This window comes from Microbacterium sp. PAMC22086 (assembly GCF_019443525.1).
GTDB lineage: Bacteria > Actinomycetota > Actinomycetes > Actinomycetales > Microbacteriaceae > Microbacterium > Microbacterium maritypicum.
In genome coordinates, this window is the sequence record NZ_CP080380.1 from 2,208,011 (window position 1) to 3,122,937 (window position 914,927).

874 protein-coding genes, 18 tRNA genes, 3 rRNA genes, 1 other RNA gene, 28 pseudogenes and 1 riboswitch (2 of these 925 running past the window's edge) are annotated in these 914,927 nt (G+C 67.6%); of the genes and pseudogenes, 384 read left to right on the forward strand and 540 right to left on the reverse strand.

Annotation, left to right across the window (positions count from 1 at the left end; genetic code table 11):
• From KY497_RS10980 to mutM, 6 genes are all read left to right on the forward strand, one after another.
• A protein-coding gene (locus KY497_RS10980) for an ATP-dependent DNA helicase RecG (RefSeq protein ID WP_141385974.1) crosses the window boundary here: on the forward strand, positions 1-1,671 show its 3' portion. The gene continues 504 nt to the left of window position 1, outside the view; 1,671 of the gene's 2,175 nt are visible here — the last part of the coding sequence; its start codon lies beyond the left edge, outside the window; its stop codon occupies positions 1,669-1,671.
• A 30-nt stretch (positions 1,672-1,701) separates the two neighbouring features.
• Positions 1,702-2,199 carry a pantetheine-phosphate adenylyltransferase gene (coaD, locus tag KY497_RS10985; protein ID WP_017830756.1) on the forward strand — a complete coding sequence of 166 codons (498 nt, stop codon included), beginning with the start codon at positions 1,702-1,704 and terminating at the stop codon, positions 2,197-2,199.
• Between the two features lie 71 nt (positions 2,200-2,270).
• Complete coding sequence (locus tag KY497_RS10990) at positions 2,271-2,819, forward strand: DUF177 domain-containing protein (RefSeq protein ID WP_219870338.1); 549 nt, start codon at positions 2,271-2,273, stop codon at positions 2,817-2,819.
• A 2-nt stretch (positions 2,820-2,821) separates the two neighbouring features.
• A complete protein-coding gene (gene rpmF / locus KY497_RS10995) occupies positions 2,822-3,031 on the forward strand; it encodes a 50S ribosomal protein L32 (RefSeq protein WP_017830754.1) in 210 nt (69 codons plus the stop codon).
• A 31-nt stretch (positions 3,032-3,062) separates the two neighbouring features.
• Complete coding sequence (rnc, locus tag KY497_RS11000; protein WP_017830753.1) at positions 3,063-3,734, forward strand: ribonuclease III; 672 nt, start codon at positions 3,063-3,065, stop codon at positions 3,732-3,734.
• On the forward strand, positions 3,727-4,590 hold the full coding sequence (gene mutM, locus KY497_RS11005; protein ID WP_219869039.1) for a bifunctional DNA-formamidopyrimidine glycosylase/DNA-(apurinic or apyrimidinic site) lyase: 864 nt from the start codon (positions 3,727-3,729) through the stop codon (positions 4,588-4,590). The genes rnc and mutM overlap by 8 nt, the downstream gene beginning before the upstream one ends.
• Before the next feature lie 14 nt (positions 4,591-4,604).
• Here the strand turns inward: mutM and KY497_RS11010 are convergent, their stop codons facing one another.
• The gene (locus tag KY497_RS11010; protein WP_218682694.1) at positions 4,605-4,991 is read right to left on the reverse strand and encodes a hypothetical protein; all 387 of its coding nucleotides are present in this window, start codon (positions 4,989-4,991) and stop codon (positions 4,605-4,607) included.
• Between the two features lie 231 nt (positions 4,992-5,222).
• Between KY497_RS11010 and KY497_RS11015 the strand changes: the two are divergent.
• Positions 5,223-6,085: pseudogene (locus KY497_RS11015) on the forward strand (IS3 family transposase).
• 335 nt (positions 6,086-6,420) lie between these two features.
• On the opposite strand, the gene KY497_RS11020 reads toward KY497_RS11015, so the two are convergent.
• The gene (locus tag KY497_RS11020) at positions 6,421-6,963 is read right to left on the reverse strand and encodes a hypothetical protein (RefSeq protein ID WP_219869040.1); all 543 of its coding nucleotides are present in this window, start codon (positions 6,961-6,963) and stop codon (positions 6,421-6,423) included.
• 419 nt (positions 6,964-7,382) lie between these two features.
• On the opposite strand from KY497_RS11020, the gene KY497_RS11025 reads away from it, so the two are divergent.
• The 3 genes and pseudogenes from KY497_RS11025 to KY497_RS11035 form a co-directional block, all read left to right on the forward strand.
• The gene (locus KY497_RS11025; protein ID WP_035964342.1) at positions 7,383-8,327 is read left to right on the forward strand and encodes an alpha/beta fold hydrolase; all 945 of its coding nucleotides are present in this window, start codon (positions 7,383-7,385) and stop codon (positions 8,325-8,327) included.
• Positions 8,328-8,557: 230 nt separating this feature from the next.
• Positions 8,558-8,770 (forward strand): annotated as a pseudogene (locus tag KY497_RS11030) (integrase core domain-containing protein); the annotation flags it as partial.
• An 8-nt stretch (positions 8,771-8,778) separates the two neighbouring features.
• Positions 8,779-8,922, forward strand: a pseudogene (locus KY497_RS11035) (zinc finger domain-containing protein); the annotation flags it as partial.
• A 5-nt stretch (positions 8,923-8,927) separates the two neighbouring features.
• On the opposite strand, the gene KY497_RS11040 reads toward KY497_RS11035, so the two are convergent.
• From KY497_RS11040 to KY497_RS11065, 6 genes are all read right to left on the reverse strand, one after another.
• On the reverse strand, positions 8,928-9,788 hold the full coding sequence (locus KY497_RS11040; protein WP_219869041.1) for a M23 family metallopeptidase: 861 nt from the start codon (positions 9,786-9,788) through the stop codon (positions 8,928-8,930).
• Positions 9,785-10,309 (reverse strand): helix-turn-helix transcriptional regulator, encoded by a 525-nt coding sequence (locus KY497_RS11045; RefSeq protein WP_258185678.1) that lies wholly within the window; start codon positions 10,307-10,309, stop codon positions 9,785-9,787. The genes KY497_RS11040 and KY497_RS11045 overlap by 4 nt, the downstream gene beginning before the upstream one ends.
• 45 nt (positions 10,310-10,354) lie before the next feature.
• Positions 10,355-11,677: an FtsX-like permease family protein gene (locus KY497_RS11050; protein WP_219869043.1), complete on the reverse strand. Its 1,323-nt coding sequence runs from the start codon at positions 11,675-11,677 to the stop codon at positions 10,355-10,357.
• A complete protein-coding gene (locus tag KY497_RS11055) occupies positions 11,674-12,369 on the reverse strand; it encodes an ABC transporter ATP-binding protein (protein ID WP_055868556.1) in 696 nt (231 codons plus the stop codon). Before KY497_RS11055 ends, KY497_RS11050 begins: the two co-directional genes overlap by 4 nt.
• Positions 12,370-12,470: 101 nt before the next feature.
• A complete protein-coding gene (locus KY497_RS11060; protein ID WP_219869044.1) occupies positions 12,471-13,550 on the reverse strand; it encodes a GNAT family N-acetyltransferase in 1,080 nt (359 codons plus the stop codon).
• 168 nt (positions 13,551-13,718) lie between these two features.
• Complete coding sequence (locus KY497_RS11065; protein ID WP_055868552.1) at positions 13,719-14,003, reverse strand: hypothetical protein; 285 nt, start codon at positions 14,001-14,003, stop codon at positions 13,719-13,721.
• Between the two features lie 528 nt (positions 14,004-14,531).
• On the opposite strand from KY497_RS11065, the gene smc reads away from it, so the two are divergent.
• The 3 genes from smc to KY497_RS11080 are packed head-to-tail and all read left to right on the forward strand — an operon-like array spanning position 14,532 to position 19,553.
• On the forward strand, positions 14,532-18,080 hold the full coding sequence (gene smc / locus KY497_RS11070) for a chromosome segregation protein SMC (RefSeq protein WP_219869045.1): 3,549 nt from the start codon (positions 14,532-14,534) through the stop codon (positions 18,078-18,080).
• Between the two features lie 55 nt (positions 18,081-18,135).
• Positions 18,136-19,008: a signal recognition particle-docking protein FtsY gene (ftsY, locus tag KY497_RS11075; RefSeq protein WP_141385979.1), complete on the forward strand. Its 873-nt coding sequence runs from the start codon at positions 18,136-18,138 to the stop codon at positions 19,006-19,008.
• A 44-nt stretch (positions 19,009-19,052) separates the two neighbouring features.
• Positions 19,053-19,553, forward strand: coding sequence for a DUF2004 domain-containing protein (locus tag KY497_RS11080; RefSeq protein ID WP_017830742.1), 501 nt, complete (start codon positions 19,053-19,055; stop codon positions 19,551-19,553).
• A 24-nt stretch (positions 19,554-19,577) separates the two neighbouring features.
• Here the strand turns inward: KY497_RS11080 and lipA are convergent, their stop codons facing one another.
• Positions 19,578-20,567: a lipoyl synthase gene (gene lipA / locus KY497_RS11085; RefSeq protein ID WP_219869046.1), complete on the reverse strand. Its 990-nt coding sequence runs from the start codon at positions 20,565-20,567 to the stop codon at positions 19,578-19,580.
• Complete coding sequence (lipB, locus tag KY497_RS11090) at positions 20,564-21,217, reverse strand: lipoyl(octanoyl) transferase LipB (protein WP_219869047.1); 654 nt, start codon at positions 21,215-21,217, stop codon at positions 20,564-20,566. Before lipB ends, lipA begins: the two co-directional genes overlap by 4 nt.
• A gap of 99 nt (positions 21,218-21,316) precedes the next feature.
• On the opposite strand from lipB, the gene KY497_RS11095 reads away from it, so the two are divergent.
• Complete coding sequence (locus KY497_RS11095) at positions 21,317-21,901, forward strand: TetR/AcrR family transcriptional regulator (protein WP_017830739.1); 585 nt, start codon at positions 21,317-21,319, stop codon at positions 21,899-21,901.
• A gap of 51 nt (positions 21,902-21,952) precedes the next feature.
• Positions 21,953-23,512, forward strand: coding sequence for a signal recognition particle protein (ffh, locus tag KY497_RS11100; RefSeq protein ID WP_055868542.1), 1,560 nt, complete (start codon positions 21,953-21,955; stop codon positions 23,510-23,512).
• A gap of 6 nt (positions 23,513-23,518) precedes the next feature.
• On the opposite strand, the gene KY497_RS11105 is transcribed toward ffh, so the two are convergent.
• Positions 23,519-24,433, reverse strand: coding sequence for an EamA family transporter (locus tag KY497_RS11105; protein WP_219869048.1), 915 nt, complete (start codon positions 24,431-24,433; stop codon positions 23,519-23,521).
• A gap of 78 nt (positions 24,434-24,511) precedes the next feature.
• Here KY497_RS11105 and KY497_RS11110 point away from each other — a divergent pair, with 78 nt between their 5' ends.
• Entirely contained in the window at positions 24,512-25,444 is a 933-nt protein-coding gene (locus KY497_RS11110) for a LysR family transcriptional regulator (RefSeq protein WP_055868538.1), read from the forward strand.
• A 6-nt stretch (positions 25,445-25,450) separates the two neighbouring features.
• Here the strand turns inward: KY497_RS11110 and glpK are convergent, their stop codons facing one another.
• The 3 genes from glpK to KY497_RS11125 form a co-directional block, all read right to left on the reverse strand.
• Positions 25,451-26,965 carry a glycerol kinase GlpK gene (gene glpK, locus KY497_RS11115; protein ID WP_141385983.1) on the reverse strand — a complete coding sequence of 505 codons (1,515 nt, stop codon included), beginning with the start codon at positions 26,963-26,965 and terminating at the stop codon, positions 25,451-25,453.
• Positions 26,966-26,991: 26 nt separating this feature from the next.
• Complete coding sequence (locus tag KY497_RS11120; RefSeq protein WP_141385984.1) at positions 26,992-27,744, reverse strand: MIP/aquaporin family protein; 753 nt, start codon at positions 27,742-27,744, stop codon at positions 26,992-26,994.
• Between the two features lie 92 nt (positions 27,745-27,836).
• On the reverse strand, positions 27,837-29,546 hold the full coding sequence (locus KY497_RS11125) for a glycerol-3-phosphate dehydrogenase/oxidase (RefSeq protein ID WP_219869049.1): 1,710 nt from the start codon (positions 29,544-29,546) through the stop codon (positions 27,837-27,839).
• A gap of 103 nt (positions 29,547-29,649) precedes the next feature.
• Between KY497_RS11125 and KY497_RS11130 the strand changes: the two genes are divergently transcribed.
• A complete protein-coding gene (locus KY497_RS11130) occupies positions 29,650-30,621 on the forward strand; it encodes a sugar-binding transcriptional regulator (RefSeq protein WP_219869050.1) in 972 nt (323 codons plus the stop codon).
• 12 nt (positions 30,622-30,633) lie between these two features.
• Here KY497_RS11130 and KY497_RS11135 read toward each other — a convergent pair whose 3' ends face one another.
• A complete protein-coding gene (locus KY497_RS11135; protein ID WP_375140929.1) occupies positions 30,634-31,728 on the reverse strand; it encodes a glutamate--cysteine ligase in 1,095 nt (364 codons plus the stop codon).
• Between the two features lie 267 nt (positions 31,729-31,995).
• Here KY497_RS11135 and rpsP point away from each other — a divergent pair, with 267 nt between their 5' ends.
• Genes rpsP through trmD form a run of 4 tightly spaced genes read left to right on the forward strand, consistent with a single transcriptional unit; the run spans position 31,996 to position 34,001 of the window.
• The gene (gene rpsP, locus KY497_RS11140; protein ID WP_017830730.1) at positions 31,996-32,424 is read left to right on the forward strand and encodes a 30S ribosomal protein S16; all 429 of its coding nucleotides are present in this window, start codon (positions 31,996-31,998) and stop codon (positions 32,422-32,424) included.
• A gap of 6 nt (positions 32,425-32,430) precedes the next feature.
• Positions 32,431-32,661 (forward strand): RNA-binding protein, encoded by a 231-nt coding sequence (locus tag KY497_RS11145; RefSeq protein WP_017830729.1) that lies wholly within the window; start codon positions 32,431-32,433, stop codon positions 32,659-32,661.
• Positions 32,645-33,262, forward strand: a complete 618-nt coding sequence (gene rimM, locus KY497_RS11150; RefSeq protein WP_141385988.1) for a ribosome maturation factor RimM — start codon at positions 32,645-32,647, stop codon at positions 33,260-33,262. Before KY497_RS11145 ends, rimM begins: the two co-directional genes overlap by 17 nt.
• A 19-nt stretch (positions 33,263-33,281) precedes the next feature.
• Positions 33,282-34,001 (forward strand): tRNA (guanosine(37)-N1)-methyltransferase TrmD, encoded by a 720-nt coding sequence (trmD, locus tag KY497_RS11155; RefSeq protein WP_055868531.1) that lies wholly within the window; start codon positions 33,282-33,284, stop codon positions 33,999-34,001.
• Between the two features lie 36 nt (positions 34,002-34,037).
• Here the strand turns inward: trmD and KY497_RS11160 are convergent, their stop codons facing one another.
• Positions 34,038-34,631 (reverse strand): histidine phosphatase family protein, encoded by a 594-nt coding sequence (locus tag KY497_RS11160; RefSeq protein WP_219869051.1) that lies wholly within the window; start codon positions 34,629-34,631, stop codon positions 34,038-34,040.
• A gap of 71 nt (positions 34,632-34,702) precedes the next feature.
• Between KY497_RS11160 and KY497_RS11165 the strand changes: the two genes are divergently transcribed.
• Positions 34,703-35,434 carry a class I SAM-dependent methyltransferase gene (locus KY497_RS11165; protein WP_219869052.1) on the forward strand — a complete coding sequence of 244 codons (732 nt, stop codon included), beginning with the start codon at positions 34,703-34,705 and terminating at the stop codon, positions 35,432-35,434.
• A gap of 27 nt (positions 35,435-35,461) precedes the next feature.
• On the opposite strand, the gene map is transcribed toward KY497_RS11165, so the two are convergent.
• A complete protein-coding gene (gene map / locus KY497_RS11170) occupies positions 35,462-36,244 on the reverse strand; it encodes a type I methionyl aminopeptidase (RefSeq protein WP_055868518.1) in 783 nt (260 codons plus the stop codon).
• 109 nt (positions 36,245-36,353) lie between these two features.
• Here map and KY497_RS11175 point away from each other — a divergent pair, with 109 nt between their 5' ends.
• The 12 genes and pseudogenes from KY497_RS11175 to KY497_RS11230 all read left to right on the forward strand — a co-directional run bounded on the left by KY497_RS11175 (position 36,354) and on the right by KY497_RS11230 (position 49,341).
• On the forward strand, positions 36,354-36,842 hold the full coding sequence (locus KY497_RS11175) for a hypothetical protein (RefSeq protein WP_055868516.1): 489 nt from the start codon (positions 36,354-36,356) through the stop codon (positions 36,840-36,842).
• A 169-nt stretch (positions 36,843-37,011) separates the two neighbouring features.
• Positions 37,012-37,359 carry a 50S ribosomal protein L19 gene (gene rplS / locus KY497_RS11180; protein ID WP_017830722.1) on the forward strand — a complete coding sequence of 116 codons (348 nt, stop codon included), beginning with the start codon at positions 37,012-37,014 and terminating at the stop codon, positions 37,357-37,359.
• A 117-nt stretch (positions 37,360-37,476) separates the two neighbouring features.
• On the forward strand, positions 37,477-38,202 hold the full coding sequence (gene lepB / locus KY497_RS11185) for a signal peptidase I (RefSeq protein ID WP_055868513.1): 726 nt from the start codon (positions 37,477-37,479) through the stop codon (positions 38,200-38,202).
• Positions 38,199-38,858, forward strand: coding sequence for a ribonuclease HII (locus tag KY497_RS11190; protein WP_141385991.1), 660 nt, complete (start codon positions 38,199-38,201; stop codon positions 38,856-38,858). The genes lepB and KY497_RS11190 overlap by 4 nt, the downstream gene beginning before the upstream one ends.
• A 72-nt stretch (positions 38,859-38,930) precedes the next feature.
• Positions 38,931-39,257 (forward strand): DUF2469 family protein, encoded by a 327-nt coding sequence (locus KY497_RS11195; protein ID WP_017830719.1) that lies wholly within the window; start codon positions 38,931-38,933, stop codon positions 39,255-39,257.
• A gap of 128 nt (positions 39,258-39,385) precedes the next feature.
• Positions 39,386-39,748: a YraN family protein gene (locus KY497_RS11200; RefSeq protein WP_017830718.1), complete on the forward strand. Its 363-nt coding sequence runs from the start codon at positions 39,386-39,388 to the stop codon at positions 39,746-39,748.
• Positions 39,745-40,782, forward strand: a pseudogene (locus tag KY497_RS11205) (YifB family Mg chelatase-like AAA ATPase); the annotation flags it as partial. The gene KY497_RS11200 and the pseudogene KY497_RS11205, both read left to right, overlap by 4 nt.
• 207 nt (positions 40,783-40,989) lie before the next feature.
• Complete coding sequence (locus KY497_RS11210) at positions 40,990-42,108, forward strand: SAVED domain-containing protein (protein WP_219869053.1); 1,119 nt, start codon at positions 40,990-40,992, stop codon at positions 42,106-42,108.
• Entirely contained in the window at positions 42,105-43,454 is a 1,350-nt protein-coding gene (locus tag KY497_RS11215; protein ID WP_219869054.1) for a cyclic GMP-AMP synthase DncV-like nucleotidyltransferase, read from the forward strand. The genes KY497_RS11210 and KY497_RS11215 overlap by 4 nt, the downstream gene beginning before the upstream one ends.
• Before the next feature lie 142 nt (positions 43,455-43,596).
• Positions 43,597-45,123, forward strand: a complete 1,527-nt coding sequence (locus tag KY497_RS11220; protein ID WP_219869055.1) for a class I SAM-dependent DNA methyltransferase — start codon at positions 43,597-43,599, stop codon at positions 45,121-45,123.
• The gene (locus KY497_RS11225) at positions 45,116-46,357 is read left to right on the forward strand and encodes a hypothetical protein (RefSeq protein WP_219869056.1); all 1,242 of its coding nucleotides are present in this window, start codon (positions 45,116-45,118) and stop codon (positions 46,355-46,357) included. Before KY497_RS11220 ends, KY497_RS11225 begins: the two co-directional genes overlap by 8 nt.
• On the forward strand, positions 46,354-49,341 hold the full coding sequence (locus KY497_RS11230; RefSeq protein ID WP_219869057.1) for a type I restriction endonuclease subunit R: 2,988 nt from the start codon (positions 46,354-46,356) through the stop codon (positions 49,339-49,341). The genes KY497_RS11225 and KY497_RS11230 overlap by 4 nt, the downstream gene beginning before the upstream one ends.
• A gap of 112 nt (positions 49,342-49,453) precedes the next feature.
• Here KY497_RS11230 and KY497_RS11235 read toward each other — a convergent pair.
• Positions 49,454-50,631 (reverse strand): annotated as a pseudogene (locus KY497_RS11235) (IS3 family transposase).
• A 477-nt stretch (positions 50,632-51,108) separates the two neighbouring features.
• Between KY497_RS11235 and KY497_RS11240 the strand changes: the two are divergent.
• Entirely contained in the window at positions 51,109-51,474 is a 366-nt protein-coding gene (locus KY497_RS11240; protein ID WP_219869058.1) for a hypothetical protein, read from the forward strand.
• A gap of 50 nt (positions 51,475-51,524) precedes the next feature.
• On the opposite strand, the gene KY497_RS11245 is transcribed toward KY497_RS11240, so the two are convergent.
• The 4 genes from KY497_RS11245 to KY497_RS11260 form a co-directional block, all read right to left on the reverse strand.
• Complete coding sequence (locus tag KY497_RS11245; protein ID WP_219869059.1) at positions 51,525-51,929, reverse strand: hypothetical protein; 405 nt, start codon at positions 51,927-51,929, stop codon at positions 51,525-51,527.
• Complete coding sequence (locus KY497_RS11250) at positions 51,901-53,994, reverse strand: hypothetical protein (protein WP_219869060.1); 2,094 nt, start codon at positions 53,992-53,994, stop codon at positions 51,901-51,903. Before KY497_RS11250 ends, KY497_RS11245 begins: the two co-directional genes overlap by 29 nt.
• Positions 53,994-55,472 carry a hypothetical protein gene (locus tag KY497_RS11255; RefSeq protein WP_219869061.1) on the reverse strand — a complete coding sequence of 493 codons (1,479 nt, stop codon included), beginning with the start codon at positions 55,470-55,472 and terminating at the stop codon, positions 53,994-53,996. The genes KY497_RS11250 and KY497_RS11255 overlap by 1 nt, the downstream gene beginning before the upstream one ends.
• Positions 55,473-55,804: 332 nt before the next feature.
• Complete coding sequence (locus KY497_RS11260; RefSeq protein ID WP_219869062.1) at positions 55,805-57,277, reverse strand: site-specific integrase; 1,473 nt, start codon at positions 57,275-57,277, stop codon at positions 55,805-55,807.
• A gap of 70 nt (positions 57,278-57,347) precedes the next feature.
• Between KY497_RS11260 and KY497_RS16735 the strand changes: the two are divergent.
• The 4 genes and pseudogenes from KY497_RS16735 to KY497_RS11275 all read left to right on the forward strand — a co-directional run.
• Positions 57,348-57,434 (forward strand): annotated as a pseudogene (locus tag KY497_RS16735) (ATP-binding protein); the annotation flags it as partial.
• On the forward strand, positions 57,435-57,833 hold the full coding sequence (locus KY497_RS11265) for a hypothetical protein (protein ID WP_258185970.1): 399 nt from the start codon (positions 57,435-57,437) through the stop codon (positions 57,831-57,833). It begins immediately after the preceding pseudogene.
• Positions 57,830-59,026, forward strand: a complete 1,197-nt coding sequence (gene dprA / locus KY497_RS11270) for a DNA-processing protein DprA (protein WP_219869063.1) — start codon at positions 57,830-57,832, stop codon at positions 59,024-59,026. The genes KY497_RS11265 and dprA overlap by 4 nt, the downstream gene beginning before the upstream one ends.
• A gap of 62 nt (positions 59,027-59,088) precedes the next feature.
• Positions 59,089-59,991 carry a tyrosine recombinase XerC gene (locus KY497_RS11275; RefSeq protein WP_141385994.1) on the forward strand — a complete coding sequence of 301 codons (903 nt, stop codon included), beginning with the start codon at positions 59,089-59,091 and terminating at the stop codon, positions 59,989-59,991.
• A gap of 25 nt (positions 59,992-60,016) precedes the next feature.
• Here the strand turns inward: KY497_RS11275 and KY497_RS11280 are convergent, their stop codons facing one another.
• Positions 60,017-60,550, reverse strand: coding sequence for a murein hydrolase activator EnvC (locus tag KY497_RS11280; RefSeq protein ID WP_219869064.1), 534 nt, complete (start codon positions 60,548-60,550; stop codon positions 60,017-60,019).
• A gap of 304 nt (positions 60,551-60,854) precedes the next feature.
• On the opposite strand from KY497_RS11280, the gene rpsB reads away from it, so the two are divergent.
• From rpsB to KY497_RS11320, 9 genes are all read left to right on the forward strand, one after another.
• Positions 60,855-61,805, forward strand: coding sequence for a 30S ribosomal protein S2 (gene rpsB, locus KY497_RS11285; protein ID WP_017830713.1), 951 nt, complete (start codon positions 60,855-60,857; stop codon positions 61,803-61,805).
• A gap of 42 nt (positions 61,806-61,847) precedes the next feature.
• Positions 61,848-62,675: a translation elongation factor Ts gene (tsf, locus tag KY497_RS11290; protein WP_055868491.1), complete on the forward strand. Its 828-nt coding sequence runs from the start codon at positions 61,848-61,850 to the stop codon at positions 62,673-62,675.
• Between the two features lie 94 nt (positions 62,676-62,769).
• Positions 62,770-63,486: a UMP kinase gene (pyrH, locus tag KY497_RS11295; RefSeq protein ID WP_017830711.1), complete on the forward strand. Its 717-nt coding sequence runs from the start codon at positions 62,770-62,772 to the stop codon at positions 63,484-63,486.
• Between the two features lie 68 nt (positions 63,487-63,554).
• Entirely contained in the window at positions 63,555-64,109 is a 555-nt protein-coding gene (gene frr, locus KY497_RS11300; protein ID WP_141385996.1) for a ribosome recycling factor, read from the forward strand.
• A 5-nt stretch (positions 64,110-64,114) separates the two neighbouring features.
• Entirely contained in the window at positions 64,115-65,260 is a 1,146-nt protein-coding gene (locus KY497_RS11305; RefSeq protein WP_219869065.1) for a phosphatidate cytidylyltransferase, read from the forward strand.
• The gene (locus tag KY497_RS11310) at positions 65,260-65,838 is read left to right on the forward strand and encodes a DivIVA domain-containing protein (RefSeq protein WP_055868485.1); all 579 of its coding nucleotides are present in this window, start codon (positions 65,260-65,262) and stop codon (positions 65,836-65,838) included. Before KY497_RS11305 ends, KY497_RS11310 begins: the two co-directional genes overlap by 1 nt.
• Before the next feature lie 66 nt (positions 65,839-65,904).
• On the forward strand, positions 65,905-66,579 hold the full coding sequence (locus tag KY497_RS11315) for a transglycosylase SLT domain-containing protein (RefSeq protein ID WP_235562512.1): 675 nt from the start codon (positions 65,905-65,907) through the stop codon (positions 66,577-66,579).
• A gap of 9 nt (positions 66,580-66,588) precedes the next feature.
• A complete protein-coding gene (locus KY497_RS16740) occupies positions 66,589-66,876 on the forward strand; it encodes a hypothetical protein (protein ID WP_081603926.1) in 288 nt (95 codons plus the stop codon).
• On the forward strand, positions 66,873-67,595 hold the full coding sequence (locus tag KY497_RS11320; RefSeq protein WP_164743668.1) for an alpha/beta hydrolase: 723 nt from the start codon (positions 66,873-66,875) through the stop codon (positions 67,593-67,595). The genes KY497_RS16740 and KY497_RS11320 overlap by 4 nt, the downstream gene beginning before the upstream one ends.
• Positions 67,596-67,863: 268 nt before the next feature.
• Here the strand turns inward: KY497_RS11320 and KY497_RS11325 are convergent, their stop codons facing one another.
• The gene (locus KY497_RS11325) at positions 67,864-68,925 is read right to left on the reverse strand and encodes an AI-2E family transporter (protein ID WP_055868471.1); all 1,062 of its coding nucleotides are present in this window, start codon (positions 68,923-68,925) and stop codon (positions 67,864-67,866) included.
• Between the two features lie 180 nt (positions 68,926-69,105).
• Here KY497_RS11325 and KY497_RS11330 point away from each other — a divergent pair, with 180 nt between their 5' ends.
• Both KY497_RS11330 and KY497_RS11335 read left to right on the forward strand, forming a co-directional pair.
• Positions 69,106-71,043, forward strand: a complete 1,938-nt coding sequence (locus KY497_RS11330; RefSeq protein ID WP_219869066.1) for a glycosyl transferase — start codon at positions 69,106-69,108, stop codon at positions 71,041-71,043.
• Entirely contained in the window at positions 71,040-71,963 is a 924-nt protein-coding gene (locus KY497_RS11335; protein ID WP_218682342.1) for a tetratricopeptide repeat protein, read from the forward strand. Before KY497_RS11330 ends, KY497_RS11335 begins: the two co-directional genes overlap by 4 nt.
• 30 nt (positions 71,964-71,993) lie before the next feature.
• Here KY497_RS11335 and glgB read toward each other — a convergent pair whose 3' ends face one another.
• The 3 genes from glgB to glgX all read right to left on the reverse strand — a co-directional run bounded on the left by glgB (position 71,994) and on the right by glgX (position 78,405).
• Positions 71,994-74,198 (reverse strand): 1,4-alpha-glucan branching protein GlgB, encoded by a 2,205-nt coding sequence (gene glgB / locus KY497_RS11340; protein WP_151486318.1) that lies wholly within the window; start codon positions 74,196-74,198, stop codon positions 71,994-71,996.
• Positions 74,195-76,267: an alpha-1,4-glucan--maltose-1-phosphate maltosyltransferase gene (locus KY497_RS11345; protein WP_258185679.1), complete on the reverse strand. Its 2,073-nt coding sequence runs from the start codon at positions 76,265-76,267 to the stop codon at positions 74,195-74,197. Before KY497_RS11345 ends, glgB begins: the two co-directional genes overlap by 4 nt.
• Before the next feature lie 65 nt (positions 76,268-76,332).
• Positions 76,333-78,405: a glycogen debranching protein GlgX gene (glgX, locus tag KY497_RS11350; RefSeq protein ID WP_219869067.1), complete on the reverse strand. Its 2,073-nt coding sequence runs from the start codon at positions 78,403-78,405 to the stop codon at positions 76,333-76,335.
• Positions 78,406-78,505: 100 nt separating this feature from the next.
• On the opposite strand from glgX, the gene KY497_RS11355 reads away from it, so the two are divergent.
• Genes KY497_RS11355 through KY497_RS11370 form a run of 4 tightly spaced genes read left to right on the forward strand, consistent with a single transcriptional unit; the run spans position 78,506 to position 83,624 of the window.
• Positions 78,506-79,681, forward strand: coding sequence for a cysteine desulfurase family protein (locus tag KY497_RS11355; protein WP_219869068.1), 1,176 nt, complete (start codon positions 78,506-78,508; stop codon positions 79,679-79,681).
• 9 nt (positions 79,682-79,690) lie between these two features.
• A complete protein-coding gene (gene mnmA / locus KY497_RS11360) occupies positions 79,691-80,788 on the forward strand; it encodes a tRNA 2-thiouridine(34) synthase MnmA (RefSeq protein ID WP_141386003.1) in 1,098 nt (365 codons plus the stop codon).
• Between the two features lie 38 nt (positions 80,789-80,826).
• Positions 80,827-83,160: an NAD-dependent DNA ligase LigA gene (ligA, locus tag KY497_RS11365; protein WP_219869069.1), complete on the forward strand. Its 2,334-nt coding sequence runs from the start codon at positions 80,827-80,829 to the stop codon at positions 83,158-83,160.
• Positions 83,157-83,624 carry a hypothetical protein gene (locus tag KY497_RS11370; RefSeq protein WP_127482396.1) on the forward strand — a complete coding sequence of 156 codons (468 nt, stop codon included), beginning with the start codon at positions 83,157-83,159 and terminating at the stop codon, positions 83,622-83,624. The genes ligA and KY497_RS11370 overlap by 4 nt, the downstream gene beginning before the upstream one ends.
• On the opposite strand, the gene KY497_RS11375 is transcribed toward KY497_RS11370, so the two are convergent.
• From KY497_RS11375 to KY497_RS11385, 3 genes are all read right to left on the reverse strand, one after another.
• The gene (locus KY497_RS11375) at positions 83,621-84,619 is read right to left on the reverse strand and encodes an IS481 family transposase (protein WP_219869070.1); all 999 of its coding nucleotides are present in this window, start codon (positions 84,617-84,619) and stop codon (positions 83,621-83,623) included. The two genes, KY497_RS11370 and KY497_RS11375, sit on opposite strands and share 4 nt — an antisense overlap.
• A 143-nt stretch (positions 84,620-84,762) precedes the next feature.
• Positions 84,763-86,607 carry a DEAD/DEAH box helicase gene (locus tag KY497_RS11380; protein ID WP_373695276.1) on the reverse strand — a complete coding sequence of 615 codons (1,845 nt, stop codon included), beginning with the start codon at positions 86,605-86,607 and terminating at the stop codon, positions 84,763-84,765.
• A 47-nt stretch (positions 86,608-86,654) separates the two neighbouring features.
• Complete coding sequence (locus KY497_RS11385; RefSeq protein ID WP_219869071.1) at positions 86,655-88,355, reverse strand: long-chain-fatty-acid--CoA ligase; 1,701 nt, start codon at positions 88,353-88,355, stop codon at positions 86,655-86,657.
• 67 nt (positions 88,356-88,422) lie between these two features.
• On the opposite strand from KY497_RS11385, the gene gatC reads away from it, so the two are divergent.
• The 6 genes from gatC to KY497_RS11415 are packed head-to-tail and all read left to right on the forward strand — an operon-like array spanning position 88,423 to position 93,973.
• A complete protein-coding gene (gene gatC / locus KY497_RS11390) occupies positions 88,423-88,722 on the forward strand; it encodes an Asp-tRNA(Asn)/Glu-tRNA(Gln) amidotransferase subunit GatC (RefSeq protein ID WP_031206170.1) in 300 nt (99 codons plus the stop codon).
• Complete coding sequence (gene gatA, locus KY497_RS11395) at positions 88,719-90,236, forward strand: Asp-tRNA(Asn)/Glu-tRNA(Gln) amidotransferase subunit GatA (RefSeq protein WP_127482393.1); 1,518 nt, start codon at positions 88,719-88,721, stop codon at positions 90,234-90,236. The genes gatC and gatA overlap by 4 nt, the downstream gene beginning before the upstream one ends.
• Positions 90,236-91,750 carry an Asp-tRNA(Asn)/Glu-tRNA(Gln) amidotransferase subunit GatB gene (gatB, locus tag KY497_RS11400; RefSeq protein WP_219869072.1) on the forward strand — a complete coding sequence of 505 codons (1,515 nt, stop codon included), beginning with the start codon at positions 90,236-90,238 and terminating at the stop codon, positions 91,748-91,750. The genes gatA and gatB overlap by 1 nt, the downstream gene beginning before the upstream one ends.
• Positions 91,751-91,797: 47 nt before the next feature.
• Positions 91,798-93,054, forward strand: coding sequence for a DNA polymerase IV (dinB, locus tag KY497_RS11405; RefSeq protein ID WP_141386006.1), 1,257 nt, complete (start codon positions 91,798-91,800; stop codon positions 93,052-93,054).
• A gap of 36 nt (positions 93,055-93,090) precedes the next feature.
• Complete coding sequence (locus KY497_RS11410) at positions 93,091-93,408, forward strand: hypothetical protein (RefSeq protein WP_031206169.1); 318 nt, start codon at positions 93,091-93,093, stop codon at positions 93,406-93,408.
• Positions 93,392-93,973 carry a hypothetical protein gene (locus tag KY497_RS11415; RefSeq protein ID WP_082524207.1) on the forward strand — a complete coding sequence of 194 codons (582 nt, stop codon included), beginning with the start codon at positions 93,392-93,394 and terminating at the stop codon, positions 93,971-93,973. The genes KY497_RS11410 and KY497_RS11415 overlap by 17 nt, the downstream gene beginning before the upstream one ends.
• On the opposite strand, the gene KY497_RS11420 is transcribed toward KY497_RS11415, so the two are convergent.
• From KY497_RS11420 to orn, 6 genes are all read right to left on the reverse strand, one after another.
• Positions 93,970-94,467, reverse strand: coding sequence for a DUF2017 family protein (locus tag KY497_RS11420; protein WP_055868417.1), 498 nt, complete (start codon positions 94,465-94,467; stop codon positions 93,970-93,972). The genes KY497_RS11415 and KY497_RS11420 overlap by 4 nt on opposite strands.
• On the reverse strand, positions 94,464-94,760 hold the full coding sequence (gene clpS / locus KY497_RS11425) for an ATP-dependent Clp protease adapter ClpS (RefSeq protein ID WP_219869073.1): 297 nt from the start codon (positions 94,758-94,760) through the stop codon (positions 94,464-94,466). Before clpS ends, KY497_RS11420 begins: the two co-directional genes overlap by 4 nt.
• Positions 94,757-95,104, reverse strand: coding sequence for a metallopeptidase family protein (locus KY497_RS11430; protein WP_081603925.1), 348 nt, complete (start codon positions 95,102-95,104; stop codon positions 94,757-94,759). The genes clpS and KY497_RS11430 overlap by 4 nt, the downstream gene beginning before the upstream one ends.
• Positions 95,105-95,131: 27 nt before the next feature.
• The gene (locus KY497_RS11435; protein WP_055868411.1) at positions 95,132-95,761 is read right to left on the reverse strand and encodes a LysE family translocator; all 630 of its coding nucleotides are present in this window, start codon (positions 95,759-95,761) and stop codon (positions 95,132-95,134) included.
• Positions 95,762-95,852: 91 nt separating this feature from the next.
• Positions 95,853-95,925 (reverse strand) — tRNA-His (locus tag KY497_RS11440).
• Positions 95,926-95,961: 36 nt separating this feature from the next.
• Complete coding sequence (gene orn / locus KY497_RS11445) at positions 95,962-96,588, reverse strand: oligoribonuclease (protein ID WP_219869074.1); 627 nt, start codon at positions 96,586-96,588, stop codon at positions 95,962-95,964.
• An 87-nt stretch (positions 96,589-96,675) separates the two neighbouring features.
• On the opposite strand from orn, the gene KY497_RS11450 reads away from it, so the two are divergent.
• A tRNA-Arg gene (locus KY497_RS11450) sits at positions 96,676-96,751 on the forward strand.
• An 85-nt stretch (positions 96,752-96,836) separates the two neighbouring features.
• On the opposite strand, the gene KY497_RS11455 is transcribed toward KY497_RS11450, so the two are convergent.
• A complete protein-coding gene (locus KY497_RS11455; RefSeq protein ID WP_017830680.1) occupies positions 96,837-97,106 on the reverse strand; it encodes a hypothetical protein in 270 nt (89 codons plus the stop codon).
• A gap of 206 nt (positions 97,107-97,312) precedes the next feature.
• On the opposite strand from KY497_RS11455, the gene KY497_RS11460 reads away from it, so the two are divergent.
• The 4 genes from KY497_RS11460 to KY497_RS11475 all read left to right on the forward strand — a co-directional run bounded on the left by KY497_RS11460 (position 97,313) and on the right by KY497_RS11475 (position 100,631).
• Positions 97,313-97,819, forward strand: a complete 507-nt coding sequence (locus KY497_RS11460; protein ID WP_219869075.1) for a single-stranded DNA-binding protein — start codon at positions 97,313-97,315, stop codon at positions 97,817-97,819.
• A 78-nt stretch (positions 97,820-97,897) separates the two neighbouring features.
• On the forward strand, positions 97,898-98,395 hold the full coding sequence (locus KY497_RS11465) for a DUF6993 domain-containing protein (RefSeq protein ID WP_219869076.1): 498 nt from the start codon (positions 97,898-97,900) through the stop codon (positions 98,393-98,395).
• Positions 98,396-98,458: 63 nt separating this feature from the next.
• Positions 98,459-100,138 carry an energy-dependent translational throttle protein EttA gene (gene ettA / locus KY497_RS11470; protein ID WP_219869077.1) on the forward strand — a complete coding sequence of 560 codons (1,680 nt, stop codon included), beginning with the start codon at positions 98,459-98,461 and terminating at the stop codon, positions 100,136-100,138.
• Between the two features lie 7 nt (positions 100,139-100,145).
• Complete coding sequence (locus KY497_RS11475) at positions 100,146-100,631, forward strand: thioesterase family protein (RefSeq protein WP_055868397.1); 486 nt, start codon at positions 100,146-100,148, stop codon at positions 100,629-100,631.
• Positions 100,632-100,715: 84 nt separating this feature from the next.
• On the opposite strand, the gene KY497_RS11480 is transcribed toward KY497_RS11475, so the two are convergent.
• A complete protein-coding gene (locus KY497_RS11480) occupies positions 100,716-101,606 on the reverse strand; it encodes an acyl-CoA thioesterase II (protein WP_219869078.1) in 891 nt (296 codons plus the stop codon).
• A gap of 50 nt (positions 101,607-101,656) precedes the next feature.
• Between KY497_RS11480 and KY497_RS11485 the strand changes: the two genes are divergently transcribed.
• Positions 101,657-102,322, forward strand: coding sequence for a hypothetical protein (locus KY497_RS11485; protein WP_219869079.1), 666 nt, complete (start codon positions 101,657-101,659; stop codon positions 102,320-102,322).
• Here KY497_RS11485 and KY497_RS11490 read toward each other — a convergent pair.
• From KY497_RS11490 to pepN, 5 genes are all read right to left on the reverse strand, one after another.
• Positions 102,301-103,773 carry a serine hydrolase gene (locus tag KY497_RS11490; RefSeq protein WP_219869080.1) on the reverse strand — a complete coding sequence of 491 codons (1,473 nt, stop codon included), beginning with the start codon at positions 103,771-103,773 and terminating at the stop codon, positions 102,301-102,303. The two genes, KY497_RS11485 and KY497_RS11490, sit on opposite strands and share 22 nt — an antisense overlap.
• 138 nt (positions 103,774-103,911) lie before the next feature.
• Entirely contained in the window at positions 103,912-105,576 is a 1,665-nt protein-coding gene (locus KY497_RS11495) for an FAD-binding dehydrogenase (RefSeq protein ID WP_219869081.1), read from the reverse strand.
• Positions 105,573-106,022, reverse strand: coding sequence for a globin (locus KY497_RS11500; protein WP_017830670.1), 450 nt, complete (start codon positions 106,020-106,022; stop codon positions 105,573-105,575). The genes KY497_RS11495 and KY497_RS11500 overlap by 4 nt, the downstream gene beginning before the upstream one ends.
• Positions 106,019-107,092 carry a mechanosensitive ion channel family protein gene (locus tag KY497_RS11505; RefSeq protein ID WP_219869082.1) on the reverse strand — a complete coding sequence of 358 codons (1,074 nt, stop codon included), beginning with the start codon at positions 107,090-107,092 and terminating at the stop codon, positions 106,019-106,021. Before KY497_RS11505 ends, KY497_RS11500 begins: the two co-directional genes overlap by 4 nt.
• Positions 107,093-107,239: 147 nt before the next feature.
• Positions 107,240-109,792: an aminopeptidase N gene (pepN, locus tag KY497_RS11510; protein ID WP_219869083.1), complete on the reverse strand. Its 2,553-nt coding sequence runs from the start codon at positions 109,790-109,792 to the stop codon at positions 107,240-107,242.
• 179 nt (positions 109,793-109,971) lie between these two features.
• On the opposite strand from pepN, the gene KY497_RS11515 reads away from it, so the two are divergent.
• From KY497_RS11515 to KY497_RS11535, 5 genes are read left to right on the forward strand one after another with little or no spacing between them, the layout of a single operon-like run.
• Positions 109,972-111,156, forward strand: a complete 1,185-nt coding sequence (locus KY497_RS11515) for a ferrochelatase (RefSeq protein ID WP_055868375.1) — start codon at positions 109,972-109,974, stop codon at positions 111,154-111,156.
• Between the two features lie 38 nt (positions 111,157-111,194).
• The gene (locus KY497_RS11520) at positions 111,195-111,680 is read left to right on the forward strand and encodes a ribose-5-phosphate isomerase (RefSeq protein ID WP_017830666.1); all 486 of its coding nucleotides are present in this window, start codon (positions 111,195-111,197) and stop codon (positions 111,678-111,680) included.
• Between the two features lies 1 nt (position 111,681).
• Positions 111,682-112,680, forward strand: a complete 999-nt coding sequence (locus tag KY497_RS11525; protein WP_141386033.1) for an Fpg/Nei family DNA glycosylase — start codon at positions 111,682-111,684, stop codon at positions 112,678-112,680.
• A 38-nt stretch (positions 112,681-112,718) separates the two neighbouring features.
• Positions 112,719-113,363 (forward strand): FMN-binding negative transcriptional regulator, encoded by a 645-nt coding sequence (locus tag KY497_RS11530; RefSeq protein ID WP_219869084.1) that lies wholly within the window; start codon positions 112,719-112,721, stop codon positions 113,361-113,363.
• Positions 113,360-114,856: an amidohydrolase gene (locus KY497_RS11535; RefSeq protein ID WP_219869085.1), complete on the forward strand. Its 1,497-nt coding sequence runs from the start codon at positions 113,360-113,362 to the stop codon at positions 114,854-114,856. The genes KY497_RS11530 and KY497_RS11535 overlap by 4 nt, the downstream gene beginning before the upstream one ends.
• Positions 114,857-114,932: 76 nt before the next feature.
• Here the strand turns inward: KY497_RS11535 and KY497_RS11540 are convergent, their stop codons facing one another.
• Positions 114,933-115,418, reverse strand: coding sequence for a Dps family protein (locus KY497_RS11540; protein ID WP_017830662.1), 486 nt, complete (start codon positions 115,416-115,418; stop codon positions 114,933-114,935).
• Between the two features lie 130 nt (positions 115,419-115,548).
• Between KY497_RS11540 and KY497_RS11545 the strand changes: the two genes are divergently transcribed.
• The 3 genes from KY497_RS11545 (at position 115,549) to KY497_RS11555 (ending at position 117,177) form a co-directional block, all read left to right on the forward strand.
• Entirely contained in the window at positions 115,549-116,085 is a 537-nt protein-coding gene (locus KY497_RS11545; protein ID WP_218681988.1) for a gamma carbonic anhydrase family protein, read from the forward strand.
• Between the two features lie 28 nt (positions 116,086-116,113).
• Positions 116,114-116,187 (forward strand) — tRNA-Ile (locus KY497_RS11550).
• 81 nt (positions 116,188-116,268) lie between these two features.
• Positions 116,269-117,177, forward strand: a complete 909-nt coding sequence (locus tag KY497_RS11555) for a DUF6301 family protein (RefSeq protein WP_219869086.1) — start codon at positions 116,269-116,271, stop codon at positions 117,175-117,177.
• A 269-nt stretch (positions 117,178-117,446) separates the two neighbouring features.
• On the opposite strand, the gene KY497_RS11560 is transcribed toward KY497_RS11555, so the two are convergent.
• Positions 117,447-117,911 (reverse strand): hypothetical protein, encoded by a 465-nt coding sequence (locus KY497_RS11560; protein WP_258185680.1) that lies wholly within the window; start codon positions 117,909-117,911, stop codon positions 117,447-117,449.
• A 217-nt stretch (positions 117,912-118,128) separates the two neighbouring features.
• Between KY497_RS11560 and KY497_RS11565 the strand changes: the two genes are divergently transcribed.
• Positions 118,129-118,389, forward strand: a complete 261-nt coding sequence (locus KY497_RS11565; RefSeq protein WP_141386039.1) for a DUF6458 family protein — start codon at positions 118,129-118,131, stop codon at positions 118,387-118,389.
• Positions 118,390-118,433: 44 nt separating this feature from the next.
• Here the strand turns inward: KY497_RS11565 and KY497_RS11570 are convergent, their stop codons facing one another.
• From KY497_RS11570 to KY497_RS11580, 3 genes are all read right to left on the reverse strand, one after another.
• Positions 118,434-118,751, reverse strand: a complete 318-nt coding sequence (locus tag KY497_RS11570) for a hypothetical protein (protein ID WP_141386040.1) — start codon at positions 118,749-118,751, stop codon at positions 118,434-118,436.
• A 174-nt stretch (positions 118,752-118,925) separates the two neighbouring features.
• On the reverse strand, positions 118,926-119,840 hold the full coding sequence (locus tag KY497_RS11575; RefSeq protein WP_141386041.1) for a helix-turn-helix transcriptional regulator: 915 nt from the start codon (positions 119,838-119,840) through the stop codon (positions 118,926-118,928).
• 112 nt (positions 119,841-119,952) lie between these two features.
• Positions 119,953-120,693: a 3'-5' exonuclease gene (locus tag KY497_RS11580; protein ID WP_218681994.1), complete on the reverse strand. Its 741-nt coding sequence runs from the start codon at positions 120,691-120,693 to the stop codon at positions 119,953-119,955.
• 66 nt (positions 120,694-120,759) lie between these two features.
• Here KY497_RS11580 and KY497_RS11585 point away from each other — a divergent pair, with 66 nt between their 5' ends.
• The gene (locus KY497_RS11585; RefSeq protein ID WP_219869087.1) at positions 120,760-121,659 is read left to right on the forward strand and encodes an alpha/beta fold hydrolase; all 900 of its coding nucleotides are present in this window, start codon (positions 120,760-120,762) and stop codon (positions 121,657-121,659) included.
• Here KY497_RS11585 and KY497_RS11590 read toward each other — a convergent pair.
• The gene (locus KY497_RS11590; protein ID WP_017830653.1) at positions 121,631-122,104 is read right to left on the reverse strand and encodes an Lrp/AsnC family transcriptional regulator; all 474 of its coding nucleotides are present in this window, start codon (positions 122,102-122,104) and stop codon (positions 121,631-121,633) included. The genes KY497_RS11585 and KY497_RS11590 overlap by 29 nt on opposite strands.
• 171 nt (positions 122,105-122,275) lie before the next feature.
• Here KY497_RS11590 and pdhA point away from each other — a divergent pair, with 171 nt between their 5' ends.
• Genes pdhA through KY497_RS11605 form a run of 3 tightly spaced genes read left to right on the forward strand, consistent with a single transcriptional unit; the run spans position 122,276 to position 125,762 of the window.
• Positions 122,276-123,397: a pyruvate dehydrogenase (acetyl-transferring) E1 component subunit alpha gene (gene pdhA, locus KY497_RS11595; protein WP_219869088.1), complete on the forward strand. Its 1,122-nt coding sequence runs from the start codon at positions 122,276-122,278 to the stop codon at positions 123,395-123,397.
• Complete coding sequence (locus KY497_RS11600; RefSeq protein WP_219869089.1) at positions 123,394-124,404, forward strand: alpha-ketoacid dehydrogenase subunit beta; 1,011 nt, start codon at positions 123,394-123,396, stop codon at positions 124,402-124,404. Before pdhA ends, KY497_RS11600 begins: the two co-directional genes overlap by 4 nt.
• Positions 124,401-125,762, forward strand: a complete 1,362-nt coding sequence (locus KY497_RS11605) for a dihydrolipoamide acetyltransferase family protein (protein WP_219869090.1) — start codon at positions 124,401-124,403, stop codon at positions 125,760-125,762. The genes KY497_RS11600 and KY497_RS11605 overlap by 4 nt, the downstream gene beginning before the upstream one ends.
• Here the strand turns inward: KY497_RS11605 and KY497_RS11610 are convergent.
• Positions 125,755-126,357: a TetR/AcrR family transcriptional regulator gene (locus tag KY497_RS11610; protein WP_219869091.1), complete on the reverse strand. Its 603-nt coding sequence runs from the start codon at positions 126,355-126,357 to the stop codon at positions 125,755-125,757. The genes KY497_RS11605 and KY497_RS11610 overlap by 8 nt on opposite strands.
• 110 nt (positions 126,358-126,467) lie before the next feature.
• Here KY497_RS11610 and KY497_RS11615 point away from each other — a divergent pair, with 110 nt between their 5' ends.
• Genes KY497_RS11615 through KY497_RS11635 form a run of 5 tightly spaced genes read left to right on the forward strand, consistent with a single transcriptional unit; the run spans position 126,468 to position 132,416 of the window.
• On the forward strand, positions 126,468-128,021 hold the full coding sequence (locus KY497_RS11615) for a carboxyl transferase domain-containing protein (RefSeq protein WP_141386047.1): 1,554 nt from the start codon (positions 126,468-126,470) through the stop codon (positions 128,019-128,021).
• 5 nt (positions 128,022-128,026) lie between these two features.
• Positions 128,027-129,964 (forward strand): biotin carboxylase N-terminal domain-containing protein, encoded by a 1,938-nt coding sequence (locus KY497_RS11620; protein ID WP_219869092.1) that lies wholly within the window; start codon positions 128,027-128,029, stop codon positions 129,962-129,964.
• A 2-nt stretch (positions 129,965-129,966) separates the two neighbouring features.
• Positions 129,967-131,115 carry an acyl-CoA dehydrogenase family protein gene (locus KY497_RS11625; protein WP_219869093.1) on the forward strand — a complete coding sequence of 383 codons (1,149 nt, stop codon included), beginning with the start codon at positions 129,967-129,969 and terminating at the stop codon, positions 131,113-131,115.
• A 9-nt stretch (positions 131,116-131,124) separates the two neighbouring features.
• Positions 131,125-131,613, forward strand: coding sequence for a MaoC family dehydratase (locus KY497_RS11630; RefSeq protein WP_218682960.1), 489 nt, complete (start codon positions 131,125-131,127; stop codon positions 131,611-131,613).
• Positions 131,610-132,416, forward strand: a complete 807-nt coding sequence (locus tag KY497_RS11635) for a CoA ester lyase (RefSeq protein ID WP_219869094.1) — start codon at positions 131,610-131,612, stop codon at positions 132,414-132,416. Before KY497_RS11630 ends, KY497_RS11635 begins: the two co-directional genes overlap by 4 nt.
• On the opposite strand, the gene KY497_RS11640 is transcribed toward KY497_RS11635, so the two are convergent.
• The gene (locus tag KY497_RS11640) at positions 132,417-133,004 is read right to left on the reverse strand and encodes a histidine phosphatase family protein (protein WP_055868302.1); all 588 of its coding nucleotides are present in this window, start codon (positions 133,002-133,004) and stop codon (positions 132,417-132,419) included. It lies immediately after the preceding gene.
• On the reverse strand, positions 133,001-133,840 hold the full coding sequence (locus KY497_RS11645; RefSeq protein WP_219869095.1) for a Sir2 family NAD-dependent protein deacetylase: 840 nt from the start codon (positions 133,838-133,840) through the stop codon (positions 133,001-133,003). Before KY497_RS11645 ends, KY497_RS11640 begins: the two co-directional genes overlap by 4 nt.
• Positions 133,841-133,954: 114 nt before the next feature.
• Between KY497_RS11645 and KY497_RS11650 the strand changes: the two genes are divergently transcribed.
• The 4 genes from KY497_RS11650 to KY497_RS11665 all read left to right on the forward strand — a co-directional run bounded on the left by KY497_RS11650 (position 133,955) and on the right by KY497_RS11665 (position 139,077).
• Positions 133,955-134,842 carry an RNA methyltransferase gene (locus KY497_RS11650; RefSeq protein ID WP_219869096.1) on the forward strand — a complete coding sequence of 296 codons (888 nt, stop codon included), beginning with the start codon at positions 133,955-133,957 and terminating at the stop codon, positions 134,840-134,842.
• A gap of 197 nt (positions 134,843-135,039) precedes the next feature.
• The gene (locus KY497_RS11655) at positions 135,040-136,380 is read left to right on the forward strand and encodes an SIR2 family protein (RefSeq protein WP_219869097.1); all 1,341 of its coding nucleotides are present in this window, start codon (positions 135,040-135,042) and stop codon (positions 136,378-136,380) included.
• Positions 136,377-136,943 carry a hypothetical protein gene (locus KY497_RS11660; protein ID WP_219869098.1) on the forward strand — a complete coding sequence of 189 codons (567 nt, stop codon included), beginning with the start codon at positions 136,377-136,379 and terminating at the stop codon, positions 136,941-136,943. Before KY497_RS11655 ends, KY497_RS11660 begins: the two co-directional genes overlap by 4 nt.
• Entirely contained in the window at positions 136,930-139,077 is a 2,148-nt protein-coding gene (locus KY497_RS11665) for an AAA family ATPase (RefSeq protein WP_219869099.1), read from the forward strand. The genes KY497_RS11660 and KY497_RS11665 overlap by 14 nt, the downstream gene beginning before the upstream one ends.
• A gap of 195 nt (positions 139,078-139,272) precedes the next feature.
• Here KY497_RS11665 and KY497_RS11670 read toward each other — a convergent pair whose 3' ends face one another.
• From KY497_RS11670 to KY497_RS11690, 5 genes are read right to left on the reverse strand one after another with little or no spacing between them, the layout of a single operon-like run.
• The gene (locus KY497_RS11670) at positions 139,273-140,349 is read right to left on the reverse strand and encodes an endonuclease/exonuclease/phosphatase family protein (RefSeq protein ID WP_219869100.1); all 1,077 of its coding nucleotides are present in this window, start codon (positions 140,347-140,349) and stop codon (positions 139,273-139,275) included.
• Positions 140,337-140,735, reverse strand: a complete 399-nt coding sequence (locus KY497_RS11675) for a hypothetical protein (RefSeq protein ID WP_219869101.1) — start codon at positions 140,733-140,735, stop codon at positions 140,337-140,339. Before KY497_RS11675 ends, KY497_RS11670 begins: the two co-directional genes overlap by 13 nt.
• A gap of 49 nt (positions 140,736-140,784) precedes the next feature.
• The gene (locus KY497_RS11680; protein WP_219869102.1) at positions 140,785-141,165 is read right to left on the reverse strand and encodes a hypothetical protein; all 381 of its coding nucleotides are present in this window, start codon (positions 141,163-141,165) and stop codon (positions 140,785-140,787) included.
• The gene (locus KY497_RS11685) at positions 141,162-141,371 is read right to left on the reverse strand and encodes a hypothetical protein (protein WP_219869103.1); all 210 of its coding nucleotides are present in this window, start codon (positions 141,369-141,371) and stop codon (positions 141,162-141,164) included. The genes KY497_RS11680 and KY497_RS11685 overlap by 4 nt, the downstream gene beginning before the upstream one ends.
• A gap of 4 nt (positions 141,372-141,375) precedes the next feature.
• Positions 141,376-142,164, reverse strand: a complete 789-nt coding sequence (locus tag KY497_RS11690) for a TIGR02391 family protein (protein ID WP_219869104.1) — start codon at positions 142,162-142,164, stop codon at positions 141,376-141,378.
• A 314-nt stretch (positions 142,165-142,478) separates the two neighbouring features.
• On the opposite strand from KY497_RS11690, the gene KY497_RS11695 reads away from it, so the two are divergent.
• From KY497_RS11695 to KY497_RS11705, 3 genes are all read left to right on the forward strand, one after another.
• A complete protein-coding gene (locus KY497_RS11695) occupies positions 142,479-143,042 on the forward strand; it encodes a helix-turn-helix domain-containing protein (RefSeq protein ID WP_219869105.1) in 564 nt (187 codons plus the stop codon).
• Entirely contained in the window at positions 143,042-143,767 is a 726-nt protein-coding gene (locus tag KY497_RS11700) for a Fic family protein (protein WP_219869106.1), read from the forward strand. Before KY497_RS11695 ends, KY497_RS11700 begins: the two co-directional genes overlap by 1 nt.
• A 281-nt stretch (positions 143,768-144,048) precedes the next feature.
• Complete coding sequence (locus KY497_RS11705; protein ID WP_219869107.1) at positions 144,049-144,261, forward strand: SOS response-associated peptidase; 213 nt, start codon at positions 144,049-144,051, stop codon at positions 144,259-144,261.
• A 24-nt stretch (positions 144,262-144,285) separates the two neighbouring features.
• Here KY497_RS11705 and KY497_RS11710 read toward each other — a convergent pair whose 3' ends face one another.
• Both KY497_RS11710 and KY497_RS11715 read right to left on the reverse strand, forming a co-directional pair.
• Positions 144,286-144,762, reverse strand: coding sequence for a hypothetical protein (locus KY497_RS11710; protein WP_219869108.1), 477 nt, complete (start codon positions 144,760-144,762; stop codon positions 144,286-144,288).
• On the reverse strand, positions 144,762-145,199 hold the full coding sequence (locus KY497_RS11715; RefSeq protein ID WP_219869109.1) for a hypothetical protein: 438 nt from the start codon (positions 145,197-145,199) through the stop codon (positions 144,762-144,764). Before KY497_RS11715 ends, KY497_RS11710 begins: the two co-directional genes overlap by 1 nt.
• Positions 145,200-145,625: 426 nt before the next feature.
• Here KY497_RS11715 and KY497_RS11720 point away from each other — a divergent pair.
• Positions 145,626-146,042, forward strand: a pseudogene (locus KY497_RS11720) (TrmH family RNA methyltransferase); the annotation flags it as partial.
• Between the two features lie 5 nt (positions 146,043-146,047).
• Here KY497_RS11720 and KY497_RS11725 read toward each other — a convergent pair.
• Positions 146,048-146,875, reverse strand: a complete 828-nt coding sequence (locus tag KY497_RS11725) for an SGNH/GDSL hydrolase family protein (RefSeq protein ID WP_055868293.1) — start codon at positions 146,873-146,875, stop codon at positions 146,048-146,050.
• 147 nt (positions 146,876-147,022) lie between these two features.
• Between KY497_RS11725 and KY497_RS11730 the strand changes: the two genes are divergently transcribed.
• Together KY497_RS11730 and KY497_RS11735 are read left to right on the forward strand one after the other, a co-directional pair.
• A complete protein-coding gene (locus KY497_RS11730; protein ID WP_219869110.1) occupies positions 147,023-148,765 on the forward strand; it encodes a DEAD/DEAH box helicase in 1,743 nt (580 codons plus the stop codon).
• A 151-nt stretch (positions 148,766-148,916) separates the two neighbouring features.
• The gene (locus tag KY497_RS11735; RefSeq protein ID WP_141386055.1) at positions 148,917-150,014 is read left to right on the forward strand and encodes a VIT1/CCC1 family protein; all 1,098 of its coding nucleotides are present in this window, start codon (positions 148,917-148,919) and stop codon (positions 150,012-150,014) included.
• Between the two features lie 15 nt (positions 150,015-150,029).
• Here the strand turns inward: KY497_RS11735 and KY497_RS11740 are convergent, their stop codons facing one another.
• Together KY497_RS11740 and KY497_RS11745 are read right to left on the reverse strand one after the other, a co-directional pair.
• Positions 150,030-151,370 (reverse strand): DUF1254 domain-containing protein, encoded by a 1,341-nt coding sequence (locus tag KY497_RS11740; RefSeq protein WP_219869111.1) that lies wholly within the window; start codon positions 151,368-151,370, stop codon positions 150,030-150,032.
• Positions 151,371-151,509: 139 nt separating this feature from the next.
• Positions 151,510-151,592: transfer RNA gene (locus tag KY497_RS11745), tRNA-Leu, on the reverse strand.
• A 111-nt stretch (positions 151,593-151,703) separates the two neighbouring features.
• Between KY497_RS11745 and KY497_RS11750 the strand changes: the two genes are divergently transcribed.
• Positions 151,704-152,999 carry a M20/M25/M40 family metallo-hydrolase gene (locus KY497_RS11750; RefSeq protein ID WP_219869112.1) on the forward strand — a complete coding sequence of 432 codons (1,296 nt, stop codon included), beginning with the start codon at positions 151,704-151,706 and terminating at the stop codon, positions 152,997-152,999.
• Positions 153,000-153,040: 41 nt separating this feature from the next.
• A complete protein-coding gene (locus KY497_RS11755) occupies positions 153,041-153,865 on the forward strand; it encodes an undecaprenyl-diphosphate phosphatase (protein WP_055868284.1) in 825 nt (274 codons plus the stop codon).
• A 7-nt stretch (positions 153,866-153,872) separates the two neighbouring features.
• Here the strand turns inward: KY497_RS11755 and KY497_RS11760 are convergent, their stop codons facing one another.
• On the reverse strand, positions 153,873-154,721 hold the full coding sequence (locus KY497_RS11760; RefSeq protein WP_219869113.1) for a PAC2 family protein: 849 nt from the start codon (positions 154,719-154,721) through the stop codon (positions 153,873-153,875).
• A gap of 123 nt (positions 154,722-154,844) precedes the next feature.
• On the opposite strand from KY497_RS11760, the gene KY497_RS11765 reads away from it, so the two are divergent.
• The 9 genes from KY497_RS11765 to lnt are packed head-to-tail and all read left to right on the forward strand — an operon-like array spanning position 154,845 to position 164,507.
• Positions 154,845-155,495 carry an HAD family phosphatase gene (locus tag KY497_RS11765; protein WP_218682756.1) on the forward strand — a complete coding sequence of 217 codons (651 nt, stop codon included), beginning with the start codon at positions 154,845-154,847 and terminating at the stop codon, positions 155,493-155,495.
• On the forward strand, positions 155,492-156,511 hold the full coding sequence (locus tag KY497_RS11770) for a tRNA (adenine-N1)-methyltransferase (RefSeq protein WP_055872540.1): 1,020 nt from the start codon (positions 155,492-155,494) through the stop codon (positions 156,509-156,511). Before KY497_RS11765 ends, KY497_RS11770 begins: the two co-directional genes overlap by 4 nt.
• A 10-nt stretch (positions 156,512-156,521) precedes the next feature.
• Positions 156,522-157,433 (forward strand): hypothetical protein, encoded by a 912-nt coding sequence (locus tag KY497_RS11775; RefSeq protein WP_017830631.1) that lies wholly within the window; start codon positions 156,522-156,524, stop codon positions 157,431-157,433.
• Positions 157,433-158,425, forward strand: a complete 993-nt coding sequence (locus KY497_RS11780; protein WP_141386067.1) for a YafY family protein — start codon at positions 157,433-157,435, stop codon at positions 158,423-158,425. Before KY497_RS11775 ends, KY497_RS11780 begins: the two co-directional genes overlap by 1 nt.
• A complete protein-coding gene (locus KY497_RS11785; protein WP_219869114.1) occupies positions 158,422-159,405 on the forward strand; it encodes a YafY family protein in 984 nt (327 codons plus the stop codon). Before KY497_RS11780 ends, KY497_RS11785 begins: the two co-directional genes overlap by 4 nt.
• A gap of 44 nt (positions 159,406-159,449) precedes the next feature.
• Positions 159,450-159,686: a Sec-independent protein translocase subunit TatA gene (gene tatA, locus KY497_RS11790; protein ID WP_017830628.1), complete on the forward strand. Its 237-nt coding sequence runs from the start codon at positions 159,450-159,452 to the stop codon at positions 159,684-159,686.
• Between the two features lie 57 nt (positions 159,687-159,743).
• A complete protein-coding gene (gene tatC, locus KY497_RS11795; RefSeq protein ID WP_031206159.1) occupies positions 159,744-160,502 on the forward strand; it encodes a twin-arginine translocase subunit TatC in 759 nt (252 codons plus the stop codon).
• Positions 160,499-162,973, forward strand: a complete 2,475-nt coding sequence (locus KY497_RS11800; RefSeq protein WP_219869115.1) for an RNA helicase — start codon at positions 160,499-160,501, stop codon at positions 162,971-162,973. The genes tatC and KY497_RS11800 overlap by 4 nt, the downstream gene beginning before the upstream one ends.
• Before the next feature lies 1 nt (position 162,974).
• Positions 162,975-164,507, forward strand: coding sequence for an apolipoprotein N-acyltransferase (lnt, locus tag KY497_RS11805; RefSeq protein WP_219869116.1), 1,533 nt, complete (start codon positions 162,975-162,977; stop codon positions 164,505-164,507).
• On the opposite strand, the gene KY497_RS11810 is transcribed toward lnt, so the two are convergent.
• The 4 genes from KY497_RS11810 to KY497_RS11825 form a co-directional block, all read right to left on the reverse strand.
• Positions 164,504-164,887: an RNA polymerase-binding protein RbpA gene (locus KY497_RS11810; RefSeq protein WP_017830624.1), complete on the reverse strand. Its 384-nt coding sequence runs from the start codon at positions 164,885-164,887 to the stop codon at positions 164,504-164,506. The genes lnt and KY497_RS11810 overlap by 4 nt on opposite strands.
• 124 nt (positions 164,888-165,011) lie before the next feature.
• A complete protein-coding gene (locus KY497_RS11815) occupies positions 165,012-165,788 on the reverse strand; it encodes a glycerophosphodiester phosphodiesterase family protein (RefSeq protein WP_141386071.1) in 777 nt (258 codons plus the stop codon).
• Positions 165,785-166,714 (reverse strand): SPFH domain-containing protein, encoded by a 930-nt coding sequence (locus tag KY497_RS11820; protein WP_055868247.1) that lies wholly within the window; start codon positions 166,712-166,714, stop codon positions 165,785-165,787. The genes KY497_RS11815 and KY497_RS11820 overlap by 4 nt, the downstream gene beginning before the upstream one ends.
• A 9-nt stretch (positions 166,715-166,723) precedes the next feature.
• Positions 166,724-167,197, reverse strand: coding sequence for an NfeD family protein (locus KY497_RS11825; RefSeq protein WP_017830621.1), 474 nt, complete (start codon positions 167,195-167,197; stop codon positions 166,724-166,726).
• A 122-nt stretch (positions 167,198-167,319) separates the two neighbouring features.
• Between KY497_RS11825 and KY497_RS11830 the strand changes: the two genes are divergently transcribed.
• Complete coding sequence (locus tag KY497_RS11830; protein WP_055872535.1) at positions 167,320-168,084, forward strand: SDR family oxidoreductase; 765 nt, start codon at positions 167,320-167,322, stop codon at positions 168,082-168,084.
• Between the two features lie 70 nt (positions 168,085-168,154).
• On the opposite strand, the gene KY497_RS11835 is transcribed toward KY497_RS11830, so the two are convergent.
• Positions 168,155-168,751 (reverse strand): HdeD family acid-resistance protein, encoded by a 597-nt coding sequence (locus KY497_RS11835; RefSeq protein ID WP_017830619.1) that lies wholly within the window; start codon positions 168,749-168,751, stop codon positions 168,155-168,157.
• Between the two features lie 182 nt (positions 168,752-168,933).
• Here KY497_RS11835 and KY497_RS11840 point away from each other — a divergent pair, with 182 nt between their 5' ends.
• The 3 genes from KY497_RS11840 to KY497_RS11850 are packed head-to-tail and all read left to right on the forward strand — an operon-like array spanning position 168,934 to position 172,087.
• Positions 168,934-169,332, forward strand: coding sequence for a helix-turn-helix transcriptional regulator (locus KY497_RS11840; RefSeq protein ID WP_258185971.1), 399 nt, complete (start codon positions 168,934-168,936; stop codon positions 169,330-169,332).
• A 5-nt stretch (positions 169,333-169,337) separates the two neighbouring features.
• Positions 169,338-169,748 carry a VOC family protein gene (locus tag KY497_RS11845; RefSeq protein ID WP_055869160.1) on the forward strand — a complete coding sequence of 137 codons (411 nt, stop codon included), beginning with the start codon at positions 169,338-169,340 and terminating at the stop codon, positions 169,746-169,748.
• A gap of 29 nt (positions 169,749-169,777) precedes the next feature.
• Complete coding sequence (locus KY497_RS11850; RefSeq protein WP_219869118.1) at positions 169,778-172,087, forward strand: excinuclease ABC subunit UvrA; 2,310 nt, start codon at positions 169,778-169,780, stop codon at positions 172,085-172,087.
• Positions 172,088-172,196: 109 nt separating this feature from the next.
• Here KY497_RS11850 and KY497_RS16745 read toward each other — a convergent pair whose 3' ends face one another.
• Both KY497_RS16745 and KY497_RS16750 read right to left on the reverse strand, forming a co-directional pair.
• Positions 172,197-172,445, reverse strand: coding sequence for a hypothetical protein (locus KY497_RS16745; RefSeq protein ID WP_258185986.1), 249 nt, complete (start codon positions 172,443-172,445; stop codon positions 172,197-172,199).
• Positions 172,446-172,575: 130 nt separating this feature from the next.
• Positions 172,576-173,040 (reverse strand): annotated as a pseudogene (locus KY497_RS16750) (class I SAM-dependent methyltransferase); the annotation flags it as partial.
• Between the two features lie 930 nt (positions 173,041-173,970).
• Between KY497_RS16750 and KY497_RS11860 the strand changes: the two are divergent.
• From KY497_RS11860 to KY497_RS11870, 3 genes and pseudogenes are all read left to right on the forward strand, one after another.
• A complete protein-coding gene (locus tag KY497_RS11860; RefSeq protein WP_219869119.1) occupies positions 173,971-174,576 on the forward strand; it encodes a hypothetical protein in 606 nt (201 codons plus the stop codon).
• Between the two features lie 378 nt (positions 174,577-174,954).
• Positions 174,955-175,427: pseudogene (locus KY497_RS11865) on the forward strand (transposase); the annotation flags it as partial.
• Between the two features lie 628 nt (positions 175,428-176,055).
• On the forward strand, positions 176,056-177,375 hold the full coding sequence (locus KY497_RS11870) for an ISL3 family transposase (RefSeq protein WP_219869120.1): 1,320 nt from the start codon (positions 176,056-176,058) through the stop codon (positions 177,373-177,375).
• A gap of 371 nt (positions 177,376-177,746) precedes the next feature.
• Here the strand turns inward: KY497_RS11870 and KY497_RS11875 are convergent, their stop codons facing one another.
• The gene (locus KY497_RS11875) at positions 177,747-178,805 is read right to left on the reverse strand and encodes an IS30 family transposase (RefSeq protein ID WP_218026634.1); all 1,059 of its coding nucleotides are present in this window, start codon (positions 178,803-178,805) and stop codon (positions 177,747-177,749) included.
• Positions 178,806-179,477: 672 nt separating this feature from the next.
• Here KY497_RS11875 and KY497_RS11880 point away from each other — a divergent pair.
• From KY497_RS11880 to KY497_RS11895, 4 genes are all read left to right on the forward strand, one after another.
• Positions 179,478-179,837, forward strand: a complete 360-nt coding sequence (locus KY497_RS11880) for a helix-turn-helix transcriptional regulator (RefSeq protein WP_006590980.1) — start codon at positions 179,478-179,480, stop codon at positions 179,835-179,837.
• Positions 179,834-180,427 carry a cadmium resistance transporter gene (locus tag KY497_RS11885; RefSeq protein ID WP_219869121.1) on the forward strand — a complete coding sequence of 198 codons (594 nt, stop codon included), beginning with the start codon at positions 179,834-179,836 and terminating at the stop codon, positions 180,425-180,427. Before KY497_RS11880 ends, KY497_RS11885 begins: the two co-directional genes overlap by 4 nt.
• A gap of 222 nt (positions 180,428-180,649) precedes the next feature.
• Positions 180,650-180,988: an SOS response-associated peptidase family protein gene (locus KY497_RS11890; RefSeq protein WP_218682922.1), complete on the forward strand. Its 339-nt coding sequence runs from the start codon at positions 180,650-180,652 to the stop codon at positions 180,986-180,988.
• 192 nt (positions 180,989-181,180) lie between these two features.
• Entirely contained in the window at positions 181,181-183,838 is a 2,658-nt protein-coding gene (locus tag KY497_RS11895; protein WP_219869122.1) for an excinuclease ABC subunit UvrA, read from the forward strand.
• A 63-nt stretch (positions 183,839-183,901) separates the two neighbouring features.
• On the opposite strand, the gene KY497_RS11900 is transcribed toward KY497_RS11895, so the two are convergent.
• The 6 genes and pseudogenes from KY497_RS11900 to KY497_RS11920 all read right to left on the reverse strand — a co-directional run bounded on the left by KY497_RS11900 (position 183,902) and on the right by KY497_RS11920 (position 187,790).
• Positions 183,902-184,204: a putative quinol monooxygenase gene (locus KY497_RS11900; protein WP_218683404.1), complete on the reverse strand. Its 303-nt coding sequence runs from the start codon at positions 184,202-184,204 to the stop codon at positions 183,902-183,904.
• A gap of 42 nt (positions 184,205-184,246) precedes the next feature.
• A pseudogene (locus KY497_RS16755) lies at positions 184,247-184,434 on the reverse strand (transposase); the annotation flags it as partial.
• A gap of 46 nt (positions 184,435-184,480) precedes the next feature.
• Positions 184,481-185,611, reverse strand: coding sequence for an FAD-binding oxidoreductase (locus KY497_RS11905; RefSeq protein ID WP_219869123.1), 1,131 nt, complete (start codon positions 185,609-185,611; stop codon positions 184,481-184,483).
• 142 nt (positions 185,612-185,753) lie between these two features.
• Positions 185,754-186,056, reverse strand: coding sequence for a putative quinol monooxygenase (locus tag KY497_RS11910; protein WP_218682395.1), 303 nt, complete (start codon positions 186,054-186,056; stop codon positions 185,754-185,756).
• A complete protein-coding gene (locus tag KY497_RS11915) occupies positions 186,053-186,622 on the reverse strand; it encodes a type 1 glutamine amidotransferase domain-containing protein (protein WP_218682396.1) in 570 nt (189 codons plus the stop codon). The genes KY497_RS11910 and KY497_RS11915 overlap by 4 nt, the downstream gene beginning before the upstream one ends.
• Before the next feature lies 1 nt (position 186,623).
• Entirely contained in the window at positions 186,624-187,790 is a 1,167-nt protein-coding gene (locus KY497_RS11920; RefSeq protein WP_218682397.1) for a glutathione-independent formaldehyde dehydrogenase, read from the reverse strand.
• A gap of 546 nt (positions 187,791-188,336) precedes the next feature.
• Between KY497_RS11920 and KY497_RS11925 the strand changes: the two genes are divergently transcribed.
• Both KY497_RS11925 and KY497_RS11930 read left to right on the forward strand, forming a co-directional pair.
• Positions 188,337-188,870 carry an AAA family ATPase gene (locus tag KY497_RS11925; RefSeq protein WP_219869124.1) on the forward strand — a complete coding sequence of 178 codons (534 nt, stop codon included), beginning with the start codon at positions 188,337-188,339 and terminating at the stop codon, positions 188,868-188,870.
• Positions 188,871-189,023: 153 nt separating this feature from the next.
• The gene (locus tag KY497_RS11930; protein ID WP_219869125.1) at positions 189,024-190,349 is read left to right on the forward strand and encodes a nitrate/nitrite transporter; all 1,326 of its coding nucleotides are present in this window, start codon (positions 189,024-189,026) and stop codon (positions 190,347-190,349) included.
• 89 nt (positions 190,350-190,438) lie between these two features.
• Here the strand turns inward: KY497_RS11930 and KY497_RS11935 are convergent, their stop codons facing one another.
• From KY497_RS11935 to polA, 6 genes and pseudogenes are all read right to left on the reverse strand, one after another.
• A complete protein-coding gene (locus tag KY497_RS11935) occupies positions 190,439-191,185 on the reverse strand; it encodes an SUMF1/EgtB/PvdO family nonheme iron enzyme (protein WP_219869126.1) in 747 nt (248 codons plus the stop codon).
• Positions 191,186-191,216: 31 nt separating this feature from the next.
• Entirely contained in the window at positions 191,217-191,972 is a 756-nt protein-coding gene (locus KY497_RS11940) for an SGNH/GDSL hydrolase family protein (RefSeq protein WP_218682438.1), read from the reverse strand.
• Positions 191,973-192,006: 34 nt separating this feature from the next.
• Positions 192,007-193,359: an MFS transporter gene (locus tag KY497_RS11945; protein ID WP_141386730.1), complete on the reverse strand. Its 1,353-nt coding sequence runs from the start codon at positions 193,357-193,359 to the stop codon at positions 192,007-192,009.
• A 47-nt stretch (positions 193,360-193,406) separates the two neighbouring features.
• Positions 193,407-194,441, reverse strand: coding sequence for an LLM class flavin-dependent oxidoreductase (locus KY497_RS11950; RefSeq protein ID WP_219869127.1), 1,035 nt, complete (start codon positions 194,439-194,441; stop codon positions 193,407-193,409).
• 54 nt (positions 194,442-194,495) lie between these two features.
• A pseudogene (locus tag KY497_RS11955) lies at positions 194,496-196,170 on the reverse strand (DUF885 domain-containing protein).
• A 41-nt stretch (positions 196,171-196,211) separates the two neighbouring features.
• Positions 196,212-198,845 (reverse strand): DNA polymerase I, encoded by a 2,634-nt coding sequence (polA, locus tag KY497_RS11960; protein ID WP_219869128.1) that lies wholly within the window; start codon positions 198,843-198,845, stop codon positions 196,212-196,214.
• A 45-nt stretch (positions 198,846-198,890) separates the two neighbouring features.
• Between polA and KY497_RS11965 the strand changes: the two genes are divergently transcribed.
• A complete protein-coding gene (locus KY497_RS11965) occupies positions 198,891-199,319 on the forward strand; it encodes a hotdog fold thioesterase (protein WP_017830604.1) in 429 nt (142 codons plus the stop codon).
• On the opposite strand, the gene KY497_RS16910 is transcribed toward KY497_RS11965, so the two are convergent.
• From KY497_RS16910 to KY497_RS11975, 3 genes are read right to left on the reverse strand one after another with little or no spacing between them, the layout of a single operon-like run.
• The gene (locus KY497_RS16910) at positions 199,294-199,653 is read right to left on the reverse strand and encodes a GNAT family N-acetyltransferase (protein ID WP_308813116.1); all 360 of its coding nucleotides are present in this window, start codon (positions 199,651-199,653) and stop codon (positions 199,294-199,296) included. The genes KY497_RS11965 and KY497_RS16910 overlap by 26 nt on opposite strands.
• Before the next feature lie 42 nt (positions 199,654-199,695).
• A complete protein-coding gene (locus KY497_RS16915; protein WP_308813117.1) occupies positions 199,696-199,869 on the reverse strand; it encodes a hypothetical protein in 174 nt (57 codons plus the stop codon).
• A 2-nt stretch (positions 199,870-199,871) separates the two neighbouring features.
• Positions 199,872-200,492: an ANTAR domain-containing response regulator gene (locus KY497_RS11975; RefSeq protein WP_017830602.1), complete on the reverse strand. Its 621-nt coding sequence runs from the start codon at positions 200,490-200,492 to the stop codon at positions 199,872-199,874.
• A 101-nt stretch (positions 200,493-200,593) separates the two neighbouring features.
• Here KY497_RS11975 and KY497_RS11980 point away from each other — a divergent pair.
• Positions 200,594-200,676, forward strand: a tRNA-Leu gene (locus tag KY497_RS11980).
• Positions 200,677-200,732: 56 nt separating this feature from the next.
• Here the strand turns inward: KY497_RS11980 and adhP are convergent.
• The 4 genes from adhP to KY497_RS12000 form a co-directional block, all read right to left on the reverse strand.
• On the reverse strand, positions 200,733-201,791 hold the full coding sequence (gene adhP, locus KY497_RS11985) for an alcohol dehydrogenase AdhP (protein ID WP_219869129.1): 1,059 nt from the start codon (positions 201,789-201,791) through the stop codon (positions 200,733-200,735).
• A gap of 30 nt (positions 201,792-201,821) precedes the next feature.
• Positions 201,822-201,980 (reverse strand): hypothetical protein, encoded by a 159-nt coding sequence (locus tag KY497_RS11990; RefSeq protein ID WP_219869130.1) that lies wholly within the window; start codon positions 201,978-201,980, stop codon positions 201,822-201,824.
• A gap of 89 nt (positions 201,981-202,069) precedes the next feature.
• Positions 202,070-202,738, reverse strand: coding sequence for a response regulator transcription factor (locus tag KY497_RS11995; protein WP_219869131.1), 669 nt, complete (start codon positions 202,736-202,738; stop codon positions 202,070-202,072).
• Positions 202,735-204,309 carry a GAF domain-containing protein gene (locus KY497_RS12000; protein ID WP_219869132.1) on the reverse strand — a complete coding sequence of 525 codons (1,575 nt, stop codon included), beginning with the start codon at positions 204,307-204,309 and terminating at the stop codon, positions 202,735-202,737. The genes KY497_RS11995 and KY497_RS12000 overlap by 4 nt, the downstream gene beginning before the upstream one ends.
• 250 nt (positions 204,310-204,559) lie before the next feature.
• Between KY497_RS12000 and KY497_RS12005 the strand changes: the two genes are divergently transcribed.
• The 3 genes from KY497_RS12005 to KY497_RS12015 all read left to right on the forward strand — a co-directional run bounded on the left by KY497_RS12005 (position 204,560) and on the right by KY497_RS12015 (position 206,812).
• Complete coding sequence (locus KY497_RS12005; RefSeq protein WP_219869133.1) at positions 204,560-205,318, forward strand: universal stress protein; 759 nt, start codon at positions 204,560-204,562, stop codon at positions 205,316-205,318.
• A 64-nt stretch (positions 205,319-205,382) separates the two neighbouring features.
• The gene (locus KY497_RS12010; protein WP_219869134.1) at positions 205,383-205,874 is read left to right on the forward strand and encodes a universal stress protein; all 492 of its coding nucleotides are present in this window, start codon (positions 205,383-205,385) and stop codon (positions 205,872-205,874) included.
• Positions 205,875-206,140: 266 nt separating this feature from the next.
• Positions 206,141-206,812, forward strand: coding sequence for a response regulator transcription factor (locus KY497_RS12015; protein WP_219869135.1), 672 nt, complete (start codon positions 206,141-206,143; stop codon positions 206,810-206,812).
• Here KY497_RS12015 and KY497_RS12020 read toward each other — a convergent pair.
• Positions 206,806-207,330: a BON domain-containing protein gene (locus tag KY497_RS12020; RefSeq protein WP_258185682.1), complete on the reverse strand. Its 525-nt coding sequence runs from the start codon at positions 207,328-207,330 to the stop codon at positions 206,806-206,808. The two genes, KY497_RS12015 and KY497_RS12020, sit on opposite strands and share 7 nt — an antisense overlap.
• A gap of 117 nt (positions 207,331-207,447) precedes the next feature.
• Between KY497_RS12020 and istA (KY497_RS12025) the strand changes: the two genes are divergently transcribed.
• Genes istA (KY497_RS12025) through KY497_RS16760 form a run of 3 tightly spaced genes read left to right on the forward strand, consistent with a single transcriptional unit; the run spans position 207,448 to position 210,058 of the window.
• Positions 207,448-209,124: an IS21 family transposase gene (gene istA / locus KY497_RS12025; RefSeq protein WP_219869136.1), complete on the forward strand. Its 1,677-nt coding sequence runs from the start codon at positions 207,448-207,450 to the stop codon at positions 209,122-209,124.
• Entirely contained in the window at positions 209,121-209,930 is an 810-nt protein-coding gene (gene istB, locus KY497_RS12030) for an IS21-like element helper ATPase IstB (RefSeq protein WP_219869137.1), read from the forward strand. The genes istA (KY497_RS12025) and istB (KY497_RS12030) overlap by 4 nt, the downstream gene beginning before the upstream one ends.
• Positions 209,927-210,058, forward strand: a complete 132-nt coding sequence (locus KY497_RS16760; RefSeq protein WP_258185987.1) for a hypothetical protein — start codon at positions 209,927-209,929, stop codon at positions 210,056-210,058. The genes istB (KY497_RS12030) and KY497_RS16760 overlap by 4 nt, the downstream gene beginning before the upstream one ends.
• Before the next feature lie 246 nt (positions 210,059-210,304).
• Here KY497_RS16760 and KY497_RS12035 read toward each other — a convergent pair whose 3' ends face one another.
• Positions 210,305-210,769, reverse strand: a complete 465-nt coding sequence (locus KY497_RS12035) for a hypothetical protein (protein WP_219869138.1) — start codon at positions 210,767-210,769, stop codon at positions 210,305-210,307.
• A 172-nt stretch (positions 210,770-210,941) separates the two neighbouring features.
• Here KY497_RS12035 and KY497_RS12040 point away from each other — a divergent pair, with 172 nt between their 5' ends.
• Complete coding sequence (locus tag KY497_RS12040) at positions 210,942-211,166, forward strand: hypothetical protein (protein WP_219869139.1); 225 nt, start codon at positions 210,942-210,944, stop codon at positions 211,164-211,166.
• Between the two features lie 61 nt (positions 211,167-211,227).
• Here KY497_RS12040 and KY497_RS16965 read toward each other — a convergent pair whose 3' ends face one another.
• Together KY497_RS16965 and KY497_RS12050 are read right to left on the reverse strand one after the other, a co-directional pair.
• Complete coding sequence (locus KY497_RS16965; RefSeq protein ID WP_375140913.1) at positions 211,228-211,332, reverse strand: hypothetical protein; 105 nt, start codon at positions 211,330-211,332, stop codon at positions 211,228-211,230.
• A 210-nt stretch (positions 211,333-211,542) separates the two neighbouring features.
• Positions 211,543-211,860: pseudogene (locus KY497_RS12050) on the reverse strand (phosphoketolase); the annotation flags it as partial.
• Between KY497_RS12050 and KY497_RS16765 the strand changes: the two are divergent.
• Positions 211,853-211,975, forward strand: coding sequence for a hypothetical protein (locus tag KY497_RS16765; protein WP_258185988.1), 123 nt, complete (start codon positions 211,853-211,855; stop codon positions 211,973-211,975). The pseudogene KY497_RS12050 and the gene KY497_RS16765 sit on opposite strands and share 8 nt — an antisense overlap.
• A gap of 24 nt (positions 211,976-211,999) precedes the next feature.
• Entirely contained in the window at positions 212,000-212,239 is a 240-nt protein-coding gene (locus tag KY497_RS12055) for a S9 family peptidase (protein ID WP_219869140.1), read from the forward strand.
• A 3-nt stretch (positions 212,240-212,242) separates the two neighbouring features.
• On the opposite strand, the gene KY497_RS12060 is transcribed toward KY497_RS12055, so the two are convergent.
• The 43 genes from KY497_RS12060 to KY497_RS12270 form a co-directional block, all read right to left on the reverse strand.
• Entirely contained in the window at positions 212,243-212,929 is a 687-nt protein-coding gene (locus tag KY497_RS12060) for a triacylglycerol lipase (RefSeq protein WP_174799572.1), read from the reverse strand.
• 79 nt (positions 212,930-213,008) lie between these two features.
• On the reverse strand, positions 213,009-214,457 hold the full coding sequence (gene pyk, locus KY497_RS12065; protein WP_141386735.1) for a pyruvate kinase: 1,449 nt from the start codon (positions 214,455-214,457) through the stop codon (positions 213,009-213,011).
• 58 nt (positions 214,458-214,515) lie between these two features.
• Complete coding sequence (locus KY497_RS12070; protein ID WP_219869141.1) at positions 214,516-215,982, reverse strand: glutamate synthase subunit beta; 1,467 nt, start codon at positions 215,980-215,982, stop codon at positions 214,516-214,518.
• The gene (gene gltB, locus KY497_RS12075) at positions 215,975-220,498 is read right to left on the reverse strand and encodes a glutamate synthase large subunit (RefSeq protein WP_141386812.1); all 4,524 of its coding nucleotides are present in this window, start codon (positions 220,496-220,498) and stop codon (positions 215,975-215,977) included. The genes KY497_RS12070 and gltB overlap by 8 nt, the downstream gene beginning before the upstream one ends.
• 143 nt (positions 220,499-220,641) lie before the next feature.
• Positions 220,642-221,667, reverse strand: coding sequence for a prolipoprotein diacylglyceryl transferase (gene lgt / locus KY497_RS12080; RefSeq protein WP_218682100.1), 1,026 nt, complete (start codon positions 221,665-221,667; stop codon positions 220,642-220,644).
• 10 nt (positions 221,668-221,677) lie between these two features.
• Positions 221,678-222,481: a tryptophan synthase subunit alpha gene (gene trpA, locus KY497_RS12085; protein ID WP_055872505.1), complete on the reverse strand. Its 804-nt coding sequence runs from the start codon at positions 222,479-222,481 to the stop codon at positions 221,678-221,680.
• A complete protein-coding gene (gene trpB / locus KY497_RS12090) occupies positions 222,478-223,746 on the reverse strand; it encodes a tryptophan synthase subunit beta (protein WP_055868152.1) in 1,269 nt (422 codons plus the stop codon). Before trpB ends, trpA begins: the two co-directional genes overlap by 4 nt.
• A complete protein-coding gene (gene trpC / locus KY497_RS12095) occupies positions 223,746-224,516 on the reverse strand; it encodes an indole-3-glycerol phosphate synthase TrpC (protein WP_219870341.1) in 771 nt (256 codons plus the stop codon). Before trpC ends, trpB begins: the two co-directional genes overlap by 1 nt.
• 2 nt (positions 224,517-224,518) lie before the next feature.
• Positions 224,519-224,749, reverse strand: coding sequence for an HGxxPAAW family protein (locus tag KY497_RS12100; RefSeq protein ID WP_017830578.1), 231 nt, complete (start codon positions 224,747-224,749; stop codon positions 224,519-224,521).
• Positions 224,750-224,796: 47 nt separating this feature from the next.
• Complete coding sequence (locus tag KY497_RS12105; RefSeq protein ID WP_219869142.1) at positions 224,797-225,384, reverse strand: Trp biosynthesis-associated membrane protein; 588 nt, start codon at positions 225,382-225,384, stop codon at positions 224,797-224,799.
• Positions 225,381-225,761, reverse strand: a complete 381-nt coding sequence (hisI, locus tag KY497_RS12110) for a phosphoribosyl-AMP cyclohydrolase (protein WP_218682301.1) — start codon at positions 225,759-225,761, stop codon at positions 225,381-225,383. Before hisI ends, KY497_RS12105 begins: the two co-directional genes overlap by 4 nt.
• On the reverse strand, positions 225,758-226,519 hold the full coding sequence (hisF, locus tag KY497_RS12115; RefSeq protein ID WP_055868143.1) for an imidazole glycerol phosphate synthase subunit HisF: 762 nt from the start codon (positions 226,517-226,519) through the stop codon (positions 225,758-225,760). Before hisF ends, hisI begins: the two co-directional genes overlap by 4 nt.
• Positions 226,519-227,361 carry an ATP phosphoribosyltransferase gene (hisG, locus tag KY497_RS12120; RefSeq protein WP_055872502.1) on the reverse strand — a complete coding sequence of 281 codons (843 nt, stop codon included), beginning with the start codon at positions 227,359-227,361 and terminating at the stop codon, positions 226,519-226,521. The genes hisF and hisG overlap by 1 nt, the downstream gene beginning before the upstream one ends.
• A gap of 38 nt (positions 227,362-227,399) precedes the next feature.
• Positions 227,400-227,663 (reverse strand): phosphoribosyl-ATP diphosphatase, encoded by a 264-nt coding sequence (locus KY497_RS12125; RefSeq protein WP_017830573.1) that lies wholly within the window; start codon positions 227,661-227,663, stop codon positions 227,400-227,402.
• The gene (gene rpe / locus KY497_RS12130) at positions 227,660-228,280 is read right to left on the reverse strand and encodes a ribulose-phosphate 3-epimerase (RefSeq protein ID WP_229778910.1); all 621 of its coding nucleotides are present in this window, start codon (positions 228,278-228,280) and stop codon (positions 227,660-227,662) included. Before rpe ends, KY497_RS12125 begins: the two co-directional genes overlap by 4 nt.
• A gap of 64 nt (positions 228,281-228,344) precedes the next feature.
• Positions 228,345-229,844 (reverse strand): RsmB/NOP family class I SAM-dependent RNA methyltransferase, encoded by a 1,500-nt coding sequence (locus KY497_RS12135; RefSeq protein ID WP_375140914.1) that lies wholly within the window; start codon positions 229,842-229,844, stop codon positions 228,345-228,347.
• The gene (fmt, locus tag KY497_RS12140) at positions 229,841-230,761 is read right to left on the reverse strand and encodes a methionyl-tRNA formyltransferase (RefSeq protein ID WP_141386741.1); all 921 of its coding nucleotides are present in this window, start codon (positions 230,759-230,761) and stop codon (positions 229,841-229,843) included. The genes KY497_RS12135 and fmt overlap by 4 nt, the downstream gene beginning before the upstream one ends.
• An 18-nt stretch (positions 230,762-230,779) precedes the next feature.
• The gene (locus KY497_RS12145; RefSeq protein WP_219869143.1) at positions 230,780-232,738 is read right to left on the reverse strand and encodes a primosomal protein N'; all 1,959 of its coding nucleotides are present in this window, start codon (positions 232,736-232,738) and stop codon (positions 230,780-230,782) included.
• Between the two features lie 16 nt (positions 232,739-232,754).
• Entirely contained in the window at positions 232,755-233,948 is a 1,194-nt protein-coding gene (metK, locus tag KY497_RS12150) for a methionine adenosyltransferase (RefSeq protein ID WP_141386743.1), read from the reverse strand.
• Between the two features lie 88 nt (positions 233,949-234,036).
• On the reverse strand, positions 234,037-234,291 hold the full coding sequence (rpoZ, locus tag KY497_RS12155; protein WP_017204385.1) for a DNA-directed RNA polymerase subunit omega: 255 nt from the start codon (positions 234,289-234,291) through the stop codon (positions 234,037-234,039).
• Positions 234,292-234,356: 65 nt separating this feature from the next.
• Positions 234,357-235,268, reverse strand: coding sequence for a guanylate kinase (gmk, locus tag KY497_RS12160; protein WP_219869144.1), 912 nt, complete (start codon positions 235,266-235,268; stop codon positions 234,357-234,359).
• Positions 235,261-236,106 (reverse strand): orotidine-5'-phosphate decarboxylase, encoded by an 846-nt coding sequence (gene pyrF, locus KY497_RS12165; protein ID WP_219869145.1) that lies wholly within the window; start codon positions 236,104-236,106, stop codon positions 235,261-235,263. The genes gmk and pyrF overlap by 8 nt, the downstream gene beginning before the upstream one ends.
• Positions 236,103-239,390, reverse strand: a complete 3,288-nt coding sequence (gene carB / locus KY497_RS12170; protein WP_219869146.1) for a carbamoyl-phosphate synthase large subunit — start codon at positions 239,388-239,390, stop codon at positions 236,103-236,105. Before carB ends, pyrF begins: the two co-directional genes overlap by 4 nt.
• Entirely contained in the window at positions 239,390-240,568 is a 1,179-nt protein-coding gene (carA, locus tag KY497_RS12175) for a glutamine-hydrolyzing carbamoyl-phosphate synthase small subunit (protein WP_055868118.1), read from the reverse strand. Before carA ends, carB begins: the two co-directional genes overlap by 1 nt.
• Positions 240,565-241,077: a hypothetical protein gene (locus tag KY497_RS12180; RefSeq protein WP_219869147.1), complete on the reverse strand. Its 513-nt coding sequence runs from the start codon at positions 241,075-241,077 to the stop codon at positions 240,565-240,567. Before KY497_RS12180 ends, carA begins: the two co-directional genes overlap by 4 nt.
• On the reverse strand, positions 241,074-242,318 hold the full coding sequence (locus tag KY497_RS12185; RefSeq protein WP_375140930.1) for a dihydroorotase: 1,245 nt from the start codon (positions 242,316-242,318) through the stop codon (positions 241,074-241,076). The genes KY497_RS12180 and KY497_RS12185 overlap by 4 nt, the downstream gene beginning before the upstream one ends.
• Before the next feature lie 56 nt (positions 242,319-242,374).
• Positions 242,375-243,340 (reverse strand): aspartate carbamoyltransferase catalytic subunit, encoded by a 966-nt coding sequence (locus KY497_RS12190; protein ID WP_017830561.1) that lies wholly within the window; start codon positions 243,338-243,340, stop codon positions 242,375-242,377.
• On the reverse strand, positions 243,337-243,867 hold the full coding sequence (gene pyrR, locus KY497_RS12195; RefSeq protein ID WP_017830560.1) for a bifunctional pyr operon transcriptional regulator/uracil phosphoribosyltransferase PyrR: 531 nt from the start codon (positions 243,865-243,867) through the stop codon (positions 243,337-243,339). The genes KY497_RS12190 and pyrR overlap by 4 nt, the downstream gene beginning before the upstream one ends.
• Before the next feature lie 82 nt (positions 243,868-243,949).
• A complete protein-coding gene (locus KY497_RS12200; protein WP_218682462.1) occupies positions 243,950-245,527 on the reverse strand; it encodes a Rieske 2Fe-2S domain-containing protein in 1,578 nt (525 codons plus the stop codon).
• An 81-nt stretch (positions 245,528-245,608) separates the two neighbouring features.
• On the reverse strand, positions 245,609-248,566 hold the full coding sequence (locus KY497_RS12205; RefSeq protein ID WP_219869149.1) for a DEAD/DEAH box helicase: 2,958 nt from the start codon (positions 248,564-248,566) through the stop codon (positions 245,609-245,611).
• A gap of 62 nt (positions 248,567-248,628) precedes the next feature.
• Complete coding sequence (gene nusB / locus KY497_RS12210; protein ID WP_055868103.1) at positions 248,629-249,039, reverse strand: transcription antitermination factor NusB; 411 nt, start codon at positions 249,037-249,039, stop codon at positions 248,629-248,631.
• 3 nt (positions 249,040-249,042) lie between these two features.
• Positions 249,043-249,603, reverse strand: coding sequence for an elongation factor P (gene efp, locus KY497_RS12215; RefSeq protein ID WP_017830556.1), 561 nt, complete (start codon positions 249,601-249,603; stop codon positions 249,043-249,045).
• A gap of 55 nt (positions 249,604-249,658) precedes the next feature.
• Positions 249,659-250,096 (reverse strand): type II 3-dehydroquinate dehydratase, encoded by a 438-nt coding sequence (aroQ, locus tag KY497_RS12220; protein WP_055872490.1) that lies wholly within the window; start codon positions 250,094-250,096, stop codon positions 249,659-249,661.
• A complete protein-coding gene (gene aroB / locus KY497_RS12225; protein ID WP_141386751.1) occupies positions 250,093-251,181 on the reverse strand; it encodes a 3-dehydroquinate synthase in 1,089 nt (362 codons plus the stop codon). The genes aroQ and aroB overlap by 4 nt, the downstream gene beginning before the upstream one ends.
• Positions 251,178-251,696, reverse strand: a complete 519-nt coding sequence (locus KY497_RS12230) for a shikimate kinase (RefSeq protein ID WP_219869150.1) — start codon at positions 251,694-251,696, stop codon at positions 251,178-251,180. The genes aroB and KY497_RS12230 overlap by 4 nt, the downstream gene beginning before the upstream one ends.
• Complete coding sequence (aroC, locus tag KY497_RS12235) at positions 251,680-252,909, reverse strand: chorismate synthase (RefSeq protein WP_219869151.1); 1,230 nt, start codon at positions 252,907-252,909, stop codon at positions 251,680-251,682. Before aroC ends, KY497_RS12230 begins: the two co-directional genes overlap by 17 nt.
• Positions 252,910-252,973: 64 nt before the next feature.
• Positions 252,974-253,804: a shikimate dehydrogenase gene (locus KY497_RS12240; protein WP_141386753.1), complete on the reverse strand. Its 831-nt coding sequence runs from the start codon at positions 253,802-253,804 to the stop codon at positions 252,974-252,976.
• On the reverse strand, positions 253,791-255,308 hold the full coding sequence (gene mltG / locus KY497_RS12245; protein ID WP_141386754.1) for an endolytic transglycosylase MltG: 1,518 nt from the start codon (positions 255,306-255,308) through the stop codon (positions 253,791-253,793). The genes KY497_RS12240 and mltG overlap by 14 nt, the downstream gene beginning before the upstream one ends.
• A gap of 2 nt (positions 255,309-255,310) precedes the next feature.
• Positions 255,311-255,784, reverse strand: coding sequence for a Holliday junction resolvase RuvX (gene ruvX / locus KY497_RS12250; RefSeq protein WP_141386755.1), 474 nt, complete (start codon positions 255,782-255,784; stop codon positions 255,311-255,313).
• The gene (gene alaS / locus KY497_RS12255; RefSeq protein WP_141386756.1) at positions 255,781-258,441 is read right to left on the reverse strand and encodes an alanine--tRNA ligase; all 2,661 of its coding nucleotides are present in this window, start codon (positions 258,439-258,441) and stop codon (positions 255,781-255,783) included. Before alaS ends, ruvX begins: the two co-directional genes overlap by 4 nt.
• A 52-nt stretch (positions 258,442-258,493) precedes the next feature.
• On the reverse strand, positions 258,494-258,682 hold the full coding sequence (locus tag KY497_RS12260) for a hypothetical protein (protein ID WP_017830547.1): 189 nt from the start codon (positions 258,680-258,682) through the stop codon (positions 258,494-258,496).
• A 111-nt stretch (positions 258,683-258,793) separates the two neighbouring features.
• A complete protein-coding gene (gene rpsD, locus KY497_RS12265; RefSeq protein WP_017830546.1) occupies positions 258,794-259,423 on the reverse strand; it encodes a 30S ribosomal protein S4 in 630 nt (209 codons plus the stop codon).
• A gap of 182 nt (positions 259,424-259,605) precedes the next feature.
• A complete protein-coding gene (locus tag KY497_RS12270; RefSeq protein WP_373695248.1) occupies positions 259,606-260,973 on the reverse strand; it encodes a replication-associated recombination protein A in 1,368 nt (455 codons plus the stop codon).
• Between the two features lie 100 nt (positions 260,974-261,073).
• Here KY497_RS12270 and KY497_RS12275 point away from each other — a divergent pair, with 100 nt between their 5' ends.
• A complete protein-coding gene (locus tag KY497_RS12275; protein WP_229778900.1) occupies positions 261,074-261,376 on the forward strand; it encodes a hypothetical protein in 303 nt (100 codons plus the stop codon).
• Positions 261,377-261,418: 42 nt separating this feature from the next.
• Here the strand turns inward: KY497_RS12275 and KY497_RS12280 are convergent, their stop codons facing one another.
• A complete protein-coding gene (locus KY497_RS12280; protein WP_219869152.1) occupies positions 261,419-262,180 on the reverse strand; it encodes a winged helix-turn-helix domain-containing protein in 762 nt (253 codons plus the stop codon).
• Positions 262,177-264,060: an NAD(P)/FAD-dependent oxidoreductase gene (locus tag KY497_RS12285; protein ID WP_219869153.1), complete on the reverse strand. Its 1,884-nt coding sequence runs from the start codon at positions 264,058-264,060 to the stop codon at positions 262,177-262,179. The genes KY497_RS12280 and KY497_RS12285 overlap by 4 nt, the downstream gene beginning before the upstream one ends.
• 214 nt (positions 264,061-264,274) lie before the next feature.
• On the opposite strand from KY497_RS12285, the gene KY497_RS12290 reads away from it, so the two are divergent.
• Entirely contained in the window at positions 264,275-265,627 is a 1,353-nt protein-coding gene (locus KY497_RS12290) for a DUF349 domain-containing protein (RefSeq protein WP_219869154.1), read from the forward strand.
• A 64-nt stretch (positions 265,628-265,691) separates the two neighbouring features.
• Positions 265,692-266,243: a type IV toxin-antitoxin system AbiEi family antitoxin gene (locus KY497_RS12295; protein ID WP_055872481.1), complete on the forward strand. Its 552-nt coding sequence runs from the start codon at positions 265,692-265,694 to the stop codon at positions 266,241-266,243.
• Here KY497_RS12295 and KY497_RS12300 read toward each other — a convergent pair.
• The 8 genes from KY497_RS12300 to KY497_RS12335 all read right to left on the reverse strand — a co-directional run bounded on the left by KY497_RS12300 (position 266,230) and on the right by KY497_RS12335 (position 274,872).
• Complete coding sequence (locus KY497_RS12300; protein WP_219869155.1) at positions 266,230-268,482, reverse strand: bifunctional (p)ppGpp synthetase/guanosine-3',5'-bis(diphosphate) 3'-pyrophosphohydrolase; 2,253 nt, start codon at positions 268,480-268,482, stop codon at positions 266,230-266,232. The genes KY497_RS12295 and KY497_RS12300 overlap by 14 nt on opposite strands.
• A gap of 65 nt (positions 268,483-268,547) precedes the next feature.
• A complete protein-coding gene (gene secF, locus KY497_RS12305; protein WP_046747157.1) occupies positions 268,548-269,537 on the reverse strand; it encodes a protein translocase subunit SecF in 990 nt (329 codons plus the stop codon).
• Entirely contained in the window at positions 269,537-271,285 is a 1,749-nt protein-coding gene (secD, locus tag KY497_RS12310) for a protein translocase subunit SecD (RefSeq protein WP_046747158.1), read from the reverse strand. Before secD ends, secF begins: the two co-directional genes overlap by 1 nt.
• A gap of 55 nt (positions 271,286-271,340) precedes the next feature.
• The gene (gene yajC / locus KY497_RS12315; RefSeq protein WP_375140915.1) at positions 271,341-271,760 is read right to left on the reverse strand and encodes a preprotein translocase subunit YajC; all 420 of its coding nucleotides are present in this window, start codon (positions 271,758-271,760) and stop codon (positions 271,341-271,343) included.
• Positions 271,761-271,832: 72 nt separating this feature from the next.
• Positions 271,833-272,858 carry a Holliday junction branch migration DNA helicase RuvB gene (ruvB, locus tag KY497_RS12320; protein ID WP_219869156.1) on the reverse strand — a complete coding sequence of 342 codons (1,026 nt, stop codon included), beginning with the start codon at positions 272,856-272,858 and terminating at the stop codon, positions 271,833-271,835.
• On the reverse strand, positions 272,851-273,471 hold the full coding sequence (gene ruvA, locus KY497_RS12325) for a Holliday junction branch migration protein RuvA (RefSeq protein ID WP_046747161.1): 621 nt from the start codon (positions 273,469-273,471) through the stop codon (positions 272,851-272,853). Before ruvA ends, ruvB begins: the two co-directional genes overlap by 8 nt.
• Positions 273,472-273,480: 9 nt before the next feature.
• On the reverse strand, positions 273,481-274,065 hold the full coding sequence (gene ruvC, locus KY497_RS12330) for a crossover junction endodeoxyribonuclease RuvC (protein WP_219869157.1): 585 nt from the start codon (positions 274,063-274,065) through the stop codon (positions 273,481-273,483).
• A gap of 45 nt (positions 274,066-274,110) precedes the next feature.
• Positions 274,111-274,872, reverse strand: a complete 762-nt coding sequence (locus KY497_RS12335; RefSeq protein WP_017830533.1) for a YebC/PmpR family DNA-binding transcriptional regulator — start codon at positions 274,870-274,872, stop codon at positions 274,111-274,113.
• An 86-nt stretch (positions 274,873-274,958) separates the two neighbouring features.
• On the opposite strand from KY497_RS12335, the gene KY497_RS12340 reads away from it, so the two are divergent.
• Together KY497_RS12340 and KY497_RS12345 are read left to right on the forward strand one after the other, a co-directional pair.
• Positions 274,959-275,669, forward strand: a complete 711-nt coding sequence (locus tag KY497_RS12340) for a dienelactone hydrolase family protein (protein WP_219869158.1) — start codon at positions 274,959-274,961, stop codon at positions 275,667-275,669.
• Positions 275,666-276,589, forward strand: a complete 924-nt coding sequence (locus KY497_RS12345; protein ID WP_219869159.1) for an aminoglycoside phosphotransferase family protein — start codon at positions 275,666-275,668, stop codon at positions 276,587-276,589. Before KY497_RS12340 ends, KY497_RS12345 begins: the two co-directional genes overlap by 4 nt.
• On the opposite strand, the gene pdxT is transcribed toward KY497_RS12345, so the two are convergent.
• Positions 276,590-277,210 carry a pyridoxal 5'-phosphate synthase glutaminase subunit PdxT gene (pdxT, locus tag KY497_RS12350; RefSeq protein ID WP_219869160.1) on the reverse strand — a complete coding sequence of 207 codons (621 nt, stop codon included), beginning with the start codon at positions 277,208-277,210 and terminating at the stop codon, positions 276,590-276,592. It lies immediately after the preceding gene.
• Positions 277,200-278,093: a pyridoxal 5'-phosphate synthase lyase subunit PdxS gene (pdxS, locus tag KY497_RS12355; protein ID WP_055868042.1), complete on the reverse strand. Its 894-nt coding sequence runs from the start codon at positions 278,091-278,093 to the stop codon at positions 277,200-277,202. The genes pdxT and pdxS overlap by 11 nt, the downstream gene beginning before the upstream one ends.
• A 90-nt stretch (positions 278,094-278,183) precedes the next feature.
• Between pdxS and KY497_RS12360 the strand changes: the two genes are divergently transcribed.
• Both KY497_RS12360 and pdxY read left to right on the forward strand, forming a co-directional pair.
• The gene (locus KY497_RS12360; protein ID WP_219869161.1) at positions 278,184-279,491 is read left to right on the forward strand and encodes an aminotransferase class I/II-fold pyridoxal phosphate-dependent enzyme; all 1,308 of its coding nucleotides are present in this window, start codon (positions 278,184-278,186) and stop codon (positions 279,489-279,491) included.
• A gap of 46 nt (positions 279,492-279,537) precedes the next feature.
• Entirely contained in the window at positions 279,538-280,389 is an 852-nt protein-coding gene (gene pdxY, locus KY497_RS12365; RefSeq protein WP_141386767.1) for a pyridoxal kinase PdxY, read from the forward strand.
• A 70-nt stretch (positions 280,390-280,459) separates the two neighbouring features.
• On the opposite strand, the gene KY497_RS12370 is transcribed toward pdxY, so the two are convergent.
• The 4 genes from KY497_RS12370 to KY497_RS12385 form a co-directional block, all read right to left on the reverse strand.
• Entirely contained in the window at positions 280,460-281,014 is a 555-nt protein-coding gene (locus tag KY497_RS12370; RefSeq protein ID WP_055868034.1) for an HIT domain-containing protein, read from the reverse strand.
• Positions 281,011-282,936, reverse strand: a complete 1,926-nt coding sequence (gene thrS / locus KY497_RS12375; RefSeq protein WP_241244677.1) for a threonine--tRNA ligase — start codon at positions 282,934-282,936, stop codon at positions 281,011-281,013. The genes KY497_RS12370 and thrS overlap by 4 nt, the downstream gene beginning before the upstream one ends.
• 167 nt (positions 282,937-283,103) lie before the next feature.
• Positions 283,104-283,787: a response regulator transcription factor gene (locus KY497_RS12380; protein ID WP_219869162.1), complete on the reverse strand. Its 684-nt coding sequence runs from the start codon at positions 283,785-283,787 to the stop codon at positions 283,104-283,106.
• Positions 283,784-284,941, reverse strand: coding sequence for a sensor histidine kinase (locus KY497_RS12385; protein ID WP_219869163.1), 1,158 nt, complete (start codon positions 284,939-284,941; stop codon positions 283,784-283,786). Before KY497_RS12385 ends, KY497_RS12380 begins: the two co-directional genes overlap by 4 nt.
• A 165-nt stretch (positions 284,942-285,106) precedes the next feature.
• Here KY497_RS12385 and KY497_RS12390 point away from each other — a divergent pair, with 165 nt between their 5' ends.
• The 5 genes and pseudogenes from KY497_RS12390 to KY497_RS16770 form a co-directional block, all read left to right on the forward strand.
• Positions 285,107-286,057 carry an alpha/beta fold hydrolase gene (locus tag KY497_RS12390; protein ID WP_219869164.1) on the forward strand — a complete coding sequence of 317 codons (951 nt, stop codon included), beginning with the start codon at positions 285,107-285,109 and terminating at the stop codon, positions 286,055-286,057.
• A 63-nt stretch (positions 286,058-286,120) separates the two neighbouring features.
• Complete coding sequence (locus KY497_RS12395) at positions 286,121-286,534, forward strand: hypothetical protein (protein ID WP_055872466.1); 414 nt, start codon at positions 286,121-286,123, stop codon at positions 286,532-286,534.
• Positions 286,535-286,573: 39 nt separating this feature from the next.
• A complete protein-coding gene (locus KY497_RS12400) occupies positions 286,574-287,926 on the forward strand; it encodes a deoxyribodipyrimidine photo-lyase (RefSeq protein WP_219869165.1) in 1,353 nt (450 codons plus the stop codon).
• Between the two features lie 67 nt (positions 287,927-287,993).
• Complete coding sequence (locus tag KY497_RS12405; RefSeq protein ID WP_141386771.1) at positions 287,994-288,599, forward strand: hypothetical protein; 606 nt, start codon at positions 287,994-287,996, stop codon at positions 288,597-288,599.
• 216 nt (positions 288,600-288,815) lie between these two features.
• A pseudogene (locus tag KY497_RS16770) lies at positions 288,816-288,893 on the forward strand (copper resistance protein CopC); the annotation flags it as partial.
• Positions 288,894-288,988: 95 nt separating this feature from the next.
• Here KY497_RS16770 and KY497_RS12415 read toward each other — a convergent pair.
• The 4 genes from KY497_RS12415 to KY497_RS12430 form a co-directional block, all read right to left on the reverse strand.
• On the reverse strand, positions 288,989-289,561 hold the full coding sequence (locus KY497_RS12415; protein ID WP_219869166.1) for a dihydrofolate reductase family protein: 573 nt from the start codon (positions 289,559-289,561) through the stop codon (positions 288,989-288,991).
• 131 nt (positions 289,562-289,692) lie between these two features.
• A tRNA-Val gene (locus KY497_RS12420) sits at positions 289,693-289,764 on the reverse strand.
• Between the two features lie 27 nt (positions 289,765-289,791).
• A tRNA-Cys gene (locus tag KY497_RS12425) sits at positions 289,792-289,862 on the reverse strand.
• A 54-nt stretch (positions 289,863-289,916) separates the two neighbouring features.
• Positions 289,917-289,989 (reverse strand) — tRNA-Gly (locus KY497_RS12430).
• Between the two features lie 151 nt (positions 289,990-290,140).
• Between KY497_RS12430 and KY497_RS12435 the strand changes: the two genes are divergently transcribed.
• Positions 290,141-290,216: transfer RNA gene (locus KY497_RS12435), tRNA-Val, on the forward strand.
• Positions 290,217-290,319: 103 nt separating this feature from the next.
• Here KY497_RS12435 and KY497_RS12440 read toward each other — a convergent pair.
• Complete coding sequence (locus tag KY497_RS12440; protein WP_375140931.1) at positions 290,320-291,198, reverse strand: PQQ-dependent sugar dehydrogenase; 879 nt, start codon at positions 291,196-291,198, stop codon at positions 290,320-290,322.
• 293 nt (positions 291,199-291,491) lie between these two features.
• Here KY497_RS12440 and KY497_RS12445 point away from each other — a divergent pair, with 293 nt between their 5' ends.
• Positions 291,492-291,941 (forward strand): GIY-YIG nuclease family protein, encoded by a 450-nt coding sequence (locus tag KY497_RS12445; protein WP_219869168.1) that lies wholly within the window; start codon positions 291,492-291,494, stop codon positions 291,939-291,941.
• 396 nt (positions 291,942-292,337) lie between these two features.
• Positions 292,338-293,495 (forward strand): DUF1611 domain-containing protein, encoded by a 1,158-nt coding sequence (locus tag KY497_RS12450; RefSeq protein ID WP_219869169.1) that lies wholly within the window; start codon positions 292,338-292,340, stop codon positions 293,493-293,495.
• Here the strand turns inward: KY497_RS12450 and KY497_RS12455 are convergent.
• The 3 genes from KY497_RS12455 to zapE all read right to left on the reverse strand — a co-directional run bounded on the left by KY497_RS12455 (position 293,461) and on the right by zapE (position 296,446).
• Positions 293,461-294,015 (reverse strand): type II toxin-antitoxin system PemK/MazF family toxin, encoded by a 555-nt coding sequence (locus tag KY497_RS12455; RefSeq protein ID WP_174799576.1) that lies wholly within the window; start codon positions 294,013-294,015, stop codon positions 293,461-293,463. The genes KY497_RS12450 and KY497_RS12455 overlap by 35 nt on opposite strands.
• 20 nt (positions 294,016-294,035) lie before the next feature.
• A complete protein-coding gene (locus KY497_RS12460) occupies positions 294,036-295,274 on the reverse strand; it encodes an ammonium transporter (protein ID WP_055867970.1) in 1,239 nt (412 codons plus the stop codon).
• A gap of 134 nt (positions 295,275-295,408) precedes the next feature.
• Positions 295,409-296,446, reverse strand: coding sequence for a cell division protein ZapE (gene zapE / locus KY497_RS12465; RefSeq protein WP_219869170.1), 1,038 nt, complete (start codon positions 296,444-296,446; stop codon positions 295,409-295,411).
• Positions 296,447-296,591: 145 nt separating this feature from the next.
• On the opposite strand from zapE, the gene KY497_RS12470 reads away from it, so the two are divergent.
• Positions 296,592-297,485, forward strand: a complete 894-nt coding sequence (locus tag KY497_RS12470; RefSeq protein WP_055867964.1) for a sulfurtransferase — start codon at positions 296,592-296,594, stop codon at positions 297,483-297,485.
• Positions 297,486-297,504: 19 nt separating this feature from the next.
• Positions 297,505-297,936, forward strand: coding sequence for a SufE family protein (locus KY497_RS12475; protein WP_055867962.1), 432 nt, complete (start codon positions 297,505-297,507; stop codon positions 297,934-297,936).
• Here the strand turns inward: KY497_RS12475 and KY497_RS12480 are convergent.
• Positions 297,920-299,074 carry a S9 family peptidase gene (locus KY497_RS12480; RefSeq protein WP_218682881.1) on the reverse strand — a complete coding sequence of 385 codons (1,155 nt, stop codon included), beginning with the start codon at positions 299,072-299,074 and terminating at the stop codon, positions 297,920-297,922. The two genes, KY497_RS12475 and KY497_RS12480, sit on opposite strands and share 17 nt — an antisense overlap.
• A gap of 25 nt (positions 299,075-299,099) precedes the next feature.
• Between KY497_RS12480 and KY497_RS12485 the strand changes: the two genes are divergently transcribed.
• The 4 genes from KY497_RS12485 (at position 299,100) to KY497_RS12500 (ending at position 304,298) form a co-directional block, all read left to right on the forward strand.
• Positions 299,100-299,681 (forward strand): DUF3000 domain-containing protein, encoded by a 582-nt coding sequence (locus KY497_RS12485; RefSeq protein ID WP_055867949.1) that lies wholly within the window; start codon positions 299,100-299,102, stop codon positions 299,679-299,681.
• The gene (locus KY497_RS12490) at positions 299,674-300,867 is read left to right on the forward strand and encodes an HRDC domain-containing protein (protein WP_141386779.1); all 1,194 of its coding nucleotides are present in this window, start codon (positions 299,674-299,676) and stop codon (positions 300,865-300,867) included. The genes KY497_RS12485 and KY497_RS12490 overlap by 8 nt, the downstream gene beginning before the upstream one ends.
• A 72-nt stretch (positions 300,868-300,939) precedes the next feature.
• Positions 300,940-302,145, forward strand: coding sequence for a thiolase family protein (locus tag KY497_RS12495; protein ID WP_017830501.1), 1,206 nt, complete (start codon positions 300,940-300,942; stop codon positions 302,143-302,145).
• An 8-nt stretch (positions 302,146-302,153) separates the two neighbouring features.
• The gene (locus tag KY497_RS12500) at positions 302,154-304,298 is read left to right on the forward strand and encodes a 3-hydroxyacyl-CoA dehydrogenase NAD-binding domain-containing protein (protein ID WP_141386816.1); all 2,145 of its coding nucleotides are present in this window, start codon (positions 302,154-302,156) and stop codon (positions 304,296-304,298) included.
• A 60-nt stretch (positions 304,299-304,358) separates the two neighbouring features.
• Here KY497_RS12500 and KY497_RS12505 read toward each other — a convergent pair whose 3' ends face one another.
• From KY497_RS12505 to KY497_RS12515, 3 genes are read right to left on the reverse strand one after another with little or no spacing between them, the layout of a single operon-like run.
• Positions 304,359-305,981, reverse strand: coding sequence for a GMC oxidoreductase (locus tag KY497_RS12505; RefSeq protein ID WP_219869171.1), 1,623 nt, complete (start codon positions 305,979-305,981; stop codon positions 304,359-304,361).
• A complete protein-coding gene (locus KY497_RS12510) occupies positions 305,978-306,898 on the reverse strand; it encodes a YegS/Rv2252/BmrU family lipid kinase (protein ID WP_219869172.1) in 921 nt (306 codons plus the stop codon). Before KY497_RS12510 ends, KY497_RS12505 begins: the two co-directional genes overlap by 4 nt.
• Position 306,899: 1 nt before the next feature.
• A complete protein-coding gene (locus KY497_RS12515; protein ID WP_258185683.1) occupies positions 306,900-308,522 on the reverse strand; it encodes an FAD-binding oxidoreductase in 1,623 nt (540 codons plus the stop codon).
• 20 nt (positions 308,523-308,542) lie between these two features.
• Here KY497_RS12515 and KY497_RS12520 point away from each other — a divergent pair, with 20 nt between their 5' ends.
• The 3 genes from KY497_RS12520 to KY497_RS12530 all read left to right on the forward strand — a co-directional run bounded on the left by KY497_RS12520 (position 308,543) and on the right by KY497_RS12530 (position 311,405).
• A complete protein-coding gene (locus KY497_RS12520; RefSeq protein ID WP_055872451.1) occupies positions 308,543-309,121 on the forward strand; it encodes a TetR/AcrR family transcriptional regulator in 579 nt (192 codons plus the stop codon).
• On the forward strand, positions 309,118-310,569 hold the full coding sequence (locus tag KY497_RS12525; protein ID WP_219869173.1) for a glycerol-3-phosphate dehydrogenase/oxidase: 1,452 nt from the start codon (positions 309,118-309,120) through the stop codon (positions 310,567-310,569). Before KY497_RS12520 ends, KY497_RS12525 begins: the two co-directional genes overlap by 4 nt.
• Positions 310,570-310,643: 74 nt before the next feature.
• Positions 310,644-311,405, forward strand: coding sequence for an SPFH domain-containing protein (locus KY497_RS12530; protein WP_218683032.1), 762 nt, complete (start codon positions 310,644-310,646; stop codon positions 311,403-311,405).
• A gap of 29 nt (positions 311,406-311,434) precedes the next feature.
• Here the strand turns inward: KY497_RS12530 and dxs are convergent, their stop codons facing one another.
• The 5 genes from dxs to dut all read right to left on the reverse strand — a co-directional run bounded on the left by dxs (position 311,435) and on the right by dut (position 318,316).
• Positions 311,435-313,375, reverse strand: coding sequence for a 1-deoxy-D-xylulose-5-phosphate synthase (gene dxs, locus KY497_RS12535; RefSeq protein ID WP_219869174.1), 1,941 nt, complete (start codon positions 313,373-313,375; stop codon positions 311,435-311,437).
• A gap of 168 nt (positions 313,376-313,543) precedes the next feature.
• The gene (locus KY497_RS12540) at positions 313,544-316,378 is read right to left on the reverse strand and encodes an aconitate hydratase (RefSeq protein WP_141386783.1); all 2,835 of its coding nucleotides are present in this window, start codon (positions 316,376-316,378) and stop codon (positions 313,544-313,546) included.
• 153 nt (positions 316,379-316,531) lie between these two features.
• Positions 316,532-317,266, reverse strand: coding sequence for a DUF3159 domain-containing protein (locus tag KY497_RS12545; protein ID WP_055867918.1), 735 nt, complete (start codon positions 317,264-317,266; stop codon positions 316,532-316,534).
• Positions 317,263-317,850, reverse strand: a complete 588-nt coding sequence (locus KY497_RS12550) for a DUF3710 domain-containing protein (RefSeq protein WP_017830490.1) — start codon at positions 317,848-317,850, stop codon at positions 317,263-317,265. Before KY497_RS12550 ends, KY497_RS12545 begins: the two co-directional genes overlap by 4 nt.
• Positions 317,843-318,316 (reverse strand): dUTP diphosphatase, encoded by a 474-nt coding sequence (gene dut / locus KY497_RS12555; protein ID WP_051056601.1) that lies wholly within the window; start codon positions 318,314-318,316, stop codon positions 317,843-317,845. The genes KY497_RS12550 and dut overlap by 8 nt, the downstream gene beginning before the upstream one ends.
• Positions 318,317-318,328: 12 nt before the next feature.
• Here dut and KY497_RS12560 point away from each other — a divergent pair, with 12 nt between their 5' ends.
• Complete coding sequence (locus tag KY497_RS12560; protein ID WP_219869175.1) at positions 318,329-318,793, forward strand: DUF3093 domain-containing protein; 465 nt, start codon at positions 318,329-318,331, stop codon at positions 318,791-318,793.
• 75 nt (positions 318,794-318,868) lie between these two features.
• Here KY497_RS12560 and KY497_RS12565 read toward each other — a convergent pair whose 3' ends face one another.
• Positions 318,869-319,162, reverse strand: coding sequence for a DUF4193 domain-containing protein (locus KY497_RS12565; RefSeq protein ID WP_029259298.1), 294 nt, complete (start codon positions 319,160-319,162; stop codon positions 318,869-318,871).
• A gap of 198 nt (positions 319,163-319,360) precedes the next feature.
• On the opposite strand from KY497_RS12565, the gene sepH reads away from it, so the two are divergent.
• A complete protein-coding gene (gene sepH, locus KY497_RS12570) occupies positions 319,361-320,410 on the forward strand; it encodes a septation protein SepH (RefSeq protein WP_219869176.1) in 1,050 nt (349 codons plus the stop codon).
• Between the two features lie 32 nt (positions 320,411-320,442).
• On the opposite strand, the gene KY497_RS12575 is transcribed toward sepH, so the two are convergent.
• Positions 320,443-321,513: an alkaline phosphatase family protein gene (locus tag KY497_RS12575; protein ID WP_219869177.1), complete on the reverse strand. Its 1,071-nt coding sequence runs from the start codon at positions 321,511-321,513 to the stop codon at positions 320,443-320,445.
• 95 nt (positions 321,514-321,608) lie between these two features.
• Here KY497_RS12575 and KY497_RS12580 point away from each other — a divergent pair, with 95 nt between their 5' ends.
• A complete protein-coding gene (locus KY497_RS12580; protein ID WP_055867905.1) occupies positions 321,609-324,050 on the forward strand; it encodes a DNA topoisomerase (ATP-hydrolyzing) subunit A in 2,442 nt (813 codons plus the stop codon).
• Between the two features lie 42 nt (positions 324,051-324,092).
• Here KY497_RS12580 and KY497_RS12585 read toward each other — a convergent pair whose 3' ends face one another.
• Positions 324,093-326,213 (reverse strand): type IIA DNA topoisomerase subunit B, encoded by a 2,121-nt coding sequence (locus tag KY497_RS12585; RefSeq protein ID WP_371861300.1) that lies wholly within the window; start codon positions 326,211-326,213, stop codon positions 324,093-324,095.
• 181 nt (positions 326,214-326,394) lie between these two features.
• On the opposite strand from KY497_RS12585, the gene KY497_RS12590 reads away from it, so the two are divergent.
• A complete protein-coding gene (locus tag KY497_RS12590) occupies positions 326,395-326,613 on the forward strand; it encodes a hypothetical protein (RefSeq protein ID WP_021200689.1) in 219 nt (72 codons plus the stop codon).
• A gap of 68 nt (positions 326,614-326,681) precedes the next feature.
• On the opposite strand, the gene KY497_RS12595 is transcribed toward KY497_RS12590, so the two are convergent.
• Positions 326,682-327,722 carry an alanine racemase gene (locus KY497_RS12595; RefSeq protein ID WP_141386787.1) on the reverse strand — a complete coding sequence of 347 codons (1,041 nt, stop codon included), beginning with the start codon at positions 327,720-327,722 and terminating at the stop codon, positions 326,682-326,684.
• Complete coding sequence (locus KY497_RS12600) at positions 327,719-328,420, reverse strand: alanine racemase (protein ID WP_258185684.1); 702 nt, start codon at positions 328,418-328,420, stop codon at positions 327,719-327,721. Before KY497_RS12600 ends, KY497_RS12595 begins: the two co-directional genes overlap by 4 nt.
• 80 nt (positions 328,421-328,500) lie before the next feature.
• Between KY497_RS12600 and KY497_RS12605 the strand changes: the two genes are divergently transcribed.
• Positions 328,501-329,517, forward strand: coding sequence for a sugar-transfer associated ATP-grasp domain-containing protein (locus KY497_RS12605; protein WP_219869178.1), 1,017 nt, complete (start codon positions 328,501-328,503; stop codon positions 329,515-329,517).
• Positions 329,518-329,578: 61 nt separating this feature from the next.
• On the opposite strand, the gene KY497_RS12610 is transcribed toward KY497_RS12605, so the two are convergent.
• From KY497_RS12610 to KY497_RS12620, 3 genes are all read right to left on the reverse strand, one after another.
• Positions 329,579-330,274, reverse strand: coding sequence for a coenzyme F420-0:L-glutamate ligase (locus KY497_RS12610; protein ID WP_141386789.1), 696 nt, complete (start codon positions 330,272-330,274; stop codon positions 329,579-329,581).
• Positions 330,271-331,509 carry an RNA polymerase sigma factor gene (locus tag KY497_RS12615; RefSeq protein WP_219869179.1) on the reverse strand — a complete coding sequence of 413 codons (1,239 nt, stop codon included), beginning with the start codon at positions 331,507-331,509 and terminating at the stop codon, positions 330,271-330,273. Before KY497_RS12615 ends, KY497_RS12610 begins: the two co-directional genes overlap by 4 nt.
• Positions 331,510-331,677: 168 nt before the next feature.
• Positions 331,678-332,619: a proteasome assembly chaperone family protein gene (locus KY497_RS12620; RefSeq protein ID WP_219869180.1), complete on the reverse strand. Its 942-nt coding sequence runs from the start codon at positions 332,617-332,619 to the stop codon at positions 331,678-331,680.
• Positions 332,620-332,732: 113 nt separating this feature from the next.
• Between KY497_RS12620 and KY497_RS12625 the strand changes: the two genes are divergently transcribed.
• The 3 genes from KY497_RS12625 (at position 332,733) to KY497_RS12635 (ending at position 337,509) form a co-directional block, all read left to right on the forward strand.
• Positions 332,733-334,205 (forward strand): leucyl aminopeptidase, encoded by a 1,473-nt coding sequence (locus KY497_RS12625; protein ID WP_219869181.1) that lies wholly within the window; start codon positions 332,733-332,735, stop codon positions 334,203-334,205.
• 3 nt (positions 334,206-334,208) lie between these two features.
• Positions 334,209-335,582, forward strand: a complete 1,374-nt coding sequence (lpdA, locus tag KY497_RS12630; RefSeq protein ID WP_141386791.1) for a dihydrolipoyl dehydrogenase — start codon at positions 334,209-334,211, stop codon at positions 335,580-335,582.
• 67 nt (positions 335,583-335,649) lie between these two features.
• Positions 335,650-337,509 carry a 2-oxo acid dehydrogenase subunit E2 gene (locus KY497_RS12635; protein WP_219869182.1) on the forward strand — a complete coding sequence of 620 codons (1,860 nt, stop codon included), beginning with the start codon at positions 335,650-335,652 and terminating at the stop codon, positions 337,507-337,509.
• A 9-nt stretch (positions 337,510-337,518) separates the two neighbouring features.
• Here KY497_RS12635 and KY497_RS12640 read toward each other — a convergent pair whose 3' ends face one another.
• On the reverse strand, positions 337,519-338,988 hold the full coding sequence (locus tag KY497_RS12640) for a hypothetical protein (protein ID WP_219869183.1): 1,470 nt from the start codon (positions 338,986-338,988) through the stop codon (positions 337,519-337,521).
• Between the two features lie 161 nt (positions 338,989-339,149).
• Between KY497_RS12640 and KY497_RS12645 the strand changes: the two genes are divergently transcribed.
• On the forward strand, positions 339,150-339,860 hold the full coding sequence (locus tag KY497_RS12645) for a DUF4191 domain-containing protein (protein WP_055867876.1): 711 nt from the start codon (positions 339,150-339,152) through the stop codon (positions 339,858-339,860).
• A 59-nt stretch (positions 339,861-339,919) separates the two neighbouring features.
• Here the strand turns inward: KY497_RS12645 and KY497_RS12650 are convergent, their stop codons facing one another.
• Positions 339,920-341,107, reverse strand: coding sequence for a RimK family alpha-L-glutamate ligase (locus KY497_RS12650; RefSeq protein ID WP_017830470.1), 1,188 nt, complete (start codon positions 341,105-341,107; stop codon positions 339,920-339,922).
• 17 nt (positions 341,108-341,124) lie between these two features.
• On the opposite strand from KY497_RS12650, the gene KY497_RS12655 reads away from it, so the two are divergent.
• Complete coding sequence (locus tag KY497_RS12655) at positions 341,125-341,613, forward strand: ATP-dependent zinc protease (protein ID WP_219869184.1); 489 nt, start codon at positions 341,125-341,127, stop codon at positions 341,611-341,613.
• 18 nt (positions 341,614-341,631) lie between these two features.
• Here KY497_RS12655 and KY497_RS12660 read toward each other — a convergent pair whose 3' ends face one another.
• Entirely contained in the window at positions 341,632-342,060 is a 429-nt protein-coding gene (locus KY497_RS12660; RefSeq protein WP_031206091.1) for an RDD family protein, read from the reverse strand.
• A 147-nt stretch (positions 342,061-342,207) separates the two neighbouring features.
• Here KY497_RS12660 and glnA (KY497_RS12665) point away from each other — a divergent pair, with 147 nt between their 5' ends.
• Positions 342,208-343,632, forward strand: coding sequence for a type I glutamate--ammonia ligase (glnA, locus tag KY497_RS12665; RefSeq protein ID WP_017830467.1), 1,425 nt, complete (start codon positions 342,208-342,210; stop codon positions 343,630-343,632).
• Between the two features lie 202 nt (positions 343,633-343,834).
• A complete protein-coding gene (locus KY497_RS12670) occupies positions 343,835-344,968 on the forward strand; it encodes an AI-2E family transporter (RefSeq protein ID WP_258185685.1) in 1,134 nt (377 codons plus the stop codon).
• A 34-nt stretch (positions 344,969-345,002) separates the two neighbouring features.
• On the opposite strand, the gene KY497_RS12675 is transcribed toward KY497_RS12670, so the two are convergent.
• Genes KY497_RS12675 through KY497_RS12690 form a run of 4 tightly spaced genes read right to left on the reverse strand, consistent with a single transcriptional unit; the run spans position 345,003 to position 350,523 of the window.
• Positions 345,003-345,923, reverse strand: coding sequence for a diacylglycerol kinase family protein (locus tag KY497_RS12675; protein ID WP_218682108.1), 921 nt, complete (start codon positions 345,921-345,923; stop codon positions 345,003-345,005).
• Positions 345,924-345,973: 50 nt separating this feature from the next.
• A complete protein-coding gene (locus KY497_RS12680) occupies positions 345,974-348,949 on the reverse strand; it encodes a bifunctional [glutamine synthetase] adenylyltransferase/[glutamine synthetase]-adenylyl-L-tyrosine phosphorylase (protein ID WP_219869186.1) in 2,976 nt (991 codons plus the stop codon).
• Positions 348,950-348,958: 9 nt separating this feature from the next.
• Complete coding sequence (gene glnA / locus KY497_RS12685) at positions 348,959-350,296, reverse strand: type I glutamate--ammonia ligase (RefSeq protein ID WP_219869187.1); 1,338 nt, start codon at positions 350,294-350,296, stop codon at positions 348,959-348,961.
• A gap of 2 nt (positions 350,297-350,298) precedes the next feature.
• The gene (locus KY497_RS12690) at positions 350,299-350,523 is read right to left on the reverse strand and encodes a hypothetical protein (protein WP_017830462.1); all 225 of its coding nucleotides are present in this window, start codon (positions 350,521-350,523) and stop codon (positions 350,299-350,301) included.
• Between the two features lie 68 nt (positions 350,524-350,591).
• Between KY497_RS12690 and ppgK the strand changes: the two genes are divergently transcribed.
• Complete coding sequence (gene ppgK / locus KY497_RS12695) at positions 350,592-351,338, forward strand: polyphosphate--glucose phosphotransferase (protein ID WP_141386797.1); 747 nt, start codon at positions 350,592-350,594, stop codon at positions 351,336-351,338.
• A 98-nt stretch (positions 351,339-351,436) separates the two neighbouring features.
• Here the strand turns inward: ppgK and KY497_RS12700 are convergent, their stop codons facing one another.
• The 5 genes from KY497_RS12700 to KY497_RS12720 all read right to left on the reverse strand — a co-directional run bounded on the left by KY497_RS12700 (position 351,437) and on the right by KY497_RS12720 (position 355,562).
• A complete protein-coding gene (locus KY497_RS12700; RefSeq protein ID WP_174799578.1) occupies positions 351,437-352,093 on the reverse strand; it encodes a YoaK family protein in 657 nt (218 codons plus the stop codon).
• 152 nt (positions 352,094-352,245) lie between these two features.
• Positions 352,246-352,602: RNase P RNA component class A (gene rnpB / locus KY497_RS12705), an RNA gene on the reverse strand.
• A 43-nt stretch (positions 352,603-352,645) separates the two neighbouring features.
• The gene (locus KY497_RS12710) at positions 352,646-354,346 is read right to left on the reverse strand and encodes a bifunctional 3'-5' exonuclease/DNA polymerase (RefSeq protein WP_219869188.1); all 1,701 of its coding nucleotides are present in this window, start codon (positions 354,344-354,346) and stop codon (positions 352,646-352,648) included.
• 22 nt (positions 354,347-354,368) lie between these two features.
• The gene (locus tag KY497_RS12715) at positions 354,369-355,103 is read right to left on the reverse strand and encodes a zinc ribbon domain-containing protein (protein ID WP_210698492.1); all 735 of its coding nucleotides are present in this window, start codon (positions 355,101-355,103) and stop codon (positions 354,369-354,371) included.
• Between the two features lie 36 nt (positions 355,104-355,139).
• Complete coding sequence (locus KY497_RS12720) at positions 355,140-355,562, reverse strand: YchJ family protein (RefSeq protein ID WP_141386800.1); 423 nt, start codon at positions 355,560-355,562, stop codon at positions 355,140-355,142.
• A 42-nt stretch (positions 355,563-355,604) separates the two neighbouring features.
• Between KY497_RS12720 and KY497_RS12725 the strand changes: the two genes are divergently transcribed.
• Positions 355,605-356,453 (forward strand): aldo/keto reductase, encoded by an 849-nt coding sequence (locus tag KY497_RS12725; protein WP_218682986.1) that lies wholly within the window; start codon positions 355,605-355,607, stop codon positions 356,451-356,453.
• Positions 356,454-356,491: 38 nt separating this feature from the next.
• Here KY497_RS12725 and KY497_RS12730 read toward each other — a convergent pair whose 3' ends face one another.
• The 3 genes from KY497_RS12730 to KY497_RS12740 all read right to left on the reverse strand — a co-directional run bounded on the left by KY497_RS12730 (position 356,492) and on the right by KY497_RS12740 (position 358,672).
• Entirely contained in the window at positions 356,492-357,445 is a 954-nt protein-coding gene (locus tag KY497_RS12730; RefSeq protein WP_141386802.1) for an L-lactate dehydrogenase, read from the reverse strand.
• Positions 357,446-357,517: 72 nt separating this feature from the next.
• Entirely contained in the window at positions 357,518-358,405 is an 888-nt protein-coding gene (locus KY497_RS12735) for a TIGR01777 family oxidoreductase (RefSeq protein ID WP_141386803.1), read from the reverse strand.
• 194 nt (positions 358,406-358,599) lie between these two features.
• Positions 358,600-358,672: transfer RNA gene (locus KY497_RS12740), tRNA-Val, on the reverse strand.
• A gap of 153 nt (positions 358,673-358,825) precedes the next feature.
• Between KY497_RS12740 and aceE the strand changes: the two genes are divergently transcribed.
• From aceE to KY497_RS12770, 6 genes are all read left to right on the forward strand, one after another.
• Positions 358,826-361,552, forward strand: coding sequence for a pyruvate dehydrogenase (acetyl-transferring), homodimeric type (gene aceE, locus KY497_RS12745; RefSeq protein WP_141386804.1), 2,727 nt, complete (start codon positions 358,826-358,828; stop codon positions 361,550-361,552).
• Between the two features lie 31 nt (positions 361,553-361,583).
• The gene (locus KY497_RS12750) at positions 361,584-362,780 is read left to right on the forward strand and encodes a CdaR family transcriptional regulator (protein WP_141386805.1); all 1,197 of its coding nucleotides are present in this window, start codon (positions 361,584-361,586) and stop codon (positions 362,778-362,780) included.
• Positions 362,781-362,870: 90 nt separating this feature from the next.
• Positions 362,871-363,791, forward strand: a complete 921-nt coding sequence (locus KY497_RS12755) for an ACP S-malonyltransferase (RefSeq protein WP_055872429.1) — start codon at positions 362,871-362,873, stop codon at positions 363,789-363,791.
• Complete coding sequence (locus tag KY497_RS12760; protein WP_219869189.1) at positions 363,788-364,789, forward strand: beta-ketoacyl-ACP synthase III; 1,002 nt, start codon at positions 363,788-363,790, stop codon at positions 364,787-364,789. The genes KY497_RS12755 and KY497_RS12760 overlap by 4 nt, the downstream gene beginning before the upstream one ends.
• A gap of 68 nt (positions 364,790-364,857) precedes the next feature.
• Positions 364,858-365,106: an acyl carrier protein gene (locus tag KY497_RS12765; protein WP_017830435.1), complete on the forward strand. Its 249-nt coding sequence runs from the start codon at positions 364,858-364,860 to the stop codon at positions 365,104-365,106.
• Between the two features lie 97 nt (positions 365,107-365,203).
• Positions 365,204-366,442, forward strand: a complete 1,239-nt coding sequence (locus KY497_RS12770) for a beta-ketoacyl synthase (RefSeq protein ID WP_017830434.1) — start codon at positions 365,204-365,206, stop codon at positions 366,440-366,442.
• A gap of 138 nt (positions 366,443-366,580) precedes the next feature.
• On the opposite strand, the gene KY497_RS12775 is transcribed toward KY497_RS12770, so the two are convergent.
• A complete protein-coding gene (locus KY497_RS12775; protein ID WP_219869190.1) occupies positions 366,581-367,246 on the reverse strand; it encodes a YitT family protein in 666 nt (221 codons plus the stop codon).
• Positions 367,247-367,341: 95 nt separating this feature from the next.
• On the opposite strand from KY497_RS12775, the gene KY497_RS12780 reads away from it, so the two are divergent.
• A complete protein-coding gene (locus tag KY497_RS12780) occupies positions 367,342-368,745 on the forward strand; it encodes a PLP-dependent aminotransferase family protein (protein WP_141386807.1) in 1,404 nt (467 codons plus the stop codon).
• Positions 368,746-368,881: 136 nt separating this feature from the next.
• Here the strand turns inward: KY497_RS12780 and KY497_RS12785 are convergent, their stop codons facing one another.
• Both KY497_RS12785 and KY497_RS12790 read right to left on the reverse strand, forming a co-directional pair.
• Positions 368,882-369,385 carry a DUF3145 domain-containing protein gene (locus KY497_RS12785; protein ID WP_141387677.1) on the reverse strand — a complete coding sequence of 168 codons (504 nt, stop codon included), beginning with the start codon at positions 369,383-369,385 and terminating at the stop codon, positions 368,882-368,884.
• Positions 369,386-369,566: 181 nt separating this feature from the next.
• Positions 369,567-370,340 (reverse strand): hypothetical protein, encoded by a 774-nt coding sequence (locus tag KY497_RS12790; RefSeq protein ID WP_021200730.1) that lies wholly within the window; start codon positions 370,338-370,340, stop codon positions 369,567-369,569.
• 176 nt (positions 370,341-370,516) lie between these two features.
• On the opposite strand from KY497_RS12790, the gene KY497_RS12795 reads away from it, so the two are divergent.
• Genes KY497_RS12795 through KY497_RS12805 form a run of 3 tightly spaced genes read left to right on the forward strand, consistent with a single transcriptional unit; the run spans position 370,517 to position 374,108 of the window.
• Positions 370,517-372,520, forward strand: a complete 2,004-nt coding sequence (locus tag KY497_RS12795) for a DUF262 domain-containing protein (protein ID WP_141387675.1) — start codon at positions 370,517-370,519, stop codon at positions 372,518-372,520.
• Entirely contained in the window at positions 372,517-373,770 is a 1,254-nt protein-coding gene (locus tag KY497_RS12800; RefSeq protein WP_219869191.1) for an alpha/beta fold hydrolase, read from the forward strand. The genes KY497_RS12795 and KY497_RS12800 overlap by 4 nt, the downstream gene beginning before the upstream one ends.
• Positions 373,771-373,826: 56 nt before the next feature.
• The gene (locus tag KY497_RS12805) at positions 373,827-374,108 is read left to right on the forward strand and encodes a hypothetical protein (RefSeq protein ID WP_219869192.1); all 282 of its coding nucleotides are present in this window, start codon (positions 373,827-373,829) and stop codon (positions 374,106-374,108) included.
• Between the two features lie 92 nt (positions 374,109-374,200).
• Here the strand turns inward: KY497_RS12805 and KY497_RS12810 are convergent, their stop codons facing one another.
• The 3 genes from KY497_RS12810 to glgA all read right to left on the reverse strand — a co-directional run bounded on the left by KY497_RS12810 (position 374,201) and on the right by glgA (position 376,537).
• On the reverse strand, positions 374,201-374,458 hold the full coding sequence (locus KY497_RS12810; protein WP_017830426.1) for a type B 50S ribosomal protein L31: 258 nt from the start codon (positions 374,456-374,458) through the stop codon (positions 374,201-374,203).
• A 91-nt stretch (positions 374,459-374,549) separates the two neighbouring features.
• Positions 374,550-375,335, reverse strand: a complete 786-nt coding sequence (locus tag KY497_RS12815) for an ABC transporter ATP-binding protein (protein ID WP_017830425.1) — start codon at positions 375,333-375,335, stop codon at positions 374,550-374,552.
• Between the two features lie 17 nt (positions 375,336-375,352).
• Positions 375,353-376,537, reverse strand: a complete 1,185-nt coding sequence (gene glgA / locus KY497_RS12820; protein WP_219869193.1) for a glycogen synthase — start codon at positions 376,535-376,537, stop codon at positions 375,353-375,355.
• Positions 376,538-376,583: 46 nt separating this feature from the next.
• Between glgA and glgC the strand changes: the two genes are divergently transcribed.
• From glgC to KY497_RS12835, 3 genes are read left to right on the forward strand one after another with little or no spacing between them, the layout of a single operon-like run.
• On the forward strand, positions 376,584-377,825 hold the full coding sequence (gene glgC, locus KY497_RS12825; RefSeq protein ID WP_219869194.1) for a glucose-1-phosphate adenylyltransferase: 1,242 nt from the start codon (positions 376,584-376,586) through the stop codon (positions 377,823-377,825).
• Positions 377,826-377,874: 49 nt separating this feature from the next.
• Positions 377,875-378,510, forward strand: a complete 636-nt coding sequence (gene serB, locus KY497_RS12830; protein WP_141387663.1) for a phosphoserine phosphatase SerB — start codon at positions 377,875-377,877, stop codon at positions 378,508-378,510.
• 44 nt (positions 378,511-378,554) lie between these two features.
• Positions 378,555-379,250: an alpha/beta fold hydrolase gene (locus tag KY497_RS12835; protein WP_141387661.1), complete on the forward strand. Its 696-nt coding sequence runs from the start codon at positions 378,555-378,557 to the stop codon at positions 379,248-379,250.
• Positions 379,251-379,265: 15 nt separating this feature from the next.
• Here the strand turns inward: KY497_RS12835 and KY497_RS12840 are convergent, their stop codons facing one another.
• Complete coding sequence (locus tag KY497_RS12840; protein WP_017830420.1) at positions 379,266-379,976, reverse strand: beta-ketoacyl-ACP reductase; 711 nt, start codon at positions 379,974-379,976, stop codon at positions 379,266-379,268.
• A 140-nt stretch (positions 379,977-380,116) separates the two neighbouring features.
• Here KY497_RS12840 and KY497_RS12845 point away from each other — a divergent pair, with 140 nt between their 5' ends.
• From KY497_RS12845 to KY497_RS12855, 4 genes are read left to right on the forward strand one after another with little or no spacing between them, the layout of a single operon-like run.
• The gene (locus tag KY497_RS12845; RefSeq protein WP_258185686.1) at positions 380,117-380,629 is read left to right on the forward strand and encodes a DUF4190 domain-containing protein; all 513 of its coding nucleotides are present in this window, start codon (positions 380,117-380,119) and stop codon (positions 380,627-380,629) included.
• 55 nt (positions 380,630-380,684) lie between these two features.
• On the forward strand, positions 380,685-381,032 hold the full coding sequence (locus KY497_RS12850; protein ID WP_219869196.1) for a DUF3099 domain-containing protein: 348 nt from the start codon (positions 380,685-380,687) through the stop codon (positions 381,030-381,032).
• On the forward strand, positions 381,029-381,223 hold the full coding sequence (locus KY497_RS16775) for a hypothetical protein (protein ID WP_082524193.1): 195 nt from the start codon (positions 381,029-381,031) through the stop codon (positions 381,221-381,223). The genes KY497_RS12850 and KY497_RS16775 overlap by 4 nt, the downstream gene beginning before the upstream one ends.
• On the forward strand, positions 381,220-382,032 hold the full coding sequence (locus KY497_RS12855) for an SURF1 family protein (protein WP_055872418.1): 813 nt from the start codon (positions 381,220-381,222) through the stop codon (positions 382,030-382,032). The genes KY497_RS16775 and KY497_RS12855 overlap by 4 nt, the downstream gene beginning before the upstream one ends.
• A 113-nt stretch (positions 382,033-382,145) precedes the next feature.
• Here KY497_RS12855 and KY497_RS12860 read toward each other — a convergent pair whose 3' ends face one another.
• Together KY497_RS12860 and abc-f are read right to left on the reverse strand one after the other, a co-directional pair.
• Complete coding sequence (locus KY497_RS12860) at positions 382,146-382,724, reverse strand: pyridoxamine 5'-phosphate oxidase family protein (RefSeq protein WP_308813119.1); 579 nt, start codon at positions 382,722-382,724, stop codon at positions 382,146-382,148.
• 99 nt (positions 382,725-382,823) lie between these two features.
• Entirely contained in the window at positions 382,824-384,422 is a 1,599-nt protein-coding gene (abc-f, locus tag KY497_RS12865) for a ribosomal protection-like ABC-F family protein (protein ID WP_055867785.1), read from the reverse strand.
• A gap of 186 nt (positions 384,423-384,608) precedes the next feature.
• Here abc-f and KY497_RS12870 point away from each other — a divergent pair.
• Together KY497_RS12870 and KY497_RS12875 are read left to right on the forward strand one after the other, a co-directional pair.
• Positions 384,609-385,040, forward strand: a pseudogene (locus tag KY497_RS12870) (LuxR C-terminal-related transcriptional regulator); the annotation flags it as partial.
• A gap of 98 nt (positions 385,041-385,138) precedes the next feature.
• Entirely contained in the window at positions 385,139-386,323 is a 1,185-nt protein-coding gene (locus KY497_RS12875) for an acyltransferase (RefSeq protein ID WP_219869198.1), read from the forward strand.
• 1 nt (position 386,324) lies between these two features.
• On the opposite strand, the gene KY497_RS12880 is transcribed toward KY497_RS12875, so the two are convergent.
• Together KY497_RS12880 and KY497_RS12885 are read right to left on the reverse strand one after the other, a co-directional pair.
• Complete coding sequence (locus tag KY497_RS12880; RefSeq protein WP_258185687.1) at positions 386,325-386,924, reverse strand: CbiQ family ECF transporter T component; 600 nt, start codon at positions 386,922-386,924, stop codon at positions 386,325-386,327.
• On the reverse strand, positions 386,915-387,613 hold the full coding sequence (locus tag KY497_RS12885; protein ID WP_219869199.1) for an energy-coupling factor ABC transporter ATP-binding protein: 699 nt from the start codon (positions 387,611-387,613) through the stop codon (positions 386,915-386,917). Before KY497_RS12885 ends, KY497_RS12880 begins: the two co-directional genes overlap by 10 nt.
• A gap of 66 nt (positions 387,614-387,679) precedes the next feature.
• Here KY497_RS12885 and KY497_RS12890 point away from each other — a divergent pair, with 66 nt between their 5' ends.
• A complete protein-coding gene (locus tag KY497_RS12890; RefSeq protein ID WP_219869200.1) occupies positions 387,680-388,264 on the forward strand; it encodes a TetR family transcriptional regulator in 585 nt (194 codons plus the stop codon).
• Here the strand turns inward: KY497_RS12890 and KY497_RS12895 are convergent.
• The 7 genes from KY497_RS12895 to sufB all read right to left on the reverse strand — a co-directional run bounded on the left by KY497_RS12895 (position 388,227) and on the right by sufB (position 394,910).
• Positions 388,227-389,597, reverse strand: coding sequence for an MFS transporter (locus tag KY497_RS12895; RefSeq protein WP_219869201.1), 1,371 nt, complete (start codon positions 389,595-389,597; stop codon positions 388,227-388,229). The genes KY497_RS12890 and KY497_RS12895 overlap by 38 nt on opposite strands.
• Positions 389,594-390,748 (reverse strand): MalY/PatB family protein, encoded by a 1,155-nt coding sequence (locus KY497_RS12900; RefSeq protein WP_219869202.1) that lies wholly within the window; start codon positions 390,746-390,748, stop codon positions 389,594-389,596. Before KY497_RS12900 ends, KY497_RS12895 begins: the two co-directional genes overlap by 4 nt.
• 90 nt (positions 390,749-390,838) lie before the next feature.
• A complete protein-coding gene (locus KY497_RS12905) occupies positions 390,839-391,168 on the reverse strand; it encodes a metal-sulfur cluster assembly factor (RefSeq protein WP_017830405.1) in 330 nt (109 codons plus the stop codon).
• Between the two features lie 9 nt (positions 391,169-391,177).
• On the reverse strand, positions 391,178-391,948 hold the full coding sequence (gene sufC / locus KY497_RS12910) for a Fe-S cluster assembly ATPase SufC (protein WP_017830404.1): 771 nt from the start codon (positions 391,946-391,948) through the stop codon (positions 391,178-391,180).
• A gap of 3 nt (positions 391,949-391,951) precedes the next feature.
• Positions 391,952-392,278, reverse strand: a complete 327-nt coding sequence (locus KY497_RS12915) for a non-heme iron oxygenase ferredoxin subunit (RefSeq protein WP_017830403.1) — start codon at positions 392,276-392,278, stop codon at positions 391,952-391,954.
• The gene (gene sufD / locus KY497_RS12920) at positions 392,275-393,492 is read right to left on the reverse strand and encodes a Fe-S cluster assembly protein SufD (protein ID WP_055867751.1); all 1,218 of its coding nucleotides are present in this window, start codon (positions 393,490-393,492) and stop codon (positions 392,275-392,277) included. The genes KY497_RS12915 and sufD overlap by 4 nt, the downstream gene beginning before the upstream one ends.
• Positions 393,492-394,910 carry a Fe-S cluster assembly protein SufB gene (gene sufB, locus KY497_RS12925; protein ID WP_055867748.1) on the reverse strand — a complete coding sequence of 473 codons (1,419 nt, stop codon included), beginning with the start codon at positions 394,908-394,910 and terminating at the stop codon, positions 393,492-393,494. Before sufB ends, sufD begins: the two co-directional genes overlap by 1 nt.
• A gap of 233 nt (positions 394,911-395,143) precedes the next feature.
• On the opposite strand from sufB, the gene KY497_RS12930 reads away from it, so the two are divergent.
• Together KY497_RS12930 and KY497_RS12935 are read left to right on the forward strand one after the other, a co-directional pair.
• Positions 395,144-396,250 (forward strand): heme A synthase, encoded by a 1,107-nt coding sequence (locus tag KY497_RS12930; protein ID WP_219869203.1) that lies wholly within the window; start codon positions 395,144-395,146, stop codon positions 396,248-396,250.
• Positions 396,251-396,318: 68 nt separating this feature from the next.
• Complete coding sequence (locus tag KY497_RS12935; protein WP_229779019.1) at positions 396,319-396,768, forward strand: tetraspanin family protein; 450 nt, start codon at positions 396,319-396,321, stop codon at positions 396,766-396,768.
• Between the two features lie 74 nt (positions 396,769-396,842).
• Here the strand turns inward: KY497_RS12935 and KY497_RS12940 are convergent, their stop codons facing one another.
• The gene (locus KY497_RS12940) at positions 396,843-397,763 is read right to left on the reverse strand and encodes a heme o synthase (protein ID WP_375140932.1); all 921 of its coding nucleotides are present in this window, start codon (positions 397,761-397,763) and stop codon (positions 396,843-396,845) included.
• Positions 397,764-397,968: 205 nt separating this feature from the next.
• Between KY497_RS12940 and tkt the strand changes: the two genes are divergently transcribed.
• The 6 genes from tkt to pgl are packed head-to-tail and all read left to right on the forward strand — an operon-like array spanning position 397,969 to position 406,082.
• Entirely contained in the window at positions 397,969-400,080 is a 2,112-nt protein-coding gene (gene tkt, locus KY497_RS12945; RefSeq protein ID WP_219869204.1) for a transketolase, read from the forward strand.
• Positions 400,077-401,189: a transaldolase gene (gene tal / locus KY497_RS12950; RefSeq protein WP_219869205.1), complete on the forward strand. Its 1,113-nt coding sequence runs from the start codon at positions 400,077-400,079 to the stop codon at positions 401,187-401,189. The genes tkt and tal overlap by 4 nt, the downstream gene beginning before the upstream one ends.
• Entirely contained in the window at positions 401,186-402,793 is a 1,608-nt protein-coding gene (locus KY497_RS12955; protein ID WP_219869206.1) for a glucose-6-phosphate isomerase, read from the forward strand. The genes tal and KY497_RS12955 overlap by 4 nt, the downstream gene beginning before the upstream one ends.
• A gap of 21 nt (positions 402,794-402,814) precedes the next feature.
• Positions 402,815-404,365, forward strand: a complete 1,551-nt coding sequence (zwf, locus tag KY497_RS12960; protein ID WP_219869207.1) for a glucose-6-phosphate dehydrogenase — start codon at positions 402,815-402,817, stop codon at positions 404,363-404,365.
• Positions 404,362-405,297, forward strand: a complete 936-nt coding sequence (locus KY497_RS12965; protein ID WP_219869208.1) for a glucose-6-phosphate dehydrogenase assembly protein OpcA — start codon at positions 404,362-404,364, stop codon at positions 405,295-405,297. Before zwf ends, KY497_RS12965 begins: the two co-directional genes overlap by 4 nt.
• Positions 405,298-405,302: 5 nt before the next feature.
• Positions 405,303-406,082: a 6-phosphogluconolactonase gene (gene pgl / locus KY497_RS12970; RefSeq protein ID WP_219869209.1), complete on the forward strand. Its 780-nt coding sequence runs from the start codon at positions 405,303-405,305 to the stop codon at positions 406,080-406,082.
• Between the two features lie 38 nt (positions 406,083-406,120).
• On the opposite strand, the gene KY497_RS12975 is transcribed toward pgl, so the two are convergent.
• A complete protein-coding gene (locus tag KY497_RS12975; protein ID WP_219869210.1) occupies positions 406,121-407,215 on the reverse strand; it encodes a DMT family transporter in 1,095 nt (364 codons plus the stop codon).
• Positions 407,216-407,276: 61 nt separating this feature from the next.
• Between KY497_RS12975 and def (KY497_RS12980) the strand changes: the two genes are divergently transcribed.
• Together def (KY497_RS12980) and KY497_RS12985 are read left to right on the forward strand one after the other, a co-directional pair.
• Entirely contained in the window at positions 407,277-407,843 is a 567-nt protein-coding gene (gene def / locus KY497_RS12980; RefSeq protein WP_219869211.1) for a peptide deformylase, read from the forward strand.
• A gap of 129 nt (positions 407,844-407,972) precedes the next feature.
• Positions 407,973-408,479, forward strand: a complete 507-nt coding sequence (locus KY497_RS12985) for a septum formation family protein (protein WP_235562496.1) — start codon at positions 407,973-407,975, stop codon at positions 408,477-408,479.
• A gap of 134 nt (positions 408,480-408,613) precedes the next feature.
• Here KY497_RS12985 and KY497_RS16780 read toward each other — a convergent pair.
• Positions 408,614-408,667, reverse strand: a pseudogene (locus tag KY497_RS16780) (hypothetical protein); the annotation flags it as partial.
• Between KY497_RS16780 and KY497_RS16785 the strand changes: the two are divergent.
• On the forward strand, positions 408,650-409,108 hold the full coding sequence (locus KY497_RS16785) for a hypothetical protein (RefSeq protein ID WP_258185989.1): 459 nt from the start codon (positions 408,650-408,652) through the stop codon (positions 409,106-409,108). The pseudogene KY497_RS16780 and the gene KY497_RS16785 overlap by 18 nt on opposite strands.
• Before the next feature lie 209 nt (positions 409,109-409,317).
• Here the strand turns inward: KY497_RS16785 and KY497_RS16970 are convergent.
• Positions 409,318-409,491, reverse strand: a pseudogene (locus tag KY497_RS16970) (alcohol dehydrogenase catalytic domain-containing protein); the annotation flags it as partial.
• 301 nt (positions 409,492-409,792) lie between these two features.
• Between KY497_RS16970 and KY497_RS13000 the strand changes: the two are divergent.
• Entirely contained in the window at positions 409,793-410,815 is a 1,023-nt protein-coding gene (locus KY497_RS13000; protein WP_258185689.1) for a LacI family DNA-binding transcriptional regulator, read from the forward strand.
• 7 nt (positions 410,816-410,822) lie between these two features.
• Here the strand turns inward: KY497_RS13000 and KY497_RS13005 are convergent, their stop codons facing one another.
• From KY497_RS13005 to KY497_RS13030, 6 genes and pseudogenes are all read right to left on the reverse strand, one after another.
• The gene (locus KY497_RS13005; RefSeq protein WP_258185690.1) at positions 410,823-413,858 is read right to left on the reverse strand and encodes a glycoside hydrolase family 2 TIM barrel-domain containing protein; all 3,036 of its coding nucleotides are present in this window, start codon (positions 413,856-413,858) and stop codon (positions 410,823-410,825) included.
• Complete coding sequence (locus tag KY497_RS13010) at positions 413,855-414,712, reverse strand: carbohydrate ABC transporter permease (protein WP_229779022.1); 858 nt, start codon at positions 414,710-414,712, stop codon at positions 413,855-413,857. The genes KY497_RS13005 and KY497_RS13010 overlap by 4 nt, the downstream gene beginning before the upstream one ends.
• A complete protein-coding gene (locus tag KY497_RS13015; protein ID WP_219869213.1) occupies positions 414,705-415,673 on the reverse strand; it encodes a carbohydrate ABC transporter permease in 969 nt (322 codons plus the stop codon). The genes KY497_RS13010 and KY497_RS13015 overlap by 8 nt, the downstream gene beginning before the upstream one ends.
• Before the next feature lie 2 nt (positions 415,674-415,675).
• On the reverse strand, positions 415,676-416,962 hold the full coding sequence (locus tag KY497_RS13020; protein WP_258185691.1) for an ABC transporter substrate-binding protein: 1,287 nt from the start codon (positions 416,960-416,962) through the stop codon (positions 415,676-415,678).
• A 225-nt stretch (positions 416,963-417,187) separates the two neighbouring features.
• The gene (locus KY497_RS13025) at positions 417,188-418,378 is read right to left on the reverse strand and encodes a bifunctional 2-methylcitrate synthase/citrate synthase (RefSeq protein ID WP_219869215.1); all 1,191 of its coding nucleotides are present in this window, start codon (positions 418,376-418,378) and stop codon (positions 417,188-417,190) included.
• A gap of 4 nt (positions 418,379-418,382) precedes the next feature.
• Positions 418,383-418,898, reverse strand: a pseudogene (locus KY497_RS13030) (oxaloacetate decarboxylase); the annotation flags it as partial.
• Between KY497_RS13030 and KY497_RS13035 the strand changes: the two are divergent.
• Complete coding sequence (locus KY497_RS13035) at positions 418,855-419,181, forward strand: tyrosine-type recombinase/integrase (RefSeq protein ID WP_256934700.1); 327 nt, start codon at positions 418,855-418,857, stop codon at positions 419,179-419,181. The pseudogene KY497_RS13030 and the gene KY497_RS13035 sit on opposite strands and share 44 nt — an antisense overlap.
• Here the strand turns inward: KY497_RS13035 and KY497_RS13040 are convergent.
• From KY497_RS13040 to dusB, 6 genes are all read right to left on the reverse strand, one after another.
• Positions 419,153-419,941, reverse strand: coding sequence for a hypothetical protein (locus tag KY497_RS13040; RefSeq protein ID WP_218682843.1), 789 nt, complete (start codon positions 419,939-419,941; stop codon positions 419,153-419,155). The two genes, KY497_RS13035 and KY497_RS13040, sit on opposite strands and share 29 nt — an antisense overlap.
• A 200-nt stretch (positions 419,942-420,141) precedes the next feature.
• Positions 420,142-420,217 (reverse strand) — tRNA-Asn (locus KY497_RS13045).
• 97 nt (positions 420,218-420,314) lie between these two features.
• Entirely contained in the window at positions 420,315-421,088 is a 774-nt protein-coding gene (locus tag KY497_RS13050; protein ID WP_219869216.1) for an ATP-binding cassette domain-containing protein, read from the reverse strand.
• Between the two features lie 36 nt (positions 421,089-421,124).
• Positions 421,125-422,984 (reverse strand): DNA primase, encoded by a 1,860-nt coding sequence (dnaG, locus tag KY497_RS13055; protein WP_219869217.1) that lies wholly within the window; start codon positions 422,982-422,984, stop codon positions 421,125-421,127.
• The gene (locus KY497_RS13060) at positions 422,984-424,369 is read right to left on the reverse strand and encodes a deoxyguanosinetriphosphate triphosphohydrolase (protein ID WP_055867706.1); all 1,386 of its coding nucleotides are present in this window, start codon (positions 424,367-424,369) and stop codon (positions 422,984-422,986) included. Before KY497_RS13060 ends, dnaG begins: the two co-directional genes overlap by 1 nt.
• Positions 424,359-425,513: a tRNA dihydrouridine synthase DusB gene (gene dusB, locus KY497_RS13065; RefSeq protein WP_055867704.1), complete on the reverse strand. Its 1,155-nt coding sequence runs from the start codon at positions 425,511-425,513 to the stop codon at positions 424,359-424,361. The genes KY497_RS13060 and dusB overlap by 11 nt, the downstream gene beginning before the upstream one ends.
• A gap of 60 nt (positions 425,514-425,573) precedes the next feature.
• Between dusB and KY497_RS13070 the strand changes: the two genes are divergently transcribed.
• Positions 425,574-426,068, forward strand: a complete 495-nt coding sequence (locus KY497_RS13070) for a glutathione peroxidase (RefSeq protein WP_141386086.1) — start codon at positions 425,574-425,576, stop codon at positions 426,066-426,068.
• Here KY497_RS13070 and KY497_RS13075 read toward each other — a convergent pair.
• Positions 426,065-426,751: a DsbA family protein gene (locus KY497_RS13075; RefSeq protein ID WP_055867703.1), complete on the reverse strand. Its 687-nt coding sequence runs from the start codon at positions 426,749-426,751 to the stop codon at positions 426,065-426,067. The two genes, KY497_RS13070 and KY497_RS13075, sit on opposite strands and share 4 nt — an antisense overlap.
• A gap of 69 nt (positions 426,752-426,820) precedes the next feature.
• On the opposite strand from KY497_RS13075, the gene KY497_RS13080 reads away from it, so the two are divergent.
• Entirely contained in the window at positions 426,821-427,432 is a 612-nt protein-coding gene (locus KY497_RS13080) for an AAA family ATPase (RefSeq protein WP_141386087.1), read from the forward strand.
• Here KY497_RS13080 and KY497_RS13085 read toward each other — a convergent pair.
• The gene (locus KY497_RS13085; protein WP_219869218.1) at positions 427,372-428,175 is read right to left on the reverse strand and encodes an isoprenyl transferase; all 804 of its coding nucleotides are present in this window, start codon (positions 428,173-428,175) and stop codon (positions 427,372-427,374) included. The genes KY497_RS13080 and KY497_RS13085 overlap by 61 nt on opposite strands.
• Positions 428,172-428,915, reverse strand: coding sequence for a DNA repair protein RecO (gene recO / locus KY497_RS13090; protein ID WP_055867697.1), 744 nt, complete (start codon positions 428,913-428,915; stop codon positions 428,172-428,174). The genes KY497_RS13085 and recO overlap by 4 nt, the downstream gene beginning before the upstream one ends.
• Before the next feature lie 34 nt (positions 428,916-428,949).
• Between recO and KY497_RS13095 the strand changes: the two genes are divergently transcribed.
• The gene (locus tag KY497_RS13095; RefSeq protein ID WP_055869141.1) at positions 428,950-429,648 is read left to right on the forward strand and encodes a trimeric intracellular cation channel family protein; all 699 of its coding nucleotides are present in this window, start codon (positions 428,950-428,952) and stop codon (positions 429,646-429,648) included.
• Between the two features lie 149 nt (positions 429,649-429,797).
• Here the strand turns inward: KY497_RS13095 and leuA are convergent, their stop codons facing one another.
• Positions 429,798-431,552, reverse strand: a complete 1,755-nt coding sequence (gene leuA / locus KY497_RS13100) for a 2-isopropylmalate synthase (RefSeq protein ID WP_219869219.1) — start codon at positions 431,550-431,552, stop codon at positions 429,798-429,800.
• A 193-nt stretch (positions 431,553-431,745) separates the two neighbouring features.
• On the opposite strand from leuA, the gene KY497_RS13105 reads away from it, so the two are divergent.
• The gene (locus tag KY497_RS13105) at positions 431,746-432,393 is read left to right on the forward strand and encodes a hypothetical protein (RefSeq protein WP_229778866.1); all 648 of its coding nucleotides are present in this window, start codon (positions 431,746-431,748) and stop codon (positions 432,391-432,393) included.
• A gap of 1 nt (position 432,394) precedes the next feature.
• Here the strand turns inward: KY497_RS13105 and KY497_RS13110 are convergent, their stop codons facing one another.
• The 12 genes from KY497_RS13110 to hrcA form a co-directional block, all read right to left on the reverse strand.
• Positions 432,395-433,213 carry a zinc-binding dehydrogenase gene (locus KY497_RS13110; protein WP_258185692.1) on the reverse strand — a complete coding sequence of 273 codons (819 nt, stop codon included), beginning with the start codon at positions 433,211-433,213 and terminating at the stop codon, positions 432,395-432,397.
• Positions 433,214-433,363: 150 nt separating this feature from the next.
• On the reverse strand, positions 433,364-433,837 hold the full coding sequence (locus KY497_RS13115; RefSeq protein WP_219869220.1) for a hypothetical protein: 474 nt from the start codon (positions 433,835-433,837) through the stop codon (positions 433,364-433,366).
• A complete protein-coding gene (locus tag KY497_RS13120; protein WP_219869221.1) occupies positions 433,834-434,814 on the reverse strand; it encodes a hypothetical protein in 981 nt (326 codons plus the stop codon). The genes KY497_RS13115 and KY497_RS13120 overlap by 4 nt, the downstream gene beginning before the upstream one ends.
• A complete protein-coding gene (locus KY497_RS13125) occupies positions 434,807-435,334 on the reverse strand; it encodes an RNA polymerase sigma factor (RefSeq protein ID WP_219869222.1) in 528 nt (175 codons plus the stop codon). The genes KY497_RS13120 and KY497_RS13125 overlap by 8 nt, the downstream gene beginning before the upstream one ends.
• 54 nt (positions 435,335-435,388) lie before the next feature.
• Positions 435,389-436,285 (reverse strand): GTPase Era, encoded by an 897-nt coding sequence (era, locus tag KY497_RS13130; protein WP_031206042.1) that lies wholly within the window; start codon positions 436,283-436,285, stop codon positions 435,389-435,391.
• On the reverse strand, positions 436,278-437,573 hold the full coding sequence (locus KY497_RS13135) for a hemolysin family protein (protein ID WP_141386095.1): 1,296 nt from the start codon (positions 437,571-437,573) through the stop codon (positions 436,278-436,280). The genes era and KY497_RS13135 overlap by 8 nt, the downstream gene beginning before the upstream one ends.
• Positions 437,570-438,028 (reverse strand): rRNA maturation RNase YbeY, encoded by a 459-nt coding sequence (gene ybeY, locus KY497_RS13140; RefSeq protein WP_219869223.1) that lies wholly within the window; start codon positions 438,026-438,028, stop codon positions 437,570-437,572. The genes KY497_RS13135 and ybeY overlap by 4 nt, the downstream gene beginning before the upstream one ends.
• Positions 438,025-439,050, reverse strand: a complete 1,026-nt coding sequence (locus KY497_RS13145; protein ID WP_229778869.1) for a PhoH family protein — start codon at positions 439,048-439,050, stop codon at positions 438,025-438,027. The genes ybeY and KY497_RS13145 overlap by 4 nt, the downstream gene beginning before the upstream one ends.
• Before the next feature lie 79 nt (positions 439,051-439,129).
• A complete protein-coding gene (locus KY497_RS13150) occupies positions 439,130-439,480 on the reverse strand; it encodes an HIT domain-containing protein (RefSeq protein WP_017830366.1) in 351 nt (116 codons plus the stop codon).
• Positions 439,481-439,546: 66 nt separating this feature from the next.
• Complete coding sequence (locus KY497_RS13155; protein ID WP_219869224.1) at positions 439,547-440,275, reverse strand: 16S rRNA (uracil(1498)-N(3))-methyltransferase; 729 nt, start codon at positions 440,273-440,275, stop codon at positions 439,547-439,549.
• 2 nt (positions 440,276-440,277) lie between these two features.
• The gene (dnaJ, locus tag KY497_RS13160; protein ID WP_219869225.1) at positions 440,278-441,384 is read right to left on the reverse strand and encodes a molecular chaperone DnaJ; all 1,107 of its coding nucleotides are present in this window, start codon (positions 441,382-441,384) and stop codon (positions 440,278-440,280) included.
• A 36-nt stretch (positions 441,385-441,420) separates the two neighbouring features.
• On the reverse strand, positions 441,421-442,452 hold the full coding sequence (gene hrcA, locus KY497_RS13165; protein WP_219869226.1) for a heat-inducible transcriptional repressor HrcA: 1,032 nt from the start codon (positions 442,450-442,452) through the stop codon (positions 441,421-441,423).
• 103 nt (positions 442,453-442,555) lie between these two features.
• Between hrcA and KY497_RS16795 the strand changes: the two are divergent.
• A pseudogene (locus KY497_RS16795) lies at positions 442,556-442,843 on the forward strand (carboxylesterase family protein); the annotation flags it as partial.
• A gap of 20 nt (positions 442,844-442,863) precedes the next feature.
• A complete protein-coding gene (locus KY497_RS13170; RefSeq protein WP_258185694.1) occupies positions 442,864-443,979 on the forward strand; it encodes a carboxylesterase family protein in 1,116 nt (371 codons plus the stop codon).
• Between the two features lie 13 nt (positions 443,980-443,992).
• On the opposite strand, the gene hemW is transcribed toward KY497_RS13170, so the two are convergent.
• From hemW to lepA, 3 genes are all read right to left on the reverse strand, one after another.
• On the reverse strand, positions 443,993-445,210 hold the full coding sequence (hemW, locus tag KY497_RS13175) for a radical SAM family heme chaperone HemW (RefSeq protein WP_219869227.1): 1,218 nt from the start codon (positions 445,208-445,210) through the stop codon (positions 443,993-443,995).
• A complete protein-coding gene (locus KY497_RS13180) occupies positions 445,210-445,863 on the reverse strand; it encodes a DUF1990 family protein (protein ID WP_219869228.1) in 654 nt (217 codons plus the stop codon). Before KY497_RS13180 ends, hemW begins: the two co-directional genes overlap by 1 nt.
• 84 nt (positions 445,864-445,947) lie before the next feature.
• The gene (gene lepA / locus KY497_RS13185; RefSeq protein WP_218681924.1) at positions 445,948-447,801 is read right to left on the reverse strand and encodes a translation elongation factor 4; all 1,854 of its coding nucleotides are present in this window, start codon (positions 447,799-447,801) and stop codon (positions 445,948-445,950) included.
• Between the two features lie 242 nt (positions 447,802-448,043).
• Here lepA and KY497_RS13190 point away from each other — a divergent pair, with 242 nt between their 5' ends.
• The 5 genes from KY497_RS13190 to KY497_RS13210 all read left to right on the forward strand — a co-directional run bounded on the left by KY497_RS13190 (position 448,044) and on the right by KY497_RS13210 (position 454,541).
• The gene (locus tag KY497_RS13190) at positions 448,044-449,027 is read left to right on the forward strand and encodes an ABC transporter permease (RefSeq protein WP_055867654.1); all 984 of its coding nucleotides are present in this window, start codon (positions 448,044-448,046) and stop codon (positions 449,025-449,027) included.
• A gap of 2 nt (positions 449,028-449,029) precedes the next feature.
• Positions 449,030-449,959, forward strand: a complete 930-nt coding sequence (locus KY497_RS13195; RefSeq protein WP_219869229.1) for an ABC transporter permease — start codon at positions 449,030-449,032, stop codon at positions 449,957-449,959.
• Entirely contained in the window at positions 449,956-451,884 is a 1,929-nt protein-coding gene (locus KY497_RS13200; RefSeq protein ID WP_219869230.1) for an ABC transporter ATP-binding protein, read from the forward strand. Before KY497_RS13195 ends, KY497_RS13200 begins: the two co-directional genes overlap by 4 nt.
• Before the next feature lie 116 nt (positions 451,885-452,000).
• The gene (locus tag KY497_RS13205) at positions 452,001-453,710 is read left to right on the forward strand and encodes an ABC transporter family substrate-binding protein (protein WP_219869231.1); all 1,710 of its coding nucleotides are present in this window, start codon (positions 452,001-452,003) and stop codon (positions 453,708-453,710) included.
• Positions 453,711-453,785: 75 nt separating this feature from the next.
• On the forward strand, positions 453,786-454,541 hold the full coding sequence (locus tag KY497_RS13210) for an alpha/beta fold hydrolase (protein ID WP_219869232.1): 756 nt from the start codon (positions 453,786-453,788) through the stop codon (positions 454,539-454,541).
• On the opposite strand, the gene KY497_RS13215 is transcribed toward KY497_RS13210, so the two are convergent.
• Together KY497_RS13215 and KY497_RS13220 are read right to left on the reverse strand one after the other, a co-directional pair.
• Complete coding sequence (locus KY497_RS13215) at positions 454,536-455,774, reverse strand: MFS transporter (RefSeq protein ID WP_258185695.1); 1,239 nt, start codon at positions 455,772-455,774, stop codon at positions 454,536-454,538. The two genes, KY497_RS13210 and KY497_RS13215, sit on opposite strands and share 6 nt — an antisense overlap.
• Positions 455,771-457,153, reverse strand: a complete 1,383-nt coding sequence (locus KY497_RS13220) for a glycoside hydrolase family 1 protein (protein ID WP_219869233.1) — start codon at positions 457,151-457,153, stop codon at positions 455,771-455,773. Before KY497_RS13220 ends, KY497_RS13215 begins: the two co-directional genes overlap by 4 nt.
• A 223-nt stretch (positions 457,154-457,376) precedes the next feature.
• Here KY497_RS13220 and rpsT point away from each other — a divergent pair, with 223 nt between their 5' ends.
• The gene (rpsT, locus tag KY497_RS13225; RefSeq protein WP_017830351.1) at positions 457,377-457,637 is read left to right on the forward strand and encodes a 30S ribosomal protein S20; all 261 of its coding nucleotides are present in this window, start codon (positions 457,377-457,379) and stop codon (positions 457,635-457,637) included.
• Between the two features lie 105 nt (positions 457,638-457,742).
• Here rpsT and holA read toward each other — a convergent pair whose 3' ends face one another.
• Genes holA through KY497_RS13240 form a run of 3 tightly spaced genes read right to left on the reverse strand, consistent with a single transcriptional unit; the run spans position 457,743 to position 461,759 of the window.
• Positions 457,743-458,780 (reverse strand): DNA polymerase III subunit delta, encoded by a 1,038-nt coding sequence (holA, locus tag KY497_RS13230; RefSeq protein WP_055867635.1) that lies wholly within the window; start codon positions 458,778-458,780, stop codon positions 457,743-457,745.
• 40 nt (positions 458,781-458,820) lie between these two features.
• Positions 458,821-461,124 carry a ComEC/Rec2 family competence protein gene (locus KY497_RS13235; protein ID WP_258185696.1) on the reverse strand — a complete coding sequence of 768 codons (2,304 nt, stop codon included), beginning with the start codon at positions 461,122-461,124 and terminating at the stop codon, positions 458,821-458,823.
• A 20-nt stretch (positions 461,125-461,144) separates the two neighbouring features.
• A complete protein-coding gene (locus KY497_RS13240) occupies positions 461,145-461,759 on the reverse strand; it encodes a ComEA family DNA-binding protein (RefSeq protein WP_055872390.1) in 615 nt (204 codons plus the stop codon).
• Between the two features lie 185 nt (positions 461,760-461,944).
• Between KY497_RS13240 and KY497_RS13245 the strand changes: the two genes are divergently transcribed.
• Positions 461,945-462,583, forward strand: a complete 639-nt coding sequence (locus tag KY497_RS13245; RefSeq protein WP_219869234.1) for a phosphatase PAP2 family protein — start codon at positions 461,945-461,947, stop codon at positions 462,581-462,583.
• A gap of 69 nt (positions 462,584-462,652) precedes the next feature.
• On the opposite strand, the gene leuS is transcribed toward KY497_RS13245, so the two are convergent.
• On the reverse strand, positions 462,653-465,229 hold the full coding sequence (gene leuS, locus KY497_RS13250; protein ID WP_219869235.1) for a leucine--tRNA ligase: 2,577 nt from the start codon (positions 465,227-465,229) through the stop codon (positions 462,653-462,655).
• A 34-nt stretch (positions 465,230-465,263) separates the two neighbouring features.
• The gene (locus tag KY497_RS13255; protein ID WP_141386108.1) at positions 465,264-466,583 is read right to left on the reverse strand and encodes an anthranilate synthase component I family protein; all 1,320 of its coding nucleotides are present in this window, start codon (positions 466,581-466,583) and stop codon (positions 465,264-465,266) included.
• A 41-nt stretch (positions 466,584-466,624) separates the two neighbouring features.
• Here KY497_RS13255 and KY497_RS13260 point away from each other — a divergent pair, with 41 nt between their 5' ends.
• From KY497_RS13260 to KY497_RS13270, 3 genes are read left to right on the forward strand one after another with little or no spacing between them, the layout of a single operon-like run.
• Positions 466,625-467,296, forward strand: a complete 672-nt coding sequence (locus tag KY497_RS13260; protein WP_219869236.1) for a DedA family protein — start codon at positions 466,625-466,627, stop codon at positions 467,294-467,296.
• Positions 467,297-467,300: 4 nt separating this feature from the next.
• A complete protein-coding gene (locus tag KY497_RS13265; RefSeq protein ID WP_219869237.1) occupies positions 467,301-468,326 on the forward strand; it encodes an App1 family protein in 1,026 nt (341 codons plus the stop codon).
• 1 nt (position 468,327) lies between these two features.
• A complete protein-coding gene (locus KY497_RS13270) occupies positions 468,328-469,191 on the forward strand; it encodes a 3-methyladenine DNA glycosylase (RefSeq protein WP_219869238.1) in 864 nt (287 codons plus the stop codon).
• Between the two features lie 4 nt (positions 469,192-469,195).
• On the opposite strand, the gene KY497_RS13275 is transcribed toward KY497_RS13270, so the two are convergent.
• Both KY497_RS13275 and KY497_RS13280 read right to left on the reverse strand, forming a co-directional pair.
• A complete protein-coding gene (locus KY497_RS13275) occupies positions 469,196-470,407 on the reverse strand; it encodes a glycoside hydrolase family 3 N-terminal domain-containing protein (RefSeq protein WP_219869239.1) in 1,212 nt (403 codons plus the stop codon).
• A gap of 19 nt (positions 470,408-470,426) precedes the next feature.
• Positions 470,427-471,083 carry an SDR family oxidoreductase gene (locus KY497_RS13280; protein ID WP_219869240.1) on the reverse strand — a complete coding sequence of 219 codons (657 nt, stop codon included), beginning with the start codon at positions 471,081-471,083 and terminating at the stop codon, positions 470,427-470,429.
• A gap of 136 nt (positions 471,084-471,219) precedes the next feature.
• Between KY497_RS13280 and KY497_RS13285 the strand changes: the two genes are divergently transcribed.
• The gene (locus tag KY497_RS13285) at positions 471,220-472,242 is read left to right on the forward strand and encodes a DUF2804 domain-containing protein (RefSeq protein ID WP_141386114.1); all 1,023 of its coding nucleotides are present in this window, start codon (positions 471,220-471,222) and stop codon (positions 472,240-472,242) included.
• Here the strand turns inward: KY497_RS13285 and KY497_RS13290 are convergent.
• Complete coding sequence (locus tag KY497_RS13290) at positions 472,229-473,299, reverse strand: NAD(P)-binding domain-containing protein (RefSeq protein ID WP_219869241.1); 1,071 nt, start codon at positions 473,297-473,299, stop codon at positions 472,229-472,231. The two genes, KY497_RS13285 and KY497_RS13290, sit on opposite strands and share 14 nt — an antisense overlap.
• 148 nt (positions 473,300-473,447) lie before the next feature.
• Between KY497_RS13290 and KY497_RS13295 the strand changes: the two genes are divergently transcribed.
• The 7 genes from KY497_RS13295 to KY497_RS13325 all read left to right on the forward strand — a co-directional run bounded on the left by KY497_RS13295 (position 473,448) and on the right by KY497_RS13325 (position 476,692).
• A tRNA-Ala gene (locus tag KY497_RS13295) sits at positions 473,448-473,520 on the forward strand.
• An 83-nt stretch (positions 473,521-473,603) separates the two neighbouring features.
• Positions 473,604-474,227 carry a hypothetical protein gene (locus KY497_RS13300; RefSeq protein WP_219869242.1) on the forward strand — a complete coding sequence of 208 codons (624 nt, stop codon included), beginning with the start codon at positions 473,604-473,606 and terminating at the stop codon, positions 474,225-474,227.
• Positions 474,228-474,297: 70 nt separating this feature from the next.
• Positions 474,298-474,882 carry a helix-turn-helix domain-containing protein gene (locus tag KY497_RS13305; protein WP_219869243.1) on the forward strand — a complete coding sequence of 195 codons (585 nt, stop codon included), beginning with the start codon at positions 474,298-474,300 and terminating at the stop codon, positions 474,880-474,882.
• Positions 474,883-475,015: 133 nt separating this feature from the next.
• Entirely contained in the window at positions 475,016-475,156 is a 141-nt protein-coding gene (locus KY497_RS13310; protein ID WP_219869244.1) for a hypothetical protein, read from the forward strand.
• Positions 475,157-475,245: 89 nt separating this feature from the next.
• Complete coding sequence (locus KY497_RS13315) at positions 475,246-475,467, forward strand: ATP-binding cassette domain-containing protein (protein WP_219869245.1); 222 nt, start codon at positions 475,246-475,248, stop codon at positions 475,465-475,467.
• Entirely contained in the window at positions 475,431-475,931 is a 501-nt protein-coding gene (locus KY497_RS13320; RefSeq protein ID WP_219869246.1) for a hypothetical protein, read from the forward strand. The genes KY497_RS13315 and KY497_RS13320 overlap by 37 nt, the downstream gene beginning before the upstream one ends.
• On the forward strand, positions 475,928-476,692 hold the full coding sequence (locus KY497_RS13325) for a hypothetical protein (RefSeq protein ID WP_219869247.1): 765 nt from the start codon (positions 475,928-475,930) through the stop codon (positions 476,690-476,692). Before KY497_RS13320 ends, KY497_RS13325 begins: the two co-directional genes overlap by 4 nt.
• Positions 476,693-476,842: 150 nt before the next feature.
• Here the strand turns inward: KY497_RS13325 and KY497_RS13330 are convergent, their stop codons facing one another.
• The 11 genes from KY497_RS13330 to rplU form a co-directional block, all read right to left on the reverse strand.
• Positions 476,843-477,127, reverse strand: a complete 285-nt coding sequence (locus tag KY497_RS13330; protein WP_218682234.1) for a hypothetical protein — start codon at positions 477,125-477,127, stop codon at positions 476,843-476,845.
• A 132-nt stretch (positions 477,128-477,259) separates the two neighbouring features.
• The gene (locus KY497_RS13335) at positions 477,260-477,949 is read right to left on the reverse strand and encodes an SDR family oxidoreductase (protein WP_127482243.1); all 690 of its coding nucleotides are present in this window, start codon (positions 477,947-477,949) and stop codon (positions 477,260-477,262) included.
• Position 477,950: 1 nt separating this feature from the next.
• Positions 477,951-478,331: a ribosome silencing factor gene (gene rsfS, locus KY497_RS13340; protein ID WP_218682233.1), complete on the reverse strand. Its 381-nt coding sequence runs from the start codon at positions 478,329-478,331 to the stop codon at positions 477,951-477,953.
• Complete coding sequence (locus KY497_RS13345; RefSeq protein ID WP_219869248.1) at positions 478,331-479,530, reverse strand: hypothetical protein; 1,200 nt, start codon at positions 479,528-479,530, stop codon at positions 478,331-478,333. Before KY497_RS13345 ends, rsfS begins: the two co-directional genes overlap by 1 nt.
• Positions 479,527-480,132 (reverse strand): nicotinate-nucleotide adenylyltransferase, encoded by a 606-nt coding sequence (gene nadD, locus KY497_RS13350; protein ID WP_055867584.1) that lies wholly within the window; start codon positions 480,130-480,132, stop codon positions 479,527-479,529. Before nadD ends, KY497_RS13345 begins: the two co-directional genes overlap by 4 nt.
• A 6-nt stretch (positions 480,133-480,138) precedes the next feature.
• A complete protein-coding gene (locus tag KY497_RS13355; protein ID WP_021198522.1) occupies positions 480,139-480,363 on the reverse strand; it encodes a hypothetical protein in 225 nt (74 codons plus the stop codon).
• A gap of 65 nt (positions 480,364-480,428) precedes the next feature.
• Positions 480,429-481,682 carry a glutamate-5-semialdehyde dehydrogenase gene (locus tag KY497_RS13360; protein WP_219869249.1) on the reverse strand — a complete coding sequence of 418 codons (1,254 nt, stop codon included), beginning with the start codon at positions 481,680-481,682 and terminating at the stop codon, positions 480,429-480,431.
• A gap of 9 nt (positions 481,683-481,691) precedes the next feature.
• The gene (gene proB, locus KY497_RS13365; RefSeq protein WP_055867577.1) at positions 481,692-482,477 is read right to left on the reverse strand and encodes a glutamate 5-kinase; all 786 of its coding nucleotides are present in this window, start codon (positions 482,475-482,477) and stop codon (positions 481,692-481,694) included.
• The gene (gene obgE, locus KY497_RS13370) at positions 482,474-483,973 is read right to left on the reverse strand and encodes a GTPase ObgE (protein WP_055867574.1); all 1,500 of its coding nucleotides are present in this window, start codon (positions 483,971-483,973) and stop codon (positions 482,474-482,476) included. Before obgE ends, proB begins: the two co-directional genes overlap by 4 nt.
• Before the next feature lie 100 nt (positions 483,974-484,073).
• Positions 484,074-484,331, reverse strand: coding sequence for a 50S ribosomal protein L27 (gene rpmA, locus KY497_RS13375; RefSeq protein ID WP_028501603.1), 258 nt, complete (start codon positions 484,329-484,331; stop codon positions 484,074-484,076).
• Positions 484,332-484,349: 18 nt separating this feature from the next.
• Positions 484,350-484,658, reverse strand: coding sequence for a 50S ribosomal protein L21 (rplU, locus tag KY497_RS13380; protein WP_028501602.1), 309 nt, complete (start codon positions 484,656-484,658; stop codon positions 484,350-484,352).
• Between the two features lie 245 nt (positions 484,659-484,903).
• On the opposite strand from rplU, the gene KY497_RS13385 reads away from it, so the two are divergent.
• Positions 484,904-485,170: a DUF4031 domain-containing protein gene (locus KY497_RS13385; RefSeq protein WP_141386122.1), complete on the forward strand. Its 267-nt coding sequence runs from the start codon at positions 484,904-484,906 to the stop codon at positions 485,168-485,170.
• Here the strand turns inward: KY497_RS13385 and KY497_RS13390 are convergent.
• A complete protein-coding gene (locus KY497_RS13390) occupies positions 485,135-487,735 on the reverse strand; it encodes an Rne/Rng family ribonuclease (RefSeq protein ID WP_219869250.1) in 2,601 nt (866 codons plus the stop codon). The two genes, KY497_RS13385 and KY497_RS13390, sit on opposite strands and share 36 nt — an antisense overlap.
• Positions 487,736-488,017: 282 nt before the next feature.
• On the opposite strand from KY497_RS13390, the gene KY497_RS13395 reads away from it, so the two are divergent.
• Positions 488,018-488,635: a vitamin K epoxide reductase family protein gene (locus tag KY497_RS13395; protein WP_219869251.1), complete on the forward strand. Its 618-nt coding sequence runs from the start codon at positions 488,018-488,020 to the stop codon at positions 488,633-488,635.
• 86 nt (positions 488,636-488,721) lie between these two features.
• Here KY497_RS13395 and ndk read toward each other — a convergent pair whose 3' ends face one another.
• From ndk to ileS, 4 genes are read right to left on the reverse strand one after another with little or no spacing between them, the layout of a single operon-like run.
• Positions 488,722-489,138 (reverse strand): nucleoside-diphosphate kinase, encoded by a 417-nt coding sequence (ndk, locus tag KY497_RS13400; RefSeq protein ID WP_017830321.1) that lies wholly within the window; start codon positions 489,136-489,138, stop codon positions 488,722-488,724.
• 1 nt (position 489,139) lies between these two features.
• Complete coding sequence (locus KY497_RS13405) at positions 489,140-489,553, reverse strand: DUF4233 domain-containing protein (protein ID WP_258185697.1); 414 nt, start codon at positions 489,551-489,553, stop codon at positions 489,140-489,142.
• Complete coding sequence (locus KY497_RS13410; protein ID WP_219869253.1) at positions 489,550-490,902, reverse strand: folylpolyglutamate synthase/dihydrofolate synthase family protein; 1,353 nt, start codon at positions 490,900-490,902, stop codon at positions 489,550-489,552. The genes KY497_RS13405 and KY497_RS13410 overlap by 4 nt, the downstream gene beginning before the upstream one ends.
• Positions 490,899-494,288, reverse strand: coding sequence for an isoleucine--tRNA ligase (gene ileS, locus KY497_RS13415; protein ID WP_219869254.1), 3,390 nt, complete (start codon positions 494,286-494,288; stop codon positions 490,899-490,901). Before ileS ends, KY497_RS13410 begins: the two co-directional genes overlap by 4 nt.
• 312 nt (positions 494,289-494,600) lie before the next feature.
• On the opposite strand from ileS, the gene KY497_RS13420 reads away from it, so the two are divergent.
• On the forward strand, positions 494,601-495,251 hold the full coding sequence (locus KY497_RS13420; RefSeq protein WP_219869255.1) for a pentapeptide repeat-containing protein: 651 nt from the start codon (positions 494,601-494,603) through the stop codon (positions 495,249-495,251).
• A gap of 25 nt (positions 495,252-495,276) precedes the next feature.
• On the opposite strand, the gene KY497_RS13425 is transcribed toward KY497_RS13420, so the two are convergent.
• From KY497_RS13425 to KY497_RS13440, 4 genes are read right to left on the reverse strand one after another with little or no spacing between them, the layout of a single operon-like run.
• On the reverse strand, positions 495,277-496,785 hold the full coding sequence (locus tag KY497_RS13425) for an ABC transporter ATP-binding protein (protein WP_219869256.1): 1,509 nt from the start codon (positions 496,783-496,785) through the stop codon (positions 495,277-495,279).
• On the reverse strand, positions 496,782-497,594 hold the full coding sequence (locus tag KY497_RS13430; protein WP_055867542.1) for an ABC transporter permease: 813 nt from the start codon (positions 497,592-497,594) through the stop codon (positions 496,782-496,784). The genes KY497_RS13425 and KY497_RS13430 overlap by 4 nt, the downstream gene beginning before the upstream one ends.
• Positions 497,591-498,538, reverse strand: a complete 948-nt coding sequence (locus KY497_RS13435; RefSeq protein ID WP_127482234.1) for an ABC transporter permease — start codon at positions 498,536-498,538, stop codon at positions 497,591-497,593. Before KY497_RS13435 ends, KY497_RS13430 begins: the two co-directional genes overlap by 4 nt.
• Before the next feature lie 25 nt (positions 498,539-498,563).
• On the reverse strand, positions 498,564-500,177 hold the full coding sequence (locus KY497_RS13440) for an ABC transporter substrate-binding protein (protein ID WP_218682608.1): 1,614 nt from the start codon (positions 500,175-500,177) through the stop codon (positions 498,564-498,566).
• 170 nt (positions 500,178-500,347) lie between these two features.
• On the opposite strand from KY497_RS13440, the gene valS reads away from it, so the two are divergent.
• Complete coding sequence (gene valS, locus KY497_RS13445; protein WP_055872372.1) at positions 500,348-502,963, forward strand: valine--tRNA ligase; 2,616 nt, start codon at positions 500,348-500,350, stop codon at positions 502,961-502,963.
• Positions 502,963-503,178, forward strand: a complete 216-nt coding sequence (locus KY497_RS13450; RefSeq protein WP_055867525.1) for a hypothetical protein — start codon at positions 502,963-502,965, stop codon at positions 503,176-503,178. Before valS ends, KY497_RS13450 begins: the two co-directional genes overlap by 1 nt.
• Before the next feature lie 142 nt (positions 503,179-503,320).
• Here the strand turns inward: KY497_RS13450 and KY497_RS13455 are convergent.
• Positions 503,321-503,893: pseudogene (locus KY497_RS13455) on the reverse strand (aminotransferase class I/II-fold pyridoxal phosphate-dependent enzyme); the annotation flags it as partial.
• The gene (gene tdh / locus KY497_RS13460) at positions 503,893-504,945 is read right to left on the reverse strand and encodes an L-threonine 3-dehydrogenase (RefSeq protein ID WP_218682516.1); all 1,053 of its coding nucleotides are present in this window, start codon (positions 504,943-504,945) and stop codon (positions 503,893-503,895) included. The gene tdh and the pseudogene KY497_RS13455, both read right to left, overlap by 1 nt.
• Before the next feature lie 73 nt (positions 504,946-505,018).
• On the opposite strand from tdh, the pseudogene KY497_RS13465 reads away from it, so the two are divergent.
• From KY497_RS13465 to KY497_RS13475, 3 genes and pseudogenes are all read left to right on the forward strand, one after another.
• Positions 505,019-505,937 (forward strand): annotated as a pseudogene (locus KY497_RS13465) (LysR family transcriptional regulator).
• A 33-nt stretch (positions 505,938-505,970) separates the two neighbouring features.
• Complete coding sequence (locus KY497_RS13470; RefSeq protein ID WP_218682496.1) at positions 505,971-508,022, forward strand: M3 family metallopeptidase; 2,052 nt, start codon at positions 505,971-505,973, stop codon at positions 508,020-508,022.
• A gap of 19 nt (positions 508,023-508,041) precedes the next feature.
• Positions 508,042-508,539 (forward strand): GyrI-like domain-containing protein, encoded by a 498-nt coding sequence (locus tag KY497_RS13475; RefSeq protein WP_141386152.1) that lies wholly within the window; start codon positions 508,042-508,044, stop codon positions 508,537-508,539.
• Between the two features lie 71 nt (positions 508,540-508,610).
• Here the strand turns inward: KY497_RS13475 and KY497_RS13480 are convergent, their stop codons facing one another.
• The 12 genes from KY497_RS13480 to KY497_RS13535 form a co-directional block, all read right to left on the reverse strand.
• Entirely contained in the window at positions 508,611-509,147 is a 537-nt protein-coding gene (locus KY497_RS13480; RefSeq protein WP_219869257.1) for an NUDIX hydrolase, read from the reverse strand.
• On the reverse strand, positions 509,144-510,412 hold the full coding sequence (clpX, locus tag KY497_RS13485) for an ATP-dependent Clp protease ATP-binding subunit ClpX (protein WP_017830302.1): 1,269 nt from the start codon (positions 510,410-510,412) through the stop codon (positions 509,144-509,146). Before clpX ends, KY497_RS13480 begins: the two co-directional genes overlap by 4 nt.
• Positions 510,413-510,541: 129 nt before the next feature.
• Positions 510,542-510,829, reverse strand: a complete 288-nt coding sequence (locus KY497_RS13490; protein WP_141386154.1) for a hypothetical protein — start codon at positions 510,827-510,829, stop codon at positions 510,542-510,544.
• A 333-nt stretch (positions 510,830-511,162) separates the two neighbouring features.
• Complete coding sequence (locus tag KY497_RS13495) at positions 511,163-512,014, reverse strand: aldehyde dehydrogenase family protein (protein ID WP_017830300.1); 852 nt, start codon at positions 512,012-512,014, stop codon at positions 511,163-511,165.
• Complete coding sequence (locus KY497_RS13500; protein WP_017830299.1) at positions 512,011-513,453, reverse strand: aldehyde dehydrogenase family protein; 1,443 nt, start codon at positions 513,451-513,453, stop codon at positions 512,011-512,013. The genes KY497_RS13495 and KY497_RS13500 overlap by 4 nt, the downstream gene beginning before the upstream one ends.
• Positions 513,454-513,466: 13 nt before the next feature.
• Complete coding sequence (gene deoC / locus KY497_RS13505; RefSeq protein ID WP_017830298.1) at positions 513,467-514,468, reverse strand: deoxyribose-phosphate aldolase; 1,002 nt, start codon at positions 514,466-514,468, stop codon at positions 513,467-513,469.
• On the reverse strand, positions 514,465-515,400 hold the full coding sequence (locus KY497_RS13510; RefSeq protein WP_229778858.1) for a sugar-binding transcriptional regulator: 936 nt from the start codon (positions 515,398-515,400) through the stop codon (positions 514,465-514,467). The genes deoC and KY497_RS13510 overlap by 4 nt, the downstream gene beginning before the upstream one ends.
• 152 nt (positions 515,401-515,552) lie before the next feature.
• Positions 515,553-516,194, reverse strand: a complete 642-nt coding sequence (locus tag KY497_RS13515; protein WP_141386156.1) for an ATP-dependent Clp protease proteolytic subunit — start codon at positions 516,192-516,194, stop codon at positions 515,553-515,555.
• Between the two features lie 20 nt (positions 516,195-516,214).
• A complete protein-coding gene (locus tag KY497_RS13520) occupies positions 516,215-516,811 on the reverse strand; it encodes an ATP-dependent Clp protease proteolytic subunit (protein ID WP_017830295.1) in 597 nt (198 codons plus the stop codon).
• An 81-nt stretch (positions 516,812-516,892) separates the two neighbouring features.
• Positions 516,893-517,387: a tetratricopeptide repeat protein gene (locus tag KY497_RS13525; protein WP_219869258.1), complete on the reverse strand. Its 495-nt coding sequence runs from the start codon at positions 517,385-517,387 to the stop codon at positions 516,893-516,895.
• A gap of 72 nt (positions 517,388-517,459) precedes the next feature.
• Entirely contained in the window at positions 517,460-518,929 is a 1,470-nt protein-coding gene (gene tig / locus KY497_RS13530; protein WP_141386157.1) for a trigger factor, read from the reverse strand.
• A 63-nt stretch (positions 518,930-518,992) separates the two neighbouring features.
• A tRNA-Pro gene (locus KY497_RS13535) sits at positions 518,993-519,066 on the reverse strand.
• A 109-nt stretch (positions 519,067-519,175) separates the two neighbouring features.
• On the opposite strand from KY497_RS13535, the gene KY497_RS13540 reads away from it, so the two are divergent.
• Both KY497_RS13540 and KY497_RS13545 read left to right on the forward strand, forming a co-directional pair.
• Positions 519,176-519,249, forward strand: a tRNA-Gly gene (locus KY497_RS13540).
• A 109-nt stretch (positions 519,250-519,358) separates the two neighbouring features.
• Entirely contained in the window at positions 519,359-520,561 is a 1,203-nt protein-coding gene (locus KY497_RS13545; protein ID WP_219869259.1) for a hypothetical protein, read from the forward strand.
• Positions 520,562-520,630: 69 nt separating this feature from the next.
• On the opposite strand, the gene KY497_RS13550 is transcribed toward KY497_RS13545, so the two are convergent.
• From KY497_RS13550 to KY497_RS13625, 16 genes are all read right to left on the reverse strand, one after another.
• On the reverse strand, positions 520,631-520,984 hold the full coding sequence (locus tag KY497_RS13550) for an RNA polymerase-binding protein RbpA (RefSeq protein ID WP_017830291.1): 354 nt from the start codon (positions 520,982-520,984) through the stop codon (positions 520,631-520,633).
• Positions 520,984-521,232, reverse strand: a complete 249-nt coding sequence (gene secG / locus KY497_RS13555; protein ID WP_017202783.1) for a preprotein translocase subunit SecG — start codon at positions 521,230-521,232, stop codon at positions 520,984-520,986. The genes KY497_RS13550 and secG overlap by 1 nt, the downstream gene beginning before the upstream one ends.
• A gap of 81 nt (positions 521,233-521,313) precedes the next feature.
• Positions 521,314-522,105 (reverse strand): triose-phosphate isomerase, encoded by a 792-nt coding sequence (tpiA, locus tag KY497_RS13560; protein WP_218682632.1) that lies wholly within the window; start codon positions 522,103-522,105, stop codon positions 521,314-521,316.
• Positions 522,096-523,310, reverse strand: coding sequence for a phosphoglycerate kinase (locus tag KY497_RS13565; RefSeq protein ID WP_141386161.1), 1,215 nt, complete (start codon positions 523,308-523,310; stop codon positions 522,096-522,098). The genes tpiA and KY497_RS13565 overlap by 10 nt, the downstream gene beginning before the upstream one ends.
• A 10-nt stretch (positions 523,311-523,320) precedes the next feature.
• A complete protein-coding gene (gene gap / locus KY497_RS13570) occupies positions 523,321-524,331 on the reverse strand; it encodes a type I glyceraldehyde-3-phosphate dehydrogenase (RefSeq protein ID WP_219869260.1) in 1,011 nt (336 codons plus the stop codon).
• A gap of 115 nt (positions 524,332-524,446) precedes the next feature.
• Positions 524,447-525,073 carry a superoxide dismutase gene (locus tag KY497_RS13575; protein WP_017830287.1) on the reverse strand — a complete coding sequence of 209 codons (627 nt, stop codon included), beginning with the start codon at positions 525,071-525,073 and terminating at the stop codon, positions 524,447-524,449.
• Positions 525,074-525,261: 188 nt separating this feature from the next.
• Positions 525,262-526,239 carry a DNA-binding protein WhiA gene (gene whiA / locus KY497_RS13580; RefSeq protein WP_219869261.1) on the reverse strand — a complete coding sequence of 326 codons (978 nt, stop codon included), beginning with the start codon at positions 526,237-526,239 and terminating at the stop codon, positions 525,262-525,264.
• A 67-nt stretch (positions 526,240-526,306) separates the two neighbouring features.
• Positions 526,307-527,179 (reverse strand): RNase adapter RapZ, encoded by an 873-nt coding sequence (gene rapZ / locus KY497_RS13585; RefSeq protein WP_017830284.1) that lies wholly within the window; start codon positions 527,177-527,179, stop codon positions 526,307-526,309.
• 34 nt (positions 527,180-527,213) lie between these two features.
• Complete coding sequence (gene uvrC, locus KY497_RS13590) at positions 527,214-529,118, reverse strand: excinuclease ABC subunit UvrC (RefSeq protein ID WP_055867479.1); 1,905 nt, start codon at positions 529,116-529,118, stop codon at positions 527,214-527,216.
• Positions 529,118-532,006, reverse strand: a complete 2,889-nt coding sequence (uvrA, locus tag KY497_RS13595; RefSeq protein WP_219869262.1) for an excinuclease ABC subunit UvrA — start codon at positions 532,004-532,006, stop codon at positions 529,118-529,120. Before uvrA ends, uvrC begins: the two co-directional genes overlap by 1 nt.
• A 57-nt stretch (positions 532,007-532,063) precedes the next feature.
• Positions 532,064-532,609, reverse strand: coding sequence for a hypothetical protein (locus tag KY497_RS13600; RefSeq protein ID WP_219869263.1), 546 nt, complete (start codon positions 532,607-532,609; stop codon positions 532,064-532,066).
• Entirely contained in the window at positions 532,606-533,919 is a 1,314-nt protein-coding gene (locus KY497_RS13605) for a DUF58 domain-containing protein (protein ID WP_258185699.1), read from the reverse strand. The genes KY497_RS13600 and KY497_RS13605 overlap by 4 nt, the downstream gene beginning before the upstream one ends.
• Entirely contained in the window at positions 533,916-534,887 is a 972-nt protein-coding gene (locus KY497_RS13610) for a MoxR family ATPase (protein WP_219869264.1), read from the reverse strand. Before KY497_RS13610 ends, KY497_RS13605 begins: the two co-directional genes overlap by 4 nt.
• Positions 534,884-535,357 carry a hypothetical protein gene (locus tag KY497_RS13615; protein ID WP_258185700.1) on the reverse strand — a complete coding sequence of 158 codons (474 nt, stop codon included), beginning with the start codon at positions 535,355-535,357 and terminating at the stop codon, positions 534,884-534,886. Before KY497_RS13615 ends, KY497_RS13610 begins: the two co-directional genes overlap by 4 nt.
• Positions 535,354-536,112: a DUF4129 domain-containing protein gene (locus KY497_RS13620; RefSeq protein WP_219869266.1), complete on the reverse strand. Its 759-nt coding sequence runs from the start codon at positions 536,110-536,112 to the stop codon at positions 535,354-535,356. The genes KY497_RS13615 and KY497_RS13620 overlap by 4 nt, the downstream gene beginning before the upstream one ends.
• Before the next feature lie 61 nt (positions 536,113-536,173).
• On the reverse strand, positions 536,174-536,617 hold the full coding sequence (locus KY497_RS13625) for a MarR family winged helix-turn-helix transcriptional regulator (RefSeq protein ID WP_219869267.1): 444 nt from the start codon (positions 536,615-536,617) through the stop codon (positions 536,174-536,176).
• Positions 536,618-536,662: 45 nt separating this feature from the next.
• Here KY497_RS13625 and KY497_RS13630 point away from each other — a divergent pair, with 45 nt between their 5' ends.
• Complete coding sequence (locus tag KY497_RS13630; RefSeq protein ID WP_141386165.1) at positions 536,663-536,905, forward strand: hypothetical protein; 243 nt, start codon at positions 536,663-536,665, stop codon at positions 536,903-536,905.
• A 2-nt stretch (positions 536,906-536,907) separates the two neighbouring features.
• Here KY497_RS13630 and KY497_RS13635 read toward each other — a convergent pair whose 3' ends face one another.
• The 11 genes from KY497_RS13635 to rpsA all read right to left on the reverse strand — a co-directional run bounded on the left by KY497_RS13635 (position 536,908) and on the right by rpsA (position 549,468).
• Complete coding sequence (locus KY497_RS13635; RefSeq protein ID WP_229778856.1) at positions 536,908-537,258, reverse strand: TfoX/Sxy family protein; 351 nt, start codon at positions 537,256-537,258, stop codon at positions 536,908-536,910.
• A gap of 14 nt (positions 537,259-537,272) precedes the next feature.
• A complete protein-coding gene (gene uvrB / locus KY497_RS13640) occupies positions 537,273-539,345 on the reverse strand; it encodes an excinuclease ABC subunit UvrB (RefSeq protein ID WP_127482217.1) in 2,073 nt (690 codons plus the stop codon).
• 58 nt (positions 539,346-539,403) lie between these two features.
• Entirely contained in the window at positions 539,404-540,621 is a 1,218-nt protein-coding gene (locus KY497_RS13645) for an MFS transporter (RefSeq protein WP_219869268.1), read from the reverse strand.
• Positions 540,618-541,217 (reverse strand): dephospho-CoA kinase, encoded by a 600-nt coding sequence (coaE, locus tag KY497_RS13650; RefSeq protein WP_141386167.1) that lies wholly within the window; start codon positions 541,215-541,217, stop codon positions 540,618-540,620. Before coaE ends, KY497_RS13645 begins: the two co-directional genes overlap by 4 nt.
• A 32-nt stretch (positions 541,218-541,249) precedes the next feature.
• Positions 541,250-541,741 carry a CoA-binding protein gene (locus KY497_RS13655; RefSeq protein ID WP_219870350.1) on the reverse strand — a complete coding sequence of 164 codons (492 nt, stop codon included), beginning with the start codon at positions 541,739-541,741 and terminating at the stop codon, positions 541,250-541,252.
• Between the two features lie 86 nt (positions 541,742-541,827).
• Entirely contained in the window at positions 541,828-543,132 is a 1,305-nt protein-coding gene (locus tag KY497_RS13660; RefSeq protein WP_055872354.1) for an O-acetylhomoserine aminocarboxypropyltransferase/cysteine synthase family protein, read from the reverse strand.
• Complete coding sequence (acs, locus tag KY497_RS13665; RefSeq protein ID WP_219869269.1) at positions 543,129-545,138, reverse strand: acetate--CoA ligase; 2,010 nt, start codon at positions 545,136-545,138, stop codon at positions 543,129-543,131. Before acs ends, KY497_RS13660 begins: the two co-directional genes overlap by 4 nt.
• Complete coding sequence (locus KY497_RS13670; protein ID WP_218682001.1) at positions 545,129-545,989, reverse strand: ABC transporter permease; 861 nt, start codon at positions 545,987-545,989, stop codon at positions 545,129-545,131. Before KY497_RS13670 ends, acs begins: the two co-directional genes overlap by 10 nt.
• Entirely contained in the window at positions 545,986-547,026 is a 1,041-nt protein-coding gene (locus KY497_RS13675) for an aliphatic sulfonate ABC transporter substrate-binding protein (protein ID WP_219869270.1), read from the reverse strand. Before KY497_RS13675 ends, KY497_RS13670 begins: the two co-directional genes overlap by 4 nt.
• Entirely contained in the window at positions 547,023-547,871 is an 849-nt protein-coding gene (locus tag KY497_RS13680; protein ID WP_055872350.1) for an ABC transporter ATP-binding protein, read from the reverse strand. The genes KY497_RS13675 and KY497_RS13680 overlap by 4 nt, the downstream gene beginning before the upstream one ends.
• A gap of 142 nt (positions 547,872-548,013) precedes the next feature.
• Positions 548,014-549,468, reverse strand: a complete 1,455-nt coding sequence (gene rpsA, locus KY497_RS13685; RefSeq protein ID WP_017830264.1) for a 30S ribosomal protein S1 — start codon at positions 549,466-549,468, stop codon at positions 548,014-548,016.
• A gap of 239 nt (positions 549,469-549,707) precedes the next feature.
• Here rpsA and KY497_RS13690 point away from each other — a divergent pair, with 239 nt between their 5' ends.
• Entirely contained in the window at positions 549,708-550,265 is a 558-nt protein-coding gene (locus KY497_RS13690) for a hypothetical protein (RefSeq protein WP_219869271.1), read from the forward strand.
• 110 nt (positions 550,266-550,375) lie between these two features.
• The gene (locus tag KY497_RS13695; RefSeq protein WP_219869272.1) at positions 550,376-551,065 is read left to right on the forward strand and encodes a hypothetical protein; all 690 of its coding nucleotides are present in this window, start codon (positions 550,376-550,378) and stop codon (positions 551,063-551,065) included.
• Between the two features lie 15 nt (positions 551,066-551,080).
• On the opposite strand, the gene KY497_RS13700 is transcribed toward KY497_RS13695, so the two are convergent.
• The gene (locus KY497_RS13700) at positions 551,081-551,806 is read right to left on the reverse strand and encodes a hypothetical protein (protein WP_219869273.1); all 726 of its coding nucleotides are present in this window, start codon (positions 551,804-551,806) and stop codon (positions 551,081-551,083) included.
• A gap of 89 nt (positions 551,807-551,895) precedes the next feature.
• On the opposite strand from KY497_RS13700, the gene KY497_RS13705 reads away from it, so the two are divergent.
• Positions 551,896-552,834 carry a 5'-3' exonuclease gene (locus KY497_RS13705; RefSeq protein ID WP_055869129.1) on the forward strand — a complete coding sequence of 313 codons (939 nt, stop codon included), beginning with the start codon at positions 551,896-551,898 and terminating at the stop codon, positions 552,832-552,834.
• An 18-nt stretch (positions 552,835-552,852) separates the two neighbouring features.
• Here KY497_RS13705 and KY497_RS13710 read toward each other — a convergent pair whose 3' ends face one another.
• Both KY497_RS13710 and trpD read right to left on the reverse strand, forming a co-directional pair.
• Positions 552,853-553,839 (reverse strand): PHP domain-containing protein, encoded by a 987-nt coding sequence (locus tag KY497_RS13710; protein WP_219869274.1) that lies wholly within the window; start codon positions 553,837-553,839, stop codon positions 552,853-552,855.
• A 2-nt stretch (positions 553,840-553,841) separates the two neighbouring features.
• Positions 553,842-554,912 (reverse strand): anthranilate phosphoribosyltransferase, encoded by a 1,071-nt coding sequence (gene trpD, locus KY497_RS13715; protein ID WP_219869275.1) that lies wholly within the window; start codon positions 554,910-554,912, stop codon positions 553,842-553,844.
• A gap of 288 nt (positions 554,913-555,200) precedes the next feature.
• Here trpD and KY497_RS13720 point away from each other — a divergent pair, with 288 nt between their 5' ends.
• The 7 genes from KY497_RS13720 (at position 555,201) to KY497_RS13750 (ending at position 561,174) form a co-directional block, all read left to right on the forward strand.
• Positions 555,201-555,758, forward strand: a complete 558-nt coding sequence (locus KY497_RS13720; RefSeq protein ID WP_208323613.1) for a heme-copper oxidase subunit III — start codon at positions 555,201-555,203, stop codon at positions 555,756-555,758.
• 20 nt (positions 555,759-555,778) lie between these two features.
• Positions 555,779-556,582 carry a c-type cytochrome gene (locus KY497_RS13725; protein WP_029258331.1) on the forward strand — a complete coding sequence of 268 codons (804 nt, stop codon included), beginning with the start codon at positions 555,779-555,781 and terminating at the stop codon, positions 556,580-556,582.
• A 36-nt stretch (positions 556,583-556,618) separates the two neighbouring features.
• The gene (locus KY497_RS13730; protein WP_021201548.1) at positions 556,619-557,695 is read left to right on the forward strand and encodes a ubiquinol-cytochrome c reductase iron-sulfur subunit; all 1,077 of its coding nucleotides are present in this window, start codon (positions 556,619-556,621) and stop codon (positions 557,693-557,695) included.
• On the forward strand, positions 557,692-559,503 hold the full coding sequence (locus KY497_RS13735; protein WP_021201549.1) for a ubiquinol-cytochrome c reductase cytochrome b subunit: 1,812 nt from the start codon (positions 557,692-557,694) through the stop codon (positions 559,501-559,503). The genes KY497_RS13730 and KY497_RS13735 overlap by 4 nt, the downstream gene beginning before the upstream one ends.
• Positions 559,504-559,583: 80 nt before the next feature.
• Positions 559,584-559,988 carry a RidA family protein gene (locus KY497_RS13740; RefSeq protein ID WP_219869276.1) on the forward strand — a complete coding sequence of 135 codons (405 nt, stop codon included), beginning with the start codon at positions 559,584-559,586 and terminating at the stop codon, positions 559,986-559,988.
• The gene (locus KY497_RS13745; RefSeq protein ID WP_218681905.1) at positions 559,985-560,506 is read left to right on the forward strand and encodes a GNAT family N-acetyltransferase; all 522 of its coding nucleotides are present in this window, start codon (positions 559,985-559,987) and stop codon (positions 560,504-560,506) included. The genes KY497_RS13740 and KY497_RS13745 overlap by 4 nt, the downstream gene beginning before the upstream one ends.
• Positions 560,507-560,754: 248 nt before the next feature.
• Positions 560,755-561,174 carry a rhodanese-like domain-containing protein gene (locus KY497_RS13750; protein ID WP_218681906.1) on the forward strand — a complete coding sequence of 140 codons (420 nt, stop codon included), beginning with the start codon at positions 560,755-560,757 and terminating at the stop codon, positions 561,172-561,174.
• A 65-nt stretch (positions 561,175-561,239) separates the two neighbouring features.
• On the opposite strand, the gene KY497_RS13755 is transcribed toward KY497_RS13750, so the two are convergent.
• The 5 genes from KY497_RS13755 to KY497_RS13775 all read right to left on the reverse strand — a co-directional run bounded on the left by KY497_RS13755 (position 561,240) and on the right by KY497_RS13775 (position 566,294).
• Positions 561,240-561,674 carry a cytochrome c oxidase subunit 4 gene (locus KY497_RS13755; RefSeq protein WP_021201553.1) on the reverse strand — a complete coding sequence of 145 codons (435 nt, stop codon included), beginning with the start codon at positions 561,672-561,674 and terminating at the stop codon, positions 561,240-561,242.
• A 3-nt stretch (positions 561,675-561,677) separates the two neighbouring features.
• Positions 561,678-563,411 (reverse strand): cytochrome c oxidase subunit I, encoded by a 1,734-nt coding sequence (ctaD, locus tag KY497_RS13760; protein ID WP_021201554.1) that lies wholly within the window; start codon positions 563,409-563,411, stop codon positions 561,678-561,680.
• A gap of 3 nt (positions 563,412-563,414) precedes the next feature.
• The gene (gene coxB, locus KY497_RS13765; protein ID WP_029258335.1) at positions 563,415-564,317 is read right to left on the reverse strand and encodes a cytochrome c oxidase subunit II; all 903 of its coding nucleotides are present in this window, start codon (positions 564,315-564,317) and stop codon (positions 563,415-563,417) included.
• Between the two features lie 140 nt (positions 564,318-564,457).
• Complete coding sequence (erpA, locus tag KY497_RS13770; protein WP_017830247.1) at positions 564,458-564,820, reverse strand: iron-sulfur cluster insertion protein ErpA; 363 nt, start codon at positions 564,818-564,820, stop codon at positions 564,458-564,460.
• 70 nt (positions 564,821-564,890) lie between these two features.
• Positions 564,891-566,294 (reverse strand): dipeptidase, encoded by a 1,404-nt coding sequence (locus KY497_RS13775; protein WP_219869277.1) that lies wholly within the window; start codon positions 566,292-566,294, stop codon positions 564,891-564,893.
• A 46-nt stretch (positions 566,295-566,340) separates the two neighbouring features.
• On the opposite strand from KY497_RS13775, the gene KY497_RS13780 reads away from it, so the two are divergent.
• A complete protein-coding gene (locus KY497_RS13780; protein WP_017830245.1) occupies positions 566,341-566,913 on the forward strand; it encodes a DUF3043 domain-containing protein in 573 nt (190 codons plus the stop codon).
• Here KY497_RS13780 and KY497_RS13785 read toward each other — a convergent pair.
• From KY497_RS13785 to KY497_RS13925, 29 genes are all read right to left on the reverse strand, one after another.
• Positions 566,888-567,925, reverse strand: coding sequence for a quinone-dependent dihydroorotate dehydrogenase (locus KY497_RS13785; protein WP_219869278.1), 1,038 nt, complete (start codon positions 567,923-567,925; stop codon positions 566,888-566,890). The two genes, KY497_RS13780 and KY497_RS13785, sit on opposite strands and share 26 nt — an antisense overlap.
• A gap of 10 nt (positions 567,926-567,935) precedes the next feature.
• Positions 567,936-568,406, reverse strand: coding sequence for a transcriptional regulator NrdR (gene nrdR / locus KY497_RS13790; RefSeq protein ID WP_017830243.1), 471 nt, complete (start codon positions 568,404-568,406; stop codon positions 567,936-567,938).
• A 10-nt stretch (positions 568,407-568,416) separates the two neighbouring features.
• Positions 568,417-569,721: a histidinol dehydrogenase gene (gene hisD, locus KY497_RS13795; RefSeq protein ID WP_219869279.1), complete on the reverse strand. Its 1,305-nt coding sequence runs from the start codon at positions 569,719-569,721 to the stop codon at positions 568,417-568,419.
• A gap of 1 nt (position 569,722) precedes the next feature.
• Complete coding sequence (locus tag KY497_RS13800) at positions 569,723-570,958, reverse strand: hypothetical protein (RefSeq protein ID WP_218682283.1); 1,236 nt, start codon at positions 570,956-570,958, stop codon at positions 569,723-569,725.
• Positions 570,959-571,030: 72 nt separating this feature from the next.
• Positions 571,031-574,549, reverse strand: a complete 3,519-nt coding sequence (dnaE, locus tag KY497_RS13805) for a DNA polymerase III subunit alpha (protein ID WP_219869280.1) — start codon at positions 574,547-574,549, stop codon at positions 571,031-571,033.
• Between the two features lie 63 nt (positions 574,550-574,612).
• Entirely contained in the window at positions 574,613-575,737 is a 1,125-nt protein-coding gene (locus KY497_RS13810) for a hypothetical protein (protein ID WP_218682285.1), read from the reverse strand.
• The gene (locus tag KY497_RS13815) at positions 575,712-576,317 is read right to left on the reverse strand and encodes an RNA polymerase sigma factor (RefSeq protein WP_219869281.1); all 606 of its coding nucleotides are present in this window, start codon (positions 576,315-576,317) and stop codon (positions 575,712-575,714) included. Before KY497_RS13815 ends, KY497_RS13810 begins: the two co-directional genes overlap by 26 nt.
• Positions 576,318-576,358: 41 nt before the next feature.
• Positions 576,359-577,489 carry a hypothetical protein gene (locus KY497_RS13820; RefSeq protein WP_219869282.1) on the reverse strand — a complete coding sequence of 377 codons (1,131 nt, stop codon included), beginning with the start codon at positions 577,487-577,489 and terminating at the stop codon, positions 576,359-576,361.
• Positions 577,476-578,066, reverse strand: coding sequence for an RNA polymerase sigma factor (locus tag KY497_RS13825; protein ID WP_219869283.1), 591 nt, complete (start codon positions 578,064-578,066; stop codon positions 577,476-577,478). Before KY497_RS13825 ends, KY497_RS13820 begins: the two co-directional genes overlap by 14 nt.
• 31 nt (positions 578,067-578,097) lie before the next feature.
• On the reverse strand, positions 578,098-578,697 hold the full coding sequence (locus tag KY497_RS13830) for a GNAT family N-acetyltransferase (protein WP_219869284.1): 600 nt from the start codon (positions 578,695-578,697) through the stop codon (positions 578,098-578,100).
• A 47-nt stretch (positions 578,698-578,744) separates the two neighbouring features.
• Positions 578,745-579,665 (reverse strand): RluA family pseudouridine synthase, encoded by a 921-nt coding sequence (locus tag KY497_RS13835; protein ID WP_218682910.1) that lies wholly within the window; start codon positions 579,663-579,665, stop codon positions 578,745-578,747.
• Between the two features lie 2 nt (positions 579,666-579,667).
• Positions 579,668-580,348 (reverse strand): signal peptidase II, encoded by a 681-nt coding sequence (lspA, locus tag KY497_RS13840; protein WP_258185702.1) that lies wholly within the window; start codon positions 580,346-580,348, stop codon positions 579,668-579,670.
• A gap of 9 nt (positions 580,349-580,357) precedes the next feature.
• Complete coding sequence (locus tag KY497_RS13845; RefSeq protein ID WP_219869285.1) at positions 580,358-580,936, reverse strand: DivIVA domain-containing protein; 579 nt, start codon at positions 580,934-580,936, stop codon at positions 580,358-580,360.
• Positions 580,937-581,117: 181 nt separating this feature from the next.
• Positions 581,118-581,417, reverse strand: a complete 300-nt coding sequence (locus KY497_RS13850) for a YggT family protein (RefSeq protein WP_141386191.1) — start codon at positions 581,415-581,417, stop codon at positions 581,118-581,120.
• 3 nt (positions 581,418-581,420) lie between these two features.
• Positions 581,421-581,894: a cell division protein SepF gene (locus KY497_RS13855; RefSeq protein WP_017830233.1), complete on the reverse strand. Its 474-nt coding sequence runs from the start codon at positions 581,892-581,894 to the stop codon at positions 581,421-581,423.
• Between the two features lie 43 nt (positions 581,895-581,937).
• Positions 581,938-582,645: a YggS family pyridoxal phosphate-dependent enzyme gene (locus KY497_RS13860; RefSeq protein WP_219869286.1), complete on the reverse strand. Its 708-nt coding sequence runs from the start codon at positions 582,643-582,645 to the stop codon at positions 581,938-581,940.
• Complete coding sequence (ftsZ, locus tag KY497_RS13865) at positions 582,642-583,784, reverse strand: cell division protein FtsZ (protein WP_017830231.1); 1,143 nt, start codon at positions 583,782-583,784, stop codon at positions 582,642-582,644. The genes KY497_RS13860 and ftsZ overlap by 4 nt, the downstream gene beginning before the upstream one ends.
• Before the next feature lie 165 nt (positions 583,785-583,949).
• Positions 583,950-584,882, reverse strand: coding sequence for an FtsQ-type POTRA domain-containing protein (locus tag KY497_RS13870; RefSeq protein ID WP_141386193.1), 933 nt, complete (start codon positions 584,880-584,882; stop codon positions 583,950-583,952).
• Positions 584,883-584,885: 3 nt separating this feature from the next.
• The gene (gene murC, locus KY497_RS13875) at positions 584,886-586,286 is read right to left on the reverse strand and encodes a UDP-N-acetylmuramate--L-alanine ligase (protein WP_219869287.1); all 1,401 of its coding nucleotides are present in this window, start codon (positions 586,284-586,286) and stop codon (positions 584,886-584,888) included.
• A 40-nt stretch (positions 586,287-586,326) separates the two neighbouring features.
• A complete protein-coding gene (locus KY497_RS13880; protein WP_219869288.1) occupies positions 586,327-587,403 on the reverse strand; it encodes a glycosyltransferase in 1,077 nt (358 codons plus the stop codon).
• On the reverse strand, positions 587,400-588,605 hold the full coding sequence (gene ftsW / locus KY497_RS13885) for a putative lipid II flippase FtsW (protein ID WP_141386195.1): 1,206 nt from the start codon (positions 588,603-588,605) through the stop codon (positions 587,400-587,402). Before ftsW ends, KY497_RS13880 begins: the two co-directional genes overlap by 4 nt.
• Entirely contained in the window at positions 588,574-590,109 is a 1,536-nt protein-coding gene (murD, locus tag KY497_RS13890) for a UDP-N-acetylmuramoyl-L-alanine--D-glutamate ligase (RefSeq protein ID WP_141386196.1), read from the reverse strand. The genes ftsW and murD overlap by 32 nt, the downstream gene beginning before the upstream one ends.
• Entirely contained in the window at positions 590,099-591,205 is a 1,107-nt protein-coding gene (mraY, locus tag KY497_RS13895; protein ID WP_017830225.1) for a phospho-N-acetylmuramoyl-pentapeptide-transferase, read from the reverse strand. The genes murD and mraY overlap by 11 nt, the downstream gene beginning before the upstream one ends.
• Positions 591,202-592,614 (reverse strand): UDP-N-acetylmuramoyl-tripeptide--D-alanyl-D-alanine ligase, encoded by a 1,413-nt coding sequence (gene murF, locus KY497_RS13900; RefSeq protein WP_219869289.1) that lies wholly within the window; start codon positions 592,612-592,614, stop codon positions 591,202-591,204. Before murF ends, mraY begins: the two co-directional genes overlap by 4 nt.
• A 27-nt stretch (positions 592,615-592,641) precedes the next feature.
• Positions 592,642-594,411: a penicillin-binding protein 2 gene (locus KY497_RS13905; RefSeq protein WP_219869290.1), complete on the reverse strand. Its 1,770-nt coding sequence runs from the start codon at positions 594,409-594,411 to the stop codon at positions 592,642-592,644.
• 25 nt (positions 594,412-594,436) lie between these two features.
• The gene (locus tag KY497_RS13910; RefSeq protein WP_219869291.1) at positions 594,437-595,006 is read right to left on the reverse strand and encodes a hypothetical protein; all 570 of its coding nucleotides are present in this window, start codon (positions 595,004-595,006) and stop codon (positions 594,437-594,439) included.
• Positions 595,003-595,941 (reverse strand): 16S rRNA (cytosine(1402)-N(4))-methyltransferase RsmH, encoded by a 939-nt coding sequence (rsmH, locus tag KY497_RS13915; RefSeq protein WP_017830221.1) that lies wholly within the window; start codon positions 595,939-595,941, stop codon positions 595,003-595,005. The genes KY497_RS13910 and rsmH overlap by 4 nt, the downstream gene beginning before the upstream one ends.
• 102 nt (positions 595,942-596,043) lie before the next feature.
• On the reverse strand, positions 596,044-596,475 hold the full coding sequence (mraZ, locus tag KY497_RS13920; RefSeq protein WP_017830220.1) for a division/cell wall cluster transcriptional repressor MraZ: 432 nt from the start codon (positions 596,473-596,475) through the stop codon (positions 596,044-596,046).
• A 265-nt stretch (positions 596,476-596,740) separates the two neighbouring features.
• On the reverse strand, positions 596,741-597,115 hold the full coding sequence (locus tag KY497_RS13925; protein ID WP_017830219.1) for a DUF3040 domain-containing protein: 375 nt from the start codon (positions 597,113-597,115) through the stop codon (positions 596,741-596,743).
• A gap of 97 nt (positions 597,116-597,212) precedes the next feature.
• Between KY497_RS13925 and KY497_RS13930 the strand changes: the two genes are divergently transcribed.
• Positions 597,213-598,301, forward strand: a complete 1,089-nt coding sequence (locus KY497_RS13930; protein ID WP_218682063.1) for a polyprenyl synthetase family protein — start codon at positions 597,213-597,215, stop codon at positions 598,299-598,301.
• A gap of 12 nt (positions 598,302-598,313) precedes the next feature.
• Here KY497_RS13930 and KY497_RS13935 read toward each other — a convergent pair whose 3' ends face one another.
• A complete protein-coding gene (locus tag KY497_RS13935; protein ID WP_055867317.1) occupies positions 598,314-598,619 on the reverse strand; it encodes an Rv2175c family DNA-binding protein in 306 nt (101 codons plus the stop codon).
• A gap of 184 nt (positions 598,620-598,803) precedes the next feature.
• On the opposite strand from KY497_RS13935, the gene KY497_RS13940 reads away from it, so the two are divergent.
• Positions 598,804-599,985 (forward strand): LysM peptidoglycan-binding domain-containing protein, encoded by a 1,182-nt coding sequence (locus tag KY497_RS13940; RefSeq protein WP_219869292.1) that lies wholly within the window; start codon positions 598,804-598,806, stop codon positions 599,983-599,985.
• A gap of 78 nt (positions 599,986-600,063) precedes the next feature.
• On the forward strand, positions 600,064-602,010 hold the full coding sequence (pknB, locus tag KY497_RS13945) for a Stk1 family PASTA domain-containing Ser/Thr kinase (RefSeq protein ID WP_141386200.1): 1,947 nt from the start codon (positions 600,064-600,066) through the stop codon (positions 602,008-602,010).
• 106 nt (positions 602,011-602,116) lie between these two features.
• Here pknB and KY497_RS13950 read toward each other — a convergent pair whose 3' ends face one another.
• Positions 602,117-603,457: a class II 3-deoxy-7-phosphoheptulonate synthase gene (locus KY497_RS13950; RefSeq protein WP_055867309.1), complete on the reverse strand. Its 1,341-nt coding sequence runs from the start codon at positions 603,455-603,457 to the stop codon at positions 602,117-602,119.
• A gap of 47 nt (positions 603,458-603,504) precedes the next feature.
• Positions 603,505-604,194 (reverse strand): 1-acyl-sn-glycerol-3-phosphate acyltransferase, encoded by a 690-nt coding sequence (locus tag KY497_RS13955; protein WP_017830213.1) that lies wholly within the window; start codon positions 604,192-604,194, stop codon positions 603,505-603,507.
• Between the two features lie 152 nt (positions 604,195-604,346).
• Between KY497_RS13955 and KY497_RS13960 the strand changes: the two genes are divergently transcribed.
• A complete protein-coding gene (locus KY497_RS13960; RefSeq protein WP_055867306.1) occupies positions 604,347-606,179 on the forward strand; it encodes a long-chain fatty acid--CoA ligase in 1,833 nt (610 codons plus the stop codon).
• 59 nt (positions 606,180-606,238) lie between these two features.
• On the opposite strand, the gene def (KY497_RS13965) is transcribed toward KY497_RS13960, so the two are convergent.
• The 3 genes from def (KY497_RS13965) to KY497_RS13975 all read right to left on the reverse strand — a co-directional run bounded on the left by def (KY497_RS13965) (position 606,239) and on the right by KY497_RS13975 (position 611,906).
• A complete protein-coding gene (def, locus tag KY497_RS13965) occupies positions 606,239-606,730 on the reverse strand; it encodes a peptide deformylase (protein ID WP_017830211.1) in 492 nt (163 codons plus the stop codon).
• Positions 606,730-608,433: a MinD/ParA family protein gene (locus tag KY497_RS13970; protein WP_219869293.1), complete on the reverse strand. Its 1,704-nt coding sequence runs from the start codon at positions 608,431-608,433 to the stop codon at positions 606,730-606,732. The genes def (KY497_RS13965) and KY497_RS13970 overlap by 1 nt, the downstream gene beginning before the upstream one ends.
• A 65-nt stretch (positions 608,434-608,498) precedes the next feature.
• On the reverse strand, positions 608,499-611,906 hold the full coding sequence (locus KY497_RS13975) for a pyruvate carboxylase (RefSeq protein WP_219869294.1): 3,408 nt from the start codon (positions 611,904-611,906) through the stop codon (positions 608,499-608,501).
• A 93-nt stretch (positions 611,907-611,999) separates the two neighbouring features.
• On the opposite strand from KY497_RS13975, the gene KY497_RS13980 reads away from it, so the two are divergent.
• Positions 612,000-612,812 carry a ParA family protein gene (locus KY497_RS13980; RefSeq protein WP_028501500.1) on the forward strand — a complete coding sequence of 271 codons (813 nt, stop codon included), beginning with the start codon at positions 612,000-612,002 and terminating at the stop codon, positions 612,810-612,812.
• A gap of 70 nt (positions 612,813-612,882) precedes the next feature.
• On the opposite strand, the gene KY497_RS13985 is transcribed toward KY497_RS13980, so the two are convergent.
• The 3 genes from KY497_RS13985 to KY497_RS13995 all read right to left on the reverse strand — a co-directional run bounded on the left by KY497_RS13985 (position 612,883) and on the right by KY497_RS13995 (position 614,706).
• Entirely contained in the window at positions 612,883-613,428 is a 546-nt protein-coding gene (locus KY497_RS13985) for a MerR family transcriptional regulator (RefSeq protein ID WP_055867298.1), read from the reverse strand.
• A gap of 100 nt (positions 613,429-613,528) precedes the next feature.
• Positions 613,529-614,215, reverse strand: a complete 687-nt coding sequence (locus tag KY497_RS13990; RefSeq protein WP_141386203.1) for a MerR family transcriptional regulator — start codon at positions 614,213-614,215, stop codon at positions 613,529-613,531.
• Positions 614,215-614,706: an FHA domain-containing protein gene (locus KY497_RS13995; protein WP_219869295.1), complete on the reverse strand. Its 492-nt coding sequence runs from the start codon at positions 614,704-614,706 to the stop codon at positions 614,215-614,217. The genes KY497_RS13990 and KY497_RS13995 overlap by 1 nt, the downstream gene beginning before the upstream one ends.
• A gap of 100 nt (positions 614,707-614,806) precedes the next feature.
• Between KY497_RS13995 and KY497_RS14000 the strand changes: the two genes are divergently transcribed.
• Positions 614,807-615,454, forward strand: a complete 648-nt coding sequence (locus tag KY497_RS14000) for a copper resistance CopC family protein (RefSeq protein ID WP_219869296.1) — start codon at positions 614,807-614,809, stop codon at positions 615,452-615,454.
• A gap of 9 nt (positions 615,455-615,463) precedes the next feature.
• Positions 615,464-616,861, forward strand: a complete 1,398-nt coding sequence (gene lpdA / locus KY497_RS14005; protein WP_219869297.1) for a dihydrolipoyl dehydrogenase — start codon at positions 615,464-615,466, stop codon at positions 616,859-616,861.
• 66 nt (positions 616,862-616,927) lie between these two features.
• On the opposite strand, the gene KY497_RS14010 is transcribed toward lpdA (KY497_RS14005), so the two are convergent.
• The 6 genes from KY497_RS14010 to KY497_RS14035 form a co-directional block, all read right to left on the reverse strand.
• Positions 616,928-618,049: an NAD(P)/FAD-dependent oxidoreductase gene (locus tag KY497_RS14010; RefSeq protein ID WP_219869298.1), complete on the reverse strand. Its 1,122-nt coding sequence runs from the start codon at positions 618,047-618,049 to the stop codon at positions 616,928-616,930.
• Complete coding sequence (locus KY497_RS14015) at positions 618,036-618,761, reverse strand: methyltransferase domain-containing protein (protein ID WP_219869299.1); 726 nt, start codon at positions 618,759-618,761, stop codon at positions 618,036-618,038. Before KY497_RS14015 ends, KY497_RS14010 begins: the two co-directional genes overlap by 14 nt.
• Positions 618,758-619,918, reverse strand: coding sequence for a type III polyketide synthase (locus KY497_RS14020; RefSeq protein ID WP_258185708.1), 1,161 nt, complete (start codon positions 619,916-619,918; stop codon positions 618,758-618,760). Before KY497_RS14020 ends, KY497_RS14015 begins: the two co-directional genes overlap by 4 nt.
• Before the next feature lie 63 nt (positions 619,919-619,981).
• Positions 619,982-620,596: a CYTH domain-containing protein gene (locus tag KY497_RS14025; protein WP_219869300.1), complete on the reverse strand. Its 615-nt coding sequence runs from the start codon at positions 620,594-620,596 to the stop codon at positions 619,982-619,984.
• Positions 620,589-620,801, reverse strand: a complete 213-nt coding sequence (locus KY497_RS14030) for a hypothetical protein (RefSeq protein WP_017830198.1) — start codon at positions 620,799-620,801, stop codon at positions 620,589-620,591. Before KY497_RS14030 ends, KY497_RS14025 begins: the two co-directional genes overlap by 8 nt.
• A 49-nt stretch (positions 620,802-620,850) precedes the next feature.
• The gene (locus KY497_RS14035; RefSeq protein WP_141386208.1) at positions 620,851-621,321 is read right to left on the reverse strand and encodes an A24 family peptidase; all 471 of its coding nucleotides are present in this window, start codon (positions 621,319-621,321) and stop codon (positions 620,851-620,853) included.
• A 126-nt stretch (positions 621,322-621,447) separates the two neighbouring features.
• Between KY497_RS14035 and KY497_RS14040 the strand changes: the two genes are divergently transcribed.
• From KY497_RS14040 to KY497_RS14050, 3 genes are read left to right on the forward strand one after another with little or no spacing between them, the layout of a single operon-like run.
• Positions 621,448-622,236: a hypothetical protein gene (locus KY497_RS14040; RefSeq protein WP_219869301.1), complete on the forward strand. Its 789-nt coding sequence runs from the start codon at positions 621,448-621,450 to the stop codon at positions 622,234-622,236.
• Positions 622,233-623,771, forward strand: a complete 1,539-nt coding sequence (locus tag KY497_RS14045; RefSeq protein WP_219869302.1) for a DNA polymerase Y family protein — start codon at positions 622,233-622,235, stop codon at positions 623,769-623,771. The genes KY497_RS14040 and KY497_RS14045 overlap by 4 nt, the downstream gene beginning before the upstream one ends.
• The gene (locus KY497_RS14050; RefSeq protein WP_219869303.1) at positions 623,771-627,238 is read left to right on the forward strand and encodes an error-prone DNA polymerase; all 3,468 of its coding nucleotides are present in this window, start codon (positions 623,771-623,773) and stop codon (positions 627,236-627,238) included. The genes KY497_RS14045 and KY497_RS14050 overlap by 1 nt, the downstream gene beginning before the upstream one ends.
• Positions 627,239-627,252: 14 nt before the next feature.
• Here KY497_RS14050 and KY497_RS14055 read toward each other — a convergent pair whose 3' ends face one another.
• From KY497_RS14055 to KY497_RS14065, 3 genes are all read right to left on the reverse strand, one after another.
• Complete coding sequence (locus KY497_RS14055) at positions 627,253-627,636, reverse strand: hypothetical protein (RefSeq protein ID WP_055867259.1); 384 nt, start codon at positions 627,634-627,636, stop codon at positions 627,253-627,255.
• 212 nt (positions 627,637-627,848) lie between these two features.
• On the reverse strand, positions 627,849-628,223 hold the full coding sequence (locus KY497_RS14060; RefSeq protein ID WP_055867256.1) for a DUF2255 family protein: 375 nt from the start codon (positions 628,221-628,223) through the stop codon (positions 627,849-627,851).
• Between the two features lie 33 nt (positions 628,224-628,256).
• Positions 628,257-628,901: a TetR/AcrR family transcriptional regulator C-terminal domain-containing protein gene (locus KY497_RS14065; RefSeq protein ID WP_219869304.1), complete on the reverse strand. Its 645-nt coding sequence runs from the start codon at positions 628,899-628,901 to the stop codon at positions 628,257-628,259.
• A gap of 186 nt (positions 628,902-629,087) precedes the next feature.
• On the opposite strand from KY497_RS14065, the gene KY497_RS14070 reads away from it, so the two are divergent.
• The 4 genes from KY497_RS14070 (at position 629,088) to KY497_RS14085 (ending at position 633,992) form a co-directional block, all read left to right on the forward strand.
• Entirely contained in the window at positions 629,088-630,323 is a 1,236-nt protein-coding gene (locus KY497_RS14070) for an MFS transporter (RefSeq protein WP_219869305.1), read from the forward strand.
• Complete coding sequence (locus KY497_RS14075) at positions 630,320-631,909, forward strand: amidohydrolase (RefSeq protein WP_219869306.1); 1,590 nt, start codon at positions 630,320-630,322, stop codon at positions 631,907-631,909. The genes KY497_RS14070 and KY497_RS14075 overlap by 4 nt, the downstream gene beginning before the upstream one ends.
• Before the next feature lie 128 nt (positions 631,910-632,037).
• Complete coding sequence (gene xerC / locus KY497_RS14080) at positions 632,038-633,165, forward strand: tyrosine recombinase XerC (protein WP_219869307.1); 1,128 nt, start codon at positions 632,038-632,040, stop codon at positions 633,163-633,165.
• 323 nt (positions 633,166-633,488) lie between these two features.
• Positions 633,489-633,992: a hypothetical protein gene (locus KY497_RS14085; RefSeq protein WP_219869308.1), complete on the forward strand. Its 504-nt coding sequence runs from the start codon at positions 633,489-633,491 to the stop codon at positions 633,990-633,992.
• Between the two features lie 51 nt (positions 633,993-634,043).
• On the opposite strand, the gene KY497_RS14090 is transcribed toward KY497_RS14085, so the two are convergent.
• Positions 634,044-634,688 carry a hypothetical protein gene (locus KY497_RS14090; RefSeq protein ID WP_219869309.1) on the reverse strand — a complete coding sequence of 215 codons (645 nt, stop codon included), beginning with the start codon at positions 634,686-634,688 and terminating at the stop codon, positions 634,044-634,046.
• A gap of 386 nt (positions 634,689-635,074) precedes the next feature.
• Here KY497_RS14090 and KY497_RS14095 point away from each other — a divergent pair, with 386 nt between their 5' ends.
• The 3 genes from KY497_RS14095 (at position 635,075) to istB (KY497_RS14105) (ending at position 637,439) form a co-directional block, all read left to right on the forward strand.
• Positions 635,075-635,233 carry a hypothetical protein gene (locus KY497_RS14095; RefSeq protein ID WP_219869310.1) on the forward strand — a complete coding sequence of 53 codons (159 nt, stop codon included), beginning with the start codon at positions 635,075-635,077 and terminating at the stop codon, positions 635,231-635,233.
• A 65-nt stretch (positions 635,234-635,298) separates the two neighbouring features.
• Positions 635,299-636,627, forward strand: a complete 1,329-nt coding sequence (istA, locus tag KY497_RS14100; RefSeq protein WP_219869311.1) for an IS21 family transposase — start codon at positions 635,299-635,301, stop codon at positions 636,625-636,627.
• The gene (istB, locus tag KY497_RS14105; RefSeq protein WP_219869312.1) at positions 636,624-637,439 is read left to right on the forward strand and encodes an IS21-like element helper ATPase IstB; all 816 of its coding nucleotides are present in this window, start codon (positions 636,624-636,626) and stop codon (positions 637,437-637,439) included. Before istA (KY497_RS14100) ends, istB (KY497_RS14105) begins: the two co-directional genes overlap by 4 nt.
• A 284-nt stretch (positions 637,440-637,723) precedes the next feature.
• On the opposite strand, the gene KY497_RS14110 is transcribed toward istB (KY497_RS14105), so the two are convergent.
• A tRNA-Pro gene (locus tag KY497_RS14110) sits at positions 637,724-637,800 on the reverse strand.
• 390 nt (positions 637,801-638,190) lie between these two features.
• On the opposite strand from KY497_RS14110, the gene KY497_RS14115 reads away from it, so the two are divergent.
• Together KY497_RS14115 and KY497_RS14120 are read left to right on the forward strand one after the other, a co-directional pair.
• Positions 638,191-639,456 (forward strand): helix-turn-helix domain-containing protein, encoded by a 1,266-nt coding sequence (locus KY497_RS14115; RefSeq protein WP_219869313.1) that lies wholly within the window; start codon positions 638,191-638,193, stop codon positions 639,454-639,456.
• 68 nt (positions 639,457-639,524) lie between these two features.
• Complete coding sequence (locus tag KY497_RS14120; protein ID WP_219869314.1) at positions 639,525-640,292, forward strand: hypothetical protein; 768 nt, start codon at positions 639,525-639,527, stop codon at positions 640,290-640,292.
• A 206-nt stretch (positions 640,293-640,498) separates the two neighbouring features.
• Here KY497_RS14120 and KY497_RS14125 read toward each other — a convergent pair whose 3' ends face one another.
• The 4 genes from KY497_RS14125 to KY497_RS14140 are packed head-to-tail and all read right to left on the reverse strand — an operon-like array spanning position 640,499 to position 645,588.
• Positions 640,499-641,830, reverse strand: a complete 1,332-nt coding sequence (locus tag KY497_RS14125; protein ID WP_219869315.1) for an ATP-dependent endonuclease — start codon at positions 641,828-641,830, stop codon at positions 640,499-640,501.
• A complete protein-coding gene (locus KY497_RS14130; protein WP_258185712.1) occupies positions 641,827-642,939 on the reverse strand; it encodes a DUF262 domain-containing protein in 1,113 nt (370 codons plus the stop codon). The genes KY497_RS14125 and KY497_RS14130 overlap by 4 nt, the downstream gene beginning before the upstream one ends.
• Positions 642,940-642,986: 47 nt before the next feature.
• A complete protein-coding gene (locus tag KY497_RS14135) occupies positions 642,987-643,916 on the reverse strand; it encodes a hypothetical protein (RefSeq protein ID WP_219869317.1) in 930 nt (309 codons plus the stop codon).
• 4 nt (positions 643,917-643,920) lie between these two features.
• Positions 643,921-645,588, reverse strand: a complete 1,668-nt coding sequence (locus tag KY497_RS14140) for an N-6 DNA methylase (RefSeq protein ID WP_219869318.1) — start codon at positions 645,586-645,588, stop codon at positions 643,921-643,923.
• 150 nt (positions 645,589-645,738) lie between these two features.
• On the opposite strand from KY497_RS14140, the gene KY497_RS14145 reads away from it, so the two are divergent.
• The gene (locus KY497_RS14145) at positions 645,739-646,839 is read left to right on the forward strand and encodes a DUF4365 domain-containing protein (protein WP_219869319.1); all 1,101 of its coding nucleotides are present in this window, start codon (positions 645,739-645,741) and stop codon (positions 646,837-646,839) included.
• 484 nt (positions 646,840-647,323) lie between these two features.
• On the opposite strand, the gene KY497_RS14150 is transcribed toward KY497_RS14145, so the two are convergent.
• Entirely contained in the window at positions 647,324-648,505 is a 1,182-nt protein-coding gene (locus KY497_RS14150; RefSeq protein ID WP_219869320.1) for a tyrosine-type recombinase/integrase, read from the reverse strand.
• A 149-nt stretch (positions 648,506-648,654) separates the two neighbouring features.
• On the reverse strand, positions 648,655-649,008 hold the full coding sequence (locus KY497_RS14155; RefSeq protein WP_219869321.1) for a hypothetical protein: 354 nt from the start codon (positions 649,006-649,008) through the stop codon (positions 648,655-648,657).
• A gap of 524 nt (positions 649,009-649,532) precedes the next feature.
• Here KY497_RS14155 and KY497_RS16975 point away from each other — a divergent pair.
• Positions 649,533-649,625, forward strand: coding sequence for a hypothetical protein (locus KY497_RS16975; RefSeq protein ID WP_375140933.1), 93 nt, complete (start codon positions 649,533-649,535; stop codon positions 649,623-649,625).
• A 980-nt stretch (positions 649,626-650,605) separates the two neighbouring features.
• On the opposite strand, the pseudogene mobF reads toward KY497_RS16975, so the two are convergent.
• From mobF to KY497_RS14185, 6 genes and pseudogenes are all read right to left on the reverse strand, one after another.
• Positions 650,606-652,684 (reverse strand): annotated as a pseudogene (gene mobF, locus KY497_RS16980) (MobF family relaxase); the annotation flags it as partial.
• Positions 652,685-652,849: 165 nt separating this feature from the next.
• Positions 652,850-654,709, reverse strand: a complete 1,860-nt coding sequence (locus tag KY497_RS14165; protein ID WP_219869322.1) for an FtsX-like permease family protein — start codon at positions 654,707-654,709, stop codon at positions 652,850-652,852.
• Positions 654,709-655,428 carry an ABC transporter ATP-binding protein gene (locus KY497_RS14170; RefSeq protein ID WP_258185718.1) on the reverse strand — a complete coding sequence of 240 codons (720 nt, stop codon included), beginning with the start codon at positions 655,426-655,428 and terminating at the stop codon, positions 654,709-654,711. Before KY497_RS14170 ends, KY497_RS14165 begins: the two co-directional genes overlap by 1 nt.
• A 188-nt stretch (positions 655,429-655,616) precedes the next feature.
• Complete coding sequence (locus tag KY497_RS14175) at positions 655,617-656,294, reverse strand: response regulator transcription factor (protein ID WP_219869324.1); 678 nt, start codon at positions 656,292-656,294, stop codon at positions 655,617-655,619.
• The gene (locus tag KY497_RS14180) at positions 656,291-657,532 is read right to left on the reverse strand and encodes a sensor histidine kinase (RefSeq protein ID WP_219869325.1); all 1,242 of its coding nucleotides are present in this window, start codon (positions 657,530-657,532) and stop codon (positions 656,291-656,293) included. The genes KY497_RS14175 and KY497_RS14180 overlap by 4 nt, the downstream gene beginning before the upstream one ends.
• A 53-nt stretch (positions 657,533-657,585) precedes the next feature.
• Positions 657,586-658,548 (reverse strand): CPBP family intramembrane glutamic endopeptidase, encoded by a 963-nt coding sequence (locus KY497_RS14185; RefSeq protein ID WP_219869326.1) that lies wholly within the window; start codon positions 658,546-658,548, stop codon positions 657,586-657,588.
• Positions 658,549-658,869: 321 nt separating this feature from the next.
• Here KY497_RS14185 and KY497_RS14190 point away from each other — a divergent pair, with 321 nt between their 5' ends.
• The 3 genes from KY497_RS14190 to KY497_RS14200 all read left to right on the forward strand — a co-directional run bounded on the left by KY497_RS14190 (position 658,870) and on the right by KY497_RS14200 (position 660,351).
• Entirely contained in the window at positions 658,870-659,253 is a 384-nt protein-coding gene (locus KY497_RS14190; RefSeq protein ID WP_219869327.1) for a co-chaperone YbbN, read from the forward strand.
• A gap of 173 nt (positions 659,254-659,426) precedes the next feature.
• Positions 659,427-659,927 (forward strand): hypothetical protein, encoded by a 501-nt coding sequence (locus KY497_RS14195; RefSeq protein WP_219869328.1) that lies wholly within the window; start codon positions 659,427-659,429, stop codon positions 659,925-659,927.
• Positions 659,928-659,973: 46 nt separating this feature from the next.
• A complete protein-coding gene (locus KY497_RS14200) occupies positions 659,974-660,351 on the forward strand; it encodes a hypothetical protein (protein ID WP_219869329.1) in 378 nt (125 codons plus the stop codon).
• Between the two features lie 60 nt (positions 660,352-660,411).
• Here KY497_RS14200 and msrA (KY497_RS14205) read toward each other — a convergent pair whose 3' ends face one another.
• From msrA (KY497_RS14205) to msrB (KY497_RS14230), 6 genes are all read right to left on the reverse strand, one after another.
• On the reverse strand, positions 660,412-660,969 hold the full coding sequence (gene msrA / locus KY497_RS14205; RefSeq protein ID WP_219869330.1) for a peptide-methionine (S)-S-oxide reductase MsrA: 558 nt from the start codon (positions 660,967-660,969) through the stop codon (positions 660,412-660,414).
• Entirely contained in the window at positions 660,966-661,478 is a 513-nt protein-coding gene (gene msrB, locus KY497_RS14210; protein ID WP_219869331.1) for a peptide-methionine (R)-S-oxide reductase MsrB, read from the reverse strand. Before msrB (KY497_RS14210) ends, msrA (KY497_RS14205) begins: the two co-directional genes overlap by 4 nt.
• Before the next feature lie 85 nt (positions 661,479-661,563).
• Positions 661,564-662,061 carry a carboxymuconolactone decarboxylase family protein gene (locus KY497_RS14215; RefSeq protein WP_219869332.1) on the reverse strand — a complete coding sequence of 166 codons (498 nt, stop codon included), beginning with the start codon at positions 662,059-662,061 and terminating at the stop codon, positions 661,564-661,566.
• 18 nt (positions 662,062-662,079) lie between these two features.
• Positions 662,080-662,496 carry a GNAT family N-acetyltransferase gene (locus KY497_RS14220; protein WP_219869333.1) on the reverse strand — a complete coding sequence of 139 codons (417 nt, stop codon included), beginning with the start codon at positions 662,494-662,496 and terminating at the stop codon, positions 662,080-662,082.
• Positions 662,497-662,552: 56 nt separating this feature from the next.
• Complete coding sequence (gene msrA / locus KY497_RS14225; RefSeq protein WP_219869334.1) at positions 662,553-663,113, reverse strand: peptide-methionine (S)-S-oxide reductase MsrA; 561 nt, start codon at positions 663,111-663,113, stop codon at positions 662,553-662,555.
• Complete coding sequence (msrB, locus tag KY497_RS14230; protein ID WP_219869335.1) at positions 663,110-663,586, reverse strand: peptide-methionine (R)-S-oxide reductase MsrB; 477 nt, start codon at positions 663,584-663,586, stop codon at positions 663,110-663,112. The genes msrA (KY497_RS14225) and msrB (KY497_RS14230) overlap by 4 nt, the downstream gene beginning before the upstream one ends.
• 121 nt (positions 663,587-663,707) lie before the next feature.
• Between msrB (KY497_RS14230) and KY497_RS14235 the strand changes: the two genes are divergently transcribed.
• The 5 genes from KY497_RS14235 (at position 663,708) to KY497_RS14255 (ending at position 667,646) form a co-directional block, all read left to right on the forward strand.
• Entirely contained in the window at positions 663,708-664,145 is a 438-nt protein-coding gene (locus tag KY497_RS14235) for a GNAT family N-acetyltransferase (protein ID WP_219869336.1), read from the forward strand.
• Positions 664,145-664,693 (forward strand): carboxymuconolactone decarboxylase family protein, encoded by a 549-nt coding sequence (locus tag KY497_RS14240; protein WP_219869337.1) that lies wholly within the window; start codon positions 664,145-664,147, stop codon positions 664,691-664,693. Before KY497_RS14235 ends, KY497_RS14240 begins: the two co-directional genes overlap by 1 nt.
• Positions 664,694-665,259: 566 nt before the next feature.
• A complete protein-coding gene (locus KY497_RS14245; RefSeq protein WP_219869338.1) occupies positions 665,260-665,826 on the forward strand; it encodes a hypothetical protein in 567 nt (188 codons plus the stop codon).
• Positions 665,827-665,921: 95 nt separating this feature from the next.
• Positions 665,922-666,371, forward strand: a complete 450-nt coding sequence (locus KY497_RS14250; RefSeq protein WP_258185974.1) for an RNA polymerase sigma factor — start codon at positions 665,922-665,924, stop codon at positions 666,369-666,371.
• A gap of 312 nt (positions 666,372-666,683) precedes the next feature.
• On the forward strand, positions 666,684-667,646 hold the full coding sequence (locus KY497_RS14255; protein ID WP_219869340.1) for an IS481 family transposase: 963 nt from the start codon (positions 666,684-666,686) through the stop codon (positions 667,644-667,646).
• A 26-nt stretch (positions 667,647-667,672) separates the two neighbouring features.
• On the opposite strand, the gene KY497_RS14260 is transcribed toward KY497_RS14255, so the two are convergent.
• The 7 genes from KY497_RS14260 to KY497_RS14290 form a co-directional block, all read right to left on the reverse strand.
• A complete protein-coding gene (locus KY497_RS14260; RefSeq protein WP_219869341.1) occupies positions 667,673-668,230 on the reverse strand; it encodes a hypothetical protein in 558 nt (185 codons plus the stop codon).
• 148 nt (positions 668,231-668,378) lie between these two features.
• The gene (locus tag KY497_RS14265) at positions 668,379-669,353 is read right to left on the reverse strand and encodes an aldo/keto reductase (RefSeq protein ID WP_219869342.1); all 975 of its coding nucleotides are present in this window, start codon (positions 669,351-669,353) and stop codon (positions 668,379-668,381) included.
• Positions 669,350-670,744, reverse strand: a complete 1,395-nt coding sequence (gene cysS, locus KY497_RS14270) for a cysteine--tRNA ligase (RefSeq protein ID WP_219869343.1) — start codon at positions 670,742-670,744, stop codon at positions 669,350-669,352. Before cysS ends, KY497_RS14265 begins: the two co-directional genes overlap by 4 nt.
• Positions 670,738-671,049, reverse strand: coding sequence for a DUF6510 family protein (locus KY497_RS14275; RefSeq protein ID WP_219869344.1), 312 nt, complete (start codon positions 671,047-671,049; stop codon positions 670,738-670,740). Before KY497_RS14275 ends, cysS begins: the two co-directional genes overlap by 7 nt.
• On the reverse strand, positions 671,046-671,801 hold the full coding sequence (locus KY497_RS14280) for an FAD-binding oxidoreductase (RefSeq protein WP_308813121.1): 756 nt from the start codon (positions 671,799-671,801) through the stop codon (positions 671,046-671,048). The genes KY497_RS14275 and KY497_RS14280 overlap by 4 nt, the downstream gene beginning before the upstream one ends.
• Positions 671,777-672,370 (reverse strand): molybdopterin-dependent oxidoreductase, encoded by a 594-nt coding sequence (locus tag KY497_RS14285; protein WP_219869345.1) that lies wholly within the window; start codon positions 672,368-672,370, stop codon positions 671,777-671,779. Before KY497_RS14285 ends, KY497_RS14280 begins: the two co-directional genes overlap by 25 nt.
• Positions 672,371-672,388: 18 nt before the next feature.
• Positions 672,389-673,771, reverse strand: coding sequence for an MFS transporter (locus KY497_RS14290; RefSeq protein WP_219869346.1), 1,383 nt, complete (start codon positions 673,769-673,771; stop codon positions 672,389-672,391).
• Positions 673,772-674,158: 387 nt separating this feature from the next.
• On the opposite strand from KY497_RS14290, the gene KY497_RS14295 reads away from it, so the two are divergent.
• A complete protein-coding gene (locus tag KY497_RS14295) occupies positions 674,159-674,803 on the forward strand; it encodes a TetR/AcrR family transcriptional regulator (RefSeq protein WP_219869347.1) in 645 nt (214 codons plus the stop codon).
• A 64-nt stretch (positions 674,804-674,867) separates the two neighbouring features.
• Positions 674,868-675,572 carry a haloacid dehalogenase type II gene (locus KY497_RS14300; RefSeq protein ID WP_219869348.1) on the forward strand — a complete coding sequence of 235 codons (705 nt, stop codon included), beginning with the start codon at positions 674,868-674,870 and terminating at the stop codon, positions 675,570-675,572.
• Positions 675,573-675,635: 63 nt separating this feature from the next.
• Here the strand turns inward: KY497_RS14300 and KY497_RS14305 are convergent, their stop codons facing one another.
• Positions 675,636-676,214 (reverse strand): hypothetical protein, encoded by a 579-nt coding sequence (locus KY497_RS14305; protein ID WP_219869349.1) that lies wholly within the window; start codon positions 676,212-676,214, stop codon positions 675,636-675,638.
• A gap of 162 nt (positions 676,215-676,376) precedes the next feature.
• A complete protein-coding gene (locus KY497_RS16800) occupies positions 676,377-676,583 on the reverse strand; it encodes a hypothetical protein (RefSeq protein WP_258185721.1) in 207 nt (68 codons plus the stop codon).
• Between KY497_RS16800 and KY497_RS16985 the strand changes: the two genes are divergently transcribed.
• Positions 676,534-677,346: a helix-turn-helix domain-containing protein gene (locus tag KY497_RS16985; RefSeq protein ID WP_375140934.1), complete on the forward strand. Its 813-nt coding sequence runs from the start codon at positions 676,534-676,536 to the stop codon at positions 677,344-677,346. The two genes, KY497_RS16800 and KY497_RS16985, sit on opposite strands and share 50 nt — an antisense overlap.
• A gap of 507 nt (positions 677,347-677,853) precedes the next feature.
• Here KY497_RS16985 and KY497_RS14315 read toward each other — a convergent pair.
• Positions 677,854-678,327, reverse strand: a complete 474-nt coding sequence (locus KY497_RS14315) for a Dps family protein (RefSeq protein ID WP_219870354.1) — start codon at positions 678,325-678,327, stop codon at positions 677,854-677,856.
• Between the two features lie 247 nt (positions 678,328-678,574).
• Between KY497_RS14315 and KY497_RS14320 the strand changes: the two genes are divergently transcribed.
• The 5 genes from KY497_RS14320 (at position 678,575) to KY497_RS14340 (ending at position 685,048) form a co-directional block, all read left to right on the forward strand.
• Positions 678,575-679,165 (forward strand): RraA family protein, encoded by a 591-nt coding sequence (locus tag KY497_RS14320; RefSeq protein WP_219870355.1) that lies wholly within the window; start codon positions 678,575-678,577, stop codon positions 679,163-679,165.
• Positions 679,166-679,454: 289 nt separating this feature from the next.
• Positions 679,455-681,116, forward strand: coding sequence for an arginine--tRNA ligase (locus KY497_RS14325; RefSeq protein WP_219870356.1), 1,662 nt, complete (start codon positions 679,455-679,457; stop codon positions 681,114-681,116).
• 340 nt (positions 681,117-681,456) lie between these two features.
• Positions 681,457-682,551, forward strand: a complete 1,095-nt coding sequence (locus tag KY497_RS14330) for a site-specific DNA-methyltransferase (RefSeq protein ID WP_219869351.1) — start codon at positions 681,457-681,459, stop codon at positions 682,549-682,551.
• A 714-nt stretch (positions 682,552-683,265) separates the two neighbouring features.
• Positions 683,266-683,826, forward strand: coding sequence for a hypothetical protein (locus KY497_RS14335; protein ID WP_219869352.1), 561 nt, complete (start codon positions 683,266-683,268; stop codon positions 683,824-683,826).
• Positions 683,827-683,869: 43 nt separating this feature from the next.
• Positions 683,870-685,048 carry a hypothetical protein gene (locus tag KY497_RS14340; protein WP_219869353.1) on the forward strand — a complete coding sequence of 393 codons (1,179 nt, stop codon included), beginning with the start codon at positions 683,870-683,872 and terminating at the stop codon, positions 685,046-685,048.
• Between the two features lie 5 nt (positions 685,049-685,053).
• Here the strand turns inward: KY497_RS14340 and KY497_RS14345 are convergent, their stop codons facing one another.
• Entirely contained in the window at positions 685,054-685,335 is a 282-nt protein-coding gene (locus KY497_RS14345) for a helix-turn-helix domain-containing protein (RefSeq protein ID WP_219869354.1), read from the reverse strand.
• 373 nt (positions 685,336-685,708) lie between these two features.
• Here KY497_RS14345 and KY497_RS14350 point away from each other — a divergent pair, with 373 nt between their 5' ends.
• The 20 genes from KY497_RS14350 (at position 685,709) to KY497_RS14445 (ending at position 703,711) form a co-directional block, all read left to right on the forward strand.
• Positions 685,709-686,590, forward strand: a complete 882-nt coding sequence (locus KY497_RS14350; RefSeq protein WP_219869355.1) for a bifunctional DNA primase/polymerase — start codon at positions 685,709-685,711, stop codon at positions 686,588-686,590.
• Positions 686,587-687,303 carry a DUF2637 domain-containing protein gene (locus KY497_RS14355; RefSeq protein WP_219869356.1) on the forward strand — a complete coding sequence of 239 codons (717 nt, stop codon included), beginning with the start codon at positions 686,587-686,589 and terminating at the stop codon, positions 687,301-687,303. The genes KY497_RS14350 and KY497_RS14355 overlap by 4 nt, the downstream gene beginning before the upstream one ends.
• Positions 687,300-687,719: a hypothetical protein gene (locus KY497_RS14360; protein ID WP_219869357.1), complete on the forward strand. Its 420-nt coding sequence runs from the start codon at positions 687,300-687,302 to the stop codon at positions 687,717-687,719. Before KY497_RS14355 ends, KY497_RS14360 begins: the two co-directional genes overlap by 4 nt.
• Positions 687,720-687,966: 247 nt before the next feature.
• Positions 687,967-688,791 carry a hypothetical protein gene (locus KY497_RS14365; RefSeq protein ID WP_219869358.1) on the forward strand — a complete coding sequence of 275 codons (825 nt, stop codon included), beginning with the start codon at positions 687,967-687,969 and terminating at the stop codon, positions 688,789-688,791.
• A 6-nt stretch (positions 688,792-688,797) separates the two neighbouring features.
• Positions 688,798-689,871 carry a ParB N-terminal domain-containing protein gene (locus tag KY497_RS14370; RefSeq protein ID WP_219869359.1) on the forward strand — a complete coding sequence of 358 codons (1,074 nt, stop codon included), beginning with the start codon at positions 688,798-688,800 and terminating at the stop codon, positions 689,869-689,871.
• Entirely contained in the window at positions 689,858-690,310 is a 453-nt protein-coding gene (locus KY497_RS14375) for a hypothetical protein (protein ID WP_219869360.1), read from the forward strand. Before KY497_RS14370 ends, KY497_RS14375 begins: the two co-directional genes overlap by 14 nt.
• A 57-nt stretch (positions 690,311-690,367) precedes the next feature.
• A complete protein-coding gene (locus KY497_RS14380; protein ID WP_219869361.1) occupies positions 690,368-691,066 on the forward strand; it encodes a hypothetical protein in 699 nt (232 codons plus the stop codon).
• A 15-nt stretch (positions 691,067-691,081) separates the two neighbouring features.
• Complete coding sequence (locus KY497_RS14385; protein WP_219869362.1) at positions 691,082-692,254, forward strand: M23 family metallopeptidase; 1,173 nt, start codon at positions 691,082-691,084, stop codon at positions 692,252-692,254.
• Between the two features lie 68 nt (positions 692,255-692,322).
• Positions 692,323-692,589, forward strand: coding sequence for a DUF6112 family protein (locus KY497_RS14390; RefSeq protein WP_219869363.1), 267 nt, complete (start codon positions 692,323-692,325; stop codon positions 692,587-692,589).
• A 7-nt stretch (positions 692,590-692,596) separates the two neighbouring features.
• Entirely contained in the window at positions 692,597-693,436 is an 840-nt protein-coding gene (locus KY497_RS14395) for a hypothetical protein (RefSeq protein WP_219869364.1), read from the forward strand.
• Between the two features lie 81 nt (positions 693,437-693,517).
• Positions 693,518-693,841, forward strand: a complete 324-nt coding sequence (locus KY497_RS14400; RefSeq protein WP_214390145.1) for a DUF6112 family protein — start codon at positions 693,518-693,520, stop codon at positions 693,839-693,841.
• A gap of 36 nt (positions 693,842-693,877) precedes the next feature.
• Complete coding sequence (locus KY497_RS14405; RefSeq protein ID WP_258185722.1) at positions 693,878-695,503, forward strand: conjugal transfer protein TrbL; 1,626 nt, start codon at positions 693,878-693,880, stop codon at positions 695,501-695,503.
• A 180-nt stretch (positions 695,504-695,683) separates the two neighbouring features.
• Positions 695,684-697,132 (forward strand): SCO6880 family protein, encoded by a 1,449-nt coding sequence (locus KY497_RS14410; protein WP_219869365.1) that lies wholly within the window; start codon positions 695,684-695,686, stop codon positions 697,130-697,132.
• A gap of 48 nt (positions 697,133-697,180) precedes the next feature.
• Positions 697,181-698,713, forward strand: a complete 1,533-nt coding sequence (locus KY497_RS14415; protein ID WP_219869366.1) for an ATP-binding protein — start codon at positions 697,181-697,183, stop codon at positions 698,711-698,713.
• 35 nt (positions 698,714-698,748) lie between these two features.
• On the forward strand, positions 698,749-699,207 hold the full coding sequence (locus KY497_RS14420) for a hypothetical protein (RefSeq protein WP_219869367.1): 459 nt from the start codon (positions 698,749-698,751) through the stop codon (positions 699,205-699,207).
• Positions 699,208-699,265: 58 nt separating this feature from the next.
• Positions 699,266-701,026 (forward strand): type IV secretory system conjugative DNA transfer family protein, encoded by a 1,761-nt coding sequence (locus KY497_RS14425; RefSeq protein WP_219869368.1) that lies wholly within the window; start codon positions 699,266-699,268, stop codon positions 701,024-701,026.
• Between the two features lie 76 nt (positions 701,027-701,102).
• Positions 701,103-701,606 (forward strand): single-stranded DNA-binding protein, encoded by a 504-nt coding sequence (locus tag KY497_RS14430; RefSeq protein WP_219869369.1) that lies wholly within the window; start codon positions 701,103-701,105, stop codon positions 701,604-701,606.
• An 80-nt stretch (positions 701,607-701,686) separates the two neighbouring features.
• Complete coding sequence (locus KY497_RS14435) at positions 701,687-702,298, forward strand: hypothetical protein (RefSeq protein ID WP_219869370.1); 612 nt, start codon at positions 701,687-701,689, stop codon at positions 702,296-702,298.
• Positions 702,295-702,507 carry an AlpA family transcriptional regulator gene (locus KY497_RS14440; RefSeq protein WP_219869371.1) on the forward strand — a complete coding sequence of 71 codons (213 nt, stop codon included), beginning with the start codon at positions 702,295-702,297 and terminating at the stop codon, positions 702,505-702,507. The genes KY497_RS14435 and KY497_RS14440 overlap by 4 nt, the downstream gene beginning before the upstream one ends.
• Positions 702,494-703,711 carry a site-specific integrase gene (locus KY497_RS14445; protein WP_219869372.1) on the forward strand — a complete coding sequence of 406 codons (1,218 nt, stop codon included), beginning with the start codon at positions 702,494-702,496 and terminating at the stop codon, positions 703,709-703,711. The genes KY497_RS14440 and KY497_RS14445 overlap by 14 nt, the downstream gene beginning before the upstream one ends.
• A 177-nt stretch (positions 703,712-703,888) precedes the next feature.
• On the opposite strand, the gene KY497_RS14450 is transcribed toward KY497_RS14445, so the two are convergent.
• Positions 703,889-703,962 (reverse strand) — tRNA-Pro (locus tag KY497_RS14450).
• Between the two features lie 267 nt (positions 703,963-704,229).
• Here KY497_RS14450 and KY497_RS14455 point away from each other — a divergent pair.
• The 5 genes from KY497_RS14455 to KY497_RS14475 all read left to right on the forward strand — a co-directional run bounded on the left by KY497_RS14455 (position 704,230) and on the right by KY497_RS14475 (position 707,875).
• Positions 704,230-704,838: a GNAT family N-acetyltransferase gene (locus tag KY497_RS14455; RefSeq protein WP_219869373.1), complete on the forward strand. Its 609-nt coding sequence runs from the start codon at positions 704,230-704,232 to the stop codon at positions 704,836-704,838.
• Positions 704,839-704,847: 9 nt separating this feature from the next.
• Positions 704,848-705,303 (forward strand): hypothetical protein, encoded by a 456-nt coding sequence (locus KY497_RS14460; protein WP_141388092.1) that lies wholly within the window; start codon positions 704,848-704,850, stop codon positions 705,301-705,303.
• A 50-nt stretch (positions 705,304-705,353) separates the two neighbouring features.
• Complete coding sequence (locus KY497_RS14465) at positions 705,354-706,022, forward strand: lysoplasmalogenase family protein (RefSeq protein WP_141388094.1); 669 nt, start codon at positions 705,354-705,356, stop codon at positions 706,020-706,022.
• Positions 706,022-706,393: an RNA-binding S4 domain-containing protein gene (locus KY497_RS14470; protein ID WP_200935119.1), complete on the forward strand. Its 372-nt coding sequence runs from the start codon at positions 706,022-706,024 to the stop codon at positions 706,391-706,393. Before KY497_RS14465 ends, KY497_RS14470 begins: the two co-directional genes overlap by 1 nt.
• A gap of 63 nt (positions 706,394-706,456) precedes the next feature.
• Positions 706,457-707,875, forward strand: coding sequence for an HNH endonuclease signature motif containing protein (locus KY497_RS14475; protein ID WP_219869374.1), 1,419 nt, complete (start codon positions 706,457-706,459; stop codon positions 707,873-707,875).
• 30 nt (positions 707,876-707,905) lie between these two features.
• On the opposite strand, the gene KY497_RS14480 is transcribed toward KY497_RS14475, so the two are convergent.
• The 21 genes from KY497_RS14480 to KY497_RS14580 all read right to left on the reverse strand — a co-directional run bounded on the left by KY497_RS14480 (position 707,906) and on the right by KY497_RS14580 (position 728,893).
• Entirely contained in the window at positions 707,906-708,811 is a 906-nt protein-coding gene (locus KY497_RS14480; RefSeq protein WP_219869375.1) for an NUDIX hydrolase, read from the reverse strand.
• A gap of 61 nt (positions 708,812-708,872) precedes the next feature.
• On the reverse strand, positions 708,873-710,345 hold the full coding sequence (gene der, locus KY497_RS14485; protein ID WP_229779055.1) for a ribosome biogenesis GTPase Der: 1,473 nt from the start codon (positions 710,343-710,345) through the stop codon (positions 708,873-708,875).
• Between the two features lie 40 nt (positions 710,346-710,385).
• The gene (cmk, locus tag KY497_RS14490; RefSeq protein WP_219869376.1) at positions 710,386-711,105 is read right to left on the reverse strand and encodes a (d)CMP kinase; all 720 of its coding nucleotides are present in this window, start codon (positions 711,103-711,105) and stop codon (positions 710,386-710,388) included.
• Positions 711,098-712,234: a prephenate dehydrogenase gene (locus KY497_RS14495; RefSeq protein WP_219869377.1), complete on the reverse strand. Its 1,137-nt coding sequence runs from the start codon at positions 712,232-712,234 to the stop codon at positions 711,098-711,100. Before KY497_RS14495 ends, cmk begins: the two co-directional genes overlap by 8 nt.
• Positions 712,231-713,037, reverse strand: coding sequence for a pseudouridine synthase (locus KY497_RS14500; RefSeq protein WP_141388104.1), 807 nt, complete (start codon positions 713,035-713,037; stop codon positions 712,231-712,233). The genes KY497_RS14495 and KY497_RS14500 overlap by 4 nt, the downstream gene beginning before the upstream one ends.
• On the reverse strand, positions 713,034-713,648 hold the full coding sequence (gene scpB, locus KY497_RS14505; RefSeq protein ID WP_219869378.1) for an SMC-Scp complex subunit ScpB: 615 nt from the start codon (positions 713,646-713,648) through the stop codon (positions 713,034-713,036). Before scpB ends, KY497_RS14500 begins: the two co-directional genes overlap by 4 nt.
• Positions 713,638-714,495 carry a ScpA family protein gene (locus tag KY497_RS14510; RefSeq protein ID WP_141388108.1) on the reverse strand — a complete coding sequence of 286 codons (858 nt, stop codon included), beginning with the start codon at positions 714,493-714,495 and terminating at the stop codon, positions 713,638-713,640. Before KY497_RS14510 ends, scpB begins: the two co-directional genes overlap by 11 nt.
• Entirely contained in the window at positions 714,479-715,312 is an 834-nt protein-coding gene (locus KY497_RS14515; RefSeq protein ID WP_174799605.1) for a ParA family protein, read from the reverse strand. The genes KY497_RS14510 and KY497_RS14515 overlap by 17 nt, the downstream gene beginning before the upstream one ends.
• Before the next feature lie 108 nt (positions 715,313-715,420).
• A complete protein-coding gene (locus KY497_RS14520) occupies positions 715,421-716,758 on the reverse strand; it encodes an ABC transporter permease (RefSeq protein WP_141388110.1) in 1,338 nt (445 codons plus the stop codon).
• A complete protein-coding gene (locus KY497_RS14525) occupies positions 716,755-717,435 on the reverse strand; it encodes an ABC transporter ATP-binding protein (RefSeq protein ID WP_141388112.1) in 681 nt (226 codons plus the stop codon). Before KY497_RS14525 ends, KY497_RS14520 begins: the two co-directional genes overlap by 4 nt.
• Positions 717,432-719,075: a hypothetical protein gene (locus KY497_RS14530; protein WP_219869379.1), complete on the reverse strand. Its 1,644-nt coding sequence runs from the start codon at positions 719,073-719,075 to the stop codon at positions 717,432-717,434. The genes KY497_RS14525 and KY497_RS14530 overlap by 4 nt, the downstream gene beginning before the upstream one ends.
• Positions 719,075-720,091, reverse strand: a complete 1,017-nt coding sequence (locus KY497_RS14535; RefSeq protein WP_219869380.1) for a hypothetical protein — start codon at positions 720,089-720,091, stop codon at positions 719,075-719,077. Before KY497_RS14535 ends, KY497_RS14530 begins: the two co-directional genes overlap by 1 nt.
• A gap of 152 nt (positions 720,092-720,243) precedes the next feature.
• Positions 720,244-721,146 (reverse strand): site-specific tyrosine recombinase XerD, encoded by a 903-nt coding sequence (xerD, locus tag KY497_RS14540; protein WP_219869381.1) that lies wholly within the window; start codon positions 721,144-721,146, stop codon positions 720,244-720,246.
• 2 nt (positions 721,147-721,148) lie between these two features.
• Positions 721,149-721,730: an NUDIX hydrolase gene (locus tag KY497_RS14545; RefSeq protein ID WP_055867133.1), complete on the reverse strand. Its 582-nt coding sequence runs from the start codon at positions 721,728-721,730 to the stop codon at positions 721,149-721,151.
• Complete coding sequence (locus KY497_RS14550; protein ID WP_017830134.1) at positions 721,723-723,417, reverse strand: CTP synthase; 1,695 nt, start codon at positions 723,415-723,417, stop codon at positions 721,723-721,725. Before KY497_RS14550 ends, KY497_RS14545 begins: the two co-directional genes overlap by 8 nt.
• A gap of 17 nt (positions 723,418-723,434) precedes the next feature.
• Positions 723,435-725,126 (reverse strand): DNA repair protein RecN, encoded by a 1,692-nt coding sequence (recN, locus tag KY497_RS14555; RefSeq protein ID WP_219869382.1) that lies wholly within the window; start codon positions 725,124-725,126, stop codon positions 723,435-723,437.
• A gap of 13 nt (positions 725,127-725,139) precedes the next feature.
• Positions 725,140-726,060, reverse strand: coding sequence for an NAD kinase (locus KY497_RS14560; RefSeq protein ID WP_055867128.1), 921 nt, complete (start codon positions 726,058-726,060; stop codon positions 725,140-725,142).
• The gene (locus KY497_RS14565) at positions 726,057-726,854 is read right to left on the reverse strand and encodes a TlyA family RNA methyltransferase (protein ID WP_055867122.1); all 798 of its coding nucleotides are present in this window, start codon (positions 726,852-726,854) and stop codon (positions 726,057-726,059) included. Before KY497_RS14565 ends, KY497_RS14560 begins: the two co-directional genes overlap by 4 nt.
• The gene (locus KY497_RS14570; RefSeq protein ID WP_164743656.1) at positions 726,851-727,027 is read right to left on the reverse strand and encodes a hypothetical protein; all 177 of its coding nucleotides are present in this window, start codon (positions 727,025-727,027) and stop codon (positions 726,851-726,853) included. The genes KY497_RS14565 and KY497_RS14570 overlap by 4 nt, the downstream gene beginning before the upstream one ends.
• 52 nt (positions 727,028-727,079) lie before the next feature.
• The gene (locus KY497_RS14575) at positions 727,080-728,117 is read right to left on the reverse strand and encodes an HAD-IIA family hydrolase (protein ID WP_219869383.1); all 1,038 of its coding nucleotides are present in this window, start codon (positions 728,115-728,117) and stop codon (positions 727,080-727,082) included.
• The gene (locus tag KY497_RS14580) at positions 728,117-728,893 is read right to left on the reverse strand and encodes a hypothetical protein (RefSeq protein WP_219869384.1); all 777 of its coding nucleotides are present in this window, start codon (positions 728,891-728,893) and stop codon (positions 728,117-728,119) included. The genes KY497_RS14575 and KY497_RS14580 overlap by 1 nt, the downstream gene beginning before the upstream one ends.
• 6 nt (positions 728,894-728,899) lie before the next feature.
• On the opposite strand from KY497_RS14580, the gene KY497_RS14585 reads away from it, so the two are divergent.
• Complete coding sequence (locus tag KY497_RS14585) at positions 728,900-730,033, forward strand: hypothetical protein (protein ID WP_219869385.1); 1,134 nt, start codon at positions 728,900-728,902, stop codon at positions 730,031-730,033.
• A gap of 9 nt (positions 730,034-730,042) precedes the next feature.
• On the opposite strand, the gene rrf is transcribed toward KY497_RS14585, so the two are convergent.
• The 3 genes from rrf to KY497_RS14600 form a co-directional block, all read right to left on the reverse strand.
• Positions 730,043-730,159, reverse strand: a 5S ribosomal RNA gene (gene rrf / locus KY497_RS14590).
• Between the two features lie 108 nt (positions 730,160-730,267).
• A 23S ribosomal RNA gene (locus tag KY497_RS14595) occupies positions 730,268-733,372 on the reverse strand.
• Between the two features lie 418 nt (positions 733,373-733,790).
• Positions 733,791-735,314, reverse strand: a 16S ribosomal RNA gene (locus KY497_RS14600).
• Together the 16S, 23S and 5S rRNA genes form the textbook arrangement of a ribosomal RNA operon.
• A gap of 595 nt (positions 735,315-735,909) precedes the next feature.
• On the opposite strand from KY497_RS14600, the gene KY497_RS14605 reads away from it, so the two are divergent.
• On the forward strand, positions 735,910-737,295 hold the full coding sequence (locus tag KY497_RS14605) for a CoA transferase (protein ID WP_219869386.1): 1,386 nt from the start codon (positions 735,910-735,912) through the stop codon (positions 737,293-737,295).
• On the opposite strand, the gene KY497_RS14610 is transcribed toward KY497_RS14605, so the two are convergent.
• Genes KY497_RS14610 through KY497_RS14625 form a run of 4 tightly spaced genes read right to left on the reverse strand, consistent with a single transcriptional unit; the run spans position 737,280 to position 740,925 of the window.
• A complete protein-coding gene (locus KY497_RS14610) occupies positions 737,280-738,074 on the reverse strand; it encodes a DUF4184 family protein (protein ID WP_127482156.1) in 795 nt (264 codons plus the stop codon). The two genes, KY497_RS14605 and KY497_RS14610, sit on opposite strands and share 16 nt — an antisense overlap.
• A 28-nt stretch (positions 738,075-738,102) precedes the next feature.
• Positions 738,103-739,404 (reverse strand): tyrosine--tRNA ligase, encoded by a 1,302-nt coding sequence (gene tyrS, locus KY497_RS14615; RefSeq protein ID WP_219869387.1) that lies wholly within the window; start codon positions 739,402-739,404, stop codon positions 738,103-738,105.
• A 28-nt stretch (positions 739,405-739,432) separates the two neighbouring features.
• On the reverse strand, positions 739,433-740,284 hold the full coding sequence (locus KY497_RS14620) for a hypothetical protein (protein WP_219869388.1): 852 nt from the start codon (positions 740,282-740,284) through the stop codon (positions 739,433-739,435).
• Positions 740,281-740,925: a SatD family protein gene (locus tag KY497_RS14625; RefSeq protein ID WP_141386226.1), complete on the reverse strand. Its 645-nt coding sequence runs from the start codon at positions 740,923-740,925 to the stop codon at positions 740,281-740,283. The genes KY497_RS14620 and KY497_RS14625 overlap by 4 nt, the downstream gene beginning before the upstream one ends.
• 60 nt (positions 740,926-740,985) lie before the next feature.
• Between KY497_RS14625 and KY497_RS14630 the strand changes: the two genes are divergently transcribed.
• Entirely contained in the window at positions 740,986-741,582 is a 597-nt protein-coding gene (locus KY497_RS14630; protein ID WP_219869389.1) for a DUF1349 domain-containing protein, read from the forward strand.
• Between the two features lie 27 nt (positions 741,583-741,609).
• On the opposite strand, the gene argH is transcribed toward KY497_RS14630, so the two are convergent.
• The 19 genes from argH to KY497_RS14725 all read right to left on the reverse strand — a co-directional run bounded on the left by argH (position 741,610) and on the right by KY497_RS14725 (position 763,712).
• On the reverse strand, positions 741,610-743,040 hold the full coding sequence (argH, locus tag KY497_RS14635; protein ID WP_055877822.1) for an argininosuccinate lyase: 1,431 nt from the start codon (positions 743,038-743,040) through the stop codon (positions 741,610-741,612).
• Positions 743,040-743,969, reverse strand: a complete 930-nt coding sequence (argF, locus tag KY497_RS14640; RefSeq protein ID WP_017828583.1) for an ornithine carbamoyltransferase — start codon at positions 743,967-743,969, stop codon at positions 743,040-743,042. The genes argH and argF overlap by 1 nt, the downstream gene beginning before the upstream one ends.
• Positions 743,966-745,171, reverse strand: coding sequence for an acetylornithine transaminase (locus KY497_RS14645; protein ID WP_219869390.1), 1,206 nt, complete (start codon positions 745,169-745,171; stop codon positions 743,966-743,968). The genes argF and KY497_RS14645 overlap by 4 nt, the downstream gene beginning before the upstream one ends.
• A complete protein-coding gene (gene argB / locus KY497_RS14650) occupies positions 745,168-746,085 on the reverse strand; it encodes an acetylglutamate kinase (protein WP_017828581.1) in 918 nt (305 codons plus the stop codon). The genes KY497_RS14645 and argB overlap by 4 nt, the downstream gene beginning before the upstream one ends.
• Positions 746,082-747,239, reverse strand: coding sequence for a bifunctional glutamate N-acetyltransferase/amino-acid acetyltransferase ArgJ (gene argJ / locus KY497_RS14655; protein WP_055877816.1), 1,158 nt, complete (start codon positions 747,237-747,239; stop codon positions 746,082-746,084). The genes argB and argJ overlap by 4 nt, the downstream gene beginning before the upstream one ends.
• A complete protein-coding gene (gene argC, locus KY497_RS14660; protein ID WP_055877814.1) occupies positions 747,236-748,288 on the reverse strand; it encodes an N-acetyl-gamma-glutamyl-phosphate reductase in 1,053 nt (350 codons plus the stop codon). The genes argJ and argC overlap by 4 nt, the downstream gene beginning before the upstream one ends.
• A 239-nt stretch (positions 748,289-748,527) precedes the next feature.
• A complete protein-coding gene (locus KY497_RS14665) occupies positions 748,528-750,678 on the reverse strand; it encodes a bifunctional hydroxymethylpyrimidine kinase/phosphomethylpyrimidine kinase (protein ID WP_219869391.1) in 2,151 nt (716 codons plus the stop codon).
• Complete coding sequence (thiM, locus tag KY497_RS14670) at positions 750,675-751,523, reverse strand: hydroxyethylthiazole kinase (RefSeq protein ID WP_141386232.1); 849 nt, start codon at positions 751,521-751,523, stop codon at positions 750,675-750,677. Before thiM ends, KY497_RS14665 begins: the two co-directional genes overlap by 4 nt.
• Positions 751,514-751,608, reverse strand: a riboswitch (TPP riboswitch). (Overlaps the previous gene by 10 nt.)
• A gap of 6 nt (positions 751,609-751,614) precedes the next feature.
• Positions 751,615-752,577 (reverse strand): NAD-dependent epimerase/dehydratase family protein, encoded by a 963-nt coding sequence (locus KY497_RS14675; RefSeq protein ID WP_141386233.1) that lies wholly within the window; start codon positions 752,575-752,577, stop codon positions 751,615-751,617.
• 82 nt (positions 752,578-752,659) lie between these two features.
• A complete protein-coding gene (gene pheT / locus KY497_RS14680) occupies positions 752,660-755,170 on the reverse strand; it encodes a phenylalanine--tRNA ligase subunit beta (RefSeq protein WP_219869392.1) in 2,511 nt (836 codons plus the stop codon).
• Positions 755,170-756,210, reverse strand: coding sequence for a phenylalanine--tRNA ligase subunit alpha (gene pheS, locus KY497_RS14685; RefSeq protein ID WP_141386235.1), 1,041 nt, complete (start codon positions 756,208-756,210; stop codon positions 755,170-755,172). The genes pheT and pheS overlap by 1 nt, the downstream gene beginning before the upstream one ends.
• Before the next feature lie 42 nt (positions 756,211-756,252).
• The gene (locus tag KY497_RS14690; protein WP_055877961.1) at positions 756,253-757,155 is read right to left on the reverse strand and encodes an amino acid ABC transporter permease; all 903 of its coding nucleotides are present in this window, start codon (positions 757,153-757,155) and stop codon (positions 756,253-756,255) included.
• Positions 757,152-757,799 carry an amino acid ABC transporter permease gene (locus KY497_RS14695; protein ID WP_055871047.1) on the reverse strand — a complete coding sequence of 216 codons (648 nt, stop codon included), beginning with the start codon at positions 757,797-757,799 and terminating at the stop codon, positions 757,152-757,154. The genes KY497_RS14690 and KY497_RS14695 overlap by 4 nt, the downstream gene beginning before the upstream one ends.
• An 80-nt stretch (positions 757,800-757,879) precedes the next feature.
• Entirely contained in the window at positions 757,880-758,797 is a 918-nt protein-coding gene (locus KY497_RS14700; protein ID WP_055871044.1) for a glutamate ABC transporter substrate-binding protein, read from the reverse strand.
• A 55-nt stretch (positions 758,798-758,852) separates the two neighbouring features.
• On the reverse strand, positions 758,853-759,602 hold the full coding sequence (locus KY497_RS14705) for an amino acid ABC transporter ATP-binding protein (protein ID WP_371861286.1): 750 nt from the start codon (positions 759,600-759,602) through the stop codon (positions 758,853-758,855).
• 251 nt (positions 759,603-759,853) lie between these two features.
• Complete coding sequence (locus KY497_RS14710) at positions 759,854-760,816, reverse strand: TAXI family TRAP transporter solute-binding subunit (protein WP_219869393.1); 963 nt, start codon at positions 760,814-760,816, stop codon at positions 759,854-759,856.
• Positions 760,813-762,189, reverse strand: coding sequence for a HAMP domain-containing sensor histidine kinase (locus KY497_RS14715; protein WP_055877794.1), 1,377 nt, complete (start codon positions 762,187-762,189; stop codon positions 760,813-760,815). The genes KY497_RS14710 and KY497_RS14715 overlap by 4 nt, the downstream gene beginning before the upstream one ends.
• Before the next feature lie 3 nt (positions 762,190-762,192).
• Complete coding sequence (locus tag KY497_RS14720) at positions 762,193-762,864, reverse strand: response regulator transcription factor (RefSeq protein ID WP_055871036.1); 672 nt, start codon at positions 762,862-762,864, stop codon at positions 762,193-762,195.
• A 35-nt stretch (positions 762,865-762,899) separates the two neighbouring features.
• Positions 762,900-763,712, reverse strand: coding sequence for an RNA methyltransferase (locus tag KY497_RS14725; RefSeq protein ID WP_055871257.1), 813 nt, complete (start codon positions 763,710-763,712; stop codon positions 762,900-762,902).
• A gap of 57 nt (positions 763,713-763,769) precedes the next feature.
• Between KY497_RS14725 and KY497_RS14730 the strand changes: the two genes are divergently transcribed.
• Positions 763,770-764,222, forward strand: coding sequence for a DUF2809 domain-containing protein (locus KY497_RS14730; RefSeq protein WP_219869394.1), 453 nt, complete (start codon positions 763,770-763,772; stop codon positions 764,220-764,222).
• A gap of 8 nt (positions 764,223-764,230) precedes the next feature.
• Here KY497_RS14730 and rplT read toward each other — a convergent pair whose 3' ends face one another.
• The 3 genes from rplT to infC form a co-directional block, all read right to left on the reverse strand.
• Positions 764,231-764,617, reverse strand: coding sequence for a 50S ribosomal protein L20 (gene rplT / locus KY497_RS14735; RefSeq protein ID WP_017202428.1), 387 nt, complete (start codon positions 764,615-764,617; stop codon positions 764,231-764,233).
• Positions 764,618-764,651: 34 nt separating this feature from the next.
• Entirely contained in the window at positions 764,652-764,846 is a 195-nt protein-coding gene (rpmI, locus tag KY497_RS14740) for a 50S ribosomal protein L35 (protein WP_017828564.1), read from the reverse strand.
• Between the two features lie 73 nt (positions 764,847-764,919).
• A complete protein-coding gene (gene infC, locus KY497_RS14745) occupies positions 764,920-765,543 on the reverse strand; it encodes a translation initiation factor IF-3 (protein ID WP_127482140.1) in 624 nt (207 codons plus the stop codon).
• Between the two features lie 255 nt (positions 765,544-765,798).
• Here infC and KY497_RS14750 point away from each other — a divergent pair, with 255 nt between their 5' ends.
• The gene (locus tag KY497_RS14750) at positions 765,799-766,197 is read left to right on the forward strand and encodes a DUF1844 domain-containing protein (RefSeq protein WP_017828562.1); all 399 of its coding nucleotides are present in this window, start codon (positions 765,799-765,801) and stop codon (positions 766,195-766,197) included.
• On the opposite strand, the gene KY497_RS14755 is transcribed toward KY497_RS14750, so the two are convergent.
• The 7 genes from KY497_RS14755 to KY497_RS14785 form a co-directional block, all read right to left on the reverse strand.
• Positions 766,198-766,611 (reverse strand): hypothetical protein, encoded by a 414-nt coding sequence (locus tag KY497_RS14755; protein WP_055871030.1) that lies wholly within the window; start codon positions 766,609-766,611, stop codon positions 766,198-766,200.
• A gap of 22 nt (positions 766,612-766,633) precedes the next feature.
• On the reverse strand, positions 766,634-767,431 hold the full coding sequence (locus tag KY497_RS14760) for an SseB family protein (protein ID WP_055871027.1): 798 nt from the start codon (positions 767,429-767,431) through the stop codon (positions 766,634-766,636).
• Positions 767,415-768,161, reverse strand: a complete 747-nt coding sequence (priA, locus tag KY497_RS14765) for a bifunctional 1-(5-phosphoribosyl)-5-((5-phosphoribosylamino)methylideneamino)imidazole-4-carboxamide isomerase/phosphoribosylanthranilate isomerase PriA (RefSeq protein WP_219869395.1) — start codon at positions 768,159-768,161, stop codon at positions 767,415-767,417. Before priA ends, KY497_RS14760 begins: the two co-directional genes overlap by 17 nt.
• A gap of 103 nt (positions 768,162-768,264) precedes the next feature.
• The gene (hisH, locus tag KY497_RS14770; protein WP_055871024.1) at positions 768,265-768,900 is read right to left on the reverse strand and encodes an imidazole glycerol phosphate synthase subunit HisH; all 636 of its coding nucleotides are present in this window, start codon (positions 768,898-768,900) and stop codon (positions 768,265-768,267) included.
• On the reverse strand, positions 768,897-769,514 hold the full coding sequence (hisB, locus tag KY497_RS14775) for an imidazoleglycerol-phosphate dehydratase HisB (protein ID WP_055877783.1): 618 nt from the start codon (positions 769,512-769,514) through the stop codon (positions 768,897-768,899). The genes hisH and hisB overlap by 4 nt, the downstream gene beginning before the upstream one ends.
• The gene (locus KY497_RS14780) at positions 769,511-770,596 is read right to left on the reverse strand and encodes a histidinol-phosphate transaminase (RefSeq protein WP_258185725.1); all 1,086 of its coding nucleotides are present in this window, start codon (positions 770,594-770,596) and stop codon (positions 769,511-769,513) included. The genes hisB and KY497_RS14780 overlap by 4 nt, the downstream gene beginning before the upstream one ends.
• A 66-nt stretch (positions 770,597-770,662) precedes the next feature.
• Positions 770,663-771,031: a LysM peptidoglycan-binding domain-containing protein gene (locus tag KY497_RS14785; RefSeq protein WP_017828555.1), complete on the reverse strand. Its 369-nt coding sequence runs from the start codon at positions 771,029-771,031 to the stop codon at positions 770,663-770,665.
• Positions 771,032-771,320: 289 nt separating this feature from the next.
• Between KY497_RS14785 and lexA the strand changes: the two genes are divergently transcribed.
• Both lexA and KY497_RS14795 read left to right on the forward strand, forming a co-directional pair.
• Complete coding sequence (lexA, locus tag KY497_RS14790; protein WP_017828554.1) at positions 771,321-772,007, forward strand: transcriptional repressor LexA; 687 nt, start codon at positions 771,321-771,323, stop codon at positions 772,005-772,007.
• 122 nt (positions 772,008-772,129) lie between these two features.
• Complete coding sequence (locus KY497_RS14795; protein ID WP_219869397.1) at positions 772,130-774,010, forward strand: prolyl oligopeptidase family serine peptidase; 1,881 nt, start codon at positions 772,130-772,132, stop codon at positions 774,008-774,010.
• 10 nt (positions 774,011-774,020) lie between these two features.
• Here the strand turns inward: KY497_RS14795 and smpB are convergent, their stop codons facing one another.
• From smpB to ftsE, 3 genes are all read right to left on the reverse strand, one after another.
• Entirely contained in the window at positions 774,021-774,497 is a 477-nt protein-coding gene (gene smpB / locus KY497_RS14800) for an SsrA-binding protein SmpB (protein ID WP_017828552.1), read from the reverse strand.
• A gap of 63 nt (positions 774,498-774,560) precedes the next feature.
• Positions 774,561-775,475, reverse strand: coding sequence for a permease-like cell division protein FtsX (gene ftsX, locus KY497_RS14805; RefSeq protein ID WP_141386246.1), 915 nt, complete (start codon positions 775,473-775,475; stop codon positions 774,561-774,563).
• Positions 775,472-776,566, reverse strand: a complete 1,095-nt coding sequence (gene ftsE / locus KY497_RS14810; RefSeq protein ID WP_219869398.1) for a cell division ATP-binding protein FtsE — start codon at positions 776,564-776,566, stop codon at positions 775,472-775,474. The genes ftsX and ftsE overlap by 4 nt, the downstream gene beginning before the upstream one ends.
• Positions 776,567-776,749: 183 nt before the next feature.
• Here ftsE and KY497_RS14815 point away from each other — a divergent pair, with 183 nt between their 5' ends.
• Both KY497_RS14815 and KY497_RS14820 read left to right on the forward strand, forming a co-directional pair.
• The gene (locus tag KY497_RS14815; RefSeq protein ID WP_219869399.1) at positions 776,750-777,808 is read left to right on the forward strand and encodes a DUF2510 domain-containing protein; all 1,059 of its coding nucleotides are present in this window, start codon (positions 776,750-776,752) and stop codon (positions 777,806-777,808) included.
• 197 nt (positions 777,809-778,005) lie between these two features.
• Positions 778,006-779,076 (forward strand): DUF2510 domain-containing protein, encoded by a 1,071-nt coding sequence (locus KY497_RS14820; protein ID WP_219869400.1) that lies wholly within the window; start codon positions 778,006-778,008, stop codon positions 779,074-779,076.
• Between the two features lie 54 nt (positions 779,077-779,130).
• On the opposite strand, the gene prfB is transcribed toward KY497_RS14820, so the two are convergent.
• Complete coding sequence (prfB, locus tag KY497_RS14825; protein ID WP_017828547.1) at positions 779,131-780,240, reverse strand: peptide chain release factor 2; 1,110 nt, start codon at positions 780,238-780,240, stop codon at positions 779,131-779,133.
• 121 nt (positions 780,241-780,361) lie between these two features.
• On the opposite strand from prfB, the gene KY497_RS14830 reads away from it, so the two are divergent.
• A complete protein-coding gene (locus KY497_RS14830; RefSeq protein WP_219870357.1) occupies positions 780,362-781,621 on the forward strand; it encodes an MFS transporter in 1,260 nt (419 codons plus the stop codon).
• Positions 781,618-782,178: an NUDIX hydrolase gene (locus tag KY497_RS14835; RefSeq protein ID WP_151487204.1), complete on the forward strand. Its 561-nt coding sequence runs from the start codon at positions 781,618-781,620 to the stop codon at positions 782,176-782,178. Before KY497_RS14830 ends, KY497_RS14835 begins: the two co-directional genes overlap by 4 nt.
• A gap of 13 nt (positions 782,179-782,191) precedes the next feature.
• On the opposite strand, the gene KY497_RS14840 is transcribed toward KY497_RS14835, so the two are convergent.
• The 4 genes from KY497_RS14840 to KY497_RS14855 are packed head-to-tail and all read right to left on the reverse strand — an operon-like array spanning position 782,192 to position 783,668.
• Complete coding sequence (locus KY497_RS14840) at positions 782,192-782,632, reverse strand: pilus assembly protein TadG-related protein (protein WP_141386251.1); 441 nt, start codon at positions 782,630-782,632, stop codon at positions 782,192-782,194.
• Complete coding sequence (locus tag KY497_RS14845; RefSeq protein WP_219869401.1) at positions 782,629-783,084, reverse strand: TadE family protein; 456 nt, start codon at positions 783,082-783,084, stop codon at positions 782,629-782,631. Before KY497_RS14845 ends, KY497_RS14840 begins: the two co-directional genes overlap by 4 nt.
• Positions 783,053-783,454, reverse strand: coding sequence for a TadE/TadG family type IV pilus assembly protein (locus KY497_RS14850; protein WP_055870985.1), 402 nt, complete (start codon positions 783,452-783,454; stop codon positions 783,053-783,055). The genes KY497_RS14845 and KY497_RS14850 overlap by 32 nt, the downstream gene beginning before the upstream one ends.
• A gap of 1 nt (position 783,455) precedes the next feature.
• A complete protein-coding gene (locus KY497_RS14855; RefSeq protein WP_141386253.1) occupies positions 783,456-783,668 on the reverse strand; it encodes a hypothetical protein in 213 nt (70 codons plus the stop codon).
• A 136-nt stretch (positions 783,669-783,804) separates the two neighbouring features.
• Between KY497_RS14855 and KY497_RS14865 the strand changes: the two genes are divergently transcribed.
• The 5 genes from KY497_RS14865 (at position 783,805) to KY497_RS14885 (ending at position 788,349) form a co-directional block, all read left to right on the forward strand.
• Entirely contained in the window at positions 783,805-785,220 is a 1,416-nt protein-coding gene (locus KY497_RS14865; protein WP_219869402.1) for a recombinase family protein, read from the forward strand.
• 27 nt (positions 785,221-785,247) lie between these two features.
• The gene (locus KY497_RS14870; RefSeq protein WP_219869403.1) at positions 785,248-785,646 is read left to right on the forward strand and encodes a hypothetical protein; all 399 of its coding nucleotides are present in this window, start codon (positions 785,248-785,250) and stop codon (positions 785,644-785,646) included.
• A 349-nt stretch (positions 785,647-785,995) separates the two neighbouring features.
• Positions 785,996-786,292: a hypothetical protein gene (locus KY497_RS14875; RefSeq protein WP_219869404.1), complete on the forward strand. Its 297-nt coding sequence runs from the start codon at positions 785,996-785,998 to the stop codon at positions 786,290-786,292.
• Between the two features lie 104 nt (positions 786,293-786,396).
• Positions 786,397-787,586, forward strand: a protein-coding gene (locus tag KY497_RS14880; RefSeq protein ID WP_219869405.1) for an IS3 family transposase whose coding sequence is annotated in 2 segments (ribosomal slippage) — positions 786,397-786,681 and positions 786,684-787,586 — 1,188 coding nt in all. Because the reading frame shifts where the segments join, the coding sequence is not laid out codon by codon here.
• A 76-nt stretch (positions 787,587-787,662) separates the two neighbouring features.
• Positions 787,663-788,349: a hypothetical protein gene (locus KY497_RS14885; protein ID WP_219869406.1), complete on the forward strand. Its 687-nt coding sequence runs from the start codon at positions 787,663-787,665 to the stop codon at positions 788,347-788,349.
• A 161-nt stretch (positions 788,350-788,510) separates the two neighbouring features.
• Here KY497_RS14885 and KY497_RS14890 read toward each other — a convergent pair whose 3' ends face one another.
• From KY497_RS14890 to KY497_RS14910, 5 genes are all read right to left on the reverse strand, one after another.
• Positions 788,511-788,990, reverse strand: coding sequence for a hypothetical protein (locus KY497_RS14890; protein ID WP_219869407.1), 480 nt, complete (start codon positions 788,988-788,990; stop codon positions 788,511-788,513).
• Positions 788,983-790,857: a class I SAM-dependent DNA methyltransferase gene (locus tag KY497_RS14895; RefSeq protein WP_219869408.1), complete on the reverse strand. Its 1,875-nt coding sequence runs from the start codon at positions 790,855-790,857 to the stop codon at positions 788,983-788,985. Before KY497_RS14895 ends, KY497_RS14890 begins: the two co-directional genes overlap by 8 nt.
• 179 nt (positions 790,858-791,036) lie before the next feature.
• Positions 791,037-791,927, reverse strand: a complete 891-nt coding sequence (locus tag KY497_RS14900; protein WP_219869409.1) for a type II secretion system F family protein — start codon at positions 791,925-791,927, stop codon at positions 791,037-791,039.
• On the reverse strand, positions 791,924-792,781 hold the full coding sequence (locus KY497_RS14905) for a type II secretion system F family protein (protein WP_219869410.1): 858 nt from the start codon (positions 792,779-792,781) through the stop codon (positions 791,924-791,926). Before KY497_RS14905 ends, KY497_RS14900 begins: the two co-directional genes overlap by 4 nt.
• Positions 792,778-793,518 (reverse strand): CpaF family protein, encoded by a 741-nt coding sequence (locus KY497_RS14910; RefSeq protein ID WP_258185726.1) that lies wholly within the window; start codon positions 793,516-793,518, stop codon positions 792,778-792,780. The genes KY497_RS14905 and KY497_RS14910 overlap by 4 nt, the downstream gene beginning before the upstream one ends.
• 164 nt (positions 793,519-793,682) lie before the next feature.
• Here KY497_RS14910 and KY497_RS14915 point away from each other — a divergent pair, with 164 nt between their 5' ends.
• From KY497_RS14915 to KY497_RS14925, 3 genes are all read left to right on the forward strand, one after another.
• Complete coding sequence (locus tag KY497_RS14915; protein WP_258185729.1) at positions 793,683-794,792, forward strand: tyrosine-type recombinase/integrase; 1,110 nt, start codon at positions 793,683-793,685, stop codon at positions 794,790-794,792.
• Positions 794,789-795,118, forward strand: coding sequence for a helix-turn-helix transcriptional regulator (locus tag KY497_RS14920; RefSeq protein ID WP_219869412.1), 330 nt, complete (start codon positions 794,789-794,791; stop codon positions 795,116-795,118). Before KY497_RS14915 ends, KY497_RS14920 begins: the two co-directional genes overlap by 4 nt.
• An 821-nt stretch (positions 795,119-795,939) precedes the next feature.
• Positions 795,940-797,112: a hypothetical protein gene (locus KY497_RS14925; protein ID WP_219869413.1), complete on the forward strand. Its 1,173-nt coding sequence runs from the start codon at positions 795,940-795,942 to the stop codon at positions 797,110-797,112.
• Here KY497_RS14925 and KY497_RS14930 read toward each other — a convergent pair.
• The 9 genes and pseudogenes from KY497_RS14930 to KY497_RS14970 all read right to left on the reverse strand — a co-directional run bounded on the left by KY497_RS14930 (position 797,109) and on the right by KY497_RS14970 (position 804,229).
• Positions 797,109-797,498, reverse strand: a complete 390-nt coding sequence (locus KY497_RS14930) for a hypothetical protein (RefSeq protein ID WP_219869414.1) — start codon at positions 797,496-797,498, stop codon at positions 797,109-797,111. The genes KY497_RS14925 and KY497_RS14930 overlap by 4 nt on opposite strands.
• Positions 797,498-797,830 (reverse strand): hypothetical protein, encoded by a 333-nt coding sequence (locus KY497_RS14935; protein ID WP_219869415.1) that lies wholly within the window; start codon positions 797,828-797,830, stop codon positions 797,498-797,500. The genes KY497_RS14930 and KY497_RS14935 overlap by 1 nt, the downstream gene beginning before the upstream one ends.
• 204 nt (positions 797,831-798,034) lie before the next feature.
• Positions 798,035-798,532, reverse strand: a pseudogene (locus KY497_RS14940) (ornithine cyclodeaminase); the annotation flags it as partial.
• Between the two features lie 23 nt (positions 798,533-798,555).
• Complete coding sequence (locus KY497_RS14945; protein ID WP_219869416.1) at positions 798,556-799,218, reverse strand: GntR family transcriptional regulator; 663 nt, start codon at positions 799,216-799,218, stop codon at positions 798,556-798,558.
• A 29-nt stretch (positions 799,219-799,247) separates the two neighbouring features.
• Positions 799,248-800,420: an FAD-binding oxidoreductase gene (locus KY497_RS14950; protein WP_219869417.1), complete on the reverse strand. Its 1,173-nt coding sequence runs from the start codon at positions 800,418-800,420 to the stop codon at positions 799,248-799,250.
• 9 nt (positions 800,421-800,429) lie between these two features.
• On the reverse strand, positions 800,430-801,206 hold the full coding sequence (locus KY497_RS14955) for an amino acid ABC transporter ATP-binding protein (RefSeq protein WP_308813122.1): 777 nt from the start codon (positions 801,204-801,206) through the stop codon (positions 800,430-800,432).
• Positions 801,199-802,143, reverse strand: coding sequence for an amino acid ABC transporter permease (locus KY497_RS14960; RefSeq protein ID WP_219869418.1), 945 nt, complete (start codon positions 802,141-802,143; stop codon positions 801,199-801,201). The genes KY497_RS14955 and KY497_RS14960 overlap by 8 nt, the downstream gene beginning before the upstream one ends.
• Positions 802,140-803,033 (reverse strand): ABC transporter substrate-binding protein, encoded by an 894-nt coding sequence (locus KY497_RS14965; protein ID WP_219869419.1) that lies wholly within the window; start codon positions 803,031-803,033, stop codon positions 802,140-802,142. The genes KY497_RS14960 and KY497_RS14965 overlap by 4 nt, the downstream gene beginning before the upstream one ends.
• Positions 803,034-803,683: 650 nt before the next feature.
• Positions 803,684-804,229, reverse strand: a complete 546-nt coding sequence (locus KY497_RS14970; RefSeq protein ID WP_258185730.1) for a hypothetical protein — start codon at positions 804,227-804,229, stop codon at positions 803,684-803,686.
• Between the two features lie 142 nt (positions 804,230-804,371).
• Here KY497_RS14970 and KY497_RS14975 point away from each other — a divergent pair.
• Both KY497_RS14975 and KY497_RS14980 read left to right on the forward strand, forming a co-directional pair.
• Positions 804,372-804,453 (forward strand) — tRNA-Leu (locus KY497_RS14975).
• Positions 804,454-804,549: 96 nt separating this feature from the next.
• Positions 804,550-805,329, forward strand: coding sequence for a DedA family protein (locus KY497_RS14980; RefSeq protein WP_167497391.1), 780 nt, complete (start codon positions 804,550-804,552; stop codon positions 805,327-805,329).
• A 36-nt stretch (positions 805,330-805,365) separates the two neighbouring features.
• Here KY497_RS14980 and KY497_RS14985 read toward each other — a convergent pair whose 3' ends face one another.
• Complete coding sequence (locus KY497_RS14985) at positions 805,366-806,175, reverse strand: Ku protein (protein ID WP_141386254.1); 810 nt, start codon at positions 806,173-806,175, stop codon at positions 805,366-805,368.
• An 89-nt stretch (positions 806,176-806,264) separates the two neighbouring features.
• On the opposite strand from KY497_RS14985, the gene ligD reads away from it, so the two are divergent.
• On the forward strand, positions 806,265-808,217 hold the full coding sequence (ligD, locus tag KY497_RS14990; protein WP_219869420.1) for a non-homologous end-joining DNA ligase: 1,953 nt from the start codon (positions 806,265-806,267) through the stop codon (positions 808,215-808,217).
• Positions 808,218-808,233: 16 nt separating this feature from the next.
• Here the strand turns inward: ligD and KY497_RS14995 are convergent, their stop codons facing one another.
• The 4 genes from KY497_RS14995 to murI form a co-directional block, all read right to left on the reverse strand.
• Positions 808,234-809,154: a cation diffusion facilitator family transporter gene (locus tag KY497_RS14995; RefSeq protein ID WP_218683094.1), complete on the reverse strand. Its 921-nt coding sequence runs from the start codon at positions 809,152-809,154 to the stop codon at positions 808,234-808,236.
• Positions 809,155-809,265: 111 nt separating this feature from the next.
• Positions 809,266-809,859, reverse strand: a complete 594-nt coding sequence (rdgB, locus tag KY497_RS15000) for an RdgB/HAM1 family non-canonical purine NTP pyrophosphatase (RefSeq protein WP_141386257.1) — start codon at positions 809,857-809,859, stop codon at positions 809,266-809,268.
• Positions 809,860-809,861: 2 nt separating this feature from the next.
• Positions 809,862-810,599, reverse strand: a complete 738-nt coding sequence (rph, locus tag KY497_RS15005) for a ribonuclease PH (RefSeq protein WP_219869421.1) — start codon at positions 810,597-810,599, stop codon at positions 809,862-809,864.
• A 52-nt stretch (positions 810,600-810,651) separates the two neighbouring features.
• Entirely contained in the window at positions 810,652-811,482 is an 831-nt protein-coding gene (gene murI, locus KY497_RS15010; RefSeq protein ID WP_055870948.1) for a glutamate racemase, read from the reverse strand.
• 63 nt (positions 811,483-811,545) lie between these two features.
• Here murI and KY497_RS15015 point away from each other — a divergent pair, with 63 nt between their 5' ends.
• A complete protein-coding gene (locus KY497_RS15015) occupies positions 811,546-812,871 on the forward strand; it encodes a nicotinate phosphoribosyltransferase (RefSeq protein ID WP_055877741.1) in 1,326 nt (441 codons plus the stop codon).
• A 2-nt stretch (positions 812,872-812,873) separates the two neighbouring features.
• Here KY497_RS15015 and KY497_RS15020 read toward each other — a convergent pair whose 3' ends face one another.
• From KY497_RS15020 to KY497_RS16805, 3 genes are read right to left on the reverse strand one after another with little or no spacing between them, the layout of a single operon-like run.
• Positions 812,874-813,140, reverse strand: coding sequence for a DUF3039 domain-containing protein (locus tag KY497_RS15020; protein ID WP_017828506.1), 267 nt, complete (start codon positions 813,138-813,140; stop codon positions 812,874-812,876).
• Positions 813,141-813,180: 40 nt separating this feature from the next.
• Positions 813,181-814,746, reverse strand: coding sequence for a hypothetical protein (locus tag KY497_RS15025; protein WP_055870942.1), 1,566 nt, complete (start codon positions 814,744-814,746; stop codon positions 813,181-813,183).
• Positions 814,722-816,617, reverse strand: a complete 1,896-nt coding sequence (locus tag KY497_RS16805) for an ABC transporter ATP-binding protein (protein WP_258185731.1) — start codon at positions 816,615-816,617, stop codon at positions 814,722-814,724. The genes KY497_RS15025 and KY497_RS16805 overlap by 25 nt, the downstream gene beginning before the upstream one ends.
• A 249-nt stretch (positions 816,618-816,866) precedes the next feature.
• Between KY497_RS16805 and KY497_RS15035 the strand changes: the two genes are divergently transcribed.
• From KY497_RS15035 to KY497_RS15050, 4 genes are all read left to right on the forward strand, one after another.
• Positions 816,867-817,559 carry an NTP transferase domain-containing protein gene (locus KY497_RS15035; RefSeq protein ID WP_218682563.1) on the forward strand — a complete coding sequence of 231 codons (693 nt, stop codon included), beginning with the start codon at positions 816,867-816,869 and terminating at the stop codon, positions 817,557-817,559.
• A gap of 79 nt (positions 817,560-817,638) precedes the next feature.
• Positions 817,639-818,577, forward strand: a complete 939-nt coding sequence (locus KY497_RS15040) for a hypothetical protein (protein ID WP_055877737.1) — start codon at positions 817,639-817,641, stop codon at positions 818,575-818,577.
• Between the two features lie 81 nt (positions 818,578-818,658).
• Positions 818,659-820,248: an acyl-CoA carboxylase subunit beta gene (locus KY497_RS15045; RefSeq protein WP_371861287.1), complete on the forward strand. Its 1,590-nt coding sequence runs from the start codon at positions 818,659-818,661 to the stop codon at positions 820,246-820,248.
• Positions 820,245-820,496, forward strand: a complete 252-nt coding sequence (locus tag KY497_RS15050) for an acyl-CoA carboxylase epsilon subunit (RefSeq protein WP_229778879.1) — start codon at positions 820,245-820,247, stop codon at positions 820,494-820,496. Before KY497_RS15045 ends, KY497_RS15050 begins: the two co-directional genes overlap by 4 nt.
• Before the next feature lie 349 nt (positions 820,497-820,845).
• On the opposite strand, the gene KY497_RS15055 is transcribed toward KY497_RS15050, so the two are convergent.
• The 5 genes from KY497_RS15055 to KY497_RS15075 all read right to left on the reverse strand — a co-directional run bounded on the left by KY497_RS15055 (position 820,846) and on the right by KY497_RS15075 (position 826,523).
• On the reverse strand, positions 820,846-822,045 hold the full coding sequence (locus KY497_RS15055; RefSeq protein ID WP_219870362.1) for an ROK family transcriptional regulator: 1,200 nt from the start codon (positions 822,043-822,045) through the stop codon (positions 820,846-820,848).
• 319 nt (positions 822,046-822,364) lie between these two features.
• A complete protein-coding gene (locus KY497_RS15060; protein ID WP_229778878.1) occupies positions 822,365-823,357 on the reverse strand; it encodes a hypothetical protein in 993 nt (330 codons plus the stop codon).
• Positions 823,354-824,589 (reverse strand): ATP-binding protein, encoded by a 1,236-nt coding sequence (locus tag KY497_RS15065; protein ID WP_219869422.1) that lies wholly within the window; start codon positions 824,587-824,589, stop codon positions 823,354-823,356. Before KY497_RS15065 ends, KY497_RS15060 begins: the two co-directional genes overlap by 4 nt.
• On the reverse strand, positions 824,579-825,238 hold the full coding sequence (locus tag KY497_RS15070) for a response regulator (RefSeq protein WP_055870922.1): 660 nt from the start codon (positions 825,236-825,238) through the stop codon (positions 824,579-824,581). The genes KY497_RS15065 and KY497_RS15070 overlap by 11 nt, the downstream gene beginning before the upstream one ends.
• A gap of 40 nt (positions 825,239-825,278) precedes the next feature.
• Positions 825,279-826,523 (reverse strand): class I SAM-dependent RNA methyltransferase, encoded by a 1,245-nt coding sequence (locus KY497_RS15075; RefSeq protein ID WP_219869423.1) that lies wholly within the window; start codon positions 826,521-826,523, stop codon positions 825,279-825,281.
• Between the two features lie 23 nt (positions 826,524-826,546).
• On the opposite strand from KY497_RS15075, the gene KY497_RS15080 reads away from it, so the two are divergent.
• The gene (locus tag KY497_RS15080) at positions 826,547-827,185 is read left to right on the forward strand and encodes a nucleoside triphosphate pyrophosphatase (RefSeq protein WP_055871245.1); all 639 of its coding nucleotides are present in this window, start codon (positions 826,547-826,549) and stop codon (positions 827,183-827,185) included.
• Positions 827,186-827,263: 78 nt separating this feature from the next.
• Positions 827,264-829,030, forward strand: coding sequence for a biotin carboxylase N-terminal domain-containing protein (locus KY497_RS15085; protein WP_055870912.1), 1,767 nt, complete (start codon positions 827,264-827,266; stop codon positions 829,028-829,030).
• Positions 829,031-829,093: 63 nt separating this feature from the next.
• Here the strand turns inward: KY497_RS15085 and KY497_RS15090 are convergent, their stop codons facing one another.
• Positions 829,094-830,542, reverse strand: coding sequence for an NAD(P)H-quinone dehydrogenase (locus tag KY497_RS15090; RefSeq protein ID WP_218681966.1), 1,449 nt, complete (start codon positions 830,540-830,542; stop codon positions 829,094-829,096).
• 48 nt (positions 830,543-830,590) lie between these two features.
• On the opposite strand from KY497_RS15090, the gene KY497_RS15095 reads away from it, so the two are divergent.
• Genes KY497_RS15095 through KY497_RS15105 form a run of 3 tightly spaced genes read left to right on the forward strand, consistent with a single transcriptional unit; the run spans position 830,591 to position 833,357 of the window.
• Positions 830,591-831,424 carry a purine-nucleoside phosphorylase gene (locus tag KY497_RS15095; protein WP_017828488.1) on the forward strand — a complete coding sequence of 278 codons (834 nt, stop codon included), beginning with the start codon at positions 830,591-830,593 and terminating at the stop codon, positions 831,422-831,424.
• The gene (locus KY497_RS15100; protein WP_141386266.1) at positions 831,421-833,091 is read left to right on the forward strand and encodes a phospho-sugar mutase; all 1,671 of its coding nucleotides are present in this window, start codon (positions 831,421-831,423) and stop codon (positions 833,089-833,091) included. Before KY497_RS15095 ends, KY497_RS15100 begins: the two co-directional genes overlap by 4 nt.
• A 2-nt stretch (positions 833,092-833,093) precedes the next feature.
• Complete coding sequence (locus tag KY497_RS15105; RefSeq protein ID WP_017828486.1) at positions 833,094-833,357, forward strand: HPr family phosphocarrier protein; 264 nt, start codon at positions 833,094-833,096, stop codon at positions 833,355-833,357.
• 12 nt (positions 833,358-833,369) lie between these two features.
• Here KY497_RS15105 and KY497_RS15110 read toward each other — a convergent pair whose 3' ends face one another.
• Positions 833,370-835,292 (reverse strand): PRD domain-containing protein, encoded by a 1,923-nt coding sequence (locus KY497_RS15110; RefSeq protein ID WP_219869424.1) that lies wholly within the window; start codon positions 835,290-835,292, stop codon positions 833,370-833,372.
• A 167-nt stretch (positions 835,293-835,459) separates the two neighbouring features.
• On the opposite strand from KY497_RS15110, the gene KY497_RS15115 reads away from it, so the two are divergent.
• The 13 genes and pseudogenes from KY497_RS15115 to KY497_RS16825 all read left to right on the forward strand — a co-directional run bounded on the left by KY497_RS15115 (position 835,460) and on the right by KY497_RS16825 (position 844,925).
• A complete protein-coding gene (locus KY497_RS15115) occupies positions 835,460-835,777 on the forward strand; it encodes a PTS sugar transporter subunit IIB (RefSeq protein WP_141386267.1) in 318 nt (105 codons plus the stop codon).
• A complete protein-coding gene (locus tag KY497_RS15120; RefSeq protein WP_055877714.1) occupies positions 835,774-836,055 on the forward strand; it encodes an HPr family phosphocarrier protein in 282 nt (93 codons plus the stop codon). The genes KY497_RS15115 and KY497_RS15120 overlap by 4 nt, the downstream gene beginning before the upstream one ends.
• Positions 836,052-837,737 carry a phosphoenolpyruvate--protein phosphotransferase gene (ptsP, locus tag KY497_RS15125; RefSeq protein ID WP_219869425.1) on the forward strand — a complete coding sequence of 562 codons (1,686 nt, stop codon included), beginning with the start codon at positions 836,052-836,054 and terminating at the stop codon, positions 837,735-837,737. Before KY497_RS15120 ends, ptsP (KY497_RS15125) begins: the two co-directional genes overlap by 4 nt.
• On the forward strand, positions 837,734-839,269 hold the full coding sequence (locus KY497_RS15130) for a PTS mannitol transporter subunit IICB (RefSeq protein WP_219869426.1): 1,536 nt from the start codon (positions 837,734-837,736) through the stop codon (positions 839,267-839,269). Before ptsP (KY497_RS15125) ends, KY497_RS15130 begins: the two co-directional genes overlap by 4 nt.
• Before the next feature lie 52 nt (positions 839,270-839,321).
• Positions 839,322-839,708 (forward strand): hypothetical protein, encoded by a 387-nt coding sequence (locus KY497_RS15135; protein ID WP_219869427.1) that lies wholly within the window; start codon positions 839,322-839,324, stop codon positions 839,706-839,708.
• Positions 839,709-839,783: 75 nt separating this feature from the next.
• Entirely contained in the window at positions 839,784-840,218 is a 435-nt protein-coding gene (locus KY497_RS15140) for a PTS sugar transporter subunit IIA (protein WP_218682321.1), read from the forward strand.
• Complete coding sequence (locus KY497_RS15145) at positions 840,215-841,372, forward strand: mannitol-1-phosphate 5-dehydrogenase (protein ID WP_141386270.1); 1,158 nt, start codon at positions 840,215-840,217, stop codon at positions 841,370-841,372. The genes KY497_RS15140 and KY497_RS15145 overlap by 4 nt, the downstream gene beginning before the upstream one ends.
• 264 nt (positions 841,373-841,636) lie before the next feature.
• Positions 841,637-842,416 carry a hypothetical protein gene (locus KY497_RS15150; RefSeq protein ID WP_258185734.1) on the forward strand — a complete coding sequence of 260 codons (780 nt, stop codon included), beginning with the start codon at positions 841,637-841,639 and terminating at the stop codon, positions 842,414-842,416.
• A 71-nt stretch (positions 842,417-842,487) separates the two neighbouring features.
• A pseudogene (locus KY497_RS15155) lies at positions 842,488-843,363 on the forward strand (bile acid:sodium symporter family protein).
• Positions 843,363-843,944, forward strand: a pseudogene (locus KY497_RS16810) (NAD-dependent epimerase/dehydratase family protein); the annotation flags it as partial. The pseudogenes KY497_RS15155 and KY497_RS16810, both read left to right, overlap by 1 nt.
• A gap of 34 nt (positions 843,945-843,978) precedes the next feature.
• On the forward strand, positions 843,979-844,326 hold the full coding sequence (locus KY497_RS16815) for a hypothetical protein (RefSeq protein WP_258185990.1): 348 nt from the start codon (positions 843,979-843,981) through the stop codon (positions 844,324-844,326).
• A gap of 9 nt (positions 844,327-844,335) precedes the next feature.
• Entirely contained in the window at positions 844,336-844,644 is a 309-nt protein-coding gene (locus KY497_RS16820; protein ID WP_256934439.1) for a hypothetical protein, read from the forward strand.
• On the forward strand, positions 844,641-844,925 hold the full coding sequence (locus KY497_RS16825) for an alpha/beta hydrolase (protein ID WP_258185735.1): 285 nt from the start codon (positions 844,641-844,643) through the stop codon (positions 844,923-844,925). The genes KY497_RS16820 and KY497_RS16825 overlap by 4 nt, the downstream gene beginning before the upstream one ends.
• Here the strand turns inward: KY497_RS16825 and KY497_RS15170 are convergent.
• From KY497_RS15170 to KY497_RS15215, 10 genes are all read right to left on the reverse strand, one after another.
• Positions 844,822-845,703: a carbohydrate kinase family protein gene (locus KY497_RS15170; RefSeq protein ID WP_141386271.1), complete on the reverse strand. Its 882-nt coding sequence runs from the start codon at positions 845,701-845,703 to the stop codon at positions 844,822-844,824. The two genes, KY497_RS16825 and KY497_RS15170, sit on opposite strands and share 104 nt — an antisense overlap.
• 26 nt (positions 845,704-845,729) lie before the next feature.
• A complete protein-coding gene (locus KY497_RS15175) occupies positions 845,730-846,839 on the reverse strand; it encodes a polysaccharide deacetylase family protein (protein ID WP_127482058.1) in 1,110 nt (369 codons plus the stop codon).
• Positions 846,839-847,954 carry an adenosine deaminase gene (locus KY497_RS15180; protein ID WP_017828472.1) on the reverse strand — a complete coding sequence of 372 codons (1,116 nt, stop codon included), beginning with the start codon at positions 847,952-847,954 and terminating at the stop codon, positions 846,839-846,841. The genes KY497_RS15175 and KY497_RS15180 overlap by 1 nt, the downstream gene beginning before the upstream one ends.
• Positions 847,955-848,004: 50 nt before the next feature.
• The gene (locus tag KY497_RS15185) at positions 848,005-849,318 is read right to left on the reverse strand and encodes a thymidine phosphorylase (protein ID WP_141386274.1); all 1,314 of its coding nucleotides are present in this window, start codon (positions 849,316-849,318) and stop codon (positions 848,005-848,007) included.
• Positions 849,315-849,713: a cytidine deaminase gene (locus KY497_RS15190; RefSeq protein ID WP_258185737.1), complete on the reverse strand. Its 399-nt coding sequence runs from the start codon at positions 849,711-849,713 to the stop codon at positions 849,315-849,317. The genes KY497_RS15185 and KY497_RS15190 overlap by 4 nt, the downstream gene beginning before the upstream one ends.
• Before the next feature lie 26 nt (positions 849,714-849,739).
• Positions 849,740-851,026 carry an ABC transporter permease gene (locus KY497_RS15195; protein WP_371861288.1) on the reverse strand — a complete coding sequence of 429 codons (1,287 nt, stop codon included), beginning with the start codon at positions 851,024-851,026 and terminating at the stop codon, positions 849,740-849,742.
• Entirely contained in the window at positions 851,023-852,342 is a 1,320-nt protein-coding gene (locus tag KY497_RS15200) for an ABC transporter permease (RefSeq protein WP_055870872.1), read from the reverse strand. Before KY497_RS15200 ends, KY497_RS15195 begins: the two co-directional genes overlap by 4 nt.
• Positions 852,339-853,853, reverse strand: coding sequence for an ABC transporter ATP-binding protein (locus KY497_RS15205; RefSeq protein ID WP_017828467.1), 1,515 nt, complete (start codon positions 853,851-853,853; stop codon positions 852,339-852,341). Before KY497_RS15205 ends, KY497_RS15200 begins: the two co-directional genes overlap by 4 nt.
• Positions 853,854-853,961: 108 nt before the next feature.
• Positions 853,962-855,083 carry a BMP family protein gene (locus KY497_RS15210; RefSeq protein ID WP_218682043.1) on the reverse strand — a complete coding sequence of 374 codons (1,122 nt, stop codon included), beginning with the start codon at positions 855,081-855,083 and terminating at the stop codon, positions 853,962-853,964.
• Between the two features lie 160 nt (positions 855,084-855,243).
• A complete protein-coding gene (locus KY497_RS15215; RefSeq protein WP_219869428.1) occupies positions 855,244-856,359 on the reverse strand; it encodes a mannose-1-phosphate guanylyltransferase in 1,116 nt (371 codons plus the stop codon).
• A 182-nt stretch (positions 856,360-856,541) separates the two neighbouring features.
• Between KY497_RS15215 and sdhC the strand changes: the two genes are divergently transcribed.
• From sdhC to KY497_RS15245, 6 genes are all read left to right on the forward strand, one after another.
• Positions 856,542-856,976: a succinate dehydrogenase, cytochrome b556 subunit gene (gene sdhC / locus KY497_RS15220; protein ID WP_074731658.1), complete on the forward strand. Its 435-nt coding sequence runs from the start codon at positions 856,542-856,544 to the stop codon at positions 856,974-856,976.
• Positions 856,976-857,425: a succinate dehydrogenase hydrophobic membrane anchor subunit gene (locus KY497_RS15225; protein WP_055870856.1), complete on the forward strand. Its 450-nt coding sequence runs from the start codon at positions 856,976-856,978 to the stop codon at positions 857,423-857,425. The genes sdhC and KY497_RS15225 overlap by 1 nt, the downstream gene beginning before the upstream one ends.
• Positions 857,426-857,442: 17 nt before the next feature.
• Positions 857,443-859,269, forward strand: coding sequence for a succinate dehydrogenase flavoprotein subunit (gene sdhA / locus KY497_RS15230; protein WP_141386277.1), 1,827 nt, complete (start codon positions 857,443-857,445; stop codon positions 859,267-859,269).
• Between the two features lie 2 nt (positions 859,270-859,271).
• Positions 859,272-860,039, forward strand: a complete 768-nt coding sequence (locus KY497_RS15235; RefSeq protein ID WP_141386278.1) for a succinate dehydrogenase iron-sulfur subunit — start codon at positions 859,272-859,274, stop codon at positions 860,037-860,039.
• A gap of 105 nt (positions 860,040-860,144) precedes the next feature.
• Positions 860,145-861,353 carry a YihY/virulence factor BrkB family protein gene (locus KY497_RS15240; protein WP_141386279.1) on the forward strand — a complete coding sequence of 403 codons (1,209 nt, stop codon included), beginning with the start codon at positions 860,145-860,147 and terminating at the stop codon, positions 861,351-861,353.
• 10 nt (positions 861,354-861,363) lie between these two features.
• Positions 861,364-862,203 carry an exodeoxyribonuclease III gene (locus KY497_RS15245; RefSeq protein WP_174799536.1) on the forward strand — a complete coding sequence of 280 codons (840 nt, stop codon included), beginning with the start codon at positions 861,364-861,366 and terminating at the stop codon, positions 862,201-862,203.
• Here the strand turns inward: KY497_RS15245 and KY497_RS15250 are convergent.
• The 3 genes from KY497_RS15250 to KY497_RS15260 are packed head-to-tail and all read right to left on the reverse strand — an operon-like array spanning position 862,197 to position 864,186.
• Positions 862,197-862,865 (reverse strand): DUF4166 domain-containing protein, encoded by a 669-nt coding sequence (locus KY497_RS15250; RefSeq protein ID WP_219869429.1) that lies wholly within the window; start codon positions 862,863-862,865, stop codon positions 862,197-862,199. The two genes, KY497_RS15245 and KY497_RS15250, sit on opposite strands and share 7 nt — an antisense overlap.
• Complete coding sequence (locus KY497_RS15255) at positions 862,862-863,545, reverse strand: DUF4166 domain-containing protein (protein WP_055877658.1); 684 nt, start codon at positions 863,543-863,545, stop codon at positions 862,862-862,864. The genes KY497_RS15250 and KY497_RS15255 overlap by 4 nt, the downstream gene beginning before the upstream one ends.
• On the reverse strand, positions 863,542-864,186 hold the full coding sequence (locus tag KY497_RS15260) for an SRPBCC family protein (protein WP_258185741.1): 645 nt from the start codon (positions 864,184-864,186) through the stop codon (positions 863,542-863,544). Before KY497_RS15260 ends, KY497_RS15255 begins: the two co-directional genes overlap by 4 nt.
• 72 nt (positions 864,187-864,258) lie before the next feature.
• On the opposite strand from KY497_RS15260, the gene trpS reads away from it, so the two are divergent.
• Positions 864,259-865,236 carry a tryptophan--tRNA ligase gene (gene trpS, locus KY497_RS15265; protein WP_229778883.1) on the forward strand — a complete coding sequence of 326 codons (978 nt, stop codon included), beginning with the start codon at positions 864,259-864,261 and terminating at the stop codon, positions 865,234-865,236.
• A 21-nt stretch (positions 865,237-865,257) separates the two neighbouring features.
• A complete protein-coding gene (locus KY497_RS16830) occupies positions 865,258-866,013 on the forward strand; it encodes a hypothetical protein (protein WP_258185742.1) in 756 nt (251 codons plus the stop codon).
• A gap of 33 nt (positions 866,014-866,046) precedes the next feature.
• On the opposite strand, the gene pth is transcribed toward KY497_RS16830, so the two are convergent.
• Both pth and KY497_RS15280 read right to left on the reverse strand, forming a co-directional pair.
• Positions 866,047-866,628 (reverse strand): aminoacyl-tRNA hydrolase, encoded by a 582-nt coding sequence (gene pth / locus KY497_RS15275; protein ID WP_219869430.1) that lies wholly within the window; start codon positions 866,626-866,628, stop codon positions 866,047-866,049.
• 100 nt (positions 866,629-866,728) lie between these two features.
• Complete coding sequence (locus tag KY497_RS15280) at positions 866,729-867,340, reverse strand: 50S ribosomal protein L25/general stress protein Ctc (RefSeq protein ID WP_055870834.1); 612 nt, start codon at positions 867,338-867,340, stop codon at positions 866,729-866,731.
• Between the two features lie 224 nt (positions 867,341-867,564).
• Between KY497_RS15280 and KY497_RS16835 the strand changes: the two genes are divergently transcribed.
• Positions 867,565-867,690 carry a hypothetical protein gene (locus tag KY497_RS16835; protein WP_017828452.1) on the forward strand — a complete coding sequence of 42 codons (126 nt, stop codon included), beginning with the start codon at positions 867,565-867,567 and terminating at the stop codon, positions 867,688-867,690.
• A 12-nt stretch (positions 867,691-867,702) separates the two neighbouring features.
• Here KY497_RS16835 and KY497_RS15285 read toward each other — a convergent pair whose 3' ends face one another.
• The 4 genes and pseudogenes from KY497_RS15285 to KY497_RS15300 form a co-directional block, all read right to left on the reverse strand.
• Positions 867,703-868,197 carry a gluconokinase gene (locus KY497_RS15285; protein WP_055870832.1) on the reverse strand — a complete coding sequence of 165 codons (495 nt, stop codon included), beginning with the start codon at positions 868,195-868,197 and terminating at the stop codon, positions 867,703-867,705.
• On the reverse strand, positions 868,194-869,231 hold the full coding sequence (locus tag KY497_RS15290) for a zinc-binding dehydrogenase (RefSeq protein WP_219869431.1): 1,038 nt from the start codon (positions 869,229-869,231) through the stop codon (positions 868,194-868,196). The genes KY497_RS15285 and KY497_RS15290 overlap by 4 nt, the downstream gene beginning before the upstream one ends.
• A gap of 16 nt (positions 869,232-869,247) precedes the next feature.
• On the reverse strand, positions 869,248-869,979 hold the full coding sequence (locus KY497_RS15295; RefSeq protein ID WP_055870826.1) for a fumarylacetoacetate hydrolase family protein: 732 nt from the start codon (positions 869,977-869,979) through the stop codon (positions 869,248-869,250).
• Positions 869,979-870,188: pseudogene (locus tag KY497_RS15300) on the reverse strand (SDR family oxidoreductase); the annotation flags it as partial. The gene KY497_RS15295 and the pseudogene KY497_RS15300, both read right to left, overlap by 1 nt.
• Positions 870,189-870,276: 88 nt before the next feature.
• Between KY497_RS15300 and KY497_RS15305 the strand changes: the two are divergent.
• Positions 870,277-870,612, forward strand: a complete 336-nt coding sequence (locus KY497_RS15305; protein ID WP_258185976.1) for an NAD-binding protein — start codon at positions 870,277-870,279, stop codon at positions 870,610-870,612.
• A 101-nt stretch (positions 870,613-870,713) separates the two neighbouring features.
• On the forward strand, positions 870,714-872,117 hold the full coding sequence (gndA, locus tag KY497_RS15310; RefSeq protein WP_235562624.1) for an NADP-dependent phosphogluconate dehydrogenase: 1,404 nt from the start codon (positions 870,714-870,716) through the stop codon (positions 872,115-872,117).
• A gap of 74 nt (positions 872,118-872,191) precedes the next feature.
• Here the strand turns inward: gndA and KY497_RS15315 are convergent.
• Positions 872,192-872,581, reverse strand: a pseudogene (locus KY497_RS15315) (ABC transporter ATP-binding protein); the annotation flags it as partial.
• On the opposite strand from KY497_RS15315, the gene KY497_RS15320 reads away from it, so the two are divergent.
• From KY497_RS15320 to KY497_RS15330, 3 genes are all read left to right on the forward strand, one after another.
• Complete coding sequence (locus tag KY497_RS15320) at positions 872,547-872,807, forward strand: hypothetical protein (RefSeq protein ID WP_167497392.1); 261 nt, start codon at positions 872,547-872,549, stop codon at positions 872,805-872,807. The pseudogene KY497_RS15315 and the gene KY497_RS15320 sit on opposite strands and share 35 nt — an antisense overlap.
• 76 nt (positions 872,808-872,883) lie before the next feature.
• Entirely contained in the window at positions 872,884-873,612 is a 729-nt protein-coding gene (locus KY497_RS15325; RefSeq protein ID WP_017828429.1) for a response regulator transcription factor, read from the forward strand.
• Positions 873,613-873,638: 26 nt separating this feature from the next.
• Entirely contained in the window at positions 873,639-875,138 is a 1,500-nt protein-coding gene (locus tag KY497_RS15330; protein ID WP_219869433.1) for a cell wall metabolism sensor histidine kinase WalK, read from the forward strand.
• Positions 875,139-875,380: 242 nt separating this feature from the next.
• Here KY497_RS15330 and KY497_RS15335 read toward each other — a convergent pair whose 3' ends face one another.
• The 7 genes from KY497_RS15335 to KY497_RS15365 all read right to left on the reverse strand — a co-directional run bounded on the left by KY497_RS15335 (position 875,381) and on the right by KY497_RS15365 (position 882,061).
• Complete coding sequence (locus KY497_RS15335) at positions 875,381-876,214, reverse strand: endonuclease domain-containing protein (RefSeq protein WP_219869434.1); 834 nt, start codon at positions 876,212-876,214, stop codon at positions 875,381-875,383.
• Between the two features lie 250 nt (positions 876,215-876,464).
• On the reverse strand, positions 876,465-878,039 hold the full coding sequence (locus KY497_RS15340) for an FAD-dependent oxidoreductase (protein WP_219869435.1): 1,575 nt from the start codon (positions 878,037-878,039) through the stop codon (positions 876,465-876,467).
• Between the two features lie 14 nt (positions 878,040-878,053).
• Positions 878,054-878,935, reverse strand: coding sequence for an FAD:protein FMN transferase (locus KY497_RS15345; RefSeq protein ID WP_219869436.1), 882 nt, complete (start codon positions 878,933-878,935; stop codon positions 878,054-878,056).
• 14 nt (positions 878,936-878,949) lie between these two features.
• Positions 878,950-879,423 carry an FMN-binding protein gene (locus tag KY497_RS15350; protein ID WP_017828425.1) on the reverse strand — a complete coding sequence of 158 codons (474 nt, stop codon included), beginning with the start codon at positions 879,421-879,423 and terminating at the stop codon, positions 878,950-878,952.
• A 93-nt stretch (positions 879,424-879,516) separates the two neighbouring features.
• Positions 879,517-880,551 (reverse strand): ribose-phosphate diphosphokinase, encoded by a 1,035-nt coding sequence (locus KY497_RS15355; protein WP_017828424.1) that lies wholly within the window; start codon positions 880,549-880,551, stop codon positions 879,517-879,519.
• 6 nt (positions 880,552-880,557) lie between these two features.
• Positions 880,558-881,988, reverse strand: coding sequence for a bifunctional UDP-N-acetylglucosamine diphosphorylase/glucosamine-1-phosphate N-acetyltransferase GlmU (gene glmU, locus KY497_RS15360; RefSeq protein WP_141386308.1), 1,431 nt, complete (start codon positions 881,986-881,988; stop codon positions 880,558-880,560).
• Between the two features lies 1 nt (position 881,989).
• Positions 881,990-882,061, reverse strand: a tRNA-Gln gene (locus KY497_RS15365).
• Between the two features lie 111 nt (positions 882,062-882,172).
• On the opposite strand from KY497_RS15365, the gene KY497_RS15370 reads away from it, so the two are divergent.
• From KY497_RS15370 to KY497_RS15380, 3 genes are read left to right on the forward strand one after another with little or no spacing between them, the layout of a single operon-like run.
• Positions 882,173-882,670, forward strand: coding sequence for a GNAT family N-acetyltransferase (locus tag KY497_RS15370; protein WP_219869437.1), 498 nt, complete (start codon positions 882,173-882,175; stop codon positions 882,668-882,670).
• A gap of 7 nt (positions 882,671-882,677) precedes the next feature.
• A complete protein-coding gene (locus KY497_RS15375) occupies positions 882,678-883,172 on the forward strand; it encodes a MarR family winged helix-turn-helix transcriptional regulator (protein WP_055870746.1) in 495 nt (164 codons plus the stop codon).
• A 19-nt stretch (positions 883,173-883,191) separates the two neighbouring features.
• Positions 883,192-884,145: a pseudouridine synthase gene (locus KY497_RS15380; protein ID WP_219869438.1), complete on the forward strand. Its 954-nt coding sequence runs from the start codon at positions 883,192-883,194 to the stop codon at positions 884,143-884,145.
• On the opposite strand, the gene KY497_RS15385 is transcribed toward KY497_RS15380, so the two are convergent.
• The 5 genes from KY497_RS15385 to KY497_RS15405 all read right to left on the reverse strand — a co-directional run bounded on the left by KY497_RS15385 (position 884,132) and on the right by KY497_RS15405 (position 890,597).
• Positions 884,132-884,791 carry a methionine ABC transporter permease gene (locus KY497_RS15385; RefSeq protein WP_127482036.1) on the reverse strand — a complete coding sequence of 220 codons (660 nt, stop codon included), beginning with the start codon at positions 884,789-884,791 and terminating at the stop codon, positions 884,132-884,134. The two genes, KY497_RS15380 and KY497_RS15385, sit on opposite strands and share 14 nt — an antisense overlap.
• Positions 884,791-885,834 (reverse strand): methionine ABC transporter ATP-binding protein, encoded by a 1,044-nt coding sequence (locus KY497_RS15390; protein ID WP_055870735.1) that lies wholly within the window; start codon positions 885,832-885,834, stop codon positions 884,791-884,793. Before KY497_RS15390 ends, KY497_RS15385 begins: the two co-directional genes overlap by 1 nt.
• Before the next feature lie 95 nt (positions 885,835-885,929).
• The gene (locus KY497_RS15395) at positions 885,930-886,841 is read right to left on the reverse strand and encodes a MetQ/NlpA family ABC transporter substrate-binding protein (RefSeq protein WP_219869439.1); all 912 of its coding nucleotides are present in this window, start codon (positions 886,839-886,841) and stop codon (positions 885,930-885,932) included.
• 107 nt (positions 886,842-886,948) lie between these two features.
• A complete protein-coding gene (locus KY497_RS15400; RefSeq protein WP_219869440.1) occupies positions 886,949-888,733 on the reverse strand; it encodes a Na+/H+ antiporter in 1,785 nt (594 codons plus the stop codon).
• A gap of 40 nt (positions 888,734-888,773) precedes the next feature.
• On the reverse strand, positions 888,774-890,597 hold the full coding sequence (locus KY497_RS15405) for an ABC-F family ATP-binding cassette domain-containing protein (protein ID WP_219869441.1): 1,824 nt from the start codon (positions 890,595-890,597) through the stop codon (positions 888,774-888,776).
• Positions 890,598-890,689: 92 nt separating this feature from the next.
• Between KY497_RS15405 and KY497_RS15410 the strand changes: the two genes are divergently transcribed.
• The gene (locus KY497_RS15410) at positions 890,690-891,616 is read left to right on the forward strand and encodes a spermidine synthase (RefSeq protein WP_219869442.1); all 927 of its coding nucleotides are present in this window, start codon (positions 890,690-890,692) and stop codon (positions 891,614-891,616) included.
• 16 nt (positions 891,617-891,632) lie between these two features.
• Here the strand turns inward: KY497_RS15410 and KY497_RS15415 are convergent, their stop codons facing one another.
• Positions 891,633-892,043, reverse strand: coding sequence for a hypothetical protein (locus tag KY497_RS15415; RefSeq protein WP_229778874.1), 411 nt, complete (start codon positions 892,041-892,043; stop codon positions 891,633-891,635).
• A 142-nt stretch (positions 892,044-892,185) separates the two neighbouring features.
• Positions 892,186-892,623, reverse strand: coding sequence for an Lrp/AsnC family transcriptional regulator (locus KY497_RS15420; RefSeq protein WP_174799538.1), 438 nt, complete (start codon positions 892,621-892,623; stop codon positions 892,186-892,188).
• 151 nt (positions 892,624-892,774) lie between these two features.
• On the opposite strand from KY497_RS15420, the gene KY497_RS15425 reads away from it, so the two are divergent.
• The 8 genes from KY497_RS15425 to paaZ all read left to right on the forward strand — a co-directional run bounded on the left by KY497_RS15425 (position 892,775) and on the right by paaZ (position 902,824).
• Positions 892,775-893,893: a thiamine pyrophosphate-dependent enzyme gene (locus tag KY497_RS15425; RefSeq protein ID WP_219869443.1), complete on the forward strand. Its 1,119-nt coding sequence runs from the start codon at positions 892,775-892,777 to the stop codon at positions 893,891-893,893.
• Positions 893,890-894,915, forward strand: coding sequence for an alpha-ketoacid dehydrogenase subunit beta (locus KY497_RS15430; protein ID WP_055877552.1), 1,026 nt, complete (start codon positions 893,890-893,892; stop codon positions 894,913-894,915). Before KY497_RS15425 ends, KY497_RS15430 begins: the two co-directional genes overlap by 4 nt.
• On the forward strand, positions 894,912-896,333 hold the full coding sequence (locus tag KY497_RS15435; RefSeq protein ID WP_219869444.1) for a dihydrolipoamide acetyltransferase family protein: 1,422 nt from the start codon (positions 894,912-894,914) through the stop codon (positions 896,331-896,333). The genes KY497_RS15430 and KY497_RS15435 overlap by 4 nt, the downstream gene beginning before the upstream one ends.
• A gap of 134 nt (positions 896,334-896,467) precedes the next feature.
• A complete protein-coding gene (locus KY497_RS15440) occupies positions 896,468-897,787 on the forward strand; it encodes an MFS transporter (protein ID WP_219869445.1) in 1,320 nt (439 codons plus the stop codon).
• A 132-nt stretch (positions 897,788-897,919) separates the two neighbouring features.
• On the forward strand, positions 897,920-899,110 hold the full coding sequence (locus tag KY497_RS15445; RefSeq protein ID WP_141386315.1) for an acetyl-CoA C-acyltransferase: 1,191 nt from the start codon (positions 897,920-897,922) through the stop codon (positions 899,108-899,110).
• On the forward strand, positions 899,110-899,865 hold the full coding sequence (locus KY497_RS15450) for an enoyl-CoA hydratase/isomerase family protein (RefSeq protein WP_219869446.1): 756 nt from the start codon (positions 899,110-899,112) through the stop codon (positions 899,863-899,865). The genes KY497_RS15445 and KY497_RS15450 overlap by 1 nt, the downstream gene beginning before the upstream one ends.
• Entirely contained in the window at positions 899,862-900,731 is an 870-nt protein-coding gene (locus tag KY497_RS15455) for a 3-hydroxyacyl-CoA dehydrogenase family protein (protein WP_219869447.1), read from the forward strand. The genes KY497_RS15450 and KY497_RS15455 overlap by 4 nt, the downstream gene beginning before the upstream one ends.
• An 11-nt stretch (positions 900,732-900,742) precedes the next feature.
• A complete protein-coding gene (paaZ, locus tag KY497_RS15460; RefSeq protein WP_219869448.1) occupies positions 900,743-902,824 on the forward strand; it encodes a phenylacetic acid degradation bifunctional protein PaaZ in 2,082 nt (693 codons plus the stop codon).
• A 20-nt stretch (positions 902,825-902,844) separates the two neighbouring features.
• Here paaZ and KY497_RS15465 read toward each other — a convergent pair whose 3' ends face one another.
• The 7 genes and pseudogenes from KY497_RS15465 to dhaK all read right to left on the reverse strand — a co-directional run bounded on the left by KY497_RS15465 (position 902,845) and on the right by dhaK (position 909,557).
• Entirely contained in the window at positions 902,845-903,486 is a 642-nt protein-coding gene (locus KY497_RS15465) for a TetR/AcrR family transcriptional regulator (protein ID WP_141386318.1), read from the reverse strand.
• Positions 903,487-903,562: 76 nt separating this feature from the next.
• Positions 903,563-904,888 (reverse strand): phenylacetate--CoA ligase PaaK, encoded by a 1,326-nt coding sequence (gene paaK / locus KY497_RS15470; protein WP_375140916.1) that lies wholly within the window; start codon positions 904,886-904,888, stop codon positions 903,563-903,565.
• Between the two features lie 16 nt (positions 904,889-904,904).
• Complete coding sequence (paaI, locus tag KY497_RS15475; RefSeq protein WP_055871214.1) at positions 904,905-905,333, reverse strand: hydroxyphenylacetyl-CoA thioesterase PaaI; 429 nt, start codon at positions 905,331-905,333, stop codon at positions 904,905-904,907.
• Between the two features lie 79 nt (positions 905,334-905,412).
• Positions 905,413-907,080 (reverse strand): phosphoenolpyruvate--protein phosphotransferase, encoded by a 1,668-nt coding sequence (gene ptsP, locus KY497_RS15480; protein ID WP_371861289.1) that lies wholly within the window; start codon positions 907,078-907,080, stop codon positions 905,413-905,415.
• A 189-nt stretch (positions 907,081-907,269) separates the two neighbouring features.
• Positions 907,270-907,923: pseudogene (locus KY497_RS16990) on the reverse strand (HPr family phosphocarrier protein); the annotation flags it as partial.
• Entirely contained in the window at positions 907,923-908,564 is a 642-nt protein-coding gene (dhaL, locus tag KY497_RS15485) for a dihydroxyacetone kinase subunit DhaL (RefSeq protein WP_219869451.1), read from the reverse strand. The pseudogene KY497_RS16990 and the gene dhaL, both read right to left, overlap by 1 nt.
• Positions 908,564-909,557: pseudogene (dhaK, locus tag KY497_RS15490) on the reverse strand (dihydroxyacetone kinase subunit DhaK). The gene dhaL and the pseudogene dhaK overlap by 1 nt, the downstream one beginning before the upstream one ends.
• A gap of 159 nt (positions 909,558-909,716) precedes the next feature.
• On the opposite strand from dhaK, the gene KY497_RS15495 reads away from it, so the two are divergent.
• Complete coding sequence (locus KY497_RS15495; RefSeq protein WP_017828379.1) at positions 909,717-910,484, forward strand: IclR family transcriptional regulator; 768 nt, start codon at positions 909,717-909,719, stop codon at positions 910,482-910,484.
• A gap of 36 nt (positions 910,485-910,520) precedes the next feature.
• Here KY497_RS15495 and KY497_RS15500 read toward each other — a convergent pair whose 3' ends face one another.
• The gene (locus KY497_RS15500; protein ID WP_219869452.1) at positions 910,521-912,656 is read right to left on the reverse strand and encodes a RecQ family ATP-dependent DNA helicase; all 2,136 of its coding nucleotides are present in this window, start codon (positions 912,654-912,656) and stop codon (positions 910,521-910,523) included.
• A 92-nt stretch (positions 912,657-912,748) separates the two neighbouring features.
• On the opposite strand from KY497_RS15500, the gene KY497_RS15505 reads away from it, so the two are divergent.
• The 4 genes from KY497_RS15505 to paaC form a co-directional block, all read left to right on the forward strand.
• Positions 912,749-913,168, forward strand: coding sequence for a pilus assembly protein CpaE (locus tag KY497_RS15505; RefSeq protein ID WP_141386324.1), 420 nt, complete (start codon positions 912,749-912,751; stop codon positions 913,166-913,168).
• A gap of 87 nt (positions 913,169-913,255) precedes the next feature.
• Positions 913,256-914,230, forward strand: coding sequence for a 1,2-phenylacetyl-CoA epoxidase subunit PaaA (gene paaA, locus KY497_RS15510; RefSeq protein ID WP_055877528.1), 975 nt, complete (start codon positions 913,256-913,258; stop codon positions 914,228-914,230).
• Positions 914,230-914,535 carry a 1,2-phenylacetyl-CoA epoxidase subunit PaaB gene (paaB, locus tag KY497_RS15515; RefSeq protein ID WP_017828375.1) on the forward strand — a complete coding sequence of 102 codons (306 nt, stop codon included), beginning with the start codon at positions 914,230-914,232 and terminating at the stop codon, positions 914,533-914,535. The genes paaA and paaB overlap by 1 nt, the downstream gene beginning before the upstream one ends.
• Positions 914,532-914,927, forward strand: partial view of a 1,2-phenylacetyl-CoA epoxidase subunit PaaC gene (gene paaC / locus KY497_RS15520; protein ID WP_141386325.1) — the 5' portion only. Its footprint extends 480 nt past the window's final position; only the first 396 of its 876 coding nucleotides appear in the window; its start codon is at positions 914,532-914,534; the stop codon falls past the right edge of the window. Before paaB ends, paaC begins: the two co-directional genes overlap by 4 nt.

The following is a 914,927-nucleotide window of genomic DNA, read 5'->3' on the forward strand; positions in this document are numbered from 1 at the left end:
ACCTGGCAGATAGCCAGACTCATCGGTCGCGTGCTCGACGACCTCGCGGAAGCCCCCGACCCGTTGACCGCGGAGATCCGAGAACGCGAAGAGCTGCTCACCGCTCGCGAGGCTCTCGAACTGGTGCACCGCCCCCGCACCCGGAACGACATCGACCCGGCCGTGCGCACCCTGCGCATGCATGAGGCGCTCACCCTGCAGACGGCGCTCCTCCAGCAGCGGGACGCGATTCGTGCGCTCTCCGCCACGTCGCGGCCTGCGAGCGCGGGCGGGCTGCTGGAACGCTTCGACGCGAGCCTCCCGTACACGCTCACTCCCGATCAGGAGACGGTGGGACGGCAGATCGCCGCTGACCTCGTCGGTGCCTGGCCGATGAACCGTCTCGTTCAGGGCGAAGTCGGATCCGGTAAGACGCTGGTGGCCCTGCGAGCGATGCTGCAGGTGGCCGAGAGCGGCGGCCAGGCCGCGCTGATCGCCCCCACAGAGGTCTTGGCCGGTCAGCATCTGCGCTCGATCGCCAAGATGCTCGGTCCTGATCTCGCGCCGTTGCTGATGCCGACGCTGCTGACTGGTCAGATGCCCGCGGCCGAGCGCCGCAAGGCCGCCCTGCGGGTCGCGTCCGGGCAGGCGCTGATCGTGGTCGGGACCCATGCCCTGCTGGGGGAGAAGACGACGTTCGCCGACCTCGGTCTGGTCGTGGTCGACGAGCAGCACCGCTTCGGTGTCGAGCAGCGCGAGGCTCTGCGGGCGAAGGGCTCGAGTCCTCACGCCCTCGTGCTGACGGCGACGCCGATCCCGCGGACGGTCGCGATGACGGTCTTCGGCGACCTCGACACCTCTGTCATCCGCACCATGCCGGCGGGCCGCGCCGGCATCGAGTCGTTCGTGGCTCCGCTCGCGGAGCACCCCGGGTGGTTCAATCGCGTCTGGGAGCGGGCCGCGGAGGAGATCGCCCAGGGGCGGCAGGTCTTCGCGGTGTGCGCGGCGATCGACACGACTAAGAAGACGGCCGAAGCGGGGGAGCAGCCCGCGCTCGCGCCCGAGGGCGCCTCAGGGCCCCGCTGGGGCGTCGTCCAGCTCGACGAGGCTCTCGCGACCCACCCGACGCTCGGCGGGCTGCGGCGCGCCGTGCTGCACGGTCGTATGCCGTCGGATGAGAAAGACGCCGTGATGCAGTCTTTCGCCCGCGGCGACATCGACCTCCTCCTCGCCACCACGGTGATCGAGGTCGGCGTCGACGTGCCCAACGCGTCGACGATGATCGTCCTCGATGCCGACCGGTTCGGCGTCTCGCAGCTGCACCAGTTGCGCGGGCGAGTCGGTCGAGGCGGCGTCCCCGGGCTCTGCCTCCTCGTGACCGAGGCCGAGGCGGGGTCGCTCGCGCGCGACCGCGTCGATGCTGTCGCCGCGACTCTCGACGGTTTCGCCCTCGCCGAGGTCGATCTGGAGCTGCGCGGTGAGGGTGATGTGCTCGGCGCGGCGCAGGCGGGCGTCCGCTCTTCCCTCAAGCTCCTCCGCGTCGTGAAGGACGCCGGTCTCATCGCCCGGGCGCGTGAGCTGGCCGAGGGCATCCTGTCCGCCGACCCCGACATGGCCGATCACCCGGGCCTTCGCGAGGCGATCGCACGACGTGTGAGCGATGAGGATCGCGCGGCGCTGGCGAAGAACTGACGCGGAACCGACGTGCCCTAGGCTGGAACCATGAGCAGCCGGATCGCCGTCGTCCCGGGTTCCTTCGATCCGCCTACGCTGGGTCACCTCGATGTGATCAGGCGCGCGGCCGCTCTCTATGACGAGCTGCACGTGCTGGTCGTGCACAACCCGGGCAAAGAGGCGATGCTGCCGATCGCGCAGCGGCTCTCCCTGCTGGAGAAGTCGATCGCCGACGACGGCATGCAGGGCAACATCGTCATCGGTTCGTGGAGCATGGGTCTCCTGGTCGATTACGCCCGCGATGTGAACGCCGGTGTGCTGGTGAAGGGCATCCGCTCCCAGATCGACGTCGCGTACGAGTCTCCGATGGCGATCGTTAACCGACACCTCGCCGGCATTGAGACCGTGTTCCTCCTGCCCGACCCCTCGCACGCCATGGTCTCCAGCTCCCTCGTGCGCCAGGTCGCATCTCTCGGCGGCGATGTGACGCCCTTCGTCCCCTCGGCGGTCGCGGCGTTCCTGGATACTGGGTCCCGCGGGCTCTGACGCCCTTCCCTGAACGCGCGGTCAGAGCGACCGTGAGCCCTGGCCGGTAGCATGGAAGCGTGCGCTCTCGAATGAACGGCCCTTTTGTGCTCCCTGCCCGCGACATCGTCCGGCGACCGGGAGAGATGCGCGAACACGAGTTCACCGTCGCTCTCTCCGAGGCGTGGGGTGAGGGGATCGTGTCGTACGAGGCCGGGTCCGAACTCGATCTCGATGTGCGGTTGGAGTCCGTCCACGAGGGCATCCTCGTGTCGGGAATCGCTGATGCGGAATACGCCGGCGTGTGCGGAAGATGCCTGATCGACATCACTCGGCCCGTCGAAGTCGAGTTCCAGGAGCTTTTCGCGTATCCTGGTGAGGAAGAAACTGACTTCGAGGTTCAAGACGACCACGTGGATCTTGAAACTCTCGTCAGGGATGCGGCCGTACTGGCACTTCCTTTTCAGCCGGTGTGTCAGCCGGATTGCCCGGGTCTCGACCCGAAAACGGGTGAACGACTGACCGTGAGCACCGGAACGGAGCAGGCCGCTCCCATCGATCCTCGGTGGAGTGCGCTCCAGAACATCACAGACCAAGACGGCACGGAAGAATCTCGTGCCGCCGAGAAAGAAGAGAGCTAGTCATGGCTGGTAACCCCCCGAAGCGCAAGGTATCCCGTTCGAACACCCGCTCGCGCCGCGCGCAGTGGAAGGCGGCGCCCGTCGCGCTCGTCAAGACGATCGAGAACGGCCAGGTCGTCTACAGCCGTCCCCACCAGGCGAAGGTCGTCACCGACTCGCAGGGTACGGAGCTCTTCCTGGAGTACAAGGGCCGCAAGGTCGCCGACGTCTGAATCGCGTACGGTGACGGAGGTCCCCGGGGGGATGAGGCCTCTCCCAGATAAGCTCCGCGTCGATATCGACGCGGAGCTTCTGGAGTTGGCCCTCACTCATCGCTCGTACGCGTACGAGCACGGCGCCATCCCGCACAACGAGCGTCTCGAGTTCCTCGGGGACTCGGTGCTCGGTCAGGCCGTCACCGTCATGCTGTTCACCACGCACCCTGATCTCGATGAGGGCGAGCTGGCCAAGCGGCGCGCGAGCGTCGTGTCGACCGTCGCCCTCGCCGAAGTCGCGCGCGGGATCGATCTCGGTAGTCATCTTCTGCTCGGACGCGGTGAGGAGCAGACGGGCGGTCGCGACAAGGACTCGATCCTCGCCGACACGATGGAAGCCGTCATCGGGGCCACCTACCTCTCGGCCGGGCCCGAAGCCGCGACAGAGCTCGTGCTGCGTCTGACGAAGCCGCTGCTGGCCGACCCGGAACGCTACGGCGCCGCGATGGATCCGAAGACCAGTCTGCAGGAGCTGGCCGCCCGTGTCGGTGCGACGCCTCCCCGCTACTCGGTGGAAGCGAGCGGGCCCGATCACGACCGGCGGTTCGTCGCGACCGTCATCGTGGGCGATGTGAGCATGACCGGCGCGGGCAGCAGCAAGAAGACGGCCGAGATGGCTGCGGCCCTCAGTGCCTGGCGCACCCTCAGCGAGCGTGCCTGAGCTTCCTGAGGTCGAGGTCGTCCGTGCGGGCCTCGCCCCGGCTGCCGTCGGATCCCTGATCACCGCGGTGAGCGTGTTCGATGAACGCGCGCTCACGCGGCACGTCGCGGGTGCCGCTGATTTCGTCGGTCGGCTCGAAGGACGCACCTTCACCGCAGCGTCCCGCCGGGGCAAGTTCCTCTGGCTCCCGCTCGACGACGGCGACTCCGCGCTGATCGCGCACCTCGGGATGAGCGGCCAGATGCTGCTTCGTGCTCCCGATGCGGGCGCCGAACGCCATGAGCGCGTGCGCATCGGCATCGAGCATCCGACCCACGGCGAACTCGCGATCGTGTTCGCCGACCAGCGGACTTTCGGCTCGCTGGCGGTGGACGCACTGATCGACGACGCAGGATCGCGGATCCCCACCCAGGTCGCGCATATCGCCCGTGACCCGCTGGATCCTCGTTTCGATGATCCGGCTTTCCGTGCTGCTCTGGCCAGACGGGCGAGCGCGATCAAGCGCGTGCTGCTCGACCAGGGGGTCGTGAGCGGGATCGGCAACATCTACGCCGACGAGTCGCTGTGGGCTGCGCGCATCCACCCGGAGACGCCCGCCGCCAGCCTGTCGACACAGGCCGTGCGCCGGCTGCTCGCCGAGGTGCGCCTCGTGCTCGCGAAGGCCCTCGCCGAGGGCGGCACCAGCTTCGATGCGCAGTACGTCAACGTCAACGGTCAGGCCGGCTACTTCGCGCACTCGCTCAACGCCTACGGGCAGCAGGTCAAGCCGTGCCCTCGATGCGGCACGTCGATCGTCCGCGAGAGTTTTATGAATCGCGGGTCGCACTTCTGTCCGCGGTGCCAGCGACGGCCGTGAGGAGGTACTGAGGCTCAGCCGTTGAGCAGTACCGATGCGATTGTGCTGTCATTCATCGTTGCGACCGCATACACTCCGTCGTCGAAACCATAGGCGAGGGAAACGCTGGGAGCATTCGCCTCTGAATCCCAAACGGCGCTGAGCGAGCTGAGCTCACACCTGGCGAACATGTTCCGGTCTGCCTCGCAGGGCCGTTCGGCCGCGACTTCGGCATGCAGTAGCGACGGCTCTTTCTGCTGCACGAACGCAAAGGCTGCGCCTACAGCCTGCAGCGCTCTCTTCGTTTTCTCGTCGTCAAGCGGGCAGTCGAAGATGACGCCGGATGAATATGTGCTGTCAGCGATTTCTATCGTGCAACGGTAGAACGTGGGCCCCAAAGCTTCGAACTGGAGGTCGGCCATCGGCCCAGTCTAGAGGTCGTCGCCTCGCCTGGTTTGAGGATCAACATCCTCCGTGTAAGGGGCCCTGCGATGTTCGCGCTTCTCCGGTGGCTCGGACCCATGAGGACAAGCTCGCCAGGTCAACGTGACTAACTGTGCCAGTCGGGCTGGGCTGACCCCGTTTGGTAGGTCCGGTGGTTGTGTGAGTGGTCCTGTTGCCCGGGGGGTCCGGGCAGTGAGACTGGTCAGATCATGACGAACAGCAGGAAGCGTCACACCTCGGAGCAGGTCGTCCGTAAGCTCGGGCGGGCCGACAGGATGCTCGCGGGCGGTAGCGACATCGCCGGGGTGTGTCGAGAGCTCGGAGTGTCCGAGCAGACGTACTACCGGTGGCGTTGCGGGACTGGCTGCGGGCGTATGCGAAGAAGCACCCGCGGTGGGGATACCGCAGGGCCTACCACGATGCCCGCGGCGAGGGGTGGGTCGTGAACCACAAGAAGATCCAACGGCTCTGGCGCGAGGAAGGGCTGCGCGTCCCGCAGCGGCGTCGCCGCAAACGCGTTGGGTCTTCGACCGTCGACGCCCCGGCAGCGGTCGCACCGAACCTCGTGTGGGCGGTGGACTTCCAGTTCGACGCGGACGAGCAGGGCCGTCCGATCAAGATCTGCTCCATCGTCGACGAGCACACCCGCGAGTGCATCGGCGGGCTCGTCGAACGGTCGCTCACCGCGGACCGGCTCACCGCCCCCCTCGAGGACCTCGTCGCCGTCCGCGGCGCCCCCGCGGTGCTCCGATCCGACAACGGCCCCGAGTTCATCAGCGACGCGATGGCCGACTGGGCCGGCACCCGCACCGGCCTGTTCTACATCCCGCCCGGCTCGCCCTGGCACAACGGGTACGTCGAGTCGTTCAACAGCAGGCTCCGCGACGAGTGCCTGAACATCAACAGCTTCTACTCGCTGCTCCACGCCCAGGTCGTGATCGGCGACTGGAAGACCGAATACAACCACGACCGCCGGCATTCATCGCTCGGCTACCTCGCACCCGTCGACTACGCTCGGCAATGCACCCATCAATCGGAAACCGACGACTCGCACAGCGACCGGACCGAATGAAGGGGGCGGCCCAGCCTCCCCCGGCATCTCGGGGGAACGTTCACAGTGTTCTCACGCGAAGGGACGCTGCTGCACGACGCGGAGAAGAGGTGCCAGGCCGCCCCGCAACGCCGCGCGGGTCCCAGGATCACCGAGAGGCTGCCGCCGAATTCGATGGCCGGGTCGAGTGATTCGACCCATGAGGGCGCCGGTCCCGGACTCACCCCCGAGGGGCGGAGCCGACATGCGGCGACGGCGCCACCCTCGCAAGGGCGACGCGTCGCTCGGCCGGGCTCGGCGATGCAGGCCCGCCACAGGTGGGCGTGGTGGTGATGGCCACGCCCACCTGTGGTCGCTCAGGAGCGGGCGAAGAACATCTGGTTGACGGACTTGTTCGCACCCCAGGCGGAGGTGGGGCGGGCGCCCTTGCCGAGCTCCCACGCGATCGTCACCGAGCGAGCACGCGTGATGGAACGCAGGCGCGAACCGGTGTGCACGTCACCCACACGCGAGGACGTCTTGGCGTTGATCACGGCCATGACCTGCGCCTTGCTCGCGTCGGCGGGCACCCGCACCGTCACGAACTGCCAGTTGTTCGCGCCCCAGAGGGCGCGGTCCTCGCGGTAACGCAGCACGCCGTCGTCGTCGAGGCGCGCCACGACCCGGGCCTGAGCCGCGGTCTTGGGCATGTACCGGTCCACCCGGAAGGTGCGCTGCACCGCCTTCACTGCGGGGACGCTCGGACGGGTCGTCGGGCGCGTGGTGGCGTGGTCGTGGGGCGCGTCGTCGGCGCGGGCACCGTAGTCGCGGGCGACGTGGGCCGCGGCGTGATCGCCGGGACCGAGGTCGTCGGCGCCGGGCTCGTCGGCCGGGGGGCCGTCGTCGGGTACACGCAGCACCGGAGCGGGGACGCCGTTTCTCCATGTGATGTCCCGTGTCGCCTGTCTGATCGACCCCGGCCTCACCTTCCTTAGCCGCGATGCCGAGGCCTGGTCCACGTTCTGCGGGCCGTCCGGGCGTGGACGGGCACGCCCGGCGCCGGCACAGAGCGTCCGAAGTGCCACGGGGCGGGCCGGCAGGCATGATCCGGGCGGGACGCGGCCCCCCACCGGGGGTGACCCTGCCGGGCCGCCGGGTCCGGACCCGGTCACGCGGCTCTCGGGACGGGCTGGGCGCGTACCTGCCGCTCTCAGCGCCCGCGACAGGGAGTTCCGCGAGTGGGCGACGGAGGTCGGGGGCCGGACATCCCGTTGTCGGCAGGTACGGTAGGGTCATACCGTCGAGCTCCCCGCCCGAGGGGCATGACGAGGAGGTCAGCATGGCTCTGCGCGAACTCGAGTTCACGTCGCACAACGGCACCGACACCATCCAGGCCTGGGTGTACGAACCGGCGGTCACGCCGGTGGCGGTGGTCCAGCTCATCCACGGTCTCGGCGAGCACTCCCGCCGGTACCTGCACATGACGGCCGCGCTGGTGGATGCGGGGTTCGTCGTGGTCGCGGACGATCACGCGGGTCACGGTCGGACGGCGATGCAGTCGGGGACGTGGGGTGACGCCGGTGACGAGTCGGCGACGGTCATCGTGCAGGACGAGGTGACGCTGTACCGGAAGGCCAAGGAGCTGTTCCCCGACCTGCCGTACGTGGTGTTCGGCCACAGCCTGGGGTCGATGATCGCGCGGGCGCTGGTGCTGCAGCCGGGTGTCGAGGTCGACGGGCTCGCGCTGGGCGGTATCGCCGTGGGCATGCGCGGTGTCGAGTCGACGCTGGATCGCGAGGCCCTGAAGGCTGCCGTGGCGGCCGACGGTTCCGCCCCCGCTGCGGATGCGTTGGTGGGCCAGCTGTTCGACGGCTTCTACGACCGCCTCGGCCCGGACTTCGGCCCGACGGACTGGGTGGCGCGCAACGCGGACGTCGTCCGTGATCACGGCCGCGACCCCTTCAACAACTTCGGCGCCCCCTTGAGCAACCGGTTCCTGCAGGGCTTCGTCGACGTGTACGACCAGGCCAACGGCGACGACTTCTTCGACCGCCTTCCGCAGGTTCCCGTCGCGATCTTCGCGGGCGCGGAGGACCCGGTGACCAACTACGGCGAGGGTGCGCGCGAGGTCGCCCGGCGCCTGGAGGAGAAGGGCCACGACGTCGAACTCCACATCTACCCCGACGTCCGCCACGAGGTTCACAACGAGCCCGAGACCCGCGCCGAGATGGAGAACTCCCTCATCGAGTTCGTCCACCGCGCCGCCGGGCGGGACGACGCCTGACCCCCGAGGCGCACCCGGCCGCTCGCGCCCAAGCACCGTGACGGGGCCCTGCCGTGAGGATCGTCTCTCGGCAGGGCCCCGTCGGTGATGTGAGGTCTCAGGCCATGACGGGACGCACGCGTCGCCCAGCGAGGGGCTCGTCCATGGTGACCTCGCGAAGCGGAGGATGTCGCCGGTGGCGCAGCGAGGGCGAGAGGCCTGGCCACGGGCATCCTCGCCGAAGTGAAGGCGAGGATGCCGAGAGCAGGCTCCGCGACGAGTGCCTGAACATCAACAGCTTCAACTCGCTGCTCCACGCCCAGGTCGTGATCGGCGACTGGAAGACCGAATACAACCACGACCGCCGGCATTCATCGCTCGGCTACCTCGCACCCGTCGACTACGCTCGGCAATGCACCCATCAATCGGAAACCGACGACTCGCACAGCGACCGGACCGAATGAAGGGGGCGGCCCAGGGCTACTTCGCGCACTCGCTCAACGCCTACGGGCAGCAGGGCAAGCCGTGCCCTCGATGCGGCACGTCGATCGTGCGCGAGAGCTTCATGAACCGGGGTTCGCACTTCTGCCCGCGGTGCCAGCGGCTGCGCACGTAGAGCGGCTACCCGCGCGCGACCGCGGCGATCATGTGCTGCCCCGTTCCGGGGAGAGCCGCGAGAGGACCGCCCTCGTCGAGGACGACGTCGACGAACAGCATCGGTAGGCCTTGAGCCGTCCACGGCGATGCTCTATCCATGAGCTGCGCGTGGACATGCGGTTCACTGCTGTTTCCGGAGTTCCCACAACGTGCGATCCGGGTCCCGGCGCGTACCGTCTCACCGACCTTCACGGCGACGGACCCCTGCTCCAGGTGAGCCACGGTCGCGAAGTCGCCGTTCGCCCCACGGATCGTCACGTGGTTGCCCAAGATGAATCCGGGTCCGCCGAGCTCGCGCACCGCTCCCTCGATCAGCATGTAGGCGATCGCCAACCCGCTAGATCGGGCTCGATGGTCGCGCCGCCAGTCGGTGGCGCGCACGACGACGCCGTCGATCATGGCGAACACCGGCTCGCCGAAGGCGGGGTACTCCCGCGCCGGCCGCATGGCGGACCCGCTGCCGAACGACGGGCGGGCGGTGTCGTCGGGTTCGTGCACGAGATCGATGGCGTACGCCTGTCCGTACAGACGGATGCCGTGGCTGGGAACCTTGGTCGCAGGACTGTTCACGCTCAGCCACCGCCCGGACACCGGAGCCGAGATCGCCACGGCCTCTCTGGTCGGAATCAGGCGTGGCCCGATGAAGACCAGAAGCACGCAGACGGCCAGCACACCGACCGAGATGACGGCGACGATGCTCCTCGCCTGACGAGCGCCATCGCCCAGGCTGATCCCACTGGTGAAGGCGATGGCGACGAGGATGAGAGCGGTGACGCCGTAGAGAGCCCCGCGCACACGGTAGAGGGCGAGCAGGATGCGCCTCATCGTTCTGCTCCGAGCACGCACGCGAGCAGGGGCACGATGCGTGCGGCCGGCACCTCATAGCTGCCGCGCCCACTCTGGCGCACCCATCCTGCCGACACGAGCTGGCGCAGATGATGATGCAGTTGTCCGGTCGTCCCGAGGCCGTCGACGGCGGCGAGCTCCGACGTGGCGTGGGTTCCCGAGACGATATGACGAAGGAGCTCGAGGCGCACAGGGTGTCCGAGCGCCGCGAAGACGGATGCGCGTTCCGCCCACGTGGCCTCCAGCTGTCCTGCGGTTCCCACGGTCTGCTGCCAGGACACCGGTGCTCCCGTCGGCGACGTCAGCGCGCCGACGAGCATCACCGCTCCCTCTGTCGTCGAGGCGTCATCGGGGAGGCGCGCCTGCAAGCCGTTCAACGCCCAGAAACCGCCCTCGTCGAAGGGCGCGCTGTGTGAGACGTGGCGCGTCTGCTCCAGCACTGCCACCCGCTCGCTCAGAGCAAGTAGTGCTTCGCGGAGCTGGGAGATCTCATCACTCACGGTCGAATAATACGTCATTACGTAGTATTCGACCATGAGTCGCTTTCACACGGTCTGGAAGGAACGCTGCAGTAGTGGGCGCGTGGCCCACGTGGTGGCCCAGACCACGCCGATCCCGACCGATACGACGGCGGCGATGGTCATCAGCGAGAGTGGGGCCGTGATGAGCGCGATCCCGACGAGCGGGAAGACCAGGACGGCTGCGACCAGCGCCGACCCGATCGCCGTGACCAGCAGAGGCGACATGATCGCGCGACGACGCGCCCGATCCACGGTCTCGATCGGCATGCCCAGGTGGTGCAGGCTGCGGTGCAGGTCGCGCTGGTCGAGCACATCGGACGCCTGATTGACCCCGACCGACGCCGCGACCATCAGGAACGAGCCGATGAGTGTGATGATGAGCCCGGTGCGGATGTCGTCGGCGAGGGCGATGTCGGACGCGGCGGCGTCGGCGGTGCTCATCATGTTCAGCAGGGCGACTCCCGTGCCGGCGAACACGGCCATGAAGCTCGCCATCGCGATGCCTCCGACCTGACGCCAGGCCGCCTTCGGAGAATCCAGCACGATCCGCGCGGCGAGCAGTCGCTCGGGACGTTCGGCGCGGCGCAGCTGGCGTCCCGCTGAGACTTTGAGCACCCACGGGCCGACCAGATTCAGCACCGCCAACGCAGCTGCGAACAGCCCGGCGAGGATGACGATCGTCATCAACAGGCCGCCGACCGAGGGGAACACCTTGATCAGCACGAAGGCGATTGCGATCGCACCGGCGGCGATCACGGCGCGAATCCAGTGCACCGGTGGCACATCCGTGCGCGTGCGCACGCCCAAGGGCGAGATGACGACGCGTCGAAGGCCGATGACGGCACTGGTGGCTGCGAGTGCGAGCACGGCCGCGACGACGATCACGGTCTGCGGCGGCGGAAGGACCACGGCTGCGAACCCGAGTGCTTCGCCCCGGAACGGGATCAGCCCGATGAGAGGGCTGATCGCGACGTGCCCGATGACACCGGCGAGAGCGCCGACCGCAGCCACGAGCACCGACTCCGCCACGGTGGCGATCGTGACTCCGGCCGGTGACACTCCGAGCAGGCGGAGGGTGGAGAGCCGCTCGTCTCGTCGACGTGCGGAGAGCCGGGCCGCCGCGCCACCGAGGGACATCAGCGGCACCACCAGCAGGACCAGCGCGATGGCCGCGAGGGCCTGGTAGAGGGGAGCGATCTCATCCGTCCATCCCCAGAAGGACTGCGCACCCCCGATGACCGTGAGGACCAGCATCGTCACCACGGCGAAGGCGACCACCGGCAGCGCGAGGACGCTGTTCTGGCCGGGAGCAGGCCGCAGCAGGAGGGCGAGGACGTTGCGGTTCATGCGGCCACCGCCGACGAGATGATGCGTCCGTCGCGCACGGCGACCGTGCGTGTGCAGCGGGCGGCGACGTCGGGATCGTGCGTGACCACGACGAGTGTGCGTCCCTGCCCGGTCGTCGACCACAGGAGGGCGTCCATGACCTCGGAGGACGTCGTCGAATCGAGGGCACCCGTGGGCTCGTCGGCGAAGACGAGCTCTGCGCCGGTCGCCTGAGCGCGGGCGATGGCGACGCGCTGGGCCTGTCCGCCGGAGAGCTCGCCGATGCGACGATCCTCCATCCCGGCGAGCCCGAGAGCCGCGAGCCACGACGCCGCGTGCTGCACGGCGTCCTGGCGGCGGACGCCGTTGATCATGGACGCCAGCGCGACGTTCTCCACTGCCGTCAGCTCGGGGATGAGAAGACCCTGTTGGAAGACGAACCCGAACCTCTCGCGACGCAGACGGGAGCGCGCGGACTCGCTGAGCGCGGTCACCTCGATGGGGGCGCCCTCGGCGGGGCGGAAGACGACGCTGCCGGCATCAGGCGCCGTGATTCCAGCCAGCACGTGCAGGAGCGTCGTCTTGCCGGAGCCGGAGGCGCCCATGATCGCCACGGATTCGCCTCGATGGATCGCCAGATCGACGCCGGCGAGAGCGCGCGTGGTCCCGAAGGTCTTGATGAGGGCGTGGGCTTCGATCACGGGAGTGTTCATGCTTCCAGCCTCGCCACCCGCCGCGGTGCCGTCATCGCTCCGGCGGATGACGGTGCGGACCCGACGTCATCCCGAAGAATGAGATCGGGTCCGCGCGCTCGTCAGATCATCTTCTGCCACGCCCCGGCGTACGAGACGGGCACGAAGCCGATCGCCTCGTTGATGCTCAGCATCGGCCTGTTCTCCTCCGCATTGAAGGTCGAGACGACGGTGGAGTGCGGCATCAGCTCGCGCCAGCGAAGCAGGTTCGCGCACTTCACGATCGTGCCCAGACGATGCCCGCGGTGGTCCTTGCGCACCAGGGTGCCGTACTGTTCCGTGACACCGGTGCGGTCCGCGGCGATGACCAGCTCGTTGTAGGCGACGAGCTCTCCCGTCGGAACGTGCTGTACCGCGACCACGGAGACGGCTTGACCGGAGCTCAGGATCCTCGCCTCCCGGCGGGCGACGCGATCGGCGTCCCAGCTCTCCTCGGCGAAGTCCATGTCGCCGCTCGGCGCATCCGTCGACAGCCGGGCGAGGACGTCCGCGAAGCCGTCCCGGAGTTCGGGCGGAGTCGGCATATCCCATTCGAGGACGCGGTAGTCGGGGCCGGCGAACGCGGTCGCGTCCGTCAGCGCTGCGCGCAGGGGAGCGGGGTCCGCGTGGAGGTCGTACTCGCTGTTGCGCTCGACCTGCTCGAGCACGTAGCCGTCGCTCTCGACGAGGTCGGAGAGCGGAGTCGCCGGGATCCGTCCCCACTTCGTGCGCGGCACGAGCATGCGCTCAGTGCCCTCCGGACGATGCAGCGTCCAGGTCTGCAGGACGTTTCGATCATGTACCCGCGCCTCGGCTTCTGCCTGCGCGAGCAGGGCATCCTCGATGCCCTGCCCCCAGTGTTCGCGCGGCACCAGCAGGTCGAACTCGATCGCGTGAGCCTCATCTTCGAGGGCGATGTAGATCGTGATCATGCCGACGATCTGCCCGTCGATGCGGGCGACGAACCCCCGGTGGAGTGCGTCTGTCTGGTCCTGCCATCCGGGCAGCATCTGCTCGGCTGTGGAGGCGAGATCGGGGAGGCCGACCAGTTCATCGCAGATCTGGCGGTTGAGTGCGGCGCAGGCGCGGAAGTCGGCCGCGTCATCGGCGTCCAGGGAGACCGGCACGATCAGCGGCGTGATCGTCGGTTCGACGGTCGTCATGTGATGTTTCCTTCGTAGGTGTTTCCAGCGGGTGAGCTCCGCGACGGGCGGAGCGGGGGAGAGTGCCGGCGGTGAGGCCCCGGCGATGGTTCCCCGCCGCCGCCCGCACGGAGCAGGCGGGGGTGGGGAACCATCGGAGGAGAGACGAGCATCACCGACGCCCGATCATCAGCGCATTCCGCGCTGCAGGTCGAACATCAGCAGTGCCTGGGATTCCGCGGCGGAGCGATGACGCTGCTCACCGAGCAGAAGCATGTCTGCCGGATCGATGTGCAGGCCGCGGCGCGGACGCCGGGGGCGCTGCGCCCTCTGGAAGAGCCAGAGGCCGATCCGGAGGGAGAGACGATCTGCGAGCGACAGGCGACGCAGCTCGTCGGGGTGGGGGATCTGGAGGACCTCGCGGTCCTCGATATCGGGCGGGTGGATGTCGCTGCGATGCAACGTGGTGTTCACGATGGTTCCTTCGAGAGAAAGGCGGTGATGGATGCGGAAGCACCGCACGTCGACCGAGGAAGCGGCCAGGAGCGATGCGGAAGAACGCGGGGCGACGGGGTCACGCAAAAGTGGCCCCGCACGCGGGGATGAGCCGGGACCTGGGATGCAGGTCAGCAGACGGGGCGCGGAAGAGCCGACCGGATAGAGCCCACTACGGGCACGGAATCTCGGTGTGCGGTTCTACGAGAGAGCGCTGATGCGGACGCCGGCGGTTACCGAGAACGCGTGGCGCGGCGCGAAGTGCGCGGGCGCGGCGAGGCCAGTGGCCTGTGCGTTGAGCTGAGTCGTAATCATCGGTAACCTCCTTTCGTGTGGCGATCCGGACGCAACCGTAGCGAATCCAGCGGGCGGGCGTCAAGCACATGTGGTCCCGCTCGGCGTGTCGTCTGGTGCTCGAGTTCTCTCGCCGCCCGCGCGGGATAAGGCTGAAACCGCGTGATTCCGGTAGCGTAGCCGCGTGATTCTCCCCGGACGAGCGGTGCCCGCATGCATCTGAAGAGCCTGACTCTCAAGGGGTTCAAGTCGTTCGCGCAGCCGACGAGTTTCGTCTTCGAGCCCGGTGTCACCTGCATCGTCGGTCCGAACGGCTCGGGCAAGTCGAATGTCGTCGACGCCCTGGCCTGGGTGATGGGCGAGCAGGGTGCGAAGACGCTGCGTGGCGGCAAGATGGAAGACGTCATCTTCGCCGGAACGTCGACGCGCGGTCCGCTCGGTCGCGCCGAGGTGCAGCTGACGATCGACAACGCCGACGGCGCGTTGCCGATCGAGTACGCCGAGGTGACGATCAGCCGTACGCTCTTCCGCAACGGTTCCAGTGAGTACGCGATCAACGGCGAGGGATGCCGTCTCCTCGATGTGCAGGAGCTTCTGAGCGACTCCGGCCTGGGCCGCGAGATGCACGTGATCGTCGGCCAGGGCCGTCTCGACACGGTGCTCCAGGCGTCTCCGGAAGATCGCCGCGGGTTCATCGAGGAAGCGGCGGGAATCTTGAAGCACCGCCGACGCAAGGAGAAGACCCTCCGCAAGCTCGATGCGATGGAGACCAACCTCACCCGCCTGAGCGACCTCGCCGGCGAGATCCGCAGGCAGCTCAAGCCGTTGGGACGCCAGGCCGAGATCGCCCGGGAGGCGCAGACGATCGCTGCGGTCGTGCGCGATGCCAAGGCTCGTATCTTCGCCGATGACGTCGTCGCCCTGCGCGCCGCACTCGCGGATCACACGCGCACGGAGCACGAGCGCCACACCGAGCGGCTGGTGCTCTCAGACCAGGCCGAGACCGTGCGCGCGAGCATCGCGCGACTGGAGCAGGATCAGAATTCCGTCGCCGTCGACGAGGCACGCAGCGTGGCGTTCGGCCTCGAGCAGGTGCAGGAGCGCATGCGTGGCCTCTTCACGCTCGCGAATCAGCGGCTCGCCCTCCTCGGTACCGAAGACGACGACGCCGCGGTCACCGCGGTCACGGTCACGCAGGCCACGATCGACGAGGCCAAGGAGGAGATCGATCTGATCTCGGCCGGTCTCGGAGATGCCCAGGATGCGGCGGCAGCGGCCAGTCGCGAAGTGGTGCACGCGCGTGCCGAACTCGACACGCTCGACGTCGACATCGCCGAGCAGAGCGCCCTCGTCTCCGCATACGACATGCGGGTGTCGGCTCTGCGCGGAACTGCGGATGCCGCCGCATCCGCCCTCGCTGCTGTCCGGGGAGCGGTGCTCCGTCAGGAGAACGCCCTCGAGGCGGCGAACGTGCGCCGACTCGAGGCCGCGCAGGCCCTCGAGTCCATCGACGACGCGGAGGCGCCCGAAGGAACGGCGGCCGAACACGCGGCCGCCTACGAGAGCGCACAGCGCGCCGCGACGGCTGCGGAGTCCGAGCGCGAGGCCCTTCGGGAGCGCCTGCACGCCGCCGAGCGCGAAGTCGACTCTCTGACGGCGAAGGCATCGGCTCTGAGCAGCGCGCTCGCATTGTCGGGTGGCGCTGCCGAGATCGTCAGAGCGGGTGGCAAGGGCGTGCGCGGCCTCGTCGGCGATGCCGTGCAGGTGCGCGCCGGTTTCGAGGCCGCTATCGCCGCGGTCCTCGGTCCGCTCGCGGAGGGCGTGCTCATCGACACGGCTGCCGACGCTTTCGCACTGGCGATGGATGCAGCGGAGCAGCGGAGGGGCGTGGTCGACTTCGTCATCGCTGACGCGTTCAGACCCGACCCGGTGCTCCCCGTCGTCGCAGGGGTCACGCCCGCCGTCGACACGGTCACGGCTCCCGACGGCGTGCTCGGCGTGTTGTCTCATGTGCTGATCGCCGACGATCTGGACTCGGCGCGGGCGGCACGAGCGGCTCTCGATGCGACGGGCGACACCTTCACGACCATCGTCACGGTCGCGGGTGAGGTCGTCACGGCCCAGACCTTGCGCACTGGTTCCGGGGGAGAGCGCTCCCGCTTGGAGCTCGCTGCCGAGAGGGACGCCGCGACCGAGCGGCTCGCCGAGATCCAGATCGTCGTCGACTCACTCCGCGAAGCGCGCGAGGAGGCGAACGAGGCGGTCGAGACGACCAGACGTCAGGCCAAGGACGCGTTGCGGGCACTTCGGGAGCACGATGCGGCTCTGGCCACCCACGCCGAGCAGGTCAACCGCGTCACGGTGCGCCACGAATCCGCTGTCGCCGAGTGCGAGCGCCTCGAGACGGGGCTCGCACAGGCGCAGTCCGCCGTCGCCGAGGCCGAGGCCAAGGCCGAGTCGGCGAAGGCGGCGCTGGACGACGCGATCTCCGCGCCGCGTCCCGTGCTCGATGCCTCCGCGCGAGATGGGCTGCTCGAAGCTTTGGAACTCGCACGAGAGGGTGAGGTACGGGCACGGCTCGAGATCGAGACCCTGCGTGAGCGCGTGCGTGCGGCGCAGTCGAGGGTCACGAGCCTGGAGCGGCAGCGCGAGCACGAGAGGGATGCCGCGGCCGAGTCTGCGCGCCGAGCGGTCATCCGCCGTGCGCAGCGAGAGGCGGCGTCGGGTGTGGCCGAAGAACTGCCTCGCATCCTCGACTCACTGGATCGCTCGGTCACGGAGGCACGCCTCGCTCTGCGCGAGGCTGAAGCTGCGCGATCGGCGCAGAATCAGGAACTCGTCGCCCTGCGCGCGCAGGAGAGCTCTCTTCGGGAGCGGCTCGCCGGACTCACCGAGAGCGTGCACGGACTCGAGCTGCAGATTCACGAGAAGAAGCTCCACCTGAACAGCCTTCTCGAGCGCGTCGCTTCCGAGCTGGCTCTCGACGAAGATATTCTCGTTGCGGAATATGGTCCTGACCAGCTGGTCCCGCGCGATCCGGGCGTGGCGCCGCACGACGGCGATGAGCACACGGATGACACGGCCATACCGTTCGACCGTCGCATCCAGCAGCGTCGTCTCGCCGAAGCGGAGCGCAAACTCGCCCAGCTCGGTCGCGTGAACCCGCTGGCACTCGAGGAGTTCGCCGCTCTCGAGCAGCGGCACTCCTTCCTCACCGAGCAGCTGGCCGACCTCACCCAGACGCGCCAAGACCTCCTGACGATCATCACCGATCTCGATGAGCGGATGCAGACGATCTTCGCCAGTGCCTTCGAAGACACGAAGGAGGCGTTCGGGCAGGTCTTCCCTCTGCTGTTCCCCGGTGGGACAGGGAGCATCTCGCTGACGGACCCCGACAACATGCTGACGACGGGCATCGAGGTGTCCGTCCGGCCGGTCGGGAAGAAGATCGAGCGCCTCTCCCTCCTCTCCGGCGGGGAGCGGTCGTTGGCGGCCGTGGCGCTGCTGGTCGCGATCTTCAAGGCGCGGCCGAGCCCGTTCTACATCCTGGACGAGGTCGAGGCCGCTCTGGACGATGCGAACCTCGGCCGGCTGCTCACCGTCTTCGAGCAGCTGAGGGAGAGCTCGCAGCTGCTGGTCATCACGCATCAGAAGCGCACCATGGAGATCGCCGATGCGCTCTACGGCGTCTCGATGCGCCAGGACGGCGTCTCGGCGGTCGTGGGGCAGCGTGTCGGAGATCGGGCGGCGGCGGCCGTTTAGCGGATCGAACCGCCTCGCGCGGAGCATCCACCCGCGCAACCCGTAGGCTGGAGTGATGGCGGAGAAGTCCTGGTCTCTTGGTCGCGCACTGCGCGGCATGTTCGTCAAGCCCACCATCGATGAGACGACCTGGGAGGACCTCGAAACGGCTCTCATCACAGCCGACTTCGGACCTGACATCAGCGAGCGCGTCGTCGACGAGCTGCGCGTGAAGGTCGAACGGTACCGCACCACCGACCCCAAGGATCTTCAGCGCATGCTGCGGGAGACCCTCGAGGAGCACTTCGCCAAGTTCGACACGACGCTGAAGCTCACCGAGCGTCCCGCTGTCGTGCTCGTCGTGGGTGTCAACGGCGTGGGCAAGACGACGACCATCGGCAAGTTCACGAAGTTTCTTCGCGGCTATCAGCGCAGCGTGGTCGTGGGCGCGGCCGACACTTTCCGCGCGGCAGCGGTCGAGCAGCTCGCGACCTGGGCGCAGCGCGGCGGGGCCGCGATCGTGCGTCCGCAGCAGGAGGGGCAGGACCCGGCATCCGTCGCCTTCCAGACGGTCGAGTACGCCAAGCGTGAAGGCATCGAGATCGCCATCATCGACACGGCGGGGCGTCTGCACACCAAGGGCGGCCTCATGGATGAGCTCTCGAAGGTCCGGCGCGTGATCGAGAAGCAGGCCCCGATCAGTGAGGTGCTCCTCGTGCTCGATGCCACCACGGGCCAGAACGGCGTGATGCAGGCCGAGGCTTTCCTCGAGCACGCCGGCGTCACCGGACTCGTCCTCACCAAGCTCGACGGCTCTGCCAAGGGCGGCTTCGTGCTGGCCGTGCAGGAGCGCACCGGGATCCCGGTCAAGCTACTCGGCCAGGGCGAGGGGATCGACGATCTGACCGGTTTCACCCCCCATGTGTTCGTCCAGTCATTGGTCGGTTGATGACGGGACTACCGCAGTGAGCACGAGGCTGGTTTCATAGCGTTATGGCGATCGAACACGACTACTTCGGACTCCTGTCCTCGGGTCCCGACGGCTCGATCTTCTGGTCGGAGACCGTGGAGCTCGGCGACCAGAGCGTCACCGTCGATCTGACCGCGCCGGATCAGGACGACGTGTCCGCCGACGCGCTCGACATCGCCGCCTCGCTCATCGCTGGCTTGGAGAGCGTCGACGACACCGCCCGGCGCGGCATGCTCGCCGAAGTCGACGACCGCACCAGTGAGGTGACCGAGTACATCCTTCAGCAGCAGGAGACGTACGGCGATGATCTTCCCGACGTCCTCGTCGACGTGTCCGGCGACGCGGCGGTCGACATCATCCGTTCCCTGCGCCTGATGAGCATGACCATCCTCGCTGATGAGCACGGAGGATCCGAGCCCTTCGCGGTGCTCGAGTACGCCCTCGACGACAGCTCGACGGACGACGTGCTGCTGGTGAACCTCGGCTCGGACGGCAGCGTGCAGTCCGTCATGAGCGCGGACTGAGCCACACCCCGGAGCGCGTCCGAGTCAGACGGCCTGGGCGAAACCGAGGTCTGCGCTGTCCGCGATGTGCGACAGGTGGGCGGGGATCTCGCGGCCCTTCGACCGCATCGACTGCGCCCACAGACGCCCGGCCCGATACGAGGACCGCACAAGGGGACCGGCGAGGACGCCGAGGAAACCGATACGCTCCGCCTCCTCCTTGAACTCGACGAACTCCGCGGGCTTCACCCACCGCGAGACCGGGAGATGACGAGGTGAGGGGCGCAGGTACTGCGTGATCGTGATGATGTCGCATCCGGCCTCGTGCAGGTCGTTCAGCGCCTGGACGACCTCTTCCGGCTCCTCGCCCATCCCGAGGATGAGGTTCGACTTGGTGATCAGCCCCGCGTCTCGCGCCTGGGTGAGCACGTTCAGGGACCGCTCGTAGCGGAAGGCGGGACGGATGCGCTTGAAGATGCGGGGTACGGTCTCGACGTTGTGCGCGAACACCTCCGGGCGGGCGTCGAAGATCTGACCGAGGAATGCCGGATCGGCGTTGTGCTCGTTCGCGAGCAGCTCGACACCGGTGTTCGGATTGAGCTCGTGGATCTTGCGCACCGTCTCGGCGTTGAGCCATGCGCCGGTGTCTGGCAGGTCGTCGCGCGCCACGCTCGTCACGGTCGCGTAGCGCAGGTTCATGCGGACCACGCTCTCGGCGACACGACGCGGCTCATCGGTGTCGTAGTCGGCGGGCTTCCCGGTGTCGATCTGGCAGAAGTCGCACCGGCGCGTGCACTGAGAACCGCCGATGAGGAAGGTCGCCTCCCGGTCCTCCCAGCATTCGTAGATGTTCGGGCAGCCGGCCTCCTGGCACACCGTGTGCAGATCCTCGCTCTTCACGAGGGAGTGCAGGGCCGTGTACTCGGGGCCCATCTTCGCCTTGGTCTTGATCCACTCCGGTTTGCGCTCGATCGGCGTCTCGGCGTTGCGGATCTCCAGGCGCAGGAGCTTGCGCCCCTCGGGTGCGGCGGTCATGCGGTGGCTCCTGTCAGTTCAGTGGTCGCGTACTCGGCCAGGAAGGCGCGGGTGACGGCGTCGACGAGGTCGAGCGGGGAGACGGCGGAGCCGGCCACCTCGCTCACCGTCGTGACCCCGGCGTCGGTGATCCCGCACGGGATGATTCCGCGAAACCCGATCAGCGAGTTGTCGCAGTTGATGGCGAAGCCGTGCATCGTCACTCCCTGTTGCACGCGCACCCCGATCGCTGCGACCTTGTCTTCGGAGAGCGGTCGGCGCACCCAGACGCCGCTTCTGCCGTCGACCTGATAGCCGTCGACGCCGAACGGGCGCAGCACATCGATGAGCACGCGCTCGAGCCGACGCACATGGGCGACGACATCGATGGGCTCGACGAGGCGGACGATCGGATATCCCACGAGTTGCCCGGGGCCGTGCCAGGTGATCTTGCCGCCGCGATCGACGTCGATCACGGGAGTCCCGTCCTGTGGGCGCTCCTGCGGTTCCGTCCGCTTTCCCGCGGTGTACACCGCCTCATGCTCGAGGAGGATCAGTGTATCCGGACGTGTACGTCCGACGACATCGGCGTGGATACGGCGCTGAAGATCCCATCCGTCGAGGTACGGTACGGGCGTCGGAGCGAATCCAGGGGTGAGGATCTCGAGCATCGCAGAACCGCTTTCCTTGAGTAAATGGACTGGGAACAACAATACCCCTCCGCACTGCCGACGGCGTCGTCGTGGTGGTCCTCGCGGTAGCGTGAGGGCATGAGTTCCCCTGGCAGGGCCGGTCGCCCCAAGGCGTCTTCGCGAGAGACGCTCGCAGAAGCTGCGTGCGAGCTCTTCCTCGAACGCGGATACGACGCCACGTCCGTCGCTGACATCACCCAGCGCGCCGGCGTCAGCCGATCCAGCTTCTTCAACTACTTCGCTTCGAAGAGCGACGTGCTGTGGTCGGGTGTCGACGAGCGCATCGGTCAGGCCATCGCTTCTCTCGAGCGGCTCGACAGGGCCGCGACCGGCGACGAGGTTCGCGACATCCTGCTGCGTGTGGTGCACGACTTCGCCCCTGATCCGCTCGCGCTCGCTCTTCGGAACGCTCGGGCGATGGGGTTGGAGGACGAGCTCGTCCGCGACACCGGACTCCGCCTCGCCCGCCTGTCCACGGCGGTGTCGCGTGCGGCGTCCGCCGCCGGGGTCGATGTCATCCGCGCCGATATCCTGGGGGCCGCTCACGCGGCGGCGGTGCTGTCATCCTTGCGGGTCTGGGCGGAACAGGGAGCCGGACGCGGCACTCCCGAGACCGTCCTCCGGGAAGCGCTGGGGACGATCCACGACCTGCCCTGGTCCTGAGTCCGCACGGCGCTGAGCAACCGGCCTCCGCTCGCGTAGAATCAGAGCACCATGGCTACATTTGGCACGCTCTCCGATCGGCTCACCGAGACCTTCCGCAATCTGCGCACGAAGGGAAAGCTCACCGCGGCCGACGTCGACGGCACCGTGCGCGAGATCCGACGCGCCCTGCTCGACGCCGACGTCGCGCTCGTGGTCGTCAAGGAATTCACGGCGAAGGTGCGCGAACGCGCCCTCGGCGACGAGGTCAACAAGGCGCTGAACCCCGCCCAGCAGGTCGTGCAGATCGTCAACGAGGAACTCGTGCAGATCCTCGGCGGAGAGCAGCGTCGTCTGCAGTTCGCGAAGACCGCGCCGACCGTGATCATGCTCGCGGGCCTGCAGGGCTCCGGTAAGACCACCTTCGCAGGCAAGCTCGCCAAGCAGCTCGAGGGTGAGGGGCACACGCCGCTGCTCGTCGCGGCTGACCTCCAGCGCCCGAACGCGGTCACCCAGCTCCAGGTCGTCGCGGAGCAGGCCGGCGCATCGGTCTACGCACCGGAGCCGGGCAACGGCGTCGGTGATCCCGTGAAGGTGTCGCGTGACGGCGTCGAGTACGCGCGACGGCAGCAGCACGACGTCGTGATCATCGACACCGCCGGCCGTCTCGGCGTCGATGCCGAGCTCATGAAGCAGGCCGCCGACATCCGCAAGGCTGTGAACCCGGATGAGGTCCTGTTCGTCATCGACGCGATGATCGGTCAGGACGCCGTGAACACCGCCAAGGCGTTCCAGGAGGGTGTCGACTTCACCGGAGTCGTGCTGTCGAAGCTCGACGGCGACGCCCGCGGTGGCGCCGCACTCTCGGTGGCCTCCGTCACCGGCCGCCCGATCATCTTCGCTTCGACCGGCGAGCGCCTCGAAGACCTCGAGCCGTTCCACCCCGACCGCATGGCGAGCCGCATCCTCGACCTCGGCGACATCCTGACCCTCATCGAGCAGGCGCAGCAGGCCTTCGATGAGGAAGAGGCCATGAAGATGGCCGAGAAGCTTGCGACCGAGGCCTTCACGCTCGAGGACTTCCTCGACCAGCTTCAGCAGATGAAGAAGATGGGCTCGATGAAGAAGATGCTCGGGATGCTCCCGGGCATGGGGCAGATGAAACAGCAGCTCGAAGACTTCGACGAGCGTGAGATCGACCGCACCGAAGCCATCATCCGCTCGATGACGCCGGGCGAGCGACGCAACCCCAAGGTCCTGAACGGATCACGCCGTCTGCGTATCGCACGCGGATCCGGAATGACGGTCACCGATGTCAACCAGCTCGTGCAGCGCTTCGAGCAGGCCGCGAAGATGATGAAGACCGTTGCTCGTGGCGGCACCCCCAACATTCCCGGTATGGGGGCCGTTCCCGGCATGGGGCGTCCCGGTGCATCTTCCAAGCGCGGCAAGAAGGCCAAGTCCTCCGGCGGCTCCCGCTCGGGAAACCCCGCCAAGCGCGCGGCCGAGAATGCGGGGATCGCGTCATCCGCGACGCCCACCGGTTCCGGGTTCGGTCTCGGCGGCGGAGCGGCGAAGGCTCCGAGCGAGGCGGACCTCGCGGAGATCCAGAAGCTCTTCGGCAAGAGCTGAGCTCTTTCAGCGCGGCGCTGTGAGAGACGGTGCCGCCGTCACCTGCGTGTTTCGCCCCTGAGGCGGCTTCGGCCGCGAGACGAGTTGTCCCAACACCAGAGCGCCGAGGGTGAGCATGAACCCGGTCGCCTGCAGCGGCGTGAACCGCTCGCCCGAGATCAGCACGCCCAGGACCGTCGCGACGATGGGGGAGAGCAGTGCCAGAAGGCCTGGGGCGATCACCGGCAGCTGCTGCACACCGCGGAACCACAGCGTGTAGGCGACGATCCCCCCGGCGGTGGCCAGCCACAGGTATCCGAGAGCGGCACCGCCGTCGATCGTCGCCGGCACGCCCTCGACGATCAGCGTGAGCGGCAGCAGCAACAGGCCGCCCGCGCTGAGCTGCCAACCGGCGTAGGACACGGGGCTCACCCCGACGGGACGGCCCCAGCGCTTGGTCAGGATCATCCCGACACCCGTCGCCGTGACGCCCCCGAGGGCAGCCAGGATTCCCCAGAGGTCGAGCTCAGCGGCGGGCCCCAGGACCACCAGAGCCACTCCTCCCGCGCCGACGGCCGCTGCGGCAGCGGTGAGCGGTCGGATCCGTTCGTGCAGCACGAGGGCTCCGAGCGCCAGGACGATGAGCGGCTGTGCACCGGCGACGGCGGCGGCGACGCCTCCCGGGAGTCGCTCGGCGGCGAGGAAGAGCAGCGGGAAGAAGGCGCCGATGTTGAGCGCTCCGAGTGCGAGAGACTTCCACCACCAGGAGCCGTGGGGGAGTCGACGACTGATGAGGACGGCGAGCAGCCCCGCGGGGAGTGAACGGAGGAGCCCCGCGAACAGCGGATGGCCGGCGGGAAGCAGATCTGTGGTGACCAGGTAGGTGGTTCCCCAGGCGATGGGGGCGAGGGCGGTCGACAACACCAGTGTCAGGCGGTTCATGATTCCAGCCTGCGTCCGCCACGTCGATGAGTCCAACGCATGGTTGTCACGTCATCGATGAACCCACATCATGGAAGCATGGAACTCCAGCAGCTTCGCTATGTCGTGGAAGTCGCCGACACTCTGAGCTTCACCCGAGCGGCCGAGCGGTGCTTCGTCACGCAATCGGCGTTGAGTCACCAGATCGCATCGCTGGAGCGAGAACTCGGTCGTCGATTGTTCGTCCGATCCAGCCGGAGCGTCCGCCTGAGTGAAGCAGGGGCGGCGTTCGTCGCCCACGCGCGCATCGCGCTTCGTGCCGCGGAGGAGGCGAAGGAGGACGCTGCCGCCGCCGACGGTGTCGTGGAGGGCACGCTCCGGATCGGTGTGATCCCGACGGTGACCGCCGTCGATGTGCCTGCGCTGCTCGTTACGTACCGTGCGGCGCATCCTCGGGTGCGAGTGGAACTGCAGGTCGGCAACAGCGACACCCTCACGACGAAGCTCCGCAGCGGCGAACTCGACGTGGCCCTGCTCGGTTTGCGTGAAGGGGTGCCGCCGAAAGGTGTCGCCTCACGCGTGCTCTCTCGTGAGCGCCTCGTCGTGGTGTTCCCGCCGGGGCATCCACGGGGCGGCTCGAGTGCTGTAGAACTCTCGGACCTGGCCGGGATGACCTTCGCCGACTTCCCGGCCGGCACCTCCGGCCGTGCGCAGAGCGATGGCGCCTTCCTCGCGGCGGGGCTGAGCCGTGACGTCGCGTTCGAGGCCGATTCAGCGACCCTCATCCTCGGTCTGGTCGAGGCGGGCCTGGCAGTGACCCTTCTCGCACCGGGGACCGTGGCCCGCTCTGCGGCGCACGTGGTCACAGCCCAGGTGCACGGCGGCCCGGTGCGCGTGGAGTACCTCGCTTGGGACGCTGCGGCAGCGCGTCAGGTCGCTCGAGCATTCGTCGCGGTCGTGGATGCCCTCGTGGATGCCCCCGCATACGACGAGGCGGGTCCGGAGATGAACTCCGAACCCGCCTCGCACTGAAGACGACTACTTCACGTCGTCGTCGACCCAGTCCATCGACTTCGTGATCGCCTTGCGCCACAGACGAAGCTGACGGTCGCGTTCGGCTTCCTCCATCGACGGCTCCCAGCGCTTGTCCTCCTGCCAGTTGGCAGAGAGGTCGTCGAGACCGTTCCAGAACCCGACCGCGAGTCCCGCGGCGTAGGCCGCACCGAGTGCCGTGGTCTCGGCGACGACCGGCCGAACGACCGGGACACCGAGGACATCCGCCTGGAACTGCATGAGCGCGTCGTTCGCGACCATGCCGCCGTCGACCTTGAGCTCGGTGAGGTCCACGCCGGCGTCCGCGTTCACGGCGTCCAGCACATCACGCGTCTGGAAGGCGACGGCCTCGAGCGCTGCGCGAGCGATGTGGTTCTTGTTCGCGTAGCGGGTGAGACCGACGATCGCGCCGCGGGCGTCCGGACGCCAGTACGGAGCGAACAGACCCGAGAATGCGGGCACGATGTACACGCCGCCGTTGTCCTCGACCTTCTCGGCCAGCTCCTCGACCTCGGGGGCCGACGAGATGATGCCGAGCTGGTCGCGCAACCACTGGATCAGGGATCCGGTGACCGCGATGGAGCCCTCGAGCGCGTAGTGCGTCGGCTGGTCGCCGAGCTTGTAGCCGACGGTCGTGAGCAGCCCGTTCTTCGAGTGGACGATCTCCTCGCCCGTGTTGAAGATCAGGAAGCAGCCGGTGCCGTAGGTGTTCTTGCTCTCGCCCTTCTGGAACGCCGCCTGACCGAACGTCGCCGCCTGCTGGTCACCCAGGATGCCGGCGATCGGGGTCTCGCGCAGCAGGGAGGAGTCCTCCGCGGCACCGTAGACCTCGGAGGAGGAGCGGACCTCCGGCATCATCGAGCGCGGCACGCCGAACGCATCGAGGATGTCGTCGCGCCACTCGAGCGTCTCGAGGTCCATGAACATCGTCCGCGAGGCGTTGGTGACGTCGGTCACGTGCACACCGCCGTCGACACCGCCGGTGAGGTTCCACAGCACCCAGCTGTCGGTGGTGCCGAAGATCAGGTCACCGGCTTCGGCCTTCTCGCGTGCGCCGTCGACGTTCTCCAGGATCCAGGCGATCTTGGTACCAGAGAAGTACGTCGCGAGCGGCAGTCCGACGACGGGCTTGAACCGCTCGACTCCACCGTCCGCAGCCAGACGGTCGACGATGTCCTGCGTGCGCGTGTCCTGCCACACGATCGCGTTGTAGGCGGGCTTTCCCGTGGTCTTGTCCCACACCACCGCGGTCTCGCGCTGGTTGGTGATGCCCACCGCCGCGATGTCGTGACGGGTGAGGTCGGCCCGGCTGAGGGCCAGACCGATGACCTCCTGGACGTTGCGCCAGATCTCGGAGGCGTCGTGCTCGACCCAGCCGGCCTTCGGCAGGATCTGCTCGTGCTCCTTCTGGCCCGTCGCGATGATGCTGCCCTTCTTGTCGAAGATGATCGCGCGGCTGGAAGTCGTTCCCTGGTCGATGGCGAGGATGTAGTCAGCCATTGTGTTCTCCTTTGAATTCAGGTCGTTCAGGCGAGGTACAGCAGGACGGGCGCTGCGGCGGCGGCGAGTGCACCACCGATGAACGGACCGACCACCGGCACCCACGAGTAGGACCAGTCGCTGGAGCCCTTGCCCTTGATCGGGAGGATCGCGTGAGCGATGCGCGGACCGAGGTCACGAGCGGGGTTGATCGCGTAGCCGGTCGGACCACCGAGAGAGGCGCCGATCGCGACCACGAGGAGCGCGACGGGAAGCGCGGTGAGCGGTCCGAGGCCTCCGGGCGTGCCGACCTCGATGTCGCCGTAGTCGGCGAACGCGAAGATCACGAAAACGAGAACGAAGGTGCCGATGATCTCGGTGACGAGGTTCCAACCGTAGGAACGGATCGCGGGGCCGGTGGAGAAGACGCCGAGCTTGTTGGCGGCCTCCGGCTCCTCATCGAAGTGCTGCTTGTATGCGAGCCATACGACGATCGCACCGAGGATCGCTCCGACGAGCTCCGCGGCCGTGGCCGTGAGGAACATGACGAAGCTGATCTTGCCAGCCAGCAGAAGGCCGATACCGACGGCCGGGTTGAGGATCGCACCGGAGTACGCGGAGACGAGCACACCGGCGAAGACCGCGAGGCCCCATCCCCAGTTGACCATCAGGAAGCCGCCGCCGAACCCCTTGTTCTTGGCGAGGGCGACGTTGGCGACGACACCACATCCGAGCAGGATCAGCATCGCTGTGCCGACCAACTCGGAGAGGAAGTAGAGACCGAGATTCACATCAGCCATGTCTTCTTTGACCTTTCTTGTGTGTCGGGGCTCCTCTGCCCCGACACGTTATGGGAGTTGCGCCGCGAGGAGGGCGGCAGTCCGAGACCCCGTCAGCCGCGGGTGCGGGACGGGATATCGAGTCCGTGTCGTTCGTTCAGCAACTGGCGCGTCTGATCGAGCTCGGCGTCGTGGCGCGAGCGATCCCAACCGAGCATCGGCGCGAGGGCGTCGGCGATCTCGCCGAGGACCTCTGCGTTCGCGCCGCCGGTGAAGGCGATGCTGGTGCGACGGAGCACGACGTCTTCCAGGCGTGCCACCATCTCGTTCTGCACCATCCACTCGAGTTCGCGCGTAGAGAGGTCGCCGCCGGCGAGCGGTGCGTCCGTGCCCTGCTCGACATACTCCCAGACCTGAGCGGCGCGGGTACCGTAACGGGCGAGAAGCTGATCGGCGCGAGCCCCGGCTCCGGGCAGATTCTCCTGGATCCAGATGCGCTTGGCCTTCTCGGTGCGCGGGAATTCGCGACCGCCGCCGATGGCCCGTCCAGCGGTGGAGACGGTCCTGGTGCGCTCGATGAGACCGAGCACGACGTCGGACAGCGACTCACCGAGGGCGCGGAACGTGGTCCACTTGCCGCCGACCAGGCTGACGAGAGGGACGGCGCCCTTGTCGTCGACCTCGATGCGGTAGTCACGGGAGACGAAGCCGGGAGCGGTGTCCTCGTGGCGCGGGAGCGGGCGGATGCCGGAGAACCTGTAGACGATCTGGTCACGCGCCACGGGAATCGTCGGGAACACGTGGTGGATCAGGTCGAAGAAGTAGTCGACCTCCTCCTCGGTGCACACGGGGACCTCGCGAGGGTCGGCGTCGATGTCGGTGGTGCCGACCAGGACGCGCCCCTTGAGCGGGTAGATGAGCACGATGCGCCCGTCGGAGTGCTCGAAGAAGATCTCGCGTCCCTGCGTCGCCTCGAGCAGCTCGGGGTGATCGAGGACGATGTGCGACCCCTTGGTGCCGCCCATGAAGCGGGTGTCGGCGCCCAGCGCAGCGTTGGTCAGGTCGGTCCAGGGGCCGGAGGCGTTCACGACCACGTCGGCCTGCACGGTGAACTCCGTGCCGCTCTCGCGGTCGCGGAGCACGACCTTGTCGCCGTCACGGGCGATGGCCTCGACGTAGTTGAGGGCATGCGCTCCCGGGTGCGCCGTGCGCCCGTCCTGCAGGACGTCGAGGGCGAGCCGCTCCGGGTCGTGCATCGAGGCGTCGTAGTAGGTCGCCGTGTACTTGATCTTCGGGTCGAGCGACGGCAGCTCGGCGAGAGACTTCTTGCGGCCGAGGAAGCGATGCCGGGGAACCATCCCGCCGTCACGCGAGAAGGTGTCGTAGATGGTCAGGCCCACCTTGATCAGGAGGGCCCCGCGCTCCTGGGGCTTGCCGCTCTTGTGCGTCAGGAACCGCAGGGGAGCGGAAAGGATGCCCGAGAAGGTCGAGTAGATCGGGATCGTCGTCTGCAGCGGCTTGACGTAATGCGGGGCGGTCTTGAGAAGCCCGTTGCGCTCCTTGACCGACTCGCGCACCAGGCGGAACTCACCGTTCTCGAGGTAGCGGATGCCACCGTGGATCATGTGGCTCGACGCGGCGGATGCCCCGGAGGCGAAGTCCCCCCGCTCGACCAGCACGACATCGACGCCCTGGAGTGCCAGGTCGCGGAAGGTGGAGATGCCGTTGATCCCACCACCGATGACGAGGACGCTGGTGCGTCCGGATTCACGGACGGCGCGGACCTCTGCGCGCTCCGCTGACGAGTGTGTCGAATCGATCATCGTCGACCCTCTCTTCCTTACTTGCCAACCAGCATCGACCTGTGTGGCATCCCGCGCAAGCCCACTGCACATATGTGCAAGGATCGGGGTGGAGGAGGATGTCATGGTCGGTGCAAGTGCGGAATCCCGCGACAGCAAGCTGATCGCGGCGCTCACCGCCGCGCAGCTCTACTACATGCAGGACAAGACGATGGAGGTCATCGCGAAGGAGCTCGGCACCTCGCGGTCCTCGGTCTCGCGTCTTCTGAGCTTCGCGCGGGAGAGCGGTCTGGTGGGCATCCGGATCAATTCACCCTTGGAGCGTCTGGGCATGCTCGAGCACAGGATCCGCGATCGGCATCGCGTCGCCGCTCACGTCGTCCCGATGCCGGAGATCCTCAGCGAGGTCGAGCGGCTCGAGCGCGTCGCGCTGACAGCCGGACGTCTGCTGTCGCAGTTCGTCGACTCGAACATGGTCATCGGCGTCGCATGGGGCTCGACCATCAGCGCCGTGAGTCGCGGGCTCACGCAGAAGGAGACCCACAACACCACCTTCGTGCAGCTCAACGGCGCCGGCAACACCCAGACGACGGGAGTCGAGTACTCCAGCGACATCCTGCAGCGGTTCGGCAGCGCCTTCGGCGCGCAGGTGCAGCAGTTCCCGGTTCCGGCATTCTTCGACGACCCCGCCACGCGTGACGCGATGTGGCGGGAGCGGAGCACTCGCCGTGTTCTCGACCTGCAGGCGAAGATGGACGTCGCGGTGTTCAGCCTCGGCTCTCCCGCCGCCGAAGTACCGAGCCGGGTCTATGTCGGCGGATATCTCGGGCGCGACGACTACCGCAGCCTGCGGGAGGATCACGCGATCGGCGACGTCGCGACGGTGTTCTTCCGCTCCGACGGGTCGTGGCGGGACATCCGGGTCAACGCGAGGGCCACGGGACCGGGTCTGGACCGTCTCCGCCGAGTTCCGCGTCGCGTGTGCGTCGTGTCCGGGATACCGAAGTTGGTCAGTCTTCGCGCGGCCCTGGCCGCGGGACTCATCACGGACGTGGTCCTGGATGAGGGTCTCGCCAGGCGCCTCGTCGAGGACTGATCACTGCACCGGCTACGGCTCCTCGGTGGAGGATTCAGGTCCTGAGCGGAACTCGCGGATCAGATGCTGTACCACCGCCGAGAGTTCGCCACCAGCCGCATCCGCGATCGCCAGCTGACGCGCATAGCTCGCCCCGCCGTCGAGGATCGTGGCGATGCCGCCGAACTCCCGACCGCAACCGAGCTCGACGGCGGTCGGGGTGAGGGCTTCGAGTGTCTCCGCGAGATGCTCGCGCACAGGGCGCTGGGTGCCGGCCGCATCGACGATCACTCTCGCTTCCAGCCCGTAGCGCGCCGCGCGCCACTTGTTCTCGCGATGGAACCAGGCGGGAAGCTCCGGAAGGGTCTTGCCCTCGTCGAGCTGGCGCGAGAAGTCCTCGACGAGGACCTGCACGAGCGCCGCGACCGAGGCGAGCTCCGGCAGCGTGGAGAGTCCGTCACACGCGCGGACCTCGATCGTCCCCCAGCGAGGTGCCGGGCGGATGTCCCAGCGCACCTCGGTGGCATCCGCCATCACGCCGGTGCGCACCATGTCGTCGAGGTATGACTCGTACTGCGACCAGTCGTGCAGGGGCCACGGGAGTCCCGCGGTCGGCAGCTGCTGGAACACCAGCGCGCGGTTGGAGGCGTAGCCGGTGCGCTCGCCCGCCCAGAACGGGCTCGAGGCGGCGAGCGATTGCAGATGGGGGAGGAACCCGGCGAGAGCGTTGATGATGGGGAACACCTTGCGCTGGTCCTCGACGCCGATGTGGACGTGGATTCCCCAGATCATCATGTTCCGCCCCCACCACTGGGTGCGCTCTATCAGGGTGTGGTACCGCGACTTGTCGGTGACCTGCTGGTCGAACCACTGCGCGAACGGGTGGCTTCCCGCCGAGAGCAGCTCGACTCCTGCCGGGTCGGTCGCCGCACGCACCGCGGTGATGGCGTTCGCGATGTCGTCGACCGCATGGGCGACCGAGTCGCCGATGCCGCTCGTGACCTCGATCGTGTTCGTGAGCAGTTCGCCCGTGACCGTGTGGCGCTCATCGGCGCTCTCGGCTTCGAGCGCTGCGAGCAGTTCGGGCGCACGTCCGACGAGATCACCGGTCGCGGGATCCGCGAGCATGATCTCCCATTCGAGGCCGACGGTGGACCGGGCCGAGGAGGCGAACTCGAGCTTCACCCGCACAGTCTGGCACGGGCGAGGCGCGACACGGCAACGGTCGTTTCGCCACGTTTCGCGCCTGGCGCGCGCTTCTGGCAGAATAGAGGGTCGGACGACCTGCTCGACCCTCTATCCAGCAGGTGTCCACACTCATTTGAGCTTCCGCCGGGTGTGCACCCCACTCTCCAGGCGACCAGTTCGTTTCCTTCCACACAATTCAGGAGAATCGTGGCTGTCAAGATTCGTCTCAAGCGCCTGGGCAAGATCCGTGCGCCGTACTACCGCATCGTCGTCGCCGACTCGAAGACCAAGCGCGATGGTCGCGTGATCGAGGAGATCGGAAAGTACCACCCCACCGAGGAGCCCTCGTTCATCGAGGTCGACTCCGAGCGTGCGCAGTACTGGCTTTCCGTCGGCGCGCAGCCGACCGAGCAGGTCGCCGCCATCCTCAAGATCACGGGCGACTGGGGCAAGTTCAAGGGCGACAAGGACGCCAAGTCCACGCTCAAGGTCAAGGAGCCCAAGGTTCCGTTCGAGATCGATGCCGCCAAGAAGTCCGTCGTGAAGCCCAAGGCCGAGAAGAAGGTGGAGGCCCCCGCTGAGGAGGCTCCCGCCGCTGCCGAGGCCGACGCGGCTCCCGCCGCCGACGCAGAGTAATCCGTCGTGCTCGCCGCCGCGCTCGAACACATCGTCAAGGGGATCGTCGATCACCCGGAGGATGTCCGTATCAACGAGTCCACATCGCCGCGAGGCGACCTCCTCGAGGTGCGTGTGCACCCCGATGACCGTGGACGCGTGATCGGGCGCGGCGGCCGCACCGCGAAGGCCCTTCGCACCCTCGTCAGCGCGCTCGCTGACGGGCGTCGGGTCCGTGTCGATGTCGCGGACGACTGACGTGGTGGCAAAGGACCGCAACCAGGGCAAGAACCAGCTGCGTGTCGGGCGCCTCGTCAAGGCGCACGGACTCAAAGGCGGGCTCAAGCTCGAGCTGTACACCGACAACCCTGAGGGACGATTCGTCCCCGGTGCCGGTTTCACGTTGCAGGTGCCAGAGGCATCTCCGTGGCACGGCAAGGAGATCACGGTGCGCGAGTACCGGGTCATGAACGGCAATCCCGTCGTCTTCTTCGACGACGTCGAGGATCGCGACGCCGCAGACAGCCTCGTCAGGGCGATCCTCTGGATCGACCAGGACGTCGATGAGGTCGAGGACGATGCGTGGTTCGACCACCAACTCGTCGGCCTCGATGTCGTGCGCGACGACACCGTCGTCGGCCGGGTCGTACGCGTGGAGCACTTTCCCGCGCAGGACCTCCTCATCGTCAAGGCCGGGGAGAACGAGGTCATGGTGCCGTTCGTCTCCGCGATCGTCCCGACGGTCGATGTCCATGCAGGGCGCGTCATCGTGACCCCGCCCCCCGGACTCTTCGAAGAGCTTCCTGATGCTGCGGACGCGGAGCCGCAGACGCCCTCGGACGCCGAAGCGGCCGAGTGAGCGCTGATACGGTTCCCCCGTGCGCATCGACGTCCTCTCCATCTTCCCGTCCTACTTCGACGGCCTGACGCTCTCCCTGCTCGGGAAGGCCCAGGAATCCGGCCTGATCGACCTCCGTGTCCGGGATCTTCGGGACTGGACCTCTGATCGACACCGCACGGTCGACGACACCCCCTACGGCGGCGGCGCCGGCATGGTGATGAAGCCCGAGCCGTGGGGTCTCGCCCTCGATGAGATCGCCGGGTCGTCCGAGGGAGCGCCCACCGAGCGACCCACTATCATTTTCCCGTCGCCGGCTGGTGAGGTGTTCACGCAGAAGACCGCGCGAGCGTTGGCGACCCGGGAGCACCTCGTCTTCGGTTGCGGCCGTTACGAGGGCATCGACGAGCGGGTGTTCGAGTACGCGTCCGACCTGGGCGAGGTGCGACTGATCAGCCTCGGCGACTACGTCCTCAACGGGGGAGAGGTCGCGACGATGGCGATGATCGAGGCCATCGGCCGGCTCATCCCCGGGGTCGTGGGCAACCCGGAGAGCCTGGTCGAGGAGTCGCACGAAGACGGTCTTCTGGAGTACCCCTCGTACACGAAGCCCGCATCGTGGCGAGAGCGTTCCGTGCCGGATGTGCTCCTGAGCGGGAACCATGGCGCGATCGCCTCCTGGCGCCGCGAGCAGCAGATCGAGCGCACGAAGCGGCGTCGTCCCGATCTCCTGCCCGGTGACGAGACGTCCCCTGTCTGATCGAAGCCGAGAGCCGATTCCGTCACGCGGAAGGCGTCAGAGCATCCGCTCCGAGCCGCCGTCGATCTCGAAGACCACGCCGTGCGGATGCCGGAGTCCGAGGGCGTTCGATGCGTCGAGGCCCCGCAGTTCCGCCCGCAGCATCCGTCCGATCATCTCGTGGCTCACGAGCAGCGGCGCACCCTCCGAAGCCCGCCCGCAGGCACTGAGTGCCTTTCGCGCCCGTGCCCTGGCCTGCGCATAGCTCTCCCCGCCGGGAAACGCCCAGCCGTAGCGATTCGCGGCCCGCTCTTCTCTCGCCGTCGGGTACGCCGCCTCTATCTCGTCCCAGGTCATGCCCGCCAGCTCCCCGTGGTCCAGCTCCGCGAGCTCGGGGACTTCGATCAGCTGCGCTCCGACCCGCTCTGCGATGATGATCGCGGTCTGCATCGCCCTGCCGAGCGGGCTGGAGCACACGGTGAGGACCCCGCGGTCCGCGAGGAGGTCCGCGATGGCATGCGACTGTGCCACGCCCTCGTCGGTGAGGGGCGAGTCGAGCTGACCCTGCAGGCGATGTTCGACGTTCCACACCGTCTGACCGTGCCGAGCGAGCAGCAGACGCTCCGGAACATGACGATCCTGCGGAATCATGGACTCAGGATGGCATACCGCGCCCCTTCCGGTCTCGCGGTGTCGCAACGCGCCGCTGATAGCGTCGAGCCATGCCTGAACAAGCGCTCGCCCGGTCGTTCGAGAGCATCGGCGACGACTACGACCGATACCGTCCCGGCTTTCCCGATGAGGCGGCAACGCTGATCGTGCCAGCCGCCGTGGATGCGGCGTTGGATCTGGGCGCAGGTACGGGCAAGTTCACCCGACTGCTCGTCGCTCGCGCACGACGCACCTACGCCGTCGAACCGTTGGAGCGCATGCTCGACGTTCTGAGGTCCACGCTCCCCGGAGTGGAGGCGTTGGTCGGCACCGCCGAGCGCATCCCTCTGGTGGATGCGTCCGTTCAGGTGGTCACCGTCGCCCAGGCCTTCCATTGGTTCGACCGGGGCCCGGCTTGTGCCGAGATCTCACGCGTGCTGGTCCCCGGAGGAACACTCGGGCTGCTGTGGAACCGCGCGGATCCGGAGTGCGCCTGGGACCGGGACTGCCATCGCATCGCGCATCCCGCCGCCGCCGATGCCTCGACCGACAGTGCGGACGAGGAGCTTCCCGGATTCGAGCCCGTTCTACGAACCCAGATCCGCTGGACGGAGCCCATCTCCCGAGAGCTTTACCTTCGCCGATGGACGACCGTCAGCAGTGTTCTCATCGCCGATGAATCGACGCGCACCCGCATGCTGGGCGACATGGAGACCGTGCTCGACGAGTCGGAGCAGACCCGTGAGCGAGACCTGTTCGACCTTCCGCACATCACCGAGATCTACGTCTACTGTCGCGCCTGAGTTCTGCGGATAGGGGAGTGGCGCAGCTCAGTCGACGCCGAGGAACGACCGATCCGTCAGGATGATCGGCCCCTCGTCCGTGATCGCGATGGTGTGCTCCGAGTGCGCTCCGCGGGAGCCGTCAGCGCTGCGCAGCGTCCATCCATCGGGGTCGGTGACGAGTTCATCGGTCGTCGCGAGGAACCAGGGCTCGAGCGCGAGAACCAGACCGGACCGCAATGGGAAGCCTCGGCCGGCGCGGCCGTCGTTGGGGACGTGGGGGTCTCCGTGCATCGTGCGTCCGACGCCGTGTCCCCCGAAGTCGGTGTTGATCGAGTACCCCTCACCGTGCGCGACAGCGGCGACGGCTGCGGAGATGTCGCCGATGCGGTTGCCGACCGTGGCGGAGTCGATCGCCGCGGCCAGTGCACGCTCGGTGGTGTCGATGAGCCGGAGGTCCTCTTCGCGCGCTGATCCGACGACGAACGACACCGCGGAGTCGGCGACCCAGCCGTCGACCGCGACCGCGAAGTCGAGGGTGACGAGGTCGCCGTCGCGCAGGGTGTAGTCATGGGGGAGCCCGTGCAGCACCGCGTCGTTGACCGAGGTGCAGATGACCTTGCCGAACGGACTCGCCCCGAAGGAGGGGTGGTAGTCGATGTAGCAGGACTCCGCTCCTGCCTTGCGGATCATGTCGTGTGCGCGGCGATCGATCGAGAGGAGATTCGTCCCGACCTTCGTCTCATCGCGCAGCGTCGCCAGCGTCTCGGCGACGAAGCGTCCTGCTGCGCGCATCTCATCGATCTCGGCAGGGGTGCGCAGTTCGATCATCGGTTGTCCTCTCGTCCTTTCCATTCTCCCTGATCCCACGCCTCGGGATCCCCGACCGCTGTCAGCGAACACCCGGACATGGGAACGGACGGCGTCGTACGATCTGAGCATGTGGTTGCGACAGGCCTTCTTCCGCTGGCTTCTTCCGGCGGCGTTCCTGCTGCCGCTGTGGCTTCTCATCGGGTGGGGCGTCTTCCAGGGAGGATGGTCGATCCTCTGGGTGCTGCTGATCGCGATGCCCTCGGTCTTCCTCGGCCAGCTTCTGCTCACCCTCCTGACGCGCTCGCGTCCCTCGGTCCGCATCGAACGGGCGGTCTCCTGGTGGGACGTCGCGGGATTCACGGTCTGGAACGGGTTGACGATCGCCGTCGGGTTCTTCATCGACGGGGCGTTCCCATGGTTGCTCACGGGTGCCATCGTCGCCGGTATCGCCCTGATCTGGTTGCAGCTGTGGCAGCTGTGGAACGAGGCGAAGGGGAGCGGAGCGCGTCTGCGAGAGACCATCACCTGGTCGACGATTCCGACGGTGGATGAGCCGGCACCGCCCACGCGTGCCCACGAGGTCATCGTGGTGCGGGAGACCGATAGTCGCGACTGACGTCGGCGTTTTGGCCGGGCGTCGCATCCATGGCAGAATGAGTGTTTGTGCTGTGACCGGTTCTGCCACAGGGGAGCCCGCGGACGCTTGAGCGCCGTACAGTTCAATCCTTTTCTTGTTCCTTTGAATACATGCATCCGACCTGTGGCGGGTGCAGAGAGAGACGATCATGCAGATCCTCGACGCCGTCGATGCGGCTTCCCTCCGTTCGGACATCCCGGACTTCTTCCCCGGCGACACCGTCAAGGTGCACGTCAACATCACCGAGGGCAGCCGCTCTCGTATCCAGGTCTTCCAGGGCGTCGTCATCGGCCGTCAGGGCGACAGCGTGCGCGAGACCTTCACGGTCCGCAAGATCAGCTTCCAGGTCGGCGTCGAGCGTACCTTCCCGGTGCACTCCCCGGTGATCGACCACATCGAGGTCGTCACCCGTGGTGACGTGCGTCGCGCGAAGCTCTACTACCTCCGCCAGCTGCGCGGCAAGAAGGCGAAGATCAAGGAGAAGCGCGACCGCTGAGTCGCAGCATCTCCACGGCACCCCGGGACACGATGTCCCGGGGTGCTTTGTTCTCCCTGCGGTGTGCGAACCTAGATACCGTCGCCGCACGACGGTGCTTGATCGTGAAGGAACCTGATGACTGAATCCCCGTCCGCGCCCACGTCCAGAAGACGTCGCGGGTTCCTGGTCTTCCTTCGTGACGTCCTGGTGATCGTCGTGATCGCCGCGCTGGTCTCCTTCGTCGTCAAGAGTTTCGTCGTCCGTTCGTTCTACATCCCCTCCGCGTCGATGGAACGCACGCTGCTGATCAACGACCGCATCCTGGTCGACGAGCTCACGCCCCGCTGGACGGATTACGAGAGGGGCGACGTCGTCGTCTTCAAGGACCCGGGCGGGTGGCTCGACGGGCAGCCGCAGACCCCTGCGCAGCCGCCGCTGGTCGAAGCTGTCGACTGGGTGCTGAATTTCGTGGGCATCTCCGCCACCGACTCGCAGGACCATCTCGTCAAACGCGTGATCGGTCTGCCCGGCGATCATGTCGTCTGCTGCAACGCGCTCGGTCAGATCACCATCAACGGCGCGCCCATCGATGAGCTCAGCTACCTCAACCTCCCGCCCGGCGACACTGCTGCCTCGAACGAGCCCTTCGACGTCGTGGTGCCCGAGGACTCGGTGTGGCTGCTCGGGGACAATCGCGACCGTTCGCGCGACGCCCGCGCGCACCAGGACCTCCCCAGCGGCGGCTTCGTCCCGATGGGGAACATCGTGGGCAAGGCGTTCCTCACGACCTGGCCGTTGGACCGGCTGGGGCCGATCGACGGTCATCACGAGATCTTCAACGGCGTTCCGGCTCCGGAATGACCGTCGTCGCGCCGAAGCTGACTCTCGAGCGCCGGCTCCTCGGCGAGTGCGAGCTGATCATCTCTCTGGACGAGGTCGGTCGGGGTGCACTCGCCGGACCGGTCGCCGTGGGAGCTGCAGTGATGGATGCCGCTGGTGCTCGCCGTCGAGTGCCCGAGGGGCTGCGGGATTCCAAGCTCGTGACGGAGCTGCGCAGGCCCGAGGTCGCTGCGCGCGCGGCGGCGTGGGTGCAGGCGTCCGCTGTCGGGTGGGCGAGCGCGGCGGAGATCGATGAGGTCGGCATCATGCGGGCGCTCGGTCTCGCCGCGTCGCGGGCGGTTCAGGCCGTCGCCGATCAGGGCGCGGCGCTCGACGGTGCTCTCGTCCTGCTCGACGGCAATCACGACTATCTGTCGAAGGTGCATCCCGCCCCGCTCCGGGTGCGTCCGGTGGTCAAGGCCGACCGGGACTGCGCATCGGTCTCGGCGGCATCCGTGATCGCGAAGGTCGCGCGGGACACATACATGACCGAGCTCCACGAGACGGATCCCGCGTATCAGTGGGATCGCAACAAGGGCTACGCCAGCTCCGCGCATCGCGACGCGATCCGGACTGTCGGGCTCTCCCCGCACCACAGGGCATCCTGGGCGATCGCGGACGTGCCCACCCTGTTCTGAGCGGATCGCACCGGCCGTGCCCGAGCGGTCGATGACGCGCCGCGGTGCCTGCGACTCTAGGATGGAGACATCATGGATGAGGAAGCCTTCGACGACTACGACCGCGAGCTCGAGCTGGCACTGTTCCGGGAGTACCGGGATGTGGTGTCGCAGTTCCAGTACGTCGTGGAGACCGAACGCCGGTTCTACCTGGCCAACGAAGTCAATGTCGTCCGTCGGGACACCGAGCATGACTTCTACTTCGAGATCTCGATGACCGACGTCTGGGTGTGGGACATCTACCGTGCCGATCGCTTCGTCAAGGCTGTGCGCGTGCTGACGTTCAAGGACGTCAATGTCGAGGAACTGCAGCGCCGGGAGTTCGAGCTCCCGCAGGAGCTCTCCCTCGACGGCGAGTGACGGTTCCTCTCGGCCCGCCGCCTTCGCACGCCCTCCACACGATCTCGGAGAGCTGACTTCTCCCCAGATGCCGCGGAAGCGGCATCGAATCGCTCCTTTCGGAACGCACCCCGCGTGATGCTGGGCACATGGCAGCGAAGGATGAACTCGGAAGAGCAGGCGAAGAGCGCGCCGCACAGCATCTGAGGGGCAACGGGTACACCGTGCTCGCGCGGAACTGGCGGTGCGCGCAGGGAGAGATCGACATCGTCGCCGCGCGCGACGGTCATCTCGCTGTGGTCGAGGTCAAGACGCGACGGACGACCGCCTACGGCCACCCGTTCGAGGCGATCGACGCCCGTAAGCGACGTCGGCTGTGGCAACTCGCGCAGGCATGGGTCGCGGAGAATCCGGAAGCCGCCCGCGGTCGACGTGTGCGACTCGAAGCCATAGGCATCATCGGACCAGATCCGTCCTCCGGCGCGCTCGAGCATCTCGTGGACATCGCATGACCACCGCGCGCACCTGGGCGGTCGCTCTCACCGGAGTCGACGGGCATCTGGTCGAGGTCGAGGCCGACATGTCGAATCAGACTCCCGAGTTCCGCATCATCGGGCTGCCGGACAAGTCGCTGGGCGAGGCCGTCCAACGCGTGCACAACGCCTGCAAGAACGCCGGATTGGACCTGCCACGGCGACGACTCACGGTGAACCTCTCACCGGCGAGCCTTCCCAAGCACGGGGCCGGATTCGATCTGGGGATAGCCATGGCCTGTCTCGCCGCCGGCGGATCCATCGAGGCGCGTTCGATCGCCGCGACCGTCCACATCGGCGAGCTCGGCCTCGACGGCAGGATCCGTCCCGTTCCCGGCGTGCTTCCCGCAGTTTTCGCCGCGGCGCGAGCCGGATTCGAGACGGTGATCGTGCCTCGGGGCAACGAAGCCGAGGCGCGGCTGGTTCCCGGCGTCGAGATTCGCGCGGCAGCCTCTCTCGCCGAGGTGGCGGTCTGGCATGGCGCCGATGTCGAGGCGCCCGATGTGGAGGCCGTCGAAATCGCATCGGCCGCGCACAGTCGGGGCGACAGCCTCGACCTGGCCGATGTCGTGGGTCAGGACGACGCTGTGGACGCACTCGTGGTCGCAGCAGCCGGTGGTCATCACATGCTTCTGAGCGGCCCCCCGGGAGCGGGGAAGACGATGCTCGCCCGCAGGCTCCCGGGGATACTGCCCGCGCTCGAGGAACAGGAAGCCCTCGAGGTCGCGTCCGTGCGCTCGCTCAGCGGAGAGGCGGTCGTAGCTCTCGATCCGCTTCCGCCGCTCGAAGCGCCGCATCACAGCGCGTCGGTCGCCGCTCTCGTCGGCGGCGGCTCCCGCACCGCGAGACCGGGAGCGATCGCGCGGGCGCACCGCGGCGTGCTGTTCCTCGATGAAGCCGCCGAGTTCTCGCGCGTCGCGCTTGATGCGCTGAGACAGCCGCTCGAGTCGGGGGTGATCGAGGTGCATCGAGCAGGATTCACCGCCATTTTCCCCGCCCGTTTCCAGTTGCTGGCCCATTGTGTATGACCGGACACTGTCCACGACCACATGCGAGCCCAGGGACGCTGATGTGGGCTCCGCGACGTCTGTGCGACGGTCGCTGCTGAAGGGTCTCCGAAGAGTTCCAGCCCGATGTCCGTGGCGGTCCTTATGCTGTCCCTCATGGGGAGTACGCGCGCAAGCGACACATCAGTGAAACGGGCGAACGTTCCGGCGCCCGTGCGCGAGCGGATCTGGGGGCGCTCGGCAGCACGGTGCGTGTTGTGTGCCAAATGGCTAGTTGACGAGTCGGAGTATTGGCACTCGATACCAACCGGTCAGATCGCACACAATGTCGCTGCCGAGAACGGGCCGAAAGCGCCGAGAGGCGAGTCGCCGCTCAAGTCGAAGGAGCGTGCTGCAGAAGAGAACCTGCTCCTCCTGTGCGGCGATTGCCATCGGAAGGTGGATTCTCCGGAACTGGTTGAAAAATACACCGTGCAGTTCCTCACGGAGAAGAAATCCGAACACGAACGCTGGGTTCGTGACGTGACCGACTTCGCCCGGCTGAGGCCAGCCATCGTCATCCGCATGACAGGCACGATCCGCGGAACACGCAGCGCTGCAACCAAAGAGCAGATCGGTGAAGCGCTCCGGGAGGCAGGACTCACGGGGATGCATGCGGACTCTCGAACCGGCATGTTCGACATCATCTCTGTTGACGCAGAGACTGACAGTTGGGCATGGGACGCCGCGCGCAAACAGATCGACGTTCAGGTCGAAAAAGCTCGCGACGCTATCGCGGCTGGCGATGCGGGAGTTCTAGCCGTCTTCGCACTCGCGCCAATACCGATGCTCATCCACCTCGGCGCCGAACTTGATGACAAGACGGAGACCGTTCTGTTCAGGCGGGACAGGACTGACGGACCAGAGGCCTGGGTCTGGCCAACGCCAGCGGAAGAGCCGGCGACGTTCGCGATTACTGGGTCCATAGCCGATAGCGACGCGGCGGATGTCGTCGCGTTTGTGGAGGTCACAGCGGGGGTCGCACCTTCACGCGTTCCAGCACACCTTGCCAGCGCGCCCGCAGTGCGCCTCTCCGTGCTCCAGGAGCCCTCTCCGGATGTAGTCACGTCCCGAGCAGATTTGGCGTCCTTTGGGAGGGCCTGGCGGGATTTGCTTTCGACTGTGGAGAACCGATGGCCGAACGCCGAGCGACTCCACATCCTTGCCGCGGTACCTGCCACGGTGGCCTTGACGATGGGACGCCACCGTATGCGTGCCGTGCACCCGGCATTTGTTCTGTACCAATACCAAGAGCACGGAATCGACGAGCGAGTAATGGAGCTGCAGGGATGACCGCACGAGTCCGAGAGTTCAACGCCTTCCTGCGGGACTACGTCAATCTGAATCAGGGCCGAGTGAATACCTTGCAGTCGCGCGTCTCAAGCCTCGACACGTTTCTCGGCGACGATTCTTCGCTCAGCGACCTCGTAGTAGATGACCTCATCCCGCAGGGATCGTTCGCTCACAAGACGATCATCCGCCCATACACGGGCAACGACTTCGATGCCGACGTCTTGTTGCCGATGGAGGAGCAGCAGGATTGGGAGCCAAAGAAGTACACCGTCGAGCTTCAAAAGGCGCTCGAGGCCTCAAGCCGGTATCGCGCCAAGACGACGCTCGGGAAGCGCTGTGTAACCATCGACTACGCAGACGACTTCCACATTGACGTGGTGCCGTTCATTACGAGGGCCGATGGCAGCAGCTACATCACTCACCGGATCGACAACGAGTGGATTCGGCAGGATCCTGTCGCGCTCACTGAATGGATCGAGCAGTCGTCTCGTGTCACCAGTGGGCATCTGATCCGCGCAATCCGACTCGTGAAGTACCTCCGCGACCGAACCTCCTTGAACGTGGCGTCGGTGGTGCTGACGGCGATGCTGACCGAACGTGTTCACAGTTTTGCTGGAGTGGATGAGTATCAGAACGTGGCCACGACGCTCGTTGCGCTTGTGGAGGATCTCCACGACTACATCGGTCCCATGACGTCCGCCCCATGGATCGATGACCGTATCGGACAGAACCTTGCGGACCGACTTACTCATACAGGGTTCCTCAACCTTCAGAGCCAGCTGAAAACATGGGCCCGGAAGATGCGCACGGCATTGGACGCTCCTGCTGACGAGAGTATTGAGCGGTGGCAGGAGGTCTTCGGAGACAAGTTCGGCGCGTCGACCTCCGCAGAGCTTGCACTGGCGGCCGCTGCTGCTCCCCTCGAGACATACGAGAAGCGAGAAGCCCCGGGGGAGCAATCCCTGGAGCGCGACCATCACATCCCCGTACGACTGGACCCACGCGCCAGGTTCCGTCTGATAGGCCGCATGTCGGCAACGCGGCGAGCGGCCGGACGCTACAGGCCAATGAGCGCCACCGGCAATCACGTGCCAATCGGACGAAGCCTGAGCTTCACCATCGAGGGATGCACGGTTGCGCCGCCATACGACGTCTACTGGAAAGTCCGTAACGCCGGCGCCGAAGCGGTCGAGCGGAGCAACCTCAGAGGCGAGATTGTCAAAGGCGGCGACAAGATGACTGAGCACAGTTCGTACGCAGGTAATCACTGGGTACAGGCCTGGGTAGTCAAGAACGGTGTGGCCGTTGCAACAGACCTCCAAGACGTAACTATCGTCTCCAATTAGCCGCGCTGGTCGCCCGGGGATGCGCTGCGTTGCGGGCCCGCAGCGCCGACGGCACGCCGTGCGAAGACCGCTACGGTAGGAACGTGATACCGCGCCGGCGCCCGCATTCCGGCGTTCGGCCTCGCCTCCGAAGGAAGACTGTATGACTCTGGCGCCAGCGCATCCTGATCACCTCACGCAACGTCAATTGGAACTGTCGCTGTGGCGCGCGGCAAACACGCTACGCGGACCGGTAGATCCCGGGGATTTCAAGGCATATGTGTTCCCGGTGCTGTTCTACAAGTGGATCAGCGACGTATATGACTTCCATCACGAGCAGGCACTCGACGACCTCGGAGAAGACTGGTCGCAAGACCTTGAGGATGACGACTACCAAACCTTCGTCATTCCCGAGGGAGCGCACTGGGATGACACTTTTGAGGTCACGAAGAACTCTGGGGCGAAGCTCAATAAGGCGCTCGTCGCGATTCAAGAAGCCAACCCGGGCAAGCTCGCCGGCGTCTTCGGTGACGTGAACTGGTCGAACCAGGAGCGGATCCCGCAGCCGGCTCTCCGCTCCCTCATGCAGGTCTTCGACAAGCTCACGCTAGATCCCAATCACGTCTCGGGTGACATGCTCGGCTCCGCATACGAATACCTGCTGCGGGAGTTCGCGGAAGCTTCGGGCAAGAAAGCCGGCGAGTTCTTCACCCCACGTCATGTGGTGCATCTCTTGGTGAAGATCCTCGATCCGCAGGAGAACGACTCGGTCTGTGACCCAGCCTGTGGTTCCGCAGGCATGCTCGTAGAGACGGTGGAAGCGATCAAGCAGTTGGACGGGAACACGAGGTCGCTGTTCCTATACGGCCAGGAACAGAACCTCACTACCGCGGGCATTGCGCGGATGAATCTGTATTTGCATGGGGTCGAGGACTTCGAGATCAAGCGGGGCGACACGTTCCGCGAGCCGAAGCTTCTAGATGAGGCAGGCAACCTCCGGAAATTCGATGTCGTCATCGCCAACCCGCCATTTTCCCTGGACAACTGGCCGGCTGATACCTGGGCGAAGGACAAGTACAAGCGCGCCCTGGGGGGCATCGTCCCACCGGCCAAGAAGGGCGACTGGGCGTGGATTCAGCACATGCTCTCTGTCATGAAGCCGCACACAGGAAGACTCGGTGTGGTCATGCCGCACGGCGTGCTGTTCCGTGGCGGCACTGAAACCGCGATGCGCGAATGGGTGATCGAGAACGACAGGCTGGAAGCCGTGATCGGACTGCCGCAGAACCTGTTCTACTCGACAACGATCCCGGTATGCCTGTTGATCTTCCGGGCAGAGAAGAGCCCCGACCGCAAGGAACGCGTGCTGTTTATCGATGCACGTCGCCAGTTCACTTCGAGCAAGAATCAGAACACGCTCAGCGAGGTAGACGTTGACGCGATCGACGCAGCGTACAAGCAAGGTGAGGACCTCGCCGACAAGGAGAAGCTCTCACTCGAGCTGATTCACCGTGATCGGATACGTGAACATGGCTACGACCTGAACATCGGCCGCTACCTCCAGACCGAGAACGCGGCAGAAGCAGACGTCGATGCTGCCCTGGCGTCGCTGCGTGAGGCGCAGGAGGTCATGGACAACGCGCGGGCTGCGCTGGATCTGCGTCTCAAGGAAGCTGGTATCGATGCGTGACGGATGGCGCGAGGTATCGCTCGGTGACGTCGCTGCACGCCGTGCAGATTTCACCCCCGTAGTTGCGGACCATCTCTATCGTGTCGTCGGCGTGCAGCGCAGTGGATGGGGCCTCGTCGATCGCGAACCCGCGCGTGGGGACTCGATGAAGTTTGGCAAGCTGATGCAGCTGCATGTAGGTGACCTCGTATACCGGACGATCACGGCTTTCGAAGCGCCGAGCACAGTTGTCTCGCCGGCGTATGCGGGGGCGTTTGTCACACCTCAAGCTTTTCCGGTCTATTCGATTGACCGCACCCAGCTGCTGCCGGGGTTCATGAAGCTGCTCACGACCTCCCCGACATTCCACGAGGAGATGGCTGCTCGATGCGTCGGGACGGTCCTACGTCGAAAGACACTGAGCAAGGGTGCATTCGAGTCGATTCCGATCGCGTTGCCGTCCCTCGCCAAGCAACGCCGGATCGTGGACCTGATGGCGTCGGCGGATGACGCGATCGATGCCGCGGATGCCGAGGCGGAGGCCACGGCTACTTCCCTGTCCTCAGCGATGGCGGAAATCGTTCGGTTTGGAGCTGGGAGTTCGCAGCCACTTGTCGACCTGTTTGAAACGACTCTGGGTGGTGCCTGGGGTCTTCCAGCCGGAGCGGACGAGCAGGACGTGACAGCTCTCGGGCCCTCCGCGTACAAGGGCGGGGAAGTCGCGGTGGACCCAGCTGTTGGCGCGACACGCAGCTTGAGTATCAAGCGCGCAGCAGCACGCGCTCTGCGTGTAGGCGATATCGTCCTTGAGCGATCAGGCGGTTCGCCCACGCAGCCAGTCGGTCGGGTAATTCGTATGGAGGAGGAGCACCCGTGGGTGGTTCCTTCCGACTTCATGCGACTGCTCCGAGTCGATCGAACACGCGCGGATCCAGGGTTCGTGTTCTGGTGCTTGTGGTCCGCGTACAGATCCGGGCTGGCGCGGCCGTTTCAAAAACGCACGACTAGCATCTTCAATCTCAACATCACGGAATATCTCGCAAGTGTGAGGGTTGGCGTTCCTGACATTGAGTCTCAGCGCGATATTGCGGCCCTGGGAGATGCCGGCTGGGCGGCGGTGGTCGCTGTCCGAGCCACCGCAGACGCCCTGCGCACTCTGCGATCGAACCTGCTTTCAGTGCTCCTGTCCGGGAAGCACGAGATCCCCTCGAGCTACGACCACCTACTCGACCTCGACGTGGAGGCTGCGACATGACTGGATTCACCGGGTACAACGAGAAGACGACTGTCCAAGCCGCGCTCATTGACCTTCTAGTCGATGCTGGCTGGACGCACGTCCCTGGCAAAGACCTACCGCGCACGACGCAGCAGGTTTTCATCGAGTCCGATCTTCGCGATGCCATTGAGCGGCTCAACCCTGAGCTGTCTGGGCGCGCTGAAGCGGTGCTGGCCAGAGTCCGTCAGGTCGCTCTGTCGGCGTCCGCTGAGGGCCTGATGAATATGAACGAAGAGTTCACGACGTTGCTGCGCGGCGGGGGCACAGTACTCATGCCGGACACCAATCACGACGAACCCTTTCGGCTACTGGATTTCGAGCGCCCCGAGCAAAACACGCTGCTCGTCTCGGACGAGGTGAGTTATCGAGGCGCGCGGTTTGATCTGGTGCTCTGGATCAACGGGATCCCCGTCGTTGTCGGTGAGACGAAGACACCGGTGTCGGTGATCAAGACTTGGAAACACGGCGCGAAAGATATCTACAGCACCTACGAGGAGAATCAGGCCGAATTCTTCGTCTCGAACGTGCTCTCATTCGCCACCGAGGGCAAAGACTTCCGGTACGCCGCCGTGCGGACGCCATTGGATCATTGGCAGCGGTGGGGCTCCAGTTCCGTGCCCGCGACGATCGAAGGCTGGGATCGGGTCACCATGAGCGTGAATGGTCTGCTGGCCCCGCAGGTGATCTTGAATCTCATCGAGCACTACGTGATGTACGACAAGCAGCAGGGAGGCTCCGGTCTCGGCCCCACAGCCAAGCTCCTGCCGCGGTACTTCCAGTACGACTCCGTTGAAAAGATCGTCGCGCGTGCGACCGGCGAGGAGAGCTCGCGGGGTCTGATCTACCACACTCAGGGTTCGGGGAAGACGCTCACGATGTCCTGGGTGGCGACGAGATTGTACTTCGATCCGCGGATGCGCAACCCGACCATCATCGCGGTCGCGGACCGCACGCAGCTGGTCACGCAGACATTCTCGCAGTTCGCTTCGGCTGGTGTTCCCGAACCAGTGAAAGCGCGGACAATCACCGCACTGCAAACAGCCCTACGCACGAACGAACGCGGCATTATCGCGACGACCGTGCACAAGTTTGCGGGTGCCGGTGTGCTCACCGATCGTGAAAACGTGATCCTTCTGGTGGATGAGGCCCATCGCACGCAGGAGGGCTCGCTCGGCGCTGACATGCGCGCGGCGTTGCCGAACGCCCATCGGTTCGGTTTCACTGGCACCCCTATCGCGGATCTGGACCGAAACACCTATCAGATGTTCGGCGACGAGCGAGACGCCGGCTGGGCACTGGACACGTACGATTCAGATCGTTCGATCGCCGACGGGACGACGGTTCCGATGAGGGTCATCCCTAGACCCGTCAGGTTCGACGTCGCAAAGGATGAGCTCGATGCGGCGTTCGATGCTTTGGCGGATGAGGAAGGGCTGAGCGACGCGCAGAAGGAGTCCTTCGCGCGCCGAGTCGCCAACGCCCGTGCGATCTTCCATAACCCCGAGCGGATCCAGAACGTCGCCGCCGACATCGTGGCGCACTTCTACGCCTCCATTGACCCGCACGGGATGAAGGCGCAGGTCGTCGTCGCCGACCAGGAGCTCTGCATTCTGTACGAGCAGGCCCTACAGGATCAACTTGCCAAGTCCGGTCGCGACGCCGAGGTGGCGGTGGTGATCTCCGCCACTGGAAAGAGCGAGCTCGACGCGTACAAGCTGTCGGAAGGCGAGGAGGAAGCGCTGCTCGACCGCTTCCGGGACGTCGACGATGCGCTCAAGTTCCTCGTGGTCACTGCCAAGCTGGGTACCGGGTTCAATGCCCCGATTGAGGGCGTGCTGTATCTCGACAAACCGATGAAGTTGCATACTCTGTTTCAGACGATCACGCGAACGAACAGGCCTTGGCGTCACCTTGCGACGGGCTTCACCAAGAAATACGGGACGGTTGTAGATTACGTCGGTCTCGGCGGTGCGTTCGCACGAGCGATCGCACCTAGCAACCCAGAGCACGCTCAGCGACAGATCGAGACTGATGCTCTGCTGCAGAGCCTGGACGTGGCGCTCAAGGAGATGCGGCGCCGTTTCGTTGGCATCACCCGCGATGGGTCGATGGATTCGCTGCAGCAAGCGCTGGAAAGACTCCCGCAGCAGAGCGAAGACCGTGCCGAGTATCGCGCTGAGTTCCTCTACGCGCAGGGCCTATGGGAAACTATCGCTCCCGACGAGCAGCTCTCGGAGTGGGAATCCGATTACCGATGGTATGCGCAGGTGTACGCTGCGATCCCGAACGACGGCGACGAGGATGACATTCTCTGGGAGAGACTCGGCCCGAAGACCCGCGAGCTCGTGCATGCACACATGCGAAACGTCCGTGTTGACGGCCGGAACATTGCCGTCGTCATTGCCGACGCTGAGACCATCCAGAAGATGACCGCAAACGGTCAGCTGCCGCCTGTTCCCATCGATTATGAGGGCAAGTCCGCTCAGGAAATCGTCGATAGTCTCACGGCTCGCATCCGCAAGAAGCTCGAAGGCGGAGGAACGAACATCGGCGTATACAGCTCGATAGCCGAGCGGCTGGACCAGCTTCGGCAGCGAGTAATCTCCGATGCTGACGATTCGATCCTGTGGCTCACGAGACTGTTCGAGGTAGCCACAGACCTGAAGACCGCGGAGGACGCCGACGAGGAAGGCGTGCTTGCGGATCTGCCTGATCCCAACGTGGGGATGCTCACCCGTATCTTCGAGGAGCATAAACCCGCCGGGATGACGGTGATGGTCAGCCAGATCGCGGCCGAGGTGGATGCCCTGGTCCGTCACGCCGTGCACGAGAAGTGGACGACGAAAGAGTCCTCTATGAAGGCCGTCAAGCGACAGCTCAATGCAGTGTTCAAGAAGTACGCACTTCCGCGCACCGGTGAGCCGATGGAGTCGGCGTGGCGGTACATAGTGAAGCACTACTGAAACGAGGCCCCTTCGTGGCTTTTCTTGGCTCTATCGGACTGAGACGAGACCGATCGCGCCTTCATCCGCGTCGTACTTCGGGCGTGAGGAACGAACTGGTGACAGTTTCGGTTTAGGCCGCGAGTGTGAGCGGCTCGGTTAGCTTGGCTTCGAACTCGATGGGCGTCAACCCGCCGAGGGTGTCCTGGGCTCGCTGGCGGTGATACTTCCGCTCGATCCAGACGACGATGGCGAGGCGAAGCTCCTGCCGCGTCGCCCACCGCTGCTGGTTGAGGACGTTCGTCTGCAACAGTGACCAGAAGCTCTCCATCGCCGCGTTGTCCCCGGCCGCGCCGACGCGCCCCATCGATCCGACCATGTCGTGACGGCGCAGCTCGCGGGCCATCGCCCTGCTCCGGAACTGGCTGCCCCTGTCCGCGTGCAGGATGCAGCCGGCCACCTCACCGCGGCGGGTGACGGCGTTGCGCACGGCATCGACGGCGAGCTTCGCTGTCATCCGATCCGAGATCGAGTAGCCGACGATCCGGTTCGAGAACACGTCCTTGATCGCGCAGCAGTAGAGCTTGCCTTCGCTCGTCCAATGTTCCGTGATGTCCGTGAGCCAGAGCCTGTTCGGCGCATTGGCACGGAATACCCGTTGCACGTGGTCGTCGAACACGGGAGGGCCGGCCTTCTTGCCCTTGCCCCGCCGGCGGCGTTGCGCGGACGAGAGGATCCCGGCCTGCGAGCACAGCTTCCACGCCGTCCGGCGACTCATCCGCCAGCCAGCCCGGCGCGCCTCGTCGGCCAGGTATCGGTAGCCGAACGTCGGGTCCTCGTGGTGCGCATCGTGCAGCGCATTGATCCGATAGGCGCGGAGCACATCCGCGTCCCGGATCGGGTCGCCTCTCCACCGGTAGTAGGGCTGGCGGGCGAGCTTAAGGACCCGGCACGACACCGACACGGGGATCCCCGCGTCGGCGAGCTCAGCAACGAGCGGGTATGTCATTTTGGGGAGCCACCGAGGCGCAGGTTCGCCTGCGACAGATACGCCGCCGCTCGCCTGAGGACCTCGTTCTCCTGCTCGAGCAACCGGATCCGCTTCTTCAACTCCCGCGCCTCCGCTGCGTCTGCAGCGGTCTGACCAGGACGGTTGCCGTATTCGACGTCGGCCTGACGGAGCCAGTTCTGCAACGTCGCTTCGCTGATGCCGAAGTCAGTGGCGATCTGCTTGATGGTGACGCCGCTCTCGCGGCTACGAGCGACCGCGACAACGTCCTCGCGGAACTCTCTGGGATAGGGACCAGGCATGATGACATCCTCCCCGCCAGCGCCTCCCGGCACTAACGATCAGTTGTCACCAATTCCTTCCTCACGCCCCCCTCCTGCAGACTGGGCCTACATCTTCGACGACTTTACCGACGAAGACACCGGCGAGCCTTGGGCGCTAGCAGCTGCCATCTTTATCGCTCAAACCAGGCGCAGGACTGGACGAGGTCCTACATTCGCGGAGCTCTTCACTCACCTGCTTCCAGATACCCGTGGGTTGCCAGGGCCCTTTCCGGAGGGCCTCGGGTTTATCGAGCGACGCCGCGCGATCTCCGGCTTGCGCGGTCACGTCGCCATCGATTGGCGGCGCCGAGGCATGATCAACTGGGATCAGGACGTCACCCGTAGCCTGCGGGTGGGTCGAACATTTCGTGAGCTTTCTCGCACACGCCAACTCTCCCGGCACGCGTGTGGTGGGGAAACGGCGGCCACAGTTCGGGACGAGGAGAGGGGCACACGATGACCGAGGACGTTCCCGAATCGATCCGTCGGATCATCTCGAGAATCGACCCCGGATGGCCCGAGGTCATCGAGGTGGGTCAGGGGTGGTACCCGATTCTGGCCCGACTGAATGAGCACCTCTCGGAGATGGCTCCGGGATATGTCGTCCACCAAGTGAAATCCAAGTTCGGTTCACTGAGCTTTCACGCCCAGAGTTCACAAGACCCGCTGAACTACCACGAGGAGTTTCTCGACGCGATCCGCGCAGCAGAATGGGAGAGCACCGAAGCCTGTGAAGACTGCGGTGAGCCTGCACAAACATACGTGATCCGGCTTTGGGTATGGACGCTGTGTGAAAGACACGCGGCCGACAAGCGGGCGTGATCAGGCTATGTGATCCAAGCTGCTCATGAACGACCAGCATTGGCAGTCAGTCATCGATTGCGCGGAATCCGGACGATCGTGTTCTCTGCTTCCAGATGTTGACGGAGCGCGTGGTTCTCAAGCGTGAGCCGTTGCACTTGAGCGGCAGCGAGTGCAACCTGCGACTTGAGACGCTCGATCTCACCGCGGAGTCGGACTTCCGTGTCATCCTTTCGCCCGGCGGTCGCTGGCACGGGCTTCGTGTCCGTGCGAAGGGTGCTGCGACGGTTGTCCGCGACAGATTGCGCGACGTCGCCGAAGTGCCGCCAGAACGTGCTGTTGGCGAGGCCAAGATGTTGGGCCAGTGCTCTGACGGTGAGAACCGACTCAGGCGAATGAGTTGAAAGTTCACGAATAGCGGCGCGTACTTGTTCGGCCGTCGGCAGATCAACTCGACGCGACATTTGGATCTCCATTCACGAGCGTGAGAATCTGAGTTCGTCTCTGTTTCAATCGCTCGACGAGCAGCGGCGGAAGGGCCGGGCGCTGATCGAGGTCTTCGTCGATGAGGGCAACCTCCTCTTGCCACGCAGCGAGATTGTCGTCGGTGAGGGCGACGTTGCGGCACGTGAGCGGTTGACACGACTGCAGATCCGGGCCCGTTGGGGTCTTCTGACACTGAGCCTTTGACGCGTCGTATGTGCAAGTTACATAACGCCCGGGATAGACCTCTGGTCCTCGCGCATTCAGCAGCCGAAGAAAGCGTCTGGGATCAGTTTGAACGGTGCCCGCGAATGCACCGTTCGAATTGAATTCTGAGAGTCGGGCATGAGCTTCACCCGCAGCTGGGCCGCCCAACCGAGTGTGGTCGTTTCGTTCCACCATCCCCAGCAAGTGTTCGCCGCGAGCGAGTGCCGCTTCCGCTTCTACCTCCGCTCGAAAGCCCGAGTCGCTAGTTCCGGCGTACCCCTCGAACATCTGAATGCTGTGGTGTCTGTAGGCGATTGCTCCCGCGATCGCGCCACCGGGCCTGCGCGCGATGTACCAGGCGAGCGTGCGGCGAAACTGCCGCGTCGTTAGTTGCCACGGTTGGCCGTTGTGGTTGGGGATGCCATCACTTCGGCCACGTTCCTCGCAGTAACGAGTGATCCAGCTCCGGAATCGGTTGAGCCCGCTGATCGTCCCGCCGACGGTCAGAGCCTCGTTTGTGTTGCGAGCCCCCGATCCTCGTCCAGGTCCGGTTCGAAGCGGCGCGAACAACCACGGGCTGGGGGACCCGGACGAAACCGCCAAACGCTCGAGAACGTCAATCGCACGAGCTGCTGGGGCGCCGATGACCCATGTAGCGGGGACGCCTTCAATCTCCTCTTCGCCCTTGAAAGCGAGGCTGTGGGCGAGCCAACGTGTGGGCGTGCCGTGAGAATCAGCGACGACCTCGCTAGCGCCAGTCCTCAGATGCTTGATCTCGTTGTCGCGCATTCCTGAGAGGAACGCGATGACGATGTAACAGGCAGTTTGAAGCAGCTGTGACATCGTCGATAGGGAGTCAGCCTCCCGGGGATTCGTCCGAAAGCCCTCGATCCAAGGCTCACCGTCGATTCGACCAACAATCGGCTGCTCGAGGTCCGCATATTCGGAGACCCCGAGCGCTTCGGCGAGTTCAGCCAGCTCAGCCTTGAATGGCTCCAGTGCAAGCCGATCGCACCCGACAGCACGCCCGATGGCTGCAATGTTGGGACGGCCATCACTTCCGGGGATCGGACGGCCAGCGGCACGGACGCGAGCCATATAGTCATGGATCAGCGTTTGTGCTTGGCCCCAGCGGAGCCCGCGTCGCTCAGAAGCCCCGTCACCTACCTTTCCTTTGCTTCTGCGCACGCGCCAGAGCTCGATGCCGTTCAGTATGTCGCCGGCGAATTCGTCCACGAACCGCATCGACCAGACCAGCAACGGAGCATGGATGGGCTCCGGGATACGGGAAGTCGCGTTCTCGGTGCGCTTGCCCGGGTATGGTTCCGCCATCCAGTAGTCCGTGAGCCGCGGATCGAAGGTCAGGGCTCGCGTACCGAGCGTCACTCGATACCGCCAGAGAACAGCGACGACCGTTCGGAGTGCGTATCGTTGCCAGACTGGACGGACGTTCGTGGCGAGGTATGTCTGGAAGTCGTTGAGGTCATCTACCTGCATCTCTGCGAATGCCAGACCTGGGCGGTACTCGCTCAGCCAGTTAGCGACGTGGCGGATGCGATTTTGCATTGATAAGACGGTGGCTATGCTTGGTCGATCTTCGTCGTGTGGGATCTCACCCGACAGTGCCGTGTAGCACAGGAGCTTCACGTCGGTTCGGTGCTCGATCGGCACATTCGCGAAGTACAGACTCTGAGAACGTCCACTTCGTTGCATCACAGCCGGACCTAAAATCCAGACGTCTTCACTGAAGCGTGAGGTCTCCGAGAGTGTGACACCGTCGATCAACGGACGTCCATGAAGCACGTACGGATCGAGGGCGACGGGGGCAGGAAGAGTGAAAGCGGTCGGCATTAGGAGTGCTCCCACCGGGGTTCGACGAGATCGAGTAGATGGTCATCTTGCTTTTGTTCCTCAGCGCTGCGCACTTCACCTTCCGTGAACTGTGGGAGCACGTCGTAGCGGATCGCAGTCCATGTAGGTCCGTAACGGCGCCACCAACCGTCGATCGACATATGTGTTCGGCGCTGTTCAAGTGCGTCGAGGAGAGACAACAAGTTGGGAAGGTGATCGTTGGTCACCACGCTGTTGGCGCAATGGAAGCAATCGAGAAAAGACTGCGAGCAACGTCTCCCTGTCAATGGATGGTGGGCGTGATCGCGGCAGGCCGACCAACCAGTCTCGTCCACGGCTTGCGTGTTCGAAAGGCTAGCCTCGTCGCCACTATTCCTTGGTTGCACGTCGAGACGGGTTCTTCCGCTGGCGTTGAGAGCCTTCTCGTGAGCGTCCCAGGCCGACTTCTCGACATCTGCTACCGCGTCAGACATCACATCCTGCGCCCAGTCCAGCGTTGACGGGTCGCCTGATAGGTAGTTTCGAAAGAGTACTGGCACGGTGTTCGAGCGCGTCGCTGAGGGCAGATGTCCGCCAACCGCGCGCGTTCGGCGGACGTCGACGCTCTTCTTCAACCTCGGAAAACTCAACGACAGCGCCGGTGAACCTGGGGCGGCGTCATTTGCTTTGGCGCCCGGTGCTGAGTGTTCGCTGGAGCGAAGCCCGTGGCGTGCGATCCATTCGCGGTTGCTCACCTCGGTGTTCAACGCGTTCTGGAACGGGTTGGCGACACGGTCTGGACCCGACCTTCCTGCTCCGAGCCACACGGCCCAATAGGGGTCGTCGTCTAAGAGGCTCCGTGCAGGCGCCATGAGCTGAAGCAATAGGAGGTACAGGCCCCCGGGTGTGCGAAGCTCCTGCCCTGGGTTCCCGATCTCCCAGGTTGCAGAGTTGTGCCATTTGCCGGAACCGCGGCGGCGCTTTACCAGAGAGACCTCGACTGCAACGCCTTCGATGATCCGGTGTGCGGTGGTCAGCTCCTTGATTGTCTCGACGTTCCAACCCGTGGCGTGGACGAAGAGCGCGAGCAAGGGAATGAGATCTTGCCGGGTAATGAAGACCTGCTCAGCCAGCCTCCGTCGATGCGCCATCCGGTCGAGGAAGGGCACGCCATCCGCAGAGACGCCACCGGTGAGAAGGGCGTTCTCGATGGCCGAGGCGTCAGCCTCACGTATGGGTTGGCGGAGCCGATCTCTTATCGCCGCAACATCTGAGCGGGCGGCCCTAATGATCGACCGGAGCTCGCTGTCCGAGTAGCCGGGTGCGTTCGCGCGGGTGTAGCGGGTCCGAGGACGAAACATCGCGCGGAGTGTCTCGTCAATCTGCGTGGCAAGGGGCGGTTGGTCCAAGATCGTGCCGATGGCATGGAGATGTTTGGATACGGTATTGCGATCTGAGGTTTCCGCCAGGCTTCGTTTGAACGCTGTGAAGTGTCTCACCCGCAGTTTCTCGGGTGTCGACGGAGGGTCGATGGTAGACGCCAACTGCTGCATGAAACGGGAAAGGATCGCCCAACGTCCCATGGCTGAGGAGAGAGTCCGTATAGTTCCAGCTGGACCGGTTCGCTGCGCCCAACTTTGTGCGAGCGCTTTATGCCAGCCTGGCAGCGGTAGAGCGGCGATGTCGAAGCTCCGCCTGCGCCCATCTTCACCGACGAACATAACGACAGCAGACTGATCCGCGGGAACCTCAGAGTGCCGGCCATAGTGTCCGCTCGGAACAGGCGACGGCCTCCCAACGCCTGTCGAGCCGCGCCGGCTAGGTGCGCGACTCATGACACATCCGGAGCAAGTAGGTCTGGGTCGCGTGAGTCCTCCCACTCCTCCGGAATCAGCGTCATGCGGGTGCGCATCTCGAGTTCCGCGAGCGCGTGCAAGTAGATCTGAGTGGTTTCAACGCTGCGGTGACCAAGAAGGCGTCGCACCCAATCGAGCGGGTCTCCAAACATGCGAACGTAGTACCCGCGTTGTTCCGGAGTTGCGGATTGAAGCGCCGCGATGTGACCGCGTTGCAGATGCTCGAGTGTGATGACGGCGAACGAATGACGCAGCGTATGCGCGCTTGCAGCAAGATCCACCCCATGCTGCCCGCACCGTACGTTCGCCTGGCCGAAGATGTGCTTCCAGGTGGAAACCGACATGGGGTCTCCAGCTTCTGAGAGCCAGAGAGACGCAGGCGTGACGCCGCCAGCGCTTTCGACGAAGGTGCGACGACGTTCCGCGGGGGTGAGGAGACTGACACGGACGCGCTCCGAGGAGCCAGCCAGACGGGCATGGCGCCCATCTGGTTCGAGAATGAAGCTGTTGGGTCGCAGCCGATATCGGCCGGCCGATCGCGCCCGGTCGACTACCTCCAACCGATCCGTGTTGATGTACTCGTGTACCGCACGAAGAACAGTCGAAGGAACGTAAACCCAGCGTTCAGAACCACGTTTTGCGATCGCACCGGGGAGATAGAAGCGGTGGAAACCATCGAGCTGCACGAGGTCGGGCACTTCCGATGCGAACAGGCTCGCGTGTTCTGATAGTCGCAGGCCTGTGCGGATCAGCATGTCGGCGAAGGTGCCATTGCGGGTTGCCCATCGCCCTCTAAACGCGGAATTGCGGCGGCCATCTACACGGTAACCGCGAAGCCCAACATCACGCCAGCGGCGGTAAGAGGCCGACGGCAGCCACTCGACTCTTGCACGACCCGATCCGTGCGAGCGGGTCGCGGGTGTCGTGTCCGCAGTTCTGTTCCGCCCTGGCCGCTGCCGGTGCATCCGTCGTTGACGCTGGGCGATCGGAGTTTCAGGCAAATTTCGTTCGCGCACTTGCCATGTGAAAAATCGGTTTGCGGCAGCTAACTCTCGGTCCCATGTTGAGGCGGCGACGCGCGCTCCGGCGGGGTCTTCGCGTCGCCAAGCGAAATATGCCTCATGATCATTCGCCGTTGCATCGCGCCAGCCCTTGGCGCCGCGATTGGTATGGAGAAAGTTGAAGAACGCAACGAGGTCGCCGGCATATCCGACGCGCGTCGACATGCTCGAGCCCAGCATGTCCGCGGAGTGGAAAAAGGTATTGAGCTCAAGATCGTACTCGAACGATGGGCTCAACAAGTAGGGCGTCCCTGGAGGAATCGAGGGCAACGATCGCGCGAACACCCGCGCGGTTACGTCCTCCTCGTCTGGGCCGTTGCTCCGGACCTGCTCGTATCTAAAGAGTCGCCAAGCTCCTGCGTGCACTACGGCTGTTGAGAGATCCACGCGACTAGCGAAACCGCTCGTGAAGCCAATGAACACTGGACACGCCGCGAAGTGGGTCTAAAACCTCGCGATGAACCCCTGCCCGTGTGGGAATCATGGTGTTCGCGGTGCCGAGTGCGTCTGCCCTCCCATGTCGATCAGGCGATACTCCACTCGGTTGTCCGGACCGCTCCGTGATCGCATCGACATCGATCTGCAGGTGAACCGTGTCGCCGCATCGCGAGCGATGGCGGGCAAGAGAGGCGATCTCTCCACGGCGCAGGCGCGTGATCGTGTCGCTGCCGCTCGGGCGCGGGCAGCCTCCCGATGGAACGGAACCCGCTGGCGTCGTAACGGCGATGTTCCGGGCACGTGGTTGCGACAGGGACCGCACCGGCTGCCTGCGGTGACGCGCTCTCCCCTCGATCGCGCGCTGGAGCGCGGGGCTCTCACGCTCCGTGGCTATGACCGGGTTCTGCGCGTCGCCTGGACGATGGCGGATCTGGCGGAGATCGAGCGGCCAGGCATCGACGAGATCGGACGCGCACTGCACCTTCGACGGGGGCTGCCGCGATGATCGACCTGCTGCTGGCCGAGTCCGAGATCAGCGATCTCGCGCGTCGCATCCATCCGGGGGAGAACCCGGAGGAGTGCATCGCGCGCGCCGCGTGGACGGTGATCGCTGAGCCTGGTGACGCGGTGGCCGGTGCACTGATCCAGTCGGCGGGAGCGGTGGAAGCCCTCGCGCTGGCCGTCGGAGATTCCTCATCGCTGCTCGCACCGGGCGGTGCGAGCGCCGCCGCGTCGCGCGCACTCCGCGAGGGACGCGCTCGATGGCGCACGCGCGCAGACCCCCTTGCGGTGGGCGCTGCTCTGCGCAGCGCCGCCGACGTCGACGCAAAGCTCGTGATCCCCGGTGACGTGGCGTGGCCGGCTGCTCTGGAAGACCTCGGTCCCCACGCTCCGAGCGCGCTCTGGGTGCGAGGTCGTACCGAACTGCTCACCCGCGAACCTCGCGTGTCGATCGTCGGGGCGCGAGCATCCAGCGGCTACGGCGAACACGTCGCGACAGAACTGGCCGGTGATCTCGCTGCTACCGGGGCGGTGATCGTCTCGGGCGGTGCCTACGGGATCGATGGTGCAGCGCATCGAGCGGCTCTCGGCGTACAGGGTGCGACCATAGCGTTTCTCGCTGGGGGAGTGGATCGTGCCTACCCGGCCGGACATCAGTCGCTCCTGAGACGAATAGCGGAGGAGGGGGCGCTCGTGAGCGAGCCGCCCTGCGGCGCGGCGCCCACGAAGTGGCGGTTTCTTGCGAGGAACCGTCTGATTGCGGCGCTCGGGCACGCGACGGTCGTCGTCGAGGCAGGGTGGCGCAGCGGATCATTGAACACCGCCGGTCACGCGGCTGCTCTCGGTCGCCCTCTGGGCGCTGTCCCCGGGCCTGTGACCTCGGCTTCTTCGGCCGGATGTCATCGTCTCCTGCGCGAGTATGACGCGCAATGCGTCACCTCAGCCCGGGAGGTGAGAGAACTGCTCGGCTCGCTCGACGACGGATACGAGCAGGGAGCGCACGTCCGGGAGTCGAGCCATACCCGTGTTCTCGACGCCCTGGGAACCAGGTCGCGACTGCCGATAGATGAGGTGGCCCGTCGCTCTGGTTTGTCGCCGGATCGCGTCCGGACGGTGCTCGGCCTCCTGCACCTGGAGGGGGACGTCGCACTCGACGGCGGGGGGTGGTATCGAGCGCCCGCGTCCCCATCGCGCTGATTGCCGGGCATCTCGACGGCGAGGCTGCCTGAGACATCTGGGGAGCGGTGCAAGCTGGAGTCATGGATCTCGCGACCGCGGCAGACGAGTTCGCCGATCACCTGGAGCGGGTGCGTCGGCTGTCTCCCGCGACCGTGAAGGCCTATCGATCCGACCTGCGCGACCTCGACGCATCGGCAGGGGGCGTCCCGCTCGAAGCCGTCGATTTGGAGGTTCTGCGGGATTGGCTCTGGCGTGCGACGCAGCGGGGTGATGCGCGATCGACGCTGGCGCGGCGGGCAGCCACGGCCCGATCGTTCTTCAGCTGGGCGCAGGAGCGCGCCCTCATCGCCCATGACCCGAGCCTGCGTCTGGTCGCGCCGAAGAAGGGGAGGACGCTCCCGACGGTCGCCTCACGAGACGTGATGTCCGCGCTCCTCGACACGCTCCGCGCTGCGGCAGAGGAGGGGGACGCGCTCGCGCTGCGGGACCACGCGATCCTCGAGCTGCTGTACGGCTCCGGTATCCGCGTCTCGGAACTGTGCGGATTGGACATCGACGACCTCGATCTCGATCGCGGCACTGCGCGCGTGCTCGGCAAAGGAGCTAAGGAGCGCGTGGTTCCTTACGGCTCGCCCGCGCGGGACGCGCTCACCGCGTATCTGACACGCGGAAGGCCGGTTCTCGTGGCCAGGTCGCGGACGTTCACCGCCGCAGTGATCCTCGGAAGCCGGGGGGCGAGAGTGGGACCGCGCACCGTGTACGAACTCGTCGCACGTGAGCTCGCTCCGATCGTCGGCACGGAGACGATCGGCCCTCATGCCTTGCGGCACACCGCTGCCACGCACCTTCTCGACGGTGGAGCCGATCTCCGGGCCGTGCAGGAGATCCTCGGACATGCGAGCCTCGGAACGACGCAGATCTATACACATGTCTCCACCGAGCGGCTGACTGCGACCTATCGGCTCGCCCATCCGCGGGCGTGAGCCGGCGTCTTCCGCGCACCTTCGCTCAGCGTGCGAGGCAACATGGGAGAAGCACGGCGCGAGGAACCTCGCCGAAGAAGAGCATGGGGTTCACGTAGTCGCCGTTGCGTCGAACACCGAGGTGCAGTGCGCCGGGTGAGGTGTGTCCGCCCACGTCGACGAATCCGATCTCCTCGCCGGAGACCACCACGTCACCCGGAACCAAGGGGGAGCGAAGCGGTTCGAATGTGGTCACCAGTCCATTCGCGTGTTCGATGGTGAGGATCGGGCGATCCACCACGGTGCCGCGGAAGGCGACGGTCCCGTCGGCCGGAGCGGACACCACCGCGCCGACGGATGCGCCGAGATCGACTCCGCGATGCCCGGCTCCGTACTCGTGCGCGGGGGCGCGATAGGGCTCCAGTACCAGGCGCGGGCCGGCCAACGGCCAGCTCCAGTGGGCCCCGGCGGTGTCGTCCGGCGTCGGGGCTTCGGTCGCGCCGGTGACGGCCGACGGGGACGAGGCGGCGATGACGAACGCCATCAGCAGTGTGGAGACGGTTCTGGAGGATGCGCGCATGGCAGGAGTCTCGTCGCTCATGCACGGTCGTTCGCGTACGAAGCGACGTCGGGGCCACCTCTGCGGGACAAGTCAGGCAGGCGAGCGTGAGTGCAGGGTCAGTGGACGCGCGATCCTGTATGCTGGGGGAGCACCTCGAAATCGAGGTGACTACGCGTGCCCAAAGCGATTCAGATCGCGGCATCCATTCCCACAGGTCCTGTTCTTCGAGCGGGCGGGCGTGAGCCGGGCACCAGGAAGTCCGATCATCCGATCGGCTTGCAACCTCAACGGCGCAGGAACGCGCCAGAACAAGGAGACGACCATGGCTGTGGTCACCATCCGCCAGCTGCTCGACAGCGGCGTGCACTTCGGACACCAGACCCGTCGGTGGAACCCGAAGGTCAAGCGCTTCATCCTCACGGAGCGCAGCGGCATCCACATCATCGACCTGCAGCAGTCGCTGGGGTACATCGACAAGGCCTACGACTTCGTCAAGGAGACCGTCGCCCACGGTGGAACGATCCTCTTCGTCGGCACCAAGAAGCAGGCGCAGGAGATCCTCGCAGAGCAGGCGACCCGTGTCGGCCAGCCCTTCGTGAACCAGCGCTGGCTCGGTGGACTCCTCACCAACTTCCAGACGATCTCCAAGCGTCTCGCTCGCATGAAGGAGCTCGAGGAGCTCGACTACGAGACCCCGGCGAACAGCGGCTTCACGAAGAAGGAGCTGCTCCTCAAGAAGCGCGAGCTCGACAAGCTGCACAAGTCGCTCGGCGGTATCCGCAACCTCACGAAGACGCCGTCGGCCATCTGGGTCGTCGACGCCAAGCGCGAGCACCTCGCCATCGACGAGGCCAAGAAGCTCGGCATCCCGGTGATCGGCATCCTCGACACGAACGCCGACCCGGACGACTTCCAGTACCCGATCCCCGGCAACGACGACGCGATCCGTTCCGTCTCGCTGCTGACGCGCATCATCGCTGACGCCGCGGCCGAGGGCCTGCAGCAGAAGCACAACCCGGAGACGGGCGACGCCGAGCCGCTCGCCGACTGGGAGAAGGAGCTCCTCGAGACTCCTGCCCAGGAGGTTCAGGAGTCCGCTGACGCCGCCGAGGTCGTCACCGCAGATGACGCTGCTGCCGTCGTCGAGACGCCCGCCGCCGACGAGACCGCTGCCGACGAGGCCGGTGCTGAGGCTCACGACGAGGCGATCGCCGCCGCTTCCGGTGAGGAGACCGCTGAGGTCGCCGCCGCCGAAGCTGCTGACGCCAAGTAATCCCCTCGTACACACACCTAACGAAGCAAGGAGCCACCACACATGGCCAACTTCACCATCGCTGACCTCAAGGCGCTGCGTGAGCAGCTCGGCACCGGAATGGTCGACACCAAGAAGGCGCTCGAGGAGGCCGACGGAGACGTCGCGAAGGCCACCGAGATCCTGCGTCTCAAGGGTGCGAAGGGCAACGCGAAGCGCGCTGACCGCTCGACCAGCGAGGGACTGATCGTCGCTCGTGAGCAGGATGGCGCTGTGACGCTCATCGAGCTCGCTTGCGAGACCGACTTCGTCGCCAAGAACGAGCGTTTCATCGCGCTGGCCGATAAGGTCGCCGACGCCGCAGCAGCAGTGAAGGCCGACTCGGTCGACGCTGCCCTCGCCGCGACCGCTGGCGACAAGAGCGTCGAGCAGGTCATCTCTGAAGAGGCTGCGATCATCGGCGAGAAGGTCGAGCTGCGCCGGGTGCGCACGATCACCGGCGACAAGGTCGAGGTCTACCTGCACCGCACGAGCAAGGACCTGCCGCCGCAGATCGGCGTCGTCGTCGCCTACTCGGGTGACGACGCGGAGACTGCGCGCAGCATCGCCCAGCACATCTCGTTCGCCAACCCGTCCTACCTGTCGCGTGAGGATGTTCCTGCCGACGCGGTCGAGAAGGAGCGCGAGATCGTCACCGAGATCTCTCGCAACGAGGGCAAGCCGGAAGCGGCTCTCCCGAAGATCGTCGAGGGCCGCGTCTCTGCGTTCATCAAGCAGGTAGCCCTGCTCGAGCAGGACTACGCCAAGGACAACAAGCTCTCTGTCGCCCAGGTGGCGAAGGACGCCGGTATCACCGTGACGGACTTCGCGCGCTTCAAGGTCGGCGCGTAGCAACGTCGAAGGGGTTCGGATCGCGAAGATCCGAACCCCTTCTTCATGCCCCCAAGGCACTATCTTGAATCGGGACGAGAGGACACACCCACCCATGACTGAACGCACCGGACGCCGCCGCGTCCTTCTCAAGCTCTCCGGAGAGGCATTCGGAGCGGGGCAGCTGGGCGTCAGCCCCGATGTGGTGTCCCAGATCGCGCGCGACATCGCGGCCGCCGTCGACCGCGTCGAGGTCGCGATCGTCGTCGGTGGGGGCAACTTCTTCCGCGGAGCCGAGCTGAGCCAGCGCGGTATGGACCGCGGACGCGCCGACTACATGGGCATGCTGGGCACGGTCATGAACGCCCTCGCGCTGCAGGACTTCCTGGAGCAGGCCGGAGCCGCCACCCGCGTGCAGTCGGCGATCTCGATGACGCAGGTCGCCGAGCCGTACATTCCGCGTCGCGCCGAACGCCACCTCGAGAAGGGTCGCGTCGTCATCTTCGGTGCCGGTGCAGGCCTCCCGTACTTCTCCACCGACACCGTCGCCGCGCAGCGCGCTCTCGAGATCGGTGCGGACGAGGTGCTCGTCGCCAAGAACGGCGTCGACGCGATCTACACCGCCGACCCGAACAAGCACGCCGACGCGGAGCGCATCGAGCGCGTGACCTATCGCGACGCCCTGCAGCGCGGTCTCAAGGTCGTCGACTCCACGGCGTTCAGCCTGTGCATGGACAACAGCATGGACATGCGGGTGTTCGGCATGGAGCCGGCGGGCAACGTGACCCGTGCGCTTCTCGGCGAGCCGATCGGAACCCTCGTCACCGCCTGAGCGTGTGACACGGCGGAGACGACTTCGCCCGATAGAATTTGCATAACACCCCGACGATAGGAGTCACCGTGATCGCGGACGTCCTCGCTGAAACCACCACTCGTATGAACCGGGCGGTCGAAGCTGCCAAGGAGGACTTCTCCACGGTGCGCACCGGTCGTGCGAACCCGCAGATGTTCCAGAAGGTTCTCGTGGACTACTACGGCACTCCCACCCCGATCGCGCAGCTCGCTTCACTGGCGAACCAGGAGGCACGCACGCTCATCATCACGCCGTACGACAAGTCGGCGCTGAAGGCGATCGAGCAGGCCATCCGCGACATGCCGAACCTCGGTGCCAATCCCACGAACGACGGCAACCTCGTTCGCGTGACGATTCCGGAGCTCACGGCGGAGCGTCGCAAGGAGTACGTCAAGCTCGTCAAGACCAAGGCCGAGGACGCGAAGGTCCACGTCCGCGGCATCCGTCGCAAGGCGAAGGACGAGCTGGACGCGCTCAAGAGCGAGCTCGGCGAGGATGAGATCGCGCGCGGCGAGAAGGAGCTCGACGTCCTGACGCGTCAGCACGTCGAGCTCATCGATGACGCGCTGAAGCGCAAAGAGGCAGAACTCCTCGAGGTGTAGTCAGGATGTCTGACGAAACGCGAGATGCCGAGGACGACAAGCCGTTCACGCGTCACGACGCGCACGACGGCCCGCCGTCCGACAGCGTCCCGCTCGGGGACGAGGCATTCCCGTCCTTCGACGCCGCCGCCGTTCCTCCGCGCCCCCCGCTGCCGGTGTCTCCGGATGGTTCGGCAGCGGGTCACGCCTCCCCATTGGACACGGCGGATCACAATGCGATCCGCGAGCAATGGCGTGCGGCGCGGGATGAGCTGGGCACCCATGTCTCCCACGCGCGCGACCAGCTCGACCAGGCGAACGAACGCATCAAGGAGCGCACGGGGCGGGATCTGATCCTCGCGATCCTGATCGGTCTCGCGTTCGGCGCTGCGCTGCTCGGATCGCTGCTGTTCCTGAAGGTGCTGTTCGTGCCGTTCGCCCTCGCGGCCGCACTGCTGGGCGTCTACGAGCTCTCCAGAGCACTGCGGAGCTCCGGCCGGCGGGTCGACGTGGTGCCGCAGCTGATCGCAGCCGCCTTCCTCGTGCTGTCCGCCTACTTCGCCGAGCCCTGGCTGTGCTGGGTCATGCTCTTCGTCTCGGTGGCTTTCGTCATCGTCTGGCGCCTCATCGCACAGATGGTCGAGAGGGACGGCCGTACCTACGGCGACGTGCTCGCCGACGCGGTGATCAGCGTCTTCGTCCAGGTGTACGTGCCCTTCCTCGCAGGCATCGCGCTCATCCTCCTCAAGCAGGAGGGTGGACAGTGGTGGGTGCTCGGGTTCATCGCGATCGCCGTCGCCGCCGATACGGGCGCCTATGCTGCGGGCCTGGCGTTCGGACGTCACCCCATGGCACCGAAGATCAGCCCGAAGAAGACCTGGGAGGGCTTCGGCGGTGCCGTCGTCGCCTCACTCGCGGTGGGTGTGGTGCTGGCGCTCTTCCTCCTGGAGCTGCCGTGGTGGTGCGGACTGATCTTCGGCGCGTCTATCCTCTTGTCCGCGACGCTCGGAGATCTCGGCGAGTCGATGCTCAAGCGCGACCTCGGCATCAAGGACATGAGCTCCTGGCTGCCGGGGCACGGCGGGCTGCTCGACCGTCTCGACAGCATCCTGCCCTCGACGATTCCCGCGCTCTGCCTGTACTTCCTCTTCTCTCCTTGGGTGGTTCTGTGATGAACGATGACGAGCTCGACGTGCAGACGACACAGGCACCGCCTGCGTTCGCGGTCACTTCCGGACGCGTGCGCGGGTATCACCGTGCGGCCGTGGACACCTTCCTCTCGTCGGCTCGCCGCGCGTTCGAGACGGGCGGTGATGAGCTCACCGCTGAGGATGTCCGCACCGCGTCGTTCCCCCTCGTGAAGGGCGGTTACGTGGTCGCCGACGTCGACGCGGCACTGGGCCGGGTCGAGGATGCCTTCGCGGCGCGCGAGCGCGATCGCGTGGTGCGCACGCAGGGAGCGGGCGCCTGGGTCGAACAGGCCAGAGCAGATGCGCAGGTCATCCTCGACCATCTCGCCCGCCCGCGCCGACACCGCTTCGCTCGGACCGGAGTGCTCACCTTCGGCTACCGTCTCGACGAGGTCGACCATGTATCGACGCGCATCGTGCGGTACCTCCGCGACGGCGATCCGTTGACGGCCGAGCAGTTGCGCTCGGCGGCGTTCCGCATGCAGCGCGGCGGGTATCGCGAAGAGCAGGTCGACGCGCTCCTCGACGCGACGATCGACGTGATTCTGGCTGTTCGCTGAGGTTTCTGATGGTCGATCCAGGCTCTGTTGCGTAGACTGTCCCTCATCGTGAACTCCCGAAACGACATGAATCTCGAAAGAAGCGACCTCTCGCCTGTGCCCGCGGCGAAGGGTGGCGCCGCGCGCGCGGGTGCTCGACGCCGGTCCCGCAGCCGAGGCGTCGTCAGCGTCGTCAGTGCCCTCGCGGTCGTCGGTTTCGCCGGCGCGTTGGTCGCACCGACCGGAGTGGCACTTGCCGCACCCGCACCCCAGGAGTCGCCGGATTCGGCGTATTCACTCGCACTCGCCGACACGCAGAACTTGACCGTCACGGTCGAGGGCGCTGCGATCGCGCCCGTCGTGCGCGGCAGTTTCGAGGTGTACGTCAAGCCGAAGCCCGCTCCGGAACCCACCGTCGCGGCTGCGCCACGAGGGGGCTCGTCCGGTGGTTCGTCGGGTGGCTCCCTTCCGCCCTACACCGGCGGCGGAGCCCCTGCGGAGTGGATGGCGGCAGCCGGTATCGCGGAGAGCGACCGGCAGTATGTCGACTACATCGTCTCGCGGGAGAGCGGTTGGAACCCGAACGCGACGAACAAGTCGTCGGGCGCCTGCGGTCTCGTGCAGGCGCTTCCCTGCAGCAAGGTGCCAGGTAACGGGTATGACCCGGTCGACAACCTTCGTTGGGCGACCGGCTATGCCACCGGACGCTACGGCAGCTGGTCGGGGGCCTACAACTTCTGGATCAACAACCACTGGTGGTGAGCAGGCACCATGCCCCGCTCCCGCAGACGCCCTTCGGCGCGCCCTGAGCCCGAAGACTCCTTCGATCGTCTTCTCGCCGGCTGGAAGCGCACGGAGACCCGGCGCGGTGGTGAGTGGACCGTGCAGCCCGTGTCCGCGGCGCAGGCGCAGAAGGAGTACCTCTGCCCCGGATGCGGGCGGGGGATCGAGGCCGGTACGGCACATCTGGTCACCTGGCGCGCAGACGGGGTGCTCGGTGACGCGGCCGACCTCGCCGCACGTCGGCATTGGCACACACACTGTTGGAGACTTGCATGAGCATCGAGATCCGAGGACCGCTGGAGCTGCCGGCGCGACGCGAAGACATCGAGCTGAAGACCGCTGACGGTCTGACGCTGGTCGGAGAGCTCTCCGTGCCGGAGCACGTACCGCCGACGGCGACCCTCGTGACGCTGCACCCGCTGCCGACGGCCGGTGGCTTCATGGACTCGCACATCATCCGCAAGGCCGCCGCTCGCCTCCCCGCGCTCGCGGACCTCGCCGTCCTGCGTTTCAACACACGGGGGACCACCTCCCCCCGAGGCACGAGCGATGGCGCCTTCGACGGCGGGGCTGCCGAGAGGCACGACGTCGCGGCGGCCATGGACTTCGTCCGTGATCGCGCGCTTCCGCGTCCCTGGCTTCTGGGGTGGTCCTTCGGTACCGAACTCGCACTGAAGTACGGCCGGGACCACGACATCGAGGGGATCATCCTCCTCTCGCCGCCCCTCCACCGCGCGACGCCGGAGGAGGTCGCCGCCTGGGCGGCGACCGGACTCCCCGTGATCGTCCTGGTGCCGGAGCTCGACGACTACCTGCGCCCGCCAGAGGCTCGGGAACGATTCGCAGCGATTCCGCACGCCACCCTGATCGCGGTGGATGGCGGGAAGCACCTCTGGGTGGGCGAGACGCAGACGCGGCGAGTGCTCACGGAGATCGTGGCGGCGGTGAATCCCTCAGCCCTGCCTCTCGCGACGCAGTGGCCGGTCGCCGAGTAGGCGTCTCCGACGGTGGGATCTATCGGCGCGCTGAGACCGCGCTCGGCTAGTGTGCTGCCGTGATGCGCGGGGGCTCCCTGTTCGTCGCCTACCCCGGCCCGGACGATGCTGATGGGGCCGTAGCGGTGGCAGACCATCACGCTGGCGCTCCGACCTTGCGTGAAGCGGTGAGTACCGTCGACGCGGGAGCTGGAGGGCTGTGGCTCACGGACTACACGCAGCTGACGATGGCCGCTCAGTTCGACGACGAAGCGGCCACTGCCTCGGATCAGAGCTCGTTCATTCGGGGGATGAGCACCTGACGGTAGATGATCAGGATGCTCGCCGCTACGGGGATCGCGATGAGCGCGCCCAGCAGCCCCAGGAGGCTTCCTCCGGCGAGGGCGGCGACGACGACGACGGCTCCCGGCACCGAGACGGCACGGCTCATGATGCGTGGGGAGATGATGTAGGCCTCGATCTGCATGTAGATCAGGTAGTAGATCGCGGCGGCGATGGCCGTCGCCGGCGATCCGAGCCCGGGGATCAAGCAGACGAGCACGATGATCGTCGAACCCGTCAAGGTTCCGACGAGGGGGATGAGCGAGAAGAAGAACGCGATCACGGCGAGGACGGCCGGGAACGGTGCATCGATGATGGAGAGATAGACCGCACTCAGCACACCGTTGAGGACGCCCTGCGAGACCTGGCCCATGACGTAGTAGCCCACGGAGTCGGTGATCTGCTCGGACAGATCGATGAAGCGGTCGCGCTTGGACGCCGGGGCGAGCTGGTAGACGGCTCGCTTGAGGGAGGGCGTCGAGGCCGTCAGGTAGATCGTCAGGATGAGCACGATGAACGCGCCGAACAGGCCACCGAGCACGGCGCCACTGGCGACGAGCACACCCTGGCCGATGGATCCGCCGATCTCCGCGAGATTGCTCGTCAGCCAGTTGGTGATGTAGGTGAACACGTCATCGACGAGCAAGTTCGGGAAGGCGTCCTGGATCCATTCCTTGAGGTCAGGGATCAAGTTTCCTCGCTGCACGATCGCCGAGATCTGGGCGACCAACTGGGAGATCTGATCCACGAGCACCGGCAGCACGATGAGTACGATCCCCGCGAAGACACCGAGTACCGCCAGGATCGTCACGAGGACGGCCGCCCAGCGCGGAAGCCGTCGACGCTCGAGGAACGATACGAGAGGATCGAGGCCCAGACTCAGGAACAGCGCGGTGCCGAGGTACAGCAGCACGGTGGACAGATTCTCCACACTGTTGATCAGCAGGATGCCCAACCCCACGCCGAGCGTCGCCACCAGGGCGGTGCGGAAGGGATTGTGGATCTTCATGTGCAGACTCCTCGTGACGGCTGCAGCAAGATTACCCAGCCGTCCGGCCCCGGCACCGACGACGTGCCGATCCAGCGGGCACTGCACCTGCTCGTGGGCAACACACAGCTGATTTCGCTAGTCTGAAATGTCGAGTGTTGCGTCGCAGGCAGGTGCCGGTGATGCGTGAGGAGACTATTCGTGCGTTTCGTATGGGCCGTGGTGGCCTTCGTGCTGGCTGCGGTGCTGATCGGTGCGGGGATAGCCCAGCGCACCATCTTCATGGGACCTGACACTCAGAAGACCCAGGTCGAGATCAGCGAACCGGCGCCGTTCGTGCTCATCGACGGCGATGTCCTCCGCGCGAATCCCGGCGCGCAGACCCTGATCGTTCGCGGACAGGGCGAGATCTTCGGGAGCTACGGTCGGACCGCCGACATGAAGGCCTGGCTCGCCGACTCCGACTACAACCAGGTCACTCTTAAGAAGAGCGGCGATCTGGCCGTCGAGCATGTCGAAGCGGAGACCGAGGCGAGCGAAGACGGCGCGACCGACGCTCCGGCGGAGGGCGATGCCGGTTCCGCAGGGCGCGATCCGCGGGGATCCGACCTCTGGCTCGACTCGTTCGACGAAGACAACCGTCTCGTCGCCGACAACATGCAGCTGCCCGAGGGCACGAGCCTGCTGATCACCTATGACGGCACCGCTGATGCGCCGGACGACATCGTGGTTTCCTGGCCGCTCGACAACTCGACACCGTGGGCCGGACCCCTCATGGTCGCCGGCGGCATCGTGCTGTTGCTCGGCCTCATCCTGTACGTGCTCGCGATCCGCCACCAGCGCCGCGGACGCGGACCCCGACGCAAGGGACCCGGCCCGCTGCCCGCGACCGAGCCGATCGACATCGCCGTGCTTCCTCCGTCGGAGCGTGCGGCGATCGAGGAGTCCGGATCTGCCGTCAGCGCGTCTCCGCCCGAGAGCGCCGCACCGGCAGGCGGAGACGTCGAAGAAGCGGAGATCGTGGACGAGAACAAGAATCCCGACGCCAAGACCTCCATGCGCGTGGCGCCGGCCCCTCGGCGACGACGCATGCTGGCACTCCCGGTTCTGGGGCTCACGGCCATTCTCGCCGCCGGGTGCTCGTCGGATTCCTGGCCGCAGCTGGGGGAGGCCTCGCCCACCCCGTCACCCAGCCCGACGGTGATCGCGCCGGAGAACCAGAAGCCGCCCGCTGTCACGGAGGCACAGGCCAAGCGCATCCTGAAGTCGCTCGCCGGCACTGTCAGCGAAGCCGACGCGGCACTCGACCTCGACCTTCTCTCCACACGTTTCGAGGGACCGGCGCTCGCTGCGCGGACCACCGAGTATGCCCTGCGGACGAAGCTCCCGGACACGGCGCCTCCCGCAGCGATCCCGACCGATGACGTCGAGGTGGTGCTCCCGGAGTCGACCGACCAGTGGCCGCGCACCGTGCTCATGCTGTCGAAGACCGGCGATGACACCGTGCCTCCCGTCGTGTTGACGATGACGCAGGCAGACCCCTGGTCGAACTACAAGGTCTCGAACATCGCCGAGATGTCGGCTGACGCGGTCTTCCCCGAGGTCGCCGCCGCGTGGCTCGGGACGTCTCTCGTCCCGTCCGACTCCGCTTTCCTCACCATCGCGCCCGCCGACCTCGCCGCGACCTTCGCCGACGTGGTGGATCAGGGAGAGCAGAGCGAGTCGTACGATACGTTCGACGATCTGGCGCTCAGCTACGCGAAATCGATCACCGACAGCCGTCAGGCCGTGATCCAGGCGCTCGCGGACAAGGGTGCTGCCGACACGTCGAAGGCCGCGTTCGACATGGCCTCGACGACGGACGCGCCCATCTCGATGACGACTCTCGACAGCGGCGCGATCGTCGCGGTCACCCTCACCGATACCGAGACCGTGACGCCGACGGGAGAAGACGTGTCGATCCGTTTCGGCGACAACGCCCAGGCCAAGGCGCTCACCGACGCGACCGAGTCCGCGAAGGGCGTCGAGACGACTTACGAGTTCCAGCTGTTCTTCTCGGTCCCCGCCAAGGGATCGACGGAGCAGATCCGCCTCCTGGCAGCACACCAGGACCTCCTGTCCGTGAAGGTGATCAAATGAGTGAGATCTCTCCCGCCGCACTCCGCGGCGCCGTAGACCTGTCGAGCCTGCGCAACCGACCGACACCGCCTGCCGAGGGCGAGCCGGCTCCCGGGGTCGTCGATCTCGTCGTGGACGCCACCGATGAGACCTTCGGACAGATTCTCGAGCTCTCGCGTACCGTTCCCGTGGTCGTCGACCTGTGGGCGGAGTGGTGCGGTCCCTGCAAGCAGCTGAGTCCGATCATCGAGAAGGTGACGCGCGAGCTCGGCGGGCGCGTCTTGCTCGCCAAAGTCGATGTGGATGCGAACCCGCAGCTCGCGCAGAGCTTCCGTGCGCAGTCCATCCCGATGGTCGTGGCCCTCATCGCGGGTCAGCCGGTGCCGATGTTCACCGGTGCCGTCCCGGAGCAGCAGGTGCGCGACGTGTTCGCACAGTTGCTTCAGGTGGCGGCGCAGAATGGCGTGACCGGAACACTCTCGGTCGCAGAGGCGGGCGCGGAACCCGCGCCTGCTGCGGAGCCGGAGCTTCCTCCGCTGCACGCAGAGGCCTTTGCAGCAATCGAAGTCGGTGACTACGCGGCCGCCATCAAGGCGTACGAGAAGGCCCTCGCGGAGAACCCTCGCGACGAGGATGCGCTCGCTGGTCTCGGACAGGTGCGTCTTCTCGACCGTGTGCAGGGGCTCGACCTTCAGTCGGCACGGGCCGCGGCCGCCGAAGCCCCTCTCGATGTCCAGGCGCAGTTCGACGTGGCTGACCTCGACCTCGCCGGCGGGCACGTCGATGACGCTTTCGGTCGTCTGCTCGACCTGTTCGCGCAGCTCCCGTCCGACCAGCGCGCACCCGTGCGGGAGCGTCTGGTGGAGCTCTTCGGGCTCATCGGCGCGGAGGATCCGCGTGTGGTGTCGGCGCGCAACCGTCTCTCGTCGCTGCTGTTCTAGAACAGCAGCGCGGCAGGCGCCGACGCGCGATCAGCCGTGGCTCACGGTCGGCACGTGGGCGTCGGACTGGTGACGCAGCCAGAGTGTCGACAGCGCGGGCAGCGTCAGAGTGGCCACCGGTGCGGCGCCGTCTGACGGCTTCGCGTAGACCAGTCCGAGGTTGCCCGATCCGCGTCCGCCGTAGTCGGCGGCATCCGTGTTGAGCACCTCCTGCCACACGCCCTCCCGCGGAAGCGCGAGCTGGTACCCAGTGCGCTCCACTCCGGCGAAGTTGCTGATGACGACCAGACGCCCGCCGTGGGCGTCACGTCGTTCGAAGGCGATCACCGTCGGGTCCCAGCTCGGCGCGCCGAGACGGCTGAACGACGACGCGTCGTTGTCCCGCTCCCACAGGGGAGCCTGAGCCCGGTACGTGTGGTTCATCACGCCGACGAAATCCTGCAGCTGGGCATGGGAGGGCTGATCGAGGAGCCACCAGTCCAGCTGCCTTCCCTCCGACCATTCGGCGAGCTGGCCGAACTCCTGCCCCATGAAGAGCAGCTTCTTGCCCGGATGCCCCCACATGTAGGCCAGATACGCGCGCACGTTCGCCAGCTTGTGCCAATGGTCCCCGGGCATCTTCGCGAGCAGGCTGCCCTTGCCGTGGACGACCTCATCATGACTGATCGGGAGCAGATAGTTCTCGCCGAACGCATACACGAAGGAAAATGTCATCTCGCCCTCGTGGTGGCCCCGGTACATCGGGTCCCGCGAGATGTACTGCAGCGAGTCGTTCATCCAGCCCATGTTCCACTTGAAGCCGAAGCCCAGACCGGCGTGATCGGTCGGCGCGGTGACTCCGGGGAAGCTGGTGGACTCTTCGGCGATCATGAGGATTCCGGGATGCAGCCGGTACGCGGTGGCGTTGACTTCCTGCAGGAAGCGGATCGCCTCGAGGTTCTCGCGCCCGCCGTGGATGTTCGGCTCCCATTCGCCGGGCTCGCGGGAGTAGTCGAGGTACAGCATCGAGGCGACGGCATCGACGCGGAGACCGTCGACGTGGAACTCCTTGAGCCAGTACAGGGCGTTGGCGACCAAGAACCCCCGGACTTCGGGGCGGCCGTAGTCGAAGATGAGCGTTCCCCAGTCCTGGTGCTCTCCGCGGCGAGGATCCGGGTGCTCGTAGAGCGGCTGGCCGTCGAAGCGCGCGAGGGCGAAGGCGTCCTTGGGGAAGTGGCCGGGGACCCAGTCCATGATCACGCCGATACCCGCCTGGTGCAGCCGGTCGATCAGGTAGCGCAGGTCATCCGGGCTGCCGAAGCGACTCGTGGGTGCGTAGTATCCGCTGACCTGATATCCCCACGATCCGCCGAACGGATGCTCCGCCAGCGGCATGAACTCGACGTGCGTGAAGCCCGCATCGGTCACGTGCTGGATCAGAGGATCCGCGATCTCGCGATAGCCGAGCCCTTCGCGCCACGAGCCGACGTGGATCTCGTAGATCGACAGCGGCTGGGCGACGGCGTGGGTGGCCGCCCTTCGCGTCATCCATGCCCCGTCGGACCAGGTGTGAGCGGAGGTCGCGACGAGCGATGCCGTGGCGGGCGGCACTTCAGCGGCCAGCGCCATCGGGTCGGCCTTGAGGATCCACGCGCCGTCGCGGGTGCGGATCTGGTACTTGTACCTGGTGCCGACCGGGAGTCCCGGGATGAAGATCTCCCAGACGCCGCTGACGCCCATCGAGCGCATCGCGTGGGCCTCGCCGTTCCAGTCGTTGTGGTCACCCACCACGCGCACGGCAGTGGCGTTCGGGGCCCAGACGGAGAACGAGACGCCGATCTCCCCGTCGGACGTGCGCACATGCGCCCCCAGCGCCTCCCAGAGACGTTCGTGACGTCCTTCGGCGATGAGGTGCAGGTCGAGGTCGCCGAGGGTCGGCCCATGGCGGTACGGGTCCCCGGACAACGTCTCGTCGTGGTCCGAGTATCGGGTCGCGATCCGATAGGGGAGTGGAGGGCCGCTGTGCTGCCCCTCCCAGATGCCGTGCGCGACGTGGGTGAGCTCCAGTCGGCTGCCGTCCCCGAAGACGGCGGCGACCTCGGAGGCGAGAGGCCGTCGCACGCGGATAGCCGTGACGGTGCGATCCGCGGCGTCCTTGTGCGCGTGCGCGCCGAGCACGGAATGCGGGTCATGGTGGGTGGCTGAGGAGATCGCCTCCCATTCGGTGGATGCGGCGACGTCTTCCGTGTAGCTCATGATCGGTCCCTCACCTTCAGGATGTGCACCGGCTCGGCGAAGGCGTCGAGCCGCACGTAGTTGTGGTCGCTCCAGGTCCAGACCGCACCCGTGAGGAGATCCTCCACCTCGAAGGGCTCGCCCAGCGGGACGCCCCACTGCGTCGTGTCGAGGTGCACGGTCGTCTCACGCACCGAGTGCGGGTCGACATTGGCGACGACGATGATCGTGTCCGCACGTCCGGTGCCGGTGAACGGCGCCGCCAGGTGCTTGCTGTAGACGAGGACGGCGTCGTCGTCGCTCCAGTGCGTGCGGAAGTTGCGCAGCTGCTGCAACGCGGGGTGCGCGGCGCGGATCTCGTTCAGTCGCCGCAGCAGGGGAGCGAGGGACTCACCGCGGGCTTCGGCCCCCGCCCAGTCGCGGAACTTGTATTCGTACTTCTCGTTGTCGATGTTCTCTTCGGATCCGGGCCTTGCGACGTTTTCGAACAGCTCGTATCCGGCATACACGCCGTACACGGGGCCTGCCGTCGCGGCGATGCAGGCGCGGATGCGATAGGCGGCCCGGCCTCCGAACTGCAGGTACTCGGTGAGGATGTCATGCGTGTTCACGAAGAGGTTCGGACGCATGTAGTCGGAGGTCTCGTGGGACACCGAGGTGAGGAACTCCTCGAGCTCGGCCTTGGTGTTGCGCCAGGTGAAGTAGCTGTAGCTCTGCTGGAACCCCACGGCGGCGAGCGCGCGCATGACTGCCGGCCGGGTGAACGCCTCAGCGAGGAAGATCACGTCGGGGTCGACCGCATTCACCTCCGCGATGAGCCACTCCCAGAACTGCAACGGCTTGGTGTGCGGGTTGTCCACGCGGAAGATCTTCACGCCCTGCGCGACCCAGTGCTGCACGACCCGCAGCATCTCGGCATAGATGCCGGCGGGATCGTTGTCGAAGTTCAGCGGGTAGATGTCCTGGTACTTCTTCGGCGGGTTCTCGGCGTACGCGATCGTCCCGTCGGGGAGAGTCGTGAACCACTCCGGGTGTTCCCTCACCCAGGGGTGGTCGGGGGAGGCCTGGAGGGCGAGATCGAGAGCGATCTCGAGTCCCTCTTTCCGCGCCGCGCGCACGAAGGCGCGGAAGTCTTGGGCTGTGCCCAACTCGGGGTGGATGGCGTCGTGACCACCGTCTGCGGCGCCGATCGCGTAGGGCGAGCCCGGATCGCCGGGCTCGGTGGTGAGCGTGTTGTTGCGTCCCTTGCGGTTGGTGCTCCCGATCGGATGGATCGGCACCAGGTACACGACATCGAATCCCATGGCTGCGACCTCGGGCAACCGTCTCGTGGCCGTGCGGAAGGTGCCGCTCTTCACGGTGCCGTCCTTCAGGCGCTTCGCACCTTCGGATCGGGGGAAGAACTCGTACCAGGCGCCGACACCGGCTGCGCGCCGGTCGGCGTTCAGGCTCTGCGTGCGTCCGGCGGAGCGCAGAGTCCTGACGGGGCGGTCCCGGAAGACCTGAGCGAGTCCGGCGTCCGTCGACACGGCGATGGTGGTCGCGGCGTCGCCGTCGCGCAGCGAGGCGGCCTCGGCGAGCAGCCGCTTGCGCTGTGCCGCGGGGCGGTCCTTCTCCGCGGCGGCACGGGTGAGCAGATCGACGCCGAGCGCGGCCATCACCGGTACATCGACACCGGCCGCCACCTTCAGCTCTGCCGCATGTGCCCAGGTCGCGAAGTCGTCGGAGAACGCCTCGAACCGGAAGAGCCACGCCCCCTGCTCGTCGAGGGCGATGTCTGTGGTCCAGGTGTCCGTACCGTCGTCGAGGGGGGAGAGTCGGTGCAGGCTCTCTTCGCCGGATGGCGACGTGAGCCGGAGGTGCACGCCGATCATGTCGTGCCCCTCACGGAACGCGATCACGCTGAACGGAACGATCTCCCCGACGAAGGCCTTCGGCGCGAATCCGCCCGGAACAGCCGGGGAAGGATCGAGCAGAGGGATGCGGGTCGTCCGCAGCGCACCGGGGGCATCCGCTTCACCCAGGGCGCGCGCCGGGATCTGAGCGGGGCTCCGAAGAGCCGAGGACCGAGTACCAGCACGTGCAGCCACCTCCCGAATGTACCGCGCGGACGTGGTCGCGGGTAGCGCGCCGCGTGGTGCGTCGGGAGCAGGGGTCATTCGACGCGGAACAGCCTCATCGAGGTTCCGGACACCGGCAGCACATCACCCGGCGCGAAGACCTCTTGCTCGTCGGACGGGCGCTCGTGGGCGCTCGACCACAGCGACACGAAACGAGTCGCGCCTTCGATCTCTTCGGGGAGACGCACATCGATCGGTGATTCGGTGCCGTGCACGATGAGCAGGATGCGGTTGTAGGCCTCGGTGTCGGGTGTGGAGGCAGCGACGTACTGCAGCGTCCGGTTCCCGGGGTCGGCCCACTTGCCCTGCTCCATCGTCTCGCCGTTCTGGTCGTACCAGTCCATCACCGAGGCGTTGGGGATGTGTTCGCCGAGTCGCGCGTAGCGGCTGGGGCGCAGCGCAGGGTTCTCCTGACGCAGGCGGATCAGCCGGGAGACATGGGCGCGCAGATCCTCCTGCCAGGGCTCGAACTCCCAGCCGAGCCAGGTCAGCGCCGAATCCTGCGCATAGGCGTTGTTATTGCCGCGCTGGGTGCGTCCGACCTCGTCGCCGGCGGTGAGCATGGGGATGCCCGCCGAGAGGAGGAGCGTGCCGAGCAGGTTGCGCATGGCCTTGCGGCGCGCGGCGAGGATCGTCGGGTCGTCGGTCGGCCCTTCGATGCCATGGTTGAACGCACGGTTCATGTCGGCGCCGTCGCGGTTCTGCTCGCCGTTCGCCTCGTTGTGCTTGACGTCGTAGGAGACGAGGTCGTGGAGGGTGAAGCCGTCGTGGGCGGTGACGAAGTTCACGCTGGCGAGCGGACCACGATCCTCGCTGAAGGTGTTCGAGGATCCGGCCAGACGCGTGGCGAACCCACCGATGCCGACCGGGGCCGAGGCACGACGCGCGTAGTCGATGTCGCTCAGCCAGAAGTTGCGCACCCTGTCCCTGTAGCGGTCGTTCCACTCGTGCCACCCCGCCGGGAAGTTGCCCGTCTGCCAGCCGCCGAGGCCGACGTCCCACGGCTCGACGATGAGCTTCGTGTCGGCGAGGATCGGGTCGGAGGCGATGGCGGTGAGGAGCGGATGCTCCGGCGTGTAGGTGTGGGCGCCGTCGCGGGCGATGGCCGTGGCGAGGTCGAAGCGGAACCCGTCGATCTGCATCTCCTGCGCCCAGTAGCGCAGGGAGTCCAGCACGAGCCTGGCCCCGGCGTCGGTGGCCGTGTTGAGGGTGTTGCCGCATCCGGTGGTGTCGATGTAGACGCCGGACTCGTCCTGGCGGTAGTAGGTGGCGTTGTCGATGCCGCGCAGGCTCGATCGAGGTCCGCCGATGCCCTCTTCGGAGGTGTGGTTGTAGACGACGTCGAGGATCACTTCGAGGCCGGCCTCATGCAGGAGCCGCACCATGCCCTTGAACTCGGCGAGGACCGCTTCGGGTCCCTCCTTGCGGGCCTCTTCGGTCGCGTACGCGGTGTGCGGCGTGAAGAAGTTGAGCGTGTTGTAGCCCCAGTAGTTGGTGAGGCCGCGCTCGAGGAGGCGAGGCTCCGGTACGAAGGCATGTACCGGGAGCAGTTCGATCGATGTGATCCCCAGGGAGCGGAAGTGCTCGATCATCGCGGGGTGTGCGAGACCGGCGTAGGTGCCGTGCAGAGCAGGCGGAACATCGGGGTGGCGCTTGGTGAGTCCCTTGAGGTGGCCTTCGTAGATGACCGTGCGATCCAGCGGGACACGGGGCTTGTGCGAGTCGCCCCAGTCGAACCCGTCGACGATGACGACCGAGCGCCACTCCTCGTAACCGTCGCCCTGTGCGAGGCCACGGGCGTACGGGTCCAGCAGCAGCGTCTCCGGGTTGAACGTGTTCCCCGGGCCGTGCGGGCCGCCGACGCGGATCGCGTAGCGGACTCCCGGCTGGAGGAGCTCGGTGGTGACCTCCCAGATACCTCCGGCAAGGCGTTCGAGAGGCACTTCGTCGGTCGCCCAGTCGAGGTCGGTGGCGTCGAAGACGACCAGTTCGATCGATGAGGCGTTCTGCGACCAGACACGGAGTGTTCCGACGCCGTCGTGCAGACGAACGCCGAGGTTGTCGAGGGCAGATCCGCCGGGCATGGCGAGGTCTCGGGACGCGGGCATGAGTACACACTAGGCGTGATGTGCCGCAGTCTCGCGCCAGGGCGTACCCGGTTCCAGGGGGGAGCACCCTCTCACTGCGGTTTCGCGAGAGAATCGAAGGATGCGGCACTATCTCGACCACGCGGCGACCACGCCCCTGCGCCCCGAGGCACGAGATGCCTGGCTGGCCGCGTCGCAGACGGTCGGCAACGCCTCCTCGACGCACGGTCCCGGGCAGGACGCCCGTCGTCTGCTGGAGGAGTCACGGGAGCGTGTCGCCGCGGTGGTCGACGCCGACCCGATCGAGATCGTGTTCACCTCGGGTGGCACCGAGTCCATCAACCTCGCGCTGCAGGGACTCTGGCACGCCCGCCCTCCGGGATCATCGGCCATCGTGCTGCCCGACGGCGAGCATCACGCGACGATGGACACGGTCGCGGCGCTCGTGGATGAAGGGGCTGAGCTGCGACGGGTGCTCGTCACCCCCGAGGCGCGGATCGATCCGGAGGAGTTCGCCGCCCTGCTACCCGGTGCCGCGCTCGCGACCGCCCTCGCAGCCAACAACGAAGCCGGGACGATCAACGATGCCCGTGCCCTCGCTGCGGCTGCAGCGGTGTCGGACGTCCCCCTCCATCTCGATGCCGTCGCCGCGCTCGGGCACGTGCCGCTGTCGTTCCGCTCCCTGCGCGGCGAGGCCGGAGTCGGCGTCGGACTCGTCGCGATGAGTCTCGCCGGACACAAGATCGGCGCCCCTGTCGGCGTCGGAGCGCTCGTCACCGCCCGCTCCGCCCGCGTCACGGCGGTGCTTCGTGGCGGCGCGCAGCAGCGCGGTCTCCGCGCGGGTACGCAGGACATAGCCGGAGCCGCCGCGTTCGCCGTCGCCCTCGAGCTCGCCGAGAACGAACGCGAGGACGAGGCTGCCCGACTGCGCCTGCTGCGCGACCGTCTCGTCAGCGGGATCCGTGCGGCTGTACCTGCCGCCGAGCTCCTCGGAGATCCCATCGGGCGTCTCCCCGGCAACGCGCACCTGCTGTTCCCCGGGGCTGTGGGCGAGAGCCTCCTGTTCCTCCTCGATGTCGCCGGGGTGGCCGCATCGACGGGTTCCGCGTGTCAGGCCGGCGTCGCCGAGCCCTCGCATGTCGTCATCGCGATGGGGCACAGCGAGCGCGACGCGCGGAGCGTCCTGCGTTTCTCCCTCGGGCGCACGTCGACGGACGCCGACGTCGACGCGGTGCTCGGCGTGATCGCGGAGGCCTACACGCGCGCATCCGGCGCCGGCACAGCCGCACGCTCGTAGACTGGTCGCATGCGGATCCTTGCGGCGATGAGCGGTGGAGTCGACTCCGCCGTCGCGGCCGCCCGAGCCGTGGAGGCGGGGCACGACGTGGTCGGAGTGCATCTGGCACTCTCCCGGGCCGGAGGAACCTTGCGCACGGGCAGTCGTGGGTGCTGCACCATCGAGGACGCGCTGGACGCCCGTCGTGCCGCTGACGTGCTCGGCATCCCGTTCTACGTGTGGGACTTCTCGGAGCGTTTCCGCGACGACGTGATCCAGGACTTCATCTCCGAATACCAGGCCGGCCGCACCCCCAATCCGTGCATGCGGTGCAACGAGAAGATCAAGTTCGCCGCGCTCCTGGAGCGCGCGATCGAGCTGGGCTTCGACGCGGTGTGCACCGGGCACTACGCGACACTGATCGACGGCGATCGGGGTCTCGAGCTGCACCGCGCGTCCGACAACGCCAAGGACCAGTCCTACGTGCTGGGAGTGCTGACCGCCGAGCAGCTCGCGCACACCTACTTCCCCCTCGGCACGACGCCGTCGAAGGCGATCGTCCGCGCGGAAGCCGAGGCACGGGGTCTGAGCGTCGCGCAGAAGCCGGACAGCCACGACATCTGCTTCATCCCCGATGGGGACACCCGAGGCTGGCTCGCCGAGAAGGTCGGCACGGCGACGGGCGAGATCGTCGATCGCAGCGGAGAGGTCGTGGGCTCGCACGAAGGGGCCCACGCCTTCACAGTGGGACAGCGCCGCGGCCTCAAGCTCGGAGTCCCGGCAGCGGACGGCAAGCCACGATTCGTCCTCGAGGTGCGCCCGGTCTCGAACACCGTCGTGGTCGGTCCGAAAGAAGCCCTCGCGATCGCCGAGATCGCCGGGGAGCGGTTCAGCTGGGCCGGCGCCGCACCCACCGAGGTATCCTTCGAGTGCCATGTACAGATCCGCGCCCATGCCGAGCCGGTCGCCGCGCACGCCGCGATCTCCGACGAAGGGGTACGCGTCACCCCGGAGCTGCCGCTCGACGGTGTCGCACCAGGGCAGACCGCCGTGCTGTACATCGGAACCCGAGTGCTCGGGCAGTTCACGATCGACACCACGGTCTCGGCCGTTCCCGTCGGCGCGTAGACGCTTCGGGTGTCGGTGCCCGCTCGTAGACTGACGGGGTGCCGGAGAACATCTCGCTGGAAGACGCCCGAACCGAAGCCGAGGAGCTGACCACGCGCATCCTCGATGCGAAAGAGGCCTACTACGGCCGTGACACCTCATTGGTCGACGACTTCACGTATGACGGATGGATGCACCGGCTCGAAGAGCTCGAACGTCTGCATCCCGAACTGCAGGGACAGGACTCGCCGACGCAGATGGTCGGAGCCGCCGAGGCGACAGGGCTCGCAACCATCGAGCACGCGGAGCGGATGCTCAGCCTCGACAACGTCTTCTCCATCGAAGAGCTGAGGGAGTGGGCGGCGAAGACGAAGGCCTCGGCAGGGCGCGAGGTCGCCTGGCTCACCGAGCTGAAGATCGACGGACTGGCGATCAACCTCCGCTACGAGAACGGTGTTCTGACCTCTGCAGCCACCAGAGGCGATGGGCGTGTGGGAGAGATCGTCACCGAGAACGCTCGGCGTCTTCCGGAGATCCCGTACCGGCTGAGCGGGGAGGGCCACCCCTCGATCGTCGAGGTGCGCGGCGAGGTCTTCATCCCCGTGGCTGCGTTCGAACGGCTCAATGCGGCGCAGGCGTCCTTCCGCGAGCGCGCATATGCCGATGCTCTCGAGCGGTGGGAGTCGCGTGGGGGAGTGAAGAAGCCCTTCGATGAGGAGAAGGCGAGGACCGCGGCCGCCCGACGATTCCCCGCCTTCGCGAATCCGCGCAACGCGGCCAGCGGAGGGCTCCGCCAGCAGATCGACAAGAAGAACGGTCTCGAACTCGAAGCGGGCCTGCTGCGGATCGAGTCGCTCGCCCTCTACGTGCATGGCATCGGCGCATGGACGAACCCTCCCGTGGCGGCGCAGAGCGAGGTGTACGACCTGCTCGCACAATGGGGCCTGCCCACGAGCCCGCACACGAAGGTGTGTCGCACCGTCGACGACGTCGTATCGTTCGTGGAGTACTTCGGCGAGCACCGGCACGACATCGAGCACGAGCTCGATGGGATCGTGGTCAAGGTCGACGAACTCGAGCTGCACGACGAACTCGGTGCGACGAGCCGCGCGCCGCGCTGGGCGATCGCCTACAAGTACCCGCCGGAAGAGGTGCAGACGAAGCTGCTCGACATCGTCGTGTCGGTCGGTCGCACCGGTCGTGCGACCCCGTTCGCGGTCATGGCCCCCGCTCACGTCGCCGGTTCCGTCGTCCGCCAGGCGACTCTGCACAACAAAGACGTCGTCAAGGCGAAGGGGGTGCTGATCGGCGACACCGTCGTGCTGCGCAAGGCCGGCGACGTCATCCCCGAGGTCCTCGGACCGGTGGTCGAGAAGCGCGACGGCAGCGAGCGGGAGTTCGTGATGCCTGTCGACTGCCCGGAGTGCGGCACACCGCTGCGGGCGATGAAGGAGGGCGATATCGATCTGCGGTGCCCGAATGCGAGGTCGTGCCCGGCACAGGTGCGCGGCCGCGTCGAGCACATCGGCTCCCGTGGCGCCCTCGACGTCGAAGCGCTGGGCGAGGTCACCGCTGCCGCGCTGACGCAGCCCACGTCTCCCGCGGTGCCGCCGCTCGAAACCGAGGCGGGTCTTTTCGCGCTCACCCTCGAGCAGCTCGTTCCCATCGAGCTCTTCGTGCGCGACGCCGAGACGGGGCTCCCCAAGGAGGACGAGGACGGGATCGTGAAGACCCGAGCACCGTTCAGACGAAACCCCACACCGACCGAGAAGAAGGCCGGTCTCGAGGGTCCCCAGCCCTCATCCCAGGCGCTCACTCTGCTCGCTGAGCTGGAGAAGGCGAAGACCAAGGATCTGTGGCGACTGCTCGTGTCACTGAACATCCGTCATGTCGGCCCTGTCGCCGCCAGGGCGCTTGCCCAGTGGTTCGGTTCCCTCGACGCGATCCGCGCGGCCTCGCGTGAGGAGCTGGCCGCAGTGGAGGGCGTGGGCGGGATCATCGCCGATTCGCTGCTCGCCTGGTTCGACGTCGACTGGCACCAGGAGATCGTGCAGCAGTGGGCGGATGCGGGTGTGCAGTGGGCGACGCCCGGCCACCCCGGCCCTGGTGCGGCTGTCGCCGAGGGCGGCGTCCTCGAAGGTCTGACGGTGGTGGCGACCGGCTCGCTCGACGGATATACGCGAGAGGGTGCGCAGGAAGCCATCCTCAAAGCGGGCGGAAAGGCGGCCTCCAGCGTCTCGAAGAAGACCCACTTCGTCGCTGCCGGACCCGGCGCGGGGTCGAAGCTCGCGAAGGCGGAGGAGCTCGGTCTGCGCATTCTCGACGCGGCGCAGTTCCACGTCCTGGTCACCGAAGGGCCTGACGCGCTCCCGCCCGTGGCCGAAGAGTCGTGAAGCGCTACGGACCGCTGATCGTGGTCCGTGAGGCGCTGGCTGTCGGAGACCCCGGTCGGCATCACCTGCGACTGACCCCTGACGCCGTGATCATCCGCGAGGGCGTCGAGAACCGTGGCATCGTGCGATGGGCCGACATCGAGGAGATCGCGATCGACGTCCCCACGACCAGGTTCCGCCTGCCGGGTCTGGTCAGCACCCTGCTGCTCGGAGCGCTGACCGCGGCGATGCTGACCGACCCCGGGGTCGATCCCGACGACGGTGCGGTGACTCTTATCGTCGACGGCGAGCCGCGCACTCTCCCGCTGAGCCGGCACCATGTCGGCGGCTATTGGGCGCCCACGGTCGCCGGCGCGCAGCGACTGATCGCCCATCTCATCGCGCACCCGGAGCAGCGCGCGCTTCTCGCACACCCGGAGCCGCTGATCGACGTGGCGGCACGACTCGCGCGCGGAACGGGCTAGCTGTGATGTCCAGGCAGGTTGTTTTCGATTCTGCTGATGGGCGGGGCTCCGATCGCGGAGTGGTGCCTGTGATGATTGTAGAAGTGCAGCCAGCCCGGGAGTGCTTTGCGGCGCTCAGTCTCTGAGGGATAGAGCTTCGCGTATGCCCAGCCGTCGGCGAGGGTGCGGTGGAAGCGCTCGATCTTCCCATTCGTTTGTGGACGGTAAGGCCGGGTCTTCTTCGCCGTGATCCCAAGATCGATGCAGGCATCGCGCCAGGCGTGAGACTTGTAGGCCGAGCCGTTGTCCGAGAGGACGCGCTCGACAGTGACACCGCGGTCGGCAAACCAGGACACCGCTCGGCGGAGAACACCGATCGCGGTGTCCGCTTTCTCGTCGGAGCAGATCTCGGCGTAAGCGACGCGGGAGTGGTCGTCGATGACGGTGTGCACGAACGCAGTGCCGAGCCTCGGCTCGTAACGATGGTTCCTGCTCTTGGTGCGGGTGGCGGTGGCCTCTCGGTTGCGTTCGCCTTGGACGCGGCCGACGAAGCGCCAGCCGCCGCCGTCGGGGATGTTGCCGAACTTCGTGACGTCGACGTGGATCAGCGATCCGGGATGATCGTGCTCGTAGCGGCGGATTTGCTCCCCATTGACCCTGTCGATATGGCTGAGCCGGTTGATGCGGCAGCGCACCAGGACCGCGTGGACGGTCGAGGCGGGCAGACCGAGTTCGCCAGCGATCTGAACCGCGCCGAGACGCCGCCGCCACCTCGCTTTCACGATTTTCTTGACCTGCGGCAGCGGGGTCTTCGTCGGCATCGATCGCGGGCGACTCGAACGATCAGCCATCCCAGCAGGTCCCTCCAGGCGCAGCCTGGCCGCCCACTTCCGGGCGGTCACGGGCGAGACCATGAACATCTTCGCCGCGACCTGCGGCGGCCAGTGATCCTCGACGATCAGGCGCGCCAGTCGAAGCCGGGCGCGTGGGGTCAGGGCAGCGTTAGCGTGGGACACGAGGGCCTCCTGGTTCCTGAAGCGGTTGAACTCAACAGCTCCACTTCACAACCGGAGGCCCTCACCTCTCAGCTCTTCACGGCCGTGTCGCCGAAACAACGTCCCTGGACATCACAGCTAGCTCGTCCCGCGCGCGAGTGCGGTCAGCTCTTGTGACGCGGCTTGCGGAACGGCTTCTCGTCGCGCGTGTCTCGTGCCGGACGCTCATCGCGATCCCGACGCTCGAAACGGTCGCTCCGTCCGCCGTCATCGCGGCTCTCACGGGGACCTCCCGCGCGTCGTGCGCCGGGGCCGCGGTCGGGCTTGATCTCGATCAGACGACCGGAGATACGCGTGTCGCGCAGCTTCTCGAGGACGGAAGCATCGAGGTTCGACGGCAGCTCCACGGTGGAGAAGTCGGGGCGGATGTTGATCGCGCCGAAGTCGTCGCGCCCCAGTCCACCCTCGTTGGCGAGCGCGCCGACGATCTGTCGCGGCTCGACACGGTGACGTCGGCCGACCTCGATGCGGTACGCGGTGTAGTCGCCCCGCCCGCGTCGCTCGGTACGCGGTTCTCGAGCGTCGCGGCCGGCGCGCTCGCGCGGCGGACGGTTGTCGGCTTCCACCGCCCTGGTGAGGGCATCGTTGGCGGGGTCGAGGAGCAGCGGCTTGTCGCCCTGCGCCACGACGGCGAGGGCCGCGGCCACATCGCCCTCCGGCACGTCGTGGTGACGGACGTAGTGCGCGACGATGTCGCGGAACGCCTCGATGCGCGCGGTCTCCGACAACGCCGTGGTGATCGCGTCGTCGAAGCGGTTCAGGCGCGTGGTGTTGACGTCTTCCGTGCTGGGCAGCTGCATCTGCGTCGGGACCTGACGCGTCGCCTTCTCGATGTGCTTGAGCAGGTAGCGCTCGCGCGGCGTGATGAAGCTGATCGCATCACCGCTGCGACCCGCACGGCCCGTGCGTCCGATGCGGTGCACGTAAGACTCGGTGTCGGTGGGGATGTCGAAGTTGATGACGTGGCTGATGCGCTCGACATCGAGACCACGCGCGGCGACGTCGGTGGCGACGAGGATGTCGAGCTTGCCGTCCTTGAGCTGGTTCACGCTGCGCTCGCGCTGCACCTGGGGCACGTCGCCGTTGATCGCGGCAGCGGAGTAGCCACGGGCACGCAGCTTCTCGGCGAGCGTCTCGGTCTCGTTCTTGGTGCGGACGAAGACGATCATGCCGTCGAAGTTCTCGACCTCGAGGATGCGGGTGAGCGCGTCGACCTTCTGCGCGTACGACACCACGAGGTACCGCTGCGTGATGTTCGTGCCGGTCGCGGTCTTCGACTTGATGCTGATCTCTTCCGGATCGCGCAGGTACTTCTGCGCGAGGCGACGGATCTGCGGGGGCATGGTCGCGGAGAACAGGGCGACCTGCTTCTCGACGGGCGTCTGCGCGAGGATCTGCTCGACATCTTCCGCGAAGCCCATCTTCAGCATCTCATCGGCCTCGTCGAGCACCAGGTACTGCAGCTGCGAGAGGTCGAGAGTGCCCTTGGCGAGGTGGTCCATGATTCGCCCCGGCGTGCCGACGATCACGTGCACGCCGCGGCGAAGAGCAGAGAGCTGCACGCCGTAGGCCTGGCCGCCGTAGACGGGCAGCATGTGCACGCCCTTCATCTTGGAGGCGTAGGACTCGAAGGCTTCACAGACCTGGAGGGCGAGCTCGCGCGTGGGAGCCAGCACGAGGGCCTGCGGGGTCTTCTGCGAGACGTCGAGGCGCTCGAGGACGGGGAGCGCGAATGCCGCGGTCTTGCCGGTACCGGTCTGCGCCATGCCGACGACATCGCGGCCGGCGAGAAGAGTCGGGATGGTGGCCGCCTGGATGGGCGACGGGGTCTCGTATCCGAGATCCTTGATGGCTTTGAGGACGGGCCCGGTGATGCCGAGCTCCTCGAATCCGGGGGTCGCGGGAGTGTCCTCGGGGGCGTCGGTCAGCACTGCATCTTCAGGGGTCACTTCCCAAGGGTAGCGCGCCGGGACGATCGGCGCCTGTGAGGGCGTCCTCAGACGCCTGTCGTCAGCGCGATCAGCTTGTCCTTCACCTGGCGCCGGAGCACCTTCCCGATCAGAGACTTCGGGAGCTCATCGACGACGAAGACACGACGAGGGACCTTGTAGGGCGTGAGGATGCTCCGTGCGAAATCGCGGATCGCCTCGACGTCGACATCTGTTCCCTGGTCGACGACGATCGCCGCGACGACCTCTTCGCCGGAGTGCTCGCTCGGCAGACCGACGACCGCAGCATCCGCGACCTGCGGGTGCTGGCGCAGAGCGTTCTCGACCTCGGTGGGGGCGACGTTGAAGCCGCCCGTGATGATGAGTTCCTTGATGCGGTCGACGATGCGCACGAAACCGGCGTCGTCGATCGTCACGATGTCGCCCGTGCGGTACCACCCGTCGACGAAGACGGCCTCTGTCTCCTCGGGCTTGCCGTAGTAGCCCGAGAACACCTGCGGACCGCGCACGACGAGTTCTCCGGCCGTGCCGGGCGGCACGTCTTCGCTCGGGTTCTCCGGGTCCACGACGCGGCATTCGGTGCCCGGAAGGGGGAGTCCGACGGTACCGGGAACGCGGTTGTCCGCGACCGGGTTGGCCATGAGGACGGGCGAGCACTCGCTGAGTCCGTAGCCCTCGACGAGATAGCCGTGGGTGGCCTCCTCGAACGGAACGACCAACTCGTGCGGCAGGGCCATGGCACCCGAGATGGCCACCTCGATGCCGTCGAGTGACACGCCCTCGGCCTTCGCGGCGGCGAGGAGGCGATCCGCGATGGGCGGCACGAGCGGCAGGAATGTCGCCGGGTGCTTCTTGACGACGTCGAGAACGAGTTCCGGGTCGAACTTGGGGAACAGCACCAGTCGTGCACCCATCGACATCGCGAACGTCAGACAGAGCGTGAGGCCGTAAGCATGGAACATCGGCAGGACCGCGTAGACGACGCATCCCTTGCCCCGTTGGATGGAGGGAACCCACGCCTGGGCCTGCGCGGCGTTGGCCAGCAGGTTGCGGTGCGTGAGCGCCGCTCCCTTCGGTGTCCCTGTCGTTCCGGAGGTGTACTGGATGATCGCGAGATCGTCGGTCAGCGGCTTCGGGTGCGACGCCGGGAGTGGTTCCGAGGCGAGCAGCGTGTCCCAGACGACCGTGCCGCGCACCCTCTCCGTGAGCGCGGCTCGCGACTCGCGTGCTTTGGTCACTGGCAGCCGCAGGGCGAAACGGGTGAGGAAGGGCATGGCGCGGGTCACGTCCACCGAGACGAGGTTCGTCACCGCAAGATCCGCCGGGAACTCCTGCACCGTGGAGAGGACTTTGTTCCAGACGATCGCGTGCTTCGCGCCGTGGTCTTCGAACTGCTTGCGCAGCTCGCGCGGCGTGTAGAGCGGGTTGTGCTCGACGACGACGGCGCCGAGACGGAGCACCGCATAGAAGGCCACGATGTGCTGCGGGCAGTTCGGCAGCACGATCGCGACGGGGTCGCCGGCGCGGACACCGAGATCGCGCAGACCCGCCGCCGCGCGCTCGATCGCCGACTGGAGCTGCGCATACGTCGTCTCCCGACCGAAGAACTGGAGGGCGGGGGCGTCCGGATAGTCGCGCGCCGAGGCGGCGACGATGTCCACGAGCGATCCGTCGACGGGAGAGAGGTCTTCCGGGACGCCGGCGGCATAGCTGGCGATCCACGGGCGAGGAGGCTGGAACGTGCTCACCCGCCCAGCATAGGGCGAGCCGCGTGAAGAGCATGGGACTGCGGAGCGCGCCAACTAGACTGGGGGAGTGTCTGAAATCACCCCTGAACTCGTGCGCCATCTCGGTGTGCTCGCACGCATCCAGCTGAACGACGACGAGGTGTCGCGGCTCACGAGCCAGCTCGACGCGATCGTCGACAACATCGCGAAGGTGTCGGAGGTCGCAACCCCCGACGTCGTCGCGACGAGCCACCCGATCCCGCTGAGCAATGTCTTCCGTCCCGACGTGGTCGGGCAGACGCTCACGCACGAGCAGGTGCTTCAGAACGCACCGGATGCCGCCGACGGCCGCTTCCGCGTGACCGCGATCCTGGGAGAAGAGCAGTGAGCGACATCATCCGGCTGGATGCGGCGGATCTCGCCGCGAAGCTCGCCGCGGGCGAGGTGTCGAGCGTCGAGGCGACGCAGGCGCACCTCGACCGCATCGCTGCGGTCGACGGCGACGTTCACGCGTTCCTGCACGTCAACGAGGGGGCGCTCGAGGCCGCAGCGGCGATCGACGCACGACGGGCCGCCGGTGAGGTGCTCGGCCCGCTCGCAGGCGTACCGCTGGCCATCAAGGACGTGCTGGTCACGACCGACCAGCCGACGACGAGCGGCTCGCGCATCCTCGAGGGATACCGCTCGCCGTACGACGCCACGGTCGTGGCGCGATCACGCGCAGCGGGCATGATCGCCCTCGGTAAGACGAACATGGACGAGTTCGCCATGGGCTCCTCCACCGAGCACTCGGCGTACGGCCCCACGCACAACCCCTGGGACCTCGATCGGATCCCTGGCGGCTCCGGCGGTGGCTCGGCCGCCGCGGTCGCCGCGTTCGAGGCGCCCCTCGCGCTGGGTTCCGACACGGGCGGCTCGATCCGTCAGCCCGCCCACGTGACCGGCACGGTCGGCGTCAAGCCGACATACGGCGGTGTGAGCCGTTACGGAGCCATCGCCCTCGCCTCGAGCCTCGACCAGGTGGGCCCGGTCTCTCGGACCGTGCTCGACTCCGGTCTGCTGCACGACGCGATCGGCGGGCACGACCCGAAGGACTCGACCTCGCTGCGCGACACCTGGCCCTCGTTCGCCGAGGCCGCACGAGAGGGTGCGCGCGGAGACGTGCTCAAGGGTCTCAAGGTGGGCGTCATCCGCGAGCTGCCGGACAGCGGATTCCAGCCCGGTGTGGCATCGTCCTTCCGCAGCGCGCTCGCGCTCATGGAGTCGCAGGGTGCCGAGATCGTCGAGATCGGCGCCCCCCACTTCGAGTACGGCGTCGCCGCGTACTACCTGATCCTCCCGGCCGAGGCATCCAGCAACCTCGCGAAGTTCGACTCGGTGCGGTTCGGCCTGCGGGTGACTCCCGATGGCAACCCGACCGTCGAGGACGTCATGTCCGCGACACGCGACGCCGGATTCGGCGACGAGGTCAAGCGACGCATCATCCTCGGCACCTACGCGCTGTCCGCCGGTTACTACGACGCCTACTACGGCAGTGCGCAGAAGGTCCGCACCCTCATCCAGCAGGACTTCGCGAACGCCTTCGCCGAGGTCGACGTGATCGCGACGCCCTCGGCGCCGACGACGGCGTTCAAGCTCGGCGAGAAGATCGACGACCCGCTGCAGATGTACCTGAACGACATCACCACGATCCCGGTGAACCTCGCTGGCGTTCCCGGCATCTCCATCCCCAGCGGCCTGGCAGACGACGACGGTCTCCCCGTCGGCATCCAGTTCATCGCCCCGGCACGTGAGGACGCCCGACTCTACAAGGTCGGCGCCGCGCTCGAGACGCTGCTCGTGGACTCGTGGGGTGCGCCACTGCTCACCCGTGCACCGCAGCTCGCAGGAGGGAAGCGCTGATGGCCGCCGCCAAGCTCATGGACTTCGACAAGGCGCTCGAGATGTTCGAGCCGGTCCTCGGATTCGAGGTGCACGTCGAGCTCAACACGAACACGAAGATGTTCTCGGATGCGCCGAACCCGGCGAACGAGGCGTTCCACGCTGCCGAGCCGAACACGCTCATCGCCCCGGTCGACCTCGGGCTGCCCGGGGCGCTGCCGGTCGTGAACGAGACGGCCATCCGCTCCTCGATCAGCCTGGGGCTCGCCCTCGGCTGCTCGATCGCGGAATCGAGCCGATTCGCCCGGAAGAACTACTTCTACCCGGACCTCGGTAAGAACTACCAGATCTCGCAGTACGACGAGCCGATCGCCTACGAGGGATCGGTCGAGGTCGAGCTCGAGGACGGAACGCTCATCACGATCCCCATCGAGCGCGCGCACATGGAGGAAGACGCCGGGAAGCTGACCCACATGGGTGGGGCGACCGGACGCATCCAGGGCGCCGAGTACTCGCTGGTCGATTACAACCGTGCTGGCGTGCCTCTGGTCGAGATCGTCACCAAGACGATCTTCGGTACCGACCACCGTGCACCCGAGGTCGCCAAGGCGTATGTGCAGGCCATCCGCGACATCGTCCGCGGACTCGGCATCTCCGAGGCGCGTCTCGAGCGCGGCAACCTGCGATGCGACGCGAACGTCTCCCTCCGCCCCCGCGGCCAGGAGAAGCTCGGCACGCGCACGGAGACGAAGAACGTGAACTCCATGCGGTCGGTCGAGCGTGCGGTGCGGTACGAGATCCAGCGCCAGGCGCAGATCCTCGCCGACGGCGGGACCATCACGCAGGAGACCCGGCACTGGCACGAGGACACCGGCACGACCTCGCCCGGCCGTCCCAAGTCCGATGCCGACGACTACCGCTACTTCCCGGAGCCCGATCTGCTGCCGGTGGAGCCTGCCGCCGAACTGATCGAAGAGCTGCGCGCGGCGCTGCCCGAGCAGCCGGTGGCACGCCGTCGCCGCCTGATGGCGGAGTGGGGCTTCACCGACCTGGAGTTCCAGGACGTCCGAAACGGCGGACTGCTCGAGGTCGTGGAGGCGACGATCGCTGCTGGGGCGACTCCGGCCACCGCGCGCAAGTGGTGGACGGGTGAGATCTCCCGTCTCGCGAACGCCCAGGAGAAGGACGCCACCGAGCTCATCAGCCCGGAGAACGTCGCAGCCCTGCAGCAGCTCGTCGACGCCGGCACCCTCACCGACAAGCTCGCTCGCCAGGTGCTCGAAGGCGTCATCGCCGGCGAGGGCAACCCGCAGGAGGTCGTCGACGCCCGTGGACTCGCGGTCGTTTCGGACGACGGCGCATTGATCGCCGCCATCGACGAAGCACTCGCCGCGCAGCCCGACGTCATGGCGAAGATCAAGGACGGCAAGGTGCAGGCCGCCGGTGCCGTCATCGGAGCGGTCATGAAGGCGATGAAGGGCCAGGCGGACGCCGCACGCGTCCGTGAACTCATTCTCGAGCGCGCTGCGCAGTAGCGTGCGACCCCGGGCCTCATGTCGGAGGCCCGGGGGAGGATGGATGCATGGGACACGGTGACGGCAGCGGACGCATCGTCTCCGCCATCGATGCCGACGACACCGGCACGAGGATCCTGCACGTCGACATGGACGCGTTCTACGCGGCGGTCGAGGTGCTCGATGATCCCTCTCTCCGCGGTCTGCCGCTGATCATCGGCGCGCCGGACGGCCGTTCGGTCGTCTCGAGCGCGTCGTATGAGGCCCGCCGATACGGCGTTCGCGCGGCGATGCCGGTTTCGCAGGCTCTCAGGCTGTGTCCGTCCGCGCGTATCGTCCCCCCGCACTTCCACCGGTACCAGGAGGTCTCTCGGCAGGTGATGGCGATCTTCGAATCGTTCACACCGCTCGTGGAGCCGCTGTCCGTCGACGAGGCGTTCCTCGATGTGCAGGGTGTGCGTCGTCTCTGGGGGAGCCCCGCGCGCATTGCCGAACTCATCCGAGCGCGCGTCCTCGATGAGGTCGGGATCACGTGCAGCGTCGGCGTCGCCGCCACCAAGCACGTCGCCAAGATGGCTTCGACGATATCCAAGCCCGACGGGATGCTCGTCGTCGCGGCGAAGGACACGCTCGACTTCCTCTCTCCTCGACCGGTCCGTGCCATGTGGGGCGTCGGGCCGAAGGCCGCTGAAGCGCTGGAGGCTCGGGGGATCCGAACGGTGCGAGATGTGCGAGATGCCCCGCGCGAGATGATCGAACGCGCTGTCGGGCCTGCGCTGAGTGCGCGACTCGCACAGCTCGCCCGGGGAGAGGATGCGCGCGTCGTCGACACGGAGCGCGTGGAGAAGAGCATCGGTCATGAGGAGACCTTCGACGCCGACATCCTCGACCGCTCGTTCCTGCGGGCGGAACTGCTCCGACTGGCCGACCGCGTCGCTGCCCGGCTCCGCCGAGCGGAGTGGGAGACATCGACCGTCGCGATCAAGATCCGTTTCGATGACTTCCGTACGCTGAGCCGGTCCCAGACACTGAGCGAGCCCACAGCAGTGGGTCAGCGCATTGGAGAAGCCGCTCAGTCCCTGTTCGAGCAGATCGACCGTCGTGATCCGGTGCGACTCGTCGGCGTCCGTGCCGAGAATCTTCGACCAGCCGGCGGAGGCGCCCTCGGGCTCTGGGACGACGACGAGGACTGGCGCCGAGTCGAGGGCGCGATGGATGAGGCCGTCGCCCGGTTCGGCGCGGCGACGATCAGTCGCGCCCGACACATCGGCCGCGGCGATGGCAGAGGCGCCGCACAACACCCGAAAGCCCACGGCCTGGATTGATCCCACAGGGCATGGTTCCTCGGCTAGCGTGGGGTTATGCCGAACATTGCACTGGAACTCGGAAAACAAGCTGCGTCCTTCGGCGTGAAGAGCGCGTACGGAGAGCCGCAGGACGTCGACGGTGTGAGCATCACGCCGGTCGCGTTCACCTACTCGGGCTTCGGCGGTGGCAGCGGAGACGGTGCCGAAGGTGGCGGTGGCGGTGGAGTCTCCGTTCCCGTCGGCGTGTATGTGCGTCGCGAAGAGGGCTTGCGCTTCGAGCCGAACATCGTCACGCTTCTCGTGGTCGCCGTGCCGTTCGTCTGGGTCGCCGGACGGGCGCTCACCCGCATCATTCGTGCCCTCAAGAAGTGACGACCCGGTCTCAGCCGCGCTGGAGCAGGCTGCGACACTGATCGAGCAGGATGTCCGCGCCGTCGCCGCTGTCAACCCGGTCGTGCTCATCGACGGGGGAAGCGGAGCGGGGAAGTCCTCTCTCGCCTCCCTGCTCGTGCGTCGCTGGCCCGTGGTCGGCCATGTGCAGCTCATCGCGCTGGACTCGCTGTACCCCGGCTGGGATGGTCTCGAAGGCGGCGTCGAGCGCGCCCTGGAGTGGATCCTCCGCCCGCACGGCCGCGGCTACCTCGGGACTTGGCGGCGGTGGGACTGGGAGGCTCAGGCTGAAGCGGAAAGCCACGCCGTCGATCCGGCTCTCGGCGTGATCGTCGAGGGCAGCGGGATACTCCGGGCGTCGACCGCCGGCCTCGCCGACGTCAGAATCTGGGTGGAGTCCGCGGAGGCGTCGCGCAAGGCGCGAGCTCTGGCCCGCGACGGCGACACCTACCGCCCGCACTGGGACCGCTGGGCTGCGCAGGAGCGTCTGCACCGGGAGCGGGACGATCCTCGTTCCCTCGCCACCCGAGTCGTCGAGGTTCCCTAGCGCCTTCCATCGGCGTCATCCGCCGCCTGGATGAGAACTTCCAGGCGGTAGCCGAGCCAGTCGTACACATCGTGACGACCGTCGGTTCCGGTCTCTTCGTCGGAGGTGATCCCCAGGCGAGCCGCGATCACGAGTCGAATGGCGGTGAGCGTGCGGAGCCAGGAGTCGAGGTCTGCAGTGGGGACCGAGAGTTCGCGCGTCAGGAGGGCCTCCGCCTCCTCGAGACCGTCACCACCCTCGGGGAGTTCTCGGAGCGCCGTCCGCATCAGGCGCGCATCGCTGAGTCGCCGATCGAGGAGGTCGTCTCGCGTGCTCTCCGCGAAGCCGGCAGCGGAGGCGGGATCGTCGGGGTAGGGGTTCGGTGCCAGCCGGTCGATCGCGGGGTCCCCGACGTCACGCGAGGTGACGAGCAGCTCGAGGAAGTCATCCACGAGCTTCGCGAGGTGGTGCTCCTCGATGGCGGTGATCGGGACGATCACGGTGTCAGAGGTCATGACGTCGCCTTCCTGACCGTGGCCCAGAGCCCGAAGTCGTGCATGGCCTGTGCATGCAGCTCCATGGTCTCGCGCGGTCCGGTGGCCACGATCGCATGCCCGTCGTGGTGCACGGCGAGCATCAACGCCGTCGCGTGATCGAGGGAGTACCCGAAATACGTGCGGAAGACGCGCACCACGTAGCTCATCAGGTTGACGGGGTCGTTCCAGACCACCACCTGCCATGGCTCGAGGGGAGCAGCGCTCAGGTCGGTCACCTCATCGAGGTCGGGAACCGCTGTCGGGATCGTCACGCCCAGCCCATCTCATGCAACTGCTCGTCGTCGATTCCGTAGAAGTGCGCGATCTCATGGACCAGTGTGGTGTGGATCTCGTCGCGGAGCTCGTCGTCGGTCTCGCACTGCGCGAGGTGCGGTTCGCGGTAGACGACGATGCGATCGGGGAGTTCACCCATTCCGTACTGCGTCCGCTCGGTCAGCGCCAGGCCGTCGTAGAGCCCGAGCAGATCGAGGCTGCCGTCCTCGGGCCGATCCTCGACGACGAACACGACGTTCTCCAGCCCTTCGACCATGTCGTCGGGGAGGCGGTCGAGCTCGTCGATCACGAGCTCTTCGAAGGCGGCGGCATCCATGTCCATCATCTCCAGCCTAGGGGCGACGGATGGTCAGTGGAGGAGAACGAGAATCGCGGCCACCACGATGAACAGGGCGCCGAAGACCGTGTTGAGGACACGCTGCCCTCGCGCCGTGCGCGTGAGGCGACGGAAGGGGCGCGCGGCCGCAGCGAAGAACCCCCACATCACGATCACATCGACGACGATCACGGTGACGATGAGGGTGAGGTACTGGGGCAGTGGCGGCTCATCCAGCCGGACGAACTGCGGGATGAACGCCAGGAAGAAGACGATCGCCTTCGGGTTCAGCAGGTTGACCCAGAACCCCCGGCGGATCATCGACCAGTGGCTCTCCCTGGAATCGACCGGAACGGGAACGTCGTCGACCACGACCGCCGGCTTCGTGAGGATGAGACGTATCCCGAGGAACACCAGGTACGCCGCACCGGCATAGCGGATGCCGTTGAAGAGCACCTCCGAGCGAGAGACCAGCAGTCCGACGCCGGCGGCCACGACAGCCACATGGACGATCAACGCGATCTGCTGCCCGACGATGCCCCATATCGATCGTCGCCACCCTTGATTCATGGCGTTCGACATCGTGTTGATCGCACCGGCGCCGGGCGTGAAACTGATCACGACGGAGGCGGTCAGCAACGAGAACCAGACCGCGAGCGACACCCCGTCAGTCTAGAGCTCAGGAGGGGAACAGGCCGATCATGCGGAGATGCGAAGAAGGCCCGAACCTTGCGATTCGGGCCTTCTTCAGGAGGGTGAGTAACGGGACTCGAACCCGCGACATCCGGCACCACAAGCCAGCGCTCTACCAGCTGAGCTATACCCACCATGTGCCCACCGGAGCAGGCAACCATACGAGTGTATTACATGTTCGGAGTGAACTCGGACACCGTGCGCGAAGCGATCTCCCGTGCCTCGTCGCTGGACGGCCCCGGCTCATCGACGAACACCGCTTCGCGGTAGTACCGGAGCTCCCTGATCGACTCGAGGATGTCGGCGAGCGCACGGTGACCGCCGTCTTTGGCGGGGGCCTGGAAGAACACCCGCGGGTACCAACGGCGCGAGAGCTCCTTGATGCTGGAGACGTCGACGTTGCGGTAGTGCAGCCACTGATCCACCTGCGGCATGTACTTCGCCAGGAACATCCGATCCGTGCCGATCGTGTTCCCGGCCAGAGGCGCTTTGCGCTCCAGCGGAACGAAGCGCTTGATGTACGCGAGGGTCTGGGACTCAGCCTCCTCCAGCGACACTCCACCGGCGATCTCCTCGATGAGTCCCGATGTCTCGTGCATCTTCGTGACGAAGTCGTTCATGTGCTCGAGGGCACTCTCATTGGGGCGGATCACCACCTGGAATCCCGGATCGATGGGGTTGAGCTCGAAGTCGGTGACGACGACGGCGATCTCGACGAGCTCGTCGACCGCCAGATCGAGGCCCGTCATCTCGCAGTCGATCCATACGAGACGATCATTCTCGGACGCAGATACCATGCCGCCATACTATCGACGGGCCCGACATCGCCGACCGGAGCGTGCTTCACGAAACGCCTCCGGGACCGCGATACTCTAGAGATGTGCGCCTCCGTAGCTCAGGGGATAGAGCAGGAGCCTTCTAATCTCTTGGTCGCAGGTTCGAATCCTGCCGGGGGCACCACACGAGTCGAATGCCCCGCGACACACGGCGCATCGAGGCATTGGCCGTCGAATCTCCGCCTGCGTCGTCGACCGCGCTGAACTCGTCAGGAATAGCGGAGGGCCGCGACGGCATCGTCCGCGCGCCAGAACTCACCGACGACCCGGAAGACGCCCGTCGCGAGATGAAGGCGCTCCGCGCGGTATCGAAGCCCGAGCGGATCCGCGACGATGCGCAGGTGACCGAGCACGTGCTCCCGCTGATCCTGCACTCTCCAGAGGTGATCTGCGGCGCGGACCAGATGCTCTCGTGCGGAAGCGAGTCGAGGCGTGGCGTAGGGGATCTCGGGGAGGGAGGTGATCAGGTTGTCGGACATCGGGGCTCCTTTCGTGATTCGAAGATATGACCGACCTCCGACATTCGGGCCGGTGAGGTCCTCCCGCCCTCATCGGGGCTTTCTCTCCACAGACGCCATCTGAACGAGGCTGTCCACCACTTGCACGATTCGGGCGATCGGCTCCCGTCGTCGCGCCCCACTCTGGAGGGGCCCGGAAGAGATCCGGCGATCGAGAGGATGAGCACATGATCGACACCCTGACCATCGTGGGGAGAGTCGCGACCGACCCGACGCAGGTCCAGACAGGGGGCGGCGTCTCTGTCACCAATTTTCGCCTCGCCAGCACGCACCGCCGCTTCGACGCCGTGACCCAGACGTGGACGGACTCCGGGACCAATTGGTTCTCCGTGGCCGCATTCCGACAGCTCGGCGAGAACGCGAAGGCGTCACTGCGCACCGGTGACAGCGTGATCGTGACCGGTCGCCTGAAGATCCGAAACTGGGAGAGCAACGGCAAGCACGGCACCAGCGTCGACATCGAAGCGGATGCGATCGGACATGACCTGCGCTGGGGGACGACCGCCTACCGACCGCAGGCGCGTGCGCAGGCGAGTGCCACGGAGACGTCAACCGACTCCGCGGACGCGTCATCCGGCCATGAGGGAGTCGGCGGCCCCGATGAGGAGAAGGACTCCTCGACGATCGACCTCTCCTGGGCTGATCCGGAGGCGGAGCTGACGGGGAGGGGCTGACCTGCCGAGTTCGGAGAGATGAGGGCGCGGGCCGGCTGCTCGGGCGAGACGAAGGGGAAGGCGACGTAGACTCGGCACGTGCTTCGTCGATCGGTCCTCTCGCCCGCGCGTGGAGCCGGCGTCCTCGCCGCCACGGCTGCGGCCGCCCTCCTTCTCTCCGGGTGCACGCCGAGCCCCGCTCCGTCACCTTCCCCGTCGGTCTCCGCCTCGCCCGGTGCGGAGTCGACGATTCCCGCGGCCCCCGTCCTGGTGCCCGATGGCACCGCCGAGGAGAACCTGCCTGTGTTCACGGCGACCGCGGAAGGCATCTGGGCGACCGATCAGCGGGGGTTCGGTCGCGCCTACATCGACGCTCTGATCAGTGCAGGGTTCGATCGCGAGGCGATGCAGGTGACCCAGGATCAGACCACGGTAGGGAATCCGGCGGAGAGTCTGCAGTTCTCCGTGCGCTGGGGCGACGATGAGTGTCTCGTCGGCCAGGTCGGGCCCTCGACGGGGCAAGTCGTCACCGCGGTTCTCCCGCAACTCGCCGAGGGGCGCTGCCTCATCGGCGCCACACGTCCTATCGACTGGTGACACGCCAGGGGGCCGGTAGGCTGGAGTGTCGATCTTCGACGCCAACAGAAGGAGCGGTTTTCGGTGGCTGAGTACATCTACTCGATGGTTCGTGCACGCAAGGCAGTGGGCGAGAAGCTCATCCTGGACGACGTGACCATGGCGTTCCTCCCCGGGGCCAAGATCGGTATGGTCGGCCCCAACGGCGCCGGTAAGTCGACCATCCTCAAGATCATGGCGGGTCTGGACACCCCCTCGAACGGGGAGGCGAAGCTCTCTCCGGGGTTCACCGTCGGCATCCTCATGCAGGAACCGGAACTCGACGAGACGAAGACCGTGCTCGAGAACATCCAGGACGGCATCGCGATCAAGGCGAAGCTCGACCGCTTCAACGAGATCTCGGCACTCATGGCCGATCCCGATGCCGACTTCGACGCTCTCCTGGCGGAGATGGGTTCGCTTCAGGAAGAGATCGACGCGGCGGACGGCTGGGACCTCGACTCGCAGCTCGATCAGGCCATGGATGCGCTGCGCACCCCTCCGGGCGACGCGGCGATCGTCCCGCTCTCCGGTGGTGAGAAGCGTCGCGTGGCGCTGGCGAAGCTGCTCCTGCAGAAGCCTGACCTCCTGCTCCTCGACGAGCCGACCAACCACCTCGACGCCGAGAGCGTGCTGTGGCTCGAGCAGCACCTGCAGGCCTACAAGGGTGCCGTCATCGCAATCACCCACGACCGGTACTTCCTCGACCATGTGGCCGAGTGGATCGCCGAGGTCGACCGCGGCCGCCTGATCGGCTACGAGGGCAACTACTCGACCTATCTGGAGAAGAAGGGCGAGCGCCTCGAGATCCAGGGCAAGAAGGACGCCAAACTCGCCAAGCGCCTCAAGGAGGAGCTGGAGTGGGTGCGCTCGAGTGCAAAGGGGCGTCAGACCAAGTCGAAGGCGCGTCTCGCTCGCTACGAGGAGATGGCGTCCGAGGCCGAGCGCACCAGGAAACTGGACTTCGAGGAGATCCAGATCCCCGCAGGACCGCGTCTCGGTAGCGTCGTCATCGAGGCCAAGAATCTGAAGAAGGGCTTCGACGGACGCTCGCTCATCGATGGACTCAGCTTCAGCCTGCCGCCGAACGGCATCGTCGGTGTCATCGGCCCGAACGGTGTCGGAAAGACGACGCTGTTCAAGACCATCGTCGGCCTCGAGCCTCTCGACGGCGGAGATCTGAAGATCGGCGAGACGGTCAAGATCAGCTACGTCGACCAGTCGCGCTCCAACATCGACCCGAACAAGACGCTGTGGGAGGTCGTCTCCGACGGCCTCGACTACATCACCGTCGGCAAGACCGAGATCCCGTCCAGGGCGTACGTCTCCAAGTTCGGCTTCAAGGGTCCGGACCAGCAGAAGAAGGCAGGCGTGCTCTCCGGTGGTGAGCGCAACCGCCTGAACCTCGCGCTGACGCTCAAAGAGGGCGGCAACCTGCTGCTCCTCGATGAGCCGACCAACGACCTCGACGTGGAAACCCTGAGCTCGCTCGAGAACGCGCTGCTCGAATTCCCCGGCTGCGCCGTGGTCATCACCCACGACCGGTGGTTCCTGGACCGTATCGCCACGCACATCCTCGCCTACGAGGGGACCGATGAGAAGCCTGACCAGTGGTACTGGTTCGAGGGCAACTTCGAGGCCTACGAGGAGAACAAGATCGAGCGCCTCGGAGCGGATGCGGCCAAGCCGCACCGCTCGACGCACCGCAAGCTGACGCGCGACTGAGGCTGTCGTGACCGCATCGCCGGGGCCCCGTCTGCACATCCCGATCCAGCTCCGCTGGGGCGATCTGGATGCGTTCAACCACGTCAACAACACCTCGATGCTGAAGCTGCTCGAGGAGGCTCGTGTGCGAGCGTTCTGGCGTGCGGGCCCCGGCGAGGAGGCCCCCTCGACGGCAGTGCTCGACTCGGGCATCGACGAGGGCATCCTCACGCTCATCGCTCGCCAGGAGATCGAGTACCTCGCACCCGTGCCGTACCAGCGGCGACCGCTCGAGGTGCAGATGTGGTTCGGGAAGCTCGGCGGGTCCAGCGTCGAGGTCTGCTACGAGGTGCACAACGACCCGACGGCAGACCCTCGTCAGATCTATGCGCGATCGACGGCGATCATCGTGCTCGTCGACGCGAAGACCGGACGCCCCACCCGCCTCACGCAGGAGATGCGCGACGCCTGGGAGCCGTACCTCGGAGAGTCGATCCAGTACAGCCATCGCTGAGCCGCTCGCGGTCAGCGGGCGACGAGGGGCACGTGAGACTGTGCCTGGCGAGTCGGTCGGGAGCGGGTGTTCCCGACCGACGTATCACTCCTGGCCGTCGGGGACCCGGATCATGATCTCCTGGGCGACGCTCGCCACGAGGGCCCCGTCGCGCGTGAAGATCCGTCCGGTGGCGAGCCCTCTGCCGCCGCGGGCGTTCGGCGACTCCTGCACGTACAGCAGCCACTCGTCCACGCGCGCAGGCCGGTGCCACCACATCGCGTGATCGAGGCTGGCGACCTTGAGACCGGGGAGCGCCCAGTAGACGCCGTGGGCGCGGAGGATCGACTCCTGGATCGTCATGTCGCTGAGGTAGGCGAGGGCCGCCCTGTGCAGACGCTGGTCGTCGGGTAGCGGCGCGCGAAGACGCATCCACACGGCCTGCTGCGGCGTGCGCGCATCGTCGCTCGGCAGATACAGAGGCGAGTCGACGTGGCGGATGTCCGCGGCGCGCTCGCTCAGCATCCGTGCGGTGCCGCCGGGGAGACCCTGAACCCGATTCTCGTCCGGTGCGAGTTCCTCAGGAGCGGGAATGCCCTCGGGCATCGGCTGTGCGTGCTCGACGCCCGGGTCGGCGTCCTGGAAGGAAGCGATCATCGAGAAGATGGGCACACCGTTCTGGTAGGCCTGGGCACGACGCGTGGAGAACGAGCGTCCGTCATGGATGCGGTCGACGGAGATCGTGATGCCCTGACTCGCGTCGCCTGGACGAAGGAAGTAGCCGTGCATCGAGTGCACCGCCCGGTCTTCGGGGAGGGTACGCTCTGCAGCCAAGAGCGCCTGGGCGAGAACCTGTCCGCCGTAGATCCGGCCGGTGGGCATCGGGTGCGAGGAACCGGTGAAGATGTCCTCCGTCGTCCGTGCCTGCGTCGAATCGAGATCGAGGACCTCGAGCAGCCGCTCGACGGTCTGGATGGCGTGGTCTTCCGCGCTCATGGATTCCTCTCTGCGCCCCGGGGCGCCGCTCCGTTGGTAGTTTAGAACGCGTGCCGCATCACCTCCTCCTCGCCGACTCCCACACGGCGAAAGACGTCCTGACGTTCGTGGGGCGAGCGGCCAGGATCACCGACGAAGGAGTGCGGCTGCAGGCGTCGAGCGGCGCACTCGCCCTCACGACCGCGGCACTCGCCCCCCACGGCCTGTTCGATCAGACACCGACGATCCTCGCGATGCGCATCGTGCATGCTGATCCCGAACTCGAGTGCGATGTCGTCGTCGATCAGCTCACGAAGACCGACGAGCCACACCGCCTCGAGCTCCCGGACACCGGACTCTCGCCGGCGTGGGCAGGTGTGGCGCCGCCTCGAGGCGGGTGGGAGCCGGTGTCGACGCTCGACGTCTCCGTGATCGCCCAGCGGGCGCAATGGGGGATCTCCGCCGTGGCCCGCGGCACCGCGCCGGGCTCGGGAGAGGAAGCCGTGCGAGCCCTCCGGGCCGCGATCTGGGGGGAGCCGGATGAGGACCTCGGTGACATCCCGCGAGGCGTCGCCTTCGCTGCGGACGCGATGGGCTTCATCTCGGGCGAGGAACAGGTGGCCGTCTCTCGATCCGGGCGATGGACACGACTCGCCTTCCGGCGCGGTCATGTACTCTCCCGCGGCCCGGTTGCCTCAGGGCTCACGAATGTGCGTCACACCGGCTCCGCCGGCTGAGACGCCCCCTGCCGCCCGCGACGCAGAAGCACGTGGCCGCGCCGCAGCGCGACGATCCTGCTCACGAGGGCGCTGATCCCTCCCAGCACCAGGACCGCGCCGAGAAGTTCCAGAAGCGGGAACAGCCAGAGGTCGATCACCCAGTACTGCCAGTTGACGGAGCCCCCGAGCAACGCGGGAGTGAGGGGGATGACCAGCCCTGCGACGATCACGAGGATGAGCGGGAAGAGTCGGAGCAGGAGTCGCGGTGTCCGTGCGGACCGCCTTCCCGCCGCCCAGCGGGGAGCGCGAAGAGCCGTCACGAGGAGCAGGGTCAGAGCGACCGCGGCAAGGACCGACAGGATGCTGTTCGCGACGCCCAGAGGGTTCTCGTAGGGCTTCGGGGGCACGCCCTCGGATTCCGCGATCAGATTCTGCGCCAGCTCGCCGGGGGAGCCGACTCCGTTCGTGAGCACAACGACAGCTCTTCCCGTCTCGGGGGCGAAGGCCATGGACCCGGTGAACGTGGCCAGAGTGCCCCCGTGCGAGACGAAGCCAGATGCATCCCCTCCATCCGGGGCGAGGTGCTGCCAGCCGAGACCATACGGTGCAGCGTTGGGCTGCACCGCGTGGAGCTCGTCGAGCAGCGGGCGCTCCAGCAGTGCCGCACCAACCGTGCCCTGGTTGAAGCGGAGCCACTGCACCATATCGGCGAGCGTCGACACCACGCCACCGTTGCCTCCGCAACGCCCCGGCATCTCCGGCATCACGTACGCGAGACCCAGCACCACGGAGAAGCCGGGCGCGAGCTCATCCACAGTCCGGTCGCAGGCGTCCACGCTCAGCGAGTCGTGCATGCCCAGCGGCACGAAGAGACGCTCCCGAAGGAAATCATCGAGAGGCTGCCCCGACACGATCTCGACGATGCGGGCGGCGAGCGAGTAGTTCGTGTTGTGGTACTCGAATCGCACTCCCGGTTCCGCGACCAGTCGGCGCTCCCTGAGCTCGGCGATGACCGCCCGCGTGGTCCGCGGCGCGGGCAGCGCGAACTCGTCGTTCGTCTGCAGCGACAATCCCGAAGTATGGGACAGCAGCTGGCGGATCGTGATGTGCTCGTACCTCGCATCGGCCATCGTGAACTCCGGCAGGCGTTCGACGACGCGGTCATCGAGTTCCACTGAGCCGTCCTGGACCAGCAGCATGATCGCCGTCGCCGTCATCGACTTGCTCATCGACGCGATCCGGAACCGCGTCTCCGGCGTGATCGCCGCTCCGGCGCCGTCACGACCGCGCACGATCAGATCGACGTCTCCGTCGGAGATCACGGCCGCGGCGATCCCGGGAGTCGCGAACGTCTCCGTGTACGCCTCGACCGTCCTGGAGGCAGTCGTCGGGGTGTCCGCGGTGACAGTGGGAACAGCGCGGCTCGCGAGCAGTGTCGACAGGAGTCCGAGGAGCAAGAGGATGCGCACGAGCCCACCGTAAGCAGCACGGCCGGGCGGTTCGACGTGGAACGCCATGTCTTCGGGATACCCCGAACAAGTGCGACGGATCCCCGGAACGACGCCACCAGGAGAACTGGGCCCGTGCCTCGGACCTCGCCCCGCGACTCAGACGGCGAGTGCGGCTGCGCGCCCCGCGGTGCGACCGGAGAAGAGGCAGCCGCCGAGGAAGGTTCCCTCGAGTGCCCGGTAGCCGTGCACGCCGCCGCCGCCGAAGCCGCTCGCCTCACCGGCCGCGTAGAGACCCGGGATCGTTTCGCCTGCGGCGTTCAGGGCGCGGCCCTCAAGATCCGTGTTGATACCGCCGAGGGACTTGCGCGTGAGCACATGCAGCTTCACGGCGACGAGCGGCCCCGCCGTAGGATCCTGAAGGCGGTGCGGGGCTGCGGTCCGGATGAGTTTGTCGCCGCGGTAGCCGCGCATCGACCGCAGCATGCCGATCTGCGCGTCCTTCGTGAAGTCGTTCTCCATCTCGCGGTCGCGAGCCACGACCTCGCGCCGGACGTTGTCGAGGTCGAGGAGTTCGCCGCCAGGATGCTTCTGCATCTGTTCGAGCAGCGAGTCGAGATCGTTCTCGACGATGAAGTCCTCGCCCTCGTCGAGGAAGGACTGCACCGGACCCGTCGGTCCCTTGGCGAGGCGGGATTTCAGGAGGAGTCCGACATCCTTCCCCGTGAGGTCGGGGTTCTGCTCGCTGCCGGACAGGGCGAACTCCTTCTCGACGATCTGACGCGACGTGACGAACCAGGAGTGGTCGTGGCCTGTCGTTCGCAGGTGCTCGAGGGTGCCGAGGGTGTCGAAGCCGGGGAACAGCGGCACGGGGAGCCGCTTTCCCGTAGCGTCCAGCCACAGAGACGAGGGGCCGGGCAGGATGCGGATCCCGTGCGAAGGCCACACCGGATCCCAGTTGGAGATGCCCTCGACGTAGTGCCACATGCGGTCGCCGTTGACCAGGCGGGCACCCGCGACTTCGCTCACACGATGCATCGAACCGTCGACATATGCCGGCACCCCCGTGAGCATATGGGCGGGTGCGGTGCCGAGCCGTTCGGGCCACGCTGCTCGCACGAGGTCGTGGTTGCCGCCGATCCCTCCTGAGCAGACGATCGTGGCGGTCGCCGAGATCTGGAACTCGCCGATCACCTCGCGAGACGATGGCACCCCGCGCTCCGCACCGCTGGTTGCGAGGATGTCCCCTCGTGCACCGGTGACGGTGCCGTCCGCGACGGTCAGCTCGCCGACGCGGTGACGCGGAAGAATCGTGAGCCGGCCGTCCCGCTCGCCCTGCTCGACGGCTGCCGCGAAGGGGGCGACGATGCCCGGTCCGGTGCCCCAGGTGATGTGGAAGCGGGGGACGGAGTTGCCCGGTCCGATCGCCCCGTAGCCGCCGCGCTCCGCCCAGCCGACGACGGGGAAGAAGCCGACTCCGCGTTCTCGAAGCCAGGCGCGCTTCTCGCCGGCCGCGAACTGCAGGTACGCCTGCGCCCAGCGGCGGGGCCATTCGTCTTCGTCGCGATCGAATCCGGCGTTACCGAACCAGTCCTGGGTCGCGAGTTCGAGGGAGTCCCTGATGCCGAGGCGTCGCTGCTCGGGGGAGTCGATGAAGAACAGGCCCCCGAAAGACCACCAGGCCTGACCGCCGAGATTCGTGCGCGGCTCCTGATCCACCAGGATGACGCGCCGCCCGGCATCGAGTGCCTCCGCCGCCGCGACGAGGCCGGCCAACCCCCATCCGATCACAAGGACGTCTGCAGACAGGGGTGTCGTCGTCATGAGTTCTCCGTTGATTCCTGACGTGATCGGGCCTCGAGCGTCGGGCGACCACCCGGACCGGCACCGATCCCGGAAGGCTCGAGTGAGTTCACCATGGCATAGGCGGCCCGCTCCAGGTAGTCCCACAGCGTGGTTTCGTGCAGGGGGGACAACTGCGCCTCGTCCACAGCTGTTCGCATGTGACGAAGCCAACGATCGCGCGCGTCCGCGTCGATGCGGAAGGGCATGTGCCGCATACGGAGCCGCGGGTGTCCGCGCGTCTCGCCGTAGGTCGTGGGACCGCCCCAGTACTGCTCGAGGAACATCCGCAGGCGATCCTCCGCGGGGCCCAGGTCTTCTTCGGGGTACATCGGCTTCATCACCGGGTCGAGTGCGACCTCGCGATAGAACACCGAGACGATCTTCGCGAACGTGTCGTGCCCGCCGATCTCGTCGTAGAAGGTCACTTCTGGGTGCTCCCGTCGTCGTTCGGCTTCTTGCGGCGCCAGATCCCGCGGTCGGGGATGATCGGGACGCCGGTCACGGCATTCGGCCGGGTCTTGGGCGGATTCGCTCCGCGCACGCGACGCGCCCCGTCGAGGCCGGTCGGCACGACGTCGACCATGCGCGGAACGCCGATCTCCTTCTCGAGCAGGGCGGCGCGCAGCCGACGCCGCAGCTCCTGGGCGACGTCGTCCTTCGCGTTGGCGCGGGCCTTGATCACGATGCGCACCACGAGCGCATCGCCGTCGATGGACTCGAGCCCCCACAGCTCCGGCTTCTCGATGATGCGCGTACGCCACTTCGGATCCTTCGCCAGCCCCTGCGCCGTCTCGAGCATGATGTGCTCGACCTGCTCCAGGTCGGAGTCGGCGGGGACGCCCAGGTCGATGATGGAACGCGCCCAGCCCTGCGACATGTTGCCGATGCGGGTGACCTCGCCGTTGCGCACGTACCAGAGGGTGCCGTTGACGTCGCGCACCTGGGTGATGCGCACGCTGACGTACTCGACGACGCCGCTCGCGAGACCGAGATCGACCACGTCGCCGATGCCGATCTGGTCTTCGGCGACGATGAACATGCCGTTGAGCACGTCCTTGACGATGTTCTGGGCGCCGAAGCCGAGGCCGGCGCCGACGGCGGCGGTCAGGAGGGTCAGGGAGCCGAGGAGCGTGGGATTCAAGGCATTGACGATCAACACGACCGCGATGACGACGAGCATCACGTTGACGATGTTCTGCAGGATCGTCCCCAGCGTGCGCGTGCGCTGCACGAGGCGCATGTCGGCGAGGGGGGATCGTTCGAGGGCCTGCGTGTCGTCGACCGACGCCTTGTTTTTGGCGCTGTCGACGATGCGGTGCACGACCCGCCGTATGACGATGCGCAGAACGAGGCCGATCACGACACAGCTGGCGACGATGATCGCGACCGCAAGCGCGTTCATGCCTGCCTCGGCGAGCCAGGCGAGAAGCTTCTTCATCTCCTCGGGAAGCTCAGCCGGAGCAGGGGGAGTGGTGGTCGTCGCGGGGAGATTCATCACTCACGATCCTAGCGATCGGGTCTCTGCGCGGGCTGGGTGGATGTGCCCGACGAGAACGGAGACCACCCGTCCCGTCTCGCGGTGTCGTTCATGGACACGGCAAGTGCGGGACCGATGGTCTCCGTCTTCAGGGGTGCTTCGGGATCAGTCCTCGGCGTCGCGAGCCTGTGCGGCCAGAGCGCGCTCCACGTCCGCCAGGTTCTCGAGCACGAGACGGCGCAGCGCGGGCGCCGCGTCCTGGTGGGCGGCGAGCCAGCCACGGGTCGCATCGCGCAGCGCGACGTCGGCCAGAGCCGTGGGGAAGAGTCCGACGATCAGGTACTGCGCGATCTGGTAGGTGCGCGATTCCCAGACCGGGAGCAGCATGTCGAAGTAGGCCGGTACGAACTCACCTAGCACTGCGGCGCCGGCCGGGTGTGTGAACCCGAGCGCTGCGGAGCGGACGATCGTGTTGGGGGCGTCGTCGCGTTCGATGAGCGACGCCCACGCGGCCTTCTTCGATGCCGAATCCGGAAGCGAGGCACGGGCCTGAGCGGCGAACTCTCCGCCCTTGGCCGTGTTGTCGGCCGCGAGGGCGGCATCGATCGTCGCGGCATCGGTCGCGCCGATCGATGCCAGCCCGACGAGGAGCTGCCAGTTCAGGTCGGCGTCGACCTCGAGCCCGGGCAGCGTGTCCTCACCGGAGCGCAGACGCCCGACGATGCCGGCGTGCTCTGGGGTGACCAGGGCGTTCGCGAACGCGGTGACGAACTGCAGCTGGCTGTCGCTCCCCGGCTCCGCGGCCTCTGCGAGGCTCCACAGGCCGTCGGCGACCTTGAGTCGTGCCGCCTCGCGATCCGCGGGGACGACGTAGAGAGTCGCCGCGGTGCGCAGCTGGCTCAGCGTGGTGCGCACGGTCGTCGACTCGGTCTCGCGGCCGATGTTGCCCAGCACGAGGTCGATGTACTCCGAAGCGCCGGTCTCGGCGTCGCGGGTCTGGTCCCACGCGGCGCCCCAGACGAGCGAGCGGGCGAGCGGGTCGTGGATGTCGGCGAGGTGGGCGATCGCCGTGGCGAGCGACTTCTCGTCGAGGCGGATCTTCGCGTAGGCGAGGTCGTTGTCGTTGAGCAGCACGAGGTCGGGGCGGGCGAGGCCCTGCAGCTCGGGCACCTCGGTGCGGTCGCCGTCGACGTCGACCTCGAGGTAGTGGGTGCGGGTGAGCGAGCCGTCCGTGAGCGTGTAGAAGCCGATGCCGAGGCGGTGCGGACGGATCGTCGGGTAGTCCGCCGGGGCGGTCTGCGTAATCGCGAAGCGCGAGATGGTGCCGTCGTGGCTCTCGGCGATGACGGGCTCGAGCGTGTTGACGCCCGCGGTCTCGAGCCACTTCTTCGACCACGTGCTGAGGTCGCGGCCACTGGTGGCTTCGAGCTCGGAGAGCAGGTCGCTGAGCTCGGTGTTGCCCCAGGAGTGCTTCTGGAAGTACTGCGAGACTCCGGCGAAGAACGCCTCGATGCCCACCCACGCGGCCAGCTGCTTGAGGACCGACCCGCCCTTGGCGTAGGTGATGCCGTCGAAGTTGACCTGCACGTCATCGAGGTCGTTGATCTCGGCGACGATCGGGTGTGTGGAGGGGAGCTGGTCCTGGCGGTAGGCCCAGGTCTTCTCCATGGCGTTGAAGGTCGTCCAGGCTTCTGTCCACTCGGTGGCCTCGGCGGTGGCGATGGTCGACGCCCACTCGGCGAACGACTCGTTGAGCCAGAGGTCGTTCCACCACTTCATGGTGACAAGGTCACCGAACCACATGTGCGCCAACTCGTGCAGGATCGTGACGACGCGACGCTCCTTGACCGCGTCGGTGACCTTGCTGCGGAACACGTAGGTCTCGGTGAAGGTGACGGCACCGGCGTTCTCCATCGCGCCGGCGTTGAACTCCGGCACGAAGAGCTGGTCGTACTTGGCGAAGGGGTAGGGGACGCCGAACTTCGACTCGAAGTAGGCGAAGCCCTCGCGGGTCTTGTCGAAGATGTAATCGGCATCGAGGTGTTGCCACAGGCTCTTGCGGCCGTACACGCCCAGGGGGATGACACGTCCGGAGGCGCTGGTGAGCTCCGAGAAGGTCGACTCGTACGGGCCGGCGACGAGCGCCGTGATGTACGAGGAGATACGCGGGGTCGGCTCGAAACCCCACGTGGCGGTGACGTCGTCGTCATGGACGATGGGCTCGGGGGTGGGGGAGTTGGAGACGACCTTCCATGCGGCAGGGGCCGTCACCGTGAACTGGAACGTCGCCTTGAGGTCGGGCTGCTCGAAGACGGCGAAGACACGACGCGAGTCGGGCACCTCGAACTGGGAGTAGAGATAGACCTCCCCGTCCACGGGGTCGACGAAGCGGTGGAGCCCTTCTCCGGTGTTCGTGTACTCGCAGTCGGCGTCCACGACGAGGACGTTCTCGGCCTGCAGACCGGTGAGCGCGATGCGCGAGTCGGCGAAGACCTCGTTCGGGTCGAGCTGCTCGCCGTTGAGCGAGATCTCGCGCACGTCGCGGGCGATCAGGTCGATGAAGGTGAAGCCCTCCGGCGTCGCGGTGAAGCGCACCACGCTGCGGGAGCCGAATACCTCGGGGCCCTTCGTCAGATCGAGGGCGACCTCATACGACTGCGTGTCGATGACGTCGCGGCGCTCCTGCGCTTCGATACGGGTGAGGTTCTCTCCAGGCACAGCTGTACTCCCAGGGGTGAGGGGATGTCACCGGGGCTGGGCGCAGTTGGCGCCGACGGCAACCATGACAGCCTACGCCTTCGCGACGGATGCCTCCTCGCATCGGCCACGGGAGCGAGACGTCGGGAAACGACGCGTGCGCGCACGCCCGGACCCCTCCGAGGTGGGAAGATGGATGCGTGACTGCGATCGAGCCGAATGTCGTCCCCTTTGCCTCGCCTGCTACCGCCGGTGGTGCCCCCTACGTGAACACCCCTGCCACCTACGACGCGATCCTGCTCGCCGGGTTCGGCGGGCCGGAGGGCCAGGATGATGTGATCCCGTTCCTCAGGAACGTGACGCGCGGTCGGGGAATCCCCGACGAACGGCTCGAGGAGGTCGCGCACCACTATCGCCACTTCGGCGGGGTGAGCCCGATCAACGGCCAGAACCGCGTCCTCAAGGAGGCGCTGGAGAAGGCCCTCATCGAGCGCGGGATCACGCTCCCCGTCTACTGGGGCAACCGCAACTGGGCCCCGTACCTCGAAGAGGTCGTGACCGAGGCCTCGGCCAACGGTCACAACACCCTCCTCGCCTTCGCCACCAGCGCCTACAGCTCGTTCTCCAGCTGCCGCCAGTATCGCGAGGACTTCGCCCGCGTCCTGGAGGAGACCGGTCTGGGTGAGACGGTGACGATCGACAAGATCCGCCCGTTCTACGATCACCCCGGCTTCGTCGAGGCTTTCGAGACCGGCGTGCGTGAGGCTGTCGAGGGCTTCCTCGCCGAGGGCATCCCGGCAGCGGACATCCAGATCCTGTTCTCGACCCACAGCATCCCGACCGCCGACGCCGAGCGTTCCGGAGCGCGCGACATCGAGTGGGGAGAGGGTGGCGCATACGCCGCGCAGCACCTCGCCGTCGCCGCGTGGGTCATGGACCGCGTTCGCCAGACCGTTCCGGCGGCCGCCGATGTGTCGTGGGAACTCGTGTACCAGTCCCGCTCCGGCCCCGCATCGCAGCCCTGGCTCGAGCCGGACGTGTGCGATGTGATCGGCGAGCTGCCCGATCGTGGCCGCAAGGCCGTCGCCGTCGTCCCGGTCGGATTCATGAGCGACCACATGGAGGTGCTGTGGGACCTCGACACCGAGGCGGCGGAGGCTGCGGAGGAAGCGGGCCTCTCCTTCACGCGCACTCCGACTCCTGGAGTGTCGCCGGCATTCGTCTCCGGCATCGTCGACCTGATCGAGGAGCGGCTCCAGGGGCGCCCCAACGAAGAGCGTGCGCACGTGACCTCTCTCCCCGGGGGCTTCGATGTCTGCCGGCCCGGCTGCTGCGAGAACATCCGCGCGGGCTTCAAGCCGGCCGCTGCCGGTGTCGCCCCGTGACCTCTCGCTGACCCGCGCACGCTTCTAGGATGGGAATCATGCGCATCCACATCGCCACCGACCACGCGGGACTCGACTTCTCCACCCAGCTGCAGGGACATCTGCGCGCTGCCGGACATGATGTCGTCGATCACGGGCCGATCGAGTACGACGCGGTCGACGACTACCCCGCCTTCTGCATCCGAGCGGCGCAGGCGGTCATCGCCGACCAGCGTGCCGGCGTGGACGCACTGGGTGTCGTCTTCGGCGGCTCGGGCAACGGTGAGCAGATCGCCGCGAACAAGGTCGAGGGCGTGCGTGCGGCCCTCGTCTGGAATCTGTCGACGGCGGAACTCGCGCGAGAGCACAACGACGCCAACGTGATCTCCATCGGCGCCCGTCAGCACACGTACGACGAGGTGACGTCGTTCATCGACCGCTTCATCGAGACGCCGTTCTCCGGTGACGAGCGCCACGTGCGCCGCATCGGCCAGATCGCGGACTTCGAACGAGACGGCTCTCTGCTCCCGGACCCGCGGGCCTGAGATGCCCGAGGGTCATTCCGTCCATCGGATCGCTCGACAGTTCGACCGCAACTTCGTCGGAAAGACCCTGAGTGCATCCAGTCCGCAGGGACGATTCGCCGAGGGCGCCTCCGTTCTCGACGGTCGCGAGGCGGTCAGCGTGCAGGCCGTCGGCAAGCAGATGTTCCTCGAGACGGAGGGCGACCTGTGGCTCCGGGTGCATCTCGGTCTGTACGGGGCGTGGGATTTCGCGGGTGAGATCATCGTCGACCCGACCATCGCCTCGGCCAACGGACGGATGGGCCAGACGAATCAGCGGGGGACCGTGCTCGACCAGCCGATCCTCGACGAAGCCGGCGAGAACTCGCTCGCGTCGATCGGGGCCCCGCGGCGCACCCGAGTGCACGTGCGCATGTCGGAGCAGACGAAGGGGCTGGCCGACGACGGGATGCAGTGGCCCCCGCCCGTCGTCGGGCAGGTCCGTCTGCGGCTGATGACCGATATCACCGCGGCCGATCTTCGAGGGCCCACCGCCTGTGTGCTGCAGACTCCCGAGGAGATGCTCGCCACGGTGGCCAAGCTGGGACCGGATCCCCTGGTCGGCGACCCGGTCGAGAACGAGGAGCGATTCGTTCGCGCAGTCAAGAAGAAGTCGACGGTCATCGCGCTGCTGCTGATGGACCAGTCGGTCGTGAGCGGGATCGGAAACGTGTATCGGGCAGAGATGCTCTTCCGCCAGCGGTTGAACCCGCACACTCCGGGTAGGGACGTGCCGGAAGACGTCGTGCGCGCGCTCTGGGCAGACTGGGTGCGCCTTCTCGCGACCGGTGTCGAGACCGGCCAGATGATGACGATGGACGGCCTCACGGGCGACGACTACCGGGCGGCCATGGCCAATCGGGACGACCGGCACTGGGTGTATCACCGTGCGGGACTGCCCTGTCGGATCTGCGGAACGGAGATCGCCCTCGAGGAGATCGGTGCGCGCAAGCTCTACTGGTGCCCTCGTTGTCAGGCGTGAGCCCGCTCGAGCTCCCTGCACCGCTCTAGGCTGATCCCATGCGACAGAACCCCAGCTTCACGCTGGCCGATGAGAACGAGATCCGCCGTGTCATCGAGGCGAATCCCTGGGCGACGATCATGAGCGCAGGCGATGACGGACTCGTCGCCTCGCACTACGCCGTGCTGCTCGACGACGCGTGCGACGACCTCACCATCGTGGGACACGTCGGGCGCCCGGACGACCTCATCCACGGGATGGGGCACCGAGAGATACTCGTGGTGTTCCAGGGCCCGCACGGCTACGTCTCGCCCGGCTGGTACGGCGATGTCCCTGCGGTGCCGACCTGGAACTACACCGCGGTGCACCTGGCCGGCGTGCCAGAGATCCTGACCGATGAAGAGAACCTCGTCGTGCTGGATCAGCTCGTGGCACGCTTCGAAGCCCGGATGCCCGAGCCGCGACGGATGTGGGAACGCCCCAACGACCCGGCCTACATCGAGCGCCTCGCCTCGGGAACCGTGGGCTTCCGGTTGCGGCCGACCCGCGTCGTCGCCAAGAGGAAGCTCAGCCAGAACAAACCGCCGGAGACGATCGAGACGGTCATCGCCGTGCTCTCGACCGACGGACCGTATTCGAACCCGGCTCTCGCCGCGGAGATGCGACGCGCGCAGGATGCGCGCCGAGGAGGACGACAGCAGTGACCGAACGTGGAGTGGCGATCGACACGATCACCGGCGTGCGCATCGCCGGTCCTGGGCGCGAGTTCCTCATGGATGAAGAGCCCGTGGATATCTTCATCGCCGACGGGCGCATCGTCGACATCGCTCCGACGGGTGCTCTGCCGGCACGCGGCGCGGTCATCGACGCCGACGGCGCGTGGGCCGTTCCCGGGCTCTGGGACAACCACGTCCACACGGTCCAGTGGGCGCTGACATCGGAGCGGGCGCCGCTCGGCGGGGCGGAATCCGCCGCCGGCGCCGCTGCGGCGATGAGGGGCATCGCCCCGCTGCCGGATGGACGACGCGTCGGGACCGGCTTCCGTGACGCGCTCTGGTCGGATCGACCCTCCCTCGAGCTCCTGGACGCCGCGACCGGCGATGTTCCGACGTATCTCATCAACGCCGATGTCCACAGCGTCTGGTTGAACAGCACGGCTCTCGCGCGCGAAGGTTTCCGCAGTGAGGACGGCGTGCTGCGCGAGACCGACGCCTTCGAGATCTCGCGGCGCCTCAACGCCGTCGACTCAGCCCACGGCGATCGCGCGATCATGCGTGCAGGCGAACAGGCGGCCGCACGCGGTATCAGCGGGCTCGTCGACTTCGACATGGCGTGGAGTGCGGAAGCCTGGCCGCGACGGGTCCAGGACGGTTTCTCCTCGCATCGCGTCGAGTTCGCGATGTACCCCTTCGACCTCGAACGGGCGATCAGTGCCGGGCTGCGCACCGGAGAGCTCCGCGAAGAGGGCGATGTCCCGGCACCAGCACGAGGGCTCGTGCATGTCGGACCTCTCAAGGTCATCACCGACGGTTCTCTGGGCACACGAACGGCAGCGTGCTCGCACTCGTATCCGGGCGATCCCGACAACTTCGGGATGCTCACCGTGCCGTCGGACGAGCTCGTCGCACTCCTCACCCGCGCGACCGGTGCGGGGCTCGGCGTGGCCGTGCACGCGATCGGCGACCGGGCGATCACTTCTGCTCTCGACGCGTTCACCACGACGGGCGCCGTCGGCTCGATCGAGCACGTGCAGCTCGTGCGGCACACCGATCTCGCCCGTTTCGCCCGTCTGGGCGTGATCGCCAGCGTCCAGCCGCAGCATGCCGTGGACGACCGCGACCTGGTGGATCGTCACTGGGCCGAGCAGACCGCCATCGGCTACCCGCTCGCCTCGTTGCGTGACGCCGGTGCGCAGTTGCGCTTCGGGTCGGATGCACCCGTCGCCGAGCTCGACCCCTGGCACGCCATCTCAGCCGCGGTGTCGCGTACCGACGACGATCGGGCCGCCTGGCATCCGGAGGAGCGGATCACCGTCGACCAGGCGCTCGAGGCGAGCGTTCGTTCGTCGCTGCGGCCCGGCGAACCCGCCGACATCGTGCTGTGCGCCGCGGATCCTCGAGCGGCGACGGGGGAGGGGCTGCGGTCCATGCCCATCGTCTCCACCCTTCTCGCGGGGTACGTCACACACGTCCTCTGATCGTTGCTGGTACGAAGAAGGGGCGGTGCTCGGAGGACCGAGCACCGCCCCTTCTCAGGTCAGGCGATATCGGAGATCACGCAGCGATGTGCGAGACGAGGAACCAACGGTCCTTCTCGAGACCGCGCTGGATCTCGATCGCGACGTCCTGGCTGGTGAGGTCGACCTCGTCGAGGCCTTCGACAGCCGCCTTGACGTCGACCAGGATGGCGTCGATGTCCGAGATGACGGCGCGGATCAGCTCGTCGGACTGGGCGAAGCCGGCCGCGACCGAGGTGGATCCCGCCTTGTCGGCGACAGCGCTCACGCGCGCGTCGATCGGGAGTCCCAGCGCGACGATCCGCTCAGCGGCCGTGTCGGCGAAGTCGCCGGCGTGGGCGACGATGGTGTCGAGCAGCTCATGGACGCCGATGAAGTTCGCGCCACGCACGTGCCAGTGGGCCTGCTTGCCGTTGACGGTCAGCGCCTGCAGGCCGAGGACGACAGGGGAGAGGAACTGGGCCGCCCCTGCAGCCACGGTCGGGTCGATGGCGGTAGTGGAAACGGTCTGTGCCTTGCTCATCTTGTGCTCCTCCGGAACGGTTACTCGTATCTGATGAAGACAACGCTACTCAGCCTCAGACATTCCGCAAGCAAGCTGAGGCTCGGCTCACTTCCGCGTGATTCCGCGGAAGTGAGGGTAGTCTCCCCTCATGAGCATCGCGTCCGGAGCCTCTGTCCTCTCCCTGCCGAACACCACACCGTCGATCGACGCGACGGCGTTCGTCGCCGACGGCGCGCGCATCGTCGGCGACGTCTCCCTCGCCGCCGGATGCAGCGTCTGGTACAACGCCGTCCTCCGGGGAGATTCCGCGGGGATCGTCATCGGACCGGGCTCCAACGTGCAGGACAACGTCTCGGTCCACGTGGACACGGGTCACCCCGTCGTGATCGGCTCGAAGGTGTCGGTGGGCCACAACGCGGTCGTCCACGGCTGCACGATCGGCGACGGCACACTGGTCGGGATGGGATCGGTCATCCTCAGCGGTGCGGTGATCGGTGACGGCTGCCTCATCGCGGGGGGAGCGGTCGTGCTCGGAGGGACGGAGATCCCTCCCGGTTCTCTCGTCGCGGGCGTCCCCGCGAAGGTGCGACGGGCCCTCACCGACGAGGAACGCGCGGGGCTCATCGCCAACGCCGACATCTACCTCGGGCACTCGCAGACGCATTCCGCGGCTACGCGGGTGTGAGCGCCCGGCCGCTAGGCTGAAAGGGTACGGGGCGGTGGCCAAGCTGGTTAAGGCAGTGGGCTCATAACCCAACGATCGCGGGTTCAAGTCCCGCCCGCCCTACTCGAACTCTCGCCGAGCGCCACACCACAGCCCGCACTCCCGTGCCGGCACCATGGCTGAAGCCCCGCCCTGAGGAAGACGATGACAGAACACAGCACGGCTCACCCACCGGGGCTCTTCGGCCACATCGGCGGTGTCGAGGTCGCACTCCTGTCCATCACGCAGGCCGGAACATTGGGCGCCCCTGTCGACTATGTCACCGCGCGCCGAGCGGATGTGCCCGCTGGGACCCCTGAAGTGTCGGTCGACCGTGCGGACTCTGCCGATCTGATCCGGGTGCCGATCTCTGTGGTGGATCAGCTCGCCCGCTGGTGGTGGATAGTGCGGCTCGATGGCGGCGAGTACCAGGCGAGTCAGATGCGCGATGGACAGGTGCTCATCGGGACCTCCGACAGTCGTTTCGTCTGGGGCGACGGGTGGGACGGGAACGTCCGTGACGGCTGGCAGCGCTGGGTCGATGCGGAAGGGCTCGACGCGACGGCGACGCGCCACCCGCTCCAAGCCGTGGCGTGGAAGGCGATGAATGCCGCTGAGCTGTGCGACACCATGGAATTCTGGGCGAGCGCGTCCTGGCCGCTGACGCGGGACGAGGCGCAGAAGTTGGCCGTCGATCGCTTCGGGTGGACGATCAAGGTCGAAGACGGCACCTCTTACCTGATGAACACCGTGTCGGGGTTCACGGTCACCGATGTGATGATGATCGACCACAAGAACGTGATGATGGATCTGAGTCTCGACGTGTCCGACACGATCCGCGATGTGACGCCGGAATCCACGGCCTTCCTCGGCGACGCGTTCACGCTGATGGTCCGCGAAGGTGAGAGCCGCTGGGGCACGCCGACGATGACGGACTTCGAGGACACCGTGGCCGCGCACTGGGATGTCGCCGGCGGAGCTCGGATCGAGTTCACCTTCCTGCCCAAGGGGCTCACGGCGATGTACGAGACGCCTCAGGGCGCCGAGCTCTCACGCAAGAGCGGCAACCGTTGATGGCCGACGGCAGTGAGTTCGAGAGCCGCTTGCGCCGTGAGGTCTGCGATCGGGTCTTCCTCGTCGCTGTGCGCTGAGCCAGTACCCGGCCGGAACAGGCGTGGTCAGGGGCCTGCCACGCGGGGCGGGCGCCGCGAGGCGGCCACGGCGAGAGCCTTCGCGTCGAAGTAGTCTGACCCGTCGACACGGAAAGGCTGTTCGTCCAACCACACCGCGTCGCCGTCGACCCGGAGTACACCGACGTACATGACCCGATCAGCGTCAGATGATCAGATGGAGAGGAGCAGGTCGTCTCCGAGGCTGTCCTGCGCAGCAGCGAAACCCTCGGTGATCTCGGCAGCGTCGGTGTGCCCGTTCCGGATCGCCTCGAGAAGCGGGCGTATCGGGAACGAGCCGTCGACGCCGTAGATCACCGGATTCGTCAGCACACCACCACCCTTGACCCGCCATCGGCGAGAGCCGACGAAGATCATCACGATGCTGACGACCACCAGCACCGGCGGGAGCGCGAACGCGCCGGCGATCGCCAGGCCGCCCTTCACCCGGCCGCCGAGGAGTTCAACTGTCGCCTCCGCATTGAGGTAGACCGTCAGTGACAAGACGACCATGACCACGGCGACGACGGTCCAGACCGCCCTCTTGCGCGGTGACGACTCCGACGCGAACAGATCAGGGCGCGTGGCGAACCAGGAATACAGTTTGCGGTGCGTGGACCTCAACGGGGCGAAACTCATCTGACCATCCCTTCTCCACCATTCTCGCGTGTCCGACAGGTGGCAGGTCTCGCGATCGTCGTCACGGCATCTGCACGACGGCAGGTCGACCGGTGGCAGGGGTTCGCCGGAAACCCACCCGAACGCACGGTTCGTCGGCTGTCAAGCCCCTCCCGCCCGGCTGGACACCGCGCCATTGTTCGAAGGTGCGGCACCGCGCCGCAGAACGGGAGGCACCATGAGCATCGGCAGCGGAATCGCGCTCTTCGTGATCGGGGCGATCCTCGTCTTCGCGATCAATGTCGACGTCGCCTGGGTCGACCTCGACATGGTCGGCTACATCCTGATGGGCGCAGGAGTGGTCATATTCCTGCTCGGCATCGTCCTGCTGGCGCGTCGTCGTCGGACGGAGACGGTCTCGCGCACCGTCGTCGACCCCGCGACGGGAGCACCGACGACTCGTCGCTCCGTGAGCTCCACCGGCGACGACGCGGTGTGAACCGGTCGGCTGGCGGCGTCGACCCCGGAGGGTGTCGGGCGCCGTCAGTCGGCGTGGACGCTCTCGAGGTGTTCCTCGACGAGGGTGATGCCACCGCTGGAGCTCGCGGAGTGCGCGAGTTCCTCGATCCATCTCCGGCTCAGGTCCGGCGTCTCCGCGTCCTGGAACACGAACCGCAGCGGGATCGAGGGGTGCAGCCACAACGTCGAGCGACCGGGCGCATCGCCTTCAGGGTGTCGCCACGAGAGCGTGAAGCTCTCATCGCGGCGGAGCTTCGTGGCGATGACGACCTTCAGGTGCGCAAGCGCGCGATCGTCGATCTGGATCGGGGTCTTCGCGTCGCCGTAGTAGAGGCTGCCCATCAGCAGGGGGACGATTCGACGATGTGCGGGGCACAGACCATGGTTCTCCTCGACGGCGTGCTCGGAGGACCGAGAAGGCGGTCCGGGATATTCGAACTCTAGCCAACAATGTCCCGCGGCGACCGGCGCAGGGTCCGACGCGCCGTCCGATGCGAACAGAGTCTTCGTTCCCTGTCACGCAGACGGCAGTGAAGGCGCAGCCCCATAGGCCTCGCGGTAGGCCGCGGTGAACCGGGAAGAGTTGCTGAAGCCCCATCGCCGAGCGATCTCACCCACGGAGCGGCCGTCTCCGTCGCGGAGATCCCGATGGGCACCGTCAAGGCGCGCCTGTCGCAGGGCATCAGCAGGCGTGATGTCGAGAGCGCGCCGGAATGCGCACTGCAGACCCCGTGTAGAGATGTAGGACGCGGCCGCGACATCGTCGATCGTGATGGCGAGATGGGCGTTCGCATCGATGTAGGCGAGTGCTCGACGCACGGACGCAGGCGCGCCGGCGCGCTGTGCCGGACGCTGCAGCGAGTCCGTGAACGTCGTCGGGAACGCCGAGAGGGTCACCGTCAAGGCATGACGCTCGAGCTCGGCGATCAGCAGCGGGTCCGTGTCTCCCGCAGCCAAGGACTGGTCGAGGTAAGCGAACATGCGCTCCCAGCGCTGGGCGTCGGCTGCGGAGTGCGGCACGAGCCCGGTGGTGCGCAGCTCTCGGCGATCGTCGCCGGTGATCTGCCGCGCTCGATTCTCTGCCGCCTGATGATCGAACACGACGGCTCGAACGCGAGCGGAGCGGTCCCATCTCGCCTCGACCTCGGTGCCATCCGACATCCACACGGATTGCGCATCCAGCGACTCCCGCCCGGACCAGACGCGCGCGTCAGGAGCCTCCACACGGCACACCAGGAGCTGCTCCAGCGGCTCGGCTCGCGAATGCACCTGCGCGGCGAGGCGATAGTCGATCAGGGACGCGGTCTCGAGCTCCTCGGATCGCCAGTCGAATCGGAACCTCCGCGGGTCCGCCTTCTGCAGCGACGAGGAGGGGACGAATTGCTGCCACGTGGACTCCACCCGCTCCAGATCGGCGGATGTGAACTGCATGGGTTACTCCTTGTGCTTCGCGCCCCGATCCCACTCGAAAGCGCACCACCCGGAGCGTATCCCACCGCAACTGGGCCACGGCCGTAGAGCACTGATGCGCTCGAGGAATCGGTCAATCTGAGAGAGGGGAATCCGTGTGAGGGGAAGGGGATCGAACGGGCCAGCTACCGTCGAGCGCGTCATCGGGGTCGAGCCGGCCGATGCTCACGAAGTACTCGGTGAGGCTCGCCGCCTGCGATCGGGCCCACCCGATCTGACGCGTGTGGAGTTGCGCGGGAGATTCGGGGAGACTGAACTGACGCGCGAGCGCCTGCGCGACACGTCCGGCGGCGATGGCGTCGGCAGACGCTTCATGGGCGCTCTCCAGCGGCACGGCATAGTGCGCCGCCACCACTTCGAGCGTGCGCCGGCCACGACGGTAGCGGTCGAAGGCCTTGTCGATCACGAGCGGATCGATCACGGGGGCCGGGTCTGTCAGGGGCTCGACTCCGTGACGGATCGCTTCACAGGCGAGCAGGGAGAAGTCGTACGACGCGTTGTAGGCGACGACCGGCACCCCCTGATCGAACAACGATCGCAACGCGGCGGTGACCTCGGCGACGACCTCGTGCGCCGGCCTTCCCTGCGATCGTGCGTGCATGGTGGTGATGCCGTGCACAGCGGTCGCTCCTTCGGGAATCGGGACTCCGGGGTCTGCGAGCCATGAGCGAGCCGCGACCTGGCGTCCCCCCGCATCGAGCACGCCGACATAGGCGGTGACCACGCGATCCGACTCGACGTCGACGCCCGTCGTCTCCAGGTCGAACACACCGACGCGCGTGAGCCACGCGGGGAGCGGAGATCCGGATGGCATGCCCTCACGCTACGGCCGGCCGCGGACATTAAGGAGAAGGCGCACGGCGGCTCGTAGACTCGGACCATGACCGTGCCATCTCCCTACGCGGACCGTCTTCGTCGCCTTCCCGTGCAGCGCCACGAGGTCGAGGTGCGCGGTGCCACCACGGCATATTGGGTGTACGGCCCTGAAGACGCCGAGACCACGGTCATCGCGGTGCACGGCTTCCGTGGCGAGCACCACGGCCTCGAACCGGTTCTCGCCTACCTCCCCGAAGTTCGCGTGGTCGCCCCCGACCTTCCCGGCTTCGGCGAGTCGGCGCCTCTTCCCGGCCGCCGACACGATCTCGACGAGTACGCCGGATGGCTCACCGACTTCGCCGCGGAGGTCGCACCGGGCGCCGTGATCCTCGGTCACTCGTTCGGCTCGATCGTCACGGCGGCGGCTGTCGCGCGCGGACTGCAGACCCCTCGTCTGATCCTGCTGAACCCCATCGGGGCGCCGGCGTTGGAAGGCCCGAAGGGACTCATGACCCGTCTCGCGGTGCTGTACTACGCGCTCGGCGCCCGGCTCCCCGAGGCCTTCGGAACCGCGCTGCTGCGCAACCGGGTCATCGTCCGCGTCATGAGCATCACGATGGCCAAGACGAAGGACCCCGAACTCCGTCGGTTCATCCACGACCAGCACGACACCTACTTCTCTCGGTTCTCCGACCGCGACGTGCTCCGCGACGCCTTCGTCGCGAGCGTCTCCCACGACGTCCGCGAGTTCGCACCCGAGATCGAGGTCCCGACGTTGCTGGTCGCGGCCGAGCGCGATGACATCACGCCGATCGAGGCGGAGCGGAAGCTGGCGAAGATCTTCCCCGACGCCTCACTGGTCGAAATCGCGCACGTGGGGCATCTGATCCACTATGAGACCCCGGCCGAAGCGGCGGGGGCCATCCGACGCTTCCTCAGGATTCCCGTCGCGCGAGGCCGATGAGTCCGGCGACCCGGAACGGGATCACCTCGCCCATCGCGAGTGAGGTCTCGGTGCGTTCCACGCCTTCGATCGACAGGATCCGCGCGTCGGTGTCGAAGAGGTGGCGCGCATCCCGGCAGGCCACACGTGCGAGCAGATCGATCGATCCGCTGAGGCCATGCGCCTGCACGACCTCCGGAATCCGGGCGAGTTCGTTGATGATGCGGGGGAGCTCGGTCTGTCGCACGCCGATGCTGACGAATGCCTGCAACGGGAATCCGAGCACATCGGTCGAGAACGACCGCTCGTACGACAGGAAGATTCCGCTCTGCTCCAAGCGCGCCATTCGCGCCTGAATCGTGTTGCGCGAGAGCCCCAAGTTCTCCGCCAGCGCCACGATGGTGGTCCTGGGGTCGTCGGCGAGGGCGGCGAGAAGCTCGAGATCGATGCGGTCCAGTCCTGGCATAGTGCCAAACCCTAGCAGCACCTCATCCCCCCAAATTGAGCAACATGCTCAAGCCGCTTCAGAATGCTTGAGCGAGGTGTTGACCAGACGTACTCTCAGACCATGCCCGTGATGACGCTGGCATCAGTGCGCGGAGCCTCACGAGGGCCGCCGAGGACGAGGAGGACGACGATGTCACCGCAGATCACCCCCATCGCAGACACCGCCCAGGATCTGGAGCTCTCGGAGCGCATCCTCAACCCGGATGGAAGTCGCATCGCGAACCCTCGGCTGGACCCCTTCGTCGCCGACGTCGATGCCGAGCAGCTGCGCTCCCTGCTGCGTGACATGGTCATCCTCCGGCGGATCGACGCAGAAGGCGTCGCCCTCCAGCGTCAGGGACAGCTCGGTCTCTGGGCTCCCTGCCAGGGCCAGGAGGCGACGCAGATCGGCACGGCGAGGGCCATCGCTGCGCAGGACTTCGTGTTCCCCAGCTACCGCGAGACCGGAGTCATCTACGCGCGAGGCGCCCAGCCCGGCGACTATGTGCGCATGTGGCGCGGAGAGGAAGGCGCCGCGTACGACCCCGCCGCCCTCGGGGTCGCTCCTTTGCAGATCATCATCGGCGCGCAGACCCTGCACGCCGTCGGCTACGCCCTGGGCATCCAGCACGACGGCGCCGACGAGGTCGCCGTGACCTACTTCGGAGACGGCGCGACGAGTCAGGGCGACGTCAACGAGGCGATGATCTTCGCCGCGTCCTACCAGGCGTCCGTCGTGTTCGTCTGCCAGAACAACCACTGGGCGATCTCCGAGCCTGTCGCCGTGCAGTCGCAGTATCCGATCGCCGGACGTGCACCCGGCTTCGGCATCCCCAGTGTCCGCGTCGACGGCAACGACATCCTCGCCTGCATGGCGGCGATGCGCTGGGCGCTCGAGCACGCACGGTCCGGCAAGGGCCCCGCCTACATCGAGGCGGTCACTTATCGGATGGGTCCGCACACCACGGCGGACGATCCGACGCGGTACCGCGACGAGGCCGAACTCGAGTCCTGGCGCCGGCGCGACCCGATCGCGCGACTGGAAGCGCACCTGCGCGCCACCGGAGCCCTCACGGACGAGCACCAGGCGGAGACCCAGGCGGCAGCCGACGTCGTGGCGAAGGAGATGCGCGCCGCATGCCTCGGCATGGTGACGCGCCCGCCCCTCGCGGTCTTGGACGGCGTCTACGCCGAGCCGCACCCCGGACTCGAGCGTCAGCGCGGCGAGTACGCCGCGTATCTCGCATCGTTCGAGAGCGAGGCATCGGCATGACCGAACTCACTCTCGGAAAAGCACTCGGCGCGGGCCTGCGTCAAGCGATGCGCGACGACGACAAGGTCGTGCTCCTCGGTGAGGACATCGGAAAGCTCGGCGGTGTGTTCCGCATCACCGACGGGCTCCTCGACGAGTTCGGCGCGGCGCGGGTGATCGACACACCACTGGCGGAGTCCGGGATCGTCGGAACTGCTGTCGGTCTGGCGTTCCGCGGCTACCGCCCGGTGGTGGAGATCCAGTTCGACGGCTTCGTGTACCCCGCGTTCGACCAGATCGTCGCCCAGGTCGCGAAGCTGCACTACCGCACGCAGGGCCGCGTGAAGATGCCCATCACCATCCGGATCCCGTGGGCGGGAGGCATCGGCGCAGCCGAGCACCACTCCGAATCTCCGGAGGCCTACTTCGTGCACACGGCAGGACTGCGCGTGATCGCGGTGTCGAACTCGGAGGACGCGTACCGCAGTCTCCGTCAGGCGATCGCGTCGGACGACCCGGTGATCTTCTTCGAGCCGAAGCGTCTGTACCATCACAAAGGCGAGGTCGACCTCGAGGCGCCGCTCGCGGATGCGCCGCCGATGGGACTCGCGCGCGTCGTGCGCACCGGAACGGACGCGACACTGATCACCTACGGGGCGATGGTCTCCACGGCGCTGCAGGCGGCCGAGGCCGCCGACGACGAGGGGATCTCCCTCGAGGTCATCGACCTGCGTTCGCTCTCACCCGTCGACTACGACTCGGTCGCCGCGTCCGTGCGCAAGACCGGTCGGGTGGTCGTGGCGCACGAGGCCTCCCGCGAGGCGGGAGTCGCCGCCGAAGTGATCGCGAGCATCACCGAGCGCTGCTTCGAATACCTCGAGTCCGCGCCGCTGCGCGTCACCGGCCATGACATCCCGTACCCGCCCGCGAAGCTCGAGAAGTACCATCTGCCCGACCTCGATCGGCTTCTGGACGCCGTGGATCGCGTGCTGGACCGACCGAACAGTCTGACGGGAGCAGAGGCATGATCGCGGAGTTCCGTCTTCCGGATCTCGGAGAAGGCCTGACCGAGGCCGAGGTGGTGACTTGGCTCGTCGCGCCCGGTGACACCGTGACCCTCAACCAGACGCTCGCCGAGGTCGAGACGGCCAAGGCGGTCGTCGAGCTCCCCTCTCCCTACGAAGGCACGGTGTCGACGCTGCACGCCGAGACCGGCCAGACCATCGCCGTCGGTGCCCCTCTCATCGCTTTCGACGTCGTGGGAGAGGAGCCCGATGCATCGGCATCGGCATCCGACCCCGCCGAGAAGGCCCCGCCGAACCTCGTCGGCTACGGCGCCGCCCCCACGAGTGCAGGTCGTCCCGCACGGCGCGCTCGCCGGATCGCTGGCACGCCGGTCCCGGTGGACACGGCTGTCCTCGAGGCGGCGCCGCACGATGCCACCCCGTCGGCGGCCGTCGACGTGGTGATCGAGCGCCCGCGCTCAACTCCGCCGGTGCGTGCGCACGCCAAGCGCCTCGGCATCGACCTGGTGCTGGTCGCGGCAGAGGTGGGGGACCGGGTCATCACCCGGAGCGACGTGGATGCCCATGCGGAGCGAGTGGGCCGCGCTGGTGCGACGGTGCACGAGACGTCGGGCATCCCCGCGGCGGCGCCCTCGAGTCCGGCGGCGCTCGGAGACGCGGAGCGTGAGACGCGCATCCCGATCCGCGGCGTGCGCAAGCACACGGCGGCCGCGATGGTGCAGAGCGCGTTCACCGCCCCGCATGTCACCGTCTTCCACACGGTCGATGTGACCGCCACGATGGATCTATTGTCGAGTCTTCGCGACGATCGCGCGCTCAGCGCACACCGGATCGGCCCGCTCACAGTGGTCGCGAAGGCGGTGTGCCTGGCTCTGGGCCGGACCCCGGGACTCAACTCTCGGTGGGACGAGGCTGCGGGCGAGATCGTCCAGCACCACTACGTGGATCTGGGGATCGCCGCGGCGACGGATCGCGGACTGATCGTCCCGATGATCCGGGATGCGGAGCGGCTGACGCTGCTCGGCATGGCGGACGCGGTGCGGTCGCTCGCCGAGGTCGCGCGTTCGGGGAAGACCTCGCCCGCCGAACTCGCCGGCGGCACGTTCTCGATCTCCAACATCGGCGTCTTCGGCGTCGACGCCGGAACTCCCATCCTCCCGCCGGGCCAGTCGGGGATCCTCGCGGTCGGCGCGGTGCGTCGCCAGCCCTGGGAGCACCACGGCGAGATCGCGCTGCGGCAGATGATGACGCTCAGCCTCTCCTTCGACCACCGCCTCGTCGACGGAGCCGAAGGAGCACGATTCCTCAAGGGCGTCGCCGACATCCTCGAAGAGCCCGGACGGGCGATGCTCTTCAGGTAGTCGCGCGCAACGCCGCATCCGCCATCGCGATCAGCACGGTCGCGGTGGCGGAGTGCCGCCTGGCGGCAGTGCGCGTGCTGTGCGGCGTCGAGTTGATGAGCCCGAAGCAGGCCTGCACGCGCAGACGCAGCTCGTCCTGATCGGCGCCCTCTGGCACCTGCAGCGGCGACAGCGCGGCCATCCACAACTCGATGTACGCACGCTGGAGGCGTCGGACCTCGGCGCGATCGGCCTCGGACAGGAACGCGACATCCCTGTCCTGCACCTGGATGACCTCGGCGTTGCCCAGGGCGAACTCGACGTGGAAGCCGATCAGCGCGCGCATCCGCTGATCGGCAGTCGGCGACTCCGCAGCGACGCGACGACCGCCCGAGATCAGGTCCTGACTGACCTTGACGAGCACGGCGCCTAGCAGAGCCTGTTTTCCTGCGAAGTGGCGGTACACGGCCGGCCCGGAGACGCCGACCGCTGCGCCGATGTCTTCGAGGCTCACTCCGCTGTATCCGCGCGCGGCGAAGAGGCGCGCGGCGGCGTGCAGGATCGCATCGGAGCGTTCGGCCTTGGCGCGGTCTCGGGCTGTGACCGGGCTTGTCATCTCAGTTAATCCTCGCTAACCTGAATCAACGGGTTAGTGAACACTAACCGAAAGTGCATGCACCGCGCTAGGGTCCGCCAGCGCGGACGTGGGTCGAGGAGGACATCACGATGCCCGCAACCCAGGAATCACTGGCGCACGAGCTGCGAGCGCGCCTCGCGACCGCGGCGCACGGCGGACCTGAAGCTTCCCGCGAACGGCACATCGCCCGCGGGAAGATGCTCCCTCGCGACCGCGTCGCCCGTGTGCTCGATGAGGGTAGTCCGTTCCTCGAGGTCGCCCCGCTCGCCGCCGACGGACTGTATGGGGGAGAGGCGCCGGGAGCCGGCGTGATCGCCGGTATCGGCCTCGTCCACGGTCGACACGTGATGGTGGTCTGCAACGACGCGACGGTGAAGGGGGGCACGTACTACCCGCTCACGGTCAAGAAGCACCTGCGCGCACAGGAGATCGCCCTCGAGAATCGGCTGCCCTGCCTCTACCTGGTCGACTCGGGAGGAGCGTTCCTCCCGAAGCAGGACGAGGTCTTCCCCGACCGTGAGCACTTCGGCCGGATCTTCTTCAACCAAGCGCGCATGTCGGCAGAGGGAATCCCTCAGCTCGCCGCGGTGCTCGGGTCGTGCACCGCGGGTGGCGCCTATGTTCCCGCCATGAGCGACGAGACCGTCATCGTCCGCGGTCAGGGGACGATCTTCCTCGGCGGACCCCCTCTCGTGAAGGCCGCGATCGGGGAGATCGTGACCGCCGAAGAGCTGGGCGGGGGAGAGCTGCACGCACGGCGCAGCGGTGTGGTCGACCATCTCGCCGAAGACGATGAGCACGCGCTCGAGATCCTCCGCGACATCGTCGCGACGCTTCCTCCTCCCGCGGCGCCCGCCTGGGAGGTGCTGAACAGCCGCCCACCGTCCGAGTCGACGAGCCTGTACGACGCCGTCCCCGTCGACGTGAACGCCGCATACGACGTGCACGAGGTTGTCGCCCGTCTGGTCGACGGCGACACCTTCCTCGAGTTCAAGCCCGAGTACGGCACGACCCTGGTCACCGGATTCGCCCGCCTGCACGGGCACCCCGTCGGCATCGTCGCGAACAACGGCGTGCTGTTCAGCGAATCGGCGCTCAAGGGAGCGCATTTCATCGAACTCTGCGACCAGCGGGGTATTCCGCTGCTGTTCCTGCAGAACATCACGGGGTTCATGGTCGGCTCCGATGCCGAGGCCGGCGGCATCGCGAAGGACGGTGCGAAGATGGTCACCGCCGTGGCCAGCACCCGGGTGCCGAAGCTCACCGTGATCATCGGTGGATCGTTCGGGGCCGGAAACTACTCGATGTGCGGTCGGGCCTATTCGCCCCGGTTCCTGTGGACCTGGCCCGCGAGCCGCATCTCCGTGATGGGTGGCGCACAGGCCGCGTCCGTGCTCGCGACCGTCAAGGAGGATCAGCTCTCCGCCCGGGGCGACTCCTGGACGAGCGAGGACCGCGCGGAGTTCGAGGCTCCGATCCGTGAGCAGTACGAGCACCAGGGTGAGCCCTATTACGCCACGGCACGACTCTGGGACGACGGCATCGTCGATCCCGAACAGACCCGTGACCTCCTGGGCCTGGCCCTCGATGTCGTCTCCCGCAGTCCGCTGCCCGAACCGCGCTTCGGCGTCTTCCGGATGTGAGTGCCATGTCTCTGTCTGCACCGTCTCCTTCGAACACCGGCACCTTCCACACGGTTCTCGTCGCCAATCGCGGGGAGATCGCCCGCCGCGTGATCCGCACCCTCCGGGCGCTCGGCATCCGCAGCGTCGCCGTCTACAGCGACGCCGACGCCTCGGCCCCCCACGTGCGTGAAGCGGACGAGGCCGTGCGGATCGGCCCCGCGCCCGCGGCCGAGTCGTATCTCGACATCGATGCCGTGATCGCCGCTGCCCGCAGCACCGGTGCGCAGGCCGTCCACCCCGGGTACGGGTTCCTGTCCGAGAGCGTCGGGCTGGCCGAGGCCTGTGCCGAGAGCGGCATCGTCTTCATCGGTCCCTCCATCGACGCCCTGCAGATCATGGGCGACAAGGCCCGCGCTCGCGAGCACGTGCAGCGCTGCGGCGTTCCGGTCGTCCCCGGCTTCGATGCGAAAGGCCTGTCCGACCTCGAGATCGCCGAGGAGGCGGACGGCGTGGGCTACCCACTGCTCGTCAAGCCCAGCGCCGGCGGGGGCGGTAAGGGCATGGAGGTCGTTGCGGACGCCGCGGGCTTGCGGGGAGCTCTCGCCTCCGCGCGCCGAGTGGCATCGGCAGCGTTCGGCGACGAAGCGCTCATCCTCGAACGCCTCATCCGACGCCCGAGGCATATCGAGGTGCAGGTCTTCGGAGACGCGCACGGCACGGTCATCGCACTCGGCGAGCGCGAGTGCACCCTGCAGAGACGGCATCAGAAGGTCATCGAGGAGGCGCCGTCGGCGGGCATCCCCGCCTCCACCCGTGAGCGACTGCTCTCGGCAGCCGTCCTCGCCGCAGAGAGCGTCGAGTACGTCGGCGCGGGCACCGTCGAGTTCCTCATCGATGCCGATGCGCCAGACGAGGTGTTCTTCATCGAGATGAACACCCGCCTCCAGGTGGAGCATCCCGTGACCGAAGAGGTCACCGGCCTCGATCTAGTCGCTCTCCAGCTCCGCGCGGCCGCGGGGCTGGCGCTGGAGGTCACTCCGCGTCTGCGCGGCCACGCGGTCGAGGCACGTGTGTACGCGGAGTCGCCGGAACGCGGGTTCCTTCCCTCCACCGGTACGGTGCTGCTGTTCGATCCGCCGTCGGGCGTTCGCGTGGATGCGGCGATCGAGACCGGGAGCGAGGTGACCGGGTTCTACGACCCGATGATCGCGAAGGTGATCGCTTTCGCCGACGACCGCGCCACCGCGCTCGCGCGACTGGACGAGGCGCTCGCCCGCACGGTCGTCCTGGGCGTCGAGACCAACATCGCCTTCCTCCGCACGCTCTGCCAGGACCCGCGCGTCATCGAGGGCGACCTCGACACCGGGCTCATCGAGACCCTGCTTCCGCTCGGCACGCTGAGGCCGTCGCCGGCACAGCTCGCGGCGGCGAAGGACGCGGTCGCGGGAACCGCCGCGCCGATGCGGACCACCGCCCTGTGGCGGGACCTTCCCGGCTGGCGCCTGGGGGCCGGGGATGCGGCACCGCCTCTGTTCGTCGCCCTCACGGATGACGACGAAGAGGTCGCGCTCGACGAAGGATCGGCTTCGAGGTCGCGAAGCGCTGTCCACGCCGCAGTGGACGCGGACGCCGCTGTGTGGGTGGCCGAGGACGGTCGCACGGTTCGCCTCCGCCCCCTCGACAGGAAGCAGCGGATGAAGCGACGGCTGTCCGCGCGCGAAGCGGGATCCGCGGCGACGGAGCCGGAGGGGCGCGCCCCCATGCCCGGAAGCGTCGTGGCCGTGCACGTCGCGGACGGGGATTCGGTCTCCGCGGGCGACGCGCTCGTCTCGATCGAGGCGATGAAGATGGAGCATCCCGTGCTCGCGCCCCACGACGGTGTGGTGCATCTGCTGGTCGCCGTGGGTGACCAGGTGCGGCGTGACCAACCGGTCGCCCGCGTGACGACGGAGGAGAGTTGAACATGGAAGACCTGTCCGCAGAGGAGCGCGAGCTCGCCGCCATGGTGCGGGAGTTCGCCGACACGGTCGTTGCACCGCAGGCCTACGAGGCCGACCGCACGCACACCCTGTCGATGGACGTCGTGGCGCAGATGGGCGATCTCGGCCTGTTCGGTCTGCCGTTCCCGGAGGAGTACGGAGGACAGGGCGGTGACTACATGGCTCTCGGCATCGCGATCGAGGCGCTGGGCCGTGTGGACCAGTCCATCGCGATCACGCTCGAAGCGGGGGTGAGCCTCGGCGCGATGCCGATCTATCGCTTCGGTACCGAGGAGCAGCGCCGGGAGCTGCTCCCTGATCTGCTCGCGGGGCGGGCGCTGGCCGGTTTCGGGCTCACCGAACCGGAGGCGGGAAGCGATGCGGGGGCGACCAGGACCACGGCGCGCCTCGACGGCGACGAATGGGTGATCGACGGCTCCAAGCAGTTCATCACCAACTCGGGAACACCGATCACGCGCTTCGTCACGGTCACCGCGGTGACGGGGAACGAGAACGGGCGCAAGGAGATCTCGACGATCATCGTCCCCAACGGCACGCCGGGGTTCACCGTCGAGGCACCGTACGACAAGGTCGGCTGGAACGCCTCGGACACCCATCCGCTGACGTTCGACGGCGCTCGCGTGCCTGCCGGCAACCTCCTGGGCGAGCGGGGGAGCGGCTTCCGCAGCTTCCTCAGCATCCTCGACGAAGGACGCATCGCGATCGCTGCTCTCTCCACGGGCGCGGCGGAGGGCTGCCTGGAGGCGGCGGTCGAGTATGCGAAGAGCCGCACGATCTTCGGCGCCGCGCTGAGCACCCGCCAGAACGCCCAGTTCGCCCTGGCCCGCATGCGTGCACGGGTGCACACCGCCCGTCTCGCCTGGCACCACGCTGCGCGACTCCGCGATGCGGGGAGGCCGTTCGCCGAAGCCGCGGCCATCGCGAAGCTGGTCGGCGGGGAGGCCGCGATGGACAACGCCAGGGACGCGACGCAGATCTTCGGCGGGAACGGCTTCATGAACGAGTTCCCGGTGGGGCGTCACTACCGCGATTCGAAGATCCTCGAGATCGGCGAGGGCACCACCGAAGTGCAACTGCTCGTCATCGCTCGTGGACTCGGACTCGCCGGGTAGCGTGGCGGTATGACCACGCACGACATCCTCCAGAGGGGTCTGTACTACGAGGAGTTCGAGGTCGACGCCCGCTACCTGCATCGGCCGGGGCGCACGGCGACCGAGGCCGACAACGTGCTCTTCACCACGCTCACCATGAACACGCAGGCCCTGCACCTGGATGCGGCCTTCGCCGATGCCCAGGACCCGTTCCGCGCGCGCCTGATGAACTCGATGTGGACGCTGTCGACCATGGTGGGTTCCTCCGTGGCGCAGCTGACCCAGGGGACTCTGGTGGCGCAGCTCGGATTCGGCGACGTGGCGTTCCCTCATCCGCTGTTCGCCGGCGACACGCTCTACACCGAGAGCGTGGTCACACAGAAGCGCCTCTCCTCGTCGCGCCCAGGGCAGGGCATCGTGACCATCGCGCACACCGGGCGGAACCAGGACGGCACCGTCGTCGCCACCGCCGTACGATCGGTGCTCGTGCACTGCCTTCCGGAAGGGACCACCTCATGACGTTCGATCTGGGTCCGGCGCTGCTGTTCTGCCCTGCCGACCGTCCTGAGCGCTTCCAGAAGGCATCCGAGCGGGCTGATGCGATCATCCTCGATCTCGAGGATGCGGTGCTTCCGGATGCGAAGGATGCCGCGCGGCGCAATGTGATCGCGGCCGACCTCGACCCGAACCGTGTGATCGTCCGCGTGAACGCACCAGACAGCGGTGCCTTCGCAGCCGACCTCGCGGCTCTGGCGCAGTCCGACTTCCGTACGGTGATGGTGGCGAAGACGGAGGACGTGGAGAGCCTGGCGGCTTTCGATGAGCGATACTCGCTGATCGCCCTCTGTGAGACGGCGCGCGGTATCCACGCGGCCGACCGCATCGCCGCACACCCGCGGGTCTCGGCCATGATGTGGGGCGCCGAGGATCTCGTGGCCTCACTCGGAGGGACCTCGTCACGGCACGCGGACGGCGGCTATCGCGACATCGCCCGCTACGCCCGCGCTCGCGTTCTCCTCGAATCCGGGGCGCACGGCAAGGCCGCGATCGACGCGGTCCACATCGACCTCGAGGATGCAGACGGGCTCCGACACGAGGCTATCGACGCCGCCGCGTCCGGCTTCTCGGCGACGGCCTGCATCCATCCGAACCAGGTGGCGGCGATCCGGGCGGCCTATCGTCCCGACGAGCCGACCATCACCTGGGCCCATGCGGTGCTCGCCGCCGCCGAGACCGAGCGCGGAGTCTTCCGATTCCAGGGACGCATGATCGACGAGCCGGTGCTCCGCCATGCACGCGCGGTCACCTCCCGCGCCCTCTGATCAGAGGACGGGCGACTCTTCGAGCAGACGCAGATAGCCCGGCGCCGCGACGAAGCGGTGCACGGAGCCGTTCTGGAGGACCTCGCCGTCGCGGGGGAGCGTGCCACCGGAGACGTGGTCGATCACGGCGCGGATCACACCACCGTGCGCGACGACGATCACCGACTCCGCGCGGGGTGTCGATCGCCGTCGGGCCTCACGCGCGATCGCGTGCAAGGCCGCGATGGCCCGTTCTCCGACCTCGTGCAGGGATTCCGCGCCCGGGACCTCGGCGTGCCAGTCGCCGTAGGTTCTGATGTAGTCGGGCACGAGCATGCCTTCGCCGTCGCCGAACTCCCGCTCGCGGATGTCGGGGACGATTCCGGCGATCTCCAACCCCAGGCGATCGGCGATGATCTCGGCGGTCTCCTTCGCCCGCAGCAGCGGGCTGGTGTACACCGCGTGATGCGTCGTCGCGGCGAGCTTCTCCGCCGCCCACCGGGCATCCTCACGCCCGGTCTCATTCAGGGGGATGTCTGTGGAGCCCTGGATGCGCTTGGCGAGGTTCCAGTCGGTCTGACCGTGGCGGACGAGAGTGAGGTGGGTCACGAGAGGAGTTCCTGGAGGGCGGGGAGCACGTCGCTGGTGCCGGCGGCGATGGTGACATGCGCCCAGGCATCCGCGCGCGTCGGCTCACGGTTGACGATGATCAGGGGGATGTTGCGACGGCGGGCACGCTCGACCAGGCGCACACCGGAGTTCACGACCAGCGAGGATCCGGCCACGATCAAGGCGGTGCTGGAGCGCAGCAGCGACTCCGCCGCACGGAAGCGGTCCTGTGGCACGTACTCGCCGAAGAACACCACATCCGGCTTGAGCATGCCGGCGCAGACGGTGCACACGGGGACGATGAACCCCTCCGTGCTCTCGGGGAGGACGTCGCCGTCCGGGGCGAGCGCGATGTTCTCGGGCACGGTGATCCAGGGATTGAGCTCCTCGATCTGCACGGCGATGTCGCGGCGGTCGAAGACCTGTCCGCATTGCAGGCACAGCACGCGGCGCATCGTCCCGTGCACCTCGATGACGTGCGTGCTCCCGGCTCGCAGATGCAGTCCGTCGACGTTCTGGGTGATGACGCCGGACACGGTGCCCGCTGCTTCGAGCTGCGCGAGGGCGGTGTGCCCGGCGTTCGGCTCCGCCCTGGCGAAGTCGCGCCAGCCGAGGTGCCCGCCCACCCAGTACCGGCGCCGCGCAGCCTCGTCGCCCAGATAGGTCTGGATCGTCATCGGATCGCTGCGGGTCCGTGCTCCTTCGCCGCGATAGGCGGGGATGCCGGAGTCGGTGGAGATGCCGGCGCCGGTGAGGAGTGCGATGCGCTTCTCACGCAGCAGCTCGGCGGCGTGGGCGATGGTGGCCGACAGCTCGGCGGGATTCGACACGCTCACAGGACCTCCTCGAGCGAGTCTACGGTGCCCGGGCGTGCGGCGGACCCGGCCGACGGGGTGGCTCTCGGAGATGTCGGTGCGGGACGACCCCCGGGCGGTGGCAGAGTGGAGCCCGTGGAACTGCTGCCTGTGACCGACGCCTGTGACCGACGCCTCGATGACTACCGTGCACTCACGGATACCGCCCTGCGCACTCTTTCCGAGCCGTCCGGCGGGCTGTACATCGCGGAGTCGACGAAGGTGATCGCGCGCGCCGTCGCCGCGGGCCACCGTCCACGCTCCCTCCTGGTGCAGGAACGCCGGATCGACGACATCCGGGAGATCGTCGGCGATCTCGATGTGCCCGTGTACGTCGTGCCGGACGAGATCGCCGAGGCGGTGACCGGCTTCGCCGTGCACCGCGGGACGATCGCGTCTATGCATCGACCCGAGTTGCCGGCCGTGCACGACGTGATCGAGGGGGCGTCCCTCGTGCTGATCCTGGAGAACATCGGCGATCACACCAACGTGTGTGGTCCAAAAATGCGCGTTCCTGAACCCCCTCAGAGGACTCGTTCACGCATCGCCATCCTAGAGGGATTGGCGGACCACGCCAATGTCGGGAGTGCGATGAGAAACGCTGCCGCGCTCGGCATCGACGCTGTTCTGGTGACGCCCACTTGCGCGGATCCGCTGTACCGGCGCTCCGTGCGCGTCTCCATGGGCACGGTTTTCCAGGTGCCGTGGACACGGATTCCGGAGTGGCCAGCGGGCATCGACGAGCTCAAGGACGCTGGGTACATTGTTGCCGGCATGACGCTGGGGGAGGGGGCAATCACCCTCGACGAACTGGTTGCTGAGGATCATGAGAAGCTCGCGCTGGTGTTCGGCACCGAAGGCGACGGCATCACACCAGCAACTGACCGCCGACTCGATCGCCGCGTGACCATTCCCATGATGGGTGGGGTGGACTCGCTGAACGTCGCGGCAGCGACCGCGGTGACGTTCTACGCGACGAAATAACCCAGACTTCGGTTGATCCCAAACTGGGGGTACCGACCCACACCATAGTTTTTCGCCAGAGAAGATCTTCTCCCATTGGACCGCTGACCAAGACTGCGCGTCTCGTACCTCACATGTGGCCAACGACGGTGGCCATGGCTGTCGAGCAGCCAGGCGAAATTGAATCTTGGTGAGATTGAATCCACTACGGTTACGTCATGGCCTACAGTCCTTCTCCCGTTGCTGGCGTTGTGCCCCTCTACGCGGTTGAGCTAGCGGCACGTGTCATGACGGCCGGTCGCGTGGTGGTTTACGCCGGTGCAGGAATCAGCATTTCGCCGCCAACCAGCCTGCCCAGCGGAGCCAACCTGTCTCGGGCGATTCATTCGCAATTCGACGGCAGCTTCAACTTCTCCGATGGCCTCGACTCTGGCGACCTCGTCGCGATGGCGGACGAAGTGGCTGCAACGGCGGACGGAGTGGCAGCACTGCGCCAAGTCGCAGTCCTCGCCGCGGACTTTAAGACAGCACGGCCAGGGTACACGCACCGAGTTCTCGCCTACTTGATGCTCGAGGGCGTTATTGACGTGCTCACAACAAACTGGGATACCTGTATCGAGCGCGGTGCGGGCGAGGAGCAACTCGGAGCTGTCGTAACCGACGGGGACTTGAGAATGGTCACCCCGCCGTCTGTACTGAAGATTCACGGATGCGCGACCCGGCCGGACTCGTTGCTCGTGACGAGCGCACACTTGAGTGCTCCTCCTCAGTGGGTCGCTGAGCAAACTCACGCTCGGTTGGGAAGCGCCGTAGTCGTGTTCCTAGGAATCGGTGATGTTGCTGGTTACGTTAAACAAAGAATCCAAGAGGCAGTGCGCCAGGTCGGCGCGATCGACAACATTCGGGTCGTTTCTCCGAGCATCAACACGGGTTGGGAAGAGTCGCAGTGGAGTACAGTCGCTCCTGCGCTTTCCGAAGATCGCAGAATCGGCAAGACATCAGATGAATTCGTTGACAGCTTTGCCGCTGCGTATGTGCAGGCCTGCTTTAAGCACCATGGTCTGCCCCTGATGTCCGGAGGCGCGCTACGCGACGCGTACATTAAGGCCAAAGACGCACTATGTGCTTCCGATCCACTGAACGTGCTCAGCTGGGCGCGAAAGGCGGACATCAAGCACAAGGCCGGAAAATCGGTTCTGCGGAGCACCGAAATGGCCAGCGTGCTGGTAGCACTCGGGATACTCGTTGATGATGAGGCATGCCTGGACCATCGCTCTTCCCTTATTCGAACCGTTGACGGCCCAATCGAAGTTCTTATTTCGTCTGAGACGGTCTTGACCCGCCAGCTTGTTGATGAAGCGGAGGAACGTCTCGCTGAACACCTGGCAGCGGGTGCGGAACCACCACGTTTTCTGATCTCAAGGGGAATCGGACCGGTGCTAAGGTCGACGTTACTGCCGCAGGATATTTTGGCTGAGACAAAGGCCACAGATATTCTTGACGGACCCCGCTCAGGACTGCCGGAGATTCTCCTCGCAGATGAGGTGATTGCGTCGTGACCGAGCGCTCGAACAACTTACGCTCGGACGAGGAACTGCTTGCTCTGGCACAAATCGTTCTGGTCGACAACGGGTTCGTCGTGGAATCAATTGACGAGCGGCTCCACATGCTACTCGCCGAGAACCACTACTTCGTGATCGCAATTATTGCCCCTAGTACGATACGGGCTCTGATGCAAGCTGAGGCGATTGCGTTCCAGATTCTGGAACAAAGGATTTCTCGCTCGGAAATCGGGCCTAAGAAGTGGGATGCGTACCTGGTACTGCTGACACAGGAACGTTCCAACGAGGACGATGAAACGACGCGCGGCCTTTACGCTATCAACCATGACATGTCACATCTGCGACGTATGGCGCATACCGATGTCGAACCAACCGCGGCGGCGGTGACGCGTGCCCTTTCGACATTCCTCGAGCCGGTTCATCTTGAGGATAAACCCGACAGAGTGGACGCTTTGGAGACCTTAGCCGACTCTCTTTCCTCACGGGGTGTCGAAGATGACTTGGTGCAACGGGCAGTCAGGGTGTTTAGCCAAGGAGGAGCCCTAGATGACATCCTTTAAACCAACGATTAGCAGGCTCCGCATAGAGGCCTTTCGTGGCTTTCGTGATGTGCGCGAATTTGATCTCTCTGCTTCGGCGGTGGTCGTTACTGGTCCGAACGGCACGGGCAAGACCAGCTTCTTCGACGCACTTCAGTGGGTACTGCTCGGGAAGATCGAGCGTCTTGAGTCGCTTCGTGCGCGTAAAAATGTCGAGCACATCGTCAGTCAGTACAGATCTGGCAGGAAAGCCGTGGTCGAAATTGACCTTGAGCTGACGGCCGGCACTGTCTCGATTCGTCGATCTGGTGATCAGAGCGGAAGCACACTCGAGCTGTTTCGCGCTGGGCTGCCGCCGGTCTATGGGGACCAAGCTGAGCGTGAGTTGCACCGACTACTACTGTCGTCGAACGGATTGACTCTCGAAGATGCGCTGACGACGTCCGGCCTGATGCAACAAGATGTACTTCGGAGTGTTCTAGAAGCGAGGCCAGCGGAGCGATTCAAGCAACTGAGCACGATCCTTGGCCTGGGCCGACTCGAAGCATTCGAAGAGGCAACCAAAGCAGCTTCTGCTGAATCGGTCGAACGAGAGAAACGCGCGCGAGAGGAACTCGCAAAAGCGTCGGAGAAGGTGCAGTGGGCCAGCACCCAAATAGAGATCGCGCGTGCACGGCTCGTGTCTCGCCCACAGATCGATGCTGTGAGGGCAGAAGTGTTCGAGCGCCTCGCACGTACACCTCGTGATGTTGTCCTAGGTAAGGAACACTTCAGTCTTGATCAGCCTGAGCAGGTGCGTGAAGTCGCAGCGTTCTACGCTCGACGAGCAGACGAGGTTGAAGTGCTTGGAGGTATGGCTGATCGGCTGAGGGACTATGCCAACATCGATATTCCTGCAGAGGGAGCTCTTGAACTACTTGCTGAGTCGGTCGAACAGGCCACGGTAAACCTACATGCCGCCGAGGAGACTCGCGCCAGGGCACAATCGCAACTGAACAGTGCGCGGAAGACTGCGGCTGACGTCGCCAAGCTCGCCGCATCGGCGATTCCAATGCTCAGCGATAAGTGCCCTGTCTGCAGTCAGACAATCGATGCATCGCATGTAGAGCAGGACCTGCTCGCCAAGGCAGAGGCCTCGGGTACATTGCTTGAGCTGGAGATGGTCTTCACAGAGTCTCACAATGTCTGGGTTGAGGCTGGGGAAAAAAGGAAAGCGACCGAGGCCGCACTTTCAGACGGCCAGCGCCGCGAAAGAGTTGCTCGTGAAGCTGCAGACTTGCGCTCGTCTATGTCGACCGCGGCTCTTGAGCTTTATGCACCGGATACGCCGGTCTACTTAGATTTGGCGCACCTGGGCGATGACTCTACAGCGATCGCAGAATCTGCTCGGGACGCCGTGGTTTATCTGCGATCTGCACGTCAGGCGCTCCACGAGTTCCTAGAGGTGTTCGATCGTCAGGCGGAGCAGAGTTCGCTTGAGCGAGCGCAAGCTGAGTTTGCTGGGTTGCAAGGGGAATATGCACACCTCGAAGTTCAGTTCGAAACGGCTTCTGAAAGAGCGAGGAAGCTCAAGGGCCTCGCAAAGGCTACGGTTGAGGCTCGAGTCGAAGTCACTGATCGTCGCCTACGCTCGCTCCAGCCGCTGGTTGCCGACATCTACCATCGCCTTGATCCTCATCCCGCATTTAAGACTGTCGACTTTGAGCTTGATACTTACTATCGTCGGGGTACGACCAGCCCACGTGTTGTCGACTCGGTCGCTGATGTGTCCGCCGACCCACTACTCGTGCTATCTACATCTCAGGCCAACATCGTTGCGCTCTCGTACTTCCTCGCGATGAGTCTGTCGATGAGATCTGAAGGGTTGCCGTTCCTGCTGCTCGACGACCCGGTGCAGTCAATGGATGATGTAAATGTCCTTGGATTCGCCGATCTCTGCAGGCATCTCAGAGAGGATCGGCAGCTTATTGTTTCAACTCACGAACGACGGCTGTCGGGATTACTTGAGCGAAAGCTCGCACCGAGACAGCCAGGGGAGACGACGCGGATCATTCGCTTCACCGGCTGGGATCGAAGCGGGCCATCGGTTGACGAAAAGGTAGTTCACGGGAGCGAGTTCATTTCTCCAGTCGTCGTGCTACCGAAGGCGGGTTAGTTACCGCGCACTGCATGGTGTGCGCGAACTGGCTCGCGGCTCCTGGTAGACACCGGGCCTAGCCGCTCCACCGGTGCTCTGTGCGCGGAGCCGTGGGCACGTGTTCAGGTACCGTGGACGCGGCTTCGTTGAAGTCACCGTGATGGCTCTCCTTTGCGAACCTGAGTTCTTCCCTGCAGCCACGCGTTCACTGCGTTATCGTGCCTGGAACACCGCGACGATCGGCCGATGGTCGGTCCCGCCAGATGCCGAAGGCTCCATCACCCGGGCATCGAGTACCGACCATGCTTCGCCGGCCAGCACATGATCGATCGGCGACGCTAGCCATGCCGGCACTGTCGAAGGCCAGGTGCCAGTAGCGGCTGCATTGGCCTCAGCCGCGGCATCCTGGCAGTTCCCGAGATCCAGATGGTCGACCGTGGCATTGAAATCGCCAGCGACGATCACATCAGATCCGAGCGTGCCGCACTGCTCGGCGATCCACTGCAGACCCGTTGTCCACTCGCCCATGCTCTCAGGCAGAGGTGGCATCGGATGCGCGGCGACGATCGCAGGTCCGTCTCCATCGGCCGGACGCCAGACGCCGCTGGGAAGGCCCGGCGTCGATCCTGCTGCCTCGTCGAGTTCGTAGCTGCCGAGCTTATCTGCGGCGAGCAGCGACGTGGGGATCCACGACTCCCCGGTCGAGCCGGCTACGGTGCGGGTTGTCGCTGGCGTCAGATGAATGCCTTCGAGAGCGACCAGGTGCGCGACCTCGGCGGCAGCATCTTCGTCCATCTCCGGCAGGCTCACGACGTCGGCGTGCACCTCGAGGACGAGCGTGGCGACATCTGCAGGCGACGTGGCTCCGCCTTGGGTGTTCCACACCAGGACCGTCAGATCGCCGTTCGGCAGTCCTGCTGTAGCCGTCGCTGAGCTTCCGCGGGCCGCAAGCACGCCGGCATTCCCGAGAACCGCAACAAGAGTGGCGATCGCGATCCCTGCGGCGATATGTGCGAGCAGCCGGGCTCGCCGCCGGAAGAGCAGGAACACTGCGGCAGCGACTATGGCAGCGAACAGAAGAGCGAGCGCCAGCGGGACGCGGAACGCGATGAGCTGCGCGATGCCGGGAAGGCGCTGTGCGCCGAATACCTGCGGCCAGACCAGCAGGACCGTAACAGGGGTGCAGGCCAGCAACGTGATGATCAGGCTGAGACGACCGGGACGGGTGCTCCGAGCGACCGAGGCTGGCTCGTGTTCCGGGGCTTCGGCGACGCGGGTCACAGGCTCCATGTCGGCTGGCTGCCTCCCGGCGATAGCAGCACCGCCCAGCCGGCGAAGACCAGCGCGATCGCGATGATGGGCATCACCACGACAAGTGCACGAGCGGCAGTGCTCCGCTTACGCCAGGTCCAGATGCCCCGCACCACCAGCCAGAGCAGTAGTCCTGCTGCGATGGCGAAGAAGAACAGTCCGGCGGTCACCCCCATCGGGCTCTCCGAGCCCTCCCAGTGGTAGGTCGTGCCGAGCTCCCACGGCCGCCACACGAGGCCGGCCAGGCCGATCCAGAACGTGCCGATCAGCCCCGCGACGACTGCGCCGAGCCCGAGGAGGAGCGGAGCGATCTGGCCCTCGCCCTGGCTGCGCGCCACGGCTGTTTTCTCCTGCGTCGCGGTCATGGTCCAGCCCCTCGCAAGCGGCACTTCTCCTGAAGTCGTCGATTCGATCCTAGGGATCGGTGCCGCGAAGTCCTGGTGAACCGCTGGGGCTCCGGGTGTTACCTGTCGAGCCGTCGAAGCGCTGTTCATGCTCCAATGCATCGCGTGCGGCCGTCTTGATCTGCGTTGACAGGTCGTCGACGAAATGCTGGCTCAGCGCCATCGCCGTGGCTCCGTCGTGCTGCTGCCGGCATTCGGCCAGCCGGGCTTCATCGATCGGGATCCGCTTCAGGAACCCGCGAGGATTGCTGACTTCGATGTACGCGCTGGTCTCGCCTGGTCCCTCGGCTCCAAGCCGCATCTCGACCGCGGCATCCCAAGGGATGTTGGCCGCCTGCATCGCCGCGTTGCCAAAGTTGGACGCGCTGTCGTTGAAAAGGCTGCTGATCATCGCTGCTCCTCGAATGGATCGACGATGCTCTGCACATCGTGCTCGGAGCAGACGAACGCGATGCGCGCGCCCTGCCCCTCGATGCTGATGCTGGGATCCGGCTCGCGGTCGCCGCCGCACTCCGAGTGCGTGCGGTAGCCCTGGTCCTTGGGCGGGCGGATCGGCACGACGTCCTGATCGCCGAGCTCGTCGTACTCCATGGTCATGACTCTACGATGCAGGCTCCGGATCGCTGTCATGGGTGACCACGACGCATTGGTCGACGAATCGACACAGCACGCTCAACGTGGCCAGTTGTTCAAGTCCATCTTGCTCCGTGAAAGGATGCGAGACGTGAGTCGCTGGGTTCCGGATGACCATGTTGACCCCAGGCGCGAAACTCAACAATCCAGCTTGCATCGTCTTGACGTCTTGGTCGTCTGAATCGCCTGGCCAACGTAGCCGAGGCTTCCCCGGCTGCGGGTCCGAGACTGCAAACGCCTGCTGCCAAAGTGACGTATCAGCCGCGTTGTTTCGCTGCGTCAGCTGCTTCATTTGACCGCTGACGGCCTCGGCGGCTGCAGCGACTGCCTGGCGCAGGTGGCCATCGTTCCAAAGTCGCTGCGCCGCCGACCAGACCAAAGGGTGCAACTGGGACGGTTCGATCGATGGCGTTGCCAGGGCTTCAGCCTTGGCCTTCAACCCTTCGAGTCGCCCGGCGGCTTGAAGGCAACAGCTTCGAACCACCGCGGCATCAAGCAGAGGCTTCGGTTCGAGCATGCGTTGCCAGTTGACGAAGGGGTCGAGAGAGCCATGCCCCTGCACTCCGAGCCGAACGCTGGTAACGGAGCTCAGGTCCATCAACGCCCCAGCCAGGCGGTTCAACTCGTTGGTGAGTTCGGCGACGCGAGATTGGTCGGCGTCTTCTTTGGGGATGACTGCTGGCGCTACACCTACAGCGAAACCGCCAAGTCCCGTGTTCTCAACGTGATGCGTCATGAGTTCGTCGAAAGCGTTCATGAATTCGGCGAGACGGCTCGCTAGGTAGTCCAGGTACTCGGGGTTGGTTCGGACGTCCAATGGGCTCCCATCAATCACCGGGAGTTGTGCGCTCCTGGGCCGGCGTGCTGCTGCGCCTTCGGACAGGATTCTGCCTTAGATTCGAGCTCCGCCGCCATCACGCCACGGACCGTGCGGGAAAGGACGTCGTGCGAACTCAGTGTCCACCGAGACCAGCCGCAGCGCTCATCGAGCTGATCCTCGCAAGCGCTCTGCATCCCCTGCACGCACATCAAAATGCCCACGTACGCCAACATCGAGAGTAGAATCGAAACATGGAGCCCATAGCCTCGACCGACATCGTCAACCGCCTTGGCACCGTCGTACGCCGGACCCGGAAGGCGCAGAATCTCACCCAGGCCCAGCTCGCCTCCAAGGCCCACGTGAGCCGCAACTTCCTGATCGGCCTCGAGGACGGGCACCAGCGCGCCGAGATCGGCAAGGTCTTCGCAGTCATCACTGCCCTGGGCGTAGATCCCAAGGCCAAGATCTCGATCGACGAGATCATCACTGTGGTCATGAAGACCCCGGCTTCCGCCGCCGAGCAGGTCAAACCGAAGCGCAGCGGCCGCGCCACGGTCGTGGGCAACCCCAAGGGCAAGCGCATCGTGAAGGTCAAGTCCCGCCCGGCCAAGGCCGAGGCCAAGGCACCCGCTGCCGAAAAGGCTGCACCGGCCCCGAGTAAGGAAGACTCACTTGCCCTGATCGAGAAGGGGCAGCAACTCGCTGGCCACTTCCCCTCGAAAGAGGCCCTGGATCGGGCACAGCGCCTGCTCGATGGCTCGATCACCAGGGAAGAGGGCCTGCGTGAGCTCGACGCTAAGTACAAGCGCGCCTGATGCCGGGCGCTGACGACAGATATACCTATCCAGGCAGCGGGGGAGTTCTGCGCAACCAGTTCGGCCTGGCGACCGAGGCAGAGCTCGACGAGGCGATGAACGATTTCGCGACCTTCAACTGGGCGGCGCTCCTGCGCGAACCTCTTCCCGCGAAGTTCGACTTGGCGTACCTCCGGCACATCCACCGCACGCTGCTCGGCCAGGTGGTCGGTGATAGCCAGGTGGGCTTGTGGGCCGGTGAGCTCAGGCTCAACGCGGCACCCATGGCCGCGATCGGCGAAGGCACCGCGGTGCCTTACGGGCGCGAGGAATACATGGCCGCCGGCCTCGAGGACTGCTTTGGCTCCCTCTCGGCCAAGAACCAGCTCGTCGGTCTGCAGGCAGCAGAGTTCTTCGAAGAGCTCGCCGAGTTCTGGGGCTACCTCACGATGATCCATCCCTTCAGGGACGGCAACACGCGATCGCAGACCGCGTTCATCGACCGGCTCGCGCTGAACGCGGGGCACCCCATTGCCTGGGCCGGCATCGATGTCGATCTACTCAGGCACTATCGGCTGGCAGCCATGTCGAACTCCACACCGCTGGCGAACTACCTCTCGGAACATGTCGTGGATCCAGTAGGCGGCTCCGGCGCGGCAGCCGAGGACCACAGCCGGATCGCGCTACAGATGATCCTCGACCTGATCAGCCAGGACGAGCCCGGCGGCGAATCCGGTGAAGGCTGAACGCGCCAGCCCTCGCCGACCAGCGCAGGACTTCTCTTTCTCAGGATCGCGCTCCGCCAGATCCGCCTCCGGTGGTGGCTGCTTCTGCTCGTGAAGCTCCGCGCTTGCGTCCCACGCGAAGTGGCTTCCTTCATACAATCAGTGTCGTCTGGTCGGTTCGATGAACCAACAATTCTCCGGAGAGCCGAGACGCCGGGCCATGGTCGCGCTGTCAGTGCCTGATTCTTCCGCGGCTGCGCGACATCCGCTGTCGTGATTCCGGGGGAGAGGTGCATGACCGGATGCCCGCCTTCCTCACTGCTGACGCCATGGATGCCTGGCTGGAGCCGATCAAGCTCGACAGAGGCGGGCGAGAAGACCTGCTCGTTACCTTGGACGGCTCGTCTGAAGCAGTGGCCTCGACCATTCGCCAGCACATCGTCGACCGGCGGGTGAACAGTGTGCGCGTTGCCGACCCCGGCGACCCGAGCCCGATCGTTCCGGTTGCGGCATAGACAACTGAGCGTCAGGCCGCCTATCTAAGGAAGTTCCAGGACCCGACGAGTGCGCACGGTTTTGCCGGTCCCGGTCTCGATCGTCATGAACATGCCGCCGGCGTCAGCCCGGACCGCCTGCCGGGTGGCACGGATAAGCGCTTTCGCGTCTTGCAGCTCGGTGTACCAGGTCGCTGACTCGCCAGGTTCGAGCCAGTAGGGCAGCCGCGGTGACCACGCGTTGCCCTCCGGGTACTGCGCGCTCATTCCGCCTCGCTGCAGCTGGATACCGAAGCGCATGATCTTGGCAGTCCAACCCTGCTCCTGCATCGAGGACATATCTCTCATCTTGCTGTTGCGGCCGACGGTCGAGACAACAGCGCCGCCGCGGCCCAGGACCCCGTGCTGGAGCGTAGCGCGAAGGCGCGGTCCGTCCAGCGCCCAAGCGGCGACCTGCCAACCCAGAGCGAGCGCTGCCAGGGTGAGGCTCAAGATCGCGATCGCAAGAGCGGCGACCTCCATCAGGCGACCCTGGTCTCTTCGCGAATCTCGCGAAGAACAGCGCTGATCGCAAGTTGCGCCTCGAGTGCTTCCTTCTTGTACTCGGGCATCTCCGGGTCGGCGAACGCGGCACGCAAGCGGTCGTCACTGCCCACTTTCTGCTCCCATAGCTCAGGGATCCGGTCAGGGCTGAGGACTCCAACGAGGGTGAGGGCTTCCGCGCCCATTCGCGCTCGCTCGAGATCATCGGTCGACCCGCCGCGGTTCAGATTCTGCGTCAGCCGTGTCAGCGCTTCAAGCTCGAACATGAGGTGAGAGTGTCGAAGTGCGCTTGCCCTGTCTGCATCGGCAATCCGCCGCGCGTTCCTGCGGTCGAGCCACGAGATGATCAGAGCGATAATCGCGGCGACTACAGCTGCCAGAACGGCGGCAAGCTGGATCAGATCTGAAGTGGTCATGATCGAAGACTAGGTTCAGGCTCCGACATCGCCATACGTACGTACGCGGACAAGCTGTGCCGTGCGGGTCAAAGTACGTAGGCAGCGGGCCTACATCGTCTGGGCTCAACCTGCTGAACCAGTGCAGTACGAACGAACCGTCGTCCGACGATGCTTCGTGCGTGCCGGCGATCTAGTGCAGGATCAGGACGATGATCGTATTCCATGTCTCGGCGCACCAGAAACCACTCTTCGATGACCCGGATCGAGCAGAGTCAATCTCCTCCGTTGTTGTCGACCTCTTTCGTATCGAACGTATTCCATAGCGCTATCCGCTAGGCCTTTGAGCTGCGTTGCGCCTTTCTATCGCATACCTCTTATCGAATTGGTGTCAGAATAAACGGCAGATCAAGGGGTAATTCAAACTTCTAGAGGTACCACCGACACCACATCAACGTCGGGGCCGCCTTCCGCGCCGCCGCCGGACTCGGGGCCGATGCCGTGCTCGTGTCGCCGGGTGGCGCCGACCCGCTCTATCGTCGCAGCGTCCGCGTGAGTATGGGCACCGTGTTCCAGGTGCCGTGGACACGGATCACGGACTGGGAATCCGCCATCGCGGATCTTCACGCCGCAGGTTTCGACATCGCCGCCCTGGCGTTGCGCGATGACGCCGTCACCCTCGACGCCTACGCCGCCGAACGCCCGTCCCGCGTCGCCCTGGTCATGGGGTCGGAGGGCGACGGTCTCTCGCGGGAGGCCATGGACGGCGCGGACACCGTCGTCACCATCCCGATGAGCGGGGGAGTGGACTCGCTGAACGTGGCATCAGCGGCTGCGGTCGCGCTCTGGTCGATGAAGGCCTGACGCGCTCAGTCCCGCTCGGGAAGGAACACCGGCGAGGGGTCGGGGCGCTTCGCCGCGAGGTTGTCGCCCGACGACTGGTGCCGCAGCCGCCGAAGCACCCATGGCACGAGGTGCTCGCGCGCCCAGCCGAGGTCTTCCGACCGGGCCTCGCGCCACGTGCGCAACGGGAACGGCTCGGGCTGCATGGCCTCGAGGTCGTTCGGCACGTTCAGCGCGCGCAGCGCCATACGGGCCACCTCGTGGTGGCCGAGGGCGTTGTAGTGCAGGCGGTCGTCGTCGAAGAACCGCATGTCCTGCACGACCTTGAGCGCCCATTGGTCGGCGACGATGCAGTCGTGGCGCTCGGCGATCGCACGGACGTTCTCGTTGTAGATGGCGACCTTGCCGCGGAAGGCTCGGAAGACGGGAGTGAACCCGGTGTCGATGCCCGTGAAGAGCAGGATGGCCGCGCCCGTGGACGACAGGCGCACGACGGCGTCTTCGAGCTGACTTGCAATGGCATCGGGGTCGGTGCCGGGGCGGATCACGTCGTTGCCACCCGCACAGATCGACACCAGGTCGGGGTGCAGTGCGATCGCCGGCTCGATCTGGTCGGCGACGATCTGGGCGATCAGCTTGCCGCGGACCGCGAGGTTCGCGTAGGCGAAGTCGTCCACCTGCGCCGCGAGCACTTCGGCGACGCGGTCGGCCCACCCGCGGTGGCTGCCCGGATGTGCGGGGTCAGGGTCGCCGATGCCCTCGGTGAACGAATCGCCGATCGCGACGAAACGGCGCCACGGGTGCGCGGTCTCGTTGGGGACATAGGGGGTCCGAGTCGAATCCTGGTCGGTCATCCAGCGCTCCTTCACGAACGTCGTGCGACGCGGCGGTGACCGCGACGCAGTGACAGAGCCTACCCGCACGTGCCCATCCCGGGGAGGGCACGCGCGGGAACTGCCGCGAGTGATCCAGTGTCCGCGGCAGCGATTATCGTGGACTCGATGCTCTCTCCGTCCTTTCCTCAGCGTGCCCCATGGGGAACCGCGAACAAGCTGCGCGCCTGGCAGCAGGAGGCCCTCGAACAGTACTTCGCCGCGGATCAGCGCGACTTCCTCGTGGCGGCCACGCCCGGCGCTGGGAAGACCACCTTCGCGCTCACCCTCGCGGTCGAGCTCATGCGCATGGGCGAGGTCAACCGCATCATCGTCGTGGCGCCGACCGAGCATCTCAAGACGCAGTGGGCCGATGCCGCCGCGCGCGTGCACATCCGCCTCGACCCCCGCTTCCGCAACAGCGACTGGGCACCGGCACGGCACTATCACGGCGCGGTCGTGACCTATGCGCAGGTCGCGGCGAAGTCCTCGGTGCACCGCCATCTCACCGAAGACGCCCAGACGCTGGTGATCCTCGACGAGGTGCACCACGGCGGCGACGCGCTCAGCTGGGGCGACGCGATCCGCGACGCCTACGGACCTGCCAAGAGGCGCCTCCTCCTCTCCGGAACGCCGTTCCGCAGCGACACCGCGCCGATCCCGTTCGTCGAGTACCACCCCGACGAGTCCGGCGCCCGCATCTCGCGCACCGACTACAACTACGGCTACGGCCGGGCGCTGGCCGACGGTGTCGTGCGCCCCGTGCTGTTCCACATGTACGCCGGCAAGATGCGCTGGCGCACCACCACAGGTGACGAGCTCGAGACGCACCTCGGCCAGGACAACACGAAGGACGTGACGTCGCAGGCCTGGCGAACGGCGCTCGACCCCGAGGGCGACTGGATGCCCGCCGTGCTCTCGGCCGCCGATCGCCGCCTCACCGAGATCCGCCATCACGTTCCCGATGCCGGCGGGCTCGTGCTGGCGACCGATCAGACCGTGGCGCGCGCCTACGCGAAGATCCTGCACAGCATCACGGGTCAGCAGCCGACGATCGTGCTCTCCGACGACGCGACCGCTTCGGAGCGGATCGAGAAGTTCAGTGCCAACGACGCCCGGTGGATGGTGGCCGTGCGCATGGTGTCCGAGGGCGTCGACGTCCCGCGCCTCGCCGTGGGCGTGTACGCGACGTCGTCGTCGACTCCGCTGTTCTTCGCGCAGGCCATCGGCCGCTTCGTGCGGGCCCGTCGTCGCGGCGAGGCCGCCAGCGTCTTCCTTCCGCAGGTCCCCGTCCTGATGGGGCTCGCGAACGAGATGGACAAGCAGCGCGACCACGCCCTCGACCGGCAGTCGAAGGAAGACGACGGCCTGGAGGACTCGCTGCTCGAGAGCGCGAACCGCGAGGAGGAGACCTCCGATGCTCTGACGCAGGAGTTCAGCTATCAGGCGCTGTCATCGGTCGCCCACTTCGATCGGATCGTGTTCGAGGGGCAGGAGTTCGGGCAGCTGGCAGAACCGGGCACGCCGGAAGAAGAGGAGTTCATCGGGTTCCCCGGCCTTCTCGAACCGGAACACGTGCATGAGCTCCTCATGCAGCGTCAGTCCCGTCAATCCCGACTGCGCGAGGCGCGCGAGGCCTCTGCAGACCCGGCGGAGACGACGACGCTGCCCGCGCCGCTGCACCGCACGCTCAGGGAGCAGCGGCAGCTTCTGAACAGCCTGGTGGGTCTCTACGCGCGGCAGAAGGGCGAGCCCCACGGCGCGGTGCACGCCGAGCTGCGGCGCATCTGCGGAGGACCGGCGGTTGCGCAGGCGACGGTGACCCAGTTGCAGTCGCGCATCGAAGTTCTCCGCAAGCGCGTGCGTTCCTGACGTCCGCACGGGCCCCCACCCGCGCGATGCGAGCGCTGCTTCGGATCCCCGAAATGCTGTCAATCCGCGTCTGAGCGAGGTGTGCGCGGGGGTCCGCGGCTAGCGTTGAACGGTTGCCCGCGCACCGGGCACCGTTACACCTGGAGGACTCATGACAGCCCCTGCTGCAGTCGACCCGACCCCCGCCGATCGCCGGCGCTGGGCGCGATACCTGGTCGAGGAGCGCGCGGAAGGCGCCGTGTATCAGAAGCTCGCCGCGCGCAGAGAGGGCGAGGAGCGTGACATCCTGCTCCGTCTCGCCGACGCGGAACGCCGCCATGAGCAGCACTGGCTCGATCTCCTCGGTGCGGAGCCGAAACGGCTCCCTCGTGCCGGTGTCCGCTCGCGTCTGCTCGGCTGGATGGCCGGCCGCTTCGGGTCGATCTTCGTGCTCGCGCTGGCGCAGAGCGCCGAAGCCCGATCGCCCTACGACTCGGAGCAGTACGCCACGCCCGCGATGCGCGCCGACGAGAAGGTCCATTACGAGGTGGTCCGTGGACTCGCAGCGCGAGGCCGCAGGCGTCTCTCCGGTTCCTTCCGCGCGGCGGTCTTCGGAGCGAACGACGGTCTCGTGAGCAACCTCGCGCTCGTTCTGGGCATCGGTGCGACGGGGGTGAGTTCCGGGTTCGTGCTCTTCAGCGGGATCGCGGGACTCTTGGCCGGGGCTCTGTCGATGGGGGCGGGAGAGTTCGTCTCGGTGCGCTCCCAGCGTGAGCTGCTCGCGGCGACCGAGGCGAACGAGGACGCCCACGCGGCCGCCGGGGATCTCGACATCGACGAGAACGAGCTCGCGCTCGTCTACCGGGCACGCGGCATGGAGCCGGAGGAGTCCCTCTCCCGTGCCCGACGTATCGTGACCGCTGCGCAGGCCGGAGTGCGCCGGGCCGCCACCGGACCGGTCAACACCCAGGGCGGCAACGACCACGAGATCGTCGGCAGCGACTGGACCGCAGCGATCGCCAGCTTCCTCCTGTTCGCCTCCGGGGCGATCATCCCGGTCCTGCCGTGGATCTTCGGACTCCAGGGCACCACGGCCGTGATCGTCGCCCTCGTGCTCGTCGGCATCGCCCTGCTGAGCACCGGCGCCATGGTCGGTGTCCTCTCGGGCGGCCCGCCCCTCCGACGCGCCCTCCGTCAGCTCGCCATCGGTTTCGGCGCGGCTGCCATCACCTACGTTCTCGGCCTCGTGTTCGGCGTCAGTGCGGCGTGATCGGAGTGCGCGCACTCACCCCGCCGATCGTGTGATCGCCGGCACCGTGTAGTGCCCCTCGAGCACGGCGGGGGCGGGCTCGTACATCCGCATCACCGGTCGGAAGTCTCCGGCCGGTGAGGGAAGCCAGTTCGCCGCCGCCCTCTCGTCGGCGGGGCGCTCATGGCTGATGGTGATCGTGAGGGCGCCGTCCTCGTCGCGCACGAGACCAGGAGTCCGGTCACCGATCGAATACCGCTCGATCGGGTTCTCGACGAGGTAGAAGTCGGGAACCGAGTACATCGTCAACGACCAGAAGGCGGATACGGGCGGCTCGGGATCCAGACGCAGCGTGTACGTCCGCTCGCCGGTCAGCTGATCCCCATGATCATCGACATAGCTCACGATGTACGCCGCCTCATAGGGGTGGTTCCCCCAGAGGCCACCGAGCGCGGCGGCGGCGCGTTCGGGAATGCGCACTTCGGGGTCGATGATCTTGAAACGGTCGTCGTCGAGGGCTCCGATCTCGAAGTAGTCGAGGTTGTGGTCGAAGGCGTGGAAGGTGAGCTTCCACCCGTTCACCTCCGGGCTGAAGCCGTGCGTCAGGAACGAGTGGAGCGACTGCTGAGCAGCTTCCAGATCGCCGACCAGACGCGCGGCGTCCGAGAGCGCGATCGATGCGTACGGGGAATCTCCTACGACGGCGATCCCTGTCGAGGCCAGCGAGGCCTGCAAGGGGCGATCCCGGGGTGCGGGCGGGAACTGCTGCGACCAGACGCGGAGCTTCTCGAGGAAGAGCGCGCTCTCCGGGACGCCGGGATCCGGGAGGGCGAGCCCCGCGGGCACGGCGTCCGGGTTTCGCGGCGTGAGGGTCGTCGCGTCCTGGAGCGCATGCACGGCGGGGAGTTCGTCGTCGCCGCTCACAGCCCACCGGCCCACGATCGAGGCGACAGTCGTCGGGAACCGGATGACGACCGCGTCGCCGGTGTCGCCGTCCCACGAGGGCGGGACCAGCAGGAACGTCCCCGCGCGTGTCCCCGTGGCGCGGTGTCCGACGTACGCGAAGTTGTTCGTCCACGCGTCGACGAACTGGAGGACGTAGTAGCGGCCCGCGGTGTCCGGGACTCGCAGCTCGACCGGGCCGACGCTGAGGTCCACCTGGGCCATCGAGTAGAGCGTGTCGTTGTTGATCGTCACGAATGTGTCCGCGGGGCCGGCGAGCGTTCGGGCGTGACTGAAGGCATTGAACGGGGCGGCAGGGTTGGAGCCGACTCCCGTCGTCGTGTAACGCGTCACCTGATCGAGGTTGAACACGAGGGGGAACCCGTAGAGGTAGGCCTGAATGATCGTCTGACGATCGGCTTCGAGGGCGGTCATGGCGATCAGGCTATCCAGAGCCGCCCGCACGCAGGGGAGGAGATCATCCCTCCCGGATGAGCCCCCACGGGTGCGTCGCGCCATCGACGGGAGACGACGAAGGCCCCGGATCCGTGGATCCGGGGCCTTCGCCTTCCTGTGCGCGGAGGGGGACTTGAACCCCCACGCCCTTACGGGCACTACGACCTCAACGTAGCGCGTCTACCATTCCGCCACCCGCGCAGGTGTTGGATGATCGTTGCCGACCGAAGAATGACATTACCACGTCCTCCGCGGCCTCTCGAACCGAGGCGCACGCCCGGGCGTGGCGCACGGTTTCGATAGCCTGGAGCCATGACTGATCCGTCCCTTCCGGAGGTCGTCCGCATCGCGAGCGACCTGATCCGATTCGACACGTCCAACTACGGCGGAGGAAACGCGAAGGGCGAGCGCGAGGCCGCGCAGTACGTCGGGGCCTACTTGGAGGAGCTGGGGCTCGAAGTCGAGTACTACGAGCCGATCCCGCGGCGCACGAACGTGATGGCACGCGTGCCAGGACGCGACAGGGACAAGCCCGCGCTCGTCGTGCACGGCCACCTCGACGTCGTGCCGGCCATGGCCGAAGACTGGAGCGTCGACCCCTTCGCCGGCCTCGTGCAAGACGGGATGCTGTGGGGACGCGGCGCCGTGGACATGAAGAACATGAATGCGATGATCCTGACGTCGGTGGCGGAGATCCTTCGCGCGGGCGAACGACCGGAGCGGGATCTGGTGCTGGCCTTCTTCGCCGACGAGGAGAACGGCGGCGTCGAAGGCTCGGCACTGGTCGTGCAGAATCGTCCGGAGTGGTTCGAGGGGGCGACGGCGGCGATCAGCGAGGTCGGCGGCTACTCGATCACGGTCGACGACCGACGCGCCTACCTGCTGCAGGTGGGGGAGAAGGCCCTGATCTGGATCCGGCTGGTGGCGAAGGGGCGCGCGGGTCACGGCAGCCGTCTGCACGACGACAACGCGGTCACGAAGCTCGCAGAAGCCGTCGCGGCGATCGGCCGCACGCGCTGGCCGATCCGGCTGACGTCGACCACGAGAGCCCTGCTCGAAGGACTGAGCGCCCTGAGCGGACGCGGCGTCGATGATCCCGATGCCCTCGCCTCCGCCGCTGGCCCTGCCGAGGCCTTCCTGCGGTCCTCTTTCCGCACGACGACGAACCCGACCGCGCTGACCGCGGGCTACAAGCACAACGTGATCCCCGAGCGCGCAGAAGCGCTCATCGACGTGCGGGTGATCCCCGGGACCGAGGACGACGTCCTGGCCGAGCTCCAGCAGATCGTCGGCGACGAGATCATCATCGAGACGGTCGTCCGGGACATCGGCATGGAGACGCCGTTCGAAGGCGAGCTCGTCGAGGCGATGGTCGCCAGCATCGGTCGACACGATCCCGGCGTGCCGGTCATCCCGTATCTTCTGGGGGCCGGCACCGACAACAAGGCGCTGGCATACCTGGGCATCACCGGCTACGGCTTCGCCCCGTTGAAGCTCCCCGCCGACCTCGACTTCACAGGCATGTTCCACGGAGTCGATGAGCGAGTACCCGTAGACTCGCTTGTCTTCGGCCAGCGGGTGCTGACCGATCTGCTGCGCACGTACTGAGCGTCGCGCGCTCCGTGCCTCCTCCGAACTGAAAGCTCTCCATGCACCTGCTCGAAGCACTGATCCTCGGTGTGGTCCAGGGACTCACCGAGTTCCTTCCGATCTCCTCCAGCGCTCACCTGCGCATCCTCGGCACGTTCCTGCCGTCGGGTGAAGACCCGGGTGCGGCGTTCACCGCGATCACCCAGATCGGCACAGAGGCCGCGGTGGTGGTGTTCTTCTGGCGCGACATCGTGCGCATCGTGACGCAGTGGTTCCGGTCGCTGGTCGGCAAGGCTCCGCGCAACGATCCGGATGCCAGGATGGGCTGGCTGATCATCATCGGCAGCATCCCGATCGTGGTCCTGGGGCTGCTGTTCCAAGACCAGATCGAGACCGTGCTGCGGTCGATGTGGATCGTCGCGGTGATGCTGATCGTCTTCGGAATCCTGCTCGGCGTCGCCGATTACGTGGGGGCGAAGCGCCGCAAGCTCGACGACCTCACCTACCCGCACGGCATCGCTTTCGGTTTCGCGCAGGCGCTGGCGCTGATCCCGGGTGTCTCCCGCTCGGGCGGCACCATCACGATGGGGCTCTTCCTCGGCTACGAGCGTGCCGCGGCGGCGCGCTATGCGTTCCTGCTCGCGATCCCCGCGGTGTTCGGCAGCGGCTTCTACCAGGTCTTCAAGAGCTGGGGCGAGCCGTCGTTCTTCTCCTTCGGCGACACGCTCGCCGCGACCGGAATCGCATTCGTCGTGGCGCTCGGGGTGATCGCGTTCTTCATGAACTGGATCTCGAAGCGCAGCTTCCTGCCCTTCGTGATCTACCGCATACTGCTCGGCACCGTCCTGCTGGTCCTGCTCGGCACCGGTGTGATCGCGGCCTGAGCCGGGCTCAGCGTTTGCGGTCGCCAGGGCCGTCGTCGCGGCGGCGCAGGTAGCGCTCGAACGCCTGGGCGATCGCGTCGCCTGATGCCTCGGGGGAGTCCCACGTGTCGCGGGTGCGCTCGAGCTGACGGATGTACTCCGCCATGTCCTCGTCCTCGGACGCTGCGGCGTCGATCGAGGCTTCCCAGGTCGCGGCCTCGGTGCGCAGCGTCTGGCGATCGACGTCCAGGCCGGTGAGCTCCTCGAGGCGGTCCAGCAGCGCCAGCGTCACCTTCGGCGAAGGGGTCGCCGAGGCGACGTAGTGCGGCACGCTCGCCCACAGACTGGCCGTGGGGATGCCCGCGTTCTCGGCGAAGTGCTCGAAGACGGTGAGGATACCGACCGGACCCTCGTACAGCGAGCGCTCGAGGCCATGCGCCTCGCGCACCTGCTCGTTCTGGCTCGAGGAGAAGATCGATATCGGTCGGGTGTGCGGGACATCGGCCAGCATCGCCCCGAGAGTCACGAGACCGGTGATGTCGTCGCGGAGAGCGATGTCGATGAACTCGGAGGCGAAGGCCTGCCAGGTGCGCGCAGGTTCGGCGCCCGTGAGCAACCAGAACTCGGGCCCGGGCGCAGGATCGCGCGGACGCCACAGTCCGGCCTCCGGCCACGTCAGCTGGCGGCGTCCCTCGGCATCCATCCGCGTCGAGGGACGCGTGTACTGGTAGTCGAAGTACAGCTCAGGGTCGACGGAGTGCACGAGGTCGTACTCCGACGATGAGCGCAGCGCCTCGATGGCGCTGCTAGCCGCTTCACCCGCATCGTTCCAGCCGTCGAAGGCGGCGATGACGATGCGCGGACCGAGAACATCCATCGAGGGCTCCCTTCGAGATCGCGGTCGTGATCCTTCCAGGCTAGTCCGCGAAGGCGGGATGCGGGCGGCACCACGGCTACCATGGGTTCAGTGAGCAGAAAGCCCAGCGCGGTCCTTTGGGACATGGACGGAACACTCGTCGACACCGAACCGTATTGGATGGCCGCCGAGACGGCGCTGGTCGAATCGTTCGGAGGTTCCTGGACCCACGAGGATGCGCTGCAGCTGGTCGGAAGCGGATTGCTCGACAGCGCGGTGATCCTGCAGAACGCCGGTGTCGCTATGGAGCCCGAGGCGATCGTGTCCCACCTGACCGACGTCGTGCAGGAATCGCTGCGCACGCAGGGCGTCCCGTTCCGCCCCGGCGCCCGCGAGCTCCTCCGTGACCTCCGCGAGGCGGGGATCCCCACAGGCCTGGTGACCATGTCGCTGCGTCGCATGGCGCTCAACGTCGTCGACCTCATCGAGTTCGAGGCCTTCGACATCGTCGTCGCCGGCGATGACGTCGACAACCCCAAGCCCCACCCCGAGCCCTACCTGCAGGCGGCCGCGCTTCTGGACGTCGACATCGCCGAGGTGATCGTCATCGAGGATTCGCCGACGGGCGTGCGCGCCGGCCTCGCCTCCGGGGCGCTGACCCTCGCGGTTCCCCACATCGTGCCCCTCGACCACCTCGGCGCTCACGAGCTGTGGTCCACCCTCGCCGGCAGGGGCGCCGACGATCTCACCGATCTCTTCGACAGCAACACCGCCGTGACAGGAGCCACCCGATGACCGATTCCCGCGTACAGCGGCCGAGCGGTCCGTTCCGTGCGGGCGATCGCGTACAGCTGACCGGGCCGAAAGGCCGACTGCACACCGTGACGCTCCGCGAAGACGGAGAGCTCCACACGCACCAGGGCGTGCTTCGTCATCGCGACCTCATCGGGCTTCCCGACGGCTCCGTCGTGGCCAACAGCTCCGGGCACGACTACCTGGCGCTGCGGCCTCTGCTGCGGGACTTCGCGATGTCGATGCCCCGCGGCGCGGCGATCGTGTACCCCAAGGACGCGGCCCAGATCGTGATGCAGGCCGACATCTTCCCCGGGTCGGTGGTGGTCGAAGCCGGCGTCGGCTCCGGCGCGCTCTCCCTCTCGCTCCTGCGCGCCGTGGGCCCGGCCGGGAAGCTGATCTCCTTCGAGCGTCGCGAGGACTTCGCCGATGTCGCCCGCGGAAACGTGGAGACCTTCTTCGGTGAGCACCCGGACACCTGGCGCGTCGTCGTGGGCGATCTCGTCGAGGCCCTGCCGAACGAGGTGGCACCGGCCTCCGTCGACCGCGTGGTGCTCGACATGCTCGCGCCGTGGGAATGCATGGATGTCGTGGCCGACGCCCTCACCCCCGGCGGCGTCGTGCTCTGCTACGTGGCGACCGCGACCCAGCTCTCCCGTGTGGCGGAGTACATCCGCGGCACGGGACTCTTCACCGACCCCGACGCCTCCGAGACGATGGTCCGCGGCTGGCACGTCGAGGGGCTCGCCGTGCGCCCTGATCACCGGATGGTCGCGCACACCGGGTTCCTCCTCACGGCCCGCCGACTCGCTCCCGGTGCCATCGCGCCGTCGGTGAAGCGGCGTGCGTCCAAGAGCAGCTACGGCGATGAGGACGTGGAGGCGTGGACGCCCGGCGCCGTCGGTGACCGTGAGATCAGCGACAAGAACCTCCGCAAACGCGCACGAGAAGCGGAGAAGGCGGCCGAAGGGGCGCGCCTTGCCGCCGCATCGCGCGATTCCGGGCACGCGACGGAATAGACTGGAGCGCGTGCGTAAAACGTCCGCCGTTCTGGCATCCCTCAGCCTCGCCGTCCTCGCCCTGACGGGCTGCACCGCGACAGCATCCGACGGTGTCGCCGCGTGCGACCGCGGCGGCAACGACAAGATCCTGAACGTCGCCGACGTGAGCGGTGACCTCGGCTCCGTCCCCGATGTCGACGTCTTCGGACCGGTCAAGACCGACAAGACCTCGTTCGCCGACGTCACCGTCGGAGACGGTCTGGCACTGGGATCGGACTTCCAGCCCGTGGTGCTGGACATCGCCTTCTACGGCGGAGACAGCGGCAAGGCGCTCTACCAGTCCGAGTTCAACGGCGACCAGAGCCGCGTGCACAGCATCGACTACTGGGCTCAGCGTTCCGCGGGTCTCGCGGACGTTCTCGAGTGCGCCACCGGTGGCAGCCGTGTCCTCGCCGTCCTGACTCCGGAGGACTTCGGGGCCCAGAACGTCCAGGCGTTCGGTCTCGACAAGGGCGAGAACATCGTCGCGGTCATCGATGTGCTCGATGTCATGCCGGCGAAGGCATCCGGTGCACTGCAGTTCAACGACGCACGCGGCCTACCCAGCGTCGTCCGCGCCCCCGACGGCACTCCCGGCATCATCATCCCCGATGTTCCCGCGCCGACCGAGATCGTGACGCAGACGCTCATCAAGGGCGATGGCCCGAAGGTGAAGGAGGGCGACATCGTCGTCTCCAACATCATGGGTGTCGGCTGGGACGACAAGACGGTCACCACGAGCTCGTGGGGCAAGGACGCGAGCGTGAGTGTGGCCGCCGAGCAGCTCGTGGGCGCCACCGTCGGGTCGCAACTGCTCGTCGTCTTCCCTGCTGCCGAGAGCGCTCCGGCCACGGCGATCGTCGTCGACATCCTGGGCGCAGTGACGGCGCCCACGCAGTGATGGCCGCCCGTATCCCCGCGGAGGAGCGCCTGACGAATCTCGTCGTGGCGCTGATGGCCACGGAGATCGGGTTGACCAAGCAGCAGATCCTCGACAACGTCTCCGGGTATCGGCAGCGCGCAGAGGCGGGCACCCGATCGGACGCCCTGGAGAAGATGTTCGAGCGGGACAAGGACGAGCTGCGCTCGCTCGGCGTGCCCATCGAGACCATCGGGGACGCTGCGGATCCCAACGACCTCCGCGAAGCGCGCTACCGCATTCCCCAGGCGGAATACGATCTCCCCAGCGACATCGAGTTCTCGCCGGCCGAGCTGGCAGTGCTCCAGCTGGCCGGAAGCGTCTGGAGCGCCGAATCCGTCTCCGGGGACGCTCAGTCGGGTGTCCGCAAGATCCGTGCCCTCGGGATCGACGGCGACGAGCCGATCATCGGTTTCGCCCCTCGTATCACGGCTAGGGATGCCGCGTTCTCTCCGTTGCAGGATGCGATCGAACGGTCCCGAGTGGTCTCCTTCGACTACCTGAAGCCCGGCGAGGATGCCCCTCGCCGGCGCCGCGTCCGCCCGCTGGCGCTGGTCGACTACGAGGCACGCTGGCATGTCTTCGGCGTCGACGTCGATGCAGAGGAGGACCGCACCTTCCTGCTCAGTCGGATCGTCGGGGATGTGCGGGTGAGCTCCCAGAGCTTCGACCCCGCCCTGCGCGACGGTGCGGGGGATCGCGCACTCGCAGGGTTGGAACGGGTCGCGTCCGAGAACTCGGCTCTCCTGGAGATCACCCCGGGTACGGAGGCCGCACTGCGCCTGGGCCGAAGGGCCACATCAGCTCCTCAGGGCATCAACGTGCCCTTCGTGGACCTGCACATCCTCGCGGACGAACTCGCCTCGTACGGTCCGGAGGTTCGCGTGGTCGAGCCCGCACCGTTGCGCGACGCCGTGATCGCGCGTCTTCGCGCCGTCGCCGAGCTGCACACCGACGAGGAGGAGGCGAGATGACCGCCAAATCGAAGCCGTTGCTCGCCGCCGACCGGGTGCGGTTGTACCTGACCCTTGTTCCTTATGTGCTCGAGCACGGACAGGTGTCCCTCGAAGAGGCCGCGGCGGAGTTCGGCGTCACGTCGCAGGAGATGCGCGGCATGGTCGAGAAGCTCACCGTCATCGGGCTTCCCGGTGAAGACGGCTATTGGCAGCAGCCGCAGGAGATGTTCGACATCAACTGGGACCTCCTGGACCTCGAAGACGTCATCGAGATCACCAACGATGTCGCGCTCCGTCGTGTGCCGCGCTTCACCGCGCGGGAGGCGGCCGCCCTGCTCGCCGGTCTGCAGATGGTGGCCGCGGTTCCCGCCGTCTCGGACTCGGGCCTGGTGGCCGGACTGATCTCGAAGCTGTCCCGTGGCGCTGCCGACGCGCCCGCCGACGTGGTCGTCGCGCCCAGCGCCGTCGACGAGGTTCGTGAAGCGGTGGCTCGAGGCCTGCACGAAGGTGTCGCGATCGCCTTCACGTATCAGGCTCCCGATGCCGCGCCGACGACGCGCACCGTCGATCCGATGCAGATCCTGATCACGAACGGACAGTGGTATCTGCAGGGGTGGTGCCACCTCCGGAAGGCGATGCGCACCTTCCACCTCGACCGGGTGAGCGCACCGACGCTGACAGAGATCCCGATCACCCACAGCGGAGATCAGGTTCCGGAGGCGTTCGTCGGACTCGACGAGGAGCGCGAGGTGACGGTGCGCGTCGCCGAGCGTCTCGCACCCCTGCTCAGCGGATTCGTGCCCACCGGGGCGACTGAGGCGGTCGACGGCGCAGTGACCACTCGGCTGCATCTCGCCGACCCGCGCGGCATCAAGCGGCTCGCGGCGCGCTTCGGGGGAGCCATGGAGGTCCTGGAACCGGGTGTAGCCCGCGCGGCGACCAGGGAGTGGGCAGCCGCAGGACTCGCCCTCTATCGCCAACCCGAAGCAAAGGTTTGATCTGTAGACTGGATCGAACGCTCACCGACGACGGGAAACCTGACATGTTCGCTGGAATGCAAGGCTGGCACCTGCTTATCGTGCTGGCAGTGATCCTCCTTCTTTTCGGTGCGGCGAAGCTGCCGGCCCTCGCCAAGAGCATGGGTCAGTCCGCCCGCGTGTTCAAGGGCGAGATGAAGGCGATGAAGGACGATGACGCCGCTCGCACCGAGTCCGCAGCCGTCGACCCGACCACGGTGAAGGACTCGGGCATCGACCCTGAGACTCCGCCCCGCGCCTGACCGGCCGTGGCAGCCATCGAACCGACCGTGATGCCGAAGGCGGATCGGGATCGACGGATGTCGCTCGGCGCGCATCTCGTCGAACTGCGCAAGCGCCTCATGTTCGCTGCGCTCGCTCTCGTGGTCGGCATGGTCATCGCCTTTCTCGTGGCTGACCCGATCATCAACTTCATCACCGAACCGGTGCGCATCATCGCCGAGAAGCGCGGAGACGACTTCAGCGCGCTCAACTTCGGAACCATCACCTCGGCGTTCGACATGCGCATGCGCATCGCGTTCTCCATCGGCATCTTCCTGTCGGCTCCGGTCTGGCTGTGGCAGGTCTGGGCGTTCATCATGCCCGGCCTCACTCGCAAAGAGGTCAGGTACACGATCGGTTTCGTCGTGGCTGCCGTTCCGCTGTTCTTCGCCGGCTGCTACCTCGGGGTGATGATCATGCCCCACATCATCGAGCTCATGTGGAGCTTCACCCCGGCCGGAGCGACGAACCTCTACTCCGCCCAGGAGTACTACGACTTCATCTTCAAGCTGATGATCGTGATCGGCATCTCGTTCGTGCTGCCGGTGTTCCTGGTCGCTCTCAACCTCGCCGGCGTCATGTCGGGCCGAGCGATCCTCAAGGGATGGCGGGTCGCCATCATCATCGCCACGGTGTTCGCCGCTCTCGCGACGCCGGCCGCCGACGTCGTCAGCATGCTCATGCTCGCGGGTATCCTGATCGTCCTCTTCTTCGCCGCCGCGGGTCTCTCCCTGATCTTCGATCGACGCAAACGCAAACGCGACGAGGCATCAGGGCTTCTGCCGGATCCGGCATGAGTTCGCCCTCGGAGAGGTACGCGCGCGCGCAGGAGGCAGTGGAGCACCCGCAGTCCACAGCGTTCGCGGCGTTGCAGAAGTTCCAGCTCGACGCCTTCCAGGTCGCAGGCTGCCACGCGCTCGAGAGCGGACGCAGCGTACTGGTCGCAGCCCCCACGGGTGCGGGAAAGACCATCGTCGGTGAGTTCGCGATCCACCTCGCGATGCAGACCGCGAGCGACAAGGCGTTCTACACGACGCCGATGAAGGCGCTCTCCAATCAGAAGTTCAGAGAGCTGGTCGACGTCTACGGAGCCGATCAGGTGGGTCTGCTCACCGGCGACACCAACATCAACGGCAACGCCCGCATCGTCGTGATGACCACCGAAGTCCTGCGCAACATGATCTACGCCGACTCCTCGGCGCTGCGGGACCTGCGCTACGTCATCATGGACGAGGTCCACTACCTCGCCGACCGCTTCCGCGGCGCGGTGTGGGAAGAGGTCATCATCCACCTGCCGGCGCGTGTGCGCCTGGTCTCCTTGAGCGCCACCGTATCCAACGCCGAGGAGTTCGGTGATTGGCTGGACACCGTGCGCGGCGACACCGAGGTGATCGTCTCCGAGATCCGGCCTGTGCCGCTGGAGCAGCACGTGCTCGTCCGCGACGACCTCCTGCCGCTCTTCGACGATCGTGCCGGCCCGGCCACCGCGCAGGTGAACCAGGAGCTGATGCGTATCCGCTCCTCTACGGGCACGACATACGAGAACAACCGTCAGGCGCAGTCCTACCGCAGCGACCGCCACGCCGGTCGTCAGGCGAAGCGGCCTCAGCGAGGCGGCCGTCGTCCGGTACGCGCCGCCAACGCACGCCGGATCGAGCGGATGGATCGCCCCGACGTCGTGCGACTTCTGGAGCGGGCGAATCTGCTCCCGGCGATCTTCTTCATCTTCAGTCGGGTCGGGTGCGAGGCCGCCGTGCAGCAGGTGCGTCGGGCAGGGATCCGGCTCACCTCGAACGAGGAGCGTTCCGAGATCCGCGCCATCGTCGAGGAGCGCACGCGCACCCTCCAGGAGGAAGACCTCGGCGTGCTCGGCTACTGGGAGTGGCTCGACAACCTCGAGCGCGGCGTCGCATCGCACCACGCGGGGTTGCTGCCCGCGTTCAAGGAAGTCGTCGAGGAGCTCTATCAGCGCAAGCTCGTGAAGGTCGTCTTCGCCACCGAGACGCTCGCGCTCGGGATCAACATGCCGGCGCGTACGGTCGTGCTCGAGAAGATGGAGAAGTTCAACGGCGAGGCCCGTGTCGCCATCACCTCGGGGGAATACACACAGCTCACCGGGCGCGCCGGGCGTCGAGGCATCGACGTCGAAGGTCACGCCGTGGTGCAGTGGACCGAGGGCATGGATCCGCAGGCGGTCGCGGCGCTCGCTTCCCGCAGGACGTATCCGCTGAATTCGAGCTTCCGCCCCACGTACAACATGGCTGTGAACCTGATCGACATGTTCGGCAAGGTCAGGGCCCGGCAGATCCTGGAATCGTCGTTCGCGCAGTTCCAGGCGGACCGTGCCGTCGTCGGGCTGGCGCGTCAGGTGCGCGAGGCCGAGGAGTCTCTGGCCGGCTACCAGAGCGCGATGGCATGCGAGCACGGAGATTTCCCCGAGTACGCGGCCATCCGGCGCGAGCTGAGCGACCTCGAGAAGAAGAACCGACAGGATTCGAACGCGCCGCGTGCGTCGCGCGACAAGCGCATGAAGCGCATGCAATCATTGCGCACGCAGATGCAGCGCCACCCCTGCCACCGCTGTCCCGATCGTGAAGCTCACGCGCGGTGGGCGGAGCGCTATTGGAAGCTCAAGCGCCAGAACGACCGGATCCGTCGTCAGATCGAGACGCGCACCGGTTCCGTCGCGCGCGTCTTCGACCGTGTCATCGAGGTGCTGGAGACACTCGACTACATCGTGGACGACGGCGAGGAGACCACTCTGACCGAGGCCGGACGCACCATGCGCCGTATCTACGGTGAACGCGATCTGCTGGTCGCCGAGTCCCTGCGCCAAGGCCTGTGGGCCGGTCTCGACGCCCCCTCACTCGCCGCCATGGCGTGCTGCCTGGTGTACGAGCCCCGCCGCGACGAAGCGAATGCGGGGGAGCGGGGTCTGCCGCGCGGTGCCTTCCGCGCGGCGTACGAGAAGACGACGACGCTGTGGGCCGAGCTCGACGATCTGGAGCAGGACCATCACCTTCCCGGCAGCGAGCCGTTGGCGGCCGGGCTCGCCGGGGCGATGCACTCGTGGGCGCGCGGCGGAATGCTCGACCGGGTGCTGATCGACGCCGACATGGCGGCCGGTGACTTCGTGCGCTGGGCGAAGCAGACGATCGACCTGCTGGATCAGCTCTCGATCGTGGCGGAGGACGCCACGATCGCGCGGACCGCGCGGGCCGCGCTCGACGGCGTGCGCCGGGGCATCGTCGCCTACTCCTCGATGTGAGATGGATGCGATGACCGACAAACGAGCGCCCCAGCGCGCCCTCCTGCCTCTGTGGGCCGCTGTGCTCTCCGCCGGACTCGCCGCGGTGATGATGGACCTGGCCTATCCGGAGGCCGCCGTATGGATCCTCGCCTTCCCGGCGACCGCTCTCGTTCTGGTCTCACTGATCGGACGCCGTTTCGGGGGAGCGCTGCTGGTCGGAGTCGTCTACGGGATCCTGTTCTTCGGACTTCTCGTCTCCTGGACGTCGCGCTACCTGGGCCCGGTCCCGTGGGCCGCTCTCAGTGTCCTCGAGGGAGTTCTGACGGGAATCGCCCTCGTCCCGATCGCCCTCGCCTACCGGTGGCTCCCGAAGGCCTTCCCCGGGACCGCAGGACGCCTCCTGGCGCTTCCCGCTGTCGTCGCCGCCCTCTGGGTCGGCCGCGAGCTTTTCGTCGGCTCGTGGCCCTACGGGGGCTTCCCCTGGGCGCGCATCGGCATGAGTCAGGCGGAGAGCCCTCTGGCACCGGTCTCCTCATGGGTGGGCGTCAGCGGACTCAGTTTCCTCATGGTCTTCGTCGTGGCGATGCTCATCGAGGTCGCGCGCATGCGGGCATGGCGACGGCCACTCCTCGTGATCGCGCCCGCCGCCCTCGTGGTGGTGCTCCTGTTCACCCCGCTCTTTCCCACGTCTTCGAGCGGTTCCCTGCGGATCGCTGCGGTGCAGGGAAACGGTCCGACCGGCTACTTCGACGACCGCGAGCCGTTCTCGGTGATCCAGGCGCAGACCGACGCGACCGCGCCTCTCTACGGCGAGGATGTCGATCTCCTGGTGTGGCCGGAGGGGTCGTTGGACGGCGACCCGTTCCAGATCGACGCCCTCGCTCGGCGGATGACTCTGCTCGCCAACCGGATCGACGCCCCGCTGCTGGCGAACGCGGCGACAGGCCGGGAGGACCGATACTTCAACACGTCGATGCTGTGGAATCCCGACGGCACGGCGACACAGCTGCATGACAAGCGCCACCCGGTCCCGTTCGGCGAGTACGTGCCGGATCGCGCTTTCTTCAACGCGCTCGCTCCCGACCTCATCGGACTCATCCAGAGGGAGTACACCCCGGGCTCGAACCCTCCGCTGGTCACCGTCGAGGGTGTCCCTGTCGGCCTCGCCATCTGCTTCGACGTGATCTACGACGACGTGATCTGGCAGGGCCTGAACTCCGGCGCTGAGGTGATGGTGTTCCAGACGAACAACGCGGACTTCCGTGGCACGGACGAGAATCTCCAGCAGCTGGCCTTCGCCCGGATGCGGGCCATCGAGACGGGCCGCAGCGTGGTGAACGTCTCGACCGTCGGCACGAGCCAGATCATCCGCGCCGACGGATCGACCGTCACGAGCCTGGATGCAGATGAGGCCGGAGCGATGCTCGAGGATGTCGAGCTCCGATCCGGCCTCACAGCTGGTGTGGTGCTGGGCCCCTGGGTGCAGGCGATCCTGCTCTGGGGCGGTCTGGGCGCGCTCCTCGTCGGGTGGTGGCGCGCCAGGAGGCGCTAAGCGCCGATCTTCTCCCGGGTCGGGTCTTCGCCGGCACCGCGGCGGGCGCGGATGAAGGCGAGGCGCTCCTCGAGGAGTTCCTCGAGTTCTGCGCGGCTACGACGCTCCAGCAGCATGTCCCAGTGGGTGCGGGCAGCCTTCTCGTCGGTGACCTCGAGCGTGACGGCCTGGCCGTCGACGTTCAGGCGGGCTTCGGCGCCGCACGCGCGGCACTCCCAGGTCTGGGGCGGTTCTGCGTCCGCCGCGAACATCAGGTTCGTGACGTGGCCGCAGGTGTCACAGGTGTAGGTGGTCTCACGGCGCTCCATGAAAACGACGCCCTCTTCGCTCTGTAGGCTCTGGGCGCCGAGTCGGATGCCGCGCAGGCTGCGATCTGCCATTGTGTGGTCCTCTCGTCGCTGTCAGGTATAGCGCTCCAGCCTGTGCGCTTCATCCACGCGGCCGCCTTCTCGGCGGAACTCACAGGTTAATCCCAGCGCCGGAGGTTATGGGACGCGTCGGAGGTCAGCGGGGGATCAGCGCTTTGAGTGCCACGTCCGCGCGATCGGAGACGATTCCGTGGGCGCCGAGAGCGATGAGGCGATGCATGTGTTCGGGCTCGTTCACCGTCCATACGTGGACTTCGACGTCATGTCGTCTGGCAGCGCGGACGAGGGCCGGCGTCATGACCTTCAGCGCACCGTAGCGCTCGGGTATCTGCAGAGCGTCGACCTCCCGGAGCACACGAGCGGGGGAGAGGCGCAGCGCCGACAGAGCCCTCAGCGCGGCGATCGTTCCGCTCCCACCGGATGTGGCGGGGCGAAGTGCTGCTCCGGACCGCAAGACCGAGGCGAGCGCGGCTCGACGGGTCGCGTCGGAGAAGCTCGTCAGGAGCACCCGGTGCGTGTGCTCGACCAGTATCGGTCCGAGCGGATCGACGGCTGCGGGGGTCTTCACATCGATGTTGAAGCGGACGTCCGGGAAGGAAACCAGTGCCTCGGCCACCGTCAGGAGCCCGCCGTGGTCCGCGAAGAGCATCCGGAGCTCTCGAGTCCGCACCTCCCGCACGCTGCGGCTGTCGCCGACCAGCCGGGTCAGTGTCTCATCGTGGAACAGGACGACGTCGCCATCAGCCGTGACCTGGCAGTCGGTCTCGATGTAGTCGATGCCTGCCGCATGCGCAGCGGCGAATGCCGCAGCGGAGTTCTCCCAGACGCCCGAGTCCTCGCCTGCCGCGGTGATCAGACCGCGGTGGGCGAGGACTCGGGGATGCCGCGTCTTCGAGAAGTACGGGTGCGTCACGCGCCCGGCAGCGTGTTCGTCGGGCCCTGGCCCGGCTTCGGGGTGAATGCACTGCCGATGCCCTTGAGCGCCTCGGTGAGTTCGCTCGGGATGATCCACAGCTTGTTGGACTGACCCTCGCTGATCTTCGGCAGCATCTGGAGGTACTGGTAGGCGAGGAGCTTGTCGTCCGGCTCGCCCTGATGGATCGCGCTGAAGACGTTCTGAATGGCCTCGGCCTCACCCTGCGCACGCAGCACGGCGGCCTGCTTGTCGCCCTCTGCGCGGAGGATCTCGGCCTGGCGAGCACCTTCGGCTTCCAGGATCGCGGACTGCTTCGTTCCCTCCGCCGTCAGGATCGCGGCGCGGCGGTCACGCTCGGCGCGCATCTGCTTCTCCATGGAGTCCTGGATCGAGATGGGCGGGTCGATCGCCTTGAGCTCGACGCGACCGACGCGGATGCCCCACTTGCCTGTCGCCTCATCGAGGACGACACGGAGCTGACCGTTGATGTTGTCGCGGCTGGTGAGCGCCTCTTCGAGGTTCAGTCCACCGACGACGTTACGCAGAGTGGTGGTCGTCAGCTGCTCGACCGCGCCGAGGTAGTTCGCGATCTCGTAGGTCGCGGCGCGCGCATCGGTGACCTGGAAGTAGACGACCGTGTCGATCGACACGACGAGGTTGTCCTCGGTGATCACCGGCTGCGGCGGGAACGAGACGACCTGCTCGCGCATGTCGATCAGAGGGCGCAGGCGATCGATGAAGGGCACGAGGACGTTGAGCCCGGGGGTGAGGGTCTTGTGGTAGCGCCCGAGGCGTTCGACGACCCCCGCTGTGGCCTGCGGGATGATGCGGATCGCGCGAGCGACGGTGACCACCACGAAGATGATCACCGCGATCACGAGGACCCACAGGATCGCGGTGGGGATGAACGATGCGTCGTTCACGGGGTTCTCCTAGTCGTTGACGGGACGGACGATGGCGGTCGCGCCGTTGATCGCACTCACGGCGACCGGAGCGCCCTGGGGGATCGGCACGGGTGTGGCGGTGCGTGCGGTCCAGGTGTCGCCGTTGGCGAGCTTGACCTGACCCGAGATCTGCGTGATCTCGTGCAGCGCGATGCCGCGGAGGTCGACGAGGGCGTCGACGTTCGACTTCGTCGGATCCTCCCCGCGCCGCAGGCGCTTGAGCAGCGGCGGCCGCAGGAAGAGGATGAACAGCGCGGCCGCGGCGGCGGCGATGATCACCTGCACCCACACCGGGACGCCGATCAGGTCGGTGACCAGACCGACGACGCTGCCGAAGCTCAGCATGAGGAAGGTGAAATCCAGCGAGAGCATCTCGATGACGAGGAAGACGGCGATCAGGACCAGCCAGCCGATCCAAGCCCATTGGTCGATGAACGTGACGAATGTCGTGAAGTTGTCCATGCGGCCTCCTTTGTGGTCAACGTATCACGCGGGCGTCCGCGGATCCGGGTGCCACAGCGCGCGCTTGGTAGTGTGTGAGGGCCGTGCGATCACGGCTTTTTCACGCATCATGAGGAGTCACCGTGACCGACGTTCTTCCCGCAGGATCCCTTGACGGCAAGGTCGCCCTTGTCACCGGTTCATCGCGGGGCATCGGCGCCGACACCGTGCGCTACCTCGCCGAGGCCGGTGCCGACGTCGTCATCAACTTCCGCAACAAGGCACCGCGTGCCGAGAAGCTGGCCGCACAGCTGCGCGAGCTCGGTCGTCGTGCGCTCGTCGTCGGTGCCGACCTGACCGACCCCGAGTCCGTCGCCGAGATGTTCGACGCCATCCGTGCCGAGTACGGGCGCCTCGACGTGCTCGTGCTCAACGCGTCCGGCGGCATGGAGTCCGGCATGGCCGAGGACTACGCACTCACCTTGAACCGCGACGCCCAGCTCAACGTCCTGAACGCGGCGACGCCCCTGCTCGGCGAAGGCGCGCGCGTGGTGTTCGTCACCAGCCACCAGGCCCACTTCATCCGGACCACGCCGACCATGCCGGAGTACGAGCCGGTGGCACTCTCCAAGCGCGCAGGAGAAGACGCGCTGCGCGAGCTCATCCCCGGTCTGGCCGCGAAGGGGATCGGGTTCACGGTCGTCTCCGGCGACATGATCGAGGGGACGATCACCGCGACGCTGCTGGAGCGGGCGAACCCGGGAGCGATCGCGGAGCGCCGGGAATCGGCGGGCAAGCTCTACAACGTTTCGGAGTTCGCGGCAGAGGTCGCCAAGGCAGCCGTCGACCCCGTGCCCGCGGACAACACGCGCCTCGTGGGTGACGTGAGCGCCTTCGCGGCCGAGTAGTACGACACAGAGAATCGGCCCCGTCCTGCATCATGCAGGACGGGGCCGATCGTGTTTCAGGCGATGAGCGTCAGCTCGCCGCTCCGCCCTGGACGGCGGACACGAACTCCTTCGCGTCCCGACCGAGCGTGATGGCACGCACGATCTGAACGATGCCGAGCACGACCAGCGAGATGCCCAACAGGAGCCAGAACGCGAAGCCGGCGATCAGCGGCGAGAACAGGACGATGATTCCGGCGACGATGCTGAGGATCGCGTAGAGGACGGTCCAGACCCGCGACCCGTCGCTGCCGAGCAGCGTGAGGGCGACGATCCCGTCGACGATCCAGCTGACGCCGATGAAGATCACGACGACGAACGCGAGCGTGGCTGCGGCGGCGTTCAGGTTGAAGAACGCGATGACACCGGCTGCGATGTACAGCAGGCCGAGGACGATGTGGCCTACGCGGGCCCATCCTCCCTTCGCGCTCGAGAAGATGCCGAGCCCGACGTACACGAGACCGGCGACGACCAGGTACGACGCGAAGATCGCCGTCACGATGACCGCGGACTTGATGGGCCAGACGAGGAGGACGATTCCGGCGATCAGCGCGATGACGCCGGCGACCGCCAGCGTGACCCGGATCGACTTGAACAGAGACTTGGCCTCCGTGAGTGGTTCAGACATGGTGGGGAGCCCTTTCTGAGAAGATGCTGTAAGGATGCATCCTCAGGGTAGCGTTCCCGTGCTCCGGGATGGGGGAGAAGGTCCCACCCGCGTTTCGCTCCGTCACGCCGCGACTTCCGGCGACATGGCAAGATCGAGTCGTGCCCGCCGTCGACGAAGATCGCCTGCGTGAGCTCGCCGTGATGAGAAGGGTCAGAGACCGCATCGACCGCGAGTACGCCAGGCCGCTCGACGTGCAGGCTCTCGCGGACGGCGTGCACATGTCGGCCGGGCATCTGAGCCGACAGTTCCGCGAGGCCTACGGCGAATCGCCGTACTCCTACCTGATGACTCGGCGGATCGAGCGTGCGATGGCGCTGCTACGGCGCGGTGACTTGTCGGTGACAGAGGTGTGCTTCGAAGTGGGGGGCTCCTCGCTCGGCTCGTTCAGCACGAGATTCTCGGAGCTGGTCGGTGTCGCACCCAGCGTGTACCGTGAACGCGCCGCCACCGTCGAGGGGATTCCCTCGTTCCACGCCAAACAGGTGACCAGACCGATCAGGAATCGAGAAGCGCCGCGCACCGATGCGCACCTACCGTGAACACCATGAACATCCGCATCCACTACGCATTCCTTCCGCACACCGACGCCGAAGCGGCGCTCGGTTTCTACCGCGACGCCCTCGGCTTCGAGGTTCGCAACGACGTCGGCTACGACGGGCTGAGGTGGCTCACGGTCGGCCCGCCCGGCCAGCCCGAGACGTCGATCGTGCTGCATCCGCCGGCGACCGACCCCGGTATCACCGACGTCGAGCGCCAGACGATCCTCGAGCTCATCGCGAAGGGCAGCTACGCGGCGCTGACACTGGCCAGCGACGACGTCGACGCGCTGTTCGAACGCCTCGTCGAGCGCGGCGCCGACGTCGTCCAGGAGCCGATCGACCAGCCCTACGGGGTTCGCGACTGCGCCTTCCGCGACCCCGCAGGCAATCTGCTCCGCATCAATCAAGCCGCCTGATCTCTCCACCGACCACACGAAGGACGCCGATGACCACGGACGAGCACCCCGCCGACACCCACGACCTGATCCGCGTGCAGGGCGCGCGCGAGAACAATCTGAAGGACGTCAGCGTCGACATCCCGAAGCGCCGCCTCACCGTGTTCACCGGCGTCTCCGGTTCCGGGAAGAGCTCGCTCGTCTTCGACACGATCGCTGCGGAGTCGCGGCGCATGATCGATGAGACCTACAGTGCCTTCGTCCAGGGCTTCATGCCCTCGGTTCCACGACCCGACGTCGACGTGCTCGAGGGACTGACGACGGCGATCATCGTCGACCAGGAACGCCTCGGCGCGAACCCGCGATCGACCGTCGGCACCGTGACGGACGCCAACGCGATGCTGCGCATCCTGTTCAGCAAGCTCGGACAGCCCTACATCGGCGGGCCGACGGCGTTCTCGTTCAACATCCCGACCCAGAAGGCCAGCGGCGTGATGACCGGCCCGGGAGGGGCGAAGAAGATCGTGAAGGACGCGATCTATCTCGGCGGCATGTGCCCACGATGCGAAGGCAGGGGAGCGGTATCCGATATCGACCTCGCCCAGATCGTCGATGAGACGAAGTCTCTCGACGAAGGTGCCATCATGGTGCCCGGCTACACCGCCGACGGATGGATGGTGAAGGGTTTCTCCCAGTCGGGGTTCTATCCGGGCGACAAGCCGATCTCGCAGTTCACCGAGAAGCAGCGTCACCTCTTCCTCTACGGCGAGGTCACGAAGGTGAAGATCTCCGGGATCAACATGACCTATGAGGGTCTCATCCCGAAGATCACCAAGTCGATGCTGTCGAAAGACCTCGATGCGCTGCAGCCACGCGTCCGCGCCTTCGTCGAGCGTGTCGCCACCTTCGCGGTCTGCCCGGAGTGCGACGGCACCCGCCTGACCGAAGGTGCGCGCTCCTCGAAGATCGAGGGCGTGAGCATCGCCGACGCCTGCCGCATGCAGGTTACGGATCTGGCCGACTGGGTGCGCGGACTCGATCTTCCCGAAGCGGGCCCGCTTCTGCAGGCGCTCAGCGCCAACCTCGACGCCTTCGTCACGCTGGGGCTCGGTTACCTCAGTCTGGAACGACCCTCCGGCACGCTGTCCGGGGGAGAGGCGCAGCGCATCAAGATGCTCCGGCACCTCGGCTCTTCGCTCACCGACATCACCTACGTCTTCGACGAGCCGACGATCGGCCTGCACCCGCACGACATCCAGCGCATGAACGGGCTCCTGCTCCAGCTGCGCGACAAGGGCAACACCGTGCTGGTCGTGGAACACAAGCCCGAGACCATCGTGATCGGCGACCACGTGGTCGACCTGGGGCCTGGTGCGGGAAACGCCGGTGGCGAGATCTGCTTCGAGGGCACGGTCGAGGGGCTGAAGGCGAGCGGCACGAAGACCGGCGAGCATCTCGACGACAGGGCACAGTTGAAGGATGCGGTGCGCTCGGGCACGGGAGCCATCGAGGTGCGAGGGGCGACCGCGAACAACCTGCAGGCCGTCGATGTCGACATCCCGACCAGCGCGCTCACGGTCGTGACGGGTGTGGCTGGCTCCGGCAAGAGCTCGCTCATCCACGGATCGGTCTCGAACCGCGACGGTGTCGTGTCGATCGATCAGGCGGCGATCAAGGGGTCCCGCCGCAGCAACCCCGCGACCTACACGGGGCTTCTCGAGCCGATCCGCAAGGCGTTCGCGAAGGCCAACGGCGTCAAGCCCGCTCTGTTCAGCGCGAACTCCGAAGGTGCCTGCCCGTCATGCAAGGGTGCGGGCGTCATCATCACCGAGCTCGGCTTCATGGACACCATCGAGACGCCGTGCGAAGACTGCGGAGGCAAGCGCTTCCAGGTCGGCGTGCTCGAGTACAAGCTCGCGGGCAAGGACATCACCGAGGTTCTCGACCTCCCGGTCTCCGAGGCCCGGGTGTTCTTCAGTGAGGGAGAGGCCAAGCTGCCTGCGGCCGCGGCCATCCTCGGCCGGTTGGAAGACGTGGGGCTCGGGTATCTCTCGCTGGGACAGCCGCTGTCGACGCTGTCGGGTGGCGAACGTCAGCGCATCAAGCTGGCGATCCAGATGGGGGAGAAGGGGGACGTGTACGTGCTCGACGAGCCCACCACGGGCCTTCACCTGGCGGATGTCGACAAGATCCTCGGCCTCCTGGATCGACTCGTCGACGCCGGGAAGACCGTGATCGTGATCGAGCACCATCAGGCGGTCATGGCGCACGCGGATTGGATCATCGACATCGGGCCCGGAGCCGGTCACGACGGCGGCAAGATCGTCTTCGAGGGAACACCGACGGATTTGGTATCCTAAAAATCGACGTTGACGGGGGAGCACCTCGCAACCTACGTCGGCGTGTGAGAGGAGTAGGGGCGCATCACCTGAGGCGCCCCCGGCGCTCGGGGCCGCCGCGGAAGTCGCCTCAGTCCCGCCGGGCGACGATCGTGTAGGTGCACGGCATCAGATCGCGTTCGGCCTCGGGCCAGGCATAGCCACCGGCGACCTCGACCATACGGTCGCTGAACTGCCATGGCAGGGTCCGGCCCTCGTCGAAGTGCAAGAGGCGTAGACCTGCGCGCAGCAGCGCGCCGAGGATCTCGGACAACGAGTGGGGCCACTCGTAGGTGCGCGTGGGAGATACGACCGTCGCCGGCATAAGTGGAGTCGTCATCCCACTGCTGCGCATGCCCGGTCGCGAAATACGGATACCGCGTGGTCAGGCCCACGGCATCCTCATCCAACGCGTAGAGGGCGGGATGGCCGTCGCGGATGAAGAACATGCCGCCGGGGCGCAACAGCGCGACGATCTGGGCGGCCCACCGGTCAAGGTCGTCGAGCCAGGTGATCGTCCCGATACTCGTGTAGACGACGTCGAAGTCGCCGACGACGGCGGCCCGCGCATCGAGGACATCGGTCTCCACCCACGTGGCCTCGACGCCCAGACGCGTCGCGAGCTCACCTGCCGTGTGAAGCGCCGACGGCGAGAAGTCGACGCCGGTGACCCTCGCGCCGGCGCGAGCCAGTGAGACGGTGTCGGTGCCGATGTGGCACTGCAGGTGGCACAGGTCGAGTCCGGACAGACCGCCCGACGGAAGGAATGCAGATATCGCGGCGAGATCGTCGCGCACGACATCACTCAGATGATCCGGATCGTCGAACGCTTCGAGTCCGTACGCTTCCTCGTGCACAGGAACGCGATCTTCCCAGTTCGCCTGGTTCGCCCGCCGTGCAGATTCCCAGTCGATGTCGACATTGCTTCCATTCACGGTGCGAGCCTATCGAGTGCCGCATTCCGGCGAGGAGCAATATCCGATAATGCACATTATGTCAGCTCGAAGACGACATGTTCTCGGTAGATGCGAATACGCCGGTTGCCACGACTCTCCTGGGTTAGCTTGCCCACGACCTCGCATGCCGGAAGGACGCATCTGTCGCCGCTGCTACCAGCGAGCCACGCGCATCCACGGTGCGTGCATCTCCTGCGGCACCACGCGCCTCTTGCCCGGACTCATCGACGGCGAACCAGCATGCGTGGACTGCGCCGACATCCCAAAAGACTTCCGCTGCACTCGCTGCGGCCGCGAGGACGAACCGGTACGACGAGGGCTCTGCGCGCACTGCTGCCTCACCGACGATCTCAGCGGGCTCCTCGCCGGGGACGATGGCGACATCTCCCCCATCGTCCGACCACTCTTCGACGCTCTCTCAACGCAGACTCTCGCTCGAAGCGCCACGATATGGCTCACCGTCAATCCCGCTGCGAAGCAGCTCCTGCGTGACCTCGCGACCGGAGCTGCGCCGCTCACGCATGACACGTTCACGACGCACCCCTCCCCCGAAAAAGTCTTGTTCCTCCGCCAGCTCTGCATCGAACACGGACTCCTCGAACGTGTGAACTTCGACATCGAACGATTCCAAGCCTGGGTCGATCAAATGACCGCGGCTGAGCCCGCAAGCGAGACGCGACTGATTCGACAGTTCGCCCGCTGGGTGCATCTACAACGAATGCACGCCCTCGACGCCGCAGGAAAAATGCGCAAAGGGACGTTCCTATCGGCCAAACAGAGCACGTCCACCGCGATCGGATTCCTCCGTCATCTGCGTGAACGCGGACACACGCCGTCGGAATGCGTGCAAGCAGATGTAGACGATTGGCTGACTGGAGGTCCACCACGCGAAGTCTCGCCCGTACATTCGTGCGCTGGGGCGTCAAGAACGGTCACATCGCATCGGTCGAGTTCCCGTACCGCGTAGCGAAGACGCAGCCGATCATCACGCAGCAGCAGCGCGTGCAGCATCTTCGAACGCTCCTCAACACGCACGTCGAGTCCGAAACGGCCGAGCAAGTCGCAGGCATGCTCTTTCTCCTCTACGCGCAGCCGCTCACTCGAATCGCGCGCATGCGTCTCTCGCAAGTTGCTGATGCTGGTGACCGTCTGACGGTTGCTATCACCGCCGATGAACTCGTCGTGCCCACGCCATTCGACGAGATCGTACGAGCCCATCTGAGAGATCTGCCGAACACGAATACCTCGGCGCATCGCAACAGTCAGTGGTTGTTCCCTGGGGCCAGGCCGGGTGAACCTATGCACCAGTCGACGATGATGAACAAGCTCCGAGATCGCGGAATCGACCTGCGCGGTGCGCGTAACGCCGCCCTACGGACACTCGTTCTCGAGATGCCAGCACCGATCGTCGCCGACAGCCTCGGCTATAGCTACAACGTCACAGACCGACACCGCGCGGCCGCCGGTGCGATCCACACCGACTATGTCGGCCGTCGGGCGACGTCTCGGAAGTAGCCTCGCTTCTAGCCGCGACTCGGCGTAAAGTATCCCTCTCATGCCAAACGCGAATCGGGCCCGTCCCTACGTTGTCACCGTCCATCCCGACGGGCGGTGGTGGCACATCAGAGTTCCAGAACTCAACACCGTCTCGCAGGCGCTGACGCTGCAAGAAGTGCCGAGTCAAGCTCGCGATCTCATCAGCGTCTGGCTCGATACCCGCCCGGACACGGTGCGTTTCATCGTGAAGCGAAGGAGTGGCCTACGTCCGGGATGGGCTGCATCGTGAACCAACGCCGAACTCATGCGCGGATGGGCTGACCCCGTTTCGTAGGTCCAGTCGTTATGAGAGTCGTCCTGTTGTCCGCGGTCGCGGGCAGGGAGACTGGTCAGATCATGACGAACAGCAGGAAGCGTCACACCCCGGAGCAGGTCGTCCGTAAGCTCGGGCAGGCCGACAGGATGCTCGCCGACGGTCAGGACGTCGCGGCGGTGTGCCGGGAGCTCGTGGTGTCCGAGCAGACGTACTACCGGTGGCGGAACCAGTACGGCGGCCTCAAGGCCGACGACGCAAAGCGCCTGAAGGAGCTGGAGAAGCAGAATGCGACCCTGAAGCGTCTGCTCGCGGAAGCGGAGCTGGAGAAGGCCGCGCTCAAGGAGCTGGCTGAGGGAAACTTCTAAGCCCGGACAGGCGCCGCGCCGCCGTCGATCACCTCACGCGCAAGCTGCGGGTGAGCGAACGGATGGCGTGCCGTCTGGTCGGGCTGAGCCGCTCCGCGTATCGGCGACCGCTCAAGGGCGACACGGTCGCGGACCCGGATCGGGCGTTCAGGGAGTGGCTGCGCGCCTGGGCGAAGGACCATCCCCGCTCCTTGGACATGTTGATGTTCTCCGGGCGCACCTGCAGCGTCGCGACAGGATCACCCTCAGGCGTGGTGAGCGAGATCTGCCCCCACTCGACCATGCACCGGACCGGACAACCCAAGGCATCGCCAAGGGCTTCGATCTTGCGCACGGTCGAGGACGTGCCGTATCCGTTGGCCACGAGCGTTTCAGCTGCCGTGGACAGTGCCTCTACCGATGTGCCAGCCATCACGTCTCTTCTCGCTACCCCGTGCCTCACACCTCCACGGTCAGCGGACGGGCGCGGATCCTCTCCCTCATGCGAGGAATGGGGCCGCGAGGGCTACCGGGTGTTCAGATCCTCGCAGACGAAGCGCGTCGCTCTTCCACGGACCAGGAAGACACGGCAGAGATGACGCTCCGGGGCCTCAGAAGGAACGACTGTTGCGAACAACCCCTTGCTGAGTGGGGATGGTGCAAAAACGAAGGGTTCTGCACCACCGAGGCGAGCCGGTGGCTCAACCCACCGTTTATGGGCTCTTCACCGTTGCGGTGGGGAGTGAGGGGTTCGGCGGGTTGAGCGGCGGGTAGGGGTCGAGGTCCCCGAGGATCAGGAGCGACCAAGCTGCCCGATTTGTTCTCGAGGACCTCGACGTGTCTCACGCTACGGGGTGCGCCGACGCGCGCACGACCACCGATCCCTGCGCTCGCTGCGATCTTCTGTTCGGGCTCGATGGCGTTCGAGTCGAGCGGGTTGATCGCGACCCGATCACCATGCGGGTGACGGTCTCGACGCCCTGGCAGCTGGCGGGCTGCCCGGACTGCGGGGTCGTCGCGCTCAGCCGCGGCCGGCGGGTGCGGGTGCTGCGCGACGTGCCGCACGGCGACGTTCGGGTCCAGATCGTCTGGCGGCAACGACGTTGGCGCTGCGGCGAGGTCGAGTGCCCGCGGGGGACGTTCGCCGAACAGGTCCCGACCCTGGTCGCCGCTCGCGGCGTCCTGACCCGCCGCGCGGTGTGGTGGGCGGTCGGGCAGCTGCGCCGCGAGCACGCCACGATCGCTGGGCTCGCCCGCCGGTTGGGGGTCGGCTGGGCGACGCTGTGGCGCGCGGTCAAGCCCGAGCTCGAATGTCTGGCCGGTGACCCGACCAGGTTCGCCGGTGTGACGTCCCTGGGGGTCGATGAGCACATCTGGCACCACGGTGACGTGCGTGAGCGCGGCCCGAAGGAGTTGACCGGGATGGTCGACCTGACCCGTGACCAGGCCGGACGCGTGCACGCCCGGCTCCTGGACTTGGTGCCCGGCCGCTCGAAGAAGGCCTACACGGACTGGCTGCTCGACCGCGGCGTCGACTTCCGCGCGCGGATCGAGGTCGCTGCCCTGGACCCGTTCGGTGGCTACAAGTCCGCGATCGACGCCGAGCTCGCCGACGCCACCGCCGTCCTGGACGCGTTCCACGTCGTCAAGCTCGGCACGCAGGTCGTCGATGAGGTACGCCGCCGAGTCCAGCAGGACACCACCGGGCACCGCGGCCGCAAGGGCGACCCCCTGTTCGGAATCCAGACCATCCTGCGCGCCGGCGCCGAGAACCTCACCGACCGCCAGCTCGCCCGCCTCGAGACCGCGATCTTGGCCGATCCCGCCCACGAGGAGGTCTACGTCGCCTGGCGCTCCGCCCAAGACCTCCGAGCCGCGTACCGCGCGAAGGACACGACCAAGGGCCGTCGCCGCGCCGAGAAGATCCTGGACGCGTTCCACACCTGCCCGATCCCCGCGGTCGCCCGCCTGGGACGCACCCTGCGCCGCTGGCGGCAGGCGTTCTTGGCCTACTTCGACACCGACCGCGCGAACAACGGCGGCACCGAGGCCGTCAACGGCATCATCGAGCTGCACCGGCGCCTCGCCCGCGGCTACCGCAACAGCGACAACTACCGCCTCCGCATGCTCCTCGCCGCCGGCGGACTGATCACCTGATCCCTACCGGAACGGCGAAGAGCCCAATATTGACGCTGACGCGGGCGGTGCCGCCCACGGCATTAGCGGATCTCCACCATCCCCATGAGCTGCAGACTAGGTAAGCACCGTGCCGCTGGTCGACGCGCGGTCGATGATCCCGCTGGGGCGCCCGTCGACCCACCGGCCGACCCCGTCGATGCCGTACGCGAACTACTTGACGGCACAACCGGCGAATGCCCCCGAGCCGGTTGTCGATCGGCTTACGGAACGTCGACCATCGCAGCCAGCGCCCGCGAGAGCGGAGACCGCCACCGAGCATCAGAAGAACCCCGCCACGTAGAGGCAGAAGTCATAGGCTTGGAATCCAGCAGTCGTCGCAACGGTGTGAACTATCCCGGGCTCAGTAAAGCATTCATCCGCTCCGTCGGAGTGTCCCAGCCCAGCGCCTTGCGCGGTCGGTCGTTCAGTTCGTCGGCGATGGCGGCCAGGGCCCCGGCATCGTGGGCGCGGAGGTTTGTGCCTTTGGGGAGATACTGCCGGAGCAGCCCGTTGGTGTTCTCGTTCGTGCCGCGCTGCCAGGGTGATGCCCGCTCGCAGAAGTAGACCGCCATGTCCGTGGCGAGGGAGAAGGCCCGGTGCTCGCTCATCTCCGCGCCCTGATCCCAGGTGAGGGTCTTCTTCAGAGCGGCCGGCATCCCCTGCAGCGCGGTAACGAGGCTGTCGCGAACAGCATCGGCAGTGCGCTCAATCGGAAGATGGCCGAGGACCACGTAGCGTGTGGTCCTTTCAACGAGTGTCGCGACGGCTGAACCGCTGCCGGCGCCGACGATCAGGTCGCCTTCCCAGTGCCCTGGGATCGTGCGGCCTTCGACGTCGGCGGGGCGCTTTGAGATCGGTGTCATCTCGTCGATGAACCTGCTCGTGCGCGTCTGCGGGTCACGGTGCGGTTTGCGGCGCGAACGACCGCGACGCAGCGAGCCTGCCAACTCGCGTCTCAGCTCTCCATGCGCGTGGACGTAGATCGCCTGGTAGATCGTCTCGCAGCTCACGCGCATCCCCGGGTCATGGGGAAAGTCTCGCTGAAGGCGATGACGGATCTGCTCCGGCGACCATCGTTTCTTGAGCTTGGTGGCGACATAGTCCCGCAGAGGGCCGTCGAGCGCGAGCTTCGCTGCCCGCGGGCGCTCACGCCGCTTCACGGAGACGCGGTGCGCCGTGTGAGGCAGATAGCCGCTCCTGCTGACGGTGTTGCGTCTGACTTCGCGGCTGATCGTCGAAGGCGCCCGGCCCATCATCGCTGCGATCTTCCGGATCGACAGACCCGTCATCATCAGGTCCTTCAGCCGTTCTCGCTCGAGGAGGCTGAGGTAGCGAGCATCGATGATCTGCTCGACACGGGCGAGGGGGACGCGTTCGCCTTGCACCCATGCGGTTCTCGGGTTCTTCACGTTCGCCAGGACCTCCTCAGGCCGGTAGAGCACCACTCTGCCGTCGGGGTAGATCCGGCCCTTCGAGAACACGCGGATGCCCTTGTCCCAGTCCAGTGCCTGGTGAGATTCGACGCCCAACCGTTGGGCGGCCTCACGGCGCGAAACGCCCTCACGTCGAAGCTTGAGGAACTCCTGCCGCTTCGCGTCCGCATAAGCGCCCGTGAAGATCCCCGCCTTATGCGCCCAGGCGTAGCAGGTGACCCGGTTGAAGCCGAGTTCGCGTGCGACCGCCGAGACGTTGCCGCTCACAGCGAGCCGTCTGAAGAACTCCGCCTTGTCCTCCGGGGTGTGCTTGCGCTGCGTGCTCCGCGGCGTCGACAACCCTGCCTGCTTCATCCACCGGTAGCCGCGATCCGGACTCACGCCGACGGCCAGCGCAGCTGCCCGCACCGATCCGCCCCGATCGATCAACGCCAGAAACGCCAACCTCTGCTGCTCGGTGTACTTCCTCGCAGGCATCTCCGCTCCTCGCCGCTGGTGTTGCGACGACTGCTGGAATCCAAGAGGTGACATCTTCGGTGACATCGGACAATAGCCGGAAAGTGTCTCACTGGACGATCCCCTTACGGGCATGCGATCTGGGCTGACGCCTGTGACCGAGTGTTCAGTGCGCGCTGTATAGTTCAGTCCATGCTGACTATTGCTTCGCGTCTCGACGTGATGAACCGCCTGGGTCGTGCACTGGCCGACCCCACTCGATCCCGGATCATCTTGACCCTGCTCGACCATCCCGCTTACCCGGCGGAACTGGCCCGAGATCTGGACCTGACACGCCCGAACGTGTCCAACCACCTGGCATGCCTGCGCGATTGCGGGATCGTCGTCTCCGAGCCCGAGGGTCGTCGGACACGATATGAGATCGCCGATTCGCACCTGGCGCAGGCGCTGACGGCACTGGTCGATGCCACCCTGGCAGTGGACGAAGACGCCCCGTGCATCGATCCCGCCTGCTCGCTTCCCGGATGCGACGCAGCTGGGGAGGGCGCATGATCCTCACCTCGGTCTTGCAGGCGATGGGCCTGTTCGCAGCGACCAACATCGACGACATCATCGTGCTCTCCCTCTTCTTCGCGCGAGGGGCAGGCCAGCGCGGCACTACCGCCCGCATTCTGGCCGGCCAGTACCTCGGATTCGCCGGCATCCTCGGTGCCGCGGTCCTGGTGACCATCGGTGCCGGAGCATTCCTGCCCTCGGCAGCCATCCCGTACTTCGGTCTCATCCCTCTGGGCCTCGGCCTCTGGGCCGGATGGCAGGCCTGGCGCGGAGACGATGACGACGAGGCCAAGGTTGCCGGCAAGAAGGTCGGCGTGTGGACAGTCGCAGGCGTCACCCTTGCCAACGGCGGCGACAACATCGGCGTCTACACCCCTGTCTTCCTCAGCGTGGAACCTCTCGCAGTAGTCGCCTACTGCATCGTCTTCCTCGCGCTCGTCGCGGTCCTGGTGGCCCTGGCAAAGTTCGTCGCCACCCGCCCCCCGATCGCCGAAGTGCTCGAACGCTGGGAGCACATCCTCTTCCCCATCGTTCTCATCGGCCTCGGCATCGTGATCCTCGTCAGCGGCGGAGCCTTCGGACTCTGACGTAGCGGCAGCGATCCAAACGGCCCCGACCGGGCGCACCCCTCTCGGTTCAGACCGCGACACCTACCTGCAGCCAGTCCTGCGTGATCGCGGCAACAAGACCGCCACGGAGCGCTGCAAAAACCCCGCCACCAAGCGAACGAAGCCACAGCGTTGATGAGAAGCTCGCGGTCGGAGGCCCACCGAAAACGATCGTTTTCGGCGGAGCGTCTGCTTAGTTCGGTGAAGCTCGCGCAGGGTTTCTGGGGGCCCACCCTCTCGGCCGCCAGGTGCATTGTTCCGATGCGCGGCTACTTCGAGTGGACCGGCGACAAGACGCCGGAGACCCCGCACTTTCTGCGTGGTAAAGGGCTGCTGTCGGCCGCCGGTCTCACCTGGTTGATGGAGCTGCCGAACGGTGAGAAGTCGCGGTGCTTCGTGGTCATCACCCGCGAGGCGCGGGATGCCAGCGGTGAGGTGCATGACCGGATGACGGCATTCCTCACGCCTGATACCTGGGATGCGTGGCTCACTCCGGAGAAGCTCACCGGCACGTGTCGTCGGCAAGTTGATCTCCGTTGAGTTCGAAGCCACTGTGACCACACCGCCCACATCCGCGGCCTGAGAGAAAAGTCACCAAGATCTTCAGCATTCGCATCTGCTTCGATGCCGGTGTCGCACTGCGAGCCACCACTGCCGCACACCGCGCCGTTATTGGTGTGTAACCCTTTCCGCAGGCCGTCCGACCTTTCCGTACGTTGCTAACATTCGACCATGGTTGAATCCGCTGCGTTCGTGACGCCGAAGCTCTCCGTGCAGCCCGACGTTCGCGTTCTCGGCGCCCGAGAACACAATCTGCAGGATGTCGACCTCACGGTGCCGCGCGATGCAACGGTTGTCTTCACCGGTGTGTCCGGCTCGGGAAAGTCCTCGCTGGCGTTCGGGACGCTGTACGCCGAGTCGCAGCGACGCTATTTGGAATCGGTCGCACCATACGCCCGCCGCCTGATCGATCAGGCGGGAGTGCCCGATGTCGACTCGATCACGGGGATGCCGCCGGCGGTCGCCCTGCAGCAGCAGCGCGGTGGAGGGAATGCCCGATCGACCGTGGGTAGCATCACCACGTTGTCGAGCTTGGTGCGGATGCTGTACTCGAGGGCCGGGGACTATCCGGATGGGCAGCCGATGTTGTATGCGGAGGACTTCTCCGCGAACACGGTCCAAGGGGCCTGCCCGGAATGCCACGGCATCGGCCGCGTGTACGCGGTGAACGAGCAGCAGATGGTCCCGGACCCCTCGCTCACCATCCGCGAACGCGCCATCGCTTCCTGGCCGACCGCGTGGCACGGCCACCAGCTGCGTGACGTGCTGGTTGCGCTCGGTTACGACGTCGATGTGCCGTGGCGGGACCTGCCGAAAAAAGACAGGGACTGGATCCTGTACACCGATGAGACCCCCTTCGTTCCGGTCCACTCCCGGCTCACCCTCTCTGAGTCCAAAGCTGCGATCGAAGCAGGCGTGGAGCCGAGCTACTCGGGCACATTCGTCGGAGCTCGCCGGTACATTCTGGACACGTTCGCGAACACGAAGAGCGCCTCGATGAAACGGCGCGTCGCGCAGTTCCTCACCGCTGCGATTTGCCCGGTCTGCGATGGCAAGCGGTTGAAGCCCGAGGCGCTGTCTGTCACGTTCGAAGGATTCGACATCGCCGAATTCTCCCAACTGCCGCTCCGGGAACTTGCCACGATCCTCTCGGGAGTCGTCGCACGGTTGGAGGACCACGAGGCCGCCTCTTCCGATGCTGCCTCTCTGCGTGCCGCGGGGGAAGGGCAGGTCGCTGCTGGCAAGGCTCCCATTGCCCCCTCGCCCGATGTGCGACCCACCGCAAGCCGAGCGCCAGAGAAGCGTGCTGCTGCGGTCCAGCTCGCTTCAGGGGTGTTGCAGCGGCTTCGTCCACTGGTCGATCTGGGACTGGGTTACCTGTCATTGAGCCGGACGACGCCAACGCTGTCGGGCGGCGAGCTACAGAGACTCCGGCTCGCGACGCAACTCAGCTCTGATCTTTTCGGGGTCGTCTACGTCCTCGACGAACCATCGGCGGGACTGCATCCGCAGGACGTGGCGGCGCTCCTCGAGATCCTGGACGGACTCAAGGGGCGAGGGAACAGCCTGTTCATCGTCGAACACTCCGTGGCTGTGATGCGGCACGCGGACTGGCTGGTCGACATCGGCCCCGGCGCCGGTGAACACGGCGGCCGCGTGCTCTACAGCGGCCCACCCGACGGGCTCGCCGATATTGAGGAGTCCGTGACACGCGGATACCTCTTCGGTGGCCGCGGTCTCCCTCTTCGCACACCCCGTGAGGCACGCAGTTGGCTGCGCCTGGAGAACGTGACGCGGAACAACCTGCACGACCTCACGGTCGATATCCCCTTGGGTGTCTTCACCGCCGTTACGGGCGTGTCCGGGGCCGGCAAGTCAAGTCTGGTCAGCCAGGCGCTTCCATTGCTGCTTGGTGATCGCCTTGGCCGGGCTGTCCGGGCCGATGACGAGCCGGTCAGCGACGAGTCACTCCTCTCGGATGCGCCGGAACGTCTCGATGGGCGCGTCGCCGGGCCCGTCACCGGTGTACAGCGGCTGGTCGTCATCGACCAGCGGCCCATCGGCCGGACCCCGCGGTCCAACGTCGCCACCTATACCGGGCTGTTCGATCACGTACGTCGTCGATTTGCAGACACCCCGGAAGCTCGTTCCCGCGGGTACAAGCCTGGCCGATTCTCCTTCAATGTCGCCGGCGGGCGCTGCCCGACCTGCGAGGGCGAGGGATCGGTGATGGTCGAGCTCCTCTTCCTGCCTTCCGTGTACACCGAATGCCCCGACTGCCACGGCACCCGATACAAGGCATCAACGCTCGAGATCACGTGGAGGGGGCGCTCGATCGCTGACGTGTTGTCCATGAGCGTCGAGGAGGCGAACCTGTTCTTCGCGGACGATGAGGAGATCACGCGATCGCTGGCAGCTTTGTCAGATGTCGGACTCGATTACCTCCGGCTGGGTCAACCGGCAACCGAACTCTCCGGGGGTGAAGCGCAGCGTGTCAAGCTCGCGACCGAGCTGCAGCGTGCGCAGCGCGGAGACACGCTGTACGTCTTGGACGAGCCGACATCCGGGCTCCACTGCGCCGACACGGATCGTCTGGTCACGCACCTGCAGACGCTGGTCGATGCAGGCAACACGGTCGTCGCCGCGGAGCTGGACATGCGCGTTATCGCGGTGGCCGATCACGTGATCGATCTTGGCCCCGGCGCGGGCGACGCCGGCGGGACCGTAGTTGCAACTGGCACGCCCGTCCAGGTCGCGGATAAGGGCGTCGGTGCTTCCGCGAGCTACCTCGCCGCCGCACTGCAGGCAGCGACCAACGTGACCCCATAGTGACGAGCGTGCCGCTGTGCGATATGAGAATCGGACAGCGGCACGCTCGACGAGGTCGTGGTCTCAGGCGGGGAGCTTCGAGGCCAGGACGTCCAACTTCTCAATCGTCGGCTCGCTGAACAGTTTGCCGGTCTGCTCGCCGAGAGCGGTCGCAACCGGGCCAGACAGGTGCGCGTCGCGGCCGGCGTCATCGGGGAACACGTCGAAGATCCCGAAGGAGGACGGGCCGAGACGGATCGCGAACCACGCGACGGTGGCAGGTTCCTCCTCGACGAGCCCTCGCCCGATGCCGAGGAATTCCTGGACCTCGTCTTCCTTGCCGGGCAGGGCCTCCAGCCTGACAAGCAGTCCCTTCGTCACGCTCATCACATCACCTCTTCCTGGGTCGAATTGCCCGCTAATAGGGCGAGTTGTCCCAGGGCCGGCTGGCTCTGGGGGCAGGTCCCGCCACGCGATCCCGGCCCGGTACCGGTAGATGATCCCCTCCACCAGCGTGCGGTGATCACGAAACGTCTACCTCGCTTACCATCCGGGGCCGGCATGAACGGCTCGACCAGTTCCCAGTCGCCATCCGAAAGCACCCTCATCCGCGACATGCTGTCCAGAATCGCGGGTCACCCCCACGCGATCGGGAGACACGCCCTAGCTCTGGGCCTCGCCGAGGCGTGCTTCGGGCGTGAGGTCGGCGCGGAGACCGCCGCCGGTCGCAGCCCGGGCAAGAGCGCGACCCAGCGCAGGTGCCTGCTTGAACAAATTGTGACCGGCCACAAAAAGGACAGAGCCTGCCTCCCACACGGCCACGCCGTCCTCACTCCACGGGAGATCGGTCACCCAGCAGTGAAGGAAGTCGCGCGGCTCTGGGTGGAGACCGGGCAGCGCCCGTGTCACGTATTCGCGTGCGCGTTCGTCCAGCGATCTAATCGCCGCCGGGTCGATGAAAGTTCCGTCGTCGCGGACGCCGACGGTGTCGCTGAGTCCGACCGAATAGCTGCTGTTGCCCGGTAGCGGCGTCGCGTAGACGCCGACTTCGCCGAAGACGCCGCTGCTGTCCTGCAGGCACGCGACTCGTGCCGGGGCGGCGGCTTTCACGTCGAAGGTCAGCCGGACGTGTGCGGCAAGGCGAACCGGCAGCGACAGGCCGACGCTGCGTGCCAGACGGGCGGTTTCGCGGCCGGCGCACACGACCACCTTGGAGTAGACAGCCCGGTCGGTGACGCTGCGCACCTCGACCGTCCCGTCGGCGCGGGGATCGATGGAGATGACCTCACCTGTGGTGACGGCATCTGCGAGGGCACCCGTGAGTGCCGTGATCGCGGCTCGGGTACGGATCGCGCCGCCCGATTCGTCGAGCACAGCTGGCCCCGAGTACCCAGCGAGCAGCGGCATCCGCTGGGCGACCTCGGCCGCGTCGATCTCGTGCGCTTCCACGCCGCCGACCTGGTCGAGCACCCGCAGCCGCGCCAGGGCGCTGTCTCCGATCGCCAGGACACCGTCTGATGAGACCAGCTCGACGTCGAAGTGTTCGGCCCACTCATCCCATACGCCGCGGCTTTCGCGCGCGAAAGCGACGAGTCGCGGGTCGTCGTGGGCATGCCGGAAGATCCGCGACTCGCCTGCGGACTGACCCGTCCCGGGCACACCAGCCTCGTACAAGCGCACCGGTACGCCCTGCTCCCGCAGCGCGTACGCCGTCGCCAGACCGACGATCCCGCCCCCGATCACTGCTACCTCGGGTGAACGCGTCGTGGCAACGCCGTCGTCAGTTCCTGTCATCGCGGTTCCCCGATCTGTTGGCGATTAGCGGTAGGACGCAAGAGAAGGGGCCGCTGCCACGGCGTCAGCGGGCTGTGCAAGCCCGAAGCCACCGCGCGCAAACGACCCCTCCTTTCTGGGCCAGTACTCCCGGTCTGTGGTGTCAGGCGGGGAGTTTGGAGCCCAGGACGTCGAGCTTCTCGATCGTCGGCTCGCTGAACAGTTTGCCCGTCTGCTCGCCGAGAGCGGTCGCGACTGCGCCGGACAGGTGCGCGTCGCGGCCGGCGTCATCGGGGAACACGTCGAAGATCCCGAATGAGGACGGGCCGAGACGGATCGCGAACCACGCGGTGGTCGCCTGCTCGTCCTCAACAAGCGCACGGCCGCTGTCAAGGAACTCCTTCACGTCGTCCTCCTTCCCGGGCAACGCGTCGAACCTGACCATCAATCCCTTGGTCACACTCATGACTGCTCCTCTTCCTTTGTCGTGGTGCCCGCGAGTTGGGTCACTATCGCCTCGGAGAACGCCGGCAGGTCCTCCGGCGAACGGCTGGTGATCAGGTTCCCATCCACCACGACGTCCTGGTCGACGACGTCCGCACCAGCGTTGCGCAGGTCCGTGCGGATGCTCGGGAACGACGTCAGGGTGCGACCGGCGGCCACGCCGGCCTCGATCAACGTCCACGGTCCGTGACAGATCGCAGCAACGGGCTTGCCGCTCTCGACGAAGTCGCGGACGAAGGAGACGGCGTCCTTGTCGACCCGGAGCTGGTCGGGGTTCACCGTGCCGCCGGGAAGCAGCAGGGCGTCGTAGTCGCCCACCGAGGCGTCGGCGACCAACCCGTCGACGGTGAACGTGCCCGCTTCATCCAGGTCGTTCTCACGGGCCTTGATCTCGCCGTCGTGGATCGATAGGACCTCGGTCTGAGCGCCGGCCCGTTCCAGTGCTTCGCGGGGTTGCTCGAGCTCAACGCGCTCGACTCCGTCGGCGGCGAGGATCGCGACTCTCTTGCCCTGCAGCGTCTCGGCCATATCAGTTCGCCTTCTTCTCGGTCGACATCCCGGGCTTGATGAGAACCTTGGTCCAACCCTTGGACCTGGCGTCGAAGTTCTTGTAGGCATCGGCAGCCTGGTCCAGCGAGATCTCGTGGGAGACGATCCACGAGGGGGTCGCCTTGCCGGCCGCGATCAAGTCCCGGAGCTGTCGGTTGTACCGCTTGACCGGGGCCTGTCCGTTTCCCATGGTCTGCCCCTTGAACCAGTGTGTGCCGAAATCGATGGCCGCCTTTCCCTGCCTGGCGAGATCATCCTTGCCTCCAGGGTCCTGGGGGACGAACACGCCGACGGTGCCGATTCTTCCGGTGAAGCGGACCGAGTTGATGAGCATGTTCAGGGTGGCGGCGGTGTCCTCGTTGCCCTGGGGATCGTGGGCCTGGTAGCCCACGCATTCGCAGCCACGGTCAGCTCCGAGCCCCATCGTCTCGTCGAGAACAGCTTGCACGGGGTCGACCTTGGAGTCGTCGATGGCAATCGCGCCGATCTGCTCGGCCAGCGCGAGCCGGTCAGGGTGGCGATCGACCACCATCACCTTTGCGGCACCCTTGATCGTCGCGGACAGGGCGGCCATCAGCCCGACCGGACCCGCCCCGGCGATCACGACGCTGTCACCGGGGATCACGCCGGCCATCTCGGTGGCGTGGTAGCCGGTGGGAAAGATGTCAGAGAGCATGACGTAGTCGTTCTCCTTCTCCTCCGCATCCTCGCCCAGGCGCAGCGCGTTGTGGTCACCGAAAGGCACGCGGAGCAGCTCCGCTTGGCCACCGCCATAAGAACCCATGTCGGCGAACCCATAGGCCGCACCCGCGAATGATGGGTCGGGCTGGGTGGTGAGGCAGTAGTTGGTCAGGCCGCGTTCGCAGTTCTTACAGAATCCGCACGAGATGTTGAACGGGAGCACAACCCGGTCTCCGACCCTGACCTTCTCCACGCCACTACCGACCTCGATGACCTCCCCCATGTTCTCGTGACCGAACGTCCGGCCTACCTCGAAGGAGGTCCGCCCCTCGTACATGTGGAGGTCCGAGCCGCAGATGTTCGTCGTCGTCACCCTGACCAGCACATCGGTGGGTCGCTCGATCTTCGCGTCCGGGACATCCTTCGTGCTGACCTGACGGGGTCCCTCGTACACTACTGCTTTCATGTCTACTCCGATCAAATGGTGTTGCTCGAGAACCTACTGGCCTCGATAGCCTGCTGGTAGGGCATTGACAACGCCAGCCCTTCGCGAGACATTGAACGCCCGCCGAAACCACGTTCTGATGTGCGTTTTCGGCGCGATCCGTGGGCTCTATCGCGAGTGCACCGTAAACGTTCGTTTCTGGCGACCGGGCCGACGAGGACCATCAAGCGCGCGACACGCCGAAGCGTGACCCGCCGAAACCCCCCGCCGAAACCTAACCGCACCGAAACGCGTGTGGTACGTATTCGGCGGAGTGTCGGACGGGCGTTCTCGACAGCGAATACGCCGGTCACGATTACGCCGGGTCACCAGTAGTGGAAACCGACCCATCCCCGATCACCGAACATCCCGCGCCGGCAGCGATGAGAAACCGCTTCGGGTATGCGCCCCCGGGCGCACAGCAGGCTCGGGCGTGTGAGAGTGCGGCATCTGCCCATTCAACACGGCCAGCCGTCATCAGGCGTGATGATCATCGGCCTTCCCGCCACGGGTTGCGAGAATGGTTCGATGGCTGACACCGGCAGTGACTCCACCCGTCTCGTCATCTTGCGCGGCGACGCGGCGTCGGGCAAGACGACGACGGCGACGGCGCTGCGGCCGAAGCTCGGTGAGCGAGTGGCTCTCATCTCGCAGGATCACTTTCGCCGGGAGCTGCTGCACGACCCCGATCGGCTGAGGCGGTCCAGGGATGCCAGCGTCCTGATCGTCGGCGCTGCCCGACAGGCACTCGACCTCGGATACGACGTGATTCTCGATGGGGTCTTCAACCTGCGCGACTACTCCGACGTCTTCGAGAGCTTGTATCGCGACCACCGCGGGACGACGTGCATCTACCAGTTCGACGTCGGTCTCGACGAGACGCTCCGGCGCCACGCGGGGAGGCCGCTCGCGAACGACTTCGGTGAGGACAGGATCCGCGAATGGCACGACGGGTGGCAACCACTCCCCTGGTTCGATGAGCGGCGGGTCGGACCGGAGACGACTACCGAAGAACTCGTGAAGATCATCGTGGAAGACCTCAGCGGCGGCATGGGCATGTGATTGCGCCACACGCGATCACCGGATGGCGGAGGAGACCGACATCGACGAGTCCGCCCTCTTGCGCTACCGCGGTCGCAGCTGGCTGTAGACGAGCATGTCCTTGCGCTCATCACCGATCGTCTGCCATGTTCCCGGAGGAGTAACGTTGGGGAGGTGCAGCAGGTCTCCCACTCCCCCGTCTCGACACCGGGGTGGCGAGCATGGCTGATCTGGTCCGTCGGAGTCGCGGCATATGTGCTCGCGATCACGAACCGCACATCTCTCGGCGCCGTGGGCGTCGAAGCGGCGGACCGGTTCCAAGCGGATGCGTCGACGCTGGCGCTGTTCGCCGTGGTGCAGCTCGCCGTCTACGGCGGCATGCAGATCCCCGTCGGTATTCTGCTGGATCGCTTCGGGTCGCGTCCGATCATGACGGTCGGCATGTTACTCATGGCCGCGGGCCAGCTGACCATGGCGCTCTCCCCCAGCATCGGCGTCGCGATCTTCGCACGCGTGCTGCTCGGCGCAGGCGACGCCGCGATCTTCCCCGCTGTACTGCGTCTGGTGGCGACCTGGTTTCCTGCGCAACGAGGGCCGATCATGGTCCAGTTCACCGGCATCATCGGCCAGACCGGCCAGCTGATCGCCCTGGTTCCCGTCGCTGCACTCCTGCACGCCACCAGCTGGAGCATCACCTTCGGCAGCATCGCCGGCCTCGGCGTGCTCTTCACGATCCTCGTCGCCTTGGTCATCCGCAACCATCCCGCAGAGCGCGGTGCCGACGTGACAGTGAACACCGATACCGGCGTCATCCGCGTCGTCACCTCCGCGATAGATACCGGAGTCGGCATACGCGCAGCCTGGGCGCACCCGGGAACGCGTCTCGCGTTCTGGTCGCACTTCACCACGCCGTTCGCGGGCACCGCGTTCGTCCTCCTCTGGGGTATGCCGTTCCTCACCGCTGCGGAGGGACTCGATACCGCGCACGCCGCAGGCATCATCTCGGTATATGTCGTTGCAGGCATGCTTCTCGGGCCGATCATCGGCGATCTCTCCCGCCGGCTGCCGAATCACCGATCCCTCGCTCTCGTGCTCCCCGCCGTCGGAGTGCAGATGGTCGCCTGGATCGCCGTCATCGCCCTGCCAGGCACCGCACCGAGCTGGCTCCTCTACGTACTGGCCATCGCGCTCGCGACCGGCGGACCCGCATCGATGATCGCCTTCGATCACGCGCGCACACACAACCCGTCCCACAGGCTCAGCACGGCAACCGGGGTGACGAACGCCGGCGGCTTCATCGCCGCACTCATCGCCATCTTCCTGATCGGACTCGCCCTCGACCTTCAGGGCGCCGGCACTCCCGAGACCTATTCGCTCGATGCCTTCCGGATCGCGTTCCTCATGCCGATCCCCCTCTGGATCATCGGCACCGTGTTCATCCTCATCGAACGCAAGCGGACGCGGATCCGCATGGGTCTGGATCCCGAACGGCGGCGCTGAACCTCAATCCGCACAGCGTTTCCCGCTGCGTGGCTCGAAATCCGCGCGCGGAGTCCGGTGCGGTCACGGCGGCGCTGAAGACGGTGAGATCACCGACCGCGCGGGGTCCAACCGGAGGGAAGCGGCCCCTCCTGCACGGCTCGCTCCCGGTCGGCCCGTGCGGACCAGCCCTGTGCACGGTCGACCGTGTCGAATGCACCACGAGCCAGTCGGAGACCGACATTGTCGTGATGCATGCGCGGCGCGCCCCCACGGCGGACAGATGCGCGCACGCTCCAGGCGTCGTCAGCGAAGCCGCCGCCACGGAACACGCGGTAGTCGTCGTAGCGGGCGGGGTCCAACAGGTCCCAGCACCATTCCCAGACGTTGCCGAGCGTGTCGAAGAGACCGTGGAGGTTCGGCAGTTTGCCGCCGATGTCCTGCGGCGACGAGACGCCGTCAGCGCTCGTCCACGCGGCGTCGGCAAGAGGCGCATAGTGCGGGCCGGTGGACCCCGCCCGGCACGCGAACTCCCACTCCGCTTCGGTGGGCAACCGGTACCCGTCTGCGGTCGTGTCCCAGGAGACGTCCTCACCATCGAACAGGTAGACCCGATCCAGGCCCTCCCACTCGGATGCGGCGTTGCAGAAGTGGATGGCGCGCAGCCAGCTGAGGTCGGATGCGGGGCGACGAGGGTGGCGCACCGGGATGCCCAGCACCTCTGCGAGCTGCTCCTCCGTCACTGGATACACGCCGATCTCGAAAGGCTCCAGGGTGACCTCGCGCTGTTCCTCGCGACGTGCGTCCCGCAGTGTCAGCACGCCGGCGGGGATGCGGGCGAACACGAAGTCGCTCACCGGTCCCCCGCGTCCGAGCGACGGACTCGATTCACGAGGGCACTCGCTCTACCCAGGACGGGAACTTGGCCGTGCGACCGTCGCCGGAGGATGTGCGGGTCACGCGCCGCCGGACCCAGGGGCCCACGAACTCCCGATAATAGGCGAGCCCCGACGGCCCCGCACCGAGGCGATCGCTCGGCGCCCACCAAGTCTCCGGCGGCTCGAAGCCGAGAGCATGCAGCACCCGAGCCGCCACACGGTGATGGCCCGCCGCGTTCATGTGCAGCCGGTCGTCCGCCCAGTAGGCGCCACGGGAGAGCTCACGATCCGGCCAGTTGAATGCACGGACCACATCGGGGCGCTCTTCGATCCGTCGAAGCACGGCATCAGAGAGGAGATCTCCGCGCCGTTGAACGAGGGATCCCATCGGAAGCTGTCCACTCGGGTTCGCCCCCGAGAGCAGGATCATGGTCACCCCCTCCTCGTCGCACCGGCGCAGCACGCGGCTGAAGGCATCGGCGATGTGCTCGACATCGGTGCGTGGGCGAAGCATGTCGTTGCCTCCGCCGTTGAAGGAGAGATGTGTCGGCCTCAGCGCGAGCGCGGGCTCGAGCTGCTGCTCGACGATCGGCCAGGCGAGCTTGCCTCTGATCGCAAGGTTGGCGTACTGGATCGAGTGCCCAGCGGCATCCGCCCACCCTTGAGCCGCGAGATCCGCCCAGCCGCGCTCACGCCCACCCGGGAGGACATCGCCGACCCCCTCGGTGAAGGAATCGCCGATCGCCACGAACCGCACATCTGCCATCGTCCCAGCCTATTGCGGCAGACGAGAGCAGGCGTCAACGATCGTCGAGCGCCTGCCCGCCGCGGTCGACGAGCCCCCATGCGGCGGACGCAGCACCGAGGAAGCACACCCCGAACACCGCGAACAGCAGCGGCGCTCCACCAGCGAGCAGCAGCGCCGGAACGGAGAGCGGCGCCACGATCGATGCGATGCGACCCACTCCTGCCGCCCAACCGGCACCCGTTCCCCGCAGGGAGGTGGGATAGATCTCGGGGGTCACTGCGTACAGGGCTCCCCAGGCACCCAGGTTGAAGAACGACAGAGCCATGCCCGCGGCGATGATGGCCCCCTCGGTCGTCGCCGTGCCGAAGACCACTGCAGACACCGCAGAACCGAGCAGGAACACCGACAGCGTCAGCCGACGCCCCCACACCTCGATCAGCCACGCCGCGACCGCATAGCCCGGCAGCTGGGCCAGCGTGATGATGAGGGTGAAACCGAACGAACGCACCAGATCGAACCCGGCATCCACGAGAATGCTCGGTATCCAGATGAACGCCCCGTAGTAGGCGAAGTTGACGCCCAACCACACCACCCACAGGCACAGTGTGCGCACTCGGAACTCCGGGTTCCAGAGCGTTGCCAGCCGCGCGCGTGCGGTGACCGCGATCGCACGTGATGCCGGCTCCTTGCGGACAGCGGGGGCACCGCCCACCCCGGCATCGGCCTCGAACGCCGAGACGATGCGGTCTGCTTCCGCGATGCGTCCTCGCGAGGCGAGCCAGCGGGGCGATTCCGGCATCCGCCACCGGACGAAGAGCGCGTACACGGCAGGGATCGCGCCGAGCGCGAAGGCCCAGCGCCACCCGTCGTCGGAGGCCGGTATGACGAGGAAGCCGATCACCGCGGCCGCGGTCCATCCGAGTGCCCAGAAGGCCTCCAGCACCACGATCAGCCGGCCGCGGATCCGGGCCGGAGCGAACTCGCTCACATACGTCGAAGCGACCGGGAGCTCGGCGCCGAGACCGAGACCGACCAGGAAGCGCAGAACGAGCAGTGCCGCGAGACCTCCGACGAGCGCGCTGGCACCGGTCGCGATGCCGTACACGAGCAGCGTGAGCGCGAACACCTGCCGTCGTCCGAAACGATCCGCCAGCAGACCACCGAGCGTCGCGCCGATGGCCATGCCGATGAACCCGACCGAGGCGATCCAACCGGCTTCGCCCTTCGTCAGCCCCCACTGCTGCGTGAGAGCGGCGAGGATGAAGGAGATCAGACCGACATCCATCGCGTCCAAAGCCCAGCCGAGCCCCGACCCCGTCAGGAGGCGCAGGTGGCGACGGGTGAACGGCAGGACGTCCAGGCGCTCGGCCAGAGATGAGCGGCTCGGCAAGGCGGTATTGGCCATGCTCTTCATCGTAGAGCCGAGCACCCGACGTCCCGCACCCGATGACGTCAGTCCTGAGCGTCGAGGATCCGCTTCACCCGCGGGATCACCTCGGTGCCGTACAGCTCGATGCTGCGCATCATCGACTCGTGCGACAGGGTGCCTGTGGCGTACTTCAAGTCGAACCGGCCGAGTCCCAGCGTCGTGATCGTGTCGGCGATCTTCGCCGCGACGCGATCCGGCGAGCCCGCGTAGATCGCTCCTTCAGGACCGATGTCGTTCTGGAAGCGCGCACGGCTGTATGCCGGCCATCCGCGCTCACGTCCGATCGTGTTGTTCATGGCCTCGAAACCGGAGTAGGCGGCATCCCAGGCCTCCGCATCCGTCTCGGCGATGTGGCCGGGCGAATGCACCGAGACGGGGTGCGACGTCGTGCCGAAGGAGGCCACGGAGCGGTGGTACAGGTCGACGAAGGGCTTGAACCGCTCCGCTGATCCCCCGATGATCGCGAGCATCAGGCCGAGGCCATGGCGTGCGACACGGACGACCGACTCAGGGCTGCCCCCCACACCGACCCAGGTGCGCAGACCCTTCTCGGTCTTCGGGAACACGTTCGCGTTCTCGAGCGAAGCGCGCATGGTGCCCGACCACGTCACCGGCTCCTCCTTGAGGAGCTCGACGAACAGCTCGAGCTTCTGCTCGAAGAGTGCGTCGTAGTCGCGGAGGTCATAGCCGAACAATGGGAACGACTCGATGAAGGAGCCGCGGCCGAGAACCACCTCGGCACGACCGTTCGAGAGGGCATCCAACGTCGAGAACCGCTCGAAAACGCGCACAGGGTCGTCGGACGAGAGCACCGTCACCGCCGTGCCCAAACGGATGTGCGTGGTGCGGGCCGCGATAGCGGCCAGCACCATCTCCGGGGCAGAGACCGCGAACTCCGCGCGGTGGTGCTCCCCCACCCCGAAGAAGTCCACACCGACCGTGTCGGCCAGCTCTGCCTGCGCGACGATGTTGCGGATCGTCTGCGCGCCGGTGAGGAGTTCTCCGTCCACGTTCCTGGTGATGTCGCCGAACGTGTCCAACCCGAATTCGATGCTCATGTCATCCCTTCCTATTCAGATGAATGAACACGCCTCGGCCGGACCGCATTCCCGTCAGCGTGGAAGCAAGGCGCTGCGCAGCGTGTCGAGGCCGACACCGCCCATGTCGAGTGCGCGCTTGTGGAAGTCCTTGAACGAGAACGCATCGCCTTCGGCTGCGCGGACGCCGTCACGGACCTGTTCCCAGATACGCTGACCGACCTTGTAGGACGGCGCCTGACCAGGCCAGCCCAGGTAGCGATTCACCTCGAACTGCACGAACTGATCGGACATGTTCACGTTCCGGCGCATGAAGTCCAGTGCGTACTCGGCGTCCCAGACACCCGTACCGTCGAGTCGCGGCTTGCCCAGGTGCACACCGATGTCGAGCACCACGCGGGCGGCCCGCAGACGCTGCCCGTCGAGCATGCCGAGACGGTCGGCGGGATCGTCGAGGTAGCCCAGCTGCTCCATCAGACGCTCGGCATACAGAGCCCAGCCCTCGGCATGACCCGAGGTGCCGGCGAGCAGACGGCGCCAGGAGTTGAGCTCGGCCCGGTTGTACACGGCCTGGGCGATCTGGAGGTGGTGTCCCGGCACGCCCTCATGGAACACCGTGGTCAGCTCGCGCCAGGTGTCGAACTCGGTGACGCCCTCGGGGACCGACCACCACATGCGGCCGGGGCGGGAGAAGTCGTCCGTCGGCCCGGTGTAGTAGATGCCGCCCTCCTGCGTGGGGGCGATCATGCACTCGAGGGTGCGGATGGCCTCCGGGATGTCGAAGTGTGAGGCCCCGAGCTCGGCTACAGCGCGGTCGCTCGTCTCCTGCATCCACCTCTGGAGAGCGTCGGTGCCGACGAGCTTGCGGGCCGGGTCGGCCTCGAGGTGGGCGACGGCCTCTTCCACGGACGCACCGGGCAGGATCTCGTTCGCGATCGCGGTCTGCTCCGCCACCATGCGCGCGAGCTCCTCGCGCCCCCACTCGTACGTCTCGTCGAGGTCGATCGTCGCCCCGAGGAAGCGACGGGAGTTGAGCGCATACAGGTCGCGTCCGACCGCGTCGACCTCGCCCGTCGCGGGAGCGAGCTCTTCCACGAGGAAGCGACGAAGCTCGTCGTAGGCGACCCGTGCCGCGGCGGAGTTGTCGGCGAGGCTGCGCGAGCGAAGCGGGCAGCTGCCCCTCGTCGGGATCGGCATCGGCCACGAAGGCGGCGAAGAATCCGTCGTCAGCCGTGTAGCGGTCGATCTGCGTCGCGACCTCGACGACCTGGCGTCGCGCCGGCGTCACGCCCTCGGCGATACCGGTCCGCAGGGTCTCGATGTAACCGCGCAGTGCCTCGGGGACCGCGGCGAGCCTCGTCGCGACCACATCCCAGTTCTCGACGGTCGCGGTCGGCATCAGATCGAACGCCGCGCGCACATCCTGTGCGGCCGAGGCGATGACGTTGAGGTCCCGCAGATGCCACTTCGCGTCGTGCAGCTCGAGGTCGAGACGCAGCTCGGCTCCGAGGTCGGTCTTGGTGACCTCGTCGATCGCATCGACCGGCTCGAGTGCGGAGAGCTTGTCGAGCGTCGCGCGGGTCGCCGCGGCGATCTCCTCGTGCCCCGCCGGGCTCAGGTCGCCGAAACGGTCGTTCACCTCATCGCGGCCGATATACGTCCCGAGCGTGGGCGCCAGGACCGCGATCGTGTCGACCCATTCATCGGCGACGGCGTCGATGGCGGAGGGGGTGCGGGGAGCTGAAGTCATAGCTGTCAGCCTAATCCCCGGCCCCCTTCCGCCGCCGGACCTCAGTGCGCGGCTTCGTTCCAGTCGCGACCGCGTCCGACCTGCACGTCGAGCGGCACCGACAAGTCGGCGGCATCACCCATCCGCGCCCGCGCGATGCGCTCCGTCGCTTCCCACTCCCCGGGAGCGACCTCGACGACGAGCTCGTCGTGGATCTGGAGCAGCACGCGCGAGGAGAGCTGCTCGGAGCGGAGATCATCGTGGATGTGCAGGAGCGCGATCTTCATGATGTCTGCGGCGCTGCCCTGGATGGGGGCGTTGAGGGCCGCGCGCTCGGCGTTCTCACGCAGCACCCGGTTCGGGCTCGCCAGGTCGGGGAACGGACGACGGCGGCCGAAGATCGTCTCGGTGTAGCCTACCTCCTTCGCCTTCATGACCGACGCGCGCAGATAGTCGCGCACCGCGCCGAACCGAGCGAAGTACTCGATCATGAGCTGCTTGGCCTCGGACTGCTCGATGCGCAGCTGCTTGGAGAGGCCGAACGCGGAGAGCCCGTAGACCAGGCCGTACGACATCGCCTTGACCTTGGTGCGCATGGCCGCCGTCACCTCGCTCGGCTCGACTCCGAAGACCCGCGCACCGACGAAACGGTGCAGGTCTTCCCCGCTGTTGAACGCCTCGATGAGGCCTTCGTCGCCGGAGAGGTGCGCCATGATGCGCATCTCGATCTGCGAGTAATCGGCGGTGAGAAGCGCCTCGTAGCCCTCGCCCACTTCGAACGCGCTGCGGATGCGACGGGATTCCTCGGTACGCACCGGGATGTTCTGCAGGTTGGGGTCGGTGCTGGACAGACGCCCCGTCTGGCTTCCGGTCTGCACATACGTCGTGTGTACGCGGTGATCGTCGCCGATGGCGGTATCGAGCGACTCGATGATCTGACGCAGCTTGGTGGCCTCACGGTGCTGCAGCAGCAGGTTCAGGAACGGGTGGGGGTTGCTCTCCTGCAGGTCGGCGAGAACCGCGGCATCCGTCGAGTATCCGGTCTTGGTCTTTCGGGTCTTCGGCAGCTGCAGGTCTTCGAACAGGACCTCCTGCAGTTGCTTGGGCGAGCCGAGGTTGAACTCGCGTCCGACCACGGAGAAGGCCTCCTGCGCGAGCGCCTCGGCGCGGGCGGCGAGCTCTCCGGAGAACGTGGACAGCACGTCGTGCGAGACCGCGACGCCCGCGACCTCCATGTCGGCGAGGGTGAGCAGCGTCGGCAGCTCGATGTCGACCAAGACCTTGGCGACCGGCTCGGGGATGTCTTCCCGAAGAGCATCGGCGACACGCAGCGCGAACCACGCCTCCTGCGAAGGCGTCGCGCCCTCGGTCTCGGGCACGAGCTGCGACGGGTCGGCCTCGGGGAGCTTCTCGCCCAGGTAGCGCTCCACCAGGTCGGAGAGGGTCTTGTCCGGGAAGCTCGGTCGCAGCAGCCAGCCGGCGAGACTCGTGTCGTACGAAAGGCCGCCGAGGCGGATGCCTTGACGGATCAGTGCCTTCACCTGCGCCTTCGCGTCGTGGAGCACCTTCGACGCGTCGGACTCGAGCCATCCGCGCAGCGCCTCGGGCGCGGCTTCGGTCCAGTCGGATTCGCGGAGCTCGGTCAGGGTGGCGGCACCGATGCGCACGGGCACTCCGCCCTGTGTCGTGATACGGAGGGAGACTTCGCCTTCCTGTGCCGAACCCCAGGCAGCGAGCTCGGCGGGCGTCACCTCCACAGGCACAGGAAGGACGACCACGGATGCGGGATCGTCGGCGACCTCGCCCGCACCGACGGCCTCGAACACCCGCGGGAGCAGTGTGCGGAACTCCAGGCGCGCGAAGATGTCACGCACGGCCTGAGCATCGATCGGCGCGACCGCGAGATCGGCAGGGCCGACGGGAAGCTCCACGTCGGTGAGCAGACGGTTGAGTTTGCGGTTGCGGCGCACGTCGTCGATGTGATCGCGGAGGTTACCGCCGACCACACCCTTGATCTCGTCGGCTCGGGCGATCAGTTCGTCGAGCGACCCGAACTGTGTGAGCCACTTGACGGCGGTCTTCTCCCCCACCTTCGGCACACCGGGCAGGTTGTCGCTGGTCTCTCCGACGAGAGCGGCGATGTCGGGATACTGCTCCGGCCGGACCCCGTAGCGGTCCTGGACGGTCGTGGGGTCGTAGCGCTTGAGCTGGGAGACGCCCTGCACCGACGGGTACAGCAGCGTGACATCGTCGTTGACGAGCTGGATGGTGTCGCGATCGCCCGAGACGACGAGCACGTCGAAGCCCTGTTCGGCACCCTGAGACGCCAGCGTGGCGAGGATGTCGTCGGCCTCGATCCCCTCCTTCGTCAGCACCGGGATCGACATCGCGGTGAGGCACTCCTGGAGCAGGGGGATCTGCCCCTTGAACTCCTGAGGCGACTCGGAGCGCGTGGCCTTGTACTCCGGGTACTCGTCGGTGCGGAAGGAGTGACGCGAGGTGTCGAAGGCGATCGCCAGGTGCGTCGGCTGCTCGGCCTTGATGAGGTTCACCAGCATCGACAGGAAGCCGTAGATGCCGTTCGTGTGCTGGTTGTCTTTGGTCGTGAAGTTGTCGACCGGGAGGGCGAAGAAGGCACGATAGGCGAGCGAATGGCCGTCGACGACCATGAGGGTAGGCTTTGCGGAGTCCGTCACCCTGTCAGCCTAACGAGGACGACAGACACCCGCTGAGGAGGATGCATGAGCGACGTCGCGACGAGCGAGGGACTCGACTGGGCCACAGCCCGCGGAATGGGCGCTCTGGCCGAGAAGATGGGCATGGAGTTCGTCGAATTCAGCGTCGACCGCTGCGTCGCGACGATGCCGGTCGAGGGCAACACGCAGCCTGTCGGACTCATGCACGGCGGCGCCTACGTGGTCCTCGGGGAATCCCTCGGATCGATGGCGGCCAATCTGCACGCCGGTGCCGGACGGCTCGCCGTCGGCGTCGACATCAACGCGACGCACACGCGTTCGGCGACGTCGGGCGTCGTCACCGGTGTCTGCACCCCTGTCCACCTGGGACGCAGCATCACCGTGCACGAGATCGTGGTGACCGACGATCAGGGGCGACGTTGCTCCACGATCCGCATCACCAACATGATCAAGGACCTTCCCGCCGAGCGCTGAGCGGTTCCTCCAGCAGCCGCTGGAAGAGCAGGTGGTCCTGCCACTCCCCCGCGATGCGGAGGTACTTCGGCGCCATCCCGATGCGCTCGAAGCCGTTTCCTCGCAGCACGCTCTGGGAGCCGAGGTTGTGCACCAGTGTGGCCGCCTGCAGCCGATGGAGTCCCAGTTCCGTGCGCGAGTACTCGATGATCTGCGCGACGGCGCGGTGCGCGAGCCCACGACGCAGCCGCGAGACGTCGACCCAGTAGCCGAGATCGGCGCTCCAGAACGCACCACGGACGATGTTGTTGATGTTCATCCGTCCGCGGATCTCACCGCCGTCGGACGCGATCACGAAGCGGACGCTGCGACCTGCGGACGCATCGTCGACGCACTGCTACGCGTGCTGCTCCTGCGAGGCGACGGTGAAGAACGCCTCCGTGCGTGAGGGCTCCCACGGTGCGAGGTGCTCGCGGTTCGCCAGATACGCCCTCGAGAGCGCGGCGCCATCTCCGAGGCGCACGGGCCGCAGGATGTGCTCGGTATCGAGCCGGATGACCCCGGCGCTCACCCTTACTTCTTGGGCGCGAGCTGCTCGATGATCGCCTTGGCGACGTCCTGCATCGTCAGACGGCGATCCATGGAGGCCTTCTGGATCCAGCGGAACGCCTCGGGCTCGCTCAGACCCATCTTCTCGTTGAGCAGACCCTTGGCCCGATCGACGAGCTTGCGGGTCTCGAAGCGCTCGACCATGTCGGCGACCTCGGCCTCGAGCGTGATGATCTGCTCGTGGCGGGCCAGCGCGATCTCGATCGCCGGCAAGAGGTCGTTCGGAGTGAACGGCTTCACGACGTACGCGAGAGCACCGGCCTCGCTGGCACGCTCGACGAGCTCCTTCTGGCTGAAAGCCGTGAGGAGCACGACGGGGGCGATGTTGCCCTTGTGCAGCTTCTCGGCGGCGCTGATGCCGTCGAGCTGGGGCATCTTGACATCCATGATGACGAGGTCGGGGCGCAGCTCGGTCGCCAGAGCGACCGCGGTCTCTCCATCACCGGCCTCACCGACGACATCGAAGCCGTTGTCGCGGAGGATCTCGACGATGTCGAGACGGATCAGCGACTCATCTTCGGCGACGACCACGCGTCGGGGTGCGGATGACGTGGGCTGCTCAGCCTGCTCTTCTTGCTCTGTCACAGAACCATCCTAGTGGAGTGCCCCTGTCTGCAGGCCGTAACCACTCTGCGCGGAGGATCACTCCCCCTCCCCTGCGCTAAAGTCATAGACGCGACACACGAGCCGGCGTGGCGGAATGGCAGACGCGGAGCACTCAAAATGCTTTGTCCGAAAGGGCGTGTGGGTTCGAGTCCCACCGCCGGCACCCTTGATGGATGACCCTCGAACTGGGTTTTCCTCCTCAACACCGAGGTCGCCGGCTCACAGGGACGCGGCGGTCCCGTCGTGCGTCGGGACGACTTCGGCGGTGTGATACTGGAACACGAGGCGGGCCGGCACGGTCCCCGCCAGCACCTCGTCGACCGATGCGTTGACCTGGTCCAGCTCACGGGGCTCGGTGACGACCCGCGTCCGTCCGGCGGCGTGAAGGTCGAAGACCTCCGCCAGATCCTGCCTGGTCCCGACGATGGAGCCGATGATGCTGATCCCCTTGAGCACGGTGTCGAAGATCGGCACCGTGAGCTCCCCACTGGCGGGGAGGGATACCAGCACGAGCCTGCCGCCGCGGTTCAGAGAGCGGAACGCCTGGTCGAAGACCGCGGGCGCGACCGCGAGGACGACGACGACGTCGGCACCACCGAGATCTCGGATCGCAGCGACCGGATCGGCGTCGGCGGCGTTCACGACGTGGTCTGCACCCAGCTCGGATGCCAGGTCGAGTTTCTCGTCGGTGATGTCCACCGCGATGACCTTGGCACCCACCAGGCGGGCGTACTGCACCGCAAGGTGCCCGAGCCCCCCGACACCGAAGATCGCGACCGTCTCGCCCGGCGTGACATGCGCGTTCTTGATCGCCGCGTAGGTCGTGACTCCGGCGCAGGTGAGCGGCGCGGCGTCGATCGCGGTGATGCCGTCCGGAACGGGAACGGCGAAGCGGGCGTCTGCCAGCATGTACTCGGCGTAGCCGCCGTCGACGGCGTAGCCGTTGTTGTACTGGCTCTCGCAGAGGTTCTCTCGACCATCGACGCAGTACCGGCATTCGCCGCATGCGTGGCCGAGCCAGGGCATCGCGACTCTCTGTCCGACCGTGCGGCTGGTCACGCCGTCACCGAGCTGTTCGACGATGCCCACGCCTTCGTGCCCCGGGATGAGCGGGAGCGGGGGCTTGACCGGCCAATCTCCGCGCATGGCGTGGATGTCGGTGTGGCACAGTCCGCATGTCTCCACCCGGACCAGGACCTGTCCCGGACCGGGCTGTGGGATCGGACGCTCTTCCACCTGCGCCGGTGCACCGAACTCTGTGACGACTGCTGCTCGCATCATTCCTCCTGGACGGGACTCGTGGATGCTTCAAGCCTGACGCCGCCGGACCTTCTTCCCCGGGTCGAAGGTCCCACCGTGTCCCTCATGCAGGAGAGCGGTGATGTCGATCGGCTGAGTGGCGGGAAGCTGCAGATCGGCGGGATCGATCACGAGTGGACGATGTGCGGCGAAGGTCGAATCAGCCATGATGCTCCTCTGACGGTGGTGGGAGTGCTCCGACGAGACTTGCTTCTCCCGTGCGGCACCCCTGTCAGGGTCGAACGTCCCATGAACGTTCACGACGGATCGAAGCGTTCCCCCGTCGCTCGATCGGAGAAGTGCTCCGTGGCACCGTAGACGGCCGCCTGCGTGCGACGCTGCATGCCGAGCTTCGCGAGGAGACCAGAGACGTAGTTCTTGACCGTCTTCTCGGCGAGGCCGAGGCGCTCGCCGATCTGACGGTTCGTGAGTCCTTCCGCGATCAAGCGCAGAATCTGGCTCTCGCGCAGGGTCAACGGCGCCTCGGGGGCGGGAGGGGCCGTCGCGCGAGAAGCGAGTTTGGTCCGCACACGCGCTGTGACTGCCGGAGGCGTCAAGTCCTCACCGGCCGCCGCCCGGCGGATCGAGTCGATGAGAGAAGTGCCACGGATCGTCTTCAGGACATACCCCGACGCGCCGGCGATCACCGAGGCGGCGCTCGCCGCGTCGTCATCGAAGGCCGTGAGCATGAGGCATCGAATCCCGGGGTGCGCCGATCGGATGCTCCGGCAGAGATCCACGCCGCTGCCGTCCGGGAGCCGCACGTCGAGCACGACGACATCCGGCGAAGTCGCCTCCACCCGCCCGAGCGTGCCGCGCACGGTGCCGGATTCTCCGACCACCTCGAGCCCCGGCTCCGCGTCGAGGATCTGCGCGATTCCGCGACGGACGACACTGTGGTCATCCACCAGGAACACGCCGATCATCGGGAGCCCGTCGTCTCCGCCTCGAGCGGCGCCCGCCAGTGGACCCTCGTGCCGCCGAGGTCTCGGGCCGCGACCGTGCACGTGCCGCCATGCGCTCGCGCGCGCATCTCCAGATTCGCCGTCCCGCTGACGCGCTCCGGGTTCTCGGGCATACCGATCCCGTCGTCGTCGACGACGACCGTGACATGGGATGCCGTGACGGCGACGATGACCTCCGACGTCGTGGCGCGCGCATGGCGGGCGACGTTGCTCAGCGACTCGCGCACCACGGCGACGATGTCCTCACCGAGCGCGCCGGTGACGAGGAGATCGACGGGACCGGAGAACGAGACGCGGGGAGCGCTGCGAAGACTCGGGGTGAACTCGCCCACCACGTCGAGGAGACGATGACGGACCGACTCGGGGTCCGTGGTCTGAAGAGCGAAGATGGCCGTGCGGAAGTCGGAGATGGCCGCGTCGATCTCTCCGGCGTGCGCGGAGATTGCTTCGGCTCGATCAGGCGTGGTCGCTGCCAGCGCCTGCAGGCCGAGCCCTGTCCCGAACAGCCGCTGTATGACGTTGTCGTGAAGGTCTCGTGCGATCCGGGCACGATCCTCGATCAGATCCAGCCGCTGACGGTCAGCACGGGCATGCGCGAGGGCGACGGCGATGCCCGCTTGCGCGGCGAACTCCGAGAGCACCGACAGATCCTCGGACGAGAAGTGCTTCTCCTTCGCGTCGCGGACCACGCACAGGGCACCCGCGGGCGTGCCCGCGACGAGAAGGGGGACGGCGATGGTCGATCCTCCGGAGAGACGCCCTTCGAAGGAGGGCGACTCGGCAGGATCGGCGTTGGAGACGACGCTTGCGCCGCTCATCGCCCGGGCGATCAGGGAATCGCCATCGGGAACCTCCGTGCCCTCGAGCCGATCGGCACCGACTCCTCGGGCTGTCTCCACGTGGTAGCGCCCCTCCTCGGCTCCCGGCGCAACGATCAGCACCAGGTCGGCATCGATGACGGAGGCAACCTTCTCCGCCACCACGCCGAAGACGTCACCCGCGTCCGCCGAGAGCAACGCCGCGGAGATCTCAGCGAGGGCGTGGCTGAGGCGTTGAAGGCGCTGGGACTCCTCATAGCGACGCGCATTGTCTATCGCGATCGCGGCCGTGGTCGCGAGGGCAAGCACCAGCTCTTCGTCTTCGTCGGTGAACTCGCCGCCCGTGCGGTTGGTGAGATACAGATTCCCGTAAATCTCCCCGCGCACCCGGATCGGAACGCCGAGGAACGTGCGCATGACCGGATGGTGCGCGGGCAACCCCACCGATCGCGGATCGGCGCCGAGGTCGACCAGGCGGATCGGATGCGCGCTCTCGATGACCGCCCCCAGCACACCATGCCCCTCCGGAAGATCACCGATCCGATCAGCGACGTCATCCGGCATCCCGACGTGGATGAACTGCTCCAGGCGCCCCTCGCGGTCGATCACACCGAGCGCGCCGTATTGCGCATCCACCAGGGTCACGGCGGCCTCGGCGATGTGGCGAAGAACCTGTTCGAGGTCGAGGTCCTTCACGACGATCTGGCTCGGCACGGAGCAGGCTGCGCAGTCGGCCCTGGGCGCTGAGCACGTGCTGAGCTCGTTCTACCAGCTCGCCGATCGTGCTCTCCAGCTCGGATCGGCGCTGGTCGGGGAACCGAAGCTCTTCGTCGTCCATCACCCCCACTTTCCGCGGCAGTCATTGCCGACACTACTCTCGAAAGGCCTCTGCGGGACCTTCGACTCTTCAGACCCGACCTCCCTCATCAGACGATGGCAGTCCACCGAGAGAGGAAGCGCACGAATGCCTGCACGATATGTCCTGGCGCTCAAGGGACGCGGTGGCGAGGAAACGGCGCATGCGTGGGCCGAGTCGCATGCTGCCGCGGCCGGCGTCCCAGTCGTCCGCGTGCATGTGTCGACCGGAGATGATGCGGATTTCGCGCACCCCGAACCGCGCAGGACGACGGACGTCGTACTCCCGAGGGGGCCCGTGCCGGAGCAGCTCGCCCGCTTCCTCCAGGATGATGACGCCCTGGTGATCAGCACCGGCAAGACGGGGTTCATCCACAGCCGTGTCTTCGGCACCATGAGTCTGCGCATCGCAGCGGTGGCGCGCTGCGCCGTCGTGGTCGTGCCGCACCTCGATCTGCGCTTCCGCTCAGGGGTCGTCGCCGGGGTGAAGGCCGATGACCTGCTCGATCCCGTCGTCCGCGCGGCATCCGACGAGGCCGCACGGCGCGGGGAGCCGCTGCAAGTCGTGCATTCCTCGTTCTCCGGGATCGTTCCGGCGCCCGTGGAGACGTCGGCATCCGCGCTGGAGCAGGCGGCCGCTCTCGTCCAACGGCTGCACCCTCGGGCCACGCTGCGAACGCGCGAGACCGTGCGGCCGCCGGCGGAAGCGCTGTTGGACGCCTCCCGGAATGCCGCACTCGTCGTCATCGGCGCAGGGCACGCGCATCGCAGCGAGCATTCCCTCGGACCTGTCGTCCAGGACGTCCTCGTCAACATCAACGCACCCGTCCTCATCGTGCCCGGCGATCGGGCCCACCACTCGGGATGAGCCGAGACCACACCGTGGGACGTTCGCCTCTGCGAGCCGCTCCCGCGGGGTGAATCCTGGACGGATGACAGACATCGTCGAGCCGCTCCCCATCGTCGTCGGCGTCGATGGCTCCGCCGCCTCCGTGGAGGCGTTGTCGTACGCGGCGCGCATCGCCGCTGCACTCGATGTCCCACTCGCGGCGGTGACCACCTGGACGTATCCGGTGATGCTCGATCCGTTCGATCCCGGCACCGAATGGTCTCCCAAGATGGATGCGCAACGGTGCCTCCTCGATGCCGTGCGTGCAGCGCTCCAGGGATCGCCTCCGGAGCATTTCTCGCAGTCGGTCGTTCCCGGCCGCGCCGCAGAGGTGCTCATCGAACAGAGCGACCGGGCGTCGATGCTCGTCGTCGGCAGTCGTGGACATGGGGGATTCGCCGGGCTGCTCCTCGGCTCCGTCAGTGCGGCGTGCGCGGCCCACGCCCGCTGTCCGGTGCTCGTCGTCCAGACACCGATGCCGCCCGCTGTCACATCCGAAGCCCCTCGGGCCTCCACTCCCCCTGGAAAGCGCTGATCGTCACGGTAGAGAGAAGAGAGAGGAACCGCACTGCCCCTGGAGCGCGGCCCCTGTCCCTTTTTCTCGGAGCGGCCCTCCCGATGCGGGCGACTCCCCCCCTCTTTTTCCCAGAAGGCGAGGATACGACGCGAAGGCCGCCCACGGTGGGTCTTTGGTCCCGTGACGAGTCCTGTTCCCGTCCGAGTCGCGAGCTGTACTGTGAGCTGCACGTCCGTACCCGCCTTGATGGCCGCCCCACCGCCCGACAACGAAGAAAGGGACGAATGCACCGAGTGTTCCTGGTCGACGATCACGAGATCGTGCGCCGCGGCATCGCCGGACTCCTCGACGCGCACCCCGATCTGACGGTGGTCGGGGAAGCATCGACCTATAACGAGGCGGTCATCCGGATCGCCGAGACGCTCCCGGACGTCGCCGTCCTGGACGTGCATCTCCCTGACGGCAGCGGTATCGATCTGTGCCGCCACATCCGCCAAGCCCATCCGAGCGTGCGATGCCTGATCCTGACCGCATTCGACGATGACGACGCGCTCGTCGCCGCCGTCATGGGCGATGCCTCCGGCTACCTGTTGAAGAGTCTGCACACCGATGAACTCGTGCGTGCCGTCTGCGCCGTGGCCGACGGAGAGTCGCTGCTGAATCCCTCGATGGTGCGCCGCATCACCCATCGCGTGCGCGACGCCCGCACAGAGGACCCTCGTTACGGATCGCTCAACCTGCGCGAGAAGCAGACGCTCGCGCTGATCGCCGAAGGGCTGACCAACGCTCAGATCGGCGACCGTCTCGGGCTCGCGGAGAAGACGGTGAAGAACTACGTCTCCTCCGTGCTCAGCAAGCTCGGGCTGGAGCGCCGGACGCAGGCGGCCGTGCTCGAAACGGAGCGGACGGCCGGAATCGGCTCTCCCGGTGCGCCGTCGGCGCCACCTCATCAATAAGGGCGGACGACGATGCGGTTGTCGACCTCGGTCACATGCGGAGAGGCCCAGGCCGCTTCCACAGCCTGATTCTTCTCCGCCCATGATCGGACGGTGCCGGTGAGCATGACCGAGGTGCCCGAGACCGCGACCTCGATCGTGTGCGCGTCGACGAGCGCGTTGCGCCTGATCGCGCCGCGGATGCATTCCTCTGCATCCGCCGCCGAGGGCCGGGCGGTGAGCGTGATCATGCTGTTCACGGTTCGCACACCTTTCAGATGCTGCACCGCGCGCTTCGCGGCGCGCCGCTCGTAGTCCCAGTCCACCTCCCCCATGAGGCTGACGTCGCCGCCCTCGATCACCGCCTTCACGCCGGGAGGGACGTCAGCGGCAGCGCGAAGAGCGTGCTCCACCTCCTCCGCGACGGCGGTGTCGGCCATGTGTTCGTCCGGCGACGACGGCAGGCCGAGGTGGTCGATGACGGCATTCACGCCGCGCACGCGCAGGGCGGTGGCGCTGGCAGGGTTAGTGGGACCCACCAGGGCGATCTAAGCGGGACCCACTTCGAGGGCGCCGGGGTGTTGCGGGCAATCTAAGCCGTACCCACCTGCACCCTGATCGCAACAGGTCCTCGGTTGCTGATGGTGGAGGTTTGGATGGAGTCTCGGGTGGAGTTGTTCGCGCGGATCCGCAGGGACGCGCGCGTGGAGGGCCTCTCGATCCGGGAGCTCGCCAGGAGGCACGGCGTGGGCAGGCCCACGGTGCGGCAAGCCCTTCTGCAGGCGGAGCCACCCCCACGGAAACCCCGCGTTCGGACAGCGCCTCGGCTGGACGCGTTCAAGGCCGCGATCGACGAGATGCTCCGCCAGGATCTGAATGCCCCCCGTAAACAACGGCACACCGCACGGCGGGTGTTCGCGCGGCTGGCTGATGAGCATGACGCGACGGAACTGTCGTACTCAACGGTCCGTGACTATGTCCGTCGCCGCCGGCCAGAGATCGATATCGAGGCGGGTCGGCTGCCGGAGGTGTTCGTCCCGCAGGAACACGCACCGGGCGCGGAAGCGGAGGTCGACTTCGGTGAGGTCTGGGTTGTCCTGGCGGGGGTGAAGACGAAGTGTCATATGTTCACGTTCCGGTTGTCGCATTCGGGGAAGGCGATCCACCGGGTCTATGCGACGCAGGCGCAGGAGGCGTTCTTGGAGGGTCACATTGACGCGTTCGAGGACATCGGCGGCGTCCCGACCCGTCACATCCGTTACGACAACCTCACCGACGCGGTCGTGAAAGTGATCTACGGGACGGGCCGGCAGCGCACCGAGAATCAGCGGTGGGTGCTGTTCCGTTCGCATTACGGGTTCGACGCGTTCTACTGCCACCCCGGGATTGAGGGTGCTCACGAGAAGGGCGGTGTTGAGGGGGAAGTCGGCCGGTTCCGGCGCACACACCTGTCTCCGATGCCGGTCGTCGATTCTCTCGCTGAGCTGAACGACCGGATACGGCGGTGGGATCTTGATGATGAGGATCGTCGGATCGGTGACCGGATCCGCACCGTCGCGCAGGACTTCGCCCGTGAACGAGAATTGCTGGCGCCCGTCACGGCCGAGCGGTTCGAGCCGGGGCTGTCGTTGACGCCGCGGGTGAGCAGGTCCAGCCTGGTCCGGGTGCGGATGGCATCGTATTCGGTCCCTGCCCGGTTCATTGGCCGCACCGTCCGGGTGTCGTTGCGCGCGTCGGAGGTGATCATCTTCGACGGGCGGGCTCAAATCGCCCGGCACACGCGGGTGGTGGCGTTGCATGGGCAGAGCGTGGATCTTGATCATTACCTCGAGGTTCTCCTGCACAAGCCCGGCGCCCTTCCCGGGTCCACCGCTCTCGCACACGCCCGCGCGACGGGGGTGTTCACTGGAGCGCATGAAGCGTTCTGGGCGGCAGCTCGTAAGACCGACGGCGATGCCGGCGGCACCCGGGCGCTCATCGACGTGCTTCTCTTGCATCGGTCGATGGCCGCTGAGGATGTCATCGGGGGGATCACCGCGGCGTTGACCGTGGGGGCGGTCACGGCTGATGTTGTTGCGGTGGAGGCGCGCCGCCACGAAACACTGGGTGGGTCTCGTTTGGGCCGTCATCCCGCCGACCCTCCGCGCGGGCATGAGCGACGTGTCGTCAGTCTGACCCAGCGCCGGCTAGCCGACCCGGCGGCGGTGATCGCCGGTCTCCCGCCGGATCGGCGGCCGTTGCCATCGGTTGCCGCGTACGACCAGCTGCTGCGCCTCCCGGAACGACCATCACCCGAGACCGCAGTTGCGATCCAGGAAGGGACAGCGTCATGACCACCACGACCAGCATCACCACCACCCTGCGGCGGCGTCGCGGGCTGACCGAGGAAGCAGCAGGCGCGGCCATCGATCAGGCCTGCCGAAGGCTCCGGCTCCCGACGATCCGGGCGGTCGTTGAGGAAGCCACCACCGCCGCGCAGAAAGAGCAGCTCAGCTACCAAGGGTTCCTCGCCGAGCTGCTCCTGGCCGAGTGTGATGACCGGGACCGGCGTTCCTCGGTCCGCCGGGTCAAAGCAGCCGGCTTCCCGCGGGATAAATGGCTCGGGGACTTCGATTTCGCGGCGAACCCGAACATCAACCCGGCGACCATCAACACTCTCGCCACCGGCGAATGGGTGCGTCGCGGGCAGCCGCTCTGCCTCATCGGCGACTCTGGCACCGGAAAGAGTCACCTCCTGATCGGGCTGGGCACCGCCGCAGCCGAAAAGGGGTTCCGGGTGAAATACACGCTCGCGACCCGGCTGGTGAACGAACTGGTCGAGGCGGCCGATGAGAAGAACCTGGCCCGCACGATCGCCCGCTACGGCCGGGTCGACCTGCTCATGATCGACGAACTCGGATACATGGAACTGGACCGCCGCGGTGCTGAGCTGCTGTTCCAAGTCCTCACCGAGAGGGAAGAGAACAACAGCATCGCGATCGCCTCGAACGAGTCCTTCTCCGGATGGACGAAGACCTTCACCGACCCCAGGCTCTGCGCAGCGATCGTTGACCGGCTCACCTTCAACGGCACCATCATCGAGACCGGCACCGACTCCTACCGACTCGCCCACACCCGCGCTCAACAACCCGCACTGTGACCCAGCCCTATATCGTCGCGCTCCTCAACCTCGCCTACTTCTTCGTGGAGTTCACGGTCGCGCTGATCATCGGGTCGGTGTCGCTGTTCGCGGACAGTGTCGACTTCCTCGAAGACGCCCCTCATTAAGTCGCCCGAGGGATTCGGGGTCGGTTGTCTTGGTCCTTCGCAAGCGCACGGACGGATCGGTGGTCGAAGCGCTACAGCAGGTAGTGGGTGACCTCGTGACGGCGCTCACTGAAAGTCCCCGCTTTCGCTCGAGGAATTCCTCACCCTGGATTGCTCCGGCGCATGAGGCGGGCCCCCTCGATGCTGATGGTCTTCGACCGAGACACCAGCCTTCAAGGGAGGCCGTTCGTGAAGAGGAGGGTGACGCTACTTTTCTTCCTCAACGGTCACGGTATAGCTCGCGTTGGCTGAGGTCACCTTGACGTAGTACTCGCCTGCGTCCTTCCGGAGGATGGTTTCACCTGCGCCCGCTTCTGAAATCATGACGTCAGGAATGCCGCCGTCCGTCATGAGGTCCGTTCCCTCAGTGAGAACGTAGACTGCGCCGACGATCATGCCCTGGCCGGAACTGTCAACGAAGTCGTACGTCACGCGAACCTTTCCACCGGTCAGAACAATCGTGTCCGACTGCTGATCTGCGTTACCTGTAATAGTCGCGACGGGCGTCCATGTCGGCTCAGCTGCGGGCTCAGGTGCCTGACTCTCGACCCGCTCGGTCTGCGTGTCAGCCGCGGCCGACCCGGCCGGCTCGGCCGGCGATGAGCAAGCGGCGAGCGATGCGATAAGTGTGAGCGTGGCTCCAGCCGCGGCAAGGGATCGGGCGAGTGACATATCTGGTCTCCTGGGGTCCTGGTAAAGCGCGACAGCGCCACCCGCCAGCCTACCAGCGAGGAACCGCGTCGGCTGCCACCGGGGCGAGCTGGGTCACCAGCGGCGGGCATCATCCGTGCCAACAGGGATTGCTGTCATTCGAGTTGGATGACCCGCCTCTGCCTGCAACGAAATGGTCGGCTCTGCTGTGGTTGCCGCGGGGCCAATAGCCGCCTGGCTATCCGCCCGCAACGACGCCCTCGCCAACCTCGCCATCATCCTCGTCGACATCCTCACGATCTGGTTCGCCCCCGGCTGGCTCGACATCATCGTCGGCGTCGGCATCGGCATCCTCAACGCCGACGCCGCCCGAGCCGTCTGGAAAGCCGCCCGCGCCAAGACCGACCCGACCCCATAATCCGCCCAGCAAAGAGCAAAGACGTCCTGGCGAAACAGCATCACCTAATGCAAGTGGGTCCTCACTGGACTGCCCTGGTGGGTTCGGCTTGAGTTGACATAGCCAGGGCGGCGTGTCGTGCCGCCAGGCGCTCGGTGTGGCTGTCGACTTCACCGGAGAGGGCCACTGTGCCGTCTTCGACCGCGACGCCGATCCCCGCGCTGTCGACATCGGGGGTTCACTCCAGTTCCTGCTGGACCGCTCGCTGGAGGTCTTCGTCATCGATGCGGGTGGTGGATGTCATGGTGCTACTCCTTCTGATCGTGGTGCTCGGGTTCGACGGAAGGCGCAGAGATCCCGCGGTCACCGCCGTTCGGGGTGGGGCGCTGTTCCAGGTCTACCCCGCGATCTCAGGCGCATCTTCGCCGTGCGCGCGCGTGTAGGTCCGCGCACGAAGCCGCGCATCCTGCATCTCCTGTCGCAGCACCGCGTGCGTGGAGGCGAGGCCGGGCACCCGGTCGATCACGTCGATCACGAGGTGGAACCGGTCCATGTCGTTCATCATGACCATGTCGAACGGTGTCGTCGTGGTGCCCTCCTCGATGTAGCCGCGCACATGGAGGTTGTCGTGTCCGTGCCGCCGATTCGTGAGGCGGTGGATGAGCCACGGGTAGCCGTGGTAGGCGAAGATCACAGGCCTGTCCTCGGTGAAGACGACCCCCGACATGGCCGCCCTGTGCCTGCTCACCCAGAACGCGCAGATTCACGCGATCGCCGACCCGCTCGTCGGTCGCTACGTGCGAAGCGACCCTGCGACGACAGAGCCCTGACAGACGATGCTCCAGGAGAACAGTGTGGGGAACAGCCCTCTCAGGGTGCCGGTCTTCGTCGGTCAGGGAGAAGCAGACGAGCTCGTGCTCCCGAGCGCGACCGAGGGCTACGTGAAGCTGCTCTGTACGCAGAGCACGGATGTCACCTTCCACCGCTATCCGGATGTCACCCACGGCCTCGCCGCCTACGCCGCGCTGCCGGAGCTGCTCCTGTGGCTCCCGACGCTCGGTGGAGGCCGCCCCGCTGCCGACGGCTGCGACTGAGCGCTACTCCGCCAGGACCGCGAGCTCTGCCAGAACCCGCGGGTGGGCGAGGATCCGGAAGTGTCCGCCCGTCTCGAGGCGGACGTTCTTGGCGCAGGCGAGCTCGCTCCCCTCCGGGATGTGTGGATCGAACCCCGCGTAAACCGAGACGATCCGCTCGTTCACGCTCAGCTGCCGTGCGAGACTCACGATCGACGGGGCTTCCGGAGAGAACTCCCGCAGAGTGCGTGACAGTATGCGGCGGGCGTAGCGAGATCCGCCGAACGGTGTCGCGACCGCGAGCATCGACCGCACCCGCGCTCCCGCCGGGCCGGTCATGACGAGTTTCCCTGCGAGGCCGCCCTTGCTGTGGGCGACGAGGATCACATCGGTGAGGTCATGCTCCTCGAGGAAGGCCGTCACATCGGCGGCCAGGTCTACCACCGGCTGCTGATTGCGGCGGAGCGCGTCGACGATGTGGACGGGGTGCCCGCGCCGATGCATCGCCACGACGAGCGGTTGCAGGAACCTCCAGGTCTCGTACACACCGGGGAGCACGACGATGTGGGCGGCGCGCCCGGATGCGAAGGAGGCCGGATCGGTGCGGTCGAACAGCGCACGCACCTGCCAGTACCCCGCGTAGACGTAGTCAGCGACCCACCACCCGGCGTTCCTCAGCACGCCGATGATGTGCTCCTCGGACGACGGCACGGCTCCATGAGTGAAAACTACCTGACGCATATGACAGAGGGGGCGGGACCGAAGTCCCGCCCCCTCTGGATGCTGTCCGTCAGACGCCGGCCTTGTAGATGGGGGCGGCACCGCGGATCGCATCGCCGACCTTGTGCACACGAAGGTCGTTCGTCGATCCGACGATTCCGGGAGGGGAACCGGAGATCACGACGACCTTGTCCCCTTCCTCGGCGAGACCGTTGCCGAGCAGGTACTCGTCGACCTGGTGATACATCAGGTCGGTGTGCTGCACCATGTCGACCAGCGTCGAGCGGATGCCCCACGTCAGCGCCATGCGGCGGCGGATACCCGGCTCCGGCGTGAAGGCAATCATCGGGATGCGCGAGCGCAGACGCGACAGGCGTCGTGCCGAGTCACCGGACTGCGTGAACACGCAGAGGAACTTCGCGTCGACGAACTCGGCGACCTCGAGAGCGGCGAGGGTGATCGCGCCACCCTGCGTGCGGGGCTTGGTCGTGAGGGGCGCGATGCGCTCCAGGCCGTGCTCCTCGGTCGACGCGATGATGCGAGCCATGGTCTCCACGACCACGACGGGGTAGTCGCCGACGCTCGTCTCACCGGAGAGCATGACGGCGTCTGCACCGTCGAGCACCGCATTCGCGACATCCGAGGTCTCGGCGCGCGTCGGAACGGGGCTGTGGATCATCGACTCGAGCATCTGCGTCGCGACGATGACCGGCTTGGCCATGCGACGTGCGATCTCGACCGCACGCTTCTGCACGATCGGCACGGCCTCGAGCGGAAGCTCGACGCCCAGGTCGCCACGGGCGACCATGATCGAGTCGAAGGCGTCGACGATCTCCTCGAGCGCGTCGACGGCCTGCGGCTTCTCGACCTTGGCGATGACGGGCACGCGGACGCCCTCTTCCGCCATGATCTCGTGCACACGGGTGACGTCGTCGGCGTTGCGGACGAACGACAGGGCGATCAGGTCGGCGCCGATGCGCAGACCCCAACGCAAGTCGTCCTCGTCCTTCTCGCTCAGCGCGGGGACGTTGACGGCGACGCCGGGCAGGTTGATGCCCTTGTTGTTCGAGACGGCCCCGGCGACGATCACCTTGGTAGTGACCGTGACACCGTCGGTCTCGACGACCTCGACGCGCACCTTGCCGTCGTCGATGAGGAGGAAGTCACCGGGCTTGACGTCCTGCGGGAGACCCTTGAAGGTCGTACCGCAGATGTCCTTGTTGCCGATGATGTCTTCGGTGGTGATCTTGAAGATGTCGCCCTTGGCGAGCTCGTAAGGGCCGTTCTCGAACTTGCCGAGACGGATCTTCGGCCCCTGGAGGTCGACGAGGATGGCGACCGGACGACCGGCGTCCTCTGCGGCACGACGCACGTTGGCGTAGTTGTTCTCGTGCACGGAGTAGTCACCGTGGCTGAGGTTCAGTCGAGCGACATCCACCCCCGCATCGATCAGTGCGCGCACCGTCTCATAGGTGGAGGTGGCGGGGCCCAGGGTGGCGACGATTTTCGCGCGTCTCAAAGATTTCTCCAGGGTAGAAGTGGGGGAAGGTAAATCCGGCGACGGTGCCGGCCTCAGCCTACGCGGGCTGGAGAGCGATCGCGACATCGCTCGGACGCACCGGCTCGGGCAGCACGGTGCTGCCCATGAGGAATCGGTCGACGTTCGCGGCCGCTGCACGGCCCTCGGCGATGGCCCATACGATGAGCGACTGTCCGCGGCCTGCGTCGCCGGCGACGAACACGCCGGGAACCGTCGACTCGTACGACGAGTCGCGCCCGAAGGCACCGCGCTCGGTCACCTGCGGAAGCGTGTCGTCGGTGTACCCGCCCTGCTCCGGTCCGGTGAACCCCATCGCGATCAGGATCAGATCCGCCGGGATCTCCCGCTCGGTGCCGCTCTTGGGCACACGGCGCCCGTCGATGTACTCCGTCTCGGCCACACGCAGCGCGCGGACCTCGCCGACCTCGTTCCCGAGGAACTCGACGGTCGATGCGAGGAAGACCCGCTCACCGCCTTCCTCGTGCGCGGAGGAGACCTCGAAGACGGTCGGCATCATCGGCCACGGCTGGTGGTCGGGACGCGTATCGCCGGGCTGCTTGCCGATCGCGAGGTTGGTCACGCTGAGCGCGCCCTGACGGTGAGCGGTGCCGATGCAGTCCGCACCGGTGTCTCCGCCGCCGATCACGATGACGTGCTTGCCCTCGGCGCTGATCTGGTCGGTGACCTTGTCTCCGGCGACCGCGTGGTTCGACTCCACGAGATACTCCATGGCGAAGTGCACGCCGTCGAGGTCGCGTCCGGGAATCGCGAGATCACGCGGCACGGTCGATCCGGTCGCGATGACGACGGCATCGTAGCGGGCGCGGAGGTCGGGCCAGGAGATGTCCTTGCCGATCTCGACACCCGCACGGAAGCGGGTGCCTTCCTCCTGCATCTGACGCAGGCGCGACTCGAGCTGCGTCTTCTCCATCTTGAAGTCCGGGATGCCGTAGCGCAGCAGACCGCCGATGCGATCGTCACGCTCGAAGACTGCGACGGTGTGCCCGGCCCTGGTGAGCTGCTGGGCGGCCGCGAGGCCCGCGGGCCCTGATCCGACCACAGCGACCGTCTTGCCGGTGAGGCGCTCAGGCGGCTCGGGCTCGACCCAGCCCTTCGCGAAGGCCTCGTCGATGATGGAGACCTCGATCTGCTTGATCGTCACCGCCGGCTGGTTGATGCCGAGCACGCACGAGCTCTCGCACGGTGCGGGGCACAGCCGGCCCGTGAACTCCGGGAAGTTGTTCGTCGCATGCAGGCGCTCGATCGCCGCGCGGCCCTCGCCGCGCCACGTCAGATCGTTCCACTCCGGAATCAGGTTGCCGAGCGGGCAGCCCTGATGGCAGAACGGCACACCGCAGTCCATGCAGCGTCCGGCCTGACGGCGGAGGACCTGCGTGTCTCCGGGCTCGTAGACCTCTTTCCAGTCCATGATGCGCACGGGCACGGGACGACGTGCGGGAAGCTCCCGCTCGGTCACATTCAGAAAGCCTTTGGGGTCAGCCACCGGTCACCTCCAGGATGCGGTTCCACACGATGTCGCCGTCGGGGTCGATCCCCTCGGCCAGCGCCTCCTCGCGCATGCTCCGCACCGCGGCGAAGTCGCGAGGCAGCACCTTGACGAACTCTGCCGCGGCCTCTTCGAAACTCTCGAGAAGCGCGGACGCCCGCGGAGACGCGGTGCGCTCGATGTGTGCGACGAGCAGGCTGCGCAGCACTTCGAGATCCGCGCGGTCCAGCGGCTCGAGCAGCAGCTCCCCGCTGCCCAGCGACTGGGCGTTGACCTTGCTCGTGTCGAGCGCGTGCACGTACGCCACTCCCCCGGACATGCCGGCGCCGAAGTTCCGACCGGTCGAACCGAGGATCACGGCCAGGCCACCGGTCATGTATTCGAGTGCATGGTCGCCCACGCCCTCGACGACGGCGGTCGCGCCGGAGTTGCGCACCAGGAACCGCTCGCCGACGACACCGGAGATGAACATCGTCCCCGAGGTAGCGCCGTAGCCGATCACGTTGCCGGCGATGACGTTCTCATGGGGTGCGATGGCGGAGCCGCGCGGCGGACGGATGGTGATGTCACCGCCCGACAGGCCCTTGCCGACGTAGTCGTTCGCATCACCTTCCAGCCGCAGCACGATCCCCGGCGGCAGGAACGCCCCGAGCGACTGTCCCGCGGTGCCGTGCAGGGTGACGTCGATCGTGCCCTGCGGCAGACCAGCGGCACCGTGCCGAGAGGTCACCTGGTGACCCAGCATCGTTCCGACCGCGCGTTCGGTGTTGGCGATGGGCAGCTCCACCACGACGGGTTCGCCGTTGAGCAGCGCCCCCTTCGCGATGTCGATCAGCTGCACGTCGAAGTGCTTCTCGAGCTCGTGATCCTGCGCGCGACCGCTGCGGCGAGGCTCGCCCGCCGGGAAGACGGGGCCTTCGAGCACGGGAGTGAGGTCGAGGCCCTCGGCCTTCCAATGCTCCACCGCGGCGTTGACCTCGATGAGCTCGGCGCGACCGATGATCTCGTCGAGCGAGCGGTAGCCGAGCTCGGCGAGGAGTTCGCGCACTTCCTCCGCGATGAACTCCATGAAGTTCACGACGAACTCGGGCTTGCCCGTGAAGCGCTCACGCAGAACCGGGTTCTGCGTGGCGACACCGACCGGGCAGGTGTCGAGGTGGCACACGCGCATCATGATGCAGCCGCTGACCACGAGCGGAGCGGTGGCGAAGCCGAACTCCTCCGCGCCCAGGAGTGCTCCGATGATGACGTCGCGACCGGTCTTGAGCTGACCGTCGACCTGCACCACGACGCGGTCCCGCATCCCGTTGAGCATGAGGGTCTGCTGCGTCTCGGCGAGGCCGAGCTCCCAGGGCGTGCCCGCGTGCTTGAGCGAGTTCAACGGGCTCGCACCCGTCCCGCCGTCGTGGCCGGAGACCAGGATGACGTCGCTCAGAGCCTTGGCGACACCCGCCGACACCGCGCCGATTCCCGACTGGCTCACGAGTTTGGTGTGGATGCGTGCTTCGGGATTCGCCCGCTTCAGGTCGAAGATGAGCTGCTTGAGGTCTTCGATCGAGTAGATGTCGTGGTGCGGCGGCGGCGAGATCAGTCCCACACCGGCCGTCGCGTGACGGGTGCGCGCGACCCAGGGGTAGACCTTGGTCGGCGGCAGCTGACCACCCTCACCGGGCTTGGCGCCCTGGGCGAGCTTGATCTGGATGTCGTCCGCCTCGGTCAGGTACAGGCTCGTGACGCCGAAGCGACCCGAGGCGACCTGCTTGATCGCGCTGCGACGCTCGGGGTCGACGAGACGGTCCGGGTCCTCGCCGCCTTCACCGGTGTTCGACTTCGCACCGATGCTGTTCATCGCGATCGCGAGCGTCTCGTGCGCTTCACGCGAGATCGAGCCGTAGCTCATCGCACCCGTGGAGAAGCGCTTAACGATGGCGGAGACCGGTTCGACCTCGTCCAGCGGCACGGGCTTGCGGGTGCCGGTGCGCAGGCTGAAGAGTCCACGCAACGTCTTGAGCTCGGCCGCCTGCTCGTCGACGAGCTTCGTGTACTCGCGGAAGATGTCGTAGCGCCGTGTTCGGGTCGAGTGCTGCAGCTTGAACACCGTCTCCGGGTTGAACAGGTGCGGAGAGCCGTCGCGGCGCCACTGGTACTCACCACCGGTCCACAGTCGCTCGTGCGCGCGGGCCGCGGCATCCTCCGGGTAGGCGTAGTCGTGCCGCGCCTGGTTCTCGGCGAAGATCTCCTCGATGCCGATCCCGCCGAGCTTGGACTCGGTGCGGGTGAAGTACGCGTCGATGAACTCCTGGCTGAGGCCGACCGCCTCGAACACCTGGGCGCCCGCGTAGGACGACACCGTGGAGATTCCCATCTTCGACATGATCTTGAGCACGCCCTTGCCCAGCGCGTAGATCAGGTTCTTGACCGCCTTCTCGGGCGTGATGCCGGTGATGTAGCCGGTGCGCACGAGGTGCTCGACCGTCTCCATCGCGAGATACGGGTTGACGGCGGAGGCTCCGTAGCCGATCAGCGTCGCGACGTGGTGTACCTCGCGCACGTCTCCGGCTTCCACGATGAGCCCGACCTTCATGCGGTTCTCGCGGCGGATGAGGTGGTGGTGGATCGCCGACACCATGAGCAGGGACGGGATCGGCGTCAGGTCCTTGTTCGAGTCGCGGTCCGACAGGATGATGAACTCGGCGCCGTTCTCGATCGCCTCGTCGGCCTCGGCGCACATCTCGGTGAGACGGTCCTGCAGAGTCTGGGGACCCGCGTCGAAGTGGTAGAGGCCACGGATGGTCGCGCTCGACCGACCCGGCATCGCCTTGTCGATGTGGCGGATCTTCGCGAGCTCGTCGTTGTCGATCACCGGGAAGTCGAGCGAGACGGTGCGGGTGTGCTCCGGTCCCCAGGAGAGCAGGTTGCTCTCCGGACCGAGGCCCAGCTTGAGGCTCGTGACGACCTCTTCACGGATCGAGTCGAGCGGCGGGTTCGTCACCTGCGCGAACTGCTGCGTGAAGTAGTCGAACAGCAGGCGAGGACGCTTGCTGAGCACCGCGATCGGCGTGTCCGACCCCATGGCGCCGAGCGGCTCGACACCCGTCTGCCCCATGGGCGTGAGGAGGATGCGGACTTCTTCCTCGGTGTATCCGAAGGTGCGCTGTCGACGGGTGATCGATGCCGGCGGGTGCACGATGTGCTCGCGTTCGGGCAGCTCGGCGAGCCGGACGGCGCCGGCATCCAGCCATTCCTGCCACGGGTGCATGGTGGCGAGGTCGTGCTTGATCTCGCTGTCCTCGATGATGCGACGCTGCGAGGTGTCGACGAGGAACATCTTGCCCGGCTGCAGGCGACCGCGACGCTTGATGCGTTCAGGCTCGAACTGGAGCACACCGGTCTCGGAGCCGATCACGACCAGACCGTCGGTCGTCTCCGTCCAGCGTCCAGGACGCAGGCCGTTGCGATCGAGGGTCGCGCCGACGAGCGTGCCATCGGTGAAGATGAGCGCTGCCGGACCGTCCCACGGCTCCATCTGGTTGGAGTGGTACTCGTAGAACGAGCGCAGCTCCGGCGTGATGTCGGCCTGCTTCTCGTACGCCTCCGGCACCATCATCATGATGGCGTGCGGGAGGCTGCGTCCGGTGAGGGTGAGCAGTTCGAGCACCTCGTCGAACGAGGCGGAGTCACTGGCGCCGTCGGTGCAGATCGGCAGCAGCGGCGTGATGTCGCCGAGGAGCTCGGACTCGAGCTGCGACTGGCGGGCGCGCATCCAGTTGCGGTTGCCGCCGACCGTGTTGATCTCGCCGTTGTGGGCGAGCATGCGCAGCGGCTGGGCGAGCGGCCACGACGGGAACGTGTTGGTGGAGTAGCGCGAGTGCACGACCGCGAGCTCGGAGGCGAAGCGCTCATCCTGCAGGTCGGGATAGAACGGCTCGAGCTGCAGCGTCGTGACCATGCCCTTGTACCCGAGCGTGCGGGCCGAGAGCGAGACGAAGTAGGCGCCGAGTTCGTGCCCGGCGCGCTTGCGCAGACGGTAGGCGACCCGGTCGAGGGCGATGCCTGTGAGGGGGGCATCCGTATGCGTCGCCCCTCCGGCACTCACGAAGAGCTGCTCGAAGGCGGGACGCGCCTCGTCGGCGAGCTTGCCGAGGTTCTCGTTGGCGGTGGGGACATCACGCCAGCCGAGGACGCGGAGTCCCTCGGAACGGGCGATCTTCTCGATCCCGGCTTTCTGCTGGCGGCGCTCGCTCGAATCGCGAGGCAGGAACGCCAGTCCTGCGGCGTACTCCCCCACGGGCGGCAGTTCGAAGCCGACGACGTCGCGGAGGAATGCATCGGGCATCTGCGTCAGGATGCCGGCGCCGTCCCCGGTGCCCGCATCCGAGCCGATGGCTCCGCGGTGCTCCAGGTTGCGCAGGGCCTCGAGGGCCAACGCGATGATGTCGTGCCCGGCTTCGCCGCGCAGTGTCGCGACCATGGCGAGGCCGCAGGCGTCTTTCTCGAACGCCGGGTTGTACATGCCCTGCTTCGGGGGGTATGCGCCGGAGGCGCCGTAAGGGGGCTGGAAGTACACCAGTTACCGTCCTCAGATCTTCGAGTGAAACCCGGGGACGACGTCGGCCCGCTCGTTCAGTGCAATGGTTCTCCCGCCACGAGGCGGCGTTATCGAGAGCCGTCCTCGCTCGTGGGAGCAGTGCTTGTGGCGGTGGCTCCTGCGGTGACTTCTTCGGTCGGAGGCTCGCTCACGTCTACGAAGTCAGAGGGATTGTTCTGCGATTGTACATCAGCGCCCGCCTCCTTCCGTTCGCGGCCCGGCTGGTACGGCGAGGGCTCGAGGCCGGGGTGACGACGCGTCTGCACGACGAGGATCGCGAGGCCGACGAGGACGCCGATGATCGCCGCGAGCACGTTGCTGCGCAGACCGAGGATGATCTCGCTCGGATCGATGCGGATCGACTCCCAGACGATGCGGCCAGCGCTGTACCAGATCAGGTAGATCGCGAACAGACGGCCCCACTGGAAGAAGAGCTTGCGCCCGAGCCAGAGCAGCACGATGACGCCCAACCCGTTCCAGAGGACTTCGTAGAGGAAGGTCGGGTGGAACAGCGTGCCCTCGGGGAGGCCCGGAGGGAAGGCCGAGTTCGTGGAAGGGATCTCCAGACCCCACGGCAGATCGGTGGGCAGCCCGAAGAGCTCGTTGTTGAACCAGTTGCCGAAGCGGCCCATGGCCTGAGCCAGCAGCAGTCCGGGGGCCAGGGCGTCCGCGAACGTCCAGAAGCGGATGCCCGTCCAGCGACACCCCAGGTACGCGCCGATGGCGCCGCCGATGAGGGCGCCGAAGATCGCGATTCCGCCCTCCCAGATCGCCCACACCGAGCCCGGCTGGAAGGGGTTCCAGGTGTTGATCCCCTCGCCGAAGTAGTCGTTCGGGTGCGTCAGCACGTGGAAGATGCGCGCTCCGATGATCGCCAGCGGCACCGCGAGGATCGAGATGTCGATGACCACCCACGGCTCCGCACCGCGCTTGGTGAGGCGGTGGTTGGTCAGGAACGTGGCGGCGATGATGCCGGCGATGATGCACAGCGCGTAGAAGTGGATCCGGATCGGCCCGAGGTCGAAATAGGAGACCGTGGGGCTCGGGATGCTGGCGAGCACGTTCGTGAAGGTGCTGTGGAGCGCGAGTGACATGAGTGCGATTCTAGTTCTCGTGATCGGGGCGTGCCGACGCGGTGCCGGTGGCCAGGTTGCGGGTGACTTCGGCGAGAGCGGGTACGCCGCCGTCGCGCAGGGCTCGGACCAGGGCCGTGCCGACGATCGCGCCGTCGGCGTACTCCGACACCCCGGCGATCTGCTCGGCGGTCGAGATGCCGATGCCCACGCAGGCGCGGTGCGCTCCGTGCGCACGCAGACGTCCGACCAGGGTCCGGGCAGCGCGGTCGAGTTCGGCGCGCTCCCCCGTGATGCCCATCGTCGAGACGGTGTAGACGAAGCCGGTGGACGACTTCACGACGAGGTCGAGACGCTCGTCGGAGGAGGTCGGGGCCGCCAGGAACACCCGGTCCAGGCCCGTCCGCTCACTCGCGGCGATCCACTCCCCAGCCGCGTCGGGCGTGATGTCGGGAGTGATGAGGCCGGCGCCGCCCGCCGCGAGCAAGTCGTCCGCATAGCGATCGATGCCGTACTGCATCACCGGGTTCCAGTACGTCATCACCAGGACGGGGACGTCGGTGGCCGCGGTGATCGCGCGGATCGCGGTGAAGAGGTCGGCCATCCGGAAGCCCGCAGCCAGTGCTTTGGTCGTCGCCTCCTGGATGATTGCGCCGTCCATCACAGGGTCGCTGTAGGGCGGGCCGAGCTCGATGATGTCGACGCCGTTCTCGGCGAGGGCGATGGCCGCCTGGATGCTCGTCTCGAGGTCGGGGAAGCCGACGGGGAGATACCCGACGAAGGCGCTGCGGCCGGCGTCCTGGGCGCGCTGGATCGCCTGTTCGACACGGCTCATAGCTGCGGCTCCCCCTTCGCGGCCAGTTCTTCCTCTTCGCTCTCCGCGGAGACGTCGTGTGCCAGAGCAGCCTCGTCGTAGAGCTGGAAGTAGCGGGCTGCGGTGTCCATGTCCTTGTCGCCTCGGCCCGACAGGCAGATCGCGATCAGTCCATCGGGGCCGAGATCGCGCCCGATGCGCAGCGCGCCGGCGAGGGCGTGGGCCGACTCGATGGCCGGGATGATCCCCTCGGTGCGGCTGAGCAGGCGCAGTGCCTGCATCGCCTCATCATCGGTGGCCGGGATGTACTCGGCCCGCCCGATGTCGGCGAGCCAGGAGTGCTCCGGACCGACGCCCGGGTAGTCGAGCCCGGCGGAGATCGAGTGCGACTCGACCGTCTGGCCGTCCGCATCCTGGAGGACGTACGTCTTCGCGCCGTGCAGCACGCCGGGGCGCCCGCGCTCGATCGACGCCGCGTGCTTGTCGGTGTCGACGCCATCGCCGGCAGCTTCGACGCCGTAGAGCTTGACGCCCTCGTCGTCGAGGAACGCGTCGAACATGCCGATCGCGTTGGATCCACCGCCGACGCAGGCCACGACCGCGTCGGGAAGCCGACCCACCTCGTCGAGCAGCTGGGCGCGGGCCTCTTCGCCGATGATCTTCTGGAAGTCGCGGACCATCGCGGGGAACGGGTGCGGTCCCGCCGCGGTGCCGAAGATGTAGTTGGTGGTCTCCACCGACGCCACCCAGTCGCGATAGGCGTCGTTGATCGCGTCCTTGAGCGTGCGCGAACCTGAGGTCACCGGAACGACCTCAGCGCCCAGGAGGCGCATGCGCGCCACGTTGAGCGCCTGACGCTCGGTGTCGACCTCGCCCATGTAGATGGTGCAGTCCAGGCCGAACAGGGCGGCTGCGGTCGCGGTGGCGACGCCGTGCTGACCGGCACCGGTCTCGGCGATCACACGGGTCTTGCCCAGGCGCTTGGTCAGCAGCGCCTGACCGAGCACGTTGTTGATCTTGTGCGAGCCGGTGTGGTTCAGATCCTCGCGCTTGAGGAAGACGCGCGCACCACCGGCGTGCTCGGCGAACCGCGGCACCTCGGTGATCGCGGACGGGCGGCCGGCGTACGAGCTGAGCAGATGCGCCAGCTCGGACCGGAACTCCGGATCGGCGATCGCCTCCTCGTACGCCGCGGTCAGCTCATCGATCGCGGCGATGAGCGACTCGGGCATGAAACGCCCGCCGAACTCACCGAAGAAGGGGCCGTGCTGGTCGCGCAGGCTCATCATGCCTCCAGGAAACTCTTGAGAGTGGCGACGGGGTCGCCGGTCACGAGCGCCTCGCCGATCAAGACGACGTCAGCACCCGCGGAACGGTAGCGCACGACATCGGCAGGCGTGAGCACCGCCGACTCGGCGATCTTCACCGCCGTGTCGGGGATGCGCTCGACCAGGCGTCCGAACAGGTCGCGGTCGAGTTCGAGGGTCTTGAGGTCGCGCGCGTTCACCCCGATGAGCGGTGCACCCAGGTCGATCGCGGCTTCGAGCTCCTCGGCGGAATGCGTCTCGACGAGGGGGGTCATGCCCAACTCGCCGATGAAACCGTAGAGGTCGCGCAGAACGTCGGGTTCGAGCCCCGCGACGATCAGCAGGACGAGGTCGGCACCCGCCGCACGTGCCTCGAGCACCTGGTAGCGGGTGGCGATGAAGTCCTTGCGCAGCACCGGAAGCGACACCCGGGCCGTCACGGCCTCGAGGTCTGCGAGGCTGCCGCCGAAGCGGCGCTCCTCCGTGAGCACGCTGATCGCCGATGCCCCGCCGGTCTCGTAGAGAGAGGCCTGGAGAGCCGGATCGGGGATCTCTGCGAGAGCTCCCCTGGACGGGCTCGCCCGCTTGACCTCGGCGATGATCTTGACACGATCCGCCGGTGCCAGGAACGACAGTGCGTCCTTGGCGGCGGGGCGCGCGAGCGCCTCTCGTTCGAGGGCGGCCAGCGGGCGCGACAGGGCGCGACGCTCAGCGTCTGCGACAGCGCCGGCCGTCAGGTCGGCGAGCACCATTAGTGCGCCTTCGGAGCGTACTTCGGACCCTTCACGCCGTAGCCGGCCTTCGCGAGCACCCAGCCGACGATCGCGCCGATCGGGATGAGCGCGACCGAGGCGACGACGAGGGCAGGCTGCTCGAAGCAGAAGGCGACGGTGCCGGCGGCGACGCCGACCAGCATGATCACGACGGCGGTCCAGGCTGCAGGCGAGTGTCCGTGGCCGGGGTCGGCGATCGGGTTGGTCATGTTCTCCTCCGGGGGACGACGTGCAGTTCGGAATCAGTCTATCGGGGTCAACGGGTCGGATCTGTTCCCCGGGACAGCTCGTCCCAGGAATCCACGGCGTCGACGGGGCCATCGTGCGCGACCTCGACGTGGTCGGTGCGGTAACGCCGGCCTCCGACCTTCCACCCACGCCAGGTCATCAGGACCACGACGGAGGAGAGAAGCAGGAGGGCCCAGCCCACCAGAGCGATGAAAGGCCAGGCCGAGGGCACGATGCTCACCACGACTTCACGGACCGCGTCACCACCGGCGAGGCCGGTCACCTCGGTGACCGTGGCGGCGACGGCGTCGAAGGGCTCGGCGAGCATCAGCTGGAGTGTCGACCAGCCCAGGAACAGAGCCGTCGCCCCCGCGAGCACGCCGAACACCAGACGGACGACCTTGCCGGAGATCGACAGCGCGGCGCCGAGCGCCAACACCGCCAGGCTGAGCGGGGCGAGCAGCACCAGGGCGGACGCGCCGGGGACCAGGATCGCCTCGCCCGCGTCGGCGCGTTCGACCGTCAGCCATGTCTGGGTCGACGAGATGATGCCGATCGCACCGGCGAGGAGGAAACCGGAGACGGACAGGGAGCGGCCCCGCTGCGCGAAGGTCATGACTGCTCCGTCCCGGTGAGGGCCTGGAGATCGTTGGCGTCGAAACAGGTGCGCGTTCCGGTGTGACAGGCGGGACCGGTCTGCGCCACGAGGAGCAGGATCGCATCCCCGTCGCAGTCCAGACGGGCCTCACGCACGACCTGGATGTGACCGGACGTGTCACCCTTGCGCCAGTACTCCTGACGCGAGCGCGACCAGTACGTGGCTCGCCCGGACGTGAGCGTGCGGCGGAGGGCCTCCGCATCGACCCACGCGAGCATGAGCACGTCGTGCGTGTCCCACTGCTGCACGATCACGGGCGCGAGTCCGTCGGCGTTGAAGGCGACCTGGGCGATGCGCTCGTCCACGGAAGTCGCCTGCGTGTCTGCGTCGGTCATCGTACGAGCACCCCTTCGGCGCGAAGAGCGTCCTTGACGTCTCCGACGGTGAGCGCACCGGTGTGGAAGACGCTCGCCGCGAGGACGGCATCCGCACCGGCCTTGATCGCCGGAGCGAAGTCGGCAGCCCGCCCGGCGCCTCCCGAAGCGATGACCGGCACGGAGGCGGCCTCCCGCATCAGGCGGACGAGTTCCAGGTCGAAGCCGTCACGCGTGCCGTCGGCATCGATCGAGTTCACGAGCAGTTCGCCGGCACCGCGTTCCGCGGCCTCGCGCGCCCAGTCGAGGGCATCGAGGGTGGTCTGGGTACGGCCCCCGTGCGTGGTCACCACGAAGCCCGAACGCGTGGTGGGGGCCCGCTTCACGTCGAGGGACAGCACGAGTACCTGCGCACCGAACCGATCGGCGATCTCGCCGATGAGTTCCGGACGCGCGATCGCAGCCGAGTTGACCCCGATCTTGTCGGCGCCGACGGAGAGCAGACGTGCCACGTCGTCGACGCTGCGCACTCCCCCGCCGACGGTCAGCGGTACGAACACCTGTTCCGCCGTGCGCTGGACGACGTCGTAGGTCGTCGCCCGCGCATCCACGGTCGCGGTGACGTCGAGGAAGGTGATCTCATCCGCACCCTGCGCGGCATAGTGCCGGGCGAGTTCGACGGGATCGCCCATGTCGCGGAGATTCTCGAAGTTGACGCCCTTGACGACACGGCCGTCGGCCACGTCGAGACACGGGATGACACGGCTGGCGAGCGTCATCACAGCCTCGCGTTGTGGATCGCGGTGACCAGGATGGCCCGCGCACCGAGCGCGTAGAGCGCGTCCATCACGGGGTTGACGCGCGAGCGCGCGACCATCACCCGCACCGCCACCCACTCGGGGTCGCGCAGCGGTGAGACGGTCGGAGACTCGACGCCGCCGGCGATCTTCACGGCGTCGTCCAGGAGAGCGACGGGCAGGTCGTAGTCGATCATCACGAAGCGACGAGCGACCATCACACCGCGAAGGCGGCGAAGGAGCGTCTCCGCGCCCTCGGCATCGACGGGACCGGCGATGAGCACGGCCTCCGACTCCAGGATGACGGGACCGAACACCTCGAGCCCGGCCTGACGCAGCGTCGTTCCGGTCTCGACGACATCGGCCACCGCGTCGGCGACGCCGAGGCGGACCGCGGATTCCACGGCGCCGTCGAGCGGCACCAGATCGACCGCGATGTCGCGCTCGTCGAGGAACGCGTCGACCAGTCCCGGATACGACGTGGCGATGCGCAGGCCGTCGAGCTCGGTCACATCCGTGTAGCGCCCCGTCGGAGCGGCGAAGCGGAAGGTGGAGCCGGCGAAGCCGAGCGCTTCGATCTCCCGAGCGCCGGGCATACGCGCGTCGAGCAGGAGATCACGACCGGTGATGCCCACATCGATCGCGCCGGAGCCGACGTAGGTCGCGATGTCCTTGGGCCGGAGGAAGAAGAACTCCACGTCGTTCTCGGCGTCGATGACGTGCAGGGTCTTGGGGTCGCGTCGACCGGCGTAGCCCGCCTCGGCGAGCATGTCGGCGGCGGTCTCGGAGAGCGAGCCTTTGTTGGGAACAGCGATGCGCAGCATGGAGTGCTTTCAGTTCGAGGTGATCGGAACGGAGCGCATCACAGATGTCGGTAGACGTCCTGCAGGCTGATGCCCTTGGCGAGCATCATCACCTGGACGTGATAGAGCAGCTGCGAGATCTCCTCGGCGGCGGCTTCGTCAGACTCGTACTCGGAAGCCATCCACACCTCGGCGGCTTCTTCCACGATCTTCTTGCCGATCGTGTGCACACCGCCGTCGAGCTCGGCGACCGTTCCCGATCCCTCAGGGCGGGTCTCGGCCTTGACGCTGAGCTCGGCGAACAGCTCGTCGAAAGTCTTCACGCTTCCAGGCTAGCGGCTCTGGCGAGGTCTCTCAGCCGGGTGACGGCCGCCTCGACATCATCGGCGCCGTACACGGCCGAACCCGCCACGAAGGTGTCGGCACCCGCGGCGGCCGCGATCTCGATGGTGCGATCGGAGATGCCCCCGTCGACCTGGAGCCAGATCTGGGATCCTCTCCGACGCGCCTCCTCGGCGAGAGCGCGAAGTTTCGGCATCGTCTCCGGCATGAAGCTCTGTCCACCGAAACCGGGTTCGACGGTCATCACGAGGATCTGATCGAACTCGTCGAGCACGTCGTAGAGGGATTCCACGGGCGTCGCGGGCTTCACCGCGACTCCGGCCCGAGAGCCGATCTCGCGGAGCCGGCGCGCCAGCGCGACGGGGTCGTCCGCGGCCTCGAGATGGAAGGTGACGCTCGCCGCGCCGATCTCCGCGTACTCGGGAGCCCATCGCTCGGGATCCGTGATCATGAGGTGCACATCGAGCGGGATCGGGCTGGTCGCCTGGATGCGCTCGACCATCTGCGGACCGAACGTCAGGTTGGGGACGAAGTGATTGTCCATCACGTCGACATGCACGAAGTCAGCGGTCGCGATCCGGGCGAGATCCGCCTGCATGTTCACGAAGTCGGCGGCGAGGATGCTCGGGTTGATGCGCGGGGCGCGAGGCAGTTCCACGGTCCTAGTCTTCCTTCCCTGATGGAGTGTTCTCCGTTGCGGTGCGCTGCAGGAGCGCGAGGAACATGGCATCCGTCCCGTGGCGGTGCGGCCAGAGCTGAGCACTGCCCGAACCCGTCCGGCCTTCGTCGGCCAGATCGATCGGCGAGCGAGCGACGTCGGCGATCGCCGCACGGGCGTCGAGCTCGACGATGTCCGCGCGGTCGCGCAGCACCTCCTTCACGACCCCTGTGGTTTCGGCGAGGTGTGGCGAGCACGTGACGTAGGCGACGATCCCGCCGGGGGCGAGAGCGTCCAGGGCCGCCGAGAGCAGCTCCACCTGGAGCGGTACCAGTTCGGCGACATCGGCCGGAGACTTCCGCCACCGCGCCTCAGGGCGACGGCGCAGTGCGCCCAGGCCCGTGCAGGGAGCATCGACGAGGATACGGTCGAACTCCCCCGGCCGAGCCGACGCGAGTGCACGCCCGTCCTGCTCGTGCACGACGATCTCGCCGGGTACGGCTCTGAGCGCCTTGCGCACCAGTCGCGCCCGGACCGGGACGATCTCGTTCGCTTCCAGAGTGACCTCGTGCTCGTGCGCCACTGCGGCCAGGAGAGCGGTCTTGCCGCCGGGGCCGGCGCACAGATCGAGCCAGCGCTCGCCGGCGGTGATCGGAGCGGCACCGGCCAGGGCGAGCGCCACGAGCTGGGATCCCTCGTCCTGCACGCGCACCGTGCCACCGGAACCCTCGACCGCACGACGCGGATCGCCCCCGGGAGACACGAAGGCCGTCGATGCGTAGGGAAGGCGGGGTTCCCCCGGCTCGGCCAGCCCCGGAAGGGCGACGAGTGTCACATCCGGCGAGGCGTTGTCGGCCTCGAGGAGCGCCTCCAGCTCCTCGCCACGGCCCTCGGCCGCGAGAGCACGGCGCAGAGCGCGGATCACCCACACCGGGTGCGCGGCGCGCAGCGCCAGCCGCTCATCGTCGGACCGCGCGTGCTGCTCGATGCGCGTCTGCCATTCTTCGCCCGATTCACGGGTGATCCTGCGGAGAACCGCGTTCGCGAAGCTCGACGCTCCTCGTCCGGATTCCGTGGCCACGAGGTTCACGGACTCGTTGACGGCCGCGTGCGAGGCGACACGCGTGGCGAGCAGCTGATGCACCGCGAGGCGCAGCGCATCGAGGACGGCGGGGTCGATGCTGTCCGGCGAGCGATCAGCCGCGGCGGCGATGATCGCGTCATAGGTGCCGAGGCGCCTCAGCGTGCCGTAGGTCAGCTCGGTGGCGAGAGCCGCATCCTGGGGCGTGAGTCGTGCCTCCGCGATCGCCGTGGGGAGCACGAGGTTCGCGTAGGCGTCGGTCTCCGACACCGCGCGCAGCACGTCGTAGGCCACCCGTCGGGCGGGCTGCACGGTGCGGACGGGGCCTTGCTGACCACCACGGCGCCCGTCTGTCGCACCTCGCGCGCCACGCGGTCGCCCGTTCGATGGCGTGGATCGGCGATTCCGCCCCTCATCGCTCATGCTCCGGCCACCAGTTCGTCGCCGCCGCGCAGACCACGCCACCAGTCGACCGCGTTCATCGCGCCCTTGCCGGCGGGCTGGACCCGCGTGACGGCGAGTGGTGTGGTGCCCGTGCCGATGTGGAGGGCGGTCTTGGTGCCCCGGAGACGCCCGGGAGCGAGCGTTTCCGCATCCGGCGCCGGAGCCGCTTCGAGCACCTTGAGAGGCTGACCCGCGACGGTCGTGTGTGCTCCCGGCTCGGGGGTCACGCCGCGGAAGCGGGCGAACACGGCATCGAGCGGCTGATTCCAGTCGAGCAGTCCGTCGGCGAGGGTGAGCTTGGCGGCGAAGGTCGGCTCGCCTTCCTGGGGAACCGCCAGCGCCGTGCCGTCCGCGATCGAGGAGACCACGTCTGCGGTGATTCCGGCCCCTTCCGACGCGAGCGCTTCGAGGGCCTCCCCTGCCGTCGCCGTCTCGGGAACATCGACCGCGTGCGTCGCGAACACATCGCCGGCGTCCAGCTCAGCGACCAGCTGGAAGACGCTCGCTCCGAGCACCGCGTCTCCGGCGATCAGAGCGCGCTGGACCGGTGCCGCTCCGCGCCAGGCGGGCAGCAGCGAGAAGTGCAGGTTGATCCATCCTGCTCTCGGCGCCGAGAGCAGGGGTTCGCGCACCAGGCCGCCGTAGGCCACGATCACGCCGAGGTCCACCTCGAGCGCCGTGATCTCGGCTGTCACGGCATCGTCGAGCCGGGCGGCCTTGATGATCGGGAGGCCCAGCTCCTCGGCCGCCTGAGCCACCGGCGACGCGGTCAGCACGCGACGACGCCCGAGAGGCGCGTCCGGCCGCGTGACGACGGCAGCGATGTCGTGGGATGCCGCGAGACGGCGAAGGGTGGGCACAGCCGCAGCGGGTGTGCCGGCGAAGACGAGGCGCATGAAGGTTCTCCGGAAGGGTCAGAGCTCTGGTTCGAGGATATCGAGGCGGACGGAGAGCGTGCTCTTGGTCGCACGTCCCTTTCGGCGACGCCCGCTGACGGCTTCCGCCACGACCGCGGCGCGCAGGGCGGTCGCGACACGCGCCCCCGCGCCGTATTCGAACCGCACCAGAGCGCGGACGCGCGGCGGGATGTCGTCGGATTCGACGGGGACAGGGCCGAGCACCGCATCGGCAGGCAGGGCGAGGTCGTTCAGCGCGGCCAGTGCACCGGCGACCGCAGACGCCGAGCCCTGCACCAGGGCCACTCGCGTCGTCGGCGGCATGTGCAGCGGAGCGCGGCTCTCGAGCTCGACCCTGGCGTGGCCCGCCTGGTTCCAGGTCGCCAGCGCCCTCGCTGCGGCCCCGTTGACGCCGACCAGGTGGATCGGAGCGCCCGGCGCCGCCAGTGCTGCCGCGTTCGACCACCAGCGCAGGCACGACTCGGCGACGCGCAGATCGGGGGCTTGGAGCATGCGCGGGCCGTCCAGGAGCACGACAGCGCGATAACCGCCGTCGGCGATAGGCTCGGCACCGCGTGTGGCGACCACCAGCGCAGGTGCCGCCGAGACGCGCTCCACCGGGTGCGCGCTGTCGGCGACGATCACCCGAACGCCGGGAAACGCGCGACCCAGTTCATCGGCGGTGCGTTCGCTGCCCGAAGAGGCGAGGCGCAGCTTCGTCGAGGAGCACGAGGGACACGACCAGGTGCTGGCGGCCCGGCCGCACCAGGCGCACACCGGCACGGCACCGCGGTGCTTCGCGCCGAGCGGCCCCCCGCAGTGCGCACAGCGCGCCGGAGCCCGACACTCCGCGCACACGAGAGAGGGCGAGAAGCCGGGCCGGGAGACCTGCACGAGCACCGGGCCCTCGGCTGCAGCGGTGCGTGCGGCGAGGAAGGCGGAGGACGGCATGCGCTGGGCGGTCGGCTGCTCCATCTCCTGCGGTGTGCTGAGCACGACGCGAGGAAGCACACGGCGCGCCGCTCTGACATCCTGCAGCCAGCCGAGGACGACCAGGCGCTCGACATCGGTCGTCCGCGTGTGGCCGGCGAACAGCAGGGCCGACCCCTCCAGCTCCTGACGCAGGAGGGCGGCGTCGCGTGCGTTGACGTACGGGGCCAGCGGTTCCCCCAGAAGCGGATCGCCGTCGTCCCAGATCGCGACCAGTCCCGCCACGACGGGAGAATAGACGGCCGATCGGTTTCCCACCACGATGCAGGGGGCGTCCTCGAGGGTGCGGAGGAAGCCGCGATAGCGGTCGGGATTGCTCTGCCGGGAATCGTGACGCACCACAGCGCCGGCGGGGACGAGGGACTCGAGGGCTGCGAGGAGCCGGTCCAGGTCACGGCTGTCGGGCACGACGATGATCGATGACCTGCCGGCGGCGAGCATGCGAGCGGCCGACGCGGCCAGCAGACGGGCCCATCCCTGCATGCCGTCGACGAGTTGGGGAATCGCCTCCACAGCCGCGCGCCCGCCCGAGTCGAGCACCTCGCCGAGGCCTTCGTACAGGCCGACGGTCTCCTCTGCGACGACGAGTGCCTCCGCATCGGGTGTCTCGGCCGGCGTGTCTGCGGTCCAGGCCTTCTCCACGCGCACCTGACGCTTGGGGATCACCAGGCGCAACACGTCGGACGCCGAACCCGCTGCGCGATCCGCGACGCGACGCGCGAGGGTGTGCAGACGCTCGGGGAGCACCGGCACCGTGGACACCACGCTCTCGACCTCGGACAGCGCCCGGTCGGCGTCGTCCTCGGTGTCGATGTCGACCACGTAGCCGTCGATCACGCGCCCGGCGGTGCGCAGCGGCACCTGGACACGAACACCCAGCGGAACCTCACCCCACTGCGCAGGAAGGGCGTAGTCGAAGAGCCGATCGAGCTGAGGCAGAGGGGAATCGAGGAGCACGCGCGCGATGCGCCGGCTCTCCGGAGGCATCAGGACCGCGGTCCCATCAGAGCCCGGCAGCGCGGCGCAACTCTTCGGCGCGGTCGGTGCGCTCCCAGGTGAAGTCGGGGAGCTCGCGGCCGAAGTGCCCGTAGGCGGCCGTCTGGGCGTAGATCGGGCGCAACAGGTCGAGCTGCTCGATGATCGCCTGCGGGCGCAGATCGAACACCTCGTTGATCGCGCGCGTGATGACCTCGTCCGACACCTTGCCCGTGCCGAAGGACTCGACGTATAGACCCACAGGGCGCGCGACACCGATCGCATAGGCGACCTGCACCTCGAGGCGGTCGGCGAGACCTGCGGCGACGGCGTTCTTCGCCACCCATCGCGTGGCGTAGGCACCCGAGCGGTCGACCTTGGACGGGTCCTTGCCGCTGAAGGCGCCGCCACCGTGGCGGGAGGCCCCGCCGTACGTGTCGATGATGATCTTGCGGCCGGTGAGACCGGCATCGCCCTTGGGGCCGCCGGTGACGAAGGGACCCGCGGGATTGATGTAGAACGTGACGTCGTCGAGGTCGAGCCCGGTGGTCGCGAGCACCGGGTCGATCACGTGCTCACGGACCTGTGCCTTGAGCTCTTCCTGCGAGATGTCGGGGTGGTGCTGGGTCGAGACCACGACCGCGTCGACGGTCTTCGGTGTGAAGCCGTCGTAGCCGAGCGTGACCTGGGTCTTGCCGTCGGGTCGCAGGAAAGGCAGCGCTCCGCTGCGGCGCACCTCGGTGAGACGCTCGGCGAGGCGGTGGGCGGTCCAGGCGGCCATCGGCATGAGCTGCGGTGTCTCGTTCGTCGCGAAGCCGAACATGATGCCCTGGTCACCGGCGCCGAGAGCGTCGAGCGGATCGACCGATGACCCGTCACGGTGCTCCTGGGCACTGTCGACGCCGTGGGCGATGTCGGTCGACTGCTCGCCGACCGAGACGCTGACGCCGCACGAAGAACCGTCGAAGCCGGTGTCGCTGGAGGTGTAGCCGATGCCGTTCACGACCTGGCGCACGATCGTGGGGATGTCGACGTAGGCGTCGGTGCGGATCTCACCGGCCACATGCACGAGGCCCGTGGTGACGAGCGTCTCCACGGCGACGCGGGAACCCTTGTCCTTCGCGATGAGGCCGTCGAGGATGCTGTCGGAGATCTGATCGCAGATCTTGTCCGGGTGCCCTTCGGTGACGGACTCGGACGTGAACAGACGCAGGGCGCTCATCGGTACTCCAGAACGGGACGGACGGATGGAGGGTGTTGCACCCATTCTGGACCGCGCCTCCGACGTACGGGAGGCGCGGTCTCGAATATCACTCTGCGTGACGAAGGCGGAGCTTGTCCTCGTTGATCTCGTGCAGCGCGATGGTGAGCGGCTTGTCCTCGACCGAGGAGTCCACGAGCGGGCCGACGTTGTCGAAGAGGTTTCCCTCGTGCAGGTCGGAGTAGTAGTCGTTGATCTGACGCGCGCGCTTGGCGGCGTAGATGACGAGCTCGTACTTCGAGTCGACGCGGTCGAGCAGGTTGTCGATGGGGGGATCGATGATGCCGTTGTTGTGTCCGGCCATGGTGAGACCTCCTGATCAGGCGACGGGATCGTCGCGAAGACGGTGCGAAAGGCGCGCGAAGACTCTCAGCGCGCAGAGCTTGTAGACAATTCTACGACCTCGTGAGCCGCCGTGGCGACGTCCTCGTTCACGATGAGGTGATCGAACTCGTTCTGAGCGGCGAGTTCGACCTTCGCGGTGCGCAGTCGTCTGGCCCTCTCCTCGGCGTCTTCGGTGCCTCGTCCGACCAGCCGATGGACGAGTTCATCCCAGCTCGGAGGCAGCAGGAAGATCAGTGTCGCGGCGGGTTCGGCGCGACGCACCTGACGCGCACCCTGCAGGTCGATCTCGAGCAGGACCGTCTTGCCCTCGGCCAGCGCGGCATCGATCGGCGCGCGCGGCGTGCCGTACCGGGAGCGGTTGTGCACCACGGCGTACTCGAGCAGTTCGTCGTCGGCGATGAGCCGGTCGAACTCCGCGTCGTCGACGAAGTAGTAGTGCACGCCGTCGATCTCGCCCGGGCGCGGGGGCCTGGTCGTCGCCGAGACCGACAGGTGGATCTCCGGGTTGTGCTCGCGGATGTGCGCGGCGACCGTGCCCTTGCCCACGGCGGTGGGCCCTGCCAGGACCAGCAGCCGGCTCCGGGCACCACGAGGCGTCGGCACCGGGAAGCGCGAGTCGAGCCACGACTCCAGCACCCGGCGCTGGCGCGCGCCGAGCCCACCGAGACGCTTGACCGGCGAGATGTGCAGCTCCTCGAGCACCCGGTCGCGCTTGCCAGCGCCGATCGCGGGAAGTGCCAGCAGGAAGTCGGTGATGCGCATCGAGCCCTCCGCCGAATCGGCGTCGGCGCTCGCACGATGAAGAACGGCCTGCGGTGTCACCACGCGCATCGTGAGGTCGCGCTTGACCGAGGCCCTGGCGCGGCGACGCTCCACGGCGCGGCGCGCCGCTGCAGCCCTGTCGACCTCGGGGACCGTGCGCTGTGCGTCAGACACCGGCCACCTCGCGATACTCGGCCGCGCGTGCGGAGATGGCCTCCATCAGATCGGCCGGACCGGCGGAGAGGATGCTGCGGCTCTCACTCGCGATCACTGCTGCCGACATCGTCCCGAAACGCGGACGGAGATCAGCCGGCGTGGCCCCCTGCGCACCGAAACCCGGAGCGAGGATCGGCGCTGCCGGCGTGAACGGCTCGATACCGGCCCTGGTCCAGTCGACGGTCGCGCCGATGACGAATCCGAAGCTCCCCCACTCCCCCGCGGCAGACGACTCGGCGTTGCGCGCAGAGACCTCGGAGATGACCGCTGCCGACACCGTGATGCCGGCGGAGTCCGTGGACCGCTGCAGCCCTTCCGCCTCGGGGTTGCTGGTAGCCGCCAGCACGAACAGACCTTTTCCGTTCTTCTCGGCCACGGCGAAGGTCCCGTCGAGAGCACCCACCCCGAGGAATGGGCTCACGGTGAGGGCATCCGCCTCCAGCGGCGAACCCGGCGTGAGCCACGCACGCGCGTAGTCGTCCATCGTCGATCCGATGTCGCCCCGCTTGGCGTCGGCGATCACGATCAGTCCGGCAGCGCGCGTAGCGGCCAGAACATCTTCGAGCGCCGCGATGCCTCGAGAGCCGAAGCGCTCGAAGAACGACACCTGCGGCTTCACGACGGCGACCTTCCCTGCAGCCGCCTCGACCGTGCGCAGGCCGAACTCGCGGACGCCCTGCGCGTCGTCGGCCAACCCCCACGCCGCGAGCAGCGCGGCGTGGGGGTCGATGCCGAGGCAGAGCGGTCCCTTCGCCCGGAGGGCGGAGCGCACCCGCTCGCCGAAGCGTTCGCTCACAGCGCCGCCTTCCGGTCCAGCGCGTACTCCTGGAGGCTCTTCACCTGGAAGCCCTCGTGGGCGGCGTCCATTCCGCTCACGGCGGCACCGAGCACGGCCATCGTGGTGAACAGGGCCTTGTCGGCGGCCACCGCTGCGGCGCGGATCTCGTAGCCGTCGGCGCGAGCGGCGCCGCCGGACGGAGTGTTCACGACGATGTCGATCGCGCCCTCGTTGATGAGGTCGACGATGTTCTTGGCCCCGGACTCCTGCGTCGCACTGTACTTCTCGACGACCGTGACGGCGATGCCGTTGCGCGAGAGGATCTCGGCTGTACCCTCGGTCGCGACGATCGTGAAGCCGAGCTGCTGCAGGCGGTGCGCGGGCAGGATGACCGCACGCTTGTCCGAGTCGGCGACCGAGATGAACACGGTTCCCGACGTGGGCATGCCGCCATAGGCCGCCGCCTGGCTCTTCGCGAACGCTGTCGGGAAGTCGCGGTCGATGCCCATGACCTCACCGGTGGAGCGCATCTCCGGTCCGAGCACGGAGTCGACCGTCTTGCCGTCGGCGGTGCGGAACCGCTTGAACGGGAGCACGGCCTCCTTGACCGACACCGGTGCGTCGAGCGGGACGCGGGAGCCGTCCTGCTCGGGAAGCAGGCCCTCCGCGCGCAGCTCCGCGATCGTGGAACCGGTCATCACGCGGCTCGCCGCCTTGGCCATGGGGATACCGAGCGCCTTCGACACGAACGGCACGGTGCGGCTCGCACGCGGGTTCGCCTCGATCACGTAGAGCACTCCGGCGCTGATGGCGAACTGCACGTTGAGCAGTCCACGCACTCCCACGCCCTCGGCGATCGCGAGTGTGGCCTCGCGCACCCGGTCGACGTCGGTGCGGCCGAGCGAGACCGGCGGCAGCGTGCAGCTGGAGTCGCCCGAGTGGATGCCGGCCTCTTCGAGGTGCTCCATGACGCCGCCGATGTACAGGTCGGTTCCGTCGTAGAGCGCGTCGACGTCGAGCTCGATCGCGTCGTCGAGGAAGCGATCGACGAGAAGGGGCTTGCCCTCCTCGATGACGACCTCCCCCGCGGTGCGCACGAAGTAGTCGCGCAGCGACGCGGTGTCGTAGACGATCTCCATGCCGCGGCCGCCGAGCACGAAGCTCGGACGCACCAGCACCGGGTAGCCGATCTCCTCGGCGATACGTACGGCGCCTTCGACATCGATCGCGGTGCCGTTGCGCGGCGCGACGAGACCTGCGTCATCGAGCAGACGGGAGAAGAGCTCGCGTTCCTCCGCCAGGTCGATCGCCTCGGGGCTGGTTCCGAGAACGGTGTAACCGGCGGCCTCGATGCCCTTCGCGAGTCCGAGCGGCGTCTGCCCGCCGAGCTGGCACACGACACCGAGGATGGTGCCGCTCGCGGCTTCGGCGTCGAGCACCTCCAGCACGTCCTCGAGCGTCAGCGGCTCGAAGTACAGGCGGTCAGAGGTGTCGTAGTCGGTCGAGACCGTCTCCGGGTTGCAGTTGACCATGACGGTCTCGAACCCGGCATCCGACAGCGCGAACGACGCGTGCACGCACGAGTAGTCGAACTCGACACCCTGGCCGATGCGGTTCGGTCCGGAGCCGATGATGACCACCTTGGTGCGATCCGACGGCGCGACCTCGGTCTCGAAGTCGTAGCTCGAGTAGTGGTACGGGGTGAGGGCGGGGAACTCGCCGGCGCAGGTGTCGACCGTCTTGTACACCGGGCGGATGCCGAGGCCGTGACGCACGCCCCTGACCTCCGCTTCGGAGATGCCGCGGATCTCGGCGAGCTGCGCGTCGGAGAAGCCGTGCTCCTTGGCGTAGCGAAGAATCGCCGCGTCGAGCTCGGACGCGGTGCGCACGATCTCGGCGACCTCGTTGATCAGCACGATCTGGTCGAGGAACCACGGGTCGATCGCCGTCGCGTCGAAGGCCTGCTCGACCGTCGCGCCCTTGCGCAGCGCCTGCTGCAGCGTCACGATCCGGCCGTCCGTCGGAACCTTCGAGATCTCGAGAAGCTCCTCCACCGAGCGCTCCTCGGCGCCCCAGTGGAAGCTCGATCCGCGCTTCTCCAGCGAGCGGAGCGCCTTCTGCAGGGCAGTCGCGTAGTTGCGGCCGATCGCCATGGCCTCGCCCACGGACTTCATGGTCGTGGTCAGCGTCGCGTCGGCGGCCGGGAACTTCTCGAACGCGAAGCGCGGAACCTTCACGACGACGTAGTCGAGCGTCGGCTCGAAGCTCGCCGGCGTGACACCCGTGATGTCGTTCGGGATCTCGTCGAGACGGTAGCCCAGGGCCAGCTTGGCTGCGAGCTTGGCGATCGGGAATCCGGTGGCCTTGGACGCCAGAGCGCTGGAGCGCGAGACGCGCGGGTTCATCTCGATGACGATGATGCGACCGTTGGTCGGGTCCACCGCGAACTGGATGTTGCAACCGCCGGTGTCGACGCCGACGGCGCGGATGATGTCGATGCCGATGTCGCGCATCTTCTGGTACTCGCGGTCGGTGAGGGTGAGCGCGGGAGCGACCGTGATCGAGTCGCCCGTGTGCACGCCGACGGGGTCGACGTTCTCGATCGAGCAGACGACGACGGTGTTGTCGGCCGTGTCGCGCATGAGCTCGAGCTCGTACTCCTTCCAGCCGAGGATGGACTCCTCCAGGAGCACCTCGGTGGTGGGCGAGTCGCGCAGGCCCGCGCCGGCGATGCGACGCAGATCCTCCTCGTCGTACGCGAATCCGGAGCCGAGGCCACCCATCGTGAAGCTCGGACGGACCACCATCGGGTAGCCGAGCTCATCGGCGGCCGCCAGCACCTCATCCATCGTGTGCGCGATGCGCGAGTCCGCCACGTCGGCCCCCGCATCGAGGACCAGCTGCTTGAAGATCTGACGATCCTCGCCCTTGTTGATCGCCTCGAAGCTGGCGCCGATGAGCTCGACGTCGTACTTCTCGAGGATGCCGTGGTTGTGCAGCTCGATCGCGGCGTTCAGCGCGGTCTGCCCGCCGAGCGTCGGCAGGATCGCGTCGGGCCGCTCCTTGGCGATGATCGTCTCGATGACCTGCCACGTGATCGGCTCGATGTAGGTCGCATCGGCGAAGTCGGGATCGGTCATGATCGTGGCCGGGTTGGAGTTGACCAGGATGACCCGGACGCCCTCCTCGCGCAGCACGCGGCACGCCTGGGTGCCGGAGTAGTCGAACTCGCACGCCTGACCGATGACGATCGGGCCGGATCCGATGACGAGGACGGAGTTGATGTCGTCGCGCTTGGGCATTACTTGGAGTCCTTCTGGCTTGCGATGACGAGGTCGCGGAACCTGTCGAAGAGGTAGTTGGCGTCGTGCGGGCCTGCTGCGGCCTCGGGGTGGTACTGCACCGAGAAGGCGGGGATGTCGAGGGCGCGGAGTCCCTCGACCACGTTGTCGTTGAGGCCGACGTGGCTGACCTCGACCTTGCCGTAGCCGTTCGGGCTGTCGAAGGTGCCCTCGATCGGAGCCTCGACCGCGAAGCCGTGGTTGTGCGCCGTGATCTCGACCCTGCCGGTCTGCTTGTCCAGCACCGGCTGGTTGATGCCGCGGTGCCCGAACGGCAGCTTGTAGGTGCCGAGGCCCAGGGCGCGCCCGAGCAGCTGGTTGCCGAAGCAGATCCCGAAGAACGGCAGCCCCGCATCGAGCACCGAGCGCAGCAGCTCGACGTGATCACCGGAGGCCGCGGGGTCGCCGGGACCGTTCGAGTAGAACACCGCGACGGGATCGACAGCGCGGATATCGTCGATCGTCACGTTCTGCGGCAGCACATGCACCTCGAAGCCGCGGGCGGCGAGGTTGTCGATCGTCGCCTGCTTCACACCGAGATCGAGCACGGCGAGGTTGCCGATGCGCTCGCCCATGGCGGTCGTCACGGTCGCGACGTCGACCGAGACCTCGGCGGACAGATTGCGTCCGGCCATCTCGGGAGCTTCGCGGACGATGCGCACCTGCTCCTGCGGGTCGAGCGCCGCATCCGCCCCGGAGAAGATCCCCCCGCGCATGGAGCCGGCCGAGCGGATGTGCCGGGTGATCGAACGGGTGTCGATGCCGCTGATGCCGACGACTCCGTCCTCGACGAGCACGTCGTCGAGCGAGGCGTTCGCCCGCCAGTTCGACACGACGCGCGAAGGGTCGCGCACGATGTAGCCGGCGACCCAGATGCGGCGCGATTCGGCATCTTCATCGTTCATGCCGGTGTTGCCGATGTGCGGTGCCGTCTGCAGGACGATCTGCCCCGCGTAGGAGGGATCGGTGATGGTCTCCTGGTATCCGGACATGCCGGTCGCGAAGACGACTTCGCCCAGTGTGCGACCGCGCGCGCCGTAGGCGCGTCCGATGTGTCGGGTGCCGTCTTCCAGGACCAGGACGGCGGGATCGGGGAGCTGGGCCGCGGAGGCCTGCCCGGAGGATGTCGAAAGGGTCATGACGTTGCTCCTGTGTCGGGGGCGGCGGGGACGAGCCGCTGCAGGTCGGAGATGAGGTTCTGAGGGTCGCCGGTGGCGAGGCGCAGATAGCTGTCGACGACCGTCTCGTCGTCGATGCTCCAGGCGAGGCGCACGAGGCCGCCGGGCTCCACGACGCGGTCGATCGTGACCGTGGCGCGGTCGATGGCGACGAGGCGGTCGTTCGCGAGGAAGACCGTCGGCGCGCCATCGAGGCAGAGGGCGATGCCGCGATCCGTGACCGCCAGCTCACCACGGGCCCGGTACGCGAGAGGCGACACCGCGAGACGCTCGAGCGGCTGCTCGTGCCGTGTCGTCGACACGTAGAGCACCTCGTCGCGGCGGAAGACCTCCGCGTGCTCCGGAACCCCCAGCGGGGCCGTGAACACGGAGTCGCGGCGGATTCGTCGTCGCCAGGCCAGGAGCATCACCAGCAGCACCAGGAGCGCGACCGCGATCGTGATCGCGACGGCGAGGTCCCGAGCGCTCATGCGCGAAGCTCCTCGACGACGCTTCCGCCGTCGACGGTGAGGACACCGCCGTGGATCGTGTACTGCACGCGTCCGGGGAGGTCGCGGCCGAGGTAGGGCGAGTTCACGCTCCGACCGTGGAGGTCGGCTTCCGTGAACACGCCGTCGACCGAGGCGTCGTAGAGCGTGAGCTGGGCAGGCTGACCGACCTCGAGCGGCGTGCCGTGACCTGCCAGCTGTCCGATCCGTGCCGGTGCTGCGCTCATCACCCGTGCGATGTCCGACCACTCGAGAAGCCCGGTCTGCACCATCGACTGGTGCACGACGCGCAGGGCGCTCTCCAGTCCCACCATGCCGTTCGCCGCGGCCTGCCACTCGCACGCCTTGTGCTCGCTCGGGTGCGGCGCGTGGTCGGTGGCGACGATGTCGATCGTGCCGTCGGCGAGGCCCTCGCGCACGGCGAGCACATCCTCTTCCCTACGCAGCGGAGGATTGACCTTGTAGCGCGCGTCGTACCCGCGCACGAGCTCGTCGGTGAGGAGCAGGTGGTGAGGGGTGACCTCGGCGGTGACGTTGATGCCGCGCTTCTTGGCCCAGCGGATGATGTCCACCGAGCCCGCGGTCGAGAGGTGGCACACGTGCAGCCGCGATCCGACGTGCTCGGCCAGCAGCACGTCGCGGGCGATGATCGACTCCTCGGCGACGGCGGGCCATCCGGCCAGGCCGAGCTCGGCCGAGACCGTGCCCTCGTTCATCTGCGCGCCCTCGGTGAGGCGGGGGTCCTGCGCATGCTGGGCGATGACGCCGTCGAACGACTTCACGTACTCCAGCGCGCGGCGCATGATGAGCGGATCGAACACGCAGAAGCCGTCGTCGCTGAAGACGCGGACCTGTGCGCGGGACGTGGCCATCGCTCCCAGCTCGGCGAGGCGCTCGCCCTTCTGTCCGACCGTCACGGCGCCGATGGGCTGCACCGTGGCGTAGCCGGCCGCTTCGCCGAGCGCGAGCTCCTGCTCGACGACGCCGGCGGTGTCGGCGACCGGCGAGGTGTTGGGCATCGCGAAGACGGCGGTGAAGCCACCGGCGGCCGCCGCCCTCGTTCCCGTGAGGATCGTCTCGGAAGCCTCGTAGCCGGGCTCGCGCAGATGCGTGTGCAGATCGACGAGTCCCGGAAGGGCGACCAGCCCTGCCGCGTCGATGACGCGCGCGCCGGAGCGCGTGAGCCCGGTGCCGATCTCGGCGATCCGGCCGTCTTCGATCATGATGTCGGCGCTCTCGGCACCGAGCAGCTGTGCACCGGTGATGACGAGGGTCTCGTTCACAGGTCTCCCCCTCGTTCGTCGTCTCGTTCTCCTGCCAGCAGCAGGTACAGCACCGCCATGCGGACGGAGACCCCGTTCGTGACCTGTTCCAGCACCGTCGAGCGGGGGGAATCGGCAGCTTCGGAGGAGATCTCCAGTCCCCGGTTCATGGGTCCGGGGTGCATGACAATGCTACCTGCCGGAAGACCGGCCACACGCCGTGCGTCCAGACCCCATCGACGGGAATACTCCCGCTCAGTCGGGAAATATGCAGCGTTCATGCGTTCCAGCTGGATGCGCAGCATCATCACCGCGTCCGGGTCCTCGGCCAGAGCCTCATCGAGGTCGTATACCACGCGGACCGGCCAGAGCGACACGTTCTGCGGCACCAAGGTCGGCGGCGCGACCAGGGTGACCTCTGCTCCGAGCGTGGTGAGCAGCCAGACGTTGGAGCGGGCGACCCGCGAATGCAGCACGTCGCCGACGATCACGACCCGCAGTCCGCTCAGATCGCGACCGCGGCTCTCGGCGCCGAAGCGGCGCTTGCGGATGGTGAAGGCGTCGAGCAGGGCCTGCGTCGGGTGCTCGTGCGTGCCGTCTCCGGCGTTGACGACGCCGGCGGAAATCCAGCCGCTGGTGGCGAGCGTCTGCGGGGCGCCGGATCCAGGGTGGCGGACCACGACCGCGTCGGCGCCGATGGCCTCGAGCGTCTGCGCGGTGTCCTTCAGGCTCTCCCCCTTCGAGACGCTGGAACCCTTCGCCGCGAAGTTGATGACATCCGCGGAGAGGCGCTTGGCGGCGGCCTCGAACGAGATGCGGGTGCGTGTCGAATCCTCGAAGAAGAGGTTCACCACGGTCTTGCCGCGCAGCGTCGGGAGCTTCTTGACCTCACGCGACTGCGTGTCGGACATGTCCTCGGCGACATCGAGGATGCGCAGGGCGGTCGCCCGATCGAGGGTGCGGGTGTCGAGGAGGTGTCTCATTCGCCGATCGTCACCTCCTCGGCCCCGTCGTTCTCGAAGAGGCGCACGTTGACCCGCTCGGTGCGGGCGGAGGGGATGTTCTTGCCGATGAAGTCGGGGCGGATCGGGAGCTCGCGGTGTCCGCGGTCGACGAGGATCGCCAGGCGCACGACGGCGGGGCGTCCGATCGACTGGATGGCGTCGAGAGCGGCACGGATGCTGCGGCCGGAGAAGAGCACGTCATCGACGAGCACGACCGTCTTGCCGTCGATTCCGCCCACCGGGATCTCGGTGGGCCGCGGGGAACGCGTCGGGTGCTTGGCGAGGTCGTCGCGGAAGAGCGTGACATCGAGCGCGCCGACGGGGACCGACTGCTGCGCGATCTCGCTGATCAGCAGGCCGAGGCGATGGGCGAGAGTGACGCCGCGGGTCGGAATGCCCAGCAGGACGAGGTTCTCGGCACCTCGATTGGATTCGAGGATCTCGTGGGCGATACGGGTCAGCGCTCGTGAGATGTCGGCTTCGTGCAGCACAGTGCGCATGCTCATCGGCCGCTCCCTTCTCCGCCTCACAGGACGGTGTTAAAGGTTGCTTGTGACGAAAGTCTATCGGAGCGCAGGCTCCGGCGGATCAGCTCGCTTCCTGCAGGACCGGATCGGTGACCTCGTCGATCTTCGACGAGCGGATCGGGTGGCCGGCGGTGGAGAGGCAGCGGCCGGTCTTCAGATCCCACTTCCAGTCGTGCATGCTGCACGTGAGGATCCCGTCCTCGTCGACCGTGCCCGTGCGGGTGAGGTCGGCGCGCAGGTGCGGGCAGCGGCGCTGAACGACCCAGTCGCCGATCTCGGTATCTTCGGTCTGGTCGGTCTGCTCCTGGTACCAGTTCTCCACGTACTCGATCCGATCGACCGAGAGGCACTTGAGGAACGTGGTGAGGAACTCGTTGAACTTGCCACTGCGGCCCACCGAGAACTGCATCGAGAGGAAGATCGAGTTGGACCAGTCGATCTCGTGATCGACGATGTTCGTCGAGACCAGGTCGGCGGGGATCGTGTACCAGTACACGCACTCCTCGCCCGCGTACTCGCGGACCTTCGCGCGGGGGAAGTCGACCACCATGTCGAGCTCGCCGATGCGGAAGCGCACGCAACCGCCGACACCGAGCCGGATGGTGCGGGACTTCTTCAGCAGCGGTTCCCACCAGGTCTTGATCGCCTCGAGCATCTCTGCGGGCGGGATGATCTCGGCACGAGACGCCTCCTCGTCGCGGATCTCCTGCTGTCGGCTCGCGCGCTGTTCCTCGAGGTACTCCCACTTCTCATCGAAGATGTGCGCGATCTCGGCCTCGGTGTAGAGCGTCTGCTCACTCGTGACCTCTCCCCCGTCGATCGTGACGACCGTGCCGGGGATGAAGAGCTGACCGTCGTACTGCGGCGCGAGCTCCTTCATGTGCGCGAGGAACTGCTTCTGGTCCGTGAAGATCGACTCGCCGTTCTTGCCGAGACCGTTGAAGTCGAACAGGTCGTCACGCAGGAACATGGGGGGCCCTGCCATCGGGAAGACGTGCGGGGCATCGACCTTCTCGATGTAGTACATCGCGCGCTTGTTCTGCGCCTCGCGCTTGAGCCGGGCGAAGTTCTGCTTGGCGTCCAGCGGCAGGTCGTAGACCATGGGCCACCAGATCGCACCGGACACCTGGGTGAAGTAGGCGTCGGGCTTGCCGAAGTCGAGCAGCTTCTCGAGGTCGAGCGGGTGCGAGTCGTTCTGGTTCAGGATCGAGCCGGTGCCGTCGTCGACGCTCAGGGAGGAGTCGCCGATGGGGCCGTCGCTGGGCGCGCGCAGCGGCGTGATCATCATCTTGAGCTCACCGCGCTGGATCACCTGGCCGGCAGGAGCGTAGGTGATGTTCGTGTAGCCGAGGGCGCGGATGTCCTTCTCGAGGTCATCGGTCGGATACTCCGGAAGCAGCACCTCGATGTCCTTGCGGATGTAGCGCTCCAGGAGCCGCGGGTCGAAGTGGTCGCGGTGCCGGTGCGAGATCCAGAGGAAATCGGCCTCGCGTCCGAAGCGCTCCCAGTCCAGACCACGGTTGTCGGGGAACGGGAACCAGGATCCGTAGAACGAGGGTCCGAGGACCGGGTCGCAGATGATGTTCCCGCCGACCGTCTCGATGAACATCCCGGCGTGGCCGAGTCCCGTGATCCGCATTGCATTCCTCCCGAAAGTGAACCGTTCGATTGTACCGACGGCTCCCTGTGCGCCCGGTCGACCCGGCCGTGAGTAATCCGGTCAGTCCTCGAACAGGCCGCGGATGTCGTCGGCGGAGAGCGACTGCGCGAACAGCGCCTCATCGTCGAGCACGGCCGTGAACAGCCGCGCTTTGCGGCGCTGCAGGTCGAGCACCTTCTCCTCGATCGTGCCGGTGGAGATCATCCGGTAGACGAACACCTGGCTGACCTGACCGATGCGGTGCGTGCGATCGACGGCCTGCGCCTCGGCCGCCGGATTCCACCACGGATCGAGCAGGAAGACGTAGTCGGCCTCGGTCAGGGTGAGGCCGAATCCGCCGGCCTTGAGGCTGATCAGGAAGACCGGTTGCACTCCCGATGTGAAGCTCTCGACGACCTTCTGGCGGTGGCGCGTCGACCCGTCCAGGTGCGCGTAGGGGATGCCGGCGGCGTCGAGGCGGGCCGCGGCGAGGTCGAGGAACGACGTGAACTGGCTGAACACGAGCGCGCGATGCCCTTCAGCCTGCAACTCGATCACGCGCTCGAGCAGCACATCGAGCTTGCGCGAGCCGATCTTCGCATCCGCGGCGTCGATGAGCCCCGGGGCCAGGCTGAGCATGCGCATCAGGGTGAGCGATCGGAACACGATGAAGCGGTTGCGGTCGAGATCTTCCAGCAGGCCGAGCACCTTCTGCCGTTCGCGCTGCAGCACGACGTCGTAGAGCGCCCGGTGGGAGGAGCTGAGCTCGACCTCGAGGATCTGCTCCTGCTTCGCCGGCAGGTCGGGTGCCACGAGCTCCTTCGTGCGTCGCAGCAGCAGCGGCCGGATCCGCCGACGAAGCTGCTCGAGGCGACGCTGACGGTAGGCGCCGCCCTCCTCGTTCTCGGGGACCTTCCCCTGCTCGATGGGTTGGATGTACTGCTCGCGGAACTTCCGCGCCGAGGCGAAGAGCCCCGGAGCGGTGAGCTTCAACAGCGCCCACAGCTCGCTCAGGCTGTTCTCCATCGGCGTTCCGGTGACCGCGAACGTCACATCCGCGCGGAATGAGGCGATGGCGCGGTGCAGCTTGGTCGCCGGGTTCTTGACGAACTGCGCCTCGTCCAGGAAGATTCCGGCCCACTCGACGCGCGCGTACTCGGCCTCGTCGAGCCGGGCGACGGCATAGGTGGTGATGAGGAGATCGACGTCGCGGATGCTGGCGTCGACCGAGGGACCCTGGGTGTTTCCGCGGAGCCGCACCCGGAGCGTGGGCGCGAAGTGCTCGGCCTCGCTGCGCCAGGTGGCGAGGACCGATGTCGGCACGACGGCGAGGAAGGGCCGCCGCTCCCCCGCCTCTCGCGCATGCACGATGAGGGCCAGGAGCTGGAGCGTCTTGCCGAGCCCCATGTCGTCAGCGAGGATGCCACCCAGGCGATGGCTCCACAGGAAGGCGAGCCAGTCGAGACCTTCCTTCTGATAGGGGCGGAGTTCGGCCGTGATACCCGACGGCACAGCGACCGGGGGCACCGAGGTGGCCGCGCGCAGACCGTCGGCGGTCGCACGCCACGAGACGGCGGGGATCGCCTCATCGGCGAGGTCTTCGAACTCCTCCCAGAGATCGGTCTGGTACCGACTGATCCGCGGACCGGTCTCCCACTCGTCGAGCGCGCCGGACTCGTCGATCAGTTCCCGGAGGCGATCGAGCGCACGGTGATTCAGCGAGAAGTAGCTGCCGTCGACCAGGAGGAGCTTCTTGCGCCCCTTGCTGAGCGCCATGAACAGCGGCTCGAACGGGATGGTGCGCCCGTCGATCTTGACCAGGATCCCCAGATCGAACCAGTCGGGATCGCTGCTCTCGACGGTCGAGACGGTGATCTCCGGCTCGCCCGTGAGCTCGTGGTAGCTCTTGCGACGGCCCTCGACGCTGACCGTGACGCCCTCGGCCTCGAGCGCGGGCACCGTGCGGGTGACGAACTCGGCGGCGGCGACGTCGTGGAAGGAGCCGGTCGCGGTGAGCTCCTCGCCCAGGTGCTCTCTCCAGACGGACCGCAGCGTGTCCCGGAGCGCATCCTCGGCCGCGATGTCGCGCACCGCGTCGCCGCTGGGAGAGAACGGCACCCGCCCGAAGCCGCGATACTCCCACTCGAGGGTGTAGGTGACCGTGTCGCCGCGGCGGAAGGACAGCGTGATCACCGCTCGGGGTGCAGGCAGCGCCGGCAGCTCGATCCGGCCGACAGGGCGCACCTCGATGCGGCGCGCGAGCAGCGGATACGCATCACGGAAGAAGGCGGCCTCGTCACGGGCCGGCACCGCCAGCCCGGTCCTGGCAGCGAGAAGGGCATGGACGGGCTCGCTGATCGGCACCTCGGCGAGGGTCACCCGGATGCTGCTCCCCTGCTGCGCGATCTCGTACACGCCGCTGTGGCCGATCGTCTGGACGGCGAAGGGCTCTGCACCGCGACCATCGATCGTGATGTCGGGACGCACGACGATCCCGCCCCCGTCGTCTCTCCCGACCGTAGCCCGGATCGCGGCGTCGCCGGCGAGCACGACAGTGGTGCTCTTCTGCGTGGCGACGAGGGGGATGCCAACCTCCGCGCCGGCGCGCAGATGCCCCCAGAAGAGCCCGGACTCGATCAGATCGGCGACCAGCCAATCACCGGCCGTGCCCGACAGCAGCGTGTCGCGAGCGATGCTGAGCAGGTCAGCGAACCACCGCGAGCGATCGCGCCCGTACTGCGTGGGGGAACGGCGCACCGCGTCCCACGTGGCCGCGCCCTGCACCCAGGCACCGGTCGACGCGCTCCGCTCGAGCGGGCGGATGCCGAGCAGGATCTCGCCCGTGCGCTTCCCGACGTCACGGGCGGTCGCCGTGCGCTGCGGACGCGAGGCCCACGGGTTGGCCCCGCGACCATCGCGCACGCGGAGTTCGACGCCGAGCGCGAGCGCCGTGTCGGCGTCATCGCGCGCGGAACCGAGGATGCTCCGCCAATCCGCCGCCGATCCCTCCGGAGGGGACGGATCACGGGAGAGGGACATACTGCCATCCTCTCCGGCACCGTCGACAATCACACCGCCGACAGTGCCCCGTCTCGGACGGATCAGGCGGAGCGGGCCACCCGTGCGAGGACACCGTGCACGAATGCGCCGGAGTCGTCGGTCGAGAACTCCTTCGCGAGTTCGACGGCCTCATCGATCGCGACGGCGGTCGGCACCTCGTCGTTGTACAGGATCTCCCACACCGCGATGCGCAGCAGCGCGCGGTCCACCGCGGGCATCCGCTCCAGCTTCCAGTCCCTGCTGTGCGTCGTGATCTGCTCGTCGATCTCGTCACGGGAATCGATGATGCCGTCGACGATCTCGCGCGCATAGAGCCAGGAGGCCTCACGCGCGGGCTCGCTCGCGGCGCGCTTGGCCTCGGCGGCGAGCGTCACGGCGAGATCGTCACCGCGCACATCGGCGGAGAAGAGAATGTCGAGAGCGCGCTTGCGCGCCTTCGTCCGGGCGCCCACGCCTTACTTCTCGCGGCCGAGGTAGTCACCCGTGCGGGTGTCGACCTTGACCTTGGTGCCGGTCTCGAGGAACAGCGGCACCTGGATCTCGTAGCCGGTCTCGAGCGTGGCGGGCTTGGTGCCGGCCGAGGAGCGGTCGCCCTGCAGGCCCGGCTCGGTGTAGGTGACCTCGAGGATCACGGACGCGGGAAGGTCGATGTACAGTGGGTTTCCGTTGTTCATCGCGATCGTCACCTGCTGGTTCTCGAGCAGGAAGTGCTTCGCGTCGCCGACTGTCGCGGCGCCGACGGTGATCTGGTCGAAGTCGGTCTGGTCCATGAAGACGTAGCCGTCACCGTCGGTGTACAGGTACGTGTAGTCGCGGCGGTCGACGTTCTCGATCTCGATCTTCGCGCCGGCGTTGTAGGTGCGGTCGACGGTCTTGCCCGAGACGACGTTCTTCAGCTTGGTGCGCACGAAGGCACCACCCTTGCCGGGCTTGACGTGCTGGAACTCGATGACGCTCCAGAGCTGCCCGTCGATGCTGAGGACGACGCCGTTCTTGATGTCTGCGGTAGATGCCATGCGCTGCGACTTCCGTTCGTGTGTCTGCGGGGTCGGACGAGACCGACAGTCGATTCTACGGGATGAGTGCTGCGAGCTGTCGCACGGCGTGCGCGTAGCCGTCGACACCGCGCCCGACGACGCGCACGGCGGCGACGTCGTCGAGGTACGAGTGGTGGCGGAACTGCTCCCGTGCGTATACGTCGGAGATGTGCACCTCGGCGAACGGCAGCGACACTCCGGTGAGCGCGTCGCGGAGCACCACCGAGGTGTGGGTGAGTCCCCCGGGGTTGATCACGATGGCCGCGCAGTCGTCCCGCGCGGCGTGGATCGCGTCGATCAGCACCCCTTCGTGATTGCTCTGCACTGCACGCACCTCGAAGCCGAGCTCGGCCGCCGCCGTACCGGTGATCCGTTCCACGTCGGCGAGCGTCGCGGTGCCGTACACCTCGGGCTCGCGGGTGCCGAGGAGATTCAGGTTCGGCCCGTTGACGAGGAGGATCCGCCGGCTCACTCCCCGACCTCCTGGTAGGCCGCGAACAGCAGCGACTCATCCGGAGCCTGCAGCACGGTGGGCTTGGCGATGTCGTCGAGCAGGATGAAGCGCAGCATCCCGCCGCGGCTCTTCTTGTCGCGCTGCATCGTGGCGAGCAGCTGCGGCCAGGCACCGGCACGGTACGAGGTGGGAAGTCCCAAGGACTCGAGGACGGTGCGGTGGCGCTCGGCGGCGTCGTCGGACAATCGGCCGGCGAGGCGGGAGAGCTCTGCGGCGTACAGCATCCCGACCGAGATGGCGGCGCCGTGACGCCAGCGGTACCTCTCGGCGTGCTCGATCGCGTGGCCGAGTGTATGGCCGTAGTTGAGGATCTCGCGAAGGCCGGCCTCGCGGAAGTCGTCGGACACGACCTTGGCCTTCATGTCGATCGCGAGCTCGATGGCGCGACGGAACTCCTCGGTCGTGGGGTCCACAGCGCGAGCAGGGTCTGCTTCGATGATGTCGAGGATCTCCGGCGCCCAGATGAACCCGGCCTTCACGACCTCGGCGAAGCCCGCCGTCGCCTCGTTCGGGCTGAGGCTGGCGAGCTCGTCGAGGTCGCCGATCACCGCACGCGGCGCCCAGAAGGCACCGACGAGGTTCTTGCCCTCCGCCGTGTTCACACCGGTCTTGCCTCCGACGGCGGCGTCGACGAGTCCGAGCACCGTGGTCGGCACCTGGATGAGCTGCACGCCGCGGAGCCAGGTGGCCGCCACGAAACCGGCGAGGTCGGTGACAGAGCCGCCGCCGTATCCGATGACCGCGTCGCTGCGTGTGAAATCAGCCTGACCCATGACCTGCCAGCAGAAGGCCGCGACTTCGATGCGCTTGCCCTGCTCCGCATCCGGGATCTCGGCGAGCAGCACATCGCGCGGCCCGTCGGAGGTGTCGGCGAGAAGACGATCACGCAGTTCCGCGGCTCGTGCGGCGAGCGTCGGCGGGTGCACGACGAGGATCTTGCGCACCCCCGGCGCGACGGCGGCGGAGACCCGATCGAGGATCCCCCGTCCGATCGTGATGTCGTAGGCGTCGTTTCCGGTGACGTTGATGGTCGTCGTGCTCATCGCTGCTCTCTCCTCCATGCCACGATCTCGTCCGCGATCTTCTGCATCGGACGACGTGAGGTGTCGAAGGTCGCCGATGACACCTCGGCGTACCACCCCCGACGCTCCTCGAAGATCTTCTGCCACCGCTCCAGCGGATCCTCTCCCGCCAGCAGCGGGCGATTGCTGCCGCGCAGCCGGTCGGCGACCGCATCGGGACTGACGGTCAGGAACACGACCGGATGCTCCGCGAGCAGATCTCGCGTGGCCGCCTCCGTCACGGCACCACCGCCGAGGGAGATCACTCCGCCCTCGGACAGCGCCTCGGCGACGGCGGCGCACTCGAGGGCGCGGAAATGCGCCTCCCCGTGCTCCTCGAAGATGGCGGGGATCGGCCCGTGCGCGGCGACGATGCGCTTGTCGGTGTCGATGAAGGCGACGCCGAGCCGACGCGCGACGCGTCTTCCGACGCTGGTCTTGCCGGCGGCCATCGGGCCCACCAGCACCAGCGTCAGCGGATCAGCCGCGCTCGTCATGCGCGATGAGCGCCGCCTCGGACGCAGGGGTCGTGCGCAGCTCGGCCGGGATGCCGGCCAGGTAGCCGTCGAGATTGCGACGCGTCTCGCGGATGCTGTCGCCGCCGAACTTCTCCAGCACGGCGTTGGCCAGCTCGACCGCGACCATCGCTTCGGCGACGACGCCGGCTGCCGGCACGGCGCACACGTCGGAGCGCTGGTGGTGGGCCGTGGCGTCGTCTCCGGTCGCGACGTCGATCGTGCGCAGGGCATGCGGGACGGTGGCGATCGGCTTCATCCCGGCGCGCACACGCAGCACGGTGCCGGTCGACATGCCGCCCTCGGTCCCGCCGGCCCTGTCGGAGCCGCGGGTGATGCCGTCGGCGGTGGCGAAGAGCTCGTCGTGCGCCGCCGAACCGCGACGACGCGTGGTCTCGAAGCCGTCGCCGACCTCGACGCCCTTGATCGCCTGGATGCTCATGAGCGCTTGCGCGAGACGTGCGTCGAGGCGGCGGTCCCAGTGCACGTGCGAGCCGAGCCCCGGGGGCAGCCCGTAGGCGAGAACCTCGACGATGCCACCGAGCGTGTCGCCGTCCTTCTTCGCATCGTCGACCTCGGCGACCATCAGTGCAGAGGTGGCTGCGTCGAAGCAGCGCAACGGATCGGCGTCGAGCGCGTCCACGTCGTCCGGGGTGGGCAGAGGCGAGCCTTCAGGCACGCGTACCGGACCGATCGAGAGCGTGTGGCTGACGAGACGGATGCCGAGTTCGCCGAGGAACGAGCGGGCGATCGCGCCGAGAGCCACGCGAGCCGCCGTCTCACGGGCGCTCGCACGCTCGAGGATCGGACGTGCCTCGTCGAAGTCGTACTTCTGCATGCCCACGAGGTCGGCGTGCCCCGGGCGCGGGCGCGTGAGAGGAGCGCTGCGTCCGCGGGACCTGTCGGTGAGCTCGACCGGCTCGGGGTTCATGACCTCGATCCACTTCGGCCACTCGGTGTTGCCGATGCGCAGGGCGATCGGGCTGCCGAGGCTCTTGCCGTGGCGCACACCGCCGGAGATCGTCAGCTCGTCCTGCTCGAACTTCATCCGCGAACCCCGGCCGTAGCCGAGCTTGCGGCGAGAGAGGTCGGCCTGGATGGCCTCGGACGACACAGGGACGCCGGAGGGCAGACCCTCCATGACGGCGATGAGTTCTGGGCCGTGCGATTCGCCGGCCGTGAGCACGCGGAGCATTGCTCCAGTCTCCCACGGGTTCGCACCCCCGCCGCGCCGCGTTTCGTCGTCGACGCCGATCGAGTCAGATGGCGGCACGCATCGCCGCGATCACGGCGACCTCATCCGGCAGTTCGGCGGCGGGATCACCGTGCAGGAAGATACGGATCTGGCGCACCGCCTGGTGCAGCAGCATCCCGAGCCCGGAGATCGTGGCGCCGTCGGCCCATCGCGCTGCGAGGGCAGACGGCCACGGTGCGTAGGCGGCGTCGAAGAGCACCCCACCCTGTGCAGCGAGTGCCGTCGCCGTGTCGGCGGGGAGCGTGGTTCCGCTGGGCAGGGTCGCCAAGGTCAGCTCGACGGTCTCCGACGGCGCGTCGAAGGATCGGACATCGACGACCATGCTGAGCCTCTCCCCCAGCTCCGCCAGTGCGGCCGCGGGCGCGGGACGCCGCGCCCGCACGTCGGCGCGTGTCGCGCCGATCTCGGAGGCGGCGACCAGCGCCGACGCTGCGGTGGCCCCGGCGCCGAGTATCCGCACGCGGTCGACGTCGGTGACCCGCGCTTCGGCGAGGGCATCGACGATCCCGCCCACGTCGGTGTTGAACCCGGCGGGGTGCTCCCCCATCAGCAGCGTGTTGACGGCACCGGTGAGCTCCGCGTGACGATCCCGCGTCGCCGCGGCACGGAATGCCTGTTCCTTCAGCGGCATCGTCAGCGAGAGACCGCGCCAGGTGTCGTCGAGCTGAGCGAACACCGGCGCGAAGTCGTCGGCCGACACCTGGCGTCGTCCGTACTCCCAGTCGAGTCCGAGCACGCGGTAGGCGGCGGCATGCAGATCCGGGGACTTGGAATGCGCGATCGGGTCGCCCCAGACCGCCAATCGAGAGCGCGTCACCGTCTCAGCAGCCGCCATCGGGGTTCGCCCGGCACCACTCGCGCCACTTCTCGATCCCCTGCTCGTGCTCGGCCAGCGTCTGGGTGAACAGCGTCTCCCCGGTCGCGAGGTTGATCGTGACGAAGTACAGCCACGGACCGTCTGCGGGCTGCATCGCCGCCTTGATGGCGGCATCGCTCGGGCTGGCGATGGGTGTCGCGGGAAGACCGGTGCGTACGTAGGTGTTCCAGTCGTTGTCGTCCTCGAGGGCTTCCTTGGAGCTCGACACGACGCCTTCGTGCAGGGATCCGTACCCGTACTGCGCGGTGGAGTCCATCTGCAGCTTCATGTCGATGTCGAGACGGTTCTGGATGACCCGCGACACCTTCGGGAAGTCCTCGAGACGCCCCTCGCGCTGGATGATGGAGGCGATCGTGAGGATGCGTTCGGCATCGGCGTCGGGCACACCGGCTGCACTCAGCGACTCGCGGGTGCGATCGACCATGCGCTGGATGACCTGGGGCGCGGTGACTCCCGGATCGAACTCGTACACCGCGGGGAAGAGCCAGCCCTCCAGGCTCGACGCGTCCACGCCATAGGCCATGGGGTCCTGGACGGCCGCCTCGAAGTCGGCCAGCGGAAGCCCGAGAGTCTCCGCCATATCGGGCAGCGACGACACGATCGTGCCGCCCTCGGCGACCGAGACGGCGTTCGCCATCTTGTTGGCATCGTCCTTGAGCGCCGCGAGCGCGGCCTCCGCCGTCATCTTCTTCTGCAGGCGGTACACGCCCGGATAGAACGTGACCGCGAGGTTCTCGTCGACGATGTAGTCGTAGAAGACGTCTTCGGTCTTGGTCACACCGGCTTCGTAGAGCGCGGTGGACACCGGCCCACCCGTGTCGCCCTGCTTGATGGTGACGAGAGCCTCACCGTTCGCGAGGCCCGGCTCGTAGTCCTTCGACTCGCCCCACCCCAGGGCGCCGCTGATCTTGTCACCGTAGGTGCTCCATGCCCAGGCGCCACCTGCGGCGATACCGCCGAAGACCGCGAGCACGATGATCAGTGCGATCAGGCATCCCTTGCGGCGCTTCTTCTTCTTCGGCTTCGCCTGGACGTGGTCGTCGTGCGGAGCGAAGAGATCGTCGAGTCCTCCGCCGATCACCGGTTCCGGCGCATCGGTCGCGGGCGCCGGCATGACAGCGGGCGCGACCTGCGGCATGGCGCGGGTCGGGGTGTCTGCGGCGTCGGCCGATGCGCGCACCGGAGTCGGAGAGGGACCCTCCGCATCCGAGGCGACCGCGTCGTCGGCCGAGGCACGCACCGGAACGGGCGAAGGCTCAGCGGGTGTGCCGTCCGTTCCCCTGACCGGTGTCGCGCTCCCCTCGCCGGCAGCGGCCTCACGAGCGGCGCGGCGCGACCCCGGCGCGGGGGCGCTGGTGTCGACGGTCGGGATCTGTCTCGTGGGATCGGGCAGATTCTCGAACAGGTCGCCCAGGCGGGAATCGGGGTCGTTCCGGGGGGTGGCGCTGTCGCGTTCAGACATCGTCAGGCGTGCTCCTCGTCGGGCGAGATGGTGGCACCGGCCGGGTTTCCGGTGCTCTTCTCCATGTCGATCGCCTGCTGCAGAAGCACCACGGCGGCGACCTGATCCACAATGCTACGAGAGTTCTTCTGAGATCTCCCCGAGCTACGCAGAGCGGCGTGGGCGCTCACGGTGCTGAGACGCTCGTCCACCAGCCGCACGGGAACACCGCTTCTCGTGTGAAGGGCAGCGGCGAACTCCCGCGCGTCCGTGGTCGATGCCGTGTCGGCACCCTGCATGTTCACGGGGAGGCCGACCACGAATTCCAGGGGGTCGTACTCCCCCGCGATCTGCACGAGGCGATCGATCGATAGGTCATCCCGCGGCACGGTCTCGACCGGGACGGCGAGCATCCCGTCAGGATCGCAGCGTGCGACACCGACTCTCGCCCTGCCGACATCGATGCCGAGCCGCACACCGCGGCGGAAGCCGCTCACGCGCTGTGCAGCTCCTGTGAGATGGCCTCGAGCGCTGCGGGAAGGGCCGCGGCATCCGCGCCACCACCCTGCGCGACATCGTCGCGACCGCCGCCACCGCCACCGAGCACGCCTGCGGCGCGCTTCGCCAGCGCCCCCGCCTTCGCGCCCGCCGCACGTGCCGCATCGTTGGTGGCCACGACCACGACCGGGCGACCGTTGACCACGGCCCCCAATGCCACGACCGCAGCGTCCGAACCCAGACGATCGCGGACGCCATTCACGAGGTCGCGCACATCATCCGCGGAGGCGACATCGCCGAGGTTCTGCGCCGCGAGGCGGAACGCCCCGACGCGCGTCGCCGCCTCGACGATGGAGGGAACCTGGCCGGCGCGCTCCTTCGCCTCGAACTGCGCGATGCGCTTCTCCGCCGCCTTCAGGCTCGCCGTGAGATCGGCGATGCGCTCGGGAAGCTGCTCACGCGGGGTCTTCAGCGAGCTGGTGAGCTGCGAGACGATCGCCCGCTCCGCCGCCAGCTCACGGAAGGCGTCGGCACCGACGAGCGCCTCGATACGTCGGTTGGAGGCTCCGACGGAGGACTCTCCGACCAGGCTCACCAGACCGATCTCCGCGCTCGTGCTCACGTGCGTGCCGGCGCAGAGCTCTCGCGACCAGGGACCGCCGATGTCGACCATGCGCACGACGTCGCCGTACTTCTCGCCGAACAGAGCCATGGCTCCGGCTTCCTTGGCCTCGTCGAGCGAGACGATGCGCGTGGTCACCTCGAGGGATTCCTGCACCGCGCGGTTCGTGATCTCCTCGATCTCGCTGCGGGTGTCGGCCGAGAGGGCCTGCGACCAGGAGAAGTCGAAGCGCATGTAGCCGGCGCGGTTCAACGAGCCCGCCTGCGTTGCGGTCGGACCGAGCGTGTCGCGGAGCGCGGCGTGCACGAGGTGCGTGGCCGAGTGCGCCTGACGCGCGGCACGACGGTTCGCGGCGTCCACGACCGTCGTGGCGATGTCATCGACGGCGACGGTTCCGCGCGTGACCTCGACGGTGTGGCTGATCAGGCCGGGCACCGGCTTCTGCACATCGATCACCTCGAGCGCGTAACCGGGACCGACGATGGCGCCCTTGTCGGCCACCTGTCCACCGGACTCCGCGTACAGCGTCGTCTCGGCGAGCACGACCTCGGCGATCTGGCCCTCGGATGCGCTGCGCACCGGCGCACCGTCGACGAGGAGCCCGAGCACACGCGACTCGACCTCCAGCGCGGTGTAGCCGTCGAATCCGGTCTCGCCCAGGGCACGCAGCTCACGGTAGACCGACACGTCGGCGAGCTGCCGCTTGCGGTTGCGGGCGTCGTCCTTGGCACGCTGGCGCTGCTCCTGCATGAGCGTGTCGAAAGCGGCACGGTCGACATCGAGGCCCGCTTCCTCCGCGACCTCGAGGGTGAGGTCGATCGGGAAGCCGTAGGTGTCGTGCAGCAGGAAGGCCTCGGGTCCGCTGAGCGTCTTCCCGCCGCCCTTCCTGGTCTCGTCGAGCGCGAGGTCGAGGATCGTCGAACCGGCGACGAGAGTGCGACGGAACGTCTCCTCCTCGGCGAAGGCGGACGACGACAGGACGGACCAGTCCTTCTCGAGCACCGGGTACGCCGACTTCATCGCGTCGCGCGAGGCGGCGAACAGCTCGGGGAACACGGGCTCGTCGACGCCGAGCAGACGCATCGCCCTGACCGTGCGGCGCATCAGACGGCGCAGGATGTACCCGCGTCCTTCATTGGAGGGGCGCACGCCATCGGAGAGGAGCATGAGCGAGGAGCGCACATGGTCGGCGACCACGCGGAAGCGCACGTCGTCCTCGTGCTGGGCGCCGTAGGAGCGGCCGGACAGCTCGATCGCGCGGTCGAGCACCGGACGCACCTGGTCCGACTCGTACATGTTCTCGACGCCCTGCTTGATGAACGCGACGCGCTCGAGCCCCATGCCGGTGTCGATGTTCTTCATCGGCAGCTCGCCGACGATGTCGAACTCCGTCTTGCCGCGGATGTTCTCGATGAAGTCCTGCATGAACACGAGGTTCCAGATCTCCAGGAACCTCGAGTCGTCGACGGCGGGACCGCCGTCCTTGCCATAGGCGGGACCGCGGTCGAAGAAGATCTCCGAGTCGGGACCGCCGGGCCCGGGCTGGCCGGTGTTCCAGTAGTTGTCCGCGCGTCCGAGGCGCTGGATGCGCTCGGGCTTCAAACCGATGATGTCGCGCCAGATCGCTTCAGCCTCGTCGTCGGTCTCATAGACCGTGACCCAGAGGTCCTTCTCATCGAAACCGAGGCCGCCGTCCGACTCGGAGCTGGTGAGCAGCTCCCAGGCGTACCGGATCGCGCCTTCTTTGAAGTAGTCGCCGAACGACCAGTTGCCCAGCATCTGGAAGAACGTGCCGTGGCGCGCCGTGCGCCCCACCTCTTCGATGTCGTTGGTGCGGATGCACTTCTGCACGTCGGCGATGCGCGGATGAGGCGCGGGCACGATGCCGGTGAGGTACGGGATCATCGGCACCATTCCGGCCACCGTGAACAGCAGAGACGGGTCGTCGCTGACCAGGGAGGCAGAGGGGACGATGAGGTGGTCGTTCTTCTCGAAGAAGTCGAGGTAACGCTGCGCGATCTCCGCAGTTTTCATGGGGTGCCGGGTGTCCTTGCGTGAAGATGCTGCGCCGAAGCGCGGCGATGGTTCAGTTCTTGCCCGGCTCCGTGAGCCGTGCCTCCTGCTCGCGGTAGGCGTCGCCGATGATCGCGGTGAACCCGTTGATGCGGGCATCGACCTCGGCCAGGATGTCGTGGCCGCGGGGGTCCTTATTCATGAAGTGCGCGGCGACGAAGCCGCCGATCACACCGATCAGGAACCACTGCATGCTCTTCATGACGTCATCCTTGCCATTGACCCGCGAAGGCGCGGTGTCACCATCGTATGCGGAAACGACAGGAGGCGTCGGGAATCCCGACGCCTCCTGCCTGATTGCTCTATCGCTGGATCAGCGAGCTGCGTAGTACTCGACGACGAGCTGCACTTCACAGGTCACGGGGACCTCGGCGCGCTTCGGACGACGAACCAGACGCGACTGGAGCTTGTCGAGCTCGACCTCGAGGTAGCCCGGAACGGGGGGCAGAACCTCGGCGTGACCGCCGGCTGCTGCCACCTGGAAGGGCTCGGTGCCCTCGCTCTTGGCCTTGACGTGGATGAGCTGACCCGGCTTCACGCGGAACGACGGGCGGTCGACGAGCTGTCCGTCGACCAGGATGTGACGGTGCACGACGAGCTGGCGAGCCTGCGCGGTGGTGCGGGCGAAGCCCGAACGCACGACGAGAGCGTCGAGACGCATCTCGAGCAGCTCGACCAGGTTCTCACCGGTCAGACCGTCCTGACGACGAGCCTCGTTGAAGGTGTTGCGCATCTGCTTCTCGCGGATGCCGTACTGCTCGCGAAGACGCTGCTTCTCACGCAGACGGACGGCGTAGTCGCTGTCTGCCTTGCGCTTGGTGCGGCCGTGCTCACCCGGAGCGTAGGGACGCTTCTCGAGGTAGCGGGCGGCCTTCGGGGTGAGAGCGACGCCGAGGGCGCGGCTGAGACGCACCTTGCGGCGGTCCTGGGACTTCGTGGTCACGAAGTTTTCCTTCCGATGACGTGGTCGCGTCTTTCACGACTCACGGACGTATCGTCCGCGTTCTGCCTTCGAGCGCACGCCGGGGCGCCAGCAAGGTGTGGTGTGAACGAGGAGATGCCCGAAAACTCGGTTTCGAGCCGATCAAGTCTAACAGATCGCGGTTCTCCACCCGATCGGCAGGGTCAGCGGTCGCCGAGGATGCGGCGGATGCGCTCGAGTCGCGCCCCGATGTCGCGCTCCGCCCCGAGGTTCTTCGGCTCGTAGTAGTGCCGCCCGTCGAGCTCATCGGGCAGATACTGCTGCGGCACGATCCCAAACTCGCTGTCGTGCGAATAGACGTATCCCCGACCGTGCCCGAGGCGCTTGGCCCCCGGGTAGTGCGCATCCCGCAGGTGCAGCGGCACCCGGCCGAAACCGCCGGCACGGATGTCGGCGATGGCCGCGTCGATGCCCACGTAGGCCGCATTCGACTTGGCGGTGGTCGCCAGGTAGACCGTCGCTTCGGCGAGGGGGATGCGCCCTTCCGGCATGCCGATGAACGCCACGGCGTCGGCAGCGGCGACCGCGATGGCGAGGGCCTGCGGGTCGGCGAGGCCGACGTCTTCGGACGCGGAGATCACCAGACGCCGGGCGATGAAGCGCGGGTCCTCGCCCGCCTCGATCATGCGGGCGAGATAGTGCAGCGCGGCGTCGGGGTCGGAGCCCCTGATCGACTTGATGAACGCGCTGATGACGTCGTAGTGCTCGTCGCCCTGTCGGTCATAGCGCAGCAGCGCCTTGTCGACCGCCTGCGAGATGTCGTCGGCGGACACCTCCGGCACGCCCTGGCTCTCGGCCGCGTCTTCGGCGTCCGCCTCGGCGGCCGTCGCGTGGGACAGCGCAACCGCGGCGCCCGCCTCCAGACCCGTGAGGGCGCGACGGGCATCACCCGAAGCGAGCCGGACGAGGGCCGACCGGGCCTCATCGCTGAGGGCGACTGCTCCGTTGAGTCCGCGGGCGTCGGTCACCGCCCTGTCGACGAGCAGACCGATGTCGTCGTCGGTGAGGGGTTGCAGCGTCAGCAGCAGCGAACGCGAGAGCAGCGGCGAGATCACCGAGAACGACGGGTTCTCGGTGGTCGCGGCGATCAGGATCACCCAGCCGTTCTCGACACCGGGAAGGAGCGCGTCCTGCTGCGCCTTCGTGAAGCGATGGATCTCGTCGAGGAAGAGGATCGTCGTCTGCCCGTAGAGGTCGCGCTGCGTCACGGCCTCCTGCATGACCTCGCGCACGTCCTTCACCCCGGCGGTGATCGCGGAGAGCTCGACGAAGCGACGACCCGACGAGCGGGCGATGGCCTGCGCGAGCGTCGTCTTCCCGGTGCCCGGCGGGCCCCACAGGATGATCGACACGGCCCCGGGCGCGGTCGCCTCGGGATCGGCGAGGGCGACGATCGGAGAGCCGGCGCGCAGCAGATGACGCTGCCCGGCGACCTCGGCGAGGGAAACAGGGCGCATGCGCACGGCGAGGGGCGTCTGCCCGGAGAGCAGCGCGGCAGGGGACGTCATCATCCCAGGCTAACGGCGGTCTCCGACACTTCGGCGAACCTCCGCCCTCCCGGTAGGCTCTCAGGCGACGCCGTGGAGCGGCGTTCGGATGGGAGACCAGGGCATGGCCGCACGCGGTTCGAAGAACGCACAGTCGCGCACGTCGGCGGAGCGCGCACGACTGCACGCCGCGCGCACCCAGTGGCACGAGGGGCAGATCCGCCGTCGTGTCCGCGACAACACGATCGCCGCCATCGTCGGCAGCCTCATCGTGGTCGCGGCGATCGGCAGCCAGGTCGTGCACGCCCAGGTCACGGCCCCGGAACCGGAGCCCACCCCCACGCCGTCCGTCGAGCCGTCCACCGCTCCGACCGAGGCGCCGACGGAGACCCCCGCACCCGTCCCCTCGGACGCGCCCGCCGAGTGATCGGCAGAGCCCTCCGCCGCTGCGCTTACCGTTCTCCCCGGCTCACGGCTCGATCACGGCGAGGCGATAGCCCCGCTTGACGACGGTCTGGACGAGGTCGATCCCGCCCAGCGCCTCACGCAGTCGGGCGACGGCGGCCTCCACCGCATGACCGCTGCGTTCGCCGCCGGGGAGCATCCTCGCCAGCTCCGCCCTCGACAGCACCCGTCCACGAGCGAGGAAGAGTGCCTCGATCACTCCGGCGGCTCCACGGGGCAGGGGGATGAAGCACCCGTCGAGCACAACACCACCGCTACGCACGTCGAGACGCCCGAGCTCGGTGAGAAGCGATCGTGCTCCGCTTCGATAGTGCGACAGGACACAGCTCGTCAGTCCTCCGGGCGCTGACGGCGCGACGTATCGCACGGGCAGGCGGGCGGCCCGAAGCCGACCCGCCTCCTCCTCGTCCATCGCGATCAGGAGCAACCGCCCCGCTTCGGCCCTTCGGCGATTCGCGTCGAGGGTCTCTGTGCTCACCGCCGCCCCGACCCATGAGGCGGCGGACGCGGTGAAGAGCACCGCGTCGGCACCGCCGAAGCCCGCGCGATGCACGGCACGGCGAAGCACGGTCGGAGACGGAGCCGCCTCACGACGCCCTGGCACCCGCGTCACATCCGCTCCCCCCGCGCGGAGTGCACGTTCGAGGTCGTCGATGTCGGCCGCACGACTCGCGGCGAGAGAGGCGTCCGCGGCCCTCGTGGCGACCGAGACGATGATTCTGCATCCTGCGAGGACCGGGCGCGCCCCCGAAGGCCCAGTCCTCATGCGGGGCTGTCCGCACGGAGCGGGGAACGGCGATGCCGCGCACCGTCCCGTTGTCGCTCGCCCCATCCGATCGCCTCGGTCGCGCCCCGTTCCCGGCGCGGCTCCTCGGAGCCCCTCCCTGCAGCCGACGCGCCCTCTTCCGTCAGTGGCAGCGGTTCCTCGGAGATCCGCATTCCACTGTCGAGGAGGGGTGTGCGGCATGCGAGCCCCGCAGCGCTCAGCCGGTCCCGGAGCGCGGGGAGCTGGTTCCGCCCCACTCCCTGCAACTCGATCCGTGAGCGGATGATCCGCGGGTGCAGGCCGAGATCCTGCGCGATGCGTCCGATGCCGATGAGCTGCTCGGGTGTAGGGGCTCCTCCTGCCACCGGCGAGACCACGGCACGAGTCGTGTCGGCTCGGACGTGCTCCTCCGGCCGCTCGCTCTCTTCCTGCCGGTGAGGCGTGCGCTGCGGGATCGGCTCTCCGGCGAGCGAAGTGAGGGCGCGAGCCACGGCCAGCGTGCACCGCTCGCACCCCGGCTCCCGACCGAAGCGCGTGCCGACGCCACTGAAGGTGAGCAGCCCCTCCCCTCGGAGCGCCGTGAGAAGCGCCCGCGGTGACATGCCGATGTGGATGCAGACCGCGGCGTCTTCGTCGTGCGTCGTCCGGCGCAGCTCGTCCGCCAGCCGCCCTCGCGACGCGACACCGACGAGCCGGCGAAGCGAGGCATGACCACTCGTGTCGCCCACCAGAACGGCGCCGAGGAGCGTGCGCGCGTCGTCCGTGAGAACGACCTTGCGGTACACGCCTGCGCCACGACGACGATCGGTGACGACCTCGATCCGGTCTGCGGTGTGGGGCTGCGACTCCCCGAAACTCACGACGTCTATTCCGGCGACGGTGTGATGCACGCCGTCCACGTGCCCGAAGAAGCGTCCCGCTCCCCCGCGCAGCTGCGACGCCGCCGCTTCCGCCATGGCGCGCGCTGCTGGGGCCGCATCGATGCCGCGCCCGTCGAAGCTCGCGACCTCTCCGATCGCGAGGATGCGCGGATCGGACGTGGCGCAACCCTCGTCGACGATCACGCCGCCGAGCGGGTGCACGTCGAGCCCGGCGTTGCGCGCGAGTTCGTCCCGTGGCCGCACGCCGACCGTGAAGACCACGACATCGGCGCGTTGGAAGGTGCCGTCCTGGAACTCCAGCGCCGTGACGGCACCCGAGTCGTCGGCGTCGAGGCGGGTCGTCCTGGTTCGGGTCCGCACCGCGATGCCGCGCGCTTCGAGGCCCTCCTGCAGCACACCGGCGCCGTCGCCGTCCAGCATCGCCGGCAGCAGGCGGTCCGCGTACTGCACGAGCGTCGTGCCCACACCCGCCTCGTTGAGCGCGAGGGCGGTCTCGACACCGTGCAGTCCCCCGCCGATCACGACGCCGCGCAGCGGACGACCGAGGCGGCGGGATCGCGTGTCGACGAACTCCCTCACCGATTCCGCATCCTCGATCGTGCGCAGCACGAAGCACCCGGGAAGACGTGCTCCCGACACGGCTGCACGCGCTGCGAAAGACCCCGTGGCCAACACCAGCACGTCGTACGGGTACGTGCGCCGTGAGCGCGTACGGACCGTGCGTGCCGACCTGTCGATGTGCAGCACACGATCATCACGGATCAGGCGCACGCGATCGTCGCGGAAAACGGAGCGATCGAGCCAAAGCTCCGCGGCATCGCGCCCGGAGAGGATATCGACCAGGGCGGACCTGTCGTACGGACCGTGGGTTTCATCGCCGATCACGGTGACCCGCACGGCCGCACCGGGGTCGCGGAGCAGACTCTCGACGAAGCGGTGCGCCGCCATCCCCGCTCCGACGACCAGGATGTCGCTCGGCGGCGATGTGGTGTCCTTCATGCTGCTCCTGTCGACCGGAAGGCTGTCGTCCTGGGGACGATAGGAGGATCGTGTTACCTGCAGATGACGAGGAGTGCTCCCCGGATCGAACATTCTCGTCACGAAACGGTAACGGTCGCGCGAGAAGTCGGGGCCTCACCCGCGGTGCTCCGGCGTACTAGGCTGAGCCTCGTCCTTTCCGCCTCCCGCGGCCCGACCGCGCAAGGAGAATCACGTGTCTGCCAACGAGCCCACGAAGCCGACTCCCCCCGTCCCCGGACCCCCCGCCGTGCCGATGCCGCGAAAGGCGTCGACACCGGCCGCCGTCGCGCCCGTCGCATCGGTGCCGGCCGCATCCTCGACCTCAGCCGAATGGGGTCGCGTGTCCGATGACGGAACCGTCGAGGTCAAGGAGGGCGATGCCTGGCGCGTCGTCGGCCAGTACCCCGACGGCACTCCCGACGAGGCCCTCGCCTACTTCGTCCGCAAGTTCGACGACATCGCCTTCAAGGTGCAGACGCTCGAGCAGCGCCACCAGGCAGGCGGAGCTTCTGCCGGCGACCTGGCCAAGCAGGCTGCGCACCTGATCGAGGAGGCGACCGATGCCGCCGCCGTCGGCGATCTCGCAGGACTGCGCGATCGACTCAACGCGCTCACCTCGTCGTTGTCGGAAGCCACCGAGCAGGAGGCGCAGCAGGCCAAGGAGCTCGTCGACAAGGCGATCGCCGAGCGCACGATCCTCGTCGAGCGCGCCGAGGAGATCGCCGCCCGCGACCTCAGCAAGGTGCAGTGGAAGCAGGTCACCGCCGAGCTCGGCGAGCTGTTCGACGCCTGGCAGGCGCAGCAGCAGAACGGACCGCGCCTGTCGAAGGGAATCTCCCAGCAGCTCTGGAAGCGGTTCCGCGACGCCCGTGCGATCGTCGACAAGCAGCGCCGTGCGTTCTACTCCGAGCTCGACGATGCGCACAAGGCAGCGCGCGACGCGAAGACCCGTCTGGTCGAACGCGCCGAGGCGCTCGCCCCCCGTGGCACGGACGGCATCCCCGCGTATCGCAACCTCCTCGACGAGTGGAAGGCATCCGGGCGCGCCGGACGCAAGGCCGACGACGCCCTCTGGGCACGCTTCAAGGCTGCCGGCGACGCTCTCTACGCCGCGCGTGCCGAGCAGGCCGCTGCGGAAGAGGCAGACTCCGCGCCGAAGATCGAGGCTCGCGAGGCCCTCCTCGAAGAGGCGAAGGCCGTCGCGGACGAGTCGAACATCAAGCGGGCCCGTGCACTTCTCACGCGCATCCAGCGGCAGTGGGACGAGATCGGCCGCGTCTTCCCCCGGGAGAAGGAGCGTGCACTCGACGACAAGCTCCGCGCGATCGAGCAGGCTCTGAAGGGCCGCGAAGACGTGGACTGGAAGAAGAACAACCCGGAGACCAAGGCACGCGCGAACGACATGAGTTCGCAGCTGCTCGAGGCGATCGAGAAGCTCGAGGCCGAGGTCGCCGCGGCGCAGAAGGCGGGCGACAAGAAGGCCGCCAAGGCCGCATCCGACGCACTCGAAGCGCGACGCGCCTGGCTGAGCGCCCTCGGCAGCTGATCCGTTCTCCACAGCTCACCCGCGAGCTCGGAAGAGGCGGGGTGCACTGCGCCAGACTGGCGTGATGCACCCCGCCTTTCTCTACGTCCCCGGTGAGCGGTTGAGCCAGTCGGAGCTGAGTGCCGCGCGGATCGACGGCCACGTGGTGGAGGTGGGCGACGCCTACGTCCCCGCTGACCTCATCGAGGGGCCCGATGTCAGGGCCAGCACGATCGCCACCCTGGTGCGGCCGGGAACCGCAGCCTCGGGTCCGACCGCCGCCTGGATCCACGGCGCCGGTGACGCCCCGCCCGCCGTGCATCACATCAGGCGCTGCGTCGAGAGGCGCATCAGAGCCGTCACCAGTTCACGACTCGTCTTCCACGACACCGTGGTGCCGTCGTCCGACCTTCAGCAGATCGGCGGAGTGCTGGTGTCGACGCCGATGCGGACGATGCTCGACCTCGCCACGACGCTGCACCGAGACCCCCGAGTGCTCACGTGGATGGACCGTCTCGCCATCGTGTTCCCCGAAGCGCCCGAGGCCGCGGGAGACGCGTTGCGCGACATGAGCCGTGTTCCCGGCAGTCGCGTCGGAATGGCCGTGCTGGAGCGACTCTCGCTCAAGAAGAGGTGACGCGGTAGACGTCGTAGACGGCGTCGATCCGGCGCACCGCGTTGAGCACACGGTCCAGGTGAACGGCGTCACCCATCTCGAACACGAAACGACTCAATGCCAGGCGCTCATCGGTGGTCGTGACCGTCGCCGAGAGGATGTTGACGTGGTGCTCGCTCAGAACGCGCGTGACGTCCGAGAGGAGCCCGGAGCGGTCGAGGGCCTCGACCTGGATCTGCACGCGGAACACGCTCTTGGTGGTCGGTGCCCAGGACACCTCGACGAACCGGTCTTGCTCGCTGCCGAGGGCCTTGACGTTGACGCAGTCGGCACGATGCACCGAGACGCCGCTGCCACGGGTCACGAAACCGACGATCTGATCCCCGGGAACAGGTGTGCAGCACTTGGCCAGCTTCACCAGGATGTCGTTGGCTCCACGAACGAGCACACCGGAGTCCCCGGATCGCGGCTCGCGGCTCGGAGCGCTGCCAGGCAGATCGATGGCACCCGTCGTGGGGTCGCTCGCCGCCACGAGAGCGGTGACCTTCTCCAGCACCGACTGGGTGGAGACATGCCCCTCACCGACGGCGGCGTAGAGTGCGGACACGTCCTCGTAGTGCATGCCCCGCGCCACTTCCGTGAACGAATCATGACTCATCAGACGCTGCAGCGGCAGGTTCTGTCGGCGCATCGCGCGGGCGATGGCCTCCTTGCCCTGCTCGATCGCCTCCTCGCGGCGCTCCTTCGTGAACCACCCGCGGATCTTGTTGCGGGCGCGCGTGCTCGCAACGAACCCGAGCCAGTCCTGGCTGGGTCCCGCGTCGGGGTTCTTCGAGGTAAACACCTCGACGACGTCACCGCTCTTGAGCTCGGACTCCAGAGGCACCAGGCGACCGTTGACCTTGGCGCCCATCGTGCGGTGGCCGATCTCGGTGTGCACGGCGTAGGCGAAGTCCACCGGGGTCGCGCCAGAGGGCAGCCCGATCACCCGGCCCTTCGGCGTGAAGACGTAGACCTCCTTCGCGCCGATCTCGAACCGGAGGGATTCCAGGAACTCTCCAGGATCGGCGGTCTCGGCCTGCCAGTCGGAGATGTGCGCGAGCCAGGCCATGTCGGTGTCGGACGCGCGGACCTCGGTCTTGCCGCCGCCGTTCATCCGCTCCTTGTACATCCAGTGCGCAGCGACGCCGTACTCGGCCTGCTGGTGCATCTCATGGGTGCGGATCTGGATCTCGACCGTGCGGCCGGCGGGGCCGATCACCGTGGTGTGCAGTGACTGGTAGAGGTTGAACTTGGGTGTGGCGATGTAGTCCTTGAAACGACCCGGCAGCGGAGTCCAGCGTGCGTGGATGGCGCCGAGCACCGCGTAGCAGTCGCGCACGGAGGACACCAGCACCCGGATGCCGATCAGGTCGTAGATGTCGTCGAACTCACGGCCGCGGATGACCATCTTCTGGTACACCGAGTAGAGCTGCTTGGGACGCCCGACGACCTTGCCACGGATGCGGAGATCTCGCAGGTCTTCGTCGATCTCCTCGACGACCTGGTTCAGGTACTTCTCGCGCTGCGGGGTGCGCTGCGCGATGAGGCTGTGGATCTCGTTGTAGATCTTCGGGTGCAGCACCGCGAAGGAGAGGTCCTCGAGCTCCGACTTGATCGCCTGGATTCCGAGGCGATTCGCCAACGGAGCGTAGATCTCCAGGGTCTCCTTGGCCTTCTTCGCCGCCTTCTCCGGCGGAACGAAACCCCAGGTGCGCGCGTTGTGGAGGCGGTCGGCGAGCTTGATCAGCAGCACTCGGATGTCCTTGGACATCGCGACGATCATCTTGCGGACGGTCTCGGCCTGCGCGCTCTCGCCGTACTTCACCTTGTCGAGCTTGGTGACGCCGTCGACGAGCATCGCGACCTCGTCGCCGAACTCGGCGGTGAGATCGGTCAGCGCGTACCCGGTGTCCTCGACGGTGTCGTGCAGCAGCGCTGCGGCGATCGCCCGGGGCCCGAGACCGAGTTCGGCGAGGATCTGGGCGACCGCGAGCGGGTGGGTGATGTACGGCTCACCGCTCTGGCGCTTCTGCCCCTCGTGCTTCTCCTTGGCGACCGCGTAGGCCCTCTCGATCACCGAGAAGTCGCCCTTGGGGTGGTTCGCCCGGACTGTGCGGATCAGATTGTCGAGGTCATTGATCCTCGACGCGCGGGAGAAGATGCGGGGAACCAGCCGTCGCAGACTCGAGCCCTGCGATGACGTCTGCGGTTCCGCCATCTACTCACCTCCTGATCGATCAATCCTACGCGTGCTGTGCGGCACCGGCCCCGCTGAGGAACCGATCAGACCTCGACGGCCGCCCTGCTGCGAGCCTCTCGGATGCGGGCATCCCGTGCCTTCAGCTGCGGCTCGTTCTCGCGGAACAGCGAGTAGAGCGGAGCAGCCACGAAGAGCGTCGAGTAGGTGGCCACGAGAATGCCGACGAAGATCGAGAGCGAGATGTCGGTGAGCGACTCCGCGCCCAGCCAGAACGCGCCGATGAAGAGCACCGCGCCGACCGGCAGAGCAGCGACGACGGACGTGTTGATGGAGCGCACGAGTGTCTGGTTCACCGCGAGGTTGACCGACTCGCCGAACAAGCGGGCGGACTTCTCCCCGTCTTCGGTCGTGTTCTCGCGGATCTTGTCGAACACGACCGTGGTGTCGTACAGCGAGTACGCGAGGATCGTGAGGAAGCCGATCACCGCCGCCGGCGAGATCTCGAAGCCGGCCAGCGCGTAGATGCCCACCGTGATCACGAGCACGTCGAGGAGACCGATGATGGCCGCAGCCGACATCTTCCAGGTGCGGAAGTAGATCGCCAGGATCAGGAAGGTCAGGGCCAGGAAGATCGCGAGACCCCACAGCGACTGCTTGGTGACGTTCTCACCCCACGCGGGTCCGATGAAGGAGGAAGTGACGTCGGACGGATCGACGCCGTATGCCTTCGCCAGTGCCTCGCCGACCTGCTGGGTCTCGGCAGCGCTCATCTGGTCGGTCTGGACGCGGACGTCCTTGCCGCTGACGACGACGACCTTGGTCGCAGCGCCGGGGACGACCGATTGCACGGCTGTGGTCGCCGTCTCCTGATCGAGGCTGTCCGGCGCCTGCACGGTGAACTGCGATCCACCCGTGAACTCGATCGAGAACTGGATAGGACGGATGAGCGGCACCAACGCCGAGCCGACGACCAGGATGATCGCGATGATGAACCACAGACGGCGCTTGCCGACGAACGGGAAGGAGGTCTTCCCGGAGTAGAGGTTGTTGCCGAACTCATTCATGGAAGGCATCAGGCGTCTCCCTCACTTCCGGCTTTGGTGGATCTCTCGCCCGTGAGGGCCTCGGCGCGCTTGCGTTCGGCGATCGTCTGTCTGCGGTCGGCCTCGCCGCGGGACCGCGCGTTCTTCGCGCCCCGCCCGACCGACGCCGTGGTGACCTCTCGGTACTGCGAGCGGCTGCGGTACACGGCCCCGAGAGCTTCGGGATCGAGTCCGGACAGCTTGTGGCCGCCGCCGAAGAAGCGGGTGCGCGCGAGAAGTTGCATCACCGGGTGCGTGAAGATCACGAAGATGAACACATCGATGAGCGTCGTGAGTCCGAGCGTGAAGGCGAAGCCCTTCACCGTGGCATCGGCCAGGATGTAGAGGACGACCGCCGCGAGGATGTTGATCGACTTGGAGATGTAGATCGTGCGCTTCGCACGACCCCAGCCGTCCTCGACCGCCGCGGTGATCGACTTCCCGTCACGGAGCTCGTCTCGTATTCGTTCGAAGTACACGATGAACGAGTCGGCGGTGAAGCCGATGGACACGATGAGACCGGCGACACCGGCGAGCGAGAGGCGGAACCCGATTCGCCACGCCAGGATGCAGATGATGATGTAGGTGAGCACCGCCATCACCGCGATCGACGCGATGATCACCGACCCGAGCGCTCGATAGACGATCAGCGAGTAGATCGCCACCAGCGCGAGCCCGATGAGGCCCGCGATGAGACCGATCTGCAGCTGCTGCGTACCCAGCGTCGCCGAGATCGTGTCGGAGCTCTGCACCGTGAAGCTCAGCGGAAGGGCGCCGAACTTGAGCTGATCGGCGAGAGTGGTCGCGGACTCCTGCGTGAAGCTTCCGGAGATGCTGGGGCGACCATCGAGGATCTGCCCGTTCATCCGCGGAGCGCTGATCACGTTGCCGTCCAGCACGAAGGCGAACTGATCCCGCGGCGTGAGCCCGTCGATGCGGTTCTGGTTCAGGCGGGTGCTGACCTTGCCGAACGCATCGGCCCCGTCGCCGTTCATCGTGAGCTGCACCAGCCAGGCACCCGACTTCGGGTCGCGACCGGCCGAGGCGTCGGTGATGGCGGTGCCGTCGAGCTCTGCCGGTCCGAGGATGTACTTGGCGCTCCCGTCCGCCGAGCAGGCGATGAGCGGCTGGTCCTTCGGCGCCTTGGAGGCGTCGTTCTCCGGGTTCGCGCAGTCGTATGCCTGGAACTCCGCGGCCAGCTTGTCGGTGACCCAGGAGAGGTCGCTCGCGTCGGTCGGCTCGGCCGTCGGCGTCGAGTTCAGACCCGGATCCGGGCTGGGATACGGCGTCGAGTTGCCGTCCTCGCCCACGAACTCGTTGGTCGCTGCCGTCGTGTAGAGCACGGGACGGAACTCCAGCTGAGCACTGGACTGGATCCGCTCCCGCGTCTGCGCGTCGGCCTCACCGGGGATCTGGACGACGATGTTCTGTCCGCCCTCGGTCGTGATGTCGGCCTCGGCGACGCCGGACGCATCGACACGCTGCCGGATGATCGCCGCGGCCTGGTCGAGCTGCTCGGACGACGGAGCCGCTCCGTCCTCGGTCTCCGCACTCAGCACGATCTGTGTGCCGCCCTGCAGATCGAGGGCGAGCTCAGGTGTCCACGAGCTCGCGGCCTCCCCGTTGCTGTCCTTGAAGACGTACACACCCAGTGCGTTGATGCCGAAGAGCACGCCCGTCACGAGGAGCAGGCCGAGAAGGACCCGCCAGGCGTGACGGACGGGAGAGGATGAAGCCACGTGTGTTCAGCTTTCTGGAAGGACGGAGATCCGAGGGGCCGCGTCGGCCTCGGCGTTACTTGTCGTCGGCGTCGCGCTCGAGGCGAGCGCGGGTCTCCTCGGGGGTCTCGACAGCGGGAGCGACCGGCTCATCGGCGACCGGCTCCTCGACGACACGCTCCTCGACGATGTCGTCCGACGGTGCGTCGACGGCGGCATCCTTGGGCTCGACCACGCGCAGGATCGCCTGGCTGTGCACGTCGATGATGGTGCCGGGAGCGATCTCGACGAGGGCGGGGGTGTCGAGGTCGTCGGGGTCGTACGCGACGATCGTCCCGTAGATGCCGCCCTGGAGGAGCACCTTGGCGCCCGGAACGGTCTTGGTGGCCTTCTCCTCCTGCTCGGCCTTCATCTGCTTCGTGCGCTTACGCGTGTTGAAGATCATGAAGACGAGGAGAACGGCGAGGAGGCCGAAGAGCAGGAATTCCATGGGCATGGGGGAAGCGCCTTTCTCAGGTGCACGCTCCAGCCTTTGGGCGCGCGAAGGTATCCGGGAAGTCTTCAGTGATTATAGGTCATCCAACTTAAGCATCCCGTCCGGATGCGCGACACCCAGGTGCGCGTACGCCTCCGGCATCGCCACACGGCCGCGGGGCGTGCGCCCGAGGAACCCGATGCGCACGAGGTACGGCTCAACCACGCTCTCCACGGTCTCGGCTTCCTCACCGACGGCGACAGCGAGCGTGCTGAGGCCGACCGGGCCACCGCGGAACCGCCGGACGAGCGCTTCGAGCACGGCACGGTCCAGGCGGTCGAGACCGATCGGATCGACGTCGTACAGATCCAGGGCCGCACGGACCTGGCGGATGGTCGCAACTCCCCCCGTGTGCACCAGCGCATAATCGCGCACCCGGCGAAGGAGGCGGTTCGCGATGCGCGGGGTGCCACGGGAGCGTCGGGCGATCTCGGCGAGCGAGTCGGTCGGGAGGTCGACGCCGAGCACGGCCGCGGATCGTGCGATCACCTGCTCCAGCTCGCCCACCTCGTAGAACTCGAGGTGACCGGTGAACCCGAAGCGGTCGCGGAGCGGGTTGGGCAGCAGCCCGGAGCGAGTCGTCGCGCCGACCAGGGTGAACGGCGAGAGTTCGAGCGGGATGCTCGTCGCTCCCGCGCCCTTCCCGACCATGATGTCGATGCGGTAGTCCTCCATCGCGAGATAGAGCATCTCCTCGGCGGAGCGCGCCATGCGGTGGATCTCGTCGATGAAGAGCACTTCACCGGGGACCAGGCTCGAGAGCAGGGCCGCGAGATCACCGGCGTGCTGGATCGCCGGGCCGCTGGACAGCCGGAGCGGACGTTCGCTCTCGTGTGCGACGATCATCGCGAGCGTCGTCTTCCCCAGGCCGGGAGGTCCCGCCAAGAGGATGTGATCGGCGGGACGACTCTGGATGCGGGCGGCCTCGAGGAGCAGCTGCAGCTGACCGCGCACCTTCTGCTGGCCCACGAACTCTCCGAGGCTCGTCGGCCGCAGCGCGCCTTCGATGGCGAGTTCGGTCTCGTCGGAGGGCTCGCCGGCGTCGAGGGGATCAGACACGCGCCTGGCCTCCCTGCGCCGGGCCGAGCAGGGCGAGCGTACGACGAAGCAGCGAGGCCACGGATGCGCTCTCCGCCTCCGTGGCATCCGCTGCCGTCTGGGCGGCGGCGTCTGCGGCGACCTTCTCCGACCAGCCGAGCCCCACGAGTGCCGCGGCCACCTGCGTGACGACATCGGCGCCGCCGCCCGCGGCGGGCTTCGCCGGAGCCGCGAACGCCTGCACCTTGCCGGCGAGCTGCAGCACGATGAGCTTCGCCGTCTTGGGGCCGATGCCGGAAACGCGTCGGAAGGGGGCGTCATCCTCCGCGGTGACGGCCTCGGCGATCTGATCGCTCGTGAGGTGCGAGAGCACGCCGAGTGCCGACTTCGGACCGACGCCGGTCACGCTGATCAGCAGTCCGAAGATCTCGAGCTCACCACGGTCGGCGAAGCCGAACAGCGACAGCGAGTCCTCACGGACGATGAGGCTGGTGTGCAGCAGCAGCTTCTCTCCCACCGTCGCGGTGTGCGCGACATCGGCGGGCACCGCGACCGCGAATCCGACCCCGCCCACATCGATGACGACCTGATCGGATGCCGCATGCAGGACGACGCCGTGCAGAGAGGAGATCATCCCCTCAGCCTACGGCGTCGCTCGTAGGTATGTTCGACCGACACGCTTCTCGGCCTCGGCCCAGGCACGCTGAGCGGGAGTCAGGGCCCCGGGGGCGGTAGCCGCTGCTCCCCCGCGGCGCCAGGCGTGGCAGAGGGCGATGGCCAGTGCGTCGGCGGCATCGGCCGGTTGCGGCAGTGCGTCGAGGCGCAGGATGCGGGCGATCATCGTCTGCACCTGCCGCTTGTCGGCAGCACCGTATCCGGTGACGGCGGCCTTGACCTCACTCGGCGTATGCGTGGCTGCGGGGAGCCCCGACTCGGAGGCGATCAGCAACGCGACGCCACTGGCCTGTGCGGTGCCCATCACCGAGTGCGTGTTCTGCTGCGCGAAGACCCGCTCGACGGCCACCGCGTGCGGACGGTGCTCGGCGATCACGGCGCGGATGCCGGCGGCGACGATCGACAGACGATCACCGATCTCCGCGTCCGGCGATGACCTGATCACGCCGACGTGCACCAGAGTCCCGCGACGCGAGCCGTCGACGTCGACGACGCCGACACCGCACCGGGTGAGCCCTGGATCGATGCCGAGCACACGCAGAGAGGAGGTCACTCCCCCAGGCTAGGCCGCAGGACCGACACCGGCCGCTCGGCGCGCCTACGCCTCGTCGTTCTCCAGTTCGGCCTGGACCTCGGGGGTCAGATCGAAGTTGGTGAACACGTTCTGCACGTCTTCGCTGTCTTCCAGGGCGTCGATCAGACGGAAGATCTTGCGCGCCGTGTCGGCGTCGATCTCGACCTTGAGGTTCGGGACGAACTCGACGTCGGCCGATTCGTAGTCGATCCCCGCTTCCTGGAGCGCGCTGCGCACGGCCACGAGGTCGGTCGCTTCGGTGATGACCTCGAAGCCCTCGGCGTGCGGCTCGATCTCCTCGGCACCCGCCTCGAGCGCCGCCATCATGACGTCGTCCTCTGAGGTGCCCTCGGAGCCGACGACGATGACGCCCTTGCGGCTGAAGTTGTAGGCCACGCTGCCCGGGTCGGCCAGCGTGCCGCCGTTGCGGCTGAGAGCCGTGCGCACCTCGGCGGCCGCGCGGTTCTTGTTGTCGGTCAGACACTCGATCATGAGCGCGACACCGTTGGGCCCATAGCCTTCGTACATGATCGAGAGGTACTCGACGGCTTCGCCGCCGATACCTGCGCCGCGCTTCACCGCGCGATCGATGTTGTCCTTCGGGACAGAGGTCTTCTTCGCCTTCTGCACCGCGTCGAAGAGCGTCGGGTTGCCCGCCAGGTCAGGTCCGCCGAGCTTCGCGGCGACCTCGATGTTCTTGATGAGCTTGGCCCAGGACTTCGCGCGCCTGGAGTCGATGATGGCCTTCTTGTGCTTCGTGGTCGCCCACTTGGAATGCCCGGACATAAGTCTCCGCTCGTCGTATCCGCGTGAGCTCGCGCTCAGCGCGTCGTCCATTCTATCGAACGGCGCGGGTGGCGCAGGATGGAGGAATGCGCAGATCACGACACATCGCTCCTGCACGGCTCTCCTCGCACGTGCGCGACGGCGAGCCGACACCGGCCGACGCCTTGCGCTACCTGGTCCATCTGCCGGACGACTACGACGCCGATCGGGAGAAGCTCTGGCCCCTCGTACTGTTCTTGCACGGTGCCGGAGAACGAGGTTCCGACATCGACCTCGCCGCCGTGCACGGCCCCCCGATGCTGGCGGATGCCGGCCGCGAGTTCCCCTTCGTGCTCGTCACACCCCAGTGCGCGGAGTCGAGTCAGTGGGTCGCCGAGGTCTCGACGCTGTCCGCACTGCTTGACGAGGTCGTCGCGGCGCACCGCATCGACCCGGCGCGCATATCGGTGACCGGACTCAGCATGGGCGGGTTCGGGACCTGGAGTCTGGCGGTGCGCTATCCGGAGCGGTTCGCCGCGATCGCACCCATCTGCGGCGGACTGTGGATGCAGAGCGCCGCGCCTGTGCGCAGCCTGCCCGTCTGGACGTTCCACGGCGACGCCGACGATGTCGTGCCGATCTCCGCCACGGAGCAGATCGTGACCGAGCTCCAGCCGCTCGACGCCGACGTGCGGTTCACGCGATATGCGGGCGTCGGTCACGATTCCTGGACCGAGACGTACGCGAACCCCGAGTTCTACGACTGGCTGCTCTCCCACCGCCGGGTCGATCCCGACACGGAGGGCACCGCACGATGAACACCGGAGCTGATCGCCTCCGGCCCGCCTGGACGGCGCTTCCTCCGTCGGTACGCGCACAGATCGTCGGGGCGATCGGGGGCGACTTCGTGACCGACCGGCCCGCACACGGCGGCTTCAGCGCCTCCTATGCGGGCGTCGTGACGACCACGGCGGGTCATGCCTTCGTCAAGGCCTGCGGTGCCGACTGGCATGCGGACTCGCTGCACTTCCTCCGCGAGGAGATGCGCACGCTCGTCGACCTGCCCTCTTCGGTCGCTCCGCGCCTCCTCGCCGCCTTCGACGACGCCGCGGGTGCCGCACTCGTCATCGAGGCGATCGACGGACACCACCCCGGTCGACCGTGGACGGTCGAAGATCTGCACGCCGTGGCTCAGGCCCTGCGAGCGCTCTCGACCACCGCCGCGCCGTCGGAGATGCCGCGAGCGGAAGACCGCATGATCCCCGGCTTCGCCCGGTGGACGGAGATAGCCGGGGATCCCCGTCTCCTCGAGGCTCTGCCCCACGATCTGCCGGCGCGGATTCCGCAGCTCCTGCGGATCGAGGAGGGCCTCAGCGACGCCCTGCACGGCGACGTCATCGTGCATGACGACGTGCGGGCGGACAACATCCTCATCAGCGGTGCACGAGCGCACCTGCTCGACTGGCCGCATGCATCTAGGGGCGCTGCGTGGGTCGACCTGCCCTGTCTGCTGCCGAGCATCGAGGCGTCGGGTGGGCCGACCTGCGAAGAGGCGTGGGCTGTCTTCGAAGACCACCATGCGCCGTCGCAGATCGAGTTGCTCCCCGTGATCTCCGCGTTCGCGTCGTTCCTCTGGTACCAGCAGACACAACCGGAGATTCCGCAGCTCCCTGGCCTTCGCGCCTTCCAGCGCGCGCAGGCGGTTCCGGCGCTGCGCTGGCTCGCCACGCTGCTCTGATCAGACGCGCGGCGTCACCATCGCGCGTCGGCGCGCTTCGACCCGCGCGAGGAAGCGCTCATGGAAGCGCTTCTCCCCCGTGATCTCGGGGTGGAAGCTCAGCCCGAGCAGTTCTCCCTGCTCCACCGCGACGACGCGACCGTCCGGCAACGCCGCCAGCACCTGGGCACGCGGACCGACCGACTCGACCACGGGGCCGCGGATGAACGCCGCAGAGACCGGCTCCGTACCGAGAGCGGGGACGTCGAGCTCGGCCTCGAAGGATTCCACCTGTCGTCCGAAGGCATTGCGGCGGACGACGACGTCGAGCCCCCCGAACGATTCCTGCCCGTCGATCGCGTCGACGATGTCATCGGCGAGCATGATCAGTCCCGCACAGGTGCCGAGCACCGGCATCCCTGCCGCGATCGCGTCGCGGATCGGCTGCTGCATCCCGAAGATGCGGGAGAGCTTGTCGATCACGCTCGACTCTCCACCCGGGATCACGAGGCCGCCCACCGACGAGAGCTCGTCGGGACGACGCACCAGAACCACATCGGCGCCGAGGCCCGTGAGCAGGCTGGCGTGCTCGCGCACGTCGCCCTGCAGCGCGAGGACACCGACCCGAGTGCTACCAGCCACGCTCGGCGAGGCGGTGCGGTGCCGGGAGGTCGCTGACGTTGATGCCGACCATAGCCTCGCCGAGACCCCGCGAAACCTCGGCGATGACCTTGGCGTCGTCGAAGAAGGTCGTCGCCTTGACGATCGCCTTCGCGCGCTCGGCGGGGTTGCCCGACTTGAAGATCCCGGATCCGACGAACACGCCGTCGGCGCCGAGCTGCATCATCATCGCCGCATCCGCAGGGGTCGCGACTCCGCCGGCCACGAACAGCACGACGGGGAGCTTTCCGGTCTCGGCGATCTCGGCCACGAGCTCGTAGGGTGCCTGCAGCTCCTTGGCCGCGACGAACAGCTCGTCCTTGGGCAGCGCGGTGAGCGCGGCGATCTCGCCGCGGATCTTGCGGATGTGCTTCATCGCCTCCGAGACGTCACCGGTACCGGCCTCGCCCTTGGAGCGGATCATGGCCGCGCCCTCGTTGATGCGACGCAGCGCCTCGCCGAGGTTGGTCGCACCGCACACGAACGGCACAGTGAAGCCGTACTTGTCGATGTGGTTCACGTAGTCGGCGGGCGAGAGCACCTCGGACTCGTCGATGTAGTCGACGCCGAGCTCCTGCAGGACCTGCGCCTCGACGAAGTGCCCGATGCGGGCCTTGGCCATGACGGGGATCGACACCGCGTCGATGATGCTGTCGATCATGTCGGGGTCGCTCATGCGCGATACGCCGCCCTGCGCACGGATGTCGGCCGGCACGCGCTCGAGCGCCATGACGGCGACGGCGCCGGCGTCTTCGGCGATCTTCGCCTGCTCTGCCGTGACGACGTCCATGATGACGCCGCCCTTGAGCATCTCGGCGAGTCCGCGCTTGACGCGCGAGGATCCGGTGGTTGTCTGCTCTGCCATGGGGAACTCCTGTCGGATGCACCGAAGTCGGTTTTGATCTAGGTCAAACATAGCACTGTCCGATTCGACCTAGAATCGCTGAGGAGGACCATGAGCGACCAGATCACAGGCACCACCGCATCGGACATCGCGGACAGCGTGCGTTCCCTGCGCGATCGCGGAATCCTCCACGCCGGTGCGGTGCTCCCCTCGGTGCGGGAGCTCGCGGCCACGCTGGGTGTGAACCGGAACACCGCCGTCGCGGCCTATCGACAGCTCGCCCAGGCGGGCCTGGTGATCTCTCGCGGCCGAGCGGGCACCGTCGTCGCCGGCCTCGAAGCGGTGGCGCAGGAGGGGTACGCCTCCGACACGGTGCTCCGCGACATCGGCACGGGGAACCCGGATCCGCGGCTCATCCCCGACCCGGCGCCCGCGCTGATGACCATCGCATCGCGTCCGGTGCTCTACGGCGAGCCCGTGATCGACGAAGGCCTCGAGCAGTGGTCGAGCCGGTGGATCACCGGCGATCTCGCAGAACACGACTTCCGGATCACGATCACGAGCGGCGCGGTCGACGCCGTCGAGCGCCTGCTGGCGCAGGCCCTGATGCGCGATGACGCCGTCGCACTGGAAGACCCCTGCTTCCTGGCGAGCATCCACACGGTACGACTCGGCGGGTACCGCGCGGTTCCCGTGCCCGTCGATGCCGAGGGCATGACGGTCGACGGCCTGCGTTCCGCGCTGGCGGCCGGAGTCCGCGCCATCATCTGCACACCACGGGCCCAGAATCCGACCGGAGCGAGCCTCACCGCATCCCGGGCCGCTGAACTGCGCGGCGTGCTCGCCGACCACCCCTACGTGCTGATCATCGAGGACGATCACTTCTCGATGCTCTCGCAACGGCCGTACGAATCGCTCATCGGGCCGGACCACCGCCGGTTCGCCCTCGTGCGCTCCGTCTCGAAGTTCCTGGGACCCGATATGTGCCTGGCCATCGCGGCGACCGACGCCGAGACCGCCGAGCGCCTCGCGATGCGGCTGAGCCCCGGCACCACCTGGGTCAGCCACCTCCTGCAGCGTCTCGCCCTCACTCAGCTCACCGACGAGACGGTGCGGGCAGAAGTCGCCTCTGCCGCGGCGCACTACGCGCAGCGGAACGCCGCCTTCGCCGCCCGGCTGCGCGCGAACGGCATCGAGGCCACGGCATCCGACGGGTTGAGCCTGTGGGTGCGGTTCGGCCAGCCTGCACGCGCCGTCGCCGACCGGCTCATGCGGCGCGGGTGGCTCGCCCGCACCGGTGACGACTTCGCCCTCGACGAGAAGGCGGAGCCCTCGCACCACCTGCGCCTGACCGTGCACGACCTCTCCGACGACGAGGCCGAGTCCTTGGTCGCAGATCTCGTCGCCGCGGGGCGATGACCATCCACGGCGGGTATCGGCCCGCCCTGAACGAAAGAGTCGGAGAATGAAGATCCTCTCCATCCAGTCAGCCGTGGCCTACGGGCACGTCGGCAACTCCGCTGCCGTGTTCCCGCTGCAGCGCATCGGCGTCGAGGTGCTCCCGGTCTACACCGTGACCTTCTCCAATCACACCGGCTACGGCGCCTGGCGCGGCCCGCTGATCGCGCCCGACGACGTGCGCGAGGTCATCACGGGAATCGAGGAGCGCGGCGTGTTCGACCGGATCGACGCCGTCCTCAGCGGTTACCAGGGTGGTGAGGGCATCGGCGACGTGATCATCGACGCCGTCGCACGGGTCAAGGCCGCGAACCCGAACGCCGTCTACGCGTGCGATCCCGTCATGGGCAACGCGAAGTCCGGCTGCTTCGTCGCACCCGCCATCCCGGTGCTGCTGCGGGAGCGCGTCGTCCCGGTGGCCGACATCATCACGCCGAACCAGTTCGAACTCGGCTTCCTCACCGACACCGAGCCGGACACGCTGGAGTCCACCCTCGCCTCTGTCGATCTCGCACGCGCCATGGGTCCGCGCACCGTGCTCGTGACCAGTGTCGAACGCCCCGACCGCGAAGAGGGCACGATCGAGATGCTCGCCGCCGACGACGAGGGCGCGTGGGTCGTGCAGACCCCGCACCTGCCGATGAAGGCGAACGGCTCCGGCGATGTGACCGCAGCGTTGTTCACCGCACACTACGTCGAGACCGGAAGCGCGAAGATCGCCCTCGAGCGCACGGCGTCCAGTGTGTACGACCTGCTCAAGGCGACGCTCGAATCCGGTGAGCGCGAACTGCAGCTCGTCGAGGCCCAGGAGTTCTACGCCCACCCGCGGATGCAGTTCACGGCACGTCAGGTGCGCTGAATCCCGTCGTCTCGCTCACCGCTCGCTCGACCACCCCGGTTTGTCGAGCGGGCGAGCGAGGCTGTCGGTCTCAGCTGCCGGATTCCGGCCAGGCCGCCGCGACGGCCTCGCGCACCTCGCCGAGGAGCTGCGGAAGCGCCTTGGTCTTCGCGATGATCGGGAAGAAGTTCGCATCCGACGTCCAGCGCGGTACCACGTGCTGATGCAGATGGGCGTCGACGCCCGCTCCGGCCACCGCCCCCTGGTTCATCCCGAGGTTGAAGCCGTCACAGCGTGACACCTCACGCAGCACCCGCATGGCCGTCTGCGTCAGCGCGCCGATCTCGGCGACCTCCTCAGCCGTCGCCTGGTCGTACGTGGCTATGTGGCGATAGGGGCAGACGAGCAGATGTCCCGAGTTGTAGGGGAAGAGGTTCAGCAGCACGTAGGCCGTCTCTCCCCGGGCGACGACCAGCCGCTCGGCATCCGGGAACTTCGGCGCCTCACAGAACGGGCACTCGTCGCGAAGCGGCTCGGGCCCCGCCTGGATGTACGCCATCCGGTGCGGGGTCCACAGCCGCTGGAACTCGTCCGGGACTCCTGCGAGTACTCCGGCATCCTCCAGCGGCTGCGCCCCGTCGGTCACGCCAGATCCCCTGCCTTCAGCACGAGCGCGTGGGATGCGATGGCGGCGCCGATACGACGCACCGCATCCTCGACCGGGACGCCGTTCTCCTGCGTGCCGTCGCGGAAGCGGAACGACACGGTGCCCGCGGCACGATCCTGCTCCCCGACGATGAGGATGACGGGGACCTTCGCGGTCGTGTGGGTGCGGATCTTCTTCTGCATGCGGTCGTCCGAGTGGTCGACATCGGCCCGGACCCCCGCCGCCCGCAGCTGCGCGATGACGTCGTCCAGATAGTCGCCGTACTGCTCAGCGACCGGAACACCCACCACCTGGCTGGGTGCGAGCCACAGAGGGAAGTCGCCGGCGTAGTGCTCGAGGAGGATCGCGAAGAACCGCTCGACGGAGCCGAGGAGTGCACGGTGGATCATGACCGGCCGGTGCTTCTGGCCGTCGGGACCGGTGTACTCCAGTTCGAACCGGTCCGGCTGGTTGAAGTCGAGCTGGATGGTGGACATCTGCCAGGTGCGGCCGATCGCGTCACGCGCCTGCACGGAGATCTTCGGACCGTAGAAGGCCGCTCCCCCGGGGTCGGCGACCAGTTCGAGCCCGGACTCGATCGCGACCTCACGCAGCGTGTCGATCGCCGTCGACCACTGTTCCGGCTCGCCGAGGAACTTCGGGTTGCCCTCTTCGTTCGTCGACAGCTCGAGGTAGAAGTCGTTGAGTCCGTAGTCGCGGAGCAGGTCGAGGACGAGGTTCAGGTTGGTGGTGAGCTCTTCCTTGACCTGGTCCTGAGCGACGTAGATGTGCGCGTCGTCCTGCGTCAGGCCGCGCACGCGGGTCAGCCCGGACAGCGTGCCGCTCTTCTCGTAGCGGTAGACCGTGCCGAACTCGGCCAGTCGCAGCGGCAGCTCACGGTAGGAGCGCCCGCGCGAACGGAAGATGAGGTTGTGGAACGGGCAGTTCATCGGCTTCAGGTAGTAGTCCTGCCCCTGCCGGGTGACGTTGCCCTCCTCATCGACGACCTCGTCGAGGTGCATCGGCGGGAACATGCCGTCCGCATAGGTCTGCAGGTGACCCGACGTCATGAAGAGATCCTTCTTCGTGATGTGCGGGCTGTTCACGAGGTCGTACCCGTTGCGCAGCAGGTGCTTGCGCAGGTTCTCCTCGATCTCGTAGCGGATGATGCCGCCCTTGGGGTGGAACACCGCGAGTCCGGAGCCGATCTCGTCCGGGAAGGAGAACAGGTCCATCTCGGCACCGAGCTTGCGGTGGTCTCGGCGCTCCGCCTCGGCTATGCGCTCCTGATAGGCGCGCAGCTCTTCCTTGGTCGGCCAGGCCGTGCCGTATATGCGCTGCAGCTGCGGGTTCTTCTCACTGCCGCGCCAGTAGGCGGCGGCGATGCGGGTGAGGTCCCAGCCGTTGCCGATCATGCGCGTGTTCGGCAGGTGCGGACCGCGGCAGAGGTCCTTCCAGACGACCTCGCCGTCGCGGGTGGTGTTGTCGTAGATCGTCAGCTCACCCTCGCCGACCTCGACGGACGCGCCCTCGGCGGCCTCCTGGGCGCCCTTGAGCCCGATGAGCTCGAGCTTGAACGGCTCGTTCGCGAGCTCGGCGCGAGCTTCCTCGTCGGTGACGACACGGCGGACGAAGCGCTGGCCCTCGCGGATGATGCGCTGCATCTCCTTGCTGATGGCCTTGATGTCCTCGGGCGTGAACGGGGTGTCGACGCCGAAGTCGTAGTAGAACCCGTCGGTGATGGGCGGACCGATGCCGAGGTTCGCCTGCGGATTGATGCGCTGCACGGCCTGAGCCAGCACGTGGGCAGCGGAGTGACGGAGAATGTTCAGCCCGTCCGCGCTGTCGATCGTGACCGGCTCGATCACGTCGGTGTCGGTCACGGTCGTGGCGAGATCCTTGAGATCGCCGTTGACGCGCATCGCGACGACGTTTCGGTCAGTGAACAGGGCGAAGCCGTCATTCGGCCGGGCGTTTTCAGGCACAGAAACTCTCCATCTGGGTCGGTACCAGGTTACTCGCCCGGCTGGGCCCTCCTGACCGCCACCCGCGTGAAGATCACCGGCGCGGATGTGGCGCTCCGGCGGGTTCAGCCGCGACGGTCGGCTCCGCCCGACGCGATCACGATCCCCGACTCGTAGGCGTCGATCACGAGCTGTGCCCGATCGCGCGCGTGCAGCTTCGACATGATGCGATTCACGTGGGTCTTCGCCGTGTGCGGTGAGATCACGAGGTCGTCCGCGATGTCCTGATTCGAAGCCCCACCCGCCACGAGGAGCAGCACTTCCCGTTCGCGTTCCGTGAGCTGGCGCAACGGCTCGCTGTTCCAGGCCTCGGCGCGTGGATGCTGTGGCAGCACCGAGCGTTCGATCAGCGACCGCGTCGCCGCCGATGACAGGAGCGCCTCTCCGCGATGCACCACTCGCACGGCACCGACGATGTCCTCCGGCTCCGCACCTTTGCCGATGAACCCGCTGGCGCCGGCACGGAGGGCGGCCACGACGTAGTCGTCCTCCTCGAAGGTCGTCAGGATGAGCACGCGCGGCGTCGTGGTCAGCGGCGCGCTCATGATCTGCGCAGTGGCGGCGATGCCGTCGAGCTCCGGCATCCTGATGTCCATCACCACGACGTCCGGCATCCATCGGCTCACCGCGGAGACCGCCTCCCGCCCGTTCGCCGCCTCGCGGACCACCTCGATGCCGCCGTCGGCGAGGATGTCGCTGACGGCCTGCCGCACCAGCGGCTGGTCATCGACGACGAGCACCCGGATCATCGTGCGCCTCCATCGAGCGGGATCCGAACCTCCAGGCGGAACGCGCCGTCGGCGGTGCCGGCCTGCACGTCTCCGCGGACGGCGACGACCCGCTCACGCAGCCCGCGCAACCCGTGGCCACCGGCATCCGACACGGAGCCCGGTTGCGCAGCCGTCTGATTGACGACGACGAGGCGGAGCGCATCGTCCTCCGCCTGGAGACGAACGCGCGCCGAGCCGTCCGCTCCATGCTTGTGCGCATTCGTCAGACCTTCGAGAACCACGAGGTAGGCGACGTGATCGCTGGCCGGCGACAGGGCGGGCCGTTCGAGATCGTCGTCCAGATCGACGTCGAGCCCCGCCTCGCGAAACTGCCTGACCAGCCCATCGAGACCGGCCAGCCCGACCTGCGGGCGCAGGTCGCGCACGTCGTCCGGATCGTCGGAGCGCAGCAGCGCCATCAGTCCGCCGATGTCGGCGAGCACGGTACGGGAGGAACGTCGGATGGTCGTCAGGGCCTCGCGCGCACGTTCCGGACGGACCTCCAACGCGGACGACGCGACGCCTGCATTGAGACTGATGACCGAGATCTGATGGGCGACGACGTCGTGGAGGTCCCTGGCGATGCGCACCCGTTCCTCCGCGACCCGACGCCGTGCTTCCGTATCTCGCCCCTGCTCGGCGCGTTCCGCTCGTTCCGTCATGGCGCGCACGAACTCGCGTCGCGACCTGGCCGCGTCTCCCAGGGCCCCTGCGAGGGCGATGATGAAGACGAACTGCAGCGCGCGGGCATCGAGGAGGTCCCCGCCGAGCGGGATCGCGCTGACGAAGAAGACGAGCACCGTCGCCGCGCTCACCGCGATGATCCCGACGAGTCGTCCACGGCGGTCCACGACGGCGTAGGCGCTGATCGCCGTGGCGATGAGCGCGCTCGGCGACATGACGCCCGTGAGCGCCAGGACCGTCGCGCACAGCAGGCTGAAGGTGAGCACGACAAGTGGAAGCCGTCGACGGAAGGGCATCGCGGCCGCGGGGACGAGGGCTGTGACGAGCATCCAGCCGCTCGCACGGAAAGCGTCGTCCGGGAAGGGTGACACGGCGAACAGGACGACCACGACCACGGCGATCACGTCGCCGACCGGCGCCGGGATTCGCGGAGGACGGGGTGCCGACATCACACCAGTATTCCCCGCGACGCCGGCACGGGGATCCCCCGACGGGATGAGCTGCGTGTACTGCGCTCGCAGTACACGAGTGTCCGCGGCAGGGCGACGCGACGGCGGATGCCGGACGGCACGCTGGAACGAGGGCGCACAGGGCGTGCGCCGAGAGGGGTCGGCATGAAGAAGCCAGTCAAGAGAGTGCTCGTCGCGCTCACATCCGTCGTCGCGGTGATCGCACTCGGTCTGACGGCCACCACCGTCGGCAATGCGGTGGCCACCACGATCGAACAGGATCGCATCGAGCCCTACGGCCAGAAGGTCACCGTGGACGGGCTCGACGTGAACGTCATGATCACCGGCGAGGGTTCAGAGGACATCGTGCTCCTGCCGGGGTTCGGCACCGCATCGCCCGTGCTCGACTTCGAGCCGCTCGTCCCCGAGCTGGCGCAGGATGATCGCGTCATCGTGGTGGAGCCGTTCGGCTACGGGCTGAGCGACGGCACGGACCGCGCCCGCACCACCGACAACATCGTGACGGAGACGCACGCCGCCCTGCAGGAGCTCGGCGTCGACGACTACGTCCTGATGGGACACTCCATCGCCGGCATCTACGGCATCCAGTTCGCGAACCGCTATCCCGATGAGGTCAGGGCGTTCGTGGGCATCGACAGCAGCGTGCCCGGCCAGCCCGGCTCGGACACCGAGCTGCCGGTCGGACTCTTCAGTGCCGCGAAGAGCCTCGGACTGGTCCTACTCATCGCGTCCTTCCGTGGCACGGGCTACGACGAATCCGTCTACTCCGCTAAGGCGCGGGAGCAGATCGCCCTGCTCACCGACCGGAACACGTTGAGCCCCACCTACCTGAATGCGATGTCTCTGCTTCCGGCGAACTTCGAAGATGCACTCGGCACGAGCTTTCCCGAGGACCTCCCCCTGCTGCTGTTCGTGGTCGCCGACAACCCGTCCGTCCCCACGTGGCTGCGGTTGCACGAGGAGCAGGCCGAGGCGGTCGCTGACGGCACGGTCGTGCCGCTCGACGGAGAGCACTACCTCCATCACACCCACACGCCGAGGATCGTCGACGAGTTCCGCTCCTGGGAGCGCACGCGGATGTCCGCCCCGCAGTGACGTGTCCCAGCGCATTGAGGCGGCGGGAGTGGCGGGCAGTCAAACATCACGTAGCGTGAACGGATGGACAGAGCAGTCGCACGATGGATACTGGCGCTCGCGCTCGGCGCGATCGGGGTCGGCCACTTCCTGAGCACACGGGGATTCCGTGTGGTGGTGCCGGACTGGGCCACGCGCCTCACCAGGCTCGACAAGGACACGATCGTGATCGCATCCGGTGCCGCCGAAGTCGCGCTCGCCGCCGGACTGCTCGCGCTGCCGAAGGAGCGCCGCCGCATCGGCTGGGCGACCGCGGCGTTCTTCGTCGCCGTGATGCCGGGGAACATCCACCAGTGGCAGACCCGGCGCTCGACGCCGGGACTCGACACGGATGCCCGGCGTTTCGGCAGGCTTTTCCTGCAGCCGCTCCTCGTACTGTGGGCGCTGTGGTCGACGAGCGGCGAGGCCCCTCGTCGTCGTAACCGCCGTCGCGGCTGAGCGACGAACCATGACCACGCGTTCCAGGAGAATGGTCCCATGACGTCTCCCTCGATCGTGTGGTTCCGCGATGACCTCCGACTCGCAGACAACCCCGCGCTGCGGGCAGCGATCGACCGAGGAGAACCGGTCATCGCCCTGTACGTGTTCGACGAGGAGTCGCCGGGCATCCGTGCCATCGGTGGCGCAGCCCGCTGGTGGCTGCACCACTCGTTGGCTTCTCTCGACGAGCGTCTCCGCGACCGTGGTGGCGCCCTCGTGCTGCGACGCGGCCCTGCAGAGCGCATCGTCCGCGAAACGGTGACCGAAGTCGGAGCGGGCGCCGTGTTCTGGAACCGCCGGTACGGGGGTCCCGGGCGCGAAGTCGACTCGGCGCTGAAAAGCTCGCTCCGGGCCGATGGACTCGAGGTCGCCTCCTTCGCCGGCTCGCTTCTCCACGAGCCCTGGACGGTCAGAACCGGAAGCGGCACGCACTATTCGGTGTTCACGCCCTTCTGGCGGGCCTGCCTCGCGCTGCCGGCGCCGCGTTCCCCTCTGCCGGAGCCTCGGTCGGTCCCCGGCCCGACACACATGCCGCCATCGGACACGCTCGACGACTGGAATCTCCTGCCCACGACCCCGGACTGGGCCGAGGGGCTGCGCGAGACGTGGGAGCCGGGAGAACCCGCCGCGCGACAGCGGCTGAAGGACTTCCTCGAGCATGACCTCCCCTCATACGATCGCGCGCGGGACGAACCGTCAGCCGGGGCCACCTCGTTGCTCTCCCCCCACCTCCGATGGGGAGAGATCAGCCCGTTCACGGTCTGGCACGAGGCGGTCGGCGTCGACGGCGCCGGTGGATTCCTCTCCGAGGTGGGCTGGCGCGAGTTCGCCTGGCACACGCTGTACCACTCGCCCGACCTCGCGAGCGAGAATCTGCGGCCGGAGTTCGACGCCTTCCCCTGGCCGCCCTTGAACCCCGCCCACCTCGACGCGTGGCAGCACGGAGAGACGGGCGTTCCCCTCGTGGATGCCGGCATGCGTGAGCTCTGGCACACCGGCTACATGCACAACCGGGTCCGGATGGTCGTGGCATCCTTCCTCGTGAAGAACCTGCTCATCGACTGGTGCCTGGGAGAAGAGTGGTTCTGGGACACGCTCGTCGACGCCGACGAGGCCAACAACCCCTTCAACTGGCAGTGGGTCGCCGGCTCCGGAGCCGATGCGGCGCCCTACTTCCGCGTGTTCAACCCCGAACTCCAGGCGAAGAAGTTCGACCCGCAGAGCCTCTACATCTCGCGCTGGGCCGCCGACGCCCCCACCGAGCCGATCGTGGACCTGGCCGAGACGCGGAAGATCGCGCTCGCCGCCTACGAGGAGGTAAAGCGCGCACCGCGCACAGGACGCGACTGACGAGAGCGGCACCCACGATCGGATGGGCGAATCGAGTCGCCGACGCCGTCCATGCCAGACTGGAGCCGTGACCGAATCCAGGAGGCCAGCCGTCGTCCGCGGCTTCGCTGCTTCGTCACTGGCGATCTTCGTCGCTCTCGCAGGTCACGTCTCGGGCGGCGGGCAGATGCCCGGAGCGCTCGGCATCGCCGTGCCGTGGGTGTTCTCGTTCATGATCTGCGTGCTGCTCGCCGGTCGTTCTCTGTCGCTGATCCGATTGAGCATCTCCGTCGCGGTCAGCCAGTTCCTGTTCCATACGCTGTTCGTGCTCGGCACCGTCACGCCGTCCGGCGTCGCCACCCCGCACGTGCATGGGGCGCCCCTGGTGATCCCGGCGACGGTCGGTGTCCCCGAGGCCGTCACCGCCGATGCGTCCATGTGGCTCGGACACGCGATCGCCGCACTTCTGACGGTGGCCGCGCTTCATCGGGGCGAGCGCCTGGTCCTCGCCCTCCGCGATCTCGCCGTGCAGGTGGTCCGCTGGCTGCGTCGCCGTGTCGATCATGTCCTCGTGCTTCCGGTCGCCCCGGTCGCCGGCGGCTTGCGCGGTCGGTTCGATCTCGAGCGGGCCGTAGGCCTCGTCCTCCTCGCCACCCTCAGGGGTCGCGCTCCGCCTCTCTTCGCTGCGATCTGATCCGCGCCCTGTACCGGCCCGACCGGTCCTGTGGTGCGTCACCGCCGTGCGCCATCGATGCGCGCGGGTTCTGAACGCTTGCATGAACGTCGCGCACGCGACGTCTGATGAGAGGCCATTCCCATGTCCCCTGTCCGCAGGATTGCGGCCGGGTTGGCGTTGGCGACGGTCACGACCCTCGCGATCGCCACGCCCGCGTCCGCCCACGACCAACTGATGTCCAGCACGCCTGCCGCCGATGAGCAGTTGGCTGCAGCGCCGGAGAGCATCACGATGACGTTCTCCGGCGAGCTCCTGGTGCTCGATGAGTCACTGACCTCGCCTGAGACTCCGACCGTGCCCGGCGACGGCCGGGCACGGTCGGACACCCACCCGCGGCGCACGAGCCGTCACCGCACCTGTTCCCGTACGGGTCGATATCGCAGGGCGAACGAACCGGAACGGAACTCCTGGCGGCCGATGAGTTCCAGCGGGATGCGCTCGCGCAGACCGGAGAGGAGCGCGGGCCCGTGTCCGGCGATCACCGGCTGAACGACGAACTCGTACTCGTCGATCAATCCCAGATCGGCCAAGGCCACGGGAAGCGTGACGCCGCCCACCCACACCGTTCCGCGGGACTCGAGGATGAGACGTCGAACCGCACGCTCGAGGTCGCCGCGAACAAGCTCCGCGTTCCAGTCGACCTCGCTCAGCGTGCTCGACACGACGTACTTCTTCGCCCCGTGGATGGCCTCGGCGAAGGGGATCTCCCACGCGCTCATCCCGTCCGGCCACACACCCGTCGCGGGCTTGCGCCACGCGGATTCCATCATCTCGTAGGTCACCCGGCCGAAGAGCAGGGCGTCGGCGCGCTCCATCTCCGCGGTCCAGTACCGCATCGACTCCTCATCCGGCGCGGCGCCGGCCTCGTGATCGCAGCAGCCGTCGAGCGTGACGTTGATCGAGTATCGAAGCGATCCCATGATCGATCTCCTTGGCGTGGGTCCGCATCTTCGCGGATCGCCCCACCGTAACCCCCGCCGAGACGGATCGCATCCTCCCGGTCGCACTCCGGGCATGAAAAAACCCCCGGAGAACCGGGGGTTTCTGTCTGTGCGCGATACTGGGATCGAACCAGTGACCTCTTCCGTGTCAGGGAAGCGCGCTACCGCTGCGCCAATCGCGCCCGTTGGGGCTATTCAGTTTTCCCGTGAGGTGGCGACGGGATTCGAACCCGTGTAAACGGCTTTGCAGGCCGGTGCCTAGCCGCTCGGCCACGCCACCGTGTGGATTGACCCCACGTGCGGAAGATCTTCCGAAGAAGATCTCCTGCACTCGAGCGGATGACGAGACTCGAACTCGCGACCCCAACCTTGGCAAGGTTGTGCGCTACCAACTGCGCTACATCCGCATTTCGTTCCCGGTTGTCCCGGGCACTCATGAAACATTAGCCGAAGATCCGCACTCCGCCAAACCGGCAGCGAATCTCGCGCGTGTCTCGCCGAGTGGTCCACAGGGCCTCTGAGCGTCCGGTAGTATCGGTTGACGTACCCCGCAGGTATGGGCGATTGGCGCAGTTGGTAGCGCGCTTCCTTCACACGGAAGAGGTCATCGGTTCGAGTCCGGTATCGCCCACCATAGAACCTCCGATCCACTCGGGGGTTCTTTTCGTTTCCCCACCGCCTGGGCCGGAGACCTCCCGGTTCCCTCACGCGCGTCCGCCGGTCGACCTGCCGTCGAGCTACCCGACAGGGATACGCACGACGCGGTCGTCGCCTTCGTCCGGGTCTCCCCGACCGTCGGTGTTGTTCGTCAGCAGCCACAACGCCCCGTCCGGTGCGACCGCGACGTCCCGAAGCCTCCCGAGCGACTCGACGAGGAACTCGCCGGAGGCACGGAGGTCGGTGAGCGGTACCTGTCGGATCCGCTCTCCGCGGAGGTTCGCGATGAAGATCGACCCCGCGGTGATCGCGATTCCACTCGGACTCGCGACGCCGGGAGCCCACTGCTGCACCGGATCGATGAAATCCGCACGGTCAGAGATGCCCTCCGCCCTCGGCCATCCGTAGTTGCCGCCCGGTTCGATCACGTTGAGTTCATCCCAGGTGTCCTGACCGAACTCGCTCGCGTAGAGCGTTCCGTCTTCGTCCCACGCCAGCCCCTGCGGGTTGCGGTGGCCCAGGCTGTAGACGGGCGAGCCCTCGAAAGGGTTGTCCTCCGGCACGCGCCCATCCGGCGTGACGCGGAGGATCTTCCCCGCGAGAGATCCGAGATCCTGAGCGCCTTCACGATCGCCGGCGTCGCCGACCGTCACGTAGAGCATCCCGTCGGGGCCGAAAGCGATGCGGCCGCCGTTGTGGTTACCGGCGGCGGGGAGGGCGGAGAGGATCGTCTCGGGCTCACCGATCTTCATCGACCCCGGCGCGCCCGACAGGGCGAATCGTTGCACCCTGTTCTCGTCGGCGGCCGTCGAGTACGCGTACAGGTCGCCCTCGTGCACGGCGATACCGAGCAGGCCGCCCTCCCCGCGCGGCTCGACGCCCTCGATCACGCCGACCTCGCGCGTCTCACCCGCATCCGAGACCTCGACGATGCGGGCGGTGTCCCGTTCGCTGAGCAACGCGGTGCTCCCCGAGAACGCGATAGACCAGGGGGCTTCCAGGCCCTGCACGATCGTCTCCCTCTGCTCCGGGGAGATACTGACGGACCCCGCGGACAGCGTCGGCGAAGGCGGAGCAGGTGGTGTCGGCGCGCACGCGACGAGAGCGATCCCGGCGGCGCACAACGCGGCCGATGCCCTCAGCCCTCGACGCGTCGCCCTCATCACCGTTACCTCGCCTCCGGTTCGACACTAGACGCGCTGCGCACGGCGCAGAAGAGGCGTGTGTCCGAGGGGCCGCGTAGCCTGCCACGGTGTCGACGAATCAGCTTCTCCCCGGCCCCTGCGCGCTCTGCGGAGGCACACGGGGAGTACGCACGGAGGGCGCGTGGTGCTGCGTCTCCTGCGGATGGCGCGTCGGCGACGTCCCCGATCCCGACCTCCCCCTCCCCCGTGTCGACGTCGTCTACTACATCCGATTCGACCGTCGCGTGAAGATCGGCACGAGCCGGCGTCCGCGACAGCGGCTGGCCAGCATCAGGCACGACGAGCTCCTGGCCTTCGAGCGCGGCGGTCGCGCCGTCGAACAGCAGCGACATCGCGAGTTCGCCGCGATCCGTGAGGGCGGTGAGTGGTTCACCTGGACAGACGAGCTGCGGGCGCACGTCGCCGCCCTCCAGGAAGAGGGCGAGCCGTGGCCGCTGTACGGACGCTGGTTGAGCGGAGCATTGCGCGGTATCGACGCCGCGACACCCGAGCTGTGACATGACGGTGCCAGGCGACTGCTTCGAGAAGTCCAGTCACCCGGCACCGCGTCTCGGGAAGGATCAGGCTGTGGCGGCCCGACCCCGGGCGGTCGCAGGCTGCGGCTGACATCGGGATGATTCCTCCTCCTGTGGCGCCGCGGTGCGCGACTCACCACCGGTTCGAAGCCCGATGCGGATCGGATTGCTCCTCACGTGCCTCCCGGCGGCCCACCGAGCACCGGGTGAGACACCGCGGTCGATCGCCCCGGATCTTCGCGGCCGGGTCCCAGACACCACTGCTACGGTGAGGGTGCCGGTATCTTGCCGGCATCAGGGAAGACTTCTCGTCGACCAACGGGCCTCATCGGTCATTTCGTTCTCCGTCGCCTCCTCTGTGCGAGTCCGAGGAGCATCATGCCCACCCCGTCCGTTCCCTCTTTCATCGACCCCGCGCACGCCTGGGCCGCCCCGATCGCCCTCCCCTCGGGGACCACCGCGATCGTCTACTGCGAAGGCCAGTTCGGCGAGCAGGACGGCAAGACCGCCAACGGGCTGGTCCGCCACTCCGAGAAGTACGAGATCCTCAGCGTCATCGACAGCACCCACGCGGGAGCGGATGCCGGGATGCTTCTGGACGGACACGTGAACGACATCCCGATCCTCGACGGTCTCCCCACCGCGATCGCGCACGCCGGGCACGTCCCGGACTACCTGATCTGCGGCGTCGCTCCCGCCGACGGCCTGCTCTCAGCCGATCAGCGCACCGTGCTCCTGGATGGCATCGCCCGCGGAATGCACATCATCAACGGCCTGCACGAGTTCCTCACCGACGACGCCGAGTTCGTCGCCGCGGCGCTTCTCGCCCAGGTCACGATCACCGACATCCGTCGCCCGCGCGACAAGAAGGATCTCCACCTCTTCTCCGGTCGCATCTTCGACGTGACCTGCCCGCGCATCACGATCCTGGGCACCGACGGAGCGATCGGCAAGCGCACCACGGCGACGATCCTCGTGCGGGCGCTCAATGAGCGGGGCGTGCACGCTGTGATGGTCGGCACCGGACAGACCACGATCATCCAGGGCGGGCGCTACGGTGTCGCCCTCGACGCCCTCGTCCCGCAGTTCTGCTCCGGCGAGGTCGAGAATCAGGTCGTCGCGGCGTTCGAGAGCGAGAACCCGGATGTGATCATCGTGGAAGGGCAAGGCGCACTCAGCCATCCCGCCTACATCACCTCCGCGCACATCCTCCGCGGCAGCCAGCCCGCAGGCGTGATCGTGCAGCACGCCCCCGGACGCAAGGTCCTCGGCGACTTCCCCATGGTGGCGATGCCCACGGTCGCGAGCGAGATCGCCCTGATCGAGGCGTTCGCCGACACGACGGTGATCGGCGTGACCGTCAACCACGAGAACCTCTCGACGGAACAGCTGGCCACCGCGATCGACGAGATCGAGCTCCGCACGGGACTCCCCGCGACCGACCCGCTCACACGACCGCTGGCCGAACTCGTCGATATGGTGCTGCAGGCGTTCCCGATGCTCAGCCCGCGACGGACCAGCCGTAGCGCCGCGTGAGAGCCGTTCCGACGCGGTCGTAGCGGCGGCGATCGAGGACCGCCGCTTCCCGTCGCAGTCCGCGTTCGTGGACGCTGTACAGCTGCTCGATGTCGACCCAGGACTCGCGTCCCTGAGAGTCCCAGGCCCCGGTCCCGATCGAGAGGTAGTCCCGCTCCCCGTCGTGCGGCTTGCTGGTCATCCGCACCGCGTACACGCGATCCGCTGACTGCCGGCCGATCACGAGCACGGGACGGTCTTTGCCGCGCCCGTCGTTCTCCTCGTAGGGCACCCAGGTCCAGACGATCTCGCCGGCATCCGGGGCACCGTCCCGCTGCGGCGCATAGGCGACCCGCAGATCCCTGATCCGGTCCGGATCGATGCGGGCGGTCTCGGTGCCGGCGGGGGCGGAGGTCTCCTGCGGGGTCCGCAGACGCGCGTCCGGGCGTCTCGGATCTGTTGTCCGAGACGCCCGGCCGGAGCCCACTGCCTTGAGCAGAATCTCCGCGAGTGTTGCCAGGATGCCGTTGGTCTTGCTCACACGGTCACCCTAACCGCAGATCACGCGTCGGCGAGTGCGTAGCCCTCCTCGCCGTGCACGACCTGGTCGACACCGGCGATCTCGTCCTCGTTCGTGACACGGAAGCCGATCGTCTTCTCGATGGCGAAACCGATGATGAAGGCGACCACGAAGGAGTAGATCAGCACTCCGAGCGCGGCGATCAGCTGCACGGCGAGCTGGCGGGCGTCGCCGCCGACGAAGAGGCCGGTCTCGGTGGCGAAGAAGCCGAGGTACACCGTTCCGATGAGACCACCGACGAGGTGGATGCCGACGACGTCGAGGGAGTCGTCGAAGCCGAGACGGAACTTCAGTTCGATCGCGAGTGCGCACACGACTCCGGCGAGTGCACCCAGCAGCAGAGCCCAGCCCGGCGTCAGGTTGGCGCACGCCGGGGTGATCGCGACCAGACCGGCGACCGCACCGGAGGCGGCACCGACCGAGGTGGGCTTGCCGTCCTTGATCTTCTCCACGAGGATCCACCCGAGGATGGCAGCAGCGGTCGCGCCCAGGGTGTTCAGACCGATGAGGCCGACCCCGCCCATGTCCTCCGCGAGCCACTCCGCGCCGGCGTTGAAGCCGAACCAGCCGAACCACAGCAGCGCGGCGCCGAGGAGCGTCAGAGGCACGTTGTGGGGCTTCAGGATGCCCTTCTGGAAGCCGATGCGCTTGCCGAGCACCAGCGCGAGAGCGAGGGCCGCGGCGCCCGCGTTGATGTGCACGGCGGTACCACCGGCGTAGTCGATCACACCGATGCCGCTGTCCTCGCCGAAGAGCGTGGTGCCGAGGTTCATGATCCAGCCACCGCCCCAGACCCATGCGGCGACCGGGAAGTAGCCGACGGTCGCGAAGATGCCGGCGAAGATCAACCAGCTGCCGAACTTCGCACGATCCGCGATCGCTCCGGAGATCAGCGCCACAGTGATGATGGCGAAGGTGGCGCCGTAGGCGACTCCCAGGAGCGCGACGTTCGAGCCCTCACCCTCAGCCAGGCTCGAGAGCCCGATGTCGGCGAAGGGGTTACCCGCGAAAGCGGTCGGGCTGTCGACGGCGCTCATCGAGAAGCCGAAGAGAATCCACAGCACGGCGACGAGTCCGATGGAGCCGAAGCTCATCATCATCATGCTGACGACGCTCTTCGCCTTGACGAGACCGCCATAGAAGAAGGCGACGCCGGGCGTCATGAGCAGAACCAGCGCAGTCGCGGTGATCGCCCACGAGATGTTGCCGGGAGCATCCATAGGAAAACCTCACATCCGAAGTAATTGAGAGCTTCAGTGTGACGACCTGCGGTTTCGTCAATGCGTGAGGTTTGTTTCCCCGCGGTTACAGCGCGGCTCCGCCCGTGAACATCGCGTTACGCGATTCTGCGGGCTTACACAGAATGTGTGAGGGCGTTGAGCCGAGAGATGGCGCGCAGGTACTTCTTGCGGTACCCGCCGGCGAGCATCTCATCGGAGAAGACGGAGTCGAGCCCGAGCCCCGTGGCGAGGATCGGGATCTGCGCGTCGTACACGCGGTCGACGAAAGCCACGAAGCGCAGTGCCTCCGACTGATCGGTGAGCTGGCGCACCCCGCGCAGACCCACACCGTCGACGCCGTCGATGAGTCTGATGTAGCGCGACGGATGCACCTGTGCGAGGTGGCGGATCAGATCGTCGAACCGATCGTCGGATGTCGCACCGGCAGCGCCCGCCTTCTCGACCGCGTCCGCGTACGCCGCGTCGTCGAGCACGACCGCGTGCCCGTCGAGAGCGCGCTGACGGAAGTCGACGCCGTCGATGCGCAGAGTCTGGAAGCTGTCGGACATGGCGTGGATCTCCCGCAGGAAGTCCTGTGCGGCGAAGCGTCCCTCGCCGAGCGCGTTCGGCGGGGTATTCGAGGTCGCGGCAAGCCGGGTGCCGGTCGGCACGAGCTCCCCCAGCAGACGGGTCATCACCATCGTGTCGCCCGGATCGTCGAGCTCGAACTCATCGATGCACAGCAGGTCGGCGCCTTCGAGCAGATCGACGGTGTTTTTGTAACCGAGCGCGCCGACGAGCGCGGTGTACTCGATGAACGAGCCAAAGTACTTCCGACGCGCAGGCATCGCGTGGTAGATCGACGCCAGAAGGTGCGTCTTGCCCACGCCGAACCCGCCGTCCAGGTAGACGCCGGGCTTGAGCTCCGGCTCCTTCTTCGCGCGGCTGAACAGACCGCCGCGCTTCGCAGGCGTTCCGCGCCCGGCGAAGCGCATCAGCGTCTCCTTCGCCTCCTCCTGCGAGGGATAGGCCGGATCAGCGCGGTAGCTGTCGAACGTCGCGGAGTCGAACTGGGGCGGCGGCACCAGGCTCGCCAGCATCTCGGGTCCGCTGACAGTCGGCTGACGCTCGGTGAGGTGCACGATTCCCGTGCGGCTGGTCTGGTCGGTCATCACAGTCCTGAATCAGGTGCTCACCTGTGTCGAAGTCTTACGAATCGGGCGCAGGGTGCTCGGCGGGGATCTATCGTCGAAGGGACGGATCAACACTACGCCGTCTGCCACCGCCCCCTCGTCCGCTCAACGCTTCGGAGATCCCATGGCCATCGAGTTCGATTCCTCCTCCCCCAAGTTCGCCGAGTATGCCGAACCGGGCCGCCTCGTGACCACGCAGTGGCTCGCGGAACGGCTGGGAGCGCCGGGTCTGGTGGTCGTCGAGTCCGATGAAGACGTCCTGCTCTACGAGACCGGCCACATCCCGGGAGCGGTGAAGGTCGACTGGCACACCGAGCTCAACGACCCCGTGGTGCGCGACTACGTCGACGGCGAGGGCTTCGCCGAGCTGCTGAGCCGCAAGGGCATCGATCGCTCGGACACGGTCGTCATCTACGGCGACAAGAACAACTGGTGGGCCGCCTACGCCCTCTGGGTCTTCTCCCTCTTCGGTCACGAGGACGTGCGTCTGCTCGACGGCGGACGCGACCGCTGGATCGCGGAGGGGCGCGAGCTCACGCGTGAGGCGACCAGCCGTCCGGCCACGGAGTATCCGGTCGTCGAGCGCGACGACTCCCTCATCCGCGCGTACAAGGATGACGTTCTCGCCCATATCGGCAGCCCTCTGATCGACGTCCGCTCTCCCGAGGAGTACACCGGTGAGCGCACCACGGCGCCCGCGTACCCCGACGAGGGCGCGCTGCGTGCCGGCCACATCCCCACCGCGCAGAGCGTGCCGTGGGCCAAGGCGGTCGCCGAGGACGGCGGCTTCCGCAGCCGTGCCGAGCTCGACGCGATCTACCGCGACGGGGCCGGGCTGAAGGACGGGGACGATGTCGTCGCCTACTGCCGCATCGGGGAGCGCTCGAGCCACACCTGGTTCGTACTCACCCACCTTCTGGGCTTCGAGAACGTGCGCAACTACGACGGGTCCTGGACCGAGTGGGGCAGCGCGGTGCGTGTGCCGATCGTCACCGGCTCAGAGCCCGGCACGCTCTGAACATGTGACAATGACAGGGATGACCACAAGCGACGTTCCTGACGCCCTCGCCGAGATCCGCGACGGTTTCCTGGAAACCCCCGAGTCCGATCGTCTTCTCCTGCTGCTCGAGTTCTCCGACGAGCTCCCTGACGTGTCCGACGAGGTCGCGGCCCACCCGGAGATGTACGAGCGCGTCGCTGAGTGCCAGTCGCCGGTATACATCCACGTCGAGGTGAACGACGACATCGTGACCATGCACGCCACGGCGCCGCCCGAGGCTCCGACCACCCGCGGTTTCGCGAGCATCCTGGTACAGGGCCTCACCGGCCTGACCGCCGACGAGGTGCTCGCGATCCCGAACGACTATCCGCAGTCGATCGGGCTCACCAAGGCGGTGTCGCCTCTGCGCATCGGAGGCATGACCGGGATGCTGATGCGGGCGAAGAACCAGGTCACGCAGAAGCGCTGAAGCCCTGGGCGTCGAGCCAGTCGGTGATCGCGGTGGTCCAGCCCGTCTGGTCGTAGTTCCAGAGCTTGGTGTGGCGCGCGACCGTGAATCTGGGCATCGTCACGAGATCCGGACGCGCCTCCTGCAACGCATGCGAAGAGTCGGCAGGGACGAAGCCGTCGTCGTCGCTGTGCAGGATCAGGATGGGCGCTGTCAGCTCGTCGGCGCGGGCGACCATGTCCAGGCGATCGAACGCGATCGGCTCGTCGGCTCCGCTGAGGCGCGCGGTGAGCGGCATCTGGAGCGCACCCATGGCGAGTTCGGGCAGCGGTGCCCGAACTCCGGCCATCTTCGCCTGGAATCGCAGCACGGTGCGCCAGTCGACGACGGGAGATTCGAGGATGATCCCGGCGATGCGATCGCGGTGCTCCGACGTCACCGCAGCCTGCAGCGAGACCGCTCCCCCCATCGACCACCCCATCAGGATGACCTGTTCGGCGCCGTGTCGGAGTGCGTAGGCGATCGCGGCATCCACGTCACGCCATTCCGAGGCTCCGAGGGCGTAGGCGCCCGCCCTGGTGCGGGGGGCCTCGCCGTCGTTGCGGTAGGAGACGACGAGGTTGGGCAGGCCCGCGGCAGAGAGCACCGGAACGGCCCGCAGGCACTCGGCGCGCGTCGCCCCGCGTCCGTGGACCTGGATCACCCAGGTCGAGGACGACGCCGGGAAGTACCAGGCAGGGCACGGACCGGCCGGGGTGCCGATCAGCAGGTTCTCCCAGCGCAGGTGGAGCTCGCTCGGGGATGAGTAGTAGTAGCCGCTGAAGGCCGCGGCACGATCGACGCGGGCGCCGGGCTCGATCTGCGTGAGGAGCTTGCGGCGAACAGTCGAGCCGTCTGCGCTGAGGACGGCACCGAGCTTCACATAGCCGTAGGTTCCGGTCGTGAACAGGCCGTACCGTCCGGGGAGCTCGGTGTCGAGGGTGCGCTGCAACTCGATGGTCTGCGCACCGGTGTCGACGGCGAGGATCTCGGTGTCGGTGGCACGACGCATGGGAGTGACGACCCGACGGGCGACGGCGAACACGACGAGAGCGAGCGCCGCCCCGAAAGCGAACAGGGCAGGGACAAGGAGCGTAACGGCGTGCCTGAGACTCTTCATCGCTTCCTGACTCTAGCCTGTTGCCGTGACCGCACACCCCGAGGCCGGGACGCCTTTCGAGAGCGCCGTGGCCGAACTGCGCGAGACCGAGTTCCGTGATGACATCACGGTGCGCGAGATCGCCACCCCGCAGGGCCTCGCGCCCTTCGCCATCGCCCTCGCCGCCGACGTGCGCCCGGAGGGTGACGGCGAGTCGGTGTACGGCACCGGTCGGTTCGTCCTGCTGCACGATCCCGAAGAGCCCGGCGCGTGGGGAGGCTCGTGGCGCATCGTGCTGTTCGCCCAGGCGCCGTTGGAGACGGAGATCGGCACCGACCCGCTTCTCGCCGACGTGACCTGGTCGTGGCTGGTCGACGCGCTCGACTCCCGCGACGCGATCTATCACTCGGAGTCGGGCACCTCGACCAAGACGCTCTCGAAGGGATTCGGTGGGCTCGCCATCGAAGGAGACGGCGCCCAGATAGAATTGCGGGCGTCCTGGACTCCGGAGGGCCCGTTCCGACCGCACGTCGAAGCATGGGCCGAACTGGTCGGAATGCTGGCGGGGCTTCCGCCCGGCTCCGAGGGCATCGCCGTGATCGGCGCGCGAAAGGCTGTACGTGACTGAATACTCCGTGATCTCGGATGTCGAGGAGTTCCGCGCAGCCTGCGCCGTGCTCGCCGCAGGAACCGGCCCCGTGGCCGTGGACGTGGAGCGGGCATCCGGTTTCCGGTACTCGCAGCGCGCCTATCTGGTGCAGGTGTTCCGCCGCGACGCAGGAGTCTTCCTGTTCGACCCGCCGGCCATCGGCGACTTCGCACCTCTGCAGGATGCGATCGGAGACGTGGAATGGGTGCTGCACGCCGCGAGCCAGGATCTGCCTTCACTCCGGGAGCTGCACCTCGAGCCGCCGGTGATCTTCGACACCGAGCTGGCATCGCGCCTCCTGGGGCATGAACGCGTCGGACTCGGTGCCGTCGTCGAGGACACCCTGGGCATCACGCTCAAGAAGGAGCACTCCGCGGCCGACTGGTCGACGCGGCCGCTGCCGGACTCCTGGCTCGAGTACGCCGCCCTCGATGTTCTGCACCTGATCGACGTGCGTGACGTGCTGGTGCTCGAGCTCGAGGAGCAGGGGAAGACGGAGTTCGCCGCGCAGGAGTTCGCCGCCACGCTCGCTCGCGCTCCCAAACCACCGCGCGAGGACCCCTGGCGCCGGCTCAGCGGCCTGCACCAGGTGCGCGGGGCACGCAACCTCGCCGTCGCCCGCTCGCTCTGGCAGGCTCGCGAGGCGTTCGCGCAGGATCAGGACGTCTCCCCCGGACGCCTCGTCCCCGACCGTTCCCTCGTGGCGGCGGTCATGGCGAATCCCACGTCGAAACAGGCACTGGCAGGCATCAAGGAGTTCCAGGGGCGCGCGAGTCGTACGCAGCTCGATCGGTGGTGGCAGGCGATCGTCGATGGCCGGGCGTCGGAGGAGCTCCCTCGCGAACGCGTCCCGAGCGACACTCTTCCTCCGCCGCGCGCCTGGGCTGATCGGAACCCCGAGGCGGATGCGCGTCTGAAGGCCGCCCGCCCCGTCGTCGAGGCCGCGGCCGAGGAGCTGGGGATGCCGACGGAGAACCTCCTCACTCCGGAGTACCTCCGTCGCGTGGCCTGGGATCTGCCCGGCGAGACCGCGGAGGAGATCGGCGCTGCTCTGGCCGCCCTGGGCGCGCGACCCTGGCAGATTGCACAGACCGCACAGAAGATCGCCACCGCCTTTGTAGAGGCGGCGCAAACGCCCGACACGACCCCCGCACCCGCTTCGTAGGTTCGACCCAACCGATTCCTCCCCGTTTCGCGGGCTTCATAGACTGAGGCCACGCACTAACTTGGAGGCAGAGTGGCCGAGATCTCGGACGTCTTCTTCGTCGATGGAGTACGCACCCCCTTCGGGCGCGCCGGCGAAAAAGGCATGTACTGGAACACCCGCGCAGATGACCTGGCCGTCAAGGCGACCATCGGCCTGCTGGAGCGGAACGCGGCGGTCCCCACCGACCGCATCGATGACGTCGCGATCGCCGCGACGTCGCAGACGGGAGATCAGGGCCTCACGCTCGGCCGCTCCGTGGCGATCCTGGCCGGGCTGCCCCAGACGGTCCCCGGCCTCGCCGTCGAGCGCATGTGCGCCGGCGCGATGACGAGCGTCACGACGATGGGCGCCTCGATCGGCGTCGGTATGTACGACTTCGCCCTCGCCGGCGGCGTCGAGCACATGGGCCACCACCCCATCGGGGCGAACGCCGACCCGAACCCCCGCTTCGTGGCCGAGAAGATGGTCGACCCCGGCGCGCTCAACATGGGTGTCACGGCGGAGCGCATCTTCGATCGCTTCCCGCACCTGACCAAGGAGCGCTCGGACCGCTTCGGCATGCTGAGCCAGCACAAGGTGCAGGCCGCGTACGACGCCGGCAAGATCCAGCCCGACCTCGTTCCCGTGGCCACCAAGGGGCCCGACGGCGCCTGGGGTCTCGCCACCGAAGACGAGGGCCGTCGCCCGCAGACCACCATGGAGGACCTCGCGGCCCTCAAGACGCCGTTCCGCCCGCACGGCCGCGTCACCGCCGGTACCTCTTCGCCTCTCACCGACGGCGCGACGATGTCGCTGCTCGCCGGCGGCGGTGCGGTCAAGGAGTTCGGACTCGCGCCGAAGATGCGGATGGTCTCGTTCGCGTTCGCCGGAGTGCAGCCGGAGATCATGGGCATCGGACCGATCCCGTCGACCGAGAAGGCCCTGAAGAAGGCCGGCCTCACGATCGCCGACATCGGCCTGTTCGAGCTCAACGAGGCGTTCGCCATCCAGGTGATCTCGCTGCTCGACCACTTCGGCATCGCCGACGACGATCCCCGAGTGAACCAGTGGGGCGGCGCCATCGCGTTGGGTCACCCGCTCGCGGCATCCGGCGTGCGCCTCATGATCCAGCTCGCGGCGCAGTTCGCCGAGCGCCCCGACGTCCGTTACGGCCTGACCGCCATGTGCGTCGGCCTCGGCCAGGGCGGATCGGTCATCTGGGAGAACCCGCACTACGACGGCAAGAAGAAGAAGTGAGCGCCACCGTGACGAACTACGACGAGATCGACTTCTCCCCCATCCAGGCGCTCACCGAGGGCGAGGTCATCACCCAGTCCCCGGTGCGCGATATCCGTCTCCCCTCGGGCAAGGTGCTGGCCCTGATCACGCTCGACAACGGTCGTGACCACACCCGTCCGAACACGCTGGGCCCTGCGACGCTCACGCAGCTGGGTGAGACGCTCGACGGTCTCAAGGCGCGAGCCGCAGCCGGCGAGATCCAGGCCGTCGGCATCACGGGAAAGCAGTACATCCTCGCCGCGGGTGCCGACCTGTCCGACATCAGCAAGGTCGGCTCGCGCGACAACGCACGCCTCATCGCGCAGCTCGGCCACAAGGTGCTCGGCAAGCTCGGCGATCTCGGCGTGCCGTCGTTCGCATTCGTGAACGGCCTCGCCCTGGGCGGCGGCCTGGAGATCGCGCTGAACTCCAGCTACCGCACGGTCGACGCGTCTGCGGCAGCGGTCGCACTCCCCGAGGTATTCCTCGGCATCATCCCCGGTTGGGGCGGCGCCTATCTGCTGCCGAACCTGATCGGCATCGAGAACGCCCTCGAGGTCGTCATCTCGAACCCTCTCAAGCAGAACCGGATGCTGAAGCCCCAGCAGGCGTTCGATCTCGGCATCTTCGACGCGATCTTCCCCGCCGCGAACTATCTGGAGAACTCGCTCTCCTGGGCGGACGCCGTACTCGGCGGCAAGAAGGTCGAGCGCAAGAACGAACCAGGGAAGATCGAGCGGCTCACCAAGTGGCCGATCGCGATCAAGATGGCGCGCGGCATGCTCGAATCGAAGATCGGAACGGTACCGAAGTCTCCGTACGCGGCGCTCGACCTGCTCGACAAGGCGAAGAGCGGCACCAAGGCCGAGGGCTTCGCCCGCGAGGACGAGGCGCTCGCCGACCTCGTCACCGGCGACCAGTTCGCCGCGTCGATGTATGCCTTCGACCTCGTGCAGAAGCGCGCGAAGCGGCCTGTCGGTGCTCCTGACAAGGAGCTCGCGAAGAAGGTCACCAAGGTGGGCATCATCGGTGCCGGACTCATGGCCAGCCAGTTCGCGCTGCTGTTCGTGCGCAAGCTCCAGGTGCCCGTGCTCATCACGGACCTCGACCAGGCACGCGTCGACAAGGGCGTCGCCTACATCCACGAGGAGATCGGCAAGCTCGAGGCCAAGGGGCGTCTGGACGCCGACTCTGCGAACAAGCTGCGCGCGCTCGTGACCGGCACCACCGACAAGAGCCTCTACGCGGACTGCGACTTCGTGATCGAGGCCGTGTTCGAAGAGGTCGGCGTCAAGCAGCAGGTGTTCGGAGAGATCGAGAAGATCATCGCCGAGGACGCGATCCTCGCGACCAACACCTCGTCGCTGTCGGTCGAAGAGATCGGTGCGAAGCTCGCCCACCCCGAGCGCCTGGTCGGGTTCCACTTCTTCAACCCGGTCGCGGTGATGCCGCTGATCGAGATCGTGAAGACGCCCGACACCGCCGATGCGGCGCTGTCGACGGCCTTCGTCGTCGCGAAGAACCTCGGAAAGAACGCGGTTCTCACCGCCGACGCCCCGGGCTTCGTCGTGAACCGGCTGCTCGCGAAGGTCATGGGAGAGGCTGCACGTGCCGTCTACGAGGGCACGCCGATCGCCGACGTAGAGAAGGCCTTCGGCCCGCTCGGCCTGCCGATGGGACCCTTCCAGCTGATCGACCTGGTCGGTTGGAAGGTCGCAGCCCATGTGCAGGACACGATGGTGCAGGCCTTCCCCGAGCGGTTCTACGCGAACGAGAACTTCCATGCCCTCGCCGAGCTCGACGCGGTCGTGGAGAAGGACAAGGGCGGACGCGTCGTCGGCTGGAGCAAGCAGGCCGAGAAGGTCCTGAAGCCCGCTGTCGGGAAGACTCCGGCGACGGCTGCGACGATCCTCCAGCGTGTGCAGGACGGTCTCGCGCAGGAGATCAAGCTGATGCTCGACGAGGGCGTGGTCCCTGAGGTCGAAGACATCGACCTGTGCCTGATCCTCGGCGCCGGCTGGCCCTTCATCGACGGCGGCGCTTCGCCGTACCTCGACCGCGAGGGTGCTTCCGAGCGGGCGTTCGGCGGTTCGTTCCACACTCCGCAGATCCGCGGCATCGAGAGCCGCTGATCACCGCCGAAGGGGTCGCATCGAAAGATGCGGCCCCTTCGTCGTCTCCTGCGCGGTCGTCTACTGCGAGGGCCGCTGATCCGTCTCGTCGGTCTTCGGCCAGTACGACAGCGCCCGTTCGGCCAGAGCGGTGATCGTGAGAGACGGGTTGACGCCGGGGTTCGCGGGCACGGCCGAGCCGTCGACCACGTGCAGCCCCGGGTGTCCCCAGACCCGGTGATAGGGATCGATCACTCCGTCTTCAGGCGACGCCGAGATCACCGCACCGCCGAGGAAGTGCGCGGTCAGCGGGATCCCGAAGACCTCGGGCCACGAGCCGCGGGCTTCCGCGGACACTCCGCCTTCCTGCTCGACGCGTCTCGCGATCGCCGCAGCGGCCGTGTGCGCCTGCGGGAGATGACTCGGGTTCGGTTCACCGTGTCCCTGTGCACTGGTCATCACGAGTCGGCCGAAGCGGCGTCGCAGGGACAGGGTGAGCGAGTTGTCGGCGGTCTGCATCACGAGCGCGATGATTCCCCGTTCGCTCCACCGGCGGAGGTTTCCGAGACGGAACTGCCGCACCGGCGATCGGAGCACTTGTCTGATGAGGCTGCCCAGTCGTGTGCCCAGCCCACGGTCGCCCGGCACGAGAACGGTCGCGAGCGCACCCATCAGGTTCGAGCCGGGACCGTAGCGCACGTTCTCCACATGAGTGCGGTCATCGACATGGAAGGAGGTGGTGATCGCGATTCCCCGCGCCAGCTCCAGAGACTCCGGAACCGCGGTCGCCACCGTGCCGTCGAGGGCCTCGGAGTTGGTTCGGGTGAGCCTCCCCAGGGCATCGGAGACCCGTGGCAGCGCACCGGAGGCCTTCATCCGGTGCAGCAGCTGCTGAGTGCCCCAGGTGCCGCCGGCGAGCACGACCTGCTCGGCCGTCACCGTGCGACGTCCGTGCCGGAACCAGGCACCGCTGCGCTGCGTGGTCACCGCAAATCCGCCGCCGGGGAGTTCACGCACCTCGCTCACCGTGCGCAGCGCCTCGATCGAGACACCTCGACGTTCCGCGAGGGCGAGGTAGTTCTTCATGAGGGTGTTCTTCGCGCCCACACGGCAGCCCACCATGCAGTTGCCGCAGAGCGTGCAGCCGGTGCGGTCCGGTCCTTCACCGCCGAAGAAGGGATCGGTCGTGCGCTCCCCCGGCTTCCCGAACCAGACGCCGACGGGGGCACGACGAAAAGTCGAGCCGACGCCCAGGTCGTCGGCCGCACCGGCCATGATCCGTTCGACAGGCCCCGTGTGCGGATAGTGCTCCACCACGCCGAGCATCCGCTTCGCGGTGGCGTAATGCGGCGACAGCTCCGACTCCCACTCGGCGATGCCTCGCCACTGCGGATCCTGGAAGAACGCGGGACCCGGCTGATAGAGCGTGTTCGCGTAGTTGAGCGAGCCTCCGCCCACTCCCGCGCCCGCCAGGATCATCACGTGCGGAAGCCGATGGATGCGCTGCACGCCGTAGCACCCGAGCATCGGCGCCCAGAGGTAGCGGCGAAGATTCCAGCTCGTCTTCGCGAAGTCGTCATCCTCGAAGCGACGGCCGGCCTCGTAGACGCGGACCCGGTAGCCCTTCTCCGCCAGTCGCAGCGCGGCCACGGACCCGCCGAACCCGGAGCCGACGATCGCGACGTCTTCATCGAACCTCGTCATCGCACACCCTCCGACCGCATCGTCGCCTCCGGCACCATCATCGTCAGCGACGCAGGGAGCACCGCGACGGTGCACACATTCTCGCCGACCCGCTCTCCATCGGCGTAGACCACCAGGCCAGGGGCCGAGACCGTCACGGTCCGCGCTCGGCGGTGAGAGACCTCCGGTCGACGCAGGTGCGATCCTCGCAGCAGCAGCGGGAAGAGACGCAGCAGCCGCAGTCGGCCCAGAGGTGCGACATGAACGATGTCGAGCAGTCCGTCGTCGGGAACCGCCCCGGCGCAGATCGGCATCCCCCCGCCGTAGCTCGATGTGCTGCCGGCGGCGATCAGCGTACCCGGAGCCCTCCGCGCGGGTTCGCCGTCGATGGCGAGCGAGAAGTCCATCGCACGCAGACGCACGAGTTCGATCAGCAGCGCCAGATAGTAGCGCGGTGCCCCGTGCGGCCAGCGGAGCCGGTTGGTGCGGTCGCTGACCTTCGCGTCGAACCCGAACGCCGCGATCGTGAGGAACTTCCGCGTCCCGGCCGCCGTGCTCACCTCACCGACATCGACCGGTCGCGGCACACCGGTGAGTGCCAGCTCCGCAGCGGCCGCGGCGTCACCTCGGGGCAGGCCGAGGGCACGCGCGAGGTCGTTCCCCGTCCCGGCCGGCACCAGGACGACCGGGGCGGCGGCTGCACACACCGTGTCGAGAATGCCCGACAGCGTGCCGTCTCCGCCGACGACCACGAGCGCTCGTGGATCGTCGGCCAGGGCTGCGACCGCGAGCCGGGCCGTGTCGGCCGCGGAGCCGCCCGCATAAGCACGCACCTCGGCCCCGCGACTCCTGAGGTGCAGGACAGCGGCTTCGGCTGCCCTTCCGCCCCGCCCCTTGCCGGAGGACGGGTTCGCGAGCACCGCGATGTGCTCGGCCACGTCAGCGCGACCGCTCGATCGGGATCACGGCGCCGGGGTTGAGCACGCCGACAGGATCGAGTTCACGCTTGATGGCGGCGAGGATCCGGATGCCGGTCTCGCCGATCTCCTCACGGAGCCAGGGCGCATGATCCCTGCCGACCGCGTGGTGGTGGCTGATGGTTCCGCCCGACGCGATGATCGCATCATTGACGCGCGACTTCACGGGCTCCCACGCCCCGAGCGGATCGGAGCGGATACCGGCGAGGACGGTGAAGTAGAGCGACGCCCCCGTCGGGTAGATGTGGGACACGTGGCACATGACGTACGACTTCGCCCCGGCATCCGCGAAGCCGTCCTTGAGAGCCGCTTCGACGGCCGATCGCAGCCTCTGCAGGTTCGACCACGTGGTCGCGGTCTCCAGTGTCTCGCAGAAGACTCCGGCGTCGAGCAGTGAATCCCTCAGGTAAGGACCGTCGAAGCGGCCCTTCAGCCAGTCCTCCGCCGCCCCCTCCCCTGCCGAGATGCCGCCGGCGGCAGCCAGCTGAGCGCTGGTACGAGCCCGTCGTTCGGCGATGCCATCACCCTCGTACACGGTCACCACGCTCGCGCCCTTCGAAAGAGCCTTACCGATCTTGCCGACCTGCGCGAGGCTCACCGCCGTCTCCGCTTCGTCGGACAGTCGGATGACGGTGGGCCCGTTGCCCTGCTGCGCGACACGACGCAAACCCTCAGCCCCGCTGGCGAAGTCGGGGAAGGACCAGGACTCGAAGACACGCTCGCGGGGGATCGGATGCACCCGCACCCGCACCTCGGTGATGACGCCGAAGATGCCCTCCGACCCGAGGAACACCCTGATCAGGTCGGGACCCGCCGCCGAGCCGGGCGACCGTCCGAGCTCGATGTCGCCGGTCGGCGTCGCCACGCGGATTCCCGTCACCATCGAGTCGAAGCGCCCGTTGCCCGCCGAGTTCTGTCCCGACGACCGCGCTGCGGCGAAGCCGCCGATCGTGGCGTAGCGGAAGCTCTGCGGGTAGTGGCCGAGTTCGAATCCGTGCGCGGACAGCAGTGCCTCCGCCTCGGGCCCCGTGGTGCCGGCGGCGAGCACGGCCTCGCCGCTGATCTCATCCAGCCGGACCACACCGCTGAGACGTCGCAGGTCGAGGCTCACCACCGCGTGATGCGCGCCCCGCTGCGGGTCGAGCGCGCCGACGACGCTCGTGCCGCCGCCGAAGGGGATGACCGCGATTCCACGCGCGACGGCGACGTCGAGACACGCGCGCACCTCGTCGTGGTCGGCGGGACTCACGACGGCGTCCGGCGCGTCCTGCCGGGTCTCGCGACGACGCAGGAGATCGGGGGTCGAACGCCCTCCGGCATGCCGGATACGCGCCTCAGCGGTGCCGTCGATGTGGGCGGGGCCGACAGCGGCGGAGAGGTCCGCATGGTCTTCGTCGGACAACCGTGAAGGCGCCAGCTGCACCTCGGCCAGCGTGGCTGCCGGCTCGGGCCTGCGCACACGCCCCAGCAGCATCGGGAGCAGCGCGCGCACCGGCAGGGGCAGGTCCTTCGCCTTGGCCGGGTCACCCCAGCCGTTCCACCTCATCGACGGGTCCGCATCGACCCTGCCATTGTCTGGGTTCATGCGTTACAGTGTGACACATCATGGAAGAACGTCAACCTCTGTGGGACGCGACGCAGACGAGGATCCTCGATGCCGCCGACGCGCTGATCGAGCGCCGTGGCGTGCACGGGGTCACCATCGCCGAGCTCGCCCGCCGCGCCGACCTCAGCCGTCCGACGATCTACCGCAACTGGAGCGATGCCGATGACGTCGTCCGCGCCGCGCTGCTGCGCCGCGTGGACGGCATCCTGAGCACCTTCTCGGCGGACGCGCGCACGAGGACCGCTCTCGTGGACGACGTGCTGCGCTTCACGACGCTGTTTCGGAGCGACCCTCTCTACGGGCGGCTGCTCGCCGACGAACCCGAGGCCTTCACGCGGTACACCCTGCAGCGCGTGGGCTCGAGCCAACGCATGATCCTGCGCTGGCTCGCCAGGGCCATCAGTTCCGCACAGGGTGACGGATCGGTCAGGCCCGGCGAGCCGCAGGAGATCGCGGTCATGCTGCTTCTCATCGCGCAGTCCGCGGTCCTCTCGCACGGCACGGTGGCCGACCTCATCTCCGAAGCCGGGTGGGAACGCGAACTGCGCGCCGCACTCGACGGGCTGCTGCGACCGTGAACGGGGCATCATCCGCGCTCAACGTCGCGCGACGGAGGATCGATCTCGCACTCGCGGCCGATGAGCGCGCCGACGTTCTCGTCGTGGGAGGTGGCATCACCGGTGCGGGAGTCGCGCTCGATGCCGCATCTCGCGGCCTCCGCGTGACGCTGATCGAAGCGGATGACCTCGCTTTCGGAACCAGCCGGTTCAGCTCGAAGCTGGTGCACGGCGGCCTGCGCTACCTCGCGACGGGCGACATCGCGACCGCGAGAGAGAGCGCACACGAGCGTCATCTCCTCATGACGACGATCGCCCCGCATCTGATCCGCCCGCTCGGGCAGCTCCTGCCGTTCTCACACGGCGTCACACTCCGCCAGCGCGCGGCGGGCGCGGTCGGGATGGCGTTGGGTGATCTGCTGCGGATGCGCGCGCACACGCCCCGCAGCGTGCTGCCGGCCCCGGTGCTCGTGTCGGCCCGCACCGCTACTCGACTGGCGCCCGCCCTCGATCCGCACGGTCTGCGCGGGGGCGTGCTGTCCTACGACGGCCAGCTCGTCGACGATGCGCGACTCGTGGCGACAGTGGCGCGGACCGCAGCGGGCCTGGGCGCCCGCATACTCACCCGGGTCCGTGCAGTGGCGCTGCGCGCGGACGGTGCCACCGTCGAGGAGACGACGACGGGTGAGCGATTCGACATCCGCGCACGTGCCGTCATCAACGCGACCGGGGTGTGGGCGGGCACGCTCGACCAGGCGATCGGGGTGCGACCGAGCCGAGGCACCCATATCGTGCTCGATGCCGCCGACCTCGGAACTCCTTCGACGGCCCTCACGATCCCCCACGAGGCCTCGATCAGCCGCTATGTGTTCGCGCTGCCGCGGGCATACGGTCGCGTGATCGTGGGGCTCACCGACGAGGACTCTCCCGGTGCCGTGCCACGCGTGGCGCAGCCGACGGAGCCGGAGATCGACTTCCTCCTGCGGAGCCTCAACCGGGTGATCGCCACACCGATCGGTCGCGATCAGGTGCGAGGGGCCTTCGCGGGCTTGCGGCCGCTGGTCGACAGCGGTACGGACTCGAGCGCCGACGTCTCGCGCAGGCACCTGGTGGCGATGTCAGAGGCCGGGTTCGTCACTGTTCTCGGGGGAAAGCTGACGACGTATCGGCGGATGGCCGAGGATGCGGTCGATCTCGCAGCTCGGACACGGGGCCTGCAGGCGACATCGAGTCGGACGGCATCGTTGCGACTCGTCGATCGCGTGATCCCCTCCTCACCGGAGCTGCTGGACGAGTCGACGGGGTTGACCGCAGCCGAGGTCGAGTACGCCGTCCGTGTCGAGGGGGCGATGACCGTCGACGACGTGCTCGACCGCCGCACACGCGTCGGTCTCGTCGACGCGGATCGCGAACGCTGCCGAGGGGCGGTGGAGACGCTCGTCGCTCGCACCGTCGCCGACCTCGTCTGAGCCCGTCCCACGGCGGATCGGGACCGGGGCGTATCCACCGAGAAGCATCGCGGAGAACGCGCGGGGAACAGCGCATGAACTCCCCCGAACCGGGCGTCTCCCCGGTACTCCCGCGCGCTGCGACCCTGCACAGTGGTGTCATGGACATGCTCTTCACGATGCTGGGCGGCAAGGGGATGTCGGGGCTGCTGAAGACCGGCACGGCGATCCTCACCACGCTCCTGGTCCTGCCCGCCCTCCTCAAGCTCTTCATCGTCACGGTCGATGAGGGCTGGGCAGCGATCCGGACCCGCAACGGCAAGCCGATCATCCGGAACCGTCCACAGCGACGCCCGTCCGCCCGCGCAGGCGCGGTCGGCGAGGTCGTGGTGCTGCACCCGGGGTCCCACGGCGCCTTCCCGCTGTTCTACTGGTACAAGCTCATCGATGTCCGCTGCCGCGCGACGGATCTACCCGCGCGCGAGATGACCGGATCCAGCGGCCATCAGCATCGGGTCCACGCCTCGTTCGAGTGGCGCCCCATACCGACGGGAAGCGACCTGCGGGTCTTCGAGCTCGATGTGGTCAACGTCAAGGAACGCGCATCGAACATCGTCGGCGCGGCACTGAGGGATGTGATCCGTGGGCTCGAGGGGGCCGAGCTCCCGCACAACGACGAGATCAACACCCGCGTCATCGCCGCCAGCGCCGAGGAGGTACGCCGTGCTTGCGGCGTCGAGCTGGTGCGCGTCATGGTCACCGGCGACGCGCTCACCGACGGCTATCTGCTCTCGACGGCGCTCCGTGACGTCGACCGAGGCGCACAGGCCGTCGCGGCACTGCACGCGCTGAACTGACGGCGGCGGCGCCGACATCCGATCGGGCGTCAGTGCCGCTCGTGCAGCGGGATGTCGATGGTTCCGCTCTCCCCCGCGTGACGCGCCTTCGGAATGCGCGTCCCGAGCACCTGCGAGACGATGTCCTGCGCGATCTTCGGTGCCGTGAGACCGGCGTCGGAGAGGATCTGATCACGCGAGGCATGGTCGATGAACTCGTCCGGCAGCCCCAGCTCGTCCACCGCGGTGTCGATCCCGGCCTCCCGGAGAACCTGGCGCACACGAGTGCCGACGCCACCGACGCGTATGCCGTCTTCGAGCGTGATCACGAGGCGATGATGCGCCGCGAGCTCGACGATCGAGGGCTGCACGGGGATGGCCCAGCGCGGATCGATGACCGTCGCACCGATCCCCTGCGCACGCAGCCGCTCGGCGACGTCGAGAGCGAGTTCGGCGAACGGGCCGATGGCGACGATGAGAACGTCTTCAGACTCACCGCGGGCGAGCACGTCGACACCGTCGCTCAGTCGTTCGATCGCCGGCAGATCGGCGGCGACCTCCCCCTTCGGGAACCGGATGACGGTGGGGGCGTCTTCGACATCGACGGCCTCGCCGAGGGCTTCCGTCAGACGCGCACCGTCGCGAGGCGCGGCGATGCGGATGTGCGGAACGATCTGCAGCATCGCGAGATCCCACATGCCGTGATGGCTGGGACCGTCGGGACCTGTGACGCCGGCGCGATCGAGGACGAAGGTCACCCCGGCGCGGTGCAGGGCGACATCCATCAGCACCTGATCGAAGGCGCGCCCCATGAAGGTGGCGTAGAGGGCCACGACGGGGTGCAGGCCCCCGTACGCCAGGCCGGCGGCGGACGCGACGGCGTGCTGCTCGGCGATGCCCACGTCGTAGACCCGATCGGGGAAGCGCTCGGCGAACGGCGCCAGCCCGGTCGGGCGCAGCATCGCAGCCGTCATCGCGATCACGTCGCTGCGCTGCTCGCCGATGGACACGAGCGCGTCGGAGAACACATCCGTCCAGCCTCGCCCGCCGGAGGAGAGCGTCTCGCCGGTCGTCGGATCGATCTTGCCGACGGCGTGGAACTGATCGGCCTCGTCATCCCGAGCCGGCTGGTAGCCCCGCCCCTTCTCGGTGATCGTGTGGACGATGACAGGGGCCCCGTAGGACTTCGCCAGCTCCAGCGTCTCCAGGAGCGCAGGCAGGTCGTGTCCGTCCACCGGGCCGAGATACTTGATGTCGAGGTTCGAGTAGAGGGCCTCGTTGTTCGTGAAACGTGAGAGGAAGCCGTGCGTGCCTCCACGGACGCCGCGGAACACCGCACGCCCCACGGGACCGAACGCCCGGAAGAGGCGGTCGGAGCGCTGGCGGAGGTCCTTGTAGGCCGCTGCCGTGCGCACGCGGTTGAGGTACCGCGACATGCCCCCGATCGTCGGTGCATACGAGCGCCCGTTGTCGTTGACGACGATGACCAGGTTGCGGTCGTTGTCGTCGGAGATGTTGTTCAACGCCTCCCAGGTCATGCCACCGGTGAGTGCGCCGTCGCCGACGACCGCGACCACGTGACGGTCCGCGCGTCCGGTCGCCGTCAGCGCCCGCGAGATGCCGTCGGCCCAGCTGAGCGAGCTGGAGGCGTGCGAGGACTCCACGACGTCGTGGGGGCTCTCCCCCCGCTGCGGATAGCCGGCGAGGCCGCCTCGGAGACGCAGCGCGGAGAAGTCCTGGCGCCCGGTGAGGAGCTTGTGCACGTAGGACTGATGTCCGGTGTCGAAGATGAAGGGATCGTCCGGGGAGGAGAACACACGGTGCAGAGCGATCGTCAGCTCGACGACACCGAGGTTGGGCCCCAGATGGCCGCCCGTACGGGACACGTTCTCGACCAGGAACTCGCGGATCTCCGCGGCGAGCTCCGCCAGCTGCTCTGTCGAGAGCGCATCCAGATCACGGGGTCCTGAGATGCTCGGAAGAATGGGCATCTGCACCTCCTCACAGGCTCCGTCACAAGCGCCCGACGAGGGTGCGGACGTCTCTAGATCCTACCCCGAGACTCCGGGAAAACCCGGAGGGCGCCGCCCCCTTGACAGGAAGGGATGACGCGATGAGGGGGCTCGGATCCGAAGATCCGAGCCCCCTCATCTGTGCGATCAGACCAGCGAACGCAGCACGTACTGCAGGATGCCGCCGTTGCGGTAGTAGTCGGCCTCGCCGGGGGTGTCGATGCGGACGACCGCGTCGAACTCGACCGGCTGCTTGCCCTCGGGCGAGTTCTCGCTCGGGATCGCCGTGACCTTGACCGTCTTGGGCGTGACGCCGTTGTTGAGCTCTTCCAGACCCGAGATCGAGACGATCTCGGTGCCGTCGAGGCCCAGCGACTCCCAGCTCTCGCCGGCGGGGAACTGCAGCGGGACGACGCCCATGCCGATCAGGTTCGAGCGGTGGATGCGCTCGAAGCTCTCGGTGATGACCGCCTTGACGCCCAGCAGGCTCGTGCCCTTGGCCGCCCAGTCACGCGACGAACCGGAGCCGTACTCCTTGCCGCCGAAGATGACCAGGGGCGTGCCCTCTGCCTGGTAGTTCATGCTTGCGTCGTAGATGTACGACTGCGGGCCGCCCGGCAGAGTGAAGTCACGCGTGTAGCCACCCTCGACCACCTGTCCGCCGTTGACGGCCGCGACCATCGCGTTCTTCAGACGGATGTTGGCGAAGGTTCCGCGGATCATGACCTCGTGGTTGCCTCGACGCGAGCCGAAGGAGTTGAAGTCCTTGCGGTCGACGCCGTGCTCCGTGAGGTACTGGGCCGCAGGCGTGCCGGCCTTGATGTTGCCGGCGGGCGAGATGTGGTCGGTGGTCACCGAGTCGCCGAGGGTCGCCATGACGCGTGCACCCTCGATGTCCTTCACCGGGGTGAGCTCCATCGTCATGCCCTCGAAGTACGGCGCCTTGCGCACGTAGGTCGAGTTCTCGTCCCACTGGAAGATGTCGTCGTCCGGAGTGGGCAGGCTGCGCCAGCGCTCGTCGCCGTCGAAGACCGTCGCGTACTGCTTGATGAACTGCTCACGCGAGATCGAGGAGTCGACGAGCTCCTGCACCTCTGCCGGTGTCGGCCAGATGTCCTTGAGGAAGACGTCTTCCCCATCGGTGCCCTTGCCGAGCGCGTCGTTCTCGAAGTCGAAGTGCATCGACCCGGCCAGCGCATACGCGATGACCAGCGGCGGGCTGGCGAGGTAGTTCATCTTCACGTCGGGGCTGATGCGCCCCTCGAAGTTGCGGTTGCCCGAGAGCACCGCCGTGACGGCGAGGTCGTGCGAGTTGATCGCCTCGGACACCTCTTCGATCAGCGGACCCGAGTTGCCGATGCAGATCGTGCAGCCGTAGCCGACGGTGTAGAACCCGAGGCCCTCGAGGTCCTTGTCGAGTCCGGACTTCTCGTAGTAGTCGGTGACGACCTTCGAGCCGGGGCCGAGCGTGGTCTTGACCCACGGCTTCTGCTTCAGGCCCTTCGCGAGCGCCTTGCGTGCGACGAGACCGGCGGCGATCATCACCGACGGGTTCGACGTGTTGGTGCACGAGGTGATGGCCGCGAGCGTGACGGCACCGTTGTCGAGGATGTACTTCTCCCCCGACGGCGTCGTGACCGGCACGGGCTTCGAGGCGTTCGCCGGGGCACCGCTGTTGATGTGCACCGGACGCGTGGTCGGCTCCTCGTCGCCGGGGGCCTGACCGGGGTCGGACGCCGGGAACGAGTGCTTCGACTCGAGGTCGACGATCGAATCCGAGGTGGACGGCGAGGCGTAGCTCAGGATGTCCTGCTCGAACTGCGACTTCGCCTCGGAGAGGAGGATGCGGTCCTGCGGGCGCTTCGGGCCGGCGATCGAGGGCACGACGGTGCCGAGATCGAGCTCGAGGTACTCGCTGAAGGTGGGCTCGTGCGCGGCGTCGTGCCAGAGCTTCTGCTCCTTGGCGTACGCCTCGACCAGCGCGACGGCCTCTTCGCTGCGGCCGGTGAGGCGCAGGTACTCGAGGGTGACGTCGTCGATCGGGAAGATCGCGGCGGTGGAGCCGAACTCCGGGGACATGTTGCCGATGGTCGCGCGGTTGGCGAGCGGCACCGAGGCGACGCCCTCACCGTAGAACTCGACGAACTTGCCGACCACACCGTGCTTGCGCAGCAGGTCGGTGATCGTGAGCACGACGTCGGTCGCGGTGACCCCGGCGGGGATCTCGCCGGAGAGCTTGAAGCCGACGACGCGCGGGATGAGCATCGACACGGGCTGGCCGAGCATGGCCGCCTCGGCCTCGATACCGCCGACGCCCCAGCCCAGCACACCGAGGCCGTTGACCATGGTGGTGTGCGAGTCGGTGCCGACACAGGTGTCGGGGTATGCGCGGAGCACGCCGTCGACGTTGCGGTCGTAGATGACCTTGGCCAGGTGCTCGATGTTCACCTGGTGGACGATGCCGGTCCCGGGCGGGACGACCTTGAAGTCGCTGAATGCGGTCTGACCCCAGCGCAGGAACTGGTAACGCTCGCCGTTGCGCTCGTACTCGATCTCGACGTTGCGCTCGAGCGCGTTCTCCGAGCCGAACAGGTCGGCGATCACGGAGTGGTCGATGACCATCTCAGCGGGCGAGAGCGGGTTGATCTTGTTCGCGTCACCGCCGAGCGCCGTCACCGCCTCGCGCATGGTGGCGAGGTCGACGATGCAGGGCACACCGGTGAAGTCCTGCATGACCACACGGGCCGGCGTGAACTGGATCTCGGTGTTCGGCTCGGCCGCGGCATCCCACGAACCCAGCGCCTCGATCTGCGCCTTCGTCACATTCGCGCCGTCCTCGGTGCGAAGCAGGTTCTCGAGGAGAACCTTGAGACTGAAGGGGAGCTTCTCGAAACCGGGCACCGTGTCGATGCGGAAGATCTCGTAGTCGGTGCTGCCGACTGTCAGGGTGCTCTTGGCACCGAAGCTGTTCACCGTGGACACGGATCCGTCTCCTTCTATTCGGATGGGAGCGACAGGCGCCTCCATCTTGCTCGCCAGCGAGCCCCTGCGGCTAGCAAGGCGGCCCTAACCAGTCTGCTCCGCGCAGCTCACCGGCGAAAGCCTGCGATTTATCTTGATGTCAAGATAAATCTATCACGCCTCCGGAGCATCCTCGCTCGCGGGCTCGCGCGGGTGGAGAGCGCGAACGACGAGCCAGGTGACGGCGATCAGCGGCGCGAAGAGGGGCAGGCCCATGATGAGCTTGAGGGTGCCGAGCGCTGTGACATCTCCGGCGAGATAAAGAGGCAGCTGCACGGCCAGACGCGCGAAGAACAGCGCGGCCCAGGCGATCCCGAGCCAGAAGTAGGCACGACGCTTGCGGCGATCATTGCGCCAGGTGGTGCCCTCCCCCATCAGGAATCCGACCGCGAGGCCGATCAGCGACCACCCGATCAGAGCGGAGACCAGGATCACCGATCCGTAGACCGCGTTCGTGATGAGTCCGGGGACGAAGTTGTCAGCGCCGCGTCCGGTCCACAGCGCCAGCGCCGCAGCCGCACCCGCGGCGACGAGACCGCCGAGGGCTGCCGAGGGTGGTGACTTCTGAGCGAGCCGGATGATCGTGAAGACCGCCGCGAGACCGACCGAGATCCCGAGCGAGAGGATCAGCGGCTCCGGGCGGATCGTGAAGATGATCACGAACGCGAGGCTGGGCAGCACCGACTCGAGGATGCCGCGCCATCCGCCCATCGCGGACCAGACCACCTTGTGCGTGCTCGAGCTCTCGGCGGGGTCGAGGCCGGCGCGACGCGCGGCACCTCCGAGAGCCTGCCCGAGAATCTCGGAGGTGCTCTTGTCTCGTTCGGGTCCGGGCTCGGGAGCGCTCACGCGGAACCCGGGGTCGCCGGCATCTTGAGCGGGATCAGGTCGCGCGGAGGCATGGGGGATCCGCCACGGACGACCACGATCGAACGGAAGAGGTCTTCGACCTTCGCGGCCGCATCCGGGTCGGAGGCTCCGGCGCCACCGATCACACCGCGGAGGAACCAGCGAGGACCGTCGATGCCGATGAAGCGCGCGAGGCGCAGCCCGGATCCCTCCGCCGCCGTGGCGGGCACCTCGGCGAGGAGCTCCTTGCCCAGCGGGCCTTCCCTCTCCTCGACACGGCCGCCCTGCGCCTTGACCTGGTCGCGCAGCTGCACGCGCGTCTCGTCCCACAGCCCACCGGTGCGCGGGGCCGCGAACGGCTGCACCTGCAGCGAGGAGTCCGCGTAGTCGAGACCGACCGCCACGATGCGCTTCGACTGCTCCTCGACCTCGAGACGGAGGTTCAGGCCCTCCCGCGGAAGGATCTTGATCCCGCCGAGGTCGATGTACGGGCGGACGGGGTTCGCCTCGGAGTCATCGAAGGGACCGTCGGTGGCACGATTCAGCGGTGCCGACTTCGAAGGGGTCTCGTTGTTGTCAGTCATTGGCCTGTCCTGCTTCGTTCTGGTGGGTCGCTGCCTGATAGCCGGTGGATCCGAATCCTCCGGCGCCGCGGACGCTGTCCGGCAGCTCGTCGACCGGGATGAACGTGGCGCGCGTGACGGGCATGATGATCAGCTGCGCGATACGATCGCCGACGGCCACATCGTACGCGCTCCGCGTATCGGTGTTGATCAGGCTCACCTTGATCTCGCCGCGATAGCCCGCGTCGACAGTTCCGGGCGAGTTCACGATCGAGATCCCGTGCTTCGCCGCCAGCCCGCTGCGCGGAACCACGAACGCTGCGTACCCCTCGGGGAGGGCGATACGCACGCCCGTCGGCACGAGTGCGCGCTCCCCCGGCTCGAGGTGCACGGCTTCCGCCGCGATCAGATCGGCACCGGCATCGCCCGGATGCGCGTACCCGGGCACCACTGCAGCGATAATGGGGATATCAACGGAATCGGTCACCCCATGAGGCTAATGCAGAACCCCGCCACAGACACACGCCCCCGCTACCGCGAAAGGCTCTCGCCGAGCCTCTGGCTGCTCGTGACCGTCGCGGTCGCCGGCCCGATGGTCTCGCTCGTCTTCGTACCGATCGGCTCGACCGTCGCGCTCGTGCTCGGCGCGGCCGTGTCGGCTCTGCTGGTGCTGGGCTTCATCGCCGCCGCCCCGGTCGTCTCCGTCGTCGGCTCCGTCTTGCACGCAGGCCGCGCACACATCGACACCGAGCATCTCGGCGACCCCGTGGCTCTGACGGGCGAAGAGGCTCGCCAGGCCCGCGGTCCGGGGCTGCCGGCACGTGGGTGGCACCTGATCCGCGGCGGCATCGACGGCATCGTCGTCGTTCCGAACCTCGACCAGGACGACCCGGTCGACGCCTGGACGATCTCGACCCGCACGCCCGACCGCCTGGCCGCGGCGATCCGCGCCTCGCGCGACTGAGACGCTTCCCGCAGACGACAGCGCGCCCCTGACCGGAGTGGTCGGGGGCGCGTGATACGTCGCTCGGAGGACTGCTTACGCAGCGCACTCCTTGCAGATGGGCCCGGATGCGCCCTCGTGGTCGAGCTGTGAGCGGTGCTTCACGAGGAAGCAGCTCATGCACGTGAACTCGTCCTGCTGCGCGGGCAGCACGACGACGTCGAGCTCGAGGTCGGAGAGGTCGGCACCCGGAAGGTCGAAGCTCGACGGGTTGTCGGAGTCTTCGTCCCCGCTTGAGCCGGAGAGCTTGTCCGGCACACGCTCCTTCAGGGCTTCGATCGACTCGGAGTCGTCTTCGCTCTTTCGGGGGGCGTCGTAATCGGTTGCCATGCGGTAGATCTCCACTTTCATGGTGCGAGTGGGTGGTGCGCCGTCGGGTATTCGGCGGCCATAGTTTGCACGACCAAACGACATAACGCAAATGCTCGTCCGTGCGACGGAGGAAACTCACGGCACGCCCAGGGTATTCCCGGGCCTGACGCCCCGCACGTGACACCATGAACGGACACCCATCAGAGGGGCATTCGCATGGAAAACGTCACCATCGTCGGCACAGAAGCAGGAGTCCTCGTACTCGCGACCGAGTCGGGCGAGCGGTTCGCGCTGCCCATCGACGACATGCTGCAGCGCGAGATCCGTCGCGCCACGCGTCAGAGCGAGCCGACGGCCCAGAAGCTCGCCGCGAGCCCGCGCGACATCCAGGCGCAGATCCGTGCCGGCCTCACGGCCGCCGAGGTCGCAGAACTGCTCGGCATCGGCGTCGACGACGTCGCACGGTTCGAAGGCCCGGTCCTCGCCGAGCGCGAGCATGTGATCGGGCAGGCGCTCGCCGTTCCCGTGCTCATCGGCAGCGAGGTCGAACCCGATGCGCAGCCGACCTTCGGCGTCGCCGTGCGGGCCAAGCTCGCCGAGATCGAGGCCACGTCCGAGCGTTGGGCGAGCTGGAAGGATGAGTCCGGCTGGATCATCAAGCTCGAGTTCACGGCCAACGACGTCGATCACGATGCGCGCTGGAGTTTCGACCCTCGCCGCAGCGCTCTCTCGCCGCTCAACGCCGACGCCACGCAGCTGTCGCGGCAGGGTTCGCTTCCTGAGGGCCTCATCCCCCGCCTGCGGGCCGTGGACGCCGACCGGATCACCTCGCCGTACAAGGACGAGAGCCGCTTCGACTCCGGCGCCTTCGGGCCACGCCTGCTGCCGGCGCCCGATGCGGAGATCGAGGACCCGTCGTTCCCTGAGCGCTCCGACGCCGCCGCGCAGGACGCGGCGATCAAGCGCGCGCCCGCAGCGCAGACAACGAATCCGGAGACCGCCGATCTCCTGGAGGCGCTTCGTCGACGACGCGGCCAGCGGGAGACGGCGCCGCTGCTCGACGATGTCGAGGACGCAGAGCGCCCCGAGCCGAGCCCGATCTCCCTGTTCGAGGCTCTGGAGCAGCCGGATGACGAGCCGGAGCCGCAGCAGCCTGCACCGCGTCCGTCAGGTTCGGACTCCGGTGATTCCAACGGCCGACGACGGCGCCGGAACGCGATGCCCTCCTGGGACGAGATCGTCTTCGGCGCCCGCACCGACGAGTGAGACCCGTCTGATCGCGGCTTCCGCGATCGGCGTCAGCGCGAGAACGCGCCGAGCTTGATCACCGGCACCTGCCGCTCCTCGGGTGTGAGCGCTCCGTGCTGACCGACCATCCCTCGTCCGCGCTGGTCGGCAGCCGTGCCGTCGTAGATGGCCCAGGTTCCGCGGGCGATCGCGAGCACATCGCCGATCCGCGACGAGGCCGCCTCGGTGACCGTCGGTCCGAAGAGCCCCGCGTGCACAGCTTCGTCACGGGTCACGACGTCAGCTACGCCTTCGAGGTCGGCGCGCCATCGTGCGGTCACCGCGGCGGCGTCCGCCTCGGGCTCCAGGTAGGCGTGCAGCATGCGCGGCTCTCCCCCGACGTGACGAATCCCCTCGAGGTGCGTCTCCTCCAGAACCACCTGTCGATTCGGCGCCACGTCGACCATCCCGTGATCCGATGTGACCACCACGCCGACGCCGGGAGGCACGCGTGTCGACAGGGCGGCGTCGACGTCCTCCAATGCAGCGACCCATTCCGCTGAGGCGATGCCGTGCTTGTGCCCGGCCTTGTCGACCTCGGGAAGATAGCAGTAGACGAGAGAGCCCGGATGAGTCTGCGCGAGCTCGTACGCCGCTTCGATGCGAGCGCGCGCTGTGGTCGCCGCGACGAACTCGGCCCCGCGGAGCGTTGCCTTGGTGAAACCGCTGTGGGAGTACCCGGCGAATCCGACGGCGAAACTCGCATGACCGCCGCGGGCCGCTCGCTCGAAGATCGTGGGCGCCGCTTGCCACGTGAGGGGGTCGATCCCGTCGGTCTCCCAGCCGCTGAGCTGGTTCACGAGCACATCGCGGCTCGGATCGAGCACGCGATAGCCCACGAGACCGTGCTCCCCCGGCCACACGCCCGTGACGATGCTGGTGAGCGCCGCTGCCGTGGTGGAGGGGAACACCGACTGCGCGACGTCCTTCTTCGCCATCCCCGACGTCAGAGCCCGTGCGTGCCCGGCATGCCCGCGCAAGCTGATCGCGCCGAGGCCGTCGATCACGACGAGGACCAACGAATCCGCGCGCGGCAGCACCTCGGACTCACCGCGCAGAGCGGCGAACAGGTCGTCCGCCACCCCGACGACACTCCGGGAACTCGGCGGCGCGGACGGTAGCATGAAGGACATCCGAGCCAGTCTGACACAGGCTCCCGTATGCCCTCAGGAAGTCCATGCCGAAAACCCCGCCGCCCGAGCCTGTCGAGGAGCGCATCCAGGACATCGACCTCTCCACCGAGATGCAGGGCTCGTTCCTCGAGTACGCATATTCGGTGATCTACTCGCGCGCCCTGCCCGACGCGCGCGATGGTCTGAAGCCCGTGCAACGCCGCATCCTCTACCAGATGGCGGAGATGGGCCTGCGCCCCGACCGCGGGCACGTCAAGAGCGCGCGCGTCGTCGGCGAGGTGATGGGAAAGCTGCACCCCCACGGCGACTCCGCGATCTACGACGCCCTGGTGCGCCTCGCTCAAGAGTGGGCCCTGCGCGTTCCCCTTGTCGACGGGCACGGAAACTTCGGATCCCTCGACGACGGGCCCGCCGCGGCCCGCTACACCGAGGCACGGCTCGCCGCCGCTGCCCTGGCGCTCACCGAGAACCTCGACGAGGATGTCGTCGACTTCATCCCGAACTACGACGGTCAGTTCCAGCAGCCCGCCGTGCTGCCGGCGGCCTTCCCCAATCTCCTGGTCAACGGTGCGAGCGGTATCGCCGTGGGTATGGCCACCAACATGGCGCCGCACAACCTCATCGAGGTGGTCGCGGCGGCCACGCACCTGCTCGAGCACCCGGATGCGACCACCGAGGAGTTGATGGAGTTCGTTCCCGGTCCCGACTTCCCCTCTGGCGGAATCCTGATGGGACTCGACGGCGTCAAAGACGCCTACACGAACGGACGCGGGGCTCTGAAGGTCCGGGGCAAGACGTCGATCGAGCCTCTCGGTCCCCGACGCACCGGCATCATCGTGTCGGAGCTGCCGTACATGGTCGGTCCGGAACGACTGCTCGAGAAGATCCGCGACGCGGTGCAGGCGAAGAAGCTGCAGGGCATCAGCGACGTCACCGACCTCACCGACCGCAATCACGGGCTGCGCGTCGCGATCGGCATCAAGACCGGCTTCGACCCGAACGCGGTGCTCGAACAGCTCTACCGACTGACCCCGTTGGAAGACTCCTTCAGCATCAACAACGTCGCCCTGGTCGAGGGCCAGCCGCGCACGCTCGGCCTCAAGGAGATGCTGAGCGTCTACGTCGGCCACCGCCTCGAGGTCATCACCCGTCGCAGCCGCTACCGCCTGAAGCGTCGCGAGGAGCGTCTGCACCTCGTGGAGGGTCTGCTCATCGCGATCCTCGACATCGATGAGGTCATCCAGGTCATCCGCTCGTCCGACGACTCGGAGCAGGCCCGTGCGCGACTGCGATCGGTCTTCGACCTGAGCGAGCTCCAGGCGGAGTACATCCTCGAGCTGCGTCTGCGCCGCCTGACGAAGTTCTCCCGGATCGAGCTCGAGACCGAACGCGATGCGTTGCTGGCCGAGATCGCTGCTCTCCGCGAACTCCTCGGCAGCCCCGTGCTGCTGCGCGCCGCTGTGGCCAAGGAACTCGACGCCGCAGCCGAGGCGTACGGCACCCCCCGGCGCACGCTGCTGATGAACGCCGCTCCTCCCAAGCCCCGCGCCACCAAGGGCGCGGTGGACCTGCAGATCGCCGACGCACCGACCGTGCTGGTGCTCTCCACCACAGGTCGCACGGTTCGCGTCGACCTCGGCGAAGGCCAGGAGCTCTCCGTCCCCGCCAGGCGCAGCAAGCACGACGCGATCCTGACGACGGTCGAGACCACGGTCAGAGCCGAACTCGGAGCACTCACCAGCCTCGGCCGCGTCGTGCGCTTCTCCCCCGTCGACCTCCCGTCCGTGCCCGCCACCTCCGTGCAGCTCGCCGCCGGCACCCCGCTGCGCGACTACCTCGGCATCACGACCAAGGGTGAACGCGTGGTTGGGTTCGTGCGTTTCGACAGTGAGACACCGATCGCACTCGGCACGGCGCAGGGCACGGTCAAGCGCATCGTTCCCTCGAGCCTGCCTGTGCGTCCCGACCTCGAGGTCATCGGCATGAAGCCGGGAGACACGGTCGTGGGAGCGGCTGAGGCCCCGGACGACGCCGAGCTGGTGTTCGTGACGACCGACGCCCAACTGCTGCACTTCCCGGCTTCGGCGGTGCGCCCGCAGGGAGCACCGGCCGGCGGAATGGCGGGAGTCAAGCTCGGCTCGGGGGCATCCGTGCTCTTCTTCGGCGTGGTCGATCCGTCTGCGGATGCCGTCGTCGCCACGGTGTCGGGTGGAGAGAGCATCCTCCCCGGTACCGACCCCGGCCGGGCCAAGGTGTCGTCGTTCGCGGAGTACCCCGCCAAGGGCCGCGCGACCGGTGGCGTCCGCGCGCATTCCTTCTTGAAGGGTGAGGACCGGTTGACCGTCGCCTGGGTGGGCCCGAACCCTCCGCAGGCGGTCGATCCGACCGGTGCCGTGCGCAAGCTCCCCGAAGCGGGAGCACGCCGCGACGCCTCCGGTCAGCCCATCGACGGCGTCATCGGCAGCATCGGCCGCACACTCGTCTGAGCGATCCGGAGGCTGCGGGTCACCGCCGGCCTCCGGATCTCCTCACGCGTCGATCGACTCGCGCGACAGCCGGTCGGAAGAGTCGATGATGAACTCACGACGCGGAGCGACCTCGTTGCCCATCAGGAGCTCGAACACGCGCCCCGCGGCCTCCGCATCCTCCATGCGCACACGACGCAGAAGACGACCGGAGCGGTCCATGGTGGTGTTCGCCAGCTGCTCGGCATCCATCTCGCCGAGACCCTTGTAGCGCTGGATCGGCTCGTGCCAGCGCTTGCCCGCCTTGCGAAGCTTCGCCAGCAGCGTGTGCATCTCCTGCTCGCTGTAGGTGTAGATCGTCTCGTTCGGCTTCGATCCGGGGTTCATCACGATGATTCGATGCAACGGCGGTACGGCGGCGAACACGCGGCCGTGCTCGATCAGCGGTCGCATGTAGCGGAAGAACAGGGTGAGCAGCAGGGTGCGGATGTGGGCACCGTCGACGTCGGCATCGCTCATCAGGATGATCTTGCCGTAGCGCGCCGCGTCGATGTCGAAGGTCCGCCCTGAGCCGGCCCCGATGACCTGGATGATCGATGCGCACTCGGTGTTCGAGAGCATGTCGCCCACGGAGGCCTTCTGCACGTTGAGGATCTTCCCTCGAATCGGCAGCAGGGCCTGGAACTCGCTGTTGCGCGCATTCTTGGCGGTGCCGAGCGCCGAGTCGCCCTCGACGATGAAGAGCTCGCTGCGCTCGACCTCGTTGGTGCGGCAGTCGACGAGCTTCGTCGGAAGAGTCGACGACTCCAGTGCGTTCTTCCGACGCTGGGTCTCCTTGTGCGCACGCGCCGAGACGCGTGCCTTCATCTCGGAGACGACCTTGTCCAGCAGCTGGGACGCCTGGTTCTTGTCGTCGCGCTTGGTGGAGCTGAAGCGCTGCGCCAGGTCCTTGCGGATCACCTGAGCCACGATCTGCCGGACCGCAGGGGTGCCGAGGATCTCCTTGGTCTGCCCCTCGAACTGCGGTTCGGGCACGTTGACCGTGAGCACGGCCGTCAATCCGGCGAGGACGTCGTCCTTCTCGAGCTTGTCGTTGCCGACCTTGAGACGGCGGGCGTTCTGCTCGACCTGCGCGCGGAGCACCTTGAGGAGCTCTTGCTCGAAGCCCTGCTGATGGGTTCCACCCTTGGGCGTCGCGATGATGTTGACGAAGGAGCGCACCTTGGTGTCGTAGCCCGTGCCCCACCGCAGTGCGATGTCGACGGCGCACACACGCTCCACCTCGGTGGCGATCATGTGTCCGTCGGCCTGCAGGACCGGAACCGTCTCCTTGAACGTTCCCTCACCCTGGATGCGCCAGTTGTCGGTGATCGGCGGGTCGACGGCGAGGTAGTCGACGAACTCCGAGATACCGCCTTCATAGAGGTAGGAGGTCACGGTTCCGGGGGAATCCGCGTCCTCGGAGCCGAGCTCCGGGGCGTCAGGACGATTCGTGCGCTTGTCGGCGACCTCGATCTCGAGCCCCGGCACCAGGAAGGCGGTCTGACGGGCGCGGGTTTCCAGCTCGGACAGCTGGAAGGCCGCATCCTTGGTGAAGATCTGCCGATCGGCCCAGTAGCGCACCCGGGTGCCGGTCACGCCGCGGGGCGCCTTGCCGATCACCCGCAGTTCGCTCTTCTCCTGGAACGGTGTGAAAGGAGCGTCCGGGCGCTTCTCCCCCGAGTCCGCGAAGATGCCGGGCTCGCCGCGATGGAACGACATCGCATAGGTCTTGCCTCCGCGGTCGACCTCGACGTCGAGGCGCTCGGAGAGCGCGTTCACCACGGAAGCGCCCACGCCGTGCAGACCACCGGATGCCGCGTAGGATCCCCCACCGAACTTGCCGCCGGCGTGCAGCTTCGTGTAGACCACCTCGACACCGGTCAACCCGGTGCGCGGTTCCACATCGACCGGGATGCCGCGACCTCGGTCGTGCACCTCGACGCTGCCGTCGGCATGCAGGATGATGTCGATCTTCGTGCCGTTGCCGGCGACCGCCTCGTCGACGGAGTTGTCGATGATCTCCCAGAGGCAGTGCATGAGCCCGGGCGAGCCGTTGGACCCGATGTACATCCCTGGGCGCTTGCGGACGGCCTCGAGGCCTTCAAGCACCTGGAGATGATGGGCGGAGTACTCGGCATTCACAATCTCCGATTCTAATCTCGTGAGCTCCCCCGACTCCGCAGACACTCCCCGCGGGAGGCTACTCGGCGGGGGTCGCGTACGCGCTGAGCGAAACACGCCGCAAACCGGGCATGCGTACAGGTGGAGCGTGGTTGTATTGACCAAATCCCCCAGCGAAGCCGACACCCGAGGAGGCACCGAGATGAACGCAACGACCGAACGTGACACCTCCACCGTCGAGTTCCGCCTGACAGCCATGGATCGTTGTGATTCCTGCGGCGCTCAGGCGTACATCGCCGCTGAGGTCAACGGGTCCGAGCTCCTGTTCTGCGCCCACCATGGTCGCAAGTACGAAGAGAAGCTCCGCAGCATCGCCACCAGCTGGCACGACGAGACGGCCCGCCTCGTCGAGACGGTCTGATCGCATCCTGACGCCCCTCGGCTGACCGTGGTCAGCCGAGGCAGATCAGTCGGCGACGACTCTGCGCATCAGTCGGCGACGACTCTGCGCACGCGCGGCGTGAGCCGGGTGAGGATCTCTTCTCCCACGGTGTCGATGCGCTCGGCGAGAGTCGTCGCCGACGTCTCTCCGCGCTCACCAGCGCCGAACACGACGACCTCGTCACCGACCCGCGCTCCCGGCCACCCCTCGACGACCGATGAGGTGTGTCCCACCGACACGAGCGTCCGTGCTCCGCCGGAGGTTCCGACGCGGCTTCCGGAGAGTGTGGAGGGGAGGCCGTCGAAGCTGCCGATCCCGATCGATACCCGATCCCCGTGGAGGTCGACGACCGTCGCGACGAGGCTCGCGGCCGGGCGGATGCCGTCGAGTTCCGGTCCCTCCGCTGATCGGATGCCGTAGCAGAACGCTCCGATGCGTGAGACCGTTCCCCGCAGCTCGGGACGCCACCACGAAGCCGCCGAGGCGGTCAGGTGAAGCGCCGCGGGGCTCGCGCCCGACTCCCGGACGACGCGGACCGCGTCGAGGAACGCCTCGTGGGCGATGTCGTCGTCGGCGTCACTCGCCTCCGCGATATGGCTCCACACGCCAGCGAACTCCAGGAGCCCCGCCTGCTCGGCTCCGCGCGCTTCCGCCACAGCCACCGCCCAGTCCTCCGGGAGGATGCCGTTGCGGTGCAGACCCGTGTCGATCTTGAGGTGCACGCGTGCAGATCGTCCGATCGCCTCGGCGCGCGCGATGATCCGCCGCAGATAGTCGATCGTGCCGACGCCGAGGTCGATACTCTGCATCAGCGCATGGTCGATCTCTTCATCCGTCGATGTGACCCAGGCGAAGATCCTGGCATCGCCGCCGGCGATCCTGCGGACGGAGAGACCGGTGCGGATGTCGTAGCTCCCGAACCACTCGATTCCCGCGTGCACCGCGGCATCCACCGCCCAGGAGAGACCGTGACCGTACGCATCGTCCTTGAGCACGAGCATCAACGTCGACGGGTCGACACGGGCGCGCACCGCATCGATGTTCGCTCGGAAGACGCTGCTGCTCAGACGCAGTTCGGGGCGGCTCATGCCTCCCACCCCCGCACGGCATGAGCGCCGGCGACGGTGATGAGCTCGGCCGCACTCATCCCGGTGACGGCGGCCCACCGCGAAATCCCCGACGACGCCGGTCCCTCGCCGCCGAAGTAGGTGGCTTCCGTGCCTGCCGCGACGTCGGCCCCCTGGAGGTCGACGACGCAGACGTCCATGGCGACGCGCCCGACGATGGGCCTGCTCACACCATCGATCTCCACCTCGGCGCGATTGCCGAGTGCGCGCACGATGCCCTGTGCGTAGCCGCCGGTCACGAGCGCCACCACGGTGTCCCGGGACGCGCGGTAGGTGTAGCCGTAGGAGACGGCGTCTCCCGGCCGAAGGCGCTTGGTCGACAGGACACGACCGGTCAACCGCATGACCGGTCGTGTCGCCAGCTCTCGGTCCGAATCGGGGATGCCGTAGAGGAGAGACGCGTCGATATCGGGCTCTCCGGTCGTGACACCGTGGATTCCCTCGAGCTGCAGTGCGACCTCGCCCTGGGCGTCGACGAGCACATTCTCGGCACCGGCCGCGGTCACGACCTGGGCGACGGCGAGGACGCCGTGACCCCACGCGTCGCGGCGCAGATCGGCCACGCGACCACCGGCTGCCACCGCCGCCGACGCTCCTGCCGCCAGGGCGGAGCGGGAGATCATCGCACGCGGCAGGGAGCTGGAAGTCGTGTCACACACGTGTTCCAGCCTAGCTTCCGGCTCCCAGGTCGGCCTCCCCGGCCCCCGTAGACTGGTGGGGACCCCGACCCTGGAGCCTCATGTCTCGTCTTTCCCTCGCGCCCCGCATCCGCTATCTGATGGGACGTGCCCGCCGCATCGACGTCGGATCGGTGGTGGAACGCGCCAAAGAGGCCTCCGAGCTACACCACAAGGCGGTCCCCGCGATCGTCGTCGACATGCTCTGGTCGGCCGCGCGCCACAACGTCGGGTTCCAGGACTACATCGACTACGACTTCGCGATGCTGACGAAGGCCGAGCGCGCGACGTACATGACGCATCCGGTCTCGAACCAGCTCTCCCAGCGGTACGACCACCCGGACTATCGCTGGATCTTCCAGGACAAGGTCGAGTTCGACAAACAGTTCTCCGACCATCTGCACCGCGAATGGATGGTCGTCGAGGAGGGCAACGCCGACGCTGTTCGCGAGCTCACCCAGCGCCTCGGAACGATCGTCACGAAGGAGCCGGTGGGCCAGGCGGGCACCGGAGTGCACCGCTATCACGCCGCCGACATCGACGACTGGGACGAGTTCCACCGTGGGCTGCTGGCCCGCGGCGAACTCCTGATCGAGGAAGTCATCCGTCAGCACGACGCCCTCGCAGCCGTGTGCCCCGGCACGGTGAACACCACCCGGATCACGGCGTTCTTCGACGGCGAGAAGGCCCATATCCTGGCGATGGCCCAGAAGTTCGGGCGTGGTGCCGTGAGCGACCAGATGACGTTCGGCGGCTTCTACACGATGCTCGATGAGAACGGTCATGCCGTCGGCGCAGGGTACGACTCGCACGGCCACGTGCACGAGACGCATCCGGACTCGGGCTTCCGCATCGCCGACTTCCAGCTTCCCTACATGGACGAGGTGCGCGCGTTCATCGACGAGGTCGCCCGCATCGTGCCGCAGGTGCAGTACGTCGGCTGGGACATCGTGGTCTCCCCGGACGGGCCCGTGCTCGTCGAGGGCAACTGGGGTGCCGGCGTGTACGAGAACAAGCCCAGCGTCACCGGCATCCGCACGGGCCACAAGCCTCGCTACCGCGAGGTCATCGGCTTCTGAGATCCACGAAGAAGGCCCCGGATGCTGAGCATCCGGGGCCTTCTTCGTGGATCTGAGCGGATCAGACCGCGCGGACGATACCGAGCGGCGTCGACTCCAGGCCCTGTCCGAGCGGGTTGTCGCCGAGGATCTTGACGAGGCGACGCTCTGCGTCCTTGTCGAGCGTCGAACCGAGGATGTTGCCGCCGAGATCGTTGATGTCGACCACCGCCACCTCCGCCTGACCGCCGATCAGTGCCTTCACGTGTGCGGCCACGCCGTCGGGATCCTTGGGTCCGAGCACGACGGCCTCGTTATAGGGAGGGATGGTGTGCTTGGTCGGACCGTCGATCGCGCGTGCCTTGTCTCCGGCGATGCGGTAGAAGTCACCACGACGGCCGAAAGCCTTGGTCACCGCCGCCACGGCGGACGCGAACAGGATACGCGGGGTGCCGCACTCCCGCAGCGCCATCTCCATCGTCTCGGGCATGCCGAGCCCGATGCCGTACGGCGTGCGGGTGACGTACTTCGAGAGGAAGAGCGCGAGCTTGCGCGGCTTGATCTCGTCGAGACGGTAGGACCGCCCCTGGGTGATCGCCACGATCTTCTCGGTCACGAACAGCAGGTCGCCCGGCTGCACGGCGTCCTTGGCGTACTCCGTGATGATCGCATCGAGGTCGTCCTCGGGCATGACCACGCGGGTGCGCAGCGGGATGCGTGCGTAGCTCTTGCCGTCGACGCTGGTCTCGAGCGCCTTGCCTTCGTTCGCCTGACTCATTCGAGGTAGTCCCGCAGGGACTGCGAGCGGCTCGGGTGACGCAGCTTCGCCATCGTCTTGGATTCGATCTGGCGGATGCGCTCACGCGTCACACCGAACGTGTCGCCGATCTGGTCGAGCGTCTTCGGCTGACCGTCGCCCAGGCCGAAGCGCATGCGGATGACACCCGCCTCACGCTCGGACAGCGAGTCGAGCAGCTGCTCCAGCTGACGCTGCAGCATGGTGAAGCCCACGGCGTCGGCGGGGACCACGGCCTCGGTGTCCTCGATGAGATCACCGAACTCGCTGTCGCCGTCTTCACCCAGCGGAGTGTGCAGCGAGATCGGCTCACGGCCGTACTTCTGCACCTCGACGACCTTCTCGGGCGTCATGTCGAGCTCACGGCTGAGCTCTTCCGGAGTGGGTTCGCGGCCGAGGTCCTGCAGCATCTGACGCTGCACTCGCGCGAGCTTGTTGATGACCTCGACCATGTGCACCGGGATGCGGATGGTACGGGCCTGGTCGGCCATGGCGCGGGTGATCGCCTGACGGATCCACCAGGTGGCGTAGGTCGAGAACTTGAAGCCCTTGGTGTAGTCGAACTTCTCGACAGCACGGATCAGACCGAGGTTGCCCTCCTGGATCAGATCCAGGAACTGCATGCCGCGGCCGGTGTAGCGCTTGGCGAGCGAGACGACGAGTCGCAGGTTCGCACCCAGCAGGTGGCTCTTGGCACGCTGACCGTCGCGGGCGACCCACTGCAGGTCGAGACCGAGCTGGCTCGTCTTCTCGGCCGCGGTCATCGCCGACAGCTTCTCCTCGGCGAACAGACCCGCCTCGATGCGCATCGCGAGCTCGACCTCTTCGGCCGCGTTCAGGAGCGCGACCTTTCCGATCTGCTTCAGGTAGTCCTTGACAGGGTCGGCCGTCGCACCGGTGATCTGCGTCGAGTAGACGGGGACGTCTTCGTCGTCGTTCGACGAGATGACGATCGCGCCGGTCGGCAGCGGCTCGGTGAACTTCGGCTTGGCGTCCTCGTCCTCGTCATCCTCTACAGCGGCAACTGCGGGAGCCTCGTCTTCTTCGACGACGTCCTCGGACTTCTTCTTCTTGACGGGGGCGCGCTTCGCTGCCGCACGCTTCGCCGCGCTCAGGGGCGCGGGCTTCTCGGGCGCATCGGCCTCGACCGGAGCGTCGGCGGTCGTCTCTTCGGCAGCCTTCTTCGTCCGGGTGTTCTTCGTCGTGGCAGGAGTCACGTTTCGCCTTTCACGGAGCTGCTGTGTAGCCCCGGGACATTTCGGACACTAGTAAGACCCTTGTCAAGTCCAGCGCTCGAAAACACTGATTGACAACGGGTCAGAGTCCTAGTATCGCACACGTGTGGCGATGCGGACGCATTCCGACGAAGTTCTCGCGGATCCGCCTCAACCGCGACCGGGCTTGTCCTCGTCGCCGGGCGGGCGCGAGGCCAAGTAGCGCTCCAGCTCCGCGGCCAGCTCATCGGCACTGGGAAGGTCGCGCTCGCTGAAACCGCCCTCGTCGTAGGAGTCGTCGTCGGGGTTACGTCCCGCCATGTACGCGTCGTAGCGGCGCTCGAGATTGTGGACCATCTGCTGCAGTTCGTCGTTCCCGGCGACCTGCTCGTCGACCCGCGTCAGATAGTCCTCGCGGCGCTCCTGGACGGCATCCAGCATGAGCACGAGTCCGGTCGACGCCATCAGCCGCTCCGCCGCCGCGATGACCGCGTCGGGATTCTCGGTCTCGGCGAGGTAGTGGGGAACCAACAGAACGAAGCCGACGGCTCGATCGCCGCGCTCGACGAAGCGGAATTCGAGCAGGTGCCCCGCTGTCGCCGGGACCTGCGTGCGCGGACGCCACACGGAGTGCGCCACGGTGAGCTCCCGGCGATTGCCGCTGACCGTCGTGCCGATCGGGCGCGTGTGGGGTACCGGCATCGCGATCGAATGCACCCAGTGTAGGCCCGAGACCTCGAACTCCGCCGCCAGCGCGAGAACTGTTTTCGCGAAGAGGTTCCACGCGAAGTCGGGCTCGTATCCGGCGAGGAGCAGGAACGGACGACCGAGTGCATCGGTCGCCAGCGACAGCTCGAGTCGTGGTGGCGTGAACTCCGTGAGATGGTCCTGGTCGAACGAGATCACCGGACGACGCGCACGGTAGTCCAGCAGCGCGTCGTTCTCGAACACCACGACCGGCTGTGGCGATGCGGTCTCGCGCAAGTGATCGATCAGACCGGACACCGCGCTGCCCGCATCCGTGAAACCGGTGAGAAGCAGCACCAACGGCAGGCCATGCGGCACTGCGGGCGCATTCGCGACGCGTTCGTGGATCTCACCGGAGAAGGGCATGTCTCCATGCTACGAGCAGGTCCGGATGCCGGGGCGCGGAGCGTCATGCTGAGAGCGAACACGCGCACGGACGGCGCGCGACCGTGCCGCGGCGAAGATCCTAGGATGGAGGTATGACGCTTCCCGTGCTCTCGCACACCACCGCTCAGTTCCCCGGAAGCGCTGCAGATGCCGCAGTGCTCGTCGTCGCCGCTCTCCCCGATTCGGCGGATTCCCTGGCCGGTTACCCCGGCCTCGCCGACACGTTGGCCGGCATCGGATTCACCGGCTCCGCCGGATCCTTCGCCCGCGTGTACGCCCCTGATGTGACGTCTCTGCCGTTCGCCGTCGTCGGCGCCGGCGCCAAGCCCGACGCCGCAGCGGTGCGCAACGCGGCCGGTACGGCGCTGCGCACGCTCACCGGCTTCGAACACGTCGCGCTGGCCCTCGCCGAAGGCCTCGAGCCCTTCGCCGCGGCAGCGGCCGAGGGAGCAGTGCTCGGCGGGCACAAGTTCGACGGATACCGCACGGAGAAGGGCAAGGCGCGCGCCACTGCGGTCACCCTGCACGCCGAACTCGACGACGAAGACGCCGAGTACGCCCAGGTCATCGGCGACGCGGTCGCCCTGATCAAGGACCTCGTGAACGTTCCCGCCGAGTGGCAGAGCCCCGCACAGCTCGCGCAGAGCGCGGCCGACAGTGTCGCCGACCTCGACGTCACCGTCGAGATCCTCGACGAGAAAGCCCTCGCCGAGCAGGGCTTCGGCGGCATCCTGGGCGTGGGGCAGGGCTCGGATCGTCCCCCGCGTCTCGTGCGCCTCGACTACTCCTCCGCCGACGCTTCGCGACACATCGCCCTTGTCGGCAAGGGCATCACGTTCGACACCGGTGGCCTGTCGCTCAAGCCCGCTGCGTCCATGGTCGGCATGAAGTTCGACATGGCGGGTGCCGCGACTTCGCTCGCCGCGATCCGTGCGATCGCTTCGCTCGGCCTCCCGGTCCACGTGACGGCGTGGCTCTGCATCACCGACAACATGCCGTCGGGCAGGGCGCTGCGCCCCGGCGACGTCATCCGCATCCTCGACGGCACCACGGTCGAGGTCCAGAACACCGATGCCGAGGGTCGACTCGTGCTCGCAGACGGTCTCGTGGCCGCGAGTCGCGAGAACCCGGACGTCATCATCGACGTGGCCACTCTCACGGGCGCCATCGTCGCCGCACTGGGCCACCGGCACACCGGCGTCTTCGGCGACGTCGAGACCGTGTCCTCGTTCATCTCCGCGACCGCTCAGGTCGACGAGCCCGCATGGCACATGCCGCTACCGGAGTACATGGAGGAGTCGCTCGAATCCCCCATCGCCGACCTGCAGAACGCGAACATGGGCGACCGGATGGGCGGCGCCTCCTACGCCGGCCTGTTCCTGCGCCGCTTCGTGGGTCGTACGTCGGATGCCGACGACGCTCCGCGCATCCCCTGGGTGCACCTCGACATCGCGGGATCCGGCGAACACACCGGCGCCCCGTACGGCTTCACTGAGAAGGGCCCCACCGGGGCGATGGTCCGATCGATCGTCGCCTTCGCCGCAGCATCCCACACGGAGGCATGACATATGACAACCCACACCTTCGACATCGTCGTCCTGGGCGGCGGCAGCGGCGGTTATGCCGCGGCACTGCGGGCGAGTGAGCTCGGCAAGTCCGTCGCGCTGATCGAGAAGGACAAGGTCGGAGGGACCTGCCTGCACCGCGGGTGCATCCCGACCAAGGCGCTGCTGCATGCCGCAGAGGTCGCCGACCATGTGCGCGATGCCGCGTCCGTGGGCGTGACCGCAGCACTGCAGGGCATCGACACCGCCGGGGTCCGCGCCTACCGCGAAGGGATCGTCGCCAAGAAGTTCAAGGGCCTCGAGGGACTCGTCAAGGCCCGCGGGATCACCACGGTCTCCGGACTCGGCCGCCTGAACGCGGATCGCAGCGTCAGCGTCGGCGACGACGTCTACGTCGGGACGGATGTGGTGCTCGCCACCGGCTCGTACAGCCGCTCCCTCCCCGGCCTCGAGATCGGCGGCCGGATCCTCACCAGCGAGCAGGCTCTCGCTCTGGACGTCGTGCCCGACCACGTGCTCATCCTCGGAGGGGGTGTGATCGGTGTCGAGTTCGCGAGCGTCTGGCGCTCCTTCGGATCCGAGGTCACCATCATCGAGGCGCTCCCGCACCTCGTCCCGAACGAGGACATCGCCCTCAGCAAGGGACTGGAGCGTGCATTCCGTCGTCGCGGCATCAAGTACTCCCTCGGAACCCGCTTCCAGAGCGTCGTGCAGGACGAGTCATCCGTCACGCTGACGCTCGAAGACGGCACGCAGTTCACCGCCGACTACCTCCTCGTCGCCGTCGGTCGCGGTCCCGTCACGGCCGATCTCGGTTTCGAAGAGGCGGGTGTGACCCTCGATCGTGGATTCGTGATCGTCGACGAAGATCTGCGCACCGGTGTACCGGGCCTCTGGGCGGTCGGCGACATCGTGCCCGGCCTCCAACTCGCGCACCGTGGATTCCAGCAGGGCATCGCGGTCGCCGAACGGATCGCCGGACTCTCGCCTGCCAACATCCCGGATGCGCAGATCCCCAAGGTCACGTATTCGAGCCCCGAGGTCGCCTCGGTCGGTGTGACCGAGGCCGCCGCCGCCGCCGAGCACGGCGCGGACGCGATCGTCGCCTACGAGTACAACCTCGCCGGCAACGGCAAGAGCGAGATCATCGGAACCGGCGGTCTCGTGAAGGTCGTCCGTCTCAAGGACGGGCCCGTCATCGGTGTGCACCTGCTCGGCGATCGTGTCGGCGAGCTCATCACCGAGGGGCAGCTCGCCGTCGCTTGGGAGGCGCACCCCGAGGACATCGCTCCTCTGATCCACGCGCACCCTACCCAGAGCGAGGCGCTCGGCGAGGCCTTCCTGGCTCTGGCCGGCAAGCCCCTGCACGCCCTCTGAGCACCAACCGGTGCCCGAGTCACTAAGCTAGACAAGCGTCATACAACTTCCTGAAGGAGACTCAGTCATGAGCACATCCGTCGTCCTCCCCGCTCTCGGCGAGAGCGTCACAGAGGGTACGGTCACCCGCTGGCTCAAGCAGGTGGGAGACACCGTGCAGGCGGACGAGGGCCTGCTCGAGATCTCGACCGACAAGGTCGACACCGAGATCCCCTCCCCCGTCAGCGGCGTGATCGAGGAGATCCTCGTGGCCGAGGACGAGACCGTCGAGGTCGGCGCTCTCCTCGCGCGCATCGGTGATGGCAGCGCTGCGGCCCCGGCTGCAGATGCCCCCGCCGCCGCGGCCCCCGCCGCAGCAGAGGCACCGGCCCCCGCCGCCGCGGCCCCCGCCGCAGCAGAGGCACCGGCCCCCGCCGCAGAGGCTCCGGCCGCTGAAGCACCGGCACCCGCTGCCGAAGCACCGGCCGCAGAGGCTGCACCCGCAGCACCCGCCGGCGATGCGACCGACATCGTTCTTCCCGAGCTGGGTGAGAGCGTCACCGAGGGCACCGTCACCCGCTGGCTCAAGCAGGTGGGTGACAGCATCGCCGTCGACGAGGCTCTTCTGGAGATCTCCACCGACAAGGTCGACACCGAGATCCCCTCGCCGGTCGCCGGCGTGCTGCAGGAGATCGTCGCCGGCGAGGACGAGACCGTCGCTGTCGGCGCCGTGCTGGCACGTGTCGGCTCGGGTGCCGCACCCGCCGCCGAAGCACCCGCGGCCCCGGCACCCGCTGCCGCTCCGGCACCCGCCGCTGCCCCGGCACCCGCTGCTGCCCCGGCACCCGCTGCTGCCCCGGCACCCGCTGCTGCCCCGGCACCCGCTGCTGCTCCTGCACCCGTTGCAGCCCCGGCACCGGCCGCTGCCCCGGCACCCGCTGCAGCTCCGGCACCTGCTGCTGCAGCCCCGGCACCCGCCGCTGCTCCGGCACCTGCTGCTGCAGCCCCGGCTCCCGCCGCGACGAAGCTCGCACTCCCGACAGAGAACGACAACCTCTACGTGACCCCGCTCGTGCGCCGTCTGGCGTCGCAGCAGGGCGTGGACCTGGCTTCGGTCACCGGCACCGGTGTGGGTGGTCGTATCCGCAAGGAAGACGTGCTGAAGGCCGCGGAGACCGCTACGGCGGCACCTGCTGCTGCAGCCCCGGCTCCCGCTCCGCTCGAGGTCTCGCCCCTGCGCGGCACGACTCAGCCGATGTCGCGTCTGCGCAAGGTGCTCGCCAAGCGTGCTGTCGAGTCGATGCAGCAGACGGCTCAGCTGACCACGGTCGTCGAGGTCGATGTCACTGCCCTCGCCGACTACCGCGACAGCGTGAAGGCGTCGTTCCTGGAGAAGACGGGCGACAAGCTCTCCTTCCTGCCGTTCTTCGCTCTCGCCACGGCTGAGGCTCTGCAGGCGTTCCCGATCGTCAACGCGACCGTCGACGGCGAGAACATCGTCTACCCCGCCAGCGAGAACGTGTCGATCGCCGTCGACACCGAGCGCGGTCTGCTCACGCCGGTGCTGCGCGACGCCGCTTCGAAGAACATCGCGCAGATCGCTCACGAGATCGCCGATCTCGCCGCGCGTACCCGCGACAACAAGCTGAAGCCCGATGAGCTTGCCGGCGGCACGTTCACGCTGACCAACACCGGTTCGCGTGGTGCCCTGTTCGACACTCCTGTCGTGTTCCTGCCCCAGTCGGCGATCCTGGGTACCGGCACGGTCGTCAAACGTCCGGGTCTCGTGAAGGTCGGGGGTGCTGATGCGATCGCCGTCCGGTCGTACGTGTACCTCGCGCTCTCCTACGACCACCGGATCATCGACGGCGCCGACGCAGCCCGATTCCTGGGCGCGGTGAAGGCCCGCCTCGAGTCGGCGCAGTTCGCCGCTCAGCTCGGCGCCTGACCGCACGAGTCATCCTGGCTGGTCCGCGACGTCATAGACGTCGCGGACCAGCCATTTCTCTTCTGTGCGGATGAGGACGACGATCGTCTGATCGGACCCCTGCCCCTCCGCGTCTCCCTCCCCGTCATCCACCCCACTCGTCCGAAGGCGTACCACCGCGACGTCCCCGTACTCGTCCACGAGTTCGGGGCTCGGCTTCACCGGATCCACCCTGCCAAGAGCCCCCATGACGTTCTCGGCGTCGCCGGCCACGGCATCCGTGCAGGGACTATCGCCCTGGGCACGGCAGTCCGCGATCGCCCGCAGGAGAGATGGCACGGCGCCGAGGGGATCCTCCTCGGCGGAGGAGGACTGCGACCTCGAGGCCTCTCCGCCCGCGGGAGCTGCTCTCGGGGGCGGTGTGCTCGCCGACGCTGCATCTCCCCCCGGCGACGGCGACTGAGAGCTGCCACCTGCTGCCCCGTCGGCCTTCCCTGCTTCTTCGCCGTCAGGCCAGAGAAGCCCTCCGGCGAGCACCAGAGCCGCGGCCACCCCCGCCACCAGCACCGATCTCTTCCGCCGGTCGGCTGTCGTCTCAGACCGCCCTGCCCCGCTGTTCCGAAGTCGTGTGCGAGCGGGACGGGTTCGTCGTCTGTCCTCCAGTCGCGCATGGATCGACTCGACGAACACGCGGAGAGCATCGCGGATCGCGTCCCGTCTGCGGCTCGCCCGATGCGGTTCACCGGTGCGGACGCGATCCGCCCGCAGACGGAGCGCACCCTGACGGTCCTGCGGAACACCTGGCGCGGTCGCGCGAGCGAGGTCTCGTGCGCGCTCGGGAGCGTGGAGTTCGCGCTCGAGCGGCTGCGGAGCAGCGATGTCGAGCATCGACCGCTCCCACGAATCGATGAGCGTGCGAGGAAGTCGCGGATGGGTGAGAGTCTTCTCCAATCCGTCCTCGACAGCACCCAGCACGCGCGTGAGTGCTTTGTCGGGAGTCTGCTCCCTCAGGCTCTCGAGGATCTCCATGACTCCTGCTCTGGCGTCAGGGCCATCTCCGAGCACGAAGATAGGACGCCCTCCGTCTGTCAGCCACCACGTGCCGGTGCGTGCGCCGCCGGCACCCTCTCCCAGCTCGTCGAGACCCCGCAGAAGGCTGACGACGAGCGTGCTGGATTCACCGGGAGTGATGTTCCCTCCCGCCGCCGATCGCCGGCCCAGGAACCCCCGCACCCGCTCCGTGCACCACGGAAGCAACGCATCGTGCCCTCCCCTACGACGACTGACATCGATGGGCGCCGCGATGTGCTCGGCTCCCGCGAACCGCCATCCGTCCCAGCCGCGGAGGATCGCTGCGTCCATCCGCACAGCGACGCCTTCCCCCTGGGTCACCAGCGTGCCCGGGAACGGCCCCTCGGTCGGATCGAGCGTCCTCACCACGCGATGCGCCCCTGGTACGAGTGGCGCCCCACGGCCGTCGTCGATCGCGATGTCGTTCATCTCCCCATCACAGCGCAGGAGGCGCTTTCGTCACCGGGTTCGGAGGCGACCCGGGCGGATTCCGGCTGAGCCCCCGATGTGCAGGAGGAGTGAGAGGCGCCCGCTCCGCTTCGCGCGAACGTCGACATCACGAGGCCGTCGGACTCGGTAGGCTGGTCCTCATGGCAAAGAGTGCTCCTGAACCCGAAAAGCGTCCTGGGTTCTTCTCCCAGATCAAGTCCCTCTTCCGGTTCACACGTGAGGCCTACTCATGGCTTCCGTGGGCGCAGGCCGCGATCCTCATCGGCGGCGTGCTGCTCGGCCTCGTCGCCGGCTATCTCATCCCGCCCTTCCAGATCTGGACGCTCGTCCTCTGGGGCATCACCGGTCTCATGCTCGGCATCCTCGGCGCCCTGTTCCTGATGACCCGCCTGTCGACCTCGGCCATGTACAGCAAGATCGACGGCATGCCCGGCGCCACCGGTCATGTGCTCAGCACCAGCCTGGGTCGCAGCTGGCAGGCGTCCGAGACGCCCGTCGGCATCAACCCGAAGACGCAGGAAGCCGTCTACCGCACCATCGGCCGCGGTGGCATCGTGGTCGTCGGCGAAGGCGCACGCGGTCGGCTGACCCGCCTCGTGAACGAAGAGCGCAGCAAGGCCCAGCGCGTCGCGCACGGCGTTCCCGTCACGGTTCTCTACGTCGGACACGGCGATGACGAGGTGGCGATCGCCGATCTCTCGAAGACGATCAAGAAGCTCCCGAAGGTGATCGACAAGGCCACGATGGCCGCCGTCATCCGCCGCGTGGACTCCGTGTCGCAGTCGCTGTCGTCGCTGCCGATCCCGAAGGGCATCGACCCGACCAAGGTGCGCTCCCAGCGTCCTCGTTGAGCTCGCGCACACGAGCCTCGAGCGCGGCCGTCCTCCTGTGAGGGCGGCCGCGCTCTGTTTTACTCGGAGAGCGGCTGCCGTGGCAGACGACGGACCTTCGCACGACGGCGACGACGTTCCGGGACCATCGAGCGCATCTCGTCGAGCTTGCCGAAGCAGAACAGGCGGTCATCCGCTTCCAGCACGACGTGCTTGCGCGGGTTGGGGATCACGCTGACACCGCGGTGCAGCGTGAGAACTGTGATGTCCCGTTCCCACAGACCTGCTTCGCCCAGGGTCTTCCCGACCAGGTCGACCGCGCCGTGCACCATGAGTTCGGCGACGCCGTAGCCCGTCGAGACCGTCAGGCGCTGGCGCACGTCGATCTCGGGGAACGCCACCTGACCGGCGATGTAGTCGATGATGGCGCCCGCGACGTCGAGCTTCGTCGCCGTCTCGATGCCCTGCAGCCCTGGCGAGGAGTTGACCTCCATCACCAGCGGACCGTCATCGCCTTCGAGCATGTCGACGCCGGCCACGCGCAGGCCCATGATCTGGGCGGAGCGCACGGCTGCGCGCTCGTAGACGGGGTCGAGCTCGATGGCCTCCACCGAACCGCCGCGGTGCACGTTCGATCGGAACTCGTCTCCTGCCGCCGATCGTCGCATGGCGGCGACGACGCGATCGCCGACGACCAGCGCTCTGATGTCCCGGCCACGGCTCTCGGAGATGAACTTCTGGATGAGCACGTTCTGCTTGGTGGAGTGCAGGGTCTCGATGATCGCCTCGGCGACCTTCACCTGCGGTGCGAGGATGACCCCGATGCCCTGCGTGCCCTCCAGGAGCTTGATGACCACGGGCGCTCCACCCACACGCTCGATCGCAGGGCGCACGTCCGCACGGTTGCGCACGAACGCCGTGGGCGGCATCGCGATGTTGTGGCGGGAGAGGATCTGGTTCGCGCGCAGCTTGTCGCGGGCGCTCGAGATCCCGTTCGCGGTGTTCGGCGTGTAGACGTCCATCTGCTCGAACTGTCGCACGACGGCCGTGCCGAAGTATGTGATCGAGTTGCCGATGCGCGGCAGGATCGCGTCGTAGTCGCTGAGCTGACGACCTCGATAGTGCAGGTCCGGTTCCTCGGCGGTGAGGTCGATCGCGAAGCGCAACGTATTGAGCACCTTGACGTTGTGCCCGCGCTGAAGCGCGGCTGCACGCAGCCGCTGGGTGGAGTACGCCTGCGGCGCGCGGGAGAGCACTGCGATCTTCACGGGGATTTCCTGCCAGGATGTATCAGGTGAGTAGGTCCACCCATTCAAACACCCTTACGGGGTGGCGAGAGTGGGTGAGCCTGCCCGATCTCGGCGTCGACTGGCTCAAAGCCAAGATCGACACCGGTGCGCGCACCTCGTCGCTACACGCTTTCGACATCGCCGAGTTTGAGCAGGACGAGCAGCCCTGGGTCCGTTTCAAGGTCAAACCCTGGCAGGACAGCCAAGAGGACGCGGTCGTCGTCGAGTTGCCGGTCCACGATCGTCGCGCGGTACGGAGCTCTTCCGGTCATGCCCAGGAGCGACTCGTCGTCGAACTGCTGATCCGTCTCGTGGACCGCGAGGTGCTGGCCGAGGTGACTCTGAGCAATCGCGACGAGATGGGTTTCCGGATGCTCATCGGACGTGAGGCTCTGCGCCGCGGGTACATCGTCGATCCTGCGCGCTCGTTCCTCGGTGGAAGGGCGCCGCGCGAGGCACGCCGGCGCAACCGCGGGCGCGCCTGAATCCGCCCGACCGCGTGATCAGGTGCGGATCAGAACCGTGCCGACCGCCTTGTCGTGCAGACCGCGCTGATCGGCGTCCCAGATCACGGCCGGCACGACCACCACGAGCAGGAGCGTGCGCACGATCGGACGCCACAGCCCGACCCAGCTGCCGTCCATGCGCGCCAGACGCATTCCGAGGATACGGTGCCCCGGGCTGCCGCCCGCGGTCGGGATGAAGACGATCTGCAGCACCGCGAACACCAGCATCGGAGCGAACTGGCTCAGGCCGGCTTCCGTCGGCAGCGCGAACTGGTTGAATCCGAGGAATCCGGTGGCGATGATCGTCGCCGCCGCGTAGTCGATCAGGAGGGCACCGATGCGGCGTCCGGGGCGGGCGATGCTCCCGGAGCCGGATTCCGGGAGTCCGAGTCGTTCACCGGGGTACGCGTTCACAGCATCCGTCACTCCCCCAGCCTACCCAGCGCGATATGCCGCGCTGACGCCGTCGCGCCTGTAACACGCCCGAAACAAAGCGGATACCGTAGAGAAATCCCCCGTCCGTACTCTGCAGAGTGGCCGTAAAGCCATCGATCCGCATTACAGGAGTCGTACATGTTCAAAGATTCGTCCGAGGTACTGACCTACATCAAGGAGAACGACGTCAAGTTCCTTGACATCCGTTTCACCGATCTCCCGGGTGTTCAGCAGCACTTCAACATTCCTGCATCGACGGTCGACGAGGCTTTCTTCACCGACGGCCAGCTGTTCGACGGCTCCTCGATCCGTGGCTTCGCCAGCATCCACGAGTCCGACATGCAGCTCATCCCCGACGTCACGACGGCGTACGTCGACCCGTTCCGCGAGGCGAGCACACTCGTCATGCTGTTCGACATCTACAACCCGCGCACGGGCGAGATCTACTCGAAGGACCCGCGTCAGGTCGCCAAGAAGGCCGAGAAGTACCTGACCTCGACCGGCATCGCCGACACCGCGTTCTTCGCCCCCGAGGCGGAGTTCTACATCTTCGACGACGTCCGCTACAACGTCACCTCGAACTCGAGCTTCTACAGCGTCGACTCGGAAGAGGGCGCCTGGAACACCGGCCGCGAGGAAGAGGGCGGAAACCTCGCCAACAAGACGCCCTACAAGGGCGGCTACTTCCCGGTCAGCCCGGTCGACAAGACCGCCGACCTGCGCGATGACATCACCCTCAAGCTGATCGACGCCGGGTTCATCCTCGAGCGCTCGCACCACGAGGTCGGCACCGGCGGCCAGCAGGAGATCAACTACCGCTTCGACACCATGGTCCACGCGGCGGACGACATCCTCAAGTTCAAGTACATCGTCAAGAACACCGCCGAGGAGTGGGGCAAGGTCGCGACCTTCATGCCCAAGCCCCTCTACGGCGACAACGGCTCGGGCATGCACACCCACCAGTCGCTGTGGAGCGACGGCAAGCCGCTGTTCTACGATGAGGCCGGCTACGGACAGCTCAGCGACATCGCGCGCTGGTACATCGGCGGCATCCTGGCCCACGCGCCCGCGCTGCTCGCCTTCACCAACCCGACGCTGAACAGCTACCACCGTCTGGTCAAGGGCTTCGAGGCTCCGGTCAACCTGGTCTACTCGGCCGGAAACCGCTCGGCCGCGATCCGCATCCCGATCACGGGCTCGAACCCGAAGGCCAAGCGCATCGAGTTCCGTGCGCCCGACGCGTCCGGCAACCCGTACCTCGCCTTCGCCGCGCAGCTCATGGCCGGCCTCGACGGCATCAAGAACCGCATCGAGCCGCACGAGCCGGTCGACAAGGACCTCTACGAGCTTCCCCCCGAGGAGGCCAAGGACATTCCGCAGGTCCCGAACTCCCTGCTCGACTCGCTCGACGCGCTGGCGGCCGACCACCAGTTCCTCCTCGAGGGCGGCGTGTTCACCAAGGAGCTCATCGAGACCTGGATCTCCTACAAGTACGAGAACGAGATCCTGCCGATGGCGCAGCGTCCGCACCCGTTCGAGTACGAGCTGTACTTCGGCGTCTGACGACCAGAACATCGCGAAGAGCCCGTCTCAGCTTCCGCTGGGCGGGCTCTTCCGCATTGTCGTGCGATGTCGGATCGACGCTCGAGTGACGTCGCGAACACCGGAGGTCGCCACACCGCGTCATCGGCTTGACCGCGCGGCATCCCGGGTGGTCGACTGGTGAGTCTGACCATCGACCGGGGGAATCATGCGCCGTAGAAGAGTGACCGCGAACACCGAGCTGCGCACCCCGGCCGACCCCTGGCCCTCGCAGCCCTCGAATGCGGTCGCCGCATACGCCAGGACCAACCCGTTCATGTTCGGGCTGCTGGGTGCCCTCGGCGTGCTGGTGGCGCTGGGTATCGGAAGCGTCGTCGGTCAGCTCGCGACCGTGCTCGTCTACATCGGCGTCGCGGTGTTCCTCGCGCTCGGCCTCGATCCGATCGTCACCTTCATCGAGAAGAAGCTCCCCCGCCCCGCCGCCGTCACGATCGTGGTGGCCGGGGTCATCCTCGCTTTCGCCGGCATCATCCTCGCCATCGTCCCGATCCTCGTCGAGCAGATCAGCAATCTGATCAAGGACGGCCCGCGGATGATCGAGGACTTCATGGCCAGCGCCTGGTTCAAGGACGTCAGCGGTCAGTTCGGCTCCACGATCGACGATGCCGTGCAGGGCGTCCTCAGCTTCGTGAAGGACCCGAACAACTTCCTCGACATCGGCGGCGGCGTGTTCGCGGTGGGTGCGGGCATCGCCGGCGGCTTCACCGGGATCACGATCGTCCTGATCCTGACGCTCTACTTCATGGCGTCGCTGCGCAGCATGAAGCATGTCGCCGCCCGCTTCGTCCCGGCCTACCAGCGCGACACCTTCAGCAGCCTCCTCGAAGACGTCTCCGGCGCCGTCGGTCGCTACGTCATCGGTCAGGTGAGCCTCGCGCTCGTCAACGGAATCCTGAGTCTCATCTTCCTCAGCATCATCGGCGCCCCGGTGCCGGCCCTGCTCGCGCTCATCGCGTTCATCGGCTCGATGATCCCGTTGGTCGGAACGCTGACCGCGTCGATCATCAACTCGCTGATCTGCCTCTTCGTCTCACCGCTGACGGCGCTGATCGCGATCATCTACTACCTCATCTACATGCAGATCGAGGCCTACGTGCTCTCGCCGCGCATCATGAGCAAGGCCGTCGCCGTGCCCGGCGCTCTCGTGGTGATCGCCGCGGTCGCCGGTGCCGCGCTGGGCGGCATCCTGGGCGCCCTCGTCGCGATCCCCGTCGCCGCGAGCATCATCATCATCATTCAGAAGGTGACCTTCCCCGCGCAGGATCGGAAGATCGTCCCGCCGCACGTCACCCGCTGAGAGGACGGCGCCGGGACGGCGAGCTCGATGATCCTCAGCGGACCAGCAGCGCACCAGGCTCGACGCGCACGTCGAACGCGGTGACCTCGCCCATCTCCTCGCCATCGATCTCGAACACGAGCGGCGTCTTCAGCTCGACTGAGATGGTCTCGACGGGCAGATGACGAGCGGACTCGGTGCTGACAGCCTCATCTGTGGCGCCGAAGAGTCGGCGGATACCGTTGTCCCACACGAACGAGCGCAGCGTGTCGAGCCACTGCAGCGCGCCATCGGCGCTGATCATGAGCACGTCGAGCTTGCCGTCGTCGAGAACCGCGTCCGGGAGCAGACGGATGCCGCCCTGCACCATGCCGCAGTTGCCGATGAGCATGGTGTGCCCTCGCACGGCGACAGCCTTCTCGCCGTCGATCCCCAGGGTGATGTCGGTCATCTCGGTGCCGGCCAGTGCACGGCCCATCGCCTCGACGTAGGCCAGCCACCCGGCCTTGGACTTGAGGTCGTCGTCGGTCTCCACCAGCATCTGCGCATCGACGCCGAAGCCGACCATCACGGCGAACGCGTGCTCGGTACCGTCGTATGAGACCCAGCCCAGGTCGATGCGTCGAGGCTCGGCGTCGCGAACACGCTCCAGCGCGGCCTTCACGTTGTTCAGCGGAACCTCGAGGTTGCGCGCGAGGAGGTTGCCCGTCCCCTGCGGCACGATCCCGAGAGCAGTCTCCGATCCCGCCAACGACTCGGCCACAGCCCGCACGGTGCCGTCTCCACCGACCGCGATCACGATGTCGCGGCCTTCCTCGCGGGCCTCGCGAGCCATACCGCGGCCCGGGTCCTCCGGAGTGGTCTCCCACCAGCGGATGTCGTACTGATCATCGAACACACCGCTCACCGCGGTCTGCAGAACCTCCTGCTGGACCTTCGAAGGGTTCCAGACGATGCCGATTCGCGCGTGGGTCATATCGTCAGCTTGGGACACCTCGTCCGATACCGCAAACTGAGGCTGCTCGATCAGCCGTAGAAGAGCTGCTCGAACGTCTTGCGTGCGCGCCGCGTCACACCGAGGTAGTCCTCTTCGAGCTCGGTCGCCGAGCGGTCGGGATACCCGAGCAGTCTCCCGATCGCGTCGAGCTGCCTGCGGTCCGCGGGCAGCACATCGCTGGTCTGACCGGTCAGCAGGGTGATCGCCGACCGGAGACGGCTGGAGAGCAGCCAGGCCTCACGAAGACGTGCGGCATCCTCCTCGGTCACGAAGTCCGCTGCCACCGCGGCCTCGAGCGCACCGAGGGTCGACGTCGTGCGCAGTCCGGGGACGGCGTGCGCGTGCTGCAGCTGCAACAGCTGGACGAGCCACTCCACGTCACTGAGCGAACCGGGCCCGAGCTTCAGGTGACGCCGGGGATCTGCGCCCTGCGGCAACCGCTCCCCCTCGACCCTCGCCTTGATGCGCTTGATCTCGCGTGTGCCCTGCAAGTCGACCGACTCCGGGTAGCGGATCGTGTCGGCCAGTGCCGTGAACCGCGCGATCAGCTTGGCGCTCCCCGCCACGCCGCGGGCCCGGAGCAGCGCCTGGGCCTCCCACGAGAGCGACCAGCGCCGGTAGTACTCCGTGTATGCCTCGATGGACCGCACGACGGGGCCGTTGCGCCCCTCGGGGCGCAGGTCGGCATCGAGGTCCAGCGGCAGGCGGTGGTCGGTGAGATGCTCGCGCAGCCCCGCCACGATCTGCGTCGCGAGTTTCTGCGCGCGCTGCGGATCGACGCCGTTCGCGTCGTAGACGTAGAGGATGTCGGCGTCGGAGCCGAAGCCCAGCTCGGCGCCGCCGAAGCGTCCCATCGCGATGACCGCGAAATCCAGCGCCTCGTCCTCCGGCGGAACGACGTCGCGGATCACCGCACGCAGGGCCGCCTGGATCGTGGCCTCGGTGATCTCGGTGAGCGCCGTGGCGACCTCCTCGATCGTGAGGACGTCGAGGACAGCGCCCATCGCCGTGCGCAGCAGCTCCCGCCTGCGCAGCGCCCTGACGGCGCGCAGGGCGTCGCCGATCGTCTCGTGGCGCGTCTGTATCGCGCGCGCCTCCTGGTCCAGCGCAGCGGCACCACGAGGCCGCAGGCGTCCCGTGCTGTCCAACCAGGCCACAGATTCCGGGATCCACTCCAGGAGCTCGCCGATGTAGCGCGAGGAGGACAGCAGCCGGGTGAGGCTCTCAGCCGCGCCGGAGGAGTCGCGCAGCATCCGCAGGAACCAGGGGGTGTCCCCGAGACGCTCGCTGATGCGGCGGAAGGCGAGCAGCGCATAATCCGGATCGCTGCCGTCTGCGAACCACCGCACCATGATGGGCATCAGGTGGCGCTGGATCGTCGCCTTGCGACTGAGCCCGCTCGTGAGGGCGCCGATGTGGCGCAGGGCTCCCGCCGGATCGCGGAACCCGATCGCCGCCAGGCGGTCGTGTGCCTGGGCGGCGGAGAGCGTGCGCTCCTCCTCCGGCAGGCCGGCGACGGCGCTCAGCAGCGGACGGTAGAACAGGCGGGTGTGGATCTCACGCACCTCGCGTCGCACGCTCTCCCAGCGCGCCCACACCCGCTCACCGCTCTCGGCGAGTCCGGTGCCCCTCGCCAGGGTCCGCAGGCCGGCGGGAGTGCGCGGCATCAGATGCGTGCGGCTGAGCTCGCGCAGCTGGAGCCGATGCTCCATGAGCCGGAGCAGCCGATAGTCGTCGGCGAACGCGGCGGCGTCGACCCGCCCGATGTAGCCGCCCTCGACGAGCGCGTCGAGGCTCTCGAGCGTGCCACGGGTGCGCAGCGACTCATCGGTGAGGCCGTGCACGAGCTGCAGCAGTTGCACGGTGAACTCGATGTCGCGCAGGCCGCCGGCGCCGAGCTTGAGCTGGTACGGGGCGTCCTCGGGATCGATGTGCTCCATCACGCGCTCGCGCATGCGCTGCACGCTCTCGACGAAGTCCTGTCGGGCGGCGCTGGACCAGATCTTCGGCTGCACCGCGGCGATGTACTCGGCGCCGAGCTCGGCGTCGCCGGCGAGCGGGCGTGCCTTGAGCAGGGCCTGGAACTCCCAGCTCTTCGCCCAGCGGTCGTAGTAGGCCAGATGCGACGCGAGCGAGCGGACCAGAGCACCCTGCTTGCCCTCGGGACGCAGCGCGGCATCCACCTCCCACAGCGGGGGCTCCACCTCGATCGCATCGAGGTTGCGCATCGTCTCGCGCGCGAGACGGGTCGCGATGTCGATGGCGCGTGCCTCCGTGACGACCTCTTCATCACTGCTGCCGCCGACGAAGATCACGTCGACATCGCTGACGTAGTTCAGCTCCCGCGCTCCGGCCTTTCCCATGCCGATGACGGCGAGGCGCGTCGCCGCCACTTCGCCAGGGCCCATCGAGTCCCGCAACCGGGTCCTGGCGACCGCGAGCGATGCTTCGAGCGCGGCACCGGCGATGTCCGCCAGCGCCGCCGACACCGGTGCGATGATCGTCTCCGGTGCAGGATGCGACAGGTCGTAGGCGGCGATGGCTGCGAGATTGCGCCGATATGCGACCCTGATCGCGACGACGGCTTCGTCTCCGGACAACTGCGCGAAACCGTCGTGCGCACCCACCGAAGCCAGCAGACGCTCGCGCAGTTCGTCGGACGACGGCAGAGCAGTGAGGGGGCCTTCCAGGACGGTCAGCTGGTCCGGATGACGGAGGAAGAAGTCGGCGAGCCCTTCGGACGCACCGAACACCCGCCAGACCCGTCGACGCGTCTCCTCGTCGACGAGAAGTCTCCGCAGCGGCGCCTCGTCCCGGCGCGCCACTCTGAGCAGCCCGCGCACGGCGGCATCGGGATCCGCCGCATCCGCCGCTTCGAGCAGCACGGTGCGCGGCTGGTCGAGGATGCTCGCCAGCTCCGACAGGGACGCTGCCGCCTCACTCAGCTCGGCGAAGCCGAGTCTGGCCAGCGCGGAGAGCGAGACGGAATCGTCCGGACGGGCCATGCGCGCCCCTCAGAGAAGCTCGAGGTTGTTCTTCAGTTCGAGCGGGGTGACCTGACCGCGGTAGGCCTCCCACTCCTTGCGCTTGTTGAGCAGCACGTAGTTGAACACCTGCTCCCCGAGCGTCTCGGCGACGAGTTCGGACGCCTCCATGTACTCGAGGGCGTGGTCGAGGCTCGCCGGCAGCGCCGAGTAGCCCAGGGCCCGTCGCTCCGCGTCGCTGAGAGCCCAGACGTTGTCCTCGGCCTCCGGCGGCAGCTCGTATCCCTCTTCGATGCCCTTGAGCCCGGCCGCCAGCATGAGCGCGTACGCCAGGTAGGGGTTCGCGGCCGAGTCCAACGCACGGTACTCCACGCGCGACGACTGCCCCTTATTGGGCTTGTACATCGGCACGCGCACGAGCGCGGAACGGTTGTTGTGGCCCCAGGTGATGAAGCTCGGCGCCTCGTCGCCGCCCCACAGGCGCTTGTAGGAGTTCACGAACTGGTTCGTGACGGCGGAGATCTCGTTCGCGTGCTTGAGCAGGCCCGCGATGAAGTGCCGCCCCGTCTTGGAGAGCTGGTACTTCGCGCCCTCCTCGTAGAACGCGTTCTGATCGCCCTCGAAGAGCGACATGTGCGTGTGCATGCCGCTGCCGGGCTGACCGCTGAGCGGCTTCGGCATGAACGTCGCGTAGACGCCCTGCTCGATCGCCACCTCCTTGATCACCGTGCGGAACGTCATGACGTTGTCGGCTGTGGTCAGCGCATCGGCGTAGCGCAGGTCGATCTCGTTCTGACCGGGGCCGCCCTCGTGATGGCTGAACTCGACGGAGATGCCGAGATCTTCCAGCATGCGCACGGAGCGACGGCGGAAGTCGTGCGCCGTGCCGCCGGGAACGTTGTCGAAGTAGCCGGCGGAGTCGACGGGCACGGGGCCGTCGGGTCCGAACGAGGACGACTTCAGGAGATAGAACTCGATCTCCGGATGGGTGTAGAAGGTGAATCCGGCGTCTGCGGCCTTCGCGAGCGTGCGCTTGAGCACGTGACGTGGGTCGGCGACGGCCGGCCGGCCGTCGGGGGTCGTCAGGTCGCAGAACATGCGCGCGGTCGGGTCGATCTCACCGCGCCAGGGCAGCGTCTGGAACGTCGTCGGATCGGGCTGGGCGAGCAGATCGGATTCGTAGGTGCGTGTCAGCCCCTCGATCGCCGAACCGTCGAATCCGATGCCTTCCGCGAAAGCCCCCTCGACCTCGGCGGGCGCGATGGCCACCGACTTGAGAGTGCCGATCACGTCCGTGAACCACAACCGCACGAACTTGACGCCGCGCTCCTCGATGGTCCGGAGGACGAAGTCCCTCTGCTTGTCCATGGCTACTCTGCGCCCTGGCCCTTTGCGTCGCCCTTGGCGTCCCAGCCCTGCTCGACGGCCTCTTCCTCGGCCCAGGAACGCGCGCGCTCCTTGACGACCTCGGGAGCACGGCGGGCTTCGGCCTCCGTGTCGAACGGGCCGATGCGGTCGATGGCGGGCGAGATCATGCCGAACTCGATCTCGCCAGTCGCGGAGTTGTACCAGTACTTGTGGTCGCCGTCAGACATGTCTGCCCCTTCTTCACGTGATGTCATCGATCCTACTGGCGCGCACCGTGGTCGCTAAGCTATCGCCCATGGCAAAAGCGATCGGCGTCGATATCGGCGGCACGGGAATCAAAGCAGGAATCGTCGACCTCGAGCACGGCGTCATGGCATCCGACCGGGTGCGGGTCCCCACTCCCGAGGGCGCATCGCCGCAGGACGTGCTCAACGCCGTGCAGACCCTTCTGAAGACGCTCGACGTGCACGAGTCGACGCTGCCGCTCGGGGTCGCCTTCCCAGCGATCGTCAAGCGCGGCAAGACGCTCTCGGCCGCGAACGTGTCCAAGGAGTGGATCGACTTCGACGCCGAACGATTCTTCCGCGACGGCCTCGGCCGCAACATCGTGTTCGTGAACGACGCCGATGCCGCGGGTGTCGCCGAAGCCCGCCACGGAGCGGCCAGGGATGTGCGCGGCTTCACGCTCCTGACGACCCTCGGCACCGGCATCGGATCCGCATTCCTCTACGACGGGGTGCTGCTGCCGAACACCGAGCTCGGTCACCTCAACTTCCGCGAGTTCGAGTCGGTCGAGACGTACGCCGCGACGTCGGCACGCGAACGGGAGAACCTCAGCTGGGCGGAGTGGGCCGAGCGCCTGCAGGCGTTCTACTCGCACATCGAGTTCCTGTTCAGCCCCGACCTGTTCGTGGTCGGCGGTGGCGTCTCGAAGAACGCCGGAGACTTCCTTCCGCTTCTCGACCTCAAGACGCCGATCGTCCCGGCGATCCACCGCAACAACTCGGGCATCATCGGCGCCGCATCCCTCGCCGGCGACTGATCCACGCACGTCCCTGACACCGAAGACCCCGATGACTGCCGTAGTCATCGGGGTCTTCGCGTGTTCGCGAAGGTGCGGGCCGGAGCCTCCTCCCCCGCTCAGTCGATCGGAGGTTCCCGTCGAACGCGGGTCCTCATGGCCAGACCCACCCCGGCGGCGGCGAGCACGACGGCGGCGAGGAGCAACGCGGGGCCGCTTCCGAGCCGGTGCGCCGCGGCACCGACCACCGCGCCTCCCGCGAGGGATCCCCACAGCAGGAGAGGGCGGCGCCAGGCGGATCCGGAACGCCCGGTGAGCAGCGCCGCGACCGCGAGACCCAGACTGACCAACGTGCCGGTCGCGTACGTGATGGCGACCCGCGCACGTCCGTCCGAGAGGTACAGGGTGTTCAGCGCCCCCATGGCGACGGCCAGCATCCAGAACCGAGCAGGGCTCGTCGGTACCACCGCAGCGAGGACGGCGCTCAGAGCGACGGCGGACGCGGATGCCGCCACCGCCCAGGCGCGCCGTCGCCCGTTCCCGCCGATCATCGCGCCGGCGGCGACGCCCAGGACGAAAGCCACCACCAGCGTCAAGGGCAGAAGCGACGACGCCAATCCCTGCTCGAGGATGTCCACACCGGCCTGGGTCGAATTGCCGCTCATGAAAGAGACGAAGAAGCCGCCGGTGTCGATGAACCCGATCGCATCCACATACCCCGCGACGCCGCTGAGCACCAATGACAAGGCCAGACCCCGTCGTGTGACATCTCTCATGGCGTAGACCTCATGGACGTGCCTTTCTGGGTGGCTACTCCGAGCCTAGGCGGTGCGATCCGCCCCGCCCCGGCACGCCCTCCCTGAGAACAGCGCTCTGGGCGCGCTGCCGGGAGTCGGGCGGAAGGAGACCTGATCAGATCTTCGTTATGCGAATGGGCCGACCTGTACGCCGGGTTCTGTTCCGGGGTTCTTCGCCCCTTCGACGGCCATCTCTCTCGGCGACACGTTGCCGTGGCACTCTAGCGGTCTACCCGAGGACTCGGCGAGCCGCGTCAACATCCTCTGTCTGACCTTGCTCCGGACGAGGTTTACCTGGCGGGCCATGTCACCATGGCCCCCGGTGGTCTCTTACACCACCCTTTCACCCTTACCCCTTGCGGGGCGGTCTACTCTCTGTGGCACTTTCTCGCGGATTGCTCCGGGTGGGCGTTACCCACCGTCCTGCCCTGAGGAGCCCGGACGTTCCTCGGTGCGGTTGCCCGCAACGCGGCCGTCCAGTCGACCCATTCGCGTCTCCAGTCTACGTTCTCCGAGACCCGCGGCCTGCGGCTACTTCTGCGCAGACTCCGCGATGCGCAGATCGAGGGGCACGTCGATCGGGAACGAGCCGAACAGTCGCGTCGTCGCCGTGGCCGCCGCCTCGCGCACGGCCTCGGCCGCCGCCTCCGCATGTTCGAACGGAACGTGCAGGATCACCTCATCGTGCAGGAAGAATGCCAGGTGCGGGGAGCGTGCGAACGGACCGGAGGCCGCAGCCTCGGCGAAGACCTCGGGGATCTGCTGCAGGCGGTGACGGATCTCGGCCAGCCAGATAAGCGACCACTCCGCAGCCGTGCCCTGAACGACGAAGTTCCGTGTGAACCGCCCCCAGTCGCGCGCCCTGCGCCGAGCGAGGGCCACCACCGCGGGATCGGCATCCGCATCGGTCGCCTCGGACTGCAGTCGCATCCACTCCACGGATGGGCGGGGTGATGATCGACCGAGCCAGGTCGACACGATGCCACCGTCCTCCCCCGTGCGTGCCGCGGCGTCGACGAGTGCCATGGCGCGCGGGTACACCTTGCGCAGCCGCGGAACCAGTCGGCCGCTATCGCCCGTCGTGGCACCGTACATCGCACCGAGGACCGCATACTTCGCCTCCTCGCGAGTGGCGACCGCCCCGGAAGCGACGACGCCCGCATAGAGGTCGCTCCCCCTGGCCGCACGAGCCATCGCCTCGTCGGCTGCCATCGCGGCGAGCATCCGCGGCTCGAGCTGCGCGACATCGGCCACGACCAGCGTCCACCCGGGGTCGGCACGCACCGCAGGGCGCAGGCTCCGCGGAAGCTGGAGCGCTCCCCCACCGGCGGAGGCCCATCGCCCGGTGACGACACCTCCGGGGATGTACACGGGGCGGAACCGGCCGTCATGCACCCATTCCGCCAGCCACGCCCACCCGTTGGCGCTGAGCAGCCGGGAGAGCTTCTTGTACGCCAGCAGCGGTTCGACGACCGGGTGGTCGTGCTCGGCGAGCTCCCACCGGCTCGTCGACTCGACCTGCACCCCGACGCGGTGCAGCGCCCTGAGCAGCTTCTGCTGACTGTCCAGGTGCAGCGAGGCATCGCCGAGGAGCTCGCGCACACGATCTCCGAGTTCGAGCATGCGACTCGGCACGCCGCCGGCTACCGGGCGGGTGCCCAGGGTGTCGGTGAGGATCGCGTCGTGCACGCCCTCGTCCCACGGCAATCCTGCGGCCCGCATCTCTTCCGCGATGAGTCCGCCCGCCGACTCCGCTGCGCACAGGAGCGTGAGACGTCCATCCGGCGCCGCGGCGATCACGCGGCGCTGCGCCCGGTACTGATCCAGAGTCGCGGCGATTGCATCCTCACCGCCCACCTCATCGAACACATCGAAGAGGGACGGTGCCGCCACGGTCGGTTCCCGCCATTCCCACTCCTGAGAGGCCGGGAGTGGCGTCGGCACCGAGGAGGTGTCGCGCAGGATCGCATGACACAGCACCAGGTCGTGACTGCGAGTGATCCGCACTCCGGCTCCAAGGAGGAGCGCGTAGGTTTCGGCGGCGGTCCGCATGATCCATCGAGGGGCGTCTGATGCCTCGGCGGTGCGGACCCAGTCCGGGAGGTCATCGGTACGCAGCGACGTGCGATCCTGCTCCTCGTCGTTCCCGTCGAGCTCGACGGCGACGTATTCGTGAGCGCCGACGGAGATGAGCGCGATGCGTCGTTCGACGCCCGACGCCGGCGCTGTCATCGCCGGCGAGCGGAGGCACCGCTCATGCGAGCCCGGACTCCTCGGTACGCACGAGGATGCACCCGCACTCGGGGCAGGAGACCACGAGGTCGTCCGCCGCGCGGCGGATGTCGTTCAGATCGGTGCTGGGAAGCAGGATGCGGCAGCCTTCGCAGGTGCCACGGGTGAGCAGCGCGGCACCCGCACTGTTCACGGCGCGACGGGCGTACTCCGCCAAGAGCTCGGGCGACACTCCCTCGGCGACGGCCGCACGATCGCGGGAGAGCTGCGCACCCAGGTCTGTGGCGGCAGCGACATCGGCCTTCGCCTGTGCGGTGAGCGCCGAACCCTCGGCTGTCGTCGCATCCAGAAGCGCCTGCTGCGCGGCGAGGGCGGCTTCTGCCTCTTCCAGTCGACCCATGACGTCGAGTTCGGCGTCTTCGAGGTCGCTCTGGCGCCGAGCAAGGCTCGCGAGTTCGTGCTCGAGCGCCTGCGCGTCCTTCGAGTTCGTCGACGCGGCGAGGCGCTCCGCATCGCGATTCCGACGCGCCTCGACGACGGCGACGTCGGACTCCAGACGCTTCAGCTCGGTGCGCACGTCGTCACGGGTGCCGGCGAGAGCGGTCAGCTCGCGCAGCTGCTCCTGACGGATGGCGACGAGCTCGGTGATCCGCCCCGCCTGGCTCGGCTTCGTTCGGGCACGCTCGGCCTGCGCGATGCGCCGGTCGAGGTCGGCGATGTCGAGCAGGGTGCGCTGGTTCTCGGGGCTGGCGTTCACGCTTCCAAATCTAGTCGCTGTCGCGACATCCGCCCATCAACGCACGTCGCCGTCGACGTAGTACCAGTGCCGGTCCTCGCGCACGAAGCGGCTGCGCTCATGGAGCGAGCCCCTCGCAGCACCCTGCCGCCAGAACGCCTCGAACTCCACCACGCCCTCGCGGTCGAAGGGGCCTCCGGCCGCGCGATCGATCACCAGCAGCCGTCGCCACTCGAGGTCCGGCTCGAAATCGATCGTCTCCGGCCTCGTGGTCGAGTGCCAGGTGCGCAGGAGGTGCCCGGCGTCCTGGAGGCCGAACGCGGTGTAACGCGAGCGCATCAGGCGCTCCGCCGTCGGCGCGGGCGCACCGTCGAGCAACGGCCCGCAGCAGCCGCCGAACACGTCCCCGGAAGCACACGGGCAGCGATCCTGGTCCTCGATCACGGTGTCATCCGACGCCATCTCCGCCTCCGTCGTCATCCCCTCAGCGTACGCTCGGGGAAAAGGCCAAGAAGGAGCACCGTGACCACTCAGCCCGTCGTCCCCTCGTTCACCGCCCACAACGGGTTCGCCCTTCCGGCCATCGGCCTCGGCACCTACGGACTCCTCGGAGATGCCGGGGCAGACGCAGTCGCCGGAGGCATCGGCGCGGGTTACCGTCTCATCGACACGGCGTTCAACTACGAGAACGAGGGTTCGGTCGGCCGTGGCGTCGCGGCCGCCGATGTGCCGCGCTCCGAGGTCATTGTCACCACGAAGCTCCCCGGTCGCCATCACCCGTCGGCGAAGGCACGCACCGGTATCGAGGAGAGCCGTTCGCGCCTCGGACTCGATGTGACGGATCTGCACCTGATCCACTGGCCGAATCCCCTCCAGGACGAGTACGTCCAGGCGTGGGCCGCGCTCGTGGACGCCCAGTCCCGCGGCGTGGTCCGACAGATCGGCGTCTCCAACTTCCTTCCGGAGCACCTGGAGCGCCTCGAGCAGGAGACCGGGGTGCGCCCCGTCGTCAATCAGATCGAGGTGCATCCGTACTTCCCGCAGGAGGAGCAGCTCGCGTATCACCGGGAACACGGCATCCTCACCGAAGCGTGGAGCCCGTTGGGGCGGGCGAGGGAGCTCTTCGACGAGGCCGTGATCCACGAGATCGCTGCGGCCCGCGAGATCACGACCGCCCAGACCGTGCTGGCCTGGCACGTCGCCCGCGGTACGGTGTCGATCCCGAAGGCGTCGTCGCTCGAGCACCAGGTGGCGAACCTCGCGGCGGCGCAGATCGTTCTCGACGATGCCGAGGTGGCGGCGATCACCGCGCTCGGACGTCCGGACGGACGCCTGTTCGACGCCGACCCGAGGACTCACGAGGAGTCCTGACGCAGACCCGCCTCAGATACCCTGCGTCACCCGCCTGGTCACGGCCGCAATGATGCGGCGGCTGCCGTGAGCGCGTCAGCGGACTGACGCAGCAGCGCCAGCTCACCCTCCGAGAACGAGGTGTTCCGGATCGGCACGGCACCCTTCGCGCTCACGATCGACGGCACCGAGAGCGCCACACCGTCCAGCCCGTGGAAGTCGCGCAGCACGGTGCTGACGGGCATCACGGCATGCTCGTCGCTCAGGATCGCTTCGACGATGCGTGCACTCGACAGTCCGATCGCGTAGTTGGTCGCCCCTTTGCCGAGGATGACCTTGTACGCGGCGTCGCGCACGTCGACGGCGATCTCCTGCAGTTCGTCGAGGGTGAAGCGAGGGTGGCCGGGCGTCTCCCACTCCAGGATCGGCACGGTGCCGATCGTCGCGCGAGACCAGAGAGGGAACTCCGTGTCGCCGTGCTCTCCGATGATGTGCGCGTGGACGCTGGCGGTGGAGACACCGGCTCGCTGGGCGAGCTTCCACCGCAGCCGCGAGGTGTCGAGCACTGTTCCGGAGGCGAAGATCCGCTCGGGAGGAAGCCCGGTCTCCTCCTGCGCGATGACCGTGAGCACATCGCACGGGTTCGTGACGATCACATAGATCGCGTTCGGGGCGACCTCGAGCAGGTCGGGCATCATGCTGCGGATGATGCCCGCGTTGACCTCGGCGAGCTCGATGCGGGTCTGACCGGGCTTCTGCTTCGCGCCCGCGGTGATCACCACGACGTGCGAGCCGGCGGCGACCGAGATGTCGTTGCCGCCGATGATGTCGCTGGAGCCCGTGAACTGCGTGCCGTGGGCGAGGTCGAGCACCTCCGCCTCGACCTTCTCGGTGGCGATGTCGTACAGCGCGACATGACGGGCGGAACCCCGGATCAGTGCCGCGTAGGCGACACTCGACCCGACGCTTCCCGCGCCGACGACCGTGAGCTTCGAGTTCTCGATGATCTCCATGCGCTCAGTCTCGCAGTGGTGAACCCCGATCAGCGAGCGATCTCGCCGGATCAATGTGTCCCACAGAGAAGGTCACAGAGCGGCGGCGACCGCCTCCGTCGCGGTCGCGTGCGTGAACCGGAACCCCGAGCGCTCCAGCACCAGCGGCCGCACGTCGGCATCGGGAAGCAGCAGCGAATCGGCCGCGTCGCCGAGGGCGAAACGCAACGCCCACGCCGGTGCCGGCACCCAGAACGGCCTGTGCATCCGAGCGGCCAGGGCTCGGCCGATGTCGTTCGCAGACGCCGGTGTCGGTCCCGTGAGGTTGACCGGGCCCGCGATCTTCTTGTCCAGGATGTGGCGGATCGCCCGCACCTCATCTTCGAGCGAGATCCAGGGCCAGATCTGCGTCCCGCGCCCGAGCGGCCCGGAGACGCCGAAACGGGTCAGCTGGATGAGCGGCTTGAGCACTCCGCGCCGGTGAATGACCGGCGCGGTGCGCAGCAGCGCGACCCGGGTGTGATCTTCGGCCTGACGCGCCTCGGCCTCCCAACGCACGGTCAGATCGGCCAAGAAGGTCTGCCCCGCAGCGGAGTCCTCGGTGAGGACCTCGCCGGGCGCAGAGCCGTAGTAGCCGACGGCCGATGCCGAGATGAGGGCCGGAGCGTCGGAGCGCAGTGCACGAAGCGCGGTGGTCAGGGTGCGCGTCGCTCCCAGGCGCGAGTCGATGAGCTCCTGACGGTAGCCACGCGTCCACGGGAGTCGTCCGACGCTGGCACCGCCGAGCGCGACGACCGCATCTGCTCCCGCCAGCACCTCCGGATCGAGCGCGCTCTCCCCCGGCTCCCACTGCGCCTCGTCCTCCGACCGCGGCGGGCGGCGGACGAGGGAGGTGACCTCGATGCCGTCGGCGCGCAGGGATGACGCGAGTGCGGAGCCGATGAGGCCCGATGCCCCGCTGATGACGATGCGTCGTGCCATGCGTGAGAGCTCCCGTTTCCGATCGCCGAGTCGTGTCGTGCGTTACAGCGTACGCGTCGGCGTGGACAGGCGCCGCCGGACAGGAGAATCGCGGCATGCTCCCGCGCAGCCCACCGGTGAGAGGGAAGGAGGAAGCCCCGTGCGGGCGTCGAGGTCTGCGAACAGACGGCCACCAGGTTCTGGGGGGTGTGGTGTGGGCCCTGCCGGGATCGAACCGACGACATCCACGGTGTAAACGTGGCGCTCTACCAGCTGAGCTAAAGGCCCTGGTGTCGTCAGTCTATCGGGAGGCCGATGCGCACCCGTGTCGTAGAAGAGGGATAGGCTGAATCCGGCGCGCGTTGTGCACAGCTGACAAGGCTGCCCGTGTCGCTTCCCGTTTCCTTGGCATGACCTGCCAGCTTGACGAAAGGTTCCCCCGTGACCGTGCACGACCAGGATCCGTACTCCCAGGGCCCCCTCGACAGCGATCCGGAGGAGACCGGCGAGTGGCAGCAGTCCCTCGATGAGCTGGTGGATGCCAAGGGCCACGGCCGCGGCCGCGAGATCATGCTCAGCCTGCTCAAGCGCTCGAAGGAGCTGCACCTGGGTGTGCCGATGGTCCCGACGACGGACTACATCAACACCATCGCATCGGAGAACGAGCCCGAGTTCCCCGGTGACGAGGAGGTCGAGCGCCGCTACCGCGCCTGGATCCGCTGGAACGCCGCGATCACGGTGCACCGCGCTCAGCGACCCGGCATCGGCGTCGGCGGCCACATCTCGACCTACGCCTCCTCGGCTGCTCTGTACGAGGTGGGCTTCAACCACTTCTTCAAGGGTGCGGACAACCCCGGCGGTGCAGACCAGATCTTCATCCAGGGTCACGCCTCCCCCGGTACCTATGCCCGGTCGTACCTCGAAGGACGCCTGACCGAGGACCAGCTCGACGGATTCCGCCAGGAGAAGTCGCACGCCCCCTACGGCATCCCGTCCTACCCGCACCCGCGCCTGATGCCGGAGTACTGGCAGTTCCCGACCGTGTCGATGGGCCTCGGCCCGATCAACGCGATCTACCAGGCGATGTCGAACAAGTACCTCGAGAACCGCGGCATCAAGGACACGTCCCAGTCGCGTGTCTGGGCCTTCCTGGGCGACGGCGAGATGGACGAGGTCGAGAGCCGCGGACAGCTGCAGGTCGCCGCCAACGAGGGCCTCGACAACCTGACGTTCGTCGTGAACTGCAACCTGCAGCGTCTCGACGGGCCCGTGCGAGGCAACGGCAAGATCATCCAGGAGCTCGAGTCGTTCTTCCGCGGTGCGGGCTGGAACGTCATCAAGGTCGTCTGGGGTCGCGAGTGGGACGACCTGCTCGCCCGCGACACCGAGGGCGCGCTGCTCAACCTGATGAACGTCACCCCCGACGGCGACTACCAGACGTACAAGGCCGAGTCCGGCGCGTACGTCCGTGAGCACTTCTTCGGCCGCGACGAGCGCGCCGCAGCCCTCGTCAAGGACTACTCCGACGACGACATCTGGAACCTCAAGCGCGGTGGCCACGACTACCGCAAGGTCTACGCCGCGTTCAAGGCAGCGACCGAGCACAAGGGCAAGCCCACCGTCATCCTCGCGAAGACCGTCAAGGGCTACGGCCTCGGTCCGCACTTCGAGGGCCGCAACGCGACCCACCAGATGAAGAAGATGACGCTGGACAACCTCAAGACGTTCCGCGACGCGATGCACATCCCGATCACGGATTCGCAGCTCGAGGAGAACCCGTACCTGCCCCCGTACTACAACCCGGGCCCCCAGGACGAGACGATCCAGTACATGCTCGAGCGTCGAAACGCGCTCGGCGGCTTCCTGCCGGAACGCCGCTCTACCCATGTCGGCCTTTCGCTGCCGGATGACACCGCCTACGCCCTGCCCAAGAAGGGCTCTGGCACGCAGGAGATCGCCACGACCATGGCGTTCGTCCGTCTGCTGAAGGACCTGCTGCGTTCCAAGGACTTCGGTCACCGCATCGTCCCGATCATCCCGGATGAGGCACGTACGTTCGGAATGGACGCCTACTTCCCTTCGGCGAAGATCTACAACCCGAACGGCCAGCACTACACCTCGGTCGACCGCGAACTCCTCCTCGCCTACAAGGAGAGCCCGCAGGGCCAGATCGTCCACGTCGGCATCAACGAGGCGGGCGCCGTTGCGGCGTTCACCGCGGCCGGCACGTCGTACGCCACGCACGGCGAGCCGCTGATCCCGATCTACCTCTTCTACTCGATGTTCGGATTCCAGCGCACGGGCGACGCCCAGTGGGCAGCCGGCGACCAGATGGCCCGCGGGTTCATCATGGGCGCGACGGCAGGGCGCACCACCCTCACGGGTGAGGGTCTGCAGCACGCCGACGGCCACTCGCACCTGCTCGCCGCCACCAACCCGGCGACGGTCTCGTACGACCCGGCGTACGGCTACGAGATCGCGCACATCATGCGCTCCGGTCTCGAGCGCATGTACGGCGGAAACCACGAAGACCCGAACGTTATGTACTACATCACGCTCTACAACGAGCCGATGGTGATGCCGGCGGAGCCGGAGAACGTGGACGTCGACGGCATCGTGCGCGGCATCCACCGCGTCTCGGTCGGCGAGGGCGAAGGCCCCCGTGCCCAGCTCTTCGCCTCGGGCGTCGGACTCCCCTGGGCCCTCGAGGCACAGCAGCTGCTGAAGAACGACTGGGGTGTGATCGCCGACGTCTGGTCGGTCACCTCGTGGACCGAGCTGCGCCGCGACGGCCTCGCCGCCGACGAGCACAACTTCCTGCACCCGGAGGAAGAGCCTCACACCGCGTACCTCACCCAGAAGCTGCAGGGCGCCGAAGGCCCCGTGGTCGCCGTCAGCGACTTCATGCACGCCGTGCAGGACCAGATCCGTCCGTGGGTGCCGAACCGCTTCGCCACTCTCGGCGCCGACGGTTTCGGCTTCTCGGACACCCGTGCCGCTGCCCGTCGCTTCTTCAAGATCGACGGCCCGTCGATCGTGGTGCGCACCCTGCAGTCGCTCGCCGAGGACGGGGTCGTCGACCGCTCGCTCGCCGCGCAGGCCATCCAGAAGTACAGCCTGCACGATGTGAACGCCGGCACCAGCGGCAACGCGGGCGGCGAAAGCTGAGCCCTCGGTGACAGGTTCTCCTCCTTCCGGCATGGACAAGGCCGCGACGCTCACCTGGCTGCGCCGGATCTCCGGTGACATCGCCTCGGTGACGATCAAGCGCCTGGAGGACACCCTCCCGTGGTACGCCGACATGCCACCAGCCCGCCGCTCTGCGGTCGGGCTGGTGGCCCAGGCGGGTATCACGTCGTTCATCCAGTGGTACGAGGACCCCACCTCCACTCCGTGGATCGCGGCGGACATCTTCGCGGCGGCTCCTCGCGAGCTGCTGCGAAGCGTGAGCCTCCAGCAGACTCTGCAGCTCATCCGCGTGACCGTCGAGGTCACCGAGGAGCGGGTCGCCGGGCGGGGGAACGATCTGCGCGAGGCGATCCTGCTCTACTCCCGCGACGTCGCCTTCGCGGCGGCCGACGTGTACGCGAGGGCGGCCGAGGCCCGCGGCCTGTGGGACGCGCGCCTGGAAGCACTCGTCGTCGACTCGATCCTCACCGGCGAGGCCGATGAAGAGCTGCCGAGCCGGATCGCCGCGCTCGGGTGGCACGGTCACGGCGAGGTCGCCGTCCTCGTCGGGACGACACCTCCGCAGTTCGACGTCGACCTGGTCCGCCGCACCGCCAGGAAGCTCGCCGTCGACGTGCTCATCGGTGTGCAGGGCTCCCGCCTCGTCCTGGTGCTCGGCCGCGCCAGGGTCGAGGGTCAGGAGGTCGAAGAGGAAGAACTCGGCTTCCAGGAGATCGCCGCCCGCCTGGAACCGTCGTTCGGGCCCGGATACGTCGTGCTCGGACCCGAGGTCGCAGCGCTCGTGGACGCGAGCCAGAGCGCCCGTGCCGCCCTCGCAGGATTCGCGGTCGCCCGCGCATGGCGCGGCGCACCCCGTCCGGTCGAGGCCGACGATCTGCTGCCAGAGCGCGCACTCGCCGGAGACCCGTTGGCGAAGCAGACGCTGATCGAGCGCATCTTCCGCCCCTTGCAGGCGCACTCCACCGACTTGGTCACCACCCTCTGGAGCTACCTCGACAACGGGCGCTCCCTGGAGGCCACGGCGCGCGAGCTGTTCGTGCACCCCAACACCGTGCGCTACCGCCTCAAGCGCGTGAGCGAAGTCATCGGCTGGGATGCCACCGGCCCCCGCGAAGCGCTCATCCTGCAGACCGCTCTGATCCTCGGCTCGATCGGTGCGGCGGATCAGGTCCGTCGGCGCGCCCCGCTCCGACGCACCCAGCGCTGAACCCTTCTCTGTACGCCACACACAAGGGTTTTTCGAAATCTTGTGATGGATCATCCACCGCTCTGCCCTAAACGTTGGCAGACTGGGTGGGTGATTGTCGTCGTATGCCCAGGTCAGGGCTCGCAGACCCCCGGATTCCTCGCTCCTTGGCTCGAGCTCGACGGAGTGGCAGAACGCCTCGACGCCTACTCTGACGCCGCGGAGGTCGATCTTCGCGAACACGGCACGGTATCGGACGCCGACACGATCCGGGACACCCGCATCGCTCAGCCGCTGATCGTCGCCGCATCGCTGATCGCCGGGGATGCCCTCACGCAGCGCGCCGGTCGACGTGCCGACGGCATCGCCGGGCACTCGGTCGGTGAGATCGCCGCACTCGTCGGCAGCCGTGTGATCGATGCCGACACCGGCATGCGCCTGGTGGGCATCCGCGGCCGCGCGATGGCCGATGCGGCAGCGCAGGAGCAGACAGGAATGAGTGCGGTCCTCGGCGGTGACGAGGAAGCCCTTCTCGCGCGCCTCGCCGAACTCGACCTCTCCCCCGCCAACTACAACGGCGGCGGACAGATCGTGGTCGCAGGCGCCCTCCCCGCTCTCGCGGCACTCGCCGAGGAGCCCCTCAAGGGCACCCGCGTGATCCCGCTGCAGGTCGCCGGCGCGTTCCACACGCGGTACATGGCATCGGCCGTCGCTGCGCTCCGCGATGCGGTATCCGACGTCACCCCCGCCAACCCCGACATCACGCTGTGGACCAACCGCGACGGCTCCGCCGTGGCCGACGGAGCGCAGGCACTGAGCTTCCTCGTCGATCAGGTGTCGTCCCCGGTGCGTTGGGACCTCTGCATGCAGTCCTTCGCCGACGCAGGCGTCACCGGTGTCATCGAACTCGCTCCGGCCGGCGCCCTGGTCGGCCTCGCCAAGCGCGGCCTCCGCGGTGTACCGACCGTCGCCGTGAAGACCCCTGAAGACCTTGATGCAGCCGTCGCGCTGCTGAACGGAGAAGCCGCATGAGCGTCACGCTCGCCCAGCTCACCGGTCCCGCGTACACGCGCATCTACTCCTACGGCGCCGCCCGTGGCGAGAATGCCGTGCCGAACGAAGACCTGATCGGCCCCATCGCCTCCAGCGACGAGTGGATCCGTCAGCGCACCGGCATCGTCACCCGCGCTCGCGCCGACAAGGGCACCGATGCGATCGACCTCGCGACCGCGGCGGCTGCCGAGGCCATCGAGAAGTCGGGCGTCGCGGCGGACCAGGTCGACCTGGTGATCGTCGCGACCATCAGCAACCCCAAGCAGACCCCCTCGGTCTCGGCCATCGTCGCCGACCGTGTCGGGGCGAACCCCGCAGCCGCCTACGACATCAACGCGGCCTGCGCAGGATACGCCTACGCGATCGCCCAGGCCGACGCGCTGATCAAGGCCGGCGCCGCCCGCTACGCACTGGTCATCGGCACGGAGAAGCTGTCCGACGTCGTCGACCCGACCGATCGCAGCATCTCGTTCCTGCTCGGTGACGGTGCAGGCGCAGCCCTGATCGGTCCGAGCGACACGCCGGGCATCGCACCGGCGGTATGGGGTTCGGATGGCTCGAAGGCCGACGCTGTGGGAATGAACGGCACCCTCACCGACTTCCGCGACGGCGTGGTGCCGTGGCCGACCCTTCGTCAGGAGGGCCCGACGGTCTTCCGCTGGGCCGTCTGGGAGATGGCCAAGGTCGCCCGTGAGGCGCTGGACAAAGCCGGCGTCGAGCCGACCGACATCGCCGCGTTCATCCCCCACCAGGCCAACATGCGCATCATCGACGAGTTCGCCAAGCAGCTCAAGCTGCCGGAGAGCACGGTGATCGCCCGCGACATCGAGACCACGGGCAACACCTCGGCGGCGTCGATCCCGCTGGCCAGCCACCGCCTGATGGCCGAGCACCCCGAGCTGTCGGGCGGTCTCGCACTGCAGATCGGCTTCGGCGCCGGCCTCGTGTTCGCCGCACAGGTCGTCGTCCTTCCCTGAGAATGCGCTGACTTTCCCTAGACTGTTCCACGGTTCCGAAAACAACCCGCAAGAAAGAGGAAGACCACATGGCTTTCACCAACGATGAGGTCCTCGCTGGCCTCGCAGAGCTCATCACCGACGAGACCGGCATCAACGCTTCCGAGGTCGCCCTCGAGAAGTCGTTCACGGACGACCTCGACATCGACTCCATCTCGATGATGACGATCGTCGTCAACGCCGAGGAGAAGTTCGGCGTCACCATCCCCGACGACGAGGTCAAGAACCTGAAGACCGTCGGCGACGCCGTCAGCTTCATCGTCGCGGGCCAGGAGTAATCCCGGCAGGATGCCACCCCCGCACCTCGCGGGGAGTGGCATCCTCCGACCTGCCCTCCCACCCGTTCGACTTCGTTTCGACAAGGAACCACACCCCATGACCAAGCGCATCGTCGTCACCGGCATCGGCGCCACCTCCGCCATCGGCGGAACGGCCCCGGAGAACTGGACGAACCTGCTGGCCGGCATGTCCGGCACCCGCACGCTCGAGCACGACTGGGTACAGCAGTACGAGCTGCCCGTCACCTTCGCCGCCGAGGCGATCGTCCGCCCGGAAGAGGTTCTCCCCCGCCACGAGGCCAAGCGTCTCGACCCCTCGTCGCAGTTCGCGTTGATCGCGGCGCGCGAGGCGTGGGCGGATGCCGGTTCCCCCGAAGTCGCCCCCGAGCGACTCGGTGTCGACTTCGCCACCGGCATCGGTGGACTCTGGACGCTCCTGGACGCCTGGGACACCCTCCGCGAGAAGGGCCCGCGACGGGTGATGCCGCTCACCGTCCCGATGCTCATGCCGAACGCCGCTGCAGGAAACCTGTCACTGCAGTTCCACGCCCGCGCCTACGCGCAGACCGTCGTCAGCGCGTGCGCCTCCAGCACCGAGTCGATCATCCATGCCTTCCACCACCTTCAGGACGGTCTCGCCGACGTCGTGATCGCCGGTGGCACGGAGTCCGCGATCCACCCGATCACGATGGCATCGTTCGCCTCCGCGCAGGCGCTCTCGCGTCGGAACGACGACCCGGCCCACGCGTCCCGACCGGGCGCGATCGACCGTGACGGATTCGTCATGGGCGAGGGAGCCGCAGCCCTGATCCTCGAGACCGAGGAGCACGCGAAGGCTCGCGGCGCCAAGATCTACGGCTATGTGCTCGGCGGAGGCGTCACCGCCGATGCCTACCACATCACCGGCAACGACCCCGAGGGCAACGGTGCCGCACGTGCGGTGACGCAGGCGCTCGAAGAGGCCGGCATCACCGCCGACCAGGTCACCCACATCAACGCGCACGCGACGTCGACCCCGGTCGGCGACCCCAACGAGTACGTCGCGCTCAAGAAGGTCTTCGGAGACCGAATCGACGAGATCCCCGTCTCGGCGACGAAGGCATCGACCGGGCACCTGCTCGGAGGCACCGGCGCACTCGAGGCGATCTTCGCGCTCCTCGCCCTGCGCGACCGTGTCGCACCGCCCACGATCAACATGACCGAGCCCGATCCCGCTGTCCCGTTCCGTCTTTCGGGCGACGCCACGCCGCTCGGCGAGGGTCCGCAGTTCGCGATCAGCAACTCGTTCGGATTCGGCGGTCACAACGCCGTGCTCGTGGTCGCCAGCGCCGACTGACACGCCAAAACGATGAGCGGCCCTCGGGATTCCGAGGGCCGCTCATCTCATCTGCATGAGGATCACACGGATGACTGAGCATCCGACGGTACTCAGTCATGCACCTGTGCGCAGGTCATGCAGGTGCGCGGTGATCCGTCAGGCGGAGCGGAGCAGACCGAGCTTCTGCGAACGCGCTTCCCTCATCCGCGTGATGCGCGGCAGGAACCAGCCGATCAACGGCCCGACGCCGAACGCGAAGAGCACGGTTCCCACGCCGACGGGTCCACCGAGCAGGAAGCCGATCAGCAGCACGCCGCCTTCGATCAGTGTCCGCACCAGCCACACCGCCCAGCCGGTACGTCGGACGAGGCCCGTCATCAATCCATCGCGGGGTCCGGGACCGAAGTCTGCGGCAATGTACAGACCGGTCGCGAAGGACAGCAGCAGGAGTCCGAAGACGAACATGGGGGCGCCGATCCACACCGAAGCGGGCTGCGGGATCAGAGCGAGTGCGAGGTCGGCGCTGGGCCCGACGATGAGCGCGTTCAAGACGGTGCCGAGCCCCACCCGCTGACGCAGCGGGATCCACAGCAGCAGCACGACGATGGACACGACGACGGTCATGACGCCGTATCGGAGGCCGGTCTGCTCGGCGAGACCGAGCGCCAGCACGTCCCACGGCGCGACGCCGATGCCGCCGCGCACCATGAAGCCGAGGGCCACGCCGTAGAGGAAGAGACCCACGAGCAGCTGTACGAGCCGCTCGACGAGGTCACGCCGACTGGTGGCGGTCACCGGGAGCACGACGGAGCGTAGGAGCATGCTTCCACTCTGGCCCCTGGGCCACGTCCGTCAGCGAATCCACTCAGCGCAAAGTGGCCTGCACTCGTCAGGCCACTTTGCGGCATGCTGGACGCATGGGATCACGACTCGTCGAACAGCTCGGGGCGCACAACGTGGCGGGCTCCGCAGCGACGACGCTCGCCGACCGGATCAGGGCGCTGATCCTCGACGGCCGGCTCACGGTCGGCGAACGTCTGCCGAGCGAGCGCGCTCTCGCGGTGGAGCTTCGCCGTTCCCGCTCCACGATCACCCGCACCTACGGGCTTCTCGAGGCCGACGGGTACGTCTCCCGTCTGCACGGAGGCAGCACGCGCGTCACCCTGCCGAACGGACACGCCGCGCCCGGCACTGATGCCGACGACGACGCCATCGATCTGTCCATCGCGTCGATGGACTCCACACCGGGACTGTATGACGCGACGGTCCGATCCCTCCCCCGCCTTGCGGCCTTGCGCGGCACCAGCGGATACTCCCTCCGTGGCCTTCCTGAGCTCCGAGAGGCCGTAGCGCAGCGGTTCCGGGATCGCGGAGCACCGACCTCGGCCGACGAGATCATCATCACCTCCGGGGCGCTCAACGCGGTGAACCTGATCCTCGCGGCGATCGGACGACGCGGCGAGAGGGCCCTGGTCGAGCAGCCCACGTTCCCGCACGCGCTCGAGGCGCTGCACCGGCACGGATACCGTCTGCTTCCGACGCCCGTCGACGTCGACGGATGGGACACGCGCCATCTGAACGAGACTCTGCTCGGCTCCCGCCCCCATGTCGCCTACCTCATCCCCGACTTCCACAACCCGACCGGCGCCACGCTGCCCGACGAGGAGCGCTCACGCATCGTCACGACGGCGCGCAACGTGGGCACTCAGCTCCTCGTCGATGAGACGACCACCGAGCTCGATATCGACCGCGGCTGGTCGCCGGCTCCGATGGCCGCGAGCGGACCCAATGTGATCACGGTCGGATCGATGTCGAAGATCGCATGGGGCGGGATGCGCATCGGTTGGATCCGTGCGAAGCGCACGGTCATCGCTCGACTGCTCGCCGTTCGTCCATCCTTCGAGCTGGGCACCGCACTGCTCGAGCAGTGCATCGCCGTCGAGCTTCTCGCCGACATGCCTGCGCTCACCTCGCACGTCGGTCAGCGTCTGCACGACGGTCGCGCAGCGGTGGAGGCCGGCGTGGCGGGCATCCCCGGCTTCCGGATGCCACCGACACCAGGAGGGCTGTCCGCATGGCTCGACATCGGTGCGCCGCTGTCCACCTCGCTGTCCCTCGCTGCTCGCGAGCGGCAGCTGATCCTGCCTCCCGGACCGCGCTTCACGACGGGCGGCGTGCTCGAACGTCGACTGCGCATCCCCATCACCCTGCCGCCCGAGCGCACGGCTGAGGCCATGCGTCGCCTTTCGTTGGCCTGGGAGGACGTGCGCGGCACCGGCACGTCCCCGCACGCTGAGCTGCAGCACGCCGCGGTGATCTGACCGACGACGAGGACCCCACCTCGTCTCCGGGGCGGGGTCCTCGCCGTGCGGAGCGGGGAAACGTCTTCTCAGCGTCCGGAATGACTCACCGGCATCCGATACTCACGCCTCCCCCGTTCCGGTCTGCGGGGTCGGGCTAGCCGACCTTGTGGAGCCAGACGACTCTGGCGTCGTCGCTGGCATGGCGGAAGGGTTCGAGTTCCTCGTCCCACGCGGAGCCGAGGGCGATGTCGAGCTCGCGCTGCAGCTCGACCGCGCTGCCCGCAGCGATCTCCATCGCGTAGCGGATGCGGTCTTCACCGATCACGATGTTGCCGGCGGCATCGGTCTGCGCGTAGTGGATACCCAGGTCGGGAGTGTGCAGCCAACGACCACCGTCGCTGCGGGGCGTGGGGTCCTCGGTCACCTCGAAGCGGAGGTGCTCCCACCCGCGGATCGACGTCGCGAGAGCGGCACCGGTGCCGACGGGGCCGTCCCAGTAGAACTCCGCACGTCGTGCGCCGTCGAGGACGGGCTGGTCGGTCCAGTCGAAGTTCACCGCACGCCCGATAGCGCGACCCACCGCCCATTCGAGGTGCGGGCAGAGCGCGCGAGGCGCAGAGTGGATGAACACCACTCCGCGTGCGTAAGCCGTCGCCATGATCTCTCCGTTTCATCAGGTGCGTCTTCCCCAACGACCTGAACCACGAAGTGGCGAGAATATGCGGTTGTGGGCCCATTCTCGCCGAGATCTGCGGAAACCACAAGCATGTCATTCGACGACGAAGGCCCCGGTCATGACGACCGGGGCCTTCGGACCGCGAACGGTCGAGTCGGTGAGGTCAGGCCTCGCTCATGGCCTGCTTGACCTGCTGGCCCTTGGCGGCGTAGTACGCCGCGCGGGCAGCGTCCTTGCGCGCCTGCTCGGCGTAGCCGAACTCGAGCGTCTCCTGGTCGACCTCGTAGTTGGGCACGTCGTCGGTGCCGTGGTACTTCTCGATGTAGGCGTCGAGCTCGGGGCCCGAGGTCCACGACGTGATGAGGCAGTAGCGCGGCTCAGTGCCGTTGTGCGTGGCGGCGTGCCACAGGCGCTGGGTGTCGACGATGAGCTGAGCGCCGGCGGGGAGCGCGATGCGGTACTCGATGCTCGGGTCGGTGCGGTTCTCGCGCAGGACGAAGTAGCTGTCCTTGTCATCGGTGAGGTTGAAGAAGCCGCGGACCACCCAGCCGGTGCCGTCCGGGTTCAGACGGTTGTTGTCGTCCTGGTGGAGGTTGTAGAGGCAGTCTCCGTACGGGGTCGGCTGCAGCTCGATCACGCGGCAACGGCCGACGTTGGCGCCCGGCTCCTGCGCGCGACGCGTCAGGTTCGGGGCCTTCTCGGTCTGCGAGTCGATCCAGACGCCGTCCTTGTCGGTGCGCGGCGGCTTGTGGTTCCAGAACCCGTTGCACTCGATGTCGCCGAAGGCACTGGCGAGCGGCGCGAAGCGGGTGTCACCCGACGACTTCCAGTCGTTGTACTCGATGTCGAGCCATTCCTTGGGGTCGAGCTCCTGGTTGTAGCTGTCGAGGACGACGAATCCCTTTTCCTCGAGGGCAGCGGACTTGATGTAACCCATGATCGAGTCATGTTCCTTTCATCGGGGGCCAGCACGTTTTAACAGGCCCTGATAAGGCAAGCCTAACAGCGTCACCCGCGAGCCCTTCGGAGGTCCGCCGTGCATAACCGAATAGACTGATCGGGGCGCCCGGCGAGTCCTCGGCACCCGTCGCTACGGGAGGACGAGACACCAGCATGAGCACCGCGACCAACGTCGAGGCGACAGCAGTCAACACGATCGAGTGGCTCGCGGCGGGCACCACCACCATCGTCGTCCCCGTGTATCAGCGGCAGTATCGGTGGGACATCGGGGGATGCGAACGTCTCCTGTCCGACATCCGCGCGGTCGCCCGTGAAGACGACGCCCACCGTCACTTCATCGGTTCGATCCTGTCCGCCGAAGACGGCGCCTCAGCCGAGTCGGATCTGATCCTCATCGACGGGCAGCAGCGCATCACCACGCTCATGCTCCTGGTGGCGGCTCTGCATCACGCGGTCCGCGACACCGACCAGGCTCTGGCCGCGGCGCTCGAACGCGTGCTGGTGCGCTCCGATGCCCCCGGCCGCACGAAGCTGCGCCCGCACGACGCCTGGGCAGACCTGTACGAATCCGTGGTGCTCGACCGACGCGACGATGCCGACCGCGAATCGCGCTTCGACGACAACTACGCCTTCTTCCGCAGCCAGATCCACGTGGACGAGGTTCCGCTCATCTGGCGCGGGCTGCAGAAGCTCGAGCACGTGTCGATCACCCTCGGCGCCCAGGCGAACGCCCAGCAGATCTTCGAGAGCCTGAACTCGACGGGTGAGCCGTTGCGCGACCACGAGCTCATCCACAACTACATTCTCATGGGGTTGAGCCACGCTGAGCAGGTCGATGTCGAATCCCGCTTCTGGGTGCCCATCGAGCGGCACACCGGCGAGGCGATCGGCGCCTTCTGGAGGCACTACCTCGTGCTCGTCACCGGACGTGAGGTCGCGGCGAACGGCGAGCACGGCGTGTACAGCGCGTTCCGGCAGTCGTTCCCCCGCGTCGATCTCTCCCACCTGCAGGCGGATGCGTCCGAGTGGCGGCACCACGCCGAGATCTACGGCATCCTGCTCGATCCGTCGCGGGAGCAGGACCCCGAGATCGCGCAGCAGCTGCGCCACGTCAACACGTTCGGCCGCTCCTCGTATCCGCTCGTGATGAGCGTCTACAGCGATCACGCGCGGGGCGTCATCGACCGCTCCGAGCTCATCGAGACATTGGAGTGGCTGCAGACCCTCTACCTTCGACGCGCACTGGTGAATCTGCCGACCGAGAGACTCGTCGCGAGGCTCTGCCGCGCGCGGCGCGACGGCCGGGACGCACTCGCACGTGCGTTCGCGCGCATCACCCCGTCCGACGAACGTGTGAGCGCCGTCCTGAAGTACAGCGAACTCCCCCACCCGGCCTACGTCCTCGGCAGGCTGGAGGGGGTCGACGACCTCGAGTCCTTCGACGTCGAGCACATCGTGCCTGTCGTGCCGGGTGACACGTGGTCCGGCGATGGCGAACGGCCCTGGATCGAGTACACCGAGGACGAGCAGAACAGCCACCGCGCCCTCGCCCCGACCCTCGGCAACCTGACCCTGCTCGAACAGCCCCTCACCGAGCGGGTGTTCGGCGCCTCGTTCCCCGTCAAGCGCACGGACGCCTACGCCCGCAGTTCCGTACCCGCCACGCGCGACCTCGCCGACGTCGACGCGTGGAACACGGCGGCGATCACTCGGCGCACGATCGCACTCACCGCCGACCTGATCCGCATCTGGGCGCGTCCCGCACTCCCGGAGATCGACGACGACGGCCTGACGCCGATCCTCGATGCCGTCCGCCGTCGCGGATGGCCGACGGGCTGGGAGCGGGAGTTCGACTACGTCGAGTACCGCGGTGAGCGCTGGGAGGTGCCCGACGTGAAGTACCTGTTCAACCGGGTCTTCCGTCGCGCCTGGACGGACACGAGGACCGCCGCGCTCGCGTACTGCGCCGCACACGGGGGCCCGATCTACCAGGACATGGCCTGGAAGGGCCAGTGGGACGAGCTCGACGAGGGCCATTTCCTCTACATGGGCTGGGATTCCAACTACATGATGACCGCTGTGCAGGGTGTGCTCGAGGAGTCGGGCATCGCCTCGGAGGTCTTCGTCAAGTACTCCTATATCGGAAATGTGATGTGAACATGAGCACCGTCATCCGCACGCTGCAGGATCTCACCGTCGAAGAGCACACGCTCACCGTTCCGCTGGTGTGGGGCGATCCCGCCGACCCCCGGACGATCGACATCTTCGCGCGCGTCGTCGCCCGCGAAGGCGGAGAGTCCCTCCCCTACCTCGTCTTCCTGCAGGGCGGGCCGGGGCACGAGGCACCGCGCCCGTTCCACTCCTCGACGTCGCCGGCCTGGCTCGATGAAGCACTCGCCCACTACCGCCTGGTCCTTCTCGACCAGCGCGGGACCGGGCTCTCCACCCCGGTCGGGGATCACGACCTCGCGCGCGGCGCGAAGGCCGTGGCCGAGCACCTCACGCACCTCCGCGCCGACGCGATCGTGCGCGACTGCGAGGCGATGCGGGAGCACCTGGGCGCCACCACGTGGAGCGTGCTCGGGCAGTCGTTCGGCGGCTTCACGACCCTGGCCTACCTCTCCACCGACGCCGCCTCTCTCGAAGACGTCTTCATCACGGGTGGTCTCAGCGCCGTCGGACGCCACCCCGACGATGTCTACGCGCTCTGCTACGACAAGATGCGCGACGCGTCCGAGCGCTACTACCGCCGATTCCCGGAGCACCGCGACGCCATGCGGCGACTCGTCGATCTTGCGGATGCCGGCGGCATCGTCCTTCCCGACGGCGAGGTGGTCTCCCGCTCGCGCCTGCGGTCGGTGGGGTCGGCGCTGGGCACCAACGACGGGTGGCAGACCCTGTGGTCGATCCTGGAGCGCGATCCGTCCTCGAACGCCTTCCGGTACGACCTGATGCACGCGATGCCCTACGACGGCCGCAACCCGCTGTACTTCGCGTTCCACGAATCGAGCTACGCCGACGGCCATGCCACCCGGTGGTCGGCCGAGCGCACCGAGCCGACAGACTTCCGCGACGACCCGACGCTGTTCACCGGCGAGCACATCCGCCGCGAGTGGACCGAGACGGTGCCCGCGTTCCAGCCGTGGCGCGATGTCGCCCTCCACCTCGCCGAGTTCGAGTGGCCGAGCATCTACGACGCCGCCGCCATCTCGGCGTCGGGTGCGACCGGTGCGGCCGCGGTCTACATCAACGACGTCTACGTGCCCTACGAGTTCTCTCTCGAGACCGCGAAGCTGCTCCCGGGCGTGCAGCTCTGGCAGACGAGTGAGCACGAGCACAACGGCCTGCGCAGCGGACCGGTGCTGTCCCACCTGATCGACCTCGCCCACGGCCGCCGCGTGCGCTGAGCTTCTCCTCCTCGAGGAGGACGCCCTCGTCCCACCCGACGCCTAGTCTGGAGCGCATGGAACAGGGTGTGGGGGTGATCGTCACGGTCGGAGTGCTGCTGCTTCTGGTCTCCGCCGTGATCGTCATGATCGCCTTCGGCTTCTCGAAGGTACCCATCGAGAAGAAGTACGAGAGCAGTGGAGGTGGCCTCGGCGGCGCGTTCGACGCCGTCTGGTCGCCGACTGCGCATGAAGCGGGAATGGACCGCGACCGCCAGACGCAGAGGACAGCTCCGGCACCAGCGCCCGGCGATCCCCCTGACACGATCGACGACGGGCGGATCCGGCTCGACCTCTGACGCCTCGGAGCACGGTCGGATGCGACGCACACATCCGAGAACGAAGAAGGCCCCACGCTCCGAGGAGCATGGGGCCTTCTTCGTGACGGTCGTTACTTGGACGAGCCGCCGAAGCCCTTGAAGCGCTGGTTGAACTTCTCGACGCGGCCGGCCGAGTCCATGATGCGCTGCTTGCCCGTGTAGAACGGGTGCGAAGCCGAGGAGATCTCGACGTCGATGACGGGGTACTCCACGCCGTCCAGCTCCATGGTCTTGTCGCTCGACACGGTCGAACGGGTGAGGAACGTCTCGCCCGATCCGAGGTCGCGGAACACGACAGCCTTGTACTCGGGGTGAATGTCAGTCTTCATGGGATTCCTTAGTTGCTGCCCTGGATTGTGCCAGGGACGAGGGAAGTCTGCGGTGCAGAGAGCACCAAGGGTCGATTCTATCAGACGCTCATCAGGATGCTGCGCGTGCCGCGTAGCGTCCGTCTTCGCTGGTGAGCACGATCGGCATGCCGAAGGTGTCGGTGAGCGCCTCCGCGGTGAGCGTCTCGGCGATCGGTCCTGCGGCCACGACGGCACCGTCGCGGATCAGCATGACGTGGGTGAACCCCACGGGGATCTCCTCCACGTGGTGCGTCACCATGAGCATGGCCGGGGTCGTCGGGGAGGAGGCGTAGCCGCTGAGGAGCGCGAGGAGCTCTTCCCTGGAGCCGAGATCGAGCGATGCCGTGGGCTCGTCGAGCAGCAGGAGCTCCGGGTCGGTCATCACGGCGCGCGCGATCTGGACGCGCTTCTGCTCGCCGTCGCTGAGCGTGCCGAAGGTGCGGTCGGCCAGGTGGTCGAGGCGCCAGTCGGCGAGGACACGGAGCGCGCGACGCTCATCGATGTCCTCGTAGCTCTCGTTCCATCGGCCGAGCACCGAGTAGGCGGCAGTGAGCACGGTGTTGAGGACCGTCTCGTCACGAGGGACCCGCTTGGCCATCGCCGAGGAGGCGAACCCGATACGTGGACGCACCTCGAACACGTCGGTGCGGCCGAGGGTCTCCCCCAGCACCGTCACCGTTCCGGCGGTCGGGTGCATGAGTGTGTCGGCCAGCTGCAGGAGCGTCGTCTTGCCCGCGCCGTTCGGGCCGAGGATCACCCATCGCTGATCATCGTCGACCTGCCAGGTCACGTGATCGATGATGTTGCGCCCCTCACGGCGCACGACGACGTCAGTGAATTCCAGAGCGCTCGGCATGTCCCCAGCCTATCGGCTCAGGCGGTCAGCTCCGCGTAGAGCGCGCGCGTCGTCTCGGCGATCGCCGCCCAGCTGAACTCGTTGCGCGCCCGCTCGCGTCCGGCCTCGCCGTAGGCGCGTGCTCTCTCCGGATCCATCGCCACCTCGGTGAGCACGGCGGCCAGATCCGCGATGTAACGCTGCGGATCGACCGGTGTGCCCGTGCCGTCCTGTACCTGCTCGATCGGGACGAGACGCCCGGTGACGCCGTCGGCGACGACCTCCGGGATCCCGCCGGTCGCCGTTCCCACCACGGCAGCACCACACGCCATGGCCTCGAGGTTCACGATGCCCAGCGGCTCGTAGATCGACGGGCAGACGAACGTCGTCGCTGCCGTCAAGATGGCGGACAGTTCGTCCCGCGGCAGCATCCGCTCGATCCAGATCACGCCGTCGCGGTTCTGCTGGAGCAGGCGCACCCCCTCCTGCACCTCGGCCATGATCTCCGGCGTGTCCGGAGCGCCGGCGCAGAGCACTAGCTGCACCTCCGGAGGGAGCAGCCGCGCAGCCTGCAGCAGATAGGGCAGCCCCTTCTGCCTCGTGATGCGTCCTACGAAGACCACCGAAGGACGGTCCGGATCCATCCCGATCGAGCGCAGGAACGACTCGTCCTGCACAGGGCGCCAGCGTTCGACGTCGATTCCGTTGTGGATCACCCGGACCTTCGCCGGGTCGACCTGCGGGTAGCTGCGCAGGATGTCGGCGCGCATCCCTGCGCTCACGGCGATCACGGCTGCGGCGTTCTCATAGGCCAGTCGCTCGATCCCGCTCGAGACGGCGTAACCGCCCCCGAGCTGCTCCGCCTTCCACGGCCGCAGGGGCTCGAGGCTGTGCGCTGTGAGGACGTGCGGGATGCCGTGCAGCTGGGAGGCGAGGTGACCGGCGAAGTTCGCGTACCAGGTGTGACTGTGCACCAGGTCGGCGTCGGCGATGGCCGAGACGATCTCCAGATCGGTGCCGAGCGTCTGCAATGCGGCATTCGCCCCCGCGAGCTCCACGGGCGTGCGGTACGCGAAGGTACCCGCCTCGTCTCGGGGAGCGCCGAACGCGCGCACCTGCACGTCCACGTGCTCCCTGAGGGCCGCGACGAGCTCGGCGACGTGCACGCCGGCACCGCCGTAGACCTCCGGCGGGTACTCCTTCGTGATCATTTCAACTCGCATGTCTGAACGCTAGTACAGCGACGACGAAGGCATCTATGGTGGAGCCATGTCCGCTCCAAAGAAGGTCTTCGGGATCATCCTCGCCGGCGGCGAGGGCAAGCGCCTCATGCCCCTCACGGTCGACAGAGCGAAACCCGCAGTGCCGTTCGGCGGACAGTACCGGCTCATCGACTTCGCCATCTCGAACCTCATCAATTCGGGACTGCGCCAGATCGTGGTGCTGACGCAGTACAAGTCCCACAGCCTCGACCGGCACATCTCGCAGACGTGGCGGATGTCGGCCCTGCTCGACTCGTACGTCACGTCCGTGCCCGCGCAACAGCGCCTGGGCAAGCGGTGGTTCTCCGGCTCTGCCGACGCGATCCTGCAGAGCATGAACCTCATCAACGACGAGAAGCCCGACATCGTCGTGGTGATCGGCGCCGACCACGTCTACCGCATGGACTTCCGTCAGATGCTCGAAGCCCACATCGAGTCCGGCGCGAAGGCGACCGTCGCCGGCATCCGTCAGCCGCTCGCGCTCGCGTCGCAGTTCGGTGTGATCGACGCCGACGCGGAATCGGGACGGATCAAGCAGTTCCTGGAGAAGCCGACCGACATCGCAGGTCTCGAGGACTCCCCCCACGAGGTGCTCGCCTCGATGGGCAACTACATCTTCGACGCCGACGCGCTGACCGCCGCCGTCGAGGCAGACGGGGAGTCCCCCGTGTCGGGGCACGACATGGGTGGCGACATCGTCCCCTATTTCGTCGAGCGCGGCGAGGCCGGCTACTACGACATGAAGCAGAACGAGGTCCCCGGCTCCTCGCCGCGCGACCGCTCGTACTGGCGAGACGTGGGGACGATCGACTCGTTCTACGACGCGCACCGCGATCTGATCTCCACCCTGCCCATCTTCAACCTCTACAACATGGAGTGGCCGATCCACTCGCAGGCGGTCAACTCCCCGCCGGCGAAGTTCGTCCGTGACTCGGTCGGTCGCATCGGCAACGCGATCGACTCGATCGTCTCGCTCGGATCCGTGCTGTCCGGTACCCACCTGGAACGCAGCGTTGTGGGTCCGTGGACCCTGGCAGGGGGCGGATCGACCATCACGGACTCGGTCGTCTTCGACCACGTGCACGTCGGGCAGGGGGCGCGCATCCATCGGGCGATCCTCGACAAGAACGTGGTGCTGGCCGATGGCGCGACGGTCGGCGTCGATCGCGAACGCGACCTGGCCCGTGGTTTCACCGTCACCGAATCCGGCATCACGGTCGTCGGCAAGGGCGTCTTCATCGAACGCTGAGTGCGTCACGGAGCACGCCGACCGTCCCGGTGATCGCTAGGCTCGACGGGTGACTGCCGCGCGTTTCCTCGTCGTCCTCGATGCCGATTCCACCCTCATCCGCAATGAGGTGATCGAGTTGCTTGCCGACGAAGCCGGACGGCGCTCCGAAGTGCAGGCCGCTACGGAGGCGGCGATGCGCGGCGAGGTCGATTTCGCGACGAGCCTGCGCTCCCGAGTGGCGGCACTCGAAGGCGTTCCCGTCTCGGCGTTCGAGCGTGTCCGGGCACGGATCGAGCCCACCCCCGGGGTACGTGAACTCACCGCGGCCGTCCACGACCGCGGAGGTGTCGTCGGCGTCGTCTCGGGAGGCTTCCACGAGATCCTCGACAGCGTCGCCCCCGAGCTCGGCGTCGATCGCTGGCGAGCGAACCGCCTCGACGTCGCAGACGGCGTGCTCTCCGGCCGGGTCGACGGCGACATCGTCGACGGCGCCGCGAAGGCATCCTCGCTCCGGGAATGGGCCGCAGAGCTCGGCGTCGGCCCCAGGGCGACCATCGCGATCGGCGACGGCGCGAACGACCTGCAGATGATGGCGGTGGCAGGCCTCGGCATCGCCTTCAACGCCAAGCCCGCCGTGCGCGCGGCCGCCAGCCTCGTGATCGGCCCGCAGGATCTTGCCGAGGTCATCGCGCTGCTGCCGTAGACCGAAGCCTGGAGAAAGCCCGGCGCCACCGCTAGCGTCGGTTCATGGACATCCTGCTCATCCCCGGCCTCTGGCTCGACGCATCCAGCTGGGAAGAGGTGGTCCCCGCGCTCGAAGAGGCAGGGCATCGCGCGCATCCGCTCACCCTGCCCGGACTCGATGACCCCGCGTCGACCTCTGCCGAGATCGGCATCGCGCGCTGGATCGCGGCAGCGGTGTCCGCCGTGGACGCTCTGTCAGGAGACGTCGTGGTGGTCGGTCACAGCGGCGGCGGGAACGTCGCGTGGGGCGTGGCCGATGCGCGCCCCGAGCGCGTGAGCCGTGTCATCTTCGTCGACACCGCTCCGCCGCCGGCCGAGAGCGGGATCAGCGAGTTCGAGGTCGTCGACGGTGTGGTGCCCTTCCCCGGCTGGGACTTCTTCCCCGACGAGGACGTCAGCGATCTCGACGAGTCGACGCGAGCGCGTACGGCGCCGCTCACCCGCAGTGTTCCCGCCAGAGTGCCCACCGACGCCATCGCGCTGGTGAATCCTGCGCGGTACCGAGTGCCGGTGACGCTGCTGATGGGCGGCCTGGATCAGGCCGCGTTCGAGGGGATGATCGACCAGTGGGGCGCCTACGCCGCCGAGTACCGTGCGATCGACGACGCCGAGGTCGTGCGCATCGGCTCCGGTCACTGGCCGCAGTTCTCGGTTCCCGAGAGGCTCGCGGAACTCCTCAACGCGGCGATCGCACGCTGAGATTCGACCTCGGGATCAGTGCCCCATCCCGAGTCCGCCGTCGACGGGGATGACCGCGCCCGAGATGTAACCGGCGTCATCACCCGCGAGCCAGGTCACCACGCCCGCGACCTCATCGGGGGTCGCGAATCGTGCCGCCGGGATGCTCGCCTTGTACTGCTTCTGGGTCTCCTCCGGCAGTTCCGCGGTCATGTCCGTCTCGATGAAGCCCGGAGCGACGACGTTGGCCGTGATCCCGCGGGCCCCGAGCTCACGCGTGATCGAGCGGGCGAAGCCGACCAGGGCGCTCTTCGATGCGGAGTAGTTCGCCTGCCCGGCGGAACCGTAGAGCCCCACGACACTCGAGATCAGGATGATGCGGCCGAACCGCGCGCGGAGCATGCCCTTCGAGGCACGCTTGACCACGCGGAACGTTCCTCCCAGGTTCGTGGCGACCACGCTGTCGAAGTCGTCCTCGCTCATGCGCATGAGGAGGGTGTCCTTCGTGATGCCGGCGTTGGCGACGACGATCTCGACCGGACCGAGCTGCTGCTCCACCTCGGTGAACGCGGCGTCGAGGGCAGCGGCATCCGTGACGTCCGCGCGGACGGTGAGCGTTCCCTCCGGCCCTTCGCCGCTGCGGGCGGTGACCGCGACGCGGTACCCGTCCCGCACGAAGCGCTCCGCGATCGCGCGGCCGATACCGCGGTTTCCGCCGGTGACGAGGACGACGCGCTCAGCGCTCATGGGGACACTCCTGCTCTGGGCCGGTGGCCCGAGTTCCCGAGCCGTCATCGATCCTACCGACGATGCCTCGCCCGACCACCTCCCGGCGTTTGACAGGCACGGACGGTGCTGGAACTCTGATCGAGACGAAAGGCTTCACCGTGAGCGACAACCGCACTCCCCCTCCTGCCGGCGAGCCACCACGCATTCCGCCTCGGCCGCCCGCTCCGGCTGCCTTCCCAGTCGTACCGGCCCTTCCCGCGTATCCGGCGCAGCCCACCCCGCAGCCGGCGCAGAACCAGCCCGTCCCGCCGGCGTACAGCCTGACGACCCCGCCCGCCTATGCGCCCTACGGCGCGCCGGTCTACCCCGCAGCCCCAGCCCCGCGCCCCACGAGTGGACTCGCGATCACCTCGCTGATCTGCGGCATCGCCGGAGTCGTGCTCGTCTGGGCCATCATTCCGGTGCTGGCGTCGATCGCAGCCGTGATTACCGGTCACATGGCGCTCGGGCAGACCCGGCGTGATCCCGGCATCGGCGGTCGAGGCATGGCCATCGCCGGACTGATTCTCGGTTACGCGATGATCGCGATCGCCGCATTCACCCTCATCGGCATCATCATCAGCTTCCTGTTCGTCGGAGCGTTCAGCCTGCCCTTCATCTTCTCCCGCTGATCTGCCGCAGAAGGGGCACGCCGACGGGTCGGCAGCGGCGTAGGCTTGAGGCATCGTGAAGAACGCGCGTCAAGTCCCGGCCGTCACCTCCCTGCCGCAGTCTCCGCAGGACGAGGCTGACCATCGCGTGCGCCGATATGTCCTGACGATGACCATCCGCATCGTGTGCTTCGCACTCATGGTGCTCGTCCAGCCCTACGGGTGGTACACCTGGGTCTTCGGGATCTCGGCGGCCGTGCTTCCGTACATCGCCGTGGTGTTCGCGAACGCGGGCAGCGACAGCACCGAAGCCACGACGGAGTCGCCCTTGCAGGAGCTGGAAGCGCCGGGACCGGTTCCGATCGAGCCCGAGGCGACGACCCCGCCGGTGTTCACGATCCATGAAGGCCCCAAGGACCGATGACACAGCTCGAATGCTCGCGCGCCGGGTGCCGGAGCGCGGCGACCAGACAGGTCGTGTGGCGTAATCCTCGGATCCACGCCATCGATCGGGAGAAGATCTGGCTGGCCTGCGATGAGCATGTCGAGTACCTCCGCGACTACCTCGCAGCACGTGAGTTCCCGGTGACTGTTCGAGACGGAGTTCCGGCATGAGCCGACGACTGACCAGGTGGGTCATCTACGTGCTCATCGCGATCGGATTCGGGGTCGCGTGCGTGTTCCTGTCGCATTGGCAGTTCGAGCGGAACGAATCCCGTGCCGCGCAGATCGAACTCGTCGAGCAGAACTACGACGCCGACCCCGTCCCCCTGACCGATCTCATCGGAGACGACGGCGCGCTCGATCCGGCCGATGAGTGGCGCCCGGTGGTCCTGAAGGGCGAGTACCTGGCGGAACAGCAGCTGCTGGTCAGGAACCGCCCTCACGGTGGGACCAGTGCTTTCGAGGTGCTGGTGCCGTTCCGTGACGCCGATGGACGCATCTTCATCGTCGATCGCGGCTGGGTGCCGCCCGGCGATGGCGATGCCCCGGATTCGGTGCCGGCCCCTCCCTCGGGGGAAGCCGAGGTCACGGTGCGACTTCGCCCGGGCGAGCAGCTACCGGCCTCGGGTCGCGGGGCACCCGAAGGACAGGTCCCGACCATCAACCTGCCGTCGATCGCGACGCTCGTCGACGGCGATGTGATCACGAGCGCCTACGGACGAGTGATCAGCGAGGAACCGGCAGGGGACGGCGCACTGGGTGGATTCGACTCCCCCACCGACGATCCCGGTCCACATCTGTCGTACGCGATCCAGTGGATTCTCTTCGCCCTGATGGGCTTCATCTTCATCGGATACATCATCCGCACGGAGATCGTGAAGCACCGCGAAGAGGTCGAGGGCGCGCCGGCCCCGGTCAGGAAGTCGCGTCGCAAGGACCACGATGCCGACGTCGAGGACGAACTGCTCGACGTGCGCTGATCGGTGCAGCCGCTGCGGAGACAGAGCCAGCGCCGTTCATCGCGAGACGTCGAAGCCACCGTGGTGGGTGCGCCATTCCTCGAGCGCCCCGATCTCGACCACCTGAAAGTCACTCATGCACGTCCGTCGACGATCTGATCGCTCTCCACGCCGGTGATCGAGCCCATCACGGTGCGTTGCCAGCCACCCTCCGCGCGACGATAGATGATCCGGTTATGGTTCCGGTCCGCTGATCCCTGCCAGAACTCGACTCGCGTCGCAACGATCCTCCAGAGAACCCGTTCCCCCGCCGCGATGCCACCGCGGGCCTCGGCCGAGCGCGCGGCGAGATCTGCGGCGCTCTCCACCGGAGAAGCTTCTCGGATCATTCCTCGCACGCGAACGGCTCGCCGGAGCGGCTGCCACCAGAAGTTCAACGCCGCGGCGGGGCGCGCAGCGATCTGCTGGCTCTTGCGGGAAGAGCGCGCCCCGGCGAACGACCATCCCTCCGCATCGACGTTCTTGAGGATCAGTGTCCGCGCATCCGGTATGCCGTCACCGTCCACCGTCGCCAGTGTGGCCGTGTGCGGCTCTGCGACCCCGCTCTCGGCCGCCTCCCCGATCCAGTCGACGAAGAGCGGCTCAGGATCCTCTGGAAGCTCTGCGAGGTCGAGCGTCGGCGCGGCGCCGGTGAGGGAAGGCTGCGCACGCAACCACTCCCTGATATCTGACAAGGACGGGGGTGGCGCAATCGACATGGTCCCGACTATGCCACGAATACTCTGCGGGCTCACCCCTTTCCCGCGAAGGGATCAGGCGAGCTCGATGAGGTCCTGGTACTCCTGGCTCCAGATGTCCTCGACACCGTCGGGCAGGATGAGCACGCGCTCGGGGTTGAGCGACTGCACGGCGCCCGGATCATGCGAGACGAGCACGACAGCGCCCTCGTAGTGCGCGAGCGCACCGAGGATCTCCTCGCGGGAGGCGGGGTCGAGGTTGTTGGTCGGCTCGTCGAGCAGCAGCAGGTTCGCGGACGAGACGACGAGCGTCGCAAGCGACAGACGCGTTTTCTCGCCACCGGAAAGCACTCCGGCGGGCTTGAGCACATCGTCGCCCGTGAACAGGAACGACCCCAGCACCTTGCGGGCCTCGGTCTCGGTGATGTGCGGAGCGGCCGAGACCATGTTCTCCAGCACCGAGCGGTTCACATCGAGGTTCTCGTGCTCCTGCGCGTAGTACCCGACCTTGAGACCGTGCCCCGGCTCCAGCTGCCCCGTGTCCGGCTGGTCGACACCGGCGAGCATGCGCAACAGCGTGGTCTTGCCCGCACCGTTGAGACCGAGCACGACCACCTTGGAGCCGCGATCGATGGCCAGGTCGACATCGGTGAAGATCTCGAGCGATCCGTACGACTTCGACAGGCCTGACGCCATCATCGGCGTCTTGCCGCAGGGCGCCGGCTTCGGGAAGCGCAGCTTCGCGACCCGGTCTTCCTGGCGCACCTCGTCGAGCCCCGCGAGCAGCTTCTCGGCGCGCGCGATCATCTGATGCGCAGCAGCGGCCTTCGAGGCCTTCGCCCCGAAGCGTGCGGCCTGCAGCTGCAGGGTCGTCGCCTTCTTCTCGGCGTTCGCACGCTCTTTCTTGCGGCGCTCCTCATCGGCCACCCGCTGGCGCAGGTAGTTCTTCCAGTTCATGTTGTAGGTGTCGATGCTCTGGCGGTTGGCGTCGAGGTAGAACACGCGGTTCACCGTCTCGCCGACCAGCTCGACATCGTGGCTGATCACGATCAGTCCACCCTTGTAGCCCTTGAGGAACTCCCGCAGCCACACGACGCTGTCGGCGTCGAGGTGGTTCGTCGGCTCGTCGAGGATCATCGTCTCGGCGTCGGAGAACAGGATGCGGGCGAGCTCGATGCGGCGACGCTGACCACCGGAGAGCGTCGACAGCGGCTGGTCGAGGATGCGGTCGGGAAGCGACAGGTTGTTGGCGATGGAGGCGGCCTCGGCCTCTGCCGCATAGCCGCCCTGTGCCTCGAACTGCTCGGTGAGACGGGCATAGCGCTTCATCGCCTTGTCGGCCACCGCCGGGTCGTCGGAGCCCATCGCGAGCGCGGCCTCGGTCATGCCGAGGTTGAGCTGACCGAGCCCGCGAGCATCGAGGATGCGGGTGCGCGCGAGGTCTTCGGGGTTGCCCGAACGGGGGTCCTGCGGGAGGTAGCCGAGCTCGCCGGAGCGGGTCACGCTTCCGCCGGAGGGCAGCACGTCGCCCGCGAGCACCTTGGTGAGCGTGGTCTTTCCGGCCCCGTTGCGGCCGACGAGTCCGATCTTGTCTCCGTCGGCGACGCGGAACGAGACGTTCTCCATCAGCAGGCGCGCGCCAACGCGGATCTCGAGGTCGTGCACGGCAAGCACAGCGGACGTCCGTTCTTTCGGGGAGGTTGTTCGGCCGATCGGCCAGCCTCCCAGTATAAGCGTCGTAGCCGGGCGTCGCGGTCAGCAAGATCAGCCCGGAGAGTGAGCGTCCCGATACCTCAGAGGGATGCCTGTGCCATCGCCTGCCGCATAACGTGCGGGAGTGGACACCCCGCGGCGCACGTGCCCCGGATACTGATGCTGACGACGTTCGACATCGATGACTACGTGTACGACGCCCTCGAGGCCGGTGCCAGCGGGTTTCTGCTGAAGGACGCACTACCGGAGGAACTCGTGCACGCGGTGCGGGTCGTTGCAGGTGGAGATGCGCTGCTCGCCCCCAGTGTGACCCGTCGCATGATCGAGCAGTTCGCCGGCCGTCGCCCCCGGGCACCGCGTTCGGCGACAACCCTGGCCGACCTCACCGATCGGGAGCGCGAGGTGCTCGTGCTCATCGGTCGAGGACGCTCCAACACGGAGATCGCCGCCGAGCTCTTCATCGCGGAGCAGACCGTGAAGACGCACGTCGGCAAGGTGCTCGCGAAGCTGAACCTGCGCGACCGCGTGCACGCCGTGATCCTCGCCTACGACACCGGACTCGTAGAGCCCTCATCCTGACTCACCCCGTCGTAGGGGGTCGCAACAGCACCCGAGGATGATGCCTCCGCCTGCACCGCGTCCATAGTCTCCTGGAACACCGCTTCCGAGGAGGACTCATGACCATCGTCCAGGCACCGCGCGCCGTCAGCACCACGACTCCCCCGCGCGCATCCCGCGACACCGGGGTCGACTTCCTCCGGGCCCTCTGCGTCCTCGGCGTCGTCCTCCTGCACGCGATCATGGTCGGCGTCACCGTCGGCGAGTCCGGCCCGGTCTTCGACAGCGCCAGCGACGAAACGGCATGGATCGCACCGCTCAGCTGGTTCCTGCAGGTGATGCCGCTGTTCTTCGTGATCGGAGGCTTCTCCGGACTCCTCGCCTATCAGCGGATGCGTCAGCGCGGAGGAACGGCTATCGGCTTCGTCGCCGGCCGCGTGCACCGCCTGCTGCGTCCGGCGATCCTCACGATCGCCGTCATCGGACTCGCGCTCGCCCTGCTCACCGTCTCGGGCGTCCCTGCCGACCTGATCGCGACGGCCGGCTTCCGCTACGGGCAGCCGCTCTGGTTCCTGGGGGTCTTCCTCCTCTGCCAGGCGTTGCTCCCCCTCCTCGCCGCCTCTCATGAGCGCGCGCCCCTGCGGACCATCGGAGCCCTGGCCGTCGCCGCGATCGCCGTCGACGTACTTCGGGCGGCCTCCGGACTCGAAGGCCTGGGCTTCCTGAACCTCGCCTTCGTGTGGATGACCCTCCAGCAGCTCGGTTTCTTCCTCGCCGACGGCAGCATCGACCGCCTCAGCAGACGCGTCCGTGCCGCTGCAGGCATCGCCGCCCTCCTGACGCTGGTGGCGACGTTCGCCTTCGGGATATACTCCCCCGACCTGATCGCCAACATGACGATCTACCTGTGGCACATGCCGGTGCTGCTGCTCATGGCCGGCTCCACCGCCGTGTTCGCCCTCATGACCGGCATGAGGCTGCCGGCGCTGGACAGCGCGGGCTGGTGGGCCGGGCGCCCGCTCTGGCTCGCGACCGCCGTCGCTCTGACGGCCCTCGTAGCCGTCGCGTTCACGCGATTCGAATCGCAGCCCGCGCTCCCGGCGACGTCCTCGATGCGTCGTCTCGTCGTGGGAACCCTGAGCGGCCTCGTCGGCATCGTGCTGCTGCTGGCCCTCGGCACCTCGGTCGCGACCGCGCTGATCGCGATCGCGCTGATCGCGGCCTCCCTGCGGCTGTCGTCGCTTTCCTCCGCAGGGGCGGCGTCTCAGTCGGCATCCCCCACCGCCAGGCTCGTGCCTGCCTGAGTCAGCCCATGCCCCTCGCCGCCAGTGCGTCTCCGACCTCATCCGCATGCGTGAGCGCGAGCACGAGCAGGGGCACTACGGTGCGGACGCCCAGGCGCACATCACGCGCCTGCTCAGCCTCCCGGACGCGTGCGGCGAACCCGGCGATCACCGGGATGGTAGCGAGGGTCAGCGATATCGTCAGCGCCATCGCCTCCGGGTCCGCCCCGACCCTGCGCAGCGGCCGCAGGAGCCGGTGCAACGCCTCGAGAAGGTCTGCCATCCGGGTGGTGAGCGTGAGCAGGCTGGCCAGGAGCAGCACCGCCAGGACCCTTCCTGTGCTGATCCACGCGGCCACCGGCGACACGAAGATCACCAGGGCGGCGGTGAGGACGAGGACGATCCACCGCAGTCGCCACATCTCGACCAGGAGCACGCGGAGCGGCATCCCGCTCACGCCGTAGAGCCCGACGACGATCAGGAGCGAGACGGCGATGCTGATCGGGTCGTGAGGATACAGCGAGAGAAGGAGAGCCCCGATCGCGAGGGCCGCGAGCTTGACCCCGGCGGGGAGGCGATGGAGTATCCCTGTTCCCGGGCGGTACAGCGCGATCACGCGCACGCCTGACGATATGCCGCGATCACCGTCGGTGGCGGGCCTGAGGCGACGATCCGTCCGTCCTCGAAGAGCAGCGCGGTGTCGCAGCGGGCCGCGAGCTCGAGGTCGTGCGTCACCACCACGAGCTGAGCCTGCTGGGCGAGCAGGAGGTCGCCGATGCGGCGGGCGTTGCGCAGATCGAGGAGCGTCGTCGGCTCGTCCGCGACGATGACCCTCGGCGCCGCGATCAGCACCGAGGCCAGCGCGAGCATCTGCTTCTGCCCGCCGGACAGGCTCGATGCGGGCATCTCCGCATGTGCCCCCAGTCCGTGCACCTGGAGGGCCTGCCTGACGCGCTCGGCGATCTCCTTCCTCGGGAGGCCGCGCAGCGACAGCGCGAGGTCTTCGGCAGGGGTCGGCATGAGGATCTGCGCATCCGGGTTGGTGAACACGAAGCCCACGAGTCTGCGCACCGCGGCACGCTCGCGCACCGTGTCGAACCCGTGTACCGACACCGAACCGCTGTGGGGCGCGATGAGGCCGTTCAGCACTCTCGCGAAGGTCGACTTGCCAGACCCGTTCGCCCCGATCACGGCGATGGTCGCCGCTGTGAGCTCGGCGCTGACGTCGTGCAGTACCCGACGACCGTCGATCTGCACCGACACCCGGTCGAGGCTGATCGGAGCGATGCCGATCTGAGGGGATGTCGTCACCTTGGGCCTCTCCACGCGTCTCACCTGAACACTGTTCACCTGAACGTCGTTCACTATAATCGGAGCATGAGCCCTGAGCCCAATCCCGCACGTCACGACCGCGACAGCGTGGCCAGGAGTGCCCTCGCTCTGCTCGACGAGGTGGGGCTGGCAGACCTCTCGATGCGGCGTATCGCGGCGGGCCTCGACGTGCAGCCGAGCGCGCTCTACTGGCACTTCGCGAACAAGCAGGAGCTGATCGCGGAGCTGGCCGATCGGATCACCGCCACGATCCCGAGCGAGCCGACCGACGTCGTGGCGACGGCGCGGGGCATCCGTGACGCGCTCTTCACCTACCGCGACGGCGCGGAGCTGGTCCTCAGCACCTACGCGCTCCAGCTCGGCTCCTCGCAGGCGCAGACCGCGTTGGCCGATGCGCTGCGCGCGCAGGGTGCCGCCGACGTGGAGGATCGGAGCGCCGCGATCCTGCACTTCGTGCTCGGCCATGCCACGCTCGTGCAGCAGCGCATGCACGCCGACAGCCACGGCGCCCTGCCGGACACCGATGACGTCGACGTCACCGCCGGCCTCGATCGCGTCTTCGAGCTCGGGGTCACCGCCCTCGCCGGAGTGATCAGCGCGCCGCCGACTCCGCCGCGTGCCCGAGCCTGAGACCGGGCACCAGAGCCAGCACGACGAGGACGATACAGAACGCGAACACCGCGCTGAACGCCCCTGCCCCGCCGCCGAGGGTCGCGACGCCGAGCCCGGCGAGGGCGATGGCGACGGCCGATCCGGACGCATCCGAGATGGACAGCGCCGAGGAGTTGAACCCCTGGTCGGTATCGTCCGAGTAGGCCAGCGTCAGCACCGTGAGACGAGGATAGAGCAGCCCCATCCCGCCCCCGGCGAACGCCCAGGCCACCACGACCACGGCGGCCGAGACATCGAACACCGCGGCCGTGAGCACGCACAGCATGGCGATGAGCAGCGAGCTCAGGCTGATCGTCGTGATGCGGTGATTCCCCAACCGCTCCCCGAATCGCCCCTGCAGAGCCGAGGCGCCTGCCCAGGCCAGCGCCGCGAGCATCAGGGCGATGCCCGCCCATGTCGCGGTGAAGTCGAACTTCTTCATCAGCAGATACGGGATGTACGCCTCAGCCGCGAAGAAGGCCCCGGCCACGATTCCCCGCATCAGCACCACGCTCGGGAGCCCCGCTCCGGCGCGGAGTGTGCGCCGCGGCAACAGCGGCATCACGGCGAATCCGATCGCCAGCACGGCGCCGAGCGCCACCGGCCACCTCATCGAGGGCTGCAGATCCGCCGAGAAGCCGACCACGACGGCCAAGACCGCGACCACCACCGCCAGCACCAGCCGCACGATCAGCGTCTTGCGGTCCTGCGGGGTGCCGCGGCCGAGGTCCACACCGCGAAGACGGACGGCGATCATCAGGAATGCCGCAGCCGTCAGCACCGCCACGCCGAGGAACGCCCAGCGCCAGTCGAGATACTCGGCGACCGCACCGGCGAGGAAGGGACCGACCATCGACGGCACGACCCATGCCGCGGCGAAGGCGGCGAAGATCCGACCGTGCAGGTGGGGCGGATACAGCCGGGCGACCACGACGTACAGTGCGACCGTCTGCCCTCCGGTCCCGAGGCCCTGGACGAGTCGTCCGATCAGGAACTGATGCATCGTGACGGCGAAGCCGGAGAGCAGCAGGCCGATGATGAAGAGGGTCACGGCGACGTACAGGGCACCGCGCGGTCCGCGGGCATCCGACCATGTTCCGGTCGCGACCATGCCGATCACACTCGTCGCCAGAGTGCCGGCGAAGGCGACGGCGAACAGAGCCTCACCGTTCAGCGCTGCGCTGACGATCGGCATCACGGTGGTGACCGCGAGGGCTTCGATCGCCCCGAGGAAGATCAGCGCGACCGCGCCGAGGGTCACCCAGATGCGTTGGCGGTCCCAGATCGTCGCGGCGTCGGCCGGGGCGGTCATCGACCGACGAGCGCTGCGATGCGCTCGATGGCCTCGGTGAGGATCTCCGGGCTGGTGCCGAAGTTCAACCGCACGTGGCCCGCGCCCTCCGCACCGAAGGCCGGCCCGAAGTGCAGGGCGACCTTGGCGTCCTTCAGGATGCGCCTCGCGGGATTGTCTCCCCATCCCAGCGCGGAGAGGTCGATCCACGCGAGGTATCCGGCATCGGGGAGGCGATAGCGCGCGCCGGGGAGGCGCGCGGCGAGAAGGTCTTCGAGCAGCACCCGGTTCTCGTCGAGAGTGCGCAGCAGTCCATCGAGCCAGGCGTCGCTCTCCTCAGAGAAGGCGGCGACAGCGGCGAGCAGACCGAACTGCCCGGTACGCCACTCCACCTCGACTGGAAGCCCGCACACGACGGCACTCGTCTCGTCGTCGGCCGTGACCATGAGAGCGCACTTGAGCCCGGCGAGGTTGAACGCCTTGCTCGCGCTCACCACGGCGTAGCCCACCCGCTGCGCGGCGTCGTTCACGGCGAGGAACGGGGTGAACCCCGTGCCCGGCTGAGCGAGCGGGGCATGGATCTCGTCCGAGACCACCGCGACGCCGAACTCGTCGGCCAACTCCGCGAGAGCAGCGAGGCTGTCGCGGTCATGCACGGTGCCGGTGGGGTTGTGCGGGTTGCAGAGCAGGATCGCGGTCGCGCCGTCCTCGAACGCCGTGCGGATGCCGTCGAGATCGAGCTCCCACCCGGTTCCCGTATCGCCAAGCGGTACACGCTCCACCTCTGCACCGGCCTCGGCCACCAGATCGTAGAAAGGCGGGTACACCGGCGGCGTGACGACGATGCGCTCTCCCGGCTGGGTCACGCGACGGAGGATCTCGACGATCCCCATGCTCACGTCCGCCGTGCTGCGCATCCGAGCGGGATCAGGCTCCCACCCGTAGCGTCGGGACGCGAAGGACGCGAACGACTCGGCCAACGGGGTCCGCGAGGCGATGTATCCCGTGTCGCCGATCTCGACGGCACGCTGCAACGCCGTCGAGATGGCCGGAGCCAGCGGGAAGTCGGTTTCCGCGACGAACAACGGCAGGACGTCTGCGGGGTACTCCCGCCACTTCTCGCTGCTGCGCTCGCGGAGCTCCGCCAGAGGCAGGGCCTTCACATGAAGCATTCTCTCTCCCGAGGTTCCGACACGCGCCGTCGCGGTATCATCCGATCCGACGCGCGCCGACAACGCCTTCCGGCGATGCTCCTGCGCGGGTCAGATCGCGAAGCCGAGGGCGCGCATCATGTCGCGCCCGTCGTCGGAGATCTTCTCCGGACCCCACGGCGGCATCCACACCCAGTTGATCCGGAAGCGATCGACGACGTTGTCCAGAGCCTGAGCAGTCTGGTCCTCGAGAACGTCGGTGAGCGGGCATCCGGCACTGGTCAGCGTCATGTGGATGACGAGAGCGTCGTTCTCGTCATCCCAAGCGAGATCGTAGATGAGGCCGAGGTCGACGACGTTGATCCCGAGCTCGGGATCCATCACGTCCTTGAGGGCCTCGGTGACCGCGTCGTACTTCTCGTCCGTGAGGGTCGCTGTCATGCGATCAGCCTACGCCTCGATCGGAGCTGCAGGGTCGAGGAAACGGTCGTATCCCTCGTTCTCCAGCCGGTCTGCCAGCTCGGGGCCGCCCTCTTCGACGATCTTGCCCGCGACGACCACGTGGACGAAGTCGGGGCGGATGTAGCGAAGGATGCGGGTGTAGTGCGTGATCAGCAGCACGCCGAGTCCGGTGGACTCCTTCGCGCGGTTGACACCCTCGGAGACGATCTTGAGCGCGTCGACGTCGAGGCCGGAATCGGTCTCGTCGAGGATAGCGAACTTCGGCTTCAGCACCTCGAGCTGCAGGATCTCGTGGCGCTTCTTCTCGCCACCGGAGAAGCCCTCGTTGACGTTGCGCTGCGCGAACTTCGGGTCCATGCGCAGGTTCGACATGGCCGCCTTGACGTCCTTGGTCCAGCCGCGGATCGCCGGTGCTTCGCCGTCGAGCGCCGTCTTGGCCGTGCGGAGGAAGTTCGTCACCGTGACGCCGGGGATCTCGACCGGGTACTGCATCGCGAGGAACAGGCCGGCGCGGGCCCGCTCGTCGACGCTCATCTCCAGGACGTCCTGGCCGTCGAAAGTGATGGATCCCGAGGTCACCGTGTACTTGGGGTGACCGGCGATCGTGTAGGCCAGGGTCGACTTGCCGGAGCCGTTGGGGCCCATGATGGCGTGGGTCTCACCGGTGTTCATGGTGAGGTTGATTCCGTTGAGGATCGGGGTGGTCCCCGCCTCGGTCTCGACCGTCACGTGCAGGTCGCGGATCTCGAGAACAGACATTCTTCAGACTTCCTTAATCACAGTCGGATCGATGAGCACGTCATCGCCGTCGATCTGGACGACATAGACCGGGACGGGCTCATAAGCGGGGAGATTCTGGGGCTTGCCGGTGAGCAGCGAGAAGGCGGAGCCGTGTGCCCAGCACTCCACCGTGTCACCCTCGACGAAGCCCTCGGACAGCGAGATGTCGCCGTGGGTGCAGGTGTCGCCGATGGCGTGGATGACACCCTCGCCGTCCTTGATCACCGTGATGGGCACGCCGCCCGGGTCCACGCGCAGAGGCATGTCCTGTTCCAGGTCGGCGACGCCGCAGACGCGCTCGGCGGTCATGCACTCACCTCGGCGAGCTCCGTCTCGATGGCTGCGAGCAGCTCGGCCTCGAGGGCGGGGATGCCCAGGCGCTGCACGATGTCGGTGAGGAATCCGAGCACGACGAGGCGTCGCGCCTCTTCCTCGGTGATACCGCGCGCCTGCAGGTAGAACAGCTGCTCGTCGTCGAAACGACCGGTGGCGCTCGCATGCCCGGCACCGAGGATGTCACCCGTCTCGATCTCGAGGTTCGGGATCGAGTCGGCGCGTGCACCTTCGGTGAGGACGAGGTTGCGGTTCGCCTCGTACGAGTCGGTGCCCGTCGCGTCGGCGCCGATGAGGACGTCGCCGATCCAGACGCTGTGCGCGCCCTGCCCCTGCAGCGCGCCCTTGTAGAGGACGTCGCCCTTGGTGTGCGGGCCCTTGTGGTGCAGGTAGACCTGGCTCTCCAGGTGCTGCCCGGCGTCTGCGTAGGAGAGGCCGTAGAGGTAGCCCTCGGAACCGGCGCCGGCCAGCTCGACGTTCGGGTTGACGCGCACGATGCCGCCGCCGAAGCTCACGACGAAGTGCTTGAGCGTCGCATCGGCGCCGACCCGAGCCTGGTGTGCGGCCGCGTGAACCGCGTCGTCCTCCCACTGCTGCAGGCTGATGACCGTGAGCTTCGCGCCGTCGCGGACGATGATCTCGACGTTCTGCGCGTACTGCGCGGAACCGGTGTGCTGGAGCACGACCGTCGCAGAGCTGTGCTCCAGTGCCTCGATCACGATGTGCGCGTCGGCACGGCGCTGCGCTCCGAGACCGGCGATGGAAATGAAGACAGGCTCGGCGACCTCTTCCTCGCGCGGGATGCGCACGTGGAGTGCCTCGGTGCTCCCCTGCCACGCGACGGCGGCCGTCACGTCTTCCGCGAGGAAGACCTCGCCACGGGGAGCCGCACCGATGGCGAGCGGAGCGGCGATGTACTGCTCCCCCGCACCGTACGTGTAGCTGACACCGTCGTTCGGCGACGCGACCTCGAACAGCGAGGTGAGCTGCGCGACCGGGGTGTGCTTCCAATTGACCTCGCGCCCTGTCGGGGCACCGAAGTCGGCGGGCTCGAAGGAGTGCGGCCGCTCCGAGCGGGTCTGCACCGGGACGAAGCCCGCGGCGGCGACCTGGGCCGCCGGGTCGATGTGCGCGCCTTCGGGCGCGTTGCTGTGCTGCGCCTCGGCAGGCGCTGTCGTCGAGGCCGTCACTAGCCGACCGATCCTTCCATGCCCATCTCGATGAGCTTGTTCAGTTCCATCGCGTACTCCATGGGCAGCTCACGCGCGATCGGCTCGATGAAGCCGCGCACGATCATCGCCATCGCCTCGTCCTCTGGCATGCCGCGGGACTGCAGGTAGAACAGCTGCTCCTCACTCACCTTCGAGACCGTGGCCTCGTGGCCGAGCTGCACGTCGTCGACACGGATGTCGATCGCCGGGTAGGTGTCGGAGCGGGACTTGGTGTCCACGAGCAGGGCGTCGCACCGCACGGTGTTCGCGGAGTGGTGTGCCGCAGCATCCACTCGCACCTCGCCGCGGTAACCGGCGCGTCCCCCACCGCGGGCGATCGACTTCGAGACGATCGACGACTGCGTGTACGGGGCCATGTGGATCATCTTCGCGCCGGCGTCCTGGTGCTGACCGGGACCGGCGAAGGCGACCGACAGCGTCTCGCCCTTGGCGTGCTCGCCCATCAGGTAGATCGACGGGTACTTCATCGTCACCTTGGAGCCGATGTTGCCGTCCACCCACTCCATGGTCGCGCCCTCGTACGCCACGGCGCGCTTGGTGACCAGGTTGTAGACGTTGTTCGACCAGTTCTGGATCGTCGTGTAGCGAACGCGGGCGTTCTTCTTCACGATGATCTCGACAACGGCCGAGTGCAGAGAGTCCGACTTGTAGATCGGAGCCGTGCAGCCCTCGATGTAGTGGACGTAGCTGTCCTCGTCGGCGATGATCAGCGTGCGTTCGAACTGACCCATGTTCTCGGTGTTGATGCGGAAGTACGCCTGCAGCGGGATCTCGACGTGCACGCCCTTGGGAACGTAGACGAACGAGCCGCCGGACCACACGGCCGTGTTGAGAGCTGCGAACTTGTTGTCGCCGGCGGGGATCACGGTGCCGAAGTACTCCTCGAAGAACTCGGGGTGCTCGCGCAGCGCGGTGTCGGTGTCCATGAAGATGACACCCTGCTGCTCCAGGTCCTCACGGATCTGGTGGTAGACGACCTCGGACTCGTACTGCGCCGCGACGCCGGCCACGAGGCGCTGACGCTCGGCCTCGGGGATGCCGAGTCGCTCGTAGGTCTCACGGATCTCGGCGGGAAGGTCTTCCCACGTCTGCGCCTGCTTCTCGGTGGAGCGGACGAAGTACTTGATGTTGTCGAAGTCGATCTCGCTGAGGTCTGCACCCCAGGTCGGCATCGGCTTGCGCCCGAAGAGCTGATACCCCTTGAGGCGGGTCTTCAGCATCCATTCGGGTTCGTTCTTGAGGCCCGAGATCCCACGGACGACGTCTTCGGAGATACCGCGTTTCGCGATGGCACCCGCAGCATCCTCATCGTGCCAGCCGAATTCGTACACCCCCAGGCCGTCAAGCTCCGGGCGGTCGATCAGCACATCCGACATCCAACACTCTCCTCACAGGTCCCAAACGGTGTCATCCGCCCCGACACACCTGATCCCCGTCGAGCCTGCGGGAGCGGGTGCCGTTGGTGGGCCCTCATCACCGGCGCTTCCATCGCGCCTAAACTGTTGACGATACTTCAGCGCTGTCAGCGCTCATCGCAACAATCCGATTCTACAGGTTCCGCCTGACAGACGGGCCATGCCCGCCGCGTCTCGTGCGGTCCGGAGGACTTATGCCCGACACGATGATCCCCGCCACCTCGACGACGCAGGGGGTCCCCCCTCGTTCCTCGTCCTGGGGTCGTGCGTTGACGGTCTTCGCGTGGTTGTCGTTCATCAGCGAGACGATCATCATCGGCACCGGCGGGGCCGTGCGGCTCACCGGCTCGGGCCTCGGCTGCTCGGACTGGCCGCTGTGCACCCCGGACTCCCTCGTGCCGATCCTCGAGGTGCAGGGCATCCACGGGATCATCGAGTTCGGCAATCGGCTGATGACCGGCGTCGTCGGCATCATCGCCCTGGCGGTCGTGCTGCTGGTCCTGCGTCTGTTCAGCGGAAAGCGCGGCCTGGTCAACGCCCTCTGGTTCGCACTGGGTGGGATCGTCGCGGCTGTCGCAACGTTCGCCATCGCCACTCCCCTGCATTTCCCCGCCTCGCCGATCGCCCTCGCCGTCCTGCTGGTCGCCGTCATCGCTGCAGCCGTGCGCTCGGTGCGCACTACTCCCGCCCGACGCGACCTCGTCATGCTCGCCTGGCTCACCCTGATCGGCGTGGTGGCCCAGGCGCTCGTCGGCGGCATCACGGTCCTTACCGGCCTCAACCCCTTCATTGTGGGTTTCCACTACACGTCCTCCCTGCTGCTCGTCTGCGTCACGGCGGCCTTCCTCGTACGCCTGAAGACCTCGCCCGGACCTCGCGAGCGCGCCGTGCCCGCCTGGTTCGCCGCCGTCACCCACGTGACCGGTCTCGCCCTGGCCGTCACGATCGTCGTCGGTGTGCTGACGACCGGATCCGGTCCGCACTCCGGGGATGCCGACGTGCTGCGCCACGGGTTCGACGCGTCCGTGCTCGCGCACGTGCACTCGTGGCCGGGCTACATCCTCGCAGCGCTGGTCCTGTTCCTGACGGTCTCCGCCTGGGTGCTGCGCCTGGAGCCTCGACGCTGGCTGCTCGTGCTCGTGCTGGCGATCCTCGTGCAGGTCGGGGTCGGCATCTGGCAGGCCAGAGAAGGACTCCCCCCGCTGCTCGTCGGCATCCACATGGTCCTGGCCCCGCTCTCGGCGGCCGCCTACACCGTCGTGGTGCTGCGCCTCAAGCGTCCGGTACCCGTCGACGCCTGAGGGCCCGCACAGTCGTTCCATAGCTTTCACATCGCGGACTCATCAGCGCATCCGCGAGGGTGGGCGACATGAACAAGTCACTCACACGAAGCATGGGGTTCTGGCTCCTCCTGGTCGTCTCCCTCGCCACCGCTGCGGTCGGCGCCTGGTTGATCTCGGGTCAGATCGGCACGATGACGACCACGTTGCTCGATGGCACGGCCACCGGCGTCGAGGTCTACGTCGGCCAGTCGCTCGTCGTGGTGGGTGCCGGAGTGCTCGCGGCCGGAATCGTCGGCATCCTGCTGACGCTCGCGCTCGTCGCCGCGCGATCGCTCGTCCCTGCACCGGCACCGGCGGTCGTCGAGGCCATCGACTGGACCGTCGAGGCCGAGGAGACGCCCGCTCCCGTCGCCACGACCCCGTCTGCGGACACGACCCCCGCGACCGAAGAGGTCGTTGTCGAAGCCGAGGTCACGAGAGACGACGCCCAGGCCACCGACGCGAAGCCGGACAGCTCACCCTCGACCACCCGCTGATCGACCACCGGGCAGGAAACGACGAAGGGGCGCCGAGGAATTCCTCGGCGCCGCTTCGTCGTTCGGAATCAGTGTCAGAACGGGAGCAGCGGGTCGACTGCGACCGCGACGAAGATCAGCGTCAGGTAGGTGATCGAGGCGTGGAACACACGCATCGGACGCGGCTCGGTGCCGTGGACCGCACGGTTGTAGAGGCGGTGCGACTCGTAGATGAACCATCCGCCGAAGACCGCAGCGGAGATCGTGTACACGAGGCCCATGTTCGCGATCGGCACCAGCAGGAGCGAGCAGGCGACGGTCGCCCACGCGTAGAGGATCACTTGGAGGCCGACCTGCGAGGCATTGCGCGTGACGCCGAGCATGGGGACGTCGACGTCCTCGTAGTCGTCCTTGTACTTCATCGACAGCGGCCAGTAGTGCGGCGGCGTCCAGAGGAAGACGAGGAGGAAGAGGATGAATGCCGGCCAGTCGAGCGAACCGGTGACCGCGGACCAGCCGATCAGCACCGGGAAGCAGCCCGCGATGCCGCCCCACACGATGTTCTGCTCGGTGCGGCGCTTCAGGATGATCGTGTAGATCACGACGTAGAAGAAGATCGCCGTGGCCGAGAGGGCCGCCGTGAGCCAGTTGGTCGTGGCGAGCAGCCAGACGGTCGAGGCGATGGCGAGCGTCCACGAGAAGACCAGGGCGCCGCGAGGGCTGACCTCGCCTGTGACCAGCGGACGGTTCTCGGTGCGGTGCATGTGCGCGTCGATGTCGCGATCGAGGTACATGTTGAAGGATGCGGCGGAACCGGCGCTCAACGAACCGCCGATGACGGTCGCCAACACGAGCCACAGGTTCGGCAGTCCCCCCTGCGCCAGGAACATCACCGGCACGGTCGACACGAGCAGGAGCTCGAGGACACGCGGCTTGGTGAGCGTGATGTAGGCCTTCACCGTGCGACCGATGGACGACTTCCTCACGGTCTGATCAGACATCGTCGAGATCTTGATCGCCTCCTCCGCACGTGTGACCGGACAACCTCTCCAGTGTATGACACCGGATGACGTGTTCCGGCTCGCGGGCCCGCGTAGCGCAAGTCACCTCACCGCTATGCTGAAACCACTCGCGCGCCCGGCGATGTGCACACCTCTCCGTGATGATGCGGATGCGCCAGGGAATACGGGCGCCCTCGAAACTGTCGGAAAGGGCATGAACGTGTCGGAATTGCAGTGGGATGAGATCGATCGGCGCGCGGTGGACACCGCACGAATCCTGGCGGCCGATGCCGTGGAGAAGGTCGGTAACGGTCACCCCGGCACAGCCATGAGCCTCGCTCCGGCGGCATATCTCCTGTACCAGCGCGTGCTGCGCCACGACCCGAACGATGTGGACTGGCTCGGTCGCGACCGCTTCATCCTCTCTGCCGGCCACTCCTCCCTCACCCAGTACGTCGAGCTCTACCTCGGCGGCTTCGGACTCGAGCTCGACGATCTGAAGGCACTGCGCACCTGGGGCTCGCTGACACCGGGCCACCCGGAGTACGGCCACACCAAGGGCGTCGAGATCACCACCGGTCCGCTCGGACAGGGCCTCGCCTCGGCCGTGGGCTTCGCCTACGCCGCCCGTTACGAGCGCGGTCTCTTCGACCCCGAGGCCGCGGCGGGAACCAGCCCGTTCGACCACTTCGTGTACGTGATCGCCGGAGACGGCGACCTGCAGGAGGGCGTGACCAGCGAGGCCTCCTCGCTCGCAGGCCACCAGCAGCTCGGCAACCTGATCGCGATCTACGACTCGAACCAGATCTCCATCGAGGACGACACGAACGTCGCCTTCACCGAGGATGTCGCGAAGCGCTACGAGTCCTACGGCTGGCAGGTGCAGGTCGTCGACTGGAAGAAGACCGGCGAGTACGTCGAAGACGTCGCCGAGTTGCACGCCGCCATCGAGGCCGCCAAGGGCGAGACCGCCAAGCCCTCGCTCATCATCCTCAAGACGATCATCGGCTGGCCGTCGCCCGGCAAGCAGAACTCCGGCAAGATCCACGGCTCCGCTCTCGGCGCCGAAGAGCTGGCCGCCACGAAGAAGGTCCTCGGGTTCGACCCCGAGCAGAGCTTCGTCGTCGCCGATGACGTGATCGCGCACACCCGCGGACTCGCGGCCCGCGCCGCCGAGGCCCGTGCCGCATGGCAGGAGTCGTTCGACGCCTGGGCCGCGGCGAACCCCGAGAAGAAGGCGCTGCTCGACCGCCTCGAAGCACACCAGCTCCCCGACGACATCACGAGCGCGCTGCCCGTGTTCGAGGCGGGTAAGGAAGTCTCGACCCGCGCGGCATCCGGCCAGGTCATCAACGCCCTCGCCGCCGAGCTCCCCGAGCTGTGGGGCGGTTCGGCAGACCTCGCCGAGTCGAACCTCACGACGATCAAGGGCGCACCCTCGTTCATCCCCGCGGAGTGGTCGACCCACGAGTGGTCGGGCAACCCCTACGGCCGGGTGCTGCACTTCGGCATCCGCGAGCACGCCATGGGCGCGATCATCAACGGCATCGTGCTGCACGGACCCACCCGCGCGTTCGGCGGCACCTTCCTCATCTTCAGCGATTACATGCGCCCGCCCGTCCGCCTCGCCGCGCTCATGAACGTGCCGAGCATCTTCGTCTGGACGCACGACTCGGTCGCCCTCGGTGAGGACGGCCCCACCCACCAGCCGATCGAGCAGCTGGCGACGCTCCGCGCGATCCCGAACTTCACGGTCGTGCGACCTGCGGACGCGAACGAGACGGCCGCCACGTGGCTGGAGATCCTCCGTCGCCACGAAGGACCGGCAGGCATCGCGCTGACGCGTCAGAACATCCCGGTGTTCGCGCGTGGCGAGGGCGCGGCATCGGGCGACACGTTCGCCTCGGCGGACAACGCGGCGAAGGGTGCCTACGTGCTCGCCGAAGCGCCGAACGGCACGCCGGACATCATCATCGTGGCCACGGGCTCCGAGGTGCAGCTGGCAGTCAACGCCCGTGAGGCACTGGCTGCCGAAGGCGTGAACGTGCGCGTCGTCTCCGCCCCGTCGCTGGAGTGGTTCGACGAGCAGGACGCGGAGTACCGCGAGAGCGTGCTGCCGGCCTCCGTCACCGCCCGCGTCTCCGTCGAGGCGGGCTCGGTGCTCAGCTGGCGCGGCATCGTGGGCGACCGCGGCCGCTCGGTCGGCATCGACCACTTCGGTGCCTCCGCCGACTACAAGACCCTCTTCGAGAAGTTCGGCATCACCACCGAGGCCGTCATCGCGGCCGCCCGCGAGACCATCGCGGCCAACAGCACCAAGGAGAACGCATGAGCACCCCCACCGCACAGCTCGCCGCCGCCGGCGTCAGCATCTGGCTCGACGACCTCTCCCGCACGCGCATCGCCTCGGGCAACCTGGCCGATCTGATCTCATCGCGCAACGTCGTGGGTGTCACGACCAACCCGACGATCTTCGCGAATGCGATCACCGACAAGAACGACACGTCGTACGACGCACAGGTCACCGAGCTCGCCGCCTCGGGCGCGACGGCGGAGGAAGCGGTCTTCGCCGCGACCACGCAGGACGTCGCGGCAGCCCTCGACGTGTTCCGTCCCGTCTGGGAAGCCTCGAACCACGTCGACGGCCGCGTCTCGATCGAGGTCTCCCCCGACCTCGCGCACGACACCGCGGGCACGGTCGCGCAGGCCAAGGAGCTGTGGGCCAAGGTCGACCGCCCGAACCTGCTCGTCAAGATCCCCGCGACCAAGGCCGGCCTTCCGGCCATCGCCGAGGCGATCGGGGCGGGGATCAGCGTCAACGTCACGCTGATCTTCAGCCTGGAACGCTACGCCGAGGTCATCGAGGCCTACCTCACCGGTCTCGAGACGGCGAAGGCCGCAGGCATCGACCTGTCGACCATCCACTCCGTCGCCTCGTTCTTCGTGTCGCGTGTCGACACCGAGACCGACAAGCGCCTCACCGCGATCGGCACGGATGCCGCCGAAGCGCTCAAGAGCAAGGCCGGCCTGGCCAACGCACGCCTCGCCTACGAGCTGTTTGAGAAGACCTTCGCCGGCGACCGCGCCACGGCGCTGCTCGACTCCGGTGCGAACCTGCAGCGTCCGCTGTGGGCGTCGACCGGGGTCAAGGACCCGGCCCTTCCCGACACTCTGTACGTCACCGAGCTCGTCGCCCAGGGCGTGGTCAACACGATGCCCGAGAAGACGCTCGAGGCGACGTTCGACCACGGCGTCGTCACGGGCGACACGATCACGGGCGGCTACGAAGCGGCACGAGCCGTGTTCGCCGGCCTCGCCGAGGTCGGGATCGACTTCGCCGATGTCACCCAGGTGCTGGAGGACGAGGGCGTCGCGAAGTTCATCGACTCCTGGCACGACCTGCTGACGCAGGTCGCCGAGGGTCTGGAGTCACAGCGATGACGTTCTCGATCCACACGTCCGGTGCAGCACGCGCCGCGATCGATGAGACGGTGCCCAGCCTCGTCCACGATCTGGTCGCCTCTCGCATCACCGGCGGGGACGCGACGCTCTGGGGGCCGGCCGCCGAGGCTGAGGCATCCGTCCGGCTCGGATGGGTGGAAGCCGTGTCGATCTCGCGTCCGCTGGTCGCCGAGATCGTCGCGCTGCGCGCCGACCTCAACGCCAAGGGCGTCACGCGCGTCGTGCTCGCGGGCATGGGCGGATCCTCGCTCGCCCCCGAGGTCATCGCGCAGACCGCCGGAGTGCCGCTGACCATCCTCGACTCGACGGCGCCGGGCCAGGTGCTCGCCGCTCTCGACGAGGGCCTCGCCGACACGGCGCTGGTGGTCTCCTCGAAGTCCGGCTCCACGGTCGAGACCGACTCGCAGCGTCGCACCTTCGAAGCGGCGTTCCGCGACCTGGGCATCGACCCCGTCGAGCGCATCGTCGTCGTCACCGATCCCGGCTCTCCGCTCGATGTCTCGGCCCGCGAGGCGGGATACCGCGTCTTCAACGCGGACCCCAACGTCGGCGGACGCTACTCGGCGCTCACCGCCTTCGGCCTCGTGCCGTCGGGGCTCGCCGGTGTCGACATCGACGAGCTGCTGAACGAGGCCGAGGCCTCGCTTCTGGAGGTCGCCGTCGACTCGGCAGACAACCCCGCCCTTCGTCTGGGTGCGGCGATCGCGGCGACGACACCCCGCCGCGACAAGCTCGGCCTCATCACCGACGGCACGCACATCAAGGGCCTCCCGGACTGGATCGAGCAGCTGATCGCCGAGTCCACCGGCAAGGAGGGCACCGGAATCCTCCCGGTCGTCCTGCTCCCGGTCTCCCCCGAGCTCGACCCCGTGCCCGCCGACCTGCAGATCGTGCGGCTGGTCGACGACGCCAACGAGTTCCACCTGCACGAGCGTCACGAGGGCGAGATCCTCGTCAGCGGGACGCTGGGCGCTCAGCTCATCGTGTGGGAGTACGCGACGGCGATCGCCGGTCACCTGCTCCACATCAACCCGTTCGATCAGCCCGATGTCGAATCGGCCAAGATCGCCGCGCGCGGGCTCCTCGACGCACGCCCGGAGCCGACGGCTCCCGCGTTCATCGAGAACGGCGTCGAGGTGCGGGTGTCCGACCCGGCTCTCGCCGCCTCCGGCAGCGTCGAGGGCGTGCTCGATGCGCTCTGGGCCCAGCTCCCGGCAGACGGATACGTGTCGATCCAGGCCTACGTCAACCGTCTCGAGGTGCCGCAGCTCCAGGGCCTGCGCGAACTCGTCGCGGCGGACTCCGGACGACCCACGACCTTCGGATGGGGACCGCGGTTCTTGCACTCGACCGGCCAGTACCACAAGGGTGGGCCCGCGCAGGGCGTGTTCCTGCAGATCCTCGAGCGCACCGAGGTCGACCTCGAGATCCCGGACCGTCCGTTCACCTTCGGACAGCTCATCCAGGCGCAGGCCGCCGGTGACGCCGCCGTACTCGCCAAGCACGGCCGCCCCGTCGTGACGCTGACGATCACCGAGTCCTCCGACGACGTGCTCGCCCTCTTCGAAGCCGCACAGAAGTAACAGCAGGAGAATCCCCCACCGATGTCTGTTCCCATCTCGCGCGGGCACAACCCGCTGCGTGACCCCGATGACCGCCGTCTCAACAGGATCGCCGGGCCCAGCGCCCTCGTGATCTTCGGCGTCACCGGAGACCTCTCACGCAAGAAGCTGATGCCCGCGGTCTACGACCTCGCCAACCGCGGACTGCTCCCGCCCGGGTTCGCCCTGGTCGGATTCGCCCGCCGGGACTGGGAGGACCAGGACTTCGCGCAGGTCGTCTACGACGCCGTCAAGGAGCACGCGCGCACACCGTTCCGCGAGGAGACCTGGACCCAGCTGCTGCAGGGCATCCGCTTCGTCTCGGGCGAGTTCGACAATCCGGACTCCTTCCGCAAGCTCCGCGAGACCATCGAGAAGCTCGACGTCGAACGGGGGACGATGGGCAACCACGCGTTCTACCTGTCGATCCCGCCGAAGGACTTCCCGCTGGTTGCGAAGCAGCTCAAGGAGTCCGGTCTCGTCGGCGAGAACAGTGACGACGACGAGCGCTGGCGTCGCGTCGTGATCGAGAAGCCCTTCGGCCATGACCTCGAGTCGGCGCGGGAGCTCAATGCCGCGCTCGAGGTGGCCTTCCCGGCCGACTCGATCTTCCGCATCGACCACTACCTGGGCAAGGAGACGGTCCAGAACATCCTGGCGCTGCGCTTCGCGAACGAGCTGTACGAGCCGATCTGGAACCGCAACTACGTCGACCACGTGCAGATCACGATGGCCGAGGACATCGGCGTCGGCGGACGCGCGGGTTACTACGACGGCATCGGTGCGGCCCGTGACGTGATCCAGAACCACCTGCTGCAGCTGTTGGCTCTCACCGCGATGGAAGAGCCGATCAGCCTCTCGGCTGAGCACCTGCGCGCCGAGAAGGAGAAGGTGCTCGCGGCGGTGCACGTGCCGGACGATCTCTCCCTCGCGACCGCTCGCGGTCAGTACGCGGGCGGGTGGCAGGGTGGCGAGAAGGTCACCGGCTTCCTGGAAGAAGAGGGGATGAACCCCGAGTCGACCACGGAGACGTACGCCGCGATCAAGCTCGAGATCGACACGCGCCGGTGGGCGGACGTGCCGTTCTACCTGCGCACGGGCAAGCGTCTCGGACGCCGTGTGACCGAGATCGCCGTCGTCTTCAAGCGTGCGCCTCAGCACCTCTTCGGGCGCGGAAACGCCTCGGAGCTCGGGCAGAACGCCCTCGTCATCCGCGTCCAGCCGGATGAGGGCGTCACGATCCGCTTCGGGTCGAAGGTTCCCGGCAGCGGCACGAACGTGCGCGACGTGACGATGGACTTCGGATACGGCCACGCCTTCACCGAGGCGAGCCCCGAGGCCTACGAGCGTCTGATCCTCGATGTCCTCCTGGGCGATCCGCCGCTGTTCCCGCGGCACGAGGAGGTCGAGCTCTCCTGGAAGATCCTCGACCCCGTGGAGAAGTACTGGGCAGCCGAAGGCGGCCCAGTCGAGCAGTACGCGCCCGGCTCATGGGGACCGTCATCCGCTGACGACCTGCTGGCCCGCGATGGACGAGTCTGGAGACGCCCGTGATCATCGACCTTCCCGACACCACCGTGAGCCAGGTCGCGAAGCAGCTGGTCAAGGTCCGCGAAGAGGGTGGAGCCGTCGCCCTCGGCCGCGTGCTCACGCTCGTGATCGCTGCGCGCAACGGCGTCGCAGAAGCGGCTATCGATGCCGCGAACGACGCCTCACGAGAGCACCCGATGCGGGTCATCGTCATCACCACAGGTGAGGGCGAGTCACGCCTGGACGCGCAGATCCGCGTCGGTGGAGATGCCGGCGCCAGCGAAGTCGTGGTCCTTCGCGCCTTCGGAGACGCCGCCAGCAACGAGGAGAGCCTGATCACCGGCCTCCTGCTGCCCGATGCTCCCGTGGTCGCCTGGTGGCCGGAGGCGGCCCCCGTGGCGCCTGCGCAATCACCGCTCGGCAAGATCGCGCAGCGACGCATCACCGATGCCGCCACCGCGAACGACGTCCGCGACCGGCTCGCGCTCCTGGGCGAGACCCACGCCCCCGGCGACACCGATCTGTCGTGGACGCGTCTGACCCACTGGCGCGAGCAGCTCGCCGCTGTGCTCGACCAGCCGCCGTACGAGCAGATCACCGGCGTCGAGGTGCGCGGAGCCGCGGCCTCCCCGTCGACCGCGCTGCTGGCCGCCTGGCTGCAGATGGCGCTCGATGTTCCGGTGCGCTGGTCCTACGAAGACCCCGAGCACTGGGCGGAGGGCATCAAGTCGGTGCGCCTGACACGCGAGTCCGGCGACATCCTTCTGGAGCGCCCGACTCCCGGCGTCGCCGTGCTCACGCAGCCGGGACAGCCGAACCACGACCTGCACCTGCCGCGACGCACTCTGCGCGAGTGCCTCGCAGAGGAGCTGCGTCAACTCGACCCGGACGTCCTGTACGGTCGAGTCATCACCGAGGGCTGGGAGAAGCTGGGTCCGCCCGAGACAGGAGAGTGACGTCGATGACGACATCGTCCGCAGAGAAGCGGGTCGTGGTGGAAGCCACGCCCGCAGCCCTCGCCACCCGAGTGGCCGACCGGTTCCTGACACGGGTGCGCGCGCGCACACGCAACGGGCGGATCGCGCACATCGCCCTCACGGGCGGTTCGATGGGCGGTGCGGTGCTGCGTGCGGCGTCCGAGCACCCGCGAGCGGCGGAGATCGACTGGTCGCTCGTGCACTTCTGGTGGGGTGACGAGAGATTCGTGCCGCGCGACGACGTCGATCGCAACTCGCTGCAGTCCCGACAGGCTCTCCTCGACCGCATCCCTGTGCCCCAGGAGAACGTGCACGAGGTCGCCGGCCCTGACACCGGCTTGACCCTCGACGCGTCCGCGGCGGCGTACGCGGCGGACCTGGCGCGGTTCGGTACCGACGAGCATCCGTGGCCCTCTTTCGCCGTGTGCTTCCTCGGGGTCGGCCCCGACGGGCACATCGCCTCCCTCTTCCCGGATCGGGAGGAGGTCACTGTGACGGATGCCGCAGTCCTCGCCGTCCGCGACTCGCCGAAGCCGCCGCCCGAGCGTGTCACCCTGACCCGCCCGGTAATCAACTCGTCGAAGCGGGTCTGGCTCGTGATGACGGGTGCCGACAAGGCTTCGGCTCTCGGCCTCGCTCTCGCGGGGGCGAGCTACTCGAGCGTACCCGCCGCCGGCGCCAAGGGGCGCAAACGCACGGTGTTCTTCGTGGACGAAGCCGCGGCCTCCGAGGTCTCGGTCGACCTGATCGATCAGGCCTACTGAGTCGGTGCCGCCACGCGCGGCCGCTCAGTGCGCTGTCGCTAGGGTCGCTCTGACGAACCGTCGTGCCACGGCGGCGTCTGCCGACGTCCCGAGCCGTCCGAGTGCTCCGGAGCACTCGTCGCGGCGGGCTGCGACGAGGAAGCCTCTCCAGGGCCGCCCTGCGAGGATCCGCCTGGCGTGCTGCCTCGCTGGATTCCCAGATCCTGGCTGTCGCTGAGCACCTGAGGGTGATAGCGGGCGAGCCCGACCACGCCCCAGACGGCGATCCCTCCGGCGACGGCGAAGATCACGAGCACCCACCACGGAGCCGCAGAGGCTTCGCCCAGCACGACCATTCCGATGAGCACGGCGACGAGAGGGTCGACGACCGTGAGCCCGGCGATCACGAGGTCGGGCGGACCCGAGCTGTACGCGGTCTGCACGAAATATGCGCCGACAGCGGCCGCCGAGACGAGGGCGAGCACGCAGATCCCGGTGATCCATTCGAACTGACCGGCCTCGATGCGCTTGATGACGACCTTGGCCAAGGTGGCGACGAACCCGTAGAGGATTCCCGCGCCGATCACGTAGAACAGGGCGCGCATCCGGCGGCGCAGGATCAGCCAGCAGGCGCCGAGGACGATGATGACTACGAGCAGGAGCGCCAGGATCGTGAAGAGCTCACGGTCGGTGACCTCCTGCTCGGTCGCGTAGATCGCCGCGAAGAACACGAAGAGGAAGATGCCACCCACGCAGCACACGATGGCGGTCAGCGACTGCCGCGTCGGCGAGTGGCCGGAGATCCGCGCGTTCAGCAGCGTCGTGATCACGAGGGCGATCGCCCCGAGCGGCTGGACGACGATCAGCGGAGCCTGCACAAGGGCGGCGAGCTGACAGACCACGGCGAGTCCGAGCATCAGCGTGCCGATGAGCCACGACGGACGGGTCAGGAGGCGCTTGAGCTGATCGAGACTCAGGCCCGAGGCGCCGTTGGCACCGCTGAGGCGTTCGACCTTCTCGACGCCGCGGTGCTGGTACTGGGCGCCGAGGGACATGAAGACGGCGCCGGCGAGAGCGAGCGGGATGCCGAGCAGCAGCCCCGGGTTCTGGAACGCGCCGACGAGCTGATCGCCGACGTCCTCGACCGCGTTCATCCACACCCCAGCATTCACAGTACGACCCTACCTGGCGAGTGCCGCCGACTAGGGTTGTGACGTGGCTGTACTTCCGATTCGCATCATGGGCGACCCCGTCCTGCACTCCCCCGCTTCCCCCGTCGAAGAGATCACCGACGACGTCCGCGCCCTCGTCGCCGACATGTTCGAGACGATGGACACCGCCCCAGGGGTCGGCCTCGCCGCTCCGCAGGTCGGAGTGCCCCTGCGCATCTACACGTACGCCTATGTCGATGACGACGACCACCCCTGGCGCGGCGTTCTCATCAATCCCACACTCTGGATGGTGCCACTCGAACCGGGTGAACCCGACCCGGATCTCGAATCCGAGGGTTGCCTCTCGTTCCCCGGCGAGCGGTTCCCGCTGCGCCGGTCGGAGCGCGTCCACGTCACGGCCACCGACCTGGAAGGGCAGCCGGTCTCGATCGATGTCGACGGGTGGCGTGCCCGCATCATGCAGCACGAGTTCGATCACCTCGACGGCATCCTGTACGTCGATCGCCTGTCGGACGGCGACTGGAAGACCGCGCAGAAGATCGCCCGAAAGCGCGGGTGGGGTCGCCCCGGCGCGAGTTGGATGCCCGGCGTCGACGACCTCGAAGGCTGAGCGCTCCCAGCCGAACCACAGCATCCTTCGAGTTGCGTCACAGACTCGCCGGGGGTTAGCGTGTTCGCGGCGGGGGCTTTTCGCATGCCTCCGCATCACGCTTCGGAGGGGAAACAGATCATGATGAAGATGCGCACTCGACGCGCCCTGATGCTCGCAGGATCGGCAGTGGCGCTCTCGGTCGCCCTCAGCGGGTGCAGCGCTCTCAATGGCATTCTCGGCGGCGGTTCCGGCGACGCCAACCGCGACGAGGAGAGCGGGCAGGTCACGGAGAGCTCGAACGTCGGCGTCTTCTCGGTGAAGCTGGGCGACTGCATGCTCGACACCGGTTCCGGCACGATGACCGAAGCCAACATCCTCCCCTGCACCGACCCGCACGACCAGGAGGTGTACTACGAGATCACGATGCCGGATGGCGAGTTCTCCGACACCGACATCGACGCGGCGACGCAGGAGTGCATCGGAGACGCGTACACGACGTTCGTGGGCGTGGCCTACCAGGACTCCGCATTCGATGTCACCACGCTCGTTCCCACCAAGGACTCGTGGGAGCGGAACAACGATCGCGTGATCCAGTGCATCGTCTTCGACCCGGCTGGGCAGACCACGGGTTCGCTGGCCGGCGCCGCGCGCTGATCCACCGTCTCAGAAGAGGGCCTCGCCATCCGGCGGGGCCCTCTTCGTCGTTCCGAGGGGTTCAGCCGTCCGACGCACGCAGCGCGAGCGGCGACGCGATCGTCGGGGTCCGACAGCGACAACCCGATCAGGTCCTCGATCCGTCTGATCCGCGCGGCCAACGTCTGCCGGTGGATCCGCAACCGCATGGCGCTCTCACCCCAGGCGCTGTTCGTGGAGAGGAAGACGCGCAGGGTCTCGATGAGCTCGGGTTGCTGCTCGACGCCGCGCAATGGATCCAGAAGCCGACTGATCCGCTGCGTCTGGTCCGCATCCAGCTGTCCGAGCACGAACGACACCGTCGGGATCGATGCGTAGCGGACGACGCGCTCCCCACCCGCACGAGCCGTCTCGCAGGCCTGTCGGGCCTCGTCGACACTGCGGGCGAGCGCATCCGTCGTGGCCGGGCGCCCGAGGCCGAGATAGAGCGTCGAGGCGAAGGCCTGCGCCCGATGAGCGATCTCCTGCGCATGACCCTCGCGCACGACGCCGCGGATGAGTCCTCGTTGCGCGGCGAAGACATGCTCGGCCCCGAGTTCGTCGAGCCACAGCGCGAGCAGGTGCTCGACGTCCACTCCGCTCGTGCGTGAGGCCAGGGCGAACCCCACGAGGCTCCGCTCGTGCACGCCCCAACGTCGGAGAAGCCGTGTCGCCTCCTCCCCTCCCTCCAGCACGGTCTCCAGTCGCCACGCATCGCGACAGCATTCTCGAGTGCCTGGACGGCCAACCGCGACTTCATTCTCGAGTCGATCGCCACGCGGTCGCCGACCTGCACCCGGGTGACCGCCTCGCCCACGGCGACGACCTCGCCGGCTGCTTCGTGGCCGAGGATGATCGGCCCGTCGACGATCCAGCCGCCGATGCGCCCGATGCGGTAGTAGGCGGTGTCCGAACCGCAGACGCCGACGGCGCGCACGCGCACGCGCACGCGCACCTCGCGCGGCCCCGGTTCGCGCAACGGCACCTCCTGCACCTCGATGCGCCCGAGTTAGGGCATCACAGCAGCCAGGTTCGACATGTTCACCTCCGGGTCACGGCCGAGTCGCCGTCCTTCTCACGCTAGTGAAGCGCTCGCTTTGCGGGGTGGCTGTGCTCAGATGTGCACCTCGCCGCCCGCCCTCACCCCACCCCACCGCTGTCCACCACCCCACCGGTTTCGGAGGTGGGTGGGTGAGGGCCGGAGGGAAGGCCGGGGACGGGGACGCGACCGCGGATTGGTATCGTTCAGGGGGACGCCGGGAGGGTCAGTGGTAGAGCAGCCGGAGGACGCGCGCGTGTGGCGCGCGCCGTCGATCATCGACGTCGCACGTGAGGCCGGGGTCTCGGCGCAGACCGTCTCTCGCGTCGCCAACGGCATGGACATCGTGCGTCCGGTCACCCGCGACAAGGTGCTCGCGGCCATGGACCGGCTCGGCTACCGGCCGAACTCCGCCGCGCGCGCTCTGAAGACCGGCAGGTTCCGCACCCTCGGCGTGATCATGTCCGAGCTCTCCAGCTACGGCAACACCCGAACGCTGGAGGCGTTCGCCAGCGAGGCGTCCAAGGCCGGCTACTCGCTCGCGCTCACCCCGCTGTGGACCATCGCGCAGGCGGGCCTGACCGGCGCGCTCACCCGGATCGCCGACCAGGCGGTCGACGGGCTCATCGTGGTGCTCGAAGAGCATGAGCTGCTGAAGTCCGACCTGAAGCGCATCGCCAAGATCCCCACGGTCGTCGTCACCGCCGGCCGCTCGCATCCCTACGTCGCGATCGACACCGATCAGGCGCAGGGCGCCCGGCTGGCCACCGAGCACCTCCTTTCACTCGGGCACGAGACGGTCTGGCACGTCCGCGGACCCGAGCGCTCGCACGGCGCCAGGAACCGCGCGCAGGCTTGGGCCGACACGCTCCGCGAGCACGGCCGCGTGGTGCCCCCGGTCATGCCGGGTGACTGGAGCCCGGCATCCGGTTACGCGGCGGGGAAGCGACTGGCAGCCGACCCCGCGGTGACGGCGATCTTCGCGTCCAACGACGCGATGGCGCTGGGAGCCATGCGCGCACTGCACGAGGCCGGACGCGACGTGCCCGGCTCGGTCAGCGTCGTCGGCTTCGACGACATGGAGCTCTCCGCCGACTTCCGGCCGCCGCTGACCACGGTGCACCAGTACTTCGACCGTGTCGCCACCGCGGCGGTCGGCATGCTCATCGACCGGATCGAGCACCAGAAGCGCACCACCGCCGACCCGGTGCCCACCGAGCTGATCGTGCGGGCGAGCACCGCGCCGCCCCCGGGATCGGGGACGGCGCGGGTCGGCTGAGCCGGGCTCAGCGGTTCTGGATGCCGCGGAACGCGAACCGGAACTCGAGGTCTCCCGTCGGCAGGAGGTAGCGCTCCAGCGGACGCGAACCCCAGGAGTCGTCGCCGGCGACACCGCGGCGCATCAGCGCCGGCCGCACGATCGTGCGGTGGATGGGAGGCAGCTCGTTGGGATGCAGCGCGCTCTCGATCTCGGCGGGCGTCCAGCTCAGCGCCGAGAACTCCATCGTCGGATCGCCTTCGAAGCGGAGGCCCGCGCCACGGGCATCCGTCACCTCCGCCCATCGCACCCCGGTGCGATTACCCGCCTCCTGCGGACGGATGTACGGCGTGAGCATCTCGGGGATGCTCCGGTCGTAGACCCCCAGCCGCGCGCCCGCGCGGCGGTCGACGTAGCACTCCTCCGGCCCCTCGCCGTACCAGCGCACCCGGTCGTAATCGGCGGGCATCGCCAGCATCGTCGCGAACTCGGGCATCTGCGGGAGCCCGTCGGGAACGTGCATCCGCTGGGTGACCTCCACCCGGCCCGAGCCGTCGATGAGGTAGCTCAGGTCGCAGTACGTCGCCGGGTTCGTCGGCAGTTCGTAGCGGTAGCCGATGCGCACTCCCCCGTCGACGTGCTCGATCGAGATGTCCGCCGGCTCGTGGAAGCGGCTCGCGCGACCGTACCTGCTGGCGAGCAGCCACTGGCCCTCTTCGAACGGTCCGCCCCAGCCGCGCTCGTTCGACGTCGGGGCGTGCCAGAAGTTCGGGGTGACGACCCCGGAGAGCAGCTCCCGGCCACCGGTGCGCGTCTCGCCGAAGCGGTACGAGGTCAGCCCGTTGAAGATGCGCGAGAACAGCACGTGGAAACCGGCCCCGTGCACGCCGATGCTCAGCGTGCCCGGGACCACTGTCGGCGGCGTGAGGCACACCCGCGCCGGCGGTGCGCCGAAGCTCAGCACGTGCTCGCCCCAGGCGACCTCGTGGCCGGCCGGCGCCCACGCCGTCCCGGCGCGCAGGTGCAGCGAGACGACGATCGCGTACTCCCCCGGCTTCGCCGGCACCGCGACCGGCAGCGGGTACGTCTGCATCTCGCGCGGAGCGACGTCGGTGTCGACGACTCCGGTGGCCACGACCCGCCCTTCCCGCGCGATCGTGACGCGGGTCTCATAGGCGGCCGACGAGGTCGACATCAGACGGTTCGTCAAGGTGAACGAGGTGCCCGTGACGTCGACGACGAAGCCCTGGTAGAGCCGCTTCATCTCCTGTGCCATCGGCGTGGGCGTGTGGTCGGCGAAGAAGATGCCGTTGCCGCTGAAGTCCTGATCGTGCGGCGCCTCGCCGTTGTCGCCGCCGTAGCCGAAGAACTCCCGGCCGTAGCGGTCGCGCATCAGGATCGCCTGATCGGCGAAGTCCCAGATGAAGCCGCCCTGGAACAGCTCGTCGCGGTGGGCCAGTTCGACGTACTCGTCGACCGCGCCGAAGGAGTTGCCCATCGCGTGCGCGTATTCGCACACGATGAACGGCTTGTCGCGGTGCGTGCGCAGGTACTCCTCGATGCCGGCGGCCGGGGTGTACATCTGGCTCGCGATGTCGGTGGTCTGCGGGTGGCGGGGGTCCCAGTGCACGCCCTCGTAGTGCACCGGCCGGTCGTCGGCCGATCGGAACCAGTCGGCCACATCGCGCAGCACGCTGCCGCCGAAGGACTCGTTGCCGCACGACCAGATCACCACGCTGGGGTGGTTCTTGTCGCGCTCGAGCATGCTGCACGCGCGGTCGAGGGCGGCCTCGCGCCACTGGTCGTGATCGCCGGGGATCGCGGTGTCCAGCGGCTCGTCGAAGTGGTTGATGCGCGCCCAGCGGCCGTGCGTCTCGAGGTTCATCTCGTCGATCACCAGCAGGCCGTATTCGTCGGCGAGCGCGTAGAACGCCGAGTCGTTGGGGTAATGGCTGGTGCGCACCGCGTTGACGTTGTGCGCCTTCAGCATCCGGATGTCGGACTCGGTGAGCTCTCGCGACGGGACCCGTCCGTTCAGCCCGAATTCGTGCCGGTTGATGCCGTTGAAGACGACCCGCGCGCCGTTGAGACGGAGCACGCCGTCCTCGATGGCGAAGCGCCGGATGCCGATGCGCTGCGGAACCACCTCGGTGAGCCGCCCGTCGGCGTCGCGCACCTCGACGACGAGGTCGTAGAGGTGCGGATGCTCGGGGCTCCACAGCCGCGGGTCGTCGAACCGCACCGTGAACGCGCCGTCGGCGCCCTGCGCGAGTTCGCCGACGCCGTCGAGGCGGGCGGCGATCGTCCCCGCCGCGCCTTCCAGCGCGATCTGCAGGCGGACCTCGGCGGATGCCAGATCATCGGCGACCACGGTGGTCACGCGGATGTCCTGGGCGTGCACGGCAGGGCGGCGGTAGAGCGTCACGTCGCGGAAGATGCCCGAGAACCGGAAGAAGTCCTGGTCCTCCAGCCACGAGCCCGCACTGTAGGTGAACACCTGCGCCACGATCCGGTTCTCGCCCTCGACCAGCGCGGGGGTGAGATCGAACTCCGACGGCGTGAAGCTGTCGGTCGCGTAGCCGATGTACCGGCCGTTCATCCACAGCGCGATCGCGCTCTCCGCACCGTGGAAGGTCACGCTCAGCCGCTCTGCCGGTGCGAGCGGCCGGTCGAGCGTGAAGGTGCGCACGTAGCATCCGATCGGGTTGTCGCGCTCGGGGACCTGCCCCGGCTCGATGTCCTCCTGACCGTCCCACGCGTACCCGACGTTGACGTACTGCGGCCGGTCGTACCCCTCCAGCTGCAGGTGCGAGGGCACCGGGATGTCATCCCACCCCGAGACGTCGCGCGACGGGTCGGCGAGATCGGCCGGCACCTGCCCCTGGTTGCGGGCGCAGAAGAACTTCCACAGGCCGTTCAGCGACTGGTCGAACGAGCTCGTCCCGTCGCGCGCCTCGTCGAGGTCGGCGAACCAGCGGTGATCGGAATGTGCGGGCATCCGGTTCTCGGAGACGAACGTCGGGTCGGCGATGCGATCGATGTCGAAAGCGGGATGGAATGTCACTTGATGGCTCCGGTGATCCCCTGTGCGAACGCGCGCTGCAGGATGAGGAAGATGAAGATGGTCGGAAGGGATGCCAGCAGCACGGCGAGCATGAGCACGCCGTAGTCGGTGACGTACCCGGCGGTGAGGTTGGCGATGAGCATGGGCATCGTCTGGACGGCGTTGTCGAGCAGGATCACGCGCGGCCAGAGGAAGTTGTTCCACGACGCCATGAACGTGATGACCGCGGCGGCCGCGAAGGTGGACTTCATCGTCGGCACGTAGATGCGCCAGAAGATGGCGAGCTCCTTCAGGCCGTCGATGCGGGCCGCCTCGATGATCTCGTACGGGAACGAGCGCGACGCCTGCCGGAACAGCAGGATCAGCAGCGGCGTGGAGATGGAGGGGATGATCACCGCCAGCAGCGAGTTGACCATGCCCACCTCTGCGAACATGCGGAACAGCGGGATCATGATCGCCGCGAACGGGATCATCATCGCCAGCATCAGGACCGCCATTACGACGTCCTTGCCCCGCGAGTGATAGATCTCGAACCCGTAGCCGGCGATGCCGCAGACGATCAGCGCCAGCACGGTGGTGCCCACGGCGATCAGGAACGAGCTGATCATCGCCGCGCCGATGTCCTGCTGGGAGGTCAGCGCCACCAGGTTGTCGATGAGGTGCCCGCCCGGGGTCATCCGCGAGCCGAGCACGTCACGGGTGGAGTTGGTCGACGAGACCAGCATGAAGTACAGCGGGAAGACCGAGAACAGGGCGAACACCGTCAGGAAGGCGTAGCCCGGCACGCGCCGCCATGCGAAGCGCCTGCTTCGGAGCCGTGTCTTCGCGGCCGCGTCCGGCAGGAGGCTAGTCACGCTTGTCACCCACCTTCATCTGGATGATCGCGAGCACCGCGACCATGATCAGGATCACGTACGAGATCGCCGAGGCGTAGCCGACGTTGGGGTTCTTCAGGAACGCCAGCTCGTAGAGGTAGTGCGACATCGACATCGAGCTGTACGCCGGGCCGCCCTTGGTCAGCGCCCAGGACTCGTCGAACAGCTGCAGGGTGCCGTTGATCGACATGATCGCGGTGAGCACGATCATCGGGCGCAGCTGCGGCACGGTGACGAACCAGAACGTCTTGAAGGCGCCGGCACCGTCGATGCGCGCGGCCTCGAGGGTGGACTGGTCGACGTTCTGGAGTGCGGCGAGGAAGAAGATCATGTTGTAGCCGGTCCACCGCCACAGCAGGCCGATGACGATGACGATCCGCGCCGTCCAGGGCTCGCCGAGCCAGTTGAGCGGGTCGTGCATGAGGCCGAGCCCCATCAGCACGTCGTTGACCAGCCCGTCGGTGGCGAACATGGTGCGGAACACCAGCGAGTACGACACCAGCGATACGGCGCACGGCAGGAAGATCATGGTGCGCCAGAGGCCCTTCGCCCGCAGCTTCGGGTCGTTGAGCAGGTTGGCGAGCACCATCGCCAGGATCAGCATGATCGGCACCTGCACGACCAGGTAGAACACGGTGTTGAACATGGTCAGCTGGAAGATCTCGTCCTCCAGCAGCCGGCCGAAGTTCATCCACAGCGGCTCGGCCCAGTCCAGCCGCGATCCTCGGCCCGTCTGCAGGGCGAGGACGAACGCCTGGATCATCGGCACGAAGCTCAGCAGCGTGATCAGAAGGGCTGCCGGGAGCAGGAACCCCCATCCGGTGAGGTTCCGGCGCCGTGCGGTGTGCAGCCACGGGCCACGCGGGGTGAAGTCCGGCGGAGGGGTGCTCCGCCGCTGACGGCGCGGTGTGTCGGCCGTCACGATCGCCTGGGTCGCCATGATCAGTTCATCGCGAACTCGACGTTGGCCTGGGCCTCGTCGAGTGCCTCGTCGATGCCGGTGCCGCCGAGGATCTTGGTCATCGCGGCGCTGACCGCGTCACGGCCCTCGTAGTAGTAAACGCCGGTGTTGTTGCTCGGCACCTGGGCGCCGAACTCGACGACCTGCTGGAAGATCGGCTGACCGCCGAAGAACTCGCTGGGCTGCGCGTAGACGCTGCTGTCACCCGCGGGGATCCAGTTGGCCACGGCGCCGGACTTGGGCAGGATCGTGTCGTAGAAGTCGGTGGAGCCGGCGAAGGTGGATGCCAGGAAGTCGGCGGCCAGCTCGGCGTCGCCGGTCGAGCTGATCGCCCACGACGAGCCGCCGTTGGCGGAGTAGTTCGTGGCGCCGGGCACGCCGTCGAGCTTGGGCAGGTCGGTGATGGCCCACTTGCCCGCCTGGTCGTCGGCGGTCTGGATCGAGCCGGTGATCCAGATGCCGTTGATCGTGCCGGCGACCGAGCCGTTCACGAAGGTGCTGATGTACTCGTCCCAGGAGTTGACCTCGACGAGAACGCCCGATTCGACCAGCTCGGCGTACACCTCGATGGCGTCGACGAGCTCGTCGTTGCCGGCGATGGTGGGCTGGCCGTCGGCGTCGAACAGGCTGGCGCCCGCCGACTGCAGGATCATCATCAGGATGTCGGAGGAGCCGGCGACGCCGGACAGCAGCGGCTTGCCGGTCTTGGCCAGCACGTCCTCGGCCTTGGTGAGGTACTCGTCCCAGGTGATGCCGGTGAAGTCGTCGACGGTGTAACCGGCCTCGGCCAGCACGTCGGTGCGCAGCGCGTTGATCGCGGTGCCGGAGTCGAAGGGCACGCCGTACTGGTCGCCGTCGATCTGCGAGTACGCGGTGACGCCGTCGGGGAACTGCGAGAAGTCGATCTCGGAGCCCGAGTAGTCGCTGAACAGGTCGGGGTAGTTGATGACGTTCTTCTGGAAGGCGTTGTTCTGCATCAGGAAGATGTCTGGCAGCTGTTCGAACTGCTGCGACTGGGCGATGGTGGTGAGCTTGGCCTGCAGGTCGTCCCACGGGGTCTCGATGATCTCGAGCTCGAACTCGGGGTGATCGGCCTGGTACGCCTTCTCGGCCTCTTCCATCGCGTAGATGTTGAACGCCGGATCCCAGGCCCAGACGGTCAGCTTCTGGTCGCCGTCGGAACTGCTGCCGGCGCCTGCGCTGCCGCATGCGGTCAGTGCGAACAGGGGAAGGGTGACTGCGGCAGCCGTCGCCGCAAGTCGTGTCATGCGCTTCATCGAAACATGTCCTCTCGTTGGATCGGGATGGCCGCGGAACGGGATCTCCGGCCCGCCGGGACGGTCGTTGTCACCGGCTGCACTAGAAATGATCACGTAAACATTTTGCGGTGAGCAAGAGGCGTTATCGGATTGTAAGCAATTTCGCAGGTACGCGGGGGCCTCGCGCCAGTCAGCGGAGGTGCCGCCCTGCCCTACCGGGCAGGGCGGCTCGGATCAGCCGATCGCCTCTTCCGGGCGCTCCTGCACGTCGATCGCGGCGGTGTCGGCGACGTAGCCGTCGATGTGCCGTTCGTCGACGCCGTTGTACGCCGACAGCGGGCGGATCAGCGCGTTCGAGGCCTGCTGCTCGAGGATGTGCGAGGTCCAGCCGACGATGCGCGCCGCGATGAACAGCGGGGTGAACGTGAGCGTGTCGTAGCCGATCAGGTTGTACGCCGGACCCGACGGATAGTCGAGGTTCGGGTAGATGCCCTTGCGCGAGACGAACTCGCGCTCGAGGGTCTCGTACAGCTCGGCGACGTCGGGGCGGTAGTAATGCTCGACGAGGGTGTCGAGCGCCGCCTTCATGGTCGGCACGCGCGAGTCGCCGCGCTTGTACACCCGGTGGCCGAAGCCCATGATCTTGCGCTTCTCCGCGAGCGCGGCGTCGAGCCAGGGCACCACGCGGTCGGCCGAGCCGATCTCGTCGAAGATGTGCATCACCGCCTCGTTGGCACCGCCGTGCAGCGGGCCCTTCAGGGCGCCGATCGCACCGACGACGGCCGAGTACAGGTCGCTCAGCGTCGAGGTGATCACCCGCGCGGTGAAGGTCGACGCGTTGAACGAGTGCTCGGCGTACAGGATCATCGAGCGGTTGAACGCGTCGACGACGGCGGGCTCGGGCTCGTCGCCGAAGGTCAGCCAGAGGAAGTTCGCCGCGTAGTCGAGGTCGTCCCGCGACTCGATCGCCTCCTGCCCGCGGCGACGGCGCTGGCCGTACGACACGATCGCCGGCAGCACGGCGAACAGCTGCAGGCTCCGCTCCAGATTCTCTGAAGGTGTGCCGACGGCATCCAGCACGTTGCCGGTGCCGGCGGTCTCGAAGGCACCGATCACGCTCACCGCGGTGCGCACCTCGTCCATCGGGTGCGAGTCCAGCGGCAGCGCGTCGATGGCGGCCTTGACCTCTGGGGAAAGCGCGCGGTGCGCGCGTTCGGCGCTGCGGAACTCCGCCAGCTGCTCCGCGGTGGGAAGCTCGCCGTGCCACAGCAGGTACGCCACCGCCTCGAACGGCTGCATGGCGGCGAGCTCCTGCACCGGATAGCCGCGATAGAGCAGGCTATTGGTCTCGGGGTTGACCTTGCTGATCGCCGTGACGTCCGCGACGACGCCGGCGAGGCCCTTCTTGATCTCGGTCTCGCTCATCTGGTCACTCCTTCGTGATGGTGAAGTTGAACACTCCCGAGTCGAAGTGGTTGTGCGACTCGTAGTCGATCAGGTCGTAGAGGTCGGCGCGGTGCTGCATCTCGCCGAGCTTCGAGGTCAGGTGCCCCTCGTCGTTCAGCGTATCGAGTGCGCGGCCGGCGGCGCCCATCGCGATGCGCAGCAGCGACACCGGCCAGATCACGATGTTCACCCCGACGTCGCGCAGCTGATCGACCGAGAACAGCTCCGACTTCCCGAACTCGGTCATGTTCGCCAGGATCGGCACGTCGACGGCATCCCGGATCGCGGCGAACTCCGAAAGCGACCGCATCGCCTCGGGGAAGATCGCGTCGGCCCCGGCATCCGCCAGCGCCTTCGCGCGATCCTTCGCCGCCTCGAGGCCCTCCACCGCGGCGATGTCGGTGCGCGCCATGATCAGGAAGTTCTCGTCGCGCCGGGCGTCGACGGCGGCGCGGATGCGCTTGACCGCGGTGCCGGAGTCGACCACCGCCTTGCCGTCGTTCGACATCGCATCTCTGAAGCGCTACTACTTCAAGCCGGTGCTGAAGCGGCTCGGGCTGGAAGACTTCAGTTGGCACGATCTCCGCCACTTCTACGCGACGACGCTCGTCCACTCGCCGCGCTACTCAGACAAGCAGGTGCAGGAGTGGATGGGTCACGCGAGCTACGCGTTCACGTTGGATCGCTACGGCCACGCGCCCGAAGAAGAGATCGTTTCGATGCCGTTCGACGACATCTACGCAAGGTCTAACGTCACGCCGATGGAGCGCCGGGCCGTCTGACAAGGGCGCCCGACGTAAACCACTGCACAAGCGGCACGGTGAGCAACACAGCCGCCTCCGCCTCAGCCTGGGTCGGCTTGCGATAGCCGTTACCGCCGTGGCGACGTTCCTGGCCGACCCAGAGCGCCTCGGCCATCTTCACCGGAACATCCGCGTCCGGTGTCGGCAGATCGAGCTTCCAGTCCTTCTGTCCCTTCATCACGCTAATCATCTTCCCGAGAGTCGACTTGGAGTCCTTCGGTGTCACAACGTGTACTCCCGCCTCCTCGACCGCCTTGATCGACTTTTCATAGGCCTCTTCGGGATCGGGGTCTTTGCCGAACGCGGCGTGCCACGCTTCGGCGAGCAAAGTCCCCGCTGAACTCGAACCCTGGATGACCTCCGTTGCGGCCATGGCTACACCCTCAGGCACCCGCTTCTCGAGCGCCGCATTTCCATCACGCTCGGCGATTGTCCACTCAGATCCGCTCTCACTCAGGATCTGTTCGAGGAGTCCGAGAACTGTCTCTGCGTCTGACCTCTGCGAAGCGACGTAAACCAGGTAGTCGATGAAGTCGAGAAACTCGGCGGATCCCATCGACGAGAGCAGGTAAGCTGCTCCGCCCGAGCGATACCCGTCGACAAGGGATTTCTTGCGCCGCACCGCTGTTTCATAGTCCATGAGAATGGACACTCGTGGGCGCTTCTCTACGTTTCCCCAGTCGTTGAGGTACTCCTCCGCGCCGACATACGTTGCCCAAGCTAGAAGTTGTCTTTCCATCCATGAGGGCACGCCCGGGTGCAGAGCTTCAAGCTCCGCTGGATCTGCGCCACGTCGTTTCCAAGCCACATCACCATCTTGGCCGACCCTGCCGACAACTGGGTAAGGAGGAGCGCTGATTTCGCGCTGACCAGCGTACGTAGGCGGGAAAAGGAGAAGGCCCGGACACTGATTTTGCTCAGTAATTCCGGGCCTTCTATTGGCTCCCCGGCTTGGACTCGAACCAAGAACCTGCCGGTTAACAGCCGGCTGCTCTGCCAATTGAGCTACCGAGGAATGTGCACCGCTGAGCGGGCAACTCGACAAGCTTAGCAAACTCCGGGAGGTGTTCACGACACCGAGGCGCCGCTCGGGGATGCCGGGCGTGTCGGACTCAGTGCCGCGAATCCGACTCCGCGTTCGGCACCCAGAGCAGATCCTTGCCCACGCCACGGGCGACCACGTGCCCACTGCGGAGCATCAACGTCTCGGCATTCAGCTCGCGGATGAAGTCGGCGTCGTTGGTCACCAGGAGAGCGGCCATCGACTGCTCCTTGCGGCGACGGGTGATCGCATCGAAGACGACCGGCCGCACCTCGAGGTCGAGGTTCGCGAGCACCTCGTCGGCGATGAGCACCTTCGGCTCCAAGACGAACGACCGGGCGATCGCCACACGCTGACGCATGCCGGCACTGAGCTCATAGGGGAACTTCGCCGCCGTGCCGAGGGGCAGGTGCAGCTCGTCCAGCAGCGTCGCCACACGGATCGAGAGCGCCTTCGTGTTCACCCGACGCTCGCGGATGAGGATCGGCTCCGCGATCACCTCGTTCACGGTGAGCCGCGGCGGCAGGTCGGCGCCCGCACCCTGCGGTACGAATCCGGTGCGATAGGTGAGGATCCGGTGCTTGCGGCCAGGCCGGCGCACATCGACGCCGCACACCTGGGCCCTCCCTCCGACGACCTTGACCGAGGGATCGGTGGAGCCGGCGAGGGCGGCGACCAGCGTCGACTTGCCGGAGCCGGTGGGCCCAGCGACGCAGATCAGACCGCCGGGCGCGAGCGAGAAGGTGACGCCGTCGACGGCACGCGTCGGCACCCCGTGGCCGATGCGGTCGATCACCAGATCAGAGCAATCGATCGCGTTCGTGGATTCGGGCCTACGGGACATGACTCCATCCTGCCCTCTGCGCGATGCCGGTCGGGGTTACGACTCGGCGAAGCGCTGACGCTCCGCATCGATGTCGCGCAACCGCATCCGCAGCGCGCGGCCTCCGTCGGAATCCGCGGGCACTCGCTGCACCGCGCCGAGGAGCTCCTGCTTCTCGCGCTCGAGATGACGGAGCACGAGTCGACGGGTGAGGTCGGCCACGGTGGCGACGGCTCGCTCTTCGTCGCGGGCGGGGAACGGCGTCATCAACAGCTCCCCCGCGAGCGAACGGTAGGGCTCACGGACGCTGTTCACCGCCTCGGTCACCCACCCGGCCCTGGTGCGGTCGGGGGCGGCGGCGACGGCCTCGCGCACGGCGTCGAGACCGGGGGTCCGGAACGGCGCCTCCAACGCCCTGTTGAGGAGGGCCTGATCGACCTGATGGCCGTACTGCAGGGCGCCCATCAGCGCGTCGCGTTCGACGGCGACGTCGGGGCTGCGCGGCAGGCTCGACAGAGTGACCGGAGCGACGACGGGAGCGCCCGTCACCGCATCGGTCAGCGGAGCCTCCCGACGCACCTGCTGCGGAGTCGACGCGCCGCGTGCCGCGCGTTCGACCTCGCTGCGCACCTCAGTGGGATCCATCCCGAGCCGGCGCGCCAGCACCCGCTCGTATCCCGGGCGAAGAAGCTGGTCGCGGATCTCGGCCACGATGGGCGCGGCCGCACGCAGCGCGCCGACCCGCCCCTCCACGGTGGAGAGATCGAAGCCGCCGAGCTTGCGGTCGATCGCGAACTCGAACATCGGCTGCTTCGCGTCCATCAGCCCGCGCACGGCCGCATCTCCGCGCTGGAGTCGCAGGTCGCACGGATCCATGCCGTCAGGGGCGACGGCGACGAAAGTCTGCGCGTTGAACCTGTCGTCCTCCGTGAATGCACGCAGGGCCGCCTTCTGTCCCGCCTCGTCTCCGTCGAAGGTGAAGACGACCTCGCCCGAGGCGTTGTCATCTCCCATCACCCGGCGCAGGACCTTGATGTGCTCGGTGCCGAACGCCGTGCCGCAGGTGGCGATCGCGGTCGTGAGACCCGCGAGGTGGCAGGCCATCACATCGGTGTACCCCTCGACCACGACGACACGGCGAGGATCCCCGCGAGCGATGTCACGCTTGGCGAGGTCGAGCCCGTAGAGCACCTGCGCCTTCTTGTAGATCGGCGTCTCGGGGGTGTTCAGGTACTTCGGCCCCTGGTCGTCGTCGAACAGTTTGCGCGCGCCGAAACCGATGGTCTGTCCCGACACGTCCCGGATCGGCCACACCAGCCGCCCACGGAAGCGGTCGTACACGCCGCGCTGTCCTGTCGAGACGAGACCCGCGTTGCTGAGTTCCTCGCGCGTGAATCCCTGCGCGGTGAGGGCCTTGAGCATCCCGTCCCACCCGCGCGGGGCGAAACCGACGCCGAAATGCGCGGCAGCACCCGCATCGAACCCGCGCTCGCCCAGGAAGCGACGCCCGGCCTCGGCATCGGGGGTGAGCAGTTGCGCGCGGAAGAACTCCGCCGCCGCGGTGTTGGCAGCGTACAGACGGCTGCGACCGCTGGTCTCGGGAGCCGCTCCCCCGTCTTCGTAATGCAGCGTGTATCCGATGCGCCCGGCGAGACGCTCCACGGCCTCGGTGAAGCTGACGTGATCCATCTCCCGCAGAAACGAGTAGACGTCGCCGGATTCCCCGCAGCCGAAGCAGTGGTAGTACCCCACCTGCTGGCGCACATGGAAGCTCGGGCTCTTCTCGTCGTGGAAGGGACACAGTCCCTTGAGGGATCCGACCCCGGCCGATCTGAGAGCCACACGCTCACCGATGATGTCGGCGATGTTCGTCCGCGCCTTCACCTCGTCGACGTCGGCCTGCAGGATCCGCGGCATCAGTGCGCCCCTTCGACCACGGGCAGCCGCTCGGCGTGCGCCTGCGCGCCCGGACGGGGGTGACGCGGAGTCCAGATCCCGACCTCGGCCGGATCGATCTCGCCGACGAGCCGGTTGTGCCAATCGATCGCGCTCTGGTCGGTGAGGCTCGCGATCTGATCCACCACGACCCTGGCGCGCTCGGCGTCGTTCTGCGCGGCGACGAAGTCGGCCGCGAATGCAGGCTCGAGCACATCGGAGCCCGCGGACCACAGCGCGTCGGTCGACCAGAGGGCGTCGGCGAGCCGCTTGAGCACGCGTCGCTGCTCCTTGTAGACGCCCTTGCGGGCTTCGATCGTGACGATCGCCTGGCCCATGATGCCCTTGAGGACCGCGATCTCCACCTCGATCACGCGTGGCACCACGACGTGGGCGTTGTAGCGCACCAGGGCGGTCGAGCCGTACGCCTCCTTCGTGGCGGAGACCGAGGCACGGGCGAAACGTCCGATCAGGTCGCTCGTCAGGTTCTTGAGTCGGGCGAGTGCCTGACGGGAGCGGTCGAACGACGACAGCCACATCGGCTGCGATGCCAGGCGGTACAGAGCATCGGCGAGCTCGTCGCGCGTGAAGTCGTAGCCCACCCACTGCTGGATGCGTCCGACGAGGGCATCGTGCTGGCGCGGATCGGCGAGCTGGGCGACGTCGACGTAGCCGTTGACGATCGCATCCTCGAAGTCGTGGACCGAGTAGGCGATGTCGTCGGAGAGGTCCATGATCTCGGCCTCGATGCAGCGCAGACGCCCCGGTGCCCCCTCGCGCATCCAGCGGAAGACCGCCTCGTCTTCGGGGTAGACGCCGAACTTCAGGCGACCACCCGGGTCCGGAACCGGGCTGTCGACCGTCCACGGGTACTTGCACGTGGCGTCGAGACTGGCGCGGGTGAGGTTCAGTCCGACCGAGCGGTCATCGTCGTCGAGGACCTTCGCCTCGAGTCGGGAGAGGATGCGCAAGGACTGCGCATTCCCCTCGAACCCTCCGATGGGCTCGGCCCATTCGTTGAGCGCCCGCTCGCCGTTGTGGCCGAAGGGAGGGTGGCCCAGGTCGTGGCTGAGGCACGCGGTGTCGACGACATCGGCCGAGACGCCGAGGGCGACCGCGAGCTCACGCCCGACCTGTGCGACCTCCAGGGAATGCGTCAGGCGGTTGCGCGCGAAGTCGGCTGTACTGGCGGGGCTGAGCACCTGCGTCTTCGCGGCGAGCCGGCGCAGCGCTGCGGAATGCAGCACCCGCGCGCGGTCGCGGGCGAAGTCGTTGCGCTCGGAACGGTGGGTCTCGGCGAAGAAGCGCTCGGCATCGCGCGCGTCATAGCCGTCGGCGCGCAGGCCGACCTGGGGATCAACCACCACTGTTCTCGATCTCCGCTCCACGCATCATCTCGGAGGCCGACGATGCGAGCTCCCGAGACTCCAACCACTTGTCGGGCAGCGCCGTGCGCTTGGGGTGACCTGACCGACCGCGCTGGCCCTCGGCATCCGCACCCGGGTACGGCGCGGTGTGGTCGAGGCGCCCGAGGAAGTCGTCGATCTCCGCGAGGCTGGACGCGGTGGCGAGCCCCGTGCGGATGTCGCCGCCGACCGGATACCCCTTGAAGTACCAGGACACGTGCTTGCGCACGTCGCGGCACCCGCGGTCCTCATCCTCGAAGAACTCGACGAGAAGCTCTGCATGACGCCGGAAGGCGTTCGCGACGAATCCGAGCGTGGCATCGACGGTCTTGCCCTCGCCGCCGAAAGCCGTCGCCAGCTCGCCGAACAGCCACGGGCGTCCGAGGCAGCCGCGTCCGACCACGACGCCGTCGCAGTCGGTCTGGGCCATCATGCGCACCGCGTCGTCGGCCGACCAGATGTCGCCGTTGCCCAGCACAGGAATGCTCGTGACGGCCTGCTTGAGCTCGCCGATGGCATTCCAGTCGGCGAAGCCGGAGTAGAACTCGCTCGCGGTGCGGGCGTGGAGGGCGACCGCAGCCGCACCGGCATCTTCGGCCGCGCGTCCGGCGTCGAGGAACGTCAGGTGATCGCGGTCGATGCCCTTGCGCATCTTCACCGTGAGCGGCACGTCACCTGCGGCCTTGACGGCCTGGTCGACGATGTCGGCGAACAGCTTCGATTTCCAGGGCAGCGCCGCTCCCCCGCCGCGGCGGGTGACCTTCGGCACCGGGCACCCGAAGTTGAGGTCGATGTGGTCAGCGTGATCCTCGGCCACGATGATGCGCACCGCCTCGGCGATGGTCTTCGGGTCGACGCCGTAGAGCTGGATCGACCGCGGCGTCTCCGACTCGTGATGGCGGATCAGCCGCATCGTGGTCTCGTTGCGCTCGACCAGGGCACGCGAGGTGATCATCTCGCTCACATAGAGCCCGGCGCCGTACTCACGGCACAGACGCCGGAAGGCGGTGTTGGTGATCCCCGCCATGGGGGCGAGGACGACCGGCACGTCGAGATCGATCGGACCGATGCGAAGGGGGCGGGCGGGGGCGGTGGCGAGAGTCATGTCCCCTCCATTCTCCCAGACGCAGAGCCACGAGGGATGCTGCGATCTAAGCTGTGAAGTATGACCGATTCCGCGCTCCGCACGATCCCGTTCACCGACGCGAAGGGCGAGGAGAAGACCATCGACGATCTCGGCGCCGACGTGGTGCTGGTCGTGAACGTCGCCTCCAAGTGCGGCCTCACGCCCCAGTACGAGCAGCTCGAGGAGCTGCAGCGTCTGTACGGCGACCGCGGGTTCACGGTCGTCGGCTTCCCGTGCAACCAGTTCTTCGGCCAGGAGCCCGGCTCGGTGGACGACATCCTCGAGTTCTGCTCGACGACCTACGGCGTCACGTTCCCGGTCAACGACAAGGTCAAGGTGAACGGGAAGAACGCCGCGGAGCTCTACAAGGCGCTCAAGGAGACCCCGGACGCCGGCGGCAAAGCCGGCCGGGTGGAGTGGAACTTCGAGAAGTTCCTCGTGCTGCCGGATGGGGACGTCCTGCGCTTCCGCCCGAAGCAGAAGCCGGACGCCCCCGAGATCGTCAGCGCGATCGAAGCGGCTCTGACCCGCTAGACCGCTGCGGTCTCCGTCTCGCTCTCTCCGCGCTTCGACCAGAGGTCGCGAAGGACGTTCTCGAATGCGGCGGGCGGCTGGGCGCCGCTGATGCCGTACTGGCCGTCGACGACGAAGAACGGCACGCCCTGGATGCCGTAGGCGCGAGCCTGAGCCTGGTCCTGGCGAACGGCCGGAAGGAACTCTTCGCTCTCGAGCGCCGCACGTGCTCGATCGGCGTCGAGGCCGACCTCGACCGCGAGGTCGACGAGGTCGTCGATGCGCCCGACGTGCTTGCCCTCGGTGAAGTAGGCGGACATGAGCCGCTCCTCCATCTCGTGCTGACGCCCCTCGGCCTTCGCGAAGTGCAGCAGCTCGTGTGCCTTCACCGTGTTGGTGTGCTGCAGCAGATCGAAGCGGTACTCGAGCCCCGCGTTCGCGGCCACGCCGGTCACGTTCGACAGCATCTGCTCGACCTGCTCGCGCGGCATGCCCTTGTGCCCGGCGAGGAAGTCGACCTCGTCACCGTCGAAGTCGACGGGAGTGTCGGGCGAGAGCTCGAACGAATGGAAGGTGATGTTGACCTGCGGCGCATCCTCATCGGCCGCGACCGCTTCGAGACCCTTCTCGAGGTTGCGCTTGCCGATGTAGCACCAGGGGCAGGCGATGTCGGACCAGATGTCGATGGAGATGGGTTCAGTCACACTTTCATCCAACCGCATGCGCCTATGAGCTATTCCTCGGCGCCGCGCCACGGTGGGTAGGATTCTCGGATGTTCTGCGCCGACGATCCGCTCCCGTTCACCCCGGAGCGGGTGCTGGTGGCCGGCGTCTCCGGATCGGGGAAGACCACGTTGTCTGGTCGCATCGGCGCACTGTGGGGACTGCGCCACATCGAGATCGACGGCCTGTTCCACGGGGCGAACTGGACTCCGAGGCCCGAGTTCCTCGACGACGTGCGCGACTTCGCCGCCGAAGATCGATGGGTCACCGAATGGCAGTACACGAGCAAGGGCACCGACGCGATCCTCGCACCGCGCGCCCAGCTCGCGCTCTGGCTCGACTACCCCTACCGTGTGGTGCGCGGCCGTCTGATGCGGCGCACCCTGGCCCGAGGCATCCTGCGGCGAGAGCTCTGGAACGGCAACCGCGAGAAGGGACCGTGGAACCTCCTCAACCGCGATCCCGAGGAGAACATCCTGGCGTGGCAGAGGGCGACACTGCACAAATGGCACGAGCGGTTCCCGGAGATGCAGGAGCGCTTCCCGCACCTCACCGTCGTGCGGCTGCGGCATCCGCGGGAGACGGAGCGATGGCTGCGGTCTCAGGCCGACGCGTCAGGAGTGTCGATCGCGCCGCCGAAGCGGCGGTCCCGGGCGAGGTAGACGCCGATCGCCCGCCACAGTTCCTCACGTGAGAAGTCGGGCCAGAGCGTGTCGAGGAACACCATCTCGGCGTATGCCGACTCCCACAGCAGGAAGTTCGAGGTGCGCTGCTCCCCCGAGCTGCGCAGGAACAGATCGACGTCCGGCATGTCGGGCACGTAGAGGTTCCGACGGATCATCTTCTCGCTGATCGCCTTGGGCTTCACCCGCCCGGCGGCGACGTCTTCGGCGATGGCCCGCATCGCATCGACGAGCTCGACCCTGCCGCCGTAGTTCACGCACATCGTGAGGGTGAGCACGTCGTTGTCGCGGGTCAGCTGCTCGGCGTACTGCAGCTCCTTGATGACGCTCCCCCACAGCCGGGGCTTGCGGCCGGCCCAGCGGATGCGCACGCCCCATTCGTTGAGCTGGTCACGACGGCGATGCAGCACATCGCGGTTGTAGCCCATGAGGAAGCGGACCTCTTCCGGAGAGCGCGCCCAGTTCTCGGTGGAGAAGGCATAGACCGAGAGGTGCTTCACCCCCGCCTGTATCGCGCCGGCGACTACGTCGAGCAGCACCTCCTCGCCCGCTTTGTGTCCTTCGATGCGAGTGAGTCCCTGGCGGTTGGCCCAGCGTCCGTTCCCGTCCATCACGATCGCGACGTGCGCGGGTACGGCGCGGAACGCGGGCGGATACGCGCCCGTCCAGTCCAGCGGGCGATAGGCCACGGCGTCTTTGTGCGTGTACGGCTTCGGGCTCACCGTTCTCCTCCTGAAGTGATGTCGGACACGTGGGCGAGCGAGCGGATGCCGCGCTCCAGGTGCCATTGGGCGTAGGCGGAGACGAGTCCGGACGCAGCGGCGGTGTCGGCGTGCGGAGCGGCGTCGATCACGTCCCACTCCCCCGCGATGAGAGATCGGAGCAGGCCCAGGGTCTTCTCGGCGACGCGCGGGCTGCCGGCGGGGGCGCAGTTCTGGCACACCACGCCGCCCAGCTGCGCGACGAACCGCGAGTGCGGCCCTGGTGTGCCGCACCGTGCGCACTCGTCGAGCGAGGGCGCCCACCCGGACAGCGACATGACCCGCAGGAGGTACGAATCGAGGATGCTCCGGGCGACGTGCTCTCCGCGCGACAGCGCCCGCAGTCCACCCACGAGGAGCAGGTACTGATCGGGAGTCGCCTCCGCGTCGCTCAGGCGGTCGGCGGTCTCGACCATGGCGTTCGCCGCGGTGAAGCGGTCGTAGTGCGCGGCGATGTCCGTTCCGTAGGAGCCGAGCGACTCGGCCTGCTGCACGATATCGAGGGAGCGGCCCTGGTAGAGCTGCACGTCGGCCACCATGAACGGCTCGAGCCTGGCACCGAATTTCGACGACGTCCGGCGCACACCCTTGGCCACCGCCCTGACCTTGCCGTGGCGTCGCGAGAGCATCGTGACGATGCGATCCGCCTCACCGAGTTTGTGGGTGCGCAGGATCACCGCTTCGTCTCGATAGGTGGGCACCCTTCGATTATCCTCCGTGCGCGAGAATGGACGCGTGACCGAACCGCTCTTCACCATTCCGCTGTGGGCGGACCTGCTCGGCGTCGGCCTCGGCGGGGTCCAGGGCGCGATGTTCGCATCGGGGTTCCAGGGCCAGCGTCGGCTCGATTGGCTGGGTGTCGCCATCATCGGCATCATGATCGGCATGGGCGGAGGTCTGATCCGCGACATCCTGCTCGGGCAGACGCCCGCGACGCTCCAGAACCAGTGGTATCTGGTGACGGCAGGCGGCGCCGCGCTCCTCGGGATGCTGCTGTCCGGCCTCTTCACCCGCCTGAACACGGCGATCGTCGTGCTCGATGCCGTGGTGATCGGCATGTTCGGCGCTTTCGGGACGAGCAAGGCCCTCGCATTCGGCATCCCCGAGGTGCCGGCCGTCTTCATCGGCGTCTGCGCCGCCGTCGGCGGCAGCGTGCTCCGCGACATGCTGATGGGCCTGCCGACCGCGATCATGCACGTCGGCTCGCTCTACGCTGTGGCCGCCGGCGCGGGGTGCACGTTCATCGTGATCGCCGTGGCGCTGGGGATGCCGATCACACTCGCCGCGGTCGTCGGCATCGCGGTCACCGCTGTCATCCGGGTCCTCGCCGTGACCTTCGACGTCTCCCTGCCGGAGCAGCGGCGCATCTACCGTCGCAAGGTCGCCGCCGAGACGGGTGCCATCGCGATCGTCAAGCCCGGCATCGACCTCTGACGCGGGCGGCATCCCGAGCCCGGCTCACGCCGTGAGGACGAGGAGACCGCACGCGCCGACGTGCCCTGCGCGGACGACCGTCAGCGCAGATGCAGGCGACGGCGGCCGGGATCCGCAGGGGATTCCGGCCGCCGCCTGTGCGTGGACGATCAGACCGCCGCGAGCTCCTGCTGACGCGTGCGGATCGAGCGGTTCACTCCCGACACGATCGCCTTGAGCGACGCCGTCGAGATGTCGCCGTCGATGCCGACGCCCCACAGACGCTGGTCACCGACCTGCAGTTCGACGTAGGCCGCGGCCTGCGCGTCACCGCCGGCGCTGAGAGCGTGCTCGACATAGTCGTACACCGTGATGTCGAAGCCCTGTGCGCGCAGCACCTCGACGAAGGCAGCGACCGGACCGTTGCCGTTGCCGGTGACAGACACCTGCTGGTCGTCGTCGCGCAGCACGACGTCGAGCACGACCTCGCCGGACATGTCGCTGCGGGTCTGCGTCGCGAGCAGTTCGAAGCGTCCCCACTTGGCCGCGGTGTCGGCGGCGGGCAGATACTCGTCGTTGAAGATCGACCAGATCTGGTCGCTCGTGACCTCGCCGCCCTCGGCATCGGTCTTCGCCTGCACGACACCGGAGAACTCGATCTGCAGCTTGCGGGGCAGGTCGATGGCGTGGTCGGCCTTCAGCAGGTAGGCGACGCCGCCCTTGCCGGACTGCGAGTTGACGCGGATGACGGCCTCGTACGAACGCCCCAGATCCTTCGGATCGATGGGCAGGTACGGCACCGCCCACTCGATGTCGTCGACCGTGACGCCCTCGGCCTCGGCACGAACCGCCATGGCCTCGAAGCCCTTCTTGATCGCGTCCTGGTGCGATCCGCTGAACGCGGTGAAGACCAGGTCGCCCGCCCACGGGCTGCGCTCGGGCACCGGCAGCTGGTTGCAGTACTCGACCGTGCGCTTGACCTGGTCGATGTCGCTGAAGTCGATCTGCGGGTCGATGCCCTGGGTGAACAGGTTGATGCCCAACGCGACGATGTCGACGTTGCCCGTGCGCTCTCCGTTGCCGAACAGGCAGCCCTCGATGCGATCGGCACCGGCCATGTAGCCGAGCTCAGCGGCAGCGATCGCGGTACCGCGGTCGTTGTGCGGGTGCAGCGACAGGATCACGTTCTCGCGATGCGCGAGGTGGCGGCTCATCCACTCGATCGAGTCGGCGTAGACGTTGGGCGAGGCCATCTCGACGGTCGCCGGCAGGTTGATGATGACCTTGCGGTCGGGGGTGGGCTCGAAGACCTCGATCACCTGGTTGCAGATGTCGACGGCGAACTCGAGCTCGGTGCCGGTGTAGCTCTCGGGCGAGTACTCGTAGTAGACGTTCGTGTCGGGAATGGTCTTCTCGAACTGACGACACAGGCGTGCGCCCTCGAGCGCGATGTCGATGATGCCCTGCTTGTCGGTGCGGAACACGACTTCGCGCTGCAGCACGCTCGTGGAGTTGTAGAGGTGCACGATGGCCTGCTTCGCGCCGGTGATCGACTCGTAGGTGCGGGCGATGAGGTGCTCACGAGCCTGGGTCAGCACCTGGATCGTGACGTCGTCCGGGATCAGGTTCTCGTCGATGAGCTGGCGGACGAAATCGAAGTCCGTCTGGCTCGCCGAGGGGAAGCCGACCTCGATCTCCTTGTACCCCATGCTGACGAGCAGCTCGAACATCACGCGCTTGCGCTCGGGCGACATCGGGTCGATCAGGGCCTGGTTGCCGTCGCGGAGGTCGACCGCGCACCAACGGGGCGCCTCGGTGATGCGGGCGTCGGGCCAAGTGCGGTCAGGCAGGTGGACGTTGATCTGCTCGTGGAACGGCCGGTACTTGTGGATCGGCATCGCGGACGGGCGCTGAGTGTTCTGCATGATGGGGCTTCTTCTCTTCGTCAAGATGAACGGGCCAACACAAGCGCCGCGACGAGGAAGGCCCTAGCTTTAGGACTCGTCGCGGCAGCTAAGAAGAAGCAGACCGCCGAAAGGCATGAGGTCATGGTAGCAGGGATGCCACGACGGTTTCGACGAGGCTGAGACGATCACGGCGGTGACGACACTCCCCGGTATGAGCACATCGCAGCGTCGCCTGGCCATCGCCGCGGCCTCAGCCGTCGGCCTCCTGTTCCTGAGCGCGTGCACGTCGGGCCCCGGAAGCTCCGCGGCCCCTACGAGCACGACGGTGCCCTCCGACCAGCGCCTCGAGAACGTCCGCCCCGATCTCCCTGACGGGCGCGTCATCGGGGTGGGCACGGTGCTGGACGTGGCAGGCGACGTGCAGCTGTGCATGGGCGCGATCAGGGAGTCGCACCCTCCGCAGTGCAGCGGAGTCCCTCTCGACGACTGGTCCTGGGAGGGCGTGGAGGGAAGCGAGTCCAGCGGGGAGACCACCTGGGGGGCCTATGCCGTGTATGCGACATTCGACGGCGAGCGACTCACCAACACCGACGCCCCCATCATGCTCGCGCTGTACGACCCGATCGCTCCGGACGATCCGACGGGCGGGGTGGACGGCGCGACGCCGAGCGATGAGCTCACCCGGATCCAGGACGACATCTCCGCACGTCTCGGCGAGGAGGCACTCGCTCTCCGCACCGATCGCGGGTACGTCTGGCTGAGTGTCGTGTGGGACGACGGAAGCATGCAGGATGCCGTCGATGCCGAGTACGGCGACGACGTCGTGATCGTGGCCTCCGCGCTCCGCGAGATCGACTGATCTACGGGACCAGCGCGAGCTTGCCGCCGGGATGCCCGGTGGCAAGGAGCCGATGCGCCGCGGGTGCCTCGCCCAGGGCAAAGGCGCGGGCCACGGGGACGACGAGATCGCCGTTCTGCGCCAGGGCGATCAGCTCGCTGCGTATCTCGTCGCGGAAGCGGGCGCTTTCGGGCATCGAACCCGCGATGAACGTGATGCCGTCGGTCGCGGCTCTACCGGCAGCGGCGATCGTGACGATCCGCCGACGGTCTCGGACGAGTTCGAGGGACACGTCGACAGCCTCGGTCGTCCCCACCGCATCCAGCGCCGCGGCGATCGGATCGCCCGCCAGGTCGCGCACGCGACCAGCGAGCCCCGGGCCGTACTCCACCGGAATGCCCCCGAACCGTCGTACCTCGTCGAAGCGGGCCTCGCTGGCCGTTCCGATGACGCGGACGCCGCGGAGTCGCGCCTGCTGCAACACGCTCACCCCGACAGCGCCGGAAGCGCCATGGAGAAGGATCGTCTCCCCCGGCGCCGCACCGGTGACGGCGAGCATCTCCGCGGCGGTCGTGCCGACGAGCAGCAGGTTCGCCGCCTCAGGATGCGTGAGAGTCGACGGCTTCGCGAACACCTTCTCGGCGGGTACGGTGATCTCGGTCGCGTAGCCGCCGCGCACGCGGAAGGCGATGACCTCGTCACCGATGTCGACGGCGCCCGAACCGATCCGGGTGTCCGCGCCGATCGCCGAGACCTCCCCCGAGATCTCGTACCCGATCGGGACGGGCAGTTCGGCGCCCGGGCGGGCGGCAGCCACATGCTTCGCGTCTGCGGGGTTCACCCCGGCGGCGAGGACACGGATCGTGACCTCACCCTTCTGCGGGGAAGGAGTGTCGTGCTCGACGAACTCCCAACTGTCGGGTGGCCCCAGGCCGTCGCGACCCAGTGCCGAGACTGCGGAGTACTGACCGACATGGTGCCCGACCCCGGCTCAGAGGACGCAGCGGAGGTTGTTGACCGCAGCGCCGAGGTTCGCCCAACTTCCCGCATTCACCGTGGCCACGGTGGCGCTCCCGTACCGTGCCTGAACATAGCCGGTACCACGAGCGTTGGCGACCAATTTCGCGATGAACGTCGAGGGAATCGTGTTGACGCTGCACAGGCTGAACGTCAGCTTGTTGCCGCCGAGCGCCCCGGCGCTGTAGGCACAGAGCCGATCGGTCGCACAGCTGCCGACCGAACGCACTGATCTGGTGGAGACGGACCTGATCGAGAGTTCCATACCGAGGGCGGGCCACACAGCATGTGTCGAATCGATGATCACGCCGCCGGGCACTTCCTCGAGCATCGCGATGATCTCGGGATCGACAGTGTCGTCACCCTGCGGTGCTGCCTGCGCGGGCGTCACTCCGAGCGTGAGCATCGCGCCCAGCGCCGCCGCTGCGACGATCGTGCTCCACGTCATCTGATCGCCTCCTCATCGATGTCCCACATCCGATAGGAGATGATCGAACCGGCGGCGTAGACCTCGTCTGCGATCAGGACTGTGCGTTCGACGCCGACGATCCTCCCGGTATCACGTGAGACCAGGATCAGATCGCTGGCGGCGCCGTCCGGTGACACCACCCTGACTCCGCTCACATCACGCCCCAGACGGTCCTTCGTCACTCCGAGCGCCTCACCGCCCTGCGCCTCCTCGAGGAGTCCGAGCAGTTCGCGGTGTTGAGCATTCGTCAGCGTCCATTGATCGAGGACCGATGTGAAAGCCAACTCGACGTCGTATGCCGTCGGGTTCTCCGGCATGCCGAAGGCACGGAGGATGGCGATCATGTCTTGACGAGTCTCGCCGGGCACTTCTGTCCAGGGCGTGTAGAAATCGCCGGGCGCCATCACGAGGTCGGTGACGACCTCCCCGCTGCTGGTCACCTCAGCGGCGTTGCTCGCGACCGCGTCCTCAGGGTCGTAGGGAACACCGGCGATGATCGTCATGCGACCCGAGCCGTCCGGTTCCCACGTGAGCGTGGAGAGCTGCGGCACCACCTTGCTGACCTTCGCCTCGACTTCGACCGAGAATCCCCAGGAAGCGGTCCTGACGGTGCGCTCCGGCGCCGCGGGTCCGGTCGAACCGGCGAGAGCCGTCTCGGCGTCGTCGACCACCTGGGCGACCGTGGTCGCGCCTTCGAAGTCGAGAGGCGACGGCATCCCCGCCACCGCGGCACCCTGAGGAGAGAACACGGCGAATGCCAACGCCATCGATGCGGCGACTGCCGTCAGACCGGAGGCCCAGCCCCAGGCACGTCGACGCCGTCTGCGGGGCGCCAGGCTCGTGCGGAGGATGCGGTCACGTGTGGCAAGCGCCCGCGCATCGGGCGCAGCGTCACGGGGCGTCAGCGCGGGGTCGGCTTCGCTCAGCATCCGTTCGAGCACGGCGTTGTCAGTCATCACCCGTTGTCGCCCCCTCCAGGCCCAGCTCCGCGCACAGGCGATGCCGCGCGCGTCCCAGCGTCTTGCGCACTCGGAACTCGGAAGCACGCATCAACTCCACGATCTCCCCCACCGCGAGTCCATCCCAGTACGTGAGCATGATGATACGCCTCTGTGCTGGGGTGAGGACAGACAAGGCGCGGAGGACTTCGACACGGCCGCGCTGATCCGGTCGGCCCTCTTCGCCGGAGAGTCCCAGATGCACCGCGTCGAGCGCACCATACGGAGTGGACGATCGACCCGAACGCGCACGTAGCCTCCGATCCGCGGCGCGCAGCAGCCAGACGCGACTGGGCGGTCGCGCGGGTCTGAGCTTCGTCCACGCGAGAAGGAACACCTCCGAGACGATCTCGGTGACTTCTTCCTCCGCACCGACCACACCCTCGATGTGATGGCGCACTGCCGCCCAGTGCTCGTCGAACACTCGGGTGAAGACCTCGGTGCGCAGCGGATCCGGGTCTTCGCTGCGACCGCTCATGTCGCCGGGGTCGGCGGTCTTCCCGCCGCCATCGACGTGGTGCCGGACGTCATCTCAGAATCCGAGCCTGCCGAGCTGCTTCGGATCGCGCTGCCACTCCTTCGCGACCTTCACATGCAGCCCGAGGAACACGCGTGTCCCCAGCAGCTCTTCGATCCCGACACGCGCGCGTGCACCCACCTCGCTGAGCCGCTTTCCCTTATGCCCGATGATGATCGCCTTCTGGCTGTCTCGTTCGACCACGATCGAGGCATGCACGTCGGTCAGGTCGGTGCCCTCCCGGGGTGCGATGTCGTCGATCACGACGGCGATCGAGTGCGGAAGCTCATCGCGCACGCCTTCGAGGGCGGCCTCGCGGATCATCTCCGCGATCCGGTCCTCTTCCGACTCGTCGGTCGTGATGCCCTCCGGATACAGCGCAGGACCCTGCGGCATCAGCGAGAGGATCTCGTCCGAGAGCACGTCGAGCTGCTCACGGGTCAGTGCAGACAGCGGGATGACCGCGGCCCAGTCCTCCCGGAGGGAGTCGACCTCCATCAGCCGCTCGGTGACCTCGTCGCGCCCGGCCGCATCCATCTTGGTCACGATCGCGATCTTCTTCGCGCGCGGGTAGCCGTCGAGAGAGGCGGCGATCCGCCGGTCGCCGGGGCCGACCTTCTCGTTGGCGGGCACGCAGAAGCCGATGACGTCGACGTCGCCCAGCACCTGCTCGACGAGATCATTGAGCCGCTCGCCGAGCAGCGTACGCGGCTTGTGGATGCCGGGGGTGTCGACGATGACGAGCTGCCCCTCCGGCCGGTTGACGATTCCACGGATCGCCCGACGCGTCGTCTGCGGCTTCTCGCTGGTGATCGCGATCTTCTCGCCGACGAGCGCGTTGGTGAGCGTCGACTTCCCGACATTGGGGCGGCCGACGAAGGTCACGAACCCGCTTCGAGTGTCGTCAGTCATCGTCTCGATCTCCTTCATCCTGCACATCGTCGGGTTCCCCCGCCGCACGTTCCACGAACACCGTCGCGATCCCTCGCCCGCGACCGCGCGATGCGCCGCCCGTGAGCACCAAGCCTTCCACGGTGGCCGTCGCCCCGGGCTGCGGAACCTGTCCCAGCGCCTTGCCGAGCAGCCCGCCGATCGAATCGACGTCCTCGTCCTCGAGCTCGAGACCGAACAGGTCGCCGACATCCTCGAGCGAGAGTCGGGCGCTCACGCGGTATCGCCCGTGACCGAGATCGACGAATTCCGCCGATACCTGATCGTACTCGTCGGAGATCTCGCCGACGAGTTCCTCGATCAGATCCTCCAGAGTGACCAGGCCAGAGATCCCCCCGTGCTCGTCGATCACCAGACAGACGTGCACGGCGTCGCGCTTCATCTGCTGCAGGAGCGTCTCCGCGCGCATCGACTCGGGGACGAAGGTCGCAGGGCGGGCGATCGGCCGGATGGACGCCGCGCGCCACGCACTGTCGTCGCGGTACGCGAACTGCACGAGATCCTTGAGGTACAGCACTCCGACGACGTCGTCGGCATCATCATCGACGACGGGCATCCGGGACACACCGCGGTTCAGGAAGAGCGACATCGCCTCGTCCGTGGTCGCCGTCGCATCGACCGTGACCATCTCCGTGCGGGGCACCATCACGGCGCGGACGAACTGATCGGTGAAGTCGAAGACCGAGTGGATGAGATCGCGGTCGTCCTCCTCGATGAGGTCGTTCGACGCCGCCTCGTCGACCATGCTGAGCAGTTGGTCCTCGCTGGTGAAGGAGCTGCGGCCCGTGCCGGGCGTCACGCGGTTGCCGAGCAGGACGAGCCCCTGTGCAAGCGGCCCGAGGAAGATACGGAGCCCTCGCACGATCGAGGCCGTGCCGCGGATCATCGCCTCGGCGTGCTGGCGACCGAACGACCGAGGACTCGCTCCCACGAGCACGAACGTGATGGCCGTCATGAGGACGGCGGCGGCGAGCATCGCCCACCAGTTGTTCTCGATCAGGATCGTGAATGCCACCGTCACGAGCACGGCCGCTGTGACCTCCGCGAGCACGCGGATGAAGGCCACGGCGTTCACGTGCGCGTCGAGGTCAGCGGCGATGCGACCCAGCGCCTTGGCTCTGCGACCCTCTGTCGCCATGTCGGCGAGACCGGCGCGCGATGTGACTCCGTATGCGGCGTCGATCGCGGACATGAGACCGCCGAACGCCACCAGCAGCACGGCGGCGATCAGGAGGAGAGCCGCGGTCATCGCCGGCGTTCAGCTACGGCGAAGCCCTGGATCAGCTCCTTCTGCAGCCCGAACATCTCACGCTCCTCGTCGGGCTCGGCGTGATCGAAACCGAGGAGGTGCAGCAGCCCGTGAGTGGTGAGCAGGATGAGCTCGTCCATCAGAGTGTGGCCCGCAGCCTGCGCCTGCGTCTCGGCCACCTGCGGGCAGAGCACGATGTCGCCGAGCAGGCCGGGAGCCGTCGGACGGTCCTCGGTTCCGGGACGCAGCTCGTCCATCGGGAAACTCAGCACGTCGGTGGGACCGGGCTCATCCATCCACTGCACGTGGAGGGCTTCCATGGCTCCCTCGTCGACGAGGACGATCGCCAACTCGGCATCCGGGCTGACGTGCAGCTGCGCGAGGTTGAAGTCCGTCAGCCGCTGCAGCACGGCCTCGTCGACGTCGATGGCCGACTCGTTGTTGATCTCGATCATGAGAGTCCTCGTTTCGGCGCGCGGTCACGCGGTCCTGGTCGTTGTGCTCCCCTGCGCTCGGCCCGATTGGCGAACTCGGCCGCCTGTTCGCGCTCGAACCGCTGCGCGGTGCGCTTCTCGTCGTATTCGCTGTACGCGTCGACGATGCGTCCGACCAGCGAATGCCGCACGACGTCGTCACTCGTGAGCCGGGAGAAGTGGATGTCGTCGATGCCGTCGAGCACGCGGGTCACCAGCCGGAGCCCCGAGGATCCCTGCGGAAGGTCGACCTGCGTGATGTCACCGGTGACGACCATCCGCGTGCCGAAGCCGAGACGGGTCAGGAACATCTTCATCTGCTCTGGGGTGGTGTTCTGCGCCTCGTCGAGCACGACGAAGGAGTCGTTGAGGGTACGGCCGCGCATGTAGGCGAGAGGTGCCACCTCGATCGTGCCGGTCGCCATGAGGCGCGGGACGATCTCCGGGTCCATCATCTCGTTGAGCGCGTCGTACAGCGGGCGCAGGTACGGATCGATCTTGTCGGTCAGGGTGCCGGGAAGGAAACCGAGCCGCTCCCCCGCCTCGACGGCGGGACGCGTGAGGATGATGCGGGTGACCTCTTTGCGCTGGAGCGCCTGCACGGCCTTCGCCATCGCGAGGTAGGTCTTGCCGGTACCGGCGGGACCGATGCCGAACACGATCGTGTTCTCCTCGATCGCGTCGACGTACTCCTTCTGCCCGAGGGTCTTCGGACGGATGACCTTGCCGCGGGTCGTCAGGATAGCCTCGCCCAGGACCTCGCTCGGACGCGGGCCCCCCTCCTGCCGCAGCATGCGTGCTGAGCTGGAGACATCGCTCGGGGCCAGATCATGCCCTGCCCTGGTCATCTCGAGAAGCTCTTCGACCAGTGTCTTCGCCTTCGCGACCGCATCGGCGGTGCCGCTGAGTGTGATCTCGTTGCCGCGCACCAGCACCTGGACGTCACGGTGCTCCTTCTCCAGCATCCGCAGAAGCCGGTCCTGCGGCCCGAGCAGCTGGACCATCGCGACGCCGTCGGCGTAGATCTTCTCGACCGCCTCGGGAGGCTGGCCGCCGAGGCTCCGCTCCTGGGGTTCGTGGTTCTCAGGCACCGACGCTCTTCTCGGTCAATCCGCCGGCCAGCACGTGCGCGTGGACGTGGAAAACGGTCTGTCCGGCGTTGGCGCCGGTGTTGAAGACGAGGCGGAAGTCGCCGTCTTCGGTGTGCTCCTTGGCGAGCGTCCCCGCGAAGGCGATCATCTCGGCCAGCAGAGCGGGATCCCCCGCAGCGAGTTCGGTGACATCGCGGTACTCCGCCGACTTCGGCACCACGAGCAGATGCACCGGTGCCTGCGGGGCGATGTCGCGCAGAGCGAAGAGGCGGTCGGTCTCGCCGATGATCTCGGCAGGGATCTCCCCGTTCAGAATGCGCGTGAAGATCGAGGTGTCCGTCATGCCGACAAGTCTACTGACACAGCGACCCCGCAGCCGTGAGCCAGTCGTCGTGTGCTCGCGGTGCCGTCACCATCGCCCGAGCGCGACCGACAGCACGGCGATCGCGGCAGGTCCCGCCGTCGAGGTGCGCAGCACCGTGTCCCCGAGGAGCACACGTTCCGCCCCCGCCTCCGTCAACCGGCGGAGCTCCTCCTCGGAGATCCCTCCCTCCGGCCCCACGACCAGCACCAGGTCACGGCCGTCCGGTTCGATCTCCGACAGTCGCACGGGCGCGGTCGGATCGAGCAGCAGAACGCGCTGCTCACGCGCCCGCTCGGCGAGCTGCGTGGTCGACACCGGCGCGACGACGTCGGGGAGCCAGGCGCGGTGAGCCTGCTTGGCCGACTCGCGCACGATGGTCGCCCAACGTTCGCGCCCCTTCGCCGCCTTGGGTCCCTCCCAACGCGACACGCTCCGGCTCGCCTGCCAGGGCACGATCTCGTCGACGCCGAGTTCGCACGCGGCCTGCACGGCGAGCTCGTCGCGATCGCCCTTCGCCAGCGCCTGGACCAGGACGATCCGCGGCGTGGGCGCAGGATGCTCGACGCGCTCCGCGATGCGCACATCGACGCGAGCGGGAGACACCTCTTCGGCGGTCCCGGCCAACCACACCCCGGCACCGTCGCCGACCGTGACCGCCTCGCCGATGCGAAGTCGTCTCACGACGGCTGCGTGCTTCGCCTCGGCCCCGATCAACGACACGAGGTCGCCGACGGCGGCATCCGTCGACGACTCGACGAGGAAATGCAGTGCCATGATCAGTGGCTGCGGAAGCGGTCGCGGAGCTTGGAGAAGAGTCCCTGCTGGAACTGTGCCAGCTGCGGCTCGGGCGACTTCGCCTTCTTGGCGAAGTCCTCGATGAGCGCCCGCTGCGCGGAATCCAGCCGCGTGGGGGTGAGCACCTGCACGCCGACGCGCAGGTCGCCCCGCTGCGTGCCACGAAGCGGAGTGATGCCTCGGCCCTTGATCGTGAGCACGTCGCCAGACTGCACGCCGGGGCGGATCTCGAGGTCGACCTCGCCGTCGAGCCCCTGGATCTTGGTCTCGGTGCCGAGGATCGCATCCGTCATGGACACCTCCAAGGTCGCGAGCAGGTCGTCGCCGTCACGGCTGAAGGCCGCGTGCGGGTTGACCGTCACCTCCACGTAGAGGTCTCCGTTCGGTCCGCCCGCCTTGCCGACCTCGCCGGAGCCGGGCAGCTGCAGACGGAGCCCGGTCTCGACGCCGGCCGGGATGTCGAGCGACACCGTACGGCGCGAACGCACACGGCCCTGGCCGCCGCAGGTGCCACAGGGGTACGGGATCGTCGTGCCGTAGCCCTCACAGGTGCCGCAGGGCTGGGAGGTGACGACGTTGCCGAGCAGGCTGCGAACCTGACGCTGCACGTGACCGGAGCCGCCGCAGATGTCGCAGGTGACCGGGGAGGTGCCCTCCTGGCAGCACGAACCCTGACACGTCTCGCACAGCACCGCCGTGTCGACGTCGATGTCACGGTGCGCTCCGAACACGACGTCGCCGAGATCGAGCGTCACGCGGACGAGGGCGTCCTGGCCCCGCTCGCGGCGCGAACGCGGACGCGCACCGCGTCCGCCGCCCTGCGAGGCGCCGAAGAACGTCTCGAAGATGTCGCCGAACCCGCCGAAGTTCCCCGCAGCGCCGTCTCCGCCGCCCATGTCATAGCGTCGGCGGGAGTCGTCGTCGCTGAGCACGTCGTACGCGTGCGTGACGAGCTTGAACTTCTCCGCAGCGTCTTCTCCCGGGTTCACATCCGGGTGCAACTGCCGTGCGAGACGTCGGTACGCCTTCTTGATCTCGTCGGTGGAAGCGTCTCGGGACACCCCGAGAACCTCATAGTGGTCCGCCACGATCGCCTTTCTGCGTGTGTACTGTCGGCGACCGCGTCAGCGGCCGGCCTCGTCTTCATCGAGCATCCGCGACAGGTAGCGGGCCACGGCCCGCGCTGCGGCGAGGTTGCTCGGGTAGTCCATGCGCGTCGGCCCCATCACGCCGACGCGCGCCGTGCCACTGGGCGCGGCGTAGTTGCTGGCGACGATCGACGCCTCACCGAGCCCGAACGGGGCGTTCTCGGTGCCGATGCTGGCGGCGAGCCCGTGCTCGTCCGTCACCATCTCACTCATCAGACGCAGCAGCGTGACCTGCTCCTCGATGGCTTCGAGGAGGGGGTGGATGCTGCCGCGGAAGTCCTGCTCCCGGCGCGCGAGGGTCGCCGCTCCCGCCATCACCAGACGCTCCTGGCGGAATCCGCCGAGCTCGTCCACGACGACACCGGCGAGCGTGCGCAGCACCGCATCCTGGGGCTTCTCCTCGGCGGCCAGCAACGCCTGCAGACGGTCGGAGGCCTCGCCGATGCCCTGACCGGTGATCAACGCGGACAGTCGGGCGCGAAGCACCGCGAGGTCGGACTCGTCGATGATCTCCGGCAGGGGGGCGATCCGCTGTGACACGCCGCCGGCATCGGTGACCAGCACGATCAGCAACCGGTTCGGTGCCAGGGCCACCAGTTCGACATGCGTCACGTGCGCACGCGCGAACGACGGATACTGTGCGAGCGCGACCTGTCCTGTCAGCTGCGTGAGCACCCGCACCGTGCGGACCATCAGGTCATCGAGGTCGGCAGGCTCGCCGAGGAACGACTCGATCGCCGAGCGCTGAGCCGACGAGAGCGGTCGCAGCTGGGCGAGGTGATTCACGAACACCCGATAGCCCTTGTCGGTGGGCACGCGCCCTGACGAGGTGTGCGGAGCCGTGATGAGCTCTTCGTCCTCGAGCAGCGCCATGTCGTTGCGGATCGTCGCCGCGGAGACGCCGAAGGAGTGCCGGTCGACGATGGATCGGCTGCCGACGGGCTCGTGGGTCTCGACGTAGTCCTGCACGATCGCGCGGAGAACCTGGAGTCCTCGCTCTGTGACCATCACCCTTCCCTTCCGCTGGCACTCGGACGTTCAGAGTGCCAATCCTACCCCGTGCAGCTCGGGATTCTCCGTACCTCGGGCGCACGACCCTAGGATGACGCTCATGCCCACCTCGCCCCAGGCCACCTTGTCGAGCGGCATCGTCCGCGGCACCGAGGAGGCCGGGATCGTCCGCTACCTCGGCATTCCCTACGCGCAGGCGCCGTTCGGGGAGAACAGCTTCCGCGCGCCGCGTCCGGCCGTGGGCTGGGAAGGGGTGAGAGATGCGACGCGGTTCGGTCCGACCCCTCCCCAGGTTCCCTACGCCGGCGCCATCGGCGAGCTGCTGGGTTCCGTGCGCATCGACGGCGACGACATCCTCACCGCGAACGTGTGGGCGCCGTCGGACGCTTCCGGTGCGCCGGTGCTGCTGTGGATCCACGGCGGCGCCCTGGAACGAGGCACCGCTGCGCTGCCCCTCTACTCTACGACGGCGCGCTCTTCGCCACAGCGGGCATCGTCTTCGTCTCGATCAACTACCGACTGGGTTCGGAGGGTTTCTCGGTGTTGGAAGGCGCGCCCCGAAACCTCGGTCTGCGCGATGCCGCGGCCGCGCTGGAGTGGGTGCACCGCGAGATCAGCGCGTTCGGTAGTGATCCGGCGCGGATCACCACGATGGGTGAGTCGGCCGGCGGAGCGATCGTCGCCGGCCTCCTCGCTCGCGACAGCTCCCGCGAGCTGATCGGCAGGGCCATCATCGAATCCGGGCCGCTCCAGGCGCAGACGGCGCGGAAGGCGGGACGGGTGACCGCACAGCTCGCGAAGCGGCTCGGGGTACGAGCGGACCGCGAGTCCTTCGCGGCGCTGACACCCGAGCAGCTCCTGGAAGCACGCAGGGCGCAGGCCGCGGGCTCGTCGCCGCTCGGCGGAGCACCGGGCTTCCAGTTCGCGATCGACCCCGACAGTCTTCCCCGGTCGCCGCACGAGGTTCTCGCAGAGATCGACACCCCTCTGCTCATCGGCAGCAACACCGACGAGTATCGGCTCTGGTTCCCACCCGAGGCGCTCGCGAGCATCAGCGAGTTCAAGATGCAAGCCGCCCGGATCGTCTCCCGGATTCCCCGGCGCGCGGTCGTCGAGTACCGCTCGGCCTTCCCCGGAGCGATCACCGGAGAGATCTTCGGGCAGCTCGTCACCGACATGATGCTGCGGGCGCCCCTGAGTCGGTTGGCGGCCGCTCGCCCAGACGCGACGCACGTCTACGAGTTCGCATGGCCGAGTCCGGTCCGAGACCTGCGTGCGGCCCACGCGCTGGAACTCGGCTTCGTGTTCGACCGGCTCGAGGATGCCGAGGCCCAGCGCATGGCCGGCCCTGACGCTCCCCGTGGACTCGCCGCCGAGATGAACGCCGCGTGGGTCGCGTTCGTGACCACGGGCGACCCCGGCTGGCCCGCGTACGGATCGGGTCGCCGGACGCGACTCTTCGATGCGGACAGTACGACGGTGGCGCAGCGACGAACAGCCGCGATGGATCTGCTCCCCGGCTGACGGCGGCCGTCGGTCAGTCGGTCAGTTCGCGAACCACGGCGTCGGCGAGAAGGCGACCGCGCAGGGTCAGCCGGATGCGTCCCTGGAGCGCCGCGACCGGGTCGATGAGCCCGTCGGCCATGAGCCCGGCGACTCTGCTCCGGTTCGCGCTCGGCACGTCATCGACGGCGATCCCCTCGCGGATGCGGCTGAGCAGCAGGATGCGCTCGAGCGTGCGCGACTCGTCGTCCGGGCGCTCGGTTCCGGCCGCCGGCGATTCGGCTGCCGCCAGACGCTGCGCGTAGGCGGCCGGGTGCTTCACGTTCCACCAGCGCAGACCGGCGACGTGGCTGTGCGCACCGGGACCGAAGCCCCACCAGTCGCTCCCCCGCCAGTACGCGAGGTTGTGGCGGGAACGGCGATCGGGCGTGCGCGCCCAGTTGCTCACCTCATACCAGTCGAAGCCGCCGTCTGCGAGACGGGCATCGGCGAGCTCGTACATGTCGGCCTGGAGGTCGTCATCCGGAGTCGGAACCTCGCCGCGGCGGATCTGGCGGGCGAGCTTCGTGCCGTCTTCGATGATGAGCGCGTAGGCGGAGATGTGGTCGGGTTCGAGCACCAGCGCGGCATCGAGGGAGGCCTCCCAGTCGGACAGCGACTCCCCCGGGGCCCCGTAGATCAGGTCGACGCTCACCGCGAGCCCCGCGTCCTTCGCTGCGGCGACGGCGGTGCGCACGTTCTCCGGGCGATGGGTGCGATCGAGCGCGGCGAGCACGTGCGGAACAGCCGACTGCATGCCGACCGACATCCTCGTGACTCCGGCCCGCGCCAGAGTGCGGGCCACCTCGGGCGTCACGGTGTCGGGATTCGCCTCGACTGTGACCTCCGCCCCATCGGCGAGGCCGAAGGCACCGGTCACCGCTTCGAGCATGCGCGCGAGGTCGCCTGCGGGAAGAAGCGTCGGTGTACCGCCGCCGAAGAAGACCGTGTCCATCGGCCGCAGCGCTCCCGCGTCGCCCAGCGCTCGACGGGCGAGCGCGACCTCGGAGATCAGAGTCGACGCGTAGTCCTCCTGCTTCGCCCCGCGCAGTTCGGTCGACGTGTAGGTGTTGAAGTCGCAGTACCCGCAGCGCACAGTGCAGAACGGAATGTGCAGATACGCGGAGAACGGCACCGTCGTATCGATCGGAAGATCGGCCGGCAGGTGCCCGTCCGCGGGCGCGGGGTCTCCGAGAGGAAGCGGTCCCGCCATCAGAGCGGGGTCGCGTACAGCGGGGAGATCGCCCGGAGGTAGCGTGCGAAGAGCTCACGGCGGCGACGCTTCACGAGCGCCGGAATCGTGCGGTAGAGAAGACCGTTCGGCGCGTCGAACGCACGGACGGTGAACCACACCTCGTCGTTGTCCTCGCGCCAGTCCACATCGAAGGACTCCTCGCCGCTGACCACCGATCCGCCGACCGTCCCGAGGACGAAGCCGACGCATCGGGTCTCCTCCGTGACGGAGATCACTCGCAGCTCGGAATCGGCGCGCATGCCGGCGACGCGTCCTCGAAGGTGCAGCGTCATCCCCGCCCCGACGAAGGGCATGCCCTCCGCGTCGTAGCGGGGCTCGACGTCGCGCTTGCTCGGCGCGATCGGATTGCCTTCGGCATCGAAGCTCACGCCCGCATAGGCGGGCCCTGGCGCAGGACGCACGTCTTCCACCGACAGTCCGGCCGCACGCTGCGCGGTCCACGACAGAAGGGCTTCACCGGCGGTCTGGAAACGTTCGACACCGCTGCCGATGCGCCAAGACTCCTCGGCCGGGATGCTGCGCTCCGGCGGGTACTGCATCAGGTCGGGCGCATGGGTCGCACCCACGGCCGCATAGTCCACCGTGTCGTCTCGGAAAGTCCCGCGCCGCATGACTTCCACCCTACTTCGCGTTACCTGAGCGAACACCCCCACGCGCCGCGGGGCGTCATATCCCGCGGGCGCGATCGAGGCTCGCTACTTCTTGTCCTTGCCTTCGACGTCGCCCGAGAGCGCGGCGATGAACGCCTCCTGGGGGACCTCGACGCGGCCGACCATCTTCATGCGCTTCTTGCCCTCCTTCTGCTTCTCGAGGAGCTTGCGCTTGCGGGTGATATCACCGCCGTAGCACTTGGCGAGCACGTCCTTGCGAATAGCGCGGATCGTCTCGCGCGCGATGATGCGGGCACCGATCGCGGCCTGGATCGGCACCTCGAACTGCTGGCGAGGGATGAGCTTGCGCAGACGCTCGGCCATCATCGTGCCGTAGGCGTAGGCCTTGTCGCGGTGCACGATCGAACTGAAGGCATCGACCTTCTCCCCCTGCAGGAGGATGTCGACCTTCACCAGGTCGGCTTCCTGCTGCCCTGAGGGCTCGTAGTCGAGCGACGCATACCCCTGGGTCTTCGACTTCAGCTGATCGAAGAAGTCGAAGACGATCTCGCCGAGCGGCATGTTGTAGCGCAGCTCGACGCGCTCCTCGGAGAAGTACTCCATGCCGAGCAGCGTTCCACGACGCGACTGGCACAGCTCCATGACCGTGCCGACGTAGTCCTTGGGCAGCAGGATCGCCGCTTTGACCATCGGCTCCGACACCGAGCCGATGCGCCCGTCGGGATACTCGCTCGGGTTGGTCACGGTGACGGTCTCGCCGGTGTCGCTCGTCAGTACTTCGTAGATCACGCTGGGCGCGGTCGTGATGAGGTCGAGGTTGAACTCGCGGGCCAGACGCTCGGTGATGATCTCGAGGTGCAGCAGTCCGAGGAAGCCGCAGCGGAAACCGAAACCGAGCGCGACCGAGGTCTCCGGCTCGTACACGAGGGAAGCGTCGGAGAGCTTGAGCTTGTCGAGGGCCTCGCGAAGCTCGGCGTAGTCGCTGCCGTCGATCGGATACAGCCCGGAGAAGACCATCGGCTTCGGGTCGGTGTATCCCGGCAGGGCCTCGGATGCCGGCTTCCGCGACGTGGTGATGGTGTCGCCGACCTTCGACTGGCGCACATCCTTCACGCCGGTGATGAGGTAGCCCACCTCGCCGACGCCGAGCCCCTTGGTGGGAGTCGGCTCCGGGCTCGACACGCCGACCTCGAGGGCTTCGTGGTTCGCTCCGGTGGACATCATCTGGATGCGCTCGCGCGGTGACAGGCTTCCGTCGACCATGCGCACGTAGGTGACCACACCGCGGTAGGCGTCGTACACCGAGTCGAAGATCATCGCGCGGGCCGGAGCATCCGCGTCGCCGGTCGGCGCGGGGATCTCCTGGACCAACCGGTCGAGCAGCTCTTCGACGCCGACACCGGTCTTGCCCGAGACGCGCAGCACGTCCTCCGGCTTGCCGCCGATGAGTGAAGCCAGCTCCTTGGCGTACTTCTCCGGGTCGGCGGCCGGCAGGTCGATCTTGTTGAGCACCGGGATGATGTGCAGGTCGTTCTCGAGCGCCAGGTAGAGGTTCGCGAGAGTCTGCGCCTCGATGCCCTGTGCGGCGTCGACGAGCAGGATCGCTCCCTCGCAGGCCGCGAGCGAACGCGAGACCTCGTAGGTGAAGTCGACGTGACCGGGCGTGTCGATCATGTTCAGAGCGACGGTCTGACCATCGAGCTCCCACGGCATCCTGACCGCCTGGCTCTTGATGGTGATGCCGCGCTCGCGCTCGATGTCCATGCGGTCGAGGTACTGCGCACGCATGTCGCGATCGGAGACGACTCCGGTGATCTGGAGCATGCGGTCGGCGAGCGTCGACTTGCCGTGATCGATGTGGGCGATGATGCAGAAGTTACGGATCTGCGCAGCCGGCGTCGCAGCAGGCTGAAGAGGAGTGAGAGCGCGTGGGGACATGTCCACTCGATTCTACGGTCAGGGGAGGCTAATCCCCGATTCGGCCATACCGGTGATAGTCTCCCGAAGTTGCCAGGGAAAATCCGTGACACCGGATCCCGCAAGCGATAAGACTCCGTCATACACCCCGTGATGGTCGTCGCGTCGCAGAGTTCGGTGGATGGCGATTGTGTATCCAACTGACTCAGCGTTGCGTCGGCAGATCCCGAGCGCGTCTGTAGAAGAGAAAGACTGACCCCCCCTTGATCAAGTACCTCCTGCGCCGAGCACTCGGCTGGCTGCTCATGATCGTGGTCGCCACGAATCTCACGTTCTTCCTGGCGTGGGGCTTCCTGGATCCGCGCAGCAACTACGTCGGGCGCCGACCTCCGCTTTCTCCGGAGCAGATCGACAACGTCCTCATCCCCCGCAACCTCAGCGACACGGTTCCGCTGATCGAGCGGTGGTGGAACTGGTTCAGCGGCATCCTGATCCGCTGGGACTGGGGTGTGAGTCCCACCGGTCAGTCGGTGAACGAGCAGGTCTCGTACCGCATGTGGGTCAGCGCCGAGCTCGTTCTCGGGGCCACGATCATCGCGGCGGTGCTCGGCATCTGGCTCGGTGTCTACACCGCCTCGCGTCAGTACAAGCTCGCCGACCGCATCGGCCAGGCGACCTCGATCATCACGATGAACGTGAACATCATCGTCGCCGGACTCGCCGTGGTGCTCCTCGCGATCTCCCTCAACGAGTGGACCGGCGTCCGCATCTTCTACGTCACCGGCTCCTCGAGCCCCGGCGTCACCGGCTTCTTCCCCGTGCTGGTCGACACCCTGCAGCACCTCACGCTGCCCACGATCGCGCTCGTGATCGTCGGCTACGCCCAGTACCACTTCCTGCAGCGGTCGCTGCTGCTGGACAACATCAACGCCGACTACGTGCGCACCGCCCGGGCCAAGGGGCTGACCAAGGCGCAGGCGGTCCGCAAGCACGCCCTGCGCACGTCGCTCATCCCGGTCGCGACGCAGGTCGCGTTCACGATCCCGACGATCTTCACCGGCGCGATCCTGACCGAGCGCATCTTCGCCTGGCAGGGCATGGGGCGGTACTTCCTCGACACCATCAACAACAACGACATCAACGGCGTCGTCGCCGTCGCCGCCTTCGGCGCCGTGCTGACAGCGATCGGTGCGGTGCTCGCCGACATCATCGTCGTCGTTCTCGACCCGCGAGTGAGGGTGAGCTGATTATGACCACCGATATGATCGACCCCCTCGTCGAGCCGCCGGCAGCGCCGCCCAGCGCCGACCGCGCCGCGGACAAGTCGCTGTCCAAGTGGACGCTCTACACGCGCCGGTTCATGCGCAACAAGCCGGCCGTCGGCGGCGTCGTCGTCCTGCTCGTGCTGGTCCTCTTCTCCACGCTGGGTCCGGTGCTCTCGCCGTACGCCGTCGACAGCATGGACTTCCTCGCGCTGAGCCAGCCGCCGTCCGCGGCGCACTGGTTCGGTACCAACGGCGCCGGCAACGACACCTACACGCAGACGGCCATCGGCCTGCAGCGATCCCTCATGATCGCGATCACGGTCTCGGTGGGAACGACGATCCTCTCCGCGCTCGTCGGTACCGCCGCCGCGTACTTCGGCGGCTGGTTCGAGCGAATCGCGCTGCTCGTCATCCACTTCATGATGGTCGTGCCGACCTTCCTCCTGCTGTCGATCATCTCGAACGACTCCGGCGGCGTGTGGTGGGTCATCGCGTTCGTGATGATCTTCGTCAGCTGGTTCTTCCCCGCTCGCATCATCTGGACGATGACGCTCTCGCTGCGTGAGCGCGAGTACGTCCAAGCCGCGCGCTACATGGGCGTCCGCGGCCTGCGCATCGTGACGCGTCACCTGATCCCGAACATCGGATCCCTGCTGGTCATCAACTTCACCCTCGGCATCGTCGCGGCGGTGACGACCGAGACCGGCCTGTCCTTCATCGGCTTCGGTGTGAAGATCCCCGATGTCTCGCTCGGCTCGCTGATCGGTGAGGGCAGCTCCTCGATCACCAGCTCGCCGTGGCTGTTCTACTTCCCCGCGTTGGTCCTCACCATGCTGACCGTGTCCATGGCGCTCATCGCCGATGGACTGCGCGATGCCCTCGATCCCACTTCGGCTGCAGGAGGCCGCGCATGAGCCCCGTACTCTCGGTCCGCGACCTCAAGGTCAGCTTCGCTTCCGAGGCGGGACGCGTCGACGCCGTGCGCGGCGTCTCCTTCGACCTCGAAGCGGGAAAGACCCTCGGCATCGTCGGCGAGTCCGGTTCCGGCAAGTCCGTCACCTCTCTCGCGGTGATGGGCCTGCTCGATGAGAACGCCAAGGTCTCAGGGTCGATCGTGTTCGACGGCCAGGAGCTCCTGGGCAAGACCGACGCGCAGCTCTCCACCATCCGCGGCAACGGGATCTCGATGATCTTCCAGGACCCGCTGACCTCTCTCACCCCGGTGTACACGATCGGCGCGCAGCTGATCGAGGCGCTGACGGTGCACCGCAACCTCAGCATCAAGGAGGCGACGGCGCGCTCGATCGACCTCCTCAAGCTGGTCGGCATCACCGAGCCCGAGAAGCGGATGAAGTCCTTCCCGCACGAGTTCTCGGGCGGCATGCGGCAGCGCGTCGTCATCGCCATCGCGATGGCCAACAACCCGAAGCTGATCATCGCCGACGAGCCCACCACGGCTCTCGACGTCACGATCCAGGCGCAGATCCTCGACCTGATCGAGAAGGCCCAGGCCGAGACCGGTGCCGCCGTGATGATGATCACCCACGACATGGGGGTCGTCGCCCGCACGGCCGACGATGTGATGGTCATGTACGCCGGCAAGCCGGTCGAGCAGGCGCCGGTGCGCGAGCTGTTCCACCAGACCCGCATGCCGTACTCGATCGGTCTCCTCGGTGCCATCCCTCGTGTGGACAAGGCGGAGAAGGAGCCTCTCACCCCGATCAAGGGCAACCCTCCCCTGCTGATCGACCTGCCGGATGCCTGCCCGTTCGCTGACCGCTGCCCCATCGTCATGGACGCGTGCCGCACCAGCGAGCCCGAGCTCCTGCCGGTCCTCACCGGCGGCGGCGAGGAGCACCGCGCAGCCTGCATCCGCGCGAACGAGATCACCGACGGCGGCCTGCTCGGAGGTCTGCCCGTGTACCCCGTGCGTGAGGCACCCGAGAGCCCGCTGACCCGGGTGCCCCGCGAACAGCGACCGATCACCCTCGAGGTGAAGAACCTCACCAAGACCTTCCCCCTGCTCAAGGGTGCGTTCCTGAAGCGCAAGGTCGGCGAGGTGCACGCGATCAAGGGCATCAGCTTCGACGTGCGCGAGGGAGAGACCCTGGCCATCGTCGGCGAGTCCGGCAGTGGGAAGACCACGACGCTCCTCCAGATCATGGACATGGTCAAGCAGACCGAGGGCGACATCGTGATCGCGGGAACCAGCGTCAACGACATCCGCAGCCACAAGGTGGAGCGGGCTCTGCGCCGCGACATCCAGATCGTGTTCCAGGATCCGATGGGCGCCCTCGACCCTCGCATGACGGTCGCGGACATCATCTCGGAGCCGCTGTCGGCCATCGGTACGCCGAAGGCCGAGGCGCACCGGCGTGTCAAGGAGCTGATGGACCTCGTCGGGCTCAACCCCGCGCACAGCGACCGCTTCCCGCAGGCGTTCTCCGGTGGACAGCGTCAGCGCATCGGCATCGCCAGGGCGCTGTCGACCAACCCGAAGATCCTGGTGCTCGATGAGCCGGTCTCCGCGCTCGACGTGTCGATCCAGGCCGGCGTCATCAATCTGCTGGACGACCTCAAGGTCAAGCTCGGACTGTCGTATCTGTTCGTGGCCCACGACCTGTCGGTCGTCCGACACATCGCCGACCGGGTCGCCGTGATGTATCTCGGCGACTTCGTCGAGCACGGCGACGTGGACGATGTCTTCGACAACCCGCAGCACCCGTACACCAAGGCGCTGCTGTCGGCGATCCCTGTGCCGGATCCCGACATCGAGCGCACCCGCGAGCGGATCGTGTTCGATCCGGCGACCATGTCGGCCCACCCCGCTGCCTCCTGATGAGGAGCGCATCACCGTCCGATAACGGTTAGCCCAGATTCACTCGCCGCCCGGGCAATCGGGGATTCGGCGAACTATTCTCCCCTTATGACACGCCGCAAGGCGAAAGGAGCACCATGAAGCAGTACAAGCTGATGGGAGCGCTGGCACTCACCGGCGCTTTCGCACTCGCGCTCAGCGGGTGCGCTACCGGCACCACCGGTGGTAGCGACAAGGGCGACAGCGGCGAAGCAGCCGGTGTCGAGATGGCGAACTACAACCCGCAGCCGCGCGAGAACCTCAAGGAGGGTGGCACGGTCAACTTCGCCATCCGCGAGGTCCCGCCGCAGCTGAACTCGTTCAACAGCGACGGCAGCGCCGACACCGCGCGCATCGCCGCGTGGTACATGCCGCAGATCATCCTCATGAAGCCGGATGGCACGCAGTACAAGAACGACAACTACCTCTCCGAGTGGAAGAACGAGGTGAAGGACGGCAAGACGGTCCTGACCTTCACGTTCACCGACGAGGCGCACTGGAACGATGGCACCGACATGGACTGGACGGCCATCGACGCCACGTGGAAGGCCAACCGTTCCTACGACGAGGGCTTCAACCCGAACGCGACCGACGGCTACAAGGACATCGAGTCCGTCGAGCAGGGCGACACGGCCAAGACCGCCATCGTCACCTTCAAGGGCGAGTTCGCATGGCCGCAGATGCCGTTCAACAGCGGCGTCATGCACCCCGCGCTCGCTGACCCGACCACCTTCAACGAGGCGATGATCGAGAACCCGCACCCCGAGTGGGGCGCAGGTCCGTACACGATCAACGAGTTCGACGCCAACAAGGGCTACGTCTCGTTCAAGCCGAACCCCGAGTGGTGGGGCGACGCTCCCCTGCTCGACGAGGTCACCATGACCGGCATGGACGCCCAGGCCGGCGTCAATGCCTTCAAGAACGGCGAGGTCGACATGGTCGAGACGGGCTCCCAGGAGCTCATCGATCAGGTCAAGGACGTCGACGGCGCCGTGGTCTACCGCGCGCAGCAGACCGCCAACACCATCCTGCAGGTCGACTCGACCAAGCCGCAGTTCGAGGACGTCAAGGTTCGCGAGGCGTTCTTCAAGGCGATCAACATCGATCAGCAGAAGCAGATCGCTTGGAACGGCCTCGGATACGAAGAGGACCCGGCCGGCTCGCTGACCCTGTTCTCGTTCCAGCCCGGCTACTCCGACTCGATGAAGGCCGCCGGCTGGAAGTTCGATGTCGAGGGCGCCAAGAAGCTCCTCGACGAGGCAGGCTGGACGGAAGGCTCCGACGGAATCCGCGAGAAGGACGGCGTCAAGCTCTCCGTCGTGTACCCGATCTGGGCTGACTCCGCGACGCAGAAGGCCCTCGCGCAGTCGCTGCAGGCTCAGCAGAAGGCGATCGGCATCGACGTCAAGGTCGAGGTCCGCCCGGCCAGCCAGTTCTCCGAGGACTACACCTCGAAGAACTGGGATGTCTCCGGACTCCGCTTCACCTCCTCCGACCCGTTCGGTGCCGCGTGGTTCTGCCAGCTGTACTGCTCGGACTCTGGTCTCAACCTGTCGGGTGTCGGTGACGCCGAACTCGACGCCGAGATCAAGGACAAGGTCGAGTCGCAGAGCGACCCCGAGGCGCAGACCGCTGCCGCGATGAAGCTCGAGCCCGAGATCTACAAGCGCTGGGGCCTCATCCCGCTGTACAACGGCCCGCAGATCTACACCGTCAAGGAAGGCCTGGCGAACCTCACGCCCGAGCCCTACGTCGGTCTCGACCTGTTCGGCATTACCCCGGTCGAGAACGTCGGCTGGGAGAAGTAACACTCTCTGACACACATCGTGTCGAAGCGGGGTCGGTGGTTCATCCACCGGCCCCGCTTTCCTTATGCTGAACCCGTGAGCGCCCAGATCGTCTTCGTGCACGGCATCCGCACCTCGGCCACCATGTGGCGATCTCAGGCTGCCCACCTCGAAGAGCGCGGCGCCACATTCACCGCCGTGGATCTGCCGGGTCACGGCACCCGCATGCAGGAGGACTTCACCCTTCACGAGGCGCTGCACACGATCGACGTCGCGGTGCGCACCGCAGCCGAGAGGGGTCCGGTGCTCCTGGTGGGGCATTCCTTGGGCGGCCTGCTGTGTCTCGCCTATGCCGGCGGGGCAGAGCGTCCGCCGGTCGCCGGGCTCATCGCCGCCGCCTGCACGTCGCTCCCCCGCGGCGCCGGTCTTCGCGCCTATCGCCTGTTCGCCCGGGCCGTCGATTCCCTCCCCGACCGTGGGATGTGGCTCACCAGACGGATGCTCGAGGCCACCATCCCCCTCGAGAGCCGATCCGACTTCGCCGCAGGCGGGTACGCACTGGACACCCAGGACGCCGCGCTTCGCAGCCTGGCGGCCCTCGACATCGCCGCTGCGATCCCCCGCGTCACGGTTCCGCTCTGGTTCGTGAACGGGCAGTACGATCAGCTGCGGCTCAACGAGTCGCTGTTCCGACGGCTCGCACCGCACGCCGAGCTCATCATCGTGCCGCGGACGACGCACCTCGTCACCGCGATGCGACCGCAGATCTTCAACGCTGTGCTGCAGGTCGCCATCGCCACAGTGGAGCGGGATGTCGAGGGTGACCTGGAGCGGGACTCCTCGACCTCATGACGTCCTGACCGGCTGGCGCGCGAAGGCCGTGAGCAGCCCGCCGACGAGGGACAGCACTGCGGCCGCGACGAACACCAGCCAGAAGCCGCCCACGAGCGCGACCAGCCCCGCCCCCAGCACCGGTCCGATGAGCTGCCCGAGAGCGGCTGTCACGTTCAGGATCCCGAGATCCCTCGCATGGTCCTGCTCGTCCGGCAGCAGGTCGGCGACGAACGCGAGGCCCACCGTGGAGAACGCTCCGTAGCCGAGCCCCATCAGGGCGGCAGCGACCATCGTCATCTCGAAGGTCGGCACGAGCGCTATCGCCACACCCGAGGCCGCCTGGACGACGGTCGCGGCCACCGTGAGCGTCCGCCGATTCCCGGTGCGGTCGGAGACGATTCCCGTGACCACCGAGGCGATGACCACGAACACCGTGTAGACGACGATGAGCAGCAGCAGGTTGTCCTGCGCCACCGCACTCGGCTGGCCGAGGCCGTGCAGCAGGAAGAACAGGAACAGCGCGGTTCCGAGCGCGTTGCCGACATTCGTCATGAGGCGCCCAGAGAGCATCCAGGCGAAGTCCCGATCTCGCAGCGAGGCCAGACGGCGTCGTCCGATCTGCTTCGGTCGCAACGCCTCCGTGGTCGGGGGATCCGGCAACAGCAGAGCGGTGGTCGTGCCGACCACCGCGATGACCCCCGCGAGCAGGAGATACCCCTCGTGGATCCCGAGGCCGAGAAGGACGACGAGCCCCGCCCCGACCACGATGCCGACGGCCTGGCTGGAGCCGACGGCAGCAGAAGCGGCCCCACGCTGTGTCGTCGGCAGCTGGTCGGCGATGAGCGCGGTGAAGGCCGCCGACGACACGGCGACGCCGATCGACACTCCCACCCAGCCGGCGCCCACGGTCCACGGGTTTTCGGCGTAGCCCGTCAGCGCGAGACAGGCCGCGGTGAACAGTGCGCCGCCCACGGCCCACGGGCGACGACGGTGGCGTCCGGCCGCCGCACGATCCGAGAGCGCACCGGCGGCGGGGCCCGCGATGATCCCTGCAAGCCCGCCGATGCCGAGAACCAGTCCGGACGAGACGACACCACGGATCCAATCGTCCTCCGGGGTATCGAGCTGCAGCGGCAGCAGCAGCTGGACGGGCGTGAGCTGCACGGTCCAGATCGCCAGCCACGCCAGCGTGAACAGCGACATCCATCGCGCCCCCGCCCGCACCGTGCGAGCGCCGGCGACCTCGGTCACCGCTTCTCTCCCGTCCCCGCCGCCAGCGGGGTCGCTGCACGCGAGCTCGCGATGACCTCTCGATACCAGTCGTACGACGCCTTGGGCGTGCGCTCGCCCGTATCGAAGTCGACGTGGACGAGGCCGAAGCGCTGAGTGTAGCCGTCGGCCCACTCCCAGTTGTCCAGCAGGGACCACACCGTGTACTCCTCCACCGGCACCCCCGCATCGATCGCATCGCCGACGGCCGCGATGTGGTCGGCGAGGTAAGAGATCCGGTCGGCATCGTCGACGCGGGCGGCACGGTCGGGCTCGGGGAACGAGGCCCCGTTCTCACCGATGATCACGGGCGGCAGCTGCGGATGCCGGGCGTGCAGGTCGATCAGAAGATCGTGCAGAGCGCTCGGCATGATCGGCCATTCCGGACCGAACCCGGTCACCGGCACTCCGGGTGTGGGCACGATGTCGAACGGGATCGGACTCTCCTCCGCTGCTGCGGTCACCGTGGTCGGGTTGTAGAAGTTGATGCCGTAGAAGTCGATCGAGCGGCCGATGGCTTCGAGGTCATCGTCCTGCACAGGCATCGGAGGCAGGCCGAGTGCTTCCAGGTCGGGGTACGAACCGGCGAGGAGCGGCTCGCTGAAGACGCGGTTGTAGATCAGGTCGTAGATCGCCGCCGCTTGGTGGTCCTCGGCGGTGTCGCGCAGCGGCAGGACCCAGGTGTGGTTGTTGACCAATCCGACCGATGCGGCACCATGCTCGCGCAGAGCGGCCGCCGCCCGAGCGTGGGCGAGCAGCTGATGGTGCGCGGTCGGCAGCGCGCCGAAGAGGAGCTGCTTCCCGGGTGCCAGCGCACCGACCGCATAGCCTTGGAGCGTCGTCATGGCGGGCTCGTTCAGGGTGTACCAGTGCTGCACACGGTCGCCGAGACGATCCGCCACGATCGCTGCGTAGTCGGCGAAGCGGTCCGCCGTGTCCCTCTCGAGCCAGCCGCCGCCCGCTTCGATTCTGCTCGGCATCTCCCAGTGGAACAGGGTGGGAAACGGCACGACTCCCACGTCGAGGAGAAGATCGACCAGACGGGAGTAGTGATCGAGCGCCACCCCGTCGCCGCGTCCGAGGCCGTCCGGCTGGACGCGGGCCCAGGGGATCGAGAACCTGTAGCGATCGAGCCCGAGCCCGGCTGCGAGAGCGACGTCGGCCTCGGGGTGTCGATAGCTGTCACAGGCCGGGTCTGCGACCGAACCGTCGAGGATAGCTCCCGGCCTCTCGAGGAAGTCGTCCCAGATCGATCGTCCTGATATCCCGGTGGGGCGCGACCCCTCGATCTGGAAGGCCGAGGTCGCCGCGGACCAGCGGAGCCCTGAGGGCAGGGACGAACGAGAGGACTCGGGGGTCATGTGGGCTCGTTGACATCAGTGTCGGGATAGTGATGATTCTGCACCCGGTACCATCGAAAGTGCGACGGCGTCTCGTGTTCCCGTCGCCGTTTCGCGTCAACAGCCCGTCTGCTGGTAGACTCGACTCTTGGCTTGCGTGTGGGTTCTTCCCTCACGACCGCTGTGCAGCAGCCCTCTTCTGCTGCCGGCATTCCGAACACTCCTGTACAGAAAGCGTCCACACGTGGCAAACATCAAGTCGCAGATCAAGCGCAACAAGACCAACGAGAAGGCGCGCGAGCGCAACAAGGCCGTGAAGAGCGAGCTCAAGACGGTCATCCGCACCACTCGCACGGCCGTCTCCGCCGGCGACAAGGCAGCAGCAGAGGCTGCCCTGAAGAAGGCCGCCGTCAAGCTCGACAAGGCCGTCAGCAAGGGTGTCCTGCACAAGAACCAGGCGTCGAACCGCAAGTCGGCTCTCGCCAAGCAGGTCGCTTCCCTCTGAGCCGAAGCTTCTGAGAAAGGCCCGTCCCGTCATCGGGGCGGGCCTTCTTCATTGCCTCGGAAAGGTCATCGCCTCGGCGAGCGGGCCGGGTCCTGAGGCGATCGGCTACTCCCCGAACGGCTGACGCGTGGCGATCACGGTGACCATGCGCTCGAGCGCGAAGATCGGGTCACGAGCGGCACCCTTGACCTCGCCGTCGGCCCTCGCCGTGGCCTGGATCGCCATCCCGAGCGAGCGCTCGTTCCAGCCTGCGAGGTCGCGGCGGGCACGATCCACCTGCCAGTCCTTCATGCCCAGGCGCTGAGCGAGCTGGCGGCTCGGCTCGCGGTTGCCGGCGACACGCGCCATGGTGCGCAGCTTCATCGCGAACGCCGCGACCATCGGCACGGGGTCGGCACCCGATGAGAGCGCATGGCGGAGGGCGATGAGAGCCTCACCGTACCGACCGGCGATCGCCGTGTCTGCGACGACGAAGGCCGAGACCTCGACACGGCCACCGTAGTACTTGGTGACGATCTCTTCGGAGATATCGCCCTCGACGTCGCCGATGAGCTGCTGACAGGCCGCAGCGAGCTCGGTGAGATCGTCGGCGAATGCAGAGACCAGCGCGCGCAGAGCGGGAGGCGCGATGCGCTTCTTCGCCGCACGGAACTCGCCGGCGGCGAAGTCGACCCGGTCGCTGTCGCGCTTGATGGCTGGGCAGGCGATCTCGATACCGCCGCCGTTCCCGGCGCGAAGCGCGTCGAGAAGCTTCTTGCCGCGCACGCTGGCGCCGGTGTGGCGAAGGATGACCGTCGCCCCCTCTTGCGGATTGTCGAGGTAGGACACCGCCTCCTGGATGAACGCATCGGAGCATTTCTCCACACCCGAGACACGTACCAGGCGGGGTTCTCCGAAAAGCGACGGTGAGGTGAGAGAGAGCAGCGTTCCAGGAGCGTAGTCATCGGCGCGGACGTCGCTCACTTCGAGTGCAGGGTCTTCGGCCCGGAGGTAGTCGCGGACACCGGCGATCGCTCTCTCGGCACAGACCTCTTCCGGGCCCGACACGAGCACGATCGGGGCGGGGTGCGGCTCGCGCCAGGAGACCTGAGGAATCTTGGTGGGCTTCGCGCCGCCGCGGGAGGGGGTTCGCGAAGCTGCCATGGATCCAGCCTACCGGCGGTGGCCGACATGGCTCGGACTGTCACCGCCCCACCTGCTCCGTCCAGACCTGTAGCTCGCCGTCCCGGAGGCCGAGCAGGACGCGTCCCTGCTCGTCGGTGCGCAGCACATGCGCGCCGGTCGCGGCCAAAAGGTCGAGGGTCTCGGAGCGTGGATGGCCGTAGTCGTTGTCCGCTCCGACGCTGAACAGGGCCACCCGCGGCCGGATCATCTCGTACAGCCCTGGCTCCTGATCCGCACTGCCGTGATGAGCCACCTTGACCACCGCATACGGCGTCAGCCTCGCTGAGCGCTGCAGCATGCGCTGAGGGGCTGCGGAGAGGTCGCCGAGGAAGATCGAGCGCGGCACTCCTCCCCCGTCGAACTCCATCACGACACTCGCGTCGTTGCCTTCGGGGAACGCGACGGACTTCCGCAGCGGCCAGAGCACTCGCCATGCCGCCTCGCCGAGCATGCCGTGCTGGCCCGCCGAAGCCTCATCGACGCGCGCGCCTCCCGCGACGAGGTCTTCGAGAAGACGTCGATCCGACTCCTCGGCGACCGGACCGTGCAGAGCCGTGGAGACTCGCCCCTGGACAGCGCCTATCCCGCCGACGTGATCAAGGTCGAAGTGGGTGAGCACGAGAAGGTCGATGCGCTCGATGCCGAGCGATCGCAGGCACGCGGAGAGAGGCTCAGGATCGGGCCCTACGTCGATGAGCGCGACCTCGGTCGCCGAGCGCACGAGCACTGCGTCTCCCTGTCCGACATCGCATACCGCGATGGCCCACCCCTCCGGAGCGGTCGCCGTGGCCAGGGGACCGTCGAGGAGCACACAGGATCCGGCCAGCGAAAGAACGACCACGAGGATCGCCGCCGCTCCTCGCCTCACCCACACGCTCGCGCGCGCGACGCTCGATCCCAGGTCACGGGAGGGTGCCCGAATCAGCACGATGGCGACCGCCGCACTCACCACGGCCACCAGCAGGGCACTGCCGGGCCCAGCAGGCACCAGGACCTGCGCGCCCGGCAGCCGCGCGGTTGTGGCGGCAGTCGTCGCGATCCAGGCTGCCGGCAGCCACGCCGAGGACGCGAGCAGATCAGCGAGCGCCGGCAGGGGCGCCGCGACGCAGGCGAGGAGCCCGATCACTGTCGCCAACGGAGCCGCCGGAGCGGCGATCAGGTTCGCGGCGACGCCGATCAGAGACTGCTGCGGCGCGAACAGTGCGATGATCGGCCCGCACGCGAGCTGTGCCGCCAGCGGCACAGCGACGGCCAGGGCGACGGGATGGGGCATGCCCCGGCTCATGCCCCGCGCTAGCGGTGGAGCGAGGAGGATCAACGCGCCGGAGGCGACCACCGACAGAGCGAACCCGGGTGTCGCCGCCAGCCATGGATCCGCCAGCAGAATCCCGGTCGCGCACAGGGACAGCATGCCGGCGCCGGCGCTCGGCCTGCCCAGGAGCACCGTGAGCATGCCCACAGCCGCCATCACGCCTGCCCGGATCACGCTCGGCTCAGGAGTGACCAGGACGACGAATCCGGCAAGCCCTGCGAGGGAGAGCCCGACGCGCATCCCTCGCCCGCCGCCGCACACTGCCGCGAGCCAGAAGAGTGCACCGACGACGATCGCGCAGTTCGCACCGCTGACGGCGGTGAGGTGGCTGAGGCCGCTGATGCGCATGTCTTCGTTCAAAGCAGGCGTCACCGCACGGGTGTCGCCGACCGCGAGGCCGGGTAGAAGGCCGGATCCTGGCTCCGGCAGGCGCAGCGACCGTTCGACGAACGCGCTCTTGAGAGCTGCCGCGACTCCGAAGGCACCGGACGCGGGTGAGATGACCTCCGCGTCACTCGCGAAGACGACCAGCGCCGAATGCTCCCCCGCATCGGTCACCGAAGACTCTCCCACCACCCGGATCCGCGCTCCGAGGTCGAAGCCTTCGGCTGGATCGACGCCGAGGCGCACCGGCGCGCTGGAGTCGGCCGGATGCCCCGGCGGACCGAGCGTGGTCGTCGCCGCTTCGAACCACAGCCGCCCGTCTCGTCCGACCGAGGCGGAGGATGTCACCTCGGCAGTGATCTCGACGACCCGCCCGTCCCATCGCATGGCCGCCTCCCGCGCGGGGAGGGCGAACCCGACGCAGGCCGCCGCCGCTGCCATCGTGGCCAGCACCACGACCACGAAACCCCCGTGGTCGCGCTGACCACGCGCGCCGTGCGGCCGGCGCCTCACGAAGGCCAGCACTCCCGCGGCAGCTGTCATGCACGCGCCAGCACACGCCCACGCGACCGCCGGGAGCAGCACGCACAGCAGCACCACGCCCCACACCGCCACTGCGAGCGGCACCAGCCGAAGATCACGCGCCCTCACACTCTGACCCCGTCGCGGAGTCCCGCGAGCAGCTTCTCGCCGATTCCGGGCACGGCGAGCAGATCATCGACCGACGTGAACCTGCCGTTCTCCTCCCGCCAGGCGATGATCCGCTCCGCGAGTGCCGGTCCGATACGCGGCAGCGTCTCCAACGCGGCCTGATCCGCAGCGTTGAGGTCGATGCGGTCATCGCCCGGTGGCGGTGCTGCGCTGCCGGGCGCACCGCCCGCCGCACCGGCTGCCGGCACCACGACCTGCTCCCCGTCTTCGAGCACACGTGCGAGATTGACCGCAGCCAGGTCGGCATCGGGGGTCGTCCCGCCCGCGGCCGCCAGCGCATCGACGAGTCGCGCGTCGAGATCGAGCACGTAGAGCCCCGGCTTCTCGACGGCGCCCAGAACGTGCACGTAGAGATCGCCGGACGGCTCGGCGCCGGATCCGTTCCCCGATCCGGCATCGGTCAGCGGCACCGATTCGACCGGGGCCGCCTGCCCTCGCATGATGCCGAGCCCGACAGCAGCCGACAGCACGACGAGCGCCAGCACCACCGCCGCGCCTATGCTCAGTCGCAGGCGATGACGGGGCGGAAGGGGTGCCTGCGGGGATGCCATCCGGCCACGTTAGGCGGGCGGCGTGTCCCCGATCGGCGCCTCGGACATCAGCCGTGGACAAGTGTCTGAGACGGCGCCCCGTGCAGGAGATCGCCCAACTGCACGCAGTGTGTCCTCCGCCCGACCGATGCGGCTACTTCTCCGGACGGATGTTCTTCGGATGCCCTTTCCGTACGTTCGTAGGCATGCCTTCGACACGTCTGCCCGCGCGCAGTCTCCTGCCCGTGGTCCTCACGATCTGCACCGCGGCCCTCCTGCTGACGATTCCGATGCCCGGCAGCGTGAGCGTGCTCGGCACGCGGTGGCTCCATTCCACCGCCGCCGGAATGCCCGGACTCGAGCTGATCTCCGACGCGGGACTGATGCTGCTCGCAGCCACGACGGCCGTGTCTCTGGGACGCACGTGGTGGAGTCATCCGGAACGCCGACCACGGATCGTGATGGCCGCCGCGGGTGTCGCTCTCGCATACGTCCTGAGCGAGGGTGGGAAGCTCGTCTTCGCCCAGGAGCGCCCGTGCACCGTGTGGCTGATCGCCGCCGAATGCCCGCCTCCGGGAGACTGGTCTCTGCCGTCGAATCACGCGACGCTCGCGTTCGGTGCTGCTGCCGCCATCGCTCTGACGGTCGCGCGTTCCTGGCTCACCTGGTCGGCGATGGCGCTCGCCACGGTGGTCGCGGTCGCACGGGTCGCCCAGGGCGTCCACTATCTCCACGACATCGCGTTCGGTGCACTGCTCGGCATCGCCGTGCCGATCATCGTCGTCGCGTTGTCGGAGAGACTTCGAGAATCTCTGCGCACCGGATCGCCAGCACGCCCCGAATGAGATCAGGGACCTCGCGGCGTACCGCGGGGCCCCCGACCGGATCATCGTCCTCCGTGGAGGAAGAGGTGATCAGCCTTTGACGACGAAGCTCACGATCTTCGGGGCACGCACGACGACCTTCACGATCTCGCGGTCGCCGATCGACCGGATCACGCGCTCGTCCGCGCGTGCCAAAGCCTCGAGCTCCGACTCGCCGATGCGGGCGGAGACCTCGAGCTGGGCGCGCACCTTGCCACCCACCTGCACGACGGCGGTGATCTTGTCCTCGATCAGCAGCGCCGGGTCGGCGGAACGCCACGTCACCAGGCCGACGGAAGGCTCGTGACCGAGGATCTCCCACATCTCCTCTGCGGTGTGCGGAGCGATGAGGTCGAGCATCACGGCGATCGTCTCAGCGGCCTCGCGCACAGCGGGGTCGGCTGCGCCCGCTGCGCCGTCGATCGTCTTGCGGGTGGTGTTCACGAGCTCCATCAGGCGGGCGACCAAGACGTTGAACTTGGTCTGCTCGACCAGGCCCGGCGCCTCGGAAAGGAGCTTGTGCGTCGCACGCCGAAGAGCGGCGTCGCCACCGTCGAACACCACATCGACCGGGCTCGATACCTCGCCGGCGATGCGCATCGCGCGCGCCAGGAACTTCTGAGCGCCGGTCGTCGAGACGTCAGCCCAGTCCTTGTCGTCCTCCACAGGACCGGCGAACGCCAGCCCCACGCGCAGGGCGTCGGCACCGTGGGCGTCGAGCTCCTCCTGGAAGAGAACCAGGTTGCCCTTGCTCTTGGACATCTTCTGCCCGTCGAGCAGCACCATGCCCTGGTTGATGAGGTTCGAGAAGGGCTCGGTGAAGTCGATCAGCCCCATGTCGAACAGCACCTTCGTGATGAAGCGCGCGTACAGCAGGTGCAGGATCGCGTGCTCGACACCGCCGATGTACGAGTCGACCGGCGCCCAGCGGGAAGCCTGGGCCGGATCGAACGCCACCGTGTCGCTGTTCGGCGAGAGGAAGCGCAGGAAGTACCACGAACTGTCGACGAACGTGTCCATCGTGTCGGGGTCACGCAGCACGGGGTCACCCGTGTGCGGGTCGGTCGTGCGCACCCAGCTCTCGGCGCCACCCAGCGGCGACGTGCCCTTGGGCTTGAGGTCGAGTCCCTCGACGCTCGGCAGCTTGACGGGGAGCTTGTCCTCGGAAACCGGGATGATGCTTCCGTCCTCAGCGTGCAGCATCGGGATCGGCGTGCCCCAGAACCGCTGACGCGAGATGAGCCAGTCGCGCAGACGGTAGTTCTTGGCGGCACGACCGGTACCGGTGGCCGCCAGCTGCTCGATCGCCCGCGCGATGGCGTTGCGCTTGGAGAGTCCGTTCAGCGCCCCGGAATTGATCATGCGACCCTCGCCCGTGAGCGCGATGCCGGTGGTCGCGGGGTTCTGCTCCTCGAGCGCGGCACCGGTGTCGATCGGCACGCCCTCCTCGTCGACCTCGATGACCGGCATGGCACCGGTGACGGGGGCCGTCGTGTCGACGACCACCTTGACGGGCAGGTCGAACGCGCGGGCGAAGTCCAAGTCGCGCTGGTCGTGTGCCGGGACGGCCATGACCGCGCCGTGACCGTAGTCGGCCAGCACGTAGTCGGCTGCCCACACGGGCAGCTTCTCGCCGTTGACGGGGTTGATCGCGTAGCGCTCGAGGAAGACGCCGGTCTTCGGACGGTCCGTGGACTGCCGATCGATGTCGGTCTCCTTCTGCACCTGCTCCAGATACGTCTGGAAGCGCTGGCGCACCTCGTCCGGAGCATCGGCTGCGAGTTCCGACGCCAGGTCGGAGTCGGGGGCGACCACGAAGAACGTCGCCCCGTGCAGGGTGTCAGGACGCGTCGAGAACACCGTGACCGGCTCCTCGCGACCCTCGATGAGGAAGTCGACGTCGGCACCCACCGAGCGACCGATCCAGTTGCGCTGCATCTGCAGCACCTTGTGCGGCCAGAAGCCCTCGAGCTGGTTCAGGTCATCCAGCAGACGGTCGGCGTAGTCGGTGATGCGGAAGTACCACTGGGTGAGCTTCTTCTTGATCACCTCGGCGCCGCAACGATCGCAGCGTCCGTCGACCACCTGCTCGTTCGCCAGGACCGTCTGGTCGTTGGGGCACCAGTTGACCGGACTCTTCTTGCGATAGGCCAGACCGCGCTCATACAGCTTCAGGAACAGCCACTGGTTCCAGCGGTAGTACTCGGGGTCGGAGGTGTGCAGCACCCGGCTCCAGTCGAACGAGACGCCGTATGCCTCGAAACCGACCTTCTGCTGCGCGATGTTCTGGTAGGTCCACTCCCGCGGGTCGGTACCCTGACGGATCGCCGCGTTCTCGGCGGGCAGACCGAAGGAGTCCCAGCCGATCGGGTTGAGCACGTTGTGCCCGCGGTGACGCCAGAAACGGGCCACGATGTCGGAGTAGAGGTAGTTCTCGGCGTGTCCCATGTGCAGGTCGCCCGAGGGATAGGGGAACATCGCCAGCACGTACCGCCGCGGACGCGTGTCGTCGTCGCCGCCCGTGAGGAACGTGCCGTTGTCCGCCCAGTACTTCTGCCACTTGTTCTGGATGGCGTGCGCCGACGGGGCCTCGTCGTCGGCAGGAGCGGTGGACAGGTTCTCAGACAACGAACGCACGACCAATCTGAAGGAAAAAGCGGGATCAGTTCAGGATATCGGAACGCCAGAGCACAGGCATTCCGGCGCCGAGCGCGGCGAGCGGTGCGCGCGCCTTGGTCGCCACCTCCGCCACCTCGGACGCCGCGACAGAGCCCCAGGTGATGCCTCCCCCGGCGCCGACGACGGCCAGCTCACCCTCGATCAGGATGCTGCGGATCACCATGGCCAGATCCAGCGTGCCGTCGACGCCGATGTAGCCGAAGCAGCCCGCGTACACACCGCGGGGCCCGCCCTCCAACTCGTGGAGCCTGGTCATCGCCGACAGCTTCGGAGCGCCGGTCATGCTGCCGGCGGGGAAGGCCGCCTCCAGCAGAGCACCGACCGTCGTCCCTACGGCCGCGACGCCGCTCACCGTGCTCACGAGCTGGTGCACGGCCGGATAGCTCTCCACCACCCACAGCCCCTCGACACGGATGCTCCCCGGCTCGCACACCCGCGAGAGATCGTTGCGCATCAGGTCGACGATCATGACATTCTCGGCGCGCTCCTTGCGATCCGTCGCGAGCTCTGCGGCGAGCGCGGCGTCTGCGACGGGATCTGAGCTTCTGGGCCTGGTGCCCTTGATGGGACGCGTGCGGATGATGCCTCCGTCCGCATGGAGGAACTGCTCCGGGCTCGCGCTCAGCAGCGTGCGGTCGCCGATCCGCACGAACCCGCCGTGGTGGGCGGGCGTGGCGGTGCGGAGCCGGTGGTAGACGTCCACGGCGTCATGCGCTCCCCTGACGGTGAAGCGCGTGGTCAGGCACAGCTGGTAGGCGATACCCGCACGGATGAGATCGCGGCAGCGTTCGATGAGGGCCGCATACTCCTGCGGGTCGTGGCGCGCCTGGGCGACGCGGGTCTCGTCGGCCCGCACGGGCATGGGCACGGGTTCCCGCGCCCCGACCAACGCGGAGACAGCGGCTGCCCAGGCTTCGGCGTCGTGATCCGCACTGAGGGTCCACGCGCGGCCGAGGGAGTGGTCGAAGGCGACGACACGGGTGGCGCGAAGCCAGGAGCCGCCGCTCTCCTCGACGGCGCCGGCCACGGGCGCCCCGGCGACACGGGCGCCGCTCTCATAGTCGAGCCAGCCGACCCACCCCCCGGTGAACGGCGGCAGCGCGGGATCGGCGGCGCCCCTGTCGAGGCGCACTTCGCGCGGAAGTGTCGAGGGTTCCCCCGTACCGACGAAACTCCACCCCGTCGTGGCGGCTGCCCCGGCATCGAGCCAGAACACATCCGCGGCTCCGGCTTCCAGCATCCCGAACACCGACGACGGCTCCACCCAGGCGGGAAGCGGGCGAGCACTCAGCTGTTCGGGCACCTTTCCAGCCTAGGACCGGGCGGCTCCCGTATCCTCATGGGGTGGACGACCTCCTGATCTGGCTCCTCGACACCGTGCAGTCGATCGATCCGGTCGCCCGCACGCTGATCGCCGGGCTCGCCGTGATGCTGGAGACGAGCATCCTGATCGGTCTCGTCGTTCCCGGTGACACGATCGTGATCATCGCCTCGATGGGGGTCGCCACTTCGCTGGAGGGCGTCGCGATGGGCGTCGCGGTCGTGATCGGGGCCCTGATCGGCGAGAGCATCGGCTTCTGGCTGGGGCGCTGGCTGGGCCCGCACATCCGAGTGTCGTGGTTGGGGCGCAGAATCGGTGAGCACAACTGGGTTCGCGCCGAGAACTATCTCGAGCGCCGCGGCGGCATCGCGATCTTCCTGTCCCGCTTCCTCCCGGTGCTGCATTCCCTCGTGCCGCTCACCGTGGGCATGAGCGAGTACCCGTACCGCAGGTTCCTGGCGTGGACGGCTCCCGCGTGCGTCCTCTGGGCCACCGCCTACGTGAGCGTGACCTCGCTCGCTGCGGGCAGCTTCCGCGAACTGGTCGATCGCGTGCACTTCGCGGGATACATCTTCGTCGGCGTGATCGCGCTCTTCCTGCTCCTGGCGTTCCTCGGCAAGAAGCTCCTGCAGCGCGTCGAGGCCCGTCATCTGAAGGGCCCGGAGGCAGAGGCCGACGCCGACGTGAAAGACTGAGGCAATGGCATCGGCTCCCCCGGCCCCCCGGATCCACTGGTTCGCCCGACTCGAACATCGCCTCCACGTCTGGCGAGAGGGTCGCGCGCGCCGTCGAGGCCGCGCCGCGACGATCCTTCCCTTCCCCGGCTACGGCGGTCCCGGCTGGGTCCGCGTCGTCGGCCGTGTTCTGATCGTGCCGCCGCAGCGTCGTACCCGCGAGGGTGAACCCGCGAGCGTTCGTGGCTGGCGCAGCTTCGTCGGCATCCCTGTGGGCTTCGCCGCCGTGAGCGTGCATTTCGGCGGCACCACGCATCAGGTCGCCGCCGACCGCGGCGGTGTGGTCGACGCCATGATCCGCGTCGATCTGGAGCCCGGCTGGCAGACGTTCACGTTCTCCGTCGAGGGACAGCCTCCGGTGGAGGCACGAGCGTTCATCGTCGCTGAGGGCACGTCGTTCGGTGTGGTGTCGGATGTCGACGACACCGTGATGGTCACGGCTCTCCCTCGTCCCTTCATCGCCTTCTGGAACTCCTTCGTGCTCGACGAGCATGCACGTCTTCCCGTACCGGGGATGGCCGTGCTCCTCGACCAGCTGCTGCGGCAGCACCCCGGCGCGCCGATGGTCTACCTCTCCACGGGGGCGTGGAACGTCGCCCCCACCCTGTGGCGCTTCCTCGGCCGTCATCTGTTCCCCGCCGGTTCCATGCTCCTGACCGACTGGGGGCCCACGCATGAGCGCTGGTTCCGCAGCGGGCGCGAGCACAAGCTGACGAACCTGCGGCGACTCGCGACCGAGTTCCCCGATGTGAAGTGGCTGCTGATCGGTGACGACGGCCAGCACGACGAGTCGATCTACAGTCAGTTCATGGAGGAGTACCCCGACTCCGTCGCGGGCGTCGCGATCCGTCGTCTCCTCCCTGCCGAGGCCGTCCTCGCGGGTGGTCGGGCAGGCCATGAGCCGCACTCCGAGGATGTCGCCCCGTGGGTGAGTGCCGAAGACGGTGCCGGTCTTCGCGATCTGCTGGGCGAAGCCGGCATCCTGCACTGACATGTCCCTCTCCCGCCAGGACTGGCTGGTCCTCGAAGAAGCGCATCGTGAACGTGCCGATGCTCTCACTGCTGCGCACCGTGACCGGGCGACCCGGGCGGAGAAGCACCCGGTGTGGGACTTCCTCTTCACGTACTACTCCTACAAGCCCGCACAGCTGCGCCGCTGGCACCCGGGCGCCGGCGTCGAGCTCGCCGATGCCGGCGAACGCCTCGACTGGCGCTGGTACCGCGCAGGACGATCCGCTGACAGCGCGGTTCCCGATGCGGCAGCTTTCGGCCGAGAGAAGGCGGAGCTGGCATCGCTCATCGAGAAGATGCTCCGCCGCACGGCATCGCGGCCAGGGCAGTTCGGCTGCTTCGGTCTGCACGAGTGGGCGATGGTGTACCGCGCCGACGAGCACCGACATGCGGTTCCGCTGCGACTGGGGCAGGCGGGCACGGATGCCGTCGTCGAGAATCACGACCTGCGCTGCACTCATTTCGACGCCTTCCGCTTCTTCACCCCCGAGGCGGTCCCCCGCAACCGCACCTCGTTGAGTCGCGACGAGCAGCCGCTATTCGAGCAGCCGGGGTGCCTGCACGCGGGCATGGACCTGTACAGGTGGGCGACGAAGCTCGGGCCCCTCATCCCGGGCGACCTCCTCCTGGATTCGTTCGAACTCGCTCGCGACATACGCCTTCTCGACATGCAGGCGGCACCGTACGACCTCTCGGCGTGGGACGTGGTTCCCGTTCCCATCGAGACGCCCGAAGGCAAGGCCGAGTACGTGCGTCGGCAGCGAGGGTTCGCGGACCGCGGGGCCGCCCTGCGCACCGCACTGCTGAACGCCTGGCTCGGCGCCGGGGCCCGCGACGCGGCCTGAGCGCTCAGTCCACCCGGTCGCAGTCTTCGCAGACCGCCCAGGAGGCCGTCGCGGCGGAGAGCTGCAACCGCAGCGCGACCACGCGCGTCGCCGCTTCTTCGAGGCGCTCGGGCGACAGTGTGCCCGTCTCGACCGCCGCGGTGATGCCGTGCACCATCGATCCCGCCGTCTGCGCATCGGAGCCCGCGACCATCAGCACCAGGTCGTTCCCCGCGGCGATCGCCGCCACTCCGTTCGCGACCGGGTCCGCATAGGCCGGGTCTCCCGACGAGAGCAGCATCCCGAGGTCGTCGGTGACCGCGACACCCGTGAAGCCGAGCTCGTCCCTGGCGATCTCATGCCAGGTCGGCGAGAGGGATGCCGGCAGGGTGTCGACGGCCGTGTAGGCCAGATGCCCGTACATCAGCAGCGAGGCCCCCGCGTCGATCCCTGCAGCGAACGGAACAGCGGCGGTGGCACGCCACTCCTCGAGCCCCATCGTCGTGCTCGGGATCGCATGATGCGAGTCGCCGGGCGCCGCACCGTGCCCGGGGAAGTGCTTGAGCGTCGAAGCGAGGAACTGCTCCTGCGCACCGGTCGCAGCCGCCACGCGCTCAGCCGCACCGGCCGGATCGGTGCCGAGTGCACGGCCATGGATGAACGAGCCGGGATCGGCCGTGTAGTCGGCCACGGTGCCGAAGTTCACGGTGATCCCCGCGCGTGCCACCAACGAGCCCCGCGCGGCGAACGCCGCGGAAGTCTCAGACACCGGAAGACCCTTCAGCGAGGTGGAAGCGGCATGGTCGTCGCCGTTCAGACGCGAGACCAGACCGCCCTCCTGATCGACGGCGATGAGCGGCGGCAGCGTCGGATCCACCGTGAGCGCGGCGGTGAGCGCCTGCAGCTCGGCTTCGGATGCCGGGATGTTGGCCCCCATCAGGATGAATCCGCCCAGGCCCGATTCCATGTACGCCCGGAGCGCGCCCGGATCGGTCCCCGCCACGTGTCCCATCACCACGGTCGATGCCTGTTCCCCGACAGGCATCGCCTTCACCAGAGCGGTCGCGCGGTCGACGAACCTCTCGGCTCCGGTGCTCGGCACCGTGGCCGAGGGAGTGCGCGGAGCCATGGTCGCCGTGATCGAGGCCGACGCCGCCGACGAGGCGCAGAGCCCCACCGCTGCGGCGAGCGCGAGTGCGCCTGCCGCCCGTCCCCGGTGTCGAGAGTTCACGCGCATCGGTGCGGTGCAGGGATCGTCAGCAGGAGAGGGCCTCGGCGATCGGCACCGCGCCGTCGGTGTCGCCGTTCCCGAACCGGATCGTCCGGCCGACCGTGCACGGCTCGTGGAGGGTGGCTGCGATCACGGCCGCGACGTCGGCGCGTGATACCGCTCCTCGACCGTCGGGGTCGATCTGGATCCGGCCGGTGGGCTCGTCGAAGGTGAGCGTTCCCGGTGCGAGGATCGTGCCCTCGAGGCCGGTTCCTCGCAGGTGCTCGTCAGCGGCCCACTTCGCGTCCGCGTACGGGAAGAAGGAATCGTCCTGCGGCACGCCATGATCGGCGGTGGAGCCGAGCCAGGACACCATCACGTACCGTCGGATGCCGGCGCGTTCGGCCGCGTCCATGGAGCGCTGCGCCGCGTGGCGGTCGACCGCGTAGGTGCGCTCGGCAGACCCGCCGCCGGCACCTGCCGACCAGACGACGGCGTCGTGACCTCGGATGATCTCGGCGAGCGCCTCGACATCCATGCTCTCGACGTCGGCGACCAGCGCTTTCGCCCCGCCGGCTTCCACATCGGAGGAATGATCCGGGTTGCGGATCACTCCCGTCACCTCATCCCCTCGAGCGACCAGGAGCGGCGCGAGCAGGAGGGCGATGCGGCCATGGCCGCCGAAGACGATGATTCGCGACATGTCTTCACCCTACGCTCCCCTCCCCGACCTCGGCGGGGGTCTGGTCGCTGTCGATCCCGAACCCGACACTCGGTCCTCTACACTCGGGTCAACGACGCCGACCCGAGACGGTGTCCCTCCCGACAGCAGGACGACGATGCCCACACCGCTGATCGAGCGCGAGATCACCGCGCACGTGTCACTCACCACCCCCGACGGGGCCTTGAACCACGATGCGCTGGGCTGGTCGCGCGTACCGGTGCACGACACCTCGGGGATCCCGGGCCGCGGTCATTGGGGGCGCAACAAGCGCTGGGAGTACTGGAACGTGATGACGGCGTCGCACATCATCGCCTTCACGGTGTCGTGCGTCGACTACATGTCGCTGCATGAGGTGTGGGTGCTCGACCGAGCGACCGGTGACGACATCGGCACGACGGTGATATCGCCGGGAGGCCGCAGCGCGACGCTACCGGCGTCTCTCGGTGCAGGGCCCGCCCGAGCGCGCACCCGTCGCATCACCATCGACGTCGACGAGACGTTCGACGGGACCCGTCTGCGTGGCACCGCTCCACGGGTGTCCTTCGACCTGCTGGCGGGCCGTCCTCCCGGTCACGAGTCCCTCGGTGTCGTCGTCCCCTGGCGCCGAGGAGAGGACATCTCCCGTTTCCAGTACACGGTGAAGGATGTGGCACGCCCGACGACAGGGACGGTGACGGTGGACGGCGTCACCCACGACGTGTCCGCGGGCAGCTGGGCGGTGCTCGACCACGGGCGCGGACGCTGGCCCTACCGTGTGCGTTGGAACTGGGCGGCGGGGAGCGGTACCGTCGACGGTCGCGTCATAGGGCTGCAGCTGGGCTCGAAATGGACCGACGGCTCCGGGGCGACCGAGAACGCGCTGCTGGTCGACGGACGCCTGTCGAAGATCAGCGAGGAGCTCGTCTGGGACTACGACCCCGAGCAGTTCCTGCGCCCGTGGCGTGTGCACGGGACGAGCGCCGACCTCACCTTCACCCCGTTCTATGACAAGCACTCGCGCACGAATGCCCTGGTGATCTCGAGCAGGACGGATCAGCTCTTCGGCGTCTGGTCGGGCTGGGTACGGGACGACACCGGAACGCAGGTGCATGTCGACGGCATCGAAGGATTCGCGGAAGAGGTGCTCAACCGCTGGTGACGCGCGCGTTCGTGGACTGCAGCGCCCGCTGCACTCCCTTCGCCGCCGAGCGACCGGCACGATTGGCACCGATCGTGCTCGCCGACGGACCGTAGCCGACCAGCTGCACGCGGGGGTCTGCGACAGCCGTCGTACCGCGGCCGTTCCGGTCCAACTGGATGCCCCCGGCCGCACTGCGCAGGTGAAGAGGAGCCAGGTGCGTGACCGCAGGGCGGAACCCGGTGGCCCACAGGATCACGTCGACCTGCTCGAAGCTGCCGTCGGCCCAGCGCACCCCGTCGGGTTCGATCCGCTCGAACAGGGGGCGCCGGTCGGCGTAGGCGCCCAGACGCTCGGCCTCCCGCTCCTGCGGGCGGAGCATGAGCCCGGTGACGCTGACCACGCTCTCAGGAGGGAGACCGGCGGCGACGCGCTGCTCCACGAGCGCGACGGCTGCAGCTCCTGCCTCCGGGGTGAAGTCGTCGTTGCGCCACACCGGTTCTCGACGGGTGACCCACAGCGTGTCGGTGATCGGAGCGAGTGCGCCGAGGAACTGTACGGCGGACGCTCCCCCGCCCACGACGAGCACCCGCGTGCCGATGAAGTGCTCCGGCCCCGGGTAGTCGACGGTGTGCAGCTGTTCGCCGACGAAGGTCTCCATACCCGGGAAGTGCGGCAGGAAGGGATGCGACCAGGTGCCGGTCGCATTCACGAGGGTGCGGGTCGTCCACTCCCCCTCGCGGGCGCGCACGACGAGCACGCCGTCCTGGTCGTCCACCCGTTCCACGTGCACGGGACGGAGCACCGGGAGGGCATGCCGGTGCTCGTAGGCGGCGAAGTAGGCGGGCACTGCCTCGTTCGCGCGTGCGCGGTCGCGTGGTGGGGGTGTGTCTCCCAGCAGCTCTGCGACACCGTGCACGTCACGCATGGTCAGCGCGTCCCACCGGTGCTGCCAGGCACCCCCGGGCCGCGTATCCGCGTCGAGGACCACGTGCGAGATGCCCAGCCGCGCGAGGTGGAAGGATGCCGAGAGGCCGGCCTGCCCTGCGCCGATCACCAGACTGTCGAGGATGCTCACGCCGGGTTCAACGCCCCGCTCCACGCGCTTGTTCCTCTCCGCCGTCGTCCACGCCGTGACGCGCCCGGGATACCCACCCCGATTGGTGCTCGTGTCGATTCGTGTAGTACTCTTTTCAAGTTGCTCCGGCTGGTCCGGAACAGCGTCTGGGCCTGTGGCGCAGCTGGTAGCGCACCTGCATGGCATGCAGGGGGTCAGGGGTTCGAGTCCCCTCAGGTCCACAGAAAAAGCCCCCGGTTCTCCGGGGGCTTTCTTCGTCTCATGGGGGTCGCCCCAGTGGACGAGGACGCGATCAGGAGGCGCCATGACGGAGACACCCCTCGCCTACGCGGACCGCGTGCGCACGCTCCTGGGTTATCGGACGGTGAGCGAGCTCATCGCGGACGATCACAACGTCTTCATCGACCCCTACTCCGCCCTCCTCTCCGTGCACGCTCGGATCGGGACAGGAAACGTGTTCTCACCGAACGTCCGTATCGACGCTGAATCCGACGCTCTCCGTATCGGAGACGGCAACAGGTTCTTCGAGGGCACCCGCATCGAGGCGACCGACGGCGGGCGCGTGAGCATCGGTGCCGACAACGAGTTCGGCCCGCACGCCGTTGCCCTCCTCGCGAATCGTCACGATGCCGTGATCACCGTCGGCAGTCGAGTGCGTCTCATCGGGAGGATCGACCTCGCAGCCGCTTCCACGCTGGGCGATGGATCGCAGATCCTCGGCGACGTCACCGCGGTGAACGTCTCGCTCGTCGCCGGCGGGAGCCACCGCGACCCCAACCCTGACCTGCGCGGCGCCGTGCTCAAGGGACGGGGCCGCGCCACCGGACTCACGCTGGCTCGCGGCCACGTCGTCAATGCAGACGGTGATTTCGCCACCGCAGCCGTAGAGGCTCAATCGGTCTATCACCCCCGCCCCGCCGTCGACTGACCTGTCGACCGTGAGGCAGCGAGGCCACGCTGTTTACCATTATCAATATCAATACTGATACCGTATCGATGTGGCTACTTCTTCGGCACTTCTGCATCCGGTTCGCCTTCGTATCGTCCAGACGCTGCTGGGCGAGGAGGAACTCACGACGCACCAGCTTCATGAGCGCTTGGCCGACATCCCGATCGCCACCCTCTACCGGCACGTCGGCCACTTGGTCACGCACGAGCTGATCGAGGTGGCAGATGAACAGCAGGTTCGAGGAGCGAGCGAGAGGACCTACCGCCTCTCCCCGAGTTTCGCCAACCCCTCAGCGGAGGAACTGAACTCCCTGAGCAACGAGGAGCTGCTGGCGGCGTTCACGGTCTTCACCTCCGGACTGATCCGCGACTTCAGCGACTATCTGCACGCCGGAGACCCGGACCTGCGCGCCGACCAGGTCAGTTTCGCTCAGGCGTCCTTCTGGGCCAGCGACGAGGAGGTCGATGAGTTCGGGCGCACCCTCATGACGGCACTCGAAGGCGTGCTGACCAACGAACCGTCCGCGGGTCGCCGTCGTCGCACTCTCAGCACGGTTCTGATGCCGCGCGAAACCGCCCTCGGAGGCGATGCGCGTCCGGGCAGCACCCCGAAGAGCTCGGAGCCGAACGGCTGAGCGATATCGACGTCGCGAAGGCGGCGAGTCAGTGGTGGTTTGGTGCCCACCACTGATTCAGCTCGCCGTGCGTGGCTCGTGCAGCACCCGCGCACTCTGCCACGGCAATCCTCTGAAAGAAAGGGAAGTCCTTGTGAACCCCGTGAACTTCGACACGTCGATGCTCCTCCCCCTCATGCCTGTTCTCGTCCTCGTGGCCGTGCTCATCGGATGGTCACTCGTCGACATCATCCGCCGGCCCGTCGAGCATCTCCCCAAGTGGGCGTGGGTATAGATCGTGCTGTTCGCCGTCCCGGTCGGCGCGGTCATCTACATCATCATCGGCCGAGCCCGGGGCGAGAGACTCAGAGACGAGGACCTGCGGTGACCGCGGCGCTGAAGGTCGGAGACCTCACCCGTATCTACCCGGGCGGTGGCGGCATCCGTGGCATCGACTTCACCGCTGACGAACGCGCCGTGACGGCCGTCATCGGGCCCAACGGAGCCGGAAAGACGGTCCTGTTCAGCATCATCGCAGGCCTCGCCCGGCCCGAGTCCAACGCCTTGGCATGGCGGCAGCGCTGGTCACGGATCCGGAGATCCTGATCCTCGATGAGCCGAACAGCGCGCTCGACCCCATCGGCCGCGCCGACGTGCGCGGGATCATCACCGCGCAGAAGCGTCACCGCTGCATCCTGCTCTCCAGCCACATGCTCAGCGAAGTCGAAGAGCTTGCCGACCACATCGTCGTCATCGACCAAGGGCGCGTCATCACCCAGGGAACGACGGCGTCGATCCTCACTGAGGGCATCGCGCCCGTCTGGACGATCCGCCTCGGCGCCCCCGCACAGATCAGCGCTGCCGACCTTGCGGTTGCTGTCCCTGAAGCGCGCTTCGAGTTCGAAGCGGACATGCTGTGCACGGTCCGCTTCCCCACCTTCGAATCAGCCGCCGAACACCTGGTGACCGCCCTGCAGACCCTCCGCACGCCCATCATCGAGGTCACTCTGCGCGATCGCGACCTCGACGCGTCATTCGCCCGCATCGTCCAGAACCAGGAACACCGATGACCCTCATCCTCGCCTCGGCCCGCGTCGAGACGCGACGCCTCATCCGTTCCGGAGCGCTGATCGGTCTGCTTGCCGTGTTCGCGTTCTTCGGACTCTCCGGCCCCGCCCTCGCGCTCTACATGCCCGAGTTACTGGCCGCTGCCGCCGGCACCGAGCAACTCACCATCGAAGCTGCCGACGCCACCCCGATGGACGGGATCGCATTGTTCAACCAGAGCGCCATGCAACTCGGTCTCATTCTGGCTGTCGCCCTCGCGATCACCTCCATGAGTTGGGACACCCGCCCCGGCTCTTCGATCTTCTACCGCACCAGGGTCAGACACCTCGCCCCGCTGCTGATGCTGCCCCGCCTCGTCATCAACTGGATCGCGGCCGTCGGGAGCTACGCCGGGGCCCTGCTGCTCGCTGCCGCACTCACCACGGTGTTCCTCGGTCCGATCGACAGCGGGCTGATCATCACTATCGGCGTGGCTTCGGCGCTCTACCTCGTCATGGCGATGAGTATCGGATACCTCATCATGGCGCTGACCAGGCGCACCGCCCCCGCGATCGCCGCCGCGACCCTGCTGATGCTGGTACTGCCGCTGCTGAGCAGCGTCGACGCACTGGCTACCTGGGCTCCGACGACGCTGCTCACTGCATCAGGCGTCGGACTCGCGGATCTCGCGGCGCCGCTGCTCTCGGCGGCAGCCGTCTCCGTCGGATGCGTGATCACTGCCGGTCTCATCTCGAACCGGCAGAGCCTTCGACGCGACGCATAGGTCGCGTGTGAGCGTGTCCGTGCGGCCCGTCGCACGCGGTTTCCCCGAGCGCCTCGGTCGATGGAGCACTCCACAGGCGAACGACGAAGCGCACCCCTCGTTGATCGAGGGGTGCGCCTCTTCGCGGCGGCCAGCGCCTCGTGCGGTCGACTACGTCGCCAGCAGCGGCGGCCGATGGGGAATGGAGATCGGACGTGTGGCCGTGCTCGAACCACGCATCCGCTCGACGTCCTCGAGCACCTCGAAAACGGTCCCGTATCGGGTGGCGAGAGGCAGGTCGCGCAACCATGTCACTTCGACTTCTGTTTCGGCGAGCTCGTACACGCACGCGACCACGTGGCGTGGATCGTTGGGCGAGTAACGAAGGTCGTTGATCACCCACTCCGATGCCGTGATGCGATTCAGCATGAAACGCGGATCCGGAAGTTCAGACATGTGGGGGCCCTCCAGGACTCTCTCCCTAGAGAGTGCGCCACGAACCGCTGCCAGGGAAGCCCCTTGACACCACACGAGGACGGTGCCGTCGGTGGATTCGGTCGCGGCACGGGCGCGGAGAACAGCGACGACTCAGCGGCCCGGTCGCACCGTGAGGTCGGTGATCTCCGCGTCGCGAGGGAGGTCGAGCGCAGTGAGGATCGTCGTGACGACGGCCTCCGGGGTGATGAAGCGGCCGGCGTCGTACTCCTGCCCCTCCTGCTGATGCACGCGCTCCTGCATCGGAGTGGCGGTGCGCCCGGGGTAGATCGAGGTCACCCGCACGCCGTGCTGGGCCTCTTCCGCCCGCAGCGCATCGGCGAGGGCCCTGAGCCCGTGCTTCGATGCCGCATACGCCGACCATCCGGCGTTGGCACGGAGCCCGGCGCCCGAGTTCACGAACACGACCTGACCCTGAGACACGCGCAGCACCGGCAGCAGGAGGCGCGTGAGCTCCGCGGGCGCGATGAGGTTGACCGCGAGCTGCTGCTCCCAGAGTGAGGGGGCGAGGTCGGCGACGTCACCGAGATCGACGACGCCGGCGACGTGCACCAGCGAGTCGATGCGGTCGGGCAGATGCTGCTTCGACAGCGCCCACGACAGACGGCCGGGCTGTGCGAGGTCGCCGACGAGGACGGATGCGCCGGGGAGCTCTTCCGCGATCTGCCGGGCACGCCCGGCATCACGGACCAGCGCCACCACGGCGTCGCCACGGGACAGCAGTCGACGGGCGAGAACCGCGCCGATGCCGGAGCCCGCACCCGTGATCAGGTGCGTCGACATGTCAGCTGGGGTCTGCGGCGGGCTCGGCCACGTCGATCGGAACGACGGGGCAGTCCTTCCAGAGACGCTCGAGACCGTAGTAGACGCGCTCCTCCTGGTGGAAGACGTGCACGATCAGGTCGCCGAAATCGAGCAGCACCCACCGGGATTCTGCACGTCCCTCGCGTCGTACCCGCTTGTGGCCCGACTCGATCAGTCGGTCCTCGATCTCATCGGCGATCGCGGCGACGTTGCGCTCGCTGTTTCCGGTGACGAGCAGGAAGATGTCCACGAGCGGAAGCGGCTCGGAGACGTTGAGCGCAACGAGATCCTCTCCACCCTTGTCGATGGCGGCTTGTGCCGCGAGGCGCAGCATCTCTTCGGCGGTTTCAGGTGATTGCATCAGAACACATTCGTGGTGATGGCGATGATGACGACGACACCGACAGCGAGGGCGAGGCCTCCGGCGACGATCGCCAGGGTGATCATCAGCCGGTTGCCCTTCTCAGGCGCCGGCGGACGGATCACCTCGCCGGCGGGCTTGATGGTGCTGACCGCCGAGCTGGCGGCGATCGGCGTGGGGGACGACGCGGGAGGAAGCTCGCCGTCGATGAGAACAGCGTCGACGTCCTTGCCGTCGGTGGTTCCGAGAGCATGGCCCTGCGAGCCCATGCCCTGCGGCAGTTCGTATGACCCGGTGACGAGGATCTCGCCGGTGGAGGCGACGGGGCCGGAGAGCGATCCTTCGCCCGGAGACGGGGTGAAGATCAGGGCGTTCGGCGCGGAGTGCTGCGAACCGGTCGAGTCGCCCACGGTGAGCAGTTCGTCGAACGACGGGCGGAACGGCGCATGCGGGTCCGGAGCATCGGCGAGGAGCCCCTCACCGAAGGCGGGGTTGACCGTGGGGCGAACCTCGGCGTCATCGTCGTCGTCGTCATCGGCATCGTCGACGTCGGCGAGCACGTCGTCGGCATCTTCGTCGGAACCGTCGGCGCCCTCCGTCACGAGGCCGAGAGCCGAAGCCACGTCCTCGTCGTGCGCCGACTCCTCAGCCTGCTCATCAGCGACCTCGAGCGGAACTTCGCCCACCGAGTCCGCGGCGACGGATGCGCTCACGGGTGCGATGGCGACCTCGTCGTCGATGTCGTCGTCGTCGCCGGGCTCTTCGTTCCTGGTGAAGTCCGGGACACCCGACACGATCTCCGCAGGAGCGTCAGCATCGTCCGCGATGGCGGCGGTCGACTCGACGGGGTTCTCCTCCGGCGCGTGGTCGGCAGGCTGCTCCGACTCCGTGTCGTCGGAATCCTCTGCAGCATCGTCGTCGGCGATGACCGGAACCGAGGCGGTGCGGACCTTCTCCAGCTCACGTGCCTGACGACGCGTCAGGGGTGCATCGCCGTTCGCCTCGTCGGCGTTCGACGTCGGTGCCGGCGCGACCTCGACGGGTTCCACAGCACGGGGCAGCGGCGGCACGGGGGGTGCCGCCTCAGCCGCCGCAGCGGCCTCTTCGCTGGAGATGACCGGGGTCGATCCCGTCAGCCGGATCTCCCGCAGCTGCTTTCGCGTCAGCGGACCCTGCTCCTGCTGATCCGATGTACTCATGCCTTGCTCCGATACAGATGATGCTTCGCGATGTACTGAACGACCCCATCAGGGACCAGATACCAGACCGGCTGATCGTCGCGAACGCGTTCACGGCAGTCCGTCGACGAGATCGACAGCGCCGGCACTTCGAGTTGGCTGACGTTGTCGCTCGGGAGGCCGTCGGTGCTCAGGACATGTCCGGGGCGTGAGACCGCGACGAAGTGGGCCAACTCCCACAACTCATCATGGTCCCTCCAACTGAGAATTTGCGCCACGGCGTCGGCACCGGTGATGAAGAAGAGCTCCGCATCCGGACGATCGCGCTTCAGATCGCGCAGCGTGTCGATCGTGTAGGTGGGGCCCTCGCGGTCGATGTCGACGCGGCTGACCGTGAACTGCGGGTTCGAGGCGGTGGCGATCACCGTCATGAGATAGCGATGCTCGCTCGGCGAGACGCCCGACTTCTGCCACGGGTGTCCGGTCGGCACGAATACGACCTCGTCGAGACCGAGGGAGTTCGCGACTTCGCTGGCTGCGACCAGGTGGCCGTGATGGATGGGGTCGAACGTGCCGCCCATCACGCCGATGCGCGGGGTGCGCGTGGTCGCAGCGTCGTTCATGGGGGCCTAGTGGCCGTGTCCCGCCTCGTGACCGTCCTTGCCGTGCTGCGCAGCCCAGGCCTCGGCCTTCGCCGAGTGACGGTTGGCGACGTTCTTGTAGGAGAAGGTCACCAGTCCGAGGAAGGCGAACACGACCGCAGCGATGGCTCCGAAGATCACCGTTTCGAGCGCGACGTTGCCGTGGTGCTCGGTTTCGGCAGCGGCCATCGCGATCTGTGCGACGAGGTTCATCCTGACTCCGTTTCGTGGCGTGCTGTTCGGGATCCTGTGATGTACAGCGTCCCCCAGTCTAGCCCTCAGCCGCGGGTCTGCCCCGCCCCACGCGCGAGCCATTTCGTGCTGGTCAGCTCCGACAGCCCCATCGGCCCCCGCGCATGCAGCTTCTGGGTGGAGATGCCGACCTCCGCTCCGAAGCCGAACTCGCCGCCGTCGGTGAAGCGGGTCGAGGTGTTCACCATCACGACGGCTGAGTCCACCTCGGCGAGGAAGCGCTCCGCATTGCGCGAGTCGGTCGTGATGATCGATTCCGTGTGACCTGTGCTGTATCGGCGGATGTGATCGAGCGCCTCATCGAGGGAGTCGACGACCTTCATCGCGATGTCGAGGCTCAGGTACTCGGTCTCCCAGTCGTCCTCGACCGCGGGGATCACGTTGGAGACGAGACCGGCGACCATGTCGTCGCCGTGGATCGCGACCCCTTCGCTCTGCAGCGCGCTGGCCACCAGGGGGATCAGACGCGGAGCCGCCTGACGATGCACCAGAACGGTCTCCACCGCGTTGCACACGCTCGGGCGCTGGACCTTGGCGTTCACGACGATGTCACTCGCCCAGTCGTCCGGCGCCGTTTCGTCGAGGAAGATGTGGACGTTGCCCGCTCCGGTCTCGATGACGGGCACGGTCGACTCCGTGACGACCGCCTCGATGAGGCCCGCACTCCCCCGCGGGATCAGGACATCGATGAAGCCACGACCGTGCATGAGCGCCTTCGCGCCGTCACGACCGAAGTCATCCACGGTCTGGATCGCCTCGGGCGTGAGTCCAGCGTTCTGCACGGCGCTGCGCATGACGTCGACGAGGACGGTGTTGGAGTCGCGGGCGGCACTCCCGCCGCGCAGCACCACGGCGTTGCCGGAACGCAGCGCGAGCGCGGCGATGTCGACCGTCACGTTGGGGCGGGCCTCGTAGATCGCGCCGACCACACCGAACGGCACGCGCACCTGCTCGAGCGCGACGCCGTTGGGCATCCGGTGTCCGCCGACCACGCGACCGACGGGATCTGCGAGAGCGGCCACCTCGCGCACAGCCGCGGCGAGGGCCGCCACGCGCTTGTCGTCGAGACGCAGCCGGTCGATGAGCGACTCCCCGATGCCTTCCTCGCGTCCGCGGGCGATGTCGCGACCGTTCGCCTCGATGATGCGCGGCGCCGCATCCAGAAGCGACACGGCGATGGATTCGAGCACACGGGCCTTGTCATCGCTCGTGAGCGCTGCCGTGGCGCGGGAGGCCTCTTTGGCGCGCTCGAGGCGTGCCTGCGGGGTCTGGTCGGTCATCCGCCCAGTTTATGAGGTGGCCGGCTCGAACCAGGTCCCTATTTCGGCGCCGGCGAGAGCCTGCTCGACGAGGTCGGCACTGGTGACCAGCACCCCGATCCCCGACGCCGCCGCGAGGCGCGCCGCCGAGACCTTGGTGGCCGCTCCCCCGGTGCCGACGCTGTTGACGACCGTCGCTCCGAACTCGAGGCCGGTCAGGTCGGCGTCCGGGGCCACGATGTCGATCGGCTCGGCGTCGGGATCGGTCGGAGGCTTCGTGTAGAGCGACTCGATGTCGCTGAGCAGGATGAGCGCATCGGCTTCGATCAGCTGGGCGACGAGCGCACCGAGCCTGTCGTTGTCGCCGAAGCGGATCTCCTGTGTTGCGACCGTGTCGTTCTCGTTCACGATCGGCAGGGTGCGCAGCCCGAGCAGTCGCTCCATGGCGCGACGGGCGTTGGAGCGCGACGTCGGGTTCTCGAGGTCACCGGTGGTGAGGAGCACCTGCCCTGCGACGATGTCGAACGGACGCAGCGACTCCTGGTAGCGATACATCAGGATGTTCTGGCCGACGGCCGCCGCAGCCTGCTGGGTCGCGAGGTCAGTCGGTCGGGCGTCCAGCCGCAGGAACGGGATGCCCGACGCGATCGCACCCGATGACACCAGCACGACCTCGGCTCCGCGTGCATGCGCGGCAGCGAGGGCCTCGACGATGACGGGTATGCGCCAGGACGACTCACCGCTGATCGAGGAGGATCCGACCTTGACGACGATGCGGGACGCAGTGGCGAGTTCTGCGCGGGTTCGTGCTGTCACTCGCCGTCCTCGCGGTACGCGGCGAGACGCTGCGTCTCGACCTCGGCGCGGGCTTCGGCCTTGGCATCCATGCGCTCGTAGTACTGCTCGCGTCGCTCCGACGTCGTCCGTCGCGCGTTCGGGGCCAGACGGGGGTCGGTTCCACGCGGCGCACTCATCAGCTCCGCGGCCGATGTCATGGTGGGCTCCCAGTCGAAGACGATGCTGTCGCCCTCGCCGATGACGACGGTCGAGCCCTGAACGGCGCCGAGACGGAAGAGCTCGTCCTCGACACCGAGCTTCTCGAGTCGATCGGCGAGATAGCCGACGGCCTCTTCGTTCTGGAAGTCGGTCTGCTGCACCCATCGAACCGGCTTCTCACCCAGGATGCGGTACACGTTGCCGTAGGTGCCACCCTCGACACGGATGGTGAATTCCTTCTTGGAGCCGCGAGGACGGATGATGACGCGCTCCGGCGGCGTCTCGAGCGCGGCTTCGGCACGCGCCTTCTCGACGAGCTCGCCCAACGCGAAGGTGAGCGGACGCAGCCCCTCATGGGAGACCGTGGAGATCTCGAACACGCGGAACCCGCGGGCCTCGAGATCAGGGCGCACGAGCTCGGCGAGGTCGCGCGCCTCGGGGACGTCGATCTTGTTCAGAGCGATGAACTGCGGGCGCTCGAGGAGCGGCGTCTGTCCCTCGGGGACCTCGTAGGCACCGAGCTCGGCGAGGATGACGTCGAGGTCGGAGATCGGGTCACGACCGGGCTCCAGAGTCGCGCAGTCGAGCACGTGCAGCAGCGCCGAGCAGCGCTCGACGTGGCGGAGGAACTCGAGACCGAGTCCTCGGCCCTCGCTGGCGCCCTCGATCAGGCCGGGCACATCGGCGACCGTGTAGCGGAAGTCACCGACCTGCACCACGCCGAGGTTCGGGTGGAGGGTCGTGAACGGGTAATCGGCGATCTTGGGCCGGGCGGCGGAGATCGCACCGATCAGGCTCGACTTGCCGGCGGACGGGTAGCCCACGAGGGCGATGTCGGCGACCGTCTTCAGCTCGAGGATGATGTCGCCCTCGTGCCCAGGGGTGCCCAGGAGAGCGAAGCCGGGGGCCTTGCGCTTCGGGGTGGCGAGGGCGGCGTTGCCGAGCCCACCCATCCCGCCCTTGGCGACGACGAACCGCTCACCGGGGATGATCATGTCGATGAGGACTTCGCCGGCGGTGTTCTTCACCACGGTGCCGACCGGGACGGGCAGCTCGAGCGTCTCACCGAGGAACCCGGAGCGGTGGTCGCCCATGCCCGGACCGCCGTTGCCGGAGGAACGGTGCGGCGAGTGGTGATACGACAGCAACGTGCCGGTTTGAGGATCGGCGACGAGCACGACGTCGCCGCCGTCACCGCCGTTGCCTCCGTCCGGGCCGCCGAGCGGCTTGAACTTCTCGCGGTGCACGGAGACGCAGCCGTTGCCGCCCTTACCCGCACGCAGGTGCAGTGTGACGGTGTCGACGAACGTGACCATTTGCTAGTCCTCTGGGTTGCTGTGCGTTTTCGGAGGGCAGATACACGGACGGGGCGAGCCGAAGCCCGCCCCGAACCGGATATCTAGTGTCGCGCTGTGATCACTCAGCTGCGGCGACGATGTTGACGACCTTGCGGCCGCCCTTCGCGCCGAACTGGACCGCACCGGCGGCCAGAGCGAACAGCGTGTCGTCGCCGCCACGGCCGACGTTGACGCCGGGGTGGAAGTGCGTGCCGCGCTGGCGGACGATGATCTCGCCGGCGAGGACCTGCTGACCGCCGAAGCGCTTCACGCCGAGGCGCTGAGCGTTGGAGTCACGACCGTTACGGGTTGAGCTTGCGCCCTTTTTATGTGCCATGTCCTAATCCCCTCGGGCTTACTTGATGCCGGTGATCTTGACGCGCGTGAGCTCCTGGCGGTGGCCCTGACGCTTCTTGTAGCCGGTCTTGTTCTTGTACTTCTGGATGATGATCTTCGGGCCGCGGAGGTTGCCGATGACCTCAGCCGTGACCTTGACCTTCGCGAGCGAGTCAGCGTCGGTGGTCACCGTGGCGCCGTCGACGAGCAGCACTGCAGCCAGCTCGATCTTCTCGCCCTGGGCAGCCTTGACACGATCGAGCTGAACGATCGTGCCGACCTCGACCTTCTCCTGCCGCCCACCGGCGCGCACTACTGCGTAAACCACTTCATACCTGTTTCGTTGGGGAGCTCGCGGCTCCGAGATCTCACGGGAAGACTGTTGCTTGCATGCACCGCAGAACGGCGGGTGCGAACGCAAGACTCTCCGCTTCGGCCGACGAGGACGACGCGGCATACGCACCAAGGGACTACTTTACCGGATGCGGGTCTGTGTCGCAAAGCGGGCCGCCTCCGATCTGTCTGGGCGCACGCTCGAGCCCCACCCCATCGCTGCGGACGTAGGCTGACGAGGTGACCGTACTCGTCGACGACCCGCTCTGGCCCGCCCACGGACGCCTGTGGGCACACCTGGTCAGCGACGAGAGCCTCGATGAGCTGCACGCGTTCGCGCGGGCGAACGGCATCGCTCCGCGCGCGTTCGACGTCGACCACTACGACGTGCCGGAGGAGATCATCCCCCGGCTCGTCGCCGCCGGCGCTCAGCATGTGAAAGGCAAAGAGTTGGTGCGTCGCCTGATCGCCTCAGGACTCCGAGTCCGCAGCCGCGACCGGCGCTGACGGCTCGTTGTTCACCGAGACGGGAGTGCCGGTGAGCGCTGCCGTGCTCACCCGACGACGCCCTCGCCCCTGACCGGGTGCCTTCGGCTCCGGAAGGGCATCGAGAACCGAGTCGAGCAGCTGCTCAGCGGGAGTCTTCGGGCCCTTGCGGTCGCCGCCGCGCTTCTTGCGGGCCTTCTTCGGACGCTCGGCAGCTGCGGGCGCCTCCGCCGCGACGTCGACCGTCTCGGCTTCGTGCGCCGCCCCCTCGACCGTCGGAGCGATGGTCGAGGCCGCGATCTGCGCGAGAGCCGACTTGGCGCCCTCTGTGATGCTGTGGGTGACGGCCGGCGCCGCAGGAGCGCTCTGGCTCTGCCCGTTGCCGTTGCTGTTGCCGCCGTTGCCGCGCTGGCGACGACCGCTCTGCCCGTTGCCGTTGCTGTTGCCGCCCCCATTGCTGTTGCTGGAGCGGTGCTTCACGACCGGGTCGTGGTGCACGATCACGCCACGACCGGCACACACCTCGCACGCCTCGCTGAAGGTCTCCAGCAGGCCGAGGCCGAGCTTCTTTCTCGTCATCTGCACGAGGCCGAGTGAGGTGACCTCGGCGACCTGGTGCTTCGTGCGGTCGCGGCTCAGGCATTCGATCAGTCGACGCAGCACGAGGTCGCGGTTGGATTCGAGCACCATGTCGATGAAGTCGACGACGATGATGCCGCCGATGTCACGCAGACGCAGCTGGCGGACGATCTCCTCCGCAGCCTCGAGGTTGTTCTTGGTGACCGTCTCCTCGAGGTTTCCGCCGGAGCCGACGAACTTGCCGGTGTTGACGTCGACGACCGTCATGGCCTCGGTGCGGTCGATCACGAGCGAGCCGCCGGAGGGCAGCCACACCTTGCGGTCGAGCGCCTTCTCGATCTGCTCCGTGATGCGGAAAGCATCGAAGGGGTCGGTCTCGTCCTCGTAGGCCTCGACGCGCTCCAGCAGGTCGGGGGCGACGCTCTCCAGGTACGCACGGATGGTCTGCTGCGCATCTTCGCCCTGGATCAGCATCTTCGTGAAGTCCTCGTTGAAGACGTCGCGGACGATCTTCACGAGAAGGTCGGGCTCAGCGTGCAGGAGCGCGGGCGCCTGCTGGTTCTCGACCTGCTTCTGGATGTGCTCCCACTGCGAGGTGAGTCGCTGTACGTCACGGGTCAGCTGGTCTTCGGTGGCACCCTCGGCCGCAGTGCGGACGATCACGCCGGAGGACTCCGGCAGCACCTCCTTGAGGATGCGCTTGAGGCGCGCACGCTCGTTGTCGGGGAGCTTGCGGCTGATGCCGTTCATCGACCCGCCCGGCACGTAGACCAGGTAGCGGCCGGGGAGCGAGATCTGGCTCGTGAGACGCGCGCCCTTGTGTCCGACCGGGTCCTTCGTCACCTGCACGAGAACGCGGTCGCCGGGCTTGAGCGCCAGCTCGATGCGACGCGGCTGGTTGCCGGTCTCGACACCGTCCCAGTCGACCTCGCCGGAGTACAGCACGGCGTTGCGCCCGCGACCGATGTCGACGAAGGCGGCCTCCATGCTGGGGAGGACGTTCTGGACACGGCCCAGGTAGACGTTCCCGATGAGCGACGCGTCCTGGTTGCGGGCGACATAGTGCTCGACGAGCACGCCGTCCTCGAGGACGCCGATCTGGGTACGGCCGTTCTTGGACCGGACGACCATCTTGCGGTCGACCGACTCACGGCGCGCGAGGAACTCTGCTTCGGTCACGACGGGGCGACGGCGTCCGGCGTCGCGGCCGTCGCGGCGACGCTGCTTCTTCGCCTCGAGACGTGTCGACCCCTTGATGGCCTTCGGCTCGGTGATGTACTCCACGACGCGCTGACGCTGACGCGGCTCTTCACGCTGATCCTCGCCCTCGGAGCCACCGCGGCGACGACGGCCACGACCACGGCCCGCCGCGTCTTCCTGGGGCTGCTCGCGCTCGGCGATGCGGTCGAAGATGCGCTCGCGACCCGGGCGTGCGGGAAGAGGGACGACCTCCGGCGCGTAGAAGTGCAGCTGCGTGGAGACCTGGGAGACGAACACCTCGGGAAGCAGGCCGAGCGACACGGCGGTCACAGGAGCCGGAGCCTCCGGAGCCTCCTCGACGGTGGTCTCCGCGGCGGTGGTCTCCGAGGCGGTAGTCTCCTCGACGACCAGCTCGGCCACGGGCTCTGCGTCTGCCTCTGAAGAGGCAGCCGGCAGCGTCTCGGTGTCGGTGCTCACCGTCTCGGTGGTCTCCTCTGCCTCAGCGCTCGCTCCTGCAGCGGCTTCCGCGTCAGCTTCTGCTTCCGCCTGTGCATCCGCGACCGACTCGGCGGCAGCAGCAGCGTCGTCGGCAGCGGCCGCGGCGTCATCCGCAGCGGCATAGCCGGCGGCGACGTCATCGGCGGCGGCGTCCTCTGCCACCTCTGCCGCTTCGGAGAGCTCATCGCCCTCGTCCGACGACCCTGTGAGGTCGTCCGCCTCGGGAGCAGTGGGCTCCGTCAGCTCTCCCGCGGCGTCAGCCGGGAAGTCGAGGGTAGGGGCGTTGTTGTCATTGTTGTCATCGGCCATCTCTGGCTTACTCCCTGCACGGGACACTCGGTGTCCTGTGAAATCTCATGCGGTACCCGCGGGTTCCGCGAACTCACTCGGTTTGCGACCGGCTCATGGCTCTGATCGCGTGGGGCATTGGACCCCGAAGTCTGCTCGATGCGTGTCGCGGCAACGCCGTTCATCGCATCACAGGCCATTATCGCACCAAGTGGCTCCGTTCGCGGCATCCCATCACGCGCAGCGAGTTTTCTCCGGCCTGTTCTCGCCGCATCCATAGCAGTCGCTGGGATAATCCCCAGTATGAGCGAGCAGCGCACCCGCCCCGTCATCTATGCCGTCTGGCTGATCATCGCGAGTGTGGTGGGCTGGTTCGCCGCCTTCCAGCTCACGATCGAGAAGTTCGTGCTGGCGGCGAATCCGGACGCCGTGCTGAGCTGCAACGTCAGCGTCATGATCCAGTGCGGCAAGAATCTCGACTCGTGGCAGGGCGAGGTGTTCGGCTTCCCCAACCCCCTGCTCGGCATCGCCGGTTGGATGGCTCCCCTGTTCATCGGCGTCGCACTGCTCGCAGGCTCGCGCTTCCCTCGATGGTTCTGGATGACGTTCGGTGCGGGCGTCACGTTCGCCTTCGGCCTCGTGTGCTGGCTGATCTGGCAGAGCATCTACGCGCCCAACCTCGGCGTGCTCTGCCCCTGGTGCATGCTGACCTGGTCGGTCACCATCCCCACCTTCTTCGCGACGATGCTGCATCTGACCCGCAACGGCACGTTCACGAGCAACGAGAAGCTGAAGGACCGGGCGAACCGGCTGATGGTCTGGGTCCCCCTTGCGACGATCCTCGCCTACGCCGTGATCATCCTGCTCGCGCAGCTGCGCGGCCTCGACCTCCTCGGAGAGGTCATCGGCATGGTCTTCTGACCCTCGGCTGATACCGCACGGATACAGAAGAAGCCCGCCCGTCGATCCTCGGATCGACGGGCGGGCTTCTTCAGCGTGACGGGCGCTCAGTCGAACCAGATGCCGAGCTCGCGAGCTGCCGACTCGGGGCTGTCCGAGCCGTGCACGAGGTTCTGCTGCACCTTGAGTCCCCAGTCGCGACCGAAGTCGCCACGGATCGTGCCGGGGGCCGCGGTCGTCGGGTCGGTGGTGCCCGCGAGCGAGCGGAAGCCCTCGATCACGCGGTTGCCCGCGAGACGGATGGCGACCGAGGGGCCGGAGAGCATGAACTCGAGCAGCGGCTCATAGAACGGCTTGCCCTCGTGCTCTGCGTAGTGCTCGGCGAGCAGGTCGCGGTCGGGCTCGACCAGGCGGATGTCGACGAGGGCGTAGCCCTTCGCCTCGATGCGGGCGAGGATCGCGCCGGTGAGGCCGCGAGCGACACCATCGGGCTTGACGAGGACGAGGGTTTCTTCGGTGGCCATGTCATTCACTCTCTGTCTGAGTCTCGGTCGTGGGCTCGGCGGGGCGTCGTGCGTCCAATCGGGCCCCTCCGATGGTCGCATACGCCCACATGCCGCCGAAAATCAGGACGACGAGCAGGATCGACGGGACGAAGAACGCCGAAAGGGCGACGACGGCCTGGATGACCCATCCTGCGGTGAGCGCCCAGGGCTTCGTGATCATCCCGGCGATCAGGATGCAGGCGAGCGCGAGCACGGCGCCGGCGACGATCGCCCACCACTGCTCGATCCCCTCGGGAAGCTGGCGCAGCCCGAAGATCGTGAGGCCGACGAGGAAAACCACGATGGCCTCGAAGCCCAGCACGACCGGTGCGAGCTTCTGCACGAGGGTGCGCGGCGGACGTGGCCGGCGAGCAGGTGTCGCCTCGGCACTCATGCGCGCCACCCCGCCTTCCAGTCCTCGTCCTGCGCCAGCGCGATCGCCTCACCGGCGAGCACGACCGACCCCGCGATGATCACCGCGCGCCGGTCGGAGGATGCGGCCCACTCACGCGCGGCGTCGGCGGCATCGGCGAGCGAGTGGTGCACGGTCGCGCGCTGTCCGTTCTGCTCGACGAGGTCGGCGATCGCGTCCGCGTCGCTCGCGCGGTCGGAATCCGGAGCGGTGGCGAACACGTGCGCCGCGGTGGGAGCCAGCTCAGCGACGATACCGGCGGCGTCCTTGTCGGCGAGCACACCGAGCACCAGACCCCACTCGTCGAAGTCGAAGCTGTCGTCCAGCGCCTGAGCGAGCGCCTTGGCGCCGTGCGGGTTGTGCGCGGCGTCGACGATCACGGTCGGGGCGATGCCGAGCAGCTGCAGCCTTCCGGGCGAGGTGCTCTCCTGCAGGCCTGCCGTGACGATGTCCGCGGCGATGCGCTGGGTGGCCCCGCCGATGAGCGACTCGACGGCGGCGACGGCGAGAGCGGCGTTGTGCCCCTGGTGCGCACCGTAGAGCGGGAGGTACTCCTCGGCGTACTCCCCCGCCAGGCCGCGGATCGTGAGCAGCTGCCCACCGACCGCGAGCTTCTGCTCGGTGAGACCGAACTCCTCGCCCTCGAAGGCGATGGTCGCGTTGCGCTCCGCCGCCACCCGACGCAGCACCTCGGCCGCCTCGGCGGGCTGCTGGGCCGACACCGCGGCCGCGCCCTCCTTGATGATGCCGGCCTTGACCTCGGCGATCTCGGCGATCGTGCTGCCGAGACGGTCAGCGTGGTCGATGTCGATCGGGGCGAACACCGCCACGTCGCCATCGGCCGTGTTCGTGGAATCCCACTCGCCACCCATGCCGACCTCGAGGACGAGCACGTCGACAGGGGCGTCCGCGACGGCCACGAAGGCGAGCACGGTCAGCAGTTCGAAGAAGGTCAGCGGGGCCTCTCCCGCCGCTTCGAGCTCGGCGTCCACGATCCCGACGAACGGCTCGATCTCATCCCAGGCGTCGGCGACGGCCTCGTCCGCGATCGGCTCGCCGTCGATCATGATGCGCTCGGTGAAGCGCTCCAGGTGGGGACTCGTGAACAGTCCGGTGCGCAGATCATGCGCCCGCAACAGGCTGTCGATCATCCGCGCGGTCGACGTCTTGCCGTTCGTGCCCGTGATGTGCACAACGCGGTAGGTGCGCTGCGGGTCGTCGAGGAAGGCGAGGATGCGGGCGGTGCGCTCCTTGCGGGGCTGCACCCAGCGCTCTCCCGCGCGGCTCAGAAGGGCTTCGTAGACGGCATCGGCCCGGTCGGCGGCGCTCATGCTGCTGCTCCCATCCTGGTGACGGCGATCGTGAAGTCACCGGCGTTCGCATAGGTACCGGCGGGGATGACGGCGGAGAACTCGGGCGTCACTGCCGCGGCGGCGGCGAGCACCGTCCCGTGTCCGAAGATCGAGTCGCCCTGCGCGTCGATCACGAAGTACTCCTCGGCCAGGGTCTCCGCCGCGATCCCGGCGAGGTCGAAGGCGGAGACGACAGCCGCGGTGTCCACGTCGTCCTGGAACCGGAGCACCAGCTGGATGCGATCGCTGACGTCGAAGTCGGCGTTCTTGCGGGTCTCCTGCACGGCGCGGATCACATCGCGGGCGAGACCCTCGGCTTCCAGCTCCGGGGTCGTCGTCGTGTCGAGCAGCACGAAGCCGCCGGTGGGGACGATGGCGAGAGCCTCTCCCTCCGGGCGGCCCGTGGTCTCGAGCACGAGCTCGTACTCCGAGGGTTCGAGCACGATGCCGCCCGCGGTCACGACGCCGGAGACCTCGCTCCAGTCTCCCGAACGCGCAGCCTGGATGGCCTTCTGCACGTCCTTGCCCAGACGCGGCCCCGCCGCGCGGGCGTTGACGCTGAGGCGGTGGGCGATGCCGTACTCCGTCGCCGTGTCATCGGCGAGCGGGACGAGCTCCACCGACTTCACGTTCAGCTCCTCGCGGAGGATGTCCTCGAACTGGCCGAGCGACGCCGCCAGCGGCGACACCACGGTGAAGCGGGCGAGCGGGAGGCGCACGCGCAGCTTCTCCTTCTTGCGCAGAGCATTGCCGACGCTCGACAGCTCGCGTACTGCGTCCATCGCGTCGCGGATCTCGTCCGCCGCCGGGAACTGCGCCGCGTCGGGCCAGTCGGTCAGGTGCACGCTGCGTCCGCCGGTGAGGCCCTGCCACACGCGCTCGCTGACGAGCGGTACGAGAGGCGCCGCGACACGGGTGAGCGTCTCGAGCACGGTGTAGAGCGTGTCGAAGGCCTCGCGGCTCTTCGGGTCTTCCGTCACGCCGGTCCAGAAGCGGTCGCGCGAGCGCCGGATGTACCAGTTGGTGAGCACCTCGGCGAAGTCACGCAGACGCGCGGACGCGGTGGTGGAGTCGAGGCCCTCGAGGTCGGCGCGCACCTCGCGGACGAGGTCGCCCAGACGCGCCAGGATGTAGCGGTCGAGCACATCGGTGGAGTCGGTACGCCAGGAGGCCTCATATCCGTCGGTGCCGGATGCATTGGCGTAGGTCGCGAAGAAGTACCACGAGTTCCACAGCGGCAGCAGGAATTCGCGGACGCCCGAGCGGATGCCCTCCTCGGTGACAGCGAGGTTGCCTCCGCGCAGCACCGAGCTCGACATCAGGAACCAGCGCATCGCGTCGGAGCCGTCGCGGTCGAGCACCTCGGAGACGTCGGGGTAGTTGCGCAGCGACTTCGACATCTTGTAGCCGTCGCTGCCGAGCACGATGCCGTGGCAGCTGACACCCGTGAACGCGGGGCGATCGAACAGCGCGGTCGACAGCACGTGCATGACGTAGAACCATCCGCGGGTCTGCCCGATGTACTCGACGATGAAGTCGGCCGGCGAGTGCGAGTCGAACCACTCCTGGTTCTCGAACGGGTAGTGCACCTGCGCATAGGGCATCGAGCCCGAGTCGAACCACACGTCGAAGACGTCTTCGATGCGGCGCATCGTGCTCTTGCCGGTGGGGTCGTCGGGGTTCGGGCGCGTGAGGTCGTCGATGTACGGCCGGTGCAGGTCGATCTCGCCCTCGGGGTTGCGCGGCAACGTGCCGAAGTCGCGCTCGAGCTCCTCCAGCGAGCCGTAGGCGTCGACACGCGGGTACTCCGGGTCGTCGCTCTTCCAGATCGGGATCGGTGAACCCCAGTAGCGGTTGCGGCTGATCGACCAGTCGCGCGCGCCCTCGAGCCACTTGCCGAACTGCCCGTGCTTGACGTTCTCCGGCACCCACGTGATCTGCTCGTTGTTCGCGAGCAGGTCGTCCTTGATGTCCGTCACGCGGATGAACCAGCTCGAGACGGCCTTGTAGATCAGGGGGTTCCGGCAGCGCCAGCAGTGCGGGTAGGAGTGCTCGTAGCTCTGCAGGCGGATCAGACGACCGTTGTCGCGGATCAGGCGCACGAGCGGCGTGTTCGCCTCCATCCACAGCTCGCCCGCCACATCGGTGACGTTCGGGAGGAAGCGTCCGCCGTCGTCGAGGGACAGGATCGTGGGGATCCCGGCGGCGCCGGCGACCCGCTGGTCGTCCTCACCGTAGGCCGGGGCCTGGTGGACGATGCCGGTGCCGTCGCTGACGGTGACGTAGTCGTCGACCAGGATGCGCCAGGCGTTCTCGGTCCCGTAGGTCTCGGTGTCGGCGTAGTAGTCGAACAGCCGGTCGTACGTCACATCCTGCAGCTCGGCGCCGCGGACCGTGGCGTCGACGGCCGCGAGAGCCTCTTCGGTGCTCTCGTAGCCGAGGTCCTTGGCGTATCCGCCGACGAGCTGACGGGCGAGCAGGTAGCGGTGCGCGGAGGACTCGATAGCGGCATCCGTGGTCCCTGCGGCCTGGTGCACGTCGGCCGCACCGTTCGGACCGGCGGGGAGCACGACGTACTCGATCTCCGGGCCCACGGCGAGCGCGAGGTTGGTCGGCAGGGTCCAGGGCGTGGTCGTCCAGGCGAGGGCGCGGACGCCGGTGAGACCGAGCGCTTCCGCCTTGGCTCCCGTCAGCGGGAAGGTGACCGTGACGGACGGGTCCTGACGCATCTGGTAGACGTCGTCGTCCATGCGCAGCTCGTGGGCGCTGAGCGGAGTCTCATCGCGCCAGCAGTACGGCAGCACGCGGTATCCCTCGTAGGCGAGGCCCTTGTCGTAGAGGGTCTTGAACGCCCACAGCACGCTCTCCATGTAGCCGAGGTCGAGTGTCTTGTACCCGCGCTCGAAGTCGACCCAGCGCGCCTGACGGGTGACGTAGTCCTGCCACTCGTGCGTGTAGGTCAGGACCGAGCTCTTCGCCTTCGCGTTGAAGACGTCGATGCCCATCTCCTCGATCTCGGCCTTCTCGGTGATCCCGAGCTGCTTCATGGCCTCGAGCTCGGCCGGCAGCCCGTGCGTGTCCCACCCGAAGACACGATCGACCTTGTGGCCGGTCATGGTCTGGAAGCGCGGGAACACGTCCTTCGCGTACCCGGTGAGCAGGTGGCCGTAGTGCGGCAGGCCGTTCGCGAACGGAGGCCCGTCGTAGAACACCCATTCGGGTGAGCCCTCACGCTGCGCGATCGAGGCGCGGAAGGTGTCGTCCGTCTTCCAGAACGCGAGCACCTCCTCCTCGATCTGCGGGAAGCGGGGGCTGGGCGCGACGGAATCGGCGGCGGGGCCGAAGGAGGAACGGGGGTAGGTCATCGTGTCTCGCAGTGGTCGTCGTGGCGGATGCTCCTGCGAGGACGATCCTCGCGGACCGCGGTACCACCTCGCGTGCCACGCCTTACGACGCGACCACTCTCACTGCGGCTGTGACGGGCCTGCCCCGCTCGGTTCTACTGAGCGCTTCCCGAAGGCGACGCCGTTCTTCCGAGAGCTCCCCGGTGATGGCCGGATCGATACTCGTGTGTCCAGTGTACGCGTGCGTACACCCTCAGGACGCTCCTCTGCTCTCCTGGCCCCGGCCTCCCGCGCGCCGGGAGCGATGTCGCCGGCGCACCCTACGCTCGAAGCATGGCCCGCACCCCCGAGTCCCCCGCCCCTCCCCGCATCACCGCTCCCGACCTGCCGCCCGTGCTCGAGCCTGCATTTCCCGCGCGCAGCGCCGACCTCATCGCCGCCCGGCTCGACCTGAACGGCACCGTCGATCTCGCCTACTCGACGCTCGAGCAGTGCATCCTGAGCGCCGACGCGGACGCCATCGACCTCACCGGCGCGACGGTCGTCGACGTCGACATGTCCGGTGTGCGCATCGCCTCGCTCCGCATGCGCGATGCCGGTGTGCGGCGGGTGCGGATCAGCGGCGGGCGTATCGGCACTCTCGACCTCAGCGAGGCGCTCATCTCGGAGCTCGATCTGCGGGATGTGCGCATCGACTATCTGAATCTGGGGGCGGCCAAGATCACCGATCTCGAGATCTCGGGGTGCAGCATCCGCACCATCGACATGCCGCAGGCCGAGCTCTCCCGTGTGCGCTTCACAGCCACATCGAGCGACGAGGTCGACCCACGGGGCATGCGTGCGAAAGACGTGGATCTGCGTGGGCTCGACGCCGTCGCCTATCTCGACGCCCACAGCCTCCGCGGGGCCACCCTCACCTCGTTCCAGGTGCAGCAGCTCGCCCCGGCGCTGGCGGCGGGCATCGGCATCCAGCTCAAGGACTGACGGCAGATCAAGGACTGACGGCAGATCAGAAGCCGGCGGGGCCACTCGCGTCGAGCAGTTCCCGCGTGAACGGATGCTGGGGCGAGGCGAACACGTCGACGGTCGCCCCCTGCTCGACGATCCGTCCCTCCTGCATCACGAGCACCTCGTCGGCGACCGCGCCGACCACGTCGAGATCGTGGGAGACGAGGATCATCGTCAGCTGCCGCTCCTGCTGCAACCGGCCGAGAAACCGCAGCACCCGCTCCCGCACCGAGGGGTCGAGCGCCGAGACGGGTTCGTCCAGCACCAGCACCTCCGGGTCGGCGGCGAGCGCGCGGGCGATCGCAGCCCGCTGTCGCTGACCCCCGGAGAGGGCGCTCGGATGCCTGTCGGCGATCTCCGGCGAAAGACCGACCTCGGCGAGGAGCTCCCCGACGCGGGCGACACGTCGCGCGCGAGGCACGCCGCCCGCCTCCAGTCCCTCCCGCAGCGATCGGCCGATCGTCCACCGTGGATCGAAGGCGCCGAGCGGGTTCTGGTGCACGAGTTGCACCCGACGCTCCGCCGTCCACCGCAGGGTGCCGGTGTCCGGCGCGTCGACCCCGACGATCATGCGCGCGAGTGTCGTCTTGCCCGACCCCGACTCCCCCACGATGCCGAGCGTCTGTCCGTCCTTCACCGTGAACGTCGCGTCGATGACGGCGGGCACCGTGGCGAAGCTGCGCGAGAGGTCGCGGGCGATCAGCACCGGCGAGGCCTCCGTGGGGGCTGCAGCTCTGGTCTCGTGCATCGTCGCGGCGATGAGCTGCTTCGTGTACTCGTGCCGGGGGTTCTCGAGCACCTCGGAGACCGTGCCGGATTCGACCACGATGCCATCCTTCATCACGAGGACTCGGTCGGCGATCCGGCGAACCGCGGCGAAGTCATGACTGATGAAGACGAGCGCGGTACCTGCATCGGTGATCTCGCGCAGCAGTCCGAGGATCCGGGCCTGCACGGTGGCATCGAGTGCGGTCGTCGGCTCGTCCGCCACCAGCACGGCGGGGCCCGCGGCGAGTGCGGAGGCGATGAGCGCCCGCTGTCGGAGGCCTCCGGAGAGCTCGTGCGGGTGCTGTCGGGAGCGACGTTCGGGGTCGGGCATCCATACCCGCGCCAGAAGCTCCTGCACCCGCCGCGCCAGCGCCGCACGTCCGCGGACGAGCCGATGCAGCAACAGCGGCTCGGCGACCTCCGCCCCGACCCGGCGAAGGGGGTCGAGCGAGACCAGAGCGTCCTGGGAGACGAGCGCGATCCCGGCTCCGCGAAGGTCGCGCCACGCACGTTCGGAGAGCCCGGCGGCATCCCTCCCGTCGATGAGGAGGCCCTCCAGGGAGACGGTGGCCTCTGCCGGCGTCAACCCCAGCAGTGCGCGGGCCGTGAGCGACTTCCCCGCGCCGGACTCCCCGACGATCGCGACGCACTCCCCGCGTTCGACCGTGAAGGAGACGTCGTCCACCACGCGCTTCCCGTCGAAGGCGATCCGCAGCCCCCGCACCTGCAGTGCAGCGTTCATGCCGCCCTCCCGTCTGCGCGCGCCCGCAGGATCCGTCCGACGACCGTCGCCGACACCACGGTGAGCGTGATCGCGATGCCGGGGAAGAGCGAGATCCACCACGCCTGTCCCAGCACGTTGCGACCACCGGCGAGCATGAGCCCCCACTCCGGTGTCGGCTCCGAGGGGCCGAGACCCAGGAAGCTGAGCCCGGCCGCGGCCAGGATGCTCGAACCGATGCCGATGGTCGCGAGCACGCTCAGTGCGCCGAGGACGCCGGGCACCACGTGCCGGGTGAACGCGCGCACCCGCGGGACGCCGAGGATGCGGGCCGCCTCGACGTGCTCGGCGACGCGCAGCGTCTGCGTCTGCACGCGCGCCAGCCGGATGTAGACGGGCACAGCGGCCAGGGTCACCGCGATCGCGATGTTCACCGGCCCCGGACCCAGGACCGCGACCACGACCAGCGCGACGAGGAACTCGGGGAAGGCCATCAGCACGTCGTTCACCCGCATCACGGTGGTATCGATGCCCTTCGGTGCGACTCCGGCGAGCGCGCCGATGACGAGCCCGACGACGAGCGCCACCCCGGTGGCGAGGAGTCCGATGCCCAGCGAACGCCCTGCGCCGTAGATGACTCGCGAGTACACGTCGCGCCCGCTCTGGTCGGTGCCGAACAGGTGCTCGGCACTCGGCGGAAGCAGGGCGGAGCGAACGGCGGTCTGCAGCGGATCGTGAGTGGCGAGCACGCCGGGCCAGAGCGCCGCGAACACGATCACCGCGAGCACCACGATCGCGACCCACAGCAGCACCCGCTGCGCGCGCCTCATCGGACGCCTCCGGCTCGCGAGGCCCTGACACGCGGATCGATCAGGGGATGCACGAGTTCGACCACGAGGTTCACCGCGACGAAGACCAGGGCGCTCAGCAGGATGATCCCGGTGATCACCGGCAGGTCGCGGTCGCTGATCGCGGCGAGGGTCACGCGGCCCAGGCCCGGACGCGCGAACACGGTCTCCACCAGCACCGCACCACCGAGCACGGATCCGGTCAGGTAGGCCGCGAGCGTCACGGCCGATGCGGCGCCATGCCGCAGTCCGTGCCGCAGGGTGAACCACGAGGGGCTCGCACCCCGGGCACGCACCGTCTCGGCGAACGGCATGCGCTCCGCCTGCATCAGGCCGTCACGCAGCACCTGGCTGAGCAGCGCGGCGACCGGGAGCGCGAGAGTGATCGCCGGCAGGACGAGCGTGGCGGGGTTGCGGGCTCCCGACACCGGGAACCAGCCCAGTCCGAACGCGAAGACGCTGAGCAGGACGAGCCCGATCCAGAACACCGGGGAGGAGAGCACCACGAGCTCCACAGCGGCCGCGATCGTGCGCGCTGCCCTGCCCCGCACGAGGACCGCCACCGCGAGCGCGAGCACGAGGGCGATCACGAGCGCGAGCACCGAGAGCTGCACCGTCGCTCCGAGCTGACGTCCGATCACCTCCGTCACCGGCATCCGCAGCTGGTACGACTCCCCCAGATCTCCCCGAGCGAGCTGGCCGATGAAGCCGAGGTACTGCTCGAACGGCGGACGGTCGAGCCCCAGGTCGGCGCGGATCCCGTCCTTGACGGCCTCACTCACCTGCGCCTGGGGCCCCAGCATCACCGAGACGGGGTCACCGGGGATCACCCGGAACGCGAGGAAGGCGACGGTCGCCGCGCCCCACAGGACGATGACGACGGATGCGACCAGACCGGCGATACGGGCGAGAGCAGCCTTCACCACCCGTGCCCTCCGCTCCGTCGACGGTTCAGCCGACGGTCACATCGTAGAACAGCGGCCGACCGTACAGGTCGTACTCGAGTCCCTCGACGCGGTCGCCGACGGCCGTGATCGCCGACGGGCTGTACAGCGGCACGATGGCCGTGTACGTGGCATTCCACTGCTGCAGCTGGGTGTACAGCTCGTTGCGCTTGTCCTGATCGCTCGAGGCGACGGCCTGCTCGAGCAAGGCATCGATCTGCGGGTCGCTCACCTGCGAGGCGTTCTGGAATCCGTCGGTGTGCAGGTGACTGCGCAGCAGATCGGGATCGACGCCCGAGAAGCCCCAGTCGGTCAGATCGAAGGTCTTCGGCTCGTACTGCTCGTTGTAGGCGCCGGGCTCGAGCTCCTCACGCTGAACCTCGAAGCCGATGCTCTTCAGGTCCGACTGGATGGCGTTGCCCAGCGCGGCGCGGTCGTCGGGAACCGGCGTCCAGGCGATCCAGCGCACGGAGAGTCGCTTGCCGTCCTTCATGCGGATGCCGTCGGCGTCGCGATCCGTCCATCCGGCCTCGTCGAGCAGCGCATCGGCCGCAGCCTGATCGAACGGCCAGCTGCCCTCGAGCGACGCGTCGTAGCCCGGAGTCGTCGAGCCGAGGATGCTCCATGCCCGCGGGAACTGTCCGAAGTAGATCTCCTCGACAGCGGCGTCGATGTCGATGCCGCGGGCGAAGGCCTGGCGCACCTTCTCGTCGGCGAACACCCCGTACTTCTCGTTCAGGTACAGCGAGTACGGCAGCCCCGGGTACTCGATCGAGTCGACCGTGACGCCGTCGCCGAGGTCCTTCGCGAGGTTCGGCGGGATGTTGCTGGCGAGGTCGGCCTCGCCGCTGGTGACGACACCGGTGCGGACCGAGGCCTCCGGCTGGATCTCGACGCGCAGGGTCTCGAACTTCGGAGCCTCGGTGTCGTGCGGACCCCACGCGTAGTCGTCGTTGCGGGTGTAGACGATCTCCTGGTCTGGCGTGTACTCGGTGAGCTCGAACGGCCCGGTGCCCACGGTGATGTCGGGTCCGCCGGCCTTGAGCTTGTCTGCGGACTTCGCGAGCACGGCCGGCGAGTAGAAGCCCAGCTGCGGCGTGCTCGCCGCCTGCAGGAACGGGGCGTACGGCTGGGTGAAGGTCACCGTGACCGTGTAGTCGTCGACGACCTCCGTGCCCTTGTAGAAATCGGCGCCGAGCATGCTGGCAGCCTGAGCGGAAGCCGTCTCGGGGTCGACGATGCGGTCGAAGTTCGCCTTGACCGCGGCGGCGTCGAACTTCTCACCATCGGTGAAGGTCACGTCGTCCCGGAGCACGAAGGTGTACTCCGTGCTGTCCGGCGAGACTTCCCAGCTCTTCGCAAGCCACGGGCTGAACGTTCCGTCCGCCTCCTGGAACACCAGCGAGTCGAGCACGGCCCGCTGCACCATCCCGGAGACGTCGAGCTGGCTCACCTGCGGGTCCATGTGCCCGGCCGAGAGGTTCGCGCCCTCGATGGACCACACCAGCTCTCCTCCGCCTTCTCCCTCGGAACCGGGGGCCGCGCAGGCGCTGAGCACCAGGGCGGTGGCAGCGGCGAGCGCCGCGAAGGGCAGGAGACGACGCACTGATTTTGCGGGCATGACGATTCCTCTGGACGAGCGGGTCGGGATCCCTCCATCCTACGGCGGATTGTTGGACCGGGTCGATCTGCAACGACCTGCCGGGCCCGCGATGCTCGGTAGACTGTTCGGCACCACCCACACTCAGGCACGCTCACACAGTGCCGCATACATCGCTCGAGGAGACCTTCATGCCTGCTTCCGAATCGTCGCAGAACCAGATTCCCGACAAGCCCGTACTCGAAGGCCTCGAAGCGAAGTGGGATGCCGCATGGGCCGAGCAGGGCACCTACCTGTTCGATCGTCTACGCGCGGCACAGGCCGGCCGTGACGGCGTGTACTCGATCGACACCCCTCCTCCCACGGCATCGGGCAGCCTGCACATCGGACACGTGTTCTCGTACACGCACACCGACGTGAAGGCGCGCTTCGAGCGTATGCGCGGCAAGACCGTGTTCTACCCGATGGGATGGGACGACAACGGCCTGCCCACCGAGCGCCGCGTGCAGAACTACTACGGTGTGCGGTGCGACCCCTCGCTCCCCTACACGCCCGACTTCACACCCCCGTTCGAGGGTGGCGACAACAAGTCCAGCCGTGCAGCCGATCAGCAGCCGATCAGCCGCCGCAACTTCATCGAACTCTGCGAGCGCCTCACGATCGAGGACGAGAAGCAGTTCGAAGCACTGTTCCGCCAGCTCGGACTGAGCGTGGACTGGACACAGACCTACCGCACGATCTCCGACGACACCATCCGTCAGAGCCAGCTCGCGTTCCTGCGCAACATCGAGCGCGGTGAGGCGTATCAGGCGCTGGCCCCGACGCTGTGGGACATCGACTTCCGCTCCGCCATCGCGCAGGCCGAGCTCGAGGACCGCGACCAGCAGGCGGCCTATCACACGATCGAGTTCCCCTTCGCGGACGGCTCGGGATCGATTGCGATCGACACCACCCGCCCGGAGTTGCTCCCCGCGTGCATCGCGATCGTGACGCACCCGGAGGGCCCGCACAAGCACCTCATCGGCACCAAGGTGAAGACCCCCTTCTTCGGCGCCGAGATCGAGATCCACGGGCACCACCTCGCCCAGCCCGACAAGGGCACCGGCGCTGCCATGGTCTGCACCTTCGGCGATGTGACCGACATCATCTGGTGGCGCGAGCTGCGCACCACCGACAACGAGTCGCTGCCGAACATGACCACGATCGGCCTGGACGGGCGATTCCTGCCCGATGCCCCCGCCTCCGTCTCGAACCCCGAGGCGGCGACCTGGTACGGCGAGGAGATCGCGGGCAAGACCGTCTTCAGCGCGCGCAAGGCGATCGTGGAGAAGCTGCAGGCGACGGGCGACATGACCGCTGTCGGCAAGCCGTTCAACCACGCGGTGAAGTTCTTCGAGAAGGGCGACCGTCCGCTCGAGATCGTCTCCACGCGGCAGTGGTACATCCGCAACGGCGCCCGCGACGGCGAGCTGCGCGACAAGCTCATCGCCCACGGCGAGGAGCTCGCCTGGCACCCCGAGTTCATGCGTGTGCGCTACGAGAACTGGGTCGGCGGCCTGACCGGCGACTGGCTGGTGTCGCGTCAGCGCTTCTTCGGTGTGCCGATCCCCCTCTGGTACGCCCTGGACGAGAACGGCGAGCGCGACTACGACCGCGTGCTCACCCCGGATGCGGCGACGCTCCCGATCGACCCGACCACCGATGTGCCCGCCGGATACACCGAGGACCAGCGCGGCGTGGCGGGCGGCTTCGACGCCGAGGCTGACATCCTCGACACCTGGGCGACCTCGTCCCTCACCCCGCAGCTCGCGGGTGGCTGGCAGCGCGACGAGGAGCTCTGGCAGCTCACTGCTCCGTTCGACCTGCGCCCCCAGGGTCAGGACATCATCCGCACCTGGCTGTTCTCGACGATGCTGCGCTCGACGCTCGAAGACGGCAGGACGCCGTGGCGCAACGCCGCGATCTCCGGATTCATCGTCGACCCCGACCGCAAGAAGATGTCGAAGTCGAAGGGCAACGTGGTCACCCCGGCCGACGTGCTCGAGGCCCACGGCTCCGACGCGGTGCGCTATTGGGCCGCCTCGAGCCGCCTCGGCATGGACGCGGCGTTCGACCCGCAGAACCCGACGCAGGTGAAGATCGGTCGCCGTCTGGCCATCAAGGTACTGAACGCGGCGAAGTTCGTGCTGTCGTTCCCCGTGCCCGAGGGTGCGCAGGTGACTCATGCCCTCGACGCGTCGATGCTGACCGCGCTCGACAGCGTCGTCGTCGAGGCCACCAAGGCGTTCGAGCGGTACGACGCCGCTCGTGCGCTGGAGCTCACCGAGGCCTTCTTCTGGACGTTCTGCGACGACTACCTCGAGCTCGTGAAGGAGCGCGCCTACAACCAGGCCGATGTGGGACAGGCCTCCGCGGCGCTCTCGCTGCGTCTGGCCCTGTCGACGCTGCTCCGCCTGCTGGCTCCGGTGCTGTCCTTCGCGGCAGAGGAATCGTGGTCCTGGTTCGAAGAGGGCTCCGTGCACACGGCCGCGTGGCCGACGCCGCTCGGCATCGACGGCGACCCGGCGGTGCTGGCTGCAGCCAGTGAAGCGCTGATCGGCATCCGCCGCGCGAAGACCGAGGCGAAGGCCTCGCAGAAGACTCCGGTCTCGCGCGCGGCGATCGCCGCCCCCGCCGCGAAGCTCGACGCCCTCCGCGCAGCCGCCGACGACCTCCGCGCCGTCGGCCGCATCGCCGAGCTCGAGTTCACCGAGGCGGAGGCGTTCGCGGTCACCGCGATCGAGCTCGCTCCGGTCGAGGCGTCCTGATGCAGCTGGGCACGCGCTGGGCGGCGGGGTCCGAGGCTCCGGCTTCCGTCCCCGCCTCCCTGCGACCGGCGATCGCCGAGGTCGAGGCCAAGGGGCTGACCGGTCACTGGACGCTCACCTGGCTGGAAGGCCGCGCGATCGCTGAGCTCGACGCGGGGTGGGAGGTCTTCCAGACCGCCTCCGGCGAGATCGTCGCCCGCCCCTTCGAGGACTGAACCTCCTCGCCAGGACGACACCGGGTCTCAGCGTCGGGTCAGCCCGAGCTGGGCGAGAGCGTGGTCGACGGCGCGCGGATCCTGCCTGCGGGTCTGCTGTTCGCGCAGCAGATCCAGGGAGAGCTCACGCCGTTCGGCGCGCCGCGAGCGGTGCGATGTAGCCGTCCATCGAGAACACGCCCTCCGTCACCACCACGCGGAAACGGGCGTCCGAGGCGGCCTGCAGCTGCGCTTCGAGATCGGCCATGTCTCGGTTCCGGTAGCGGAGCCTGCGCGCTTTCGAGAGCCGGATACCGTCGATGATCGACGCATGGTTGAGCTCGTCCGAGATGATCGCATCCTCGGCGGAGAAGAGCGTCTCGAACACGCCCCCGTTCGCGTCGAAGCACGACGAGTACAGGATGGCCTCGTCCGTGCCGAGGAAGTCGGCGAGCCGACGCTCGAGCTCGAGGTGCTGCTCCTGAGTACCGCAGATGAAGCGCAAGCTGGCCAGACCGTAGCCCCATTCCTGCAGGGCCGTGGTCGCGGCGTCGAGGATGCGCGGGTCGTCGGCGAGGCCGAGGTAGTTGTTGGCACAGAAGTTCAGCACCTCCGTGCCGTTCGCGGTGATCGAGGCGTTCTGCGGTCCGCGGATGCCGCGCTCATGCTTGGTGAGTCCGGCCTCCTCGATCCCCGCCAGCTCTCCCGCCACATGCTTCTGAAAAGTCCCGTACATCACAGCTCCGTCCAGTCGAGGATGATCTTGCCCGTTCCCGCAGACTCGGCCGCAGCGAAGCCGCGCTCCCCGTCGCGAGCGGGGACGACCTCGGCGATCACCCGGCCGATGGCGTCCCGCAGGGTCGCGCTGGTCTGCAGCATCGCCCCCATCGCGTTCCATGTCTCGAACATCTCGCGTCCGTAGATGCCCTTGATCGTGAGCATGTGGGTGACGAGCTTGCCCCAGTCGACTCCGAACCCCGCGCTAGGCAGACCCAGCATCGCAATGCGGCCGCCGTGGTTCATGTTGTCGATCATGGCCGGGAGAGCCGAGGGCGCACCGCTCATCTCGAATCCGATGTCGAACCCCTCCCGCATTCCGAGCGCCTGCTGCGCATCGCGGATGTCGCGGACCGAGACGTCGACCACCTCGTCGGCGCCCATCCGGCGGGCCATCTCCAGGCGGGGTGCGCTGACGTCGGTCGCCGTGATGAACCGTGCACCCGCGTGCCGGGCCACCGCGATCGCCATCAGCCCGATGGGTCCGCAGCCGGTGACGAGCACGTCCTCACCGACGAGCGGGTACGTGAGGGCGGTGTGGACGGCGTTGCCGAGGGGATCGAAGATCGCACCGAGTTCGGGCGTCACCTCGGAGTGGTGCACCCACACATTCGTCGCGGGAAGAGCGAGGTACTCCGCGAAGGCGCCGTCGCGCTGCAGACCGAGGCCGATCGTGCGGATGCACATCTGGCGGCGACCCGCCCGGCAGTTGCGACACGTGCCGCACACGATGTGTCCTTCGCCAGACACCCGGTCGCCGACGGCGATGTCGTGCACACCGGGGCCGACCTCGACGACCTCCCCGTAGAACTCGTGGCCGGGGATGAGCGGAGCGGCGATCGCGGACGCCGCCCAGTCATCCCAACGGAGGATGTGCAGATCGGTGCCGCAGATCCCCGTGCGCAACACCCGGATGACGACGTCGTCGGTGCCGGCGATCCGATCAGGACGCTCGACGAGCTCGAGTCCGGTGCCGGGTGCGCCTTTGTACAGTGCCTTCGTGTGTTCGATCCCATCGCATCAGACGATGTAGAACAATCGGCATCGTCTGCATCATCGATGTAGCCGCACCCACACTGAGAACGTGGAACTCCATCAGCTGCAGATCCTGCGAGAGCTTGGTGCTCTCGGGAGCGTGACGGCGGTGGCCGACGCGCTCCGGGTCACCCCCTCCGCCGTATCCCAACAGCTCGCCGCCCTGCAGAGAGGCGTTCCGACCCCGCTGACCCGCAGGCTCGGTCGCACACTCGCTCTCACACCTGCCGGCGAGGTGCTGGCAGCGGCGGGTGCCGAGGTCATCGACGCGATGGCCTCGGCGCGGCACGCCCTCGACGACTTCGAAGGTGCCGCCACCGGGGGTCGTGAGCGTCAGCGGATTCCACAGTGTCGGACAGGCCCTGTTCGGCCCCTTGGTGAGGGAGCTGTCGTCTTCCGAGAACGCGCCGACGGTGCAGCTCACCGACGAGGACGTCGCCCAGAGCGAGTTCCCCGCGCTCACCGCACGCTACGACCTCGTGCTCGCGCACCGCATGGAGCATTCCGAGCCCTGGCCCGATCAGGGCGTGCGCAGCCTCACGCTGATCCGCGAGCCGCTCGACGTCGCCGTCTCGACGGCCCATCGCCTCGCCGATCGCGCGAACCTCACACCGGCCGACGTCGCGGGCGAGAGGTGGGTCACCAGTCGCATCGGATACTCCCCCGATGACGTGCTCCGTGCCGTGTCGGCGGTTGCTCGTCACCCCGTCGACATCCAGCACCGCATCAACGACTACGGCGCGGTGTCCGCGGTCGTGGCCGCGGGCGGGGTGATCGGGATGCTGCCCCGATTCACGTCACGCAGCGTCGACGACCGCGACATCGTGCGCATCCCGCTCGAGGGGGTGAGCACTCATCGGATGATCGACCTGCTCGCCCGTCCCGAGACTCTGCGTCGCCGATCGGTCCGCGTGGTCGTCGAAGCCCTCCGCGGGGTGATGACGCGCCTGAGCGAGGACGGATCCTGAGCACGCCGGGTCACGGTGGATAGGCTCGTGGGCATGACCGACGCCACGAATCCGCTGATGCAGCCGTCGACGCTCCCCTACGGGCTCCCCGACTACGGCGCGATCCGGCCCGAGCACTATCTCCCCGCGTTCCAGGCGGGTTTCCAGGAGCAGCTTCGCGAGATCGCCCGCATCACGATGGTGCGCTCGATGCCGACGTTCGAGAACACGATCGAGGCGCTGGAGAGATCAGGCGAACTGCTCGACCGCGTCGCGCACACCTTCTACACGGTGAGCTCGGCCGATGCGACGCCCGAGATCCAGGAGATCGATGAGCAGCTCGCACCGCTCATGGCCGCACACCAGGACGCGATCACGCTCGACGGTCAGCTCTACTGGCGGGTGCAGCGGGTGTACGAGCAGCGCGATGCCCTGGACCTCGACCCCGAGCAGCGCTACCTCGTGGAGCGCCATCACCGCGAGATGATGCACGCGGGTGCGAGTCTCGACGACGAGGACAAGGCACAGCTGACGGCGCTGAACCAGAAGCTGTCGACGCTCACCAACACCTTCGAGCGCAACCTGCTGAACGACACCAACGCCCTCGCCGTGGTGTTCGATGCCGCCGATGAACTCGACGGGCTGAGCGCGGGCGAGCTGTCCGCTGCCGCGCGCGCGGCGGCGGATCGGGGGCTCGACGGCAAGTACCTCATCACGCTGCCGCTGTTCAGCGGGCATCCCGCACTGGCTCAGCTGCGCGTGCGGGAGTCGAGGCGGCGCATCATGGCGGCCTCGCTCATGCGGGCCTCTCGGGACAACGCCAACGACAACCGACCGGTCCTGCGGGAGATCGTGCGGTTGCGCGCCGAACGCGCGAAGCTGCTCGGCTACGACTCGCACGCGGCCTATGTCACCGCCGATGAGACCGCGGGGACGCCGGATGCCGTGGAGAAGATGCTCCGCCGCCTCGCCGCCCCGTCCGCGCGCAACGCCCGCGCCGAGCGTGCCGCACTCCGGGCGATCGTCGACGAGACCGAGGCGTCGCCCTTCCCGGTCGAGGCACACGACTGGGCCTTCTACACGGAACGCGTGCGCACAGCCAGGTACGACATCGACTCCAGTGCGCTGCGCCCCTGGTTCGAGGCAGAGCGCGTCCTCCAGGACGGTGTCTTCTTCGCGGCGAACCGGCTCTACGGGGTGACCTTCTCCGAGCGCGAAGACCTCGCCGCGTACCACCCCGGCGCACGAGTCTTCGAGGTGCGCGACGCCGACGGAACCGCAGTCGGTCTCTACGTGCTCGATCTGTACACCCGCGACTCGAAGCGCGGCGGCGCCTGGATGAACGCCATCGTGAACCAGTCCCGACTGCGCGGCACGGCACCCGTCGTCGTCAACAACCTGAACGTGCCCCTCCCCGGAGACGGCGAGCCGACGCTGCTTACCCTCGACGAGGTGACCACGCTGTTCCATGAGTTCGGGCATGCGCTGCACGGACTCTTCGCGACCGTGACCTACCCGCACTTCGCCGGGACGAACGTGTTCCGCGACTTCGTCGAGTTCCCGAGCCAGGTGAACGAGATGTGGATCCTGTGGCCCGAGGTGCTCGACAACTACGCCCGGCACCACGAGACCGGTGCACCGCTCGACTCCGCGATCGTGGAGCGCCTGCAAGCGACCGAGACGTTCGACCAGGGGCATGCCACCAGCGAGTATCTGGCGGCGGCATGGCTGGATCAGGCATGGCATCGGCTGGGCACAGACGCACACGTCGACGACGTCGCCGCTTTCGAGGCTGCAGCGCTGACCGACATCGGACTCGACGATCCGGCCGTCCCGACCCGATACTCATCCACCTACTTCGCCCATGTGTTCTCCGGCGGCTACAGTGCCGGCTACTACTCGTACATCTGGAGCGAAGTGCTCGACGCCGACACGGTCGAGTGGTTCCGTGAGAGCGGCGGTCTGACGCGAGGCAACGGCGACCGATTCCGCCAGCGCCTGCTCGGAGTGGGCGGCTCGAAGGATCCGCTCGAGGCCTACCGCGACTTCCGCGGCCGCGATGCCGACATCGAACCCCTCCTGAAGCGCCGTGGACTGGGCTCGTGAGTCGTGAGACCCTGAGCGCATGAGTGCATTCCCCGACGCCCCCTTCGGTCCTGCCGACCGGCTCGACCTCGACGCCGTCCCCCTCGCCGTCATCCGACACAAAGGCATCCGCATCGCCGACCTCCCGGCCGCGTTCGACGCGAGCTACTCGGCGATCGCACTGACGTTCGCGGGCGACGTGTTGATCCCGACCGGCCCTGCGCTGGCGATCTACCACGGTGATCCGATGGGCGTGTTCGACCTCGAGATCGGTTACCCCGTGCAGTCGCCGCCCGATCATCCCATCCCGACCGCCAGCGGGAGTGTCATCGTCGCCTCGACCCTGCCCGAAGGCCCAGCGGTCGCGACGACCCTATTGGGTTCCTACGAAGAGCTCGGCGCCGCGTGGGCAGGGCTGGTCGAGCGCGCAGCGGCAGAAGGCCTCCGTCCCGGAGGCGTCTGGATCGAGGTCTACGTCTCCGACCCGAGCACCGCGCCGGCGGAGCTGCGCACCGATCTGCTCATGCAGACCGCCTGACCCGGGACCAGGCAGCGCCGCCTACTGCGGCGGTGCGGAGTGGCGATCCCCGCCCCACGCCGCGGCACCGGTCATCGTCCGAGCCAGTCCATCGCCTTGTACCAGGTGAGCTGGTGGTAGCTCTGCGAGAGGCGGTCACCGAGCCCGTCGAGCGACAGCACGTGCACGGCGATCGACTCGCCGTCGTCGAGCGACTGCTCCGCGACGCGCCGGCATCCTCGCGCGAGGAAGTGGTGCACGCGGTTGGTGTGGTTGCCGAAGTTGGCCCACGTCGCACCGAGCCCGATGAGGTCGTCGGACTCGAAGCCCGTTTCCTCGAGGAGTTCCCGGGCGGCCGCGTCTTCCGGCGACTCCCCGGGCTCCACTCCCCCGCCGATCGTGCCGATGGCCACGATGGCGGCGCCGTGACGGTACTCCTCGACGACGATCGCGTCGTCGTTCCCGTCGAGGGCCAGTACCGAGATCCAGTCGCCGTACTCCAGCACGTAGTACGGCGCTATCGACCGGCCGCTGGTGTCTTCGCAGTCGTCCGCACGGAGACGGATCCACTGGTCTTCGACGACCGTCCTGCGGGCGATCGTCGTCCAGGCGGCCGGCTCAGCGCTCACGCGCTCTTGCGCTTGCGCTCCATCACGATGGTGGGCGGTGCGCCTTCGTCGACGGCCGCGCGCGTGACGATGACCTTCGCGACGTCTTCCGCCGACGGGATCTCGAACATGATCGGTCCCAGCACGTCTTCCAGGATCGCGCGGAGTCCGCGGGCACCGGTCTTGCGCTCGACAGCGAGGTCGGCGATCGATCGCAGTGCATCCTCTTCGAACTCGAGCTGCACGCCGTCGATCTCGAACATGCGCTGGTACTGCTTCACCAGAGCGTTGCGCGGGCCGGTGAGGATGTCGATGAGCGCGGACTGGTCGAGAGGCGACACCGAGGTGACGACCGGAAGACGCCCGATGAACTCGGGGATGAGTCCGAACTTGTGCAGGTCTTCGGGGAGCACCTCGCTGAAGAGATCGAGGTCTTTGCCCTTGTCATGCAGCGGGGCGCCGAAGCCGATGCCGTGCTTGCCGACACGCGCCGACACGATGTCTTCCAGGCCTGCGAAGGCTCCGGCGACGATGAACAGCACGTTCGAGGTGTCGATCTGCAGGAACTCCTGATGCGGGTGCTTGCGGCCGCCCTGCGGCGGAACCGAGGCGACCGTGCCCTCGATGATCTTCAGGAGAGCCTGCTGCACGCCCTCCCCCGAGACGTCGCGGGTGATCGACGGGTTCTCGGCCTTGCGGGCGATCTTGTCTACCTCGTCGATGTAGATGATGCCCTGCTCCGCGCGCTTGACGTCGTAGTCCGCAGCCTGGATGAGCTTGAGGAGGATGTTCTCGACGTCTTCGCCGACGTAGCCGGCCTCGGTCAGCGCGGTGGCATCGGCCACGGCGAACGGGACGTTGAGGCGCTTCGCGAGCGTCTGTGCGAGGTAGGTCTTGCCGCATCCGGTCGGGCCGATGAGCAGGATGTTGCTCTTGGCGATCTCGACCTCTTCCGCCTTCTGCTCGGCGGTCTGCAGGGTGCCGTGCGCACGCACGCGCTTGTAGTGGTTGTAGACGGCGACGGCGAGGGCACGCTTCGCAGGCTCCTGGCCGACGACGTACTCCTCGAGGAACGCGAAGATCTCACGCGGCTTGGGAAGCTCGAACTCGGCGACCCCATCGGCTGACGACTCGGCCATGCGCTCTTCGATGATCTCGTTGCACAGTTCGACGCACTCGTCGCAGATGTACACGCCGGGGCCCGCGATGAGCTGCTGGACCTGCTTCTGACTCTTTCCGCAGAAAGAGCATTTGAACAGGTCAGCGCTTTCACCGATGCGTGCCATGCGCGTCCTCCTAGGGGGATCAGAGATCGTCCTTCGAGCCTAACCGCTGCATACGACACCGGGCCGCATTGGCGCGTAGTGCTTTGCGCATACCGGCGAGCTCTGGTCTGCGGCGAGTCGGATCCGGACTCACTGCGCGGGCAGGCACCCTCCGTCCATGATGTATCCGCCCGCCTCGACGCGGACCGCATCCTGACGCACCTCGCCGAACACGCACCCGCCCTCCGGCGCGCCGGCTCCGAACTCCACGGCAGCCTCGTCACCGCGGACCACGGCGCCCGGGAGGCCGATCTCCTGCAACGCCTGCTCGACGGCCCGGATCGAGATCTCGCCTTCCGTCCGCAGTGCTTCCAGACGCACACGCAGGTCGGCCACCGGCTGCACCGCTGCTGCCGCAGCCTCGTCAGAGAGCTCCATGCGATCCCGATATCGATCGTTCTGCGCCATGGCGTGATCTGGATCGTACGGCGCGCATTCCGGGGGAAGCACCGCACCGTCGTTCTGGGGGCACGCCACGGTGGGCGTGGGCGGGGCCGGACTCCCCGCACCGCCCGTCTCGGCCGGCACCACGGCGCATCCCCCGAGCAAGAGTGTCCCGGCGAGCAGGAGCGACAAGACCGCGGAGGGATTCCGACGTGGCGTGATCGTCATGCCGTCATGAAACCACAGTGATGCTCCCGCAACGCCCTTTCGAGAGAGAAGGCCCTGCGGCGCGATGCGCGGCAGGGCCCTCCGTCGTTCCGACGTCCGTCAGACCATGCTCTTGGTGTGCCAGACGGTCTTGATCTCCGTGAACGCGCCGATCCGCTCCGGAGAGGCCACGACCTCACCCGGAGTCAGCACGCGCTTGAGCGTCTCGGCCGCAGCGATCTGCATGTCGACCCAGTCGAGAGCACCCGCACCCGCCAGGTCGAGCGCGTTCACGTCCTGGTGCGAGGCCAACCACGGGGCGATCTCCGCCGGCGAGCCCGTCAGCACGTTGACGACGCCACCGGGGACGTCGCTGGTGGCCAGCACCTCGGCGAGGCTGATGGCCGAGAGCGGGTGCTGCTCGCTCGCGACGACGACCACCGTGTTCCCGGCGACCAGAGCCGGAGCCACGACCGACACCAGACCGAGCAGCGCCGAGTCCTGGGGTGCGACGATCGCGACGACCCCGGTCGGCTCCGGCACGGAGATGTTGAAGTACGGACCCGAGACGGGGTTCGCGTTACCCGCCACCTGGGCGTACTTGTCGCACCATCCGGCGTACCAGACCCAGAGATCGATGGCTTCGTCGACCTGCGAGGCCGCGGCCGCAGCCGAGACGCCCTCCTGCGCCGAGATCTCCTCGACGAACTGCGCACGACGGCCTTCGAGCACCTCCGCGACGCGGTACAGGACCTGTCCGCGGTTGTAGGCGGTCGCACCGGACCAGCCCTTGACCGCAGCACGAGCGGCCACGACGGCGTCGCGAGCGTCCTTGCGGGAACCCTTCGCCGCATTCGCGAGGAAGGCACCCTTGGGGGTGAGCACCTCGTACGTGCGGCCGGATTCGCTCCGCGGGAAGGCCCCGCCGATCGCCAGCTTGTACGTCTTAGGCACGGTCAGTCGCTTGCTCATGCTGCGGCTCCCTTGAGGTAGGCGGTGAGACCCTGGCGGCCGCCCTCGCGGCCGAACCCGGACTCCTTGTAACCGCCGAACGGGCTCGACGGGTCGAAGCGGTTGAAGGTGTTGGCCCAGATGACACCGGCACGCAGGCGGTCGGCCACAGCGAGGATGCGCGATCCCTTGTCGGACCAGATGCCTGCGGACAGGCCGTAAGGCGTGTTGTTCGCCTTCGCGATGGCCTCGGCGGGTGTGCGGAAGGTGAGCACCGAGAGCACGGGGCCGAAGACCTCATCACGGGCGATGCGATGCGACGCCTCGACACCGGTGAAGATCGTCGGGGCGAACCAGAAGCCCTGCTCCGGGATCGCGCAGTCCGCACTCCAGCGCTCTGCGCCCTCGGCTTCCCCGATGTCGCTGAGCTCACGGATGCGCGCCAGCTGGGCTGCGGAGTTGATCGCACCGATGTCGGTGTTCTTGTCGAGCGGGTCGCCGAGGCGCAGCGTCGACAGGCGCGTCTTGAGCCGGTCGACGACCTCATCGTGGATCGACTCCTGCACCAGCAGGCGGCTTCCCGCGCAGCACACGTGACCCTGGTTGAAGAAGATCCCGTTCACGATGCCTTCGATGGCCTGATCGATGGGGGCGTCGTCGAACACGATGTTCGCGGCCTTGCCGCCGAGCTCCAGCGTCAGCTTCTTGTGGGTGCCTGCCACGGCCCGTGCGATGTCGCGGCCGACACCGGTCGAACCGGTGAAGGCCACCTTGTCCACATCCGGGTGGCGGACGAGAGTGGAGCCGGTGGCACCGGCACCCGTCACGATGTTCACGACACCGGCCGGAAGGTCGGCCTGCTGAAGGATCTCCGCGAAGATCAGCGCCGTGAGCGGCGTGGTCTCCGCAGGCTTGAGCACGACCGTGTTGCCGGCGGCGAGTGCAGGCGCGATCTTCCAGGCGAGCATCAACAGTGGGAAGTTCCACGGGATGATCTGCCCGGCGACGCCGAGAGCGCGGGGGTTCGCGCCGAGTCCGGCGTGATCGAGCTTGTCCGCCCAGCCCGCGTAGTAGAAGAACCACGAGGCGACCAGCGGCACGTCGACGTCGCGACTCTCCTTGATCGGCTTGCCGTTGTCGAGGCTCTCGGCGACGGCGAGCTCGCGGGCGCGCTCCTGCACGAGGCGCGCGATGCGGAAGAGGTACTTGCCGCGATCGCGGCCGCTCATCTTCGACCAGGTCTTCTCGTAGGCGCGACGAGCAGCGGCGACCGCGCGGTCGACATCCTCGTCACTGGCCGAGGCGATCTCGGCGATGTGCTTCTCCGTCGCCGGCGAGATGGTGTGGAACGGGGTGCCCGAGCCGTCGACGAACTCGCCGTCGATGAACAGGCCGTAGCTGTCCTTGAGGTTCAGGATCGCGGTGGACTCCGGTGCGGGAGCGTATTCCAGAAATGACATGTTCGTCTTCCCGTCAGTCGATCGTGACGTAGTCGGGGCCCGAGTAGTGGCCGGAGCTGAGCTTCTGACGCTGCAGGAGCACATCGTTGAGGAGGCTGGATGCGCCGAAGCGGAAGAGGTGCGGCTGGAGCCACTCCTCGCCCACGGTCTCGGCGACGGTCACGAGATACTTCACCGCGTCCTTCGAGGAACGGATGCCACCGGCCGGCTTGACGCCGATCTTCTCTCCGGTGCCACGGTGCCAGTCGCGCACGGTCTCCAGCATCAGCAGGGTGGTCGGGAGCGTCGCGGCGGGCTGGACCTTGCCGGTCGAGGTTTTGATGAAGTCGCCCCCGGCCAGGATGCCGAGCCACGAGGCACGCTTGATGTTGTCGTAGGTGTTCAGCTCACCGGTCTCCAGGATCACCTTGAGCGAGGCGTAGGAGCCGTCTTCGCGACGGCACGCTTCCTTGACCTGGGCGATCTGGTCGAACACGAGACCGTAGCGGCCCGACAGGAACGCCCCACGGTCGATGACCATGTCGATCTCGTCGGCTCCGGCGGCGACCGCCTCAGCGGTGTCGGCGAGCTTGATCGCGAGCGACGAGCGCCCGCTCGGGAATGCCGTGGCCACCGCCGCGACGGAGATCAGACCGTCGTCGGGGTCGCCGTGCAGGCTCCCCAGCGCCGTGACCGCGTCGGCGACCATGTCGCCGTAGACGCAGACGGCGGCAACCCGCGGGGTCGACGCATCGGCGGCATCCGGGTTCTTCGCCTTGGCGACCAGGGAGCGCACCTTGCCGGGGGTGTCCGCGCCCTCGAGCGTCGTCAGGTCGATCAGCTTGATGATCGTGTCGAGCGCCCACGCCTTCGAGGTGGTCTTGATCGAGCGGGTGCCGAGCCCGGCAGCGCGCTGCTCCAGACCGACGGCGTCCACTCCGGGAAGTCCGTGCAGGAAACGCCGGAGCGTGGCGTCGTCGGGCTCTCCGCCCAGAACGTCCACCGCCGTCCTGCGGTTGAGTTCTTTGGTCGTCACTGTTCCTCCAACAATGCTCGTGCTGTGGTCTCATCGGTCACCAGAACGCCGCACAGGCCGCTGGTCACGACAGTGCGCGCGATGTCGTGCTTGGCGGGTCCCGCCGTGACGAAGATCGCGCGGGCGGCTCCGCGCAGGCGGTCGAGCGAGACGCCGACCGTTCGCGCATCGAGCTGTGAGTCGACGATGTTGCCCTCGGCGTCGACATAGCGCCCGAGAACGTCTCCGACCGCGCCACGACGCGCGAGCTCTTCCACGTCCTCGGCGCTGAGGTATCCGTTCTCGACGTGAGCGGAAGAGGCATCGCAGGGTCCGGCGGTAAACAGGAACGCCTGCGCCTCCGCGGCTTCTTCGAGCACCGCGGCGACCGTGCGGTCGGACTCGATCGCCTGCTTCGTCTCCACGCGCTCGAGGATCGCGGGGCTCGGAAGCAGGGAGACCTGTCCCGAGGCGCGCTGCGCGATCGTGACAGCGAGGCCGGCAGCACCGCCGGAGCGCCGGTTCAGGCTCACTCCCCCGTTGAGCTGCACGACGGTCACGCCGTTCGCCCACCCGTCGGGGAGCGCTTCGGCGACTGCGCGGAGCGTGCGTCCCCAGCTCACCCCGAGAGTGCGGGGCACCGGCCGGAGGGCGGTCAGGAAGTCTGCGGCGGCCTGCGCGACGCGCTCGAGTGTGCCGTCATCGCCGTCGGGCGCCGGCACGACGACGGCATCCGTCAGTCCGAACCGGTCGACCAGAAGCCGCTCGAGGCCGAGCCTGCGGGCGCGCGGGTGCACGATCTCGATGCGCACGATGCCTCGTTCACGGGCCTGGGTGAGCAGCCGACCGACCTTCCACCGGGAGATCTTGAGGAGTCCGCCGATCTCGTCCTGGGTCTTGTCCTCGTCGTAGTACAGCTCGGCGACGCGAACCATGAGCAGATCTTCTTCCACGGCTTCCTCCTTCCTCCTCCAGAGTAGGCCTTTGACAGCGTTCGCGCACCATCTTGCTCATATGCGCATTCTCCGCCAGGGCGAGTGCACATCCGCCGGGACGACGAAAGGGCGCCCGTCGTGATGACGGACGCCCTTCGAGTCGATCGGGATCAGGCGCGCTTGCGCGTCGTGAGCACCTGGTCGACGATGCCGTACTCCAGCGCCTGCGATGCGGAGAGGATGTTGTCGCGGTCGATGTCGCGGTTCACCTGCTCCGGGGTGCGCTTGGTGTGCCCGGCGAGGGTCTCCTCGAGCCACGTGCGCATGCGGAGGATCTCCGCGGCCTGGATCTCGATGTCGGAGGCCTGGCCGTGCCCGGCCTCCCCCATCGCGGGCTGGTGGATGAGCACCCGGGCGTTCGGGAGCGCGAGGCGCTTGCCCGGCGCGCCGGCCGCGAGCAGCACGGCCGCAGCAGAGGCCGCCTGGCCGAGCACCACGGTCTGGATCTGCGGCGCGACGTACTGCATCGTGTCGTAGATCGCCGTCATCGCGGTGAACGAGCCACCGGGCGAGTTGATGTACATCGTGATGTCACGCTCGGCATCCTGGCTCTCCAGGACGAGGAGCTGCGCCATCACGTCGTCGGCCGAGGCGTCGTCGACCTGCACGCCGAGGAAGATCACGCGGTCTTCGAACAGCTTGTTGTACGGGTCCTGACGCTTGAAGCCGTAGGCCGTGCGCTCCTCGAACTGCGGGAGCACGTAGCGGCTGGAGGGCAGGTCACCGGCTGAGCGGAAGGTGGGTGTGTACATGAGCGTCCTTTCGCTTTCCGTTACTCGGTGTCCTGGTCGGTTCCGCCGCCGCCGATGACGTCGGAGGCCGATTCGCGGATGTGGTCGACGAAGCCGTACTCGAGCGCTTCCTCGGCCGTGAACCAGCGGTCGCGGTCACCGTCGGCGTTGATCTGCTCGACGGACTTCCCGGTCTGGGCCGCCGTGATCTCGGCAAGGCGGTTCTTCATCGACATGATGAGCTGCGCCTGGGTCTGGATGTCGCTCGACGTTCCGCCGAAGCCACCGTGCGGCTGGTGCAGCAGCACTCGCGCGTTGGGCGTGATGTACCGCTTGCCCTTGGTGCCCGCGGTGAGCAGCAGCTGGCCCATCGAGGCGGCCATACCGATGCCGACCGTGACGATGTCGTTCGGCACGAACTGCATCGTGTCGTAGATCGCCATGCCGGCGGTGATGGAGCCACCGGGCGAGTTCACGTAGAGGTAGATGTCTCGCTCGGAGTCCTCTGCGGCGAGAAGAAGGATCTTCGCGCAGATCTCGTTCGCGTTCTCGTCGCGCACCTCCGACCCCAGCCAGATGATGCGGTCCTTCAGCAACCTGTCGAAGACGCTCGTTGCGAGGAGGGGTTCTGCAGCCATGTCAGCTCCTGATTCCGTGTTTCAGTGATTCGAATCTACCGGCGTCAACGCAGCACCCAGGCCGTGTTCGCCGTCGGCATATCAGGTGTCGGCGTCCGCGATCTCGCGGGCATATGCCGTCATCGACCGGTGGTAGCGCGGCAGATGCGGCACCAGGGCGAGCAGAGCCACCGACAGACCCTGCGCCGGCCGTCCCGCGCTCGCGAGGATGAGGGCATGGACGCACGCGATGGCGTCGCGATACGGACCGTCCGCCAACAGCTCCTCCTCGGCGCGGATCACGGCGAGGGCGTCGTCGTACTCGCCGAGGTTCCGCAGAGAGCTGGCCATCTGGATCACGCACTGCGGGCGATGCTCCTCGTCCAAGCCCAGCGCCAGGGCGCGCCGATACAGCACGACGGCCTCCGCCGGTCTCCCCGCGGAATCCCGCGCACCACCGCGCTCGAACTCCGCACGAGCGTCATCCGGTCCGCGTTCGGCGGCGAGGGCGTCGATGCGGGCGATCGTGTCGTCGCCGACCTCTTCGCCTGTCGCGTCATCCCACACCTCGTCGATGCGCTCATCCCACGTCTTCATCACTGTCCGCTCCCTGTATGGAAAAGAGGGCGGATGCCGCAGCATCCGCCCTCTTCACTGGATCGTGTCCGATCACTCGGCCTTGTCGGCCGCCTTCTTGGCCGGAGCCTTCTTGGCGGCGGGCTTCTTGGCAGCCGGCTTCTCGGCCTCGTCAGCCGCGTCGGCCTTCTTGGCCGGAGCCTTCTTGGCAGCAGACTTCTTGGCAGGGGCCTTCTTGGCCGGCTTCTCCTCGACCTCGGCGGACTCGGCCTCGGCGGCCTCGTCGTCGGTGACGATGAAGTCGGACAGATCGACGGGCTTGCCGTTGCTGTCGACGACCTTCACCTTGCCCAGGGCGATCGCGAGGGCCTTGTTGCGGGCGACCTCACCGACGAGCGCCGGCAGCTGGTTCGAGGACTGCAGCGCCTCGACGAACTCCTGCGGAGCCATGCCGTACTGCGCAGCCGACTGGATGAGGTACTGGCTGAGCTCTTCCTGCGACACCTGAACATCGGCCTGCTCGGCGATCGTGTCGAGGAGAACCTGCGTGCGGAACTGCTTCTCGCTGGCCTCGGTGACCTCGGCGCGGTGCACCTCGTCCTCGAGACGGCCCTCGCCCTCGAGGTGGTTGTGCACCTCGTCTTCGATGAGCTGCGGCGGGACCGGGATCTCGATCTGCTCGAGCAGCACCTCGACGAGCTTGTCGCGCGCGGCGGAGCCCTGCGTGAAGACGCCCTGCTGAGCGACGCGCTCGGCGAGGCTCTCGCGGAGCTCGGCGATCGTGTCGAACTCGCTCGCGATCTGCGCGAAGTCGTCGTCGGCCTCGGGGAGCTCGCGCTCCTTGACCGCCTTGACCGTCACGGAGACCTCGGCCTCGGAACCGGCGTGGTCGCCGCCGACCAGAGCCGAGCGGAACGTGGTGTCCTCACCGGCGGTGAGCGACTCGATCGCGTCGTCGATGCCCTCGAGCAGCTCGCCGGAGCCGACCTCGTAGGAGACGCCCTCGGCGCGGTCGATCTCGGCGCCGTCGATCGTGGCGACGAGGTCGAGCTCGACGAAGTCACCCTTCGCGGCGGGACGGTCGACCGGGACAAGCGTGCCGAAGCGGGCGCGCATGTTGTCGAGCTCTGCGTCGAGCGCGGCGTCATCGGCCTCGACGGCGTCGACCGTCACCGTGATGCCGTCGTAGGAGGGCAGCTCGATCTCGGGGCGGACGTCCACCTCGATGTCGACGAGCAGGTCACCCGAGAAGTCCTTCTCGTTCGGCCACTGCGTGATGTCGGCGGCCGGGCGGCCGACGACGCGCAGCTTGTGCTCGACCGTCGCGTCGCGGAAGAACTTGTCCAGGCCCTCGTTGACGGCGTGCTCGATGACGGCGCCACGACCGATGCGCTGGTCGATGATCGGAGCCGGGACCTTGCCCTTGCGGAAGCCGGGGATCTGCACGTCCTGAGCGATGTGCTCGTACGCGTGAGCGATGCTGGGCTTGAGGTCGTCCGGGGTGACCGTGATGGTGAGCTTGACCCGGGTCGGGGTCAGCTTCTCGACGGTGCTGTTCGCCATGCTGGTGTGTTCTCCTTGTGATTTCCGCTTCGAATCGCGGCTGTAAGGTCCGTGGGGGCCGTGTCGGGGCGACAGGAGTTGAACCTGCGACCTCCCGCTCCCAAAGCGGGCGCTCTACCAAACTGAGCTACGCCCCGGGGAATCCGCACGCGGATTCAGCCCCACCGAGTCTAACGGACAGGAGCATGCGTCAGAGTCCGGTATAGTCGATGAGTCGGTACCCAACCTTTCCGAAGGTGCGGATCCGGGGCTGTAGCTTAGTGGTAAAGCCTCTGTCTTCCAAACAGATGATGCGAGTTCGATTCTCGTCAGCCCCTCCACTCCAGAAGGCCCCCACCATCGGTGGGGGCCTTCTCGCATTCCTGTCCCTCCCGTCGAATACGCTGACAGCACCGCTGCACGCAGTCTCCGACCGGAAGGCACCATCGAATGGGTCAGACGCTTCGCGACGGCGGGCACCAGCTGCCCGTCCAGTTCTCCGCGGCATCCTCCGCCCCTGTACCGACGCCGCCACGCCGAAGCACGCGCACCGGACTCCTCCTCGGCCTGCTCGGTGGAGCCGCCGTGATCGCGGCCTTGGCCATCACTCAGGTGACCTCGAATCTCGGATACGACAGCGCCGCGTCGCAGTACGAGAGCGCCGCCGAGACGACGTCGAGCGCGAAGGCGCAGGTGCGCGACGAGATCGCCGGCCTGCGTGCCGCAACCGATGCGGCCGGACGGGTCATCTCGGGAGGGAACCAGCCGATCGCCGTGCCCGACGATGTGCATGCCGGACTCGCCTCGGCGGTCGAAGACAGCACCGCCACGGCCTCGGACGCGGATGGCGTCGTCGCGACGGACATCCCTGCCGTTGGTACGAAGCCCGGCTGGTTCTGGGAGCTGTTCGGCGCCACGTCGGAACTGGACGAGCGACTCCGCGACGTCGATGCCCTCGCCGACGAGCTCGTGGACGCCTCGACCGATATCGAAGACGCACGGGCGACGATGACCGAGAGCGGTCTGGCTGTGATCACCACCGCGGGCGAGGCCGCGCCCGGGTTCGAAGGCGCTCATCTCTCGGCACGCACCGAGACCGTGATCGCTCTGCGCGACGCGGCCGCGGAGGCGACGGCCGCGACGGCGGTGGATGAAGATGCGGCCACGGCCTACCTCGCCCTGCAGGACGCGGCTGCGCAGGTCATCGCGACCGAGCACGAAGAGCTGGCGGAGAAGGCAGGGCCGCTTCTGGACACCCGGCTCGAGATCGAGGCGTTCGCGCGGTCCCTCGCTCCCGGCGTGCTTCTCGACTTCGACTGGGCGCCGGTGGTCAGCGGCGCCGGCTACGACGGCAGCATGGGCGGCTATACGACCTGGTGGTGGGGAGAGAAGGGGCGGGCGACCATCGCACTCTCGAACTCGGTTGCCGAGCAGTGGCCGGGCGTCCGGAGCAAGGCGCTCGTCGCACACGAGGTCGGGCATGCGATCAGTGTCAAGTGTCAGAGCATGTACGACTCCTCAACGCAGGACAGCATCGAGAAGTGGGCGACCGCCTGGGCCATCAGCATGGGCTACACCGACGATGCCAACGGGGTCTGGGCATACGGATACCCTCCGCAGAACTACATCGACGCAGCGGCGGGCTGCCGCTGAGCACGGTCTCCGGATACGGAAGAAGCCGCCGCGATCACTCGCGGCGGCTTCTTCTAGGTCAGACCGAGGTCACTGTCCCCGGCGCTCACGCAACTGCGTGAGCGCATCGTCGAGAAGCTGGACGGCTTCCTCGTCGGTACGACGCTCCTTCACGTAGGCGAGGTGAGTCTTGTACGGTTCCGCCTTCGCGAGTGCAGGAGGATTCTCCTTGTCGCGACCGGCGGGAAGACCGGACTGCGGGTGATCGATCGTCTCCGGGATCTCCTCTTCCGGGAGACCGGCGGCGAAGTACCGCACGGTCTCGTTGCCGAGGCCGTCCCAGTACGAGACCGCGATGCGGTCGGCGTGATAGCCGTGGTCCTGCTCGCCCATGGGGCCGGAGCCCACTCGGGTTCCGCGGATCGCGTTTCCACCGGTTGCCATCAGATGACCTCGAATTTCGTGATGAGGCCCAGCGCGACGATGGAGACGAACCACGTCAGAGCCAGGACGACGGTGAAGCGGTTCAGGTTCCGCTCCGCGAGTCCGGAAGAGCCGACCGCGGAGGTCATGCCTCCACCGAACATGTCGGACAGGCCACCGCCGCGACCTTTGTGCAAGAGGATGAGGAGGGTCAGCAGAACGCTGGTGATACCCAGCACGACCTGCAGGACGAACTCGAGAATTGCCACGAGAAAGAGCCTTTCGCTGGGGCCGGAGCGCCCCCGTAACGGTCAAGTATACGGTGCAGCGGGGCCGAAGCCCCGCTGCACTCACACGCCGACGTGCTTCTCGAAGCGGATGATCGCGGCGAACTCGTCCACGACGAGGCTCGCCCCGCCGACCAGAGCGCCGTCCACATCGGGTTCGCGCATGAAGCTGGCGATGTTGCCCGACTTCACCGAACCGCCGTAGAGGATGCGCGTGCGCGCGGCCGCTTCGTCGCCCAAAACCTTCGCGATGACGGCGCGCAGTGCGGCGCAGACATCCTGCGCCTGCTGCGGGGTCGCCGCCTGGCCGGAGCCGATCGCCCATACGGGCTCGTAGGCCACGACGATGTCCGCCTTCGGCGAGACACCCTCGAGCGCGGCTTCGAGCTGGGACACCGGAACCGCACTGGCGCCGAACTTCTCGAGGTCGCCAGCGGTCTCACCGACGCAGATCACGGGCACGAGGCCGTGCCTGAGCGACGCCTTCACCTTGGCGGCCACGATGTCGTCGCCTTCGCAGTGGTACTCACGACGCTCGGAGTGTCCGATGATGACGTACTTCGCGTCGAGCTTCGCCAGGAACGCCCCGGAGACCTCGCCGGTGTACGCACCGAAGTCGTGCGCCGACACATCCTGCGCACCGAGCGCGAACGGGATCTTGTCCGCATCGATGAGCGTCTGCACGCTGCGGATGTCGGTGAAGGGCGGGAAGACCGCCACCTCGACGGACCCGTCCTCGTGCTTGGCATCCTTCAACGTCCAGTGCAGCTTCTGCACGAACGCGACCGCCTGAAGGTGGTCGAGATTCATCTTCCAGTTTCCCGCGATCAGCGGGGTACGGGAGTTCACGCCCATCCGAGGACCTCCAGCCCAGGTAGTTTCTTGCCCTCGAGGAATTCGAGGCTCGCGCCGCCGCCGGTCGAGATGTGACCGAACTGGTCGTCGGAGAATCCGAGCTGACGCACGGCCGCCGCGGAGTCACCGCCGCCCACCACGCTGAGGCCGTCGACCTCGGTGAGCGCCTGCGCCACGGTCTTGGTGCCGGCCGCGAACGCGGGGAACTCGAACACGCCCATCGGGCCGTTCCAGAACACCGTCTTCGACTCGCGGATGACCTCCGCGAAACGCTCCGCCGTCGCAGGGCCGATGTCCAGTCCGATGCCGGAGGCACCGAACGGCGTCGACTCGATCGCGTCGGCTGCGGCGACTTCGTGCGCGGCGTCCGCGGCGAAGGATGCGGCGACCACGACATCGGTGGGGAGCACGAGCTCCACGCCACGCTCGGCGGCCTCCGCGATGTAGCCGCGAACCGTCTCGAGCTGGTCCTCTTCCAGCAGGCTCGACGCCACGGCGTGGCCCTGTGCCTTCAGGAAGGTGAACAGCATGCCGCCGCCGACGAGGATCCTGTCCACCCGCGGAAGCAGATGCGAGATGACGCCCAGCTTGTCGCTGACCTTCGATCCGCCGAGAACGACCGCGTACGGGCGCTCCGGGTTCTCGGTCAGACGATCGAGCACATCGAGCTCGGCGGCGATCAGCAGGCCTGCCGCCGACGGGAGCAGCTCGGCGAGCTCGTAGACGCTCGCCTGCTTGCGGTGAACGACCCCGAACCCGTCGGAGACGAGAACGTCCCCGAGCGTGGCCAGCTCCGCGGCGAACGCGGCGCGGGTGGCGTCATCCTTCGCCGTCTCCCCCGCGTTGAACCGCAGGTTCTCGATGACGACGACCCCGCCGTCCTCGAGCGAGGCGACGGCCTCCTGAGCCGACTCGCCGACGGTGTCGCGTGCGAAGGCGACAGGAGCGCCGAGCAGCTCGGAGAGCCGCTGGGCCACCGGCTCCAGGCTGTACTGAGGATCGGGCGCGCCATCCGGACGGCCGAGGTGGGAGCACACGACCACGCGGGCACCCGCGTTGATCAGTGCATTGAGGGTCGGCAACGAGGCGCGGACACGGCCATCGTCCGTGATGATCCCATCCCGCAGGGGGACGTTGAGATCACAACGGACGATGACGCGCTTGCCCTCGAGCGACCCCAGTGTGTCCAGGGTGCGCAGAGTCATGTGTCTGAGCTTAGAGGCGCTCGGCCACGTACTCGGTCAGGTCGACGAGACGGTTGGAGTAGCCCCACTCGTTGTCGTACCAGCTGGAGACCTTGATCAGGTTGCCGCTGACGTTGGTGAGCGTCGAGTCGAAGATCGACGAGTGCGGGTTGTGCACGATGTCGCTCGAGACGATCGGGTCCTCGTTGTACTGGAGGAAACCGGCGAGGCGACCCTCGGCAGCAGCCTTCTTGTACGCCTCGTTGACCTCGTCGACCGTCAGGTTCTCGCGGTCCGTGATGAGGGTGAGGTCGACGATCGAGCCGGTGGGAACCGGGACGCGGTACGAGGAGCCGCTCAGCTTGCCCTGGAGCTCCGGCAGCACCTCTCCGATGGCCTTGGCGGCACCGGTGGAGGCGGGAGTGATGTTGATCGCGGCGGCGCGTGCACGGCGGAGGTCGCTGTGCGGGCCGTCCTGCAGGTTCTGGTCGGCGGTGTACGCGTGCGCGGTCATCATGAAGCCGCGGTCGATACCGAAGGCGTCGTTGAAGACCTGTGCCAGCGGTGCGAGGCAGTTCGTGGTGCAAGACGCGTTGGAGATGATGTGATCCGTCTCCGGGTTGTACGTGTCCTCGTTCACGCCCATGACGAACGTGCCGTCGACGCCGGTGCCCGGTGCCGAGATGAGGACCTTCTTCGCGCCGGCCTCGATGTGCTTCTTGGCCAGCTCGGCCTTGGTGAAGAAGCCGGTCGACTCGATCACGATGTCGACTCCCAGCTCGCCCCACGGGAGGCCTGCGGGGTCGCGCTCGGCGAACGTCTTGATCGTCTTGCCGTTGACGGTAATGCTGTCCTCGTCGTAGCTGATCTCGGCGTCGAGGACGCCGCCCACCGAGTCGTACTTCAGCAGGTGCGCCAGGGTCTTGTTGTCGGTGAGGTCGTTGACGGCGACGATCTCAAGGTCCGCTCCCTGCGCGAGAGCCGCGCGGAAGTAGTTGCGTCCGATGCGGCCGAAGCCGTTGATACCGATCTTGACAGACACTCAGGTCTCCCTGTTTCTCGTGCGCTGCACGCAGCTTTCCAGCAAGCGTGAAGCGCGGGGTTTTTTGGCTAAGAGGGCGTCCCGACGAGCCGTGGCCCGTCGGGACGCGACCCGATTACGACAGTACCAGCAGGCCGTTCGTCTGCTTACGGGCGACCTCGAGACGCTGGGCGACGTTCTCCCAGTTCGCGATGTTCCACGCGGCCTTGACGTAGTCGGCCTTGACGTTGAGGTAGTCGAGGTAGAAGGCGTGCTCCCACATGTCGAGCTGGAACAGCGGGATCGTGCCCTGCGCGGTGTTCGACTGCTGGTCGAACAGCTGCTGGATGATCAGGCGCGAGCCGATCGAGTCCCAGCTGAGCACCGCCCAGCCGGAGCCCTGGATGCCGGTCGCTGCAGCCGTGAAGTGGGCCTGGAACTTCTCGAACGAGCCGAAGTACTCATCGATCGCCGCCTTCAGCTCACCCTCGGGCTGGCCTCCGCCGTTCGGCGAGAGGTTCGTCCAGAAGATCGAGTGGTTGACGTGACCGCCGAGGTTGAAGGCGAGGTCCTTCTCGAGCTTGTTGACGTTCGCGAGGTTGCCGCTCTCGCGGGCCTCGGCGAGCTGGTCGAGCGCCGTGTTCGCGCCGGCGACGTAGGCCGCGTGGTGCTTGTCATGGTGCAGTTCCATGATCTTGCCGCTGATGTGCGGCTCGAGAGCTGCGAAGTCGTAGGGAAGGTCGGGGAGCGTGTAGGTCGCCATATCGCTTTCATCCAATCCGCGCCGCGCCGCGGCGCTTGCCGATCCTCCGCGCCGCCGATGTGCGGCGTAGAGCGGACGTGATCCATCCTACTGACGACAACACGGCTGCGTCCCCGATCCTTCCGCCGTATGACGAAGACCCGCCGCCCTCATGTCGGGCGGCGGGTCTTCGTCGAAGGGTGCGGGGGTCAGACGTCGAGTCCGACGGGAACCGCGGCTTCCGTTCCGGGGATGCCCTCCTGCTGGGCGCGCTTGTCGGCCATCGCGAGCAGGCGGCGGATGCGGCCGGCGACGGCGTCCTTCGTCAGGGGCGGGTCGGCGTGGTGGCCGAGCTCGTCGAGGCTGGCATCGCGGTGCGCGAGACGCAGCTCGCCGGCCACCTTCAGATGATCGGGCACCTCGTCGGCCAGAATCTCCAGCGCACGCTCGACGCGCGCGCACGCGGCGACGGCAGCCTGCGCGGAACGGCGCAGGTTCGCGTCGTCGAAGTTCACCAGACGGTTGACGCCGGCCCTCACCTCACGGCGCTGACGGAGCTCTTCCCACGCGATCGCGGTCTTCTGGGCGCCCATCTCGTTGAGGATGGTGCGGATGGCCTCCCCCTCGCGCACGACCACGCGCGGCATGCCCCGCACCTCGCGCGCCTTGGCGGCGACGCCGAGTCGGTGAGCGGCGCCGACGAGCGCCATCGCCGCCTCCGAGGACGGGCAGACGACTTCCAGCATCGCCGAGCGTCCGGGCTCGCTCAGAATGCCCGCGGCGAGGAACGCACCGCGCCAGAGACCCGCGACCTCGGCGCGCGAGCCGGTGGTGAGCCGGTTGGGCAGCCCCCGCACAGGACGCCGACGCTGGTCGAGCAAGCCGGTCTGACGGGCGAGGGTCTCCCCCTGCGCGATCACACGCACCGCCCAGCGGGCGCCGTCGTTCGCTGTGCTCGACTGCACCTGGGCGATCTCGGGTCGCACACCGTAGATCTCGGCGAGGTCACGCGCGACGCGGCGCGCGAGAGTCTCGGCATCCACCTCGGCCTCCACGGCCACACGACCGGCGATCGAATGCAGACCGCCGGCGAACCGGAGGATGGCGGTCACTTCCGCGACTCGCACCGTCGGGGGTGCATTGCGGATGCTGACCAGCTCGGCCTTGACGTCGGTGGTTAGTGCCACGACACTCCTTCACGTTCACGCGCCGGATCGCGACGCAAACCTCCAGCTTACTCGGCCGGGCGGCCCACTACTCTCGGCCGAGGTCCCGGTGACGGACGTTCACGGCGACGCCGGGGATCGCGGCCAGACGGCGGCCCAACTCCTCCGACATCGCCACGGAGCGGTGCTTTCCCCCCGTGCAGCCGATCGCGATCGTCGAGTGGCTCTTGTTCTCGCGCTGATATCCCTCGAGCACCGGCGCCAAAGCCGCGGAGTACGCATCCAGGAATTCCATCGCGCCGTCGCGGGAGAGCACGTAGTCCCGGACCTCCTCGTCCTGGCCCGTCAAGCCTCGAAGCTCCTCGTTCCAGAACGGGTTCGGCAGGAACCGCATGTCGGCGACGATGTCGACATCGGTCGGCAGCCCGTACTTGAACCCGAAGCTCAGCAGGGTGACGCGATGGCGCGCCTGGCCCTCCTCCGAGAAGATGTCGGAGACCTGGGTCGCGAGCTGGTGGATGTTGAGGGTCGAGGTGTCGATGACGAGGTCGGCCGCTTCGCGAATCGGCGCGAGCCGGGCACGCTCGATGCGGATGCCGTCCAGCAGGGTGCCTTCGCCCTGCAGCGGATGCGGTCTGCGCACGGACTCGAATCGACGCACCAGCACGTCGTCGGACGCGTCGAGGAAGAGCACCCGCACGGAACCCCGCGAACGCAGCGCACGCGCCACCCCGGGGAAGTCATCGAAGAGATTGCGGCCGCGCACATCGACCACGGCCGCGACCTTCGGAAGGGCGGTGCCGCCCATGTCGGTCAGATCCAGCAGCGGACGCAGGATCTGCGGGGGCAGGTTGTCGACCACGTACCAGCCGAGATCCTCGAGTGCGTTCGCCACCGTCGTCCGACCCGCGCCGGACATTCCCGTGACGATGAGGAACTCGCCCTTTTCCCCGTCAGCCATTGCTCAGTGCTCCCTCTCCCCCTCGGCCTCCAGCCTAGCGAGTGGACAGGTGCGTGTGGATGTTCTGAGCGAGCACGGGACCGATTCCCTGGACTTCTTCGATCTGCCCCGGCTCGGCCGCACGCAGAGCGGTGACCGAGCCGAAGTGCTTGAGCAGCACCTTGATGCGCGCGGCGCCGAGCCCCGGCACCTCGGCGAGCACCGAACCGATGTCGTTTCGCCGCTTCTTGCGCTGATGTGTGATCGCGAACCGGTGCGCCTCGTCGCGCAGACGCTGCAGCAGGTAGAGCGCCTCACTCGTGCGGGGCAGGATCACGGGGAAGTCGTCTCCGGGGAGCCAGACCTCTTCGAGTCGCTTGGCGATGCCGCAGACCGCGATCTCGGTGTGTCCGGCATCGCGCAGCGCTCGCGCCGCAGCTTCGACCTGCGGTTGGCCGCCGTCGACCAGGAGCAGCTGAGGCGGGTAGGCGAAACGGGGCTTGCGGCGCACCGTCGCCTCGCCGACGTCTTCCGCGACGACCTCGTCGGTCGTCGGGTCGATCGTCTCCGACTCGTCAGGACGATCGAGGTAGGCGAGCCGACGACGGAGCACCTGGTACATCGAGTCCGTGTCGTCCGTGGTCTCGGCGATGTTGAACGATCGGTACTGATCTTTGCGGGGCAGCCCGTCTTCGAAGACCACCATCGACGCCACGACATTCGTGCCGCCCAGGTGCGAGATGTCGAAGCACTCGATGCGCAGGGGCGCCTCGTCCATGCCGAGCGCCTCCTGCAGGTCTGTGAGTGCCTGGGTGCGCGCGACATAGTCGGTGGTGCGACGGGTCTTGTGCCGGATGAGCGCCTGCTGCGCGTTCAGAGTCGCGGTGCGCATGAGGTCGGCACGCTGACCGCGCTGTGCGACCGCGATCTCGACCTTCTTGCCCCGACGCTCGCGCAGCCACTCCTCGAGCTCCGCGGCGTCGTCGGGCAGGGTGGGGACCAGGATGCGCCGCGGAACGTCCTGTGCCTCGCCGTAGGCCTGCTGCAGCACCTGCTCGACGAGCTCGCCGCTGGAGATGTCGATCTCCTTCTCGATCGTCAGCGCGCGCACACCGCGCACTCTGCCACCGCGGATCACGAAGTGCTGCACCGCAGCGGCCAGCTCGTCCTCGGCGATGCCGAACAGGTCGGCATCCTCGTCACTGGGGAGCACGAGTGCGCTCTTGCCGAGTACCGCCTCGATCGCGGAGAGCTTGTCGCGATACTTCGCCGCCGCTTCGTAGTCCATCGCTGCGGAGGCCGCCAGCATCCGCTTGGTGAGTTCACGGGTGAAGCGCTCGTCGCCACCGGCCATGAACGCGACGAAGTCGTCGACCATGGCGCGGTGCTCCTCGATGCTCACCGTCATCGAGCACGGACCACCGCACTTGCCGATCTGTCCGGGGAAGCACGGCCTGCCCGTCTGCATGGCGCGCCGGTAGCTGGAGTCGCTGCACGTACGGATCGGGAACGCCTTGACCATCAGATCGATGGTCTCGTGCACCGCCCACACCTTCGGGAACGGGCCGAAGTACCGCGCCCCCGGGATCTTCCGGTTGCGGGTCACGATCACGCGGGGCGCTTCGTCCGCGAGCGTCACCGCCATGAACGGGTACGACTTGTCGTCTTTGTAGCGCACGTTGAAGGGCGGATCGAACTCCTTGATCCACATGTACTCGAGCTGCAGCGAATCGACGTCGGTCGGCACGACGGTCCACTCGACGGAGGCCGCGGTGGTCACCATGCGCCGCGTGCGCTCGTGCAGCGTGCGCAGCGGCGCGAAGTAGTTCGAGAGGCGCTGACGAAGGTTCTTCGCCTTGCCGACGTAGAGCACCCGACCGGCGGCGTCGCGGAAGCGGTACACGCCGGGGTCGGTGGGGATCTCCCCCGGCCTCGGCTTGTACGACAGGACGTCGGCCATCAGCTGGCCTTCCGCGCGGAGCGCCCCTCACCCAGGATCTCGGAGAGGAACAGACCGGTGTGACTCTCCTCGATGCGCGCGATCTGCTCCGGTGTGCCCGTGGCGATGATCTGTCCGCCGCCGGAACCGCCCTCGGGTCCGAGGTCGATCACCCAGTCGGCCGACTTGATCACATCGAGGTTGTGCTCGATGACGATGACCGTGTTGCCCTTGTCGACCAGACCGCCCAGCACCTCGAGGAGCTTGCGGACGTCTTCGAAGTGCAGACCCGTCGTCGGCTCGTCGAGCACGTAGATGCTGCGCCCGTTGCTGCGGCGCTGAAGCTCGGTCGCCAGCTTGACGCGCTGCGCCTCACCGCCCGAGAGCGTCGTCGCCGACTGGCCGAGCCGCACGTAGCCGAGCCCGACGTCGACGAGCGTCTTCATGTAGCGGTGGATCGCCTGGATGGGCTCGAAGAAGTCGGCTGCCTCCTCGATCGGCATCTCGAGCACCTCGGCGATGTTCTTGCCCTTGTAGTGCACGGCGAGCGTGTCGCGGTTGTAGCGCTTGCCGTGGCAGACCTCGCAGTCGACGTACACGTCGGGCAGGAAGTTCATCTCGATCTTGATGGTGCCGTCGCCGGAGCATGCCTCGCAGCGGCCGCCCTTGACGTTGAAGCTGAACCGGCCGGGCTGGTAGCCACGGACCTTCGCCTCCGGCGTCTCGCTGAACAGTGTGCGGATGCGGTCGAACACACCCGTGTAGGTGGCCGGGTTCGACCTCGGCGTACGGCCGATCGGCGCCTGGTCGACATGCACGACCTTGTCGAGGTTGTCGAGTCCGGTCACCCGTGTGTGCTTGCCGGGAACGGTGCGCGCACCGTTGAGCCGCGATGCCAGCACCTGGTAGAGGATGTCGTTGACGAGCGAGGACTTGCCGGAGCCGCTGACCCCGGTGACCGCGGTGAGCACGCCGAGCGGGAAGTCGGCCGTGACGTTGCGCAGGTTGTTCGCACGAGCGCCCACGACGCTCAGCATCCGCTTCTTGTCGATCTTGCGCCGCTTCGCCGGCATGGGGATCTCGCGGCGACCGGAGAGGTACTCCCCCGTCATCGACGCACGGTCCTCGAGCAGGGCCGAATAGGGCCCGGAATGCACGACCTCGCCGCCGTTGACGCCGGCGCCGGGGCCGATGTCGACGACCCAGTCCGCCGCTTCGATGGTCTCTTCGTCGTGCTCGACCACGATCAGCGTGTTGCCGAGGTCGCGCAGCGCGAGCAGCGTCTCGATCAGACGGCGGTTGTCACGCTGATGCAGACCGATCGACGGTTCATCGAGCACGTAGAGCACCCCGGTCAGGCCGGAGCCGATCTGCGTCGCCAGGCGGATGCGCTGGGCCTCTCCGCCCGAGAGCGAGCCCGCCGAGCGACTGAGGTTGAGGTAGGACAGACCGACCTGCAGCAGGAAGTCGAGACGGAGACGGATCTCGCGAAGCACCTGCGCGGCGATCTTCGCCTCACGGTCGGTGAGCGTGAGGGTCTCCATGAAGGCGCGCGCGTCGGCCAGGCTGAGATGCGAGACCTCGGCGATCGAGTGACCGTGCACCTGCACGGCGAGGACCTCCGGCTTGAGACGGTTGCCGTCGCACACCGGGCACGGCACCTCGCGGAGGTACTCGCCCCAGCGATTGCGCTGGTTGTCGGACTCGGCCTGCAGGTACTGCCGCTCGATGTACGGCACCACGCCCTCGAACCCGGATGTGTACCGCATCTCTCGGCCGTAGCGGTTCTTCCACTTGACGGAGACCTTGTAGTTCTCGCCGCGCAGCACCGCGTTCTGCACATCGGAGTGGAGTTTGCGCCAGGGGGTGTCCAGCGAGAAATCGAGGTCGTTCGAGAGCCCCTCCAGCAGGCGTTCGTAGTACTGGAACAGTCCCTTGCCCTGAGTGGTCCACGGGATGATGACACCTTCGCGGATCGAGAGGTCTTCATCGCCGAGCATCAGGTCGACGTCGACAGACATGCGCGTGCCGAGTCCGGAGCAGGCGGGGCAGGCGCCGAAAGGCGCGTTGAACGAGAACGTGCGCGGTTCGATCTCGGTGAGCGTGAGCGCGTGCCCGTTCGGGCACGCCAGCTTCTCGGAGAAGGTCTGCCAGGCGTCGTCGCCTTCGCCGTCGACGTAGTTGATCTGCACCACGCCGCCGGCGAGGCCCAGAGCGGTCTCGACCGAGTCGGTGACGCGTCCGAGGATGTCGTCGGAGGCGACGAGACGGTCGACGACCACCGCGATGTCGTGCTTGTAGCTCTTCTTCAGCGTGGGCGGCTCGGCCAGCTGGATGAGCTCGCCGTCGACGATCGCGCGGGAGTATCCCTTCGCGCCGAGTTCACGGAAGAGGTCGACGAACTCGCCCTTCTTCTGCGACACGATCGGCGCGACGACCTGGTAGCGGGTGCGCTCGGGAAGCTCCATGAGCTGATCGGCGATCTGCTGCACGGTCTGACGCTGGATCCGCTCACCGCATTCGGGGCAGTGCGGGATGCCGATTCGCGCCCAGAGCAGACGCATGTAGTCGTAGATCTCGGTGATCGTGCCGACGGTCGACCGCGGGTTGCGGTTCGTCGACTTCTGATCGATCGAGACGGCGGGGCTCAGTCCCTCGATGAAATCGACGTCCGGTCGATCGACCTGACCGAGGAACTGGCGCGCGTACGCGCTCAGCGATTCGACGTAGCGACGCTGCCCCTCGGCGAAGATCGTGTCGAACGCCAGGCTGGACTTCCCCGATCCGGACAAGCCGGTGAACACGACGAGCGAGTCGCGCGGGATATCGATGTCGACGTTCTTGAGGTTGTGGACGCGGGCACCGCGGACACTGAGTTTTCCGGAGGGGGCAACGGGGACGATGGGCACCGAACAAGTCTACGAGGGGCCACGGACATTGGCTCCGCGAGGACGCTGACCCACACCTCAGTCCTGTACCTGAGGCACCTTCCGCGGAGCATCCGACCTCCGCACGGCTCGCACCGCGAGCAGCACCCCGAGCACGAGCGCCACGGCGGCGAGCGGGGCGAGCGCCGCGATCCCATGGTCGAGGTTCGAGGGCGCGAGCACCCACACGCCGAAGACGACAGGTTGCGCCAGCAGCTGCACGACGAGGAAGCGCGCAAGGCTCGGCCACAGCACGGCGAGGGCGACGCGCGAGGAGATCGGGATCTCGAGACTCACCGATGCGAGGACGTGGATCGCGGGAACGAGCAGCACGGCGAGGGCTGTGCGTCCCGGATCCGATTCGGTGAGGAGGACGCCCAGAACGAGGCAGGCGGCCCCGAACCACGCCGCCAGTGATCGCGGGAGCGCCACCGCGACGAGAGCGGCGACGACCGCCACCCCCTGCCACAGGGGGAAGGGAACGAGCACGACAGCGCCGCCCCACACGATCGCGAGGATCAGGAGGCGGACGGTGATCCCGGGAACAGCGGCCCGCACCCGGAACGAACGGAGACCGCGCGTCATCGCCGCACCGTCCGCATCCGTCGCTGGCGAAGGGCAGCGAGCCGCATCGCGACGTCGATGTCGGGATCCGTCCATGCGACGACCTCGACCCCGGCATGTCGGAGCTCGACGAGGATGTCGGAGCGTTCAGCGAGCAGCGTGCGCAGTGCGATGCGCTGCTCACGAGTGAGCCGACTCCGGTCGGGAATCGGGAGCACATCGACCGCGACCACGACATGACCCGCCGCCCGCCACCGGGTGGCCAGCTGAGCGGCGACGCCGTCGAAGAACGTCGAGAGCACGAAGACGATGGATCCCGACGGCACGACCGGCGACCGCCGGTACCGGGACACCTCCGCGCTCTGTCCGGTCGCCGCGATCATGTCCCGCACGCGTGCGAGGTGGCGCGGGCCGCCACCCGAGGGAAGACTGCGGCCGCCGGGCGACAACGCGTGGTACGCGACCCGATCACCGACACCGACCGCCGCTGTGGCGATGGAGAGGGCAGCCTCACGCGCGAGATCCAGCGAGGTGACTCCTGACCGGTCGGCGTCGTCCGCTCCCCAGGAGGCGACCACGGTCCCCAGATCCTCCGCGGTGTCCACGGCGATCACCACCGAGGAATCGCTGAGGGTCGTGCTGCGTCGAACGAGGAGTTCGCCAGGTCGACGGGCCGCGCGAGCCGTCGCCCGCCAGTCGACGCGGCGCAGCTCGTCGCCGGGGACGAACGGATGGATGTCGCGGAAGTCACCGCCCTGACCGGGGCGGACACCTTCGTGGGCGCCGTGCAGACCCGTCAGCCGGGGAGCGACCGGAAGCAGCCCGATCCGGACCTGCCTGGGCGGGGTGTTCCATTCCAGCACGACGCGGGGGCCGGCTTCCGAGACCCATGCGCCGTCGAGCGCGACGCCGCGCACGGTCACTCCGAGGAGCTCCACAGGACCGGAGTGCTGCAGGCGGTTGCGGGTGAGGAGGATGGAGTGCCCCGGTCGCGCATCGGCGAGCCCGGACCGCCGCGCCTCCTGATCGATCGCCACCTGGACCCAGTCGCTGTCGAGGATCGCATCGACTTCCGCCAGTACCTCCGACGAGTCTCCCGAACCCTCGACGTGCGCACGCAGTTCGATCGACATCGTGGAATCCCGAGGCCGACGCATCAGCATCCATGCTGTCCCGAGGGCGAGCGGAAGTCCGATGCCGACGACATCGGGCCGCGAGAACACGAGCCCCACGGCAGCCAGGAGCGCCGAGCCGGCAACGCCGATCGCGATCACGGGCGTCCGGCTCCAGCGCGCAGAGGAGCGCGCCGTGACGCGGACCGGCTCGGTCACCGCACCGCGGCCACGGTCGGCGGCACGGGCGTGCTCTCGACCACCGCGGCCACGACAGTCCGGGGGTCGATTCCCTGTGCCCACGCCTGAGGCGTGAGCGTGAGGCGGTGCGCGAGCACCGCCTCCGCGATGCGTTTGATGTCGTCTGGACGGACGAAGTCTCGTCCGTCCAGCGCCGCGAGTGCGCGACCGAGCAGCACGAGAGACTGCGATCCGCGCGGCGAGGCTCCGACGGCGACATGCGTCGCCTCCCGCGTGGACTTCGTCAGCTCCACGCAGTACCTGGCGACATCGGCGTCGACATGGATCCTCTCGACGGCTGCTTGGATAGCAAGGAGACCTGCCGCGTCGACGACGGAATCGACGGACGCATCGGGACTCTGTCGGCGGACGCGGTCGAGGATGATGCGCGTCTCGTCCTCCGGTGCGGGGTAGCCGACGGCGAGGCGCACCATGAAGCGGTCGAGTTGCGCCTCGGGAAGCGCGTACGTCCCCTCGTACTCGATGGGGTTCGACGTCGCGATCACGTGGAACGGCAGTGGGAGCGGGAAGCTGTTCCCCTCGACGGTGACCTGATGCTCCGCCATGGCCTCCAGCATCGCCGACTGGGTCTTGGGTGTCGTGCGGTTCACCTCGTCGGCGAGGAGCAGCCCGGTGAAGATCGGCCCGGGCCGGAACACGAAGTCGCCGGTGGCCGGCGCGTAGACGTACGAGCCGGTGACATCCCCGGGGAGTATGTCCGGAGTGCACTGCAGGCGACGGAAGTCGGGGCCGAGCGCCGACGCCAGACTCCGTGCGGCGAGCGTCTTCCCCAACCCCGGAACATCCTCGAAGAGCACATGGCCACCCGCGAGGATCGCAGCGAGGGCGATCGTGAGGGGCTCGTCCATCCCGACGACGGCGCCGCGGACGCTGTTGAGCACTCGACGCCCGGTCTCGGCGATCTGGGTGGTCTCCTGGCTGCTCATCCGGTCTCCTCCGTGTCGTTCGGGATTCGTTCGATCGCGTCGAGCACGATCTCGATGTCGGTGCGCTGCACTTCGCGACGGTGCAGGGCGTCGCGCACCCCCTCACCGAGGAGGGCGTCGATGCGAGCGTGCTGCGTGGGGTCGTCGAGGTCGAGTCCACGCAGGGCGAGGCGTCTTCTCAGCACGCCCTGCACCCGGCGCACGACGACGTGGCCGGCCACACCCGTACGCGTGTTGATCGCCCAGGCCATGCGCGACACCTCGGAGCCGCGCGAGTCGCGGCCGGGCTTCTCGGGAGGCCACGCAGGTCCGACCTCGATGAACTCCTGGCGGCAGGCGACGACCACTGCGACGACGAGGATCATCCACGCGAGCACGAACGGCACGGGGAAGCCCAGCTGCGCGAGCAGCAGGAGCACGGCCAGGGCGAGAACGCCGCCGATCCCCAGGATCAGCACCCGTCGCTTCATCGCCACCCCTCCTGGATGCCTCGGAGGCACTGGGAGGCGCGGGCTCGATCGCTCTCGTCGGCGTCATGACCACCGAAGCGGACCTGCTCGTAGAGGGCAAGCAGGGTGACCACGTCGGCGGCGATTCCGGCGCGCCGACCGATGATGCGCACAGTGAACTCCGACGGGGTCTCATTGCGTCCTCGCCCGGCACCGGCGTCCGCCGCCGACTCCTCCAGGCCCACCCACGCTGCCACGATGCTGTCGCCGGGCACGGGGCGGTCGTCGATCGTCCGCAGGGCTTCCGCGATTCCTCGTCGGATCGTCGCCTCGTCCGGCTCGACATCCGTCACGGGCGCGGCCACGACCTGGATGGCGACCTGCGCCGCCTCTCGGCGCGCGAGCGGGCGGTCACGCCACAGCCCCACGAGGTAGCGGATCAGGAGCCGCATACCGAGATAGGCCATCGCGAGCACAGCGGCGACGACGACCGCGGCGAGGATGGTGCCGATGATCGCGAGCAGCGGCGAATCCTCCGGAGGCTCCAACGGCGGGGGTGCGGTCTCCGTCGGCGCGGTCAGCAGGACATCCTCGCCAGTGCGCCCCTCGGTGTCGTCCAGCCCCCCGCCGAACTGCGGAATCCCCTGCGTGGCCGCCGCGAACATGATCGTCGCGAAGAAACCTGTTATCGCGAGCAGCGGGAGCAGAAGCCTCGTTCGATGCCGTTCTTCACCGGCACGCTGCCCCTCCGGAACCGAGGGCTCGGAGCGCGACATGCCTCCACCCCTAGGGGGCTGCTCCCCCGCCACGGGCCCGACCGCGCCGTGAGACGACTCGTCAGTCGAGGTCAGGGCGCCGACCGGCGAAAGGGCCGAGACCGTCCCGAAGGGCCGCGATCTCGTCGACGCCCATGCCCACCGCCGCCATGACCTGGTGCGGAACGTCGATCGCCCGATCACGGAGGGCCGACCCCGCTGCGGTGAGTGTGATCTCCAGACGTCGCTCATCCTCGCTGCTGCGCTGACGTGCGACCAGCCCCTCGGCTTCGAGCCGTTTCACCAGCGGCGATGCGGTCGCCGGCTCCATGGCGAGGTCGACTGCCAGATCGTTGAGCGTGCGCGGGGCGCTCTCCCACAGCGCCAGCATGACGAGGTACTGCGGATGCGTGAGGCCCAGCGGCTCGAGGATCGGGCGATACAGGGCGACGACGTTGCGCGCCGCTGTCACCAGGGCGAAGCAGAGCTGGTTCTCGAGCCGGAGCAGGTCGTCGGATGCCGTCACAAGGGAGACTATACATCTGCACTAATAGTTAGTACACTAACGAACATGGCAAAGGATTCCGATCGCCCACCCCTCCGCACTCGCATCCGCGACGCAGGAGGGTTGTACGCCTGGGTGAACACGAACCTCATCCGGTTCGCGGGTCCCGCATCCGTCGGTCCGTACGAGAAGACCCCGCCGCCCAGCGCTGCCGAACGCGCAGAGCGCGCCTGCCCGCTCTGCGGCGCTCCGATGACGAAGCACGAGATCGACCGCACCGGGCCCAAGACCCTGGTGCACTGCCCATAGCGTCAGTCCTGCTCCGGCGTCTCGACCGCCGAGCCCGTCGACTCGCGGGCGACATCGAGCCAGAATATGAGCTCCGTGTCGTCTTCGATGGCACCGGGCACCACGTCGATCCACCCCGAACCCATCGTGCGCGAACCCATCACCGCACGTGCGGCTCCGGGGTGCGTGAGCAGCGCCGCGCCGTTCTCGTCGTCGACGCGCACCAGGAGGACTCCACCGGGACGCGCTCCGACGAGGATGTGGCCGTCATCGAGGAACGCCCTGGTGCCGAACATGCGCCGCTCTTCGATCCAGGTGTCGGCCCCCAACAAGGCACGCACCCGGTCGGCCAGCTCGTTCCCCGCAGCGTCCATCGACCAGCCCCCGTCTACGCGTGTCCAGCGCGCTCCATGGCGCGGAGCTCCTTCTTGAGATCCTGCACCTCGTCACGCAGACGCCCGGCGAGTTCGAACTTCAGCTCGGCGGCCGCGGCGAGCATCTGGTCGGACAGGTCCTGGATCGTCGCCTCGAGCTGCTGCGCACCCTCGGCTGCGATACCCGTGCGCCGCAGGTTGGGCGTCGGCGATTTGCCCTTGCCCGTCGCGCGGCCTCGACCCGACAGCATCTCCGCCGTGTCTGCACCCTCACGGGCGAGCACCTCGGTGATGTCGGCGATGCGCTTGCGGAGCGGCTGCGGGTCGATGCCGTGCTCCTTGTTGTACGCGACCTGCTTCTCGCGTCGCCGGTCGGTCTCCTCGATGGCCTTCGTCATCGAGTCGGTCATCTTGTCGGCGTACATGTGCACCTCGCCGGACACGTTTCGAGCGGCACGACCGATGGTCTGGATGAGGGAGGTGCCCGAACGCAGGAAGCCCTCCTTGTCGGCGTCGAGGATCGCGACAAGGGACACCTCTGGCAGGTCGAGACCCTCACGCAGGAGGTTGATGCCCACGAGGACGTCGTACACCCCGGCGCGCAGCTCGCTGAGCAGCTCGACGCGACGCAGCGTGTCGACATCGGAATGCAGGTAGCGTACCCGCACCCCGTGCTCGCCGAGGAAGTCGGTGAGCTCTTCTGCCATCTTCTTCGTGAGAGTCGTGACGAGCACGCGCTCGTCACGCTCGACTCGCAGGCGGATCTCCTCAAGCAGATCGTCGATCTGCCCCTTCGACGGCTTCACCACGATCTCCGGATCGACAAGGCCCGTCGGGCGGATGATCTGCTCCACGATGCCGTCGGCGATCCCCATCTCGTACTTCCCGGGGGTAGCCGAGAGGTAGACCGTCTGCCCGATGCGGTTCTTGAACTCGTCCCATCGCAGCGGCCGGTTGTCCATCGCGCTCGGCAGGCGGAAGCCGTGGTCGACGAGCGTGCGCTTGCGAGAAGCATCGCCCTCGTACATGGCGCCGATCTGCGGCACGGTCACGTGCGACTCGTCGATCACCAGCAGGAAGTCATCCGGGAAGAAGTCGAGCAGGGTGTGCGGCGGCTCGCCGGGCGCACGTCCATCCATATGCCGCGAATAGTTCTCGATGCCGGAGCAGAAGCCCAGCTGCTGAAGCATCTCGAGGTCGAAGGTGGTGCGCATACGCAGACGCTGCGCCTCGAGGAGCTTGCCCTGCCGCTCGAACTCGGCCAGACGCTCTTCCAGCTCCGCCTCGATCGTGCCGATCGAACGCTGGATGACGTCGGTGCCGGCCACGTAGTGCGAAGCCGGGAAGATCGGTACGGCGTCGAGCTTCTCGATCACCTCTCCGGTCAGCGGGTGGAGCGAGTACAGCGCCTCGATCTCGTCGCCGAACAGCTCGATGCGGATGGCGTGCTCTTCGTAGACGGGGATGATCTCGATGGTGTCGCCGCGCACACGGAAGTTGCCGCGCGAGAAGTCGACGTCGTTGCGGTTGTACTGCATCGCGATGAACTGCCGGATGAGCGCGTCACGGTCGTAGCGCTCCCCCACCTGCAGCGCGACCATGGCACGCAGGTACTCCTCCGGCGCCCCGAGCCCGTAGATGCACGACACTGTCGAGACGACGATGACGTCGCGGCGGCTCAGCAGGGAGTTCGTCGTGGAGTGGCGCAGTCGCTCGACCTCGGAGTTGATCGACGAGTCCTTCTCGATGAAGGTGTCGGTCTGGGGCACGTAGGCCTCGGGCTGGTAGTAGTCGTAGTACGACACGAAGTACTCGACCGCGTTGTTCGGCATGAGTTCGCGGAACTCGTTCGCGAGCTGAGCGGCCAGCGTCTTGTTGTGCGCGAGCACGAGCGTCGGGCGCTGGACCTGCTCGACCAGCCAGGCCGTCGTCGCGGATTTTCCGGTACCGGTCGCGCCGAGCAGGACGACGTCGGTCTCGCCCGCGTTGATGCGTGCCGCCAGGTCGGCGATGGCCTTGGGCTGGTCGCCTGCAGGCTCGTACTCGCTGATGACCTCGAAGGGTCGGACACTGCGCGTGGGTTGCATACCTCCAGCGTATGCCGCCCCTCCGACATCGAGGCCGCCGCCCGATGACGAGATGTGCTCAGGCAGATGACTGGCCGCTCGACGCACGACGCAGTGCCGAGAAGGCCGCGAGAGCGGCGGCCGCGCACATCCCGACGATGACGGCGACGAACCACCCCCAGCTCGCGGCCCCGAACACGAGACCGAGCATCCAGCCGAACAGACTCGATCCCGCGTAGTAGGCGAAGTAGTAGAGGGACGAAGCCTGCGCCCTGCTGGCAGGACCGGCGGCGACAGGTGTCCACCCGGAGGCGATGGCATGGGCTCCGAAGAATCCTGCGGTGAAGAGCACGAGCCCCGGCAGCGCGATCGCCACCATCGGCACCAGCAGCAGAACCGCACCCGCGGCCATCACACCGATCGAGGAAAGGAGTACGGGGAAGCGTCCGATCCGCGAGGCGAGCGCGCCGGCCCACGGAGAGGAGGCGGTGCCTGCCAGATAGGCCAGGAAGAGCAGCGGCACCAACCAGGCCGGCAGGGCGAACGGCTCGGCCGAGAGATGGAAGCCGAGGTAGTTGTACACCGCGACGAAGGCCCCCATGAGCAGGAAGCCCTGTGCATACAGCGCCCATTGCAGCGACGAGCGCAACGGCGCGCGGAGCTTCTCCAGGATGCCGGGATCGCGGTCCACCCGCAGGCGTCCGGGGACGAACCCTCTGGCGCGGGGCGTGAGCCAGAGGAACAGTGCAGCAGCCAGCGCGCACATCAGCGCGACGGAGAGGATTCCGGCACGCCATCCGCCCACTTCCCCGACGATCCCCGACGCGATGCGGCCGAGGAGTCCGCCTACTGTGGTTCCGGCGATGTAGCTCCCTGCGGCTGCGGCGGCGTGGCGTGCCTCGACCTCCTCGCTGAGGTAGGCCAGGGCCACAGCCGGCACGGCGCCCAGTGCCACTCCCTCCGCGAATCGGAGGGACAGCAGCGTGATGATCTCGCCGCTCAACGGCGCGGAGAGCCCCAGCACCGTCGCCGTGAGAACGCCCGTGGCCATCGCCGGCACCCGACCGATGCGATCGGCCACGACCGACCAGGGGATGACGGCCAGTGCCAGACCGAGGGTGGCCGCCGACACGCTCAGGGCCGCCGTGGCCGGGCTGACGGAGAGGTCGGACGAGATCTGCGGCAGGACGGCCTGGGCGGAGTACAGCTGCGCGAACGTCGCGATGCCTGCGAAGAAGAGGCCGACGATCAGACGCCGATACTCGCGCGAACCCGGCGCGTGACCGGAGAAGGTCACTGTTCGCTGATCCGCTCCCAGAGGGCGTCCGTCTGCTCGAGCGTGCGCTCCAGGGTGTCGGAGGTATCGATCACGACGTCGGCGATCGCGAGGCGGCGGTCATCGGAGACCTGGGCGTCGATCCGGTCCTGCGCCGCGTTCTCATCCATCCCGCGCAGGTCGACGAGCCGCTGCCGACGCACCTCTGCAGGCGCATGCGCGACCACGATGAGATCCCACGGGTCGTCCACTCGCGCCTCGACGAGAAGGGGCACGTCGTAGATGACGACGGCTTCCGCGTCGTCGGCGAGGGCGGCATCGAAACGTCGCTGCGATTCCTCGCGCACCGCAGGATGCACGATCGCGTTCAGCCGCGTGAGGAGGTCGGCATCGCCGAACACCTTCGCCCCCAGCGCGGCTCTGTCGAGGGAGCCGTCCGGTGCGATGACGGCAGTGCCGAAGGCCTCCGCGATCCGCTCGAGAACCGGTGAGCCTGGCGACTGCACGTCCCGAACGATCTGATCTGCATCGACGATCACGGCACCGTGCTCTGCCAGGCGCCGGGCGATGGTCGACTTCCCGGAGGCGATGCCGCCGGTGAGGGCGATGAGGGGCATGCCGCCAGTCTAGGCGTCGTCGAGATCGTGTCTCATCGGGCGAGCAGCTGACGGCGCGAGCTGATCACGCCGGTGTCGAAGCCAGCCAGATGCAGTCCGCCGTGGAATCGCGCGTGCTCGATCTTGATGCAGCGGTCCATGACCACCGAGAGACCGGCACCCTCGGCGATCGCTGCCGCGTCCTCGTTCCACGATCCGAGCTGCAGCCACAGCGTCTGCGCCCCCACCTCGATGGTTTCCTGGGCGACGCCGGGAAGGTCGTCATGACGACGGAACACGTCGACGATGTCGGGCACCACTGGCAGGTCGCGCAAGGTCGCGTAGACGGGCTGTCCGAGGATCTCGGTCTCGCGCGGGTTCACCAGGTACACGTCGTAGGCCGTGCTGGAGAGCAGATACGTCGCCACGAAGTACGACGCGCGTGCGGGGTTGTTGGACGCTCCGACGATCGCGATCGACTTCGCGCGTCGCAGCAGTCCGAAGCGCTCCTGCTGGGTCGGCCCGATCCAGGTCCGCCCCGGCATCGTCGGCACCGCACCGGGGAGGGTGCAGGCCGCAGCATCATCCGTCACGGAGGGCAGCGCGCACGCATCGCCCGAGGTGGTCGCGCTCATCGGTTCGCTCCTGTCGCCGCGGTGAGGGCCTGATCGAGGTCCCAGACGATGTCCTCGGCATCTTCCAGTCCGACCGAGATGCGGATCAGGTCCGGACGCACACCCGCGGCGACGAGCTGCTCCTCGGTGAGCTGGCGGTGCGTCGTCGAGGCCGGGTGGATCACCAGGGTGCGGGCATCGCCGATGTTCGCGAGGTGCGAGGCGAGCTGCAGGTTCTCGATCAGGCTCTCCCCCGCCGCTCGACCCTCCGGCGACGCGACGCCGAAAGCGAAGACGGAACCGGGTCCGAGCGGCAGGTACTTGGCCGCGCGGTCATGATGCGGATGCCCTTCGAGCCCTGCCCAGGTCACGTACGCCACGCGCGGGTCGGAGGCGAGCCAATCGGCGACGATGCGAGCGTTCGCGAGGTGCGCGTCGATGCGCTGCGGAAGGGTCTCGATCCCCTGGAGCAGATTGAACGCCGACTGCGGACTGAGCGCGGGACCGATGTCACGCAGCTGTTCGGAGCGGAGCTTGGTGAGGAACCCGTACTCGCCGAAGTTGTCCCACCATTTGATGCCGCCGTACGAGTCGACGGGTTCGGTCATCTGCGGGAACTTGCCGTTGCCCCAGTCGAACGTGCCCTTCTCGATGACGACGCCGCCGAGCGTGGTGCCGTGCCCGCCGAGGAACTTCGTCACGGAATGGATGACGATGTCGGCGCCGTGTTCGAGAGGACGTGCGAGGTAGGGGGTCGCCAGCGTCGCATCGACCACGAGCGGCACACCCGCCGCGTGGGCGACGGCGGCGAGCCCCTCGATGTCGGCGATCTCACCCGACGGATTGCCGATCATCTCGACGTAGACGACCTTCGTCTCCGGGCGGATCGCGGCGGCGAAATCGGCCGGGTCCGTCGAGGCGACGAACGTGGTCTCCACGCCGAAGCGGCGCAGCGTGACGTCCAGCTGAGTGATCGTTCCGCCGTACAGCTGCGCAGCGGCGACGACGTGATCGCCCGCGCCGACCAGAGCGGCGAACGTGATGAATTCCGCGCTCATGCCCGAGGCCGTGGCGACGGCGCCGATGCCGCCTTCGAGCGACGCGAGGCGCTCCTCCAGAGCGGCGACCGTGGGGTTCCCGATCCGGGAGTAGATGTTGCCGTACTTCTGCAGGGCGAAGAGGTTGCCGGCGTCCGCCGCGTCGTCGAAGACGAACGACGTCGTCTGGTAGATCGGCACAGCCCTCGCCCCGGTCGAGGCGTCGGGGGTTCCACCGGCGTGAAGTGCTCTGGTGCGAAATCCGAAGCGATGTTCTTCCGTCATGATGTCCTCAGTTCAGCGGCGGCGAGCACATCGGCGATCTCATCGACGGCCCAGGGGTTCTGCAGCGACGTCGTGTCTCCCAGCGGCTGGGCTTCGCGACCGGCCCGTCGATCCTGCTCGGCTTCCCACAACTGCGCCAGGAGTCGTCGCATGATCTTGCCCGACCGGGTCTTGGGCAGATCGGGGACGACCACGATGTGCTGGGGCTTTGCAACGGGACCGATCGACTGCGCGACCTGAGCGCGCAGGTCGGCCGGATTCACGTCGGCACGACCGGAAGGCGTCACGAAAGCCACGACGGCCTGACCGGTGACGGGGTCGGAGACCCCGGAGGAGCCCGCCTCGCCGACCGTGTCGTGTGCGACGAGGGCCGACTCGATCTCGATCGTGGACAGTCGGTGCCCCGAGACGTTGACGACGTCGTCAAGGCGACCGAGGATCCAGATGTGCCCGTCGGCGTCCCTGGTCGCGCCATCACCGGCGACGTAGAAGCCGCCGAAGCGTCCGTGACCGGAGAATGCCGACCAGTACGCGTCGCGATAGCGCACCGGGTCGCCCCAGACGGTGCGGGCCATCCCGGGCCACGGGCGGCGGACGACGAGTGTCCCCGAGCGCCCCGGGCCCACCTCGATCCCGTCGGCGTCGACCACCGCGGCGTCGATCCCCGGCAGCGGCACCGAGGCCGAACCGGGCTTGAGCCGCGTGACGCCCGGCAGCGGGGCGATCATCGCGGCGCCGGTCTCCGACTGCCACCACGTATCGATCACCGGCAGCTCGTCACGGCCGAAGTTCTGCCGGAACCAGATCCAGGCCTCGGGGTTGATGGCCTCGCCGACCGTTCCGAGCAGTCGAAGGGTCGACAGGTCGTGGCCGCCCGGCAGCTCGGCGCCGAACCACGTCATGAAGGTGCGGATCAGCGTGGGTGCCGTGTAATACACGGTGACCCCGTACCGTTCGATGATCTCGAGATGGCGCTCCCGATGCGGCGAATCCGGCGTCCCCTCGTAGATGACCTGGGTGAGCCCGTTCGAGAGCGGGCCGTAGATCTCGTAGGTGTGCGCGGTGACCCAGGCGAGGTCCGCCGTGCACCAGTGCACGTCGTCCGGCTTCGCGTCGAAGTGCGCCCAGTGCGCCCAGCTCGCCTGCGTGAGATACCCTCCCGAGGTGTGCACGAGCCCCTTCGGCTTCCCGGTGGTGCCGGAGGTGTAGATGATGAAGAGGGGATGCTCGGCGTCGAACGCCTGGGCCTCGTGGGTAGACGGCGCGGTGTCGACCACGTCGTGCCACCAGAGATCGCGCCCGTCGGTCCACGGCACGTCCTGACCGGTGCGCCGAAGCACGAGCACGTGCTCGAGGTCGGGAAGACCGGCCGCCGCGACGTCGGCCGTGGTCTTGACCACGGTGGCGACGCCGCGACGATACTGCCCGTCGCTCGTCACCAGCAGCTTCGCGCCGGTGTCTTCGAGGCGGAAGCGTACGGCCTCGGCCGAGAATCCGCCGAACACCAGCGAATGCACGGCACCGATCCGGGCGCAGGCGAGCGTGACGACGATCGTCTCCACGAGAACGGGGAGGTAGATCACGACGCGGTCGCCCGACTGGATGCCGAGCGCGACGAGGGCGTTGGCGGCGCGGGAGACCCGCTGCTGCAGGTCGGAATAGGTCACCGCGACGCGGTCGCCCTGCTCGCCCTCGAAGTGCAGGGCCACCCTGTCTCCGTGGCCGGCATCGACGTGTCGATCGACGCAGTTCGCGGCCACGTTGAGCCTGCCGCCGACGAACCAGCGTGCCGCAGGAACCGCGTCGCCGATCGGCGGCTCCCACTCATGGGCGGTATGCCACGGCTCCGACCAGTCGAGGCGGCGGGCAGCATCCTCCCAGAACGCGACGGGATCTGCTGCCGCGCGCGCATAGGCCTCCCCCGTGACGTTCGCATGCGGGAACTCGTTCGAGGGCTCGTAGACGCGTGTCTCGTGCAGCCGGGCCTCCGTCACGCTCACACCCATCGTCGGAGCAGGTACTTCTCCACCAGCACGAGGATGCCGTTGGTGAGGGTGCCCAGCAGTGCCAGCAGAACGATCGAGAGCAGGATGCGGTCGACCCGGCCGCTGTTCTGGGAATCGGTCAGCAGGAAGCCGAGGCCCATGGACGACGCGATGAGCTCGGCGGCGACGAGGAACAGCCACGCCTGGGCGAGCGCGAGGCGAAGGCCGGAGATGACGGAGGGCACGACGGCGGGCAGTTGCACGATGCGGAACAGCGACCATCCGCGCAGGCTGAACGATCGTCCGGCCTCGACGAGCTGCGGATCGACGTGACGCAGCGCCGAGGCGACCGTGGTGTAGACGGGGAAGAACGCCCCGATCACGATGAGCGTGACCTTGGACTCCTCGCCGATCTGCATCCAGAGGATCAGCAGCGGCACCCAGGCGAGCGAGGGCACCGCACGGACGGCGGCGAGCGTCGGGCTGAGCAGCACGTCTCCCAGCCGCGACAGCCCCACCACGCCGGCCACGGCGAGCCCGATCACGGATCCGATCGCGAATCCGAGCAGCACGCGCTGCACGGAGATGGCGATGTGCGTCCAGAGCTGCCCGCTCTGCGCCAGCTCGACACCGGCCTGGAAGACAGAGGCGGGTGTGGGAAGACGGTACGACGGAATCGCTCCGTTCGTCGTCACGACCTGCCAGACGATCACGATGATCGCCGGCAGTACGAGCCCGGCGATGATCCGCGCCGCGGGTCGATCCCACGTGCGCCGAACGACGGGATCAGGGCGCCGGAGCTCTCCCCTGGCGAAGTCGAGGGCGTCTTGCGAGTCCGCAGGGACGATCACCCGCTGGTCGAGATCGCTCACTCGCCGTCGACCGCCTTCTTGGCGAACGTGTCGTTCACGAGAGACGACAGTGCCTTGTCGACGGATTCCTTGCCGCCCTGCACGTCGCCGGACTCCACGAGCACGGGAGCGATCTTCTCGAGCACGGCGACCTGGTCGTCTCCGGGGATCCCGCTCACGTCGAGATTCGAGCGCTCCTCGATCACGGTGGTGGCGACCCCGATGTCGATGCCGGCGACCTCGGCGAGAAGCGCCGCGGTCTTGTCGGGGTTCTCGAGCGCCCACTCACGGGCCTGCTCGTACGCGTCGACGACGGCCTGCGCCAGGTCGGGGTGGTTCGTGATGAACTCCTCGGTCGCATTGAGGAAGCCGTACGTGTTGAAGTCGACGTTGCGGTAGATGAGCTTGTCGCCGGACTCCGCCTCGGCCGCGGCCATGATCGGATCGAGACCCGACCACGCGTCGACCGAACCACCGTCGAGAGCGGCACGGCCGTCGGCGTGCTGAAGGTTCTGCACCTCGACGTCGGACAGAGACAGACCGCCCTCTTCGAGCGCCTGCAGCAGGAAGAAGTAGGGGTCGGTGCCCTTGGTGGCTGCGACGGAGGCGCCCTTGAGGTCTTCGATCGAGGTGATGTCGCTGTCGGGTCCGACGACGATCGCCGCCCACTCCGGCTGCGAGAAGATGTCGATGACCTGGATCGGCGAGCCGTTCGCCCGGGCCAGGAGCGCAGCCGATCCCGCCGTCGATCCGACATCGACCGACCCGGAGCGCAGCAGCTCGTTGGCCTTGTTCGAGCCGGCGGACTGCACCCACTCGACGGTGACGTCGTCGCCGAGGATGTCTTCGAGGATGCCCTGGTCGCGGATCACGAGGCTCAGCGGGTTGTAGGTGGCGAAGTCGATCGAGAGCGTGTCGGATGACCATTCGGTTGCGCCGGACGTGGGCTTCGTGTCGGTGGCTGCGGCGTTCTCTCCGGCGACGCAGCCGGTGGCGACGAGCATCATCGCCCCGGCGATCGCGATCGCGGGGATGATTCTGCGGGTGGTGATGCTCATCGGTTCTCCTCGGCGGTGCGGTGGTGGGTGTCGACGCCGAGGCCTTCGAGAAGCTCGGCGCGCAGGTCGGCGAGGCCGCGATCGGCGCGGTCTCGGGGGCGGAGGCCCGGCACGGTGATCGTGCGGGCGATGGAGGACTCGTCGGTGCCGGTTCCGTCCAGCGTGCGCAGCAGCAGCACACGGTCGGCGAGGTAGAGGGCCTCTTCCACGTCGTGGGTGACGAGGAGAACCGTGGTCGGCTCCGCGGCATGGATCTTCAGCAGCAAGTCGTGCATGCGCAGGCGGGTGAGTGCGTCGAGCGCTCCGAACGGCTCGTCGAGCAGGAGGACGCCGGGGTTGCGGGCGAGGGCTCTCGCGAGGGATGCGCGCTGCGCCATGCCGCCGGACACCTCGCGCGGGCGCTGGTCGGCGGCATGGTCGAGGCCGACCAGGTGCAGCAGCTCGCGCACGCGTTCACGACCGGCACGACGGGCGGTACCGCGTGGCAGGCCGAGCTCGACGTTCTGGGCGATCGTGCGCCACGGGAGCAGTCGGGGCTCCTGGAATGCGACGGCCGTGCGTTCGTCGACGTCGGCGACGAGCGTGTCATCGAGGCGGATGCTGCCCCGTGTCGGTGCGTCCAGGCCGCCGACGAGGCGAAGCAGGGTCGACTTTCCGCACCCGGAGGGTCCGACCACGGCGACGATCTCGCCCGCGGAGATGTCGAGATCTACAGTGCGCAGCACGTCGCGGCGTCCGCTCGCCAGCGGAAACGATCGTTCGATTCCGTCGAGCCGGACCGCCTGCGCGGTCCCCCACGCCGTCGGCACGGCTGTGGTGCGCGGCGCGGGCAGCAAGGCGGTCATGTGCCCATGCTGGCCGAGTGGATCGATTGCTACGAATACCGGCGTAATGCTGCGTCACGCACGGGAATCCTCCACGCGGACATGCGAAACGGGCCGCCACACCCGCCCGAAGGCGAGGTGACGACCCGTTTCAGAATGCTGCTTACGCGTTGCCGCCCGAGAGCTTCTCGCGCAGAGCGGCGAGAGCCTCGTCGTCCGCGAGGGTACCGGCGCCGGCAGCCTCGCTGGTGAAGGACTGGCCACCGAAGTCGTCTCCGGCCGCAGCCTCGGCCTCGGCCGCCTTGACGACCTGAGCCTTGTGCGCCTCCCAGCGAGCCTGGGCTGCAGCGTACTCCTGCTCCCATGCCTCGCGCTGGGCGTCGAAGCCTTCCTTCCACGCACCGGTCTCGGCGTCGAAGCCCTCCGGGTACTTGTACTCGCCGTTCTCGTCGTACTCGGCGAGCATGCCGTACAGGGCCGGGTCGAACTCGGTGCCGTTGGGGTCGACCGACTCGTTGGCCTGCTTCAGCGACAGCGAGATGCGACGACGCTCGAGGTCGATGTCGATGACCTTGACGAAGACCTCTTCGCCGACCGACACGACCTGCTCAGCCAGCTCGACGTGCTTGCTGGAGAGCTCGGAGATGTGGACGAGGCCCTCGATGCCGTCTGCGACGCGGACGAACGCACCGAACGGGACGAGCTTGGTGACCTTACCCGGCGTGACCTGTCCGATCGCGTGGGTACGGGCGAAGACCTGCCACGGGTCCTCCTGCGTCGCCTTCAGCGACAGGGAGACGCGCTCGCGGTCGAGGTCGACCTCGAGGATCTCGACGGTGACCTCCTGGCCCACCTCGACGACCTCGGAGGCGTGCTCGATGTGCTTCCAGGACAGCTCGGAGACGTGCACGAGGCCGTCCACGCCGCCCAGGTCGACGAACGCACCGAAGTTGACGATCGACGAGACGACACCCTTGCGGACCTGACCCTTGTGCAGGTTGTTCAGGAACGTGGTGCGCGACTCCGACTGCGTCTGCTCGAGCAGCGCACGGCGGCTCAGGACGACGTTGTTGCGGTTCTTGTCGAGCTCGAGGATCTTGGCTTCGATCTCCTGGCCGAGGTACGGCGTGAGGTCGCGGACGCGGCGCAGCTCGATGAGCGAAGCCGGGAGGAAGCCACGGAGGCCGATGTCGACGATGAGTCCACCCTTGACGACCTCGATGACCGTACCGGTGACGACGCCGTCGTTCTCCTTGATCTTCTCGACGTCTCCCCAGGCACGCTCGTACTGTGCGCGCTTCTTGGAGAGGATCAGACGGCCTTCCTTGTCCTCCTTCTGGAGAACGAGGGCCTCGACCAGATCGCCGACAGCGACGACCTCGTTGGGGTCGACGTCGTGCTTGATCGAGAGCTCACGCGAGGGGATGACACCCTCGGTCTTGTAGCCGACATCGAGGAGGACCTCATCGCGGTCGATCTTGACGATCGTGCCTTCGATGATGTCGCCGTCGTTGAAGAACTTCAGGGTCTTCTCGACCGCGGCCAGGAAGTCCTCAGCAGATCCGATGTCGTTGATGGCGACCTGCTTGGTGGCCGGGGCGGTCGTTGCGGTAGTCATGTAGTGGGTTGTCCTTGTTGAATGGAGACTCGGGCTGGGAGGCAACGGCCGCGCACGGCCGACTGCATGCTTTACAGCAGTTGGATTTTGGTTTTCTCGCCACGAGGGCACGCGTATGCACGCCACGAGTGACAGTTAACGCTATCAGAAGTTCCGACACTGCAGGAGTCGGATTCCCCCGAGCATCGCGCTGTGGATAACTCACACGGGCCGTCGACCCTCCGGGTTACCGTGTCTGGGTGATCCCGCCGACAGCTTCCTCCGCCATTCCCCGTCGTTCCGGTGCGCTCATGATGGTCTCGATCGTCCTGATGCTCGCGGGCTGCGCGCCGACGCCCGAGCCGACACCCACTCCCACCGCGGCCTTCGCCTCGGAGGAAGAAGCCTTCGCCGCCGCAGAAGAGACGTATCGGGCCTACACGGATGCGGTAAACCAGGTCGACTTCAGCGACCCTTCGACATTCGACGCCGTGTACGTGCTGCTGTCCGGCGCAAGTGAAGCGTCAACGAGGAAGGTCTTTAGCGAGTTCTATGCTGCGAAGGCTCGCACGATCGGGATCACAAAGTACGACTCGTTCGCCGGAGCCTCCGCGGATCTCGCTAGCGGAACCATCTCAGCGAATGTCTGCATTGATGTAACCGAGGTCGACGTTGTCGACGAATCCGGCTCATCCGTAGTCTCTCCCGATCGACCCGCCCGACAACCCATGCTGGTCACCTTTGACGGAGCGCATGGCAGTGGACTCGTCACGATCTCAGCCCAAGATCCGACAGACACATTCACGTGCGCGTCGTAATCGCCTCCTTGTTGCTTCTCGTCCAGGTGCCTTTGTTGTCGGCGTCGGCAACTAGCTCCTGCAACGTGGCCGTCGCTTGGGTAGCTGGCTGCAGCAATAATGGCAACTCCTTGACCATCTCCGGCACGCAAACCCAGACCTCGTCCGACGGCCCCCGCGACAGCGCGCCGCGCCCCGACTCCCCGTCCTTTCCCGCCTTCCCCGTGCACGAGTTCGACTTCGACTCATGTCTCGACGACTGGAACAGCTCCCGCGGCTGCTTCCGCACCGTCATCGATGAGGAACCGTCGTCACCGGGCACCGACTCTCCTGCAGCCCCGGCGATCACGATCGACGACCTGGCGCAGTTCGCTCCGGATCCGGTCGCGAACGAGGGCGAGCCCGACAACGTCGGCGTGGCCGGGATGCCGACGAACTTCATCGCAGCGGCATCCGTGCACACGCGCTCTGGCACGCTTTTCGGCGCACCGCTCAGCGTGCGCTTCACGCCTGTCGGCTATGAGTTCGTGCACGGCGACGGCACGTCCGCCACTTCGAGCACAGGCGGACAGACGTGGTCGGCGCTCGGTCAATCACCGTTCACCCCCACTTCCACCAGCCATGTGTACAGCGAACGGGGCACGTACCAGGCGCACGTCACGGTCCGTTACGCCGCCGAAGTCGACCTCGGCGGCGGCTGGTTCCCAGTGGCCGGCGACCTCACGATCCGCGGCCCCGCGCGGGAGATACGCATCTTCGAGGCGCACACCGCGCTCGTGGCGTTCACCTGCGCGCAGCGACCGTCGGCACCCGGCTGCTGAGACGACGCACCCGGACTAGCGCACGGCGGTCACGACGACCGGAGCACCGTCCGCATCCACATAGCCTTCCAGCGTCAGCTTCGCATCCGCGGCGACGCCCTCCGCCGGCACGAACGTGACCTGCGGAACCAGATCCATCGTGCAGACCTGGTTCGCGCTCGGCTCCAGCCGGACGATCCCCTCCGTCTCGCTGACGACTTCGACGGTTCCGGCGGCCGGCGTACACGTCGACGACCCCCATGTCAGGATCGCGAGCTCGCGCTCATCGATCCACGTCGCCGCCGGTGCCTGCGGAGACATCCTGTCCGCAGGGATGATCTCCCCGTCCGCGAGCCCGGGCAGAGTGAGCTCGCTCTTCACGCCTGCCGCGTCGGTCACCGTCAGCTCCACCGGGCGTGAGGAATCGAACCCGGCCGGCAAGCCCATGTAGGTTCCGTGCGCGGTCTGCACGTCCGCACACGCCTCGTCCTCCCCGTCGACGTGCACGATCTCGAGGGACTGATCCCCCGCGACGATGTCCCCGATCTGCGGCACGCACGCATCGCCCCATGTCTTCAACACGAATGACGTTCCATCGAGCCACGCCGCCTTCGGGGCATATGACGTGTCAGAGGTGTTCGGATCGGACGTCGACTCCGGAACCGGAGAAGTTCCCGCCGACGTCGCGCATCCGGCCAGTGCCGCGGCGAGCACCACCCCGCCCAGGACGAGGGACGAGAACGTGCGAAGAGGAGCTTTCATACCCGTGAGTGTCCCCACCGAGCGGATCGTCTCAGTCTGCGACCGACAAGCGCCGGCCCGCGCCACGTGCCCGTGTCAGACTGTCGTTCGTGACCGATCGCCTCATGCTGCTCGACACCGCCAGCCTCTACTTCCGTGCCTTCTACGGCGTCCCCGACAAGGTGACCGCACCGGACGGCTCGCCGATCAACGCAGCACGCGGTCTGCTCGACATCATCGCTAAGCTCGTCACGCTCTACGAGCCCACTCATGTGGTCGCCTGCTGGGACGACGACTGGCGCCCGCAGTGGCGCGTCGACCTCATCCCCAGCTACAAGACGCACCGCGTCGTCGAAGTCGTCGAGAGCGGGCCAGACGTCGAAGAGGTTCCCGACCCTCTCGAAGCCCAGATCCCCCTCATCCGCGAGACGCTCGCGGCGATCGGGATCCCCATCGTCGGGGTCGCGGAGCACGAGGCCGACGACGTGATCGGCACGCTCGCGACCACCGCGACGATGCCGGTCGACATCGTCACGGGCGACCGTGACCTGTTCCAGCTCGTCGACGACGCCCGCGACGTGCGGGTAATCTACACCGCACGCGGCATGAGCAACCTCGAGATCGTGACCGATGCGACGGTGGTCGCGAAGTACGGCGTGCTCCCCTCGCAGTACGCCGACTTCGCCACCATGCGCGGCGATGCCTCAGACGGACTCCCCGGGGTGGCCGGCGTCGGCGAGAAGACCGCGGCGACCCTGCTCCAGGCGCACGCCGATCTCGAGGGCATCCGTGCCGCCGCGGAGGCAGGCGAGGGCATGAGCGCCGGAGTGCGTGCGAAGCTGCTCGCGGCATCCGCCTACCTCGATGTCGCGCCGACGGTGGTGGCCGTCGCCACCTCCCTCCCCCTCACCGCACCCGACGTTCCGCTTCGAGTGCTCGACCCCGCAGAGGTGGACGCGGCCACGGCACTCGCGGAGAAGTGGAACCTCGGCGGCTCCATGACGCGTGCGGTCGCCGCGGTGTCCAACGCCGCACTCAAAGCCGGCTGACAGGGCGACGGAGCGGGTCTACTCCGCCCAGGCGAGCAGACGCGAGAGCCCCCAGGTCGTCACGATCCGCGACGCGGGGATCCCCGCCCGCTCCGCGCGCTCGGCGCCGTGGTCCAGCAGTGAGAGCTGGCCGGGAGCATGAGCATCCGAATCGATGGAGAACAGGCATCCCGCCTCCAGGGCGATCGCGATCAGCTCATCCGGCGGATCCTGACGCTCAGGCCGGGAATTGATTTCGACGGCCACTCCGTTGTCGGCGCAGGCGGAGAAGACCGCTGCCGCATCGAACGCCGACTGCGGGCGCGCGCCCCGCTCGCCCTGTACGAGTCGACCTGTGCAGTGTCCGAGCACGTTCACCCTCGGGTGCGACACCGCGGCGATCATCCGCGCGGTCATCGGACGCGAGTGCATGCGCAGCTTGGAGTGGACCGATGCCACGACGATGTCGAGCTCGGCGAGCAGGTTGTCTTCCTGATCGAGCGCCCCGTCTTCGAGGATGTCGACCTCGATGCCGGTGAGAAGGGTGAAACCGTCGCCGGATTCCGCACGCACGAGGGGCATCTGCTCGCGCAGCCGCTCCGCAGAGAGCCCTCTGGCCACCCGAAGGCGTGGCGAGTGATCCGTGATCGCTTGATACTCGTGCCCGAGGGCGCGTGCAGCAGCAGCCATCACCGAGAGCGGAGTCGTTCCATCGGACCAGTCGGTATGCGCGTGCAGGTCGCCGCGGAGCTTCGCGCGAAGCTCGGAGACGCGCTCGGGTTCGACATCTCCCCGCAGCTCGACGAGGTAGTCGGGAACCTGCCCCGCCTGGGCCTGACGGATCACCGCGAACGTCGACTCGCCGATGCCCCTCGCCGCACGCAGTCGGGTGGGATCGGCGCGGACGTCGTCGGGAAGGTCCTGCAGTGTCGCCGCGGCCTGACGAAACGCCTTCGCTCGATAGCGCGACGCCCGCTCGCGCTCCAGCAGAGAGGCGATCTCCAGCAGCGCGTCGACGGGGTCCACGGTCACTCCTTCGGAGCAGCCAGTTCGCGACTCACCGAGATCCACTGGTCGAGCTTCGCTAGGGCGCGACCGTCGTCGACCGCCGCCGACGCCTTGTCGTAGCCTTCACGCAGGCGCTCCAGGATCGGCCGCTGCACCTGAGTGGCGTCCTGCGAGAGCTCGAAGGCGACGATGCCCGCCGCGGCGTTGAGCAGCACAATGTCACGCACGGCGCCGGTCTCCCCCGCCAAGGTGCGCCGGAGCACCTCCGCATTGTGCTGGGGCGAGCCGCCGATGAGGTCGGCGAGATCGGCGATCGGGATGCCGAGGTCGCGGGGGTCGAGGTCGTGCTCGTGGATGTCCCCGCGGGTGACCTCCCAGATGCGACTGTGTCCGGTGGTGGTGAGCTCGTCGAGTCCGTCATCGCCACGGAAGACGAGCGCCGTCGCACCACGGGTACGGAACACACCCGTGATCAGCGGGACGCGCTCGATCTGCGCGACGCCGACCGCGTTGGCCTCGGCACGAGCGGGGTTGCACAGCGGTCCGAGCATGTTGAAGACGGTCGGCACTCCCAGCTCCGCCCGCACGGGACCGGCGTGCTTGAAGCCCGGGTGGAAGGCTCCGGCCCAGGCGAAGGTGATGCCGGTGCGGTCGAGGATGGATGCGACGGCGGCAGGGTCGAGGGACAGCTCGAGCCCGAGGGCCCCCAGCACGTCGGAAGACCCGGAGGCGGAGCTCGCCGCGCGATTGCCGTGCTTGACCACGGGCACACCCGTCGCGCCGATGATGATCGCCGCCGTGGTCGAGACGTTCACCGTGCCGACTCGGTCACCGCCGGTTCCGACGATGTCCAGCACGTCGGGTGAGACGGGAAGGGGAACCGCAGCCTCGAGGATCGCATCGCGGAAGCCGACGATCTCGTCGATCGTCTCCCCCTTCGCACGGAGGGCTACGAGGAAGCCCGCCAACTGCGCTTCGGTGACGCCTCCCTGCATGATCTGACGCATGGCCCACGTGGACTCCCACACGCTGAGATCACGGCGCTCCAACAGAGAGGAGAGCACGTCGGACCAGGTCAGGGAATCAGCCATGTGTGCGATCCTATCGGCGCAGAGAAAACATGCAGATGCTTCCGAACACACGTGCACAGGGGCCTCACCCCTTGTTTCCCGCGGATTCACCGGGTATTCGCAGTGTTTTCTTAGGGTCCCCTAAGTCCAAGGCAGGCTATTCGAGGGCCGTCGGTGCAAGAATCACGCCCGCGGATCGGCCATAATGGAGGGGTGACGACCTCAGCGACGTATGCCCCGGCGGCGAGAACGATTAAGCGGCCCAACCCGGTAGCTGTCGGCACCATTGTGTGGCTCGGCAGTGAGGTGATGTTCTTCGCGGGACTCTTCGCGATCTACTTCACCCTCCGCAGCACCTCTCCGGAGCTGTGGGCGGCCCGGACCGAGCTGCTGAACGTCCCGTTCGCCGCAGTGAACACTGCGATCCTCGTACTCTCCTCGTTCACGTGCCAGATGGGCGTGTTCGCGGCAGAGGACCTGCAGCCCTACAAGATCGGCAAGGGACAGAAGAACGGCGCCGGACGCCGTCGCCTGTTCGGATGGGGAATGGTCGAGTGGTTCTTCCTCACCTTCGCCCTCGGCGCGATCTTCGTCTCCGGCCAGGTCTGGGAGTATGCCCAGCTCGTTGCTGAGGGCATGCCCATCAGCGCTGACTCGTACGCTTCCGCGTTCTACCTGACGACGGGCTTCCACGCCCTGCACGTCACCGGCGGACTGGTCGCGTTCCTGCTCGTCATCGGACGCGCTTACGCCGTCAAGAACTTCCGGCACAAGGAGGCGACCTCCTCGATCGTGGTGTCCTACTACTGGCACTTCGTCGACGTCGTCTGGATCGTGCTGTTCCTCGTTATCTACTTCCTGAAATAAGAGCGGAGCTGATCCCCGAGATGGCACGAGAGAAGAAGCGCCGTTCCAGCGGTCGTCGCAGCCCTTTGGCGGCGGCCGCGCTCATCGGCGCAGGCCTCATGATCACCGGCGCCGTGTACGCCGGCGCGACCGCTGCGTTCGCCGCGACCGACACCCAGTCGGCGGCGACCTCGCAGTTGACCGTGGAGGACGGCAAGAAGCTGTTCACGGCCAACTGCGCCACCTGCCACGGTCTCGACCTGCAGGGAACCGCCAACGGCCCCAGCCTCTACGGCGTGGGTGAGCTGGCGACCGAGTTCCAGCTCTCGACCGGCCGCATGCCTCTGCAGATGCAGGGCCCCCAGGCGCCGCAGAAGGCCCCGCAGTTCACCGAGGACCAGATCCTCGCGATCTCGTCCTTCGTCCAGTCCGAGGCTCCCGGCCCGACGTTCCCGTCGGACCACATCCTCGACGGCAAGGGCGATGTCTCCAACGGCGCCGAGCTGTTCCGCGTCAACTGCGCGATGTGCCACAACGTGGCCGCCGCGGGTGGAGCGCTCACCGAGGGCAAGTACGCCCCCGGACTCAGCGAGACCAGCGCGCTGCACATGTATGCCGCCATGGTCACCGGCCCCCAGAACATGCCGGTCTTCGGCGACATGAACCTGTCCGACGAAGACAAGCGCGACATCATCTCGGCGCTGCTCTTCCAGCAGCAGTCCGTGCAGATCGGTGGCTTCTCGCTGGGCTCGCTCGGTCCGGTCTCCGAAGGCCTGTTCGTGTGGATCTTCGGTATCGGCGCGCTCGTCGCCGTCACCGTGTGGATCACGGCGAAGTCCAACTGACGCTTAATCATCGAAGAGGAACGTACGAGGAGCACCATGGCACACGACGACGACTCGCAGGCTCTTGACAGGGCCTACCAGCCCTCTCCGGGGCTGGGTGTCGCAGTCAGCGATCCCGTGCAGAACCCCGGGCTTCCGCCGCACCGCGAGCGGATGACCGATAAGGACCCGCGCGCCGAGAAGGCCGCTGTCCGCACTGTCTACACGCTGTTCTATCTCTCGCTCGCCGGCAGCATCTGGGCGGTCGCCGCCTACATGCTGTTCCCGATCGAGAGCGGCGCGCTCATCGACATCCGGCAGAACAACCTCTTCATCGGTCTCGGCATCGCGCTCGCGCTGCTGGCCCTCGGCATCGGTGCCATCCACTGGTCCAAGGCCCTCATGTCCGACAAGGAGTTCATCGAGCACCGCCACCCCACCCGTGGCAAGGACTCCACGCGCGAAGCGGCCATCAAGGCCTTCTCCGACGCGAATGAGGAGTCGGGCTTCGGCCGTCGCTCGATGATCCGCAACTCGCTTTTCGCCGCGATCGTCGCCTCGATCATCCCCGGCGTGACGCTGTTCCGTGGCCTGGCGCCGCACTCCACTCCGGAAGACCCCACCGCGGGCGACCCGGTCGTGCTGCTCAAGCACACCATGTGGGAAGAGGGCGCGCGCCTGGTGCGCGATCCCGACGGCACCCCGATCCGCGCGGCTGACGTCACCCTGGGTTCGGCGTTCCACGTGATCCCGGAGGAACTCGCCACCCTCAGCCACAGCGACGGCTACCTCGAAGAGAAGGCCAAGGCCATCGTGCTGATGATGCGCCTGCGCCCCGAGCAGCTGATCGAGGCCGAGGACCGCAAGGACTGGTCCTACGACGGCATCGTCGCGTACTCCAAGGTCTGCACGCACGTCGGATGCCCTGTGGCTCTGTACGAGCAGCAGACCCACCACCTGCTGTGCCCGTGCCACCAGTCGCAGTTCGACGTCACGGACCATGCAAAGGTCATCTTCGGCCCGGCGGCTCGTCCGCTGCCGCAGCTGCCCATCACCGTCGATGACGAGGGCTACCTGGTCGCACGCAGCGACTTCAAGGAACCCGTCGGCCCGAGCTTCTGGGAGCGCCATTGAGCACCGCAACGCTGTCCAAAGAGGACAAGGACACCAAGGCGCCCCTCGGCGGTCGCTTCGTCGGTGCCGCGTCGAACTACATCGATGAGCGCACCAGCCTCTCCGGCTTCGTCAAGGAGCTCGGACGCAAGATCTTCCCCGACCACTGGTCGTTCATGCTCGGCGAGATCGCGCTCTGGAGCTTCGTCGTGGTGTTCCTCTCCGGAACCTTCCTGACGTTCTTCTTCCAGGCGTCCATGGTCGAGACCCACTACACCGGCGCCTACGCTCCGATGCGGGGTATCGAGATGTCCGCGGCGCTCGAGTCGTCGCTGCACATCTCCTTCGATCTGCGCGGTGGACTCCTGGTCCGGCAGATCCACCACTGGGCCGCCCTCGTGTTCATCGCCGGCATCGGCGTGCACATGCTCCGCGTGTTCTTCACCGGTGCCTTCCGCAAGCCGCGTGAGCTCAACTGGGTGATCGGCTTCATCCTCTTCATCCTCGCGATGGCCGAGGGCTTCACCGGATACTCGCTTCCCGACGACCTGCTCTCGGGCAACGGCCTCCGCATCATCGACGGCATGATCAAGGGTCTCCCCCTGATCGGCACCTGGACCTCGTTCCTCCTCTTCGGTGGCGAGTTCCCGGGTACCGACATCGTCGGACGCCTGTACACGCTGCACATCCTGCTGCTGCCGATGCTCGTCATCGCGCTGATCGTGGTGCACCTGATGCTCATGATCATCAACAAGCACACGCAGTTCGCCGGCCCGGGCCGCACGAACGACAACGTCGTGGGCTACCCGATGATGCCGGTGTACATGTCCAAGATGGGCGGATACCTGTTCATCGTCTTCGGCACCATCGTGTTGATCGCGACGTTCTTCCAGATCAACCCGATCTGGAACTACGGTCCGTACGACCCGTCCCCTGTCTCTGCCGGCACCCAGCCCGACTGGTACATCGGCTTCGCCGACGGCGCCCTGCGTCTGGCACCGTCGAACTGGGACATCGTCTTCCTCGACCACACCTGGTCGTTCGGCATCATCGCCCCGGTTCTGGTCCTCGGCCTGTTCATCGTGGCGGTGGCGATCTACCCCTTCATCGAGGCGTGGGTCACCGGAGACAAGCGCGAGCACCACATCGCACAGCGCCCGCGCAACGCCGCGACGCGCACGGCGATCGGTGTGGCCGGCGTCATCTTCTACGCCGTCCTCTGGGCCGCGGCATCGTCCGACCTCATCGCGACGCACTTCATGCTCACGATGGAGGGCGTGATCCACACGCTGCAGGCCCTGCTCTTCCTCGGGCCGATCCTGGGTTACTTCGTCACGAAGCGCATCTGCATCGCGCTGCAGAAGAAGGACCGCGAGATCGTGCTGCACGGTTTCGAGTCCGGCCGCATCGTCCGCCTCCCCGGTGGCGAGTTCATCGAGGTGCACCAGCCGGTCGACAAGTACGACCGCTGGAAGCTGATCGACGTCGACACTTACGAGCCCCTCGTGGTGCGCCCCAATGACAAGGGCCGCATCCCGTGGACCGAGAACCTCCGTTCCTCGATCTCCCGTTGGTTCTTCGAGGACCGTCTCGCCCCGCTCACGCAGGCCGAGGTCGAGGCGGCGGATGCTCACCAGCACCACGTCACGGCCCACAACGACGAGACCGAGGCTGCAGAGATCCAGGGCGCCCACGAGCGCGCAGGATTCCCTGACGCCCCGCTCACGGTCGATGAGACCCACGTCGACGAGACGCCGAACACGCCGAGCACGGTCATCGCGACCGAGCCGGTGAAGAAGCCTCGCAAGAAGTCGGAGGATGGCGAGTAGTCGCCACTCCCCCACTGATGAAGGCCTCGTCCCTGCGGACGGGGCCTTCATCGTTAATCCCCTAATGAGAGGATCGATCCATGTCGTCCGTCGTCCAGCTGATCCGCGGCACCGCCCTCGCCGAAGTCCCCTACGCCTACGCCGCGACCGCACCGGCCGGCTCACGCCTGATCTTCCTCGCCGGCGCGTGCCCGCTGAACGACGATGGCACGACTGCTGCACCCGGCGACTACGCCGCTCAGGCGGCCAAGTGCGTAGAGACCCTCCAGGGGGCGCTCGAGATCGCCGGCGCGACCATGACGGACGTCATCAGCACGCGGGTACTCGTGGCCTCCTCATCGCAGGCCGACCTCGTCGCGGCCTGGGATGTCATCCATGCGGCTTTCGGCGCGCACGACGTGCCCAGCACGCTCCTGGGCGTGACGGTGCTCGGCTACGACGACCAGCTGGTCGAGATCGAAGCGATCGCGGCTGTCTCCGAATGAGCATCAACGTCGTCGTCCGCCCGGCCGCGCCCGACGATGACGCGGCGACGGAACAGATCGAAGTGGCCGCCGATGCCCTCCTCATCGAACGGTTCGGAGCCGTCGACTGGCCTCCCCCGACGCCCCCGCAGGAACGCGCGTCGATGCCGGGCTTCGTCCTCGTCGCCGAACACCACGACGGGACCACCACGACGCCGGTCGTCGTGGGCTTCGTGCACGTGCTGGAGCTCGACGGCCACGCGCATCTCGAGCAGCTCTCGGTGCTTCCCTCTTACGGACGCCAGGGTATCGGTCGTGAGCTCGTCACGGCCGCGCTCACGGAATCGCGCCTCCGGGGTCATACCGAGATCACCCTTCGCACCTACATCGACGTGCCCTGGAACGCCCCCTTCTACACGTCCTGCGGCTTCGTCGTGAGCGAGCCGGACACCCCACTGCTCCGAGATCTGGTCCAGGTCGAATCCGCGCTGGGCCTCTTCGAGCACGGACCGCGCACGCAGATGACGGCTGTGCTCTGATTCACGGCTGTGCTCTGATTCACGGCTGTGCTCTGATTCACGGCTGTGCTCTGATCCACGGATGTGCTCCGATCGGTAGCAGTACGTCGATCGTCGAACGCGCCGCGATCGACGACGGCACCTCTGCCGCTGACCTCGCCCGGCCGCACTGGCTGGCGTATACCCCCGGCTCCGGCATTGACCGCAATCCGTCGCTGAGCGACTGGATTCCACCGGATGGTTCTCGCGTGTCTCCGTAGGCTGGAATCATGATCGATCGTGCCGAGTTCTACGCAGCCAAGTTGACCTATGAGACAGACCCCAGCGATGTGCACACGGCGCTCAAGGCCGGCGAGAACATCGTCGTCGTCGACGTCCGCTCCGACGAGGCGTGGGCCCAGGGGCGGATCGCCGGTGCCGTGCACATGCACTACAGCGAGATCGCCTCGCGTGCTGCCACCGAGATCCCCGAGGGTACGGACGTGGTCGTCTACTGCTGGAGCCCCGGCTGCAACGCCGGCGCCAAGGGCGCGCTCGAGTTCGCCCGCCTCGGATACGCCGTACGCGAGATGATCGGCGGTTTCGAGTACTGGGTCCGGGAGGGTTACGCGGTCGAAGACAGCGATGGCGTCCACCACCGCCCCGTGGATCCGTTGACCGGCATCGCACGCATCCGCGCCCACGCCTGATCACGGCCCCGGCGCACGAAGAAGGCCCCCGGATTCCTCCGGGGGCCTTCTTCAGTGCAGCTGGGTCAGCGGGCGAAGTTGCCGCGGTAGTACTCGTACACCCAGCCGACGATCGCGACGACGAAGATCGCGAGGCCGATCGGCAGGAGGAAGTGCCCGACCGCGAGCCCCACGACGAAGACTCCCGCCGAGGCAGCGAGGACGATGGGCCACCAGGACCACGGGCTGAACTCGCCGAGCTCCGGGTCACCGTCGTCGATGTCGGAGGTCAGGATGTCTTCGGGCAGCTCACCACGCTGCGCCTTGTGAGTGCGATCGAGATAGAACGCGATCATCGCTGCCATGAAGGCGGCGAAGAACAGGGCGACCGTACCGACCCACTCGATTCGCATCGCGAAGTTGTCGTTCGGTGTGGCCAGGATGTGCCAACCGGTGTAGACGACTCCGACGAGAGCGAAGAACGCCGTCAGGATCCACCAGAGAATGACGTTGTCGCGCATGACTTAGTGGGCCTCTCGCTCGCCGGGAGCCGTCGTGGCGAACTCCGCAGCCTCCGGGTGATTCAGGTCGAACGCAGGCCGCTCGCTGCGGATGCGCGGGATCGACGTGAAGTTGTGACGCGGGGGCGGGCAGGACGTCGCCCACTCGAGCGATCCGCCGTAGCCCCACGGGTCGTTGACCGTGACCTTCGGCGCCTTGCGGGCGGTGATCCAGACGTTCAGGAAGAACGGCAGCATCGAAGCGCCCAGGATGATGGCACCGATCGTCGAGACCTGGTTCTGCCAGGTCCATCCGTCGGCCTCCGAGTAGTCGGCGTAACGACGCACCATGCCGTCGACGCCCAGCCAGTGCTGGATGAGGAAGGTCATGTGGAAGCCGATGAACAGAAGCCAGAAGTGCACGTAGCCGAGACGCTCGTTCAGCATGCGTCCGGTCCACTTCGGCCACCAGAAGTAGAAGCCGGCGAACATGGCGAACACCACGGTTCCGAACACCACGTAGTGGAAGTGGGCGACCACGAAGTACGAGTCGGAGAGGGCGAAGTCCAGCGGCGGAGCCGCGAGGATGACACCGGTCAGACCACCGAAGACGAACGACACGAGGAACCCGAGAGCGAAGACCATCGGAGTCTCGAAGGTGACCGACCCTCGCCAGAGGGTACCGATCCAGTTGAAGATCTTCACACCCGTCGGCACGGCGATCAGCATCGTCATGAGCGCGAAGAACGGCAGCAGGACCGAGCCCGTCACATACATGTGGTGAGCCCACACCGCGACCGAGAGAGCGGCGATGGCGATCGTCGCGTAGACGAGGGTCTTGTATCCGAAGATCGGCTTGCGGCTGAAGACCGGGAAGATCTCGGAGACGATACCGAAGAACGGCAGCGCGATGATGTACACCTCGGGGTGACCGAAGAACCAGAACAGGTGCTGCCAGAGCAGAACGCCGCCGTTGGCCGGGTCGTAGATGTGAGCACCGAGGATGCGGTCGGCCGCCGCGGCGAAGATGGCTGCGGCAAGCACCGGGAACGCCATCAGGATCAGGAGGCTCGTGATGAGCGTGTTCCACGAGAAGATCGGCATGCGCCACATCGTCATACCGGGGGCACGCATCGTGATGATCGTGGTGATGAAGTTGACGGCACCGAGGATCGTTCCGAATCCGGAGATGCCGAGACCCACCATCCAGAGGTTTCCACCCGCACCCGGCGAGAACGATGCCCCTGCCAACGGCTGATAGGCGAACCACCCGAAGGATGCCGCGCCCTGCGGGGTGAGGAAGCCGGCCACCGCGATCGTGGAACCGAACAGGAAGAGCCAGAAGGCGAAGGCGTTCAGACGCGGGAAGGCGACGTCAGGGGCGCCGATCTGCAGGGGCAGGATCGCGTTGGCGAAGCCGGCGAACAGCGGCGTCGCGAACATCAGCAGCATGATCGTGCCGTGCATCGTGAACAGCTGGTTGTACTGCTCCTTGGTCGGGATGATCTGCATACCCGGCGCGAACAGCTCGGCACGGATGACGAGTGCCATCACACCGCCGAGGAGGAAGAACATCACCGACGCGATCAGGTACATGTACCCGATGGTCTTGTGGTCGGTGGAGGTGATCCACTTGACGACGATGTTGCCCTTCTGCTCGACGCGCGAGGAGCTCATGAGAGCGGCCTGGCGTGCGGGCAGAGTCTGGGGACGCGAGCGGGGAGACTCGTCGGTACGGGGAGCTTCTGTGGTCGACATGGCTTACTCCCCTCCTTCCTCGGTGTCGGTCTTCGGGGTGGTCCCCGGAAGGTTCGAGAGACGGTCGTAGGCGCCGGTGATGTCACCGGTGTTGCCCTGCTCCTCGAGCGACGCGAGGTAGGAGTCGTACTCGCTCTGCGAGACGACCTTCACGTTGAAGAGCATCATCGAGTGGTACTCACCGCAGAGCTCGGCGCACTTGCCGGCGTACTCGCCCTCACGGGTGGGGATGAACGACCAGGAGTTGTCCTTCCCGATGAACATGTCCTTCTTGTACAGGAAGTCGATGATCCAGAAGGAGTGGATGACGTCGCGCGACTGAAGGTTGATCGTGACCTTCTTGTCGACCGGCAGCACCAGCGTCGGCAGCTGCGCCTGATCGATGTTGCCGTCCTTGTCGGGCTGGGCCTGGATGCCCATGGTCCACACAGCGTCGGAGTTGTCCTTCTCGTCTCCGTCGTACTGGAAGTCCCACGCCCACTGCTTCGCGATGGCGGTGATCTCGACGTCGGGCTCGTCCCACTTGGCCTCGATCTCCGTCTGATCGCGAGCGGTGAAGAAGAACATGCCCAGAACCAGGATGAGCGGCACGATCGTGTAGAAGATCTCGATCGGCATGTTGTAGCGCATCTGCACCGGGAGACCGGTCTGGCCCTTGCGACGGCGGTAGGCGATCGCCGCCCAGGCCATCAGGCCCCAGGTGATGATGCCGACGGCGAGAAGCACGATCCACGAGTTGACCCAGAGCGACGAGACACGCTCGGTCTGGTTGGTGGCCGCGGGTCCACCCTCCACGAAGCCCGGAAGAAAGCCGTTCAGCTCGGTGGGAGAGCATCCCGCCAGGGCCAAGGCTGCCGCAACTCCCACAGGGAGGGCGGCCCAACGAAGGCTGCGTTTCGAGGGCACGATGCACCTTTCAGATCGCGAACAGAGCACACCCAAGTCTAGGGCAACCTCACACCTGATTCATGCCATCCACGCAGGTTGTGGAACCAGAACGGCCGCCGTCACCGATGGTGACGGCGGCCGAGTCGGCAGAGCGAGGATCAGTGGAAGCTGTCGCCGCAGGCGCAGCTGCCCGCTGCATTGGGGTTGTCGATCGTGAACCCCTGCTCGGAGATCGTGTCCTTGAAGTCGATCGCCGCACCGTCGAGGTACGGGACGCTCATGTTGTCGATGATCACCTCGACGCCGTCGAAGTCGACCGTCTCGTCGCCCTCGAGATAGCGCTCGTCGAAGTACAGCTGGTAGATCAGGCCCGAGCATCCGCCCGGCTGCACGGCGACACGCAGACGCAGGTCGTCGCGGCCTTCCTGCTCGAGGAGGTTCTTCACCTTCGTGGCAGCAGCGTCGGTCAGGGTGACGCCGTGTGCGCGGGTGGTCTCTGGGGAGAGTGTGGTGTCGCTCATGTCGCTCCTTGTGACGGGCCGCAGGTGCACGGCTTCTCGGATGATTCTACCGCCGCAGATGCTGTGAGGCTCAGAGTTCTGCGGCATTCATGCGAGCGAGCAGCAGCGCCTCGGTCGCGACCGCGTGGCGGAAGGTGTCGAGGTGCAGCGACTCATTCGGGCTGTGCGCGCGCGAATGCGGGTCCTCGACACCAGTGACGAGGATCTGTGCAGCGGGGAATTCCCGCACCAGGTCGGCGATGAACGGGATCGATCCACCCACGCCCAGGTCCACCGGAGGCACCCCGTACCCGTCGCGCATCGCGTCCCGGGTCAGCGCGACCGCCCAGCCGCTGGTGTCCACGAGGAAACCGTCGCCGAGGTCGACATCCGAGAAGGTGAGCTGGGCACCGAAAGGTGCGTGCGCGCGGAGGTGGCGCTCCAAGGCCTCGTATGCGTCCTGGCCGCTCTGGCCAGGAGCCACGCGAGCACTGATCACGACGGTGACTTCGGGGAGCAGCGTATTGGAGGCTGCCGCCACGCTGGTGGCGTCGATCCCGATCACCGTGACCGACGGCTTGTTCCAGATCCGGCTGAGGATGCTGCCGTCCCCGATGGGAGTAGTGCCGGGAAGGAGTCCTGCTTCGTCCCGCAGCGTCTCCTCGGTGTAGTCGGGGGTGGGGGCGTCGCGCTCGGTCATACCCTCGACCGCCACCGAGCCGTCGGCGTTCCACAGCGTGGACAGCAGCGTGACGGTCGCCATCATCGCGTCGGGCACGGCGCCGCCGAACATTCCGGAGTGCGAGGCGTGGTCCAGGGTGCGCACGCGCATCGTGAACCGGGCGTTGCCGCGGAGGGAGACGGTGAGACCGGGAGTCACGGAGTCCCAGTTGCCCGAGTCGGCCACGACGATGGCGTCGGCGCGGAGAGCATCCTTGTTGTCGGAGAGGAACTGGGCGAACGAACGGGACCCGTACTCCTCCTCCCCTTCGATGAACATCGCGATGCCGAGGTCGAGGTCATCGCCGAGCACCTCGCTCACCGCGCGGATCGAGGCGATATGCGACATGATGCCGGCCTTGTCGTCGGCCGCACCGCGCCCGTAGAGACGCCCGTCGCGCACCGTCGGCTCGAACGGCGGGGTCTCCCAGAGGGCATCGTCTCCCGGAGGCTGCACGTCGTGGTGCGCGTACAGAAGGATCGTGGGCTTGCCGTTGCGGGCCGCGCGCGTGGCGAGGACGGCCGGCTGCCCCTGCTCGTCGGTGCCGGGAATCGCGGCGCGGAGGACGCGCACCTCGTCGAAGACTCCGGTGCCCGACGCCAGCGCGGCCACGGCTTCCGCGCTGCGCTCCAGCTGGGTCTGATCGAACGCGGGCCAGGCCATCCCCGGAATGCGCACGAGGTGGCCGAGGCCCGACAGCGATGACGGGATCCCGGTCGCCACCGCCTCGAGGACGGCGGCATCGGACTCACGGGGAGGAACAGGAGAGGTCATGCGAGTAATCTTAAGGTGATCCCCCGCCGGCGAACCGAGGAACTCCGTGTCCACTACCCCTACCTCCCCTTCCACGAACGACGACACCCCCGAGACGACTGCCGTCGGCAAGGGGCGCGCGACGCCGACCCGTGCGGAGCAGGAGGCAGCTCGTCGCCGCCCCCTGGTCGCCAACACCAAGGAGGCGAAGGCGGCCGCGAAGGCGGAGCTCAACGAGCGTCGCGCACGAGCGCAGGCCGGCATGGCCGCCGGCGAGGAGAAGTACCTCCCGGTCCGCGACAAGGGCCCGCAGCGCCGCTGGGTCCGCGACTACGTGGATGCGGGCTGGCACCCGGCCGAGTTCGTGATGGGAGTGATGGTCCTGGTCATCCTCGCCTCGCTGGTGCCGGCGAACACGGTCATCTCGTTCTACGCGTACATCGTGATGATGGGTTACCTCGTCATCGCGATCGGCGGCATGATCCTGCTCGGCATGCGCGTCAAGCGCAAGGCCGCGGCGAAGTTCGGCAAGGAGCGTCTCGAGCGCGGTCTGGGCTGGTACGCCGCGATGCGCGCCCTGCAGATGCGATTCATGCGTCTGCCGAAGCCGCAGGTCAAGCGCGGCCAGTACCCCGACTGATCAGTCCCCTGTTGATCTCCCGGCCCCAGAACGGGCCGCGGTACAGGAAAGCGGTGTAGCCCTGCACGAGGGTCGCACCGGCCGCAAGGCGCTCCTGCACGTCGGATGGCGTCTCCACTCCCCCGACGGCGATCACGCAGAAGTCGGCGGGAACGGCTTCGCGCACGACGCGAAGGACTTCGAGCGAGCGCTTCTTCAGCGGTGCACCGGACAGTCCTCCCGCGCCTGCAGCCTCGACCGTCGCGGGATCCGTGAGCAGACCGTCTCGGCTGATGGTGGTGTTGTGCGCGATGATTCCCGCGAGTCCCTCAGCGACGGACATCTGGGCGATCGCCGTGATCTCCTCGTCGGAAAGATCCGGTGCGATCTTGACGAGCAGCGGTGTGGCGCCGGAAGCCTCTCGAACGGCGCGCAGCAGCGGAGCCAGCGTCTCCACCGCTTGCAGTCCTCGCAGACCCGGAGTGTTCGGCGACGACACGTTCACGGCCAGGTAGTCGGCGAGCGGAGCGAGCCGCGTCGCCGAGGCCACGTAGTCCGCTGTCGCATCCTCGACCTCGACCACGCGGCTCTTGCCGATGTTGACCCCGATGATCGTGTCAGGCGCGCCGCGCCGCAGGCGGGCGAGCCTGCGCGCCGCCGCATCCGCTCCGGCGTTGTTGAAGCCCATCCGATTGATCACGGCGCGATCCGCGATGAGACGGAAAAGCCGCGGCCTCGGGTTCCCCTCCTGCGCGATCGCGGTCACGGTGCCGACTTCCACATGTCCGAAGCCGAGAGCGGCGAGTCCTCGCACGCCGACCGCGTTCTTGTCGAAGCCCGCGGCGACGCCGAACGGCGAGGGGAAGGTGAGACCGAGCGCCTCGACGCGCAGCGACGGGTTAGGGCGCGTGATCGCGCGCGTGGCCCACGAGAACGGAGGCACACCGAGCACGCGGATCACCGCCATACCGGCGTGGTGGGCGAACTCGGGATCGAAGCGCGAGAGGACAGCGCGGAAGAGCAGCGGATACATCCCTGCCAGATTACCGCTCCTCGGACTCCCGCTTCGTGTGGTCGGCGCGCAGATCTGTGATCGCGGCCTCGAAATCCTCGAGCGAGTCGAAGGCCTGGTAGACACTGGCGAAGCGCAGGAACGCGACCTCATCGAGGTCACGCAGCGGACCGAGGATGGCGAGACCGATCTCGTTGGTGTCGAGCTGCGACACCCCTGTCTGTCGGACGGCCTCCTCCACGCGCTGTGCGAGCACCGCGAGGTCGCCCTCCGTCACCGGGCGTCCTTGGCAGGCCTTCCGCACACCCGTGATGACCTTCTCCCGACTGAACGGCTCCATCACACCGGAACGCTTGATCACGTTGAGACTCGCGGTCTCGGTCGTCGTGAAACGGCCGCCGCACTCCGGGCACTGTCGACGACGCCTGATCGAGAGCCCGTCGTCGCTCGTGCGTGAATCGATGACGCGGGAGTCGGGGTGTCGACAGAAGGGGCAGTGCATCTGACCGATCCTACGCGGTGAAACGGGCCTCGATCGCTTCACCGTGCGCGGGAAGCACCTCGGTGTCGGCGAGGGCGACGACCCCGGCGCGCACGGCCGCCAGCGCAGCCCTGTCGTAGGAGATCACCTGCTGCGGTCGAAGGAAGGTGTACGAGCCGAGCCCGGGAGCATAGCGAGCCTGTCCCCCGGTCGGCAGCACGTGATTGCTGCCCGCCATGTAGTCACCGAGGCTCACCGGCGTCTGGTCGCCGACGAAGACGGCTCCGGCGCTGGTGAAGTCGGCGGCCGCCTCTTCGGCATCCACGCGGTGCAGTTCGAGGTGCTCCGGCGCATAGGCGTTGCTGAACGCCGTGGCCATGGCCCTGTCGTCGACGAGGACGATGGCGGACTGAGGCCCCGACAGCGCGGCGGCGACGCGTTCGCTGTGCCGGGTGATCGCGGCGATCCGCTGCACCTCGACGGCGACCTGTTCTGCGAGCTCGGCCGCGTCGGTGACAAGCACGGCGGACGCCTGCTCATCGTGCTCGGCCTGGCTCACGAGGTCGGCGGCGATGAGACGCGGATCCGCGTGTGCATCGGCGACCACGAGGATCTCCGTCGCCCCGGCTTCCGAGTCCGTGCCGACGACGCCGGCGACGGCACGTTTGGCCGACGCGACATAGTTGTTGCCCGGCCCGGACACGACATCGACCGGATCGAGGCCGAGCGACGGCACGCCGTACGCCAGGGCGCCGATCGCGCCGGCGCCGCCCATCGCGTACACCTCGGTCACACCCAGCAGCGCTGCTGCCGCGAGGATGGTCGGGTGGATTCTTCCACCCTGATCTGCCTGCGGCGGCGAAGCCAGGGCGATCTCCTGGACGCCGGCGACCTGCGCGGGGACGACGTTCATGATCACGCTCGACGGGTAGACGGCCTTGCCGCCGGGAATGTACACGCCCACACGGTGGACCGGTTGCCAACGCTGCGTGATGACTGCTCCCTCGCCGATCCTGGTGACCTGTGTGGCGGGGACCTGCGCGGCGGACGCGAGACGGACTCGGCGGATGGCCTCCTCGAGCGCGCTGCGCACCTCGGGAGCGAGCTCCGCGAGAGCCGTGGTGATGTGCTCGGCGGGCACCCGCACGGCGTGGTCCGTGACCGCGTCGAAACGCTCGGCCTGCTCGCGAAGAGCGGCCTCGCCGCGGTCACGCACGTCCTCGACGATGCGTGCGGCGGTGTCGAGTGCTTCGGCACGTGCCTGGGTCGCCCGGGGTACTGCGGCGAGCATGCCTGCGGGCGAGAGCTCGCGCCCTCGCAGATCGATGGTGCGCATTTCAGCCCTTCGTGATGTCGGAGATGTCGTGGAGGTAGCCGATCCGTCCGTCGTCATGTCGGACAACAAACGCACCCCCACGGTCCTCGATCACGAGAGCCCAGGCGTTCGGACCGATACGGAAAAGCGGTTCGCCCCGCTCGTCGTGGACGTCGCGCTCAGAGGGCGCGAGGATCCAGAACGGCTGTGCCACCGCGGCGGTCTCACGCGGGTTCGTCGCCTCGAGATCGGCATCGGTCACGCCCTCGAGCAGCAGCGGCGCAGGCTCTTCCTCGACCGCGCCCGTCTCGTAGGTCGCGGCCGTCTCCAGCAGGGACTCGATGCTTCCGGTGTCCGAGACGATCTCCGGCTCCTGTCCACGCGAACGGCGCGAATAGGCCGGCACATACTCCTCGTCGGTGCTCTCCTGCTCGGTGCCGATGCCGCCGCCCGAGGCGTGCGCCGTCAGCGGCACCTGTGCAGCCAGGTCGAAACGAGCGATCTCGTCGGTCGCCTGCTGACCCGATGCCTCGTCGTCGAGCGCGACGACGAGGGGGGACGCGGAGCCGTCCGCGATGACGTCGGTCGGGCTCTCGGCGTGCGCCTCGGGTGCGGCGGAGGATGCCGCCGAGGCGGATGTGTCGACGGATTCTTCGGAGCCTTCCGGGACCGGCACGGGTTCAGGACGCGGTCTCGCAATGACGGGGCGCACCGGATTCGCGTTGCGGTGGGCGAGAGTCACCAGGCGACCGTGGAAGTCTTCCTTCAATCCCGGGATGATCGGGGCGAAGACCGTGAGGACGACGAGAGCCAGGGAGGTGATGACCATGGCCACCCCGTTCCACGGGAGGCTCCAGTTCCCGGTGGACACCACAGCGGAGATCGCGAGCCAGAGGCTGCCGGCCCAGACCGTCGCCGACACGGAGAAGGCGACCGAGGCGAACTGATCGATGCCGAGCGAACCGACCCGGCGGATGCCCTCGGGCGAGAATCGGCGCAGCACCAGCAGGAAGACCGCGACCGTCGGGAGCGCGACCGGGAGCACCCATTGGATGCCGACACTCCACAGCGAGAGGTCGCCGATCAGCGGGAAGAACGAGAACACGAACGACAGCAGCCAGACGCCGACGATGAGCAGCTCCCGCAGCGTGAATCCGAGGATGCCGAACTCAGGGGTGACCTCTTCGTCGTACAGGACACCGTCATCGTCGCCGAAAACCTCGTCCTCTGGTTCTGCTTCGGGGAGATCCGTGCTCATGCGTGGTCCTTTCGTCACAGGGCTCGACGGGGTGATTCGTCGTGCTGCCGACGGCTCACGATCCTACCCCGCTCACCCGAGGCAGGTGGGTCCGAGCAGTGACTTGAGGTCACCGAACAGATCCGCGGACACCTTGACCGGCATGGGCACTTCGAAGACCTTCGCCGTGCCGCCACGGTGCACGCGAAGCAGTACCTCGGTGTCGCCGTTGTGTCGTCGCAGCACTTCCGCGAGCTCCATCATCACGCGCTCGGTTGCTCTCTGCTCGGCCAGGACCAATGCCAGAGGGCCGGCAGCATCGAAGGAGCCCACATCGGGTGCGAATGCGGACTGCGCATGGAGGTTGAGCCCGTCGTCGCGCCGGGACACCCGCCCGCGGACAGCGAGGATCGCGTCCTGCTGCAGCGTGTGCTGGAACTCGGTATAGGTCTTCCCCATGAACATCACGGTGACCTCGCCGTTGAAGTCCTCGACGGTGATCATGCCGTAGGGGTTTCCACTCGCCTTGGCGACACGATGCTGCACGCTGGTCACGAGGCCCGCCACCGTCACCTGGTCGCCGTCCTGCAGGTCTTCGGAGTTGTTGAGGTCATGGATCGAGATCGATGCGTGCTTCGCGAGCGGGACCTCGAGGCCCGCCAGAGGGTGGTCCGACACATAGAGGCCGAGCATCTCGCGCTCGAAGGCGAGCTTGTCCTTCTTGACCCACTCGGGACGCGCGGGGACCTTCGCCGGGGCGGCCTCGTCCATGCCGTCATAGAGACTGTCGAAGTCGAATCCGATCGCGCCCTGTGCTTCGTTGCGCTTGCGGTCGACGGCCGCCTCCACCGCATCTTCGTGCACCTCCATGAGCGCGCGACGAGAGTCGCCCATCGAGTCGAAGGCTCCGGCCTTGATCAGCGATTCGATGGTGCGCTTGTTCGACACGTGCAGCGGCACTTTGTCGAGGAAGTGATGGAACGAGGTGAAGCGCTCATCCTTGCGGGCCTGCACGATGCCTTCGACGACGTTGCTGCCGACGTTGCGCACGGCCCCCAGGCCGAAGCGGATGTCGTCGCCGACGGCGGCGAAGAAGTTGATCGAGTCGGACACATCCGGCGGGAGCACCTTGATGCCCATTCGGCGGCACTCGTTCAGGTACAGCGCCATCTTGTCCTTGGAGTCGCCGACGCTGGTGAGCAGCGCTGCCATGTACTCGGCGGGATAGTGCGCCTTGAGGTAGGCCGTCCAATACGACACGAGGCCGTATGCGGCGGAGTGCGCTTTGTTGAAGGCGTAGTCCGAGAACGGCAGCAGGATGTCCCACAGCGCCTTGATGGCCGCCTCACCGAAGCCGCGCTCCGTCATGCCGCCCGCGAAGCCCTCGTACTGCTTGTCGAGCTCGGACTTCTTCTTCTTGCCCATCGCGCGGCGCAGGATGTCTGCCTGTCCGAGGCTGAACCCGGCGACCGCCTGGGCGATCGCCATGACCTGCTCCTGGTAGATGATGAGCCCGTAGGACTCCTCCAGGATCTCGGCGAGCGGCGCTTCCAGCTCGGGGTGGATCGGGGTGATCTCCTGCACCCCGTTCTTACGCAGCGCGTAGTTCGTGTGCGAGTTGGCACCCATGGGGCCTGGTCGATACAGGGCGATGAGTGCCGAGATGTCACCGAAGTTGTCAGGCTTCATCAGGCGCATGAGAGAACGCAGTGGCGGACTGTCGAGCTGGAAGACACCCAGGGTGTCACCACGGGCGAGCAGCTGATACACGCCGGGGTCGTCGAGGCCGAGATGTTCGAGATCTAGCTCTTCGCCACGGTTCGTGCGGATGTTGTCGAGGGCATCCGAGATGATCGTGAGGTTGCGGAGCCCCAGGAAGTCCATCTTGATCAGGCCGAGAGATTCGCACGACGGGTAGTCGAACTGCGTGACGATCTGCCCGTCCTGCTCGCGTCGCATGATCGGGATGATGTCGAGCAGCGGATCCGACGACATGATCACGCCGGCGGCATGCACGCCCCACTGGCGCTTCAGACCCTCGAGCCCCAGCGCGCGGTCGAAGACCGTCTTCGCCTCGGGATCGGTATCGATCAGCGTGCGGAATTCGCTCGCCTCCTTGTACCGGGGGTGTGCCGAGTCGAACATGCCGTCGAGGGGCATGTCCTTGCCCATCACGGGCGGCGGCATCGCCTTCGTGAGCCGCTCCCCCATGCTGAACGGGAAGCCGAGCACACGACCGGCATCCTTCAACGCCTGCTTTGACTTGATCGTTCCGTACGTGACGATCTGCGCGACGCGCTCGGATCCGTACCTCTCCGTGACGTAGTCGATGACCTCGCCGCGGCGCCGGTCATCGAAGTCGACGTCGAAGTCGGGCATGGAGACACGGTCGGGGTTGAGGAAGCGCTCGAAGATGAGTCCGTGCTCGAGCGGGTCGAGGTCGGTGATCTTCATCGCGTAAGCGACCATCGAGCCGGCACCGGAGCCACGACCCGGCCCCACGCGGATGCCGTTGTCCTTCGCCCAGTTGATGAAGTCGGCGACGACGAGGAAGTACCCGGGGAAGCCCATCTGCAGGATGATGCCGGTCTCGTACTCGGCCTGCTTGCGCACCTTGTCGGGGATGCCGCCGGGATACCGGTAGTGCAGGCCCGCCTCGACCTCCTTGATGAGCCAGCTGTCCTCGGTCTCGCCGTCGGGAACCGGGAAGCGCGGCATGTAGTTGGCCGAGGTGTTGAACTCGACCTCGCAGCGCTCGGCGATCAGCAGCGTGTTGTCGCAGGCCTCGGGGTGGTCGCGGAACAGCTGGCGCATCTCGGCCGCGGTCTTGATGTAGTACCCGTCGCCGTCGAACTTGAACCGGTTCGGGTCGTCCATCGTCGAGCCCGACTGCACGCACAGCAGCGCCTCGTGCGCGTCTGCCTCGTGCTGATGCGTGTAGTGCGAGTCGTTGGTGGCGACCAACGGGATGTTGAGGTCTTTCGAGAGCCGCAGCAGATCGGTCATCACGCGCCGCTCGATCGACAGCCCGTGATCCATGATCTCGGCGAAGTAGTTCTCCTTGCCGAAGATGTCCTGGAACTCCGCCGCTGCCGCCCGCGCCGCGTCGTACTGGCCCAGCCGGAGCCTCGTCTGCACCTCACCCGACGGGCACCCCGTCGTCGCGATGATCCCCTTGCCATAAGTCTGGAGCAGTTCGCGGTCCATGCGGGGCTTGAAGTAGTAGCCCTCCATACTCGACCGGGAACTGATGCGGAAGAGGTTGTGCATGCCCTCGGTGCTCTGGCTCCACATGGTCATGTGGGTGTAGGCGCCGGAGCCCGAGACGTCGTCGCTCTTCTGGTCGGGCGAGCCCCACTGCACACGCGTCTTGTCGCTGCGGTGCGTGCCGGGGGTCATGTACGCCTCAAGCCCGATGATCGGCTTGATGCCCGCGTTGCGCGCCGCGTTGTAGAACTCGAAAGCCGCGAAGGTGTTGCCGTGATCGGTCACCGCGATGGCCGGCATCTTGTAGTCGGCGGCTGCCTGGGTCATCGCGTTGATCTTCGCCGCACCGTCGAGCATCGAGTACTCGCTGTGCACGTGCAGGTGGACGAAAGAGTCGGATGCCATGCCTTCGATTCTACGGCGGGGCCCCGACACCGGAGGTCGGTGTCAGGGCTCCCTGCCAGGTCGCTACCCCCGGGGCGCGGAGTCCACGACGGACGTGTGCACCGCCGTGATGGAGTCGACGGTGTCACCTGCGGGCCCGCCGCTTCCGTAGTCCTCCGCGATCGAGTCGATGAGCCCCTGGTCGGTGTCGATCACCATCGTCGTCGTCCGGTGACCGGGAACGACGTACCGCAGCGTCGCTGTCGAGCCATCGTCTGCCAGCACTTCGAATCCCGGGATCAGGGCGATCGCGAGGAAGAACGTCGAACGCAGGTCCGCCGGCATCAGATTGATCGCCGACGGGTCGGACAGACTCGCAACGAGCCAGCGGTCCGCGTCTTCGCCCGTCATCCCCGACTGCCCGCGGAGCCAGTCGAGCAATTCCTGTGGCTCGCGGGGCATTTCCGCGTAGAAGGGGCGGTAGCGGTCCGCCAGGTACGGCATCGGAGGTTCGTCTCCCCCGATGGCGAGGTACTCTCCGGCCGGGAGTGTCTCGATCGTGCCATGTTCGATCACCTGGGAACCGGGCCAGGAGGACCATTCTCGCGCCGCCTCCGGTCCCCGTTCCCCGAAGGACTCGACGACCTCGGAGTGACCCCAGTCGTAGAACCAGTCGCCATCCCGGTCCGCCGGGATGTACAGCACCCGAGTATCGCGCACCAGCACGGCGGCGTCGCTCCCCTCTCGAGAGGCGTTGAACGAGAGCGTGTTCTCGTCGTCGTCATCTGCCCACTCGGCCTTCCAGAACTGCAGGTGCTCACCGACGGTCTCGATCCGCAGATACTCACCCGGAACGAGAGTCGTGTCCTGCGCGTCGAAAGTCACCGCGGAGGCGCGCTCCAGCACCTCGGCCGCCGCAGCATCGGGCGTGACCGTCGGTGCGAGAACCGAACCGGCCACGATCGCGAACGCAGCCGCTACGGCCACGAGACCCCCGATACCGAGGCCGGCCCAAGCCCGCCGTCGGGCACGATGCGCGAGTTCTGACGCCACGCTCGAGCCCTCATTCGCCAGCGCCGTCGGAGCGGAACCGCCAGCCTTCCGGGACGCGTCGATACCCACCAGGAGCCTGGCACGAGCCCCGGTGATCCGCTCCTCCGTCAGGCCAGCCCCCCGGTTGACCTCACGCACGCGCTCGAAGACGTCCATCGGCTTCTCCTTCCTTCTCGTTCGCGAGTCGTTCCTGACCGCTCCCACGACTCGGATTCAATCGCGTCCGCACTCGGTTGATGCGCGATCGGACGGTCCCCACCGGGACCCCGAGGGCGATGGCGAACTCTTCATAGGTGAGATCCCCCCAGGCATACAGCAGCATGGTCTCGCGATCTTTGGCAGAGAGCGACGCGATCATCGGAGCCAGTTCGTGGGTGGAGATCTCGGCGTCGAGGCGGGCGACCGTCACGTCGAGGTCCCCGTGCGAGATGTGCCCTTCTCTCGCGGCTGCCGCCGCGCTCGATCGCAGATGCTTGGCCTCTCGGGTCCGGTGCTTCTTGATCAGACGGGACGCGATCCCGTACAGCCACGGAAGCGCCGACTCCCACGCGGTGTCGAACGACTTGCGTCGTGCGAATGCGACCAGGAACGTCTCACTGAGGATGTCCTCGCCCGCGTCGGGACCAAGACGGCGAGCGGCATAGCCGCCCACCGTCCTGGCGTGCCGATCGAACAGCTCGGCGAAGGCGCGGGATTGACCGAGCGACCGCTGAATGATCTCGCTGTCTGTGCTCACACTACGTATTGCCCCGGAGGGCGAGGAGAGTTCGAAACCCGTCACGGCAGACTGTCGACCACGCTCATCTCGAAGGTCATCCAGGAGTCGGGAACATCGCTCGGGATCGTCCCCTCGCCCACTTCGCTGGTGTCCGTGGTTTCCGTCACGAGCCCTGTCGCCATGTCGATCGTCATCGTGGACCGCCGTAGCGACCTCTCCCCGACCTCGGAGAAGGCGAGATGCGAGTCGAAGGTGACGGTGCGTCGTCCGTCATGCTCCACCCCCACCGTCGATCCCGGGAGCGTGCTCAGCGCGCGATACATCGCAGCACGCATCTCCGGGTCACCGACGTTCTGCGACAGCAGACCGATGAGCAGCCACCCGACCTTCCCCTCAGCCCAATCCTGCGTATCGGGGCCCAGGTAGTCGTCAATCCACACGACCATGGCGGCCGGATCCCGCGGCAGCGATTCGAAGAACCATAGAACGTCTTCGGCGCCGCTCTCGGGAAGATATGGAGCATCCGACGGGAACAGCGTGACCGCCGGCCCGTATGCCTGCATCCCCGCATCCTGCCCTGCACGCCCCTGCGCCTGGTCTCCGTAGACGCCGCCCGCAACCGGAGATCCCCACTCCTGGTACCACTGGGAGCGAAGGTCGGCAGGGGCATAGTCGGCGCCACTGCGACTGATCACCCATCCACTCGACGCTGTCGCACGCGAGGCACCGTAGCCGGGCATTCCTGGCACGCCGAGTTCAGGGTCGAACAGGCCCAACGTAGAGGTCGTCCACGCTCGTCGCAGATACTGTCCAGGAGCGAGCACAGGAGGAGTGAAGCCGGCAGCCGCATTCGCCGCCCCGAGCAGGACCTCAGGCCCCGTCATCGGTGTGGGGGCAGGCGACGGAACCGGGCTCGGCACGAGCACCGGCCCCGGCACGCGGGTCGGCACGGCCTCCACTGTCGGCGCCGGAGCCGTGATGCTGCTCACCACGAGCACTCCCGCGGTGACCGAAGCCGCTGCGCCGAGGGCACCGGCGGCGATGAACCACGGCCGCCGCGCCGCCCGCGAGGACGCGGGCTCGCGTTGTCTCTGGATCTCCATCAGGAGGAGCGCACGCGCCGCGGCGAGATTCTCCTCCTCGCCCTCGATCGCGGGCCTGGTCTGCTGAACCTTCTCAAATACGTCCAAGGGTCTCTCCCTTCTGCTGGAGCTGCTCGAATGCCTGAATCCTCCGGGCGGAGTCCAATCGTCTGCGAACCCGGTTAAGGCGCGATCGCACGGTTCCGACGGGAACCCCGAGTGCCGCCGCGACCTCGTCGTAGCTCATCCCCTGCCAGGCGTACAGCAGCAGTGTCTCGCGGTCCTTCGGCGCGAGGGCCGCGATACGCGCTTTCAGCGTCTCGACCTCGCGCTCGGCATCGACACGCGTCAAGGCATCCTCCAGACCTCCGAGCGATGAGTGCTCATGCTGAGAGATGGATGCCGCGAAGGACCTCCACTGCCTGGCTTCCACCGCGCGGTGCCGGCGGATAAGGCGCGAGGCGATGCCGAGAAGCCACGGACCCGCCGACTCGACGTCCGTGTCGAAGTCGGCGCGTCTGCGGAACGCGACGAGGAACGTCTCGCTCAAGACGTGCTCGGCCGCATGCCGACCTATCCGATATGTCGCGAACGCGTTGACCGCGCGCGCATGTCTGTCGAAGAGCTCGGCGAACGCCGCCGGCTGCTGGAGAGATCGCTGGATGATCTCGCTGTCTGTGGTCACGCTATGTATTGGCCGTGCGCCGTCGATCGGTTCACGCTTTCTTCGACGACATCGTGGAGGCGCCCAGATCGAGCCTCATCAATACCCGGGGGAACCCGTCGAGGACCGACCCCGTATCCGCCGCCTTCACGAAGCCTGCGCTCTCGAAAAGCGCGCGCGTACCTACGTAGGCCATGGTCGGGTTCACCTTCTCCCCACCGTTGTCGACCGGATACCCCTCGATGGCGGACGCACCGCGCTCCCTCGCGTACGCGACGGCGCCGTCGATCAATGCGTGGGAGATGCCCTGCTTGCGGTACCCCGGGCGCACGCGGAAGCACCACAGCGACCACACATCGAGATCATCGATGTGCGGGATCAGCCGATTTCGAGCGAAGCTCGTCTCCCGTCGGGGATGCACGGCGGCCCACCCGACCGGTTCGTCGTCGAGATACGCGACCACACCGGGCGGAGGGTCCTGACGGCACAGCTCGCGCACGCGGTCGGCGCGAGCGCTCCCCTTCAGCGCCACGTTCTCTTTGCTGCCGATGCGATAGCTGAGGCAGAAGCAGACATTCGATGACGGGTTCTTCGGTCCGACGAGCGTGGCGACGTCGTCGAACACCGTCGCCGGTCGAACCTCGATGCTCATGCGCCCAGTGTTGCGCACATCACGGACATCTGTCGGCGCAGCGCGGTCTACTCGCCTCGAAGCACATCCAATGCGTGGCGGAAGTCCCCGGGGTACGGGGATTCGAACTGCACCCAGTCCCCCGTCGTCGGGTGGGCGAAGGCGAGCTGGTGCGCGTGCAGCCATTGACGGGTGAGCCCCAGCCGCGCCGACATCGTCGGGTCGGCTCCGTAGAGCGGGTCGCCGACGCAGGGGTGACGGTGCGCCGCCATGTGCACGCGGATCTGGTGGGTGCGTCCTGTCTCGAGGTGGATCTCGAGCAGCGAAGCGCCGGGAAAAGCCTCCAGCGTCTCGTAGTGCGTGACCGAGGGTTTGCCTTCAGGGACCACCGCGAACTTCCAGGAGTGATTCGGGTGACGTCCGATGGGTGCATCGATCGTCCCCGCGAGCGGGTCGGGATGCCCCTGGACGACTGCGTGGTAGATCTTCTCGACGGTGCGGTCCTTGAAGGCCTGCTTCAAGACGGTGTACGCGTGCTCGGACTTCGCCACGACCATCAGACCGCTGGTGCCCACATCGAGTCGGTGCACGACACCCTGACGTTCCTGGGCACCGCTGGTCGCGACGCGGAAGCCTGCGGCGGCCAGAGCGCCGACGACCGTGGGACCTTCCCATCCGACTGAGGGATGGGCGGCGACGCCCGTCGGCTTGTCGACCACGATGATGTCGTCGTCGTCGTAGACGATGCCGAGTTCGGGCACCGCGATGGGAACGATCTTCGGCGCCTCCTTCGGCTGCCACTCGATGTCGAGCCAGCCGCCACCGCGTAGACGGTCCGACTTGTCGAGCGTCACGCCGTCGAGTCTGACTCCGCCGGCCGCGGCGACGTCAGCGGCGAAGGTGCGGGAGAACCCCATCAGCTTCGCCAGCGCCGCGTCGACGCGCGCACCGTCCAAACCGTCGGGGACGGGAAGCGACCGCGAATCCACGGTCAGCGCCCTTCGGGTGCGGGAGTCGCACCCTCCGAAGGCGCATCGTCATCGGACGCACGCAGCGTCACGGAATCGCCTGCGTCGACCATCTCGTCGTCGGTCTCGGTTCCCGTGACAGCGGCCGCGGCAGCCGCCTCGGCTTCTGCCTCGGTCTCCACGATCTCGTGATCGCGCTCCCGCGTGCCGTCGAAACGGAGGCCGAAGACGACCAGCAAAGCCACGGAGATCATGCCCGTGACGATGAAGATGTCGGCGACATTGAAGATCGCCGGCATCATCCACGGCATCGAGATCATGTCGACCACATGCCCCACCGGGAAGCCGGGCTCACGGAGGAGACGGTCGCTCAGATTGCCGAGCACCCCGCCCAGAAGACAGCCGAGGACGACCGCCCACAGCCGCGACTTGAGTCCGAACGCCTTCCAGACGATCACGCAGGCTACGACGGCGAGGGCGATCGTGAAGATCCAGGTGACCCCGGACCCGAGGGAGAACGCCGCTCCGGGATTGCGGACGTAGTACAGCTGAAGGAACTCCCCCAGGACCGGAACCGGCTCCTGATACGGAAGGTTCTCGATCGTGAGGTGCTTCACAAACTGATCGGCGGCCAGTACGAGCGCTGCGAGAATCGCAACGACCGCACCGGCCGCCGACCGACGAAGGGGACGGCGTCCTGACAAGAGGGCGCCTTACAGACCGATCGCGGAAACGGGCGTCGAGTCCGTGGAGGTCGACTTCTCGTCGAGCTCGCGGAGCTGACCCTCGATGTAGCCGCGCAGCTGCGAACGGTAGTCGCGCTCGAAGTTGCGGAGTTCGGTGATACGAGCCTCGAGCGTGTTGCGCTCGCGCTCGAGTCGGGCCGACTCCTCGCGCTGCTTGGCCTCGGCCTCGGTGCGGATGCGGGCGACCTCGGTCTCGGCCTCGGCGATGAGCGCGTTGCGCTTCGCCTCACCCTCGGCGACGTGCTCGTCGTGCAGACGCTGTGCGAGTTCGATGATGCCGGCGGTCGCGGTGGCGGAGCCGGTCGGAGCGGGCTCCGCAGGAACCTCGGCGACAGGGGCGGCGGCAGCGGGAGCGGCGGCTTCAGGAGCAGCACCGGACTCGTATGCGGCCAGCTTGGCCTTCAGCTCGACGTTCTCCTCGAGGGCCTTGCGCCACTCGATGACGATCTCGTCGAGGAAGTCGTCGACCTCGTCCGGGTCGAAGCCGTCCTTGAAGCGGACGTGCTGGAACTGCTTGGTGACGACGTCATCCGGGGTAAGTGCCATGGGTGGCTCCTCTTTCGATGAGTTCGATTGCCAGTATCGATGTATGGCGTGGTCGTGATGTGGCGCGAACCCGGGGCGCGCACCTGGGTGCCAGCATAGCCCCCGCGCATTGGCGCCGCGATGTCACGACACCCAGAGTGGGCGAAGTGGTCGAGGTCCGATCGGGAGACACGCCTGGATTTCAGCGGATGAACAGCCCGACGACGTTCATCAGAATCAGAACGATCAGAAGGGTGAGCGTGAACCCGAAATCAAGAGAGAGCGAACCGATCCGCAGCGGCGGGATGATCCGCCGGAAGAACCGGATGGGCGGATCGGTGAGCGTGTAGACCGCCTCGGCAGCCACCAATCCGAAACCCTTGGGACGCCACTCCCGATTGAACATCGGGATGTAGTCCAGGATCAGGCGCGCGAAAAGCACGAAGACGTACAGGAGGAGCACCAGATGGACGATGCTCGCAAAAACGGAGACCAGCTGCACGGGCTACGACTGGTCGAAGCCCGCAGACTCGGCGTCTGCGTGTGCGATGCCCCCGTGACCCGAGACGGCGATGTTCTCCGGCGACAGCAGGAACACCTTCGAGGTCACGCGTTCGATACGGCCGTAGAGACCGAGAGAGAGCCCGCTCGCGAAATCGATGAGGCGACGCGCGTCGGCGTCGCTCATCTGGGAGAGGTTGATGATGACCGGGACGCCCTCGCGGAAGCTCTCCGCGATCAGCTGGGCGTCGCGGTACTGCTTCGGGTGGACGGTGAGAATCTCGTTCACGGCTCCTGCAGACGGCTGGCGGACGGCGACGGGGCGACGAAGCGGCGTGACGGGGGCCGGTGCCGGCTCCTCGCGGTCACGGTCACGTTCGCGGTGAGCGCGGGCGGGTGCCTGCGTCTCCTCCTCGTAGACCTCTTCTTCATCGGCGAGGCCGAGATACACCATGGTCTTCTTCAGCGGGTTACCCATCGTGTCCTCCGGTTCGAACGTGTCGGGCTGGTCTTTTCACAGGTTAACCCCGGTCTGGTCGGGGGCCGGTGATTGCGGAGCCGATCCGCAGGTGTGTCGCGCCGGCGGCGATCGCCTCGACGAAGTCTCCGGTCATCCCGGCAGAGATCCAGGAGGCTGAGGGTTCCACTGCGCGGACGCCGTCGGCGACATCACGCAGACGGGCGAAGGCCGATGCGGGCTCCTCGTCGAGGGGCGCCACGGCCATGACGCCGCGCAGACGCAACGACGGCAGCGCCAGGACGTGCTCGGCGAGTGCGACCGCCTGAGCGGGCGTGGCTCCCCCGCGACCGGGATCATCGGTGAGGTTGATCTGCACGAGCACGTCGAGCCGATCGTCGCCGTCCGCCGCCCGGTGGAGGGCATCGGCGAATCGATCGCGATCGACCGAATGCACGACGCCCGCACTCCAGCGGATCGCGGCAGCCTTGTTCGTCTGCCCCTGCCCGATGAAATGCCAGCGCAGATCCAGAGCCGCGAGTTCGCCCTGCTTGGCCGACAGCTCCTGCTGGCGGTTCTCGCCGACGTCGTGCACACCGAGCTCGTACAGGTCGCGCACCAGGGATGCCGGGTGGAACTTCGTCACCACGATGCGGGTGATCTCCTCGGCGCTACGCCCTGCAGCGTGCGCGGCCACGGCGATCTTCTCGTCGATCGCCGACAGCCGCGCCGCCAGGAGGGACGACCCCGAGGCGTCGACCGGCGGGGTCACTTCAGGAATTCGGGGATGTCGATGTCGTCATCCGCGAAGGCCGGCTCGATGCTGGTCGCCGGCACACGCTGCTGCACGGGCTCGGGCTTGACCGTCTCGGTCTTGCTCTCGGTCTCTTCGGTGAGCGCGACCTCGGGAAGCGTCGTCGCGGCCGGCCGAGACACGACCATCGGGTCCAGACGCAGAGAGGGCTCGCCGCCGTCGAAGCCTGCCGCGATGACCGTCACCCGCACCTCGTCGCCGAGCGTGTCGTCGATGACGGTACCGAAGATGATGTTCGCCTCCGGGTGAGCGGCTTCCTTGACGAGGTCGGCCGCATCGTGGATCTCGAAGATGCCGAGGTTCGAGCCACCCTGGATCGAGAGGAGCACGCCGTGCGCGCCCTCGATGCTCGCTTCCAGGAGCGGAGACTCCACGGCCAGCTCGGCGGCCTTGATCGCACGGTCGGCGCCGCGTGCGGATCCGATGCCCATGAGCGCGGATCCCGCGCCCTGCATGACCGACTTCACGTCGGCGAAGTCGAGGTTGATGAGACCCGGGGTCGTGATGAGGTCGGTGATTCCCTGCACACCGGCGAGGAGAACCTGGTCAGCGGTGGCGAAGGCCTCGATCATCGAGATGCCGCGGTCGCTGATCTCGAGGAGACGATCGTTCGGCACCACGATGAGGGTGTCGACCTCTTCCTTGAGCTTGGACACGCCGGCCTCGGCCTGGCTCTGGCGACGACGACCCTCGAACGAGAACGGCTTGGTCACGACACCGATGGTGAGGGCACCGATGGACTTCGCGATGCGAGCCACGACGGGCGCGCCGCCGGTTCCGGTGCCACCGCCCTCGCCGGCCGTGACGAAGACCATGTCGGCGCCGGTCAGCGCCTGCTCGATCTCTTCGGCGTGGTCCTCGGCGGCACGACGCCCCACCTCGGGGTCGGCACCGGCACCGAGGCCGCGGGTGAGTTCGCGGCCCACGTCGAGCTTGACGTCGGCGTCGCTCATCAGCAGCGCCTGGGCGTCGGTGTTCACGGCGATGAACTCGACTCCGCGGAGGCCGAGATCGATCATGCGGTTGACGGCGTTGACGCCGCCACCGCCGACGCCGACGACCTTGATCACGGCGAGGTAGTTCTGGTTCTGGCTCATGGCCGGCCTCCGATTATTCGAGCCTGGAAGTGGGTGAACCTTAAACCTCAAGTAGAGGTGTAAAGTATTTCCCGGTATTGCGTTCTCTTTGATCGAAGGTAAGCGCCGCCCGGCCGCGTGCGCGCGAAGACACGGGCGTGTCGCGCCATTGCCCCGCGAAAGCGATCAGCCCGCGACCGCGACCTCGGGAGAAGTGACATCGATCGAGGCGGCATCCGGTTTCGCCGCCATGGTCTTCGAGAGGACGATGGCCTTCAGCGCGGACTTCTCGGCGCTCCCCCAGACGACCGTCAGCCCGCTGCTGAGAGTCAGGGTCACGTCATCGGCCGTCGTGGCCCTGATGCCGGTCAAGGCGGCGCGCACGTCGGAAGGCAGAGAGCGGACGACGAGACCGGCGCTGCGGAAAGCCGCGGAATCCACACCACCCTCCACGTCGATCACCGGCTGCCCCGCCGGCTGATCCGAGGTGGTGGAGAGGGCGACACCGGCGGCATCCACCAGCGTGTAGCCGGCCTCCGAACGGACGACGCCCACCGGGGTGCGTTCCACGATGCGCACCGTGAGGTCGTGCGGCGGGCGCGCTTCGAGGGCATACGTCTCGATGAGCGGGAAGGCGAGCAGCGCCGCTTTCACCTTGCTCGAATCGACGAGCGCGAGGGGGGTTCCGAGCTGGTCGCCGAGGGCGGCCTCGATCACTGCGGGGTCGAGGCTCGTGGCACCGTCGACGGTGATCTTCTGCACGGCGAAGAGCGGACTGTAGGCCGCCGCGACGCTGCCCCCGACGAGCAGGAGCGCGGCGCCGATGCTGCTCAACCAGATGATCCTGCGCCGTCGGGATCGCTGGGTGAAGCGTCGGATCTCGGCGCGAAGCGCCTTGCGTCGCGCACGCGCCGCACGCCAGACATCTCGCGTCGATGTCGGCTGCGGGTCATCGCCCGAGTCGTCGTGCGCGCTGTCGCCGGGAGTCATCGCGTCGATCGAGGCGAGCTCTTCCTCCACTCCGGCGTCGCGACGTCGTCGGCGAGACGTCGCCGCCGGCGCGGCGGCCTCCTCCCCCGGGCGCCCCGGGGTGGTCGGAAGCGGTGCGGGCCGACGCATCGGCTACGCCTCGTGGGTCCGACGCAGCGAATCCAGGACCTGCGGAATGATCTGGTAGACGTTTCCGCAGCCGAGCGTGACGACGAAGTCGCCGTCTCGTGCGACCGTCGCCGTGTAGTCGGCCGCCTGCTGCCAGTCCGCGACGTAGTGCACGTGCGACGGGTCGCGGAAGGCTCCGCTCACCAGCTCACCGGTGACTCCGGGCACAGGGTCTTCCCTGGCTCCGTACACGTCGAGCATCACCGTGTGATCGGCGAACTCCTCGAGCACGTCGGCGAACTCCTGGTACATGTGCTGCGTGCGGGAGTACGTGTGGGGCTGCTGGATCGCGATGATCCGCCCCTCCCCGGCGATGCTGCGCATCGCCTCGAGAGCCGCGCGGACCTCGGTGGGATGGTGCGAGTAGTCGTCGTACACCGTGACGCCGCGCTCGACGCCGTGCTGCTCCAGGCGACGCACGGTGCCCGCGAACCCCTCGACGGCGCGCACGGCGTCGGCGAGCGGGTAGCCGAGCGCGCGCAGAACCGTGACCGCTCCCGCCGCGTTGATGGCGTTGTGCACACCGGGAACGGCGAGCTGCATACGCGCCTGCTCCTCGCCATGCGTCAGCGTCGCAGCGACGGGACCTGCGGCGACGATGTCGGTGACCCGCACATTCGCACCCTCGGCCTGACCGAAGGTGAGGATGTTCGGATGCGAGAGCCCGGCGCCGACCCGCAGCGCCCCGGCATCGTCGCTGGAGATCACGACAGCCTCGGTGGCGGCGTCAGCGAACTGCACGAACGCCTGGTGGAACGCCTCGTCCGAACCGTAGTGATCCAGGTGGTCGGGATCCACGTTGGTGATCAGCGCGACCGCGGTGTCGTACAGCAGGAACGTGCCATCGGATTCGTCGGCCTCGATGACGAAGAGCTCGCCGGAACCCGTCGCGCTCGACGCACCGAGCTGCTCGATCACACCGCCGTTGACGAAGTGCGGGTCGGCGCCGAGCTCACGCAGCGCCGTGACGATCATGCCCGTCGACGTCGTCTTTCCGTGCGCACCTGCGACCGAGACGAGGCGACGGGAGCCGACCAGCCAGTGCAGTGCCTGCGAACGATGGATCACGTGGAGTCCGCGGGCCTTCGCCGTCACGAACTCGGGATTCTCGGGCCAGATCGCGCCCGTGTGCACGACCGTGTCGGCGTCGCCGAGATGGGCGGCGTCGTGACCGACGTGAACAGTCGCTCCCGCGGCGGCCAGTGCCCGCAGGTTGTCGCTGTCGGCACGGTCGCTGCCGGAGACCCGGATACCGGCGTCGAGGAACATCTTCGCGAGACCGCTCATGCCGGAACCGCCGATGCCGATGAAGTGCGCGGCGGTGATCGTGTCGGGAATGGGGAGGGAGAGGTCGGGTCTGATCATGTCCGCTTCAGTCTACTTTTCTTCGGTCTCACCGACCGCGTCAGGCGGCGACGAGTGCGCGATCGATGAGAGTGATGACGTTCTCGGTGCCCGTGCGGGTGCCGGCCGATTCCGCGGCCGCCGCCATCCGCGCGATCCGCGCCGAGTCCCCGAGCAGCGGGACCACGATGCGCCGAACCGCGTCACCGTCGAACGTGGCATCGTCGAGGAGTTCGGCGGCCCCGGCCGCGACAGCGGAGGCGGCGTTCAGACGCTGCTCGCCGTTGCCCACGGAATAGGGCACGTAGAGTGCGGGGATACCCAGGGCGCTGATCTCGCTCACGGTCGCCGCCCCGGACCGGGAGACGATCAGATCGGCCAGCGCGAAGGCGAGATCCATGCGGTCGACGTAACGGCGCAGGGCGTAGCCGGTGACGCCGGGGTCGGGGAGGTCGCTGCGCTCTCCCGTGACGTGCAGCAGCTGCCACCCGGTGTCCAGGATGTCGCGCCACGAGTCCTCGAGCGCCTCGTTGAGACGCTGGGCGCCCAGCGACCCCCCGAAGACGAGGAGCACGGGCCGCTCGACGTCGAGGCCGAAGTACTCCGCGGCCTCCGCGCGGGAAGCCGCGCGGTCGAGGGCGATCACTTCCTGGCGTAGCGGCATGCCGACGACCTCGCCGCCGCGCAGCGGGGTGCCTTCGAAGGCGACGCCCACTGCGGCCGCGCGGCGGGCACCGAGCACGTTCGCCAGCCCCGGCTTGGCATTGGCCTCGTGCACCACGAAGGGCACACCCTCCCGACGGGCGGCGACGTACGCCGGGGCTGAGGCGTACCCGCCGAAGCCGACCACCACGTCGATGCCGTGCCGACGGATGTGGGCGCGCACCTGGGCGATGGCCCGGCGGAAGCGCCCAGGGAAGAACAAGGCCTGCCGGTTGGGGCGCCGGGGAAACGGGACCTTGTCGACGATCAGGAGCTCGTAGCCGCGGGCAGGGACGAGACGGGACTCCAGCCCCTCGGCCGTGCCGAGCACGAGGACGGACGCGTCGGCATCGCGCGCGCGAAGACCATCCGCGACCGCGAGCAGGGGATTGACATGACCGGCGGTGCCACCGCCGGCGAGGAGATACGAAGTCACCTGGTGACCCTACCCCGCTCGGCTGACTGCTTCTCGGTCACGGGGATCGTGCGCGCGAACGCGAGCAGCACACCGCACGCGATCAGCACCGCGAGCAGGGCCGTGCCGCCCTGGGACATGAACGGGAGCGGGACGCCCATCACCGGGAAGACGCCGATGACGACACCGATGTTCATGACGGCCTGGCCGACGATCCACACCGTGATGCCGCCGGCCGCCACCCGGATGAACGGGTCCGGGGTCTTGCGGATGATGTGGAAGGCGCCGATCGTGAAGAACGTGAACAGGGCGAGCACGACGATGCAGCCGATCAGGCCGAGCTCCTCACCGACGATGGCGAAGATGAAGTCGTTGCCCGCGGCCGGGAGCCACCCGTACTTCTCCTGCGAGTTCCCGAGTCCGAGACCGAAGATGCCACCGGTGGCCATCCCCCAGATCCCATGGATCGACTGGTAGCAGTCAGTGTAGTAGAGCGCCATGTTGTCGCAGGTCGCCGTGATGCGCCGCATGCGGTCTTCGCTCGACAGCGCGTAGGCGAGCACGGCGATGATGCCGAGGATCAACGGAATGATGAACAGCCGGAGCTTGACCCCGGAGAAGAAGAGGCACCCGAGCAGGATGAGCACCAGCACCATGGCGGTACCGAGGTCCTTACCCGCGAGCACCGTGCCGATCGCGAGCGCACCGACCGGGATCACCGGGATGAACACGTGATGCCAGGTGCCGAGCATCGTGCGTTTACGCAGGAGGACGGCCGCGATCCACAGGACCAGGGCGAGTTTGAGGAACTCGGAGGGCTGCAGCGTGAAGCCCGCGATCTTCACCCAGTTCCGGTTTCCACCGTCTTCGATGCCCAGCGGCGTGAACACCAGCATCTGCAGCGCCACGGCACCGAACAGCGCCGGCCATGCCATCCTCTTGAGGAAGTCGACGGGCAGGCGACTGATCAGGAACATCAGCGGGATGCCGAGGAGCGCGAACACTCCCTGGCGCAGCACGCCGTCCATGGGGTTGACACCCTTGGAGACGGCGGTCGCACTCGTCGCCGAGAGCACCATGACGAGACCGAAGAGCGTGAGGAGAAGTGCGGTCGAAGCGATGAGCAGGAACTCGGTGGACACCGGGGTGAACCGGCGTCCGAGCGACACCCGGGCTGCGAGTCCGCCCGACTCAGAGCGCGGAGGGCGAGATACCTGTGTCATCGGCGCTCCCCCGGTCGATCCAGTCCCGCACCGCCTCGGCGAAGCGATGGCCTCGTTCCGCGTAGCCGGAGAACTGATCGAAGGATGCCGCCGCCGGGGCCAGCAGGACTGTTCCCTCGTCGTCGACGATTCCCGCGGCGATCTCCACGACACGGTTCATGACCTGTCCAGTCTCGCCAGCATCCACCTCGAACACCGGCACCCCGGGCGCGTGTCGCCGGAATGCCGTGACCACGGCGGAGCGCTCGACCCCGATCACGACGGCAGCACGTGCCGTCGCTCCGACCTCGGAGACGAGGTCGGAGATGTCGACGCCCTTCAGATCTCCGCCGAGCACCCACACAGATCCGGGGTACGCGCGCAGCGACGACGCCGCGGCGTGCGGGTTCGTCGCCTTGGAGTCATCGATCCAGGTGATGCCACGGTGCCGGGCGATCACCTGGATGCGGTGCGCATCGAGCCGGAAGGACTGAAGCGCGGTGTGGATGGCCTCCGGCTCGACGCCGAGTGAACGCGCCAGGGCGCTCGCGGCGAGGATGTTCTGCACGACGTGGGGGGCGGCGAGACCCGCGGCGTCGAGATCGGCGACGGTCGTCAGCTCGAGGGCGCTGCGCGAGCGATCGTCCAGGAACGCTCTGTCGACGAGCAGTCCCTCCACCACGCCGAGATCGCTCGGTCCGGGGATGCCCAGATCGAAACCGATCGCCCGAGCGCCTTCGACGACCTCCGCCTCCTCGACCATCCGCCGGGTGGCCTCGTCGGCCTTGTTGTAGACGCACGCGATCCTGGTGTTGCGATACACCACAGCTTTCGCGTCGCGGTAGGCCTCTGCGCTCCCGTGCCAGACGAGGTGGTCGTCTGCGAGGTTGAGGCACACCGATGCGTAGGGGAACAGCTCTCCCTCGGGACTCGACTGCCCCAGATACCAGAGCTGGTGGCTGGAGAGCTCGACCACGAGCACGTCGAAGCCGGCAGGGTCGCGCACGGCGTCGAGCACCGGTACGCCGATGTTGCCGCACGGAGCCGCTCGCAGCCCGCCCGCGACGAGCAGCGTGGCCGTCAGCTGGGTCGTCGTCGTCTTGCCGTTGGTCCCGGTGATGAGCACCCAGTCCGCCGGTGTGCCGTCGGGCCGGACGACCTTGTCCCGCACGCGCCAGGCGAGTTCGACGTCACCCCAGATCGCGATGCCGGATTCCTGCGCCCAACGGATGAGCGGGTGAGCGGGAGAGAAGCCGGGCGACGCGATGATCACCTCGGGGTCGAAGTCGACGAGGACGCTGGGAACCTCATCGAGCGGACCCAGCTCGAGCCTCGCGCCGATGACCGGGAGCAGACGCTCGTACTCCTCCTCGGCGGACTCGCTCAGCACGAGCACGTCGGCGCCGAGCTCGGCCAACGTGTCCGCCACCGAGAAGCCCGTCATGGAGAGACCGAGCACGGCGACGCGCAGAGCGCGCCAGTCGGCGTTCCAGCTCGTCAGCCCTGCCAGACGGTCAGTCGACACGCGTCAGCCATTCGACATAGAAGAGTCCGACGGCCGAGACGGCGAGCAGCCCGGCGATGATCCACATCCGCACCACGATCGTGACCTCGGACCACCCGCGCATCTCGAGGTGGTGATGGAACGGACTCATCAGGAAGAGGCGCTTGCCGCGGGTGAGCTTGAAGTATGTGCGCTGCAGGATCACGGACCCGGAGGACAGGACGAAGACGCCGGCGATCACGAGCAGGAGGAGCTCGGTGCGGGTCAGGATCGCCATCGCGGTGATGACGCCGCCGATCGCCATCGAGCCGACGTCGCCCATGAAGACCTTCGCCTTGGGCGCGTTCCACCAGAGGAATCCGATGAGGCTCGCGGCGAACGAGGCGGCGATGATCGCCAGGTTGAACGGGTCGCGCACCTCGTAGCACCCGCCGAGGGCATCGGGATCGCCGCCGATGCAGGGCTGCTTGAACTGCCAGAAGGCGATGACGCTGTAAGCGCCGACGACGATGACGCCGGCGCCTGCGGCGAGCCCGTCGAGACCGTCCGTCAGGTTCACGCTGTTCGAGGTCGCGACGCCGATGATCGAGATCCACACGAGGTAGAGGATCCAGCCGAGCACCACGCCGAACGCGAAGAGATTGAGCCAGGTGATGTCGCGGAACAGCGAGATGGCAGAGCTCGCCGGTGTCTGACCCCACTTGTTCGGGAAGTTCAGCGCGACGATGCCGAAGGGGATGATGACCAGCAGCTGGCCGATCACCTTGCGCCAGCCCGAGAGCCCGAGACTGCGCTGGCTGCGCACCTTCATGTAGTCGTCGATGAATCCGACGGCACCGAATCCGACCATCAGCCAGATCACCAGCAGCGCGGAGAGGGCGGGGACTTCACCGCTCACCAGCACGCCGGTGAAGTAGCCGACCATCGAGCCGACGATGAAGATGACACCGCCCATCGTGGGGGTGCCGCGCTTGGCCTCATGGCTGGGGTTGTGGACGGACTCCGGGGTACGGATGACCTGCCCCCAGCCCCACTTCCGGAAGAGCCGGAGGAAGACGGGAGTCAAGAACAGGGTGAAGGCGAGCGAGATCGCCGCCGACATGATGAGAGACCTCACGAGAACAATTCTCCCAGACGATCGCCGAGATGCCGGAGGCCCACGGAGTTGGATGACTTCACGAGCACGCGGTCGCCGTCGCGGAGCTCGGTGCGGAGGTATTCGAACGCCGCGTCCTGGTCGGGTAGATGCACGGCCTCGCTGTCCCAGGAACCCTCACCGACCGCGGCGAGGTACAGCCGCCGCGCCTCGGGTCCGACGACCACGATCCGGCGGATGTTGAGGCGCACCGCGAGCAGCCCGATGCGGTCGTGCTCCTCCCCTGCGCTCTCGCCGAGCTCGCTCATGGCACCGAGCACCGCGACCGTGCGCTCCTCGGGGCCGGTGATCTGCGCGAGTGTGCGCAGGGCGGCCGCCATGGAGTCGGGGCTGGCGTTGTAGGCATCGTTGATGATCCGCACCCGGTCGCTGCCCAGGGGCTGCATGCGCCACCGCTCGGCGATCTCGACCGTCTCGAGGCGGGCGACCGCGTCGGCGGGGGCGACACCGAGCACGTGCGCGGCGGCGATCGCGGCCAGGGCGTTGGAGACGTGATGCGCACCGAGCACGCGGAGCCGCAGGGGCAGTCGGTCGCCGTCGACCTCGACGACGCATGCGGTCCCGGCGGCAGACACCTGGATGTCGTGCGCGCGCACGTCGGCTGCGGGGCCCTGGCCGAAGCCGACCGTGCGCAGCCCGCGGGAGTCCGCGAGGTCGCGCATGGCGGCGACCCTGGCGTCGTCGACGTTGAGCACTGCGGTTCCGGGCACGCGGGCGGCGGCGACCAGTTCGGCCTTCGCCTTCGCCGTCGCCTCGATCCCGCCGAATCCCCCAGCATGCGCCATACCGACCATCAGCACGACGGCGACATCGGGCTCCACGAGGCCTGCGAGGTGAGCGATGCTCCCCGGTGCCGCGGCTCCGAACTCGCTCACGAGGAATCGGGTACTCTCGGTGACCCGGAGCATGGTGACGGGAGCGCCGACCTCGTTGTTGAACGACTTCACGGGGGCGACGGTCTCGCCCTCGGCTTCGAGGATGCGCGCGAGGAAGTTCTTGGTGGTGGTCTTGCCGTTCGATCCGGTGATGCCGACGATGCGAAGGCCTCCGCCGGCACGGACGCGCGCGACGACCTCCTTCGCGAGGGCGCCGAGAGCTGCGACCGCATCCGGTACGACGATCTGGCTGACGGCGACGTCGACGGGGTGCTCGACGATCGCCAGCACGGCGCCTGCCTCGGCGGCGGCACCGACGAAGCGGTGGCCGTCGGTCTCGGCTCCGGGCTTGGCCACGAAGATCGACCCGGGGCCCATCGTGCGTGAATCGGTGTCGACGAGTCCGTCGACCACGGTCTCGGTCGTGTCTTCTCCGGCCACGCGCAGATCACCGCCGACAGCAGCGGTGATCTCAGCGAGCGTCAGGGCGATCATGTCATCTCCATGCGCGGCTCTCGCCGACTATCCGAACTTGGGAAGGAGCTCGTCCATCGGGGCAGAGGACGGCATCACGCGATAGGTCTTCATCACCTGCGTCATCGCCTTCTGGAAGGCGGATGCGGTGGCCGCGGACGATACAACCTTAGTCGGCTCGTCCAGGGTGACCACGACGACGTACTGCGGATCGTCGACCGGCGCGAAGCCCACCATGCTGGTGTAGTAGACCCCGGCCTTGTAGCCGCCGTTCCCGTCGGAGACCTGCGCGGTACCGGTCTTGCTGGTCACACGGTAGCCGGGAACCTGGATGCGCTCGGCGTTGCCGCCCTGCACCGCGACGTTCTCGAGCATCCGGGTGAGCTCGGCGGCCGTCTGCTCCTGGATGATCTGCTCGTGCGTCGGATCCGCCGCCTCGGTGACGGTGCCGTCGGCTCCGGTGCACGACTCGACGAGCGAGAGATCGATCTTCTCGCCGCCGTTCGCGATCGCCTGGTAGGCGCCGGCGAGCTGGGCGGCCGTCACGGTGAAGTACTGCCCGAATGTCGTCGTGTAGAGCGACTGGTTGTCCCAGTCGCTGACCGGGTGCAGGATCCCCCCGACCTCGGACGGGAAGTCGAGCGTCTTCTCGCCGACGCCGAACCGCTCGAGGTAGTCGTACCGCACCTCGGGGCTCACCATGGTGCCGAACTTCGACAGCGCGACGTTCGACGAGTCGATGAGTCCACCGGCGAGGGTGTAGTTGTAGGCGGGGTGGCTGAACGCGTCGTTGACGACGGCGCCGTTCGGGAACTTCTCGCGAGAGGAAGCGCTCACCGTGCTGAGGGGCGTCAGTCCAGCGCCCTCGATGGCTGCAGCCGCGGTGACGGCCTTGAAGGTCGATCCGGGCTCGAAGTCGCGGTGGAAGATCTGACTCGCCCTGGTCGCCGGTGTCGAGGCGTCGAGGTCGTTCGGGTCCAGCGCCGGCCACTCGGCCGCAGCGCGGATCTTGCCCGTCTTGACCTCGACGACCGTCACCGTGCCGCCCTTGGCGCCCTGGGTCTGGGCCTCTTCGGCGATCATCTGCTGCAGGTACCAGTTGAGGTCGCTGTTGATGGTCAGTTGCACGGAACCGCCGTTCACGGCGTCGATGGTGCGCTCGCTCCCGGGGATCACGACGCCGTCCTTGCCCTTGCGGTACGTCTCCTCCCCGTCGATGGGAGCCAGGCACGAGTCGTCCAGCTTCTCGACGCCGGCCTGCGCTTCGCCCGAGTTGTCGAGGAAGCCGAGGAGATTGCCGGCGACCGCGCCGTTCGGGTATACCCGCGTCTCGCGTGGCGGCATGCTCAAGTAGGAGGAAACGCCCAGCGCCTTGAGCTTCATGAACTGGTCGGTGTTGAGTCCGCGCTTGAGGGCCACGTACTGGCTGTTGGGGTTCTCGGCGAGAGCGTTCGACACCAACGCGCGAACCTCCTCGCCGGTCTGTCCGGTGATGGCCGCGATCTTGTCCGAGGCCTCGGCCCAGGGCAGCTTCGGGTCCTTCTCCTCCACCAGCATGATGACCTGCGGGCTGAGCTGCGCGTCGTAGACCATCACGCTCGACGCCAGGACCGTGCCGTCGGCGTCGAGGATCGAACCGCGCTGCCCGGGGATGGCCGAGCTCGCGCCCAGGTGCTCGAGCGACTCGGAGACGTGCTCGTCGGCGCTGACCACCTGGATATCGACCAGCCGCACCACGAAGGCGACCAGCACCGAGAGGATCACGGCGAGGGCGACGACGGTGCGTCGCCGCGGTCCGCGGGTGGCTCGTGTCGTCATGGGATCTCTCCGTCGATCGTGGGTGTCAGTGCGTCGTGGGGCTGGGGAGGCCGTCGGTGATCGACGGCGGGAGTTCCTGCGCCGGCTGCTCGGTCGTGGCCGTCCCGTCCTCAGCCTCCGCAGGAGGAGGAGGCGGCGGCTCCACGATGAGCGAGTTGCTCACGGCTCCGACGCCGGCGGGGTTGACCGTGGATGTCCAGTCGGCGCCGACCCCGATGCCGAAGACGGCTCCGTCGCTGAGGCGCAGGTAGGACGGCGAGCCCGCCACGACCATGCCGAGTCCGGCGGCATTGCCCGCCAGTACCTGCGGCGAACTGACGCCGGTGAGCTCCTCCTGGAGCGCCTGGGTCTTGAGGTTCAATTCGCGCTGCTGCGACGAGAGGCTGGCAAGGGTGAACGAGTCCTGGGTGATGGCGAGCGACAGTGCGATCTGCGCGGCACCGATCGCGAGCGCTCCACCGAGTGCGACGAGGGCGTAGGCGAGCTTCGGCTTGCGACGGACGGCCGGCTGGGTGACCGGCTGCAGCTTCCGCTGCGGGGTCCGCTCCGGTGCGACCGGCTGCACCGGTTTGCGGACGACGGCATTCAGGCTCATACGCTCTCCCGCAGCTTCTCGGCGGCGCGCAGGCGCACCGGGATCGCGCGCGGGTTGCGCGCGCGCTCGTCATCGTCTGCGAGTTCTGCGCCCTTGGTCAGGATGCGGAAGCGCGGAGCATGTTCGGGGAGCTCGACCGGGAGCCCGGCGGGTGCGGTCGAGGAGGAAGCGGCGGCGAACGCCTGCTTCACGAGGCGATCTTCGAGCGACTGGTACGACATCACGACGATGCGTCCTCCGACGCCGAGCGCGTCCATGGCCGACGGAATCGCGTCTGCGAGCACGTTGAGCTCCGCATTCACCTCGATGCGCAGCGCCTGGAACACGCGCTTGGCCGGGTGACCGGCGCGTTGCGCCGCTGCGGGCGTCGCCGCGATCAGGATCTCGACGAGCTCGCCGGAGCGCGTGATCGGCTGCTTCTGACGCGCGTCGATGATGAAGCGGGCGTAGCGGCCGGCGAGCTTCTCCTCGCCGTAGCGTTCGAAGATGCGGCGGAGGTTGCCCTCGCTGTAGGTGGCGATCACGTCAGCGGCGGTGACACCCTTCGTCTGATCCATCCGCATGTCGAGCGGGGCGTCCTTCGAATACGCGAACCCGCGCTCGGCCTCGTCGAGTTGCAGGGACGAGACGCCGAGATCGAACAGGATCCCCGAAGCGCCCTGCGCGTGCAGCCCGATCTCGTCGTACACCGTGTGCACGAGAGTGACGCGATCACGGAAGCGAGCGAGCCTCTCCCCCGCGATGCGCAGCGCGTCGGTGTCGCGGTCGAGTCCGACCAGACGGATGTTCGGGAAGCGTTCGAGCAGTGCCTCGGAGTGGCCTCCCATGCCGAGGGTGGCATCGACGAGCACCGCTCCGTCCGCCTGGAGGGCGGGAGCGAGCAGCTCGACACAGCGGTCGAGCAGGACGGGGGTGTGTATGTCTCGGAGGTTCATGATCTTTCTCGGGGTGACCTTCGGCTCTGATCCCCCTCCGCTTCTCGACCCGGCACCGGGGAAGTGTGTCGGGGCGGGAGCGGCGGGGCATCACAGCCGTGGTCAGAAGAGTCCCGGAATCACCTCCTGCTCGAGGTCGGAGTAGGTCTCCTCGCCGGCGGCGAGGTAGGCGTTCCAGCTCTCGGCATCCCAGATCTCGGCGTGGGCGCCGACTCCGGTGACGATGAGTTCCTTCTGCAGGCCTGCGTACTGACGCAGGTGCGCCGGGATGGTGATGCGGTTCTGGCTGTCTGGCATCTCCGCGCTGGCTCCGGAGAGGAACAGTCGCATGAAGTCACGCGCCTGCTTGTTGGCGAGCGGGGCCTGACGGATCCGCTCGTGCATCGCCTCGAACTCGGCCGTGCTGAACACGTAGAGGCACCGCTCCTGGCCTCGGGTGACGACGATGCCGCCGCCGAGGTCTTCGCGGAACTTCGCAGGAAGGATGACCCGTCCTTTGTCGTCCAGCTTCGGTGAGTGCGTACCCAGCAACATCGGCCATCACCCCCTCTGCGTCCGGCCAACTCGAGGTGCGCCCCACTTTACTCCACTTTCCTCCACATACCTACGACCAATCCGCAGGCAACGCATGCCGACGACGATCGGCGCGCTGAAGAGCCGCGGAATTACGCGGTGGAGGAAGGTGGAGGGCTAGTGGAGGGTTTTCCCACCCATCGAGATGGCCCGTTCCCCGCGGGGGTTAACGGCAGAAGCCCGGATGCTCAGCATCCGGGCTTCTGTCGTGAAGTATCGAGGTCGGTCAGTGCCCGTCCTGGCGGCGATCCCACCGGTCGTTCATTCGATCCATGAACGAGGCGGACTCCTGCCGCTTGGGAGCGGAACGCTCTCGGGGCTCAGCCGCGCTCGTTCGCCTCACGGGAGTGACGGCGACCATGACGCCGGCGAGCATCGCGGCGAAACCGACGACGCCGACGACGATGCCCCAGACGCCGCTGAGGATGACTCCGGCGACCAGACCGCCGACGCCGGCGAGCAGGAGGAGTGCACCGTAGACGAGATTTCGGTAGCTCAATGCTCGATCGCCGGACGGCGCGGTCACCACGTCGGCATCGTTGTGAAGGAGATGGCGTTCCATCTCGTCGAGCAGACGCTGCTCCTGTTCGGAGAGTGGCATTTCGTCCCCCTCGGGTATCGTGCCTTCCATTCTACGCGCGACGAGACGTCCGGGGCTAGCAGTTCGGCGTCCCCTTGCTTTACGTATGCTGGGAGTCGTGTCGTCCTCCTCCCCTGTACCCGACGCCGTCGCCGCACATCTCGACCGCTTCCTCGCGCGGATGCGCGACGAATCGATGGAGTACGGCCCCGATGCGGCATCCTTCCTCTCCGTCGCCGCCGCCACGCTGGACGGAGGCAAGCGGCTTCGTGCGCGGTTCTGCCATGCAGGTTGGCGCGCCGTGGCCAGGTTCCACGACCGAGATGCGACGGAGTCCGATGCTCTGTGGGACATCTGCACCGCACTGGAGATCTTCCAGTCGGCCGCGCTCGTCCACGACGATCTGATCGACAACTCCGACACCCGCCGCGGTCGCCCCGCAGCGCACCGTGCGCTCGAGGCATCGCACCGCGCCGCCGGATGGTCGGGAGATGCGGAGGCGTTCGGTCGGGCATCCGCCATCCTCCTGGGAGATCTCCTGGTCGCCTGGAGCGATGACCTGCTGGAGTCGGCGCTGGAGGGGCAGCCTCAGGCACTCACCGTGCGTTCCGAGTACGCCAGGATGCGAAGAGACGTCACCACTGGCCAGTTCCTCGACATCGCCGAGGAATCGGCGTGGAGCGTCAACGACGGCGGCCTCCATGCGGAACGGGCTCTTCGTGTGGCATCGCTCAAGTCCGCCAGGTACAGCATCGAGCAGCCGCTGGTCCTCGGAGGAGCCTTCGGCGGGGCCGACGCGGATCAGATGGCGGCGCTGCGCCGCTTCGGGCACCCGGTCGGCATGGCCTTCCAGCTCCGGGACGACGTGCTCGGCGTGTTCGGCGACGCATCCGTCACGGGGAAACCGGCCGGAGACGATCTGCGCGAGGGCAAGCGCACAGTGCTGATCGCCCTCACCCGGCAGACCCTCGACGCTTCCGCGCGCAATCTCCTGGACGAGATGCTCGGAGACACGGAACTGACGCCGCAGCAGGTGTCGTTCCTGCAGGCGACCATCACCGATTCAGGCGCGCTGGAACAGGTCGAGGCGATGATCGCCGACTATGCGCGCGAGGCTGATCGCGCACTATCGGGCGCCCGGCTCGACAACGCGGCCGTCGGCGAACTGCGCGAGCTCGCGCGGGCGGCGACGGTGCGTTCCTCCTGAGCGATCCTGCGGTCAGGCGAGGGTACGAGCGAGGCGTCGGACCGCGCTCTTGTGCCCGGCCAGCAGGGCGTCGATCGGCGAGCGACCGAGGCTCTCCTCGTCGGCGAGGAGCCAGTCGATCAGCTCGTCGTCCGTGAAGCCGGCATCCTGCAGGACGATCACCGTTCCCCGCAGAGAACTCAGCGGGTGTCCATCGACGATGAACACCGACGGCACCGCGAAGACTCCGCTGCGAGTGGATCCGACCAGGTAGTGCTCGTCGATCAGACGGCGCACACGGCCGAGGGGCTCGTCGAGCACCTCGACGAGGTCGGGCATCGTCAACCACTCGATGGCGGCAGCGGCAGGGGTTCCAGCAACGTTCTCAGACACGTTGCCCACTATCTCACCTCTGCGTGACCGTCGCATGTCGACCCTCCAGTCACATCCTTCACTTGCGTCACTTCAGTTGACTTCTGTTTACATCCGTGTCAGCGTGAAAAACTCGAAAAGGGGGCAAGCCTTGACATTCAAGACCGCCACGCGTCGAACGCGACATCTGCAGATCGGAGTGCCTGCGGCCGTGCTCGGCGCCCTCGCGACCACGCTCACCGCCGCACCGGCCAGCGCGGCTTCCCCCGTGGGCACCGCCACCGTCGAACGCGAGCGCCTCCTCCCCGTACGGGTGGCTCCCACCGAAGCGGCACCACCGAGCTACGTCGTCCAGCCAGGTGACACGGTCTCGGCGATCGCGACGCGCTTCGGGCTGCGCACCGTCGACGTCCTCACCTCGAACGGCCTCTCCTGGCGCTCCGTGATCCACCCCGGCCAGAGTCTGACGCTCCAGCCCGGAGCGGTCGCAGCCCCCGCCGCCGCTCCAGCACCCGCCGCCGCGGCCACGCACCAGGTCGTCGCCGGCGACACCGTGTACGCCATCGCTCAGAGATACGGCACGACCGTCGACGCCGTGCTCTCGGCGAACGGCCTCGACCGCGCGTCGATCATCTTCCCCGGTCAGAGCCTCGTCGTCTCCGGGAGCAGTGCGGCGGCCGCACCGGCAGTTGCTCCGGCTCAGACCCCCGCTCCGGCATCCGCCGCCACGCACACCGTCGCCGCAGGAGACACCCTGTTCGGCATCGCGCAGAGATACGGCACGACGACCCAGACGCTGTATGCCGCCAACGGGCTCGGCCCCTCGTCGATCATCTATCCCGGCCAGACCCTGTCCCTGCAGGGGGCGCCGACCCCCGCCCCCGCGACGACTGCTCCCGCCTCCACGGGCGGACAGCAGGCGACGACGCTCTCCGCGGAGCAAGGGGCGAACGCGGCGCTCATCATCCGCATCGGTCGCGAGATCGGCGTCAACGACCGGGCCATCGCCATCGCCCTCGCGACCGGGATGGTCGAGTCGGGGCTGCGCAACCTCGACTGGGGCGACCGCGATTCGCTCGGCATCTTCCAGCAGCGTCCGAGCACAGGGTGGGGAACCCCGGCGCAGATCATGGACGCGGACCGGAGCACACGCGTGTTCTACGGCGGTCAGAGCGACCCGAACGGACAGGCGACCCGCGGGCTCCTGGACATCCCCGGCTGGGACAGCATGCCGTTCACAGCGGCGGCGCAGGCGGTGCAGATCTCGGCGTATCCGGACAGGTACGGCCAGTGGGAGGCCCAAGCATATGCCTGGCTCGCTCTCTACAGCTGACGACATCCGGGAAAACCCGCAGGCCCGAGGGGTGAGGCGCTCCCCTGTCTTTCAGGCAGTTCTCCATAGAATTCTGACGTGACGACCAATCAGCAAGCCGACCCCCTCATCGGGCGGCTTGTCGACGGCCGCTATCGTGTGCGCGCCCGCATCGCCCGCGGAGGCATGGCGACGGTCTATGTCGCGACCGACCTCCGTCTCGAACGGCGCATCGCCCTCAAGGTGATGCACGCGCACCTCAGCGACGACTCGGCCTTCCAGAGCCGCTTCATCCAGGAGGCGAGGGCCGCGGCCCGCCTGGCGGATCCGCACGTCGTCAACGTGTTCGACCAGGGGCAGGACGGCGAGCTGGCGTACCTCGTCATGGAGTACCTGCCCGGAATCACGCTGCGCGAGCTCCTCCGCGAGCAGAAGCGCCTCACGCTCCCGCAGACCATCACGATCATGGACGCGATCCTGGCCGGTCTTTCGGCCGCACACCGCGCCGGAATCGTGCATCGCGACGTGAAGCCGGAGAACGTCCTCCTCGCGGAGGACGGCCGCATCAAGATCGGCGATTTCGGACTCGCACGAGCGACGACCGCGAACACCGCGACCGGACAGCAGCTGCTGGGGACGATCGCCTACCTCGCCCCCGAACTCGTCACCCGAGGCACCGCCGACGCCCGCAGCGACATCTACGCGCTCGGCATCATGCTGTACGAGATGCTGGTCGGCGAGCAGCCCTACAAGGGCGAGCAGCCGATGCAGATCGCCTTCCAGCACGCCACGGAGTCTGTCCCGCGCCCGAGCGTTCGCAATCCCGCCGTGCCGGAGCAGCTCGACGAGCTCGTGCTCTGGGCCACGGAGAAGTCCCCGGACGACCGACCGGACGACGCTCAGCAGATGCTCGAGCGCCTGCGGGAGATCGAACGCGACCTCGGCGTCACCCCGACGGCGGCCAGAGCCACGGCTGCGCAGCACAGCCACGGCGACTCCGGCGACCTCACCAAGGTGATGCCGGGAACCATGGTGATCGCCGACCCCACGGCTCCCGTCCCCGCCGCGCTCGACAATGCGACCCTCCTGCGGCGACGCGCGTCCAAGCGCCGCGCGCGCGGAGCGTTCCTCCTCACTCTCGTGCTCCTGCTGGCGGTGCTCGCCGGTGGTGTGGGCTGGTGGTTCGGTTCCGGCCCCGGCTCGCTGATCGCGGTGCCTGCCGTTGCAGGAGGCACCTACGACGCGGCCGCCTCCACGCTGACCGAGGCCGGCTTCGTCCCCGCGCAGAAGGACGAGTTCTCCATCGACATCCCCGCCGGGACCGTGATCGAGACCGACCCTGCCGAGGGTTCGCGACTCGACAAGGGCGCCTCGGTCACGGTGATCGTCTCTGCAGGACCCGCCGCGCACACTCTCGACCCCCTGAACGGACGCGCCGAGCAAGACGCCCGCGACTACCTCGACGGCCTCAACGTCAACGTCACGGACACGTCGCTGATGCTGTTCTCCGACGCCGACGCCGGCATCGTCATCAACGCCTATGTCACCCCGAGAGCCGGCGGAGAGGCATACATCTGCGGCGACGGCTGCGAGGTCTTCGAAGACGACACGGTGGAGCTGTACGTCTCGTCCGGCGAGTTCCCCGATGTCGCGGGCATGTCGATCGGCGAGGCGACCTCCACCCTCTCGGACAAGGGCCTCACCGTCACCGCCGAGCCGCAGTACACGTTCAGCGACAGCGTCGCCAAGGATGTCGTCATCGGTGTGGCCGACCGTGCGGAAGAAGGCAACTGGCGGCCCGGCGACAACGTGCAGCTCATCGTCTCGAAGGGGCCGGAGCTATTCCCCGTGCCCGACGTCTCGGGGAAGACCCTGAACGAGGCCAAGAAGATCCTCGCCGACAAGGGGTTCAAATCGACCTACGCCGCCTGGGGCGATCTGCCGGGCTTCGCCGAGATGGCGAGAGTCACCGGCCAGGATCCTGGTACGGACAAGTCCCTCCCCCGCGGCGGCACCGTGAACCTCTCGATCCAACTGAGCGGCTGAGCGCTCCCGCGTCGGTTGCTGCAAGAGCACGAACCCACCGACGAAGGAAGCCGCCCTCCCCGATGATTCCGGGAGGGCGGCTTCTTTCGTCTTCGCGACGGGAGCGTCAGCGCTTCTCAAGCTCCTCAGCGACGAGGAAGGCGAGCTCCAGAGACTGCATGTGGTTCAGTCGCGGGTCGCACAGGCTCTCGTAGCGCGTGGCCAGGGCCGCTTCGTCGATCCGCTCCGAACCACCGAGGCACTCGGTGACGTCGTCACCGGTGAGCTCGACGTGGATGCCGCCGGGGAACGTACCCACGGCACGGTGCGCTTCGAAGAAGCCTCGCACCTCGTCGACCACGTCGTCGAAGCGACGAGTCTTGTAGCCGGTCGGCGTGGTGATGCCGTTGCCGTGCATCGGGTCGGTGACCCACAGGGGCTGCGCGCCGGAGTCGCGAACTGCTTCGAGCAGGGGCGGAAGAGCATCGCGGATCTTGCCCGCTCCCATGCGGGTGATGAACGTCAGTCGGCCGGGCTCGCGCTCGGGATCCAGCTTGTCGATCAGAGCGAGGGCGGTGTCCGGCGACGTGGTCGGTCCGAGCTTCACGCCGATGGGATTGCGGATCTTGGAGAAGTAGTCGACGTGCGCGCCGTCGAGCTCGCGCGTGCGCTCTCCGATCCAGAGGAAGTGCGCAGACGTGTTGTACGGGGTGTCCGTTCGCGAGTCGATACGCGTCATCGGGCGCTCGTAGTCCATGAGCAGGCCCTCGTGCCCGGTGAAGAACTCGACGCGCTTCAGCTCGTCGAAGTCCGCGCCCGCGGCCTCCATGAACTTGATCGCGCGGTCGATCTCGGCGGCCATGCGCTCGTAGCGCTGATTGGCCGGGTTCTGCGCGAAGCCCTTGTTCCACGAGTGCACCTCGCGGAGGTCGGCGAAACCACCCTGCGTGAACGCGCGGATCAGGTTCAGCGTGGACGCCGCCGTGTGGTAGCCCTGGAGCAGGCGACCGGGGTCGGCCGTGCGGGACCCCTCGGTGAAGTCGTAGCCGTTCACGATGTCGCCGCGGTAAGCCGGCAGCGTGACATCGCCACGGGTCTCGGAGTCGCTCGAACGCGGCTTCGCGAACTGTCCCGCCATGCGGCCCATCTTGACGATGGGCATCGAGGCGCCGTAGGTCAGCACGACGGCCATCTGCAGCACCGTCTTGATGCGGTTGCGGATCTGTTCGGCGGTCGCCCCTGCGAAGGTCTCGGCACAGTCGCCACCCTGGAGCAGGAATGCCTGACCGGATGCGGCGCGCGCGAGCCGGTCGCGAAGGTTGTCGACCTCGCCGGCGAAGACCAGAGGCGGAAGGGTCGCGATCTGCTGGGAGACGTCGGCGACGCGGTCCGCGTCGGGCCACTGCGGCTGCTGCTTGATGGGAAGCGAGCGCCATGCATCAAGGGCTTCGATGTGGTGCGGGAGCATGCGTTCCAGCCTAGTGGTCACTGGTGCCGCCCAGATCCGCGCGAGGCCTATGTGACGCGACTCGGGAGCCGCTCCTTGACCGTCGAGGCGTAGACGTCTTCGTACTTCTGCTCACCGAGCCTCTGCAGGGCCACCATGATCTCATCGGTGACCGATCGCAGGATGTAGCGATCGTTCTCCATCCCCGCGTAACGGGAGAAGTCGAGAGGCTCCCCGATCACGATGCCGACGCGCACGATGCGCGGCAGCCGCCGACCGATGGGCATCGCCGTGTCGGTGTCGACCATGATCACCGGCACGACAGGGACCTTCGCCTCGAGCGCCATCCTGGCGATGCCGGTGCGCCCTCGGTAGAGCTTGCCGTCCGGGCTGCGCGTGCCCTCGGGGTAGATCCCGAGCAGGTCGCCTCCGCCGAGAACCTGGAGCCCCGTGTTCAGCGAGGCCTCGGAGGCCTTGCCACCCGATCTGTCGATGGGGATCTGCCCTGTGGCCTTCATGAAGAACTTCGTCGCCCAGCCTTTGATGCCGCGGCCGGTGAAGTAGTCGCTCTTCGCGAGGAAGGACATCGACCGGTCGATCACCAGGGGAAGGAAGATCGAATCGGCGAAGGAGAGGTGATTGCTCGCGAGGATCGCCGCGCCGTTCGCGGGCACGTTGTTCCGCCCCACGATCCAGGGGCGGAATACCGCCTTGACCACGGGGCCGATCACCACGTACTTCATCAGCCAGTAGAACATCGTGGTGAAGTCTAGCGCCGCGCCCGGCGTCTGTCGGAAGCCTCTTCCGGCGTCGAGCCCGCGAGCGACCCAGTTTCACCCAAGGCGCGACTCGGTTCCATGCCCTAGACTCGTAGCCAAGTCCGTGCCCGACCGGTACCGAAGGAGCTGCCGTGGTCCAGTTTGAAGTCCCTGCGATCGTCCCCGCCGATCCCGACGCGAACGTCGCCGACCTTCTGGTGAAGCGTGTCGAAGCCACCCCTGATCGTGCGTTGTTCTCGGTCCCCGAGGGAGACGGCTGGCGCGACATCTCCGCCGCGGACTTCCAGACGGCCGTGATCGCGCTCGCGAAGGGCTTCGCCGCTGCGGGCATCCGGCCGGGCGAGAAGGTCGGCTTCCTCGCACGCACCACGTACGAATGGACGCTCGTCGACTTCGCGCTCTTCTACGCAGGTGCCGTGATGGTGCCGATCTACGAGACCAGTTCGCCCTCGCAGATCCAGTGGATCCTCGAGGATTCCGGAGCGATCGCGCTCATGGTGGAGTCGCCGGAGCATTTCGCCCGTGTCGACGAGGTCCGCGGCGACCTTCCCCTGATCCGTGAGGTGTGGCAGCTGCACCTCGGAGCCATCGACACCCTGACCGCACAGGGCGCCTCGGTGACCGACGCCGAGATCGAGCGCCGGCGCAGTCTGGCGGTCGGATCCGACATCGCGACCCTCATCTACACGTCGGGCTCCACCGGGCGCCCGAAGGGATGCGTGCTCACGCACAGCAACTTCGTCGAGTTGTCCCGCAACTCGGCCAAGGCCCTTGATGAGGTCGTCCAGACACCCGGAGCATCCACTCTCCTCTTCATCACGACCGCGCACGTGTTCGCCCGGTTCATCTCGATCCTCGACGTCCACGCGGGAGTGCGCACGGGCCACCAGCCCGACACCCGCCAGCTCCTGCCGGCACTCGGATCGTTCAAGCCCACCTTCCTCCTCGCGGTCCCCCGCGTGTTCGAGAAGGTCTACAACTCCGCGGAGCAGAAGGCCGAGGCCGGCGGCAAGGGCAAGATCTTCCGCGCCGCGGCCGATGTCGCCATCGAGCATTCCAAGCTGCTCGAGGCGGGCAAGCCGATCCCCTTCGGGATGAAGCTCAAGTTCGCCCTGTTCAACAAGCTCGTCTACAGCAAGCTCCGCGAGGCCATGGGCGGCAACGTCGTCTACGCCGTCTCGGGCTCCGCTCCCCTCGGCTCGCGGCTCGGGCACTTCTTCCACAGCCTCGGCGTGGTGATCCTTGAGGGCTACGGCCTGACCGAGACCACCGCTCCCGCCACCGTGAACCTGGCCGACAAGTCGAAGATCGGCACCGTCGGTCCCGCGCTCCCCGGCGTCGGCGTGCGTCTCGCAGACGATGGCGAGATCGAGGTCCGCGGCATCAACGTGTTCAAGGAGTACTGGAACAACCCCGAGGCGACAGCTGAGGCCTTCAGCGAAGGCGGCTGGTTCCACACCGGCGACATCGGCAGCTTCGACTCCGAGGGCTTCCTGACGATCACGGGGCGCAAGAAGGAGATCATCGTCACGGCCGGCGGCAAGAACGTCGCCCCCGCGGCGCTCGAGGACCCGATCCGCGCGAACCCGATCATCGGCCAGGTGGTCGTCGTCGGCGATCAGCGTCCGTTCATCTCGGCGCTCGTGACGCTCGACCCCGAGATGCTCCCGACGTGGCTGGCGAACAATGGCCTCGACGCGAAGATGTCGCTCGTCGACGCCTCCAAGAACGAGGGTGTGCGCGCCGAAGTGCAGCGTGCTGTCGATGCCGCGAATGCTCGCGTCTCGCGTGCGGAGTCGATCCGCAAGTTCACGATCCTCGACTCCGAATGGACAGAGGCCTCCGGACATCTGACCCCGAAGCTCTCGATCAAGCGGAACATCATCATGAACGACTTCGCCGACGAGATCGCCGCGATCTACGACGAGCCCGTCGCGACGACGAACGTCCCGATCGGCGGCTGACGCGCCGAGATCGAAGAAGGGCCCCGCAAGCTGCGGGGCCCTTCTTCATGCTCTGAGGATCAGAACCAGGCGCTTTCGCGCACCTCACGCATGGCGACCTTGCGCGTCTGCGGATCGAGACGGGTCAGGAAGAGCTTGCCGTCGAGGTGATCGGTCTCGTGCTGCAGCGCCTGTGCGAGCAGGCCGTCGCCCTCGAGGACGACGGGGTTGCCATCGAGGTCGATCCCCTCGACACGAGCCCAGGGATGACGCTGCGCGTCGTGCCAGAGTCCGGGGACCGAGAGGCAGCCCTCCCCCGTCGGCTCGGGCTCTCCGCGCACCTCGGTCAGGACTGGGTTGATCACGTAGCCGATGTCGCCGTCGATGTTGTAGCTGAAGGCGCGCAGAGCGACACCGATCTGGGGCGCAGCGACTCCGGCGCGACCGGGCAGCTCCACGGTGTCTACCAGGTCTGCCACCAGCGCACGCACTCCGTCATCGATCTCCTCGACCGGCGCACAGACCGCCCGCAGGACGGGGTCTCCGAAGATGCGGATCTCGCGGACGGCCATCAGGCGGCCTTGGCCCGCAGGCCCTCGACGAGCAGCGCGGCGAGTTCACGGGCTGCGATCCGCGTCTCCGGCAGGAGATTCGCGAACACGATGGTCCCTCCCCCGGCGATCTGCGGGTCGTAGGGCACGCGGACGACGCTCCGCGCCCGAGTGGCGAAGTGCGCCTGCAACTCGTTCAGGCGCACGAGCGGCGTCCCCGGCGTCGACTGGTTGAGGACGACGATCGCCTCGCGCGCCTGCTCCTCATACCCGTTGGTCTCCAACCACGTGAGCGTCTCGGAGGCGAGCCGGGCCTCGTCGACGCTGAGACCGGAGACGATGACGATCTGATCGGCGAGATCGAGAGTCGCCGACATCACCGAGTGCACGATGCCCGTGCCCGTGTCGGTGAGGACGAGCGAGTAGTAGTGTGCGGCGACGCCGGCAACATCCCGGTAGTCGCTGTCGCTGAAGGCCTCGGCGATGCGAGGGTCGGCATCGGAGGCGAGGACGTCGAGGCGGGTCGCATCCCGGGCCACGATCGCGGAGATGTCGTGGTATCCCTTGACGTCGTCGTGGATCCGGACGAGATCGCGCACGGACTTGCTGTGGTGCGGGCGCACGATGCGCTCCGCGAGCGTTCCGCGGTCGGGGTTGGCGTCGACCGCGATCACACGATCCTCGCGGGCGTCGGCGAGAGCCATGCCCAGCAGCGCGGTGATCGTCGTCTTGCCCACCCCGCCCTTGCGGGACAGCACGGGGACGAACCGCGCTCCCCCGGCCAGTGGCGCCGCGATCCTCGCCGAGAGCGCCTTCCGCTCCCGCGCACGGCGACCGTCGCCGATGTTGATGCGCCGACCGGAGACGGCGTAGAGGAAATGACTCCATGCCCCCTCGGGCTCCGGCTTCGTGATGCGGTGCGGGTCGAGCAGCCGGTCGGCGGTGAGCAGATCGGCGGACTCGCGCGAGGACTCGCCCAGATCGTCCAGGCGCTTCGAGGTCAGCGTCACATCCGCTCGCGCTGCCGCCCGAGCGGGCTGCGGCACGACGGACCTCTCTTCAGGAGTGGACACGGTGGTCTCCTTCTCGGTGGCCGCCTGCACGGCGGATGCCGGTGCCGGCGTCGCCGTCTCGATCTCGGACAGAGCTTTGGCGAGGAACTGGGCGGCGGCGACTTCCTCCGCTGCGTGCTGGTCGGCGGTGTCTCGATCGTCGGCGATCGTCTCGGACACCTGGTCATCGACGACGACCGCATCGACGACGGCATCCGCGACGGGGGCCGATTCGAGTGCCGTCACCTCGATCACGATCGGTTCGATGACGAGCGGCTCGTCGATCATACCCGTGACGACAGCCGGTTCCGCAGGAGGCTCGACCTCTGACGCCGCTTCGACGACCGGCGCTTCGTCGGGCTCCGCGTCCTGCGCGGCTGCGTCTGCGGCTGCGGCTGCGGGCACGGGGTCGGGACGGGGTGCTTTCGGAAGCGACTTCGTCTTCGTCGTCGATCCCACGGCGGGGGGCGGATCGATCACGAGGTCGCCGATGACCTCGCCGTCGACCACACCGTCGTCGGCGAGGTCATCGTCGTCGTCGCTCCTGGGCAGGGCCACGCTGACCTGGGCCGTCCCGCCGAGGATGCCGATCACTGCCGTGTCGAGAGACGCGGCTTCGTCGAGCACCCCCAGCGAGTTCTCCTCGGGGTCAGTGGTGTTCTTCGGTGTCACGATGTCGCTCCAAGCCTGCGCGGGCCTCGGGTGCACACGAATGCGCGGCCCTCGCCCGCACAAGATTAGTGCGCCGGGCGGATCACGACCAAAAGATCTCCTGCATCCACCTGCTGGGTCTCGGCGATCGCGTGCCGCTCGATGACGCCGTCGACGGGGGCGGTGATGGCCGCCTCCATCTTCATCGCCTCGATGGATGCGACGGGTTCACCGGCCCGGACAGTGGCCCCGACCTCGGCCTTCAGTGTGACGACACCGGAAAACGGAGCGGCCACCTGACCCGGAACGGACGTGTCGGCCTTCTCGACCTCGAGAGCGTCGACCTTGATCGAACGGTCGCGGACGAACACCGGACGCAGCTGCCCGTTCAGAGTCGTCATGACGGTGCGCATACCCTTGTCGTCGGCATCGCCGATGGCTTCGAGCCCGACGTACAGGCGCACACCGCGATCGATCTCGATCTGGTGCTCCTGTCCCGCGACGAGACCGTAGAGGTAGTCACTGGTGTCGAGCACCGAGAGGTCGCCGAACAGTTCCCGACGCTCGGCGAACTCCGCGGTGGGCGCGGGGAACAGCAGCGTGTTGAGGCGTGTCCGCCGCTCGGCGCTGGTTCCGGCGAGTGCTGCTTCGTCGTCTGCCGTGATCGCGGTGAGGCCGGTGCGCACGGAGCGCCCGGCGAGGACCTTGGTGCGGAAAGGCTCCGGCCATCCCCCGGGCAGGTCGCCGAGCTCGCCCGCCATGAAGCCGACGACGGAGTCCGGAACGTCGTACTTCTCGGGGTTCGCCTCGAAGTCGGCAGGGTCGGCCTTCACGGCCGCGAGGTGGAGGGCGAGATCGCCGACGACCTTCGACGACGGCGTCACCTTGGGCACGCGACCGAGGATGCGGTCGGCCGCGGCGTACATGTCCTCGATGAGTTCGAAGTCGTCGGCGAGGCCGAGCGCCTTCGCCTGCTGTCGCAGGTTCGACAGCTGACCGCCGGGGATCTCGTGGTGGTAGACGCGCCCGGTGGGGCCGGGAAGACCCGACTCGAACGGCGCGTACTGGCGACGGACCGCCTCCCAGTAGGGCTCGAGATCCGAGACGGCGTCGAGCGAGATCCCGCTGTCGCGCTCGGTGTGCGCGAGCGCGGCGACGAGAGACGACAGCGACGGCTGGCTCGTGGTTCCCGAGAGCGGCGCAGACGCGGCGTCCACGGCATCGACGCCGGCGGCACTGGCCGCGAGGAGCGTCGCGAGCTGACCGCCGGGGGTGTCATGCGTGTGCAGATGGACAGGAAGGTCGAATCGCTCGCGCAGTGCCGTGACCAGCTTGGCGGCGGCCGCCGGACGCAGCAGACCCGCCATGTCCTTGATCGCGATGATATGCGCGCCCGCGTCGACGATCTGGTCCGCGAGGCCCAGGTAGTAGTCGAGGGTGTAGAGGTCTTCCGCCGGATCCAGCAGATCGCCGGTGTAGCAGAGCGCCACTTCGGCGACGGCGGTCCCCGTGTTGCGGACCGCCGCGATCGCTGGACGCATCTGCTCCACGTCGTTGAGCGCGTCGAAGATACGGAAGATGTCGACGCCACTGGCAGCGGCCTCCGCGACGAATGCCTCGGTCACGGCCGTGGGGTACGGCGTGTAGCCGACCGTGTTGCGACCGCGCAGCAGCATCTGGATCGCCACGTTGGGCAGCGCCGCACGGAGTTTGTCGAGGCGCTCCCAGGGGTCCTCGCCGAGGAAGCGCAGCGCGACGTCGTAGGTGGCACCGCCCCATGCCTCGACCGAGAGCAGACCGGGAGTGAGCCTCGCCAGGTACGGCGCCGCGGCGACCAGGTCCTTCGTGCGCACACGCGTGGCCAGGAGCGACTGGTGCGCGTCGCGGAACGTGGTGTCGGTGACCGCCAGGGCCGTCTGCGCACGGAGGCTGCGGGCGAAGCCCTCAGGTCCCAGTTCGAGCAGGCGCTGGCGCGAACCCGGCGCCGGCTCGGAAGTCAGGTCGACGGCAGGCAGCTTGGTGACCGCGTCGACGACGCCGGGGTGGACGCCATGCGGCTTGTTCACCGTGACGTCGACCAGCCAGTTGAGGAGCTTCGTCCCGCGGTCCTTGGAGACACGGCCGCGCAGCAGCTCGGGGCGTTCGTCGATGAACGACGTGCTGACATCGCCCGCGATGAAGGCCTCATCTTCCAGGAGCGCCTGCAGGAACGGGATGTTGGTCGAGACGCCGCGGATGCGGAACTCCGCGAGAGCACGACGTGCGCGGGCGACCGCGGCGGGGAAGTCGCGCCCACGGCAGGTGAGCTTGGCCAGCATGGAGTCGAAGTGGGGACTGATCTGGGCCCCCTGGTGGACCGTGCCGCCGTCGAGGCGGATGCCGGCACCGCCGGGGGAACGGTACGTGGTGATCTTGCCGGTGTCGGGGCGGAATCCCTGCGTCGGGTCCTCCGTGGTGATGCGGCACTGCAGTGCGGCGCCGCGCAGATGCAGGTTCTCCTGCTGCAGGCCGAGGTCGGCGAGGCTCTGGCCGGAGGCGATCCGCATCTGGCTCTGCACCAGGTCGACATCGGTCACCTCTTCCGTGACCGTGTGCTCGACCTGGATGCGCGGATTCATCTCGATGAAGACGACCTCGCCGGTGCGCTCCCCCGCCGTCTCGAGCAGGAACTCGACTGTTCCGGCGTTCTCGTAGCCGATGGAGCGGGCGAAGGCGACGGCGTACCCGTGCAGGGCAGTGCGCACGCTGTCGTCGAGGTTCGGCGCCGGAGCGATCTCCACCACCTTCTGGTGGCGTCGCTGCACCGAGCAGTCACGCTCGAAGAGGTGCACGGTCTCGCCGGTCTTGTCGGCGAGGATCTGCACCTCGATGTGCCGAGGGCGAACGACCGCCTGCTCGAGGAACATCCGTGCGTCGCCGAAGGCGCTCGCGGCTTCCCGCATCGCCTCTGCGAGAGCGGGAGCGAGGTCGCCTGCGGTCTCGACCCGACGCATCCCGCGCCCTCCGCCGCCGGCCACGGCCTTGGCGAACAGCGGGAATCCGATGTCCTCGGCCTGCGCCACCAGAGCCTCGACGTCGTCCGATGCCTCGGTGGAGCGGAGGACGGGGACCCCGGCCTCGATCGCGTGACGCTTCGCCTCGACCTTGTTGCCGGCCATTTCGAGAACGTGGGCAGGAGGTCCGATGAACACGATGCCGTTCGCCGCGGCCTTCTCCGCGAGCTCCGGGTTCTCGGAGAGGAACCCGTAACCGGGGTAGATCGCATCCGCACCAGACTCGAGCGCGACGCGGATGATCTCGTCGACGTTCAGGTATGCGCGCACAGGATGCCCGCGCTCGCCGATCTCGTAGGCCTCATCGGCCTTGAGCCGGTGCACGGAGCCGCGGTCTTCATGCGCGAACACCGCGACGGTGCGCGCCCCCACCTCGACCGCCGCACGGAAGGCACGGATCGCGATCTCGCCGCGATTCGCCACAAGGATCTTCTGGAACATGCACACCTCTGGGAGCTCGATGCGCAGCGTTTTCGATGCGCATGGGGCGGGGCTGAGTGTTCACCCAGCCTAGGGGAAGGTAACGTGGTGTCCGTGCACGTACTCAGCGTCAGCTCTCTCAAGGGAGGCGTCGGCAAGACGACCGTGACACTCGGGCTGGCCTCAGCGGCTTTCGCCCGAGGAGTCCGGACTCTCGTCGTCGACCTCGACCCGCAGTCCGACGTCTCCACCGGGATGGACATCCAGGTGGCCGGACGACTCAACATCGCCGACGTCCTGGCGAACCCGAAGGAGAAGGTCGTCCGTCAGGCGATCACCTCCAGCGGCTGGGCGAAGGTGCACCCCGGAACGATCGATGTCCTCATCGGCAGCCCCTCGGCGATCAACTTCGACGGTCCGCACCCGAGCGTGCGCGACGTGTGGAAGCTCGAAGAGGCGCTCGCATCCGTCGAGGCCGACTACGACCTCGTGCTCGTCGACTGCGCACCGTCTCTGAACGCGTTGACCCGCACGGCATGGGCGGCGAGTGACCGCGTCATGGTCGTCACCGAGCCCGGCCTGTTCTCCGTCGCCGCGGCCGACCGTGCCCTTCGCGCGATCGAGGAGATCCGCCGCGGCCTCTCGCCTCGTCTGCAGCCTCTCGGCATCGTCGTGAACCGCGTGCGCCCCCAGTCCATCGAGCACCAGTTCCGCATCAAGGAGCTGCGCGACATGTTCGGGCCCCTCGTGCTCTCCCCGCAGCTGCCGGAGCGCACCTCGCTGCAGCAGGCGCAGGGTGCCGCCAAGCCGCTGCACATCTGGCCGGGAGATTCCGCGCAGGAGCTCGCGGCCGACTTCGACCAGTTGCTCGACCGGATCATCCGCACCGGACGCATCGCCGTCCCCGAGAGCGGTCAGCAGAGCTGACCCTCCCGGGCGCACACAGCGAAACGGCCATCCTCTTCGAGGACGGCCGTTTTCTGTATGACGCGAGAGGTCAGGCGGTGCGCTTGGTGCGACGCGCCGACAGTTCGTCGACGGGGTCGGGAGCGGTCGCATCGAAGGCGACGAGCGTCGACTCGACCTCGCGGAGCACCTTGCCGACGGCGATGCCGAACACTCCCTGACCACGGCTGACGAGGTCGATGACCTCGTCGTTCGAGGTGCACAGGTAGACCGAGGCGCCATCGCTCATGAGCGTGGTGCCTGCGAGGTCACGGATGCCGGCGCGGCGGAGCTCGTCCACGGCCGTGCGGATCTGCTGCAGCGAGATGCCGGTGTCGAGAAGGCTCTTCACGAGCTTGAGGACGAGGATGTCCCGGAAGCCGTAGAGCCGCTGCGAACCGGACCCGCTCGCTCCGCGGACCGTGGGCTCCACCAGCTCGGTGCGTGCCCAGTAGTCCAGCTGTCGGTAGGTGATGCCGGCGGCACGAGCAGCGACAGCGCCGCGGTATCCGACCTCATCATCCATCGCGGGAAGACCGTCGGTGAAGAGGAGTTCGGGTACGAACCGCGGGTCGCCTGTGAGCTCATCCGCATTCATCTGAAATCCTCCCTGGAACGGTTATCTTCCACGGTAGAGCAGTGCCTGGGCGCCGGCAATCACATCCGTGGGACGGCGAAGGTGTGTCGCAATCAGTTCGTTACGAAAGCACTCGCGAGAGCGCGTCCTTGACGAAGAGCGAGCGCACTTCATCGATGCGCGAGGCGAGCTCGGGGGCGAGCTCGCTGGCCTTCGCACGGGAGGCGGCGTCGGTCCTGCGCAGCAGCGCGGACATGGCCGATTCGATGAGGGCGACCTCGCGTTCGGCGCCCTGGCGCAGCGAGCGGAGGTGCCGCGGCTCGATGCCGTGACGATCCAGTCCGACGAGACCGCGCAGCAGCGTGACCGTCGCCTCGGGGTAGCTCTCCTGAGCGGTGATGACGCCGGTGCTGATCGCGTCGTTGAGAAGCTGGGGCCCGGCTCCGGCAGCAGCCAGGAGCTCGTCGCGGCGATAGCGGCGCGGGGTCGGAGCGATAGACGGCGGCGGCACGAGCGCGGTCGCACCCCCGCCGGCGTCGGCTTCATCGAGCTGTTCGCGGATCACGCTCAGCGGCAGGTAGTGGTCGCGCTGCAGCGTGAGCCCGAGACGCAGCCGCTCGATGTCGGAGGCCGAGAACTTGCGGTAGCCGGACTCCGTGCGAGACGGGGTGACGATCCCCTGCACCTCGAGGAAGCGCAGCTTGCTGGAGGTCAGGTCGGGAAACTCCGGGGTGAGCCGTGCGAGCACCTGGCCGATACTCAGCAGGCCCGCGGACGCAGAGCGTTCGCGGGCGGGAGAGGCCGCCATCAGGCGTTCGCCGCCAGGCGGTCGTGCGGAGAGGCGAAGAAGTTCAGGCGGAACTTGCCGACACGGAGTTCGGAACCGTCCACCAGCGCGCTGCGGTCGACGCGCTCACCGTTGACGTACGTGCCGTTGAGCGAACGCTGATCGATGATCTCGAACGTCGACCCGGTGCGAGTGATCTCCGCGTGACGACGCGAGACCGTCACGTCGTCGAAGAAGATGTCGGCCTCGGGGTGACGGCCGACGGTCGTCACGTCGGTGTCGAGAAGGTATCGCGCTCCGGCGAGAGCGCCGGAGCGAACCAGCAGAAGCGCCGATCCCGCGGGCAGAGCGGCGATCGCCGTCTGCTCGACGTCGGTGAGTTCCACTCCGAACGGCACGAACGACAGATCGGAATCATGTCCGAACGTCTGCGTAACGTCGTGTCTCTGCTCACCGGAACGGTGGATCGCGGCTTCTCTGGCCGGTCGGCTGTCGCTGTCGCTGTCAGTCACTGTGCCCTCCTGATTGTCCAGACTAACGGATGCCGAGCCGCTCGCGGGAGGCCGCTTTCACACTCAGCGGTCCCATACCGAGGATTCATAGGCTGTACTCGTGAAGACCAAAGCTCTGAGCCGCTCGGCTGCCCCGATCGCCCTCGCCGCGACACTGCTCGCCGCCTTTCTCGTTCTCCTCTCCCCGGTTTCGGCTTCGGCGCACGACGCGCTCGTCTCGTCGTCGCCGGCGGCTGATGAGTCGGTCGACGTCGTGCCCGCCACGCTGACGCTCACCTTCAGCGCGAAGCTGATCGGCGGTGAAGGCTCCACCGAGGTGGTCGTGACCGACCCCGACGGCAACCAGGTCACCGACGGCCCGGCGGCCGTCGACGGCGCGATCGTCACCCAGCCGCTGAAGGGATCGGGACCGGCCGGCGCCTACCACGTGATCTGGAAGGTCGTCTCCAGCGACGGGCACCCCACGTCGGGCGAGTACTTCTTCACGGTGACGGTCGGCGACGCAGCGACCACGGATGAACCCACCGCAGCACCGACGACGGCCGCGCCCACCGCGGAGCAGACCGCCGCTCCCGAGGTCACCAGCGCGCCGAGCACGGACGCAGACGACTCCGCCGGCACCTCCGCGGCGATCTCGATCGTCTCGATCGTCGCCGTCCTTGTCGTCGCCGGCGTGGTCGTCTGGATCGTCATGAGCCGCCGTCGCGGCACGACTCCGACCGATTCCGACCCGTCCTCCGAGCGATAGGCTTAAGGCATGCCACACTACGACGTCGTCATCCTTGGTGCAGGTCCTGGCGGATACGTCGCTGCGGTTCGCAGCGCGCAGCTCGGTCTCTCCACCGCCATCATCGAGGAGAAGTACTGGGGCGGTGTCTGCCTCAACGTCGGCTGCATCCCCTCCAAGGCGCTCCTGAAGAACGCGGAGCTCGCACACACCCTGAACCACAAAGCGGAGTTCTTCGGTATCTCCGGCGAGTTCACGATCGACTTCGGCAAGGCCTTCGACCGCAGCCGTGAGGTCGCAGAGGGTCGCGTCAAGGGCATCCACTTCCTGATGAAGAAGAACAAGGTGACCGAGTACAACGGTCGCGGCACCTTCACCGGTCCCAAGGCGATCTCGGTCGCCAAGGCCGACGGCCAGGTCGAAGAGGTCACCTTCGACAACGTCATCATCGCCACCGGCTCCAAGGTCCGTCTGCTGCCGGGTGTCACGCTCAGCGAGAACGTCGTGACGTACGAAGAGCAGATCATGACCCGTGACCTGCCCGAGTCGATCGTCATCGTCGGCGCCGGCGCCATCGGCATGGAGTTCGCCTACGTCCTGACGAACTACGGCGTCAAGGTCACGATCATCGAGTTCCTCGACCGTGCGCTGCCCAACGAGGACGCCGATGTGTCGAAGGAGATCACGAAGCAGTACAAGAACTACGGCGTCGACATCCTCACGTCGACCAAGGTCGAGTCGGTCGTCGACAACGGCTCCTCCGTCACCGTCACCTACACCGGCAAGGACGGGCAGCAGAGCTCGATCGAGGCCGACAAGGTGCTCATGTCGGTCGGATTCGCCCCGAACATCGAGGGCTTCGGCCTCGAGAACACCGGAGTGAAGCTGACCGAGCGCGGCGCCATCGACATCGACGACCACATGCGCACCAATGTCGAGGGCATCTACGCCATCGGCGACGTGACCGCCAAGCTGCAGCTCGCCCACGTGGCCGAGGCTCAGGGCGTCGTCGCTGCCGAGACGATCGGCGGCGCGGAGACCCAGACGCTGGGCGACTACCGCATGATGCCGCGTGCGACGTTCTGCTCTCCGCAGGTCGCGTCGTTCGGTCTCACCGAGCAGCAGGCCAAGGACGAGGGGCGCGAGATCAAGGTCGCCACCTTCCCGTTCATGGCGAACGGCAAGGCGCACGGCCTCGGCGAGCCGGTCGGCTTCGTCAAGCTGATCGCCGACGCCGAGCACCTCGAGCTCATCGGCGCCCACATGATCGGCCCGGACGTGTCGGAGCTCCTGCCCGAGCTGACGCTGGCTCAGAAGTGGGATCTGACGGCGCTGGAGCTGGCCCGCAACGTGCACACGCACCCGACGCTGTCGGAGGCGCTGCAGGAGGGCTTCCACGGCCTCGCCGGCCACATGATCAACTTCTGATCGCTTCCTCATGAAGGCCCGGTCCGCGATACGCGAACCGGGCCTTCGTGCGTCCCGGAGCGTGGGTCAGAGACCGCGCATCGTGAGCAGCCCTGCCGTCCACCCGCGCAGCGGCGCGGATCCGAGCGCCCGCATCAGCAGCTCCCTGCCGCGCACGACCGCGGTGGATGCCGGAGCACCCATCGACATGTAGAACGACGAGCGGCGCTGCGCCCGCGCCGCCGATCGGTGCGCCTCTCGCGCGAACGCCGAGAAGTCGGGGGTCCGGCTCGGCAGCCCCTGTGCGAGCTCTGCGGCGAGACGGACGGCATCCATCCATCCGAGGTTCATCCCCTGCCCGCCGATCGGGCTGACCTCGTGCGCGGCGTCGCCCAGGAGCACGATCCTCCCCCGATGCAGCCTCGTCGCCGTGTGCTGCGCGGCGACGAACGACGCGGGCTTCAGGTCGGGCGCGAGTTCGAGGTCGATTCCCGTGCGCATCCGGATCGCCGCCCGGAAGTCCTCGATGCTGCCGAGGATACCGCTCCCCGTATCCCGCACCACCCATCGCCGGCGCCCACCCGGGAGGGGGAACGACTCGACGAGACCCTCCGGTTCGCAGTGCAGCACGGCACGTGCGTCCGGTGTCGCATCGACCGCGTCTGCCATGGCATAGGAGGCGCGTCCTGCGCGGGGGCGCCACCCGGCACCCACCTCGTCGCGGAATCGACTGCGCACGCCGTCCGCGACGACGACGACGCTGGCCGAGATCTCGTGCGGCCCCTCGGCGGAGTCGGCCGTGACCCGCACGGCATCCGCGCTCTGGCAGATGCTGCGCACGGTGCATCCGCAGATCAATGCGTCCGCGGAGAGCGAGTGCAGCCGGGCGCGCAGCAGGGCGTCCGTTCGCGGCTGCGGAAGGATCAGGACCGGGCGATCAGGGGCGAAGGTCAGCGACGCCAGACTCCGTCGACGGCTGCGCACCTCGCCGCCCTCGAGCCGCAGCACCTCCGCCCGCACCGCGGTGCCGATGCCTGCGGCATCCAACGCTTCGAGCCCCGGGCGGTGGATGCCGATGGCCCTGGTCCGATCGTCGGCGTGCGTCCGGCGTTCGTAGACCGCGACCCGCACCCCGTCCTGCACCAGCAGACAGGCCAGCAGCAGGCCGACCGGCCCCGCGCCGACGATCAGCACGTCATGGTCGGGCATGATCACCCTCCCACCGCAGTTCCAGGCGAGAGGGCACACCCCCGCGGACGGTCCACCCGGCAGGGGCGATCGCGGCGAGCTCGGCGGCTGTGTACGAGCGGCGGATGCTGAGGAGGCCGTCCTCGCGTATGAACGAGTCCGCCAGCAGCATGGTCGAGATGGTCCAGGTGGCCGCGGCGAACAGCGCGTAGGCGGTGCGGCTGCGTGCGATGTCATGATGCGACACCAAACCGCCCGGAGCGACGAGCTGCACGGAATCGCTGAGCACGGTCGTGAGTTCGGCGTCATCGAGATGGTGCAGCACGTGATTGGACAGCACCACGTCGTAGGTCTCGCCCGCGGCCACGAGTTCGGTCGTCAGGGCGCGGCGATACCGGATGCCCGCGCCGCCGTCGTGCGCCGACGCCCAGCGGATCGCCCGCTCGTCCGCGTCGAGAGCGGTGATCTCCGCGTCGAGACCGTCCTGACGCAACCGCCAGGCGAGCAGCCGGCAGAGGTCTCCCCCGCCCGCCCCGACGTCGAGGATCCGCAACGGCCGGGAGCGCTGCGCGCGCGGTCGGATGTCGCGTCGGTACAGGGCCCCCGGCCGGGAGACCAGGGCGTTCACGAACCCGAACCGTCCGTAGGTCCGCGCCAGCATCCGTGCGTCGGCGTGCGGATCGTCCATCAGCTCGCGAGCCTCGGCGTCCCGCGTCGTGAGGTCCGGCCTCATGACCCGGGCGAGGCGACGACGGTCATCAGCGCGCTCTCCGCCGTCAGACCGGGACCGAACGCCATCGCGGAGACCCGGTCGCCGGCGCTCGCCCCCTCCACCTCCAGGATGCGCTTGAGGACGAACAGCACGGTCGCACTGGACATGTTGCCGTTCTCCCGCAGCACGTCCCTGGCCGGGCGCAGCTGCGCATCGCTGAGGCGTAGCCGCTCCTGCACCTTGTCGAGGATGCTCCGCCCGCCGGGATGGATGGCCCAGTGCTGGACCGCATCCCCCACGCTTCCGGCCTCGAAAGCCTCGCCGAGACCCTCCTCGGCGCCGTACAACGGCCGGAGCGCACCGATGATCGTCTCGCCGATGATCTGCGGGACGGCCGTGGAGAGGATCATCTCGAAACCGGTGTCGCCGATCGTCCAGGCCATGTCCTTCTCCCCCTCCGGCGCGATGGCCGTGTGGAAGCGGTCAAGGCGCAACCCGGTCGACGCGGACGGGAGATCGCGCGCGGTGACGATCCCGGCGGCCGCACCGTCGGCGAACAGGGACGACGCGACGATCGTGTCGGGATTCTCCGAGGAACGCAGGTGCAGAGTGCACAGCTCGACGCTCACGACGAGGACCACGGCGTTCTCATCCGCGGCGCAGAACTGACTCGCGGCCCTGAGCGCAGGTATCGAGGCGTAGCAGCCCATGAAGCCGAGGTGGAAACGCTGCACCGCGTCGGACAGCCCGAGCGCACGCACGATCTCGTACTCCGGCCCCGGGGCATGGAACCCGGTGCAGGAGACCGTGATGACGTGGGTCACATCGGCCGGCTCGAGGTCAGGGTCGGAGTCGATCGCCCGCCGGGCGGCCTCGACGAAGAGCTTCGTGGCCTCTCGGGCGTAGAAGTCGTTGCGCGCCTTGGTGCCGGGGGCGAGCAGCATCCCCGATCCGCGGTCGAAGAACACGGGGTCTGTCGCTTCGGAATCCAGCGACAGCTCGTCGATCACGGTGTGCCGGGTGTCGATGCCCGAGACGTTGAACGACGTCGTGACGATGCGCTGCGCCAGCCGCCCGAGGCCGGGCTGCTGCGCGAAGACGTCACGCACCTGATCCTGGACGAGAACGGTATCGGGGACGATCGTCTGCAGCGATCGAAGCACAGGCGGTCGGCTCATGGTGCCACTCAAGCACTGCGCACCGCCCCGGGGGGAAGGGGTTGCGCGCGACCGCGGTCTGCCCTAGAAGCCGAGCGCCCTGGCGAGCTTGGAGTCGGATGCCGATTCGCGGCCTCCGGCAGCCAGCACCGCCTGCTCCACCGCCACGAAGAACGCGGTGCGTCCCGCCTCATCAGCCGGCGCCGCGGGCCCCAGCTCCATCTCCCACTCACGCCATTCGCGTTTCACGTTCTGGCGCAGGTCGCTCGCTCGCACCCGGTCGTCGACGAACTCGGCGACGACGCCGTCCGGGCCGGTGAGCAGATAGGCGGTGCGGTCGTTCTCGATGCGGGCGAGTGGGGTGAGCGGTGCGCTCGTCCACTCCGACACGGTCGTGGCGACCGCAGAGGGGAGCGCGTCGCCCTCCCCTAGAGGCCAGCCGAGCTCGAGTCGACCGTCTCCCTGTCGGGGACCTTTCACATGCCAGCCCTCGTCGGGCCCGCCGGTGCGACGACGCAATGCCACGCCGGCGCGCGAGAGCGTGCCGTCAGCGGTGTCGAAGTACTGGGCGTCCAGCGTGCGCAGCACACCGGGGCTGACCGTGTCGACGCCCGGGAGCGCCTCCCATCGCGGCAACGGGGTCTCCGGATCGACGTCGTACTTGCGCTCGACCTCGACCGTGCGGGAGGGCTCAGTCATCGTCGAGCGTGAGGTCCTCGAGAGACTCTTCAAACCAGTAGTCGATCTCCGTGGGGCCGTCGGCGGGGCCGGTGTTCTGCGGCTCGCCGCGGCGGTTGTACACCACCTGCGTCTCGCTGTAGGGAACGATCAGCTTGTCGTCCGCGTCGCCGAGGGGGATGATCTGCCCGTCGAGCGGGCCGCCGTGAAGTCGTGCGAGTGCCATGTGCTCAGGGTAGCGCCGTCGTCGCGGTATCGGTGCGAGGCAGGCGGAATCAACCGAGGACGACACCGAGAAGGGCGCCGGCGATCATCCAGGGACCGAAGGCGATGCGGGTGGAGCCATTCGCTCTCCGCAGCAGGATGAGCACGAGCGCGTAGAGCGCTCCCAGCACGAAGGCCGCGGCCGCCCCGATCGCGAGTGCCTGCCAGCCGTGCCAGGCCAGCACCAGCCCGATGACGGCGGCGAGCTTCACGTCTCCGCCTCCCATCCCCGCACGGCTGAGCGCCCGCAGCACCGCATAGAAGCTCCCGAGGATCACCATTCCCAGCAGGGCACGAACGAGCGGCGCCCCCTGCCCCGTGGCCAGGGTGTCGACGGCGACGAGCGCGAGCAGGCAGCCGAGCGTCGACAGCACGATCCTGTTTGGGAGGCGATGCGTGCGGGCGTCGATCACGATGAGCCACGCGCCGACGCCGATCAGTGCGGCGTGCACGAGGGCGATGAGGGCGAGCCGGATGTCCATCCCCGCAGGTTAGGAGATCGGCGGACCTCGCTCCGACTCCCTGTGGAGAACCCCTGGCCGATGTCCGATGTCCGAACTATCGTCATTCACACGGGTTGTTATATTAGAATATATCTTCGAGAAAGGATGCAGGTGATCGGGCTCGATGCAATCGCCTCGCTCTCTCCGGCGGGCGACTCCCGCGCGGGAGAAGTGCTGCGCCTGCGTCGCGAGATCAACCGGATGCAACGACGGCGCAGCGAACATGCGCTGCTCCCCCTCGACCCCGCCTTCACCGCGCTCCTTCCGGAGGAGGGACTGCAGACCGGCACCTCCTACACCGTCTCCCCCTCGCCGAGCCTCGTCCTCGCACTGCTCAGCGCCGCATCGCAGAAGGGGCTGTGGTGCGCCGTGGTGGGCATGCCGACCCTCGGCGTCGAAGCCGCCGCCGCTTTCGGCATCGACCTCGCACGCCTGATCCTCGTCCCCACCCCCGGAGACCGCTGGTTGGCGGCGACCTCCGCCCTGGCCGAGGTCGTGCCCCTGATCGTCGTGGCCCCCGGCGCCCGCGCACGAGACGCGGATGTCGCTCGGCTGAGCGCGCGCCTGCGCGACCGCGGGTGCACGCTCCTGGTCACCGAGTCTCCCGTCACCGAACGCTGGCCGCAGAGCGAGGGGACGATACGCCTGCACGATCCGCACTGGCACGGCCTCGGCGCCGGCTGGGGGCTGCTCTCCGACTGCACGGTGACGGTGACGGCGCAGACGCGGCACAGCCCCCGCCCGTCGAGCGTGCGGGTGCAGCTGCCGGGAGGACACGGGGCCGTCGAGGCCGTCGGGGTCGAGCTCGCTGCACTGCCCGCACGACCGGCGGAGTCCGTCGCCTCACGCGAATCCGCACCACCGGAGCTCCTGCGATGGGCGGAAGCCGGATGAGCAGCCCGCTCCGCGTGCTCGTGCTGTGGTTCCCGGATTGGCCGATGCGGGCCGTCCTCGGCAGCGCGCCCCCGCATCCGCCCACCGCCCTGGTGCAGGCCAACACGATCGTCGCCTGCACCGCCTCCGCCAGAGAGCATGGTGTGCGCACCGGTCAGCGCCGCCGGGTCGCGCAGGGCCACCTCTCCTCGCTGCGTGTGCTCTCCCACGACCCCGAACGAGACGAACGCGCCTTCCTGCCGGTGCTGCACCTGATCGAGAAGCACGCCCCCGGGGTCACGCTGCTGCGCCCCGGGCTCGCGATCCTCCGCGCCAGGGGCATCTCCCGCTATCACGGAGGAGAGGCGGAGGCCGCGGAAGCACTCACCGCCGTTCTGACGGAGGCCGGCTTCCCCGAGGTGCGCGTGGGTGTGGCCGATGGCCCGTTCACGGCCGAGATCGCCGCACGGGGCCCCGTGCCCTGCACGGTCGTGCCGCCAGGGGGCTCACGGGAGTTCCTGGCACCGTACCCCGTGCAGGTGCTGCGCGACGAGCAGGTCACCGGCCTCCTCGTGCGGCTCGGAGTGCGCACTCTCGGCGAGTTCACCGCTCTCGCACCGCTCGATGTGCGCGATCGTTTCGGCGAGCACGGTGCGCGTCTGCAGGCACTCGCCGCCGGCGCCGACTCCCGGCCGCTGACACCGCGCCCTCCCGACCCTGAGCTGGTGCGCAGTATCGAGTTCGACTCCCCGCTGGGCGGAACCGATCAGGTGGCGTTCGCCGTGCGTCAGACGGCGGATGCGGTGCTGCTCGCTCTCGGTGACGCCTCGCTCGTCTGCACGGAGGTGCGGATCGACCTGACCGACGACAACGGGGCGGTCTTCTCGCGGTCCTGGCTGCATCCGACCTGCTTCGACGCCTCCGACCTCGTCGACCGGGTGCGCTGGCAGTTGGAGGCGCTGGCCGCGCAGTCCGCGAAGGATCCGGTCGACGAGGCACGAGCGTTCGGCGGCATCGTGGCGGTGCGCATCGTCCCGGCCGCCGTCGACGATGCCGCGCACCACCAGCCCGGCCTCTTCGGATCCGGCACCGATGAACGCCTGCACCATGCGGTCTCGCGCGTGCAGACCATGCTCGGTCACCAGGGCGTGGTCACAGCCGCTGTGGCGGGCGGCCGCTGGCTCGCCGATCGCCAGGTGCTCACGCCCTGGGGAGAGCGCACGGTACCCCCGCGCGACCCCGGATCCCCATGGCCCGGGAGCCTTCCCGACCCGCTGCCCGCCGAGGTGTTCCTGCCCCCGCGCCCCATCGGGGTGCTCGCCGCGGATGAGAGCACCATCAGCGTCGATGAGCGCGGGGCTCTCTCGGGCGAGCCCGCCCGCATCGACGGGGCCGCCGTACAGGCCTGGGCCGGACCCTGGCCTGTGCATGAAAGGCGCTGGACCTCCGGCGGCGGGAAGCGAGGGCATCGCCTCCAGATCATCGACGCCCACGACCGCGCATGGCTGGTCTTCCACACCGGCGAGCGCTGGTGGGCCGAGGGGAGGTATCGCTGATGGGCTGGCACAATCCGCCCCTGTCCTGGAACGACCTGGAGCGCACCCTCAGTGGCGAGGAGTCACCCCCGTCGCCTCCTCCCGCCGCCGAGCCCCGGGGGCAGCGGACAGACGCAGGGCCGGTGAGCCATCGCCGCAAGCGCACCCCTCCCGTCGCCGTCCCCCGTCCCGAGAGCGCGGTCCCCTATGCCGAGCTGCACGCTCATTCGTCGTACTCGTTCCTCGACGGCGCATCGTCCCCCGAAGACCTCCTCGCCGAGGCCGATCGCCTCGGGCTGACCGCTCTCGCCCTCACCGATCACGACGGCTTCTACGGCGCCGCGCGCTTCGCCGAGGTGGCTGATCTCATGGAGAGCCCGCTGCAGACGGTGTTCGGGGCAGAGCTGTCGCTCGACCTGCCCGCGCCGCAACGAGGCTCCGCCGACCCCGCCGGCGAGCATCTGCTGGTCCTCGCCCGAGGCATGGAGGGCTATCACCGGCTCTCGGGGGCCATCACCGCGGCACAGCTGCGCGGCGGTGAGAAGGGACGCCCGGTGTACGACCTCGACGATCTCGCCGCGCGTGCAGACGGGCACTGGACGATCCTGACCGGATGCCGCAAAGGTGCCGTGCGCCGCGGGCTCGAGGCGGGAGACGCGCGCGCCCCGTTGCGGTCGCTCGTCGATCTGTTCGGGAGCGACCACGTCGTCGTCGAGCTCTTCGACCATGGTGATCCCCTGGACACCCGTCGCAACGACGCCCTCGCCGAGCTCGCCGGACGGATGCGACTGCCGGTGGTCGCGACCAACAACGTCCATTACGCCACCCCTGCGCAGGCGTCGCTCGCCGAAGCCGTGGCCGCGGTCCGCGCGGTGCGCAGCATGGACGAGCTCGACGGCTGGCTGCCTGCGCACGGGGGCGCGCATCTGCGCAGCGGTGCCGAGATGTCGGCGCGCTTCTCACGCCACCCCGGAGCGATCTCGTACGGGCTCGAGCTGGCCGCGGCGTCCGCCTTCCCCCTGCGCCTGGCGCGACCGGCACTGCCTCAGCAGAAGGTGCCGGCGGGGCACACACCGATGACGTGGCTGCGCCACCTGGTCTGGGAGGCCGTGCCGTCGAAGTACCCGCGACTGGACGACGACGGTCGCCACCGGATCGCCCGCGAGCTCGACGTGATCGAGGAGAAGGATTTCCCCGGGTACTTCCTCATCGTGCACGGCATCGTCACCGAGGCGCGCAGACGCGGCATCCTCTGCCAGGGGCGGGGGTCAGCTGCGGCGAGCGCGGTCTGCTACCTGCTGGGGATCACCGCGGTCGACCCGATCCTCTACCGCCTGCCGTTCGAGAGGTTCCTCGCGACCACGCGGACCGAGGAGCCCGACATCGACGTCGACTTCGACTCCGATCGCCGCGAGGAGATCATCCAGTGGGTGTATGCCGAGTACGGCAGGGAACGTGCGGCCCAGGTAGCCAACGTCATCCAGTACCGTCCGAAGAACGCGGTGCGCGACATGGCAAGAGCGCTCGGCCACTCCCCCGGTCAGCAGGACGCCTGGTCCCGTCAGGTCGATGGCTGGGGCGCCGGACTGGAACCCGTCGAGGGGCACGACATCCCCGAGAAGGTGCTCGCCTATGCCGGTGAACTGTTGAAGGCCCCCCGGCATCTCGGCATCCACTCCGGCGGCATGGTGCTCACCGCCCGTCCCGTCGGCGAGGTCGTGCCTGTGGAGCACGCCCGTATGGAGAACCGCACGGTCATCCAGTGGGACAAGGACGACTCGGCCTTCATGGGCCTGGTGAAGTTCGATCTGCTGGGGCTCGGGATGCTCGCCGCCCTTCAGCACTGCTTCGATCTGATCCGGGAGAGCACGGGCGAGGAGTGGACGCTCGAGACCATCCCCAAGGAGGAGCCGGCGGTCTACGACATGCTCTGCCGTGCGGATTCGATCGGGGTCTTCCAGGTGGAGTCGCGCGCGCAGATCGGGCTGCTCCCCCGCCTGCAGCCCCGGGCCTTCTACGACCTCGCCATCCAGATCGCCCTCATCCGCCCCGGCCCCATCCAGGGCGGCGCGGTGCATCCGTTCGTGCGGCGGAAGATGGCCAAGGATCGCATCGACGAGGAGAACCGGGAACGGGCGACTCGCGGTGAGGCGCCGGTGGAGTTCGCGATCCCCTACCCGCACAGCGATCTGGAGGACATCCTCAAGCGCACGCTGGGCATTCCGATCTTCCAGGAGCAGCTCATCCAGATGGCGACGGCGATCGGCGATTGCACGGCCGATGAGGCCGACCTGCTGCGTCGTGCCATGGGATCCAAACGCGGCCTGGAGAAGATCGAGAAAGTCAGGGACAAGCTGTACGCGGGGATGGCCAGGCGCGGCCTGGTGGATGAGGCCGCCGATCGCATCTACGCGCAGATCCAGGCGTTCTCCAATTTCGGATTCGCCGAATCGCACTCCCTGTCGTTCGCTCTCCTCGTCTACGCCAGCTCCTGGGTGAAGCTGCACTACCCCGCAGCGTTCCTCGCCGGCCTCCTGCGCTCACAGCCGATGGGCTTCTACTCCGCAGCGACCCTCACCGCGGATGCGCGGCGGCATGGGGTCGAGGTCCGACGTCCCGATCTGCACGTCTCGGGGGCGACGGAGACCCTGGAGCCGCTCGTCGACGGCGCCCCGCGAAGGCCGACGGGTCGGGACGGGTGCACCGCCGACCTGCAGCCGCCCGCGCTCCGCTTCGATCGGGATGCGCCGGACGAATCGGCCGCGCACCGCAGGGACGGGAACTCCGCGGTACGGCTGGGGCTCAGCGGCATCCGTGGGATCGGTGTGCCGATGGCGGAGAGGATCGTCGCCGAACGGGATGCGAACGGCCGGTACCGGGATCTGAACGACCTGGTGCGGCGAACGGATGCCACCGCCGCACACGTGGAGGCTCTGGCCACCGCCGGCGCTTTCGACTGTCTGGGCCTGGAGCGTCGCGAGGCCATCTGGCTGGCCGGTGCGGCGGCAGACGACCGCTCCCGGTTCCTGCCGGGGACGACGGTCGCCGTGCAGCCTCCGCTGTTCGCCGACCAGACCAGCTACGAGCGCCTCTCCGCCGACCTGTGGGCGACCGGTGTGTCGACCGACGATCATCCGATGGCGCACTTCCGCGAACAGCTGCGCGCCCGCGGTGTGCTGACGGCAGTCGACCTGCGCGGGCACGAGGTGGGTCGACGCATCGAGGTCGCCGGTCTCGTCACCCATCGTCAGCGACCGGCGACGGCCGCCGGGATCACCTTCGTGAACCTCGAGGACGAGAGCGGCCTGGTGAACATCGTCTGCTCCGCCGGGGTGTGGAACCGCTACCGCCGCGTCGCCAGGGATTCACCGGCGCTCATCATCCGCGGCATCCTGGAGCGATCCGCCGAGGGCGTGATCAATGTGCTCGCCGATGGCTTCGAAGACCTGCGCACTGGTCTCACGCACCGCTCCAGGGACTTCCGTTGAGGAGGACCCACGACTCACCAGAAGCGCTCTGACTCCTCCATCGGAGGACGGTCGACTCCACCCCATCTGTCGGCTTCGGCCTTCGCAGCATCGGCAGCCGCGTCGGCTTCGCGCAGAGCGACCTTGGCGCCGGTCGGGCCGGGCCCGAGGGGATCGACGAGCAGCGTGGTGTGCGCGCCTGCGTCCCCCATCGTCACGGTGCACCGCAGGACTCGCCCGATCCAGCGGGAGAAGTCGCCGCTCGGGTCTTCTGCACGTCGGTAGCGGATCCCCGTGTCGAGGTCGACGAGGGTGAGGACCACCGGTTCATCGGTGAGCGGATCGGCCTGCTCCGTCACCTCGATGCGGTGGCCGTGAGCGATGGCGACCTGAGCGGAGAGCACGAGCAGTCTGTCCATGAGTCCACCCTAGGCACGCCCGTCAGGAAGACAACACTGGGGAATCAGCCGTGAGCGCAGCGAGATCTTCGCCGCCTCCCCTACCGTCCGGGAAGGACGGTGGGCCCTCTCGACGGCACCGTCTGGGGCGGGTCATCGAGAGGGCCATTCTCCCCGGTGGGCCTGTCGGGCCACGACCCGCCGAGCAGAGCCCTGTCGAGCAGAGTTCCGATTCAGTCGAGCGGGATGACCTCGAGCGTGTTGGACCGCACCGGCTCCTGACCCATCTCGGGAGCGTACGGGCTGGGCGTGTACTTGCGGAGATACTCGGCATCGATCGCGGAGTTGATCGCCTCGTCGGTGATCCGCTCGAAGCGGACGTCCTTGGTGACGCCACCCGCCGAGACGCGGCCGCGCAGACTGGCGAGAGCCGGGGCGTACCACTTTCCCTCGAGCCCCGTGTAGGAGCGGACGAAGAGTCGCCCGTCGACCGCGACCGCCCAGATCCCCACCGTCTTCGGCGTCGTCCCGTCTTCGAGCTGCGCGGAGAGATCGAACATCTCCGGCTCGGCGATGCGCGCGAGCTCCTCAGTGTTCCAGGTCGTCATGAGTCCTTCTCGGTCGATACGGCAGAGTGCATGCTACGTCAGATCGCGCCCGGCCTCACGATCGACCGCGGGTGGGGCATCGATGAGACGCATGCGCAGCGAATCGAGGAGAAGACCGACGCCGAGTTCGAACGTGCGATCCGACCGGGCGGTCCCCCGTTCCGCGCCGTCGATGAGGCAACCGAGCGTGCGGGTCGGGCCGCCGGGCTGCCAGACCTCGTCGGGAGATGCGAGATCGAGACCGAATCCGATCGCGAAGGCGTCGATCACCGCGATGACCGAGAGCACCTCGTCATCGGGGAATCCTCCGTCGACGAGCACGGAGGCGAGGTCGTCGTATGCGGCGATGACCGCCGGGTGCGTGATCGTCTTGCCCACGAGCAGCGGCACGAGCTGCGGATGATCCGCGTACATTCGACGCTGGGTGCGCAGCACGGTGAGCACGAACTCCTCCCAGTGCTCCCCCTGCCATTGGATGCGGTAGCCCTCCATGAGCTGTCCGCGCATGAGTTCGAGGATCCCCTCCATGCCGTCGACATGGTTGTAGAGCGACGACGGCCGCACTCCGAGCTCGCGAGCGATGGCGTTGACCCCGAACGGCTCGCCTGCTCTGGCCAGCGCGAGGCCCGCGGAACCGATGATCTCCGGGGAAAGAAGCGGTGAGGAGGGCCTCGGCATCGGAAGCTCGCTTTCTCCGGATGACCGGATCGTGAAATTCGGGGTTCCGCGGAAACCCTCTCCTGTGCATAATAATGAACACCATTCGTTTACGAACACCATTCGTTTACGACGTCGTGCCCCATCCGATGCACGTTCGCCGACTTCCCCTCCGCGCACAATGCCGTGCCGACTCCCTGGAGCCCCATGACAACTCTCGATCTCCGCACGCGAATCCCCCTCCGATTCCCGACAGCGACGGCGACCTTCGCCGTCGGGATCGCGGGATACCTCGGCGTCAACCTGTCGCCCTACATGATCACCGCCGCGCAGACGGGGCTGGGCCTCGACATCCTCGCCGCCAGCTGGCTCGTCACCGCGACGCTCCTGCTCACGGCGGTGACGGGCCTGGCGATCGCCCCCCTGTGCGCCGGCGTGCATCGCCGGGCCGTCGCACGCGCGGGCCTCGGTCTCGCCGTGGTGGGTTTCACGATCGCGGCCCTCGCGCCCGCCGCCATGCTTCCGGGACTCCTCCTCGGCGGGGCCGGAGCCGGTGGCGCGGTCGCCGCGTCCGGCGCGGCGCTCGCCGCCTTCCGCAACCCGGACAGGGTCGCCGGCTTCAACGGGCTCGCGAACCGCGGCATCATCACGGTGGTACTCGCCGTGATCCCCCTGATCGGCCTCGCTCCGATCGATGTCTTCGGCGCCCTCGCGCTGTTCAACCTGATCGGACTCGTCGCCTCGGCGTGGCTCCCCGCCGCGCCGGTCGTCGCTCCACAGGCGGGAGCGGCCGTCGCCGAGGCGATGCCGATCGAGATCCCCCCGACCGGGACGATCCGCACCTCTCCCGCCCGTTCGCGCACCGTCACCCTCGCCGGCTTCGGGCTCCTCCTCGTGTTCGCACTCTGGGCGGCCAGCGAGGATTCGCTCTGGGCGATGGCAGGCATCATGGGCGCGGAGCAGGCCGGTTTGACACCCGAGGGACTCGGCATCGCGCTCAGCGGCGCCACGGCCGGCGGACTGCTCGGCTCACTGCTGCTGATGATCGTCGGAGCGCGCTTCGGGCGTGCCGTCCCCCTCGTGATCCTGCTGATCGCCGGCGGCGCCCTCAAGATCGTGGAAGGGTTCGTCACCGACCCCACCACCTTCATCGTGGTGTTCATCGTCTGGAACTCCGTGTATGCGATCGCGTTCATGTACTTCGTGTCGACATCGGCGGCGCTCGACGCCGACGGCCGCTGGTCGGGCCCTCTGCTCGCCGTCTACCTCGTCGGTTCGGCACTCACTCCCGTCATCGGCGCCGCGCTCGTCGGCGCTCTCGGATACCAGGGCTTCGCGATCGCTCTCGGCGTCGCGAGTTTCGTCCTGGCCGTGCCCGCCGGGGCGATCGCCCTCGTATCGACGCGTCTGGAACGCATGACCGCACAGGAGATCGACGCATGACCCGCACCCTTTACCGCAACGGCCGCATCTTCACCGGCGACGAGTCGCGCTGGGCGGACTCCCTCGTCGTCGACGGCGAGGAGTTCATCCACGTCGGCACCGAGGACTCCGCGCCGCCCGCCGACGCCGCGATCGACCTGGGAGGTCGCATCGTCCTTCCCGGCTTCACCGACGCGCACACCCACCTGCTCATGATGGGCGAGGCGCTCGGACAGGTCGGACTCACCGATGCGCACTCGCTCGAAGAGATCCAGCGCCGACTGCTCGCCGCGCGACGCACAGCGCCCGGCATGCTGCGCGGACGCGGCTGGCTGTTCGACGCGATCCCCGGGGGTGAGCCGACCGCGGCCATGATCGATGAGGTCGTCGCCGACATCCCGGTCTACCTCGATGCGAACGACTACCACTCCTGCTGGGTGAACACGGCGGCCCTCGCCGAGCTGGGAATCACAAGAGACACCCCCGACCCGATCGGTGGACGCATCGCGCGCGACGCGCTCGGCGAGCCGACGGGGATGCTGTACGAGACGGCCGCGCAGCTGCACGCGTGGGCTCATCGTGACGCGACCACGACCGATGCCCAGCGGGACGCGGCGGTCGAGCGGGTCGTGTCCGCCTATCTCGCCGCCGGTGTGACCGGCGTTGTGGACATGGCTTTCGACGAGCTCGGGCTCGCCGCGCTCGGTCGAGCGGCCGAGCGCGATCGGCTCCCACTGCGCATCGCCGCGCACTGGTTCGTCGCGAACACCGGAGACGACGCCGCGAACCTCGCACAGGTCAGACAGGCATCAGCCCACGCTTCGGGAACGACGGCGGGGGTACGGGTGCTCGGGATCAAGCTCGTGCTCGACGGCACGATCGACGCGTGCACGGCGGCCATGTGCGCCCCCTATGCCGATGGCACCAACGCCGAGCCGATCTGGCCTGCCGAACGACTGCTGCCGGTCGTCGCGGCGGCCGATGCCGCGGGACTGCAGATCGCGATGCACGCGATCGGCGACGCGGCGAGCGCGCTCGCCCTCGATGCGATCGAGCATGCCATCTCCGTGAACGGCGAGCGCGCGCGCCGTCACCGGATCGAGCACCTCGAGTTCGCGGCGGCAGGGACGGCGGAGCGGATGGCGCGGCTGGGGGTGACGGCATCCATGCAACCCGTGCACGCCGACCCCGCGATCTTCGCCAACTGGGCGGCACAGGTCGGCGACGAGCGCGCTGACCGCGCATTCGCCTGGTCGGAATACGAGGAGGCCGGTGCGCTTCTCGCCTTCTCGACCGATGCACCGACAGCGCCGCACGAGGCCCTCGCCAACATGTACGTCGCGGCCACCCGTGCCTCGGCTCTGGCTCCGGGTACACCGGCGGTTCACCCGGAACAGGCCCTCCCTCTCGAGCGAGCCATCGCGCACGCCACTCGGGATGCGGCGGCGTCGATCGGCGATGGGAGCTGGCGCGGTCGCATCGCGGTCGGCCACGCGGCAGACTTCGCCGTTCTCGACGTCGACCCGTTCGCGGCGGAACCGGCGACCCTGCTCACGACCCGAGTGGTCCGGACCGTGATCGCGGGCCGTACGGTGCACGAGGCCTAGCGCTCGGCAGCCCCTCACACTCCGGCGGCGCGTTACGCCAGCGCGTCACGCAGGGCAAGGAGATGAGCGCGGCTGCGCGCTGATGCAGCTGATTCATCACGGTCGGCGATCGCTTCCACCTGCTCGGCATGGGCGTCGTGGTCGGCATCGTCGCCGAACTCGCGACGGAGGCGGAGCATCTCGATCATGGACTCGCGGCGAAGACGCAGCACGATCAGGGCGAGTTCGTCGAGACGAGTCGCGTGCGGTTCGCGCAGTGGCTCGACGAGTGGCTGGCCGGACGCGAGCAGCGCGGCGATATCAAGCGGTCGACGCTCGACAACTACCGGCGCTACGTCGCTCAGGACATCGCGCCGAGCGCGCTCGGGCGGCTGCGGCTGACCGACATCAAGCGACCCGACGTGCGGCGGTTCGTCGACACGCTCGTCGCCGCTGGGCGCGGCGCGACTACGGTGCGACGCATCATCGCCGTCGTGCAGGGCGCGCTTACCGCTGCGATGCGCGACGACATTATCGCGGCGAACCCTGCTCGCGGCGTGCGTCTGCCGACCGTAGACGCGCACGAGTTCGAGCCTTGGACGCCCGTGCAGGTCGGGGCGTTTCTCGATCGAGCAGCGCAGCGCCGTCTCGGCGCGCTGTTCGAAGTCGCCATGATGACCGGGCTGCGACGTGCCGAACTCGTCGGGCTGCGCTGGGGCGACCTCGATCTCGCGCGACGTGAACTCACGGTGCGCAGCACGCGCGTCCAGGCGAGCGGTGAGATCGTCGAGAACTCGCCGAAGACGAGCGCCGGGCGTCGCGTCGTGCAACTCGACGACGCCGCTGTCGGCGCACTCGTCGCCTGGCAGATCACGCAGGATGGAGAGCGCTCAGACTGGGATGCCGCCTGGCTCGGCTCGGGCTACGTCTTCACGTACGAGAACGGCGAGCCGCTGCGCCCTCAGTACGTGACGCGCCTGTTCGACTCGCTACGTCGTGACGTCGCGCTGCCCGCGATGACGCTGCACGGGCTGCGACACATGCACGCGTCGCTGCTGCTCGCGAGCGGTGCCGACATCGCACTCGTGTCGAAGCGGCTCGGTCACTCGTCGATCTCGGTCACGAGCGACATCTACACGCACCTGATTGGCGACGCCGCTCGACGTGCTGCGGAGAGCGCCTCAGCGCTCGTTCCGCGAGCAACTGCACAACGAGTGCACAACCACGGCATGAAGGCGGATACGACAGAGGCTCGGAACCTCGCGGCTTCCGCGTGATTCCGAGCCTCTATATGGTGGGCTGTTGGCACAACTTGCTGTGGCGCCGTAGAGCATGGAGCACTCCGCTAGCCTTTCCTGCGCGGGTGCTTCCGTTTTCCTGTGACGTGACCTTGCCGTCGAACGACGCACTCAGCACATGTATCCGAGCCCTTGGGCAAGGACTGGGACTTGAGCGGGCCGAAGAAGTACCTCATAAAAGGCCCATCACTTCTCACATGGGTACGAGCGCAGCCGCTCGCCACCGCGGTCGTCGATGACGAGAGGGTCGCCGCGGCCACCGTGCGGCGCACCTCGTAGCTACGTGTCGCTACTCTCTGGGCATGGAGTATCTCTTCGTAGGCGGCCCTTTCGACGGCCGAACCGTCTCGCTGTCGCGCATGCCCGGATACGAGGTCGACACGAGGGCTGGCGTCCCCACGCTTCGCTGGCTCGACGGGCCCGTGTACACACTGACTGGTGGTCCGTTCGAGGGCCACCAGCTCCCTTTTCTCCCCGCCGGGTACGAGGAAGCCCCAGACTCCGGCGTAGGCATCTGGACGATGAAGGAGCTGTCGTACAACTTCCCGTACTCAGCGGACCAGATCTACCCGTCGCTGGGAGAGCGCTACTGCTCCTCATGCGGTGTCGGCTCCCGGTGGCAGCCGATGAGCGAGCTCACCCTCGTCATTCACCCCGTGACTGGAACGGATGGGCACTATCGGTTCTACTGTCCGAGCCATGTTCCGAATATCGAGTGGAACGCAGGACGCCAGGATCGCCGACTAGCGTGCCCGGAGTGTGCGACACTCATGCCAATGTCCGGCGTCTGCGACTTCTGCGGCTGAGCTTAGCCTCGCCCACGGCTCGTGGTTGGTGAGGATCTGTATCGCTAAAAGCTACTGCAGGGTAGATACTGCTACTCCGCTCAAGATGATGACGACAATCATCAAGACGGTCGCGACCAACGCAATGACGCCAGCGACAAACGAGACGGTGGCCCTCAACCGGTTGCTGCGAGTCGTTCCGACTACGGCGAGCGCGAAAGCAGCGGCGGTGAACAGTGCCGCCCACCACAGGGAAGGGATCACCGCTGCCATCGACGACTGGCCGTACACCCCGGACCCCCTGGATCGGTCGTCAGCGATGAAGAACCCTATCGACATTGCCACCCAGGCGCTCAGCAGCAACACGTAGGCCGCGATGACGTGGGGCCAGCCGCCGCCAATGGCGATGTCCTCCACCTCGCGCGTGGACATTGTTTGCAGCGATTCCTTCGTGACTGTGCCCTTCGGCGGGGCAGCTGTCGCCTGAGGTGGCGCCGACGGCAGCGTGGATCTCTGTGGCGCGCTTCGTGCCGGTGGCGCTGATCGCTCCGCGTTCTTCCGTTTCCACTGCTCGTAGACGTTGCGGAGCAGCGCGCTGTCCCCCGCGATCTTTTCGGCGGCCGCGTTAGGGACACTCAGGCCCAGCAGCGGGCGGATGTCGTGGTCCGCGAACGCGCGAGTGAAGCCCTCCATGTCAAGGTCACTGCCGAAGCTCATGGGCTGATAGTAGCGGGCACGGGCGATGTCTCTTCCCGGAGTGTGGAACGGTGAACCGACGGACACCAGCGGATAGCCCCGTCGAGCGGCCGGCGCTGGCCGGCTTCCGGTCGAATGTTGCCGGATCCGCTCACCTGATGCAGGCGCGCGGTACTCATCGGCTTCGGTCGCCGCTCGCGCCGCCGACGACTGCAGAACGGCAGGGGTGTACCCCGCGGCACCCCGGGGCAATGACTGGGATCTGAGCGGGCCGAAGATGTACCCAATCTAGGCACGCAGTACTCACCGAGGCGCGTTACGTACTGGCGGTAGTTAACGAGCCGCAGTCACCAGATGATCGACGGTAACCCGCGTTCGACCGGAACAAGGCCCAGTACTCTCTGTTTATGCAGATCGATATTGAGGGCCCCGCAGGATTTCGGCGCGCCGTCGCCGTCATCCAGAAGCGCAAGCTGAAGGTATCGTTCCTGCCTGTGACGGCGCTCACTGAAATTCCTCAGTTCTGCTCATCGAGATTCCTCACCCTGGGTCGCTCCGCCGCATGAGGCGGGCCTTCCTCGATGCTGGTGGTCTCTGACCACACACCAGCCCGAGGAAGGCCCTGTTTCTCATGCTCTCAGAGAGGAGCAGCGTGGACATCCACGCTCTGAAACGGCAGGGGTTCACGATCAGCGAGATCGCCCGCCGCACGAACCATGACCGCAAGACCATCCGCGCGTATTTGAACGGCGAACGCGAGCCGGGCGTGCGTGCGCGCGCCGTCCCGGATCCGTTCGACGAGTTCGTCGACTACGTCACCGCAAGGCTGGCTGAGGACCCGCACCTGTGGGCGGTGACGCTGCTCGACGAGTTGCATCCGCTCGGGTTCGAGGGGTCGTATCCGACGCTGACGCGTCAGATCCGCGCCCGCGGGCTGAGGCCGGTCTGCACCGCGTGCGCGCACGTGACCAAACGGGCGAACGCGGTCATCGAGCACCCGCCTGGGGAGGAGACCCAGTTCGACTGGGTCGAGATGCCCGACCCGCCAGAGCAGTGGGGCTTCGGACGCAAGACCGCCTATGTCCTGGTCGGCTCTCTTGCGCACTCCGGGGTCTGGCGGGGCGTGATCTCCCCATCGATGGACACCCCTCACTTGCTGGCCGCGATGACGACTCTACTGGCCCTGCTGGGCGGGCTCACGAGGGTCTGGCGGTTCGACCGGATGCGGACCGTCCTGGACCACCGCACCGGCGATCTGGTCCCGCAGTTCGCCGCGTTCGCGAAGCATCACGGCGTGACCACAGTGGTCTGCCGGCCCCGCTCAGGCAACCGGAAAGGCGTGGTCGAGAAGAACAACCACACCGCCGCGCAACGCTGGTGGCGCACCCTGCCCGACGAACTCACGCTCGAGCAGGCGCAGGGCAGCTTGAACACCTTCGCCGCAGGTCAGGACGACCGGCGGCGGGAGGGCGAGCTCGGGGCAACGACCGCGTCCGCGCTGTTCATGAACGAGCGGCTCAGACCGCTACCCACGATGGTGTTCCCGGTGATCGTGACCGAGGAACGCACTGCGACCCGGCAGGCGCTGATCGACTGGCGCGGGAACCGCTACTCCGTCCCGCCCGAACTGGCCGCCGCGAAGGTCACCGTGTCCCAGCGGCTCGGCGCCGACAGCATCGATATCGCCACCCTCTCAGGCGCGGTGATCGCCCGTCACCGCCTCGCGCAACCCGGGCTCGGGATCACGGTCCGCGACACCGGACATGTCACCGCGCTCGAAGCCATCGCAATGGCCTCCGCCCCGCCAGGACGTCCGCACCGCCGCAAGGAACGCATCCCACCTGGTGCTGCCGCCCGGCAGGCCGCCGCCGTTCTCACCGGCACCGCAGCACCCTCCACGACCGTGATCAGCCTGGCCGCTTACGAGCAGGCCGCGAAGAACAGGAACACCCTCCGATGACCACCACCACGGCCGCCCCGGCAACCTCGGCCAGCATCTATCAGCAGCTGCGCGGCCACCTCACCGACCTCAAGCTCGCCGACGCCGCAGACGCGCTCCCGTCCGTCCTCGACCAGGCCCAAGCCGGGGGCTGGTCGCTGACACAAGCCCTCGAGCATCTGCTGCGAGTCGAGGTCACCGCGACCGACGCGCGGCGCCTGGCCGGCCGGTTCCGGTTCGCGAACCTTCCCACCGGGCAGACCCTCGACGACTTCGACCTCGATGCTGCCGGCGGCATCGACCAGTCCCTGCTTGCAGAGCTGGGCACCTGCCGATTCGTCGACACCGCCACCAACGTGCTCCTGATCGGCCCGCCCGGCGTCGGCAAGACACACATCGCAACCGGCCTCGGCCACGCCGCCGTCACGGCCGGCTACCGGGTCTACTTCACCTCCGCAGCCGATCTCGCCGCCCGTTGCCACCGCGCCGCAATCGAGGGCAAATGGTCCACGATGATGCGATTCTTCGCCGGCCCCACCCTGCTCATCATCGACGAGCTCGGCTACCTGCCACTGCCCGGCGAGGCCGCGTCCGCCCTGTTCCAGGTCATCAACCAGCGCTACCTGAAAACCTCCATCGTGATCACCACGAACCGGCCCGTCGGAGCCTGGGGCGAGATCCTCGGCGACACCACCGTCGCCGCCGCGATGCTCGACCGACTCCTACACCGATCCGTCGTCATCACCCTCGACGGAGCGTCCTACCGCCTCCGCAACCACCACGCAGCAGCAGACGAACTCCGCCGCATCACCACCGGCACCAACCTGCGCTAACCTTGCCCCGCGACCCGAGGAATTCCGATGAGCAACTCTGGGGAAATTCGCTGAGCGCCATCAAGCATCCGCAACGCCCGCTCACGCATCTCCGGCGAATACTTCCTGTTCATCGTGTTCCATCCTTGCTTGAAGAACGGAACGAAAGTCAGGCCGATTCAGATCCAACTATCTGAACCGGAATCCAGCGCCGCAGACATGAAAAAGGGAAGGGCACCTGCTCGATGCAGGTGCCCTTCCCTTTTCTCTAGCTGTTCTGCAATCAGTATTGCCAACAGCCCTTGTGGTCGGGCTGACAGGATTTGAACCTGCGACCCCTTGACCCCCAGTCAAGTGCGCTACCAAGCTGCGCCACAGCCCGTGGCATTGTTTTTCAGTTGTTCGGGCCGACCGAAGAGTGGTAAACCACTTAACCCCCAGGTAGACGGTTTGGCCAGATCCCTTGATTTTCCGGACCTTCCTGCCCCACCGAAGGCCTCATTTCACGTCATGGATTGCATGATTTGCATGCATCAGGTCCCAGCTAGGTCCCGGCTCTTGGTAGCCTTTCGCGTCTTCAGCGAGGATTTCCGTGGAGTTTGCGAGGAGCTTTGCACGCAGGCTCCGCTCACGGCGAGGTGTGATGTCGCGAGCTCGGTTTCATGGGACTCCCGCGTCGTGGATGCTCCCAACGCCGGAGCTCGTCCCACACGTTCCGTATTTCGTCGCAGCCCCGAAGCTCGCGTCTCCACGGATCCCTATGCTGAGGCTCATGCTGCATACGTCGCTGCACCGCGCCCTTGGTGAGAATCCTGGTGACCTCACCGACCAAATGATCGACGATGCTGTCGCCCAAGGCATCGAGGAAGCTGACGATCTGGACTGGAAGAAGACCCTCCCCGCGGAGAAGGATTTCCGGGATTCCGACATCGTCAAGGACATCGCAGCGTTCGCCAACGCCGGCGGTGGCGTCATCGTCTTTGGTGTCACAGAGACCAATAGGGCCGCGACCGGTCGGAACGACGCGGGCGAGCTTAGTGAGGGCTATGAGCGCACCATCCGGAAGGTGAGTATGGCCGCGATCACTCCCCCGGTATTCGGTGTCCAGGCCTTCGTCATCCCATCGACGACGGGCACCCGAGCTGTCGCGCTCGTAATCCCCGCGAGTCCGGATGCCCCTCACCTGGTGTTCCGCAACGACACGTTTGGGGCACCGCTTCGGACCGGCGCGGACACCCTCTGGATGAACGAGCGACAACTCGAAATGGCATACCGCTCGCGCTTCGACGGGGCACGACGCGGGGAGGAAGCGCTGCAGCAACTCTACGAGGATATGGCGGCCGCGGTCGGCGCCGACGAGCACGCCGTCCTCGTCGGCGCTGCACGACCCCGCACTCGACGACCCCGCGTTGAGCCCAGGCACGAGGTAACCAGTGTCTTCTACCAAGCGTCTATGGTGGCCCGATGGTGGCTTTCCGGGAACTCCCCCTACGGGCCCCTCGAAGACGTGAATCTGTATCAAGCTCGACCGGCAATGGACGGGCACTACCTCCCACCCAAGGACCCCGGCGACTACCGTGAGGCCCACGCGGCGATCTACGACAACGGCTCAATAGGGTTGTCCTGGCGCGCAGGCGGCCACATGCACGAGCACACCGGCAAACCGTATGGGCCCCACCAGATCCCAACCATCGCGATCGAGGGCTTCGCGGCCGCGCTCATCGCGCTCGTACATGCCGTCGCCTCCGAGACCTCCGTTGGCGACTACGAGATTTTCCTCGGCGTCGAACTCAACAGCGCAGATGGCAAACGGCCCGAGTTTCTCGAGCGGAACGCAGCACCGCCGGCGGGCGTACACCGCACGATCAGCGGCCGATTCCGACCCCTGCACACCATCGTTGACCCCTCAGCAAACGACACCACCTTCATCCGCGCCGCCGTCGACATCGCAACGTCGGCCCTCAACCAGATCGGGATCAAGAAGCCCACGATCCTCGACACCATGCTCCCGCCAAGACCGCGCGACTGGACTTGGTGACGCCGCTACTCTGACCGAGCCTTCGCTACTCTTCGTGTGAGCGGAGATAGCCAAGGCAGGAGAAGGACATGGGCACCAGCGACGACGAGCGTGCGTTTCTGGATGAGGTCTCTCTGGCGAGCGACAAAGAGGTCTGCTTCTTGCCCACCGCAACGGCTGACGCAGTCGCGCTCCTCGGCGCCATCCGCGACTCTGGTTCGTGGGTTGGAAGCGACCGTCCGGACTTCCACTCGGAGGCGCACGAGCTGGCGATAGAGGTGATGCGTGTCGACGATCATCCGAGAGTCGGCAAGGTCACCAACCCGACACTTGCACGAGAGAGAAAGATCGAGCGCGAGGTCCGAGAGGCAGTCCCATCAATCGGGCACGACGTGAGAGTCGTTGTCACCGCGGACACCGGGCTATCGAGTGAGGAAGACCACAACTTCGACGCGTACCGTCAAGCCTTCTCTCGGATCGTGGTCGGGCACTCCCAAAAGGTCGAGGCATATCGAGAACATCATCCCGAATACGCTTTGGCCATGCTCATCCGCGACGAGTCTTCTGCTTATGCGCAGGCAGAGCGCCCCGCGGGAGCCCCTGCGGAAGGTGAGACGATCGTCGGACAGCCTCATTACTGGTTTCTTGACGCGTACTTCACACGGATCATCGCGACGTCAAAGGCGGACTTCGTTATCTGGTCCACCCCTTACAAGCATGCGTGGCATGTCGACGCCTTCGGCAGACGCGTAAAGATGCACCTGCCCACCTTGGCAATTTACGACGTCGCAGCCATGTCCGGATGGGACGATCCGTTCATCTACGAGACGAACCGCATGATCAGCGTAGAACGATGAACCGGATTCGGCGCTTTCCCCTGCGCCGTGCTGCCGAGGCCCAGACGGCACTCGGGATGGTGGATCAGCCTACGTCGTTCCGGGCGTTCGATAACCGCGTCGCCGATGCTGGAGACGGCTCCGGCCCGGGGGACCACGACGGCGGGTTCGGGGCGGACTCGCACCTCGCCGGGGATAGGCGCAACACGTAGCTCTGCTCGGCCGGGTTACACGCCAGCTCGGACCAGCGCGGCAAAAGTAGCCGACTCGTCTCCATGCGTCTGCGCCCAAGATGTAGCGAGCACCGTCAGAACGTGCGGTCTGCCGTACGCCTCACCCAGCCGATTCACCCAGTCATGGGCGTCCTCTCCCTCAAGATCGTCGAGCTTGCGCTGAAGCTCCGCAACATCGACGCGTAGGGCGTCGGCAAGCGCGGCCGGATCATCCTTTAGCGTTCGGAAGAGCTCGTCCGGATCGACGCTGCCTGGCAGAAAATGAAGCGGCCAGCGACCCGCAATTGGCGCGTCGGACATCTCTCCCCTTTGATCACCATCGGGCACGACGGCGAACGCCAGCTCGGGCTCGGGAGGCCGAGGCAGGCTGCTGCGGAGGGGAGTCATGTAACCATTGCCGTCCCCCCAAACGAGCGAAGTGGCCTTGGAGAGCCCACGATCGCCATGATCGAGCAAGGCACGACAGAGGTACCAGGCCGACTCATCCTCGACAAACAGAACTCGCTCTATCGGCGGTCTCGCCAGCAAAGTGTCGGCGATAGTCGGGTCGTCTTGAGAATGGAACGCGTCTGTCGAACCGCCAGCACCCATGCGCAGAAGCAGAAACGCGCCATGATCTACCGCCGACGCGATCATCTCCTCCGAATGCGTCGAAATGACCATACGCCAGCTGCGCTTCTGGCAGATTGCCAGTAGCCGTGAGAGAAGGCGTTCGACACCGACCGGTGGTAGGTATGCGTCTGGCTCGTCGAGAAGCAAGACGAGGTTCTTGCGGTCCTTGAACTGCTCGAGGATCCAGAGCAGGAAGTGGACCGAAAACTCGCCGAGACCCATCTCGAGCGCGTCGTACTCGATCCCTGCATACCTCACCGTGAAGTACGGAGTCAGCGGATCATCGCCGGTATCGCCGCCCCACCGGAACTTCGCCGCGATCTCGTCACCCTCCGGACCAACGTCGAGCGCGTACCAGTCGACCGACTCGTAATCGCGACCGACCACCCTTCGCACGTCGTCGAGCCTCTTGTCGTCAGGGCCGAGTCTGCCAAGCTCGTCCTTCATTTCCTCCAGATTCTTGAGCGATCTGAGAACGATGAGCGCTTGTTCGCAGAGATGATGAAGATCCAGGTAGAGCCCGTCGTCTCCGAGGTTCAAGGCAATTGAGCGGAGCAATCGCGACTTGCCCGATCCGTTTCGTCCACCAAGAACGGTGCATGGGCGGGAAAGGTCGATGGCACCTACGGCGCCAATGGTGAACAGGTTCGGCGTCGCTCCACCATGAGCCGCCTGGAGTTCGCGCCAGACGAGCAGCTCCTTCGCTCGTCTCATGCGGACGCGTCCCGATCAACGATCGGGTTCCCCCAGTCGGACTGCTCGATGAACGCCGAAACGGAGCCCTGGACGTAATTGGTCGGACTCTCCTGAAGTTGGCGGAGCAGGCTGTTCGAGTCGCGCTTGGGCAACGTGCCGAACTCGTGTTCCGACACCAGGTGAATCACGAGGTCACGAATCAGAACAGACGACACGTCGGTCACGCGGTACGACGCGCGATCGTCATAGAGCGCCGCGAGCGGGCCCAGGAAGTCGGTGCTGTGATCCTCGCGCGCCTCAAGACGCAGTTCCTCAAATCGCGCAAGAAGGTCGTCGGGTATCGGCCCGGTATCAGCGGGAGCCCACGCGCAGTACACCAGCCACGTCTGCAAAGTCCCCTTGTTGAATCGGACTCGTATCGGTGTCCGATCGATAAGTTCAAGCAGTCGAGCAGCAGCGGATCGGACACCTGAGATCGTTGTCTCGGCGAACGCACCACTTCGGTATTGCGCTTCGACCACGTTGTTATTGATGTGCCGCCGCATGTCGTCAAGCTCCAGCGCCACGCATGCTCGCGCGATCACGTCGTCGTAGGCGAGCCGACTGTTACTGAAGCCGATGCGCTCCTTCGTCAGGAGGCCGCTCACCTTGAGTTCTTCGACCAGCTCCTTGACTTGATCTCGCGCTTCGCCGTGCAGGGCGTTCCGCTTCTCAGGCGGGGTGAGGTTGTACGACTGATTTAGCCTGAAGAAGAGCTCGTTCGGTTCCTGCGGCTCATAGTCATCCAACTTGATCACGGAGATCGAGAAGCTGTTCACCGCGCGACGAACGTCGGCCGGGAGCTTTTCGTACGTCAGGCCGTCGAGACGCTGTATTCGCTCATCAGGAGGCTCCGTAGAGCCGTTCACCTTGATCTTGTTCGCGAAGAAGTCACGGATCGCGGCCAGCCTCTGCTGTCCGTCCAGCACCACGTCTTCGCCCTCTGAATCCACAACAATGTGGATGGCGGGCACGTACCAATCGCGCAGGACGGTGTCGATCAACCGTTGACGCCGCGGGGTATCCCAAATCTCGTCGCGCTGAAAGTCCGGCTGGAGATCAAGCTCACCATCCCGAATGCGTCGCACCAGCGACTCAAGGTCAGGGTCTGACTTTGTAAGCCTCACAGGTCTCCTTAGAAGAGTGCCGACGCGTCGATGTCATCAATCTTGGAAGCTTCGGCGGCAAACGAACTCGGAATGACCGGCTCCGGCACCCGGTTGTTGTGCGATTCCATGACATCCGAGATCTCCGCGGCGATCAGGTCAAGCACGTTGTCGAGGCTTGTCACACGCTCCGAGACCCCTCGCGAGATCGATGCAGCCACGTAGCCGTCCCCTGCGGCGTTCTTCATGAATCCGTAAATCCCAACGCCGTCGAGGTAAGTCGCGGTTAAGGCTTGGGCATCCTGGATCATTCTGCCGAATTCATCGGGCGTCGACAGTCGAGCTGCCCATAGCGTATACACAAGCGGCGGAGCCTTACGGCGCCACTGGTCCCAGTGCTGAATTCGGGTGTTCTCTTGCTGCCGATACAGCTTCAGGTCCGTGGCCTGGAACTTCAGCTCCTTACGACGGTTGCTCCAGTCGGCACGTCCCTTTCGATCTGGCGTGGTCCCAAAGCCCGGAGCGCCGGTCAGCTTCGCCTCGCAACAGATCAGCGGATCTTGCAGAGCCTTGCCGGGGCGTGCTGGCCAGGCGATGTCGATCTGGTGCAACTGCGAGAAGCCCTGCACATTACTCCGGGAGGCGAGCGGACTCGAGGTCTTGTTGCTCAGGATGAGCGTGATGATCTCCGAAAAGAAGTTGCCCTTGCTGCGGTAGATACCTTCGCCGCCTTCGGAACCCTTCTTGAGCTTGCTACCAGACTGCGCCCGAGGAGTGACCTGCTCGACGCGGTAGGTATCGATAGTCCAGAGCAGATCCAAGAAGTCCGCCTCGACCTCTCTAAAACTCTTGATCATCTGATTCTGAATGCGATCGCGGAGGGCCTCGACCTTGTCCCATGGGTTACCAACGAGGGCTTCTACACGCGCTTGATCAGCGGGGTCAACAGATGAGGCCATAGGCTCATTCTGCCCGACGGAGTCGCCGTTCCCTTCGTTGACGTGCCGCGCCGAGCAACAGGGCAATCTCGTCGGCGGACAGACCAGCCCCGACTCCGAGCACCGCTTCATCGACGCGCTTCGCCACCTCCGTCCATTGGCCGTTGCGCAGCTGTGTATCGAGTGAGCGTCGCTGCGGCTCGAGCGCTTCCCACGCTTTCGCCATCACCTCCGGGGACGGGAGCGGGAGCAGCGCCGCCTCCCGCGGCTCCATCTTCAGGATGCCACCACCGTACGAACGCCCGTTAATCTCAGCGCCAAGCATGGTGACCGAGTTGAGACACATGTACGGCAGCGCCACGGCGGCAATACTCGGCGCGGAATCGTGCAGACGGACGCCGTGCATGGAGTTAAGGAAGCCAACCTTGGCGGTGTTCGTGATCAGCCGCGGGTAGTTGTGGCTCATGTAGGTAAAGAAGAGATCCGGCGTCGAAGGCGCCGGCGGCCTCCACCAGGGCGTGCGAATCTGACACTTGTAACCCTGGTCGACCGAAATTGACTCACCGTAGTCGGTGTACGCGATTCGCCCGTCAGACATGTCATTCGCCTCGGGTCGAAAAAGCCAGACCGGTTCATCCGCAACGAGGAGCCGATTCCACTGCGCGCGTGAGAATGCAGGGCTCTTGAGGTGCCGCGTGCCTGGCGGGCTGACTGCAACCAGCTGCGACTCCTCCAGCTTGTACTTCTTGCGGGTGGACTCCGAGATAACGAAGAACTTGTTCGCCCCAGTTACGGCACCGAGTTCCGACGTCCCGTAGCGATTTAGTGGGCTAAATGAGCGGGCCAGCACCTCGCGGTAGAGGCCGCGGGCAGCCTTGGGGACGAGAATGTCGGTCCACTTGCCTGACTCGGGCGGGGTGACATTGAGCTGCATGTAGGGTCGGATCTTCGCAAGATCCTCTGCCGTCTCGACATGCCAGAGCGAGAAGGAGTCACATCCTCCGCGCCCTTCTGCGAGCAGAAGCACCACATCCGCGAGCGCGCCCTGGAACTGCAACCGCTCAAAGAGGACAAGGTTGACGCGCTCAAAGCGGGAGCGCAGCCACGCGCGAATTGGCTCGGCGTATCCGACGGTGAGCAGCTCCGCAGGTAGCACCATCGCGATGCGCCCCTCGGGCTTCAGGAAGCCAGCGGCGTGCGCCAGGCTCGCAGCCCAAGACGACGCCAATCCATTGAGGCGCACACCCTGCTTGAGTGCTGCTTCAGCGCTGAGGCGTCGCGAAGCTCCGGTGTGTTCCTGGTACCGAATAAAAGGTGGGTTCCCAATCACGGCGTCAAGGTACGGCACTGGTGCGTCCAAGACATCGGGGGTCTGCAGCTCGAAGAAGTCCGAGGCGATGAGGTGTGCGTCGAGCGACTCCTCGGCGAGCAGACGTTCAGCCTCCCCCAGAGACGCTGCATGCAGATCGACGCCAAATAGCTGGCTATCCAGGTCCTCGGCCTGACCGAGAGCACGAAGTCTCCGCCCGGCAGCAAGTAGAAACACGCCGTCGCCGCACGTGGGGTCCATGACGAGCGCGTTAGGGTCGTCCTGAATCGCCCATGCCGCGAGGTGCTCGGCGATCGGCTCCGGGGTGAAGAACGCCCCACGAGCCTTGCGCAGAGTAGCGCTATCACCCGGCAGAAGATCCACGATAGCCACAGTACGTGCTGCCTCTGACGTTATCCAAGCGGCACGCCGACTCGAACACATCTTCGATGCGATGACGCGCGACTGTGGGTGCGCATTGGCTCTTCTGGGACCTCGATGAAGCCGACGGCATGCCGTACGTTTGCATCCATCATGGAATTTGAAGAGGTGGCGCGCAAGCGCCTTCGAGTGGGCCACGTCTCTGAAAGGGGTGGCATCAATGCGGTCCGGACGCTTCTTGAGTCCCAGGGGCTTGTCGTGGATGAGGTCGATGGTCGCGCGGACTACGGACGTGACTTGAACGTAGACATCACGGCTGCCTCCCGAATCACTGGGGGCATTGTCGGCGTACAGGTGAAAGGTGGAACTAGCTTCCATCGGCGAGGCCGCTGGGTGATCCCTGCTACCCCGACGGACTGGGAGTACTGGCGTGCGTCGACATTGCCAATCATCGGAATGACATGGGATCCGGCGACGAATAGCATCCGTTGGGTGAACCTTACGGAGCACGCCAGGTCACGAGTACACGTCGTAGAAGAGACCTACGATTACGAGCTTCAAGACGACGGCGTCTCAGAAGTGACCACGGATAGAGTCCTGGACAGTTCGACGTTCTCCAGCTTCATTGAAACGATCGAGCGCTACCTCGAGGCCACGAGCTCATCTGCGTTCTTGGAACTTCTCTCGGCAGACGACATCGTTCGACGTCGCGGCGTATACGCGTGCTGGACACTGGGGCGCGCGGACCCGGCCCCACTCATCTTGCTGAGGCGCATACTCCCTGGCCTGAAAGGCCTCAGCTTGTGGGACGGGATCACGGCCCTTGCGCACGCCACCCCTCATCCCGACATCGGGTGGAACTCTCGCAATTGGATCTCAAAGCCCGTGGAGCAAGAGATAGCCGCGAGCATGAGATGGTCACCGAGTGAGTTGGTGAGTCTCGTCCACGAAGTGGAGCAACTGGACAGCGAGATCTTGGGGTGGGAGCGTGGCGGTGTGGGCCAGAGTCTCTGGTCGCTCATGGCGATGGATCCTGAGATCCTCAGAAAGTTACGCCTCGCGACCAAGTTTGCCGTCGACGAGGAGAAACTCGACGCGGCAGCGCGTTTGCTGATCTGTTACCAATGGATGGCGGATGAGCCATTGGCCGATGTACTCAGCCTCTTGGACGAGGTGCCGCGGCTGCGCACGCATCAGTGGGTTGGGATTCTCATCGGGGAGTTGAGAGAGCACGGGCGGATAGATGTCTATTAGTTTGGGGCGATCACGTCGAGAGCAAGGACTGCGAGCAAGATAGGCGGCGGCCACCATCCGAGACTCCCGCCGAAGTGCTCAGGTCGGTGTTCGTCGCCGTACGACAGGTTACAGAGTCTCGGGTTTCCGGGTGATTGTCCAACAACTTCATCTCCTGGACGGCCCCTGGCACGTCGATCGCTGGTTCCAGCGCTCGACGGCGAGCATCGCATAGACGAGTGTCCCAGCAGCTCGGGTCGGTCATCTAGTCTCGGTGACCAGATCGGCACGTTGGCGGCCTGGATTTCGACGCACCAGAGGCCAGGATTGAGAAGCATTTCCACGTCCGAGTCGGATCTCTCGCCTTGCCTGATCGGGCCAGCCTACGATGGCTCACTGTGGGAGTTGTCGAAGCCCGTTGTTCGAAGATGTACGGGAGACTCGACGCAGCGTGAGCCAGAACCCCGCACCCACGCGCACGCCGCGGATTCCGGCGACTGGGCTTTCAGCTCGCTCTCCCGAACGCCTCTTCGAGGAAATCGGCGGTAGCGGGATTCACGGTTTCATTGCGGCGGATGTAATGCTCACGGGTGATCGCGGGGTCGCTGTGGCCGAGGAGCTCGGAGGCGAGCTGGAGTCCCCCGATGTCGTTGATCGCGGTGGCGGCGGTGCGGCGGAACCGGTGCGGGGTGACGTCTTCGATGCCGGCTTGGTCCATGACGTCACGGAGCTGGCGGCGGACGTTATTCGTCGTGTGCGGTGTTCCGACGCGGGTGGCGAACAACAGCGTCTCCGGGCCGACAAAACGCAACACGCGGACCCGAGCGCGGACCGCGCGCAGCGCGAATCCAGGGAGCGCGACGCGGCGGACCGAGCGTGCGGTCTTCGGATGGTCCTGTCGGTGCGTGGGCTCGCCCTTGCGGCTGACGATCGTCCCTGCGATACGGACCATTGGCACGGGTGCATCGAGATCGAGATCGGCGACGCGGATCGCGAGGACTTCGCCGATGCGGCCGGAGGTGCCGAGCATGACCTCGACGATTTGACCGAGCTGCCCGTCGGGGCGGGGACCGGCGAGGATGGGCCGCTTCTCCCAATCCCGGATCGCGGTGCGAATGGCTGTGATCTCGTCCCAGGTGAACACGTCGGGACTGCGCGTGGGTCTGCGCAGACGCGATACGTGGTCCATGGGGTTGCGCGGGAGAATCTCGTGCCGGACGGCGAGTCCGAGGGCGAGGCGGAGAACGACGCGGGCTTGGCGGGCACGGTTGTAGCTCTGCTTCGCCAGTTGCTTGAGGAAGTAGTCGCAGCGAGCCACGCTGATCTCCCGGAGCGTGACGTCCTGGAAGAACGGCAGCACGAGGGTGCGCATGTTCCGCTCGTACAGTTGCCGGGTCGTGCGGGAGAGGCGGTCTTCGAGTTCCATGTCCTCCAGCCAGTAGTCGACCAAGGCGGTGAACGCGCTGTCGGCGCTCATCCCGGTGAACCCGGGGTGGAACAGCGAACGCTCGGCGAGCTTCTTCTTCAGCTCACGCTCCGCCGCTGGCCTCGTGGCGGCGGTGCATTGGACCTCTCGGCTCTTTCCGTCCCAGTCGCGGTAGCGGGTGCGCGCCGCGTACCGGCCGCTGGGCTGGCGTCGGATGGAGATGGTGCCGTACGTGCCGATCGGAGTGCGAGGTCTAGCCACGAAGCGTTCGCTCCCCCGTTTCGGCGAGAACGCGGGTCAGGTTCGGCGGGGCTACGAGGCTGTGGCAGCGGCTGCGCTGTTGAGAAGGCATCCCTCCAGTCTGCCGATCATCGACGCTCGCGACTCATGCACTCGATGCTCCGCGCGAGCTACGCGGCCACTGCATCCGCGGAAGAGGGTTGAAGATCACGCTTCGCACGGTGTTCGTCGACGCGTGCCCTCGCAAGAAGCAGCAGGCTGATCGGGCCGAAGAGAAGGAACTTCAGCGCGTTCCACAGACACAGGGCGAAGACGATGTAGAGCCCCTGCGACCAGCCTGCGTTGATGAGCGTGATGCTTGCCGCGGCGATGAGCAGGTAGACGAGACCGAGCCCCATCGCTGGCACTCCCCATTTGAGGCCGCGTCGGGTGCGGAGCTTGTCGAGCAGGATGTTGGTGGGCATCCATCGGCGCAGGAAGGTGCGGGTGCGGACGCTGAGGGTCCAGAGGGTGCGGATGAGCATCAGGGGTCCTCGCTTTCAGGCCAACACGGTTGGTGCGGCGTGGTCCTGAGCTTTGAGGTCCCCGAGGGGTCTGCGTCGCCCGCCGGAACGGGGTCGGCCAACGATTGTCCTGCCGCTGCGCCCAGGTTACGCTCCTCAGTCGTCGAGCGGAAGGGAGCGCAGACCGTCAGCGGGCGTCGCGGGAGACACCCCGGTGGAGGGACTGCTCTGCAGCGTCGGGCTGTGCGTCTCGCGCGTTGCGGAGAGCCGCGAGTGCGGTGCGGGCGCGTTCGTAGTCCACGCGTTGCGCGTCGGCGTCCGGGACGGCGCCGAGTGGGTCTTGGCCGGTGACCGCGTACCGGTCGCGGTAGGCGGCGGCGACCGTCAACTGCTGGAGGGCGTCATCCGGCAGCGGGTTGACGCTGGACGGAAGTGTGAGCGTCGCCCAGGAGTCGCTCTCCTCCGCGGCCCGGCGAGCGAGCGCGACCGCGCGTTGCGTGATGAGCTGCTCGCGCTCGGCGAGCGCTCGTGCCATCTCGGGTTCCATGTCTCCGCTTGCTTTAGGGATGATGCCGGCGATGAGCTGGCGACGCCGGGCGGCCGGAGTGAACCGGGTTGCGACTCTCTGGATTCGGTAGCGCAGAAGCGAGCCGAGATCGTCGATGTCCTCCAGGTTTCCGGCTGAGACGACTCGGGGCAACAGGGCGTCGACATCGTGCCCCTCGGCGTCGAGGCGGCGCAGTTCGGTGCTGAGGATGCCGTACGCGTCGGTGGTGACGAGCTCATCGATGGTGGTCTCGTCGAGTCCGCCTGCGCGGAGGAGTCCGAGCCATCGGTCGTGTTGCGCGGATTGTGCGATGGTCTCGTACTCGGCGGCGAGCTGTCGGATCGATGTCCATTCGTCCTGCTCCGCGGTGATTGTCTCGCGGGCGGACAGTTCGGCGCCGGTGTGCTGGAGGATCCCGTACAGGATGGACCGTGCGGTGTTCTGCAGGTCGTCGCGGTGCTGGTGCTGTTCGAGGTGGTGCTGGTCGGTCACGACGTATGCCGTGTTCGCTTCGCGCCCTCGGGTCATGGCGACGTAGAGCGCCTCGCGGGTCATCTCGGGGCTGGCGACGACCGCGTGAGCGGTGTCGACGGTCGCCCCTTGCGCGCGGTGCGCGGTGATCGCGTAGCCGAGATCGACGTGATTGGCGACGTAGGCCGCGGGCAGGGTGATCGTGCTGCGCCAGCGCGACGTCTCCCGCCGGACGGTGAGCGACCCGTCCTCGTGCGCGCCTGTGACGAGCCACCGGTCGTTATTCTTCACCCAGCCCCGGCCGAGGGCAAGGCGGCGGTCGTTCTGTCTGGTGATCACGACATCACCGGCCGAGGCACGGGCGCCGTCGTGCAGGCCCACTCCCCCGTCGCTGACGAGCCCGGCGAGGATCCGGTCCGATCGTGCCCGTTCGTTGAGGTCGGTGACCGTCTCGATCGTCTCGGCGATCAGCACTGACACCTTCCCGGCCGTCTGATCCTGCATCCATGCCTGGTAGGCGGCGTCGAGCATCTGGTCATGGTCCCCGCCGGCGACGCGTTCGTGGTCCATGTAGGCGTCGATCACCGCGGTGTCGCCCAGGCGCAGCTGCAGGGAGGCGTGCTTCTCCCAATCGTGGCGGAACCTGCGGACGTCGACGAGCTCCGGTGCGTCATCTCGATCTCGGACAAGCATCCCGAACGCTCCGCCTGCGTCCACGGCCTGCAGTTGAGCGTGATCGCCAACCAGCAGCACCTTCGCCCCAGCCTCGGCGGCGTGAGCGGTGATGCGGTCCAGCGCGAACGTGCCGGCCAACGACGCCTCGTCGATGATCACCAGTTGCCCGGCGCGCAGATCCCATCGGCCCCGGTCGTGCTCGTACAACCACTTCGCCGTGTTCTCCGTCTGCACGTCGAGCTCCTCACCCAGGACCGCTGCTGCCGCCGCCGACGGGGCAAGCCCCACCACCGACCCCTTGCCGTACCGCGCTTCCCAGGCGCGTCGTAACGCCAGCATCGTGGTGGTCTTGCCCGCGCCCGCCGGTCCGACCAGCACATCCAGCACCCGTCCCGAAACGACGATCTTCCCGATCGCATCCTGCTGGTCCGCGCCGAGCGCGCGCTGACCCGGTCCGTGCGGGCGAGCAGCCCGGGCGATCAGGTCCAGATCCACCGTCGGCGCATCACGACGGCCAGCCGCCTCCCGCAGCCGGTCCTCGGCCGCGAGCACCGCCTCGGACGAGTACACGGTGGAAGCCTTGGGTCGGAACACGCTCGAGCGATCGGGACGCTGGAACACAGGTGGACTGCTCGCCAATTCCGGCGGTGTCAATCGCAGCGACCCGGCCTCCGCGGCATCGACGATCAGCCCCACAATCGCATCCCGGTCGGTTGCCGACGCGAACCGGTACGGCATCGTCTGCCGCACGGCCTCCGCATGCAGGTTCCACCGGCGCCACGTCGACCGGCGTTCCGCAACCTGTTGCACCACCACCGATGCCAGCCGCTCTATGTTCTGCAGCGGGATGTCGTCCGCACGCAGCAGCGCCTCACCAGCTCCGGCCGTGGCAAGCTCGCGCGCCCAACTCACCGCGTCACGGCCGAGCACATCCGACGCTCGGGCACGCCACCGCTCTGTCAGCTCCCGCAGAGAGCGCAGCTCTTTGGGCGGTCGCGTATCGAGCGTGGCCTGCTGACGGATCTGCCACAGCCGCGCGCGAGACGGTTGACGCCCCTGCTTGGACACATACTCCTCGACGAGCCGCTCCTTGACCCGCTCGATGTCCTTTGTACGCGAGGAGAACTCATCCATCAGCCCTTGCGGGACTCCAGTGATCTCCCACCTGTCCATCCGGCCCGTGCCACGTCCGCGGACCTCCCACGAGATCGACAACAGGCGTGAGAGGTGGTCTGAGAGGACCGCGTTGTAGTGCTCCGACAGGCCGGTGACGGCAGCGTGTAGCGCGCGCGAATCCAAGGTGCGCCACTTTCCATCATGGACACCCTGTACCCGGTTCGCGACTACGACGTGGGTATGCAGCTGCGGGTCGGAGGCGCGTGAGTCGTAGTGGTCGTACGCAGCGGCGACCACACCGCGGACTTCGACCTGAGCGACCGCCCCGCGCGGGCCCTCCGTGCCGACCCTGGTCATCGCCACATCACGCTCGAGCAGATCGAGCACGTCTTTCATTGCCTCGTGATGTGCCTTCGCGATCAGCGCCTGTGTCCCCGCATCGGCGACAGCCCAAAGGGTCGAGACCGACTTGGGTGCTGAGAACGTCAGGTCAAATCCCGCGACCGGTGCCGCGGTCGGTTTCGCGTTCTCCTCGGCGCGGATGGCAGCGGTCTGGGCGTCTCGCTCCCCGTGATCGAGGTCCTTGGGGAGCCGGTCGACCCTACGCATGGTTCGTTGATCTGCGTTGGCGAAGTGGCGGTAGGGGCGACCAAGGAGTTCTCCCGTGCTGGGGTCCTGCCCGTGACCCATCAGTCGGCGCAGCTGTTCCTCGGAGACCTCCTCGCCTTCAACAAGCTCCGGGAGCGCACCCACGCCAGTACCGATCCAGGTGCCCGGCGGGGTTCCCGCTTCCGCGTAGTAGCCAGTCAACGCCGACGCGGCATCCCGGTGGCCGTCTCCGACGACGACTGAGCTGAGCAGGTAGCGGTATCCCTGGCCCGCACTCATCACTCGGATCGAGACCGTCACGCACTTCAGGTACGGCAGGAGAGCCCGCCCGTCTTCGCGGCCGAAGGCTCCACATGCGGTTCGCACTCCGCGTCACAGCAGTGCCGGACATGGGAACGGTGCGACACGGGGGCCGCACGACGTCCCTGATGCTTGGGACGCATGTCAGCGACTGGATGCCAGCGCCAGCTTTCGGGACAGCCAGATGCTAGTTATCGTCGCGGTCACAGTCGCGCAGCCCAGGAGGACGACGGGCAGGGTGAGGATCGTTGCCCACGGCAAAGTGGGCCAGCCGTGCAGGAGGGCGATGCCTGCGCCGAACGCGGCGGGGAGCGCGGCGGCGAGCCCGAGGACGATCGCCAAAATGGCGGCAATGAGGGTCTCGATCACGATGGTGCGGATCAGGATCGTACGGGTCGCGCCGATGCGGGTGAGCAGGTCGAGCTCGTCGCGGCGGCCGCGGATCAGGCTGACGAGGGTGTTGACAGCGGCGAGGAGCCCGAAGGCGAGAAGTGCGAACAGGAGCACGCTGGATGTCGACGACTCGCCGCTGTCCGGCAGGCGTGCGGCGTACCCGTCGGAGTCCTGCAGCTCGATGCCGAGCGCGGCGGCCTCGGTGCGGACGCTCGTGCTCCGGTCGGGTGTGGTGCTCACCAGGAGCGTGCCCGAGGCGGAAGCGTCCGGCCGCGTGACGAGGTAGTCGCCGAAGCCGAGCGAGGAAGTGTAGACGGCGACGATCGTGCGGTCGCTCACGGTGCCGTCCGTGCGCACGGCGACGGAGTCGCCGACCGTGCTCGTGGATCCGAACAGGGCATCGGCGGAGACGGCGATGGTGTCCTCGCCGCGGAGATCCGCGAGGGATCCGGCAGTGACGCCCGGGTCGAGGACGCCGGTGATGCCATCCGCGCCGGAGAGGGTGCCGAGCGTAGCCGGCTCCCAGATCTCGAAGGGCAGGTCGTCGTCCTGGTCCGCGAGTACCTCGCCCGTCACCGAACCGAGCACCACGACCTCGTCGGTCCCCTCGAGTCGACGCACGGCGTCGGCGTCCTGCGCGCTCGAGACGGCTCCGGCGAGGTCTGCGACGAGGCCGCCGGCGAGTTGTTCGCGGGCGGCGGTGTCCACGATCGCGTCGGTGCTCAGCTGGACGGCGCCGAGGGCGGCGACGAGCGCGAACGGGACGAGTACCGCGGTGAGGCGCCGTGAGAATCCGCGGACGTTCGCCAGAGGCAGCTCCAGCGACGAGTTCGGCGGCAGTGTCCGTCGGATGCGGCTCGCGGTGGCGGCGGCGATCGTGGGGCCGACGAGGGCGAGGGCGGTGATGAGGAGGAAGGTGGAGACAGCGGCGAAGGCGACGCCGATCATCCCGGGCAGCACGAGCGGCATCGCCGCGGAGATCCCCCCGGCGAGAACGACGACGAGCGCGGCGATGCGGCGTCCGGCACCGAGGCGGGACGACTCGACGCCGGAGGCACGGACGGCTTCGGCGGCTTGCACGCGCAGGGCGTGCCGCGACGCAGACCACGCGGCCGCCACCGCGACGAGGAACATCACACCCGTGGCCGTCGCGGCCGGCGTCGCACCGATGGGCAGCGCGTATCCGTCGGGGGCGAGGCCGGTGTTCTGCAGGAGCGGAACTGTGGCTGCGGCGAGGGCGAAACCGAGCAGAGCGCCAAGCGGTGCGGCCGGAACGAACAGCAGCAGTGTCTCGAGCAGGATGAGCGATCGTACCCGGCCGGCGGTGGCGCCGACCGCCGACAGGAGTGCGTACTGACGCCGCCGTTCGCGTAACCCGGTGGCGATCGTGGTCGAGACCGTGAGGCCTGCGATGAGTGCGGCGACTCCGATGAACGACGACGAGAGGGTGACCAGCTGCCCGCCGGTCGCGGCGAGGGCTGGGTCGGTGAGGCCGGCGGCCAGCCACGCCGCGGCAGCGGCGAGGATGCCGATCGCGGCGGTGATAGCGACCGTGGCGCCAATGAGCTGAGGGGCGTTGACGCGGCTGCTGCGCCGGAGAAGGGCCCACATCAGCGGGCCTCGCTCAGGCTCGTCAGCTGCGCGGAGATCTGCGCCACCGTCGGCTCGGCCAGATCGGCGGCGATGACCCCGCCGTCGAGGAACAGCACCCGATCCGCGCCAGCGGCCACGGCGGGGTCGTGAGTCACCAGCACGAGAGTCTGGGACACTCGTGCTGCGGTGCGCTGCAACACCTCCATGACGTGATGGGCCGTGTGCGGGTCCAGGGCGCCGGTGGGCTCGTCGGCGAAGACCACCTCGGGGCGCGTCGCCATGGCCCGGGCGATCGCGACGCGCTGCGCCTGCCCGCCGGACAGCTCTCCGGGGAGCCGATCCGCCTTGTCGGCCAGGCCTACCAGGTCGAGCACCTCGCGCTGCCACGCGGGGTCGACGGCGGGACCGCCCAACAAGGCCGGCAGAGCGACGTTCTCGGCGACGGTGAGGTGCGGGAGGAGGTTGTAGGCCTGGAACACGAACCCGAGCCGGTCGCGGCGGAATCGGGTCAGCGCGTCCCCGTGTATCGCGGTGAGGTCCTGGCCGCCCACGCTCACCGTCCCGGAGGTGGGTGTGTCGAGGCCGGCTGCGCAGTTGAGGAGGGTCGACTTGCCCGATCCGGAGGGTCCCATGACCGCGGTGAACGAGCCCGCGGCGATGCGGACGGTGACGCCGCGGAGCACCTCGACGGTGCGCTCACCGTCGAGGAAGCCTTTGCGCACATTGGTGAATTGCACCGCAGTGGGAACGATGGTGGGCGGGTGGTTCGGGGGCGCAGAGTGGGACATCGCAAGCTCCAGGTCGGGGACGGTGATGTCTCCACGCTAGGAAGCGTGTCCCCCGCGCCCTAGATGCTTCGGAACGCATCCGATCTCTTGCATCCTTCGATGCAACCGCGGGCGGTCCCGAGGACCGGAAGGGCTGTTCAGTGCGATGGGGGCGGGTCGACGGCAACCACACGGTTCTGGTAGGCCCACACCGCCGCCTGCAGGCGGGACTGCACGCCGAGCTTGGGCAGCAGACGGGCCAGGTGCGACTTCACGGTCGCGACCTCGACGAACAGCTCCCCCGCGATCTGCTCGTTCGACATCCCCTGCGCGAGCAGGAGCAGGATGTCGCGCTCCCGCGCCGTGAGCGTCTCGGTCGCCCGTGTCGCGGTGACCGGTTGCAGGCGGCGGCGCTGGACGTACTCGTCGACGATGCGACGGGTGAGAGTGTGGTCGAGGGTGCCGTGTCCGTCGGCGATGTGGCGGACGGCACGGAGGATCTCATCCGGGTCGGAGTCCTTCAGTAGGAACCCGGAGACCCCCGCCTCGAGGGCGCGGAAGACGTAGTCGTCGATGTCGAAGGTGGTCAGGATCAGCACCGGCACCCGTGGGTCGGCGTCGGGTCCACACAGCCGCTCGGCGACGTCGATGCCGTCGCGTCCCGGCATCCGGATGTCGAGGCAGGCGACGTCGGGGATCAGTTCGAGCGCGAGCCGCAGGGCCTCGTCTCCGTCGGCGGCGGCTGCGACGACGTCGATGTCGTCCTCCGCGGACAGGAGGGCGGCGAGGCCGACGCGAACGAGGGGCTGGTCGTCGGCGACAAGAACGCGGATCACGGGGTCTGCTTTCGGTCGGTGGGGCGGGGTTCGCGGGGGATGCCCATCCGAGCCTCCCATCCGTCGTCGCCGGTCGGGCCGGCGTCGAATGAGCCGCCGATGAGGGCGGCGCGCTCGCGCATCCCCAGGATCCCGAACCCGGACCCGCCCGTGGCCGCCAGCGCCGCCCCTCGCGGGGGCGGGGCGTTGCGCACGCTCACGCGCATGCGGGCGGGGTCGTCGTCGTCGATCGTGACGATGCAGGCCGCGTCCGGGGCATGCCGGGACACGTTGCTGAGGGACTCCTGCACCATCCGGAACACGGCCAGCTGCGCCAAAGGCCCGATCCCCTCCCCCAGTTCGCCGACCGCCGGCCGAAGGACGCGGAGGTCGACCTCGACGCCCGTTGCCGCGACGGCAGCGACGAGCGCCGGGACGGTCGCGAGCGTCTTCACGGAGTCGTCATCACTGTCGGCATCGCGGAGAAGGCCCACCAGACGGCGCAGGTCATCGAGTACGGCTCTGCTCTGCTCCCGCACCGCAGCGGCGCCCGCGCGCGCGGCATCTGGATCGCTGCCGACCTGACGCTCCACTGCGGAGGCCATGACCGAGATCCCGGACAGATGATGAGCGGCGATGTCGTGCAGCTCCCGAGCCATCGCGCTGCGCTCCATAGCTATTGCCTCGCGGATCTGCGCGTCGCGCTCCCGAGCCAGCGCGTCCAACATCTGCTCCTGCGCCCGGCGCGCGGACTTCTGCGCCGCGATCGCCGTCGCCGGCAGGAGCGGCAATCCGACCACCAGCACCGCCTGCACTGCCGCCTCAAAGCCCGCGCCCACGTAGTCCGCGCGGCCGGACCCGATCGAGTTGATCAGCTGACCCGCGAAGACGAGCACGCAGGCCGCCGCGGCCGTCCATCGCAGGCGCCGGAGCGGGACGGACAACCCGGTGAGGAAGGCACAGACGAGGATCGGAAAAGCCGTGACGCTGAACAGCGAGCCGGGTGCCACGAGCGCGAGCGCGAGCGCCAGCGCCGACGTGACGAGAAGGGGCAGGCGGCGCGCGCTCGGCAGCAACTGGGCCGCGGCCTGCAGGACGAGGGCTGCTGTCGTCAGCCACCACGAGATCGGCGCGGGAAGAGCATGCTCGGATGGGTCCGCGGCGACGAGCGCCCTGACGACGCCGAGGACGCCCAGGGCGACCGCGGCCGTGCTCGCGGAGACGAGCACCGCTGAGAACGAGCGTCCGGCCGGTGCCACACCCCCATGGTAGGGCCCGACACCGGCCGGTCCGGCTTGCGGGGGGCGCCGGATCACGTGGTTCCGGCGGAGATCGATCCCTCCGCAGACGTCCGGTCGGTCTTCGGTGCGGCATAGCCGAGACGGCCCCTGGTCGCGATGAGGAGAGCGGCGGCGGCGACCGCGGCGCCCGCGGCCATCGCGACCAGTGCCAGCTCGCCGTCGAGCGAGGGGAACACCTCGACCCACAGCACCGAGGCGAAAGTGTTGACACCGACGTGCATAAGCATCGACAGCGGCAGGGACTGGCCGGTGCGGTTGAACACCCACGACATCACGATGTTGAACGCGACGCAGAACGCGAGGAACACCAGCGGGCGGGTCCACGACGCATCGGGGTAGCCGCCCCAGTCGGTGAGGAACAGCGGCAGGTGCCACGCGCCCCACAGCGGGCCGAGGATGAACGCGGCCTTCAGGGGCGAGAAGCGGAACTGCAGGCGCGGAAGAGCGAAATCGCGCCATCCCGGTTCCTCCGCCAGACCCGTGGTCACCATCTGGAACAGCAGGATCGGCACGAACGCGATGAGTGCCGACACGGACGGCGCCGCGATCTGCCCGCCCGAGAACGCCAGGCCGGTCAGCAGCATCCCCACCGGCACGCCCAGCAGGGTGATCGCATACCAGCGAGGTGCCACCTTCCAGCGCCAGAGGCGGCGCACCCAGGTGCGCAATCCCTTGCCGCCGTCCACGACCGCGGTGACCAGGAACGCCGAGAAGATGGGCCCGAGATACGCACCGGGAAGTACCCCGAGGATCTGGCTGCTGCCCAGCACATCGGGGAACCGGAACGCCCAAAGGCCGAGCCCGTGTTCCGAGAGGACGTAAGGCAGCCACGCCGCCCAACTGAGCGCATTCGCGAACACGAAGAAGGAGATGAGAGGACGCGACCGGATCAGATCGCGGACTCCGCGGGGTCGAGGAGACTGCGTGACGGGAAGAACGCGTTGGGCGTGAGAAATGCGATGCGGTGTCGTCATGTCTTCGACGCTACGAACCGTTGTGACGCCGTCTCTACGTCCGCGGGATGCCACTGAACAGGCTCATCCGAAAGGTGCAAACCGGTGTCTGACCGTCCCGTAGATGTGGCGACTCAATGTAGCCAGCGCTATAGCGAGCGCGTGTCTCGCCCCGCGTTCACATAGGCCGAGTCCTAGCGACCTGACGCGCCCATCCGTTGGCAGCCCGACAGGCATGCTGCGAAGCGAATGGCCACCTGCTCTTGCGCAAGCATCGATGATTCGGGATCATCGATTTGGACCCAAAAGTCCAGTATGAGCACCGTTGAGAGAGGATCGAGAATGGCAACGATTGAGGTAACCGACGAGAATTTTCAGGAGGTCACGGGGCGCGACGGTATCGTGATCCTCGACTTCTGGGCAACATGGTGCGGGGCATGCAGGGCATTCGCGCCGGTGTACGAGGCCACTTCCGAGGAGCACCCGGACATCGTCTTCGGCAAAATCGATACGGAAGCAGCTGGTCACCTGACGACGCAGATCGGCGTCCGTGCGCTGCCTACTGTGGCTATCTATCGGGACTCGATCAGAGTGTTCTTCCAGGCTGGCGCACTGCCGAAGCCAGCGCTCGAGGACCTCATTGCTCAGGTGCGGGCGCTCGATATGGAGCAAGTCCGTGCCGAGCTCGACAACCACCGGCACGAACCCGGGCACGTTCACGCGTAGCCGCCGCGGTGTCACGAGAATCAGCGACGGTTCAGCCTCATCCGGCTGTCGCCGTGCCATTGTGGCAGCCGGAGGGCAACCACCTAGGCGAGAGGCCTCAATGAAACACGAAAATCGTCATCGAACCGGGCGCAGCATGACGCCTCGACCGAGGTCTATGGCCGGTTCACGCGATGACTGAGATGAACGCACCCGTCCGGATCGGCGATGACCCCGCCGTCCTCGATCTCGTCCCCTTGATCTCGGACATGCCCACCGCTGGAGACCTCCGCATGGTACTGGCCGCATACAGGGTTAGGGGAATGCTCAGTTTTCGGTCCCGACGGGCGGAGGTCGCGCGGATCCGCCGCGAGGTTACTGACGCGGTGCACACGGTGCAGCCACGGACAGTTGTCATGGTTTTCGAAGCCGTTGATGGCGCCACTCGACGACGCGTCGACCGCATCGCGCGACATGTCACCCGCGACATCAGTGTGGCAGCGACTAACGCGGTCGGCTCCGACACCACGGTCATAGGGCTCGTCGTTATGTCGGGGCAGGAGCGAGACCTCGCCGCGACCTGTGTACGGCACGTCGCCGTGGAACCGCCGGAGCGCGGCGACGGACTCGTCTTCCATGCCGCCGACCTTCGGCGCGCGAACATCTACGAGCTCATCGAGGAGGCCGTCGTCTGATGATGACCGCGTCAAGCACGACGGCGACGGCAGATACCGCACATGGGTGGAGAAGCTGATCATGAAGCAGGACGACATCGTGCTCGCCGAAGAGATTCCCTATGCGGTGACCAGAGCACCTCTGCACTACGCCGACGGCGCGACACAGACGTTCGACGCTGCCGGCGGCACCGTCTACGTCGAGAACGGGCGGCCTGTTCGCGGCGAATGGTATGTCGATGCAACGGGACGCTTCTGCTCTTTCTGGCCTCCGAGCTACCGGGCCTGCTATGAGGTTCGATGGATCGTCGAAGACCACCTTGTTGTCGGGCTCAGCTTCCGCAAGGGGTCGTATGCCGCCGAAGGACGATACGAGGCGCCCATGCTCGACGACCTTGTCATGCAGGAATTGCAGGTGTGGGCTGACGACGGCGGAGCTCACTAGCTGCCAAGGATCGACCGCGAGGGTGTGTTCACGGTGGTGAGCACACCCTCGCGTTCTTGATCAGGCTGCCGGGTGCGCCGCGCGGGGCGGCAGTACCCAGCCTTCGCGGGGGAAGTGACAGGTGTAGCCGTTCGGATACCGCTCCAGGTAGTCCTGATGCTCAGGCTCTGCCTCCCAGAATGGGCCTGCCGGTTCGATCGTCGTCGCCACACTGCCGGGCCACAAGCCGGAAGCGTCCACGTCAGCGATGGTGTTGCGGGCGATCTGCTCCTGCTCCGGGGTGACGGGGAAGATCGCCGAGCGGTAGCTCGAGCCGATGTCGTTACCCTGGCGGTTGACGGTGGTTGGGTCGTGGATCTGGAAGAAGAACGCCAGGATGTCACGATAGGTGGTCTTCGCGGGGTCGAAGACGACCTCCAGCGCCTCTGCGTGACCTGGATGACGATAGTAGGTGGCGTTGCTGTTTCGACCACCCGTGTATCCGACCCGGGTCTGCAGCACGCCTGGCTGTCTACGGATCAGGTCTTCCATGCCCCAGAAGCAGCCTCCGGCGAGTACCGCTGTCTCAGTGCCGGGGGTGTGGGTGATCTGGCCGGTGTCGTGGATGCCACTGGTCATGATGCGTTCTCCTTTGAGGCGTCGGTGGTGCCGAACAGGGAGCGGTACTCGGGGTATCCCTGCGCCTCGAGCTCATCCGCGGGGATGAAGCGGAGCGCGGCCGAGTTCATGCAGTAGCGCAGTCCGCCGGCATCGGCGGGACCGTCATCGAAGACGTGCCCAAGATGGCTGTCGGCTCCCGTCGAACGGACCTCGGTGCGCTCCATCCAGAGCTTTCGGTCGGTCTTGGTGCGGACGGCGTCCGACTCGATCGGTCGGGTGAAGCTCGGCCATCCGGTGCCACTCTCGTACTTGTCGGTGGATGAGAACAGCGGCTGACCAGACACGACGTCGACGTAGATGCCGGGCTCGTGGTTACTCCAGTACTCGTTGCGGAAAGACGGCTCGGTGCCATCCTCCTGGGTCACGCGATGCTGCATCGGGGTGAGTCGGCTGAGCGCCTCGGGAGTCTTGGGGTAGTTACTACTGGGCACGATTCCTCCATTTCCGCCGCTGGCTTGCGGCGTCATTGGAGATAACGCCAGAAGTGGACCGTTTGGTCCCGATTTCCTGGGAGCCAGCTGTGACTTTTTGGGCCCTGCCACGTGTCTGCCCTCAGTCCTGAGAGAGGTTCCCTTCGGCATCTCGCACACGCACGGGATGCTCGCTAAGGATGGAGATTCGATTGAAGATGTTGATCGTGGTGGCCACCCATTCCGCGCTGACGAATGCCTCCTCGCCGAGGGCGCTGCGGGCGGCGACGAGGTCGGCCTTGCTGCCTTCGCTCAACGGGAGCGTGGTCGCTGTCTCGGCGACTGCGAGCAGCGCCGTTTCGCGATCGCTGAAGATGGTGGACTCTCGCCATGCCGGGAGCAAGTCCAGCTTCTGCTGCGGTACGCCCAGCTTCCGGGCTTGCCGAGAGTGGAGGTCGAGGCAGAATACGCACCCGTTGAGCTGCGAGACGCGGATCTTGATGATCTCACCCTCGGCGAGTGACAACCCGTGCTGAGCGGCCTCTTTAGAGATTGCGGTCGCGAAGGTCGTCGCTGCCTTCCACGCATCAGGCAGTGCTTTGTCCATGTACGGGAGTGAGTGTTCTTCGATAAACGTCATGACTGCCTCTCATGCGGCTCAGTGCCGCCCGTGCCTACGTGAGTGCACGTTGCCCGGGAAGCTGGGGTCAACGACATCCGCATAGTCGGGATGGGAATGGACGAATGCGGTAGCGAACGGGCACGTCAGGGTCACGGTGCGACCTTCCGTGCGAAGCATGTCGAGCACACCGCCGAGGAGCTTGCCGGCAAGCCCCTTGCCGCGAAACTCGGGAAACACGGAGGTCGCGAGCAAAGTGACTCGGTTGCCGGCCTCGGTGTACAGAAGCCCCGCAACGGTATGGTCCTCGATGTGGAGTTCGTAGACCGATACGTCCTCGTTTTTCGTGATGTTCGTGAGCTCGACGAGCGAGTCGGCGGTTCCGGACGTGCCCAGTTCTCGGAGCACCTGATCGGTACCTCTCAGCGTGACCATGGCCTCCTGACTGTTGTCCATGTGCGTCCTGATCCTTTCTGGCGTGTTGGTTCGGGCTTCGCTGAGGCAGGGCGTCGCTATGCCGATGCGGCCCCCTCGGTCCGGTTTGGCAGCACCCAGTCGGGGCGTTCGAAGTGGCAGGTGTAGCCGTTCGGGTACGTGATCAGATAGTCCTGGTGCTCGGGCTCGGCTTCCCAGAACGAGCCTGCGGGCTCGATCGCAGTGACGGCCTTTCCCGGCCACAGGCCGGATGCGTCGACATCCGCGATAGTCTCGCGGGCGACCTGCGCCTGTTGCATGGTGGTGGGGAAGATCGCGGAGCGGTAGCTCGTGCCGTAGTCGTTGCCCTGGCTGTTGAGGGTCGTGGGGTCGTGAACTTGGAAGAAGTAGGCCAGGATGTCGCGATACGTCGTCTGGGTCGGGTCGAAGACGATCTCGATCGCCTCGGCATGCCCGGGGTGATTGCGGTAGGTTGCGTGATCGTTCTCGCCGCCGGTGTAGCCGACCCGTGTGTCGACTACACCCGGCTGGCGACGGAACAGGTCCTCCATGCCCCAGAAGCAGCCGCCGGCGAGGACGGCAGTCTCGGTGTCGGGATTTCGGGTGATCTTGCCGGTGTCGTCAACGCCGTCGCTCATGCCACAACTCCTGTCGACTCGGCATCCGCATCAAACAGGGAGCGGTACTGGCCGTACCCCTCTTCCTCGAGTTCCGCGGCCGGGACGAAACGCATCGCGGCGGAGTTCATGCAGTACCGGAGTCCACCCGTGTCCTGCGGTCCATCGGTGAAGACGTGGCCGAGGTGGCTGTCCGCCCCGGTCGACCGCACTTCGATACGGGGGGTGATGAGCTGGTGGTCGGTTCTGGTGTCCAGAGCTTCTTCATCGATGGGCTTGGTGAAGCTCGGCCAGCCCGTGCCGCTGTCGTACTTGTCGGTCGAGGAGAACAACGGCTGCCCTGAGACGACATCAACGTAGATGCCGGGCTCGTCGTTCGCCCAGTACTCGTTGTCGTAGGCGGGCTCGGTGCCCTCTTCCTGCGTGACGTAGCGCTGGTGCTCGGTGAGGCTGCTGAGAGCCTCCTCGGTCTTGGCGTAGTCCTTCGCGCTCATGGTTTCCTCCTGGATGTGGCAGTACGCCCCCACGATAGCGATAGTGGACTCTTGAGTCCATATTTCGCTAAGCTCAAGTCAGAAGTTCAGACCACCTCATTCCTTTGTACGGAAGATCCACATGGCCGACTTACGCTTCCCGCCTCAGCTCTCACTCGAAGATCCGGACTCCACGGGCCACGGCGGGTCTCCCATATCCGCCGACCAGCGAGCTCTTATGGATGAGATGCAGACGCCGGCGTCACCGGAAGAGGCGCCGTTCTCGATCTCGCTGGACGACTCAGCTACCGTCTATGTAGCTACAAAGGATGGCGTCGAGTTCGGCGGCGTTCTGTTCGATGAGAAGGACGACCGCGTGTTGCTCCTTGCGACGTCGATCCTGCCTGAGTACCGAGGGATGGGGCTGGCCGCCGCGCTTACGCGGAGGGTGCTCGACTTACTCCATGCCGAGGGCAAGCGCGTGACTGTGCGATGTCCAGTCTTCCGATCATTCGTGCAGCAGCACCCCGACTACGCAGCCCGGTTGGACCGCAAGTCCGGGCGGGACAGGGGATGCTGATGCCTCGGCGTGACACGAGAATCCCCGGCCCGGTTCTCGAGGCCGTCAGCTTCCGCAACACGAGATTCGACCCCAGCCAGACCCGTTTCGGCAGCCTGGCGGGCAAGTTGGCCGCCGAGTTCGGATACTCGGCCGATCTCCTGGGTGATCCACGGCTGTTGCAACTTCTTCGGCTACGGGTCGCGCAGCTGAACCCATGCTCTTACTGCCTGATCTTGCACACCGAGGTCGCAACGAAGATTGGGATCCCTTCGGTGGTCATCGCTCACCTGCCGTCGTGGCGGGAGAGCGCGATGTTTTCCGGTCAGGAGCGCGCCGCGCTTGCATACTGTGAAGCCCTCACCATCTTCAACCAGGAGAGGTTTGCGGTAGCACACGAGGAATTGCGCACCCACTTCAGTGAACGTGATGTTGCGGAGATGGCGGCGGTCATCATCAATATGAACCTGTGGACGCGCCTCAAGCTTGCCCAGGGTGCGGTGCCGTTCGACTCGATCGCGCCCAGCACGGATGAGGTAGCGACGACCGACGCCGATGAGCCCGCGTAGCACCGTCGATCGCAAAGCGGGCACTACCTCAAGGCGGTGTTACGCCACTCCGGACCGGGCTGTCGCCCCGTACGTCCGAGGCGACGCCGGCGTCGAAGTCGACACTCGGACGCCGGCGTCGGAATCGACGTTGACGCATCTCATCCGGCGGGTGGTGTGGTGCAACCTCGCGAGATCCAGATGCCGGCGATGCTGAACCGTTGGGGTTATGGGGTTGGGCGCGATCTGCGAGACACAGATGCTCCAGTTATGACCTGCCACGGGAGTTGATGCATGCGTGCGTCAATCGACGAGGTGAACCTGCTGCTTGTGATCGAGTCACCGACGAACGTCGCCGGGGTTCGATGAGCCCACGCGTGTGCGGCAGTGCCAGTCTCGCCGATGCGCCGGTACCGCGAAGAAAAGTCGCGGGTCCGAGCGATTCGACAGCGATGCTTCGCGCCTAGTTGTACTTCCCCAGGAGGTTGCGAACACGAGGGGGTAGCCCGATGCATCACTTTCGATTGATCCGGCCATTACATCGGTGACGGGGGAAGAGCTCCCGTCCCTGGTGGAATGGGGGTGTCATGAGCAAGCCGAGTGTGGATGAGCTGCTGCGCGGCAGCGTGAAGTCGTACGAGCCCTCGATTGCCACGAGAGCCGCGTTGGAGTCGCTCGTCGATGCGTCCCGCGCGGAAGCTGTGCGTAGCCGAGCGAAGCGGCGTCGTCGGAGCCTTTGGCTCATCCCGGGAGCCGTGGTCGCTGCGGGCGCGTTGACCGCGGGTGCGGCCGTGTTCGCCCCCTACTTCGATCCCGACGTGCGGATCCCCATCGAGTACGTCACCGACACCGGGGTGGAGGTCACCTGCACATATGCGCTGAGAGTGGGTTCTGTGGTCGGCGGAGAGAACCCGGAGCTTCGCGAATGGCTGACAACGCAGGACTGGAGCGGAGTCGGCCAGCGCATCTACGACGATGCCCTCGCGAACCCGTTCATTCCAGGCGAGAACGACGAGGGCGAATGGACCGCCGAGATCGTCGACTCCGTGTCATTCTTCAACGCGATGACACGGCAGACTGCTGCCCCCGACGGTCTCGCGAAGCTTGGTGACGAGATCGGCGGCACGTCTGACTGCACGGGACAGTTGCATTGAGCGCGCAGGTGCGCGACAACGCCCTCGTGCCCGGCGACCTGGCCGACGCGTTCCGCCAGGAGGCCCCTGGACTCCTCGGGTTCTTCGTGCGGCGCGTGTCGCCGCCGGAGGATGCCGCCGATCTGGTGAGCGAGACGTTCCTGGCCGCCTGGAAGTCGAAGAAGCGGGACGCGGTTGCACCGGATCTGCGGAGGGCGTGGCTGTTCGGCATCGCACGCAAGGTGCTATCTCAGTACCGGCGCGGCAGACGTCGACGCACGGCGCTTTCGGAACGGGTTCGCGTGTCGATGGGGGCCGATCTCGCTGCGAGCAGCATCCCTCCGTCAGACGAACTTGATCCAGATCTCGTCGAGCATGTGCGCGAGCTCGTCAGGTGTCTCTCACCGCTTGATAGGGAGATCATCGAGCTCGTCTACTGGGAGGGATTCACCCAAGAAGAAGTCGCGACGATCCTCGGAAAGCCGTCTGCGACGATTCGCAGCAGGCTCTCGCGTGCGCGGTCTGTCCTGCGGGACCAGCTTGCCGAAAGCGGTGATGCCTCATGAACGGTCTGCTGCTTGTCGTCGCTTCAGTGACTCTCGGTCTCGTTGTTCTCATCGCGGCGTCTGGCGCTGGCTCACACGCGCGCACGATCGGTCTCCATGTGCCGGGGATTCACCGTGATCAACGAACGTGGGTCCGCGCCCATCGCCGGGCGCGGTGGGTTGTTGTGCCCTGCTGCGCGGTGGCGAGCATGCTCGGATTCGCCGCCATGTCTGGCAGCGGTCTCGCGAGCCTCGGGTGGGCGATCTGGCTGGTCGGGCTCATCGGCGGAGGGCTTACCGCCACGGTCTCGAGCACGAAGCGAAGCGCGGATCGTGACGCACTCTAACGCTCCGCTCACTCCCGAGGGGCGGCGACGACTCGCTGTCCTGATCGTGGACCAAGGATGGACGGTCCGCCGCGCCGCGGAGCGCTTCCAATGCTCGCCATCGACAGCGTCTAGGTGGGCACGCAGATACCGTGCGGGCCTGCCGCTCACCGACCGAAGTTCGCGACCGCATCGATCACCACATCGCACGTCCACCCGAATGGAGCGACGGATCGTTTCGCTGCGGTTCCATCGCCTCTGGGGACCCCACCGGATCGGCTACCACCTCGGCGTGCCCCGTTCCACCGTCGGTCGCGTGCTGAACCGATACCGCATGCCGGCGCTGCAACACGTCGATCGCTCCACAGGCTTGCCCGTGCGTCAGCCAAAGCCGCGCCGCTACGAGATGAAAGCGCCGGGCGAACTCATCCACGTCGATATCAAGAAGCTTGGCCGCATCCCCGACGGCGGAGGGCACCGCGTGCTTGGACGACAGGCTGGCGCTCGAAACAACAAGAGAAGCGGTCGGGGCTACTCCTACCGCCACCATGCGGTCGACGACCACTCGCGCCTCGCGTACTCGGAGATTCTCGCGGATGAACGCAAAGAGACAGCCGCGGCCTTCTGGACTCGAGCGCGAGCGTTCTTCCTCGTGTCCGGAATCCAGGTCGCCGCCGTCATGACTGACAACGGTTCGTGCTATCGATCACGCGCGTTCGCTGATGCGCTCGGAGACATCAAACACGGGCGAACGCGGGCTTACCGTCCTCAGACCAATGGCAAAGTCGAGCGGTTCAACCGAACCCTCGCGAGCGAATGGGCATACGCAGTCCCGTACGCCTCGGAGAAAGAGCGTGCCGATCACTACCCGCGGTGGCTCCATCACTACAACCACCACCGCCCGCATTCAGGTATCGACGGAATGGTACCGGCGTCTCGCGTTCGCAACGTCGCGGGGAACAACACCTAGTGAGCTGGTCGTGGGTTGCACAAGCGTCAACAACTGTCAGCCCATACACGAACCGGCACCTGAGCATTCGTGACATCGAAGATCGCGTCTGCGGTGGCCCTCGGCGCCCCGTCTCGGGTGTATCGGAGCTGCGCCTCAAGCGACTCGTCGCTGAGCCGCATGTCGCTCTCGAGCCAGACCCGGAAGTGCCAAATTCCTCGAAGCTCGGGGCGCAGGAGAAACCGACCGTCGACGATCAGCATCGCATCAGCTGGGACGTCAGAATCCGGAGTCTCCGCGGCCAGCCTCCCCTCACGAAAGCGCGACACGATGTCCCGGAGGCGACTGTAGTCCTCGTTCCCGCCGTATCTGTCGTGCCGGGGAAACGAGAGGTCGACGTCTCTTGCGGCTCCACGAGGTGTGCTCGTGGATCGAAATACGCGCCAAGACTTGGTCGTCATCGCATCAGCAAGCGAGTCGGCGAATCCGCGGGAGGCTTGCTCGTCTGCACCGTCTATCGCGATGAGGATGCGGGCCCGGTAGTAGTGCTGCGTGATCTCGCTGACAAGATCATCGAAGATGGCGACATTCTCAGACGTTGTCATGAGTTCAGTATCCGACATGCAAGCGGTTACGAGTACGATTTCGGACCATGAAGACCAATTTTGCGACCTGCGAGCGCTGAGGTAGCTGGTCAAATGCCGCGAGCCGCCGGACCGTTCAGACCTCTGGACCGACGAGCGCGTTCGTCTTTCAGCTCCACTCTCGCTCGGCCCGCTCGGCCCAATATCTGTCTGCGGGGATCGTCAGGTGGTCGAGCACGCTGGTGTCCACGCTGGGCGTTCCCGCGTTGGCGTTGCTCTCCAACTGAGCGACTGTGACCGCCCCGCTGAGGACAACGTCAGCCCAGTCGTGCTCGAGGACGGCGCCGATGGCAAGCGCGTCACTCGTGATCCCGGCGATGCGTGCGAGACGGTCCACCTCCTGGACACCGCCTGCTGCGAGACGGCCGTTGGCCATCGCTTCCTTCACGATGACCAACCATCCATTTTCGGCAGCGACTGCGAGTGAGTCTTGGGCGGATCGTTCGAGGATGTTCCATGTGGTTTGCACTGCGGAGAACGGCGACGACGGAATGGTAAGAGCCGTCTCGATGGTGTCGGCTTGATGCGGCCCGCTGGTGGTGATTCCGACGCGCGTACCTTCGTCGGCCACCTTCCTGAGGCGTGCAAGCAGGGCGGGGTCGCTGAGAGCGGGGCTGTCGGGGGTGACTGAGTGGACGAGGTGAACGTCCGGGGCGCCTCCGAGGGCGGACTGCGTCTTGGGCCACTGCTTCTCGAGCATCGCAAGGCTGTGCTCTTTGCGCTCGTGGACTCTGGCTTTCGGGTCCCAGTGGGCGACGTACTCATATCCCCACTTCGAGCTGATGGTCAGTTGCGCGCGACGTGTCGGGTGGGCGGCGAGCCATGCACCGAGGAAGTCCTCCGCGTGCCCGTAGGAGGGCGCGAGGTCGAAGAACCGGATTCCGAGCTGCCACGCGGCGTCCAGTACCTCGAATGTTCGGGCCCGCATTGTCTCGACGGTTCGATCGTTAGGGGCGCCGAGAGCATCGGACCTGCCTGCAGTGAGGTAGATCGGTCGTCCGAGCGCTGCCAGTCCGAGCCCGATCCTTCCTACCGACGATCCCTCGTAGGGGGGCTGATCGCCGATCCGGTTCGATTTGTTCATGACTTTCTCCAGGAGGTGCCGGAAGCGGTGTCGTCGATGGCGATCCCGACCGTGGCGAGTTCGTCGCGAATGCGGTCGGCAGTATCGAAGTCGCGAGCGTCTCGGGCGTTCGCGCGGTGCGTGAGCAGAATGTCGACCACCGCCGCAACCGTCGACCCGATACTGTCGTGGGTGGTCGCGTCCAGCGCATCGTCGGCGAGTCCGAGCACGCTGAGCATGGCCGACACAAACCGGTGCTCGTCTGCGGCTGATGAGAGGTCACCGTGGTCGAGGGCGGCGTTGCCCGCACGTGTGTGGTCGTGCAGGAAGGCTAGCGCGGCGGGAGCGTTCAGGTCATCGTCGAGCGCGTTCGCGAAACCCTCGGGAAGACCAGCTGCCGTATGCATGGTCGCGACATGCGGCCGAGCTCGGCGCTGGAACGCGGCTACGCGGGCAAGGGCGGCTGCGGCGTCTGTGAGGGCTTGCGGGTGGTAATCCAGTGCTGAGCGGTAATGCGCGCTCAGCAGGTAGTAGCGGAGGGCTGCCGGGCCGACCTGCTGGAGGAGGGCGTCGGCGGAGATGGAGTTGTCGAGCGACTTAGACATCTTCTGCCCGCTTGTCGTGACCAGGCCGTTGTGGACCCAGTATCTGGCGAACTGGTCGCCGGCCGCGACGGACTGCGCCAACTCGTTCTCGTGATGAGGGAATCGTAGATCGAGGCCGCCGCCGTGGATGTCGAACACCGGGCCGAGGTAGCGGCGGGACATCGCGGAACATTGGATGTGCCATCCCGGTCTGCCTGCACCCCATGGCGACGGCCAGGATGCGGAGTCCGGCTCAGCCGTCTTGGCTCCCTTCCAAAGCGCGAAATCTCGGCTGTCTCGCTTGGCTACGCTTGAGCTCTCATCAATGCCGAGAACGTCGTTGGGCCCTTGCCGGGTGAGCGAGCCGTAGTCGCGCCAGCTGGCGACATCGAAGTAGACATCGCCTGATCCGTCAGTCGCGACGTACGCATGCCCGCGATGGATCAGGCGCTTGATGAGGAGCTGGCTGTGTTGGATATGACCGGAGGTGCGTGGTTCATAGGCGGGCGGTAGGACTCCCATGGTCGTGTAGAGGCGGCTGAACTCGGTCTCGATGCGGTAGGCACGCGCCCACCACGGCTCGTCCTCGGTGGCGAAGGCGAGAACCTTGTCGTCGATGTCTGTGACGTTGCGGATCAGTGTGACCTGGTAACCCCGATGGGTGAACCATCGTGTCCACAGATCGTAGATGAGGGCGCTGCGCAGGTGTCCGATGTGTGGGGTGGATTGAACGGTCGGCCCGCAGACATAGATGCTGACCTTCCCGTCTCGCGAAGGGATGAAGTCACGCACAGCACGCACACGGCTGTCGTAGATCTGGATCACCATGCTTCTTCATCTGTCCTAATTGGTTTCCGACTCATGTCGTCGGGAGAGGTCGACCGTGCCATCGTCACGTGGGGCAGGCCGGAGAGGTTGATGAGCACCTCCCTCGGTTTGCGGACGATGACGGCGAGCACGCCTTGGCAGCGTTCGCATCGCAGGACGGCGCCGATGGCCGTGATGAAAGCGTGGGCTCGGGCAAGTTCGAAGCGGTGGTGGCAGCTTCCGCATCGCCCGATGGCGGTGGTGATCTCGATGCCGAGGATGTCGGCAACGGTTCCTGCGAGCGCGTTTCCGTCGAGGTGAGTCATCTAATGCCTCCGAAGCGTTCCGTGCGTATTCGTGTGGGGTCGTGGCCGAGTTGGAGCAGCCAGCCGGCGATCGTCTCCACGAATGGTGTTGGTCCGCACAGGAAGATGCGCGGTGTTGCCGAGGCGGGGAAGACGAAGCCGCCGAGAGACCCCTGTGTCAGTCGTCCGGGAGCGCGCGACGATTCGGGGGGAGCTCGGCGCGTGTGCACGATGTCGACGGCGGTCTGAGTGAGCGACGCGAGTTCGTTGGCGAAAAAGACGTCCTCGGGCGTCCGGACCGAGTAGAGCAGTCTGAAGTCGGCGTTCTCTGATTCGTACTCACGGGCCATGGCCATCGCGAACAGCGGCACCACCCCGGAGCCACCAGCGATGAGCTGGACCGGGGAGCGGTCGGATTCTGTGGGACTCCAGACGAAGTACCTTCCGAGGGGGCCGTGCACCTCGAGCTGGTCGCCCTCGTCGAGCTGTTGGACGAGGTAGGGCGAGACTTCGCCCGCGGGGAGTTCCTCTACGACGAGCATGACACGGGTCGACTGACCCGACGACGCTATCGAGTAGGACCGGGACGCCTGATAACCATCCGGGGCGGTGAGCCGGATATCGAGGTGGGATCCGGCGTGATTTCCCGGCCAGGTTGACACGTCGAGTTCGAGGCGTACCGCCGACGGGGTCTCCGGACGTCTGTTGGCGACCCGTCCGACGTGCCAACTGGCGCGAATCGGAGCCGTCACCAGTAGCGTTCCTCTCGCCACGGATCACCGCGGAGATGGTATCCGTTCTGTTCCCAGAAGCCGGGCTCGTCAGCGGGCATCATCCGTAGCTCGCGGACCCACTTCGCGCTCTTCCAGAAGTACAGGTGCGGCACGAGCAGACGCGCCGGACCACCATGCTCCGGAGTCAGGGGCTCACCCTCAGCCTCGGTGGCGATCCAAGCCCGTCCGTCGAGCAAGTCTTCGAGCGGAAGGTTGGTCGTATACCCGCCATGGCTTCGAACCATCACGTAGTCGTACGAGGTCTCGACATCATCGAACAACCGGTCCAGAGACACTCCGCGCCACGCCATGTCCAGCTTCGACCAGTGCGTGACGCAGTGGATGTCGGTGACGATGTCCTCAACGCCCACGTCCTGTAGGGCGTTCCAGTCCCAGCTGTGCTCGACGCCAGTCTCCGCCGTGATGGTGAACGTCCATTCGTGCCACCCAACGTCAGGCGTAAGACCAGCGGTGAGCACGGGCCAATCGTCAACGAGCGTCTGGCCCGGCGGCAACCGCGCGTCGTTGACGCCACGACGACCGCCGAACCCGCTATTGATCACTGCCATGTAGAACTCCTTCGTTAGTCATGCGTGTTTTGGGTCTGTTCGCGCGACGCCGACGGGCATGGGGACGTCCGAGGCCGTGCAGGGCTCCACCGTCACGGAGGTCAAGCTGCGGGAGCTCGGCGCGACTGCCGCACGAATCCCAACCCATGACGCAAGCGCACCGGCAGCGAGCAACGCTGCTGTGACGACGGCGGCGCGGTGAAACCCCGATAGATCGATCTGTCCTCCGACGATCACGGCGAGCGCAGCGACGATGACAAGACTGGAGAGGCGGGCGACGGCGTTGTTGATCGCTGACGCGGTTCCGGCCCGCTCACTGGGTACGGATCCGAGCACAGCGCTGGTCAACGGCGAGACGGTCATGGTCAGGCCGACTCCGAACACAACGACGCCGGGGAGAACCTGCTGCCAGTAGTTGAAGTCTGCTGACACCGTGAGAAACAGAAGAGAGCCAACCGCCATCATGACGGGTCCAACCGTCATGAACACTCGAGCCCCGAAGCGACCGCTTAGCGAACCGATGCTGAAGCTTCCAAGAATCATGACGATCGTCATCGGCAGCGAAGCTAGCCCAGCGGCGGTCGCAGACAAACCGACCGACTGCTGGAGGAAGATGGCGAGGGCGAACCCGTTCAGGGACAGGGCCGCGTAGACGAACACCGTCGCCAGATTTCCGCTCCAGAAGTTCCGCCTTCTGAACAACTCCAGCGGCACGATCGGAGATGACCCGTATCGCTGTCGCGCGATGAACGCGAAGAACATCGCTCCGCCCCCGAACAGGCAACCGAGAACGAGCGGCGTGTTCCAGCCCTGGTTGGAGCCCTCGATCAGGGCGGTCACGAGTCCGCCGAGGCCGAGAGCGCAGAGGAGTGCACCGAGGAGGTCGACTCGACCCCCCTTCGGCACGTCACGCAGTTTCAACAGTCCGATCAGAAGTAGCACGATTGCGATCGGCAACAGATTGGCTACGAATGCCCAGCGCCACGACAGGAAGTCCGAGAGTAGTCCGCCTAGAACGGGACCGACGATAGACGCAGCGCTCGTGGTCGCGGTCCAGATGCCGATCGCGCGAGCCTGGGCAGCGTCGTGAAAAGTCGACGTGATCAACGCCAGCGAGCTCGGCACGAGGAACGCTCCCGCCGCACCCTGCAAGGCCCGGAAGGCGATCATGAGCTCCACGGTCGGCGCGAGCGAGATGGCTGCGGAAGCGAGCGCAAACCCGACAAGACCGACGCGAAGCACGAGACCTCTGCCGAACGCGTCACTGACGGACCCTGCGACCAGGATCAACGAGCCGAGGGTGACCAAGTAGGCGTTGATCATCCATTGCTGCCCGGCCAGTCCCCCACCAAGGTCTGCCGTGATTCTAGGCAGTGCGACGGTGATGACGGTGTTGTTCATGAACGCCACGAAGGACGCGCCTACGGCGATCGAGAGGACGAGACGTTGGTCACGAGTCACACCCTCACCCTACGCCCAGCTTCACGGACCTTGTAGTCCAATACTGCAAGCTGCGAATAGAACGCTGATTGAGGGCATCTTCGCATCTCGCCTTGTCAGGACGTTGCATCAGGACGCTCTGAAGCGTGTACGATCGATTAACAAGCGGACTCTTTGGTCCAATTAGGAGCACCAAGTCAGAGCAAGGAGGAGCCGGTCGGGGCGGATCGCAGGCGACCCCAGAAGACGAGTCCCCGCGAGCCCGTACGCGAGCCATGTTTCGGGGACAGGCCGATCACAGCACAAGAGCTGTGCTGCTCGGCAAGTCGGGAAGGCTAACCTGGAGACGTGAGTAACAGCGGCGACGGCACAAGCGCGCGCCGTTTGACGTCACGTGGCGCCGCCACGAAGGCAAGGATCGTCGAGGCAGCCAACCAATTGATGTTCGAACGAGGCGTCGCTTTGACGACCCTCGCTGATGTACGCACCGCGAGCGCGACGTCGAAGTCCCAGCTCTACCAGCACTTCGCTGATAAGAACGCACTAGTGAGGGAAGTCATCGAATTTCGAGCCGAGGCACTGCTCACCCAGCAGCGCCGTCGCCTGGAGAAGGTGGATTCTCTTCGAGGGCTTGAACTGTGGCGCGACGAGATGGTCGAGCGCAACGCGCTCCGAGACGGCGCGTATGGATGCCCGCTCGGGTCGATTGCGAACGAGATCGCCGACCACGACGAGGACACCCGTCGGATCATCGCCAGCCACTTCGACGAGTGGCTACAGATGATCATCGATGCAATCGACCGCTTGAAGACAAATCGCGTTCTCCGGGAAGACGCAGACGCTCGCTCACTTGCCGGCGGGCTACTGGCGGCGCTGCAGGGGGGATACCTGCTCGCGAAAACAGCCCGTGATGTAAATCTCATGAGGGTCGCGGTAGACATGGCGATTGCACAGGTACGTGCATTCTCCACCGAATTAGACACTCAGGGCTGATCCACGCGACCGTCTGGCTCAGGTCCCTCAGGCACGACTCCAGGCACAGCGAAGGAGGAATTCAGTGATCATTGCTCTCGACATCAATGAGACGCTGCTCGATCTCAGCGCACTGGATGAACCATTCAGAGAAGTTTTCGGCTCCGACTCGGCGCGACGCGCTTGGTTCACCCAGATGCTCCAATTGTCGTTCGTCGGTGGCCTCACCGGAGCTTATGTGAGCTTCACCGAAGCGCAGGAGGCCGCCTTCCTTATGCTCGCCTCCAGGCAGGGACTTGACCTCACCTTCGCGGACGCCGATGCGATGGTCGACCGGATGACTCGCCTTCCCAGCCATCCAGAGGTGCCCGCTGCGCTGCGACGCCTGAAGCAGGCGGGCACGACGATCGTGGCACTCGCTAACTCCACGCAGCAGGTCGTCGAAGCACAACTCGACTTCGCAGGCCTTCGCCAGTACTTCGACGCGGTCTACTCAGCCGACTCCATCCGGCAGCTCAAGCCTGCCCCGGCCGCGTATGCGATGGTCGCAAAGAATCTCGGAGCATCGATGGCCGACATCTGGCTGGTGGCCGCACACTCCTGGGACGTCAGTGGCGCACTCGCGGCGGGCTGCTCCGCCGCCTTCGTCGCGCGCTCCGGAGAAGTCCCCTCGCCCCTCGGTCCGCAGCCAGCCATCGTCGCCACCGACCTGGACGAGGTCGTGCGTGAATTGTTAATCCGGACACCCACGACTGAAGCGCCCTTTGGTCACGGCTCCCCGGCGCGGTAAACGTCTGTCGGCGTTACGACAAGGCCGGTGAATTATTGTGCCCACACGACGGACAGGCTCCACCTATCGCTTTGGTCGATCCGAGCCAGTTCTAGCGGGAGACGTGTTCGCGATGGCCTCATCGACCATGCCCATAGTGGCGTCGAACTGCGCCATGATAAGAGCCGCAGTGCTCGAGAACCCGGTCGCCAGGAGAAGCAGGAGGGAAGGAACGAACGCACCCGGCGGCGGGACCCATCCGCCAAGTGCCCACGGGAGGATGATCGCCAGCACAAGGACGACGCTGGAGATCCACTGATTGGCTACGAGAGCTCGCGATGACCCCGAGGCTCCCTTGGCAAGAATCCGGCGCACACAATCTACAGTCATCACCAGTAGGACAACCGCGAAGAGTCCGAACGCGAGGGAACCCCATAGCGGATGAAGCGCAGCGAACACAAGTGGTACGAATAGCGCGATCGAATACGCCGTGAAGACCCACCGGATCGAGGACCTTTGGTATCGATCGGCCGCCTCCGAAACCTCTAGACGCATGTGCATCTCTGAGTCGATGTAGAAGAACACACCGACGACGAACGTTCCAAGAAGCGTTCCCGCCACCCCGGCAAAGGCAAGCAAGAACGCCTGATCGACTGCCTGCATCCCGACCTCATTCCCGGTGCGCTGTCGACACACCGTGCGTGCAACCTTAGCCACGCACGCGCGTGACTCTCATTCCATGCGCGCATCACAGGCGAGTCAGTGTCTACTTGACCCTGCGGCCGGTTCTAACGCAAGATCACTATACTGGACCATGAGGTCCAATCAGGCTTCGACATACCGACCTGTGTCCTGCGATGACTGAAGGCGATCAATCAGGCTGAGTCGGGCGAGCAGGCGGGAGGTCGAGGTGATCAGACTCTCAAGCGAGACGCTTTTTCCTACATCGTTCCCGATCGCAACTCGAACCATCGTCTGTTCGATGCCATCAACTTCTGCCATCGAAGAAGGCGTCAAATTGATCTTCGTCACCGAAGGGCAGGGGCAGCTCCGCACGGGCTCAGGCGCGATCGACCTAAGAGTGGGCTCCGTCGTAGTTCTACCCACCGGCACATGGTGCGCTGCCGAACCGTGGCACCCCTTCGAGATGGTGGCCCTTTACCTTCACCCTCTTTTCGCAGAGTCTCTGGTCAGTTGGATGCCTTCTACGCACCCGCTGACGCACCATATGCTGAGGGCGACTTCCGGGGACGAAGATGCCAGCACGCTACATCTGAGTGAAGCCGCGATGGCCTCGCTGCGGCCTAGACTCGTCACTCTCTCCGCGCACGAATTGAAAGTCGCCGACGAGTTCGCCGTGTATGCGGACCTCGCGAGTTTGTTCTCCGACATCGGCCGCGTGGCAGGGAACGGCTCGCCCGTGACCGCCTCTGCGGAAGCGTCACTGCGGACTCTCCGTCTCGAAGTTGCGCGCGCCGCGTGGGTATTGCGCCAACATCCGGCTAAGCCCTGGTCCACTAGCACTCTTGCAGCTGAAGTTTCCTTATCGGCTTCGCAGTTGACACGTCTTTTCCAGGAGGAGCTCGGAATCGGCCCCGCAGCTTTTCTCCGGAACGTACGGATAGATCGCATGGCCGGCCACTTGGTGGAGAACGATATGTCAGTCGCGGAGGCATCGCGTGCGACTGGATGGTCGAGTCGGTCTGCCGCCAGTCGCGCGTTCAAGAGACGCTACGGAGTCAGCCCAAGCAACTTCGCGCGCGAACGTGCTGAGAGATTGCTGACTCCGCGCTGACTCCGGCGATCGGCCGGTCCTCGGAGTCGGCTCGACTCACGCGAAGAATGGAGTCAGTTTCTCTGCCGAATACACTGTGGAGGCGGCGCCGAATACTTGCCCGCATTCACCTACTCAGGCGACGGTGTGCCCGGACGCTCGCTGGCGAAGCGGAACCGCCCGATCGTGGTTTCGCCAGACGCTCGGTCGGTAAGCGAGAGGCCGACGACAACGGTGCCGTCTCTCGCCCAGCCGATGTCGAAAGACTTCCGCTCTCGCCGAGACCAGAACAGGGTGAGCTTCCCATCATGTTCAAGGCGCCATTTTCCTGTGGTGACAGACCCTCCTCGGGTGTAGACGGCGCCACCCTCGGTGTCGAATCGGTGGGTTGCTCCGTCGCTATAGGCCAGCTCCGCCCCGAGGAGGGCCGATCGGTAGTCCGCAAAACACAAGCCGACAAACGACTCCTCGGACGAGCCAAGACGCTCCGGATCCACATGTCCCCCCTTTTGACTATGTGCCCGCGACTTAGTCGGCCACGTGCGCGGAAAGGAACCAGCGATCCTTCTCGAGCGTTTGCATGACGGCGATCGCCACGTCCTGGCTCGGAAGGTCGACTCCGTCGAGAGCTTCGATTGCAACCCTGGTCGCGCTGATCACGACGTCGATGTCCGCGACGAGATCTCTCACGCTGTCGTCCCACTGGCTGAACCCCGCGGCAACCCGCGTCGATGTTCCCGCGGCGACCGTACACACACGCGCGTCGACCGGCAGCCCCAGCGCGACGATCCGCTCAGCGGCTTGGTCAGCGCTCGTTTGGGCGTTGCCGACGATCGTGTCGAGCAGCTCGTGGATCGCGACGAAGTTTTCGCCGCGAACGTTCCAATGCGCCTGCTTACCATTCACGGCAAGGGCCTGGAGCCCGAGAACCATCGGCGTCAGGACGTGAGACGCAGTCATCGCGTCGGTCGCGCTCTCAAGAATCATCTGAGTCTCGGACATTTCGATGGGCCTCCAGCCATGGCAGTCTCTAACCATTATCTCGAGTGTGGTCCCAAGGGTCCACTTTGTCTAGGGTTGACCTGCAGCATCGATAGCTGGGGCACCGTCGGTAGTGGTGACCAATGGAAGAGGAGGACAACTGGTGGTAGTAAGCCCGTCGAACCGATCGTCAAGCGAGGCGGATGAGCGTCGGGCGCTCTCTGCCGCGACCCTCACCTGCGCTGATGTGACGGATGCGTTGGGACGGATGCATCGGCACCGAGCGCACACAACCGGGCTTGTGAGCCCCGTACCAGCACGCCCGCTGTTTGGCCGGATCATAACCATCTCGTTCTTCCCTTCGTGCTCCGAGAAACTTGGGGCCGAGGAGTTCAACTTCGGGCAGCTTTTTCATCGGGCGGTGCAAGGCGCTTCGGCTGACCCTGCGCACACTGCCCTTGTGATGGCCAGCAATGGGTACACGGAGACATCCCTCGGTGGCGGGACCAAGCTCTCGCGGCTGGCCAAGGCCGGCCTTGCGGGAGTGCTAACCGACGGTCGTCTCCGCGACTTCGACGAACTCGCCGGGGAGCCTTACGCTGCCTGGTGCTCGGGAGAAGCCGTCGCTTGGGGCGGGGGCGAGATCACGCCATTCCAAGCAAACGTCCCCGTCGTGATCGGAGGAGTCGGTGTGTATCCCGGACAGTATGTCTTCTGCGACTCCTCCGGAGCGGTATTCATTCCGGAAGCACACGTCGACGCCGTGCTGGAAACCGCGCACCAGATTCGCAGAGACGACGTTTCCTTCCGCGCCGTGATAGCACAGGAGAGCGGCGAGACACACGGGACCGAGCGTTGAACCGGCCCCCTTCCGGTTGCGGGTCGACGGAGGTTGGATCTATGAGATTGTCTGTCCTCGTTGAACGAGTGCCGGAGGGGTGGACGCGTGCGATGTACAACGGGCGCACCTATGGATTGGCACGCACCACTCGGGCAGGCGGGCGAATCATCACGATCTCCGCCCGAGAGCTCGGCGGTGCCGACCTGATCAGCGCAAATGTGTATCGCACCGTCACGGCGGATCACTTACGAGCTTGTGAGATACCCACGTCCAAGGTGCTCGCATTCCTCCGGGCGTGGACGCCAGCATGACCCGGGACTTGATCGCTGCCCTGCTTGGTGTTGTCGCCGAGCTTGCGGAAGAGCGGCGCCTGGACTCGTCGAGGGAACTACCTGTCGGTGACGTCTCTGTCGAGCGGCCTCGGAGCCGTGATCATGGAGATTGGGCGTCTAGCGTTGCGCTCAAGCTAGCCAAATACTTCGAGGCCGAACCTCGTGAGCTCGCGATGGAGATTGCGGAACGCCTCGCGAAGACACCCAGCATCACGAGCGTGGAGGTCGCCGGTCCGGGCTTCATTAACGTGCGGCTGGACAACGCTGTCTCGGGAACCGTCGCCAAGACGATCGTGGAGGCTGGGGTCGCGTTCGGGTCGAACGATCAACAGCGCGGGAGCACGATCAGTCTTGAGTTCGTAAGCGCGAACCCCACCGGCCCTCTACACATTGGCCACACCCGGTGGGCGGCGCTCGGTGATGCTATCGCGCGCCTCCTAATTGCCAGCGGGGCCTCGCTCGTGCGCGAGTTCTACATCAATGATGCCGGGGTCCAGATGGAGCGCTTTGGGCGGTCGGTGCTTGCTGCGGCGACGGGTGCGCCGACCCCTGAAGCCGGCTACGTCGGTTCTTACATCGAAGATCTCGCCCGTCGCGTGGTTGCAGCGCGCCCCGATCTGCTGGACCTCGATGAGGCGGAGGGTCTGGCGGTAGCCCGTGATCTGGCGTACGGGTTCCAGCTCGGGGAGATCCAGGCATCCCTCGCTGCGTTGAACGTGAGTTTCGATGTGTGGTTCTCGGAGCGCCTGCTGCACGCGCGTGTGGAGGGTCGGCCGAGCCTCGTCGATGAGGCGGTGGACCGGCTGCGTGAGCAGGGACACGTCTTCGACGAAGACGACGCTGTGTGGGTGCGCACCACGGAGTTCGGCGACGACAAGGACCGGGTCATTCGCCGCGCCAACGGCGAATACACCTACTTCGCGTCGGACGCCGCGTACTACCTCGATAAAAGCGACCGAGGCTATGCGCGCAAGATCTATCTCCTCGGCGCCGACCATCACGGCTATGTGCACCGGCTTAGGGCCCTCGCGGGTGCCGCTGGTGACGACCCAGACGAAGACATCGAGGTGCTCATCGGGCAACTCGTCTCGATCAACGGCGCGCGCCTGAGCAAACGTGCGGGCAACATCATCGAACTCGACGACCTGCGTGACTGGCTCGGCACCGACACCCTGCGCTATTGGCTCGCGCGCTACCCCGCCGACTCCCCGCTTGCCCTCGACCCCGATGTCCTCCGCAAGCACACGAACGACAACCCCGTCTTCTACGTGCAGTATGCCCACGCCCGCACGCGTAACGTCGCGCGCAATGCCATGGCATCCGGGGTCACACGCGATGAGTTCGCGCCAGAGTTGCTGACGCATGAGACGGAGTCGGCACTCCTTGGCGCGCTGCAGGGGTTCCCAGGCATAGTCGCGTTCGCCGCCGAGGTGCGCGAGCCGCACCGTGTCGCCCGGTACCTCGAGGAGTTGGCGGGCCTATACCATCGCTGGTACAACACTTGTCGGGTCATTCCACTCGACCAAGCTCCGATCCTGACGGTACATCGATCAAGACTGTGGCTCAACGACGCGACCGGCCAAGTGATTCGAAACGCACTGGACCTCCTTGGGGTCAGTGCGCCGGACCGAATGTAGACCCGAGCACGGCTGGGCACGGACGAGTGCCCACCCGACCGTCGTCGCGATCTAGTGGTGACAGGCTGGCGCGAGCTCGAAAGCGAGGTCGTAGGCGCCGCCCAGCCAGCTCACCATGCCCTGGTCTGGCTGTCGCATTTGACTCAGAGGGCTCGTATTCGTCGATTGCCGATCGTGTGGAGCACTTGGAGTGGGGCCCGGGCGTCCGCTGGGTCGACGACAGAAGGGGCGATCGGGAAGCGGCGGCATGGGTGCTTGGCGGGCGATCGGGTGGGCGTACCTGGCTGGCACGGGTTTCGTCGGGCAACGGCGGCGAACATGCTCTGAGAGCAGGTACTCCATGCCGCACGAGGTTCCGCATGCCTACGGGACCGGTGATCTTCCTGTCGAGATCGACCGGGACGGAGCGGTCATCCTGGGTGGGGACTCTGTCGCGGTCCTTCCCCGACTGGCCGCCGGAGTGGCGGACGCGCTGGTGACAGACCCGCCCTACGGCCTGGAGTTCAACGGGCACGCGTGGGACGGCGCCGCGGGGTTCGCAGAATCACTGCCGGACATCGACCTGTCGACAATGACCGGGCCGGAGGTCTTCGAGGCGTGGTGCGCGGCGTGGGCGCGCGGCGCATTGCACGCGTTGAAGCCTGGCGCGCACCTGGCTGCGTTCGGCGGCACCCGCACGTGGCATCGGATGGTGCGCGGGATCGAGGACGCGGGATTCGAGGTGCGCGATCAGATTGCCTGGCTGTACTCCTCGGGGATGCCCAAGAGCATGGATCTCTCCTATGCACTGGACAAGCGCAACGGGGTGCTGCGCCCGGACCGGGTGGTGCAGGAGTCGGAGCGGGAAGGAGTGCTCGGCGCGACACGTCGTGTCGTGCAGCAGGGCGCACCGGTCAGCGAGGATGCGAAGCAGTGGGCGGGCTGGGGCACCGGGTTGCGGCCATCCTTCGAACCGATCATCATCGCCCGCAAGCCCGTCCCGGGCACGGTGGTCGACAGCGTGCTGACGCATGGCACCGGGGCGTTGCACATCGACGCGGCACGGTTCGGTGAGGGCCGGTGGCCGGCCAATGTGGCGTTGGATGGCGCGCAGGCCGAGACGCTGGATCTGCTGACCGGCTCTTGGCGAGGAACTCCGGCCTCGACCCGGTTCCCGATCTTCCGTTACGAGCACAAGGCGCCGGGATCGGAGCGGCCGCGCGCGTTCGGGGTCTCGCATTCGACGGTGAAGCCGCTGTCGTTGATGCGGTGGCTGGTGCGCCTGCTCACCCCGCGCGGCGGGCTCGTGTTGGAGCCGTTCGCCGGCTCGGGTGCGACGGTGGAGGCGGCGCTGGAGGAAGGGATGCGGGTGGTCGCGATGGAGAAGGACCCCAGCTTCGTCCCGCTGATCGCCTCACGCATCGACCGCGTCGCGATGCGGCACGCCGACCCCTGACCCGCCGGCCGGGCGTTCACCCGGAGCGGGTTGAGAAGACCGCGGAAGGAAGCGACCATCGAACGCTCGTGAGCGCCGCCTACCTCTGTGATGTGCGCGAGGCGTGCGCACCCGAGAGGCAGGAGGGATCATCATGGCCGAGCTTCCCGACGACGGCGACCACGGCGAGCTGTGGCACGTGCGTGTACCGGTCGTGTTCGAGATCGCCGCACGCTCATGGGCGCAGGCTCGCGGGATCGTCGATCAGACGCTCACCTCACGGTCTGTCGGAGCCCTATCCGCGCCCGAGGGACGCGAAGGCATCCGCGGCTGGTCGCATCAGGAGGACTCCTACCCGGGCCTCAACACGTCGGCGTCCACGCAGCAGACGTTCCTCGCAGACCTGACAACGATCGAGGTGCTCCGCACGCTCGTGGAAACCGAGGCGCAGGAGCCGGGCACACTGCGCGTTCTGACCGACGCGGAGCTGCAGCGGCTGCGCATCACTTTGGCGGCGGCGGACCGGTACTTGGAAATCCCGAACCCGGAGTACCCCGAGTCCGATCCGCTGTTCGCCGGCCACGCCAGCGAGGCGGCACCCGAGTTGCCCGAAGGGTTGTACGAGGGCACGGACTTCAGCGGGCGGCCGGTCCGACTCGCCGTGGGCCCGTCCCGCCTGAGCCCGCTCGGGCGCACAGCTGCAACCCTGCCAGCGGGCAACGTGGACTCCCGTGCTTGGCCCAGATCGCCGAGGCGCTGCAGGACTACGACCGCACCCAGCACCCGTCCGCCGCACTGGAGCAGATCTCCCACCTGGTGCGGGCCGCAGGTCACGACGGCCTGGACTCCCGGGAGCTCCTCGCCAACCGCACGGCGAGGACACGGCCACAGTTCGTCACGGTCGGGGTGATCACGTGGTCCGACGACCCCGACGTCGAGCCCTCGATCCTCATCGGCTCCCGCAGCACCGATCTCGCCCGCCGCGTCGCGACCCAGCTGTACGAGGAGCTCGCAGAGTCCGAAGCCTTCGCCGGCGGCCGCGAGTTCATCGACAAACACACACCGATCCAGCAGTGGAACACCCCCGAGGATGTCGATCAGTGGCTCGAGGCTCTCGCCGACGAGACCCCGATGCCGCGGGCGACCATCACCCAACTGCCCGTCGCCGACCTGACCGGTCCCGCGGGGCAGTACGAGCGGGACCTGTCCTACGCGCTCGCCCGCCGTGCCTCGCAGCTCGCCGCGGGAGAGGCAGCGCCGTCCCGATCAGGCGCCGGGCCGGCACGCGAGCTGTGACCTACCTGACCCTCAGCACCCACGGCAGGACGAGGAGCACACCATGACCGACGCAGAGCAGAAGTTCACCATCCCGGTCGTCTTCGAGGTCGCCGGGACGACGCGGGAGCAGGCGGCCCAGGGGCTGCACACGCTGCTGTCCCGAGCGGACCGCCTGTTGACCGACGCTGCACCCCTGCGCGAGCTCGGCGACGTCTTCTCCCCGCTGGAGGATCGATGGTTCCCCGAGGCCGGGCTGAAGCACATCGACGGGAACAGCCACGCCGACCTGCGGCTGCGAGAACCGCACGCGTTCGCCGACACCTATACGGAAACCCCTGTGTTCGACATGCTCGCCAAGATCTTCCCCGAGGAGCCGGACCCGGATGCGTTCCGTGATGAGCACGGTGAGGTCGATGAGAACGCGTACGGGGCGGCGTTCGACGAGTTCACCGAGCAGGCACTGGATATCGCCATGTACCTGCGGCGTCCCACCTACCTCCTCGCGCGCGTCGAGGAGGTCCAGCGGCTACGCGAGGGCATCGCGGGACTGCTCCAGGAACACCCGTTGCCGGCGGAACCGCGCCGCCAGGACTACCTGGTCACGATCGCACCCGGCTACGAGGGCGAGATCGAAGGAGCCCGCTACGCCTGGGACCACACGCAGTGGCAGGCAGACTTCAACCGGATCGCTGAGGCCCGCGAGCAGCGGCTGCGCCGCCTCATCAACACCGACACCGTGAACGCGACCTCCTCACCGCCCAACCATCGCGTGGCGCCAGCTCAGCAGGGCGAGGGAGCCGAGCCAGAGACGAACGCGACGACGCGGTCTGCTCGATCGACCACACCGGCCGTCGACGCCTCGCCTGCGCCTGCCCGCCCATCCGCAACGAAAGAGCTGTGGACCTACCGCGTTCCGGTTGAGTTCGAGGTCTCCGCGCACACCGCAGACGAGGCCCGCATCCTGGTCGACGACGGCCTGACTGGCGACGCTGCCGCAGGAACACCGGCGGCCGTCCAGCGGCGGCAACAGGTACTGGCGGATGGCGACGTGCACGGAGTGCTCGGCTGGCGCCACCTCGGAAACCACGACACACCCCCGGCGCCCTCCTCACGCCTCGAGCGGGGAGCACTGCTGTCAGACCTGCTGCGCGATCGCAGTCACCGGCTCACCGGGCACGAGGTCACCGGTGACCCGGAGGCAGATCGGCGCGGGCTGCGCCCGGATCTGCCCGGCCGGTGACCCCGCTAGGCGTCCGGCCACTCGACGTCCCGTCCGGACGGGAGCAGCTCGGCAACCTCGAGCTGGAGTGCCTGTCCCAGGCGCACGAGCATCTTCAGCGAGGGGTTGGCCGGTGACCCCGGCTTCCAGAACCCGCGCTCGAGCTGCTGGTAGTGCGTGCGGGTGAGACCGGCACGGTGGGCAAGGTTCTCCTGCGTGATATCCAGCGCGATCCGCCGACGTTGCAGTTCGATTCCGAGGTTCTTGGCGTACTCCTCCCAAGACGAAGGCGCGGGAGAGGAAGGCATCCCCTCTACGCTGACGAGATCCACCTCTATCGTCAGCCAGAAATATCCGGCATAATCTATCTGGCTTGAGGTCTCGAGCCTCCCGCCTGCGCTCAGCACCATCGGCAGCGCTGCGATCGCCTGCTCCCCCGGCGCATCGGACGCGAGTGGTGCTCGACTCGCGCATCTTCGTTGCTCAAACGCGCATGTTGCATCGAATCGCTGGACGGAACTTGACCGTCACGTTCGGATCGGTAGACGCCGCACCTGCGTGCTCGAGGCAACCAAGGCCCTGCGTCGAGGCCAGGTTCGCGGCTCCGGGTTACCGGCTAGTGACGCGCACCTGACGCTTGCAGTTCAGCGCTCGTCGCCTGAGCCGCGGGAGGAGGCGAACATGATCGAGACGCTGCACGAGACCCTGAGCGCCGTGCGTGCGCATGACGGCACCCTGCGTGAAGCCGCCCTGATGTATGCGGCTGCCGGCCTGGACGTGTTCCCCTGCGTCCCGGGCGGCAAGCAGCCGCTGACCACGCGCGGATACCGGGACGCGACCACCGGCGCACGCCGCATCAGAGGATGGTGGGCATGGAAGCCCGAGGCGAACATCGGCATCGCCACGGGACACGGCCTGGACGTGCTCGACATCGACGTGCATGCCGGCGGCGACGGCTACCGCACCCTCGAACGCCTCCACCGCGCGGGTATGGTCCCCGGAGCGCTCGCCGCCGTGCGCACACCGTCCGGCGGCACGCATCTGTACTTCCCCTCCGATCCCGACCGGCCACAACAGACGTGGTCCCGCGGCACGCGGCACGTCGACTTCCGCGGCACCGGCGGCTACGTCCTCGCCCCACCGTCGAGCGTGATCGATCAGAGCAGACGAGCGGGCTACACGATCCTTTCGCTCAACATCCAGGCGCGTCCGGTCGACGGCGACCGGATCCACGACCTACTCACCCCCATCCGCCCCCGCGTCACCACACCACGACGCGACGCAACGTCACGGGGCGGCGAAGAACTGACCCGCTGGCTCTTCGGCGCGGCCGAGGGTAACCGGAACGCCAGCCTGTTCTGGGCATCGTGCCGCCTGGCCGAGCAGGGCTTCGACGAGCAGGGCATCCACGATCTGCTCGACCGACCCGCGCTCGCCGTCGGGCTGGGTGCCCGGGAGATCAAGGCGACCATCCGATCCGCCTGGCGCACCATCCAGCTCACACCCGCTGCCGACGACGGGGGCCGATCGTCCAGTGCGATCCGGGGAGCCGTGCGGCGATGAGCACGCCCGCCGCGCCCCGCACCGCCCCGCCGGCGGATGCAGGCGTGGCCGGGCCCGCCAGCGGGGTGCCGCGCCTGGTGATCGCCAGCAGCGTCACCGGCACCCTGGTGCTCGCGCTGGGCGCGTTCTGGCTGTCCTTCACCACGCTGCAGGACCTGGCGATCATGGCCGGCATTCCCGCCGGGCAGGCGTGGGTGTGGCCACTGATCGTGGACGGCGTGATCCTCGAGGCCACCATCTCCGTCGTCGCCCTGCGCAACCAAGCACCGGCCGCGCGCCGCTACGCGTGGCTACTGCTGGCCTCCGGCGCCGGCGTGTCCGTCGCGGCGAACATCACCCACGCGATCGTCGCCGCCGACGCTCGCGTGCCCACGGTGGTCGCGGCACTGGTCGCCTCAGTGCCGCCGCTGGTACTGCTAGCGATGACCCACCTGACCGTCGAGCTCACCCGCAACGCCGCCCCCACACGCAGCGACGCGACACCGCCGGCTCGTGAGGATGAGCGCGCCAAGCCGCGGGCCGAACGGATGCGCCCGGTGTCCGCGGGGCGGGAGCGAGCGCGCGGCGATCGGGAGACGCGGGAGCAGGCAGCGCGGCTCGCAGCCGACGGGATCTCGCAACGGCAGATCGCGGCGCAGCTGGGCAAGCATCCGACCACGATCGGCCGGTGGCTGGCCGTACCTGACGAGGACACGGAAGGAGACCCGTCATGACCGACCCCGCACCCTCTGATCCCGCAGGCAGCGGGAACCCGCCCGAGGCGGAGCGCCCAGGTACGGAGCGTGCCGACACCGAGCGCCCCGATACGGAGCGCCCTGATACGGAGGACGCGCACGTGATCGCCCGCCACGGCGACCCGAGCGTGGGCCGCACGCCCGCACCGGCCGGACACCCGGAGACCCATGTGGAGTGGGTGCGTCCCACCGACATGGCCGCCCGCGCCGGCGCGCGCGTGATGGAGAAGACCGCGGACGTGAACCAGGACGTCCACGAGCTCGTCCGCCAAGCATCCCGCGACGGCGCCGCCCGCATCCGCCGCGCGCTGTCACACCGCGAGGCGGATCTCGTCCCTGATGCATCGACCAGCCCCGCGCAGCCCGTGCTGGGCAGGCAGGGGGTGAGCCGGTGACCTCTGCCTGCCCGGGCAGCCACCCGACGCCCGGCCCCGCATCCACCACCTGACCGACCACACTGCCGCCGCGACACTGCGGCGGCCCAGTGCACCGCGACAGCACCTGGTGCGTCGCGGCGCGGCTCAGTGACGCCTGAAACGAGCGCCCCGCCGGGAGGCACGTGCCACCGGTGAGGGCGCGGCGGGTCTTTCGCGGATGCGGGTTCATACCTCGCTTGTACCCAGATCCGTTGAGGGAGTCGCTATGCATGATCCATCCGTCCCGGACCAGACGAGTCCGGAATTCACTACCCCGGAGGGGCTGCGCCAGGTCCTCATCGACCTGAACACGCACAATGCGTGGGCGACCAGCTCGGTGGCCGCCGAGCTCATGGTCTACGCCACCGCGAAGTACACCCCGGTCGCCCGCGCCTGGCACCGCGACCCGGCCGACGCCGCCTATGAGGCTTTCATCGCCATGCGGCAGTCCACCACGGTGAAGGCCGACGATCCGTGGGCGGTGGTGACCCGCGCGGTCGCGCTCGGCATCGCCGCCGAGGCCCACGCCGACCGGGACATGACCAGCCAGGACAAGGCCCGCCGCCCCTCCAAGCGCCCGAGCGAAGAGCCGGTACGTGCGGGGCACTACGAGGAGTTCTTCTACGACGTCCACCCGCACGCCACCGAGCTCGTCGGCGGCGCCGGCCGTGACGATGACGGTTCCGCGGACCCGGTGATCCGCACCGTGTGCGTGTTCCTCGTCGTCGCCGGGTGGCCCGCCCGGCAGGTCGAGCAGGCCGTGGACTACATCGCCCACCGCGTCGCATCCCTGTCCTCGGGCGGGTCTGCCGTGGAGATCGTCTCGAAGGACCTCAGCATCGCGGTGCGCTTCGGCTACCGGCGGGAGGAGTGGGCAGAGCTCGTTCGCCTGCTCGTCGGGATCCCCGCCGGGCGGCGCCGGGCCGGGCGGTACGGGCTGCTGGCCCGGGTGCTGCTCGGCGACGACGTCGCGGACCTGCTCTCCGATACGGCGCTAGTCGACGTGGTGCGTCGGATGGCTCCCGTACCTGACGTGCGGGAAGGACGGTGAGCCGAGGTGGCACGCGGGCATCTGGTGCTGGAGCAGGCGATCGATCAGATCCGTCGCGGCTCGCAGTACCGGCGCGACCCGGACGAGGACCTCGACGAGCTATGCGGGTCGCTGGAGCGGGTCGGGATCCTCAACCCGCCGGCGATCACCGAGGACGCGGTGCTGATCACCGGGAACCGGCGCCTGGCCGCGATGGAACGCCTCGGCTGGCGGTCCACCCCCGTGTGGGTCGTGCCGGATGTGTCCGACAAGCTCTCCTACGTCCTCGCGATCCGCGACGAGCAGACCTTACAGAAGGCCCTGAAACCGCTGGAGCAGGCGGAGCTGTACGAGGAACTGAAAGCCCTGTACGCGGAGGACGCGCAGCGTCGCGACGCCGCCACCCGGTTCGGTTCCCCGGACCGTGACGCCCGCGTCGCCGAAGCACGGGACGGGGGTGCCGAATCGGCACCCCCGTCAGGTGGCGGCAAAGCACGCGTGCAGGCGGCCCGCGCGGTCACCGGGCGGGACTCGCGGACCATGCTCGAGCAGATCAACGAACTGCGCCGCATCGCAGCCGACGACACGGAGGACCCGTACGTGCGGCAGGAAGCGGCCGAGGCGCTCATCGAGCTGAACACCGACGGGAAGGTCAACGGCCGCTACCTCGCTGTCAAGACCGCGCAGAACCTCGCCGGCATCCGCCGTGCCGCCGACGACCCCGACGCGCCCGAGACCGTGCGTACGTCGGCGCGGCAGGAGCTGCAGACCCTGGAGAAGCTGGAGCGACCTGCCGAGGTCGCGAAAGAGTCCGGGCTGGCTCTGGCCCGCCTCACCCAGTTGCGCGAGAGTGCCGCTGGCGTGGAGCGGGTGGGATGGAAGGACGCCGACCCGCTGCTGCGGGAGAAGCATCAGATCCGCAAGCTCGTCGACTTGCTGCGCCGTGAGCACGGCTGGTGGGACAGGTTCGACCCGACCGACTTCGGCCGCCACGCCGAACCGGACCAGTGGGAGCTCGTGGACACCTACATCACGGCGGCCGCGGCATTCCTGGACGCCGCGCGCACGGCACGGGAGGAGACGGCCGATGCCGACGTTTGAGGACCCAGCGCGGGATGCCGACGAGCTCGGCGAGGCCGCCCGCGGGCTGGCCTACGCCACCCGCCGCATCTCTGTGCCGGATGACACCTACCGGGTGCTGGGCTCGATGCACTCCGCGCTCACGAGCCTGCAGCAGTCCCTTCGGCAGCTGGCGGACTGGCACGAACGGCACAGCCCGTTCGCGGCGACCGATGATGGAGACCGAGCTGCGGGCCAGGAGCAGGCGGCCAAGGCGTCGGGTTGGCTGACGATCGCCGCCGCGTCGCTGGACCAGGTCGTCCAGCTCGTCATGACCGCGCAGAGCGAGAACGGCCGGATCGCCTGGCACCCCGAGCCCAGACCGCTCGATCAGGCCCTTCAGGAGCGTTCCGCAGCCCTCGACGCGGACGCTCCGGCAACCGAGCAGGCGCGTGAGGACATGGGGCGCCGGTTGGAGTGACCTGCGCGGGTGCGCACCTGTGAGGTGCCAGACGACTCGGACAGGAGGCACCCCGTCATGACCGACCCCGCCCGCACCGGCCCGGACCGGACCCGCCGGCCTCGGCTGATCATCTCCCTCGCCGCCGCCGGCATCATCCTGGCCGTGCTGACCGGCGTCGGGATCTACGGCCTGGTCGCCGGCCCGCCCAGCCCGCGCCCGGCACCGGCTGACCCGACGGGGCCGTCGACGCCAGGCACCGTCGCGCCGACGTCTCCGACCCCCGGACCGATAGAGCTGGAGGCGCTGCCGGAGACGAGGAGTCCGGAACGGTTCGCCGAGGCCGTGGCGGAGGCACTGTTCGTGTGGGACACGTTCACCACATTCGGCCCCGATGATCACCGGGCGGTGCTGTTGGACGCAGCGGACCCGTCCGGCGCGGAGACGCCGGGACTGATCAGCGACCTGTCCCGCTACCTGCCGTCGGATGCGACGTGGCGGGACCTGCAGGAGTACCGCACCGCGCAGTGGATCGACATCGACCGGCTCTACGTCCCCGACCAGTGGTACAAAGCGGTCGCCGCCGCCGACGGACAGCTCGCCGACGGCCTGGTCGCCTACACCGTCGAGGGCACCCGGCACCGCACCGGGGTCTGGTTCGACGAGCAAGTGACCTCGGAGCATCCGGTGGCGTTCACGATGTTCCTGTCCTGCCCGCCGGCCACCGACCGGTGCGTCCTGCTGCGCCTGTCGCAGCTGGGCAACCCGCTGCGTTGAAACCGGGGCGGCGTGATGAAGAAGGCCTTGGTCGCCCTCGCGGCGTGGGTGATGCTGGCACCGATGCTGGCCCTCGTCGGCGTGGGGGTGCTGGTCAACCCGGCGGTGACGAACCAGGCGATGTGCATTGCCAGCGGCGTCGTGCTCGGACCCGTCCCCGACGAGCTGGAGGTCTCCACCGCGGACGGGGCGACGTTCACCCTGAACCGTCAGCAGCTCACCCACGCGGCCACGATCATCGAGACCGGCGCCCGCACGCTCGGGGTCGGACGCGACGGGATCCTCATCGCGCTGATGGCCGCCCTCACCGAGTCCACGCTGCGGCAGCTCGCCAACACCGGCGCGTACCCCGAGTCGGGCGAGTACCCCAACGACGGCAACGGGTCAGACCATGACTCGCTCGGGCTGTTCCAGATGCGCCCCGCATCCGGGTGGGGCACGGTCGCCGAGCTGATGGACACCGGCTACCAGGCGCGCGCGTTCTACGGCGGACCGGATGGCCCGAACTATCCGTCGCCGCGGGGGCTGCTGGATATCCCCGGGTGGCAGCAGATGGACAAGGGCGAAGCGGCGCAGGCGGTCGAGGTCTCGGCCTACCCGGACCGGTACCGCAACTACGAGCCCACCGCCCGGACGATCCTGCAAGCCCTCACGACCGGCGGGGGCAGCGGAGGCGGGTCGGGGGCTCCCGGCGACACGGACATCCCGGAGACCACGGCGCTGGTGTTCCCGCTGCCCAACGGCACCTACACGCACACCTCGGACTTCGGATGGCGCAGCGACCCGTTCACCGGCGAGCGGAGCTTCCACGCCGGCATCGACTGGGCCGCCGCCGACGGCACACCGATCTTCGCCCTCGCCGACGGCGTCGTCACCTACGCCGGGATGGTCGGAGGCACGTCCGGGCAGATCACCATCGAGCACACCATCGACGGTGAACGCATCGCGAGCGTCTACATCCACATGTGGGCGCACGGCATCCACGTCCAAGCCGGCGACCGGGTCATCGCCGGGCAGCACATCGGCGACGTCGGCTCCTCCGGCCGGTCCACCGGCCCGCACCTGCACTTCCAGCTACACCCCGGCGGCGCCGGCGCCTCCCCGGTGGATGCGATCCCGTGGCTGACCGACCACGGCGTCGAAGGCCTCGACGCCCCCACCAGTGGCGGCCCAGGCTGCGCCTTCTAGGACCGCACCACCGGGGCCGGGAGCGCACCTGTGCGGTGACCAGCGTGCTGTGACGGAGAGGAACCGCTGTGGATGTGTACCCGGACTTCGATGCCGTCGGCGGCCGCTCGACCCTGATCGGCATCGTCGGCGCCCTGCTGACGATCACCCTCATCATCGCGGTGCTGATGCTGATCATCTGCGCCATCGTGTGGGCCGTGTCGTCCTCCACCGGCAACGCCACCTCCGCCGCCAGAGGCCGGGTCGGCGTGTTCGTCTCCATCGGCGCGGCCGCGCTCGCCGGTGCCGGAGTGGCGTGGCTGAACTTCCTGCTGCGCGTGGGCACCACTCTCTGAGGACGCCATGGCCGATACGCAGACCCAGCCCACCAGTCACCAGCTCCTCCAGGTCCTCGAAGAGGAGCACCGTCCCGGCGGAGCGTGGATCTACCACACCGACCCGGACTGGTCACCCAGCGCGGCGATCGTGTTCCCCGAACGGATCCTGCTGCGCATCACCACAGCGGCAGGCGATGCCGGCTACGTGTGGGGCGTCGAGGAGTGGGACGGACGGGATGAGACCTACCGGCCCGTCCCGGGCGGTGCCGGTTCAGCGGCCACCCCAGAGGCGATGATCGGGATCGCTGCGACGTTCATCGACGAGGAGAACATCGGCGAACCTCTCCCGCTGACCACGTACCCGCTGGCCGAAGAGCTGGCCGAACGCATCACCGCCGGCTACCCGCACGCGCACTGGCGCTCCTACGTCAACAACGCCTACGGCAACGTGCTCGAGTACCCCGAACGGCAACGGCTGACGTTCTGGGACGACGCGAACTTCATGGGCTCCATCGACGGGTACACCTGGGTGATGGAGGTCTGGTCGACCCGTCAGCAGAACTGGGTCGAGGTCGAACCGTTCAGCGACGTCCTCTCCATCACCGAGCTGCGTGAGGTCATCAGCACCTTCCATGACGAGAACGAACGCGACCTCGCCGACGAACGAGCCGTGCTCCGGGGCGGCGGCGAACCGACGGCACGGACACTGGCCCGCGATGCCGTGCACGCCTCACACCGAGCGACCCGGCTCACCGAACAGCTCGCCGCACGCGCCGAAGAACTCGACCCAGACTCCGCCGGCGCGAACGGCCTGCGGGCAGGCGTCTCGCGCACCTCACCCGCGGCACGCCGGCTCGACTTGTAACCAGAGGGAAGGGCGGGGTCCGCACCTGTCGCGATGAGCCCCGCACCGGGCAGGGCTCACACATTCGTGAAGGAGCCCCGCATGACCCTCATCCTCGACGCCCTCGCCCAGACGGCGACCGTGCTGCCGGCGCAGATCGACATCAACCCCAACGATTCCGGACTGCCGGGCATCGCAGCTCTCCGCACCATCGTCGGCGCCGTGATGACCGTCGGACTCATCCTTTCCGTCCTCGCCCTGATCATCTCTGCCGTGGTCTGGGGCTTCGGCGCCAACAGCTCCAACCCGCACCTCGCCTCCCGCGGGAAGCTCGGCGTGCTGATCTCCTGCGGTGCCGCGATCATCACCGGCGCTGCCGTCACGCTCATCAACTTCTTCTGGAACGTCGGCCAGACCGTCTCCTGACCCGCCCCCTTCGACTCATGAGAGGAGGGGAACGGTATGGACGGGATCTGTGACGTCCCCATCATCAGCAACGTCTGCGACGTCGCCGGCGAGACCGCCGCGACGCTGATCAGCGCCCCGTTCGACTGGCTCGCCCAGGCCGTCGGGCAGGCCGCGTCCTGGATGTTCCAGGGCGTGTGGTGGCTGTTCGACACCACCACCCTGGTCGACCTGACCGCACCCGGCTACACCACCGTCTACAACGTGATGTTCGGGATCGCGATCTTCATCATGCTGATCTTCTTCTGCCTGCAGCTGATCACCGGCCTCATCCGCCGCGACCCGTCCGCGCTGTCCCGCGCCGCCCTCGGGCTCGCACGCAGCGTGCTCGGCTCGTTCCTGGTGCTCACCCTCACCACCACGCTGCTGGAAGTCGTCGACCAGCTCACCATCGGAGTCATCCAGGCCACCGGCACCACGTTGGAGGAGATGGGAGCGAAGATCGGGCTCCTCGTCGCCGGGCTCACCGCGATCAACCTGACCGCCCCCGGCGCTGGGGCGATCATCACGATCTTCTTGTCGTTCCTCGCGCTCACCGCCGCGGCGATCGTGTGGTTCAGCCTGCTGATCCGCAAGGCGCTCATCCTCGTCGGGGTCGTGCTCGCCCCGATCGCCCTGTCGGGCGGATCCTGGGACGCCACCCGGGGATGGTTCGGGAAGTGGGCGAGCTTCGTGCTCGCACTGATCTTCTCCAAGCTCGTCATCGCGGTGGTGTTCCTCGTCGCGATCAACCAGACCAACGCGCCGATCGACTTCGACCTCGCCTCGATCGCCGACCCGGTCGCGGGAATCGTGCTGATGTTCGTCGCCGCGTTCGCCCCGTACATGGTGTACAAGTTCATCTCGTTCGTCGGCTTCGACATGTACCACGTTATGTCCGCCGAACAAGAGGCGAAGCAGTCCATGAACCGGCCGCTGCCGATGTCCGGCAAGCCCGACGGACCCGCCCCCAAGCAGGTCCTCGACGGCGCCGGCGACGACGGACCCGGCGGCACCGGGGGTGGTGGCGGGCCTGGTGGACCACCGCCACCGCCGCCCGGAGGCGGCCAGGCGGCCCCCGCCGGGCAGACGGCCGGGGCAGGCGCGAGTGCCGGCGGTGCGGCGGGTGGAAGCAGTGCCGGCGCGGCCGGGGGCGGTGGTGCGGCCGAGGGCGGTGGTGCAGCTGCCGGCGGTGGCGGTGCCGCAGCAGGCGCTGGCGCAGGCGCAGCCGCCGGGCCGATCGGAATCGCCGCGGTGGCCGGCGCGAAGATCGCCAAGGGCGCCGCGGAAGCCGGGCCCAAGCTCGGCGGCGCGATCGGCCGCAGTGCCGAAGGACATGCCTCCGCGGCGCAGGAGGGCCAGAGCGCCCCTCCCACCGGGGCGCAGCAGCGTCAAGACACCCCGCGCCCCGCACCGTCGCAGAGCGGGGCCCCCACCCAGCCGGCCATGCCGCCGGCGAACGACCCGCAGGCTGGGCCGCCTCCGGCGAACGCCACGTCCCAGCGACGCTTCCAGCCCCGGCCGACCTCGCCGTCCCAGCCGCCGCAGTCGCAACCGGCGTCGCAGCCCCCGCAGGCGCCGGCGGAGCCACGCACCTCACCACCACCAGCGGCGCCGCCCCCGACGGATCCGGGCAAGCGGTAACCGACCCCACCGCACACGTCGAGAGGAGGTGAACCGCCCGCCCCGGAAGCGGCGGCGCACCCGGCTCGGTCAGCTGTAGCGACCTGACCCAGCCACGGAGCGTCGCCGCTTCCGCACGTCCAGGGGCGCGATGCGTACCTGGCAGACGACCACCCCGTATGCGTCGTCCGAAGGAGCGTCATGGCCACCACCGACTACGAGCTGAGCCCGGTGAAGTTCTCCCGGCTCACCACCCGCGGCATCATCCTGGGCCTGTCGCTGCCGCAGGTGATCGCCCTCGCCACCGGCGCGGTCATCTTCATCGCCGCGCTGTACTCCGGCGGCCCCGCAGCTCTCTACACCGCCCCGGTGTGGCTGAGCATGGCGGCGCTCGCGGTCGTCGGAGTCGGCGGGCGCAAGCTCATCGAGTGGGTCCCGATCACGGGGCACTGGGTCTGGCGCAAGGCCGCCCGGCAGACCGCGTACCGGCGCCGGATCGTCAAGCCCCGCCCCGCCGGCACTCTCGCGCTGCCGGGCGACGCGGCCGCGCTACGCGAGTACGAGGATCCCGAGTCCGGGGCGGTGATGGTGCACGACCCGCACGCGCAGACCCTGACCGCGATCCTGGAGGTGACCCACTCCGCGTTCGTGCTGATGGACCCCGGTGAGCAGGAGCGGCGCGTGCACGGCTGGGGCCGGGTACTGTCCACCGTGTGCCGCTCCGGGCGGATCGCCCGCGTGCAGGTCCTCGAGCGCTCGGTCCCGGACTCCGGATCCGGCCTATCGCAGTGGTGGACCGAGCACGGCCACGACGACGCGTCGTGGGTCGCGAAGACCTACGCCGAGCTCATCGAACGCGCCGGCCCCGCCGGGGAACGCCACATCACCACCCTGTCCCTCGCATTGGACATGCGCGCAGCCTCGCGGCAGATCCGCTCTGCCGGTGGTGGGATCAAGGGCGCCGCGGAAGTGCTGCGGCAGGAGATGCACACCCTGACCACCGCGCTGCGCGCTGCGGACCTGAAGCCCTCCGACTGGTACACGCCCGGAGATCTCGCGGTGATGCTCCGCACCGCGTACGACCCGCAGATCGCCGCCACCCTCGACCGGGCCGGGGACATCGGCCGCGACCTCGCCACCGCCGGCCCAGTCGCGGTCGAGGAGACCTGGAGCCGGCTGCGGTCGGACTCCGCGCACCACGCGGTGCTGTGGGTATCACAATGGCCCCGCTCCCAGGTCTACCCGGGATTCCTCGCCCCGATCCTGCTCTCCAGCGGCATCCGCCGGGCCGTGACACTGCTGTACGACCCGATCCGCTCGGACCAGGCCGCCCGCGACATCCGCAAGAAGAAGACCGAGTACATCAGCGACCAGAGCCAGCGGCAGCGGATCGGGCAGATCGAGGACGCCTCACAGTCCGCCGAGTACGCCGACGTGCTGCAGCAGGAGGCGGACCTCACCGCCGGGCACGGCGTGCTGCGCTACACCGGGCTGATCGCCATCTCCGCCCCGAGCATCGACGAGCTCGACGCGGCGGTCGCCGCGATCGAGCAGGCCGCGATCCAAGCCTCCTGCGAAACCCGCCTGCTGGTCGGGCAGCAGGCGCAGGCGTTCGTCGCCGCCGCCCTGCCGCTGGGCCGCGGCCTGTGACCCGCACCTGACCACCGGAAATCACAGGCGAAGGGAACGGGGTGCGCGATGGGCGCGGACGACACACGCAGGAAGCTGTACTCGACCGTCCTGGTCGAGACCGGAAAGGGCGACCGGAAGGCAAGGCGGCAGCGGCAGCGCGCCGCCCGTCAGGTCCTCGCGCAGGACCAGGCCACCACACGCGCCGAAGCGAAGGCGCGATACGAGGCGGAGCGGGCCGAGACCCGCGCGACCACATACCTGCCGCGTGGTGGTGAGCCGGGTCCGGCGGCGCTGCGCTCACCGCGACGGTTCCGGGTCCCGGCCCACCAGGACACCTCCGCGGCGTTGCAGGGCGCGTACCCGTTCCTCGCCGAGGGCGGGCTCGGCTCGAACGGGGTGTTCGTCGGCCAGGACCTCTACAGCTCCGGGTCGTTCGTCTACGACCCGTGGGTGCTCTACCAGCGCGGCATCATCACCGCCCCCAACCTGGTGTTGGCCGGGATCGTTGGCAGCGGCAAGTCCAGCCTGGCGAAGTCGCTCTACACACGGTCGATCGCGTTCGGCCGCCGCGTGTACGTTCCCGGCGACCCGAAGGGCGAGCACACCCCGGTCGCCCGCGCCGTGGGCGGGAAGGCGATCATCCTCGGCCACGGGCTCGGCGCCCGCCTGAACCCGCTGGACGAGGGCTACCGCCCGGGAGGGGTCGCCGACGACGAGTGGGCCACTACTGTCGCTGCCCGCCGGCGGGATCTGATCGGCGCACTCGCGGAAACCGTGCTGGAGCGGTCGTTGACGCCGTTGGAGCACACCGCGATCGACGTCGCCCTGCGCGCCACGGTCTCGCAGAGCTCGGTGCCGATCCTGCCGATGGTGGTCGACCGCATCCTCGCCCCCGACCGTACCGAGGACACCGACGGCCGGTTGGCCGAGGACGGGCGACTGGTCGGGCACGCGCTGCGGCGCCTGGTCGCCGGGGATCTGCAGGGCCTGTTCGACGGCCCGTCTACGGTCCGGTTCGACCCTTCGCTGCCGATGCTCTCCCTGGACCTGTCCCGCGTCGTGGAGAACAGCACCCTCATCTCCGTGCTGATGACATGCTCGTCGGCGTGGATGGAATCCGCACTGCTGGACCCAAACGGCGGGCAACGGTGGGTCGTCTACGACGAAGCGTGGCGGCTGATGTCGCACCCGTCACTGCTGCGCCGCATGGACGCCCACTGGCGTCTCGCGCGGCATTACGGCCTCGCGAACCTGCTCATCTTCCACAAGCTCAGCGACCTCGAGAACGTCGGAGACCAGGGATCGGCAATGCGCGCGCTGGCGTCCTCGCTGCTCGCGAACGCGGAGACCAGGATCATCTACCGGCAAGAATCCGATCAGCTCGGCGCCACCGCGCAGGCGCTCGGGCTGACCGGCACGGAGCGGAAACTGCTGCCCGCTCTGGGCACCGGACAGGGGCTCTGGCGCATCAAAGAATCCTCCTACGTCGTGCAACATCAGTTGCACCCTGCTGAGTTGCAGGCCTTCGATACTCGGTCTCGGATGCTCGATCCCACCGCCGGGCGAGGCCTCGGTGACGGCGCGGGAGAGGCTCTGTGATCGGCCGCGGACGACGGGCCGAGACGACCGGGTCGGTGCCGCCAGTGCTGCCGCAGATCATCGCCGAGGTCGTCTCAGCGGAGCACGTCGTGCTCACCGTGAACGGCAAACGGCTGCCCGCGACGCCGACCCGCCGCGATGAGCTCGGGCCGGCGATCGCCGAACTCATCGCCCGGTTCGCCAGCCCGACCCGGGTCGAGGTCCGCGAGCTCGACGGTAGCGTCTACGCCGACATCCTCACCCCCGACCCCGACGGCACGGCACCCGTCGACGAGTCGCCGGAGCGGCCGCGGCCTGAGCTGGTGGAGTTCACCGCGGACGGGTTCGTGCCCGGTGAGGACGTCGCGATCGCGCTCGTGCTCCGCCATACCTCCGCCGCAGGCAACGGCACCGCCCGGGCGCTGCTGGACCGTGCCGAACACGCGACCGTGACCGGGGAGCTGATCCTGCTGGGTCGGATCTCCGGAACCACCACGGTGCGCCGCATCGACTGAACTCCGCACCTGCCACCTGAGCTCGCCGACACGCGGCGAGGTCAGGAAGGACCCGCCCATGCCGTCCGCTCACCCCAGGCCCGCGAACGACGCCTTCTTGAACATCGCACTCGGCGGCCTGGTCGCCGTCGTCGCGTTCGGCGGCGTGCTCGGTCTGGCCGGCAGCATCGCCGCGTTCCTCACCGGCCACCCGCAACCCACCGCAGGCATCACCGACGGCCTCGGCGTGCTCGCGAGGCCCGCCGACCCCGGCACCGCCCTGGGAGCACCAGGACTGAACCCCTTCGCGTACTGGGCGCTCGTGGTCCTGCTGCTGGGAATCCTCGCGACCGCGGGCGTGTTCGTGTGGCGGACGATCAGCCGCGCACGCGCCGCGACGAACCCGCACCACCTTGCCGGCACAGCCAGCGGCGCCGAGGTCGCCCGCGTCGCGTCCCCGAAAGCGCTCGTCAAGCAGGCCGGCACGCTCCGCCCGTCCCTGACCGGCAAGCCCGAGCCGGGCGATGTCGGCTACCTGCTCGGGACGAGCAAGGGCGGTCAGGTGTGGGCAACTGTCGAGGACAGCATCCTCCTGATCGGACCGCCCCGCTCCGGCAAGGGCCTGCACGTCGTCATCAACAGCGTGCTCGACGCGCCCGGCGCCGTGATCACCACTTCCACCCGGCCCGACAACCTCACCGCGACCCTCCGCGCCCGGGAACGCAAGGGGCCGGTCGCGGTGTTCGACCCGCAGCAGCTCGCTCCCGGCCTGTCTGCCGGGATGCGGTGGTCGCCGGTCCGCGGCTGCCAGGACCCGCTCACCGCGATGATCCGCGCCAAGGGGCTCGCGACGGCTACGGGGTTCGGCGGGGTGCAGGACGCCGGGTTCTGGGAAGGCAAGACCACTGCCGCCATCCAGGCGCTGCTGCACGCGGCCGCGCTCGACGGCCGCGACGCGAGAACCCTGTACCAGTGGGCGCTGAACCCGACCCTCGCCGGTGACGCCGTCCGCATCCTGTCCACCCACCCCGGTGCGGCCGACGGGTGGGCGGACTCGCTTGACGCGATGGTGCAAGCCGACCCCCGCACCCGCGACTCGATCTGGCAGGGCGTGTCCCTCGCCCTCGCTGCCCTCGCCGATCCTCGCGTGCTGGACGCCGTGTCTCCGGCGGTCGGTGAGGAGTTCGATCCGGAGTCGTTCCTGCGCGACGGTGGCACGCTGTACTTGCTCGCGACGGGTGCGGGGGCTGGGGCGTCGGCTGCGCTCGTGGCGGCGTTCATCGAGGACCTCGTCGAGGAAGCGCGGAAGATCGCCGCGCGTTCGCCCGGCGCGCGGATGGACCCGCCGCTGTTGCTCGCCTTGGACGAGATCGGGAACCTCTCGCCGTTGCCGTCGCTGCCCACGCTGATGGCAGAAGGCGGCGGCACCGGGATCACGACTCTGCCCGTGCTCCAATCGCTCGCGCAGGCGCGGGAGAAGTGGGGCGAGAACAACGCCAACGCGATCTGGGACGCCTCCATCGTGAAGGTCATCCTCGGCGGTGCATCCAACAGCCGCGACCTGCAGGACCTGTCCACGCTCATCGGCGACCGCGACGAGACCACCGACAGCGTCACCACCGACGGCTACGGCTCGCACTCGACCCAGCGCTCCGTGCGGCGGGTCCCGATCCTTCCGCCAGACGTGCTGCGCACTCTGCCGTTCGGCACCGGCGTCGTCATGCTCCGCACCGCCCGCCCGATCATCACCACGCTGCGTCCCTGGCCGAAGCGGGCCGACGCCGCCCAGCTGCGCGAGGACCGCGCCCACGTCGAACGCCTCCTGCGACCGGGCGCGTGACCGGCAGGTCGCCGGCCGTACCTGACCTGTGACCCGCAGCAGCGGGCGAACCGATCAAGACCCTGAAGGAGGGTTCATGGCCATTCCCACCCGCGAGGCCCTGTCGGGGTTCATCGCCACCGATCCGCAGCTGACCGAGACCAGCAACGGCGGGCACCGCTTCTACGCCCGCGTTGGCATCGAGCAGTTCCAGCGCAACGAGGACGGCTCGTTCACGCAGCTGGAGAGCGAGTTCACCAACCTGGTCATGTTCGATAAGGCCGCCGAGCGCGCGGCGGAGAAGTTCCAGAAGGGCGACAACTTCATCGCCGAGGGCCGCAGCAACGTCCAGGAGTACCAGGGCGAGCAGCGCGAGCAGTTCATTGCCTCCCGCATCGGCCACGACAACAACCGCACCACCTACACCGTCGACCGATCCCGCCAGGAGCGCTCGAGCACGGACCGTGAGGCACCGGAGCGGGCGGTCGGGGAACGAGACCCAGCCGCCGTTGCGCTCGCCCAGCGCGAGCGGGCCCTCCAGGCCGAGACAGCCGCCGCGAGCGGCGCCGTTCCGGCCGATCGCGCAGCGGTCGCCCGATGAGTTGGGTGCCGCCGGCGGCCCCGCAGCCACCCGCCGGCGGCACCCTTCCCGTTTCCGCCCAATGGACGTGAAGGAACGACATGCCCGACGTGACTGACCCGGAGGCTCCGCTTCCAGACGACCCCGGCGACGAGGTGCGCCGGATCGTCGAGCAGCAGTACGCCCAGCACATCAACGACGTCCTCGGCGATGTGCCCCGGCCGATCAACTGGCGAACCCTGCCCCCCGAAGATCTCGAACACGAACTGCTCGAGCTGAACGCGTGGGTCGACTGGCTCCGACACGAGTACGGGCTCCCCGCCCAGATCATCCCGCCGATGTGGCACCGCCACCCCGAGCTGCTCTGGGAGCTGTCCGCGCTGCGGCAACACTGGCTGTTCAGCTACGACCCGCAAGCCAAGGGGAATCAGGCCCTCGCCTGGCACCACGATTTCGGCCTTGCCCGCGAACGGCTCCGAGACTGGGTCACCATCTCCGGCACCCGGCTCGACCGCGACCGACCCACCCGCATCACCCCGTGGCCCGGCGGTGAAGCCGAGCACTGGGCGGAGCCCGACACCACCGAGCGGTCCGTGACCGCCCGGACCGAGGACTTCCTCGCCTTCGTAGAGGAGCAGATCCGCGCCCGCCAGCAGGAGCAGGACGCGACGATCCAGGAGATCGTGAACACGGACTGGAGCGACCGGCCATGAGCGAGACGATCACTGAGACGCCACTGGTGTCGCCGCTGCTGGACAGCCGGGAAGTCGCCGCCTACCTGAAGGTCTCTGAGGCGACGTTGTCGCGGTGGCGCACCGACAAGAAGGGGCCGCCGTTCCTGCGGATGGGCGGGATCACCCGGTACCGCCTCGACGCTGTCGAGGCGTGGCTCGCGTCACTCTCCGCTGATGAGCACAGCTGAAAGCGCCCCGGCCGTCCCTCCCTTCGGGGTGAAGGTCACCACCGACCTCGAACACCGTCCATCCGGCATCCGGGCACGAGCACGCTGGATCGACCCACAAACCAGACGGCGCGTCGTGCGCGCACTCGTCGTACCCGACGAGGAAGCCGCCGAGGCGTTCTTCAACGATCTGCTGAAATCGTCTGAGATCGGCATCGACCGGCGCATCACCTTCGGCGACTACTTGGCGACCATCGGAGAGCGGTGGACGCGCGGCCTGGACCCGACCTCGACCGCCGATGGCTACAAACTCGGTCTACGTCTGCGCGTGCTCCCCGCGCTCGGGCACGTGCCGCTGTCGCAAATCACGGCTGGGATGATCGACCGCACCATCGACGACTGGGAGAAGGTGCATTCCGCCTCAACGATCAAGAACAGCATCGCGCCGCTCGTACGCGTACTCGACGAGGCCGTACGCGACGACGTCCTCACCAGCAACCCCGCCCGCAACAGATCCCGGCGCAGCCTCGGCAAATCCGCTCTCATCATCCCCGTCGAACAGACCTCGCCACGCGCTCACGCCCTGCCGGATCTGGCCACGCTGAACCGGCTCGCCGAAGCGTGCGGGCAGGTGCACCAGAGCTACTCGGACTTCGTCATGCTCAGCGCGCTCCTCGCCGCCCGGGGCTCCGAGGTCGCAGGGCTCCGCGTGGGTGACGTCAACTCCGAGACGAACATCGTGACCATCGAACGGCAGACCTATCCCGGCTCCGGCGGCCTCGTCACCAAGCAGACCAAAGGACGGGCAGCGCGTCCGGTTCCGATCCTGAACGCGCTCAAGCCGGTGCTGGACCGTTTGACGGCGGATCGTGAGCCCGACGAGCGGTTGCTGCGCGGTCCCCGCGGCGGCGTCCTGACCACAGCGAGCGTGCGCGACGCGACCAAGTGGGACGACCTCGTCACCGGGCTCGGACTGCCCTCACTGACTCGGCACGGGCTCCGCCACACCGGCGCGACCTGGATGGCCGACGCGGGCATCCCACTGCACGTGCTGCAACGCATCCTCGGCCACAAATCCATCGAGACCACCCGCGGCTACCTGCACCCCGACACCCGCCATCTCGTGTCCGCCGCCGAGCAGGCCAACGCATTCCTCGACGCCCAAGAACAGCGGCAGGCGCCCTCCCGGACCTCCGGCGAGACGCGGCCCTCACCGCACCGCTGATCTCTGTCACGAGCGTCGAACGGGGCGCCGGTGTCCCGGCTGTGTCCCGGCGCTTGGCAACCACCCACTCCTCGACATCGTGACGCAACGGGACCCAGTCCACGAAGGTCCCCATAAACCCTCGGACGCGAACAACGAAGCCCAGGTGAGAAACACGCTCTCACCTGGGCTTTTCTGTCGGGATGACAGGATTTGAACCTGCGACCCCCTGACCCCCAGTCAGGTGCGCTACCAAGCTGCGCCACATCCCGTTGTTCACTTTTCAGGCTGAAACAGCCGCTACCGCACTTGACCCCCAGTCAAGTGCGCTACCAAGCTGCGCCACATCCCGTTGTTTAGTTTTCTGGTTGCCACGCCTCACTAACTCACCTGACCCCCAGTCAAGTGCGCTACCAAGCTGCGCCACAGCCCGTTGTTCTGCACTCTCGCGCAGGCAACTCCCCTATCTTAGCCGCATCCTCGGCCCCTCCGCGAACCGAGGCGTTGCGAGTGTCGGATGCCCGGCGTAGCGTCGCGGCATGGCGACGATCACGACCGAGGTGGCGACGACCGCGCGGTGGGATGACGTGCAGCATGCGCTCACCGGCGGCGGCGATGGGGCCAGTTGCCAGTGCCTGTGGCCGGTGCTGAGCAACAAGGACTGGAACGCCACCTCAGCTCCGCAGCGCGCCGAGCTGTTCCGTGCCGAGATCGAGGAGGGCCCGCCCCCGGGGATCATCGCCTACGTCGATGGTGAAGCCGCTGGCTGGATCCGGATCGGTTCGCGTATCCGCCACGCACGGATTCCACGTACCCGCACCATCGCGGCCGCGAGCACCGAACCGTTCGACGACGACTCCGTGTGGGCTGTGACGTGCTTCGTGGTGCGCCGAGAGCACCGCGGCACCGGACTCACTCTCGAACTCCTGCATGCCGCCGTGGAGTACGCACGCGAATCCGACGCCCGCATCATCGAGGGATACCCCGTCGACACGAAGGGAGAGAAGCAGCGCCCCAATGACCTGTTCCACGGCACGCTCGGTACGTTCCTCTCCGCCGGCCTCGCCCTGAAGACAGAGATGAAGCCAGGTCGCGCTCTCGTGGTCCTCGACCTCGCCGCGGGATCGTCACCGTCGAGAAGCCGCTAGCGTGAAGGCATGAGCGACGAGACTTCGACCATCGACGATCCAGAGCTCGGCACGTTCGCGCGCGCCCGTTCGGAGCTCACGGACGGCACGGTCCTGACGCATGACTGGTTCGTCGGCACGATCTCCATCGAGGGCACCGAGCTCGAACTCATGCTCGAGGGCACGACGACCGACGGGGTCGCCCCGCTCCTCCCCCGACTGCGCGACACGGTGAAGCGACTGCACGTCATGAGGCGGATCGCGACCGATGCGGTCGTCACGAACTTCAGCACGAGCGCCCCCGAAGCCCACGAGCTCGACGACGCCGCATCCGACCTCACCATCGAAGCGATCGAGGCCGCCGCAGACGGCACGGTCGTCCTGCACCTCATCGACGGCTGCGGCGAGCACTTCCCCGAGGGATACTGGCCCGCCGTGCATCTCGGCGTGGACGACAGCGTCGTTCAGGTCACCGTCGAATCGTGACCAGCGCGGCCCCCGAGAGCCCGTCACGGGCGTCATCCTACGATGAGGGGATGCAGCGTCGCGCCCCGTCCCTCTCACTCACGTGGGCCTTCTTGCCGTTCGTCGTGATCTCGATCGTCCACGTCGTCCTGCTGGCCACGGACAACTCGTTCGCCGCACCCACCAAGCTGCTCCTGATGCCGATGCTCGCCATTCCGGTGCTGGTCGTGGCGCGACATCTCACTCCGCGCATCACGGTGTTCCTGTTGCTCGCGGCATTGCTGTTCTCCTGGCTCGGCGACGGCGCAGGGGCATTCTTCCCCGCCGGTCCCGAGCTGCCCCTGATGCTGCTGTTCTTCGGCATCGCGCACGTGGCATACATTCTTCTGTTCATCCGACACCTGTCGACGCGTCGGATGCCCTGGTGGGCTCTCGTGTACGCCGCCTGGTGGGTCGCGATGATCGCTCTCCTCGGTCCGCACACCGGCGGCCTGCTCGTGGCGGTCGCCCTCTACGGACTCATCCTCGGCGCCACCGCAGCCTTCTCGGCGCGCTGCCATCCCCTCGTCGCGGTCGGCGGGGCCTTCTTCCTCGCGAGCGACACGATCCTCGCCTTCCGCCTTTTCCTCCCCGATTCCCTGCCGTCGTGGAGCAGCCCCGCGGTGATGCTCACCTACGTGATCGGCCAGGGCCTGATCATCGCGGGCGCACTCGTATCCCTGCGGAGGACGAGTTCCTGATGGATGCCGCACGTGTGGACAGCTGGCTCTGGGCGATCCGTGTCTACAAGACGCGCTCGGCCGCGACGACAGCATGCCGCGCAGGGCATGTAAGGGTGAACGGCGACAAGGTGAAGGCGGCGCAGCAGATTCGTGTGGGCGACGAGTTGCGCATCCGCATCGCGGGATTCGATCGGATCCTCATCGTTCGTCAGCTCTTGGTCAAGCGCGTCGGAGCGCCGGTAGCGGCGCTCGCCTACGAAGACCGCACGCCCGAGCGCGAGCCTCAAGCCGCCCTGGGCCTTCGTGATCGTGGGGCCGGGCGTCCGACGAAGCGAGAGCGTCGCGACATCGACAAGCTTCGTGGACGCAACGACGACCGCCTGACCTGATATCTCGGTATTCATGCCCCCTCCCACTTTCTTTAATTCGAAACTATGTTCTAAACTGGAGGTATGGCGAACACGACCGATCTCGACCTCGAACTCGAGGAGCGACGTCGCGTCCTGGATGCCTGGGTCGCGACGAGGCGTCGGATCGCCGCGCTCGAGGCGGAAGCCGCAGAGCTGCTGACCGAGCAGATCGCCCTGCACGATGCCGAAGTAACCGTGAGCCCCTTCCATCGAGAGGCGATCTACCGTTCCATGATCGCGGAGTTCTCCGCCGCCGGCCACGTGTCGAAAGGCTCGGTGGAGTTCGCCTTCGCCGATGCCCAGGCGCTGCGCACCTTTCTCCCCGCCGTCCGCGCCGCTTTCTCGAAGGGCGCCGTGAGCGCCGGGCACGTGCGCGAGATCGCCAGGGCGAGCGCGATCGTCGCCGAAGCCGTCCGCAACAACAAGGTCGATTCGGCGGTCATGAGCCTGTTCGAGACGGCGGTGTTGGTGGTCGCCGAACAAGACACGGCAGCGCGCACGAAGGCTCATGCGCGCCAGGTCGCAGCCGCGCTCGTCGGCGAGACCGTCGTGCAGAGGCACCGACGTGCTGCGGAAGAGCGCTGCGTCACGGTGAAGTCCCTCGACGACGGGCTGGCCCTGCTCACGGCGGTGCTCCCCGAGTGGATCGCCACCGCGATCTCCGACAGGCTGAACCGTATGACGCGCGAGGTCGTGCGCGCTCGAAGCGACCGCGATCTCGTGCCGCTGCCCTGGTGGTTCGAGGAAGTCGATGGCATCAGCCCCGAAGATCTCTCGCTCGACGACCCCGCGTTCGACCTGCTCGACGACGGGGTGATCCCGAGCACCGGCGGCGACACGTTCGCCACCGACCCCGAGGTCGAGCACTTCCCCACCGACACGCGAACGTGGGCGCAGACGGAAGCCGACCTCTTCACGGATCTCCTCCTGACCGCAGACCCCAGCGTCGCGCACGGCGACGGCCTCGACGGCATCCAGGCCCGTATCCAGGTCACCGTCGCGGCGACAACGCTCGCCGGCGCCGACGACAAGATTGCGGAACTCGACGGACACGGCCCACTTCACCCCGACATCGCCCGCGATCTCGCGGGTCGGAACACCGGCTGGAGCCGCCTGTTCCTCGACTCGACCGGCATGGTGGTCGAGACCGACACCTACACACCGACCGAGGGGATGCGACGGTTCCTCCGTGCGCGCGACCAGCATTGCCGGTTCCCCGGGTGTCGCATGCCGGTGCACCGCTGCGAGATCGACCACAATCACGATCACGCGAAGGGCGGGAAGACCAGAATCGACAACCTCGGTCACTTCTGCCGTGGCCACCACACGCTCAAGCATCCACACATGCCCGACCCGCATCGTTGGACCGCCCAGCAGGAGAAAGACGGCAGCGTCACGTGGCACAGCCCCCTGGGTCGCGACTACGTCGACCCGCCACCCCGACGCGTGATGTTCGTCTGAATCATGATGTCCGCAGAGCGGGAGACGAAGTCAGCCGTGCGCCGCGAGAGTTTCGAGAAGCCATCCTGCGGATCGGACCTGACCGGCACCGGCGCGCTCCACTCGTTCGCGGAGTTCCCGGTCGCTGGTCACTGCGACTACCGTCTCCGCACCGGCGACGCGGCGCTCGACCTCGGCGACGATCGCGTCGTCGCCCGCGGCCTCCGCCCGGATGATGGCGACTGCGCTCGCATCGTCATCGATTCCTCGGGCCTGCCCTTCGACCACCATCGACACCTCGGGGAACCACTCGTCACCCCCGAGTTCCAGGTCGTCCGCAGAGACCGACAGTCCATCCAGCCGAGCCCTCAGACGAGCCGCCGCCCCTGCGCGATCCTTCCACCAGCCGTCCGGAACAGATCCGACGACGTTCGCGGCATCCACCACGACAGCCGGACGCACGGTGAGCAGCGCGCGCAGCGCCGGCCACGACGCTCCGAAGCCGGGGTGCAACGGTCGAGAATCGACCTGATCGACCGGCACCCATTCCAGGGCGACGCTCTCCGGGTCGCTGATCACCGGCTCGAAAGGAACCCGCACATCGGCGACGACGGTCGTGTACGCCCAGATCCCCAGGTCGAGAACGCTCGTGAACCGGGCTCGCACCGCCCCGTCCGGGACGCCTGCCTCTTCCTGAGCTTCGCGGATGGCTCCGGCGATCGCGCTCTCCCCCTCGTGCAGCGCGCCTCCCGGCAGCCCCCAGGTGCCCCCGAAGTGGCTCCACGAGACGCGATGCTGCAGCAGGATCCCCCGGGCAGGGTCGTAGGCGAGAAGACCGGCAGCGCCGAAGCGGCCCCAGTACTTCTCCCCCGACTCCGCGATCACCCAGGCATCGCCGGGATTCCGCGGCCCCTCAGGGCGACGCGGTTCACCGGAGGCAGGAGATACGACAGTCACCCCCTCAGCCTTTCACAGCATCGGGGTCACGGCACCACGGCGCGACACGCGCCGGAACAGATCAGCGCTGACGCTTCTCGCGCACCCGCATGTTGATCACGATCGGCGTGCCCTCGAACGAATAGAGCTCACGCAGACGCCGCTGGATGAATCGGCGGTATCCCGGGTCGAGGAACCCTGTCGTGAACAGCACGAACGTCGGCGGACGCGTCGACGCCTGGGTACCGAACAGGATGCGCGGCTGCTTTCCACCACGCAGCGGGTGCGGGTGCTCGGCCACGAGTTCCGCCAGGAAGGCGTTGAACTTGCCCGTGGGGATACGACGATCCCAGTTCTCCAGCGCCGTCTCCAGCGCCGGCACGAGCTTGTCGAGGTGACGACCGGTCTTCGCCGAGATGTTCACGCGCGGGGCCCAGGCGACGTGCGCCAGGTCCTGCTCGATCTCACGCTCGAGGTAGCGACGGCGGTCGGCGTTCTCGAGGTCGTCGTCGTTCAGACGATCCCACTTGTTGAACGCGAGCACGAGCGCGCGGCCCGACTCGAGCACGAGGTCGATGATGCGCACATCCTGCTCGCTGATCGTCTCGGAGACGTCGAGCACGACGACCGCGACCTCGGCCTTCTCCAGCGCGGCAGAAGTGCGCAGTGAGGCGTAGAAGTCCGCGCCCTGGGCCATGTGCACGCGGCGGCGGATGCCGGCGGTGTCGACCAGTCGCCACATCTTCCCGCCGAGCTCCACGACCTCATCCACCGGGTCGCGGGTGGTGCCGGCCAGGTCGTTCACGACCACGCGCTCCTCGCCGGCTGCCTTGTTCAGCAGCGACGACTTGCCGACGTTCGGGCGTCCGAGGATCGCCACTCGACGCGGGCCGCCGATCTCCTGCTTCGCGACGGCCGAGACCTCGGGAAGCTTCTTCAGCACGGCGTCCAGCAGGTCGGCGACGCCACGTCCGTGGATGGCGGACACGGGGTGGGGCTCACCGAGGCCCAGGCTCCACAGGGCCGCGGTCTCCGGCTCCTGGCGGGCATCGTCGATCTTGTTGGCGACGAGGAACACCGGCTTGCCGCTCTTGCGCAGCAGCTTCACGACGTGCTCGTCTGTCGACGTCGCACCCACCATCGCGTCGACCACGAACAGCACCATGTCGGCGAGGTCGATCGCGACCTCGGCCTGCATCGCGACCGACCGGTCGATGCCGCGGGCGTCAGGCTCCCATCCGCCGGTGTCGACGAGCGAGAAGCGACGATCGGCCCACTCGGCCTTGTACGTCACGCGGTCGCGGGTCACGCCCGGGGTGTCCTCGACGACGGCCTCGCGGCGGCCGAGGATGCGGTTCACGAGCGCGGACTTGCCCACGTTCGGTCGTCCGACGATCGCCACCACGGGCAGCGCCGGGCTGTAATGGATGCCGTCCTCGCCGAGCGTGATGCCCGCGAGGAGTTCCGCATCCTCGTCGTCCAGCTCGTAGTCGGAGAGTCCGGCGCGCAGTGTCTCCGCGCGCTGCTCGGCGAGATGCTCGTCGAGCTGGTCCATCTTCTCGGCGAGCTGGTCGGGGCCGCCTTCGTATTCGTCGTCAGCCACGTTGTGCTCCTTGGATTCGTTCGATCACCGTGAGGACGGCATCGATGGTCTGGGGGAAATCGAGTTCCGTCGAATCGACGACCTCGACGCCTTCTGCGGCGTTGAGGAAGTCGACGACGGCGCTGTCTGAGGCATCGCGCTCGTGCAGCGCCGCGGCGACAGCAGCCGCGTTCTCGCCGGCGAGTTCGCCGGCACGTCGGGCGGCCCGTACCTCGGGGGCCGCGGTGAGAAGGATCCGCACCGGGGCGTCGGGGGCGACAACGGTCGTGATGTCCCGCCCTTCGACCACGACGGCGGGGTACGACGACTCGGCGACGAGTCGCCGGAACATCTCGTTGACCTGTGCCCGCACCTCGGGCACGCGCGCCACGCCGCTCACGGCCCCGGAGACCCGCGGGTCGCGGATCGCCTCGGTGACATCGACGTCGCCGACGAGCACCGTCCGCTCGTCGGGGTCGAGCCCGAGCGTGAGCGGGAACGCGGATGCCGCGGCGCGAACAGTCTCGGGATCCTCGGTGTCGGCACCCTGATCGAGTACATGCCAGGCCAGCGCACGGTAGGCGGAGCCGGTGTCGAGGTAGCCGAAGCCGAGGGTGCGGGCGACGGCCTTCGACACACTGGACTTGCCGGAGCCGGCCGGGCCGTCGATCGCGATGAACTTGTGGGCGTCGGTCACGTGCGTCTCCGCGGCAGAGGTCGAGATGTCAGTCATTGGTGCTCCCTGCGATGCGCCAGCCGCGCTCCTGCAGTCCGGTGATCGCACCGTGCAGCGCTGCCGGATCGACGCTGATCTCAGCGAGACCGAACTGCGCGCCGGGAGAGTGCTCGAGACGGAGATCCTCGACGTTGACGCCGAGCTCGCCGAGCTCGCCGAACAGCCTTCCGAGCTGCCCGGCGGTGTCGTCGACCATGACGACGAGCGATTCGAAGCGCTGGTTCTGTCCGTGCTTGCCGGGAAGACGCTCGACGCCGTCGTTGCCCTGACGGATCGTCTCGGCCACGATGCGGCGGGCGCCGGGAGCCCCGGGCTGGCGAAGGGCGTCGGAGATCTCCCCGAGGTCGGACGCGAGCGCGTCGAGGATCTCGACCACCGGCGCGGCGTTCGCCCCGAGGATCTGCACCCAGAGCTCAGGGGCGGATACCGCGATCCTCGTCGTGTCGCGGACGCCCTGGCCCGCGAGACGGAGCGCCCCCTCCTCTGCTTCGGCGAGGCGACCCGCGAGCAGACTCGCCACGACCTGGGGCACGTGCGAGGTCAGTGCGACCGAACGGTCGTGCTCCTCCGGAGTCATCTCGAGCGGCATCGCTCCCACATCGAGCGCCAGAGCCTCGACGAGGGCGAGATCGGAAGCCTTGGTCTCCTCGTCACGGCACACCACCCACGGCCGACCGATGAAGAGGTCTGCGCGGGCCGAGATCGCCCCACCGCGCTCACGACCGGCGAGCGGGTGCGAGCCGATGTAGCGGGCGAGGTCGACGCCGCGGGCCCGGAGCATGCGGAACGGCTCGAGCTTCACGCTGGCGACGTCGGTGACGACGGCGTGCGGGAACCGTTCGAGCTCTACCTGGATCACGTCGGCCGTGACATCGGGCGGGACGGCGACCACGATCAGAGATGGTGAGTCGTCCTCCGCAGGGAGGCGGCCTGCACCGTAGTCGACGGCGAGGCGGAGCTGTGCGGGCGAGGCATCGGTCAGCACGACGTCGACGCCCTTCGTGCGGAGCGCATGCCCGATGCTCGCGCCGAGGAGTCCGGCGCCGACGATGCGGACGGTGCCGGAGAGGCGCGGCGCGACGAAGCCCGCTCTCCGCCCCGTGGGCGCACTCGTCGTATCGGTCATTCGTTCTCCTGCTCGCCTGGCGCCTCGGCGACACCGGAATCACGGCGCGACAGGGTCAAAAGCGCGCCGAGTTCGATTTTACTCAGTTCCCGCGTCTTCCCGGCCGGGAGGGTTCCCAGGTGGAGCGGACCGAACTGGCGACGCACGAGCTCTGTGACGGGGTGGCCGACCGCGGCGAGCATCCGACGCACGATCCGGTTGCGACCGGAATGCAGCGTCAGCTCCACCAGGCTCGACCCGCGAGACGTGTCCAGCAGCCGCGCCTTGTCCGCCGCGATCGGACCGTCTTCGAGCTCGATGCCCTTGGTGAGCTTCGAGATCGTCTGCGGCAGCACGGTGCCCTTGACCTTCGCGATGTACACCTTGGTCACGCCGAAGGAGGGGTGCGCCAGCACGTGCGCGAGGGCGCCGTCATTGGTGAGGATCAGCAGTCCGCTGGTCTCGGCATCGAGGCGGCCGACGTTGTACAGACGCTCCTCGTAGTCGGCGGTGAAGCGACGGAGGTCGGGACGGCCGCTCTCGTCCTTCATGCTGCTGACGACGCCGGTGGGCTTGTTGAGCATGACGTAGCGCTTCGAGACGTCGAGCTGCACGGCGGTGCCGTCGACATCGACGAGGTCGTTCTCCGGGTCGATCCGCCTGCCGAGCTCGGAGACGACGATGCCGTTGACGCGGATGCGCCCCTCGGTGATGTACTGCTCGACGACGCGTCGCGAGGCCACCCCCGCGCCGGCGAGGACCTTCTGCAGGCGCACGCCCTCGGGTGCGGTCTCGGAGTCTGTCGAGGCGTCGAAGCCGGTCATCGGATGGTCCCTTCGTCGAATCCGTCTGCCCCGTCATCGAGCAGCGGGGAGATCGGGGGCAGCTCGTCGAGCGAGTTGATGCCCAGGTGCTGGAGGAGCGCCTCGGTCGTGCCGTAGTTGAGCGCGCCCGTCTCGGAGTCTGCGAACAGCTCGGTGATCAGGCCTCGGGCGAGGAGAGTGCGCACGACCGAGTCGACGTTCACCGCGCGGATGGAGGCGACCTGGCTGCGCGTCACCGGCTGCTTGTAGGCGATCACGGCCAGAGTCTCGAGAGCGGCCTGCGAAAGACGAGCGGGGGCTTGTCCGCCGACGAACTCGGCCACCACGGCGTCGAGGTCCTCACGCACGTACAGTCGCCACCCGCCGCCGACCTCCCGCAGCTCGAAGCCGCGTCGAGGACCAGTGCCCGCACCGTCGTAGTCCTCGACGAGCGCCTCGAGCGTCTGACGCACGGCGGGCACGGGCGATCCCACGGCCGCGGCCAGTGCGACCAGACCGATCGGCTCGTCCACGATGAACAGGATCGCCTCGATCCGCTCGGAGAGGGGGATCGCCGGCACCGCGTCCGTGCTCTCCGGGGTCAGGCTCTCGTCGGTCACGTCATCGGTCATAGTCGGCTCCCAGGGTCGCCAGCGTCTCATCCGACCAGGAGTCGGCTGCCCAGCGCAGCGTCAGCTCGCCGAGCGGTTCCAGTTGTTCGAAGGACAGTGCCGCATGCCGGTACAGCTCCAGCACCGAGATGAAGCGCGCGACGACGATACCCGGCTCGGTCACGCCGGCGACGAGCTCGCGGAAGCTCAGCGACTCGGCGCCGCGCAGCAGCGTCACCACGATCGCCGCCTGTTCGCGGATACTGACCAGCGGCGCGTGCAGATGGTCGAGCCCGACGTGCGGGATATCCTTGGGCGCGAAGGCCAGCAGCGCGAGCGCCGCGAAGTCGTCGGCGGTCAGCGACCAGACGAGCTCCGGTGTCTGGCGGCGGTGCTTCTCCTCGAGGCGGACGGCACGCACATGACGACGGTCTTCGCGCTGCAGGCAGCGGGCGAACCACGTCGAGACCTCCTTGAAGGCCCGGTACTGCAGCAACCGGGCGAACAGCAGATCGCGCGCCTCGAGAAGAGCCACGGCCTCGGCATCCACCAGCTCGCCCTGCGGCAGAAGCCCTGCCACCTTCATGTCGAGCAGTGTCGCAGCCACGACCAGGAACTCGGAAGCCTGATCGAGATCATCGTCGTCGTCGAGCGCGCCCAGGTACGCGATGAACTCGTTGGTGACCGCGCTCAGAGACACCTCGGTGATGTCCATCTCGTGCTTCGAGATGAGGTTCAGCAGTAGGTCGAAGGGGCCATCGAAGTTCGACAGCGAGACCCGGAAGCCTGCGGTGTCGGCAGACGCGGAATCGCCTGCGCCCTCCTCGGGCGACGCGTCGACAGGTCTTTCGCTAGGCGACGGCGCCACGGGCGACCAGCTCCCGCGCCAGCCGCAGGTACGCCTGAGCGGCGGCGTGCTCGGGCGCGAACTCGGTGATGGGCACACCTGAGACCGAGGCATCCGGGAACTTCACGGTGCGGCCGATCACGGTCTCCAGCACGTCGTCGCCGAAAGCTTCGACGACGCGCTCGAGCACCTCGCGAGAGTGCAGCGTGCGCGGGTCGTACATCGTCGCCAGCAGGCCGTCCATCGTGATCGACGGGTTCAACCGATCGCGCACCTTGTCGATGGTCTCGATCAGCAGCGCCACACCACGCAGCGCGAAGAACTCGCACTCGAGCGGGATGATCACGCCGTGAGCGGCCGTCAGTGCGTTGACGGTGAGGATCCCGAGCGAGGGCTGGCAGTCGATGAGGATGACGTCGTACTCCCCCGCCACCTGGCGGAGGACACGGGCGAGGATCGTCTCACGCGCCACCTCGTTGACGAGGTGCACCTCGGCGGCGGAGAGATCGATGTTGGCCGGCATGACGTCGAGACCCTCGACGCTCGAGTGCACGATCGCGTCGTGCGCGTCGCGCTTGGTGTCCAGCAGCAGGTCGTAGATCGTCGGCACATCGTGCGTCGGGATGCCGAGGCCTGCCGAGAGCGCACCCTGCGGGTCGAAGTCGACGGCGAGGACCTTCCGGCCGTACTCCGCAAGAGCCGCGGCCAGGTTGATCGAGGTCGTCGTCTTGCCGACGCCGCCCTTCTGGTTGCACAGCGCGATGATGCGCGCAGGACCGTGCGACTTCAACGGCCCGGGGATCGGGAACCCGTGATAGGGGCGGCCGGTGGGTCCCATGGGGGTCTCGTCGGCCTTCTGCGCCTTCGCCCTGGACTTCGCCACTTTCTCAGCCACCCGTTCTCCTGCTCCTTCGTGCTTGGTCGATTGTACCGGCCGGGCCCCCTCTCACACGCCGCGCAACGCGGCGACCGGCTCGATGCGGGCTGCACGACGTGCCGGGTACCATCCGGACGCCCATCCGACCAGCGCACCCAGGAGGGTCCCGGCGACGGCGACCAGAGGATCGGTCACGGGCGACCACCCCTGCACCGCCGCGACGGCGATCACCGCGACCACGCCGAGTGCCGACCCGATGATGCCGCCGATGAACCCGATGACGATGGACTCCACCATGAACTGCGCGCCGATCTGTCGCCGGGTCGCGCCGAGCGCACGCCGCAGCCCGATCTCGCCGATGCGCTCCATCACCGAGAGCAGGGTGACGTTGGCGATGCCGAGACCGCCGGCGAGCAGAGCGATGACGCCCAGGATGAGGAACACGACGTTCACGTCGGCCTGCACGTTCTGGCTGAGGTCGGACGATGCCGCCGGTGACCGCGCCTCGAGCGAGTCGGGGTCGTCGGGCTGGAGGGCCAGCACCGCCTGCTTCGCGACCTGCGGCCCCGCCCCCAGCGCGATGTGGATCGTCAGCTCGGAGGGCGCGGTCAGTCCGAAGTCGGCACGAGCGGACCCTTGAGGGATGATGACCCCGTCCACGAACTCGGAACGGCGATCCATGCCCTCGATGATGCCGATGACGGAATATGAGACACCTGCGATGAAGATCGAGGGCTGCGAATCGACGCGATTGATCCCCATCCGCTCGGCCGCGCGCTGTCCCAGAACCGCGACGCGGTCGCCACGGGCGTCGTGTCCGTCATCGAAGAAGCGACCGGTCACGAGGTCGCCGTCCACCGTCTCCGGAAGGTCCTGCGTGGTGGCGAAGAGCTTCGGGGATGCCGTGATCGGTGCCGAGGGATCGTTCACCGGCACTGCCGTGATCGTCTCGCCGTCCGCGAGCTCGACCGGGGCGATCAGTGCGGCGCTGTCCACACCGGCCAACAGCTTCACGCGCTCGGGAGAGTCCCACGGCAGCCGCCCGGTCGCGACCGTCGTGTTCCCCTTGCCCGATTGCGCCTTGGCCGGGGTGACGACCACCTGCGTCGCAGCGACGCCGTCGAACTGCCTCGCGATCTGCGCGGCGGCGGTCTGCGCGAATCCGAGCGTCGCGACCAGCGAAGCGATACCGAGGACCGTGCCGAGGATGGTCATGACGAGCCGTGCCGGTCGCGAGCCGATGTCGGCCGTGGCCTCGGCCACGAGGTCCTGGAACGTGAACCGATCAGCATGCTTCACCGCCGGGAGCAGCGCGGCCGCCGAGTTCTTCGGCTCCACGACCTCATCGCCGGGGTTCTCGGCGCTCGTTTCCTCGACGTTCCTGCGACGCCGCAGCACGCGTTTCACAGTTCCGTCAATCGGCCGTCGGCGATGCGTATGCTGCGGCCGGCACGCCGTGCCACCGCATCGTCGTGGGTGATGACGATGAGCGTGAGTCCATCGGCGTTAAGCTCCTCGAACAGCTCCATCACCTCGCCCGAGGTGCGCTGGTCGAGGTTTCCCGTCGGCTCGTCCGCGAGCAGCAGCTGCGGGCTGCTGACGACCGCTCGCGCCACGGCGACGCGCTGGCGCTCACCGCCCGAGAGCGAGTTAGGGAAGAAGTCGATGCGGTGTCCGAGGCCCACGCGGGTCAACGCCGCCCGCGCACGGGCCTCACGCTCCTGTCGCGGCACGCCGCTGTAGAGCATGGGCATCAGCACGTTGTCGAGCACGCTGCGCCGCGGGAGCAGGTGGAAAGACTGGAACACGAAGCCGATGAACCGCGCGCGCACCGCCGCCCGCTCGTCCTCGGTGAGGTCACCGGTGAGCGAGCCCGCAAGCCGGTACTCCCCCACACTCGGACGATCGAGGAGCCCGAGAAGGTTGAGCATGGTCGATTTGCCCGATCCACTGGGTCCGACGATGGAGATGTAGTCTCCCGCTTCCACGGTGAGCGTCGCGGCCTTGAGCGCCTGCACCTCGGGCGGGCCGGGGAACGAGCGCGTGACATCGCGGAACTCGACGAGCGGAGGTGCAGGCGTCACCGCCCGACCACCACCAGGTCGTTCTCCTCGAGCCCGCCATCGACGGCCGTCACCTCGACAGCGCCCTTCGCGGCGAGTCCTGTCTCGACGACGACGAGCCTCGTCTTCGCATCCTTGCCCTCACGGGGATCGGACTCGACGACCTCCACGCGGGATTCGCCGCCCGGTCCGGCAGTGAGTGCGGCGAGAGGAACGGAGAGCACGTCTCCGTCTGTCGCGCCGATCGCGAGCTTCACCCGCACGTTCTTCCCCTGCAGCTGGGTGATCTGCTCAGGCGTGAGCGGATCGGGATCGAGGAGCACCTCCCACCGCGCCTTGTTGTCCTTGCCCGCTTTCAGCTCCGAGATCACGGCACGATGCGCCGTCCCGTCCGGGAGTTCGAACGACCCTTCCGCCCCCGCGGTGAGAAGGGCGGCGTCCGCCTCGGCTGCGGCACCGGTCAGACGCACCGTCGCTCCCGAGACGGTCATGGCCGAGCCCGACAGCACCGATCCGCGCTCGACGCCGACCGCGTCCACCCGGCGCGGGAGCTCAGTGAGGTAGAGCACCTCGCTCGCCGGCAGGTAGGGAAGCGCCTTCTGACGAGCCTCTTCGAGAACCTGATTGGCAGAGGTCACCTGAGCGCGAGCCGAGTCGAGTGCCGAGCGCTGGGCGCTGGTGTCCCTGCCCTTGCGGAGCTCGTCCCGTTCGAGCTGGGCGGTCTGCAGATCCCATTGCGCCTGCTGCACGTCTCCATCGCCGCCCTGTGCCTTGGCGAGAGCCTGCTGGGCCGCGGCGACCTTCACATCGGCCTGCCAGGTCTCGACGGCGCTGGGTCCGGCTCCTGCCTCGTTCAGCGCCTTCTGGGCCTCCGTGACTCCGGTCTGCGCCGCGCGGACCCCCTCCTCGGCGGCCCGCACGCCGTCGGACGCGCCGTCCTCGGGCGAGGGCACGGGATATCCCGCCTGCGCGTACAGCTGGGCGACCGCATCAGCCGTGGCCCGATCGAACACGTTCGAGTTCACATCGCCGACGCCGATCCCGACGCTCGTGAGTGCCTGCTTCAGCTGGAGCACGTCCGGGCCGGAGACCCCGAACCGCAGCGTGCGGTACGAGGGGAGCTCACCCGGAAGCACGATGACCGGCCTCCCGACCACCTCGAGGGCGATCGAGAGCGGGGTGAGAGTGGCTCCGACCTCAGGGACCTGACCTGTGACGACCGCCGCGCCGGAGAACGCCGACGTGTCGAGCTTCACCTCGACCGCGTCCGCGTATCCGACATCCGCACGCAGCGTCACGTCGTTGCTGAGCGGGCCGAAATCGACCGGCGCCGTGACGAGGCCGGGTTCGGGTGCATCGGCACTGGAGGCGTCCGGCGACATCAGGAAGCGGCCGACGAGCAACCCCGCGACCAGGCACACCACGGCGATGAGCGCCACGATCCAGAGAGCACGATTCCCCCGCAGCACCCGTCCCCACCCGCTCACGCGAGAGGCGTCCGCCTCCGTCGCCTTCTCCTCGGCATCGGGATCAGGATCGGCGCCGTCGATGAGTTCGGAGAACGCCGTCGTCTCCGCCGTGGATGCGGCCGTGGATTCGGGTTCGGATGCGGGCGTGGATCCGGTGGGGAGCTTCGTGGTCGGAGTATCGTCCTCGCGCATCACTTGCTCTGCTCTGCAGCGGCCTTGAACGCCTCGAGCTCCGTCTTGTTCTCGGCGATGAACTTCTCCTCGAGCGCGAACTGGATCTCCAGGGACTTCGTCGCGAAGGAGGTCTTCTCACGGCAGTCGAGATCGATGAGGGCCAGCTTCAGCTCCCGCTCCCCGAGCGCCTTCATCTCCGGGCTCTTGCTCGGGTCCTCGAAATCGGCAGCTTCGGTGTCGACCGGCTCCGAGCCGTCGCCGTAGGCCGTCTCATAGATCTTGTTCTGCTCCTCCATGATCGACTCCGCCACCTCGGCCTGCTTCGTGAAGCCGGGCTCACCCTTGTCTGCCATGCACGACGCCCACTCCGCGTTGAGGTCGGCCAGCTCCGGGGACTCCTGCGACGCCGTCGTCAGCTCCTCCATCTTCGTGCGGAGGGCACTGAACTCCTCGGACTGCGTGATGTCGTCGCCCTGGACCTCATGCTGCGCCCAGCCCTGGCAGCCGGCGTCCTCCCAGCTGTACTCGTAGCTGCCGTCCTCGGCCATCTCGTCCTCCGCCGGGCTCGGGCCGTAGAGCGTCTCATAGAACGCGGTCTGCTCCGACTCCGAGAGAGAGGAGACGTAGTCGGCGTTGGGGTCGGAGTTCTCCTCCTCGGACGGGTTCTCCTCGACCTGCTCCGCGAACGGGCTGTTGACGTACCCGTAGCCGTACTTCTCGACCCACTCCCGCTTCTCGGGCTCCCACTCGCCGCCATCCGAGATGACGGTGCCGTTGCTGGCGTTCGGTGTGTACTCGAACCCTTCGTCGGCCATGCACTGCGCGACCAGTTCCTCGACCTGGGCCTGCTCCTTTTCCATCTTCTTCTGCTGCTCCTCCTGCGAGAGGTCTCCGCCCCACGCCGCAGAGAGGTACTGGCTCAGCGGCGAGTCCTCGTAGCTGAGCTTGTCGTCGGAGGACGCGCCTCCGCAGCCCGTGAGGATGAACACCATGGCGGACGCCGCGAGCGCGGCGAGAGGAACGGTGGAACGCATGCGAAAGACTCCTTTGTACGACCGAAGATGGCCGGAGCCCTCCACGCTAAATCGTCAGACGCGGGCCCCGCATCCACCTGAGGGATGATAAATCACGCGTCGTGAAGAATCCGGGCGATGCTCCTGGCGCGTCCGATAACGGACCTCTCCCCTCAGCGCGCGCGGGGATGCGAGGTCGCGTAGATGTCGCGGAGGGCGTCGACCGAGACGTGCGTGTAGATCTGCGTGGTCGCGACGGAGGAATGGCCGAGCAGCTCCTGCACCACGCGCACGTCGGCACCTCCCTGCAGGAGGTGCGTCGCGAACGAATGCCGCAGGGTGTGCGGCGAGACGTCGGTGGTGATCTGGGCGCGCTCGGCGGCGGCCCGGATGACCAGCCACGCGCTCTGGCGGGAAAGCGGGGCTCCACGAGCACCGAGGAAGAGTCGGGCCGATGCCCGTCCCTTCATGGCGAGCCCCGGGCGCACGCGCGTCAGATAGGCGTCCACGGCGGTGCGCGCGTAAGACCCCAGGGGCACGATGCGCTCCTTCGACCCTTTGCCCCTCAACCGCAGGACGTCGCCGTGAGCCAGATCGTCCACATCGAGGTCGATCGCCTCCGACACGCGCGCGCCGGTCGCGTAGAGGAGTTCCAGCAGAGCACGATCACGGATGCCGAGAGGTTCTTCGTCTGAGGGCGCCGAGAGAAGGCGCTCGACCTGTTCTATGGTCAGCGCCTTGGGAAGCCGTTGCGGCGCCTTCGGCGGACGGAGACGGGCGCTCGGGTCATCGACCTCGATGCCCTCCCGCGCCAGGAAGCGATGCCACCCTCGCACCGAGGACTGCAGTCTGGCCAGGCTCGTCGAGGCCGGGGGCGGCTCCGCCGAGGCCCGCTCACCGATGAACCGATCGATCACCGCGGATGTCACCTCCGCGGTGTCGCCGATCCCCTCGGCGACCAGCCACTCACGGTATGTCCCGAGGTCACGTCGGTACGCCGCGATCGTGTGCGCGCTCAGGCCGCGCTCGACCGTGACATGACGCAGGTAGGCGTCGAGGGCGCGCTCGAGCAGCATCGTCAGCTCCGGTCGCGGAGCCTCTGTGCGGCTGCGAGCACACCGATCGCGAGGATGCCGTTGCGCATCCGCCCCTCGAGCACGGCGGAGACGGCCTCGGCCAGCGGCACCCACTCCACACGGATGTCCGCTTCCTCGTCTTCGCGATCGTGTGGCGATCCGGCCGATGCGACCCCGGTCGCGAGGAACAGGTGGATGATCTCGTCGTTCCCGCCGGGAGTCGTCCACGAGGAGACCAGCGGCTCCCAGTGCGCGGCGACCAGGTCGGCCTCCTCGGCGAGCTCGCGTCGGGCGGCAGCGAGAGGCTCCTCCCCCTCCACGTCGAGCAGCCCGGCTGGAAGCTCCCAGTCACGGTGCCGGATCGGATGGCGATATTGCTGGATCAGCAGCACGCGCCCCTCGTCGTCGAGCGCGACGATCGCCACCGCGCCGGTGTGATCGACGTACTGCCGAACGATCTCGCCCTCGCCGTAGCGCACGCGGTCGGAGCGCACGTCCCAGACGCTACCCCGGTAGACGAGGTCGCTGTGGAGAACCTCCGGCTCGAAGGGCTCGTCCCGGAGGTTCTCCGTCGACTCAGTCATCCGCGCTGACGTCGAACAGCTCGCTTGCACGGTGCCGCTCGATCGCCGCACCGACCAGGCCGCGGAACAGCGGGTGCGGGGCGGTCGGACGCGAACGCAGCTCGGGGTGCGCCTGGGTGGCGATGTAGTACGGGTGCACGTCGCGCGGCAGCTCGACGTACTCGACCAGGTCGAGCTCAGGGTTGAGGCCTGAGAACACCAGTCCTGCTGCCGAGAGACGGTCGCGGTAGGCGTTGTTCACCTCGTAGCGGTGACGGTGGCGCTCGGATGCCTCGGGCGCGCCGTAGAGGTCGCGGGCGAGCGACCCCTCGGCGAGTGCGGCCTGGTACAGACCGAGGCGCATGGTGCCACCCAGGTCGCCGCCGTCGAGGATGTCGACCTGCTCGGCCATCGTCGCGATGACGGGCTCTGCGGTGTCCGGGTCGAACTCGCTCGACGAGGCACCGACGATTCCCGCCACGTCACGGGCGTACTCGATGACCATGCACTGCAGTCCGAGGCAGAGGCCGAGCGTCGGGATGCCCTGCTCGCGCGCGAACTTCAGCGCGCCGAGCTTGCCTTCGATGCCGCGGATACCGAATCCGCCGGGCACGCAGATGCCGTCGAGCTCGGCCAGCTGCTCCTGGGCGCCTTCCGGCGTCTCGCAGAGGTCGGACGGAATCCAGCGGATGTTGACCTTGGTCTCCTGCGCGAAGCCGCCGGCCTTGAGCGCCTCGGTCACCGAGAGGTAGGCGTCCGGCAGATCGATGTACTTGCCGACCAGACCGATCGTCACCTCGTGCTTGGGGTTGTGCACCGCGTGCAGCACCTTGTTCCAGCGGGTCCAGTCGACATCGGCCGCCTTCTGGTCCAGACCCAGGCGGCGCACGATGTACGAGTCGAGACCCTGGTCGTTCAGCGTCGAGGGGATGTCGTAGATGCTCGGCAGATCGACGGTGTTGATGACACCCTCGACGTCGACGTCGCACATCAGCGCGATCTTATTGCGGTTGCTCGCGCTCACCGGACGGTCGCTGCGCAGCACCAGCGCATCCGGCTGGATGCCGACCTGGCGGAGGGCTGCGACCGAGTGCTGGGTCGGCTTGGTCTTCTGCTCCCCCGACGCGCCCATGAACGGCACGAGCGACACGTGCACGAAGAAGACGCTGTCGCGTCCGAGCTCGTGGCGCAGCTGGCGGGCGGACTCGAGGAACGGCTGGGACTCGATGTCGCCGACGGTGCCGCCGACCTCGGTGATGATCACGTCGGGGCGCGGCTCCTCAGAGGCCTGCAGCCGCATGCGGCGCTTGATCTCGTCGGTGATGTGCGGGATGACCTGCACGGTGTCGCCGAGGTACTCGCCGCGGCGCTCGCGCGCGATGACCTGCGAGTAGATCTGACCGGTGGTGACGTTGGCCGCCTCGGACAGGTTGATGTCGAGGAAGCGCTCGTAGTGTCCGATGTCGAGATCGGTCTCGGCCCCGTCATCCGTCACGAAAACCTCGCCGTGCTGGAAGGGGTTCATCGTGCCCGGATCGACGTTCAGGTACGGGTCGAGCTTCTGCATCACAACGCGCAGACCGCGAGCAGTGAGGAGGTTGCCGAGGCTGGCAGCCGTCAGTCCCTTACCCAAAGACGAAACGACACCACCAGTCACGAAGATGTGCTTGGTCGTGTCGTTCTTGGGTCCCGCAGAAGAAGAGTTCATCACGGGCTTCGATCCTATCAGGCAGTGGGGACGCGGAGGCTGAGAAGTTCGCGGGCATGGGTCAGAGCGGCATCGGAATCGGCGAGTCCCGACAGCAGACGCGCCATCTCGGCTTCCCGCTCCTCCCCCTCCAGACGCCGCACACTGGAGGCCGTGACCGCGCCGTCATTGGCTTTGACGACCGAGAGATGGTTGTTCGCGAAGGCAGCGACCTGTGCGAGATGCGTCACCGCGATGACCTGCGACTTCTCGGCGAGCCGGGCGAGTCGCCGCCCGACTTCGATAGCCGCCGCTCCGCCGATGCCCGCATCGACCTCGTCGAAGACGAAAGTCGGAACCGGGTCCGTCGCGGCGATCACCACTTCGATGGCCAGCATCACGCGCGAGAGCTCGCCACCGGACGCACCTTTCGAGACGGAGCGCGGCTCCGCACCGGGGTGAGGAGCGAGGAGGATCGCGACATCGTCGCGACCGTGCGCGCTCTCCGCTCCTTCGGAGACCACGACCTCCAGGCGCGCGTCCGGCATCACGAGTGCGTGCAGCTCTTCGGTCACGGCCGCACCGAGCCGGGACGCGGCCTCGGTGCGCGCTGCCGTCAGGGCGTCGGCGTGTGCGTCGAGCTCGCTCCGCGCCGCATCCCGCTCGGCGATGAGGCGTTCGATGCGATCTCCGTCGTCATCGAGCTCGGCCAATCGAGCGGATCCGGTATGCCAGAGGGCCAGGGCTTCGTCGAGAGATCCGTGCGCACGGATCAGGGTGCCGAGGGCGGCACGGCGTTCCTCGACGGCGGCGAGCTCATGCGGACCGGTCTCATCGAGGTCTGCGAGATAGGCGGAGAGGAGGCCGGCGGTGTCGGCGATCCGGTAGCCGATGTCGGCGAGGTTCTCCCCGATCGCGATCAGCTGGGCATCGGACGCCCTCTCCAGCACGCGACGCGCCTCAGCGACGAGTGCCGAGGCATCGGGCTCGCCCTCTTCGTTCGAGAGCGCGCCGTGGGCGAGGGAGGCCGCGAGACGCAGCTCTTCGGCATTGGCGAGACGCTCCGCGCGCGCAGTGAGCTCCTCGTCCTCCCCCGGCTCGGGCGCCGTCGCCTCGATGAGGGCGATGGCCTCCCGAAGACGCGCGGCCTCTTCGGCTCGACGGTCCCGGTTCTCGGTGATCTCCGTGATCTCGCTGTCGAGGGTCCGCCAGCGTGCGAAGGCCTGGGCGTAACGGTCCACGGCGTCCGTGATCGGAGAGCCGCCGAAGCGGTCGAGGGCATCGCGTTGAGCCGCGGCCGAGCGCAGACGCAACTGCTCGGACTGGCCATGGACGACGACGAGCTCTTCCGCGAGCGACGAGAGCACACCGGCGGGCGCGGCGCGTCCCCCCACGCTCGCACGGCTGCGGCCCTCCGCGCTCAGCGTGCGCGACACGTAGAGCTCTGCGCTCCCGGCTCCGACGGGCTCGAGCTCGCCACCGGCATCGGCGACGATCTCCGCGACGCTGCCGGCGGCGGGGACGATCCAGACGCCGGCCACCGATGCCTGTGCTGCGCCGGCACGCACCGCTCCGGAATCGGCACGCTGACCCAGCAGCAGTCCGAGGCCGGTGACGACCATGGTCTTGCCCGCACCCGTCTCGCCGGTGATCGCGGTGAATCCAGGGCCGAGCGGCAACACGGCATCGGCGATGACGCCGAGTCCCTGCATCCGCATCTCCTCGATCATGACGTCTCCTCGATCACGACGATGCCCCCGGGGCTTGGCCACGCCATCCTTCGACGGGCAACTGGAACTTGCGCACGAGGCGATCGGTGAACGCCGTCGGATGCAGACGCGCGAGCCTCACCGGACGCGACGACCGACGCACCACGACGCGAGCGCCCGGCGGCAGATCGTGCGAGCGCCGGCCGTCGCACCACAGAATGCCCGAGCCGTCGGTGCGCTCGAGCATCTCGATCGCGACGGAGGCATCGGGACTGACGACGAGCGGCTTGGCGAACAGAGCGTGGGCGGACAACGGCACCACGGCGATCGCCTCGACGCTGGGCCAGATGACCGGGCCCCCGGCCGAGAAGTTGTAGGCGGTCGAGCCCGTGGGGGTGGACACGACCATGCCGTCGCAGCCGAAGCTCGACAGCGGTCGGCCGTCGATCTCGAGCACGACCTCGATCATCCGCTCACGGCTCGCCTTCTCGACGGTGGCCTCGTTGAGGGCCCAGGTCTCGTAGACCACGGTGCCGTCGGCATCCTTCACACGCACCGACAGCGCGAGTCGCTCCTCGACCTCGTAGTCACGGTCGATGACACGACGCACGGCCTTGTCCATGTCGTCGCGATCGATCTCGGCGAGGAAGCCGACGTGGCCCATGTTGATACCGAGCACCGGTGCACCGCTGTCTCGCACGAGTTCCGCCGCACGCAGGATCGTCCCGTCACCACCCAGAACGATGGCCAGTTCGAGGTCGGACGGGTCGACGGAGACGCCGAGCACCTCGGTCTCGGCGAAGAACGGGTCGACGGCGACGAGGGCCTCGTGATCATCGGCGGCGAGGACGGGCCGTGCGTCCGCGTCTCTCAGCGCATCGATCACCCGGCGGGCGGCCTCGACGGTGTCCACACGGCCCGCGTGGGCGACGACCAGGATGCTGCGCTCGTTCATCGTCCTCCTGCCAGTCGGTTGATGCTGTCCAGCCATTCTGTCGGATTGCTTCCCCGGCCCGGCGCGAGATGCACGAGATACTCGGCGTTGCCGTGCGTTCCGAGGATCGGGGAGGGAAGGATGCCGAGCATTCCGAGCCCTGCGTCCCAGGCGCTCCAGACCGTTCGCGACACCGCATCCGCGCGCGTGGCGGGATCCGTGACCAGTCCCCCGCGGACGGCGGTGCGCCCGACCTCGAACTGGGGCTTCACGAGCAGCAGGATGTCGGATTCCGCTGTGCCCACGGCGGCGACGGCGGGGAGGACGAGTTCGAGGGAGATGAACGAGAGGTCTCCGACGATGAGGTCGGGCGCCTCAGCCTCTCCCGTGGCAGCAGTGAGGTTCTCACGAGTCATGTGGCGCACGTTGTAGCCCTCGACGGCCACCACTCCCGGGTCGGCGGCGATGGTCGGGGCGAGCTGCCCGTGCCCGACGTCGACGGCCAGAACTCTGCGTGCTCCGCGTTCCCGCAGCACCTGGGTGAAGCCCCCGGTGGATGCGCCCATGTCGAGCGCGAGACGCCCCTGGACCGGGATCGCGAAGCCGTCGAGTCCGGCGATGAGCTTGTGGGCGGCGCGCCCGACGTAGTGGTCGGCCCCGGCGATCGTGATCTCCGCCGCGTCGTCGACAGCGGTGGACGCCTTCACGACGGGGCGGCCGTCCACGCTCACGAGTCCCTCGGAGATGAGGGTGGCCGCGTGGCTGCGCGAACGGGCGAGTCCTCGGGCGGCGAGGGCGGCGTCGAGTCGCGTCATCGGGATCCCGAAGTCTCCCGCTGCTCGAGCTTCGCGCCGCTGTCGAGGCGACGTGAAAGCTCGTCGTGGAGGGCTGAGTACGCATCGGCTCGCGCCGGAAGCGGCTGGCCCTCGATCAGGCGCAGTCGACTCCACAGACCATCGGTCGGCGCGCTCGTCGTCTCATCGCTCACGGTTCTACTGTACGCGGCGCCTCCGACGCCGGAGGGAGCCACGCGAGCCGCCTCAGGGGCGATGGAACGGATCGTCATACAGGCGCTCGGGTACCCGCAGCACGAACACCGGGGTCCCGGATGCCCAGATGGCGGCGGCACCCGCGCGCAGCAGATCGATCTGCTCGCCCGACTCCGCGACGATCTCGACATCCGCTCCCGAGACGCGCACGGCGGCACCGTTCACGTGGAACACACCGCCCTGCTCGATCACCTCGGGATAAGGAGCATGGAGCTCACGGAGGTCGCCGAGGATGTAGGTGGGACGCGAACCCTCCGGTGCGGCCAGCACATGCTTCGGACGATCGATGCCCGTGAGCACCAGCACCGAGTCGATACCGACACGACTCGCTCCCATGATGTCGGTGTCGAGACGGTCCCCGATGAAGAGCGCCTTCTTCGCGCCGAAGCGCGCGAGGGCCTCACGGAAGATCGGCTCCTCCGGCTTCCCCGCGACCGTCGCGAGCCTGCCGATGGCCGTGTGCACGGCCGAGACGAGCGTCCCGTTGCCCGGCGCGACGCCGCGTTCGCGCGGAATCGTCCAGTCCGTGTTGGTGGCGATCCACGGGATGCCGCCTTCGTCCTCGGGAAGCTTGAGCGCGTATGCCGCCTCGGCGAGATCCGTCCATGCCACCTCGGGAGCGAGCCCCTGCACGACAGCGCTCGGCGAGTCCTCGGCGCTTCGCGTGACCGTGTAGCCGGCCTTCTGCACCTCGTCGACCAGGCCGTCGCCGCCGATGACGAGGATCGTCGCCGGCGCGGGGACGATCTGCGCCATCAGTCGCATCGCGGCCTGCGGGCTGGTGACGACATCGGATGCCTGGACGCGCAGCCCGAGACTGCTCAGGTGCGCTGCGACCGAGGCATCCGTGCGTGCCGCGTTGTTCGTGATGTAGCCGAGCCGGGCCGATTTCGCCGCCTCGTTGAGGCTGTCCACCGCGAACGGCAGCGCGCGAGGCCCTGCGTACACCACACCATCGAGATCAGCGAGAACCGTGTCGACCCCGTCGAGCGGAGTGCGCGGGGATCGCTTCCGAGAGAACAGCGCCACTACGCCTCCGGGTCCGAGTCATCGTCCTCGTCTTCGCCGAGAAGCTCGCGCACCTCGTCTTCGACCGTCGGGTCCACTTCCGCAGACGCGTCGTCGTCGTCAGAGGCGCTCTCCTCTTCGACATCCGACTCTTCCTCAGCACCCTCAGGAGCGAGATCGTCAGAGGTCGCCGCGGCGACGCCCTGTGCGCCGCCCTCGTCGTCCGGGAACTCGCCTTCGATGAGGCTGTCTTCGATGAAGATCTCCTCGTCGCCGGCGTCAGCGACGCCCAGCGCCTCGGCGGCCACCTCGGCGCGATGAGCCCAGAACTCCGCCTCGTCCGCGCGTCCGAGATCTTCGAGGACAGCGGCACGAGCGGCGAACAGAGCCGGGCTCCATTCGAATGCGCGATCGGGGTCGAGCTCGGGGATCTCGAGCTCGCCGAGTGCGAGTTCGAGATCGCCCTGGTCGAGGCGAGCGCCCGACATCGCGATCGCCAGCGCGACGCGGACAGGCGTGTCGAGCGCGGAGCGATCGACGGCTCGCCCAGTCTCGAGAGCACGGTCGGAACGACCGATGCCGCGCTCGCTGTCGACCATCAGCGCGATCTGATCGTCCTTGCCCGAGATGCGGCGGTAGGTGCGCAGCTCGCGCAGAGCGAGGGCGAAGTCCTCCGTGGCATACGCGGTGATGCCGAGAGTCTCCCGGACGATCGCGATGCGGCCGGCACGTCGCGACGCAGCCAGCGCATGCTCGTGAGCCAGTGCGGGATCCTCGTCGATGAGGCGGGAGGCCATCGCCAGATGACGGGCGACGTGCTCGGCGTTCTCCTTGCTCAGAGTCTTGAGCTCGTTGCGAGCTGCCCCATTGAGATCACGGGCCGTGACCTCATCGGGGATGTGCGGCTCATCGAACCGCGGACGCTCGTTGGCCGCCTGAGCCGGACGCTCCCTGCCCGCTCCCCCACGCTGCGGGAAAGACCGGGACTTGTCGCGGTCGCCGCCATCGCGGCGAGGGGCTGCACCGTCACGGTTGTACCCGCCCTCGCGGCGCGGAGCTGCACCGTCACGGTTGTACCCGCCCTCGCGGCGCGGGGCACCACCATCACGGTTGTACCCGCCCTCGCGGCGCGGGGCACCACCATCACGGTTGTACCCGCCCTCGCGGCGCGGGGCACCACCATCACGGTTGTACCCGCCCTCGCGGCGCGGGGCACCACCATCACGGTTGTACCCGCCCTCGCGGCGGGGAGCTGCACCGTCACGGTTGTAGCCGCCACCCTCGCGACGGGGAGCCGCGCCGTCACGGTTGTACCCGCCCTCGCGGCGCGGGGCACCACCATCACGGTTGTACCCGCCCTCGCGGCGCGGGGCACCACCATCACGGTTGTACCCGCCACCCTCGCGACGGGGAGCTGCACCGTCACGGTTGTAGCCACCTTCGCGGCGGGGAGCTGCACCATCACGGTTGTAGCCACCTTCGCGGCGGGGAGCTGCACCATCACGGTTGTAGCCACCTTCGCGGCGGGGAGCTGCACCATCACGGTTGTAGCCGCCCTCGCGGCGGGGAGCTGCACCATCACGGTTGTACCCGCCACCCTCGCGACGGGGAGCTGCACCATCACGGTTGTACCCGCCTTCGCGGCGCGGAGCTGCACCGTCACGGTTGTAGCCGCCTTCGCGGCGCGGAGCTGCACCATCACGGTTGTACCCGCCCTCGCGGCGCGGAGCACCACCATCACGGTTGTACCCGCCACCCTCACGGCGCGGAGCTGCGGCGTCTCGACTGTTGCCGGAGCGTCCGCCAGAAGCCCGGTTCCCGCGCGATCCACTGTCGTCGTTGCGACGCGGACGGCGCTCTTCCTCTTCTGGCATGATGCTCCCTGCTCTCTTCGTGTAAACGCAAAATGGCCACCCAACGATGGGTGGCCATTTTGACTAAAAGGAGTCCGGCGGTGTCCTACTCTCCCACAGGGTCCCCCCTGCAGTACCATCGGCGCTGTGAGGCTTAGCTTCCGGGTTCGGAATGTAACCGGGCGTTTCCCTCACGCTATGGCCGCCGAAACACTATTGATGTTTCAATCAAACACATAACAAAGTCATTGTTGTTATGCGGTTCTCGACCGTACATCGAGAACCACTCAGTGGACGCGTAGCACCAACAAACGGTGTGTTATCAAGTCATCGGCTTATTAGTACCAGTCAGCTGCATGCATTACTGCACTTCCACATCTGGCCTATCAACCCAGTAGTCTGGCTGGGAGCCTCTCACCCGAAGGTATGGAAATCTCATCTTGAGGCCGGCTTCCCGCTTAGATGCTTTCAGCGGTTATCCATCCCGAACGTAGCTAATCAGCGGTGCTCCTGGCGGAACAACTGACACACCAGAGGTTCGTCCAACCCGGTCCTCTCGTACTAGGGTCAGATCCTCTCAAATTTCCTACGCGCGCAGCGGATAGGGACCGAACTGTCTCACGACGTTCTAAACCCAGCTCGCGTACCGCTTTAATGGGCGAACAGCCCAACCCTTGGGACCTACTCCAGCCCCAGGATGCGACGAGCCGACATCGAGGTGCCAAACCATGCCGTCGATATGGACTCTTGGGCAAGATCAGCCTGTTATCCCCGAGGTACCTTTTATCCGTTGAGCGACAGCGCTTCCACAAGCCACTGCCGGATCACTAGTCCCGACTTTCGTCCCTGCTCGACCTGTCAGTCTCACAGTCAAGCTCCCTTGTGCACTTACACTCGACACCTGATTGCCAACCAGGTTGAGGGAACCTTTGGGCGCCTCCGTTACTTTTTGGGAGGCAACCGCCCCAGTTAAACTACCCACCAGGCACTGTCCCTGAACCGGATTACGGTTCGAAGTTAGATATCCAGAGTGACCAGAGTGGTATTTCAACAACGACTCCACACGAACTAGCGTCCATGCTTCAAAGTCTCCCACCTATCCTACACAAGCCACACCGAACACCAATACCAAGCTGTAGTAAAGGTCACGGGGTCTTTCCGTCCTGCTGCGCGTAACGAGCATCTTTACTCGTAATGCAATTTCGCCGAGTTCGCGGTTGAGACAGTTGGGAAGTCGTTACGCCATTCGTGCAGGTCGGAACTTACCCGACAAGGAATTTCGCTACCTTAGGATGGTTATAGTTACCACCGCCGTTTACTGGGGCTTAAATTCTCAGCTTCGCCTTGCGGCTAACCGGTCCTCTTAACCTTCCAGCACCGGGCAGGCGTCAGTCCGTATACATCGTCTTGCGACTTGGCACGGACCTGTGTTTTTAGTAAACAGTCGCTACCCACTAGTCTCTGCGGCCTCCAAACGCTTTCGGGAGTAAATCCCTATACGCCGAAGGCCCCCCTTCTCCCGAAGTTACGGGGGCATTTTGCCGAGTTCCTTAACCACGATTCTCTCGATCTCCTTGGTATTCTCTACCTGACCACCTGAGTCGGTTTGGGGTACGGGCGGCTAGAACCTCGCGTCGATGCTTTTCTTGGCAGCATAGGATCACCCACTTTTTATCCGCATCGTGTCTCAGCCTATGTGAATCGCGGATTTGCCTACGACTCGGCCTACGCACTTGCACCAGGACAACCATCGCCTGGCTTGGGCTACCTTCCTGCGTCACACCTGTTAATACGCTAACCGCACCAGAATGGGGTCGTGCGCTAGGCCCAGAGCGTCACCCCGAAGGGATCAGTCACTGGGATTCAGACACTTAGCACTACTGGATTAGCTTGGGCGGTTCTTCGCCGGTACGGGAATATCAACCCGTTGTCCATCGACTACGCCTGTCGGCCTCGCCTTAGGTCCCGACTTACCCAGGGAAGATTAGCTTGACCCTGGAACCCTTGGTCTTTCGGAGGACGTGTTTCTCACACGTCATTCGCTACTCATGCCTGCATTCTCACTCGTGTAGCCTCCACGGCTGGTTTACACCGCCGCTTCGCTGGCCACACGACGCTCTCCTACCCATCAACACGGCTGGACCACGAAGGCCTACCAATAATGTCAATGCCACAACTTCGGTGGCGTGCTTGAGCCCCGTTACATTGTCGGCGCGGAATCACTTGACCAGTGAGCTATTACGCACTCTTTCAAGGGTGGCTGCTTCTAAGCCAACCTCCTGGTTGTCAAGGCAACTCCACATCCTTTCCCACTTAGCACGCGCTTTGGGACCTTAGTTGGTGGTCTGGGTTGTTTCCCTCTCGACTATGAAGCTTATCCCCCACAGTCTCACTGCTGCGCTCTCACTTACCGGCATTCGGAGTTTGGCTGACGTCAGTAACCTTGTAGGGCCCATCGGCCATCCAGTAGCTCTACCTCCGGCAAGAAACACGCAACGCTGCACCTAAATGCATTTCGGAGAGAACCAGCTATCACGAAGTTTGATTGGCCTTTCACCCCTATCCACAGCTCATCCCCTCAGTTTTCAACCTAAGTGGGTTCGGTCCTCCACGACGTCTTACCGTCGCTTCAACCTGGCCATGGATAGATCACTTCGCTTCGGGTCTAGGACATGCGACTGAATCGCCCTATTCAGACTCGCTTTCGCTACGGCTACCCCACACGGGTTAACCTCGCCACATATCGCTAACTCGCAGGCTCATTCTTCAAAAGGCACGCTGTCACCCCTACTAAGGAGGCTCCAACGGTTTGTAAGCAAACGGTTTCAGGTACTATTTCACTCCCCTCCCGGGGTACTTTTCACCTTTCCCTCACGGTACTTGTCCGCTATCGGTCATCTGGGAGTATTTAGGCTTATCAGGTGGTCCTGACAGATTCACACGGGATTTCACGGGCCCCGTGCTACTTGGGATACTCTTCGCGCCAAGAGAGGCATTTCGACTACGGGGTTGGCACCCTCTATGACCGGCCTTTCAAGACCGTTCGTCTATACCTTCTTGTAACGCCGCCATCTCGGCAGAGATGACTGAAAAGTCCCACAACCCCCAACGTGCAACGCCTGCCGGCTATCACACACGCTAGGTTTAGCCTGTTCCGGTTTCGCTCGCCACTACTAACGGAATCGCGGTTGCTTTCTCTTCCTGTGGGTACTGAGATGTTTCACTTCCCCACGTTCCCTCTACCCGCCCTATATATTCAGGCGGGAGTCACTAGGTCGGCACGCCGCCCAGCGGGGTTTCCCCATTCGGACACCCTCGGATCAAAACTTGCTTATCAGTTCCCCGAGGCTTATCGCAGATTGCTACGTCCTTCTTCGGCTCCAGATGCCAAGGCATCCACCGTTTGCTCTTAAAGACTTGAAATCACATGAGTTTGAATCAGAATCGACTCCAGACTCGAAAGCCTGGAATGAAATTGACTAATGATCTTTAAGATCATCTTGTGCAACCGATCCGAAGATCAGCTGCAAGATGCTCGCGTCCACTGTGTAGTTCTCAAAGTACGGGCGGTGCCCCTCATCGCTTCCCACCAAGGAGAAACAACGAAAGGCCCAGAGTAACCAAATGCTTCCAACCCGAAGGTCAAAGCGCATCCGGTCCCTCAGGACCCAACAGCGTGCAGACACCGGTCCCCTCACCCAGAACCTTCCAACCGCAAGCGGCGTACTAGTTCCGAGATCAGATCTCGATGCCATGTCAAATGTTCCACCCATGAGCTCCCAGCGAAGAACGTATGCCTTCGATCTGGGTTCTGGACTCCGAAGAGTCAGATGCTCCTTAGAAAGGAGGTGATCCAGCCGCACCTTCCGGTACGGCTACCTTGTTACGACTTAGTCCTAATTACCGATCCCACCTTCGACGGCTCCCTCCACAAGGGTTAGGCCACCGGCTTCAGGTGTTACCGACTTTCATGACTTGACGGGCGGTGTGTACAAGACCCGGGAACGTATTCACCGCAGCGTTGCTGATCTGCGATTACTAGCGACTCCGACTTCATGAGGTCGAGTTGCAGACCTCAATCCGAACTGGGACCGGCTTTTTGGGATTCGCTCCACCTCGCGGTATTGCAGCCCTTTGTACCGGCCATTGTAGCATGCGTGAAGCCCAAGACATAAGGGGCATGATGATTTGACGTCATCCCCACCTTCCTCCGAGTTGACCCCGGCAGTATCCCATGAGTTCCCACCATTACGTGCTGGCAACATAGAACGAGGGTTGCGCTCGTTGCGGGACTTAACCCAACATCTCACGACACGAGCTGACGACAACCATGCACCACCTGTTTACGAGTGTCCAAAGAGTTGACCATTTCTGGCCCGTTCTCGTATATGTCAAGCCTTGGTAAGGTTCTTCGCGTTGCATCGAATTAATCCGCATGCTCCGCCGCTTGTGCGGGTCCCCGTCAATTCCTTTGAGTTTTAGCCTTGCGGCCGTACTCCCCAGGCGGGGAACTTAATGCGTTAGCTGCGTCACGGAATCCGTGGAATGGACCCCACAACTAGTTCCCAACGTTTACGGGGTGGACTACCAGGGTATCTAAGCCTGTTTGCTCCCCACCCTTTCGCTCCTCAGCGTCAGTTACGGCCCAGAGATCTGCCTTCGCCATCGGTGTTCCTCCTGATATCTGCGCATTCCACCGCTACACCAGGAATTCCAATCTCCCCTACCGCACTCTAGTCTGCCCGTACCCACTGCAGGCCGGAGGTTGAGCCTCCGGATTTCACAGCAGACGCGACAAACCGCCTACGAGCTCTTTACGCCCAATAATTCCGGATAACGCTTGCGCCCTACGTATTACCGCGGCTGCTGGCACGTAGTTAGCCGGCGCTTTTTCTGCAGGTACCGTCACTTTCGCTTCTTCCCTGCTAAAAGAGGTTTACAACCCGAAGGCCGTCGTCCCTCACGCGGCGTTGCTGCATCAGGCTTGCGCCCATTGTGCAATATTCCCCACTGCTGCCTCCCGTAGGAGTCTGGGCCGTGTCTCAGTCCCAGTGTGGCCGGTCACCCTCTCAGGCCGGCTACCCGTCGACGCCTTGGTGAGCCATTACCTCACCAACAAGCTGATAGGCCGCGAGCCCATCCCCAACCGAAATTCTTTCCAGACGCAGACCATGCGGTCACGTCACATATCCAGTATTAGACGCCGTTTCCAGCGCTTATCCCAGAGTCAGGGGCAGGTTGCTCACGTGTTACTCACCCGTTCGCCACTGATCCCACAGAGCAAGCTCCGTGTTCACCGTTCGACTTGCATGTGTTAAGCACGCCGCCAGCGTTCATCCTGAGCCAGGATCAAACTCTCCGTAAAAAAGAAATGCATACCCCACCGGGAAAACGGTGACGCAGCGAGTTTGATGCTGACCAAAGAGACAAATTCATTGCTGACTTCATCCATTGCCAACCCCCCGGAAGGAGTTGGTCTTTGATCCAAAGGAATTCTCAACTAGCCGAAGCTAGACGAGGATAATTTGGCATTTGACAAGTGCACGCTGTTGAGTTCTCAAGGATCGGATGCTCCCACGACCCAGCCATCACAGCCAGGCCCGAAGGGCAACTTCTCTATCTTACCCACCTCGACCCGCTTGTCAAATCGGCGCGCCGTGCGAATCGAAGATCCGCAGCGCGGCTGATGACAGCCACAGAAGAGGTGGAGTCCCTATCCTAGACGCAAGCGCCTGTTCTCTCAAGTGAGAGTGGATCGGGAGTGGTTCTCCGCTTGAGGGGGGTGAAGCTCTTGGCTCCTCCGCTTCCCTGTGGGGCGAACAAGTAATAAGTTACGTGGATCCGCGGCTTCTGGCAAATCGGGCCACACCACCCGGGCGTGTCGCTCCGACCCCGCGCTCGGTTTCCGCCGGATCAGCCGAGGTTTCTGCGCCGCGCCCACCTCGGAGTACGATCGCGCCATGCCTGCGTCCACGGATGATCGTCGCTCCCCTCGTGCATCCGCGAACGGGGAATCCGACGAAGGTGGACAGCGTCGCGCGGGTGTCGACCTGCTCGCCCGCGTGCAGCGTGAGCTCCGCCTCGCGGGCGCGGAGGTGGCCTCTCCCCCGCACCGCGCCGTCCCTCTTCCGTCCCGATTGGCCACCGCTGATCTCGCCTGGGCGAGCGTCAGCGCAGCGATGCTCGCTGCCGGGCGCTCCCCCGCTTCCCTCGATCCCGAGCGCATCGCCACGGCCTACCGGAGCGACAGGGTTCTCACCATCAGCGGCGAGGCTCCCCCTGTCTGGTCCGTGTACTCAGGTTTCTGGCGAACGTCGGACGGATGGATCCGCACCCACGGGAACTACCCGCACCATGCGGCCGGCCTGCGCGCGGGGCTGCGTCTTCGGCACGATGCCGCAGTCGACGCTGTTCGCGATGCGCTCGGAGAGCGGACGACCACGGCCGCCGTCGCCGACATCACGACCGCGGGCGGTCTGGCGGTCGCGGTCGCCGCGGAGGAGCCCGCCGTCGATCGCGCACTCCGCGAGCATCCGCTGCTCGAGCTGGTTCGCATCGACACGACGCCCGCTTCGCATGCGCCCCGGGCTACGGCGGCGTCGACGCCGCCGGCTTCGCTCCCCCTCCAGGGCATGCGCGTACTCGATCTCACGAGAGTCATCGCTGGTCCGGTCTGTTCACGCACGCTCGCCATGCTCGGTGCCGACGTGCTGCGTATCGATCCCCCACATCGGCCCGAACCGGAGTGGCAGCACCTCGACACCGGACACGGCAAGCGATCCGCGGTGCTGGACGCGCGCACGTCTCGGCTGCAGGAGTTGCTCGCGCATGCCGATGCCGTCGTACTCGGCTACCGTCCCGCTGCTCTCGACAGGCTGGGGCTGCAGCCGGAAGTGCTCGCGCGCCGATATCCGCGTCTGGTCGTCGCGCAGCTCAGCGCTTGGGGCGTGGAGAATCCCGAGCGGGCAGGGTTCGACAGCCTCGTTCAGGCGGCGAGCGGAATCTCGTTCATCGAGTCGGCGGACGGCGACCGCCCCGGTGCGCTTCCGGCCCAGGCTCTCGACCACAGCGCCGGCTACCTGCTCGCTGCGGCGGTGACCGCTTTGCTGCGCCGCCGCCCAGAGGAAGGTTCGTGGATCGTGCGCACCTCACTCCGTCGCGTCGCGGCGGAACTGCTCGGGATGCCCCGCAGCGGAGAACCCGCAGCCGAGGTCGAGTTCGACACACGGCCGCATGTGGAGCGATTCGATGTCGACGGAACGGCTCTCGTCACCGCTCGTCCTGCGCTGGCGGGCTTCGAGTATCGGGCGCCGCACAAGTGGAGTTCGGATCAGCCCACCTGGTGACGGCGCCCGCGCATCGAGAGAACGAGGCAGAGCACGAACGTGATCGCGCCCCAGATCGCACACGCTGGTGGGAGAACCCGGTAGGCGAGGTGCTGAACGGTGAACTCCGCATCCAGCGGACCGAAGACGACGAGTCCGCCGACCCACGCGCCGACCAGGATCACGGGGAGCGAGGCCCACCATGCCACGCGCATCCACGTCGGCGAAGACTGCACGACGGTCGGTCGCGGGGCCTGTCGACGAAGCCACAGCAATGCCCAGATGCCGATAATCGCAAGGCCGATCAGGCTCGACCCGTGCTGGAGCCACTTGAACCCGGGCAGCGGGCCCCACATCTCCTCGAGTCCGGGAATCGCCTGGACACCCCAGCGTCCCTCATGCGTGAAGAGGTCCCACACGATGTGCGAGAGCACTCCGAGCACGAACGACACGGCGAGCAGGAACGGATACGCGCGCTTCTGCCCGACGCCGACCGCCGACCGCACCGCGGCGAGACCCCTGTCATCCCAGTCGTCTGGCAGGCGTCGTGCCAGCCACAGCGGAACCAGCTCGGGAACCGCCGGACGCAGGACGACGCGCCAGATCAGGAACAACGCGAACGCGAGCAGTGCGGTCCACACGACATTGCCGAACGTGTGGGTGAACGAGTAGTTCAGCCCCACGCCGCGCACGAACAACGGGAGATCAGGTGTCATCGCGCCGATCGCGATCGCCGCCGGCACCAGCGGCGTACGGATGAACGGCAGCGCGACCAGTGCATGGCTGGGAGTGAACGGCATCCGTCTCTGCTATCCGCTGACCGGAGACTCAGCCGAGGAAGACGCCGGCGAGGGTCTTCTTGCCGCGGCGGAGTACGGAGACGCCGCCGGGAAGTGTGCCCTGAACCGTGGCTGCCTCGTCTTCGACGCGTTCGCCGTCGAGCGTGACACCGCCCTGGGTGATCGCGCGCCTCGCCTCGGAGAGGCTCGCCACGAGCCCGGTCTCGACCAGCGCCTCGACCACCGGAGTACCGGCGGCGACCGTGGCGTGCGGGAGCTCTTCGAGCGCAGTGCGGAGCGTGTCCGCATCCAGTGCGGTCAGGTCTCCCTGACCGAACAGCGCCTCGGATGCCGCGATCACGGCCGCAGCCGCCTCGACACCGTGCACCGTCGCGACCACCTCGAGCGCAAGGCGCTTCTGGGCAGCGCGACGGAACGGCTCCGTGGCCACGAGCTCCGCGTACTCCTCGATCTCGGCCCTGCTGAGGAAGGTGAAGACCTTCAGGCGGTCGATCACGTCGCCATCCGCCGTGCTCAACCAGAACTGGTACATCCGGTACGGACGGCACATCTCGGCGTCGAGCCAGATGGCGTTGCCCTCACTCTTGCCGAACTTGGTGCCGTCGCTGTTCGTGATCAGCGGGGTACCGATGGCATGCACCGACACTCCCTCGGAACGACGGATGAGGTCGGTGCCGCTGGTGAGGTTGCCCCACTGATCCGACCCGCCCGTCTGCAGCACGCAGTCGTACTGCCGGTACAGCTCGAGGAAGTCCATGCCCTGGAGGATCTGGTAGCTGAACTCGGTGTAGCTGATGCCCTCGTCGGAGTTCAGCCGCGCAGCGACCGCATCCTTCTTGAGCATCGTGCCGACGCGGAAGTACTTGCCGATCTCACGCAGGAAGTCGATCGCACTCAACGGTGCGGTCCAGTCGAGGTTGTTGACGATGCGGGCGGCGTTGTCACCCTCGAAGCTGAGGTAACGCTCGACCTGCGCCCGCAGGCGTCCGACCCACTCCTCGACGGTCTCCCGCGTGTTCAGCGTGCGCTCGGCTGTGGGACGTGGGTCGCCGATGAGTCCGGTCGATCCGCCGACGAGACCGAGCGGCTTGTGGCCGGCGAGCTGGATGCGACGAAGAGTCAGCAGCTGCACGAGGTTGCCGAGGTGCAAGCTCGGCGCCGTCGGATCGAACCCGCAGTAATACGTGATGGGGTCTCCCGCGAGCAGGGCGCGCAGCGCCTCCTGGTCGGTGGACACATGGACCAGGCCACGCCACACGAGTTCGTCCCACACGTTCTCGAACGTGGGGTCGATCGCCTGGGGTGCGGTCGTCAGAGCGGGAGTTGACACGCGTTCCAGGCTATCAGCGCACCGCAGCTCAGCTGTGCGCGGCCCACCACACGAGGAACGCCGCGCTGAGCGCGATCACCCAGCTCACCAGGCTGCCGACGAGGAAGTACTCGGCACGGGCGCCGGTCTCGCCGTCGCGGGAGATCTCGGGGAAGCGGACGATGCCCTTCGCCGCGAGCATCGCGGCAAGGATCGGATAGGCCGCAGCGAGCGTCAGGATCAGGATCAGGATGCGCTCCAGCGGTCCGATCAGCCTCCCGCCCTTGAATCCGCTGCGCGGGTCGCGTGGCGCCGGCACCACGTCGGTGGCGGCGTCTCCCCCGGTGACGGTGTCGCTCCCGGTGGCGGCGTCGCTGCCCGCATCGGAGGCCACCGCGACTTCGGCGCCCACAGTGGTGGGCGCCGTCGTCGGCGCCGAAGTCGGGGCCGACATCGGGTCGGTGGGACGCCAGGTGTGCTCGCCGTCGAGCGCCGCACGCACCACGAGGTTCGAGGACTCGAGGAGGAACACCCCGGCACCCAATGCCAGCATCGCGAGATCGAAAGGGACCTCTCCGAACGGCGATCGGAGTTGCCAGGTCGCGCCGATCAGACCGACGTCGGAGCGCGCACCGAGCCAGACGACGGCGCCGACGCTCACGACGGCGAGCAGCACGGCGGGCCAGAACCCCAGCGGCGCCGTGCGTTCGGTGGGCATGCACCACACCCAGAGCGCTCCGACGACGAGCGCGAGGACCATGGGCAGGAGGGCATCGCTGACGCTGCCCAGCAGCAGGAGGATGACGGCGACGGAGAGGTAGCCGATCCATCGACGCGGTGCGAACTGACGCACCAGGTCGGCCGCGCCGACCGCCAGGAGGATGAATCCGGCGACGATCATGCGCGTTCCCCTCGGAGTGCAGCGACGCCCTCGATGAGCGCCGCCGCGCCGGCGGTGCGCAGCGACTTCGAGACGCTGGGCTGCGTGATGCCTTCTTCGGCCGCGAGTTCCTGCTGCGATCGTCCGAGCAGGCGGCCGTAGGTCAGGCGCCGTTCGCGCTCGCTCATCGCACCGACCAGCTCGTCGCGGACGAGGAGGTAGGCGTTCGAGGCGGCGATCGTGCTCTCCATGACCTCATCCTGCCGGGGGGCTCCGACAATCCAGGTCCGCGTGCGTGGCACGGAACGTCCCTCGCGCGCGTGCACGGTCTCGATCGCGGCCCGAGCCGCGTACCACCCCGGTCCGTCGGCGAGCTCGCCGTGGACGGATTCGACCGGCCGCACCTCGCCCACTCCGATGCCGAACCGGAAGGCGATGCCGTCGGGCAGCCTCAGCTGGATCATCAGGAGCGACACCATCGCGTCACCCAGGTCGAGGTAGACACCCTGCTGCTCGTCTCCTACGGTGGGCGTGAGCGGCTGCGTCGCCAGCGGGAGATCGGCTTCGACTCCGGCGATGGTGTCGTCGAGAACACGTTGCGCGGCAGTGCGATCGTCGAGCCGCCGAGAGCCCACGATGTCAGCGAGTACCGCGATGACCATGGGATAACCGTAACACGAATAAATCTCGACTTATGCTCTATTCAGCTATATGTTGAGAACATGCCTGAATCGCACATCATCCCCTGGTCCGACGGAACCTGGACGAACGCTCCCGCCTCCCCCTCCGAACTGCCGGCCGGATCCGAAGACCTCGACGTCACGGCTGTAGAGGGCAGCGACGCCTGGCGGCACACCGCCTACGGCTTCGTGCACGACACCGAACACGCGCTGCTCGCCCCGCTCGCCGTCGGAGAGGCGATGGAGGTCTCGTTCCGCGCGCCGTGGGACGGCCAGTTCGACCAGGCAGGGGTGTTCGTGCGCATCGACGACGAGCACTGGATGAAGACCGGTCTCGAATACGCCGACGACCATCTCGGGCTCGGTGCCGTGGTCACCGCCGGAGGCTCCGACTGGTCGGTCGGTCACGTCGACGAGTGGCTCGAGAGCGAGATCACGGTGCGCGTCAGTCGCTGGGCGGACTCGCTGATCGTGTGCGCTCGCGCCGACGACGGCCCCTGGCGTCTCGTCAGGGTGGCACCGTTCGACGGACAGGCCACGGCTTCGGCCGGCCCCTTCCTCGCGGCGCCGACCCGCACCGGACTCACCGTGCGGTTCACCCGATGGGAGCGGTCGGCGGCCGACACCGAGCTGCACTGAGGTGCGGGCGGCCGCCGACTCGCGCGGCTAGAGCCCGAGAGCGTGGGCTGCTGCCTGCGCGCGCGCGACGAGCTCTGCCCGCTGCTCCGCGACCCGGACCGGGGCGGTACCGCCGACGCCGGTCCGGGACGCGACCGATCCCTCGATCGTGAGGACTTCACGCACCTCGGGCACGAGATGCGGAGACACCGAGAGCAGCAGTTCGTCGGAGGCGTCCTCCAGACCGATCCCCTGCTCCTCGCATGCACGCACGAGCGCGCCCGAGATCTCATGGGCGTCGCGGAACGGCACCCGACGCTTCACCAGCCACTCCGCGACGTCGGTCGCGAGGGAGAAGCCCTGCGGTGCCAGCGCAGCCATGCGCTCGGTGTCGAAACGCAGCGTCGCGATCATGCCTGCGAAAGCGGGGAGCACGACCTCGAGCGTCTGCACCGAATCGAACACCGGCTCCTTGTCCTCCTGCAGATCGCGGTTGTACGCGAGCGGGAGGCCCTTGAGGGTGGCCAGCAACCCCGAGAGGTTGCCGATGAGGCGCCCGGACTTGCCCCGCGCGAGCTCCGCGATATCGGGGTTCTTCTTCTGCGGCATGATGCTCGACCCGGTCGAGTAGCCGTCGTCGAGAGTGACGAAGCCGAACTCGCGGGTGTTCCAGAGGATGATCTCCTCGGACAGGCGCGAGATGTCGACGCCGGTCATCGCCGTGATGAAGGCGAACTCCGCCACCACATCGCGGGCGGCGGTGCCGTCGAGCGAGTTCTCGGCGGGGCGGTCGAGGCCCAGCTCGGTCGCCACGAGTGCGGGATCGAGACCGAGCGTGGAACCCGCCAGCGCTCCCCCGCCGTAGGGCGAGACACCGGCGCGGCGACGCCAGTCCACGAGCCTCTCGAGCTCACGCACCAGCGGCCAACCGTGTGCCTGGAGGTGGTGGGCGAGCAGCACCGGCTGCGCATGCTGCAGGTGCGTGCGTCCGGGGAGGATCGCTCCCGGGTGCGCCTCGGCCTGGGCGACCAGCGCATCGATCACCCGCAGGATGTCGCGGGCGATCACTCGCGCGTGGTCGATCAGATACATGCGCACGAGAGTGGCGATCTGGTCGTTGCGGCTGCGACCGGCGCGCAGGCGTCCGCCCAGCTCCGGACCCAGCTCGGCGATCAACGCCTGCTCGAGTGCGCCGTGCACGTCCTCATCCGTCGGCACAGGGCGCAGGGTGCCGTCGGCGACCTTGCGCGCCACGGCATCCAGGCCCTCGTGCATCCGCTGCGCCTCATCGGGTTCGAGGTACCCGGCCGCGGCGAGCGCGGTGGCGTGAGCATGCGAACCGGCGATGTCGTACGGCGCGAGGATCCAGTCGAAATGCGTGGAGCGACTCAGCTCCACCAGCTCGGGCGAGGGGCCCGTGGCGAAGCGGGCGCCCCAGAGCGCGCCCTCGTTGGTTCCTTCGTGCGTCGAATCGCTCATCACGCGTCCTTCTTGCCGAGAAGCCAGACCAGGAGCGCCTTCTGCGCGTGCAGCCGGTTCTCCGCCTCGTCCCACACCACGCTCTGCGGACCGTCGATCACGCTGGAGTCGACCTCGTAGCCGCGGTCGGCGGGGAGGCAGTGGATGAAGATCGCCTCGGGGTCGGCCAGGGCCATCGTCTCGGGGGTGACCTTGTAGCCGCCCAGATCGCGGATGCGCGCGATCTTCTCCTCTTCCTTGCCCATCGAGACCCAGGTGTCGGTCACGACGACGTCGGCACCGGCCGCAGCCTCGACCGGGTCGGTGTAGAGGGTGATCGAACCACCGGTCTCGGCGGCACGGCGATCGGCCGCCTCGATGACATCGGCGCGAGGGGCGTAGTCCTCCGGTGAGGCGATCCGCACGTGCATTCCCGCCGTGACCCCGGCGAGGGCGTACGAGTGCGCCATGTTGCTCTGCCCATCACCGAGGAAGGTGAGCGTGAGCCCCTTCAGGTCGCCCTTGTGCTCACGGATGGTGAGCAGGTCGGCGAGCAGCTGGCAGGGGTGGAAGTCGTCGGAGAGCGCGTTGATGACCGGCACCCGAGTGCCTTCGGCCATCTCCTCGAGCCCGGACTGCGCGTAGGTGCGCCACACGATGGCGGCGACCTGGCGCTCGAGCACGCGCGCGGTGTCGGACGGCGTCTCCTTGCCGCCGAGCTGGCTGCTCGCGGTCGAGATGATCAGCGGCGAACCGCCGAGATCGGCGATGCCCACCGCGAACGAGACGCGGGTGCGCGTGGAGGACTTGTCGAAGATGACCGCGACCGTCTGGGGACCGGCGAGGCTCTTGTCGGCCCACCGATCCTTCTTCAGCTCGATGGCGAGATCGAGGATCTCGGCCTGCTCGGCGGGGGTCAGATCGTCGTCACGCAGCAGGTGGCGGGTCATGCGGATACCTTTCCGGCAACAGAGGCCTGGACGTCGGCGAGAGCGGCCGTGAACAGCTCGCGGAACTCGGCGAGCTCGGTGTCGCCGATCGTGAGGGCCGGCGCGATGCGGACCGTCTCGGGGTTGGCGGCGTTGACGATGAGGCCGCGCTCCTGGGCGGCCGCGACGACCGCACCGGCGACCGGGGCGGTCAGAGCCACACCGACCAGCAGACCGCGTCCGCGGACACCCTCGATCAGAGGCGAGTCGATGCCGAGGATGATGTCGCGCAGCTCGACGCCGCGCTTCGCGGCGTTCTCGACCAGTCCGGCACTCTCGATCTCGGCGAGCACCGCGTCGGCGACAGCGGTCGCGAGCGGATTCCCCCCGAAGGTGGAGCCGTGCGATCCGGGCGTGAAGAGGGCACTGGCGGCGCCGAACGTGACCAGCGCGCCGATCGGGAAGCCGCCGCCGATGCCCTTCGCGAGAGTGATCGCGTCGGGAGTGATGCCCTCGTGGCTGAACCCGAACCACGCGCCCGTGCGACCGGCGCCGGTCTGGATCTCGTCCACGATCAGCAGTGCACCGTGAGCGAGGGACAGCGAGCGCGCGGCGGCGAGGTACCCCTCCGGCAGCTCGACGACTCCGGCCTCGCCCTGGATGGGTTCGACGATGAGGGCCGCGACGCGGTCGTCCATCGCCTCGTGCAGCGCCTCGATGGTCGCCGGGATGTGCTCGACACCGGCCGGCATCGGCTCGAACGGCGCACGCATCGACGCCTTCGCAGTGAGCGCGAGCGACCCCATGGTGCGACCGTGGAAGCCGTTGTCGAGCGCGAGGATGCGCGGCCGCTCGGTGCCGCCGTGCAGCCGGGCGAGCTTGAAAGCGGCTTCGTTGGCCTCGGCGCCCGAGTTCGAGAAGAACACCCTGCCGTCGATACCGGCCCCCGCGAGACGCTTGAGCCGTGCGGCCAGGGCGAGCTGAGGCGGGGTGGCGAAGTAGTTGGACACATGGGCGAGCGTGGCCGCCTGGGTCGAGACCGCCTTCACGAAGGCCGGGTGCGCGTGTCCGAGAGAGGTCACCGCGATACCCGCCAGGAAGTCGAGGTGGCGTCGGCCGTCGGCATCCCACAGGTAAGAGCCCTCACCGCGGACCAGCAGTGCGAGCCGCTCCCCTGCGTTGAGCACGAGATCGCGTGCCGCATCCTCCTGCCAGACGGTCATCCCGTCACCTCCGACTTCCCCAGGACCACTTCGGTCCCGATTCCCTTGCTGGTGAAAAGTTCGACGAGCACCGAATGCGGCACCCGTCCATCGATGATCGCTGCCGCGTCGACGCCGCCCTCGACCGCGTCGAGGCACGCCCGCATCTTCGGGATCATCCCCGACTCGAGCTTCGGCAGCATCTCGATGAGCGCTTCCGATGTCAGATGCGAGACGAGCGAGTCACGGTGGGGCCAGTCGGCGTAGAGCCCCGGCACATCCGTGAGGATCACGAGCTTGCGCGCGTGCAACGACACCGCGAGGGCGGCGGCTGCGGCATCCGCGTTGACGTTGAGCGACTGACCGGGGTGGTCGAGGTCGGGCGCGATGCTCGACACCACCGGGATACGCCCGGCTGCGAGGTGGTCGAGCACGGGGGTCGGATCGACCTCGACGACATCGCCGACGCGTCCGAGGTCGACCTCTTCCCCGTCGATCACGACACCGCGGCGGCGTCCGCCGAAGAGGCCGGCATCCTCACCGCTGAGACCTGTCGCGATCGGACCGTGCGAATTGATCTTGGAGACGAGCTGCGGGTTGACCTGGCCGGTGAGGACCATGCGCACGACGCTGATCGCCTCGGTGTTCGTGACGCGGTAGCCGCCCTTGAACTCACTGGGGATCTCGAGACGCTGCAGCATGTTCGAGATCTGCGGACCACCGCCGTGCACGACCACCGGCATCACTCCGACATAGCGGAGGTAGGCGATGTCCTGCGCGAAGGCGTCTTGCAGCTCCTCCGACACCATCGCGTTCCCGCCGTACTTGATGACGACGATCTGGTCGCGGAACTTCTTCAGCCACGGCAGCGACTCGATGAGGGTGGTGGCCTTCTGCGCGGCGACCTCGGCCGGGGTGTCCTGGATGTCGGTCATGAGGCGTACGCGCTGTTCTCGTGCACGTAGTCATGGGTGAGGTCGTTGGTGAGGACGGTGGCCGTCGCCTCGCCGACCTTGAGGTCGATCACCAGGTGCGTCGCGCGCGGGGTGAGGTCGACCTCTTCGCGAGGACGGTCGGGACCGCCCTCGGTGCACACCCGGACGCCGTTCATCCAGACGTCCACGTCGTAGGGGTCGAACTGCGCGCTCGTGGTGCCGATCGCCGCGAGCACACGTCCCCAGTTGGGGTCGTTGCCGAAGATCGCGGCCTTGAAGAGGTTGTTGCGCGCGACAGACCGGCCGACCTCGACGGCGTCCTGCTCCGACACCGCGTGCTGCACCTCGATCGTGATGTCGTGGCTCGCGCCCTCGGCATCGCCCTGCAGCTTGACCGCGAGCTCCTGGCACAGCTCGGTGAGCGCTGCGGCGAAGTCGTCGAGGTCCGGCACGACGTCGGATGCGCCGTTGGCGAGGAGGGTCACCTGATCGTTCGTCGACATGCAGCCGTCGGAGTCGAGGCGGTCGAACGTCCGGCCCGTCGCGCGGCGCAGCGCCTCGTCGGCCTGAAGCGGCTCGAGGACCGCATCGGTGGTGAGCACCACCAGCATCGTGGCGAGGCCGGGCGCGAGCATCCCCGCGCCCTTCGCCATGCCGCCGATCGTCCAGCCGTCGCGGCTGATGACCGCGGTCTTCGCGACCGTGTCGGTGGTCATGATGGCGTGCGCTGCGCTCTCGCCACCATCGGCGCTGAGCTCCGCGATCGCCTGCGCGGTTCCGGCGAGCACCCTGGCACGGAACGTCTCATCCCCGGTGCCGATGAGACCGGTCGAGCAGATCAGCACGTCGCCGGCGCTCACGCCGAGGAGCTCGGCCGCCTTCTCGGCGGTCTGATGCGTGGTCTGGAACCCGAAGGATCCGGTGAAGCAGTTCGCCCCTCCGGAGTTGAGCACCACGGCCTCCACCACGCGGTCGGCGACGGCCTGCTGCGACCAGATGATCGGGTTGGCCTTGGCCCGGTTGCTCGTGAAGACGGCGGCGCCGACCTTGCGCGGTCCACGGTTGACGACCACGGCGACGTCCGGCTTGCCGGTCGACTTGAGCCCTGCGGCGACTCCGGCCGCTTCGAATCCTGCGGGGGCGGTGACGCTCACGGCGCGACTCCGTTCACTGAGAGGGCGCGGGCTTCGGGAAGCCCCAGCGCGATGTTCATGGATTGGATGGCTGCTCCCGCTGTGCCCTTGACGAGGTTGTCGACGGCGGTGACCACGGTCACCCGGTTCGCGGCACGATCGATGGCGAGGCCGATCAACGCGGTGTTGGCGCCGAGCACATCGGCCGTGCGCGGGAAGCGTCCCTCCGGGAGCAGGTGCACGAAGGTCTCGCCGGCGTAGGTGCTCTCCCAGGCGTCGCGGATCTGCGCGTCGGTCGCCCCATCGACGATCGGCGCGGTCGAGGTGGCGAGGATCCCCCGGGACATCGGCACCAGCACGGGGGTGAACGAGATCCGGATCCCGTCGGCGTCCGCGCCGGAAGCCGCGGCGAGCGCCTGACGGATCTCCGGGATATGCCGGTGCGTCCCGCCGACCGCGTAGGGGTTGGCGGTGCCGAGGATCTCGCTGCCGAGGAGGTTCGTCTTGAGGCTCTTCCCCGCTCCCGACGGGCCGACGGCGAGCACCGACACGATGTCCGAGGGGTCGATCACTCCGGCGGCGACGCCCGGAGCGAGGCTGAGGCTCACGGTCGAGGCGTTGCAGCCGGGGGCGGCGATGCGCGTCGCTCCCCGGAGGTGCTCGCGCTGCTTGACCCCGCCCACGACGAGTTCCGGCACGCCATAGGTCCACGGATCGTGGAAGGCGCCACCGTAGAACGCATCCCACGCCGAAGCCGAGGTGAGCCGATGATCGGCCCCGGCATCGATCACGAGAGGGGCATCGCCCAGAGCGTCGGTGTACTGCCCCGACTGCCCATGCGGGAGCGCGAGGAACACGATGTCGTGGCCGGAGAGGATCTCCGGCGTCGTGTCCTGCAGGGTCAGGTGCGCGAGGGAGCGCAGGTGCGGCTGGTGGTCGACGAGAGGCTGTCCGGCGTTCGAATGCGCCGTGACGGTGCGGATCTCCATGTCGGGATGATCGGCCAGGAGGCGCAGAATCTCGCCGCCTGCGTAGCCGGATGCGCCGGAGACGGCGACGGAATACGTCATGCTTCTACCTTAACGGTCGGGCCCGCGAGGAAATCGGGGCCGGGGACGGGGCCGGAGGCGGCGACACCGGCACTCGACCGCCGTGCGGGCACAGGCAGGAGGGCGGGGTCGCCTACAGTCGGCGGCCGCGGCGTCGGCGCACAGCGATGACGCTCGGAGCGAGCGTCGAAGAAGCGGTGGCGGCCGAAGGCATGTCGCGACAGTAGCGCGGCCCCGGCGGCCACCGCAAATCCGCTCCGTCATCTGAGACGCTGCGGCTCCATCGGCGCAGCGAAGAACGCCAGCTCGTGCGCGCTCGACGCCTCGAACGCCCGGCGCATGCGTGCCCGTGTTCCAGGATCCGCCTGTGCCGCGGCGTCGGCGACGTAGGCGATCGCCGTCCGTGTGGCCTCCTCGAATGCCGGATCCGCGTACGTCGCGAGCCACGAGGCGTACGGATGCCCCGCATCTCGCGCGTATTCCCCGAACTCCCCCGCGTGCAGGCGCCGCCCGAGATCGGTGTAGAGCCAGAAGCACGGGAGGACAGCGGCGATGATCTCCGCATAGTCGCCGCCGAACGCGACGGAGCGCAGATGGTCGAGGTATGCGGTCGTCGCGGGCGCCGGCTCTGCGGCGAAGGTGGCCGCACTCACGCCGTGCGAGGGGGTGAGCCATGAGGCGTGCAGCTCGAGTTCGCCCACGATGGAGCCGCGGGCGGAGTCCGCCCAGAAGGCCTGCTCGTCGGATGTCGGTGCCAGCCGGGCCGCCTCGGCGAGCACACGCGCGTACTCCCGCAGATACAGGCCGTCCTGTGCGAGGTAGAACAGGAACGGCGCGCGCTCCAGCGTCCCGTCGGCGAGCGCACGGATGAACGGCAGCTCCGCGATCCCCGTACGGATCGCGGCGATGCCCCGCCACCATTCCGTGGCGACGTCGCCCGCCGCGGGTCGGGTCTCGGCGCCCCCACGTTCCCAGAGTCCGGCGAAGTGGTTGATCGGCCCGTGTCCACGACCCACGCGCAGTGCGTCTCCTGCGCGCAGGGACTCGCGGAGCCAGTCCCGCGCGGCGCTGACGGCATCTCCGGGCTCTTCACCACGAGCGAGCAGGGTCGCGAGCGCGGACGACAGCGAGCAGCCGGTGCCGTGCGTGTTCCGGGTCGGGATCCGGGGAGCGATGAACTCCTGGCGCAGCCCTCGCCGCGCATCGACCAGCGCATCGGGGGCCTCGTCGCCGGGAAGGTGGCCACCCTTGACGAGCACGGCTGCTCCCACCTCGGCGGAGAGCTGCTCGGCCGCAGAGATCGCGTCGTTCCAGTCGGCGAGGTCGCGCCCGGCGAGCACCGCCAGCTCGGCGAGGTTCGGGGTCACGAGCGTCGACAGTGCGAGGAGATCGCGCAGCGCCCGTTCGGCGTCCGGATCCAGCAGTCGGTCCCCCGAGGTCGCCACCATCACGGGATCGAGCACGACGACGGGCGGACGCACGGTCGCGAGCCAGGCTCCCACCGCGCGGATGACGTCGGCGTCGGCCAGCATCCCGATCTTCACGGCATCGATCACAATGTCGTCCGAGACCGCGTCGAGCTGCGCGCGGAGGAACTCCACGGGCGGAACGTGCACCGCTCGCACTCCCCGCGTGTTCTGCGCGGTCAGCGCCGTGAGCACGGCCATGCCGTATCCGCCGTTGGCGGCGATGGACTTGAGGTCGGCCTGGACGCCCGCGCCTCCCGAGGGGTCGCTTCCGGCGATGCTGAGCACCCTCGGGACGGAGCCGCTGAGCCAGCGTCGCCGGAACTGCCGGGCGGTGGTGGCGGGATCGTCGGCGGCACACAGCGCCGAGACCACGGCGAGCCCCGCCGCACCGGCCTCACGAAGGGCCTCGGTGTCATCCATGCCGACCCCGCCGATCGCCACGCACGGCAGCGCGCTTCGCGACACGAGGCCGCGAAAGCCCTCCACGCCGAGAGGGGCAGGGTGATCCGGTTTGGTGGTGGTCGGACGGATCACCCCGACGCCCAGGTAGTCGACCGTGCCGGAGGGCAGAGCCTCGACCGCGTCGAGGTGCGCCGGGCTGTTCGCGGTGAGGCCGATCAGAGCCTCCGGTCCGAGTACCTCGCGCGCACGCAGCACCGAGGCATCGCCCTGTCCGAGATGCACGCCGTCGACCCGTGCGCCGCGCTCGCGAGCGGCCACGGCGGCATCCAACCGATCGTTCACGACCAGAAGAGCGCGGCCGTCGATCGCCTGCGACAGTGCCAGCAGCTGATCGACCGTCTCGGCGTCGCTTGCGTCCTTGTCGCGAAGCTGCACGATGCGCACGCCGCCGTCGACCGCGCGGCGGACGGTCTCGACGACGCCACGGTCTCCGCAGAGCGTCGCGTCGGTGACGAGGTAGAGCGAGAGATCGGCGTTCACAGGGCACTGCCTTCGACGCGTGCAGCGGCTCGGATGTCGTCGGCGCCCACCGCGGCGAGCGCATCCAGCAGGGCGACGGCGAAGCTGCCGGGCCCTGCCGATACCGCTGCCGCTCGTTCCGCCGCGATCGTGTAGACCAGGCTCGCCGAGGCCACGGCGCTGAGCGCGTCATGCGTCGTCGCTCTGGCCGCTCCGAGGAAGGCGGCCATCACCGCACCGAGAGCGCAACCTCCGCCGGTCACTCGGGTCAGCAGTTCGTGACCGTTGGACACGCGCAGCACCCGCTCCCCGTCGGTGATGAGGTCGACCGGCCCCGAGACGGCGACGACGCCGCCCGTGCTCCGAGCCAGCGAGAGGGCTGCATCGGCCGCGGAGTCTGTGCTGTCGGTGGCATCCACCCCGCGACCGCCCGCGCTCAGCCCCGCGAGGGCAAGGATCTCGGAGGCGTTGCCGCGGATCGCGGTGGGGCGGTGCCCGACGAGCTGATGGGCGAGTGCGGTGCGAACCGGGAGCGCGCCGATCGCGACCGGGTCGAGCACCCAGGGCGTGCCGGACGCGACGGCACCGGCGACGGCCTCCAGAGTGGCCGCGCGCTGTTCGGGCGTGGGTGTCCCCAGGTTGATCAGTACCCCGGAGGCGATGCCGGCGAACATCCCCGCCTCATCGACGATGTCGACCATGGCGGGAGCGGCACCGAGAGCCAGCAGGACGTTGGCGGTGAACCCGGTGACGACCGCGTTGGTGATGCAGTGCGTCAACGGGGGCGCTTCTCGCAGCACCCCCAGCAGGGTCGCGGCATCGCCGGCGAGGTCGTGGGTGGTCTCAGGACGCAGAAGATCGCTCATCGCGACATCCCTTCGCTAGTACGAACTAGATCAGGTTCGACGGGTCTGTTCTCAGCCGTGGATTGCGGCACCCCGTGTCACTGCTCGCAGTCTAGCGATCGGCCAGCAGAGCCTTCTCCTGCGCCCGCGTGAGTCCGGCCCGGCGCTCCCTGTCCACGCCGCGCACCCGTTCGTCGGCGACGACGCGTCGAGCGGTGTCGGCGAGGGGGCGCAGGTGTCCCCCGCTGTCGTGGAATGCGCTGTTCGAGCGGGTCATGAAGCCGGACATCTCGGGAGGAAGCCACAGCGGAAGCGAGAGCGGACCTGCCCAGTGCGCGACGCCGTGTGCTCGCAGCCACTCCTCGTCGGCGACCACCGTCTCCCCGGTGTGCCCTGCCTCCTCGCGCACGGTCTGCAGCAGCTCGGCGAGGGGATGCTCGTCCCCGATCGCGTTGACCGCTCCGCTCCGCGTGGCGGCGACGATGTAGGCGGCCACGTCGTCGACGTCGATCACCTGCGCGCTGCGCCTCTCGAGCGGAGGCAGCAGCACGGGCTCCTCCCCCGCTCGGGAGAATGCCGCAGCCCAGTACCCGAAGCGGTCGCTCGGGTCGCCGTCCCCGACGATGAGTCCTGGTCGCACGATGAACGCGCGATCCCCCAGCATCGTGAGGGCGTCTTCGGCCGCCGCCTTCTGCGAGCCGTACTCGTACTCGTCGCCGGGGCGGGCGGCAGGATGCCGCGGCGCCGATTCATCGGCGCCGACCGTGGCGTCATCGGCGTACACCGAGAGGGAGGACACGTACGTCCATCGCGCCGTGCGGTCTCCGAGAGCCTCGACCGCTGCCACGACGTGCCTGGCCTGAGAGGAGATGTCGACGACGTGATCCCAGTCCTTCCGCGCGAGCGCGGCGTATACCTCGGGGTCGTCACGGTCGCCGGTCACGAGCACCGCTCCTGCCGGCGCGAGGCGCTCGCCCCGGGCCAGACATGTCACGGCCGCTCCGGACTCGAGCCATCTCCGGGCGATCCGCCCGGAAAGCCACCCCGTCCCGCCGAGGATCAGAACATTCGTCATGGCTCCATGCCACCAGCAACCGCTGCGAGAGGGAAGCCCTCTCCCCTCAGGGCAGAGGGCCCCCTCCGGGACAGCACATCGCTCAGTCGCGGAGCGCTGCTCCGAATCGCTGCGCGGCGACGTCGACACCCGCGAGCTTGGCCGCGGTGGCCTCGGCCGCCGTGAGGGTGCGATCGTCGGCGCGGAATCGCAGAGCGAAGGTGAGGCTCTTGGACCCCTCCGGCACGCCGTCTCCGCGATAGTCATCCACGAGACGCACCGATTCCAACAGCGCACCGGCTCCCTCGGCGAGGGCGGCCTGCACATCTGCGGCCGGAACTTCGGCGGGCAGTGTGAGCGAGACGTCCTGCGTGGCGGCGGGGAACGTCGACAGCGATGCGGCGACGACGCGACCACCGGCGAGCGACAGGATGCGGTCGAGATCGAGCTCGAACACGGTCGCACGCCCGGGGAGGTCGGCCCCTTCCGCCACGGCGGGGTGCAGCTCGCCGACGTAGCCGACCTCTTCGCCCGCGACCAGGAGCGATCCTGTGCGTCCGGGGTGGAGTGCCGCACGCTCGGCCTGCACGACGTCGATCTCGACGCCGGCCGCTGCCGCGATCACGCGGACGGCATCCAGCGCCTCGACGAGACCGGCGGCCTCGGCAGGGCGGCCGGGCTGGCGCGGGGCGACGTTACCGGTCAGCAGCGCCGAGATGAACCGGTGCTGCGGCGGGATGGAGGCGTTCAACTGCGCGAGGGTCTCGTCGGACGGACGCTCGCCCAGCGGCGGCACGTCTTCCGTGCCGTACTCCACTCCGGGCTCCGGAAGGAAGACGACACCCGTCTCGAAGATCGCGAGGTCGGTGAGACCCCGCGAGATGTTGCGGTGCGCGGTCTGCAGCAGGCCCGGGATGAGCGATCGACGCAGGTACGGAGCCTGCCCGTCGAGCGGGTTCGCCAGGCGGATGCTGGGCAGGTGCGCCCCCGAGGCGGATCCGTGCAGGTCGTTCTGCACATCGGTGGTGAACGGGAATGACGGCGTCTCGACGAGCCCCGCTGCGGCCAGCGCATCGGCCACCCGGCGGCGACCCTGCTGGTGCGCCGTGAGTCCGCGGCCGGACGGAGGCGTCGGCAGCACCGAGGGGATGCGGTCGAGCCCGTGGATGCGGGCGACCTCCTCGGCCAGCGTCCACTTGTCGGTGAGGTCGGGGCGCCAGGTCGGCGGGATCACGGTCCAGCCGGAACCCTCCTCCGACGCGGTGACATCGGCGCCGATGGTGGTCAGTGCGCCGGTGATCTCGTCGTCGGTGTAGTCGACGCCGATGAGCCCCTGCACGAAGCCGGCGGGAAGCTCGATCTCGCTGACGAAAACCTCGGCGAACAGTGCGCCACCCTCTTCGGTGAGCGTGCCTCCGGCGAGCTCGACCATGAGGTCGGCGGCACGGCGGGCGGCGACGAAGGGGATCAGCGGGTCGACGCCGCGCTCGAAGCGCTTGGACGCCTCGCTGGGCAGCTTGTGCCGGCGCGCCGACCGGGCGATGGTCGTCGGGTCGAAGTTCGCGGCCTCGATCAGCACGCTCCGCGTGGTGTCGCTCATCTCGGTCGTGCCACCACCCATGACGCCGGCGAGGCCGATCGGGCCGGACTCGTCGGTGATGAGGAGGTCTTCGACGTGCAGCGTGCGCTCGACACCGTCGAGGGTGGTCATCTTCTCGCCGGGGTTCGCGCGACGAACGGTGATGCCGCCGGCGAGCTTGTCGAGGTCGTAGCCGTGCAGCGGCTGACCCAACTCGAGCATCACGTAGTTGGTGATGTCGATCAGCACGCCCAACGAGCGCATGCCCGCGAGGCTGAGCCGCGCGACCATCCACGGCGGCGTCGGACGCGAGGGGTCGACGCCCCGGACGACGCGCGTCACGAACTCGCTCGCGCCGATGTTCCCGCGCACGGGGGCGACGTCCTCGACGAGGGTGGTGTGTCCACTGCCGGGCTGCAGCTCGGCGAAATCACGCTCAGCGGGGTCGCGGAAGGTCGCTCCGGTGGCGTGCGAGTACTCGCGGGCGACGCCGCGCAGGGAGAAGGCGTAGCCGCGGTCGGGTGTGACGTTGATCTCCACCGCGACGTCGTCGAGACCGAGCAGCGCGATCGCGTCGGTGCCGACAGGCGCATCGATGCCGAGGTCCGAGAGCACGACGATGCCGTTGTGCTCATCCCCGAGGCCGAGCTCGCGGGCCGAGGCGATCATGCCGTCGGACACGTGACCGTAGGTCTTGCGCGCGGCGATCGGGAACGGACCGGGCAGCACGGCACCGGGGAGCGTCACGACGACCTTGTCGCCGGCGACGAAGTTGTGCGCGCCGCAGACGATGCCGCGGATGCCACCGTGCTCTTCGCCGACATCGACCTGGCACCAGTTGATGGTCTTGCCGTTGGACTGCGGTTCGGCTTCGAGCGAGACGACCTGCCCGACGACCACGGGACCCGTGATGTCGAAGCGGTGCACGTCCTCCTCTTCGAAGCCGACGGTCACCAGCGCGTCGAGGACGTCCTCGGGCGTGGCATCGGCTGCCAGATCGACGTACTCACGCAACCACGAAAGCGGGACGCGCATCACACCACCATCCCGTACTGCTCGCTGAATCGGACATCGCCCTCGGCCATGTCGCGCATGTCCTGGACGTCGCTGCGGAACATCAGTCCTCGCTCGATGCCCATGCCGAACGCGAAGCCGCTGTACACCTCGGGGTCGATCCCGGCGGCGCGCAGCACGTTCGGGTTGACCATGCCGCAGCCACCCCACTCGATCCAGCGCGCGCCGCCCTTGAAGGTCGGGTGCCACAGGTCGAGCTCGGCGGAGGGCTCGGTGAAGGGGAAGTAGTTGGTGCGGAAGCGCGTCTCTGCCTCGGGGCCGAAGAGCTGCTTGGCGAAGTGGTCGAGCGTGCCCTTGAGGTGTGCCATCGTGATGCCCTTGTCGATCACGAGACCCTCGAACTGGGTGAACACCGGAAGGTGCGTGGCGTCGAACTCGTCGGTGCGGTACACCCGGCCTGGGCACAGCACGTAGATCGGCACCTCGCGGTCGAGCATGGAGCGCACCTGCACCGGACTCGTGTGCGTTCGCATCACCAGGTGGCGCGAGGGCGGGTCGACGTAGAACGTGTCCTGCTCCTGGCGGGCGGGGTGGTCGACGTCGAAGTTCAGAGCGTCGAAGTTGAACCACTCGTGCTCGAGCTCCGGTCCCTCTGCGATCTCCCATCCCATGCCGACGAAGATGTCGCAGACCTGGTCCTGCAGGAGGGTGAGCGGGTGGCGCGCGCCGACCCGCGTGCGCGAGGGCACGGCGGTGATGTCGACACGCTCGGCCTCGAGTCGCGCGGCGACCTCGGCCTCGGCGAGCTCGGCCTCCTTCGCGGCCAGCGCCTGGGTCACCTGCCCTCTCCCCTGACCCACGAGCTTGCCGAACGCGGCCTTGTTCTCGGGGGCGACCTGGCGCATCGAGGCGTTCAGGACCGCGAGCGGCGATCCGTCGGCGACGTGTGCGGCGCGAGCCGCTTTCAGCTCGGCGGTGTCGGCGGCTGCGGCGATCGCCGTGAGGGCGTCGGCGACAGCGGCTTCGACCGCTTCCGGGGTGATTTCAGGAGACTCTGACACGAGAATCGAGTCTACCGGGGGCACGTGGGTCCCTTTCGCGGATCAACGCGTCTTCTCGGACCCGTCTCCCTGCAGGACGATGAGCGAGGTGTTCGTCTCGCCGCCGTGCTGACGGGGATCCGGCACCGCCGGCCCAGCCTTCGGCGAGCGCTTGGCCCGACGCTGCAGGCGATAGGCGATGTAGGACAGCAGCAGACACACGGCCACGTACATCGATCCGCCGACGATCGCCGCGGGGATCAGCGGCGACCCGTAGGGCGCCTGGTTGCCGATCTGGTTGATGACGTAGAGGAGCTCCTGGTACGTGATGATGAACCCGAGCGCGGTGTCCTTCAGCGCGACGACGAGCTGCGCGATGATCACCGGCATCATGGCCCGCACGGCCTGCGGGATCAGGATGAAGTACATCACCCCGGTCTTTCGCAGTCCGATCGCGTAGCCGGCTTCCTTCTGCCCACGGGGCAACGACTCGATGCCGGCACGCAGCACCTCGGCGAGCACGGAGCCGTTGTAGACGATCAGGGCGATCACGACGGCCCAGTACGGCGGCATCTTCACACCGATCACGGGGAGGCCGTAGTACAGCAGCATCATCAGGATGAGCACGGGCACCGCTCGCAGCACCTCGATGATCCACCGGACGGGCTCACGCACCCAGGCGTGCTCCGACAGGCGCCCGATGCCGAGCAGGAAGCCGAGGGCGATGGATCCGACACCGGCGACCGCGAATGCGGCCAGCGTGGCCACCAATCCCTCGCCGAACCGGACCCAGACCGCGGAGAAGGTGAAGATGTTCCACTTCTCCGCAGAGAACTGTCCCGTGGCGAAGAGTCTCCACACGACCCAGCCGAGCACGGCGAGGACGACGAGGACCGTTGCGGCCCCGATGAGCCGGTTGCGGACGACGGCACGAGGGCCGGGGACGTCGAAAAGGACGGAACTCATCGCGCGATCCTCCACTTGTTCTCGAGAACGCGCTGCACCCAGGCGAGCAGCAGCACCAGCACCACGAACAGGACCATGACCCACAGCAGGACGACGAGGGCGTTCTCCCCGCGCTCGCTGAGCGCCGCGCGGATGGTGCCGAGGTTGACGACGGAGAACCCCGCCGCCACCGTGGTGTTCTTCATGAGTGCGATGAGCACGCTCATCATGGGCGGGACGACCGAGCGCGTCGCCTGCGGCAGCACCACGTAGCGCATGACCTGTCCGAAGTTCAGGCCGATCGCACGCGCGGCCTCGGCCTGTCCGACCGGCACCGTGTTGATGCCGGCGCGCAGCGCCTCGGCGACGTAGGTCGCGGTGTAGAGCCCGAGGGCGATCACGGCCAGCAGGAGGGAGTTCACCCGCTCCCCCAGCAGGATGGGGAGGCAGAACGCGAAGAAGAACATGACGAGGGTGAGCGGCGTGTTGCGGATCCAGTTCACATAGATGCCGCCGACGGCTCGTGCGATCGGAACCGGCGATACTCTCGCGGCCCCGACGATGAGTCCGAGAACCAGCGCGATGATGCCACCGCCCAGGAACAGCACGATGGTTCCCCACAGTGCCTCTCCCCAGAGGTCGAGGTGGTCGGTGATGACTCCCACAGCTGCTCCTGTCGATTCGAGTTCTCGGATGTTCCTGCCGATGAGCGGGGCGGTCGAACCTGTCGACCGCCCCGCAGGAATCAGCCGATCGGGTCGACCTCGGGCTGCGTCGCCTTGACGCCGGAGGCACCCAGGTTGTTGTCGAAGATCTGCTGCCAGATCTTCGCGCCGTCGGTGAGCTGCGTGTTGAAGTACTCGACCAGCGCGTCATCGCCCTTGGCGAGTCCGATGCCGTAGCGCTCCTCGCTGAACGGCTCCCCGACGACCTTCAGCTTGTCCGGGTCCTGGGCCGCGTAGCCGATGAGGATCGCCTCGTCGGTCGTGACGGCATCCACCTGACCGTTCTTCAGGTCCTCGACGCACTTCGAGTACGTGTCGTACTCCTTGGTCGGCACGTCGGGGTAGTTCGTCTTGATGTTCTGGATCGGCGTCGATCCGGTCGCCGAGCAGACCGTCGTCTCGGCACTCAGGTCGTCGACGCTCTTGATGTCACTGTCGGCGCCGACGAGGAGGCCCTGACCGGTGACGAAGTAGGGACCGGCGAAGGAGATCTGCTCCTTGCGCTTGTCGGTGATCGAGTAGGTGCCGACGTAGTAGTCGATGTCGCCGTTCACGATGGCCTGCTCGCGGTTCGCGGAGGCGATCGCCTGGAACTCGATCTTCTCCGGATCGACGCCGAGCGATGCCGCCATCCAGCGGGCGATGTCGACGTCGAATCCGGTGCGGTCGCCCGTCACCGGGTCGAGGTAGCCGAGGCCCGGCTGGTCCTCCTTGACGCCGACCTTGATCGTGCCGGAAGACTCGATCCGGTCGAACGTCGGGCTGCCGTCGATGCTGACGTCGGTCAGGACGGTCCACGGGGTGCTGCTGGAGGCCTCGCCCTCGTCGCCGCCCTCCGGAGCTCCTGTGCTGGACGGCGTACCGCTGTTGCAGGCGGTGAGCGCCAGCAGCGCGGCCGCTGCGATTCCGATACCTGCCAGTGTCCGTGTGCGTCGCATGTGCGTCTCCTTCGTGTGCTGTGTGTGCAGGGTCTGTGTGGTCGGTGCGTGGACGTCAGTGCGTGAGGAGCTTCGAGAGGAAGTCCTTGGCGCGATCGCTCTTCGGATGCGTGAAGAACTCCTCGGGAGTCGCCTCCTCCACGATCCGTCCGTCGGCCATGAAGACCACGCGGTCGGCGGCCTTGCGGGCGAAGCCCATCTCGTGGGTGACGACGATCATCGTCATTCCGTCGTGCGCCAGCTCGACCATGACGTCGAGGACCTCGTTGATCATCTCGGGGTCGAGGGCGCTGGTGGGCTCGTCGAACAGCATCACCTTGGGCTGCATCGCGAGAGCGCGGGCGATCGCCACGCGCTGCTGCTGGCCGCCGGAGAGCTGGGCGGGGAGCTTGTTCGCCTGCTGCGCGACGCCGACGCGCTCGAGCAGCATCATCGCCTCCTTCTCGGCGTCGGACTTCTTGATGCCGCGGACCTTGATCGGGCCGAGTGTCACGTTCTCGAGGATCGTGAGGTGGGCGAAGAGGTTGAAGGATTGGAAGACCATGCCGACGTCCGCCCGCAGATGCGCCAGGCCCTTGCCCTCGGCCGGGAGCTCCTTGCCGTCGATGCTGATGCTGCCGCTGGTGATCGTCTCGAGACGGTTGATCGTGCGGCAGAGCGTCGACTTGCCGGAGCCGGACGGGCCGATCACGACCACGACCTCCCCCGAGTTGACGGTCAGGTCGATGTCGGTGAGCGCCTGGAAATCGCCGTAGTGCTTCTGGACGTTCTCGACCACGACGAGCGGGGTATCAGAGGTCATCATTTCTCCAAACTAGCCACGTCGGACGCGGGTCTCCAGGCACCTCGGTGAGATTTACACGTTCGTAATCACCTGATCGCGGCACCAATGCAGCTGTGCATGGTTACCCCGCGGCCCGCCCCCACGGGCCGCGGAATCGTCCTGCTGCAGCACCCCAAAAACAGTTGAGCAGCAGGCGACGATCGTTCACGATCGACCTCACAATGACAGAGGGTGGACCCCGGTGTCAGACTTCTTGAGGATTTCTTGAGCAGTCAGCCGCGCAGGTCCCGGTAGTAGTCCACGGCCCCGGGGTGCAGAGGGACGGGACCGGTGAAGATCGCCGAACGACGGTCCAGCAACGCCGCGGTGGGCACCTCCCCCGCGATGCGCAGACGCGCGTCGAACAGCCCGGCGAGCACGTCACGCACGACGGCATCAGGGGTCGCGGCTGCCGTGACGAGATAGTTGGGCACCGCCATCGTCGGCGCGGAATCCACGAGGCCGTAGGTCCCGGCCGGGACATCTGCCGGACGGTAGGCGTGCGAGTACCGCTCGTTCACCTCGTTGACCCACTCCTGCTCGATCGGGAGCAGGCGAACCGGCGACCTCTCGGAGAGCTCCGCCACTCCAGGGGTCGGCAATCCGCCCACCCAGAAGAACCCGTCGATCTCCCCGCGCTCCATCGCGCCGATCGACTCGCTGAGGTCGAGCTGAGGGTTGCGGACAGACCCGTGATCGACGCCGGCCGCATCCAGCACGCGGGCGGCGATCACGTTCACCCCGGAGTTCTCCGCGCCGAGCGAGATCGTGCGGCCGGCGAGATCGCCGACGTCGTCGATCTCGGAGTCTCCCCTCACCACGACCTGCACGTATTCGTCGTAGAGCCGAGCGAGGGCCTGCACCTCCAGCGGCGTGTCGAAGGCCCCGGTGCCGGCCACCGCATCGGCGGCCGCATCACCCTGCGCGAACCCGATCAGGGCCTCCCCCGAGCTGACCCGCAGCAGATTGTCGACGGATCCCGCCGTCTCCTGCGCCCCCATCCGGATATCCAGCGATGCGGACAGCTCTTCGGCCAGGTGACTCCCGTAGTCGTAGTAGACGCCGGTCGACCCGCCACTGGCGATCGCGTACTCCGCATCCGTCCACTCGCTCGCACGAGGATTGCACGCGGTGAGCACCGCCAGGAGCGTGATCGCGAGCGCTCCGGCGACGAGCCGCCGTGCGAGGGCCCTCACGGCGTCGTCCCGTCGTGGAGCACGAGCGCGACGGCGAGCCCGCCGCCCTCCGCCGAGGCCACGGAGAGTTCCCCGCCGACCGTCGCGAGCAGGTCGCTCGCGATGGCGAGGCCGAGCCCGGATCCGGGAGTGTCTCCGCTCTCGGCGCTGCGCCAGAACCGGTCTGTCGCCGCTGCCGCCTCCTCCGCGGTCAGACCGGGACCGTGATCGCGGACGGTGATCCGGCAGAGCCGGCCATCGCGTCGCGCACCGATCTCGATCTGCGCCCCCTCGGGGGAGAACTTCACCGCGTTGTCGATCACGGCATCCAGCGCACTCTCCACGATCGTCCGATCGGTCACGCTCATCACCGACGAATCCCCCGTGGCGCGCAAGCCGACTCCGCGCTGTGCGGCGACGTCGCGCCACGCGTCGAGGCGCCGGGCGGCGAGGGTCGCGAGGTCGACAGCGGAGATGGCCGAATCCCCGCGTCCGCCGCGCGCGAGGCCCAGCAGCGTCTCGAGGATACGGGTCATCCGTCGCCCCTCCTCCCGTGTCTCCTCGACGTCGTGCTGCCACTGCGTCCCGAGTCCGGTGGCCAGATGCTCCACGCGCAGGAGGAGAGCGTTCAGGGGGTTGCGCAGCTCATGAGAGGCGTTGAGTGCGAACTCCTGCTGGCGTGTCATCACCCGTTCGATCTCGTCGGCCATCCCGTTGAACACCTGCGCCATGCGGCGCAGCTCCGGCGGACCGTCATCCGCCGCGACCCGCGCATCCATCTCACCCCGCTCGATCGCGACCATCGCCTCATCGAGCCGGCGCACCGGCGACAGCACCCATCGAGCGAGGCGGAACACGAGGAGCACCCCGAGCGCGATGAGCACCAGCGCGATCGCGGAGATGAGGAGGAACTGCTGCAGGATCGCGGCACGCGGCGCCTCGACGTCGCCGGTGACGAGCACGGCGCCGATCACGTCCCCGTCGTCGAACACCGGCTCGGCCAGCGCCGCGTCCGTGACGGTCCAGGGGAACACGACCGTTGGCTGCTCGGCCCGCCGCCCGGAGAGGGCCAGTCTGACCCTCTCGGCGTCTTCCTCAGGAAGGACCGCCGGGTCCTGCTCGCCTGCGGCCCACACGCTGCCGCCGAGATCGAAGACGGTGACCTCGATTCCGTAGACCTCACGGAAGCGCATCACCTCGGCGTCGATCACCGCCGCGCTGCCGGATCGCAGAGCCTGACGCGCGCTCGTGGCGAAGTACCCGAGGTCGCCGAGCTGCTGGGTGTAGAACGCCTGCTGCACTCCGTGGGCGGCGCTCCATCCCGCAGCCCCGCCGAGCGCGGCCAGGATGGCGACGAGCGGTACGAGGAAGACGATGATCAGACGGCGCCGCATGCGTCACGACCCCGCAAGCCGATATCCGACCCCACGCACGGTCTCGATGACCCCGCGGACTCCGGTCTTCTTCCTGATCGCGCCGACGTGCACCTCGAGGGAGTGCCCGAACCCTCGCCAGTCGGTGTTCCACACCTCGCGGATCAGACGCTCCTTCGGCACAGCCACCCCCGGGTATCGGGCGAGGACCGCGACGATGTCGAACTCCTTGCGCGTGAGGTCGATCGGTGTGCCGTCGACGAGGACCTGCCGTGCGACGAGGTCGATCTCCACATCACCGTCATGCAGCAGCACACGGGCATCGGCCTCGGGTCGCATCGGTCGTGTTCTTCTGGTCACGGCCTCGATCCGGGCCAGGAGCTCGTGCACGTCATAGGGCTTGACCACGAAATCGTCGGCTCCGGCCCGCAGTCCTTTGATGCGCTCGGCGACCTGATTGCGCGCGGTCACGATCACGATCGGAACCTCCGAGCGGCCACGGATGCGACGGCACAGGTCGACACCGTCGATGTCGGGAAGCCCGAGATCGAGCAGGACGACCTCGGTGTCCGCACCCAGCAGGTCCAGAGCTGCCGCTCCGTCCGCCGCGCGCACGGTCGCGTATCCCGACCGAGCGAGGAACGCCTCGAGCGCGCCGGCGACGCGGTCGTCGTCCTCGACGATCAGAATCCTCATCGACTCCGTCTCCTGCTTCCTTCGGGGCCGAGAACTCAGCCGGCGGACGTGGCCCGCTGTGCGAAGGCGCTCTCGTAGAGGCACACGCTGGCGGCCGTCGCCAGGTTGAGGGATTCGGCACGGCCGAAGATGGGCAGCTTGAGCACCTGGTCCGCGAGCGCGAGCGCCTCGTCTTCGAGCCCGCGCGCCTCGTTGCCGAAGAGCCATGCGGTGGGCTCTTCGAGCACGCCCTCGGCGCGTGCCTTCAGCAGATCGTCGCCCTTCACATCGGCCGCGAGGATGCGCAGACCTGCGGCATGGGCGCGCGTGACGACATCGGCCAGGTCTCCCCCGACCGACACCGGCAGGTGGAAGAGCGACCCTGTCGTGGCGCGCACGACCTTCGGGTTGTACGGATCGACCGTGCGGCCGGTGAGCACGACGGCATCCGCACCGGCGGCGTCGGCAGCCCGGATGATCGTGCCGAGGTTCCCGGGGTCCCGCACCTCCTCGCAGATGGCCACCAGCCGTGGCGAGGAGTCGAAGATGTCGCGCACGGAAGTCGGTGTCTGCTGCACCACCGCGACCAGCCCCTGCGGGGTGACGGTGTCGGCCATCGCGTTGAGGACGTACTCGGTCACATATTCGACATCGACCTCGGCCTCGGCGGCCTTCGCACGGATGTCGGGGTGCCTCTCCCAGCCGTTCGGCGTCGCGAACAGCTCGACGATCGCCTCGGGACGGTAGGTGAGCGCCTCGCGGACGGACTGCGGACCTTCCAGAAGGAACAGGCCCGTCTCGGTTCTCGCGCTGCGCTTGGTCAGCTTCGCGACGGCTCGGACTCGGGGCGAACGGGGGTTCTCCAGCACGATCACAGTCTAGAGAACGCGCGACTGGTTCCCGCACCATCGGGATAGGGTGCCGGGATGAGCGACAGCCCCACGGTGAACAGCACTCGCCGACGGATCACCCTCGCCGTCGTCGCCGCCGTCACGGTAGGGATCGGTCTCGTCGTTCACCTCGGTGTGAGCGGGATGATCGGCGACATCGTGGGCGATGCCCTGTACGCCGTGCTCATCTACCTGCTCGTCGCGTTCCTCGCCCCGCGCCGGCCTCGTCCCGCGATCGCGGTCGTGGCATTCGTGTTCTGCGCCGCCGTCGAACTGCTCCAGCTCACCGGGCTTCCCCGCGAGTGGGCAGCCCTGTTCCCGCCGATCCGTCTCGTCCTCGGCTCGGGCTTCGATGTCCGCGACCTCGCGGTGTACGCCGGCGCGGTCGCCGTGGCGGCCCTCGTCGACGTGGTCGTCACCCGCGCATCCGCCGGTTCCGAGCCGACGAACGCCACAGGGCGCCCTCCCGAAGGAGAGCGCCCTGTGTGAAGAGATGCTTACGCAGCCGACTTCGGTGCGTTGACGTCGGAGGGCAGAGCCTTCTTCGCCGTCTCGACCAGCGTCGTGAAGGTCGCCGCGTCGTTGACCGCGAGGTCGGCGAGCATGCGACGGTCGACGGTGACACCCGCGAGGCCGAGGCCCTGGATGAAGCGGTTGTACGTCATGCCGTTCTGGCGAGCCGCAGCGTTGATGCGCTGGATCCACAGACGACGGAAGTCGCCCTTGCGCTTGCGACGGTCACGGTACGAGTAGACCAGCGAGTGGATGACCTGCTCTTTGGCCTTCCGGTACAGGCGCGAACGCTGTCCGCGGTAACCGGAGGCGCGCTCGAGGATAACCCGGCGCTTCTTGTGGGCGTTTACTGCCCGCTTGACTCTTGCCATTTTCCTGTGTTCCTATTCGTGCGTTCGGTGCGCGTCAGCGACCGAGAAGCTTCTTCGCGACCTTGGTGTCAGCCTTCGACAGCACCTGGTCCTGGTTCAGACGACGGGTGCGACGGCTCGACTTGTGCTCGAGGTTGTGGCGCATCCCGGCCTGCTGCTTCTTCAGCTTTCCGCTGCCGGTGATCTTGAAGCGCTTCTTAGCACCCGAGTGGGTCTTCTGCTTCGGCATCTTCTCTTCCTTCGTATGGCGCCTTCTCAGGCGACGGTGTCAACCCGCGGTGCGGGAGTTCTGGGGGCGGGGATCACTCCGCCGGAGCTGCGGCTGCGGGCGAATCGCTCTTCGCGTCGCGCGCCGCCTGCTTCTTGTCGGCACGCTGAGCATCGCGCACGGCGTTCTGCTCCTGCTTCGCCTCGGACTTGCTCTTGAGCGGAGCCACGACCATCACCATGTTGCGACCGTCGATGGTCGGGTTCGACTCGACGGTGCCGAACTCGGCGACGTCTTCGGCGAACTTGCGCAGCAGGCGGACGCCCTGCTCGGGACGCGACTGCTCGCGACCGCGGAACAGGATCATGGCCTTGACCTTGTCGCCGGCCTTGAGGAAGCCCTCGGCGCGCTTGAGCTTGGTCGTGTAGTCGTGCGCCTCGATCTTCAGACGGAAACGGACTTCCTTGAGGATCGTGTTCGCCTGGTTGCGGCGAGCTTCCTTTTCCTTCTGGGCGGCCTCGTACTTGAACTTGCCGTAGTCCATGATCTTGACGACGGGCGGCTTCGAGTTGGGGGCGACCTCGACGAGGTCGAGATCGGCTTCCTGCGCGAGGCGCAGCGCGGCCTCGATGCGGACAACGCCGATCTGCTCACCCGCGGGGCCGACGAGGCGGACCTCGGGGACGCGGATGCGCTCATTGGTACGGGGATCGCTGATGCGGAACTCCTTAGACGATGTGATTCGGCCACCGCGATGCTGTCTGCATCACGGGCGAAATCGGAATCGTCCCCGCCCACCGGCATTCAGACGCCGGCTCCGCACCCTACCTGCCGGGTCCGTCTTGCGATCGGAGCCGGTGGAGTGCAAGACCCGGTAGCCTTGAACGGCAAGCGCGGGTGGGAAGTGAATCCTCTTTCGATCCGGAGCATGACGCTCCGGAGCCCGCCAAAGTCTAACAGAAAGCAAGGCGAAGTGACGAACCAGGCACCGGACGAGGCTGCACGTGAGCGCGAAGAGCGCTGGGCACGTCAGGAGGAGGCCGCATCGTCGGCCACCCGAGACATCGCCGATGTACCCGCTGTCGAGGTGATCACCACCGCCGCCGTGCACCTCATGAGCGCCGCAGCCGTCAAGCTCGGACTCGCCGACGATCCCGACGCCGCGGCGCAGATCGACCTCGACGAGGCGCGCAAGCTCATCAACGCTCTCGCCGGCCTCATTACCGCCGGCGCTCCCGAGATCAGTGACATGCACGCCCGCTCGCTGCGTGACGGTCTTCGTTCGCTGCAGCTCGCCTTCCGCGAGGCATCGACGATTCCCGACCCGATCGGCAAGGGACCGGGCGAGAAGTGGACCGGTCCGGTCAACTAGTCAGGGCTGCAGGATCAGGGGTTCCGCGGTGGAGGGGCCGGGGCAGGCGCCTCCGGTGTGGGTCCAGGCAATCGCCTCTTCAGCCTCGTGGATGAGGGTTCCCTGCGCGTCGAAGAGACGGATGTCGACGTCTTCCGGCGTGGACATGTCGAACATGAGGCTCCACGTCCCGTCGTCCTGACGGGACGTGGAGAACATGTTGGTCGAGGAGGTCTCGTCCTCCCCCGGCGCCGGTGAGCACTCCGCGTCCACGCAGAACTGGACGGCCGCGACCGCGGGGAATGCGCTCACGTCGACGACCGCCCCGTTGACGTAGCCGATTGCCGGGCACGCGGTAAAGCAGCCCGTGGTGCCGGTCGCGGCACCACACAGGAGCACGACCACGGCGAGGACTCGCATCAGACCGCGGGACATGCCCCGATCGTAGCGAAAGCGGTCAGGCGCTGCGGCGGAGCTTCACCGTGAGCGAATCCGCGAGCACGGCGATGCGGTCGTCGGACGCCCAGCGCTGAGCGAGGCGAGAGAGCACGGCGTCGAGCACCTCACGCTCCAGACCGTCGACGAGCTCGAGGATCACGATCAGCTCAGGGCCCCGGAGCCGTGCGTCGGGATCGCCCGCGGCCACCGCCACGTCGATCACGGCCAGTTCGTGCGCCACGCTCTCCTGGAGCGCGGTGAACACCTCGGTGGAGAGGAAGCTCGGCTCCCAGCGGTGCTCCTGAGCGATCGCCCACACCGCGGGGCGCCGGATGACGAACTCGGTCTCGGAGGTCGGGTCGAGCACGATCAGGTCGGTGTCTTCCGCGGAGGCCGCCAACGCGGCGCGGACCGCCTCGACCGGAATCGGTCGCGCGGTCGGATCCCAGGCCTGCATGGCCTGGACGGAGGAGAAGACCGGCTGCACGCGGCGTCCGTCGGGAGCCGCCACCGTCACGATGGACAGCTCCTGCGTCTTGTCGACGGTGAGTCCGTTCGGCGCGACGCCCTCGTCGCCCTTCTCCGCGATGAGCGGCACCAGCACCCGCGCACCCCGGAAGGCGTCGACCACCTCAGCCTGGCTGCCCTGTCCCGCACGGAAGCGAAGGATCGCGGCCAGGAGAGCGGGGTCTGCGGAGCCGTCGTCCCCCGCGTGCGGGTTCGACTCGAAGCTGCGCCCCTCCCAGGGGACGCCGGCCGAATCGCCGTGGTTGTGCGACTCGGGCCCGCAGGCGTGCGCGTCAGTCTCCTGCGACATCCAGTGCCTCAGCCAGCGTGAACGCGCCGGCGTAGAGTGCCTTGCCGACGATCGCTCCCTCGACGCCCAGCGGCACGAGCTCACGGAGCGCGGCGATGTCGTCGAGGCTCGAGATCCCACCGGATGCGACGACCGGCTTCGGGGTGCGCGAGGTGACCTCACGCAGCAGTTCGAGGTTCGGGCCGCGGAGCGTGCCGTCCTTCGTGACGTCGGTGACGACGTACCGGCTGCAGCCGGCGTCCTCGAGGCGCTCGAGCACCTCCCAGAGGTCACCGCCCTCCTTGGTCCATCCGCGGGCGGCGAGAGTCGTGCCCCGCACATCGAGGCCGACTGCGATGGCCTCGCCGTAACGACCGATCACGTCAGCAGCCCACTCCGGGTTCTCCAGCGCCGCGGTGCCCAGATTGATCCGGGTGGCGCCGCTCTCCAGAGCCGCCTCCAGCGTCGCGTCGTCGCGGATACCGCCCGAGAGCTCGATGTTCACGCCCTTGAACTGCTTGATGACCTTGCGCAGGATCGGCGCATTGCTGCCGCGGCCGAATGCGGCGTCGAGGTCGACGAGGTGGATCCACTTGGCACCCTGCGCGGCCCACTGCCCCGCTGCATCCAACGGGTCGCCGTAGCTGGTCTCGGTGCCGGCCTCGCCCTGGGTCAGGCGGACGGCCTTGCCCCCGGCGACATCGACCGCGGGAAGGAGCGTGAGCGAGGGGGACTGCGCGAAGTCGTTCATGGGGTCCTTGGATCGGGAAGCTCTTCGGCCCGGTGCGGGCACGAGAACCGAGGGTAGTCCGCCGGACGGCGGGGAACAAAACGGATGACGCCTGCCGGCGTCGTCAGAGACTCTGGACCCAGTTGCGCAGCAGCTGGATGCCGGCCTCGCCGGACTTCTCCGGGTGGAACTGCGTCGCTGAGAGCGGACCGTTCTCGACCGCGGCGAGGAAAGGATCCCCGTAAGTCGTCCAGGTGAGGACGGGCTCGGGGAACGGCGGGATGACGTCGAGCTCCCAGGACTGCGCGGCATAGGAGTGCACGAAGTAGAAGCGCTCCTGCTCGATGCCTCGGAAGAGCACGCTGTCGGCACCGGGCTCGACCGTGTTCCAGCCCATGTGCGGAAGCACCGGTGCGTTGAGCTGGGTGACGGCCCCCGGCCATTCGCCGAGGCCCTCGGTGTCGTGGCCACGCTCGACGCCGTGCTCGAACAGCACCTGCATCCCGACGCAGATCCCGAGCACAGGGCGACCGCCGGCCAGACGGCGGTCGATGATCTCGTCTCCGCCATGGGCGCGCAGGGCGTCACGCACGGCCTGGAACGCTCCGACGCCGGGCACGACGAGACCGTCGGCCTCGAGAGCGGTGGCGCGGTCGCGTGTCAGCACGGCATCCGCACCCGCTGCCACGAGCGCCTTGACGGCCGAATGGACGTTGCCCGACTCGTAGTCGAACACCGCGATGCGAGGTGCTGCGCTCACAGCGCACCCTTCGTGGAGGGGACGCCATCCACGAGAGGGTCCAGCGCCTTGGCCTGACGGAACGCACGGGCGAACGCCTTGAACTCCGCCTCGGCGATGTGATGAGGGTCGCGTCCGCCGAGTACGCGCACGTGCACCGTCAGAGCCGCGTTGAACGTGATGGCCTCGAACGAGTGACGCACGAGCGAACCCGTGAAGTGCCCGCCGATGAGGTGGTGCTCGAACCCCGCGGGCTCACCCGTGTGCACGAGGTAGGGACGACCGGAGATGTCGACGACGGCCTGAGCGAGCGCCTCGTCGAGCGGAACGAGCGCGTCGCCGTAGCGGGAGATGCCGGACTTGTCGCCGAGGGCCTCGAGAATCGCCTGGCCGAGCACGATCGAGACGTCTTCGACAGTGTGGTGCGCGTCGATGTGCGTGTCGCCGGACGCGCGCACGGTCAGGTCGGTGAGCGAGTGCTTGGCGAACGCGGTGAGCATGTGGTCGAAGAACGGCACCGACGTGTCGATGCGACTCGCACCGGTTCCGTCGAGATTCAGCTCGAGCTCGACGGTGGACTCCGACGTGCTGCGCACGCGGCTCGCTGTGCGCGGGGTCAGTGCGGGGGTGCTCATGAAGCCGATCCTATCGAGGCCAGGGCGTCCAGGAACGCGGTGGTCTCGGCCTCGGTTCCGGCACTCACCCTCAGGTGGCCGGGGATGCCGACGTCGCGCACGAGCACGCCGCGGTCGTAGAGCTGCTGCCACGTCGCCTTCGGGTCGGCGACTCCGCCGAACAGCACGAAGTTCGACCACGTCTCGTGCGGCTGATAGCCGAGCGCCTCGAGGGTGGCCGTGATCCTGTCGCGCTGTTCGACGATCTCCTCGACCATCCCGAGCATGACGTCGGCGTTGCGCAGTGCCGCGATGGCCGCTGCCTGGGTGAGGGCGCTCAGGTGATAGGGCAGACGCACCAGCCGCAGCGCGTCGATGAAGGCCGGATCCGCCGCGAGATAGCCGACGCGAGCGCCCGCGAACGCGAACGCCTTGCTCATCGTGCGCGAGACGGCCAGTCGCGGACGCCCTTCGAGCAGCGTCAATGCGGACACCGCGTCGCGGGGAGCGAACTCCTGGTAGGCCTCGTCGACGATAACGATGCCCCGAGCCGCGTCGTAGACGGCTTCGACGACGTCGAGCCCCAGCGGCGTGCCGGTGGGGTTGTTGGGCGAGCAGAGAATCACCACGTCCGGGTCGGCGGCCCGCACCTGCTCGGAGGCCTCCTCCGGCGTGATCGTGTAGTCGGGCTGCCTGGTGCCGGCGATCCACCGCGCCCCGGTCCCCTGGGCGATCAACGGGTACATCGAGTACGTGGGTGCGAAGCCGAACGCCGTGCGCCCCGGCCCGCCGAACGCCTGGAGGATGTGCTGGAGCACTTCGTTGGACCCGTTGCCCGCCCAGATCTGCTCGGGGGTGAGCCCGTGCCCCAGATACTCGGCGAACGACTCACGAAGGGTGCTGAACTCCCGGTCGGGGTAGCGGTTGACGTCGCGGATCGCCACGGCGATGTCGTCGAGGATGTCGCTGGCCACTTCACCCGGGATCGGATGTGTGTTCTCGTTCACGTTGAGCGCGATCGGAAGGGGCGCCTGCGGAGCGCCGTACGGCGTGAGTCCGCGAAGATCATCACGTAGCGGGAGATCGTTGAGGGAGAGGGTCACCCTTCCCATGTTAAGCGGCGCCCCGAGTCGATGACGCAAAGTTGCTGCAGCGACGCTGCGGCAGGATCAGTTCACGTACTGGGCCGGGATGGCCAGTGTCTGACCGATCTGGAGCTCGCCACCACGCAGCAGGTTCATCCGGCTGATCTCACCGATCACGTCGCGCGGGTCGGCGTCGGGGGCGACGCCGGTGGCGATCGACCAGAGCGTGTCGCCGGGCATGACCGTGACGGTCTCGACGCTGACGGCCGCGGTGTCTGCACCCGAGGCGATCGCACTGCCACCGCTGAGTGCGGCGAACGCGATGCCGACCGCGAGCGGCACGGAGGCGAAGGCCAGCAGCACGGCGCGGCCACGCGTCGTCAGTCGGAGTCGCGTCGAAGGACGGGTCGACGCCGGAATGACTGCTGCGGTGCTGAAGCTGATGCTGCTCATGTGGTGCTCCTTAGCCTGTCCCGGAGCCGTGAGGCGACCGGGGAAGTTGGCGTAGCGTTCGCATTCCCGCCTCGGCCGGGAGCCGTGAATGCGAAGCTACGTACCGAAGATATCTTCGAGTTCGAACATCTGTCAAGTATTCTTCGAAACCCCGCCGACGATTAGGCCGACACGCTCGAACAGATCTTCCAGATCGGCCCGATTCTCGGATACGGTTTCGATAAGGACACCCCACCACGGGCCTCCGACATTCGAAGAGGGACGTCGGATCACGCACTGAAGGAGCACCATGAGCGAGAACTCTGCCCCCGAGTCGGAGGCACCGCGCACGCGCCGCCGGAAGAGCCTCAGCCCGAAGCAGATGGCGATCCTCGAGGTCATCCAGAACTCGATCGCGCACCACGGCTACCCCCCGAGCATGCGCGAGATCGGCGACGCCGTCGGCCTCAAGTCCCTCTCCAGCGTCACCCACCAGCTCGGACAGCTCGAGCTCAGCGGCTATCTGCGCCGCGACCCCGGGAAGACGAGAGCCATGGAAGTGCTCATCGATCTGCCTGGCACCAGCACCGAGAGCCCCGCCGACGTGGCGACCCCGGTCGGAGACGCCGCGCTCGTCCCCCTCGTCGGGCGCATCGCAGCCGGCGTGCCGATCACCGCCGACCAGCAGGTCGAGGAGATCTTCCCCCTCCCCCGCCAGCTGGTGGGCAAGGGCGACCTCTTCATGCTCAAGGTCTCCGGCGAGTCGATGATCGATGCCGCCATCTGCGACGGCGACTGGGTCGTCGTCCGCTCCCAGAACAGCGCCGAGAACGGCGAGATCGTGGCAGCGATGCTCGACGGCGAGGCCACCGTCAAGGTGCTGCGTCGCCGCGACGGCCACACCTGGCTGCTCCCCCGCAACTCTGCGTTCGAGCCCATCCTCGGCGATGAGTCCGTGATCCTCGGGAAGATCGTCGCGGTACTGCGCGCGGTCTGAGACAAGACGGCACGACGAAGCCCCTCCCGGGTACCGGGAGGGGCTTCGTGGCGTCGGGCAACGGATCAAGACCGCGATGCTCCCGTCCTGACGCACGGGCGTCCGACGCCTAGGCTCGAAGCATGTCGTCGTCCCCCTACGGTTCCTGGCCCTCGCCCTTCTCCGCGGCCTCCGTCGCGGCTTCCTCTCCGCGCATCGACGGAGCCCGCTTCGTCGGTGCGGAGATCTGGTGGGGTGAGTCGGTACCCGCCGAGAAGGGACGCGTGACGGTGCGGAGTTCTTCCGGCTCCGAGATCCTCCCCGCCCCCTGGAGCGCGCGCTCTCGCGTGCACGAGTACGGCGGAGGCGCCTGGACGGCCGATGAGCACGGCACGCTATTCTTCGTCGACGCAGGAGACCAGCGGGTGCGCCGCCTGAGCGTCGGAGCCGAACCCGTCGCCCTCACCGCCCCGGGCCCCTCGCACGGCGGTCTGCGCGTGCAGAACGGCCGCCTGCTGGCCGTGCGCGAAGACCTCTCGACCACGCCGCACATCCGCTCGGTCGTCGAGATCCCGCTCGATGGATCCGCCGCCGAAGACCCGTCCGCGATCAGGGTGATCGTGCAGGGAGACGGCTTCTTCGCCCACCCCGCCCTCTCTCCCGACGGCACCCGCGCAGCATGGGTCGGCTGGGAGCGAGGACGGATGCCGTGGGAGGACGCGCACGTTCAGGTCGCAGAGGTCCCCGGCGGGACGCCGCACACGATCCCCTCGCGGGCGGCGCTGCAGCCCGAGTGGCTCAGCGACGCGGAACTAGTCTTCGCCGACGATCCCGACGGTCGCTGGGCTCTGCAGCGTGTCACGCTCGACGGGGTGGCTCCCACCGGGCCGGCGCGGCCGTTCGCCCCTGCTGGCGCTCCTGTCGATGCGGATACCGGCTACGGGCTGTGGGTGCTCGGCAACCGCTGGTACCAGCCGCTCGACGACGGCCGCATCGTCGCCGTCCGCACGAACGGCCGCGACGAGGTCGTCGTGATCGATGCCGAGGGCGGCGTGAGCGTGATCGACTTCCCCGGTGACGGCCACGTGAGCATCGACGCCGTCGACGACACCAGGGTGCTCCTCTCGGGCAACGGCTCTCGGGCGACGGCGGGCCTGTGGTGCGTCGACATCGAATCCGGCGAGTTCATCGCCGTGCGCGGCGGCGAGCCGGTCGATCCGGAGTGGATGCCCGCGTCCATCCCGATCGAGATCGAGGGTCCCCGCGGCGCGGTGCACGCCTTCGCCTATCCTCCGGCCAACCCCGATGCGTCGGCGCCCGACGATGAGCGCGCACCCTACGTCGTGCTGGTGCACGGCGGACCGACGGCGCACGTCACCGGCGCTGCGTCCGCGGCGATCGCCTTCTACACGAGCCGGGGCATCGGCGTGCTCGACGTGAACTACGGAGGATCCACCGGCTACGGCCGCGCCTACCGCGAGCGTCTCGACGGCCAGTGGGGCGTCGTCGACGTCGACGACGTGATCGCGGCCGCCCGCGGACTCGCCGACGCCGGACTCGCCGACCCCGCCCGCATCGCGATCCGCGGCGGTTCGGCAGGTGGTTGGACCGTGCTGTCGGCGCTGGTCCGCGGTGGTGCCTTCGCCGCCGGGATCAGCCGCTACGGCGTGGCCGACCTGCGCATGCTGGTGGCGGAGACGCATGACTTCGAGGCGTCGTACATCGACGGCCTGGTCGGACCGCTCCCCGAGTACGAGCATCTGTACATCGAGCGTTCGCCGCTCACCCACACCGATCGCATCGATGTGCCCGTGCTGCTCCTGCAGGGTGGGGAGGACCGCGTGGTTCCGCCGTCGCAGTCCGAGGCGATCCGCGATGCGCTCGCGACCCGCGGCATCGACCACGAGTACGTCCTGTACCCCGCCGAGGGGCACGGCTTCCGCAGCGCGGAGACGATCGTCGACGCCCTCGAACGGGAGCTGAGGTTCCTCGGCCGCGTCTTCGGGTTCGAGCCGCGCCTGTGAGGGCCGGGGACTACTCCCCTACGCGGTTGCGCAGCCGCATGGCGCGGTCGGCCTCTCGGGTGTCCTGACGCTCGCGCAGGGTCTGGCGCTTGTCGTATTCGCGCTTGCCCTTCGCCAGGGCGATCTCGACCTTGGCACGACCGTCCGAGAAGTAGAGCTTCAACGGGATCAGTGTGTATCCGCCTGCTGACACCGCGTGCGCGATCTTGGCGATCTCCTCGCGGTGCAGCAGGAGCTTGCGGATGCGCTTGGCCGAGTGGTTCGTCCAGTGCCCCTGCGAGTACTCGGGGATGTGCACGGAGTCGAGGAAGACCTCGTTCCCCTTGACGAACGCGTAGCCGTCGCTGAGGTTGGCGCGCCCCTGACGCAGTGACTTGACCTCGGTGCCGGTGAGCACCATCCCCGCTTCGTACGACTTCTCGATCGTGTAGTCGTGACGTGCGCGACGATTGGTCGCGATGACCTTCTCTCCGCGTTCCCTGGGCATGATGCTCTCCTGTTGCCGTAATGAGCTCGATCGATCGATCCGACCGAGCAGCCTTTCAGGCTATCAGGTACGCAGCCAGCGTCGGATCGCGAAGCCGGCCGAGAGCGCGGCGAGGATGACGCCGATGCCGATCAGCACGGGAACCACGAGCGCGGCATCCTGCATCGTCACCCATGTCGTGATGAACGGAACCCGGCCCCGAAGGTAGCCGTTGACTCCGAAGTGCACGCCGGCCACGACCGCGGCGCTGGCCAGGGCCGAGCCGAGGAAGGCCGCGAACACGCCTTCGAGGACGAACGGCGTCTGGATGAAGCGGTTGGACGCTCCGACCAGGCGCATGATGCCGATCTCCTTGCGTCGGGCATACGCCGACAGCCGGATGGTGGTTCCGATCAGCAGGGTGGCCGCGATGAGCATGAGCACCGCGATGCCCACCGCGATGTATGTCGCGACGGTCAACGCGGAGAACAACGGCTCGAGGTATTGGAGCTGATCCTTGACCTGCTCCACACCGGCCTGTCCGCTGAACGCCTCGGCGAGCACCTGCGACTGGCCCGGGTCCTTCATGGTGACGAAGAACACCTCGAAGGCCTGGTCGGGCGTGAGCACGCTCGCCTGATCGGCGCCGAGCTGATCGACGAGCTTGGCGTAGGTCTCTTCCTTGGTGTCGAACGTCATCGAGCTGATGAGCGGCTTGAGCGCGTCCCCCTCGAGCTGTGCACGGACGGCGGTGACCTGCTCCTCGCTCGCGGCGCCGTCGAGGCAGGTCTCGGATTCCGAGACCGCGGAGCACATGTACACCGCGACCTGGGCGCGCTCGGCCCAGTAGCCGCGCATGACGCCGATCTGTCCCTGCATCAGGATCGCCGCACCCACGAACGTCAGGGAGACGAAGGTGACGAGCACGACGGAGATCACCATCGAGATGTTCCGCCGGAGCCCGCCCAGGGCTTCGGTCAGGATGAGTCCGATTCTCATGAGGTCGGGCCCACTTCCTCGTCGTCTTCATCGGAGAGGCCGAGGCGATCGGCGACTCCGAGCTCGGCGACGTCGACCGTCGGCAGCGTGATGGGGTGTGTTCGCGGGCGGATGACCGCCGGAGGTTCGACGGCGGCGGGAGGCTCCACGACGTTCGCGGCAGAATCAGCGGCCTGCGAAGGTGCGGGCTCCGGGGGCTCGACCGTGCGCGGCGCCGGGGGAACCACGGTCTCCCCGTCGCGGTCGACCGCGGCCGCGGCCTTGCGCTGCGTGCTGAGCTCCTCCGCCAGGGCGGCACGCACCATGGAGAGGTCCGCGGTCTGACGCTGTACTTCCTGCACGGCGGTGAGCGCGGCCGCTGCCGCGGCCCCACGCACCTCCTCCGGAACGAGGCGCGGGATGTTGGAGGTGTCGCCGTACCCGCCGTGCACCTCATCGCGAACCATCTCGCCGTCACTCAGCTCGATCACGCGGCGCTGCATCTGGTCGACGAATCCGGCTTCGTGGGTGGCCATCAGCACGGTGGTGCCGCCGGCATTGATGCGGGCGAGCAGCTGCATGATGTCGACCGAGGTGGCGGGGTCGAGGTTTCCGGTCGGCTCGTCGGCGAGCAGCACCTGAGGACGATTGACCAGAGCGCGCGCGATCGCGACGCGCTGCTGCTCACCGCCGGAGAGCTCGTGCGGCATCCGCTTCTGCTTGCCGTCGAGACCCACGAGCGCCAAGGCCTCCGGAACAGCCTGCTGGATGAAGCCGCGCGACGAACCCGTCACCTGAAGCGTGAAGGCGACGTTCTGGTAGACGGTCTTCGACGGCAGAAGTCGGAAGTCCTGGAAGACCGACCCGATGTGGCGGCGGAAATACGGCACCTTGCGGTTGGCGAGCGCCCGCAGGTCTCTGCCGAGCACAGCGACCCGCCCCGTCGTCGGGACGTCTTCGCGCAGGATCAGGCGCAGACAGGAGGATTTGCCGGAGCCAGAGGCGCCGACGAGGAAGACGAACTCCCCGCGCTGCACTTCGAAGTCGACACCGGAGAGGGCGGGCTTCGACGTCCCGCGGTAGCGTTTCGTGACGTTCTCGAACCGAATCATGGCGCTACGAGCCTAAGCGCGGGCTCTCCCCTGGCCGCGAGCGACACCCCGCACGACGCTTCCGTCCTCCGACCGGATGGGGATTGCTCCCCATCCACGACCCACTGCCACGTCGCCTGCCACTGCTATACATGAAGATGTCGGCTGCAGGAAGTGGCCGCCGAGTTCTTTCAAGGGGGACCCATGACTACGCCCGCAGGATGGTACGACGACGGATCCGGTCGACAGCGCTGGTGGGACGGCCAGCAGTGGACCGAGCACTTCGCCCCGGAGACCACCGATGCCCCGGCCGTCTCCGAGGAGCAGCTCGTCGTCGAGGAGCAGGTCGTCGAGACCCCATCGATCGATGACACCGTCGTCCGTCCGTCCGACGAGACGCCGATCTCCCCCGAGTCGTCGGATCCGTCGCAGACGGCTTCCGCAGGTCTCACCGCTCAGGATGTGAATGATGCTCCCGGGGCGACGGCGGCGACGACCCCGCTCAGCGACGACCTCGGCGCATACTCCGCGCCGGCGGCTCCCGCCTACCCGGTCGGCGCAGCCGCGCCGTCGTCGGATTCCTACCCGGGCGCCGCGCCGGCCTACCCCGGCAGCACGACGGGCTACCCCGCCGCCGCCGGGTATGGGCAGCCCGGTCCCGAGGAGCCTAAGAAGGTGTCGGTCCTCGGACTCGTCGGACTCGGGCTCGCGGCGCTCGGCACGATCCTGGTCTTCATCCCGGTGATCGGCTTCATCGGCTTCTTCCTGCTCGCCGCCGGGTTCATCGTCTCCCTCGTCTCGGTCTTCCTCAAGGGCAAGAAGTGGCCGGGCATCACGGGGCTCATCCTCGCGGTCGTCGGGACGATCATCGGCATCGTGATGTCGTTCGTCTACCTCTTCGCCTTCGCCCAGGGAGTGAGCGAAGAGATCGACAGGATGCCCACCTCTTCTCCGTCGATCGAGGCGACCGCGCCGAGCGAGACCGAAGGAACCGACGGCACCGAGGGAACCGACGGGACGGGTCGCCCCACTGCGGAGGAACTCGCGGTCGGCATCACGGCGATTATCCAGTCCACCGGGGCTGAGGGCTACACGCCCGAACACATCACCTGCTTCGCCAGCGAGTTCGCGAATTCAGATCTCGACGACGAGACGCTGCGCATCATCGCCTCAGGCGACAGCGCCGAGTTCAGCGATCCCGATGTCGCGCTCGCGTTCACCGAGAAGTTCGCCGACGCGTTGCCGGTCTGCCTCGTCCCCTGACCCGGACGCATGTCGAAGAAGGCCTCAGGAGCATCGCGCTCCTGAGGCCTTCTTCACGCGGTCGTCCTGTCATTCGACACAGGGCGCCCAGCGCCGCTACCGTCGTCATGACGGCCACACCGCTGAGGATCGGCCGGCGTAGCGAGAATGACCTCACCACGCATTCGCCGACCGAGAAAGACACACGGGGAAGCCTGATGACAACACCTGCCGGCTGGTACGACGACGGCTCCGGGAACCGACGGTGGTGGGACGGTCTGCAGTGGACCGAGCATGTCGTCACGGGGAGGCCGGCGCCTGGCGGCGAGTCGACAGCGTCTGAACCGACAGTGCAGGAGCCGACGGCTTCCGAACCGGCGCCGGAGGCTCCTGTGCCGGCCGTACCCATCACCCCGCCCGCCGACGCCGAACCGGCACCCTTCGTCCCGCCGTACACGCTCGCGGGCCAGATGCCCGCGCCCGCTGCGACCACGTCCCCTGCCGGTACGACGTATCCGGCATACGGCGGATACCCGGCGGCGTCGTGGCCGGTCGCACCGTCTCCGCAGCCCGCGACCGGAGTGCCGGTGGTGGGGATCATCGGACTTGTCGCCGTGGTCATCGGCGTCGTCTGCGCCTGCTTCCCGGTGATCGCGATCGCCGGTTGGGCGCTGCTCGCCGTGGGCTTCGTGATGTCGCTGATCTCGCTCTTCCTGCGCGGACGGAAGTGGCCCGGCATCACCGGACTGGTCGTAGCCGTCATCGGCGCGGTCCTCGCCGCCGCGGTCTCTTTCCTCGTGCTGGCGACGTCGTCGATCGCGGAGAACGGCGACAGTCCGTTCGCCGCTCCCGGCGATCGCCCGTCGTCCGAGGGCGATTCCCCCACCGGACGCGAGGATCCCTCCACCATCGAGGGTGCGGAGATGGTCCCCTTCGAGGAGCTCGAGGTCGGCGACTGCCTCCCCCTGGTCGAATACACCGACGACGACGTGATCTTCGATCTTCCCGTCGTGCCGTGCGAGCAGCCCCACACCGACGAGATCTACCTCATCTTCGACGTCGAAGACGGCGAGTTCCCCGGGGACGACGCCCTGGGCGTCACGGCGTCGGACGGCTGCCTCGCGGCGTTCGAGTCGTACGTCGGCGTCTCCTACGACGTCTCCGAGCTCGATTACTACTACTACCAGCCGACGAAGTCATCCTGGAACCACGCATCGGATCGCACCGTGCAGTGCATCCTCTTCAGCTACGAGGAAGTGACCGGAACCCTCAAGGGCGCGAACTACTGACCGACGACGCACACGAAGAAGGCCCCGGATCTCTCCGGGGCCTTCTTCGAGGACTCAGTCCTCGATCTTGCGCTTGCGCCAGCGGATGCCCGCCGAGATGAAGTCGTCGAGGTCGCCGTCGAACACCGCCGCCGGGTTGCCGGACTCCTGTCCGGTGCGGAGGTCTTTGACCAGCTGCTGCCCGTAGAGGAAGTACGAGCGCATCTGGTCGCCCCAGCTCGCGGTGATGTTGCCCGCGAGCTCCTTCTTCTTCGCCGCTTCCTGCTCCTTCTGCAGGAGCAGGAGTCGCGTCTGCAGCACGCGCATCGCGGCGGCGCGGTTCTGGATCTGCGACTTCTCGTTCTGCATCGACACGACGATGCCGGTCGGGAGGTGGGTGAGGCGCACGGCCGAGTCGGTCGTGTTGACCGACTGCCCACCGGGGCCGGAGGAGCGGAAGACGTCGACGCGGATGTCGTTCTCCGGGATGTCGACCTCGGTGGCCTCTTCCATCAGCGGGATGACCTCGACAGCGGCGAACGACGTCTGGCGCTTGTCGGCGGAGCCGAACGGGCTGATGCGGGCGAGGCGGTGGGTTCCGGCCTCGACCGAGATGGTTCCGAAGGCGTAGGGCGCATCGATCTCGAAGGTCGCAGACTTGATGCCCGCACCCTCCGCGTAGGACGTGTCCATGACCTTGACGGGGTACTTGTGACGCTCGGCCCAGCGCAGGTACATGCGCATCAGCATCTCGGCGAAGTCGGTGGCGTCGTCGCCGCCGGCGCCGGATCGGATCGTGATGATCGCGGCGCGCTCGTCGTACTCGCCATCGAGGAGCGTCTGCACCTCGAGCTGGTTGATGAGGTCGGTGAGAGCGGCGAGCTCGGCGCGGGCTTCCTGCGCGGAGTCCTCATCGCCCATCTCGTTGGCGAGCCCGATCAGGACCTCGAGGTCATCGAGACGCTGAGCGATGCCGGTGATGCGGGCGAGCTCGGACTGGCGGTGGCTGAGTGCGCTGGTCACCTTCTGCGCGTTCTCGGTGTCGTCCCAGAGGTCGGGGGCACCGGCCTCCTCGCTGAGACGCGCGATGTCGTCGCGGAGACGGGAGACATCGACGACCTCGCTGATGTCGCCGAAGGTGTGCCTGAGCGCCTGGATTTCGGCGGAGAGATCTAGTTCGAGCATGACACCTCAGCCTAACGTGCCGCCTGCCCGCGCGGGGACCCCGTCGTCGGAGACCTTTCCGCAACGGGAGTAGCGTGAAGCTGTGAGCAGTGCTTCGACGGTCCTTCGACAGTTCGGGCCCATGGTGTATCTGCCGACGATCCTCTTCGCCCTCGGCGAAGGCGCCGTGATTCCGCTCATCCCGGTGCTCGCCGCATCCATGGGCGCCGACGTGGCGTTCGCCGCCCTCGTGGCCTCCGCCCTCGTTATCGGTCAGTTGTGCGGCAACCTTCCTGCCGGCTGGGCCGTGGGCAAGATCGGCGAGAGGTACACGATGGTCATCGCCGGCGTGATCGCCATCGTCGCCGGACTCGGAATGGTGTTCGCGCCCTCGCTCGGCGTGCTGGCGGCCTCGGTCTTCCTCCTCGGGATCTGCGCGGCGGCCTTCGGTCTCGCCCGCCACGCGTTCATGACCACTCGCGTGCCGGTCGCCTTCCGTGCGCGTTCGCTCTCGCTGCTCGGCGGCAGCTTCCGCCTCGGCATCTTCATCGGCCCCTTCGTGGCTGCGGGGCTCCTGCAGCTGTTCGGGAGCGAGAGTGCGGCGATCTGGTTCTTCCTGGGCTGCCTGATGGTCATGGTCGTGCTGGTGCTCTTCGGGCCCGACCCCGAGAAGATGATCCCGCCGGTACCGTCGACCACTCACGAGCGCTATCTGGAGGACTCCGGCGAGGCGGTGAGCGGGTCGATCCCGACGATCGAGCGCCTGGGCATCCTCCAGACCATGTGGCGTCAGCGCGCGGTGCTCGGCCGGCTCGGGCTCGCCGCCGCGTCGCTCTCCGCGGTCCGCTCGGCGCGACAGGTGGTGCTGCCGCTGTGGGGACTGTCGCTGGGATTGGATGCCTCGACCATCGCCCTCGTGGTCGGCATCTCGGGCGCCATCGACTTCGCGCTCTTCTATGCGAGCGGCCAGGTGATGGACCGGTTCGGCAGACTGTGGGCGGCGATGCCGGCGATGGTTCTCATGGGCGCAGGGTTCCTCGCCCTGTCGTTCACGCACGACGTGGATGCGGCGGTTCTGTGGTTCGGCATGTTCGCCGCCGTCCTCGGTGTCGGCAACGGCCTCTCGAGCGGCATCCTGCTGACTCTGGGCGCCGACGTCGCCCCGAAGCGGGAACCCGCGGCGTTCCTCGGATCCTGGCGCACGCTCACCGATGCGGGCGGGGCGATCGCTCCGCTGCTCGTCTCGGCCATCACGGCTGTCGCCGCCCTGCCGTTCGCGGCGGCCGCGATGGGCGTGGTCGGCCTCGTCGGCGCTCTGGGGTTCCTGCGGTGGATTCCGCAGTTCGTCCCGCGGGCGCGACCGGAATCCGGCGACGACTCCTCCGAGGGGGAACAGGAATGACCCAGGCTCTGGAGGCGGATGCCCACCGACTGGTCTCGACCTTCGTGCCCCGATCGGAACGAGACCGTGCAGCGCAGGCCGACTTCGCGTCGTTCTTCGCGGCAGAGGGTGGCCCGGTGCATCGGGAGGCAGGACCCGATCACCTCACCGCGTCGTGCGTGGTGTTCGACGCATCACTGCAGCACACGCTGCTCGTCTTCCATCGCAAGGGGCAGTTCTGGGTGCAGCCGGGAGGCCACGTCGAGCACGGCGATGATTCGGTCGTGGCGGGAGCGCTGCGTGAGCTGCGCGAGGAGACGGGCATCGTGGTGGAGCCGACGCCCGCCCCTCTCGCTTACGACCTCGACCACCATGGGCTTTCCTCGCGCTTCGGCGCCTGCGCCTCGCACCTCGACATCGGCATCGCGGTCGTCGTCGACCGTGAGTCCGCGCTGACCGTGAGCGAGGAGTCGGAGGACGTGCGCTGGTGGCCGGTCGACGCCCTGCCCGCCGAGGTGCCGCCGCAACTCGTTCCCCGGCTCGACGGACTGCTCACGCAGCTGCGCGACCCTCGCTGAGCCGAGGCAACTGTCATCGCAGGGCCGTGCGGCTGGTGGCGGTCGACTCCAACGGGACGCCTCCGGGCACGAACACGGACACCAGCGGCGGATGCCATTCCGCGGCGACGGTCACCCGGGCGGTGACGCCGTCGGGCGTGCCCGCGGCGGTGAGCGACGCCTCGCCCGGCAGCGCGCTCATGAGAGCGTCGGCCTGCTCCTCGACGCCGGCATCGGTCAGCTCGGCCCGCACGCTGTCGTCGTACACCGCCAGGGTGAAACCGTCCGCTCCGGCGAGCGCGGCGGAGTCGGCGAGTGCGTCCAACCGCTTCTGGGCGATGTAGAGATCGGTGGCGCAGACGCACACGAAGATCACGGCTAGAGCGAGCAGTACGTAGCCGAGAGTGAGCAGCAGCACGCTCCCCTCCTCCTGGTCGCCGACAGCGCCGTGCGCTGTTCGGGTCTGCTCCCTCATCCCGTTCCCCACAGCCGCGACACCTTCTGCACCGCTTCGGCCTGCACAGGGACGGCCGTCGAACGATCGAGTCCGAGCACCTCCGGCACCGGCGGCAGCCGCACCCGCGTGGTGACGGTGACGACGATCGTCGTGCCGGCCGACGGGCACTCCGCTGCGGGCGGCGCGCAGGAGAGCATCACATCGACCACGTCCTCATCGAGGCCGTACTCGTCCACGATCCCTGCGAGCACCGCGTCGCTGCGGTCCGCCGCGGTCGCAGCGTCTGGCGCTCGCGCGATCACGCGGGCGATGTGCCGTGCTGCCGCTTCCGCCCCGAAGGTCTGCTCCTGGATCGCTCCGAGCGCGATGACGAGATAGATCAGCGGCACCAGAAGGATCACCCCCACCACGATGAACTCCAGGGCGGCCGATCCCTCGTCATTCTTCCCCGAAAGTCTCGGCAGGTGCATGAGCCTCCACCTCCATCGCGAGGGGAAGGCCGATCAGTCCGAGCAGCGGAAACGTCGTGCGGACCCGGACGTCGACCGTCTCGTAGGGCGGGGCGCCGGAGACGCCGATTTGGATGTCCTCGGCGTAGTCCGCGCCGACCGCGCGGGAGATGACGTCTCTGGTGCGTTCGATGCCCTCCTCCGGGGTCGTATCGGCGAGAGCCGCGTGGTAGGCGCCTTCGACGGCGGCGTCGTGCACCACGTTGCGCACGTACACCGCGAACGCGAGCTGCAGCACAGCGAGCGTGAGGGCGGTGAGGAGCGTTCCGACGAGCACGAACTCCACCGGGCTGGAGCCACGATCATCCGCGCAACCACTCCGGTCGTCCATGTCAGAGCCCCGAGACCCTCTGGATCGCCTGCTCGAACAGCGAGGTCAGAGCGGGACCGGCGACGGCCCAGATCAGCACCACCAAGCCCGCGGTCATCAACGTGACGAGCACCCATCCGGGAACGTCACCCGCTTCGTCGTCGATGAAGGCGCGGAACCGGGTCGTGACGTCATGCCAAGGGCGTCGCCGGTGCTCCTGTGTTCGTGCGGTCATGGTGGTCCTTTCGTCGGGCGGTCAGCCGATGCCGAGCCGGAGGATGAAGAGTCCCGGATACACGGCGAAGAGCACCGAGAGCGGAAGGATCAGGAAGACGAGCGGCACAAGCATTGCGAAAAGGTACTATGTCAACATGGACGCCGTGATATACACCCGCATCAGCCTTGACCGCACTGGCGAGGGGCTGGGCGTGGCCCGCCAGCAGCAGGAGTGCCGTGTCCTGGCTGAGCGCCTGGGGCTGACGGTGACCAAGGTGTACTCGGACAACGACATCAGCGCCACGAACGGCAAGGTGCGCCCCGAGTTCGAGGCCATGCTCAAGGCCAAGCCCACGGCCGTCATCGCTTGGCATCAGGACCGGCTGCTGCGCCTGACCCGTGACCTTGAGCGCGTGATCGCCCTGAACGTGCCGGTGTACACCGTGACGGCAGGCACGCTCGACCTGACCACACCGGCAGGCCGTGCCGTGGCGCGCACCGTTGCCGCATGGTCGCAGTACGAGGGCGAGCAGAAAGCCACACGGCAGGTCGCGGCCAACGTGCAGCGGGCAGCCAGCGGGGTCCACCAGGGGCGCATCGGCTACGGCTACCGGCGCGCGGGGGCTGGCCTGGTGCTGCACGATGATGAGGCTGCGACCATCCGCGAGGCTGTGCAGCGCGCCCTGGATGGTGAGTCGCTGCGGTCGGTCTGTAAGGACTTCAACACGCGGGGCGTTCCTACCCCAGGGCACGGCTCACTGTGGAACACAACCACGCTGAAGCAATTGCTGGTGCGGGCTAGCCTGGCTGGGTTGACTGTCCACCGGGGGCAGGTAGTAGGCCGTGCCCCTGCCGACGCCCCGCGCGTCATTGACGAGGACACCCACGAAAGGCTCAAGGCCGTGCTGACCGACCCCGCTCGCCGCACTGCTCCCCCAGGCAGGCAGCCCAAGTATCTGCTGAGCGGCATCGCCCGGTGTGGACGCCCTACCGGCGCTCTGGACGACGCTGGCGAGCCGCTGCTGTGCGACGGCGTGATGGTGCGCGGTGTGGGCCGGACGACACGCCAGGCGAACGGGCGCACCAAGAAGCAGCCGTCGAGCTATGTGTGCAGCGAGTGCTACCGCGTGCGACGCAAGCAGTCCAACGTGGACGACCTGGTGGAAGGCATCGTGGTCGGCAGGCTGCAAATGCCCGACGCTGCGCGCCTGCTCAGCCAGGGTGACCCTGCCGCGCTCCAGGCTGCTCGCGACACCTTGGGTTTGATTGATGCCAGGCTCGCCGACGCTGCCGACATCTTCGCCGCTGGAAGCATCGATGCCGCACAGCTCGTGCGCATCACCGAGGGGTTGAGAGCCGACCGGGCACAGGCTGCTGCTGCCGTGGATGCCGCGCTACCGGCTGCCGTGCCTGCCGAGTTGATAGGGGCCAACGCGCGCCAGGTGTGGGACGGCCTCAGCATGGACAGCAAGCGCGCCGTGCTGGACACCCTTGTCTCTGTCGTGATCCTGCCAACGGGCAGCGGGGGGACGTTCGACCCGGACACGGTACGGGTCATCTGGCGTAGCTGAGCGTACCGGTCCCACTATCCTTACGGCATGACTGAACGGCAGCCTGGGAACACCCTCGTCAACTGGGTCCTTGTGATCGGGGGGATTGCTGCTGCGGTCTTTCTCTGGTGGGCATTCGGCCGTCCCGATGCGGGAGATATAGGCCAGGACATATACGACGGCGACTGGTCCTGTGAGATACCAGGAAGACAGGGCCTTGGTACCATGCCCGGCCCCGGCATCACAGTCAGTGGCGGTGCGGTCACCTCGGCGCACTATTTTGATATGACTAACGGACAAGACTTGCCGGTTGAGTTCACGAACGTGCAGACGATAAACACGACCAAGCTAACGCTCACAAGCGCTTACCCCCCGTTTTACGACCTCGCTTCCGGGTCCTACAAGTTCACGGAACAGAGCGGAACGTTCACGTGCACGAAGGACTAGGCACACCTGGCGCGAGTAGATGGCGTCCGCCAGCTTGCAGTCGGAAAGCCTGAAGGGCACCCTTCGGGAATATGCGGGCGCTGCCCTGGCGTGGCGTGCGCGGGGGCGCGCTGGAGGTCGGTGCGGCTGTCGCTCAGCCGTCCGCTGCGGACCTGGCAGCACCGGGCAGCCCTAACCCACTGGCCGCAGTGGCCGTGGGACGCCACAGCAGAGCAGCGCGGGGCGCTGGTGGCCGTGCAACACGCCGGGACGCGGGACCAATTTATTAGCCCGCTGACCGGGGCTTTTCTCTCGCTGGGGACGAAGGTTGATGAGCGGAGGCGGGGCAAGGGGTGGCATTATAGCAAACATGCAATCCACAGTCAAACTGGTCTGTCACGGCACCGGGGCGTATGTCCACAAGCCGCGCACCGTGGCGCAGTTCGGTCATGACGGCGATGGTTGGGCGCGCATTCGCAACGAGGGGCCGATTGACCCGCTGCTGTTTGTCGACGGTGAAGTGGTGCAGAACCACCAGCTCACCTGCGACCGATGCACACGCGACGACTACTACACCCCCGACCAGCTCTACCCGGAGCTCGACAAGGTTCGCACCGCTGGACGGGTGGAAGTTGACGCCGCGAAGGTGGCGCGTGCTCTAAGCTGAGACATGTTCCAATAACTAAATAAGCACAGGGGTTCGGGACTGCTGCACGAATAGGTGACATCTGATCTGGCTTGCCCTCGAGGGTGGCCTGGAAGGATGTTGCTGTGCCCAAGCCCTACCCGACCGAGTTCCGTGATGACGTCGTGCGCGTCGCGCGGAACCGTGAGCCCGGAGTGACGATCGAGCAGATCGCGAAAGACTTCGGGGTCCACCCGATGACGTTGCAGAAGTGGCTGCGTCGCGCCGACGTCGACGAGGGTGCCAAGCCCGGCCAATCCCGTGTCGAAGGGGCTGAGCTGCGGGAGGCGCGGAAACGGATCCGGCTGCTGGAGCAGGAGAACGAGGTGTTGCGTCGAGCGGCGGCGTATCTGTCGCAGGCGAACCTCCCGGGAAAAGGTTCTACCCGCTCGTGACGGAGCTCGCCGCCGCAGGGATTCCTGTGACGGTGACGTGTCGGGTGCTCAAGCTCTCCCGCCAGCCCTATTACCGGTGGCTGGCGGATCCCATCACCTCCAGCGAGGTGGTGGAGGCGTATCGCGCGAACGCGCTCTTCGACGCGCACCGCGACGACCCCGAGTTCGGGCACCGGCTCCTCGCCGACGAGGCCCGTGATGCGGGCGAATCCATGTCGGATCGGACGGCGTGGCGGATCGCGTCCACGAATGGGTGGTGGAGCGCGTTCGGGAAGAAGCGCGGCAAGGGCCGGCGCCCCGGCCCACCCGTCCACGACGACCTCTGCGCCGTCATCGACGAGGACGGCAGAACGCGTCACGTGTTCGCCGCCGACGCGCCGAACGAGCTCTGGCTCGTGGACATCACGGAGCACAAAACGAGTGAAGGCAAGCTCTACCTCTGCGCGATCAAGGACGTGTATTCGGGCCGGATCGTCGGGTACTCGATCGACTCGAGAATGAAGTCCCGCTTGGCCGTCCAGGCGCTCGAGAACGCCGCCCAGATGCGCGGTGATGTCGCCGGCTGCATCGTCCACTCGGACCGAGGATCTCAATTTCGGAGCAGGAAGTTCCTGCGCGCCCTGGCCTGCCACCGCATGGTCGGATCGATGGGCAGAGTCGGCTCCAGCGGCGACAACGCCGCCATGGAATCGTTCTTCGCCCTGCTGCAGAAGAACGTCCTCGACCGCCGCTCGTGGACCACCCGGGAACAGCTCCGGATTGCGATCGTCACCTGGATCGAGCGGACCTACCACCGCCGGAGGCGCCAACTCCGCCTGGGCCGTTTGACGCCCATCGAGTTCGAGACCATCATGAACACGACCGCCGCACTGGCGGCGTGACTACAACCTGTCACCTATTCGTGCAGCAGTCCCTACAGCCAAGCTCGCCCCCGCGCTCGCTGCACTGGCCCTAGCCGTGACCGCGCTTGCCGGGTGCACCACCACGGCGGCACCCCAGGCGGCTGACGCCAGCCCGAAGCCCGCTGCCAGCCAAGCGCCGAAGCCGAGCACCGCCGAATCCGAGGCAGAGGCGGGCCTCCCATCGGGCTACGTGGACGTCGGCCATGGAACCTCTGTCCCTGCGGGCAGCCCCGAAGGATGCGAGACCCCGGCGTACATCCACATCACCGGCATGAGCGCGGAAGTAACCGGGAAAGTCGTGGATCAGGGCGCACGCGACTTCGCCTCAGGCACGGTGGGCCTGGACGACGAGGGCACCATCGTGTCGTACACGGTTGCGCCCGGTGACGTGCCGACCGTGGTCGGCGAACGGCTCTGCATCTACAACGGCATCATGCTCGCGACACTCAACCACACACGGGACATTCACCCTGACCAGGTGCTGCGGCTCAACCCCGACCCCGCCGTTACGTGGGTGCCGTACTACAACCCGAACGAGGCAGGCGAAGGCTTCCAGCAGATTCCATACCAGGAGGCCATCGAGGCCATGGGCCGTGCTGCCGACGCGGGCAATGTGGACACCATGCGCGGCATCTGGAACGACACGCTGAGGGCCATGTTCACGGACCCGGCAGTGATCGACCAGATTCAGAAGGCGCTGGACTCGGGCGACCCGGCGGTGCTCGGCCAGATGTTCTCCTGACACCATCGTCGCACACTGCACACCTCGACAACCAGCACGCCGGTCAGTAGATGGCGCACGATTCGGTCGTCGCCGTGGCGTCTACACATCCACATCTCACGCCACTACAACGCCACCACCTCGTCGGGTTCGACTAGTTCGAGCAGCGGACGACTGCCGGTCTAGAGAGTCGTCAGCTCGGTTGAGAGCGCATTGACGGAAGCGCGTTCAGCCTGCCAGATGACCTTCGCATCGGGCAGTTCAGTCGGAAGCTCCAGAGGCCGCAGTCGACTCGGCGAGCACTTACGGCCGTAGCTGAACCGCCAAGCGTGCAGGGAATTGAATGCAGCTGCCACGCTCACGAGTTCGTAAACGGTCATGGGCTTCAGCGGCGTGCAGATCGTTAGCGAGTCGCCTCCATTCCCCTTCGGAAGAAATCGTCCAAGCTGAACAGTGGCGTCGCCTAAACCGGATATCGAGAGAACCGGTCCGTCGAACACCTTGTCGCCAACCATCGGTGTGACGTATCCCACGACCCCGTTGTTGAGTAGTGTGCTGGTGACGAAAGGAACTACTCCCGGTTCATAATCCGCGATGCCGCGCGATCGGGCCGCGTCGAAATCGAACAGCGATTCCATCTTCTCTAGCTGCCGTTCAGACATCGTCAGGGTCGCCTTCCAGTATCGGAGCAGACACGTGTTGCACCAGAATGCGACGGTACGACTCACGAACGCGCTGTTCGAAGTCCGCCGCGTCGAGCAGGCCTGTGCCTAGATGCACTTGAGCGAGCCATTCATTGCTCGCCAAGGGAGAAAATTCTAACTGACCAGGAACCGCGGGTGTGGCGATCCCCGATACCATCCACTTCCGCAAAGCATCCGCTGTGGGCTTGAGGAACTCCTTGTAGTGAAGCCCCTTTCGTTCAACACGGAAACCCTTGCGCTTGACATGCCCGTCGTCCGTGAGTTTCACCCAGAGGACATCGTCGGTCATATTGTGCTTTGAGCCACGCTTCAAGAACACGCCCACTGATTCCGTAGCCACTGGATAGAACGCATCCGTCGGAAGAGCGACCACGCTAAGCAAAGTGTTGTGCTCCAGGAGGTTCTTACGCCAGGCCGCGAAATTACTGTCGTAGAGCACGGAGGACGGCAAGACGGAAAAGAGGATCCCGTTCTTAACGAGTTGGCGGAGCCCGTGCTCTACGAACCGAATCTCAGCTTCTTCTTCATCAGGAAGAGCGAAGGGCGGATTCATCAGCACGCGCGTGACCCTGGTGGACTCACCGTCCACCAGTTCAAGTCCATGTTTGAAGTTGAGGACTTCACTACCCTCCACCGATACGACTCTGTACGGCAGCGAAGAGTCGATCTTGAGGTTGTGCTTGCCATCGCCGCGGAAGTACATGTTGATGAACGCGAGCGCAGCCACTGAGCCCGAGTGTTCGATGCCATAGATGTTTCTCGTCGCGAACTTCTCCGCTTCGTCCGGAGTTGCCGTCGCGAGCACCCGATTAAATGCGGCAACCAGGAAGCCCGCTGTCCCGACAGTCGGATCGTAGACGACATCGTCCTTACCGATGCCCACGGCCTCTGCGGCGAGCCAGCACAAGTGTCGCGGCGTTAGGACGATGCCAAGGTCCTTGCTGGTATTGCCGTACTTGAGGAAGCTCTCGAAAAACGCCCCGAGGATGTCGGTGCTTTTCGCGGTGTTGAGGATGTTGTTCGAGCGGATGACTTGGAGCACCTGACTCAGGGCAGTTGCTTGTGCGGCGACGTTCTCGTTCTCGGGCAGGATTTGCAGTGATTCCCACAGGGGCACTCGGTTTGCATCCTCGAACACCGTCCGCGCTCTGGCATTCACATCAGACAAAAACACCTGTGCGTCTCCGGAGTATGAGATGTCTGGATCGCGCTGGAGCGCCAAGAGCAGGATCGCCACGAGGAGAGCGCGCCGCTCCTTGGGGACCTTGGCCGAGTGCAAGGTTTTGTTGATGAACTTCCCGATCTCGACGACCTCAGCGACGGTCAAGGGCACGGCCGACACATCCGGGTTGTCGGCCGAGATAACTCGAAGCGCGTCCTTAGGGGCCAGAAAAGTGTCAACCTTCACACCATCGGCCACGAGGGGCTTCCACTCGCCCGCCAATGTGAGAAACAGGGTTGCAACCTTGTACCCCGTCTCCGCGGTGCCAGCTACCCCGGTTGCGAACCGCGCCGACACCACTTGCGAAGCCGCATTGATCGCGTCAGCATAGCCAGTCGCCTCCGTAAGCGCCACAGCAAGTTGTGCCGTGGTCGCTTTCGCCTCGATGGTCCAGTATTGGTTGTCCGTGACGCGTACAACAAACTCTGGCTTCTGGTTGCCCAAACCCTTGCGGATCTCGGAGTTCGAGAGGGCCTCGTTTTGCTCCCACACCTGTCCACGAGGATCGACGTTCGGGTTCTTATCGTTCCAGCCCGCGGACACGAGTTGTGCTTTGATCCATGGGTAGCTCCGGTACTCAGACGTCGTCTTGCGCGGGGTCAACGGAGCTCCTAATTCGGCGGGGTTACGGCCACCCTATCGCCTCCGTTCGTCGTTGCCCGGGAGCGACGCGAGATGGTCACTCGACGTCGACGTAGACGTGGCACGGCTGGCAAAACCACCACGCTGCACGCGGCTGCATAGGCTCCAGGCATTCAGGACAATTCGGGGTCGCTAGATCATCATGCATCAAAGTACCTTTTCGCAATAATGGTCGGGAGGAGCATCAGGATCTCTTTGCGTCCCGCCTGCTCGATCAGTACGCGCTTCGCGTCTTCGCGTGCATCGCCCGCCTGTGCATGCAGGACGGCGGCGAGCGGGGCACCGTGCTCGAGCGCAGCGATCACCTGGTCGACGACGCGAGACAGTCCGGGAAGCTGCAGCCGTCGCGCCATCTCGTTCATCGCATCGGCCAAGGGGGATCCGGTGCCGACCGCGAGCACCACCTGGCGCAGCTCGGCGGTGAGCTCACCCGACCCCACATCGGCGACCCGGCGCAGCGAATCGAGGAACCCCTCACCCGCGGAGAGACACAGAGCCAGGAATTCGAGCGTCGTCGGAAGCTCATCGGTGAGCCGCGCCCGGCGGGACCTGGCGCGCGCGGAGAGTTGCACGTCGTACGCAGCGGCGGCCGCCGCGCCGCAGAGCAGTGGCATCGCGCCCGTCGGCACCGACAACCGGCCGGTCACCGCCAGCACGGTCAGCACGACCGCGCCCACACCGATCCCGGCGAGACCCCACCCCAGCTGCCGCCCGCGGAACGCAGCCGGGTCCGTGCGCAGACCCGCCTGCGCCAGCCGCTGCCGGAGAGCCTCTCCCCCGCCGAGCATCCTCTCGAACCCGCTTCGCGCGCGCTCCCACAGCGTCCGCCCGCTCGCTGGCAGTGCTCCCGCAGCGGGAAGAACCCCGCTGGGCAGCTGATCATCGGCGACGACGTCGCGCACGTAGGGCCCGATCCGCACGGCCAGAGATGCCGCCCTCCACCGCGGGAGGGCGGAGAGGATGCTCATCACTCCCGCGGCGAAGCCACCCCCGATCAAGATGGCGCTCGCGAGGACCGAGATCGCGCTCATCCGAACCACCGCCGAGGCTCGGGAAGCCGGCCGATGCGGACCATGACGTGGAAGGCGACGACTGACACCGCCGCCCCCAGGCAGATCACGATCACGCCTTCGGGAGTGCCGTATGCCGCAGCGCCCTCAGGTCGGAGCACCAGCAGACCGAGGATCACCCACGGCGCGACGGCTCCGAGAACCGCGGCACCGCGGATCCACGACTGCCGCGCCTCGACCTCGCCCCGGAGAGCCGCATCCGCCCGCACCGAGCTCGAGAGGGCGCGCAGCACACTGATCAGTTCCGTGCCGCCGACCTGACGCGCCATCCGCAAGGTCTCGGCGATGCGATCGCCGATGGGGTCGGCCAACGTGGACTTGAGCCGATCGAGGCTCGACTCGAACCTTCCGCTCGCCCGCAGATCTCTCGCGAAGACGATGAACGCCGGCCTGAGCATCTTCGGTGCGGACTCCGCCAGACTCGCCACCGCGTCGGGGAGCGACAAGCCCACGCGGATCGATGCGATCAGGAGATCGCAGACGTCCGGCCAGAGCTGTCGCCGCAATCGTCGCAGTCGCGTGCGGCGCCCTCGGAGGAGCATGATCGGCGCCGCCGCCCCCGCAAGGCCTGCCAGTACGGAGAGCACGGCGATTCCGGTCAGAAGCCACACCACGGACGCCGCGACCAGCCCGGCCGCGATGATGACGGTGAGAAAGACACGTCGCGAGAGCCCGTCGAACCCCGCCTCCTCGATCAGATGGACGAGCCGACCCTGTCGCGGGAGCGGTTCGGCCTCGTCCGACAGGGGCCACATCCATGGCGAGAGGCACAGGAGCACACCCGCAGCGAGGACAGCGCCCACGAGCACCGTCACGATGCGGCCTCGATCGGGCGCAGGTCCCCGCGCTCCCTGCCGAAATCGTCGCTCTGCCGGGTTCGCGCCCGGTAGACCGACCTCGTGCGCACCTTCCCCTCGTCGATGTCGCCTGTCGGAGCGATGATCTCCTGCACGTGTCGCCGTCCTGCCTGATCTCGGACGCAGTGCACGACCAGATCGATCGACGCGGCGAGCGCCGGTGCGATGAATGCACGATCGATGTTCCGTCCGGCCAAGAGCGGGAGGATCGTGAGCTTCTCGATGGCTTCGGTCGCCGAGTTCGCGTGCACGGTGCACGCCCCGGGTACGCCGGTGTTGAGCGCGAGCACGAGATCGAGGGCTTCGGCGTCGCGGACCTCGCCGACGACGAGACGGTCGGGGCGCATGCGCAGCGCCTCCTTCACCAGTCGACGCAAGGTGATCTCCCCCGTCCCCTCGAGACTCGCCTGGCGCCCCTGGAGCGAGACGAGATCAGGCCCCTCCACGGCAAGTTCGAACGTCTCCTCCACAGTGACGATGCGCTGCGTACCGGCGCAGGAGGCCAGCAGCGCGCCGAGCATGGTGGTCTTGCCCGCGTGCGTCGCACCCGAGACGATCACGCTGCGGCCGTCGTTCATGGCGGTCGTCAGCAGCTCCGCGACGTCGGTCGGCATCATCCCCTGCGCCGCGAGCGCGTCGAGGGATCGATACTTCGGCAGGAACTTGCGGATGTTGACGGCCCAGGAGCCGCGCACCACGAACTGTTGCCTGTTGCATCTACTGCAACTCGCCACGTTGTTCAAGGGTGGCCAATTGGATCTGAACGGCGGGTCCACTCGAGTCGCCCGCCTGCACAAACCCCGGCACGCCAGCTTATAGGTTGACCTGAGTTGCATCTGTTCATACAATGTTGCTTCTAATGCAACAATTCATGTCGTTCGTCCAACTGCGAGATGCACTTGCTCCCGGCGCGCCGATGGCACTGTTCCGCCGTGAGGAAGCCGTTTTTCGCTCGATGTTGGGGTCATGGTCGCAGCAGCAGTTGGCCCGGGGTCTCAGCCCTGAGACAACCAGGGGTCGGGACGGGATCGTGAGACGGTTCTGCGATTTCACTGGGCGCTACCCATGGAGCTGGCAGGCGTCTGATCTCGATGCGTTCTCGTCTCACTTGAGATCTGCTGGCCGAGGGCGATCCACGTTGCGCCAATACCACAACTCGATTCGCGTGTTCTGCGACTACCTCATCAGCAATGACTACGACTGGGTGGAACTGTGCGAGGCAGAGTTCGGCGATGTCCCATCGCAGATTTGTCTGCCGTGGAACACGACGAAGCATGTCGCCGAGTACGAGGGACGCCCGTCCAACCGGGCGATGACGTACGACGAGATGGAGACATTTTTCGCTTGCGCGGACGCGAGAGTTGACGAATTGGCTCGCGCGCGCAAGAAGGGGGCGCTCGCGGCCCTTCGTGACGCTCAGATGTTCAAGACAGCATATGCGTTCGGTCTTCGGCGTGCGGAGTTGCGCGGGCTCGACGAGCAGGACTTGCACTTCAACACGCGGGCTCCGCAGTGGGGTCGATACGCCGCGCTTTTCGTCCGGCATGCCAAGGCAGTTCGGGGAGGGAATCCTCGTCGACGTACGGTGCTGTTGGTCCCACAGATGAAGTGGTGGGTGGAGTGCATGGAACAATGGATGGAAGAAGGGCGTCCGCTCTTTGGCCAGCCAGACCTCGCTGCTCTGTGGCCAACGGAGCGCGGCACGCGTGTGTCTCTTCCGTACATGGATCGCCGATTTGCCGCGCTGCGATCTGAGGCCGGACTGGATCCGAGCTTGAAGTTGCATTGCTTGCGGCATTCTTATGTGACACACCTGATCGAGCACGGGTACCAGGACCGTTTCGTTCAGGAGCAAGTCGGTCATCTGGTGGCGTCGTCTACGGCGCTGTACACGTCGGTGAGCGGCGACTTCAAGAATGGCATCCTCGCGGAACGAATTCGGTTGGACGAACTGGAGGCACTGCCATGACCCGAGTGGAGACCGTGTGGAACTTACGCAAGGTGATGTTTGAGCACCAGTTGTTCAAGACGACTGATCTGATCCCACTTCTCGCGCAGTACGGGGTGCATCTTTCGCGCGAGCAGGTTTTTCGGCTCGTCACGCACACGCCGGAGCGGGCGAACATGCAGGTCATTGGCGCCGTGTGCGCGGCGCTGGGCTGTACGCCGAGTGACCTGATCGAGGTTCGTGTCATTGAGGAACGGCGCGTTGCGGTGGAGCAGACGCGGCAGCCGATCGGCGACATCCGGCCAAGGCCAGCGTCTATTCGGCGCCCGCCTTCCCCGCCTGCCTGACCGTGCCCGCTCACGATGGTGCAGACCAGTTGGAAGTACTTCGGATCATCCTGGCAGCATTCGAAGCAACACCAGGAAGGATTCCAGCGGCCGAAGTCGAGAGCGCTTTAGCTCAGATCGTGCCTCATTCAAAGGCTCGAACTCGAATCGCGAAGCAGTTGCAGGAGGACCCCGGAGTCCTCGTGCGTGGCGACTCGCTGGCGCTGCCTTCGCTGAATCAGTTAATTCGATACCTTCGGGCCTTGGGGCACGAAGGTATCGAGATCCCGCGCTGCTCTGGCTGCAATGCCGATCGCCCGATCCCCCATCGAGATGGGCAAGGTGGGAGAGAGTGCAACGCGTGCAACCGCAAGCGCGTGACTCCGCCTTGCGCCAAATGCGGGCGAACGCTGCCGAGCGGGTATCGCATGCTCGAGGGCCAACCGCACTGCTCGAACTGTTGGCGGAAGGACCCTCGATCATTCGTCACTTGCTCGCAGTGTGGCCAGCTCCGGCCTGTTGGCAGGCGGCTGGGTGGCCGTCCGATTTGTGATCGGTGCTACGAAGCGCCTCCAAAAGTGTGTAACAAGTGCGGTCAGTTGCGTCCGTGCATTGTCATGAGCGGCGCAACGTTGTGCGCTGGATGCTATTCGGCCCTGCGCCAGCAAGTCCGCACGTGCGCAGCGTGCGCTCAGCCACGCGTCTGCCCGCATTGGCGGCCCAGCGGCGCGATCTGTTCGGACTGCGCAGCGGATACCTCCAGCCTGGGACGTTGCGTCGAGTGCGGATCCAGCGATCGACGCCTCAATGGGCGTCGATGCTTGGTGTGCGTCGCACCCGCCATGCTCCGCCAGCTCATCTCCCGACCTGACGGAACACCTCACCCCGACCTGTTGCCGCTCGAGAAGTACATGCTCGCGGACGCACGGCGCGCCGAGGCTGTTGTGGGCTGGATTCGCAAGTCTCCCATGGCCGACGTCGTCCGCCAGATGGCACAGGGGGTGATAACGATCTCGCTCCACACGGTCGCAGCGGTTCCCGCAACAGGCGCATCTGGTTACTTCGCTGCATTGCTGATCGAGTCGGGGACGGTGCCCCCTGACAACTTCGACCGCCTCCGACTCGAGCACTGGGAGCGAGAGGAATTTGCGAAGCTTCGAAACCCCCACGATCGCCAGATCCTGCATCGTTTCGCGTCATGGACGATCAATCGCCAGTTCGACGAGCCGGTGCGCGTTTCGGGCGATGAGAGTCTCCGTCTTACACGTGCGCGACAGCAGCTCACGCTGATCATCGATATGTTGACGTGGATTGACGAGCTCGGATACGACCTGAGCACGGTCCCACAGCGAGCCTTCGACGGATGGTTGGCGTTGAACGGGCGACGCGGGTACGGTGCCACGCGGTTCGTGCGATGGGCTCGCGCGCAGGGGTTGACTCGACTTCGCAGCACCTACGGGCCCCGAGGCGTGCCCACAGTGGAGATATCTGATGATGTGCGGTGGACGTGGGTGAGGCGTCTGATGTTCGATGAGACTCTTCGCCTCAGTTGGCGCGTTGGCGGTCTCTTGGCCTTGGTGTACGGGATGATCGGCACACGCATCGTCATGATCCCACTGAGCGCGGTCGATGCCACGGACGCGAATGTTCGCCTCACCGTCGGACGCGAAGCTCTCGTACTGCCCGACAATCTCGGTGACCTGGTACGCCGGCAGATCGCGGCAGAACGACATCGGGACCCGGCCGCGCGGTGGCTCTTTCCTGGCCGACGCCCCGGGCGTCACCTGTCAGCACGCGCCTTGAAGACCCCGCTCGAGAAGATCGGCATCCACATCGGTCCAGGTCGCGCCATCGCGCTAATGACGCTGGCTCGGGACATCGCACCTTCCGTGCTGAGCGACCTTGTTGGCGTCTCCATCGAGGCCGCCACACGATGGAGCAACCTGTCCAGCCACGATTGGTCCGACTACCCGAGATTGAGGCTCTCCGAAGACGCTAGCGACGCAGGCCGCTAGCCCGATCCCGAGCCGTCAGCACGGGCGTTGAGGAGGTCGGCATCGCGGGGACACAGCGTCCAGACCCAGAGGTTGATGACGTACGGGGCGCCTTCTCCTCCACACTTCTCGCAGGTCGTGGTGCTTTCCCACTGTGCCTCTTCGATGGCGACATCGAATTCCTCCACGTGGCCGTACGGATCGGATATGGGCCGCGCGTAAAAGGTCAGCGCACCGAACTTCGACTTCACCTGCTGGATGGTGTAGCGGGGGGCGATCGCGGCGAGGCGATGGTCGAGCCGGCCGAGAATAGGGAGCCAGCCTGGGCTGACATCGATGAGCGGGGGCCAGCCTGGGTCGATTCGGGCTAGCAGGCGCTCGACGATCCCGTGGTCTGGATCACGCATCAACGGCTCTCATCGAGTTCTGTCGAATCCTTGTGCGTCTCGATCTCGGATAGGCGCGTTCGTGGGACGGTGCGACGGTCGAGCTCGTGGACCGCGTCGGTGAGCGTGTACATTCGTTGCCACCCGTGCGGACCGCTGCGTGTGGCAGCGAGGACGTGCGCGGTATATGGAGTGTTCTCGCCGGGCACGAGCCATACCTCGTCACCGTCGGGAAGGGTGAGGAACTCTGCGTAGCACTCGCCACACGGGAGCCGGTACATACCCGGCACGTTCGGGAATTCCGCCCTCGCTTCGAGGGGCGAGGCGCCGCCCCCCGAGGTCCGGTCAGTCATCGGGCTGCTCTGAGTCAGGCATCGCGTCACCTACGCCTTGCCCCGCCCGTTCGCGGCGCCCCCGGGAACGTTCGCGGAATGCGCGTCCAACGCGGAGGCTCCGCATCGCACGCTCACGAAGCTCCGGCGGATACTTCCTCGGTGCTGGCATAAGTCTCATCCTCTCGGGGAATCAGACACTCCACGAGACCCGGGGCGATTCAGTTCGAGGTTGCGGATGAGTTTCGCGGTTGCGGCGAAGTCGACGTCCCACACCCGCAGCTGGGTGAGCCCGAGTGCGGCCTTCATTCCGAGCGCCTGGAATTCTGCCTGACTGCCTGCCCCGATCATTCCCATCACCTGGGAATCGGGGTTCGCCACTCGTTTGGCGACCATCGCCGATGTCGCGGCGGTGCGTAGCGCGGTCAGCAGCGTCATCTCGGCGAGAAATACGGGGTACCCGTTGTGCACGTCGGCAAGGAGACCAAACGCCGTTACCGTCTGGAATCCTCGGGCAGGATTGGAGGGGTGCCCGTTGACGTACTTGAAGGCGTACTGGTCGAAGTCGCTCGTCGGCATCAGCTCGATGACGCCCCATGGGGTGTGGCTGGGGATGCGAGACGTCTTGTCGAACTGCTCCCAGCGGATGAAATCCGCCTCAAGGTAGTCGATAATGCCGGCGATCACGGCCTGCGGCCCGCGGTCGGTGACCCACCGGACCATGTCCCTCACGCCAACGAAACGGGTCACGACTCGTCCTCCTTTACGTACTGCAGGAGTGACTTTTCGGACGCGTCCAGCCGTTCGGCAAGCTGCGCGCGCGCCTGCGGGTAGTGGCCGGCACGGAGCAGGTCGAGGAACTCGACATGCACATCTTTCGCATTGGCGACATCGACGGGGGCGCGCATCCCTTCAGCCATTGCGATCTCGAGCCGGGTGAGTAAGCGACCATAGAACTCGACGAGATCCGTCGAGCCCAGCAGCGCCACGGTGGCCATGTGGCAGGCGATGTCCGCTCGGGTCACGGCGGGGCCGTCGCCGGATTCGACGGCTGCAACCACGTCGGCGGTCGCAGACGCGAGTGTGTCGATAGCGTCCGGGCTGGCAGAGATGGCGGCGTCGACGGCGGCCAGTTCGATCAGCCGCCGGGCGATGAATCCTTCGCGGATTTCTTTGGCGGTGACGCTGGTGACGTGCAGGACTCGCGTGGTGGGGCTGCGGGTGAGCAGTCCCTCAATGACCATGGTGTTGAGCACTTCCCGCATCGTGGGTCGTGAGATCCCGATCTCATTGGCCATGGCCTCTTCTGTGACGAGGTCTCCCGGCCGCAGCTCTCCGCTGAGGATCCGGTCTCGCAGCAGTTCGGCGCTGCGTTCGGCGATGGTTTCTCGACGAAGAATCGTTCGCATGTGCATCATTCCTTTGTCGCGGGGCGTGCTTACTGTTCCCCGGGGCGGCGGGGCGCGGTGAGGTTTGCAAGGACAGGTTCACGGGTGAACCTGTCGAGGCGGAAGCTCGCCAGTTCTGCTCGCTCGATGCCGTTCACCTCATCAGCCACAGCCTCTCCCAGGAACGGCGCCAGCGTGATACCACTGTGCGTCGCCACGACATACAGCCACGGCTGGTCGGGGCTCGGGCCGGCGATGGTGTGTCCGTCGGCAGGGATTACCCGTTGACCGACTCTGGCTCGCGCTGGCCGCGCGAATTCTCCGCCGATGGCCACCGTGCGCAGGCGACGCAGGAACTCGTCGACGACGGGGGAATCAAGTGGAGGTGCGGCTGCCGGATCGGCTGTTTCGTCCAGGTCTAGGGCCTGCAGCATCAGCCGACCGCCTCCTTCGGGGCGAAGGTTGAGAGAGGGGGTTGTCACGATGTGCTCGAGAAGGATCGGGGCTGGCAGCGTCTCCACCAGATACCCGACGGTGACGTCGCCGGGACCTTCATGTTGCTGAATCGGCGTCTGGACGCCAGCGAGGGACGTCAGGTCCGATGTCCATCTCCCGGCCGCCGAGATCACGATGTCTGCGGTCACAACGGTGCCGTCCGCGAGACGAATTTCAGCGCCGCTTCGCGTCGATCGGCCGAGTTCGGTCACGGCGTTGTTTGCGATCACTACGGCACCGGCCGCCCGCGCACGGTGTAGCGCGGAGGCGATGTAGAGAGATGGGTACGCGTACGTCTCGCGTGGGAAGTGTGCGATCAGTTCAGCACCTGAGGGGATGCGGATGCCGGGCAGAAGCTCGGCAGCCTGGGCGGTGTTCAGCCAGTGCGCCGGGTAGTCGCGCGCGGTCAGCCTTTCGACGCGTTCACGCAGTCGGTCGTAGTGTTCCTGGGTGTCGGCGATTTCGATGTGACCGGCGGTTCCGAGCCATGTCGCTCCTGAACCGGCGCGCCGGTGGTGCGCTTCCAGGCCGAGCCGGTTGATCTCGAAGTAGCTGGCTGGTTCTTTCCCGTTCGAGTTCACCCATCCGAACGTGGCTGCCGAGGTCCCGCCCCCCGGGGAACCGGCATCGATCAAGCTCACGTGCGCACCGCGTTCGGCGAGGGTTGCCGCGATGCTGACACCGACGGCACCCGCGCCGATAACAACGACACGAAGTGGACTGCTCATGATTCTCCCTCAGAGGACTTTGCTCAGGAACGCTTTGGTTCGGGGGTGTTGGGGGTTCAGCAGGCATTGCTCGGGGGCGCCGGACTCGACGACGACGCCGCCGTCCATGAACACCACAGAGTCAGCGACCTCCCGCGCGAATCCGATCTCGTGGGTGACGACAACCATCGTCATGCCGGACTGGGCGAGATCTTTCATCACTCCGAGGACCTCACCGACCAGCTCCGGGTCCAGCGCGGAGGTCGGCTCGTCGAATAGCATCAGCTTCGGCTCCATGGCCAGAGCGCGTGCGATCGCGACACGCTGCTGCTGCCCACCGGAGAGAGTCGCCGGATAGGCGTTCCGTTTGTCGGCGAGTCCGACTCGCTCCAACAGTGCCTCGGCACGTGCTTTCGCCTTTGCGCGCGGTTGCCGCAGCACACCTATGGGGGCTTCGATGATGTTCTGGAGCACGGTCAGGTGCGGGAAGAGGTTGAAGCTTTGGAAGACCATCCCGATTTCTGAGCGCTTCGAGGCAATCTCGTGCTCGCGGAGCTCGTAGAGCTTGCCGTGCGCTCGGCGGTATCCGACCAGGTCTCCATCAACGGCAAGAGTTCCAGCGGTCAGGGTTTCGAGGTGGTTGATCAACCGCAGGAAGGTGGACTTCCCCGACCCGGAGGGACCGAGCAAGGTCATCACCTCACCCGCTTTGACGTCCAACGTGATGCCTTTGAGCACCTCGTTTCCGCCGAACGACTTTCGGACTTCGCGTGCCTGCACCATGTATCGCGGTTCGATGTCAGTCATGATCGTGGCCTCCTGTGGACGGTCGCCGACGTGTGAACACCGGCGTTCTCGTGCGTGCTCCACCGACCGGTGACGAGGTGCCGCGACCGTAGTACCGCTCCAGGTAGAACTGCCCCACGGTGAGCACAGACGTGACCAGCAGATACCAGATCGATGCGGTGATCAGCAGCGGGATCGTCTGGAAGTTCTGCGCGTAGATCAGCTGTGCCGAGTACAACAGTTCAGGGAAGGCAAGCACGCTGACCAGCGACGTGGTCTTCAGCATGTTGATGGTTTCGTTCGCGGTGGGTGGGATGATCACGCGCATCGCCTGCGGCAGCACGATTCTCCGCAGAATCCGGCCCTGCTTCATCCCCAAGGCTTGAGCGGCCTCAATCTGCCCTCGGTGCACAGCCATGATCCCGGTCCGCACGATCTCGGCCATATAGGCGCCCTCGTTGAGCCCCAGACCGAGGATCGCTGCCACCAGGGGTGTGATCACCACGTTCGTCGGCACCGAGAAGAACTGGTCGCCGAACGGAACCCCGATGGAGATCACTGGATACAGCGCGGAGATGTAGCCCCAGAACAACAACTGTACGAAGACCGGTGTTCCTCGGAAGAACCAGATGTAGACCGTCGCGACCGTCTGCAGCGTCCGGTTCGAGGAGAGTTTCATGATCGCCACGACCACACCGATAACGATGCCCACGATCATCGCCACCACGGTGAGCCACAGCGTGGTCACCAGTCCGCGAAGGATCTGATCGGAGAAGAAGTAGTTCAGGACGACGTCCCACTGGTACCGATCATTGGTGAACAGGCTGATCACGATCAGGACGGCGAGCAGGCCCACCACGATCGTGAACACCCACTTCATCGGGTGTCGCAGACGGACAATCGGCTCCGGAGTCAGGCTCACGGGCGGAGCGGTTTCGAGCTGATGCGGTGCGCTCATTCGACGGCCCCGTTGATCACGGACTCCTTGATCGCGATATCGCTCAGGTCCCACTTGGTCAGGAGATCGGCATAGACGCCGCTCTGGATCAGTTCGTTGATTGCCGCCGCGACAGGCTCGACCAGTTCGCTATCCTTCGGGAATGCGGCGCCGGCCGGGTTGGGATTGCGGATGATCGGTCCGGCCGCTTCGAGCGTTCCGGAGCTCTGCGACACCGCCAGCGCAACCGCGGGGGCATCGATCAGTACGCCGTCGATCCGGTTGCTGGTGAGTGCGAGCACAGCCTGGTTGCTGTTCTGGTAGACGGCCTCGACGGGCGCCTGCTCTCCGGCGTCTTCACACGGCTGTGCCTGCGCGGGCAAGAACTCCGTCTGCTGGAGGCTGCCGCGAATGACACCCACGTTCATGTTGCAGGAGAGCTCGGGTGTGCCCTCGAGCGGGTTGCCGACGGGGACGAGAAGCAGCGTCCCGTTCCAGTAAGCCGTCGCGAAGTCGACGGCCTGTTCCCGTTCCTTGTTATCACCGATCGATGAGAGGGCCATGTCGGCACTCCCCGCCTGCAAGGAAGGGATGATCCCGTCGAACGACACCTGAACAAACTCGATATCAAGATCGAGGATGTCCCCGATCGCATGCGCGAGATCCGCGTCCAGACCGACCACCTGGTCACCGTCAACGCTCTCGAAGGGCGGATAAGTCGGGTCGGTGGCCACCCGGATCACCCCCGCTTCTCGGATCGCAGCGGGCACGGTCGCCGCGAGCTCCTCGTTGACCGCGATCGCGGATGAGCTCTCGGTTGGGGCGGACGGGGCGGACGAACTGCACCCCGCGAGCAACAGGCCGGCTGTCAGAACAAAGGCAACTGGTGCCGTGAATCGGGTAACACTCATCGCTACTCCTCGTTGAATGGCGTGCTGTCAGATCTGCTCTGACTGCACCACCATGAACCATTTGGTCTCTGACTGTCAAGGTGTCTGACAGCAATTGGTTTGATTCAACGGCATCGCGATCACGGCCCGATTTCGCTCGTGTTACGGTCTGCGCTCGACACCCCCGTTGCGCAACGAGGGCGTTGCACGGTGCCATCGGCACGCACGCGCCCGATGCCCGCCCAAAATTTCATGAGCGCCTGCAGGTGGCAGGTTGCGTATTACCCAACAGCGATCGCGCTTCGGTGATGGGTTACCAGGAGAAGGCCCGCTGATCGCCCTAAAGGGGAAGTAGGTGGGTGCCCAGCTACATATTGCACTGACCCGGCCGAGGGCAGCGCACCGCATTAGTTTGAGTGAAGAAGGTGGACGAGAATCGATAGCTCTCTGCTTCGCGCGGCGCCTCGTCCATTCTCGAGTTCACTATCGATGTCCCTGTAGGCCTGCGTCGCTCGACGATGACCCTGCCGCGGTTCGTGACACTCGGTGTCGGGACGCGGTCCCGACATCACCCGTCAACACATCGAACCACTCGGCCCGATGCGAAAGATCCAGCATCTTAGCCGGTCAACCCGCGGGCTCATCGTTTCCCATGTCCTAAGCAAACGACGTCAATTAAGCCCCCAAGAAGCAGATGCTAGAGCCGCAAGCGAGATCGGCGGCGGCCCCAAATAGTCGACTACCGAATACGCAACTCCACCAGTATCGGCGATCGCCACGTGCAGACGGGATCCGTCCGGCAACGAGGCATCCACGAACGGCTGGCTGATATCCACCCGCCGGCCGGTCGACTGCAGCATGCGCTCGACGAGGTCGCGCACCGCGACATCGTCGAGACGAAGGCCCGTCCGCTCGGCCGTGCCCTCTCGCGCGACGTGCACGTGGCCCGTTCCGTTGAGCCAGATCTCCTCGATCTCCGGATCGTCGAGCAGCGGCTGCAGCGCGCCGAATCCGCTGAGCGACGCCATGACCTCTCTCACGCACGCCGCTTCATCGTCGATCAGCGCCTCCCCGCGAGCGAGGGCGAGATCGTCGTGGCGGCGAACCTCGGCGTGGGTGATGCGCCAGGCCGCCTCCGGATCGATCGACGGGTCGATGCCCTCGGCGCGCAGACGCGACCGCACGCGGTCGGCGACAAGGGCGGACGGATGACTCACCCAGGCATCCTCGCAACAATCGCCCTCCGCCCTCCGAAGTTATCCACAGCCGCTCTGGCGCGCCCGAGCGCTCAGGGGGAGACGGACTGCGGGCTGATCCCCAGACAGGCGGTTTCGACGATCAGTAGACTGTTTCCACCGCGCGGGAGTGGTGGAATTGGCAGACACGCAGGATTTAGGTTCCTGTGCCCCAGGGCGTGTGGGTTCAAGTCCCACCTTCCGCACGAGAGACGACGGCATCCTTCTCGGGTCGCCACGACATCGCTCTGTTCTACCGCCGACCATTCACCACCGACGGGACTCCCCCTGTGCTCGAAACCATGCTGCACGCGCCGACCGCTCTCATCCCCTGGCTCGACCCTGCGACGATCATCGGGACCGCCGGGCCGTGGGCACTGCTCGTGGTGTGCTTCATCATCTTCGCCGAGACCGGTCTGCTCGTCGGGTTCCTGCTTCCCGGTGACACCCTCCTGGTGATCGCCGGCCTCCTCTCGCACCCGATCGCGGGCTCCGAGCACGGCGTCTTCGGCATCAACGTCTGGTGGGTCGCACTCCTGATCGGCCTCGCGGCGTTCGTCGGCGGTGAAGTCGGATACGTCATCGGGCATAAGGGTGGACCGGCGGTCTTCGAGCGCAAGGAATCGGGCCTGTTCAGCAAGAAGAACGTCGAACGCACGAACGCGTTCTTCGAGCGCTTCGGCGGCATCACCGTGATCCTCGCGCGCTTCGTGCCGATCGTGCGCACCTTCGCGCCGGTCGCCGCTGGTGTGGGCCATATGCCATGGCGCAAGTACACCCTCTACAACCTGATCGGGGCAGTCCTCTGGGGCTTCGGGCTCACCATGTTCGGCTATCTCATCGGCTTCATCCCGCCGGTCGCCGAGTTCGTGGAGAGCTACATCGACCTGATCCTGTTTGCGGCCGTCGGTGGCACCGCGCTCGTCACCCTGTGGCACTACCTCTCCGAGCGTCACAAGGCCAAGAAGTCCGCTGCGGCAGGCGAAGACGTGGTCACCGACGCCGAGGAGGCACAGGAGCTCGTGCTCGACGCCGACGTCTTCGACCGTTCTCCCGACCTGGACGGCGACGGCAAGCACTGATCGCGCATCGGGGGCCGACTCCTCGGCACCCGATGATCACCCCGCGTTCTTGGCGCGCTCTTCCTTCGACCGCGCCACGCTCGCGCGCAGCGCTTCCATGAGGTCGATGACCTCGCCGCCCTCTGCCGCCTTCTCGGTTTCACCGAAGGTCTCGGCCACGTCGAACGTGTCGCCCGCCTCGATCTTCGCGTCGATGAGGGTGCGCAGTTCCTTCTGGTACTCGTCGACGAACGCCTCGGGGTCGAAGTCCGCCGAGTAGCTGTCGACGAGGGAGGCCGAGAGCTCCAACTCCTTCTTCGAGATCCGCACGTCCTCGTCCAGCGCCGGGAAAGCGGCTTCGCGCACCTCGTCTGCCCACAGGAGCGTCTGCAGCACGAGCACCTTCCCTCGCACCCGGAGCGCGGCGAGGCGGGTCTTCTGCCGCAGGGTGAAGCGCACGATCGCCGTGCGGTCGGTCTGCTCGAGGGTCTTCCTCAGCAGCACGTAGGCCTTCGGCGACTTCGAATCGGGTTCGAGGTAGTACGGCTTGTCGAGTGTGAGCAGATCGACCTGGTCGGACGGCACGAACTCGACCACGTCGATCTCCCGGCTCTTCTCCGCCGGAAGCGCCGCGAGGTCGTCTTTCGTCAGCACGACGGTCTGGCCCTCGTCGACGTAGGCGCGATCGATGTCCGCGTAGGCCACGGTCTCGCCGCACACCTCGCAGGTGCGCTGATAGCGGATGCGTCCGCCGTCCTTCTCGTGCACCTGATGCAGCGGCACGTCGTGGTCCTCGGTCGCGGAGTACACCTTGACCGGGACGTTCACGAGCCCGAACGTCAGTGCGCCCTTCCAGATCGTCCTCATCACACCAGTAGACACCAGCCGCCGCCGTCACGACCAGCCCCTTGACCACCGACGCCTCGACCACGCGGACCCTTGACTACGCTGGCCCCATGGTCACAGAAGGGCAGATCGTGCAGGTCGACGGCCGACGCCTGCGTGTGACCAACCTCGACAAGGTCGTGTATCCCGCGACCGGCACCACCAAGGGCGAGATCATCGCCTACTACACGGCCATCGCTCCGCTCCTGCTCCCCCTCCTCGACGGCCGCCCCGTCACCCGCAAACGCTGGGTGGAGGGCGTCGGGAGCGCGGAGGCCCCGGCTGACTCGTTCTTCACGAAGCAGATCGAACCGGGCGCGCCGTCGTGGATCCCCCGTCAGGCGATCCAGCACTCGGACGGCCCCAAGGAGTATCCCCTCGTCCAGGACGTCCCGACCCTCGTCTGGCTCGCGCAGGTCGCCGCCATCGAACTGCATGTGCCGCAGTGGCGCTTCTCCCCCGAGGGCCTTCCCGGCAAGCCCGATCGGCTCGTGCTCGACCTCGACCCCGGGGAGGGGGTGGGGCTGGAGCAGTGTGCCGAGGTCGCCCGCATCGCCCGCGTCATCCTGTCCGACATGGGGCTCGACCCCCTGCCGGTCACCAGCGGCAGCAAGGGCATCCACCTGTACGCGTCGCTACCCGGCGAGCAGACGAGCGACGAGGTCTCGACCGTCGTCAGAGAGCTCGCGCGGATGATCGAGAACGACCACCCCGACCTCGCCACCAGCGTCATGGCGAAGGCGGTCCGTGGCGGCAAGGTGTTCCTCGACTGGAGCCAGAACAACGGCAAGAAGACCACGATCTCGCCCTACTCGCTCCGCGGCCGTGCGCAGCCCTGGGTGGCTGCTCCTCGCACCTGGGACGAACTCGACGACCCGGGCCTCGCCCAGCTCGACCTCGATCAGGTGCTCGCCCGCGCGGCCGCCGGCGTCGACCCCCTCGCGACGCTCCGCCCGCCCGAGACCGCTCCGCTCCCGCAACCGGCGAAGGCCCGACGCTCCCACCGGTATCCCCAGAGCTCTCCCGCGCCCGCCTCCCCTCCGATCCCGGCATCGGTGGCGCCGATGCTCGCCGAGAACGGCTCCCGCGGGGTCGCCCGCGCTCTGAGCGACCCCTCGTGGGTCGAGGTCAAGTGGGACGGCATCCGCGCGATGGGCACCTGGGCAAACGGGCGGATGCTGCTGCACGCACGCAGCGGAATCGACATCACCGCCCGCTACCCCGAGCTCACAGCCGACGGAGCGCCCTTCCTGCCGGTCGCAGACGCGATCGTCGACGGTGAGATCGTCGCCTTCGACTCCCACGGTCGCCCGAGCTTCTCCCTCCTCCAGAATCGGATGCACCTCACCCGCCCGCGAGAGATCGAGCGCGAGGTGGTGCGCACGCCCATCGTCTACATGCTGTTCGACCTGCTGCGTCTCGACGGACACGACCTCACCGGCATGCCTCTGCGGGAGCGTCGCACACTGCTCGAAGATGTGATCGCCGACCTCGACGCCCCCGTGCAGATCCCTCCCGTGTTCGACGACGTCGACGCGGCACTCGCTGCAAGCCGGGAGTTCGGGCTCGAGGGCGTCGTCGTCAAGGATCCGGTGTCGCGGTACCGCCCGGGGCAGCGCTCCCCCTCCTGGCTGAAGCTCAAGCACACCAGGATGCAGGAGGCGGTGATCGTCGGGATCCGCCCCGGCAAGGGCGACCGGGAGAGCACGCTCGGGTCACTGCTGCTCGCCGTGCCCGACCCGAACCGAGGTGGGGGCGGCCTGCGCTACGTCGGACGCGTGGGGACCGGATTCACCGACCGCATCCTGCGCGATCTGCTCACGCGACTCGAACCGCTGCGGGTGGACGCCGCACCGCTCGACGGAGTACCCGCCCCGGATGCCTCCGACGCCCTCTGGGTGCGGGCGGAAGTCGTCGGCGAGGTCGAGTTCGCGAACTGGACTCCGGACGGCGTGCTCCGTCATGCCCGCTGGCGAGGTCTGCGCCCGGACAAGAGCCCGGACGAGATCTCCGTCGAGGCCTGAGGCTCGATCGAGCAGATCAGGCGTGGTGCGGCTCGCAGTCCGACTGCTCGGCCGGCTCGATCTGGAAGGTGGAATGCTCCACGTCGAAGTGATCGGCGAGGCACGCCTGCATCTCGGTGAGCAGTTGGGCTGAACGGCCGTCGGCGTACAGCGCCGGCTCGATGCTGACGTGGGCCGTGAACACGGGTGCTCCGCGTGTGAGCTGCCAGACGTGCACATCATGCACGCCGACGACGCCCTCGTATCCGAGAAGGTGGGTACGGATCTCGCTCACCGCCGTGCCCTTCGGCGCGGACTCGGCGAGAACCGAGAACACCTCCCGCAGCAGGGCGATGGCCCGAGGGATGATCATCGCCGCGATGAACAGCGACGCGATGGCATCGGCCGGCATCCATCCGGTGACGAGGATGACCACCGCTGCCACGATGACCGCCACAGAACCGATCAGATCGCCCATCACCTCGAGGTAGGCACCGCGCACGTTGATGCTGGTGCGCTGGGCGCGACTCAGCAGCCACATCGACACGGCATTCGCGAGCATTCCCACCACCGCGACGATCAGCATGAGGCCGCCGGCGACCTCGACCTCTCCCGGATCGATCAGTCGCCCGATGCCCTCGATCGCGACCCAGGTCGCGAGGGCGATCAGGATGACGGCATTGATCAGCGCACCGAACACCTCGGCGCGCTGATATCCGAAGGTGCGCCTGTCATCCGCCGGGCGCGCGGCGACGGTGGCGGCGATGAGAGCGATCACGAGGCCGGAGGCGTCCGTGAACATGTGTGCCGCATCGGCGAGCAGCGCGAGAGAACCGGAGAGCAGCGCGCCGATGATCTGGACGAGCATCACCGTCGCGGTGAGGGACAGCGAGATCGCGAGCAGGCGTCTGCTGCTCGCGGAGCGGATGCCGCCGGGGGCGGGTGCGTGATCGTGCATGCCCCCAGGCTAGACCGGGACGACGGCCCGGAAGGCCTGTTCCGGCTAGTCGGGAAGGGTAACGATTCTCAGCTACAGCAGCGGTTTCTCGCGACCGAGAGCCGAGCGCGCTCAGAGCGCGGCGAGCAGCGGAACCAGTTCGGCGAAGGCGCGGGCACGGTGGGACTGCGCCTGCTTCTCCTCGGAGGTGAACTCGCCCACCGACCGCTCCTCCCCTGCGGGCTGACCGTCCGGGACGAAGATCGGGTCGTACCCGAAGCCGCCCGCTCCCGTTGCCGCGTGGGCCAGGTGCCCCGGCCAGCGTCCCTCCACGACCTGCTCACGGCCGTCCGGCAGCACGAGGGCGATCGTGGAGGTGAAGTGCGCGGCCCGGTGCGGGTCGGCGATGTCACGCAGCTGGTCGAGCAGCAGCTCGAGGTTCGCCGCGGCGTCCTTCTTCTGACCGGCCCAATAGGCCGAGAACACCCCGGGAGAGCCGCCGAGAACGTCGACGCAGATGCCGGAGTCGTCGGCGAGAGCCGCGAGTCCGGTGTGAGCGGCGGCCGCCCGTGCCTTGATCAGTGCGTTCTCGGCGAACGTCACGCCGTCTTCGACCGGCTCGGGACCGTCGTAGCCGACGACCTCGAGATCGGGACGGGCCTGCGCCACGATCTGCTGGAGCTCCGCGACCTTGTGCGGATTATGCGTCGCGAGCACGATCCGCATGGTCACCCCCCTGCCAGTGCGGCGAGCTGCGCGCCCTTCAGGTCGGCGCATCCGGCCAGACCGAGCTCGAGCAGCGCGTCGAGCTCCCGCTTGTCGAACGGAGCGCCCTCGGCCGTTCCCTGGACCTCGACGAAGAGTCCGCGGCCGGTGACGACGATATTCATGTCGGTCTCCGCGCGCACATCCTCGACATATGCCAGATCGAGCATGGGCTCGCCATCGATGATCCCCACGGACACGGCGGCGACCGAATCGAGCAGCGGCGTGGACTTCTTGCCGATGAACTTCTTCTCCCGGCCCCACTCGATGGCATCGGCGAGCGCCACGTACGCACCGGTGATGGCCGCCGTGCGCGTGCCACCGTCAGCCTGCAGCACGTCGCAGTCGATCACGATCGTGTTCTCGCCGAGCGCCTTCGTATCGACGACGGCACGCAGGGCGCGACCGATCAGGCGCGAGATCTCATGGGTGCGACCGCCGATGCGGCCCTTGACGCTCTCCCGGTCGTTCCGGCTGTTCGTGGCCCGCGGGAGCATGGAGTACTCGGCCGTGACCCATCCCTTGCCCTTACCGGTCAACCAGCGCGGAACGCCGTTGGTGAAGGAGGCGGTGCACAGCACCTTGGTGCCGCCGAAGCTGATCAGTGCGGATCCCTCGGCGTGCGCACTCCAGCCCCGCTCGATGGTGATCTCACGCAGCTGATCGGTGGAGCGGCCGTCGACGCGGACGATTTCGGACATGTGCTTCTCTCAGGTCGGGGTGGCGGATCGAGTCGGAGCGACTCGATCCGGATTACTCGAAAGCGTTCTCGGGAAGAGTGATCACGCCGGTCTGGACGAGTTGCACGTCGCGGACCTCACGGCCCATCAGACGGTTGGCCAGAGCGGTGAAGTCGTCGGTCGACGCTCCGGTGGCCTCGTAGACGTAGCTCGCGGTGGCATCCGGCGAGGCGAGCAGGTCTCCGCGGACGAGCTGGCGATAGACGTCGCCGGCGGTCTCGTCGTCGCTGGAGACGAGCGTGACGCCCTCTCCCATGACGTAGCTGATGGCGCCGCGAAGGAACGGATAGTGCGTGCAGCCGAGCACGAGCGTGTCGACGTCAGCATCGCGAAGAGGGGCGAGATACTCCTCAGCCACAGCGAGCACCTCCGGAGTTCCGGTGATCCCGGCCTCGACGAACTCGACGAAGCGCGGGCAGGCGGCGGTGAAGACCTGCAGCCTCTCGTTGACCTCGAGCATGTCCTGGTACGCGCGTGAGCCGATGGTGCCGACCGTGCCGATCACGCCGACGCGCCCGTTGCGGGTCGTGGAGACCGCGCGGCGCACCGCGGGACCGATCACCTCGACCACCGGGATGTCGTAGCGTTCACGAGCGTCGCGGAGCATGGCGGCCGAGGCGGTGTTGCACGCGATCACCAGCATCTTCACGCCCTGCTCGACGAGGGTGTCGAGCACCTCGAGAGAGTAGCGGCGCACGTCGGCGATGGGCTTGGGGCCGTACGGCGAGTGCGCGGTGTCGCCGATGTAGACGAACGACTCACGGGGCAGCTGGGCGCGGATGGCCCGCGCCACCGTGAGCCCGCCGACACCGGAGTCGAAGATCCCGATCGGCGCGTCGTTCATGACTCCCCAGCCTACCTGCGCGGGAGCTGCCGCGCGCATCAGGACGCTCACTAAACTGAGCGCATGACCACGTCGACGGCGCTGCTCACCGACCGCTATGAGCTGACGATGCTCGCCGCCTCCCTCCGGGACGGGACGGCATTCCGCCCCAGCGTCTTCGAGCTGTTCTCCCGGCGTCTGTCCGGGGGCCGCCGCTTCGGTGTCGTCGCCGGCACCGGCCGCCTGCTCGGTCTCCTGCGCGACTTCCGCTTCGGTGACGACGAGCTGCGGTTCCTCAGAGACCAGAACGTCGTCGATGCGTCGTCGATCGCTCACCTCGAGGACTACCGGTTCTCGGGAACGATCCGCGGCTATCGCGAGGGTGAGCTGTACTTCCCCGGCTCCCCCATCCTCACCGTCGAGGGCACGTTCGCCGATGCCGTCGTACTCGAGACGCTCGCCCTGAGCGTGCTCAATCACGATTCCGCCGTCGCGACCGCTGCCTCTCGCATGAGCATCGCCGCCGGTGAGCGTCCGCTGGCAGAGATGGGATCACGACGCGCAGCCGAGCGCTCGGCCGTCGCCGCCGCCCGGGCTGCCTACATCGCCGGCTTCGGCGCCACGAGCAACCTCGAGGCCGGGCGAAGCTGGGGCATCCCCACCATGGGCACGGCCGCCCACTCCTGGACGCTGCTGCACGACTCCGAAGAGGAGGCGTTCCGGTCGCAGGTCGAGAGCATGGGCATCGGAACGACGCTGCTCGTGGACACGTACGACATCCGCACGGGCGTCGAGACCGCCATCCGGGTCGCCGGCACGGAGCTCGGCGGCGTGCGGATCGACTCCGGCGACCTCCCCATCGTCGCCGGAGACGTTCGCGCGCAGCTCGACGAGCTCGGGGCGACGTCCACGCGCATCACGGTGACCAGCGACCTCGACGAGTATGCGATCGCCGCCCTGGCCGCATCGCCGGTCGACGCCTACGGTGTCGGAACGTCGGTGGTCACCGGATCCGGGTATCCGACCGCGAGCATGGTCTACAAGCTCGTGGCACGACAGGATGCCACCGGATCCTGGATCGGTGTCGCGAAGGCATCGGCGGACAAGGCGTCGCACGGTGGTCGTAAGGCCGCTTTCCGGACCCTGGTGGACGGCGTCGCCACCGCCGAGACGGTCGTCGTCTCCGATGGTTTCGAAGAGCTCGGCACCGCGGCGGAGCATCCCGACGGCCGCCCGCTGCAGGTGACCTTCGTCGAGGCTGGTGACATCGACTCGAGCTACGAAGGCGTCGAGGGCACGGCAGCCGCGCGGGCGCACCATCTGCGCGTGCGCGAAGAACTCCCGGTGCGCGCTCTCGCGCTCAGCAAGTCCGACCCGGCGATTCCCACCGTGTACGTCGAAGCAGACTGAGGTCAGCCCATCATCGACTCGTAGATCTCCTTGCACGTGGGGCAGATGGGGAACTTCTCCGGGTCGCGGCCCGGGGTCCACTTCTTGCCGCACAGTGCCCGCACCGGCTTGCCGGTGATCGCGGACTCGAGGATCTTGTCCTTCTTCACGTAATGCGAGAAGCGCTCATGGTCGCCCGGTTCGAGATTCTCCTCACGGAGGAGCTCTTCCAGTTCGCGATCAAGCGTTGCCACGCCGCCCTGATCGGGGCTGTCCAGCGGAGTACTCATCCCGTGAGTCTAGCGGCGTCGAATGCCTCGTGGGCGGTCGTCACGCCGTCTCGACGAACTCCATCAGGCGCTCCCCGCTGCGCTCGAAGATGCGACCGCCGATGACCGCCCCCGCGGCCAACACCGCGAGGCCGCCGAGGAGCCCGACCCAGAAGGTCGCCGGGGCGTATGCGGAGCCCTCGAGCATCGTGGCCGCGAACAACCAGATGGTGGGGGCGCTCAGCACGATCGCTCCGAGGAACGCCGCTGCGGGACCGTATGTGCCTCGGGACGTCGGCCGTTGCGGCTGCTGGAACGGGCTGTCACCGGGTCGCGAGACCGCGTACGGGGCGACGACCGAGACGATGCTCGAGATACCCAGAGCGCAGAAGAGCAGGCTCGCGGCCACGCCGCCCATCGGCAGCAGCAGGCTCCAGTTGCCGACGAGGAGGAGCGACAGGGGAACCGCGATCGCGAGCACCGGAATCGCGACGAGAAGGACCGGCACCAGGCGTCCGAGACGGTCGGGAAGACCCCGGACGCCACTGGCCACGTGGGTCCACAGCGCCGTCGAGTCGTAGGCGACGTCGTTGTGCGGCAACCAGCCGAAGAACAGCGCCATCACGGGCACGGGCACGAGCGCTGCGACCTCCAACGGGACACCGGCGACGATGAGCGGAAGCACGGTGAGGACACCGGCCACCGGCACCACGATGATGTTCATGATGTAGCGACGGTCGCGAAGCCAGTAAACGAGGCTTCGAGCCGCGATCGCACCGAAGGCGTTCGACGGCAGCAGACCGAACCAGCCGAGGCCCGTGCGCTCCCTCAGCGTGACCGGACGCTCCGTCGTCGTGAGCAGACGCCGCACGAGCCAGGCCCATGCGATCCCGAGCAGAACGACCGTGAGGACCGCGATGACGCCGCTGACCCACGCCGAGGCGGTCGCCCCGGCTGCGGAGTCGAAGAGGAACGCGGGCGCCGCGGCGAACGGGCTGAAACCGAAGACGCTCGAGAGCGTCGCGAGCGACGGCGGCACGAGGCCGTCCCAGCGGAGCGATCCGAAGAACACCGCGACGGGGAACGCGATCACGATCAGCGCGAGCGCGAACAGCGCCGTGAGCTCTCGGGATCGGCGCTCCGGAAGAAGCAGAGCGTTGAGCGCCATACCGATCCTCGAGACCAGCATCGTCGTGATGACACCGATGATCGTCATCAGCACCGCCAGCGGCCAGGGAGTCCCTGCTCCGATCGCCACGATGCAGACGCTGATGTAGACCGCGAGAAGCGCCAGGCTGGGCACGCTGATGAAAGCGGCCAGCGTGAGCACCCAGGGCATCTGCCGCTCATCGACACCGAAGACCGCGAACCGTCGGGGGTCGAGCTGGTCGACGGCACCGACGAGGATCGGGCCGACGAGGAAGCCGATGAGGAGGGCGGCCCCGCCGAGCACGGTGACTGCGCGTGCCACCGGTACCGGGGCTGCCGCGAGGCTGAACACGGCGATGCACACCACGGCGGTGACGGCGATGACCGCCGCGAGCGAGATGAGCGTCCGGATCCGACGATCGCCGCGCACAGAGCCCAGCAGCAGCGCGAGCCTCAGTCGGAGAACGTGTGCAGCCACTCGAGCCCCTCCACCTCTCCGCTGGAACCGGCGAGCTCGACGAAGCGCGCCTCGAGAGTCTGACCCGCGCGGACCTCGTCGATCGTGCCTTCGGCGAGAACCTCTCCGCCGACGATGATCGCGACGCGTGAGCAGACACGCTCGACCAGATCCATGCCGTGGCTCGACAGGATCACGGTGCCGCCGTGCGAGACGTAGGCGCGGAGGATGTCCAGGATGACCGCCGAGGAGACAGGATCCACCGACTCGAACGGCTCATCGAGCACGAGCACGCGCGGCGAGTGGATCATGGCCCCGGCGAGCATGATCTTCTTCGTCATGCCGGCCGAGTAGTCGGAGACGACGCGGCTGAGGGCATCGCCGAGATCGAATGCTCGAGCGAGGTCGGCGGCGCGCTTCTCGATCACATCCGCCGCGAGACCGCGCAGCAACCCGTAGTAGTAGAGCAGCTGACGACCGGTGAGACGGTCGAAGGTGCGCAGCCGATCAGGCAGCACGCCCATCAGCCGCTTCGCCGCCAGCGGCTGCTTCGCCTGATCGATGCCGCAGATGACGACGCTGCCCGCGTCGGCGCGCAGAAGCCCGGCGACGATCGAGAGTGTCGTGGTCTTGCCCGCGCCGTTGGGACCGACGACCCCGTAGAACGAGCCGGCCGGCACGGTCAGGTCGATGCCGTCGACGGCTCTGTTGTCACCGAACTGCTTGACGAGACCGCGAATGCTGATCGCCTCGCCGGCGGAGCCGGCATCGTGGGGATCCACGGCCCCGGAAGCCGCATCGTCGGACTCCGCCGCCGCCGCGGCGATCTCGACGGAACCATCGGGTTCGACTGCGGCAGCAGCCTCCGCCGGTCCGGCCTCGACGGGTTTGGCCTCGACGGGTTTGGCCTCGACCGGTTCCGAGGCGACGGTCGCTTCCGCGACGGCCGCGGTCTCGACGACGGAGGTCTCGACGACGGCGGGCTCGACGACGGCGGGCTCGACGGCCGCGGTATCGACGACGGTGACCTGCTCGATCGCCGCAGGAGTGGAATCGGCCGTCGGGGTGAGTTCCACTGCGGGAGCCGTCTCGACGGTCACCGACTCGATGACGGGAGTCGCTTCCGGCGCCGCCGTGACGGTGTCCGCCGCGGCCTTCGCCGCCGCATCGGCAGCCTTCTTCGCCGCGGCCTTCTTCGCAGCCGCCGCCTTCGCGGCCGTGGTCTTGGCCGCCGTGGTCTTCGCTGCGGCCGATCGCGCAGTGGACTTGGACGCCGCTGCCTTGGTCGCCGCCGTCCTCGCCGCTGCCGTCTTCGCGGCGGTGGTCTTCGCCGCGGTGGTCTTCGCCGCCGTGGTCTTCGCCGCGGTGGTCTTCGCTGCCGCCGCCTTCGCCGCGGTGGTCTTCGCTGCCGCCGTCTTCGCCGCCGCCGTCTTCGCCGCAGTCGTCTTCGCCGCGGTGGTGGCCTTCGCGGCGGTCGTGTTCTTCGCGGCGGCCGAGCGTGCGGCTGTCGCGCTGCGGGGGGAGCTCGTGGTCGACGACGGCTCACTCGTCTGGCCGGGCATCGCCTTCACGAGCGGTTCCACCACCACTTCCGCTGTCGGCGCCGCCTTCTCCGCAGCAGCCTTCGTGGCTCCGGTCTTCGCCGCGGATGCCTTTGCCGCAGCGGGCTTCCTCGCGGCGGAGGCCGTGGTCGTACGCGTGGTCGCCGGGCGCTTCGCGGCCGGCCTTTTCGCCGCCGGCTTCTTCACAGCGGGCGCGGACGAGGTCTCATCGGCGGTCGCTGCCGCGGTGGGGGTCTGCTTCTTGGCCGGCGCGCGCTTCGCCGACGTCTTCTCTTGCGCGATCTCGGTTTGGTCCACCTGGGCGGTGCGGTCGTCAGGGGAGGCAGTCACCGTCCTACGGTATCAACGGGCGGCTGTACGCCAAGGCCGCCGCGCAATAAACTGCCCTCGGATCGCGCAGATCCGCCGAGATCTCGAGGCGATCGGAACCCTGTGCATCCGGTGTGTAGTCGATCACGAAATGACAACGGGGGCCTCCTCACCCCGCGGTTCCCAGGCGGAATCGATACCATGACAACGGCACGACGAAGTGTCTGGTCGGTTAATCGACCGTGAACACAACTTCCTTTAGGAGCACTCGTGACTCTTCAGACCGTCATCCTCGCCGCCGGAATGGGCTCGCGCCTCGGCCGCGCGCTGCCGAAGCCGCTCACCGAACTGAGCGACGGCCGCACGATCATGGGCCAGCAGCACGACAACATCCGCGCCGCTTTCGGTTCCGACGCCCGCATCACCACCGTGGTCGGCTACCGCGCAGAGACCATCATCGATGAGTTCCCCCAGGTGAACTACGTCCACAACGAACGCTACGACGAGACCAACACCTCGAAGAGCCTGCTGAGGGCCCTCGGTGCGACCGGTCGCAGCGGAGTGCTGTGGATGAACGGAGACGTCGTCTTCGACCCGATGATCCTCGGCCGCGCGCTCGAGTACATCGAGCGCGACCAGTCCTTCGTGACGGTGAACACCTCCAAGGTCAGCGATGAAGAGGTGAAGTACACGGTCACGGCCGAGGGCTTCATCAACGAGCTGTCCAAGACCGTCAAGGGCGGTCTCGGCGAGGCCGTCGGCATCAACTACATCTCGTCCGCACACAAGAAGGCGTTCATGCGTCAGCTGCAGCGCGTCGAGGACCAGGACTACTTCGAGCGCGGTCTCGAGCTCGCGATCGCCGAAGACGGCCTGCTGCTCGAGCCGATGGATGTCTCCGACCTGTACGCGGTCGAGATCGATTTCGCCGAAGACCTGGAGCGGGCGAACCTCTTCGTCTGATCGCCGGTCACGAAAGCCCGGTCCCTCCGAGGGACCGGGCTTTCGGCGTTTTCGCGGACTGGCTCCATAGGATCGCAGCATGGCTCCCAAGGTGCACAAGATCCATTCGCTCCCGGACGACGCCCCGTGGGACAAGGGGGTGCCTCCCACCGGATCGGCGGAGCATCCGATGATGGTGCGCGGCCTCGACCGCGTGCTGTCGATCCAGCGCCCGCTCGTGCTGGCGCACATCCGGAGCATCCGCCTGCGCAATCCGCAGGCCTCGCCGGCCGAGATCATCCGCATCCTCGAGCGTCGCTACCTGGCGGCCGTGACCACCGGTGGAGCCGCGGTCGGCGCGACCGCTGTCGTCCCGGGCATCGGCACGGGTGTCACGCTCGCACTCTCCGGCGTGGAGACGGTCGGCTTCGTGGAGTCCACAGCTCTGTTCGCGCAGTCGGTCGCCGAGGTGCATGGGATCGCGGTCGCGAACCCGGATCGCGCCAGAGCGCTGGTGATGACGCTGATGCTCGGCAAGGAGGGCGTCGACCTGGTCGGACAGCTCGCCGGGCAGGTGGCAGGGCGCGGCGGGAGCAGATCGTCGTACTGGGGCGAGCTCGTCACGAAGTCACTCCCCCGCGCCGCCGTCGGACCTCTCGTCGACCAGCTCAAGAGCATGTTCGTGAAGCAGTTCGCTGCCAAGGGCGGCGCGTCGGTCATCGGCAAGGCCCTCCCGTTCGGGATCGGTGCCGCGATCGGAGGCGCGGGGAACAACATCCTCGGCCGCCGCGTGCTGACGACGTCCCACAAGGCCTTCGGTGCCGCCCCGATCGACCTTCCCCTCGAACTGGAACCCGTACCCGGCGCCGAGAAGCTGGAGTTGCGGATGCTGCGTGGTGCCCGCTACGCCGGCAACGCGGTCGCGGGAGCGGCCGGTACGACCGTCCGCGGGGTGGAGTGGGCGGGACGCAAGGCCCGCTCGATCGGCCGCCGCCCCAAGACCGACCCGGAACTCGAGTCCGGTGAGCCCGAGGGTTGAGCGCACCTCGCCAAAGGATCGGCCGACCCGTTGTGGCGAGCATCCAACAGCCGGAGGCGAGCCGACGATAGGGTGGAATCCGTGACGGACAAGCCCGACCTCTTTACCACCGCCGGCAAGATCGCGGATCTGCGCGCTCGCTATACAGAAGCCGTCGTCGACGCGGAAGCGAAGGCGAAGGAGAAGCAGCACGCGAAGGGCAAGATGACCGCCCGCGAGCGCATCGAGCTGCTCGTCGACCCCGGGAGCTTCGTCGAGTTCGACGAGTATGTGCGCCACCGCACCACGGCCTTCGGCATGGATCGTTCGCGACCGTACGGCGACTCGGTCGTCACCGGCGTGGGCACGATCAACGGCCGCACGGTCGCGGTGTACTCGCAGGACTTCTCGACCTTCGGCGGTTCGCTCGGCGAGGTCGCCGGCGAGAAGATCATCAAGATCATGGAGTTCGCCCTCGCCGGAGGGATGCCCTGCATCGGAATCCTCGACTCCGGTGGCGCGCGCATCCAGGAGGGCGTCGTCGCCCTCGGCAAGTACGGCGAGATCTTCCGCCTGAACACCCGTGCATCCGGCGTCATCCCGCAGATCTCCATCATCATGGGCCCGGCTGCGGGCGGAGCGGTGTACTCCCCCGCCCTCACCGACTTCGTGATCATGGTCGACAAGACCAGCCAGATGTTCGTCACCGGCCCCGACGTGATCAAGACCGTCACGGGCGAGGACGTGGGCATGGAAGAGCTCGGCGGTGCGTACACGCACAACACCCGCTCGGGCGTCGCGCACTACCTCGCCGAGGATGAGGACGACGCGATCGACTACGCGCGCACGCTGCTGAGCTTCCTCCCGGACAACAACATGGCGGAGCTGCCGTCGTACGAGAGCGCCTTCGAGTTCGAGACCACCGACGCCGATCGCACGCTCAACACGATCGTCCCCGATTCGACGAATCAGCCGTACGACATCCACACCGTCATCGAGCATGTCGTCGATGAGGGCGACTTCCTCGAGGTCCAGCCGCTGTTCGCGCCCAACATCGTGATCGGATTCGGACGCATCGAGGGCCGGTCGGTGGGCATCGTCGCCAATCAGCCCTCGCAGATGGCCGGCACCCTGAACATCGAGGCCGGAGAGAAGGCGAGCCGGTTCGTGCGCTTCTGCGACGCCTTCTCGATCCCGATCGTCACGCTCGTGGATGTGCCCGGCTATCTGCCCGGCACCGACCAGGAATGGACCGGAGTCATCCGCCGTGGCGCGAAGCTGCTCTACGCCTACGCAGAGGCCACCGTGCCCCTCGTCACCGTGATCCTGCGCAAGGCCTACGGCGGCGCATACATCGTGATGGGCTCGAAGCAGCTGGGCGCGGATGTGAACCTCGCGTGGCCGACAGCGGAGATCGCGGTCATGGGCGGCCAGGGCGCCGTCAACATCCTGTACCGCGGCGAGATCAAGAAGGCCGAGGAGGCCGGTGAGGACGTCGCCGCCGTGCGCACCCGGCTCGCGAACGAGTACACCTACAACGTGGCGTCGCCCTTCCTGGCGGCAGAGCGCGGAGAACTCGACGGCATCATCGAGCCGGCGAACACCCGCGTCTCGATCGCCAAGGCGCTGCGCGCTCTGCGCGGCAAGCGTGCGGAGCTGCCTCCGAAGAAGCACGGGAACATCCCGCTGTGACCGCGCAGAACGCTCAGGACGGCACACCGGCCCCGGAGACCCCGGAGGCGCCGATGCTCGACATTACCCGCGGGGCGGCCACCGAGGAAGAGCTCGCCGCGCTCATCGCGGTGATCAGCGAGGCCTACGCGACGGAGGCGGCTGCCGCCGTCGCCGACGAGCCGTCCGTATCGGCATGGACGCGGACGCAGCGACCGCTGCGACGCCCGCTTCGTCGCGACATCCCCTGGGGGCGCTTCTCCGGCTGACCGCCGCGCGCAGCTGCGGGACGCAGGCGTCTCGAAGGAATCCGACTACGTCTGCGTGATCCGTGAACCCTCCGCCTCACGAATCACGCAGACGATCGTCGCAGGACCCCCAGCGCCCTGCTCGGCGACGTTCCCCGTCGCCGCCTCGCCCTGCCCTGTGCAGGATGGGGCGTGTTCACCCCGACTCGGACCGGGACCGCTTCCCCCCTGCATGCCACGGTGCCGAGCATGCGGAGAGAGGGCGCAGTTCCGTGATCCGACGATGAGGGAACCCTAAATATTACATCGATTAGACATATACCCGCAAGCCCTGATCCGTCGACGGCAGAGACCGGGACGGCGTCTCGGATCAGCTGTCGAGCAGCAGATCCGAGGCACGGGGACTGAGGACCGAGTCGAGGACCACGCACCCGGCACCCACCGCACCGACGTCGTCCCCCACCACCGTGCCATCGACAGGAAGCGTGCGCACCGCGCGCGTCGCACTGGCACGATCGAGCCTGGCGGGGATCTCCCGCAGGTAAACGTCGGCGAGCCGAGCCCAGAAAGGCCCGCCGAACACGACCCGATCCACGTCGAGCATGTTGGTCAGCGCCGCCGTCAGCACGGTGATGTGCGCAGCCGCCTGTCTCAGCACCCCGACAGCCGCTTCATCGCCCTCGGCCGCTCGCTCGCACAGCCGACTGAATCTCTCATGGACGGCGGCGACGTCGCTCGCCTGGCGGTCGTCGCCGAAGACACCCGAACGCTCCGCCTGTTCGACGATCGCCTGCGGGGTGCAGACGACCTCGACGCACCCGCGGGACCCGCACGAGCAGGAGGGCCCGTCCGGGTCGACGATGATGTGCCCGATCTCGCCGATGTTGTGCGTGCTGCCAGGCACCGCCTCCCCGTCTCTGGCCAGGGCCGCGCCGATCCCGGTGCCGAGGTAGACGAAGACGAACGAGTCGTCGGCCGACTCGCGTCGAGTCCACAGCTCCCCCACCGCGGCAGACGTCGTGTCCTTCTCCAGCACCACGGGCAGCCCGGTGGCGTCCGCCAACACCTCGCGCAGCGGAACACGGTGCCAGCCGACGAGCTTCGGGGGATCGATGACCGTGCCCTTCTCCACGTCGAGCGGGCCGGGGGCCGCGACCCCCACCCCCGCGATCCGCGAGCGATCCACACCCGATCCCACGATCAGGGCGTCGATCGTCGTCGCCATGGCCTCGACGATCCGGTGCGGATCCTCGGCGGGCGTGCGCACGCTCAGGCGTCGAACGATGGCACCCGACAGGTCGAGCAGCACGAATGTCATGAGGGCGGGGTCAAGGTGCACTCCCACCGCGAAGCGGCTGTCTGCGACGAGCCTCAGGGTGACGCGCGGCTTGCCGGGCCCGTTGATCGTGCGCCCGGCCTCCCTGATGAACCCGTCATCGAGGAGCCTCCGGGTGATGTTCGTGACGGTCTGCGCCGAGAGCCGGGTCGCCGTCGCGAGCTCGATCCTGCTCAGCCCCTCGCCGGACTGGCGGATGGCCTCGAGAATCACGGACTGGTTGAAGTCACCCATACGCGGGAGATTGGTGCCACGACGCGTTGCCATCGTCCAATGATCCACCATCGAGGCGGATTCTTGTCCCCCAAAATACCTACAGACAATGTTTGCGCAAGCCATCAGACTGAGGGAGACGCTTCGCGTTCGGCTGGTCTCTCTGTCCCAGGGTAGACAGACGCTGATCGGCCACCAGCGGACGGTTTTCGGGTAACTGTCCGCACGGAGAGGGGCAGGCGGATTCGCCGCCCCTCTCCCACTCTCATCATCCTCGACTCCGGTCGCCTCCCCCGGCCGGGGCCGAGGACGTTCGCGAACCGCGTCAGACGACCGGCATTCAGCGCGGGATCTCGTGCCAGAGGTCGACCGCATCATCGTCGCCGGACGATCGCGAACCGGCGCGGCCGACCACGGTCACCGCGATACGAGGGTCCGGTGACGAGCGGATGATGAGTCGAGACGTCTGCGCCCGGCTGAGCACCACCGCCAGTTCGTCTCGGATCGCTTTGCGACGCGCCTCGTCGATACCGTCGAAGCCGCCCTCATCGAACACGGTGACGACCACGCCGCGCCGTCGCGCCGCCTCGATCGCGTTGCGCACCGCGTCGTTGAGGAGGTCGGCTCCGCGCAACTCGTCGCGCAGCCGCCCCTCGGCGAGACGTGCATCCAGACGCTCCTGATCGTTCAGCGCGCCCCTCGCCGCCACGACCCTGCTGAGGACCGGGCCGGCGACGGCCAGGGCGAACTGCGTGCGAAGACGCCGCTCACGCTGCCGGACCCGCTGCGTGGCGTGCCATGCGGACACCGCCTGCTGGATCTCTGCGAGACGCTCGGTGTCGCGCACCGCCCGGTCCCAGAACATCACGAGCAGTCGCGCAACGGCCACCCACATGATGGAGCCGACCAGCCCGAGGTTGAGCGCCACGACGAAGCCCAGCGACGCGGACGCCGCCACCACGAGCACCACGAGCACGAGCCAGCCGATCAGGGACCGCCGGCGAACGACGCACACGATACCGAGCAGGCCGAGAGCACCGATGTACCAGGTCGCGAAAGGGGCGGTGCGATCCGCCGGTTCGAGCGAGAAGGTGACGAGCACGGGGATCACCGCACTCGCCAGCAACGCGAGGATCGCCGACCACATCGGCATCTTCACCGAGGCGCCGTCGCCGAGGATCGCGATGTTCACGACCACCAGGTACACGGCGATCGCGAGGACCATCAGCAGCGGAGCCGTCGGCTGCTCGATCCACCAGATCCCTCGGGCGACGAAGTACAGTGCGAAACCGACGGCGAGAGAGGTGGCGACGCTGCGCACGGTGCGGTTCACGAGCGCACCCATCCCAGCGTGACGGTGGTGCCGTGCTCGTCGGAGACGATGTCGGCCGTGCCGGCGACGCCCGCCATGCGCGCGAAGATCGACGCGCGGATCCCGAGGCGGTCGGCACCGATCGAGTCGACGTCGAAACCCGACCCGGTGTCCGAGACCGTCACGACGACCCCTTCGTCTGCATGCCCCTCGACGATGATGTGGAGCCCGCGTCCGTTGGCATGCGACACGGCGTTGCCGATGGCCTGCCGCGCGGCGAGCACCAGCGCACGAGCCGCCCGCCCGGGGATGAGGCCGATTCCTCCGCGCTCCTCGACGATCGCGTCGGCACCGAGCTCGGACAGGGCCCGACGCAGCTCGACGACGATCTGCGCCGTGCCGACGGGCTCATCGCTGCCCTCCTGTGCGACGGCGGCCTCGGTGTTCGCAAGGCGGGTGAGAGCCTCCCGCGCCATGGCGACGGCCAGTTCCTCCGCACGCTCACCCTCGGCCCTCTCGGCGGCGATCAGCGCGGCGAGGACGCTGTCATGCATCAAGGCGGACATCGCCGCCCGCTCCTCTTCCGCTGCGGCCGCTGCGGCAGCCGTCGAGTACGAAGCCACCGCCTGCCCCCTGGCCTCGTCCACGCCGGCGGCGACGGAGCGGAACATCCAGCCGAGCGAGACGATGACGACACCGAGGATGAGGGTGAACGACACATCGAACGCGGTCGTTACCCAGAACTCACGGGAGAACTCCCCCTGGACGAGGCGCACGTAGCCGTAGACGAACGGCATCCCGGCAGCCCACGCGAACTGGAGCCACAGCGGGAACGCGAGCATGGCCGCGACGACACCGACGTTGACCAGGAAGAAGATCCAGGGCTGGTCTCCCGCGCCCTTGTCCGAGGGGTCGACGACGGTCGGCCAGGCGGCGAGCGCGAGGACGTAGACCACGGCGAAGATTCCGGAGAAGGTGCGAACGCCCCGACCCACCACACAGGCCAGCAGCATCGCGGCGAGCGGCACGAACACCACGATCAGCGTCACCAGGTGCGCAGGATCCGCTGCGGACAGGGGACCCATCGCGGAGATCAGGGCCTGCGCTCCGAGCACGGCCGAACCGATCGCGACGACGATCGCGAGGATCCGTTCCATGCGCTTGCCGGTGAAGCGCTCGTACGCCGTCTCCGTGCTGCCGGGAGAGGGGATCTTGCTCCAGGCGTCGCGGATGCTCAGCGGCTCAGCGGCCACCGGGTGCCTCGTCAGCCGTGACGATCCCGTCCTCCATCGCTCGGCGCAGGAGATCGACCTTCGTCGGCGCGGGGCGCCCGACCTCGACGTACTTCACGCGGATGCGGGTGATGTTCTCCTTGGCGGTGGAGTAGGCGACGCCCAGCTTCTCGGCGACGGCCTTCAACGGCAGGCCGGTCGCATACAGGCGGAGCACCTCGCGCTCCCGTGTGGCGAGCTGCGCATCGGCGAAGGCGCGGTCTCCGTCGACGGCGCTCGCCCACTCGACGTTGTTGAGGGCCTCGCCCTGCGCCACGGTACGGATCGCATCGAGGACGTCGTCGAGGGCAGAGGACTTGCTCACCACTCCGGCGGCACCGGCAGCGAGCGCCTCGCGCACGGCTGCCGGCCGATCGGCGACGCTGTGGATCACGACGCTCGCACCATCGTTCACGAGGGAGGTCACGTTCTCGGTCACGGTCGTCCCGTCGCCGAGAGTGAGGTCGAGCACGACGACCTCGGCAGGCGCCGCCGCGGTGGCGCGGCGCCATTCGAGGTACGACACGACGGTGCTCCCGGAGAAGACGACGGTCTGCGAGTCACGCGCGCACGCGGCCTCGAGACCGAGGCGAACGGACTCGTGATCGTCGATGAGTGCGACCGTGCTCATCCCCTCAGCCTACTGAGTCCCCCGACGAGCCGAGGATCGCTCACCGGGTGAGCAGCGCGACGACCTCGAAGTGATGCGAGTGCGGGAACAGATCGAAGCCACGAAGGCGGTCCACGTTCCATCCGAGAGTCCGGAAGGTGCCGAGATCGCGGGCGAGGGCCACCGGATCGCACGCGACATACGCGATGGCATCCGGCGCGAGCGCGTGAATCGCCTCGACCACCTGACGACCGGCACCGGCGCGCGGGGGATCGAGGACCACGGCTCCTGTGCGCCCGCGCTTCTGCGTGGCCAGGAAACGATCGACGCGCGCCGTCACCGCATTCACCTCGAGGGGAGCGAGGTTCGCGGCCGCGTGCTGGGTGGCGCGGGCGCTGGACTCGACCGTCACGATGTCGGTGCCGCCGAGATCGGCGAGTGTCGCGGCGAACAGACCGACCCCTCCGTACAGGTCGTAGTGCGACTTCTGCTCGTCGACGTGCCCGTCGAGGATCCCGTAGACGGCGGCATCGAGCACTGAGGCCGCGCGCGGGTGCACCTGCCAGAACCCCGTGGAGTCGACCTGGAAGCGCCGGTCGTTGACCATCTCGTGGATGACCTCGGGAGTGGGCCGCTTGCGGAAGCCCCTCTGCACCCGCGGTGCGCGCTCGGTCTCCTCGCGACGGATGATGCGCACCGTGCCGTCGGCGGGCTCGACGAGTTCGATGCGGCCAGGGGCCTCGCCCTGCAGTGCGAGTGCCGCTTCGGCGATCGCCGGCCGTGCGAGCGGGTGCGAGGTCACGGGGACGACGCGGTGGCTGCGAGCGGCGAATGGCCCGGCCACTCCCGAGTCGTCGACGTGCAGGGTGACGCGTGTGCGCCATCCGAGGCCGTCGCCCGACTCCACGGACTCGATCTCGGGGGCCTCGAGGCCGCTGCCCGCGAATCGGTCCAGCGATTCGGTCAGAACACGCCGCTTGAGCTCGCGTTGGTGGTCCAGATCGATGTGGCCCAGGTCGGCGCCGCCCGGGCGGTCCGCCGGATCACGGGAGACGTCGGCCTCGGCCCACACGTGCGGGCGGCGGTTCTCCGAGGCCTCGAGCACCTCGACGGTCTCCGCCCTCCAGAAGCTGCGGGTCGACGCATCAGCGCCCTCCTGCGGGGCGATCACGCGGGCACGCACGCGCTCACCGGGGATCGCATCGGAGACGAAGACCACGCGTCCCTCGTGGCGGGCGACGAAGGTGCCCCCGTGTGCGATGCCGGTGATGTCGAGTTCGAGCACGTCGGCTGGGGAGGAAGTCATTCTTCGAGGATACGGTGGTGGACATGCGCGTCTGCCTCGCCTCCACCTCCCCCGCCCGACTCATGCTGCTCCGCCAGGCCGGCATCGAACCGCTCACGGTGTCGCCGGATGTGGATGAGGACGCCGTCGCCGCCGCCGCAGAGGCGGAACGAGGCGCACCCCTGCCGCCAGCGGAACTGGTGCTGCTGCTCGCCCGCGCGAAGGCCGCGGCCGTCGCGCACGGTCTCGCCGACGAGGGCACCTTCGACGGCCTGGTGATCGGCGGGGACTCGATGTTCGCCCTCGGCGGGCGGGTGTACGGCAAGCCCTACACCCCGGAGGAGGCGACCAGGCGCTGGCAGGAGATGCGCGGAGCGACGGGCATCCTGCACTCCGGGCACTCCGTGTTCCGGGTCGCTCCCGGCTCAGAGCCCACCGAAGCCACCGCCGTCGCCGAAGCCGCCGTGACGTTCGCGCACGACGTGAGCGACGCGGAGATCGCCGCGTACGTCGCCTCCGAAGAGCCGCTGCACGTGGCAGGGGCCTTCACCGTCGACAGCCTGGGTGGCGCCTTCATCACGCGGGTGGACGGCGACCCCTCGACGGTCGTCGGCATGTCGCTGTCGACCGTCCGCCGCCTGGCGGCCGAGCTCGGTGTCCGCTGGACGGACCTCTGGTCGTAGACTCCCCTCCACGTTTTCTCGACTTTCTTGTGGGGAGTCGTCAAAGGGATCGGGATCGTTCTCGCTAGGCTGGCAAGCATGCCTGCTATCGCCAAGGTGCTCATCGCCAACCGCGGCGAGATCGCCGTCCGCATCATCCGCGCCGCCCGGGACTCCGGAATCGCCTCGGTCGCCGTCTACGCCGACCAGGATCGCGACGCTCTGCACGTCCGCCTCGCCGACGAGGCCTACGCCCTCGGCGGCTCGACCAGTGCCGAGACCTACCTCCAGATCGAGAAGATCCTCTCGATCGCCCGCCGCGCCGGTGCCGACGCGGTGCACCCGGGATACGGGTTCCTCGCCGAGAACGCCGAGTTCGCTCGCGCCATCATCGGTGCGGGGATGACCTGGATCGGCCCGTCGCCCGAGGCCATCGAGGCGCTCGGAGACAAGGTGACCGCGCGTCACGTGGCAGAGAAGGTCGGCGCACCTCTCGCCCCCGGCACTCCCGGTCCCGTGGAAGGCGCCGACGAGGTCATCGCCTTCGCGAAGGAGTTCGGTCTGCCGATCGCCATCAAGGCGGCCTACGGGGGCGGCGGACGCGGCCTCAAGGTGGCGCGTGAGCTCGACGAGGTCGCCGAGCTGTTCGAATCCGCCACCCGCGAGGCCGTCGCCGCTTTCGGACGCGGCGAGTGCTTCGTCGAGAAGTACCTCGACAAGCCGCGTCACGTCGAGACGCAGTGCCTGGCCGACGCCGAGGGCAATGTCGTCGTCATCTCGACGCGCGACTGCTCACTGCAGCGCCGCCACCAGAAGCTCGTCGAGGAGGCCCCCGCCCCCTTCCTCACGCAGGAGCAGAACGACCTCCTCTACTCGGCGTCGAAGGCCATCCTCAAGGAGGTCGGCTACGTCGGCGCCGGCACGTGCGAGTTCCTCATCGGCGCCGACGGCACGGTGTCGTTCCTCGAGGTGAACACCCGCCTGCAGGTCGAGCACCCGGTCTCCGAAGAGGTCACCGGCATCGACCTGGTGCGCGAGCAGTTCCGCATCGCGGCCGGCGGCACCATCGACTACGACGACCCGAAGCCGCAGGGGCACTCGATCGAGTTCCGCATCAACGGCGAAGACCCCGGTCGCGGATTCCTGCCCCAGCCCGGCCCGATCCACGTGTTCAAGACGTTCGGCGGTCCCGGCATCCGGCTCGACTCGGGCGTCACCGCCGGCGACGCGGTCTCGGGTGCGTTCGACTCGCTTCTGGCGAAGATCATCGTGACGGGCAAAGACAGGGCGGAAGCGCTGGAGCGCTCGCGCCGCGCGCTCGACGAGTTCGAGGTCGCGGGGCTCCCCACCGTCATCCCGTTCCACCGCAAGGTCGTGCGCGATCCCGCGTTCACCGCGGAGAACGGCGAGTTCGGCGTCTTCACGCGCTGGATCGAGACGGAGTTCGTCAACGACATCCCCGCGTGGGACGGCGAGCTCGAGGCGCCGACGCCTGCGGAATCGCGTCACACGGTCGTCGTCGAGGTCTCCGGCAAGCGTCTCGAGGTGAGCCTGCCCGATCGCGTCGCGGTCGCGGCCGGCACCGCCGGGCGCCCTGCCGCCGTCCCGCCGTCGCGTCGCAGCCACGCCACCACCGCCAACGCCGGAGCATCCGGTGACGCGGTCAAGTCGCCCATGCAGGCCACCGTCGTCAAGATCGCCGTCGCCGACGGACAGCAGGTCGTCAAGGGCGACCTGGTCGTCGTGCTCGAGGCCATGAAGATGGAGCAGCCGCTGCAGGCGCACAAGGACGGCGTGGTCGGCAACATCAACGCGGACGCCGGCGCCACGGTCTCCGCAGGACACCAGCTGCTCACGATCAGCTGACGCACCGCATCGACGCGAAAGGCGCCCCACCGAGGTGGGGCGCCTTTCGCATGTCTCCGTGGATCAGGAGATGTTCACGAGGTGCATCGCCCTGCTCGCATCGGTGATGCTGCTGGACAGCGAGGGGTACGCCGCGAAGACCCGGGAGACCTGGTCGACCGTGAGACGGCGCTCGACGGCGACCGCGATCGGGTAGATCAGCTCCGAGGCCTTGGGAGCGACGATCACGCCGCCGATCACCGTGCCCGATCCCTTGCGCGCGATGAGCTTGACGAAGCCGTCCTTGATGCCCATCATCTTCGCGCGCGGGTTCGCCGCGAGCGGGAGCTTGTAGACCAGGCCGTCGGCCACGCCGTCCTCGACGTCCTTCTCGCCGTAGCCGACCGTGGCGATCTCGGGCGCGGTGAAGATGTTCGAGGTGATCTTGATCTGCTCGAGCGGGATCACGATGTCGCCCAGGGCGTGGAACACGGCCGTGCGGCCCTGCATCGAGGCGACGGAGGCCAGCGGGAAGAAGTTCGTGCAGTCGCCGACGGCGTAGACGTTGGGGACCGAGGTGCGCGCGACGCGGTTCACACGGACGTGCCCCGACTCGTCGAGCTCGACGCCGGCCTCCTCCAGACCGATGCCCGCGGTGTTCGGGATCGACCCGACCGCCATGAGGCAGTGACTGCCGTCGACGGTGCGCCCGTCGGACAGCGTGACCGTGACGCCCTCGTCGGTGACCTCGACCCGGTCGGCGCGGGACTTGGAGAGCACCTGCATCCCCCCGCGCTTGAACACCTTCTCGAGAACGGCTGCGGCATCCTTGTCCTCGCCGGGGAGCACCTGATCGCGACTCGAGACGAGCGTGACCTTCGCCCCCAGGTTCATGTAGGCGGAGGCGAACTCCGCACCCGTGACACCGGATCCGACCACGATGAGGTGCTCGGGAAGGGCCTTCATGTCGTACAGCTGGGTCCAGGTCAGGATGCGCTTGCCGTCGGGCTTGGCCGAGTCGAGCTCGCGCGGCGAGGCGCCGACGGCCACGACGATCGTGTCGGCCTCGACCCGGTCGAAGTCGGTGCCGCCCTGGCCCGTCGACACGATGATCGCGGTGGGCCCCTCGAGGCGGCCGTGTCCGGACAGGATGCGCACCCCGGCTTCGAGGAGCGTGGCGCGCATGTCCTCGGACTGCTGACCCGCCAGTGCGAGCAGGCGCTTGTTCACCGCGGCGAGGTTGATCGCGATCTCCGGCTTGAGCGGCCTGGAGTGATCGCCCTTCGCGTAGAAGTTCACACCGAGGTCGCTCGCCTCGGAGATGGCGACGGCGGCATCGGCGGTGGCGATCAGGCTCTTCGAGGGCACGACGTCCGTGAGGACGGCGGATCCGCCGACTCCCACGCGCTCGACCAGGGTGACCTCGGCCCCCAACTGGGCAGCCGCGAGGGCCGCCTCGTAGCCGCCGGGACCGCCGCCGAGGACGGCGACGCGCTGAGTGCGCTCGAAAGTGGTGGAAGACATGGAATCCATTCTCGCGCAATCCTGGCACCCGAGCCTGCACCTTCCTAGAGTGGATCCATGCCCGAAACGCACAGCAACCCCCTCGACGACCCGACCGCGAACCCGTTCGAGGTCGCCGCGCAGGCCGCAGCCGACATCGCACGTCTGACCGGTGTCGAGAAGCACGACATCGCCCTCACCCTCGGCAGCGGCTGGGGCAAGGCCGCCGACATCATCGGCGAGACCGTCGCGACGATCCCCGCGACCGAGGTCACCGGCTTCTCCAAGCCCGCGCTCGAAGGCCACGTCGGCACCCTGCGCAGCATCCGCACCCCCGACGGCAAGAACGTGCTCGTCATCGGTGCACGCACCCACTACTACGAGGCTCACGGCGTGCGTCGCGTGGTGCACAGCGTGCGCACCGCCGCCGCCACCGGCGCCAAGATCATGGTGCTGACCAACGGCGCCGGCGGCATCCGCGAGACGTGGACGCCCGGTCAGCCCGTGCTCATCAGCGACCACATCAACCTCACCGCAGACTCCCCGCTCGAGGGCGCCACGTTCGTCGACCTCACGGACCTCTATTCGAAGCGCCTGCGCGACGTCGCCCGCACCGTCGATCCGACGCTCGACGAGGGCGTCTACACGCAGTTCCGCGGCCCGCACTACGAGACCCCGGCGGAGGTGCAGATGGCCAAGCATATCGGCGGTCACATCGTCGGCATGTCGACCGCGCTCGAGGCGATCGCCGCCCGTGAGGCCGGCATGGAGATCCTCGGCTTCTCCCTCATCACCAACCTCGCCGCGGGCATCCAGCAGACCCCGCTCAGCCATGGCGAGGTGATCGAAGCCGGACGTGAGGCCGAACCCGTGATCTCCGCGCTCCTGGCGAGGGTGGTCGAGGCCCTGTGAACGAGGAGCTGCTCGCGCAGGCCAGAGCCTGGCTGCGACAGGACCCGGATCACGAGACGCGCGACGAGCTGGCCGGTGTGATCACCCGTGCCGCCGCCGGCGACGAAGGGGCGATCGCCGACCTGGAGGACCGTTTCCGCACGCGGCTCGCGTTCGGGACCGCCGGTCTCCGCGGCGAGCTCGGTGCCGGCAGCAACCGGATGAACCGGGTGCTCGTCGCGCAGGCCGCCGCGGGCTTCGCCGCCTACCTGCGCGAGAAGTCCGACGGACGCACGCCGACAGTCGTCGTCGGCTACGACGGACGCCGCAACTCCCGCGTGTTCGCGACGGACTCCGCCGAGCTGTTCGCCGGGGCAGGTCTGCGCGCGATCCTGCTCCCCCGGCTCCTCCCGACGCCCGTGCTCGCTTTCGCCGTGCGCCACTTCGGAGCCGATGCCGGCGTGATGGTGACCGCGAGCCACAACCCGCCGAACGACAACGGCTACAAGGTCTACCTCGGCGGCGCCGACCACGGGTCGCAGATCGTCGCCCCCGCAGACGCCGAGATCGCCGCGCACATCCAGCGCATGGCCGACGCGGGATCCGTCGCGACGCTCCCGCGCTCCACGGACTACGAGACCGCCGGTGAAGAGGTCGTCGAGGCCTACATCGCCGCGACCGTCGCCGTAGCCCCGGCCCCGGCGGGCACCACGGGCATGCGGTGGGTGTATACCGCGATGCACGGGGTCGGCTGGGAGACGCTGTCGCGCATCGTGAAGGACGCAGGCTACCCCCAGCCCTTCGTCGTCGACGAACAGCTCACCCCCGATGCCACGTTCCGCACCGTCTCGTTCCCGAACCCCGAGGAACCGGGAGCGATGGATCTCGCCTTCGCGAGGGCCCGCCGGGTCAAGGCCGACTTCATCCTGGCGAACGACCCCGATGCGGACCGCCTGGCCGTTGCCGTGCCCGATGCCTCGACAGCGGACGGATGGCGACGGCTCACCGGCAACGAGGTCGGTCTCCTGCTCGGCGCACGGGCTGCCCGCGCGGCGGCAGGAACCCCGGGTGCATCGCTCGCGTGCTCCCTCGTCTCCTCCCCCGGTCTCGGTGCCGTCGCGGCGCACCACGGACTCGACTTCCACGAGACCCTCACCGGGTTCAAGTGGATCTCGCGCGCCCCCGGCATCGTCTTCGGCTTCGAGGAGGCACTGGGCTATCTCGTGAACCCGGAGACCGTGCGCGACAAGGACGGTGTGTCGGCCGCGGTCGCCATCCTCGGCCTCGCCGCGGAGGCACGCGACCGGGGAGCCACGCTCGTCGATCTGCTCGATGAGCTCGGAGAGACCTACGGGCATTTCGCGAGCGGCCAGGTGTCGGTGCGCGTCGAGGACCTCGCGGTCATCGGCAACGTGATGCTCGCGCTGCGCACGCTTCCTCCGACGCACATCGCCGGACGTTCGATCGCCTCCGCCGAGGATCTTCTGCAGGCAGCGCCGGGCCAGCCGTCCGGCGACGTGCTGCGGTACCGTCTCGTCGACGGATCACGGGTGATCGTGCGCCCCAGCGGCACCGAACCGAAGCTCAAGGTCTACATCGACGCCCGCGCGGAGTCGGCGGAGAGTGCGCGTGAGGCGGTCGCAGAGCTCGAAGCCGGAGTCCGCGCCCTGCTCGACGAGCGTTCCTGAGCATGCCCGTCCGACACCTCGTCGTCAGCGCGCACAACGGTGCGCACGCCCGACCGGTGGCCGAGCTGGTACGACTCGCGCAGTCCCACACCGCTCCGGTGACCCTCCGCACGGGCGACGGCACGATCGTCGACCTGACCAGTGTGCTGGCGGTCATGGACCTCGGGATCGCCTCGGGGGATTCGGTCGTGCTCGAGACGGCGCCCTCCGCGACGGCTGAGGCCGTTCTCGATCAGCTCGCGGAGGTACTCGCTCCCCGCGGATGACGGTGACCGCGGTCAGCCGTCGATCACGGAGACGAGCTCGTCGAGGAACGCCTCGAAGGTCGCCCCCTTCCGGACGATCCGCTGCACGCTCTCGCGCTCACTGAACACTTCGACCAGCTGCTCGAACACGGTCTGGAACGCCGCACGATCGCTCTCGCTGAAGGCCGCGAGCGCGACGACCTGCACGCGTCCTCCGCCCCACGCCGCAGAGCCGTCGGCGACGCCGATGGCGATGGCGGTGCGGCTCGCGGTCATCTGGAGCGCGTGCGGGACCGCGAGCGCATCCGTGAAGGCGGTCGAGGACATCCGCTCGCGCACGATGGTGTTCTCGACGTAGTCCTCGCCGATCAGCCCCGCCTGGACGAGGAGCCCGCCGAGGCGTCGGATGATCGCCTCCTCCCCCTCGTCCGGCAGCGGGAACACGTAGGCGTCGGCCAGGAAGTAGCGGGCGAGCTCACCCCGAAGGCGCGTGAGACGTCGTCCCCGACGCACCCGAGCCGCCGCCTGCTGGATACGGTCGACGTCGGCGTCGGTCAGGAACGGCTGGATGCGCACGAAACGGTCGCCGGAGGACCCAGGTTCGATCGTGCTGAGCACGAGGTCGGTGTCGAAAGACGACCAGTCGGGGTCGACGTTCGTCACGACGGTCGTGACCTCGATCGCCGAGCCCAGCGAGCGGTCGACGCTGGAGCGGAGCAGCTCGTGCAGCTCGTGATACCCCGGGCAGACGATCGTGGCGGTGAGGATCGACTCCGCCTTCCGACTGCGTTCGAGGCGCCCGCCCACGTGCATCGCGATGTACGCGATCTCATCGTCGTGGATGGGCGTGCCGACGCGGTCGTGCAGGCCGCTCGCGATCGAGACGGCCACCTCGAAGATCATCGGGTAGGTGGTCTTGAGCGACCGGGTGAGCGGGTTGCGGGTGAGGGCGCTCTCCTCGGCTCGCCGCAGCAGGTTCTGCACATGGACCGCGAGGCGGAGGACGAACGTCTCATCGACGAGGTCGACCTGGAAGTCTTCCGCAGCTCGTGCGATCTCCGCGCGCACGGCCGCCTCGACGGCCGGATCCACACCGCTGCGCGCGACCTCGCGCGTCGCATCCTCTCCCGGCGCGACGATGCGGGTGAGGACCAGGGAGGCGAGATGGCCGCTGTCGCCCTCGCCGAGGGCCACGGAGAAGTGCTCGAAAGCGAGGCGGGCGATGACGGTTCCGACGCGCGGGATCTCCTCACGAGTACCCGCCGGGGTCGACTCCAGGGTGTGCCCCGCCGCGACCCGCTCCGCCGCGATGGCGATGTGCAGCAGCACGTCGGAGATCGCGAGCTCGTTCACGTAGTAGCCGAGCTCGCCGAGCTCGCGCACCAGTGACGACTTGAAGGGTCCGACCGCGCTCGCAGCGACCGCGGAACCGGAGAGCGCGCGGCGGAATGTCTCCGGATGGAAGGAGGCGTCATCCATCTCGTCATGGGCGAGTCTGCTCAGAAGACGACGCTGCGCCGTCTCGTTGCCTCGCAGCCGCACGGTCTCGCGCTCTCGCTCGAGCACCAGATCCGTCCCGTCGAGCAGACCGCGCACGCGCACCAGGTCGGCCTCGAGCGTCGCCTCGCTGACGTGCAGATCCTCGGCGGTGTCGAACACGTCGATCCCTCCGTGCTCGTCGAGCAGGAGGCGCACCAGCGTGTGCAGGCGGTCGCGCGGTGCGGACTCTCCGCTCTGACGCATCCGCAGCGCGCCACGGGCACCGGATCCGGCGCGATAGCCGGCAGGGCCCGACTCGATCACCGCAGCCCCGGGAGCGCGGGCGTTCAGCGCCGCAACATAGGAGCGGATGCTGCGCGGCGTCACCCCCATGAGGTCGGCGAGGCTCGCGGCCGTCGCCCAGCCCTCCTGACGCAGCAGCGCCGCGAGGAGCTGGTCCTGGCGCTGGCGCGACATGGTCCTCCCCTTCCCGCGTGCTGACCGCACTGTCTCGACGTGTTCTCCATGATGTCAGGTGCCCTGCGTTCGCGGGCGGAAGAGCCTGTTCCGCAGGGGCGGAAAGGAACGTGTTGGCGCCGACCCCTCGGCGGTTCCCAGACTGTTCTCAGGAAGGGTGGGCATCGATGAGGATTCTCGTGGTGTGCGGTGCGGGCGCATCGAGCACGTTCGTCGCACAGCGGCTGCGCCGCGCGGCAGCCGCTGCCGGTCTCGATTGGGAGACGGCAGCGGGCATGGAGTCCTCCGTCGCCGGCTCCGCTCACGACCTCGTCCTCGTCGGCCCGCACCTGGCCGAACGCCTCGCCGCGATCCGCGACCAGGCGAGCGCGCCGGTCGCCGTGCTGCCGGACGACGTCTTCGCCGACCTCGACGGCTCACGCACCCTCGTCTTCGCCCGATCGATCCTCGCCGCTGACGGCGAAACCCCGAAAGGAACATCATGACCGCCACTCGCACCGTCCGGATCGGCTCCTCCCACGGACTGCACGCGCGCCCCGCGAAGCTCTTCGCGCAGGCGGCCAAGGACTCCGGCATCGCCGTGACGATCGCCAAGGATTCGGGCAAGGCCGTCAACGCCGCCAGCATCCTCGGGGTCATCGCGCTGGCGATCGAGCACGGTGACTACGTCACCCTCACGGCCGACGGCGACGGTGCCGAGAACGTGCTGGACACGCTCACCGAGCTCCTCACCACCGACCACGACCAGGACGCCGCCGGATGAGCGAGCTGCGCGGGGTGGGGATCGGCCTCGGGGTCGCCCAGGGACCGATCGTCCGCATGGCCGAGGCGATGCCCGCCCCGGAGAACACTCCCAGCACCGCGGGTGCGGATGCCGAACGCGCGAGGGTGCGCGACGCCGTCTCGATCGTCGCGAGCGAGCTCAACGAGCGCGGGGAGGCCGCGGGAGGATCCGCGCAGGAGGTCCTCGAGGCACAGGCGATGATCGCCGAGGATCCGACGCTCCAGGACGAGGTCGACACCCGGATCGACGCCGGAGCGACGGCGGAGTGGGCCGTGCACGATGCGTTCGCCGGCTTCCGCGCCACGCTCGAGGCCGTCGGCGGCTACCTCGGCGAGCGCGCGGCCGACCTCGACGACATCGCACAGCGTGTGCTCGCCCGCCTTCGTGGCGTCGAAGCCCCCGGCGTGCCGAACCCGGGACACCCGTTCGTCCTGGTGGCGCGCGACCTCGCCCCCGCCGACACCGCGCTCCTCGACCTGGACCAGGTGCTGGCACTCATCACGACCGACGGCGGACCCACCTCTCACACCGCGATCCTCGCGAGGGAGAAGGGCATCGTCGCGATCGTCGGCGTCGCCGACGGCGAGATGCTCACCACCGGCGAGACCGTGATCGTGGACGCGGCCAGCGGCGTCGTCACGCGCGAGCCGACGGAGGACGAGAAGGCGCGCGCCACGGAGCGCGCGGCTGCTCGCCGGTCGGCCGATTCCGCCCCACCGACTCCCGGCGCCCTCGCCGACGGCACGCCTGTCGCGCTGCTCGCGAATCTGGGGAAGCCCGCAGACGCGGCCGATGCGGTCGTTCGGGGGGCCGAGGGCGTCGGGCTGTTCCGCACCGAGTTCCTGTTCCTCTCCTCGGCGCAGGCGCCGACGATCGCCCAGCAGCGCGAGTCGTACCGCGAGCTGCTGGTGGCGTTCCCCGGCAAGAAGGTCGTGGTCCGGATGCTGGATGCCGGCGCCGACAAGCCGCTGGCGTTCCTCAACGACGCGCACGAGGAGAACCCGGCCCTCGGTCTTCGCGGCCTGCGGGCGCTGCGCGCGAGCGAGGACATCCTGCGCGAGCAGCTCACCGCTCTCGCCGAGGCCGATGCGTCCACCGAGGCCGACCTGTGGGTGATGGCGCCGATGGTGGCCACCGTCGAGGAGACGGTGTACTTCACGACCCTCGCCCGCGAGTATGGGCTGAAGACGGCCGGCGTCATGGTCGAGATCCCGGCGAGCGCGCTGCTCGCCGACCGCGTTCTCGCTCACGCCGACTTCGCCTCGATCGGCACCAACGACCTCACGCAGTACACGATGGCGGCCGACCGCATGCTCGGGTCGGTCGCCGGCTTCCAGGACCCCTGGCATCCTGCCGTCCTGCGCCTCGTGCGCGAGGTCGGCGATGCGGGCGCGCGTCTCGGCAAGCCCGTGGGCATCTGCGGCGAAGCCGCAGCCGACCCGCTGCTGGCCGTCGTGCTGGTCGGGCTCGGCGCGACCAGCCTCTCGATGGCCCCGTCGGCGCTGGCCGATGTGCGACACGCGCTGTCCGAGCGCACCCCGTCCGAGGCGCGGAGCCTCGCCGAGTCCGCACTGGCGGCGGACGACGCCGCCGGTGCACGTCAGGCTGCGGTCGAAGCCGCCGCAGCTCTCCCCCTCCACCAGAAAGAGACGACATCATGACGACGACGTCACCAGCCACCAAGAAATCCGGCGGCCTCCGAACGGGCGTGCAGCGTTTCGGCACGTTCCTCTCCGGCATGATCATGCCCAATATTCCTGCACTGATCGCGTGGGGCATCATCACCGCGTTCTTCATTCCGGTCGGCTGGACCCCGAACGAGCAACTCGCGACCCTGGTCGGGCCGATCATCCATTACCTGTTGCCGATCGTCATCGCCTACACGGGTGGCACGATCGTCTACAAGACCCGAGGCGGCGTCGTCGCAGCCATCGCCGTCATGGGTGCCATCGCGGGTTCCGACTACCTGATCGCCCAGGTGAACGCGACGCTGCCCGCCGATAACCAGCTGGGGCAGATTCACATGTTCATCGGTGCGATGATCATGGCGCCACTGGCCGCCTACACGATGAAGTGGCTCGACTCGCTGTGGGACGGCAAGATCAAAGCGGGCTTCGAGATGCTTGTGAACATGTTCTCGGCGGGCATCTGGGGCTTCGTTCTCGTCGTCATCGGCTTCTACCCGGTTGCGTGGCTCGTCAACGGATTGATGAACATCCTATCCACGGCGGTGAACTGGCTCGTCGAGACGAACCTCCTTCCGCTGACGAGCATCCTGATCGAGCCGGCCAAGGTCTTCTTCCTCAACAACGCCATCAACCACGGCGTGCTCACGCCTCTGGGTACGCAGCAGGCTGCGGAGAGCGGAAAGTCGATCCTCTTCCTGCTCGAAGCCAACCCCGGCCCCGGCCTCGGTCTGCTTCTCGCGTTCACCATCTTCGGCATCGGCGCTGCGCGCGCCTCGGCGCCTGGGGCCGCTGCCATCCAGTTCGTCGGCGGCATCCACGAGGTCTACTTCCCCTTCGCGCTGATGAAGCCCGTCCTGATCGTCGCGCTGATCGCCGGCGGTATGACAGGCGTCACGACGAACATGCTCTTCGGAACCGGATTGATCGCGCCAGCTGCACCAGGCAGTATCATCGCTGTTCTCGGACAGACGTTCCGCACCGACTACCTGGGAGTGATTCTCTCCGTCGTCCTGTCCGCAGCGGTCACCTTCATCATCTCGATGGTGATCCTCCGGGCGAGCCGCAAGAAGGACTTGGCCAAGGAAGATACCTTCGCAGCAGCCGTCGCTCAGACTGAAGCGAACAAGGGGAAGTCCTCTGATGCGCTCAGTGGACTTGCGGCGAAGGCGGTTGCGCCAACGACGACAGCCACCGACCGTCGTATCGAGAACGTGGTGTTCGCCTGCGACGCCGGCATGGGTTCGTCCGCCATGGGCGCGAGCGTGCTGCGCAACAAGTTCAAGAAGGCGGGGATTGACGGCGTGACCGTCACCAACCAGGCGATCGCGAACCTCGACGGCACGGCTGATCTCGTAATCACCCAGCAGCAACTGACGGATCGAGCCAGGGCTCAGTCCCCGAACTCGATCCATGTGTCGGTCGACAATTTCATGAATTCTCCGAAATACGAAGAAGTCGTCGCCATATTGGTGGATCAGCGAAACAATGTCGGCACCGGCGAGTAGCGCCGGCACCGAATGAAAGGAAACAATGATGCCGACTTTCAAAACACGAGGCATGATCAAGACGCTTCTCACGATCGTGGCCGCGTCCGCACTCGTGCTCGGCTCATCCACCGCGGCAACCGCCGACACAGGTCGCGCGAGCGTAACGAACAGCGGCTCAGCAACGCTGACCATCTGTAAGAGTGCAACGTCCGCGACGACCTGCGCCGGCGTGGTCGGAACGTTGTCTGCGGGTCAGAACAGTGAATCAAAGTACGGCTGGACTGATACCGATATGGTTCGAATCTCGGCAGGCTGCTCGCTCCAGACGTGGTCCTGGTCGGCGACGACCGGCTACTACTGGGCACCGTTCGCAGCCGCGGGCTCCAGTGCCCGATGGCTGAAGCTTCCCGGCAATCCTGCTGGCACCCGCACGTACAGCTTCCGGATGGTTTGCTGATCCACGCGTGATAGACCCGGTGGGGCGGATGCCACGGCGTCCGCCCCACCGCCACATCCTCAGAAAGGAAACACCATGAGCGTTCTCACCCTCGGCCAGATCCGCATCCACTCGGGCAGCAGCACCCAGGAGGCGGCACTGCAGGAGGCAACCGACATCCTCGTCACGGCAGGTGCGGTGACCCCCGCCTACGTCGACGCGATGCGCCAGCGGGAGGAGACCGTCTCGACCTTCATGGGCAACGGGCTGGCGATCCCGCACGGCACCAACGATGCGAAGGATACGATCCTCGCCTCCGCGCTCTCCGTCGTCCGCTATGACGGCGGTGTGGACTGGTCCGGCGACCCGGCCACGTTCGTGATCGGCATCGCCGGAGTGGGCGACGAGCATCTGGAGATCCTCTCCCGGATCGCGATCCTGTTCTCGGAGGAAGACGATGTGGCACGGCTCTCCGCGGCGAAGACCTCGGAGGAGCTCTACGCCCTCCTCTCGGAGGTGAACGAAGGATGAAGGCGGTCCACTTCGGGGCGGGCAACATCGGGCGCGGATTCGTCGGTCTGCTGCTGCGCGAGGGCGGGTACGAGGTCGTGTTCTCTGACGTCGCCGATGCGCTGGTCGATGCGATCAACGCGGTCGACTCGTACACCGTGCACGAGGCCGGCCCCGGAGGGACCGATCACGTCGTCACCGGATTCCGGGCGGTGAACAGCCGGACGGATCCCGCGGTCGTGGCCGAGGAGGTCGCATCGGCCGACGTCGTCACCACAGCGGTCGGACCGACCGTGCTGAGGTTCGTGGCTCCGTCGATCGTCGCGGGACTCGCCCTCCGCTCCCCGGATGCCGCACCTCTGCAGGTGATGGCGTGCGAGAACGCGATCGGCGCCACCGGTCTGCTCCGCCGTGAGATCGTGACGGCCGCAGGACCGGATGCCGAGACTCTGCTCGCCCGAGCGGTCTTCGCGAACACGGCGGTGGACCGCATCGTCCCGGCGCAGCCGGAGGGGTCGGGCGTCGACGTCACGGTCGAGCCCTACTTCGAATGGGCCATCGAGTCGGGACCGTTCGGTGCGAACCTGCCGAACATCCCGGGTGCGCACTTCGTCGACGATCTGGCCCCGTACATCGAGCGCAAGCTGTTCACGGTGAACACCGGCCATGCGGCTACCGCGTACTTCGGAGCCCGCGCCGGCATCGAACGCATCTCGGATGCTCTGGCCGACCCCGTCATCGCGGCGAGCGTCTCGGCGGCTCTCGAGGAGACGTCGGCGGTTCTGGTCGCCGAGCACGGCTTGGACCCGGACGATCTCGCCGGCTACCGTGCGACGATCCTCGACCGGTTCCGCAACCCCGCGCTCATCGACACCGTCCAGCGCGTCGGTCGCCAACCGCTGCGCAAGATCTCCCGGCACGAGCGCTTCGTGGGTCCTGCCGCCATGGCCGCGGAGCGCGGCCTGCCCACCGAGGCTCTGGTCGCGGCCGTCTCGGCGGCGCTCGAATTCGACGACCCGGCGGACGAGCAGTCGGTCGAGCTGCAGCAGTTGCTGCGGACCGAGGACCCTGACGCTCTCACCACGAGGACGACGGGCCTCGACCCCGAGCATCCGCTGTTCCGCTCGGTCCGCGACGCCGTCGCCGCCCGGCAGCACGGCCTCGAGGTCGCCTGACCCACAGCTCATCACGCGGAGCACTTCGGACTCACCGAGCTGTTCCGGTTCGACACCAGGGTCACCCTCCTCGAGCCGCGCGACGGCGGCTGGGACCTGACCAGTGCCGGTCCCACGGGAAACGAGACCCGCTGGTATGCCGGAGTCGTCCTCGCGAACGGGACGCTCGCCGAGCCGAACGTGCCGACGTTCGCCGGGGAGTTCAGCGGCGAGCTGCTGCACACGAGTGCCTAAAAGTCGCCCGAGCAGCTGAAGGACAAGCGCGTGCTGCTGATCGGCGCAGGCAACTCCGGCTGCGACATCGCGGTGGATGCCGTGCACCATGCGGTCTCGGTCGACATGAGTGTGCGGCGCGGGTACGACTTCGTACCCCGCTACCTGTTCGGCAGGCCCAGCGACACCCTCAACCAGGGACGCCCACTGCCGGCGCGCATCAAGCAGGCGGTCGACAGCCGCGTGCTACGGGCCTTCACGGGTGACCCCGTGCGGTTCGGGTTCCCCCGGCCCGACTACCGCATCTACGAGTCGCACCCGATCGTGAATACCCTGATCCTGAATCACCTCGGGCAGGGCGACCTGCGCATCCGGCCGGACATCGCCCGATTCGAGGGGACGACGGTGCACTTCCGCGACGGCAGCGTCGACGACTACGACCTGGTGCTGCTCGCCACCGGGTACACCCTCGACTACCCGTTCGTGGACAGGGAGCACCTGCACTGGCGCGGCGCCTCGCCCCGGCTGTTCCTCAACGTCTTCCCCGCATCGTTCAACGGCCTCTACGTGATGGGCATGATCGAGGCCTCCGGCATCGGCTGGCAGGGCCGCTACGAACAGGCCGAGCTGCTCGCGGCCTACCTCTCCGCCGTCGAGGAGGATCCCGCGCGCGCCGCCCGTTTCCGCGAGCGGGTGACCGGAGCACCCTGGCCCGATGTGACCGGCGGCTACCGCTACCTGGGCCTGGACCGGATGGCGTACTACGTCAACAAGGACGCCTACCGGGGCGCTGTGCGACGCGAGAAGATGGCGCTGGAGGTGTCGGCGTGAACCTCGACGACGTGGTCCTGTCCTTCACGCCGGGCACACTCACGATCCTCAACGTCGTGCTCGGCCTGATCATGTTCGGCATCGCCCTCGACACCTCGCCGAGCGACTTCCGCGTCGTGGCGAAGCATCCGAAACCGTTCGTGATCGCGATCCTCGCACAGCTGCTCCTGCTGCCGATCGCCACCTTCGCACTCACCCTCGTGCTTCCCGTGCCGCCGTCGATGGCGCTGGGCATGCTCCTGGTCGCGTGCTGCCCACCCGGGAACATCTCGCAGGTGCTCACTCACCGCGCCGGCGGCAATGTCGCCCTCTCGGTCTCGCTCACGGCGGTCGGGAATCTGATCTACATCTTCGCGATGCCGCTCAGCATCACCTTCTGGGGATCGCTGCACCCGACGGCACGCACGCTGCTGCGTGACGTCGCCGTCGATCCCTGACGCATGCTGCTCGAGGTCCTGCTCATCGTGGGGCTCCCGTTCGCGCTGGGACTGCTGCTGCGTGCCGGCGCTCCGCGGTTCAGCGCCCGTGTGCAGCCGTTCGTGAAGTGGTTCAGCCTCATCGCGCTGCTCGGGTTCATCATCGCCGCGCTCGTGGGCAACTGGGCGGTGTTCGTGCAGGTCCTCGGCATCATCCTGATCGTGGTCGCGGTCCACGATGCTGTCGCCCTGGCCCTCGGCTACGGCACAGCGGTGATCGGCGGGCTCGGCACCCGCGAGCGCAAGGCCATGACGTTCGAGGTCGGCATCCGCAACGCCGGCCTCGGCCTCGGGCTGGTGTTCCTGTTCTTCGACGGGCTCGGAGGCATGGCCGTCGTCGCCGGCTGGTGGGGCATCTGGGACATCATCGCCGGCCTCGTGCTCGCCGGGCTCTGGGCGCGGCACACCAGACGACGAACTGGCTCCTCGTCCGGCGACGCGAGCGGCCGCACGAAGGCGGAGGCTGCCTGATGCCGCGCGTGCTCATCACGGGAGGAAGCGGGTTCCTCGGTTCGCATGTCGCCGCGGCCCTCGCGGTCCGCGACGACGTCGAGCTGGTCGTCTGCGGCGATCTTCGACACGGGGTGCCTCGCGACGGCATCATCGACGAGACGCTGGATGTGACGGACTCAGCCGGCCTCGCCCCGCTCCTGCGACGGCACGCGATCGACACGGTCGTGCATCTGGCAGCCATCGTCAATCCCGGTCGCGACGTCGAGCAGGAGTATCGCGTCGATGTCACCGGGTCCGCGAACGTGCTCGCCGCGTGCGTGGAGGCAGGTGTCCGGCGGATGGTGGTCTCCAGCTCCGGGGCCGCCTACGGCTACCATGCGGACAACCCCCGATGGATCGACGAGGAACAGCCTCTGCGCGGCAACGACACCTTCCCGTACGCGCGGCACAAGCGCCTGGTCGAGGAGATGCTCGCGGAGCACCGGGCTGCCCACCCCGAGCTCCAGCAGGTGGTGTTCCGCATCGGCACGATTCTCGGGCCGACGGTGCGGAACCAGATAACGGCGCTCTGGGATGGACGACGGATACTCCGGATAGCCGGATCCGCATCGCCCTTCGTCTTCATCTGGGTGGATGACGTGGCTGCGGCGATGGTGCGCGGCGACCGACGGCCCACCGGGCATCTTCAACGTCGCCGGAGACGGATGCCTGACCGTTCCCGAGATCGCCGAACGCCTGGGGAAGCCGCAACTCGTCCTCCCGGCGTGGGCGTTGTCGGGGGCCCTGCGCATCGGGCGGATGCTGCGTCTCACGGAGCACGGACCGGAGAAGGTCCCCTTCTTGCGGTACCGGCCGGTCCTGGCCAACGGAGACCTCAAGAGGGTGTTCGGCTACACCCCGCTGCGCACGAGCAGGCAGGCCTTCGAGGAGTACCTCCGCACGCACCCCACGATCGCCCGGGAGAGACGCCGGGCGCAGTAGCGTGGAGCCATGCAGAAGAAGCGTGGACGCCGGATCCTGAAGCGTGTTCTGTGGAGTGTCGCGATCGTGCTGGTGCTCGCCGTCGGCGGCGTGCTCGCGTGGTCGCAGATCGGCGTCATGGCCGCTGAGCCGGAACCGCTCGCGGCCGTGCGAGAGAACCCGGCGATCACCGTGACCGACGCGGACGAGGGCATCGTCCTCGCCCCGGCCGACGGCGCGTCGGAGCGCGGACTGGTGTTCATCCCCGGAGCCAAGGTCGACCCCTGGCATACGCCGCGATACTGCAGGGGCTCGCAGAGGACGGGGTCACCGTCGTGATCACCCGCCCCTGGCTGAACCTGGCGTTCTTCGATCCGCGCGGCCTCGATGCCTTCACAGCTGCGGCCCCCGACGTCGATGTCTGGAGCGTCGGCGGTCATTCCCTCTCGCGAGCAGATGCACGCAGAGGTCACGCGTCTCACCGAGAGCTTCCTCGCGCCACTCGCCCCGTGAGGGTCACTCCCCCGCCGTCCCGAGGATCGGGTCGAGCAGCGGATGCAGGTGCCGTGTGCGCAGAACCGATGCCGCGGCTCGGGCCCCTGCTCCGAGTGCGGCGGTGACGTCCGCCCCGTCGAGACGCGCATCGAGCACGCCGGCCAGGAAGGCATCACCGGCGCCGTTCGTGTCGACGACCTCCACGGGCGCAGCCGGAACCCGGTGCAATTCGCCGTTCCCGTCGATCGCCACCGCCCCGTCGGCACCCAGGGTGCACACGGCGAGGCCCGCCCCCGCCGCGATGCGTGAGCGCAGGAACGCGACCGGGTCATCAAGGCGGTCCGCATTGCAGAACACGGCGTGAGCGGCGTCGAGGAACGGTCGGTGGAAGGGCGCAGTACCGTCGTAGTCGTGCACGTCCACCCAGATCGGGGTGCCGGTCGCTCGAGCGACCGGCAGCAGCCGCAGGGGCTCCGCCGCGAGATCGAGCACGATGGCATCGGCCGCCGTCATCTCGTCGCGCACCTCTTCGTCATGCTCTCCTCGCGTCTCCTGCGGCGTCGACAGGTACAGCGACACCCGCTCCCCCGCCCGCGTCATGAGGTTCAGATGCCGTTCGGTGGTGCCGTCGCTCCACCGCGTCCGCACACCGGAGGCATGCAGGGCTTCGCGAACGCGTCGGCCCTCCGCGTCCGTCCCGGTGATGGCATGGAGCCGCGTCGTGCGGCCCAGTGCGGTCAGGCTGAGCGCTTTGCCGGCGCTGGTCCCGCCGACCGTCTCCCACGTGTCCTCGGCGAACTGCATGTGCGGCTCCGGTTCCGGCAACCGATCGAGCACGACGATATGGTTCCACGACGCGGGGCCGACGATGAAGACGGACGCGGGTTCGGAGGCGGGAGGCATGACACCATCCTGCCGTGCGGTCCCCCTCAGCCGATGCGGGAGACCAGCGCGTCCAACCCCATGCCGTAGTCGATGCGCACCACGGGAAGAGCGAGCTTGTCCGTGCCGATCTTCACGTATCCGGGTTCGATGGTGCGACCCATCTCGTAGCCGGCCTGAGCGACGCCCTGCTTGGTCGTGTCGTTGTAGTGCCCGTAGGGGTACGCGACCACCTGACCCACGCCGAGGATGTCGGCCGAGGTCGTGAGGTCGGCCGCGATCTGATCGGCGCTCCAGTTGACCATCCGGCCCTTGCCGTTGTCGCCGGCCTGGTGCATGTCGTGGGTGTGCGAGCGGCGCTGCACGTAGATCGACGGTGCCGGATCCTGCCGATAGGCCGTGATCATGAACGACGTCGAGAGCACCTTGTATTTGTCGACGACCGGTACCGCGAGGTCGAACCACGTCTGATCGGCGTCGTCGTCGGTGATGATCACGCTCTTCGCCGGCAGCGAGAGCCGCCCGTCGATGAAGGCGCTGAGCTCATCCCACGTCGGCAGATAGAAGCCCGTGGTCGCGATGTGGTTCATCTGCGCGTCGAAGTCTCCGATGTACGCGTAGTTGCCGCGCAGCCAGCCCTTCTCGCCCTCGGGGTCGGCCGTGAACTGGTGGTACATGAGGATGGGCACCCGCACGTCTTCCGCGGCGTTCTCCTCCGGCGTCTTCCAGGCGGCGAAGAGCTCGACCTGCTGATCCACGCACACCACGGGGTCGGCGCCGTTCACGCGGGCTGCGACCGCGAAAGCTCCCGCATCCGCCGCGCTCGGGTACCAGCCGGCGAAGACCCGGCCGTCGAGCTGCGGGATGGGCAGTCCCTGATACAGAGCTTCCTGGAACTGCAGCATCGGCTCCGCAGGAGCACCTTCGCCCGTGAACGTGACCGCACACGCTCGCGGGTCGTTCGCGTCCGCCACGATCTGCTCCGCCGGCGTCAGCGGATGCTCGATAGCCTCGGACTGCGCCTTCGGGACCGTGTTCTCCGGCGTGCGGGTGAACCACACGAACGCGGCTGCCGCTCCTCCGACGACGACGACCGCCACGGCGGCGCTGATGATGATCGCGGCACGCGAGCGCCGCTTCCCCCCGGAAGCCATCATCAGGCGTCGAAGCCCTCGGCGATCATCTCGACGAGCTCCTCCCGCTCCTCGACCGGGAGGAATGCTGCGGCTGCGGCGTTGAACTGGAACGTCTCGAGGTCGTCGAGATCGTACTCGAACGCCTCCACCAGCAGCGCGAGCTCACGGGTGAGAGAGGTGGCGCTCATGGTGCGGTTGTCGACGTTCACGGTGACCGCGAATCCGAGCTGGTACAGCAGGTCGAAGGGGTGATCCACCATGGTGTTGCCCCACGCGGCGATCGCACCGGTCTGCAGGTTCGACGACGGCGAGAGCTCGAGCGGGATCTCACGGTCGCGGACCCAGCGCGCGAGGTCGCCGAACTGCACCTGCACCTCGTCGCCCTCCTGCGTGATGACATCGAGGTCCTCCGCGATGCGCACACCGTGTCCGAGCCGCAGTGCGCGTCCGTCCAGCAGAGCCGAGCGGATGGAGGCGGGGCCTGCCGCCTCTCCCGCATGCACCGTGACGGGGAAGAAGTTCTCGGCGAGGAAGTCGAACGCCTTGCGGTGGTTCGACGGCGGGAAGCCGTCTTCGGGACCGGCGATGTCGAAGCCCACGGCGCCGCGGCCGCGGAAGTCGACCGCGAGCTCGGCGATCTCGAGGGCACGGTCGGTGTGCCGCATGGCGGTGATCAGCTGGCCGACACGGATGCTGCGTCCCGCGCGGTCGGCGGCATCCTCGCCTTCCTCGATGCCCTGCTGCACGGCTTCCACGGTCTGCTCGAGGGTGAGGCCGCGAGCCAGGTGCTGCTCGGGAGCCCAGCGCACCTCGCCGTAGATCACGCCGTCGGCCGCGAGGTCCTGCACGAACTCGCGCGCCACCCGGGTGAGGCCCTCCTGCGTCTGCATCACCGCGGTCGTGAGGTCGAACGTCTTGAGGTACTCGACCAGCGAGCCGGAGTCGCTCTGCTTCGCGAACCACGACCCGAGAGCAGCCGGCTCGGATTCCGGCACCTCCAGGCCGATCGCATCCGCGAGCTCGATGATCGTGGCGGGCCGCAGCGCGCCGTCGAGGTGGTCGTGCAGCGAGACCTTGGGCAGGCTCCGCAGGGAGACGCCCTGAAGCGTGACGTCGCCGTTCGCATCGATCGACATGGGGATCCTCTCGGTCGCGGATGTGCTCAGTTCAGGCTAGCGGTCGAAGGTCACGCCGTGATGCGCTCGCGGACGATGGGACCGGTGACCGGAGCCTCGTCTCCGATCGCCCAGGAGCCCTCGAGCGCGTCGAGCGCCCTGCCGAATCGGGCGTCGTCCGCGGCGGAGAGCGTGAAGAGCGGCTGGCCGGCGACGACGCGGTCACCCGGCTTCGCGTGCAGATCGATACCCGCCTCGAAGATCACCGGGTCCTGTGCCCTGGCGCGCCCCGCACCCAGACGCCACGCGGCGACGCCGAACGGAAGGGCGTCCATGCGCGTGACGATGCCATCGGCCGGTGCGAGCACCTGGTGGGTCTCGCGAGCCGTCGGAAGTGCAGCATCCGGGTCGCCGTCCTGGGCGCGGATCATCGCCTTCCAGGTGTCCATCGCGCGTCCGTCATCGAGGGCGGCCTCCACGTCGGCATCCGGCTGCCCGGCGAGGGCGAGCATCTCGCGTGCCAGGGCGATCGTCAGCTCGCGCACATCCGACGGTCCGCCCCCGGCGAGGATCTCGACGGACTCCCTGACCTCGTTGGCGTTGCCGATCGCGAGCCCGAGCGGCACATTCATGTCGGTCAGCAGCGCCGTCGTCGCGACACCCGAGTCGGTGCCGAGCGCGACCATCGTGCGTGCCAGCTCGCGGGCGCGATCGATGTCCTGCATGAATGCGCCGGATCCGAACTTCACGTCGAGCACGAGAGCGTCCGTGCCCTCGGCGATCTTCTTCGACATGATGCTCGATGCGATCAGCGGGATCGCCTCGACCGTGCCGGTGACGTCGCGCAGTGCGTACAGCTTCTTGTCCGCGGGGGCGAGCCCGGAGCCGGCCGCGCAGATGACCGCACCGACGTCGCCCTGCATCTGCGCGAACATCTCCTCGTTGCTGAGAGCGGCGCGCCATCCGGGGATCGACTCGAGCTTGTCGAGCGTGCCACCGGTGTGGCCGAGTCCACGACCGCTCAGCTGCGGAACGGCCACGCCGAACGAGGCGACCAGCGGGGCGAGCGGCAGCGTGATCTTGTCGCCCACGCCACCGGTGGAGTGCTTGTCGACGGTGCGCTTGCCGAGAGAGGCGAAGCTCATCCGCTCCCCCGAGGCGATCATCGCGTCGGTCAGCACGCGGATCTCATCGCGCTCCATGCCGCGCTGGAAGATGGCCATCGCGAACGACGCCATCTGCGCGTCGGAGACGTAGCCGCGCGTGTAGGCGTCGACCATCCAGCGAAGCGCGGGCTCCGGCACGGCACCGCCGTCGCGCTTGGCGCGGATCACATCGATCGCGTCGAACGGTTCGATGGCTACCTGAGCCTGTGCAGCGGTCATCGTGCTTCCTCCAGGTCGCGCGGCCCGAATGCGTCGGGCAGCACCTCGTCGATCGTGCGGACGCCGGAGACGGTCTCCAGCAGCATCCCGGGCATCGCGTGCTCGAACAGCAGCTGGCGACAGCGTCCGCACGGCATGATGGTCTGCCCCTCGTTGTTGACGCACACGAACGCGACGAGCTGGCCGCCGCCGGACATGTGCAGGTCGCCGACCAGAGCGCACTCGGCGCACAACGTCACGCCGTAGGAGGCGTTCTCGACGTTGCAGCCGGCCACGATGCGACCGTCGCCGACCAGGGCGGCCGCACCCACGCGATAGCGGGAGTACGGCGCGTACGCCTTGGTCATGGCGTCGGTTGCGACCTGGCGCAGCTCATCCCAGTCGATGTCCGTCATTGCGATGTTCTCTCTTCCCTGCAGGGCTACGACTTGATGTAGGGCTTGCCGTCGGCGGCAGGCGCCTTGATCTGCCCGGCGAACCCGGCGACCGCGAGCAGCGTCACCACGTAGGGCAGCATCAGCATGAACTCACCCGGGATGGGCGTCTTCAGGATCGACAGCAGGTTCTGCAGGTTGGTGGCGAATCCGAACAGCAGCGCCGCGAGCGTGGCGCGGATCGGGTCCCAGCGTCCGAAGATCACCGCGGCAAGGGCGATGAATCCGAGCCCGGCCGTCATGTCCTTTCCGAACTGCGGGACCGAGACGAGGGTGAAGTACGCGCCGCCCATGCCCGCGATCGCGCCGGCGAGCAGCACGTTCCAGAACCGGGTCGGGTTCACCTTGATGCCCACGGTGTCCGCAGCCTGCGGGTGCTCACCGACGGCACGCAGCCGCAGACCCCACCGGGTGCGGTAGAGGCCCCAGGCCACGACGCCGACGGTGATGAACATCAGGTACCCGATGAACGTCTGGTTGAACAGCACCGGTCCGATGATCGGGATGTCGCTGAGCACCGGGATCTCGACGCGCGGGAAGCGCACCGGCCTGTTCAGCGTCGCCTCGTTCGGAGCGAGCAGCGCGCCGTAGAGGAAGCCCGTGAGACCGGTGACGAGCACGTTGAGCACGACACCGACGATGACCTGCTCGACGAGGTACTTGATCGCGAATGCGGCGAGCACACTCGCCACCAGGACGCCGCCGATCATGGCGCCGACGAGACCGACGAACGGGTTGCCCGTGATGCTCGACAGGAGCGCCGCGGAGAACGCGCCCAGGAGCAGCTGCCCCTCGATCGCGACGTTCACGACGCCGGCACGCTCGCCGATGACGCCGCCGAGAGCTCCGAAGACCAGGGGCACCGAGAGCGAGACCGCACCGAACAGCAGGCTCGTGACGGGCACGAGTCCGCCGGCGGCCGCCCAGACGAGGAACGCGAACACGGCCAGCACGCTAAACGCGATCACCAGCCACAGCGAGGGCGCACGGTAGGTCCATGCCCGAAGGAACGCCCCCACCGTCAGCACCACGAGGATGCCGATCACGACCCAGAAGGTCGAAGCCGTGGGCAGCGCCACGTCCGGCAGCGCGAGCGCCGAGGACTGGTCGGAGAGGCGGAACGTGCTGGTGCCGTCGCGCGGCACGAACAGGAACAGCAGCGCGAGGAGCACGGTGGCGCCGGCGAGGACGATCGGCGCCTTGAGGTGCCGTTCCTTCACGGTCGCCAGCTGGACCGTGCCGTCGGCGGCCTGAGCCTGCACGAGGGACATCATGCCGCCACCGCCTTCTTCGCGGCCTTGGCTCTGAGCCTGGCCGCCTTCTCGATATCGGTCTTCGGGAGGAAGAACACCGCGCGTAGCAGCGGCGGCGCGGCGATGAACAGCACCACGAGCGACTGCACGACGAGCACGATGTCGACCGGGATGTCCTGCGCCTGCATGGAGAAGGACCCTGCCTTGAGCGCGCCGAACAGGATGCCGGCGGCGAACGTGCCCCAGGCGCGACTGCGGCCGAGGAGGGCGACGGTGATCGCGTCGAAGCCGATCCCGGCATCGATGGTCTCGGTGACGCCCGTGGTGACCGCGCCCTGGATCTGGTTCATGCCCGCGAGACCGGCGAGGCCACCGGCGAAGAGCATGGCGTAGACGTAGACGCGCTGGACGCTGATGCCCGCGGCGCGCGCGGCGTGCGGGTTCTCCCCCACGGCGCGCATGCGCATGCCGAGCGACGAGCGCTCGATGAGCCACCAGACGAACAGGGTCGCCACGATCACGATCACGAAGCCGAGGTCGAGCAACGGGAACTGCGGTCCGAGCAGCGTCGGGAACTGGGCGCTCTCCGGCGTCGCCGATCCGAGCGCCTGGTTCGTCCCCGGCTTCTGCAGCAGACCCGGGGTGCGGATCATCCACAGCAGCAGGTAGTACGCGATGTAGTTCAGCATGATCGTGAGGATCACCTCGTGCGCACCCGTGCGCGCCTTGATGAGTCCCGCGATCGCGCCCCAGAGCGCACCGCCCGCGATGCCGGCGATGAGCGTGACCGGGATGTGTAACCAGATCGGCAGGTCGAGCGAGAACGTCAGCAGTGCGGCGACGGCCACACCGATGAGCATCTGGCCGCGAGCACCGATGTTGAACAGGCCGACGCGGAATGCCAGCGCCACGCCGAGGCCGGCCGCGATGAGCGGCGCCGCGAAGCCGAGCGTGTTGGTCAGCGGTCGGATCTGCGCCGCGAAGTCCGCGCCGCGGGCGTTGAAGATCGCTCCGCGGACCAGGGCCTCGTACCCGTTGTAGACGGCGTTCCACGCGGCGGCGAACGTATCACCGGGCTGTGCGAAGAAGTAGACGGATGCTTCCAGCACATCTTCGTTCGTGAAGGCGATCAGGACGCCACCGACGATGAGTGCCAGCACGATCGCGAGGATCGTGGTGACCGCATTGCCGCGGAGGATCTCTTTGAGGATGACGTTGCCGCGCGGGGGCGGCGGCACATCGGAGGGGTCGCGCGGGACCGTGCCGGTGCTCGTGCTGAGCTCCTGCGGCGGAATCCCCTTGGTCACATCTCCTGCGCCGGGTGTCGCTCCGCTCACGCGGCCACCTCCCCTTCGGCCGCTCCGGCCATCATGAGTCCGAGCGTCTCCCGAGGCGTGTCGCCGGGGACGATGCCGACGATCGTGCCGCGGTACATGACCGCGATCCGATCGGCGAGAGCTGCGACCTCGTCGAGCTCCGTGGAGACGACGATCACGGGCACACCCGCGTCGCGCGTCTCGATGATCCGCTTGTGGATGAACTCGATCGAGCCGACGTCGACACCACGGGTGGGCTGCGCCGCGACGAGGAGACGCAGATCGCGGCTCATCTCCCTGGCGATGACGACCTTCTGCTGGTTTCCGCCGGACAGCGTTCCTGCGGCCGTCTCCGGACCCTGGGTGCGGATGTCGTACTCCTTGATGCGCGCACGGGCGAACTCGTCGAGCACCGAGCGCCGCAGTGTTCCCGCGCGACTGAACGCCGGGTCGTCCGAACGGTCGAGGATCAGGTTCTCCGCGACGGAGAAACCGGCCACCAGGCCGTCTTCCGTGCGGTCTTCCGGCACGAAGCCGACTCCGGCGTCGAGGATCGCGCGCACGCTCTTGCCGACCAGCTCGTTGCCGTCGAGCTCGATGCTGCCTTCGACGCGGGCGGCGAGGCCGACGATGGCCTCCACGAGCTCGGTCTGGCCGTTGCCCTGGACACCCGCGATCGCGAGCACCTCTCCCGGTCGGACGGCGAAGTCGACACCATCGACGACGATGGCCCCGGTGGGAGTCAGCACGCGCAGTCCCTTGACTTCGAATCCGCCCTCGCCCAGGCGCGGCGGTTCCTTGTGCACGGTGAGCTCGACGGCTCGGCCGACCATGAGCGAGGCGAGCTCGCCGTTGGTCGCGGTCGGGGACGCCTCGCCGACGACGCGGCCGAGACGGATGATGGTGATCTTGTCGGCGACCTCGCGGACCTCGCGCAGCTTGTGCGTGATGAACACGATCGCCGTGCCCTCGTCGCGCAGCTGACGCATGATGCTCATCAGCTCGTCGGTCTCCTGCGGCGTGAGCACGGCCGTGGGCTCGTCGAACACGAGCACCTTCGCGTCGCGCGACAGCGCCTTGATGATCTCGACGCGCTGCTGCACGCCGACGGGAAGGTCTCCGACGAGGGCGTCGGGGTCGATGTCGAAACCGAAGCGGGCGGCGACCGATCGCACGTGCTCTCGCGCCTTCGCGATGTCGAGCGTGCCGAGGGCCTTGGTCTGTTCGTGTCCGAGCATCACGTTCTCGGCCACGGTGAACACCGGGACGAGCATGAAGTGCTGGTGGACCATGCCGATCCCCGCAGCCATCGCGTCACCGGGACCGCGGAAGCGCTGCACCTCGTCATCGAGGAGGATCTCGCCCTCGTCGGCCTGATACAGGCCGTAGAGCACGTTCATGAGGGTGGACTTGCCTGCGCCGTTCTCACCGAGGAGCGCGTGGATCTCACCCGGTTCGACCACGAGATCGATGTGGTCGTTGGCAACGAGGGTGCCGAATCGCTTGGTGATGCCGCGAAGTTCGAGCTTCATATCTGCACCTTATCCAGAAGAGTTTTCCAGGAGAATCATCGTCCGTCCACGACACGGGGCGAGTGGCATCCTGCTCACCACTCGCCCCGTGCGGGAACTGCGACGGAATTACTTGGAGGTCGGGGAGTTCCGGGACTCCACCTTGATGTCGCCGGAGATGATCTGCTCCTGCAGAGCCTTGAGCTCGTCGGTCAGACCCTCCGGCAGCTTCGACTCGAAGTCACCGAAGCCGGAGAGCTTGACGCCCTCGTTCTCGAGCGTGCCCACGTACGGGGCCGGGTCGAACTCGCCCTTGGCCGCAGCCAGGGTCGCGTCCTTCACGGCGACGTCGATCGCCTTCATGATCGAGACGAGCGTGATGCCGGCCACCTCGGGGTCGGCGACGGCGAGGTCGCTGTCGACACCGAGCATCAGGGTGTCCTTGCCGCTGTCGGCGATCGCCGCAGCCGCGCTCTGGTAGACGGGGCCGCCGACCGGGAGGATGACGTCGACGCCCTGGTCGAGCACACCCTGTGCGGTCTGCTTGGCGGTGTCGTTCGCGTCGAAGCCGCCCGTGAACGAGCCCTTCTGCGTGGCCTCGTCCCAGCCGAAGACCTCGACCGCAGCGGACTTGTCCTCGTTGTACTTCTCGACACCGAGCTGGTAGCCGTCCATGAACACGGCGACCGACGGGATCTGCATTCCGCCGAACGTGCCGACCTTGTTCACACCGCTCTGGGCAGACCACGATGCGGCAGCGTAGCCGCCGAGGTATGCGGCCTGAGCCGTGTCGAAGACGAGGGGCTTGATGTTCGGGGCATCGACGGTGCCGTCGAAGTCGTTGTCGGCCCAGTCGTCGATGATCGCGTAGTCGATGTCGGGGTTCGCGAGAGCGGACTCGACCGTGGCGGCGGACAGCTTGAAGCCGACAGAGACGATGAGCGAGCAGCCCTCGGAGACCGCGGTCTCGAGGTTCGGCGCGTAGTCGTTGTCATTCGCCGACTCGAACTCGAGGGGCTTGATGTCCAGCTCCTCGGCGGCACTGTCCATGCCCTCCTTGGCGGACTGGTTGAACGACTTGTCGTTCCATCCGCCGGCGTCGGAGACGAGGCAGGGGAGGAAGTCGGAGGCGACCGGCTCGCCGGAGCCGGCGGGCTTGTCTGTCGGTGCCTGGCCGCAACCGGCGAGTGCGAAGACGACGCCAGCGGCGACGGTGACGCCGAGCAGCTTCTTGGTGGTGGAGATGGTCAACTGATGCCTCCCTCAACGAAACCGCGGCCATCGCGGATCGATCAAAGTTACCTACTGTTTCGGCCTTTGTGCACGCCCGCCCCGCATGTGCTGGCCAATGGTTACCAAGCTGAAATCAAGACAGCCGATGAGCGTGAGAGCGTGCTCATCGGAGCAGGCGTCAGAGCACGTCTCCGCGACCGGTGAGCTTGAGCGACTCGACCACGCCCTTGACCCGCTGCGCGTGCTGCACGGTGGTGACCAGTAGCGCGTCGGGGGTGTCGACCACGACGATGTCCTGCACCCCCACCAGGCTGATCACGCGCGAGGTCTGGCTGACGAGGATTCCGCTCGCGCCGTCGGTGAGAACGCGCGCGTTCGGGCCGAGAACGGCGAGATCGTTCTTGCGACCGTTGGTGATGAGCTTGGTCAGCGAGGCGAAATCGCCCACGTCGTCCCAGTCGAAGTGGCCGGGGACGACGGCGAGGCATCCGCGGCGGGCGGCGGGTTCGGCGACCGCGTAGTCGATCGCGATCTTCTTCAGGCGCGGCCAGATCCGATCGACCGCCGGTCCTCGACGATCGCGGTCGTCCCATGCCTCGGCGAGTTCGAGCAGACCGGCGTGCAGTTCGGGCTCGTTCACGGCCAGCTCCTCCAGCAGCACGCTGGCCTTGGCGATGAACATGCCCGCGTTCCAGAGGTACCCGCGATCAGCGATGTAGGACTTCGCCGTCTCGAGATCGGGCTTCTCCACGAAACTCTCGACGAGAGCGGCCTCGCGCGCGCCTTCGACCACGAGCTCGGGCCCCATCTTGATGTAGCCGAAACCGATCGCCGGCTCGGTCGGCGTGATGCCGATCGTGCAGATGTACCCCTCCCGCGCCACCTCGACGGCGTCGCGCACCGCGAACTCGAACACGCGTGTGCCGCGGATCACGTGGTCCGCGCTGAACGAGCCGATGATCACGTCGGGATTGCGGCGGTGCAGAATCGCCGCGGCGAGTCCGATCGCCGCCGCCGACTCGCGCGGCTCGGACTCCAGGAAGACGTTCAGGTCGGGGATGCCGGGCAGCTCCGCCTCGACGGCCGCGCGATGGGCCCGACCAGTGACGACGGCGATCCGGTCCGCCCCGGCGAGTGGGACGAGCCGATCCCAGGTGTCGCGCAGCAGCGAGTGCCCGGACCCCGTCAGGTCGTGCAGGAACTTCGGTGCGTCCGCCCGGGAGAGCGGCCACAGCCTGCTACCGATGCCGCCGGCGGGAATCACTGCGTAGAAATCCTTGATGGGTGCGCTCACCCTGCCAGGGTAGCCGCAGAGGACGAGCCGACATCGAGAGACTTAGGCTCCCCTTCGTCGCTCCCAGTGATCTGACAGGAATAAGATGGACAGCGATCGGGCGTGCCTGAGACTTCGCCAGGCTCACACTTGAACGAGAGCAGTGCACGCGACCGAGTCACATCGATCCAGGGAGGACGACCGTGTCCACAAGCGCCCGCTTGACACCGTCGATTTCGGAAACCACGTCCAAGACCCCACGCGGCACCCTCTATCGGGGTCGCGAAGGCATGTGGTCGTGGGTGCTTCACCGCATCACCGGAGTCGCCATCTTCTTCTTCCTGTTGGTGCACGTGCTCGACACGGCGCTGATCAGGGTGTCGCCGGAGGCGTACAACGCCGTGATCGGCACATACAAGAACCCGGTCATGGCCCTCGGTGAGGTCGTGCTCGTCGCCGGCATCGTGTTCCACGCGATGAACGGCCTGCGCATCATCGCCGTCGACTTCTGGTCGAAGGGCGCCAAGTATCAGCGCCAGCTGTTCTGGGGCGTCCTGCTGGTGTGGGGCATCATCATGGCCGGCTTCGTGCCCCGCCACCTGATGCTCGCGTTCGCCGGGTTCGGAGGGGGACACTGATGTCTGCACAGACCATGGCGACCGCCCCGGTGCGCCGCCGCCGCGGAGTCAACCTCGAGAAGTGGGGCTGGATCTTCATGCGCGTCTCGGGCGTCGTGCTCGTCGTGCTGATCTTCGGCCACCTCTTCGTCAACCTCATGGTGGGCGAAGGCATCCACGCCCTCGACTTCGCGTTCATCGCCGGCAAGTTCGCCACGCCGTTCTGGCAGTGGTGGGACGTGCTGATGCTGTGGCTCGCACTCATCCACGGCGCCAACGGCATGCGCACGATCGTGAACGACTACGTGACGAACAGCACGGCGCGCAAGGCGCTGGTCTGGGCGCTCGGGCTGGCCGCCGGCCTGCTCATCATCCTCGGCACGCTCGTGGTCTTCACGTTCGACCCGTGCCTGGGTGTGACCGAGGACAGCGTCCTCTGGTCCGAATGCGCCGCGATCGTCGGGAACTAGAAGAAGGCATACGAGAAGTGACTACCGAGACGCAGGATTCCGTCGTCCGTGACGGCGTGCACTACCACCAGTTCGACATCGTCATCGTGGGAGCCGGTGGGGCGGGCATGCGTGCCGCCATCGAGGCGGGCCCCGGGGCGAAGACCGCCGTGATCTCCAAGCTCTACCCCACGCGCTCGCACACCGGTGCGGCGCAGGGCGGTATGGCGGCGGCCCTCGCGAACGTCGAAGAGGACTCCTGGGAGTGGCACACCTTCGACACCGTCAAGGGCGGTGACTACCTCGTCGACCAGGACGCGGCCGAGATCCTCGCGAAGGAGGCCATCGACGCGGTCATCGACCTCGAGAACATGGGCCTCCCCTTCAACCGCACGCCCGAGGGCAAGATCGACCAGCGCCGCTTCGGCGGGCACACCGCAGAGCACGGCAAGACCCCGGTCCGCCGCGCCTGCTACGCCGCCGACCGCACCGGTCACATGATCCTGCAGACGCTGTTCCAGAACTGCGTCAAGCTCGGCATCAACTTCTTCAACGAGTTCTACGTCCTGGATCTGCTCACCGTGAAGGACACCGACGGCAAGACCCAGGTCTCGGGCGTCGTCGCCTACGATCTCGCGACCGGCGAGCTGCACGTCTTCCAGGCCAAGGCCGTGATCTTCGCGACCGGCGGTTTCGGCAAGATCTTCAAGACGACCTCGAACGCGCACACTCTCACCGGCGACGGCGTCGGCATCGTGTGGCGCAAGGGACTCCCCCTCGAGGACCTGGAGTTCTTCCAGTTCCACCCGACCGGCCTCGCCGGTCTCGGCATCCTCCTCACCGAGGGCGCACGAGGAGAGGGCGCGATCCTGCGCAACGCCTCGGGTGAGCGCTTCATGGAGCGCTACGCCCCGACCATCAAGGACCTCGCCCCGCGCGACATCGTCGCCCGCTGCATGGTGCAGGAGGTCCTCGACGGCCGTGGCGCCGGTCCCCACAAGGACTACGTGCTGCTGGACTGCACGCACCTGGGAGCCGAGGTTCTCGAGACCAAGCTCCCCGACATCACCGAGTTCGCCCGTACGTACCTGGGCGTCGACCCGGTCGTCGAGCCCGTGCCCGTGATGCCCACCGCGCACTACGCCATGGGCGGCATCCCGACCAACAACGACGGCGAGGTGCTCGCGGACAACACCACCGTCGTCCCCGGCCTCTACGCCGCCGGCGAGTGCGCCTGCGTCTCGGTGCACGGCGCGAACCGCCTCGGCACCAACTCGCTCCTGGACATCAACGTCTTCGGAAAGCGTGCCGGCCGCAACGCCGTCGAGTACGTCAAGACCGCCGAGTTCGTGCCGCTCCCCGAGAACCCGGCGGCATTCGTGTCGGGCATGCTCGAGGACCTGCGCAACAACCAGGGCACCGAGCGCATCGCCGCGCTCCGCAAGACCCTGCAGGACGAGATGGACAAGGGCGCGCAGGTCTTCCGCACGCACGATTCCCTCCAGCACGTGCTCGGCGTGATCGCCGAACTGCGTGAGCGCTACAAGAACGTCCACGTCGACGACAAGGGCCAGCGGTTCAACACCGACCTGCTGGAAGCCGTCGAGCTGGGCTTCCTCCTCGACATCGCCGAGGTCGTCGTCTACGCCGCGCAGAACCGCGAGGAGAGCCGCGGCGGACACATGCGCGACGACTTCCCGAAGCGCGACGACGAGAAGTACATGAAGCACACCATGGCCTACCTGACCGGTGACCCGCATTCCTCCACGCCGAGCGATCACATCAAGCTCGACTGGAAGCCGGTCGTCTTCACGAAGAACGAGCAGGGCGAGTTCAACTACCCGCCGATGGAGAGGAAGTACTGAGCATGTCGACCGCCATCGCAGAGGCACCTGCCGACACGACCGAGGAGACCGGCATCCAGTCCTTCGTCGTCACGTTCAACATCCGCCGGTTCAACCCGGAGGTCGACGCCGAGCCGCACTGGGTCGACTACGACGTGGAGCTCTACTCCACCGACCGTGTGCTCGACGCCCTGCACAAGATCAAGTGGGAGGTCGACGGCTCCCTGACGTTCCGCCGCTCCTGCGCCCACGGCATCTGCGGCTCCGACGCCATGCGCATCAACGGCCGCAACCGCCTCGCCTGCAAGACGCTGATCAAGGACCTCGACATCTCGAAGCCGATCTACGTCGAGGCGATCAAGGGCCTGCCGCTGGAGAAGGACCTGGTCGTCGACATGGAGCCGTTCTTCGCGTCGTACCGCGAGGTGCAGCCGTTCCTGGTCGCCAGCTCCGTGCCGGAGAAGGGCAAGGAGCGCATCCAGTCCATCGCCGACCGCGAGATCTTCGACGACACCACCAAGTGCATCCTGTGCGCCGCGTGCACCTCGTCCTGCCCCGTGTTCTGGACCGACGGGCAGTACTTCGGCCCGGCCGCGATCGTCAACGCCCACCGCTTCATCTTCGACTCCCGCGATGACAACGCAGCGGTCCGCCTCGACATCCTCAACGACAAGGAAGGCGTGTGGCGCTGCCGCACCACCTTCAACTGCTCCGAGGCATGCCCCCGTGGCATCGAGGTCACCAAGGCCATCGCCGAGGTCAAGCGGGCCGTGCTCCGCGGGCGTCCCTGACGACGCTTCTGCAGTCACATGCGAACAGGCGGTCCCTTCCGGGGCCGCCTGTTCGCGTATCCGCCACCACTCTCCTCGCCCCCACCTCTTGGGTAGGGTGGGGAGGTGTCCGAACCCGATGGCTCCGAGGCCGAGTCCGGTCGCCTCGATGCGGCCGTCGAGCGCGCGACCGCACTGACACAGCGCACCCTCGGTCTGTTCCCGGTACGGGTCTGGCGCCATTTCCTGCAGCACAACGGATTCCTCCTCGCTGCGGGCGTGAGCTATCAGGCGCTGTTCGCGATCTTCGCGGCGATCTATCTCGTCTTCGCGATCGCCGGGCTCTGGCTCGGTGGCAGCGAGGAGGCGGTGGATGGCCTGATCGCCATGATCAACCGCTACATCCCCAATCTGATCCTCCCTGAAGGCGGTGTCTTCACGCCCGCACAGGTGCAGGAGATCGCGGTCAACACCACGGGGCTGCTGAGCGTGACCGGTCTGATCGCCCTCGGCACCGTGATCTGGACGGCCATCGGATGGGTCACGTTCTCGCGTCGGGCGACGAGGGACATCTTCGGCCTGCCGCCGGACCGGCGCAGCTACGTGCTGCTGAAGGCCAGGGACCTGCTGGCGGCCGTGATCTTCGGTGTCTCTCTCGTCGTCGGCTCACTGCTCAGCTCCGCCAGCGCGGCGGTGCTGAGCTGGCTCCTCAGCCTGCTGGGGTGGGACTCCGGCTCCGACGGGATCAACATCAGCATCCGCATCGGCACCGTGCTGGTGTCCTTCGCCCTGATGTCCGGGGCGCTGGCGGCGATGGTGCGCTTCCTGACGGGAACGTCACTGCACTGGCACGTGATCTGGCCGGGGGCGCTTCTCGGCGGCGGCGCGATGACCATCCTCCAGTACGGGGCCGGATTCCTGCTGAGCTACACGCCCTCCAACCCGCTGCTCGCCACGTTCGCCATCTTCATCGGGCTCCTGCTGTGGTTCCGTGTGAACGGGGTGGTGATGCTGGTGGCGTCCTCCTGGATCGCAGTCGCCGCGCAGGATCGCGATCTGCCTCTGTTGACCCTCACGGAGGCCGAACGCCGCGTGGCCGAGTATGAAGCGCTGTTGACGGCGGCGCGCATCCGGGTGCGCAAAGCCCACGCCGCCCGCGAGAGTGCGCCGTGGTACCGCGCCTGGGCTGCGGAGAGGGCCGTGCGCGACGCGGAGCAGGAGCTCACGGACCTCGAGGCCTCTCCTCCCCCACCCGACGACCCGCGCGGCCCGCTGGCCCAGCGCCTGCTCACGGAGCTGCATCGACCGGGACGGGATGTCGGCGGCGCTCGTTAGGCTTGTGACCATGCCTCATCTGCGTATCGCCACGGTCAATGTCAACGGAATCCGAGCGGCGGCTCGCAACGGGATGAGCTCCTGGTTGGACGATGCCGGCGTCGACATCCTCACGCTCCAGGAGGTCCGCGGGCAGGACGAGCACCTCGAGGCCGCACTCCCCGGCTGGACTTTCGTGCACGACGAGGCCACAGCGAAGGGGCGGGCCGGCGTCGCCATCGCCAGCCGCACTCCCGCGCTGGCCTCCCGCACCGATTTCGGCCCCGACGACTTCGACTCCAAGGGTCGCTGGATCGAAGCCGACTTCCTGATCGGCGATCGCCCGCTCACCGTCGTGAGCGCCTACGTGCACTCCGGCGAGGCCGACACCCCGAAGCAGGACGAGAAGTGGAAGTTCCTCGACGCGTTCGGGACGCGCCTGGGCGAGCTCGGCTCCGACGGCGCCCTCGCGCTCGTCACAGGCGACCTCAACGTCGGGCACCGTGAGCTCGATATCAAGAACTGGCGAGGCAACCGCAAGAAGGCCGGCTTCCTCCCCCGCGAGCGCGCCTACTTCGACCGCTTCCTCGGCGAGGCGGGCACAGAGGTCTCGGGGGTCGACGGCACCGTGGGCACCGGCCTCGGCTGGATCGACGTCGGCCGAAAGTTCCACGGTGAGGTCGACGGCCCGTACACCTGGTGGTCGATGCGAGGACAGGCGTTCGACAACGACTCCGGGTGGCGCATCGACTATCACCTCGCGACGCCCGCACTCGCCGAACGCGTCGAGAGCTATCACGTCGCGCGCGCCGCGGCCTACGACCAGCGCTGGAGCGACCACGCGCCCGTCGTCGTCGACTACCGCTACTGATCCGCGACGGGCACGCCACCCGACGTCGTGACGTCCGGCGCTGTGAGGTCCGCATAGCGGTACCACCCGCGGTACTCCAGGACCGTCCCGAGAACGGGGCTCGTCGCGCGCATGTCGATGGTGCGTCGACGGCGGGCCTCGTCCCAGCCGTCGACGAGCTCCACCTCGATGCGCAGGATGCCGCGGAGCGGGATCCGATACCGCCCCAGCCGCAGTGCGACGGCGCGAGTGCTCATGCGCAGCGCACCCTCGTCGGTCACCGAGCAGTGCTCGAGCATCTGCACCCGCCCTCGCGCGCCCAAGGCGTTCTGGACGATGCCGGGGTGACCGGTCGCGAAGAGTCGATCCGTCACGTACTGCGTCGCGCCGGGGAAGCGGAACTCGCGGACGGTGTCGAGCATCGCCCGCCCCGAGCGCGATCGGCCTGACACGGTATCGATCCGGAACGGCACGTCACGCGCGAACCGCGTCACCAGCAGGCCGGGACCGATGACGGGTGCGGCGAGACCGGCGACGCGTCCGAACCGGCTGCCGGCGACCGCGAACACGCCCTCGGCGCTGTCGCGGGGCGCCTCGACGCTCATCTGCGCGAGGATCTCGGGATGCAGCCGCTGCGCCTGCTCCCCCAGGGCCTCGAGGAAGGCCGCTCCACGCGCGGTCACTCTCGAGCCTCCTCACGGTACGGCTTCACGGTCTCCGGGGCGGGGCCGTCGACGAACTCGCACGTGAACGCGCCCCGATAGCCGAACAGGAACCCGAAGACGTCGTTGTGGATCTCGAGGTCGATCAGGTAGCACTCCTGCTCGTCGTCATAGCGCTCGACGAGCCGCGCCCGTCCGCTGAAGACCATCGGGAAGCGGAAGGCCGCAGGCCCCTCGTAGAAGCGCTGTGCCCCCGAGGTGAGCAGGAGCCCGCCGTCATCGGTGACGGCGAGGTCGAGGTCGACCGCGAGGTGCTGGTGGGTGCCCAGGTAGTCGACCACTCGCCGCCGGGCCTCGCTGTAGATCATGGTCGCGTCGAAGCGGCGGCGGCGACCGGGGCGCACGTCCATGGTCCGCACGAAGGTCACGGTCTCACGGCCGAAGTCGTCGACGTAGGCGTGGTTGTCGATCCGGAACGGCACGTCCTGTCCCCGCTCGGGGAAGAGGATGTTCCGGAAGGTCCCGATGAGGAGGAACGGCAGCGTCCACCACGGACCCCGGCGCACCTCGGTCATCACTCCGCGCCCGATGCAGCCGTAGCCGGCGTCGACGCCGACCCCGAACCGGCGCTGGAGCTGCGGGTGGAGCCGCGCGAAATCGGCTCCCAACGCGCGCTCGAAGATCCCGGCGCCTGTGGTCATACGAGCTCCTCCAGAGATTCCGGTGCGTCCTCCATGATCGTGCGTCCGGTGCGTCGCGGAGGCCGGGAGAGGCAGTTTCGTGCGCGAGGTCGGTGACCTCGGCGCAACGATCGCCATCCGCTGGTCTCCTCGGGCGCGATCCCCTGCTCGGCCCAGAGCCGCAGGCGATCGAAGCTCCGCGCCGTGAGCCACCAGACGAAGCGCCGCGTGATCAGCGGATCCAGCACGCGCCCGAGCCAGCCCCAGCCCGGGACGTAGTCGTAGCCGGTGAGGAATCGCACGCCGTCATCCGTCGGCACGTAGCGCCAGTACCCACGCCCGAATCCGAGCGGGGAGAGCACGTCGTCCGTGTCGAAGAGGAGCGCGGAGGTCCGCTCGCCCGTGCGGCTCTGCTTCGTGGCGAGCGAGACGCCGGTTCCGCGGATCGTGTGCACCCGCAGGTCGAGTTCGTAACGGAAGTCCTGTGCGCCGTCCGCCCGGGTGCGCTGCGGCACGATGTCGCTGAAGCGCGCGTCCCAGCGCACGTGCGAGGACGGGTCCTGGGTCAGCGCCCACACCTCGTCCAGGGGCGCGCGGATGAGGATCTCGACGTAGAGGGCCCGATCCCCTCGCGACCGTGGGAGAGGAGAAGCGGAAGCCATGCGCCCATCGTAGGGGCACAGCACGCACCCCATAGGATTGATCCCGTGACGAGACCTCGCCTTTACTCCGGAATGCAGCCCTCCGCCGACTCCCTCCAGATCGGCAACTACATCGGCGCGCTGCTCCAGTGGCGGGAGCTGCAGAGTTCCTACGACGCCTATTTCTCCGTCGTCGATCTGCACGCGATCACCGTCGCCCAGGACCCGGCAGAGCTGCGTGAGAAGACGCGTCGTACAGCAGCGCAGTACGTCGCCGCCGGTATCGAGCCCTCGCTGTCGACGCTGTACGTGCAGTCGCATGTGCGCGCTCACGCCGAGCTCGCGTGGATTCTCAGCACCATCACCGGCTTCGGCGAAGCCGGTCGGATGACGCAGTTCAAGGACAAGTCCTCGCGCTACGGTGCGGACTCGACCAGTGTCGGCCTGTTCACCTACCCAGTGCTCATGGCCGCAGACATCCTGCTCTACCAGACCGATGTGGTGCCGGTGGGCGATGACCAGAAGCAGCACGTCGAGCTCACGCGCGATCTCGCCGAGCGCTTCAACTCGCGATTCGGTGAGACCTTCACGGTGCCGATGCCCGTCATCCAGAAGGAGACCGCGCGCATCTACGACCTGCAGAACCCGACGTCGAAGATGTCGAAGTCTGCCGAGAGCGACGCCGGCGTGCTGTGGATGCTCGACGATCCGGCGAAGTCGGCGAAGAAGGTCATGCGCGCGGTGACCGACAACGAGGGTTCCGTGCGGTTCGACCGCGAAAGCAAGCCCGGCGTCTCGAACCTGCTCACGATCTACGCGGCGCTCACAGGACGCCAGGTCGCCGCGATCGAGGACGAGTACGCGGGACGCGGTTACGGCGATTTCAAGAAGGGCCTGGCCGAGGTCGTCGTCAACGAGTTCGAGCCGGTGCGCGCCCGCGCCCTCGAGCTGCTCGACGATCCCGCCGAGCTCGATCGCATCCTGGCCGAGAACGCCGCCCGCGCCGATGCCGTCGCCGACGCGACGCTTTCGGACGTGTACGACCGGGTGGGTCTGCTCCGGCGCGTCTGACGCTCGCCTTAGGATGGGGGCGTGACTGATCCACAGCTGCCTCCCCCGTCCGGTGCCGTGCCCTCCGAATCGCAGGTGCCGCCCGAGACGTCGGTCCCGCCGGTGCCGGCAGCGCCTGCAGGTGCGGTCCCATCTCCTCCGGCCTTCCCCGCGCCGCCCGCGTTCTCCGTCCCGCCGGCCTATCCGGTTCCGCCGACGTACCCGGTTCCGCCGGCGTACCCGGCAGGTCAGGCCGCACCTCCTGCCCCCGGTCACCCGGCGTATGCGGCAACGCCCGGCTCTCTCCCGTCCGCTCCTGCTCCCGGATACCCTGCGGCCCCTCCCGGGGCGTACCAGGTGCCCGTCGGCGGCTACGCCGCACCTGCGGGCGCGTACGCCGTGCCGGAGACGACGCCTCGTCGGTCCGGGCTGATGGGGATGCTCGCGCTGATCTCCGCGCTCGTCGCCGCGATCGTGATGCCCATCGTCGCGGGCATCAACGCCTTCGCGATCGGCCGCGTCATCCCGCCGAGCATGACGACGTACAGCGATGATCTGCGCATCTTCTCCCCGGTACGCGATCAGGTGCTCTGGACGGAGCTCTCCTTCTGGGCGGGCACGATCCTCGGCATCGCGGCGATCGTGCTCGGTATCATCGCGATCCGCAAGAAGCAGGGCCGCGGGGCCGGTATCGCGGCGCTCGTCGTGGCCGTTCTCGGCGCGGTGATCTTTTCGATCGTCCTGGTCATCGCGCTGGGCGCGGGAAGCGCCACCGGCCTCGCCGGCTACACCGCCTGATCGGTCGTCAGCGGTCGGGCGGCGCCGCCCGGCTCACCGCGGTGCGTGGTGCTTCTGCTGCGCTGCGAGAAGGCCTTCGCCCACCAGCAGCTCGACCGCATCGGCGGCATCCGCGATGAGGATCGGCAGGTTCGGCCGCTCCTCCTTGCCGAACGGGGCGAGCACCCAGTCCGCGGGATCCTGGCGCCCGACGGGACGGCCGATGCCCACCCGCACGCGCGGGAAGTCGGCGGTGCCCAGGGCACGTGCGACATCGCGCACGCCGTTGTGTCCGCCGTGACCGCCCCCGGTCTTGAGCTTGACCGTGTCGAACGGGATGTCGAGCTCGTCGTGCACCACGATCACCTGCTCGGCAGGGACCGAGTAGAACCGGGCCAGAGCCGCCACGGGCGTGCCGGAGACGTTCATGAAGGTGTTCGGTTTGGCCAGCACCAGCTTGTCCGCCCCGGGGCGCAACCACGTCTCGACGACGCGCGCTCCCCCCTTGTGCTCGCGGAACGCCTCGATGCGTCGCGAGGCCAGCTCGTCGACCACCATCTGGCCGATGTTGTGCCGTGTGGCCTCATAACGGGGGCCGGGGTTGCCGAGCCCGACCACGAGCCAGGTCGATGCCATGTCCTCGTCCTCTCACTACCCGGGGTGCAGAGCCTCGGTCAGGATACGACAGAGGGGACGCGATCGGATCGCGTCCCCTCTGTGATGAATCAGTCGGAGATCACTCCGCGGCGGCCTCTTCTGCTGCCTCGGTCGCCGCGGCGGTCTCGCCCTCGGCGTCATCCTCGGTGGGTGCAGCCGGGACGGAGATCGCGACGACGAGCACCTCGGGGTCGGAGAGCAGCGTGGAGCCCTTGGGGAGCTTCACGTCGGCGCCGGTGATGTGCGCGCCCTCTTCCAGGCCCTCGACCGAGACCTCGATGTTCTGGGGGATGTGGGTGGCCTCGGCCTCGATCGACAGCGTGGTCGCGTCGAGGTTGACGATGGTGCCCGCAGCGGACTCGCCCGTGACGACGATCGGGACGTCGATGGCGACCTTCTCGCCCTTCTTCACGACGAGCAGGTCGATGTGCTCGATGATCTGGTGCACCGGGTCGCGCTGGACGTCCTTGACGAGGGCGAGCTGGCCCTTGCCCTCGATGTCGAGCTCGAGAAGAGCGTTGGCGCGACGGATGATGAGCGAGACCTGGTGGCCCGGCAGCGCGACGTGCACCGGCTCGGTGCCGTGGCCGTAGATGACGGCGGGGATCTTGCCGGCGGCGCGGAGGCGGCGGGCGAAGCCCTTGCCGAAGCTCTCGCGGAGCTCGGCCTGGACCTTGGTGTCTTCAGACATGGGGTTCTCCTTCGGGGCACGCAGCGAAGGCGCCGCGCGGTGGTCTTGGAATTTTCGAACTCGCTGACGCAGGAGGAAAGCCACCGGGCTTGCTTCGCCGCGTCGATAACGGATGTTCGCGCACGCGCAGAAGCATCCCTCGCCGAGGTACAGCCTCAATGGTACCGGATGACCCGATAGGCTGAGGACACCGGTCCTTTTTCTGCAGAACACGGAGAACCCCCATGCTCGACGGCGCCTTCCTCTCGCACGCACTCCTCTGGCTGATCGGCGCCATGACCGTGTGCGCTGCCGTCACGTCCTTCATCGCGCTGTTCGCGATGGGCCGCTCGGGCTACCGCAAGGACTGACCTCCGCCGGACTCAGCGCGGCAGCCGTGCCGCCGCGGCGATGACGGCGGATGCGGTCCGCACGTCCGCCGACTCGTCCACCCTGATGCCGTGCTCATCGGCTTCGAGGGACTCGAGCGTCTGGAGCTGCGAGTCCAGGAGCGCCGCCGGCATGAAGTGATCGGCCCGCAGACGCATCCGCTCCTCGAGCACGGCCCGACCGATCGCGAGTTCCGCGAAGAAGGTCTCCGGCGCCTCGGCTCTGATGACCTCGCGATAGGCACGTCGGAGTGCCGAGCACGCGACGACGATCCGCTCCTCTGCCTGGAGCGTCTCGCCCACGAGGCGGAGCCAGGGCTGCCGATCCGCGTCGTCCAAGGGGATTCCCGCCGCCATCTTGCGGACGTTCGCTGCCGGATGCAGGTCGTCGCCGTCGATGAACCGCGCACCGAGAGCATCGGCGAGGAACGCCCCCACCGTCGACTTACCCGAACCGCTCGGGCCCATCACGACGATGCGCACACTCATGCCTCCCGGCCGAAGTCGATGAGCACCTTGCAGGAGCTCGCGGGGTCGGCGGCCCGTGCGAAGGCATCGAGCGCATCGTCCACCGGCAGCACGTGGCTGATGATACCGCGCACGTCGAGGCTGCCGTCGGCGAGGGCGGCGATGACCTCGTCGAACTCCGCCCCGAAGCGGAAGGACCCGCGCAGCGTGAGCTCACGGGTGATGGCCGTGGCCATCGGCGCCGGCACCTCTCCCCCGCGCTGGAGCCCCAGCATCACCACCGTGCCCCCGCGGGCGGCGGCGGAGACGGCGGCCGAGAGTCCGGGGACGGTGCCGCTCGATTCGATCACGACGTCGGCGTGCAGCTCGGAGATCTCACTCTCCGCCCGTGCATCGATCGACCGGATGCCGCGCGCTTCGGCGATGTCGCGCGGCTGCTGCTGCAGGTCGGTGACGGTCACGGAGGAGGCCCCTGCGCGCTGCGCCACTGCGGCGACGAGTTGGCCGATGAGTCCGGCACCGATCACGACGACCCGCAGACCGCGCACATCACCCGCACGCTGCACACCGTGCCAGGCGACGGCTGCGGGCTCGGCGAGCGCCGCCGTCTGCAGGTCGAGACCGGCGGGAAGCGCGTGCAGCATGCGTGCGGGCAGGGCGACGCGGCGCGCGAAGGCCCCCTGGGTGTGCGGCAGGTGCATCGCCGAGCCGAGATAAGTCGACGCCGGCGCGAGGTTGGGATGCGCCGCCGGCCAGGGGGTGCGTCCGTCACCGTGCGCGGTGAGCGGATGGACGGCCACGGGAGTGCCGACGGCGGGCCCCGTGCCATCGGCCGCGGCGACGCAGACGACGCCGGACACCTCGTGTCCGAGGATCATCGGCTCACGCAGCACCGAGGCGCCGGCGGCTCCATGTCGCCAGTAGTGGAGGTCTGATCCGCAGATGCCGCCGTAGGCGATGTCCACGACGGCTTCATCCGGTCGGGGCGCCGGGGCGCCGATGTCTTCGATCCGCAGATCCTCGGCGGCATGCGCCACCACGGCGAGGTTGTTCACCGCGCTCCTTCCTCGGTCACACGAATGCCGTGACCAGCTCGATTCCCGCGACCCTGACGGTCACGGTCTGCCCGGGCTCCACGGGAGCCTGGGAGTGCGGAGCGCCGGTCATGACGACGTCTCCCGGTCCGAGCGGAGACCACGCGGCCACGTAGGCGAGGCATTCCCGGATCGACATGGGCAGCTGCCTGCTTCCCGTCTCGGCGACCAGGCGTCCGTCCACCTCCACCTCGAGGCTCACATCGTCGATCCCGACCTCGGTGTCGATCCAGGGGCCGAGCGGGGTGTAGCCCTCCCCCGACTTCGATTCGAAGTTGCGGGGGTCGAACGCCGCTCGATCCGGGCTCGAGAGGTCGTTCACCGCCGTGACGCCGAGCACGTACTCGTGCGCGTTGTGCACGGTCAGCCCCGGAGTCGGGCGCCCGATCACGACGGCGATCTCGCCCTCGGCGACCTGGGCACCGGCGTCGCGGCGCATCACGACCTCGGCACCGCTGCCGATCACCGTCCGCGGACTCTTGAGCCACGCCTGCACCGGCGACACGTGCTCCGGCCCGTTCTGGGCGATGCCGACGATCACCACGGGGTCCACCGGCGCGATCATCGCCCCGTCGACGGCGTCTCCTTCAGCGCTCGGCAGGCGCCCCTCGGCGAAGGCGACGAAGGGATCGGACAGCGGGATCAGCCCGTCCGCCGTCTCGCGCACCCAGCGGGGGCCGTCGGCGGTGTCGATGCGCCCGAGACGCATCAGACCACCGCCGTCATGCCGCCGTCGACGAACAGCGTCTGCCCGTTGACGAAGTCGCTCGCGCCACTGGCGAGGAACAGCAGGGCTCCGACGAGGTCCTGGGTGTCTCCCCAGCGGCCGGCGGGCGTGCGTCCGCGCACCCACTGCGAGAACTGCTCGTCCGCGACGAGCGCCTTCGTGAGCTCGGTCGCGAAGTACCCGGGAGCGATCGCCTGCGGCACACCCGTCCTGCTCGGCCCGCTCGGCGCCGGCGAGGTCGCCAAGGCCTGCAACCAGCTCGTCGTCTCCGCGACGATCATGGCGCTCGGGGAGGCCACCGTGCTCGCCGACCGCTCCGGCCTCGATCTCGACGCGTTGTGGTCGCTGCTGTCGGGCGGATACGCCGGATCGCGGCTGCTGGACAGCCGTCGCGAGAAGCTCATCACCGGCGACGACTCCCCCAGCGGCATCGCGCGGTACATGGTGAAGGACCTCGGCTTCGCGGCCGACATCGCCGATGCCACCGGCACCTCCCCCGTCCTGCTGCCCGCCCTGCGCGCGGCCTTCGACGAGCTGGTCGCCGCAGGTCTCGGCGACCGCGACATCGCCGTGTCACGACGCTTCATCGCCTCTCGTGACACAGGTGGCCACTGACCTGCCGTACAGCGATACGCTGAAACCACACCTTCTTCACCATCGAGGAGCCTTCTGTGCCCGAAGCATCAGCGAACATCGGAGTCGTCGGACTCGCCGTCATGGGATCGAACCTCGCCCGCAACCTCGCCAGCCGCGAGGGGAACACGGTGGCGATCTTCAACCGCAGCTACGAGAAGACCCAGACGCTCCTCGACGAACACCCCGAGGCCGGCTTCGTCCCGGCCCGCACCTACCAGGAGTTCGCCGACTCGCTGCAGAAGCCGCGTACCGCGATCATCATGGTCAAGGCCGGCGGCCCCACCGACGCCGTGATCGACTCGCTGGTCGAGGTCTTCGAGCCCGGTGACATCATCGTCGACGGTGGCAACGCCTACTTCCCCGACACCATCCGTCGCGAGAAGGCCGTGCGCGAGACCGGCATCAACTTCGTCGGCGCCGGCATCTCCGGCGGCGAGGAGGGCGCCCTCACCGGCCCCTCGATCATGCCCGGCGGCTCCGACGAGTCCTGGATCACGCTCGGACCGATCCTGAAGTCGATCGCCGCGATCGCCGAGGGCGAGCCGTGCGTCACCCACGTCGGCCACGACGGCGCCGGTCACTTCGTCAAGATGGTGCACAACGGCATCGAGTACGCCGACATGCAGCTGATCGCCGAGGCCTACGACCTCATCCGCCGCGGCACCGGCAAGTCGCCGGCCGAGATCGCCGAGATCTTCGCCGAGTGGAACAAGGGCGAGCTCGAGTCGTACCTGATCGAGATCACCGCCGAGGTGCTGCGCCAGGTGGACGCCTCCACCGGCCAGCCTCTGGTCGACGTGATCCTCGACCAGGCAGGAGCCAAGGGCACCGGCGCCTGGACCGTGCAGACCGCGCTGTCGCTGGGCGTCCCCGTCTCGGGCATCGCCGAGGCGACCTTCGCCCGCTCGCTCTCCTCGCACCCCGAGCAGCGCGCCGTGTCGCGCGACCTCCCCGGCCCCGAGGAGGAGTTCTCCGTCGAGGACACCGAGGCGTTCATCGAAGACGTGCGCCTCGCGCTCTACGCGTCGAAGATCGTCGCCTACTCGCAGGGCTTCGACGAGATCCGCGCGGGTGCGGCCGAGTACGGCTGGAACATCGACCTCGGCGCGATCTCGAAGATCTGGCGGGGCGGCTGCATCATCCGCGCCCAGTTCCTCAACCGCATCGCGGACGCCTACGCCGAGACCCCCGACCTGCCCGTGCTGCTGACGGCGCCGTACTTCACCGAGGCGATCACCCGCGCCCAGGCGCCGTGGCGCCGCGTCGTGATCGCGGCCGCCGAGGCCGGCATCCCCGCGCCCGCGTTCTCGTCGTCGCTGTCGTACTACGACGGCATCCGCGCCGACCGCCTCCCCGCAGCGCTCGTGCAGGGTCAGCGCGACTTCTTCGGCGCGCACACCTACAAGCGCGTCGACAAGCCGGGCACCTTCCACACGCTGTGGTCGGGCGACCGCACCGAGATCGAGGCGGAAGACACGCACTGACGTCTCGCCGTCGAAGGGCCGGGTACCGCGAGGTACCCGGCCCTTCGTGCATCGCACCACGATTCCGCGCTCCCCTACTTCGTGATGTCCTGCACCACGCCCTTCGTCAGACGCAGCCGCCGTGTCGCATGACGCGCGACCGCCGAATCGTGCGTCACGACGATGATCGTGATCCCCTCGGCGCACAGCGATTCGAGCAGCGTCAGGATCTCGTCGCGCATGCTCTCGTCGAGATTGCCCGTCGGCTCGTCGGCGAGGAGAACGCGCGGCCTCTTCACGATGGCGCGTGCGATCGCGACGTGCTGCTGCTGCCCTCCGGAGAGCTCGGTGGGCAGGTGGTCGCCCCTGTCGTCGAGCCCGACGTGTGCGAGCGCCTCGGCCACCCTGGTGCGGCGCTGCGCCCTGTCGAGACCGAGGGGCTCGAGCGCCATGTCCACGTTCTCCGTGGCGATGAGCGTGGGGATCGCGGCACGGCGCCTGCGCATGCCCGTGCACGTCAGCGCGGCGGTGCTCGATCCCGCCGTCGACCCGCGCGGACAGTTCGCGGTGTATCACGCACTGCCGGGCCCGAAGCGCCTCGGCGTGCGAGCCTGCGGTCATCTCGACGGGCCTATCGGCGAGCTGTCCGACCGCCTCGCCCTGCAGGACGGTTTGGACTTCCTCGCGCTCCCCGACGAGCGCGTGATCTGAGCGCTCCTGCGGATCTCCCAGACAACGCATAGCGTTCTCCATAGAAATCGCATAGGAGATTCCGCAGAATAGGCACATGACCAGCGACCTGCCCGAACTGCGCCGCCCCGACGGCTCCCCCCTGCGCATCCTCGCCGTCGACGACGAGCAGATGCTGACCGACCTGCTCGCGATGGCACTGCGCATGGAGGGCTGGGAAGTGCGGACCGCTTCGTCCGGCATGGAAGCGCTCCAGGTGGCGCGCGAGTTCGAACCCGATGCGCTCGTGCTCGACATCATGATGCCCGACCTCGACGGGATGTCCGTGCTCAAGCGTCTGCGGGAGTCCGGCAACCTCGTCCCCGTGCTGTTCCTCACCGCGAAGGACGCCGTGGGCGATCGCGTCGCCGGTCTCACCGCCGGAGGCGACGACTACGTCACCAAGCCGTTCAGCCTGGAGGAGGTGATCGCACGGCTGCGGGCGATCATCCGCCGCACCGGCCACGCCACCGCCGACGACGGACAGTCGATCCTGCGCGTCGCCGACCTCACCCTCAACGAGGACAGCCACGAGGTCGTGCGAGACGGCACCGAGATCGAGCTCACCGCGACCGAGTTCGAGCTGCTGCGCTACCTGATGCGCAACGAGCGCCGGGTGCTGTCGAAGGCGCAGATCCTCGACCGGGTGTGGAGTTACGACTTCGGCGGCAAGTCGTCGGTCGTCGAGCTGTACATCTCGTACCTGCGCAAGAAGATCGATGCCGGGCGCACGCCGCTGCTGCACACCGTGCGCGGCGTCGGCTACATGATCAAGGCCCCGCAGTGAGCTCAGCGACGATGATGAGAAGGCCGATGAGCCTGCAGACACGGCTGATGACCGCCGTGATCGGGTTCGTATCGCTGATCCTCATCATCGTCGCCGTGATCACCAGCGCGACGCTGGGAAAGACGATGGAAGATCAGCTCGACCAGAAGCTGAGCGAATACGCCCACCAGCTCGTTCGCATCTCCCAGGCTGTCACTCCATCGTCGGCGACCGCGCAGAACGTGCTCGCGAGCAGCCCCGCACCTCCGGTCGGAGTTCTCTTCGTCGTCTCCAGTCCCGTCACAGGGTTCTCCGGAGTGGTCGCGAAGAGTGAGGACGGCGACGAATTCGCCGGAACGCTCGATCCGCTGACCGGCGCCCAGCTCGCCGAGATCGCGGTGTCGCTGAAGGATACCCGGGTCGCGACCGTCACCCTCACCGACCTCGGCTCCTACCGCGTCATGGCGCTGCCGACGAGCAACGGGCTGATCGTGGTCACCGGGCTCCCCCGTGACGAGATCCAGAACCAGCTCACGCAGCTGCTCACCGTGATCGCCCTGGCGACGATCGGCGGTCTGATCCTGCTCGCGTTGACCACGGCGATCACCATCCGCGTGAGCCTGCGTCCCCTCCGTGCCGTCGCGCTGACGGCGACCAGAGTGGCCAACCAGCAGTTGGACCGCGGCGAGGTGACGATCACCGAGCGCGTTCCCGCGTACGAAGCCGATCCCCGCACCGAGACCGGGCTCGTCGGAGCCTCGCTGAACAAGCTCCTCGACCACGTGAACACCTCGCTCGCCTCACGGCAGAAGAACGAGGAGCGGATGCGGCGCTTCGTCGCCGACGCCAGCCACGAGCTGCGCACCCCGCTCGCCTCCATCCGCGGCTACTCCGAGCTGTCGTTGCGGGCGCTGCGGCGGACGGATTCACAGGCGGAGGCCCCGGAGGTCATCGAGAGCACGACGTCGTCTCTGGAGCGCATCCAGGCCCAGTCGCTGCGCATGACCCGCCTCGTCGAGGATCTGCTGCTGCTGGCCCGCCTCGACGAGGGCCGCGAACTCGTCTACAGCACGGTCGATCTCGCCCAGCTCGCCCTCGAAGGACTCTCGGACGCCCGCCCGACGGCCGCGGATCACCACTGGGTCATTGAGGTGCCGGACGAGCCCGTCACGATCGTGGGAGACGCCGGACGCATGCATCAGGTCGTCGCGAACCTGCTCGCGAACGCCCGCACCCACACGCCCGCCGGCACGACCGTCACGCTGAGCGTCGCTCAGGAAGGCCAGGAGGCGGTGCTGCGCGTGCACGACGACGGTCCAGGGATCGACCCCGCCATCCGCGACGAGCTCTTCGCCCGCTTCGCCCGCGGTGACAGCTCGCGGGCCCGGCAGACCGGCGGCACGGGCCTCGGACTCGCGATCGCGAAGGCCATCGTCGAGGGCCACCACGGCCTCATCACCGTGACCAGCGAGCCCGGCGACACGACCTTCACCGTCCGCATCCCCATGAACCCGGCGACGACCGGCGACGCCCCCGCGGAGGCGTGAGAACCCCGCACAGTCGCGCGGGGCCTCGCGCCCTCGTTCCTCGCTCCCCACACCCCCACACCCGCACACCCGCACACCCCGCGCTCCCCGCTCCCCGGCACACCCGCACTCCCTGCACATCTGTCGGGAGATTGCTCGTGGACCGGCGTGTGGGGGCTGTTTCCTCCCGACATCCGGACGATCTCCCGACAAGCGCACGCGTCGAGGTCGAGGGGAGGGACGGGCCGGGACCAGCGCCCACGTCAGCCGCGCTCGCGCAAACGCACGACGGCGGCGATCACGGCAGCCTCGACGGTGGGCCAGGCATGCACGATCTGTGCATAGTCGAATCGCAGCGTCTCGTACCCCAGCGCCGACGCCGCGGCATCCCTCACCAGATCCCGGTGGCGGTGCGCAGAGCCCGCGTGGTTGCCCTTGCCGTCGGCCTCGAGGATGAGCCTGTCGTCGACCACGAAGTCGACCCTCCCCACGGTCGGGATCGTCACCTGGCAATCCAGCCTGATCCCGTGCACATGCAGCCGCAGCCGCAGCAGCGACTCGAGCCCGCTGTCGGCATCCGATCTGGCCAGATCGACGAGCCAGTGCGCCCGAGCCGGCAGTCGACTCCGGATTCGTCGGCGTGCGGCCTCGGAGATCAGCCGCTGCGTGAGCGACGACTCGAGCGCGGCGAAGAACGCCTCGTCACCACCGCAACGGTAAACATGGACGAGCACCTCTTCGAGCGGTGCGAGTCCGACGCCCGCGCGACCCGCGTCGTAGTGCCCCACGCATTCGCACTCGTCGTGGTGAGCACGACCTCGCCCGCCGAGCCACACGTGAACGGGACCTTCGTCGTAGAGACACCATACGCCGTGCAGTCGCAGCGCATGTGCACAGGTGAGCGCACCGCCGTGTCGTGCGGCTTCCACGAGGTGCACATTCGCCTCCGGCACGGCGAACACCCCAGGTCTCACGCGCTGAAGCGCGCCGACACGCACCTCGTCCGCGCGCATCCGACGAGTGATCCCATACTTCTGGAGCAGGGTGCCCCGGACGACTCCGCCGTGTCGGGCGGTCACGAAAGCGGCACTGAGCATCCGTCGATCCTGCACCTCCCGTGCTCGTGGCGGGGGCCGAGCATCCGGATATACGGGCAGATTCGATTCACGCATCGACTGTGCAGGAACAGAGGTGCCGTCTACCCGTCGGGAGTCCGGGCGGATGTCGGACGAATCGCCGTCGGATCACCCGACATTCGCCCGAGCTCCCGACAGATGGACGAGGAAGGACGCGAGAGCACGGGGGCACCGTGCACACGGGGGTGAGGGGTCGCGCCCGCGACCCGGATCAGTATCCGGCGAAGGCGTCGGTCGTGAGGCTGCGCGCCTTCTGCAGGGCGGGGGCGAGGTCGGCGATGAGCCGCGGCGGGCCGGAGATGAAGGCGTGGCGCGCGGCCAGGTCGGCGACGGTGCGCTCGAGGGTCTCCGCATCCAGACGCGCGCCCTGCGCCCACGACCAGTGCGCCGGGAGGTCGGCGGGCTCATCACGGGTGAACACGGCGGTGCGCACGCCGGTCGCTGCCAGCTCCTCGCGGAAGGCGAGCTCGGAGGCGTCGGAGGCGACGTACACGAGCACCACGTCGCGCTGCTGCCCGGTCGCCTGCAGCTGACGCAATTGCGACACGAAGGGCGTCACCCCGATGCCGGCGGCGACCATGAGCACCGGCTGCTCACCGCGGGGCAGGATGAAGTCGCCCCAGGTTCCGGTCACCGCGAAGGTCGCACCGGGCTCGGCCGCGGCGAGAGCACGCTTGTAGCTCGAGGGATGCTTCTGGTCGCCGTTCTTGTAGGCGATGCGCAGCGTCGGCAGATCGGCCGGCGCCGACACGATGCTGAACTCCCGACGGGTCCCTCGGGCATCGGGTCGGTGATGCGGGACGTCGAGCTCGAGGTACTGTCCCGGCAGGAAACGCACCCGGCCCTTGGCGCGGAACGTCAGCTCCTGGGCGGTCGGGGTCACGAACTCGCGCCGTTCGAGCACCAGCCGCACCGAACCGCGCAGGGCGAAGGCGAACGCCACCAGGTTGCCGATCAGCAGGGCGCGCTCCTGACCGAGCGTGAAGAGACCGGCCACCGAGATCGGCCACCCCGCGAGCAGCCCGACGACGGCAGCCACCACGAGCTGCTGCCGGCGGCGCGGCGGAAGGGTGAGCGGCTCCGACAGCATGAACGCTCCGAGGAACAGGAACGGCGACTGCAACAGCGCGAACTGCAGAGCCGTCGCGACGTCGAAGGCGATGTCGAACTCCACGGCTTGCACGGCCTGCCGCACGACCGATGTGGCCACGGCGACGGCGAGGAACACCAGGATCACTCGGATCTTCTCGGTGCGCCACAGCACCGCGAGGCCCAGCACGGCCACGGGAATCGTGAGCACCGGCGTGCCGACCCACCACGACGACGACGTGCCCAGCCACTCGAAGGCACCGAACGCTCCGAGGATCGAGACCACGGCGGCGCCGAACGCGGCAGGGTTGAAGATGTGACGCCCACGCCAGGCGATCAGGTACTTCGAGACGCTCGCGACCGCACCGGCGAGCGCGAGACCGAGCAGCGCGCCGGCCTCGACGCCCGGTCGGAGCACGAACAGCAGGATGAGCGCCGTCACCAACGACGACTCGATGCGCCAGGGCAGTCGGAGCAGGCGCTGCGCCGCGGCGTCGACGGCGGAGATGACGACCGCGAGCACGAGGAACGACGCCACGAGCTCGAGCGGGGTGGGCGAGACGATCACGCCGAACAGCGAGAGCACGAAGGCGATGACCGCGAGAGCGACGAGCGCGAACAGCACGAGGCGGTACATCGACAGCGAGCCCAGCACCGCGAGGACCCGCTGACGTGCGGCGGCGAATGAGGTGATCACGTTTCCACTCTTCCCTAGTTCTGGGCTGCCGGGGACGACTCCCCCGCGGCGAGGAACAGTTCGGCCGGGCACCCGGGCGAACGCTGTACGCGTCCGTCGGTACTCATCCGCGCCCACTCGACGCCCCAGGCGGCCGCGATCTCGTCGCCGCCGTCGAAGAAGAGCGCCGTCGCCACCGCATCGGCCGTCATCGTCTCCGGTGCCCACGCCCAGGTCGCGGCCCAGGTGCGCACCGGGAGTCCGGTACGGGCGTCGAGCACGTGATGCAGTCCGCTCCCCCACGCTCGTCGGTTGATCGCCGAGGCGCACAGCGCCTGATCCTGCACCTCGACGACCCCGATCGCCTTCGTCGGGTCGAACGGATGCTCCAGGCCGATGCGCACACCGGACCCGCGGACTCGGATGTCGCCGCCGGCGTCGACCACGAGATCTCCGGGCACGCCCGCCAGGACCGCCGTCACGAGGTCGACGAGGCGTCCTTTGCCGAGCGCGCCGACATCGAGCAGGGCCGGGGTGGATGCGGTGACCCCGGTGTCGGTCCAGGACAGACGCTGCTCCCAGGTATCGGGAGCGCGCACCGGATCTCCCGCGGTCAGAGAGTAGTCCGCGCCATATCCGAGCGCGTCGAGGCTGTCAGCGCCGAGCGGGTTGACGGCTCCTCCGGTCGCGGCGGAGAGCGCGCGATACGCGTCGAGCATGGGCCCGGCATCGGTGGAAGCCAGAGCGCCGCCCTCCCGACCGAGGCGCACGACGTCTGAGTCCGTGCGGAACCGGGACCACTCGCGGTCGAAGCGCTGGATCTCCGCGGAGACCGCTGCCGTCACGGATTCCGGAAGCGCATCCGTCGTCTCGATCTCCCAGTGCGTTCCGATGGCCTCGAAGCGCCAGCTCGCCATGGGAGGTCAGGCGCCTAGGAGGCGGCCTGCTCCTTGATCGACTCGACGGCCTTGTTGAAACCGCCACTGGTGAGCGACGAGCCGGCCACGCGGCTGACGTTCAGGTCGTCGAGCGCCTTGCCATCGACCTCGTCCGCGATCCCGGCGATGAACTGCCCCTGGTACTGCTTGCTCTCGGGGGCCTGCGGGTCTCCCGTGACCTCGACGTCGGTCACGACGCCGTCGGCGAGCGTGAGGGTGACGGAGATCTCCTCGACCGTCTCCGGCGTCTGGTACGAGCCCTCGGCCGTGTAGGTGCCGTCGGCGTAGGTCCCCGTGGAATCGCCGCCGGACGACGAGGAGGAAGAACCGGCATCGGGCGTGCTGCCGGTGCTGTTCGGCGTCTCGGCGTCAGCGGTTCCGGAGCATCCGGCGAGGACGAAGAGTCCCGCGATTCCGAGGAGTGCGGTTCCCTTGCGGACAGAGGTCGGTACGGTCGTGCGGATCATTGTGGTCCTCCCGGCTCGGTGTCGGCCGACGCGCTCGTCGACCATTCGACCGTAAGCACGGCGGCTATGCGCGGGCTGTGCCGTGACGATGCGTTACGCGTCGCCGCCGAACATGCTCGTCACGGAGCCGTCCTCGAACACCTCGTGGATCGCGCGTGCGAGCAGCGGGGCGATCGGGAGGATGGTCAGGTTGTCCCAGCGACGCGATTCGGTGAGCGGGATCGTGTCGGTGATGACGACCTCGTCGATGGACGAGTCCTGCAGCCGCTCCGATGCCGGGTCGCTGAAGATCGCGTGCGTGGCGGCCACGATGACGCGGTGGGCGCCGTTCGCCTTGAGCGCCTGGGCCGCCTTGACGATCGTTCCGCCGGTGTCGATCATGTCGTCGACGAGCAGGCAGGTGCGGCCGTCGACGGCACCCACGATCTCATGCACGGAGACCTGGTTGGCGACCTTCGGGTCGCGGCGCTTGTGGATGATCGCGAGCGGAGCGCCGAGGCTGTCCGACCACGTGTCGGCGACACGCACGCGGCCCATGTCCGGCGACACGACGGTGAGGATCTCCCGGTCGGCCGGCGACAGGGTGCGCTCGAAGTAGTCCAGGAGCACGGGCTTGGCGAACAGGTGGTCGACGGGACCGTCGAAGAACCCCTGGATCTGCGCCGCGTGCAGGTCGACGCTCATGACACGGTCGGCGCCTGCGGTCTTCAGCAGATCGGCGACGAGTCGGGCACTGATCGGCTCACGGCCGCGGCCCTTCTTGTCCTGACGGGAATACGGATAGTACGGCGCGACGACGGTGATGCGCTTGGCCGAGGCGCGCTTGGCGGCGTCGATCATGATGAGCGTCTCCATGAGCCACTCGTTGACCGGTTCGCCGAACGTCTGGATGAGGAAGAGATCCACGCCACGGATCGACACCTCGAAGCGGGCGTAGATCTCACCCGATGCGAACGTGCGGTGCTCCACCGGTGCGATCTCGGTGCCGAGAGCCTCGGCGACGGCTGCGGTGAGCTCGGGGTGCGAGCGACCGCCGGCGACGACGAGCCGCTTCTTGGTCTTGGCGATGATCCCGGGGGCCACGCCGTTGTCGCGATCCAGATCGACCGTCTTCTTCTTGCGCGCCATGTCCGCCTATTCCGCCGAATTCTCGCGGGACGCAGCATCCGCCGCGCCCGTCCCTGCTCTGTTCTTCTCGACCCAGCCCTCGATGTTGCGCTGGGGCGCGACGCTCATGGCCAGAGCGCCGGCGGGGACGTCCTTGCGGACGACGGCGCCTGCACCGGTCTTCGCACCGGCTCCCAGCCTAACGGGCGCGACGAGCACCGTGTGCGACCCGGTGTGCACCTCGTCGCCGATCTCGGTGCGGTGCTTGTTCACGTCGTCGTAGTTGGCGGTGATCGTGCTCGCGCCGAGGTTCACGCCGCGCCCGATCGTGGCGTCGCCCACGTACGAGAGGTGGGGCACCTTGCTGCCTTCGCCGATCTCGGCGTTCTTGGTCTCGACGTAGGCGCCGATCTTGCCCTTGGCGCCCAGGACCGTGCCGGGGCGGAGGAACGAGAACGGGCCCACCGTGGCCTCGGCGCCGATCACCGCGAGAGTGGCGTCGGTGCGGCGGACGATCGCATCCTCGCCGACCTCGCAGTCGACCAGAGTCGTGTCCGGACCGATGACGGCGCCGGAGGCGACCGTCGTGGCCCGCAGGATCTGCGTGTTCGGGAGGATCGTGACGTCGGGCGCGAGCGTCGCGTCGTCATCGATCCAGGTGGTGGTCGGGTCGATCACGGTGACGCCCTCGAGCTGCCAGCGGCGCACGATGCGCTGGTTGAGCAGACGACCGACCTCGGCCAGCTGAGCACGGTCGTTGACACCGAAGGTGACCGAGATGTCGGAGACGACCGATGCCGCCACCCGGTCGCCGTCGCGGCGCAGCAGGCCGGGGACGTCGGTCAGGTACATCTCGCCCTGAGCGTTGTCGACGCCGACCCTGGGCAGGTAGTCCCGAAGCGTCGCGGCACGGAACACGTACATCCCGGCGTTGATCTCGCGGACGGCGGCCTCTTCGGCGTTGGCGTCCTTCTGCTCCACGATGCGATCGACGCCGCCGTCGGCATCGCGCACGACGCGTCCGTAGCCGGTCGGATCGTCGACCAGCGCCGTCATCAGCGTGGCCGGAGCGCCCGAGGCGCGGTGCTCCGCGAGGAAGGCGGAGAGGGTGTCGGCATCGGCCAGAGGGCAGTCGCCCGAGAGTACGAGCACGTCGCCGTCGAAGTCGGGGGGGAGAGCATCCACAGCCACCTGCACCGCACGTCCAGTTCCGGGGATGTCGTCCTGGTCGACGAACACCGCATCCGGGTAGTCGGCCTGGAGAGCTGCGACCACCTGGTCGCGCTCGTGTCGCACGACCACCTCGACGTGCGCGGCCTGCAGCCGCCCCGCCGTGGTGAGGACGTGACCCACCAGCGGACGACCGCTGATCGGGTGCAGCACCTTCGGCAGGCGCGACTTCATGCGGGTGCCCTGGCCTGCGGCGAGGACGATGATGGCGAGATTGTTCCCAGTCATGCTCCGCCGCCAGGACTCGAACCTAGACCTAACAGCTCCAAAGGCTGTCGTGCTGCCATTACACCACGGCGGACCGCGCCGCCCCGAGGGCGCCGCGGGGACAAGTCTGCCATGCTCCGGCCCCGCATCCGCTGACACCACCGCTCGTCATCCCGCCGAAACACGGCTCTGGGATGCTGACGAGATGAGCATCGTGATCGAACGGGTGGAGACCGCGAGCCCCGCCCTCGCCGAGTTCCTGGTCGCCCATCATGCGGAGATGGAGCACACGGCACCGGCGGAGAGTCGTCACGCCCTGGTGTTCGAGCGTCTGCTCGCCCCTGGTGTGCGGCTGTTCGCCGGTCACCTCGACGGCCGCCCCGTGGCCACCGGAGCGCTGGCGGCGGTCGAGGACACACACGAGGAGATCAAGTCGATGCGCACCGACCCCGCTCTGCGCGGGCGCGGCCTCGGACGTGCGATGCTCGGCTTCCTCCTGACGGATGCCGAGGCCCGCGGCATCCGTCGGATCTCCCTGGAGACCGGGAGTGCCGACTTCTTCGCCCCGGCACGGGCCCTGTACCACGCAGTCGGCTTCCGTGAATGCGGACCGTTCGGGGGCTACGCCGCCGACCCGTACAGCACCTTCATGACACTCGATCTGCCCGCGGCGTCCGTGATCGCCGACTCGCACACGGGATAATGGGCGGATGAGCGAGGCGGATGAGGTCGACCGGATCGTGGGCGCGTGGAACACCCAGCGCCCCGACCTCGACTTCTCACCCCTCGAGGTCCTGTCCCGGATGGATCGTCTGTCGCGACACCTCGACCGCGCCCGCCGTGACGTGTTCCGTCGCAGCGATCTGGAGCACTGGGAGTGGGATGTGCTGTCGGCGCTGCGCAGGGCCGGCGCGCCGTTCCAGCTCTCCCCCAAGCAGCTGCTGCAGCAGACACTGGTGTCCAGCGGCACCATGACCAACCGGATCGACCGTCTCGTCGGACGGCGCTTCGTGCGTCGCGAGGCAGACCCCGGTGACGGCCGCAGTGTGCTGGTGACGCTCACCGACGACGGCCGCATCCGTGTGGATGCCGCCATCACGCGTCTGGTCGACGTGGAAGCGGATCTGCTGCAGGCCCTCTCCCGCTCGGATCGGGATCGCCTCGCGGGACTGCTGCGCAAGCTGAGTCTGAGCTTCGACTCGTGACCGGCCGCATCTGATGGGCATGCCCTCTCCCCTCCCTGTGCGCGACGGCGTGGGAGCCACACGACTGCACGTGCCGCTGACCGGGCCGTGGCCCACCGCCGCGGCCTACATGGTCGAGCGCTTCTTCCACATGGATCCCGAGCGTCTGCTCGCGCGGTTCGACCGCGGCGAGATCGTGCGTGCCGACGGCTCCCCCGTCCCTCGCGACGCCCCGCTGGGCAGCGTCGAATTCGTCTGGTACTACCGCGAACCCGCTGTCGAGACGCGGATCCCCTTCGAGATCGAGGTCCTGCACCAGGACGAGCATCTCGTGGTCGTCGACAAGCCGCATTTCCTGCCGACGACTCCCGGCGGCAAGTTCCTGCAGAACTCGGCGCTGGTGCGCTTGCGCAATCTCCTCGACAATCCCGACCTGGCGCCGATCCACCGCCTGGACCGTGCGACCGCCGGGCTGCTGATGTTCTCGACACGGCCGGCGACCCGCGGTGCCTACCAGTTGATGTTCGAGAACCGGCAGGTGCAGAAGGTCTACGAGGCGGTCTCCGCACTCCCCGAGGGCGGCGAGTTGCCCTCGTTCCCCCTCGTGTATCGCAACCACATCGAGAAGCCGCGGGCCCAGGTGCGGGTGCAGGTCGACGACACCAGGGAACCGAACGCCGAGACGCTGATCGCGCTGATCAGCAGCGACGATCGCGTGGTGCACACCCTGCTCAGACCGCACAGCGGCAAGATGCACCAGCTGCGCGTGCACCTCGCCGCCCTCGGCATCGGCATCCTCAACGACAGGTTCTACCCCGAGCTGCTCGAGGACCTGCCCGACGACTTCGACCGCCCCCTGCAACTGCTCGCGCGGGAGCTGCGGTTCGTCGATCCACTGAGCGGCGAGGAGCGGGTGTTCACCACGCGGCGCACGCTGCAGCACGCGCCCGCCGGCGAGGATCCCGTCAGCGAAGATCCCGTCAGCGGCGCATGACCTTGCGCGCCAGGCGCGTTCCGAGCATCTGCACGAGGTGCACGAACACCACGATCAGGACGATCGCCGTCCACATCACGACCGGCTCGAACTGCCGGAATCCGTAGATCTGCGCGAACGCGCCGAGACCGCCTCCGCCGATCAGACCGGCCATCGCCGTCATATCGATGAGCGCGACCACGATGAACGTGTAGCCGAGGATCAGCGGTCCCAGCGACTCGGGGATGGCCACGGTGAAGAGGATGCGCCAGGGGCCGGCGCCCATCGCGCGCGCGGCTTCGATCACGCCGGGTGGGACCGAGACGAGGTGCTGCTCGACGATGCGACCGATCGCGAACGCGGCGGCGAGAGCGATCATGAACGCTCCGGCGGTGGTTCCGATCCCGGTGCCGACCACCACACGGGCGAACGGCTGCGCGACGGCCACGAAGAGGACGAAGGGGATCGGGCGGAAGAAGTTCACCCCGAGGTTGGCGATCAACGCGACCGGCTTGTTCTGCGCGAGCCCGCCGGGACGGGTGACGTAGAGGATGACGCCGATCGCCAGGCCGAGGATGCCGCCGAGGACGAGCGCGAACGTCGTCATGTAGAGCGTCTCGAGTGCGGCCTTCCACAGCTCGGGCCACAGTTCGTTCAGGCGGTCCATCAGCGCGCCTCCTCTCCGGCGATCTCGGTCACTTCGACACGTTCGGCGATGTTCGCGAGAGCGCGATCGATCACGGCGTCCTCGCCGCGGATGGCGAGGGTGAGGTGCCCGAAGGCCCGTCCGCGGATGTCGTTGATCCCTCCGTACACGAGCTCGAAGTCGAGCCCGGCACCGGCGAGATCGAGGAATACCTGCGCCTGTGAGGAGTCACCGTCGCGGAAGGAGAACGTGACGAGGCGGCCCTGATGCCGCTCGCGCAGGACGGAACGCTCGGACGGCGAGGGCACGCCCTTCACCACCGTTCCGACGAAGCGCTGCGACGCCGGGTTCTGCGGTGACGAGAAGACGTCGAACACATCACCCTGCTCGATCACACGGCCGTTCTCCATCACGGCCACCTTGGTGGCGATCGTCTGGATCACATCCATCTCGTGCGTGATGACGACGATCGTGACACCCTGCTCCTTGTTGACCCGCTGGAGCAGATCGAGCACCTCGTGAGTGGTCTGGGGGTCGAGGGCGCTGGTGGCCTCGTCCGCGAGCAGGATCGCGGGCCCGGTGGCGAGTGCGCGGGCGATGCCGACGCGCTGCTTCTGCCCGCCGGAGAGCTGCTCGGGATACGCCTTCGCCTTGTCGGCGAGGCCGACGAAGCTGAGCAGCTCGGCCACCCGCGTCTCGATATCCGCCTTGGACCAGCCTGCGAGCTTGAGCGGGTAGGCGATGTTGGCCTTGACGGTGCGGGAGGAGAACAGGTTGAACTGCTGGAAGATCATGCCGATCCCCCCGCGGACCGCGCGCAGCTCGCTCTCCTTGAGCGCGGTGATGTCGACGCCGTCGACCGTGATGGTGCCGCTCGTGGCGGGCTCCAACGCGTTGATGAGGCGGACGAGGGTCGACTTGCCCGCGCCGGAGTATCCGATGATGCCGAAGACGTCGCCCTTCTCGATCGAGAGGGAGACGTCGTCCACGGCCACGACTTCCGCGCCCTCACGAGTGCGGGACGGGTAGGTCTTGGAGACGTTCGTCAGGGTGACGATCGACATGTGCTGCTCCGGTCTGCTTCGGGAACGAAGAATCGGGTGACGCGTTTCGCGCCACCCGATTCTCCTTTATCGGACAGGGTGGGAATCCCCGCGTCCTACTTCTTCGCGTCGGCGTCCTTCTGGACCTTCGCGAGCGACGCGACCAGATCCTCCACCGGCGTCTGCAGGGCCACCGCGGTGCCGCCGGACGACTCGAGCAGACCCTTCTGGACGGCCTCGTTCGTCTGGAAGATCTCGACGAGCTTGAGGTAGGTCTCGTTGTCGGCGTCTTCGGCACGGGCGGCGAAGATGTTCACGTACGGCAGGGCACTGGCATCTTCGGGGTCGTCCTGCGCGATCGCGTCCTCGAAGGTGAGACCGGCATCCTGCACGAAGTCGTTGTTGATGATCGCCCCGGCGACGTCGGGCAGCGAGGTCGGGATGAGCGCGGCCTCGAGAGCGGTGACCTTGACCTTGGACTTGTCGGTGTCGACATCGGCGAGGTCGGAGTACGGCGTGCCGCCGCTCTTCAGCTCGACGAGGCCGGCCTGCTGCAGCACGTTCAGCGCACGCGCCTGGTTGGAGGCGTCGTCGGGCACGGCCACCGTCTCGCCCTCGGGGATGCTGTCGACGTCGTCGTACTTCTTCGAGTACAGACCGAGCGGGTAGATCGCGGTCGAGCCGATCGGGGTGAGGTCGGAGCCCGAGGCGTTGTTGTACTCGGCGAGGTAGACGATGTGCTGGAACTGGTTGAGGTCGATCTCTCCCTCGGTGAGCGCGGGGTTGGGCTGCTCGTAGGAGCCGAAGTCGACCAGTTCGACCGTGATCCCCTCTTCGGCTGCGGCATCGACGAACGCCGGCCACTGCTCGTCGCCCTTGCCGACGACGCCGATCTTGACGACCTCGTCCTCGGACGATCCGTCACTGCCGGAGCCGGCGTCGGCTGATCCCGTGGCGCAGCCTGCGAGTGCGACGAAGAGCGGGACCACGGCGAGCGCGGCGAGGATGGAGGTGGTGCGGCGTGACATGTGAAGGAGTTCCTCTCTTGGGGGGGACTCGAATACGTTAGGCAGCGCGCACCGCGCACGCGGAATCGTGTGTCACACGGCGTCACAGCAGACACGGAACCCGACGTTCAGTCGTACTCCTCGATCCCCTGCAGGCGCACCTGCTCGAGGTCGAGGCGGGCTGAGATGCGGCGCACGACGATGTCGTCGACGGTGCCGGAGCCGCGCAGCCCCAGCAGCACCTCGCGCTCGCGGTCGATGAGGGCGAGTTTGAGTCGCGTGTGCTCGTCGTGGCGGATCAGCGGCGAGCGCTGGGCGAGATCGACGTCCGCCGAAGTGGCGATGATCTGCAGCACCGCGCCGTCGGTGGCGTCGGCCGCCGCGATCTGCGCGGTGCCGCCGCCGGAGTCCTGATCCGCCCCTGGGGCGACGGGGCGGGTCGGTCCCGCGGTTCCGGCGCCGAGCGGGTCGGGTTCGCCGAGCATCTCGTCGAGCGCATCGGCCTCCGCATCGACCAGAGCCTGCTCGCGGGCCAGGGCGCGGGCGTTCGCGACCTCGAGCATCCGATACCCCTCGGACCGCACGTGGTCGAGCACCTCCTGCCCGACGCCGTGCTCGGAGGCGAGGTCGTCGAGCGCGGCGAGCGCCGCCCCGGAGATCGCCCGCTCCGCGAGCTCGTACTCCTCGTCCTCGACATGATCGACGGGGAACCGCGCCCACCGCACGATGGCGGGCAGGAGCGGACCCTGCACGAGCAGACTCAGGAGGATGACACCGGCGGTGACGAACACGATCTCATCGCGCCCGTTGATGGCCCCGCCCTCGGTGACGGCAGCGGGGACCGACAGCGCGATCGCGAGTGACACGGCACCGCGCATGCCGGCGACCGTGGAGACGACCCTGGCCCGTGCCCGAGCGCCGGGAGCCGGACGAGGGCCGGCCGGCCGCTGGACGAGCACGTTGAGCAGTTGGAACAGATAGCGCACGACCAGCAGCGTCACCCACACGGCGAGGGTGAGGAGCACGAGGCGCCCGATCGCCGCCGCAGAGATCTCGTGCACGACGTACTGCACCTCGAGGCCGATCAGCACGAACAGGGCGCCGTTGAGCAGGAAGACTCCGAACGGCCAGGCCGCATCCGCCTGCCGTCGCGACGAGGCGGTCGTGACACGAGGCGCCACGTAGGCGACGATGAGTCCGGCCACGACGACCGCGAGCACGCCGGAGGCATGCACCATCTCCGCGACGAGGAACGCCGTGAACGGGATCAGCAGCAGAGCGACGTTGATCACGATCGTCGACGATGTGCGCCGCAGCAGCAGATAGCCGAGGCCGGCGACCACGACGCCCCCGGCGATGCCGCCGACATACGACAGCAGCACGTCGAGCGTGACCGACAACGGGGTGATCTGGCCGCCGAGGGCGAGCGACACCGCGATCGCGTAGAGCACCAGGGCCGTGCCGTCGTTGGTCAGGCTCTCGGCCTTGAGCTTCATGAACATGCGGCGCGGCAGCAGGCGCCCGAGGGCGGCGACGGCCGTGGCATCGGGGGGAGCCACCGCGGCCCCGAGGATGAGGGCGATCTCCCACGGCATCCCGAACAGCACCCCGATGCCGGCGACAGCGAACGCCGAGGCGACCACGAGCACGGTGCTCATCGGGAGGATGTAACGGAAGTCCCGCCGGATCGACCGGAGCGACGTGGTGAGACTCTCCCAGAAGAGCATCACCGGCAGGAACAGCAGCAGCACCGTCTCGGGCGGCAGCTGCACCTCGCGCAGCTGCGGCACGAAGCCCAACAGCAGCCCGAAGATGACCAGGACGAGGGGCAGCGCGAGACGCACGCGCGGGGCGATAAGGGTTCCGACGAGAATCGTGAGTCCGAGCAGGACTGTTACTTCGAGGCCTTCCATCCCTACCTCCCAACAGCGTTGGGAGGAGGATATTCCTCCGTCAGCCGATCTCCTCGGTGAGTTCGAACCAGCGCAGCTCCAGCTCCTCGATCTCGGCCTGCTGCTCGCTGATCTTCTTCATCCGGTCGCCGAGACCCTCGTAGTCGGACTGGTCGTGGTCGGCCAGCGCGGTCTTGGCGGCGTTCACCTGCTGCGTGAGCTTCTGGATGCGACGCTCGAGGGCGGACACCTCCTTCTGCGCCGTGCGCAGGGCCGCACCGTCGAGCCCCTTGGCGGTTGCCGTCGCCGTCGCGGTCGCGGCGGCCGTCGCGGTCTGCTTCGACCCCGTGGAGGCCTGAAGGTGGCGCAGCCGCAGGTACTCGTCGACCCCGCCGGGCAGATGGCGCAGGTGACCGTCGAGGATCGCGTACTGCTGGTCGGTGACGCGCTCCAGGAAGTACCGGTCGTGGCTGACGACGAGGAGCGTGCCTGACCACGAGTCGAGAAGATCCTCGATCGCGGCGAGCATGTCGGTGTCGAGGTCGTTGGTCGGCTCGTCGAGGATCAGCACGTTCGGCTGGTCGAGCAGCACGAGCAGCAGCTGCAGACGGCGCTGCTGGCCACCCGAGAGGTCCTTGACCGGAGTGGAGAGCTGGGCGGAGTCGAACCCGAGCCGTTCGAGCAGCTGCCCCGGCGTGAGATCCTGCGCCTTGGAGCCGGCCCCCATTGTGTACGAGGTGCGAAGGCCCGAGATGATCACGCGCACCGGGTCGTTCCAGTGATGGGTGAGCTCGTCGAGCCGCTGCGTGAGGGTCTGCACCTTCACGGTCGTGCCGCGCTTGACCCGGCCGACGGTCGGCTCCACGGTGCCGGAGATGAGTCCGAGCAGCGTGGATTTGCCGGCACCGTTCACGCCGAGGATGCCGGTGCGCTCGCCCGGCGCGATGCGCCACTCGATATCGCGCAGCACGACCTTCTCACCGCCGTCCGCCGTCGGGTAGGTCACACCGACGTCGAGGAGATCGACCACGTCCTTGCCGAGGCGCGAGACGGCCAGCGACTGCAGCGAGACCTTGTCGCGGATCTCGGGCACGTCGGCGATGAGCTCGTTGGCCGCGTCGATGCGGAACTTGGGCTTCGCCGTGCGGGCGGGAGCGCCGCGGCGGAGCCATGCGAGCTCCTTCTTGGCGAGGTTCTGACGTTTCGCCTCGGTCGAGGCCGCCATGCGATCGCGCTCGACGCGCTGCAGGATGTACGCCGCGTAGCCGCCTTCGAAGGGCTCGACGATGCGATCGTGCACCTCCCAGGTCTCGGTGCTGATCTCGTCGAGGAACCACCGGTCGTGGGTCACGACCATGAGGGCCCCCGAGTTCGGCGACCAGCGCTTCTTGAGGTGCCCGGCGAGCCAGGTGATCGCCTCGACGTCGAGGTGGTTGGTGGGCTCGTCGAGCGCGATGACGTCCCAGTCGCCGGTGAGGAGCTTCGCGAGCGAGACCCGGCGCCGCTGACCACCGCTGAGGGATCCGATCTCGGCATCCCACGGCAGGTCGGTGAGCAGTCCTTCGATGACGTCGCGCACGCGCGCGTCGCCCGCCCACTCGTACTCCGGGGTGTCACCGACCACCGCGGCGCTGATCGTGAGATCGTCCGGCAGGTTGTCGGCCTGATCGAGCACGCCGATCCGCGTGCCTCCGCGCACGGTGACGCGGCCGGAGTTCGGCTCCTTGATGCCGGCCAGCATGCCGAGGAGGCTCGACTTGCCGTCGCCGTTGCGGCCGACGATGCCGATGCGGTCGCCCTCCTCGATGCCGAGGGTCACGGAGTCGAAGACGACCCTGGTCGGATATTCGAGGTGGAGCGCCTCAGCGCCGAGAAGATGTGCCATGTTCCTTCCAGGGTAGCCGCGTGCGGGGATCCGGCCGGCCGTCGCCCGGCAGGGTGACCTCCGACCGACGTCGCCCGATCTAGGATCGACGGGTGCCAAGGAATCGCCGGGTGTTCTCGCTCATGCTCGACAATCGCAAGGCGAAGCTGATGGAGTCGAAGAGGCGACCCGGTCGCTTCGAGCTCAGCGTCGATGGGATTCCGCAGTCCGTCGTCTCGATGACCGAGCCCACCTCACTCGAATACGCCTACATCCAGCACATCGCCAGAGCGATCGATGCCGCGGCCGAACCCGGTGCACCGCTGTTCACCGTGCATCTGGGGGCCGGAGCACTCACGCTCGCGCGCTACGTCGAGGCCACGCGTGCCGGATCGCCTCAGCTCGCGGTCGAGTTCGAGCCCGCTCTCTATGCCGCGGTGATCGCCGCGCTGCCCCTGCCCCCCAGCGCTGATCTGCGAGTCATCTTCGGCGATGCGCGAGCGGTCGCCGACGCGGATCTTCCGGGCGAGAGGGGACCGTCGGCGCCGTCATCCCCATCCCCGGCGGTCGACGCGGCGGCAACGGGAAGCACCGCGGTCGACACCGATTGGGTGGATGCGCGCTTCACCGTCGTCGATCTGTGGGATGCCGCGGTCATCCGGCATCGCGTGGCCAGCCAGGAGTTCTACCGCCGCGTCGCCGCGCGCTCCGCGTCAGATGGAATCGTGGCGGTGAACCTGCTCGACGGGCACCCGTTCGAGTACTCACGACGACAGGCCGCCACGCTGAGCTCCGTGTTCGACCACATCGCGGTCGTTCTCGACGCAGAACCGGAAGATGACGAAGGGCCACTCGGCAACGTCGTCATCTTCGCCAGCGATGAGCCGCTGGACGTCGTGACGAACCCCGACCTTCTCGGCTCACCGCGACCGCACATGCTCCACGACGATTCCCTGACGTCGTGGATCGCCGAAGCGCGCATCATGACCGACGCCGACGGCACGGACTCCCCCGACCCCGACGACCCGATCTGGGACTAGGGCGAGCACGATTCCCTCAACTCGCCTCCGCTGACGCACCGTCTGTGACGGCGGGGGCTGTGACCGATCCTGCCGTGCGCAGGAAGACGATGATCCAGCTGAAGATCAGCACGGCCGCGATCAACTCGACCGCGGTGAGGTTGTAGTAGCCGACCGCGAAGAAGGCGGCGAGCAGGACGATCACCAGCACGTAGATCCATCCGAAGGCCACGAACACGCGAGGGATGGTCGGCAGGAACCACGGCAGTCCGACCACGACGATCCCGAACACGACGGCCATGCCCGTCGCGACGGTGTTGTGCAGGAGGAAGAACTCGTCCACGGGGAAGATGCCGACGCACGCGAGGAAGATCCCCATCAGGATCAGACCGCCGCGCACCATGAAACGGCGCAGCGCTGCGGCTGCGGAAGCTGCGGAATCGGACATCGGTGTCTCTCCTTCGAGCGTGGCGCTGGCCGGCGGCGGGGTGGACGCCGGTCGTCCTCTCATTCTCGGACGAGCACCGTCACCGCACTTGTCGCGGAGCGCGCCGCAGATGTCCGAGTGCGAAGGATGATCCGGTCGGGGCTCAGTTGCGGGGGTAGTCCTCGAAGATGAGCGTGGTCCTCGTCGAGCGGATCGACGGGATCGCCTGGATGTCCTCCAACACGATGCGACGCAGATCGCGAGCATCGTTCGCCCGCACCAGCAGGATCACATCGAAGTCGCCCCCGACCAGCGCCATGTGCTCGATCTCGGGTATCGAGCGCAGCCGTTCGCTCACGGCCTGCCACGTCGCCTGCTCGATCGCGAGGGTCACATACGCGCTGGCGTGGTGCCCGAGGAGCACGGGATCGGTGCGCACGGAGTACCCCGTGATGACGCCGGCATCGGTCAGGCGCTTGATCCGCGCATGGGCGCCGGCGCGGGAGATGTGCACCGCGTCCGCGATCGCCGTCATCGATGCCCGCGCGTCACGGCGCAGCTCCTCGAGGATCGCGCGATCCGTCTCGTCCAGAGCGACCATGCGACCCCTTTCCTCAGCGCAGTATTTCTGACACTTCGATCAAGAATGCCTCACTCCAGCCACATTCATCCAGGATTCTCCAAAAGATCTTGGATGACTGTCGCCTCGCAGGCAAGCTGTCCTCACCGAGTTCGGCAAGGAGGGCGAACGCATGCTGCACACCGACCTGCTCCCGCGAGACACCGCGGTGCAACTGATCGACCAGAGCGGAGCGCCGGTCGTGGACGACCAGTACGCGCTCCCCGACGCCGACACCCTCCTGGCCGCCTACCGCGGGCTCGTCGAGGGCCGACGCATCAACGATCAGGCCGGAGCCCTGGTGCGCCAGGGGCGCCTCGCCGTCTACCCGTCGTCGCACGGCCAGGAGGCCTGCCAGGTCGGCGCCGCGATGGTTCTCGGCTCCACCGATTGGCTGTTCCCGACCTATCGCGACTCGGTCGCCGTGATCGCTCGCGGGGTCGAGCCCGCCGACGCCATGGTCCTCCTCAAGGGCGACTGGCACTCGGGGTACGACGTGCGCGCGCATCGCGTCGCCCCACAGGCCACGCCGCTCGCGACGCAGCTGCTGCATGCGGTCGGCTTCGCCCAGGCCGCGAAGCATCGGGGCGAGGACACCGTGGTGCTCGCCCTCTGCGGCGACGGTGCAACCAGCGAGGGCGACTTCCACGAGGCCATGAACTTCGCCGCGGTGTTCCACGTCCCCGTCGTCTTCTTCGTGCAGAACAACGAGTTCGCGATCTCGGTCCCGCTCGCGCGGCAGACGGCGGCCCCCTCCCTCGCCCACAAAGCCGTCGGCTACGGGATGCCGGGACAGCGCGTCGACGGCAACGACGTCGCTGCAGTCCTCGCCGTGCTCGGCGATGCCGTGTCTCGCGCCCGTGCCGGCGGGGGCCCGTCCCTCATCGAGGCGCACACGTATCGGATGCAGGCGCACACCAACGCCGACGACGACACCCGCTATCGCGAGCGCGACGAGGTGCAGGCCTGGGTCGCCCGTGATCCGCTGGTGCGACTGCGCGCACACCTCACCTCCACCGGCGCACTCGACGCCGAGGCCGAGGAGCGCTTCGCGGCGGGCGCGGAGGAGATCGCGACCGCGATGAGGGCCGCCCTGAACACCGATGCCGACCTCGATCCCGAAGACCTGTTCCGCTTCGTGACCGAGACCCGATCCCCGCAGCTCGATGAGCAGTGGCACCTGCTGCGTGACGAGATCGAGCGCTCCGGTCTCGCCGATGCCGGAAGCACCCTGAACGGAGGCCACCGATGACGATCGCACAGGACGACACCCGCACCGAGACCGCGTCCGGCACGACGACGATGACGATGGCGGCCGCGCTCAACAGAGCGCTGGCCGACGCCATCGAGTCCGATCCGGATGTCGTGGTCTTCGGCGAGGACGTGGGCGCGCTGGGCGGCGTCTTCCGCATCACCGACGGACTCACCGCGCGCTTCGGCGAAGAGCGCTGCTTCGACACCCCGCTCGCGGAATCCGGCATCGTCGGCACCGCCGTCGGCATGGCCATGAACGGTCTGCGTCCCGTGGTGGAGATGCAGTTCGACGCGTTCGCGCTCCCCGCGTTCGAGCAGGTCGTCAGCCATGTCGCCAAGCTCGGCAACCGCACCCGCGGCGGTATGCGGATGCCTCTGGTGATCCGCATACCGTTCGGCGGCGGCATCGGCGGTGTCGAGCATCACTGCGACTCGTCCGAGGCCTATTACGCACACACGCCGGGCCTCACCGTCGTCAGCCCGTCCACGCCGCAGGATGCCTACTCCCTGCTGCGTGCGGCCATCGCCTCCCCCGACCCTGTGATCTTCCTCGAGCCCAAGAAGCTCTACTGGGCCAAGGGCGAGGTCGACACCTCGATCACGGCGGAGCTGGGAACAGCACGCATCGCCCGCGACGGCACGGATGTGACGCTGCTGGCCTACGGAGCCTCCGTGCCTCTGGCGCTCGAAGCGGCCGAGGTCGCCGCCGCCGAAGGACGCAGCGTGCAGGTCGTCGACGTCCGCTCGCTCTCGCCGTTCGATGACGCCACCGTGACGGCCGCCGTGAAGTCGACCGGTCGCGCCGTCGTGATCGCCGAGGCGCCGGGCTATGTGAGTGTGGCGTCCGAGATCCAGGCCAGGGTGTTCGAGCGCTGCTTCGAGTACCTCGCCGCTCCCGTACGACGGGTGACGGGCTTCGACACCCCCTACGCCCCTCCGAAGCTCGAGCACTGGTACCTCCCCGACGTCGACCGCGTGCTCGACGCGATCGACACGCTGCACTGGGAGGACGAGGCATGAGCACTCCGCTGAAGCCGCATGCGGGCGCCCAGGTGTTCCGGCTCCCCGACCTCGGTGAGGGCCTGACCGAAGCGGGCCTCGTGCAGTGGCTCGTCGCCGTGGGCGACACCATCACGACCGATCAGCCGATCGCCGAGGTCGAGACCGCGAAGAGCATCGTCGAGCTGCCGTCGCCCTTCGCCGGGGTTGTCACCGCGCTGCACGGCACCGCCGGCGACACGATCGACGTCGGCGCCCCGGTGCTCGAAGTGGCCGATCCCCTGACATCGCCGGCACCGTCCGCCCCGTCTCCTGGGGCCCAGCCCGAGCACGAGGCGTACCGCGAGGAGGAGCGCGCGGGTTCCGGGAACGTCCTCATCGGCTATGGAACGACCGCGCGCACCGCGAAGGGACGACGACGCCCGTCCGCCGCCTCGGTGTCCGCGCCGCGCGAGCAGGTGTCGCCGCCGGCGCCGGCGGCGTCGCATGCCGCGCCCCGCACCTCCGAGGCTTCCGCGCCTTCGGGTCCGGCCGATCGCCGCCCGGTAGCCGTCCGCTCCCCGCTCGTGCGTCGACTCGCCAGGGATCTCGGTCTCGACGTGCACGCGATCACCGCGACCGGCGCCGACGGCGCCATCACCCGTGCCGACGTGCTGCGAGCCGCCGTGGACAGCGCCGTCGACGGCGCCGCCGCCCACCACGCCGGCACCACAGGACCTCGAACCGGGGAGACCGTGGACGGGCTCGGGGTGCGCGCCCGCGAACGGATGTCTCCCCCGCGCCGGGCCGTCAGCGCCAAGCTCACCCGCAGCAGGTCCGAGATCCCCGAAGCCACCGTCTGGGTCGACGTCGACGCCACGGTCCTGTGGGACCTGCGCGGGCAGATGGCCCCCGAGGGCGGGAAGGCGCCGTCCCTGACCGCACTCCTCGCCCGCTTCGTGCTGCTCGCGCTGGAGGACCATCCTCTGCTGGCGTCGCGGCTCAGCGAGAGCGGAGACGAGATCATCTCCTTCGACGGCGTGAACCTCGGGATCGCCGCGGATACGGAACGGGGGCTCCTGGTGCCGGTGCTCCCCCGCGCCCACGAGCTCACCGTGGCACAGCTCGACACGGCGCTGCGCGAACTCACCGTCACGGCGCGCTCCGGCACCATGCCACCGGAGCGCCTGCGCGGGTCGACCTTCACGCTCAACAACTACGGAGGCCTGGGCGTCGACGGCTCGGCCGCAATCATCAACCACCCCGATGTGGCGATCCTCGGCATCGGTCGGATCATCGAGCGTCCGTGGGTGGTCGACGGGGCGATCGTGGCTCGACGGATCGTCCAGGTCTCGCTCGCGTTCGACCACCGCGTGTGCGACGGCGGCTACGCTGCCGGCTTCCTGCGGCGGGTGACCGAACTCATCGAGCACCCACTGCGAGCGTTCGGGAGGGTCTGACCGAAAGCGCGGGTTCTCGATTCCGACGGCGCCTATGCGCTACGCTCGGCAATTACTGACCGACCATTCGGTCATGAATAGCCGGGGCGCCTCGTCGCCCTCCCCTCCCGGAATCGCAGAACAATGGAGTTCGCATGACGTCAGCAGTCTCCGACCGCACCTCGTCCGCACGGATGCCCGCCGAAGAACGGCGGGTGCTCGCCGGCACCCTCGTGGGCACCTCGATCGAGTGGTACGACTTCTTCATCTACGCCCAGGCAGCGGGATTGGTGCTCGCACCGCTGTTCCTGGCCCCGATCGCCCGGGAGAGCCCCGGCTTCGCCCAGGTCCTCTCGTTCGCGACCATCGGCATCTCCTTCCTCTTCCGCCCCCTCGGCGCGATCGTCGCCGGCCACCTCGGCGACAAGCTCGGGCGCAAGAAGATGCTCGTGCTCACCCTCATCATGATGGGGCTGTCGACGTCGCTCATCGGCATCCTCCCGACCTACGCCGCGATCGGCGTCGCCGCGCCCATCCTGCTGATCCTGCTCCGCATCGTGCAGGGATTCTCCGCGGGCGGAGAGTGGGGCGGAGCCGCACTGATGGCGGTCGAGCATGCGCCGAGCAACCGACGAGGACTCTTCGGCGCGTTCCCGCAGATCGGCGTCCCGGTCGGCATGATCCTCGCCACCTCGACCCTGTGGGTGCTCACCAGCTCGATGTCGCCGGAGGCCTTCCTCGAGTGGGGCTGGCGCATCCCGTTCCTGCTCTCGATCGTGCTCATCGCGGTCGGCTACGTGATCCGCCGCGCCGTCGACGAGAGCCCGGTCTTCGAGGATCTGCGACGTCGCCGCAAGGAGGCATCCGCTCCGCTGAGCCGCCTGTTCCGCCAGAACACCAAGCAGGTGGTCCTGACCGCGATCATCTTCATCGCCAACAACGCGGCGGGCTACCTGCTCATCGCGTTCTTCGCGACCTACGCCGTCGCGACGCTCGGCATGGAGCGTCCTCCGGTTCTGCTGGCGACGACGCTCGCCTCGTTCGGATGGCTCATCTTCACCCTCTGGGGAGGACACCTCTCCGATCGACTCGGTCGCATCCGCACCTTCCAGATCGGGTACGTCGCACTCGCCCTGTGGGCGGTGCCGATGTGGTTCCTGATCGATACCGCGAACATCCTCTGGTACTTCGTGGCGTTGTTCGTGATGACGTTCGCGCTCGGTCTCTCCTACGGGCCCCAGGCCGCGCTCTACGCCGAGATGTTCCCCGCGAACGTGCGCTACTCGGGAGTATCCATCGGCTACGCCCTCGGCGCGATCCTCGGCGGGGCGTTCGCACCGATGATCGCCGAAGCCCTGATGAACCAGTTCCACGCGGCCTGGACGATCGGCGTCTACATCGCGGTCGCCGCGGTGATCTCGCTCATCGGGGTCTCCCTCGTCAAGGAGACCAAGGGCGTCGATCTGCTCACCTGACCCTCGGGCCGACCACCCGGGATCGCAGCGATCCCTGAGTCTGTGACATAATTACCGGACGATCGGTCAGTAATTCGGATCGATCGTCCGGACACGGGCCACCCGTCGAGACAACGCAGTCAGGAGTTCCGCATGACCGAGGCATACCTCGTGGGAGGCGTACGCACCCCGGTCGGACGCTACGGTGGCGCGCTCGCCTCCGTCCGCCCGGACGACCTCGCATCGATCATCGTGCGCGAAGCGGCGCTGCGCGCCGGAATCGACCCGCTGCAGGTCGAGATCGACGAGGTCATCCTCGGTGCCGCCAACCAGGCGGGCGAGGACAACCGCAACGTCGCCAGGATGGCGGTGCTGCTCGCGGGGCTTCCCGACAGCGTCCCCGGAATCACGGTCAACCGGCTCTGCGCCTCGGGGATGTCCGCCGTCACGATGGCGGCGCAGGCCGTCCGCGCCGGCGACGCCGATGTGATCCTCGCCGGCGGCGTCGAGTCGATGACCCGCGCGCCCTGGGTGCAGGCCAAGCCGGAGAAGGCCTGGGCGAAGCCCGGTGCCGCGTTCGACACCTCGATCGGCTGGCGCTTCCCGAATCCGCGCCTTCTGGCGCGCGAGAAGGCGACGTTCTCGATGCCGGAGACGGCGGAGGAGGTCGCCCGCGTCGACGGCATCAGCCGCGACGAGGCGGATGCCTTCGCGCTGCGCTCGCAGGAGCGCGCCGCCGCGGCGATCGCGGGCGCGCGGTTCGAGGCGGAGATCGTCGGCGTGCCCGTCGGCTCCGGCGAGGTCACGGTCGACGAGGGTCCGCGGCCGGAGACGACGCTCGAGGGCCTCGCGCGGCTGCGACCCGTCGTGGCCGGCGGTCAGGTCGTCACCGCGGGCAACTCCAGCGCCCTCAACGACGGTGCCTCCGCGATCGTGGTGGCGAGCGCTGCGGCAGTCGAGCGCTACGGTCTGGTGCCGCGTGCCCGCATCGTGGCCGGCACCAGTGCGGGCCTCGCGCCCGAGGTCATGGGCCTGGGTCCGGTTCCCGCGACTCAGAAGGCGCTGCGACGGGCGGGCCTCTCGATCGACGACATCGGCTCGATCGAGCTCAACGAGGCCTTCGCCACGCAGTCCATCGCCTGCATCCGACGGCTCGGCCTCGACGAATCGCGCGTGAACGCCGACGGTGGAGCCATCGCCCTGGGCCACCCGCTCGGTTCGTCCGGGTCCCGGCTGCTGGTCACCCTCCTCGGCCGCATGGAACGCGAGGGGTCGCGCTACGGCCTGGCCACCATGTGCGTCGGCGTCGGACAGGGCGCCGCCCTGATCGTGGAGAAGGTGTGATGTCGGAACCCTCGCCCGCCGGCGATCCCCTCCTCGTCGAGAGCTACGGCGACCGTGTGGTCGCGACGCTCCATCGTCCGCACAAGCGCAACGCGATCGACCAGGCCACCATCGATGCGCTGCACGCGCTGTGCGCCGAGCTCGAAGCCGCACCGCGCCCCTTGATCCTCACCGGCGCCGGCGGCGCGTTCGCGGCTGGGGCCGACATCGCCGAGCTGCGCGAGCGCCGTGCGGCCGACGCACTGCGCGGTATCAACGCCCACGCGTTCATCCGCCTCGCCGAACTGCCCATGCCGGTCATCGCGGCGATCGACGGATATGCGCTCGGGGGCGGAGCCGAACTCGCCTATGCCGCCGACATCCGCATCGCGACCCCGTCCATCGCCATCGGCAACCCCGAGACAGGACTGGGCATCCTCGCCGCGGCAGGAGCCGGATGGCGGCTGAAGGAGATCGTCGGAGGTGCCAGGGCGATCGAGCTGCTGCTCACCGGTCGCACCGTGAAGGCCGAGGAGGCGCTGCGCATCGGACTCGTCTCGTCGATCCACGAGCCGGCGGACCTGCTGCCGGCCGCGCACGCCATCGTCGATCGCATCGTCCGGAACGACCCGGCAGCCACCATCGCGACCAAGCGCGTGTTCCGCGCGCCTCGCGACCACCACCCCGCCGTCGACCTGGAGGCACAGGCCGAGCTGTTCGAGAGCCCGGAGAAATTCCGACGGATGACCGACTTCCTGGAGCGGAGAGACCGATGACCGAGACCAGTTCCCTCGCCCCTGAGCACGTGGGCGTACTCGGCGGCGGACGCATGGGCGCCGGCATCGCCCACGCGTTCCTGCTCGCCGGTTCCCGGGTCACCGTCGTCGAGCGCGATGCCGACGTTGCACAGGCGGCCGCCGCCCGTGTGCTCGAGTCGGTCGACTCGTCGATCGCCAGAGGCACGGCGCTCGCACCCGTCGAGGAGTATCGGGAGCGTCTCGCGACGGGCACGGATGCCGCGCTGTTCGCCCCGTGCCCCCTCGTCGTCGAGGCGGTGCCCGAGGACCTCGCGCTCAAGATCGATGCGCTCCGCCGTGTCGAAGCACACGTCGCCTCCGACGCCGTGATCGCCTCGAACACCTCCTCCATCTCGATCGACGAGCTGGCCGCGGTGCTCGATCGCCCCTCGCACCTGCTCGGCATGCACTTCTTCAACCCCGTGCCCGCCTCCACGCTCGTCGAGATCGTTCGCGGAGCGAGCACCGCTCCCCCGCTCGTCGACTCCGCCCGCGGCTGGGTCGCCGCCCTCGGCAAGACGCCGATCGTCGTCGCCGATGCTCCCGGCTTCGCGTCGTCCCGGCTCGGTGTCGCGCTCGGACTCGAGGCGATCCGCATGCTCGAGGAGGGCGTCGCCTCCGCCGAAGACATCGACACGGCGATGACGCTCGGATACAAGCATCCGGTCGGACCGCTCCGACTCACCGACATCGTCGGGCTCGACGTGCGGCTCGGCATCGCCGAGTACCTCGCCGCCCATCTGGGTGAGCGCTTCGAACCTCCGGCCCTGCTGCGCCGCCTGGTCGCCGAGGGGCACCTCGGCCGCAAGAGCGGACGCGGCTTCTACGAATGGGACGCCTCATGAAGGGAACTGAGATGACCGAGATCCTCCCCAGCTACGTCGAGGGAGAGTGGTGGACGCCGGCGTCCACGGCTCGGGCGACCGAGGTGCGTGATGCCTCGACGGGAGAGGTCGTGGCCCGCGTCTCGACCGACGGACTCGACCTGGGTGCCGCGCTCGACCACGCCCGCACGGTCGGGCAGGCCTCGCTCGGGGAGCTCACGTTCCACCAGCGCGCCGTGCGGCTCAAGCAGCTCGCCCTCGCCCTCACCGAACGCAAGGCCGAGCTGTACGCGCTCTCCAGCCGCACCGGCGCCACGACACAGGACTCGTGGGTGGACATCGACGGTGGGATCGGTGTGCTGTTCGCGTACTCCAGCAAGGGCCGTCGCGAGCTGCCCAACGCCAAGGTCTACGTCGACGGCGGCGTGGAGAACCTCTCCAAGGACGGCTCCTTCCTCGGCCGCCACATCTACACGCGACTGCGGGGCGTGGCGGTGCAGATCAACGCCTTCAACTTCCCGGTCTGGGGGGCGCTGGAGAAGTTCGCTCCCGCATTCCTCGCCGGCGTCCCCACCCTGGTGAAGCCGGCGACCCCGACCGGGTATCTCGCCGAGGCGATGGTGCGCGTGATGGTCGAGTCCGGCCTGCTCCCCGCGGGCTCGCTGCAGCTCGTCTCCGGCAGCGTGCCCGATCTCTTCGACGAGCTGCGGCTCGGCGACCTCGTGGCCTTCACCGGTTCGGCGTCGACAGCAGAGCAGCTGCGCGCGCACGAGTGCGTGCAGACGGGAGGCGTGCGCTTCACGAGCGAGACCGACTCGATCAACGCCTCGATCCTCGGGACGGATGCCGTCGCCGGCACGCCCGAGTTCGATGCCTACATCAAGCAGCTCGTCGCCGAGATGACCACGAAGGCCGGGCAGAAGTGCACGGCCATCCGTCGCGCGATCGTGCCGACGGCTGCCGTCGACGACGTCATCGCCGCGGTCCGCGAGCGGCTGTCCGCGCGGGTCGTCCTCGGCGATCCGCGCGCCGAGGGGGTCACGATGGGTCCGCTCGCCTCGACCGCACAGCGCGAAGAGGTGCTGCGTCAGGTGGGGCGCCTGCAGGCCGGCGGCGGAAAACTCGTGATCGGTACGACCGACGCCCCGATCGTGCGTCACGTCGACGGCAGCGAAGGACCCGCCCCCGATGGCGCCTTCGTCGCACCGATGCTGCTGCGATTCCCCGACGCCCAGAGCCCGGCGGTCAACGAGATCGAGGCGTTCGGCCCGGTGTCGAGCATCATCGGCTACGGCACCCTCGACGAGGCGAGCGCCCTGGTGGCACGCGGCGGCGGCTCGCTCGTGACGAGTGTGGCCACGCACGACCCCGAGGTCGCGGTCGCGCTCGCGACGGGCATGGCCGCCTACAACGGACGCGTGCTCTTCCTCGACCGCGATGATGCCCGCAGCTCGACCGGACACGGCTCCCCGCTCCCGAACCTCGTGCACGGTGGCCCAGGCCGCGCGGGCGGAGGCGAAGAGCTCGGCGGCATCCGCGCGGTGCTGCATCACATGCAGCGCACGGCCGTGCAGGGTTCTCCGACGATGATGACCGCCCTCACCGGCGTCTGGCATCAGGGCGCGGCCGCGCGCCCCTACGAGCAGGACGGCGGCGTGCATCCGTTCCGCAAGTCTCTGGCCGAGCTCCACGTGGGCGATCAGGTCAGAAGCGGCTCGCGCACCGTGACCCTCGACGACATCGAGACGTTCGCGGCGTTCACCGGCGACACGTTCTATGCGCACATGGATGAGATCGCAGCCTCCGCGAACCCGTTCTTCCCCGGACGCGTCGCGCACGGGTATCTGCTGGTGTCGTGGGCTGCGGGTCTCTTCGTCGACCCGGCGCCCGGTCCCGTGCTGGCGAACTCCGGGCTGGAGAACCTGAGGTTCGTGACGCCGGTCTCCCCCGGCGACGACATCCGTGTGGAGCTCACCGCGAAGCAGATCACCCCCCGCGAGACCGACGAGTACGGAGAGGTGCGCTGGGACGCCGTGCTGAAGAATCAGCACGATGACATCGTGGCCACCTACGACGTGCTCACGCTGGTCGCGAAGGAGCAGGCGGCGGCGTAGCAGCAGCGCCGGAGTCGGGGTCAGACGGCCGCGGCTCCGGCCTCACCGCGCGTGCGCAGCCCGTCGAGAGCGAGGGCGACCACATCGTCGGCGAGACGGTCGGCGCCCTCGCGTCCGCCGGGGCGGTACCACTCGACGATCGAGTTGATCATCCCGAACACGAGTCGCGCGACGACGCTCGCATCAATGTCGGCACGCAGCGCGCCTTCGCTCTGCGCCTCCGACACGAGCGCGGTGATCCGACGGTCGAAGGCCCGCCGGCGGATCAGCGCCTTGCGCTCCACATCGGTGTTCCCCCGCACGCGCAGCAGCAGCGTCACAGCCGGCAGCTGGTCGACGAGCACACGGACGGCGCCGCGGAGCACGTGCTCGAGCCTGTCGACAGCGCTGGGTGCAGCCGGCCCCTGGGCCGATTCGGGAAGCGGGTTCTCCACGACGGCCTCGAGGCCGCTCAGGGCCGCGTCGAGAGCCAGGTCGAGGATCTCGTCCTTCGAGCCGAAGTGATGGTAGATCGCCGACTTCGACAGACCGAGCCGCTCGGCGAGCATGCCGATCGACGTGGCGTCGTACCCGTATTCGTTGAAGGCGGCGACGGCGACACCGAGGATCCCCTGCTGGTCGTACCCGGGGCGGCCTCGTCGTGTGTTCTGCATCTCGGACATCACCCCACAGTCTCGCACCCGATGGGGCGTGCACACCGGAGCATCGGCCGCGAGGCGACCGCGGTGTCGCTGGTCGTCACCGCAGGTCGTACACCCGCTTGTACTTCCCCTCGCTCCGAGGCAGCGTCCCCGGCTCGGCGAGCTGCACCGCGACGGTCGATCCCACGAAGATCTTGATCCGCTGCGCGAGCACCTCCGCCGCGCTCTGGCAGGTCTCCACGGACAGGTCGGGGTGGCGCTCGATGCGCACCTTCAGCGTGTCCATCCGTCCTTCCTTCGACAGCTCGAGGATGAAGTGCGGGGTCAGCTGCTCGATCCCCAGGACCAGCTCCTCGATCTGCGTGGGGAACAGGTTCACACCGCGCAGGATGATCATGTCGTCGTTGCGACCGGTGATCTTCTCCATCCGTCGCATGCCCGGACGCGCGGTCCCCGGCAGCAGTCGGGTGAGATCGCGGGTGCGATAGCGGATCACGGGGAACGCCTCCTTGGTGAGGGAGGTGAAGACGAGCTCGCCGAGTTCGCCGCCCGGCAGCACCGCCCCGCTGTCCCCGTCGATGATCTCCGGCAGGAAGTGGTCCTCCCACAGATGCGGACCGTCCTTGGTCTCGAGGCACTCATTGCCCACCCCCGGCCCCATGACCTCGCTGAGCCCGTAGATGTCGAGGGCGTCGATCCCCAGGCGCTGTTCGAGTTCGTGACGCATCTCGTTCGACCACGGCTCGGCGCCCAGCACCGCGACCTTCAACGACGTGGAGCGCGGGTCGACGCCCTGCGCAGCCATCGCGTCGGCGATCGTGAGGAGGTAGCTCGGCGTGCACAGGATCGCATCCGGCTCGAAGTCGAGGATGAGCTGCACCTGACGGGCGGTCTGGCCGCCGGACATGGGGATGGCGGTCGCTCCGAGCGCTTCGATGCCCGCGTGCGCGCCGAGACCGCCGGTGAACAGCCCGTAACCGTAGGCGTTGTGCACCTTCATCCCGCGGCGGATCCCGCTCGCACGCAGCGAGCGCGCCACCAGCGAAGCCCACCTGTCGAGGTCGCCCCGCGTGTACCCGACGACCGTGGGTCGCCCTGTGGTGCCGCTGGAGGCGTGGATGCGGGCGACGTCGGACATCGGCACCGCGAACATCCCGAACGGGTAGGTCTCGCGCAGATCCTCCTTGGTCGTGAAGGGCAGCAGCTGCACGTCGTCGAGGGTACGGATGTCTTCCGGACGCACACCCGCCTCATCGAGTTTGCGCGTGTAGAGAGGCACGTTCGCGTGGGCGTGGCGCACGGTCTGCTGCAGTCGGGCGAGCTGGAGCGCGGCGATCTCGTCGCGACCCATGCGCTCTTCGGCATCGAGCTCGGCGGCTGCGGGCGGGCGGACACGGGGGGATGCTGCGGTCGTCATCGACACGGGGGACTCCAGGGGGTCAGAAGGTCTGGCTGGTGGTGCGGGAACGCCCGCGGAACTCGGCGACGGGGTCGCCCTGCTCGTCGACGACGGTCACGTCGTAGATGCCGGAGCGTCCGGTGCGCGATCGCCGGATCGCGGTCGCGGTGAGCGTCTGGCCGGAGACGGTCGGCTTGAGGAAGGAGATGTCCGCTCCGGCGGCGACCGTGACCCGATCGTCTTCGTTGCACGCGATCGCGAAGGCGGTGTCGGCCAGGGCGAAGACGAATCCGCCGTGGGTGATCTGGAAGCCGTTGGTCATGTCATCCCGCACGCGCATCGAGACGACCGCATGCCCCGGATCGTCGCGTTCGACGACCAGGCCCAACGAGGCCGAGGCGCGGTCGCGCTCCATCATGGCGCGATTGGGTCGCACGGCGTCGGTCGCCTGCGTCGTCGCTTGTGTCATCGTCGACCTCCTCGTCGAGCGGGTCGGACGTCGCGCCTGCGACATCCGACCCGCTCATACTAACCGAACGATCGGTCAGTTAGTCAACGGAGTCGGCGAGCGCCGCCGCGGCGGCGGCCCGCGCTGCGGCGGCCGTGGGGGCACCGAGCGCGGCTGCCGCCGCTCGACGGCACGCCGCCGGAGACACCGCGCTCAACCGCGCAGCGACCCGTCCCAGCGACCGCGGGGCCATCGACAGGGATGTCACTCCCAATCCGACCAGCACGGGTGCGAGCTCAGGGTCACCGCCGGCCTCGCCGCACACCCCCACCGGTTTCCCGGCAGCGCTGCCCGCGTCGCCGACGATACCGATGAGTCTCAGCACCGCGGGCTGCCAGGGATCGTTCAGATCTCCCAGGTCGCTGAGCAGCCGGTCCGCCGCCATCGTGTACTGCGCGAGATCGTTGGTGCCGAGGCTGACGAAGTCGACGACCTCGAACAGCTCGGCGGCGAGGAGAGCCGCCGACGGCGTCTCGATCATGATGCCCACCCGGTCGAGCCCCGCGGCCCGGCACCGTTCGGCGAAGCCAGCGGCCTCATCGACCGTCGCGACCATCGGAGCCATCACCTCGACCTGAGCCGCCTCCTCGGCAGCCGCCCGAGCGAGCGCAGCCAGCTGGTCGTCGAGGAGCTGAGGGCGGCGGCGCGCGATCCGCAGTCCGCGCACGCCGAGGGCGGGGTTGTCCTCGCTCTCGGCGTTGGCGAACGGCAGCGGCTTGTCGCTTCCCGCATCGAGGGTGCGCACGACGACCTTGCGCTCGGGGAAGGCGGCCAGCACACCGCGGTAGGCGGCGACCTGCTCGTCGATGCTCGGAGCATCGACGCGATCGAGGAAGCAGAACTCCGTGCGGAAGAGCCCGACGCCCTCCGCGCGGGCCGAGGCGGCGCTGACCGCGTCGGCTGCTCCGCCGACGTTGGCGAGCAGCGGGATCCGTTGCCCTCCGGCGAGCACGCCGACACCGTCGAAGTCGACGGCGGTCGCCGACGCGCGCGCCAGCGCGATGACCGATTCGGCAGGCTCGACCTCGACCGTGCCCCGGTCGCCGTCGACGAGCACCATCACGCCGGCGGGGATCGCTTCGGCGTCGTCGAGACCGACCACGGCAGGCAGGCCGAGAGAGCGCGCGATGATGGCGGTGTGCGAGGTCGGCCCGCCCTGAGCGGTGACGAGGGCGACGCATGCTCCCCCGGCGAGCAGCGCGGTGTCGGCGGGGGCGAGATCGGGGGCGACCAGGACGAAGGGCTCATCGCGCTCCGGGACGCCAGGCATGTCGACCTCGAGGATCTCGGCGATGATCCGGTCGCGCACGTCGCGGATGTCGGCGATGCGCTCGGCCATCCGGCCCCCGAGCGCAGCAAGAGCCTTCTCGTGGACGACGGCCGTCTCCCAGACCGCGCGGGCAGCGCTGCATCCCTTCGACCGCACGAGCGCGGTCGCCTCGGACACCAGTTCAGGATCGGATGCCAACAGGCGGGAGGCATCGAGGATCGCCTTGGTCTCCCCCGTCGCCTGCGCGGTGCGCGAGCGCAGCTGATCGGCGACGGCGACGGCCGCCCACTCGATGGCGGAGACCTCGGAATCCCGATCCGCTTCGGCGACGACCGTGTCGGGGTCGGGTTCGGGAAGCGGGGGTGCGAGGTGGACGACGCGGGCGGCGACCTGGCCGGGGCTCACCCCGCGCCCGCGAAGCACGGAGCCGGCCGCGATCTCGCGCGTCGGACCCGTCCCCTTCTCCGGCGTCGACGGCGGAGCTTCCGCGGCTCGCGTCGTCGGTACGGCGTCGTTCTCGGGTCGGCTCTCCTGACGCACGTCGTCGGTGCCCTCACCGAAGCCGTCGTCGAACAGCGCAACCAGGCGATCGAGCACCTCCGTCGCGTCATCGCCGCGTGCGGACAGTTCCAGTTCTTCGCCCTGCCGCGCGCCGAGGACGAGGAGACGCGTCAGGCTCGCCGCCGCGGCATCGGGGCCATCGGGAAGGCGACGCAGGCGCACGTCCGCTCCTGCCGCCGCCGTGGCGATCAGGGCCGCAGGACGCGCGTGGATGCCGAGCGGATTGCGCACGCGCACGCGGCGCACCTGCACATCTGCGTCCGACGCCGGGGGAACAGGGGGCCCCGATGCGTGCTCTTCCTCGACGCCGAGCGCGCCGGTCTTCGCCTCGAGCGCGGCCGTCGCCTCCGAGGCGACGTCGTCGAGCGACCCGCCGGCCGCCGCAGACACCGCGGCGGCAAGAAGTCCCTCCACGAACGGGGCCGGCGCGAGCCGCACGGGTACGACGCTGGATCGCAGCTCGAGAGCGAGCTCGGCGCTGAGCACAGCGGACCCCAGGTCCATGAGGACGAGCACACCGTCGCAGTCTGCGGCGAGCTCATCGATGGCCGCTGCCACCGCGACGGCGTCGGTTCCGAGGATCGGTGCGCCATCGGCATCCACGCCCGCTCCGGCCGCGACCTTCACCCGTACACCGCCGTCATGGACCATCTGCACGGCAAGCTCCAGTGCCGCCTCCCCGAGCCGTGCACTGTGGGAGACGGCGACGATGCCGATCATCAGGCGTCGTCCGCGACCGCCGCGGCGAGCGTGTCGAAGAGGATCGCGGTCGATGCCGCTCCCGGGTCGAGGTGCCCGGCGCTGCGCTCCCCGAGGTAGCTCGCTCTGCCCTTGCGGGCGACGAGAGGCAGAGTGGCGTCGCGTCCGGCCGTGGCCGCGTCGGCGGCGGCCTTGGCCGCGTCCGGGACCGATGCCCCCGCGGCGAGCGCGGCGTCCATCGCGTCGACCGCTGGCGCCATCGCGTCGAACATGGTCTTGTCCCCCGCTTCGGCCTTGCCGCGCGCGACGATGCCGTCGAGTCCTGCCCGCAGCGCGGCCGCGAGAGCGGGGCCGTCGAGGTCTGACACCGGCCCCGCCGCCATCCCCATCCTCAGGAAGAACGTTCCGTAGAGCGGTCCGCTGGCTCCGCCGACGGAGCTGACGAGAGTCATCCCGACGGTCTTCAGCAGCTCATCGACCGTTCCTGGCGCTCCGGCGGAGAGCTTCTCGCCGACGGCGCTCATGCCGCGAGCCATGTTGGCTCCGTGGTCGGCGTCGCCGATGGCCGAGTCGAGTTCGGTGAGCCAGTCGCGCTTCTCGGTGACGGCCGCACCGAACCGGGAGACCCAGTCGGTGAGCACGACGGTGTCGACCGCGGCCATCAGACGCCCCACCGCAGACCGGGGGTGTTCACCGGGGCATCCCACAACCGCAGCAGCTCATCATCGGCCTTGAGCAGCGTCACCGAGCATCCGGCCATGTCGAGCGAGGTGATGTAGTTGCCGACGAGGTTCCTGGCCACCTGCACGCCGGACTTCTCGAGAAGCGCTGCGACCCTCGCCGTACATGAGATACAGCTCGATGAGCGGCGTCGCGCCCATGCCGTTGAGCATCACGATCGCGGGCCCTGTGGCATCGATGTCGGCGAGGATCGGCTCGACCAGCTGCCGGGCGATCTCGGACGCCGGGGCGAGGGGTTCGCGATGACGACCCGGTTCGCCGTGGATGCCGATGCCGATCTCCATCTGGTTGTCCGGGAGGTCGAACGTGGGCTTGCCCGCAGCAGGGACCGTGCAGCTGGTGAGAGCCATGCCCATCGAGCGGCCCTGTCCGTTCACCTTCTTGGCGAGCTCGACCACGGCGGCGAGGTCGCGCCCCTCCTCCGCGGCCGCACCGACGATCTTCTCCAGCAGCACGGTGAGACCCACCCCGCGGCGTCCGGCCGTGTAGAGCGAGTCCTGCACCGCGACATCGTCGTCGACGATGACGCTGCCGACCTCGATCCCCTCCATGGAGGCGAGCTCGGCGGCCATCTCGAAGTTCAGCACGTCACCGGTGTAGTTCTTGACGATGTGGAGCACACCGGCTCCGCGATCCACGGCCTTGGTGGCCACCTGCACGCGATCGGGGGTGGGCGATGTGAACACCTCACCGGCCACAGCCGCATCCAGCATCCCGGTGCCGACGAAGCCGCCGTGCAGCGGCTCGTGGCCGGAGCCACCACCGGAGACGATGGCGACCTTGCCCTGCGCCTTGGGGGTGGCGCGGGTGATGACGTGGTTGTCGAGGTCGACGGAGAGCTCGGGATGAGCGAGCGCGACGCCCTTCAGGGATTCGACGAGAACGTCTTCCGGGGCGTTGATGAGCTTCTTCATCATTCGATCTCCTTTGATCCTTCGTGGTGTCTTTCGCAAAAAATCCGAAAGCAATTCGTTAATGTCGAATATGCTCGGAGCCTGCCGGGTTGTCAAGATCATTCGTGAAGCCCGGCTCCATCTGCACCGGCTCGACGACGCACCGGAAGGAGGCCTCCCGTGATCCAGGCGATCGATCGCGCGGCGAAGGTCCTCGAACTGCTCCAGGGAGCACGCCACCTCGGCATCACCGACCTCGCCGCGGCCCTCAGCCTGCCGCCGTCGACCGTGCACGGGATCGTGAAGTCGCTGCGCTCGCACGGACTCGTCGCGAAGGAGCGGGGCGGCCAGCGCTACATGCTCGGTCCGACCCTGCTGCGCCTGAGCAACGTCTATCTCGACACCCTCGACGTGCGAGCGCGGGCGATGCGATGGACGCAGGAGCTCGCGCGCCGCACCGACCTCTCGGTGCGCCTGGGCGCCCCGCACTTCACCGACGTGCTCGTGATCCACCACAATCTGCGCCCGGATGACAGTCAGCAGATGCTCGAGACCGGGGTCGCCATCCCCGCCCACGCCTCGGCGATGGGCAAGGTGCTCCTCGCCTACGATCAGGGATTCCAGCAGAGCGTCTTCGAACAGCCGCTGCGCAGCCTCACCGGCGACACGGTGACCGACCTCGCCCGCCTCACCCTGGAGCTGCCGGCCATCGCCGAACGCGGCATGGCCGGGGAGTTCGACGAAGCGGTGCTCGGCGAGTCGTCGATCGCGGCCCCCGTCGCCGATGCCTCGAACGCCATCGTCGCCGCCGTCGCCGTGGTGCTGCCGACCTCGCAGACGCCCGCCTCGGATGCGATCCTCAACGCCCTGCGCGAGACGGCCCGCAACATCTCGCGCGAGCTCGGCGCCACCACGTGGCCGCCGCGCGTCGCCCCGGCCGATGACTGAGAGCCTCTCACCTCGACCCGGCGAGATGGATCGAGCTCAACCGCGCAGCGCCAGGGCGAACGGCAGCACCTGGGTCGCCCCGGCCTGACGGAGCACGCGCGCAGCGACCGTCATCGTCCACCGGCTGTCGACCAGATCGTCGACGAGCAGCACAGGACCAGAGGGCACGTCGAGGTGCTGAGCGCTGAAGCGGCCCCAGAGCCCGGCGAGACGGAAGACGCTGTTCCCGCCCGGCCCTCCGGTGGGCCCTCCCGCGACAGGGTCGAGCGCGCCGAGATACGGCAGGCGGCCGACGTCGGCGAGCCCTCGGGCGAGCGCATCGACCAGCAGCGGATGCGAACGCGAGGGCACGGCGACGACGGCGACGGGGCGCTCCTCCCACCCCCATCCGGCGAGAACCCGGATGCAGGCCTGGAGCAGCTGGGGCGTCACCGCGGCGTCGGGCGCACCGGCGGCGAAGATCTCGCGCAGTGCCCCTCCCCAGCCCAGGTCGGTGAGACGCGCGAGCGCCCGCCCCTCCCCCGCCTGCTCGTCGGCGGGGATGCGTCCCTTGACCGGCACCTCGAGCCGATCGGCACCGGTCGGCCATGCGCGCCGAGGCTCGATCGGGATGCCGACGCGGTCGAGCGACTCCGCCGCCTGCGTGCTCGCGGACTCGCCGATCTCGCGCGGGAACCACCCGCCCGCGCAGTTGTCGCACCTCCCGCAGGGCGCCGCCGTGTCGTCGTCGAGCGACCGCTGCAGGAACTCCATGCGGCATCCGTCGGTCTGCTCGTACTCGATCATGTGCTGCTGCTCGGCGAGGCGCTCGGCGGCGATGCGCTCGTAGCGTTCGGCGTCGTAGGTCCACGGCTCACCGGTCGCGACCCATCCCCCCTGCACGCGCCGGACCGCACCGTCGACGTCGAGCACCTTCAGCAGCAGCTCCAGCGGCGTGCGGCGGATGTCGACCGTCGCCTCGAGCGCCGGCGTCGAGATCGGCGCATCGCCGAGCGCGCCGATCACCCGCTCCGCGCGTTCCCGATCCGGCATCGAGGCCGTCGCGAAGTAGTGCCAGATGTCGCGGTCTTCGACGCCCGGCAGCAGCAGCACGTCGGCGCTCTCACTCGCACGGCCGGCACGACCCACCTGCTGGTAGTACGCCACGGGAGACGACGGCGCTCCGAGGTGCAGCACGAATCCCAGATCGGGTTTGTCGAAGCCCATGCCCAGCGCGCTCGTGGCGACCAGAGCCTTGACCTCGTTGCGCTTGAGCATGCCCTCGGACTCGGCGCGCTCCTCGGTGTCGGTCTGCCCGGTGTAGGCCCGCACGTCGTGCCCGTGATCGCGCAGCAGGCGGGCGGTGTCGACGGCAGCCGCGACGGTCAGCGTGTAGATGATGCCGGAACCGGGAAGATCGTCGAGGTGGCTCAGCAGCCACGCGAGGCGGCTCGCCGAATCGCGCAGGCGCAGCACGCCGAGGCGCAGCGAGGTGCGCGCGAGCGGTCCGCGGATCGTGAGCACGGGCTCTGCTCCGGAATCGCCGCGCAGATCGCCACCCGCCTGGAGGCTACCGAGCTGCTCCGCCACATCCGCCACGACCCGGCTGTTCGCCGTCGCGGTGGTCGCGAGCACCGGCACATCGGCGGGCATCTGCGCGATCAGGTCGCGCAGCCGCCGGTAGTCGGGGCGGAAATCGTGGCCCCAGTCGCTGATGCAGTGCGCCTCGTCGACGACGAGCATCCCGATGCGGCGCACGAGCGCCGGCAGCTGCTGCTCGCGGAAGGCCGGGTTGTTGAGCCTCTCCGGCGAGACCAGCAGGACGTCAACCTCGTCGCGGTCGAGCTGCCCGAGCACGTCGGTCCACTCGTGCGCATTGGTGGAGTTGATCGCGACCGCACGCACCCCTGCACGCTCGGCGGCCGCGATCTGGTCGCGCATGAGCGCCAGCAGCGGTGACACGAGCACGGTGGGCCCCGCACCCTGACGCCGCAGCAGCAGCGTCGCGACGAAATAGACCGCTGACTTGCCCCAGCCGGTGCGCTGCACCACCAGCGCGCGGCGGCGCCCTTCGACGAGCGCCTCGATCGCCTCGTACTGGCCGTCGTGGAAGTCGGCGTCTGAGCGGCCGACGAGCTCGCGCAGCGCCGCGCGGGCGGCCTCGCGAGTGTCGGTAGAGGCTGCGGAGGTCATGTTCCCACTCTGCCCCACCCCGCCGACACCCCGTTGGCGGCATCCCCAGGTTCGCCGGCCCCTGGGCGCGTCCGTTCGTCTAGCGTGAGGACATGATCACACGTGAGCTCGCCGTCGCCCTGCGAGACCGCGGACTCGTCTGGCACCCCGCGGAGGGCGATCGGTTCCAGCTCGACCTGCCGGACGATGTGGAACTCGAGGCGGAGGCCGAGGTCTTCACCGTCAGCGAGATGACCATCGAGGCCCGACAGACTCCGAGCGGCACCGACCTGGCGTTCAACGGGACCACCGAGTGGGCTCTCGACGCGGTCACGCTCGCGGATGCGGTGTGGCTGCCGAGGGAGGATCAGCTGCGCGACCTGCTCCGGGGCACCTTCCGCGCATTGGTGCGCCTCGACGACGCCTTCCGGGTCGACATCGAGATCGGCGGAGATGCGCTCGCATTCGAGCATCCAGACCCCTCCGAGGCCTACGGGCGAGCCCTCCTGGAGCTGATCTCCCGCTCGCAGTGAGAGCCGCGCCTTGAATCCGGCCGTCCTCTGTGTCAGAATTACCTAACGATCGGTCAGTAAAGTTGACCGGATGCCGAGGAGTCGACGATGACCAGTGCCGCAGACCTATCCCTGGTGGGCGAGATCTCCGATGAGGAACGTCTCTTCGACGAGCTCATCGCCAACGAGCAGCGCATCGAGCCGCGCGACTGGATGCCGGAGGCGTATCGCAAGACGCTGGTCCGGCAGATCTCCCAGCACGCGCACTCCGAGATCATCGGCATGCAGCCGGAGGGAAACTGGATCACGCGCGCGCCGAGCCTCAAGCGCAAGGCGATCCTGATGGCGAAGGTGCAGGACGAGGCCGGCCACGGCCTCTACCTCTACTCCGCAGCGCAGACCCTGGGCACCACGCGCGACGAGATGATGGATCAGCTCATCAGCGGCAAGGCGAAGTACTCGTCGATCTTCAACTACCCCACCCCGACCTGGGCGGACATGGGCGCGATCGGCTGGCTTGTCGACGGTGCCGCGATCTGCAACCAGGTGCCGCTGTGCCGGGCGTCGTACGGCCCGTACGGGCGGGCCATGGTGCGGGTCTGCAAAGAGGAGTCGTTCCACCAGCGCCAGGGCTTCGAGATCCTGCTGACCCTCATGCAGGGCAGCGAGGAGCAGCGCGCGATGGCCCAGGATGCGGTGAACCGCTGGTACTGGCCGAGCCTCGCGATGTTCGGGCCGCCCGATGACCAGTCCCCCAACTCGGCGCAGTCGATGAAGTGGAAGATCAAGCGGTTCTCGAACGACGAGCTGCGTCAGCGGTTCGTCGGCATGCTCGTGCCCCAGGCCGAGATCCTCGGGGTGACCCTGCCCGACCCCGACCTGCGCTTCGACGAGGAGACGGGCCAGTACGTGATCGGCGAGATCGACTGGGACGAGTTCTTCGAGGTGGTGCGCGGCAACGGACCGTGCAATGCCGAGCGTCTCGAACGGCGCCGCACCGCGCACGAAGAGGGCGCCTGGGTGCGCGAGGCCGCGGCCGAGTATGCGCGCAAGCAGTCCCTCAAGACGAAGGCGGTGGCGTGATGGCGACGCCGGGAGCAGACGAGCGCGAACCCTGGCCCCTGTGGGAGGTCTTCGTGCGCGCGAACCGGGGCCTCAGCCACGTGCACGTCGGCTCGCTGCACGCGCCGGACGCCGAGATGGCGATCCGCAATGCTCGCGACCTCTACACGCGCCGCGGCGAGGGCGTCTCGATCTGGGTCGCGCCGGCAGACGCGATCACCACGAGCGACCCGGACGCCAAGGGCGCGTACTTCGAGAGCCCCGCCGGCAAGAACTACCGCCACGCCGTGTACTACACGGCCTCCGAGGGAGTGCCGCACCTGTGAGCGCACCGCACCCGACCACCGCGCACGAGGGCGCCGACGTCCACGGCGACATCCACGGCGACATCCACGGCGACGTCTCCGTCGACGAGATCAGCCTCTCGCAGGAGCTCTCCGGCACCGGCGCGGTCGCCGCGTCGGCCGACATCGCCGAGTATGCACTGCGCCTCGGCGATGACGCGCTCATCCTGTCCCAGCAGCTGGGCGCCTGGATCTCGCGCGCCCCCGAGCTGGAGGAGGACGTGGCCCTGGGCAACATCGCGCTCGACCTGCTCGGCCACGCACGCTCCTTCCTGCACTATGCCGGCTCGTACGACGGCCGCAGCGAAGACGATCTCGCCTTCTTCCGCGACGAGCCCGAGTTCCGCTGCGCCTGGATCGTGCAGCAGCCCAAC

Bases quoted from the DNA above. Each gene is read 5' to 3' on its own strand.
- KY497_RS11010 (WP_218682694.1), bottom strand. From the start codon at position 4,991: ATGGCCGACCTCCAGTTCGAAGCTTTGGGGCCCACGTTCTACCGTTGC.
- KY497_RS14190 (WP_219869327.1), top strand. From the start codon at position 658,870: ATGGCAACGATTGAGGTAACCGACGAGAATTTTCAGGAGGTCACGGGG.
- KY497_RS14285 (WP_219869345.1), bottom strand. From the start codon at position 672,370: ATGGCAGTGATCAATAGCGGGTTCGGCGGTCGTCGTGGCGTCAACGAC.
- KY497_RS13800 (WP_218682283.1), bottom strand. From the start codon at position 570,958: ATGAGCACGGATCTCCCCGAAGCAGAACCAGAGGACGAGGTTTTCGGC.
- KY497_RS11190 (WP_141385991.1), top strand. From the start codon at position 38,199: ATGACCGTCGTCGCGCCGAAGCTGACTCTCGAGCGCCGGCTCCTCGGC.
- KY497_RS15435 (WP_219869444.1), top strand. From the start codon at position 894,912: ATGAGCACTCCGCTGAAGCCGCATGCGGGCGCCCAGGTGTTCCGGCTC.
- trpS (WP_229778883.1), top strand. From the start codon at position 864,259: ATGCAGCCCTCCGCCGACTCCCTCCAGATCGGCAACTACATCGGCGCG.
- acs (WP_219869269.1), bottom strand. From the start codon at position 545,138: ATGGGTGTGAGCGTGACGGAGGCCCGGCTGCACGAGACACGCGTCTAC.
- rpoZ (WP_017204385.1), bottom strand. From the start codon at position 234,291: ATGGCCGGACACAACAACGGCATCATCGATCCCCCCATCGACAACCTG.
- KY497_RS15055 (WP_219870362.1), bottom strand. From the start codon at position 822,045: ATGGGTGACTTCAACCAGTCCGTGATTCTCGAGGCCATCCGCCAGTCC.
- KY497_RS11240 (WP_219869058.1), top strand. From the start codon at position 51,109: ATGACCGAGGACGTTCCCGAATCGATCCGTCGGATCATCTCGAGAATC.
- KY497_RS14345 (WP_219869354.1), bottom strand. From the start codon at position 685,335: ATGCCTTCCTCTCCCGCGCCTTCGTCTTGGGAGGAGTACGCCAAGAAC.
- KY497_RS14700 (WP_055871044.1), bottom strand. From the start codon at position 758,797: ATGCGACGCACACGGACACTGGCAGGTATCGGAATCGCAGCGGCCGCG.
- rsfS (WP_218682233.1), bottom strand. From the start codon at position 478,331: ATGCAATCACCTGAAACCGCCGAAGAGATGCTGCGCCTCGCGGCACAA.
- KY497_RS14060 (WP_055867256.1), bottom strand. From the start codon at position 628,223: ATGACGACCTGGAACACTGAGGAGCTCGCGCGCATCGCCGAGCCGGAG.
- KY497_RS11680 (WP_219869102.1), bottom strand. From the start codon at position 141,165: ATGATCAGCAGCCTTTTCAACGACAGCGCGTCCAACTTTGGCAACGCG.
- KY497_RS14115 (WP_219869313.1), top strand. From the start codon at position 638,191: ATGCTGCATACGTCGCTGCACCGCGCCCTTGGTGAGAATCCTGGTGAC.
- KY497_RS14125 (WP_219869315.1), bottom strand. From the start codon at position 641,830: ATGAGACGAGCGAAGGAGCTGCTCGTCTGGCGCGAACTCCAGGCGGCT.
- KY497_RS11715 (WP_219869109.1), bottom strand. From the start codon at position 145,199: ATGACCACTTCAGATCTGATCCAGCTTGCCGCCGTTCTGGCAGCTGTA.
- KY497_RS16815 (WP_258185990.1), top strand. From the start codon at position 843,979: ATGACGTGGCTGCGGCGATGGTGCGCGGCGACCGACGGCCCACCGGGC.
- KY497_RS11525 (WP_141386033.1), top strand. From the start codon at position 111,682: ATGCCCGAGGGTCATTCCGTCCATCGGATCGCTCGACAGTTCGACCGC.
- KY497_RS14675 (WP_141386233.1), bottom strand. From the start codon at position 752,577: ATGACGAATGTTCTGATCCTCGGCGGGACGGGGTGGCTTTCCGGGCGG.
- KY497_RS15145 (WP_141386270.1), top strand. From the start codon at position 840,215: ATGAAGGCGGTCCACTTCGGGGCGGGCAACATCGGGCGCGGATTCGTC.
- recN (WP_219869382.1), bottom strand. From the start codon at position 725,126: ATGATCGAGGAGATGCGGATGCAGGGACTCGGCGTCATCGCCGATGCC.
- KY497_RS11670 (WP_219869100.1), bottom strand. From the start codon at position 140,349: ATGGAGCCTGTGACCCGCGTCGCCGAAGCCCCGGAACACGAGCCAGCC.
- KY497_RS14120 (WP_219869314.1), top strand. From the start codon at position 639,525: ATGGGCACCAGCGACGACGAGCGTGCGTTTCTGGATGAGGTCTCTCTG.
- KY497_RS11275 (WP_141385994.1), top strand. From the start codon at position 59,089: ATGGATCTCGCGACCGCGGCAGACGAGTTCGCCGATCACCTGGAGCGG.
- trpA (WP_055872505.1), bottom strand. From the start codon at position 222,481: ATGAGCCGTGTCGAACAGGCGATCCAGCGCGCCCAGGACGCCGGCCGC.
- KY497_RS12955 (WP_219869206.1), top strand. From the start codon at position 401,186: ATGACGTTCTCGATCCACACGTCCGGTGCAGCACGCGCCGCGATCGAT.
- KY497_RS13905 (WP_219869290.1), bottom strand. From the start codon at position 594,411: ATGACGACACGAGCCACCCGCGGACCGCGGCGACGCACCGTCGTCGCC.
- KY497_RS12105 (WP_219869142.1), bottom strand. From the start codon at position 225,384: ATGACCTTCGCGCAGCGGGGCCGCTCCCTGTCCGTCTCCGGTTTCCTC.
- KY497_RS12640 (WP_219869183.1), bottom strand. From the start codon at position 338,988: ATGAACGACATCGCGATCGACGACGGCCGTGGGGCGCCACTCGTACCA.
- KY497_RS11900 (WP_218683404.1), bottom strand. From the start codon at position 184,204: ATGAGCGTGACGAAGGGACTGCTTGTCAGGCTGGAGGCCCTGCCCGGC.
- KY497_RS15205 (WP_017828467.1), bottom strand. From the start codon at position 853,853: ATGAAGCTCGAACTTCGCGGCATCACCAAGCGATTCGGCACCCTCGTT.
- KY497_RS15080 (WP_055871245.1), top strand. From the start codon at position 826,547: ATGCGCGTCTGCCTCGCCTCCACCTCCCCCGCCCGACTCATGCTGCTC.
- rapZ (WP_017830284.1), bottom strand. From the start codon at position 527,179: ATGGCTGACGGGGAAAAGGGCGAGTTCCTCATCGTCACGGGAATGTCC.
- KY497_RS14385 (WP_219869362.1), top strand. From the start codon at position 691,082: ATGAAGAAGGCCTTGGTCGCCCTCGCGGCGTGGGTGATGCTGGCACCG.
- KY497_RS14265 (WP_219869342.1), bottom strand. From the start codon at position 669,353: ATGAACAAATCGAACCGGATCGGCGATCAGCCCCCCTACGAGGGATCG.
- glnA (WP_219869187.1), bottom strand. From the start codon at position 350,296: ATGGACAAGCAGAGGGACTTCGTCCTCCGGACCATCGAGGAGCGCGGC.
- KY497_RS14870 (WP_219869403.1), top strand. From the start codon at position 785,248: ATGACTGAACGGCAGCCTGGGAACACCCTCGTCAACTGGGTCCTTGTG.
- KY497_RS14915 (WP_258185729.1), top strand. From the start codon at position 793,683: ATGCAACAATTCATGTCGTTCGTCCAACTGCGAGATGCACTTGCTCCC.
- KY497_RS12775 (WP_219869190.1), bottom strand. From the start codon at position 367,246: ATGCTCCTACGCTCCGTCGTGCTCCCGGTGACCGCCACCAGTCGGCGT.
- KY497_RS13700 (WP_219869273.1), bottom strand. From the start codon at position 551,806: ATGAAAGCTCCTCTTCGCACGTTCTCGTCCCTCGTCCTGGGCGGGGTG.
- KY497_RS15070 (WP_055870922.1), bottom strand. From the start codon at position 825,238: ATGAGCACGGTCGCACTCATCGACGATCACGAGTCCGTTCGCCTCGGT.
- KY497_RS12275 (WP_229778900.1), top strand. From the start codon at position 261,074: ATGGCCGCACGCGGTTCGAAGAACGCACAGTCGCGCACGTCGGCGGAG.
- KY497_RS11635 (WP_219869094.1), top strand. From the start codon at position 131,610: ATGACGTTCGATCTGGGTCCGGCGCTGCTGTTCTGCCCTGCCGACCGT.
- KY497_RS11560 (WP_258185680.1), bottom strand. From the start codon at position 117,911: ATGAGTTTCGCCCCGTTGAGGTCCACGCACCGCAAACTGTATTCCTGG.
- KY497_RS14055 (WP_055867259.1), bottom strand. From the start codon at position 627,636: ATGGACAGACTGCTCGTGCTCTCCGCTCAGGTCGCCATCGCTCACGGC.
- KY497_RS11945 (WP_141386730.1), bottom strand. From the start codon at position 193,359: ATGGCCAATACCGCCTTGCCGAGCCGCTCATCTCTGGCCGAGCGCCTG.
- KY497_RS15355 (WP_017828424.1), bottom strand. From the start codon at position 880,551: ATGGCGCGCAAGAAGAAGACGGTCGATCTGGATCGCGACAACGGCGTG.
- istB (WP_219869312.1), top strand. From the start codon at position 636,624: ATGACCACCACCACGGCCGCCCCGGCAACCTCGGCCAGCATCTATCAG.
- KY497_RS12345 (WP_219869159.1), top strand. From the start codon at position 275,666: ATGAACACCGGAGCTGATCGCCTCCGGCCCGCCTGGACGGCGCTTCCT.
- KY497_RS11700 (WP_219869106.1), top strand. From the start codon at position 143,042: ATGCCGGGCGCTGACGACAGATATACCTATCCAGGCAGCGGGGGAGTT.
- KY497_RS11990 (WP_219869130.1), bottom strand. From the start codon at position 201,980: ATGGCTGATTCGACCTTCGCCGCACATCGTCCACTCGTGATCGATCCC.
- KY497_RS12135 (WP_375140914.1), bottom strand. From the start codon at position 229,844: ATGAGCGATGAGGGGCGGAATCGCCGATCCACGCCATCGAACGGGCGA.
- KY497_RS11905 (WP_219869123.1), bottom strand. From the start codon at position 185,611: ATGACAGGAACTGACGACGGCGTTGCCACGACGCGTTCACCCGAGGTA.
- KY497_RS13745 (WP_218681905.1), top strand. From the start codon at position 559,985: ATGAGCATCAACGTCGTCGTCCGCCCGGCCGCGCCCGACGATGACGCG.
- glmU (WP_141386308.1), bottom strand. From the start codon at position 881,988: ATGACTGGGAACAATCTCGCCATCATCGTCCTCGCCGCAGGCCAGGGC.
- ftsX (WP_141386246.1), bottom strand. From the start codon at position 775,475: ATGAGAATCGGACTCATCCTGACCGAAGCCCTGGGCGGGCTCCGGCGG.
- KY497_RS11615 (WP_141386047.1), top strand. From the start codon at position 126,468: ATGCCCGCAACCCAGGAATCACTGGCGCACGAGCTGCGAGCGCGCCTC.
- KY497_RS14395 (WP_219869364.1), top strand. From the start codon at position 692,597: ATGGCCGATACGCAGACCCAGCCCACCAGTCACCAGCTCCTCCAGGTC.
- KY497_RS11495 (WP_219869081.1), bottom strand. From the start codon at position 105,576: ATGACGACGACACCCCTGTCTGCAGACGTCCTTGTGATCGGATGGGGG.
- KY497_RS14135 (WP_219869317.1), bottom strand. From the start codon at position 643,916: ATGGCCTCATCTGTTGACCCCGCTGATCAAGCGCGTGTAGAAGCCCTC.
- KY497_RS14705 (WP_371861286.1), bottom strand. From the start codon at position 759,602: ATGATGACCTCTGATACCCCGCTCGTCGTGGTCGAGAACGTCCAGAAG.
- rpmF (WP_017830754.1), top strand. From the start codon at position 2,822: ATGGCTGGTAACCCCCCGAAGCGCAAGGTATCCCGTTCGAACACCCGC.
- KY497_RS13070 (WP_141386086.1), top strand. From the start codon at position 425,574: ATGACCGATTCCGCGCTCCGCACGATCCCGTTCACCGACGCGAAGGGC.
- KY497_RS12905 (WP_017830405.1), bottom strand. From the start codon at position 391,168: ATGACAGCGACCCTCACGGACGAGAAGTACGACGCGGTCACCGAGGCC.
- KY497_RS15295 (WP_055870826.1), bottom strand. From the start codon at position 869,979: ATGCGTCTCGGGCGCATCGACACCGCCGACGGCCCCCGCTGGGTGCGC.
- KY497_RS11530 (WP_219869084.1), top strand. From the start codon at position 112,719: ATGCGACAGAACCCCAGCTTCACGCTGGCCGATGAGAACGAGATCCGC.
- KY497_RS11750 (WP_219869112.1), top strand. From the start codon at position 151,704: ATGACTGATCCGTCCCTTCCGGAGGTCGTCCGCATCGCGAGCGACCTG.
- era (WP_031206042.1), bottom strand. From the start codon at position 436,285: ATGACTGACGACACTCGAAGCGGGTTCGTGACCTTCGTCGGCCGCCCC.
- KY497_RS13740 (WP_219869276.1), top strand. From the start codon at position 559,584: ATGTCGTCCGTCGTCCAGCTGATCCGCGGCACCGCCCTCGCCGAAGTC.
- KY497_RS11225 (WP_219869056.1), top strand. From the start codon at position 45,116: ATGCGTGACGGATGGCGCGAGGTATCGCTCGGTGACGTCGCTGCACGC.
- KY497_RS13565 (WP_141386161.1), bottom strand. From the start codon at position 523,310: ATGACTCTGCGCACCCTGGACACACTGGGGTCGCTCGAGGGCAAGCGC.
- KY497_RS13330 (WP_218682234.1), bottom strand. From the start codon at position 477,127: ATGTCTGAACTTCCGGATCCGCGTTTCATGCTGAATCGCATCACGGCA.
- KY497_RS13355 (WP_021198522.1), bottom strand. From the start codon at position 480,363: ATGAACCTCGTCGCACAGATCGCGATGGCCGCTGCCGAAACCGAGCAC.
- yajC (WP_375140915.1), bottom strand. From the start codon at position 271,760: ATGCCCATGGAATTCCTGCTCTTCGGCCTCCTCGCCGTTCTCCTCGTC.
- KY497_RS11320 (WP_164743668.1), top strand. From the start codon at position 66,873: ATGAGCATCGAGATCCGAGGACCGCTGGAGCTGCCGGCGCGACGCGAA.
- murI (WP_055870948.1), bottom strand. From the start codon at position 811,482: ATGAACGACGCGCCGATCGGGATCTTCGACTCCGGTGTCGGCGGGCTC.
- KY497_RS13320 (WP_219869246.1), top strand. From the start codon at position 475,431: ATGGCGGCAGCGCTGGTCACGGATCCGGAGATCCTGATCCTCGATGAG.
- KY497_RS15110 (WP_219869424.1), bottom strand. From the start codon at position 835,292: ATGTCGCGCCAGCGCCAGGACCAGCTCCTCGCGGCGCTGCTGCGTCAG.
- KY497_RS13300 (WP_219869242.1), top strand. From the start codon at position 473,604: ATGACGGAGACACCCCTCGCCTACGCGGACCGCGTGCGCACGCTCCTG.
- KY497_RS12680 (WP_219869186.1), bottom strand. From the start codon at position 348,949: ATGGCCCGTCCGGACGATTCCGTCTCGCTCTCCGCGCTGGCCAGACTC.
- KY497_RS14890 (WP_219869407.1), bottom strand. From the start codon at position 788,990: ATGTCTGAACGGCAGCTAGAGAAGATGGAATCGCTGTTCGATTTCGAC.
- KY497_RS12185 (WP_375140930.1), bottom strand. From the start codon at position 242,318: ATGATCGAAGACGGCCGGATCGCCGAGATCGGCACCGGGCTCACGCGC.
- rplS (WP_017830722.1), top strand. From the start codon at position 37,012: ATGCAGATCCTCGACGCCGTCGATGCGGCTTCCCTCCGTTCGGACATC.
- KY497_RS13520 (WP_017830295.1), bottom strand. From the start codon at position 516,811: ATGGCTGCAGAACCCCTCCTCGCAACGAGCGTCTTCGACAGGTTGCTG.
- KY497_RS13680 (WP_055872350.1), bottom strand. From the start codon at position 547,871: ATGACCGCCTTGCTGCCCGCGCCGCGCACCACAGCCGTGCCGACGGCG.
- KY497_RS13050 (WP_219869216.1), bottom strand. From the start codon at position 421,088: ATGTCCCGTAGGCCCGAATCCACGAACGCGATCGATTGCTCTGATCTG.
- KY497_RS14430 (WP_219869369.1), top strand. From the start codon at position 701,103: ATGGCCATTCCCACCCGCGAGGCCCTGTCGGGGTTCATCGCCACCGAT.
- KY497_RS16835 (WP_017828452.1), top strand. From the start codon at position 867,565: ATGCTCGACGGCGCCTTCCTCTCGCACGCACTCCTCTGGCTGATCGGC.
- KY497_RS11620 (WP_219869092.1), top strand. From the start codon at position 128,027: ATGTCTCTGTCTGCACCGTCTCCTTCGAACACCGGCACCTTCCACACG.
- ftsY (WP_141385979.1), top strand. From the start codon at position 18,136: ATGGCGGAGAAGTCCTGGTCTCTTGGTCGCGCACTGCGCGGCATGTTC.
- KY497_RS12605 (WP_219869178.1), top strand. From the start codon at position 328,501: ATGTCTCGTCTTTCCCTCGCGCCCCGCATCCGCTATCTGATGGGACGT.
- KY497_RS15420 (WP_174799538.1), bottom strand. From the start codon at position 892,623: ATGGTCGCTCTGGACGAGACGGATCGCGCGATCCTCGAGGAGCTGCGC.
- KY497_RS12480 (WP_218682881.1), bottom strand. From the start codon at position 299,074: ATGAAGAGTCTCAGGCACGCCGTTACGCTCCTTGTCCCTGCCCTGTTC.
- fmt (WP_141386741.1), bottom strand. From the start codon at position 230,761: ATGCGCCTCGTCTTCGCCGGCACACCCGCTGCGGCTGTGCCCACCCTT.
- glpK (WP_141385983.1), bottom strand. From the start codon at position 26,965: ATGGCTGACTACATCCTCGCCATCGACCAGGGAACGACTTCCAGCCGC.
- KY497_RS13620 (WP_219869266.1), bottom strand. From the start codon at position 536,112: ATGTCGCGCTCCGAGCCCTCGGTTCCGGAGGGGCAGCGTGCCGGTGAA.
- KY497_RS12550 (WP_017830490.1), bottom strand. From the start codon at position 317,850: ATGACTGACAACAACGAGACCCCTTCGAAGTCGGCACCGCTGAATCGT.
- KY497_RS13390 (WP_219869250.1), bottom strand. From the start codon at position 487,735: ATGGCCGATGACAACAATGACAACAACGCCCCTACCCTCGACTTCCCG.
- rimM (WP_141385988.1), top strand. From the start codon at position 32,645: ATGTCGCGGACGACTGACGTGGTGGCAAAGGACCGCAACCAGGGCAAG.
- KY497_RS12590 (WP_021200689.1), top strand. From the start codon at position 326,395: ATGAACGCAACGACCGAACGTGACACCTCCACCGTCGAGTTCCGCCTG.
- KY497_RS13275 (WP_219869239.1), bottom strand. From the start codon at position 470,407: ATGCGCGTGAACTCTCGACACCGGGGACGGGCGGCAGGCGCACTCGCG.
- KY497_RS12805 (WP_219869192.1), top strand. From the start codon at position 373,827: ATGGAACAGGGTGTGGGGGTGATCGTCACGGTCGGAGTGCTGCTGCTT.
- pdxY (WP_141386767.1), top strand. From the start codon at position 279,538: ATGAAGATCCTCTCCATCCAGTCAGCCGTGGCCTACGGGCACGTCGGC.
- KY497_RS11055 (WP_055868556.1), bottom strand. From the start codon at position 12,369: ATGAACACTCCCGTGATCGAAGCCCACGCCCTCATCAAGACCTTCGGG.
- KY497_RS15140 (WP_218682321.1), top strand. From the start codon at position 839,784: ATGAGCGTTCTCACCCTCGGCCAGATCCGCATCCACTCGGGCAGCAGC.
- KY497_RS12300 (WP_219869155.1), bottom strand. From the start codon at position 268,482: ATGGCGGAACCGCAGACGTCATCGCAGGGCTCGAGTCTGCGACGGCTG.
- KY497_RS12840 (WP_017830420.1), bottom strand. From the start codon at position 379,976: ATGAGCGCTGAGCGCGTCGTCCTCGTCACCGGCGGAAACCGCGGTATC.
- KY497_RS15115 (WP_141386267.1), top strand. From the start codon at position 835,460: ATGAGGATTCTCGTGGTGTGCGGTGCGGGCGCATCGAGCACGTTCGTC.
- KY497_RS14960 (WP_219869418.1), bottom strand. From the start codon at position 802,143: ATGAGCGCACCGCATCAGCTCGAAACCGCTCCGCCCGTGAGCCTGACT.
- KY497_RS12385 (WP_219869163.1), bottom strand. From the start codon at position 284,941: ATGTCGGCACCCCGTCCTCCGCGAATCCCGGCGCCGGTCGGCGACGTG.
- KY497_RS13845 (WP_219869285.1), bottom strand. From the start codon at position 580,936: ATGGCACTTACCCCGGATGACGTCGTCACCAAGCAGTTCCAGCACGTC.
- nrdR (WP_017830243.1), bottom strand. From the start codon at position 568,406: ATGCACTGCCCCTTCTGTCGACACCCCGACTCCCGCGTCATCGATTCA.
- KY497_RS12675 (WP_218682108.1), bottom strand. From the start codon at position 345,923: ATGACCCACGCGCGAATCGGCATCGTCTGGAACCCTTCGAAGGTCCAG.
- msrA (WP_219869330.1), bottom strand. From the start codon at position 660,969: ATGACCAGTGGCATCCACGACACCGGCCAGATCACCCACACCCCCGGC.
- KY497_RS14415 (WP_219869366.1), top strand. From the start codon at position 697,181: ATGGGCGCGGACGACACACGCAGGAAGCTGTACTCGACCGTCCTGGTC.
- KY497_RS12790 (WP_021200730.1), bottom strand. From the start codon at position 370,340: ATGGGTTACATCAAGTCCGCTGCCCTCGAGGAAAAGGGATTCGTCGTC.
- carA (WP_055868118.1), bottom strand. From the start codon at position 240,568: ATGACCCTTTCGACATCCTCCGGGCAGGCCTCCGCGGCCCAGCTCCCC.
- hisB (WP_055877783.1), bottom strand. From the start codon at position 769,514: ATGAGCACCCCCGCACTGACCCCGCGCACAGCGAGCCGCGTGCGCAGC.
- KY497_RS15385 (WP_127482036.1), bottom strand. From the start codon at position 884,791: ATGGACCGCCTGAACGAACTGTGGCCCGAGCTGTGGAAGGCCGCACTC.
- KY497_RS14925 (WP_219869413.1), top strand. From the start codon at position 795,940: ATGCTCCGCCAGCTCATCTCCCGACCTGACGGAACACCTCACCCCGAC.
- KY497_RS11835 (WP_017830619.1), bottom strand. From the start codon at position 168,751: ATGTCTGAACCACTCACGGAGGCCAAGTCTCTGTTCAAGTCGATCCGG.
- lnt (WP_219869116.1), top strand. From the start codon at position 162,975: ATGGATGCGATGACCGACAAACGAGCGCCCCAGCGCGCCCTCCTGCCT.
- mnmA (WP_141386003.1), top strand. From the start codon at position 79,691: ATGCGGATCCTTGCGGCGATGAGCGGTGGAGTCGACTCCGCCGTCGCG.
- msrA (WP_219869334.1), bottom strand. From the start codon at position 663,113: ATGAGCGACGGCGTTGACGACACCGGCAAGATCACCCGAAATCCCGAC.
- KY497_RS11600 (WP_219869089.1), top strand. From the start codon at position 123,394: ATGACCGAACTCACTCTCGGAAAAGCACTCGGCGCGGGCCTGCGTCAA.
- KY497_RS15225 (WP_055870856.1), top strand. From the start codon at position 856,976: ATGTCTGCACAGACCATGGCGACCGCCCCGGTGCGCCGCCGCCGCGGA.
- sufB (WP_055867748.1), bottom strand. From the start codon at position 394,910: ATGTCGGATGTGCTGATCGACCGCCCGGAGCTTGACGGCCTGGGGGTG.
- KY497_RS15015 (WP_055877741.1), top strand. From the start codon at position 811,546: ATGACCACGTCGACGGCGCTGCTCACCGACCGCTATGAGCTGACGATG.
- KY497_RS12530 (WP_218683032.1), top strand. From the start codon at position 310,644: ATGAACTCCCCCGAACCGGGCGTCTCCCCGGTACTCCCGCGCGCTGCG.
- uvrB (WP_127482217.1), bottom strand. From the start codon at position 539,345: ATGCAACCCACGCGCAGTGTCCGACCCTTCGAGGTCATCAGCGAGTAC.
- KY497_RS15345 (WP_219869436.1), bottom strand. From the start codon at position 878,935: ATGGCGAGCTGGCGCTTCGAGGCCATCGGAACGCACTGGGAGATCGAG.
- KY497_RS12655 (WP_219869184.1), top strand. From the start codon at position 341,125: ATGTATCAGGTGAGTAGGTCCACCCATTCAAACACCCTTACGGGGTGG.
- KY497_RS11630 (WP_218682960.1), top strand. From the start codon at position 131,125: ATGACCACGCACGACATCCTCCAGAGGGGTCTGTACTACGAGGAGTTC.
- KY497_RS14085 (WP_219869308.1), top strand. From the start codon at position 633,489: ATGGAGTATCTCTTCGTAGGCGGCCCTTTCGACGGCCGAACCGTCTCG.
- KY497_RS11245 (WP_219869059.1), bottom strand. From the start codon at position 51,929: ATGGAGATCCAAATGTCGCGTCGAGTTGATCTGCCGACGGCCGAACAA.
- KY497_RS12735 (WP_141386803.1), bottom strand. From the start codon at position 358,405: ATGGCACGACGCATCGTCATCAGCGGGGCATCGGGCCTCATCGGCTCC.
- KY497_RS11305 (WP_219869065.1), top strand. From the start codon at position 64,115: ATGTCTGACGAAACGCGAGATGCCGAGGACGACAAGCCGTTCACGCGT.
- KY497_RS12240 (WP_141386753.1), bottom strand. From the start codon at position 253,804: ATGGCGGCTGCTGAGACGGTGACGCGCTCTCGATTGGCGGTCTGGGGC.
- lpdA (WP_219869297.1), top strand. From the start codon at position 615,464: ATGCCACACTACGACGTCGTCATCCTTGGTGCAGGTCCTGGCGGATAC.
- KY497_RS13200 (WP_219869230.1), top strand. From the start codon at position 449,956: ATGAGCCCCGTACTCTCGGTCCGCGACCTCAAGGTCAGCTTCGCTTCC.
- KY497_RS12230 (WP_219869150.1), bottom strand. From the start codon at position 251,696: ATGACGAGCGCGGCTGATCCGCTGACGCTGGTGCTGGTGGGCCCGATG.
- KY497_RS11590 (WP_017830653.1), bottom strand. From the start codon at position 122,104: ATGCCAGGACTGGACCGCATCGATCTCGAGCTTCTCGCCGCCCTCGCC.
- holA (WP_055867635.1), bottom strand. From the start codon at position 458,780: ATGGCAGCTTCGCGAACCCCCTCCCGCGGCGGCGCGAAGCCCACCAAG.
- thiM (WP_141386232.1), bottom strand. From the start codon at position 751,523: ATGAGCGATCTTCTGCGTCCTGAGACCACCCACGACCTCGCCGGCGAT.
- KY497_RS11920 (WP_218682397.1), bottom strand. From the start codon at position 187,790: ATGAAAGCAGTAGTGTACGAGGGACCCCGTCAGGTCAGCACGAAGGAT.
- KY497_RS13660 (WP_055872354.1), bottom strand. From the start codon at position 543,132: ATGACGGAAGAACATCGCTTCGGATTTCGCACCAGAGCACTTCACGCC.
- KY497_RS13975 (WP_219869294.1), bottom strand. From the start codon at position 611,906: ATGTTCCAGAAGATCCTTGTGGCGAATCGCGGCGAGATCGCGATCCGT.
- KY497_RS13635 (WP_229778856.1), bottom strand. From the start codon at position 537,258: ATGGACGCTGCGGGGAACGAGCTGGCCGACCGGGTGCGTGCCTTGTTG.
- KY497_RS11430 (WP_081603925.1), bottom strand. From the start codon at position 95,104: ATGGACATGGATGCCGCCGCCTTCGAAGAGCTCGTGATCGACGAGCTC.
- paaI (WP_055871214.1), bottom strand. From the start codon at position 905,333: ATGACACAAGCGACGACGCAGGCGACCGACGCCGTGCGACCCAATCGC.
- dnaG (WP_219869217.1), bottom strand. From the start codon at position 422,984: ATGCCGCGGATCCTGCAGGCCGACGTCGACGAGGTGAAGGCGCGGACG.
- KY497_RS14730 (WP_219869394.1), top strand. From the start codon at position 763,770: ATGAGCGACAGCCCCACGGTGAACAGCACTCGCCGACGGATCACCCTC.
- KY497_RS14610 (WP_127482156.1), bottom strand. From the start codon at position 738,074: ATGCCGTTCACTCCCAGCCATGCACTGGTCGCGCTGCCGTTCATCCGT.
- KY497_RS13180 (WP_219869228.1), bottom strand. From the start codon at position 445,863: ATGCGGCGCGGGACTTTCCGAGACGACACGGTGGACTATGCGGCCGTG.
- dxs (WP_219869174.1), bottom strand. From the start codon at position 313,375: ATGCCCATTCTTCCGAGCATCTCAGGACCCCGTGATCTGGATGCGCTC.
- KY497_RS11200 (WP_017830718.1), top strand. From the start codon at position 39,386: ATGGCAGCGAAGGATGAACTCGGAAGAGCAGGCGAAGAGCGCGCCGCA.
- ybeY (WP_219869223.1), bottom strand. From the start codon at position 438,028: ATGATCGAGATCAACAACGAGTCGGCCATCGACGTCGACGAGGCCGTG.
- dhaL (WP_219869451.1), bottom strand. From the start codon at position 908,564: ATGGCCGCGGTCGACACCGTCGTGCTCACCGACTGGGTCTCCCGGTTC.
- istA (WP_219869311.1), top strand. From the start codon at position 635,299: ATGCTCTCAGAGAGGAGCAGCGTGGACATCCACGCTCTGAAACGGCAG.
- KY497_RS14500 (WP_141388104.1), bottom strand. From the start codon at position 713,037: ATGACCGGCTTCGACGCCTCGACAGACTCCGAGACCGCACCCGAGGGC.
- dnaE (WP_219869280.1), bottom strand. From the start codon at position 574,549: ATGGCATCCGACTCTTTCGTCCACCTGCACGTGCACAGCGAGTACTCG.
- KY497_RS13515 (WP_141386156.1), bottom strand. From the start codon at position 516,194: ATGTACACACCCACCTTCCGCTCAGCCGGTGACCTGCCCTCCAGCCGC.
- pgl (WP_219869209.1), top strand. From the start codon at position 405,303: ATGACGACATCGTCCGCAGAGAAGCGGGTCGTGGTGGAAGCCACGCCC.
- KY497_RS13675 (WP_219869270.1), bottom strand. From the start codon at position 547,026: ATGAGCATCACCACCCGCAGAATCATCCCCGCGATCGCGATCGCCGGG.
- KY497_RS13990 (WP_141386203.1), bottom strand. From the start codon at position 614,215: ATGGCGGCCTCTCCCGCCCGCGAACGCTCTGCGTCCGCGGGCCTGCTG.
- KY497_RS15235 (WP_141386278.1), top strand. From the start codon at position 859,272: ATGTCGACCGCCATCGCAGAGGCACCTGCCGACACGACCGAGGAGACC.
- KY497_RS11555 (WP_219869086.1), top strand. From the start codon at position 116,269: ATGACAGAACACAGCACGGCTCACCCACCGGGGCTCTTCGGCCACATC.
- KY497_RS12835 (WP_141387661.1), top strand. From the start codon at position 378,555: ATGGACATCCTGCTCATCCCCGGCCTCTGGCTCGACGCATCCAGCTGG.
- KY497_RS12470 (WP_055867964.1), top strand. From the start codon at position 296,592: ATGGCCATCGAGTTCGATTCCTCCTCCCCCAAGTTCGCCGAGTATGCC.
- KY497_RS13450 (WP_055867525.1), top strand. From the start codon at position 502,963: ATGCAGCTGGGCACGCGCTGGGCGGCGGGGTCCGAGGCTCCGGCTTCC.
- KY497_RS12005 (WP_219869133.1), top strand. From the start codon at position 204,560: ATGCCTGCACGATATGTCCTGGCGCTCAAGGGACGCGGTGGCGAGGAA.
- KY497_RS14330 (WP_219869351.1), top strand. From the start codon at position 681,457: ATGCCGCACGAGGTTCCGCATGCCTACGGGACCGGTGATCTTCCTGTC.
- KY497_RS14580 (WP_219869384.1), bottom strand. From the start codon at position 728,893: ATGGCCTCCCGCCTCATCGACGAGGATCCCGCACTGGCTCACGAGCAT.
- KY497_RS14320 (WP_219870355.1), top strand. From the start codon at position 678,575: ATGCATCGGCACCGAGCGCACACAACCGGGCTTGTGAGCCCCGTACCA.
- KY497_RS11315 (WP_235562512.1), top strand. From the start codon at position 65,905: ATGAATCTCGAAAGAAGCGACCTCTCGCCTGTGCCCGCGGCGAAGGGT.
- gatB (WP_219869072.1), top strand. From the start codon at position 90,236: ATGGCCGCCGCCAAGCTCATGGACTTCGACAAGGCGCTCGAGATGTTC.
- KY497_RS14850 (WP_055870985.1), bottom strand. From the start codon at position 783,454: ATGGACGACCGGAGTGGTTGCGCGGATGATCGTGGCTCCAGCCCGGTG.
- KY497_RS13720 (WP_208323613.1), top strand. From the start codon at position 555,201: ATGTTCTTCGCGGGACTCTTCGCGATCTACTTCACCCTCCGCAGCACC.
- leuA (WP_219869219.1), bottom strand. From the start codon at position 431,552: ATGCAGAACACTCAGCGCCCGTCCGCGATGCCGATCCACAAGTACCGG.
- KY497_RS15325 (WP_017828429.1), top strand. From the start codon at position 872,884: ATGACCAGCGACCTGCCCGAACTGCGCCGCCCCGACGGCTCCCCCCTG.
- KY497_RS12040 (WP_219869139.1), top strand. From the start codon at position 210,942: ATGGTCGGCTCTGCTGTGGTTGCCGCGGGGCCAATAGCCGCCTGGCTA.
- KY497_RS14935 (WP_219869415.1), bottom strand. From the start codon at position 797,830: ATGACTGACCGGACCTCGGGGGGCGGCGCCTCGCCCCTCGAAGCGAGG.
- pheT (WP_219869392.1), bottom strand. From the start codon at position 755,170: ATGCGCGTCCCGCTTTCGTGGTTGCGTGAGTACGTCGATCTGGCAGCC.
- KY497_RS13270 (WP_219869238.1), top strand. From the start codon at position 468,328: ATGTCCCTCTCCCGCCAGGACTGGCTGGTCCTCGAAGAAGCGCATCGT.
- KY497_RS13525 (WP_219869258.1), bottom strand. From the start codon at position 517,387: ATGAAGACGTGGGATGAGCGCATCGACGAGGTGTGGGATGACGCGACA.
- pdhA (WP_219869088.1), top strand. From the start codon at position 122,276: ATGTCACCGCAGATCACCCCCATCGCAGACACCGCCCAGGATCTGGAG.
- KY497_RS14980 (WP_167497391.1), top strand. From the start codon at position 804,550: ATGCTGCACGCGCCGACCGCTCTCATCCCCTGGCTCGACCCTGCGACG.
- KY497_RS11895 (WP_219869122.1), top strand. From the start codon at position 181,181: ATGGTTGAATCCGCTGCGTTCGTGACGCCGAAGCTCTCCGTGCAGCCC.
- KY497_RS12360 (WP_219869161.1), top strand. From the start codon at position 278,184: ATGAGCGACCAGATCACAGGCACCACCGCATCGGACATCGCGGACAGC.
- KY497_RS15135 (WP_219869427.1), top strand. From the start codon at position 839,322: ATGATCAAGACGCTTCTCACGATCGTGGCCGCGTCCGCACTCGTGCTC.
- lgt (WP_218682100.1), bottom strand. From the start codon at position 221,667: ATGTCACTCGCGCTCCACAGCACCTTCACGAACGTGCTCGCCAGCATC.
- KY497_RS11505 (WP_219869082.1), bottom strand. From the start codon at position 107,092: ATGAATCTCCCCGCGACGACCACCACTCCCCCTGCTCCGGCTGAGCTT.
- xerC (WP_219869307.1), top strand. From the start codon at position 632,038: ATGGGCGTCGTGGTCGGCATCGTCGCCGAACTCGCGACGGAGGCGGAG.
- KY497_RS12610 (WP_141386789.1), bottom strand. From the start codon at position 330,274: ATGAGTCAGGCGAACGAAGGCAAGGCGCTCGAGACCAGCGTCGACGGC.
- def (WP_017830211.1), bottom strand. From the start codon at position 606,730: ATGGCCGTCCGCGAGATCCGCATCTTCGGAGACCCCGTCCTGCGGGCG.
- KY497_RS14470 (WP_200935119.1), top strand. From the start codon at position 706,022: ATGGATGCCGCACGTGTGGACAGCTGGCTCTGGGCGATCCGTGTCTAC.
- KY497_RS14400 (WP_214390145.1), top strand. From the start codon at position 693,518: ATGACCCTCATCCTCGACGCCCTCGCCCAGACGGCGACCGTGCTGCCG.
- KY497_RS12730 (WP_141386802.1), bottom strand. From the start codon at position 357,445: ATGGAGATCATCGAGAACTCGAAGCTCACGGTCGTCGGCGCGGGAAGC.
- KY497_RS15400 (WP_219869440.1), bottom strand. From the start codon at position 888,733: ATGGAAGGCCTCGAAGTAACAGTCCTGCTCGGACTCACGATTCTCGTC.
- KY497_RS10990 (WP_219870338.1), top strand. From the start codon at position 2,271: ATGAACGGCCCTTTTGTGCTCCCTGCCCGCGACATCGTCCGGCGACCG.
- KY497_RS14090 (WP_219869309.1), bottom strand. From the start codon at position 634,688: ATGAGCTTCGGCAGTGACCTTGACATGGAGGGCTTCACTCGCGCGTTC.
- KY497_RS11965 (WP_017830604.1), top strand. From the start codon at position 198,891: ATGAGCGACGTCGCGACGAGCGAGGGACTCGACTGGGCCACAGCCCGC.
- KY497_RS15450 (WP_219869446.1), top strand. From the start codon at position 899,110: ATGTCGGAACCCTCGCCCGCCGGCGATCCCCTCCTCGTCGAGAGCTAC.
- KY497_RS14625 (WP_141386226.1), bottom strand. From the start codon at position 740,925: ATGGTCATCGCGGTACTCGCTGACATCGTGGGCTCTCGGCGGCTCGAC.
- lipA (WP_219869046.1), bottom strand. From the start codon at position 20,567: ATGACCGCCGCACCCGAGGGGCGCAAGCTCCTGCGCCTGGAGATCCGC.
- KY497_RS12395 (WP_055872466.1), top strand. From the start codon at position 286,121: ATGGACAGAGCAGTCGCACGATGGATACTGGCGCTCGCGCTCGGCGCG.
- KY497_RS14050 (WP_219869303.1), top strand. From the start codon at position 623,771: ATGGGCTGGCACAATCCGCCCCTGTCCTGGAACGACCTGGAGCGCACC.
- KY497_RS12930 (WP_219869203.1), top strand. From the start codon at position 395,144: ATGCCCGACACGATGATCCCCGCCACCTCGACGACGCAGGGGGTCCCC.
- KY497_RS12935 (WP_229779019.1), top strand. From the start codon at position 396,319: ATGAACAAGTCACTCACACGAAGCATGGGGTTCTGGCTCCTCCTGGTC.
- KY497_RS11950 (WP_219869127.1), bottom strand. From the start codon at position 194,441: ATGAGCATCGAATTCGGGTTGGACACGTTCGGCGACATCACCAGGAAC.
- zapE (WP_219869170.1), bottom strand. From the start codon at position 296,446: ATGACCGACCAGACCAGCCGCACGGGAATCGTGCACCTCACCGAGCGT.
- KY497_RS14755 (WP_055871030.1), bottom strand. From the start codon at position 766,611: ATGTCCCGCGGTCTGATGCGAGTCCTCGCCGTGGTCGTGCTCCTGTGT.
- argC (WP_055877814.1), bottom strand. From the start codon at position 748,288: ATGACGTATTCCGTCGCCGTCTCCGGCGCATCCGGCTACGCAGGCGGC.
- KY497_RS12380 (WP_219869162.1), bottom strand. From the start codon at position 283,787: ATGATCCGGGTGCTCGTCGTCGATGACCAGCCGCTGGTGCGGCAGGCC.
- ctaD (WP_021201554.1), bottom strand. From the start codon at position 563,411: ATGTCGACCACAGAAGCTCCCCGTACCGACGAGTCTCCCCGCTCGCGT.
- KY497_RS16820 (WP_256934439.1), top strand. From the start codon at position 844,336: ATGCAGAAGAAGCGTGGACGCCGGATCCTGAAGCGTGTTCTGTGGAGT.
- KY497_RS13755 (WP_021201553.1), bottom strand. From the start codon at position 561,674: ATGCGCGACAACGTCATTCTCTGGTGGATCCTGACGGCGTTCTTCGCT.
- gltB (WP_141386812.1), bottom strand. From the start codon at position 220,498: ATGTACAACCCGGCGTTCGAGAAAGACGCCTGCGGCCTCGCCATGGTC.
- KY497_RS12985 (WP_235562496.1), top strand. From the start codon at position 407,973: ATGCGCACTCGACGCGCCCTGATGCTCGCAGGATCGGCAGTGGCGCTC.
- KY497_RS14900 (WP_219869409.1), bottom strand. From the start codon at position 791,927: ATGAGCGCGATCTCGGTCCTCGCGAGCGCCATCTTGATCGGGGGTGGC.
- KY497_RS13545 (WP_219869259.1), top strand. From the start codon at position 519,359: ATGGGTCAGACGCTTCGCGACGGCGGGCACCAGCTGCCCGTCCAGTTC.
- KY497_RS11755 (WP_055868284.1), top strand. From the start codon at position 153,041: ATGCACCTGCTCGAAGCACTGATCCTCGGTGTGGTCCAGGGACTCACC.
- KY497_RS12810 (WP_017830426.1), bottom strand. From the start codon at position 374,458: ATGAAGACTGACATTCACCCCGAGTACAAGGCTGTCGTGTTCCGCGAC.
- KY497_RS13730 (WP_021201548.1), top strand. From the start codon at position 556,619: ATGGCACACGACGACGACTCGCAGGCTCTTGACAGGGCCTACCAGCCC.
- KY497_RS12100 (WP_017830578.1), bottom strand. From the start codon at position 224,749: ATGACCAACCCGATCGCCGACCCCGGCCACGGACACTCGCCTGCAGCC.
- xerD (WP_219869381.1), bottom strand. From the start codon at position 721,146: ATGCTGCTCGAGCGCGCCCTCGACGCCTACCTGCGTCATGTCACGGTC.
- obgE (WP_055867574.1), bottom strand. From the start codon at position 483,973: ATGGTCACGTTCGTCGACACCGTCACACTGCACCTGCGTGCGGGTAAG.
- ndk (WP_017830321.1), bottom strand. From the start codon at position 489,138: ATGGCCACCGAAGAAACCCTCGTCCTCGTCAAGCCCGATGGTGTCGCT.
- KY497_RS13600 (WP_219869263.1), bottom strand. From the start codon at position 532,609: ATGACGCGCGGTCTCCGTTCGTTCCGGGTGCGGGCCGCTGTTCCCGGG.
- KY497_RS11800 (WP_219869115.1), top strand. From the start codon at position 160,499: ATGAGTTCGCCCTCGGAGAGGTACGCGCGCGCGCAGGAGGCAGTGGAG.
- KY497_RS14930 (WP_219869414.1), bottom strand. From the start codon at position 797,498: ATGCGTGATCCAGACCACGGGATCGTCGAGCGCCTGCTAGCCCGAATC.
- KY497_RS11280 (WP_219869064.1), bottom strand. From the start codon at position 60,550: ATGCGCGCATCCTCCAGAACCGTCTCCACACTGCTGATGGCGTTCGTC.
- KY497_RS13220 (WP_219869233.1), bottom strand. From the start codon at position 457,153: ATGACCCCCGAGTCCTCTCGTTCGTCCCTGCCCTCAGGGCTCCGCTGG.
- KY497_RS12595 (WP_141386787.1), bottom strand. From the start codon at position 327,722: ATGAGCCGCCCCGAACTGCGTCTGAGCAGCAGCGTCTTCCGAGCGAAC.
- KY497_RS14630 (WP_219869389.1), top strand. From the start codon at position 740,986: ATGCCTGAATCGCACATCATCCCCTGGTCCGACGGAACCTGGACGAAC.
- dinB (WP_141386006.1), top strand. From the start codon at position 91,798: ATGGGACACGGTGACGGCAGCGGACGCATCGTCTCCGCCATCGATGCC.
- KY497_RS12700 (WP_174799578.1), bottom strand. From the start codon at position 352,093: ATGAGAGATGTCACACGACGGGGTCTGGCCTTGTCATTGGTGCTCAGC.
- KY497_RS14690 (WP_055877961.1), bottom strand. From the start codon at position 757,155: ATGAGTTCCGTCCTTTTCGACGTCCCCGGCCCTCGTGCCGTCGTCCGC.
- KY497_RS11575 (WP_141386041.1), bottom strand. From the start codon at position 119,840: ATGCAGTTCACATCCGCCGATCTGGAGCGGGTGGAGTCCACGTGGCAG.
- KY497_RS15430 (WP_055877552.1), top strand. From the start codon at position 893,890: ATGACGATCGCACAGGACGACACCCGCACCGAGACCGCGTCCGGCACG.
- KY497_RS14815 (WP_219869399.1), top strand. From the start codon at position 776,750: ATGACTACGCCCGCAGGATGGTACGACGACGGATCCGGTCGACAGCGC.
- KY497_RS12565 (WP_029259298.1), bottom strand. From the start codon at position 319,162: ATGGCAACCGATTACGACGCCCCCCGAAAGAGCGAAGACGACTCCGAG.
- carB (WP_219869146.1), bottom strand. From the start codon at position 239,390: ATGCCCAAGCGCGACGACATCAACTCCGTCCTCGTCATCGGATCCGGC.
- KY497_RS11570 (WP_141386040.1), bottom strand. From the start codon at position 118,751: ATGGGCAGCCTCTACTACGGCGACGCGAAGACCCCGATCCAGATCGAC.
- KY497_RS14240 (WP_219869337.1), top strand. From the start codon at position 664,145: ATGCCTCGGCGTGACACGAGAATCCCCGGCCCGGTTCTCGAGGCCGTC.
- KY497_RS13655 (WP_219870350.1), bottom strand. From the start codon at position 541,741: ATGCCGGGGCGGACCTGGATCGGGCCGACCCAGCAGGAGCGCTTCGGA.
- KY497_RS14530 (WP_219869379.1), bottom strand. From the start codon at position 719,075: ATGCGCGAGGACGATACTCCGACCACGAAGCTCCCCACCGGATCCACG.
- paaB (WP_017828375.1), top strand. From the start codon at position 914,230: ATGGCGACGCCGGGAGCAGACGAGCGCGAACCCTGGCCCCTGTGGGAG.
- KY497_RS11665 (WP_219869099.1), top strand. From the start codon at position 136,930: ATGACATCCTTTAAACCAACGATTAGCAGGCTCCGCATAGAGGCCTTT.
- KY497_RS12895 (WP_219869201.1), bottom strand. From the start codon at position 389,597: ATGACCGCCCCGGCCGACGCCGCGACGATCTGGGACCGCCAACGCATC.
- KY497_RS11585 (WP_219869087.1), top strand. From the start codon at position 120,760: ATGACCGTGCCATCTCCCTACGCGGACCGTCTTCGTCGCCTTCCCGTG.
- KY497_RS12015 (WP_219869135.1), top strand. From the start codon at position 206,141: ATGCACCGAGTGTTCCTGGTCGACGATCACGAGATCGTGCGCCGCGGC.
- KY497_RS13280 (WP_219869240.1), bottom strand. From the start codon at position 471,083: ATGTCGCGAATCATCGTCTTCGGCGGCCATGGCCGCATCGCCCTCCTG.
- scpB (WP_219869378.1), bottom strand. From the start codon at position 713,648: ATGACCGATGACGTGACCGACGAGAGCCTGACCCCGGAGAGCACGGAC.
- KY497_RS14545 (WP_055867133.1), bottom strand. From the start codon at position 721,730: ATGACTGAGTCGACGGAGAACCTCCGGGACGAGCCCTTCGAGCCGGAG.
- mltG (WP_141386754.1), bottom strand. From the start codon at position 255,308: ATGTCTGAACGCGACAGCGCCACCCCCCGGAACGACCCCGATTCCCGC.
- KY497_RS12270 (WP_373695248.1), bottom strand. From the start codon at position 260,973: ATGATGACGTCCCCTGCCGCGCTGCTCTCCGGGCAGACGCCCCTCGCC.
- KY497_RS15350 (WP_017828425.1), bottom strand. From the start codon at position 879,423: ATGATCCGCACGACCGTACCGACCTCTGTCCGCAAGGGAACCGCACTC.
- KY497_RS15190 (WP_258185737.1), bottom strand. From the start codon at position 849,713: ATGACGGACATCGACTGGGATGAGCTGCGCCAGGTCGCAACCGACGCC.
- KY497_RS14325 (WP_219870356.1), top strand. From the start codon at position 679,455: ATGACCCGGGACTTGATCGCTGCCCTGCTTGGTGTTGTCGCCGAGCTT.
- KY497_RS11105 (WP_219869048.1), bottom strand. From the start codon at position 24,433: ATGAACCGCCTGACACTGGTGTTGTCGACCGCCCTCGCCCCCATCGCC.
- tatA (WP_017830628.1), top strand. From the start codon at position 159,450: ATGTTCGCTGGAATGCAAGGCTGGCACCTGCTTATCGTGCTGGCAGTG.
- KY497_RS11195 (WP_017830719.1), top strand. From the start codon at position 38,931: ATGGATGAGGAAGCCTTCGACGACTACGACCGCGAGCTCGAGCTGGCA.
- KY497_RS12340 (WP_219869158.1), top strand. From the start codon at position 274,959: ATGCGCAGATCACGACACATCGCTCCTGCACGGCTCTCCTCGCACGTG.
- KY497_RS14145 (WP_219869319.1), top strand. From the start codon at position 645,739: ATGGAATTTGAAGAGGTGGCGCGCAAGCGCCTTCGAGTGGGCCACGTC.
- KY497_RS16740 (WP_081603926.1), top strand. From the start codon at position 66,589: ATGCCCCGCTCCCGCAGACGCCCTTCGGCGCGCCCTGAGCCCGAAGAC.
- tal (WP_219869205.1), top strand. From the start codon at position 400,077: ATGAGCACCCCCACCGCACAGCTCGCCGCCGCCGGCGTCAGCATCTGG.
- KY497_RS12400 (WP_219869165.1), top strand. From the start codon at position 286,574: ATGACGTCTCCCTCGATCGTGTGGTTCCGCGATGACCTCCGACTCGCA.
- KY497_RS13265 (WP_219869237.1), top strand. From the start codon at position 467,301: ATGGCATCGGCTCCCCCGGCCCCCCGGATCCACTGGTTCGCCCGACTC.
- KY497_RS11730 (WP_219869110.1), top strand. From the start codon at position 147,023: ATGCTCTCTCCGTCCTTTCCTCAGCGTGCCCCATGGGGAACCGCGAAC.
- lpdA (WP_141386791.1), top strand. From the start codon at position 334,209: ATGACAACCCACACCTTCGACATCGTCGTCCTGGGCGGCGGCAGCGGC.
- KY497_RS13575 (WP_017830287.1), bottom strand. From the start codon at position 525,073: ATGGCGACCTACACGCTCCCCGACCTTCCCTACGACTTCGCAGCTCTC.
- KY497_RS14025 (WP_219869300.1), bottom strand. From the start codon at position 620,596: ATGACTGAGCCCTCCCGCACGGTCGAGGTCGAGCGCAAGTACGACGTC.
- KY497_RS12975 (WP_219869210.1), bottom strand. From the start codon at position 407,215: ATGAACGCGGTCGAGGACGTCGGCGATCAGCTCGTCGGCGCGTTCCAG.
- secF (WP_046747157.1), bottom strand. From the start codon at position 269,537: ATGCCTTCCATGAATGAGTTCGGCAACAACCTCTACTCCGGGAAGACC.
- KY497_RS14075 (WP_219869306.1), top strand. From the start codon at position 630,320: ATGACCCGCACCCTTTACCGCAACGGCCGCATCTTCACCGGCGACGAG.
- rnc (WP_017830753.1), top strand. From the start codon at position 3,063: ATGAGGCCTCTCCCAGATAAGCTCCGCGTCGATATCGACGCGGAGCTT.
- pyrR (WP_017830560.1), bottom strand. From the start codon at position 243,867: ATGAGCATGCGCACTGTGCTGCACGAAGCCGACATCTCACGAGCGCTG.
- KY497_RS11765 (WP_218682756.1), top strand. From the start codon at position 154,845: ATGGACGGAACACTCGTCGACACCGAACCGTATTGGATGGCCGCCGAG.
- KY497_RS15455 (WP_219869447.1), top strand. From the start codon at position 899,862: ATGACCGAGACCAGTTCCCTCGCCCCTGAGCACGTGGGCGTACTCGGC.
- KY497_RS14950 (WP_219869417.1), bottom strand. From the start codon at position 800,420: ATGAGCAGTCCACTTCGTGTCGTTGTTATCGGCGCGGGTGCCGTCGGT.
- hisG (WP_055872502.1), bottom strand. From the start codon at position 227,361: ATGCTGCGCATCGCTGTTCCCAACAAAGGCTCGCTCTCCGAGACCGCC.
- KY497_RS11580 (WP_218681994.1), bottom strand. From the start codon at position 120,693: ATGCCATCCGGATCTCCGCTCCCCGCGTGGCTCACGCGCGTCGGTGTG.
- nadD (WP_055867584.1), bottom strand. From the start codon at position 480,132: ATGAACGACGCTGCGACCACGCGCACCCCGCGCATCGGCGTGATGGGC.
- hisD (WP_219869279.1), bottom strand. From the start codon at position 569,721: ATGCGCACCATCGATCTGCGAGGGCGCGAGCTCTCGCCCGCAGGCATG.
- KY497_RS11480 (WP_219869078.1), bottom strand. From the start codon at position 101,606: ATGAGCGCGGAAGACCACGCCATCCAGACCGTCGAGCGGCTGCTCGAG.
- KY497_RS14985 (WP_141386254.1), bottom strand. From the start codon at position 806,175: ATGAGGACGATCTGGAAGGGCGCACTGACGTTCGGGCTCGTGAACGTC.
- KY497_RS14260 (WP_219869341.1), bottom strand. From the start codon at position 668,230: ATGACAACGTCTGAGAATGTCGCCATCTTCGATGATCTTGTCAGCGAG.
- KY497_RS11335 (WP_218682342.1), top strand. From the start codon at position 71,040: ATGAGTGAGATCTCTCCCGCCGCACTCCGCGGCGCCGTAGACCTGTCG.
- KY497_RS12190 (WP_017830561.1), bottom strand. From the start codon at position 243,340: ATGAGACACCTCCTCGACACCCGCACCCTCGATCGGGCGACCGCCCTG.
- KY497_RS14040 (WP_219869301.1), top strand. From the start codon at position 621,448: ATGCAGGTGATCGGGCTCGATGCAATCGCCTCGCTCTCTCCGGCGGGC.
- hemW (WP_219869227.1), bottom strand. From the start codon at position 445,210: ATGGCGGGACCGCTTCCTCTCGGAGACCCCGCGCCCGCGGACGGGCAC.
- KY497_RS11165 (WP_219869052.1), top strand. From the start codon at position 34,703: ATGCCTGAACAAGCGCTCGCCCGGTCGTTCGAGAGCATCGGCGACGAC.
- KY497_RS13025 (WP_219869215.1), bottom strand. From the start codon at position 418,378: ATGAGCGAGACCGAGATCAAGAAGGGCCTCGCCGGCGTCGTCGCGGAC.
- ptsP (WP_219869425.1), top strand. From the start codon at position 836,052: ATGAGCGAGCTGCGCGGGGTGGGGATCGGCCTCGGGGTCGCCCAGGGA.
- prfB (WP_017828547.1), bottom strand. From the start codon at position 780,240: ATGCTCGAACTAGATCTCTCCGCCGAAATCCAGGCGCTCAGGCACACC.
- KY497_RS14865 (WP_219869402.1), top strand. From the start codon at position 783,805: ATGGACGCCGTGATATACACCCGCATCAGCCTTGACCGCACTGGCGAG.
- istA (WP_219869136.1), top strand. From the start codon at position 207,448: ATGGAGTCTCGGGTGGAGTTGTTCGCGCGGATCCGCAGGGACGCGCGC.
- rpsA (WP_017830264.1), bottom strand. From the start codon at position 549,468: ATGACTACCGCAACGACCGCCCCGGCCACCAAGCAGGTCGCCATCAAC.
- KY497_RS14010 (WP_219869298.1), bottom strand. From the start codon at position 618,049: ATGCCCGACCATGACGTGCTGATCGTCGGCGCGGGGCCGGTCGGCCTG.
- KY497_RS11215 (WP_219869054.1), top strand. From the start codon at position 42,105: ATGACCGCACGAGTCCGAGAGTTCAACGCCTTCCTGCGGGACTACGTC.
- KY497_RS11120 (WP_141385984.1), bottom strand. From the start codon at position 27,744: ATGGCTGATGTGAATCTCGGTCTCTACTTCCTCTCCGAGTTGGTCGGC.
- KY497_RS13775 (WP_219869277.1), bottom strand. From the start codon at position 566,294: ATGACCTCTCCTGTTCCTCCCCGTGAGTCCGATGCCGCCGTCCTCGAG.
- rplT (WP_017202428.1), bottom strand. From the start codon at position 764,617: ATGGCAAGAGTCAAGCGGGCAGTAAACGCCCACAAGAAGCGCCGGGTT.
- KY497_RS12145 (WP_219869143.1), bottom strand. From the start codon at position 232,738: ATGCCTCCGGAGAGCCGGCGCATCGCGCGCGTGCTCCTCGATTCCCCT.
- KY497_RS14070 (WP_219869305.1), top strand. From the start codon at position 629,088: ATGACAACTCTCGATCTCCGCACGCGAATCCCCCTCCGATTCCCGACA.
- ftsE (WP_219869398.1), bottom strand. From the start codon at position 776,566: ATGATTCGGTTCGAGAACGTCACGAAACGCTACCGCGGGACGTCGAAG.
- KY497_RS15020 (WP_017828506.1), bottom strand. From the start codon at position 813,140: ATGAGTACTCCGCTGGACAGCCCCGATCAGGGCGGCGTGGCAACGCTT.
- cysS (WP_219869343.1), bottom strand. From the start codon at position 670,744: ATGGTGATCCAGATCTACGACAGCCGTGTGCGTGCTGTGCGTGACTTC.
- tatC (WP_031206159.1), top strand. From the start codon at position 159,744: ATGTCGCTCGGCGCGCATCTCGTCGAACTGCGCAAGCGCCTCATGTTC.
- msrB (WP_219869335.1), bottom strand. From the start codon at position 663,586: ATGAGCGCGAAGGACTACGCCAAGACCGAGGAGGCTCTCAGCAGCCTC.
- KY497_RS13550 (WP_017830291.1), bottom strand. From the start codon at position 520,984: ATGGCAACCGGTGGAAACGCGATCCGCGGAACCCGAGTGGGCTCCGGC.
- KY497_RS14315 (WP_219870354.1), bottom strand. From the start codon at position 678,327: ATGTCCGAGACTCAGATGATTCTTGAGAGCGCGACCGACGCGATGACT.
- KY497_RS12690 (WP_017830462.1), bottom strand. From the start codon at position 350,523: ATGTCTGACGGCGACCACAAGTACTGGTACAACTCCGCGACTGGCGAG.
- KY497_RS13830 (WP_219869284.1), bottom strand. From the start codon at position 578,697: ATGAGCATCGAGGTTCGACCGGCGACGGTGTTCGACGACGTCGCCACG.
- KY497_RS12285 (WP_219869153.1), bottom strand. From the start codon at position 264,060: ATGAAGGACACCACATCGCCGCCGAGCGACATCCTGGTCGTCGGAGCG.
- KY497_RS11545 (WP_218681988.1), top strand. From the start codon at position 115,549: ATGAGCATCGCGTCCGGAGCCTCTGTCCTCTCCCTGCCGAACACCACA.
- coaE (WP_141386167.1), bottom strand. From the start codon at position 541,217: ATGCCCCTCATCGCCCTCACCGGCGGCATCGCCTCCGGGAAGTCGACC.
- KY497_RS13955 (WP_017830213.1), bottom strand. From the start codon at position 604,194: ATGTTCTACTGGCTGATGAAGTACGTGGTGATCGGCCCCGTGGTCAAG.
- KY497_RS11520 (WP_017830666.1), top strand. From the start codon at position 111,195: ATGCGCATCCACATCGCCACCGACCACGCGGGACTCGACTTCTCCACC.
- KY497_RS13440 (WP_218682608.1), bottom strand. From the start codon at position 500,177: ATGCCCGCAAAATCAGTGCGTCGTCTCCTGCCCTTCGCGGCGCTCGCC.
- KY497_RS14820 (WP_219869400.1), top strand. From the start codon at position 778,006: ATGACAACACCTGCCGGCTGGTACGACGACGGCTCCGGGAACCGACGG.
- KY497_RS13855 (WP_017830233.1), bottom strand. From the start codon at position 581,894: ATGGGTAACCCGCTGAAGAAGACCATGGTGTATCTCGGCCTCGCCGAT.
- KY497_RS12515 (WP_258185683.1), bottom strand. From the start codon at position 308,522: ATGAACCCAGACAATGGCAGGGTCGATGCGGACCCGTCGATGAGGTGG.
- KY497_RS14380 (WP_219869361.1), top strand. From the start codon at position 690,368: ATGACCGACCCCGCCCGCACCGGCCCGGACCGGACCCGCCGGCCTCGG.
- KY497_RS12620 (WP_219869180.1), bottom strand. From the start codon at position 332,619: ATGCCCTTCTCCGGTGAGATCCACGAACGCGTCGCGAATGCGCCCGCA.
- KY497_RS11310 (WP_055868485.1), top strand. From the start codon at position 65,260: ATGAACGATGACGAGCTCGACGTGCAGACGACACAGGCACCGCCTGCG.
- KY497_RS14365 (WP_219869358.1), top strand. From the start codon at position 687,967: ATGCATGATCCATCCGTCCCGGACCAGACGAGTCCGGAATTCACTACC.
- KY497_RS14645 (WP_219869390.1), bottom strand. From the start codon at position 745,171: ATGACCGTCTGGCAGGAGGATGCGGCACGCGATCTCGTGCTCAACGCA.
- smpB (WP_017828552.1), bottom strand. From the start codon at position 774,497: ATGCCCAGGGAACGCGGAGAGAAGGTCATCGCGACCAATCGTCGCGCA.
- KY497_RS11625 (WP_219869093.1), top strand. From the start codon at position 129,967: ATGGAAGACCTGTCCGCAGAGGAGCGCGAGCTCGCCGCCATGGTGCGG.
- KY497_RS14305 (WP_219869349.1), bottom strand. From the start codon at position 676,214: ATGCAGGCAGTCGATCAGGCGTTCTTGCTTGCCTTTGCCGGGGTGGCG.
- KY497_RS14155 (WP_219869321.1), bottom strand. From the start codon at position 649,008: ATGCTCATCCGCACCCTCTGGACCCTCAGCGTCCGCACCCGCACCTTC.
- KY497_RS13430 (WP_055867542.1), bottom strand. From the start codon at position 497,594: ATGAGGCGCGCGCAGCGGGTGCTGCTGTGGGTCGCGATCGTGGTGCTC.
- KY497_RS12460 (WP_055867970.1), bottom strand. From the start codon at position 295,274: ATGGATGCTCCCGGCAACATCTCGTGGGCGATCACCGCGACTGCGCTG.
- KY497_RS14030 (WP_017830198.1), bottom strand. From the start codon at position 620,801: ATGGCACTCGCACGACTTCACGGCGGCCCGCTCGACGGGCAGATCATC.
- dprA (WP_219869063.1), top strand. From the start codon at position 57,830: ATGATCGACCTGCTGCTGGCCGAGTCCGAGATCAGCGATCTCGCGCGT.
- gndA (WP_235562624.1), top strand. From the start codon at position 870,714: ATGGGATCGAACCTCGCCCGCAACCTCGCCAGCCGCGAGGGGAACACG.
- KY497_RS12390 (WP_219869164.1), top strand. From the start codon at position 285,107: ATGAAGAAGCCAGTCAAGAGAGTGCTCGTCGCGCTCACATCCGTCGTC.
- KY497_RS13150 (WP_017830366.1), bottom strand. From the start codon at position 439,480: ATGACGGACACCTCGATCTTCACGCGCATTCTGAACGGGGAGATCCCT.
- KY497_RS13135 (WP_141386095.1), bottom strand. From the start codon at position 437,573: ATGACCGCGGCTCTCCTCCTGATCGCCGCCGTGCTGCTGGTGGCGTTC.
- KY497_RS13335 (WP_127482243.1), bottom strand. From the start codon at position 477,949: ATGTCGACGCACCTGATCACGGGTGCGGGCTCCGGCATCGGCGCGGTT.
- KY497_RS13410 (WP_219869253.1), bottom strand. From the start codon at position 490,902: ATGAGCGCCGCCGACCGGGCCGATGCCGTCTACGAAGCCCTTCTGAGC.
- KY497_RS11740 (WP_219869111.1), bottom strand. From the start codon at position 151,370: ATGACCGCCCTCGAAGCCGATCGTCAGACGATCATTCAGGCCTACCTC.
- KY497_RS11770 (WP_055872540.1), top strand. From the start codon at position 155,492: ATGACCGATTCCCGCGTACAGCGGCCGAGCGGTCCGTTCCGTGCGGGC.
- KY497_RS13500 (WP_017830299.1), bottom strand. From the start codon at position 513,453: ATGTCATTTCTGGAATACGCTCCCGCACCGGAGTCCACCGCGATCCTG.
- KY497_RS12520 (WP_055872451.1), top strand. From the start codon at position 308,543: ATGGAAGAACGTCAACCTCTGTGGGACGCGACGCAGACGAGGATCCTC.
- orn (WP_219869074.1), bottom strand. From the start codon at position 96,588: ATGGTATCTGCGTCCGAGAATGATCGTCTCGTATGGATCGACTGCGAG.
- KY497_RS11540 (WP_017830662.1), bottom strand. From the start codon at position 115,418: ATGAGCAAGGCACAGACCGTTTCCACTACCGCCATCGACCCGACCGTG.
- KY497_RS11995 (WP_219869131.1), bottom strand. From the start codon at position 202,738: ATGATCGGCGTGTTCCTGGTGGATGACCACAGTGTCGTCCGTCGCGGA.
- sepH (WP_219869176.1), top strand. From the start codon at position 319,361: ATGGAAAACGTCACCATCGTCGGCACAGAAGCAGGAGTCCTCGTACTC.
- KY497_RS13240 (WP_055872390.1), bottom strand. From the start codon at position 461,759: ATGGCATCCCCGCAGGCACCCCTTCCGCCCCGTCATCGCCTGCGACTG.
- cmk (WP_219869376.1), bottom strand. From the start codon at position 711,105: ATGACTGACATCTCGACCTCTGCCGCGGAGACGCACGTGACCGACGCC.
- KY497_RS13105 (WP_229778866.1), top strand. From the start codon at position 431,746: ATGAGCACATCGCAGCGTCGCCTGGCCATCGCCGCGGCCTCAGCCGTC.
- KY497_RS15120 (WP_055877714.1), top strand. From the start codon at position 835,774: ATGACCGCCACTCGCACCGTCCGGATCGGCTCCTCCCACGGACTGCAC.
- rdgB (WP_141386257.1), bottom strand. From the start codon at position 809,859: ATGCGGATCGTGCTCGCGACGCATAATCCGCACAAGGTCGCGGAGCTC.
- KY497_RS12815 (WP_017830425.1), bottom strand. From the start codon at position 375,335: ATGCCGAGCGCTCTGGAATTCACTGACGTCGTCGTGCGCCGTGAGGGG.
- KY497_RS14515 (WP_174799605.1), bottom strand. From the start codon at position 715,312: ATGGGACCCACCGGCCGCCCCTATCACGGGTTCCCGATCCCCGGGCCG.
- KY497_RS11910 (WP_218682395.1), bottom strand. From the start codon at position 186,056: ATGAGTGTGACCAAGGGATTGATGGTCAGGTTCGACGCGTTGCCCGGG.
- KY497_RS15425 (WP_219869443.1), top strand. From the start codon at position 892,775: ATGCTGCACACCGACCTGCTCCCGCGAGACACCGCGGTGCAACTGATC.
- KY497_RS12335 (WP_017830533.1), bottom strand. From the start codon at position 274,872: ATGTCCGGGCATTCCAAGTGGGCGACCACGAAGCACAAGAAGGCCATC.
- thrS (WP_241244677.1), bottom strand. From the start codon at position 282,936: ATGCGCGTCAACGGCGATCTCAAGGATCTCGCCACGACCGTGACCGAC.
- KY497_RS12875 (WP_219869198.1), top strand. From the start codon at position 385,139: ATGACCATCGTCCAGGCACCGCGCGCCGTCAGCACCACGACTCCCCCG.
- KY497_RS13325 (WP_219869247.1), top strand. From the start codon at position 475,928: ATGACCCTCATCCTCGCCTCGGCCCGCGTCGAGACGCGACGCCTCATC.
- KY497_RS15280 (WP_055870834.1), bottom strand. From the start codon at position 867,340: ATGTCTGAAGACACCAAGGTCCAGGCCGAGCTCCGCGAGAGCTTCGGC.
- KY497_RS16745 (WP_258185986.1), bottom strand. From the start codon at position 172,445: ATGACGACTCCACTTATGCCGGCGACGGTCGTATCTCCCACGCGCACC.
- KY497_RS13725 (WP_029258331.1), top strand. From the start codon at position 555,779: ATGGCACGAGAGAAGAAGCGCCGTTCCAGCGGTCGTCGCAGCCCTTTG.
- KY497_RS11160 (WP_219869051.1), bottom strand. From the start codon at position 34,631: ATGATTCCGCAGGATCGTCATGTTCCGGAGCGTCTGCTGCTCGCTCGG.
- ppgK (WP_141386797.1), top strand. From the start codon at position 350,592: ATGGCAAAAGCGATCGGCGTCGATATCGGCGGCACGGGAATCAAAGCA.
- KY497_RS14275 (WP_219869344.1), bottom strand. From the start codon at position 671,049: ATGACTCACCTCGACGGAAACGCGCTCGCAGGAACCGTTGCCGACATC.
- argF (WP_017828583.1), bottom strand. From the start codon at position 743,969: ATGACCCGCCACCTGCTGCGTGACGACGATCTGACCCCCGCCGAGCAG.
- murC (WP_219869287.1), bottom strand. From the start codon at position 586,286: ATGATCAGACCCGACCTCTCCCTCCCCATTCCCGACACGATCACCGCC.
- KY497_RS12205 (WP_219869149.1), bottom strand. From the start codon at position 248,566: ATGTCCCTCTCCCGTGATCCGTCCCCTCCGGAGGGATCGGCGGCGGAT.
- KY497_RS13205 (WP_219869231.1), top strand. From the start codon at position 452,001: ATGAAGCAGTACAAGCTGATGGGAGCGCTGGCACTCACCGGCGCTTTC.
- KY497_RS14045 (WP_219869302.1), top strand. From the start codon at position 622,233: ATGAGCAGCCCGCTCCGCGTGCTCGTGCTGTGGTTCCCGGATTGGCCG.
- KY497_RS14835 (WP_151487204.1), top strand. From the start codon at position 781,618: ATGACCCAGGCTCTGGAGGCGGATGCCCACCGACTGGTCTCGACCTTC.
- KY497_RS13035 (WP_256934700.1), top strand. From the start codon at position 418,855: ATGCGCTTGACCGCGGTGCCGGAGTCGACCACCGCCTTGCCGTCGTTC.
- KY497_RS12475 (WP_055867962.1), top strand. From the start codon at position 297,505: ATGACCACAAGCGACGTTCCTGACGCCCTCGCCGAGATCCGCGACGGT.
- glgA (WP_219869193.1), bottom strand. From the start codon at position 376,537: ATGCGAGTTGAAATGATCACGAAGGAGTACCCGCCGGAGGTCTACGGC.
- KY497_RS14165 (WP_219869322.1), bottom strand. From the start codon at position 654,709: ATGTGGGCCCTTCTCCGGCGCAGCAGCCGCGTCAACGCCCCTCAGCTC.
- KY497_RS12770 (WP_017830434.1), top strand. From the start codon at position 365,204: ATGACCAAGCGCATCGTCGTCACCGGCATCGGCGCCACCTCCGCCATC.
- KY497_RS15330 (WP_219869433.1), top strand. From the start codon at position 873,639: ATGAGCCTGCAGACACGGCTGATGACCGCCGTGATCGGGTTCGTATCG.
- KY497_RS13080 (WP_141386087.1), top strand. From the start codon at position 426,821: ATGTTCTGCGCCGACGATCCGCTCCCGTTCACCCCGGAGCGGGTGCTG.
- KY497_RS11230 (WP_219869057.1), top strand. From the start codon at position 46,354: ATGACTGGATTCACCGGGTACAACGAGAAGACGACTGTCCAAGCCGCG.
- pdxS (WP_055868042.1), bottom strand. From the start codon at position 278,093: ATGGCAGAGCAGACAACCACCGGATCCTCGCGCGTCAAGCGCGGACTC.
- KY497_RS14095 (WP_219869310.1), top strand. From the start codon at position 635,075: ATGCAGATCGATATTGAGGGCCCCGCAGGATTTCGGCGCGCCGTCGCC.
- KY497_RS13785 (WP_219869278.1), bottom strand. From the start codon at position 567,925: ATGTATCCGCTGCTCTTCCGCGCTGTCCTCTCGCGCTTCGATCCCGAG.
- KY497_RS15445 (WP_141386315.1), top strand. From the start codon at position 897,920: ATGACCGAGGCATACCTCGTGGGAGGCGTACGCACCCCGGTCGGACGC.
- KY497_RS14945 (WP_219869416.1), bottom strand. From the start codon at position 799,218: ATGCGAACGATTCTTCGTCGAGAAACCATCGCCGAACGCAGCGCCGAA.
- KY497_RS14425 (WP_219869368.1), top strand. From the start codon at position 699,266: ATGCCGTCCGCTCACCCCAGGCCCGCGAACGACGCCTTCTTGAACATC.
- KY497_RS15175 (WP_127482058.1), bottom strand. From the start codon at position 846,839: ATGATGGCTTCCGGGGGGAAGCGGCGCTCGCGTGCCGCGATCATCATC.
- aroB (WP_141386751.1), bottom strand. From the start codon at position 251,181: ATGAGCACGACGACCATCAACGTCACCGGAAACGACGCCTACGACATC.
- KY497_RS11125 (WP_219869049.1), bottom strand. From the start codon at position 29,546: ATGATCGATTCGACACACTCGTCAGCGGAGCGCGCAGAGGTCCGCGCC.
- valS (WP_055872372.1), top strand. From the start codon at position 500,348: ATGCCTGCTTCCGAATCGTCGCAGAACCAGATTCCCGACAAGCCCGTA.
- KY497_RS13985 (WP_055867298.1), bottom strand. From the start codon at position 613,428: ATGAATGCGGATGAGCTCACAGGCGACCCGCGGTTCGTACCCGAACTC.
- KY497_RS11175 (WP_055868516.1), top strand. From the start codon at position 36,354: ATGTGGTTGCGACAGGCCTTCTTCCGCTGGCTTCTTCCGGCGGCGTTC.
- hisF (WP_055868143.1), bottom strand. From the start codon at position 226,519: ATGACGCTCGCCAGCCGTGTCATCCCGTGTCTCGACGTGGCCGACGGC.
- KY497_RS14605 (WP_219869386.1), top strand. From the start codon at position 735,910: ATGCCTGCGTCCACGGATGATCGTCGCTCCCCTCGTGCATCCGCGAAC.
- KY497_RS14795 (WP_219869397.1), top strand. From the start codon at position 772,130: ATGTCGTCGTCCCCCTACGGTTCCTGGCCCTCGCCCTTCTCCGCGGCC.
- KY497_RS12295 (WP_055872481.1), top strand. From the start codon at position 265,692: ATGCACCCCGCCTTTCTCTACGTCCCCGGTGAGCGGTTGAGCCAGTCG.
- KY497_RS11220 (WP_219869055.1), top strand. From the start codon at position 43,597: ATGACTCTGGCGCCAGCGCATCCTGATCACCTCACGCAACGTCAATTG.
- smc (WP_219869045.1), top strand. From the start codon at position 14,532: ATGCATCTGAAGAGCCTGACTCTCAAGGGGTTCAAGTCGTTCGCGCAG.
- KY497_RS12915 (WP_017830403.1), bottom strand. From the start codon at position 392,278: ATGACCGCCGAGCGCGTCTGCGGCGTCGCCGACCTGGAACAGGACATG.
- lepA (WP_218681924.1), bottom strand. From the start codon at position 447,801: ATGTCCCCACGCGCTCTCACTCCTCTTCAGCCTGCTGCGACGCCGGCT.
- KY497_RS15380 (WP_219869438.1), top strand. From the start codon at position 883,192: ATGCCCTCTCCCCTCCCTGTGCGCGACGGCGTGGGAGCCACACGACTG.
- KY497_RS13425 (WP_219869256.1), bottom strand. From the start codon at position 496,785: ATGAACGCTGCACTGCAGGTGCGGGGGCTGCGGATCGCCTTCGACGGG.
- KY497_RS12900 (WP_219869202.1), bottom strand. From the start codon at position 390,748: ATGCTTCATGTGAAGGCCCTGCCTCTGGCGGAGCTCCGCGAGCGCAGC.
- ffh (WP_055868542.1), top strand. From the start codon at position 21,953: ATGGCTACATTTGGCACGCTCTCCGATCGGCTCACCGAGACCTTCCGC.
- ligD (WP_219869420.1), top strand. From the start codon at position 806,265: ATGGTCACAGAAGGGCAGATCGTGCAGGTCGACGGCCGACGCCTGCGT.
- mraZ (WP_017830220.1), bottom strand. From the start codon at position 596,475: ATGTTGCTGGGTACGCACTCACCGAAGCTGGACGACAAAGGACGGGTC.
- KY497_RS16775 (WP_082524193.1), top strand. From the start codon at position 381,029: ATGACACAGCTCGAATGCTCGCGCGCCGGGTGCCGGAGCGCGGCGACC.
- lipB (WP_219869047.1), bottom strand. From the start codon at position 21,217: ATGCTCGAGATCCTCACCCCTGGATTCGCTCCGACGCCCGTACCGTAC.
- KY497_RS15390 (WP_055870735.1), bottom strand. From the start codon at position 885,834: ATGTCGATCGTCACCCTGACGAACGTCTCCAAGACCTACCCGTCCCGC.
- KY497_RS11685 (WP_219869103.1), bottom strand. From the start codon at position 141,371: ATGACCATGGAGTACGACGAGCTCGGCGATCAGGACGTCGTGCCGATC.
- argB (WP_017828581.1), bottom strand. From the start codon at position 746,085: ATGACCGACATCCAGGACACCCCGGCCGAGGTCGCCGCGCAGAAGGCC.
- KY497_RS11455 (WP_017830680.1), bottom strand. From the start codon at position 97,106: ATGTCCGACAACCTGATCACCTCCCTCCCCGAGATCCCCTACGCCACG.
- KY497_RS11810 (WP_017830624.1), bottom strand. From the start codon at position 164,887: ATGGCAGATCGCAGCCTGCGCGGCATCCGACTCGGCGCCCAGAGCCTA.
- KY497_RS13125 (WP_219869222.1), bottom strand. From the start codon at position 435,334: ATGAGCGGTCGCAGCGAAGACCCGGATCCGCTGCGCACCGAGGTCTTC.
- trpD (WP_219869275.1), bottom strand. From the start codon at position 554,912: ATGGCTGATTCCCTGACCTGGTCCGACGTGCTCTCCTCTCTGTTGGAG.
- KY497_RS15180 (WP_017828472.1), bottom strand. From the start codon at position 847,954: ATGTCGATCGATGCGAACGGCGACGTCACGCTTCAGGGCGTCTCCCTG.
- KY497_RS13115 (WP_219869220.1), bottom strand. From the start codon at position 433,837: ATGACGTGGAGCACGATCGTCGCAGCGGCGGCGCTGGGCGCGATGCTC.
- KY497_RS15375 (WP_055870746.1), top strand. From the start codon at position 882,678: ATGAGCGAGGCGGATGAGGTCGACCGGATCGTGGGCGCGTGGAACACC.
- KY497_RS14535 (WP_219869380.1), bottom strand. From the start codon at position 720,091: ATGCGTTCCACCGTTCCTCTCGCCGCGCTCGCGGCGTCCGCCATGGTG.
- KY497_RS12710 (WP_219869188.1), bottom strand. From the start codon at position 354,346: ATGACAGCGCCGGCGTCGGGCGTCGAACGACGCATCGCGCTCATCTCC.
- KY497_RS13610 (WP_219869264.1), bottom strand. From the start codon at position 534,887: ATGAGCAGCCAGGAGACCACCCAGATCGCCGAGACCGGGCGTCGAGTG.
- KY497_RS12645 (WP_055867876.1), top strand. From the start codon at position 339,150: ATGGCAAAGAGTGCTCCTGAACCCGAAAAGCGTCCTGGGTTCTTCTCC.
- KY497_RS11710 (WP_219869108.1), bottom strand. From the start codon at position 144,762: ATGGAGGTCGCCGCTCTTGCGATCGCGATCTTGAGCCTCACCCTGGCA.
- KY497_RS13490 (WP_141386154.1), bottom strand. From the start codon at position 510,829: ATGGAGCTCTCTGACGAGGCTGCGGCAGCAGCGGTGCAGCCGGTGGCC.
- KY497_RS13245 (WP_219869234.1), top strand. From the start codon at position 461,945: ATGCCTTCGACACGTCTGCCCGCGCGCAGTCTCCTGCCCGTGGTCCTC.
- KY497_RS15440 (WP_219869445.1), top strand. From the start codon at position 896,468: ATGACGTCAGCAGTCTCCGACCGCACCTCGTCCGCACGGATGCCCGCC.
- KY497_RS15095 (WP_017828488.1), top strand. From the start codon at position 830,591: ATGCCCGAAACGCACAGCAACCCCCTCGACGACCCGACCGCGAACCCG.
- KY497_RS14495 (WP_219869377.1), bottom strand. From the start codon at position 712,234: ATGACCGATACGACGAGTGCGCCCACGGGGCGGAGAGCGGGCTTCGTC.
- KY497_RS11325 (WP_055868471.1), bottom strand. From the start codon at position 68,925: ATGAAGATCCACAATCCCTTCCGCACCGCCCTGGTGGCGACGCTCGGC.
- KY497_RS12890 (WP_219869200.1), top strand. From the start codon at position 387,680: ATGAGCCCTGAGCCCAATCCCGCACGTCACGACCGCGACAGCGTGGCC.
- KY497_RS14830 (WP_219870357.1), top strand. From the start codon at position 780,362: ATGGTGTATCTGCCGACGATCCTCTTCGCCCTCGGCGAAGGCGCCGTG.
- efp (WP_017830556.1), bottom strand. From the start codon at position 249,603: ATGGCATCTACCGCAGACATCAAGAACGGCGTCGTCCTCAGCATCGAC.
- KY497_RS14445 (WP_219869372.1), top strand. From the start codon at position 702,494: ATGAGCACAGCTGAAAGCGCCCCGGCCGTCCCTCCCTTCGGGGTGAAG.
- KY497_RS13925 (WP_017830219.1), bottom strand. From the start codon at position 597,115: ATGCCACTCTCCGAACAGGAGCAGCGTCTGCTCGACGAGATGGAACGC.
- priA (WP_219869395.1), bottom strand. From the start codon at position 768,161: ATGAACGACTTCGCGCAGTCCCCCTCGCTCACGCTCCTTCCCGCGGTC.
- KY497_RS14475 (WP_219869374.1), top strand. From the start codon at position 706,457: ATGGCGAACACGACCGATCTCGACCTCGAACTCGAGGAGCGACGTCGC.
- KY497_RS11250 (WP_219869060.1), bottom strand. From the start codon at position 53,994: ATGCCGACCGCTTTCACTCTTCCTGCCCCCGTCGCCCTCGATCCGTAC.
- KY497_RS11040 (WP_219869041.1), bottom strand. From the start codon at position 9,788: ATGAGGCGCATCCTGCTCGCCCTCTACCGTGTGCGCGGGGCTCTCTAC.
- KY497_RS11880 (WP_006590980.1), top strand. From the start codon at position 179,478: ATGCTGACTATTGCTTCGCGTCTCGACGTGATGAACCGCCTGGGTCGT.
- KY497_RS15090 (WP_218681966.1), bottom strand. From the start codon at position 830,542: ATGGATTCCATGTCTTCCACCACTTTCGAGCGCACTCAGCGCGTCGCC.
- KY497_RS15040 (WP_055877737.1), top strand. From the start codon at position 817,639: ATGGCTCCCAAGGTGCACAAGATCCATTCGCTCCCGGACGACGCCCCG.
- KY497_RS15320 (WP_167497392.1), top strand. From the start codon at position 872,547: ATGTCCACGTTCTCCGTGGCGATGAGCGTGGGGATCGCGGCACGGCGC.
- paaZ (WP_219869448.1), top strand. From the start codon at position 900,743: ATGACCGAGATCCTCCCCAGCTACGTCGAGGGAGAGTGGTGGACGCCG.
- lexA (WP_017828554.1), top strand. From the start codon at position 771,321: ATGAGCGAGAACTCTGCCCCCGAGTCGGAGGCACCGCGCACGCGCCGC.
- KY497_RS12580 (WP_055867905.1), top strand. From the start codon at position 321,609: ATGCCGAAAACCCCGCCGCCCGAGCCTGTCGAGGAGCGCATCCAGGAC.
- KY497_RS16985 (WP_375140934.1), top strand. From the start codon at position 676,534: ATGCCATCAACTTCTGCCATCGAAGAAGGCGTCAAATTGATCTTCGTC.
- KY497_RS13405 (WP_258185697.1), bottom strand. From the start codon at position 489,553: ATGAGTGCCGAGGCGACACCTGCTCGCCGGCCACGTCCGCCGCGCACC.
- KY497_RS11565 (WP_141386039.1), top strand. From the start codon at position 118,129: ATGAGCATCGGCAGCGGAATCGCGCTCTTCGTGATCGGGGCGATCCTC.
- ftsZ (WP_017830231.1), bottom strand. From the start codon at position 583,784: ATGAGCCAGAACCAGAACTACCTCGCCGTGATCAAGGTCGTCGGCGTC.
- KY497_RS12625 (WP_219869181.1), top strand. From the start codon at position 332,733: ATGACGCTTCCCGTGCTCTCGCACACCACCGCTCAGTTCCCCGGAAGC.
- KY497_RS13495 (WP_017830300.1), bottom strand. From the start codon at position 512,014: ATGAGCAAGCGACTGACCGTGCCTAAGACGTACAAGCTGGCGATCGGC.
- KY497_RS13020 (WP_258185691.1), bottom strand. From the start codon at position 416,962: ATGACACGACTTGCGGCGACGGCTGCCGCAGTCACCCTTCCCCTGTTC.
- KY497_RS11060 (WP_219869044.1), bottom strand. From the start codon at position 13,550: ATGACGACCGTCGAACCGACGATCACGCCGCTGATCGTGCCGGTCTCC.
- msrB (WP_219869331.1), bottom strand. From the start codon at position 661,478: ATGACGCCGCAAGCCAGCGGCGGAAATGGAGGAATCGTGCCCAGTAGT.
- KY497_RS11690 (WP_219869104.1), bottom strand. From the start codon at position 142,164: ATGAACGCTTTCGACGAACTCATGACGCATCACGTTGAGAACACGGGA.
- KY497_RS13420 (WP_219869255.1), top strand. From the start codon at position 494,601: ATGGCCCGCACCCCCGAGTCCCCCGCCCCTCCCCGCATCACCGCTCCC.
- KY497_RS16975 (WP_375140933.1), top strand. From the start codon at position 649,533: ATGTCTCCGCTTGCTTTAGGGATGATGCCGGCGATGAGCTGGCGACGC.
- sufC (WP_017830404.1), bottom strand. From the start codon at position 391,948: ATGTCTGTTCTCGAGATCCGCGACCTGCACGTGACGGTCGAGACCGAG.
- KY497_RS11840 (WP_258185971.1), top strand. From the start codon at position 168,934: ATGAGAAGGGTCAGAGACCGCATCGACCGCGAGTACGCCAGGCCGCTC.
- KY497_RS14410 (WP_219869365.1), top strand. From the start codon at position 695,684: ATGGCCACCACCGACTACGAGCTGAGCCCGGTGAAGTTCTCCCGGCTC.
- rpmI (WP_017828564.1), bottom strand. From the start codon at position 764,846: ATGCCGAAGCAGAAGACCCACTCGGGTGCTAAGAAGCGCTTCAAGATC.
- KY497_RS12035 (WP_219869138.1), bottom strand. From the start codon at position 210,769: ATGTCACTCGCCCGATCCCTTGCCGCGGCTGGAGCCACGCTCACACTT.
- KY497_RS11885 (WP_219869121.1), top strand. From the start codon at position 179,834: ATGATCCTCACCTCGGTCTTGCAGGCGATGGGCCTGTTCGCAGCGACC.
- KY497_RS12200 (WP_218682462.1), bottom strand. From the start codon at position 245,527: ATGCGGATCACGGGACTCGGCCACGCCGGGATGTTCATCGAGACGGTC.
- KY497_RS14195 (WP_219869328.1), top strand. From the start codon at position 659,427: ATGACTGAGATGAACGCACCCGTCCGGATCGGCGATGACCCCGCCGTC.
- KY497_RS14565 (WP_055867122.1), bottom strand. From the start codon at position 726,854: ATGACGCGACTCGACGCCGCCCTCGCCGCCCGAGGACTCGCCCGTTCG.
- tpiA (WP_218682632.1), bottom strand. From the start codon at position 522,105: ATGGGCGTGAACTCCCGTACCCCGCTGATCGCGGGAAACTGGAAGATG.
- KY497_RS11110 (WP_055868538.1), top strand. From the start codon at position 24,512: ATGGAACTCCAGCAGCTTCGCTATGTCGTGGAAGTCGCCGACACTCTG.
- KY497_RS12505 (WP_219869171.1), bottom strand. From the start codon at position 305,981: ATGACGAGGTTCGATGAAGACGTCGCGATCGTCGGCTCCGGGTTCGGC.
- KY497_RS11705 (WP_219869107.1), top strand. From the start codon at position 144,049: ATGCCCGCCTTCCTCACTGCTGACGCCATGGATGCCTGGCTGGAGCCG.
- alaS (WP_141386756.1), bottom strand. From the start codon at position 258,441: ATGAAAACTGCGGAGATCGCGCAGCGTTACCTCGACTTCTTCGAGAAG.
- KY497_RS12750 (WP_141386805.1), top strand. From the start codon at position 361,584: ATGGACAAGGCCGCGACGCTCACCTGGCTGCGCCGGATCTCCGGTGAC.
- KY497_RS11410 (WP_031206169.1), top strand. From the start codon at position 93,091: ATGCCGAACATTGCACTGGAACTCGGAAAACAAGCTGCGTCCTTCGGC.
- ftsW (WP_141386195.1), bottom strand. From the start codon at position 588,605: ATGACACAGGTATCTCGCCCTCCGCGCTCTGAGTCGGGCGGACTCGCA.
- pyrH (WP_017830711.1), top strand. From the start codon at position 62,770: ATGACTGAACGCACCGGACGCCGCCGCGTCCTTCTCAAGCTCTCCGGA.
- KY497_RS14460 (WP_141388092.1), top strand. From the start codon at position 704,848: ATGAGCGACGAGACTTCGACCATCGACGATCCAGAGCTCGGCACGTTC.
- trpB (WP_055868152.1), bottom strand. From the start codon at position 223,746: ATGAGCCTGCGCGACCAGCACGGCCCCTTCTTCGGTGAGTTCGGCGGG.
- KY497_RS13870 (WP_141386193.1), bottom strand. From the start codon at position 584,882: ATGCGTCGGCCCGCACCGCTTCCGACCACCCCGGGGCGCCCGGGGGAG.
- KY497_RS11845 (WP_055869160.1), top strand. From the start codon at position 169,338: ATGAACATCCGCATCCACTACGCATTCCTTCCGCACACCGACGCCGAA.
- KY497_RS13470 (WP_218682496.1), top strand. From the start codon at position 505,971: ATGACCGACGCCACGAATCCGCTGATGCAGCCGTCGACGCTCCCCTAC.
- KY497_RS15105 (WP_017828486.1), top strand. From the start codon at position 833,094: ATGCCCGTCCGACACCTCGTCGTCAGCGCGCACAACGGTGCGCACGCC.
- KY497_RS11135 (WP_375140929.1), bottom strand. From the start codon at position 31,728: ATGCTCGCGGATCCCGCGACCGGTGATCTCGTCGGACGTGCGCCCGAA.
- KY497_RS14785 (WP_017828555.1), bottom strand. From the start codon at position 771,031: ATGAGCAGCATCAGCTTCAGCACCGCAGCAGTCATTCCGGCGTCGACC.
- KY497_RS14245 (WP_219869338.1), top strand. From the start codon at position 665,260: ATGAGCAAGCCGAGTGTGGATGAGCTGCTGCGCGGCAGCGTGAAGTCG.
- KY497_RS12560 (WP_219869175.1), top strand. From the start codon at position 318,329: ATGCAGAACCCCGCCACAGACACACGCCCCCGCTACCGCGAAAGGCTC.
- KY497_RS14585 (WP_219869385.1), top strand. From the start codon at position 728,900: ATGACGGGCGACGTGCTCGGCGTTCTCCTTGCTCAGAGTCTTGAGCTC.
- KY497_RS11080 (WP_017830742.1), top strand. From the start codon at position 19,053: ATGGCGATCGAACACGACTACTTCGGACTCCTGTCCTCGGGTCCCGAC.
- KY497_RS15415 (WP_229778874.1), bottom strand. From the start codon at position 892,043: ATGTCCGATTCCGCAGCTTCCGCAGCCGCAGCGCTGCGCCGTTTCATG.
- KY497_RS14845 (WP_219869401.1), bottom strand. From the start codon at position 783,084: ATGCACCTGCCGAGACTTTCGGGGAAGAATGACGAGGGATCGGCCGCC.
- KY497_RS14035 (WP_141386208.1), bottom strand. From the start codon at position 621,321: ATGGACATCCGGCTCGCCCTCATCGCCCTCGTGCACGCCGCACTGATC.
- KY497_RS14340 (WP_219869353.1), top strand. From the start codon at position 683,870: ATGACCGACGCAGAGCAGAAGTTCACCATCCCGGTCGTCTTCGAGGTC.
- KY497_RS11915 (WP_218682396.1), bottom strand. From the start codon at position 186,622: ATGGCCGAGACGCTGCAGGGCAAGAGAGTCGCGATCCTCGCCGCCGAC.
- KY497_RS14235 (WP_219869336.1), top strand. From the start codon at position 663,708: ATGGCCGACTTACGCTTCCCGCCTCAGCTCTCACTCGAAGATCCGGAC.
- KY497_RS12720 (WP_141386800.1), bottom strand. From the start codon at position 355,562: ATGACGACGGAGGCGGAGATGGCGTCGGATGACACCGTGATCGAGGAC.
- KY497_RS13750 (WP_218681906.1), top strand. From the start codon at position 560,755: ATGATCGATCGTGCCGAGTTCTACGCAGCCAAGTTGACCTATGAGACA.
- KY497_RS14455 (WP_219869373.1), top strand. From the start codon at position 704,230: ATGGCGACGATCACGACCGAGGTGGCGACGACCGCGCGGTGGGATGAC.
- KY497_RS11675 (WP_219869101.1), bottom strand. From the start codon at position 140,735: ATGACCGCGACGCAGGAGAAAACAGCCGTGGCGCGCAGCCAGGGCGAG.
- glgB (WP_151486318.1), bottom strand. From the start codon at position 74,198: ATGAGCTACACGGAAGACGTCGCCGCATCCACCGAATGGGAGGCGATC.
- zwf (WP_219869207.1), top strand. From the start codon at position 402,815: ATGTCTGTTCCCATCTCGCGCGGGCACAACCCGCTGCGTGACCCCGAT.
- KY497_RS14220 (WP_219869333.1), bottom strand. From the start codon at position 662,496: ATGGACAACAGTCAGGAGGCCATGGTCACGCTGAGAGGTACCGATCAG.
- KY497_RS15505 (WP_141386324.1), top strand. From the start codon at position 912,749: ATGATCACACGTGAGCTCGCCGTCGCCCTGCGAGACCGCGGACTCGTC.
- ruvA (WP_046747161.1), bottom strand. From the start codon at position 273,471: ATGATCTCCTCTCTGCACGGCGTCGTCCTGCATGCGGCATCCGATCAG.
- KY497_RS15305 (WP_258185976.1), top strand. From the start codon at position 870,277: ATGGCGCTCGGGGAGGCCACCGTGCTCGCCGACCGCTCCGGCCTCGAT.
- KY497_RS12785 (WP_141387677.1), bottom strand. From the start codon at position 369,385: ATGGCGACGGCTTACGCACGCGGAGTGGTGTTCATCCACTCTGCGCCT.
- rsmH (WP_017830221.1), bottom strand. From the start codon at position 595,941: ATGAACCTCCGAGACATACACACCCCCGTCCTGCTCGACCGCTGTGTC.
- KY497_RS13015 (WP_219869213.1), bottom strand. From the start codon at position 415,673: ATGGCGACCCAGGCGATCGTGACGGCCGACACACCGCGCCGTCAGCGG.
- KY497_RS14840 (WP_141386251.1), bottom strand. From the start codon at position 782,632: ATGAGGGAGCAGACCCGAACAGCGCACGGCGCTGTCGGCGACCAGGAG.
- KY497_RS12855 (WP_055872418.1), top strand. From the start codon at position 381,220: ATGAGCCGACGACTGACCAGGTGGGTCATCTACGTGCTCATCGCGATC.
- KY497_RS14875 (WP_219869404.1), top strand. From the start codon at position 785,996: ATGCAATCCACAGTCAAACTGGTCTGTCACGGCACCGGGGCGTATGTC.
- KY497_RS15075 (WP_219869423.1), bottom strand. From the start codon at position 826,523: ATGACTTCCTCCCCAGCCGACGTGCTCGAACTCGACATCACCGGCATC.
- KY497_RS14465 (WP_141388094.1), top strand. From the start codon at position 705,354: ATGCAGCGTCGCGCCCCGTCCCTCTCACTCACGTGGGCCTTCTTGCCG.
- KY497_RS11825 (WP_017830621.1), bottom strand. From the start codon at position 167,197: ATGGACAACTTCACGACATTCGTCACGTTCATCGACCAATGGGCTTGG.
- KY497_RS12765 (WP_017830435.1), top strand. From the start codon at position 364,858: ATGGCTTTCACCAACGATGAGGTCCTCGCTGGCCTCGCAGAGCTCATC.
- KY497_RS12780 (WP_141386807.1), top strand. From the start codon at position 367,342: ATGGGATCACGACTCGTCGAACAGCTCGGGGCGCACAACGTGGCGGGC.
- KY497_RS12180 (WP_219869147.1), bottom strand. From the start codon at position 241,077: ATGAGCGCTCGGGACCTCGCCGTCGCGATCACGATCGCGGTCGCGCTC.
- KY497_RS14360 (WP_219869357.1), top strand. From the start codon at position 687,300: ATGACCGACCCCGCACCCTCTGATCCCGCAGGCAGCGGGAACCCGCCC.
- clpX (WP_017830302.1), bottom strand. From the start codon at position 510,412: ATGGCACGCATCGGTGAAAGCGCTGACCTGTTCAAATGCTCTTTCTGC.
- KY497_RS11780 (WP_141386067.1), top strand. From the start codon at position 157,433: ATGGCCGCCCGTATCCCCGCGGAGGAGCGCCTGACGAATCTCGTCGTG.
- KY497_RS13285 (WP_141386114.1), top strand. From the start codon at position 471,220: ATGCCCACACCGCTGATCGAGCGCGAGATCACCGCGCACGTGTCACTC.
- KY497_RS13910 (WP_219869291.1), bottom strand. From the start codon at position 595,006: ATGAGCCTGAATGCCGTCGTCCGCAAACCGGTGCAGCCGGTCGCACCG.
- KY497_RS14955 (WP_308813122.1), bottom strand. From the start codon at position 801,206: ATGACTGACATCGAACCGCGATACATGGTGCAGGCACGCGAAGTCCGA.
- rpmA (WP_028501603.1), bottom strand. From the start codon at position 484,331: ATGGCACATAAAAAGGGCGCAAGCTCAACCCGTAACGGTCGTGACTCC.
- KY497_RS13145 (WP_229778869.1), bottom strand. From the start codon at position 439,050: ATGGTCCAGCTGCTCGGGCCGCAGGACCGGCTTCTGCGGATGCTGGAG.
- KY497_RS14375 (WP_219869360.1), top strand. From the start codon at position 689,858: ATGCCGACGTTTGAGGACCCAGCGCGGGATGCCGACGAGCTCGGCGAG.
- pth (WP_219869430.1), bottom strand. From the start codon at position 866,628: ATGGCATCGACCTGGCTCGTGGTCGGGCTCGGCAACCCCGGCCCCCGT.
- KY497_RS12010 (WP_219869134.1), top strand. From the start codon at position 205,383: ATGACAGACATCGTCGAGCCGCTCCCCATCGTCGTCGGCGTCGATGGC.
- KY497_RS14550 (WP_017830134.1), bottom strand. From the start codon at position 723,417: ATGAACTCTTCTTCTGCGGGACCCAAGAACGACACGACCAAGCACATC.
- KY497_RS13120 (WP_219869221.1), bottom strand. From the start codon at position 434,814: ATGACTGACAACGCCGTGCTCGAACGGATGCTGAGCGAAGCCGACCCC.
- map (WP_055868518.1), bottom strand. From the start codon at position 36,244: ATGATCGAACTGCGCACCCCTGCCGAGATCGATGAGATGCGCGCAGCA.
- KY497_RS14715 (WP_055877794.1), bottom strand. From the start codon at position 762,189: ATGCGGCGCCGTCTGATCATCGTCTTCCTCGTACCGCTCGTCGCCATC.
- KY497_RS11025 (WP_035964342.1), top strand. From the start codon at position 7,383: ATGGCTCTGCGCGAACTCGAGTTCACGTCGCACAACGGCACCGACACC.
- adhP (WP_219869129.1), bottom strand. From the start codon at position 201,791: ATGCGAGCAGCAGTCGTCACAGAGTTCGGTGCACCGGCGCAGGTGGAA.
- glgX (WP_219869067.1), bottom strand. From the start codon at position 78,405: ATGCCCGCGTCCCGAGACCTCGCCATGCCCGGCGGATCTGCCCTCGAC.
- KY497_RS12450 (WP_219869169.1), top strand. From the start codon at position 292,338: ATGCCCACCCCGTCCGTTCCCTCTTTCATCGACCCCGCGCACGCCTGG.
- istB (WP_219869137.1), top strand. From the start codon at position 209,121: ATGACCACCACGACCAGCATCACCACCACCCTGCGGCGGCGTCGCGGG.
- glgC (WP_219869194.1), top strand. From the start codon at position 376,584: ATGTCCGCTCCAAAGAAGGTCTTCGGGATCATCCTCGCCGGCGGCGAG.
- KY497_RS13630 (WP_141386165.1), top strand. From the start codon at position 536,663: ATGGCAAAGGATTCCGATCGCCCACCCCTCCGCACTCGCATCCGCGAC.
- KY497_RS11050 (WP_219869043.1), bottom strand. From the start codon at position 11,677: ATGAACCGCAACGTCCTCGCCCTCCTGCTGCGGCCTGCTCCCGGCCAG.
- KY497_RS11760 (WP_219869113.1), bottom strand. From the start codon at position 154,721: ATGGATGTTCTCGGTCCGCGCATCGTCATCGCCGCCTTCGACGGCTGG.
- paaA (WP_055877528.1), top strand. From the start codon at position 913,256: ATGACCAGTGCCGCAGACCTATCCCTGGTGGGCGAGATCTCCGATGAG.
- KY497_RS15285 (WP_055870832.1), bottom strand. From the start codon at position 868,197: ATGAGTGTGCGCATCGTCGTGATGGGCCCGAGCGGTTCGGGTAAGTCG.
- KY497_RS15170 (WP_141386271.1), bottom strand. From the start codon at position 845,703: ATGCCTCCCGCCTCCGAACCCGCGTCCGTCTTCATCGTCGGCCCCGCG.
- KY497_RS14020 (WP_258185708.1), bottom strand. From the start codon at position 619,918: ATGAGCCGACCGCCTGTGCTTCGATCGCTGCAGACGATCGTCCCCGAT.
- KY497_RS11420 (WP_055868417.1), bottom strand. From the start codon at position 94,467: ATGACCTCTGACACCGTGATCGTCCCGATCACCGCCATCGAGGAGCAC.
- KY497_RS13615 (WP_258185700.1), bottom strand. From the start codon at position 535,357: ATGAAGCGACGGGTGCTGATCCTGGGGATCGGCGGCGTTCTCGCCCTG.
- KY497_RS14405 (WP_258185722.1), top strand. From the start codon at position 693,878: ATGGACGGGATCTGTGACGTCCCCATCATCAGCAACGTCTGCGACGTC.
- KY497_RS11130 (WP_219869050.1), top strand. From the start codon at position 29,650: ATGGTCGGTGCAAGTGCGGAATCCCGCGACAGCAAGCTGATCGCGGCG.
- KY497_RS11655 (WP_219869097.1), top strand. From the start codon at position 135,040: ATGGCCTACAGTCCTTCTCCCGTTGCTGGCGTTGTGCCCCTCTACGCG.
- KY497_RS15195 (WP_371861288.1), bottom strand. From the start codon at position 851,026: ATGATGTCCCTCGTGCAGGCTCAGGCCGCCGACGGCACGGTCCAGCTG.
- KY497_RS15465 (WP_141386318.1), bottom strand. From the start codon at position 903,486: ATGTCCGAGATGCAGAACACACGACGAGGCCGCCCCGGGTACGACCAG.
- tsf (WP_055868491.1), top strand. From the start codon at position 61,848: ATGGCCAACTTCACCATCGCTGACCTCAAGGCGCTGCGTGAGCAGCTC.
- metK (WP_141386743.1), bottom strand. From the start codon at position 233,948: ATGAGCGCCCTGCGTCTGTTCACGTCCGAGTCCGTCACCGAAGGGCAC.
- KY497_RS11095 (WP_017830739.1), top strand. From the start codon at position 21,317: ATGAGTTCCCCTGGCAGGGCCGGTCGCCCCAAGGCGTCTTCGCGAGAG.
- KY497_RS11925 (WP_219869124.1), top strand. From the start codon at position 188,337: ATGGCTGACACCGGCAGTGACTCCACCCGTCTCGTCATCTTGCGCGGC.
- KY497_RS15335 (WP_219869434.1), bottom strand. From the start codon at position 876,214: ATGCTCAGTGCCGCTTTCGTGACCGCCCGACACGGCGGAGTCGTCCGG.
- hisI (WP_218682301.1), bottom strand. From the start codon at position 225,761: ATGACCGACGCAGACACGCAGGCGACTTCCGTGGACGAGCGCATCGCC.
- KY497_RS12635 (WP_219869182.1), top strand. From the start codon at position 335,650: ATGAGCACATCCGTCGTCCTCCCCGCTCTCGGCGAGAGCGTCACAGAG.
- KY497_RS11355 (WP_219869068.1), top strand. From the start codon at position 78,506: ATGCGGCACTATCTCGACCACGCGGCGACCACGCCCCTGCGCCCCGAG.
- aroC (WP_219869151.1), bottom strand. From the start codon at position 252,909: ATGCTCCGCGTGCTCACGGCCGGCGAATCGCACGGCCCAGAACTCATC.
- KY497_RS14350 (WP_219869355.1), top strand. From the start codon at position 685,709: ATGATCGAGACGCTGCACGAGACCCTGAGCGCCGTGCGTGCGCATGAC.
- erpA (WP_017830247.1), bottom strand. From the start codon at position 564,820: ATGAGCGACACCACACTCTCCCCAGAGACCACCCGCGCACACGGCGTC.
- KY497_RS12260 (WP_017830547.1), bottom strand. From the start codon at position 258,682: ATGAAGAGCATGCAGTGGTTCCTGATCGGTGTGATCGGCGGCTTCGTC.
- KY497_RS14920 (WP_219869412.1), top strand. From the start codon at position 794,789: ATGACCCGAGTGGAGACCGTGTGGAACTTACGCAAGGTGATGTTTGAG.
- KY497_RS14965 (WP_219869419.1), bottom strand. From the start codon at position 803,033: ATGAGTGTTACCCGATTCACGGCACCAGTTGCCTTTGTTCTGACAGCC.
- KY497_RS15130 (WP_219869426.1), top strand. From the start codon at position 837,734: ATGACGACGACGTCACCAGCCACCAAGAAATCCGGCGGCCTCCGAACG.
- KY497_RS14995 (WP_218683094.1), bottom strand. From the start codon at position 809,154: ATGCACGATCACGCACCCGCCCCCGGCGGCATCCGCTCCGCGAGCAGC.
- tig (WP_141386157.1), bottom strand. From the start codon at position 518,929: ATGGCGAACAGCACCGTCGAGAAGCTGACCCCGACCCGGGTCAAGCTC.
- KY497_RS14855 (WP_141386253.1), bottom strand. From the start codon at position 783,668: ATGACCGCACGAACACAGGAGCACCGGCGACGCCCTTGGCATGACGTC.
- hrcA (WP_219869226.1), bottom strand. From the start codon at position 442,452: ATGGTCACAGAGCGAGGACTCCAGGTTCTCCGCGCGATCGTGCAGGAC.
- glnA (WP_017830467.1), top strand. From the start codon at position 342,208: ATGTTCAAAGATTCGTCCGAGGTACTGACCTACATCAAGGAGAACGAC.
- KY497_RS12795 (WP_141387675.1), top strand. From the start codon at position 370,517: ATGAGCACCGCGACCAACGTCGAGGCGACAGCAGTCAACACGATCGAG.
- KY497_RS13950 (WP_055867309.1), bottom strand. From the start codon at position 603,457: ATGCTCCCGCACCACATCGAAGCCCTTGATGCATGGCGCTCGCTTCCC.
- KY497_RS14355 (WP_219869356.1), top strand. From the start codon at position 686,587: ATGAGCACGCCCGCCGCGCCCCGCACCGCCCCGCCGGCGGATGCAGGC.
- KY497_RS13040 (WP_218682843.1), bottom strand. From the start codon at position 419,941: ATGGAAAGACAACTTCTAGCTTGGGCAACGTATGTCGGCGCGGAGGAG.
- KY497_RS11735 (WP_141386055.1), top strand. From the start codon at position 148,917: ATGACAGCCCCTGCTGCAGTCGACCCGACCCCCGCCGATCGCCGGCGC.
- lepB (WP_055868513.1), top strand. From the start codon at position 37,477: ATGACTGAATCCCCGTCCGCGCCCACGTCCAGAAGACGTCGCGGGTTC.
- KY497_RS14015 (WP_219869299.1), bottom strand. From the start codon at position 618,761: ATGAGGCCGGACCTCACGACGCGGGACGCCGAGGCTCGCGAGCTGATG.
- rph (WP_219869421.1), bottom strand. From the start codon at position 810,599: ATGTCCGAAATCGTCCGCGTCGACGGCCGCTCCACCGATCAGCTGCGT.
- KY497_RS15085 (WP_055870912.1), top strand. From the start codon at position 827,264: ATGCCTGCTATCGCCAAGGTGCTCATCGCCAACCGCGGCGAGATCGCC.
- KY497_RS11460 (WP_219869075.1), top strand. From the start codon at position 97,313: ATGATCGACACCCTGACCATCGTGGGGAGAGTCGCGACCGACCCGACG.
- KY497_RS15500 (WP_219869452.1), bottom strand. From the start codon at position 912,656: ATGACCTCCGCAGCCTCTACCGACACTCGCGAGGCCGCCCGCGCGGCG.
- KY497_RS15185 (WP_141386274.1), bottom strand. From the start codon at position 849,318: ATGACCGCTGCACAGGCTCAGGTAGCCATCGAACCGTTCGACGCGATC.
- KY497_RS14215 (WP_219869332.1), bottom strand. From the start codon at position 662,061: ATGACGTTTATCGAAGAACACTCACTCCCGTACATGGACAAAGCACTG.
- ileS (WP_219869254.1), bottom strand. From the start codon at position 494,288: ATGACCTACCCCCGTTCCTCCTTCGGCCCCGCCGCCGATTCCGTCGCG.
- KY497_RS15255 (WP_055877658.1), bottom strand. From the start codon at position 863,545: ATGACCACAGGCGCCGGGATCTTCGAGCGCGCGTTGGGAGCCGATTTC.
- rpsB (WP_017830713.1), top strand. From the start codon at position 60,855: ATGGCTGTGGTCACCATCCGCCAGCTGCTCGACAGCGGCGTGCACTTC.
- murF (WP_219869289.1), bottom strand. From the start codon at position 592,614: ATGATCGCCCTGACGCTCGCTGAGATCACCGCTGCTGTCGGCGGTGAT.
- KY497_RS14065 (WP_219869304.1), bottom strand. From the start codon at position 628,901: ATGCCGAGGCCCTCCTCACCGCTTCTTTCCCCGGAGATCATCGGTTCC.
- KY497_RS11610 (WP_219869091.1), bottom strand. From the start codon at position 126,357: ATGACAAGCCCGGTCACAGCCCGAGACCGCGCCAAGGCCGAACGCTCC.
- KY497_RS15260 (WP_258185741.1), bottom strand. From the start codon at position 864,186: ATGGCTTCCGCTTCTCCTCTCCCACGGTCGCGAGGGGATCGGGCCCTC.
- rpe (WP_229778910.1), bottom strand. From the start codon at position 228,280: ATGCAGGCGGATCTCGCCCGGATCGCGACCGCTGACTTCGTGCATGTC.
- KY497_RS13155 (WP_219869224.1), bottom strand. From the start codon at position 440,275: ATGGCACTGCATTTCCTCGTCGAGTCGTCGACGGATGCCGCCGTCGGC.
- KY497_RS14185 (WP_219869326.1), bottom strand. From the start codon at position 658,548: ATGACGACACCGCATCGCATTTCTCACGCCCAACGCGTTCTTCCCGTC.
- KY497_RS12415 (WP_219869166.1), bottom strand. From the start codon at position 289,561: ATGGGATCGCTTCGATACTCGATCAACGTCACGCTCGACGGCTGCTGC.
- KY497_RS12760 (WP_219869189.1), top strand. From the start codon at position 363,788: ATGAGCGTCACGCTCGCCCAGCTCACCGGTCCCGCGTACACGCGCATC.
- KY497_RS13345 (WP_219869248.1), bottom strand. From the start codon at position 479,530: ATGAGTACATCGGATCAGCAGGAGCAGGGTCCGCTGACGCGAAAGCAG.
- KY497_RS15395 (WP_219869439.1), bottom strand. From the start codon at position 886,841: ATGTCACGCCGCACCACCTCCATCCTCGCCGCGCTCGCCGTGGTCCCG.
- KY497_RS14760 (WP_055871027.1), bottom strand. From the start codon at position 767,431: ATGTCGCAGGAGACTGACGCGCACGCCTGCGGGCCCGAGTCGCACAAC.
- KY497_RS14435 (WP_219869370.1), top strand. From the start codon at position 701,687: ATGCCCGACGTGACTGACCCGGAGGCTCCGCTTCCAGACGACCCCGGC.
- der (WP_229779055.1), bottom strand. From the start codon at position 710,345: ATGGACCAGCTCGACGAGCATCTCGCCGAGCAGCGCGCGGAGACACTG.
- KY497_RS11940 (WP_218682438.1), bottom strand. From the start codon at position 191,972: ATGGCAGATGTGCGGTTCGTGGCGATCGGCGATTCCTTCACCGAGGGG.
- KY497_RS11725 (WP_055868293.1), bottom strand. From the start codon at position 146,875: ATGACCGACCAGGATTCGACTCGGACCCCCTATGTCCCCAACGAGACC.
- KY497_RS15405 (WP_219869441.1), bottom strand. From the start codon at position 890,597: ATGGCACATCTTCTCGGCGCTGAGGCGCTCCACCTCGAATATCCGACC.
- KY497_RS15245 (WP_174799536.1), top strand. From the start codon at position 861,364: ATGCCTCATCTGCGTATCGCCACGGTCAATGTCAACGGAATCCGAGCG.
- KY497_RS13475 (WP_141386152.1), top strand. From the start codon at position 508,042: ATGAGTGCATTCCCCGACGCCCCCTTCGGTCCTGCCGACCGGCTCGAC.
- KY497_RS11605 (WP_219869090.1), top strand. From the start codon at position 124,401: ATGATCGCGGAGTTCCGTCTTCCGGATCTCGGAGAAGGCCTGACCGAG.
- KY497_RS14560 (WP_055867128.1), bottom strand. From the start codon at position 726,060: ATGAACGAGCGCAGCATCCTGGTCGTCGCCCACGCGGGCCGTGTGGAC.
- argH (WP_055877822.1), bottom strand. From the start codon at position 743,040: ATGAGCGATTCGACGCACGAAGGAACCAACGAGGGCGCGCTCTGGGGC.
- dusB (WP_055867704.1), bottom strand. From the start codon at position 425,513: ATGACTCTCGCCACCGCCCCCGCCCGCCCCCTTCGCATCGGTCCGATC.
- KY497_RS13395 (WP_219869251.1), top strand. From the start codon at position 488,018: ATGAGCGAGCAGCGCACCCGCCCCGTCATCTATGCCGTCTGGCTGATC.
- KY497_RS15370 (WP_219869437.1), top strand. From the start codon at position 882,173: ATGAGCATCGTGATCGAACGGGTGGAGACCGCGAGCCCCGCCCTCGCC.
- KY497_RS13935 (WP_055867317.1), bottom strand. From the start codon at position 598,619: ATGCCCGACCTCGTCGAGGTGCTCGACGAGCCCCTCGGCCGTGTGCGC.
- KY497_RS14720 (WP_055871036.1), bottom strand. From the start codon at position 762,864: ATGAGGATTCTGATCGTCGAGGACGACGACCGCGTCGCCGGCGCGCTC.
- KY497_RS13810 (WP_218682285.1), bottom strand. From the start codon at position 575,737: ATGGACGTCTTCGAGCGCGTGCGTGAGGTCAACCGGGGGGCTGGCCTG.
- KY497_RS13360 (WP_219869249.1), bottom strand. From the start codon at position 481,682: ATGACCGACCAGACCCCGCAGGCACGCCTCGAGCGCGCCAAAGAGGCC.
- KY497_RS14290 (WP_219869346.1), bottom strand. From the start codon at position 673,771: ATGAACAACACCGTCATCACCGTCGCACTGCCTAGAATCACGGCAGAC.
- KY497_RS11850 (WP_219869118.1), top strand. From the start codon at position 169,778: ATGACCACGGACGAGCACCCCGCCGACACCCACGACCTGATCCGCGTG.
- KY497_RS14620 (WP_219869388.1), bottom strand. From the start codon at position 740,284: ATGATCGTCGCCGGATTCATCCTCCTGGCGGTCGGCGCGGCCGACCTG.
- KY497_RS11695 (WP_219869105.1), top strand. From the start codon at position 142,479: ATGGAGCCCATAGCCTCGACCGACATCGTCAACCGCCTTGGCACCGTC.
- coaD (WP_017830756.1), top strand. From the start codon at position 1,702: ATGAGCAGCCGGATCGCCGTCGTCCCGGGTTCCTTCGATCCGCCTACG.
- KY497_RS11785 (WP_219869114.1), top strand. From the start codon at position 158,422: ATGACCGCCAAATCGAAGCCGTTGCTCGCCGCCGACCGGGTGCGGTTG.
- KY497_RS14440 (WP_219869371.1), top strand. From the start codon at position 702,295: ATGAGCGAGACGATCACTGAGACGCCACTGGTGTCGCCGCTGCTGGAC.
- KY497_RS13195 (WP_219869229.1), top strand. From the start codon at position 449,030: ATGACCACCGATATGATCGACCCCCTCGTCGAGCCGCCGGCAGCGCCG.
- uvrC (WP_055867479.1), bottom strand. From the start codon at position 529,118: ATGGCCGACGTCCTGTCGTACAAGCCGAGGCCGGGGGAGATCCCCACC.
- KY497_RS12280 (WP_219869152.1), bottom strand. From the start codon at position 262,180: ATGAGGACTGGGCCTTCGGGGGCGCGCCCGGTCCTCGCAGGATGCAGA.